This window comes from Pseudomonas sp. FFPRI_1, from assembly GCF_055384485.1.
In genome coordinates, this window is record NZ_AP029168.1 from 1,689,450 (window position 1) to 2,596,548 (window position 907,099).

Genomic DNA, 907,099 nt, shown 5'->3' on the forward strand with positions numbered 1-907,099 from the left:
GAGCAAACGCATCATCGTGCTGCCGGTTGCCGGCCGTGCCGTACCCGATCCGCAAGCAGGCGATCTGCTGCCGGCAGAGGGCCGTGAAGTGCCAGACAACGCCTGGTGGCGCCGCCGCCTGGCCGATGGCGATATCACTAGCAAAGCCGTGAAAGCGGCGAAATCTCAAGGAGCCAAATAATGGCGATCGGTTTCAGCAATATCCCGGCGGACATCCGTGTGCCGCTGTTCTACGCCGAGATGGACAACTCGGCGGCCAATAGCGCGTCCTCGGCCATGCGCCGGCTGATCGTCGCCCAGGTCAACGACAACCAGGCTGGCGACGACCTTGGCAAACTGGTGCTGGTGTCCAGTGTGGCCCTGGCCAAGAGCATTGGTGGTCAGGGCTCGATGCTCGCCTCGATGTATGAAACCTGGCGCAAGACCGACCCGGTGGGCGAGATCTGGTGCCTGCCGCTGCACAGCACTGAAGGCAGCGTGGCCAAGGCCGAAGTGAAGATCACCGGCGCTGCCAGTGAAAGCGGCTTGCTCAACCTCTACGTTGGCGGTGTGCGGGTGCAGGCGTCCATCGTCAGCGGCGCCACTGCGGTCCAGGCGGCCAGCGCCCTGGCCTTGAAGGTCAACGCGGCGCTGGATCTGCCGGTGACTGCGACCGCCGTCGAGGGCACTGTGACCCTGAACGCCAAGTGGACCGGCGACAGCGGCAATGACATCAGCCTGCAGTTCAACCGCCTGGGCAAGAGCAACGGCGAACAGACTCCGGCGGGCCTGACCCTGGTGCTGGGCAAGATGGCCGGTGGCACCGGTGTACCGGATCAGGTCGCGGCGCTGGCCGCCCTGGGCGACGAGCCGTTCGAGTTCATCTGCATGCCCTGGACCGACACCGCCAGCCTGAATGCCTGGCAAGCCGTCATGGATGACAGCACCGGTCGCTGGTCCTGGGCCAAGCAGCTGTTCGGCCATGTCTACAGCGCCAAGCGCGGTACTGTCGGCACCCTGGTGGCGGCCGGCCAGGCGCGCAACGATCAGCACATCACCCTCCAGGCCCTGGAAAACGGCGTGCCGCAACCGGTGTGGGTCCAGGCCGCGGCCCTGGCGGCGCGGACCTCGGTGTTCATCTCCGCCGACGCCAGCCGCCCGACCCAGAGCGGCAGCCTGCCGGGCGTCGATCCGGCGCCGGCCAGCGAGCGTTTCACCCTCACCGAACGCCAGTCGCTGCTGAACTACGGCATCGCCACCGCCTACTACGAAGGCGGCTACATGCGCATTCAGCGGGCCATCACCACCTACCAAAAGAACGCCTACGGCCAGGCCGACAACTCCTACCTGGACAGCGAAACCATGCACCAGTCGGCGTTCATCGTGCGTCGCCTGCAAAGCGTGATCACCAGCAAGTACGGGCGCCACAAGCTGGCCGCCGACGGCACCCGCTTCGGCGCCGGCCAGCCGATCGTCACCCCGAGCACCATTCGCGGTGAGCTGATTGCCCAGTACGCCAAGCTGGAGCTGGAAGGCCATGTGGAGAACGCCGAGCTGTTCGCCGAGCACCTGATCGTCGAGCGCGACGTGCAGGACCCGAGCCGGGTCAACGTGCTGTTCCCTCCGGACTACATCAACGGCCTGCGGGTGTTCGCGCTGCTCAACCAGTTCCGCCTGCAGTACGACGCGGCGGCCTGAGCCGGACCTGCATCAATGCGCTTTTTCAGCCCGCCTTGAGCGGGCTTATTTTTTGGGAGAAACATCATGGGTCAACTGATCGCGGGCACCTGCTACGTCAAAGTGGACGGCGCTCAACTGACCATCAGCGGCGGCTGCGAAGCGCCGCTGATGGCCGTCAAGCGGGAAACCGTGGTTCCGGGTTTCTACAAGGAAACCGACCTCACCCCGTCGTTCAAAGTCACCGCGCTGCACACCCCGGACTTTCCGCTCAAGCAACTGATCGAAGGCGTCGACATGACCGTCACCTGCGAGTTCGCCAACGGCAAGGTCTACGTGCTGGCCGGCGCCTACCTGGTGGATGAGCCGGTGGCCAAGGGCGACGACGCCAGCATCGAGCTGAACTTCGAAGGGCAGAAGGGGACCTGGCAATGAGCAACCTGGTGAAGCTGCAGGTGCCCATCGAGGCCCACGGCGAGCCCCTGGCCGAACTCGCCCTGCGCCGCCCGACGGTGCAGGAAGTGCGGGCGATCAAGGCGCTGCCGTACAAGATCGACAAGAGCGAAGAGGTCAGCCTCGACATGGATGTCGCGGCCAAGTACATCGCGGTCTGTGCCGGCATTCCACCGTCCTCGGTGAACCAGCTGGACCTGGTGGACCTCAACGCCCTGAGCTGGGCGGTGGCGAGTTTTTTCATGAGTGCGGCATCGCAGCCATCGCCGACCTGATCGCTGTCGCCTATGACCTGGCCTGGTTCTGGAAGGTTGACCCCGAACAGATGATGGCCAGGCCACTGGATGTGCTCCGCGAATCCCTGGAGCACGCGCAACGGATCAATGCGATGCAGCAGGTGCAGTGATGGCAGACACACAAACCGTAGAGAAGAAGTCGGTGCTGTTGACCGGCATCGACGAACTGTCACCCAAACTGGTCGCCCTTCAAGGCAAGGTCGACTCTTTCAGGAAAAAACTTGAGCAGACCGGGCTGGGCAAGCTGGACATCAGCGGCCTGTTCAAGGGCGGCAGCCTGATCACCCCGTTTCTGGACGGGATCAAAGCCTGCGATGCGTTCAAGGGCAAGCTGACCGAGGTCGGCGATTCCAGTGCGCCGGCCGACGCGGCCAAAGGCATGAGTGTTTTCAGTCAGTCGATGGCCAAGGTGTCCTCGGCCATTGATGCTGCGCTGGTGCCGGCGGTGGGGGCGCTGGTGGTCGGCCTGGAGCCCATGCTCAACAGCGTGGGCACGCTGCTCGACGACAACCCGAAGCTGGTCGAAGGACTGGCGATGGGTGCCATCGCCTTCTCGGCGATGCAAACCGCCGTGACCGGGGCGACCCAGGTGCTCGACCTGATGGGCACTGTGACCAAGGCCAGCCCGGTGATGCTGATTGCCATGGGCATTGCTCTGGCCGCCGGGGTGATCATTGCCAACTGGACGCCGATCTCGGCCTTTTTTGTCAGCCTCTGGGAAGGTGTGAAGCGCTTTGCGGCGCAGGCGATGGAGGTGCTGAGCACCCTGTTCAGCTGGACGCCCCTGGGCATGCTGATTGGCAACTGGGGGGCGATCACGGCGTTCTTTGCCGGGCTCTGGGACAGTATCAAGGCGATGACGACCTCGGTGTTCGGCTTCCTCAAGGAGCTGTTCTCCTGGTCGCCTCTGGGGCTGATCATCGATAACTGGGCTGGACTGACGGGGCTGTTCGCCTCTATCTGGGAATCCCTCAAGGCCTTGACGGTGCCGGCGATGGCCTTTCTGAAAGGCCTGTTCGACTGGGTGCCGATGGACCTGATCACCCAGAGCTGGGGAGCTGTCAGCGGCTTCTTCGCGTCGATCTGGGCCGCATTGCAAACGGGCATTCAGGCGATCAAGACGGTGTTGCAGACGCTGTTCGACTTTTCCCCGTCGGTGCTGCTCTACAACAACTGGGGCGCGGTCACGGGCTTCTTCGGTTCGATCTGGGCGGCGCTGCAACCGGGTATCGACGGGGTCAAGAAGGTTCTGCAAACCCTGTTCGATTTTTCCCCGCTGGGGATGCTCTACAACAACTGGGGTACGGTCACGGGCTTTTTCAGTTCGGTCTGGGCCGAGCTGCAACCGGGTATCGACTCGATCAGGAAGGTTATCGAGGCGCTGTTCGACTGGTCGCCGATGGAGCTGATCATGACCCACTGGGCGCCCATCGCCGATTGGTTTTCCGGGCTGTGGAGCAAGCTTCAAGAACTGATGGTGCCGATCAAGGAGCTGTTCGAGGGCGGCTTCGGCGGGCTGATTGCCACTGTCACCGGCAAGGTCGAAGGCTTTACCGAGGCGCAAAAGCAGATCAATGCCGAGGGTACAGGCGGGCTGGCATCTCCTTTCGCCGCAACCAACGGCAGCTCACTGACCCAGAGCTCCAGTGCCCTGATCCAGCACAACGCCGCCAACAACCGCACCCAACTCGAAGGCGGTTTGACCCTGCGTTTCGAAAACGCCCCGGCTGGCCTGCGCGCCGAACAGGCCACGACCAATCAACCGGGTTTGAACATCGCTTCGACCCTGGGCTATCGCTCAATTTCCCTAGGAGGTTCCCATGGCGGATAACTGGCGTGATCGTTTGTTGCCCGCATCCTTTCGCGGCGTGCCCTTCTGGGTCGACCAGGCGAAAACCCCGGTGGGGCAAAAAGGCCAGTTGCATGAATACCCGCAGCGCGACCAGGCGTTTTTCGAAGGGCTGGGCCAGCAGGCGAAAGTCCATGACCTGACGGCCTTTATCGTCGGCAGCGATTGCCTGGAGCAGCGCGACCAGTTGCTCAAGGCCCTGGAGGAGGGCAGCGGCGAGCTGGTGCATCCGTGGCTTGGACGGATGCAGGTCAAGGTCGGCGAGTGCGAGATGACCCAGAGCCGCCAGGACGGCGGCCTGGTGACCTTCAGCCTGAAGTTCTACCCGGACCTGCCGCTGCGCTTTCCTTCGGCGGTGGTCAACACCCAACAGCAGGTGCTGGTGGCCAGCGATACCTTGCTGGGCTCGGCGCTGCTGCGTTTCGAGTTCGCCACCCACCTGATCAAGCAGGCGCGGATCGGCGTGGATTCGCTGCGCAAGGGATTGACCGAGGTGTACGCGGTGATCGAACACGAGTTCAAGCCGCTGATCGAGTTCTATGGCGACCTCAACACCCTGGTCAAGGCGGTCAAGGAAATACCCAAGGAGCTGAGCACGGAGTTCAAGGGGTTGCTGGAGGATGTGCGCGGGCTCAAGGATTTTGCCCGTACCGGCTATCGGCAGATGCTCGCCGATATTTCCCAGCAGGTGGAGGCGGCCAGGCGCATCGATGCACCGAAACTGACGACCGGCAAGGACACCACGGCGGCGGCCGAGGCGGTAGCGAACCTGGTCCAGGATGCGTTGCTGGTGCAGATCGCCCGGCTGGTGTCGGCCTTGCCGGTGGCCAACCCGGTGGTCAAGCTCAAGAGCACGCCGCCCCTGGCCCAGCAGGCCAGCCAGCCGGTGCAGCGCCTGGAGGTGCCGGTGGCCGACGATGTACTGGCCCTGCGCGATCAGCTCAACGAAGTGATCTGGCAAGCCGCGCTCAAGGCCGACCCGATGCATTACCAGGCGCTCAACACCTTGCGCCAGCAACTGCAGGGCCACCTCAATGCGGTGGCTTCGTCCGGGGTACGGCTGGTCAGTCTCAGCCCCAAAAGCAGTATGCCGGCGCTGGTCCTGGCCTATGAGCGGTTTGCCGATGCGACGCGGGTCGGTGAAGTGGTGCAGCGCAACCGGGTGGCCCATCCGGGCTTCCTGCCGCCGGCCGATCTGCAGATTGCGCGGGAGTGATCCATGGACGAACTGGCAAATATCGTCACCCTGACGGTGGACGGGCTGGACTACAGCGGCTGGAAAAGCGTGGAGATCACGGCGGACCTGGAGCGCCAGTTCCGCACCTTCAGCCTCAACATCACCTGGCAATGGCCGGGGCAGGATGGGCAGGTGCGGATCCGCCCGGGCGCTCGCTGCCAGGTGCGCATCGGTTGCGACCTGGTGCTCACCGGGCATGTCTACCAGGCGCCGGTGAGCTACGACGGCAAGCAGATCAGCCTGAGCATCCAGGGCAGCTCCCTGACCCAGGATCTGGTGGATTGCGCGGCGATCAACCGGCCGAGCCAGTGGCGCCAGCAGGATGTGCTGAGCATCGTCCGCGCCCTGGCCGGCTCTTACGGCGTGGGAGTGCGCAGCGAGATTGCACCTACCAGCAAGTTGCACACCCACAGCATCGTGCCCGGGGAGACAGTGTTCGCCTCCATCGACCGTTTGCTGACCTTGTACCGGGTGTTCTCCACCGATGATGCCGACGGCTACCTGCTGTTGGCGGCACCAGGCAGCGGCGGGCGTGCCGGCGATGCGCTGGAGCTGGGCAAGAACATTCTCTCGGCCAATGCGCCGATGGACTTTTCCGCGGTGTTTTCCGAGTACCGGGTGATCGGCCAGCACAAGGGCAGCGACCAGAGCAGCGGTGTCGCGGTCTGCGAGGTGTCCGGCCAGTCCAGCGATACCAGCGCCCCGCGCAAGCGAGTGACGGTGATCAACGAAGCGGCGCAACTGAGTGCCGAACTGGCTCAGCAGCGGGCTGACTGGGAGTGCGGCACCCGCACCGGCAAGGCGCTGACCACCACCTATCAGGTGCAGGGCTGGCGCCAGAGCAATGGTGATTTGTGGCGACACAACACTTTGGTGCGGGTCATCGACCCGGTGCTGGGTTTCGACCAGGACATGCTGATCTCCAAGGTCACCTGGTCGCTGTCCGACCGGGGTTCCATCACCACCTTGCAGGTGGCGCCGCCGCAGACCTTTGACGCCAACCCCGGCTCGCCCAAGGCCTGAAACCTGAGCCACCCGTAGGAGCCGGCTTGCCGGCGAAGGCCTCCTGCCTGAAACCGCGCAATCCCCGTTCGCCGGCAAGCCGGCTCCTACCCTCCGAAGGAACCCAGCATGAGCCTACTGACACGCCTGTTGGCGCGGGGCACCGTGGTGCTCGCCCACTCGGCCAACAAACTGCAATCGCTGCAAATGCGCCTCACCGCCGGCGAGGTCAACGACGACATGGAGCATTTCGAGCCTTACGGTTTTACCAGCAACCCCCTGGCCGGCGCCGAAGGCATCGCCACCTTCCTCGGTGGCGATCGCTCCCATGGGGTGGTGCTGGTGGTGGCCGACCGGCGCTATCGCCTCAAGGCGTTGGCCGCCGGTGAAGTGGCGATCTACACCGACGAGGGCGACAAGATTCACTTCAAGCGCGGGCGGGTCATCGACATCGACACCGCCACCTTGAATATCCGCGCCAGCAGCGCTGTCACCATCGACAGCCCGACCCTGAGCATGAGCGGCAAGATCGTCTCCCAGGGCGATCAGGTCGCCGCCGGCATCAGCCAGATCAATCACGCCCACAGCGGCGTGCAACCCGGCCCGGGGCAGACCGGCGCGCCGGTGGGAGGTTAAGCATGTTCGCCACCTATGACCTGAAGAACGCCCTGACCCGAGCGGTGGAAATCAGCCTGTTCACCTGGCGCCGCGCCGCCGATGACGACGCCCTGGACGACGACCAGCGCTATGGCTGGTGGGGCGACAGCTTTCCCAGCGTGGCCGACGACCGTATCGGCTCGCGGCTGTGGCTGCTACGCCGGGTCAAGCTGACCCGGCAGACCCAGCTCGACGCCGAGTTCTATGCCCGTGAGGCCTTGCAGTGGCTGATCGACGATGGCCATTGCAAGGCGATCGAGATCCTCAGCGAACGCCTTGATGCCCAGCGCCTGAATCTGCGCACGGTGCTGATCCTGGCCGACGGTGAGCGCCTGGACATCAACCCCATTCACAGTTGGCAGGTGACCTATGCCGTTTGAAACGCCTTCGCTGCCGGTGCTGATTCAGCGCACCCAAAGCGACCTGGCCAGCGATTCGCTGCGCCAGTCCGATGCCCAAGTGCTGGCCCGCACCCTGAGCGGGGCCGCCTTTGGCCTGTATGGCTACCTGGATTGGATCGCCGAGCAGATCCTACCGGACCAGGCCGATGAGTCGACCCTGGAGCGCATCGCTGCCCTGCGCTTGAACCAGCCACGCAAAGCTGCTCAAGCGGCCACTGGCAGCGTCAGTTTCACTGCTGCGGCCGGTGCGGTGCTGGATGTCGACACGCTGCTGCAGAGCAGCGACGGTCGCAGTTACAAGGTGACCGCGGCCCGCACCACCAGCGCTGGGCTCAACCGCACCACGATCCAGGCGGTCGATGGTGGCGCCCTGGGCAATGCCGATGCCGGCCTGAGCCTGATCGCGGTACAGCCAGTGCAGGGCATCAGCAACCCGTTCACGGTGCAGGCCCCGGGCCTGACCGGAGGTGTGGCCAAGGAAAGCCTCGAGTCCCTGCGGGCCCGGGTGATCCGCTCATACCGGATCATTCCCCACGGCGGCTCGGCGGACGACTACGAAACCTGGGCCCTGGAATGTCCAGGAATCACCCGTGCCTGGTGCCGACGCAATTATCTGGGGCCAGGCACCGTGGGCCTGTTTGTCATGCGTGACGACGATGCGCAACCCATTCCCAATGCTGAGCAACTGGCGTTGGTGGCGGCCTACATCGAGCCGCTACGTCCGGTGACGGCCCAGGTGTATGTACTGGCCCCGGTGATGCAGCCGGTGACCTACAAACTGCGCCTGACTCCCGACACCAGCGCGGTGCGTGCTGCGGTCGAGGACCAGTTGCGCGACTTGCACAGCCGTGAGGCCGGCCTTGGCCAGAGCCTGCTGTTGAGTCATGTCCGCGAAGCCATCAGCAGCGCCACCGGCGAGCAGGATCACCGGCTGCTGGCACCGTTGGCCGATGTCCCTGCCGGAAACAACCAACTGCTGGTATTCGGAGGTTGTGAATGGCAGCCCTGAGAAGTGCCGCCCAGTACCAGGAGCAACTGCGCAGCCTGCTGCCCAGTGGCCCGGCCTGGGATCCGGAGCGGGTGCCGGAGCTTGAGCGAGTGTTGCTGGGCCTGTCCCAGGAGCTGGCGCGCATCGACGCCCGAGCCGTGGACCTGCAAAACGAGATGGATCCGGCCGGCGTCAGCGAACTGGTGGCCGATTGGGAAAAGGTCATGGACCTGCCCGATCCCTGCCTGGGCCTGGCCCCGCTGTTCGAAGACCGGCGCCTGGCGGTGCGCCGGCGCTTGCTGGCCGTCGGCAGCCAACGCGCCGCCTATTTCGTCGAGATCGCCCGCAGCCAGGGTTACCCCAACGCCAGCGTCAGCGAACAGAGCACCCCGCGTATGGGGCGTTCACGCTTCGGCCAGGCGCACTTTGGCACCTGGCGAGCGAACTTCATGTGGACCCTCAATACCGGCGGGCGCTTGCAACTGGGCCGGCGCTTCGGCGCGAGCTATTGGGGCGAACGTTTTGGCACGAACCCGGGCAGCGCCCTGGAGTGCCTGATCCATCGCAGTACGCCGGCGCATACCCAGGTGTACATCAACTATGACTAGAGGATGAACGAGTGGATTATCCAAAGAGTGTGGCCAGTGTCGGGCTGGTCAATGGCAAGTTTGTCGATGAGAACCCGGTCACGGGGCAAGTCGGCTCATTGATTTCTTCCGAGTGGGGGAATGCGGTGACTGATGAACTGCTCAATGTGATTCGAGCCGGAGGCAAGCAGCCGGCCGAAGCCGAGCATGATCAGTTGCTGGCGGCGATCCAGAAGATCGTCCGCGATTCGATTCCGCCGGAGAAGATTCGTACCACCCTGGCCGAGTATGGGATTACCGATGCCTATACCAAGTCGGTGACCTACACCAAGGCCGAGATCGAGGCGCTGCTGAAGAACATGTCGGCCTTGCCGGTGGGGGCCATGGTGCCGTTTCCCAAGGGCACGGTGCCGGCGGGGTTCCTGGAGGTGGATGGCAGTGTGCAGAGCGCTGCGGCTTATCCGGATCTGGCGGCGTACCTGGGCATGACGTTCAACACGGGGGGGGAAGGAGTGGGCAACTTCCGCTTGCCTGAGACGCGAGGGGAGTTCCTGAGGGGATGGGATCATGGGCGTGGCATGGATGGTGGGAGAATCATTGGTGGTGCCCAGGAAGATACTCTGCAGAACATCACGGCGAGTCTGTCGAGTGACCCTGGAGCGCTCTATCAGTTTCTGGGTGAAGGTACGCTAGCGTCTTCTGGGGCTTTTGGTTCCACGAGCCGGCAAGGAAGTAGTTTCGCTGATGGCCCCACTACAACTGTCACGGCGAGCCTGACGTTTGACGCGTCTCGATCTGTTCGGACATCTCACGAGACGCGCCCTCATAACATTGCGGTCATGTGGTGCATCAAAGCCTGGAACGCCCCAGTCAATCAGGGAACCATCGACATTGCTGGCTTGGCCGCAAACGTTTCAGCCCTAGGTTCCAGGCCACGTAGCCTGGGGGATGGACAGGCTTGGCAGAACGTCACGGCTAGCCGCGTTTCAGGCACCGTCTACACCAACACCACTGGCCGCCCAATTCAGGTCCAGGTATCAATAAACTCCGGTGCAGTTTCTGCTACTTGCGGGGGGGTGACTGTGACAAATATTGCATATTACACAACGTTCGTTGTACCGGCCGGTGCTACCTACTCGGTGACGCTTAATAATGCGGTTAGTCCGCTTTGGTCGGAGCTACGTACATGAAGTACTTCCATAACCCCCAGGCAAACAATGTCCATGCTTATGATGACGATGCCCTCGCGCACTTCATTCCGAGCCATCTGGTGCCGATGTCCGAACAAGAGGTGCAAGCCTACATCAACAGTGCAACCGCATCATTGCCTGCGACTCAGGGTAGCGAGCGCAATTGGCGTGATACCGAGTTGGCTTCGTTAATGTGGCTGCGTGAGCGTCACCACGATCAGCTGGAAATCGAAGCGACGACGACACTCACGGCCGTTCAATTCAAGGAGCTGCTTGTGTATCTGCAGGCCTTGCGCGACTGGCCACAGTCCTCGGATTTTCCGGATACCCAGTACCGTCCTGTGGCGCCTTCCTGGGCCGCCGAGCAGACCGAGTAGACGCCCCGCATTGTCGGGGCGTTTTTTATCCAACCTCGAAAACCAGACCATGCCTATCACCGAACAACAACTGCAACAAATCCTCCCCAACGCCCGCCGCCAAGCGGGCGTTTTTGTTTCTCCACTCAACACCGCCATGGCCCACCGGCAGATCGATACGCCGAAGCGCCAGGCGGCCTTTCTCGCCCAGATCGGCCACGAATCCGGGCAACTGCAATACGTGCGCGAGCTCGGCAGTGATCAATACCTGAGCAAGTACGACACCGGCACTCTCGCCGCGCGCCTGGGCAATACACCTGAGGCCGATGGCGATGGCCAGCGGTATCGCGGGCGTGGGCTGATCCAGATCACCGGCCGCAGCAACTATCGCCAATGCAGCCTCGGGCTGTTCGGCGATGAACGCCTGCTGGAATTGCCGGAGTTGCTGGAGCAAGCGCAATGGGCTGCCGAATCGGCAGCCTGGTTCTGGGAGCGTGGCGGGCTCAATGCCCTGGCTGATCGCGACGAGTTCAACAGCATTACTCGGCGGATCAATGGCGGTCTGAACGGCCTGCAGGATCGTCTGCAGCTCTGGGCCAGGGCGCGGGCGGTGCTGTGTTTGCCGGTGGTGTGAGGGCTGCCGTCTGAAGGTCCTGCGGACCTTTTCGCAGCCTGCGGCAGCGGCTATAGGTTTTTTTGGCAGGCTGGGTGATTCATTTCATGCCCGCCTCAGGAGGGCTTGATGAATATCCGTAGCTGGCTGGCCATCGCTGTGGCGGCCGGGTTGCTTTATGCACTCGGCTACGTCAGCGGCGCCGGCAGTGAGCGCAGTAACAACCAACGCCTCGATGAGGCTCGTCTCAAACAATCCTTTGAACAAGGCCGGGCCCTGGGCACGGTCAGGGAAAAGGTGGTGGTCGAGTACGTCGACCGTATCGTCAAGGTCTATCAGGCGGGCGCCACCATCACCAAGGAGGTTCCTGTCTATGTCTCGAAAGCGGCTGATAGAGCCTGCGTTGTGCCTGATGGTTTTGTCCGGGTGCACGACGCCGGCGCCGCCAACCTGCCCGTGGCCGGAGGCCCCAGCGTCACTGATGGCGCCGCCTCGGGCCTTGCACTCTCTACCGTCGCCGCCAGCGTCGTCGACAATTACAGCGAATGCCATGCCAATGCCGAGCAATTGAAGGCGTTGCAGCAGTGGGTGCGCGAATCCCAGGCTGTGCTGGGGGGCGCTTCGGCAGCCGAGCAGCGGCACTGAGAGTAGAGGGACACAACGTTGCCCACAAGTACGGGATAACAGTGAGGACACCATCAAACGGATATGCCGATGCTAAAAGAGTGCAGATGCGGTCATTGCAAAAGACTGCTCGCCCGAGTGGGTGAGTTTACCGAGCTCCAGATCAAATGCTCCCGATGCGGGACCTTGAATCATGTGAAGGCTACGAGCCTCGAGCAAACGCCTTTGAGCGATATGAATGCGGATTCTCCGCGCACAATCACTTGACCTAATAAGGTGTAAAAAATGGACGCAGTACCAGTTGGTAACCACTTCGTATCGATTTACCCAATTCCCAGCGGTGTAACTACCATCGTTGACCCGGCCTCTAACACTAGCGGAGTTATCATTCGCACGGGGTATATCGCCCCTTCGAATGGAGCTGTTGACGTTTATTGTGGCGTCACCGCACCGAAAATTGTTGGTGATAGAACTGTGCCGATTATCTTCTCTGGTAACGGGAACAGCGCCGCTGGATCGCATTCTGAGGTGGTGTTGCCCTATCCGCTCTTTGTTCCAGCAGGCAAGGGCCTGTGGCTTGGTACTTCAGTGCCTGCAACTACTCCGCGTCCGGCAGGTATTGCCCTGACCTGGGACTTGCTGGCTTGAATCAGGCGTAGCGCTTTGAGCCCTGCCTTTGTCTTCGTGGCAAAGGCTTGGGTTGTAAATTTACTGAGAATTTTGGCAAGAGTTAAGGTTTTGGAGGGCTGTGTAGTCGCTCTACGGCTTAGCACTTGCAAGCCACCTCGCCTGGTGTACGGTAGGCACACGCCAGCCCCATCAGGAGAGGACTGTGAAAGAAATTACCCAGCTTGCCGCTGAACTCGGCAGGCGTCTGCAGGTTCTGAATGCCCACGTCACCACGGCGGAGTCCTGCACAGGCGGGGGGATCGCCGAGGCCATTACGCGAATTCCGGGAAGCTCGGCCTGGTTCGAGGCCGGTTATGTCACCTATTCCAATCGGCAGAAAACCCAGCAACTGAATGTGCCGACGGAGTTGTTCACGTCGGTCGGTGCAGTCAGTCGCGAAGTGGTCGAGGCGATGGTTCGGGGCGCTCAGGCCAAAAGCCATGCGCGTTTCGCTGTGGCCGTCAGTGGCATCGCCGGCCCCGACGGTGGCTCCGCGCAGAAGCCAGTGGGTACGGTGTGGCTGGCCTGGGGCGCGGGAGAGACACTGACCACCGAGTGCCGACACTTTCCCGGTAACCGTGATGAGGTCCGCCGACAAACGGTGAAGGCCGCGTTAGAGGGGCTGTTGCAACATGCCGCGGCAGAAATCGCAAATCAGGGGTAGGCGATCCTCGAACGCTGTGGAATAATACTGGCTACTTATACAGGTGTTGGCCGTCAGGCCTTATTGATTACGTGAGGACTTTAATGGACGACAACAAGAAGAAAGCCTTGGCTGCGGCCCTGGGTCAGATCGAACGTCAATTCGGCAAGGGTGCCGTAATGCGTATGGGCGATCACGACCGTCAGGCGATCCCGGCCATTTCCACCGGCTCTCTGGGTCTGGACATCGCGCTGGGCATTGGCGGCCTGCCAAAAGGCCGTATCGTTGAAATCTACGGTCCTGAGTCGTCCGGTAAAACCACGCTGACTCTGTCGGTGATCGCTCAGGCACAGAAGGCCGGCGCTACGTGTGCATTCGTCGACGCCGAGCACGCACTGGATCCGGAATACGCTGGCAAGCTGGGGGTTAATGTCGATGACCTGCTGGTGTCCCAGCCGGACACCGGCGAACAGGCCCTGGAAATCACCGACATGCTGGTGCGCTCCAACGCGGTTGACGTGATCATCGTCGACTCCGTGGCGGCCCTGGTGCCCAAGGCTGAAATCGAAGGCGAAATGGGTGACATGCACGTGGGCCTGCAAGCCCGTCTGATGTCCCAGGCGCTGCGTAAAATCACCGGTAACATCAAGAACGCCAACTGCCTGGTGATCTTTATCAACCAGATCCGCATGAAGATCGGCGTGATGTTCGGCAGCCCGGAAACCACCACCGGTGGTAACGCGCTGAAGTTCTACGCTTCGGTTCGCCTGGACATCCGCCGTACCGGTGCGGTGAAGGAAGGCGACGAAGTAGTCGGTAGCGAAACCCGGGTCAAGATCGTCAAGAACAAGGTGGCTCCGCCGTTCCGTCAGGCCGAGTTCCAGATTCTTTACGGCAAGGGTATCTACCTCAACGGCGAGATCATCGACCTGGGTGTGCTGCACGGTTTCCTGGAAAAATCCGGTGCCTGGTACAGCTATCAGGGCAACAAGATCGGTCAGGGCAAGGCCAACTCGGCCAAGTTCCTGCAGGACAACCCGGAGATCGGCAACGCGCTGGAGAAGCAGATCCGCGACAAGCTGCTGACCGCTTCGCCAGACGTCAAGGCCAACCCGGTCAAAGAAACGTCAGACGACATGGCTGACGCTGATATCTGATTGATCCAATGACCGCCGTACTCGATACCCTCGTCGCGGTGCGGCGAACTGCAATGGACCTGCTCGCGCGACGCGAGCACGGTCGAGTCGAGCTGACGCGTAAACTGCGTCAGCGCGGCGCCCCTCCTGAAATGATCGAAGCCGCCCTTGACCGTTTGACGGAGGATGGGCTGCTGTCCGAATCCCGTTACCTTGAAAGCTTTGTGTCCTACCGTGCCCGTTCGGGATATGGACCCATGCGTATCCGTGAAGAACTCAGCCAGCGTGGTTTGCAACGCAGCGATATCGAGCTCGCCTTGCGCGAGTGCGGTATTGACTGGCAGGAGCAACTGCAAGATGTCTGGCGGCGCAAGTTTTCTGGGCAGTTGCCTGTGGATGCCCGGGAGCGTGCCAAACAAGGGCGTTTTCTGAGTTATCGCGGCTATCCCATGGAAATGATCGGCCGCTTGTTGAGTGGCCGAAACATCGACGACTGACGCCATACCCGCTGCATGATGCAGCGGGCGCCGGCGGTGGTCAGATGGTTTTGCTGGTTTCTCTTTCGCGTTGATTGGCCTTGGGTTGAGGCCTGGACCAGTTCTCTGGCAGGTTGATGAAGTCGATCAACTCGCGCAGCCGGCCGTTATCTCGGGCATTGAAGGCGAATGACAACCGTGCCAGGTGGCTGAATTGCACGTCGTCGTGTTCCTCTGCGCTGTAGGCATGTTGCTGAAATTGACCGCTCAGGCACAGGTCGGCGAATACCGTCTGCATAGACATCAGGGCCTGTTCATTGAGGTTGTAGTTCATGCGGATGACGAACTGCTGCTTCAACCAGCGGCTGGAGTGGAAGTTGGCATAGAACTGCTGGATCTCCTCGACGGCTTCTTCGGTGCTGTGTACCAGGCGGACCAGCTTCATGTCGCTGGGCAGGATGTAGCGGTTGGCCTCCAACTGGTTATGGATAAAGTCCAGGGCGCCTTGCCAGAACTGCCCGCCAGGCACGTCGAGCAGCACCACCGGTACCAGTGGGCTTTTGCCGGTCTGGATCAGGGTCAGTACTTCCAGGGCTTCGTCGAGAGTGCCGAAACCACCGGGGCAGAGCACCAGGGCGTCGGCTTCCTTGACGAAGAACAGCTTGCGGGTAAAGAAGAAATGGAATGACAGCAGGTTGTCGGTGCCGCCGACCGTGGGATTGGCATGTTGCTCGAAAGGCAGGGTGATGTTGAACCCCAGGCTATGATCCAGCCCAGCACCGTCGTGGGCTGCGGCCATGATGCCGCCGCCGGCGCCGGTAATGACCATCAGGTCAGATCGAGCCAGAGCCGCTCCCAATTCCCTGGCCATGGCATAGAGCGGGTGTTCGCTGGGGGTGCGTGCCGAGCCGAATACCGTCACTTTGCGTCGGCCCTTGAACTGTTCCAGTACCCGAAAAGCGTGTTCCAGTTCGCGCAGCGCCTGCAGGGTGATCTTGGCGTTCCAGCGGTTGAGGTCGTCCGCGGCCATTCGCAGGATGGTCAGGACCATGTCGCGATACAGGGGGAGATTGGGGCTGTTGGGGGCAATCTGGTTGAGCTGTGATTCGACCAGGTTCGTGAGGTCGACACCGCCGTTGTCAATGTGACGGTTTGAAAGATCGTTCGATGGGTAGGGCATTCAGATTCTCCTTCTGCACAGAACCTTGTGCACGGCCGAGATATTCGAACGTGCCACGACACTGCCTGTGTCGCTGTCTGCTCAGCTCAACGGGTGAGCCTTCTTCTAACGTGATCACTGCTGACAGTTGCCGGGCAGTGCTCAAGTCATCCACAGAGGTCCTGCTTTCCTTTATTGAGAAAACAACTGCACTGCAAGACGCCAAGGGGCGGCCTCCTGAACCGCCCATAAGCCATCAATGGCATGTTTCGGACAGGCCTTGATCATGTGCCCATGAAGTCTGGGCTGGCAACCGCTTCTTGCTGATTCCACGGGGCTCGGCGCCGCTGGTCAGGAGGCGTGGCAAGGGTTCGAGGCTCTGATTTACTAAGGTACAGCCCAGGTTCAGGAGCAAGTGCTCCGGCAAGGGCGAGGGTGCTTTCACCGGTGCAGCCGAGGGCATGGAGGCAGGGATGACGACTGTCATGCTGGATATCGATACGTCGCTGTATCAGCTGTTGCAAGCTGCAGCCGCGGCCCATCATTTGAGCCTGGAGCAAGAGTGTCGGCGCCGATTGGCCGCAGAAGAACGGCCCTCGCGCTATTTGCAGGCCCTGGTGGCAGAGTTGCGCGCCGATGATCAACAGCGGCGCGCTACCCGTTCGTGATCACTTTTTCTTTTGCGCACCCTGCGAAGGGCAGTCCGATTCCTGAAAGCGCGCCGAGGCTACCGGGCGGTTGGTGCGGTTTTCGGTGAACTCGTACCGCATGATGGCGCCCTTGGCCATCAGTTTGCGGTAGTTGGGGTTGCGACAAACACTGGCACCTAGTTGCAGGTAGACCGCCTTGGGGTTGGCGCGCATCTGTTCGGCGTGGCCGGCCTGCACGCTGAGGTGGTTGATCAGTTCCTTGCCTTCAACGGTATAACCCTGGTCGAGAATGTTCTCGTTGATTTCCCGAGGAGTGCCGACGTTGCTCTCCGCAGCGACCTTTTCCAGCATTTTGCCCAGTTCGAACTCTTGCAGGGACGCAGCCTGGACGCCCAGGGGCAGGGCCAGCAGCAGGGCGACGGTAGGGATGGTAAAGCGCAACATGAAACTCTCCTGGTGCAGTGACTGATGCTTCGACCCGCCACTCGACTGTGCGTTCAGTGGCGACGAATTATAGGGGGAGTGCCAGGCAGGCGGTACAGGTTTGAACAGATAGCTCTGATAAACTTGTCCGACTTTTTACCCTCTTGAGTGTTTCCCGTGTCTATTCCTTTGCTGTACCGGTGTGGCCCGCGATGAGCCATGCGGTATCCCGTCTACGTGATTTACGTATGGAGCGTTCGCTCAAGCCTTTCTTCGCACGGGGCTCACGGGCTGAACGTTGCTCGCGCTGTCGGGTGATTCCCAGCCATTGCCTGTGTGCCTGGCGGCCGAGTGTCAGTGCCAAGTCGGCCATGTGCCTGGTGATGCATGATGTCGAACCGCTCAAGCCGAGCAACACCGGTTGGCTGATTGCCGATGTGATTGCCGACACCTGGGCGTTTCACTGGGCCCGTACTGAGGTCGATCCGCAGCTGTTGGCATTGCTCGCCGATCCTCAATGGCAGCCTTATATCGTTTTTCCGGGGGAGTTCGTGGCGCCTGAGCGGGTGGTGGGCGAAGTCAGGCAGGAGCCGGGCAAGCGCCCACTGTTCATCCTGCTGGATGCGACCTGGAGCGAAGCCCGCAAGATGTTCCGCAAGAGTCCTTACCTGGAGCATTTGCCGGTCTTGAGCCTGTCCTCCGAAAAGCTCTCGCGCTACAAATTGCGCCGTTCCAAGCGTGATGATCACTTCTGCACCGCCGAAGTGGCGGCCCTATGCCTGGACCTGGCAGGGGACGAACAAGTCAGCCAGGTACTGGATGCCTACCTGGATGTGTTCAGTACCCACTACCTGTCGGCGAAGTTCCAGAAAGCGATCGATCCGGATGACGAGGTGCACGCCCGTCTCAAGCCTTTTGTGTCGTAGTGGGAGGCAGCTGGGGCTTCTGCGGCCATAGCTGGGCCACCAGCATCCCGCAGAGCATCAGTGCGCAGCCGAAGTAGCCGCGCATCTGCAGTGACTCATCCAGCAGCCAGGCCCCGGCAATGGCGGCAAATACCGCCTCAAGGGACAGGATGATCGCGGCGTGTGACGCAATCGCATCCTTCTGCGCAATCACCTGCAAGGTGTAGCCGATGCCGACGGCAATCACCCCGCCGTAGAGAATCGCAGGGCCCGCGGCGACAATCGCGTCCCAGTGAATCGGCTCCAGGCACAGTGCCAGGATCAGGCTTGCCACCGAGCAGGTGGCAAATTGCAGGAATGCCAGGCGAATCGGGTCATGCCGGCTGGCGAATACACCCACCAGGATGACGTGCCCGCCCCAGACAAAGGCGCCGATCAATTGCAACCAATCGCCCGAAGCCACATGAAAGCTGTCACCGACGCTCAGCAGGAACATGCCCACCACGGCCAGTGCGGCGCCGAGCCAGGTTCCCAGGCCAGTCTTGTGGCCGATCAACAGCCCCAGCAGCGGCACTACAATGACATAGAGACCCGTGATGAACCCGGCGTTGGTGACACTGGTAAACATCAGCCCGACTTGCTGCAGGTTGATTCCCAGGGCGAGGGCCAGGCCCATCAGTACACCGCCCAGCAACAATCCGCGATTGAGCAAGGGCTCGGGTTGGCGATCGGCGGAAGTTCGGCGCAGCACCAGTGGCAAGAGGCACAGCGAGCCCAGGGCGAAGCGCAGGCCGGAATAGAGGAAGGGGCCGATGTGATCCATACCGGAGGTTTGTGCGACGAACGCCGAACCCCAGATGACCGCAGTAATCAGCATCAGGACATCGGCACGCAAGGCTTGGCTTCGCATGATGGCTCTCTTATTAGTTAGCCGGCTACGATGCCGCAAAGTTTCATGCTTGACCACCCCGGCTTCGCTGGGCATGCTTGGCGCCGATTAGGGCGCCAGCGCTGTTTCGACCCGCGCGCCGTGCAGGTTTTTCGCGGTGTTTGTGCTCTTCGGGTGCCGAATTCTGGCGCGCTCCCGTGTTGCTTTGGTGAGGATTGAATGCATCAGTCCTGCCATGAAAAACAGGATCATCTGAAAAATGGCCACATACGAAATCCTGATTGCCGATGACCATCCGCTGTTTCGCGGAGCCCTGCATCAAGCTGTCACTCTGGGGCTCGGGCCCGATGTGCGCCTGGTGGAAGTGGCGAGCATTGCCGAACTGGAAGCCCGCCTCACTGAAAAAGCCGATTGGGACCTGGTGCTGTTGGACTTGAACATGCCCGGCGCCTATGGTTTTTCCGGCCTGGTGCTGTTGCGCGGGCAGTACCCGCAAATTCCGGTGGTGATGGTGTCGGCGCAGGAAGAGGCGAGCGTCATGGTGCGCTCCCGTGAGTTCGGGGCCAGTGGCTTCATTCCCAAGTCCAGTTCTCTGGAGGTCATTCAGCAGGCCGTGCGCAGTGTGCTCGACGGCGATGTCTGGTGGCCGCCACAGGCTTTTGAGGAGGTCAGTGTCTCGGCCGAGGTCAAGGCTGCCAGCGAAGGATTGGCCAGCCTGACACCCCAGCAGTTCCGAGTCTTGACCATGGTCTGCGAGGGCTTGTTGAACAAGCAGATCGCCTATGAGTTGAGTGTCTCGGAAGCGACGATCAAGGCGCATGTGACGGCGATCTTCCGCAAGTTGGGAGTGCGTACCCGCACTCAGGCAGCGCTGCTGCTGCAACAACTTGAGTCAATTTCCAGCCATTGATCGGCTGTTTGTTCACGCTTTTTTGACTTTTGTTGAACTAGCTTCCCCACTCCTTTTTCTGCAGTTGCCCAGCTTATGTCGCCTTTCAAAGGTCAAACCGGTCTTAAACGTATCCTTAACGCCGCCGGCTATTCGTTCGATGGCTTGCGCGCGGCGTTCACTGGCGAGGCGGCATTTCGTCAGCTGGTGTTGCTCAACGTGATCCTGATTCCCCTGAGCTTTTTGCTCAATGTCAGCCGGGTTGAGCGGGCGCTGCTGATTGCCGTGTGCTTGCTGGCGCTGATTGTCGAGTTGCTCAATTCGGCAGTGGAAGCGGCCATCGATCGGATTTCCCTGGATCGCCATCCCTTGTCGAAAAACGCCAAGGACATGGGCAGCGCCGCGCAGTTTGTCGCCTTGAGCATGATCACCATTGTCTGGGCGGTGATCCTGCTCTGAGCTAGGGAATGCTCGGCAGGACGATTTCGTCGCTGCGTTGCACCCCGGCGGTAAAGGCGCGGCACAGCTCGAGAAATTCACGCATGGCCGAGGTCTGGTACTTCTGCTTGTGCCAGATGAAGTAGAACTGCCGGGCCAGGTCCAGGCCCGGCGTCTCCACCGGCACCAGGCTGCCGCGACGAAATGCGTCCCGCAGCGCCAGCCTCGATATGCAGCCAATCCCCAATCCCGATTCCACCGCGCGCTTGATGGCTTCGGTGTGTTCCAGTTCCAGGCGAATGTTCAGCGCGCTGCGGTGATGACGCATGGCCTGGTCGAAGGTCAGGCGGGTTCCGGAGCCCTGTTCGCGAAGAATCCAGGCTTCATGGGTCAACTCCTCCATGGTGGCCTGGCCGCGTTTGGCCAAGGGGTGCTGGGGCGCGCAGAACACCACCAGTTCATCCTCGACCCAGGACTGCACTTCGATATCCGGGTGGCTGCAGTCACCCTCAATTAGACCCAGATCAATTTCGTAATGGGCGACCTGTTGCACGATATGCGCAGTGTTCTGCACATGGAGCTTCACCTGACTTTCCGGGTGCTGTTGCATGAAGCTGCCGATCAGCAGGGTTGCCAGGTAGTTGCCGATGGTCAGGGTGGCGCCGACCGAGAGGGAGCCGAATCCCGACTTGCCATTGAGCAGGTCCTCGATTTCCTTGGCCTGGTCCAGCAGGGCCACCGCCTGGGGCAGCAGTTGCTTGCCCAGGGCGTTGAGGCTCAGGCGCTTGCCGGCGCGGTCGAACAGTTGGCAACTGGATTGGCGCTCGAGCTCGGTGATCGAGGTGCTGGCCGCCGATTGGGAAAGGGCCAGCAGCCCGGCAGCACGAGAAACACTCTCTTGCTGGGCGACGGCGACGAAGACTTGCAGTTGACGGAGAGTAAATCGCATATCGATATAACCGATAACCCTTATCTTAATAATCCAGTTAACAGATATTGTCGCCGCCATTAGAATGCTGTGCAATTGCGCTCATGGTCAGCGCAGGCAATTTCTAGGAGCCCCCGTACATGAGCAACATGAACCACGAGCGTGTCCTCAGTGTTCATCACTGGAATGACACTCTGTTCAGCTTCAAGTGCACCCGCGATCCGGGTCTGCGCTTCGAGAACGGTCAGTTCGTGATGATCGGCCTGCAACAGCCCAATGGCCGTCCGCTTATGCGTGCTTACTCCATTGCCAGCCCGAACTGGGAAGAGCATCTCGAATTCTTCAGCATCAAGGTTCCAGACGGTCCGTTGACTTCCCAGCTGCAACATTTGAAGGAAGGCGACGAGATCATCATCAGCAAGAAGCCAACCGGTACCCTGGTACTGGATGACTTGAAGCCGGGCAAACATTTGTACCTGCTCAGCACCGGCACCGGCCTGGCGCCGTTCATGAGCGTGATCCAGGATCCGGAAACCTACGAGCGTTTCGAAAAAGTGATCCTGTGCCACGGCGTACGCTACGTCAACGAAGTCGCCTACCGCGAGTTCATCACCGAGCACCTGCCGCAGAACGAGTTCTTCGGTGAAGCCCTGCGTGAGAAGTTGATCTACTACCCCACCGTGACCCGCGAGCCGTTCGAGAACGAAGGCCGCCTGACCGACCTGATGCGCAGCGGCAAGCTGTTCAGCGACATCGGCCTGCCGCCGATCAACCCGCAGGACGACCGCGCCATGCTGTGCGGCAGCCCGAGCATGCTCGATGAAACCAGCGAAGTGCTCAACAGCTTCGGCCTGACCGTTTCGCCGCGCATGCGCGAGCCGGGCGACTACCTGATCGAGCGCGCGTTCGTCGAAAAGTAGGCGCGAGCTTGCTCGCGAAGAGCGCCCGGGCAACGCATTCGCGCTGCCTGGGCGGCTAGCAGACACAGAAAAGCCCGCGTTGCCTTTCCAGGCAGCGCGGGCTTTTTCGTTTCCGGGATTCAGCCTGCGGGGACCACTTCCAGTACCCGGATCAGCCCTGGCTCGGGGTAATGCCAGCGCACGTCCAGGTCCCAGAACTGGGCACCGTACTCCCGCTCGGCAGTGGGCACCTGGTAGGCCGGGCGCGGATCCTGGGCCAGGCATTGCTCGATCAGCTCCACCAATGGCTCCTGAAGGCGCTGAGCGTGGATCTGAGCCTGTTGCAGGGCAATGTCCTGCCACTGCACCGGAATAATCTGTGGCGCGGCGCTGGCGATCTCATTGCTCGCCGTGGAGATGATGTCCGCGTAGGGCACGTAGGGCTTGATGTCGAGAATCGGCGTGCCATCCAGCAGGTCGATGCCGGAGATCCACAGGCGGTTGGCCTCGACCTTGTCCAGCTTGACCACCGACTGGCCGATGCCATTGGGTCGGTGGGTGGCCCGGGTGGCAAACACCCCCATGGACTTGTTGCCTCCCAGGCGCGGCGGGCGCACCTTGAGTCGCGGCTTGTCTTCCAGGGCCTGGTGAAACAGGAACAGCAGCCAGACATGGCTGACCTGCTCCAGCCCCTGCACTGCATCGCCCTGATCGAAGGGCGCCACCAGTTCCAGGACGCCGCGGGCGGCTGGCGCCAGTTGTGGCTGGCGCGGGATGGCGAACTTTTCCTTGAAGCAGGAGCGCACGAAGCCGATGGGGGAAACGCTGTAGGTCATTTGGCAAGCCTCAAGCTTTGAGCTGCAAGCCGCAAGCTACAAGCCTTGAACTTGCAGCTTGAAGCATGCGGCTGTCTTAAGCTCTAACACGCAGGGTCAGGCCCTTGAGGAAGTTGCGTAGCAGTTGGTCGCCGCATGGGCGGTAGTTGGTATGGCCGAACTTGCGGAACAACGCGCTCAACTCAGGCTTGGACACCGGAAAGTCGGCTGCCTTGAGCACCGCGTGCATGTCATCTTCCTTCAGTTCGAAGGCCACCCGCAGCTTCTTCAGGATGATGTTGTTGGTCACAGGCAGTTCGATCGGCAGTGGTGGACGGCTGTCGTCCTTGCCGCGCTTGAAGATCACCAAGCCATCGAGGAAGTGCGCCATGACTTCGTCTGGGCAGTGCACGAAACCTTCTTCCTCGTCCTTCTTCAGGTAGCTGACGACGTCGTTCAGGCTGACCTTGAAACCGGTGAGCTGGATGATTTCGACGACTTTCTTGTCGCTGATGTCGAGCATGTAGCGCACGCTGCGCAGTACATCGTTATGAATCATGTCTAGTGTCCTGATCAATGCGTGTTGGCGCCGCACAGAGGGCGCGGCGCCGAAATGGGGCTTAGAACTTTTCCTTGGCCGACAGGTAGCGCCATTGGCCCAGCGGCACCTTGCCGATGGACACGCCGCCGATGCGGATACGGCGGATGGCGACGACCTTGAGGCCGACGGCCTGGCAAAACAGCGCAATCACGCCCGGCTGCGGGTTCTTCATGGCGAAGCGAAGACGGTTTTCGTTCTGCCAGCTGGCTTTCACCGGCGGCAGCTCGCGGCCTTTGTAGGTCAGGCCGTGGTTCAGGCGGTTGAGGCCGTGGTCGATCATCTCGCCCTCGACCTCGACCACATATTCCTGCTCGATCTTGGCGGCGTCGGCGGTCAGTTTGCGCAGCACCTTCCAGTCCTGGGTGAACACCAGCAGGCCGCTGGCGTTGGGCTGCAGGTCAGCGCTGGCGGTCAGGCGCAGGAAATGCCCGCGCAATGGACGTTTGCCATAGCGATGCTCCTCGGACAGGCTGTCGGCGCCGATGGACTGCAGGGCGCTGTCCAGGTCCTGGCCGGCGGGCACGTTGAGCAGGATGGTCACCGGCTCTGGCGCGGTGGCCTTGGCCTCGGGGTCGAGGGCGACGGTTTGCGTGCCGACCTTGAACTGCGGTTCGTCGATGACTTCGCCGTCTACGGTGACCCAGCCGCCCTCGATGAACAGTTCGGCCTCCCGGCGGGAGCAGCCAACCAGTTCGATGAGGCGTTTGGAGAGACGAATCGGGTCGGTCATGACAGGGGCCGTAACAAAAGGGGGCAGCCATTGTACCTGCCCGGCGCCGGTTAATCGCCCATCGATTTTCCGGCTGTGGCTATTAGCCGCGCCGGGCCTGCAGCAAGGGTTGCTTCAGGCGCATGTGCAGCAGCGGGTAGGGCTGGCCCATGCCGTCCTGTTCCGAGCGACCGATGACCTCGAAGCCCTGCTTGAAGTAGAACCCCAGGGCTTGCGGGTTCTGTTCATTGACGTCCAGTTGCTGGGCATTCAGGTGCTCTACCGCGTAATGCAGCAGTTGCCGGCCCAGGCCCTGGCCACGGTGGGCCGGGTCGATGAACAGCATTTCGACCTTGCCCGCCGCGACCCCGGCAAAACCGGTGATGCGCTGGCGCGGGTCCCGCGTGCAGATCAGCATCACCGCGTCCAGGTAGCGGCTCAGCACCAGCTTTCTGAGCAGTTCGATGTAGCTGTCCGGGAGAAAGTCGTGGGTGGCGCGTACCGAGGCCTCCCAGACCTGGGTCAGTTCCGGGTAGTCGCTGAGCTTGGGGGTATGGATGACCGGGTGTTGGCGCATGCGCCTGTCTCTTGTGTGATCGGCTGCAGTGATTGCAGGCCCGCCAGAAGCAAACGATAGACCGAAAAAAGCCCCGCATCTCGTGGCGAGAGCGGGGCTTGGCAGTTTTTTTACGCCTTACAGGGTTTCGGCCCAGAGGTCGTATTCGTCGGCGTCGGTCACCCGGCACCAGACCTTGTCGCCCGGCTTGAGGTCGCCGGCGCCATCGATGAACACGTTACCGTCGATTTCCGGGGCGTCGAAGAAGCAGCGGCCGACCGCGCCGTTTTCGTCGACTTCGTCGATCAGCACTTCGATTTCCTTGCCGATGCGCTGTTGCAGGCGTGCCGAGCTGATTTCCTGCTGGTGCGCCATGAAGCGCTCCCAACGGTCCTGCTTGACCTCGTCCGGGACCACTTCCAGGTCCAGGTCGTTGGCCGGAGCGCCTTCCACCGGCGAGTACTGGAAGCAACCGACGCGGTCCAGCTGGGCTTCGGTCAGCCAGTTCAACAGGTACTGGAAGTCTTCCTCGGTTTCGCCGGGGAAGCCGACGATGAAGGTCGAGCGGATGATCAGCTCGGGGCAGATTTCGCGCCAGTTCTTGATCCGCGCCAGGGTCTTGTCTTCGAAGGCCGGGCGCTTCATGGCCTTGAGCACTTTCGGGCTGGCGTGCTGGAACGGGATGTCCAGGTACGGCAGGATCTTGCCGGCGGCCATCAGCGGGATCAACTCGTCCACGTGCGGGTAGGGGTACACATAGTGCAGACGGACCCACACGCCCAGGGTGCTCAGGGCCTCGCAGAGTTCGGTCATGCGGGTCTTCACCGGCGCGCCGTTCCAGAAGCCGGTGCGGTATTTCACGTCCACGCCATAGGCGCTGGTGTCCTGGGAGATCACCAGCAGTTCCTTGACCCCGGACTTGACCAGGCGCTGGGCCTCGTCGAGTACATCGCCCACCGGGCGGCTGACCAGCTTGCCGCGCATCGACGGGATGATGCAGAAGCTGCAGCTGTGGTTGCAGCCTTCGGAAATCTTCAGGTAGGCGTAATGCCGCGGGGTCAGCTTGATGCCTTGGGGCGGCACCAGGTCGATCAGCGGGTTGTGGTCCTGTTTCGGCGGCACCACTTCGTGCACCGCACTGACCACTTGCTCGTACTGCTGCGGGCCAGTCACTGCCAGCACGCTAGGGTGCACGTCACGGATATTGCCTTCTTCCACGCCCATGCAGCCGGTGACGATGACCTTGCCGTTTTCCTTGATGGCTTCGCCGATCACTTCCAGGGATTCGGCCTTGGCCGAGTCGATGAAGCCGCAGGTGTTGACCACCACGACATCGGCGTCCTGGTAGGTGGAGACGACGTCATAGCCTTCCATGCGCAGTTGAGTAAGGATGCGCTCGGAGTCGACCAGAGCTTTTGGGCAACCCAGGGATACGAAACCGACTTTCGGGTTGGCCGGCGCGGAGGGGGTGGACATGTCTAACCTCGGTATGGGGTGTCGAATCACTTGGGGGGCAAGTGCGACGCTTGGGCGCTGGCTGCGCCTCTGATCAAAAAGTGCGCAATTCTAGCGATGGTCGAGGCGCTTGACCAGCTTTATGCAGGGGAAATACGACGAGCGCTGGACTATGCTTCCTTCCGTTATACCCGGTGGTTTTCATACGGCGTTAGTTAGGCCGCAAGTGGTAATAAAAACCTGCAAGTTACCTGGAAAACTGCACAAGTTTAAAGAATAGCCCTTGTATAACCTTGCGCTTTCTATATAAGAAGCCCCGGTCTTGGTAGTAGGAGTCATTGATGGGTCAGGCAAGCGGTCAGGCAGTGAGTGGCGAGCACTCCGGGGCTAAGCCTCTGGGGATGTTGGTGGCGGCGGTGGGGGTGGTGTACGGCGATATCGGCACCAGTCCGCTCTACACCCTTAAAGAGGTGTTTTCCGGTAGTTACGGCGTCCAGGTCAATCACGATGGGGTGTTCGGCATCCTGGCGCTGATTTTCTGGTCCTTGATCTGGGTCGTCTCGATCAAGTACGTGCTGTTCATCCTGCGGGCCGACAACCAGGGCGAGGGCGGGATCATGGCCCTGACGGCGTTGGCCCGGCGTGCATCGGCTTCCTACCCGAGATTGCGCTCGGTGCTGGTGATCCTGGGGCTGATCGGGGCGTCGCTGTTCTATGGCGACAGCATGATCACCCCGGCGATCTCGGTCCTGTCAGCGGTGGAAGGGCTGGAGCTGGCGTTCAGCGGCCTGGAGCACTGGGTGGTGCCCCTGGCGCTGGTGGTACTGGTGGCGCTGTTCCTGATCCAGAAACACGGCACTGATCGCATCGGCAAGCTGTTCGGCCCGGTGATGGTGGCCTGGTTCCTGGTGTTGGGAGGCTTGGGAGTCAACGGCATTCTCCAGCACCCGGAAGTGCTGCAAGCGCTGAACCCGGTGTGGGGCGTGCGCTTCTTCATTGTCCATCCGGGCATGGGCGTGGCGATTCTCGGCGCCGTGGTGCTGGCACTGACCGGTGCCGAGGCCCTGTACGCCGACATGGGCCACTTCGGCCGCAAGCCGATTGCCCGTGCCTGGTTCGCCCTGGTGCTGCCGGCCCTGGTGCTGAACTACTTTGGCCAGGGCGCGCTGCTGCTGGAGAACCCCGAGGCGGCGCGCAACCCGTTCTACCTGCTGGCGCCGGGCTGGGCCCTGATCCCACTGGTGGTGCTGGCGACCCTGGCCACGGTGATTGCTTCCCAGGCAGTGATTTCCGGGGCCTTCTCCCTGACCCGCCAGGCGATCCAGCTCGGCTACATCCCGCGCATGCACATTCAGCACACCTCCAGCGCCGAGCAAGGGCAGATCTACATTGGCGCAGTGAACTGGTCGCTGATGGTGGGGGTGATCCTGCTGGTGCTGGGCTTCGAGTCTTCCGGGGCCCTGGCCTCGGCCTACGGCGTGGCGGTGACCGGCACCATGCTGATCACCAGCATCCTGGTGGCCGCGGTGATGCTGCTGCTGTGGAAATGGCCGCCCGTGCTCGCAGTACCGGTGTTGCTGGGCTTCCTGCTGGTGGACGGGCTGTTCTTCGCCGCCAACGTGCCGAAGATCGTCCAGGGCGGTGCCTTTCCGGTGCTGGCGGGGATCGTGCTGTTCATCCTCATGACCACCTGGAAACGCGGCAAGGAGCTGCTGGTGGATCGCCTGGACGAAGGCGGCCTGCCACTGCCGATCTTCATCGGCAGCATCCGCGTGCAGCCGCCGCATCGGGTCCAGGGCACCGCGGTGTTCCTCACCGCGCGCCCGGACGCCGTGCCCCACGCGCTGTTGCACAACCTGCTGCACAACCAGGTGCTGCACGAGCAAGTGGTGCTGTTGACCGTGGTCTACGAAGACATTCCCCGGGTGCCCGCCCAGCGGCGCTTCGAGGTGGATTCCTATGGCGAAGGTTTCTTCCGGGTGATCCTGCACTTCGGCTTCACCGACGAGCCGGACGTGCCGGAAGCCCTGAAGCTGTGCCACCTGGATGAACTGGACTTCAGCCCGATGCGCACCACCTACTTCCTCAGCCGCGAGACGGTGATCGCCTCCAAGCTCGAAGGCATGGCCCGCTGGCGCGAAGCGCTGTTCGCCTTCATGTTGAAGAACGCCAACGGCAACCTGCGCTTCTTCAAGCTGCCGGTGAACCGGGTGATCGAACTGGGCACCCAGGTCGAGATGTAACCCCGAGCCAACAAAAGCCCCCGTTGCCTTGCCGCAGCGGGGGCTTTTTCATTTCTCGGCCCTGTAGGAGCGAGCTTGCTCGCGATAACGGCCTGGCCGTCAATATCGATGCTGATGACAAGACGGTTTCTCCCTGAGCCCACCGGCCCCGAGATCGCCCTTGGTCTTTACGCCGCGAGCGCCTGCAGCACATCGTCCACCACCGTCTTGCCCATGGCGATCAGGTAGTACGCCGCCCAGGCGTGATGGTCGCTGTCCCTGCTGTAGGCGGCGTCCTTGGCAAAGGCCTTGGCCAGGGACCGCAGGTCGGAAGCTTGGGCCGGGGCGTCTGCCAATGGGGAGGCCGGGGCAGACCAAGAACGGCGGCAGGTCGGAACGCTAGATGAAAGGGGCGAGGCGGTTTGTTTTCAGTTCACGAGGTGCAGGCGGGCTTGTTTGGCTCATGGCCATACCCCTTGACTCAAAGAAGTTGCCACGTTCGTTTCCAAGCGAATGGGTGGCAGCTATGCGTGAGTTGGAAAACCGGGAGTCAAGAACCGGCACGCCCAAAGGCGTCCCACGCACAGCTGCCATAACAGAGGGCTGCAGCGGTAAGCCGCTGCAGTCGTGATGGGGTGCTGTTGTGCTTAACTCTTCGGGTTTCCAAGCCCGGTCGCTAAAGAATCAGAGACACCCGGAGCCTATCCCGTCGAAGCGCAGGCCAGCAAGGCGGCAAAGTGCCCAAAACGCCCCCTTACGCAACTTTCGGAGTTTGCCTACAACCTGTGCGGGAGACATCCGCTATTGGGCCGCCTTCAGCGAGGCAACTTGGCGCGTCGAACTAAAAAGCCCCCGCAACCTGAGGCTGCGGGGGCTCTGATGGGGCGAGGTTCAGCTCACTCTTGAGCGCTGGCCTGATCCTTGACCTGGCGCTTCTCGATGGCATCCACCAGGCGCTTGGCCAGTGCCGGGTAGTTCTCATCGAAGTGATGGCCTCCAGGCAGTTTCATGGCTTCACCGACGGCGGTCTTGTCGGTACAACCACTCTCGTCGACCTCTTCCACGCCATAGATGCACACCACTTTGGCCGCTGGCAGCTTGGCCATTTCCGGGCCGGTGGCGGCTTCCTTGCCGGCGTTGCCCAGCCAGCCTTCGACTTCGATCTCGAAGCTGCCGGTGCGGGCGAAGGCCAGCAGGATAATGGCGTCGATGCGCTGTTGCTCGGCTTCCGGCAGGCGGTTGTAGATCGCTGGCAGGACGTCGGCGCCGAAGGAGTAACCGGTCAGCACAAAGCGCTTGGTGCCCCACTTCTGCCGGTAGTGCTGCATCAGTTCGGTGAGGTCGATGGCGCTCTGTTCCGGAGTCTTGTGCTGCCAGTAGTAGCGCAGGGTGTCGATGCCCACCACCGGGTAGCCGATCTTGGCCATCTCGCCGGCCACGTCGCGGTCCAGGTCGCGCCAGCCGCCGTCACCGGAGAGGAACAGCGTCACGGTGTCCTTGGCCTGGCCGGCCGGGACTTCCACCACGGGGATGCTCAAGCCGCCGTTGTCCGAACCCACCAGCAGCTTGCGCAGTTCGTTGTTCAGCACCTGGGGCAGGTGGATGTCGTAGTCGCTGATGCTGGTGGTAGCGTTGGGCGTGTCACGCACGAAGCCGGCGCTTTCGTCATCCGGGTTGTCGTTCCAGGCCACCAGCCAGTGGCCGTGGGCCAGGGTCTTGGGCAGTGGATCGGTGCAGCCCGGAGCCGGGTTGATGGTGAAGCCCACCGACACGGCCTGGGCCTTGTCGTCGTTCTGAGCGGCGATCCAGCGCCAGGCCAGGGCTGCGCCCGGGCCGATGCCGCTGACCAGGGTGGCCGGGCCGGCCAGTTGTGGCAGGGCGCTTTGCAGGGCTTGTTCCTGCAGCTTGCAGTCGTCCTTGGGCAGCACCACCTGGACGATCTGCGCCGCACCGCTGCGGCTCAGGGCCAGCAGTTGCTTGTCGGTCAGGGTCGCGTCAGGCAGCACCGCCACCACCACCCGGGCCTTGGCCTGGGTGCCTGGGGTCACGCGGGTCAGGGTCGAGCCGTCGGCCTGGGTCAGTTGTTCCAGGGTCGGTTCGGGGGCGGGGCGGTTCCACCACCAGTAGCCGCCACCTGCAATCAGAGCCAGCACCACCAGGGTCGCCAGCAGGTACCGCCAAGAGCGTTGAATCATTAGCGTTTCACCAGTCCAGTCAAGCCGCCTGCAATCAGGGCGGCAGTGTCGGCCAATGCGACCAGCGGGTCCAGCCCTGCCGGCACGGCCATGTAACGAGGTTCCCAGTCAGGCTGGAACTTGTCTTTGAAGCGGCGCAGGCCCTGGAAGTTGTACAGCTGTTCGCCGCGGCGGAACACCATCGAGCCCAGGCGCTGGGTCAGGGGGGCGCCACGCCGTGGTTGCAGGCCGGACAACGGCACCATCCCCAGGCTGAAGCGGGCATATCCATGATTTTTATAATGCTGGATCAGGCCGACCATCATGAATTCCATGGTCAGCTTCGGAGCGTCCGGGTGCGCACGCATCAGGTCGAGGCTGGCCAGGTCGTGGCTGTAGGTCTCGAGCAGGTTGGCGAAGGCCACCGGGCGTCCTTCAAAACGGATGATGGCAATGCGAAAGTGCTTGAGGTACTCGTCGCTGAAGCGGCCGAGGGAGAAGCCTTTTTCCCGGACATTCTTGCCGGTCAGCCAGGCGTCGGAGATCACTTTCAGCTCGTCCATCGGCGCTTGCCCAGGCTCGTGGATCTCCAGCGACAGGCCGTCGCGGGTGCCGCGGTTCCAGGTGTAGCGCAGGTCCTTCATCTCCTTGCCCTTGGCTTCCAGATCAAAGCGCTGCAAGTCGACCCGGGCTTCCTCGCCGAGCTTGATCGCGGTCAGGCCGATGTCCATGTAGTAGGGCAGGTTCTCCGCCCGTACCTGGTAGAACACCGGGCGTGCGTGATGCACGTCGCACAGGTCGCGGAACTGCCAGATCATTTCCGCGCGCTGCTGGGTCGGGCCGATGGGGTCGTACAGCGCCACCAGGCTGCGGCCACGGCGGGCGTACATGAGGAAGGCATCGTCGTTGGGGTGGAACAGCAGCGCCTTGTCACCGGTCAGGGCCAGGCCGCCATCGGGCTGGGACGAGGCCATGAGGATCTTCGCCGCCTTATCCAGCTCTTCGCTGGTGGGCAGGTGGATCACCGGGCGCGCGGTACGCAGCAGCCAGGTCAGGGACACCACCAGCAGCAGCACCGCGGCGCCCAGCAAGGAGCGCAGGCCACGGGGCGCATCGGCGTCCAGGGTGAACTGCCACCACAGCTGATGGCTGTAGGGCACGTCCTGATAGGCGAACAGCAGCAGCCAGATGGAAGCGCCGAGCACGCAGACGCTGGCCACCAGGTACAGCGGCGAGAACGGCAGTTCGGTGAGGCGGCTGGGGCGGTAGAACGAACGACGGAACACGGCCAGCAGGCTGGCGGTGAGGGTCATCAGGCAGGCTTCTTCCCAGTCGAAACCCTTGAGCAGGGAGAGCAGGGCACCTACCAGCAAGAGGATGGTGGTGAGCATCCAGGCCGCTGACAGGCGTCGGCGCAGGCCCTGGGCCAGCAGCAGGCAGAGCACGCCGATCAGGCTGGCGCCGAAGTGCGAGGCGTCCACCAGGCGATGGGGAATCAGGAAACCGATGTGTTGCAGACGGGTGTCGATTTCCGGGGTGGCGCCGGAAAACAGCAGCACCACGCCAGAGAGGAACACCAGCACCGCGAGGATCGGCGCCGCCAGGCCAGAAGCCACCCGCAGCGATTGGCGGGTCTGGAACAGGCGCTGGGCTTCGTTGATCAGCAGCAGGACGCAGGCCACCAGCATCGGCAGCACCACGTAGATCAGGCGATACAGCAATAGGGCAGCGGCCAGGGGCGCAGCGCCGAGCTTGTCGGCGAAGGCTGCCAGCAGGATCGCTTCGAACACCCCGACGCCACCGGGTACGTGGCTCAGTACACCGGCGGCCAGGGCCAGCAGGTACACCAGCAGGAAGGCGCCGAACGGCGGCGCTTCGGGCAGCAGCAGGTAGAGCACGGTGGCGGCGGCGGCGACATCCAGGGCGGTGATGATCAGTTGCAGGAAGGTCAGGCGACGCCCGGGCAGGCGCAGGGTGCGGCGGCCAACCCGTACCAGCAGGTTGTCGCGCAGAGGCTGTTCCGGCAGGCGACGGCGATAGATGCCGATGGCCAGTACCGCTCCCAGCAGCAGGATGGCCAGGGCGATGCCCGCCAGCAGGCTTTCCGGCAGGCGCAGGGCCGCCGAGGCAGCAGGCAGGTTGCTCAGGGTGGCCAGGGCTGCCAGCGGGGGCAGGGCGCAGCCCAGGGACAGGCTGGCGAACAGGGTCATATGGGCCACATCGGCGGCCCCCAGCCCGTGGCGGGCATACAGTCGGTAGCGCACCGAGCCACCGGACAGCAGCGACAGGCCGATGGCGTTGCCGATGGCGAAGGCGGTGAAGCCGCCCAGGGCCAGGGCGCGGCCGGGCAGGTTGACTCCGGCGTAGCGGCTGGCCGACCACTCGTAGCCCAGCAGGATGATGAAGCCGACGATGGTCGCGCCCAAGGCACCGAGCAGGGCCGGTTTGGGCACTTCGAGGATTGAGTCGTGCAGTGCGTAGAAGTCCAGCTCGCTGAGCAGATGGCGGCAAGCGATCAGGGCGATGGCGAACAGCAGCAGGGTCACGGCCAGGCCCAGTGGCTGGCGGTATTTGCTCAACAGGTCCAGCCAGCGCAAGCGAGTGACTGTAATGGGTTGAGTGGTGGTAGCGGTATCGGCGTCTTGTGAATCAGACATGTTGGCGCGCATCAATCACCTCGTGGATTGTGCGCGACAGGATGGGGGTATCCAGCCAAGTTACCAATCCCTGTAGAAAAAATAATTTCAAATATTAACGCGTCTCACCGTGGCCCGGCGAGCTTGCGCGATCAACGCAAGGTGGTTGCCCCGAGACAGAGCATAGCTTGCATGGTGAAGAGTCGACGCGCTGCTAAAGGTTCGCAACACATTGCCAGATCATTGTTGCCAAAGGACTTTTTCGACAGATACAAAAAAGGCCACTCTTTCGAGTAGCCTTTTTTGATGTTTGGTTGCGGGAGCCGGATTTGAACCGACGACCTTCGGGTTATGAGCCCGACGAGCTACCAGACTGCTCCATCCCGCGTCTGTGTGGCGGCATTCTACAGATGAACGACCGAGTGTCAACCGTTAATGGTCCCAGAGGTCAAATTAACGTCGAAAACCTGGCTGGCCACCTTAAGTCATGGACCTGCAAGGAGTTTTACAGAGCGTGAGGGTAGGACAAAACACACGCGCACAAAAAAGGCCACTCTTTCGAGTAGCCTTTTTTGATGTTTGGTTGCGGGAGCCGGATTTGAACCGACGACCTTCGGGTTATGAGCCCGACGAGCTACCAGACTGCTCCATCCCGCGTCTGTGTGGCCGAATTCTACAGGGTGATCAGTTTGTGTCAATCATTAAATTTTAAAAATTGCTTCCTGTTCAATCGCTTAGCGTTTTGATGTGGCCTTTTGAAGTGGCCTTGGCCCCGCTAGAACGGGGCCTGTAGCTCTATTGAGGGTGCCTTGCCCATTGAAAAAATAAATTCGTTCATCAGTGCCTTGCATCAGCCGCTTGATGCAAGGCACTGGTGCTATATACAGGTATCGGTAGATACTTGCTGCCTGCCTTCATTCCAGCCTCTGCCTTCTGTGATCTCTGCCTTTATATGATGCAGCGCAAAATCATCCACATTGACTGTGATTGCTTCTATGCAGCCATCGAGATGCGCGACGATCCGCAACTGGCCAGCAAGCCTCTGGCAGTGGGCGGCTCCGCGGACCGGCGCGGGGTGATCGCCACCTGCAACTATGAGGCGCGGGCTTATGGGGTGCGTTCAGCCATGTCATCGCGGCACGCCTTGACCCTGTGCCCGGACCTGGTGATCGTCAAGCCGCGCATGGATGCCTATCGCGAGGCCTCGAAAGAGATTCACACGATCTTTCGCGACTACACGGACCTGATCGAGCCACTGTCACTGGACGAGGCTTACCTGGATGTCTCCGACAGCCCCAGTTTCGCCGGCAGTGCCACGCGCATCGCCCAGGACATTCGGCGGCGGGTCTCCAATCAGTTGCATATCACCGTGTCGGCGGGGGTGGCGCCGAACAAGTTCCTGGCGAAGATTGCCAGCGACTGGAAAAAGCCCAATGGGCTGTTCGTGATCACCCCGGATCAGGTGGAGGACTTTGTTTCCGAGTTGCCGGTGAACAAGCTGCACGGCGTTGGCAAGGTCACCGCGGACAAGCTGGCGCGCCTGGGCATCGTTGACTGCTTGCAACTGCGCGACTGGACCAAGCTGGCCTTGGTGCGCGAATTCGGCAGTTTCGGCGAGCGCTTGTGGAGCCTGGCCCGGGGGATCGACGAGCGCCCGGTGCAGAATGACAGTCGCCGGCAATCCATCAGCGTGGAGAACACCTATGACGCGGATCTGCCGGATCTGGACAGCTGCCTGCAAAAACTCCCGGAACTGATGGAGACGCTGGCGGGGCGCATTGCCCGCATCGACAGCAGTTACCGGCCAGGCAAACCGTTCGTCAAAGTGAAGTTTCACGACTTTACCCAGACCACTCTGGAGCAGGCAGGGGCGGGGCGGGACCTGGACAGTTACCGACAGTTGCTGACCCAGGCCTTCAAGCGCGGCGGCAAGCCGGTGCGGCTGCTGGGAATTGGTGTGCGCCTGCAGGATTTGCGCGGTGCTCACGAACAGCTGGAGCTGTTCAGGGGGATCTAGCCTCGGATGTCAGCGATTCCGGACGCTACCTTGCAAGCGTAGCGCCGCCACCGCTGGCAGGAGAGGGTCAATGGTTGCCGGGATCGGCTACCAGTCGACCGGCATTCTTGGCCAGGGACTTGAGAAATTCGTTCTGCAGCTCCGGATCGTTGCGGGTCAGCTCGATCAAGCTTTGCTCCAGCTCGCTGGCTTCTTCTTCCAGGCCCAGTTCCGACAGGCGCTTGACCCGGTGCACCCATTGGCTCACCTCATCATCTTCAAGGTCGTCGTAGATCAGTGCGTGGGCTTCCAGCAGCTTGCTGCGCAAGTTGCTGCTGATGCTCAGGGACGAGTCCGAGTGCACTTCGTCCTGGGCGTCCTCGACGCTGATCTGCAGTTTTCCGATGTGCTTCAGGTCCTGCTCGGAGAACGGGTTGTCCAGCAGGTTCAAGCGCAGCACGCCATTGCGGTCAGTGCTCAACTCGTAGGTTTCCTTGCCGGCCTTGACCTGCACCGGGCGCTCGCTCCAGGGCAGGCTCGAATACTCCAGGCGCTTGTCGCGCTGGACTTCGCCAATGGCCGCCAGGTTCTGCTGGGCGCGACCGTGGGAGGGCATGTTCATGAACGGGTTGATCCCGGATACGCCGTAGCTGATCCAGTCCTTGGTCACGCTGTCCGGCAGGTTGCCCAGGGCAAAGACATTGACCACGTTGGCGCCCACACCGGCCACCAGGGCCACTGCACCTAGCGGGATCTCGTAGATCTCCCGCCAGGGCTGATAGGGGGTGTAGCGATCGTAGTGGCGAGTGACCTCGAACTCGGTGACTTCGAAGGTCTTCTGCTCATGGATGCGTACCCGACGTTGCGGCAGCTCAAGCACCTTAGGCTCACCGACATCGATCTGCAGGCTGTGGTCGAGCAGTTTGCGCTCGACCCGTTCCTCGTGCTCGCTGCGTTGCGACATCTGATTGGCGCAGCCGCTGACCAGCAGGGCACCGCACAAGGCGGCGCCACCGAGGCTTAAGGTGTTTCGCTTGAACATGACTTCTCTATCTGGTTTCAGCGACGAATACGGGCTTGGAGGAAGGACAGCACGTCGGCCACGGGCAATGCTTGCGCCTCGGCTTCGGTACGGCTCTTGTATTCCAGGTTGCCTTCGGCGAGACCGCGGTCACTGACCACGATCCGGTGAGGAATGCCGATCAGCTCCATGTCCGCGAACTTGATGCCCGGGCTGGTCTTCTTGTCGCGGTCGTCCAGCAGTACCTCGAAACCGGCGGCGGTGAGCTGCGCGTACAGCGTGTCGGTGGCTTCACGGACCTGCTCGGTTTCGTAGCGCAGCGGTACCAGGGCGATCTGGAACGGCGCCAGGGTATCGCTCCAGATGATGCCGTTCTGGTCGTTGTTCTGCTCGATGGCGGCGGCCACCACGCGGGATACGCCAATGCCGTAGCAGCCCATTTCCAGGGTGACCGGCTTGCCGTTCTCGCCCAGCACTTCGCACTTCATCGCCTTGCTGTACTTGTTGCCCAGCTGGAAGATGTGCCCGACTTCGATGCCGCGCTTGATTTCCAGGGTGCCCTTGCCATCAGGGCTTGGATCGCCGGCAACGACGTTGCGCAGGTCGGCCACGCTTGGAACCGGTAGGTCGCGCTCCCAGTTGACGCCGAAATAGTGCTTGTCGTCGATGTTGGCGCCAACGCCGAAGTCGCTCATCAGCTCCACCGAACGGTCGATGATGATCGGCAGCGGCAGGTTCACCGGGCCCAGGGAGCCGGCACCGGCGCCGATGGCGTCGCGCAGCTCGGCTTCGGACGCCATCACCAGCGGGCTGGCAACGCCTGGCTGGTTGGCCGCCTTGATTTCGTTCAACTCGTGGTCGCCGCGGATGATCAGGGCGATCAGCTTGCCGGCTTCCTCGGCGTGCACCACCAGGGTCTTGACGGTTTTCTCGATGGGCAGGTTGTAGCCTTCGACCAACTGGGCGATGGTTTTCGCATCGGGGGTGTCGACCAGGCGCATGGCTTCGGTGGCCGCCGGGCGAGACGCCTCACGCGGCACAGCCTCGGCCTTCTCGATGTTCGCCGCGTAGTCGGAGCCGTTGCTGAAGACGATATCGTCTTCGCCGGACTCGGCCAGTACGTGGAACTCGTGGGAGCCGGCGCCGCCGATCGAGCCGTTGTCAGCCTCTACCGGGCGGAACTTCAGGCCCAGGCGCGTGAAGACGTTGCAGTAGGCCTGGTGCATGCGGTCGTAGGTGACCTGCAAGGATGCCTGGTCGGTGTGGAAGGAGTAGGCATCCTTCATGATGAATTCGCGGCCGCGCATCAAGCCGAAGCGTGGGCGGATCTCATCACGGAATTTGGTCTGGATCTGGTACAGGTTGATCGGCAACTGCTTGTAGCTGCTCAACTCGTTGCGCATCAGATCGGTGATCACTTCTTCGTGGGTCGGGCCGGCGCAGAAGTCGCGGCCGTGGCGATCCTTGAAGCGCAGCAGTTCCGGGCCGTACTCTTCCCAGCGCCCCGACTCCTGCCACAGCTCGGCCGGCTGGGTGCTCGGCATCAACACTTCAAGCGAACCGGCAGCGTTCATTTCTTCACGAACGATGGCTTCGACCTTGCGCATTACCCGCAGGCCCATCGGGAGCCAGGTGTACAGGCCCGAGGCCAGTTTGCGGATCATGCCGGCGCGCAGCATCAACTGATGGCTGATCACGACCGCATCGGAAGGCGTTTCTTTCTGTGTGGCGAGCAAAAATTGACTGGTGCGCATGGTAGGCCGTTGTCGGTTGCTGAAGACTAGAAATGACGGAGCATTGTACGGGCGAGTTCCGCTGGCGTACAGGATTGTGCTCGGAGGCCTCGGGGGGTGGGCCGAAAAGCCCGCAACCCCCGGGATTGATTAGGATTCTTCGCTTGCGGCGGTGCCGTTGGCCGTCGCCTCGGGCTCGGGTTTGGGGCCGGCGCGGCGGCTCTCCTGGAACCAGTGCACGGCGATCAGGATCAACGTAGGTACGCCGAGTATCGCGGTGATGAGGAAAAAGTTGTGGTAGCCGAACTTTTCCACCATGACGCCGGAATAGCCACCGATCAGTCGTGGCAGCAACAGCATGATGGAGCTGAGCAGCGCATATTGCGTGGCGGAGAACTTGAGGTTGGTCAGGCTTGAGAGGTAGGCGACGAAAGCCGAGGTCGCCATGCCCGAGCTGAAGTTGTCCAGGGAAATGGTGACAATCAGCATTTCCAGGTTCGGCCCCATGTCGGCCAGCATCAGGAACAGCAGGTTGGTCCCGGCGGACGCGGCGCCGCCGATGAACAGGATCGGCAGGATGCCGAAGCGCACGATCAACAGGCCGCCCATGCCCGCGCCCAGCAGGGTCATGATCAGGCCGAAGATCTTGCTGACCCCGGCAATCTGGTCCTTGGTGAAGCCCTGGTCGATGTAGAACACGTTGGCCATCACGCCCATGACCGTGTCCGACATGCGGTAGGTGGCAATCAGACCCAGCAGCAGGAAAGCCTGCCAGCGGTAACGCAGGATGAAGTCGTTGACCGGCGTAAGCACCGGCGCCAGGCCCCGGCGGCCCATGGCTGACAGGCACAGGGTGCTGAGGGTGATGTAGAGGATTGCCCGCAGGAAGGCCCGGTCCTCCAGCAGCAGGTCCAGCGGGCTCATGCCGTCGAAGATCACGCTGGCGAAGTCGGTGTTGTACAGCTGGGTGAAGGTGGCAGGTACGGAAACCAGCAGCACGATCAGCACGAAGACCGAGATCAACTGGTGGGCGAAGCTGTAGCGTCCCGCAGACAGCTGGGTGCGCAATGGCACCGGTGGTTCGCGCATCAGCAGGGTGGTGACCAGCGCCGGAATCATCAGCACGCCGAACAGCACGTAGGTGCCGGTCCAGGCCGAATGCTTGTAGCTGAAGCCGGTGGAGCCGAAACCTTCGGCGAAGAACAGGGCGCCAGCGGTGGCCAGGAGCACCGCGATTCGGTAGCCGGACATATAGCTGGCGGCCAGCGCAGCCTGGCGGCTGTCATCGGCGATTTCCAGGCGGTAGGCGTCGATGGCGATGTCCTGGGTGGCCGAGGCAAAGGCCACGACCACGGCAATGGCTATCAGCCAGGAAAGATGCTTTTGCGGGTCGCAGAACCCCATGCCGATCAGGCCGAGAATCACCAGGGTTTGCGCCAGCACCAGCCAGGAGCGGCGTCGACCGAGCTTGCCCAGCAGGGGCAGGCGCCATTGGTCGAGCAGGGGGGACCACACCCACTTGAAGGCATACGCCAGGCCGATCAGGCTGGCATAACCGATGGTTTCACGGGCTACACCGGCCTCGCGCAACCACACCGAAAGAGTCGAGAACACCAGCATGTAGGGCATGCCGGCGGCGAAACCAAGCAGCAACAGCACGAGCGTCGAGGGGCTGGCATAGGCGGCAAGTGCGGCGCGCCAGGTTTTACGGGGCATGGGCTGAAGTCTGCCTCAGATGACGGAAACAAAGCGCGCACTCTAACCGCTGTGCTCTACCGGACGCCAGCCATGGCGCTGAATATCCACGCGATTGTTCAGGATAGAGACACCTTCGCCGCGCAGTCTGGCACGCTGTTCGTCGCCCGAGGGGCTGCCGGCCGGCAGGCTGATGCGGCCACCAGCCCCCAGAACCCGGTGCCAGGGCAGGCGCGAGTCGGCGGGCAATTGGCTGAGGGTGCGCCCGACCCAGCGGGCAGCCCGCCCCAGGCCGGCCATTTGCGCCAGCTGGCCATAGCTCACGACCTTGCCTTCGGGGACCTGGGCCAGGGTCAGGTACAGCGCCGTACGTCGGATCTGTGCGGGGCTTTGCGGATCTTCGCCGTGTTCGGTCACATTCGCGGTTCCAGATAGCAGAAAAGGAGGACGCTGGTCGGTAGTGCAGATAACGGGTGGATGCGTATTGAACTCACTCGCAATACCCGGGTCAGTCCTGACTAAGGCTTGTTCAACAGGAATAATGCCGTTTTTTTTCGCAAGATCGAGTCCTGTATCTACTTATGTTGCCAAGAACGTTGCTGTGTTTCGCGGTGCTCAGCACCTCCATGCCTGTGCTGGCCGATACCGTCTGGTTGAAGAACGGTGATCGCCTGAGTGGCAAGATCAAGGTCTTCGATGGCGGCAAGCTGTTGATCCAGACTGATTATGGCGGTGCCATTTCCATTGATTGGAAACAGGTCAAGACGTTGGAGAGCGATCAGGAACTGCTGGTCAAGCAGGATGCCTATTCCGGGGAAAAGGCCAAATCGCTGCAGGCTTCCGAGGACGGCAAGGTCATCCTGGCCAATGGCGAGGCGCCCAAGACGGTCGAGCTGGCGAGTATCCAGCAGATCATGAAGCCCAAGCCATTGGTGGAGGACATGCTCTGGAAGGGCAATGTCGACGTGGCCATGGACTACAAGCGTGCCGAGAAGAATACCGATGACTACGACATCGACTTCAAGACGTCGGCACGCCATGGCGCCTGGCGTCATAACGCTCAGGGCGAGTACAACCGCGAGTTCCAGGATCACCAGGTGACCACCGACAACTGGAGCGCGGAATACGCCCTGGACCGGTTCATCACCGATAAGTGGTACTGGGAAGGGCGCCTGACCTACAAGCGCGACAAGGTCGAGGACCTGGCGCGGCAGCGGGTGGTGGGTACCGGTCCGGGCTACCAGTTCTGGGACGATGAACTGGGTGCGTTCTCCCTGGGCTCGCTGCTCAACCGCACGGACTACGAGTATGCCGATGGCGGCAAGGACAACTTCTATTCCCTGGCCATGAAGTGGGACTACAACCGCTACTTGATCGGCAAGCGGGTGGAGTTCTTCACCAATGGCGAAGTGGGGCGGCCGCTGTCGGGTGTGGCTGACTATGCACTGGATGCCGAGATGGGGCTGCGCTACAAGGTCACCGACTGGGCGTCGCTGAACCTCAAGGCAGAAAAGGACCTGATCCGTGGCACCAAGGACAGTGATCTGGACAAGACCCGCTACACCGTGGGCTTTGGCGTGACCTGGTAAGCCGGGGCGCCTTTGCCGCAAGCGAGGGCGCCGACAAAACTGACGGGCACAAAAAAGCCCCGCTGTTGAGGGCGGGGCTTTTTTACTGGATCAGTACAAGTTAGATAACTTGAACTTCTTCAGCTTGCATGCCTTTCTGACCGCGGGTAGCGATGAAAGAAACCTGTTGGCCTTCTTTCAGGCTTTTGAAGCCGTCGGACTGGATAGCTTTGAAGTGTACGAACAGGTCGTCACCGGATTGTGGAGTGATGAAGCCGAAGCCTTTTTCATCGTTGAACCACTTAACGGTACCGGTTTGGCGATTAGACATGGTGTATCTCCTTGGACAAAGTTAACTGCGACTCAGGAAAAGCCCTGGCCGAGACTGAGTGCAAAGAGCAGGAAAAATTCTTGGAGATGGTTGGATCGAAATTCAACATCGTGTAGAGATTCTCAGTGACACAAGCAGCACAGTGGCGCCACCTTAACCCTTTTTCCTGAACGTGCCAATGGTCAGTGCGAAGGTTTCTCAGTTTTCGTGACTGACGGCGAGCTACCGGTCGCTCAGCCCTTGAAAAACACGGGGCGAGGCGAGAAAAACGCCCCAGACTTTGAACCCGGCCACGCGCCCCGGTAAGATGCCGGACCGAATTTTTTCACCTCGTTATTTCAGGACACCCGCCATGAGCATCAAATCGGACAAGTGGATTCGCCGCATGGCGCAAGAGCACGGCATGATCGAGCCCTTCGTCGAGCGCCAGATGCGTGGCGAAGGCCAGGATCGGCTGATCTCCTTCGGGGTGTCGAGCTATGGCTACGACGTGCGTTGCGCCGACGAGTTCAAGGTGTTCACCAACATCAACTCGGCAACCGTTGACCCGAAGAACTTCGATGAGAAGAGCTTCGTCGACATCAAGAGCGATGTCTGCATCATCCCTCCGAACTCCTTTGCCCTGGCCCGCACCGTCGAGTACTTCCGCATTCCGCGCAACGTGCTGACCATCTGCCTGGGCAAGAGCACCTATGCCCGTTGCGGCATCATCGTCAACGTGACCCCGCTGGAGCCGGAGTGGGAAGGGCACGTGACCCTGGAGTTCTCCAACACCACGACCCTGCCGGCGAAGATCTACGCCAACGAAGGCGTGGCGCAGATGCTGTTCCTGGAGTCTGACGAAGAGTGCGAAGTGTCCTATAAGGACCGTGGTGGCAAATACCAGGGCCAGCGTGGCGTGACCTTGCCACGCACCTGAGTTCGTCTGTCTGACGAACAGCGGGAATTCCTGAGCGGGCAGGCACTCTATTGAGGGTACTGCCGGCACGCGCAAGGCGTGTCGGGCACAGCTCAGGAGTGCCCCATGAAGATAGATCCGCGAATCAGCGCCGCCTTGGCCAGGTTGGAACCCAATCAGGTCGGCTTGTTGGCCTGGACCCTGCTGGCGCATCCTCCCGTCAGCATGGCGGGCGGTATTCCCGGTCAGCCTGACCCCGACTCTCCGCAACCCCTTGAACCCACCGAGCCTGGCGAGCCTACCTTGCCGGATGAGCCGCCGCCCGCGCCTGTCGCCTGAGGCGAGCAGCGCCGGTCCATGGTCCCGACCGCCGCAAGGACGGGCGGACGGGGACATCTGACCTGATCGCCGGCTATTTCAGGTTGCCACTGAGAAATTGCTGCAGGCGTTCGCTCTTCGGATTGCCCAGCACCTCTTCGGGGGGGCCTTCTTCCTCCACCAGGCCCTTGTGCAGGAACAGCACCTGGCTCGACACCTTGCGCGCAAAGCTCATTTCGTGGGTGACCATGATCATGGTCCGTCCTTCCTCCGCCAGCCCCTGGATCACCTTGAGCACTTCGCCCACCAGTTCTGGGTCCAGGGCCGAGGTCGGCTCGTCGAACAGCATGACTTCCGGCTCCATGGCCAGGGCACGGGCGATAGCCACCCGTTGCTGCTGGCCGCCGGAGAGGAAGGCCGGGTACTGGGTGGCGACCCGGGCCGGCAGGCCGACCTTGTCCAGGTAGCGCCGGGCACGCTCCTCGGCGTCCTTGGTGCTGACCCCCAGCACCCGGCGCGGGGCCATGGTGATGTTTTCCAGCACGGTCATGTGGCTCCACAGGTTGAAATGCTGGAACACCATGGCCAGGCGAGTGCGGATCCGTTGCAGCTCCGCCGGATCGGCCACGTGCATGCCGTGGCGATCACTGACCATGCGGATCGGCTGGCCATCCAGGCTCATGGCCCCGTCGTCCGGGGTTTCAAGGAAGTTGATGCAGCGCAGGAAGGTGCTTTTTCCCGAACCACTGGCGCCGATCAGGCTGATCACGTCGCCGGTCCTGGCCTTGAGGGAGACGCCTTTGAGCACTTCGTTGTCGCCGTAGCATTTGTGCAGGCCTTCAACAGTCAGTTTGTACATGGGGCGTGCATCCTCAAGGCGAAAGTAGATAGCCGCTGCGATAGGCTTCGCGGCCGGCGACATGGGCGATGATCATGCCGGCGGTGGCCATGCGCTTCAGCGAGCGGGCGTACAGCAGTCCGGGGTTGTTGCAATGGACAGGGGTGACCCGATCGCTGACCGGATCGATGATTTCGGCCACCAACTGCCCGGCCTGTAGGTATTCCCCCGGCAGCGCGCTGAACACCAGCAGCCCGCCCACCGGCGCTGCGACCGGCTCGACCCCGGCCAGGGGCGTGGCCGGGAAAGGCAGTTCGGGCAGCGCCGGTGGCAGGCCTTCGATAGCGCCGAAATGGATCAGGTAGTCCACCAGGGCCTGACAGTCCAGGCTGGCCAGGCCATGATTGACGTCACCCTGCCCCCGCAGTTCGACGGTCACGGCAAAGCTTCCCGAGGGAATGGCGAAGCGTGCGCCGAAGCGTTGCTGCAGTTGCCACCACAGCAGAGTGAAGCATTCGTCGAATGACTGGCCGCCGGAGTCGGTGGCCAGCAGGCAGGCTTCGGCACCGATGTAGCGCGCCAGCGGCTCGACCCGGGGCCAGGCCTCGGGGGTGGTGTAGAGGTGTGCCACGGCTTCGAAGTCGCAATGCAGGTCCAGCACCATATCGGCATCACAGGCCAGCCGTTGCAGAGTTAGGCGCAGGGATTGCAGTTGTGTGGTCGGTCGCTGGCGGCTCAGGGCTGCGGCCAGGTGCCGGCGGATCAGGTCGAGGTTGTGTTGCGCATCGTCATTGAGCTGCTCTTCGACGAGGTTGCCGACTTCCTCGCTGAGGTCGACGAACCAGCGGTTGAAGTTCTGTCCGCTCTCCAGCTCGTAGCGCCCCAGCGGTACGTCCATCAATACCTGTTCCAGGCCAACCGGATTGGCCACCGGCACCAGCACGATTTCGTGGCGCAGGCGGCCGGCGGCTTCCAGCTCCGCCAGGCGTTGCTTGAGGTGCCAGGCCACCAGCATGCCGGGCAGTTCGTCGGCGTGCAGGGAGGCCTGGATATAGACCTTGCCCGGGGCCTGGGCAGGGCCGAAATGAAAGCTGTGGACCTGTCGCGCGGTGCCCGGCAATGGGGCGATCAGGTCGTGGATCTCGTGGCGCATTGCATGTTTTCCTGTTGCAAGTCCTAGTGGGTTGGCCCGAGGAAGGCCAGCCAGCGGCGTTCGGCGAGGCGGAACAGGCCCACCAGGGTGAAGGTCACGCACAGGTAGATGATCGCGGCGATGCCGAACGACTGAAACGTCAGGAAGGTCGCCGAGTTGGCGTCCCGGGCGATTTTCAGAATGTCGGGAATGGTCGCGGTGAACGCCACCGTGGTGGAGTGCAGCATCAGGATCACCTCGTTGCTGTAGTAGGGCAGCGAGCGGCGCAGGGCCGAGGGCATGATCACGTAGGCATACAGTTTCCAGCCACTGAGGCCGTAGGCCTTGGCCGCCTCGACTTCGCCGTGGGCCATGCTGCGGATCGCCCCGGCGAAAATTTCTGTGGTGTAGGCGCAGGTATTGAGGGCGAAGGCCAGGATGGTGCAGTTCATCGCATCGCGAAAGAACGCATCGAGCACCGGCTGCGCACGAATCGCGGCGATGCTGTAGATCCCGGTGTAGCAGATCAGCAGCTGGATGTAGAGCGGCGTGCCGCGAAACAGGTAGGTGTAGAACTGCACTGGCCAGCGGATGTAGCGCTTGGGCGAAACCCGGGCAATGGACAGCGGGATCGACACCACAAAACCGATACAGATTGATGCGCTGAGCAACCACATAGTCATGGCCAGCCCGGTCATGTGGTAGCCGTCGCTGTAGAGGAACGGCCGCCAGTATTCCTGCAGGAGTTCGATCATCGCACGGCCTCCCGGGCACCGGCCGCATAGCGGCGTTCAAGCCGGCGCAGCACGAAGTTGGAAGCACTGGTGATCAGCAAATAGATCAATGCCGCCAGGACCAGGAAATAGAACAGCTGGTAGGTGCTCTTGCCGGCGTCCTGGGCGGCCTTGACCAGGTCGGCCAGGCCGATGATCGACACCAGGGCGGTGGCCTTGAGCATCACCATCCAGTTGTTGCCGATGCCCGGCAGGGCGAAGCGCATCATCTGTGGGAACACCACGAAGCGAAAGCGCTGGCCGCGCTTCAGGCCGTAGGCGGTCGCCGCTTCTACCTGGCCCCGAGGCACTGCAAGGATCGCCCCGCGAAAGGTCTCGGTGAAGTAGGCGCCATAAATGAAGCCCAGGGTGATGACTCCGGCGCTGAAGGGGTTGATCTCGATGTATTCCCACTCCATGAAATCCGTGAAGGAGGTCAGCCAGGTCTGCAGGCTGTAGAAGATCAGCAGCATCAGGACCAGGTCCGGCACGCCGCGGATCAGGGTGGTATAGAGCTGGGCAGGAATGCGCAGCAGTTTGAAGCTGGAGAGTTTGGCGCTGGCGCCCAGCAGGCCGAGCAGAACGCTGACCAGGAGCGACAACACCGACAACTTGATGGTCATCCAGGTACCTTCCAGCAGCAGAGGGCCGAAACCCTTGAGGCTGAAGGCGGAAAGCCCCAGGTTTTTTAGAAGTTCTTCGAGCATCGATCAGTGACCCGTGGCGATAAAAAAGGCGCCCATCGAGGATGGGCGCCGGCAGGTTATTTACCGCTGTAGAGGTTCAGGTCACCGAAGTGTTTTTTCTGGATGGTGGCGTAGGTGCCATCATCGTGTAACGCTTTGATACCTTTATCCAGAAGCGCTTTCAGCTCTTTGTTACCTTTCGAGATACCGACGGCGGTCTTGGCCGGCAGCAGGGGATCGTCCACCGGCTTGCTGACCTCGTAGTCAGCGCCCTGAGGCGACTTGAGGAAGCCCAGTTCGGCCTGCAGCATGTCCTGGATCGAGGCATCCAGGCGCCCGGAGGTCAGGTCGGCGTAGACCTGGTCCTGGTTCTGATAGGCCTGGGTCTTCACCCCGGCCTTGTCCAGTACGGCCTTGGCATAGGCTTCCTGGATAGTGCCCTGCTCATAGCCGACGGTCTTGCCCTTGAGCGATGCGCTGTCTGCGCTCAGGCCCGAGCCTTTCTTGAACACCAGTGCGGTAGGGCCGGAGAACAGCTCGCTGGAAAAGTCGATGACCTTTTCCCGGGCCGGAGTGACGGTCATGGAGGAGATCACACCGTCGAATTTATTGGCCTTGAGGCCCGGGATCATGCCGTCGAAGTCACTTTCGACCCACTTGCACTTGACCTTCAGCTCGGCGCAGATGGCGTTGCCCAGGTCGATGTCGAAGCCCACCAGGCTGCCATCGGCGGCCTTGGATTCGAAGGGGGCATAGGACGGGTCGACGCCGAAGCGCAGCTCCTTGTATTCCTTGGCCAGGGCGGAGCCGGCGGCCATGCACAGCGCCAATGCAGAAAGGGTCAGCAATGCTTTTTTCATTATTCAATCCCTAAGAACCAATATGAGCGCTTGTGGCGCGTGAGTACTGTTACTGGAACGCATAAGACTTAATGAAAGTAGCAATTTCCGAACCAGAGTCCCGAACAAGTGTTTTAAAAGCTGTTGATAGTCTTCGAGCCAAGCGTGCCGAGCACTGAAATGGGGCGTGCTGCTGGCCTGGCGCCAAGAGAGTGCGTGATGTCTGGGAGGGGCCATGCGGCCGGTGCCGAGCGGATGTTCGCCGGGTGGATCGCTGGAGGCTGGGGTGAGGGCCGATCGTTGTCGGGCAAGCCCGCTGGCGCAAGGTGCGCCAGCGGGTTGGAGCAGCTGGATTACTTGCCGGGGACCAGGGTCAGGCGGGTCTTACCGTAGCTGCGTTCGAAGTTCTGCGGCTGCATCGGGAAGCTCAGGTACTGGGCCTTGAGCCAGCCATCGATGCCGTTGGCGTAGTTCGGGCTCACCGGGTTGCTGGATTGGCCACTGCTGTTGAGGCCCATCAGCGGCTCGCTCAGTGCGAAGTCGACGATAAAGCGCAGAGTCGGGGTGTGGCTGATGGCAAAGTCCTGGCCCCAGTGATACCCGGCGCTGTTGATGGTGTTGTGGTCGCCCCCCGCCTGCAATGGCCCGCGAAGCGCCTGGCCGTTGCTGTTGCTCCAGCGATAGCTGTGCAGCTTGCCCCACTGCCAGGCCTTGCGGTCGCCGCCCATCAGTTGCTCGCCGGCGCTGACGGCCGCCGCCAGGCTGTGGGCAATGACCGTCGGTTTGTCTGCTTTCTGTCCGGCACGCGAGTCGCCCCAGAACGGGCTGTCTTCTCGCCCCAGAAGATGGTCGGCCTGGGCCGAGTAGGACAGGCCGGCGTTGGCGACCAGGGCTTGCCAGGCGATAGCGGACTCCGGGCCGAGTCGACTGAGGAAGATCTGCTTGGCGCTTTCCTGGAGGAACAATTCGTAGAGCGCGGCGTCGGCGGAGCCGGCACTGAGCTTGCCGTCGAAGGCCATCAGCCGGCTGTAGGCCTCGCGGGCCTTGGCCCGGTCAGCCTCGGGCAGGACCTGGATGGCGTTTTTCAGCGGCTGGGCCATGCCCGGTGCCTCGAACATCTGCTTCAACTTGGCGGCGAACAGGGTGCTCTGGTCGTATTGCAGGGCAATCAGGCTGCGGTTGTCCTGTTTGCCGGCAGACAGCAATTGGCCGATGCGCTCGGCCCGCTCGGGAGCCTCCCAGGAGTTGGACAGTTGCATGCCGTAGCCACGGGAGATCACCCGTTGATTGGCAGTGGCGATCCAGCCTTGCGCCGGGTCCTGGTCGTAGGGATGGAGCATCGGGTCGGCGTAGCCGTCCCAGTCATAGCGCCCGTCCCAGCCGGGAGACGGCAGCAGGCCCTGGCCTTCGCGGCGGTTGGGGAAGCGCCCGGTGACCTGCCAGCCAATGTTGCTGGCGTCGGCATAGACCATGTTCAGGGCAATGGCGCGGATCTCGCGGCTGGCGTCGGAGGCTTTTTCCGCATTCTGCGCCCGGGACAGGTCGAAGAACGCATCCAGGCTCTTGTCGTCCTTGAGCTCCGGCACCTGCAGCGCCAGGCCGTAGCCATTGGCCAGCGGGGTGTTGGCGCCAATCCCCAGCGAGCTGTTGAGCAGTGGGCCGTGGCGGGTTTCGTACACCGCTTCGCGAATCGGCCGCTGGCCTTTGACGAAGTAGGTTTCGTTGCGAACGATGGTCGGCTGCCATTTGCCGTTGTTCAGGTAATACAGGGCATTGCCCTGGCGCTTGAGTTTCTCCAGGAACAGGTCCTGGTTGTCGCCCATCGCTGAGCTCATGCTCCAGGCCAGCTTGCCGTTGAACCCCTGCAGAATGGCCGGCAAGCCGGCAATCGAGGCGCCCGCCACCTGATACTTCGGGGCGCGGAGCTGCACGTAGTACCAGGCGCTGATCTGGCTGTCGCTGGCCAGCAGGCTGCGACCGCTGCGGGCGCGCTGCGGGGCCACCGCCAGGTTGCTGCCTCCGGTGGCTCCCAGGGTATTGAGGGCCGACATCTGCCTGGCGGCAAGGCTCAGCTCGGCCAGGCCGGGCACCTGCACGGCCAGCCCCTTGAGCTTGTCGGCCTCGGCCATGGGCAGGGGTTCATCGGGGTAGCTCGGCGTCAGCCAGGGCAGCGTGTCGCTGCCGACTTTTTGCGTGAGGACCAGCGCATTGATCTCTTCCAGCAGGTTGGCGGACTGGCCGAAATTCAGCAGGCAGAAGATCAGCGCCGAATCCTCGGCCTTCCAGTATTCGGGGGTGTAGCCCTTCGACGCCAGATCCGGCGGCAGTTTGTCGCGATAGCGGAACAGGTAGGCGTTGACCCCCCGGGCATAGACCTCGAAGAAACGCTTGATGCGTGGCGACGAGGCCTTGTACAGCTCGTCGGCGCTTTTCTTCAGGTTCACCGCGCGCATCAGCCGGTCGACGTCCAGCACCTCGGCGCCGGACATCTCCGCCAGCCGGCCCTGGGCCAACAGACGCAGGGTGACCATCTCGCCGATGCGGTCGCTGGCATGCACGTAGCCGAGGGTGAACAGCGCATCGTGGAAGCTGTTGCTTTCGATCAGCGGTACACCGACAGCATTGCGTCGTACGGAAACGTTCTGCGCCAGCCCCTTGAGCGGTTGTACGCCAGAGGTGGGCGGCAGGGTGTTCTGAGTGTTCCAGGACTGGCATCCGGCCAGGCTGAGAGCGCCGGCCACTGCCGCAGCAACGCCGAACCGGGGAAGAAAATGTGAGAGGGCTGGCGAGGCCATGGCAAAGCTCCTGCGGGGGGTAGCGTCGATAAAGGCGCTACGTTAGTGAGCAGGCGAGTGCCGCGCAAGCGCGGGCAGGAGGTATTTCTCGAGCGCGCGATAAATAGTCATCGCCGGGCCCCCGCGACCTGCGAAAACCCGTAGGAGCCGGCTTGCCGGCGAAGAGGCCTTCGGTCCCTGAATCGCCCCCGTGGCCGCTTTCGCTGGCAAGCCAGCGCCTACAAGAATCGACTGCGCAGGGGGGGCTATGGCGCGGGATTCACTTGTTCCACCAAGGCGTATGCGCGCTCGGTAGCCGGCCGGGCCCGGATGCTGTTGAACCAGCGCTGCAGGTGCGGAAAGTCCTCGAGCTTCTGGCTCTGCTTCTTGTACGACGCAATCCACGGATAGATCGCCATGTCGGCAATGCTGTATTCGTGGCCGGCGACGAAGTCCCGGTCTGCCAGGCGCCGGTCCAGCACGCCGTACAGGCGCGCGGTTTCATCCACGTAGCGCTTGATGGCGTAGGGGATCTTTTCCGGGGCGGACTGGTTGAAGTGATGGTTCTGTCCGGCCATCGGCCCCAGCCCGCCCATTTGCCAGAACAACCATTGCAGGGCTTCCTGGCGGCCTCGCAGGTCCTGAGGCAGGAACCTTCCGGTCTTTTCCGCGAGGTACAGCAGAATGGCCCCGGACTCGAACAGCGACAGGGGCTCGCCGCCATCCGCCGGCTCATGGTCGACGATGGCCGGAATCCGGTTATTGGGGGCGATCTTCAGGAACTCGGGCTTGAATTGTTCGCCCAGGCCAATATTGACCGGGTACAGGGTGTAGGGCAGGCCGGCTTCTTCCAGGAACAGGGATATCTTGTGGCCGTTGGGGGTGGTCCAGTAGTACAGGTCGATCATGCAGTGCTCCAAGTGAGATGCGTCTGTATTAAGCGACAGCAAACTTCGGCATTAGATCGCCCGGTGTGCATTCTTTGGCTTGCCGGCAACAGGAGGTGATGCTGAAGTGGGAGCAATTCAATCACGGCTCGACAGAGAGTTTTTCATGCCCATCCCCGCCAGCACGGCATTGATGCTCATCGATCAGCAACAGGGCATCCTCCATCCCCGGCTTGGCCCGCGCAACAACCCCCAGGCAGAGGAGCGGATGCTTGAATTGCTGGCGTATTGGCGTGCCCGAAACTGGCCGGTGATCCATGTGCAGCACCTGTCGCGCTCGACGGATTCGGTGTTCTGGCCTGGGCAGTCCGGGGTCGAGTTCCAGCCGTGCTTTGCGCCCCGGCCGGGGGAATGGCTGATCCAGAAGCAGGTGCCGGACGCTTTTTGCGCCAATACCCTGGAGGCGGACCTGCGAGAGGCGGGGATCGAGCAACTGGTGATCGTCGGCGTGGCCACCCACAACTCGGTGGAATCGACGGCGCGTAGTGCCGGTAACCTGGGTTTTGCCGTGTGGGTGGTGGCCGACGCCTGCTACACCTTCGACAAACTCGACTTTGCCGGCCGGGCCCGTACCGCCGAAGAGGTGCACGCCATGTCGCTGGCCAACCTGGATGGCGAGTACGCCACCGTGCTGACCCTGGCGCAGCTGCTGTAGAAACAGCCAGGCCGGGCCCAGCTTGCCGGCGGATTCACGCAGGCAAGCGTGCTTGCGCTGTCAGATCAAGCGCCGTGGCACTTCTTGAACTTCTTGCTGCTGCCGCATGGGCAGGGGTCATTGCGGCCGACGTCCTTCAGGGCGTTGCGCACCGGCTCCTGGTGGGCGTGGTTGCAGTGCGGGCCGTGAACATGGCCATGGTCATGATCGTGGTGGTCATGATCGTGATTGCAGTCAGGGCCATGGACATGAGGTTGTTGGGTCATTGCTGGTTACTCCGGAATAAAATCGCCGGGAATTATCACGCCATTGCGCTTCAGGTGCACGTCCCGGCCGATGAATAATCCGATTTCCAGCTCGCCTTCCAGGCGATAGGGGATGGGGCGCTGCGGGTTGCGTAGCAGTTTCACCACGTCGCGGATCTGGGGCCAGAGGTTGGTGCGCACCGGCACCTTGAAGAAGCGGCTGCTGTGGGGCGTGACGGTGAACCAGTGTTCATGTTCGCCTTCACTGAGCAGAAAACGCTCCAGGTAGACGCGGTAAGTCAGGCGGCGCACCGTCAGGTCGCTGTCGTTGGGATTGTCCACGCGCAGGTGCAGGGTGAAGCGTTGCTCCAGCAGGTTGGCCTTGACCACCTCGACCTTGACCAGGTGCACCGTGGGGTCCGCTTCCTCGTCGCTGAACCAGGACACGCAGCCCGACAGGCCCAGTACCCCAAGCAGGCAGATTGTCCGTAACGCGCGCAGCTCACCGATCATTGCAAGTGTCCCTTTGAAGCCCCGTTGCCCGTCCTGGGCGTGGGGAGAGCGTAGCCAGCGAAGGCTCAGCGGGTGAAATAGCTGGCGCAGCACTTCTTGAACTTGTGCCCGCTGCCACAGGGGCAGGCGTCATTGCGGCCAGCCTTCACCGGCACCGTGGGGTCGATGAAATACCAGCGCCCCTGATTCTGCACGAACGACGAGCGCTCCCGGTGGCTGTGTTCGCCCTGGCTGTCATGCCAGCGTGCGGTGAAGGTGACGAAGGCATGCTCGGGCTGGCCGCCGAAGACTTCCGAGCTTTCCACCTGCAGCCCCAGCCAGGTGCTTTGCGCACTCCAGTCACTGATGGACTGGCGATCCAGGCCGGTTTGCTGGGTGGGCAGCGTGGTGGCCAGCAGATAATCCACCTGCCCCAGCACATAGGCGCTGTAGCGCGAGCGCATCAGGGCTTCGGCGCAGGGCGCGGGATGGCCGGCATGGTAATGGCCGCAGCAGGCGTCCAGCAGGTTGCCGCTGCCACAGGGACAAATCGAGGCACTCATCGGGTTACCACCAGTACTTTCCAAAATTTTCCGGGTTTGCCCAGAAACGAGCGTTGAGCCAGTCGGGCACTTGTTTGTATTCAAGCAGATCGTAGGTAAACAGGGTCAGCACCTGTTCTTCGCGCTGGAAGTGCTCGCTGGCCTGCAGGGCCAGGGAAAAGAAGTCGGTCTCCTGCCAGCCGCAGGCGGACAGGTCGGCGAGCACCGCGATCCGGCTGGCATTGAGGTTGCGGATCCCCCCCAGCAGGTTCAGGCCATCGCGCTTGGGCAGGTGCTCCAGGCAATCCACCACCAGGGCCAGGTCGAAACGCTGCGCGGCCAGTGCGGCGGGCAGCGGGCCGGGCTCTGCCTGGGCCACCTGGGTACCGGGGTGGGCCTGCTTGAAAGCGGCTAGCGCGGGGAAGTCGCTGGCCCCGATCAGCAGCAGCCGTTGCGGTGCGTAGCGATCCAGCAGGGCTGCCAGAGCCTGCTGGGGTGTGCGGGTAGAAAGGTCGGCGCTCATCTTGGCTCCTCGATCAGACTGTTAAAGACTAGCGTGCCGGCATCTGCGGGCCTAGAGCGGTTCACCACTAAATCGACGAACCTCCCGTGTTTACGGGACCAAACCGGTGATAGCCGGGTGCTGGCGCAGATGAAAGGTGCGGTCTTTACTCCGTGAATCGGCCTCGAGCCGATCCCTCAGGAGAAATCAGATGAGCATCATTCGGACGGCAGTACCCCTGGTTCTGTTAACCAGTGTGTTGACGGGTTGTGCAGGTTTGCAGAAAACCGACTGGCCGATCTGCGCCGCGGTGGGCGGCGTCACGGGCGCGGCGCTGGGCGCCACCGAAAGCTCCTCATGGGCTGGCGGCGGCGCGTTGCTGGTCGGTGGCCTGGCCGGAGCCTATTGCTGGGTAAAAGGTGATGGCGACGAGGACGGTGATGGCGTGCCGGACAGCCGTGACAAGTGCCCCCATACGCCCAAAGGCGTGCAGGTCGATGCCAATGGCTGCCCTCCACCGCCACCGGTGGTGGAAGAGGTGGTGGTGGTCAAGGAAGAAACCATCGTCATCCGCGATGTGCACTTCCACTTCGACTCGGCCAAGTTGACCGACGCCGACAGGACCAAGCTCAACACCATCGTGACTCGCCTGAAACAGGAAGCACCGAGCGCGCAACTGCGAGTGACCGGCTACACCGACAGCGTCGGCAGTGATGCCTACAACCAGAAGCTCTCGGATAAACGTGCTCATTCGGTGGTGGAATACCTGATCGCCAACGGTATCCCTCGCAGCAGCTTCGTATCGGTCTCCGGTGCGGGTGAAAGCCATCCGGTGGCGGATAACAAGACCGCCGAAGGCCGGGCAATGAACCGTCGCACGGAAATCCAGATCAACCGCTGAAGCCCTTTGCCGGCGCGGCTTGTGCAGCTGTGCATGGCAGTCTTTACTCCTGTGTGACCGGTCTGGCCGGTGACACAGGAGCATTCATGATGAGCATCCTTCCTCGGGCCGTGTTGCCGGTCCTGCTGCTGGGCAGTCTGTTGACGGGCTGCGCGACCCACAGTGATGGTACTGCCCCCCTCAACCAACGAACCTGGCCTCTGTGCAGCCTGATCGGCGGCTTGGCCGGCGGTGGCCTGGGGGCAATCGAGAGCGGTGGCTGGGCCGCAGGTGGAGCCGCCCTGGGGCTGATCGGCGGCGGCCTGATCTGCTACGCCCAGGACGGTGACGAGGACGGCGATGGCGTGTTCGATCGGCGTGATCACTGCCCGGATACCCCGGCCAATACCCCGGTGGACGATCGTGGTTGCCCGTTGCCGCAGTACCCGCCGGCGGTCAAGGCACCAGAGCCCGAGGCGCCGCCCGCGGAAGTGATCACCCTCAGTGACCAGGGCAAGGTGTTGTTTGCCTTCGACTCGGCCCAGCTGACAAGCGAGGCGCGTGATCAGTTGCAAGGGCTGATGAGCAAGCTGGGCAGCGCTGAGGTGGTGAGTATCAAGGTCATAGGGCATACCGACAGCCAGGGTTCCGACGCCTACAACCAGAAACTCTCGGAGCGCCGTGCCAGCAGCGTTGCCGACTTTCTCCTGAGCCAGGGGCTGGCGCCGAACAAGGTCAGCAGCCAGGGCCTGGGAGAGAGCCAGCCAGTGGCGGACAACGACAGCGAGCAGGGACGGGCGCAGAACCGTCGAGTGGAGTTGCATCTGCAGCGCTGAGGTGAGGGCCCCGGGTCGGCGATCCTCGTCGATCCGGCGGCTAAACAGACGCCTGGCGAAGAATTTTCATCCCCCCCTCTGGCTTATCCTCGGGATAAATCGTTACTGTGCGCGCAAAGAATAATTCACGAGGGGAGCGTATGAGGGTCTTATGGGGGCTGGGGAAATTCTTCACCGGGTTGTTCTGGCTGGTAGTGCTGATCAACCTGGCGATGCCATTGATCAACCCGTTGCATGTGCTGGTCAATCTGGCGGGCAGCCTGTTGCTGTTGACCCATCTGCTGGAACTGTTGCTGTTCAATGGCAGCCTCAAGGGCCGTGCCCATCCCTGGCGTGATCGGTTGCAAATCCTGCTGGTGGGGATCTTTCACCTGCAGACCCTTCCCGCTCCTGCCGTCGTCGAGGCCGATCATGCGTAAACTCTGCCTGTTGGCCCTGTTCTGCAGCCCCCTGGCCATGGCCCAGGTGGTCAAGGTTGAGACCAACTCCCTCATGCGCTTGCCCAATACCGCCAGCACCCTGCAACTGGAGCGCCTGGAAGTCGCCGACTACGGCACCTTGCTGATTCCGGCCAATGTCACCGAGCTCAAGGTCGATGACCTGAACCTGGGGCGTGAAGCGCGGATCGCCATCGTGCCGACCGAGCAGAGCCTGCAACTGATCGTTCGCCATGCCCAACTGGGCGCGGGCAGCCAGATCACTGCCCGGGGGGCGCCGGGCACTTACCTCAAGGCTGCCAAGCCTGGACGCAACCTGAACCTGCGCATCGAATCGCTGCAGGCCCAGGAGTTGTCGGTGGATGCCCGTGGTGGCGCAGGCGCGCCGGGCTATGTGGGTCTTGACGGGGCCAATGGCCAGGAACCGGGATGCACCTGGGGCCAGGCCGGGCGCGGTGCCGATGGCGACAACGGCGGTGACGGTCGCCCGGGCGCTGCGGGGGCCCAGGTACGGGTGGAACTGCCCCGGGACTTTCCCGGTGAACAGATCAAGGTCTGGGTCGAGGGGGGCGCCGGCGGCCTGGCAGGAGCCGGTGGCAAACCGGGGGCGGGCGGCAAGTCCAAGGGCTGCCTGGTCTATCGCACCGATGGTGGCAAGAGCGGGCGCCCCGGTACTCAAGGCCAGCCTGGGCCGGCAGGAGAGGCCGGTTCGCTGACCGTGCAGCGCCTGTAACAGCCTGCCTGTACCCCGTCACCAGCCGCCCGCCTGATTGGCGGGCGGTTGCGTTCAGAAGATCGGCCGGGCCGAGGCCAGGGCCACCAGCAGCAGGCCGATGATCAGGTTGATCCCCACCAGGCGGCGGATCCTGCCCAGCGCGGCTGCACCGGCCGGCCAGTCCTCAGCCGCCACCGCCTTGCGCAATTCGGGTAGCTGCAGGGCCTGGATGCGAATGAACAGGGCGGTCATCACCAGGTACACCCCGATCATCACCTGGACATAGCGTGGCGCCGTTTCGAAGCCACTGAAGCGCAGGTGCAGCAGGCCGATACCGCTGATCGGCAAGAGCACCACCGCGGCCCAGACCCAGACGAAAAAACGCGGAAACACTTCTGTCCACAGCTTCAGTCGTGCAGGCCCCTCTAGGGCCACCATGGCCGCCGGGCGCAGGACCATCCAGGCGAAAAACATGCCGCCGACCCAGACCAGGGCGGCCAGTACATGCAGGGTGTAGGCAAGGGCGAAAGGGGTCATTCGGGTACTCCGTTCTGCGCGGGATGAATTAGCGGGGTATGATAGCGGCCGATTCGAACCACTGAAAATTTATCCAGCGTTTTGTGCGCCCGAAAACCATGATCAGCAACGAACTCAAAACCACGATCCAGGGCGCCTACTCGCGTTTTCTCGAAGCCAAGAGCCTCAAGCCGCGATATGGCCAGCGCCTGATGATCGCCGAAGTGGCCAAGGTCCTGGGTGACATCGACACCGACGACGAAGGCCGGCGCAGTGGCGACCCGGCGGTGGTCGCGGTGGAAGCGGGCACCGGTACCGGCAAGACCGTGGCCTACAGCCTGGCGGCGATTCCCACGGCCAAGGCCGCCGGCAAGCGCCTGGTGATCGCCACCGCCACCGTGGCCCTGCAGGAGCAGATCGTCTACAAGGACCTGCCCGACCTGATGCGCAACAGCGGGCTGAATTTCAGCTTCTCCCTGGCCAAGGGCCGGGGGCGCTACATGTGCCTGTCCAAGCTCGACATGCTGCTCCAGGAAGGCCATGCCCAGACCGCCACGGCCCAGCTGTTCGAGGAAGAAGGCTTCAAGATCGAAGTGGATGAAGCCAGCCAGAAGCTGTTCACCAGCATGATCGAGAAGCTCGCCGGCAATAAATGGGACGGCGACCGCGACAGCTGGCCCACGGCCCTGGAAGATGCCGACTGGGCACGCCTGACCACCGACCACAGCCAGTGCACCAACCGCCATTGCCCGAATTTTGGCCAGTGCGCCTTCTACAAGGCCCGGGAGGGCATGGGCAAGGTCGACGTGATCGTCACCAACCACGACATGGTCCTGGCCGACCTGGCCCTGGGCGGCGGCGCGGTGCTGCCGGACCCCCGCGATACCCTTTACGTGTTCGACGAAGGCCATCACCTGCCGGACAAGGCCATCGGCCACTTCGCCCATTACACCCGCCTGCGTTCCACCGCCGACTGGCTGGAGCAGACCGCCAAGAACCTCACCAAGCTCCTGGCCCAGCATCCGCTGCCGGGGGACCTGGGACGCCTGATCGAACAGGTGCCGGAGCTGGCGCGGGAGATCAAGACCCAGCAGCAGTTCATGTTCACCGCCTGTGAGCAGTTGGCCGACTTCAAGACCGGCGAAGACATGGAAGGCCGCGAGCGCCCGCGCCATCGCTTTGTGGGCGGGCTGATCCCCGACCATATGCGGGAAATGGGCATCGAGCTGAAAAAAGGCTTCTCGCGCCTCACCGACCTGTTCACCCGCCTCACCGAACTGCTCAAGGAGGGCATGGACGGCGAGGTCAATATCGGCATCGCCAGCAACCAGGCCGAAGAGTGGTACCCGCTGTTCGGCAGCCTGCTGGCCCGGGCCTCGGGCAACTGGGAGCTGTGGACCGCCTTCACCATCGAAGACCCGGAAGACAATCCGCCCATGGCCCGCTGGCTGACCCTGGCCGAAAGCGGTTCGCTGTTCGACATCGAGGTCAATGCCAGCCCGATCCTGGCGGCGGAAATGCTCCGACGCAATCTGTGGAATGTGGCCTACGGCGCGCTGGTGACCTCGGCGACCCTGACCGCCCTGGGCACCTTCGACCGCTTCCGCATGCGCGCCGGCCTGCCCAAGAAGGCCGTGACCGCGGTGGTGCCCAGTCCTTTCCATCACGCCGATGCCGGCGTGCTGCGGGTCCCTGACCTGCGCGCCGACCCGCGGGATGCGCCGGCACACACCGCGGCGATCATCCGCGACCTGCCGGAGCTGGTGGAAGGTTCCCGCGGCACCCTGGTGCTGTTCTCCTCGCGCAAACAGATGCAGGACGTGTTCGACGGCCTGGACCGCGACTGGCGCAAGCAGGTGTTCATTCAGGGCAACCTGTCCAAGCAGGAAACCCTCAACAAGCACAAGGCCCGGGTCGACGGTGGCGATTCCAGCGTGCTGTTCGGCCTGGCGAGCTTCGCCGAAGGGGTGGACCTGCCCGGCGCCTATTGCGAGCACGTGGTGATCGCCAAGATCCCGTTCTCGGTGCCGGACGATCCGGTGGAAGCGGCTCTGGCTGAGTGGATCGAGGCCCGGGGCGGCAATCCGTTCATGGAAATCTCGGTGCCGGACGCGTCCCTCAAGCTGGTCCAGGCCTGTGGTCGCCTGCTGCGTACCGAACAGGACCGCGGCACCATCACCTTGCTGGACCGGCGCCTGGTCACCCAGCGCTACGGCAAGGCGATCCTCAACGCTTTGCCGCCGTTTCGTCGAGAAATATCCTGAGTACGGCCCGCAGATTGGCGGGCTGTGCTGTCTATCTCATGTCACTGCTTCAGTACCGGCCGTTTTTCGGTCCCTAGGGAGAACCAGGTTCATATGATTCGCCGCTCTTTGCCCGCTGTACTTGCCCTGTTGTGCGCAGCTCCCGCCTTGGCGGCGCCTGCCGGACAACAGACGCTGTTCAACTTTGTCCGGCCGGCCGCGGTGGTTCAAGTCGCGACACAAGATGCCAGCCTGCCTCAGTCCAACGCGGAGCAAACGGCCGAAGGCGAAGTGCTGCGGCGAATCACCTTCAATCCGGTGGCCAGGCCGAGCCTGATCCTGACTCCCCAGAGCGGTGCCTGGGACTGGTCGCAGTCGGGAATGATGACCTTGCGCATCCAGAGCGCGATGAACTGGGCCCTGACCCTCTACGTCACCCTGCAAAGCAACGATGGCAAGACCCTGGTCAGCCGGGTCGACCTGCCGGCCGGCCCGGCGCAGACCCTGTTGGTGCCGCTGGTGGCCAGCAGCCCGTTGAGCCAGGGCATGAAGGCCGGACCGCCGATGCCGATGACCGTGGACGGCCAGCGCATTCTGCTGGCCAGCAGCGAAGGGCAGCTGGATCGCAGCCAGGTGGTGTCGGTGACCTTGTCGATGGACAGCCCTAAGGCCACCCAGAGCATTCTGCTTGAGCGTTTTGGCGTGCAGGATGGCGAGGGTGTGGTCAAGGCGGTCTACGGTTCGGTGGTGGATGGTTATGGTCAGTCGACCCGGGCCCGCTGGCCGGAAAAAATCAGCACGGATGAGCAGCTCAAGGCAGCCGATGCCCGGGAGCAGCAACAGCTCAAGGGCTGGTTGGGCGAGCGCGAGAAAATGGCCCTGGACACGTTCGGTGGTTGGAGCGACGGGCCAGGCTTCAAGGCCAGCGGCTTCTTCCGTACGCAAAAGCGCGATGGCCGCTGGTTCCTGGTGACGCCGCAAGGGCACCCGTTCTATTCCCTGGGGGTCAACACGCTAGCCCCGGACAACAACCAGACCTATGTCGCCGGCCGCGAGTGGATGTTCGCTGCCTTGCCCAAGGAGGGTGAGCCCCTGTCTGCCTACTACGGCGAAGGCGACAACCGTGGTGGCAATGGTGCGGACCAGGGGCGCGGCTACAATGCCGGTCGCTGGTACGACTTCTACCGGGCCAACCTGCAGCGCACCTATGGGGCGCCTTGCACTGTCAGTCGTGAGGCGGCGGTTGCGGCGGCGAGCAATGAGGCCCAAGCGGTTGCCCCTGAGACAGGCGCAGTCCCTTGCGCCACGCCGGGTTTCGAAGAGAAACGCTGGGTCGGTCATACTCTGGACCGGCTGCAGGCCTGGGGTTTCAACACCATCGGCAACTGGAGTGCGCCGGCCCTGGGCCTTGCCGATCGGGTGCCCTATACCTTGCCGCTGTCGATCGTTGGTGATTACGCCAGCATCAGCACCGGCAGCGACTGGTGGGGCGGCATGCCCGATCCATTCGATCCACGCTTTGCCATGGCCACCGAGCGCGCCGTGGCCATCGCGGCTCGCGATCATCGGGACGATCCCTGGCTGATCGGCTACTTTGCCGACAACGAGCTGGCCTGGGCTGGCCCAGGTGACGATCCGAAGTCCCGCTATGCCCTGGCTTACGGCACCTTGCGCCTGACTACCGACGTCCCGGCCAAACGCGCCTTCCTCAAGCAACTGCGCGACAAGTACCGCAACCAGGCCGGGCTGTCGAAAGCCTGGGGCATCGACTTGCCGGCCTGGGAACTGATGGAAGACCCGGGTTTCGAGGCACCGCTGCCAAACCCTGAGCACCCGGAGATCGAAGCGGACTTCAAGTATTTCCAGAAGGTCTTTGCCGACACCTATTTCAAGACCATCTCTGACTCGCTGAAATGGCACGCGCCCAACCACCTGCTGCTGGGAGGCCGCTTTGCTGTCAGCAACCCCGAGGCGGTGGCCTCCTGCGCCCAGTACTGCGATGTGCTGAGCTTCAACATGTACAGCCTCAAGCCCCAGGATGCTCAGGACTTCGCGCAACTGCGCAGCCTCGACAAGCCGGTGCTGGTGACCGAGTTCAACTTCGGTTCGCGGGACCGCGGCCCGTTCTGGGGTGGTGTCACCGAGCTGGCCCGGGAAGAAGACCGCGGCCCGGCCTATGCCAACTTCCTCAAGCAGGCCGTGAGCGAGCCGTCGATTGTCGGGGTGCACTGGTTCCAGTACCTCGACCAGCCGGTGACCGGGCGCCTGCTGGACGGTGAAAACGGCCATTTCGGCCTGGTGGGCATCACTGATGTGCCGTTCCAGGGCTTTGTCGACAGCGTGCGCAAGAGCAACCTGCTGGCCCTTGAGCAACTGGGCAAGGTGGTGGCGAAGGCCCATGCCCAGGCGCAACAGGCGGCTGCGGCCGAACATGCTCCCGAAGATGGCGGCAAGGATCACGCCGGCAAGGGCCAGGAGGGGCACGCCGGTGGCCACTCCGGCAAAGGACACTGAGTCGGGGGAGGGGCCGCTTCGAGCGGCAAGCCACGAGCTTCAAGTGAGTGCGGTGCGCTGTAGCTTGTCGTTTGTAGCCGGCTTGACCGTTCGGCTGGTCGTCGTGCGTTGGCCGGTCGGACCTTGACCCAGGTCTATGGCTGGTAAAGCGCTGGCCAAAATAATCCGCCCTTCACAGGAGTTTCATTGTTGAAGGGAATCGACTCATGGACATCCACGGTTATTGCGTATCCGAGTTGGATGCGGTCTATCAGGCTTTCGCCGAGCTGTTTGACGACCCCAGCGAGCGCGGCGCTGCGGTCTGTGTCCAGGTCGGGGGCCAGACCCTGGTAGACCTTTGGGCCGGCACCCGCGATCAGCAGCGCAGCCTGCCCTGGTGCAAGGACACCCTGGTCAATCTGTATTCCTGCACCAAGCCGTTCGCTGCCGTTGCGCTGCTGCAACTGGTGGAACGCGGCCTGTTGCAGTTGGATCGGCCCGTTGCCGACTACTGGCCCGAGTTTGCGGCGTCGGGCAAGCAACAGGTGACCTTGCGCCAGGTGCTTTGCCATGTTTCCGGGTTGCCGGCACTGCGCCAGCCACTGCCGCACGCCACGCTCTACGACTGGGATTTCATGATCGAGTGCGTTGCCGCCGAGCCACTCTGGTGGGCGCCTGGCAGCACGTTGAGCTATGCCCCGATGATCTATGGTTGGGTGCTCGGGGAGCTGATACGGCGCGTCGACGGACGTGCGCCCGGTGATTACATCGCCGATGAAATCTGTCGGCCGCTGGGCCTTGATTGTCATGTGGGGGTTGCCGAACGGGACTTCCAGCGCCTTGCCTTTCTGGCCCGCGGGGAGGGTTGGGTCGGCGACAAGGCGGCCCAGGACTTGTGGTGGGTGGTGCGCAACGAGCCGGATAACGTGGCCACCCTGGCCTTTTCCAACCCCGCGGTGTCGCCGCACCTGACCCACCAGCCGCGCTGGTGGCGCATGCAGCATCCGGGGCTCAACGGGCATGGCAACGCCCACAGCCTGGCGGGCTTCTACAGCGCATTGCTGGGAGACCAGTTGTTGGGCGCGCCGCTACGAGAAGCGTTCACTCGGCCCCACAGCGCCGGTTGGGACCGGTCATTGCGCACGCCGACACGTTTCGGCCTGGGCTGCATGCTCGACCAGGCGGATCAGGCCAATGCCACCTTTGGCCTGGGGTCGCAGGCCTTCGGGCACCTGGGGCTGGGCGGGTCAGTGGGCTTCGCTGACCCGGAGCGCGATCTGGGCTTTGGCTTCGTTACCAACACCATGGGCGGCTTCAGCCTGATGGACCCCCGGGCCCAGCGCCTGTCACGACTCGCCGGGGCGAGCCTGGCAGCGCTCTGACCCATGCAGACGCTGGTCGCCGGCGGTTCGCTGGCGGTTCCCAAAAGCCCTCAGGGCTGGAACAATGCGCGCCACGTTGTCGAGCATTGTTCCGGGGGGAATTCACGGGTGCAGATTCAGGGTCATTACGAGCTTAAATTCGAAGCGCTGCGCGAGGCTTTTGCGGCGCTTTTCGAGGATCCCCAGGAGCGCGGCGCGGCCTTGTGCATCCAGATCGGCGGGGAAACCGTCATCGATCTCTGGGCTGGCACCGCCGACAAGGACGGCGCCGAGGCTTGGCACAGCGACACCATCGCCAACCTGTTCTCCTGCACCAAGACCTTCACCGCGGTTACAGCGCTGCAGTTGGTTGCCGAAGGCAAGCTCAAGCTGGATGCGCCGGTGGCCGACTACTGGCCGGAGTTCGCGGCGGCAGGCAAGGGCGCGATCACCCTGCGACAGCTGCTCTGCCATCAGGCCGGATTGCCGGCATTGCGCGAGCTGCTAGCGCCAGAAGCCCTCTATGACTGGCAGACCATGGTCGACGCCCTGGCCGCAGAGCAGCCCTGGTGGACGCCCGGTGAAGGGCACGGCTACGCCGCCATCACATATGGCTGGCTGGTGGGGGAGTTGATCCGGCGAGCCGATGGTCGCGGGCCTGGAGAGTCCATCGTGGCCCGCGTGGCGAGGCCCTTGGGCCTGGATTTCCATGTCGGCCTGGCCGACGAGGAATTCCACCGGGTGGCGCATATCGCTCGGGGCAAGGGCAATGTCGGCGACGCTGCCGCCCAGCGCCTGTTGCAAGTGACCATGCGCGAGCCCACCGCCATGACGACCCGGGCCTTCACCAATCCACCGTCTATCATGACCAGCACCAATAAACCCGAGTGGCGGCGCATGCAGCAGCCTGCGGCCAATGGCCACGGCAACGCCCGCAGCCTGGCCGGGTTCTATACTGGCCTGCTCGATGGCAGCCTGCTGGAGGCCGATATGCTTGAAGAGCTGACCCGTGAACACAGCCTGGGCATGGACAAGACACTATTGACCCAGACCCGTTTCGGCCTGGGCTGCATGCTCGATCAGCCCCAAGTGGCTAATGCCACCTATGGTTTGGGCGCACGGGCGTTCGGCCATCCGGGAGCAGGGGGCTCCATTGGTTTTGCTGATCCGGAACATGATGTGGCCTTCGGTTTTGTGACCAATACCCTGGGACCCTACGTTTTGATGGATCCTCGAGCGCAGAAGTTGGTGCGGGTTTTGTCGGATTGTCTGTAAAAAGGTTGCTGTTAAGAACTTTTTTTGCTTAAACATGCTTGGAAAGCTGCGGGATGGAACCCTGTGGCTTTTATAATTTCCAAGCGTCTGTTTGTAGCGGTTATTTAAACCGTTCTTTTTATCTCATTTTGTGGATATCCCATGTCGTCGAACAAGTCTTTAGCCTTGGCCATTTGCCTGACCGTCACCGGTTGTGCACAAACCCCACAAAATGAAGCGGATGGCGGCCACTGGTGGTCGTTCGGATCCGATAAGGCCAGCAGCAAGGAGGCTGTGCAGGCGCCTGAAAAATCGGCCACCGTCGACGCCACTCCGGCGGCTCCGGCAAGCAAACCTGCGGTTGCCGCCAAGTCCACTGCTCCTGCGGCCGCTGCCGGTAAAACCGCCGCCGCCTCCAAGCCGGCCGCGCCGGCTGCCAAGGCTGCTGCCGCCAAGCCCGCTGCAGTCGCTGCGGCGCCAGCAGATCCAGCCGCTGTAGCGGCGGCGCCCGCGGCACCTGCCGCCAAGGCCGAGAGCAGCAACTGGTGGTGGCCATTCTCCTCCAAGGATTCCGCCGACCAGCCGGTGGCCGAAGCCAAGAAGGCCGAACCCGTTCCAGCGCCGGCTGCAGCAGTGGCCAAGGCTGCCGACTCCGAAACCAACTGGTGGTGGCCGTTCCCTAAGAGCCAGCCAAAAGCCCTGAGCAAGGTCAACGTCGCGGACATCCCGATGCCCGACCCGAAGATCACCCAGGCCTGGCTGGACGACTACGAGCCGCGCCTGCGTGAAGCGGTGAAGGACAGCAAGCTGCAAGTGGAACGTCGTGAAAACGTGCTGGTGGTCACCGCACTGGTGGACGCATCCTTCAACCCGGACCGCCCGGCCATGCTGCTGCCGGTGACCCTGGGCCCGTTCACTCGCGTGGCCAAGGCGGTCGAGGGTGACTCCAAGACTGCGGTATTGATCCTCGGCCACGCCGATGCCACCGGGCCGACCCTGGCCAACCAGAAGCTGAGCCGCGATCGCGCCCAGTCCGTTGCCGCCATCTTCAGCCTCAGCGGCCTGAAGCAGGACCGCCTGATGCTGCGTGGCATGGGCTCGGTCATGCCTCGCGCCGCCAATGACAGCCCACAGGGCCGTTCGCTGAACCGCCGTGTGGAAATCATGCTGACCCAGCGCAGCACCATGTTGGGCCTGCTGAGCAAGTACAACCAGCCGACCCCGGCCGAAAATGAAATGGTTGCTGTGCAGGATGTGGCTCCGATCGTGCCGGCGGCGAAATCCAAGAAGGCGGCGACTCCCGCCAAGAAAACCACCGTGGCCAAGAAGCCAGCAGCCAAGAAGGCTCCAGTGAAGAAAGCGGCAGCCTCGAAGAATGCGACCGCCACCGCTCAGGCCAAGAACTGATTCTCCAGTAAAAGGAAGCAGGCATGACTCAGTCTCTGGCTGATATGCGCCGCGACTACACCCGTGATGGTTTGTCCGAGGCTCAGGCCCCGGACGAGCCCTTTGCGCTGTTTCACCAGTGGTTTGCCGATGCGTTGAAAACCGAGCAGCCGCCGGTGGAGGCCAATGCCATGACCCTGGCGACGGTCGATACCGACGGTCGGCCCCATTGCCGCATCCTGCTGCTCAAGGGCCTGGATGAGCAGGGCTTTACGTTCTTCACCAACTACGAGAGTGCCAAGGGCCAGCAACTGGCCGCGCGGCCCTTTGCTGCCATGACCTTCTTCTGGCCGACCCTCGAACGCCAAGTGCGGATCGAGGGACGGGTGGTCAAGGTCACTCCCGAGGAGTCCGATGCCTATTACCAGGTGCGTCCCCTGGGCAGTCGGCTGGGCGCCTGGGCTTCACCGCAGAGCCGGGTGATTGCCGATCGCGCCGAGTTGCAGGAACTGCTCAAGGTCACCGAGGCTCGTTTCAGCGACAGTCAGCCCGATTGCCCGGAGCACTGGGGCGGGTATCGCCTGTTGCCGGAGCGCATCGAGTTCTGGCAGGGGCGTACCAGTCGGCTGCACGATCGTTTGAACTATCGCTTGCAGGCGGGCCAGTGGGGCCGCGAACGCCTGGCTCCTTGAACACTGCGGATCACGCGCCGGGGTAACCGGCCGCAGCGGCTTCGAGCCATTGCGGCAGGTCCCGGCGTTTTACTTTCTGGCGCTGGGCCTCGGCCAGTTGCTGCAGCATGAATTGCTTCTTCTGCTCATCGCCTCCGGCCAGGGACAGTGCCAGGTCACGATCCACCCAGCGTTTGATGCGCACGTAGAGCCACCAGTGGAAATACAGGCCGGCGAGGGTGGTGACGATGATGATGAAGTAATCCATGGAAATCCTTTATTCGGTAGCGCTGTAGTGGATGTCGGCGTTACCGTATTGAGAAGGTTTAGCGTTTGCGCAGTCTGTACTCAGGCTGAATGAAAGCAATTTTATCCGGGCGACGCCGTGACAGGTGTCAAGCCGCGGAGTCTAATAACTGTCTGTCCTTTGGAGTTGATCCTATGCGTAAGTCTGTTTTGCTGGTTGCGTCTTTTACCACGATGGCGATGTTGCTCGGCGGCTGTGCCTCTAACCTGACCGGTGACTCTTACTCCCGTGATGAAGCGCGTCGTGTGCAAACCGTGCGCATGGGTACCATCGAGTCCCTGCGTCCGGTGAAAATCGAAGGCACCAAGACCCCAATCGGCGGTGCTGCGGGTGCTGTGATCGGCGGTGTTGGCGGCAGCGCCATCGGTGGCGGCCGTGGCAGCATCGTGACTGCAGTCATCGGCGCAGTCGCCGGCGGCTTGCTGGGTTCGGCCACTGAAGAAGGCCTGACCCGTACCCAGGGCGTGGAAATCACCGTCCGTGAAGATGACGGCAGCATGCGTGCCTATGTGCAACAAGTGCAGGAGAACGAAGTGTTCCGTGTTGGCGACCGCGTGCGCATCATGAGTGTCAACGGTACCAGCCGCGTTACCCGTTAACCGATACCCGCACAAACAAAACCCCGGCCAGGCAACTGGTCGGGGTTTTGTTTTTCAAGCTTGCAGGAGCCCTGGGATTCAGGAAGCCAGGGGCTTGTTCCTGCGGCTGGCGGCGGCGGTGACGGCGTAGCCGATCAGGGCTGCGAACAGCGAGCCTGTCAGAATGCCCATGCGGTCCATGCCGGCGTATTCGCTGCTACCAGGCTCGAAGGCCAGGGAGCCGACGAACAGGCTCATGGTGAAGCCGATGCCGCACAAAATCGCCACGCCCAGTACCTGGCCCCAGTTGGCCCCAGCAGGCAGCGCGGCGATGCCGGTCTTGACCGCCAGCCAGGTCAGCCCGAATACGCCGATGGTCTTGCCCAGCAGCAGGCCGATGGCGATGCCCATTGGTACGAAGTGGGTAAAGCTCTCGATGGTCACGCCGCTCAGGGACAAGCCAGCGTTGGCGAAGGCGAACAAGGGCAGGATGCCGAAGGAAACCCAGGGGTGCAGCGCGTGTTCCAGCGCCAATGCCGGTGAGGGCTCGGCATTGCGGGTGCGCAGGGGGATGCAGAAGGCCAGGGTGACACCGGCCAGGGTTGCATGGACCCCGCTCTTGAGCACGCAGACCCAGAGAATCAGACCGATGATCATGTAGGGCCCCAACTTCACCACCCCCATCCGGTTCATCGCCACCAGGGCGGCGATACAGGCGGCAGCCAGCATCAGCGACAGGGTCGACAGCGCGCCGGAGTAGAAGATTGCAATGATCACGATCGCCCCTAGGTCATCGATGATCGCCAGGGTCATGAGGAACAGCTTCAGCGAGGTCGGTACCCGCTTGCCCAGCAGTGCCAGTACCCCGAGGGCGAATGCGATGTCGGTGGCGGTGGGAATCGCCCAGCCATTGAGTGCCGGCGGGTTGTCCCGATTGAGGAACCAGTAGATCAGCGCCGGCACCAGCATGCCGCCAATCGCCGCGGCGCCGGGCAGGACGATCTGCGAGGGCTTGGACAATTGGCCATCCAGGACTTCGCGCTTGACCTCAAGGCCGATCAGCAGGAAGAACAGGGCCATCAGGCCATCGTTGATCCACAGCAGCAGTGGCTTGGCGATCTGCAGGGCGCCGACCTGGACTGCGACCGGGGTTTCCAGCAGGCCGTTGTACAACCAGGACAGCGGTGAGTTGTTGATGATCAGGGCCAGGATGGCGGCAGCAATCAATAACAGACCGCTGGCAGCTTCCATGGCAAAGAAACGAGTGAAAGTGCTACGCAGAGGCAAGGTCGCTCTCCATCTAAAACTGAAAAAGGTGGCACACCCTAACCTGTACAGTTAGTTGTTAAAACAAAAGTTATATTCTTTTTTGTTATATGCAGGGAGCAAGCGGCCTGCTGAAAATGCCTCCTTGCAGTTGTGTTTCCAATTGCTTCCCAGCTGTACCTGTCAGGTGGCATAGATATTTCCTAAGATGTCCGTCCGCAGCGGCTCCCGGAGGGTTTTTCTCCTTGGGAAAACGGCCGCCTGTCCCGGACCTGGATCACCTATGCTGGGTGCATTTCATCTTCTTGCGCCGGTATGGCGTTCGATCCGACGAGAATAGAACATGAGCGACAATCGCCAGTGGGCCCGCGAGGCCATCCGAATCATCGAAGCCGACTTCCAGCGCAGCGCCGACACCCACCTGATCCCTCTGCCGCTTCCGGGCCTGCCGGGTGTCGAACTGTACTTCAAGGATGAGTCCAGCCACCCCACCGGCAGCCTCAAGCACCGCCTGGCCCGTTCGCTGTTCCTGTATGCGTTGTGCAATGGCTGGCTCAAGCCCGGGGCGCCGGTGATCGAAGCCTCCAGTGGCTCCACGGCGATCTCCGAAGCCTATTTCGCCCGTCTCCTGGGGTTGCCGTTCATTGCCGTGATGCCTGCCACCACCTCCCAGGAAAAGATCGCCCAGATCGCCTTCTATGGCGGCAAGAGCCATCTGGTGCAGGACCCGACGCAGATCTATGCCGAATCCGAGCGCCTGGCCCGCGAGAGCGGCGGGCACTTCATGGACCAGTTCACCTACGCCGAGCGCGCCACCGACTGGCGGGCCAACAACAACATCGCCGAGTCGATCTTCCAGCAGCTGCGTTTCGAGCGTTACCCGGAGCCCAGCTGGCTGATCTCCAGCCCGGGGACCGGAGGCACCACCGCGACCCTGGGCCGCTACGTGCGTTATCGCCAGCACTGCACCCGGGTGCTGTGTGCCGACGCCGAGCGCTCGGTGTTCTTCGACTACTACCAGAGTGGCGACGCCAGCCTGCGTCTGGATTGTGGTTCGCGGATCGAAGGCATTGGCCGGCCGCGGGTCGAGGCTTCGTTCCTGCCCCGGGTGATCGATGCCATGGTCAAGGTGCCGGATGCCCTGTCCCTGGCGGCCATGCACTACCTGGCGCAGCGCCTGGGGCGGCGGGTCGGCGGTTCCAGCGGGACCAACCTGATCGGCGCCCTGCTGGCGGCGCAGCAGATGGTTGCTGCCGGCGAGTCAGGCTCGATCGTGGCGATTCTCTGTGATGGGGGCGAGCGCTATGCGACCACCTACTACGATGAGCAGTGGCTGGCGGAGCAGGGGTATGAGTTGAGCGCCTTGATCGACACTGTTGCAGCCAGCGCCGAACGTGGCGAGGCGCTACCCGCCAGCGTATTGCGCGCCGGCATCTGAATTTGTCGTAGGAGCCGGCTTGCCGGCGAAGAGGCCCTTGAGCCCCGAGTCGTGCTGGAAGACGCTTTCGCTGGCAAGCCCGCTCCTACGGTAGTGGTAGGAGCCGGCTTGCCGGCGAAATTCAGGCCTGAAGCCCGAGAATGTTGCGGGCCACGGCTTCGGCGATGCGAATCCCGTCGACCCCGGCGGAGAGAATCCCACCGGCATAACCTGCGCCTTCACCGGCCGGGTACAAACCCTTCACGTTCAGGCTCTGCATCGTCCCGTCACGGGTGATACGCAAAGGCGAAGAGGTGCGGGTCTCGATGCCGGTCAGCACCGCATCGTGCAGCGAATAACCCTTGAGCTGGCGCTCGAAGGCCGGCAGGGCTTCGCGGATGGCCTCGATGGCGAAGTCCGGCAAGGCCAGTGCCAGGTCTCCCAGGCTCACCCCAGGCTTGTAGGACGGCTCGACACTGCCCAGGGCCGTGGTCGGCTTGCCGGCGATGAAGTCGCCCACCAACTGCGCCGGCGCCTGGTAGTTGCTGCCGCCGAGGACGAAGGCGTGGGATTCCAGGCGCTCCTGCAGCTCGATGCCGGCCAGCGGGCCGCCTGGGTAATCCACCTCGGGGGTGATCCCCACCACGATGCCGGAGTTGGCGTTGCGCTCGTTGCGCGAGTACTGGCTCATGCCGTTGGTGACCACCCGGTTCGGCTCGGAAGTGGCCGCTACCACGGTGCCTCCCGGGCACATGCAGAAGCTGTAGACCGAACGACCGTTCTTGGCGTGGTGCACCAGCTTGTAGTCGGCGGCACCGAGTTTCGGGTGGCCGGCGTACTTGCCCAGGCGTGCGCTGTCGATCAGCGATTGCGGGTGTTCGATGCGAAAACCCACTGAGAACGGCTTGGCCTCCATGAACACGCCACGGCTGTGGAGCATGCGGAAGGTGTCTCGGGCGCTGTGGCCCAGGGCCAGGATCACGTGCCGCGAATGCAGTTGTTCGCCACTGGCCAGTTCCACGCCCTGCAGTTGCTCGCCGTCGATCAGCAAGTCGGTGACCCGCTGTTCGAAACGGACTTCACCGCCCAGGGCGATGATCTGCTGGCGCATGTTCTCCACCACGCCGGTGAGGCGGAAGGTGCCGATATGGGGTTTGCTGACGTAGAGGATCTCGTCCGGCGCGCCGGCCTTGACGAACTCGTGGAGGACCTTGCGGCCGTGGTGCTGCGGGTCCTTGATCTGGCTGTAGAGCTTACCGTCGGAGAAGGTCCCGGCGCCGCCCTCGCCGAATTGCACGTTGGATTCGGGGTTGAGCACGCTCTTGCGCCACAGGCCCCACGTGTCCTTGGTGCGCTCGCGCACTTCCTTGCCGCGCTCGAGGATGATCGGCTTGAAGCCCATCTGCGCCAACAGCAGCCCGGCGAAGATCCCGCAGGGGCCGAAACCCACCACGATCGGGCGCTGGTCCAGGTCGGCCGGGGCCTGGCCCACTACCTTGTAGCTGACATCCGGTGCCGGGTTGACGTTACGGTCATCGGCGAACTTGAGCAGCAGCGCGGCTTCGTCGCGCACGCTGAGGTCGATGGTGTAGATGAACAGCAGCTCGGAAGACTTCTTGCGCGCATCGTAGCTGCGCTTGAACAGGGTGAAGTCGAGCAAGTCATCGCTGGCGATCCCCAGGCGCTGCACGATGGCGGTGCGCAGGTCTGCATCGGGATGGTCGATCGGCAACTTGAGTTCGGTGATTCGTAACATGACAGGGTCCGGGTAGGCGGTGCGCAACAGTGCGCCGGCTTGCTTTGCACAAACCGGCGATTATAAGCCGCAATCCACCCTGACCGTCAGGCTAAAACGGTTGCTTGTCGAATCAGTCGTTGCGCGAGCCGCCGAAATAGCCGCAGCCGCGCTGTACCTGGCCATCGACCCGCAGCTCGGCGGTGAGGTGCTGGACGCTGCCGGTGACGGGGTCGACGCAGCGTTGCGGGGCCACCCACAGCTCAACGCGCTGGTGATTGGCTTCGCTGGTGAGGTTGAAACGGCCGTCGCCCAGTTGTTCTTCCAGGTAGGGCAGGGCCAGGGTCGGCTGGCCGGCACGCTCGATCATCATGCCCTTGGCGCTGACATCGACGTTCCACGCCGGGTTCTTGCTGCCGGCCCGCAGGATCAGGCGCTGGAAATTCGGGTCGTTGCAGGCACTGCCGGAGCGCTCGATGCGATACAGCTGGCGCAGGTCCAACTGGCCGTCGCTGCTGCCGCTGGCGGAAAACTTGCCTCGCAGGTCGGCGAACAGCTTGCCCTGTTTCTCCGCCAGGGTAGCGGCCTCTTGCAGCACGCTGGTGTCGCCGCCGTCGCGGACCACATAACGGCGATCTTCGGTGCAGGGTTTGAACAGCAACTTGCCGTCTGCCGCGCTGAGTTCACCTTGCATCCGGGTCAGCCCGGCCATGGATGGCGCCTCGGGTTGTGAGTTGAACATCGGCAACATCTGGCAGCCGGCAAACAGCGGCAAAAGGGCGAAACAAAGCAGTGAACGGGCGGTGCGCATCATTGGGCCTCCAAGCGGAAGCCGACACGTTACGCAGCCCGCCCGGTCACCACAACCCCGGATTGCACGGAGCCGCGCCCTCGACCGTAGGAGCCGGCTTGCCGGCGAAGAGGCCCAGGAGCCTTGTGTGGTTCGCAACGGCCTCTTCGCTGGCGAGCCAACTCCTACACAGGCCGGCTCAGCCGACGTGGTAGGTCTGGCCGGTCTGCAGGCCTTCCACGCTCTTGGCATAGGCCAGGGCCACATCGGCGGCCGCTACCGGCTTGAAGCCGCGGAAGTACGGGGCGTAGCTGCCCATGGCTTCCAGCAGTACATTGGGGCTCACCGAGTTGACCCGCAGGCCCCGCGGCAACTCGATGGCGGCGGCCCGCACGAAGCTGTCGATGGCACCGTTGACCAGGGCCGCGGAGGCGCCGCTGCGGATCGGGTCGTGGCTCAGCACGCCGGTGGTGAAGGTGAAGGAGGCGCCATCGTTGGCGTACTCGCGGCCGATCAGCAGCAGGTTGACCTGCCCCATCAGTTTGTCCTGCAGGCCCAGGCTGAAGTGCTCAGCAGTCATCTCTGCCAGCGGCGCGAAGGTCACGTTGCCGGCGGCGCACACCAGTGCATCGAAGCGCCCGGTCTTTTCGAACAGGGCGCGGATCGATTGGCTGTCGCTGATATCCACCTGGAAATCGCCGCTGGTACGGCCGATGCGCACCACTTCGTGGCGTTGTTCCAGCTCTCGCGCAACCGCCGAGCCAATGGTGCCGTTGGCACCGATCAAGAGAATCTTCATGGGCTGTTCCTCGAAAAGGGGGGTGAGGTTGCAGTCTAGAGTGGTTTTTTCCATGGATTAACGCGCTAATAGGCAACCTTTGGTTTTCAAATGGAAACAATCCATGAGCGAGATGGATGACCTGGCGGCATTTGCGGTGCTGGTGGAAGCCGGCAGTTTCACCCTGGCGGCCCAGCAACTGGGGTGCAGCAAGGGGCAGTTGTCCAAGCGCATCAGCGCCCTGGAGGCGAGGTTCGCCGTGGTGCTGCTGCAGCGCACCACCCGCCGCCTGGACCTGACCGCGGCCGGCGCGGCGCTGCTGCCCCAGGCCCAGGCCCTGGTGGCCCAGGTGGAGCGGGCGCACCAGGCCCTGGCGCGGCTCAAGGACGACATGGCCGGGCCGGTGCGGCTGACGGTGCCGGTGTCCCTTGGGGAAACCTTCTTCGATGGCCTGCTGCTGGAGTTCTCCCGGCATTACCCCGAGGTGCAGATCGAACTCGACCTGAGCAACGGCTACCGCGACCTGGCCCGGGAGGGATTTGATCTGGCGGTGCGTTCGGACGTCGCCAACGACCAGCGCCTGGTGGCCCGGCCGTTGCTGGCCTGGCATGAAATGACCTGTGCCAGCCCGGCCTATCTGGAGCAATTCGGCGAACCACAGACACCGCGAGAGTTGGCGGAGCATCGCTGCCTGCTCAACAGCCACTACAGCGGTCGTGAAGAATGGCTCTATCACCAGCGCCATGAATTGCTGCGGGTGCGGGTTGGCGGACCTTTCGCCAGCAATCACTACAACCTGTTGAAGAAGGCGGCGCTGGTGGGGGCGGGCATTGCCCGGCTGCCGTCCTATGTGCTGCACGACGAGCTGGCGGACGGGCGCTTGCGATGGCTGCTGCGGGACTACCAGACCCGCAGTATGCCGATGTACCTGGTGCACCCTTACCAGGGCGGTTTGCCCAAGCGGACCCAGGTGCTGGCCGACTACCTGATGGACTGGTTCCGCCGCAGCGGCGAGGCCCTGGATCGCCTGTAGCTTTTGCCCCGAACGCGGCCGCAGGCCTGGCGCCGCTGCCAGGGCCTCTGGCAGCGGCTGGGGGATCAAGTGCGGTGCTCGTAGTGGCCGCTTATTTGCCGGGTGCAACGCTACCTGTCGAGCCAGGGCTGGCGGCTACTTGATGCACTGAAAGTGACGGGCGATCAGATGGTCGAGGGAGCATACGCCCGGGCCACGAGCCATCAGCAACAGGAGGATCGCAGCCCAGGTGCCGTGGGTCGGATAGGCGTCCGGGTAGACGAAGAGCTGGATGGTCAGGGTCATTCCCAGCAACGCCAGGGCCGAGAATCGGCTCGCCAGGCCCACCAGGATCAGTACCGGGAAGAAGTGCTCGGCAAACGCTGCCAGGTGCGCCGCCAGCTCCGGGCTCAGCAGGGGCACGTGGTACTCGCTCTGGAACAAGGGGATGGTCGAGTCCGCCAGGTGTGGCCAGCCCAGTTCGAAGGTTCCGGACACCAGGTCGATGGCCAGCCCCTCGACCTTGGTCTGGCCGGATTTCCAGAACACCGCGGCGATGGAAAAGCGCGCGACAAAGGCGATCAGGCTGTAGGGAATGCGTTCAAACCCCTGGATGATCCGGTTCACCAGTGCGGCAATGGGCGTGTGGGTCTGGGTGTTCATGGTCAGGCCTTCTTGTGAGGTTGCAGATTGATAAGGGCGCCGTGGCGCAGCAGCAGGCCCAGGCACTGGCCCAGGTCAAAATCGGCTTGAGCGTCCATGGCATAGGCGGCGGCCATCTCCAGCGGCCATTGGTTGCGCAAGCTGTTGATGAAGCTCAGGCAGCCGGCGTCCACGGCGATCACTTCGACTTCCAGGCCGTTGCGCAGCACCAGGACGTATTGCTCCTGCTGCAGTTCAAAGGCAGGCCAGGCCCGGTCGCTCTGGTGGGCTGCCCACAGGTTCACGACGGCGTAGCCTGAGTGCAGGGTGCGCAGCGACGGGTGCAGCAGCAGGCGAGCCTGGCCGAGGCTGTCCGGTTGGCTCATGGCTGTCAGCAGGCGCGCCGGCTCCAGGGGCTGGGCGTCGGCGGCGTGATAGGCCTCGATTCGCAAGCGTTCCAGGCGTGCGGTATCGGCCAGGTAGGGCAGGCCGGCCACCGGCGTGAAACCCTGGATAAAGTCGCCGAAGTCCTGGCCGTAGTCGTTGAGCAGGGGGCTGCAGGGGGCGAAATCCTGCACATAGGTGCGGGCCATGACCCTGAAGAAGTCGGCGCCCACCAGTTGCGCCACCACCGGATAGGATTCGGCCAGGGCATTGATCAAGGAGCCTTGGACGTTATTGCGATAGACCGCGAAGCGGCTGGCCGGGTCGGCACCGTTACGGCTGCACAGCCCCGGCGGGCAGTCCGGATCGGCGCTCAGCAGGGCCTTGGCGAACGCTGCCTGGGTGCTCATGGCCGCACCTTGGCGCTGTGCAGCAACGCCTCTGCCTGGCCGGCCTCGGCCTGGAGCACGGCAAAAGGCGGTATCCGGTTGTCCCGCTCGATCAGGGTGGCCATCGGCCCGATAGCCGCCAGCACCTGCTGGTACAGGGTCCATACGGCGCGGTCCACGGGAGCGCCGTGATCATCGATCAGCAGGCGGTCGCCAAGGCTGTCCTGGTCTTCGGCAAAGCCGGCGAGGTGGATTTCCCCGACCCTGTGCAGGGGCAGTGCCCGCAGGTAGGCCAGGGGATCGCGCTGGTGGTTGATGCAAGAGACATAGACGTTGTTGACGTCCAACAGCAGGCCGCAGCCGCTGCGCTTGATCACCTCGGCGAGGAACTCGGTCTCGTCCAGGGTCGAGCGCTGGAACTGCAGGTAGGTGGCCGGATTCTCCAGCAGCAGGTGGCGACCCAGGTGGTTCTGTACCTGGTCGATATGCTCGCAGACCCGTTGCAGGGTCGGCCCATCGTAGGCCAGGGGCAGCAGGTCGTTGAGGAACACCGGGCCGTGGCTGGACCAGGCCAGGTGTTCGGAAAAGGATTGGGGTTGATAGCGTTCGATCAACGCCGCGAGCCGGTCCAGATGGGCGCAGTCCAGGGGACCCTCGCCGCCGATGGACAGGCCGACGCCGTGCAGCGACAGCGGATAGCGTTCGCGGATCAACCCCAGGTAGTGATGGAACGGCCCGCCCGCCACCATGTAGTTCTCGGCATGAACCTCGAAAAAACCGATGTCGGGCTGCTGTTCGAGCACCTCCCTGAAGTGTTCGGTCTTGAGCCCCAGGCCGGCGCGGGCCGGCAGGCCCGGGGTAGGGGCCTGAATGTCGTGGCGGGGGAGAGCAAGCGGTGCGGTGTTCATCATCGACACTCAGGCAGGCGTGGGATCAGGACTTGGCTTTGAAGGCTTCGAGCTGGCCGAAACCTGTGGGCGAGGTGCTGCTGGCGGTCTTGTCGCAAGTGCCCTTGGGCACCAGCTTCCAGGCATTGGCCTGGTCGTTGACCTTGGAGGTCCCGGCGCAGGTGGTGCCGGCGCCTGCGGCGCAGTCGTTCTTGCCTTTCATGGCCACGCCGAAGCATTTCTCCATGTCGTCGGCGGCGTGGGCCGTGGTGGCGACGGCGGCAAGGCTCATGGCGGAACCCAGGGCCAGAACCAGGGCGGTGGCGGACAGGGTGCGGGAACTTGTGGTCATGGTGTTTCTCCAGAGTTGGGGTGGGTAAGGAAGCATGTGTGCTTGCTTACCCCTCTAGAGACGGCAGCCCGGGATACGTTACAGCCCGCCGCGATTTTTTTTCGTCGCGGGCGCAGGGCGCCAGATTGCAGGCAAAAAAACGGCCCCGAAGGGCCGTCTTTGCTGACGCGAGGGCTTAACCGCCCAGATAGGCTTCGCGCACTTTCGGATCGGTCAGCAGGGCCTCGCCAGTGCCTTGCATCACCACCCGGCCGTTTTCCAGCACGTAGGCACGGTCGGCGATCTTCAGCGCCTGGTTGGCGTTCTGCTCCACCAGGAACACCGTCACGCCATCACGGCGCAGCTGTTCGATGATGTCGAAGATCTGCTGGATGATGATCGGTGCCAGGCCCAGGGACGGTTCGTCCAGCAGCAACAGCTTGGGCTTGCTCATCAGCGCACGGCCGATGGCGAGCATCTGCTGTTCACCGCCGGACATGGTGCCGCCACGCTGGGTGAAGCGTTCCTTGAGCCGTGGGAACAGCTCCAGGACCTTGTCCATCTGCTCCTGGTAGTCGCCCTTGTCGGTGAAGAAACCGCCCATGGCGAGGTTCTCTTCCACGGTCAGGCGGGCAAACACCCGGCGGCCTTCCGGTACCACGGCAATGCTCTTGCGCATGATCTGCGCCGAGCTTTGCCCCACCAGCTCTTCACCCAGGTAACGGATGCTGCCGCTGTGGGCCTGTGGCGAACCGCAGAGGGTCATCAGCAGGGTGGATTTGCCGGCACCGTTGGCGCCGATCAGGGTGACGATCTCGCCCTGGCGGATCTCGACGTTGACGCTGTGCAACGCCTGGATCTTGCCGTAGTAGGTGGAAACGTTTTCGAACTGCAGCATTTACGCTTCCCCCAGGTAGGCTTTGATCACTTCGGGATTGTCGCGGATCTGTTCCGGCGTACCGTCGGCCAGGGGGGTGCCCTGGTTGATCACGACGATATGGTCGGAAATGCTCATGACCAGCTTCATGTCGTGCTCGATCAGCAGCACGGTGACATTGTGCTCTTCACGCAACATGCTGATCAGCGCCTTCAGGTCCTCGGTTTCCTTGGGGTTGAGGCCGGCGGCCGGCTCGTCGAGCATGAGGATCCGCGGGCGGGTCATCATGCAGCGGGCGATTTCCAAGCGTCGTTGCTGGCCGTAGGCCAGGGTCCCGGCGGGGCGGTTGGCAAACTCCCGCAGGTTGACCTTGTCCAGCCAGTAGCCGGCGTACTCCATGGCGTCGTGCTCGCTCTTGCGAAACGCCGGGGTCTTGAACAGGCCGGAGAGGAAGTTGGTGTTCAAGTGACGGTGCTGGGCGATCAACAGGTTCTCGAGCGCCGTCATGTCCTTGAACAGCCGCACGTTCTGGAAGGTCCGCACCACGCCCTTGCGGGCGATCTTGTGGCCGGGCAGGCCTTCGATCGCTTCGCCATCGAGGACGATGCTGCCGGCGCTGGGCTGGTAGAAGCCGGTCAGGCAGTTGAACACCGTGGTCTTGCCGGCGCCGTTCGGACCGATCAAGGCCACCACTTGTTTTTCCTTGACGGTCAGGGCCACGCCGTTGACCGCCAGCAGGCCACCGAAACGCATGGACAGGCCGGTTACTTTGAGGATCTCGCGGCTCATTTGCGCAGCTCCATGTGAGGACGTTGCATGGGCAGCAGACCCTGGGGACGCCAGATCATCATCAGCACCATCATGGCGCCGAACATCAACATCCGGTATTCGCTGAATTCACGCATCAGTTCAGGCAAGAGAATCATCACGATCGCCGCCAGGATCACCCCCAGTTGCGAGCCCATGCCACCCAGTACGACGATGGCGAGGATGATCGCCGACTCGATGAAGGTGAACGACTCCGGGGTCACCAGGCCTTGGCGCGCGGCGAAGAAGCTGCCGGCAAAACCGGCGAACGCGGCGCCCAGGGTAAAGGCCGAGAGCTTGATCACGGTGGGGTTCAGGCCCAGGGCACGGCAGGCGATCTCGTCTTCGCGCAAGGCTTCCCAGGCACGACCAATGGGCATGCGCAGCAGGCGGTTGATGACGAACAGCGCCGCCAGCGCCAGCAGCAGGGCCACCAGGTAGAGGAAGATCACCTTGTTGATCGAGTTGTACTGCAGGCCGAAGAACTCGTGGAAGGTCTGCATGCCCTCGGCGGCCTTGCGTTCGAAGGTCAGGCCGAAGAAGGTCGGCTTCTCGATGTTGCTGATGCCGTTGGGGCCGCCGGTGAGATCGGTCATGTTGCGCAGCAGCAGACGGATGATCTCGCCAAAGCCCAGGGTCACGATCGCCAGGTAGTCACCCCGCAGGCGCAGCACCGGGAAGCCCAGCAGGAAGCCGAAGGTGGCCGCCATCATCCCGGCGATCGGCAGGCAGATCCAGAAGCTCAGGCCGAAGTAGTGCGACAGCAGCGCGTAGCTGTAGGCGCCAACGGCGTAGAAACCCACGTAGCCCAGGTCCAGCAACCCGGCCAGGCCGACGACGATGTTCAGGCCCAGGCCGAGCATCACGTAGATCAGGATCAGCGTGGCAATGTCCACCGCGCCGCGGGAGCCGAAGAACGGCCAGACCAGGGCACCGACGATCAGTGCCAGGATGATCCAGCGCTGGGTGCGTGGCAGGGTCAGGAAATTGCTGGCCTTGGCCGGGATCAGCGGCATGTTCGGCGAGGACTTCCAGGCCGCGCTGAGCTGGCTGTGGAACAGCACCCGCAGGAACATCAGCACCGAACACACCGCGATGGTGGCAAGGATCGCCGGGCTGGTGTTGTGGACCTCCAGGTTGATGCCGACGATGGTCAGTTTCAGGCCCAGCACCGGGTAGGCGACGGCCCAGACCAACAGGGCGCTGAACAGCGCCGATTTAAGATTCCTAGTCATACTTTCTCAACCTCCGGACGGCCCAGAATGCCGGTCGGACGGAACAACAGCACCAGAACCAACAGGCCGAACGCCACGACGTCCTTGTACTGGTCGCCGAACACGTCGGCACCAAAGGCTTCGGCCACCCCCAGCACCAGCCCGCCGAGCATCGCGCCCGGGATACTGCCGATGCCGCCCAAGACCGCTGCGGTGAAGGCCTTGAGGCCCACCAGGAAACCGGCGTTGGGGTTGATCACACCGTATTGCATGCTCAGCAGCACGGCGGCGATGGCCGCCAATGCAGCGCCGATCACGAAGGTCAGGGCGATGATGTTGTTGGTATTGATCCCCAGGAGGTTGGCCATCTTGATGTCCTCGGCACAGGCGCGGCAGGCGCGACCCAGGCGAGAGCGGGAGATGAACAGCGTCAGGCCGAGCATGGCGACCAGGGTCACCACGAATACCACGATCTGCATGTAGGAAATCAGCACTTCATGTGCGCCGCCTGGCCCGATGGAGAAGTTGCCCGGGATCAGGTTGGGGATAGATTTGTCCTTGGAGTCTTGCGCCAACAGAACCGTGTTCTGCAGGAAAATCGACATGCCGATGGCAGAGATCAGCGGGATCAGGCGGTTACTGCCACGCAAGGGGCGGTAGGCGATCCGTTCGATACTGTAGCCGTAGGCACTGGTGACGACGATGCTCGCGATGAAGGCTGCGGTCATCAACAGCGGCACGCTGTCGAGTCCCATCATGGCCAGCCCGGCGATGGCGATGAACGCCACATAGGAGCCGATCATGTACACCTCGCCGTGGGCGAAGTTGATCATTCCAATGATGCCGTAGACCATCGTATAGCCGATGGCGATCAGGGCATACGTGCTGCCAACGGTGAGACCGTTAACCAGCTGTTGGAAAAAGTGATAGATGTCAGGCATTACAACGCTCCTAAAAACCTGATACGCATTTCACTGGTGGAGTCATTTTCCCGCCCAGACCCCGTGGATCTGCACCCACTTCGGGCTGGGTTTTGCCAGCGAACCGCTGATGACGGTTTTGAGATTTTCAGGTGGGGAGGCTTCCGGATCACGGAAGCACGGCCCATACATTCGTAAAACAAAGCCCACGGCGAGCCGTGGGCTTTATTGGCAGTCAGTCAGGCCGCGCCTTACTGAGGAGAAACTTCGGTTTTAGGCTTACCGAAGTGCCACTCGTAGACCACGAACTTGAAGTCTTTCAAGTCGCCCTTGGCGTCGAAGCTCAGGTCGCCGGTGGGGGTCTTGAAGGTGCCGGCGTGGATGGCTTCTGCCACCTTGGCGGCGTCTTCGCTCTTGGCGTTGGTGATGGCGCCGGCGATGACTTCAACGGCGGAGTAGGACGGGAATACGAACGGACCGCTCGGGTCTTCTTTCTTGGCCTTGAACGCATCAGCCAGGGCGACGTTGGCCGGGTCCTGGTCGAAGGATTTCGGCAGGGTCACCAGCAGGCCTTCGGAAGCGTCCTTGGCGATCTGCGAAATGGAGTCGTTACCCACGCCTTCCGGGCCCATGAACTTGGCCTTCAGGCCTTTTTCCTGGGATTGGCGCAGGATCAGGCCCAGCTCCGGGTGGTAGCCGCCGTAGTAGACGAAGTCGACGTTGGCTTGCTTGAGCTTGGCGATCAGCGAGGAGAAGTCCTTGTCGCCGGCGTTGATGCCTTCGAACACGGCAACCTTGGTGCCTTTCTTCTCCAGGGTCTGTTTCACGGCGGTGGCGATGCCTTCACCGTACTGCTGCTTGTCGTGGAGCACGGCCACCACTTTGGGCTTCACGTGGTCGGCGATGTAGTTACCGGCGGCAGGGCCCTGGGCGCTGTCCAGGCCGATGGTGCGGAACACCATCTTGTAGCCACGGGCGGTGATGTCCGGGCTGGTGGCAGCCGGGGTGATCATGATCACGCCTTCGTCTTCGTAGATGTCGGAAGCGGGTTGAGTGGAGCTGGAGCACAGGTGGCCAACCACGAACTTGACACCGTCGTTGACCACTTTGTTGGCCACTGCCACGGCTTGCTTGGGATCGCAGGCGTCATCGTATTCAACGGCTTCGAGCTTCTTGCCGTTGACGCCGCCCTTGGCGTTGATCTGCTCGATGGCCATTTTTGCGCCACTGAACTGCATGTCGCCGTATTGGGCTACCGGGCCGGTCTTGGGGCCGGCGATACCGATCTTGATGGTGTCAGCTGCGAACGAATGGCTGGCAACACCGGCCAGGACCATAGCGGCAAACAGTTTGGAAATCTGCTTAGTAGCCTTATTCATAGTGCTCCACTCTTACTGTTGTAATTTTTATAGTTCCGGCGGCCTTGGGCGCAGAACCGAATCAGATAACTCTTGGATATCCGTCGGAAATGCCCCTGGCAACTGTACCGGTACAGTGTAGAGCGCCGGTTGTTCGCTTGAAAAGCTGGCTGCTGGGGGCAAAAACGCGGGGTGTCGCTTAATTGAAAGAAAAAGACAGATTTGCGGCGTGCCTTGCGCCCGGTTCGATGTCATTCCCTGACGCTTCTGAGCTTCTCGATCGGTGCTGCATTTGCTACTGGGTTTTTCTGCCAGACCACCGACGTTATGATTGCGCCGATTTCTTTTCTGGACAGTCCCATGACTCAAGAACCTAGCACCCTCTATGCCAAGCTGCTTGGTGAAACCGCATCTATCAGTTGGAAGGAACTGGAGCCGTTCTTTGCCAGGGGTGCCCTATTGTGGGTCGACGCCGAGCTGGATCTGATCGATGCGGCCCAGGCCGTGGCGCAAAACGAGGCCGAGAAAGTGGCGGCCTGGCTGGCCGAAGGGAAGGTTGAAAAACTGTCTGCGCCGCGGGCGTCCGACCTGTTCGAGCGTGATCCGCAGCTGTGGGCGGTGGTGGTTTCGCCCTGGATCCTGTTCCAGGAGAGGGCGTCGAGCTGAAGGCGTGCACCACTAATGTGCAGGTTTTTGTCGGACAAAAGTGTGTAGCCGAGTAACCGTGAACAGCATGATGGCATCTTGCCGTAGAGAAACGCCCCACAGGGTTTTTCCGGCAAGGTGACGTTCACGGAAGGGGAACAGTTTCAAGTGCAGCCGACGAGCTGCTTAATTGTTTCGCGATGTGAGAAAAAACGCCTATTCGCCGGCAAGCCGGCTCCTACAACCGCACAGGGAAACTCCTTGCTGCGTAGGAGCCGGCTCGCCGGCGAAGTTCTTCTTAATAGGCGGTCTTGCCGGTGTGGTTGTTGAGGGAGATGACTCGGGTCTTGCCGATGCGGTGACGGTAGATCTCCCGCAGGTACTTGATGGCCTTCTTCACGCAATCGCGGGACAGGCGGATGTCGTTGATCGAGACGAACTTGTCCTTGTCGTTGATCAGCTCGCGGTACTTCTTCTCGTACATCGGCTTGATCGCATACCAGTTGGTGTCGAGGATCTTCGCCGGGTTCTCGAACTCGTTGAGCAGATCGTCGATGCGGTCTTCGTCGAACTGGTCGCTGACGATGAAGTCGAGCACCGAGTTGTCCAGGGTGTCGTCGAAGCGGTACGGATTGCGCGCAAAGCAACGCTTGATGAAGGCCACGATCAGGGTCAGGAAGTCATCCGACAGGCACGGGCTCTTGGCGATCAGGGTGGTCAGCGAGAGGTTGGCCGAGGCGCCGATCACCAGCGCGTAGCGCTTGAGGGTGGTGTTGGGGAACAGGCTGTTGAGGTGGGTCTTGAGCCGGTTCAGGTCCATGTAGGAGAGCTTGTAGTCCTTGGGCAGGGACACGATCGACACCACCGACGAGCAGTTCTTGAAGAAGTGCAGGTCGTGCAGCGCCGCCGCGTCATAACCCGAGGCCTTGTACTGCTCCAGGGCCGCGCGATAGCGCTTGGACTCGATCGGCAGCAGGCTGATGCCCTCGATCGCCTGGGTCACCTTGTTGAAGTGCGGCAGGTCGATGGAGCGGAAGAACAGGTCGTCGATGTTCAGGCGCTGGGGCTCTTTCTCGAACACCTTGAACTTGTCGCCGGTAGGCACCGGCTGCTCCGGCACCACGGATTCGGCATAGGCGATCGCCACCGGGCCGGCCAGGCTCATGAACAGGTCGTTGGCGTCCAGGCGGATGGTTTCGCCGATGTCGATGCCGGCACGCCGGAAGTAGTTCTGATCGTAGTCGGTGGTCACTGCCTGGGCGGTGAGGATGTTGAAGATCTGCTGGGAGATGTACTGGTTGGCGTGCTTCTCCATGGCGTTGACGTCGATGTTCTGGATGTTGCCGTCATCGCTTTCTTCGGCGTAGCGCATGATGTCGTTGGAGATCAGCATCATCGCGTTCCAGGGGCGAATACGGCCCATGACGCTGGCTTCGCTGCTGTCTTCGTTATCGAAGTTGTAGGAGAAGTCCCACTCTTCCGAGAGGTATTTGCACAGCAGGCGGCCGGCGTTGATGTGCAGCGCCTCGGACATTTCGCTGCGGTGGTCGGAGATGTTCGGCAGCACGCAGATGCCGCTGGTGAAGATCGGCTCGAAGACGAAGGAATGCCCGCTCTTGCCGTCGTGCTCGTCCATCGGCTTGGTGTCGAAGGTCTTGTTCATGTACGAGTACTGCTGGGCCAGGCCGAACTCCGAGGCCATGCCCGAACCGGTACCGCCGCCGGCGCTGAAGATCGAGAAGTACAGGCGCGACTGGTTGGCCTTGATCCCGCAGGAATCGATCAGGTAGGAGTGGATCATCTTCCAGTCGGGGCTGGAGAAACGCTGGGTGTCCTTGTTGAGGATGATCTTGGCCAGGTACTGGCCGAGGATCGGCGCGTTACCGGCGCCACCGGCGTGGACTTCCGAAAGGTCCATGATCTTCATCTTGCTGTAGTCGCGGATGAAGCCGCTTTTCTCGCCCTTGCGCGAGAAGCGGATGCGCCCGGCGATGTCCTTGTCCAGGTCGCCGAGCATCACCAACGGTTCCACCAGGAATACCGGCTTGCTGGCCTTGTTCTGGCCCAGGCGCAGGTTTTGGCGGATCCACTGGCCGGGGCTGTAGCCAGCGCTTTCGTAGGATTTGTCTTCGGTGTTGAATTCGTTGAGGTAGAACTTGCGGGCGTTGTACACCAGCTCTGCTACATCCAGGGCGATGTTGGAACCGCAGCGGCCAAGACCGATCAGGCACACCGACGGGAACTCCTGGTCACGACGGTTTTCCGGCTCGCCTTCCAGGTGCACCGGGCGCGGGAATACCGTATCACGCAGGCCGTCGAGGTTGTCGAGGATGCGGTCGGTGTTGGTTTCGGTGAAGTACAGGTACTGCTGGGTCGACAGGGGGCGTGAACTGGACAATGGCTTCGTTTCCGAGGGGCTTGGGATCGGGGAGGTCAGCGTCATCTCGGAGACTGCGTTGGCAGGATTGTTTTTAGAAGTCATTGTGCGCCATATGCCTGGTCAGGTTGGCTCGCGGACAAGGTGCCTGCGAACCATCACGGAATGGGACCTCGCCGCTGTGTAGAGCGCGAATTATGCCCAGGGCCTCAGGGTCTTTGCCTGAGCGTCGCTCGGGGGAATCCTTTCCTGAATCATGATGAATCGGCCAGTATTCGATGATCTTTAATCAAATGAGGGCAATATGATGTCAGCGTTACCTTCACTCGGCTTTGCCGGAATCGGCCTGATGGGACTGCCGATGTGCCGGCGCCTGCTGGCGGCGGGCTATCCGCTGACGGTGTGGAACCGCAACCCGGATAAATGCGCGCCCCTGGTGGCCGCCGGGGCGCGACAAGTCGCCACACCGGCGCAGCTCTGCGAACAGGCCGACCTGGTGCTGCTGTGCCTGGCCAATACCGAGGTGGTGCGCGAGGTGGTGTTTGGCGTCGAGGGTATCGCCCAGGGCGCCCGGGGCGGGCAGTTGCTGCTGGACCTGTCCAGCCTGGAACCCACGGCCACCCGGGAGATGGCCGCCGACCTGGCCCGCGAAACCGGCATGGCCTGGGTCGACGCTCCGGTTTCCGGAGGGACTCCGGGCGCCGAGGCCGGCAGCCTGGCGATCATGGCCGGTGGAGAAGCCGCGGACATCGAGCGGGTTCGCCCGGTGCTGCTGGCCCTGGGGCAGCGGGTCACGCACATGGGAGCGGTGGGCGCCGGGCAGGTGACCAAGGCCTGCAACCAGATGATCGTCGCCTGCAATGCCCTGGTGATCGCGGAAGTGGTGGCCCTGGCCGAGCGCTCGGGGGTGGATGCCAGGCTGATCGCCGAGGCCCTGGCCGGCGGCTTTGCCGACTCCAAGCCGCTGCAGATCCTGGCTCCGCAAATGGCTCAAAGCCAGTTCGAACCGGTGAAGTGGCACGTGCGGACTTTGCTCAAGGACCTGGATGGCGCGGTGAAGTTTTCTCGGGAGCAGGGTTCGGCAACGCCGATCAGCGGGTTAGCTGCACAGTTGATGCGTCTGCATGGTGGGCAAGGCTATCTGGAGCAAGATCCAGCGACCCTGGTTCGCCTCTATCGGGAGCCGGCGTCCGTGGATTGAGCGCCGCCGTGGTGTGGCGCCGGTCGAGTTCGTCCAGCACCCCGCACACTTCCTGCAGCGGTACCGGGCGGCTGAGCAGGTAGCCCTGCAGGTAGTCGCAGCCGTAGTGCTCGAGAAACTGCTGTTGTTCCAGGGTCTCGACTCCTTCGGTCACCACCTGCAGGTGCAGGGTGTGGGCCATGACGATGATCGCCTGGACGATCTCCATGTCCTGGGTTGACTTGGGGATGTCCTGGATGAACGAGCGATCGATCTTCAGGGTGTTCAGCGGCAGGCGCTTGAGGTAGGCCAGGGATGAATAGCCGGTGCCGAAGTCGTCGATCGACAATGACACGCCCAGGCCGCGGATCTGCTTGAGCAGCGCCAGGGTGCTGGCGATATTGCCCATCAGGGCATTTTCCGTGACCTCCAGCTCCAGTTGTTGCGGGGCGACCTTAGCCGTGGTCAGGGCGCTTTCGATCTCTTCGGCCAGGGCTTCGCGGGTCAGGTTCAAGGCCGAGCAATTGACCGCGATCTTCAACTCGCCATTGCCATTGCGCGACAGGTAGGCCAGGTCGGCGCAGGCCTTGCGCAGCACCCAGTTGTCCAGTTCGGCGATCAGCCCATTGGCTTCGGCAATGCTGATGAAGCGATCCGGGGTCAGCAGCCCGTGTTGCGGATGCTGCCAGCGGACCAGGGCTTCAAGCTTGGTGACTCTGGCGCGCTTGAGGTCGTAGATCGGCTGGTAGTGCAGCAGCAACCCCTGGTCATCGCGCAGGGCATTGCGCAGTTCTTCTTCCAGCTGCAGCTCCAGGGTGGCCCGGGTCTTGAGGCTGGAACTGAAGAAATGCAGGTTGTTGCGCCCGGCATCCTTGGATTGGTAGAGCGCCAGGTCGGCGTTCTTCAACAGCTCTTCACAGGTCTTGCCATCATCGGGGAAGACGCTGATGCCGATGCTGGTGGTCATCACCATGCGCCGCCCCCCCAACTCGATCGGCTCCTTCATCTTTTGCATGATGCGCTCGGCCAAGTGCCGGGCTTCATCGCGGTCGTGGAGGTTGATGAGGATGCAGAACTCATCGCCGCCCAGCCGTGCCACCACGTCTTCGTGGCTGCGGGTGGAGTTCTTGATATGCCCGGCAATGACCTTGAGCAGTTCGTCGCCGGCATCGTGGCCGAGGCTGTCGTTGATCCGCTTGAAATGGTCGATGTCGAGGAACATCACCGCCAGGCTGCCACCGAAGGTGGTTTTCTCCAGCAGTTTTTCCGCGAACAACTGATTGAAGCCACGACGGTTGATCAGGTTGGTCAGGGCGTCGTAATGAGCCACCTGCTGCAGCGAGACCCGGGCCTGGTCCAGTTGCGAAAGCAGGGCATTGACTCGGCGCAGGTCGCGCTCCTTGTGCTGCAGCTTCTTGTCTGCCAGGGCTGCGCTGATGCCACTGCCGATGATCAACAGGGCAATCACGCTGAGGGTCAGGCCCAGTTGCAGGTGATCGCTCTGCGCCGTGGGAACGGGCAGGGTGCCGGCGGGCAGCACCAGGGTCATGGCCCAGATGCCGGTAAAGTGCATCAGCACGATGGCCGCCCCCAGCACCAGGCTGCTGGCGTACTTGAGCAATTGGTGGAACATCCCGCTGCCATCGCGAAAGTGCCGGGACAGTAGCAGCGCAGCCAGGCTACAGGCGATCGCCACCAGCAGTGACAGGCCCATGAGCAGCGGCTGGTAGTACACCTCGGCATGGGAGTGCATGGCTGCCATGCCCACGTAGTGCATGCAACTGATGCCCAGGCCGATCCACACCGAGGCCACGCCATAGCGCCAGAGCGGCAGTCGGGCATGGCTCAGGGTATTCATCGCCAGCCAGGCGGCGATCAGGGCGATCAGCAGGGACAGCAGGGTCAGTGGCAGCTGGTGGTGGATTGCCAGGGGAGCTTCGAAGGCCAGCATGGCGATGAAATGCATGCTCCAGATGCCGCCGGCCAGGCAACAGGCGCCGACCCAGCGCCACAGGCGCTGGCTGGCCGGCTGCTCGACGTGGCTGACACGCTCGGCCATATCCAGGGTGGCGAAGCTGGCGGCGCAGGCCACCAGGTAGGCCAGCAGCACCAGAACCGGGTTGTGGGTGTAGTGGACAACCAGCTGCCCGCTGTCTGGGAGCTCGGTAATGAAATGCAGACCCAGCCAATCCATAGCATGCCCATCTCTGAGTCATCGGATGTCGGCGGTCGCGCGCCAACGAGTGCTTGGAGTATAGAAGGCACCCGGTGGCTGCAATGGGCGGTGGCAAACAGGCTCTAATGATTTGCTTATGGGCCCTATCGCCAATGGTGCTAAGCGCTCTCCTCGTACCAGGGTTCGCAGTCTGCGGGCTCCAGAGGGGCCAGGCCGAAGGCGGCGCGGGCGGCATCGCAGTCGCTGTTGTGCTGGCCGTCGACCCAGGAGGCCTCGAACTCCCGGCATGGGCTGGAGCGTTGTTCATAGATCGAGCAGCTCACGCCCTGGCCGACTTCGCCCTCGAGGGCGATGCAGCGTGGGGATTTACAGTCGGTGCCGAGCATGGCCACCCGGCTCGGACTGATGCTCTGCACCAGTTCGTCAGGGACGGTCCCGCCGGAAGAGGCGCATTCGCCCCAGAAAAAAGACACACGAAAGTATGAACAGCAGGCACCGCAATTCAGACACGGACTGGCTTCGGACATGGGCGTATTCAAAGGGGGAAGGGAGGGATGTGGGGGGCAGGCAAGGCGGCTATTCTAGGCTTCGCATCGGCCTTGGGAAGGGGGGGCGCGAGGTATTTTTTCAGCCCGTGCCAAGCCCTTGAAAAGACTGGGAAAGCCCCGGGTACCGGGAGTCTTGGCAGATTTTCCGCGGGCTGTTGCACGGGCGCGAACGCCGCTTGGTGGAACCGGGTTGCGATGGCTTGGTATCAGGCTGGCGAATAATCACAGACAGCCAGGGTGGGGCTGACTAGATTGCAGCTTCCAGGCTCGCTCGCGTCTGGCCGAATAACAATAAAAGAGATCGACCCATGGATAATTCGACTCAAGCGGCAAATGCCTGGCGCATTCTGTTCCTGTTGTTTTTGGCAAACCTGTTCAACTTCTTCGATCGCACCATTCCCGCCATCATCATTGAGCCGATCCGCATGGAATGGCACCTGAGCGATTTCCAGCTAGGGATCATCGGCACCGCCTTCACCCTGGTCTACGCCATCGCCGGCTTGCCCCTCGGGCGCATGGCTGACACCGGCTCGCGCAGCAAGCTGATGGGCTGGGGCCTGGCGGTGTGGAGCGGGCTCACTGCAGTGAATGGCATGGTCGGCAGCTTCTGGAGCTTTCTGCTGGTGCGCATGGGCGTCGGCATTGGCGAGGCCAGCTACGCGCCAGCGGCCAATTCGTTGATCGGCGACCTGTTTCCCGCTCACCGTCGGGCCCGGGCCATGGGCATCTTCATGCTGGGCCTGCCCTTGGGGCTGGTGCTGGCATTCTTCACCATCGGTGCCATGGTCAAGGCCTTTGACAGCTGGCGCGCGCCGTTCTTCATCGCTGCGGTGCCAGGGCTGGTGCTGGCGGTGTTCATGTTCTTCATCAAGGAGCCCAAGCGTGGCGCTGCTGAAGCGGTGAAGGTAGCCCAAGTGCCGGTGGACCGGCCGATTCGCCGGGTGCTGGCGATCCCGACCTTTCTCTGGCTGACCCTGGCCGGCCTGACCTTCAACTTCGCCACCTATGCCTGCAACTCGTTCCTGGTGCCGATGCTCCAGCGCTACTTCCGCATGCCCCTGCAGGAAGCCGCGATGGCCACGGGAGTGATCGTCGGGGTGACCGGGCTGATCGGCCTGACCCTGGGAGGCTGGATCGCCGACAAGATCCACCAGCGCGTGGCCAATGGCCGCCTGCTGTTTGCGGCGTGCAGCCTGATCATCTCGACCCTGGCCACCGGCTGGGCCCTGCATGCCGGGCGGGTCGAGATCGGCGTGTTTGTCACGGTGTTCAGTATCGGCTGGCTGTTTGCCTACAACTTCTACACCTGTGTCTACACCGCGCTGCAGGATGTGGTCGAACCACGCCTGCGAGCCACGGCAATGGCCCTGTTCTTTGCCGGCCTGTATCTGCTGGGGGGCGGCCTGGGGCCGGTGGTGGTGGGGGCGCTGTCCGACCATTTCGCCCACTCGGCGATGTATGCCGCGGGGGCCGAGGTGATGACCGAGGAGTTCAAGGCCGTGGGCCTGCATGACGCCATGTACCTGATTCCGGTGGCGTTGTTCATGACCCTGCTGTTCCTGTTCCAGGCCGCCCGGTGTTTTGTCCGTGACGCCCAGCGCATGAAGGACGGGCTGCTCCCGACGGCGCCCCTGACCCCGGCCGTGAGCCTCTAGCGATTGCCCTCGGGAGGCTGCCGAGGGGCAGCGCAAGCGTCTGTTGAAAAGGACCACCAGGCAATAAAAAAGGCCCGCACAATGCGGGCCTTTTTCAGCGCTTGAAACCGGGCGATCAGCCCGCCACCAGCACCCGGATCGCTTCCAGGCGCAAGGCGGCTTTTTCCAGCAGCGCCAGACCCTGTTCCCGTTGCTGACGCAGGGCCACCAGCTCGCTGTCACGGACTGTCGGGTTGACGGCCTGCAATGCGCTCAGGCGCGCCAGCTCTTCGTCGGTGTCGGCCGCCAGTCGGCGTTGCGCTTCAGCCACGCGCTCGGCATGACGTGGCGCGATCTTGGCTTCGCCGGCGTTGATCTTCGGCGCCAGCTGGTCGCGCTGGGCCTGGATGAACTTGTTGGCGCTGGCCTTGGGCACGCTTTCGAGTTGGTCATTCAGGGTTTCGAAGGCCACTCGTGCCGACAGGTCGTTGCCATTGGCGTCCAGCAGGCAGCGCAGGGCAGCCGGCGGCAGGTAGCGGCCCAGTTGCAGCGAGCGCGGGGCGACCACTTCACTCACGTACAGCAGCTCCAGGAGCACGGTGCCGGGTTTGAGCGCCTTGTTCTTGATCAGCGCCACGGCGGTGTTGCCCATGGAACCGGACAGCACCAGGTCCATGCCGCCTTGCACCATCGGGTGCTCCCAGGTGATGAACTGCATGTCTTCGCGAGACAGCGCCTGGTTGCGGTCGTAGGTGATGGTCACGCCTTCGTCGTCGCCCAGGGGGAAGCTGGCGTCGAGCATCTTCTCGCTGGGCTTGAGGATCAGGGCGTTTTCCGAATGGTCCTCGCTGTCGATGCCGAAGGCGTCGAACAGGGTTTCCATGTAGATCGGCAGGGCGAACTGGTCGTCCTGCTCGAGGATCGCTTCCACCAGGGCTTCGCCTTCGCCGGCACCCCCGGAGTTGAGCTCCAGCAAGCGGTCGCGGCCGGTGTGCAGCTCGGCTTCCAGGCGCTCGCGTTCGCTGCGGGCTTCGTCGATCAGGGCTTGCCACTCGCCGTCGTCGGCGTTTTCCAGCAGCGGCAGCAGGCGCGGGCCGAACTGGTGCTGCAGGGCGTTGCCGGTGGGGCAGGTGTTGAGGAAGGCGTTCAGTGCTTCGTGGTACCACTGGAACAGCCGCTCTTGCGGGCTGGTTTCCAGGTACGGCACATGCAGCTCGATCACGTGCTTCTGGCCGATCCGGTCGAGACGGCCGATGCGCTGCTCCAGCAGGTCCGGGTGCGACGGCAGATCGAACAGCACCAGGTGGTGGGCGAACTGGAAGTTGCGGCCTTCACTGCCGATTTCCGAGCAGATCAGCACCTGGGCGCCGAATTCCTCGTCGGCGAAGTAGGCCGCGGCGCGGTCGCGCTCGAGGATGTTCATGCCTTCGTGGAACACCGTGGCCGGGATCCCGGAACGCACGCGCAGGGCGTCTTCCAGGTCCATGGCGGTTTCCGCGTGGGCGCAGATCACCAGCACCTTGGTGCGCTTGAGCATCTTCAACTGGTCGATCAGCCACTCGACCCGCGGGTCGAATTTCCACCAGCGCTGATCTTCGTCGCTGGCCTCGGGCAGCGCCTGGAAGCTGACTTCCGGGTACAGCTCGGCGTGTTCGCCCAGAGGCAGCTCCAGGTATTCGTCCGGGCACGGCAGCGGGTAGGCGTGCAGCTTGCGCTCGGGGAAACCCTGCACCGCGGCGCGGGTGTTGCGAAACAGTACGCGGCCGGTGCCGTGGCGGTCCAGCAGTTCACGCACCAGGCGGGCGCTGGCTTCAGTGTCGCCGTCGTTGACCGCGGCCAGCAGGGCTTCGCCTTCGTTGCCGAGGAAACCGTGGATGGTCTTGTGGGCTGCTGGGGACAGGCGGCCTTTATCCAGCAGCTCCTGCACGGCTTCAGCCACCGGGCGGTAATTGTCGCTCTCGGCGCGGAAGGCCGCGAGGTCGTGGAAGCGGTTCGGGTCCAGCAGGCGCAGACGGGCGAAGTGGCTGTCCTGACCCAGTTGTTCCGGGGTCGCTGTCAGCAGCAGTACGCCGGGAATGGTTTCGGCCAGCTGTTCCACCAGGGCATATTCCGGGCTGACCTGGTCTTCGTGCCACACCAGGTGGTGGGCTTCGTCGACCACCATCAGGTCCCAGCCGGCGGCAAACAGCGCGTCCTGGGCCTTCTCGTCGTCCACCAGCCACTCCAGGGCCACCAGGGCCAGTTGGGTGTCTTCGAACGGGTTGCTGGCATCGCTTTCGATAAAGCGCTCTTCATCGAACAGCGCCACTTGCAGGTTGAAGCGCCGGCGCATTTCCACCAGCCACTGGTGCTGGAGGTTTTCCGGAACCAGGATCAACACCCGGCTGGCGCGACCCGAGAGCAGCTGGCGATGGATCACCAGGCCGGCTTCGATGGTCTTGCCCAGGCCTACTTCGTCCGCCAGCAGAACCCGTGGCGCGATGCGATCAGCGACTTCACGGGCAATGTGCAACTGGTGGGCGATAGGCTGGGCGCGTACGCCGCCCAGGCCCCAGAGCGAGGACTGCAGCTGGCGGCTGGTGTGTTCCAGGGTGTGGTAGCGCAGGGAGAACCAGGCCAGTGGGTCGATCTGGCCGGCGAACAGACGGTCGCTGGCCAGGCGGAACTGGATGAAGTTCGACAGTTGGGTTTCCGGCAGGGTAACGGCTTCGTTCTGCCCATTGAGGCCGTGGTAGACCAGCAGGCCGTCGATATCGTCGACTTCCTGTACGGTCATTTTCCAACCTTCGAAATGAGTGATGCTGTCACCCGGAGAAAACCTCACGCGAGTGAGGGGCGCATTCCGTAGCGCATACTGGCGAGTGTCGCCAGTGGCCGGATAGAGCACGGTCAGCAAGCGGCCGTCCTGTGCCAGAACGGTGCCTAGACCTAGCTCGGCTTCGCTGTCACTGATCCAGCGTTGCCCCGGTTGATACTGCTGCGCCATGCTGCCTGACTCCCGCTTTGAAAAAGCCGACTATCTTAACGGAACGACGCTTCTAGTCCAAAGAACTCTGATAAAAACGCCTGGATGAAAAGGTAGCGTACCGCGACGTTCGTCAGGTTCAAGGGCACGATCGGCTGACGACTGGGTCACAGTTTTGCGACCGATGGCTCAAGTCGCCCATGCCGCAGCCGACAGCCTGCCGACAGGAGACCAATAATATGCTGCCACCCATGCTCCCCTTGAGTGCCGTGCCGATCACCGCCCAGCAGGACCCGGTCCGCCAGCGACCGGACATCCCGCCTGTGGTACCGGTGCAGGAAAGCTCCAACGAAAGCACCATCGACCTGCAGAAGCGCGACCCCGAGGAGTCCGCCCTGCTGCTGCGCGAGGAGCAACGCCGCCAGCAACAGAAGCAGCGCCGCGAGCGCGAGGCCGAGGACGACCCCGAAGAGCATCTGGCAGTGCCCGGTGACGAATTGAACGCCGACAACACCGTGCCGGTGGTGCCGTTGATCGAGGACGCTCCGCGCCAGGGCCTGTGGGTGGACGTCGAGGTCTAGGAGCGCGTGTTTCCCGCCAGTTCCGCGAGGGCCTGCAACAGGCACTCGATTTCCTCTTGTGTATTGAAATAACTCAAGGCAATCCGGGCGATGCTGCCCAGGCTCCGGGCCTGCATGTCCAGCGGTGTGTAATTGACACCATTGGCGCCGATATTGATGCCCCGGCGCGCCAGTTCTTCCTTCAGTGCCTGCCCGTCCCAGCCTTCGAGGGTGAAGGCGATCAAGCCCGATTGCTGCCCTGGACTGCCCAGGTCCTGTAGTTGCAGGCCGGGCAAACGCTGCAGTTCCCGGCGTAGCCTGTCGCTCAGCATGCCGATCCTTTGGGTTATGGCGGCAATGCCGAGGCTTTCGAACTCCAGCAGGGCGTTGGCTCGGGTACGTCTGACAAACAACGGCTGGCCCAGGTGCTGTTCGAGTTTGTGTACCTGATGGCTGACCGCGCTCGGGCTGACACACAGTTCCCGGGCCACGGCCTCGAAGGCGCGCAGGGCCAGCAGCGGGGGCAGGTGCTTGGGCGTTTCCACGTGCGGTTTCCTGTGGGTGGGGCGGCCATTGTGCGGATAAAAAGTCTTCCCGGCAGCGACTTTATTGCCGTAGCGTCGGTCTGATCACTGGTCAGGTGCGGCGCCACGTCGCATTATTGGCACATTCGCCAGGGCCGCCCTGGGTTCCAAGCTGTGCGGCCGATATTGACTTCGAGTGATGCAAGCAAGCCATGAATCAAGACGACAAGCTGATCGACCTGAACGCCGAGCGTGCCAAGCGCGTGCATGACCTCAACGACAAGCGCCTGAACGAAGTGCGCCAGGCATTCGAACAAGCCATGCCTTTGGGCAAAGCCAAGAAAAAGCCGAAAAACAAACCGAAAAAGCGCTGAACTGGGCGCTTTCTGTTGATGCAGGTCAGTTATTCCCCCTTCCTCGCGCCCAGTCATGGGCGACATTGACCCCGGTCAATTTTCCCCGCCGCCTCTTTGGTTAACTTAGCCCCATCGCAACAGGGCAAGAGCAGGAGGCCAGTCATGTTTTTCGACAATGTGGTGATCGCCGGAGTGCTGACTGTCGGCCTCATGGTTCTGTTTTTCGCAGGGTTTGGATTCTTCATCTGGAAAGACGCGAATAAGCGCAAGAAGCCTTAAGTCTTTCCAGGGCAACGAGCACGCAAGGCATTTTGGGCAACTTCGGTTGCCCTTTTTTTTGCCTGCCAGAAAGCTCAAGGCATAAAAAAAGGTGCGCCCTGTGGGGCGCACCTTTTTTATTGGCGGACGGGGTATCAGGTACCCAGGGCCTTGGACGCCAGCCAGAACAGGCCGGCCGACAGGGCCACCGTTGCCGGCAGGGTCAGGACCCAGGCCAGGAGGATGGTGCGCACTGTGCCGCCTTGCAGGCCGCTCTTGTTGGCGACCATGGTCCCGGCCACGCCGGAGGAGAGCACGTGGGTGGTGGAGACCGGCAGGCTGAAGATGTTCGCCAGGCCGATCAGGCCGGCGGCGGTGATCTGTGCCGACATGCCCTGGGCGTAGGTCATGCCCTGCTTGCCGATCTTCTCGCCGATGGTCAGTACCACGCGTTTCCAGCCGATCATGGTGCCCAGGCCGAGGGCCAGGGCGACAGCCAGGATGACCCAGAACGGTGCGTATTCGGTGGTAGCGGTCAGGTCCTTGCGCAGCTTGTCCAGGTCGGCCTTTTCACGGGCAGAGATGCTTGGCAGCTTGCCGACCTTCTTCGCCGTGTCGTCCAGGCAGAGCAGGTAGCGACGTACTTCGATACGGCTTTCCGCCGACAGCGAGTGATAGTCGGAAACGCCCTTGAGGCTGCTCAGGAGAGCGGCGATGGTCGGTTCGGTTTGCTGCGGGTTGCAGCGGAACTTGCCCGGCAGGTCGTCCTTCACGCTTTTGCCCAGGGCCAGGAATTCGCCCAGGGACTCATGGTTGCGCTCGTAGAACTGGCTCAGGTGCAGGGTCGCGTCGCGGGTCCGCTCGATCTGGTAGGTGGTGCTGTTGAGGTCCATCACGAACTGGGCAGGCACGATACCGATCAGTACCAGCATGATCAGGCCGATGCCTTTCTGGCCGTCGTTGGAACCGTGCACGAAGCTCACGGCCATGGCCGAGATCACCAGTACCAGGCGGTTCCAGAACGGTGGGTGCTTCTTGTCATCGACCTTGCGGCGCTGTTCCGGGGTCTTGTGCATCTTCGAGATCGGCCGCCACCATTTCAGGCCGATCAATACCAGCGCTGCAATAATGAACCCCGCCATCGGCGAGAACACCAGGGAGGCACCGATATCGACTGCCTTCTGCCAGTTCACGCCATCGCTCAGGGGAATGTCGCTGAGCAGGGCATTGGCCAGGCCGACGCCGAGGATCGAGCCGATCAGGGTGTGGGAGCTGGAGGCGGGAATGCCGAAGTACCAGGTGCCCAGGTTCCAGGTGATGGCCGCGGCCAGCAACGAGAAGACCATGGCCAGGCCGTGGCCGGTGTTGACGTTGATCAGCAGCTCGACCGGCAGCAGGTGGACGATGGCATAGGCCACGCCAACCCCGCCCAGCAGCACGCCGAGGAAATTGAACACACCGGAAAAGAACACGGCCAGGTGCGGCGGCATGGCCTTGGTGTAGATGACAGTGGCAACCGCATTGGCGGTGTCATGAAAGCCGTTGATGAACTCGTAGGCGAGGACAAAAGCCAGGGCGAGCAAGAGGCTCACAAGCACCCAAGCATCCAGTCCGCTGAATAAATCGATCATGAAGGTTTTCTGACCCGGTCATAAGGGGGCGCGATTATGCCAGAAAACCCCGCTAATCAATGCACAAGGTGCTCGCCGGTAACATTCTTCAACGAAAAAACTGACCGGGAGCAGAGTTTTCGCCAATTCTCCCCAGCAGCGGCAAGTCATTGAGTTTGTTGGGCTAAAGCGTGCTAGGCAGCGGGTTGGCCCTCAGCTCGCGAGGGTTAAAACGCCTGTATGAAATTTCAACGAAAGGGCCTGCCGGGCACCTTCCTCGCTGCGGATGGGCAAGGCGGTAATGGGTTCGGGGTAGCGAACATCAATGGTCTGCCTGGCCGCTGGGGTATTCGCGCGGACAAGCGGGCAAGCCCTGGAGGAGTCAGGCCGACAGCGTCATGGCAGTTCGGGCTTGAGCTCTTTTTCCATCTTTTGCAGTTCTTGGCTAAAGGCCTGATCGCTAATGCTCGCGCGCTTGCGCCAAGGTTTGCGCTCAGGCTCCGGTTGGGCGGCATAACGGGTGATTTCGCCGCCGTAAACTTCCTTGTAACGTTGCTCCTGGCGCTCAAGTTCCGCGCGCAGTTCGTCTTTCGTCACAGTGTTACCTAATTGAGTAAAGGTCCATTCCGATGCAACGCATTGCCTGTGGGCAACTCTGAACAATCGGTCCGTTGCCTGTTATGGCGCCGACTCCGATCCATTCAAGCCTGCCGTTTAGTGCATGCGGCCACGTCACCGGATGAAAACGACTGTCGTAGCAACAGCGTTGTTTGTTGCAAGCGGGTTGGCCCAATCTGGTTTGCGGTCAAGCGCTTGCGGCAGATGATCGATTACAGCCTCAGGTCATCTGGATGAGCTGGAAGCGGAATTGAGTCCCGCACTCCACACTCGAGCAGTATAGCTTCGGCGAAAAATAACTGTATGGCCGAAAAGTTTAAAACAGCCAACTTTATTGTGAGCGTTTCGTGACACGCAAGTTCTAATCACTTCCTACAGGAGGCGGGATGTCTTGCTAGTCCATTGGTTGAAGTCTATATGGGGCGACTTCCTTCTTGATACAAGTGGCGGGTTGAAGAACACCGCTCGAGAACAGTGTCCGCTGGCGGACTATTACTGTGGATTCTTGTAATAAATGAACCCGCTCGTTGCTCAGGAAGGCCAGGCAGCAGATTGCGATTATCGGTCGACGGTTCGATAATCGCCCAATGTTGCAGGCCTCAGCTTGTGCTGTCTCTCCAATACGGCTTGTAATACAGAAGAATTTCGTCGCAGAGAGCCTGAAATGAACGATCAGATGCGTAATTCCTTTACCTCAGTGGCCCCGCCCATCGTGGCTTCGGCGGCAAAGAGGATTCAGGCGTTGACCGGTGACCCGGATTTCATGACCTCTCTGGCCCGGGGGCTGGCGGTGGTGCAGGCGTTCCAGGAGCGCAAGCGGCACCTGACCATTGCCCAGATCAGCCACCGTACGGAAATCCCTCGGGCAGCAGTGCGCCGTTGCCTGCACACCCTGATCAAGCTGGGATATGCCACCACCGACGGGCGTACCTACTCGCTGCTGCCCAAGGTGCTGACCCTGGGCCACGCCTACCTGTCCTCGACCCCTCTGGCGGTGTCTGCCCAGCCCTACCTGGATCGCATGAGCGAGCAACTGCATGAGGCCTGCAACATGGCCACCCTGGAAGGCGACGACATTCTCTACATCGCCCGTTCGGCCACTACCCAGCGGCTGATCTCCGTCGACCTCTCGGTCGGCGGGCGGTTGCCGGCCTATTGCACCTCCATGGGACGGATCCTGCTCGCGGCTCTGGATGATTCCTCGCTGCACGAATACCTCGAGCATGCCGATCTGCAGGCCAAGACCAGCCGTACCCTGCATACCCCGGAGGCGTTGCTGGAATGCCTGCAGCAAGTGCGTCAGCAGGGCTGGTGCATCGTCGATCAAGAGCTGGAGCAGGGGCTGCGCTCCATTGCCGTGCCGGTGTACGACGCCTCGGGCCAAGTGCTGGCGGCGCTCAACGTCAGCACCCATGCGGGACGGGTCAGCCGCGCCGAGCTTGAGCAGCGTTTCTTGCCTGGCCTGCTCAGTGCCAGCCGCGACCTCAGCGCCCAGCTGTTTGCCTAAGCTGTTCGATAAACGCACAGATACGCCTTTCGTGAATTGACGCTGTTTCCCCTGGCTCATTAATGTCGCGGCAGCGTCATCGGCGGCAAGCAGGCATGACCTGCCTGCAGTCGATGGCCCGCCCAATAATAAAGAAGAGGCCAACCCACATGAGCACGCTTTCCCTGCGTCGTTGCCGCGACCGTTCCTGCCGTCCCGCTCGAATCGCCTGATTCCAAGCGCTTTTCCCAAGTGACCTGATCAGCCCTGGCGGCATGTGCTCGCCTGCGTTTTAGCGTGGAAATAACAACCATGAACCAACCCCAATCCGCTGTAGGGAACTGCCTCGATGTGCAGTCCTTTATCAATGCCCAGCCGCTGTCGCCTTACCAGTGGCGAGTGGTGATCCTGTGTTTCCTGATTGTCTTCCTCGATGGCCTGGACACTGCCGCGATGGGCTTCATTGCCCCGGCACTGTCCCAGGACTGGGGGATTGACCGGGCCAGCCTCGGCCCGGTAATGAGCGCCGCCTTGATCGGCATGGTCTTCGGCGCCCTGGGCTCCGGGCCCCTGGCCGACCGTTTCGGACGCAAAGTAGTGCTGGTGGGGGCGGTGCTGCTGTTTGGCGCCTTCAGTCTGGCCTCGGCCTACAGTACCAATGTCGACCAGTTGCTGGTCCTGCGTTTCCTCACCGGCCTTGGCCTGGGGGCGGGCATGCCCAACGCCACCACGCTGCTCTCGGAATACACCCCGGAGCGCCACAAGTCGTTGCTGGTCACCAGCATGTTCTGTGGTTTCAACCTGGGCATGGCCGGCGGCGGCTTCATTTCCGCCAAGCTGATCCCGACCTTCGGCTGGCACAGCCTGCTGCTGATCGGCGGCATCCTGCCGCTGCTCCTGGTGGTGGTGCTGATGGTCTGGCTGCCAGAGTCAGCGCGTTACCTGGTGGTGCGCAACCGCGGCACTGACAAGGTGCGCAAGGCCCTGGCGCCAATCGCCCCGGCCATAGTCCGCGAGGCCGGCAGCTTCAGCGTGCCGGAACAGCAGACCGTGAAGGCGCGCAACGTGTTCGCGGTGATCTTCTCCGGTACCTACAGTGTCGGCACCTTGCTGTTGTGGCTCACCTATTTCATGGGCCTGGTGATCGTCTACCTGCTGACCAGCTGGCTACCGACCCTGATGCGCGACAGCGGCGCGAGCATGGAGCAAGCGGCGTTTATCGGCGCCCTGTTCCAGTTTGGCGGGGTGCTCAGCGCCGTGGCCGTGGGCTGGGCCATGGACCGCTTCAATCCGCACAAGGTCATCGGCTGTTTCTACCTGCTGGCCGGGGTCTTCGCCTACGCCGTCGGCCAGAGCCTGGGCAATATCACCCTCCTGGCGACCCTGGTGCTGATCGCCGGCATGTGTGTCAACGGCGCGCAATCGGCGATGCCTTCCCTTGCGGCGCGTTTCTACCCGACTCAGGGGCGCGCCACCGGAGTCTCCTGGATGCTCGGCATTGGTCGCTTCGGCGCCATTCTCGGGGCCTGGATGGGCGCCACTCTGTTGGGGTTGGGCTGGAACTTCGAGCAAGTGTTGACGGCCCTGGTGATTCCGGCGGCCCTGGCCACCACGGCCGTGGTGATCAAGGGCATGGTCAGCCATGCCGACGCGACCTGATTCCCCCGGCGCGTTCCTGGATGAAAGGCAAGGGCGCGCCGTCAGCCGTTGCCGCAGTGTGCGGCAGCGTCCGTCCGGAGGCCGAGCCCTTTGCCCGCGTCGCACCTGCGGTCAAGCGCAGCCCACGGGGGCGTTTCGGCGGGCTGAGGAGGATCGATAGCCTCGCAACAATCCGTTCGATAATCGAACGCTGAGTCGATTATCGGATTGTTTGGGGTGGGGCAGCGGCTTAATCTTCAGTCACTGCGGCGCGCCCAGAGCGCCTTTTCTCCAGTCGCTGAATAACAACCGGGAGACCCCACCCATGGCTGCAATCCTTTCGCTGCACGACGCGGTGAAGCAGTTCATCAACGACGGCGATACCGTCGCGCTCGAAGGCTTTACCCACCTTATTCCTACGGCCGCAGGTCATGAAATCATCCGCCAGGGCAAAAAAGACCTGACCCTGGTGCGGATGACGCCTGACCTGATCTACGACCAGTTGATCGGTGCCGGTTGTGCTCGCAAGCTGATTTTCTCCTGGGGCGGCAACCCGGGGGTGGGTTCCCTGCATCGCCTGCGGGACGCCGTGGAAAAGCAATGGCCACAGCCGCTGGAGATCGAAGAACACAGCCACGCCGACCTGGCCAACGCCTATGTCGCCGGCGCCTCGGGGCTGCCCTTTGCGGTGTTGCGGGCCTACGCCGGCTCCGACTTGCCCAAGGTCAACCCGCTGATCAAGACCGTGACCTGTCCCTTCACGGGCGAAGTGCTGGCGGCGGTGCCCTCGGTACGGCCCGATGTCACGGTGATCCACGCGCAGAAAGCCGACCGCAAGGGCAACGTGCTGCTGTGGGGCATTCTCGGCGTGCAGAAGGAAGCCGCCCTGGCCGCCAAGCGTTGCATCGTCACCGTCGAGGAAATCGTCGATGACCTGCAGGCCCCGATGAACGCCTGCGTGCTGCCGACCTGGGCGCTGAGTGCGGTCTGCCACGTCCCCGGTGGGGCCCATCCGTCCTACGCCCATGGTTATTCCGAGCGCGACAATCGCTTCTACCAGGCTTGGGACCCGATCGCCCGTGATCGTGAGACCTTTACCGCCTGGATCAACGAATACATCCATGGCAGTGCCGACTTCAGTGAATTCCAGGCCAAGCTGGCCGCTGCTTCGGAGGCCAAGCAATGACCTACTCCACCAATGAAATGATGACCGTGGCCGCGGCCCGTCGCCTGCAGAACGGCTCGGTGTGCTTTGTCGGCATCGGCTTGCCGTCCAAGGCCGCCAACCTGGCGCGCCTGACCTCGTCGCCGGACGTGGTGCTGATCTACGAATCCGGTCCGATCGGCGCCAAGCCCAGTGTGCTGCCCCTGTCGATTGGTGATGGCGAGCTGGCGGAAACCGCCGACACCGTGGTCCCCACCGGGGAAATCTTCCGCTACTGGCTGCAAGGCGGGCGCATCGACGTGGGCTTCCTCGGCGCGGCCCAGGTCGACCGCTTCGGCAACATCAACACCACCGTGGTCGGTGATTATCACCAGCCGAAAGTGCGCCTGCCGGGTGCGGGCGGCGCTCCGGAAATCGCCGGTTCGGCGAAAAGCGTACTGATCATCCTCAAGCAGTCCTCGCGCTCCTTTGTCGACAAGCTGGATTTCGTGACCTCGGTCGGCCACGGCGAGGGCGGCGATTCGCGCAAGCGCCTGGGGCTGCCAGGGGCCGGGCCGGTAGGCATCATCACCGACCTGTGCATCATGGAGCCGGAAGCCGGCACCCACGAATTCGTCGTCACTTCCCTGCACCCGGGCGTGACCCGCGAGCAGGTGGTGGCCGCCACCGGCTGGGCCATCCGTTTCGCCGAGCAAGTGGCCGAGACGGCCGCGCCTACCGAAGTCGAACTGACAGCCCTGCGTGACCTGGAAGCGCGCACTGCCGCGGCCCATGGCCAAGCCCCCGGAGAAGCCTGATGCGCGACGTATTCATCTGTGATGCCATTCGTACCCCCATTGGCCGCTTTGGTGGCGGCCTGTCGGCGGTGCGCGCCGATGACCTGGCGGCGGTGCCGATCAAGGCGCTGATGGAGCGCAACCCGACGGTGGACTGGAATGCCGTGGACGAGGTGTTCCTCGGCTGCGCCAACCAGGCCGGCGAGGACAACCGCAACGTGGCGCGCATGGCGCTGCTGCTGGCCGGCTTGCCGGACAGCGTGCCCGGGGTCACCCTCAACCGCCTCTGTGCCTCGGGCATGGACGCCATTGGCACCGCGTTCCGCGCCATTGCCAGTGGCGAAATGGAGCTGGCGATTGCCGGTGGCGTCGAGTCCATGTCCCGCGCGCCCTTTGTCATGGGCAAGGCCGACAGCGCCTTCTCGCGCAACATGAAGTTGGAAGACACCACCATCGGCTGGCGTTTCATCAACCCGTTGATGAAAGCCCAGTACGGTGTGGATGCCATGCCGCAGACCGCCGACAACGTGGCGGACGACTACCAGGTGTCCCGGGCCGACCAGGACGCCTTTGCCCTGCGCAGCCAGCAGCGTACCGCCGCGGCTCAGGCCGCCGGTTTCTTTGCCGAGGAAATCGTCGCGGTGCGCATCGCCCACAAGAAGGGCGAAAGCGTCGTCGAGCAGGACGAACACCCACGCGCCGACACCACCCTGGAAGCCCTGGGGCGGCTCAAGCCGGTCAACGGCCCGGACAAGACCGTGACCGCCGGCAATGCTTCGGGGGTCAATGACGGTGCTGCGGCGCTGATCCTGGCGTCGGCCGAAGCCGTCGAGAAACACGGGCTGACTCCGCGTGCCCGGGTTCTGGGCATGGCCAGTGCCGGGGTTGCGCCTCGGGTCATGGGCATCGGCCCGGTGCCGGCGGTGCGCAAGCTGGTGGAGCGCCTGGGGATGGCGGTCGCTGATTTCGACGTGATCGAACTCAACGAAGCCTTTGCCAGCCAGGGCCTGGCGGTCCTGCGGGAACTGGGGCTGGCGGATGACGCACCACAGGTCAACCCCAACGGTGGCGCCATTGCCCTGGGGCACCCACTGGGCATGAGTGGTGCACGGCTGGTACTCACCGCCTTGCATCAGCTGGAAAAAACCGGCGGCAAGACAGGCCTGGCCACCATGTGCGTAGGTGTCGGCCAGGGGCTGGCGCTGGCGATCGAGCGGGTCTGACGCCTGCCTATCTATAAGAGAAGAACCATGACCATGAGTGACAAGCCCGGTTACCGGCGCCCGCAAGCCGGGACCCAACCTGATTACCTGCACCCGGCCTACCAGTCGACCAACACCCGGTCGCCGTCCAAGCCGCTGGTGTTCCTGCCCCATTCGCTGTCGGAAATCACCGGGCCGACCATCGGCGCCGAGTACCTGCAGGAGCGGGACAATGACCTGACCGCCCAGCACGAGGGCCAGCCCCAGGGCGAGCGCATCATCATCCACGGTCGGGTGCTGGACGAGAATGGCCTGCCGGTGCCGGGGATCCTGGTGGAAATCTGGCAGGCCAACGCCGCCGGGCGCTACAACCATGATCGCGACCTGCACGACGCGCCCCTGGACCCGAACTTCACCGGCACCGGGCGCACCGTCACCGACGCCGACGGCTGGTATCAGTTCCAGACCATCAAGCCCGGTGCCTACCCCTGGGGTAACCACCACAATGCCTGGCGCCCGGCGCATATCCACTTTTCGCTGTTCGGTCCCAGCGTGCTCACGCGCCTGGTGACCCAGATGTATTTCCCCGGGGACCCGCTGCTGGCCCATGACCCGATCTACAACTGCGTGCCGGACACGAGCGCCAAGGAACGCCTGATCGCCCGTTTCGATCTGGAGAAAACCATTCCTTCCTATGCCCTCGGTTACCGTTGGGACATCGTTTTGCGCGGCCGCGATGCCACGCCGATGGAGAAATGACATGACCCTGACTGCAACCACGTCTCACACCGTCGGCCCTTACTACCACATCGGCCTGACCTGGCTGAACCGCGAAGACCTGACCAACGCCGAGACCCTCGGCCAGCGGGTGGCGATCACCGGGCAAGTGGTGGACGGCAACGGCAACTTCGTCAACGACGCGATGCTCGAAGTCTGGCAAGCCAACGCCGCGGGCAAATACCTGCACCCCGAGGATGACCAGGACAAGGCCCTGGACCCGAATTTCCAGGGTTTTGGCCGGGTGCCGGTGGATGGGGAAGGGCGTTTTCGCTTCACCACCATCAAGCCTGGCACGGTGCCGGGGCTCCAGGGCACGACCCAGGCGCCGCACCTGGTGGTGCTGGTGTTCGCCCGTGGCCTGGTCAAGCACCTGCTGACCCGGATCTACTTCGACGGCGAACCGGCCAATGCCGCCGACCCGCTGCTGGCCTGCGTGCCCGTGGCGCGCCGCAGCACCTTGCTGGCCAAGACCGGCGCCGACGGTCAGTACCAGTGGAACGTGATCCTCCAGGGTACTGACGCCGAAACCGTGTTCTTCGACTACTGACTTGGGGCGCCGCCGTCCCCTCGACGGCGGCGGCAGGGAACGGGAATGTTGCCAAGTGTGTCTAGACTCACACTGTCCCCCACGAGTGAAAAACCATGACAACCACAACAAGTCACTACACCGGAGAGGAGCGCAGCAAAAGGATCTTTGCCATAGTCGGTGCCTCCTCCGGCAACCTGGTGGAATGGTTCGACTTCTACGTCTATGCCTTTTGCGCCATCTACTTCGCTCCGGCCTTCTTCCCCTCCGACGATCCCACGGTGCAGTTGCTCAACACCGCCGGGGTGTTCGCCGCGGGGTTCCTGATGCGCCCCATCGGTGGCTGGCTGTTCGGCCGGGTCGCCGACCGCCACGGGCGCAAGAACTCGATGATGATCTCGGTGCTGATGATGTGTGCCGGCTCCCTGGTCATTGCCTTTTTGCCGACCTACGCCAGCATCGGTGCCTGGGCGCCGTTCCTGCTGTTGGTGGCGCGGCTGTTCCAGGGCCTGTCGGTGGGCGGGGAGTACGGCACCACCGCGACCTACATGAGTGAAGTGGCGCTCAAGGGCCAGCGTGGTTTTTTTGCCTCCTTCCAGTACGTGACCCTGATCGGTGGGCAACTGCTGGCAGTGTCGGTGGTGGTGATCCTCCAGCAGTTCCTCGATGAGGGAGAACTCAAGGCCTGGGGCTGGCGCATTCCGTTCGTGATCGGCGCCATCGCGGCGGTGATCTCGCTGCTGCTGCGGCGCTCGCTGAAGGAGACCACCAGCAAGGAAATGCGCGAGGACAAGGACGCCGGCAGTATCGCCGCGCTGTTCAAGAATCACTCGGCAGCCTTTATCACGGTGCTGGGCTACACCGCCGGCGGCTCGCTGATTTTCTACACCTTCACCACCTACATGCAGAAGTACCTGGTGAACACCGCAGGCATGCACGCCAAGACTGCCAGCTACATCATGACCGGCGCCTTGTTCCTCTACATGTGCATGCAACCGCTGTTCGGCATGCTTGCCGACCGTATCGGCCGGCGCAATTCCATGCTCTGGTTCGGCGCTCTGGGGACCCTGTTCACCGTACCGATCCTGATGACCCTGAAGACCGTCACCAGTCCGTTCCTGGCCTTCGTGCTGATCACCCTGGCCCTGGCCATCGTCAGTTTCTACACCTCCATCAGCGGCCTGGTGAAGGCCGAGATGTTCCCGCCGCAAGTGCGCGCGCTGGGGGTGGGCTTGGCTTATGCGGTGGCCAATGCGATCTTCGGTGGTTCCGCAGAGTGGGTGGCCCTGAACTTCAAGAACATGGGCATGGAAAACACCTTCTACTGGTACGTCACGGCGATGATGGCGATTGCCTTCCTGTTCAGCCTGCGCCTGCCGAAACAGGCGGCGTACCTGCACCACGACCTTTGACCCATGCACCTGCGCCCGCCCCGGGCGCTGGTGCAGCAAGGACTGTTTATGACCCTACCTGCGAGCAATCAATTGTTCGATGCCTACTTCACTGCCCGGGAAATGCGCAGCGTGTTCTGCGACCAGGGGCGGGTCCAGGCGATGCTCGACTTCGAGGCCGCCCTGGCCCGGGCCGAGGCGCGGACCGGGTTGATTCCCAGCACAGCGGTTGCCCCCATCGAGGCGGCCTGCCGCGCCGAACTCTATGACTTCCAGGCCCTGGGCGAAGCGATTGCCACGGCCGGCAATTCGGCGATTCCCCTGGTCAAGGCCCTGGGCAAGCAGATCGCCCGGAGCGCTGGCGAAGCCGAGCGCTATGTACACCTGGGAGCTACCAGCCAGGACGTGATGGACAGCGGCCTGGTGCTGCAACTGCGCCGCGCCGTGCATTTGCTGGAGCAGGACCTGAACCGTCTGGGCGGCACACTTGCGGCCCAGGCCCAGCGCTATGCCGACACGCCTCTGGCCGGTCGTACCTGGCTGCAGCATGCCACGCCGGTGACCCTGGGCATGAAGATCGCCGGCTGGCTGGGGGCGGTGACCCGCAGCCGCGAACGGCTGCAGCAACTCAAGCCGCGCCTGCTGGTGCTGCAGTTCGGCGGTGCCTCCGGGACCCTGGCGGCCTTGGGCGAACAGGCGCTGCCGGTGGCCCGGGCCTTGGCGGATGAATTGCAGTTGCGCCTGCCGGAACAACCCTGGCACACCCAGCGCGACCGCCTGGTGGAATTCGCTTCGGTACTGGGCTTGCTGGCCGGCAGCCTGGGCAAGCTGGGGCGGGATATCAGCCTGTTGATGCAGACCGAAGCGGCGGAAGTCTTCGAGCCCTCGGCACCGGGCAAGGGCGGTTCGTCCACCATGCCCCACAAGCGCAATCCGGTGGGCGCGGCAGTGCTGATCAGCGCCGCGACCCGGGTGCCCGGCCTGCTGGCCACGATGTTCAGCGCCATGCCCCAGGAGCACGAGCGCAGCCTCGGCCTGTGGCATGCCGAATGGGAAACCCTGCCGGAGATCTGCTGCCTGGTGTCCGGCGCTCTGCAACAAGCTCTGCTGGTGGTCGAGGGCCTGGAAGTCGACAGCGCGCGCATGGCCCGCAACCTCGACCTGACCCAGGGCCTGGTGCTGGCCGAGGCGGTGAGCATCGCCCTGGCCCAGCGCCTGGGCCGGGAAACCGCCCATCATCTGTTGGAGCAATGCTGTAAACGCGCGGTGGCCGAGCAACGCCACCTGCGGGCGGTACTGGGGGACGATGCCCAGGTCTGCGCCGAACTCTCGGCGGCGGAACTGGATCGTCTATTGGACCCGGCGCACTACCTGGGCCAGGCGCAGGCCTGGGTCGAGCGCGCCGTGGCTGAACATTTTGCCTTGAAGGCCTGAAGGAGACTGCTGTGGGATTCGTGAAACTCGCCGAGGGCGATCTGCACTATCAACTCGAAGGGCCAGAAGGCGCGCCGGTGCTGGTGCTGTCCAACTCCCTGGGCACCGACCTGCACATGTGGGACAAGCAGATGGCGGCATTCACCCGGCATTTCCGGGTGCTGCGCATGGACACCCGTGGCCATGGTCTTTCGCTGGTGACCGAAGGGCCCTACAGCATCCAGCAACTGGGCCAGGATGTGCTGGCGCTGCTGGACGCCCTGGATATCCAGCGTGCGCATTTCTGCGGCCTGTCCATGGGCGGCCTGATCGGCCAGTGGCTGGGGATCAATGCCGGCGAGCGCCTGCACAAGCTGGTGGTGTGCAACACCGCGGCGAAGATTGGCGAGCCCTCGGTCTGGAACCCGCGGATCGAGACCGTGCTGCGTGATGGCCAGGCGGCCATGGTAGCGCTGCGGGATGCCTCCATCGCCCGCTGGTTCACCCCGGACTTCGCCGAAGCCCATCCGGACCAGGCCAAGCTGATCACCGACATGCTTGCGGCGACCTCGCCCCAAGGCTATGCGGCCAACTGCGCCGCCGTGCGGGACGCGGATTTCCGTGAGCAATTGGCGGCGATCAAGGTGCCGACCCTGGTGATTGCCGGCAGCGAAGACGCAGTGACGCCCCCCGCTGGCGGGCATTTTATCCAGCAGCACGTGAGCGGCGCCGAATACGCCGAGTTCTATGCTGCGCACCTGTCCAACGTCCAGGCCGGCGACGCGTTCAGCGACCGGGTCGTGGAATTCCTGCTGGCCTGAGTACCGATTCTAGGAGCCCCTTGTGGACGAGAAACAACGTTATGACGAAGGCATGCAGGTCCGCCGCGCGGTACTGGGCGATGCCCATGTCGATCGCAGCCTGAATGCCCTGACCGAGTTCAACTCGGAGTTCCAGGAAATGATCACCCGCCATGCCTGGGGTGATATCTGGACCCGTCCGGGCCTGCCACGGCACACCCGCAGCCTGATCACCATCGCCATGCTGATCGGCATGAACCGCAACGAAGAGCTCAAGCTGCACCTGCGGGCCGCGGCCAACAACGGCGTGAGCCGCGGCGAGATCAAGGAAGTGATCATGCAGAGCGCGATCTACTGCGGCATCCCGGCGGCCAATGCGACCTTCCACCTGGCCGAATCGGTGTGGGACGAACTGGGCACCGAGTCGCGCTTGTAGGAGCCGGCTTGCCGGCGAAGGCGGCCGCCAGCTGGATCGCGTCGCCCCGGTTCGCGAGCAAGCTCGCTCCTACAAAAGCGGGTCGGGCGCATTTCGCGGTTGTAGGAGCCGGCTTGCCGGCGAAGGGGCCCGCCAGTTGGATCGCGTCGCCCCGGTTCGCGAGCAAGCTCGCTCCTACAAAAGCGGGTCGGGTACATTTCGCGGTTGTAGGAGCCGGCTTGCCGGCGAAGGGGCCCGCCAGTTAGATCGCGTCGCCCGGGTTCGCGAGCAAGCTCGCTCCTACAAAAGCGGGGCGGCTGCATTTCGCGGTTGTAGGAGCCGGCTTGCCGGCGAAGGGGGCCGCCAGTTGGACCGCGTCGTCCAGGTTCGCGAGCAAGCTCGCTCCTACGACGACGGGGCCCGTCAGTGGGAGGAGGTCACAGCAGGTTGAGGGGATAGCTGACGATCAGGCGGTTTTCGTCGAATTCGTTGTTGCTGAAGTCCCGGCGCATCGTCGAGTTGCGCCATTTCAGGTTGAGGTTCTTCAGTGTGCCGCTCTGCACGGTGTACGCCAATTCGCTTTCCCGGCCCCATTCCTTGCCGTCGCTGACGGTGGCGGTGTGGACGTTGCTGCCGCTGATGTAGCGGTTCATCAGGGTCAGGCCCGGTACTCCCAAGGCGACAAAGTTGTAGTCGTGGCGCAACTGCCAGGATTTTTCCTGGGCGTTGTCGTAGCTGGCGTTGAAGCTGTCGTTGGCCAGGGTGCCGCCGCTGGTGCCGTTGACCCGCATCCAGGCGCTGTCGCCCGTGAGCTTCTGCAGGCCGACATAGAAGGTGTGACCGCCGTACTTGGCCGAGAGCAGCCCGGACCAGGTGCGGTTTTCCAGGTCGCCGGCCCGGGCGCTGCCATCTTCCTTGCCGTAGAAGAAGCCCAGGTTGGCGCCCAGGGTCCAGTCGCCCAGGGGCTGGCTGTGGATCAGGTTGACGAACTGCTGGCTGTAGATGTCCTTGAGTTCGGCGTTCCACAGGCCGATCTGGGTGCGCTTGTCGTTGAAGCTGTATTCCGCGCCCTGGAAGTTGAAGCGATCGGAGGTGAAGGCCGCTTTGCCGAACATGCTCATGTCGCTCATGCTGCTGTCGTCGCGCGGGCTGTTGGCGCGGAACTGGCCGCCGTAGAGCGTCAGGCCGGCGATTTCCCTGGAGGTGATCTGGCCCCCGCGAAAGGTTTGCGGCAGCGAGCGGCCGTCATCCGAGCGCAGGATCGGCAGCACCGGCATCCATTCCCCGACCTTGACCTCGGTTTGCGACAGCCGGGCCTTGAAGGCCACGCCCAGGCGCCCGAAGTTGTCCGCCGGGCGGCCATCGTGGTCCAGGGGCAGCAACTGGCTGCCGCCGGTGCCCTTGCCACCGTCGAGCTTCAGCGAGTACAGGCCCAATACGTCCATGCCGAAACCCACGGTGCCCTGGGTGAAGCCGGACCGGGCGTCGAGGATGAAGCTCTGGGTCCATTCTTCTGCCTTGTCCTGGGCTTTGGTCGGGTTGGTGAAATTGCGGTTGATGTAGAAGTTGCGCAGGTTGAGGTTGGCCTGGGCGTCTTCGAAAAAGCCCGACTCCTCGGCCATTGCCGGTAGGGCGACGGCACTCACCGACAAGGCCAGAAGGCTGGGCAGAAGGAGCTGAGGCGCGGTGATTGGCTTCATGTGTCGGTCTCTCTAATTGTTAGGGGTGCAGCCAGCCATTGCCGCCGGAACGATCAGGCGGACAGGTTTCAGGAAAACGAGGGGCGTAGCGGTGAAGGATCAGCCGGAGCGGGCAGGGCGTGGAGGCATGGCATCGAACCTATTGTTATGGGTATGTCCGGGTGCCGGGAATGGTGCGTCGTGGGTCGGGGGCAATCAATTGGACAAAGCGCTTTCTGGGCGATCATCGAACACAAATGTTCGAGGCAGTCCATATAAAAAAACCCACCGTCAGGTGGGTTTTTCATACAGCCGGGTGGTGCTTCAGAACAGGTGCAGCGCAGGTGCCTTTTCAGACTGCGGTTCGTTCTTCGCGGTCTGTTCGCTCCAGCCGCCGCCGAGCGCCTTGTACAGATTGACGTCGCTGGTGAGCTGCGACAGGCGATCGGTGATCAGCGCCTGCTGGGCACTGAACAGCGAGCGCTGGGCGTCGAGGAAGGTCAGGTTGCTGTCGACCCCGATGCGATAGCGCCGCTCGGCCAGACGGTAGTAGTCCTGGTTGGCGTTGACGAAGTCACGCTGGGCCTGCAACTGCTGGTTGTAGGTCTGGCGTGCCGCCAAGCCATCGGAGACTTCCTGGAAGGCGGTCTGGATGGACTTCTCGTACTGCGCGACGCTGATGTCTTTCTGGATCTTCGAGTAGTCCAGGCTGGCGCGCAGGCTGCCGGCGTTGAAGATCGGCAGGTTGATCTGCGGCTGGAACAGCCAGGTGCCCGATCCACCCTTGAACAGGCCCGACAGGTCGGGACTCAAGGTCCCGGCATTGGCGGTCAGGCTGATGCTCGGGAAGAACGCCGCGCGCGCCGCGCCGATGTTGGCATTCGCCGCTTTGAGCTTGTACTCGGCTTCGAGGATGTCCGGACGCCGTTGCAGCAGCTCCGACGGCAGGCCTGCTGGCAGGTCGCTCAGCAGGTCGGCCGCCAGGGGCTGGGCGGTCGGCAGGTTGGCCGGGATCGCCGTGCCCAGTAGCAGGGTCAGGCTGTTCTCGTCCTGGGCCACCTGGCGGGTGTAGCGCGCCAGTTGCACCCGGGCGTTTTCCACCGAGGTCCGCGATTGGCTCAAGTCCAGGGCCGAAGCCACGCCGACTTCGTTGCTGCGCGAGGTCAGCCGGTAGCTTTCCTCGTAGGCACCGAGGGTGTCCTGGGTCAGTTTCAGCAGTTCCTTGTCGGCCTGCCAGGTCATGTAGGCGTTGGCCACGCTGGCCACCAGGCTGATCTGGGTGCTGCGACGGGCTTCTTCGCTGGAGAAGTAGGTCTGCAAGGCCTGCTCGCTCAAGCTGCGCACGCGACCGAACAGGTCCAGCTCATAGGCGCTGACGCCCACGGTGGCCGAGTACTGGCTGGTGATCCCGGCTTCGCCGGTCTGCGACATGCGTGCCGGAGTACGCTGGCGGCTGCCGCTGCCATTGGCCGATACCGCCGGGAACAGGTCCGCCCGCTGGATCTGGTACTGCGCCGCATAGGCGTCGATGTTCAGCGCCGCGACCTTGAGGTCGCGGTTGTTTTCCAGGGCGGTCTGGATCAGCTGCTGCAGTGCCGGGTCATGGAAGAACTGCCGCCAGCCCTGTTCGGCGGCCGCCACGTTGGCGGCCTCCTTTGGCGAGTAGGCAGGGCCTTGGGGGAATTGCGCCGCCACCGGCGCTTCCGGGCGCTGATAATCCGGTATCAGCGAGCAACCACTTAGCGCGATGGCGGTGATTGCCAGGGAGAGTAGCGACTTGCTCATTGGCCAGCCTCATTAGAAGTAGCAGTAGTTTCTGATTGGTCCGCTTTCCTGCGGCCCATGGAAGACACGGTGACGAAAAACAGCGGTACCCAGAAGATCGCCAGGATGGTTGCGGTGAGCATACCGCCGATCACCCCGGTACCGATCGCATGCTGGCTGCCCGAACCGGCGCCGCTGGAGACGGCCAGTGGCACGACCCCGAGGACGAAGGCCAGGGAAGTCATGATGATCGGCCGCAGACGCATGCGGCAGGCTTCCACCGCAGCGTCCACCAGGCTGCGGCCCTGCTCGTGCAGTTCCTTGGCGAACTCGACGATCAGGATGGCGTTTTTCGCCGCCAGGCCGATGGTCACCAACAGCCCCACCTGGAAGTACACGTCGTTGGACAGGCCGCGCAGGCTGGTGGCCATCAGTGCACCGATGATCCCCAGCGGAACCACCAGCATCACCGCGATCGGAATCGACCAGCTTTCATACAGCGCCGCCAGACACAGGAACACCATCAACAGGGACAAGGCGTACAGCGCAGGTGCCTGGGAGCCCGACAGACGTTCCTCGTAGGACAGGCCGGTCCAGGAGATACCGACACCCGCCGGCAGCTTCGCGGCAAGCGCTTCGACTTCGGCCATGGCCTCACCGGTACTGTAGCCAGGGGCCGGGGCACCGAGGACTTCCATGGCTTCCACGCCGTTGTAACGGGCCAGCTTCGGTGAACCGTAGATCCACTCGCCCTTGGCGAAGGAGGAGAACGGCACCATGGTCCCGGCACTGTTGCGCACGTACCACTTCTTCAGGTCTTCCGGGCTCATCCGCGAGTTGTTCTGACCCTGGATGTAGACCTTCTTCACCCGGCCACGGTCGATGAAGTCGTTGACGTAGCTACTGCCCAAGGCAATCGACAGAGTGTTGTTGATGTCGGTCAGGGTCACGCCCAGGGCGCTGGCCTTCTCGTCATCGATTTCCAGCTGGTACTGCGGTTCATCGTTCAGGCCGTTGGGGCGGACCTGAGACAGCACCTTGCTCTGGGCCGCCATGCCGAGGAACTGGTTGCGCGCAGCCATCAGTTTCTCGTGGCCGATACCGGCACGGTCCTGGAGGAACACGTCGAAACCGGTGGCGTTACCCAACTCCAGTACGGCCGGAGGGGCGAAGGCGAACACCATCGCATCACGGAAGCTGAAGAAGTGTTGCTGGGCACGGGCCGCCAGGTTGAACACGCTGTTTTCCGCGGAACGCTCGCCCCAAGGCTTGAGCATGATGAAGGCCATACCCGAGCTCTGGCCGCGACCGGCGAAGTTGAAGCCGTTCACGGTGAACACCGAAGCCACGGTGTCCTTTTCCTTGTCCAGCAGGTAGGCGCGCATCTCGTCTACCACCACCTGGGTGCGTTCGGCACTGGAGCCGGCTGGAGTCTGTACCTGGGCGAACAGTACACCCTGGTCTTCTTCCGGCAGGAAGGCCGTCGGGATGCGGGTGAACAGCCAGATCATGCCGATGACGATCAGCACATAGGCCAGCAGGTACGGAACCTTGTGGCGCAGCATGTTGCCGACGCCGCGCTCGTAGCTCTTCACGCTGCGGTCGAAGGTGCGGTTGAACCAGCCGAAGAAGCCGCGCTTCTCGGTGGCGTGCTCGCCTTGTGGTACAGCCTTGAGCATGGTGGCGCACAGGGCCGGGGTGAAGATCAGGGCCACCAGTACCGACAGGGCCATGGCGGAAACCACGGTGATCGAGAACTGCTTGTAGATCACCCCGGTAGAGCCGCTGAAGAACGCCATCGGCAGCAGTACTGCGGACAGCACCAGGGCGATACCCACCAGGGCTCCCTGGATCTGGCCCATGGATTTTTTCGTTGCTTCCTTGGGTGACAATCCTTCCTCGTGCATCACCCGTTCGACGTTCTCCACCACAACGATGGCGTCGTCCACCAGCAAGCCGATGGCCAGCACCATGCCGAACATGGTCAGGGTGTTGATACTGAAGCCGGCTGCCGCGAGGATGCCGAAGGTCCCCAGCAGTACCACCGGCACCGTCATGGTGGTGATCACCGTGGCGCGGAAGTTCTGCAGGAACAGGAACATCACCAGGAACACCAGGACGATCGCTTCGACCAGGGTTTCAACCACACCCTTGATCGATTCGGTCACCACCGGCGTGGTGTCGTACGGGAATACCACCTTCATGCCTTGCGGGAAGAAGGGTTCCAGGTCCTTGATGGTGTTGCGCAGAGCCTTGGCGGTGTCCAGGGCGTTGGCGCCGTTGGCCAGTTTCACTGCCAGACCGGAAGCCGGGCTGCCGTTGAACTGGGCGCTGATGGCGTAGTTCTCACCACCCAGGGCCACGTCAGCGACATCGCCCAGACGCACCTGGGAGCCGTCCTTGTTGACCTTCAGCAAGATTGCCTTGAACTGCTCGGCAGTCTGCAGGCGGGTCTTGCCGATGATGGTGGCGTTGAGCTGCTGGCCGGCCACGGCAGGCAAGCCGCCCAGTTGGCCGGACGACACCTGGACGTTCTGCGCGGCGACCGCGGTCTTCACGTCCACCGGGGTCAGGTTGAAGTTGTTCAGCTTGGCCGGGTCGAGCCAGATCCGCATGGCGTACTGGGCACCGAACACCTGGAAGTCACCCACGCCCGCGGTCCGCGAGATCGGGTCCTGCATGTTCGACACGATGTAGTTCGACAGGTCGTCCTTGGACATGCTGCCGTCCTCGGAAACCACGCCGATCACCAACAGGAAGTTCTTCACCGCCTTGGTCACGCGGATACCCTGTTGCTGCACTTCTTGGGGCAGCAGCGGGGTGGCCAGGTTGAGCTTGTTCTGGACCTGAACCTGCGCGGTGTCCGAGTTGGTGCCTTGCTCGAAGGTCGCGGTGATGGTCATGCTGCCGTCGGAGTTACTTTCCGAGGACACGTAACGCAGGTTGTCGATACCGTTGAGTTGCTGCTCGATCACCTGGACCACGGTGTCCTGCACGGTCTGTGCAGAGGCACCCGGGTAGGTCACGGAGATCGCGATCGCCGGTGGAGCGATGCTCGGGTACTGGTTGATCGGCAATTTGAGGATCGATAGAGCCCCGACCAACATGATCACCAGGGCGATTACCCAGGCGAAGATCGGACGGTCGATAAAAAATTTCGACATGGTTTACTCCCCTTTGCCGCCTGCAGCTTTGTCAGTTGCCTGTGCAGGGGCCGGGTTCTTCGCTGAAACATTGGTGGCTTCGGTAGCCTTGACTTCAACGCCAGGCTTGACGAACTGCAGGCCTTCGGTGATCAGGCGGTCGCCGGCCTTGAGGCCGTCTTCCACCAGCCACTGGGTACCCACGGTACGGCTGGCCTTGAGCTGGCGCAGTTCGACCTTGTTGTCCGGGCCGACTACCAGGGCGGTTGGCGTGCCCTTGAGGTCACGGGTCACGCCTTGCTGCGGAGCCAGGATCGCCGCGCTGTTGACACCGGCTTGCAGCTGGGCGTGCACGAACATGCCCGGCAGCAGGGTGTGCTCAGGGTTCGGGAACACCGCGCGCAGGGTCACCGAGCCGGTGGTTTCATCCACCGAAACTTCGGAGAACTCCAACTTGCCGTCGAGCTTGTACTGGCTGCCGTCTTCCAGGGTCAGCTTGACCTTGGCGGCGTTGTCGCCGACTTTCTGCAGGCGGCCGCTTTCCAGCTCGCGACGCAGTTCCAGCAGTTCTACCGAGGATTGGGTGACGTCGACGTAGATCGGATCCAACTGCTGGATCACCGCCATGGCATCGGCCTGGCCGTTGCTGACCAGGGCACCCTCGGTCACCGAGGAACGGCCGATACGGCCGGTCAGTGGCGACAGCACCTTGGTGTAGCGCAGGTTGATCTGGGCGGTTTGCAGGGAGGCTTCCGACTGCAGGCGATTGGCGACTGCGGTGTCGTATTCCTGACGGCTCACGGCCTGCTCATTGACCAATTGCTTGTAGCGATCGGAAATCGACTTGGTCGATTGCAGGTTGGCCTCGGCACTCTTGAGCGTGGCGGCATAGACCGACGGATCGATCTGATACAGCTGCTGGCCTTCCTTGACGTCTCCACCTTCCTTGAACAGGCGCTTGAGAATGATCCCGTTTACCTGAGGGCGAACTTCGGCGATGCGGAACGCGGTGGTCCGGCCCGGGAGTTCGGAAGTCAAGGTAAAGGCTTGTGGTTGCAGGGTGACGACGCCGACCTGAGGGGCTTGAGGGGCTGGCGCCGCCTCTTCCTTTTTACATCCGCTGAGCAGCGATGCCAGGGCGACGGCAGTGACCAGAGCGGTAACAGCTGGCTTGAATTGCATGTAGATCCTCGGGTCAGGCACGCGTGATGCGCACAAGAAAAGTGGAAGGGTAAAAAGAGTCGGCTGAGTGGATAAGTAGCTTGCTAAGGAATATACTTACGTTCATGGTTGTTTGTAAATACCCTGGCGGCGTACCCATCCGGTTACAGAAGCCCCTGTAGGTGTTGAATTGTAGGCTGGGCAAACGGCACTTGAGATGCCGTTCCATATTTATTCAGAAGGTCTTCACGCATCGCTGAAAGATCCTGATCGAGGTTTTACTGCCATGGTCCGTCGTACCAAAGAGGAAGCTCAAGAAACCCGCAGCCAGATTCTCGAGGCGGCCGAAAAGGCCTTTTACGAGCGGGGTGTGGCGCGTACCACCCTGGCCGACATTGCGGCGCTGGCGGGGGTCACACGGGGTGCTATCTATTGGCACTTCAGTAACAAGGCTGATCTGGTGCAAGCCATGCTCGACAGCTTGCGCGAGCCTTTGGACGAGATGGCCAAGGCCAGTGAAAATGTAGATGAGATGGACCCATTGGGCTGGATGCGCAAACTGCTCATTCATTTGTTCCATCAAGTTGCGCTGGATCCGAAGACCCGGCGCATTAATGAGATTCTGTTTCATAAGTGCGAATTCACCGATGAAATGTGCGACCTGCGTCGTCAGCGTCGCGTGGCCAGCCTGGATTGCAACGTGCATATCGAGTTGGGGCTGCGCAATGCAGTGAATCGTGGGCAGCTACCGGCAAACCTCGACACCGCCCGGGCGGCCATCAGTCTGCATGCCTTTATCGACGGCATGCTCTACCAATGGCTGCTGGCGCCCGATAGCTTCGCTCTGAATACCGAGGCAGAGCGCTGGATCGATATCGGGCTGGACATGCTGCGCCTGAGTCCCAGCCTTCGTCATTAAGACAACATGCGTAATTGAGTCAACTTATGTCAACATTTAAGGCGAACCGGGATCCCTCCGTTGATCGCCTGATTACGACGGGGTGCTTTTATATACGGGCTGGTTCTATCTTGATAGGTAGCGAGCTACGTATTTTGTAGGGAATTTGTGTCGAGTGTGTGAATGAGTGTGAGCCCCTCACCGTTCAATGGCGCCGAGCAACCGATCAAGGGCATCGCCTTGATCTGCCTGGCGGTTCTGCTCTTCGCCAGCCACGACACGCTGTCCAAGTATCTGTCGGCGTTTTATCCGATTGTCATGGTTGTATGGGCCCGGTATGTGGTGCATACCCTGTTGATGCTGGTGGTGTTCGTGCCCCGCAGCGGTTTCTCCGCGGTGGTGCGGACCAAGCGTCCCGGCCTGCAATTGCTCCGCGCCCTGTGCCTGATCGGCACCAGCCTGTTGTTCACCACCGGCCTGCGCTATATCCCCCTGGCAGAAGCCACCGCCGTCAATTTCCTGGCCCCCTTGCTGGTCACGGCCCTGTCCGTGCCGCTCTTGGGCGAGCGGGTCAGTCGCGCGCAGTGGCTGGCGGTGCTGGCGGGGTTTGCCGGGGTGCTGATCGTGGTGCGTCCCGGTGGCGCGTTGTTCACGCCGGCGATCTTGCTGCCACTGGGCTCTGCATTGTGTTTTGGCTTCTATCAGTTGCTCACGCGCAAACTCAGTGGCGTCGACAGCCCGACCACCAGCAACTTCCTCACCGGGATCTTCAACAGCTTGATCATGAGTGCGTTGCTGCCGTTCTTCTGGAGCACGCCGACCCTGGTTCACGGCCTGTTCATGATTGGCCTGGGCACCTGCGGCATGCTGGGCCACATGCTGTTGACCCAGGCTTTTCGCCACGCCGCGCCGGCAATGCTGGCGCCCTTCAGCTATGGGCAGATCCTGTTTGCCGGGATGTACGGCTACCTTATTTTCGACCACACCCCCGACAGCTACGGCCTTGTCGGTATCGCGGTGATCTGCTTCAGTGGGCTGGCGGTGGCGTGGGCCCAGCGCAAGCGCTGATCCGGCTGTTCGCCAGCAATCTGACGTGGGCTGCAGGATTCCAGGCATGGCCGGCGGCATATCGCTGGCGCAGGCAAGAAGACCCCCTCAAAAAAGGCCATAAAAAAGCCCCGGCTCAAGTGAGCCGAGGCGTTTGGCTTGCAGGTGCAGGCTTACAGCGTCGGGTAGTCGATGTAGCCGACCGGGCCCTTGGCGTAGAAGGTTTCCGGATGTGCATCGTTCAGCGCAGCGCCGGCCTTGAGGCGGGCCGGCAGGTCCGGGTTGGCGATGAAGGGCACGCCGAACGCCACCGCGTCGGCCTTGCCGCTGGCCAGCCAGGCATTGGCGCTGTCCTTGGTGAAACGCTCGTTGGCGATGTAGGGGCCGCCGAAGGCCGCTTTCAGTTGTGGGCCCAGGCTGTCGGCGCCTTCCTTTTCCCGGGAGCAGATAAACGCGATGCCGCGCTTGCCCAGTTCACGGGCCACGTAGGTGAAGGTTTCCGCCAGGTTGTCATCGCCCATGTCGTGGGAGTCGGCCCGTGGCGCCAGGTGCACGCCAACCCGGCCGGCGCCCCAGATCTCGATGGCCGCGTCGGTGACTTCCAGCAGCAGGCGGGCACGGTTCTCCAGGGAGCCACCGTACTGGTCGGTGCGCTGGTTGGTGCTGCTCTGCAGGAACTGGTCCAGCAGGTAGCCGTTGGCACCGTGGATTTCCACACCGTCGAAACCGGCGGCCTTGGCGTTTTCCGCACCGACCCGATAGGCATCGACGATATCGGCGATCTCGGCAGTCTCCAGGGCCCGCGGAGTGGGGTAGTCGGCCATTGGGCGCACCAGGCTGACATGGCCCTTGGGCTGGATGGCGCTGGGCGCTACCGGGGTATCACCGTCGAGGTACGACGGGTGGGAGATTCGCCCGACGTGCCACAGTTGCAGGAAGATCTTGCCGCCGGCGCCGTGCACGGCCTTGGTCACGTTGGCCCAGCCACGCACCTGGTCGTTGGACCAGATGCCGGGCGTGTCCGGGTAGCCCACGCCCATGGGCGTTACCGACGTGGCTTCGCTGAGGATCAGGCCGGCTGAGGCGCGTTGCACGTAGTACTCGGCCATCAGTGCGTTGGGCACGCGACCGGCATCGGCGCGGCAGCGGGTCAGCGGGGCCATGATGATGCGGTTGGCCAGTTCGAGGTCGCCAAGTTTGATCGGATCGAAAAGAGTCGTCATGGAATGCAGCCTTCTATAAAGGAGGAACGGATCAGTGGGTCGCAGCAGCCAGTTCGGCATTGCCGCCCTGGCGGAAAGTGATCAGGGTCACCAGCAGGGCGAGGATCGCCAGGGCCGCAGCCGCCAGTGGTACGCTGGTCAGGCCGAAGCCATGGGCAATGACGCTGCCGCCGACCCAGGCGCCGAGGGCGTTGCCGATGTTGAAGGCGCCGATGTTCAGGGTCGAAACCAGGTTCGGCGCGGCCTTGCCGAAGGTCACCACATTGACCTGCAGGGCCGGCACCGCCGCGAAGGAAGCAGTGGCCCAGAGGAACAGGGTGATCTCCGTGGGGATCAGCGCGACGCTGGTCCAGGTCAACACCGTGGAAACCACGGCCATGGCCGCGAACACGCCGATCAGGGTGGCACCCAGGCGCTTGTCCGCCAGCTTGCCGCCGATGATGTTGCCCAGGGTCAGGCCCAGGCCGATCAACAGCAGGGTCCAGGTCACGCCCTTGGGCGAAACCCCGGTGACATCACCGAGCAGCGGTGCAACGTAAGTGAAGAGGGTGAACATCGAGGCGGCGAACAGCGCGGTCATGCTCAGGGACAACCAGATCCCGGCGCCCTTGAGGGCTGCGAGCTCCGAACGCATGTCGAGTTTTTCCTCGTCACGCTTGGCCGGCAGGAAACGCACCAGGCCGATCAGTGCGATCACCCCGATGAGCGTCACTGCCCAGAAGGTCGAACGCCAGCCGGCTTCCTGGCCCAGGGCAGTGCCCAGGGGCACGCCGAGCACATTGGCCAGGGTCAGGCCGGTGAACATCAATGCCACGGCCGAAGCGCGCTTGTTGGCGGGCACCAGGCCCGCGGCGACCACCGATCCGATACCGAAGAAGGCACCGTGGCACAGCGCGGTGATCACCCGTGCGAACATCAGCACGTTGTAGTCACTGGCCAGTGCACACAGCAGGTTGCCGACAATGAAAATTCCCATCAGCGCCACCAGGGCCGCCTTGCGTGGCAGGCGGGCAGTGGCCAGGGCCATGAACGGCGCACCGATGGCGACCCCCAGGGCATAGCCGGTGACCAGCCAGCCGGCGCCGGGAATCGATACCCCGAGGTCCGCCGCCACATCGGGCAGCAGGCCCATGATGACGAACTCGGTGGTGCCGATGGCGAAGGCGCTCAGGGCCAGGATGATGAGTGAAAGGGGCATTGTCGGGTCCTTGTCAGATCAGAGCTGTTGGCTCATTTGCACGAGGAACTGCTGAATGGTTTCCTCGTTGCGTTTGAAAAAATGCCATTGGCCGACTTTGCGGCTGCTGATCAGGCCTGCACGTTGCAGGGTGGCAAGGTGGGCGGAGACGGTCGACTGCGACAAGCCGCAGCGTTGATCGATCTGCCCGGCGCAGACACCGTGCTCATTGCTGTGAGCCTGATCGGGAAATTCGACAGTCGGGTCTTTCAGCCAGTGCAGGATTTCTCTGCGTACCGGATGAGCCAGGGCTTTTATTATTTCGTCGAGGTCGAGGGACATGGCGGTGCTCGGTTTCCGTAAAACGTTGTATCGCGATGAGGCGAAATTTAAATCGTTATTTCGCGATATACCAATATGATTTTGATCTTAACTCATTACTTATCGGAATATCGGGTTATAACGATATGTTGAGCGCGGTGCTAAACTGCGCCGATGAATTATCTCGCACATCTGCACCTTGGCGGCCAGCGCCCGGGTCAATTACTCGGCAGCTTGTATGGCGACTTCGTCAAAGGTCGCCTGCAAGGGCAGTTTGCCCCCGAAGTCGAGGCGGCGATCCAGCTGCACCGGCGCATCGATACCTACACCGACAGCCATCCGCTGGTGAGCGCCGCGTTGTCCCGGTTCTCCCTGACCCGGCGACGTTACGCGGGCATTGTCATCGACGTGTTCTTCGACCACTGCCTGGCCCGGGACTGGGCCCAGTATGCTGATCGTCCCCTGCAGCAATTTACCGCCGACGTGTACCGGGTGCTGGCGGCCGAGCCGCAGCTGCCGGGGCGTCTGGCGCAGATTGCGCCCTATATGGCCGCCGATGACTGGCTGGGTTCCTACCGGGATTTCGAGGTGCTGGAGCAGGTATTGCGCGGCATCGCCCGGCGCCTGTCGCGGCCCGAGGAACTGACCGCCGCGATGATCGAGCTGGAGCGGCTGTATCAACCCTTGAGCGAAGATTTCCGAGCCTTCTACCCGCAACTGCAGAGCTTCGCCGCAGAACGCACCCAACCGAATGACGCCTTGTAGGAGCTGGCTTGCCAGCGAAGGCGTCCTCGTCGGCGATGCCTGTCTCAAGGGCCTCTTCGCCGGCAAGCCGGTTCTTGCGGGAGGTGCTCAGGCGGCGACCAGTTCACCGCTGCGGCGTGGTTCGGCAGGCTGTGCAACATCGCCGAACAGGGCCTTCTGCACGGCTTGCTGGGCCTGGAAGGCCAGCGCCGCACGCTCCTGGCCCTGGCAGGCAATGGGCTTGAGCAGATGGATTTCCACCCGGCCCTGATCGTTGGCAAACAGCCGCATCAGGTGGGAGAGCAGGTCATCGTCGCCAATGAAGGGCGCCAGGGTGTCGACCTGGCCGTCGCGCAAGTAACGGATCGCCACCGGCTGCAGGGCCACTTCGGCATCGATGGCGCTGGCCAGCAGGCGTCCGTGGAAGGTGCGCAGGCTGTGGCCATCGGTGGTGGTGCCTTCGGGGAACAGCAGCAGTGGGTGCTGTTCCTGCAGGTGCCGGGTCATCTGTTTGCGGATCAGCTGGCTGTCGCCGGCGCCGCGACGGATGAACAGGCTACCGGCCTTGGCCGCCAGCCAGCCGGCCACCGGCCAGGTGCGCACTTCAGCCTTGGACAGGAACGACAGCGGGGTGAGCATGCCCAGCAGTGGGATGTCGGTCCAGGACACATGGTTGCTGACCCAGAGCATTGGCTGGCGCGGCAGCTCGCCGTGCACCGTGACCCGGAATGGCAGGGCATTGGCCAGGCGCGCCATGAAGAAGCGCGACCAGCGCTGGCGCCGCACCATCGAGTTGGCGATGCCCAGGCGTTCCAGCAGGCCAAAGATACTGGCCATGCTCAGGCCCAGGGCCACCACCAGCAGTACCCGGGCGATGCGCCCGTAGACCCGCAGCCGGCGCATCAGACCGCCGCCTTGAAGTGCCGGGCGTAGCGCGGGCACAGCTCGTCACGCTTGAGCAGGATGAACACGTCGGCCACCTGGAAGTCCTGGTCCCAGCAGGGTTCGCCGCAGATCTTCGCCCCCAGGCGCATGTAGGCCTTGAGCAGGGGAGGCATCTCGGCGATGACATTGGACGGCAGGTCCAGGTTGGGCAGCGGGTTCTTCGGTTCAGCCCGCAGGTGTTCGGTGCACAGGTAGCGCTCGCGCAGGCGTTGCATGATCGCGTGGGCCTGCACGCCGCCGTCCTGCATGGGGATGCTGGCGCAGCCCATCAGGTAGCTGTAGCCGCCCTGGTTGAGCACTTCCGCCAGTTCGCCCCAGAGCACGGCGATGGTGCCGCCGTTGCGATAGGCCGGGTCGACGCAGGTGCGGCCGATCTCCAGGATCGGGCCCTTGAGGTGCACCAGGCCGTGCAGGCTGAATTCCTCTTCGCTGTAGAAACGCCCCAGGCTGCTGGCAGCCTGGTGGTCCAGCAGGCGAGTGGTGGCCACCAGGCGCCCGGTGTTCAGGTCGCGCACGCCGATGTGGCTGCAGTGAACGTCATAGTCATCCATGTCCAGACCCAGCTCCGCGCCCTTGAGCTTGGCGTTGAACTCGCCGCTGAATACGTTGAAACGCAGGGCTTGAGCTTCCTCCAGGGCCTGGGCGCCGATCAGGCGTTCGGCTTGCAGGCGGCGTTCAGTGCCGGTGTCGCTGATGCGGGCGATCTGAGTCATCGTGAATCTCCGTGCGGGCTACCGACCCGCCTTGGGTTGCAGCCAATCGACTTTGTTGTGCAAAGTCAGGCTATGTAGCCCCGGTGTCATCGCCATGAAGCTTTGGTGATGCTTATATGACAGCCCCTGAGGACCTTCGAATGCCCTGGCAAGCCCTGCTCGACAGCCGTCAACGATTGCCCGCAAACCCCGACCTGGCCGAGGGCTACGGGGCATTGCTGGCGCATCTGGGCAATGTCACGCCCTTCGAACTGGCGGTGCTTGGCGGGCGGCTGATGGCCACCCCGGGGCTGGCGTTCCTGGTGGGCTACCAGGCTGCATTACGCATGTTGTGGCCCAGTGCACCGCCGAGCCTGGGTGCTTTGTGCGCGACTGAAAGTCGCAGCCTGCGCCCGGCAGACATGCAGACTCGCCTGGAGGACCTGCGCCTGAACGGACGCAAGGACTTCGTCACCGCCGGCGATGCCGCCGACTGGTTGCTGGTGGCGGCCCGCAGCGAGGCCCCGGGAGAAAAACCGGCCCTGCGCCTGACCGTGGTCTACGCCGGCGAGCCCGGGGTCAAGGTCCAGACCCTGCCCGCCATCGCCCTGATGCCGGAGATCAGCCACGGCTGTCTGCTGCTCGACAACGCGGCTTGCGAATTGCTGGCCGGCGATGGCTGGGATGCCTATGTCAAACCCTTCCGCAGCCTGGAGGACATCTATGTCCTGAGTGCCATGCTCGCCTGGCTGTATGGCGTGGGGCAGGACAGCGGCTGGCCGCAGCCCCTGCAACTGCAGTTGCTGGGATTGCTTGCGGGCTGCGCCGAAGTCAGTCGGCAAAACCCCTGCTTGAGTAGCGGGCACGTTCTATTGGGCGGCTTGTTCATGCAGTTCCAGGCATTGCGACCTGACATCGACGCCGCGTTCGCCAACGGCCCTGAGCCTTGGCGCAGCCAATGGACCCGGGACCAGGCCCTGCTGGACCTGGCCGCCAGCGCCCGGGAGCAACGCCTTGCCAAAGCCCTAGCCTCGTTTCAGGAACGGCGCCCCCTTGCGTAAGATCCGGCTTGCCGGCGAAGGGGTCTGAAGGTTCTGCACAAGGCTCGATGACCCCTTCGCTGGCAAGCCAGCTCCTACGAGGCGAGATGCCGGGCTGTTGTAGGAGCCGGCTTGCCGGCGAAGAGGCCCGAAGTTTTTGCACAAGGCTCGATGACCCCTTCGCTGGCAAGCCAGCTCCTACGAGGCGGGATGCCAGGCTGTTGTAGGAGCCGGCTTGCCGGCGAAGAGGCCTGAAGGTTTTGCACAAGGCTCGATGACGCCTTCGCTGGCAAGCCAGCTCCTACGAGGCGGGATGCCAGGCTGTTGTAGGAGCCGGCTTGCCGGCGAAGAGGCCTGAAGATTTTGCACAAGGCTTGATGCCCCTTACGCCAGCCAGCGCCAACAAGCGAGGGCCCTTGCAGTGAAACTGTCATCCGCCTCAACTAGGCTCGGCCACTGACGTCATTCGAGGCTCATCCATGGTCAAAGGTCCGATCCTGCTGGCGTTGCTTGCATGTCTCTGCATGCCGGCCCGGGCCGAGGAGTGGCCGGCGCAACAATGGAGTCGGGGTCCGGCCGTCGATAGTCCGGCGCTCAAGGCTCTGGAGGACTACGCCTTCGTGCCCAGGGACGATGAGGCCCGCGAGGGTATTCGCACCGATGCCTTGCTGGTGATCCGTGATGGTCGATTGGTCTATGAACGCTATGCCGGGGCTACCGGCCCACAGACTCCCCACCTGATATGGTCCGCCAGCAAAAGCATGCTGGCGATGCTGCTGGGGGTGGCTTATGGTGAAGGCCGCTTCCAGCTCCAGGACCCGGCGGCGAAGTATTACCCGGCGCTGCAGCAGCATCCGGCTATCACCCTGGAGCACTTGCTGCACTGGGCCTCGGGGCTGGACTGGCAGGAAGACTACGAATACGCGCCGCTCAATTCCTCGGTGGTGGCCATGCTCTACACCCGCGGTCATCGGGACATGGCGGCCTTCACCGCGCAGTGCGCTGCTTCCAGCCCACCAGGCCAGGACTTCCGCTACTCCAGCGGCGACAGCAACCTGCTGGCGGCGAGCCTGCGGGGCATGGTCGGCGCCGAAAAATATCCGGACTATCCCTGGCAGGCCCTGTTCGACCCTTTGGGCATCACCCAGGCGGTGTGGGAGCGGGATGCTGCCGGCACGTTCGTCGCCTCCTCCTACCTTTACCTGACGGCTCGCGACCTGGCGCGGGTCGGTCTGCTGATGCAGCGTGAGGGCCGCTGGCGCGACCGGCAGTTGCTGCCCAAGGCCTGGGTCGAGTTCAGTCGTACGCCGTTCGCCGGCTACCGGGCCAATCAGGATGTGGCGGTAGCGGGGGGGCACTGGTGGCTCAATCGCTCGGTGGACGGTGCGCCCCGCCCCTGGCCCGATGCGCCGGAGGATAGCTACGCGGCCCTCGGGCACTGGGGACAGGCGCTGTATGTGCTGCCCTCGGAGCGCCTGGTGATCGTGCGCTACGGCGACGATCGGGACGGCAGTTACCAGCACAATGAACTGCTCAAGCGAGTCATCGCCACGTTTGCCGTGCCGGGGTCACCATGACGCGCCGCCCCTTCATCCGTCGCCGTCCGCTGCTCAGCCTGCTGCTGGTGGCCCTGGTCCTGCTGCTGGGCTGGGGCTGGCAGCAACGGCTGGCCCTGCAGGCTTTCCCGGACATCCTCGGTGCCTACACCGCCAAGGAATACTGCTCCTGCCGTTACGTCATGCAACAACCTGCCGACTCCTGCCGTGGCTATGTACGCCAGTACCTGCCCATCAGCGATTTTGTCGATGACCCGCAGTCCCGACGCGTCACCGCCAGCGCTCTGGGACGCACCCACAGCGCGCTCTGGCTGGGGCCTCGGGAAGGCTGTCGCCTCGAGCCCTGAGCCCGGTTGCGCGGTCCACGGCATTTTTCTGTTCCATCCAGTGGAACCACATTTGATTGTCCTGTGCTCCGGCTCGCGGTTATCTGAAGTCGAGCTTCGAGCCTGCCTTGGCACCTCGTGCAACGCTCCGACAAAAAGAACGGGACACACCCGGCCCAGAGGAGATACGCCATGACCCGACACCCGCACATCCTTGCCTGGCTCAGTGATGTTGCCAGCGACTTGCGGGCCATCCGCCAGGATATTCATGCCCACCCGGAGCTGGGCTTCGAGGAGAACCGCACGGCGGCGCTGGTAGCCCGCTGCCTTGAAGAGTGGGGGTATGAGGTGCACACCGGCGTCGGCCGGACGGGCGTCGTGGGCGTGCTGCGCAACGGCAGCGGTTCGCGCACCCTGGGCCTGCGGGCAGACATGGACGCCTTGCCGATCATCGAGAACACCGGGGTGCCCTACAGCAGCCGCTACAGCGGTTGCATGCACGCCTGCGGGCATGACGGCCATACCACCATTCTTTTGGGCGCCGCCCGCTACCTGGCCGCCACCCGGCGGTTCGACGGCACCCTGAACCTGATCTTCCAGCCTGCCGAAGAGGGCCAGGGCGGCGCCGAGGCGATGCTCGCCGATGGCCTGCTGGAGCGCTTCCCCTGCGATGCGCTGTTCGGCCTGCACAATATGCCGGGCCTGCCCGCCGGACACCTGGGGTTTCGCCAGGGGCCGATGATGGCCTCCCAGGATTTGCTCAACGTCGTCGTCGAAGGCGTCGGTGGCCACGGCTCCATGCCGCACCTGGCGGTAGACCCGCTGGTGGCCGCAGCGAGCATGGTCATGGCGCTGCAGACGGTAGTGGCGCGCAATATCGATGCTCAGGAGGCCGCGGTGGTCACGGTTGGGGCGCTGCAGGCCGGCGAGGCCGCCAACGTGATTCCCCAGCAGGCGTTGTTGCGCCTGAGCCTGCGGGCCCTCAATGCGCCGGTACGCGAGCTGATGCTGGAGCGGGTCAAGGCAATCATCCGGACTCAGGCCGACAGCTTTGGTTGCACCGTCAGCATCGAGCATCGCCCGGCCTACCCGGTGCTGGTCAACAGCGCGGAAGAAACCGAGTTTGCCCGGCGCATCGGCGTCGAGCTGGTGGGGGCCGACGCGGTCGACGGCAACACGCCGAAACTGATGGGCAGCGAAGACTTCGGCTGGATGCTCCAGCGTTGTCCCGGCAGCTACCTGTTCATCGGCAATGGCGTGGCCCAGCCGATGGTGCACAACCCGGGTTACGACTTCAACGACGACATCCTGCTCACCGGCGCGGCGTATTGGGGTGCCTTGGCGGAAAGCTGGCTCAAACCGTCCTGAGCCTTTCTGTTCCTGTGTTGCGCGCGTGCCGGGCGTGGTCCACGCCCGGCACTTTTCCGAGCCCGCCAGAAGGCTCAAAAGTACCCAAGGAACCTCCCATGAGCGCTTCGACACCCTCTGTTTCCAAGACCCGGCAAGTGGTTGCCGCCGTGGTTGGCAATGCCCTGGAATGGTATGACTTCATCGTCTATGGCTTTCTTGCGAGTTTCATTGCGCGGCACTTTTTCCCCGCAGAAGACCAATACACGTCGCTGCTGATGGCCCTGGCCACCTTCGGCGTGGGCTTTTTCATGCGCCCGGTGGGGGGCGTGCTACTGGGGGTCTATTCCGACCGCAAGGGGCGCAAGGCGGCGATGCTGGTGATCATCCAGCTGATGACCCTGTCGATCGCCATGATCGTCTTTGCGCCCACCTACGCCGCCATCGGCCTGGGCGCACCGTTGCTGATCGTGGTGGCGCGCATGCTCCAGGGCTTTGCCACCGGCGGTGAGTACGCCAGTGCCACCGCCTACCTGGTGGAGAGTGCACCCCCCCACAGAAAAGGCCTGTACGGCTCCTGGCAGTTGGTGGGGCAGTGCCTGGCGGTGTTCAGCGGCGCGGCGATGGTGGCGGCGGTGACGCATTTCTTCTCGCCGCAGACCCTGGACCTCTGGGGCTGGCGCCTGCCGTTTGTGATCGGCCTGCTGATCGGGCCGGTGGGGTTGTGGATCCGCAAGTACATGCAGGAGCCCCAAGCCTTTGTCGAGGCACGCAAGCAGGTCCGCGGCAAGGGCCCCGGGCTGTGGCAGGTGGTGGTGGCCCATCGCCGGGCGATCCTGGTGTCCATGGGCATGTGCTGCGGTGGCACGGTGTCCTTCTATGTGGTGCTGGTGAACATGCCGACCTTCGCCCATACCAACCTCGGCCTGCCCCTGGACCAGGTGCTGCTGGTGCAGATGTTCGCCGTGGCCCTGATGACCCTGGTGATTCCCTTTGCCGGGGCACTGTCCGACCGCGTTGGCCGGCGCCCGGTACTGATGGCCTTCACCCTGGCGTTCTTCGTCATGGTCTACCCCTTGTATGTATGGGTTGCCGAAGCGCCGTCCATCGAGCGCCTGCTGGTGATGCAGATACTGCTCTGCGGGGCCATCGGTGGTTTCTTCGGACCTGGCCCCACGGCCCTGGCCGAGCAGTTTCCCATCGAGGTACGTTCCACGGGGGTATCGGTGGCGTATAACGTCACAGTGATGCTGTTCGGTGGCTTCGCGCCACTGATTGTGACCTGGCTGAGCAAGGTCATGGCCACCCCGGTGGCTCCCGCTTTCTACGTCTTGCTGACCTCGGTCCTCAGCCTGCTGGGTACCTATTGCATGTATGACGCAGTCAGAGACGACAAACCCGATGCCCTGACCCTGGGAGGCGAATCTTGAGCGAGCACAATCCACCGACCGACGCCATCGTCGAGCTGGACGCCCTGGACCTGTCCCGGGCGATCCATGCCCGCGAGCTGTCCTGTCGCGAAGTGATGCACGCCTACCTGGCACAGATCGAGCGTTGCAACCCGCCCGTCAATGCCCTGGTGTCCCTGTGCGAGCCCGAGGCGCTGCTGGCCCAGGCCGACGAGCGTGACCGGCAACTGGAGCAGGGGCAATCGCTGGGCTGGATGCATGGCATGCCCCAGGCGATCAAGGACCTGGCGGCCACTGCCGGGCTGACCACCAGCATGGGCTCGCCGCTGTTCGCCGAGCAGGTGCCCCAGGTGGACGCCATCAGCGTGGCGCGAGTGCGGGCCAGTGGCGCGATCATCATCGGCAAGAGCAACGTGCCGGAGTTCGGCCTGGGTTCCCATACCTACAACCAGTTGTTCGGTACCACCGGCAATGCCTATGACCACAGCCTGAGCGCCGGCGGCAGCAGCGGCGGGGCAGCGGTGGCCCTGGCGCTGCGCATGCTGCCGGTGGCCGATGGCAGCGACATGATGGGCTCGTTGCGCAACCCGGCGGCGTTCAACAATGTGTTCGGCATGCGCCCCTCCCTGGGCCGCGTGCCGTTCGGCCCGACTCCGGAGCTGTTCGTGCAGCAACTGGCCACCGAGGGGCCGATGGGCCGCACCGTGGCCGATGTGGCACGGCTGTTGAGCACCCAGGCCGGCTACGATCCGCGGGCGCCGCTGTCCCTCAAGGAGGATCCGGCGCTGCTCAATGCGCCCCTGCAACGGGATGTGTGCGGCCTGCGCCTGGGCTGGCTGGGAGACTACAACGGCTACCTGGCCATGGAGCAGGGGGTGCTGGGGTTGTGCGAAAAGGCCCTGGGCGATTTCACCCACCTGGGCTGCGAGGTGGAGCACTGCCAGCCGGAATTCTCCCTGGCCGAGCTGTGGGACTGCTGGCTGGTGCATCGGCATTGGCTGGTCCAGGGCTCCCTGGGAGGGCTGCATGGCGATCCGGACAAACGCCGCTGGCTCAAGCCCGAGGCGCGTTGGGAAGTGGAGGGCGCGGCGAACCTGAGTGCAGCGGATGTCTATCGCGCCTCCCAGAGTCGCAGCGACTGGTATCGCGCCCTGCTGCGGTTGTTCGAGCGCTACGACTTCCTGTTGCTGCCCACCGCCCAGGTGTTCCCTTTCGATGCACGGCAAGCTTGGCCGAGGCAGATCGATGGGCAGGAAATGGACACTTATCACCGTTGGATGGAAGTGGTGATCGGTCCAACCCTGGCCGGGCTGCCCACCATCAGTATTCCGGTGGGGTTCAATCTGGCCGGATTGCCCATGGGCCTGCAGATCATCGGCCCGGCCCAGGCCGACCACGCCGTGCTGCAACTGGCTTATGCCCATGAACAATTGACGCAGTGGGTGCGGCAGCGGCCGCCAGGCAACCTGCGGTAACCAAGCAGGTGTCGCCGCCAAGGTCCGGGGGCCCGCATCTTGCTGGGTAAAACCTTTAGCCATCCTCAGTCAGGGAGTTCGGACCATGGCCAGCAAGGTAGAAACCGGCAGCGTACGCTCAGTGGAGCGCGCCCTGGCCATTGTCGAGTTGCTCGGCCAGCACCAGGCCCTGGGCCTGGAAGAGCTGCACTACCTGACCGGCCTGGCCAAGGCCACGGTGTCGCGCATGCTCCTGACTCTGCAGGAGCAGGGCTGGATCTACCGCGGCCTGAGTGATCGACGCTACCGCTTGAGCGCCAGGAGCCTGTTCGGTGACAGCCGGCAGCGTTTCAAGCGCCAGTTGGTGGAGCAGGCGGCGCCCTGGCTGCTGGAATTGAGTGCACGCACCGGGCTGGTCAGCGACCTGTCGAGTTTCGACGGCGATTGCCTGGAGGTCCTGGAAAGCGCGGTGCCCGCAGTGCTGCGCAAGCGCTACCCGAGCAACAGCCGGATTGTCGGGCAGCACGCCAGCCTGTTTCATTCCGCCATGGGCAAGGCCTGCCTGGGCGCACTGCCCAGTGCGGAGATAGAGCGTCTGGCGCAACGTGAACAGGTGCCCAGCGAAGACCGGCAGCAGGCCTGCGCCCAGTCCCTGCACCTGGGATTTGGCCAGCGCACCGAAGGCCATTGGGAATACCCGGTGCGCCTGCCATTCCTGATTCGAGCCGTGGCCTTGCCGCTGCAGGCCGAAGGCCGGGTGATCGGCAGCATCGCCCTGCACTGGCCAATGGACCTGGGCTGCGTCGAACAGGTGCGCAATCGCCACCTGGGGCTTTTGGCCGACACCATCGAACACCTGCAGAAAACCCTCGCCTGAGTCATTCCCCACGGTTGGCGTGGATCGCCTTGCGCGCTGCAAGCCGCGGTGCTGCGCCCGGTTCCATCCTGCGGAACCTATAGCCGTTGCCCTTTGCCCCACGGCTCCGAGAATGAGACCTGGACCGCCACCGGCGGCCATGACACCCATTCCAATAATAAAAACAGGTGATCCCATGGGGGCTGAACAAGGTTGTGTGACCGGGTTGCTGTGCTGTCTGTTGTGCGCTGGGGCAGGGGCCCAGGGTTTTCTCGAGGACAGCCGCACGTCCTTGCGCTACAGCCAGTCCTACTGGAAGGAAAACGACGCCGGAGGGATCGGCCCGACCCGGGATGAATGGGTGCAGGCCACCCAGTTCAGCTTCAGTTCCGGCTGGTACCGTGAGGTACTGGGCATTGACTACAGCTATGGCCTGGCAGATGCCCTGCACGTCGGGCGTGACGCCAACAGCATCAGCAACCTGCGGGCCGATCGCAGCGTGCAGCAACCCCATGGCATCGCCAAGCCCCTGGAGCTGTACCTGCGCGGGCGCTGGGTCGATGAGGACGGTGCCCTGAGCGCCGGCCTGGGGAAAAGGAGCCGGCAATACGAGCTGTACCGCGACGACCGCTACTCGCGCATCCTGCCGGCCGCCACCCTGGGCCAGGACCTGGGTTACACGCGCGGTGCCCTGACCCTCAACCTGAGCCGTATCGATGGCTTCAGCCCGCGCAACGAATCGGGCTGGAGCCAGGACCTACGCAATTACCGTGGGCAGAAAATCGACGATTTGCGCTTGTATGCCCTGGGCTATGTATTGCCCGATGGCAGCAACCTGCAACTGGAGCACGGGGTGGCCCGGGACTACCTGCGCAGCTCCTCGGTCAGGCTGGCCCGCAGTTTCGAACTGGCTCCCGGGCGCGGTATCGATCTCCACGCCGTCTGGGGGCGCCAGCAGGATGCTGGCAAGCTGTTCGAATATGCTGGCGTGCGCGGGTTGTACGAGGCGGAGTCTGTCCACGATGCTCGGCACCTGGACCTGTCGTTCAAGTACCGGTTCAGCCGCTACTACACCGGGCTGACCTGGAACAGGGTCTGGGGTGACGACTACGACCGCACCTTCTTCGCCCAGGACACGGGCACCTGGAACAGCAGCGGCAAGCTGTTCTACTACTTCGGGCTGGAGAACGAGGCGATGTTCAAGCTGCTGGGAGGCATGGACTTCGCCGATTTCGGCGTGCCGCAGCTCAAGCTCGACCTGCATTACGCCTTCTCCAGCCAGGCCCGGGGCTACGAGGGGTTTTCCCGGCGCGAATTCCAGAGCGTGCTGCGGTATCAGTTCGACGGGGCGCTCAAGGGCCTGGACCTGACTTGGCTGCACGCGCGCTTTCGCACCCAGGGCGAGCCCGACGGTGTCCAGCGTCAGAGCCTCTCCCGAGGGCCGGCGGGCATCTTCAGCCACAACGCCGAACGCTTCTACCTGAACTATACCTACCGCTTCTAGCTCTATAGCGCCGCCCACCGCGAAGTTTGCCAGCCCTCGGGTGGCCGGTTAAGGTGGCGCCTTCTGTTCTAGGGAGCTTGCATGCGTACGCCGATCCGCCTTCTTCTCAGCCTGCTCGGGGCACTGGCCCTGCCGGCCCAGGCCAACTGGTACCTGGACAACGAGTCGTCCCGGATATCCTTCGTCACCACCAAGAACGCCAATATCTCCGAGGTCCAGCGTTTCCTGGTGCTGCACGGCAAGGTCGATGGCAAGGGCCAGGCCCAATTGCAGATCGAAATGGACTCGGTCAGCAGTGGCATTCCCCTGCGTGACGAGCGCATGCGCCAGGAGCTGTTCCAGGTCCAGCAGTTTCCCGACGCCCTGATCACCGCGAAGATCAACCTGCGCCCGATCAACGATCTGGCCCCCGGGGCGCAGATCGAATTGCTGCTGCCGGTCACGGTCTCGCTGCATGGCCAGGAACACACCTACAACGCCGAATTGCTGGCCACCCGCCTGGATGAACGACGCTTCCAGGTGGTGACCCTGGAACCTCTGGTACTCAACGCCGAAGACTTCAACCTGGCCCCCGGCCTCGACAGCCTGCGCAAGGTCGCGGGCCTGTCGGCCATCAGTTTCTCGGTACCGGTGGGTGCGGTGCTGATCTTCACGGCGCGCTGACATGCGCGGAGCGGTATTCCCCTGGCGCGAAGGCAACCGCTTCGAGCTGTTGATCGACGGCCCCGAATTCTTTCCGCGGATGCTGGTGGCCATCGCCCGTGCCCGGCAGCAGGTCGAGCTTGAGCTGTACCTGGTGGAGGCCGGCACCTGCGCCGCAGCCATGGTTCAGGCACTGGTACAGGCTGCCGAGCGCGGGGTCCGGGTGCGGTGCCTGTTCGACGACTACGGCAGCCTGGCCTTCACCCAGGCGCTGCGCCGCAGCCTGACGGATGCCGGGGTGGAGTTGCGCTTCTATAACCGCCTGAAATGGCGCCAGGGCTTTCTCAACCTGTACCGCGACCATCGCAAACTGCTGCTGGTGGACCAGGCCCTGGCGGTGGTTGGTGGCACCGGGGTCACCGATGAGTTCTGGCGGCCCGAGGACAACAGCTGCGACTGGCATGAGGTGATGGTGGAGATTGCCGGACCGCTGGTCGGCGACTGGCAGCGGTTGTTCGATCGCCAATGGAGCGCCAACCTGCATCGTGGCGCCTGGAAACCCGGTGCCGATTTCGGCCTGCCGCGACTGCCGCGCCTGCCAGAAACCGGCGAGGGCCTGGGGCGGGTGGCCTATGCCGACGCCCGCCAGCATCGGGACATCCTGCACTCGTTGATCCGCGCCTTGCACAGCGGCCAGCGGCGCGTCTGGCTGGCCACTCCGTATTTCCTGCCGACCTGGTCGGTGCGTCGCTCGTTGCGCAAGGCCGCCGCGCGCGGCCTCGATGTGCGCCTGCTGCTGACCGGGCCGCGCACCGATCACCCGGCGGTGCGCTATGCCGGGCATCGCTACTACCCGCGCCTGCTCAAGGCCGGGGTACGGATCTTCGAATACCAGCCGTGCTTCCTGCACCTGAAGATGGCCCTGGTGGACGATTGGGTGAGCGTCGGCTCCTGCAATTTCGACCACTGGAACCTGCGCTTCAACCTGGAGGCCAACCTGGAAGCCCTGGATCCGCAATTGACCCGTGCAGTGGTCGCAAGCTTCGAGAACGATTTCGCCCAGAGCGAAGAGGTCAACCTTGCAGCCTGGCGCAATCGTCCCCTGTGGCGACGGGTCAAGCAGCGGGTCTGGGGCTGGATCGATCGGCTGGTGGTCAACCTGCTGGACCGGCGCGGCTAGGGCCCGCAGGGCTACCCTGTCAGTTTTTTGTCGTTGACGTAGAGGCGTGGGCCCACTGTCGGCTGGCATCGCGCGCTCAGGTTGCGCGTCTGCTGAAGCGCTCGGCAATGAAGTCGATCGTCGCTACGCGACGCGAGTCCGCGCGGTAGCCAAAAGCTAGGAGCCAGCCGGCGCCTGTCGGGCGCCGGCCGGTGGCAGGGGATCAGAGCAGTTCGAAGCTCTGTTGCTTGACGTCCTGGGAATCCAGGCCGATCTGCACATTGAACTCGCCCGGTTCCGCGGCGTACTTGAGCTGTGCGTTGTAGAACTTCAGGTCGTCTTCGCTGATGGTGAAGTGAATGGCTTTCTCTTCACCAGCCTTGAGCATGACTTTCTGGAAGTTCTTCAATTCCTTGATCGGGCGGATCATCGAGCCGGCCACGTCCTGGATATACAGCTGGACCACGGTTTCGCCATCACGCTGGCCGGTGTTCTTCACGGTCACGCTGGCGTCGAGGGTGCCGCTCTTGTTCAGGGTGGTGGAAGACAGGGCCATGTCCGACAGGCTGAACGTGGTGTAGCTCAAGCCGTAGCCGAACGGAAACAGCGGGCCGGTGGTGTCGTCGAAGTACTGCGAGGTGTAGTTGCCTGGCTTGCCCGGAGTGAATGGCCGGCCGATGGTCAGGTGGTTGTAGTAGGTGGGGATCTGCCCGACGGAACGGGGGAAGGTGATCGGCAGCTTGCCCGACGGGTTGTAGTCGCCGAACAGCACGTCGGCGATGGCGTTGCCGCCTTCGGTGCCGCTGAACCAGGTTTCGAGGATCGCGTCGGCCTGCTGGTTTTCCTCCAGCAGCGACAGCGGACGGCCATTCATCAGCACCAGCACCAGGGGCTTGCCGGTGGCCTTGAGGGCCTTGATCAGCTCGCGCTGGCTGGCCGGAATGTGCAGGTCGGTGCGGCTCGAGGATTCGTGGGACATGCCTCGGGATTCGCCCACGGCGGCAACGATCACGTCGGAATTTTTCGCCGCCTTCACTGCTTCATCGATCATCTGCTGCGCCGGGCGCGGGTCGTCCACCACTTCCGGAGCATCGAAGTTGAGGAAGTTCAGGTAGTCGACCACCTGCTTGTCAGCGGTGATGTTGGAACCCCGGGCATAGGTCAGTTGCGCCTTGTCGCCCAGCACATTGCGCATGCCGTCGTAGAGGGTCACCGATTGCGCCGGCACCCCGGCGGCGGCCCAGCTGCCCATCATGTCGATCGGCGCCTTGGCCAGGGGGCCGACCACGGCGATCTTCGCGGTCTTCTGCAGCGGCAGGGTCTGGTTCTGGTTCTTCAGCAGCACCAGGCTGCGCCGGGCGATGTCCCGGGCGTCGCTGCGGTGCAGGCGGCTTTCGGCGTTGGTCTCGGCGGGGTCGTCCTCGGCCTTGCCGATGCGCACGTACGGGTCCTTGAACAGGCCCATGTCGTACTTGGCGGCCAGCACTTCACGCACCGCGTTGTCGATGTCCTTCTGTTCGATCTCCCCGGACTTGAGCAGCCCCGGCAGCTCCTTGCCGTACAGCGAGTCGTTCATGCTCATGTCGATGCCGGCCTTGATCGCCAGCTTGGCCGCTTCGCGACCGTCCTTGGCGACACCGTGGCGGATCAGCTCGATGATCGCCCCGTGGTCGCTCACCGCCAGGCCCTTGAAGCCCCACTCCTTGCGCAGCAGGTCGTTCATCAGCCAGGTGTTGGAGGTGGCGGGCACGCCGTTGATCGAGTTCAGGGCCACCATCACCCCGCCGGCGCCGGCGTCGATGGCCGCGCGGTAGGGCGGCAGGTAGTCCTGGTACATCTTCACCGGGCTCATGTCGACGATGTTGTAGTCGCGACCGCCTTCCACCGCGCCGTACAGGGCGAAGTGCTTGACGCTGGCCATGATGCTGTCCGGCAGGGCCGGGCTCTGGCCCTGGTAGGCCTTGACCATGACCTTGGCAATGCGCGAGACCAGGTAGGTGTCTTCGCCGAAGCCTTCGGAGGTACGGCCCCAGCGCGGATCCCGGGAGATGTCGACCATGGGCGCGAAGGTGATGTCCAGGCTGTCGGCGCTGGCTTCCTTGGCGGCGATGCGCCCGGAGCGGCCGATGGCCTCCATGTCCCAGCTGGACGCCAGGGCCAGGCTGATGGGGAAGATGGTCCGGTGGCCGTGGATCACGTCATAGGCGAAGAACATCGGGATCTTCAGCCGGCTGCGCATGGCCGCGTCCTGCATCGGCCGGTTTTCCGGGCGGGTGATGGAGTTGAAAGTGCCGCCGATATTGCCCGCGGCAATTTCCTTGCGGATCAGCTCGCGGGGCATTTCCGGGCCGATGCTGATCAGGCGCAACTGGCCGATCTTCTCTTCCAGGGTCATCCGTTTGAGCAGGTCGCTGATAAAGGCTTCTTTGTTTTCCAGGGGGACCGGGGCAGATTCGGCCAACACCGGGTGACTGGCCAGGCTGACCAGCAGGCCCAGCAAACACAGCTTCTTCATGAATATTGTTCTCAAGGGCTCAAGTCAGATGCTTTTGAACGCGCACCCGGCAGCCAAAATTTAAGGGGCGACTATTGTTGTTCAGATAATTCCCGCACACTTCAGGCCGTGTGAAAACTGCTGCGTTCGGCAATACGGGGTTAAAAACAGGCTCGGAATGCTCATGCAGGCTACTACAGTCGGACGCGACCCCGATCGTTCCCGCCTGTTTTTGCCTTGTCTTGCCTTCACTCGCGACGTTTTCACACCGCCTTATTTCTGAACTCTTTTTCGCGCTGGGCATCTTTTAGCCCATCAGCCCGATGCATTCCAGTGGCGCAGGCAGTTTTTGCCCACAGGATGTGTGAAACCGGGCAAAAGCTTCATTTCAATCAGGTTGTGCAAGGAGCCCCACCCATGAACATCACTCAACGCCTGCGTTCGAGCTGGCCCGTCGCCGCGCTGTTGCTGCTCACCAGCCTGCTCAGCGGCTGCGGCATCAACAACATTCCGACCCTCGACGAGCAGGTCAAGGCCGACTGGGGCCAGGTGCAGAACCAGTACCAGCGCCGCGCCGACCTGATCCCCAACCTGGTGGAGACCGTCAAGGGCTATGCCAAGCACGAGGAGGAAACCCTCACCGCGGTGATCGAGGCCCGGGCCAAGGCCACTTCGATCCAGGTGGACGCCAACACCCTGGACAACCCGGAAAAACTCAAGCAGTTCCAGCAGGCACAGGACCAGTTGAGCGGTGCCCTGAGCCGCCTGATGGTAGTGTCCGAGCGCTACCCGGACCTCAAGGCCAACCAGAACTTTCTGGCCCTGCAGTCCCAGCTTGAAGGCACCGAGAACCGCATCGCCGTGGCCCGCCGCGACTTCATCCTGGCGGTGCAGAAGTACAACACCGAGATCCGTACCTTCCCCGGTCGCCTGTGGCACAGCCTGATGTACAGCGATCTGCCGGTGCGTGAGTCGTTCGAGGCCACCAGCCCCGACGCGGACAAAGCCCCGCAAGTCAAATTCTGATGCGCGGCGTACAGCGCGCACTGCGAGGTGCGCTGCTGTCGCTGTGGCTGGTGAGCGGCGGCGCCCTGATGGCGCAGCCTGCCGTTGCAACGCCCACGGAAGGGCTGGCGTCGAGCCAGGCCGAACCGCGGACGGCCAGTCCGGCGACAGCCCCGATCGAAAGCCTGTTCCCCAAGTTGACCGGGCGCGTGGTGGACACCGCTCAGTTGCTCACGCCTTCGGCGCAGGTCTACCTGACGCAAATGCTCGAGCGCCTCGAGCAGAGCACCACCGATCAGGTGGTGGTGGTCACGGTGCCGAGCCTGGGCGGCTACAGTATCGAGGAGTTCGGCCTGCAACTGGGGCGGCACTGGGGCATCGGCCAGAAGGACAAGAACAACGGTGTCCTGCTGCTGGTGGCCAAGGACGAGCGCAAGGTGCGGATCGAAGTGGGTTACGGCCTGGAAGGGCGGATCAACGACATCTGGGCCCACTTCATCATCGACGATTCGATCATCCCGTACTTCAAGGATGACCTGTACTCCTCCGGGATCATTGCCGGAACCACCTCCATCGTGCGCCTGCTGGAGCCCGACAGCAGCCGGATCCTGGTGCATCGTTCGGTGGAGAAAAACTGGTTCCAGCAGATCGACTGGATGTTGTGGTTCAAGGTGGTGTTCTATTCGGTGTTCGTCGGCTTGCCGCTGGCCGGGTTCTTCGTCTCCTGGCGCGACGGCGGTGATTCGGCAGGCAACGGTCGGCCCTATGCCAGCGACGACTCGCCCAGGCGCGAGCCCAGGGCCGAGCGCGACTCGGGTTCGAGCAGCAGTTCATTCAACTGGTTCGACTCCGACAGCTCCAGTTCCAGCTCCAGTTCGGACTCGGGCAGTTTCAGTGGCGGTGGCGGCAGTTTTGGCGGTGGCGGGGCGTCCGGCAGTTGGTAGTGCACACGGACAATCATTAAGGACGAGGTGCTGATGCGACTTTATAAAATCGGCCTGGTGCTGTTGCTCTGGGTCTTTGCGGTCTTGGCTCAGGCCGAGCTGAAGTTTCCGGCCCTGAGCGGGCGGGTGGTGGACGAGGCGCAGCTGATCGAGCCGGCTACCCGGGCCCAGTTGACCCAGGAACTGCAAGCCCACGAACAGACCACCGGCGAGCAGTTGGTGGTGGTCACCCTGCCGGACCTGCAAGGCGCCAGCATCGAGGACTTCGGCTACCAGCTGGGGCGGCACTGGGGCATTGGCCAGAAGGACAAGAACAACGGCGCGCTGCTGATCGTCGCCCGGGACGAGCGCAAGCTGCGCATCGAAGTCGGCTATGGCCTGGAGGACCGCCTGACCGACGCCCAGGCCTCGGTGATCATCAACCAGGTGATCACCCCGGCGTTCAAGACCGGGCAGTTCAGCAAGGGCATCAGCGACGGGGTCTCGGCCATGCTCCTGGTGCTCGGCGGCACGCCCCTGGATGAGCCGGCCACGGTGTACGGTAGCGGCGAGAGCAGCGGCCAGGACGATTTTGTCCAGCGGCATCCGTTGCTGTTCATTTTCCTGGTGCTGCTGTTCATCCTGGTGGTCGTGGTGGCGCAGGCGCTCGGTTTGATCACGACCACCGGCGGGCGTGGCGGCGGTGGCTTCGGCGGCGGCGGATTTGGTGGCGGGTCCGGTGGTGGCGGCTTCAGCGGCGGTGGTGGCAGCTTCGGCGGCGGCGGTTCGTCCGGCGGCTGGTAACTGAAAATAAAAAGCGGATATCCAACGACATGGCATTACTGAGTGAGTACGAACAACGGCAGGTGGCCGAAGCCATTGCCCGGGTCGAGCAGCAGACCGACGCCGAACTGGTGACGGTGCTGGCGGCCCGGGCCGACGACTACGCCTATATCCCGCTGCTCTGGGCCAGCCTGCTGGCCCTGGTGGTGCCGGGGCTGGTGCACTACGCCACCGGCTGGCTGAACATGCACCTGTTGCTGCTGGCGCAATGGGCGACCTTCATCGTCCTGTGCCTGGTGTTCCGCCTGCCGCGCATCACCACCCGGCTGATCCCGCGGTCGGTGCGCCACTGGCGCGCCTCGAACCTGGCCCGGCGCCAGTTTCTCGAGCAGAACCTGCACCACACCGTGGGCGGCACCGGGGTGCTGATCTTCGTCAGCGAGGCTGAGCGCTATGTGGAGATCCTGGTGGACGAGGGCATCTCCAAGCGCCTCGACGACCGTGAATGGGGCGCCATCGTCCAGGCCTTCACCCAGCAGGTGAAGCAGGGCCAGACCTTGCAGGGTTTTCTCGACTGCATCGCTGCCAGCGGCGAGCTGCTCAAGACCCACGTGCCCCTGACCCAGGTGCGCAACGAGCTGCCCAACCGCCTGGTGGTGCTCAACTGACCCTCCCGCCGTAGGAGCCGGCTTGCCGGCGAAGAGGCCCCCGAGTTTTGCACCGCCTTTGAGGACGCCTTCGCTGGCAAGCCAGCTCCTACGGTTGGCGCGATATCGCTGTTGTTCCTGTAGGAGCCGGCTTGCCGGCGAAGAGGCCCCGAGTTTTGTACCGCCCTTGAGGACGCTTTCGCTGGCAAGCCAGCTCCTACGGTTGGCGCGATATCGGTGTTGTTCATGTAGGAGCCGGCTTGCCGGCGAAGAGTCCCCCAAGTCTTGCACCGCCCTTGAGAACGCCTTCGCTGGCAAGCCAGCTCCTACGGCTGGCGCGATATCGGTGTTGTTCCTGTAGGAGCCGGCTTGCCGGCGAAGAGGCCCCCGAGTTTTGCACCGCCCTTGAGGACGCCTTCGCTGGCAAGCCAGCTCCTACGGCTGGCGCGATATCGCTGTTGTTCCTGTAGGAGCCGGCTTGCCGGCGAAAAGGCCCCTGAGTTTTGCACCGCCTTTGAGGACGCTTTCGCTGGCAAGCCAGCTCCTACGGCTGGCGCGATATCGCTGTTGTTCCTGTAGGAGCCGGCTTGCCGGCGAAGAGTCCCCCAAGTCTTGCACCGTCCTTGAGGACGCTTTCGCTGGCAAGCCAGCTCCTACGGCTGGCGCGATATCGGTGTAGTTCTTGTAGGAGCCGGCTTGCCGGCGAAGAGGCCCCCAAGTCTTGCACCGTCCTTGAGGACGCCTTCGCTGGCAAGCCAGCTCCTACGGTTGGCGCGATATCGGTGTGGTTCTTGTAGGAGACGGCTTGCCGGCGCATGGTCTCTGAGCCTTGCACCGCCTTCGGGCGACGATTTTTTACCGTCGGGTGAATAACTGCGTGCCCCGACGGGGCTTGCTCCCTAAAATAGCCGCCATTCCCTGATCGACACCGCGCATCGCCCGAGGCTCCTGCCCCCATGTCTGTTACCGCACCTTCCGCTCGCTCCGCGCCGGATCATCACGCTCAGTTCCTGCAATTGCTCGACACCAGCCTCACGCAGAACGCCTTTATCAAGCTGGTACTGGCCAAGCATGTGGGGCCGGAGGCGGACCTGCAACGCCTGATCATCAAGCAACTGACGGTCAAGGAGCAGCCATGCCTGTCCCTGGTCTACCGCTACAAGACCCGGGACATCACCAAGAACTTCCCCCTGGCCGAGGGCGTGGCGCTGATTGCCGAGCTGTTGCCGGCGTCGTTCAAGAACGCCCACCTGCTGACCTTGAGCGATGAAGTGCAGCTGGAGTACAGCAAGAAAGGCAAGAGCTCGCTGTTCAAGGGCAAACCGCAACAGCAGCGCGAGGTGCCGTCCGCCGAGCACAATCGCGAGAAGAACCGCTTCCTCGATCTGAGCCGGCCGTTCCTCGCTGATCTCGGGGTGACCAACAAGCAGCACGAGCTGATTCCGGCGATGTCGCGCAAGTGGAAGCAGATCAACAAGTTCATCGAAGTCTTCAGCCATGCCTTGAGCAGCTCGCCGATCAAGCTCGACCAGCCGGTGCGGGTCGCCGACTTCGGCTCCGGCAAGGGCTACCTGACCTTCGCCATCCACGACTACCTGTGCAACACCCTGCAGGCGCAGGGGCAGGTGACGGGCGTGGAGCTGCGCGAAGACATGGTGACCCTGTGCAATGCCGCAGCGGCGCGCCTCGATCACCCGGGCCTGGTGTTCAAGTGCGGCGACGTGCGCAGCGTGGCCCCCAGCCAGTTGGAAGTGATGATCGCCCTGCATGCCTGCGATATCGCCACCGACTATGCGATCCACACCGGCATCCGCTCCGGCGCGTCGATCATCATGTGCTCGCCGTGCTGCCACAAGCAGATCCGCCTGCAGATCCAGAGCCCGGCGCTGCTCAAGCCGATGCTGCAATACGGCCTGCACCTGGGGCAGCAGGCGGAGATGGTCACCGACAGCCTGCGGGCGCTGTTCCTCGAAGCCTGCGGTTATGAAACCAAGGTCTTCGAGTTCATCTCCCTGGAGCACACCAACAAGAACAAGATGATCCTCGCGGTCAAACGCGCCGAGCCCCTGGACGCGGCCCCACTGCTGGCGAAGATCGAAGAGCTCAAGGCCTTCTACCAGATCAGCGAGCACTGCCTGGAAACCCTGCTCAAGGCCGATGGCTACCTGAGCTGAGCCTTTGGCGCCGGGGCCGCTGGTTGCACCGCGGTCTTGCGCCCAAGCATCACGGTCAGGATCACCCCCACCGCGAACACCCAGGTGACGGGTTCCACCTGTTCACCGAAGAACAGCGCGGAAAAGGCGATGGTGAAGAAGATCTGCAGCAGTTGCACCTGGCTGACCCGGGCAATGCCGCCCATGGCCAGCCCGGCGTACCAGGCGAAGAAGCCGAGGAACTGCGAGAACAGCGCCACGTAGCCAAAGGCCCACCAGGTCTTGCTGGAAATCGCCCCCTGATGCTGCGTCGCCAGGTACCACACGGGCCCGATCAGCAACGGCGTGGACAGCACCAGCGCCCAGCAGATCACCTGCCAGCCGCCCATCTCCCTGGCCAGCCGGCCGCCTTCGGCATAACCCAGGCCCCCCACGGCAATCGCCCCGAGCATCAGCACGTCACCGGCCTGGATGCTCCCGGCGCCACTGATCAGCGCATAGCCCAGCACCAGGGCGCTGCCCAGGGCGGCGCAGGCCCAGAAGGCCTTTGAGGGACGCTCATGGGACAGCCAGGCCGCGTACAGCGCCACGCACAGCGGCTGCAGGCCATTGACCAGGGCGCCATGGGAGGCGGGCAGGGTTTGCATGGCCCAGGCCGAGAGCACCGGGAACCCGAGGATGACCCCGAGGATCACCAGGCTCAGGCCCTTGACCTGCTTCCAGGTTGGCCAGGGTTCCCGGCGCCAGAGCAACAGCAGGGCCGCTGGAATCGCCGCGAACAACGCCCGGCCCAAACCGTTGAGCAACGGATGGATTTCTACCACCACGATACGGGTGAAGGGCAGGGTCAGGCTGAAGATGACGACACCCAGCAGGCCCAGGGCCATGCCGGTGTTTTCGCGGGAAGACATAAGGGTTACCAGAATTCGTACAGGGACACAGGTGCCTGCATCTAGCCATAAAGCCGCGTGACCCTGCTGCTACAGCTGGGTGCAGAGTTGTCCGTACAGTTGGAGAGGAGCAGCGGCAAGCTGCAAGCCACAAGCGGCAAGAATCAGCGTACCCACTTGAAGCTTGCCGCTTGCCGCTTGCAGCTGTAGTACCCCGTTATTACCCGGCCCGGTGGATTGGGACTACCTTGAATACTCCTTGTGCCCACGTCTTTCCCTGAAAGGAGTCCACTCCATGGCTGCGAAAAAGATCCTCATGCTGGTTGGCGATTACGTCGAAGACTACGAAGTGATGGTGCCGTTCCAGGCCCTGCTGATGGTCGGTCACCAGGTGCATGCGGTGTGCCCCGACAAGACGGCCGGGCAGACCGTACGCACGGCGATCCACGACTTCGAGGGCGACCAGACCTACAGCGAAAAGCCGGGCCATCTGTTTGCCCTGAACTTCGATTTTGCCCAGGTGAAATCCAGCGATTACGACGCGCTGCTGATCCCCGGTGGCCGTGCCCCGGAATACCTGCGCCTGAACGAAAAGGTCCTGCAACTGGTCAAGGAATTCGATCAGGCTGGCAAGCCGATTGCGGCGGTGTGTCATGGCGCGCAACTGCTGGCGGCGGCGGGGATTCTCGAAGGCCGCGAATGCAGCGCCTACCCGGCCTGTGCCCCGGAAGTGCGGCTGTCGGGCGGCACCTATATCGATATCCCCGTGACCCAAGGCCATGTTCAAGGCAATCTGGCCACCGCCCCGGCCTGGCCGGCGCACCCTGGCTGGCTGGCGGGTTTCCTCGGGCTGCTGGGCACCCGGATCACGTTGTAAACGAGGATCACCTCATGTGCGAGTTGTACGTCAAGGCCGACCCGATTCTCTACGAGTCGCGTTCGCGCTCGCTGCGCATCTGTGGCGTGGTCACCACCCTGCGCCTGGAAAACCAGTTCTGGGACATCCTCAGCGAGATCGCCGAGGTGGACGGCATGACCACCAACCAGCTGATCGCCAAGCTCTATGAAGAGGTCATGGACTATCGCGGCGAGGTGGTGAATTTCGCCTCCTTCCTGCGGGTCAGTTGCACCCGCTACCTGAGTCAGCGGCGCAATGCAGCTCCCGACCTCAGTCTGGTGCGGCGTAACGCGCTGTAGTCGCTGTTGAAGGCGGCGCACGGCCAGGAGGGCGAAAGGCAGGAGCGCTGAATGCCGATCAGTGACAAGCTCCCTGGCCACGGATCACGCGCTCACTTTGCGCGGCGGGCACCCGATGCCGCCGCCGCTCAGGACGTCAGCTGATTTTGCTGAGGAACCCTGGCAGTTCCTGCTCGGGCAGCACCGCCAACACTTTCAAGCGTTGCAGCATGCGCTGGCGAGCCCGTTGCAGGTGTTCCCTGAGGTTCAGGGCGGCGGCGTCGAAGGCGCCATGCAGCAGCAATTCGAGGATCAGCCGGTGTTCGGCGAGCATTGCCGGGTCGGCACCGATGCCCAGCAGGCGGTAGAAGATCCGGTTGATGATCATCGGGCTCTGGGCCTGGCGGATCAGCGCCGCCATCTTGCGATTCTGCAGGCCGCCCAGGCAGTGCTGGTGCAGGTCTTCTTCCAGGCGTTCGAGGTCTTCCAGGCCGCAATGCTCGGCCTGTTGTGCCTGGGTCACCCGTTGCAGCATCTGTTCCAGCTGTTCGCGGCTCAGGCCCGGTGCGCTCTGGCGCAGGGCCTCGGGCTCCAGGCAGGCGCGCAGTTCGTAGTCTTCGGTGACTTCGCGGGCGGTCAGGGGGCCGGCCAGCCATTGTGAATAAGGTTCCTTTTCCACCAGCCCGCGGTCGCGCAGGCGCATCAGGGCTTCGCGCACCACCGCGCGGCTGACACCGTAGTGTTCGGCCGCGGCCTGTTCGTCGAGGCGGAAATGGCCGAAGGCGATGCAGGTGGACAGGGCGCTGCCGATTTCCTCGTAGATCCGTTCCCCCAGGGGCCGGGTGTCCACCAGCTCTTCGTCACTGGCCAGGCCCAGGTGGGCGTGGCTCAGGGGCAAGCGCAGGGGGTCGATCTCCAGGCCCTGGGGGTTGATCAGGTAGCCGCGGCCATCGAAGCGACAGATCAGGCCTTCGCCGTGCAGCAGGTCCAGAGCCTTGCGCACCGGCACCCGGCTGGTGCCGAACAGTTCCGCCAGGGGCGCTTCCAGCAGCACGAGGCCCTGCAGGGCGGTGCCCTGGAGGATGGCGTCACGCAATACCTGACGAATCATGGCGTAGCGCGATGCGGTGCGCGGGTCCTCTGCTGACACTGCTTTCATCGGTTCCTCTAGGGTCTGCTGGTGTTCCGGTGACGGCCGGGGATTCTCTCACAGTTGCCCAGTGTCACTGAGTGCCACGTTTTGCTGCCCTGTCCTGGGGCCATCTCCGTGGGATTGTTACCTTTCTGCACTGAAATGTACTTTTTAATAAAAGATACATTATTTCACTCATTGCCCTTTGCCTACGCTTTTTCTCTGCTACTGGCTGGCCTTCTTCGACCATCAACCCACTCTGCTTCGCTATTGTTGGGCGATTCGAGGGTTTTCAGGCGGCCGGCTGACCACGCCGTTGCGCTGAGGTGGCACGAAACCTGCTCTGATAAAAATGTACATTTTAATATTTAGTACATTTTATCTGTTGCTGCGGAGTGTGCCATGAACCCTCAATCACTGAACGATGCCACGGCCCTGGCCGAAGCCTTCGCCCAAGGTCGCAACGATCCGGTTCAGGCGCTGGAGCAGGCCCTGGAGTTGGCCGAGGGTTCATCCTCTGTGTTCATTTCCCTGTGCCCGTCCCGGGCCCGGCGTGAAGCCGAGGCGGCCGCTGCCCGTTGGCGTGATGGGCAGCCCCTGAGCCTGCTCGATGGCGTGCCCCTGGCCTGGAAGGACCTGTTCGATGTGGCAGGGAGCATTACCACTGCGGCAGCCCAGGTGCGTCGCGACGCTTCGCCGGCCCTGGCGGATGCTCCCAGCGTCGGCCGTCTGTGCCGGGCTGGGCTGGTCAGCCTGGGCAAGACCAACCTCAGTGAGTTCGCCTACTCCGGGCTGGGCCTGAACCCGCACTTCGGCACCCCGATCAACCCCCACAGCGATGGCCAGCCACGGATTCCCGGAGGCTCCTCGGCAGGTTCGGCAGTGGCCGTGGCCGCCGGCATCGTACCCATTGCCATGGGCACCGACACCGCCGGTTCGATCCGCATTCCCGCGGCCTTCAACGGCCTGGTGGGCTATCGCGCCAGTTGCCAGCGCTACAACCGTGAGGGGGTCTTTCCCCTGGCCGAGAGTCTCGACAGCCTTGGCCCGCTGACCCGTAGCGTGCGCGATGCCTGGGCCATCGATGAACTGCTGCGCGGCGCTGACCCACGGCCGCTGCCGGTGCCGCGCACGCTGGCCGGGCAGCGTTTCTGGGTCGATCAGCAGGTGCTGGACGACAGCCGCACCGAACCTGCGGTCAGGGTCAATCTGCTGGACGCCATCGAACGCTTGCAACAGGCCGGAGCACAGGTGGACCTGCGCCCGCTGCACAGCCTGCAGGCCACCCTGCAACTGATTCAGGAGCAGGGCTGGCTCGGCGCCGCCGAGGCCTTCGCCCTGCATCAGCCGCTGCTCGACAGCGAATACGCCGAGCAGCTCGATCCGCGGGTCCGCCGCCGCCTGGAAAGCGCCCGGCAGATGCCCGCCAGCCAGTTGCTGCGGCTTTATCAGGCCCGGCGCCAGCTGCAGCAGCAACTGCGCGATGAGCTGGACGGCGCGGTGCTGATCACCCCGACCGTGGCCCACGTGGCACCGCCCCTGGCGCCCCTGGAGGCCGATGACGAGCTGTTTGCCCGCACCAACCTGGCGACCTTGCGCCTGACCATGCCCGGCAGCTTTCTCGATATGCCCGGCGTGGCCCTGCCCAGTGGCTGCGACGCCCAGGGCCTGCCCAGCAGCATGCTGCTGAGCCTGCCCCAGGGCGAGGACGCACAACTGCTGGCCACGGCCCTGGCGGTGGAAGCGCTGCTGCGCCGCTGAGTTCCCGCCAACCCTTTTCCAACAACCAGCAAACCCTGGAGGCCGCTCATGGCTAAAGAAATTCTCTGTGCATTTGGTGTCGATGTGGACGCAGTGGCCGGCTGGCTCGGCTCCTACGGCGGCGAGGATTCCCCGGACGATATCTCCCGCGGGCTGTTTGCCGGGGAGGTCGGTGCGCCGCGCCTGCTCAAGCTGTTCGAGCGCTACGGCCTGCGCACCACCTGGTTCATTCCCGGCCACTCCATGGAGACCTTTCCCGAGCAGATGAAGGCGGTTGCCGAGGCCGGTCATGAGATCGGCGTGCACGGTTACAGCCATGAAAACCCCATTGCCATGACCCCGGAGCAGGAAGAGATCGTTCTCGACAAATCCATCGAGCTGATCACCCAGGTCACCGGCAAACGCCCCACCGGCTATGTCGCGCCCTGGTGGGAGTTCAGCAAGGTGACCAACGAGCTGCTGCTGAAAAAGGGCATCAAGTACGACCACAGCCTGATGCACAACGACTTCCATCCCTACTACGTGCGGGTCGGCGACAGCTGGACCAAGATCGACTACAGCCAGCACCCCGACACCTGGATGAAACCCCTGGTGCGCGGCCAGGAAACCGACCTGGTGGAGATTCCGGCCAACTGGTACCTGGACGACCTGCCGCCCATGATGTTCATCAAGAAAGCGCCCAACAGCCACGGTTTCGTCAACCCGCGGCACCTGGAGGAAATGTGGCGCGACCAGTTCGACTGGGTCTACCGCGAGCACGAGCACGCGGTGTTCACCATGACCATCCACCCCGACGTCTCCGGCCGCCCGCAAGTGCTGCTGATGCTCGAACGCCTGATCGAACACATCCAGAGCCATGCCGGCGTGCGCTTCGTCACCTTCGACGAGATCGCCGACGACTTTATCCGCCGCAACCCCCGCAACCGCTGATCCCGGCGACTTCATCGAGGCGTGATCGATGTCTATCTATAACAAGCTCGACCTGACTGGCTGGAAACCCCAGCAACTGACCCCGGCCCAAGTGCGCTTCGCCACCTGGATCGCGTTCTTCGCCTGGGTCTTCGCGGTGTACGACTTCATTCTGTTCGGCACCCTGTTGCCGGAAATCGGCCGCCACTTCGGCTGGGGTGAGGTGGAGCAGGCACAGATCGCCACCTGGGTGGCGGTGGGCACCGCCGTGGTGGCCCTGGCCATCGGCCCGCTGGTGGACAAGCTGGGCCGGCGCATGGGCATCATCTTCACCGTCAGCGGCTCGGCCATCTGCTCGGCGCTGACCGCCATCGGCGGCGCCTGGGGCAAGTCGCCGCTGATCCTGATCCGTTCCCTGGGCGGCCTGGGCTATGCCGAGGAAACGGTGAACGCCACCTACCTCAGCGAGTTGTACGCGGCATCCGACGACCCGAAGCTGGCCAAGCGCCGGGGCTTCATCTACAGCCTGGTGCAGGGCGGCTGGCCGCTGGGCGCGCTGATCGCCGCCGGGCTGACCGCGGTACTGCTGCCGATCATCGGCTGGCAGGGCTGCTTCATCTTCGCCGCGATCCCGGCCATCGTCATTGCGGTGATGGCCCGCAAGCTCAAGGAAAGCCCGCAGTTCCAGATCCACCAGCGCATCAACCAGCTGCGCAAGAGCGGTTCGGTGAGCGAGGCCCAGGCGGTGGCGCTGACCTATGGCGTGGACTACGACGAGCACAGCAAGGCCGGCCTGGCTGCGGCCTTTCGTGGCCCGGCGCGGCGCGCGACCCTGGTGATCGGCGCGGCGATCCTGCTCAACTGGGCGGCGATCCAGGTGTTCAGCGTGCTCGGCACGTCGGTGATCGTCAGCGTGCACCACATCTCCTTCGAGAACTCGCTGATCATCCTGGTGCTGTCGAACCTGGTGGGCTACTGCGGCTACCTGAGCCATGGCTGGATGGGCGACAAGATCGGCCGGCGCAACGTCATCGGCCTGGGCTGGATGCTCGGCGGCCTGTCGTTCGCCGGCATGCTCTACGGCCCGAGCAACATGCCGATGGTGGTGGGCCTCTACAGCCTGGGGCTGTTCTTCCTGATCGGCCCGTACTCGGCGGCGCTGTTCTTCATCAGTGAAAGCTTCCCCACCAGCATCCGTGCCACCGGTGGCGCGATCATCCACGCCATGGGCCCGATCGGCGCAGTGGTGGCCGGCTTCGGCGCCACCCAGGTGCTGTCGGCCGGTGGCGACTGGCAGACCTCGGCGCTGTATTTCGGCGCTCTGCCTTGCTTCCTCTCCGGTGCGCTGATGTTCGCCGCGCGCCATGTGCGTCCTGAATCCGTTCAATAAGGAAAGTGACCCATGACTTCGAAAGTCGCCTTGATCACCGGTGCCGCGAGCGGCATCGGCCAGGCCCTGGCCGTGGCCTATGCACGGGCCGGTGTGGCGGTGGTGGGCGGGTATTTCCCCGCCGACCCCCATGACCCGCAAACCACCCGCGACCTCGTGGCCGAGGCGGGCGGGCACTGCCTGATGCAGCCCCTGGACGTGACCGACAGCGCCTCGGTGGACGCCCTGGCGGAACAGGCCGTGGCGCACTTTGGCCGCCTCGATTACGCCGTGGCCAATGCCGGCCTGCTGCGCCGTGCACCCTTGCTGGAGATGACCGACGCGGCCTGGAACGCCATGCTCGATGTGGACCTGACCGGCGTCATGCGCACCTTCCGCGCGGCGGTCAAACACATGGGCGAGGGCGGTGCCCTGGTGGCGATTTCCTCGATTGCCGGTGGCGTCTACGGCTGGCAGGACCACGCTCACTACGCGGCTGCCAAGGCCGGGGTGCCGGGGTTGTGCCGTTCGCTGGCGGTGGAACTGGCGGCCAAGGGCATTCGCTGCAACGCGGTGATCCCGGGGCTGATCGAAACCCCGCAGTCCCTCGACAGCCAGAACTCCCTGGGCCCGGAAGGCTTGGCCAAGGCCGCTCGGGCGATTCCCCTGGGGCGGGTCGGGCGGGCCGATGAAGTGGCGTCCCTGGTGCGTTTTCTCACCAGTGACGAGTCCAGCTACCTGACCGGGCAGAGCATCGTCATCGATGGCGGCCTGACGGTGCGCTGGCCGGATTGAAGGGCTTCGCCAGCCAGCCGGCTCCTGCATGCAGGGCAGCACCTGCGCAGGAGCCGGCTGGCCAGCGAACCGCAGACCTTTTCAGGAGAGAGTCCCATGCAACACCTGCACAACCGCCGCGCCGTGATCACCGGCGCTGGCAGCGGCATCGGCGCCGCTATCGCCCGGGCCTACGCTACGGCCGGCGCCCGCCTGCTGCTGGCCGACCGTGACCCGGCGCGCCTGGCCGAAAGTGCCCAAGCCTGCCGCGAACTGGGCGCTGAAGTCTTCGAATGCGTGGCCGATGTCGGCAGCGTCGAAGGCGCCCGGGCCGGGGTCGATGCCTGTGTCGAGCAGTTCGGCGGCATCGATATCCTGGTCAACAACGCCGGCATGCTGACCCAGGCGCGCTGCGTCGACCTTTCCATCGAGATGTGGAACGACATGCTGCGGGTCGACCTCACCAGCGTCTTCGTCGCCAGCCAGCGAGCCTTGCCCCATATGCTGGCGCAGCGCTGGGGGCGGATCATCAACGTCGCCTCGCAACTGGGGATCAAGGGCGGCGCCGAGCTGACTCACTACGCCGCGGCCAAGGCCGGGGTCATTGGCTTCACCAAGTCCCTGGCCCTGGAAGTGGCCAAGGACAATGTGCTGGTCAACGCCATCGCCCCGGGGCCGATCGAGACGCCGCTGGTGTCGGGCATCAGCAGCGTCTGGAAAACCGCCAAGGCCGCCGAGCTGCCCCTGGGCCGTTTCGGCCTGGCGGATGAGGTGGCGCCCAGCGCGGTGCTGCTGGCCAGCGAGCCGGGGGGCAACCTGTTCGTCGGCCAGACCCTGGGGCCGAACTCCGGGGATGTCATGCCATGAAGGAGGGTTGAGCATGTGCGGGTTATGCGGGCTGCTGGGCGAAGACGTGCACTGGAGCGATCCGCTGGGGGACGGGCTGCCCCGGCGCCGCGAGCGCTTGCGCCGGATCGCCGCGATCAACCGGGTACTGGCGCCGTTGCGGCTCAAGGTCGAGGACTTCCAGGGTTCGGCCTATCTGTTGCTGGGAGCCACCGGGCGCCAGGAGCTGGCCAGCGGCCTGGAGCAACTCTGGGCCCTGGCGGAGTCGATGCTCGGGCGCCCGCTGGATCCTCTGGACCCGCTGCTGCTCAACCATCTGGAGCAACAGCCTTGAGCTTGCTGGAGGTGCAACCATGAGCATTGCCCTGAACGTCATCAGCGGATTTCTCGGCAGCGGCAAGACCACCTTGCTCAACCGCCTGCTGCAGGGCGAAAGCCTGGGGGACACGGCGCTGCTGATCAACGAGTTCGGCGACGTCGGCATCGATCACCTGTTGGTGGAAGAAGTGGCACCGGACACCGTGCTGCTGCCCAGCGGCTGCGTCTGCTGCTCGATTCGCGGCGAGCTGAAGGAGGCGCTGTTGGGGCTGCTGGCGCGGCGCGCCCGGGGCGAGATCCCGGCCTTTCGCCGGATCCTGCTGGAGACCACCGGGCTTGCGGACCCGGCACCGATCCTGGCGACCCTGAACAATGATCCGCAGTTGCGCGGGCGGGTGCACATCGGCCTGCTGGTGACTTTGGTGGATGCCTGTCACGCGGCGCTGCAGGAGCGCATCCACCCGGAGTGGCTGGCCCAGGTTGCCGCAGCGGACCGTTTGCTGCTGAGCAAGACCGACTGTGTCGACGAAACCCGCCTGGCCACCTTGCGCGAGCATGTGCAGCGCCTCAACCCGGGAGCGCCGTTGCTGCTCAGCACAGACATCCACAGCGGCGATCAGTTGCTGTTGGGGGAGGGCGTGCGCGGCGCGACGGCGGAGCAGGAAGTGGCGCGCTGGCAGTTGTGGCGCCCGGTAACGGCCGGCGTGGCGCAGCATGGCGCGGCCCAGGTGTGCTGCCTGGAGTTCGAGCGGCCGCTGGACTGGGTGGGGTTCGGGGTCTGGTTGTCGATGCTGCTAAGATGCCACGGCGAACGAATTCTGCGGGTGAAAGGATTGCTCAACGTCGACGCCAGCCAGGCCCCCATCGTCATTCATGGTGTGCAGCATTGCCTGCATGCTCCCGTGCACCTGCCCTGTTGGCCCGGCGAAGATCGGCGCTCGCGGCTGGTGTTTATCCTGCGGGGGCTGGAGCCGGCACTGTTGCAACGCTCGTTCGAGGTGTTCGCCCGCAGCTTCGCCCCGGCTGCCGGGGAGTGTGCCTGATGGCGGCGACGCAACCGGTCACCCTGCGGGTACTGGGCACCTCGGTGACCTTGCTGGAATCCCTGCGGCTGCGTGCGGAACAGGACCTGGGCATTCGCCTGGTCTACCAGGTGCACGATGTGGAGCAGGCCCAGCGCATCGCGGTGATGCGCCCGGACAGCTACGACCTCTATGACCAGTGGTTCCACAACGTCGACTTCGTCTGGCCGGCCCAGGCGATCCAGCCCATCGATACCCGGCGCATTGCCCTGTGGCACGAGATCAACGACCTGCCCAAGCGTGGGCGCCTGTCCCCGGGCGATCGCCTGGGCAGCGGCAGCGTGCCCAGCGAGCGCCTTTATGTGCAGCACGACGGCAGCCTGGGCAGCACCGTCAGCGAACGCATCAGCATGCTGCCGCTGACCCATAACGCCGACAGCTTCGCCTACCGTCCGGAGCGCCTGCCGGCGGGTTTCTCCAGTGCCAACGAAAGCTGGGGCTGGTTGCTGGAGCCGGCCTGGAGCGGGCGCATCGCCTTGCAAAGCGACGCGGCCATCGGCGCCCTGGATGCAGCCTTGGCGATCCAGGGCTGTGGCCTGGCTTCGTTCAACGACATCGGCAACCTGAGCATCGAAGAGATCGACCAGTTGGCCGACATCCTGGTGCGCAAGCAGCGCGAAGGGCATTTCGCGGCCTTCTGGTCGGACGACGAAGAGGCCGCGCAGTTGATGCTCAGCCCGCGCATCGATATCCAGAGTTTGTGGTCGCCGACCCTGATGCGCCTGCATCGGGCCGGGGTCAAATACCGCCTGGCGGTGCCTCGCGAGGGTTATCGCGCCTGGTTCGGCGGCCTGTCGCTGTCACGTCACGCCAAGGGCGCCGTGCTGGATGCGGCCTATGCCTATCTCAACTGGTGGCTGTCGGGCTGGCCCGGTGCGGTGATGGCCCGCCAGGGCTATTACATCGGCAACCCGGCCCGCAGCCGCGATCACCTGAGCAGCGCCGAATGGGATTACTGGTACGCCGGCTTGCCTGCGCGTGAGGAGTTGCCCGGCAGCGATGGCCAGCCGCTGATCGACATCGGCGAAACCCGCGATGGCGGTTCCTACCCGCAACGCATGGGGCATATCGCGGTGTGGAACTCGGTGATGGACGAGCACAACTACCTGGTGCGGCGCTGGGGGGATTTCCTGCGGGCGGGCCGGGTGGCCGGCCGGGGCAAAGGCTAGAGCCCCAGGCGCGCCAGTTGGCGCAGGTCGGCGATCACTGCCGGGTTGCCGCCCTCCAGCACATCCAGGCGAATCTGCGCGATCAGCGATTTCAGCAGTTCGGTCTGGGTCATCCGGGTTGCCTCCAGCAGGCGGGCGAAATCCTCGGCGACATAGTGGTTGACCTTCAGCGACAGGCGTTTCATTGCATACACGGCAGGCAACTGGCGGGCCTCGGCCTGCTCCGCCAGGTACGCGGCAAAGCCGTGGTGCACCCGCTCCAGGCAAGGCCCGGTGGGGGCGCTGAAGTAGTAGCTGAAGAACAGTTTACGCATCTGCACCCCGGCGTCCGCGGCCACCGAGTGCATCGCGGCATCCAGCACGTCGAGGTAGACCGCCGGCAGCCGTGCCTCGATGGAGGTCAGTGATTGCTTGCGGGCTTCCTTGATCGCCGGCGTCGACTGGGGCGGGATGGCCACCACCGTGGCGCAGAGGTCGCAGACCCCCACCAGGATCTCCCGGGCCTGGCCGTTGCCGTCGCTGAAAGGCACGTCGCGGCGGCTGTAGGTGATGCCCACGACCTGTTGGCAATGCTCACAAAGCGCCTTGCCCCGGTCGCCCTGCAGATAGAGTTTCATGGGTTGCCCTCATCGGTGAACGCTGATGAACCACGCATCTGGCTCGATAAAGTAGAACTTGATGTACCAGCCCGCCTTCTTCGGCACATGGACGGCCAGGCCCGGGGCGCTGTGGTGGGCACTGCACTGGTGGTCGGTGCCCTTGCAGGCGCCGATGACCTCGACCAGTTGGCCGGCCGAGACCTCGCCGGTGGCCAGCAGGTTCTTGACCTCGATCGAGCCGCGTGCGGCATGCAGATAGTTGCCGTTCCGTAGTGCATTGATCAGGTCCCGCCTGACCTTCCTGAAGCCTCTGTCCATGATGCCTGCCTGCTTGTACGACAGCTTTCGTACCAAAACAATGGGAAGTCGACTGAAAGCGCCCAAAGGCATTTCAGCGGTTTTCAGGGGGGAGTCGATCTTGGCCCGGCAGGCGCGGGCGGGAGGGCTTGGTTAAAGGCTTGCAATACATCCGTAATGGCCAACGGCTGGCTTGCTGCGGTGCGTCCGATGCACCGCAGCCAGGTGCCGTCAGAAGAAGCGGGTCACGCTGATCTTGGCGTTGCGTCCCAGGCTCGAGGCGTTCTCGCCGCTCAGCGGCGGACGGTAGTCACGGTTGAACATGTTATCCAGGGTGAAGTTGACTTCGGTGCCCTTGAGGTAGGCCTGCTGGGGTTTCCAGTTGGCGAACAGGCCGTGCACGTTGTAGCGATCGTTCTCGTACTGGTCCCAGTAGGAGTCGCCCAGGGCACTGGCCGGGCCTCCCGCGTAGATATCGCTGGGCACCCGGTCGGTCTGGCGGACCCACTGACCCTGCCAGCCCACTTGCGCGTCCCACTGTGGAATCTTCACCCCCAGGGTGGCGACCCACTTGCGTGGCGGGATGTCCCGGGCCCAGACGTTCGGCCCCCATGGGTTGGTGTAGGCACCCTCATGCTTGCCGGTGATCCAGGAGTAGGACAGCGAGCCGAACAGGTAGGTCGAGTCGTAGAAACTCTCGACTTCGAAGCCCTTGATGGTCAGGTCGCCGATGTTGCGATAGACCCCGATGGTCGGCTGGTTGCACACCTGGCCGATGCTCTTGCCGCTGGTGAGTTGCTCGGGGCAGCCGATCCCCAGGTTCTTCATGATTTCGTCCTTGATCTGGTTGCGGAACACCGTGGTGCGGATCTGCACGCTGTCGGACCGGGTCAGGACGTCGGAGAAGCTGGTGATGTTACCGGCCCGCAGTGCGGTGATGCGCTCGGGGTCCAGGTCGCGGCTGGTAGCGGAGCGGGTGGTGCCCGCCGACTGGACTTCGTATTGCTCGTCGATCACCGGTGCGCGCCAGGTCTTGCTGTAGTCGGCGAACAGGGCGAACTGCGGGGTCACTGTCCAGAAGGCCGACAGCCGTGGCGACCAGCCGGTGTAGGTCTTGTCGCCATAGTCATGACCGACCACCGGGTTTGGGCTGTTGTAGATCGGCGCGTCGTTTTTCTCGCCACGGTTGCGCACATGGTCATAGCGCAGGGACGGGGTCAGGGTGAAGTTGCCCAGGGTGATGGCGTCCTGGATGTAGAAGGCATTGTTATCGACCTTGCCATGGGGCATGAAACCCGGCTGGTAGTAACCGTAGTTGTACTTGGCCGTGCCGTAGGTCTTGCCCGGCATCCACATGTCCACTTCACGAGTGTGCTTGCGGATCTGGATGCCATTGGTCAGGGCGTGTTCCAGCGGGCCGGTGGTGAAGCGGCTGGTGTTCTTCAGGGCGAGGATCCGGTCCTCGTAGCCCACGGTGATCTTGCGTCCACCGGAGGCCGGCTGGATGAAGGAGTTCTCGCCGCGTTCGTCGGTCTGGTCGGTGACGGAGTCGGAGTACTGGACCTCGAAGTCGATCCACGGATTGTCCACCGGGGTGTACTGGTACTTGGTCAGCCAAGTGGTATCGATGGTGTTGCGCTGGGCCAGGAAGCGCTGGGTGGCGCCTTCATAACCGTACTTGTTGATGTCGCTCTGTTTCGGTGGTGTCGGGTAGCTCTTGGCCGAGAAGGGCGCCCAGATATTGCTGTTGGAGCGCATGTAGCTGAAGCCCAGGCGATGCTCGTCGGTCAGTTGCATGTTCAGTTTGAACAGCTCGCCTTCCAGGTCCTGGGCGGTGTTGGGCAGGCGCTTGGGGTTGATCGGGTAGTCGTTCTTTGGGTCGGGTTGGGCGCTGGCCAGCTTCATGTCGTCGCCGTCGCGCTTGGTCCAGTAGGCCAGGGCGTCGAAGCGATGGTCGTCGGTGCGCCCGTACACCGCGCCGGTGTAGGCCTGTTCATGGCTGTTGCTGCTGTAGCCGTACTTGAGCATGGCACCGGTGTTGCGGCCGTCCTGCAACAGGTCCGGGGCATCCTTGGTCTCCATGTGCACGGTGCCGCCAAAGCCGCCATTGCCGGTCTCGGGGGAGTGCGGGCCCTTTTCCACTTCGATGCGCCGGATCATTTCCGGCTCGATGAAGATCGAACCCTGCTGGTAGCGTTCGAAGCCGCTCTTGGTGGCGCCATCCACGCTCAGTGGCACGTCTTCGGCATCCCCCAGGCCCCAGATGTTGATGGTCTGGCCGCCGGGTTTGAGCGAGCCTCCCAGGCTTACGCCGGGCAGGGTGTCGATCAGGCTGGCAACGTTGGTGGCCTGGTGGCGGTCGATCTGCTCCTGGTTCAGGGTCGAGCGGCCAACGCTGGCGGAGTCCACCTCGGTGCCGTTGCCGATCACGCTCATGGCTCCCAGTTGCAGGGCCGAGCCGCTGCTGAGGTTGGTTTCAGCGGGCCGTACGATGTAGGTGTTGTCGACCTTGACCAGGTTGAACAGGCCGCCCTGCAGCAGTACACGAATCGCCTCTTCCGGGCTGTAGTCGCCTTGCAGGGCCGGGGCCTTGGCGTTGCGCAGCAACTGTTCGTCGAACAGCAACTGGATCTTCGCCTGCTGGGCGATCTGGCTCAGCGAGGCCGCCAGCGGTTGTGCCGGCAACTGGAAATGAATGGAACCGGCAGCGTGGGCCTGCAGGCTGAACGCCAGGCAAGCGGCGAGCAGGGTCGGGCGGGTACGGACAAACTGAACATGCAAGGACGCGCGAAACATGACTTCCCCCAGAGCGGCTTAAAGGCCAGAAATGCGCTGCGGACATAACGCAGACAGGAGGAAGACGCGGCAGTAGAAAAAAACCTCATATGCGAATGAAAAATATTCGCATATGAGTTGTTCAGCGGGCCTCAATCTTGATCTGCCCGTTGGCCAACGCCAGGGTCTTCACCGGGATCAGGGCGGGCAGGGCCTTGATCAGGGCATCCGGATCGTTGACGTCGAGGTTGCCCGAGACCTTGTAGGCGCCCAGGGGCCCCTCGGCCAGTTGCACCGGCTGGCGACGGTAGAGGTTCAACTCGTCCACCAGGCTGGCCAGGTCGCGGTTGCGAAAGGCCAGGTGGCCGCTGCGCCAGTCGGCGACCTGGTCGCTGTCCAGGGGCTGCTGGCGCAGGGTGCCTTTTTCCAGGTCATAGGTGGCCCGTTGCCGAGCACCCAGCAGGGTCAGTGCCCCCGGTTGCCCGTCCGGGCTGAAGGCCACCTGGCCGTGGGCGACGCTGACCACCAGCTGGCGCTGGCCACGGCGCACGTCGAAGGCCGTGCCCACCACCCGCACCTTGGCCGCGCCGCTGTGGACCCACAGCGGGCGCTCCTTGTCGGCGGCCACTTCCAGGTACAGCTGGCCCTGGAGCAGGTAGATATCGCGCTGCTGTGCGCTGAAGTCGACGTTCACCTGGGTATTGGCGTTCACGTACAAGGTGCTGCCGTCGGGCAATTTGAAAGCCCTTGCCCCTTGTTCCTGGGCCGCGACTTGTTGGACGTAAGGGCCCTGGGGCGTCCCCAGGTTGAAAGCCAGCACTGCACACAAGACCGCGGCGGCGGTCGCCAGGGCCGGGCGCCAGGGCGCAGGTTTGCGCCGGGCCAGCGGCACCGGGCGGCTGAGTTGCTGCAACTGCGCCAGGTCGACCCACAATTGCTCGAACTCGGCATAGGCCCGGGCATGGGCCGGTTCGCTCACCCAGGTGTCGAAGGCCTTGCGAGCGGCGCGGTCCGGATCATTGCGGTTACGGGCGAACCAACTGGCGGCCTGGGCATCGATCTGCTCGCTGTCGAGGTCGTCGTGGGTGCCGGTAAAGCGGGTCATTCAGGCTGCTCCTTGCCGTTTTCTCGTTGTAGGTGCTGCTTGCAGTGCAACAGGGCAAAGGCGATGTGTTTTTCCACCATGCTCACGGAGATGCCCATGCGCTCGGCGATCTGCACCTGACTCAGCCCTTCGAAGCGGTGCAGCATAAGGGCTTCGCGGCGGCGCGGCGAGAGTTGTGCGAGCACTTCTTTCAATTGCTCCAGGCGTTGCAGGCGCTGGGCGGCGGGGAGTGGTTCGTGCTGTTCGTCGGCCAGGGGCTCGCTGTCGAAGGTTTCCTCGGGGGGCGCTTCGTGATGAACCCGGGAGCGCACTTGCTGGCGTCGCCAATGGTCACGCAGCAGGTTGCGGGCCATCTGGAACAGGAAGGCACGGGGTTGTTCGACCTGGGCCCGGTCACGGTAATCGAGCCATTGGGTGAACACGTCCTGGGTCATGTCCGCCGCGTCGCTGGCGTTGTCCGTGCGTTTACGCAGGAAATGCAGGATGTCCGCATAGAACCCGCGAACTGAGTCCGCCGACGGGGAGTCGGGCTTGGAGCGAGACATGGATATCCTTCTTGACGACGCGGTGAGCACAAGGGTCGCGAATGATATCGAGAATTATTGCTATTTGTCACTTGAGGCGATTAGTGGCCATTTAATGGCGATCGCACCGGCAGGTTGCCTGCCGGCACGGGCTGGTCCAGGGGCGCTGGCCGGTCTGTGCCAGCGCCCGTGTGGCCGTGGGACTTCAGATCACGAAGAAGCCGTGGCTGGCGTCGCGGCCCAGTTGTTCCACCAGGCCGAACTCCCAGTCCAGGTAGCCTTGCATGGCCTCTTTCGGGTTGTCGGTGCCCTCATAGGGCCGCCGGTAGCGGTCGATCCGCGGCGAGGCCAGTTGCTGCCGGCTTTCCTCCACGGGCAGGCCGGCGTCGATCCAGGCCGCGGTGCCTCCGCTGAGGAGGAACACCGGGCGCTGAGTCAGGGCTTGCAGCTGCGGCACCACGAAGCGCGCCAGCAGGCTGCTGCCGCAGGTCAGGACATAGCGCTCCGGCTGTGGCAACTGGGCCAGGGATTCCTGCAACTGGCTGGGCAATACCCACCAGGCCCCGGGGATGTGGCGTTGCACGTAGTTGGCGCTGGCGGTGAAGTCCAGCACCAGGGTGCCGGGTTCCTGCAACCAGGCGGCCAGGGTCCGCGAGCTGATCTCTTCGACCGCTGCACTGTCCGGCAAGGGGGCCTGCCACGGGCCGCGCACGCTGAAGTCGCTGTCGCGCAGGCCATCGAGCACCGCCACCTGCCAGCCCATCTGCGCCAGCCAGGACGCGCTCATGTTGGCCCGCACGCCATCATCGTCCACCAGCACCAGGCGCGCCCCGCGCACGCTGGCGAAGTGGTCGGTTTCCTGCACCAGTTGGCCGCCGGGGGTGGAGCGGGCGCCAGGCAGGTGGCCGGCGGCGAATTCCTCCGGGGTGCGCACGTCGAACAGGTAGCTGGTGCGGGAGGCATCGGCCTGCCAGCGGCGCCATTGGGCCAGGTCGATATGGGCCACGTCGGCACGGTCGGCCACGGCCCGGGCCGCGGCCTGGGCTTCTGCTCGCCGGCTTCCTTGCACCGCCTGGAAGCGCCGGCTCTGGCCGTGCTCCAGCTTCTGCCCGGCCAGGGTCCAGCCAATGGTGCCGTTGCGCAGGGCCGCCACCGGGTTGGGGATGCCGGCGTTCACCAGGGACTGGGTGCCGATGATGCTGCGGGTGCGCCCGGCACAGTTGACCACCACCCGGGTCTGCGGGTTGGGCGCCAGTTCGCGCACCCGCAGCACCAGTTCGGCGCCGGGCACGCTGGTGCTGCCGGGGATGCTCATGGTCTGGTATTCGTCGAAGCGCCGGGCATCGAGCACCACCAGGTCCGCCTGTTGATCGAGCAGGGCCTGCAGCTCCTCGGCGGCCAGGGAGGGCGTGTGGCGCTCAGACTCCACCAGTTCGCCGAAGGCCTTGCTGGGCACGTTGACGTCCTTGAACAGTTCGCCGCCGGCGGCGCGCCAGCCGTCCAGGCCCCCCAGGAGCAGGGCGACATCGCTGTAGCCCAGTTGCACCAGGCGTCTTGCGGCGCGCAAGGCCAGCCCTTCGCCCTGGTCATAGAGGGTGATCGGGGTGTCGCGCCGGGGGATGCGTGCGTACACCTCCAGTTCCAGTTTCGACAGCGGGATATTCACCGCGAACAGTGGATGGGCCTCGGCGAAGGGGGCCTCTTCGCGCACGTCGAGCAGTGCCAGCTCCTGTCGGGCCAGCAGGGCCTGGCGAATCTGCGCCGGGCTGCGGGTAGGGAAATCGGTCATTGCAGGGGCTCCTTCGACAAGTCCCAGAGGTTTGGCAGCAGGCGGTTGGAGTAACCGGAGACAAAGGCTTTTTCATGGCCTTGCGGGTCGTACACGGCGCGGCGCACCGCGCCGATGTTGGCGCCGTAGACATGGATGCTGATGGACACCCGGTCGGCATGGACGTTGCTGACCTGATGGATGTCGCCCAGGCGCGGCGACACCGCTTCCACCTGCCCGGGGATCAGGCGCACCGGGGCGCCGGCAGGTTGCAGGCGACCATCGGCCAGGCGCTCGAAGCCCTGGGAATCCTCGGCGCCGCGCAGCATGCCGATCAGTCCCCAGACCCGATGGTCGTGGATCGGCGTGCGCTGCCCGGGGCCCCAGACAAAACTGACGATGGAGAAGCGCTGGCGCGAATCGGCGTGCAGCAGAAACTGCTGGTAATGCTGCGGGTCCGGCTGGGCGAAAGCGTCGGGCAGCCAATCGTCCTGGCCCACCAGCCCCTTCAGCAGCGAGGCGCCTTGTTCCAGTACATGGTGTTCATCGGGATCGCTGTCGAGCAATTCGGCCAGGGCTGCGATGAAGTCCCGCAAGCGAGCGAAGTTGGGGGACTCGATGGAAACGATTGAGGCGTTGTGGGGCATGGGCTCCCTCCGTGGACACAGGACAACTGACGTGAACTACACCGGCGAGCTAAAAGGTATTATTCTTCTCGGACATTTTTCCAGTCATTTATTATGCGAAAAAAGAATGAAGATAGATGATCTGAACGCATTCGTGGCGGTGATCCGCTGCCAGACCATCAGCCAGGCGGCCGATGCCCTGCAACTGACCCAGCCGGCGATTACTCGCCGGGTGCAGAATTTCGAGGAAGCCCTGGGGGTCGAGTTGCTCGACCGCAACACCAAGCCCCTCAAGCCCACCAGCATGGGCTTGCGGGTCTATGGCCAGTGCCTGGAAGTGCTGCGCAGCATCGATGCCCTGAATGAACTGGTGGCCAATGACGGCGCCCCCAGTGGCGCCTTGCGCATTGGCGTGCCCCAGACCATCGGCGACGTGGTGCTGCTGGATGCCCTGAGCCAGCTCAAGGCGCTGTATCCGCAGTTGCAGACCTCGGTCGCCACCGGCTGGGGCAGCCACTTGCTGAGCAAGGTCGAGAACGGCGAGCTGGATGTGGTGGCCGCGCTGTTTCCTGCCGGCAAGGTGTTCCCCGAAGGCGTGGTGGGGCATTCCCTGGGCAGCATGCAGCTGGTGGTGGTCGCCGCCAGGGGCGAGGTGCGCAAGCGCAGTTGCAAGCTGGCCGACTGTTACCAGCGCGGCTGGGTGCTCAATCCCGACGGTTGCGGTTTCCGCGCCGGCCTGCAACGGGCCTTGAGTGCCCAGGGCCTGTCGTTGCAGATCAACCTGGAAACCTTCGGCACCGAGCTGCAATTGGGGCTGATCGCCAATGGCCTGGGCTACGGCCTGGTGCCGTTGCCGCTGCTGGAAAACAGCAGCCATCGGGACAAGCTGGAGATCGTACCGGTCAGCGACTTCAAGCCGGTGATCGACCTGTGGCTGATTCACCCGCGCTTTCTGGGCAACCTGCAAGAACCGGTGGGCATGTTCGGCGAGATGGTCGCTGCCCGGGTCGGCAAGGCCGTTCCGTAGGCCCCAGGTCAGTAGCTATGCATTATTGATTTGCATGTCTTTGTGGTTGTTGAATGCATTTTTTGTATATTAAGTTAGAACCAAAACGAATTTCACGGACGTTTTTTATGTAGTTAGCATGGGGCTCGAACGCGCTGAAATAGGGATGTTGAAATGCCTGCGCAAGCCCCGATCACCTTGCCTGCGCGCTGGACCCAGCGCCCTGGCGCCAAGCTCCTCGGCAACCTGTTGCTGCGCCTGCTCAGTCCGTTGCTGCTCCTGCTGCTGTGGGAGCTGGCGTCGCGCAGCGGGCTGCTGCCGGCCCGGATCATCGCTGCCCCCAGCACCATCGGCGGCACCCTGTGGCAGATGCTCGGCAGCGGTGAACTGGGCGGGCATCTGTGGGTGTCCCTCAAGCGTGCCCTCAGTGGCCTGGCCATCGGTGTTGGCGTCGGCACGCTCCTGGCCCTGGTGGCAGGCCTGTCGCGACGGGGCGAGCTGGCCATCGACTCGCCCATGCAGATGCTGCGCACCCTGCCGTTCCTGGCCATCGTGCCGTTGTTCATCCTGTGGTTCGGTGTCGGTGAGACGCCGAAGATCGCCCTGATTGCCCTGGGCACCACGTTCCCGATCTACCTGACCCTGTTTGCGGCGATCCGCAGCATCGATCCCAAGTTGCTGGAGGCCGCGACCCTGCTGGGGCTAAGGCGCTGGGAACTGATCGTCCATGTGGTCCTGCCCGGAGCGATGCCGGGATTCTTCGTCGGCCTGCGCTACGCCTTCGGCATCAGTTGGCTGGGGCTGGTGGTGGTCGAGCAGATCAACGCCAGCGCCGGCATCGGCTACCTGGTCAACGATGCCCGGGATTTCATGCGCACCGACGTGATCGTCATCTGCCTGCTGGTCTACAGCGTGCTCGGCCTGGGCATCGACGCCCTGGTACGGGGCCTTGAACGTTTCGCCCTGGCCTGGCGGCCGACCTTTATCAGGAGCTGAACCATGACCCTGTCATTGCCCGTGTCAGGCCGCTTGCGCGCTGCCGTGGAAGCCCGCCGGATCACCCGGCGCTTTGCCGGCCAGGCGGTGCTCGATGGCCTGGACCTGGAGATCGCCCCGGGGGAATTCGTTGCCTTGCTGGGCAGCAGCGGCTCGGGCAAGACCACCTTGCTCCGGGCTCTGGCCGGGCTCGAACCGGTGGACGAAGGGCAGTTGCAGGTGCCCCGCGCCTTGGCGGCCGTGTTCCAGGAGCCGCGGCTGATGCCCTGGAAGCGCGTATGGCGCAACGTCGCCCTCGGCGTGCGCGGGGAGGGGGTGCGCGAGCGGTCCCTGGCGGCGCTGGAAGAAGTGGGGCTTGGCCATCGATTGGCGGCCTGGCCCGGCACCTTGTCCGGTGGCGAGGCCCAGCGCGTGGCCCTGGCCCGGGCCCTGGTGCGCGAACCGCAACTGTTGCTGCTGGATGAACCCTTCGCCGCCCTCGATGCCCTGACGCGGATCCGCATGCACCAGTTGATCATCCGCCTGTGGCAGCGGCACACCCCGGCGGTGCTGCTGGTGACCCACGATGTCGACGAGGCGCTGCTGCTGGCCGACCGGGTGCTGGTGCTGGCCAACGGGCGAATCGCCGAACAACTGCCGATCCGCCTGCCGCGTGCGCGCCAGGTGACGACCCCGGGGTTCCAGCCACTGCGAGCGCGGTTGCTGCACCTGCTGGGGGTCGAAACCGAGGCCGAACCGGCCGCCAGTGTCTCCCATCCCTTGAGCAGGACTGCCAGCCGATGAGCCTCTCCACCGTGCCTCCTTCTGTATCCCGTCCCGGCCTTGACCTGGACTCCTCGGACTTTGCCGATCTGTTGCAGCAACTGAGCGAAGAGTTCGCCGCCACTGCGGCCCACTACGACCGCCACAGCGAGTTTCCCCAAGCCAACCTGCAGCGCCTGCACCAGCATGGCCTGTTGGCCCTGACCGTCCCCCGGGCCCTGGGTGGCAGCGAGGCGACCCTGGCCCAGGCGCGCCGGGTGGTAGGCGCGGTGGCTCGGGGCGAACCCTCTACCGCCTTGGTGCTGGTGATGCAGTACCTGCAGCACACGCGGCTGCAACAGAACACCGCCTGGCCGCTGCACCTGCGCCAGCGAGTGGCCCGGGAGGCCGTGGAAGAGGGCGCCTTGATCAATGCCCTGCGGGTCGAGCCGGACCTCGGCACCCCGGCCCGGGGCGGCTTGCCGGCGACTGTTGCGCGGCGGGTCGAGGGCGGCTGGCTGCTCAGTGGGCGCAAGATCTACTCCACCGGGATTCCCGGGCTGACCTGGCTCTCGGTCTGGGCCCGCAGTGATGAGCCGCAGCCGCAGGTCGGCACCTGGCTGGTCCACCGCGACAGCCCGGGCATCGTCGTCGAGGAAACCTGGGACCACCTGGGCATGCGCGCCACCGGCAGCCATGACGTGGTCTTCGACGAGGTGTTCGTGCCCCTGGAGCAGGCGGTGGACATCCAGCCGGCCAATGTGCCCCGGCCTTCCGAGCTGGACAGCAAGGGCGTGCTCTGGCTGGCGGTGCTGCTCTCGGCGATCTACGACGGCGTGGCCCGCGCGGCCCGCGACTGGCTGCTGGGCTGGCTGGCCCAGCGCACCCCGGCCAACCTCGGCGCGCCGCTGTCGAGCCTGCCGCGCTTTCAGGAATTGCTCGGGCGCATCGACGCCTTGCTGCTGAACAATCGACTGTTGCTGGATGCCGCCGCCGAAGGGCGGATCGCCCCCGGCGAGGCTACCCAGATCAAGTTCCTGGTGACCAGCCATGCCATCAGCGCGGTGGAGCTGGGCATCGAGGCCATCGGCAATCCCGGGCTGGCCCGGGGCAACCCCATCGAACGGCATTACCGCGATGTGCTGTGCAGCCGCATTCACACGCCGCAGAACGATGCGATCCTCGGCGCTGTCGGCCGAGCCGCCTTTGCCTTGCCCAGCCGCGGAGCCCAGGCATGACCCGGATCGCCAGCCAGCTCGACGAAGGGTTCAACCGGCAGTTGCGCGAGTGGCTGCCCGGGGTCGAAGTGCTGAGCCTGCCCCGGGGCTTGCCTCGGGACCTGCCGCGGGACATCCAGGTCCTGCTGGCTGCGCCCCACGCCGAGTTTCGCGATGCCTCCCAAGCGCCAGCGGGCTGGCCCTTCGGCCTGGGCTTCGTGCAACTGGCGACCTCGGGCCTGGACTACTTTCCTTCCTGGCTGTGGCACGCAATGCCGGTGGCCAGCGCCCGCGGCAGCACCGCCGAGAGCATTGCCGAATTCGCCCTGGCGGCGATTTTCGCCGCTGCCAAGGCGTTGCCCCAGGTCTGGATCGATACCCCTGAACACTGGCGCCAGCGACCGCTGGCGGCGGTGGCCGGCAGCACCCTGGGTCTGTTCGGCTTTGGCAGCATCGCCCGGGAACTGGCGCCCAAGGCCCAGGCCCTGGGCATGCAGGTGCTGGCCCTGCGGCGCTCGGCGCAGCCGTTGGCGGTGCCTGGAGTGGAGCCGGTCGCCGACCTGCATGAACTGTTTGCCCGGGCCGATCACCTGCTGCTGGCGGTGCCGTTGACCGAGCAGACCCGCCAGGTCATCGATGCCCAGGTACTGGCTGCGGCCAAGCCGGGGCTGCACCTGATCAATATCGCCCGCGGTGCGCTGATCGATCAGCCCGCGTTGTTGCAGGCCCTGGACAGCGGGCGCATTGGCCTGGCCAGCCTGGATGTGGCCGACCCCGAGCCGCTGCCCGAGGGCCATCCTTTCTACCGCCACCCGCGCATTCGCCTGTCGCCCCACACCTCGGCCAACTCACCCGGGGTCTACCTGAACCTCGCCCGCTTGCTGGGACGCAATATCCAGCGTTGGCGCGACGGCCTGCCCCTGGAAAACCCGGTGCAGGTCGAGCGTGGTTATTAGCCCCTCAACAACCTGAAGGAGAGCCGCCATGACGGCACATTTTCGCCCAGCGGTGTATGACCTGCGCCGCGATGGCCACACGGTTCACCGCTGGGAGCATCCGCCCCGGCAAGCCACGGTCGAGCTGGAGCGCCTTGAGCGCAAACGAAGCCTGGCCGCGGCCTTCCGGGTGTTCGCCCGGCTGGGTTTCGACATGGGCGGGGCGGGGCATATCACCGTGCGCGACCCAGGGCGCGCGGATCACTTCTGGGTCAATCCGGTGGGGGTGTATTTTGGCCATGTGCGGGTTAGCGACCTGCTGCTGGTGGACCCCGAAGGCGCCATTGTCGAAGGCGAGGGCGCCTTGAACCTGGCGGCCTTCGCCATTCACGCGGCACTTCATGAAGCCCATCCACAGGTGGTGGCTGCGGCCCATGCCCATTCGCTGTACGGCAAGGCGTGGTCGAGCCTGGGCCGGCTGCTGGACCCGCTGACCCAGGACGCCTGCGCCTTCTATGAGCGCCATGGGCTGTTCGACAACTTCTCCGGGGTGGTGCTGGAGGCCAGCGAAGGCGCGCGGATCGCCGCAGCGCTCCAGGGCCACAAGGCCCTGATCCTGCAGAACCATGGCCTGCTCACCGTGGGGGAAACCGTCGAGGCCGCGGCCTGGCGCTTTATCGCCATGGACAACGCCGCCCAGGCCCAACTGCTGGCGGAAGCTGCCGGCACCCCGCGCCCGATTCCCCACGAAGTGGCGCGCCATACCGCCCGCCAGGTGGGGACCGAGTTCGGTGGCTGGTTCAGTTTCCAGCCCTACCGCGAACGGATCGTGCGCGAAGAAGCGGATTTTCTCGACTAAGGACAGCCCTCATGCAACGTCGTCGCTTTCTGCAACTTTCGGCCCTGGCCGGTCTCGCCGGCGCCTTGCCGCGCCTGGGCCTGGGGGCCGCCTCGGAGCTGGCCGGGGTGACCCTGAATGTCGCCACCTACAAGGGCGCGGCGCCGAGCTTCTTTGCCGAGGCCGGCATCGAGGCGCCCCCCTACAAGGTCAAGTACGCCGAGTTCACCGGTGGCAACCTGAGCTTCGAAGCCCTGGTCAGCGGCACCCTGGATATTTCACCGATGAGCGAGATCCCGCCGATCTTCGGGATCAAGAACCACGCCCCGGTGAAGCTGATCGCGGTGCTCACCGGCGACGTCAACAACCAGGCCTTCATCGTGCCCAAGGGCTCCACGGTGCAATCGGTGGCCGAGCTCAAGGGCAAGCGCATCGGCTATATCCGCTCCACCAGTTCCCATTACTTTTTGCTCAAGGCCTTGAAGGAGCAGGGGCTGGGCTTCGATGACATCCTGCCCATGGCACTGACTCCCCAGGACGGGTTCGCGGCCTTCCAGAATGGTGCCCTGGATGCCTGGGTCAGCTTCGGCTACTTCATCCAGCTGGCCGAGCTGCGGGCCGGCGCCCGGGTACTGAAGACCGGCCAGGGCTACCTCTCCGGCAACTATGTGATCGCCGCCAACCAGCAGAGCATTGCCGACCCCTTCAAGCATGCGGCGATCACCGACTACATCCTGCGCGAGTACCGCTCTTGGCAATGGATTGCCAGCCACCCCGAGGAGTGGGCGACCAAGAGCGCGCAGATCCTCGGCATGCCCCGGGAAGTATTCCTGGCCCAGTACCGGGCCCAGAGCGGCCCGCGCCTGTTGCAACCGGTGGACGACGCAGCGGTGAAATCCCAGCAGGACGTGGCCGACCTGTTCTTCGAGGCAGGCGTGCTGCCCCAGCAACTGGACGTATCCGGCCTGTGGGACCGCAGCTTCCACTGGACCTGACTGTGTAGGAGCCGGCTTGCCGGCGAATAGGCCCTCAAGCCATGCACTGCCCCGGAGAACGCCTTCGCTGGCAAGCCAGCTCCTACAGAACACCGACACCCATGTATGAGCCGGCTTGCCGGCGAAGAGGCCCCCAAGCCATGCACTGCCCCAGAGGACGCCTTCGCTGGCAAGCCAGCTCCTACAGAACACCCGACACCCATGTAGGAGCCGGCTTGCCGGCGAAGAGGCCCTCAAGCCATGCACTGCCCCGGAGAACGCCTTCGCTGGCAAGCCAGCTCCTACGGAACACCCGACACCCATGTAGGAGCCGGCTTGCCGGCGAAGAGGCCCCCAAGCCTTGCACTGCCCCAGAGGACGCCTTCGCTGGCAAGCCAGCTCCTACAGAACACCCGACACCTCATGTAGGAGCCGGCTTGCCGGCGAATAGGCCCTCAAGCCATGCACAGCCCCGAAGAACACCTTCGCTGGCAAGCCAGCTCCTACCCTCCGGAGGGGAGGTTTCTTTCATTGGCCAGGAGGCCCCATGTTTACCCGAACCTTGCTGTGCCTGGCGCTGGCCAGCCCCTGGGCCTTGGCCGACAGCCCCGCCCAAGCCCTGCACCAGCGCCTTACGGTGCTCGACAGCCACCTCGATACCCCCATGCAACTGGCCCGCCCCGGTTGGGACATCACCCAGCGCCATCGCTACCAGGACGACCTGTCCCAGGTTGATCTGCCACGGATGAAAGAGGGCGGCCTGGATGGCGGTTTCTGGGCCATTTTCACCCCCCAGGGGCCGCTCACCGCCGAAGGCCGGACCCTGGCCAGCGAACATGGGCTGGCGGTGCTGGCGCGGATCCACGACCTGATCGCCGCCCACCCCGATGACTTCGCCCTGGCCCTGACGGCCGGCGATGTACCGGCCATCGTCGGCCGTGGCCAGCGGGTGGTGTTCATCAGCATGGAGAATGCCCAGCCCCTGGCCGCTGACCCCGGGCGCTTGCACACCTACTATCGCCAGGGGCTGCGCATGCTCGGCCTGGTGCACTCGGCCAACAACGACTTCGCCGACTCGGCCAGCGCTCTGCCGCAATGGCGGGGGCTGAGCCCGGCGGGGCGGGAGCTGGTGGCCGAGGCCAACCGCCTGGGCATCCTGCTGGATGTGTCCCACGCCTCGGACCCGGTGTTCGACCAGGTACTGGCCCTGTCCAGGGCGCCGATCATTGCCTCCCATTCCAGCAGCCGGGCTATCACCGCCCACCCGCGCAACCTGGATGACCGGCGCCTGCGGCAACTGGCGGCCAGGGGCGGGGTGGTGCAGGTCAACAGCTTTCCCAGCGACCTGATCAACCTTGTGCCCAACCCCGAGCGGGACAAGGCCTTGGGCCCGCTGTACCGCGAGTTTCGCCTGGCCGCCAGCCTGAGCCCGGCACAGGTGGCAGACCTGGCCGAGCGCATTCGGCAGGTCGAGGCCCGCTACCCGCAGCCCCGCGCCAACCTGGACGACTACATGCGCCACCTGCTGCACATCCTCGACGTGGTCGGCCCCGAGCATGTGGGCATCGGTGCCGATTGGGACGGCGGCGGTGGCGTGCAGGGGCTGGAGGACGTGACGCAATTGCCGCGGATCACCGAACGACTGCTGGCGGCGGGCTATAGCGAAGCGGACCTGGAGAAGATCTGGGGCGGCAATCTGTTGCGGGTTCTCGATGCCGCCCAGGCCGTAGGCGCCGGTGTGCCTGCGAAGGCGCCCTGAGCTGCGCGCGGTGCTGGGGAGCCGGCTTCCCCGGGGCAGTAGGGAGGGAAGCAGGCTATGCGTGGAGCGCAGAATCTTTTGGCTTGAATATGAAACAAAGTAATATTTGCATATGCTTAAAATGTATTTCTCTTATTAAATAAGCGCCCCTAGGATGGCTTCCATAGACCCAAGTGACTGCATAAGTCGACGGGCTATAACCGAACGCACTATCCATCCGTCGCAGGGAGCGCTTGCATGCCACTGACCAGAAGACAATTGATCGCCCGTATTGCTGCGGTCGGCGGCGTCCAGGCGGCGAGTGCGGTCATGGGGCTGTTCGGTGCTGCGCCTACGGCTGAAGCCTTCGAGGAAAACTATGCCGCGCTGCCCACTGCGGCAGTGGGCAAGGGCGCCCATGTGGTGGTGATCGGTGCCGGGATCGGTGGCCTGGTGAGCGCCTACGAGCTGCACAAGGCCGGGTTCAAGGTCACCCTGCTGGAAGCCCGGGACCGGGTGGGCGGGCGCAACTGGACGCTGCGCCGCGGTGACCGGGTGGAGTACAGCGACGGCAGTGCGCAGGTCGTCGAGTTCGACCAGGGGTTCTACCTCAACGCCGGGGCTGGCCGCCTGCCCAGCCACCATCAGTTGATGCTCGGCTACTGCCGCGAGTTGGGGGTGGAGCTGGAGGTGCTGGTCAACACCAGTCGCAATGCCCTGGTGCGCCCGGACCTGAACCAGCCGGCGCTGCAGATTCGCCAGGCGGTCAACGACAGCCGCGGACATTTTTCCGAGCTGCTGGCCAAGGCGGTCAATCGTCATGCCCTGGACCAGGAGCTGACCCCAGCCGATCGCAGCAACCTGTTGAGTTTCCTGAAAACCTGGGGCGATCTCTCGGACAAGCTGGAGTACCTGGGCTCGGCCCGTTCCGGCTACAAGGTCTGGCCCGGGGCCGGTGACCAACTGGCGCAGAAGAACGAGCCGCTGCCGTTGCAGACCCTGCTCAACCCGGCGCTGACCACGGCGCTGATGATCGACGAATACCCGGAGTTCTCACCCACCATGTTCCAGCCGGTGGGCGGCATGGACCGCATCCCCCAGGCTTTTGCCCGGCGTCTGCAAGGGCAGTTGCGGCTGCACAGCGAAGTGCGTTCGATCAACAATCATGCCGAGCATGCCGAGGTGGTGTACCTGGACCGGCGCAGCGGCCGCACCCAGCGGCTGAAGGCCGACTATGTGATCAGCAGCCTGCCTCTGCCGCTGCTGGCCAGGGTCGACAACAATTTCAGCGCCCCGGTGCGCCAGGCCATCGGCGCGGTGCAGTTCGGCTATGCCAACAAGGTGGCCTGGCAGTCCCGGCGCTTCTGGGAGAGCCAGTACCAGATCTATGGCGGGCTGTCCTTCATCAACCAGGAGGCTTCCGGGTTGTGGTACCCCAGCGGGGGCTTCAACCAGGCCGAAGGGGTGTTGGTGGCGGCTTACAACAACGGTGAAACCGCGCGTCGGTTCGCTGAGAAGAGCCTGGCCCAGCAGATCGAGATTTCCCGTCAGGCGGTGGAGCTGCTGCACCCTGGCCACAGCCATGAACTGCGCAAGCCGTTGGTGATTGCCTGGAGCCGGATCCCTTACAACTTCGGTCCCTGGATCAGCCACGCAGTGGCCGAGCCGGACTACAGCCTGCTCAACCAGCCCCAGGGCCGGGTCTACCTGACCAGCGACGGCCTGGCCCACAGTGGCGTGGGCATCTGGCAGGAAGCCGCGGCCGGCGCGGCGCGGCGCGTGGTGCGGCAGCTTTTCCAACGGGCGCAAGGCTCGTCGTTGCAGCAAACGGCCTGAGAACGCCGAGCCTGTTTCTGCGCAGCGTCGCAGCGGGGGCCAAGCGCGAAGCGTCTACTACAGAACAATCACCCTGCCGGGTAGCGGACCTCCGAGGCTGGCATTCATCACCTTGGAGCGTCTTTGCATGTCGATAAAACACACCGCCGTGGGGCTGGGGCTGCTGATGGCCGCCAGCAGCAGCTGGGCCGCAGGAATCCAGCGCGTGCCGTCCAGCTATCCCAATTCACCGATCCTGCAATCGGTGACCCTGCCCGCCAACAGCGAGGTGACTTACCTCTCCGGCTTGCTGCCGGACCCGCAGGACCCCAAGGCGCCCAAGGAGCAGATCCACGCCGTGGGCAACACCGAGGCGCAGGCCCGGGTGGTGTTGCGCAAGATCGAGACGATTCTCGCCAGCCAGGGCCTGGGGCTGGGGGATGTGGTGCAACTGCGGATCTACCTGGTGGGGGACCCGGCCCTGGGCGGCAAGCTGGATTTCGACGGCCTGCAGGTGGCTTTCCGCGAGTTCTTCGGCACCCAGCAACAGCCGCTGAAGCCGGCCCGAACCACGGTGCAGGTGGCGGGGCTGGTACTGCCCGGCGCCCTGATCGAAGTTGAAACCGTTGCTGCCCGAGCGCGCTGAGCCCCCTTCAAAAGGATCTGAAGTCATGAGTATTTCCTTGCGTAATATCGTCCTCAGCGCCGCCCCCGTGAGCCTTGGCCTGCTGGGCCTGGCGGCGCCTGTGGAGCTGCTGGCCGCCGACGAGACCCTGGGCACCGTGGTGGTCACTGGCGTGCGCGGCAGCCAGCAACGCACCGTCACCGACAGCCCGGCGCCGATCGATGTGATCGACAGCGAACAGCTGCGCAGCATCGGCCAGAATGGCCTGAAAGAAATGCTCGGCCGGCTGCTGCCGTCGTTCAACGTGCCCACCATCAACGGTGGCGGCACCGCGTTTCTGGTGCGCGGGGTGAGCATGCGCGGCCTGGGTGGCGACCAGGTGCTGGTGCTGATCAATGGCAAGCGCCGGCACAACTCGGCGCTGATCAACAATGGCGCGCGGGTCGGCAACGCCTCGGTGCCGGTGGACCTGGACCTGATTCCCACGGCGGCCATCGAGCGCATCGAAGTGCTGCGCGATGGCGCGGCGGCGCAGTACGGCTCGGATGCCATCGCCGGGGTGATCAACATCATCCTCAAGCGCAACGCCGAAGGCCTGACCTCCGACACCACCCTGGGCCAGTACTACGACGGCGACGGCACCACCGGCCACGAAGCCTTCAACTGGGGCAACAAGCTGGGAGAGAACGGCGGCTTCATCAACCTGTCCTGGGACGCCAAGCTGCAGGAACCCTACGAGCGCTCCAGTGCCGCCAGTGGCCAGCTGTACTTCAAGCAGGCCGACGGCTCGCCGGACCCCCGGGAAAGCAATCGCCAGGGCTGGGGCACCGAGTACGGCCTGGGCCGCGACCGCACCACCAGCCTGGCCTACAACGCCGAGCTGCCCCTGGACGACGACCTCAAGCTGTATTCGTTTTCGACCTTGAGCTACCGCAACAGCAACAAGGACCTGGGGCACCGCAAGCCCACCGACATCACCAGCCTGGCGGGGGTGCCCAATGCGCCGTACCCCAACGGTGGCCAGGCGCGGCGGGAAATCCGCGAGACCGACTTCCAGGTTGCCGGCGGCGCCAAGGGCCTGCTCGGTGGCTGGGACTGGGACCTGTCGAGCACCTACGGCAAGGATCGCGGTGTGCTCGATACGGCCAACAACCTGAACATTTCCAACGGCCCCTACAGCCAGCACGACTTCCACCTGGGCAACCTGGTGTTCGACCAGTGGACCAACAACCTGGATTTTTCCCGGGCCCTGGACATCGGCTGGAGCAGCCCGCTGGAAACCTCCTTCGGCGTGGAATATCGCTGGGAGAAATACGCCCTGGAAGAGGGCGAAGCCAACTCCTACGGCCAGGGCAGCTATGTCCCGGCCACCGGGCCGTTCGCCGGAGTGGTGCCGGACCCGGGGCTGTTCTCGGTCAACGGCACCACCCCGGAAGATGCCTACAGCCTCAAGCGCCACAGCGAGGCGGCCTATATCGACCTGGGCCTGAACATCACCCCCAACTGGTACGTCGGCGCGGCGGCACGCTACGAGAAGTACAACCTCGGGGTGGGCGACACCACCAGCGGCAAGCTCACCACCCGTTACGAGTTCCTCCCCGGGTACGCGGTGCGGGCGGCGGTGAGCAACGGCTTCCGTGCACCGTCCCTGGCCCAGAGCGTGTTTTCCACCACCAGCACTGTCACCGAATTCGGCGCCGGTGGCACCACCAGCTCGGTGCGCACCAAGCAGATGCGCCCCAACTCGCCGGAAGCGGTGGCCCTGGGCGCCAAGGACCTGGAGCCGGAAACCTCGCGCAACTACAGCCTGGGCTTCACCGCCGAGCCCACCGAGCGGCTGCGCCTGACCGCCGACTTCTACCTGATCGACATCGACAAGCGCATTCTCCAGACCGGCATCCTCAAGGGCCCGGCGGTGTCGCAGATCCTGGTGGAGAACGGCCTGTCGCCCAACCTTGCCGGGCAGTACTACACCAACGCCGCGGACACCCGGACCAAGGGCGTGGACCTGGTGGCGGACTACCGCCAGTCGTTCGGCGAGTACGGCACGGCGAAATGGAGTGTCGCCTACAACCACAACAAGACCACCATCCGCGACCTGGCGGACACCCCGGCGGCCCTGTCGCGCCTGGGGGCGGGTTATGTGCTGTTCGACCGCCAGCAGCAGATCGACCTGACCCGATCCACGCCCAAGGACAAGTGGATCCTCTCCAGCAACTACAAGGTCGGCGACTGGACCACCAACCTGCAACTGACCCGCTTTGGCGAGTACACCGAAGGCTCGAACATCCCGGCCAACGACCGCACCTACAGCGCCAAGTGGATCACCGACCTGGACGTGGCCTACGACGTGACCCAGAACCTCACCGTCGCGGTGGGCGCCAACAACCTGTTCGACGTGTACCCGGACAAGATCGGCCTCAAGGCCTGGGCGGGTACTTACGAGTACGGCATGTTCTCGCCCTACGGATTGGGCGGTGGTTATTACTACAGCCGCGTCAGCCTGGCGTTCTAGGCATGACCGATATCTATCTCGTAGGAGCTGGCTTGCCAGCGAAGGCGGCCGCATGAGTGGTGCAGGGTTCCAGGACCATTCGCCAGCAAGCTGGCTCCTACAGTCGCTGTGTCAGCCTGGCGTTCTAGGCATGGTCAGCATCCATCTCGTAGGAGCTGGCTTGCCAGCGAAGGCGGCCGCATGACTAGTGCAGGGTTCCAGGGCCATTCGCCAGCAAGCTGGCTCCTACAGTTGCTGTGTCAGCCTGGCGTTCTAGGCATGACCGGTATCGATCTCGTAGGAGCTGGCTTGCCAGCGAAGGCGGCCGCATGACTGGTGCAGGGTTTCAGGGCCATTCGCCAGCAAGCTGGCTCCTACAGCTGCTGTTTCAGCCTGGCGTTCTAGGCATGGTCAGCATCTATCTCGTAGGAGCTGGCTTGCCAGCGAAGGCGGCCGCATGACTGGTGCAGGGTTCCAGGGCCATTCGCCGGCAAGCCGGCTCCTACAGTCGCTGTATCAACCTGGCGTTCTAGGCATGACCGATATCCATCTCGTAGGAGCTGGCTTGCCAGCGAAGGCGGCCGCATGACCAGTACAGGATTCAGGGACCATTCGCCGGCAAGCCGGCTCCTACAGGGAGTGGTGTTGTGTTTGTGGCTGGGCAGTGCGCTGGCGCAGCCGGCGTTGCGAGTGTCCAGCCAGAAGCAGTCGCTGAAGATTCTGCTGCAGGCGGCGGGGGAGCTGGAGCAGGTGCCGTACCCCATCGAGTTCGCTTCCTTCGCTGCCGCAGCGCCCACCGCCGAGGCCCTGGCCGCCGGGGCGGTGGACATCGGCAGCCTGGGGGATGCGCCCTTTGTGTTCGCCGCCGCGGCCGGGGCGCCGCTCAAGACCGTGGGGGTGATCAAGCTCAAGGTCACGCCGACCGCAGTGGCGATCCTGGTCAAGGAGGATTCGCCGCTGGAGCAGGCCGCCGACCTCAAGGGCCGGCGCATCACTACCACCCGCGGTTCCATCGGCCATTTCCTGGCCCTGGCCGCCCTGCGTTCGGTGGGCCTGCACGGCAGCGACGCGCAGTTCATCTTTCTCCAGCCGGCGGAGTCCCGCAGCCTGTTGAGCAACGGCCAGGCCGACGCCTGGTCGACCTGGGATCCCTACACCAGCATGGTGCAGATGGAGGGCGGCAGCCGGGTGCTGGTCAGTGGCGAAGGTCTGTTCGCCGGGCACATGCTGCTGGTGGCCAACGACCAGGCGATCCGCGACAAGCCGCAGCAGATCGCCGACTTCCTGCGGCGCCTGGATCGTGCCTATGCCTGGGCCAACCAGCACCAGAGCGAGTTTTCACAGATCCAGGCCGGCTACAGCGGCCTGCCGGTGGAGGTACATGAGCGTTCCAATCGCTACTCGCTGCCCCGGCGCATCGCCGTGGGCCCGACCGTGGTGGAAGACGTGCAGCACACCGCCGATCTCTATCGCGAGGAGGGCATCATCCAGACGTCTTTCGATGCGGCGGCTTATATGGATGGTCAATTCAATGAAGTTGAATGACTGCGTGGCAGTTTTATTAATTAACCTCGGGAGTAGTTAAATAAAAAACAGCAAAGATGTTCATCGCTTAAGTTAACTATCAGCAAATTTCATAATCTTTCAGCAGTCTCTTTAAAGTGCCTGTGAAGGCGGCTATTTGCCTGATTTTCGATACATTTTTAAGTTTGGATATTAGAGATAAAGGGTATTTCACAAGGCCTTCGCAACTGCCTAAGGTGGCCCTGAAACAAATTATTACGTTCTACCGGTGTTGTACTTCGTCGCTACTTCCAGGGAATTAAGGGAGCTTGCATGTTCACAGTCACTACCGCCGACAAACTTGAAGCGCGGCACATTCTCGATGTTGTGGAAAAACGCTCTTACGGCGTTCAGCTCAAAGGTTTCTGCCCGCCGGATACCTTGCAGGTGGCGCGGGATCATCTGTACCAGCAGGAGCTGCGCAGTGCCTTCAGCCAGCAGCAGGAGTTCGTCCGGGTCGGCAAAGCCTACATCGAGATCCAGGACGAGCAGAGCCGGGCCGAGTACCACGCCCTGGCCCTGCCCAACATCCGCAAGATCCGCAATCTGTTCCGGCCCCTGGCCTCGCCCATCGACGAGCTGCGCCTGCTGCTGGATGAAGTCTGGCCCCAGGGCGCGCACCTGTTGCAGGTGGGCGGGCAGAAGTGCTTCGTCGGCATCGCCCGCTTCCAGGGTTCGGGGGTCGATCTCACGCCCCACACCGACAAGCTTGAACGCAATGCCCCCGAGGGCCACAGCCCGCAGCTGCTGACCCAGCTGTCCACCAACATCTACCTGGAGATCCCCGAGGACGGTGGCGAGCTGGAGATCTGGGGCATCGAGCCGGACGAGCAGGAGTACAACCGCCTGAAGGGCGAACGGGCCTACGGCATCGAACGCCACCTACTGCCGCCGCCGGATTTCGTGGTCAAGCCCGAGCCCGGCGACCTGATCCTGCTCAACCCGCGGCTGATCCACGCCGTGCGCCCTTCGGCCAGCAGCACCCGGGTCACCCTCGGGGTCTTTATCGGTTACTACGGCGAACACCAGCCTTTGGCCTACTGGAGCTGAACTCATGAGCAAGGTGCAGGAAATCAACCTCAAGGCCTACTTCAACAAGGGCGGCGAGGAGCACGAATTCGACGGCAAGCGGGTGGTACTGGCGGTCAGCGTCGGCCAGGAATACCACGAGGACCAGAAACTGCGGTCTACCATCCACCTGATCAACCAGTCGGGCTTCAGCCACGTCAAGGTGGTGGTGGCCGACACCCTGCAACGCCACAACAAGCACGGCAAATCCCCGGGGGAAGCGCTGTCGGCGTCGATCCGCGAGGGCGATGCCTGGCTGGCGCGCAACCAGGACATTCTCGACGGCCTGCGGGTGCCGTATCACATCACCCGCTGGAACCAGGAGCTGGCCAGTGATCGCTATGCCGAACTGCGCCAGCAACTGAACCAGGTCTACCAGCAGCGCGAGGAACTGCGCGACGCCATCGACAGCACCATCGGCGTGTTCACCGAGCGCCTGCGCCTGCGAGACGAGCATGCGGACATCGAGCGGGCGGCGGCCCAGTGCCGGGAATACATCCTCGAAGAGATCCCGATCATCCTGCCGCTGTGGGCCGACGAGGGTTACCACTACGTGCTCTACCCGCAGCAGATGACCACGGCCATGGCCACCAGCCGCGAGCTTTTGATCGAGCCCCACAGCCCGGACCGGGTGCGCTGGCTGCCGCTGAAGTTCAAGAAACGCGGGATTCCGATTCCCTTCACCTTGCCCGGCGCCATTCACCCCAACTGGACCAGCGGCGCCATCGCCATCTGACCCGCCCAGACCTGTGGTTCTCGCTGACCTCCGTAGGAGCTGGCTTGCCAGCGAAAGCGTCCGTTGGCGCGCTACAGAGCCCAAGGGCCTGTGCGCCAGGGCTCCTGCGGATAACGGTTTTTCTATGACTGACAAGGAGTTTCCATGAGCGTTTTTGCGCAACAGCAACGCAAATGGTGGGCATTGCTCGGTGTGAGCATCGCCAGTTTTCTCGGCTGTGTGGATTTCACCATCGTCAACACCGCGTTACCGGCCCTGCAGGCCGACCTCGGGGCCTCGGTGGACGCCCTGCAATGGGTGATCAACGGCTTCATCCTGGCGCTGTCGAGCTTCATGGTGCTGGTGGGGCGCCTGGCGGACCTGCACGGACGCAAGCGGGTGCTGTTCATTGGCCTGGCGGTGTTCGGCCTGGCTTCCCTGGCAGCCGGGCTGGCGGGGCAGATCGACACCCTGATCGGTGCCCGGGTGCTCCAGGGCCTGGCCTGTGCGGTGCTCTATACCGCCTCGGGGGCGATTGTCTCCAGTACCTTCGACACCGCTGAACAGGGCCGGGCCTTCGGCGTGCTGTTCGGGGTCAACGGCGTGGGGCTGGCGGTCGGCCCGGTGTTGGGCGGGCTGATTAGCAGTGCGTTCGGCTGGCAGTGGATCTTCCTCATCAACGTGCCGTTCGTACTGTTGAGCCTGGCTATCTGCAGCTTCAGCGTGAAGGAGTCGCGGGCGGGCGAAGCCGGTGCGCGGCTCGACGGCTGGGGCGCGCTGCTGTTGCTGATCGGCTTGCCAAGCCTGGTGCTGGTGATCGTCCAGGGCGGCGTGTGGGGCTGGGGCTCGAACCTGACCCTGGGCCTGGTCGCCGTGGCAGTGCTGGCCCTGGGGGCGTTCCTGCTGGTGGAGCAACGGGTCGCGGCGCCGATCATCGACCTCAAGCTGTTCGCCAACCGACGTTTTGTCGCCGCCGTGACGGCCAGCTTCGGCTTGGCGCTGTTCTACTGCGTGGCGTTTTTCGTCATGCCGCTGTACCTGGCGCAGATCCGTGGTGAAAGCCTGCAGGCCAGCGGCCTGTTGCTGTTGCCCACCACCCTGGGGGTGGCGCTGCTGTCGCCGCTGGTGGGGCGCCTGGTGGACCGCAAGGGCCCGGCGCTGCTGATCAAGACCGGGCTGCTGCTGTTTGTGCTGTCGGCGTTGTTGCAGGCCGGTTTCGATCGCCAGACCTCGTTGCCTTACCTGCTGGGCGCCTTTGTCGTCATGGGCCTGGGCTGGGCGAGCATTCTCGGGCCATCGACGGTGCTGGGGATCTCCTCGGTGCCCCAGGACGTGGGCTCGGTGGCCATGGGCTCGCTGATGACCCTGCATAACGTCGGCGGCGGCATCGGGCTGGCGCTGGGGGTGGGCTTGTTCCACCATTTTTCCGCGACGCCGCCGGATGATGCCCAGCAGGCCTTTCTCAACGGTTATCGCGCAGTGATGGGGTTCCTGGCGCTGGCGATGCTGTTGGCCTGGGCGGCCGTCAGCCTGTTGCTGCGCACGGCCCCGGTGCCGCTGCCGACGGCCGAGGAGGGCGCCAGCCGTGGCTGAGCGCGGCGGGCAGATGGGGCTGGGGGCCTTTCTCTCCGGCTCTGGCGCCCATGGCGGCAGTTGGCGCCATCCCCAGGCGGATGCCGATGCCTCGCTGAATTTCCAGCGCTACCGGCATTACGCGCAAACCCTGGAGCGCGGCTGCTTCGATGCGCTGTTTCTCAATGACAACGTGGCGGTGGGCGACCTCGATCCACGGGTCCTGGCCCACAGTTCCTACAGCTTGCGCTGGGATCCGCTGACCCTGTTGCCGGCCCTGGCGGTGGTGACTCGGCATATCGGCCTGATCGCCACCGCCAGCACCTCCTTCAACGAGCCCTACAACCTGGCGCGCAAGTTCGCTTCCCTGGATCACCTGAGCCAGGGGCGTGCCGGCTGGAACCTGGTCACGGGGCTGATCGGCGGCGAGAACTTCAATTACCCCGAGCCGCCAAGCCATGCCGAGCGCTATGCCCGCGCCGAGGAGTTTTTTGATGTGGTCAGCGGCCTGTGGGACAGCTGGGCCGACGATGCCTTCCCCCGGGACAAGGCCAGCGGCCATTGGCTCGACCCGCAAAGGATGCACCTGCTTGAGCACCGAGGCCGGCACTTCCAGGTGCAGGGCCCGTTGAATGCGCCGCGGCCGCTGCAGGGCTGGCCGCTGATTGCCCAGGCCGGCTCATCGGGGCCGGGCTGCGAATTGGCGGCACGCTGCGCCGAACTGGTGTTCACCGCCCAGACCGAGCTGCCACAGGCCAGGCAGTTCTATGCCGAACTCAAGGAACGACTTCCCGCTTATGGGCGCCATGCCGGGCAGTTGAAAATCTTCCCCGGCATCGCCCCGACCGTAGGTCGGACCCTCAACGAGGCGCAGGAAAAGTACCAGCAGCTGCAGGAGTTGCAGGACCCGCAGGCACAGCTCAAGGCGCTGTCCTATCTGCTGGACCTGGACATCGACCTGTGCGCCTGGCCCCTGCAGGCCCAGGTGCCGCTGCTGGAGGACGTGGCTCCCACCGATCGGCACAAGAGCCGCCGGCAACTGGTGGTGGACCTGATCCGCCGGGAACGGCCGACCCTGGCGCAGTTGCTGCGCAGCCTGTCCGCCAGTGGGCACAAGGTCATGGTGGGGACCCCGGGGCAGATCGTCGACGAGATGGCCACCTGGTATGAGGAATACGCCGCCGATGGCTTCAATGTGCTGTTCACCCATTTACCGGGGGCCATCGACGATTTTGTCCATTTGATCACCCCCGAGCTGCAACGCCGGGGCCTGTTTCGCCAGCGCTATACGGGACGCAGCCTGCGGGAACACCTGGGGCTGGCCCGGGTGGAGAACCGTTTTTTCAGCCACCAGGGCAATGGCTGAATGGCCGAAAGGGTCTTTACTCTCAAGGCGCAACGCCCATCGATCAAGACCAGGAGCAGCATGATGTCCGGATGGTATGAGTTGAAGAAAAGCAGCAACGAGCAGTTTCGTTTCGTGCTCAAGGCAGCCAATGCCGAGACCATTCTCACCAGCGAGCTGTACACCACTCGCGCCGCAGCCGAGAACGGCATCGCCTCGGTGCAGGCCAACAGCCCACTGGAGGAGCGCTACGAGCGCAAGAGCGCCAAGGATGGCAAACCCTATTTCAACCTCAAGGCGGCCAATCACCAGATCATCGGCAGCAGTGAAACCTACTCGTCCGACGCGGCTCGGGAGAAAGGCATCGCCAGCGTCAAGGCCAACGGCCCGAGCCACAACATCAAGGACCTGACTGCCGTTTAGGCGCGGCTCGACACACCCTCGACAGCACAAAGCCCGGACCAGCGTTCGGGCTTTGTGCATGCAGTGGGTGTTGCACAAGCACCAGGCGTTCGCCCCGGAGGCCGAGCGAGGGACGCGTATTGTGATCTGGGAGGCCGCCAGCCGATTGGCGACTGAATTATGGCGAAATGCCATCGTTTGCATTATCCTCCGCGCCCGTCACCGGGCGCTCGGCCGGCCTGGCGCGCGGGTTGACGCTATCGATCATTGTCCAAGGGATCTGCGACCTCATGATTCGCCCTCTCGTATTACTCGCCGCGCTGCTGGCGTTGAGCGGTTGCTACAGCCTGCCTTCCACGAAAGTTGCCGAGAGCATGCGCCCCGACTCGCAGTCGGGAGTGGCCTATGTGGTGGGGGTGGTCGGCATCTGGCCGAAGGCAGTGCACACCGCCCACGAACAGATGCTGCTGATTCGCCCGCGGGGCGGTGACGGGTTCGCCTCGGCGCGCTTGTACAACCAGGTCTACGGCCGCACGCCACGGGATGTGCGCGAGACCTGGCACGGCATCGGCAGCCTGTTCGTGATGCCGCTCAAACCCGGGCGCTACGAGATCTACAACCTGCACTTCGACCGCGGCAACGCCACCGCCTGGAGCCGCGAAGACTTTTCCATCCCCTTGGAGCTGGAAGCCGGCAAGGCCTATTACCTGGGTGATTTCCGCGCCGGCTGCCTGTCGGCGTCGGGAGCCAAGTGCGTGTTTCTGCACAGCGACCACCTGGAGCGCGACGCCGCCCTGGTACGCGCCAAATACCCGCAGGTGCCGAGCCTGCAACGGGTCGATCTGCAGAAGATGGAGCAGGTCACGTCGTTGATCGTCGAGGAGCAGGGGCCCAAGGCGTCGATGCTCAAGGCCATGCTGTCGGGAGATCTGTAATGCGCAATCAGTTGTGGTTGTTGATGGTGCTGATGCTGGGGCTTGGCGGTTGCCAGACCAGCCACAGTCTCAAGCCGGCCGAGGTGGATTACCAGCAGCGCTTGCCGGCGATCAACGTCAGTGTGATGGGGGCCATCCCTGCCGGCCTGATCCGTGACGAACTGCGTCGTCGCGGCACCTTCGAGCAAGTACAGCCGGGGTTCAGTGCCGATGGCTACAACGTGATCGTGATGGCCAGCAGTGATTACTTTGGCTGGCAGAACATTCCCATGGGGCTGCTCAGTGCGATGACCTTGTTTATCGTGCCGGGCCGGGCCACTTGGGACAGCCAGGTGCTGTTCCATGTCAGCCGCGGTGACCAGGAAGTGGCCAGGTATCGGGTCAGCAATCAGACCCGTTCCTGGCGCGGCTGGGCCAACCCCGATGGTGGCCAATACCAGCATGTGCGGCGCATCACCGACGACTTCATTGCGCAGATGCTGCAGGACCCGCAGTTTAAGGCCCAGGCCCCGGTGGCGCTGAACAGTCACTGAGCCACGCTTGAATGCGGCCCATGCCAAAGCCCGGACGGCGTCAGCCGTCCGGGCTTTTTTTCAGGAAATCAACCCAGGGTCTGCAGCAGCGTCTGCAACTGTTGGCGACCGCCCTCGTTCAGCGGGAACACCGGCTTGCGCGGTTCGCCGGTGGGCAGCCCGGTCAGTTCCAGCCCGGCCTTGACCGTGGCCGGCAAACCGCCCTTGAGGATGAAGTCCAGCAGCGGCAACTGGCGGTAGAACAGCGCCCGGGCGCGATCCAGGTCGTTGCTCAGCACGGCCTGATAAAGGTCGAGATTGAGCTGCGGGATCAGGTTCGCCGCCGCGGTGCACCAGCCGCTGGCACCGGCAGCGAAGGCTTCCAGGGCCAGGGGGTTGCAGCCGTTGTAGAACGGCACCTGGCCTTCGCCCAGCAGTTGCAGCTTGTGCATGCGCTGGATGTCGCCGGTGCTTTCCTTGACCAGGGTGACGTTTTCCACGGCGTGGAAGATCTTCAGGATCAGCTCCACCGACATGTCGGTGCCGCTAGTGGCCGGGTTGTTGTAGAGCATGATCGGCACGCCGATGCTGGCGCCGATGGCCTGGTAGTGAGCGAGGATCTCGGCTTCGCTGAGCTTCCAGTAGGAGGCCGGCAGCACCATCACCACGTCGGCGCCCTTGGCTTCAGCGAAACGCGCACGGCGGATGGCCTTGGCGGTGGTCAGGTCGGAAACGCTGACGATGGTCGGCACGCGCTTGGCCACCCGGCGGATGCTGAATTCAGCGACCTGGTCCCACTCGGCGTCGCTCAGGTAGGCGCCTTCGCCGGTGCTGCCCAGGGGGGCGATGGCGTGCACCCCGGCGTCGATCATGCGGTCGATGGAGTGCCCGAGGGCGTCCAGGTCGAGGCCTTCGCCCTGGGCGCTGAACGGGGTGACGGTGTAGCCGATGATGCCGTGGATCTTGGATGTGGACATGGTGCAACTCCTGCAAGGCATAAGGGGGTGGATCAGTTCAGGCAGTCGGCGTGTTTTTTCAGGTTTTGCCGAGCGTAGTAGTTGAAGGCGGCGCCGTGGCGCTTGGGCTTGGAGATCCAGTCGTGGGCTTCACGGCCCAGTTCAGGGCGGATCGGCTTGATGGTGCCGGCGGCCATGGCCAGCAGTTGCAGCTTGGCCGCACGCTCGATCAGTTGAGCGATCACGCAGGCTTCCTCGATGCTTGCGCCGGTGGACAGCTGGCCGTGGTGGGAAAGCAGGATCGCGCGCTTGTCCCCCAGGGCGGCGGAGATGGTTTCACCCTCCTCGTTGCCCACCGGCACCCCCGGCCAGGGCTCGAGGAAGGCGCAGTCCTCGTACAGGGGGCAGAGGTCCATGTGCGAGACCTCGAGCGGCACTTCGAGCATCGACAGGGCGGCGACGTGGGTCGGGTGAGTGTGGATGATGCAGTTCACGTCCGGGCGAGCGCGGTACACCCAGCTGTGGAAGCGGTTGGCCGGGTTGGGCATGCCGTGGCCTTCCAGGACTTCCAGGTCTTCGTTGACCAGCAGCAGGTTGCTGGCGCTGATTTCATCGAAGCCCAGGCCCAGTTGCTGGGTGTAGTAGGTGCCGGGTTGCGGGCCGCGGGCGGTGATCTGCCCGGCGAGGCCGGAGTCATGACCGTTCTCGAACAGAATGCGGCAGGTGAGGGCCAGCTTTTGCCGGTCGGTCCACGTATTATCCGCCAGGGTATTTTGCATCTGGGTCAGGGCTTGCTTGACCAGTTGGTCTTTGGGCAATGCTAATGTCTTGGCCATATCGGGGTCCTTTGACTGAGGTGCGATGGACGTCGGATCTGCAGCTCACCCGCTGCTTGCAAGGTTGTTGGGTGAGCGCTAATGACACTTAAGAGGCTATATGACACTTTGTGTCATTGGCAAGCACCAATCGTTGTTTCCTTGATGGATTAATCGCTGCGCATGTCTATCCGTTTGAAATTACTGAGAAAAAAACTGGGCGTGACCCTGGAGGCCCTGGCCGAAAAATCCGGGATGACCAAGAGCTACCTGTCGAAAGTCGAGCGCGGCTTGAACACGCCGTCGATTGCCGCGGCGCTGAAACTGGCCAAGGCGCTGAACGTCAAGGTCGAGGAATTGTTCGCCGAGGACAGCATCAGCCTCGACAGCTACAGCCTGGTGCGCCATGACGAGCGCCAGTCGCTGGCGGCCGACGGCCAGGCCCCGGGCTACGCGGTGCTGGCCCATCAGGTCAGCGAGCGCAACCTGTTGCCGTTCATCATCTACCCGGCCCGGGAATTCAGCGACAAGACCTTCAAGGAGCACCTGGGGGAGGAGTTCCTGTTTGTCCATGAAGGCCAGGTGGAGGTGGACTTCATGAACGAGCGGGTGATTCTCAACCGTGGCGACGCGCTGCACTTCAACGCCCAGAAGCCCCATCGCATCCGGTCCCTGGGGGACGAGCAGGCGCAGCTGCTGGTGGTGGTGCACAGCAGCGAGGAATGAGTCCGGCGGCTAGGCACGCAGCCCAGCCTGTAGCCGCTGACGGTGAGCCGCGCCGAAGGTCCGGCAGGCGACTGGCGCAACGATGTTTGTCGTTGCAGTCGCCGCTTGGAAGGGCCGGGGCTCAGCGCTCCACCGGCACCGCCAGCGACGGGTTGCCCAGGGCGTGGCTCCTGGCATCGAAGAAGCGCAGGGTCAGCCCCAGGCCTTCGAACAGTTTGCTGTAGTGGCGCTTCTGGTGCTGGATGAAGGCCGCGCTGCGCGGGTAGATGGAGATCGCCAGGGTGCCTGCGGCGGATTGGCGGATGGCCTGCACCAGGTGCTCATCCTGGGGGCCGAGGTTGTGGCCGAAGATGCACAGGGCGCCGCGATGATCCTGCAACTGCTGGTAGCAGAACGATAGATAGTCCGAGCTGCGCAGGGTCTTGAGCTTGTCCGCCAGCGGCCCTTCGTTGATGAACAGCGGCACGTCGTCCAGGGTCTTGAGGGTGTTGTTGATGGCAAAGCTGCCCAGCAGGGTGCCTTCGGTGGAGGTCAGCTTGCGCGCACTGCCGTCCAGGTTGCGCACCAGGTGCAGGCCGCCGTGCAGGTAGAGGATGCGCGTCTGCCCGCTGCTGGCGGCGCCCAGTTCGAAGGCCGGGTCGGCGCCATGGAACAGGTCGCTGAGCCCTTCGGGCTGATGCTGCACTGCCCAGTAGTTGAGCAGGTCGTAGTTGCTGGTGAACACCGTGGGGTAGCGGCGCAGCTCCTGGTTGATCGCCGCCAGGCTGGCCGGTTGCACCAGGCGCCAGGGGATGTGCACGGCATGCACGGTATTGATCAGGGCTTCCTTGATCGCGTAGTAGCGGTTGCGCGGCGCCGCCGAGCTGACGGCCAGGGCCTTGTTGACCCGGCTGGTGGTCTTCAGGGCCCCTAGCACCTGTTCGAAGCTGCGGGTCTGCAGGGCGTCGAACACGCTGAGTTCGGATTGCCCCAGGGGTTTTTCTTCCACGGTGCGGGCGTTTTCGAACAGCGAGTCGTAGGCAAAGTCTTCCCACACGGCGCGGCTGGCGCCGTTGCCGATCAGCAGGCCACTGAACGGAGTGCTTTCGCGCAGGGCGTTCCAGTCTTCAAGTTCGGCGTCAAATTCCTGGAAATCCATCATCGCGGTCATCGGTCTCAAGGCAGAAGGTATTCAGGGCGCCGACTTTATCACGACGGACCCTTGAGCCAGATCAACAACGCCCGTGACCGATCGGTCGATCCTGTCGGGCAAAGCCTGAATCGATATCCACATCGGGCATTCGCCTGGAGATTTCCTCATGAGCAGCACTTTCTTTATTCCAGCCGTCAACATCATGGGCATCGATTGCCTGGACGAGGCCATGAGTGCCATTCGCAACTATGGCTTTCGCAAGGCGTTGATCGTCACCGACGTCGGCCTGGCCAAGGCTGGGGTTGCCAGCATGATTGCCGAGAAGCTGGCCATGCAGGACATCGACTCGGTGATCTTCGATGGCGCCAAGCCCAACCCGAGCATCGCCAACGTCGAACAGGGGCTGGCGCAGTTGCAAGAAGCCAAGTGCGATTTCGTGATCTCCCTGGGCGGCGGTTCGCCCCATGACTGCGCCAAGGGCATCGCCCTGTGCGCCACCAACGGCGGGCAGATCCGCGACTACGAAGGTGTCGACCAGTCGAGCAAGCCGCAACTGCCACTGATCGCCATCAACACCACCGCCGGCACCGCCAGCGAGATGACCCGTTTCTGCATCATCACCGACGAATCGCGCCACGTGAAAATGGCCATCGTCGACCGCAACGTCACGCCGTTGCTGTCGGTCAACGACCCGGCGCTGATGGTGGCGATGCCCAAGGGCCTGACTGCCGCCACCGGCATGGATGCCCTGACCCACGCAGTGGAGGCCTACGTTTCCACCGCCGCCAATCCGATCACCGATGCCTGCGCGCTGAAAGCCATCACCATGATCAGCCACAACCTGCGCCAGGCCGTGCACGATGGCAGCGACCTGCTGGCGCGGGAGAACATGGCCTATGCGCAGTTCCTCGCCGGCATGGCCTTCAACAACGCATCCCTGGGTTTTGTGCATGCCATGGCCCACCAGCTGGGCGGTTTCTATGACCTGCCCCATGGGGTGTGCAACGCGGTGCTGCTGCCCCATGTGCAGAGTTTCAACGCCAGTGTCTGTGCCGAACGCCTGACCGATGTGGCCCATGCCATGGGCGCGGACATTCGCGGCTTCAGTCCGGAAGAGGGTGCCCAGGCGGCAATCGCGGCGATCCGCACCCTGGCTCGTGATGTGGACATTCCCGCCGGTTTGCGTGAATTGGGCGCCAAGTTGCAGGACATTCCCGTGCTGGCGGCCAACGCCCTGAAAGATGCCTGTGGCCTGACCAATCCGCGTCCGGCGGAGCAGCGGCAGATCGAGGAGATTTTTCGCAACGCGTTCTAAGCCAAGGGGCGGGTGGCTGACGAAGCGTTATGGCGCGCCTGTGCGTCCAGGTTGTTCAGGGCGCCAGGCAGCCATTCAATGCGCATTCTCGGTGCCCTCGCCGGCCCCGGCCATGGGCCAGGGCTGGCGTTGTCACCAGGTAAGGCCACCCCCGAGCGCGTGCTCCCAGCGTTGAAAGCGCTCGCGCTGCAGAGGATAGTGCGATCTGAAATGGCGCTCTATCCGTCTGTCACAAGGAGTCGTGAATGATCCGTTGCTCTTCCCTGATCCCACTTCTGGGCAGCCTGGCCCTGCTGGCCGGAGCCTCATCCGCCGCCGCCCAGTGCCTGCCGCCGCCACGCAATGCCGAAGTCCCGGGCTTTTCCCTGTGCAAGGACTGGCCGGCCTTTGCCGAGCAGAGCATCAACCTGCTGTCCGAAAAAGTCCCGGACCCCAGCGACACCGGCAGCGATGACGGCACCTACAACCTGCAACTGACAGTGCTGGACCGCAGCAGCGGGCAGGCCCTGGCCAGCTATGCACAGCCCGCGGCCTTTGTCTCCGACGCCTTTCGCCTGGAGAGCCTGAAGCTCGATACCGGGCGCTTCCAACTGACGCCTCAGGTTCGAGCGTTCGGTGTCCGGGCCGCGTTCGAGGGTTCTTCCCGCGTCAACCCCTTCAATCAGACCTGGCTCAGCCTCTACGTGCGCGAGGGCAGCACCCTGCGCCCGGTGCTGGAGAAGTTCGTGGCCCGTTCCTACAACGGCGAATGGGATGGCCAGTGCGCCGGCGAGGGCACTGAAACCACGCGCACCCTGGATATCGCCAAGACCCGTAGCCACGGCTTTGCCGACCTGATCGTGCGTTCGGTCAGCGTCAGTACCCAGAGCAAAAAAGTCGGGGAAGAGTGCCAGTCCACCCGTGAGACCGCCAAACCGGTGGTCAGCACCCTGCATTACGATGGCCAACGCTACGTTTTGCCCAATGGCTTCAGTGGCATCTGATACCGGCGATCGATAAGGAAGCTTGATCAACCTGCTTGAGCAATCGACCCGTGGGCGGTTGCAGTGCGCCTTGCTGGATGTGGCGACGACGGCGCTGGCCGAGTGTGAGCACGACATTGCAAGGGGCCGGCCGGTTGCCAGCGTCGCGACCTGCTGCCCAAGCACAGCCGTGCCACCTTGCACTACCACGGCCAGCGCTACCCTTTGCCGAAAACCTTGAAAGGAGTGTGATCCATGCTCAAGGGGCTCAATCACCTGACCCTGGCAGTCAGCGATCTGCCTCGCAGCCTGGGGTTCTACCACTCACTGTTGCAGTTGCGCCTTGAGGCCACTTGGGACAGTGGCGCCTACCTGTCGCTGCCGGGGCTGTGGCTGTGCCTGTCGCTGGACGCGCAACGCGCCAGCCGGGACGCCGCCGATTACACCCACTACGCCTTCAGCCTGAAGGCCGTGGATTTCCTCCCCTTCGTCCAGCGCCTGCGTGGAGCAGGGGTCAAGGAGTGGCGGGACAACCGCAGCGAGGGCGCGTCGTTTTATTTTCTCGACCCCGACGGGCATCAACTTGAAGCCCATGTCGGCGACTTGGCCTCGCGTTTGCTGGCCTGTCGCCAGCAACCCTACCCGGGAATGCGCTTCCATACGGACGATTGAGCCGGCAGGCGAGTACTTTGCGCGGACGAAAGTGGCTGGTGGACAGCGGGGCGGATCGTGCAGAATCCGCTCATTCCCCCTGCGCCTGACGCCCCCGTGCGGCGCATCGTTCTGGAGTTGCCTGATGACCTCATCGCTGTTGCTGGCCGTTATCGCCTCGGGTTTCATTTATGCGATCACCCCCGGGCCCGGGGTGCTGGCGGTATTCGGCATTGGCGCAGCCCGTGGCCGGCAGGCCGGTGCCGGCTTCCTCTGCGGGCACCTGCTGGGGGATGTGGTCTGGTGCAGCACGGCGCTGATCGCGATTGTCGGCGCCCGAGTCATCGGCAGCGAAGCCTTCAACATCCTCGGCCTGCTCAGTGGCCTGTACCTGTTCTGGCTGGGCCTGCGGGCGATTCGCAGCCGTCGCAGCAGCGGCGATGCGCCCCAGGGGCCGGCGCGCAACCCGTTCTGGCACGGGATCCTCTTCGGCCTGACCAACCCCAAGGCCTATCCGGTGGCGGTGGCAACGTTCACTGCGTTGCTGTCCAGCCGTGCCGAGCTGCTCAGCTGGTCGATGCTCCCCGGGCTGATCGCCTTGAGTTTCCTCGGCGGCCTCGGTGCATACGCTATTCTCATCGGCATCGTCGGCGCCCGTCAGGTGCGCGGCTGGTACCAGCGTCACGAGCTGGCGATCACCCGGGTATGCGGGGTGATGTTCATCGGTTTTGCGCTCAACGCCCTGTGGCATTCGGTGCCCGGCTTGATCGGCAGCAAGGAGTAACACGCCTCGCGGGTTGCGACGGTGTGCAGTCGGCGGGTGACACGCGCCGACCGGGGGCAAGGGATGGGTACTCAGTGCATTCTTCATGGGCAGTAGCTTTCTCTGATGGCAACCAACAACTCCGCACCTCTGGCCAGTTTCATCGACCTGCTCCTGGATGCCGTCTGCGCGGTGGATATCGACGGTCGCTTCGTGTTTGTCAGCGCCGCCTGCGAGCGGGTCTTCGGCTACACCGCCGATGAACTGATCGGCCGTCCAATGATCGAGCTGGTGCACCCGGCCGACCGCGAGCGCACCCTGCAGGCCGCCCGGGAAATCATGGGCGGCGTGCCCAAGCCAAACTTCGAGAACCGCTACCTGCGCAAGGACGGGCGGGTGGCGCACATTCTCTGGTCGGCGCGCTGGTCGGAAGTGGACCAACTGCGCATCGCCGTGGCCCGGGACATCACCGAGCGCAAGCAGGCGGAATCCCGGCAGGCGGCGCTGTACGCGATTTCCGAGGCGGCCCATGCCACCGAAGACCTGCTGGTCCTGTTCAGGCATGTGCATCGGATCATCGGCGAATGGCTGCCGGCGCTGAATTTTTCCCTGGCCCTGTATGACGAGCGGGCCGCCAGCCTGAGCTTTCCCTATCACGTCGATGACTGCGAGGGCAGCCCGGAACTGCCGGGGACCTTGATCGAGCGCTTCTGCGACGAGGTCCAGCGTAGGGGCCAGCCCCTGCTGCTGGCCCCGGAATGCCCGCTGAACCAGGCCATCTGGCGCGAGTTCGCGGCGATCCAGGGACCACGCTGCTGGCTTGGGGTGCCGTTGAATTCGCAGAAGGGCACCATCGGCGTGCTGATGGTCAAGAGCGCACCGGGGGCGCCGGGGTACAGCGAGCAGGACCAGGAACTGCTGCAGTACGTCAGCGCGCAACTGGCCACCGCGATCGAGCGCAAGCAGTTGCACGCGCGCTTGCACTACATGGCCGAATACGACCAGCTGACCCATCTGCCCAACCGCGAGCTGCTGCGTGAGCGCCTGAAGTCGGCCCTGGCCCGGGCCCGCCGCGAGTCCGGGCGCATGGCCCTGCTGTATGTCGACCTGGACAAGTTCAAGGAGGTCAATGACTCCTGCGGGCACGCGGTGGGCGACATGCTGTTGCAGGCCGTGGCCAACCGCCTCAAGAGCTGCGTGCGGGAGAGCGATACCGTGGCGCGCATCGGTGGTGACGAATTCGTGATCCTCCTGGAGAACGTGCAGCACTGTGAGGACGCCCAGCGGGTGGCAGAGAAAATCCGTCGCACACTGAGCGAGCCGCTGCGCCTGGATGGCCACTCCCTGTGCACGCTGCCGAGCATCGGCATCGGCCTGTACCCCGAACATGGCGTGGAGGAGCAGCAACTGTTCAAGCATGCCGACGAGGCGATGTACGCCGCCAAGCGCGAGCACAAAAGCCGCACCAACGCTTGAGCTGTCGCGGTACCAGGGGCGCTGAGGGGCCCTTGTCGGAGGAGGTTTTCGGGCCTGTTGCCTGCGGCCGTTCGTCGTTCGGGGAAGGTTTTTCTAAACCTTTGCGGCGCAGGCTTTTCCCTATGCAGACGGGGGGCTTCGGCTCCCGGTGAATTTATCTGCAACAGGAGAACCCCACCATGAACCCCATGGCCACTGTCATGCGCCGCGCCGGCCTCGCTCTGCTGCTGGGGCTTTGTGCTACCAGCGCCCTGGCCCAGTCTCCCGCGGCCTTTATCGACGACGCCTCGGCCCAGGGCATGGCCGATATCGAGGCCAGCCGCCAGGCGCACCAGCAGACCTCGTCCAAGGCGGTGAAGGAATACACCATCCAGGTGATCAACGACCGCACCACTGCCAACCAGCACCTGGCGAAGATCGCCAAGCAACTGGACTTGCCAGTGGCGCCTCGGGAGCAGGTCATGGACCAGGCCAAGCGGCTGATGCCGAAGGTGGCCGAAGGCGAGGATTTTGACCGCGCCTATGCCGCCAGTCAGGTCAAGGCCACCGAGGCGGCCATCCAGCAGATCCGCCAGCAGGCTGAAACCAGCGAAGTGCCGGAGCTCAAGGCGTTCGCCGAGGAGACCCTGCCCAAGCTGGAAAACCACCTGCAGATGGCCAAGGCCCTGCAGGCCGGTGGTCGTTCCGATCGCCTGGATGGATAGGCCGCTTGCTCAGCACTGGCTGAAGTCGGTTTTCTGCTGATCGTCCGGTGTCGATCCGGCAAGGTCGCTATTGTGGCCTTTGCCGATTTCGCGGTATTCGCCCCGCAGCTTTTCCAGTTGCTTGAGGTCCAGCCCGTCCAGGCTGAGCATGGCGTTGTGGGCCTCCTTGGTGGCCCGCAGCAGCTCGTCGATCTTCAGGTGGAGGATGTCGTTGTCGCGGTTCTGGGTGTTCTGGATCAGGAACACCATGAGGAAGGTGATGATGGTGGTGGAGGTGTTGATGATCAGCTGCCAGGTATCGTTGAAATGAAAGACCGGGCCACTCAGCCCCCAGATCAGGATCAACAGCAGGGCCCCCAGGAAGGTTTTCGGGCTACCGGCCCACATCGACAGCGCTTGCGAGATTTTCGAGAACTTCATGGCCGTGTTCCTTGTTGGGGGGATCTGAAGGTCAGACAACGGCGGCTCGGCGGAATTGTTTTTTTGTCGGTGCTTACACCTGAAAACATTCCTTCGCAGAATAAAACACGATTGTGCTGGAGCCCCTGGGGCTGTGGGCTTAACGTGGCCCGGATCAGGCGCCGCGTGGGGCGTCGCGTGGCTCAAGGAGGCAGCACATGACGGATCCGGTCCGGGCTTCGGTCATCGACCTGTATCACCAGGCGGAAGACTATTTCTTCGTTTCCATTTCCCAGTTCTATCGCCGTTTTGGCAACGGCTTGAGCGCCTATTGCACCGGGGTCGAGGCCAGCAGCCTGAACCTGTTGATGATGAACCACCAGGAAACGGACGGAACTGAGCAACTGGCCGCAGGGGTGGCCTTCCTGCAGCGCACCGGCATGCCGTTTTGTGTGGTGGTGCCCGAAGCGCAGGTGCAACGGCTCAGCGAGCCGTTGCAACAGCAGCACCTGCAGCCGGCGGACAAGACCACCTGCATGGTCCTGGACCTGGCCGCCTATGTCGCTCGGGAGACGCCCGCCGAGTGGGCGGATATCCGTTGCACCGATGCCCATCTGGAGGATTGGGGGCTGCCGGTGGACAGCGCGTTCGAGTCGGGCGAGTCGGGGATCGAGCAATACCTGGCCCGGCATCGGGCGGCACTGCAGGCCGGCAGGGCGTTGCGCCATTTCACCCTGTACCTGGAGCAGCGTCCGGTGAGCGCGTTGACGCTGTCCCTGGGGCCCGGGGTCGCTCGTCTGGATGACATCGGCACGTTGAAGGCGTACCAGGGGCGTGGTTGCGCCACCGCGCTGATTCATTCGGTGCTCAGGTTCGCCCAGGCCCAGGGCGCGCAACTCTGTGTGCTCGAAGCGTCCCTCGATGGCCTGTCGATCTACCGCAAGGCCGGTTTCACTCCGCTGTTCGATTACCGCACATTCTGCCAGGAATGAGCCCAGCCTAACGCGTGGCGTTCTGCCGGAACTGTCGCGGGCTGAGCCCGGTCAAGGCCTTGAACTGCCGGCTGAAGGCACTGTGGTCGGTGTAGCCGCATTGCAGGGCGACCTCGGTGATCGGCTCGTCGGTGAGCAGCAGTCGCGAAGCATGCTCCAGGCGAGCCTTGTGAATCATCTGCCGTGGCGTCAGGTGGAAGATGCGCTTGCAGTAGCGCTCCAGCTGGGCAATCGACAGGCGGGCGATGCGGGTCAGGTCTTCCAGGCGGATGGCTTCGCTGTAGTGTTCGCGGATGTGCCGGTCCACTGCGGCCAGGCGCTCATAGGCCGGGTGGGTGTCGCGCGCCGCTTGCAGGTCCAGGGAGATTCCGGCCATGCCGATGATCTGCCCGTCACGTCCGTACAGGGGCAGTTTGTGGGTCAGGCACCAGCCGGCTTCACGGCTGCCGTACAGGTGCAGTTCCAGTTGTCCCTTGATGGTGATGCCCTGGTGCAGCACGCGCTGGTCCTGCTCGGTATAGACCGGGCCGAGCACCGCCGGAAAGACTTCCGCGGAAGTCTTGCCCAGCAGTGGCCGGATGCTCTTGAAACCGCAGCGCTGGGCCAGGGTCAGGTTGGCGACCAGGTAGCGCGCCTGCAGGTCCTTGATGAAGAACACGGCGCTGGGAATGCAGTCCAGCAGCGGGGTGATCGGGGCCATGTTGGCCAACAGGCTGTTGAGGTCCCGGGGGGAGTGGGCGGCGATGGCCCGGGGCAACTGGTGAAGTTGTGCGCTATCGATCATGGTCGCCTCTTGTTCTGGGGGCTTGGGATGAGTCGGTGTCGATAAAGCCTAGGGTTGCAGCGGTGATGGTTGCACTTCGCCGGGTTGGTTTGCCAGCCCGGCGTCGGTGGTTCGTCAATGCCTTGGGGCCTGCCCTGGGGCCGCGGACCGTGGCGCCGTCAGCCGGCTCGATGCCGGCGCCGCGAAGAGCTCGGTGACAGCCCGCGTGCGCTTGACCCGTGGGCTCACGAGCCGATGCCCCAGGCGAACGGGTCGCTGTGATCCAGTAGCAGGGTGGCTTCGGCGCTGATGTAGGCACTACCGCGCAAGGTGGGAATGACCTGTTCGCCAGCCAGTTCGTAGTGGGCGCTGAATTGGCTGCCGATGACACTGGCCTGACGCCAGACCTGGCCCGGGGCGAGCTTGCCGTCTGCCGCCAGGCAGGCCAGTTTGGCGCTGGTGCCGGTGCCGCAGGGCGAGCGGTCGTAGGCCTTGCCGGGGCAGAGAACGAAGTTGCGGCTGTCGGCGTGGGGATCGTCGGCAAACAGCTCGATATGGTCGATGACTCCGCCTTCGGCACCGGTGATGCCGGCAGCTTCCAGGGCCTCACGCACGCTCCAGGTGTACTGGGTCAGGGCTTCGACATTGTCCGGGGCGAGGCGCTGGCGGTGATCGCTGATCAGGAAGAACCAGTTGCCGCCCCAGGCGATATCGCCATGCACCGTGCCATGGCCGGGCACTTGCAGGGCTACCTGGGCGCGGTAGCGGTAGGCGGGAACGTTGCGCACGCTCACTGACAGGTCGTCGTGCAGGGTGGCCTCCACCGTGCCTACCGGGGTCTCGATGCGGTGCGTGCCGCAGTCGATGCGCCCTAGGTGGTACAGCGAGCGCACCAGGCCGATGGTGCCGTGGCCGCACATGCCCAGGTAGCCGCTGTTGTTGAAGAAGATCACCCCGGCACAGGCGTCGCTGGCCTGGGGTTCGCAGAGCAGTGCTCCCACCAGTACATCGCTGCCCCGGGGTTCGAGGACGCAAGCGCGGCGCCAGTGGTCGTGCTGGCGGCTTAGCCATTGCAGGCGCTCGGCCATGGAACCCTGGCCCAGGTCGGGGAAGCCGTCGATGACCAGGCGGGTGGGCTCACCGCCAGTGTGGGAGTCGATCACGGTTATTTTTTTCATGGCAGCACCTGCGCAGAGGGAGCTACAGAGTGGCCTTGGCGGCGGCGCTGGTGCTTGTGGGTTTTCGTTGTCGCGGGTGACGAAATCAGCACAGTGCAGAGCTTCAGCCCGGCCCAGGAACTCCAGCGAATACAGGCGCCGCGGGAATCGCAGGCGCTTCAGGCGTTAGGCAAAATCCACCTCCCCATTTCCCCAAGAAAGCCTGGCGTCCATGGCTGTTCAGCTGGTTTTCCCGCCACAGGAAACAGCGGCGAGTGTGCCGATTTCGTCTGTATCGGGAGGGAAAAGCCTCAAGCTGCGCCGGGGATAAAAAGCGACTCTGGTTTTGGCTTCCACCCTGTGTCGGCCCGGCCGACTTCCAATAAGGACCAGACCATGAGTTGCAAAGCCATTCCATGGCGCGCTGTGTTTGCTGCGGTGAACACCCGGTTCAACGCCGATTTCGCCATCGGCCCGCAGATCACCCACATGCTGTGGGCGCCGCCCAGGCGCCCTGCCTCGGTATTGGCCACTGGTCCGAGTTTGCCCCACACCGGCCCCTGAGGTGATGCCGGGTGCCCAGGGCAATGGGCGCCCATTGGCGGGAAACCGCAGCGCAGCGACCCGGTACGGTGCTGCAAGCGTCGGACGCTCTCGCCGACGTGACATTAGATCTGCCTATACCAATAACCCCAAAAAAGGCGCAGCCCCATGTCAGGCAAAGGCAAATTCAAGCAACAACTCTCTCTGGTGGACCTGACCTTCATCGGTCTGGGTGCGATCTTCGGTTCCGGCTGGCTGTTCGCTGCCAGCCACGTCTCGGCGATTGCCGGGCCGGCGGGCATCTTCTCCTGGCTGCTGGGCGGTTTTGCCGTGCTGCTGCTGGGCATTGTCTATTGCGAACTGGGAGCGGCGCTGCCCAGAGCCGGTGGCGTGGTGCGCTACCCGGTGTTCTCCCACGGGCCATTGCTGGGCTACCTGATGGGGTTCATCACCCTGATCGCCTTTTCCAGCCTGGTGGCGATTGAGGTGGTGGCGGCCCGGCAATACGCTGCGGCCTGGTTTCCGCTGCTGACCCATGAAGGTTCGAGCAATCCGACGATCATCGGCTGGCTGTTGCAGTTCGCGCTGCTGTGCCTGTTTTTCTGGCTCAACTACTACAGCGTCAAGACCTTCGCCAAATCCAACAACTTCATCAGCCTGTTCAAGTTCATCGTGCCGCTGCTGGTGATCGGGGTGCTGTTCACCTTCTTCAAGCCGGACAACTTCCACGTCCAGGGCTTTGCCCCGTTCGGGTTGTCGGGGATCGAGATGGCGGTCTCGGCCGGGGGCATCATCTTTGCCTACCTGGGGCTGACGCCGATCATTTCCGTGGCCAGTGAAGTGCGCAACCCGCAGCGCACCATTCCCATCGCCCTGATCCTCTCGGTGCTGCTCTCGACCCTGATCTACGGCCTGTTGCAACTGGCGTTCCTGGGCAGTATTCCCACAGAGATGCTGGCCAACGGCTGGAGCGGCATCAGCAAGGAATTTTCCCTGCCTTACCGCGACATCGCCCTGACCCTCGGGGTCGGCTGGCTGGCCTACCTGGTGGTGGCCGACGCAGTGATCTCCCCCAGCGGCTGCGGCAACATCTACATGAACGCCACGCCGCGGGTGATCTATGGCTGGGCCCGCACCGGGACCTTCTTCAAGGTCTTCACCCGCATCGACGAGCAGTCCGGCATTCCACGTCCGGCGCTGTGGCTGACGTTCGGCCTGTCGGTGTTCTGGACCCTGCCGTTCCCGTCCTGGGAGGCGCTGATCAATGTGGTTTCGGCAGCCCTGGTGCTGAGCTACGCGATAGCCCCGGTCAGCGTTGCGGCCTTGCGCAAGAGCGCACCCCAACTGGCGCGACCGTTTCGGGTGCGGGGCTTTGCCGTGCTGGGACCGGTGTCCTTCGTGATCGCTGCGCTGATCGTCTACTGGTCCGGTTGGGGCACGGTGTCCTGGCTGCTGGGGCTGCAGATCCTGATGTTCGTGATCTACCTGCTGTGTCGGCGCCTGGTGCCCACCGAGCACCTGAGCCTGGGGGAGCAGGTGCATTCGTCGCTGTGGCTGATTGCTTTCTACGCCCTGACCATCCTCATTTCCTACCTGGGCAGCTTCGGCGGCATCGGCACCCTGGCACACCCCTACGACACCCTGACCGTCACCCTCATGGCCCTGTGCATCTACTACTGGGGCGCCAACACCGGAGTACCGAGCGCCAAGCTGGTACTAGACGGCGATGAGCCGGAATGAATCCGGCCACTTTCAAGCAGACGAGGTTATCCATGGCTGTTACTGGACAGATGTTGATCGGCCACAGCGCCACCTTGGGGCAACGGGGGTCGTTCCAGGCGCTGGCGGCTGCCAGCGGCGAGGAGCTGCCACCGCTGTTCGGCGGTGCCAGCGAGGCGGATCTTGCCCGTGCCTGCGCCCTGGCGCAGGCCGCGTTCGAGCCCTATCGCCAGAGCACGCTGGCGCTGCGAGCGGCGTTTCTGGAAAGTATCGCGAGCAATATCCTGGCCCTCGGTGAGGCACTGATCGAGCGCTGCCAACTGGAGACCGGCTTGCCCCGGGCCCGCCTGGAGGGCGAGCGCGGGCGTACCGTCGGCCAGTTGCGATTGTTTGCGGCGGTGGTCCGCGAGGGTGGTTTTCTCGGGGTGCGGATTGATCCTGCGCAACCGGCGCGCGAGCCTCTGCCCAGGGTCGACCTGCGCCTGCGCCAGATTGGCCTGGGGCCGGTGGCGGTGTTTGGCGCCTCGAACTTCCCCCTGGCGTTTTCCGTGGCCGGCGGCGACACCGCCTCGGCCCTGGCGGCGGGGTGCCCGGTGATCGTCAAGGCTCATTCAGCGCACCCCGGCACCTCGGAGCTGGTGGGGCAGGCGATCGTGGCCGCCGCGCAAAGCCACGGGTTGCCGGAGGGGGTGTTTTCACTGCTGTTCGACAGCGCCCGCAGTATCGGCCAGGGACTGGTGGCCGACCCGCGAATCAAGGCCGTGGGCTTCACCGGATCGCGCACTGGCGGGGTCGCGCTGATGCAGATCGCCGCTGCTCGCGCGGAACCGATCCCGGTGTACGCCGAGATGAGTTCGATCAACCCCGTGCTGTTACTGCCCCATGCGCTGGAGGTGCGGGCGGAGTCGATCGCCGCGGCGTTCGTCACTTCCCTGACCCAGGGGGCCGGCCAGTTCTGCACCAATCCGGGGTTGCTCCTGGCGGTGGAAGGGCCGGCTCTGCAGCGCTTTGAAGCGGCCGCCGCCTCGGCCCTGGGCCAGGTGTCGGCGCAGACCATGCTCACGCCGGGCATTCACCACAGCTACTGCCAGGGCGTTGCCGCGCTTGCCGAGCATGCCCAGGTGCAGACCCTGGCCCGAGGGCTGGCGGGGCAGGGCAACCAGGCCTGTGCGGCCTTGTTCGCCACCTCGGCCGAAGCCTTCTTGGGCTCGCCGGAGCTGCGTGAGGAGGTCTTTGGCCCCGCTTCGCTGATCGTTCGTTGCGCGAACCCTGCAAGTTTGCAGCAGGTGCTGCTGGGCCTGGAGGGCCAACTGACCATTGCCTTGCACCTGGATGACGGCGACCACCCCCAGGCCCGGGCGTTGCTGCCGCTTCTGGAGCAGAAGGCCGGGCGCTTGTTGGTCAATGGCTTTGGCACCGGCGTCGAGGTGGCCCATGCCATGGTCCATGGCGGCCCGTTCCCCGCGACCTCCGACAGCCGCAGCACCTCGGTGGGCAGCCTGGCGATCCAGCGCTTTCTGCGTCCGGTGTCTTACCAGGACCTGCCCGAGGCACTGCTGCCCCTGGAGCTGCACGAGCGCAATCCGCTGCGGGTGCCGCAGTCGATCAATGGCCAGCAGCCGGGCGGCTGAGCGTGCCTCGTCGAGAGGGCGATGCCGGTCGGCGCGAGTGCTTGCGCCAGGCGCCGGTATGCCCTCTGCGATGGCCTGCTGGTGCCGTGTTCTGGCTGGCACGGCAGGCGCTTTTTCCCTCCGAAAACTCTCCCACAGGAGCGTTCACCCACCTGCCATAGAGGTTCCACCATGTCTGACTCCATCACCCTGTCACTGGACGAAGTCCAGGCCCTGTCCTTCCAGGTACTGACCCGGCACGGGCTGTCCGAGGCCCACAGCCGGGCAATCGCCGAGGTCATCACCCAGGGGCAGCGTGACGAATGCCACTCCCATGGCGTGTATCGCCTGCTGGGCTGCGTACGTTCGGTGCGCGAAGGCAAGATCGACCCTCGGGCCGAGCCCAGCCTGCGCCATATCTCCCCGGGGGTGCTGGAGGTGGATGCCCATTACGGCTATTCCCTGCTGGGCTTTCATAACGGTTTGCCGCTGCTGGCCGAAAAGGCCCGCAGCCAGGGCATCGCCGCCATGGTGATCAAGCGCTGCTTTCATTTTTCCGCCCTGTGGCCCGAGGTCGAGGCGATTGCCGCCGCCGGGCTGGTGGGCCTGGCGATGAACCCCAGCCACAGTTGGGTGGCCCCGGCCGGTGGCCGTCACCCGGTGTTCGGCACCAACCCCCTGGCCTTCGCCTGGCCACGCCCGGGGGGCAATCCCTTTGTCTTTGATTTCGCCACCAGCGCCATTGCCCGTGGTGATATCGAGCTGCATGCCCGCCAGGGCAAACCCATTCCCAGCCACTGGGCCATCGATGCCGAGGGACAGCCGACCACCGACGCCAAGGCCGCGCTGGAGGGGGCCATGCAGACCTTTGGCGGGCACAAGGGCTCGGCCCTGGCGGCGATGATCGAACTGCTGGCCGGGGCCCTGATCGGCGATCTGACCAGTGCCGAGTCCATGGCGTTCGACGAGGGGGTAGGCGCCACGCCCTGTCACGGCGAGCTGGTGCTGGCTTTTGATCCCAAGGTGTTTTTGGGGGCGGACTATCAGGCGGGGCTGGAGCGGGCGGAAGGATTGTTCGCGGGGATTGCCCGGCAAGGGGCGCGGTTGCCGTCCCAGCGGCGTTTTGAAGCCAGGGCCCGGAGCCTGGAGCACGGGGTGCAGATTCCCCGAGCATTGCTGGAAGAAATTCGCGGGCTGCTCTAGGGCCTGTTCGCCGGCAAGCCGGCTCCTACGGATGGGGTAGGAGCCGGCTTGCCGGTGAAAGCATCAGAAGCGAACGTTGGCCGCCAGCTCCGCGGAACGTCCCGGGGCGACGGTGGCAAACATCCCGACGTGGGAGGCGTCGTAGTAGGTCTCGTCGGTGAGGTTGAGCACGTTGAGCTGCAGGTCCAGGTTCTTGTTCACCCGATAGGCGACCATGGCGTCGTAGCGCCAGTAGGAATCGAGGCTCTTGGTGTTTTCATCGTTGGTGTAGCGCTTGTCCACATAGTTGGCGCCGCCGCCGATCTTCCAGCGGTCGGTGAGCGCGTAGGTGGTCCACACCGAGCCGCTGTTGGGGGCGATGAACTTGGCACGGTTGCCATCGTAGTTGGTGTCTTTGCCGGAGGCGTACTTGACCGTCTTGGCATCCAGGTAGGTGTAGCCGGCCATCACTTCCCACTGGTCGGTGAGGTGGCCGGTGGCGCCCACTTCGAAACCTTTCACCTCAACGTCGCCGTCCAGGGTGACCTCATTGCTGATCGGGTCGTAGGTCCGGGCGTTGGTCTTCTCGGTCTTGAACACCGCGGCGGTCAGGGCCAGGCGTTCGTTGAGCAGGTCCCACTTGGTGCCCAGCTCGATGCTGCGGCTCTTTTCCGGGTCCAGGTTGCTCAGCCGTCCACCTGCGGCGCCGTCAGCTCCGCCCGATTGCCCGGCGGTTTCCCCCGAAGGGTTGAACGAGGTGCCGTAGGACAGGTAGATGCTGCCGTAGGGCAGGGGCTTGAAGACGATGCCGCTCTGGTAGGTCCAGATGTTGCTGCGGTTGCTCTGTGTATTGTCGCGCACGTGATAGTTGTCAAAGCGTGCCCCCAGGTTCAGGTCCCATTGCTCGTGCAGGGCCAGGGTGTCCATGACGTAGAGAGCACGGTTGTTGTGCTTGGTGACGCTGTGGTTGCCATTACCCCGTGCCACAGGCGCGTAGGGATCCTTTGGGTTGGGGTTTTCCAGGCTGCCCGGGTCACTGCCTTTGGGTGAGTAGCGATTCTTGACATCGATCCGTTCGCGGGAGAACTCGACCCCGGCGCTGTAGCTGTGGCCGATGGAGCCGGTGTCGAACTTGCCGAAGATATCGGTCTGGTTGATGGTCGAGGTGTTGACCACGTTGCGCCCACGGGCCGGGCCACGCAGTACGACACCCGTGAGTTCGTTCTGCGCGGAGCCAAGCGTCGGCCGGCTCATGATGTAGTCCTGCATGCTGCGACCCTGGCGCGTGGTGTTGCGCAGGGTCAGGTGTTCACTGAAGTCGTGCTCCAGTTGCAGGGTCGCAAGATCAGCCGAGGTCTTGCGGAAGTCACGCTTGGCAAAACCGTAGAAGTTGTCGCGGTCGACCTTGACCGGTTTGCCGGTGATTTCCGAGACCGGGTGCCCCTGGTCGGGAATGTCGTCGCTTTGCATGTGGTAGTAGCTGAGGGTACCGCGGGTATCGGTGTTCAGGCCGAAGGAAAAACTCGGCGCCAGGCCCCAGCGACTGACTTCGACGTCGTCGCGCCCGGGGGTATCGGCCTCATGCTTCATGGCGTTCAGGCGCAGGGCCATGTTCTGCTCGGGCAGGTACTGGTTGAGGTCAATGGTGGTGCGGCGCAGTTGGTCGGTCCCCAGGCTCAGGCTGCCGGCCGCGAAGGTTTCCTGCTGGGGCACCTTGCTGATCAGGTTGATGCTGCCGCCGGTCGAGCCCCGTCCCGAATAGGCCGAGCCCGGGCCTTTGACGATCTCGATCTGTTCGACGTTGAAGGCTTCGTGGGTCATGCGGCCGACGTCGCGGATGCCGTCGATCATGATGTCGGTGCTGGCCTCGAAACCACGGATGAACGGACGGTCACCCAGCGGCGTGCCGCCTTCGCCGGCACCGAAGGTGATGCCCGGCGTGGTCCGCAGGGCGTCGGCCAGGGTCGAGACTGCGCGTTCCTGCATCAGCGATTCGGTGATGATGGTCACCGACTTGGGTGTCTCGCGCAGCGGCGCGGTGAACTTCACCGAGTCCGATGTCTCGCGCTTGTAGCCGGGCTTGTGCTCGCCCTGGACGTGGGTGGTGCCGAGGTTCAGCGCTTCGGCGTTGGATTGACGCTGGGTCTCTTCAAGCGTGGCTCCCAGGCTGGCTTCGCTGAGGGCCATGAGACCGAGGGAGGTGGACCACAACTTCCATGGTTGTGGGCGGGCAGGACTGGACATTGGGATAAAGCCTCCGTTTTATTTGGAAGCGATTCTCATCTGCGAATTCATATCATTCAATCAGATACTTCTGAACAATCGTGTCGAAAAGTGTATGTGTGAATCTGCATCGGGGGCCGGCCCTTGCCTCATCGGCCCTGGGGAGTTGGACCGGCTGCAGAATCTTGCGCTGGATGCTTTGCTTTTATTTTGTGTTGCGTTCTGATGGGCGACCCACCACCAGGAGATCAGGGATGAACCTGCATTTTGAAACCTCCAACCTGTTGTTGCGTCCACGCACCCTGGAACATTTCCAGGCCTGCCTGAGCATGGACCAGGACCCTGAAGTCAACCGTTTCATCCCGGGAACCTGGGACGGCGGGACCTGGCACCGGGATTTTTTGCACTCGCGCATGACTGAGGATTTTGGTGAGCGTTGCGGTTACTGGGCGATCTTCGCCAAGGACGCTCCGGATGAATTGCTGGGCTGGGTGTCGTTCATTCCCTTCGATGCCGTTGGCCCCGAACTGGAGATGGGTTGGCGCCTGGTGCGGCAGGCCTGGGGGCGAGGATTTGCCTCGGAGGCGGCGCGACGGATCGTCGAGCATGCGTTTGCCGATCCGGGGGTGGAACGGATAGTTGCCGATGCCCATGTCGATAATGGCGCCTCCTTGGCGGTGGCGCGCAAGATCGGTTTTCGTTTCAGTCACGATGCCGATTTCGAAGGCTTGCCTTGCCGCTTCTTCGACATGACCCGTGAAGATTTTCTTCAGCGCCGCGCTGCGGTCTGAGTGCTGGCCGGCGCTTGCATTGGCCAGGACAGGGGCGCCTTGATCGGCGCCCCTGTGGTTTCAGCCATTGGCTCAGAGGTGGCGGCTGACCCACCACAGCACCAGGAAGGCGATGCCGGCCGCCAGGGCCGACAGCTGGAACAGGTTGATCAGCCACTTCAAGCCCAGGGGGAAGTTCTTGTAGTCGCGCACGTCCATGCCACCGTTGCGCAGAAACAGGTGGGGCATGGCGAACAGGCCGCCGATGCACACCAGCATGAACAGGCGGCTGAGAGGATCCTTGCCCAGCAGGGGCATGCGAATCGAGATGACGCGGCAGCGAGCCAGGTGCTTGACCATGTCGTCGATCCTGAAATAGCCCAGGTAGACCTGGATCACCAGGGACACCAGTCCGCACATGACCACCAGAATCCAACCCGCGGTATAAATATCTTTGGCGTTACACATATCTATTCAGTGACCTCCTCACGTTTCACGACCAGGCGTTTGGCGTATCTCTCCTTCAATGAGCCCTGGCACGCAGGGCAGCCGACCACCATAACACCCCCGAGCCTGGACTGGGCGCAAGGGACTTGGGGCCCGGGTTGCAATGTCCGGGCCGCGCCGTATGGAGAATGTGAGAAGGACCCTAGAAGGTTGGCGTTGTTGTCGCCATGGGACGAGTACCAAAGAGCCGAGCGCGTTTGAGCTTCACGCCAGAGGGCGACCGGGCTGTCGAGGCTCGTAGAGGCCTTGTGTTAGCCGATGATCACCCTGGCGTTGTCTGTCGCTCATGCATGTCAGCGCCGTGAGCGGTGACGGCTTCAGCGTGGCCCGTGATCCTGGATTGTTGATTGCAGGTTCAGCAACCCGACAGTCCCGAGCTGTTAAAACGTCTGCACGCCAAGCAGGAGCTGGGCGCTGACAAGGGGGCAAAAGTGGCTCACCGGATTCGTACCCGACGTTGAAGTCCGATCCGGTCCATTCGGTTGTGACCAGCAGAGCGATCCCAAGGATCGCTCTTTTTTGTCGGGTGATTCTCGGCAGGCCTTTCAGACCAGTCCCAGGGTTACAGGCCGGGCGCCGGGGAATACGCTCTGCAATTGAGCGCTGGAAAGCCCCCAGGCATGGCCCAGCAGGCCTCCGAGCAGATCTCGGTAGTTGTTGAGCACCGGATAGTCGCGATTTTGCAGCAGGCTCTGGGCGTTGACAGCCACCTGTTCCCCGGCGATCCGCCCGCCGCGAACCCCGCCACCCAGCACCCAGTACACCGTGCCATGGCCGTGATCGGTGCCCTTGGCACCATTCTCGCGAAAGGTCCGTCCGAACTCCGAAACCACCACCACGAGGCTGTCCTGCCAGTGTTCGCCCATGGCTTCGGCGTAGGCCAGCAACCCCTGTCCGAGGCTGGCCAGATTGTTGGCCAGGGGGCCCTGAGTGCTGCCCTGGTTGACGTGGGTATCCCACCCGTTTGCGCGAGATGAACCGGGCGCAGGCCCGCTCCCAGGCCTCTTGGTGTTCGATGTCCAACGCTCTAGATCAGTTGTTTCAACGGGCCCTTCCCGACCTTGCCGTCGACCGTTCGTCCGACGGATGGAATTGGCAAGCACTAGTCTCTGCGTCATGCTGTCGACGGATGTCGTAATGCCACTATTTTGGACTCGACCCATTTCCCCAGTGGCGTTTTCCCTCTGCGATGTTGAGATAGGTTTTCTGATGATTGTGTTGATCCTGTCCGAGGCGCGGTATGCCCGATAAGGCGTTGGCCGAAGAGCAGCGCCTGGCTGCCCTGTATGCATTGGAGTTGCTGGACACGGCCCGGTGCGAACGCTTTGATCGTATCTGCCGTCTGGCCGCGGAATACTTCAAGGTGCCCACGGCGCTGATCACCCTGGTGGATCGCGACCGACAGTGGTTCAAGTCGCGGGTCGGCTTCGTTGCCGAACAGACTCCCATCGATCAGTCCTTTTGCGCCTACACGGTCAAGTCCGATGAGGTCTTCGAGGTAAGCGATGCCCGCCAGGATGTGCGTTTCCACGCCAACCCGCTGGTCACCGAGGAGCCGGGGATCGGCTTCTATGCCGGCGCACCGCTGATCACCTCCACCGGCCACGCCATCGGCAGCCTGTGTGTGATCGACAAGCAGCCGCAATGCCTGAACGCCGCCGAGCGCCAGCATTTGCGTGACCTGGCCTCGCTGGTGATGGAGCAGATAGAGCAGCGCCAGCGCCTCACCCGTCGCGACCCGGTCAGTGGCTTGCCCAACCGTGAACAATTCCAGAGCGACCTGTACGACCTGGCGGAACAGCATCCCGGAGAAAGCCGCGTGCTGGTGCTGGTGGATGCGGTGGACATGACCGTGGCCCATGAGCTGACCCTGGCGATGGGCATGGCGCCGTTCGAAATCATTGTGCGTTTTCTCGCCCAGCAACTGCTGACCTACCTGGGACGGCATGTGCGGGTGTATCACGTCACGGTCAAGCGCTTCGGTTTCCTGCTGCCGGTCGGCCCCGGGATCGAGCGTTTTCTCGAGGGCCTGGTGCGGCGATTGCGGCGCCAGCCGCCGGGGCTCGAGCTGCCGATGATCCCCGGGGTCTGCGCGGGGACGGTGGAGTTTTCCACGGACCGCGACGCGGTGCCGGACGTGCTGCGCAAGGCCATGTTCGCCCTGGAACTGGCGACCCTGAATCGCAGTACCTGGGCGCCCTATGACGTGGTGCGGGACCAGGCCTATCGGCGTGCCTTCAACCTGGCTTCGGACATCAGCGAAGCCCTCGACAGCGGGCAGGTCTACCTGATGTTCCAGCCGCGCTTCGCCTTGCCCGACGGCGCCCAGGTCAGCGCCGAGGCCCTGATCCGCTGGGACCATCCGTGGCTGGGGCCGATTTCCCCGGCGGAGTTCATTCCAGTCATGGAGCGCAATGCCCTGATTCACCGGGTGACCCACTGGGTGATCAACGCAGTGCTGCACAAGTTGCACACCTGGGACTCTGGCAATGTGCAGCGCCTGTCGATCAACCTCTCGCCCCAGGATTTCGAGGACCAGGACATCGCTGATGTGCTCAGGGATGCCTGCCGGCGTCACGGCATTGCCCCCCAGCGCCTCGAGGTGGAAATCACCGAAGGCGCCTGGCTGCGCTCCAACCCCCGGGTGCTGGATCAGTTGAGCAAGATCCGGGCGTTGGGCATGGACGTGGCCATCGATGATTTCGGCACCGGCTACAGCAACTTCGCCTACCTGCACCAGATTCCAGCCAATGTGGTGAAGCTCGACAAATCCATGGTCACCGACCTCGAGAGCAGCGCCCAGCACCAGAAGATCACCCGCTCGGTCATCGCCCTGGCCAGGGAGCTGGGCTATCGCACCGTGGCCGAGGGCATCGAGAGTTTCAAATGCCTGCAGATGCTGCGGGCCTTTGGCTGCGACGAAGCCCAGGGCTATTACCTGGCCCGGCCCATGGCTCAGGAAAAATTCCTCGCTCGCAGCGGGGCCGGGCGCTTTCCGTTGCAGGGGGGTGGCTAGAAGCCGACAACGAGCGATGGCTGCCTCAACGTTGGGCAGCCACCAGCAGCATCATTGGCCGTTCCCGCTCTTCTTCCAGCGCCGGTTGATCGAGCACCTGCTGCGCTGTGGGGCCCCACTCTTCGACATGACGAATGCTGAACCCTGTGTCGATCAGAGTGTTGAGCAGGGTGCCCAGGGTCCGGTGCTGCTTGATCACGCCTTCCGCCAGCCAATGGGTCACGCGCTCGCCTTCCTGCTGGTAGCTGTCCAGCGGCCAGGACTTGCGGCCCTGGTCATCCACCCGCCAACCCGGGTTGCGCGGAGCCATGAAGATCGGGTGCTCGATGGAGAACACCAGGCGCGCCCCGGGTACCAGGGCGGCATGGAGTTGGCTGAACAACCCGCGCAAGTCCTTGATGTAGTGCAGGGCCAGGGAGCTGTAGGCCAGGTCGAAGCTGCAGGTGGGCAGGCTCAGGTGTTCCAGGTCGGCCCGCTGATAATCGATGTTGGAGGCCGAGGTGCTGGCGCGGGCGGTCGCCAGCATCTTTTGCGAAACGTCCAGGCCCAGTATCTGCTGGGCTCCCTGTTCGCTGGCCCAGCGGCTGAACCAGCCGTAGCCACAGCCCAGGTCCACCACCTTGAGACCGTTCATGGCAGGCAGCAGGGCCTGCAGGGCCGGCCATTCCGGTGCCGCATCGAGGCCGCCGAGAGAGCGGCCCATCTGGCTGTAGCCCTGAAAAAAGGTTGGATCGTCGTAAATGTTCTGGGTCATGTAGCGTTTCCTTCAGACTCGTGTGCAGCCGTGGTCTCGGGCGGATGATGCAAAAGACGTGGCTGAGGATTTTCCTCTGACCCTGTCACGGCGGATTTTCACTCAGTGTGGGTTATGCATTATCGTGCGCCACGCCTCAAACGATCAGCGTCGTCATCGACACCACCCCCACCGATACCAGTGGGTGATCGCCTGTAGGGGCCAACCGAATTCCCCGACCCCGGGTCTGTACCCTAAGCGAGGCATCGTGGGCAAAGCGAGAGTGATAGGCACGACAATAGAGGCCATTCATGCTGCCGAGACGGCATTGGGGCGAACCTTGCCCAGGTCGTTTGTGAACTGGCTGCTGGAGCACAACGGCAGGGCGCTGGGCGGCCTGGAAGTGTTTCCTGTCTTTGACGCGCGTGATCCCCGCAAGCCCTGGGAGTCGATAGTCCGGCATTTCCAGCAGGGCTGGCAAGACAGCTTCTGCGGCATTGCCCTCGACTTCTCCAGCCTGCTGCCGTTCGCTCAATTTGGCACGGGCGACTATTACTGCTTCGACTACGCCGTACTGGGCGACGCCGGTGAGCCGGTCGTGGTGCTTTGGTCCCATGAGACGGGTCGAACCTGTGTCGTTGCGGATGGCTATACCGCTTTTTTGGCCAATCCTGATCGGCTGTGCCAGGCGCCTGGCTGATGCGCCCTTGGCAAAGGTCGATGCTGAAACAGCGGCACCCCGATCATCTGCAGGAGGCGTGGGCTGGATTCGCTAGGTTTGCTGCTGGGGGAGAGAAGATCGTTTGAATGAACGACTTGAGAAGCTTCTACAGATATCTGCGCAAACCGCAGATTGGGGAAGTGGAGCGGGTGAAGGGAATCGAACCCTCGTTATCAGCTTGGGAAGCTGGAGTAATGCCATTATACGACACCCGCTCGAACGGCTGACTTTGTACCAGATATGGCCAGGGATTTGAAGTTTTTCTTTATCTGACTTGTGCTTGCGCGTTTCTCTGGGGCGTTGCAGATCCGTCAAACAGCCAGAAAACCGTGCGCTTTCAAGGCTGGCTGACGGTCTGCGCTAACGCTATTTCAGATGGCCAGTGCATGCTGATCCTGAGGCTGGTGGGGACGCAAACGACCGTCGTGCTGACCCGGCCTGAGGAACTCCAGCAGTGCCTGGCGGCTGTCGCGGCAGGCTGCCTTGTGTTCCATGTCGAGAAAGTGACCGGTGGCCCGAATGGTGCTGAAGCTGGAATGCGGCACATGGTTGGCGAACAACCGAGCGTCATTGGCCGAGGTGTATTCGTCCCATTCGCCGTTGACGAACAGCACCGGGACCTGGATGTTCTTCGCCGCCTTGAGGTAGCACTGGCGGTCGCTGTTGAGCACATGGCTGATGTGGAAGTGCATCTGCCCGTATTCATGCTCGGCCAGGCTGCTGACGTGGCGATAGTTGAAGCGCTTGAACAGCGACGGCAGGTGCTTGCCGATGGTGTCGTTGACCAGGTGCCCGACCCGGTGGCGGTCGAGGTTGCCCAGGTAATCGACGCCACGCTCCAGGTAGTCGCGCATCGGTTCGTTGATCACCGGCGAGAATGAGCTGATCACCGCCTTCTCGATACGCCGCGGGCGCTGGGCCAGGGCCTGCAAGGTGGCGGCACCGCCCCAGGAGAACGACAGCACATGCTCGGCGCAGAAGTGTTCGATCAGTTCCAGCAGGATCTGCCCCTCGACTTCCTTGGTGAGCATCCGTTCGTGCTTGTTGTGGATCTTGGACCGGCCGGCGTACGGCTGGTCGTAGAGCACCACGTTGAACTGCGGGTGAAGGTTTTTCACGGTCTGGGCAAAAGACGCAGTGGTGGCCATCGAGCCGTTGACCAGAATGATGGTCTTGTCTGCGGCTTCTGCGCGATAGAACTCCGTGTAAACCCGATACTGACCTTGTATATCCAGCACAGCGATTTCTGGCCTCATGTCATAAGACTCCTGGCAAGCGGGTATGCGCGCAACTCGAGTGTGCACGGGCAATGTGACAGGTAGGCATACGCCTGGAATCGGAGCCCATGTCGATCCGGTAAGGCAGGTCGACGGGTGTTGTTATAGGCGGGCGGTTTACCGGGGGAATGCAGAGCAGGCAGGGCTCAGGCCGGCAAAAGGTTTCTTAGATGTGTGGTGGTGACTGATCGGTCACAATTCGGCCGACGGACTGATTCAAGCAGGGCATCGGTGAACCTGCAAGTGCATTGGACAAATTGTTCGACAGCTTCTGCCCAGCGGTCATGCACCGGGTCCGGGTCGTCAGATCAGGCGGATTTCATCACCGCTCAGAGCCCGGTATTCGCCCGGTGCGAGGCGTTCGTCCAGGGTCAGCGGGCCCATGCGTTCCCGGTGCAGGCGCACGACCTTGTTGTTGAAGTGACCGAACATGCGCTTGACCTGGTGATAACGGCCTTCGACGATGCTCAGTCTGGCACTGCGCGGCCCGAGAATCTGCAGGTGCGCGGGCAGGGTGGTGAGGTCCTCGAAGGCGAAATACAGACCCTGGGCAAAGGTCTCGATGTATTCCGGGCCAATCTCCTGTTCGGTCTCCACGTAGTACAGCTTGGGCAGTTTGGTCTGGGGTTGGGTCAGGCGCCGCGACCAGCTGCCGTCGTTGGTGATCAGCATCAGCCCGGTGGTGTTGTAGTCCAGGCGCCCGGCGATGTGCAGCTCTTGCGGGTCCGGCTCGTGGAGCAGATCCAGCACGGTTCTGTGCTCGGGGTCGCGGGTGGCACTGACGCAGCCCATGGGCTTGTGCAGCATGAAATAGCGCGCCGGTTTGCCGGCCTGGAGCACTTCCTCATCCAGCTCTACGCGACTGAACTCGCGGACTTCGGCCTTGGGATCGGCCACCGGCTGGCCGTCGATGCGGATGCGGCGTTGCACCAGCAACAGGCGCACCTGCTGACGGTTGAAACGGGGCAGGTTGCTGAGGAAGCGGTCAATGCGCATGGTGATCGGCGGCTGGGGGCATGGTGAGGTGATTCAGGAGCGCGGCAAGGTGCCGGCGCGCAACTGCGCATCGACCCCAGCGCAACGGGGGCACAGGCAGGAGCGGTTGCGCAGTTGTGGCGGCAAGGCTTCGATGATGGCCGGATCGATGCTCACGCTGTAGCACCAGCAGGCTTGGTCCACCGTGCGCGGGTCGGCCAGGGTGCAGTCGTTGCGGGCACCGCAGGCCGGGCAGAGTTCAGGTTCATTCATGGCTGGAGTGAGGCATTTCCACGCAGGTTCGATTACGTCCACCCTGCTTGGCACGGTACATCGCATGGTCGGCACGGGACAGCAGGCTGTGCAGGGTGTCTTCCGATTGCAGAGCGGTCAAGCCGATGCTGACGGTCAGTTGCAAGGGTTGCCCTTCATAGTAGTAGCGCTGCTGCTCGGTGAGCAGACGGATTTTCTCGGCGATCTCCAGGGCGATGCTGCCTTTGGTGTCCTTGAGCAGGACGATGAACTCCTCGCCGCCCCAGCGGCAGACGATGTCGGACTGACGCAGGCAGTCCTGCAGGTCCCGGGCGAAACCACTGAGCACCTGGTCCCCGGCCAGGTGGCCGTAGGTGTCGTTGAGGCGCTTGAAATGATCCAGGTCCAGCAGCAAGGCGCAGAGGGGCGTGAAGTCGCGCCGTGCCTCCAACAGGGCCTGGGCTGCCAGCAGGTCGAAACCGCGGCGGTTGGGCAGCCGGGTCAGGCTGTCGAGGGTGGCCTGGGACTCGATCCTGCGCTGGTAGCGGCGCACCACGGCGCTGAGCAGGATCAGGACAATGGCGGTGATCACCAGGCAGATCAGCAGGTTCAGGTACAACGACTGGCGAATGCTGTTCAGGGCGCCGTCTTCTCGCTTGTCGACGAACAGGTACCAGTTCAGTTCCGGAATGAAGCGCACGTTGAGAAAGTGCCCCTGGCCCTGGACCGAGTATTCATAGCTGCCGCTATGGGGCTTGGGCAGTTGGGCCATGAGTTCCTTCAGGCTGTCGAGGTCGTGCAGGGACTGGCCGCTGCGAGCACCCTGGGGCCCGCCGTCGGCCCCGGTAAGGACGATGCGGCCGAAGGTGTCGACGAAGTACACACTGCGCTGGTAGCGCTGCTGGTACTTGTCGATCAGCTTGATCACCGCGTCCACGGTCAAGCCGACCCCGGCCGCACCGATGAAGCGGTCCTGATAGTCGTAGACCTTGTAGTTGATGAAGAAGGTCAGCTTGTCCTGGTTGGCCAGGTCCGGGTCGACGTTGATCTCGTAGGGCGTGGCCATGTCGCGCACGCGAAAGTACCAGGCGTCCCGCGGCTCATCGACCTTGACCTTCTTCAGCACGCCCTTGGCCTGGTAGTAGGTGAGGCTGGTGTTGGAGACAAAGAACGCGGTGTAGGCGGCGTAGTGGGTCATGACCTCGTTGAGGTAGCGGGTCATCTGGCTGGGGTCGCGTTCGCCGGCCACCACCCAGTCACGCATGAAGGTGTCGCGGGCCATCATCGATGAGATGAGGACCGGTCGAACCAGGTCCTTCTGGATTTCCGAGTACACCGTGTCGGAGGTCAGCGGCAGTTCGGTGTTGACGATGCTGTCGCGAATCGAGTCCCGCGAGGCGTAGTAGCTGAGCAGCGAGGTGGCGAGAAAACCACTGCCCAGCAGAGCGATCAGGACCAGCACCAGGGATCGTTGTGAATACAGGGGAGAACGAAGCAGCATGGTGATTCCGTGATAGTGGCCCAATGACGCATTCTAGTGGCAGCGCTGGAAAATAACTTGCTGATCACGGCATGAAATTGTCTCGGGATTGACACCAATGATGGGCTCGAGAAATGCCTATGGGGCTGCCTCCCGGTATCGCTGCAAGGCGCTTGTCGTCCAGTGGCGGTGCTGCAGATGCCACCGGTCGGGCGGGTAGGAGGTGTGGCGTTGCGGGACGCACCGCAGGGGCTTTTTGCAGTCTGATGTGATGTCAGTCATCGCCGTATCGGCTGACGCTGCCCAGCTTCGCTGGCGCGGCTTGCATGCGGCCCGGGAGGCGGCCATGTTCCGTCGAATCCTGTTCGGTGTCGTGCTTGGGTTGAGTCTGTCTGCCTGTGTGCCCTATTACGTCGGTCCGGGTTATTACCGCAGCGATGTGTACGCGGTGCCGGGTCCTTACTACTACGGGGGCGGGCCTTATTATCGAGGCTGGTACGGCCCCCACTATTACCGTCCGTACCATTACGGCGGCTACGGTCCGCGCTATTACGGTGGCTACCGGCGCTGGCACCACTAGCCGACGACAAGAGCCATGCAACAGGCCAGGGTCCCAGGGGGGGCAGGGGGACTAGAGGTCGAGTGTCATTGCAAGCAGCGGCGTTCTGGCAGCAGGCGCCGCTTTTTTTGTGACGCTGGAAAACCGCCGCGAATGGTTGCTGCGGGACTTGTATCAATGTGTTGCTAAAATCGCACCCGACGGGGTTTTCGCGGTCAGATGTTGCGTCAGTCAGCCATTGCTGATTGCCGCCTGCCAGCGTCGCTGGTGTGGCTTCTTCGCGGTCCAGGAGGCCGCCATGTATCGCCGACTTCTACTGATTGCATTACTGGGTCTGAGTCTTTCTGCCTGTGCCCCCTATTACGGTGGAGGTTCCGGCTACTACAGCTCAGAGGTCTATAGCGCGCCTGCGCCGACCTATTACTACGGCGGCGGGTCTTCCTATTACTCCACGGGCCGCAGCTACTACCCGCCGCGCTACTACGCCCCGGCCCCGCGTTATTACCAACCGGCGCCACGCTACTATCAGGCACCACGTGCGGTGTACCGGCCTTATCCGAACCAGGGATGGGGAAACCAGAACCGACACAGTTGGAACAGCAATGGCGGCAATCGGGACTGGGGCGGTCACGGTGGCCGAGACAATCATGACCGTGGCGACCGTGGCCGGGGTGATCATGGTCGGGGCGGTCGTGGCCATTGATACCGAGGCTTGAGCGCTGGTTGCCGCTACGGCAAGCGGGCCGGGCGGCATCAGCAGGCGCAGGCCGCTTGTGCTCCGTGCGGAGCCTTCAGTACAGGCTCCGCAGCAGTGCTTTCAATAATCGCTCAGGTCCGCCAGCGGATGGCGGCCTTCCCAGGCTTTGTGGAAGTGTGCCTCCACCACCGCCTCGGGTACGTTGTTGATGTCCGACCAGTGCCAGTGTGGCTGATGATCCTTGTCGATCAGGCGTGCACGCACCCCCTCCGCAAACTCCGGATACCGGCAGCAGTTCAGGCTCAAGGTGTATTCCATCTGGAACACTTCAGCCAGGGACAGGTGGCGGGCACGGCGAATCTGTTCCCAGACCAGGTGCGCGGTCAGCGGGCAGCCTTCGGCAAGGGTCTTGGCTGCGCGGCTGTAGAGCGGGTCACCGTGGTTCTGCAGCTGGCTGATGGCCCGCCAGGCACAGGCCACGTCGCTGACATCCAGCCATTGGTCAATCTGCTGCCGGCGTGGCAGCCACTGGGCTTCGGGCATCTGGCCCAGGGCTTCCTGTTGCAAGGCCTTGAGCAGGCTATTGAGTTGCCGCGGGGTCTGCTCCTGCCAGTTCAGTTGCAGCAGGCCCTCGATCAGTGCCTCTTGCTGGTCGTCCAGCAGAAAACGGTCGGCGAGGTTCAGGTCCAGGGCATCGCGGCCATTCATCTGGGCGCCGGTCAGGCCGAGAAACAGCCCGAGCTTGCCGGGCATTCGCGAGAGGAACCAACTGGCGCCCACATCGGGATACAGGCCGATGCTGATTTCCGGCATCGCCAGGCGGCTGCTGGGGGTGACGATACGAATCCCAGCGCCTTGCAGCAGGCCCATGCCGCCGCCCAGCACATAGCCATGGCCCCAGCAGATCAGCGGCTTGGGGTAGGTGTGCAGGCGATAGTCGAGACGGTATTCCGCGGCGAAGAATTGCCCGGCCAGGGGCGGCACCTCACCGGGATGGGCCAGGCAGGCCTGGGCCAGGCTGCGCACCTCGCCACCGGCACAGAAGGCCTTGGCGCCGTTGCCGCGCAACAGCACGCAGACCACTTGCGGGTCCTTGGCCCAGGTGTCGAGGTGTTCAGCCAATGACTGGATCATCGGCAGCGACAGGGCGTTCAGGGACTTTTCCGCGTCCAGGGTTGCGATGGCGATGCGTGCGCCATCGGTGCCGGTGAGTTCTTCGACGTGCAGGTTCATCGTGACCTCGATGGAAAATAGGAGCGATCAGTATGATCGCTGTGAGGGAAAGTGCCGGTTATGTGTCAGATCAATTGACAAGCGAAGTCGGCTTTCCTAGGGTGCGGCCATTGTTTTTTCACGGGCATGGCCATGACTGCTGACGATCGTATCAAACTCGAACCGAGCTGGAAGGAGGCGTTGCGTGCCGAATTCGAGCAGCCTTACATGTCCGAACTGCGGGAGTTCCTGCGCCAGGAACATGCCGCCGGCAAGGAAATCTATCCGCCGGGCCCGATGATTTTCAACGCCCTGAACTCCACGCCGCTGGATAAGGTCAAGGTGGTGATTCTCGGCCAGGACCCGTACCACGGGCCGGGCCAGGCCCATGGGCTGTGCTTCTCGGTGCAGCCGGGCGTACCTGCGCCACCCTCGCTGGTGAACATCTATAAAGAGCTCAAGCGCGACCTGAACATCGACATTCCCAACCACGGCTACCTGCAAAGCTGGGCCGAGCAGGGCGTGCTGATGCTCAACACCACCATGACCGTGGAGCGGGCCAACGCCGCCTCCCATGCGGGCAAGGGCTGGCAGTTTTTCACTGACCGGATCATCGAGGTGGTCAGCGAGCACCAACCGCACCTGGTGTTCCTGTTGTGGGGCGCCCATGCCCAGGGCAAGCAGAAGCTGATCGACGCCACCAAGCACCTGGTACTGACCTCGGTCCATCCTTCGCCGTTGTCCGCCTACCGAGGCTTCCTTGGCTGCGGGCATTTCAGCCGCACCAACAAATTCCTCGAACAGAACGGCGAAACACCGATCGAGTGGCGCCTGCCTCCGATTTGATCGAGGCCCTTTCGCCGCCAAGCCGGCTCCTTAAGCCCCTGTAGGAGCCGGCTTGCCGGCGAACAAGGTTCTCAGTCCCTGTTCCAATGCCGAAACAACGGCTCCGCGAGAAACAGCACGAACAGCAATCGCATCACCTGCATCGCCGTCACCAGCGGCACCGACAGTTGCAGGGTCTCGGCCGTCAGGCTCATTTCGGCGATACCGCCGGGCATCATGCCCAATGTCAGCGAACGTAGATCCAGGTGGGTCAACACACTCAGGCCCAGTGCTGCGAGGCCGGCGATCAGCATGGTCAGGGCGGTGCCGACCAAGGTCCGTCCCATGAACGACGGCGCCCGGCGAAAGAACTGCCGGTTGAAGTGACAGCCCAGGCCGCTGCCGATCAACCATTGGCCCACCTGGCTGGCGCCGTCGGGGAGGCCGATGTGCAGGTCCCAGGCGATGCTCACCGTAGCGCTGAGCAGCAAGGGGCCGAACAGCCAGGGGTTGGGTTGGCGCAACCGCTGCCAGAGCCAGGCCAGCAGGGCGCCCGCCGGAAACAACAGGACCAGCCACCGCCAGTCCACCGAGCTGGCATGCAGTGCGGGCGCGCCTTCTCCCAGCAGGTACTTGAACGCCGCCGGCACACAGAGCACCACCGTCAGCACTCGCAGGCTCTGCCCGGCCGCTACGCGGCTGAGCACCGCACCATTGCGCGCGCCGAGGTTGACCATCTCCCCCGAGCCCCCGGGCATGCTGGAGAAGAACGCCGTGGCCCGGTCCTCGCCGGTGCGCCGCAGCAGCCAGACCCCGACCACGCTGGACAGGCTGGTGACCAGGGCGCCGAAGAAGATCAGGCCGAAGTGGCTCAGCACCTGTTCCATCACCACTGGCGTGAAGTGCAGGCCGATGCCGATGCCCACCACCCATTGCCCGCATTTGCGCCCGCCGGGGATTTCCGCCAGTTGCCAGGGCGTCAGGCAGCGCACCAGGATGATCGCCAGCAATGAGCCGACCATCCACGGCAGCGGCCAGCCGACCTGGCTGGCGAGGTAACCGCCAGCCAGTCCCACCAGGGGCGTACCCCACCAGTGCCTGAAACTGGCTTCAGACATCGGCCACGGCACGTTGCTGGGCGGAGCGTTTGCGCCAGATGCGCAGCAGCGGCATGAGCAGCATGATGGCCGTCAGCACCCAGACCCCGACCGTGATCGGGCTCGACCAGAGGATTTCCATGGCTCCATTGGAGATCGACAGCGCCCGGCGCAGGTTCTGCTCCATCAGGCCGCCGAGGATGAAGCCCAGCAGCACCGGCGACAGCGGGAAGTCGAGCTTGCGCAGGATGTAGCCGAAGATGCCGATGCCGACCATCAGGAACAGGTCGAAGGTGGTGGCGTGCACCGCATAGACACCGATCCCGGTGATGATGGCGATCACCGGCACCAGGGCCCAGTTGGGCACCGCGAGGATGCGGGTGAAGATGCGGATCATCGGGATGTTGAGGATCACCAGCATGATGTTGGCGATGAACAGCGAAGCGATCAGGCCCCAGACGATATCCGGCTGTTGCTGGAACAGCAGCGGGCCGGGGGTGATGTTGTACAGCGACAGGGCGCCGATCATCACCGCGGTGGTGCCGGAACCGGGCACGCCCAGGGTCAGCATCGGCACCAGGGCTCCGCAGGCCGAGGCCCCGATGGCGGTCTCCGGTGCCGCTAGGCCGCGCTTGTCGCCCTGGCCGAAAGTGCCGTTGGCGCCGGCGATGCGTTTCTCGGTCATGTAGGCCACGGCGCTGGCCAGGGTTGCGCCGGCTCCGGGCAGCACGCCCATGATGAAGCCCAGCAGGCCGCAGCGGATGTTCACCACGAACACCGAGGCCGCTTCCTTGAAGTTGAACATCATGCGCCCGGTGGCCTTCACCGCTTCCTGGCCGCGATGGGTCTTCTCCAGCAGCAGGAGGATCTCGCTGATGGAGAACAGGCCCAGCACCAGCACCACGAACTGGATGCCGTCGGTGAGGTGGATATTGTCCCCGGTGAAGCGGTACACACCGCTGTTGGCGTCGATGCCCACCGCCGACAGGAACAGGCCGATCAAGGCGGCAATGAAGGTCTTCAGTGGCCGATCGCCGGCCATGCCGCCGAGGCAGACGATGGCGAATACCATCAGCACGAAGTATTCCGCCGGGCCGAAGGCGATCGCCCACTTGGCCAGCAGCGGGGCGAACAGCACCATGCCGCAGGTGGCGATGAAGGCGCCGATGAACGAGCTCCAGGCCGACAGCGACAAGGCCACGCCGGCCAGGCCCTTGCGCGCCATTGGGTAGCCGTCGAGGGTGGTCATCACGGTGGAGGCTTCGCCGGGAATGTTCAGCAGGATCGAGCTGATCCGGCCGCCGTATTCACAGCCCAGGTACACCGCCGCCAGCAGGATCAGCGCCGATTCCGGTGGCAGTCCGAGGGCGAAGGCAATGGGGATCAGCAGTGCCACGCCGTTGATCGGGCCCAGGCCCGGGAGCAGGCCGACCACGGTGCCGATCAGGGTGCCGGACAGGGCGGTGACCAGGTTGTACGGGGTCAGCGCGACGCCGAAGCCCTGGCCCAGATAGCTGAGGGTATCCATATCAATTCTCCAGAACGTCGAGCAGGCCGAGGGGCAGTGGCACGTCCATGACCCGGTCGAACAACCAGTAGAGGCCGACACTGAGCAGGCTGATGATCACCAGGCTGGGCAGCCAGCGGCCGCCGTAGAGCCGTGCCATCGGCACGCCGATGAGGATGCTGGCGAGGATGAACCCCAAGGGCTCGAAGGTCCCGGCGAACAGCAGGAGCAGGGCCACGCAGATCGTGATCTTGGTCAGGGTCTCGCGGTCCAGGGGCGGTTCGTCGTCGCTGTGCTTGATTGGCGCGGGGCGAAAGACCATGTACAGCAGGGCCAGCCCCATCAGCCCGAGCATCAGCAGCGGGAAGGCCCGGGGGCCCACGGGTTCATAGGAAAAGGCCGCCTGGTACGGCCAGGCCATCAAGGCCAGGCCGACACAGGCCAGTAACAGCACCGAAGCAAAAATGCGTTGGATGAGCATGGCAAACTCCTGAGCCCGGCCCGCGATGCGCGGGGGCCGGGCACTCAGTACGAAGCGGTCACTGGATCAGGCCGAACTCTTTGGCCAGGGTCTTGTAGTCGGCCACCTGTTTCTTCACGTAGGTGTCCAGTTCGGGACCGGTCATGGCGAAGGGGAACAGCTCGCGCTGGTCACGCAGCTTGGCGAACTCTTCGGAGGCCAGCAGCTTGTCGAAGGCGTCCTTCCACCAGGCGTATTCCGCGTCGCTGACCTTTGGCCCCAGGTAGAAACCGCGCACCACCGGCCAGACGATGTCGTAGCCCTGCTCCTTGGCGGTGGGGATGTCCTTCATTTCCGGCTCGTCCAGGCGCTGTTCGGAGAACACCGCCAGCAGGCGCATGTCACCGGCCTGGATGTGCGGCATGGAGTCGGAGATGTCGGTACTGCCGACCTGGATATGCCCACCCAGCAGTGCGGTGGCGATTTCGCCGCCGCCTTCCAGGGCGACATAGCGCAGGTCCCGCGGGTTGATCCCGGCGGCCTTGGCGATCAGTGCGGTCTGCATCCAGTCCTGGCTACCTACGGTACCGCCAGAGCCGATCACCACTTTGCTCGGATCTTTCTTCAGGGCCTGGACCAGGTCGTCGAGGGTCTTGTAGGGCGAATCGCTTTTCACCGCGATGGCGCCATAGCTGGTGCCCACTGCCGCCAGCCAGCGCACCGCGCTTTCATCGAAACGGCCGAACTTGCCCTGGGCCAGGTTCAGCAGCGAGCCACTGGACCAGGCCACCAGGGTTCCGGCATCGGCCGGGCGCTGGGCCACCACCGCGTTGTAGGCCACGGCGCCGACGCCGCCGGGCATGTAGGTCACGCGCATTGGCTTGGTCAGGATCTTCTCGTTGACCAGGGCGCTTTGCGCCAGCTTGCAGGTCAGGTCGAAGCCGCCGCCGGGGGAGGCCGGGGCGATGCATTCCGGACGCTTGGGCTCGGCGGATGCCGCCAGCAACTGGCCGGCGAACAGCATGCAGCCGGCGGCGAGGGCGAGTTTACGCAATGAAAGGTCCATGATTGTCTCCACAGGAGTTGTTATCGGTATGTCCGGGTCATCCCCGACCCTTTTTTTCGTAGGCGCCGGCTGGCTGGCGAAGGGGCCCATGAGCCTTGTGCAGGACTGCGGGCCTCTTCGCTGGCAAGCCAGCGCCTACGACGCAGCGAGATACGGAGGGCTTACCACAGGGCCACGGCGTAGCTCACCAGCAAGCGCACTTCATCCGCATCGCGAGCCGAATAGTTGGAACGGTAGGTGGCGTTGCGCAGGCGCACGGCGACATCCTTGAAAGTGCCGCTTTGCACCACGTACTTGATCTCGGTGTTGCGTTCCCATTCCTTGCCGGTGTCGCCGTTCTTCAGGGCGATGTTGTCACCGCTGAGGTAGCGGGTCATGAAGCTCAGGCCAGGCACCCCCAGCTTGGCGAAGTCATAGTCGTAGCGGGCCTGCCAGGAACGCTCCTCGGCGCCGGCGAAGTCGTTGATCTGTACGAAGTTCACCAGGTACGGATCGCTGCCATCGACATAGGGGAAGGCGCTGTCGCCGGACATGTGCTGGTAGCCCGCGCTGAGTTTATGCCCGTTCAGGGCGTAGCTCACCAGGCCATTGAGGGACTTGTTGTCGATCTTGCCGCCCCGGGCCTGGCCCTGGTCGTCGCTGATGGCCAGGCGCAGGTCGGTGGCGAAGGTGCCAGGGCCCATGGGACGCGAGGCCACCAGGCCGAGGAAGTGCTGGCTGTAGACATCGTCCAGCTGGGCGAAGTGGTAGCTGCCGGTGATCTTGTCGGTGAACTTGTAGTCCAGGCCGCCGAAGTTGAAGTGCTTGCCGGCCACGGTGCCGGCGAAGCGGCTGTTCTTGTTGTTGAGGCGGATGTCTTCGTAATTGCTGTCGTCGCGGTCCTTGGCCTTGTCCAGGCGGCCGCCGGTGAAGGTCAGGTTCTTGATCTCCCTGGAGGTCAGCAGGCCACCTTCGAAGGTTTGCGGCAGGATGCGCCCGTCATTGGGCTTGAGGATCGGCAACTCGGGAATCAGGCTGCCGATCTTCAGTTCGGTGGCGGAGATCTTCACCTTGCCGGTCAGGCCGAGCTTGGAGTACTGGTTGGCCGCGCGTCCGTCATCGTGGGTTGGCAGCAAGCCGGTGCCGGTGCGGTCGGGGCTGGAATCGAGCTTGACCCCAAGCATGCCCAGGGCATCCAGGCCGAAGCCCACGGTGCCTTCGGTGTAACCCGACTGCAGGTTGAGCATGAAGCCCTGGGCCCACTCGTCGCGCTTGGATTGCTGGGCACTGGTGCCGTCGCGAAAGTCGCGGTTGAAGTACATGTTGCGGGTTTCGAAGGTGGCGCTGCTGTCTTCGAAGAAGGCGGCCTGGCTGAACGGCGAGAAGCCGGCGAGGGCGGCGGCACCGGCAAGGGCGCTAGGGGTCAGACGGGAAAAACGCGCAGGCTGGGCAGCCTGAGGGTGCGAGGACGGCATCCTGGTGTACTCCGTTATTGTTCTTATTTTGACGAAAACGCTTCGAGGCGTTTTGCGGCTCGGCGGCCATCAAGGCCCGGGCAGTCGGGACTGTCCGTGACAGGACTGTAATGCGCCAACCTTTCGCTAACCTTTCAGCGCACTTTCACGGTTTTCGGGCTTCACAGCGGCGGTTGCGGCGGTACACTCCGCGCCAAAGAGTGGTACCGATAGCCCCCGGAACGAGGTAATCATCCATGCGAGTCCTGCTCGTTGAAGACCATCTGCAACTGGCCGAAAGTGTCGCCCAGGCGCTCAAGAGCACCGGCCTGACCGTGGATGTGCTGCACGATGGCGTGGCCGCCGACCTGGCCCTGGGCAGCGAGGAGTACGCGGTGGTGATCCTCGATGTGGGCCTGCCGCGCATGGACGGTTTCGAGGTGCTGGCGCGGTTGCGGGCCCGGGGCAAGAACCTGCCGGTATTGATGCTCACGGCCCGCAGCGATGTGAAGGACCGGGTCCATGGGCTCAACCTGGGGGCCGACGATTATCTGGCCAAGCCTTTCGAACTCACCGAGCTGGAAGCCCGGGTCAAGGCCCTGCTGCGCCGCAGCGTGCTGGGGGGCGAGCGTCAGCAGCGCTGCGGGGTGCTGGCCTATGACCTGGACACCCGGCGCTTCACCCTGGGTGAGGAATTGCTGACCCTGACTTCCCGCGAGCAGGCGGTGCTCGAAGCGCTGATCGCCCGCCCGGGGCGGGTCATGAGCAAGGAGCAACTGGCCTCTCAGGTCTTCGGTCTGGACGAGGAGGCCAGCCCGGACGCTATCGAGATCTACGTGCACCGCCTGCGCAAGAAGCTCGATGGCCACGCGGTGGTCATCGTCACCTTCCGTGGCCTGGGCTACCTGCTGGAAAGCCGCGATGCATAAGCCCAGCAGCCTGCGTTGGCGGTTGCTGTGGAACCTGGCGCTGTTGCTGGTGGTGCTGATGCTGGCCAGCGGCTTGAGTGCCTACTGGAATGGCCGGGAGGCCGCCGATACCGCCTATGACCGGACCCTGCTGGCCTCGGCGCGGACCATCGCCGCCGGCCTGTCCCAGCGCGACGGCAGCCTCAGCGCCAATGTGCCCTACGTGGCCCTGGATACCTTCGCCTACGACAGTGCCGGGCGCATCTACTACCAGGTCAACGACATTCACCAGCACCTGATCTCCGGTTACGAGAACTTGCCGGGGCCGCCGCCCGGTACCCCCCGCACCGATGACTATCCGGCGCTGGCGCGCTTCTACGACGCCACCTACCAGGGCCAGAACGTGCGGGTGGTGAGCCTGCTCAAGGCGGTCAGCGAGCCGAACATGAACGGCATGGCGGAAATCCGCGTGGCCGAGACCGACGAAGCACGGGTCGCCATGGCCCGCAGCCTGATGGCCGATACCTTGCTGCGCCTGGGCATGCTGGCGATCGGTGCCTTGCTCTTGGTGTGGTTCGCGGTGAGCGCCGCCTTGCGTCCACTGGAACGATTGCGCGGCGCGGTGGAAGAGCGTCAGCCCGATGACCTGCGGGCCCTGCCACTGGTTTCAGTGCAGCGGGAGTTGTGGCCGCTGGTGCGGGCCCTGAATCATTTCACCGAGCGGCTGCGAGGGCAGTTCGAGCGCCAGGCGCAATTCATTGCCGATGCGGCCCATGAGTTGCGCACGCCCCTGGCGGCACTCAAGGCACGCCTGGAACTGGGGCTGCGCTCGAGCGAGCCCGAGACCTGGCGCTCGACCCTGGAGAGCGCGGCCCAGGGTACCGATCGCCTGACTCACCTGGCCAATCAGTTGCTGTCCCTGGCGCGGGTGGAAAACGGTGCCCGAGCCATTGCCGAGGGCGGTGCGCAGTTGCTCGACCTCAGTCAGCTGGCCCGCGAGCTGGGCATGGCCATGGCGCCCCTGGCCCATGCCCGGGGCGTGGCCCTGGCTCTGGAGGCTGACGAGCCGGTGTGGCTCAAGGGTGAGCCGACCCTGCTCAACGAGTTGCTGAGCAACCTGGTGGACAACGCCCTGGCCCATACACCGCCGGGCGGCAACGTCGTGCTGCGGGTTTCACCCCCGGGGGTGCTGGAAGTCGAGGATGACGGGCCGGGGATTCCCCTGGAGGATCGCGACCGGGTGTTCGAGCGTTTTTACCGACGCAACCAGCAGGTCGCGGGATCGGGGCTGGGGTTGGCGATTGTCGGCGAGATCTGTCGCGCACACCTGGCGCCGATCAGCCTGCATGACGGCGAGCCGTCGGGATTGAAGGTGCGGGTGAGTTTTATCGCCGACTAGGGGTCAATAGAGCATTGAGCGCGATTCCAGGAGATCGCCGCACATGGCCTGGTTGTCCGGGTCGATCCCCAGTTTCTTGAAGGCCGGTACGCTGAAGGCGTCGATTCGCGACAGTGGATGCTCGGTGTCTTTGTGGCAATACAGGGTCGCCACCTGGACCAGGTCGACGTAGTCGATGGCTGTGCACTGACGGTTGAAGTTCAGGTACTGCCCGGGAATCTCCACCAGTTGCTCGGGGAATTCCCAGACCCGCAACAGCTTGTCACCCAGCAAGGGGTGGATCCGCTCGATCACATGATTGAGGCTGACCGGGTCGGAGAGCAGTTCATAGTGGTCTTCGGCGTAGGTAAGGATCGGCAGCACGCCAATCTGGTGCACCAGGCCGCCAAGCGCTGCCTGGTCAGGCTTGAGCTGGGTGTAGCTGCGGCACAGGGCATAGCTGACCCCGGCCACCTCCAGGCTATGGCGCCAGACGTCGCGCATCTTCTGCTCCACCACCTCGGAGCGGGCGTTGAAGATCTGCTCCATCACCAGGCCGATGGCCAGGTTGCTGCTGTAGTTGACCCCCAGGCGAGTGATGGCGGTGTGCAGGTCGGTGACTTCCTGGGCGGCCCGCAGCAACGGGCTGTTGACCACCTTGATCAGCCGCGCCGAGAGTGCGGTGTCGCGGCCGATCACTTTGCTCAGGGTGCTGACGCTGATTTCCGGGTCTTCGGCGGCCTGGCGAATCTGCATGGCCACCTCCGGTAGGGTCGGCAGGACCAGGTCATCGTTGTCGATGGCCTCCACCAAATCCCGTTGGACCTTTTCCGCCAGCTCAGTCATTTCAGTTCTCTAGGGTGTGGCAAAAATGAGCCAGTGATCAGCGCTGGATCTCGCGGTCGCGGTCCAGTTGGTACGGCAGGTCCAGCAATTGCAGGCCGGGCCCTTCAAGTGCACCAAGGTGCAGGTTGCCGCCTTCCACGGCCTCGGCCTGGAGCACGGCCAGCAGTTCGATCTGTTGCGGTGCTTGGGCAGCCAGCACCACTTCGCCAATGGCGCTGTTGTGGGTCGGAGAAAACAGCGGGGTGCCGGGGGCTGGCAGTTCGCCCGCAGGCAAGGCCAGGCGGTACAGACGGCGCTTGAGCTTGCCCAGGTACTGCATGCGCGCGACGATTTCCTGGCCGGTGTAGCAGCCTTTCTTGAAGCTGACGCCGCCCACGGCCTGCAGGTTGAGCATTTGCGGGATGAACAGTTCGCGGGTCTGCGGCATGACCTGGCCCAGGCCCGCGCGGATCTGGCCCAGCAGCCATTGGTTCAGATCGCCCTGGGGCAGTTGCGCGGCCAGTTGCTGGCGCAGGCTGTCGGCCCGATCTGTCGGGACCCAGAGCTCAGCGCGCTCGTTGGAGACGCGTACGGCAATCAAGCCGGCGGCGCGGACCACGGCGCCGTCTTCCTCGGGCAATCCAAGGCCCAGGGCGTCCAGCACGGCCTGCCCGTTGGTGAGGCCGAAGCGGGCCCATTGGGGGCTTTCGTCGCTGAGCTTGGCCTTGGAAAACACCGCATACTTCTTCAGGTCCGCCAGTTGCGTCTCGATCAGTTCGCTGGCCATGGCCAGCAGGCAGCCGTCGCCGTCCAGAACAATGCGGAAGCTCGATTGCATGCGGCCTTTCTGGTTGCAGCGGGCCCCCAGGCTGGATTGCGTGTCGCTGAGGTAATTGAGGTTGCAGGTCAACTGGCCCTGAAGGAACTTGCTGGCATCAGGGCCGCGGACGGCGAGTACGCCTTCGTGGGACAGGGGGCAGAAAAAAGCGGAGTCAGCCATGGTTCATCGCAGGGTAAAAAGTCTGAGGCACATCATAAGGGGGCGCCCCTGAAATGGATAGTTCACAAAGGTGGGGCGGGGCCGACCAAAGCCGACTGTTCTCGTGCCCCCCGGGCTGTATACTTGCGCTCTATTTGAGGAGGGCCCCATGGTTGAAGATGTTGAACTGAATCGCCTCTACTGGCACAGCCGTCGCGGCATGCTTGAGCTGGACGTCTTGCTGGTACCGTTCGTCCGAGAGGTGTACGCCCATCTCAACGAGACTGATCGCGAGTGCTATCGCAAGCTGCTGGAGTGCGAGGATCAGGACATGTTCGGATGGTTCATGGAGCGCAATGAATCCGAGGACCCTGAACTGCAACGCATGGTTCGCATGATTCTGGACCGTGTCCAACCCAAGTAGGCTGTTCGAGTGCCGCTGGCGTGCTTCACGGCAATTGCTGGCGGCCTACCTCCTGGCTCAGGCATTCGCCCTGGGCGCCGTTTCCCTGCTGGATATCCCTCTTTTCGCCAAGGTCCTGGGGATTTTTCTGTGCCTGGCTCACGCTGGTTGGGTGCTGCCCCGCCAGGTTCTGCTGACCCATCCCCGGGCGTTCACTCGTTTGCGGTATTCGGCGGATGGCTGGCAATTGTGGAACCCGGCCCAGGGCTGGCAGGCGGTGCAACTGCGGCCCGACAGCCTGGCGCTGCCGTTGATTGTGGTCCTGCGCTATCGCCTGGCGGGTGAGCGCTGGGTCCGTTCCCTCTGCGTGCCGCGGGATGCGCAGGCGGCCGACGAGCATCGGCGCCTGCGGGTGCGCCTCAAGTTCAGCCGGCGTAGGTGGGTGGCTGAAGGATAGTGTCCCGGGCTTCGAGCAGCTGATGCGGGTAGTCGAGGGTGTAGTGCAGGCCTCGGCTTTCCTTGCGTTCCATGGCCGAGAGGATCATCAGTTCGGCGACCTGGGCCAGGTTGCGCAGTTCGATCAGGTCCCGGCTGACCTTGTAGTTGCTGTAGAACTCGTCGATCTCGTCCAGTAGCAGGCGCACCCGGTGCTGGGCTCGTTGCAGGCGCTTGTTGGTGCGCACGATGCCCACGTAGTCCCACATGAATCGCCGCAATTCGTCCCAGTTGTGCGCAATGATCACGTCTTCATCGGAGTCGGTGACCTGGCTGGCATCCCAGGCGGGCAGGGCGATGGGGATCGATACCTGGGGCAGCTGTCGAAGAATGTCGGCCGCTGCCGAGCGAGCGTACACGAAACACTCCAGCAGCGAGTTGCTGGCCATGCGATTGGCCCCGTGCAGGCCGGTGAAGCTGGTTTCACCGATGGCGTACAGGCCGGGGACGTCGGTGCGGCCCTGTTGGTCGACCATCACTCCGCCACAGGTGTAGTGAGCTGCCGGCACTACCGGGATGGGCTGCTTGGTGATGTCGATGGAAAATTCCAGGCAGCGTTCATAGACGGTCGGGAAGTGAGTCTTGATGAAGGCTTCGGGCTTGTGGCTGATGTCCAGGTAGACGCAATCGATGCCCAGGCGCTTCATCTCGTGGTCTATGGCCCTGGCCACGATATCCCGAGGGGCCAGTTCGGCGCGGGGGTCGAAGCGTGGCATGAAGCGCTCGCCATTGGGCAGCTTCAGGTGGGCGCCTTCTCCGCGCAGGGCCTCGGTGATCAGGAAGCTCTTGGCCAGGGGGTGATACAGGCAGGTGGGGTGAAACTGGTTGAATTCCAGGTTGGCCACCCGGCAGCCCGAACGCCATGCCATGGCGATGCCATCGCCGCAGGCGCTGTCGGGGTTGCTGGTATAGAGGTAGACCTTGGCCGCGCCGCCGGAGGCGAGGATCACGAAGCGTGCGCCGAAGGTATCGACTTCGCCGGTGCCGCGGTTGAGCACGTAGGCGCCCAGGCAGCGGTCGCCTTCCAGTCCCAGGCGCTTCTCGGTGATCAGATCGACGGCGACCCGTTGTTCCAGCAACTCGATATTGGGGTGTTGCCTGGCTTGAGCGAGCAAGGTCTTGAAAATGGCGGCGCCGGTGGCATCAGCGGCATGGATGATTCGCCGGTGGCTGTGGCCGCCTTCACGGGTCAGGTGGAACTCGAAGCCGTTGTCGTCGCTGCCGGCATCGTCGTCGCGGGTAAAGGGCACGCCCTGGTCGATCAGCCACTGGATGGCCTCCCGGCTGTGCTCGACAGTGAAGCGCACGGCATCTTCATGGCACAGGCCGCCGCCGGCATTGAGGGTGTCATCGACGTGGGATTCGACAGTGTCGGTATCATCCAGTACAGCAGCGACTCCGCCTTGGGCCCGGTAGGTCGAGCCATTGGCGAGGTCGCCTTTGCTCAGGACGGCAATACGCAGGTGGCTGGGCAGGGTTAGGGCCAGGCTCAAGCCGGCGGCACCGCTGCCAATCACCAGGACATCGTGTTGAAACTGTTGGCTCATTTGAAGGATTCCGCTCAAAGCGACCCAGGACGGGGTTGGCGCAAGACGCCTGAATCGGCAAGTCAAAGCAGCCACACAGCCCACTAGTATATAGAGGGGGGGATCGGCACAATAGTCGCGCCTTCACGGCATTGTGCGACTTTGCTGAGCAAAAGCGTTGCACTCGATCCGCCTGATATGCGGACCAGCTATTGCCCGAATCGGCTATTGGCGAGTGCTGATCCAGGGAACAGGGCTGTTTTTCTCTTTATCGTTACACAATCTTCGTTCTGCACAGCTATAAAGATTGGGAACTTTTGCAGAGGCCCAAAGCTCAATAGAAGGTTGCCTGAAAGAAGGGACAGCGTCGGTTCTATCCAAGGTTTGCGATGTGTTCCTTGTGACAGGAAGCGGCGACAGGATTATTCGCGCAGCCGGCTTTGCCCGCGCTGCGTTTTTCGTGCGTGCCGGATCAGAGCCCGCAGGAAACTTGCTTGGAGGGGGAGAACTTTTGCGAAAAGCCCGAGTCTATGTTTGCAAGCCTGATCGATTAGTGATGCAAGCCTCCTCCGAGCTTATCGAGGAGAGTTCATGCTAACCCAGGAAGAGGATCAGCAGCTGGTCGAGCGCGTTCAGCGTGGCGACAAGCGAGCGTTCGATCTGCTCGTGCTGAAATACCAGCACAAAATTCTCGGGTTGATCGTGCGTTTCGTGCACGACACCCATGAAGCCCAGGATGTCGCACAAGAAGCCTTTATCAAGGCTTACCGTGCACTAGGAAACTTTCGTGGTGACAGCGCGTTTTATACGTGGCTGTACCGTATCGCCATCAACACGGCGAAAAACTATCTGGTTTCACGCGGCCGTAGGCCGCCGGATAGCGATGTCAGTTCCGAGGATGCAGAGTTCTATGACGGCGATCATGGCCTGAAGGATCTCGAATCACCGGAACGTGCATTGCTGCGGGATGAGATCGAAGGCACCGTCCATCGAACCATCCAGCAACTGCCGGAAGATTTGCGTACAGCCTTAACTTTACGTGAATTCGATGGTCTGAGTTACGAGGACATTGCCAGCGTCATGCAGTGTCCGGTGGGTACCGTGCGCTCCCGGATTTTCCGCGCTCGGGAGGCCATCGATAAAGCCCTGCAGCCGTTGTTGCAGGAAACCTGAGACAGCGGCGACAGCCAAGAGAGGAACCGCCATGAGTCGTGAAGCCCTGCAGGAATCGCTGTCCGCGGTGATGGATAACGAAGCGGACGAACTGGAATTGCGTCGGGTATTGAATGCCATCGACGAAGTGGAAACCCGTGAGACCTGGGCCCGTTATCAAATCGCCCGGGCAGCCATGCACAAGGACTTGCTGCTTCCACGTCTGGACATTGCCGCTGCTGTTTCTGCAGCTCTGGCTGATGAAGCCGTGCCGGCCAAGGCCTCCCGCGGACCATGGCGCAGCCTGGGCCGTCTGGCGGTCGCTGCCTCGGTGACCGTTGCGGTGCTGGCCGGTGTTCGCCTGTACAACCAGGACGAAATCGCCGGTGTCGAACTGGCCCAGCAGGCCGGTCAGCCAACCCTGGCTACCCCACAAGTGAAAGGCCCAGCTGTATTGGCCGGCTACAATGAAAGCTCGGAAGCCACCGGCCCCATGGCCAATGGCGTACTGCAAGGGCAGCCAGGCTGGCATGACCAGCGTCTGCCGAGCTATCTGCGCCAGCATGCCCAGCAGGCTGCACTCAAAGGCACTGAAAGCGCTCTGCCTTATGCCCGTGCGGCAAGCCTGGAAAACCGCTAAGGAGGATCATGCGCGCCATACCTCTACTAACGCTTCTGCTCAGTGGCTGGTTTGTGGTTCCAGCCCATGCCGACGAAGCCCAGGACTGGTTGCAGCGTCTTGGGCAAGCGGAACAGCAGCAAAGCTTTCAGGGCACCTTCGTTTACGAGCGTAACGGTAGTTTTTCTACCCACAACATCTGGCACCGAGTCCAGGATGGCAAGGTCCGCGAGCGGTTGGTCCAGCTCGATGGCTCCGCTCAGGAAGTAGTGCGTGTCGATGGTCGTACCCAATGCGTCAGCGGCATGCTGGTGGCAGGCTTGGGAGACACTCCCGACTCTGCGGCGCGTTCGTTGGACCCGCAAAAACTCAAGAACTGGTACGACCTTGCCGTTATCGGCAAGTCGCGCGTGGCCGGCCGCCAGGCGGTAATCGTTTCGGTCACGCCCCGCGACCAGCATCGCTACGGTTTTGAATTGCACTTGGACCGGGAAACCGGCCTGCCGCTCAAGTCCTTGCTGTTGAACGACAAGGGGCAGTTGCTGGAGCGCTTCCAGTTCACTCGCCTGGACACCGCGGATGTGCCTGAGGACGCCGAGTTGCGCCCCAGTGCCGACTGCAAGCCGGTCACCCTGGACAGTGACAAGGCCTCGGCGGTCAAGACTGCGCAGAGCTGGCACTCCGACTGGTTGCCCCCGGGCTTCGAGTTGACCAGCAGCAGCGCACGCAAAGACCCGGAAACCAAGACTCTGGTCAACAGTCTGCTGTACGACGATGGGCTGGCGCGTTTCTCGGTGTTCCTCGAACCGCTCAATGGCGCGACAGTCACTGATACCCGGACTCAGCTCGGGCCAACCGTTGCCGTGTCGCGCCGCTTGACCACGCCTGATGGCGAGATGATGGTCACCGTGGTCGGGGAAATTCCCATTGGCACTGCTGAGCGTATTGCCCTGTCGATGCGTTCCGATGCCAACGCCAAGCAATGAGGCTTCATGGGTTGTGTAAGAGGTCAGTCATGGCTGCTCCACAATTGAGAAGATGAAATGTTTGGTGAGCAATTTCATTTGCAAAATCCCCAAAGTTTTTTTATAGGTCAGAACCCCTTGGTTCTGGCCTTATTTTGTCGTTCCTGGCGCAAAAGTACTGCCCCTGTCTGGGTGGTGCCCCTTGCTCCATATCGCTTAATCACGCTCGTCGTAACGGGAGCCGTATGTCGATACCACGCTTGAAGTCTTACTTCACCATTCTTGCCACCGTGCTGGTGCTGGGTCAGGCCGTGTCTGCCCAGGCAGCCGAGTTGCCTGATTTCACGCAACTGGTCGAGCAGGCCTCGCCTGCAGTGGTGAACATCAGTACCACCCAGAAACTGCCTGATCGCCGGGTTTCCAATTCGGCGCAGATGCCTGATCTCGAAGGCCTGCCGCCAATGTTGCGGGAGTTTTTCGAGCGCGGCATGCCACAGCAGCGTTCTCCGCGCGGCGATCGCCAACGTGAAGCGCAATCCTTGGGTTCGGGATTCATCATCTCCCCGGATGGCTACATCCTGACCAACAACCACGTGATTGCCGATGCCGACGAAATTCTCGTGCGTCTGGCTGATCGCAGCGAATTGAAGGCCAAGCTGATCGGCACCGACCCTCGTTCCGACGTGGCGCTGTTGAAGATCGACGGAAAAGACCTGCCGGTGCTGAAACTGGGCAAGTCCCAGGACCTCAAGGCCGGCCAATGGGTGGTGGCAATCGGTTCGCCGTTTGGCTTCGACCACACAGTGACCCAGGGTATCGTCAGCGCCATCGGTCGCAGCCTGCCGAACGAAAACTATGTGCCGTTCATCCAGACCGACGTGCCGATCAACCCGGGCAACTCCGGTGGCCCGCTGTTCAACCTGGCAGGTGAAGTGGTGGGGATCAACTCCCAGATCTACACCCGTTCCGGTGGCTTCATGGGGGTGTCCTTCGCGATCCCGATCGATGTGGCCATGGATGTTTCCAACCAGCTCAAGACCGGCGGCAAGGTCAGCCGTGGCTGGCTGGGTGTGGTGATTCAGGAGGTCAACAAGGACCTGGCTGAATCCTTCGGCCTGGAAAAACCGGCGGGTGCGCTGGTGGCGCAGATCCAGGATGACGGCCCGGCAGCCAAGGGCGGCCTGCAAGTGGGGGACGTGATTCTCAGCCTCAACGGCCAGCCTATCGTCATGTCGGCAGACCTGCCGCATCTGGTAGGGGCACTCAAGGCCGGTGCCAAGGCCAACCTGGAAGTGATCCGCGACGGCAAGCACAAGAATGTCGAGCTGACTGTCGGTGCGATCCCCGAAGAAGACAAGGACCTGAGCATGCTGCCCAAGTCCGGCGTCGAGCGCAGCAGCAATCGCCTTGGGGTGGCTGTGGTTGAACTCACCGACGAGCAGAAGAAGTCTTTCGACCTCAAGGGCGGCGTGGTCATCAAGGAAGTCCAGGACGGTCCTGCGGCATTGATCGGCTTGCAGCCGGGCGACGTGATCACCCACCTGAACAACCAGGCGATCACCTCGGCGAAGGAATTTACCGAAATCGCCAAGGCGCTGCCGAAGAACCGTTCGGTGTCCATGCGCGTCCTGCGTCAGGGCCGAGCCAGCTTCATCACCTTCAAGCTGGCGGAGTAATCCGTCAGGCGAAAGGTTCGCCCCAATGAAAAAGCCCGCCTCGTGAGAGGCGGGCTTTTTTGTGGGCTCGACATCACTTCACCGCATCATGTCCTTGACCATCTGCTCCTGATCCATCATCTCGCGCTGGCGAGCATCGATCCGAGACGACAGGGGGAAGTTGCTGCCGGCCCGCCGCTTGGCGAAGTCCAGTTGCTGGATCGCCTGGCGGTAGTCGCCCACCAGGGCGAAGTATTCGGCGCGAGCCTGATGCAGGCCGATGATGTTGCCCGACAGGCCGCGGGTTTCTGCTACCAGGTACCAGACGTCCGGATCATCGGGGCGACTTTTCAGCAGGCCTTCCAGGGCCTTTTCCGCATCTGCCGGGCGGTTCTGCTTGAGCAGCAGGTCAACCCGGATCTGATTCAAGGGGTAGTTGGCCGGGTACAGGCTGAGCATCCTGTCGACTCGGGTTTGAGCGTCCGGCAGGCGGCTGTTGGCCATGTCCAGTTCGATCTGGGCCAGGTTGTAGGTGATCTCGTTGGGGGATTTGGCCAGTAGAGGCTTGAGGTTCTCTCGGGCCTCGTTCCATTGGCTGCCCTTGATCTGAGCGATGGCCAGGCCGTAGCGGGCAATGTCGTTCTTCGGATTTTCATCGAGCTGCGCGCGAAAGCGCTTGGCGGCCAGGCCTGGAGAATCTTCGTAGGTCAGTTGCACACGAGCGCGGATCAGTTGATAGCGCAGGCTGTCTTCGATGCCGCCAATCTTGGCCTGCTCCGCACGGTTGCGGGTGTCGGCGATCCGTGACTCGGTAACCGGGTGAGTCAGGAGGAATTCCGGTGGCTTGGCATCGAAGCGGTATTGGCGTCCCAAACGTTCGAACATGGTGGGCATCGAACGCGGATCGTAGCCGGCTTTCTCCAGGTTGAGGATGCCGATGCGGTCGGCTTCCTGCTCGTTCTGGCGGGAGAAGCGCCGCTGTTCCTGGATGGCCGCCGCCTGGGTGCCGGCAATGGTGGCGATGCCTGCATCGCCGGCGCCGGCAGCAGCGATCACGATCCCGGCCAGCAGTGCTGCCATCATGGGCACCTGCATCCGCTGCTGGGCTTCGACACCGCGAGCAAAGTGGCGCTGGGATAAGTGCGCCAGTTCGTGGGCCAGTACCGAGGCATATTCGCCCTCAGTCTGGGCATTGAGGAACAGCCCGCCGTTGACCCCGATGATCCCACCCGGGGCCGCGAAGGCGTTGAGTTGCGGACTGTTGATCAGGATGAACTCCAGGCGCCGGTCATTGACCTGGCTGGTCTCCACCAGTTTGTAGACGCTGGTTTCGACGTAGTCCTTGAGTTGCGGGTCATTGAGCTGCGAGACCTGGCTGCGCAGCAGCGCCAGCCAGGCACGGCCCAGTTGGTATTCCTGTTGAGGAGAGACGATGGCTGAACTGGCATCACCGAGTGACGGCAAGTCGTCGGCGAAGCCCGGTGAGGCGAGCAGGCAAGCGAGCGTCAGCAGGGTCGGGCGCAATAAATTCATGCACATAGCCTTAATCGACAAAGGCTCTACTGTAGCTGGACACCTGGCCGGGGACCAGATAAAGCCAGTGAAAACTCTAAGGATAAAAAGTGCTTTTGGGTAAATTCCGGCGTCTACCTGATTGTGGCTTCGGCAGGGCGCAGCAGTGCTCTGGTGCCGAGCTTCTTTATTGCCGGCGGTCCTGGCTTGCAGGGTATTCTAGACGCCTTGAATTGATGATCGGAGTCACCCAATGACCGATGTTGTCGCCCATGATGCCGAGCTGGACGCCAGCGGCCTGAACTGCCCGCTGCCGCTGCTCAAGGCCAAGATGGAACTCAATCGCCTGGCCAGTGGCGCGGTACTCAAGGTCACTGCCACCGATGCCGGTTCCCAGCGCGACTTTCGCACTTTCGCCCGGTTGGCCGGTCATACCCTGCTGCGTGAAGAGGACGAGGCCGGGGTTTATCGTTACTGGTTGAAAAAGGCCTGACATCGGCAGCCCTGCTGGCTCCCCATCTTAAGGATCATTGATGTTCAAAGTGCTACGCGACTGGATACAACGTTACTTCTCGGATGAGGAGGCGGTGGTGCTGGCGGTCTTGCTGTTCCTGGCCTTCACCGCCGTACTGACCTTGGGCGGCATGCTCGCTCCGGTGCTCGCGGGCATGGTTCTGGCTTACCTGATGCAGGGGCTGGTGGTCAGCCTGGAGCGCCTGCGCCTGCCCGGAGGGGCGGCGGTAGGGCTGGTGTTTGCCCTGTTCATGGGGCTGTTGCTGGTGTTCATCCTGGTGGTGGTGCCGTTGCTCTGGCATCAGTTGATCACGCTGTTCAACGAATTGCCGGGCATGCTCGCCAAATGGCAATCGTTGCTGCTGCTGTTGCCCGAGCGCTATCCGCACCTGGTGTCCGACGAGCAGGTCTTGCAGGCCATCGAAGTGGCTCGCGGCGAAATCGGCAAGTTCGGGCAATGGGCTCTGACCTTCTCCCTCTCCAGCCTGCCGTTGCTGGTGAACATCATGATCTACCTGGTGCTGGTACCGATCCTGGTGTTCTTCTTCCTCAAGGACCGAGCCATGATCAGCCGCTGGGTCATCGGCTATCTGCCACGCGAGCGTACGCTGATTACTCGGGTCGCCCATGAGATGAACCGGCAGATCGCCAATTACATCCGCGGCAAGGTCATCGAGATCGTCATCTGTGGTGGAGTCACCTACATCGCCTTCGTTGCCCTGGGCTTGAACTACGCGGCCTTGCTGGCGTTGCTGGTGGGGATTTCGGTGGTGGTGCCCTATGTCGGCGCGGTAGTGGTGACGGTGCCGGTGGCGCTGATTGCTCTGTTCCAGTGGGGTTGGAGCGACCAGTTCATCTACCTGATGGCGGTCTATGGGATCATCCAGACCCTGGATGGCAACGTGCTGGTGCCGTTGTTGTTCTCCGGTGCGGTGAACCTGCACCCGGTGGCGATCATCTGTGCGGTGCTGCTGTTTGGCGGGCTGTGGGGCTTCTGGGGGATATTCTTTGCGATTCCCCTGGCTACCCTGTTCAAGGCGGTGCTGGATGCCTGGCCCAGGAAGGACCCGGTGGTGGCACCTCTACTCTAGATACGCGGGGCGGCTTTCAGCCGCCCCGGTCATTTCAGGCCTTGTTCAGGGCCTGGGCTGCGGCCAGTACGGCGTCGACGTGGCCCGGAACCTTCACTCCACGCCATTCCTGGCGCAGTACACCGTCCTTGTCGATCAGGAAGGTGCTGCGGTCCACACCCAGGTATTCCTTGCCGTAGAGCTTCTTCAGCTTGATCACGTCGAACAGCTGGCAGACGGCTTCGTCCTTGTCGCTGATCAGCTCGAAGGGGAATTCCTGCTTGCACTTGAAGTTCTCGTGGGACTTCAGGCTGTCGCGGGAAACGCCGAAGATCTCGGTGTTGGCAGCCTGGAAGGCCGCGTACTGGTCACGAAAACCCTGGCCTTCGGTGGTGCAGCCCGGGGTGCTGTCCTTGGGGTAGAAGTAGATCACCACTTGCTTGCCCTTGAGGTCGGACAGGCTGACGGTCTTCCCGCTGGTGGCAGGCGCCTGGAAATCGGCAATAGGTTGATCGATAGCAACGGCCATGGGGCTTCCTTACATAGGGTTCTGTGGGCGCCAGGGTTCGATCAGCGCATCGAGGTTCATGGCGTCGGCAAAGTCCAGGAACTGGTCGCGCAGCCAGCTGATCTGGGTGCCGGCGGGCAGGGTCACGGTGAAGGTGGCGTTGAGCATGGTGCCGCCGGTTTGTGGTGCCTGATAGGTATCGCAGGTGAGGTTTTCCAGCTCGACCTGATGGTCGATGAAGAACTGGCACAGCTCATTGACGATATCCGAGCGATAGGCGGCGCTGACGTAGGCAACATAGGGCAGGGCCTGGGGACGGCTCTCCAGGGCGGCACTGCGGACCACGTTGACCGTGAACCCGTGCTTCTTGGCCAGGGACGGCAGGCTGCCTTCCAGGCGTGCCAGGGCGTCCCAACTGCCGGAAATCTCCAGGACCAGGGCGCTGCACTCGCCATGCCGAGTCAGGCGCGAGGTCACCACGGCACAGCGGTTTTCATGGCTGGCGCGGCACAGGACGTTGGTCAGCTCCATGGGGTTGGCGCCGAGGGCACTGATGACAAGGAATTGTTCGCGAACTGTGGGGGTGGACATGCAGCATTCCTAAAGCGATGAGCGGTCGTTACTTTTCACAAGCCAGAGCCGGGTATGCGCGTCGATCATCTCTCCATGGCCTTGAACCGCAAGCCGGCGACAGGCGCCGAAACTTCCGGAGCACAGGCTGGCGACGCAGGAATGGGGCTTTGGAGATCCAACAGGCAGGCAATAACCCGGTTCACACGCTTATCAGTAGCGATCAAAGCCTGAAGGGTAGCGAAAACCATCGCTCAGGGGAATGCTCACGGCGCGGGACTTTGCTTGTGCAAGGAACTTGGCGCCAGTACCATTACCGCTCTCTTTTTCCGGCAGGAGCGGTTGCATGATTGCGGGCAGTATGGTGGCACTGGTCACACCCATGGATGCACAGGGAAATCTCGACTGGGACAGCCTGAGCAAACTGGTGGACTTCCACCTGCAAGAGGGCACCAACGCCATCGTGGCGGTCGGCACCACAGGTGAGTCGGCGACCCTGGATGTCAACGAACACATCGAAGTGATTCGTCGGGTGGTGACCCAGGTTGCAGGGCGCATTCCGGTGATTGCCGGTACCGGCGCCAACTCGACGCGTGAAGCGATCGAACTGACCACCAATGCGAAGATCGCCGGCGCCGATGCCTGCCTGCTGGTGACGCCGTACTACAACAAGCCGACCCAGGAAGGCCTGTACCAGCATTTCCGCGCCATTGCCGAGGCCGTGGACATTCCGCAGATCCTCTACAACGTTCCGGGCCGCACCGCTTGCGACATGCAGGCCGAGACCGTGATCCGCCTGTCCAGTGTGAAGAACATCATCGGGATCAAGGAAGCCACTGGCGACCTGGCCCGCGCCAAGGCCATCCTGGCCGGCGTGCCCAGCGATTTCCTGGTGTATTCCGGCGATGACGCCACCGCAGTCGAGCTGATCCTGCTGGGCGGCAAGGGCAATATCTCGGTCACCGCCAACGTCGCACCGCGGGCCATGAGCCAGATGTGCGCCGCGGCCATGGCCGGCGACGCCGCCAAGGCTCGGGAGATCCACGAAAGCCTGATGCCGCTGAACAAGACCTTGTTCATCGAATCCAACCCTATTCCCGTGAAATGGGCCCTGCATGAAATGGGTTTGATGCCGGACGGTATCCGTCTGCCGCTCACCTGGCTCAGTGCCGCCTGTCACGAACCGCTGCGGCAGGCCATGCGCCAGTCCGGCGTCTTGGTTTAATTGAGGAAGTACAACGCATGAAGCGAATGGCCGGACTTTCCGCACTTGCCTTGATTATCTCCAGCACCAGTGGCTGCGGTTGGATCTGGGGCCCGGAAGGCTACTTCCGTGACCGGGGTAGCGATTATCTGCAAGCGCAACAAACAGCACCCATGCAACTGCCGCCGGATGTACAGACCGCCAAGCGTCTGGACCCCCTGCTGCCGATTCCGCGCAACGTGGCCGACGACAGCGTCAAGGGCGAGTACGAAGTGCCTCGTCCGCAGCCGCTGTCGGCGATTGCCGATGCCAGCGACTACAGCCTGCAGAAGAGTGGCGATTCCCGCTGGATCATGGCCCAGCGTCCGCCAGCGGAAGTCTGGCCTGTGGCGGTACAGTTCTTCCAGGACAACGGCTTCCACCTGGATCAGCAGCGTCCGCAAACCGGTGAGTTCACCACCACCTGGCAGCGTTCCGATGAGCTTTCCACAGCGGTGGCCAGGCGCCTGAGCAGTGCCGGTGTTGCGGCCGACAGCGAAACCCGCGTGCGGGTACGCATCGAGCCGGGTGTGCAGCGCAATACCAGTGAAATCTACGTGGTCAGCGCCGAGCGTCCTGCCGGCAGCACCGCGGATGTGGACTTCACCAACCGTTCGGTCAACGTCGGCCTGGACGCATCGCTGGTGGACGACATGCTGGCGAGCATGAGCCGTATCTCCGAGAAGGGCGGTTCGGTGTCGCTGCTGGCAGCGCGTGATTTCGACACCCCGAGCCGGGTCAGCCTCAGCGAAGACGGCAGCGGCAACCCGGTGCTGAACCTGGGCGCCGACCTTGATCGTGCCTGGTCCAGCGTGGGCCGTGCCCTGGAGCAGGGCGAATGGCGGGTTGAGGACATCAACCGCAGCCTGGGCCTGTACTACATCAACCTGGCGGAAAAAGCCGAGAAGAAGAACGACGAGCCAGGCTTCTTCGGCAAGTTGTTCGGCAGCAAGCCGGCCAAGGAAGAGATCGAAGCCCGTGCCGAGCGCTATCAGGTGCGCCTGAGCAAGGTGGGTGAGAACGTACAGGTCACCGTCGAGAAGAACATCAACACCGTCGCGCCTGCCGAGGTAGCGCGCAAAGTGTTGGGCGTGATTCAGGACAACCTGGGCTGATCGAATGCGTTTTGCCGTTCTCGGCAGTGGTAGCCAAGGGAATGGCACGCTGATCGCCAGTGCTGACACCTGCATCCTGGTGGATTGTGGTTTCTCCCTGCGGGAAACCGAGCGGCGCCTGCTGCGCCTGGGAGTCGATCCCGCGCAGTTGAGCGCCATCCTGGTGACTCACGAACATGCCGACCACGTGCATGGCGTGGGTTTGCTGTCTCGGCGCTACAATCTACCGGTCTACCTCAGCCAGGGCACTTTGCGCGGGATGCGCAAGCCGGTGGAGGTGGCGGGATTCGTCAGGGGTGGCGAGTCGTTGCAGGTCGGTGCCTTGCGCATCGACGTGATTGCCGTGGCTCATGATGCCCAGGAACCGACGCAGTTCGTTTTCAGTGACGGCCAGCGGCGTTTCGGCCTGTTGACCGACCTTGGCTCCTATTGTGCAGGCGTGCTGGAAGGTTATCGCGGGCTGGATGCCCTGATGATCGAGGCCAACCATTGCCGGGACCTGCTGGCCCGTGGTTATTACCCGTACTTTCTCAAGCAGCGGGTAGGCGGCGACGAAGGACATTTGAACAACCACCAGGCCGCGCGCCTGGTGGCCGAATTGGGATGGCAGGACCTGCAGCATCTGGTCCTGGCTCATCTGAGCAGCAAGAACAACCTGCCGCAGCTGGCCCGGCAATGTTTTGTCGACACCCTCGGGTGCGACCCGGACTGGCTGCAACTGGCCGATCAAGATTCAGGGCTCGACTGGCGCCACATCGCCTAGCCCATCTACTTAGCAAGCGGAGCCCATCATGGAAAAACGTGAAGAACTCTACCGCGGCAAAGCCAAGTCGGTTTACAAGACCGACGACGCTGACCGCTTGATCCTGCTGTTTCGCAACGACACTTCGGCGTTCGACGGCAAGCGCATCGAACAGCTCGATCGCAAGGGCATGGTGAACAACAAGTTCAACGCCTTCATCATGCAGAAGCTCGAAGCTGCCGGCGTGCCGACTCAGTTCGACAAGCTGCTGGGCGACAACGAGTGCCTGGTGAAGAAGCTCGACATGATTCCAGTGGAGTGCGTGGTGCGCAACTACGCAGCCGGCAGCCTGGTCAAGCGCCTGGGTGTGGAAGAGGGCATGAAGCTCAACCCCTACACCTTCGAACTGTTCCTCAAGGACGACGCCAAGGGCGACCCGTTCATCAACGAATCCCACGTCGTGGCATTCGGCTGGGGCACTGCCGAGCAACTGGTGCGGATGAAAGAACTGTCGCTCAAGGTCAACGAAGTCCTGAGCCAGCTGTTCGACGACGCCGGCCTGCTGCTGGTGGACTTCAAGCTTGAATTTGGCGTGTTCAGCGACGGCTCCATCGTCCTGGGCGACGAGTTCAGCCCGGACGGCTGCCGTCTGTGGGACAAGGCCACCATGAAGAAGATGGACAAGGACCGCTTCCGTCAGGGCCTCGGTGATGTGATCGAAGCCTACGAAGAAGTTGCCCAGCGCCTCGGCGTACCGCTGTAATCGACGCAAGCATCTGATAGCACGGAAAAATTTCGCTTTGGGGCTTCGCTTCAAGTCAATGTGCTGTTATGATGCGCGCCGTTGGAGAGATGCCAGAGTGGCCGAATGGGACGGATTCGAAATCCGTTGTACCTTCACCGGTACCTAGGGTTCGAATCCCTATCTCTCCGCCATACCTATGAAAACCCCTGAAACCTCTGGTTTCAGGGGTTTTTTGTTTTGCGACGCACGCAATGTCCGTACGCAGATTTCCAGTGTCGCCCCTTCCTCGATTTCTCCACCTCCCGGTCACTTGCATGCCGGGCCCGATGTGCCGTGGCCTTCAGAACCTGCGCCCGCTACCGCTCGGGCGCGCTTCAGGCGAGTGCCTTGGGTTTCGCTGCAACGATGAACCGGGGCGTGGGTAACGCTGTACAAGCCCCGGACACCGCTAGTAATATGCGAAAAGCAATCATTCTCATTAGTTGAATCCACTATGTATCAAGACAGCCTCGTCTCGCCCGTCGAACAGTTGTATGCGAATCATCACGGCTGGCTGCGGGGCTGGTTGCATCGGCGGCTCGGGCACAGTGCCGATGCCGAGGATTTGGCTCACGACACTTTTATCCGCGTGTTGCGCTCCAACCAGGATGTACGGGAGTTGCGCCAGCCCATGGCGTTCCTCGCCACCATTGCCAATGGCTTGCTGATCAACCGCTGGCGGCGCCAGGAAATCGAGCGGGCCTATCTCGAAGCGCTGGCCGCGCGGTCCGAGGCCGTGGAGCCCTCGCCGGAAGAGCGGCACTTGATGATCGAAACCCTGTTGCAGCTCGACTCGCTGCTGGTGGGGCTTTCGGTGCAGGTGCGGCAGATTTTCTTCCTGTCCCAGCTCGATGGTTTGACCTATCCGCAGATCGCTGCGCAACTGAACTTGAGCGTGGCCCAGGTGCAGCGGGCGATGGGCAAGGCCTTCAGCGTCTGCTACGCAAGCCGTTTTGAATGAACAGCGCCGCTGTCGACCCACGGGTGCGGGACGCGGCCATCGACTGGATGGTGCGCTTGCAGTCGGGAATCATGAGTGCAGCCGATCACCAGGCGCTGCAGACCTGGCGCCAGGCGAGTGCCACCAACGAACAGGCCTGGCAACGGGTGCTCAGCTTGCCGCTGTTGCAGCAGCCCGGCGCCCACCTGCTGGCCGACGCGACGGCCCGCAGGGCGCTGGAGGCTGCCGGGCCGAATCAGCAGCGTCGTCGCCATGTGCTCAAGTGCCTGTGCGCTCTCGGCCTGCTGGGGGGTATTTCCTGGCAGGGCGCTGGCTCCGCCTTCGTGCGTTCGGCCCTGGCGACCTACCGTACCGGTACCGGCGAGCGTCGCCAGTGGACCCTGGCCGATGGCAGCTCGCTGTGGCTGAACACCGCCAGTGCGGTGAACCTGGATCTGACCGCGGACTCGCGCAACCTGCAGTTGGTCGAGGGGGAACTGGCCCTGGAGGCTGCAACCGAGTCCAGGGGGCTGCAGGTGCTCACTGCTGATGCGGTGTTGCACAGTCGTGGTGCTCATCTGCTGCTGCGCCATGATCGGCAGGGTACCCGGGTCACGGTACTGGAGGGGCTGGTGCAACTGCATTCACGATACGGCCAGGCCTCCTTGCCGCTGGAGGCCGGTTGGCAGGTCCGGGTGGATGGGCGAGGTATCGGTCAGGCAAGCCGTGTCGACCGGTTCATGGCCCAGGCCTGGCTGCGCGGCATCCTGCCTGCGGAGCGCATGCGCCTGGATGCCTTGCTCGCCGAGCTGTCACGCTATCGCCCCGGCGTTCTGCATTGCAGTGAGCAGGTCGCTGCGTTGCGCCTGACGGGCAGCTTCCAGTTGGACGATACCGATGCCGCCCTGGCCTTGGTGGCCCGTACGCTACCCGTGCGTATCGAGCGGCGAACCCGTTACTGGGTGACTGTGGTGCCGGCCTGAAATTTTTTTCTTCTGTGCGCGATAGTTTTTCAACACTCGATTGGCCTACAGGAACAGCCCGCCGCAAGAGACGGGCCTCGACCTCTAGGAGCCTTGCATGATTGACCCTGCCCGCGCCTTGCGCGCCCGCACCCTTGGCCTGATTTTCCTGAGTCTGCAGCCTCTGTGCGGTCTGCCGGTGTTCGCCGCTGCGGCCGCGCAGCACTTCAGCATCGATGCCGGACCGCTGGACCAGACGCTGTCGCGTTTTGGCGTCCTGGCCGGAATCAGCATGGCGGGCAATGCAAGCCTCACGGCGGGCAAGAGCAGCCAGGGACTGCATGGCGACTTCAGCCCGGAAGCCGGTCTGGCGCGGCTGCTGCTGGGAACCGGGCTGACCTTTCAGCGCCAGGCAGACGGCAGCTATCTGTTGCGCCAGGGGCTGGAAGCGGTGGCTTTGCCAATCCAGAAGGTCAAGGGCGAAAACCTCGAGCAGGAAGACGTATATCGGGCGCCGCGCTCGTCGGTGTACATCTCCGGCGAAGACATGCAGCGCTTTGGCGTGGTCTCGGTCGGCGACGTATTGAAAGGCCAGCCCGGGGTCCAGGTGGGTGACAGCCGTAATGGCGGGGGCCTGGACGTCAACATCCGCGGTATCCAGGGCCAGAGCCGGGTGGCGGTGACGGTGGATGGTTCGCAGCAGGCGCTGGATGTGTATCGCGGTTATGCGGGCACTCAGCAACGCAGCTACGTCGATCCGGACATGATCAGCGACATCGTCATCGACAAGGGCCCAAGCCTGACCTCCAGTGCCATTGGCGGCACGGTGAAGATGCGCACCATCGGTGTCGAGGACATCCTGAAGGATGGTCAGAACATTGGCCTGCGCTTGAAGGGCGATCTGTGGAACAACGGGGTCGCACCCGCCTCGCGTGACCCGCACTCCAGGACCGAGGACCTGTACTCCGAACCGCACCAGAGCCGTGGCGGCCTGTTTGGCTCGGAGGCGGAGGCCGGCAGTGCCGCGTTTGCCTATTCCCATGAGCTGTTCGACGTGGTGGCAGCCTATGCCCACCGCAACCAGGGCAACTACTTTTCCGGCAAGAAGGGCCAGGACCGCTACCGCACCTATGACCGTTGGGGCGATGAAGAGACCAGTGTGGCCACCACCTACAACGCCGGTGAGGAGGTGTTGAACTCGTCGTCGGAGACCGACTCGTTCTTGCTCAAGACCACCCTGCGTCCGGCGGACGGCCACACCTTCGACTTGGGCTATCGCCGTTATGACGGACGTATCGGCGAGATCATGCCCTCGGACATCTTCCGTTTCGGCACCGGAGGCATCTATCAGTACCCCCTGGGCCACACCAAGATCGATACCTACACCGCACGCTACAACTACTTGCCGGCGGGCAACCCGCTGGTGGACCTGACCGCCGACCTGTGGCTGACCGATGCACAAACCAGCCAGCTGTCCGCCTGGTCGGCACCGGCCTCCCAGGCCTACCGCACGGACCGCTCCTGGAGCCGACAGGCCAACCGCCGCACCGGGGGCGGCCTGGCCAATACCTCGCGGTTCGAGACCGATTACGGCGACTTGAAGCTGGACCTGGGCGGCTCCTTCCAGTTGGAGGAGTTGCGCCCGCAAAAAGGAGTGGTCACCACCCAGGACGACATCAACGCCAACCGCAGCCTGCGGGAGGGCTCGCGGCAGGAGTTCAGCTTCAACGGCAAGCTGGAATACCAGCCGGTGGACAGCCTGACGCTATGGGGCGGCGGCCGGTATACCCACTTTCGCAGCAAGGACCAGGTGGCCCACGCAACGGCGCGGCGAGAGGAGCGAGAACACCGCTACGTGACAGTGTCGAAGCCGGGGGACTATGGATACCTGATGTGGTTTCCGGACCAGAACGGGCTGTACACCGACGCCACCGACCCTCGGTTGAACAACGGTATTGTCTTCACCAACACCAACTACCCGTTCGAGGGCACGCCCTACGACCAATACGGCGCGACCAGTACCGACGTTGACTCTCCGCAATTCGGCAGGGTGGTCACCGGCTTTGACTATTCCGGCAAGGAGAGCAACAGCGGAGGCGCTTTTGCCCCGGCCTTCGGCATCAATCTCGAGGTATTGCCCGACACCTTCCTCTACGCCTCCTACACCCGGGGCTTTCGCATGCCCTCGCTGTTCGAAACCGGCCACGGTGTGCAGCAGACCACCCCGGGCAAGGGTTTGAAGCCCGAGCGTTCGAGCAACTGGGAAATCGGTGCCAGCACCCTGCAAAAGGGCCTGCTGCTGGATAACGACACCGCGGCGCTCAAGGTGGCCTACTTCAACAACACCATCAAGAACTACATCACCCGCTACTACGACCCGACCCCGGGCCTGTGGGGCCTGATGCGCTTCAGCAACACCGACAGCTACAAGACCAGCGGCCTGGAGCTGCAAACCCGTTATGACGCCGGACGGATGTTTGCCGACTTGTCGTCCACCTACTACCTGAAGACCGAAACCTGTGACGCAGCGTTTGCCGCGACGCTGAGGGCTGCCAGCAATCCGTACAAGGACTTGAGCGGCACTCCGGACTGCACCCCGGGCAGTTTCATGGGCTCTTACACCAACACCCAGAACCCGCCGCGGTTTGCCGGAAACCTGACCACGGGCCTGCGCTTTTTCGACCAGAGCCTGACCCTCGGTACACGTATCACCTACACCTCCGGTCCCACTGTCACCGTCGACAAGCCCTGGCAGACCGGTGCTACCACGCCGCAGGTGAACTATCGCGAAGTGGCGCTGGTGGACCTGTTCCTCAACTACAAATTGCAGGAGCACACCCAGTTCAACCTTTCGCTGCAAAACCTCACCGATCGCTATTACCTGGACCCCTTGGCGCAGAGCTTCATGCCCGCACCCGGACGTACGCTGCGGATGGGGCTGCAGACCAAGTTCTGAAACCGGCCTGCTGTGTGCCCTGCGCTGTGCAGCACACTGATCGATACGCCACCTCAAGCCGGTGGCGACGACCCAGGGCACAGCGTCCCCTGTGCCTGGCCAAATGTTGACGAGCCATGACCATGCGGAGGGAAAGCTCTGTTTCGCAGCACTCCACAAAAAAGCCCCGGGAATCGGCCATTCCCGGGGCTTTTTTGTGGGGGGACATATGGCGGCGCCCCCCGGGTGGCAGGTTTTCGTGCGCCCGCGATCACGAATGTTGTCTGTCCCTGCAGAGCAGGCGCACCGGTGCCTTGCCGCCTTTGAGTCAGCGCATGCTTATTGAGAGCGGCAGATAATTCCATGTTGTTGTCGGGTATTGGGCGAGGCTTTCGTGAGTTTATATCGTTAGTCATAGACGCTGTTTGTTCTTGATAAGTGTTTCTTTATTGGCCGTAGGAAATTTCCTTTTGTTTTCTCGGATGATTCAGGCGGTCTTAACCAATCCAGTCTTGTTCTGAATCAATAAGCTCTTCTATAGAGTGATTGCCTGCTGTCGAGCCAATGCATCTCTTTTAATTAAAGATGATTGCGGGACTGCAAGTCAGCAGCGTTTGTGAGCTTCTAATTGGGGGTGAGTGCTTTGTTCTGTTACACGGTTGGAGCTTTTAGTTTCTTCCAAGTGGCGGGATATATGTTTTTTCCTCTGTGGGACATTTGGAAAAGGAAATCAGATGAAACGTAAGTCTCTGTTCTCTGTGGCAACTTCCGGGCTGATGCTTGCAGCATTGATTCCGGCTATGGCCCAGGCTAATGATGGTGTCATCAACTTCAGTGGCAGTATTACTGATGTGTCTTGCAACATTAACGGGTCGACGCCTGGATTGAATAACGTAACCAACGTCAATCTCGGTACTATCCAACCATCAGTATTCGACGGAGCTGCTGGGAAAACTTCCCCACTAGAACCGTTCCAACTGGTGCTCTCGGGAGACAACTGCAAAGACGGTTCCAAGGTCTCTATCGAGTTCGATCAGGTGGGTAACGTCGATCCAGCTTCCGGCAACCTGAAGCTGACTGGTGGCGCTGCGTCGGCGTCGGGCGTGCAGATCCAGATCTATAACGACCACGTCCAACCACCGGTCAAAATCCAACTGGGACAAGGCGAGTCAACCCCTCAAGTCGCAACCATTACTGGTAAGACCGGCACTCTGAAGTACAAGGCTGCTTATGTCTCCACCGGTACTGTTACGGCGGGTTCGGGTATTTCTCATATCCGTTACACCCTGGCTTACCAGTAAAAAACGTTAGTTACCAAGGAGTTGGTTATGGCGCCGGTAGCGCGTTTTTTAAATTCTCTCGTTATCGGTGCCATGCTCTTGGGGTTGTTCTCGGGGGCGGCTCAGGCCGGAATAATCCTGCAGGGTACTCGTCTGGTCTACCCGGCTGAGGCTCGTGAGGTTACGTTGAAGATATCCAATCCGGGGACCGTGCCTCTGTTGGCGCAAAGCTGGGTTGACGACGGGGATGCCAGTAAGTATCCGGAAGAAATAAAAGTTCCTTTCCTGTTGGCACCGGCTGTTAGTCGCCTGGAGCCGGAAGGCTCGGCGGTGTTACGTATTTCATACTTGAAAGCGCCGTTGGCAAAGGATCGCGAGACTTTGTTCTGGTTGAATGTGCTGGAAATGCCACCGCGTGAAGAAAACAAGGACAACGTACTGCAGTTTTCATTTAGATCGCGTATCAAGATTTTCTTTCGCCCCGATAACCTGGCGGGCTCCTCACATACCGCTGCTGAAAAACTCCGCTGGGAGTTCAAGCGCGGCACTCAATTGAAAGAAGCCTCCACACAATCGGACGCTCCTGTGGTCAAGGTGACCAATCCAACACCTTATTACGTGTCTTTTGGTCGCATGGAAGTTGATCTTGAAGGACGCCACGTAGCCCTGAAACCGGGCATGGTCGCGCCGTTCTCCGATGAAGTTTTCCCTTGGCCAGCCAGCGCTCCGAAAGAGCCGAAAAAGGCATCGATTCGCTATGAAGTGATCAACGATTTCGGTGGTCGCAGATTAATTAACACACCGCTGCTCTAGCCGGCTTCCTATTTCAACTTCGCTTGTATCTCAGTGTCATTGAGCTCTATAGGAGCGCGGCATGTTGAACGTTCAATGTCATAGGCGTGATGTCTTTGCGCGCCTTGGTATTTGGTGTAGTCGAGATTCTGCTGCGGATGTTCGAACGCTGTGTCTGGCGGCTGTGCTGATGGGCAGTTCAACAGGCTTGGCAGCCAACGAAGAGTCCTCGGCACCCGATCAGCCAGAGATCCAGGGCAATCAGTCCGGCCAGCCCATGGTGTTCGACAGCCAGATGCTGTTTCAAGGCAAAGGGATGCCCATCGACACTTCACGCTTTGAACAATTGGGCTATGTCGCGCCGGGAAAGTACTTGCTGGATCTGTTGGTGAGCGGGCAGTGGCGGGCGATGGAGGAAATTGAATTCCGTGCCGGCGCTGACGCCCAGAACAGTCAGCCCTGCTTCGACCGTTCACTGTTGCAGCAGTTGGGTATCGACTTGAGCAAGGCAGATGCAGCGTTGAAGGCGGGGGGTTCCCATCCACTGCAGGGCGAAGGGCAATTCTGTGGTGACCTGGGCAGTTACATCCAGGGAGTGACCACCCGCATCGACATTGCAGAACAGAAGATCGAGTGGTCCGTACCGCAGTTCTTCCTGCAGCAGGAAATGTCGAAGAACTTCGTTGATCCGGCAAGTTGGAATCAAGGGATTTCTGCCGCGGTGCTCAACTACAACACCAACCTGTTCAGCTCTCAAAGCAACGGGGTCACCCAGACCAATGGTTATGCCGGGCTCAACATGGGCCTGAACATCGGTGCCCTGCGTTTGCGCCATAGCGGTACCGTGACCTGGTCGCCAACCACTGGCAGTGACTATCAGCGTGGCTACATCTACGCCCAGACCGACCTGCCGGACTGGCGTTCGCAGCTGCTGGTGGGGGAGAGCGTCACCGATACCGATCTGTTCGACTCGGTGTCGTTTCGCGGCGTCCAGTTGTTCAGTGACTCGCGCATGCTGCCCGATACCCAGCGCAGCTATGCACCGCAGGTCCGAGGCACGGCCAACACCAACGCCAAGGTGTCGGTGTATCAGCGTGGATACCTGATCCACGAAACCACCGTCGCTCCGGGGCCGTTCGAGATTTCCGATCTGCAGGCTGCAAGCTTTGGCGGTGACCTGGACGTGACCGTCACCGAAGCCAATGGGCAGGTCAGCCGTTTTACCGTGCCCTTTGCCACCACTGTGCAACTGCTGCGCCCGGGAACCTCGCGCTACAGCCTGACGGCAGGCCAGGTGACCAGCCCCGAGCGCGGCGGCAACGGCCAGTATGTGGCCCAGGGCACGTTGCACCATGGGCTGGATAACCAGATCACCGCTTACGCCGGCACGGCATTGACCGGCAGCTACATGTCGGCCCTGATCGGCAGTGCGCTGAATACCTCCCTGGGCGGTTTTGGCCTGGACCTGACTCAGGCCAGAACCGAGATCCCCCAGGGCGGCAACATCCAGGGCTCGAGTGTGCGCCTGTCCTATAGCAAGAACCTGCCCAACAGCGGGACTCATTTTTCATTGTTGGCGTATCGCTACTCCACCAGCGGCTACCTGGGCCTGAGCGATGCCATTGCCCTGCAGGACTATGTCGATCGAGGCAACCGCGCCGAGTCCTTTGCCCGGTTGCGAGACCGCCTGGATATCAACGTCAACCAGCAACTGGGTGATGATGGCGGCCAGGTGTATGTCACCGGCTCCTCCCTCAAGTACTGGAATCGCGAGGGGCAGCGGCTCAACTTTGCCCTGGGCTACAGCAATCAGTGGCGGGGTAACAGCTATTCCTTGATGGCCCAGCGCATGCGCGCTTCCTCTGGCGGAACGGCGCGCAACCAGGGCTCGGATGACACCTTTTTCAGCCTCAGCCTGACGATTCCCCTGGGCAATGAAAGGCGTCGCGGGACCATGATCAATGCCTACGCCAGTCATGACCGCAGTTCCGGTGCGCACTACACCACTGGCATTTCCGGGCTGCTGGACCAGCAGGGCGACCTCACCTATGCCGTGTCTGCCTCCCGTGATCAACGGCAACGAGAGACCTCCACCAACGCCAGCCTCAATTACTTCCTGCCTGAAGTTTCCTTGAGCTCGAGTTTTTCCCAGGGCAGTGACTATCGCCAGGAGTCCCTGGGGGCGTCCGGCGGCATGATTGTGCATTCCGGGGGCGTGACCTTTTCCCAGCCCTTGAGCGAAACCATGGGCCTGGTGCACGCCCCCAATGCCCAGGGAGCCAGGGTAGGCAACTCCGGGGCCCGGGTGGATGGGCGAGGTTATGCGGTGGTGCCCAGCTTGAGCCCCTACCAATTGAACACCGTGGATATCGATCCCGGCACCATCGCCGACGATGTCGAGTTGCAGGTCAGTTCACGCCACGTGGCACCCGTGGCGGGCTCGGTGGTGATGCTTTCCTACCCGACTCGCAAGGCCCGGGCGTTCCTGATCGACAGCCGTCAGCCCAATGGCCAGGCGCTGCCGTTTGCCGCCATCGCCATCGATGTGCAGAGCGGTGCGGAACTGGGGGCGGTGGGTCAGGGCAGCCGCCTGGTGCTGCGGGCCGAACGGGAGCAGGGGACGATCCGAGTGGAGTGGGGCAGCGAGCCCGATCAGCGATGCCTGATCGACTACCAGTTGCCAGCGCGCGAGTCCGCGTCGTCCACCGGCTACGACTTGCTCGAACAACCTTGCCGCGCCGTGCCTGCCGTGGATGCGGGCCCAGGCCCGCAGGAGCAAACATGATGGGGCCTGGAGGACGTGAGGCCCCGGGCCCGGTAGGCGCCGGGCGCTGGCTGCTGGCGGGCTGGTTGGCCCTGTTCAGTACCTGGGCCCTGGCTGATCTGTCGATTACCGGCTCCCGGTTCATCTATCCGGCCGGGCAGTCAGCCTTGACCATCCGGGTCGGCAACGTCGGCCCGGCGCCGATTCTGTTGCAGGCCTGGCTGGACAAGGGGGATGCCGAGGCCAACCCCAGTGACCTGGTCGTGCCCTTCGTGCTCTCGCCGCCCCTGTCCCGGCTTGAACCGCGACAGCGATCGGCGCTGGTGGTGCGTTACAGCGGCGAGCCTGTGCCGGCCGATCGCGAGTCGGTGTTCTGGATCAACTTTCTTGAAGTGCCGTCCCTGGCGCCAGTGGGCAGCAACGTCCTGCGGATGGCCTATCGCATGCGCATGAAGCTGCTGTATCGCCCCCAGGGCCTGGCGGGCACGGCAGCCGAGGCCGTGGGGCGGCTGCGTTGGAGCCTGGGCGGCGCAAGTGCGCCTGCAACGACGCTGCGAGCCAGCAACCCGACACCGTACTACGTGTCCTTCGCCCAGTTGACCCTGGGTAGCGGAGCGCGAGCGAACACCTGGCAGGGGATCACGGTGGAGCCCTTTGGCTCGACGGATCTTCCTCTGGCCGAGGTGCAAGGGAAGGTCCCGGATCAGACGGTAGTTCATTACCAAGTGGCAACAGACAGCGGGGAGACGCTGAGTGGAAGTGCGCGAATACAAGACTGAAGTTGCCTTGGGCAAGTCATTGAGCAACCCGCTTGCGAGGTGTCTTGAACGGCCCCGGCAGTGTTTGCCCTGGGGCTGCCTGAGCTTGCTGCTGATGCTGCCCGGGGTGGCGGCTGCCGCGTTGCCCAACGCCGGGCAGGCGATGCGTGACCTCGAGGCCACGCAACCGGCCTTGCCGGAGCCTCCGGCGCCGGAACTGGACCTGCCGGCGAAGCCGCCGAGCGCCCCTGCCCAGGCTCCGGATACCTCCGGCATCCGTCTGCAGGTCAACGATTTCGTGATCGTCGGCAATCAGGTGTTCAGCAACGAAACGCTGCAGGCCGAGCTGGCGGACCTCAAGGGTCAGGAGCTGGATCTGAACCAGCTGCGCGCGGCTGCCGAGCGTCTGACCACCTATTACCAGAACCAGGGTTACATGCTGGCCCGGGCCTTCCTGCCGGCCCAGGACATCGAGGACGGCGTGGTGCGTATCGAGGTCATGGAGGGCCGTTACGGCCGTATTCAAGTGAACAACCAGTCCCGGGCTCTGAACTCGGTGATCAGCGGCCCCCTGTCGTCGCTGCAAAGCGATACCGCAGTGCGCAGTGACGATCTTGAGCGCAGCCTGCTGCTGTTGAGCGACCTTCCCGGGGTTCGGGTCAAGGGCACCCTGAGTGCCGGTGAGCAGCGGGGCACCACCGACCTGCTGGTCAATGCGCAGCCCGGGCCCTGGGCCAGCGGCACCCTGGAAGCCGACAACTTCGGCGGCTACTACACCGGCGAATACCGCCTGGGGGGCAGCCTCAACCTCAACAATCCCTTGCGTCTGGGTGACCAGCTCAACCTGCGGGTGCTGGGCAGCGATGAGGATCAGCGCTACTACCGCGCCGCCTACAAACTCCCGCTAGGCCCCTGGTCCACCAGCCTGGGCGTGGCCTATTCGCGGATGAAGTACGAGTTGGGCCGGGACTTCGAGCTGCTGGAGGCCAACGGCCAGGCCAGCATCGGCAGTGTCTTCATCACTCAACCGCTGATCCGCAGCCGCACCTTCGATCTCAGCGCCCAATTGCAGTACGAGGACAAGCGGCTGCGGGACGACATCGACCTGTTCGAAATCAGCAGCCAGAAGCATGTGGAGCTCTGGAGCCTGAGCCTCAACGGCAACTCCCAGGACAGCGTGCTCGGCGGCGGGCAGAACTTCTTCTACCTCACCTACGGCAGTGGCCGGTTGAGCATCGACGACCCGATGGACCAGTGGCGCGACCACTTCACGGCCGGCACCAACGGTGGCTTTCAGAAGCTCAACCTGAATGCCGCGCGCCTGCAGTACCTGAGCCCGCGCTTTCAGCTCTACGGCCAGTTCAACGGCCAATGGTCTTCGACCAACCTGGACAGCTCGGAAAAATTCGGCATCGGCGGCCCCTTCGATGTGCGCGCCTATCCCCAAGGCACCAGCAGTGGCGACCAGGGCTGGCAAGCGAGCCTGGAACTGCGCTTTCTCCTGGCCCCGCGTTGGCAGCTCAAGGCGTTTGTCGATCACGGCGCGGTGCAGATCAACAAACGCCCCTGGATTCACGATGAGAACCGCCGCCAGCTTTCGGGCGCCGGTGTGGGTGCCAGTTGGAGCGGTCCTTCGCAACAGATCAGCGTGACCAGTGCCTGGGCCCTGGACAACAACCAGGAAGGCAGTGGTCCCGAGCGTACGCCGAGGATCTGGGCAAGCGCGACTCAGTATTTCTGAAGGCGCATGTGCGCTTCGGATGTAGTGCCGCCCTGCAAAAGTTGCAAGGCGTTAATCAGTAAAATAAGGAGTCAACGTGAATAAGGTTTATGCATTGGTATGGAACCAGGCTCAGGGTTGCTGGAGTGTGGCCGACGAAGGGGCGCGGCGCCGTCGGCGTTCAGGAACCCGCAAAGGCCTGGTGGTGATGGTTGCCGGGTTGCTGGGCATAGGCGCATTGCCTATGGCCTTCGCGCTGCCGACTGGAGGAACCATAGTCTCCGGACAGGCAGACATCCTGACGTTCGAGAATGGCAAGCAGATGTCGATCAACCAGCACTCCGACAAGCTGATCACCAACTGGAACGACTTCAGCGTGAACCGCGGCCAGACGGTGACCTTCAGCCAGCCGACCAAGACCTCGGTCGCCCTGAACCGGGTGATCGGCGTCAACGGCAGTAACATCCAGGGGCAGATCAATGCCAACGGCCGGGTGTTCCTGATCAACCCCAACGGCGTGGTATTCGGCAACAACGCTCAGGTCAACGTCGGTGGCCTGGTGGTCTCGACCAAGAACATCAGCGATGACAACTTCAAGGCCGGCAACTACAAGTTTGCCGGGACCTCACAAGCTGAAATCGTCAACAACGGCGTGATTACTACCACCGATGGTGGCAGCGTGGCCCTGCTCGGCAAGACCGTGCGCAACGAAGGCGACATCAAGGCGCAAAAGGGCCGTGTGGCCCTGGGTGGCGGCGATGAGTTCACCGTCAGCTTCGACAGCAACAACCTGCTGGACCTGAAAGTCGATGCCGCGGCGATCAATGCGCTGGTCAGCAACGGCGGCCTGCTCAAGGCCGATGGCGGGCAGGTGTTGATGACCGCACGCAGTGCCGGCTCGATGCTGCAGACCGTGGTCAACAACCAGGGCGCCATCGAAGCCAACACTCTGTCGCGCAAGGCCGGCAAGATCACCCTGGACGGCGGTGATGTCGGCGTGGTCAACGTCGGTGGCTCGATGAGCGCCAATGCACTGACTTCGATCGGTGATGGCGGTGTCGTGGAGACCAAGGGCGCCGACACCAAGGTGCAACTGGCCGCCCGGGTCAACACCTTGGCCACCAATGGCAAGGCCGGTACCTGGAAGATCAGTTCCACCGATATCAATGTCAGCCCAACCTCCACCCCCGGCAGCAACAACGTGTATGCCGATACCCTGTCGTTTAACCTGGCTTCCACCAACGTCGAGTTGAGCAGCAAGTCCGGCGACGTTTCGATCGACGGTGATATCAACTGGAGCAGCGGCAATCACTTGAACGTCGCTTCGGCCCAGGACATCAACCTCAATAAAAACCTGAAGGCCAGCGGTACAGGCGCTCGTGTCGAGCTCCAGGCCGATCGGGACATCAAGCTCAATGGTGCGGTAGCGCTGACCGGTGCCAACAGCAGCCTCGGCCTGGTCTACGGCAACAGCTATGTCCTGGGCGATCGCGGCCAGGTCACCCTGTCCGGCAGCGGCGCTTCGTTCGACGTCAATGATGACCTGTACACAGTGATCCAGAACTCCGCGCAGTTGCAGGCGATCGGCACCAACCTCGGTGGCCTGTATGTGCTGGGCAATGACATCAAGGGCACCGGCATCATCAAGACCATTGGTGGCAACAGGCAGTTCAACGGCATCTTCGAGGGCCTGGGCAATACCATCAGTGGTTTCACCGTCAATACCGATGGGCCTTACGGTGGTCTGTTCGGCCGATCGTCCGGCAGTATCAGCAACCTCAAGCTGGCGTCGATGAGAATCAACGGTACTACCTCCAACTCCGGCTTCGGAAAAATCGGTGGCTTGGTGGGCGAGAACACCGGCCGCATCGAAAACGTCAGTGGCACCAACCTGGTCGTGAACGCCAACAGCAATCAGACCAACACCGTCGGTGGCCTGGTCGGCGTCAACGCCGGCGGCAGCATCAACCGTGGATCGGTGACCGGTACGGTGACCGGTAACAACAACACCTTGGCCATGGGCGGCCTGGTCGGCGAAAACAATGTTGGCCGCGCCGGTGTGGGGAGCATTACCAATAGCTCCACCAACGTGCAGGTGTTGGGCACCGTACAGCTCAGTGAGGTGGGTGGCATGGGCGGCCTGGTGGGGATCAACAAGGGCGGGGAAATCAAGGGTTCTTCGAGTGCCGGTACGATCGGAACGGGTTTCCGTCCACCCGTTAACCCACCTGTTCGCCCACCATACATCGACCCGAACCTGGGTGGCCTGGTGGGCTACAACCAAGGCGGCCTGATTGAGAACGCCAGTTCTTCGGTCAATGTCTCGGGTTATGCCGCCAGCCGTATCGGTGGTCTGGTGGGGACCAACAAAAATGGCACCATCATCGACTCCAGCGCCAGTGGTTCGGTTACCGGGGTAACGTCCCTGGCCGCAGGTGGCCTGGTGGGCTTCAACCAGAACAGCGAGCTGAAGAACGTCAAGGCCACTGGCACGGTGACTGACTCCACCGGCACCAACATTGGCGGTCTGGTGGGCAAGAACGAGGACAGCCAGATCCACACGGCGGAAGCGACCGGCAATGTGACAGGTGGTACCAACAGCAATGTCGGTGGCCTGATCGGACACAACTTTGGCGGTAACACCGAATATGTCGTGGCTCGTGGCAATGCCAGCGGCGGCAACATCAGCAACGTCGGCGGGTTGGTGGGTTACAACGACGGTGACCTGAGTTCGGCCGAAGCCAGCGGTGACGTCCGCGGCGGCGTCACCAGCTTCGTCGGCGGCCTGGTGGGTACCAATGGCGACCTTGTCGATCACCGCATCAATAGCGCATCGGCCAAAGGCGACGTAGTGGGCGGTGATCGGAGTGCGGTTGGCGGCCTGGTCGGTCAGAACAATTCGTTCATCACCAACTCCCTGGCCGATGGCCAGGTGAGCGGCGGCGTCTCTGCCCTCCTGGGCGGACTGGTCGGCTTGAACACGGGCGATCTGCGTAACTCTTCGGCCTCCGGCAAGATCAACTTCGTTGCGCGCAACGCCCAGACCTACGGTGGCCTGGTCGGGGTCAACTACGGCGACATGCGCTACAACAGGGCGGAAGAGCTGGCGGCGCAAGTGCCAGCGGTCGGCCTGAACGAGGGCGATATCCGCAACTGATGACCGGTACCCACTGATCTGAGGAAGGACAGTTCCCCGGTGCACCTGGCTGATGCCTGGCGTACCGGGTGCTGACTGATGACGGGTACCTGCTTGTCTCGTTCCTTGATGATCTTTCTTAAGGGTGGCCGGAAGCAGCCGGCCACTGTTGGACAACCCATCTCGTTTGTGCAGGGCATGGCCGTTCACACAGGCGGTGCTCCAACAGTGCAGACAGGGAGAAAGACAGATGATTCGCCAATGGCTGAGGCTTGTAACCGAGCGTAGACCGCTGTCCCTGTGGGTTCATGGCGTCGTGCTTGCAGCGATGCTTTGCGGCTGGGTCGGCACGCAAGCGCGCGCAGCCTCGGTGAACGGTTATGCCAGGGGCTGCGACGTCACCAGCAACGCCGTTACGCAATGGCGGCTGATCAACCCGTTGAACACCAATACCGCGGTAGGAACCGTGTTATGGCAGCGTACGCTGACCTTGCATACCAGTTTCAACCTGGCTGTCTCCGGCAGACCTCGGGAGCTGGTGACTGCGGGGCATTGGACCCCCGGTACGCCGCAGTACGATGGTGCCGCGCCTACCGATGTCGCCGGCATTGGCTTGCGACTGGAGGTTGTTCCTCAAGGGGGCAAGAAAATACGGGTGGCCCAGGTCACCTACCCGATTGCCTTGGAAAAAAATGACGACCTGGTCTTTGAGAGCGGTTTACCCAAGCAGACCATGGTCACCCAGATTGTTCAGTCACTGATCCTGACCGTGCCACCGGATCAGTTGCCCACGGGCACCCTCAAAGTGACTCAGGTAACAGGCTCTTCCTACCTGCAGTTGTATGCGTACGACCTGGAAAAAAACGAGTCGACCCTGGGGGCCCAATTGAGCCAGCTCAGCGCACCGCTGACCGGCAGTTGCCGCACGAGCCTGGTCATGGGCGGCATGGACTTCAACATCAACATCGAGCTGCCCAAGACCTGCGTGGTGGAAGCCTACAAAGAGATCGGGGTGCGCTTGGGGCGCTTCACCCTGTCGGACTTTCCCCAGGTCAACGCTACCTCGCCTGCGGTTCCTTTCAGTATCGGCTTGAGCCGTTGTTCGATGCAGGCCAAGCCTCGCATCAGCTTTATCGACAAGTCCGGGGGCTCGTCGGTCCCGGGCGTACTGGGTCTGATCAATTCCAGTACCCGGGGGTTCGGCATTGTCATGACCAATGGGCTGACTTCGGAACGCATCGAGTACAGCGGCCAGAGCTACGAGATGCAGCGCATCGGCGAGGGCGCAAGCATTCCCTTGCGGGCCAGCTACATCCGCATTGGCAATGACCAGGAAGTCCAGGCCGGCGGAGAGGCCAACGGGGCCGCAGAGTTCACCTTTACCTTCCCATGAGCGCGACCGGTCATTGAGCCGGTTCGCCCGTGGGCGAGTTCTACCCAACACCGTCGTTCAGTCTTGAAGGCCTAGCGAGCGCTTCAGCGGCAGTGCCGTGCTGTAAAGGTTTGCAGTACGTAGATAAATCGATATGGAGTTTTCATGAACAAGATCTATGCGTTGGTATGGAACCAGGCCCAGGGCTGCTGGAACGTCACTCACGAGGGCGCCCGGCGTCGGCGTACCGGTTCCGGCAAGGGCCTGGTGGTGGCGGTTGCCAGTCTCCTGGCGATGACCGGGTTGCCCTCGGCGTTTGCCTTGCCCACGGGAGGGGAGGTGGTGTCCGGCAGTGCGGACATCCTTGCCCAGGGCCCGAACATGTCGATCAATCAGCATACGGACAAGCTGATCACGAACTGGAATGACTTCAGTGTTCAGGCCAATCAATCGGTGACCTTCAATCAGCCCACCAGCACCTCGATTGCCCTGAACCGGGTCGTCGGCGTCAATGGCAGCCAGATTCATGGGCAGATCAATGCCAATGGCCGGGTGTTCCTGATCAACCCCAACGGGGTAGTGTTCGGCCAAGGCTCACAGGTCAATGTCGGTGGCCTGGTGGCTACGACCCGCGACATCAGCGATGCCGATTTCAAGGCCGGCAACTACCGGTTCACCGGCGACTCGGCGGCCGAGGTAGTCAACCAGGGCGCCATCACTGCCGCTGACGGTGGTGGCGTTGCGCTGCTCGGGGCCAAGGTGACCAACCAAGGCACGATCAATGCGCAGAACGGGCGTGTGGCGCTGGCCGCAGGCAATGGCTTCACCGTCAGCTTCGATGACAACCAACTGCTGGACCTGCACGTCGACAGCGCCGCGCTCAACGCGCTGGTGCACAACAGCGGCACCGGCCTGCTCAAGGCCGACGGCGGGCAGGTGCTGATGACCGCCAAGAGCGCAGGTTCGATGCTGCAGACCGTGGTCAACAACCAGGGCACCATCGAAGCCAATACCCTGTCGCAAAAAGCCGGCCGGATCACACTCGACGGTGGTGATGTAGGAGTGGTCAGCGTCGATGGTTCGCTGCAGGCCAACGCGCTAGGCGGCAAGGGCGATGGCGGGTTGATCGAGACCCGGGGCGCCACCACCCGGGTACAGCTGCCGACCAAGGTCGGCACTCAGTCCAGGGATGGCCGCACGGGCACCTGGAAGATCGCCAGCAACGAAGTCAAGGTGGGCTCCTTCTTCAACGCCAACAGCAACACCGTCCATGCCGACACCCTGTCGCGCAACCTGGCCACGACCAATATCGAACTGGCCAGTGGCAAGGGCGATGTAGCGGTGGAAAACGGGATGCGCTGGTCCAGCGGTAACCAGTTGACCCTCTCTTCGGCCAAAGACATTCGCCTGAATGATCGCCTGTCTGCCACTGGCGCCAATGCCCGGGTCGAACTCAACGCCCAGGGTGGTATCAAGCTCAACCGTCAACTGACGCTGAGCGGCAGCAACAGCAGCCTCGGGCTGAACCACGGTAGTGGGTTTGTCATGGGCCAGAATGGCGGCGTCACGCTGTCCGGCAACGGAGCGCGTTTCGACGCCAACGGTGAAGCCTACCGCGTCATTCAAGACACCACGCAGTTGCAGGCAATCGACCAGGACTTGGCCGGGCGCTACGTCCTCGGCAACTCCATCAACAGCAGCGCGCGCCTGACCTCCATCGGTGGCCAGCAGGCCTTCAGTGGCATCTTCGATGGCCTGGGCAACACCCTCAGCGGTTTGACGATCAACAGCAACGGCACCGATGGCGGGCTGTTCGCCAGCTCGTCCGGGAGCATCGGCAACCTCAAGCTGGCCTCGTTGACCATCAACGGTGCCATGCCGACCTCCGGTTCCAGTGCTGTCGGTGGCCTGGTCGGGCGCAACAGCGGGCGCATTGCCAACGTCAGCGCCAGCGATCTGCGGGTAAATGCCAAGAGCCGACAGGACAACGTGATCGGCGGGCTGGTGGGGATCAACTCCGGCGGTTCCATCGATAATGCGTCGATCACCGGTGTGGTGCTGGGCAATACCCTCACTTCGGCCGCCGGTGGCCTGGTGGGCGAGAACCGTCAGCTGGAGGGGAGTGGCGGCACCGTGACCAACAGCAGCGCCGATGTCCGGCTCACCGCCAGCATCGCCAGCAACGCCGAGGGTGGAGTGGGTGGGTTGGTGGGCATCAACCATCAAGGACTGATTGCCGACTCCTCCAGTGCGGGAGCGGTTTCCAGTGGTAACAGCTACAGCTACAAGGGCACCAACCTGGGCGGCCTGGTGGGTTACAACCAGGGCGGCCGTATCGAGCGCTCCCAGTCTTCGGCAACGGTATCCGGCACTGGCGCGAGCAACGCCGGAGGCCTGGTCGGTCGCAACGAATCGGGCCGGATCAGTGATTCGGTAGCCAGCGGCAGGTTGCAGGGCAACAGCTTTGCCACGGCCGGTGGCCTGGTGGGGCTGAACCACGACAGCGTGCTGCGCAACGTCAACGCCAGCGGCGCGGTGAATGCGGGGAACAGCCTGCACATCGGCGGCCTGGTGGGGCAGAACCTTGACAGTGACATCAGCCTTGCCGAAGCGTCCGGCCTGGTTCAGGGCGGTAGCAACAGCACTGTAGGTGGGCTGGTTGGTTCCAACGTTGGTGGGCTCATTGCCAACTCCCTGGCCTTGGGCAATGTCACTGGCAAGGATCAAAGCCATGTCGGCGGGCTCATCGGCTACAACGCCGGGGACCTGAAGTCGGTCGAGGCCCATGGTGATGTCAGTGGCGGTGCCAAGAGCGCGGTCGGTGGTCTGGTGGGTACTCATGGGATTGAGCAGGGTGACAGCCTCATCGACACCGCCTCGGCCAAGGGCAATGTTTCCGGGGGCAGCTACAGCGTGGTCGGTGGTCTGGTGGGGCAGAACAACGCGCGGATCGTCAACACGCTCGCCAGTGGCGAAGTCTCGGGCAACCAGTATGCACAACTGGGCGGCCTGGCGGGGGTAGACCTGGGTGACATTCGTCAATCGGCAGCCTTCGGCAACATCAAGGTAATAGCTCCGAACTACGCAAGCACGGGCTACGACCGCCCCCTGAATCAGCCAGCCAACCTCAACCAGGGCGAGCCGCGTAACTGGTGATCAACCCCTCTTGATACAAGGAAATGGCCACTGCCTTGGTATGCCGTGCGCGAGCACGGCATATCGAGGTTGGCCTGATTCAGGGCTGCCATGCAGCTTGTCCTGAGCGGCCCGAGGTAACGGGCGCAGTACATCGCTTGGGATTGTGCGAGCACTTAACCGCATTGCTGCCAGGGCGCTGTGCCCCAGCCGTGTTGTGCTGCTCTGCAAAGGTTTGCCGGGTATTGAGAATACGATAAGGAGCTTTATGAATAAGGTTTATGCGTTGGTCTGGAATCAGACACAGGGCTGTTGGAATGTGGCTCACGAAGGCGCGCGCCGGCGTCGGCGTTCGGGCTCGGGCAAAGGCCTGGTAGTGGCGGTCGCCAGTCTCCTGGCATTGGTCGGGATGCCTTTGGCGTTTGCCTTGCCCACCGGGGGGCAGGTGGTGTCCGGCAGTGCGGACATCCTTGCCCAGGGGCCGAACATGTCGATCAACCAGCATACGGACAAGCTGACCACGAACTGGAATGACTTCAGTGTTCAGGCCAATCAATCGGTGACCTTCAATCAGCCTTCCAGCACTTCGATTGCCTTGAACCGGGTGGTCGGTGTCAACGGCAGTAACATCCAGGGGCAGATCAATGCCAATGGCCAAGTGTTCCTGATCAACCCCAATGGCGTGGTGTTCGGCAATAAAGCTCAGGTCAATGTCGGTGGCCTGGTGGCTACGACCCGCGACATCAGCGATGCCGATTTCAAGGCCGGCCGCTACACGTTCTCCGGGACTGCGGCGACTGAAGTCGCCAACCTCGGTTCTATTACCGCGGCGGACGGTGGCAGTGTGGCTCTGCTGGGGGCGAAGGTTCGCAACGAAGGCACGATCAAGGCCCAGAACGGGCGCGTGGCCCTGGCTGCGGGCAACAGTTTCACCGTCAGCTTCGACAGCAACCAGTTGCTGGACTTGCACGTCGACAGCGCGGCGCTCAATGCACTGGTGAGTAACGGCGGCCTGCTCAAGGCCGACGGCGGCCAAGTGCTGATGACCGCCAAGAGCGCAGGTTCCATGCTGCAGACCGTGGTCAACAACCGGGGCACCATCGAAGCCAATACCCTGTCGCAAAAAGCCGGCCGGATCACCCTCGACGGTGGCGATGTGGGCGTGGTCAGCGTCGATGGTTCGTTGCAGGCCAGTGCGCTAGGCGGCGAGGGCGATGGCGGGGTGATCGAGACTCGGGGCGCCACCACCCGGGTACTGCTGCCGACCAAGGTCAACACTCAGTCCAGGGACGGCCGCACGGGCACCTGGAAGATCGCCAGCAACGACGTCAAGGTGGGCTCCTTCTTCAACGCCAACAGCAACACCGTCCATGCCGACACCCTGGCGCGCAACCTGGCCACGACCAATATCGAACTGGCCAGTGGCAAGGGCGATGTAGCGGTGGAGAACGGGCTGCGCTGGTCCAGCGGTAACCGGTTGGCCCTCTCCTCGGCCAAGGACATCCGTCTGGATGACCGCCTGTCTGCCAGTGGCGCCAATGCCCGAATCGAACTCAATGCCCAGGGTGAGATCAAGCTCAACCGTCAACTGACGCTGAGCGGCAGCAACAGCAGCCTCGGGCTGAACCACGGTAGTGGGTTTGTCATGGGCCAGAATGGCGGCGTCACGCTGTCCGGCAACGGAGCGCGCTTCGACGCCAACGGCGAAGCCTACCGGGTCATTCAAGACACCACGCAGTTGCGGGCAATCGACCAGAACCTGGCCGGTCGCTACGTCCTCGGCAACTCCATCAACAGCAGCGCGCACCTGACCTCCATCGGTGGCCAGCAGGCCTTCAGTGGCATCTTCGATGGCCTGGGCAACACCCTCAGCGGTTTGACGATCAACAGCAACGGCACCGATGGCGGGCTGTTCGCCAGCTCGTCCGGCAGCATCGGCAACCTCAAGCTGGCTTCGTTGACCATCAACGGCGCCAAGCCCACCTCCGGTTCCAGTGCTGTCGGTGGCCTGGTCGGGCGCAACAGCGGGCGCATTGCCAACGTCAGCGCCAGCGATCTGCAGGTGAATGCCCAGAGCCGGCAGGACAACCAGGTCGGCGGGCTGGTGGGGATCAACTCCGGCGGTTCCATCGATAATGCGTCGATCACCGGTGTAGTGCTGGGCAATACCCTCACTTCGGCAGCCGGTGGCCTGGTGGGCCTGAACACGGGCTCGGTGAGCCGGAGCAGCGCCGATGTCGATGTCAGGGGCACCATGAACAGCCACGCTCTGGTGGGTATAGGCGGATTGGTGGGGATCAACCAGAGCGGCTCGATCGCTAACTCTGCAAGCTCGGGAACGCTTGGGTTTGGCAGCATTCATGACTACGCCTACCGCAACCTGGGTGGCCTGGTGGGCATCAACCAGAACGGCACCATAGTGGGCTCCAACGCCTCGGGCTTGGTGTTTGGCGGGGCTGGCAACAACGTAGGAGGGTTGGTGGGTCTCAACAACTCCAGCTTGATCACCGACTCGTCAGCCAGCGGATTGGTGATTGGTCTGGTGCTTGATACCGCTGGTGGTCTGGTGGGGCTCAACCAGAACAGCGTTCTGCGCAACGTCAAGGCCAGTGGTGAGAACTATGGACAAAAGAGCTTCAACGTCGGCGGCCTGGTCGGCAAGAACGTGAACAGTGAAATCAGCGGTGCCGAAGCCTCGGGCATGGTCGCTGCGGTGGATTCCACCCATGTTGGCGGGCTCATTGGGCACAACACTGGCGGTATCACCCAATACGCCGAGGCACGAGGCGATGTATACGGCGGCTCCAACAGCCATGTGGGCGGTCTGGTCGGCTACAACGCGGGTGATCTGCGCTCGGTCTCGGCCAGCGGACGCGTCCGGGGCGAGAGTACCAGCGCTGTTGGCGGTCTGGTTGGCACCCATGCCAGTGGTCTCATCGATACGGCATCGGCCAAAGGCAGCGTCTATGGAGGCTTGCGTAGCAAGGTGGGTGGCCTGGTAGGCGAAAACAAATCCCGGGTCGTCAACTCACTCACCAGCAGTCACGTAAGTGGTGGTAGCTATGCCGTCCTTGGTGGTTTGGCGGGGGTCGACCGGGGAGAGATACGTCAGTCTTCGTCCTTCGGCAACATCAAGAGCGTGGCCGGTAACAGATGAGGAGCCCCCGCTAGTACCGGGTATGTGCAGGTTTCAGGGGCGTCAGGCCAATCCCTGACGCCCCCGGGATCTGTAGCTGCAAGGCGGCTATCGGCCAACAGGCCCCGCGCTGCGGACAAGCTCGAAGCGTCAAGGAACAACGCCGCTTTCTCTGCACGAGAAAGCGGCGTTGCCGAAGCGTTTGGTCTGATCCGGGGCCGCTATGGGGCCTGTTCTCTTTTCTGACGGCTGGAGGCAGTCAGCCGTTGCTGCATGGCATTTTTTTGGGTGTGTGTGAACCTCTCCCGGGCCTGATGTCCCGGGAGTCAAGGGCGCAGACCGCCTCAGACGCCGAGGCTTTCCAGGTCCCGGGCCAGCATCACCAACTGGTGGGCCAGGGAGCTTTCGAGTTTTTCGCTGGACAGCTGGAAGCTCGGGGCGCCGCAGGTCAGGGCCATGATGCTGCCATCAGCCAGGTGCAGCGGCACCCCAGCGCCGTTGACGTTGCGGTCCCACTCCCCCAGGGACAGGCAGAAGCCAAGGGACTCGTACTCGCGGAAGGAGTCTTCCAGGGACTTTTCCAGGGCTGGCCATTCATCGCCGATTTTCTTCGCCACTTCCCCGAGCAAATGGTCGCGCTCAAGTTTTGGTGTGGCAGCCAGGTAGGCGCGCCCCGCGGCGCTAGTGGCCAGGGGCAGGCGAACACCGGGTTCCATGCGCAGGCTGGCCACTTCGGGCGGGCGGCTACTGTCCACGTGAATCATCGACAGGCGATCGCGGCAGGTCAGGCTGACGGTGGTGTTGGTGCGGCGCGCGAACTCGTCCATCAAGGGTTTGCCAAGCTGGCGAACCCGCAGGCTGGCGGAGTAGGCGTAACCCAGGGCCAGCACCGCCGAGTCCAGCTGGTACTTCTCCAGGTCCTGGTTGTACTTGAGGTAACCCAGCTGCGTCAGGGTGTAGGTCAGGCGCGACACCGTGGGCTTGGGCAAGCCGGTGATCCGCGCGATGTCCTGGTTGCCGCGTACCGCATGGCCATGGGTAAAGGCCCGCAGCACTTCCAGGCCGCGGGCCAGGGCTTCGACGAACTTGCGGTCTTTGGGCGCTTGTTCCGGGCTGTCGTTCGGGTCGTGCATGGGGGCTTCCGGTAAGGGCTGGTGCCGGTCGCAATGCCAGTTGACCACACAGCGAGTTCTTGGACACAAAGAAAAAATGTTATCCCGGAACGGCCTGAATTGAAATCAAAGGTTCCCCTACGAAATTGAATTTCGCCCACTGTGCCCTGGGCCGCACCTGCCCGAGAGGCGGCCTTCAGCGGTTGTCGAGGCGCAGGCGACCGCGCTTGAACACCCCTTCGGCGCTGGCCAGCAGGCGATCGTCGGCGTCCAGCAGGTCACAGCTGGCCATGAAGATCTTCGCCCCGCCGCCACGCAGGCGCGCCACTGCGCGGACCTCGCTTCCCGGGGGGATCGCCGCCATGTAGTTGATGTTCAGCGACAGGGTCAGGGCCAGCCGCCATTGCTGCGGATCGGCATGCCAGGTGCCGCTCATGCCCATCGCGGTGTCCGCCAATGAGGCGATGACCCCGCCATGCAGATTGCCGGCCTGATTGAGGTGGTGCTGCTCAACGGTGACTGCGATAACGGTTTGCGCCTGCCGGTATTCCCGCAGGCTCAAGCCGAGATGGACCGCAAAACCGCTGAACAGACCTTGCAGGATCGGTGCATCAGGCACAGCACTCATAGGCGATGACTCTTGTGTCAGGCCCTGGTCGGTGTCGGGGTGAACGTAGGGGCCGTTACCAGGGCGCAGTGATTTTTCTGATTGTGTTTCGCAGGGGGTGTTCGACGTTGAAATGCAGGATGTCAGCGAATAATCTACCGGTCAATACGGAATCTTATTTCGCACAGCGAAATATAAGGATTGAAAAAAACATGGCCCATGGGGCAGGATCGACCCGGGGCCGATACCCGCTGGCGCAAGGTCTGGTCATTGGCGCAGGTGTCGAGTGCGCTTGTTCGCGGTTGTCCCCTTGATCAATCCAGGCCTCGAAGGAGTCTGCATGTCCACTACTCGCACTCAGCGTCCCCATCATCGCGTCTGGCCCAAGCGCTTGCCCCATGCCCTGACGGTGCCGGCCACCTCGTTGTGGTTCAACCTGGAGGTGGCGGCCCAGCGTTACCCGGACAAGGTGGCCTATCGGTTTTTCGGGCGGGCCCTGAGCTTCGCCGCCCTGCGGGCCGAGGCCCTGGCCCTGGCTGGCTGGTTGCAGAAGGTCGGCGTTGGGCCGGGGGATCGGGTGGCGCTGTACTTGCAGAACTGCCCGCAATTCATCGTTGCCTGCTATGCCATCCTGCGGGCCAACGCGGTGCTGGTGCCCGTCAACCCGATGAACAAGGTCGAGGAACTGGCCTATCAGCTTGGCGACGCCCAGGCGCAGGTGTTGATCTGCGCCGCGGACCTGGCGTCGACCGCCCAGGCCGCGAGTGCCGAGCTTGGCCCCGAAGGGTTGCTGCGCACGGTACTGGTGACCCGCTACAGCGATGCCATGCCGGCGCCGGCAGAGATGGACCCGCAAGAAGCCTCCAGCGTCGAGATCGATGCCTGGCTGCGCAGCGAGCCGCCGCTGCCCGAGGGCTACTGGTGCTGGCGGGAGGCACTCGGGCAAGCCCTGAGCCCCGGCGAGCACTGCGCCCAGGCCGACGACCTGGCCCTGCTGCAATACACCTCGGGCACCACCGGCCATCCCAAGGGCTGCATGCACAGCCACCGCAGCCTGATGAGCAACGCCGTCAGCGGCAGCTGGACCCAGTCCACCGTCGAGTCGGTGGGCCTGGGGGTGGTGCCGTTCTTCCATGTCACTGGCCTGGTGTGCTTTGTCCTGCGAGCGGTGTTCGACGCCACCAGCACGGTGATCATGCCGCGCTGGGACCGGGAACTGGCCGGGCGCCTGATTTCCCGCTATCGGGTGACCCACTGGACCTGCATCCCGACCATGGTCATCGATCTGTTCGGCAGCCCCAATTACCAGGACTTCGAACTCTCGAGCCTGGTGCACATCAACGGCGGTGGCGCGGCGATGCCCCAGGCGGTAGCGGAGCGCCTGCGCCAGGAGTTCGGCCTGACCTTCCTCGAAGGCTACGGGCTGACGGAAACCGCCGCCGCCAGCCATGGCAACCCTCCCGAACGGGCCAAGCTGCAATGCCTGGGCATGCCCTTCTTCGGGGTCGATTCACGGGTGGTCGATCCCCACACCCTGGAGGAACTGGAGCCTGGCCAGGTGGGTGAAATCATTACCTTTGGGCCGATGCTGTTCAAAGGTTACTGGCGCAATCCCGAGGCGACGGCCGCGGCCTTCGTCGAGTTCGAGGGCAAGCGCTTCTTGCGTACCGGCGACCTCGGCCACATGGACCAGGAGGGCTACTTTTTTCTCACCGATCGCCTCAAGCGGATGATCAACAGCAGCGGTTTCAAGGTCTGGCCGGCCGAGGTCGAGGCGTTGCTGTTCAAGCATCCGGCGGTGCATGAGGCCTGTGTCATCGCGGTCCGGGACGGTTATCGCGGGGAGTCGGTAAAAGCCCTGGTGGTGCTGCGCAGCGAGGCCGTGGGCCAGGTCCGCGCCGAAGACATCATCGACTGGTCGAAGCAGCACATGGCGGCCTACAAGGTGCCGCGGCTGCTGGAGTTCGTTGACAGCCTGCCCAAGTCCGGCTCAGGCAAAGTCATGTGGCGCGTGCTGCAGGACCGCGAGGCGAGCAATCACTGAATTTCGATTCCACTGACGCTGCACCCACCGACTCCGCCGGAGACGACAATGACTAGAAAAATAATAACGGTCCCAGATCCACATGCCTTGCACGACCCCGCCCAGGCACTCGATGCGCTCTACGCGAAGATACGCTGGCGCCTGCTGCCGCTGCTGATGACCTGCTACATGATCGCCTTTCTCGATCGGGTCAACATCGGCTATGCGCAACTGCAGATGAAACAGACCCTGCCTTTTGGCGATGCCGTGTATGGCCTGGGTGCCGGTATCTTCTTTATCGGCTACTTCCTCTTCGAGGTGCCGAGCAACCTCATGCTCAAGCGCAGCGGTGTGCGCAAGACCTTGCTGCGCATCATGTTCTGCTGGGGCGTGGTGGCCGCGGCGATGATGTTCGTCACCACACCGTTGCAGTTCTACATCCTGCGTTTCCTGCTGGGGGCCTTTGAGGCCGGGTTCTTTCCGGGGGTGATCCTGTACTTCACCTACTGGTTCCCGGCGCCGCGCCGGGGGCAGGTGATCGCCCTCTTCATGACCGCTGCGGCCGTCGCCGGGCTCATCGCCGGGCCGGTCTCTGGCAGCATTCTCAAGTACCTCAACGGCGTGGCCGGCTACCACGGCTGGCAGTGGATGTTCGTGCTCCAGGGCCTGCCGGCCAGCGTGCTCGGGGTGATGGCCTTCTTCTACCTGCCGGACTCCCCGGAGCAAGCCAAGTGGCTCAGCCCGCGCGACAAGCAGTTGCTGGACGCCGACATGGCCCAGGACCTGAAAAACGCCCGGGACAAATCCCAGGGCAGCCTGGGGCAGATGTTTCGCGACCCCAAGATCTACCTGCTGTCCATGGCCTATTTCATGTTCCTCGGGGCCACCTACATGCTGGTGTTCTGGATGCCGAGCCTGATCCAGGGCTGGGGCACCAAGGACCTGTTGCAGGTGGGGCTGATCACGGCGGTGCCCAACATCATCGGCATTGTCGGCATGGTGCTGATCGGCCTGCACTCCGATAAGCGCCGGGAGCGCCGCTGGCATTTCGTCGGTTGCATGGCCGTCGCGGCGTTCGGCCTGGCGATCATCACCCAGTTGAACGGCCATCTGCTGCTGTCAGTGGCCGCGCTGTGTGTGGCTTATGTGGGGATCAAGGCCGGAACGCCACTGTTCTTCGCCCTGGTCAGCGAATACCTGTCGGTAGCGGCCACCGCCGGCGGCATCGCCTTCATCAGCAGCCTGGGCAACCTCGGCCCGGCGGTGACGCCCTGGCTCAACGGGGTGATCAACAGCCACACCGGCGGGCATGTGTCCAGCATGTACCTGGGGATCGCGATGTACCTGCTGGCCGGGGTGCTGGTGCTGATCACCGCTCGTACCGCCAGAGCCGCCAAGCCCTTGGCGATCATGGCCCAGTCATGAAGTCCATTCGCCCTTGCACAGGAGCCAGGCCATGAGCTTGCCCGAGATACTTTCCCAGCGCCTGCGGTTGCCGGTGATGGCCGCGCCGCTGTTCATCATTTCCACCCCCGAACTGGTGATCGCCCAGTGCAAGGCCGGGATCATCGGCTCGTTTCCGGCGTTGAATGCCCGGCCGGCCGAGCGCTTGTCAGCATGGATCGAACAGATCACCCAGGCCCTGGCCGAGCACGACCGGCTGCACCCGGAGCGGCCCGCGGCGCCCTTTGCGGTGAACCAGATCGTCCATCGTTCCAATGACCGGCTCGAGCACGACATGGCCGTCTGTGTGCAGCACCAGGTGCCGATCATCATCACGTCCCTGGGCGCGCGACCGGAGATCAACCAGGCGGTGCACAGCTACGGCGGTATCGTCCTGCATGACGTGATCAACAACGGTTTTGCGCGCAAGGCCATCGACAAGGGCGCCGACGGCCTGATCGCCGTGGCGGCCGGTGCCGGAGGGCATGCGGGCAGCCAGTCGCCCTTTGCCCTGGTGCAGGAGATCCGCCAGTGGTTCGCCGGTCCGCTGCTGCTGTCCGGGGCCATCGCTTCGGGGCGGGCGATCCTCGCCGCCCAGGCCCTGGGGGCTGATCTTGCGTACATCGGCTCGGCCTTCATCGCCACCGAGGAAGCCAATGCGGTGCAGGGCTACAAGCAGATGATCTGCCAGTCGGGGGCTCAGGACATCGTCTACACCAACCTGATTACCGGGGTGCACGGCAACTACCTGAAAGCTTCCTTGGTGGCGGCCGGGCTGGACCCGGAGCGCCTGCCGGAAAGCGACCCGTCACAGATGAACTTCGGTTCGGACCGCCAACGGCCCAAGGCCTGGAAGGAGATCTGGGGCTGTGGCCAGGGAATTGGCGTGCTGGAGGGCGTAGCGCCCGCCGAGGCGTTGGTGGCCCGGCTCGAGCGCGAATACCGAGAGGCCTGCCAGGGGCTTCGCGCTACCTTGGGCTGAGGCGCCTGAGTGGTGCCGAAGCTGCCGGCCATTGCCGGCAGCCGGGTTTTGGGGTTACCAGAGCTTGACGCTGTAATCGACGATCAAGCGGTTTTCATCCACGTTGGCACTGTAGTTGGCGCGGTACATCACGTTGCGCCAACGCAGGCCGAGGTCCTTGAACGGGCCGTTCTGGATCACATAGGCCAGGTCGGTATCGAGTTCGCGCTCCCGGGCGTGCTGCTGGCCGATCCTGAATTCATTGCTGCGCACATAACGGCTCATCAGGCTCAGGCCGGGCAGGCCGGCGGCTGCGAAATCATAGCGGTAGCGCAGTTGCCAGGAGTCTTCCCCAGCGTTGACGAAGCTCTTGTAGGTCGAGGTATTGAACCCATAGGGGTCGGTGCCGCTGATGAATGGCATGCCGCTGCGCCCGCTCTGGTCCTGATAGATGAAGCTCAGGGCATGGCCCCGATAGGTCAGGGTTTGCATGACCCCCAGGTTACGGTTGTCGACCTCGGCCTGGCCCAGGCCGGCGCTGTGGAAGTAGCGCACTTCGGACTTCAGCGAGAGGTTCCTGGCCAGCGGCACATGGTGGGTCAGGTTGCCGTAGTGCTGGCGGTAGTTGTCCTGCAGTTCGGCATAGAAGTAGCTGGCCTTGAGCGCATCGCTGAAGGCGTAGCCGGCACCGCCGTAGCTGAAGCGGTCGCTGTCGACCCGGCCAGCGACCTGCCGGCCGTTTCTGGCCAGGGCGGACATCTGCAGGTCTTCCTGGTCGGTCGAGTTGCGCTGGCGCACGCTGGCGAAGCGGCCCAGGGTCAGGGACAGGTCCTGGAGATCATTGGACACCCACTGCGCGCCGTTGAAGGTCTGCGGCAGCAGGCGGGTGTCGTTGCGAAAGGCCACCGGCAGCAAGGGTTCGTGGCTGCCGAGGCTCAAGACACTCTTGGCGACCCGGGCCTTGGCGGTCACCCCGAACGACCCGTACCGGTCGGCCACATCGCCGCTGCGGTCTGCCAGCAACGCTCCGGTATGGGCCGTGCCGCCACCGGAGTCGAGCTTGATGCCCAGCAGGCCGAGCCCGTCGACCCCGAGGCCGAGCGTGCCATCGGTGAACCCCGACTGGTAGCGCAGGATGAAGCCCTGGGCCCATTCCTCGGCCTTGTTCTGTGGCGGGCGATCGCCATGGAAGTCGCGGTTCATGTAGAAGTTGCGCGCGCCCAGGGTCAGCTGGCTGTCTTCGATGAACTGTGCCTGGCACACCAGTGGCAGCACGCAGCCGCCCACCAGAGTGGAAAAGGGCAGGGAAGGGATGGATATGGATTGCATGGTGTTCACCTGTCTTGTTGTTTTTATAGTGATGTGCGGCTATGCCGGGGTTGAGCCGGCCCTGTGAAACCTAGGGGGCGACTGCTATCGACCCCGCCAGGGGACGGGGTCGATGAGCAGGCAAGGTGGCAATGGCTTGCCGGGGAAAGGGAAGGTCAGTGCCGTGTGCCGGCGTTGGCTGCGCCCAAGGCAAGGACGGCGGCGACACCTCGGGCCCTGGCGACGGGGGCCTGTCGTCGCCGGCGTTTGGCGTTCACAGCGCCTGTTCTTGGCCGAGGGCGATATAGCGCTGCAGGTGGTGGTCCTCATCGCCCAACTGGTGGTCGATCATTACCAGGCGCTTGGCGTAATGGGCCAGGGGCAGCTCCCAGGTCATGCCGATACCGCCATGCAGCTGGATGCACTCCTCGGCCACCAGGGTGCCGATGCGGCCGATGCTGACCTTGGCCGCCGACAGTGCCCGTTCGCGGGTCAGCCGGTCGGCATCCAGGGCCGCGGCGGCGTTGATCACTGCCGAGCGTGCCTGTTCGATTTCCAGCAGCAACACCGCCATGCGATGCTGCAGCGCCTGGAAACTGCCGATCGGCCGGCCGAACTGCTGGCGGGTACGCAAGTAGTCCAGGGTCGCCAGCTTGGCCGCCTCCATCGCCCCCAGTGCTTCGGCACACAGCGCCAGCAAGCCCTGGCCGATGCAGTGCTCAAGGAGGGCGTGGCCCTGGTGCAAGGTGCCGAGCAAGGCCTGCTCCGGCAGGTTGAGGTTGTTCAGCCGCACTTGTGCGACGGGGCCGCCATCGTGGGTCGGAACCTGGTGGATCTCCAGCCCCTGGGCGTCGCCGGGCACCAGGAACAACGAGATGCCCTCGCGCTCATCGACGGCTCCCGCCGTGCGCGCGGCGACCACCAGCAACCCGGCCTGGGCGCCGTGCAAGACCAGGCTCTTGATGCCGTTCAGGCGCCAGCCGGTGCCGTGCGCCTCGGCGCGACAGGCGATCCGCTGGGTTTCATAGTGGCTGTCGGGTTCCTCGTGGGCCAGAGCGGCAATCAGGCTGCCGTCGATGATGCTCGCCAGGTGGCCTTTGTGTTCCTCGGTGCCGCCCAGGGCTATGGCACCGCCAGCCAGCACGGCGCTGCCCAGCAGCGGCTCCACCAGCAGCCCGCGGCCCAGGGCCTCGAAGACCAGGGCCAGGTCGAAACCGCCACCACCAAAGCCGCCATCGGCCTCGCTGAAGAGGGCGCCGATTACCCCCAGGTCTGCCAGCTGCTGCCAGATCTCGGGGTTGTAGCCCAGGTCCGTGGCCAGGCTTTGCAGGCGTTTGTCGAGGTTGTACTGCTGTGCGATAAAGCGGTTCAAGCTGTCGGCGAGCATGCGCCGTTCTGCGCTGTGTTCGAAGTTCATGTGCGCGCCCTCAGAGCCCGAGAATCATTTTCGAGATGATGTTTTTCTGGATTTCATTGGAGCCGCCGAAGATCGACAGCTTGCGGTTGTTGAAGTACTGCGCCGTCGCGTTGCTGGCGAAGCCATGGCCCTGGTCCAGGGTCCGGTCGTCCTCGTCGATCACCAGCCGGGCTGCCGGCCCCATGGCCCGGCGCAGCAGCGAGGTCAGTTCCTGGCGGATCTCGGTGCCGCAGATCTTCAGCATCGAGCTTTCCGCCCCCGGGGCGCCGCCGCCGGCGACCGCGGCGATCACCCGCAGGTTGGTGGTCTTCATGTTCTCCAGGTCGATCTCGACCCGGGCCAAGCGGGCGGCGAAGGATGGATCCTCCAACAGGGGCCGACCGTTGCGGGTCCGTTGCGCGGCCAGGCGCTTGAGGCGCTGCAGCGCCGCCATGGACAAGCCGACCCCGGCGATGTTGGTGCGTTCGTAGGTCAGCAGGTACTTGGCGCAGGTCCAGCCCTTGTGCTCGTCGCCAACCCGGTTGGCCACCGGTACTCGCACGTCGGTGAAGAACACTTCGTTGATTTCATGATCCCCTTCCAGGGTGATGATCGGCCGCACCTCGACCCCGGGGCTGTTCATGTCGATCAGCAGGAAGCTGATGCCCTCCTGGGGCTTGGCTTCGCGGTCGGTGCGCACCAGGCAGAAAATCATGTTGGCGTGCTGGCCGAGGGTGGTCCAGGTCTTCTGGCCGTTGACCACATAGTGATCGCCGTCGAGCACGGCGGTGGTCTTCACGGCCGCCAGGTCCGAGCCGGCACCGGGCTCCGAGTAGCCCTGGCACCACCAGTGGCGGCCATCGAGGATGCGTGGCAGCCAATAGTCCTGCTGTTGCACGGTGCCGTACTTGATCAGCACCGGCCCCAGCATGTTGACCCCGAAGGGCACGATGCGCGGCGCGTTGGCCAGGCCGCATTCGAGTTCGAAGATGAACTTTTCCACCGGGCTCCAGCCCGGCCCGCCAAAGGCCACGGGCCAGTGGTTGGCCAGCCAGCCACGGGCGTTGAGGATCGCGTGCCATTGCGCCATGTCGTCCTTGGACAGGTGCGCGCCATTGGCGACCTTGTCCCGCAGGTGCGTCGGCAACTGTTCGGCGAGAAAGCCTTGCACCTCGTTGCGGAAGGCTTCTTCCTGTTCAGTGAAATTCAGGTCCATGTCGCTTTCCTCAATAGATTTCGAACAGCGCGGCGGCGCCCATGCCGCCGGCGATGCACATGCTGACCACGGCGTACTTGACCCCGCGGCGGCGGCCTTCGAGCAGCACATGGCCGGCCAGGCGGGCACCGGTCATGCCAAAAGGGTGGCCCAGGGCAATGGCCCCGCCGTTGACGTTCAGGCATTCGTCGGCGATGCCCAGGCGTTGCTGGCAATAGAGGGCTTGCGAGGCGAAGGCTTCGTTGAGCTCCCACAGGCCGATGTCATCGACCGTGAGGCCATGCCGGGCCAGTAGCCTGGGCACCGCGAACACCGGACCGATGCCCATTTCGTCGGGTTCGCAGCCGGCAACGGCCATGCCGCGAAACACCCCCAGGGGCTGAAGGTTGGCGCGGGAGGCTTCCCGCGCCTCCATCAGCACGCAGGCCGAGGCGCCATCGGACAGCTGCGAGGCGTTGCCGGCGCTGATGAATCGGTCCGGGCCCAGCACCGGTTCGAGTTTGGCCAGCGCCTCGTAGGTACTGCCGCGGCGGTTGCAGGTGTCGGCAGCGACCGTGACCGGCTGCTGGCTGATGGGGCCGCTGTGTTTGTCGGTCACGGCCATGGTGGTGGTGCAGGGAATGATTTCCGCCTGGTAGTGGCCGGCCAGTTGCGCGGCCTCGGTCTTGCGCTGGCTTTCCAGCGAGAAACGGTCCTGGGCCTCGCGGCTGATGCCGTAGCGGGCGGCGACGATGTCCGCGGTCTCGATCATCGGCAGGAACAGCTCCGGCTTGTGCTGCAGCAGCCAGGGGTCGAGGTCCGGGTCGTCGGTGCCACGGCCACGGATCTGGGAAATGCTTTCCAGGCCGCCGGCGATGATCGCCGGAACACCCTCGACCACGATGCGTCCCGCCGCCATGGCGATGGCTTGCAAGCCCGAGGCGCAGAAGCGGTTGACCGTGGTGCCGGCGATGCTGACGGGCAAGCCGGCGCGGATCACTGCCTGGCGGGCGATGTTGCGCCCGGTGGTGCCTTCGCCGTAGCCGCAACCGAGGATCGCGTCCTCGATCAGCCCGGGATCGATGCCGGCCCGCTCGACCGCGGCGCGCACGGCGAAGGCGGCAAGGGTCGGGCCGGGGGTGATGTTGAACTCGCCACGGTGGGCCTTGGTCAGGGGCGTGCGGGCAGTGGAGACGATAACGGCTTCGCGCATGGATCGATTTCCTGTGTTCAGTGGGCGTGGTTGAGGCTGTCGAAGTTCGCTTCGCGCTCCACCAGCGCCACCAGCAAGGGTGAGGGTTTCCAGAATTGCGGGTCGTCCTCGGCGAACTCGCGGATATCCGCCAGGACCTGGGGCAGGCCGTACTGGTCGGCATACTTGAGCGGGCCGCCGCGATAGCGCGGGAAGCCGTAGCCATGGATAAGCGCGATGTCCACATCCAGGGGCCGCAGGGCAATGCCTTCGTGCACCACGTTGGCGGCTTCGTTGATCATCGCGGCCATGTAGCGGCGGATGATTTGTGCGGCGCTGAAGGTGCGCGGGGTGATACCGGCGCGCTGGCGCTCGGCGTCGATGATCGCCAGCACCTCCGGGTCCTCGCTGGCGCTGCGCGGGCCCTGGGGATAGAGGTAGTAGCCGCGGCCGGTTTTCTGCCCGAACCAGCCGCGCTCGCAGAGCCGGTCGGCAACCTGTACATAGCGTGCCTTGGGGTCGCGGGTCGCGGCCTTGCGCTTGCGGGTCGCCCAGCCGATGTCGCCGCCGGCCAGGTCGGCCACCTGGAAGGGCCCCATGGGAAAGCCGAAGTCACGCAGGGCCTGGTCGATCTGATAGGGCGAGGCGCCGTCTTCGAGCATGGCGTCCACCGCCTGGCGATAGACCGCGAGGATCCGGTTGCCGATAAAACCGTCGCAGACCCCGGCGCGCACCGGCACCTTGTGCAGTTTTTTTGCCAGTTCGAAGGCCGTGGCCACGACCTGCGCGGCGACCTTGGCCGGGACCACGATCTCCAGCAGCTTCATGATGTTGGCGGGGGAGAAGAAGTGCAGGCCGATGACGTCGGCGGGGCGCGAGATGCTCTGGGCAATGACGTTGATATCCAGGTAGGAGGTGTTGCTGGCCAGCACCGCGCCGGCCTTGCACACCCGGTCCAGCTCCTTGAACACCGCCTGCTTGGCGGCCATGTCCTCGAAGACCGCCTCGATCACCAGGTCGGCCTGGGCCAGTGCCCGGTAGTCGATGCTGGCACTGAAGCGGGCCAGGGTGGCGGCCTTGTCCACCGCGCTCAGGCGACCCTTGTCGATCAACCCGTCATAGACCTTCTCGACGTTGCCACGGCCACGGGCCAGGGCGGCCTGGTCGCGCTCGATCATGGTCACCTGCAGGCCGGCGTCGAGGGCAGCCACGGCGATGCCGGCGCCCATGGTGCCGCCACCGACCACGCCGATCTGTTCAAGGGCGCGAGGTGCTGCGGCGCGGGTTTCCGGAGCCTTGAGCACCTCGCGCTCGGCGAAGAAGGCATGCACCAGGCCGGCCCGCTGCGGGCTGTCGAGGCATTCCAGGAACAACCGGCGTTCTTCTTTCAGGCCGTCCTCGAACGGCCGGTCGAGGGTGGCCTCGACGGCCTGGATGATGTGGTGCGGAGACAGCAAGCCGCGGGATTTCTTGCCGGCCTGCTCGCGGGCGGCCGCAATGGCGGCCCGCTGGGGGGCCAGGTCGCTCAGGGCCAGGGCATCCCGGGTGCGCCTGGCACCGGCCTGGTTCGCCAACAATTGGCCCAGGTAGGCCAGGCCTTCGGCCTGGGCATCGTCGCTGTCACCCAGGCGGTCCACCAGGCCCAGCTCCAGGGCTTGCTCGGCACTCAGGTGGCGGCCGCTGAGCATCAGCTCCAGGGCCGCCTTGGCACCGATCAGGCGTGGCAGGCGTTGGGTGCCACCGGCGCCCGGCAGCAGGCCAAGCTGAACCTCCGGCAGGCCAAGCCGTGCACCGCGTACGGCCAGCCGATAGTGCGCGGCGAGGGCGACTTCCAGGCCGCCGCCCAACGCCACGCCATGGATCGCCGCAACCACGGGCTTGGCGCAAGCCTCGATGCGCTTGACCAGCTCCGGCAGTGCCGGAGGCTGGGGCGGCTTGCCGAACTCGCGGATATCGGCGCCGCCACAAAAGTGCCGGCCGGCACCCAGTATCAGGATGCCTTCGACCGCCGGGTTGTCGGCCGCGCTATCGAGGGCGGCCAGCAGCCCGCGCCGGACTTCGACCCCGAGGGCGTTGACCGGTGGGTTATCGAGGGTCAGCACCAGGATGGATTCGTGCAACGTGGATTCGACGGTGGGCAGGGGGGTGTCGCAACTCATTGCAGAAGTCTCCGGGTGAAGGGCAGTGAGAGGCTGGCGAGCGCGGTGTGCTTTCAAAGTGACGAATAGCGCGGCAAGCCATTAATGATGGGTCTTGTTTCGCTCTATGGGCCAGCGTGTGCAAATTATCCTGTCACCAATAAATAATGCGGTCAATACGGAATATGGTTTCGCAGAGCGGAACATGTAGATGTTTTTTTCTCTTTGAATCATGCCGTCGCCAATTCAGCGGTCCGACACCTGGTATTTGACATATTTGATTTGTGATCACATATTGCGAGCACAAGAACCACAACACAGGTACATCCCATGTCCGAAGGTCCTACCCGTCTGCCCTCATTGCGCCAGGTTGCTCGCGATACCTTGCAGGACCAGGTCTATCGCCAGATCCGCGAAGCCCTGATGAGCGGGCGCTTCCAGCCCGGTCAGAAGCTGACCATCCGCGGCCTGGCCGAAGCCCTGGGCTCGAGTCCGATGCCGGTGCGCGAGGCGCTGCAGCGCCTCAGTGCGGAAAACGCCTTTGAAGTCACCGAAACCTCGCGCCTGCGGGTGCGCATGATGACGGTGGAGCGCCTGCGGGAAATCCGCGATGCGCGGGTGGCCCTGGAAGGGTTGCTGGCGGAAAAGGCCGTGCAGCTCCTGCAAATGGACGATATGCAGGCCATTGCCGACCTCTGCCGGCAGATGCAGAAGGCGGCCGATGAAGTGGATGTGTCCCGCTACCTCTGGACCAACTTCGCCTTTCACCGGCGCATCTATGCCGTGGCCCAGGCCGAGCTGACCATGGCCGCGGTGGAGAACTTCTGGTTGCACATGGGCCCCTGCTTCGCCCTAGTGGCGCCGGACAAGGCCCACCTGCAACGCTCCATGCAGGCCCACGATCGAATTGTCGAGGCGCTGCGTGCCGGTGACGGGCCAGGGGCGCGGGCGGCGGTCACCGACGACATCATGCAGGCGGCGGATTCTCTCGGGCGCTTGCTGGCCAAGAGTGCCGGCGCATCGGCTGTCGCGGCCAAAGGAGGTCGGGCATGAGCGTCCTGCAGCGGTTGCAACCCTACCCGGGCTTGCGGGTGATGATTTCCGGCGGTGCCGCGGGCATCGGTGAAGTACTGGCCGCGGCCTACCTCGAAGCCGGCGCCCAGGTGCATGTGTGCGATGTCAGCGAGACGGCCCTGGCGGCATTTCGTCAGCGCTATCCCGCGGCGCTGGCGACCCGCACCGATGTCGCCGATCCGGCGCAGATCCAGGCGCTGTTCAGTCTCCAGCTGGAGCATTTCGGCGGCCTCGATGTACTGGTCAACAACGCCGGGATCGCCGGCCCCACCGCGGGCATCGATGAGGTCAGCGACCAGGACTGGCAGCGCACCATCGATATCAACCTGACCGCGCAATACCGCTTCGCCCACCACGCGGTGCCCCTGCTCAAGGCCTCGGACAAGGCCCACCTGCTGCACATCGCCTCGGTGGCCGGGCGCCTGGGCTACGCCTGGCGCACGCCCTATGCCGCCACCAAGTGGGCGATCGTCGGGCTGATGAAATCCCTGGCGGCGGAGCTGGGGGCCAGTGATATCCGGGTCAATGCGCTGTTGCCGGGGATTGTCGAGGGGCCGCGCATGGACGCGGTGATCCAGGCCCGGGCCCAGCAGACCGGGGTAGCGGTGGCCGAGATGCGCGAACAGTACCTGGAGAAGATTTCCCTCAAGCGCATGGTCAGCGCCGAAGACGTGGCGGCCATGGCGCTGTTCCTCTGTTCGCCGGCGGCGCGCAACGTCACCGGCCAGGCGATCAGCGTCGACGGCAACGTCGAATACCTCTAGCCGCGCAAGCAGCCCGCGCCGCTGCAGCCTTCAGCGGTGCATGCCATCAGCCACACCCTGGGATTTTTTTCATCAAGAATAAAAGTCGGAGTACCGTCATGCCTGGAAAAACACCTGTCATCATCACCTGCGCCGTGACCGGGGCGATCCACACCCCTTCCATGTCGCCCCATCTGCCGATCACCGCCGGGGAGATCGCCGCCGAGGCTATTGCTGCCGCCGAGGCCGGCGCGGCGATCGTGCACCTGCATGCGCGGGACCCGGAAGACGGCCGGCCGAGCCAGGACCCAGAGCTGTTCCGGCGTTTCCTGCCGCAGATCAAGGCCGCCAGTGACGTGGTGATCAACCTCACCACCGGCGGTGCGCCGACCATGGGCGTCGAGGAGCGCCTGCAACCGGTGCTGGAGTTCAAGCCGGAACTGGCGTCGCTGAACATGGGCTCGATGAATTTCGGGCTGTACGAAATGCTCAACCGCTTCACCGAGTTCAAGCATGACTGGGAGCGCCCGTACCTGGAGGACAGCGACGATCGGATCTTCCGTAATACCTTCCGCGATATCGCCCATATCCTCAGCGCCTGTGCCGAAAATCGCACTCGTTTCGAGATCGAGTGCTACGACATCGGCCACCTGTATACCGCGGCGCATTTCCGTGAGCGCGGCCTGCTCAAGGCACCGCTGTTCATCCAGTCGGTGTTCGGCCTGCGGGGCGGTATCGGTGGGCACCCGGAAGACCTGGCGCACATGCGCCGCACTGCCGACCGCCTGTTTGGCGATGCCTATCAGTGGTCGATTCTCGGGGCCGGACGCAACCAGATTCCCCTGGCGACCATGGGCCTGGCCATGGGCAGCCATGCCCGGGTCGGCCTGGAAGACTCGTTGTGGGATGGCCCCGGCAAGCTGGCGGCGAGCAACGCCGATCAGGTGCGCCGCATCCGCACGGTGATCGAGGCCCTGGGCGGCCGGGTGGCGACCCCGGACGAGGCCCGAGCCCTGCTCGGGCTCAAGGGGCGTGACCAGGTCGGTTTCTGACCCTCAGCCCGCTTCATGTCAGCGGTCCCGGCTCCTGGCCCGCTGACCATCCCGCATAACAATTACAAAGGGATATGCCCCATGAACACTGCAAGCACCACCGCCCCCCGGGATCAGCACCAGTTGACCCGCCTGATGTTCCTCAAGCTCATGCCGTTGTTGATCGCGGCCTATGTCCTGAGTTTTCTCGACCGCACCAACATTGCCCTGGCCAAGCACCAGCTGGATGTCGACCTGGGTATTTCCGCCGCGGCCTACGGACTGGGCGCCGGGTTGTTCTTTCTCACTTATGCGCTGTCCGAGGTGCCGAGCAACCTGATCATGCACAAGGTCGGCGCGCGGTTCTGGATTGCCCGGATCATGGTCACCTGGGGGCTGATCTCCGCCGCCATGGCCTTTGTCCAGGGCGAGACCTCGTTCTACGTGCTGCGCCTGCTGCTGGGCATCGCCGAAGCCGGGCTGTTCCCCGGGGTCATGCTGTACCTGACTTACTGGTTCGACCAGCAACAGCGGGCCCGGGCCACGGGCTACTTTTTACTCGGGGTGTGCCTGGCCAACATCATCGGTGGTCCACTGGGCGCGGCACTGATGAAGATGGATGGGCTCTTGGGCTGGCACGGCTGGCAGTGGATGTTTTTGCTCGAAGGGCTGCCGGCGGTGTTTTTCGCCTGGGTGGTCTGGCGGCGCCTGCCGGATCGTCCCAGCCACGCACCCTGGCTCACTGCCGAGGAAGCCCAAGCCATCGAACAACGCCTGGCCCGTGAGGCCGACGAGGGGGCGGGGCAGGCTGGGCACTCGTTCAGGCAATGCTTCACGCCACAGATCCTGCTGGCGATCTTCGTCTACTTCTGTCACCAGATAACCCTCTACACGGTGATCTTTTTCCTCCCCAGCATCATCAGCAAGTACGGCGCCCTGAGCCTCATGAGTGTCGGCCTGCTGACCTCGCTGCCGTGGCTCGCCGCGGCCCTGGGGGCAATCAGCCTGCCGCGCCTGGCCACCGACCCGCAGCGCGCCCGGCGCTTGCTGGTCAGTGGTTTGCTGGTGATGGCGGCGGGGCTGCTGATCGCCGCGTTTTCCGGGCCGGTCCTCAGCCTGCTGGGCTTCTGCGTGGCGGCGCTGATGTTCTTCGTGGTGCAGTCGATCATCTTCCTGTACCCGGCGTCGCGGCTCAAAGGTGCGGCCCTGGCCGGCGGCCTGGGTTTCGTCAACTCCTGCGGGCTGCTGGGCGGGTTTGTCGGTCCCTCGGTGATGGGAGTGATCGAGATGAGCACGGGCGATGCCATGAACGGCCTTAAGGTGATTGCCCTGGTGTTGCTGATCGCTGCCGTGGCGGCCTTGCGTCTGCGCCAGGGCCAGGAAGACCGGCGCCCCGTGGCGGCGACGGCGAAGGGCTGCCTGAGCAAGTCCTGCTGAGCCGCCTGTGAGCGCTGGCGTCCGGTCGCAGAACTTGCCTGGACGCCAACCCCCGGCCCTTTCTACACTGAGCACCGTCTGGGGAATGGGGCATCGCCGATGAATCGCAATGAACTGCGCAAGGCCGACATCAATCTGATGGTGGTGTTCGAGGCGCTGATGCTGGAGCGCAACGTCACCCGGGTGGCGGAAAAACTGTTTCTCGGCCAGCCCACCATCAGCTCGGCCCTCAATCGCCTGCGGGCGATGTTCAACGATCCGCTGTTCATCCGCGTTGGCCATCGCATGGAGCCCACGGCCCGTGCCGAGCAGATCATCCAGCACCTGTCGCCGGCCCTGGATGCGCTGTCCTCGGCCCTGAGCCTGACCCACGATTTCGACCCCGCCAGCAGCACCATGACTTTTCGCATCGGTCTTTCCGACGATGTCGAGTTCGGTCTGCTGCCGCCCTTGCTGCGGGCCTTGCGTCAGGAGGCACCGCAGGTGGTGGTCGTGGTCCAGCACGTGGATTACTGGCGGATTCCCGACCTGCTGGCCTCCGGCGACATCACCGTCGGCATCAGCCAGACCCGTGGCCTGCCGGCCAATGCCAAGCGCAAGCTGCTGCGCCATATCCAGCCCAGCGTGCTGCGGGCCGATGCCAGCGACACGCCGCTGACCCTGGACGAGTATTGCCAGCGCCCCCATGTGCTGGTGTCCCATACCGCCAACGTGTCCGGCTTTGCCGATGAGTGGCTGGCGGAGATCGGCCGCACCCGCCAGGTGGTGCTCTCGGTGCCGCAGTACAGCTCGTTGCCGGCCTTGCTCGCCGGTACCAAGCTGATTGCCAGCCTGCCCGATTATGCCGCGGCGGCCATGGCGGCCTCGGGGCAGTTGTACTGCGAGCCGTTCCCGTTCAAGACCCCGACCCTGGATCTGTCCATGGTCTGGCTCAGCCATGTCGACACCGACCCTGCCGAGCGCTGGCTGCGTTCGCGCCTGGAGGCTTTCATGAGCGAACGGGCCCCCCTGGCAGTGGCCGGCTCCTGATAGGCCCCGGCGGCTTGGCGTTGTTCCCGGCTGGCTGCTTTGCTGGGTGAGTCCCCTGTTCAAACCTCAGATCTGCGGAGAGTGTCCATGAGTCGTTCCCGTTCCCTGTTGCGTGGGCGTGGCAGCCACGACAGCGGCAAGGTTGGCATGGTCGAGCTGTTCTTCGACCTGGTGTTCGTGTTCGCCGTGACCCAGCTGTCCCACGCGTTGCTGGCGCACCTGTCCCTGGGCGGGGCGTTGCAGGTGGCCCTGCTGATGGTGGCGGTGTGGTGGGTGTGGATCTTCACCTCGTGGATCACCAACTGGCTGGACCCGGAAACCCTGCCGATCCGCCTCGGGCTGTTCGTGCTGATGGTGGCCGGGCTGTTGCTGTCTTCCTCGATCCCCCAGGCCTTTGGCGAGCGCGGCCTGCTGTTCGCCGGGGCCTATGTGTTCATGCAGGTGGGGCGCACCGCCTATTCGTTGTGGGCGGTGCGGGGCGAGGCGTTGAACATGACCCGCAACTTCCAGCGGATTCTCCTGTGGCTGATGTTCTCGGGCCTCTTCTGGATCGCTGGCGGCCTGCTGGAAGGACCTCAGCGGCTGTTGTGCTGGGGGCTGGCCCTGACCATCGAAGTGCTATCGCCGTCGCTGTATTTCTGGGTCCCGGGGCTGGGCCGCTCGACCCTCGAGGACTGGAACGTCGAAGGCAATCACATGGCCGAGCGCTGCGGCCTGTTCGTGATCATTGCCCTGGGCGAGTCGCTGCTGGTCACCGGCGCGACCTTCGCCGAGCTGCGCACCAGCGTCCAGGGCGTGCTGGGTTTCGTGGTGGCGGTGCTGGGCAGCATCGCCATGTGGTGGGTGTATTTCGACAGCGGCGCCGAGCGCGCCCACCACCGCATAGCCCACTCCGCCGACCCGGGACGCCAGGCCCGGATCGCCTACACCTACCTGCACCTGCTGATCGTCGCCGGGATCATTGTCAGCGCCGTGGCCGATGAGCTGGTGCTGGTGCATCCGGACCACGCCAGCCCAGCCGGGGTGCTGGTGATCATCGGCGGTCCCTGGCTGTTCCTGCTGGGCTGCGCGCTGTTCAAGTGGGTGATGAACGATCGGCTGTTGCCGCCGTTGTCGCACCTGGCGGGGCTGGGCTGTTTGCTGCTGTTGTTGCCGGCGGCCTGGAGCCAGGTGTTTTCCGCACTGGCCCTGGGCAGCCTGACCACCCTGGTGATGGTGCTCGTGGCGGCCTGGGAAACCCTGGCGCTGCGTGAACGGGTGGTCACGGCCGGGCAATAGGGCCAAGGGCTAATGCGACCGGGGGGGCGGCCTTGTGTAGTATGGAGCGCCTTTTACCCCTGACTGACCGGGAGCTCTGCCATGCCGCACCTGTACATGGAATACACCGCCAACCTGCCCCAGCTGGACGTCGACAAAGCGCTGTTGCGGCTCAACCACGGGCTGGTGGCATCCGGGCAGTTTTCCGATGAATTCGACATCAAGAGTCGGGCGCTGAAAGTCGAGTCGTTCCGGGTCGGTACGGGCCTGGGCGAGCGGGCTTTCGTCCACGTCAAGCTGGCCCTGCTCAGCGGCCGTTCGCCGGAGATCAAGAAGCAGCTGTCCGAGAGCCTGCTGGCAGTGCTGCAGGACCTGGCGCCCTGGCCGACCCAGCTTCAGGTGCAGTTGTGCGTGGAGATCATCGACATCGATCGTGCGGCCTACAGCAAGTCCACCAGCTGACGCTGACTAGCTCAGTTCCAGTTCGGCACAGACCTTGACCACCTGTTCGCGGAGCCAGGTCTGTGCGCTGTCCTGATCGGTGCGCTGGCTCCACTGCATGTCCAGGGTGAAGCCGGGCAGGCCGCTGGGGGCCTCGCAGTGATTGAACACCGCTTCATTGGCCAGCAACGCCTGGATGCGCCGCGGCAGGGTGAGGATGAAATCGGTGCCGGTGATCATCTTCAACGCCGCACTGTAGCTGTTGGAACGGGCGACGATCTGCCGCTTGTGGGCCTGCCGGGCCAGCCAGCCATCCACCATGTTGCTGTCCGAAGTCCAGGGCGTGGGAAACACATGACGCCGCTCGATGAAGGACTGCAGGCTGAATCGCGGTTCCTGGGGCGGTGTCGCACGCTTGTCGAACACGCACACCAGGTCGTCCTCCAGCAGCATCTGCGACTTGAAGTCGGCATGACTACGGTGGAAGTTCGGGCCGAAGCAGATCACCAGGTCGACACTGCCATCGCGCAGCTCTTCGGCGGGAATGTCGCTCTCCAGCTTCTGCACATTGACCGTTACCGGCAGGTCGGCATAGTCGAAGCCCCTGAGCAGGCGTGGCAGGATCAGCAGCTCGAAGTACTCCGGGGCGCAGAGGGTGAAGGTCACCGCCTGGCGGATCGGATCGAAGGCCGGGACGCCGCTGTGGCAGAGGTTGATGCTCTCGAGGATCTTCAGCACGTGGCCGTACATGCTGGTGGCCTTGTAGGTCGGGCGCATGCCGGTGCGGGTGTGGATGAACAGCTCGTCCTCGAAGCCGTTGCGCAGTTTCTTCAGGCAGTAGCTGACCGTCGACTGGCTGACACAGAGGGTTTCCGACACCCCGGTGACACTGCTTTGCTCGTACACGGCGATAAAGACCATGAGGTCCTGCATGTCGAGTTTTCTGAGCACATTGCTGATGAGCATCCGTTCCATCCCGCTGGGCACCTGGCGCCGGTGGCGCCAAACCGGGTCGATGCTAGCGGAACGATCGTCCTAGTTAAATGCCCGGGGGCGGGATTCGCGGACAGCATCGGGACATTAATTTCCGATAATACGACCTGCGCCTTTTCTGCCGGCAAATGCGTGTCCGGCAGCGGGCATTTTCAGGCCGTGGCGGTGCTCGGTCGGCTGCTGCGCACCAGCCCGAACATGCCCAGGGCCACCAGCAGCGCACCGAGTAATTCTCCGGGGCGGGGAGGCTGGCCCAGCCACAGCCAGTGGAACAGGGTCAGGCACAGGGTGCTCAGGTAGATGTAGGAAATCACCGTGGACGGAGCGATCACCCCAATCGCCCGGTGCAACAGCCAGAAGGTCGCCAGGGTGGCGAACAGGGCCAGGTACAGCAGCCACAGCAGGTCGTTGCCACTCAGCAGCACGCCACTGCGCCAGCCGCCACTGGCCAGGCTCGTGGCAAACAGGAACAGCGCACCGAAGAGCATGTTCCAGAAGGTCATGGCGGCCGGGCTGCGACCCTGCAGGCTGTGGGCCTTGAAGCGCTGGCTGAGGGGCGAGTACAGGGCCATGGCCAGGCAACCCAGGGCGTACACCCCCATGGCGTACAGCGATGGCAGTTGCCCGGCGGCTCCCCCTTTGAGAATCAGCAGCAGGGCCCCGGCGCCGGCCACCAGCATCGGCAGCAATCGGCGTTGCTGGCCGTTGCCGGGCAGCAGCCAGGCCTCGAACAGCAGCGTCAGCAAGGGCACCAGCGTGAACAGGGTCCCGGTATTGACGGCCGAGGTGTAGCGCAGTGCCTCGAACAGCGAACCGAAGTACAGCGCCAGCAATAACCCGAGCACGGCATGGGCGCGCAAGCCGGCCAGGGTCGTTGGCGAGGTGCCTTTGAGCCACAGCAGCGGCAGGAACATCAGCGCCGAGAACAGCAGGCGCAGGGCGGTCAGCAGCACCGGGTCGATGGCCTGGCTGACCTGGGCCGCGGCGAAGAACGAGGCGGCGATCAGCAGGGTCCAGAGCAGCATGCCGAGGTTGGCCTGGGTAAAGCTCACAGGGTTCATCAACGCCTCCCGGGCGTCTGGTGCTTCAGCGGATGTGCTGGGCGTAGTGGCGTGGATTGAAGCGCAGCACCATGAGGATCATCAGCAGCATCACTGCGGTCAGCGACCACCAGGCCCATTCGAAGCTGCCGAGCTGGTCGCGGATCATCCCCGCCAGCAGCGGCGACAGGCCGGCGATCAGGTAGCCGATGCCCTGCACGAAGGCGGTCAGGCCGCCGGCGCGACGCGGGTCGGGCAAGTGGTCGAGGGAGACGATCAGGCTCATGGGAAACAACCCGCCAATGCCCAGGCCCAGCAGGCACGGCCAGAGCAGGCTGAGGTGTTGCGGGCTGAGGATCAGGCCGCAGAACCCGGCGATGATCAGCAGCAACAGGATCACCAGCACCCGGCGCCGATCCTGGCTGCGGTTGGCGATGGCCGGCGTGACCAGCCCGGAGATCACTTCCATGGCGGTGAGAAAACCCAGCAACAGGCCGGCGTTCTGTTCGCTCCAGCCGTTCTCCACGTAATAGGGCGCCAGCCAGGCCAGCACGCAGGTGTAGGAGGCGGTGCCGAGGCCGAAGAACACCGCCAGCAGCCAGGCTCGACGGTTGCCGACAAAGGATTCGCGCCCGGCGCTGGCGGCGGGCAGGCGGGGCAGGGCGGATCGTTGGGCGTACCAGAACCCCAGGGCCAGCAGGGCCAGGGCGGCCCAGATCGCCAGCGCCAGGCGCCAGCTGCCGCTGTGATTCATCACCAGTGGGGCAAAGGACGCCGCAATGGCCGCGCCGCCCATGATCGAGGTGACATACAGGCCCATGAACAGCGAGACGTTGTCGGCAAAGCGCGACTTGATCAGCGCCGGCATCAGGGCCTGGATCAGGGCGATACCGATGCCCGCCAGTACCGCGCTGAGAATCAGTTCGGCCGCCGAGTCCATGAACAGCCGCGAGACCGTGGCCAGGCCGATGATCAACAGCGACAGGACCACGGTACGGTGTTCGCCCAGGCGCTGGCTGATGCCCATGCCGAAGAACATCGCCAGGCCCATGGCCATGACCGGCAGCATGGTCAGCAAGGAGGCCAGGCTGAAACTCAGGGGGATTTCGCCACGGATGCCCGAGAGCAGGGGGCCGACAGCGGCCATCGACGGTCGCAGATTGAGCGCCACCAGTACCACACTGGCCATCAGCCAGAGGGCGGGGCGGGAGTTTGCACGCACGTTTTCCATAATCAGGCCTTCAAGGAACAGGGGCTGATTAGGCGTTGGCGGGCGGGGGAGGGGCAAATCAGAAAGTCTGCAGGGCGACCTAAAAACTAAATAGCAGAGCAGCAGCTGCAAGCTGCAAGCTTCAAGCGGCAAGCTTGAGGCTTGCGGCTTGAAGCTTGCCGCTGACCTTAGAACGGTTTGGTTGGCAGGTATTTGCCGTCCAGGGTGATCACGGCGCGGGAGCCACCTTCGGGGTCTTCGACTTTCTTGATGTCCAGCTTGAAGTTGATGGCGCTGATGATGCCGTCGCCGAATTGTTCGTGGACCAGGGCCTTGAGGGTCGAGCCGTAGACCTGGAGCATTTCATAGAAGCGGTACACCGTCGGGTCGGTGGGGATGCCACCGGCGATGCTGCCGCGCAGCGGGATGCTCTGCAGCAGGCGGCTGGCGTCCTGGTCCAGGTCGAGCTTGGCGCACACCCGGTCGGCGGCCTCGGCGGGCAGGGCATGCTGGCCCAGCAGGGCCGCGGTGACGAAGGCCAGGCTCAGCCCGGTGCCGTCGGCAAGCTCCTGCCACGACAGATTCTTGCGCGCCTTGGCGTCGATGATGGTATCGGCCAGGGCCAGGCGGGGGGCTTGGGCGAATTGTGATTGCAGCATGGGGCGGTTCCTCTTGGGTGACGAAACGGGCGCTGTTCAGGCAGCGCTGGATGGGTGGCTGGCCAGGGCACAGGTGTGCGGGTGTTCGGCCAGGGAAACGAAGTGCTGATGGTTGCCGTCGAGGGCGGCGATGGCGCCGCTTTCGATGTCATACACCCAGCCGTGCAGGTTCAGCCGGCCCTGTGCCAGGGCCAGGGCTACCGAAGGGTGCGTCTTCAGGTTAGCCAGCTGGGCGATGACGTTGTCCCGTACCAGGGCATCCAGGTGTTCGGCGATGGAGCTGTGGTGGCGGGCGGCATTGATCACCCTGGCCGAGTCGGCGTGGCGCAGCCAACTGGCTACGGCGGGCAGGTGGTCGAGGCACGTGCACTTGGCAATGGCGGTCATGGCGCCGCAGTCGGAGTGGCCACAGATGACGATATCGCTGACCCCCAGTACCGCCACTGCGTACTCCACGGTGGCCGACACGCCGCCGGGCTCGGGGCCGTAGCCGGGCACGATGTTGCCGGCGTTGCGGATCACGAACAGGTCGCCGGGTTCTTGCTGGGTCAGCAGTTCCGGAACCACCCGGCTGTCGGAGCAGGTGATGAACAGCGTGCCCGGGTTCTGGGTACTGGCCAGTTGCTTGAACAGTGCGCTGCGCTGGGGAAAGGCTTCGCGCTGGAACTTGAGGAAGCCGTCGATGATGTTCTGCATGGGGTTCTCCTTGCGTCGCTGATGGGGCAAGGATGGGAGTTTTCGGCTATAGGGTCCAAGATCGGTTTATTATGCTTTCCATAAGTACTGCCTATAGTTGGAGTCGTCATGCTCTTGCGTCATATCCGTTACTTGCTGGCCGTGGCCGAGCACTGCAACTTCACTCGTGCCGCTGAGGCACTGCATGTATCGCAACCGACCCTGTCGCAACAGATCAGGCAGTTGGAGGAATCGCTGGGGGCGCCGCTGTTCGACCGTTCCGGGCGCAGCGTGCGCCTTACCGATGCCGGCCAGGCCTATGTCGCCTATGCCCGTCGTGCCCTGCAGGACCTGGAGGCGGCCAGGCGGGCGATCCACGATGTACAGGACCTGAGCCGTGGCACTCTGAAACTGGCCATGACCCCGACTTTCACCGCCTACCTGACCGGGCCCTTGCTCAGTCGCTTCAATCAGCGTCATCCAGGTATCGACCTGGGCATCGAGGAAATGCCCCAGGACCGCCTGGAAGCGGCTCTGGCCGAAGACCGGGTGGACCTGGGGATTGCCTTTGCCGGCGGGCACCTGGCGGAGATCGAGCCTCAGCCGCTGTTCAGCGAGACCCTGAGCCTGATGGTCGGCCCGCAATGCCCCGAGCAGGGCCGCCGCCCCTTGAGTGCCGCAGCGCTGGGCCGCCAGTCCCTGGTGCTGCTCGGTGCGGATTTCGCCACCCGCCGGCACATCGACCTGTATTGCCGGCAGCAGGGCATCGCGCCACGCATTGCCGTCGAGGCCAACTCGGTCAGTGCAATTGTCGAGATCGTCCGCCACGGCCCCCTGGCGACCCTCCTGCCCAGTTCCATCGCCAGTACCCAGCCGGGGTTGCGCACCCTGGCCCTGCGCTCACCGCCGGCGCCGCGCAATGTGGTGCTGCTGGAGCGCAAGGGCGCCTATCGCAGCGCCGCCTGCCAGGCCTTCCGGCAGATGCTGCTGGAGGGCGATCAGGGCGCCGCCAGCCACTGATTCACCACCTGCTCGTAGGCACCGGTGGCCTTGCTCAGGTGCAGCCACTGGTCGACGTAGCTCTTCCAGGCCATATCGTCCCGGGGCAGCAGGAAGGCTTTCTCGCTGTATTGCAAATAGCGCTCGGGGTTGACTGCGCACAGCCCCGGCTTGCGCTTTTGCTGGAAGCGCGCCTCCGAGGCGTCGGTGATCATCACGTCGGCCTGCTTGGCCAGCAGTTGATCGAAGATCGTCACGTTGTCGGCGAACAGGGTCAGGCTGGCCTTGGGCAGGCGGGCCCGGGCGAAGACTTCGTTGGTGCCTCCCGGCGGTTCGATCAGGCGCACCGAGGGCTGGTTGATCTGCTCCAGGGTCTGATAGCGCTGCACATCCTCGCAGCGCACCAGGGGAATCTTGCCGTCGATGGCCAGGGGCTGGCTGAAGAAGGCTTTTTTCTGCCTTTCCAGGGACACCGAGATACCGCCCACAGCGATGTCGCACTGCTGGCTCTGGAAGTCGGCCATCAAGGTCTTCCAGGTGCTGTTGATCCACTGCACCCGCACTCCGAGGCTCTGGGCCAGGGACTCGGCCATGGCGATATCGATGCCTTCGTAGCGCCCGTCCTCGCGCAGGTAGCTGTAGGGCTTGTAGTCGCCGGTGGTGCAGACCTTCAACTGACCCCGTTCGAGCACCTGGTCCAGGTGCGAGGTCGGGGTCTGGGCGAAGCTGAGGGCCGGGGCGCTGAGGCCCAGGAGGGTGCAGAACAGGAAACGGGGCAACATGGAATCTTTCCTTTAGTGGCCGGCAAAAGAAGGGGCCGGAGCATTATTGGTGCCGCCTTGCGACCAGGCAAGGCTGTACGGGGCCTGGATCTTCGATCGCCCTTCGAACGGCTTTCGACCTTTTTTTCACGAACGACTGGTTAACCTGCAATTCTGGATTCCAACATGAGTTCGCCTGTCATGCCGTCCCACCCCCCACCGTCCATCGAACTGGAGTTCGCTCGGCGCTATGACCAGGAGCACGCCCGCGTCTGCGGCGAGCCCCGGCCTGCCGGGCTTGGCGCGCGCCTGACGCTCTGGCGCACGGCGCGCCTGGTGCGCCATGCCCTGAAGGTGGCCGGCGAGCCGGGCCTGATCCTCGACGTGGCCTGCGGTGCCGGACGCTATTGGCCGGTACTGGCGGAGCATGGCAACCGGGTGATCCTGGCGGCGGACCCGTCCCAGGAGATGCTGCAGCACGCCCAGACCCATCACCCGGCCAGCCTGATGAAGCGGGTCAAGACCTTCCACAGCTCGGCCTTCGACATCGGCCTGTCGGCCAATGCAGTGGACAGCATCATCTGCATGCAGTTGTTCGCCCATGTGGCCCGTGGTGAAGATCGCCTGGCACTGCTGGGGGAGTTCTACCGGGTCAGCCGCGATTCGGTGATAGTCGCCACTCGGGTCAAGTCCTTCTTCAAGATCGGCGGGGCCCTGTCGGAAGAGGCCGGCATGTCTGCCCTGGTGAACAAGGTGCAGTTGGAGGCCGAGTTCAAGCAGGCCGGCTTTGAGGTGCTCGGCCATCAGGATTTCCTGCCCGGTTTCGTGTCTGCGCGGGTGTATGTGCTGAGAAAGCAGGGCTAGTCCAGGCTCCCGGACTATTCTTGCTCGGCCGCAGAGGGTTTCGCACTGGCTCTTGTCGGGTGAATGCTCGGAAATCCCTGGCGGCGATATATACTGCGCGCCATTCTTCAAGGGAGAGCCGTGTGGCCATCGATATACATTGGATTCGCGACAACGATAGCCTCGGTCAGCTTTGCGCCGAATGGCAGCAGCTGCCATTCGTTGCCCTCGACACCGAATTCATGCGGGTCGACACCTTCTATCCCATTGCCGCCCTGCTGCAGATCGGCGATGGACAGCGCGCCTACCTGATTGACCCTTTGACCATCGACGACTGGCAGCCCCTGGCCGCCCTGCTGGAGAACCCGGCGGTGGTCAAGGTGGTGCATGCCTGCAGCGAGGACCTCGAAGTCCTGTTGCGCCTGACCGGCAGCCTGCCGGCACCGTTGTTCGACACGCAACTGGCGGCGGCCTACCTGAACCTGGGCTTCTCCATGGGGTATTCGCGCCTGGTGCAGGAAGTCCTGGGCATCGATCTGCCCAAGGGCGAGACCCGCTCCGACTGGCTGCAGCGCCCGCTGTCGGAGACCCAGGTCAGCTACGCCGCCGAAGACGCCGTGCACCTGGCCCAGGTGTTCACCGAACTGCGGCCGAAGCTGTCCGAGGACAAGTACCGCTGGGTGCTGGAAGACGGCGCCGAGCTGGTGGCCAACCTGCGCCGTGAAGTGGACCCGTACGAGCTCTACCGCGAGGCCAAGCTGGCCTGGAAACTGTCCCGGGCCCAGCTGGTGGTGCTGCGTGAACTCTGTGCCTGGCGCGAGCGTGAAGCCCGAGCCCGCAACCTGCCGCGCAACCGTATCGTGCGCGAGCATGCGCTCTGGCCCCTGGCCAAGACCCAGCCGGATAACCTCTCGGCCCTGGCCAAGATCGAGGACATGCACCCGCGTACCGTGCGCCAGGACGGCGAGTTCCTGCTCGACCTGATCAAGCGCGCCGCCAGCGTCGGCCCTGATCAATGGCCGCCAGCAGTGCCCGAGCCCTTGCCGATCGAAGCCTCGGCCTTGCTCAAGCGCCTCAAGGCGGTGGGCCAGGCTGAAGCCGAACGGCTGCAGATCGCCCCGGAAGTGATGCTGCGCAAGAAGACCCTGGAAAGCCTGCTCAAGAGCGGCTACCCCAACGGGCCCTACCAATTGCCTGATTCGCTGCGTGGCTGGCGCCGCGAATTGATGGGCCAGGCGCTGTTGGACAGCCTGGCCACCGCTGGAGAACAGCCTTGAAACGTATCTGCTCCATCTACAAAAGCCCGCGCAAGAACGAGATGTACCTCTACGTGCTGAAAAGCGAGGCCCTGGAACGCGTGCCGGAAAACCTGCTGCAGGCCTTCGGCAAGCCGCAACACGCTTTCGACCTGGTGTTGTCTCCCGAGCGCAAGCTGTCTCGCGAGGACATCCACCAGGTGCTGGAGAATCTCGACAAGCAGGGCTATCACCTGCAGATGCCACCGGCGGAAGACGAGTACATCGAGCACCTGCCTGAAGAGCTGCTGCGTCGCAATGATCCGGTCTGACCTGTAGACGCTCGGTCCCGAGCGTCGCGCAAGTGCAATTGACTAACCTGGCAGCCACCTTGATCGATGGAGCGAAACTCCGTCGGTGGTTGCCTGCACCGTTTTTAAGGTTTGAACCATGCGCGTTCTGATTGCCGAACACGATCACGCTGTCTACACCCGCCTGTTGCGTCAGGCGGTCCCGGAGCTGGAAGTGCTGAGCAGCGGCGACTCTGCCGAGCTGGCGCGGCTGGCGGCCGACTGCCCGGTCTGGCTGGGGCAGCCGGACCTGCTGGCGACCCTGCTGCGCCAGGGCCACCAGCCCCAGTGGCTGCAGTCCACCTGGGCCGGCATTACCCCGTTGCTGGCCGACGGCCTGCCCCGGCATTACCGCCTGACCCGGGCGGTGGGCATCTTCGGCCAGGTGATGGCCGAGTACGTGCTGACCTACATCCTCGGCCACGAACGCGAAGTGCTGCCGCGGCTGGTCAGCCAGGTCGAGCGCAAGTGGGACAACCGCCTGGGCCAGAGCCTGGTGGGGCGCAAGGTGCTGATCGTCGGTACCGGGGACATCGGCCAGAGCGTGGCGCAGTTCCTGCTGCCGTTCGGGGTGAAGTTGTACGGCATCGCCAGCCAGGCCCGGGAACAGGCGCCGTTCATCGAAGTGGCCGGCCTGGAAGAGCTGGGACGCCTGGTGGGGGAGGTGGATTATGTGGTCAACCTGCTGCCCAACACGCCGAGCACCCACGACCTGTATGACGCGGCGCTGTTCAAGCAGTTCAAGCCCACCGGGCTGTTCATCAATGTCGGGCGGGGCGTTGCGGTGGTCGATGCGGACCTGGTGCAGGCGCTCAAGGACGGCCACCTGGCGGGTGCGGTCATCGATGTCTGCCGCCAGGAACCGTTGCCGCAGCGGCACCCGTTCTGGACTGCCTGGGGCCTGCTGTTGACCGGCCATAGCTCGGCACCGACTTCGCCGGAACTGATGGTGCAGTTGTTCGTCGATAACCTGCGGGCCTATGAGGCCCGGCAGGCGTTGCGCGGTGAAGTGGATTTCGCCCGCGGCTATTGAGAGGGGCCTGGCCGTAGGAGCGAGCTTGCTCGCGAAGCCCAGCAGGGCGCCGCGCTTGCCTGGCAAGCGTGGCTGTCGCGAGCGCGCTTGCTCCTATACAACCGATTGGCCTGTTACAGGCTGAAATCGCCTTCGGCCGCGGTTTCGCTCAGAGGGCGGCGCGGGCTTGGTTCTTCGCGGGCCTGCAGGTAGTCGGCCAGGGTCGACTTGTCGCCCAGCTTGCCCACGGCCACGGCCGCGTGCAGGGCGTAGCCTTCGGGAATCTTCAGCTCCTTGCGGGTCAGTTCCTGGTCGAAACCGGCCATGCCGTGGGTGTGCCAGCCACTGAGGCTGGCCTGCAGCGCCAGGTGGCCCCAGGCCGAACCGGTGTCGAAGGTGTGCCACAGGGCCGGGGTTTCTTCAGTGGCGCCGGGGACGGTGAAGGTGGTTTTCGAGATCACGATCACCAGGGCCGAGGCGTGCTGCGCCCAGCCACGGTTGAATTCGTTGAGCAGGCCAAGGAAGCGCTCCCAGTTTGGCGTGTCGCGCCGTGCATAGAGGAAGCGCCAAGGTTGCGAGTTGTAGGCCGAAGGCGCCCAGCGTGCGGCCTCGAAGAAGCTCAGCAGGGTTTCTTCCGGGATGTTTTCGCCGGTGAAGGCTCGTGGCGACCAGCGCTGGGTGAACTGCGGGTGGATGGCGTAGTCGGCAACGCGAGTGTTGGCGCTCATGGAAAATCTCCTGGCAACATTTGAGAATGATGGAATAAACCGGCAGGCGCAGTTGAGCTGAGCGAAGGGGTATTCCTGACCCCGCGCGATCTACCGGGTGCAACGCGGTCGAGCGTTAATGGCACACGGACGTGGGTCGGTCCGAGGGGCAAAGCTACTGTGCCCATTGCCCGCTGACAAGCCCCTGACTACCGACAGTCGTAAGCGCTTGGCCCGCCGGGTCTTCGGCACTAGACTGGCGGCCTTTTCACCCTCGGATACTGATGCTTGAGCCATGGCCGCCAAAGTCGAACCTTTCTGGATACGCAAAACCCTCGAACAACTCGATTCGCAGGAATGGGAGTCGTTGTGCGATGGCTGCGGTCTGTGCTGCCTGCAAAAGCTTGAGGACGAAGACGACAACAGCGTCTATTACACGCGTATCGCCTGCAAGCTGCTGGACCTGAAGACCTGCCAGTGCAGTGACTACGCGAATCGCCGCGAGTCGGTGCCCGACTGCATCCAGCTGACCCCGGGCAAGGCCGACGAATTCAAGTGGCTGCCGCCCACCTGCGGCTACCGCCTGGTGAGCGAGGGCAAGGACCTGCCGCTCTGGCACCACCTGGTGTGCGGCGATCGCGATGCGGTGCATCACGAGCGTATTTCCCAGTCCGGGCGCATGCTCGCCGAAGGCAGCGTGGCGGAAGAGGATTGGGAGGATCATCTTATTTTCCGCGCCGGCTGAGGATGGGCCGCGTCAGCTTGAGGATTTCAACAGCAAGGAGTGGGTATGAGGGTGGGGGCGAAGCTGTCGCTGGCCGTATTGGCCCTGGTGCTGAGCGCATCGGCTTGGGCGAAGAAGGTCGATCTGGATTATCACGTGCGCTTCCTGCCCCAGAGCGATCAGGCCGAAGTGCGCCTGACCCTGGCCGAGGGTTCGGCCCTGCGCAGCCTGGATTTCGACCTGGGCAAGGGCGGCGACTACAGCGACTTCAAGGCTGATGGCCAATGGCAGGCTGCGGCTGTCGAGGCCGGTGGCCAGCGCGGGATCTGGCGTCCCGCCAGCGGCAAGGCCAGCCTGAGCTACCGCGTGCGCCTGAGCCACAGCATCAAGCAGGGCAGCTACGACAGCCGCAGCACCGCCCACTGGGCTTTGCTGCGGGGCGAAGCGCTGGTGCCCCCGGCCCGCCTGGACCAGCAGGACGGTATTGAACTGGTGTCGCGCCTGGACTTTGAGCTGCCCGCCGGCTGGAAAAGCATCGAGACCGCCTGGCCACGTATCGGCAAAAATCGCTTTCGCATCGACAACCCCTCGCGGCTGTTCGATCGCCCCGCTGGCTGGATGCTCGCCGGCAACCTGGGCAGCCGTCGCACGCGCCTGGGGCAAACCGAGGTCAGTGTGGTCTCGCCCCTGGGCCAGGGCATGCGGCGCATGGATATCCTGACCCTGCTGACCTTTGTCTGGCCCCAGGTGCAGGCGGTGTTTCCCCGTCAGCCGGGCAAGCTGCTGATTGTCGGTGCTGCCGACCCCATGTGGCGCGGTAGCCTGGCGGGGCGGGATTCGCTGTTCCTGCACAGCCGCTTGCCCCTGGTCAGCGAGAGTGGCAGCAGCCCACTGCTGCGGGAGCTGGTGCAGTCATTGGCGCGGATCAACGACAGCCAGCGCAGCGACTGGATCAGCGAAGGCCTGGCGGAGTACTACGGCATCGAACTGTTGCGCCGAGCCGGGGGCATCAGCGACGAGCGCTACGAGGTGCTGCACAAGCGCCTGGTTCGGGACAGCCACCAGGTCAGCAGCCTGCGAGGCGAGCAGGTGGACAGCGCGGTGGTCGCCAAGGCGGTGCTGCTGTTGCAGGAGCTGGATCGGGAAATTCGCCTGAAGACCCGCAACAAGCGTTCACTGGATGATGTGCTGCAAGCGGTGATGCGCCTGGAAAGCGTCAGCACCGCCGAGTTCGTGCAGCTGAGTGAAAGCGTGCTGGGCGAGTCGTCCAGGGTCCTGGACAGTTCCTTGCTGCACTGATTCGCCGGCACCGCTGAAAGCGTCCCGACGCCGGCCTCAGCCTTGGCTCTTGGGCGCCTTGGCCGGATCCACGCTGGCGGCTTTGGCGCTGTGTTCTGCAGCCTCGGCGCTGGCCTTCAGGTTGCGCAGTTCATCACCGGCCCGTTCGATCTTTGTTCGTACCCGGTGCATGTCCTGGCGACCTTTCTCCAGCAGGCTTTTCGCCGAGCTGTGGCCGGTGATGCCGCGGGCCAGGGCCACGCCACCGATGGCCACCTGGATCAGGCCGAACAGGCCGCCGCGGCGCAGGCCCTTGCCGACCATCACCACGCCACCGGCCAGGGAGCCGACGCGCTCCCAGCCCTGGACGTTCTGAGGCACCGGGGCCTGGAGCGGGGTGGGCTCGATGGGTTGCAGTTGTTTGCGCTCGCTCATGATCGTTCTCCAAGGGCAGTGGGGGATATAAAGCTGACTGCGCGAAGCCCCCGCTTGTTCCCGGCAAAGGCGCCTGGCGCTGTATTCAGTATTTGGGCCCGGAACGGGTGTTGTTGCCCTTGGCCAGGCGGTCGTAGAGCACCACGTTGACCGTGGCCGCAAGGTTCATGCAGCCGGTGGTGGGGATGTAGACCACGTCTTCGCACCAGTCGCGGATCTCCTTGTCGAGGGAGCCGTCTTCCGGGCCGAAGATGTACAGGGCGCGATCCGGGTGGGTGTATTCCGGCAGCGGGCGGGCGCCCTCCACCAGTTCCACGGCCACCGGGATGCAGCCCAGGGGCAGGATCTTCTTCAGGTCGTCGATGCCGATCAGCGGGATGTCCTGATGGACCTTCTTGGTGTCGGTAACGAAATCCCGGGCCCGCTCGTAGCGCTTGCCGGTGTAGAACACCGAGGCGACGCCATAGCAGCCGGCGGCGCGCATCACCGAACCGACGTTCTCCGGTGACTTGGGGTTATACAAACCGATGCAGCTGTACCTTTTGTTTGCCACGAGCGAGGAGCCTTGGAGAAAAAAGCGCGATTATACGGGGATTGCCCAGGGGCCGGGGGCTTGTTGTGGCGAGGGAGCGCGCTTGCGCCGGGGCGCGTATCGGCCCTAGGCACTGGCGCCAGGGGGTTTCAGTCACTGCGCAGTGCTGTGCACTCCAGCGCGAGCCAGCTCCCTCGCCACAGGGAGCGGCATGCAGAGAGCTTCACACCGGGAGCTTAAGCCCAAGGCCGGGCAGGGCGCCCGGCCGCAGGCAATCACTCGTCGTCTTTCTTCATCAACCCGGCCAGGGCGGCGAACGGGTTGTGGGTGGCCTTGGCCACTTTCGGCGTGCTCAGGGAGCCTTCGCCGAAATACTGCTGGTCGGTGTAGCGCGAGTGCTCGTTGTCGTGGCAGTACAGGCACAGCAGTTCCCAGTTGGAGCCGTCCTGGGGATTGTTGTCATGGTTGTGGTCGCGATGGTGCACGGTCAATTCGCTCAGGCGCTTGCCGGAGAACTCGCGGGCGCAGCGACCGCAGACGTGGGGATACATCTTCAGGGCCTTGTCGCGGTAGCCCATTTCCCGGTCGCGCTGGGCGTCGGCAAGGATGCGGTCCAGTTTGGAGGTGTTGGTCGAACTCATGGGTTCACCTTGTTGGGAAAGACTGATGACGGTTATGAATCAAGTTTAGCTCAGGCCTTGAGCTTCTCGGCAATCCAGATGGTGTGCCGGGTGCCGCGGTTGCCGTGGGCAAATACCTGCACTTCCTCGGCCTTGAAGCCGGCCTTGCGCAAGCGCTCGGAGAACTGCCGGTCGGCGCTGGCGGACCACACCGCGAGTATCCCCTTGGGCCGCAGGGCCCGGGCGCAGGCGGCCAGGCCCGCGCTGGAGTAGAGCCAGCTGTTGGCCTTCTGGGTCAGGCCTTCGGGGCCGTTATCGACGTCCAGCATGATTGCGTCGAAGCCCTGGGGCTCGGCTTGCAGGACCTTGGCCACGTCCTCCAGGCGGATCACCGTGCGCGGGTCCAGCAGTGGCCGGCCGGACTTTTCCCCGAGGGGGCCGCGGTTCCATTCCACCACCCCGGGCACCAGCTCGGCGACCACCACCTCGGCGCTCTTGCCCAGGTGCTTGAGGGCGGCGGCCAGGGTGAAACCCATGCCCAGGCCGCCAATCAGCACCCGCGAGTTCGGGCGTCCGGCCACCTTGCTGCAGGGAATCTGCGCCAGGGCATCCTCGGAGCCGTGCATGCGGGTGTTCATCAGTTGGCCGCCGTCGCCGCCCTGGATCTTGATGACGAAATCCTCACCGTATTCGAACAGGCACAAGGCACCGCCGTTATCGGGAATCGCAGTGGTGTCCAGCAGTACGAAACGTTTCATGGAGATCTCATTGAGGAAGGCAAAACCGCCCGGTTGGGAGTAGCCTGACGCCAGACAATAGCAATGGAGCCATTGATGAAGCGCACTATTCTAACGGTGATTGCCCGCACGGCGCTCTCGCTAACTGCTGCCCTGGCGATGAGCGTCGGTGCAGCCTCGGCGGACGACTCGCAAAGCGCCCCGGTGGTGACCCCGACGCCGACCCTGGGAACGCCCGGCACCGCTACGCCGACCCCTTATCCGCAAGTCACCCCGCCGACCACGCCCAAGGCCGGCAGCAGCGGCAGCGCGCCTCTGCTGCCACCGATCGACATGCCCAAGCCGCCCAAGGACCAGACCCTGCCGGGCCTGGAGCAGAACGACAACAAGGCCAAGGCGCAGGGGTGATGCCTGTGCCGGGGCTAGGTGGCGAGGGCGCCTGCTCTCGCTGGGGGGCGCTGCGCCAGCGGCCGCCTGGCGGTTTCAACCGTCACAACGCGGCTCCGCTGATACGGCCGCTACGCGGCCGAGGGGGAGCAAGCCCCGCGCCACAGGTGCGGGGCAATCAGGCGCCTAGAACTGCTGCGCAAGCAACTGGCCGTCGGCCATGCGCAGGCGCTTGGACAGGGAAACTGCCAGGGCGCGAATGATCTTCGCGGCGATCTTCGGCGCGTCGTTGAGCATCTTCTCCAGGGAGTCCTTGCCCAGGTTGAGCAACTGGCAATCGCTGGCGGCCACGCAACTGGCCGAGCGCCGCTCGCCATCGAGCACTGCCATTTCGCCAAAGGCCCGGCCACTGCGCAGGGTGGCAATGGTCTGGGGCTGGCCTTCATGATTGTTCTTCTGCACGGCCACCTGGCCGCTGTGGATGATGCACATGAAGCTGCCGGCATCGCCTTCGTGGAAGATCGCCTGGCCCTGGGGGATGCTGCTGATGCTGAAGTAGCCGGCAGCGGCGTTGAAATCGGCGGGCAGCAAGAGATCGAACAGGCCACAGTCCATCAGCCAGTCGCGGATCTCGTTGTTGAGTAAGGTCGGTTCGGTCATGGGGTCACGGTCTTTTTCTTGTCTCTGTTGCACGGGGGCAAGCCCGGTCCGGCGTATGCCGGCGGCGATCCTGGGTTAAGACCGGAGCGCCGCCGGGAGTTCCTCAACCCAGGCCCAGAATGTTCAGGACAAAGGCATATTCGAGAGCTACGTCACGCAATCCCTGGTAGCGCCCGCTCATGCCGCCATGGCCGGCGCCCAGCTCGGTCTTGAGCAGCAGCAGGTTGTTGTCGGTCTTGGTCGCCCGCAGCCTGGCCACCCACTTGGCCGCTTCCCAGTACTGCACGCGGCTGTCGTTGTAGCCGGCGATCACCAGGGTCGCGGGGTAGGCCTGGGCCCGGACATTCTCGTAGGGCGCATAGGCCTTGATCCGCGCATAGACCTCGGGGTCTTCGGGGTTGCCCCATTCGTCGTACTCGGTGACGGTCAGGGGCAGGTCGGGGTCGAGCATGGTGTTCAGCACATCGACGAACGGCACTTCGGCAATCGCCGCCTGGAACAGCTCTGGGCGCTGGTTGAGCACGGCGCCGATCAACAGGCCGCCGGCGCTGCCGCCGCTGATCGCCAGTTGCCGAGAAGTGGTCAGGCCCTGGGCGATCAGGTGCTCGGCACAGGCGATGAAGTCGCTGAAGGTGTTGGGTTTGTGCTCCTGCTTGCCGGCGCGGTACCAGGCTTCACCCAGCTCGCCGCCGCCACGCACATGAGCGATGGCAAAGGCCACGCCGCGATCCAGCAGGCTCAGGCGAGCGTGGGAGAACCAGGGGTCGAGGCTCTCGCCATAGGCACCGTAGCCGTACAGGTACAACGGTGTCGGCTGGCCCAGGCATTCGCGCTTGACCACCAGGCTGATGGGCACCTGGGTGCCATCGGCGGCGGTGGCCCAGAGACGCTGGCTGACGTAGGCGTCGGGGTCGAACGGACCCAGCACCGGGGTTTCCTTGAGTACCTGCTGCTGGCCGTCGGCCAGGTGCAACTGGCGGACCTGGGCCGGGCGGTTCAGCGCTTCGTAGCGCAGGCGGATGCGTTCGCTGGCGAACTCCAGGCTGTTCTGCACGTGCAGGCTGTAGGCTGCGTCGGGCAGTTGCACCCGGTAGGAGGGCAAGCCTTGCGGGTGCACCTCGATGATCGGCAGGCCACCTTCGCGCAGGCTCAGGGTCATGGCGCTGGCATTCAGGGTCACGCCGTCGAGCATCACCGCGTCGTTATGCGGGACCAGCCGTTGCCAGTCGTCCTGCTCGGGCACCGCGCCGCTGTCGGCGGCCTGGTACAGGGCGAAGTTGATGCCTTCGCGGTTGCTGCGGATGAACCAGGTCCATTGGCCGTCGAGCTGGCCGTGGTCGACGTCGTATTCATGGCCTTCGACCCGGGGCGCCAGGCAGGTGAATGGCAAATGTGGCTGCGCGGCGTCCAGGGCCCAGGTTTCGCCGGTGGTCTTGCTGCCCAGAGACAGCAGCAACTGGCGCTCGGAGCTGGCGCGGTAGCAATGCAGGAAGAAGCGCCCGTCGGGCTCGTGGAACACTTCTTCGGCTGCGGTACCGTCCAGGCGGTAGCGGTACAGCTTGTGCGGGCGGTGGGTGTCGTCCAGCTCGCCGAAGAACAGGGTCAGGCTGTCATTGGCCCAGGTCATGCTGCCGTCGCAGTTGTCGAACGACAGTTGGCTGACCTTGTCGTTGGCCAGCTCCTTGATGAACAGGGTGTAGATTTCCTCGCCGGTGGTGTCGAGGCTGTAGGCCAGACGCTGGTGGTCGGGGCTGATGCTGAAGGCGCCGAGGGAGAAGAAGCCGCCGTTGGCCAGGGCATTGGGGTCGAGCAGCAGTTGTTCGTGGCTTTCGTCCACCACCAGGCTGTCGTCCGCCGGGCGCGGGCAGCGGTAGTGGCGGGCGTATTCATCGCCGGCAGTGGTGCGGGTGTAGTACAGGTAGGGGCCCCAGGGCGAGGGCAGCGACAGGTCGGTCTCGAGGATCCGGCCCTTGATCTCCTGGAACAGTGTTTCGCGCAGGGGCGCCTGGTGGGCCAACTGAGCGTCCAGGTAGCTGTTTTCAGCGTTCAGGTAGTCGAGCACCGCATCGGTGTCGCGTTCCTGCAACCAGGCATACGGGTCAGCGCCTTCGGCCTTGTGGGCAATCGGGGCGCTGGTGTCGTTGGCGGGTAAGGGCATGGGTGGCTCTCGAACGATGACAAATGAGGGCTTGGCAGACGGCGGTGCAGCCTGACACGGGAAAAGTCGTTATCATAAGCGCCTCTTTGCCTGCCTTGCCATGGACACCATGACCGAGAACGACTATCTGATCGCCTGGGGCCTCTACGCCTTCGCCGCCTTGGGCTGCCTGCTGGTATGGATGCGCCTGACCCGCTGGATGTGGCGCTGGCTGCGCGAGCCGCTGCGTGTATTGGTGGCGGTGCTGCTGTTCAGCCCGACCATCATCGACCCGGTCAAGGAAAAACTTGCCCCGGCCGTGGCCATCACCGCCCTGGACATCGCCTTCAAGGTGGGCAACAACGCCTGGCGAGCGGTCTCCGACCTGTTCATGTACGGCATGATCGCCTTTGGCCTGTACCTGCTCTTCGTGCTGGTCCGCTGGCCCATCGAGCGTTCGGCCAGGGAGCGCCGGGAGCGCAACGAAGCGGTGAAAGCCGCGGCCAAGGCCGCCGAAGTGGAAGACGACCAGCCCTTTGGCGGTGCCGGCAACGACCGCTATGGCCGTGCTCCGGCTGGCAGTGCCCCCCTGAACACGCGGGTCGAGCCGCGTTTGTAACGCTGCCCCGGCATTGAAGCGAGAGTCCGAACATGTGTGAGTTGTTGGGCATGAGCGCCAATGTACCGACCGATATCGTCTTCAGCTTTACCGGGCTGATGCAGCGTGGTGGCCGCACCGGTCCCCATCGCGACGGTTGGGGCATCGCATTCTACGAAGGCCGTGGCCTGCGCCTGTTCCAGGACCCGGCGGCCAGCAGCGAGTCGGAAGTGGCCAACCTGGTGCAGCGCTACCCGATCAAGAGCGAAGTGGTGATCGGCCATATCCGCCAGGCCAACGTCGGCAAGGTTTGCCTGGCCAACACCCATCCCTTTGTCCGTGAACTGTGGGGGCGTAACTGGTGCTTTGCCCACAACGGCCAACTGGCGGACTTTCACCCGAGCCTCAGCTTCTACCGCCCGGTGGGGGATACCGACAGCGAGGCGGCATTCTGCGACCTGCTCAACCGAGTGCGCGAGGCCTTCCCCGAGCCGGTGGAGATCGAGCAACTGCTGCCGACCCTGATCCAGGCCTGCAGCGAATACCGCAGCAAGGGTGTGTTCAACGGCCTGCTCAGCGACGGCGACTGGCTGTTCTGCTATTGCTCGACCAAGCTGGCACAGATCACCCGGCGCGCGCCGTTCGGCCCGGCCCGGCTGAAGGACGTCGATGTGATCGTCGACTTCCAGGCCGAAACCACGCCCAACGACGTGGTCACGGTGATCGCCACCGAACCCTTGACCGAAAACGAAACCTGGACCCGCTACCAACCGGGCCAGTGGAGCCTGTGGCGGCGCGGTGAATGCGTCAGCCAGGGCCAGACCGAATAAGGACATCCCTATGTTGCTCAGTTATCTGCGGCTGGTGCTGTTCGCCGCCGGCCTGTTGATCGGTGTGCAAGTGCCGGGTTTCATCAGCGACTACGCCAAGCGTGTCGAAGCCCACATGATCGAATCGCAGAACAGCCTGCAAGGCTTCCAGGGCACCGCCCAGCAGTTCTTCAAGGGTGACCTTAACGCCCTGGTGGCGCACTACCGGGCCAGCGATGACCCGGTGTTTCGCAGCGACGCCGAAAGCCTGAGCGCCTTGCTCAACCGCCAGTTGGCCCTGGACAAGCAGTACCAGGCGATGCAGGGGCCGTGGTACATCCGCATGCTGCAAGTGGTTCTGGCCGCGGATCCGGCGATTCGCAAGGAGACCTGGGATGGCTACAGCTACCAGATCCTGCTGACCCCGGAGGCGATGATCTGGGGCATGAGCGGCGCCTTGCTGCTGTCGTTCGGGCTGGAATGCCTGTACCGGCTGATCGACTGGGTGGTGCTGGGCGGCCGGCGCCTGCGCCAGAGCCGGCCGATCGAAGAGCGCGACCTCAAAGGCCTCTGACCCCCTGTAGGAGCCGGCTTGCCGGCGAAGGGGCCCGCAAGCCTTGCGCCTGGCTGAAGATCGCCTTCGCTGGCAAGCCAGCTCCTACGGTAGTCGTATCGAGTTGGTTCTCTGTGTAGGAGCCGGCTTGCCGGCGAAGGGGCCCGCAAGCCCTGCATCTGGCTGAAGATCGCTTTCGCTGGCAAGCCAGCTCCTACGGGAGTCGTGTCGAGTTGGTTCTCTGTGTAGGAGCCGGCTTGCCGGCGAAGGGGCCCGCAAGCCCTGCACCTGGCTGAAGATCGCTTTCGCTGGCAAGCCAGCTCCTACGGGAGTTGTGTCGAGGTGGTTCTCTGTGTAGGAGCCGGCTTGCCGGCGAAGGGGCCCGCAAGCCCTGCACCTGGCTGAAGGTCGCTTTCGCTGGCAAGCCAGCTCCTACGGGAGTTGTGTCGAGGTGGTTCTCTGTGTAGGAGCCGGCTTGCCGGCGAAGGGGCCCGTAAGCCCTGCACCTGGCTGAAGATCGCCTTCGCTGGCAAGCCAGCTCCTACAAAGGGGGATGGCGGTTTTACTGGGGGGCGATCAGCACCAGGTAATCCTCGCCGACCTTTTGCCCATAGCGCTGCACCACGCGCTGGCACAGCTCGACAATGTCCTCCACCAATTCCACTCCCACCCGCCATGACACCACCACCTGCAGGTTCGGTGGACGCTGTTCGATGGCCAGCAGGGTCAGTTCGCCCCGGGCCAGTTCCTCGCGCACCAGCACCGGCGGCAGGGCGCCAATCCCGAAGCCGTCCCTGAGCAGGCGGGTGATGGCCGACACCGAGTTGACGCAATTGAGCCGTGGCGCCAGCACCCCGTTGGCCTGCATCAGGCCGAGCACTTGCTGGTGGGGCAGGGAGTTCTTCGAATAGGTGATGATCCGCTCCCGGGCCAGCTCGGCGAGATTGGCGTAGTCGCGGTTGTAGATCGAATTGCTGGCAGCTATCCAGCCCACCGGGTGGCTGGCCAGCTCCAGGCTGCGGATGCTCTCCTGGCGCAGCAGGTCGGTCTGCAGCACCAGGTCCAGAAAGCCTTTTTGCAGTTGCTCGCACAGGTTCAGCGAGGTGTCGGCCACCAGTTCGATTTCCACTTGCGGGTAGTGGTCCATCATCTCCGCCACCAGGGGGCTGAGCCAGGTGTGGATCACCGTGTCCATGACGCCGATGCGAATCCGCCCGACCTTGCTCGACGGTGCCTCGATCGATTGTTTCAGCGCCTGCAGGGTGTCGAGCATCTGCTCGGCGTGCTCCAGCACCTTGAGGCCTTCCGGGGTCAGGCTGACGCCGCGGGAGTCGCGCAGGAACAGCTTCACCCCCAACTCGCCCTCCAGCACCGCGATCCGGCTGGAGATGGCCGCCTGGGTGGTGAAGAGTTTGTCCGCGGTGAGGCTGAAGCTCTTGAGCCGCGCGACCCAGACGAAGGTTTCGAGAAACTTGAGATTCATGGGATCAACTTTTCTTATGCCTTGGGGCGGTTTTTATTAGTTGGACGCCGGTTGTGCCTGAACCGAAGAATGGCTCAACCCACGATATGCGTCGTCGGGGCCCAGAACAACACCAATAAATTACCCTGGAGATCGCCATGAGTGCGCCCGAAACACTGGCCGCCAAGGCTTCGCGCCGCGCCGGCCCGTTTGACTGGTACCGGGACATCAATCAGCAGGAACGCCGGACATTCTGGAGCTGCAAGATAGGTTATGGCCTGGATGGCATGGACACCCAGATGCTCAGCTTCGTGATTCCGACCCTGATCGCGCTGTGGGGCATCACTTCCGCCGAAGCCGGCCTGATCCATACCAGCACCTTGCTGGCCTCGGCCCTGGGCGGCTGGATTGCCGGCATCCTTTCCGACCGCATCGGCCGAGTACGCACCCTGCAACTCACGGTACTGTGGTTTGCCGTCTTCACCTTTCTCTGCGGCCTTGCGCAGAACTACGAACAGTTGCTGATCGCCCGCACCCTGATGGGCTTCGGTTTCGGTGGTGAATGGACCGCCGGCGCGGTGCTGATCGGCGAAGTGATTCGCGCCAAGAACCGCGGCAAGGCGGTGGGCATGGTGCAGTCCGGCTGGGCCTTGGGCTGGGGGCTGACGGCGCTGCTGTATGCGCTGCTGTTCTCCCTGCTGCCACCGGAAGATGCCTGGCGCGGGCTGTTCCTGCTGGGCATCCTGCCGGCGATCTTCGTGATCTTCGTCCGCCGCCTGGTCAAGGACCCCGAGGTCTACCGGGAAACCAAGGCGCGCGAAGTGCCGAGCAACCCGGCGCGCTTCTACGAGATCTTCGCTCCAGGGATTCTCAGCACCACCCTGCGTGCTTCACTTTTGGCGGCAGGCGCCCAGGGCGGCTACTACGCCATCACCTTCTGGCTGCCGACCTTCCTCAAGACCGAGCGCGGCCTGAGCGTGCTCAGCACCGGTGGCTACCTGGCCATGGTGATCTTCGGCTCCTACGCGGGCTATGTGATCAGCGCCTACCTGACGGATATTCTCGGGCGCAAGAAGAACTTCGTGCTGTTCGCCGCGGGCTCCTTCACCATTGTCCTGCTCTATACGCAAATGCCGGTGAGCAACGCGGTGATGCTCTGGCTGGGCTTTCCCCTGGGCTTTTTCGCCTCGGGCATCTTCAGTGGCATGGGCGCCTTCCTCACTGAACTGTTCCCCACGCGGATCCGCGGTTCCGGCCAGGGTTTCTGCTACAACAGCGGCCGGGCGCTGGCGGCGCTGTTCCCGCTGCTGATCGGCCTGCTCAGCCAGCATGTGCCCCTGAGCGTAGCCATCGGCAGCTTTGCCGCGGTGTCCTACGGGGTGGTGGTGCTGGCAGCCCTGAGCCTGCCGGAAACCCGGGGCAAGGAACTTGAGGCGCGCTAACTGATAATCTGCGGGGCAGAGCGCGTGCCGCCCCACAGCTACCCTATAAAAACCACAGGAGCACTGACCGTGAGCCGCCTGTTATTGAATTGCGACATCGGCGAAAGCTTTGGCAACTGGACCCTGGGCCTGGATGCCGAGGTGATGCCTTTTATCGACTGCGCCAACATTGCCTGCGGCTTCCATGCCGGCGACCCGGGCATCATGCGCAAGACCGTGGCCCTGGCCCTGGCCAATGGGGTGCGCATCGGCGCCCACCCGGCGTACCAGGACCTGGCCGGCTTTGGCCGCCGCTCCATGAGCTACTCGCCCCAGGAAATCCAGGACCTGCTGCACTACCAGATCGGTGCGCTGGACGGCATCTGCCGGGCCCAGGGCGGCCGGGTCGAGTACGTCAAACCCCACGGCGCGATGTACAACGACATGATGGCCAAGCCGACCCAGCTGCGAGCGGTGATCCAGGCGGTGGCGGCCTACGACCCGCAACTGCCGCTGATGCTCATGGCCACCCGCGATAACAGCGCGGCCCAGGCCCTGGGCGACGAGTTCGGCGTGACCCTGTGGTTCGAGGCCTTTGCCGACCGCGCCTACGACAACGCCGGGCACTTGGTGTCGCGGCAATTGCCCGGGGCGGTGCACCACGATGCGCAAACCATCCTCCAGCAGGCCCTGACCATTGCCCGGGGCGAAACCCTGACCGCCAGCGACGGCAGCGCCTTGCTGCTGCACGCCAACACCCTGTGCGTGCATGGCGACAACGCCAGTTCGGTGGCGGCGGTGCAGCGCATTCGCGAGGCCCTGAACCAGCAGTCCGGCCTATGAAGCCACAGGTTGAAGTAGTTGCCATCGACTGCCTGATGGTGCGTCTGTTCGAGGTGATCGCCGAGGACAACATGCCCTGGATGCTGGCCGCCGCCGAAGGGCTGCGGCGGGCCTTTGGCGAGTCGCTGGTCGATCTGGTGCCGTCCTACACCACGCTGATGGTGCATTACGACTTGCTGGCCCTGAGCCCGTCCGAGGCCCGGCAGCGGATCGAGGTCGCCTTGACCGATCTCACGCCAGGCACCACTCAGGCCGGGCGCGAGCATGTGCTGCCGGTGTGGTACGACCTCAGTGTCGGGCCGGAGCTTGCGCTGTTGTCCCGGCGCAGCGGGCTGTCGGTGGCCGAGGTGATCGAGCGTCACAGCCAGCGTGAATATCAAGTGTTTGCCCTGGGCTTCGCGCCCGGATTCGCCTTCATGGGCCTGGTGGAAGAGGCGCTGGCGAGCCCCCGCTTGAACACCCCGCGCAAGCGTGTGGCAGCCGGCAGCGTCGGCATTGCCGAACGGCAGACCGCGGCTTACCCGGTGGTATCGCCGGGAGGGTGGAACCTGATCGGCCGCACCCCAAGCCGCTTGTTCGACCGCGAGCGCGACGGCTACAGCCTGATGCAACCAGGGGACCGGGTGCGCTTTGCCGCGGTGGAGCGGGCCGAGTTCCTGCGCCTGGGGGGCGATGACACGCCACTGGAGGTGCCGGCATGAGCCGTTTGCTGATCGAGGCCAGCACCCCGCTGTGCCTGCTGCAGGATGCCGGGCGTTTTGGCGTGCGCCACCTGGGGGTGACCCAGGGCGGAGCGCTGGACTGGGTCTCCATGTCCTGGGCCAACTGGTTGCTGGGCAATGCCCTGGATGCGCCCGTGGTGGAAATCACCCTCGGCGGCTTGACCCTGGTGGCCGAGGACTATTGCCTGCTGGCCCTGGCCGGCGCTGATCTTGGGGCTTATGTGGATGAGCGGCCGTTGACCCCGGGGCGCAGTTTTGTCCTGCAAAAAGGCCAGCGCCTGCGTTTCACTCAACCCTTCTTCGGTGCGCGGGCGTACCTGGCGGCGCCGGGCGGTTTCGATGCGCCCAGGGTGCTGGGCAGTTGTGCCAGCGTGCTGCGCGAATCCCTGGGTGGGCTCGACGGTCATGGCCGGGCGCTGAGCGAGGGCGCCTGGCTGGGCTATTCAGGGCAGGGTGGGGCGCTCAAGAGCCTGTCGCCCGCGCAGTTGACGGATTGGCAATCCGCGGCCCCCCTGGAGGTGATCCTGGGTGCGCAGATTGGCCAGTTCAGCGGCTTGAGCCTGTTCGATGCCTTCAACAGCCGTTGGACCCTGGACAGCCGTGCCGACCGCATGGGCGCGCGCCTGCTGGGGCCACAGTTGCAGTATCAGGGACCGCCGATGATTTCCGAGGGCATTCCCCTGGGGGCGATCCAGGTGCCGCCGGATGGCCAGCCGATCGTTCTGCTCAATGATCGGCAGACCATTGGCGGTTATCCGCGACTGGGAGCGTTGACGCCGTTGTCCCTGGCGCGGCTGGCACAGTGCCTGCCGGGCAGTGAGCTGCGTTTGGCGCCGGTGGTACAGGAGACGGCGCATCAGCAGCAGGTGGCGTTCTTGCGGCGTTTTGGGTGATGGACAAGCGCTTCGCCGGCCAGCCGGCTCCTACAGGGTTGGGTAGGAGCCAGCTGGCTGGCGAACGGGTTTATTTGGACAGGAAACGCATGCCTTCTTCCAGGCCGCGCAAGGTCAGGGGGTACATCTGGTCCTCGATCAGGTCGCGCACGATGTTGGTGGACGCGGTGTAGCCCCAGGTGTCCTTGGGGTAGGGGTTGATCCAGATGAGTTTCTTGTACTTTTCCATGAAACGCTGCATCCACACGTAACCGGCTTCCTCGTTCCAGTGCTCGACGCTGCCGCCGGCCTGGGTGATCTCGTAGGGGGCCATGGCGGCGTCGCCGACGAAGATCACCTTGTAGTCGGCGCCGTACTTGTGCAGCAGGTCCTGGGTCGAGGTGCGTTCCGAGCCGCGGCGCAGGTTGTTCTTCCACACCGATTCGTAGATGAAGTTGTGGAAGTAGTAGTACTCCAGGTGCTTGAACTCGGTCTTGCAGGCCGAGAACAGTTCCTCGCAGATCTTCACGTGGGCATCCATGGAACCGCCGATGTCGAACAGCAACAGCAACTTGATGCTGTTGCGCCGCTCCGGACGCATCTGGATGTTCAGCAGCCCGGCATCCCGCGCGGTGTGGTCGATGGTGCCGTCGATGTCCAGTTCTTCCGCCGCACCCTGGCGGGCGAACTTGCGCAACCGGCGCAGGGCCACCTTGATGTTGCGGGTGCCCAGTTCCACCGAGTCGTCGAGGTTCTTGTACTCGCGCTGGTCCCAGACCTTGACCGCCTTGCCCTGGCGCTTGCCGGCGTCACCCACGCGGATGCCTTCCGGGTTGAAGCCGCCGGAGCCGAAGGGGCTGGTGCCGCCGGTGCCGATCCACTTGTTGCCGCCGGCATGGCGTTCCTTCTGTTCTTCCAGGCGCTTCTTGAACTCTTCGATGAGCTTGTCCAGGCCGCCCAGGGACTGGATCTGTGCCCGCTCTTCGTCCGTCAGGGAGCGCTCGAACTCCTTGCGCAGCCAATCCTCGGGGATCAGCGCCTGCAAGTGGTCGTCGAGTTTTTCCAGGCCGTTGAAGTAGGCGCCGAAGGCCCGGTCGAACTTGTCGAAATGCCGTTCGTCCTTCACCAGGATCGCCCGGGCGAGGTAGTAGAACTCGTCCATGTCGGCGAAGGTCACGCGCTGCTTGAGCGCGTTGATCAGGTCCAGCAGTTCGCGCACCGAGACCGGAACCTTGGCCGCGCGCATTTCATTGAACAGGTTGAGCAACATGGCATCAGCCTCTTAGCGACTGCCGCGACGGCTCATGAAGGCCAGGCGTTCGAGCAGTTGCACGTCCTGCTCGTTCTTCACCAGGGCGCCGGCCAGGGGCGGAATGGCCTTGGTCGGGTCGCGCTCGCGCAGCACCGCTTCGCCGATGTTGTCGGCCATCAGCAGCTTGAGCCAGTCCACCAGCTCGGAGGTGGACGGTTTCTTCTTCAGGCCCGGCACCTTGCGCACATCGAAGAACACGTCCAGGGCTTCGCTGACCAGGTCCTTCTTGATGTCCGGGTAGTGCACGTCGACGATCTTCTGCAGGGTGGTGCGGTCGGGGAAGGCGATGTAGTGGAAGAAGCAGCGGCGCAGGAAGGCGTCCGGCAGCTCTTTCTCGTTGTTGGAGGTAATGATGATGATCGGCCGCTGCTTGGCCTTGATGGTCTCGTCGATCTCGTAGACGTAGAACTCCATCTTGTCGAGCTCTTGCAGCAGGTCGTTGGGGAACTCGATGTCGGCCTTGTCGATCTCGTCGATCAGCAGGATCACCCGCTCCTCGGACTCGAAGGCTTCCCAGAGCTTGCCCTTCTTCAGGTAGTTGCGGATGTCGTGGACCTTGTCCACGCCCAGCTGGGAGTCCCGCAGGCGGCTGACCGCGTCGTACTCATAGAGACCCTGATGGGCCTTGGTGGTGGACTTGATGTGCCAGGTGATCAGCTTGGCGCCGAAGGATTCGGCCAACTGCTCGGCGAGCATGGTCTTGCCGGTGCCGGGTTCGCCCTTGACCAGCAGCGGACGCTCCAGGGTGATGGCGGCATTGACTGCCAGCTTCAGGTCATCAGTGGCGACGTATGCGCTGGTGCCTTCGAACTTCATCTGCAATTCCTCGAAACGGTGACGGCGAGCTGCCCGGGGCAGGTCGGATGAATAAACGCGGTGGCCGACTATAACGCGGCGCCCGGTCGACTGTGAACGTAGACGCCCCATTCAGTCTCTGAATGAGGCGTCACGGGGTGACTCAGTCAGTCGAAGGCTTGGGCTGCTCATAGCGGGCATTGAAGGCCTGGACGAAGCCGTTGCGTAAAATCTGCAAAAATGCCTGGAACGCGCTGATATCTTGCTGGTGCACGCTGCCACTGAGTTCGACCCGGGTGGCGAACTGGTTCTTGCGCTGGTTCTTCAGCACAGTTTCGCTGGCGCCGACCAGCGCCTCCCATACCGAGCGGAAAATGCTCTTGTTGCGGTTCTCCACATCCTGTTGCCAGTTGAACACTTCCACGTCCCGCAGCAGTGGCTTGATGTAGCCATGCAGCTGGCCTTTCTCGGCCTGGGCCTCGATCACCACATCGCCGTGGCCGGCGTTGAAGTCGAACTTGCCGTAGGCCGAGGCGAAGTCGTTGAAGCGCTTGAGCTCGATGTCCCGGGCCCGCAGGCGGAACTCGAAGTTCTCGAAATTGCTCAGGGGGTCGAAGGTGGCCGTGCTTTCCATGGGCGCCTGGCCCTGCAGCAGGGCCTTGCCGTCAAAGCGCGCATCGCGCTTGCCCTGAGTGTCCACGACATTGGTCAGGTTGTAGAAACTGGCGTTGACCTGGGTCGCGCCGATGTTCACCGGCGGCGTGGAGCTGAAGTTGCGAAAGTGGATCTTGCCGTCGTCGATCCGCACCTCGTCCAGGGTGATGGGCAGCAGCTTGCCCAACTGGGCGCGCCAGTCAGTGCCTTCACCGGTCTGCGAGGCCTGCTTGTCGGCCCCGCCGTCGACGAAGTTCAGCTCCGGCTGGACGAACTGCGCCTTGGCCACCACCGCGTGGTCATACCACAGCGAATGCCAGCTCACCGAGAGGTCGATCAGCGGCGCCTTGACGAAAGGCACCGGCACCTTGCCGCTGACCTTGACGATCTCCAGGCCGTTGATCCGGTAGGCCCCACGCCACAGGGCCAGGTCGATATCGGCGATCTGCCCGCGGTAGTCACCCATGTCCGCCAGCTTGCCATTCAGGTAGTCGCGCACCAGGTAGGGCAGGGCGAGGTGCAGGGCTACCAGCACCAGCGCCAGGCCTGCCAGGGTCCATAGGGGCCAACGGTAACGAGCTTTCATAGTGGGAGATCTCCAGCCGTATAAGGCATTGACTGCTCACCGTCACAGGGGTTCGGTGCGACTGGACGCTCACGGGCACCAGGCATACCCTTGAGCACTTCTTCACTGCTGCATAAGGACCCAGCCATGAGCCGAATTTTTGCTGACAACGCCCATTCCATCGGTAATACGCCCTTGGTGCAGATCAACCGCATCGCCCCGCGCGGGGTCACCATCCTGGCCAAGATCGAAGGGCGCAACCCGGGCTACTCGGTGAAATGCCGGATCGGCGCAAACATGATCTGGGACGCCGAAAGCAGCGGCAAGCTCAAGCCGGGCATGACCATTGTCGAGCCGACCTCAGGCAATACCGGGATCGGCCTGGCGTTCGTCGCCGCTGCCCGTGGCTACAAGCTGATGCTGACCATGCCGGCGTCCATGAGCATCGAGCGGCGCAAGGTGCTCAAGGCCCTGGGCGCCGAGCTGGTGCTCACCGAACCGGCCAAGGGCATGAAGGGGGCGATCGACAAGGCCGCGGAAATCCTGGCCAGCGATACGTCCAAGTACTTCATGCCGCAGCAGTTCGACAACCCGGCCAACCCGGCCATCCACGAAAAGACCACCGGGCCGGAAATCTGGAACGACACCGACGGCGCGGTGGACGTGCTGGTGGCCGGGGTCGGGACGGGCGGCACCATCAGCGGCGTGTCGCGTTACATCAAGAAGACCCAGGGCAAGCCGATCCTCTCGGTGGCGGTGGAGCCGGTGACGTCGCCGGTGATCACCCAGAAGCTGGCCGGGGAAGAGATCAAGCCCAGCCCGCACAAGATTCAGGGCATCGGTGCCGGCTTCGTGCCCAAGAACCTCGACCTGGAAATGGTCGACCGGGTCGAGCTGGTGACCGATGAGGAATCCAAGGCCATGGCCCTGCGCCTGATGCAGGAAGAGGGCATCCTGTGCGGTATTTCCTGCGGTGCGGCGATGGCTGTGGCGGTACGCCTGGCGGAAACCCCGGAGATGCAGGGCAAGACCATCGTGGTGATCCTCCCGGATTCCGGCGAGCGCTACCTGTCGAGCATGCTGTTCAGCGACCTGTTCACCGAGCAGGAAAACCAGCAGTAACCCGCAGGGGCGCGCCGGCCTCCCAGTCTCCGGGTGCTCCTGCCGGGGACCGCAGGTCGGTGAATGCCTGATCCACATCAGTCACCGGCCAGGCGCCTTATGCTACTTAAGGCATTTGTTGCGCATCCGTTAACGCTGAATGTTGGGTTGTGCGGGTTTTTCCCGGGCCCTGGAGTGTTTATCATTGCCGGCTGCCAAGTCGGGTGAAGACTCCCCCATGGGCACCTATTTTCAAGGAGTTGTTGCATGAGCTTTTCCTTTGCCGCCAAGTTCGCGGTGTTGTCGCTGTTCATCGGCAGCATTCTCTACGTGCATTTGCGTGGCAAGGCGCGCCTGCCGGTCCTGCGCCAGTTCGTCAACCATTCGGCGCTGTTCGCCCCCTACAACGCGCTGATGTACCTGTTTTCCGGCGTACCCTCCAAACCCTATCTGGACCGCAGCAAGTTTCCCGAGCTGGATGTGCTGCGTGACAACTGGGAAGTGATCCGCGAAGAGGCCATGCACCTGTTCGACGAGGGGTACATTCGCGCGGCGGAGAAGAACAACGACGCCGGTTTCGGTTCCTTCTTCAAGAAGGGCTGGAAGCGGTTCTACCTCAAGTGGTACGACAAGCCACTGCCGTCGGCCGCAGCCCTGTGCCCGAAAACCGTGGAACTGGTCAGCGCCATTCCCAACGTCAAGGGTGCGATGTTCGCCTTGCTGCCCGGTGGCAGCCACCTGAACCCGCACCGCGACCCCTTTGCCGGTTCCCTGCGTTATCACCTGGGTCTGTCGACCCCCAACTCCGACGCTTGCCGGATCTTCGTCGACGGCGAAGAGTACGCCTGGCGCGACGGCGAGGACGTGATGTTCGACGAGACCTACGTGCACTGGGTGAAGAATGAAACCGAGACCACTCGGGTGATTCTCTTCTGTGATATCGAGCGGCCCCTGAGCAGCCGCCTGATGACCCGCATCAACCGTTGGGTCAGCGCCCAACTGGGCCGTGCCACCGCGCCGCAGAACCTCGACGACGAGCGGGTCGGCGGGATCAACCAGGCCTATGCCTGGAGCAAGCGTTTCAGCGACAGCTTCAGTGGCGTGGTCAAGCAGTGGAAGCGCCGCAACCCCACCCTCTACCGCGTTCTGCGTCCGGTCCTGGCGGTGCTGGTGCTGGTGCTGTTGTGGAAGTGGTTGTTCGGATAAGTCTTGCAGTGAATATCGGGCGCTGGTTATATTCGGCGCTCGGTGCATCCCCGGATTCACCGTTTTTCCCCTCATCAAGAAAGATCGGCACATGACAGGTTCCCCTCTCAACGCGGTAGTGGTTTCAGCGGTCAACGCTGGCGTCGTGCCGTGCGGGAATCAACAGCCTGTGCAGATCAGCCATTACCCCCCACCTGTCAGTAGCACGCCGGTGTACGCAGTCGTATCACCGCCGGGCGTTGGCTTCTCGGGCTGATCGGCAACCGCTGCCGGTTCCTGCGCCCGCCTGAAAAAAACACTACTGAATTTCAGCTTTGGCTGAGTTGGCTTTTTGCCTGATTACAGGTGGTTTTCATGCTGCTTATTTCAAAAAAGTCCGCGCTTGCGGCGGCTTCCACGAGCTTGTTCGTCCTGCTTTGGAGCAGTGGCGCGATCTTCTCCAAATGGGGCCTGGACCACGCTTCACCCTTTGCCTTCCTGCTGATGCGCTTTGCCATCGCCCTGATCGGGTTGGTGCTGCTGGTGCCGTTGCTCAAGCTCCGGTTGCCGAGGGGCCGTCGGGCCATGGGCTTTGCCGTGGCCACGGGGCTGGTGCTGCTGGGGGCCTACCAGGTCTTTTACATCCTGGCCCTGGACCTGAAGGTCACCCCTGGCGTCATGGCCACGCTCATGGGGGTGCAGCCGATCCTCACCGTGGTGCTGATGGAGCGCCAGCGTTCCTGGAGCCGTCTGTTCGGCCTGGGCCTGGGGCTTACCGGGTTGATCATGGTGGTGTACCAGGGCATCGGCCTGGCGGGGGTGTCGATCTCCGGCATGCTCTGCGGCTTGCTGGCCCTGGTGAGCATGACTGTCGGCTCGATCATGCAGAAGCGCATCACCGATAACCCGCTGGGCACATTGCCGGTGCAATACCTGGCGGGAATGCTGGTGTGCGCGGTGATCGTGCCCTTCCAGCCGTTCCATTTCGAGCACAGCGCCGGGTTCGTGATTCCGGTGTTGTGGATGGGGCTGGTGGTCTCGGTACTGGCCACGCTGTTGCTGTACCGGTTGATCGCCCAGGGCAACCTGGTGAATGTCACCAGCCTGTTCTACCTGGTACCGGCAGTGACCGCGCTGATGGACTATGCCTTTTTCGGCAACCGCCTGGCGTTGCTCAGCCTGCTGGGAATGGGCCTGATCATCGTCGGGCTGGTGTTTGTGTTCCGCAAGCACGCTTGATGGAGCTGGCGGCGGCCTTCTGGGTCGCCGCTGGCATCTGCGGCCAGGTGCAAGGCCTGGCTGGCGCGGAGTTTCGATTGCAGGATGGGTCGACAACGGCGCTCAATGGTGGCTATATGGCATTATTGCGAGAGAGGATTGGATCGCGGCGAAAAGCGTCGCGCAACGGCCCTCAGGTCTGATGAAACGGAGTGGCTGGATCCAAGCCTCAAGGTATTTTTGAAGCCTGGATGCCAGGTTTTTCCGTTGGCTATTTCCAAATGGTCAATCAGAAAAACCTTAAAAGTTAAAGCCACTGCCTAGACTGACGACATAGTCCTTAATACCAAGGAGAGTCAGTATGAACGTAGCGCTAGCTTCAGCCGCTTTCGGTTTGTTTTTTGGACTATCGAGCAGTTGTTTCGCAGGGGCCCCAGGGACGCAAGGGGTCATCCGTTTTACCGGCAGCATCACGGAAACCAACTGTGCTTCCAACGCGGTCGACACCGGGCTGAATCTACGCCAGTGTCCCCAAGGCTTGCGTGGCGGAGCGATCGAAATCACCCCCATCAATCCGCAGGTCAGCGTCAAGGGCCTGGATCCTTCCGCAGTCAAGGTCAAGCTGATTAGCGACAGCGGCCGTCAGGGACGCTACTACGACCAGCACTACGCCTTTGTCGACCAGTCCGGCAAGCCGGTGACCTCTGGCACCTACCTGGTCACCTTGAGCGTTCCTTGAAAGCCCAGTCCGGCGCAGCCCTTCAGTCAGCAGGCGATCGTCGCTAGCGCAAGGGATCAGGCCGCGACTTTCGGCGTCGGCCTGAGCACCAGCCACAGCGCCGCGGCGATCAGCGCACCGCCATAGAGGTGCCCCATGGACAAGGGCTCGTCCAGCAACAGGGCCCCCCACAGCACGCCGAACGGCGGGATCATGAAGGTCACGGTCATGGAGCGCACCGGGCCGATGGAGGTCAGCAGGCGGAAGTACAGGACGTAGGCAAAGGCGGTGCAGCCAAGGCCCAGGCCCAACAGCGACAGCCAGACATTCCAGCCACCCCAGCTGGCCGGTGGCTGGCTGAGGGCGCTGTAGGCAAACAGTGGCAGCAGGAACAGGGTCGCGCCGAGCATGCTGCCCAGGGCCGAGAGGCGGCTGTCGAGGCCTCCGGCCTGGTCCAGCCAGCGTCGGGCGAGGAACCCGGCGAAGCCGTAGCAGGTGGTGGCCAGCAGGCAGGACAGGGCGCCGACCAGCAGCTCGTGGTCGAACGCCACCGGGCCGGCGCGGCTGAGGATGCCGACGCCGAACAGGCCCAGGCAGACTCCGGCGATCTTGCTTGGGGTCAGGCGTTCGCTGAAGAACAGTCCGCCGATCAGCCCCCCCATCAGCGGCGTGGTGGCATTGAAGATCGCCGAGTAACCGGCGGGCAGCACCTGGGCCGCCACCGAGTACAGGGTCGCAGGCAGCCCGGAGTTGATCACCCCGAGCAGCAGTACGGTCTTGAACTTGCCATGAAAGTCCCAGCTCACCCGCATCAGCGCCAGCAGTACCAACAGGCCGACGGCGGCGATCGACACACGGAAGAAGGCGGTGGGCACAGTGCCCAGTTCCGGGGCAATGATGCGCATGAACAGAAAGCTCGCGCCCCAGATGGCGGCCAGTGACAACAGGCGCAGGAGATCGACAGGTCTCACGGAAGTTTCCTTGGGTGGCAGGGCGGGAATCTTGCCCAGCACGACTGGGCATGGCAAACCTTATTGCCCCATGAAACGAAGAAAGTCCGCACCCTGATTCTTGCGTTCGATTCTGTGCAGCGCTCGATGCTGCCTGTGGTGCGGCCGGGCAGGGCGCAATCAGGCCGACCGGATGAGCCACTGGGCGACCGCCGGGTCATTTTACGGCGTACGTTCGATGACAAAAATACGCTTCTCCTCAGGTCGTATCAGTGGCTAAGCTCAGGCATCGCAAATTCCCGCAGAGGTCTTCCTTATGTCGCAGTCATGGCCCGCCGCCGATATCGCTCGAATGATCCTCGAGGGCTTCGACGACTACCGCGAGCACTTTCGCCAGATCACCGACGGTGCCCGGCAGCGCTTCGAGCAGGCGCAGTGGCAGGAAGCGCAGCAGGCCTCGGCGGCACGGATCAACCTCTACGAAGAAAAGGTCGGGGAAACCGTGGCCCGGCTGCACCAGGCCTTCAGCACCGAGCTGCTGATGGAGGTCAGCCAGTGGCCTCTGGTGAAGAGTGCCTATATCAGCCTGATCGACCTGCGCTTCGACGATGAGCTCTCCGAGACCTGGTACAACTCGATCTTCTGCGGGCTGTTCAGCCATGACCTGATCAGCGATGGCTGCATGTTCATCCACACCACCCGGCCCAGCCTGCGTCGGGCCCGGGCTGCGCAGACCCGCAGCTACAGGCCCCAGGGCGATCTTTCGGCGACCCTCGCTCAGGTGTTTGCCGACTACCGATTCAGCGAGGATTACGCCGACCTGGCGGGCGACCTGCGACGCCTTGAAGCGCAGCTGCGGGAGAACCTGCCGGACTGGGTATGCAAAGACCCGGAGCTGACCCTGGAGCTGTTTTCCTCGGTGCTCTATCGCAACAAGGGGGCCTACCTGGTGGGGCGCATCTTCACCCATGAAGAGCAGTGGTCCCTGGTGATTCCGTTGCTGCACCGCGAAGGCCGGGGCATCCAGATCGATGCACTGATCACCGATGAAGCCGATGTCTCGATCATCTTCTCCTTCACCCGCTCCTATTTCATGGTAGACGTGCCGGTGCCGGCGGAGTTCATCGGCTTCCTCAAGCGCATCCTGCCGGGCAAGCACATTGCCGAGCTGTACACCTCGATCGGTTTCTACAAGCACGGCAAGTCGGAGTTCTACCGTGCCCTGATCAACCACCTGGCCAACACCGACGACCGCTTCATCATGGCCCCCGGGGTGCGCGGCATGGTCATGAGCGTGTTCACCCTGCCGGGCTTCAACACCGTGTTCAAGATCATCAAGGACCGCTTCTCGCCGTCGAAGAACGTCGACCGGGCCACGGTGATCGAGAAGTACCGGCTGGTGAAAAGCGTCGATCGGGTCGGGCGCATGGCCGACACCCAGGAGTTCGCCGACTTCCGTTTTCCCCTGAGCAAGTTCGATCCGGCATGCCTCGAGGAACTGCTGGAGGTGGCGCCGTCCACGGTGGCCGTGGACGGCGAGACGGTACTGATCCGCCACTGCTGGACCGAGCGGCGCATGACCCCGCTCAACCTCTACCTGGAACATGCCAACGAGGCCCAGGTGCGCGAGGCCCTGGAGGATTACGGCCTGGCGATCAAGCAACTGGCGGCGGCCAACATCTTCCCCGGTGACATGCTGCTGAAGAACTTCGGCGTGACCCGACATGGCCGCGTGGTGTTCTACGACTACGACGAAATCTGCTTTTTGACCGAGGCCAACTTCCGCCGCATTCCGGCACCACGTACGCCGGAAGACGAGATGGCTTCCGAGCCCTGGTATTCCATCGGCCCCCACGATGTGTTCCCCGAGGAGTTCCCGCCGTTCCTGTTCGCCGACGCCGGCCAGCGCCGGCTGTTCGACCAGTTGCATGGCGAGCTGTACAACGCCGACTACTGGAAGGGCCTGCAGGACGCCATCCGCGCCGGCAAGATCATCGACGTCTTCCCTTACCGGCGCAAAGGCCTGGAAGACGAGTGACGGTGTAGGAGCCGGCTTGCCGGCGAAGGCATCCTCACTGGCCCCTTCGCCGGCAAGCCGGCTCCTACGTATTGTCTGCGCTTTTCTGCGACAATCGCGCCCTGCCTACATATGACGACTTTTGCGTACCTGATGACTTCCGAATCGCCTGCAATTGACCAGCTGTTGAAAAACCTCGATCAAGCCATGCTGGCCGACCGTCACCGGTTGCGCCGGCAACTGCTCGAACTGCGCAAGAAACCCGACGAGGCCAAGCTGGCCCAGTGGCTGGAGCGGATGCAGGCTTCCTGCAACCTGGTCACCGCGCGCCGCGAGAGCGTGCCGCCGATTCGCTATGACGACAGCCTGCCGATCGCCGCCAAGCGCGACGAAATCAAGGCAGCGCTGCTCAAGCATCAGGTGCTGATCATTGCCGGCGAGACCGGCTCGGGCAAGACCACCCAGTTGCCGAAGATCTGCCTGGAAATCGGTCGCGGCCAGCACGGCCTGATCGGTCATACCCAGCCCCGGCGGATCGCTGCCCGCAGCGTGGCCAGTCGGGTCGCCGAAGAACTGGCCACGCCCCTGGGGAGCCTGGTGGGCTATCAGGTGCGCTTCGAGGACCAGAGCGATTCCAGCACCCTGATCAAGCTGATGACCGACGGCATCCTGCTGGCGGAAACCCAGAACGACCGCTACCTGGAACGCTACGACACGATCATCGTCGACGAGGCCCACGAGCGCAGCCTGAACATCGACTTCCTCCTCGGCTACCTGAAGACCCTGCTGCCGCGGCGCCCTGATCTCAAGGTCATCATCACCTCGGCCACCATCGATCTGGAGCGTTTTTCCAAGCACTTCGACGATGCGCCGATCGTCGAGGTGTCCGGGCGCACCTTCCCGGTGGAAACCTGGTACCGCCCGCTGACCCTGGAGCAGGACGAAGAAGGCAACCGGGTCGAGGACGACTTGACCGTGGACCAGGCGATCCTCGCCACCCTGGACGAGATCGCTGCCCATGAGCGCAGCGAGCGCCGCAGTCCGGGGGATGTGCTGGTGTTCCTGCCGGGGGAGCGGGAGATCCGCGACGCCGCCGAGATGCTGCGCAAGGCCCAGCTCAAGCACACCGAGATCCTGCCGCTGTACGCGCGCCTGTCGCCGGCGGAACAGCAGCGGATCTTCCAGTCGCACCCCGGCCGCCGGGTGGTGCTGGCGACCAACGTCGCCGAGACCTCGCTGACCGTACCGGGGATCCGCTACGTGATCGACAGCGGCACCGCGCGCATCAGCCGCTACAGCTACCGGGCCAAGGTCCAGCGCCTGCCCATCGAGGCGATTTCCCAGGCCAGCGCCAACCAGCGCAAGGGTCGTTGCGGCCGGGTCGAGCCGGGGATCTGCGTGCGCTTGTACAGCGAGGAAGATTTCCTCGGCCGGCCGGAGTTCACCGATCCGGAGATCCTGCGTACCAACCTGGCGGCGGTGATCCTGCAGATGCTGCACCTGCGCCTGGGTGAAATCACCGCATTTCCCTTTATCGAGCCGCCGGATGGCAAGGCCATCAGCGACGGTTTCAACCTGCTGCAGGAGCTTTCGGCGGTCGACCGCAACAGCCAGCTGACCCCACTGGGCCGGCAACTGGCGCGGCTGCCGGTGGACCCGCGCATGGGCCGCATGCTGCTGGAAGCGGCCAGGCTCGGCAGCCTCCAGGAAGTGCTGATCGTTGCCAGTGCGATGTCGATCCAGGACCCCCGCGAGCGACCGCCGGAACGTCAGCAAGCGGCTGACCAGGCCCACGCCCAGTGGAAGGACGTGGACTCGGATTTCGCCGGGCTGGTCAACCTGTGGCGCGGCTTCGAAGAACAGCGCCAGGCCCTGACAGCGAGCCCGCTGCGCAACTGGTGTCGGAAGAATTTCCTCAACTACCTGCGCCTGCGCGAGTGGCGTGACTCCCACCGCCAGTTGAGCCTGATCTGCCGGGATATGCAGCTGAGCCTCAACAAGGAGCCGGCGGACTACCCGAAACTGCACAAGGCGGTGCTGGTGGGGCTGCTGAGCCAGATCGGCCAGAAGACCGAGGACGGCGACTACCTCGGTGCCCGCCAGCGACGCTTCTGGATCCACCCGTCCTCGGGCCTGGGCAAGAAGCGCCCGCAATGGTTGATGACCGCCGAACTGGTGGAGACCACCAAGCTCTATGCGCGCATGGTGGCCAAGATCGAACCGGACTGGATCGAGCCCCTGGCCGGGCACCTGATCAAGAAGAACCACTTCGAACCCCATTGGGAGAAGAAGCGCGGCCAGGTGGTGGCCTACGAGCAGATCACCCTGTTCGGCCTGATCGTGGTCGGCCGGCGGCCGGTGCATTACGGCCCGGTGGACCCGGTGGTGTCGCGCGAGCTGTTTATCCGCGAGGCCCTGGTGCGTGGCGAGATCCAGTCCAAGGCCAAGTGCCTGAGCGCCAACACTCAACTGCTGGAGCAGCTCGACGCCCTGGAGGCCAAGGCCCGGCGCCGGGACATCCTGGCGGACGAGGAAACCCTGTTCGCCTTCTACGACGAGCGCCTGCCGGCGGAGATCCACCAGACCGCGACCTTCGACAGCTGGTACCGGGTGCACAGCCAGAAGAATCCGCAACTGCTGATCATGCGCGAGGAAGATGTGCTGGCCCGCGAAGCCAGCGAGGTCACCGCCAAGCAGTATCCGGACACTCTGCACATCGGTGACCTGGAACTGGCCCTGAGTTACCACTTCGAACCCAACCACCCCCGTGACGGCGTGACCCTGCGAGTGCCGGCGCCGCTGTTGCCGGCCCTGCCGGCCGAGCGCCTGGAATGGCTGGTGCCGGGGCTGCTCGAGGCCAAGTGCATTGCCCTGGTGCGCAACCTGCCCAAGGCCCTGCGCAAAAACTTCGTGCCGGTGCCGGACTTCGTCAAGGCCGCCTTGCAGCGCATGACCTTCGCCGAGGGTTCCTTGCCCCAGGCCCTGGGGCGCGAGCTGCTGCGCATGACCGGTGCGCGGGTCAGCGACGAGGCCTGGAGCGAAGCCGAACAACAGGTGGAAAGCCACCTGCGGATGAACCTGGAAATCGTCGACGCCCAAGGCAAGTTCCTCGGTGAAGGCCGCGACCTGGCCGAGCTGACCGCGCGCTTTGCCGAAGCCAGCCAGGCAGCCCTGGCGGTGCCGCAGACCGCCAAGAGCCAGCAGCCGGTGGAAGCCAAGGTGTTCGCCGCAGTGGCGGAGAAGACCCAGCAGAAGATCGCCGGACTGTCGATGACGGTGTACCCGGCCCTGGTGGAAGAGGCGGGGACGGTCAAGGAAGGGCGCTTCTCCACCGCTGCCGAAGCCGAGTTCCAGCACCGCCGGGCCTTGCAGCGCCTGCTGTTGCAGCAACTGGCCGAGCCGGCCAAGTTCCTGCGGGGCAAGTTGCCTGGGCTCACCGAACTGGGCCTGCTGTACCGCGAGCTGGGCCGGGTCGATGGGCTGGTGGAGGACATCCTCCTGGCCAGCCTCGACACTTGCATCCTCGACGGCGAAGCCACGTTGCCCCGGGACGGCGCCGGACTGGCGTCCCTGGCCGAGCGCAAGCGCGGTGCCTGGACCGAACACGCCGAACGCCTGGCACGCCTGACCCTGGAGATCCTCAAGCTCTGGCACGGCCTGCAGAAACGCTTCAAGGGCAAGATCGACCTGGCTCAGGCCGTGGCCCTCAACGACATCAAATCCCAGCTCAGCCACCTGGTGTATCCGGGCTTCGTCCGCGAAACCCCGGCCTTGTGGCTCAAGGAAGTGCCCCGTTACCTCAAGGCGGTAGAGCAGCGTTTCGAGAAACTTGGCAGCCAGGTGCAGAAGGATCGGGTCTGGAGCAGCGAGCTGAGCAACCTCTGGAACCAGTACCAGGCCCGTGCCCAGAAGCATGCCCAGGAAGGCAAGCGCGATCCCCAGCTGGAACTGTACCGCTGGTGGCTGGAGGAGTACCGGGTGTCGCTGTTTGCCCAGCAGCTGGGGACCAAGGTGCCGATCTCCGACAAGCGCCTGAGCAAGCAGTGGAGTCAGGTCGAGGCCTGAGCCAACCCCCCCGTAGGAGCTGGCTTGCCAGCGAAGGCGCCATCAAGGGCACTGCAAGGCTCAAGGCCCGGTTCGCCGGCAAGCCGGCTCCTACAGAGATATCGCGGTACGCCCCGGTGGGAGCTGGCTTGCCAGCGAAGGCGCCATCAAGGGCAATGCAAGGCTCAAGGCCCGGTTCGCCGGCAAGCCGGCTCCTACAGAGATATCGCGATACGCCTCCGTAGGAGCTGGCTTGCCAGCGAAGGCGCCATCAAGGGCAATGCAAGGCTCAAGGCCCGGTTCGCCGGCAAGCCGGCTCCTACAGAGATATCGCGGTACGCCCCCGTAGGAGCTGGCTTGCCAGCGAAGGCGCCACCAAGGGCAATGCAAGGCTCAAGGCCCGGTTCGCCGGCAAGCCGGCTCCTACACGTCAACTCCGTCGATCTTGCAATTGCGGCGAAATATCGGAGGTTATGGCAAACTCCGCCGTCATAAATGCCGGCCCCGGTTTTCTGCAGCGCAGGCAGCCCGGGCGGATCCGAATAAAGCGATGCCAGGAACTGTCCCGCCAGCGGGGCAGTTCCTTTACGGTTTGGCACGGCGGTGCCAATACCTTCTGCCTCAACACACTAGAGGAACGACCGTGCATAACGTCGTCATCAGCGGCACCGGCCTGTTTACCCCGGCCAACAGCATCTCCAACGAAGAGCTGGTGGAGTCTTTCAACACTTACGTCCACCAGTTCAACCGCGACAACGCCGCCGCCATCGAGCGTGGCGAAGTGCAGGCCCTGACCGAATCCAACGCTGCGTTCATCGAGAAGGCCTCAGGCATCAAGAGCCGCTTCGTGATGGACAAGGACGGCATCCTCGACCCACAACGCATGGCCCCGCGCCTGCCGGAGCGCTCCAACGACGAATGGTCGGTGCTGTGCCAGATGGCCGTCGCTGCCGCCGAGCAGGCCTTGCAACGGGCCGGCAAGACCGCCGCTGACATCGACGGGGTGATCGTCGCCTGCTCCAACCTGCAGCGCGCCTACCCGGCCATCGCCATCGAAGTCCAGGCCGCACTGGGCATCCAGGGCTTCGGCTTCGACATGAACGTGGCCTGCTCCTCGGCGACCTTCGGCATCCAGGCCGCCGCCAACAGCGTGCAGCTGGGCCAGGCCCGGGCGATCCTGATGGTCAACCCGGAAGTCTGCACCGGCCACCTGAACTTCCGTGACCGCGACAGCCACTTCATCTTCGGCGACGCTGCCACCGCGGTGATCATCGAGCGCGCCGACCTGGCCACCTCCAAGCATCAGTTCGACATCGTCAGCACCAAGCTGCTGACCCAGTTCTCCAACAACATCCGCAACAACTTCGGCTTCCTCAACCGCACGGCGGAAGAGGGCATCGGCGCCCCGGACAAGCTGTTCGTCCAGGAAGGCCGCAAGGTGTTCCGTGACGTGTGCCCGATGGTGGCGGAACTGATCGCCGCGCACCTGGAAGAGAACCAGCTCAACGTCGGCGACGTGAAGCGCTTCTGGCTGCACCAGGCCAACCTCAGCATGAACCACCTGATCGTCAAGAAGCTCCTGGGCCGCGAAGCCTCGGTGGAAGAGGCCCCGGTGATTCTCGACACCTACGCCAACACCAGCTCGGCGGGCTCGGTGATTGCCTTCCACAAGTACCAGGACGATCTGTCCAGCGGTGCCCTGGCGGTGCTCAGTTCCTTCGGCGCGGGTTATTCGATCGGCAGCGTTCTTCTGCGCAAACGTTGATCTAGGCTGAGGCGGAGTGTGGCGCGAGGGAGCATTGGCGCGTCACACCCCACTCAAACCCGCATGATTGAACGAGGCATGAATGGCCGCTGCTGATGACACGCAACTGCTAGAGCGCCTTTTGGCGGGCGAACAGAAGGCTTACAAGGAACTGGTCACGCGCTACCAGAGCGCCATGCGCGCGGTGGCCTACGCCATTGTCGGCAATCGCCACGCCGACGAAGTGGTGCAGGATGCCTGGCTCTCGGTGGTGCGCAACCTCTCGGGTTTCCAGGGGCGCTCCAGCCTCAAGACCTGGCTGCTGACCATCACGGCCAACGCGGCCAAGGGCCGCTACAAGCAGAATCGCCGGGAAGTCCTGCTCGATGACCTGCCTTCGCCTCACGGCACCGTTGGTGATGAGCGTTTCTCCTCCAGCGACGGCCACTGGCTGGTGGCGCCCTTCGCCTGGCACGAGGACACTCCCGAAGCCCTGCTGACCGAAGCCGAGCTGCGTGACTGCCTGGAGCACACCCTGCTCAGCCTGTCGGAGCTGCAAAGCAGCGTGTTGCTGCTGCGCGAGCGCCAAGGCCTGGAGCTGGAAGAAATCTGTAATCTTTTGGGGCTCACGCTCTCCAATGTCCGGGTGCTGTTGCACCGGGCGCGCTTGAAAGTCTTCGCCACCGTGGAGCATTTTGAGGAAACCGGCCAATGCTGACCTGTAAGGAACAAGTGGCACGATCCAGTGATTATCTCGATGGCCAGTTGAGCTTTCGTGAACGCTTGATGGTACGTCATCACTTGCTGTTCTGCCCCAACTGCCGGCGCTTCATCCGCCAGATGCGCCTGCTGCAAGCCACCTTGCGGGTGCTCCCCGAGCCGCCCCTGGAAGGTCTTGACGAACTGGCCGAGCGTTTGGCCGCCGAGAAAAAACGCGACCTCTGAATCTGCTGCTGCGGGTGCTGCAAGGGCACCCGCTGATCCTGTCCGTCCCAGTGGCTGACCTGCCATGAATCTGTCATCCGATCAAAGGTGACAGTGCCCGCTGATTCGTCCAAACACCCGTGAATATTGCTGCGAGCGCTCTAGTACAAGCGTTTTGCCTTATTTCATTTCGAAGTAAAAAAGTTCCCCTGTAATCAAATCTTTATCTATCAGCAACCCGGCTGAAATAACCCATCGCCAAGATTCCCACCCAACACCAGCGGGCCAACCCCGCGTGTTTTCCAACGCTACAGACCACCAATTAGGGGAACTCTTCGATGATCCGTAAGCACTTCGCCGGTTTTGCCGCCAGCGCCCTGGCCCTGGCAGTAACCGCCCAGGCTTTCGCTGGCACCGTCACCACCGACGGCGCCGATATCGTAGTCAAGACCAAGGGCGGCCTTGAGGTTGCTACCACCGACTCAGCGTTCAGCTTCAAGCTGGGCGGTCGTCTGCAAGCCGACTATGGCCGTTTCGACGGGTTCTACACCAAGAATGGTGACAGCGGCGACGGCGCCTACTTCCGCCGTGCCTATCTGGAATTGGGCGGCACCGCCTACAAGGATTGGAAATACCAGATCAACTACGACTTCTCCCACAACTCGGGCACCGCCGATGACGGTTACTTCGACGAGGCTTCGATCTCCTACGTCGGCTTCAAGCCGGTGACCATCCGTGCCGGCCGCTTCGACGAAGACTTCGGTCTGGAGAAGGCCACCAGCTCCAAGTGGGTCACCTCCATGGAGCGTAACGCCGCCTACGAGCTGGCCGACTGGGTCAACTCCCACGAGAACGGCATGGGCCTGCAGGTCAGCTCGGTGGTAGCCGACATGGCTTACCTGTCCGGCAGCGTGGCAGCCAAGGACATCAACGACAGCGACGGCGACAGCGTCAAGCAGTTCAACGCCCGTGCGGTGTTCGCCCCGATGCATGAAACCGGCAACGTCCTGCACTTCGGCCTGGACTTCGCCAGCCGCGACCTCAGTGACACTGCCTTCGATTCGCGGATCCGTCCTCGTCTGGGCGTGCGTGGCATCGCCACCAACGGTGGCAACGACGCCGGCACCAACGGCAACCGTGCCACCTTCGGCGGCGGCACCGGCCTCAACGCCTCGAACCTGACGGCTGCCGGTGCCTACGACAACGACCGGGTGTTCGGCGGTGAATTCGCCTTCGCCACCGGCCCGTTCTCGGCCCAGGCCGAATACCTGACCCGCAAGATGAAGGCCGACAGCGCGGCTTACCAGGACGTCAAGGCCACCGGTTTCTACGGTCAACTGGCCTACACCCTGACCGGCGAGTCCCGCGTGTACAAACTCGACGGCGCCAAGTTCGACACCATCAAGCCCGAGAACAAGCAGTACGGTGCCTGGGAAGTGTTCTACCGCTACGACAACATCAAGGTCGATGACAAGAACGTCGTGACCGCCAGCGCCACCCGTGAAGTCGGCGATGCCAAGGCCACCATGAACACCATCGGGGTCAACTGGTACGCCAACGAAGCAATCAAGGTTTCCGCCAACTACATCAAGGTCAACACCGACAAGATCAGCAACAACGTCGGTGACGACAGTGGCGATGCCCTCGTAGCCCGTGTGCAGTACGTGTTCTAAAGCTGTTGCGACACCCAGGTAGAGCTCTTTCTCATCCGTTATAGCTCCTCTCGTTTTGACCCCGCCCCGGCGGGGTTTTTTTTGTCCGGGTAATTGCGTGGCCCGTTTCAGGGGCAGGCGGTTTCATGCAGGTACAGCCACTGCACCGAATCGGCTTGCACACGGATGATCGCCAGGGACAGGCGCGAGGTTTCGACCTGGCCCATGCGGTGGGTTTCCTTGTAGCGGATCGCCGCGCTCTGGCCCTCCTGCCACACGCAGCGCAGCTCGCCGACAGTGATTTGCAGCCCCGGGCGCTGGCCCAGGCCACCACGAAACAGCTGTTGCACCTGTTCGCGGCCGACCAGGGCAGCGCCAGTGGTGACCATCTGGAAGTCATCGGCTAACAGCGCCAGCAAGGCGTCGAGGTTGGCTGCGCCGTCCCCCTGCTGGTCGGTGAAGACGCTGTGAATCAGTTGGTGAATCCGGTGCACGCTGGATTGCGCTTGTTCAACGATCGAGTGGGGCATGGGAGGCCTCGGGTAGTGGGAGTCGGTTCAGGGTCAGTAGGGGCAGCAGGCCGGCCACGGCGGCCAGCAACAGGCTCAGGTGATAGGCGCCGGTGGCGCCTCGATAGCCGAGCAGCAGGTTGTAGAGCATCAGCAGCAAGGCAGCGCCCAGGCTGAAAGCCATTTGCCGGTTGATGTTCCAGATCACGCTGGCCTTGTGCGTGTCGGCGCCGTCGAAGTCCAGCAGTGCGGTGGTCTGCGCGGTGTTGGCACCTGCACCTCCGCCCAGGCCCATCAGCAGGTAGGCGAGCATCATCAGGGGCTGGTCGGAGGCCGAGTCGACCGCGCACAACGTGGCGATGCCGACGCTGTGCAGCACCAAGGCAATGGCGAACAGGCGCGCGGCGCCTGCGCGGTTGTACCAGCGGCCGCAGGCCAGCATCGCCAGCAAGGCGCCGGCGGCATACAGCAGCATGAACATCCCGCTGTGCTGTGCGCTCAGGTGCAACTGGTCCTGGAGGAAGAACAGGCTCAGCAGGTTGACTCCGGTGAAGATCCCCGGAATCGCGTAGTAGATGGTCACCGACAGGCCCAGGCGCGGATTCTTCAGCAAGTGCAGATCGATGATGGGGACCGGGCAGCGGCGGCAGTGACGCCGGTAGCCCTCGGCAAACAGCAGGCCCGCGCCGAGGCCCAGAAGCGCCTGGTACGCCGGGTAGCCGCTGCCGTACAGCGACAGGCCCAGCAGCAGGCTGCCCAGGGCGGCGCTGACCAGCAGCAGGCCGCGCAGGTCGGGGCGAGCCAGTACCGGGCCGGGATCGCTGTTGATCCAGCACCAGGACAATCCCGCCGCCAGCAACGACAGTGGCAGGCTGGCGAGGAACACCCAGCGCCAGGAACTCTGGTCGACAATGGCTCCGCCCAGGGTCGGCGAGAGTGCCGGGGCCAGCAGGGCCACCACCATGATCAGGGTCGAGATCCGCGCCCGTTGCCTGCCCTGGAACAGGTTGAAGGTCAGTGCCTGCCCGAGGGGAATCAACAGGCCCCCGGCCATGCCCTGGAGCAGTCGCCAGGACACCAGGGACAGGAAGCTCTCGGCCAGCCCGCACAGCAGCGCTGCGGCACTGAACAGCAGCATCGAGGCGCAGAGCAGTTGCCGGTTGCCCAAGCGTGCCGCCAGCCAGGTGCTGACGGGAATCGCCAGGGTCAGGCCGAGGATATAGGCATTGGCGACCCAGGCCACGCTGGCGCTGGACACCTGCAGCTGGCTGGCGATGCTGGGCAGGGCCACCGCGGACATGAAGATGTTCACGCAATCAATGAAGAAACCGAGGAGGAATACCACCGCCACTTTGTATCTGTAGGTCATGTCGCCTCCGTTTTTCCCGCGCAGCTTAGGGAGCTTGGGGCGGGGCTGTCGAGGCGCCTATACTTGACGCATTGTTTAACAGGATTTGACAGTGAACCAGACCTTTCACGGCCAGTTGCATCGGGTGCAGACCTTCCTCGCGGTGGTGGACTTTGCTTCCTACACCCGTGCGGCCCAGTACCTGGGCATCAGCAAGGCCATGGCCAGCCTGCATATCAAGGCCCTGGAGCAGGCCTTGGCGACCACCTTGCTGATCCGCACCACGCGGCATGTGGCGCTCACCGACAGCGGCCGGGAGCTCTATGACCAGTTCAAGGGGATTGTCGCCCATATCGACAGTGCCTTTGACAATGTGCTGCACGGTCGCAATCGGGTCTCGGGCAAGTTGCGCATCAGTTCCACCGCGGAATACGCCGAGACCTTCGTTCTGCCGATCCTGCCGCTGTTCACCGCGCGTTACCCCGAAGTGCGCCTGAGCTATCACTTCAATTCGTCGTTGAACGACCTGGTGGCGGAAAAGCTCGACCTGGTGATCCGCCTCGGGCACCTGGCCGATTCGGGGTTCAAGGGGCGCAAGCTGGCGGACTATGCCATTGCCCTGGTGGCCAGCCCGGGGCTGTTCGCCGAGCGCCCGCCGCTGCAGCCCGAGGACCTAGGGGCATGGCCGTGGATCTGCAACAGCAATCTTGCCGGACCGCCGAGCTGGACGCTGAGCCACCCGCGTCGGGGGGAGGTGCAGGTGCCGGTCGAACCCGGGCACGAATCGAACTCGGCCACGGCGATTCGTGCCATGGCCCTGGCTGGCCTGGGGCTGGCGGTGCTGCCGGAATGGATGGTCCTCGACGACCTGGGCAACGGCCGCCTGGTGCGGGTGCTGCCGGAGTACCGGCTGGCCGCGCAGCCGGTGCATGTGCTGTTTCCCAACACCGCGCACCTGCCACGCAAGTCCCGGGTGTTCATCGATTTCCTGGCGGAGCATCTGGGGCGTTGATGGCCCTGGGCGGTGCTGGCGGTTTCGGTGAGCCCGGCGATGGAGGATACTCCCCGGGTTGTTCGATCTGAATCCCGGGGACCCCGATGCCGCTGCAATCCTTGAACAGCCTGTCTGCCGTCGATCCCACGCATTGGGACGCTTTGCTCAAGGACGGCCAACCCTTTGTGCGCCACGCCTTTCTCAGTGCCCTGGAAGACAGCGGCAGCCTCGGCCCACGCTCCGGCTGGCAGGCCGAGCACCTGCTGCATGTCGAAGACGGGCGCCTGCTGGCGGCGCTGCCGAGCTACCGCAAGTGGCACTCCTATGGTGAATACGTGTTCGACCATGGCTGGGCCGACGCCTGCGAGCGGGCCGGGATCGACTACTACCCCAAGCTGCTGACGGCGGTGCCCTTCAGTCCAGTGAGCGGTGCCCGGGTGCTGGCGGCAACCCAGGCGGACGCCCTGGAACTGTTGAAGAGCCTGCCCGGCTACCTGGAGATCGAAGGGCTTTCCAGTGCCCATATCAACTTCACCGATGGCTTCAGCGATCTGGCCCTGGAGCAGCAACCCGGCTGGCTGCAGCGCCTGGGTTGTCAGTTCCACTGGCAGAACCGCGGCTATCGGGACTTCCAGGATTTCCTCGATGCCCTGAGTTCGCGCAAGCGCAAGCAGATGCGCAAGGAGCGTGAGCAGGTGGCGGGGCAGGGGATCGACTTCCAGTGGCTCGAAGGCCATGAGCTGGACCAGGCGCAGTGGGATTTCGTCTACGCCTGCTACGCCAACACCTACGCGGTGCGGCGCCAGTCACCCTACCTGACCCGCGCGTTCTTCAGCCTGCTGGCCGAGCGCATGCCCGAAGCGATTCGCGTGGTCCTGGCCAAGCAGGGCACACGCCCGGTGGCCATGGCCTTCAGCCTGGTGGGGGGCGACAGCTTCTATGGGCGCTACTGGGGCTGCCTGGCGGAGTTCGATCGCCTGCATTTCGAGACCTGTTTCTACCAGGGCATGGAGTACGCGATCGCCAATGGGCTGCAACGCTTCGACGCTGGAGCCCAGGGCGAGCACAAGTTGATCCGCGGTTTCGAACCGGTGCTGACCCGCTCCTGGCACTACCTGCGCCACCCCGGCCTGAAGGCCGCGGTGAAGGATTTCCTGCAACAGGAACAGGCTGGGATTCGCGCCTATGCACAAGAAGCGAGGGACGCCTTGCCCTATCGGCAGGCGTGACCCTCGCCTCGTTGCCTCAGCTGTCTTCCTTGCCCAGCCAGCGGTAGACCACGCCGCCGATCACCGCGCCGAGGATTGGCGCCAGCCAGAACATCCACAGCTGCTGCAAGGCCCAGCCACCGACGATCAGCGCCGGCCCGGTACTGCGGGCCGGGTTGACTGAGGTGTTGGTCACCGGGATCGAGATCAGGTGGATCAGGGTCAGCGCCAGGCCGATGGCGATCGGTGCCAGCCCCGCCGGGGCGCGTTTGTCGGTGGCGCCGAGAATGATCACCACGAACATCAAGGTCATCACCAGCTCGCAGACAAACCCCGCGGCCATCGAGTAGCCGCCGGGGGAGTGCTCGCCATAGCCGTTGGCAGCCAGCCCCGAGGCCAGTTCGAAGCCGGGCTTGCCACTGGCGATGAAGTACAGCAACGCCGCGGCGATCACTGCGCCGATCACCTGGGCGACGATATAGGCCGGCAGTTCCCTGGCCGGAAAGCGTCCGCCCACCACCAGCCCTACGGACACGGCGGGGTTCAAGTGGCAACCGGAGATATGGCCGATGGCGAAGGCCATGGTCAGCACCGTCAGGCCGAAGGCCAGGGCGACGCCCAGCAGGCCGATGCCGACATTGGGAAAGGCCGCCGCGAGCACGGCGCTGCCGCAGCCGCCCAGGACCAGCCAGAAGGTGCCGAGCAGTTCAGTCATGGAACGTTTGAACAAAGACATGGAGGAGTCCTTGATAGGTCAACCTATCAACGCGATACAACTGTTATGCATCCCGCAGGTTAACTACAGGTTCCGCTCCGGAACCTAGGGTCAGTACAGCAGGCTTTTGGCGCAATTCCACTCGCCCATGAAAAACGCCAGGGCCCCCTGAAACCGGGGGCTCTGGCGCTTGGTGCAGCGGCTGCAGAGGCTCAGTCGATGCCGACGAAGCCTCCGGTCTGGTGCTGCCACAGGCGTGCGTACAGCCCGCCATGAGCCAGCAGTTCGGCGTGGGTGCCGCTCTCGGCGATGCGCCCCTGTTCCAGGACCACCAGGCGGTCCATGCGGGCGATGGTCGAGAGGCGGTGGGCAATGGCGATCACGGTCTTGCCCTGCATCAGGGTCTCCAGGCTTTCCTGGATCGCCGCCTCGACTTCCGAGTCCAGGGCCGAGGTGGCCTCGTCCATGATCAGGATCGGCGCGTCCTTGAGCAGCACCCGGGCGATAGCGATGCGCTGGCGCTGGCCGCCGGACAGCTTGACCCCGCGCTCGCCGACATGGGCGTCGAAGCCGGTGCGGCCCTCGGCGTCGGAAAGCTGTGGGATGAACTCGTCGGCCCGGGCCTTGCGCACCGCTTCCCAGAGCTCTTCGTCAGTGGCATCAGGGCGACCGTAGAGCAGGTTGTCGCGGATCGAACGGTGCAGCAGCGAAGTGTCCTGGGTGATCATGCCGATGCGTTCGCGCAGGCTTTCCTGGGTCACTTCGGCGATGTCCTGGCCGTCGATCAGGATCCGTCCGCCCTGCAGGTCATACAGGCGCAGCAGCAGGTTGACCAGGGTCGACTTGCCGGCGCCGGACGGGCCGATCAGGCCGATCTTTTCTCCGGGGCGAATGTCCAGGTTGAGGTCGCTGATGACCTTGCTGGCCTTGCCGTAGTGGAACTCCACGTGCTCGAAGCGCACGCCACCCTCGGCCACCGCCAGCTTCGGTGCCTGCGCGCGGTCGGTGAGCTGCAGCGGCTGGGCGATGGTCTTCAGGCCGTCCTCGACCATGCCGATGTTTTCGAAGATGCCGTTGATCACCCACATGATCCAGCCGGACATGTTGACGATGCGGATCACCAGGCCGGTGGCCAGGGCGATGGCCCCGGCGCTGATCAGCGACTGGCTCCACAGCCACAGGGCCAGGCCCGTGGTGCTGACGATCAGCAGGCCGTTGAGGCTGGTGATGGTCACGTCCATGGCGGTGACCACGCGGCCCGCCAGTTGGCTCTTCTCGGTCTGCTCGGCGATCGCCTCGCGGGCGTAGCTCTGTTCGAAATGGGTGTGGGCGAAGAGCTTGAGGGTGGTGATGTTGGTGTAGCCGTCGACGATCCGGCCCATGAGCTTGGAGCGGGCGTCGGAGGCGTCCACCGAGCGCTTCTGGATGCGCGGCACGAAGAAGCGCATGGCACCGATGAAACCGGCGATCCACAGCAGCAAGGGGATCATCAGCCGCCAGTCGGCATCGGCGAACAGCACCAGGGAGCCGATGGCGTAGATGGTCACGTGCCACAGGGCATCGATCACCTGCACCGAGGAGTCCTGCAGCGAGTAGCCGGTCTGCATGATGCGCTGGGCGATGCGCCCGGCGAAGTCGTTCTGGAAGAAGTTCAGGCTCTGGCGCAGCACGTAGCTGTGGTTCTGCCAGCGGATCAGGCTGGTCATGCCGGGGTTGATGGTCTGGTGCATCAGCAGGTCGTGCAGGCCCACCATCAGCGGGCGGAACAGCAGCGCCACCACGGCCATCCAGGCCAGTTCCAGGCCATGGTCGCTGAACACCTGGGCGCTGGGCGTGCCCTGGGCCAGGTCGATGATGGTGCTCAGGTAACTGAACAGCGAGACCTCGATCAGGGCCACGAACAGGCCGACCACCAGCAGGAAGACGAAGCTCGGCCAGACTTGCTTGATGTAGTGGAAGTAGAAGGGCAGGACCCGATTGGGCGGGGTGGCGCTGGGGGCGTCGCGGAAGATGTCGATCAGTTGTTCAAAACGACGATAGAGCATGGGGGCTGCAGCCCGTGGTACGGGCTCTCCTGTTCAGAAAGCGGACGGGGCGCCGGGTAGGGCGCCGCCGTCGGGACAGGCGGCTGGATTCAGTCGATGCGCTTGGCCGACTTGATCAGCACCGGGTCGATCGGCACGTTCTGCATGCCTTGCTTGGTGGTGGTCTGGGAGTTGACGATCTGGTCCACCACGTCCATGCCGCTCACCACCTTGGCGAACACCGCGTAGCCGGCATCGCGGCCCGGGTCGAGGAAGGCGTTGTCGGCGACGTTGATGAAGAACTGGCTGGTGGCCGAGTTGGGGTTGGAGGTGCGGGCCATGGACAGGGTGCCACGCACGTTATGCAGGCCGTTGGAGGCTTCGTTCTTGATCGGGTCGCGGGTGTCCTTCTGCACCATCTGCGCGGTGAAGCCACCGCCCTGGACCATGAACCCCGGGATCACCCGGTGGAAGATGGTGTTGCTGTAGAAGCCGCTGTCGACGTAGTCGAGGAAGTTCTTGCTGGAGATCGGTGCCTTGACCGGGTCCAGTTCCACTTCGATCTTGCCGAAGCTGGTGTCCAGCAGGACGTGAGGTGCCTTGGCCGGCTGTGCGGCCATCAGGTTGGCGGCGAAGAGTACGGAGCCGGCGACGAGGGCGATTTTTTTCAGCATGGGTCAGTGATCCTGGGTGGTGGTGTCGACTGTGGTTATGAATTCGAGCAGGGTTTGGTTGAAGCGCTGCGGCTGGTCCAGCGGCGTGGCGTGTCGGGAATCCTCGATCACCACCAGCCGTGCATCCGGCAGCAGTCTGACATAAGCCTCCTTGACCGCCACCGGGGTGTAGTCGCGGTCGGCGCTGACGACCAGGGTTGGACAGGTGATCCGGCCCAGACGTTCCTGGACCCCCCAGCCGACGATGGCGTCGAAGCTGGCGAGATAAGCACGTTTGTCGTTTTTTGCCCAGCGTTCGGCCATCTTCTGCCGCAGGTCGGCTTGCTCCGGCTTGGGAAACAGGCGGGCGCCCAAGGCCTTGCCGATGGTGGCCAGGCTCAGCACCCGGGCCAGGCTCCAGCGCTTGAACCACTGCCAGTAGTCGTTGGCGCTGCGCACCTTGACCTCCGGGGCGCTGTTGACGATACACAGGCTCTTGAGCAGTTGCGGCTGGTCCACCGCCAGCTGGAAGCCGATCATCCCGCCCATGGACAGCCCGACATAATGCGCGGGGCCCAGGTTCAGGTGCTCGATCAGCGCCACCAGGTCGGCGGTGAAGCCCTTGATGCTGTAGCGCTCCCGGGGTTTGTCGGAGCGCCCGTGGCCGCGCACGTCGGGGATGATCAGGCGGTAGCGGGCCGCCAGATCGGGGATCTGTTTTTCCCAGTCCTGGGCGCTGGAGCCCAGGCCATGAACCAGCAGCAGGGGTTCGCCCCGGCCATATTCCTCGTAGTGCAGGGTGCAACCTTCATGCTCGAAATACGCCATGACAGAACTCCTGTTCTGGTGGGTGATGGATCAGGCTTGCTCGGGGGCGGCAAAGGGCGCGTCCAGGGGCGCGGTGTCGAAGGTGCGCAGCAGCTCCACGAGGATCTGCGTGGCCGGGCCCAGGGGTTTGTCCTTGTTGGAATAGAGAAAGAAGGTTGGATGGCGGCTGCCGCCCTGGTCCAGGGGCAGGACCTTGAGCAGGCCTTCGCGCAGCTCGCGCTCGATCAGGTGCCGGGGCAGCCAGGCAAAACCCAGGCCGCTGCTGACGAAGCTTGCGGCGGTGGCCAGGCTGCCCACGGTCCAGCGCTGTTCGGCGCCGAGCCAGCCCACATCCCGTGGCTGCTGGCGGCCGGAGTCGCGGATCACCACTTGCAGCTGGCTTTCCAGGTCCTGGAAGTGCAGTTCCCGCTGCAGGCGGTGCAGGGCGTGTTCCGGGTGGGCCACGGCGACGAACTCCACCGAGCTCATCTCGGTGCCCAGGTAACCGGGAATGTTGAAACCGCTGATGGCCAGGTCGGCGACGCCTTCGAGCAGCACTTCCTCGACCCCGGACAGCACTTCTTCACGCAGGCGCACACGGCAGCCACGGCTTTGCGGCATGAAGGCGGTCAGGGCGCGGACCAGGCGCGCGTTGGGGTAGGCGGCGTCCACCACCAGGCGTACTTCGGCCTCCCAGCCCTGTTCCATATGGTGGGCCAGGTCTTCCAACTGGCTGGCCTGCTTGACCAGTTGCCGGGAGCGGCGCAGCAGCACGCCGCCGGCCTCGGTGAGCACCGCCTTGCGGCCGTCGATGCGCAGCAGCGGCACGCCGAGTTGGTCCTGCATGCGCGCGACGGTGTAGCTGACCGAGGATTGCGAACGGTGCAGGGCTTCAGCGGCCTGGGCGAAGCCGCCGTGGTCGACCACGGCCTGCAGGGTGCGCCATTGATCCAGGGTCACGCGGGGCGCTTTCATGAGGGGCTCCTCTTGTCCTAAGCTGGCGCTCCTTACTGGAGACTGCCGAATGAGAAAATTCTGTTGTGTGTTGCTGGCTCTGCTGCCCCTGAGTGCCTGGGCCTATCCGATCGATGTCGAGAAGCAGTTGAACGGCCTGAGCATCGACTACACCGCCTACGACACCGATGAGGACATCGGCTCCATCCAGTTGAACAACTTCGGCAAGGTCGATGCCCTGTGCTCGGTGGTGTTTCGCAACGGTCCCGAGGCACCGCGCACCCGCAAGGTGGAAGTCGCCGCGGGCAAGAGCAAGAACGTTACCGCCAAGTTCAACCGCAAGATCATCAAGCTGCGCATGGACCTGAACTGCCAGGCCAAATGATCGAAGCAGGGCCGGCCTGGCGTATCACGCCGGGACTGGCTGTGCTTATAAACGAATTTATTGATTGGTTATAGCAGTTATTTGCGCTTTTTCATCGATATCACTCTGTTTAATCTGCGCCCCATCGACTTACGCATACCCCGATGGAGGCTTCAGCCCATGTCCCGCGTTCTGATCATTGAAAGCAGTGCCCGTCAGCAGGATTCCGTTTCCCGCCAGTTGACCCAGACCTTCATCCAGCAATGGCAGGCCGCTCACCCTGGTGATTCGATCAGCGTGCGTGACCTGGCCCGCAACCCGGTGCCGCACCTGGACGCCAACCTGCTGGGCGGCTGGATGAAGCCCGCCGAACAGCGCAATGCCGCCGAACAGGATTCCCTGCAACGCTCCAATGAACTGACCGAAGAGTTGCTGGCCGCCGACATCCTGGTGATGGCCGCGCCGATGTACAACTTCGCCATCCCCAGCACCCTGAAGGCCTGGCTCGACCACGTCCTGCGTGCCGGCGTGACCTTCAAGTACACCGAGACCGGTCCCCAGGGCCTGCTCACCGGCAAGCGCGCCTATGTACTGACGGCCCGTGGCGGCATCTACGCCGGTAGCACCGCGGATCACCAGGAACCCTACCTGCGCCAGGTGATGGGTTTCATCGGCATCCACGATGTCGAGTTCATTCACGCCGAGGGCCTCAATCTGGGTGGCGACTTCCACGAGAAGGGCCTGAACCAGGCCAATGCCAAGTTGGCCCAGGTGGCCTGAAAACCGGCTTGCAGTGATCTGCCGGAGCGATGGCGCCGATTCACCGATAACCGATCAGCGCCGTTAATCCACAGATAATCCCCCGGTGTTCAAGTAGCGCCTGCGCATCCCCCTTCAAGCCGGTTCGCGCATCGAACCTCCCTTTGCACTGGTTGCTCCTTCAGTGCCGACGCCCGATTGCACGCCTAGCGAGATCGGGCTTTTTTTTGCCCGGGATTTTATCTGCCGGAGCAAAACCGTTATCGTCGCCGCCATCCAAGATGAGGCGAACATGGGCTATCTACTTTTTGTCACCCTGATCCAGGCGTTTTCCTTCAGCCTGATCGGCGAATACCTGGCCGGTCATGTCGACAGTTACTTTGCGGTACTGGTGCGGGTACTGCTGGCGGGGCTGGTGTTCATTCCACTGACCCGCTGGCGCCGGGTGGAGCCGGCCTTCATGCGTGGCATGCTGCTGATCGGTGCCCTGCAGTTCGGCATCACCTACGTCTGCCTGTACCTGAGCTTCAGGGTGCTGACGGTACCGGAAGTGCTGCTGTTCACCATCCTCACGCCGTTGCACGTGACCCTGATCGAAGACGCCCTGAACCGACGTTTCAATCCCTGGGGCCTGCTGGCGGCGCTGGTGGCGGTGGCCGGAGCAGTGGTGATCCGCTACGACAGCATCAACCCGGACTTCTTCATGGGTTTTTTGCTGCTGCAACTGGCCAACTTCACCTATGCCGCCGGGCAAGTGCTGTACAAGCACCTGGTGGCGCGCCACCCCAGCGACGAGCCGCATTACCGGCGTTTCGGCTACTTCTACCTGGGGGCGCTGCTGGTGGTGTTGCCGGCGTTCCTGCTGTTCGGCAAGGCCCATTACCTGCCTGATGCGCCGCTGCAATGGGCGGTGCTGCTGTTCCTTGGCCTGGTGTCCACGGCCCTGGGCATGTACTGGTGGAACAAGGGCGCGTGCCTGGTGACGGGGGCGACCCTGGCCGTGATGAACAACCTGCACGTGCCGGTGGGGCTGCTGATCAACCTGCTGATCTGGAACCGGCACGAGGAACTGGGCCGGCTGATGCTGGGTGGTCTGGTGATCCTCGCAGCGGTCTGGATCAGCCGCCGCGGCGCGGCGCCCCGCCTGACAACCTGACCGATTGCCGACGCCTTCGCTGACCTGTAGGAGCCGGCTTGCCGGCGAAGAGGCCCGCAAATCTTGCGCCTGACGGGCCGACGCCTTCGCTGGCAAGCCAGCTCCTACGGTGGGCCAGAGCGGCTTGCCGGCGAAAGGGCCTGCAAGCCCCGCGCCTGAAGGGCTGACGCCTTCGCTGGCAAGCCAGCTCCTACGAGGTTACAGCGCCTGTTTTTCGATCTGGGGTACATGGCTGGCGCCGAGCACCGCCGGTAGCAAACCGGCCCGCAGGTCGGTACCGCTGGGTTGCTGGTACAGGTTCAGGCCGAACTCCGGCATCACCGCCAGCAGGTAGTCGAAGATATCCCCCTGGATCCGTTCGTAGTCCACCCACGCCGTGGTCTTGGTGAAGCAGTAGATTTCCAGCGGAATGCCCTGGGCCGTGGTCTGCATCTGGCGCACCATGCAGGTCATGTTCGGCTGGATCTCCGGATGGCTCTTCAGGTACGCCAGGGCGTAGGCGCGGAAAGTGCCGATATTGGTCATGCGCCGGCGGTTGGCCGACAGCGCCGCGACATTGCCCTGGGCCTCGTTCCAGCTTTTCAGCTCGGCCTGCTTGCGCCCGATGTAGTCGGTGAGCAGGCGCACCTTGCTCAGCCGCAGCTCTTCATCGTCATGCAGGAAACGCACGCCGCTGGCGTCGATGTACAGGCTGCGCTTGATCCGCCGGCCACCGGACTGCTGCATGCCGCGCCAGTTCTTGAACGACTCGCTCATCAGGCGCCAGGTGGGGATGGAGACGATGGTCTTGTCGAAGTTCTGCACCTTGACCGTGTGCAGGGTGATGTCCACCACGTCGCCGTCGGCGCCCACTTGGGGCATCTCGATCCAGTCGCCGACCCGCAACATGTCGTTGCTGGTCAGCTGCACGCTGGCGACGAAGGACAGCAGGGTGTCCTTGTAGACCAACAGGATCACCGCCGACATGGCGCCCAGGCCCGACAGCAGCAACAGCGGCGAGCGGTCGATCAGGGTGGCGACGATGATGATCGCGCCGAACACGTACAGCACCATCTTCGCCAACTGCACATAGCCCTTGATCGAGCGGGTGCGGGCGTGTTCGGTGCGCGCATAGATGTCCAGCAGGGCATTGAGCAGGGCGCTCAGGGCCAGGAGCTGAAACAGGATGGTGAAGGCCATGGCCAGGTTGCCGAGGAACACCTGACTGGTCTTGCTCAGCTCGGGCACCAGGTGCAGGCCGAACTGGATCACCAGGGACGGGGTCATCTGCGCCAGGCGATGGAACACCTTGTTGTGGCGCAGGTCATTGAGCCAGTGCAGCGCCGGCTGGCGGCCCAGCAGCCTGATGGCGTGGAGGATGACATAGCGTGCCACCCGGCCGAGTACCAGGGCGACCACCAGCAGCAGGGTCAGACCGATGCCGGCATGCAAGAGAGGGTGTTGATCGAGGGCTCCCCAGAGATCCTGGGTATTGAGCCAGAGCTGTTTGAAATCCATGGGCTAAATCGATTCTTCTGTATGGCACAAGGGAGGGATTAGAGCATTTAACCCCGGCAAAGTTACGCTCAAGGACAAATCGGCTAACAAAAAACCAACTCTTTGCGACCGTTTGCACAAAGAAACTCGGCCTTGGCGCTCGAAACCGTTACCCTATGCAGCTGTTTTTTTGCATATCTTCGAGGTAGCACCCGTGTTTTCCCAATTCGCCCTGCACGAACGCCTGCTCAAAGCCGTGGCCGAGCTTAAATTTGTCGAGCCGACGCCGGTGCAGGCCGCGGCTATTCCGCTCGCGCTGCAAGGGCGTGACCTGCGGGTGACGGCACAGACCGGCAGCGGCAAGACCGCGGCTTTCGTCCTGCCGATTCTCAATCGCCTGATCGGCCCGGCGAAGATCCGGGTCAGCATCAAGGCGCTGATTCTGCTGCCGACCCGCGAATTGGCCCAGCAGACCCTGAAGGAAGTCGAGCGTTTTTCCCAGTTCACCTTCATCAAGTCCGGCCTGATCACCGGCGGTGAAGACTTCAAGGTCCAGGCCGCGATGCTGCGCAAGGTGCCGGACATCCTCATCGGCACCCCCGGCCGCCTGCTGGAGCAGCTCAACGCCGGCAACCTCGACCTCAAGGAAGTCGAAGTGCTGGTGCTCGATGAAGCCGACCGCATGCTCGACATGGGCTTTGCCGAAGACGTGCAGCGCCTGGTGGACGAATGCCCGAACCGCCAGCAGACCATGCTGTTCTCCGCCACCACCGGCGGTTCCGGCCTGCGCGAGATGGTCGCCAAGGTGCTGAACAACCCTGAGCACCTGCAACTGAACGCGGTCAGCCAACTCAACGACACCACCCGTCAGCAGATCATCACCGCCGACCACAACCAGCACAAAGAGCAGATCGTCAACTGGCTGCTGGCCAACGAGACCTACCAGAAGGCCATCGTCTTCACCAACACCCGGGCCATGGCCGATCGCATCTACGGCCGCCTGGTAGCCCAGGACTACAAGGCGTTCGTGCTGCACGGTGAAAAGGACCAGAAGGACCGCAAGCTGGCCATCGACCGCCTGAAGCAGGGTGGGGTGAAGATCCTGGTGGCCACCGACGTCGCCGCTCGCGGCCTGGACGTCGAGGGCCTGGACCTGGTGATCAACTTCGACATGCCGCGCAGTGGCGATGAATACGTGCACCGCATCGGCCGTACTGGCCGCGCCGGCAACGATGGCCTGGCCATCTCGCTGATCTGCCATGGCGACTGGAACCTGATGTCGAGCATCGAGCGCTATCTCAAGCAGAGCTTCGAGCGCCGCACCATCAAGGAAGTCAAAGGCACCTACAGCGGGCCGAAGAAGGTCAAGGCCTCCGGCAAGGCCGTTGGGGTGAAGAAGAAAAAGACCGACGCCAAGGGCGACAAGAAGAAGGCCGCGGCCAAGGCGCCAACCAAGCGCAAGACCGCCAACCGGCCGAAAAGCGACAGCCTGGTCAGCCAGGATGGCATGGCGCCGCTCAAGCGCCGCAAGCCACAGGCACCGGCGGCTGAATAAGCGCCTGGCCTGATGCGAGTAGAAAGCCCGGACCTGGTCCGGGCTTTTTTATGGCGTGCTCCTGTCGTCGGCAGCGCCTGGAGCCGATGCCGGATGGATGCCTGGAGATAGGACATGAGTGATTATTTTGACCAGCAGTTGCGTGAGGACCTGGCAGAACCTATCGCGGCCGGACAACTCAGGGTCTCCCTGGATGTCGATCATTACTTCAGCCTGATGAAAGCCAGGTTCCCCATCAGGAGCCTGCGGCCCGATTGGCAGAAGATGCCGTTCCGGGTGACTGAGGTGAGTGAGGATCGGCACAGCAGGACAGAGGCCTGCAGGGCGTTTTTGCAGCGCAGGGTGGATGAGTTTCGCTTGACGGGAGACGCGGTCTACGTGGGAGATGGTTGCACTGACATTGCAGTCTCGGGCGATCTTGAATCCTTGTTGGAGATCAGCGAATGCCTGTTCTCCATTCCCCAGCATCACTATGTCCTGGCGACGGATCAGTCATGGTTCATGTGCCTGATGATGGAAGGCGACATGGGGTTTGGTTTTTTTCGAGACCCAAGGGAGGCCGTTGAGCGGCCGCTTTGATCGACGGCCGCGGGGGTTGATTGGCCTTTAGATGGCCTTCAGACCAGGAGGCGCGAGGTCCCGGTGTTGTTCAACGGGCCCCGCTGTATGGCCGGCGCCGCATTCCAGCATTCTGAACACACCGCCCCACGGGGCTCATATCCCGCAGCGGGCACAACCACGCGCGGATCTGCTCCGGGCTTTCTTCGGCGTGGTTCTCAGCTATCGGCCTGCTTCTCGGCGGTGGCCAGTTCCTTGAGCCGCTGATCGATCAACTGGCAGTCATCCGGCTGGTCCTTGCTGGAAGTGCTGAGTTTCATCCTCTGCAACTCGTCGTTGATCTCCTTGGCCTTGGCCGGGTTCTGCTCGGTGATCTTGCTCACGGCCTGGGCCAGTTGCTCGCGCTTGGCAGTGGCTTCGTCCGGGGTACAGGCCCAGGCGGACAGGCTGAACAGCAGGGTACTGGCAACAGTGAGAATGCTCAGGGTTTTCATTGCAGGGACCTCGCGGGTCGGATTCGGGCTGTCAGGCGGTTGACGGGAAGAGGCCAGGGTTAGTTCAGTTGGATGCAACGAGTGCCGAGGAAGTGGGTACGGCAGGGGCGTGAAAATACTTATTTAAATCCGGATTTTTCCGATGCGGATGATGGCCATGAGGACCTGCCATCAGCGACCGCTTTAGGTCGCGGCTTCTGGGATATCTGGCCATTGTTCGGCGATCCTTTGGCTTATTTGACGCCAGAATAGTGGCACATTAATATCGCGCCCCACTTTTGCCTCTGGCTGCCGTTTCGAAGGATCGAATATGTCTCTCTCCACCCTCGGGATGAGGTTGTGCCGCACCTTGCCTGGCGTGCTCCTGGCCAGCTCGCTGAACATCGCCTCTGCCGCCCCACTGCCCGGCCCGGCCTTCAACCCCGGTGACCAGGACCTGATCCGCGACCGGCAGAACCGCTTGCTGCAAGAGCAGCAGCGCCGTCTCGAGGAACTCAAGGAGCTGCCCGGCAAGAGCGCTGCACCGGTGGCGCCCACGGCCCCGACCGACAGCCGCTGCTTCCCGATCAAGGACATCCAGCTCAAGGGCGCCGATTCGCTGTCCGCCAGCGAGCGTGAGAGCCTGCTCAAGCCCTACATCGGCCAGTGCCTGGGGGTGGCCCAGCTCAACGAATTGCTCAAGGTCATCACCGACCGCTACCTCGAGAAGGGCCTGGTCACCAGCCGCGCCTACCTGCCGCAACAGGACCTGTCCAGCGGCCACCTGCAGGTGCTGGTGGTGGAAGGCAAGCTCGAAGGGCTCAAGGCCGCCGATGACAGCAAGCTCAGCGCTCGCGAATTGAACATGGCCTTTCCCGGCAGCAGCGGTGAGCTGCTCAACCTGCGGCAGATCGAGCAGATGGTCGACCAGCTCAACCGCTTGCCATCGAACCAGGCGCAGATGGAACTGGCCCCGGGCCAGGCCGTGGGCGGCAGCCAGGTGCTGGTCAAGAACAGCCCGCAAAAGCCCTGGCGCGTCGGTTTGTCCCGCAGCAACGACGGGCAGAAGAGCACCGGCGAGCAGCAGTGGGGCAGCTCGTTCGAATGGGACAGCCCCCTGGGCTTGGCCGACCAGTTGGTGCTGCGCGGCGGCCACGACGCCATCAGCGACCACCAGAAGACCTCGCGCAACGCCATGCTCTATTACAACCTGCCGTTTGGCTGGTGGAACCTCAGCTACAGCTACAGCCAGAGCGAATACCGCTCCCTGGCCCAGGGCCAGGGCTTCAACTTCAAGCAGACCGGCGACAGCCAGAACCACCAGTTGCGCCTGGAGCGGGTGATCCATCGCGACGCCCTGAGCAAAACCTCGCTGAACAGCGGCCTGAGCTACCTGCGCACCAACAACTACATCGAAGACAGCAAGCTCAGCAACAGCAGCAACCGCCTCAGCGAAGCGCAGCTGGGCATCAACCACGGCCGGCGCCTCGGCAGCGGCTTTCTCAACCTCGACCTGGGGCTGCAGGACGGCATCGGCGCCTTCGATGCCCAGCGCCAGCATGAGCGCGACCGTTTCGGCAATCGCCAGGCCAACGCCCGCTACCGCAAGTACAGCGCCACCGCCAGCTACCTGCAGCCGTTCAAGCTGTGGGACGAATCCCTGGTGTTCAGCAGCCTGGTCACCGGCCAGCGCAGCGAGGACCTGCTGTTCAGCTCACAGCGCATGAGCCTGGGCAGCCAGTCCTCGATCCGCGGCTACAAGGACCAGAGCCTCAACGGCGACAGCGGCTACTACTGGCGCAACGACCTGCGTTGGACTCGCCCGGTGGGCTGGGACTGGCTGCGCCCGGTGTTCGCCGAGTACGGCACGGGCCTGGGTTATGACTTCGGCGCGATCCGCAACGACCGCTACAACGCCGAGCAGCATGGCCGGGTCTCCAGCGACTCGATCGAATTCTTCGCCCGCGGCAGGAACCTGGCCGCCAGCGTGACCTTCGCCCATTCCCTCGAGCGGCCCGAAGCCCTGAGTGAACGGGAAGCACCGATTTATTTCCGTCTGGATGTGTTCCTTTAACGCCGCTCTTTAACACGAGATACACGACATGGATGTTCGTCAGTTCGCCTTCCTGGCCCGCCAACCTTCTGCCACCCTGCAAGCGCGGGAGTCGTTCTGGGGGCTGCCCAAGCGGGGCCTGGCGTTCATCCTGGCCAACATGATGTTCTGGCAGCCTGTGGTGGCGATGGCCGACGGCATCGTGGTCAACGGCGGTGGCACCACACTGGGCCAGGCCGGCAATGGCGTGCCCATCGTCAACATCGCCGCGCCCAATGGCAGCGGCCTGTCCCACAACCAGTTCAGCGACTACAACGTCGGCCAGCAGGGGGTGATCCTCAACAACGCCACCGGCCGTACCCAGCAAACCCAACTGGGCGGGATCATCCTCGGCAACTCCAACCTGGGCGGGCGCTCGGCCAATATCATCCTCAACGAAGTCAACGGCGGCAGCCCCAGCCAGCTCAAGGGCTACACCGAAGTGGCCGGGCAGTCGGCCCATGTGATCGTCGCCAACCCCTATGGCGTGACCTGCAACGGCTGCGGTTTCATCAACACCCCGAAAGCCACCCTGACCACCGGCAAGCCGGTGATCGAGAACGGCCAGATCCAGCGTTATCAGGTGGACCAGGGCAGCGTCGCCATCGAAGGCGCGGGGCTCAATGCGAGCAACGTCGACCAGTTCGAAATCATCACCCGCAGCGCCAGGATCAACGCCGAGATCCAGGCCCAGCACCTGGCGCTGATCGCCGGGGCCAACGACGTCGACGCCAAGACCCTGAGCGCCACGGCACGCACCGCCAACCCGGCAGACGCACCGCAACTGGCCATCGACAGTAGCGCCCTGGGCGGCATGTACGCCGGGGCGATCAAGCTGGTGGGCACCGAGGCTGGGGTTGGGGTCAAGCTCGACGGCAAGCTGATCGCCAGCGGTGGCGACATTCAGCTCGATGCCAACGGCCAGTTGCGCATGGCGGACGCGAGCGCCGAGAAAGGCGCGGTGGCGATCAAGGCCGGCAGTCTCGATGCCCAGGGAGCGGTGTATGCCGGCAGCGAACTCAAGGTGCAGACCCGGGGCGACCTGAGCAACCAGAAAACCCTTGCCGCCCGCGACAGCATCCAGTTGGACAGCGGCGGCAAACTGAGCAACCACGGCATCATCGAGGCCGGGGTCAATGCCGATAACAGCCGCAACGCCAGCGGCGATATCACCCTCAGCGCCAAGAGCCTCAACAACAGTGACAAGAGCGTGGTAGCCAGCCGTGATCTGACGGTCACGGCAACCCGAAGCCTGGACAACCAGGGCGGCACCCTGAGCGGCCAGCGCCAGGTAACGGTCAATGCCGGCACCCTGGACAACCAGAACCAGGGCCGGGTCCTGAGCGCCGAGCACCTGCAACTCAATGCCGATCTGGTGCGCAACGGCCAGGGCGGCCTGATCAAGAGCCAGCATTCCCTCCAAGCCACACTGGGCCACCTGGGCAATAGCGGCGGCGAGCTGTCGAGCCAGGGCAACAGCACTCTGGTGCTGGCCGGCATGGACAACCTCACCGGCGTGGTGCTGGCGCAACAGGCCCTGAAGATCACCGGTACTGCGGAACTGGACAACCAGGGCGGCCTGCTCTCGGGCTGGCAGGGCCTGACCCTCAATGGCATCGGCCTGAACAACAGCAACAAGGGCACCGTCTCCAGCCTCAAGGGCACTGTCGACCTCACCCTCAGCGACGCCTTGAACAACAGCCAGGGCGGCGCCCTGGTCAGCCAGCAAACCCTGGACGTCAAGGCCGCCAGCCTCGACAACAGCCTCAAGGGCATGATCTCCAGCGCGGGTGCACAGAGCCTCAAACTCAGCGAGCGGCTGGACAACAGCCAGGGCGGCTCCATCGACAGCGGCGCGACCCTGACCCTGCAGGCCATGGCCCTGGGCAACCAGGGCGGCACAGTCAACGCCAGCGGCGACCTGGAATTCATCGGTCGCGACCTGGACAACAGCCACGGCACCTTCACCGGCAAGCAGGGCGCCACCCTCGACCTGCTGGGACACTTGATCAACAACCAGGGCACCCTGTCTGCCGCCGGCCCCTTGCTGCTCAAGCGCAGCACTAAGGTTGAGAACCAGGGAGGCGAACTCTCCAGCCAGCAGTGGCTGCGGCTGTTCACCGAACACTTGGACAACCGCCAGAAGGGCCGGGTAGCGGCCAATGATTCGGTGTTGATCAGCGCCAGTGGTGAGGTGCAGAACAGCGATGGCGAGATCCTCAGCCGCGAAGCCGACCTGCAACTCAATGCCGAGCGCCTGGATAATGCCAAGGGCCTGTTGCAGGCCAAGACCAGCCAGGGCCTTGAGGTTTCCGCAACTGCCGACAACCAGGGCGGGCAGGTCATTGCCCAGCAGGGCGAGCTGACGCTCAAGGCGGCCAACCTCGACAACAGGGCCGGCAAGGTGTCTGCCCTCAACGGCGGCGCCATCCTGGAAACCGCCGCCAATGGCCGCCTCGACAACCGCGACGGCGCGCTCTTCGCCCAGCAGGCGTTGCATATCAGCGCCAAGGACCTGGACAACCGCGCCGGCCAGATCAGCGCCCGGCAGATCGAGCTGGAGCTGGGGGGCGCCCTGGACAACCGCCAGGGCCTGATCGAAAGCCGCAGCACCCTGGCCACCACCGCCGCCAGCCTGGACAACCAGCGTGGGCAACTGCGAGCCCTGGGCCTGGCCAGCAAGACCCGGTTCAGCATCGCAGGCACCTTCGACAACCGCGATGGCTCTCTGGAAACCGCCAACCACGACCTGGCCTTCGACGCCGGCGGCTTCAACAACCGTGGCGGTAGCCTGCTGCACAGCGGCAGCGGGGTGTTCGGCATTTCCATGGCCAACCTCGAAGACGTCGGCGGCCGCCTGAAGACCGCCGGCCAGCTGACTCTGGAAGCCGAGCGTTGGACCAACAGCAGCTCGATCCAGGCCGACCAGTTGCGGGTCAAGGTCGACCACCTGACCCAGACCGCCGATGGCCAGCTCCTGGCAAGCACCGGCCTGACCGGCAGCGGCAGCCACTGGAGCAACGACGGCCTGATCGGCAGCGACGCCGCGCTCAACCTCGACCTGAGCGGCAACTACGCCGGCCAGGGCCGCCTGAGCAGCATGGGTCAACTGGACCTGCACGCCGCCCAACTGGACCTGACAGACAGCGCCAGCATCGCCGGCGGTGCCAACAGTACCCTGCAGATCGATGGCGCGCTGAACAGCGCCGGGCGCATCACCGCCAGCCAGAAATTGCAGCTCAACGCCGCCAGCATCCACAACCTCGGCACCCTGGGCAGCGGCGCAGACCTGAGCCTCACTGCCGCCACCCTAGTCAACGACCATGGCCTGATTTCCAGCGGCGGCAATCTGCAGCTGCTGACCACAAGCTTCACCAACCGCTACGCCCAGGTGTACAGCCTGGGCACCGCGCTGATCGCCAAGGACGACCAGCAAACCCGCGCCGACCTGCTGGACAACCGCTCCGGGGATATCGAAAGCCTGGGCAAGCTGACCATCGCCGCCAGCACCCTCAACAACGTCATGGACGTGCTGCAGTACACCGAACACGAAAAGAGCGCGGCCAGCATCACCCGCCTGTCCTGCGCCCTGATCCCCGGCGCCGGCTGCGACGACCGCGGCGGCGGCCGCATCAACGGCCTGTGGGAAGTGGCCGAAACCGACCGCCTGCGAGTGACCGACAGCAGCGCCGCCGCCAGCCTCAACAGCGGCGCCGACCTGCAGATCGACACCCAGACCCTGACCAACACCAGCAGCCTGATCACCGCGGCCGGCGACATCAATATCAAGGCCCAGACCGTCCACAACCAGGGCTTGCAGCCCCAGGAAATCACCACCCTGCGGCGCTACTGGAGCTTCGTCAACGAAACCGGCACCGCCGCTGCCCGCGCCGCCGCGTTCAATGCTCGCAACAACCCGACGCCTTCGAGCAGCTTCGCCTCCGACCTTAGCGCCTTCATTGCCTGGACCGGGGTGATGCTGTCCTCCAGCAGCAAGGTGGTGGACGGCGACCAATCCTTCGCCGCCACCATCCAGGCCGGTGGCAAGGTCAACCTCAAGGCCGACCAGACCCTCGACAACAGCGTGATCCGCTCCTTCTACGAGTACGTCGGCGCCGGCAAGACCCTGACCGACACCGGCGTCGGCAACGGTTACTCGACGCCGATCCGGATCAACCCACAACTGCCCCCGGAGCTGGCCCAGCAACAGGTCAACCCCCTGGAGTTGCCGGGCTTCAGCCTGCCCACCGGCGGCAACGGCCTGTTCCGCCTCAGCGGCCAGGGCAGCGCCTTGGCCCAGGCCCCGACGCCTGCGCAGATCGCCGGCGTGCCGGACGCCGCGAGCCTGTCCCGGCCGCACAAGTACCTGATCGAAACCAACCCGGCGCTGACCAGCCTCAAGCAGTTCATGAGCTCGGACTACCTGCTGTCCAACCTCGGCTACAACCCGGACGACAGTGCCAAGCGCCTGGGAGATGGTTTCTACGAACAGAAACTGATCCAGCAAGCCATGGTCGCTCGCACCGGCCAACGCTTTATCGACGGCCAGGACAGCAACGAAAAGCTCTTCAAGCACCTGATGGACAACGCGCTCCAGAGCAAGCAACAGCTTGACCTGTCGGTGGGTGTAACCCTGACCGCCGAACAAGTCGCCGCCCTGACCCACGACATTGTCTGGCTGGAAAGCCATGAACTGAATGGTGAACAGGTACTGGTGCCAGTGCTGTACCTGGCCCAGGCCAACAACCGCCTGGCGCCCAACGGCTCCCTGATCGCGGGCAAGGACGTGAGCCTGATTGCCGGCAAGGACTTGAACAACGTCGGCACCCTGCGCGCGGCCAATGACCTGTCGGCGGTGGCGGGGGAGAACCTGGTCAATAGTGGTTTGGTGGAGGCGGGCAACCGCCAGGACCTGCTGGCCGGCAACTACCTGGTCAACCGCGCCGGCGGCATCATCGCCGGGCGCGACGTGAGCCTGACCACCACCCAGGGCGACGTGATCAACGACCGCACCCTGACCACCCACCAGAGCAGCAGCGAAGACTACGTCCGCGAGCAGCGCCGCGACTTCCTCGACAGCGCCGCGCGCATCGAAGCTGGCAACAGCCTGAGCATCGACGCCGAACGGGACTTCGACAACAACGGCAGCGTCCTGCACAGCGGCAGCGACACCCTCATCAAGGCCGGTCGCAACGTCAGCCTCACCGCCGTCGAGCAAGTGGTCAGCAACGACCGCGGCATTGGCAATCTCGACCAGAGCAAAACCCAGCACGGCGCCACCCTTGAGAGCGGCCGTGATCTGACCATCGATGCCGGTGGCAGTCTCACCGCCGTCGCCAGCCAGATCGAGGCCAAGGGCGATGTGTCGATGACGGTCACAGAAAACCTGACCCTGGCCTCGGCAGCCAACGAACAGCACTGGGCCAGCAAGACCGGCACCACCAAGAGCGAAGAAGATCGCGTCCACCAGCAAGCCACCACGGTGACGGCGGGCGGCGATGTGACGCTCAAGTCCGGCCAGGACATGACCCTGATCTCCAGCCGGATCAAGGCCGGGGACGAAGCCTACCTGGTGGCCGGTGGCGAACTGAACCTGTTGGCGGAGCAGGACAGTGAGCATTCGCTGTATGACATGAAGAAGAAGGGGGGCTGGGGCAGCAAGGAAACCAAGCGTGATGAGGTCACCCGGGTTACCCATGTTGGCAGTGAGATCAGCGCCGGTAGCAACCTGACGCTCAAGAGTGACGGTGACCAGAGGTATCAGGTCGCCAAGCTGGAGAGTGGCAAGGACCTGACCCTGGAGAGTGGTGGCGCTATCACCTTTGAAGGGGTGAAGGACCTGCACCAAGAGAGTCATGAGAAGAGCAGTAACAGCCTCGCCTGGACCAGTGCCAAGGGTAAGGGCAACACCGATGAGACTCTGCGTCAGAGTCAGTTGGTGGCTAAGGGCGAATTGATCATCAAGGCCACCGATGGTTTGAAGATCGACCTCAAGCAAATCGACCAAAAGTCCATCAGTCAGACCATCGACGCCATGGTGCAAGCCGATCCGCAACTGGCCTGGCTCAAGGAGGCCGAGAAGCGCGGCGATGTGGACTGGCGCAGGGTGAAAGAGGTCCATGACAGTTACAAATATAGCCATTCCGGGCTTGGCCAAGGGGCGATGCTGGCCATCATTATCATCGTGACCGTTTTGACCGCAGGCGCGGCGAGTGGCGCGGTGGGTACGGCATTTGCGGGTGCCGGTTCTGCAGGTAGTGGCACCGTTATGGCGGCTGGCGGGGTTTCCACCGTTGGGGCTTCTGCAGGCACCTTTGTTGCTGCCGGTTGGGGCAACGCCATGGTTACGGCCGGCCTGACTTCAATGGCAAGCACCGGAGCTGTCAGTGTCATCAACAACAAGGGCAATCTTGGCGCAGCGTTCAAGGAAACTTTCAGCAGTGACAGCTTGAAAGGCGCTGCAATATCGAGCCTGACCGCTGGATTCACCACGGGAGTTATAGATCCTCAGCTAGGGGGACAGACCAAACCCTTTAATGGCCTAACCAAAGGATTTGATCTCGGAACACTGGAGGGTATTGGTGGTTTCGCAGCACATGCGGGAGCTCAGGGGGTGGCAGCAGGGGCGATTAAAACCGCCATTGATGGAGGTAGTTTTACTCAGAACCTGAATGCAAGCCTGGTTTCTCAAGCTGGAAACGTAGTCGCCGCTACTGCGTTTAACTTCGTTGGGGGGTATGCGCAAGAGCATTGGCAAGCTGCAAAGAATGCTGGCGATACAACGGGGATGGCTATGTGGGCTGAGGGGGGCGCAGCCAGAGTCGCGATGCATGCCTTGTTTGGTGGCGCGGTGTCTAGTGCTACAGGAGGTGACTTCAAGACCGGAGCTATCGCCGCTGGCGCCAGTCAGGCCATGGCGCAAGTGTTGAATGACATCTTTGATCAGCAGCCTACTTTGAGGCAGGGATTCTCACAAATTGTTGGATTGGCGGTAGCGGGTGCTGCTGGAGGTGATGTCAACAAGGCTTCATGGGTTGCGCAGATGGCCGATGAATACAATCGCCAACTGCACCAGAAAGAAACCCTTGCCCTTGAGGAACTACAGCGCGAAGACCCAGAGAATGCCTACCAGCTTCGGGCCGCTGCCTGTGCCTTGGTAAACTGCTTGTCTTCGGTTCCTCCTGATGATCCCTTGTATAACGCCGTTGCACAGCTTGAGGCGGATGGGCGTAACTTCAAGGATGCGCAAGCCAAGCTCATGGGCACCGGAGCTTTTGATGAGTATGGAGCATGGGACAAGGCGAATGATGAACTTCTAAGAAACGACAAAGAGCTTAGTCGTTCAGGTAATGCTAGCCGAGCAGTCTTGGGAGCGGTTGGTGCAGCTGCCGGATTCGGCGGTGCGATATTGACTACTCCGGCCTGCGTCACGGGTTTAGGTTGCGCACTGCCTACTTTCTCTGCATTGGGGGGTACGCTCTCGTTCCATGATGGATGGCAGGCGACGGGCCAGTTGTTTGCTCCGTACGAATACACTCAAGGCAGTAAAGTCCTCAATTCGTTTAGTTCAGAGAACTATCCTGGCGATGTCAGCCCGATGCGCGACTATGGGACTGCTGCGGCTAGGGCGGCGCTTGAGATTGTCCTCTTCAAGGGCGCGGCTAAGCTCGCGAATGGGACGGGAGCTTCTGTTTTACTTAAGGAGCAAGCTGGTGCCAACGCTGCAAAAGAGATAGGTGTCTCAACAGGTAAGGTGACTCCCGGACCAATTAATTTTATGGGTGACGCTGATCAGTTCTTCAAAAATGCTTCTAAGAGATCTGATATTGATGCTGACGGCTTTTTTGATGTGGTAGCTCATGGAAGTAAACAGAAAATAGAAATTGTTACACCTAATGGCACGGTTATGGCTGATCAAAGAGTAGTTTCAAAGCTTATCGAAAATAATCCTAATTATAATGGTCAACCAATTCGATTGTTGTCGTGTGATACGGGAGCTTGTGACGCTGGATTCGCTCAGAATTTGGCAAACAAAATGGGGGTGGCGGTGAAGGCACCGACTAATTTGGTTTGGGCTTATGGTGACGGTAAAATGGTAGTTGCTCCGAGGTCTTCGTTGAATCAGAATTTGCCTGATCTATCGAATCTAGGAACGTTTAAAATATTTACTCCTGGTAAGCCAGAATGAAGAGGTTCGATTCTATGTTATGTGAGCGATGTGGAGGGGGGCTGGAAATCTTCAACGAGAATAGCACTAAAGGGCTAAGATGCCCTGAGTGCGGCTGGTCTGTAGTGACGACAAATATTTCAGGTATTAAAATTGATGAAGCAAAATATGAGGTTTGGTGTGGTGGTGACTATAAGAATAAAGATCACATAAAAGCAGTATCTGAGGTGGTGGGCTGTAATTTTATAATGTCTAGGGAAATTCTAAAGAAAGATTCTTCTTTAGTATTTGTCGGGCAGGCTGTGGATGTATTGCGAGTTAAAAATATTCTTCTTTCTGCTGGGCTTTGTTGTGTTGTTAGTCCTGAGTTTAAATGGGGTTAATTAAGTGTTGCTTGGGTTTCATCTTTGGTTTTGAGTTGGTGCGGGTTTTTGGTGGCGAAGTAGGTTGTTCAGTTTGTAAAGTGATGGGTGAGTATGTTTTTGATGAAATAGGCTGTGATATTGATCTTGAGTGGGTGTTGAAAGCTTTTTCAACTCTCTGAAACTATCAGGATGCTTGTTGGATGGTATAGAGGAAATAATTAATAAGTGTGGGTTTGTGATTGATGAGGCGTATTGCTGTTTTTCTGATAAGGCAGGCAAGTTTATCTACATCAAGTAAGAAGTGAAAGTTGGCGTGATGATGGCTCGCAACAGCTTGAAGGTGTTAAGTGATGTGGAGGGGCGTTATCTGGTCAAGGATGCGAGCCTGGGTACTATTGCCAGAGAGAGCAAGTAAGCCTTTGACCGATCGGTATCCGATCTACTGCAAGAGAAAAAGGGCGACTTTCAAGCCGCCCTTTTTGCTTACTGAAGCACCTGTTCCTGCATCCGCCTTGTCGTCACATCCATAAAATCACACCCATCTCGCAGCAAAATGCTGAGCACCAGCGACAGTTCCAGTAGCACCACTGCCCTTGGAGCGCTTTATCAGAAATCGCAAAATTTTCCAGCAGTTGAGTCACATCGCGAATGCGATACGTCGCTGCATTGTGCAGGACATCAATGGGAGATTGGGTATCGATCAGAAGTGAGAGGATGCTGCAGTCATGCCCGGTAATAGCTTGATGGTGTTTCATTTAATGCCGCCGCTTATCGCCATGCCACAGGTGGTTTTCAGGTGGCAGTGCGTTGTTGAAAAGCTCTCAAGGAAGATTCGTGCGTCTGTTGTCCCTGCTGTTTGCCATCATCTTGCTCTTCGGTTGCGCCTCTAAACCCCACTATTACACCTCGCCCAAACCGGTACAGATTGCCGCCACCGCCACCTACTAGATCAACATCTTCAACCTGCAACTGGGCGGCGAGAGCGAGCGCTTTCTGCTTGATGACAATTTGCTTCAGCAACTGGGCATGGGGTTGATCCGGCAGTGGGGCAACGTCAATCGTTACGCCGCCAGCAAGGACAGCGCCGCCTACCAACTGGAGGTGAATGCGGTGTACCAGCGCCGCCTCAGTGATTCCCAGGGCGGGCTGGTGTCGATGGTCGTCGATGACAATACGATCCTGGCCAGTGTGGATCTCGGCTACAAGGTCCAGGTCAAGTGCGGCGGCGCCGAGGTGCTGCATTTCGCTCAGGGGTGCAATGGCTTGCAGCCTGCAGGGGCGGTGGGGCAGGTGCGTCATATGCAGACCATGCGGGGGGCGATCACCAGCAGCGGCAATTGGGGTGTGGAGAGCCTCTACATTCGCACTCTGTCTAAGTGCATCGTTCGCGATATCACGGCTCTTTCTTCGCGTTGAGCCGGTGTGTGGTGGGATTGTAGGAGCGAGCTTGCTCGCGATGAATTCGAGGGCGCCGCGTTCGGTCAGTAGCGGCGCGTTATCGTTGACGTTCTTCGCGAGCAAGCTCGCTCCTACAGGGGATCAACGGGTTTTTTGGTTATAGCGCCTTCACTGGAATGCAGATCTCGCATTCCAGTTCACCGGTCGTTGCGTCGTAGTAGGCATCCGCCGGGTAGCGCTCGAATGCCGGGCGGGGGTCGAACTGCAGGCCGCTCTTGGGCAGCCAGTCGCGACACAGTTCGATCCAGGCATCGGCGATGTCCGGACCCAGGCCGCGGTAGTGGGCCACGGCATACAGGCCACCAGGTAGGGTGGTGACCACGGCGGGGGCGCTGGCCTTGAAGTCGTCGGGTACTTCGACGCAGGCGTCGTAGCGGCATTTTTCCGCGGGGGTAATGTCCGGGTCGTCGTGGCCGATGCCGTAGCGCACTCGGTTGATAAGCTGCTGTTCGAGCATCCAGGGCGCGGCGGTCTCGCGCCAGAACACACCAATGCCCGAACCGTAGGCGCCGATGCGGCGCAGGTAGGCCACGCGGGTGGCGGGCAGTTGTCGCAGGCTGACGTTCATCGTGGTTTCCTTCAGGTGAATGAAGGCGTCAGGATCGTCGAAAGCCGGAATGTGGGTCTGATCAGGATTGCTTAATTCGCGCAGGCGGCGTTCGCGGATGTCATCGAGGCGGCGGTGCCAGCGTTTCGGCTCGGTGTCGCGCCAGGTGCTGGGGGAGACCGAGAAGTGCTGCTTGAAGGCCCGGGAAAACGCTTCGCCGGAACCGAAGCCGACCTCCAGGGCGATTTCCAGGATCGACGCCTGGCTTCGGCTGGCCAGGAGGTAGGCGCCGCAGGCCAGGCGTCGGCGACGCAGGTAGGCCCCCAGGGGTTCGCCGACCCAGGCGCTGAACAGGCGATGGAAGTGATAGGGCGAGAAATGTGCGACCCGCGCCAGGTCCGCCAACTCCAGGGGCTGGTCCAAGTGCTGGTCGATATGCTCCAGAACACGGCTCATGCGCAGGGTGTATTCATGGAGGCTGTGATAGGCGCTGGTCATGATTGCAGCTTAGTCGGGTGGATCATTGCAGTCTGCTGCAGATGGGGATTGCGGGTGAGCAAGATTCGCCGGCAAGGCGGCTCCTGCGCAATGCGGTTGCAGGAGCTCATCGGGTGGCATTGTGCTTGTCGGCGAGGCGCATCTCAATCGTCACAGCAGCAACTGCTGCCCTTGCCTTTGGAGGGCTCCTGGTAGCGGTCGTGGTGCCGGACCCAGCCCATGATCTGCTCTTCATTGCGCCCCTTGGGCGTCAGGTCGAGGACGTTGTAGGCCCCTACCAGCAGGTCCAGCCCGCGGGCGTAGGTGGAGTAGGTATGAAAGATCTCACCCTGGTCGTTGCGATAGAACACGCTCAGGCCGGGCAACTCCTCTTCGTCGCCGCTGGCCGGCTCATAGTTGTAGGTGGCGACTCCCTCGGCCCATTGCTCGGCGCTGAGGCTGACCCCGAAGTCCTGGTTGAAGTCGTCGCCGGCGCTGGAAACCCAGGGGAAGCGCCAGCCCATGCGCCGGCGAAAGGCCTGGAATTCACCGTAGGGGGCGTGGGACACCGCCACTAGGGCCACGTCGTGATGGGCCAGGTGCTGATTGGCACCGTCGAAGTGGTCGGCCAGGAACGAGCAGCCCTTGCAGCCTTCTTCCCAGCCGGCGCCGAACATGAAGTGATAGACCACCAACTGGCTGTGCGCACCGAACAGTTCGCCCAGGCTCAGGGGGCCTTCCGGGCCCTGGAAGTGGTAGGGCTTGTCGATTTTTACCCAGGGCAGCGCACGGCGTTCGGCGCTCAGTTGGTCGCGTTGGCGGGTAAAGGCCTTTTCGCGGATCAGGTGCTGCTTGCGTGCTTGCAGCCAATGTTCCCGGGAGACCACGGGGTGATCGCTGATGTTCATGACATCTCTCCTCAAGGCAGTGGGGCGATGGGTCCTACACACGCTAGTCGTTTGCCCGGCGGCATGATCGACAAGCTGCCCAGCGGTTTCCGATCAGGGGTCATTCCGGTACGGCGGATTGGCTGAACGGCTGAAAATCCGTCCGGTCACACCTTATGAACGGCATTTCATTCTCATGTCTGGAGGTTGGATCAGGATGACGACTTATAACTGGGATCTGATTGAACGGTTGCTGCACGAGGTGCAGAACGGCGCGGGCCACAGCTTTACCCCGCGTCCCTATGCCGAGCAGCATGCGGCCGCCAAGGCGGCGGAGGGTGAGCCCACGGGTAACCTGGATGATTTGAAGGTCACGGCCACCGAGTACGAAAAGTTGCTGCTGGACCGGGGCTTTATCGAGACCCGGCCGGAGGACGAGGGCGGCAATGGCGAGAACTTTGTGCTCACGGCCCGTGGGTCGAGCCTGTTGTGCCTGATCGACAGCAGCATTCCGGGCAATGATCATCCGCGTCAGGTCCTGGATGAGCAGGCGGATGCCTTGCTGCCGGAAACCTTTGACCAGGTCGCGTCCAAGGCCCAGATCGCCTAGGCGGGGCCGGCTAGCCCGGCTGGGTGTTGCGCAGGCATTTCAAGGCGGCGAAGTCCTGGCGTACGCCGTCGATCTTCTTCAGCAGGCGCTGGCGTTGCTCCGGGCTGCTGCTGGCCATCAGGTCCACCAGCAGGCTGCGTGCGGCCTGTTCGGTGTGGCTGAAGGCCTGGCGATATGCCGGGGTCCATAGGCTCTCGCGGTGGATCAGCAACTGCTCGATGCGCTGTGGAAAGTCACGGTCCTGGCGCTGCTGCACGGCGGCACTGAACTGCGCCTGCCAGTGAGCGCGGTTGGCGATCCACTGTTGGTTCTGCGTCCCGAGGGAGGCGGACCACTGGTCGATCCGTTGCTGCTGGCCGGTGCTCAGGGGGCCGAGCCAGGCCTTCAGGCGCTTGCTCATGCGCTGGCTGCGTTGCTCTATCTGTTGCGCGACAGGTGGTTTGAGGTATTGCTCCTCATGCTCCTTCAGGTCCTTGGCGAAGGCGTTGTTCATCTCTTTGACCTGCTGATCGTCCAGGCCCTGGAGCAACTCCACCGCCGAGGGCGTGATCTGGCGTGCGGTCTCGGCGATGGCCTGCCTGGCTTCCTCGGTCCGGGCCTGCAGGGCTTCGTCGCTGACCTGATTGTTCTGCACCATCAGTTGCAGGCGGTCGAGCCAGCCCAGGTAGCCGGGCAATTGGGTCGTGCAATGCCAGCTCAAGTGCTGTTGCAGACGCTGGTTGAGCCAGCCCTTCTGCTCACTGTTCATGTCCAGGTAGTCGTTGAGGGTCCAGGGGATGATCACATCGAGGTTGCGATAGGCCAGGCCGACCCGGCTGCAGGCGCCGAGCAGCAGGCTGATGATCAGGAGCGGAACAAGCAGGTGCCAGTGGCGCGACATGTTCGAATCCTTGCCAGTGCGGGTTCGTTCATCTGAACCCGCAAGGGCCCTGGCAGTTCAGCGTTTCAGTAGAAGGCGCGCTCGGCCTTGAAGGTCAGCAGGCCGTCGCATTCGGCGTTGTGCCCGGAATAGGCCGTGCATTCGCTGCCGTTGAGGTTGGAGTCACTGTAGATCAGGTTCAGGTCGATCCCCAGCCAGGGCCGCGAGAGCTTGATCGACCAGTCGCTGAAGCCCGCCACGTAACCGCCGTTGGCCACCGATACGCCATTGTTCAATTGGTGGCTGGTGTATTTGACGCTGACGCCGACGCCAAAGGGCGGGTTGCCCCCCAGGTCGGCGAACAGGGTGCTGTTGCGCTTGTCGGGGTCGTTGCTGAAGGCGGCGCCAAAACGGCTGCCCAGCAGAGTCAGGCCGCCGTAGAGCTCCTGGCTGTCCCGGCTATTCAGCTTCGGGTAGTTGTAGTGGATCATCCCCAGCTCGTAGCCCAGGGTCTGGTCGAGGGGCTGCTTGAAGCCCAGGTAGGAGTCCACTTCAAGGTTGCTGGACGGGCTCAGGCCCATGCTTGGGGACCATTGTCCGAAGTACCAGCCGCTGTCGTGGCTCAGGTCGAGGCCGCCGTGGAAGGAACCGCTGGAGGAAGGTTTGACCAGGCCCTGGGCCATGCTGCGGCTGGGGCTGCTGCCCAGCTTGAGGTCGAAGTCGCCCAGTTCGCGCTGGAAAATCTGGCCCTGGGCGAGGGGGCAGGCCAGCAGCAGGCTTAAGAGCAATATGGCGGGTTTGAGCATGCAGCACTCCCTTGGCGGCGCGGAGTGACAACCTGACGGTCGGCTGAAACGATTGATCTAGAAGCGTGCAAGGATACTGGCGAATGCCGGTGGAGGAGGGCCGTTCGTCGATTTCTGGTGCAGGGAGAGGGGAGGGAGTGCCAGTCCTAGCGCTTTGAGGGCAAAGCGCCGAGGGACCAGGATAACGCGGGGGGAGTTACTTTTTACCCAGGCTGATCTGCTTGGATGGGCCGAAGGTCTGGCCGCTGACGCCTTTGGCAATTTGCTGGATTTCGCCGCCCGATTTCAGGAACGCCGCGATTTGTTCGTTGATCGATTCGCTGGTTTCAACGGCGGGAGCTGGTTTTGCTTTGCTGTTGGAGGCTTTTACTCGCATGGCGGCCATTTAACCTTTGGGGAAAATTAATTTGGCCAGGCATCTTATCAGAAACACTTGACAATTGCTTGGCAAATATCATCTGGAACAGACGGTTGGTTTCCGGCTTTTTTCTTCAGTTCATCTCCCAAAGATCTTCCTAAGTAGCTGTTTTAAATAAAGACCAGAGGTTGAAATTACAGCCTGGGAGTCGCCTGTGCTGGCCCTTGCTGTTTCTTCCCGCCTGACGAGTGGGCGCTGGGCTGCCGGCCAGGCCGGAAAAATCGGGGTTCTCCACGGATTTTCATCGGCAGCGATTCAGGAGCGCCAACGTCGGCTCGGAAAACAGGTAGAATGCCGCCCACGCAATGAGGGTATTGGAAATGGCTTTAGTCGGGCGCTACAACAGTTTGCAAGTGGTTAAACACACTAACTTTGGTTTGTATCTGGACGGAGGGGCGGACGGTGAAATACTGCTGCCCAATCGTTATATTCCCAAGGATATTCCCAGTGAAGATGAAGACTGGTTGAATGTTTTTGTTTATCTGGACAGTGCTGACAAGTTAATCGCAACTACTGAAAAGCCCAAAGTTCAAGTCGGTGAGTTTGCCAGCCTTAAAGTCGCCGAAGTTAACAGTATTGGCGTGTTCCTCGATTGGGGGCTGCCCAAGGATCTGCTGCTGCCGTATTCCGAAGAGAAGCGCCAGATGAATGCCGGCGAGTATTGCGTGGTGCACGTCTACCTGGACAAGCACACCCGCCGGATCACCGCCACGGCCCGTCTGGATCGCTACCTGGACAAGACCCCGGCCAACTATACGCCGGGCCAGGAAGTGGACCTGCTGGTGGTGGAGTCCACCGACATGGGCTTCAAGGCAATCATCAATAACAAGCACTGGGGCCTGATTCACAAGAACGAAGTGTTCAAGTTCCTGCGCTCGGGGATGCAAGAGAAAGGGTTCATCAAGGAAGTGCGCGCCGACGGCAAGATCAGCCTGAGCCTGCAACCTGTGGGTGAGCAGGCGGCCACCAGCCTGAGCTCGAAGATCCTCGCCAAGTTGCGCGAGAACGATGGTTCCCTGGCGGTCAGCGACAAGAGCGACCCGGCGTTGATCAGCAGTTTGTTCGGCGTCAGCAAGGGCAACTTCAAGAAGGCCATCGGGACGCTCTACAAACAGGGCCAGATTGTCATTCATGCGGATCGCATCGAGCTAAGCTGAGGCCTGTCTCTTCTGCGGTTGTTCCCCATGAAAACCACGCTGGCGGCCTACCTCGCCACCTTGCTGGCCTTCGTACTGCTCGACGCGCTGTGGCTGGGCCTGATGATGGGGCCCACCTACAGGGCCCAGCTAGGTTCCCTGTTGCTCGAACAGCCACTGCCGGTCCCGGCGGTGCTGTTCTATCTTCTTTATGTCCTGGGCTGTGTGTCGTTCGCCGTCCTGCCTGCCCTGCGCCAGGGCGGCTGGAGGAGAGCGGCGCGTTTGGGCGCGCTGCTCGGCCTGGTGGCCTATGGCACCTATGACTTGAGCAACTGGGCGACCTTGCAGGGCTGGTCGGCGTCGCTGGCGCTGATGGACATGGCCTGGGGCGTGCTGGTCAGTGCCCTGGCCTGCACCTGCGGCTACGGATGCACACAGCGTTGGGGCGCTCGGCGTGGCTGACGGGCAGAGGCTGTGGCTGGCAATCGCGCCAGCAACGGCGAGCCAAGAATTTTTACAGACTTCATCCCCGGCGTTGCCGGATCATTGATCGTCTTTTTTCCTTTGGCTGCGGGACGCCTTCAGGGGCCTGCGGTTTCTATCGAGTGTCTGTCATGTTGTTGAATCAATCGGGAGTCTTGCGGTGAGCATCGAACGGCGCAGCGCCGATGGATTTGCCCTGCAGGTGATGTTGGGGCTGTGCCTGATCTGGGGCGTGCAGCAGGTGATGATCAAATGGGCAGCCCCGGACATTGCCCCGGTGATGCAGGCTGCGGCGCGCTCCGGGATTTCGGCGTTGCTGGTGGCCTTGCTGATGTGCTGGAGAGGTGGCTGGTCCCAGGTGCCGAGTACCTGGCGCGCAGGGTTGCTGGCCGGCAGCCTGTTCGGCCTGGAGTTCCTGTTCATCGCCGAAGGCCTGAAGCTCACCAGCGCGGCGCACATGTCGGTGTTTCTCTACACCGCGCCGATCTTCACCGCCCTGGGGGTCAACTGGCTGCTGCCCAGTGAGCGCCTCAGGCCCTTGCAATGGCTGGGCATCCTGCTGGCCTTCGTGGGCATCGGCATTGCGTTTGCCGGGGGAATCTCGCTGGACAATCTGGATCGCCGGATGCTGTTGGGGGATGCCCTGGGGTTGCTGGCGGGCCTGGCGTGGGGGGCGACCACGGTGGTGGTGCGGGCGTCGCGCCTGTCCGAGGCACCGGCAACCTTGACCCTGTTCTACCAACTGATCGTGGGGTTTGTCGGGTTGCTGCTGATTGCCGTTCTCAGTGGCCAGGTGACCCATGTCAGCCTGACTCCCGTGGCCGTGGCCAGTGTGCTGTTCCAGGGGCTGGTGGTGTCGTTCTTCAGCTACCTGACCTGGTTCTGGCTGTTGCGGCGCTACCTGGCGGCCAACCTGGCGGTGTTCTCCTTCATGACCCCGATGTTCGGCGTCACCTTTGGCGTCGTGCTGCTGGGAGAACCCCTGAGCATCAACTTCGTGTTCGGCGCGGTGCTGGTGCTGCTGGGCATCACCTTTGTCAGTGCCGAGCAGTGGCTGCGCCGGCGCCTGCGCAGCTTGCTCTGAGCGGGCACTGCCGGTTTTCAAGGCAGTGCGGCGCATTCTCCGCTCGCCGCTTGCTGCCGAAGCAACAGCGCCCCTGCGCTCAACAGGCCAGCGGCGGCCACGATCAACGCCAACTGCAGGCCACCACTGAAGTGACTGCTCAAGGCTGCCAGCAACGGCCCGCTCAATTGCCCCACCGCGAAACAGGCGGTCAGCAACCCGGCATTGCGCTGGGCCGATTGTGGTGCCAGTTCCCGGGAGCGTTGCATGACCAACTGCATGCAGGCCAGGAAAGGCGTGCCACACAACAGCACCCCGAGGGCCAGTCCCAGGCCGCTGCCCAGCAGGCAGGCCAGGACGCCAGCAGCCTGCAGCCACAGGGTCGCCATCAACCAGTGGCGGGTACTGTCCGGGCCCGGCCGGCGCAGGCTGACCAGGACCACGCCCAGGGCGGCAGCGAGGCCAAAGGCGGGCCAGAACAGATCGGCTTGCCATTGGCCCTGGAACCGCGCGCTGGCCATCTGCGAGAGGAAGGTCGCCGGAATGATGTAGCCCACGCCATACAAGCCGTAGACCAGCCCGAGGCGGTTCACCTTCGGTTCATCCGGGGCGTCGCGCCGGGGGGCGGGGCCGGTGGTCGAGGCCCGTGGCAGGATCGGCAGGATCACCAGCAGCATCAGCAAGGCCACGGCGGCGTACAACAGCCATAGATCGGCGGAATGCTGCCCCAGCAGATTGGAACCCAGGGCCAGCAGGCCGGTAAGCATGATCCCCAGCCCCGGGCCGGCGAACACCAGCGCGCCCAGGCGTGGGCGGCCTGCTGCCAGGGCCAGGGGCTGGCTCAGGGCGGTGATCATCACCAGCACCCAGGCACTGGCCACCCCGGTGCCAAAGCGCAGCAGCAGGTGCGGCCAGAAACCCACGGCCCAGAAGGACGCCAGGGTGAGCAATACGCACAGCCACAGGCCTCCCAGCAGGCGCCGCTGCACCTGGGCCGGGCGCCGGGCGAACATGGCATCCACCGCGCCGAGGAAGTAACCCAGGTAATTGGCGGCAGCGATCAGCCCGGCGTACGTCAGGTCGACCTGGCCTTCACTGATCAGGTGCGGCAGTTGCGGGGTCAGGGCGAAGCGGCCAATGCCCATGGCCATCATCAGCGCAATGAAACTGGCGAGCAGGCGGAGCAGAGGGGACATGGTCAGGGTTCCGGAGGCAGACACGATGACCGTCAGGCTAGAGCTGATTGACTTTCTTTAAAAATGAATAATAGTGAGTAACTTGTTCAGTTTTGGAGAATCTTGTGGAGTTCAGTCAACTGCGCATCTTCCAGGCCGTGGCCGAAGAGGGCTCCATCACCCGTGCCGCCGAGCGCCTGCACCGAGTGCCCTCGAACCTGTCCACCCGCCTCAAGCAGTTGGAGGAGCAACTGGGAGTCGAACTGTTCCTGCGTGAGCGCCAGCGCCTGCAGCTGTCCCCGGCGGGCAAGGTACTGCTGGATTACGCCGCCCGGCTGTTTGCCCTGCACGATGAGGCCCAGGCTGCGGTGCAGGGGGGGCAGCCGGCGGGGGAGTTCGTCCTGGGGACCATGTACAGCACCGCGGCGATTCATTTGCCGGCGTTGCTGGCGCGCTACCACCGAACCTATCCGGCCGTGAATCTGCAGGTACAGTCCGGGCCCAGTGGCGAGCTGCTTGAGGGGCTGCTGACCGGGCGCCTGGATGCAGCCCTGGTGGACGGCCCCCTGGCGCTGGCAGGGCTGGACGGCGTGCCTTTGTGCGATGAGACCTTGGTCCTGATCAGCGAGGCCGATCATCCGCCGGTGCGCAGTGCCCTGGATGTGGAAGGGCGTTCGGTGTTCACCTTTCGCCAGGGCTGCTCCTACCGCATGCGGTTGGAATCCTGGTTTGCCCACTACCACGCGGCCATGGGCCGGGCCATGGAGATCGAGTCCTACCAGGGCATGCTGGCCTGCGTGATCGCCGGGTCCGGAGTGGCGTTGATGGCGCGTTCGATGCTCGACAGCCTGCCGGGGCGCGAGAGTGTCGCGGTGCATGCCCTGGCCGAGCCGTTCGCCCGTGCCACCACTTGGCTGATGTGGCGCAAGGGCATGGTGGGCGCCAATCTCAATGCCTGGATCGAACTGCAGCAGGCGGCCGCCGGCCAGGTGCGGGCCGCAGGGTGAATCCCCGTGGTGGATTGGCCTGAATCCAGTAACAGTTCATTGCTATTGAGGGGCAGCGCGCAGGAAAACTTAGGACTATCATCTGCATGAGGCGGCGCAGTATCGCCGCTCGGCACGACCCTTGAGGGGGCACTATGAAAGACAAACTGCAAAGCTGGCTGCACGACCTTGGCGTCGCACTGGGCCTGATCGAGCCACCGCTGCAACCGGTGCCGATTCCTACCGATGAAGAACTGCGGCGCCGTCAGCAACGCCGCCGTTGAGCCTGCTGCGAGAGCGGAGTGAAGGCTCCGGCTCTCGCCTGCTTCGCCCGAGATTGCGCTCCGATGCCTGTGCATCGGTTGCCGCGCTCAACCCTCGTTCTGCCACGAAATCATCAGCACGAACCGGATCAGGTCGTCGACGCTGTGCATCTGTTCGACCCAGTGTTCCTCTGCCCGCGGCGAGAGGCTCAGGTCGAAGCGATCTTCCAGGCGCCACAGCAAGGCCTCGATATCCTCGATGTCCAGCCCCAGGTCCCGCAGGCGACTGTTGTCGTCAAGCACGCGCGGGCTGTCCAGCCAATGCTGGATGAGCTGGTATACCGCCTGGCGAGCGTCGGCGCGATTCATGGCAGGCCTCCCGCTGGTTCAGGAGGTCAGGAGTGCCGGGGCTGGCGGGCATCGCTACGGCGGGTCTTTTCTAGGATGAACTGACTCAGATCGCTGATGGAGCTGATCCAGTACAGGTCGTGCTCGGGGTCGAGCTGGATGTCGAACTCGCATTCCAGGCTGTAGAGCAGGGCCTTGAGATCCAGGGAGTAACTGTCGCTGCTGCAGGCCTGGGAAGGGGGGATGGACCATTTCAGGGCCATTTGCGCGTCGATGGAGCGCTGGATGCTTCGCTGGATATCGAAACGGTCCATAAATACCTCGGGACAGGAAAGAACTTCTTGTTGTTGTGTGACCCTGTCCAAGGGGATGCGATAGCACGTGCAGACGCTGCCAGCGATCCTTGTACTGTCCCGGTGATGGAACAGTCGTCGCTGAACCTCAGTACAGCACAGCTTATTTCTCCCTGAGGTGACCATTCGTCAATTTTCTCACCCGGCGCAACATGCCTGCAGGCCAGGGGCGGCAGGGCCTGGGGCGTTTTCTGCAGGCGAAAAAAAACGGGTGCAGCCACCGACGCTGCACCCGCCGAAGAAAACTTCAGGTGTCCGAGTTCAACTCAGACCGCGTTGCTCAGGGGCGCCGTACGGCGCGAGACCAGGCTGACCACCACGAAACTCGCCAGGCCCACGGCCAGGCTGTAGTAGATCGGCGTGTTGGCATCCAGGCCATCCTTGAACATGAACACCAGGGCGGTGACAAAGCCCAGGCCCATGCTGGCAATGGCCCCGGAGGTGGTGGCGCGCTTCCAGAAGATGGCGCCGATCAGCGGGATCAGCATGCCGCCCACCAGCAGGTTGTAGGCCAGGGTCAGGGCGCTGATGACGTCATTGACCACCAGGGCGATGCCCAGTACCAGGATGCCGGTGAGGAAGGTGAACAGGCGGTTGATCCCCAGGCTCGATTGCTTGCCGCCTCGCAGTTTCGGTAGCAGGTCTTCGGTCAGGGTGGTGGATGCGGCCAGCAAGCCGGCGCTGGCGGTGGACATCATTGCCGCCAGGGCGGCCGCGATCACCAGGCCACGGATGCCGTCCGGCAGGGCGGCTTTGACGATGGCGGCGAAAGCGTTGTTGACGTTGTCCAGATCCGGTAGCAGAACATGGGCGGCCATACCGATCAGGGCGCAGACCAGACCGTAGAGAATGCAGTAGAAACCGGCCAGGGTGCCGGCGTACTGCGCGACTTTCTCGGTCTTGGCGGTGAACACCCGTTGCCAGATGTCCTGGCCGATCAGGATGCCGAAGAAGTAGATCATGAAGTAGGTGATGATGGTGTCCCAGCCGATGGTGGTGAAGCTGAAGCTGGACGCCGGCAGCTTGGCCACCAGTTCATCCCAGCCGCCCACGCGGTACAGGCAGATCGGCAGCAGGATGAACATCAGGCCTACGGTCTTGATCACGAACTGGACGATATCGGTCAGGGTCAGGGACCACATGCCGCCAATGGCCGAGTAGACCACCACCACGCCGCCGCCCAGCAGTACCGAGATCCAGAACGGCAGGCCGAACAGCACCTGCAGCACGGTGCCGATGGCGAGGATCGAGGTCACGCCGATCATCAGGGCGTAGGCCAGCATGATCACCGCACTGGCCTGGCGGGCCATGGGGTTGTAGCGCTTTTCCAGGACCTGGGTCACGGTGAAGATCCGCAGCTTGAGCAGGGGTTTGGCGAGGAACAGGTTCAACGCCATGATGCCCAGGCCCAGTGCTGCGCACAGCCAGAAGCCGGAGATGCCGTGGACGTAGCCCAGGCGTACGGTGCCGACGGTCGAGGCGCCGCCCAGTACGGTGGCGGCCATGGTGCCCATGTACAGGCTCGGGCCGAGGTTGCGGCCGGCCACCAGGTAGTCCTCGTGGGTCTTGGCCTTGCGCATGCCGTAGTAGCCGAGCACGAGCATGCCGGCGGCATAGATGAGTACGACAAATAAATCTAAAGCCATGATGGCGTGTCTCCGATTATCTTTTTTATGTGAAACAAACAGTTCATGCAGGTGCTGGCTGTGCAGCGAAGGCGTGCTCAAGTCTTCTACAAGGCTCAAGGGCTCTATCGCGGGGCAGCGGCTGGAGGCTATCCGGGCAGTAGGGCGCGACCCGCCGGCAGCCTGCTGAGACAGCGGCTGACGATGCTGGAGTGCGCAGCTTTGAGGGGGGCGCCAGCCTTGCTGGACAGGCCGGCGATCAGGCGAAACAGGTCGCAAGGCCTGGTGTCGCGCTGGTGTTCGAGGATCGGTCCGATCCTGCTGGTTGCGATGTGGCTAAGGCGTTTTTCTTTGTTGTTATTCATGATCTGCTCCGATCACATTGGCTAAGGGGGTGGCAGCCCTTCCGGCATAGCGGACAAATGGTTGTGACAGGCCAGCCAGAGGCCTTGTTGTTTTGTGCAAGACACAAGGGTCTCGCGTTCCTGGCTGAAGTCTTGCTCCCCTTGCATGCGCAGCGGCGTGGCTACGTCATGAGTCAACCCGACGACGTCTCCTTGTGGGCGGACGCCGGCGTTGTTCGAGGTGTGCAGCACAGCACCTCGAAACCATCCCTTCCCGTCATCGGCCTGGCCAATGCCTTGCCGGCATTGGGCAACAGCCACCGAGGACGGGGTACAGACGAAGCGAGCAACGACACTGGGCGCCGAAAACGACTTGGCGGCGTTAGGCATGTGCGCTTGCTCGCTCCTGACCGGCTCTCAACGATGGGCTACGCCGGGCAGTACGCAGAGCATTTCGTACAGCAGGTTGGCGCCCAGCAGCGAGGTGTTGCCGGTGGTGTCGTAGGGTGGCGAGACTTCCACCAGGTCGCAGCCCACCAGGTCCAGGCCCTGGCAACCGCGGACGATCTCGATGGCCTGGATGGTGGTCAGGCCGCCGATTTCCGGGGTGCCGGTGCCTGGGGCCCAGGCCGGGTCGATGCCGTCGATGTCGAAGCTCAGGTACACCGGGCCGTCGCCGACTTTCTCGCGGACTTCGGCCATCAAGGGTTCCAGGGACTTGTGCCAGCACTCCTCGGCCTGGACCACACGGAAGCCCTGTTTGCGGCTCCAGTTGAAGTCTTCGGCGGTGTAGCCCTGGGCCCGCAGGCCGATCTGCACCACCCGGTCGCAGTCCAGCAGGCCTTCTTCCACGGCGCGGCGGAAGGTGGTGCCGTGGGCGATCTTCTCGCCGAACATGTGGTCGTTGACGTCTGCGTGGGCATCGATGTGCACCAGGCCGACCTTGCCGTGTTTCTTGTGGATCGCCCGCAGGATCGGCAGGGTGATGGTGTGGTCGCCGCCCAGGGTCAGGGGGATCACTTTGTTTTCGAGGATGCGGTCATACGCCTCTTCGATGATGCGCACCGCGTCCAGCAGGTTGAAGGTGTTGATCGCCACGTCACCGATGTCGGCCACGTTCAGTGAGTCGAACGGCGCGGCGCCGGTGGCCATGTTGTAGGGGCGGATCATCACTGACTCGGCGCGGATCTCCCGGGGGCCGAAGCGGGTGCCGGCGCGCAGCGAGGTGCCGATGTCCAGCGGTACGCCGACGAAGGCAGCGTCCAGGCCGGCAGCGGTGGGAACATGGGGAAGACGCATCATGGTGGCGATGCCGCCGAAGCGCGGCATTTCGTTGCCGCCCAGTGGTTGGTGGAGAATCTTGTCCACGGGATAGGCCTCATCGTTGTTTTATTTATGGGTTCGGCGGCGCAGCAGGTCCTGCCCGTCCGACCGAGTGGGGCCGATTCTGCGAAATGCACGGGCGGAAAAGAATCGCTACGGACAAATACTTAGTTCAGATTTTTCTAAACTAATGGCCGGCAAAGAAGCTAGACTCCGCCTCCGCAGCGCCAGTGCAGTTTTCCCATTGCTACGGGGACAGGCTTTGCGGGCCGCTACAACCTCGGCGCAGCGAACGTCGGGATTGACCCAGGAGCCAACAATCACGGAGCGATGAGCGGTACCCCACAACTCGGACCCGGCTGATTGCCGCCGTCGCCGAGGTTGGCGGAGGATGGTGTCTTGAACGTTTGACTGGAGCCTGTCATGGCCAACGCTTTACCTGATCTGAAACTATTGCGCATCTTCGTCAGCGTGGTGCGGCATCAGGGGTTCGCCAATGCCCAGCACGAACTCAACCTCTCGACGTCGGCCATCAGTACCTACATGAGCCAACTGGAAGCCTCATTGGGCCTGGTGCTCTGTCACCGTGGCCGCGGCGGTTTCAGCCTGACCAGCAAGGGCGAGCTGTTTCACCAGGAAACCCTGCGCCTGCTGGGGGAGCTGGAGGGCTTTGAACAGTACGCGGCGGCCCTCAAGGGCGAGTTGCGCGGGACCCTGAACCTTGGGGTGATCGACTCCACGGTCAGCGACCAGGCCTTGCCGTTCGCCGAGGCCATCGGAGCCTACAGCCAAGAGCATCCGGCAGTGCACCTGCACCTGTCGGTGATGAGCCCTCACGAGCTGCAACTGGGGGTCCAGGATAACCGCCTGGACCTGGCCATCGGGGCTTTCTCCACACGCATGAGCGGCCTGGTGTACATGCCGCTGTACCGTGAACAGCACTGGCTGTACTGCAGCAACCGCCATCCGCTGTACAGCGAACGGCGCATTCCCGAACAGGTCATCACCCAGCAGCGCATGGTCGGCCGGGGCTACTGGAGCCAGGCCGAGCTGGCCCGACATGGCTTCAAGCACAGCGCGGCAACGGTGGAAAGCATGGAGGCGCAGTTGATCCTGGTGCTTTCCGGCGCCTACATCGGCTACCTGCCGGAGCACTACGCCCAGGCCTGGGCCGACAAGGGCGATTTGCGCGTGCTGCTGCCAGCGACCTTCGGCTACCAGGCGCCGTTCTCCATGATCATGCGCCGCGGTCGCGGTCGTGAACCCTTGATCCAGACCTTCCGAGATCTGCTCAAGGCCCAGCTCAATCAGGCGTAAAGCAGGAGTGTCCATGTCCCGAGCACGTTGTCAGCGTTGCCTGCGCCCCGCAGGCCATTGCCTGTGCCCGTTGATCCCGCAGTTGCCGAGCCGCACCCGGGTCCTGCTGTTGCAGCATCCCAGTGAGGTCAACCACGCCTTGAACACGGCGCGCCTGGCGGCACTGGGGTTGAACAATGCCGAGCTGATCGTCGGCGAGGTGTTCGAGGACCTGCCGGCGCTGCTTCAGCGCCCTGGTTACCAGGCTCGGCTGCTGTTCCCGGCGGACGATGCCCAGCCACTTGCAGCCTATGCTGCGAGCCAGGAGCCGCTGCTGCTGGTGGTGCCCGATGGCACCTGGCGCAAGGCGCGCAAGTTGCTGCACCTCAATCCGCTGCTGGCGGCCTTGCCCCGGGTGACCCTGGCGGCGGCGACAGCCTCGCGCTACCGCTTGCGCAAGGCCCCAGGACCGGGCGCCTTGTCGACCCTGGAGGCGATCGTCCAGGCCCTGGAGGTGCTGGAAGCTCCGGCCTCGTTCGAGCCCTTGCTGCGGCCGTTCGAGGCGCTGATCGAGGGGCAGATCGCGGCAATGGGCGAGGACACCTACCAGCGCAACCACGGCGCCCAACCGTGACTTCTTGCCTGTAGACGCGGGCTTGCCCGCGAAAGCACTTTCAAACCTGCTGCAACGTCAGAGGCCCTCTACGCCGGCAAGTCGGCTCCCGCCTACGCTGCAGTCAACGCTCGCGCATGGCTTCGGTGCGGGCCTTGAGCACCGGCTTGAGCAGGTAGTCGAGCACGCTTTTCTCACCGGTGATGATGTCCACCGTGGCCACCATGCCGGGGATGATCAGCAGCGGCTTGACGTCGCCCCCCAAGTGGTTTTTGTCGGTGCGCACCTGGATCAGGTAGAAGCTGTTGCCCTTGTCATCGGTGATGGTGTCGGCGCCGATCAGCTCCAGCTTGGCGCTCAGGCCGCCGTAGATGGTGTAGTCGTAGGCACTGAACTTGACCATGGCTTTCTGTCCGGGGTGGAGGAAGGCCACGTCCTGGGGGCGGACCTTGGCCTCGATCAGCAGGTTGTCTTCCAAGGGCACGATTTCCACCATATCGCTGCCGGGCTGGACCACGCCGCCAATGGTGTTGACCTTGAGCTGCTTGATCACCCCGTGGACCGGCGACACCACCGTGGTGCGGTTGACCCGGTCGTCGATGGCGATGCCCGAGGCGGTGATCTTCGACAGGTCGGTGCGCTTCTCGTTGAGTTCCTTGGCGGCGTCGGAGCGGAAGGTCTGCACCGATTCGTCGATCTTGCTCTTGATCTCGTTGATCGCCGATTCGGCCCGTGGGATGGCCAGGGTGGTGGCGTCCAGGGAGCCGCGGATCTCCACCGCGCTGCGCTTGAGCCGCAGGATCTCCACCGGTGACACGGCGCCCGTGCCCACCAGCGGCGTCGACATGTTCATCTCCTGGTTGAGCAGGGCCAGGCTGGAGCTATATTGCCCCTGCTTGGAACGGAACTCCGCCAGTTCCTGGGTCTTCTGCCGCAGCTGTTCGCTCAAGGTGCGCTGTTCGCTGGCCAGCCGCCGCTGGCGCTGCTCGTACAGCGAGCGCTCGTCTTCCGCCACTTGCGGGGCCTTGCCGAGCACTTCGGCCGAAGGCACGAAGGGCTTGCCCTCGGCTTCGGCGGACAGGCGCTCGACCTGGGCCATCAGGGCAAAACGGTCGGCCTCGCTCTCGCCCTTGTTCGAACGAAAGCGCGTGTCATCCAGGCGCAGCAGGGTCTGGCCCTTGTCCACCATCTGTCCTTCCCGGACGAAGATCTCGGTGACGATGCCGCCCTCCAGGTTCTGGATCACCTGGACCTTGCTCGAAGGAATGGCCTTGCCTTCGCCCATGGTGACTTCCTGCAGCACGGCGAACCTGGCCCACAGCAGGGCGCTGAGGATCAGCGCGGCGGCGATCCACACCGTCAGCCGTGAGCCGCGCGCCGAGTCCTGCAGCGAGGCGCCGGCGGTTTCCGGCATGAATTCGCTTTCCGCGCTCTTGCGAAAGCTGCCCAAGTAACCGCGCAACGACGATGGCATTGGCATGTTCGCTTCCCCCGGGCTAGACGGCCGCAGAGCCGACACGGCCCTTGCGCAGTGCATCGATGACCGCGTCTTTCGGTCCGTCGGCGACAATCCGTCCTTCGTCCAGCACCACCAGGCGATCCACCAGGCTGAGCATCGAGGTGCGGTGGGTTACCAGCAGCAGGGTCCTGCCCTGGACCTTGGCCAGCAAGCGCTGGCGCAGGGCGTCCTCACTGCTGTTGTCCATGGCGCTGGTGGGCTCGTCCAGCAGCAGGATCGGCGGGTCGAGCAGCAGCGCCCGGGCCAGCAGCACCGCCTGGCGCTGGCCGCCGGACAGCAGTTGCCCGCGTTCGCCCACGGGCCGGTCGAAGCCCTGGGGATGCTGGCGGGCCAGCTCGGTGACGCCGGTCAGCTCGGCGACTTCAAGCATCCGCGCGTCGCTGATGTAGCGTGCGCCCAGGGTCAGGTTGTCGCGCAGGCTGCCGGCCAGCAGCGGCAGGTCATGGGCGACGTAGCCGATCTGCTGGCGCAGGTCGGCCACGTCCAGTTGGCGCAGGTCCAGGCCATCCAGCAGCACCTGGCCTTCTTCCGGGGTGAGGAAGCCCATCACCAGTCGCGCCAGAGTGCTCTTGCCCGAGCCGCTGCGGCCAATGATGCCGACCCGCTCTCCGGGTTGCAGGCTGAAGCTGATGTTATTGAGGGCCGGGGTGCCTTGCCCGGGGTAGTGGAAGGTCACCCGGCTGACCTCCAGGGCGCCTTGCAGTTGGGTGCGCTCCAGGGGGCGCTGGCGGGCATCCCGCTCCTGGGGCAGGGCCATCAGTGCATCGGTGCTGCGCATGGTCAGCTGCGCCTGTTGGTAGCGGGTGATCAACCCGGCAATCTGCCCCAATGGCGCCAGGACCCGGCTGCCGAGCATGTAGCTGGCCACCAGGGCGCCGACGCTGAGGTTGCCGGCGATGATGCTGTAGACCCCGGCGACGATGGTGGCCATGCCGGCCAGTTGCTGGATGAACAGGGTGCCGTTGGTGGCCAGGGCCGAGAGGTTGCGGGCATGGCTGTCGAGGCGGGTCAGGGCGCCGTGGGTGCTTTCCCACTGGTGTTGGCGTTCGCTCTCGGCACTGCAGGCCTTGAGGGTTTCCAGGCCACCCAGGGTCTCGATCAGCAGGGCCTGGCGCACGGCGCCCAGGGCCAGGCTCTTTTGCACGGTATCGCGCAGGCGCACCTGGATCACCAGGGCAAAGAGAATGGTCAACGGAAAGGCCAGGACCGGGATCACCACCAGCCAGCCGCCGAGCAGGCCGATCACCACCAGCATCAGCAGGGCGAAGGGCAGGTCGATCAGGCTGGTCAGGGTGACGGCGGTCAGGAATTCCCGCAGGCCCTGGAAGTCGTGGATGCTCTGGGCAAAGCCGCCGATGGTGGCCGGGCGGGCCTTCATGTTCATGCCGGTGATGCGTTCGAACAGGGTGGCGGAGAGGATCACGTCGGTTTTTTTACCGGCCTGGTCCAGCAGGTGGGCCCGCAGGATGCGCAGCACCAGTTCGAAACCGGTGCCGATCAGCAGGCCCAGGGTCAGGACCCACAGGGTCGAGGTGGCCTGGTTGGGCACTACGCGGTCGTAGGTCTGCATCACGAACAGCGGCACCATCAGGCCCAGCAGGTTGATCAGGAAACTGGCGAGAATGGCGTCGCTGTAGAGCCAGCGGGAGAGTTTCAGAGTGTCGCGAAACCAGGCGTCGACCCGGGGCACCAAGGGGCTGCGCAAGTCTTCGAGTTCATGGCGGGGGCGGGCAAACAGGGCCTGGCCGCTGTATTCCCGGGCCAGTTCTTCACGGCTGACCCATTGCTCGCCGCCTTCGGCTTCGCTGGGCAGGAGCAGCGCCTGGTCGTTCTCGCCCCAGCGCCGCAGCACCGCACAGCGGCCGCCGTGGAGGATCAGCAGCACCGGCAGGTTGAGGGCCGAAATCGCCTCCAGCGGGCGGCGCAGCAGGCGAGCCTGGAGGCTGGCCCGGGCGGCGGCCCGGGGCAGCAGGTCGAGGCTCAGGCGCTGTTTGTCCAGGGGCAGGCCGGCACTCAGGCTGCCCCGGCTGACGTTGCAGCCGTGGAGTTTGCACAGGATCAGTAATCCGTCCAACAACGGGTCATCAAAGCTGGCACGAGGATCGGCGTGCTGGCTCCCGGGTTCGATGCTGGTCAAATTGAGTCCTCCACGGGACTACTTCATTTCCGGCAAGCGCGCCTCGCTCTTCACTTCGCTCTGGGCGATGGCTTCGGCCGGTACCACGACTTTTTCCTTGTTCAGCAGCTCACCCATGTTGGCCAGTACCCGGTACATGGAGAACTCCTCGGTGTAGCGCACCTCGGTGTAGCGGCGGTTGGCGTTGTACAGCTCGTTCTCACTGTCCAGGAGGTCGAGCAGGGTGCGTTGGCCCAGACCGAACTGATCCTGGTAGGCGGCCCGCACCCGGGTGGTGGTTTCCGCGTATTCGCGGGCGGTGGGGGTTTGTTTCTTGGCGTTGAGCATGGCGTTCCAGGCCAGGGTGATGTTCTCGTTGAGCATGCGCAGGGCGTTGTTGCGGATGTCCATCGCCTGGTTGATCTTGTGCGCGTCGGACTGCAGGCGAGCCTTGTCGCTGCCGCCGCGGAACAGGTTGTAGTTCATGATCACCCCGACCCGCCATTCGTTGTCATGGCCCAGGTCGCCTTGCACATTGTCGTTGGCGTTCACCGCGGCTTCGGCGTCGAAGCGGGGGTAGAACGGCGACTTGGCCACCTCGTACTGGCTTTCCGCGGCCTGGATATCAGCCTGGGCGGATTTCAGATAGGGGTTGTTCAGCAGCATGCTCTGCTTGGCATCAGCGATGGTTTGTGGCACTTCGCCGCGAATCGACGGCAGGGTTTCCAGCTCGTCGGGCAGGCGCCCCACGGCGCTATAGAAGTTGGCCTCGGCATCGGCCAGGTCGACCTGGGCGGTGTCGTAGTTGTTTTCCGCCAGGGCACGACGGGCCTTGGATTGATCGAGGTCGGCAATGCTGCCCACGCCCTGCTTGCTGCGCAGGCCGATCTGGTCGTTGACCCGCAAGTGAGCCTGCAGGTTGTTCTTGGCCAGGGTCACCAGTTCACGGCGCTTGAGCACCTCCAGGTACACCTCGATGGTTCGCAGGGCCAGGCTCTCGGCGGTGCCGCGGGTGTAGTAGGCCCGGGAGTTGACCACCGACTGGGTACGCCCGACTTCATTGGCGGTGTTGAAACCGTCGAACAGCATCTGCCGCAGGCGCAGTTCCGACTGGGTGTAGTTCAGGGTCTCTGTGTTGTGGTTGCCGGTGCCACGCGCCACCCCATAGCCCCGGGTGGTGGTGTTGTCGCTGTAGCCCCGACCGTAGCCGGCATTGAGGTCCAGGCTTGGGTAGAAGCCGCCCTTGGCCACTTTTACATCCTCATCGGCGGACAGCCGGTTGTTCTGGCTGGCGCGAAGCTCCGGGTGGTTGTCCAGAGTGCTCTGGATCGCTTCGGTCAATGACATGGCCTGAGCCGGGTTGGCGCACAGCGAAGCCAAGAGAATCGCACCGCTGAGGGGGGTGAACGCGCGCATGGGTGTCTCTCCCTGATCCTGTGAAACACAGTTTTCGTCAAAAATATGACTAAAAATTGAGACTTGAACCGTCTCATCTTGTTTACAACAGAGCTAAGAACATTCAGGAGGATAGCTAAGAAAAAAATCTCATAGGTTTTATGCCAAAAAAAACTTATGCATGTTTGCCAAAGCAAGACATTGTTCCAAGCGAAAGCCCAGATATTGCAGGCGCTGTAGCGCTTCCTTGTACTTCTGGGGGCATTCAAAATTTCAGGTGGTTCAGGGCGGGGAAGTGGTTACAGGGAGGGAGGCGAGGACCGGATTTGGGCGACATTTTTTTGTCGGATTGCTCTTCCACCGGTTCGCGCAATGTAGTTGGCAAACGGTCCGAAGCCCAGCGAAGCAGCGTTGTCCGACGCTTCGCCGCATCAGCCGTCCGACTGGAAGCAAGGGAGGGCGGGACATCAAGACTGGTACGCCTCGTCATGGGTGCGGGGCTGCCGGGCACAGGGTCTGTTCAACCACGGGTCAACACCGTCTGCACTGCTGCAAGCAAGCGGATGCCGATTGTTCTCGGCATTGGAGGAGTGCACATGGCTAAGTTAATCGGCGTTGTTACCCAGGTGATCGGTCAGGTGTATGCAGTGGCGGCGGATGGCGCCCAGAGAGCCCTGGTGGAAGGGGACCGGCTGTTTGTCGGCGACCAGTTGGTCACCGGGGCCGAAGGCGCGGTAGCGGTGCATCTGCAGAATGGCCAGGATCTGACCCTGGGCCGGGACAGCAGCCAGCAGATGAGCGCGCAACTGCTGGCGAACCAGGCCTCCCATGTCGATACCCCGGAAGTGCAGGCCCCCAGTGATGCCCAACTGAGCGATGTCGAACAACTGCAAAAAGCCATTGCTGCCGGTGATGACCCGACCCAAAGCGCCGAAGCCACTGCAGCAGGTCCTACCGGTACCGGTGGTGTGCCTGGTGCCCAGGGCGGTGGCCATAGCTTCGTCCTGCTAGAGGAAGTGGGGGGGCGGGTCGAGCCGGTGATCGGCTTTCCAACGGCCGGCTTCAATGGCATCCCCGAATTTGTTCCTGTGCGCCTTGATGGCCTGGTGACGGTCAATGGCGAGGCGCCGCCGGCCCCCAACAATCCGGTGAGCCTGAGCGGGCTTTCGGTGGAAGGCGGTGAACTGACGGTCAACGAAGCGAACCTGGAGCAGGGTTCGGCGAGCAATCCGGCGGCCCTGACCCAGAGCGGGACGTTCAGTGTCTCGGCCCCTGATGGCCTGTTCAGCCTCAATGTCGGCGGGATCAATGTGGTCAGCGGCGGTGTCGCGGCGGGCTTCCCGCAATCCATCAGCACCGGCCTGGGCAATACCCTGACCGTCACCGGCTACAACGCCGGCACCGGAGTGGTCAGCTACAGCTACACCCTCAACGGCAACGACCAGCATGCTGCGGGGCAGGGTGCCAACAGCTTGAGCGAGCACTTCAGCGTGGTCGCCAGCGACAGCAATGGCGACTCCGCCAGCAACTCCCTGGATGTCAACATCACCGACGACGTGCCGACGGCGATCAATGACAGCAACTCGGCCACGGCTTCGGAAAGTCAACTGACCCTCACCGGCAATGTGCTGACCAATGATGTGCAGGGCGCCGACCGGGTCGCCTCGGGGCCGATTACCGCCGGTACCTTCAACGGTACCTACGGCACCCTGGTACTGGCGGCCGACGGTTCCTATACCTACACCCTGCACCCTGCTGACCCGGCCTTCCTGGCATTGGGCGGTGGCGGTCACGGCAGCGAGACCTTCACCTACACCCTGACCGATTCCGACGGCGACGCCAGCACCGCCAACCTGGTGCTGCAGGTGCACAACAACGACGATCCGGTGACCCTCAACGGCCTGGACGTCAACGGCGGTGAACTCACCGTCTACGAGAAAAACCTGGGCACTGGCAGTGCTCCGGATGCGACGGCCCTGACCCAGAGCGGCAGCTTCACGGTCACGGCACTGGACGGCCTGCAGAGCTTGAGCGTAGGCGGGATCACCGTGGTCAGTGGCGGGGTGGCAGCGGGCTTCCCGCAATCCATCGCCACCGGTCTGGGCAACACCCTGACCATTACCGGCTATGACGCCGGCACCGGCGTCGTCAGCTATAGCTACACCCTCAATGGCAACGATCCTCACCCCACTGCCAATGGTGCCAATAGCCTGAGCGAGCATTTCAATGTGGTGGCCAGTGATGTGGACGGCAGCAGCGCCACCGGAACCCTGGACGTCAATGTGGTGGACGACCTGCCCAGCGCGGTCAACGACAGCAATCCGAGCACCGCCTCGGAAAGCCTGCTGACCCTCACCGGCAATGTGCTGACCAATGATGTTCAGGGCGCTGACCGAGTGGCTTCCGGCCCGATCACCGCCGGTACCTTCAACGGTACCTACGGCACCTTGGTACTGGCAGCGGATGGCAGCTACACCTACACCGTGCACAGTACCGATGCGGCGTTCCTGGCGCTCAAGGGCGGTGGCAATGGCACTGAAACCTTCACCTATACCCTGACCGATTCCGACGGCGACGCCAGCACCGCCAACCTGGTGCTACAGGTGCACAACAACGATGATCCGGTGACCCTCAATGGTCTCGACGTCAACGGTGGCGAGCTGACGGTCTATGAGAAAAACCTCAGCGACGGCAGCAGCCCCAACGCCTCGGCGCTGACCCAGAGCGGCAGCTTCACGGTCACGGCACTGGACGGCCTGCAGAGCTTGAGCGTAGGCGGGATCACCGTGGTCAGTGGCGGGGTGGCAGCGGGCTTCCCGCAATCCATCGCCACTGGCCTGGGCAACACCCTGACCATTACCGGCTATGACGCCGGCACCGGCGTCGTCAGCTATAGCTACACCCTCAATGGCAATGATCCTCACCCCACTGCCAATGGTGCCAATAGCCTGAGCGAGCATTTCAGCGTGGTGGCCAGTGATGTGGACGGCAGCAGCGCCACCGGAACCCTGGACGTCAATGTGGTGGACGACCTGCCCAGCGCGGTCAACGACAGCAATCCGAGCACCGCCTCGGAAAGCTTGCTGACCCTCACCGGCAATGTGCTGACCAATGATGTGCAGGGCGCTGACCGAGTGGCATCCGGCCCGATCACTGCTGGTACCTTCACCGGCACCTACGGCACCCTGGTGCTTAATGCCAACGGCAGCTACACCTACACGCTCAACACCTCGGATGCCGACTTCAAGGCCCTGCACGGCAATGGCAACGGCACTGAAACCTTCGCTTATACCCTGACCGATTCCGACGGCGACACCAGCACAGCGAACCTGGTGCTGCAGATCCACAACAACGATGACCCGGTGCTGCTCAATGGTCTCGACGTCAACGGTGGTGAGTTGACGGTCTATGAGAAAAACCTGGGCACTGGCAGTGCTCCGGATGCGACGGCCCTGACCCAGAGCGGCACTTTCACCGTCACCGCCCTGGATGGCCTGCAAACCCTGACCGTAGGCGGCATCAATGTGGTGGCCGGCGGTGTGGCGGCGGGCTTTCCTCAGACCGCTACCACGGCCTTGGGCAATACCCTGACCATTACCGGTTACAACGCTACTACCGGAGTGGTGAGTTACAGCTACACCCTCAGTGGCAACGATGCCCACCCCACAGCCAATGGCGCTAACAGCCTCAGTGAACATTTCAATGTGGTGGCCACCGACAGCGATGGCAGTAGCGCCACCGGCTCGCTGGATGTGAACGTCGTCGATGATGTGCCTAGCGCTGCCAATGACAGCAACTCGGCCACGGCGTCGGAAAGCCTGCTGACCCTCACCGGCAATGTGTTGACCAACGATGTGCAGGGTGCTGACCGTGTGACATCAGGCCCTATTACTGCTGGTACCTTCACCGGCACCTACGGCACCCTGGTGCTCAATGCCAACGGCAGCTACACCTACACGCTCAACACCTCGGATGCCGACTTCAAGGCCTTGCACGGCAATGGCAACGGCACTGAAACCTTCGCTTATACCCTGACCGATTCCGACGGCGACGCGAGCACCGCCAACCTGGTGCTGCAGATCCACAACAACGATGACCCGGTGCTTCTGAACGGCCTGGACGTCAATGGCGGTGAACTCACCGTCTATGAGAAAAATCTGGGCACTGGCAGTGCCCCGGATGCCACGGCGCTGACCCAGAGCGGCACCTTCACCGTCACCGCCTTGGATGGCCTGCAAACCCTGACCTTAGGCGGCATCAATGTGGTGACCGGCGGTGTGGCGGCGGGCTTTCCTCAGACCGCTACCACGGCCCTGGGCAACACCCTGACCATCACCGGCTACAACGCCACTACTGGAGTGGTCAGCTACAGCTACACCCTCAATGGCAACGATGCCCACCCCACAGCCAATGGCGCCAACAGCCTCAGTGAGCATTTCAATGTTGTAGCCACTGACACCGACGGCAGCAGCGCCACCGGAACCCTGGACGTCAATGTGGTGGACGATCTGCCCAGTGCCGTCAACGACAGCAACCCGGGCACCGCCTCGGAAAGCCTGCTGACCCTCACCGGCAGTGTGCTGACCAACGATGTGCAGGGCGCTGACCGTGTGGCATCAGGCCCTATTACTGCTGGTACCTTCACCGGCACCTACGGCACCCTGGTGCTCAATGCCAACGGCAGCTACACCTACACGCTCAACACCTCGGATGCCGGCTTCAAGGCTCTGCACGGCAATGGCAACGGCACTGAAACCTTCACCTATACCCTGACCGACTCGGATGGCGACGCCAGCACCGCCAACCTGGTGCTGCAGATCCACAACAACGATGACCCGGTGCTTCTGAACGGCCTGGACGTCAATGGCGGTGAACTCACCGTCTATGAGAAAAATCTGGGCACTGGCAGTGCCCCGGATGCCACGGCGCTGACCCAGAGCGGCACCTTCACCGTCACCGCCTTGGATGGCCTGCAAACCCTGACCGTCGGCGGCATCAATGTGGTGGCCGGCGGTGTGGCGGCAGGCTTTCCACAGACCGCTACCACGGCCCTGGGCAACACCCTGACCATCACCGGCTACAACGCCACTACTGGAGTGGTCAGCTACAGCTACACCCTCAATGGCAACGATGCCCATCCTACGGCCAACGGTGCCAACAGCCTCAGTGAGCATTTCAATGTGGTGGCCACTGACGCCGACGGCAGCAGCGCCACTGGCTCGCTGGATGTGAATGTGGTGGACGACCTGCCCAGCGCGGTCAACGACAGCAACCCGGGCACCGCCTCGGAAAGCCTGCTGAGCCTCACCGGCAATGTGCTGACCAACGATGTGCAGGGCGCTGACCGTGTGGCATCAGGGCCTATTACTGCAGGGACCTTCACCGGCACCTACGGCACCCTGGTGCTCAATGCCAACGGCAGCTACACCTACACACTCAACACCTCGGATGCCGACTTCAAGGCCCTGCACGGCAATGGCAACGGCACTGAAACCTTCACCTATACCCTGACCGACTCGGATGGCGACACCAGCACAGCGAACCTGGTGCTGCAGGTCCACAACAACGATGACCCGGTGCTGCTCAATGGTCTCGACGTCAACGGTGGCGAGCTGACGGTCTATGAGAAAAACCTCAGCGACGGCAGCAGCCCCAACGCCTCGGCCCTGACCCAGAGCGGCACCTTCACCGTCACCGCCTTGGATGGCCTGCAAACCCTGACCGTCGGCGGCATCAATGTGGTGACCGGCGGTGCGGCGGCGGGCTTTCCGCAGACCGCCACCACAGCCCTAGGCAATACCCTGGCCATCACCGGCTACAACGCCACTACCGGAGTGGTCAGCTACAGCTACACCCTGCTGGACAATGAAACCCATCCCACGGCCCAGGGGGCCAACAGCATCGCCGAGCACTTCACTGTGCAGGCCACCGATGGCGATGGCAGCACCGCGTCCGGGGTGATCGACGTCAACATCGTCGACGATCTGCCCAACGCCGTAGCGGACACCGCCACCGCGGCGGAAGGTGCGACCATCAATGTCAGCGTGCTCGGCAACGATGTGCTCGGGGCGGATGGCGCGGCCGTCGGCGGCGCCGTGGTCGGCGTGCGCGCCGGCAGCAACACCGCAACCTCGGCGATTGGCGGGCTGGGCAGCAGCATCGTCGGCACCTACGGCACCCTGACCCTGGATGCCGCGGGCAACGCGGTGTATCACAGCAATCCGAACTCGGTGAGCCCACCCGGGGCCAGCGATGTCTTCACCTACACCCTCCGCGACAGCGATGGCGATGAAAGCACCACCACCCTGACCATCAATATCACCGACAGCGGTCTCAAGGCGGTGACCGATCAGGACGTCACTGTTTATGAAAAGGCCCTGGACCTGAACAAGGATGGCCTGGACCTGGCGGCCGGTACCGTGACTGGCAGCGATCCGGGCTCCAGCGCTGAAACCGCCAGCGGCACCCTGGTGGGCTCGGTCACCGGCGGTTCGGGAGGCATCACCTTCAGCCTGGTAGGCAGTGCCACCGGCAGCTACGGGCAGATCCTGCTCAATCCCGACGGTACCTACACCTACACCCTGACCTCGGCGCCGAAAACCACGCCCAATGCCAATGACGGCGCCAACAGCCTGAGCGAGAGTTTCACCTACAAGGCCACCGACGCCCTGGGCAACAGCACCACCGGCAGCATTGTGGTGAGCATTGTCGATGACGTGCCCAAGGCGGTGGCCAGCGAACGTTCGGTCACCGCTGTGGAGGTGGACTCCAACCTGCTGCTGGTGATCGACGTCTCCGGCAGCATGGTCGATCCATCCGGGGTGCCGGGGCTTTCGCGCCTGGACTTGGCCAAGCAGGCCATCAGTACCTTGCTCGACAAGTACGACAACATGGGCGATGTCAAAGTCCAGATCGTCACCTTCAGCAGCACTGCCACCGACAAGACCCCGGTCTGGGTCGACGTGGCGACCGCCAAGACAATCATCGCCAGCCTGGTAGCCGGTGGCGGGACCAACTACGACGCCGCAGTGGCGGCCGCCAAAACCGCCTTCGTTACCAGCGGCCAGTTGAGCGGGGCGCAGAACGTCGGTTACTTCTTCTCCGACGGCAAGCCCACCACTGGCCAGGATATCGGCACCGCGGACGAGATCGCCTGGAAAGCTTTCCTCGACGCCAACGGCATCAAGAACTACGCGATCGGCCTGGGCAGTGGCGTGAGCAACGCCAACCTCGACCCCCTGGCTTATGACGGCAGCACCCATACCGATACCAATGCGGTGGTGGTCACCGACCTCAACCAGCTCAACTCGGTGCTGGCCGGTACCGTGCAGGGCTATCCGGTGACTGGCAGCTTGTTGGGGGATGGTGGCAGCTTTGGCGCCGACGGCGGTTTCATCAAGTCGATCGTGGTCGATGGCGGCACCTACACCTACGATCCCAAAGGCAACAGCAACCAGGGCTCGCTGACCTTCAGCGGCAGCACCAACAACGGCACCTTCAACACGGTCAACAACAGTGTCAGCATTGCCACCAACCAGGGCGGCACGCTGGTGGTGAACCTCGACACCGGGGATTTCAGCTACAGCTCGCAAAAGGTCACCGGAACCCTGATCACCGAGACCTTCGGCTACACGGTGAGCGATAACGACGGCGATCTGGCGACTTCGAGCCTGGTGGTCAAGGTCAACCCCAACACGCCTCCGGTGGCAGTGGACGACCACATCATCACCAACCTGTTGTCGAGCACCGTGGCGGTGCCCGGGGATGTGTTGCTGGCCAATGACAGCGACGCCAATGGCGATCCGCTGAACGCGGCGCCCACCACCTTCAACACCGGCTGGGCGGCCAGGGGCGCTGATTTCACAGCAGCCAGCCAGCAGACCATCGGCTTCGCCGGGACCGGCAATACCACGGCCAACCAGGCCATCAGCATTGATCGCGCCTCGTTCAATGCCAATGCGGTGGCCATGACCGCAGTGGTGGTGGTCAGTGGTTACCTGGGAGCGGTCACCAACGCCAATGCCAACGATGAGGATGTGATCAGCGTCAACTTGAAGCAGGGCGAAACCCTGAACCTGGACCACAACCTGGTTGCCGGGCACATCACCCTGGAGTACGCCTTCAATGGCGGCGCCTACACCGCTATCGCCGATGGCGGTACCTTCACCGCGGCGGCGGACGGCACCTACCAGATCCATGTGGTCAATATCAGCAACACCACTGGTACCAACCCCACTGCCGCGGAAAACTATCAACTGACCCTGACCGTCAACTACGCCGGGGCGCAGAACGTCACCCCGGACTACCACGGTACCTACACCGCCAGTGACAGCCACGGTGGCAGCGATGTGGCGGCGGTCAGCATCTCCTATCAGGATGGCCACACCCTGACCGGGACTGCTGGTGATGACGTGCTGGTGGCGGGCGGTGGCGACAACATTCTCAATGGCGGGGATGGCAATGACGTACTGACCGCGGGCTCGGGCAACAACACCCTGCACGGTGGCAACGGCAATGACCTGCTGTTCAGCGGGCCGGGCAACGATCTGCTGGACGGTGGCGCCGGCATCGACACCGCCAGTTATGCCCATGCGACGGCGGGGGTGACGGTCAACCTCGGGTTGCCGGGAGCGCAGAACACCATCGGTGCGGGTACCGATACCCTGACCAGCATCGAGAACCTGGTGGGCTCCAACTACAACGACACCCTGACCGGAGACGGCAATGCCAACGTCATCACCGGCGGCCTGGGCAACGATGTACTCAATGGCGGCGGTGGCGATGACCTGCTGATCGGCGGAATGGGCAACAACACCCTGACCGGCGGTGCGGGCAGCGACACCTTCCAGTGGCTGCAGGGCAACAGCGGGCACGATGTGGTGACCGACTTCACTCCGGGCACCGACAAGCTGGACCTTTCGCAACTGCTCCAAGGAGAAAACGCCACCTCGGCCTCCCTGGATGACTACCTGCACTTCAAGGTCACCGGCAGTGGCGCGACCCTGGTCACCAGTATTGATGTCAGTGCGGTAGCGGGGGCCACGCCGACCCAGACCATCGACCTGGCCGGTGTCGACCTGGCCAACCATTATGGGGTGACCCCCGGCGCCGGAGGAGTGATTGCCGGCGGGGCGGATACCGCCACCATCATCAACGGCATGCTCAACGATCATTCGTTGAAGGTGGACACCGTCTGACGGTGGAGGGGGGCGGTCATGCAGGGCGTCGTCTTGCGTGGCCGTCTGCTGGCGGGCGCTGCTTCAACGGTTCGGGCAGCGCTTGCTGGCAGGTGTCAGGGGCGCTGCAAGGTCTTCTGGCGCAGGATGTAGAGGCTGACCAGCACTGCGCTGGTGAGCATGAAACCCCGGGCCCAAGGCAGCGGCACCAGATAGCAGGACAGACCGATGCTCAGCCACATCAGGCCGATGGCATACACCTTGCCCTTGAGTGGAATGCCGTTGCCGTCGAGGTAGTCCCGGATCCAGGGGCCAAGACGCGGGTGCTGCACCAGCCATTGGTAGAAGCGCGGTGAACTGCGGGCGAAGCAGGCGGCCGCCAACAGCAGGAAAGGCGTGGTGGGCAATACCGGAAGGAAGATGCCGATGACCCCCAGCGCTACGCTCAACCAGCCGATGGCCAGCAGAACGTAACGCCATACCAGGGGGCGCTGGCCAATGGGCTTGGCCATGGGCGACTCAGTGGTGACGAGGCTTGAGCAGCGCCGGCTTTTCGTCGGGAGCGTTGCACAGCAGGTACAGCGCGGTCAGTGCTTCGGGGATCTGCACGATCATGTCGTCCATCAGGTTGGCGTCGCTGGCGATGTCGGAGAACTCGGGCTGTTCGTCGAACAGGCCGGAACCCACCATGATCGGCAGCAGCATCTCGCTGACTTCTTCCTCGGCGGTTTCGAACCAGGCGGCTTCACGCAGGAATACGCCTTCCATGAAGCCGATGCACCAGCCGCGCAGGTCGGAATCGTCCGGATCGTCACCCAAGTCGAGCTCGCAAGGCAGCTCGAACTCTTCGTCGGAGGCCAGTTGGCGCGCGATGTGTGCCTTGAGGGCCAGCAGGGTCGATTCGATCACTTCACGCTCGGCGGCGTCGCGGTAATGCGGCTCCTCGGCGAACAGCGCATCGATCCACTCACGGTCCGGAACGACTTCCGAGCAGATCGACAGTGCGGTCAGGTAGCCATGAGCGGCCACGTAGTCCAGGGCTTCGTCGTGCAGATCATCTGCATCGAGGAAGACTTGCAGGCGGGTGAGTTGCTCAGCGAAGGACATTGACGGCTACCTTGGGGAATAAACGATGCTGAATTCTAGGCTTTCTTGAGCGCTCAAGCCAGCCACGGGGCAGATTTGAGCGGTTCTAAAGGTTACCAGCGGTCCACTGTCGGCGCCCCTTGCCAGGAAGGGGTCGGGTATACTCGCGCGTTTTGTGATGCCCTGCAGGCCAGGCGACCCGTGCGGACAAGTCCGCTAACGCAAATGTCGGTGAACCCCACCGGCTTTTCGGCCAGTCTGTGCAGCGGGTTTTAGGCGATTCTTGGAGTTTTTCATGCTCGAACAGGCTCAACGCGTCCTCAAGGACATCTTCGGCTACGACAGTTTCCGTGGCCGCCAGGGTGCGATCATTGAGCGCGTGGCCAGCGGCGGCGATGCCTTGGTGCTGATGCCGACCGGCGGCGGCAAGTCGCTGTGTTTCCAGGTTCCGGCCCTGCTGCGCGACGGTCTGGCGGTGGTGGTTTCGCCACTGATCGCGCTGATGGATGACCAGGTGGCCACGCTTGAGGAGCTCGGTGTCGCGGCCGCCTCGCTGAACTCGACCCTGAGTGCCGAGCAGCAGCGCGACCTGGCTGCGCGCATCCGTCGCGGCGAGGTAAAAATGCTCTACCTGGCCCCCGAGCGCCTGGTCCAGCCACGGATGCTGGCGTTCCTGCAGGGCCTCGACATTGCCCTGTTCGCCATTGACGAAGCCCACTGCGTGTCTCAATGGGGGCATGACTTCCGTCCCGAATACCTGCAACTGGGGCAACTGGCGGAAATGTTCCCCCAGGTGCCGCGGATTGCCCTGACCGCCACCGCTGACAAGCGCACCCGCGAAGAGATCGTCAATCGCCTGCACCTGCAGGACGCCGAGCGTTTCCTCTCCAGCTTCGACCGGCCGAATATTTTCTACCGCATCGTGCCCAAGGAGCAGCCGCGCAAGCAGTTGCTGGCGTTCCTCAACGAACGCCGCAGCGACGCCGGTATTGTTTACTGCCTGTCACGCAAGAAGGTCGACGAGGTCGCGGCGTTTCTCTGTGAGCAGGGATTCCCGGCCTTGCCCTATCATGCCGGGCTGCCCAACGATTTGCGTGCTTATCACCAGAAGCGCTTCCTCAACGAAGAGGGGTTGATCATGGTGGCGACCATCGCCTTCGGCATGGGCATCGACAAATCCAACGTGCGCTTTGTCGCTCACATGGATTTGCCCAAGTCCCTCGAGGCCTACTACCAGGAAACCGGGCGTGCCGGACGTGATGGCCTGCCGGCCGATGCCTGGATGGTCTACGGCCTGCAGGATGTGGTGATGCTCAAGCAGATGCTGCAGAACTCCGAAGGCGACGAACGCCACAAGCGTCTGGAGCAGCACAAGCTCGATGCGATGCTGGCGTTGTGTGAGGAAACCCGCTGCCGCCGCCAGACCCTGCTGGCCTATTTCGACGAAGACATGCCGCAACCCTGTGGCCACTGTGACAACTGCGTCGACGGGGTGCAGACCTGGGATGCCACCGAGCCGGCGCGCCAGGCACTCTCGGCGATCTATCGCACGGGCCAGCGTTACGGCGTCGGCCACCTGGTGGATGTGTTGCTGGGCAAGGACAACGAAAAAGTCCGCAGTTTTGGGCACCAGCACCTTTCGGTGTTTGGTGTCGGCAAGGCCCGTAGCGATGGCGAGTGGCGTTCGCTGTTTCGCCAGTTGGTCGCGCGTGGCCTGGCAGACATCGACCTGGAAGGTTACGGCGGCCTGCGCCTGAGCGACAGTTGCCGGCCCCTGCTCAAGGGCGAAGTTGCCCTGGAGCTGCGCCGCGATCTCAAGCCCCAGAGCACGCCCAAGAGCAGCACCAGCCAGGCCAGCCAACTGGTCCGGGGCGAGGAGCGCGAACAATGGGAGGCGTTGCGGGCCCTGCGCCGCAAGCTGGCGGAAGAGCATGGCGTGCCGCCCTACGTCATCTTCCCCGACTCCACCCTGCTCGAGATGCTGCGCAGCCAACCGGGCTCCATGGCGGAGATGGCCGAGGTCAGCGGTGTCGGTGCACGCAAGCTGGAGCGTTATGGTGCGGCATTCCTCGAAGTGCTGGGAGGCGGTGTCGAGGCCCCCAAGGTGGTCGCCGACATTCGTCATGAGCTGATTACCCTGGCCCGTGCCGGAATGACCCCGATGCAGATCGCCGGACAGCTGCAGTGCTCGGAAAAGAACGTCTACACCCTGTTGGCCGAGGCCATTGGCAAGCAGCAACTGTCCCTGGAGCAGGCGCTGGACCTTCCGGAAGACCTGCTGGGCGAGATCCAGGATGCATTTCTCGATGGTGAGGGGGAGTTGCCACCCGTGGCCGAGATCATCGAGGTGTTTGCCGGACGGGTGCCTGAAGGCGTGCTGTACTGCGTGCGGGCGGCATTGCAGTCGGAGTTTGAAATTTGAAGGGGTGCGTCAATGTTGTAACGATTCAGTCCCTTACAGCCCTTGCCTACAAGCAAGGGGCATGCTTAGCTGACTAATAATTAGGTTTTCTTTATTTTCAGTCTGATCATGAGTGTTTTATGCCGTTAACCGATGAACACCGTTTTGGTATGCAGCTGGCGCATATGTCTCGCGGCTGGCGTGCCGAACTGGATCGCCGCCTGGCGGGGCTAGGCTTGTCCCAGGCCCGTTGGCTGGTGTTGTTGCACCTGGCCCGTTTCGCAGACGCACCGACCCAGCGCGAACTGGCGCAAAGCGTTGGCGTCGAAGGCCCGACCCTGGCTCGGCTGCTGGACAGCCTGGAAACCCAGGGCCTGGTTCAGCGCCAGTCGGTGATGGAAGATCGTCGGGCGAAGAAGATCGTTCTCTGTCCTTCTGCCCGCCCCCTGATCGAACAGATCGAAACCATCGCCACCGCCTTGCGCCACGAACTGTTCATTGGTGTCGACGAAGAGGACCTGCGGGTCTGCATGCGTGTTCACGGGCGCATCCTGGCCAATCTGGAAAAGTCCTGAGGTCTTCGGCCGGGGTTGCCTGACCCCGGCTTTTCTTGTGTTTGCGCCACCCAACTTCCTGCCGACGGTTGCGCTGCGCACGCTGCGCACGCTGCGCAGCAGCGCCTGCGCGTCCGATCAGAAGGTCTGGCCGAGGTTCAGCGACAGCGCCTTCTGGTTGTCGTCGTTGAAGCCGTAGCTGAAGTTCAAAGGCCCCAGTGGCGTGTCGAACCCCAGGAAAATGCTCGCCGCGTTGATATAGCCGCTGTCGAAGGCATTGTCGTTGTTCCACACCCGTCCCCGTTCCAGCGAGCCTCCCAGGTACAGCGGGAAGTCCAGTGGCAGGTAGGAGCGTGGGGTAAGGCGGCGCAAATACACCGCGCGGACCAGGGTGAGGTTCTGTCCGGACAGGGCGTCCTGGCGGAAACCGGACAACTGCCGGGCCCCGCCCAGCAGGAAGCTGGAGGTCACCACTTCGGCGTTGTCCAGGGTCCGGCCGTAGCGTCCACCCAGGACAAAGGTGTTGGGGCCGCTGCTCAGGGCCTTGTCCAGTTTGAACTCCCACTGCCGGTAGCGATTGTCCGAGCCCAGGCTCGGCTCGAACTGGCGCAGGGTCAGGCCAATGTCTTCGCCGGAGTGGGGGAAGTAGACGTTGTCCAGAGAGTCGAAGGAGTACTGCAACTGGTAATAGCCTTCGTTGAAGTTCTCGCTGGGCAGGTCGTGGTCACCGATACGCACATCGGCCTTGCCCCAGGCTTCGCCGACGCCGAAGCGGACTTCGCCACTGTTGCCAATCTGCCGGCCCAGGTTGAGGCCGAAGCCGTAGCGTTCCAAGCGGTATTCGGCGATGGGATCGTTGTCCAGCACTGCCTCGACGTTCTGAGCCTCGGCGGCGATAAACGGCGCAATGAAGTAGCGTGAGCCAGCGTCCAGAGGCTGGTAGAACTCGCTGTACAGTTCCTGCTGATCGCCAATCTGCACCCGGGTCAGCCATTCGGCGCCGAGGCTGTTGATCCCGTTGATGCGGTAGCTGGCGCCGATATTGAAGGCACTGTCGCCGCGCATGTCATCGGAGAGGTTCAGGCCCAGGCGCAGGTAGTCGGTGCCGCTGCGCTTGCCTCGGGCACTGATCACCAGGGTATGGTCCTGGCCTTTATGGGTTACCCGGTATTGCACCTGTTCGAAGAAATCCAGGCCATACAGCGTGCCCATGTCGGTTTCCAGGCGGCCCAGGTCCAGCGGGTCGCCGATGCGCTGGCGAATGTAGTAGCGGATCACCTCATCACTGACCTTGGAGTCGTTCTCCACCTTGATCGCATTGATGATGGGCGTGCGCTCGCTGGGCTGGCGCGCGGCGGTCAACTGGGGATCCTGCGAGTGGGCCGGGCGCAGGCGGGCCAGGCGGGCATCGAGGATGCGGGTGGCGCGATAACCGGCGTCGATCACCTCCTGGGCCCGGCCAAAGTCGGTGACACCGAAGCTCGACAGCGATGGCTGGATCAATACGTCGTCCTTGTGCAGCGCCGCCAATTGCTCTTCGGAGTTGCGCCGGGTCATCAGGGTGATGGACTGGGTGAGCACATCGACCACGGTATTGAGTTGCTTGCGCGAGCGCAGCGGTGTGCCGATGTCCACCACGATGGCGATGTCGACTCCCATGTCCCGGGCCACGTCCAGGGGAATGTTGTCGGTCATGCCGCCATCCACCAGCAGCCTGCCATCAAGCTCTACCGGGGCGAACACCGCAGGAATCGACATGCTGGCGCGAATCACCTGGGGCAGGTGGCCCTTGCGAAACACCACCTTTTCGCCGCTGGCGATATCGGTGGCCACCGCTCGGAACGGGATCGGCAGCTTGTCGAAGTCGCGGGTGTCGCTGGCGTGGGCCAGCTTGCTCTCCAGCAGCAGCGCCAGGTTCTGCCCCTGGATCACCCCCAGGGGCAGGCCGAGGCTGCCGTCGTCGCGGAAGCTGAGTTTCTGCTTGACCAGGAAGTCCCGGTCATCCTGCTTGCGTCGGAAGGGCACGTCTTCCCGGGGCGGTGCATCGGACAGCGCGCGCTTCCAGTCGATGTCCAGTGCCAGTTTTTCCAGCTCGTCGATCTTGTAGCCCGAGGCGTAGAGCCCGCCGATCACCGCGCCCATGCTGGTGCCGGCAATCGCGTCGATGCGGATGCCCTGCTCCTCCAGAGCCTTGAGCACGCCGATGTGTGCCAGGCCACGGGCGGCGCCCCCGGACAGCACCAGGCCGACTTTCGGTCGTGGCGCCTCGGCGGATTGGGCGATCAGGGGCACAAGGCACAGAAGCAGGCAGGACAGCAGGCGGCGCATCATGGTTCTCGGGACGGGCAATAAAGCCGGCTATTATACCGGCGCCCTTGACCTCAGGAGTCGGCCTTACCATGACTGAACGTAAACCCGAAGTGATCATCACCTATTGCACCCAGTGCCAGTGGCTGCTGCGGGCGGCCTGGCTGGCCCAGGAGCTGTTGAGCACCTTCAGTGACGACCTGGGCAAGGTCTCTCTGGAACCGGCCACAGGCGGCACCTTCCGAATTACCTGCGATGGTGTACAGATTTGGGAACGCAAGGCCGATGGCGGCTTTCCCGAGGCCAAGGTGCTCAAGCAGCGGGTCCGCGACCAGATCGATCCCGAGCGCGACCTGGGGCACAACGATCGCACTCAGTGAGAGGCGGCCTGGGTTTCTACGGCTTTGCTGCCTGAGCTCGCGGACAAGCGACTCGAGACCACGATCGCGATGATGATCAAGGCTCCGCCGAGGAGCATGCGCAGGGTCGGGTTTTCGCCGAACAGCAGCCAGGCCACGGTGATTCCGTAGACCGGTTCCAGGGCAAACACCACCGCCGCGGTGCGGGCCTTGATCACCGCCAGGCTGGCGACGAACAGGCTGTGGGCCAGGCCGGTGCAGAAGATGCCCAACAGGCTGATCCACAGCCAGTCCATCGCCTGCACTTGTCCAAGCTCCGGCGCCGCTACCGGCAGCAGGCACAGGGCGACCACCACGTTCTGGCACAAGGCGGCCTGTACCGCCGGGATCCGTCCGGAGCTGGCACGGTTGTTCAAGGACAGCAGGGCAAACAGCAGCCCCGAGCCCACGGCCCACAACAGGCCGGTGGTGGCTTGGCTGGCGAGGTCGAAGTCCGGGGTCACCAGCACCAGCCCGACACTCACCAGGGCCACCAGGACTATCTCGTTGAGGCGGATCCGCTCGCGGAAGATCAGGCCTTCGAGGATCACCGTGAAGGCCGGGAAGCTGGCAAAGCCCAGGGTGGCGATGGCCACTCCGGCAACTTTCACCGCGATGAAGAAACTCACCCAGTGGCCGGCCAGCAGCAGGCCGCTGAGGAGCAGGCGCCGCCAGTCTCCGGCGGCAAGTTTCTGCCAGGGCGTAGCGCTGGCCAGGCGGGCGAAAAAGCCCAGGGCGAGCACGGCAAAGGCGGCGCGACCGAATACGATCACCGCGGGCGAGGCGGCGGCCAGCTTGCCGAACACGCCGGTCAAGCCAAACATCAGGGCACCGATATGCAGGGCGCCAAGGGCGGTACGGGGAGTCATTTCAATCCTTAGCAACCAGATGATGGCCTTGAACGGCGAGGGGCTCAGTGTACGAGCGGACCTGCGGACTCGTCTGTCGTGATCCTGGCGTTTTTTGTCGAGGGACTCGCGTTTGCCTCTTGCCTGATCAGGCGCGGAGAGTGGCCGAATGCCTTGAGGATCGCCGCGGCAAAGGCGCTCTGGGAGCTGTAGCCTACGCGACTGGCGATCTCACCGATGGGCAGTGCCGATCCGCGCAACAGTTCCTGGGCCATGTGCAGGCGTCGCTGGCGCACGTACTCCATGGGAGTACTGCCGCATTCGATGATGAACCGCGCATGCAGGCGTGCGCTGGACAAGCCGGCGATCCGTGCCAGGTCGGCCACTTGCAGTGGATGGGCAGCATGCCGGTCGATATGGGCATTCAGCGCTGCATAGGGCAGAAGGCGTTCGCCCGGGTGGCTGCAGGCTGCCTGGTTGAGACTGGCCAGCAGCAACACTGCGCCTTGCTGGGCGATCAAGGGATCATCTACCGGGCTGTCCGCCAGCCAATTGACCAGGCGGCTCTGGCGTGGGTCCAGGGCCCGGCGTCGGGGGCTGTCCAGCAGGCGCCGACTGGCCTCGGCGTGACCTGCCAAAGATTGTTGCAGCCAATGCTCGCCAGGTACGTCCAGCACCAGGCAGCGACTGCCCCCGGGGCTGCCGCAGACATGTCGGGCGCCGGCGGGTACCACGACGAAACTTTGCTGCTGCACTTGGCTACCCTGGCCTTCGACTTCGAAGTCGAGCTGGCCCGACAGGCCGAACACCAATTGCGCGTGGTCGTGGCTGTGGGCGATCAGGTCATGGCTGTAGTGACGCAGGGTGAGGATAGATCCCATCACGGTCTCCTTGGCAGGCTGGCAGTTTACACCGGCGGTCGGGGCTTTCGTGCTGTCATCGCACTGCCGCATTTTTGTCATGGGCTATTAATCGCTGGGGCGCAAGCTCGCAAAAAATCCCGGAGAGCGTCCATGACCCATGCCGAACTCGCCAGACCCAGTCGCAAACAACGGGTACGGACCCTATGGATTTCAGACGTGCATCTGGGGACCCGGGATTGCCAGGCCGAGCACCTGGCGCAGTTTCTCAAGGGCTATCACGCTGATCGCGTCTACCTGGTGGGCGACATCATCGACGGCTGGAAGCTGCGGGGCGGCATGTACTGGCCGCAGGCGCATACCAACGTGATCCGCCGCCTGCTGACCATGAGCAAGCGTGGCACCGAGGTGATCTATGTCACCGGCAATCATGATGAGTTCCTGCGCCGCTACTCCAAGCTGATCCTGGGCAACATTCAGCTGGTAGACGAGGCGGTGCATGTCACCGCCGATGGGCGCCAGCTGTTGGTGATCCACGGCGACCAGTTCGATGTCATCACCCGTTATCACCGCTGGCTGGCATTTCTCGGCGATTCGGCCTACGAATTCACCCTGACCCTCAACCGCTGGCTCAATCACTGGCGGGCGCGCTATGGCTACGGCTACTGGTCGTTGTCGGCCTACCTCAAGCACAAGGTCAAGACTGCCGTCAGTTTCATCAGCGACTTCGAGGAAGCCATTGCCCACGAATGCGTCAAGCGCGGGTTGCACGGAGTGGTCTGCGGGCACATCCACCATGCCGAGATCCGCAAGGTGGGCGAGGTGGACTACCTCAATTGCGGTGACTGGGTGGAGTCCTGCACCGCCTTGATCGAGCACTGGGACGGCACCATTGAGCTCTATCGCCTGGCCGATGCCCAGGCCCGCGAAGCCCAGCTCAAGGCCGAGCGCATGAAACTGGCGGAGCCGGCCTGAACCCCGAGGGGGCCGCGAGTCGGGTGGAAGTGCTCAGGTGGAGGACTGTTCCATGGCCGCCTTGTACAGCGATTGCCGGGGTTGGGCGAACAGCCGTTGCAGCATCGGCTCGAAGAAGCTCAGGGGCAGGCTCTCGTAGTCGGGATCGAAGGCCGCTGCGTCGTACTTGGCGCAGAATTCGGCAGTGCGCTGGTACAGCGGGTGCTCATGAAATTGCTCCCGCAGATGACGATCCATGCCCAGGTGATGGAAGAAGTAGTAGCCCTGGAAGATCCCGTGCTTTTCCACCATCCACAGGTTTTCCGGGCTGACGAAGGGTTTGAGTATGGCCGCGGCGATATCCGGATGATTGTAGGAGCCTAGGGTGTCGCCGATGTCGTGGAGCAGGGCGCAGACCACGTATTCCTCGTCGCGCCCGTCCTGCCAGGCGCGGCTGGCGGTCTGCAGCGAGTGGCTCAGGCGATCCACTGGAAAGCCGCCGAAGTCACCTTCGAGCAGTTGCAGGTGTGCCAGGATTCTCGCAGGCAACTGCTTGGCGTAGGCACTGAAGTCCGCAGCGATGATCGCCCAGTCCTCGCGGGTGCCGTCCTGCATATGGGTGAAGCGCGCATGAGCACTCATCGGCCGTCCTCTGGTGGTTATGGGTACATGAACCGAGTGTAGGTCCGAGCCTTGCCACCGCAGTGGCTGTGCGGGACGGCTTACTGTCCAGCGAGGCCTAGAAGGGCACCTTGCCGAGGATCATGTCGCGGTACATGACGAAATCCCCCAGCAGGCTGTACAGCGGATGCTGGAAGGTCGCGGGGCGGTTTTTTTCGAAGAAGAAATGCCCGACCCAGGCAAAGCCATAGCCGGCCACCGGCAAGGCCAGCAGCAGCAACCAGGCGCCTTTGCCGATGGCAAAGGCCAGGAGGAAGATCACCAGGCTGGTGCCGATGAAGTGCAGGCGACGGCAGGTGCTGTCGCTGTGTTCGCTGAGGTAATAGGGATAGAACTCGGCGAAGCTGTTGAACTGTCGGATGTTTTCCATGGCCGCGGTCTCTGTGCTTGTTGTTCTGTGAGCGGATGTTCTGCGGGGAGCCTATTTGAGTCTAGAGTCCCTGGCAGCGCTGGCCAGTGACAATAGGCGCCACTTTAGTATCCTTGGGAAATTGGCCGTAGCATGCGGCTCATCATGTAAGTGCCCGTCATGAGCGAACGAACGACTTCTGCAAGCTGGACCCTGGGAATCGTCAAGGCCCTGGAAATGGATGGCCTGGATTGCCGCATCCTGTTCAAGCAACTGGGGCTCGACTATGGCGCCCTGGAGGATCCCGATGCGCGGTTCACCCAGGACTCGATGACGCGGCTCTGGCAGCGGGCCGTGGAGCTTTCCGGGAACCCGGCGATCGGCTTGAACATGGGCAAGGTGGTGCGTCCGGCGTCCTTTCATGTGGCCGGGTACGCGCTGATGTCGAGCCGTACCCTGGCAGAGGGCTTCCAGCGGCTGGTGCGCTATCAGCGGATCATTGCCGAAAGCGCCGACTTGAGTTTCAGGCTCCTGCCTGAAGGGTATGCGCTGATCCTGACGGTGCACGGCGATCACTTGTCGCCGACCCGGCAAAGCGCCGAAGCCTCGCTGGCCTGTGCCCTGGCCCTGTGCAGCTGGCTGACGGGACGGACCTTGCAGCCGCGCCAGGTGCTGCTGCAAGGGGAACCGCCGGTGGATGTGCAGCCTTACAAGGCGATGTTCCATGCGCCGCTGGTGTTTGCCGCGCCCTTCGATGCGCTGATTTTCGAGCGTGTCGACATGGAGGCACCCCTGCCTACCGCCAACGAGGCCATGGCCTTGCTGCATGATCGTTTCGCCGGGGAGTACCTGGCACGCTTCTCCGAGAGCCGGGTGACCCACAAGGCCCGGCAGGTGCTGTGCCGCTTGCTGCCCCAGGGCGAGCCCAAGCGGGAAGTGGTCGCGCAGACCCTGCACCTGTCTCAGCGCACCCTGCAACGCCGCCTGCAGGAGGAGGGCACCAGTTTCCAGGCCCTGCTCGACGACACGCGCCGGGAGTTGTCGGAGCAATACCTGGCGCAGCCGGGCATGACCTTGCTGGAAATTGCCTATCTGCTGGGGTTTGCCGATCCGAGCAATTTCTTCCGGGCCTTCCGCCGCTGGTTCGACGTCACGCCCGGCGAGTACCGGGCGCGGTTGCTGGCGGTATCGGCGCCGATCAATGACGCCAGAATGCCGGAATGCACAGCACGAACACCGTGATGATCTCCAGTCGGCCCAGGAGCATGCCCAGGGACAGGATCCACTTGGCGGCGTCCGGCAGGGTGGCGAAGTTGCCGGCCGGGCCAATGGTCTCGCCCAGGCCCGGGCCCACGCCGGACACGGTGCTGGCAGCGCCGGTCAGCGCGGTCATCCAGTCCAGGCCCAGCAGGGACAGGGCCAGGGCGATCATGCAGATGGTGATGGCGAAGAAGAACGAAAAGGTCAGGATCGAGCGGACGATTTCCTCATCCAGGCGATGGCCATTGTACTTCTGCTTGATCACTGCTCGCGGGTGGATCAACTGATTGAGGTTGGCCTTGAGCAGGATGTAGGCGACCTGGAAGCGGAAGATCTTGATCCCGCCGGCGGTTGAGCCGGAGCAGCCGCCAACGAACCCCAGGTAGAAGAACAGCATCAGCGAGAAATTGCCCCACAGGCTGTAGTCGCCCAGGGCAAAGCCGGTGGTGGTGACCACCGAGGTCACGTTCAGCGCCACGTGGCGCAAGGCGTCCAGCCAGTGCAGGTCGGTGGTCCACCAGTACCAGGTGCCGAGCACCAGCCAGGTCACCAGCAGCAGGCCGAGCAGGCCCTGGACCTGCTGGTCCTTGATCAGCGCCCGACGGTTGCCCCGCAAGGTGGCCACGTACAGGGCGAACGGCAGGCTGCCGAGGATCATCACCACCACCGCCACCCAGTGCACCGCGGGCTGCTTCCAGTGGGCCAGGGATTCGTCGGAGGTGGAGAAACCGCCGGTGGAAATCGCCGACATGGCATGGTTGATGGCATCGAATACGTTCATCCCCGCCCACCAGAAGGCCAGGCTGCCGAAGATGGTGATGCCGACATAGGTGGCGACGATCAGCCGCGCCACCATGTGCGAACGTGGCATGACCTTTTCCGAACGGTCCGAGGATTCGGTCTGGAACAGGCGCATGCCGCCGATGCGCAACAGCGGCAGGATCGCCACCGCCATGCCGATGAAGCCGATGCCGCCCAGCCAGTGCAGCAGCGAGCGCCACATCAGGATCCCCGGGGACATGTTGTCCAGGCCGCTGAGCACCGTGGCACCGGTGGCCGTGATACCGGACATGCTTTCAAAGAACGAGTCGGTGTAGCTGATGTGCTGGGTCAGCAGGAATGGCAGGGCGGCAAAGATGCACACCACCACCCAGCTGGACACGGTCAACAGGTACATGTCCCGCGGGCGCAGGTGAATGTGCTCGGGACGCCCGGGGATCACCAGGGCCAGGCCGGCGATGAAGGTGATCATGCTGGCCCAGAGGAACGAGGGCAGGTCGCCGGTGCGTTCGAAGATCACCAGTGTCGCCATCGGCACGACCATGGCGATGGCCAGAGTGATGAGGAAGATGCCGATGATGAAACCAATGATCCTTAAGGTCGGCAACGCCATGTGTTCCGCTCGGGCTGGTAAGAGAAGGGCGCCCATTCTACCTGCGGGGCGGGGCATGTAAACCGCCAGCCCGTGTCGGGCCCTGGGCGGCGGTACTCAGCGACGCGGCTCGTCAACCAAGGTCAACCCCCCTAGAATAGCCGGACATTTTTTTCAGGAGGTGGCCGATGGAGGCTCTCGACGCTTTGCTCAACCGTGTTTCCGTGCCGCGCCTGGTGGAGCCTGCGCCCACCGCTGCACAACGGGAGGCAATGTTCGCCGCCGCCATGCGGGCGCCGGATCATGGTCAATTGCGCCCGTGGCGGTTTCTGACCGTTGAGGGCGAGGCCCGTGACCAGTTGGGCGAGCTGCTGGTGCAAGCCGTGCAATTGCAGGGCGGCGAAGTGACCCAGGCAGCGCTGGACAAGGCGCGGGCGATGCCTCTGCGGGCTCCGCTGGTGGTCGTGGTGGTGGCTCGCTTGCAGGATCACTTCAAGGTGCCCAGGTCCGAGCAGTTGCTGGCGGCGGGCTGTGCGGCCCACGGCATTCTGCTGGCGGCCTACGCCCAGGGGGTTGGTGCGGTGTGGCGCACTGGCGAGTTGTCCTATTCGGCCCACGTGGCCAAGGGCCTGGGCCTGGCTGCGGACGAAGAGATCATTGCCTTCCTGTACCTGGGCACGCCGTTGAACGAGCCGCGGGTCGCGGCGAAGGTCGATACCGGCGAGTTCGTCAGCGCCTGGACCGGCAAGGCCTGAGTCTTGCCGTAAGCCTTGCAGGAAGATCGCGGGCAAGCCGTTGCTGCACAATATTGCAGCCACCGCTTGCCCGCGTTGCGTTCAGGCCTGCACCACGGCTCCCGGTGCCAGGGGCAGCTCCAGGGTGGCGATGAAGCCGCCCTGGCGGTGATTGTCCAGGAGCAGGCGTCCGCCATGGCGCTCTGCGGCACGCCGGGCGATGGCCAGCCCCAGGCCGTGGCCCGGAGCATTCTGTCCTGGGGCTCGAAAGAACGGCTCCCCCAACTGGTTCAGGTGCTCGGCTTCCACGCCGGGCCCGTGATCGCGCACGCTGATCAGGATCCTGTCACCCTGGCGCCGGGCCAGGACTTCGATCGGTTGCCCGGCCGGGTTGAAGCGCTGGGCATTGCGCAGCAGGTTGTCCAGGGCCCGTTCGAGCATGGTCGGCCAGCCCCGCAGGCTCAGCTGCGCCTGGGCATCGATCTGTACAGGCTGTTCAGGGCTGGCCAGTTGGGCGTCCTTTCGCAGGGCCAGCAACAAGTCGTTGAGGTCCACTTCTTCGGCGCTGGCGTTGTCCGCATCGACCCGGGCCAGCACCAGGATCTCGCTGATCAGGGCTTCCAGGCGGTCACACTCGCGGGTCAGCCGGGGCCAGAGCTTTTCGCGCTCTTCGGGGGCTGCCCGCTCCGCCAGCGCCAGGGCAATGCGCAGCCGCGCCAGGGGCGAGCGCAGTTCGTGGGAAACGTCCCGCAGCAGTTGGCGCTGGCTGCCGATCAGGCTTTGCAGGCGTGACCCCATGCGGTTGAAGTCACGGGCCAGCACCCCGAATTCGTCGCGACGGTTGGCCAGGCGCGCCAGGCTGTTCTGCTGGTAGCTGGCTTGGCCCAGGTCGTGTACCGCGCCGCGCAGGCGACTCAAGGGGCGGGTGATGGACAGGGTTACCAGCAGGCTGAACAGGGTCAGTACCACCAGGGCGATCGCCAGGGCGCTGAGGGGCCAGGTCAGGCTGTCGCGGTGCCAGGCATCCAGCTCCGGGTGCGGAATGCGGTAGATGAACAGGTAGGTGTCGCTGGTCTTCGGGCTGGTGTATTCCGCCGTCAGGCGCCGCCAGGGCAGGTGTCGGTCATCGTTGTTCTGCCGGGCCTCGAAGGCCGCGGCGCGGCGCGGGAAGGTCCCGCGTACCAGCGGGTCGCCGCTTTCGTTGAGGACCTGGACGTCGATGTGATACTGGCGCTTGCGCTGCTGGAGAATATCCTGGGCAGCGTCTTCACCTTGCGTCTCGTAGGTTTGCGTCCATTCCTCGGCCAGGCTGTTGAGGCCGGGATGGCGGCTGAGAATCCAGGCATCCTGGTTGAGCATGTGCCCGAGCAGGATCGACAGCCCTGCAACCAGGGTGATGGCCAGCCAGAAACTGGCCAGGATGCGCCAGAACAATGAACGCACAGGAACTCCTCGAACGTGAAAAAGCCCAGTGGGGGGAGACCACTGGGCTGGGATGAACGCTAACGTATTATTGCGCCTTTTGCGGTTGTTGCGCCTTCCACTCTTTGAACTGGGCCCATTCGGCGCGACGTTCTGCTTGTTTCTTGACGATAGTGTCGAACTCTTTCTGCTGCTCTGGCTTGAGCAGGGCGCGGATGTCGGCCTGGGTTTTCTGCTGCTTGGCGGCCATTTCATCTTTCATGGCTTTCTGGTCGGCCGGCGAGAGTTTCTCCAGGTACTTTTCCACGACCGCCTTGCGATCGTGCATTTGCTCGCCCATCAGCTTGCCGATCTGCTGACGCTGTTCGCGGCTCAGGTCCAGTTGGCTGAAGGGGCCTTTGCCGCGCATGTGTTCACTGTGGCGAGGGCCGTCCATCGGCCCCATCGGGCCGTTGCCTTCAGGCATGGCCATGGCCACGGTCGGCAGGGCGGCGGCGAACATCAGAGCGATCAGGGTCTTGCGCATGGTGTATCTCCTTGTCTCGTTCCCGGTGAGTTCCGGATGAGTTCAGGTTACGCAGATCAAGGTCAGCGGCGGTCAGCGGAGGGTAAAGCTTGAGTAAAGAGGGCAATCCATCGCGCTGACAAAACCCGCCGCGCTGATCGTTGACAGGGACGTTGGCTGTGGGGTTCGCAGGTGGGGCCGTGAGGGGGCTGGAGGAGGGGAGCAGGCCTGGCGCCGCTGGCCGGTTGATGGCGCTGCGGTGCCAGGGCATCGGGATTACAGGCTGTAGTAGTAGCCACGGCTGCGCAGGGCAACGATCCGGGGCCGGCCGTCGGCGTGCGGGCCAATCTTCTTGCGCAGGTTGCTGACGTGCATGTCCAGGCTGCGGTCATACAGGGTCAACTTGCGGCCCAGGGCAATCTGCGCCAGTTCCTGTTTGTCCAAGGGTTCGCCGGGCTGCTTGAGCAGGGCTTCCAGCAGGCGGCTCTCGGAAACCGTGAGGCTGATGTCCTGGTCGTCGATGTTGACCACGCCGCGCACGGGGCTGAAGCACAAATCCCCCAGCTCCATCTGGCTGGAGGCCGCCACCGGATGACTGCGCCGCAGCACGGCCCGCAGGCGGGCGGTGAGTTCGCGAGGGTCGCAGGGCTTGGCCAGGTAGTCGTCGGCGCCCAGTTCCAGGCCGAGGATCCGGTCCAGGGGCTCGCCCCGGGCCGAGAGCATCAGCACCGGCAGGTCGGGGTGGTCGTTGCGCAATTGCTTGAGCAGTTCCAGGCCGCTGCCGTCGGGCAGCATCACGTCCAGCACCACGGCCGCCGGCGCGGTCTCGGCCAGGGCCCGGCGGGCGCTGAGGCCATCGTGGCAGGACTGTACCTGGAAACCTTCCTGGCCCAGCCAACTGCTCAGGAGCTCGCACAGCTCCTGGTCGTCATCAATCAGTAACAGGTCGCTCATGAATCACTCAATTTAGCCATTGTCGACGCTTGCGATGTCCGCCACTGGCAAAGATACCGCAGAGCAGAGCCACCAGGGCCACACCGCCACCGGTGACGAACCATTGCTGCTGATCGGTCAGCAGGCGCGGTGCAGGATTGGCCAGGGTCTCCTTGAGCTGCAGCTTGAGGCGCTGGTTCTCCTGGCGCAAGCGCGCCAGCTGCGGGCTCTCCCGCTCGGCATCGGCATTTTGCAATTGTTTGCTCAATTCATCACGCAGGCGCTCGCTTTCCTTCAAGCGTTGCTGCAACTCGGTGATCTGGCTGCCGGCGCTCAGTGACAGCGGCGTCGAGTGGCCCGATTCCTGGGTTTCTTCGGCAAGGGCCGGAGCCCCGATCGACAACATGACCAACAGCAGGCACAGCGGACCTTGGCGCATCGAAACTCCTGATTCCAATCGAGTGTTGGGCAGGTTGTCGGCCGTCAAACGAGAATAATGAGCGATTGAGAACGCGATGAACCGCGAAGGTTCACCGCGCTGCGCAGGGCTTAAGGCAGGACTTGCTTGAACGGTTTGACCAGTACGCTGGCGTAGACGCCGGCGGCCACGTAAGGGTCGGCGTCGGCCCAGGCCTGGGCGGCACTCATAGAGTCGAACTGGGCGACGATCAGGCTGCCGCTGAAACCGGCGGCGCCGGGGTCATTGCTGTCCACCGCCGGGTGCGGGCCGGCCAGTACCACGCGACCTTCGGCCTTGAGCTGCTGCAGGCGCTCCAGGTGCGCCGGGCGTGCGGTCAGGCGGTTTTCCAGGGAGTTGGCGACGTCTGTGGCAATGATTGCGTAAAGCATGTCAGTCCTCGGCTTTCGGGGTGGTGGGATCGGTGTCATGCAGGTGGCGCGACAGGTAGACACCCTGGCCCACCAGGAACAATACGGTCATGCCCAGGCTGCCGAAGACCTTGAAGTCGACCCAGATGCTCTGGAAAGTGAAGGCGACGAACAGGTTGGCCGCGCCACAGAACAGGAAGAAGGCGATCCAGGCGATGTTCAGGCGCGTCCAAACCGGGTCCGGCAGGGTCAGGGCATGGCCCATGATGCGCTTGATCAGCAGGCGGTCACCGATGAAGTGACTGCCGATGAAGGCCAGGGCGAACAGCCAGTTGACCACCGGGGCTTTCCATTTGAGGAAGGTTTCGCTGTGGAAGGCCAGGGTCAGGCTGCCGAAGACCAGACAGGCGATCAGGGTCAGCCACTGGCTTTTTTCCAGCTTGCGCTGGGAAATGAACAGCGCGCCATACACCACCAGGGAGCTGATGATCAGCACCGCCGTGGCGCTGTAGATGCCGCCCAGAGTGACTTCGTGACCGGCAAGGTCGACGACGCGGGGATCGATTTTGTAGACGATGAAAAACAGGAACAGCGGGATGAAGTCGATGAATTGTTTCACAGTGGCAGCCAGAAGCAGGATGTGGCGGCATAATAACAAACATCCTAGGTAGCGAAAGCGCCAGCTGACTTGAGGTTTTAACGTCCCGTGAATGTTGATTTGCACTGCCATAGCACGGCCTCCGACGGCGCCCTGGCGCCCGCGGTACTGGTTGCGCGTGCGTTCGAGAAAGGCGTGCGAGTCCTGGCCCTGACCGATCACGACACCCTCGAAGGCCTGGACGAGGCCCGCCAGGCGGCGCAGCAGCTGGGCATGCAGCTGGTCAATGGCGTCGAACTGTCCTGCACCTGGGGTGGCGCGACCATCCATGTCCTGGGTTATGGGTTCGATACCAACGCCCCGGCCCTGGTGGAGGCAATCGCCAAATTGCACGACGGACGCTGGCTGCGCTCCGAGGAAATCAGCCGCAAGCTGGCCCTCAAGGGCATGCCGGGGGCGCTGGAGGGCGCCCGGGCCATCCAGCAGGAGCTGGGGGACAGCGGCAACGCGCCGGCACGCCCGCACTTTGCCGACTACCTGGTACGTGCCGGGTTCGTGAAGGACCGTGCCGAGGCTTTTCGCAAGTGGCTGGGGGCCGGCAAGCTCGGAGACGTGAAGCAGCATTGGCCGACCCTGGAAGAAACCGTCGGTACCTTGCGTGCTGCCGGCGCCTGGGTCAGCCTGGCCCACCCCTGGCATTATGATTTCACCCGCAGCAAGCGCCGCCGTCTGATTGCCGACTATATTCAAGCCGGTGGCCACGCCATCGAGGTGGTCAATGGCCACCAGCCTGCGGAGCAAGTGGGCAGCCTGGCTATTCTTGCTCGTGAATTCGGACTGCTGGTCAGCGCCGGCAGTGACTTTCATGGCCCAGGAGGCTGGTCCGAGATCGGCGAGTACCGCCCGGTGCCGGAGGACCTGCCGCCGCTATGGTGTCGGTTCAAACATGACCCAATTATTGCCGCCTGAACAGGTAGAGACAGTGAGTCAATTTTTCCAGATCCACCCGGAAAACCCACAGCCACGCCTGATCAAACAGGCCGTCGAGATCATTCGCGGCGGTGGCGTGGTGATTTATCCCACGGACTCCTCCTACGCGGTCGGCTGCCAGATGGGCGACAAGGGGGCGATCGAGCGCGTGCGGCGCTTGCGCCAGCTGGATGACAAGCACAACTTTGCGCTGATCTGCAGCGACCTGTCGCAGTTGGGCCTGTTCGCCAAGATCGACACCGGCACCTTCCGCCTGCTCAAGGCCCACGTACCGGGGCCCTACACCTTCATTCTCAACGCCACCCGCGAAGTGCCGCGCCTGCTGCTGCACCCCAAGCGCCGCACCATCGGCTTGCGGGTGCCGAGCAACCCCATTGCCCTGGCGCTGCTGGCCGAGCTGGGGGAGCCGATGATGAGCGTCAGCCTGATCATGCCCGGCGACACCGAAGCGTTGAGCGACCCTTATGAAATGCGCCAGTTGCTCGAGCATCAGGTGGACCTGATCATCGACGGCGGTTTCGGCAGTACCGAGTCGTCCACGGTGATCAGCCTGGCCGATGGCGAGCCTGAGCTGATCCGCGCCGGTTGCGGCGATCCGGCACCTTTCATGGCCGAAGCCTAGATGTCCGCAGTGGAAACCGTCGACGAGCAGGCCGGCGCCCAGCAGGAGCTGCCCTTCGCCATGGTCTATGGCCAGGCGGTCATGGAAATGCCCCTGGACCTGTACATCCCGCCCGATGCCCTGGAAGTCTTCCTCGAAGCCTTCGAGGGCCCGCTGGACCTGCTGCTGTACCTGATCCGCAAGCAGAACATCAATATCCTCGACATTCCGGTGGCGGAAATCACCCGCCAGTACATGGGCTATGTCGAACTGATGCAGTCGGTGCGCCTGGAACTGGCCGCCGAGTACCTGGTGATGGCGGCCATGCTCGCCGAGATCAAGTCGCGGATGCTCCTGCCGCGCTCCGCCGAGGTCGAGGAAGAAGAGGATGACCCGCGGGCCGAATTGATCCGCCGCCTGCAGGAGTACGAGCGCTTCAAGGCCGCTGCCGAAGGCATCGACGGCCTGAGCCGGGTTGGCCGCGACGTGCTGGTGCCCAAGCTCGACGCTCCGCAGGCCCAGGTGCGCAAGCTGCTGCCGGATGTGGCTCTGGAAGAGCTGCTGATGTCCATGGCCGAAGTGCTGCGCCGTGGCGACATGTTCGAAAGCCATCAGGTCAGCCGCGAGGCGTTGTCGACCCGTGAGCGCATGAGCGATGTACTGGAGCGGCTCAAAGGCGGCGGCTTCGTGCCCTTTGTCGAGCTGTTCACCGCCGAGGAAGGGCGCCTGGGGGTGGTGGTGACCTTCATGGCGATCCTCGAACTGGTCAAGGAATCCCTGGTCGAGCTGGTGCAGAATGAGCCCTTTGCGGCCATCCACGTACGGGCGCGAGCCGAATAACGAGCTTAAAACATGAATCTGAATGAACCCCGCGAGCTGGCGTCCCTGCTCGAAGCCTTTCTGTTGGCCTCGGGAAAGCCCCAGTCCCTGGAGCGCCTGTTCGAGCTCTTCGAGGAGGCCGAGCGGCCGGACCCGGCGGTCTTCAAGAAGGCCCTGACACTGCTGGGCAAGTCCTGCGAGGGGCGCGCTTTCGAGCTCAAGGAAGTTGCTTCCGGCTATCGCCTGCAGATCCGCGAGAAGTTTGCCCCCTGGGTGGGCCGGCTGTGGGAGGAGCGTCCCCAGCGCTATTCCCGTGCCATGCTGGAAACCATGGCCCTGATCGCCTACCGCCAGCCCATCACCCGCGGCGAGATCGAGGACGTGCGCGGCGTTGCGGTCAACAGCAACATCGTCAAGACCTTGCTCGAGCGCGAGTGGATTCGCGTGGTGGGCTACCGTGACGTGCCGGGCAAGCCGGCGATGTTCGCGACCACCAAGGCTTTTCTCGATCACTTCAACCTGAAGAACCTCGACGACTTGCCGCCCCTGGCCGAGCTGCGGGAGATCGAGGCCGAGCCGGTGCTGGAGTTCGACGATGCGCCGGTGCCCGAGCACCTGCAGCAACTGGCCGATGCCAGCGCCGAGCCGGAGGAGCCCAAGGAGGAAACCAGCTTCCACACCCTGTTGCTGGAGCTGGATTCGATGGAGGAGGGGATCAAGACCGACTTCGACGACCTGCACCGCGAGGGCGCGCCGGACCTGGCGGATGATCTGGGCGCCGAGGCGCAGCCTCAGGCGATGGCCGGCGATGACCTGGCAGCACCTCTGGCATCGCTGGAGGATCAGTACGAGACAGGCGAATGGTCCGAAGGCGATCCGGGCGAGCAGACCAGCCCCCCGGTAGAACCTGGGGACGAGCCGTCGGTCGAAGCGCAAGAGGATGTGCTCGGCGTGGCCGAGGCCCGGGCCAGGTTGCTGGCCGCAGTGGCTGCACTGGAGCCGCCGGCACCCGAGTTGAGCGAAGAAGAGGCTGAAGCCCTGGCCTTGGCCGAGGCGATTGAAAACGAACGCCGCCTGCTGGACGACTGACCCCGCCGGGACGCTGCTGGTGCGGGGTTGAGCGGGTGGCCTGTGCTGTAGCGGCGTCCGGATCGTTAGCGAGGTGAGCGATGAGTTTCAGCAAGGATCCCTGTATCAGCGTCTGCAAGTTCAGCGATGACATCTGCATCGGCTGCGGCCGCAGCAAGCGCGAGATCAAGGCCTGGAAGAAACTCGACAAGGCCGAGCGCCGCCAGGTGCTGGCCGAAGCCGCGATGCGCCTGCTGCAGTTACGCGCCACCGGCCGGCGGAAAAAACCGTGAGCGGTGACTTATCAACTAGTCTGTGATGCGCAACCGCCGCCATGAGCGTATGATTCGCGACCCTTTGGCGATCCCTTCGCCACAGAACCTGTTTTCTACCCTTCAGGCTGCTCGGCCTGAAGCGACACACCGGGAGGTGCCCAGATGAGCGATACCGATCAGAACGACCAGGAAATCCGTCCAGCCGGCGAGAAACTGCAGAAAGTCCTCGCCCGTATCGGCGTGGGCTCGCGCCGCGACGTGGAATCCTGGATCAGCCAGGGCCGGATCAAGGTCAACGGCAAAGAGGCCACCCTGGGCCTGCGCGTCGACCTGCATGACGCCATTTCCATCGATGGCAAGGTGATCAAGCGTGAAGAGGCCGCCGAATCGGTGCGCCGGGTGATCATGTACAACAAGCCCGACGGCGAGATCTGCACCCGTGACGACCCGGAAGGCCGTCCGACCGTGTTCGACAAACTGCCGCGCCCGAAGGAAGGCCGCTGGATCAATATCGGCCGCCTGGACATCAATACCACCGGCTTGCTGATGTTCACCACCGACGGTGAGTTGGCCAACCGCCTGATGCACCCGTCCTATGAAATGGACCGCGAGTACGCGGTGCGCGTACGTGGCGAAGTCGACGACGAGATGATCGAGCGCCTCAAGGCCGGCGTCATGCTCGAAGACGGCCCGGCCAAGTTCACCGACATCAAGCAGGCGCCCGGTGGCGAAGGTTTCAACCACTGGTATCACTGCGTGGTGATGGAAGGTCGCAACCGTGAAGTACGTCGCTTGTGGGAATCCCAGGGCCTGGTGGTCAGCCGCCTGAAGCGTGTGCGTTTCGGTCCGGTGTTCCTCAACTCCGACCTGCCCATGGGCCGCTGGCGTGAAATGAGTCAGTACGAAGTCGACATCCTCAGTGCCGAGGTGGGCCTGACTCCAGTGGCGCTGCCGCAACTCAACGCCAAGTCCAAGGACAAGCTGGAGCGCATGCAGCGCAAATCCTCGCGTCCGGTGGGCAAGAGCGAACGCGTGCGTACCTTGCGCCCGGCCAACGCTGCACCGGCTTCGCCCCGTGCCTCCCGCGAGCCGCAGATCGAAGGCGAGCGCCCAGGGCGCAAGCCGGCGGCCCGCCAGGATGGCGAGCGCGCGCCGCGTGCTCCGCGTCCGGCAACCGGTCGTGGTACCCCGGTGGCCGAGCGTCCGGTGGACAGCAAGCGTCCGGCCAAACCGGCGCCGAAGTCCAAGCGCCCAAGCCTGGTGCTGGACAAGGACGCGCCGTCTGGCAAGCGCCGTGGCGCGCCGGCCGGTACTGGTCAGCGTCCAGGCTTTGGTCGTCGCAAGCCGGAATAATCCCCGGCCCGCACACCAGAACGCCAACCTCAGGGTTGGCGTTTTTTTTTGCCTTGCCGCACCCGCTCGTTGTGCCTAGAACGCGAACTGGCCGTCGAACACCGGCTTGTTGTCCACCGCCAGCACCCCGGCGCTGAAGATCAGGTCCAGGTGATGGCTGCCCTTGGCTCCGCCCCCGAGCCCCAGGTGCAGGCCGCAATGACGCTCTTCGAAGCCCGAGTTGCGTCCGTACAACGACTTGATGCCTTCGTTGGTGCCAATCCCCAGTTCCTCGATGCGCCGGTTCGACGGGTTGGCGTCCAGGTACTTGTTGAAGTCATTGGCCAGCCCGGGAATCTGGGTGGCCACCTGGCGAATGCTGGAGTTTTCGATCCACAGCTCCAGGGGGCTCTGCAACACCCCGTATTTGCGGGCGAAGGGGATGGTGCTGAGGAAGGTGCCGAGAAACTTCACATGGCCATTGATCGCGTCGCTGTGGGTGGCTATTTCCCCCGGTGCCAGGTCGTAGTTGCCCACGCCGTTGATGTCGGTCCACTTTTTCACACTGTGCAGCGGTGCTTCGAAATACGAGCCCTGGGGGTCGCTGAAGCTCAAGGTGCTGGCCTGGGACAGCCGCCGGATCAAGGTGGCATTGAGGTCGGCGATGCGCTGGGGCTCGACGCTGAAGGTGTCGTAGAAGTAGTCGCCGTAGTCCTTGAACAGCAGGGACTTCTTCCAGTGTTCGGCCATCAGCCCATGCAGTGGACGGAGGAATTCCGGGCCGTCGGGACGTGGTTGGGGCAGGGTCGAGGAATCGTAGAAGAAGATGTACAGGTCGGCTTCGGTGATGGCCTGGGCGAGGGTCTCGGCCGGCTCCAGATCCAGGCGCAGGGCACTTAAGGCCAGCGCCGTGGAAGGGCGCGATTGCTCGATGATGGCGCCGGCGATCGCCTGGTATTCGGCGGTATGGCCGATCACGACCTTTGCCGACGGTGTGCCGCTCAAGGCCGGGTGGCGTTCGAGGTAGTACAGGAAATGACGGATGGCGCGGGACTGGTCCATAAAACCTCCCTGGAGGACAAAAGTGACCGGGGCAGGCGCCAGGCCTGCCCCGGTCCGGGCGCCTTACATCGGCCACATCGCCGTGCCAAAAGGCACCACGGCATCGGCCTGCATCATTTCCACGGCTGCTTCATGGGTGGTGGCTTCGAACCAGTCGTCCAGTTGCAGTTCGGTTTCCAGATCTTGTTCCAGTGTTTGCATGGTGAATCTCCTAGATGACGTTACGCCTAGCAGTCCATTGGCGGAGCGAATTCACAGTGGCGAACGGGACAGTTGCTGACGCTGCTGGTTCGCTCCCTGGCTTGCCGGAGATTGGCGCCGGCAAGTGGCTGGAAACCTAGTTCAGGGGATTTTGAAGTGCAAAAAAATAATTAGATTATTTTCTACTGAACTTTATTTTCTATTTTTCACGCGAAAGATTTATTGCCTGAAAACAAAAAGCTAAGGCTTTGGTCCGGGCTGGGTTGTTGCGGTGTCAATTTGCAGTCAGTGGCCCGTTGGATCTGCAGTGGCAATTTTGCGTTACGGGTTGTAAAGAGAGTTTTACGAAATATCCCTTCGTGGGCCCTGAATCCATCAGGTGCGATGCGCTGTAAGGAAATGCTGCCGCCCGGCGCCGCTACAGTTGGCGGCCGAGGCTCTGGGCCGCTTGTTCCACGGCGCCAAGGCAGGTGAGATGCACACCTGCCTGCGTACAGGTGCATAACAAGAAGGAGGCGCAATGAACGCCGAAACGGATTTTTACCCCTACCCTTCGAAGGGCGATGGTCATCGCTCATTCATCGACGACCCCACTCGGTCTGTCCTTTTTTGCGCCGCCGATGCCAAGCATCGAGCAGGCCCCGCGAGATCCCGGTTACCGGCACGCTGAAACAGCGGTGTCTGGCAGCAGGGGGTCAGGGGTGTACAATGCGCGGCGTTTTAACTGTGACTCAACTGCGTACCCGCGCATTTTGCGCCCGAACAGCGTTTTCGGCGTGCCTTCCATGGCACTGAAAACATCCCTGCCGGGCCAATAAACTCAAGGTTATCCACCTTGTTCACTCCGCCGCGTCACGAGCGTGGTGGGTTCGATTTCGTCACAGATAAAAACAAACAGGTGACGCATGACCGTTAAGAAAACGCTGAACTTCTGGTGCCTGCGCTGGGGTTTGATCCGTGCCGCTTAAGCCTTCACCGGGCGGTAACGTCTTGCAAACATCATCAAACCTTGCGTGAGAATCTTTTCATGAGTGGACAAAACTCGCAGTCGGGCGAGCTGAAACGCGGCCTGAAAAATCGCCATATCCAATTGATCGCCCTGGGTGGCGCGATCGGTACCGGCTTGTTCCTGGGCTCGGCCGGGGTGCTCAAATCCGCTGGCCCGTCGATGATCCTCGGCTATGCCATCTGCGGCTTCATTGCCTTCATGATCATGCGCCAGCTGGGCGAGATGATTGTCGAAGAACCTGTGGCCGGCTCCTTCAGCCATTTCGCGCACAAGTACTGGGGCGGTTTCGCCGGGTTCCTCTCGGGCTGGAACTGCTGGATCCTCTACATCCTGGTGGGCATGTCGGAACTGACCGCCGTCGGCAAGTACGTGCACTACTGGTGGCCGGAAGTGCCGACCTGGGCCTCGGCTGCGGTGTTCTTCGTGATGATCAACGCGATCAACCTGGCCAACGTCAAGGTCTTCGGCGAAGCCGAGTTCTGGTTCGCGATCATCAAGGTGGTCGCGATCGTCGGCATGATCGCCCTGGGCAGCTACCTGCTGGTCAGCGGCAGTGGCGGCCCGCAAGCCTCGGTGAGCAACCTCTGGGAACACGGTGGTTTTTTCCCCAATGGCGTCAGCGGGCTGGTGATGGCCATGGCGATCATCATGTTCTCTTTCGGTGGCCTGGAAATGCTCGGTTTCACCGCAGCTGAAGCCGACAAGCCGAAAACCGTGATCCCCAAGGCGATCAACCAGGTGATCTACCGCATCCTGATCTTCTACATCGGCGCCCTGGTGGTGCTGTTGTCGCTGACACCGTGGGACAGCCTGCTGGTGACCCTGAATGCTTCCGGCGACGCCTACAGCGGCAGCCCGTTCGTCCAGGTGTTCTCGATGCTGGGCAGCAACACCGCGGCGCACATTCTCAACTTCGTGGTCCTGACTGCGGCCCTGTCGGTGTACAACAGCGGCACCTACTGCAACAGCCGCATGCTCCTGGGCATGGCCGAGCAGGGCGATGCCCCCAAGGCCCTGGCCAAGATCGACAAGCGCGGCGTGCCGGTGAGGTCGATCCTCGCTTCGGCGGTGGTGACCTTCGTCGCGGTGGTGCTCAACTACCTGATCCCGCAGCATGCTCTGGAACTGCTGATGTCCCTGGTGGTGGCGACCCTGGTGATCAACTGGGCGATGATCAGCTACTCGCACTTCAAGTTCCGCCAGCACATGAACCGCAGCGGCCAGACCTCGCTGTTCAAGGCCCTGTGGTACCCCTACGGCAACTACATCTGCCTGGCGTTCGTGGTGTTCATCCTCGGCATCATGCTGATGATCCCGGGCATCCAGATCTCGGTGTACGCGATCCCGGTGTGGGTGCTGTTCATGTGGGTCTGCTACGTCATCAAGAACAAGCGCAGTGCCCAGCACTCGCTGCAGGTAGCCAGCCCCTCGCTGAAGTAAGCGCGACCCTGGCGACGACAGACCCGGCTCCGGCCGGGTTTGTCGTTTCTGGCCTGCGCCGCAGTCCACTGGCCAGTGCGCGGGTTGAGGTCTGAAGAGGGCAAGCCGGTGCCTACGAAGCCGGGGAATGGGGGTATCCTGTGGCCCCTGAAAACGGATACCTGTTCCATGCTGGTGATTTCCAACAACGTGCACCTGCCGGATGCCGAGATCGAGTTGACTGCCATTCGCGCGCAGGGTGCGGGCGGGCAGAACGTCAACAAGGTTTCCAGCGCCGTGCACCTGCGCTTCGACATTCCGGCCTCGTCGCTGCCGCCGTTCTACAAGGAGCGCCTGCTGGCCCTGAGTGACAGCCGGATCACCAGCGACGGGGTGATCGTCATCAAGGCCCAGCAATACCGCACCCAGGAACAGAACCGTGCCGATGCTCTGGAGCGCCTCACCGAGCTGATCCTGGGGGCCATCAAGGTCGAGAAGAAACGCCGTCCGACCAAGCCGACCCTGGGGTCGAAAAAACGTCGCCTGGAATCCAAGGCCAAGCGCGGCAATATCAAGGCCGGCCGCGGCAAAGTGGATTTCTAGGGCGCAGGGCGGGCCTGGCGCTGCCTGGGTGCCTGGCGATACAAGTACAGGCTCAGGGCCAGGCCGCAGCAGGCGGCAATCGCGGCGAACAGAAAGATCGAGGCAAAGCCGAAGCCGGCGGCAATCGCCCCGGCCAGTGGCCCGGTGATCCCCAGCGACAGGTCGATGAACAGCGAGTAGGCGCCGACAGCCGCGCCACGGCTGGAGGCCGGCACCAGGTTCACCGCTTCCACCCCGAGGGCGGGGAACACCAGGGAGAAGCCAAAACCGCTCAAGGCCGCGCCGGCCAGCGCCCAATGAGCATCGGGGGCTTGCCACAGCAGCAACAGGCCGAGGGTTTCCACCGACAGGCAGGCAATTGCCACGCGAAAGCCGCCAAGGCGGTTGATCAGGTTGCCGAACAACAGCCGCGCACCGATGAAGCTGGCGCCGAACAGGCTCAGGCACAGCACGCCGTTGGACCACTGCTGGCTGGCGTAGTAGAGGGTGATGAAGGTGGCGATGGTGCCAAAGCCGATGGAGCCCAGGGCCAGTCCGCAACCGTGGGGGAAGACCTTGCCCAGGACATGGATGAATGGCAGGCGTTCACCGATGACGATCGGCGCGGCCAGCTTCGGCCAGGCCAGCAGGAGCCCCACCAGGGCCAGCAGGATGATGCTCACGCCCATGCTCCACAGCCCCAGGTGATCGACCAGCATCGCCCCCAAGGGCGCGCCGATGGCCAGGGCGCCGTAGCTGGCGATGCCGTTCCAGGAGATCACCTTGGCAGTGTTCTGCGCGCCGACCCGGCCGATGCCCCAGCCAATGGCGCCCGACCCCACCAGGCTTTCTGCGCTGCCCAGCACCAGGCGGCCCACCAGCAGGCTGGCCAGGCTCAAGCCGGGAAGGTCGTGCAGCCAGGCCGAGAGCAGCATGAACACGCCGCTCAGGCCGCAGCCGGCCAGGCCGTACATCACCGCGAGCTTGCAGCCCAGGTTGTCGATGATGCGCCCGGCGTAGGGGCGGCTGAGCAGGGTGGCCAGGTACTGCACACTGATCACCAGGCCGGCGATCACCGCACCGAAGCCCAGGTTGCTGTGGACATAGCCCGGCAGTACCGCCAGGGGAATGCCGATATTCAGGTAGCCGATAAAGGTGAACAGGACGATGGAAACGACTTGCAGCGTGACCGCCAAGGGGCGCTGGGTATCTGGCATGGGAGGGTCCACGGCGACAGCTGAATAGATAGGCTGCTTATGATACCGATGTGAACCAGGTCGCAGGGGGAGAAATCGACGCGATGTTCGGATCTTTACCGATATCGGCCTGGAATCAAGCGTCCTTGGGCGTCAGCAACTGGGTGGTGACCAGGGCCGCGAGGGCGTTTTCCTGGGTGCCGAAACGGGCGAGCAGGGCGGCCTGTTTGTCGGCGCTGAGGCGATTCCACACCTCGATCATTTTTTCCGCGGTGCCGATCAGCACGCTGGCCTGGGTTTCGCTGAAGGAGTCGGTCATGGTTCGGCGGGGCTCGGGGGAGGGTTTCAGGCGGTGTGGAAAGCGCTTGAGTAGCGCTTTCCACACGGTCTGGTTACAGCTCTTTCAGTCTTCGCTGTCGGCCTTGCGGCTGTCGGCGGCTTCTTGCACTACAGGCTTTTCGGCACTGGCTTGTGGCGGGGTTGTCTGCTCAGTTTCGTGCAGGCTTGGGAAGGGGAGATTCGGGATCTCATGCATGTCGTTGCTCCTCGCAAAGTCTGTTTTTTAAATCGCTGGGTAGATCCGCGCTTTTAAAAAGCCTGGGAAGGATACAGCACTGGAAATGACAAAAAGATTTTTCTCGCGGTTTTTGAGATGAAAGGGATTTCATCAAGCGGTCAAAAGGGCTGAATGTGCCGGCAATGACCACCAGCAGGTGGCCATTGTCGGCAAGCAGAGCCTTGTTACACGACCTTGGCGATGGCCTCGGCCAGCAGGGCCAGGCGGGTCTCGTCGATCCCGGCCACGTTGGCGCGGCCGGAGCTGACCATGTACACACTGTGGTGATCACGTAGCGCCTGCACCTGAGTCGGGCTCAGGCCGGTGTAGGAGAACATCCCGCGCTGCACCCCGATATGGGCGAAGCGCTCGGCCAGGCCGTGGGGCTGCAAGGCTTCCACGAGGCCGGCCCGCAGTTGCGCAATGCGCTGGCGCATGGCTTCCACTTCCTCGGCCCAGAGGCGCTTGAGCTCGGTGTCGCCCAGGATGGTGGCAACCACCGCAGCGCCGTGATCCGGTGGTGTCGACCAGAGGTTGCGAGCGATGTGGGCCAGCTGGCTGCGCACATCGGTCAGCTTCTCGGCGTCTCGGGCGCAGACGATCAGCGCACCGGTACGGTCGCGATACAGGCCGAAGTTCTTCGAGCAGGAGCTGGTGATCAGCAGTTCCGGCAGTTGCTCGGCGAACAGTCGCACCGCCCAGGCATCCTGTTCCAGGCCGTCGCCAAAGCCCTGGTAGGCGAAGTCGATCAGCGGCAGCAGGTTGCGCTTGCGTACCACTTCCAGCACCCGTTGCCAGTCGGCCTGGCTCAGGTCGAAGCCGGTGGGGTTGTGGCAGCAGGCGTGCAGCAGGACCACGTCACCCTGTGGCACCTGGTTCAGGGTCGCCAGCATCGCCTCGACATCCAGGCGGTTGTCGCTGCCCACGTAGGGGTAGTGGCTGACCTTGATCCCGGCGGCGGCAAAGATGGTTTCGTGGATCGGCCAGGTCGGGTCGCTCAGCCAGATGCCCCGGCCCGGCAGGCACTGGGCGATGAACTCGGCGCTCAGGCGCAGGGCGCCGGTGCCGCCGGGGGTCTGGGTGGCGCCGGCACGCTGCTCGGCGATCAGCTTTGAATCGCTGCCCAGCACCAGCTCATTGATCACCTTGCCGAAGGCCGCGTCGCCGTGGCCACCGATGTAGATCTTGGTGGTCTGGCGATCCACCAGGCGCTGCTCGGCCAGCTTCACCGAGTGCGGAATCGGCGTCAGTCCCTGGGAATCCTTGTAGACCCCTACGCCGAGGTCGAACTTGTTCGGGTTGGGATCGCTGGCGTAGGCCCCCATCAGCCCGAGAATCGGGTCGCCGGGAACACGGCCGATGGCATCGAAATGCATTACTTGCGTCCTTCTGCGGTCTTGGCCACTTCGTCGGTGCGCGCGGCCATGATGAAGTCGTTGCGGTGCAGGCCCTTGATCGAGTGGCTCCACCAGGTCACGGTGACCTTGCCCCATTCGGTGAGCAGGCCTGGGTGATGGCCTTCGGCTTCGGAAATCTCGCCCATGGCATTGGTGAAGGCCAGAGCGAACTTGAAGTTCTTGAACAGGAAGACTTTCTCCAGCTGCATCACGCCGTCGCGCACTTCGATGTTCCAGTCGGGGATCTGCTTGATCAGTACCGGCAGTTCTTCGTCGCTGACTTGAGGGGCATCGGCGCGGCAGGCTTCGCAATGGGCTTGGTTCAGAGCGGTCATGGTGTATTCCCAGGATTCAATTCTTGTTGGACGTTACTATTTTTCGCAGCGGCTCGCGAGTGCGAGCCGCTCAGGCCGCCTTGGGTTTTGGCGGAAACTTGGGAGCGTGCAGGCCCAACTGCATGCCCTGGTGGACCAGGGCCATGATGTCTTCATGGGCCAGATCGAACAGGCGCTTGAGATTGGGCAGGGTGAAATAGATCGGCTGCAGGATGTCGATGCGATACGGCGTGCGCATGGCTTCCAGCGGGTCGAAGGCCTGGTGCTCCGGCTCTTCGGACAGGCTGTACACCGTCTCCTTGGGCGAGGACAGGATGCCGCCGCCATAGATGCGCCGCCCGGCCGGGGTGTCCACTAGGCCGAACTCGATGGTCATCCAGTACAGGCGCGCCAGGTACACCCGTTCTTCCTTGGTGGCTTGCAGGCCGAGCTTGCCGTAGGTGTGGGTGAATTCGGCGAACCAGGGGTTGGTCAGCAGCGGGCAGTGACCAAAGATCTCGTGAAAGATGTCCGGTTCCTGCAGGTAGTCCAGCTCTTCGCGGGTACGGATGAAGGTGGCCACCGGAAAGCGTTTGCTGGCCAGCAGTTCGAAAAAGGTCTGGAAGGGAATCAGTGCCGGAACCCGGGCTACTTGCCAGCCGGTGGTCTCGCCCAGCACCTTGTTGATTTCACCCAATTGGGGAATGCGGTCGTGGGGCAGTCCGAGCTTGTCGATGCCGTCCAGGTACTCCTGGCACGCCCGGCCCTCGATCACTTTCAGCTGGCGTGTGATCAGGGTGTTCCACACCGCGTGTTCTTCGGGTGGATAGTCGATAAAACCTTGCGCGTCGGGCTCGCGGGCCACGTACTGCGTCTGCTTCATGCTGCTCTCCTGCCAGGGGATGCGTTCTTGTTATGTGTGACCCCAGTGATACCCCAGGGTGCGACGCTTTGCAGCAGGTGAATGGGGTGGGAGAGTGCCCGCGGGGCGCCGTTTCGTAAACTTATCGTTACGTTTTGCCGTGGGTTGCTGGGTTGTTCTGGGTTTGCTGGTTTGAAAAAGCCCTGTGCTGTCACATAATCTTGACGATTATCTGCGCCACCCTGCAAAAAGTTCGCAGGTATCGATGTCAAAAGCGTCGATTTGCGGCGCTTATGCCCTCTCAAATCCGTATCGGGCCTTTTTCTCATGCGCATCAAAGTTCATTGCCAGAACCGCATCGGCATCCTGCGGGACATTCTCAACCTGCTGGTGGAGTACGGGATCAACGTCGCCCGTGGCGAGGTGGGGGGTGAGCATGGCAACGCCATCTACCTGCACTGTCCGAACCTGATCAATCTGCAGTTCCAGGCACTGCGGCCGAAGTTCGAGTCCATCGCTGGGGTGTTTGGGGTGAAGCGGGTCGGGCTGATGCCCAGCGAGCGCCGGCACATGGAGCTCAATGCGCTGTTGGGGGCTCTGGAGTTTCCCGTGCTGTCCATCGATATGGGGGGCTCCATCGTTGCCGCCAACCGCGCCGCGGCGCAATTGCTCGGGGTGCGAGTGGATGAGGTGCCAGGGATTCCCCTGTCGCGTTATGCCGAGGATTTCGATCTGCCGGAGCTGGTGCGGGCCAACCAGTCGCGGATCAACGGGTTGCGGGTCAAGGTCAGGGGGGATGTGTTCCTGGCGGATATCGCGCCGCTGCAATCGGAACACGACGACAGCGAGGCCATGGCCGGTGCGGTATTGACCCTGCACCGTGCGGACCGGGTTGGCGAGCGTATCTATAACGTGCGCAAGCAGGAGCTGCGGGGGTTCGACAGCATCTTCCAGAGTTCCAGGGTCATGGCGGCGGTGGTGCGTGAGGCGCGGCGCATGGCACCGCTGGATGCACCGCTGCTGATCGAGGGCGAGACCGGCACCGGCAAGGAGTTGCTGGCCCGTGCCTGTCACCTGGCCAGCCCGCGTGGCCAGTCGCCGCTGATGGCCTTGAACTGCGCCGGGCTGCCGGAATCCATGGCCGAGACCGAGCTGTTCGGCTACGGCCCCGGGGCGTTCGAGGGTGCGCGAGCGGAAGGCAAGCTTGGCCTGCTGGAATTGACTGCTGGCGGTACGCTGTTTCTTGACGGGGTGGGGGAAATGAGCCCGCGCCTGCAGGTGAAGTTGCTGCGCTTCCTGCAGGATGGCTGTTTCCGCCGGGTCGGCAGTGATGAAGAGGTGTACCTGGATGTGCGGGTGATCTGTGCGACCCAGGTCGACCTCTCGGAGCTCTGTGCCCGGGGCGAGTTCCGTCAGGACCTGTATCACCGGTTGAACGTGCTGTCCCTGCATATTCCGCCGTTGCGCGAATGCCTCGATGGCCTGACACCGCTGGTTGAGCATTTCCTCGACCAGGCCAGCCGGCAGATCGGCTGCCCGCTGCCGAAGCTGGCCCCGGCGGCCATGGAGCGCCTCAGTCATTACCATTGGCCGGGCAACGTCCGGCAGTTGGAAAACGTACTGTTCCAGGCGGTCTCGCTGTGTGAGGGCGGGACGGTCAAGCTCGAGCACATTCGCTTGCCGGACTACGGGGCGCGCCAGCCCTTGGGCGACTTCTCCCTGGAGGGGGGGCTGGAGCAGATTGTCGGACGTTTTGAAAAGGCCGTGCTCGAATGCCTCTATGCCGAACACCCCAGCAGTCGCCAGCTGGGCAAGCGCCTGGGTGTGTCCCATACCACCATCGCCAACAAGCTGCGCGAATACGAGGTCGGTAAAGCCGCCGTTGAAAGCCAGTAGCCAAGGCTCTGGTGGTGCGCTGTGAGGCCCCTCTCGTCGCTCATGGTGTCTCGGCTCTCGCGGTGGGAGGGCCCGGCGTCGTTTTGGGGAATGGCCGTGAGCGGGCTGGCCGTTGCTTGCCGTAAGCGGCATAAGGCCGCCGTTTTTCCGTCTCTCACCCGGTTTGCAGTTTCTCCGCTGGCAAGGCAAAGCCCTGTGCTGACTGGGGATTAATGCCGCTGCGAAAAGTTGGTGCGCTTATTGCTTGTGGCATCGCAGTACAGCGGTGGACGGCAAACGTCCGGCAGATGAGGAACGATTGTGGACAAGTACCTTTATTTGGCAATGACCGGCGCCAGCCAGAATGCCCTGGCGCAAAAGGCCCATGCCAACAATCTGGCGAACATCTCCACCAATGGTTTTCAGCGCGACCTGGAGCAGGCCCGTGCGATGCCGGTGTTTGGTGACAGTTTTCCGGCGCGAGCCTTTGCCATGGGCGAGCGCCCGGCAACCGACTTCTCCCCGGGCTCGATGGTGGAAACCGGTCGCGACCTGGACGTGGCCGTCAGCGGCAACGGCTGGCTTGCGGTGCAGAGCCCCGATGGCAGTGAAAGCTATGTGCGTACTGGCAGCCTGAACGTCGATGCTCTGGGTGTGCTGCGTGCCGGCAACGGCATGCCGGTCATGGGCAATGGCGGGCCGATCGCGGTGCCGCCGGAGCAGAAGATCGAAATCGGCCAGGACGGCACCATCAGCATCCGTGCCATGGGTGAAGGGCCGCGGGTGATGGCGGAGGTCGACCGCATCAAGCTGGTCAATCCGGACATCAAGAACCTGACCAAGGGCCTGGACGGTTCGATCAGGACCAAGGACGGCCAGCCGGCACCGGTGGATGCCAATGTGCAGGTGGTGTCGGGCTTCCTTGAGTCGAGCAACGTCAATGCCGTGGATGAGATGACCTCGATGCTGGCCCTGTCCCGGCAGTTCGAATTGCACATCAAGATGATGAACAGCGCCAAAGAAGACGACCAGGCCATGGCTCGGGTCTTGCAGATCAGCTAATTACCAGTACCTAGCGCCGTAAAACAGGCGCGAGAGGAGATTCGAATGCTTCCGGCTCTATGGGTTGCCAAAACCGGCCTGTCCGCCCAGGACACTAACCTGAGTGTTATTTCCAACAACCTGGCGAACGTCTCGACCACGGGTTTCAAGCGTGATCGCGCCGAGTTCCAGGACCTGCTGTACCAGATCAAGCGCCAGCCAGGTGCCCAGTCGACCCAGGACAGCGAATTGCCTACCGGCCTGCAGGTCGGTACCGGTGTGCGCATTGTCGGGACCCAGAAGAACTTCGGCGCTGGCAGCCTGCAGACCACCGAGCAGCCCCTGGACCTGGCCGTCAACGGTCGCGGCTTCTTCCAGATCCTGCAGCCTGATGGCACCACCGCCTATACCCGTGACGGTACCTTCCACCTCAACTCCGATGGCCAGATCGTCACGGCCAGCGGCTTTGCCCTGGAGCCGGCGATCGTCGTGCCCAACGATGCGCAGACCTTCACCGTGGGGCAGGACGGCACCGTCTCGATCACCATCGCCGGCAACCCGGCGTCCCAGGTGATCGGCAACCTGCAGACCGCCGACTTCATCAACCCGGCCGGCCTGCAGGCCCAGGGCAACAACCTGTTCCTGGAAACCGCCTCCAGTGGCGCGCCGCAGATCGGCACCCCGGGCCTCAACGGTTTCGGCATCACGCTGCAGAACACCCTGGAAGCGTCCAACGTCAGCACCGTTGAAGAGATGGTCAACATGATCACCACTCAGCGTGCCTACGAGATGAACTCCAAGGTGATCTCCACCGCCGACCAGATGCTCTCGTTCATAACGCAGAAGCTGTAATCAAGTCTTGAGGTCGCCACGGGTCTGAAGTGGCGTACCGGCAACATCGTGAGGAAGGGTCATGAATCGGTTTATTTGTGTTCTAGCGCTGATGGGGAGTGCGGTGCTCGCGGGCTGTGTCTCCCCGCCGCCCAAGCCCAATGACCCTTACTACGCGCCGGTGTTGCCGCGCACACCGCTGCCTTCAGCGTCCAATAACGGCTCGATCTACCAGGCCGGCTTCGAGCAGAACCTGTACAGCGACCGCAAGGCGTTCCGGGTCGGTGACATCATCACCATCACCTTGAACGAGAAGACCGCTGCCAGCAAAGGCGCCAACTCGGCGTTGACCAAGACCAGTTCCAACAGCATCGGCCTGACCTCGCTGTTTGGCGCCGTGCCCAATACCAACAACCCGTTGGGCGATGGCGACCTGACCCTGAATGCCGGCTACAACGGCAACCGCGCCACCAAGGGCGACAGCAAGGCTGCCCAGAGCAACAGTCTGACCGGCTCGATCACCGTGACCGTGGCCGATGTGCTGCCCAACGGCATCATCGCGGTGCGCGGCGAGAAGTGGATGACCCTCAACACCGGCGACGAACTGGTGCGTATTGCCGGTCTGGTACGGGCGGACGACATCGCCACTGACAACACCGTGTCCTCGACCCGGGTGGCAGATGCACGCATCACCTATTCGGGCACCGGCTCGTTTGCCGATGCCAACCAGCCTGGCTGGTTTGACCGTTTCTTCCTCAGCCCGCTGTTCCCTTTCTAGGTGATGAAAAGTCCCATGCTGAATTTCAAGCACCTGATGGCGGCCGTCTTGTTGCTGTCCACTTCCCTCGGCGTCCAGGCCGAGCGGTTGAAGGACATCGCCAGTATTTCCGGCGTGCGTTCCAACCAGTTGATCGGCTATGGCCTGGTGGTGGGGCTTAACGGCACCGGCGACCAGACCACTCAGACGCCCTTCACCCTGCAGACCTTCAACAACATGCTGTCGCAGTTCGGCATCAAGGTGCCGGCCGGTTCCGGCAACGTGCAGTTGAAGAACGTCGCGGCGGTGTCGGTGAGTGCCGATCTGCCGGCGTTCGCCAAGCCGGGGCAGGTGGTGGATATCACCGTGTCCTCCATCGGCAACTCCAAGAGCCTGCGCGGCGGCACGTTGCTGCTGACACCGCTCAAGGGTATCGACGGCAACGTCTACGCCATTGCCCAAGGCAACCTGGTGGTGGGTGGTTTCGATGCTGAAGGGCGGGACGGTTCGAAGATCACCGTGAACGTGCCCTCGGCCGGGCGCATTCCCGGCGGTGCCTCGGTAGAGCGTGCCGTGCCCAGCGGATTCAACCAGGGCAACAGCCTGACCCTGAACCTCAACCGTTCGGACTTCACCACCGCCAAGCGCATTGTCGACAAGATCAACGACATGCTCGGCCCGGGCGTGGCCCAGGCCATCGATGGCGGCTCGATCCGGGTGACCGCGCCGCTGGATCCAAGCCAGCGCGTGGACTACCTGTCGATCCTGGAGAACCTGGAGATCGATCCGGGCCAGGCCGTGGCCAAGGTCATCATCAACTCCCGTACCGGCACTATCGTGATTGGCCAGAACGTCAAGGTGTCGCCGGCTGCGGTGACCCACGGCAGCCTGACCGTGACCATTACCGAAGACCCGATCGTCAGCCAGCCCGGCCCGCTGTCCAACGGCCAGACCGCTGTGGTGCCCCGTTCGCGGGTCAATGCCCAGCAGGAAGCCAAGCCGATGTTCAAGTTCGGCCCGGGTACCACCCTGGACGAGATTGTCCGTGCGGTGAACCAGGTGGGTGCCGCCCCAGGCGACCTGATGGCGATTCTCGAAGCCTTGAAACAGGCCGGCGCCCTGCAAGCCGACCTGATCGTGATTTGAGGTGACGGCCATGGATATACGTAAGAGCGGATTGATTGGCAGTGGCGACTCCGGGTCCTACTCCGACCTCAATCGCCTGCAGCAACTCAAGGTCGGTGACAAGAACAGCGAAGGCAACATGCGCAAGGTGGCGCAGGAGTTCGAGTCGCTGTTCCTCGGTGAAATGCTCAAGTCCATGCGTTCGGCCACCGAAGCCCTGGGCAAGGACAACCCGCTCAATACGCCGGCGGCCAAGCAGTATCAGGAAATGTACGACCAGCAGCTGGCGGTCTCCCTGTCGCGCGAAGGCGGTGGCATTGGCCTGGCCAACGTGCTGATGCGCCAGATGATGAAGAATCAGCCCACCCATCCAGGAGCGACGCCGCCAGCGCTAGCGCCAGCCGCGCCGGTGGCGGTGCCGACGCCGATTGCTGCCGGTACCACGGCCGAAGACGGCCCCTTGAGCCGCCTCAATGGCCAGCGACCGTTGTGGGCCTCCCGTGCCCATGATCCATTGCGGACCTCCGTGGCGCATAACGACATGGTCTTGCTCAATCAGCGGCGCCTGTCGTTGCCGAGCAAGCTCACCGACCGCCTGTTGACCGGTATCGTGCCTTCGGCCGGCGGGGTTGCCGATGCCTCCGTGCAGAATCAGGCGCCGGGCCGCAATACGGCCGCGGTCGATGCCGTGCTTCGGGGGGAGTGGAAGGTCAATCAGGGATACGCCGCCTCCCAGGGCAAGATGCGCGTGTATGGCCGGGCCATGGCCCAGCCGCCGCTGGCGCCGGCCAAGCGCGCATTCGATTCTTCGGATGACTTCGTGGCCACCATGCTGCCGATGGCGCAGCAGGCGGCGAAGCGCATCGGTATCGACCCACGCTACCTGGTGGCCCAGGCTGCACTGGAAACCGGCTGGGGCAAGTCGGTGATGCGCCAGCAAGATGGCAGCAGCAGCCACAACCTGTTCGGCATCAAGGCTGGCAGCAGTTGGCAGGGTGCCCAGGCTCGTGCGATCACCAGCGAGTTCCGCAATGGGCAGATGGTCAAGGAGACGGCAGCGTTCCGTTCCTACGATTCCTACCAGGACAGCTTCCATGACCTGGTGACCTTGCTGCAGAGCAATAATCGCTATCAAGAAGTGCTGAAGGTTGCCGATAAACCAGAACAGTTTGTTCGCGAGTTGCAAAAAGCCGGGTACGCAACGGACCCGGATTACGCAAGCAAGATTTCGCAGATAGCCAAGCAGATGAAGAGTTATCAGAACTACGCTGCGGCGGGCGTTTCCACGAATTTATAAGGTCTGAATCATGAGTTTGCTCAATATCGGGATGTCCGGGCTGTCTGCCAGCCAAACGTCGTTGATGACCACGGGTAACAACATTGCCAACGCCGACACCGCCGGGTATTCGCGTCAGCAGACCGTGCAGGGCACCAAGGCTGCGAATCAGTTCGGCAATGTCTTCATCGGCACTGGCACCACCCTGGCGGATGTGCGCCGGGTGTATAACAGCTTCCTGGACGCCCAGCTGCGTACGGCTACTTCGCTCAACAGTGACGTGGCGGCCTATCAGGGGCAGATCAGCCCGGTCGACCAGTTGCTATCGGACAGCGGCACCGGCATGACCGGCGCCCTGACCAAGTTCTTCGCTTCGGTACAGAACCTCAATGCCAAGCCCACCGACGAGGCTTCCCGGCAGTTGCTGCTCAGCGATACCCAAGCCCTGAGCAACCGTTTCAACTCGGTATCCAGCCAGCTCAATCAGCAGAACACCAATATCAACGGCAACCTGGCGAACATGGCGGACCAGGTCAACAAGCTGGCCAACACCGTGGCCCAGCTCAACCAGAAGATTTCCGAGCTGTCGACGAACGGCAATGGCATGCCCAACGACCTGCTCGATGCGCGTAATGAAACCGTGCGCCAGCTTTCGACCTTCATCGGCGTGCAGGTCTCGGAGCGTGGCTCCAGCGTCGATCTGTACCTGGGCAGCGGCCAGCCGCTGGTCATGGGCAACACTGCCAACACCTTGGAAGTGGTGCAGGGCAAGAACGATCCGACCCGCTCCGCGCTGCAGCTCAACCGAGGTACCAGCACTGTCGATATCACAAACGTCACCACCGGTGGCGAGATCGGTGGTCTGCTGCGTTATCGCAGTGAGGTGCTGGATCCGGCGATGAATGAACTGGGGCGCGTGGCCCTGGTGATCGCGGATCAGATGAACAGCCAGATGGCTCAGGGCATCGACAAGAACGGTAACTTCGGCGGCAACCTGTTCAACGACATCAACAGTGCTCAGATGGTCAGCCAGCGCAGCATTGCCAGCACCAGCAACAGTGCAGGTTCGGGCAATTTCGATGTGACCATCAAGGACACTGGCAAGCTGAGCACAAGTGATTACACCGTGACCTTCAGCAGTGCCACCGACTACAGCGTAAAGCGCTCTGACGGTACCGACATGGGCAGCTTCAGCACCACGGCATCACCGGCTCCGGTGATTGATGGTTTTTCGCTGAATCTCAACGGTACGGCGGGAGCTGGTGACAGTTTTAAAATCACCCCTACACGCAATGCGGCAACCACCATCCAGACCGAGATGACCGATGCCAAGCGCTTGGCGCTTGCAGCGCCGTTGAAGGCCGAGCTCGGTGCCGGGATCAAGAGTTCGCTGAGCATTTCCGCACAACCTTCGCTGGCAGTGCCGATCGACAACTATGATGCCGCTGCCAGGCTGGAGATGCAGACTGCTATCAAGAATTCGGGCCCGGTGAAGGTGGTGTTCAACGCCGTGTCCGGTGGCAGTCAGAGCTACGACTATTTCGATGCCAAGGGCAACAAGATGGGCAGCGGTTCCATCGTGCCGGGGCAGAGCAATACCTTGAATTTGCAAGTCAACATGCTGGATGCCAGCGGCAACCCCGTCACAGACGGCGGCACGCCTCCCGTGAACAAGACATTTACCGTGCAGATGACCATTGCCGGCGCGCCCAACTCCGGCGACAGCATGAGCATTTCGGTGAACGGTGCCGGCTCGTCCGATAACCGCAATGGCTTGGCTCTGGCCGGCTTGCAGACCAAGCAGACTGTCGATACCGGTTCCGCCAGCAAAGGCATCACCCTGGTGGATGCCTACGGCAAGCTGATCGAGAACGTCGGTGCCAAGGCCAGTCAGGCCAAGCTCGACACCGCCGCCAACGGCACCATTCTGGCCAACGCCAAGGGGGCCCGGGACTCGTTGTCCGGGGTTGACCTGGATGAAGAGACCGGCAACCTGGTCAAGTTCCAGCAGTACTACACAGCGTCTTCGCAGATCATCAAGGCTGCGCAGGAAACCTTCAGCACGCTGATCAACAGCCTTTAAGGAGCCGTAGCCCATGCGCATTTCCACCGCCCAGTTTTACGAGTCTTCGGCTGCCAACTACCAGAAGAACTTCGCCAACGTAGTCAAGAGCAGCGAAGAGGCCAGCAGCCTGGTTCGCGTCAATACCGCCGCAGACGATCCGGTGGGCGCTTCGCGTTTGCTGCAATTGGGCCAGCAGGCTTCTCTGCTTGATCAGTACAAGAGCAATACCAATTCGATCAAGGCCTCGCTCGGTCAGGCCGAGTCGGTGATGACCAGTATCAACAACGTGCTGGCGCGAGCCAAGGAACTGGCGCTGGGTGCTGGCAACGCTGGCTACACCGATGCCGACCGTCAGGCCAATGCCTCTGAACTGGGGCAGATCGAAGAGCAGTTGCTGAGCCTGATGAACACTCAGGATGAAAACGGTAAGTACATCTTTGGTGGTTCCAAGGATGATGTGCCGCCATTCTCCCGCAACTCCGACGGCACCTACAGTTACAACGGTGACCAGACCAGCCTCAAGCTGCCGGTGGGCGATACCATGACAATGGCCGCCAACAGCACTGGCTGGGATGTTTTCCAGCAGGCGCTCAACACCAGTCGTAGCGAGGTTACTCGTGTCTTGCCGGCGGTGGATGATGGCCGTGTGAGCCTGTCCAATGGGCAGGTGACCAATAGCGTCAATTACAACAGCAGCTTTCGCAGCGGCGAGCCCTACAAAGTTGAGTTCGTCACTGGCACTCAGCTGAAGATCACTGACACCAATGGTGTCGATGTCACATCCGAAGCGAGCAAGGGTGGGGCGTTCGATGGCAGCCCCAACCAGACCGTGAGCTTTCGTGGGGTCGACCTGACCCTGAACGTCAATTTGAAGGCGGGTGAAGACCCGGCGGCATTGTTGCCGGGGCACCAATTCAACTTGGCGGCCAAACCCGATACGTTCAATGTCGCTCGCAGCCCGGGTAACCCGAGCATGGCCCAGGTCAGCAGCACCACTGTGACCGATCAGGCGGCCTACAAAGCGGCTTTCCCTAGTGGTTCTGCGGTGCTCAAGTTCACCAGCGCCACGAATTTCGATCTGTATGCTGCTCCGGTGACTGCCAACAGTAAACCGGTGTCTTCGGGAACCCTGACTGCGGGCAACGTAGCTACCGCGGCGGGTGTGAGTTTCCAGTTGAACGGCACCGCTCCTGCGGCCAATGATCAGTTCAGCGTTGCGGTCAATACTCATGAAACGCAGAACATCCTGGACACCGTGAGCCAGTTGAAAAACGCCCTCAACACCCCGGTGACCGGCAACACCATCGCTACCCAGAAGCAGTTGGCCGACCTCGCCTCGGGTATTGCCAACCTGACCAGTGGTGTTGATCAGTTGGCCATCGGTATCAGTTCGATTGGTGGTCGCGGTCAGGCCCTGGATACCCAGACAGAAATCAATGAGAGCCTGTCTGCGGCCAACGTCAAGACCCGTTCTGCGATCAGCGATTCCGATCCTGCCGAAGTGATGACTCGTCTGACCCTGCAACAAACCATGCTGCAGGCTTCGCAACTGGCATTCAGTAAGATCGCTCAGCTGGGCCTGTTCAACAAGGTCTGATTCAGTGCGGGGATCGTGGCAGCTTGTACGATCCCCGTTCTCATTCTTTTACGGATCGGGGCGTTCCGCTCTCACGTGAGCCGGCGCATACCGGTCGAGAGTTACGTGCGTGAAACCAGCCCCTCTTGTCAGCATCGCCATTGCGGCATTCAACCCTCGCTTTTTCAGTGCTGCACTGTGCAGCGCGCTCGATCAGACCTACTCCAACCTTGAAATTGTCGTGTGCGATGACTGCCGCACGGATGAAATCGAACAGATCGTAACCGAGGCGCGTAGCTCGCATCCTGCCGCCAATCTGCGTTATGTGCGCAACTCCCAACGTCTGGGGTTTCAGCGCAATATCCTGCGTTGCCTGGAAGAGGCGACTGGCGAATACATCAAGTTCCTCTGTGACGATGACCAACTGGTGGCCGATTGCATCGAGCGCCAGGCACAGATTCTCAACACCCAGGACGACGTCCAGTTGGTGGTGAGCAAGCATCACTTCTTCGATGCCGACAGCTACGTGCTGCCAATCCGCATGGAGAATGTGGGCCTTACTCAGTTCGATGCGCTGTTCAACGGGCAGGACCTGCTGGCCTACTTTGAAAAGGTCCCGCGCAATATTATCGGGCGGTTCAGTTGTGCATTGATGCGCCGGTCGGACATCGAGTCTCTGTTGCCGGCCCTGGCACAGGAGCAAGGTGGGTTCGTCGCGGTGCTCGACTTTGCCTTGTTCGTCTGTTTGTTACGGCGCGGCAACCTGGTGGAACTCAGCGCTCTAGGCTGTTTCGAGCGTCTGTATCCGGAGCGCCTTTCGCACCGCCCGGAAATAGTCAGCGCTGCAATCGTCGAGTGGGGCTGGCTGGAGCAGATGCTCAATCAGCGCAGCGGTGATCAGGCTCCTGCTCGGGGCTGGGTGCGTTACCTTTCGCTGGATGAGGCGCAAGGACAGTCACAGCGTGACTGGGAGGAAATCAACCTCTATTCACTGATGGCGGGGCGCCAGGGCATTATTCAGAGCCATGTCGGTACCGATAGCGAAAGCTATGGCGATCTCTATGGCCAATGGTTGCGATATCGTCGCTTTAGCCCGGCTCAGCAGCAGTTGTTATCCCGACAGATGAGCTTCTGGACAAAGCGTCCGCAGATCATGCTTTTGGTCATCGACACCGATGGGGATGACAGCGCCGTGGACCTGACGCTGGCCAGCATTGCCACTCAGGGCTATGAATCGCAGGTGTTGCTCTTGTCTGACGGCCAGTGTGCCCTGGATCATAAGGTTCGGCGGCTCGCTCTGGGCGGCGATTGGCTGATTCGGGTCAACGAGTTATTGCTCCAGCAAGAAGGTGTGGACTGGTTTTACCTGCTGCGTGCGGGTGACTGTTTGCGGGATACAGCGCTACAGATTCTGGCCGAACGGATTGTCTGCAGCCAAGGAGTCTTCTGCATATACAGCGACGAAGGTGCCCTGGTCGATGGAAAACCGGCGGAGCCGATCTTCAAGCCGGACTTCAATCTCGATCTGTTGCGTTCATACCCCTATGTGGGGCGTACATTGGCATTCGATCGCCAGGCTGTGCTGAGCCTGGGCTGTTTCGATGTGAGCCTCGGTGAACTGGCGCCTCATGACCTTATCTGGCGACTGGTGGAGGGCCAGGGTTCACAGGTCATCGAGCACATTGCCGAGGTTCAGGTCGAGTCGCAGTTTTCCTTTGCTCAATGGCTGTCATTGCCGCAGGTCGTGGAACAGAACCCGCGCCTGCTAGCAGCCCATTTGCAGCGCATCGGTGTCGAATATCGATTGCATGAGGGAGCTGGCTTGCAATTGATTCCGCGGATTGAGTATGTGCATGACTCTGAGCCGCTGGTGTCGATCCTCCTCTCGGTCAAGGACGATCTGGTGGCGCTGGAGCGGTGCATCAATAGCCTGATTACTCATACTGCCAATACCCGTTATGAAATCATCATTGTGGATAACGCCAGCACCCAACCCGAATTGGGTCATTGGTTGCGTTCCATGGCTGACCTGGGCAGTGACGCGTTGCGGATCTTCTTCCATGAGCAGGGTGGCAATGAAGCGCAGTTGATGAATTTTGCGGCGCGCCAGGCGCGGGGCGACTATCTGTTGATGTTCAGTTCCTACTGTGTCGTCCGCGACAAGGATTGGTTGCAAGAGCTGCTCAATCACGGGCAGCGGCCGGAGGTGGGGATAGTCGGGCCGCGTACCTTGAATCTGCAGGGTAATGTCATTGATGCCGGCTTGGTGCTTGGCCTGGAAGGCCTGGCCGGTCGAGCCTTTGTCAACGAGCCGGTGTCCTCGGGCGGCTATATGCAGCGTATGCAGGTGGTACAGAACTGGAGCGCTGTCAGCGGCCACTGCCTGTTGGTTCGGGCTCAGGTCTTCGCCGACGCAGGTGGTTTTGACGGGGAGGTCGGCACTCAGGGCATCAACTCACTGGAGTTGTGCCTGCGTGTGGGCAAGGACGGTTACCTGATCGTGACTACGCCCCACGCGGCAGTTGTGTTGGTAGCTTCCCAAGAAGCTCGACGAGAGGAGGGCTGGGAGCTGCGCCTCGAGCGTGAGCAGGAAGCGTTCTACAAGCGCTGGCTGCCGAAGGTGGCCCGGGATCCTGCCTACAACCACAATCTCAACCTGATGGGCAACAGTTTCGGCTTGATGCCCGGTTCGCGTACGGGATGGAATCCACTTTGCAGTCGATCCGTGCCCTCGATTCTCGGCCTGGCGCTGAATAACTCTGCCATCGGCCACTATCGTGTCAGCCAGCCACTGATCGAGTTGCAGGCGGCTCAGAGGATAATTGGTAGCGTGTCTTACCACATGCCTTCGATCATCGAGGTTGAACGCCTGCAACCGGACGTGGTGGTTTTTCAGGGGCGCTACAACACATCCAAGTTCAACGACATCAGCCAGGTTCGCAATTACTCCCAGGCCCGCAGGATCTATGAGCTGGATGACTATGTTGCGCATATTCCCGAGCGCAATGAGCACGCTCGTAATATGCCCGACAACATCGAGGATCTGTTGCGCCGTGGAATAGCCCAGTGTGACCGGGTGGTGGTTTCGACCCATGCCCTGGCCAACACCCTGTCCAGCATGCATCAGGATATCCGGGTGGTGCCGAACATGCTGGCGCCGCATTTGTGGAGCCAGATTCGCAGCCAGCGCCGTACCTCACTCAAGCCACGTATTGGCTGGGGCGGCGGCACCAGCCACCGTGGTGACCTGGAGTTGATTGCCGATGTGGTGAAGGAACTGGCCAATGAGGTGGAATGGGTGTTCTTCGGCATGTGTCCTGAAGTGCTCGAACCTTATGTGCACGAGTACCACCCGGGGGTGAGTCTGGCGAACTACCCGGCCAAGCTGGCAAGCCTGAACCTCGACCTGGCGCTGGCGCCACTGGAGTTTCATATTTTCAACGACTGCAAGAGCAATCTGCGCTTGCTTGAGTACGGCGCCTGCGGTTATCCGGTGATCTGTTCGGATACCGAGGCCTATCGTGGTCATCTACCTTGTACCCGAGTCATCAGCAACTCGGCGCAGGAGTGGCTGCAGGCTATCCGTATGCACCTGGCCGATCCGCAAGCCAGCTACCAGATGGGCGATGAGTTGCGCGAGGTAGTACTGCGCGACTTCATGTTGCGTGGTGACAACCTGCAGTACTGGGCCGATGGTTGGCTCGCCGACTGACGGGTGTGAGCGACATCAGCCAACAACCTAATGCCTCCGATTGAGCGGACAGGAATTCATATGCAAAGCAATTTTCCCAACGGTGCATCCCCCTTGAGTGAGCATTTCACCTTGGTTTTGCTGGCGCATGAGCAGCCTCGGGCTTTGCGTCGAGCGCTGCGCTACTACAGTGGATGGCCTTGCACGGTGCTGGTGGTCGACTCGTCGAGCCAGAGCGATAGCGGGGTTGGCGCCGAGTTTGCCGATGTGCTTTATCAGCATGTACCGGCCGACCGTGCCGAACATTTCAGCGGCAAATTGCGTCAGTCCATCGCAATGCTGAAGACTCCTTACATGGCCATGGCCGATGTCGAGGATTTCCTTCTGCGTGAAGGGGTCGAGCAGTCTCTGGACTTTCTTGAGGCCCATAGTGAATACGGTGCTTGCCAGGGGTACAGCCTGGCTTTTGAGGCGCATGCTCAGGGAGTCGATTACCTGCGTCTTGATCGCAAGGGGGAAGAGGACTATTGCGCGGAGTCTGCCGAGGCCCGGTTGGAAGTATTCACCCGCCATTGCCCATCGTTGATCAGTGCAGTGACCCGAACCGAGCTGCTGCGTCGGTGGTATGTTTCGATGCCGGCGGATTTCAATCCGGCCCTGCAGGAGATCGGGCATTCCTATGGCCTGACGGTCGCCGCCAAGGTGCGTCTGCTGCCAATCCCCTACGGACTGCATGAGCAGCATTGCGCTTCAAGGCTGCAAAACCTGCAGATTGCAGCGCAATTGAGCTACCGCGATGCGCAGGCCTTGGTTGAACACGAGCGTTTCGCCCTGGCTCTGGCCGTGGCTTTCGACGCCATCGACGGCGAGAGCATTCGCCAGCGTACCCGGGACAACCTGCTGGCCGTTGGCAAGTACCTCGCAACCTTGCCAGGGCTTGAAACGGAAAAGCTGATCGAATCGACGTGGGACTCGCTGTTGGAGCAGCCGGTCCGGCGTTTCGAACCGACCCAGTACGTAGAGTTGCCCTTCTACAACCAGGCGTTTTTCGAACAATTGAGCGCCCTGGAATTTCTCCTTCATGCGGTACCGAGCGGTCGTCGACAGTTGGAGGAGCTCGAAGGCGTCATGCTCCAGCAGAAAGAGCTGTTGCGGGTCCAGCGTAATGCTAGTGCCGAGCCTCTCGATGATCGGCTGCAGAAAGCCTTCGAACTCTACGCCTTCAACTTGCCAGTGGTGCAGCAGATGATCCGGTCGCTGCAGGCCCGAGGTGAGGAGCAGCGTGCGCAGGCAGTTCAGGCCTGGGAGGCTCGATTGCAGGCAGCGACACTGGCGCAATGCGCTGAGTGGTTTGATACAACCCGCTCCGGACGCCTTCTGCAGTGGCTCGAAGCACGTGAGCCAGATGCCGGTCAGGTAGAGAAGATCGGCCGGCACTTGGTGCGCCACTCCGGTGGGCCTTCTTTCGGGATATTGCTGCTGGACCTGCAGGCCGACATCCTCAAGTTGCAAGCGACCTTCGATAGCGTGATCAACAGCTACTGTCGCAACTTCAAGATCATTGTCTTCACCAGTGGTGATCTGCCTTCGGTCACCACTGCGCAAAACACCTTGCATTTCGTCAAGGTCGACGAGAACAACTACGTCGACAAGATCAACCAGTCAGTGCGACAAAGCGACTGCGATTGGCTGGTCATGGCGCAGGCCGGAGACGAACTCACGCCCAGTGGTTTGTATCAGGCAAGCCTTGAGCTGTTGGCGGCGCCGCAATGCCGTGCGGTGGCCATGGACGAGATCCAGCGCCTACCGGATGGCACCTTGCGTGATGTGTTCCGTCCGGGTTTCAACCTGGACCTGTTGCAGAACTGTCCTGCCCTGCTGGCACAGCATTGGCTGGTACGCCGCGATGCTCTGGTGCAGGCAGGGGGTTATTCCCGCGAGTTCAAGGGTGCCCTGGAATTTGATCTGCTGTTGCGCCTGATCGAGCAGGGTGGCCTGGAGGGGCTTGCCCACCTGGCCGAGCCGTTGCTGGTTTGCCAGGCGCCCATGGCACAGAACAATGCTGACGAGCGCGAGGCGCTGTTGCGGCATCTGGCTACCCGAGGCTACCAGGCCGATATCAGCGCGCCGGTGCCAGGGACCCATAAGATCGACTACCGCTTCACTGAGCGTCCGCTGGTATCGATCATCCTTCACAGTGTTAAGGATCTGCCGGCCTTGCAGCGCTGCCTGCTCAGCATACTGCAGCGAACCCGCTACCAGCGTTACGAGATCCTGCTGGCTGAAGATCCGGCCTACTCGGCGCCATTGAGTCAGTGGCTGGCCGCTCAGGGGCAGCAAGCCAACCGTCTGCGCCAGTTCGGCATTCAACCCGGTTTGTCGGCTGCGACATTGATCAATACCCTCAGCCAGCAAGCCAAGGGTGAATACCTGGTGACCCTGGCGGCTGACAGCGAAGTACTCAACGTCAACTGGATTGAGTCACTGCTTAACCAGGTCCTGCGTCCTGAAGTCGGCGTGGTGGGAGCCAAGTTGGTGGATCGGCAGGCGCGGGTGACCCAGGCGGGGCTGATCATGGGCTTCAATGGCAGTGTCGGTTCGGCTTTTGTTGGTGAGCCCAAGACGTCCGTGGGCTATCTCAATCGATTGGTGGTAGAGCAGAACTGTTCGGCGGTGTCTTTTGCCTGCTTGATGATTGCCAAGCAGTTGTTCGACGCCGCCGATGGCATCGACGACAGTTTGTTTGCCGAAGGGTTGGGTGATGTTGACCTGTGCCTGCGGATTGGCCAGGGCGGTTACCTGACGGTCTGGACGCCCCATGTCCAAGTCATTCAGTCGGGGTTGCTTGAGTCGTCGCCTGTTGCATTGCAGGTCCTTCAGGAGAAGTGGTCGCAGGTACTGGGGCATGACCGCTTCTACAACAAGAACTTGACCTTGCAGGGGCGTGGCTATGGCCTGGGTCCTGTGGCTGCGGTTCCTTGGATGGAGCTGCTGGATCAGCCCGGCGGCTAAGAATCTTCAATCTTCTCCCGCCACATGCTGCAGATAAAAAGCCCACTTTCGGTGGGCTTTTTTATAGCTTCGCAATACCGATGGAAGTGCCGAAGGGTGGGGTTTTTCAGGTGTTTTTTCGATGGCACCAATATTGCTTTCCAGTGCCTGCGCCCCCGGTAAATCGCACAGGTGCCGAATTATTGGCGTACAGGCTGAGGGGGTAGCAGGCCATTGAAGACGATGCTGTTCACATTTGAGAGACGCACATGAAGGCAGTAATTCTGGTGGGGGGGGGAGGTGCTCACATCAGTGAGGAGTCACACCTCAAGCCCAAGCCGAGGATCGAGATTGGTGGCAAGCCAATCATCTGGCACATCATGAAAAACTACTCTCACTACGGCATCAACGACTTTGTGGTCTGCCTGGGCTACATGGGTTACATCATCAAGGAGTACTTCGCCAACTACTTCCTGCATATGTCGGATGTAGCCTTCGACATGGCGGAAAACCGCATGCATATCCACCAGCGTCATGCCGAATCCTGGCGTGTGACCTTGGTGGACACTGGAGAGGCTGCCGGTACCGGCGGCCGCTTGAAGCACGTACGCGATTACCTGGGCGATGAGACCTTCTGCTTCACCTATGGTGACGGCGTCTCGAACGTGAACATTCCCGAGTCGATCGCCTTCCACCGCCAGCATGGCAAGCTCGCCACGGTGACTAAGTTGCAGCCCCCGGGCCGCGTTCGCAGACGGCGCGCAGCATGCCGGGGCCTGGAATTTTGCTCCCGGCAGCAGCAACGTGGCCAGGGTGCAGGGCATCGTCAGCCAGCTCGCCGAATTGTGGCCCACGCCTGTGCGCTGGGCTGTCGAGCCGGGAGCCCAGCCCCATGAAGCCAGTATGCTGGCACGGGGCTCAAACAAGGCGCAGACGGAGCTGGGCTGGACCTCGCGCTGGCCTCTGGCAACCACACTGGAGCGCACCCTGGCCTGGAACCTCGCCTGGCAACACGGCGAAGACATGTACACCTTTACCCGCAGGCAGATCGCGGACTATCAAGGCAATACCCATGAGTGAAAGTACTTCGCAGCAGTTACGCCAACAAATTGTCGAGTTGGGTGGGCGTTATGCGCAGTTGCAGATGGCGCCACAAGTGTTCGTGGCAGGCCAGAGTGCCGTGCCGCCTGCGGGCAAGGTGATCGGTGCCGGTGAGTTGCAATCGATGACCGAAGCGGTTCTGGATGGCTGCTTGACCACCGGGCGCTTCAACGATGCTTTTGAAAAACGCTTGGCCAAGCACCTTGGCCGACGTTGCGCACTGACCACCAACTCGGGTTCGTCAGCGAACCTGCTGGCCTTTTCGGCGCTGACCTCGCGGCGCCTGGGCGAGGAGCATCTGGCCCATGCGGCTCACGGCCTCGAACACTTCTTCGGGCTGGATCGCTGATGCGTGCCTATATCCTCTGTGGCGGCTTTGGTACACGCCTGAGCAGCGTACTGCAAGGTTCGCAAAAGGCCGTGGTCGATGTGCACGGCCGGCCATTCCTGGAGCTGGTACTGCAACAGTTGAAGCTGGCCGGGCTCAGCGAAGCCGTGTTGTGCGCCCATTACCGTGCCGATCAGTTGGACCAGCTGTTGCCTGCTCTCGCCGCGCAGAGTGGTCTGAAGTTGCGGTTGGTGATCGAAGAGCAACCCATGGGTACGGGGGGCGCAATATTGCATGCGCTGCACGAGGTGCGGGCTGAGGGGCGCTATCTGGTGCTCAACGCCGATACGTACCTTGATCAGCAGGCTTACCGCTTGGCCCTTGGTTCGGCAGCGGACTGCGTGCTTGGGGTGATGGTCGAGGACCGCTCGCGCTATGGCAGCCTCGCCTGCTCGCAGGATCTGCGCCTGCTGGCCCTGAATGAGAAGGGCGCGTCCGGGCCGGGCCTGGTCAACGCCGGGGTGTACAGTTTTTCCGCCGAGGCCCTGAATGAGTTCGAACGGCAGGCCTGCTCCATGGAGCAATGGATCTTGCCGCACCTGATCGAGCGGCAACGCTTGCAAGTGGTCCAGTACAGCGGACCGTTCATCGATATTGGAACACCCGACGCATTGAGTGCTTTCAAGTCCAGTGTGCAAGAGGTCGGGAAACCATGAGCCAATTGGTCAAAAACCAGACGATCTATACCCACCAGACCATCCTCGAGGCAGTCGAGTGCATCGAGTCGGGGGACTTGCAGATCGTCTTTGTGGTCGATAATGGCTACCGCCTGGTTGGCGTGCTGACAAACGGTGACTTGCGCCGTTATCTGTTGCAGGGAGGCGCCACTGATGTGCCGGTCACCGAGTGCATGAACACTCAATACCGTTCGGTAAAGGTGGGTGCTGCCCGGGACGAAATGCTCAAGATCTTCGACCTCAGCTACAACGCAATCCCGGTGGTGGATGCCCAGGGCCTGCTGGTGGATGTGGTCACTCCGTCGTTGCTGGCCGCCAACCAGGAGGTACCGGTGCTGGCCAGGGCACGAGCCCCGGTGCGTATGAGCTTCAGTGGTGGCGGCTCGGACCTCACTTACTACTTTGTGGAAAACCCGGCGGCGGTGCTCAGTTGCACAGTGGGACTTTACTCCCACGCTACCCTGATTCCGCGTACGGATGAGGTCATCCGGATTTTCTCCGAAGATCTGGATACCGAAGAGCAATACGAGTCGGTGGACGCGTTGCTGGCCCATACCGGCAAGGGGTTGCTGGCAACCATTGTGTCGGTGATCAAGCCCAGCTATGGCTTGGACTTGCATGTGCGCTCCGACTTTCCAGTGGGCTCGGGCCTGGGGGGCTCTTCGGCTGTGGCGACGGCGGTGATCGCTGCCTTCAACGAGCTGCGCCGCGATCGCTGGAGCACCTATGAAGTTGCCGAACTGGCCTTCCAGTCCGAGCGCCTGTGCTTTGGTATCGCCGGTGGGTGGCAGGATCAGTACGCCTCAGCCTTTGGCGGTTTCAACCTGATCGAGTTCAAGGAAGGGCGTAACCTGGTCCACCCGATTCGCCTCGACGATTCGATCTGCAACGAGCTTGAAGAGTGCCTGGTACTCTGTGATACGCGGATTTCCCACGACTCCGGCAAGCTGCATGTACAGCAGCGTGAAGAAATGGAAAGCAAACAGGCACAAGGGTTGTTGCTGACCGAGAGCGTATCGCTGTGCCGGCAAATGCATCACCACCTGATTCGCGGGGAGTTGCTGGAGTTCGGCCGCAGCCTGCACCAGGGCTGGATGCTCAAACGACAGTTTTCCCGGGCCGTCAGTGATGGCGTCCTCGATCAGATCTATGAATGCGCTCTGAGCGCCGGTGCCTTGGGTGGGAAACTGCTGGGGGCCGGAGGCGGCGGGTTCTTCCTGTTCTATGTACAGCCCCAGCATCGGCATGCGGTGACCGAAAAGGTCCGCGAGCTGGGCTGTCGCACCACTGATTTCCGATTCGAATCCAACGGTGTCACTTCCTGGCGGACCAAAATTCAATGAATGAGCAAGTTTTCAGCATCGATGGCGTGGTCATCGGTGGCGACCGGACCTTTGTGATTGCCGAAGTCGGCAATAACCACAACGGCTCCCTGGCATTGGCCAAACAACTGGTGGATGCCTCGATCGAGGCCGGCGCCGATTGTGTGAAGTTCCAGCTGCGCAATCGCGAGGCGTTGTACCGGCGCAAGGCTGACGGTTCGAGAGCCGAGGATCTGGGGGTGGAGTACATCCAGGACTTGCTGGACAAGGTCGAGCTGAATGTCGAGGAGCATCGGCAGATCCGCGCCTACTGCGCGGAAAAGGGCATCAGTTACATCTGCACTCCCTGGGACGAACCCAGTGTCGATGTGTTGGCCGGTTTCGATGTTCCGGCGTTGAAAATCGCCTCTGCCGATCTGTGCAACCCTTACCTGATCGCCAAGGCCGCGACCCTGGGCAAGCCGCTGATTCTCTCCACCGGAATGTCGCTGGAGCATGAGATCGAGCGCGCCATCGTGCAGTTACGGGGCTTGGGCGTGCCCTTCGCCTTGCTGCATTGCAACAGCACCTATCCGGCGCCCGAGAGCGATATCCAGCTCGGCTACCTGGCGCGCCTGCGCGAACTGCATGGGTTGATCGGCTATTCCGGCCATGAGCGCGGCACGGCCATCAGCATCGCCGCGGTTGCCCTGGGGGCCAAACTGATCGAGCGCCACATCACCCTTGATCGTGGCATGGAAGGCCCGGATCATCTGGCCAGCCTCGAACCCCAGGAGTTCCGCCAATTGGTGGAGGGGATCCGGCAGTTGGAGAAGGCGTTGCCGTGGACCGGCCCAGGCCGCCATGCCAGCCAGGGCGAGTTGCTCAATCGCGAGAACCTCGGCAAGAGCGTGATCGCCGCACGGGCCATCGCTCCCGGGGAAACCTTCACCCAAGACATGTTGCGGGTAGCCAGCCCGGGTCAGGGTCTGGCGCCATACCGGTTGAACGACCTGCTGGGCAGGCAGGCCGGGCGGAGTATTGCCCAGGGCGATTTTCTATTCGACAGCGATCTCAGCGAGCAGGCCGAAGTACGCCGGGAGTTCGCCATGCCGATCCTCTGGGGCGTGCCGGTTCGTTATCACGACTTCCTGCAGTATGAGCAGTGGATCAAGCCGGATCTGTTCGAGTTCCACCTGTCCTACCGCGACTTGAGCGTGGCGCCCCAGGCGTACTTGCGTCAGGTGCAGTGCTCGCGCCTGGTGGTACATGCTCCGGAACTGTTCGAGAACAGTGAACTGCTGGACCTGGTGGCCGATGACCTGGAGTACCGCCAGCGTTCGATCGTCAACCTGCAGCGGGTAGTGGATGCCACCTTGCAGATTGCCGAGTACTTCCCCAATGCCGACTCGCTGCTGATCGTTGCCAACATCGGCGGGTTCTCCGCAGACGAGCCGTTTCCCATCGCTCATCGGGCCGAACTGTACCGGCGTTTCCAGGAATCCTGTGCTCAGGTGGACTTCGGTCGCACCGAACTGATTCCGCAGAACATGGCGCCGTTCCCTTGGCACTTTGGCGGGCAGCGTCACCAGAATATTTTCATGATGCCCGACGAGCTGGCGGAGCAGGCCAAGGCCCTTGGCCTGCGCCTGTGCCTCGACCTGTCGCATTTGCAGATGGCCTGCTTCCACTTCGGCCTGGACTTCCAGGCCGCGCTGGCGCTGTTGCTGCCGCATTCGGCGCACCTGCACGTGGCTGATGCCAAGGGTGCCAATGGCGAAGGCGTAATCATGGGCACCGGCGACGTGGACTGGCCGGCGACCTGGGCCCAGCTCAAGGGCTATCCAACCGTGAGTTTCATCCCTGAGGTCTGGCAGGGGCATAAGGATCATGGCGCCGGTTTCTGGTCGGCGCTGGAGTTTCTCAACACATTGAATTGAGCCGAGTGCTCCGCGAACGGGATGGAGTTTCAACGATGAGTAACACAATGCGCGTAGCTGATTACATCATGAACCGGCTGGCGGAGTTGGGCATCAAGCAGGTGTTCTTCCTGCCGGGCGGTGGCGCCATGCATTTGAATGATGCGCTGGGGCGCCACCCCGACCTGGAGCCGATCCTTTGCCTTCAGGAGCAGGCGTGCGGAATCGCTGCCGAGGCCGCTGGCAAATTGACCGGTGGCGCGAGTGCCTGCATGACGACCTGCGGCCCAGGCGCGACCAACGCCGTCACGGCGACCCTTGGCGCGTGGCTGGACTCCACCCCGGTGTTCTTCATTTCCGGGCAAGTCAAAACCGCCGACCTGAAGGCCGGCACCGGCTTGCGCATGCTGGGCGTGCAGGAGGCCGATATCGTGTCCATGGTCTCCTCGATCACCAAGCGGGCGGTGACGCTCACCGATCCCGAAGCGGTCGCCGAGGTTTTCGACGAGCTGGAATACGCCGCGTTCAACGGTCGTCGCGGGCCGGTCTGGCTGGATGTTCCCCTTGACGTGCAAGCCGCGCAAGTCGATCCCCAGGCGCTGCGTCGGGCAACACTGCCCGCACCCGTTGCCGCGCCTGACATCAGCGCGGCAGTCGCCCGTACCCTGGAACTGCTCAAGACCGCCAAGCGTCCAGGCATCATCGCCGGTAGTGGTATTCGCATGGCCGGGGCCATCGATGCCTTCAATGCGCTGGTCGAAAGCGCAGGCGTGCCGATCATGCCGACATGGCTGGCCATGGATGTGATTGAGGACGAGCACCCGCTTTACGGCGGACGCCCGGGTTCGATCGCGCCGCGCTGGGCCAACTTCACTCTGCAAAATTGCGACCTGCTGATTGTGCTGGGTTCGCGCCTGGACATGGCGTTGACCGCTTACAATCATGCGCATTTCGCCCCCTTCGCCAAGAAAGTGGTGGTCGACATCGACGCGGCGGAAATCGCCAAGCTGCAGATGCCGATCGAGGTGCCGGTGGTGGCGGACGTCAAGCCGTTCATCGAGGCATTGGTCGCTGGTGTCGCCGCCGAGCCTCTCCCGGACTATTCGGCGTGGCTCGCGCAGATCGCCGACTGGCGCCAACGTTATCCGCTGCTGCAGCCCGAGCATGCCGACGACAGCCAGGGGGTGAGCATGTACCACTTCACCGATCGGCTGTCCGAGTTGCTCGGCGAGGGCGATGTGATCGCGCCTTGCAGTTCGGGGTTCGCCGCAGAGCTGTTCCTGCTGAGCCTGCGGATGAAGAAACACCAGCGCTGCTTCCATAACCGCGGGACCGGTTCCATGGGCTTCGGTGTGCCATCGGCCATTGGCGCTTGCCTGGCTTCGGGCCGTCGGCAGACGATCTGCGTGGAAGGCGACGGCGGCCTGCAAATGAACGTGCAGGAGCTGGCGACCCTGGCCGCGCAGCGCCTGCCGGTCAAATGCTTTGTGGTCAACAATCAGGGCTACGCGTCCATTCGCACCTCGCAGAGCGCGCACTTCAAGCTGCTGGTGGGTGCCGACGCCGAAAGCGGCCTGCAACTGCCGAACTTGCGCCAGCTGGCCGAGGCCTATGGCGTGGGTTATGCCTTGATCGAGGGGCATGCCGACCTCGACGCCCGCCTGCGCGAAGTGCTCGACCGCGAAGGCCCGGTGGTCTGTGAGGTGATAGTCCAGGTTGAAGAACCGCGCATTCCACGGGTGATGACCCGTATCAACGCCCAGGGCAAGCCCGAATCGGGTGCCCTGGAGGATCTGTATCCCTTCCTTTCGCGTGAAGAGTTCGCCCAGAACTGGCCCCTGGACGCGCAAGGAGCATGAACATGAATGTACTCGATAGCTTCCGGCTCGATGGCCAGGTCGCCCTGGTGACTGGCGCGTCTCGCGGGATCGGCGCGGCCATCGCCAATGGCCTGTGCGAGGCCGGTGCCATCGTCTACGGCATTGGCCGCTCGGCTGAGACGGAGGCGCCTGGCGCCTTCCAGTATCGCCAGTGCGACGCGCGCGAGGCCGTCGAGGTGAAGGCACTGCTGGCCGAAATCGCCGAGCGCCATGGTCGTTTCGACATCCTGGTGAATGCCGCGGGCATCACCTTGCCGGGCAACCCGGACGCCGATCCGATGGTCAGCTTCCAGCGCACCCTGGAATTGAACCTGACGGCGGCCTACGCCTGCTGCCTTGCGGCCGTGCCTCATATGCAGCGCAACGGGCGTGGGTCGATTATCAACGTCACCAGCATTGGCGCCGGGCTGGGTTTTCCCGGCAACCCCGGTTATGTCGCGTCCAAGGGCGGGCTGGCGGCGATGACCCGCGCATTGGCCCTGGACCTGGGCGGCCAGGGCATCCGGGTGAACAACATCGTCCCGGGCTATGTGCATACGGCGATGACTCACGGTAGCTACAGCGATCCGCAGCTGAACGCGGCCCGCGCTGGGCGCACGATGCTCGGGCGTTGGGGCAGGGTCGAGGAGTTGGCAGGCGCGGCGGTGTTTCTCGCCTCGCCCGCCAGCAGCTATGTCACGGGCACCGATCTGCATGTCGACGGCGGCTGGTCGGCCAAGGGGTTGTGATGGAAATCGGCTTTATGCAAGGTCGCCTGTGCGAGCGGGTGGATGGAAAGATCCAGGCGTTCCCCTGGGGCGACTGGGCCTCGGAATTCGAGGTCGCGCAAGGCCTCGGCGTGCGCTTGATGGAGTGGACCTTGGATCAGGAGCGGTTGTACGAAAACCCGCTGATGACCGAGGCTGGACGCCAGCGCATCAACCAGCTGAGCCAGGCCCATGGGGTGCGCGTCCTTTCGCTGACCGGCGATTGCTTTATGCAGGCGCCTTTCTACAAGGCCCAGGGCGCGGAGCGTGCCAGCCTGCTACAGGACCTGGAGGCGATTCTGGATGCCGCCCAGAGTGTCGGCATCGTCTATGTGCTGATCCCGCTGGTCGATAACGGTTCGCTGACCAGCCCTGAAGAGGAAGCGGCCTTGCTCGAAGGCCTGCTGCCGCTGCGCGAGCGTTTGGTCGAGGGCGGCTTGAAGATCGTGTTCGAGTCCGATTTCTGCGCCGAGCGCCTGGCGCGTTTCATTGCCCGTTTCCCCGCCGATGCCTTCGGTATCAACTACGACATCGGCAACAGCGCCGCCTTGGGCTATTGCGCGACGGAAGAAATCGCCGCTTATGGGGCGCGGATCGACAACGTGCATGTCAAAGATCGGGTTCTGGCCGGCACTACCGTGCCCCTGGGGACCGGCAACGCCGACTTCGCGCAGGTGTTCGCGGCTCTGCACAAGACCGGCTATACCGGCCATTTCATCTTGCAGACCGCGCGTGCCGACGACGGCGACCATGCGGGGGCTATCGCTCGCTACCGCGACATGACCCAGGCTTGGTGGAACACCCATGAATCTTGAACTTGGCGGCAAGGTGGCCCTGGTCACCGGTTCGTCTTCGGGCATCGGGCTGGCCATTGCCGGCCAGCTGGCCGAAGAGGGCTGCCAGGTAGTGCTCAATGGCCGTGATCCCGAGCGCCTGCGTGCGGCGCAGGCCCAGCTGCCTGGCGCGCAAGCGGTGCTTGCCGACGTGCGCGAGCCGGCGGCCTGTCAGGCACTGATCGCCGAAGTCATGGCCGTTCACGGTCGGCTCGACATCCTGGTGTGCAATGTCGGCAGCGGCGCTTCCGTGCCGCCCGGCCAGGAGCACCCGAGCGAATGGCAGCGCGTGCTGGACATCAACCTGCATTCGACGACCAACGCCGTATGGGCGGCCACCGATGCATTGGCGGCCAGCAAGGGTAACGTCATCTGCATCTCTTCCATCTGCGGTATCGAGGCGCTCGGCTGCCCCGTGCCATACGCCGCCGCCAAGGCCGCCCTGGAAAGCTATGTGCGCAATGGTGCGCGGGCATTCGGGCGCCAGGGCGTGCGGATCAACAGCATCGCCCCGGGAAACATTCTGTTCGAGGGATCGGTCTGGGACCGCAAGCTCAAGCAGGACCGCGGGGCGGTCGAGTCAATGCTGACCAGGGATGTGGCTCTGGGGTGCCTGGGCACGCCCGGCGACGTCGCACGGCTGGCAGCCTATCTGGCGTCGCCGCTGGCGGCGTTCATTACCGGGGCCACGTACGTGGTCGACGGAGGACAACTCAGATCATGAAAAACGCAACGTCCAACCTGTTCGACCTGAGCGGCCGGGTTGCGGTCATCACCGGTGGCGGCGGCATGCTGGGTTACCAGCATGCGGCAACGGTCGCCGACCTTGGCGGCATTCCGGTGCTGTTGGACATCAACCCCGAGGCCCTGGAGAACAATCGTGCGCGGTTGCATGACGAACTCGGCGTCGAGGCGCTGGGCCTGACGGTCGACATCACCGATGCCGACAGTGTGAGCGCCGCCTGCGCCACCGTGCTGAAGCAGCATGGCCGGGTCGACATCCTGATCAACAATGCCGCGCGCAATCCCAAGGTCGAAGGCAACGATGGCAAGGAGTTCTCGCGGTTGGAGCACTTCCCCTGGGAGCAGTGGCGCCAGGATCTCGACGTCGGCCTGGGCGGCGCCTTCAATTGCGCCAAGGTCTTCGGTGCACACATGGCCGAGCAGGGCGCTGGGGTGATCATCAATATCGCCTCGGACCTCGGTGTCATCGCCCCCGATCAGCGGTTGTACCGGGTCGAGGGCAAGGCCGCGGACGAGCAGCCGGTCAAGCCGGTGACTTATTCGGTGGTCAAGCACGGCCTGATCGGGCTGACCAAATACCTGGCCACCTACTGGTGCGAGCAGGGCGTGCGCTGCAACGCCTTGTCGCCGGGCGGGGTATACGCCGGGCAGAACGATGTTTTCCTGGGCAAGCTCAGCCAGCTGATTCCCCTGGGGCGCATGGCCCAGGTCGATGAGTACCGCGGGGCTCTGGCGTTCCTCTGTTCCGACGCATCAAGTTACATGAATGGTGCCAACCTTATTGTCGACGGTGGGCGCAGTACTTGGTGACGCCCCACTCTCATGCTGGAGACGCTGATGAATTTTGAATTGCAATCGACAAGCCAATGGGTGGCCGGTCGCACCCAGACGCTGCTGCTGTCCTCCGGGGTGTCGGTCCCCGTGCGCCTGAGCCAGGCGCCCCTGTCGGAGGCGGTCGACGCGGTTTTGCTGCGTGAGCCGGAAGACCTGGCGGTACTGGCGCGGTTGCCGGAGTTTCCCGCGCTGCATCGGCTGCTGGAAGGTCATGACGAGGCGGCCCGCCTGGCCGAGCACAAGCGCGGCCTGCTGGCTGCGATGAGCAAGGGTATCCATGTGTTCGGCGCCCACCGGATCGGCCAGTCGGTCGTCAACGACGCGCGACGCGTGGGGATTACCGTGGCTGGCCTGCTGGACAACGATCCGGCGAAGGCCGGGCAACGCCTGGACGGCATCGAAGTGTTCCACCCGAAGGCCATCGACCTGTCCGACGTGGTGGTGGTGGTTGCCAGCGGCCGCTACAGCAACGAGATCATCCGGCAAATCAAGGATCGTTGCGCTCGGGTGGTGAACCTCCATGAGTTCCTCTACGCGACGGACTCGGCGCATGGCCCGGAGCCTACGTTCGCCAACCTGCCCCATGACACCCTTGCGGGCCCCTTGCGCTACCTGTCGGCCTTCCTGCGCCTGGGCGATGAGCAATCCAGGCAGGCATTCAATGGGCTGATCGAGATGCGTATGTCGCTGTCGATCGAGCCGGCCGAAGCCCACAAGTCTCCTTTCGCCGACGAGTACTTTGACAGCGCCTTTGTCAGTGCCGAGCAAGCGCGTCACTTTGTCGACGCCGGTGCCTTCAACGGCGACACCCTGGCGTCGCTGGAGCGTCATTTCGGTCCGGTTGAACGCGCTTACCTGTTCGAACCGGAGATGGCTCCCTACTACGCGGCCCTGAAGCGTTTTTCGGATCGGCCTCACGTGCTGCTGTTCAACATGGGCCTGGACAGTGACTACAGCCGTTTCGAATACGATCCGGTGCTGTCGTGCAATCTGGCGGGTGAAGTGACCGGGCCGATTCCCGGCAACATAACGTCGTATATCCAGGGCGTGCCGCTGGAGCAGCTGGTGCCTGGCAAGGTCGGGCTGTTCAAGCTGGACATCGAGGGCATGGAGGAGAGGGCGCTGTTTGGCGCGACGGCGGTTATTCGGCGTGAAAAGCCGGTATTGGCCGTCTGTGCCTATCACCGAGCAGACGACTTCTGGAAGCTGATCGATACGGTGACGGCGATCAGGCCGGATTATCGCGTAGGCATTCGGCACTACGCAGACATTCTTCACGACATCACCCTGTACTTCTATTGATGTAGTGGAACGCCCGGATCCGTTCGGGCGTTGCTTTTTTTGAAGACGGTTTTTTCGCAATATCCAGCATCGGGTGTGTCCATGATTCGTTCGTTATATGCTCCACGGCCAAATCCTTATTATCTTCTTGCGCCGGACTACCGACGAAATTCCGCGGGTATCCGGGTCATGCACATGCTCTGCGATGTGTTGAATCGCTCCGGTTATGAAGCGTTTATCGGGGCGAACGTCCTGAATCCGGAGCTGATGACGCCGCAGCTGACGAATCAAGTGATTGCCTTGCATAAACAACAGGGTCTGGAGCCGATCGTCGTTTACCCGGAAGTCACCAGTGGCAATCCGCTGGGCGGTGACGTCGTGGTCCGGTATCTATTGAATACGCCCGGGTTCCTCGCTGGAGGCAAGAACTACGGCGAAGACGACATCATGTTCGCCTTCACCAAGGGGCTGTTATTACCGGGCATGCCTGAAGAGCATGTGATGTTTCTTCAGCCTATCGACCTGAATGTCTTCACCTTGCCTGAGGATCCGGCCCGGCGCATACCGGGCAAGATCTGCTACTACCAGGGGCGCACGGGTTCGGGGATCGATAAAGACAGCCTGCCCGCCGACGCGGTGGAAATTACCGGCAGTTATCCGGATACCTGGGAAGGGCTGGTGGAGATCTTCCAGACCAGCGAGTTCTTTTACTCCTCGGCGACGACGGCCCTTTCGGCGGAGGCCGCGCTCTGTGGGTGTATAGGCGTGGTCATTCCGGGTAAAGGTGCACCGTTGAATTTCTCCTCCGAAGAGACTGGAAATTACGGAGTGGCCTGGGGAACCTCGCCCCAGGAAATCGAGCGGGCCCGGCAAACGTTGCCCTTGTTGAGGGAGAGCCTGGAGAAGCAGGAAGTCGCTTTCTGGCAGGCGCTCGATCTGTTTATCGAGACGACGCAGAGCGCCGCTTCGACCTCCAGAAAGGCCAAGCTTGAACGGGGCGTTGCCAAGCGACTCGAAGCGCGAGACCAGACGGCCCGGCAACTGCAGGCGGTCCCCGCTATTGCGCAAGGTCATGTCCCGAACATCGGTGTGGTCGTTCTCGATCTTCAGGGCCATAACGATTTGCTAGCCCGAACGCTGAACAGTCTGGCGGCCTGCGCGGGCGGCGCGGTTTCGACCGTTCCGCTGATCGTGTCCAGCACCAGCCCTGGGCGTTCGGGGGCTCATTGCCTCAAGCCAGGCGACAATTGCGTAGAGGCGATTAACCAGATCGTCCGCGAAAGCGCGTGCGACTGGTTGGTCGTGGTTCGCGCGGGGGAGGAATTCACTGCTGCCGGCTTGTTGATGACCTCGTTGCAGTTGGCGCAAATGGGCGAATACCGGGCTGTTTACGCGGATGAAGTCGTCCGGGTCGGCCACAACAGCTTCGAGGCGGCACTTCGACCTGATTTCAACCTGGATCTGTTGCTCAGCTACCCCGCCGGTTTTTCCCGGCATTGGCTGTTGCGGCGTGATACGTGGCAAGAGATGGGCGGTTTTGCCGATGATTGTCAGGAAGCCTTCGAGCTTCAGTTCATTTTGCGCTTGATCGAATCCGGCGGTGTCGAGGGGCTTGGGCATATCAGTGAGCCGTTGCTGATCAGCGACGCTGTGCCTCTCCAGGATCTGGCCGAGGAGCGCGGGGTCATCGTGCAACACCTGCAGCAGCGCGGCTATGACCATGCTCAGGTGAACGCCTCTCAGCCTGGCCATTACCAGATTGACTACGGCCATGCGCAAACGCCGCGCGTCAGCATTGTGATTCTGGTCGACGGCCAGCTCCCGCAGGCGCAACTGTGCATGGACAGCCTGTTGGAAAATACCACGTACAGTCATTTCGAAGTCTTGCTGCTGGACCGCGGTAACCAGGACTCGGCGATGGTGGACTGGCTGTCCGGGATCGAGCAGTTGGGCGTTGCCCAGTTGCAGGTATTGAGGTATGAGGCTGAAGCGTCGCCGATTGCGATTCGTAATCATGCGTGCAACCAGGCCAGTGGCGATTATCTGTTGTTCCTCGACTCCACCATCGGCGTGGTCGGCAAGGACTGGCTGCAGCAATTGCTCAACCACGCCATGCGTCCTGAAGTTGGGTGCGTGGGGGCCAAGCTGCTTGGCGGCGATGGCAGGATCCGTCATGCCGGTTTGTTGCTGGGGTTGGGCGCGGCGGTGGGCGATCCCTTCCTGAATGGGCCCGATGAGTCTGGTTACATGCAGCGTTTGCAGGTCGATCAAGATTGTTCCGCCGTTGCTGAGCAGTGCTTGATGGTGCGTCGAGAACTGTTCGTTGCAGCGGGCGGCTTCGATGAGACGATGTTGTCCTGGGCGTCCACGGATCTTTGCCTGAAGCTTTCTCAAGCCGGCTACATGAACGTTTGGACGCCGAGGGTCAGGTTGTTTATCGGCGATACGCAGGTGACCCCGGCCAGCGCCGACCAAGACGACCTGATGTACCAGCGCTGGCTGGCGGTCCTGGCTCATGATCCGGCCTACAACAAGAACCTATCCCTGGCCGCCGGCAGCGCTTTCAAGCTCGCTGATAGCGCATGGGCGTTGCCGCTCTCGATCGCTGGAGTCTCTGCGCCAAAAATTCTGGCGCATCCTGCGAAAAGCGCCGTCGATGGGCAGTCGAGGCTCATTCAACCGTTCACTGCCTTGCGTAACGAGGGGTTGATCGAGGGCGCTGTTGTTCGCGACTTGATGTCGGTTGCCGAGTTGGCGCGGTTCGCCCCGGACAGCGTTGTGCTGCAACGGCACGTTGATGGCATGCAGATAGAGGCCATGCGCCGGATGAAGGTTTTCTCCCAGGCTTTCAAGGTTTATGAGCTGGATCGCTATCTGCCCGATACGCCCATGCCCGGGTTCAACAGGGAAAACCATGGCCCGCAGGTACTGGATGCCTTGCGACAGGGCCTGGGTTTCATGGATCGCCTAGTGGTTTCCTCCGACATGCTTGCCGACGTTTTCGAGGGCTTCAATCCCGATGTGCAGATCCTCAAGACGCGTCTCGATCCGCACCCTTGGATTGGCTTGAGCAGCAAACGCCAGACTGGCGACAAGCCTCGTGTAGGCCTGTCGGCACGCGGGGCCCTGCCAGATGACCTTGAGCTGATTGCCGATGTCATAAAAGCCCTGGCCAATGACGTTCATTGGGTACTGATCGGCCATTGTCCGACTCACCTGCGTGCTTTTGTCCATGAGGTCCATACGGATGTTGACGCGGGATATGCGGCGAGGCTGGCTTCGCTGAATCTCGATTTTGCCCTGGCCCCCCTGCAAAACACTTTGTTGAACCGTTGCCGCAGTCACGAGCGGTTGTTGGAGTTCGGTGCGTTGGGCATTCCGGTGATCGGCAGCGATCTCGAGCCGCATCGCGGCGATTTGCCGGTGACCCTGGTCAAGGATGGGGTGGCGCCCTGGATGGACGCGATTCGTTCCCATATGGCGGATCTGGATGCGGCGCAACGCCAGGGCGATACGCTGCAACAGTGCGTTCGCAGTCGATGGCTGCTTGACGGCGAGCACCTGAAAGCCCGGCGCGATATCTGGCTGCCGGCTTGATTCGCGCCCTCTCCGTGAACCCATTGCAGGCTGTTGCGGCGTAACAGCCTGGCGGATCGATCTTCTTTAATATGATGCCCGCGTTCAGGCTGGCAGGAGTGTACAAAGCATGACGGTAACGTTGGATTCCCAGGTGGTGCTGCGCGATCTGCAACGGATCAGCAAGCACTTGGATGCCAGCCGAGAGTTGCGCGGCAAGCATTTGCTGATTACCGGGAGCACGGGTTTTTTTGGTAAATGGTTGCTGGCGCTGATTGCCTTTTTGAACGGGGAAGGCGCGGCCATCGAGGTCACCGCGGTGTCCCGATCGCCTGAGCGTTTTCTCGGCGAGCATCCACAATACCGTCAGTGTGGCTGGATCACCTGGTTGCAAGGTGATGTTCAGGCGCTGCCTCGGGTGCCAGAGCTGCGACCGGTCGACATGGTCATTCATGCTGCCACCGATACCTTGGCAGGGGCTCATGCCGACCCGTTGCGCATCTTCGATACGATTTTGCAGGGGGCGCGCAACGTACTTGATCTGGCCGTGAGGACGGGGGCCAAGCGTGTTCTGTTCACCGGGACAGGAGCACAGTACGGCGCGATCAGCTCTTCGCAGCCTGTTCCTGAAACCCATATGTCTGCATGCAACAGCCTTCTGGCCAGCAGCGCTTATGCCGAAGCCAAGCGGGCCCAGGAAACGTTGGCGGCGCTGTACGCGGATCGGCATGGGTTGGAATGCATCCTGACACGCTGCTTTGCCTTCTCGGGGCCAGGGCTTCCTCTGGACGCACATTTTGCAATCGGTAACTTCATCAGGGATGCCATCGGTCAGGAAGCGCTGGTGCTGCAGTCGACTGGCCTGTCTGTGCGCAGCTATCTGCACGGTGCCGATCTGGCGGCGTGGCTGTTGACGCTGCTGGTACGAGGGCAGAGCGGACAAGCCTACAACGTGGGGTCTGACCAGGGCCTCAGCATCGCCGAATTGGCCCATAGAGTTGTGGCTCGGGTAGCGCCGCAAACACCCATCATCATGCCGAAGGCAGGGGAGGGTAGTTCTGTGGTTTCTTACTACGTGCCCGATATCCAGAAGGCGCGAGCATTGGGCCTGGATGTCTGGACTTCGCTGGATGAGTCTATCGATAGCATGGTGGACTGGAACCTCGACCGCCCGCTGAGCTCCTGAGCTGCACCGATCACCCGGTCACGACAACAGATCAGGAGGGCACTTCTACAGGTGGCTGTGCCCTGCCGGATCAAATTCGGCGCGACGAAATCTTGGCTGATCCGGGCTTTTTGGAAGGGGGCGTTATCCGGCTGCCAGGCGTAGCCTCCATGAAAAATCGTATTCGTGGGCTTAACGGCGTGACGCATAGGTCATAAAGTGCATCTTCACTGTATTGTGTTCTTGAGTGCGGGCGCTAAGTCCGCACCAGAAATCAACTATTTTTAAGCGCCCTGAGCTTTTCGGGGTGAACCTAATCTCAGTTTATGATCGGGAAGCCATGATGATTGGCATAAAAAGCATAGCGAGTTACGTGCCGACTGCCGGTGTGGATAACTACGCTCAGGGTGCCAAATTCGCCAAGGATGAAGAGTTCATCCTGGGTAAGATCGGTTCGGCATTCCTGCCGCGCAAAGAGGCTGCGCAGGAAACCTCTGATCTTTGTGTGGAAGCGGTGAATGCCTTGTTCGCCAATAATCCACAGCTCCAGCGCGATTCCATCGACGCGCTGATTGTCGTGACTCAGAACGGTGATGAAGAAGGCTTGCCCCACACTGCCGCCATTGTTCAGGACAAGCTGGGCCTGCCGACCCATGTGGCTGCTTTCGATATTTCCCTGGGCTGTTCCGGGTACGTTTACGGCCTGTACGCCATGAAAGGCTTCATGGAGGCTGCGGGCCTGAAAAACGGCCTGCTGGTGACCGCCGACCCTTACTCTAAGATTGTCGATCCCGAAGACCGCAATACCACCATGCTGTTCGGCGATGCGGCCACCGTCACCTGGATGGCCGACGGCGCACCCTGGCAATTGGGCAAGGCCAAGTTCGGCACCGACGGTTCCGGGGCGCCGCACCTGAAGGTCAGTGACGGGGTGTTCTTCATGAACGGCCGGCAGGTCTTCAACTTCGCTTTGCTGAAGGTGCCGGCACACCTGCATGAGCTGCTGGAAGAGTCGGGGCTGGAGGAAAGCCAGATCGACGCGTTCTGCATCCACCAGGGCAGCGCGGCGATTGTCGACGCGGTGGCCCGGCGCTTCGAGGGCGAGCCGGAGAAGTTCATCAAGGACATGGTCGAGACTGGCAATACCGTGTCTTCGAGCATTCCGCTGCTGCTGGAGCGGCATGTCCTGCCTTCCACCTGGAAGCGTGTGGCCCTTAGCGGCTTTGGTGTCGGTTTGTCCTGGGGCTCGGCGATCATCCATCGCGACTGACGTTTCGGGCTTATGTAAAAGCGCTGCCGGTCATGCCGGCGGCGTTTTTTTTGTCCCGGTTTTTGGGTGGCGGTTTTTCTGGCGCCATTTTTATCGCTTTTTGTTGTTTAAACCCTTGTTTTATTAGGGGTGGCCGTCTGCTAGTAAATATTTTTAAAAAAAGCCTCAAGCAACCTGCTACGGCGACGATAACTATTACGAAGGTTCTCTAGGCCACACCCGGCGGTTGCCAGGGCCGGAAGCCGCAGTACCCAACCAACGAGGAATTCGTCATGGCTTTAACCGTAAATACTAACGTCACATCGTTGAGCGTTCAGAAAAACCTGAACAAGGCTTCCGACGCACTGTCGACTTCGATGACTCGTCTGTCCTCCGGCCTGAAAATCAACAGCGCCAAAGACGACGCCGCCGGCCTGCAAATCGCTACTCGTATGACTTCGCAGATCCGTGGCCAGACCATGGCGATCAAAAACGCCAACGACGGTATCTCCATCGCCCAGACCGCTGAAGGCGCGATGCAGGAACAAACCAACATTCTGCAGCGTATGCGTGAACTGGCCGTTCAGTCGCGAAACGACAGCAACAGCTCCGACGACCGTGACGCTCTGAACAAAGAGTTCTCGCAGATGAGTGCTGAACTGACCCGTATTTCGGGCAGCACCAACCTGAACGGCAAGAACCTGCTCGACGGTACCGCCAGCACCATGACCTTCCAGGTCGGCTCCAACACTGGCAGCACCAACCAGATCACTCTGACCCTGAGCGCCAGCTTCGACGCCAACACCCTGGGTGTTGGTTCGGCAATCACCATCGCCGGTTCCGACAGCGCCGTTGCTGAAACCAACTTCTCGGCCGCTGTTACTGCAATCGACGGCGCTCTGAAGACCATCAACGCCAGCCGTGCTGACCTCGGTGCTGCACAAAACCGTCTGACCAGCACCATCTCCAACCTGCAGAACATCAACGAAAACGCCAGTGCTGCACTGGGTCGTGTACAAGATACCGACTTCGCTTCTGAAACTGCTCAGTTGACCAAGCAGCAGACTCTGCAACAAGCTTCCACCGCAGTTCTGGCTCAGGCCAACCAACTGCCATCCGCTGTACTGAAGCTGCTTCAGTAATAGCTGGTGAGTTTTTGGCGGGGGAGTGCGCTTGTCGTGCTCTCTCGCTTTTTCCATTCAAGAGGTGATGGACATGGATATGAGCGTTAAGCTGAACTTGTCTTATCCAGCTGCCAAGCCACCGACGCCAGTCGCTGAGCCTGCAGCGGAGAAGCCTCGAACCGATGCTGTGATGAAAGTAGCGGCAGCGGACAAGGATGAACAAGCTAAAGACGCGACCAGCGAGCAGGACAAACTGAAGATGGCCGTTCAGGAAATTGAAAAGTTTGTGCAGTCGGTCAAGCGTAACCTGGAGTTCTCGATCGATGAACCCTCAGGCAAAGTAGTCGTCAAAGTCATTGCCAGTGACTCCGGTGAGGTGATCCGTCAAATCCCCAACGAAGAAGTCCTCAAGCTGGCTAATAGTTTGAATGATGCAAGCAGTCTGCTGTTCAGCGCTAAAGTCTGACAGCTGGCACGAATTTTGTTGCTATGTTCTTTTGGGCGTTGTAGTGGTCAAAAGACCGGCGAGACACTAAAGGGAGTTCTACATGGCGAGTCCAATTCTACCGGGTACAGGTCTAGGGTCCGGCCTGGACACCGGCGCTATCGTCAAGGCATTGGTCAACGCTGATAAAGCGGCCAAGCAGGGGCAGATTGATCGTGGGACCACGGCTAACACCGCGTCGATCTCTGCTATCGGCTCCCTGAAGTCGCTGCTGGCGACCTTTCAGTCGACCATGAAGACGCTGGCCGATCCGGAGCAGCCGCAGTTTACCGGCTTTTCTGCCACTACGTCCGAGCCCAAAACCTTGGCTGTTACGGCCAATAACTCGGCGGTCAACGGCGTTTATAATATCGAAGTCGCGCAAATTGCGACTGGTTCCAAGGTTGCCACTTCAGCGTTTGCGGGCGGTTCCTCGGCCGCTGTTCCAGCAGGGGTGTTGAATATTGCCCAAGGTACCAAGAGCTACAATCTTGATGTGCCTGCCGGTTCGACTCTGGATTCTGTTGCCAAGGCCCTGAACAACAAGTATCAGTTCAGCGGCTTCAGTGCCAACGTAATAACCGATAGCTTTGGTTCTCGTTTGGTGGTGAGCTCGTCCAACACGGGCGCCGGCTCGGATATCACCCTCAGTGGTATTCCCGGGCTGGAGGCTGATGGTACGAAACTGATGCCCAAGGGCACGGTAGATGATCCGATCACCGCAAATTCTTCTGGAGTTGTAGGTGGTTTTGCCCAAGACGCGAAATTCACTGTGGATGGCATGGCAATCACCAGCGCCACCAACAAGTTGGATAAGACTGTCTCTGGTCTGTCGATGGTCTTGATTGCGCCAGGTAAATCCCAGGTTCTGGTGGCTCCGAACAATGATGGTCTGAAGGCGTCTATCCAGAAGTTCGTGGATGCTTACAACGCTGTCTCCACAGCCATTACTTCATACACCAAGCCTTCCCTGGATGATGATGGCAAGCCGACCGTTGCTGCTGCTCTGACCGGTGATGCCATGCCGCGCTCGATTCTGGCGGCGATGCGTGGCCCATTGGCAGAGAGCGGCGGTGGTGATCGTCTGACCGTTCTCTCGCAATTGGGTATTACGACGGATCAGAAGACCGGTAACTTGAACTTCAACTCCGTCAAGTTTGATCAGGCGATGAACGACAAGAAGCTGGGTGGCGAGGTGCAGAACCTTTTCACAGGTGATAACGGTCTTCTGGAGCGGATGACCAAGGCGATCACTCCTTACACTCAAACGGGGGGGATTCTCGATACTCGTAACGATGCCTTGACCCGTACCAAGACCAAGCTGGCCAATGATCAGCTGGCGCTGGATCGTCGGGTGGATTCTCTGACCGCTGTGCTCACCAAAAAGTACAACGACATGGATACTCTGGTGGGTAAATTGAAGGCTACTGCGAATAATATCACCTCGATGTTTGAAGCGATGAACGCACAGAAAAAAGGCTGATAATTAAGCCTGTGCCAAAAGCCCGGCAGCGTCTATCCAGCGCTCCGGGCTTTTGTATTTGACCTAAAGTTTTTTGACGTTGCGTCGATACATTCTTTATACGAACCCTTGAGTTTTGAAGAGGTATTACATGAATCCGATGTTAGCCCTTCGGCAGTACCAGAAAATCGGTGCGCAGGCGCAGACCTCCGAAGCAAGCCCTCATCGTCTGGTGCAGATGCTGATGGAAGGTGGCCTGGATCGTATTGCTCAGGCCAAGGGCGCGATCGACCGCAAGGACGTTGCCAACAAAGGAATTCTCATCAGCAAGGCCATCGGCATCATCGGCGGCTTGCGTGAAGGGCTGGATCTGGAGAACTCATCAGAGTCTCTGACCGAGCTGGATAACCTATACACCTACATGATGAAGCGTTTGGCCGAGGCCAATATCAAGACCGATCCGAAGATTCTCGATGAGGTCGCTGACCTACTGCGTACGGTCAAGGAAGGCTGGGATGCCATCGCTGCACCGGGTCCGCAGTTTTAAGGAGAAACGCCATGAGTGCTGTCCTGCAACGCATTGAAGAAACCCGTGAGGCATTGGTCGGTGCCTTGGCCGAGCGCAACTGGCAAGCCATTGGCGAGCTGGACTTGGCTTGTCGTTCATGCATGGAGGACGTACTCGGCGAGGCTCAGGTCGATGAAGTTGCCTTGCGCGACAATCTGGAGGAGCTGCTGGGGGTTTACCGGCAGTTGCTTGAGGTGGCGACTGGTGAACGGCAGGCGATAGTCGACGAGATGTCGCAGATCCAGCAAGCGAAGAACGCGGCAAAGGTTTACCATTTGTTCGGTTAATGTCGAGTTGATCCGAACATTGCGCGCCATAAATTTGACTGTGCACGCATTTTTGACTTAACTAGTGGCTGTTTTCAGATTTCAGGCGTCTATACGGTAGAAAATGCCTACAAGGCGTCTAGCTTGCCCCTCATTCTGGGCATTGAGTTGACTAGGGAAGTTGCTATTGCATGTGGCGTGAAACCAAAATTCTGCTGATCGATGACGATAGCGTGCGCCGCCGCGACCTGGCGGTGATTTTAAATTTTCTCGGCGAGGAAAATTTACCCTGCGGTAGCCATGACTGGCAGCAGGCTGTCGGCTCTTTGTCGTCAAGTCGTGAAGTGATTTGTGTCCTCATCGGGACTGTAAACGCTCCTGGTGCACTTCTGGGCCTGTTAAAGACACTCTCTACCTGGGATGAGTTCCTTCCGGTTTTGCTCATGGGCGAAAATTCTTCCATTGATCTGCCGGAAGATCAGCGTCGTCGTGTGCTTTCCACTCTGGAAATGCCTCCCAGCTACAGCAAATTGCTGGATTCCCTGCACCGAGCCCAGGTCTATCGTGAAATGTACGATCAGGCCCGCGAGCGCGGTCGTCATCGCGAACCCAACCTGTTCCGTAGCCTGGTAGGCACCAGTCGTGCGATTCAGCACGTGCGCCAGATGATGCAGCAAGTGGCGGATACTGACGCCAGCGTGCTGATCCTGGGGGAGTCCGGCACCGGCAAGGAAGTGGTAGCACGTAACCTGCACTACCACTCCAAGCGCCGTGATGCGCCTTTTGTCCCGGTCAACTGCGGAGCGATTCCGGCAGAATTGCTGGAAAGTGAGCTGTTCGGTCACGAGAAGGGGGCATTCACCGGGGCGATCACCAGTCGCGCTGGACGCTTTGAGCTGGCCAATGGCGGCACGCTGTTTCTCGACGAAATTGGCGACATGCCGCTTCCGATGCAGGTCAAGCTGCTGCGAGTGCTGCAGGAGCGTACCTTCGAGCGCGTGGGCAGTAACAAGACCCAGGGTGTCGATGTGCGAATCATTGCCGCCACCCACAAGAACCTGGAAAGCATGATCGAGGTCGGCAGCTTCCGCGAGGACCTGTACTACCGCCTCAATGTGTTCCCGATCGAAATGGCACCGTTGCGTGAGCGCGTGGAAGACATTCCACTGCTGATGAACGAGCTGATTTCGCGCATGGAGCACGAAAAGCGCGGTTCGATCCGCTTCAATTCCGCAGCCATCATGTCCCTGTGTCGGCACGGCTGGCCGGGCAACGTTCGTGAGCTGGCCAACCTGGTGGAGCGCATGGCGATCATGCACCCCTATGGGGTGATCGGTGTGGTCGAGTTGCCGAAGAAGTTCCGCTACGTCGACGATGAAGACGAGCAGATGGTGGACAGCCTGCGCAGCGATCTGGAAGAGCGGGTGGCGATCAATGGTCATGCACCGGACTTTGCTGCCACCGCCATGCTGCCGCCCGAAGGTCTGGATCTGAAGGATTATCTCGGCAGCCTGGAGCAGGGTCTGATCCAGCAGGCGCTGGACGATGCCAATGGCATCGTGGCGCGGGCTGCAGAGCGGCTGCGCATCCGGCGTACCACGCTGGTGGAGAAGATGCGCAAGTACGGCATGAGCCGTCGCGAGGGTGATGAGCAGGCGGATGATTGACGCCTGTTTTTCAACCCATTGAAAGATGGGCGGTTTTTTTTAGGCACGGGTATTGCTAAGCCTCTTGCAACGTTCCGTTTAACTGACGGTCAGCCACGCGAGAGAGCACAATGCCCCAAGCCGCCCAGATGTCTCCTGTCCCTGATGCTCAGGGGCAATCGTCGTCCGTAGAGCAGGCAAGCCGGCTGGGCCTTGAGCAGGCCTTTGCCTTGTTCAACCAGATGTCGAGCCAACTTACTGACTCCTACAGCATGCTCGAGGCCCGGGTGACCGAGCTCAAGGGCGAGTTGGCGGTGGTGAGTGCCCAGCGCATGCAGGAGTTGGCGGAAAAGGAGCGTCTGGCCAATCGTCTGCAGAACCTTCTCGACCTGTTGCCGGGCGGGGTCATCGTCATCGATGGCCATGGCATTGTCACTGAAGCCAATCCGGCAGCGTGCGAGTTGCTGGGGTTGCCCTTGGAGGGGCAGCTGTGGCGCAGCATCATTGCTCGCAGCTTCGCGCCTCGCGAAGACGACGGGCATGAAATCTCTCTACGCGACGGTCGTCGCCTGTCGATCTCCACCCGCTCGCTGGATGCCGAGCCGGGGCAGTTGGTGCTACTCAACGACTTGACGGAAACCCGTCACCTGCAGGATCAACTGGCCCGGCACGAGCGCCTGTCGTCCCTGGGCAAGATGGTGGCCTCCCTGGCGCACCAGATTCGCACGCCGCTGTCGGCTGCGCTGCTGTATGCCAGCCATCTGGCGGAACAGGAGCTGCCGGTGGCCACTCAACAACGTTTCGCTGGGAAGCTCAAGGAGCGCCTGCACGAGCTGGAGCACCAGGTGCGCGACATGCTGGTGTTTGCCCGCGGCGAGCTGCCCCTGACCGATCGCCTGACTCCCAAGTTGCTGCTGCAATCGCTGCAGGCCGCGGCCCTGACCCATGTCCAGGATGCTGCCGTGCGCTGGCAGTGTGACAGCCACCATGGAGAGTTGCTGTGCAATCGCGACACCCTGGTGGGAGCCTTGCTCAACCTGATCGAAAACGCGATCCAGGCCAGCGCCGGCGCGGTGCGTCTCAAGGTGCACCTGTACAGCCGCGGTGACACCTTGCGGCTGTGCATCAGTGACAGTGGCAGTGGTATCGATGCTGCGGTTCTGGAGCGTCTGGGAGAGCCCTTCTTTACCACCAAGGCCAACGGAACCGGGCTCGGCCTGACGGTGGTCAAGGCGGTGGCCCGTGCTCATCAGGGAGAATTGTCGCTGCGCTCGCGTCCCGGGCGCGGTACTTGTGCGCTGGTGACATTGCCTCTGTTCTCCAGCGCTCATGGAGTGGAGTGAAGGTAATGGCAATCAAGGTGTTACTGGTTGAAGACGATCGTGCATTGCGCGAGGCCCTGGCGGATACCCTGCTGTTGGCCGGTCATGACTACAAGGCGGTCGGCAGTGCTGAAGAGGCGCTGGAGGCAGTGGCTGTGGAGTCCTTCAATCTGGTGGTCAGCGATGTGAACATGCCTGGCATGGATGGGCATCAGTTGCTGGGCTTGTTGCGCACCCGCCAACCGCAACTGCCGGTGCTGCTGATGACCGCCCATGGTGCGGTGGAGCGTGCCGTTGAAGCCATGCGTCAAGGAGCGGCGGATTACCTGGTCAAGCCTTTCGAACCGCGTGCCCTGCTCGAACTGGTGGCGCGTCATGCCCTGGGTTGCCTTGGTGCGGGAGAGGGTGAGGGGCCGGTGGCCTTCGAGCCAGCCAGTGCGCAGTTACTGGAGTTGGCGGCACGGGTCGCACGCAGTGATTCCACGGTGCTGATTTCCGGCGAGTCCGGTACTGGCAAGGAAGTGCTGGCGCGCTACATCCACCAGCATTCCCATCGAGCCCGCCAGCCATTCATCGCCATCAACTGTGCGGCGATCCCTGACAACATGCTGGAAGCCACCTTGTTCGGGCATGAGAAAGGATCCTTCACCGGCGCCATTGCCGCTCAGCCCGGCAAGTTCGAACAGGCCGACGGCGGCACCATCCTGCTCGACGAGATTTCGGAAATGCCCCTCGGCCTGCAGGCCAAGTTGCTGCGGGTATTGCAGGAGCGTGAGGTCGAGCGAGTGGGGGCGCGCAAACCGATCACCCTGGATATCCGAGTGGTGGCCACCACCAACCGCGACCTGGCTGGCGAGGTCGCGGCCGGACGTTTTCGTGAGGACCTGTATTACCGTCTTTCAGTGTTTCCCCTGGCCTGGCGCCCATTGCGTGAGCGCACCGCCGATATTCTGCCGCTGGCTGAGCGTTTGCTGGCCAAGCACGTCAATAAAATGAAGCATGCCGCTGCCAGGCTGTCGGCCGAGGCCCAGGCCTGCCTGGTGGCCTATCCCTGGCCGGGCAATGTCCGCGAATTGGACAACGCGTTGCAGCGTGCATTGATCCTGCAGCAGGGTGGCCTGATCCAGCCGGAAGATTTCTGCCTTGCCGGACCGGTGGCCTGTGCGCCGCTGCCAGCCCTGGCGCCTGTCAGCCATCAACTGCCCGCACGTGGCGCGGCAGGGGAGGCTGACCTGGCCCCCCAGGAGTCGGGCGGCCTGGGCGACGATCTGCGGCGCCGGGAGTTCCAGATGATCATCGATACCCTGCGTTCCGAGCGTGGGCGGCGCAAGGAGGCGGCGGAGCGCCTGGGCATCAGTCCGCGCACCCTGCGCTACAAACTGGCGCAGATGCGTGACGCCGGAATGGACGTCGAGGCTTATCTGTTTGCGACCTGATGAGGGTTGTTTGAGGCCCGGACGGGCTTTTGTCGGTTTGGGCCATGGAGCTGGCACCCTTGTTGCTAACACCTCACTAACCGCGGAGTGAGCGTCAAAAAAATGCGGGTCGTCAGAGAGAGTAGACCATGAGCCAAGGTGTTGAATTTAATCGGTTGATGCTGGATATGCGGGCCATGCAGATGGACGCCATGTCGCAGCCTAAATCCGCCGCAGTGGCGGAGGTCAGTGGTAGCAGCTTCGCTGACATGCTTGGCCAGGCGGTGAACAAGGTCAGTGACACTCAGCAGGCATCCAATCAGCTGTCCAGCGCCTTCGAAATTGGCAAGAGCGGTGTCGACCTGACGGATGTGATGATTGCCTCGCAAAAGGCCAGTGTGTCTTTCCAAGCCTTGACCCAGGTGCGCAACAAGCTGGTTCAAGCGTATCAAGACATCATGCAGATGCCGGTTTAAGGACGAGATTGAGTCATGGCAGAAGCAGTCGCCGATAACGTACCGGCCAAGGCCACCCCGATAGACGGCAAACCGCCGCTGTTCGGTTTGTCCTTCCTGGAAAACCTGTCCCAGATGACCATGCTGCGTCAGGTCGGCCTGTTGGTGGGGCTGGCCGCCAGTGTGGCGATTGGTTTTGCCGTAGTGCTGTGGTCCCAGCAACCTGACTACCGGCCGCTGTACGGCAGTCTGGCGGGAATGGATGCCAAGCAGGTGATGGAAACCCTGGCCTCTGCCGACATTCCCTACACCGTCGAACCCAATTCCGGGGCCTTGCTGGTCAAGGCCGATGACCTGTCCCGGGCCCGCTTGAAACTGGCCGCGGCCGGCGTCGCGCCGGGTGATGGCAACGTCGGCTTCGAGATTCTCGATAAGGAACAGGGCCTGGGTACCAGCCAGTTCATGGAAGCGACCCGTTACCGTCGCGGCCTAGAGGGCGAGCTGGCGCGCACCATCTCCAGCCTGAACAACGTCAAGGGTGCCCGAGTGCACCTGGCGATTCCGAAAAGCTCGGTCTTTGTCCGTGATGAGCGCAAGCCTAGCGCCTCGGTGCTGGTGGAGTTGTACTCCGGCCGCTCCCTGGAGCCTGGCCAGGTCATGGCCATCATCAACCTGGTGGCCACCAGTGTTCCCGAACTGACCAAGTCCCAGGTCACCGTGGTGGATCAGAAGGGCAACCTGTTGTCCGACCAGGCGGAAAACTCCGCACTGACCATGGCCGGCAAGCAGTTCGATTACAGCCGCCGCCTGGAAAGCATGTTGACCCAGCGGGTGCACAACATCCTGCAGCCGGTGCTGGGTAACGATCGCTACAAGGCAGAAGTCTCGGCAGATGTCGACTTCAGTGCAGTGGAGTCCACCTCCGAGCAGTTCAACCCCGACCAGCCGGCCCTGCGCAGCGAGCAGTCGGTCAACGAGCAGCGCTCCAGCAGCAATGGCCCGCAAGGTGTGCCAGGTGCTCTGAGCAATCAGCCGCCAGCACCGGCCTCGGCCCCCCAGACCACCGGTGGCGCCACTGCCGCCGCGGGCATGGTGCAGCCAGGGCAGCCACTGCTGGACGCCAATGGCCAGCAGATCATGGATCCGGCCACTGGCCAGCCGATGCTTGCGCCCTATCCGGCGGACAAGCGTCAACAATCCACCAAGAACTTCGAGCTCGACCGTTCCATCAGCCATACCAAGCAGCAGCAGGGACGGGTGAATCGTCTGTCGGTAGCCGTGGTGGTGGACGATCAGGTCAAGGTCAATCCGGCCAACGGCGAAACCAGCCGTGCGCCCTGGAGCGCCGACGAATTGGCGCGCTTCACCCGCCTGGTGCAGGACGCGGTGGGCTTCGATGCCAGCCGTGGCGACAGCGTCAGCGTGATCAACGTGCCGTTCTCCGCCGAGCGCGGGGAAGTGGTCGCCGATATCCCGTTCTACTCGCAGCCGTGGTTCTGGGACATCGTCAAGCAGGTCCTGGGCGTGCTGTTCATCCTGGTGCTGGTGTTCGGCGTTCTGCGTCCGGTGCTCAACAACATCACCGGCGGTGGCAAAGGCAAGCAACTGGCGGGTCTTGGCAGTGATGTCGAATTGGGTGGCATGGGTGGCCTGGATGGCGAGCTGGGCAATGACCGAGTCAGCCTCGGTGGTCCGCAAAGCATCCTGCTGCCGAGCCCGAGCGAGGGGTATGACGCTCAGTTGAACGCAATCAAGAGTCTGGTGGCTGAAGACCCGGGTCGTGTGGCTCAGGTCGTGAAAGAGTGGATTAACGCAGATGAGTGATAACCGAGCCGCTACCGCCAAACTGACCCGGGTCGACAAAGCCGCGATTCTGCTGCTGTCCCTGGGGTCCACCGATGCCGCGCAAGTGCTGCGCCACATGGGGCCCAAGGAGGTCCAGCGTGTGGGTGTGGCCATGGCGCAGATGGGCAACGTGCACCGTGAGCAGGTCGAGCAGGTGATGAGCGAGTTCGTCGACATCGTCGGCGACCAGACCAGCCTCGGCGTCGGCTCTGACGATTATGTACGTAAAATGCTCACCCAGGCCCTGGGCGAAGACAAGGCCAACGGCCTGATCGACCGGATCCTGCTGGGCGGCAACACCAGTGGCCTGGACAGCCTGAAGTGGATGGAACCGCGGGCCGTGGCCGACGTGATTCGCTACGAGCACCCGCAGATCCAGGCCATCGTGGTGGCTTACCTGGACCCGGATCAGGCCGGTGAAGTGCTCGGCAACTTCGACCACAAGGCGCGCCTGGACATCATCCTGCGGGTGTCCTCGTTGAACACCGTGCAGCCGGCGGCGCTGAAGGAGCTGAACCAGATTCTCGAGAAGCAGTTCTCCGGCAACTCCAACGCTTCCCGTACCACCCTGGGTGGTATCAAGCGCGCGGCCGACATCATGAACTTCCTCGACAGCTCGATCGAAGGCCAGCTGATGGACTCGATCCGCGAAGTCGACGAAGACCTGTCCGGTCAGATCGAAGACCTGATGTTCGTCTTCAACAACCTCGCCGATGTCGACGACCGCGGTATCCAGGCGCTGTTGCGCGAAGTGTCTTCCGATGTGCTGGTGCTGGCCCTCAAGGGCTCGGACGAAGGCGTCAAGGAGAAGATCTTCAAGAACATGTCCAAGCGTGCGGCGGAGCTGCTGCGCGACGACCTGGAAGCCAAGGGGCCGGTGCGCGTCAGCGACGTGGAAACCGCGCAGAAGGAAATCCTCACTATTGCCCGCCGTATGGCCGAAGCCGGAGAAATCGTTCTCGGCGGGAAGGGCGGCGAAGAAATGATCTAAGGTCGCTTTATGTCGTCCAGCAGTGATGAATCCCAAAGCGAACTGATTCGCGCCCGGGACGTCGAGGATTTTGACGTCTGGGCGCTGCCCAGTTTTGACCCCGAGCCGGAACCTGAGCCTGAACCCGAGCCTGAAGAGGTGCAGGAGGAAATCGAGGAAGTGCCGCTGGATGAAGTCCAGCCGCTGACCCTCGAAGAGCTCGAAAGCATTCGCCAGGAAGCCTACAACGAAGGTTTTGCCACCGGCGAGAAGGAAGGTTTCCACAGCACTACGCTCAAGGTCCGCCAGGAAGCCGAAGCGGCCCTGAGCGCCAAACTGCAGGCGCTCGAGCAGTTGATGGTCAACCTCTTCGAGCCCATCGCCGAGCAGGACACGCAAATTGAAAAGTCCCTGGTGGAGTTGGTGAAACACATCACTGGCCAGGTGATTCAGCGTGAACTGGCGATGGATTCCAGCCAGATCGAACATGTCATGCGCGAGGCGCTCAAGCTGTTGCCCCTGGGGGTCGGCAATGTGCGCCTGTACGTCAATCCGCAGGACTTCGAGCAGGTCAAGAGCCTGCGCGAACGGCACGAGGAAAGCTGGCGCATCGTCGAGGACGAGGCGCTGTTGCCGGGCGGCTGCCGGGTCGAGACCGAGCACAGCCGGATCGATGCCAGCATCGAAACCCGAATTACCCAGGCCATGGATCAACTGTTCGATCAATTGCACGAACAATCATTGCACCCGGCTGCGGCCGACCTGAGCCTGGACCTCGGTCCGCGCACACCGCCAGTGGCGGATGTGGGCGCTGCAGATCCGCCGGCAGAGCCTGAGGCCGCGACCGAGCCGGACCATTCCGATGCGCCTTGACCGCACCAGCTTCGGTAAGCGCCTGGGCGGTTACGCCGAGGCGATCGAACTGCCGGGCCAGCCAATCCTGGAAGGCCGCTTGCTGCGCATGGTCGGCCTGACCCTGGAGGCCGAGGGCCTGCGCGCTGCCATGGGCACCCGCTGCCTGGTAATCAATGATGACAGCTACCACCCGGTCAAGGTCGAGGCGGAAGTCATGGGCTTTTCCGGGAGCAAGGTGTTCCTGATGCCCGTAGGCAGCGTCACCGGGATCGCTCCCGGGGCTCGCGTGGTGCCCCTGGCCGACACCGGGCGCCTGCCCATGGGCATGGGCATGCTGGGGCGGGTGCTCGACGGCGCGGGAAGGGCGCTGGATGGCAAGGGCGGGATGCGCGCCGAAGACTGGGTGCCGATGGACGGCCCAACCATCAACCCCCTCAAGCGCGATCCCATCAGCCAGCCGCTGGATGTGGGGATTCGCAGCATCAACGGTTTGTTGACGGTGGGGCGTGGCCAGCGACTCGGCCTGTTCGCCGGTACCGGGGTGGGCAAGAGTGTGCTTTTGGGCATGATGACCCGCTTCACCGAGGCCGACATCATTGTGGTCGGGCTGATCGGTGAGCGGGGTCGTGAGGTCAAGGAGTTCATCGAGCATATCCTTGGCGAGGAAGGGCTCAAGCGCTCGGTGGTGGTGGCCTCGCCCGCGGACGATGCGCCGCTGATGCGATTGCGCGCAGCCATGTACTGCACGCGGATCGCCGAATACTTTCGCGACAAGGGCAAGAATGTCCTGTTGCTGATGGACTCCCTGACCCGTTTCGCCCAGGCCCAGCGGGAAATCGCCCTGGCCATCGGCGAGCCGCCGGCGACCAAGGGCTATCCGCCTTCGGTGTTCGCCAAGCTGCCCAAGCTGGTGGAGCGCGCCGGCAATGCCGAGGCCGGTGGTGGCTCGATCACGGCGTTCTATACCGTGCTGTCCGAAGGCGATGACCAGCAGGACCCGATCGCCGACTCGGCGCGGGGTGTGCTCGACGGGCACATCGTGCTGTCCCGACGCCTGGCGGAGGAGGGGCATTACCCGGCGATCGACATCGAGGCCTCCATCAGCCGGGTCATGCCGGCGGTGATCAGCCCCGAAGACATGGCGCGGGCGCAGTATTTCAAGCAGCTCTGGTCTCGCTACCAGCAGGCTCGCGACCTGATCAGCGTCGGCGCCTATGTCGCCGGCGGCGACCGGGATACCGATACCGCCATTGCCCTGCATCCGGCGATGGTGGGCTACCTGCGTCAGGGGCTGAACGACAATGTCAGCCTCGGTCACAGCCAGACCCACCTGGACATGCTCTTCTCTCCGGCTGCGGGCGGGTAACGGGCCATGGCCGACAGCCGTGCGGCGCGCCTGGCGCCGGTGGTGGACATGGCCGAAAGCGCCGAGCGCACCGCCGCCCAGCGCCTGGAGTACTTCCATGGCCAGGTGCGTGTGGCCGAGAGCAAGCTGGGGGATCTGGAGCGCTATCGCGGCGACTACCAGGAGCAGTGGGTCGAGCGCGGCAAGCTCGGGGTATCCGGCCATTGGCTGTTGAACTATCAGTACTTTCTCAGCCAGCTGGATACTGCGGTAGGCCAGCAACGGCAAAGCCTGGCCTGGCATCAGAACAACCTCGATCGTGCGCGGGAAACCTGGCAGCAGGCCTATGCGCGGGTGGAAGGGCTGCGCAAGCTGGTCCAGCGTTATATCGACGAGGCCCGGGTGCTGGAGGACAAGCGCGAGCAGAAGCTGCTGGATGAACTTTCCCAGCGCCTGCCTCGTCAGAGTCCTTACTGATCCCGCTCATTTTCCCTGTGCAGGTTGTCCGGCTGGCGAGTGGGTGCTAAACCTTCTAGAAGTCGCCAATGACAAGGAAGCAGTCTCATGTCGGTCGTAACAGAAATATCCCCGGACGGGCAGAAGCTCACCATTTCCATCAGGGGGCGTTTTGATTTCGGGCGCCACCAGGAGTTTCGCGAATCCTATGAGCGGCTCAATCGGACGCCGGAGTCCATCGTCGTCGACCTCAAGGAAGCCACCTACCTCGATAGCTCGGCCCTGGGCATGCTGTTGCTGTTGCGGGATCACGCCGGTGGCGACAATGCCGACGTACGGGTGATCAACAGCAATTCGGATGTGCGCAAGATCCTCGCCATCTCCAACTTCGACAAGCTTTTCGACATCAGTTGAGCGGTATGCGCTCGATGGCCGAGTCCCTGTGTGTGCTGATTGCCGAAGATGGCGCGGCAGACCGTTTGCTGCTGTCCAGCATTATCCGCCGCCAGGGGCATCAGGTGCTGGTGGCCAGCAATGGGGCCGAGGCCTTGGCGCTGTTTGCCAGCCAGCGTCCGCATATCGTGTTGATGGACGCGATGATGCCGGTGATGGACGGGTTCGAGGCTGCTCGGCAGATCAAGGTTCTGGCGGGTGAAACCCTGGTGCCGATCATCTTCCTGACGTCCTTGAGTGGAGAAGAGGCTCTGGCCCGCTGCCTCGAGGCCGGCGGCGACGACTTTTTGGCCAAGCCCTACAACCCGGTGGTCCTGGGGGCCAAGATCAATGCCATGGACCGCTTGCGGCGCCTGCAGGAAACGGTGCTGCAGCAGCGTGACCAGATCACCCGCCACCATGATTACCTGCTCAACGAACAGCGGGTGGCCAAGGCGGTCTTCGACAAGGTCGCCCACTCCGGTTGCCTGGATGCGCCGAATATCCGCTACCTGCAATCGCCCTATGCGCTGTTCAATGGCGATCTGTTGCTGGCGGCCTACACCCCGGCGGGCGACATGCATGTGCTGCTGGGAGACTTCACCGGCCACGGCCTGCCGGCGGCGGTGGGGGCCATGCCCCTGGCGGAGGTGTTCTACGGCATGACCGCCAAGGGCTACGGCCTGCCGGAAACCCTGCGGGAGATGAATGCCAAGCTCAAGCGCATTCTGCCGGTGGACATGTTCTGCTGCGCCACCCTGCTGTGCCTGAGCTTCCAGCGCCGGGCGGTAGAGGTGTGGAACGGTGGCATGCCCGAAGGCTATCTGTATCGCCAGGCCAGCGGTGCGCGAACACCCCTGGTGGCTCGCCACTTGCCGCTCGGGGTGCTGACGGGCGAGTCCTTCGAGGACAGCACTGAAGTGTTTCCCATGGCTCCGGGAGATCGGGTGTTCCTTCTGTCGGACGGTGTCATCGATACCTGTAATGCCGAGGAGGAGCTGTTTGGTGTCGAGCGTTTGCAGCAGGTATTTGCCGACAACCGCGAGGAAGACCGGCTGTTCGAAGAGGTTCAACAGGCCCTGGAGGCGTTTGGCGGGCGCGCCAGGGATGATGTGAGTATGGTCGAGGTCAGTCTGCCCGAGTTGCCCAGGCTGGCGCCGCCGGCCCTGGTGTACTCCGACAGCGGCCAGTCCTGTCCGCTGGACTGGTCGGTGAGTTTCGAGTTTCGCGCCGCCACCCTCAAGCGTTTCAACCCCTTGCCATATCTGCTGCAGCTATTGCTCGAGGTGCATGGCCTGCGCTCCCAGAGCGGCGCGTTGTACAGCGTATTGGCCGAACTCTATTCCAATGCCCTGGAGCACGGCGTGCTCAAGCTCGACTCGCGGCTCAAGCGCGATGCCGAGGGGTTTACCCGCTATTATCGCGAGCGCACTGCCAGGCTGGCGCAGTTGCAGGATGGTTTTGTCCGGGTGCATCTGCAGGTGCAGCCTCTGGAGACTGGCGGGCGCCTGGAGGTGCGGGTCGAAGACAGCGGCGAAGGCTTCGACGTCGCTGCGGTCCTGGCCCGGCCCAACGATGCCGGGCGCTTGTCGGGGCGCGGTGTCAGTCTGGTTCGGCAGATGAGCCAGCAAGCGGTCTGGGCCGATGACGGGCGCAGCGTCTGCGTGGAGTTTTCCTGGGAGGCTCCGGCATAATTCGCGGGTTCTTGATCAAGGAGTGAACAAGTGGCTGAGATACATCTGGACCACACCGTGCTCAACGCATTGCAGGAAGTCATGGAGGATGAATACCCGGTCCTGCTGGACACCTTCGTCTGCGATTCCGCGGAGCGGGTGCGCGTGCTGCGCAAGTCCGAGGATGCGCTCCAGCTGGTCGCCACGGCTCATAGCCTCAAGGGCAGCAGCAGCAACATGGGGGCTATTCGCCTGGCCGAGCTCTGTCATCAACTGGAGGTGCGGGCCGCGCAGCCGGCCGGTGATGGCATTCGCCAACTGGTGGGCGAGATCGATGGCGAATTCGCCATTGTCCGGCGCCTGTGCGAGCAGGAACTGCAGCGCTACCATTGCTGAGAAACAATTTTTTATCAGCCGCTTGATAAAGCTGGCTCGACCCTTGCAGTCAAGTCTCGCAACTGTACCTATGATCCCCGTGCAGCGGAGACTGTCCATGGCTGTTACCCCCAATTCGCTCCTTCAGGCCACCGCTCAGGCCAATCCTCAGTCCAAGACTCAGGTGGCACCTGCCAATCCTCTGGCAAGCGTTGCCCAGCCTGGAGACCGGGCGTCCAGCTTTGCGCAGCTCTATGCCAAGGAGTCCCAGAGCGCGCCGCAGAGCAAGCCCCTGACGGTTGCGGACAGCGCCCCCAAGCCGGTGCGCGACAAGAGCGCCGACAACAGTCCGAAGAAGGATGTAGGCAACAATCAGTCTGCCGCGTCGCAGCCAGCGGTTGCCGATAGCGGCAAGACCTTGCCTGCCGACAAGCCCGCCAGCGGTGACAGCAAAACCACCGCCAGCGACGACAGCAAGCCGGCCGACAAGACCCAGGCTGACACTGCTCAAACCGAGACGCCGCCGAGTGATCCGTCACTGGACCCGAGCCTGCTGGTGCAGGTGCCGCCGGCAACCGTGGAGGCCCCGGCGCCGGCTCCCGTGGCGCCCCAGCCTCAGGTCGAGGCTGCGCCGGTGGCGGTGCCGCCGCCGGTGGCGGCTTCCGTGGTGGCAGCCGCGGAGCCGGCCAAGGCCGAGTTCGATCCCGAAGCCGATCCGCTGGATGCCTTGCCTGTCTTGCGCCTGGCGATGGAGCAGGGCGGGCACGTCTCGGCCGCCAGCCAGTCACAGCCCAAGGCGGCGCCGGCGAATGCCGAGGCCGACGGCCAGTTGGCCTCGGTGCAGAACTTCGCCAACGGCATGGCTGGCATGCTGGAGCAGCAGGCCGGCAAGAGCAGCACCGAGCAAGGGGGCGAGAAGGCTTTTGCCGGGTTGGTCGCCGAAGGCTTGAAAGACCTCAAGGGGGCTTCCAGCGATACCCGTGTGGACGACTTCGCCAACCGTCTGGCGGCTTTGACCCAGGCCGCGACGCCGAAGACCGCCAATGCGACGCCGGTCAACCAGCCATTGGCCATGCACCAGAGCGGCTGGACCGACGAAGTGGTCAACCGGGTCATGTACCTGTCGAGCACCAACCTCAAATCGGCCGATATCCAGCTGCAGCCGGCCGAACTCGGGCGCCTGGATATCCGCGTGCACATGATCCCGGACCAGCAGACCCAGGTCACCTTCATGAGCGCCCATGCCGGAGTGCGTGAGGCCCTGGAAGGGCAAATGCACCGCATGCGCGACATGTTCAACCAGCAAGGCCTGGGGCAGGTCGACGTCAACGTTTCCGACCAGTCCCGTGGCTGGCAGGGTCAGGAGCAGGCCCAGCAGGGGCAGAACCGCGGTAGCGGCTCCAGCACCAGTGGCAGTCGCCTGGACGCTGGCGAGGATGAGGTGAGCAACGCCGTGGCGGCAGTGGACGTCCCGGTGCAGACGGTCATCGGTTCCAGCGCTGTCGACTATTACGCCTGATTCGTGGCGGGGGCATGAGCTCCCGGCCGATGTTGCAACGCTGTCCCGGCCCTTCATGGGCCCGGTTCCCTGAGGCAATCCCGAGCGCGCAAGTCGCGGGGTTGCCCCTGTCTGATCCCCCTCTGCCGTTCATCCCTTCATTTCTGACAAATCTGGCATAACACTTGCTCTTGCCTTGCCGTGCGACTGTGAACCCCCGAATAGTGACGGATTATTGGCATGGCGAAGAGCGAAGCAGCAGAAAAACCCACCGCAGGGAAAAGCAAACTCAAGCTTATCCTGTTGATTGTCCTGGCGTTGTTGCTGGCCATCGGCTTGTCGGTCGGTGCCACCTGGTACTTCATGCACAGCGCGCAGAGCAAGCCTGCGGTGACAACGGAAACCGCCAGCAACGTCAAGCCTGCGGCGATTTTCGAGTCCATGGCCCCGGCCTTTGTCACCAATTTCACCCAGAACGGCCGGCCGCGCTACATGCAGGTGAGCATTACCCTGCTGGCACGCAACCAGGCTGACCTGGATGCGCTGAAAGTGCATATGCCGGTCATCCGCAACAACCTGGTGATGCTCTTCTCCGGACAGAGTTTCGAGACCCTGGCGACCCCGGTCGGTCAGGAAATGCTCCGCCAGAAGGCCACCGCCAGCGTCCAGGAAGTGGCGCAGAAAGAGGTGGGCAAAGTGGTCGTCGAGCAGTTGCTCTTTACTAACTTCGTACTGCAGTAGGAACACGACATGGCCGTGCAGGACCTGCTGTCCCAGGATGAGATCGATGCACTGTTGCATGGCGTCGACGACGGTCTGGTACAGACCGAACACGCAGCCGAACCCGGCAGCGTCAAAAGCTACGACCTGACCAGCCAGGATCGCATCGTCCGCGGACGCATGCCGACCCTGGAGATGATCAACGAGCGTTTCGCCCGCTACACCCGGATCAGCATGTTCAACATGCTGCGTCGTTCGGCTGATGTGGCGGTGGGTGGCGTGCAGGTCATGAAATTCGGTGAGTACGTGCACTCGCTGTACGTGCCCACCAGTCTCAACCTGGTGAAGATCAAGCCGCTGCGCGGCACCGCGCTGTTCATTCTCGACGCCAAGCTGGTGTTCAAGCTGGTGGACAACTTCTTTGGCGGCGACGGCCGGCACGCGAAGATCGAAGGGCGTGAATTCACCCCGACCGAACTGCGGGTGGTGCGCATGGTGCTGGAGCAGGCCTTCGTCGATCTGAAAGAAGCCTGGCAGGCAATCATGCCGGTCAACTTCGAGTACATAAACTCCGAAGTGAACCCGGCCATGGCCAACATCGTCGGTCCCAGCGAGGCCATCGTGGTGTCGACCTTCCACATCGAACTCGATGGTGGCGGCGGCGACCTGCACGTGACCATGCCGTACTCGATGATCGAGCCGATCCGCGAAATGCTCGACGCCGGCTTCCAGTCCGACCTGGATGACCAGGATGAGCGCTGGAGCAAGGCATTGCGCGAAGACCTGCTGGACGTGGCGGTGCCACTGAGCGCCACGGTCGCCCGGCGCCAGTTGCGCCTGCGGGACATCCTGCACATGCAGCCGGGGGATGTGATCCCGGTAGAGCTGCCGGAAGACATGATCATGCGGGCCAACGGCGTGCCGTCGTTCAAGGTCAAGCTCGGTTCCCACAAGGGCAACCTGGCACTGCAAGTGATCGAGCCGATCGAGCGTCGCTGAACGGCGCTCCAACCTGTTTGCTGTTCAATGAATTTTTGCCCGTCGAGGACCCAAGATGGCTGACGAAATTAACTCCCAGGACGACCAGGCGCTGGCCGATGAATGGGCTGCTGCGCTGGAAGAGACCGGTGATGCCGGCCAGGCCGATATCGACGCCTTGCTGGCGGCTGACGCCGGTGCCGCGTCAGGCTCCGGGCGCCTGCAGATGGAAGAGTTCGGCAGCGTGCCGAAGAACCACGATCCGGTCACCCTCGACGGTCCCAACCTTGATGTGATCCTCGACATTCCGGTGTCGATCTCCATGGAGGTAGGCAGCACCGATATCAACATCCGCAACCTGCTGCAGCTCAACCAGGGCTCGGTGATCGAGCTGGATCGCCTGGCTGGCGAACCGCTGGACGTGCTGGTCAACGGAACCCTGATCGCCCATGGCGAGGTGGTGGTGGTCAACGAGAAGTTCGGCATTCGCCTGACCGACGTGATCAGCCCCAGCGAACGCATCAAGAAGTTGCGCTAAATGAACCGGCTGCTAGGCATCCTGTTTGGTTTGCCCCTGAGCGCTCTGGCAGCAGAGCCGGTGGCGACCACGACCGTGGCGGCGGCGGTGCCGGCGGCGGGCAGCGTCAGTGGGCAGTTGACTCAGCTGGTGCTGGGGCTGCTGCTGGTGATCGGGCTGATCTTCTTCCTCGCCTGGTTGCTGCGGCGGGTGCAACAGGCCGGCCCTTCCGGCAAGGGCCAGGTGATCGAGCTGATCGGCTCCCGGGCCCTGGGGCCGCGGGATCGCCTGGTGCTGGTGCAGGTCGGTAATGAGCAGATTCTGCTGGGCCTGACTCCTGGCACCATCACCCCGCTGCATGTGCTCAAGGAGCCGGTGCAGGTGCCCAGTAGCGAACAGGCGACGCCCGAATTCGCCCAGCGCCTGATGGAGCTGTTGGGCAAGGACCAGAAGGATAGGAAGTAATGCCGTTGCGCATCCTCTTGACGTTGGCGCTGTTGCTGGTAGCGCCGCTGGCGCTGGCGGCCGACCCGTTGTCGATCCCGGCGATCACCCTTGGCACCAACGCCAGCGGCCAGCAGGAGTACTCGGTCAGCCTGCAGATCCTGCTGATCATGACCGCGCTGAGCTTCATTCCGGCGTTCGTCATGCTGATGACCAGCTTTACCCGGATCATCATCGTCTTCTCGATCCTGCGTCAGGCCCTGGGCCTGCAGCAGACGCCGTCGAACCAGATCCTCACCGGCATGGCATTGTTCCTGACGATGTTCATCATGGCCCCGGTGTTCGACCGGGTGAACCAGGACGCGCTGCAGCCCTACCTGGCGGAAAAGCTCACGGCCCAGGATGCGGTTGCCAAGGCCCAGGTACCGATCAAGGACTTCATGCTGGCGCAGACCCGCAGCAGTGACCTCGAGCTGTTCATGCGCCTGTCCAAGCGGACCGACATCGCCAGCCCCGACCAGGCGCCGCTGACCATCCTGGTGCCGGCCTTCGTGACCTCGGAGCTGAAGACCGCCTTCCAGATCGGCTTCATGATCTTCATTCCGTTCCTGATCATCGACCTGGTCGTGGCCAGTGTGCTGATGGCCATGGGCATGATGATGCTCTCGCCACTGATCATTTCCCTGCCGTTCAAGATCATGCTGTTTGTCCTGGTGGATGGCTGGGCGTTGATCATCGGCACCTTGGCGGGCAGTTTCGGTGGTGTTTAAAACCTTGTTAGCGGGTGATCGACAATGACTCCGGAAGTCGCGGTAGACCTGTTTCGCGAAGCGCTCTGGCTGACGACCATGATGGTTGCCGTACTGGTGGTGCCGAGCCTGCTGGTGGGCCTGATGGTGGCGATGTTCCAGGCTGCCACCCAGATCAACGAACAGACCCTGAGCTTCCTCCCGCGCCTGCTGGTGATGCTGGTGACCCTGATCGTGGCCGGGCCCTGGCTGGTGCAAACCTTCATGGAATACATCCGTCAGTTGTACGGCAGTATTCCGCAGTTGATTGGCTGAGCCATGTCCTTGCTGGCGCTTACCGACACCCAGATCGGTTCCTGGGTGGCGTCCTTCATGTTGCCGCTGTTCCGGGTCGCCTCATTGTTGATGGTGATGCCGATCTTTGGTACCACCCTGGTGCCTCGGCGGGTGCGGCTGTACTTTGCCCTGGCGATTACCGTGGTCATCGCCCCGGGCCTGCCGCCGATGCCCGAGGTGCATGCCCTGGACCTCAGCGGCCTGTTGCTGATCGCTGAGCAGATCCTGATCGGCGCGGTGCTGGGGTTTTCCCTGCAGTTGTTCTTCCAGTCCTTCGTGGTGGCCGGGCAGATCGTGGCGATCCAGATGGGCATGGGCTTCGCGTCCATGGTCGACCCCACCAACGGTGTGTCGGTGGCGGTGATCGGGCAATTCTTCACCATGTTGGTGACTTTGCTGTTCCTGGCCATGAACGGCCACCTGGTGGTCTTCGAGGTGCTCACCGAAAGCTTCACCACCTTGCCGGTGGGCGCAGGCTTGATGGTCAATCACTACTGGGAGCTGGCGGGCAAGCTCGGCTGGGTCCTGGGTGCGGCCCTGCTGCTGGTGCTGCCGGCGATCACGGCCTTGCTGGTGGTCAACATCGCCTTTGGCGTCATGACCCGGGCGGCGCCGCAGCTGAACATCTTCTCCATCGGCTTTCCCCTGACCCTGGTGCTGGGTATGGGCATCGTCTGGATCAGCCTGGCGGACATTCTCAATCAGTATCAGCCGCTGGCCTCCGAGGCCCTGCAGTTTTTACGTGAACTGGCAAAGGCGCGCTGAGCCATGGCAGAGAGCGAGAGCGGCCAGGACAAGACAGAAGAACCCACGGAGAAGCGCAAGAAGGACTCCCGGGAAAAGGGAGAGATTGCCCGCTCCAAAGAGCTCAATACCCTGGCGATCATGCTGGCCGGGGCCGGTGGCCTGCTGATCTATGGCGGTGGCCTGGCTCGGGACCTGCTGGAAATCATGCGCCTGAACTTTTCCCTGCCCCGGGAGGTGCTGCTCAGTCCTGGCGCCATGGGGCTGTACCTGCTGCATTCGGGCAAGATCGCCATCCTGGCGGTGCAGCCAGTACTGCTGACCCTGTTGCTGGCGGCGATCATCGGACCTATTTCCCTCGGAGGCTGGCTGTTCGCGGCCAAGAGCCTGGCCCCCAAGTTCAGTCGGATGAACCCGGCCAACGGACTCAAGCGGATGTTCTCGCCCACTGCGCTGATCGAGCTGCTCAAGGCCCTGGCCAAGTTCGCCCTGGTGCTGTTCGTGGCGCTGTCGGTGCTGTCTTCGGACATTGACGACCTGTTGCGTATCGCCCACGAGCCTCTTGAGTTGGCGATCATTCACAGCATTCAGGTGGTGGGTTGGAGCACTTTGTGGATGGCTTGCGGCCTGATCCTGATTGCCGCGGTGGATGTGCCGGTGCAGTTGTATCAGGCCCACAAGAAACTCTTGATGACCAAGCAGGAGGTACGCGACGAGCACAAGGACCAGGAGGGTCGACCGGAGGTCAAGCAGCGGATTCGCCAACTGCAGCGTGAAATGTCCCAGCGGCGGATGATGGCGGCGATTCCGGAGGCCGACGTGGTCATCACCAACCCGACGCATTTTGCCGTGGCGCTCAAGTATGACGCCGAGAAGGGCGGGGCGCCGGTGCTGCTGGCCAAGGGCAGTGACTTCCTGGCGTTGCAGATTCGCGAAATTGCCGTGGCTCACCAAGTCATGCTGCTGGAGTCGCCGGCCCTGGCGCGCTCGATCTTCTACTCCACCGAGCTTGAGGAAGAGATTCCTGCCGGACTTTACCTGGCGGTGGCCCAGGTGCTGGCCTACGTCTACCAGATCCGCCAACACCGTGCAGGCAAGGGCAAGCGCCCGGACCCGCTCAAGGACCTGCCGATTCCACCGGATCTACGGCGCGATACTTCCGGCAAGCAGTCTTCCTCGGGTCCCATCGAGCCGCTGTAGGGGAGCAGGCAAGGCTCCGCTCGCAGGCGCCCCTTGTCAGAAAAATGGCTAATTGCCATTAGGTGCTCCATCGGCTTTTTCCGTTTGCCGGCAGGCGCGGGTGGGGGAGGTGGATATTCCTGCGAGCCCCTGGTTACCGCGTTCGATTAAAGTTGGAAGGCTTCTTGCAGTAACAGCCCCGTGCCGCTTCAGGCGTCAAAAGTTTGCTTTACGGAACGGGGTAAATCGGTGGATCGCTCTCAGTTAATCAACACGGCTCGCAGTAACCTAGCTGGTCTCGGCCAGGGCAACCTGGGTGTACCGGTGCTGTTGTTGGTCATGCTGGCCATGATGATGTTGCCGGTGCCGCCGTTCCTGCTGGACGTGTTCTTTACCTTCAACATCGCCCTGTCGATCGTGGTCCTGCTGGTCTGCGTCTATGCCCTGCGGCCGTTGGATTTCGCCGTATTCCCGACCATCCTGCTGGTGGCCACGCTGTTGCGACTGGCGCTCAACGTTGCCTCGACCCGGGTGGTGATGCTTCACGGTCAGGACGGCCACGCAGCGGCGGGCAAGGTGATCCAGGCCTTCGGTGAGGTGGTGATCGGCGGTAACTACGTGGTCGGTATCGTGGTCTTCGCGATCCTCATGATCATCAACTTCGTGGTCGTGACCAAAGGTGCCGGGCGTATTTCCGAGGTGAGCGCGCGTTTCACCCTGGACGCCATGCCCGGCAAGCAGATGGCCATCGACGCCGACCTGAACGCCGGGCTGATCGATCAGAACCAGGCCAAGCTGCGCCGTCTGGAAGTGGCCCAGGAGGCCGAGTTCTACGGTTCCATGGACGGTGCCAGCAAGTTCGTTCGCGGTGACGCCATCGCCGGCCTGCTGATTCTGTTCATCAACCTGATCGGCGGCATGGCCGTCGGTATCTTCCAGCACAACATGTCGTTCGGCGATGCAGGCCGGGTCTACGCCCTGCTGACCATCGGTGACGGTTTGGTGGCGCAACTGCCATCGCTGCTGCTCTCTACCGCGGCGGCCATCATGGTGACCCGAGCTTCGGGCTCCGAGGACATGGGCAAGCAGATCAACCGGCAGATGTTCGCCTCGCCCAGGGCGCTGGCGGTCTCTGCAGGCTTGATGGCGGTCATGGGCATTGTGCCGGGCATGCCGCATTTCTCCTTCCTCAGCCTCGCGGCGGTGGCTGGCGGCGCCGCCTACCTGCTGTGGCGCAAGCAAAAAGCGGTCAAGGTCCAGGCCCTGGAAGAAGTCCAGCGCCAGCAGGACCTGTTGCCATCCCCGGCTCGGGCCATGGAAACCAAGGAATTGGGCTGGGACGATGTGACCCCGATCGACATGATCGGCCTGGAAGTCGGCTACCGGCTGATTCCCCTGGTGGACCGCAACCAGGGTGGGCAGTTGCTGGCGCGGATCAAGGGGGTGCGCAAGAAGCTCTCCCAGGACCTGGGTTTCCTCATGCCCACGGTGCATATCCGTGACAACCTGGACCTGGCGCCCAGCGCCTATCGCCTGACGCTGATGGGGGTGATCCTGGCCGAGGCGGAGATCTACCCGGAGCGCGAGTTGGCGATCAATCCGGGGCAGGTCTACGGCCCTCTCAATGGTATTGCCGCCCGAGACCCGGCCTTCGGCCTGGAAGCGGTGTGGATCGAGATCAGTCAGCGGCCCCAGGCGCAGTCTCTGGGGTACACCGTGGTAGATGCCAGTACCGTGGTCGCCACCCACTTGAACCAGATTCTGTACAAGCACTCCAGCGAGCTGATCGGCCACGAAGAAGTCCAGCAACTGATGCAGTTGTTGGCCAAGAGTTCGCCGAAGCTGGCCGAGGAACTGGTGCCGGGCGTGCTGTCGCTGTCGCAATTGCTCAAGGTGCTGCAAGCGCTGCTGGCGGAGCAGGTGCCGGTGCGCGATATTCGCAGTATTGCCGAGGCCATCGCCAACAATGCCGCCAAGAGTCAAGATACTGCCGCTTTGGTTGCCGCGGTGCGCGTTGGATTGTCTCGCGCCATCGTCCAAAGCATTGTAGGGACTGAGTCTGAGCTGCCTGTGATCACCTTGGAGCCAAGGTTGGAACAGATTTTGCTCAGCAGTCTGCAGAAGGCAGGACAAGGCCAGGAAGAAGGCGTTCTGCTGGAGCCAAGCATGGCTGAAAAGCTGCAGCGATCGCTGATCGATGCGGCACAGCGTCAAGAGATGCAAGGTCAACCAGTGATTCTGTTGGTCGCGGGTCCAGTCCGCGCCATGCTCTCGAAGTTCGGCCGTCTCGCCGTTCCCGGGCTGCATGTGCTGGCGTACCAGGAAATTCCCGACAACAAGCAAGTGACCATCGTTGCGACAGTAGGGCCCAACGGCTGAGGTAGTGGGTTATGCAAGTTAAGCGTTTTTTCGCCGCCGATATGCGTCAGGCCATGAAACTGGTTCGTGATGAGCTGGGCGCTGAAGCCGCCATCATCGGCAACCGGCGGATCGCCGGAGGTGTCGAGCTGACGGCTGCGCTGGATTACAAGTTATCGGCCTTGTCGCCACGGGTTCCGAACATGGAACTCGAGGACGAGCTGCGCAAGACCCAGTCGCGGATCGTTACCGCCCAGGCCGAACTGAGCCTGCGGGGCGAGGGCGACAGCACCGCCATTACCAATCGCCAGCTGTTCGCCGGTCTGCCGCTGACCGCTGCCGAGCCGCTGATCGAGCCGACCCTGACCGAGCGTCCGCGCCCGGCGCCAGCCCCGGCGGCTCCCGTGGCCGACACGCGGGCCCTGGACTCGATGCGCTTTGAACTCAACGGCTTGCGCGAGCTGCTCGAAGTGCAGCTCGGCTCCCTGGCCTGGAGCCAGTTGCAGGGCAGCCGTCCGGAGCAGGCCAACCTTTGGCGCCGCTTGCAGCGTATCGGCCTGTCTGGTCCTTTGGCCCGCGATCTGCTGGCACTGATCAGCGAAATCGACGAGCCCCGCCAGGCCTGGCGCATGCTCCTGGCGCACCTGGCGCGGATGATCCATACCCCGGAAGTCGAGCCACTGGAAGAGGGCGGAGTGATCGCCATGGTCGGCCCGGCCGGCATGGGCAAGACCACCACCCTGGCCAAGCTGGCGGCACGCTACGTGCTCAAGTACGGGGCGCAGAACATCGCCCTGGTGAGCATGGACAGCTACCGCATCGGTGCCCAGGAGCAGCTCAAGACTCTGGGCCGCATCCTCAATGTGTCGGTGACCCACGTCGATCCCGGCCAATCCCTGGCCCAGGCCCTGGATCCGCTGCTGCGCAAGCGTGTGGTGCTGATCGACACCGCGGGCCTGCAGGCCAGTGACCCAGCCTTGCGCATGCAACTGGAAAGCCTGGCCGGTCGGGGGATCCGTTCGAAGAATTACCTGGTGCTGGCCACCACCAGCCAGAAGCAGGTGCTCACCGCTGCCTACCACAGCTACAAGCGCTGCGGCCTGGCCGGTTGCATCCTGACTAAACTGGATGAGACAGCCAGCCTGGGCGAGGTGTTGAGCCTGGCCATCAGTCATGAACTGCCGGTGGCCTACCTGACCGACGGCCCGCGGATTCCGGATGATCTGCACCTGCCTCGGCGGCACCAGCTGGTGAGCCGCGCGGTGAGTGTGCAGATGCAGGAGGAGCCGAGCGAGGAGGCCATGGCCGACATGTTCGCCGATCTTTACCACAGCCCGTCCAAGCGGGTGGGCTGAGGTAATCATGAATAGATTGCAGTGTATCTACATCGATGGTCTGCCATGCATTGTTCCGATGGTGAACGCGCAGCCAGTTATGTGGCCCCGTCTAAGTAAGACAAGGTAAAGAAAGAACATGGGCAGCATGCATCCCGTACAGGTGATCGCGGTGACCGGCGGCAAAGGTGGCGTCGGCAAGACTAATGTGTCAGTGAACTTGTCCCTGGCTCTGGCTGAGCTCGGTCGGCGGGTGTTGCTGCTGGACGCCGACCTGGGCTTGGCGAACGTCGATGTCCTGCTGGGCCTGACCCCCAAACACACCCTGGCCGATGTCATCGAGGGGCGCTGCGAGCTGCGCGATGTGCTGCTCCAGGGGCCTGGCGGCATCCGCATCGTTCCGGCGGCCTCGGGCACCCAGAGCATGGTGCACCTGAGCCCCGCGCAGCATGCCGGCCTGATCCAGGCGTTCAGCGACATCGGCGACAACCTCGATGTGCTGGTGATCGACACCGCTGCAGGTATCGGTGACTCGGTAGTCAGTTTCGTGCGGGCGGCCCAGGAAGTGTTGCTGGTGGTCTGCGATGAGCCCACCTCGATCACCGATGCCTATGCACTGATCAAATTGCTCAATCGCGACTACGGCATGAACCGTTTCCGGGTCCTGGCCAACATGGCCCAGAGCCCTCAGGAAGGGCGCAACCTGTTTGCAAAATTGACCAAGGTCACGGACCGCTTCCTGGACGTGGCTTTACAATATGTCGGTGCAGTTCCCTACGATGAAAGTGTGCGCAAGGCCGTGCAAAAGCAGCGTGCGGTCTATGAGGCCTTTCCTCGTTCGAAGTGTGCATTGGCGTTCAAGGCCATCGCGCAAAAAGTGGATACCTGGCCATTGCCGGCGAATCCGCGCGGGCATCTGGAATTTTTTGTCGAGCGGCTCGTGCATCAGACAGCAGGACCGGTGTTATGAGTGCCAGCGGCTACAACCTCTACAAGAAGTCGGCACGTGACAGCCAATACGAACTGATCGAGCGCTATGCGCCCCTGGTCAAGCGTATTGCCTATCACCTGCTGGCGCGGTTGCCGGCCAGTGTTCAGGTGGAAGACCTGATTCAGGCCGGGATGATCGGACTGCTCGAAGTGTCGACCAAATATGACGCGAGCAAGGGGGCGAGTTTCGAAACCTACGCGGGTATCCGTATTCGCGGGGCGATGCTCGACGAGGTTCGCAAGGGCGATTGGGCACCGCGTTCTGTACACCGCAATACGCGGATGGTCAGTGACGCGATTCGCGCAATTGAAGCTAAAACCGGTCGTGACGCTAAAGATCACGAAGTTGCGGCCGAACTTCAATTGAGTCTCGACGATTATTACGGGATTTTGAACGACACCTTGGGCAGTCGGCTGTTCAGCTTCGACGATCTGTTGCAGGACGGCGAGCATGAAGGGCTGCACGAGGATGGCGCCAGTGCTCATCTCGAACCGTCACGGGACTTGGAGGATGAACGCTTCCAGGCTGCGCTGGCGGATGCGATTGCCAATTTGCCGGAGCGCGAGCGACTGGTGTTGGCGCTGTACTACGACGAAGAGCTGAACCTCAAGGAAATCGGTGAGGTCCTGGGAGTCAGCGAATCGCGGGTCAGCCAGTTACACAGCCAGTGCGCGGCCCGTTTGCGGGGGCGTTTGGGGGAGTGGCGAGCGCGCTGACAGTCAGTGTGGGGACACTGCGATCAGGACCGGTGAAGCAAGCGCTGCACCGGTCTTGCAGTATGTGCTCCATGCAGTCGTTGTGTGTTGTGCCGGATTGATTGAATGACGCGTCCAGGTGCTGGATGCGTTTAAGACTGCTTGGAGGTCGAATTGGACAAGAACATGAAAATCCTCATCGTTGATGACTTTTCAACGATGCGGCGGATCATAAAAAACCTGTTGCGTGATCTGGGTTTCACCAACACGGTCGAGGCCGACGATGGCACTACCGCCATTCCGGTACTCAACAGCGGGAGCATCGACTTTCTGGTAACGGACTGGAACATGCCGGGCATGACCGGTATCGATCTGCTGCGCCATGTGCGCGCCGATGAAAAGCTCAAGCACCTGCCGGTGCTGATGGTGACTGCCGAAGCCAAGCGCGAGCAGATCATCGAGGCTGCCCAGGCCGGCGTTAACGGCTATGTAGTCAAACCATTCACGGCTCAGGCGTTGAAAGAGAAGATCGAAAAGATCTTTGAACGCATCGGTTGAGATGCGTAGCCATTGGGCCACGGGGGAGCTATGGAGCATAACGAATCTTCACTGGGCGACTTTGAGTCGACCCTGAAAAAACATGCACTGGAACTGGTCGAGAGCCTTGAAAAAGGCAGGTTTGGCGAAGCGGTGCAATTGATCCATGAGCTCAATCAGACCCGTGACCGCGGCCTGTACCAGGAAGTGGGCAAGCTCACCCGCGAGCTGCATAGCGCGATCGTCAATTTCCAGATTGATCCGCACATGCCGCAAGCCGAGGAAGTTTCACAGATCACGGATGCCACTGAGCGCCTGTCCTATGTGGTCCGGCTGACGGAAGCCGCAGCCAACCGCACCATGGACCTGGTAGAGAGCAGCACCCCGCTGGTCAACGGCCTGAGCACTGAAGCCCAGGCCTTGAGTGCAGACTGGGGGCGCTTCATGCGGCGTGAGGTCGGCGCTGAAGAGTTTCGCGAACTGGCACGCCGGGTCGACAGTTTCCTGACGCGCAGCGAGCAGGAAACCCGTACCGTTTCCGGCCACCTCAACGACATTCTGCTGGCGCAGGATTACCAGGACCTGACCGGTCAGGTGATCAAGCGTGTGACCCAGTTGGTCACGGAAGTCGAAAGCAATCTGCTCAAACTCGTCTTGATGGCCAGCCAGGTCGATCGTTTCGCCGGCATCGAACATGACCGTGAATCGATCCTCGCTGAAAAAGATCCGCAAAAACATCTCGCCAAGGGTGAAGGTCCGCAGATTCATGCCGATAAACGGGAAGACGTTATGTCCGGTCAGGACGATGTAGACGATTTGCTTTCCAGCCTTGGATTCTAGGAGCACCCATTAATGAGCTTCGGCGCCGATGAAGAGATCCTTCAGGATTTCCTGGTTGAGGCCGGCGAGATTCTAGAGCAACTGTCCGAACAACTGGTCGAGCTGGAAAGCCGGCCAGATGATGCGGACTTGCTCAATGCAATTTTTCGCGGTTTTCACACTGTTAAAGGGGGCGCCGGCTTCCTCCAGCTCAACGAGCTGGTGGAGTGCTGCCACATCGCCGAAAACGTCTTCGACATCCTGCGCAAGGGTGAGCGGCGGGTCGATTCGGAACTGATGGACGTGGTGCTTGAAGCGCTGGACGCGGTGAACGGCATGTTCAGCCAGGTCCGCGAGCGCTCCGCAATCACCGCTGCGACACCTGAATTGCTGGCTGCCCTGGCACGCCTGGCCGAACCGGCCAGTGCCGCGCCGGCTCCCGCCGCCGTGGTGGAAGAGGTGGTCGAGGCCGTGGCCGAGCCTGAGGCTCAAGCCCCGTCAGGTGATATCACCGACAACGAATTTGAGCTGTTGCTCGATTCGCTGAATGCCGCCAAGGCCGAAGCCGAGGCTGCGCCTGCTGCCGCACCGGCGGCCCAGGGCGAGCCGGGCAGCGATGAGATTACCGACGCCGAGTTCGAATCCCTGCTGGACCAGTTGCACGGCAAGGGCCAGTTCGCTCCCGATGCGGTAGCTCCCGCAGCGGCCAGCACCGGTGCTGGTGCGGCGGCGTCCAGTGATGAGATCACCGACGACGAATTCGAAGCCTTGCTGGATCAGTTGCACGGCAAGGGCAGCTTTGCCGTGGATGCTCTGGAATCGGCAGTGGCCGCGGCCCCGGCAGCAGCGGCGCCTAGCGCGGCAGCTGCTGGCAGCGATTTGATCAGCGATCACGAATTCGAATCCCTGCTGGATGAGCTGCACGGCAAGGGCAAGTTTTCCGAAACCCCTGGCGCGGCCAAGCCCGCTGCGGCGACTGCGGCACCTGCGGCAGCGGCTAGCGCGGCAGTGGCCAAGCCGGTGGCGAAGAAGCCCGAGGCCAAGGTCGAGGCGGCCAAGCCCGCAGCGGCTGCGGCACCGGCTCCAGCCCGTGCAGCCGCTGCAGCTCCGGCAGAAAAACCGGCCAGCGAAGCGGAAACCACAGTGCGCGTGGATACCGCGCGCCTGGACGAAATCATGAACATGGTGGGCGAGCTGGTGCTGGTGCGTAACCGTCTGGTGCGCCTGGGCCTCAACAGCGGCGACGAAGCCATGTCCAAGGCGGTGTCGAACCTCGATGTGGTGACGGCCGACCTGCAGACCGCGGTGATGAAGACCCGCATGCAGCCGATCAAGAAGGTCTTCGGGCGCTTCCCGCGCCTGGTTCGCGACCTGGCCCGGCAGCTGAAGAAAGAAATCAACCTGGAACTGGTGGGGGAAGAAACCGACCTCGACAAGAACCTGGTGGAGGCCCTGGCCGACCCGCTGGTGCACTTGGTGCGCAACGCGGTGGACCATGGCATCGAATCGCCGGAAGAGCGCGAGGCCTCGGGCAAGTCCCGGGGTGGCAAGGTGGTGCTGGCGGCGGAACAGGAGGGTGACCACATCCTCCTGTCGATCTCCGACGACGGCAAGGGCATGGACCCGAACGTGCTGCGCGGCATTGCCGTCAAGCGCGGGGTGATGGACAAGGACGCCGCCGACCGCCTGAGCGACACCGAGTGCTACAACCTGATCTTTGCCCCGGGCTTCTCGACCAAGACCGAGATTTCCGACGTCTCCGGGCGTGGTGTGGGCATGGACGTGGTGAAGACCAAGATTTCCCAGCTCAATGGTTCGATCAACATCTACTCGACCAAGGGCCAGGGTTCGAAGATCGTCATCAAGGTGCCGTTGACCCTGGCGATCATGCCGACCCTGATGGTCATGCTCGGCAACCAGGCCTTCGCCTTCCCGCTGGTCAACGTCAACGAAATCTTCCACCTCGACCTGTCGCGCACCAACGTGGTGGACGGCCAGGAAGTGGTGATCGTGCGTGACAAGGCATTGCCCCTGTTCTACCTCAAACGCTGGCTGGTCAGTTCCGCCGCTCATGAAGAGCAGCGCGAGGGCCACGTAGTGATCCTTTCGGTGGGCACCCAGCGGATCGGCTTTGTCGTCGATCAACTGGTGGGCCAGGAAGAAGTGGTCATCAAGCCCTTGGGCAAAATGCTTCAGGGAACCCCGGGCATGTCCGGCGCCACCATCACCGGTGACGGCCGCATCGCTCTGATCCTCGATGTCCCGAGCATGCTCAAGCGTTACGCCGCACGGCGTATTTGATTCGGCGGGGAGGGGCGGTTGGCCTCGCCCCACCTAACGGAGTGTTTATGGCAGTCAAAGTCCTGGTGGTGGACGATTCGGGTTTTTTCCGCCGCCGCGTCTCGGAAATTCTTTCAGCGGATTCGAATATCCAGGTCGTCGGCACGGCGACCAACGGTAAAGAGGCGATCGATCAGGCCCTGGCCCTCAAGCCGGACGTGATCACCATGGACTACGAGATGCCGATGATGGATGGCATCACCGCAGTGCGGCATATCATGCAGCGCTGCCCGACGCCGGTCCTGATGTTCTCGTCCCTGACCCACGAAGGCGCTCGAGTGACCCTCGACGCGCTGGATGCCGGGGCCGTGGATTTCTTGCCGAAGAATTTCGAAGACATCTCGCGCAATCCCGAGAAGGTCAAGCAACTGCTGTGCGAGAAGGTCCACAGCATCTCGCGCAGCAACCGTCGTTTCAGCAGCTACAGCGCGCCGCAGCCACAACCGGCCGCGGCACCGGCGCCGAGCACCTCCAGCTTCAGCAGCACCGCGCGTTCGGCGCCAGCGCCGACACCTGCCCGTGCACCGGCAGCAGGTCCGGCATCGCCGGCCCCCAAGCGCAAAGCCTACAAGCTGGTGGCGATCGGCACTTCCACCGGTGGCCCGGTCGCCCTGCAGCGGGTCCTGACCCAGCTGCCGGCGAACTTCCCGGCGCCTATCGTGTTGATCCAGCACATGCCGGCGGCCTTCACCAAGGCCTTTGCCGAGCGTCTGGACAAGCTGTGCCGCATCAGCGTCAAGGAAGCCGAGGATGGCGACATCCTGCGTCCGGGCCTGGCGTTGCTGGCTCCCGGCGGCAAGCAGATGATGATCGACGGTCGTGGCGCGGTGAAGATTCTGCCCGGCGACGAGCGCTTGAACTACAAACCGTGCGTGGACATCACCTTCGGTTCTGCGGCCAAGTCCTACAGTGACAAAGTTCTGGCGGTGGTACTCACCGGCATGGGCGCCGACGGCCGTGAAGGTGCGCGCCTGCTCAAACAGGGTGGCAGTGCGGTCTGGGCCCAGGATGAAGCCAGTTGCGTGATCTACGGCATGCCCATGGCCATCGTCAAAGCCAACCTGGCGGATGCGGTGTACAGCCTGGACGACATCGGCCGGCATCTGGTCGAGGCCTGTCTCTGATGGATGTGCTCAGCCTCATCGGGATCATCATGGCGTTTGTCGCCATCATCGGCGGCAACTACCTGGAAGGCGGTCACCTGTCGGCCCTGGCCAACGGTCCGGCCGCGCTGATCGTGCTCGGTGGCACCATCGGCGCGGCCTTGCTGCAGTCGCCGCTGAGCGCCTTCAAGCGCGCCATGCAGATCCTGGTCTGGATCCTGTTTCCGCCGCGGGTCGACTTGCCAGGTGGCATCGACCGAGTGGTCAACTGGAGCCTGACCGCGCGCAAGGAAGGCCTGCTGGGCCTGGAAGGCGTGGCGGATGCCGAGCCCGACACCTATTCGCGCAAGGGCCTGCAACTGCTGGTGGATGGCGCCGAGCCCGAAGCCATCCGCAGTATTCTTGAAGTGGATTTCTACACCCAGGAAAGCCGCGACATCGAAGCCGCCAAGGTGTTCGAGAGCATGGGCGGCTATGCGCCGACCATCGGTATCATCGGTGCGGTCATGGGCCTGATCCACGTGATGGGCAACCTGGCCGATCCGTCCCAGCTGGGCAGCGGCATTGCCGTGGCCTTCGTTGCCACCATCTACGGGGTGGCGAGTGCCAACCTGGTGCTGTTGCCGATCGCCGCCAAACTGAAATCGATCGCCCTGCGCCAGTCGCGTTACCGGGAGATGTTGCTCGAAGGCATCCTGTCGATTGCCGAGGGCGAGAACCCACGTTCCATCGAGTTGAAGCTGCAAGGCTTCATGGACTGATTATGGCCCGTCGTCGCCAGCCTGAAGAACACGTCAACCACGAACGCTGGTTGGTTTCCTACGCCGACTTCATCACTTTGCTGTTCGCGTTTTTCGTGGTCATGTACTCGATCTCCTCGATCAATGAAGGCAAGTACAAGGTCATTTCCGAAGCGCTGGTCGGGGTCTTCACCGACTCCGATCGTGCCCTCAAGCCGATTCCCATCGGCGATGAGCGGCCCAAGACCGTGACCCCGGCCAAGCCGCTGGTCAAGGACAGCGACCAGACCGACGCCGGTATCTCCGGGGCCAGTGATCCGCTCAAGAGCATCGCCGATGACATCAGCGCGGCCTTTGGCGACCTCATCAGCTCCAACCAGATGACCGTGCGCGGCAATGAGTTGTGGGTGGAGATCGAGCTGAATTCCAGCCTGTTGTTCGGCAGCGGCGATGCCATGCCCAGTGACCAGGCGTTCACCATCATCGACAAGGTGGCGAAGATCCTCAAACCCTTCGACAACCCGATCCATGTCGAAGGCTTCACTGACAACCTGCCGATCCAGACCGCGCAATACCCGACCAACTGGGAACTGTCCTCGGCCCGCTCGGCGAGCATCGTCCGCATGCTGGCGATGCAGGGGGTGAACCCGGCGCGGATGGCTTCGGTGGGGTACGGCGAGTTCCAGCCGGTGGCCAACAATGCCACTGCCGAAGGCCGTGCACGCAACCGCCGGGTGGTACTGGTGGTGTCGCGCAACCTGGATGTGCGGCGTAGCCTGACCGGCACCGGGACCGCCAATGCGACACCGGATGCGGCACTCAAGCGGGCTGGCACACAAACTGCACCAACCCCGGTGAAAACGCCGGTACAGGGAAGCGCCGTCAATTCTCCGTCACCCGCTTTATAACTTAGCGCTATGTCTCGCCCCGCTGTGGCCGGGCGGGAGGAACAAACTGAATGAGAGTCTGGGCAGTTGCCAATCAAAAGGGTGGTGTCGGTAAAACCACCAGTTCCATCGCTTTAGCCGGGTTGCTGGCCGAGGCGGGCAAGCGCGTGGTCGTGGTCGATCTCGACCCCCACGGTTCCATGACCAGCTATTTCGGCTATGACCCGGACAGCCTGGAGCACAGCAGCTACGACCTGTTCCTGCACAAGGGCAGCGTGCCCGAGGACTTGCCGGGCCAGTTGCTGCTGGGCACCAGCCACGAGCGCATTTCATTGCTGCCCTCGAGCACCGCCCTGGCCACCCTCGAGCGTCAGTCGCCCGGGCAGAGTGGCCTGGGCCTGGTGATCGCCAAGAGCCTGGCGCAGTTGTGGCAGGATTTCGACTACGCGGTCATCGACAGCCCACCGTTGCTCGGAGTGCTGATGGTCAACGCCCTGGCGGCCAGCCAGCAACTGGTGATCCCGGTGCAGACCGAGCACCTGGCGGTCAAAGGCCTGGAGCGCATGGTCAACACCCTGGCCATGGTCAACCGCTCGCGCAAGCAGCCGCTGCCGTTCACCATAGTGCCAACCCTGTTCGATCGCCGTACCCAGGCCTCCCTGGGCACCCTGCGCGTCCTGCGGGACAAGTTCCCCGAGGAAATCTGGCAGGGCTATATCCCGGTGGACACCCGCCTGCGCGATGCCAGCCGGGCCGGCCTCACGCCTTCGCAGTTCGACGGCAAAAGCCGTGGCGTACTGGCCTACAAGGCCTTGCTCAAACACCTGCTGGCCCAGCAGCTCGTGGCGCAGGTGGCTTGACGTGAAGCGCTATTCAAGTCGCTCCCCAGCCCGGCCGATAACCCCTACAGGTCACTGTGTCGGGGTTTTTGCGTGGGCATCCTCATGAACCGTCCTCTGGATATCAAGAGTCGGCCGCAGCTGGCGTTGCAGTCGTACCTGGACGCCTTGCTGCAGGACGCCACCGAAGAGCCGCTGGCGCCGGAGCCGGCCGTCGAGGTTGCGCCGCCCGTAGTGCTGGAGGCTTCCAGCGAAGTGCTGGACGAGTTCCAGGCCGCGGTGTTGGAAGAGCAGGCGCGGGACGCCCGGGTCCAGCAGCAGGCCATGCCTGCAGCCCGGGTCGAAGTGCCTGCCCCGGTGGTGACGCCGGTGCTGGAAGCGCCAGCGCCCGTGGCGACGACGGTTTCGCCCGTGGTGCCGAGGCTCCAGGCGCTGGTGCCGCCGTTGGTGGAAGTGCACTTGCCGCCGAGCAACACGCCGCCTCCGGTCACTGGCAGTGACCGTCCCAGCTGGGCGGCGGAGCCTTTTGAATGCCTGTTGTTCGATGTTGCCGGCCTGACCCTGGCTGTGCCCCTGGTGTGCCTGGGCTCGATCTATTCCCTGGCCGGGCAGGAGCTGACACCGCTGTTCGGCCAGCCCGAGTGGTTCCTTGGCATCTTGCCGAGCCAGTCCGGCAACCTGAAGGTCCTGGATACCGCGCGTTGGGTCATGCCGGATCGCTACCGTGATGATTTTCGCCAGGGCCTGCAATACGTGATCTCGGTCCAGGGCTATGAGTGGGGGCTGGCGGTGCATCAGGTCAGCCGTTCGCTGCGTCTGGACCCCAATGAAATCAAGTGGCGCAGCCACCGTGGCCAGCGTCCATGGCTGGCCGGCACGGTGATTGAACACATGTGCGCCTTGCTTGACGTCGCCGAACTGGCCGAATTGATCGCCAGCGGTGCTGCCAAGCAGATGGCTATCACTCAACCGGCCCACAAGCCGAAGTAAACCAACAACAGGCGGCGTCCTTCAGGCGCGGCCAGACAGAACACACGCCGTTTTCAACGGTTTTTTGAGGGGTCAGGGTATGAATAAGTCGTCGTCTGCACAGGGTTCCGAAGATCCGATCCTGCAATGGGTCACCTTCAAGCTGGATAACGAGTCCTACGGCATCAACGTGATGCGGGTCCAGGAAGTCCTGCGCTACACCGAGATCGCTCCGGTGCCGGGCGCGCCAAGCTACGTGCTGGGGATCATCAACCTGCGCGGCAACGTGGTCACCGTGATCGACACCCGCCAGCGTTTCGGCCTGGTGCCGACCGAAGTCAACGACAACACCCGGATCGTCATCATCGAGGCCGACAAGCAAGTGGTCGGGATCATGGTCGACAGCGTGGCGGAAGTGGTTTACCTGCGTCAGTCGGAAGTCGAGACTGCGCCGAATGTCGGTAACGAAGAGTCGGCCAAGTTCATCCAGGGCGTCTGCAACAAGAACGGCGAACTGCTGATTCTGGTGGAGCTGGACAAGATGATGAGCGAAGAGGAATGGTCGGAACTGGAGAGTATCTGATTGATCCTCGAGGTAGCGGTAATTGTCCTGGCGATCCTCTGGGTCGCCACTCTGGCTTTTTTCCTGTCCTATGCCCGCAACCAGCGGCAGATCGCTGCGCAGCAGGCCGAGGGCGATGCCGTGCGCGACCAGCGGATCAAGGACCTGGCCAAGCGCGTCGACCATTATCAGAGCGGTACGGTGCGCATGGGCGAGGATCTGCACGAGCTGCGCTCGGTGGTGGGTCCGTTACCGGACAAGCTGGCACAACTTGAGCAGCGCGACCCCTCGACCCTGTCCTTCGCCCAGGCCGCGCGCCTGGTGGGCATGGGCGCCAGCGTCGACGAACTGACTCAATCCTGCGGCCTGACCCAGGCCGAGGCCGAACTGGTCAGCAAGCTGCACAAGGGGTAGGGGCGGCTGCAAGTTGCCAGCTGCAAGCGACAAGCCTGTAGCTGAGCGCTTGAAGCTTGCCGCTGCTTGACCTTTCAGTAGTCGTCGCCGCGTTCGGTGATGTCCTTCTCCTGTTCCGCGAGCTGCGGATCGTGCCCCTGCGGAAACTTGCCCTTGAGATTCCAGGCGAAGGCGATGATCTCGGCGATGGTCCGGTACAGTTCCACCGGGATGCTCTCGCCCAATTCCAGTCGCGCCAGCAGCTTCACCAGCTCGGCGTTCTCATAGATCGGCACTTCATAGTCCCGGGCAATCTTCAGGATGGCTTCCGCCAGTTCATCGTCGCCCTTGGCGGTGAGGGTCGGGGCTTGCTGGCCGTCATATTTGAGGGCGATGGCCTGGCGCGGTGCGGGGCTGTGCTTGGTCATGCGGTTTCGTCCACCCAGCGTTGTTCCAGTCGGGTTTGCGGGCCCTGGGGCGGTGTGCCGAGGTGGCAATCCAGGTCGCCGACGTTCAGCCCCGAAGCCAGCAGGCGTTCACGCAGATTGCCCAGGTGGCTTTCGATCAGGCTCGCGGTGTAGGGGCGCTCGGCCCAGAGCTGGCTGGACAGCCGGCCCTGGACCAGTTGCGCCTGGACCTGCAGCGGTCCCAGGGGTTCCAGGTCGAAGGCCAGGTCGACTCGCCACAGGGACTGTTTGGGTTCACGTTCGTCACGCTTCTGTTCCGGCTCCGGTTCCGGTGGGTCCTCGCGCTGCAGCTTGACCTGCAAGGGCACGATGTCCTGCAGGTTGCGCATGGGGATCTCCAGCTGCCAGGTGGTCAGCTGCCGGCCATCGTCGGTCAGGCCGCTTTGTTCCAGGCTCGACAGTTGGTGGCTCTGCAAGCGCGATACCGCGGCGGCTGCCAGGCGCAGCAGTTGCTCCAGGTCACCTTCGCTTTCCAGGCTTTGCAGCAGCCGCTCGGGCAATGGAAAGCCGGTGGGCGAGGCCTTGGCGCTGACCTGGCCGAGGGTGCCCAGGGCGCTGCGCACAAAACTGGGCAATGACTGGGCCAGGGTATTGGCGGCCAGGATGGCGTTGAAGCTGGTGGAGGAGGGCAGGCCCGGGGTCAGTTGGGCGATCAGGCGCAGCAGGTCGGCCTTCATGTCCGGCACTTGCCCCGGGTTGGCCCCGGCCAGCAGCCGGGCCTCCAGAAACAGGCCGCTGCCCAGCAGGGCCTGGGCCACGCCGCGCGGGTTGCTCAGCTGTTGCGCATCGGGCAGGCCGGCCAGCAGGCGGTCCACTGCTGCACGCAGGTCGGCGGTGGTGGAGGTGTCGCTGTCGGCAGGCAGGTTCTGCAGGGCATTGATCAAGCCGCTCAGTGAGCCCTGGCGGCTTTGCTGGCTGGCCAGTTGGGCAGCAATGGCCAGCTGCTCCTGGCGATTGCTCAGGGGCACGAAGTTCAGGGTCTGGGAGTCCGAGACCAGGGCGCTGAGCAGGCTGCCGATGCGCAGCGGCTGGGGGCTGTCGATGCTCAGGGTGGCACCACTCTGGGCAGTGTTGAGCAGGCTCACCAGGGAGCGGTAGTTGGCCGGTTGATTGGCGCCCTGGGGCAGCATCTGGGTGGTCAGCACCTTGCCCTGGAGCAGGGTTCCCGGTGGCAGTTGGGTGGTGTCCAGGCGAGTCAGGGCGGCGACGCTGCTGGCAAGCGCCTGTTGCACGGTGATTGCCAGGTTGCCTGCCGAGGGCTGGGTCACCGCCAGGCTGGTGCCTTGGGGCAGGGGCTGGCTGCTGGTGGCCTGCAGGGTAGTTTGCCGGCCGTTGTCCAGGGTTACCTTGAGCAGCAGTTGGAATGTCTGGTCGGTCTGCTTGAGCGACAGCACTTCGGCCTTGGCACTCTGACCGGCGGTTATCAGGCCTTCCAGAGGTTGCACCAGCTTGAGCAGCTCACCGCTGATCGCCTGCGGGCGCGCAGTGCCGGGAACGGGCGCCTGGGGCAGCGGGAGGATGTTGATTTCGCCTGTCATTCGGACACAACCTGTGGAAATTAGCCCTCATTAGAGTAGGGCTTCGCATGTATAATGCCGCCCGTCTTTGGGGGAGTGGTGAAAACATTGCAAATGTTTGACGCAGCTCTCTAGAACAGGCCGCGAATGCATTTATCCTGCATCTCTTTAACGGCCGCTCGATTGCCGACTTGAACCCGTAAAGGCCTGTTATCCCTTGACCAGCCCCCTTCTCGAAGCCCTAGCACTCGCCTGTGAGCGTGATTGGCGGATGCTGTTTGAACACCTCGAGTTGCGTCTGAACGGCGGAGACATGGTGCAGATCAGCGGCCCCAATGGCAGCGGCAAGACCAGCCTGCTGCGTTTGCTCGCCGGCCTGATGCAACCCACCAGCGGTCAGGTACTGCTCAATGGCCAGCCCTTGCACGATCAGCGTGGCGAGTTGGCCCGCAACCTGTTGTGGATCGGCCATGCCGCCGGCATCAAGGACCTGCTGACGGCCGAGGAAAACCTCAGCTGGCTCTGTGCCTTGCACCAGCCAGCCTCGCGCGAGGCCATCTGGCAGGCCCTGGCGGCCGTCGGCCTGCAGGGGTTCGAAGACGTGCCCTGCCACACCCTGTCTGCCGGCCAGCAACGGCGCGTGGCCCTGGCCCGCCTGTACCTGGACAGTCCGCCGCTGTGGATCCTCGATGAACCGTTCACCGCCCTCGACAAGCAGGGCGTGGCCCAGCTCGAAGAACACCTGGCCCAGCACTGCGAGCAGGGCGGCTCGGTGATCCTGACCACCCACCACAGCCTGTCCCGCCTGCCCCCGGGCTATCGCGACATCGATCTGGGGCGGTGGGCCGCATGAAAGTCTTTGCCTTGTTGGTGGCCCGCGAATCGCGCCTGTTGTGCCGGCGTCCGGCGGAACTGGCCAATCCTTTGGTATTTTTCGCAATTGTTGTCGCACTGTTCCCGCTGGCCGTGGGACCTGAGACACAATTGTTGCAAACCTTGTCTCCAGGGCTGGTCTGGGTCGCGGCATTATTGTCCGTCCTGCTCTCGCTGGACGGGCTTTTCCGCAGCGATTTCGAAGACGGATCCCTTGAACAGTGGGTCCTTTCGTCGCACCCCCTGCCTCTTCTGGTTCTGGCCAAGGTGCTGGCACACTGGGTGTTTTCCGGGTTGGCACTGGTCTTGCTCGCACCCTTGTTGGCGGTGATGCTGGGGCTGCCTGCCGCCTGTCTGCCGGTGCTGCTGATGTCCTTGCTGCTGGGCACACCGGTGCTCAGCCTGTTGGGCGCGGTGGGTGCGGCATTGACCGTGGGGCTCAAGCGCGGCGGCCTGTTGCTGGCGTTGCTGATCCTGCCGATGTACATCCCGGTGCTGATTCTTGGCAGTGGCGCCCTGCAGGCGGCATTGCAGGGCATGCCGGCTACCGGATACCTGCTGTGGCTCGGGAGCCTGACCGCTCTGGCCGTGACCTTGACACCCTTTGCAATAGCGGCTGGCCTGAAGATCAGCGTCGGCGAATAATAATGAGGTCTGATCATTTTTTGATCACTTCTTTCTAAGAAAAGACCCAGGCTTTTCGACCACGAAAAGCACCCGTGATGGAAATAGTGAATGAACTGGACTTGGTTTCATAAGCTCGGCTCGCCTAAATGGTTCTATGGCATCAGCGGCAGGATGCTGCCCTGGCTCAGCATTGCCGCGGTGTTGCTGATCGCTGTCGGCGTGATCTGGGGCCTGGCCTTTGCGCCACCGGATTACCAGCAAGGCAACAGCTTTCGCATCATCTACATCCATGTGCCGATGGCGATGCTGGCTCAGTCCTGCTACGTCATGCTGGCCGTGTGCGGTGTGGTCGGACTGGTGTGGAAAATGAAACTGGCCGATGTCGCCCTGCAATGCGCGGCGCCCATCGGGCACTCGATCACCTTCCTGGCCCTGGTCACCGGGGCAATCTGGGGCAAGCCGACCTGGGGCTCGTGGTGGGTCTGGGATGCCCGTCTAACCTCGATGCTGATCCTGCTGTTCCTGTACGCCGGCCTGATCGCGCTCAATGCCGCCATCAGCAACCGCGACAGCGCGGCCAAGGCCTGCGCGGTGCTGGCGATTGTCGGCGTGGTGAACATTCCGATCATCAAGTACTCGGTGGAATGGTGGAACACCCTGCACCAGGGCGCGACCTTCACCTTGACTGAAAAGCCGGCCATGCCGGTGGAAATGTGGCTGCCGCTGCTGCTGACGTCCTTGGGCTTCTACTGTTTCTTCGGTGTGCTGCTGTTGCTGCGCATGCGCCTTGAGGTGCTCAAGCGCGAAGCCCGGACCAGTTGGGTCAAGGCCGAAGTCCAACGCAGCCTGGAGGCCGCCCAATGAGCTTTGCATCCTTCAGCGATTTTCTCGCCATGGGCCATCACGGCCTCTATGTCTGGTCGGCCTATGGCATTTGCCTGGTGGTCCTGGCGCGTGAGCTGGTGGCGCCGATCCTGGCGCGCAAGCGTTATCTGCAACAAGAGGCGCGTCGTCTGCGCCGGGAGAACGGTAAGTGAATCCGCTGCGTAAAAAGCGTCTTTTGATTATCCTGGCGATTCTGCTGGGCGTCGGCATTGCCGTCGGCCTGGCCCTCAGCGCGCTGAAGGAAAACATCAACCTGTTCTACACCCCGACCCAGATCGCCAACGGCGAAGCGCCCCTGGATACGCGAATCCGCGCCGGCGGCATGGTCGAGGCCGGTTCGCTGCAGCGTTCCGCCGACTCCCTGGACGTGAAATTCGTGGTCACCGACTTCAACAAGTCGGTGACCATCACCTACCGCGGCATCCTCCCGGACCTGTTCCGCGAAGGGCAGGGCATCGTCGCCCTGGGCAAGCTCAACGCCGATGGCGTGGTGGTGGCCGATGAGGTGCTGGCCAAGCACGACGAGAAGTACATGCCGCCGGAAGTCACCAAGGCCTTGAAAGACAGCGGCCAGTCGGCACCGACGCCAGCCAAAGAGGGTTAAGCCATGAGCTCCGCACTGTTCGTTCCCGAACTCGGCCACCTGGCGATGATCCTCGCCCTGTGCTTTGCCCTGGTCCAGGCCGTGGTGCCCTTGCTGGGTGCCTGGCGCGGCGACCGCCTGTGGATGAGCCTGGCCCAGCCGGCGGCCTGGGGCCAGTTCGCCTTCCTGGCGTTTGCCTTCGGTTGCCTGACCTACGCCTTCATGAGTGATGATTTCTCGGTGGCCTATGTGGCCAGCAACTCCAACAGCGCCTTGCCCTGGTACTACAAGTTCAGCGCGGTGTGGGGTGCCCACGAAGGCTCGCTGCTGCTCTGGGCGCTGATCCTCGGCGGCTGGACCTTCGCCGTGTCGGTGTTCTCGCGGCAGTTGCCGCAAGTGATGCTGGCTCGGGTGCTGGCAGTGATGGGCATGATCAGCACCGGCTTCCTGCTGTTCCTGATCATGACCTCCAACCCGTTTTCACGAATCCTGCCCCAGGTCCCGGCCGACGGTCGCGACCTCAATCCGTTGCTGCAGGACATCGGCCTGATCGTTCACCCGCCGATGCTCTACATGGGCTATGTCGGCTTCTCCGTGGCCTTCGCCTTCGCCATCGCCGCCTTGCTCGGCGGTCGCCTGGACGCGGCCTGGGCCCGCTGGTCGCGGCCCTGGACCATCGTCGCCTGGGCCTTCCTCGGCATCGGCATCACCCTGGGTTCCTGGTGGGCCTACTATGAGCTGGGCTGGGGCGGCTGGTGGTTCTGGGACCCGGTGGAAAACGCTTCCTTCATGCCCTGGCTGGTGGGCACGGCGCTGATCCACTCCTTGGCCGTGACCGAAAAACGCGGGGTGTTCAAGAGCTGGACCGTGTTGCTGGCCATCGCTGCTTTCTCCCTGAGCCTGCTGGGGACCTTCCTCGTGCGTTCCGGGGTCCTGACCTCGGTCCATGCCTTTGCCTCGGACCCCGAGCGCGGCGTGTTCATCCTGATTTTCCTGCTGTTCGTGGTGGGGGGGTCCCTGACCCTGTTCGCCCTGCGCGCGCCGGTGGTCAAGAGCCAGGTGGGTTTCAACCTGTGGTCGCGGGAAACCCTGCTGCTGGGCAACAACCTGGTGCTGGTGGTGGCAGCCTCGATGATCCTGCTGGGCACCTTGTATCCACTGGTGCTCGACGCCCTGAGCGGGGCCAAGATGTCGGTGGGCCCGCCGTACTTCAACGCCTTGTTCATTCCGCTGATGGCGCTGCTGATGGTGGTGATGGCGGTAGGCGTGCTGGTGCGCTGGAAAGACACCCCGGTGAAGTGGCTGGCGGGCATGCTCGGTCCCGTGCTGCTGGGCAGCGTGGCCCTGGCGGTGGTGGCCGGGGTGGCCTACGGCGACTTCAACTGGGCGGTGCTGGCGACTTTCCTGCTGGCGGCCTGGGTGCTGCTGGCGGGAGTGCGCGACATTTTCGACAAGACCCGTCACAAAGGCCTGATCAAGGGCCTGCCTAGCCTGACCCGCAGCTACTGGGGCATGCAGCTGGCGCACCTGGGCATCGCCGTCTGCGCCCTGGGTGTGGTGCTGTCGAGCCAGAACAGCGCCGAGCGCGACCTGCGCCTGGCGCCGGGCGAGTCCATGGACCTGGCCGGCTACCACTTCATCTTCGAAGGCGCCAAGCACTTCGAGGGGCCGAACTTCACCTCCGACAAGGGCACCGTCCGCGTGGTGCGCGATGGCAAGGAAGTGGCAGTGCTGCACCCGGAGAAACGCCTGTACACCGTGCAGAGCTCGATGATGACCGAGGCCGGGATCGACGCCGGCTTCACCCGTGACCTGTATGTCGCCCTGGGCGAACCGCTGGGCGATGGCGCCTGGGCGGTGCGGGTGCACGTCAAGCCGTTTGTGCGCTGGATCTGGTTCGGTGGCCTGCTCACTGGTTTCGGTGGCTTGCTGGCGGCCATGGACCGGCGTTATCGGGTCAAGGTCAAAAGCCGTGTGCGCGAGGCGCTGGGCATGACAGGAGCGACCGCATGAGACGCTGGATGATGATGTTGCCCCTGGCGGTGTTCCTGGTGGTGGCGGTGTTCCTCTATCGCGGCCTGTACCTGGATCCGGCCGAACTGCCGTCGGCGATGATCGGCAAGCCGTTCCCGGAGTTCTCCCTGCCTTCGGTGCAGGGCGACAAGACCCTGACCCGTGCCGATCTGCTGGGCAAGCCGGCCCTGGTCAACGTCTGGGCCACCTGGTGCATTTCCTGCCGGGTCGAGCACCCGGTGTTGAACAAACTGGCGCAGAAGGGCGTGGTGATCTACGGCGTCAACTACAAGGACGTCAATGCCGACGCCCAGAAGTGGCTGGCCGAGTTCCACAACCCCTACCTGCTGGACGTGCGTGACGAGGAGGGCTCCCTGGGCCTGAACCTCGGTGTCTACGGCGCCCCGGAAACCTTCTTCATCGATGCCAAGGGCATCATCCGCGACAAGTTCGTCGGGGTGATCGATGAGGTGGTCTGGCGCGAACAGCTGGCGGCCAAGTACCAGGCCCTGGTGGACGAGGCCAAGCCATGAAGCGCTGGTTAGCTGCTGCCATCCTGGGCCTGAGCATCGCCGGCGTGGCCCACGCCGCCATCGATACCTACCAGTTCGCCAATGACGCCGAGCGTGAGCGCTATCACGAGCTGACCAAGGAACTGCGCTGCCCCAAATGCCAGAACCAGGACATCGCCGACTCCAACGCGCCCATCGCCGCAGACTTGCGCAAAGAGATTTTCCGCATGCTCGGCGAGGGCAAGGACAATCAGCAGATCATCAACTTCATGGTCGACCGCTACGGTGACTTCGTGCGCTACCGGCCGGCCCTGACCGGCAAGACTGCGTTGCTCTGGTTCGGCCCCGGTGCGCTGCTGCTGGGCGGCCTGGTGATCATTGTCGTGATAGTCCGGCGGCGTCGCGTACAGCGCAACGACAGCCCGGCCACGCTTTCCGTCGAAGAGCGTCAGCGCCTCGACCAACTGCTGGATAAAAACCACCCATGATTGATTTCTGGCTTGCGGCAGGCCTGCTGCTCCTGATCGCCCTGAGTTTCCTGTTGATCCCGGTCTTGCGTGAGCGTCGTGCCCAGCGTGAAGAGGATCGTACCGCGCTGAACGTGGCGCTTTATGAAGAGCGCGTGGCCGAATTGCAGAGCCAGCAGCAAGAAGGCGTGCTCAGTGCCCAACAGATGGACAGTGGCCGCGCTGAAGCGGCCCGGGAACTGCTGGCCGACACCGAAGGCACAGGCCCGGCGCGCACTTCGCGCCTGGGCAAGCCGCTGCCACTGCTGGCAGCACTGCTGGTGCCGATCCTGGGCCTGGGGCTGTACATGCACTTCGGTGCCAGCGACAAGGTCGAGCTGACCCGCGAGTTCGCCCAGGCACCGCAATCCATGGAAGAAATGACCCGGCGCCTGGAGCGTGCGGTGGCGGCGCAGCCGGATTCTGCCGAGGGCCTGTACTTCCTCGGCCGTACCTACATGGCCCAGGACCGGCCGGCGGACGCGGCGAAGATCTTCGAGCGCACCGTGGCCCTGGCCGGGCGTCAGCCCGAGCTGCTGGGGCAGTGGGCCCAGGCCCAGTACTTTGCCGACAACAAGCAATGGTCGGACAAGGTCAAGGAACTGACCGACGAAGCCTTGAAGGCCGACCCCAATGAAGTCACCAGCCTTGGCCTGCTGGGGATCGCCGCCTTCGAGGGCGGGCGTTTCCAGGACGCCATCGATTACTGGAAGCGCCTGCAGGCACAGTTGCCGCCGGACGATAACTCCCGCGCTGCGCTGCAGGGCGGTATTGATCGCGCCAGCGAGAAGCTGGTGGCCGAGGGCGGCAAGGTCGCGACGCAGCCTGCGGTCAAGGCCAAGGGTGCGTTGCTCAAGGTCCGGGTCGACCTGGCCCCCGAACTCAAGGCCAAGGTCCAGCCCGGTGACAGCGTGTTCATCTTCGCCCGCGCCACCCAGGGCCCGCCGGCGCCGCTGGCGGCCAAGCGCCTGACGGTGGCCGACCTGCCAGCCACCGTCGAGCTGGGGGACAGCGATGCAATGATGCCGCAGTTGAAACTGTCGAACTTCCCTGAAGTCCAACTGGTTGCGCGCGTCTCACGTGCCGGCCAGCCCACGGCCGGTGAGTGGGTCGGGCACAGTCAGCCACTGGCCAGCAGCACCACGGCCGCCCAGCAGTTGACCATCGACCGTCCGGACCAATAATCAGAGAAGCCGCCATGACCGCCATCGCTCGCATCACCCTGTTGTCACTGGTCCTGGGGTTGAGCGCTTGTACGGTGCATCGGCCGCAGCCCGCTTCCTCCGAACCCATCCCGCCTGCGGGGCCGAGCACACGCCCGGTCCCGTCTACGGCTCCGGGCACGCCCAGCGCGCCTATTCCTGCCGCCAAGCCTTTGCCCCGCACCTCCGCCAGCTTTGCCCCGCCACCGGGTGGTCATAGCCACTGGGATGCGCGGCTTGGGGTCTATGTGCTGGACAACCAGAGCAACACCTTCTATCGCCAGCGTACCTATTACCGTTGGAACGACGGTTGGAGCCGTTCCATCAGCCCCGACGGCCCCTGGGAAGACACCGACATCCACGGTGTACCTGCCGGGCTCGGACGCCAGTTCCAGTAGTCGCCGAAAGCTGCAGGCCAGAGCCTGCGCCCCGAGCAGTTTATTTAAGCCTCGGGCCCTCTGGCCGATACAGCGGGGTGTTCCCGAGTATCAGCCGTTGAGCGCCCGATGAAGAATGACCTGAACAAACCCTATTTTGCGCCGATGGTGTCTTGGCTGGCCGTGGTCTGTGTGCTGTTGCTGGCGTATGGCTTTGGTCCGGCCGAGGTGCCGGAGCTGATCTACCTGTCGCTGGAGCCGGCGTGCCTGCTGGTGGCGTTCGCCTTCATGTACTACTTCTTCTGCTGGAGCTTCATATCGGTCTTTCGTCTGGGCGAGATCGGCTGGAAGCGCGTGGACTACGGCTGGCTGCTGCTGGCGTCCCTGGCCCTGATCAGCGCCACCCAGGCGGTGCGCGTGGACTGGTTCCAGACCGACTACCAGTTGGCGCAGCAGGCCCAGGCCGGGCTGCAGCGGCGGGTGGCCACCGAGATCGACGACATGCTGGGCGTGGAGCACTGCAAGGCCGCCGTTGATCGTTACGAGCCCCAGGATGCGGCCCAGGTCAGCAGCCTGTGCGAGCGTTTTGCAGCACTGGAGCGCACCGCCGACGGGCGCCTTTCGGCCTTGGCGGTGGTCAAGGTGCAGCAGGCGCTGGGGGATATCCGCGGCGAATATACGGCGGCCCCCATCAGCCAATGGCTGCAGGGCTTGAGCGCAAGCATCAAGGAACTGGAGCAGCAGCGGGCCGAGGTACGGCGGCTGAGCGGGCTGGTAACGGTCAGCGCTACCGAGAGGCTCTACAGCTACTTCGTGCCCTTGCTGCTGGTGATCGCCCTGGCATTGCGTGCTTCCAAGGTCACCGGCGAAGTGCTGCTCAAGGCACCGCGGCGGCGCAAGTTGTGGCTGATCGTCAACCGCCGCGTGGTCATCGATGGCCTGGGCTTTGCCCGTGGCGCCCGGGTCCGGCTGGACGAAGCCCTGGGCAACTGGCGGGTAGCCCGCTGGGGGGTGGTGCACCTGGGCTGCGACTTCATCGGCGCGCCCGGCCCTCAGGACACCCCGGTCCCGGTCACTCCGGGCTTCTACGAAAATGAATTCCAGTTGGCCCGCCTGACTGACTTCGACAGCAGCGAGTTCGTCGAGTGGGCCGCGAGCCAGACCATCGACACCTTGTACCTGGTCGGCGAAACCGACCTTGAACTGATCGAGCGGCTGCGTCGCTGGGGCGAGGCGGCAGGCATTGAAGTGCTGATTCGCGAGCGGATCTGAGGCGGGCGACGCCAGCGCCCGGGACTTCAGGACCCGGCCAGCAGGGGTTGCACATACTCGACAAACGCCCGGGCCTTGGCGCTGGTCATGCGCCCGCTGGGAAATACCGCCCATAAGTGCTGGGGAGGCAGTTGCCATTGAGGTAACACGGCCTTGATCGCGCCACTGGCCAGCTCCGGGGCGAACATCCACTGGGAGGTCACGGTCAGCCCGAGGTGGGCCAGCACCGCCTCGCGCAGGCCTTCGGCGGCGTTGACCCGGATCCGACCATTGGCGGTTATCCAGTGTTCTTCCGCCCCCCGAGTGAAGCCCCAGGTGGTCCCCCCGGCCAGGCTGTAGAGCACCGCCTGATGCCGGTCCAGTTCTGCGGGGTGGGCCGGCTCGCCGTGGCGGGCGAAGTACTGCGGCGTGCCCATCACCAGGCGCGGGCATTCGCCAATCTTGCGCGCCGTGAGGCTGGAGTCGGTGAGATTGCCGATCCGCAGGGCCACATCCACCCCGGCTTCCACCAGATCGATATTGCGATCGTCGAGCACCGCGTCGATGTGCAATTGCGGGTGCTGATCGAGGAAGGCCCCCAGATGGCCAATGATGTGCATGCGGGCAAAGGTTACCGGGGCGCTGATGCGCAGCGTGCCACGCAATCCTGCCGCCGAGCCGCGTGCGGCATGCTCTGCTTCGTCGGCTTCTTCAATGGCGCGCTTGGCTCGCTGGAAGAACGCCAGTCCGGCCTCGGTCGGGGTCAGGCCGCGGGTCGAGCGCAGCAATAAGCGCACCTTCAGGTGTGCTTCCAATTGGGCGACGCTTTTCGATACGGCGGGCTGGCCGATGTTCAAGCGTCGGGCGGCAGCGGAGAACGAGCCGCTTTCCACCACGTGGACAAAGGTTTCCATTGCTGCCAGACGGTCCATCGGGGTGTCCTTGAAGGCTGGGGGCGGATTCGCCGGCAATGGGCTCGTGCTCCTGGCCGGACAATGCCGGGCCGGTCAACCTGACCATCCCCGGCGGGGTTGCTCAGCGCATCGCCTGCTTGGTTCAGGCACTGGTCCGACGGGCTGCGGTCGGTACGCAGAGAAAACGTGCCAGGGCCAGCAGCGGGAAGGCGCTGCCGACGATGACGATCCACAGCCAGCCGCCGTGCTCGTATACCGCACTGGCGATCGAAGAACCAAAGGCCCCGCCGATGAAGATGCTGGTCATGTACAGCGCATTCAGACGGCTGCGGCTATGGGCATCCAGGGTGTACACCGCACGTTGCCCCAGCACCATGTTCATCTGTACGCAGAAATCCAGGACCACCCCGGTCACGGCCAGGCCAATGACGCTGTAGGCCGGGTGGACAAAGGCCGGCAGGAAGCTCAGCACGGCGAACAGCATGGCCAGCAGCGAGGCGATGCGGGTATGCCCGGCATCGGCCAGGCGGCCGCTGATGGGGGCGGCAATGGCGCCGATGGCACCGACCAGGGCAAAGAGCGCGATCTCGCTCTGGGACAGGCCATGGTTGCGCGCCAACTCCAGGGGCGCGGCGGTCCAGAACAGGCTGAAGGCGGCGAACATGCAACCCTGGTAGAAGGCCCGCTGGCGCAAGACCGGCTGCTGGCGCAGCAGGGTTGCCAGGGAGCGCAGCAGTTGGCCATAGGTGGCGCTGTGGTTGGGCTGGCGCTTGGGGATGGTGAGCAGCAGCACCAGGCTGATGGCCGCCATCAGTGCAGCGGCGGCGATGAACATGGCCCGCCAGCCGAAGTGGTCGGCCACCAGGCTCGAGACCGGGCGAGCCAGGAGGATCCCCAGCAGCAGGCCGCCCATGATGCCCCCGACCACGCGACCCCGGGATTCTTCAGGCGCCAGGTGCGCCGCCAGGGGAATCAGGATCTGCACCGACACCGAGCTGAAGCCGATCAGCAGCGACACCAGGAGAAAGGCATTGGGTTGCTGGGTAAAGGCCGCCCCCAGCAGGCTGGCGATGGCCACCAGGGTGGTGATGATCATCAGCCGGCGGTTTTCCAGCAGGTCGCCCAGGGGCACCAGGAAGAACAGCCCCAGGGCATAGCCGATCTGGGTCAGGGAGACGATCAGGCTGGCCAGGGAACTGGACAGGCCCAGGTCCGGGGCGATCAGTTCGATGATCGGTTGCGCGTAGTAGATGTTGGCGACGATGGCGCCGCAGCAGAAGGCGAACAGCGCCACCATGCCTCGGGTCATTGTCAGGCTGCCGGCCGGCAGCGCCTGGGAGATGGAAGTCATCAGGGTTCTCTTGGCGACGAAAGGATCGAGCGAGATTAAGAGACAGCGCGCTAACGCAGTAGAGAGGGCCGGGCAATAGCATTCATTCCTGTGGGGAATAAATGACCGAGGGAAGAACGAACGGATATGGCCGGGCGTGCCGCTGCCGAGGGTCGATGATACATTTACTTACATCCTGTTCGATAGCATGCTCATCTTCTTCGGGAGCCCTTGAGCCGGTGGTCGGCTTTGCGCTCCGCCTTTGTGCAGAGGAGTCGGCCTTATGAATCGATCGTTACCCGGCCTGTTGTGCAGCATGCAGTGTCTTGCCCTGGTGATCCTGCTGGGCAGTGTCCTGGCCCAGGCCCAGGACGCCCCGGGCATGCGCATTGGCGTGCGGGGGGAAATCACCGGAGTCAGCGGCGACGTGCTGCGGGTGCATGCCAACAGCGGCGAGAATGTCAGTGTCGATCTCACGCCGCAGACCCAGGTGCGCGCCGTGACCCTGGCCAATATCGAAGACATCAAGCCCGGCAGCTATATCGGCTCGGCGGCCATGCCCATGGCCGACGGCACCCTCAAGGCCATGGAAGTGCATGTATTCCCACCGCAGCTGGCCGGCACCGGCGATGGCCATCGGCCCTTCGACCTGGCCAAGGGCAGCAGCATGACCAATGGCAGTGTCGGTGACCTGGTGGTGAGCAATGGCCGCACCCTGACCGTCAACTACAAGGGGGGCCAGCAGAAGATCCTGGTACCGGACGACGTGCCCATCGTCAACCTCGCTCCCGGCGATCGCAGCCTGCTCAAGACCGGGGTCAAGGTGGTGATGTTCGTCACCCAGAGCGCCGACGGCAAACTCACCGCGCAATCGATTTCCGCCGGCAAGGACGGGGTTGCACCGCCGATGTAAGGGGCTGTGCCTGGGGCACTGGGCACGGGATCCCGTCGAGCCTTGCATTGCCAAATGTTGCAGCGCGGTAGTTGCGGTGGAAGTCGGTGGGGCCTTGGTTTAGGGTTTCCGGTCGTTCAGTACGGCAAGGACCCCTTATGGAGAAGTCAACGTTCAATCCGGCCAGTGTGTTCAATTCATTGCAGTACGGCTTCAGCCAGGCGGTGGAGGTCCGTGGTGGCCGGCGCCTGTTGCTGTCCGGCCAGGTGGGGGTGGATGAGCAGGAGCGTACGGTGGGCCCGGGCCTGCGGGAGCAGACCGAGCAGGCCTTCGACAACATCGCGAAAGTCCTGGCCGAGGCCGGTGGTCAGCTGGCGGATGTGGTGATGCTGCGGATCTACATCGCCGAAGCGGCCCGGGAGCAGCAGGATCACATCAGCGCGGTGCTGCTGGAGCGTTTTGCCAGCCAGCCGCCAGCGTCTTCCTGGATCATCGTCAGCGGGCTGTCATTGCCGGAGTGGCTGATCGAAGTCGAGGCAGAAGCGGTGCTGGAGGAGCGGTTCCAAGTGGTCGAGGCGGCGTTGTTCAGCCCGGCCCGGGCCCTCTGAGCCCGGTGATAGCACTATAAAAAAAGCGACCGCCAGGGTCGCTTTTTTCATTCACGGCTTCGGGTCACTTGGCGTTGGTGTAGATCTGGTCGAAGATCCCGCCGTCGTTGAAGTGGGTCTTCTGCACGCTGCGCCAGTCACCGAAGGTCTTCTCCACCGAAAGGAAGTCGACTTTCGGGAAGCGGTCGGTGTACTTGGCCAGCACCTTCGGGTCCCGTGGGCGCAGGTAGTTGTTGGCGGCGATTTCCTGGCCTTCCGGCGACCACAGGTACTTCAGGTATTCCTCGGCCGCGGCACGGGTGCCTTTCTTCTCCACCACCTTGTCCACCACCGATACCGGCGGCTCGGCTTCGGCGGACACGCTCGGGTAGATCACTTCGAACTGATCGCGGCCGAATTCCCGGGCGATCATTTCCGCTTCGTTCTCGAAGGTCACCAGCACGTCGCCGATCTGGTTGGTCATGAAGGTGGTCGTCGCGGCGCGGCCACCGGTGTCCAGCACCGGCGCCTGCTTGAACAGTTTGCCGACAAAATCCTTGGCCTTGTTCTCGTCGCCGCCGTTCTTCAGCACGTAGCCCCAGGCCGAGAGGTAGGTGTAGCGGCCGTTACCCGAGGTCTTGGGGTTGGGCACGATCACCTGCACGCCGTCCTTGAGCAGGTCCGGCCAGTCTTTCAGGGCCTTGGGGTTGCCTTTGCGCACGATGAACACGGTGGCCGAAGTGAAGGGGGCGCTGTTGTCCGGCAGGCGGGTCACCCAGTTGTCCGGTACCAGCTTGCCGTTGTCCGCCAGGGCGTTGATGTCGGTGGCCATGTTCATGGTGATGACGTCCGCCGGCAGGCCATCGATGACCGAGCGCGCCTGCTTGCTGGAGCCGCCGAAGGACATCTGCAGGGTGATGTTCTCGTTGTGCTCGGCTTTCCAGTGTTTCTGGAAGGCGGAGTTGTAGTCCTTGTAGAAGTCGCGCATCACGTCGTAGGAGACGTTGAGCAGGGTCGGTGCGGCCTGGGCGGCACTGCCCAGGGCCAGGCCGGCAGCCAGTAGCGAGGCGCTGAAAAGTTTTTTCACTGCACATTCCTTTTATTCGAGAGTGAAGGCCATTTGCCGCCGACTATAGCCGGGGCGCTATATCTCTTTAAAGATTAAAAAGATCTTTGCTTATTCCATTTTCTTGAACAGCGCATTGCCACAGCGAGAGCAGAACGCCGCGGCGGGTTCGTGGCTGTTTTTCCGGCACACCGGGCAGTCGTGCTTGAGCTGTTCGCCGCGCATGGCGCTGGCCAGTTCGGCGGTGAAGATCCCGGTGGGCACGGCGATGATCGAGTAACCGGTGATCATCACCATGGACGAGATCATCTGGCCGAGCACGGTCTTGGGCACGATATCGCCGTAGCCCACGGTGGTCAGGGTGACGATGGCCCAGTAGATGCCCTTGGGAATGCTGGTGAAGCCGTGTTCCGGGCCCTCGACCACGTACATCAGGGTGCCGAACACCGTGACCAGGGTGCAGACGCAGAGCAGGAACACCAGGATCTTCTGCTTGCTGCCGCGCAAGGCGTCCAGCAGGTAATGGGCCTGCTTCAGGTAGGGGGCGAGCTTGAGCACACGGAAGATCCGCAGCATGCGGATGATGCGGATGATCAGCAGGTACTGGGCGTCGCTGTAATACAGGGCGAGGATCCCGGGGACGATCGCCAGCAGGTCCACCAGGCCATAGAAGCTGAAGGCGTAGCGCAGCGGCTTGGGTGAGCAATACAGCCGCAGGCCGTACTCGATGGCGAAGATCAGGGTGAAGCCCCATTCGATGTAGGCCAGGACGTTGGCATAGTCGCGGTGCACCTGATCGATGCTGTCGAGAACCACGATCACCAGGCTGGCGAGGATGATCAGCAGCAGGGTGGTGTCGAAGCGTCTTCCAGCCACGGTATCGGTCTGGAAGATCATCACGTAGAGGCGTTGCCGCCAGTTGTCGCTGTTGCCCATGGAAATCGCCTGAATCGAAAGTCAGCGAAGCCTAGGGGGATTTGCCGAAGGAGCGCAAGGCACATCGTCCCGGGCTTGCGCGCCGAAGATCCGGCTGCCGGCGCGTACCAGCCAGCAGGCCAGGACAAAGGGCGCGGTCAGGGGCGGCAGCCCCAGGGCCACCAGCCCCGGAGTGATCAGCAGGGCCAGGAGCATGCCCAGCAGCGGCGGCCAGGGGCGCCGAGCCTGGGGGCCCAGGGCCAGGCCCACCAGGGCGCAGTTGTAGCCACCCAGGCCGAGCAGGGCCTGGCTGTTGTCCTGGAGCATCAGGCTGAAGGCCAACCCTGCAGCGGAACCGGCCAGGGCCCAGAGCGCCGCACGCCGGCTGGCCAGCGCCAGCCCGAGGGCAATCAGCAGCCCGGCCAGCGGGTATCCGAGGAACATGATCTGTCCCAGCCCCTGCAACAGGGCACTGCCCAAGCCGGTGGCGGACAGTGCGGGGGAGAGAGGAGGAAGGCTCGGCAGGGTCTCGAACAGGCTCAGCAGCAACCAGCCGAGGCCGACGAAGGGCGCCGTGTAGGCCGGCAGGCTGCCAGGGTTCTGGGCGCGCTTGAGCCACTGCTGGGTAATGATCGCGCTCAGGCCGCCTGCGGCGATGATCAGCGGTGGCAGCAGCACCGACCAGGGCAGGAAGAGGCTCAGCAACAGGCCCAGCAGCACGCCGTTGTAGCTGAACAGCCCGGCTTGCCGGTCGGCTTTGGAGTACCCCCGCTGTTGCGCGGTGAGCAAACCGGCCAGGGCGCCCAGCAGGGCGCCGCCGAAAAGGGCTGGAGCGCAGACCAGGATCGCCAGCAGGCACAGCAGGCCGCACAGCGGGTGACGCTGGAGGAAGATCTGACTGAAACCGTTGAGCAGGGCCGTGGCCCAGTCAGGGCAGAAAGCGTTGAAAGACTGTGAAGGCATGACGGACATCAGTGGATACGAGCCTTGGCGGACGCTGCACTCGATCCGCAAGGCACCCTCTGCGGGAGGCTCTGTACGGATCGGTTGTGCAGCGGCATCGAAGGCCGCAGGTCAGAGAAGGGTTTCGACGCGCAGCGAGTTGGTCGTACCCGGTTGGCCAAACGGCACGCCGGTGGTGATCACCACGGTGTCGCCGCGCTTGGCCAGGCCTTGGGCCTGGGCAATCTCCAGGGCCGTGGCGCAGACCTCGTCGACCTGGCGCAGGCGGTCGTTGACCACCGAGTGCACGCCCCAGGCCACGGTCAGGCGGCGAGCGGTCTGCAGGTTGGGTGTCAGGTTGAGGATCGGCACCGACGGACGCTCACGGGCGGCGCGCAGGGTCGAGCTGCCGGACTCGCTGTAGTTCACCAGCACCGCCACCGGCAGGATGCTGCACACCCGACGGATCGCGCAGCTGATGGCGTCGGACACCGTGGCCTCGGCCTGGGGCCGGCTGACGTCGAGCTGGGTCTGGTAGTCCGGGCCGGTCTCTACCTGGCGGATGATCTTGCTCATCATCTGCACCGCTTCCAGCGGGTATTCGCCGGAAGCGGTTTCCGCCGACAGCATCACCGCGTCGGCCCCTTCGGCCACGGCGTTGGCGACGTCGGTCACCTCGGCCCGGGTCGGCGCCGGTGAGAAGCGCATGGACTCCAGCATCTGCGTGGCCACCACCACCGGCTTGCCCAGCTGGCGGCAGGTACTGATGATGTTCTTCTGGATCTGCGGCACGGCTTCCGCCGGGACTTCAACCCCCAGATCACCGCGGGCGACCATGATCGCGTCGCTCAGCTCGGCAATTTCCCGCAGTTGAGTGACGGCCGAAGGCTTCTCGATCTTGGCCATCAGGTAGGCCTTGTCGCCGATCAGTGCACGGGCTTCACGGATGTCTTCCGGGCGTTGCACGAAGGACAGCGCCACCCAGTCCACTCCCAGTTCCAGGCCGAAGCTCAGGTCGCGGCGATCCTTGGCGGTCAGCGGGCTGAGGTCGAGCACTGCCTGGGGCACGTTGACGCCCTTGCGGTCCGACAGTTCGCCGCCGTTGAGCACCGTGGTGTCAATGGCGTCGGCGTGCTTGGCGATGACTCGCAGGCGCAGCTTGCCGTCGTCCAGCAGCAGGTCCATGCCCGGCTCCAGTGCAGCAATGATCTCTGGATGGGGCAGGTTGACCCGCTGGGCATTGCCCGCTTGGGTGTCGAGGTCCAGGCGCAGGGATTGGCCGCGGACCAGTTGGACCTTGCCGTCGGCGAAGGTGCCGACCCGAAGTTTCGGCCCCTGCAGGTCCATGAGGATGCCCAGGGGGTGGTTCAGCTCTTTCTCGATCTGGCGGATCCACTGGTAGCGCTGGGCGTGGTCGGCGTGGGTGCCGTGGCTGAAATTGAGGCGGAAAATGTTCACTCCGGCCTGTACCAGCTCACGGATATCTTCGATCCCGTCGATGGCCGGACCCAGGGTGGCGAGGATTTTGACCTTCTTGTCAGGCGTCATGTTTGGGGCTCTCGAGAATCAGGATGGCGCGGAAGTCGTTGACGTTGGTACGGGTCGGCTCGGTGACGATCAAATCGCCCAGGGCCTCGAAGTAGCCGTAGCCATTGTTGTTGTCCAGCTCGTTGCTGGCGCTCAGGCCCAGGGCCGCGGCGCGGGCATAGCTGTCCGGGGTCATGATGGCGCCGGCGTTGTCCTCGGAGCCGTCGATGCCGTCGGTGTCGCCCGCCAGGGCGTAGATCCCGGGGTGGCCCTTGAGGCTGTCGGTGAGGCTCAGGAGGAACTCGGCGTTGCGCCCGCCACGGCCATTGCCGCGCACGGTGACGGTGGTTTCACCGCCGGAGAGGATCACGCAGGGCACGGCCAGGGGCTGGCCATGCAGGGCCACTTGCCGGGCGATGCCGGCGTGGACCTTGGCCACCTCGCGGGATTCGCCCTCCAGGTCGCCGAGAATCAGCGGGCTGAAACCGGCCTGGCGGGCTTTCACCGCCGCCGCTTCCAGGGACTGCTGGGGGCGGGCGATCAACTGGAAGTGGCTGCGCGCCAGGCTCGGGTCGCCCGGCTTGACGGTTTCCGACTCGGGGCTCTGCAACCAGCTGCGTACCGCTGCGGGTACCTCGATCCCGTAGCGCTTGAGAATCCCCAGGGCTTCGGCCGAGGTGCTCGGGTCGGCCACGGTGGGGCCGGAGGCGATGACCGTAGCCAGGTCGCCGGGAACATCGGAAATCGCATAGGTATAGACCGTGGCCGGAAAGCAGGCCTTGGCCAGGCGTCCGCCCTTGATCGCCGAAAGGTGCTTGCGCACGCAGTTCATCTCGCCAATGGTGGCGCCGGACTTGAGCAGGGCCTTGTTGATCGCTTGCTTGTCGGCCAGGGTGATGCCGGCAGCAGGCAGGGCCAGCAGCGCCGAACCACCGCCGGACAGGAGGAAGATCACCCGGTCCTGCTCGCTGAGGTTGCTGACCAGTTCCAGCACCCGCTTGGCCACGGCCAGGCCGGCGGCGTCGGGCACCGGGTGAGCGGCCTCGACCACTTCGATCTTGTTGCAGGGCGCGCCGTGGCCGTAGCGGGTGACCACCAGCCCGCAGACTTCGCCCTGCCAGGCGCGTTCCACCACCTGGGCCATGGCTGCGGCGGCCTTGCCGGCGCCGATGACGATGACCCGGCCGCTGCGGTCGCTGGGTAGATAGGCTTCGAGAACGTGTTGCGGATGGGCGGCGTCGATGGCTGTGGCGAACAGCTCACGCAGGAATTGTTGCGGATCGACCGACATGGCGGGCTCCCGGATTTCTTGTTATGGGGGGGCTTGAAGCTGGGTGTAGCCGCCGCCGAAAGCGGCGACGGTGTGTGCAGGGCCTTTCCCTGGCCCGCTGCGAAGCGTCTCCTGCGTGAGCCTTCGCAGCCTGCGGCAGCGGCTACAGACAGTGCGTGTTACTTGTCGCGGATCGAGAAGTTGGCCATGTGCTCCAGGCCCTTGATCAGGGCCGAGTGGTCCCAGTTGCCGCCACCTAAGGCGGTGCAGGTGCTGAACACCTGCTGGGCATTGGCGGTGTTGGGCAGGTTGATGCCCAGCTCGCGGGCGCCGCTCAGGGCCAGGTTCAGGTCCTTCTGATGCAGGTTGATGCGGAAGCCCGGGTCGAAGGTGCCCTTGATCATGCGCTCGCCGTGCACTTCGAGGATCTTCGAAGAGGCGAAGCCGCCCATCAGCGCTTCCCGCACCTTGGCCGGATCGGCGCCGTTCTTCGAGGCGAACAGCAGGGCCTCGGCCACCGCCTGGATGTTCAGCGCGACGATGATCTGGTTGGCCACCTTGGCGGTCTGGCCATCGCCGTTGCCACCCACCAGGGTGATGTTCTTGCCCATGCTCTGGAACAGCGGCAGGGCACGTTCGAAGGCTTGGCTGTCACCGCCGACCATGATGCTCAGGGTCGCGGCCTTGGCCCCGACTTCGCCGCCGGATACCGGGGCATCCAGGTACTGGGCGCCTTTCTCGTTGATCTTGGCGGCAAAGGCCTTGGTCGCGGTGGGCGAGATCGAGCTCATGTCGATGACGATCTTGCCCTTGCCGATCCCGGCAGCGACGCCGTCGGCGCGCAGCAGCACGTCTTCGACCTGGGGGGTATCGGGCACCATGACGATGATGAACTCGGCTTCCTGGGCCACTTCCTTCGGCGAGGCCAGGGCCACGGCGCCGGCGGCGATCAGATCGGCCGGAGCCTTGCCGTGATGCTCGGACAGAAACAGGCTGTGACCGGCTTTTTGCAGGTTCGCAGCCATTGGGTGGCCCATGATGCCGGTGCCGATAAATCCGATTTTAGCCATGATGAAAATCCTCTATTCAGACAGACCTTGTAGGAGCCGGCTTGGCGGCGAAGGCGGCCGCCAGGGCGCTGCAAGGCTTCGGGCCTGTTTGCCGGCGAGCCGGCTCCTACGGGGACGGGTTCAGATCGCGTTGTGGGTCTTCAGCCAACCGAGGCCGGCTTCGGTGGTGGTCAACGGCTTGTACTCGCAGCCGACCCAGCCCTGGTAGCCGATGCGGTCCAGGTGCTCGAAGAGGAAGCGGTAGTTGATTTCACCGGTGCCCGGCTCGTTGCGCCCGGGGTTGTCCGCCAACTGGATATGGTTGATCTGCTCCAGGTGGTTGGCCATGGTCCGCGCCAGGTCACCTTCCATGACTTGCATGTGATAGATGTCGTACTGCAGGTACAGGTTGGCGCTGCCCACCTGTTCGCGGATCGACAGCGCCTGGGCGGTGTTGTTGAGGTAGAAGCCGGGAATGTCGCGGGTGTTGATGGCTTCCATCACCAGCTTGATGCCGACGGCCTGGAGCTTGTCGGCGGCGTACTTGAGGTTGGCGACGAAGGTCTTTTCCACTAGCGCCTGGTCTGCGCCCTGGGGGCGGATCCCGGCCAGGCAGTTGACCTGGGTATTGCCCAGCACCTGGGCGTAGGCGATGGCCAGGTCGACCCCGGCCCGGAACTCCTCGACCCGGTCGGGCAGGCAGGCGATACCGCGCTCGCCCTTGGCCCAGTCACCGGCCGGCAGGTTGAACAGCACCTGGGTCAGGCCATGGGCGTCGAGCTGGGTCTTGATCTCGGCGGAACTGAATTCGTAGGGGAACAGGTATTCGACACCGCTGAAACCGGCATCGGCGGCCGCCTTGAAGCGGGCGAGGAAGTCCTGTTCGGTGAACAGCATGGACAGGTTGGCAGCAAAACGCGGCATGGTGGTCTCCTGTGGTTCGGTCAAGCCTAGGGCTGGCGCCAGGGGGCGGGCGGCCCGGGCGCAACCTCTGGCGGGAGGTTGCGTCCGGTGCCCGGCCGGTGCCAGCGGCCAGGGGTATCAGTCGAGCAGGGAAATTGCGGTGGGGGCGTCGTTGCCCACCAGCGCCAGGTCTTCGAACTCGTTGACCGCGTTGATTTCGGTGCCCATCGAAATATTGGTCACACGCTCCAGGATGATCTCCACCACCACCGGTACCTTGAAGGTCTTGAGCATTTCCTGGGCCTGGCGCAGGGCCGGCTGGATGTCCTTGGGTTCGAATACCCGCAGGGCCTTGCAACCCAGGCCCTCGGCCACCGCGACGTGGTCGACGCCATAGCCGTTGAGTTCCGGCGCATTGAGGTTGTCGAAGGACAGCTGCACGCAGTAGTCCATCTCGAAGCCGCGCTGGGCCTGGCGGATCAGCCCGAGGTAGGAGTTGTTCACCACCACGTGGATGTACGGCAGGTTGAACTGCGCGCCCACTGCCAGTTCTTCGATCATGAACTGGAAGTCGTAGTCGCCGGACAGGGCCACCACCTGGCGGTTCGGGTCGGCCTTGACCACGCCCAGGGCCGCGGGAATGGTCCAGCCCAGGGGGCCGGCCTGGCCGCAGTTGATCCAGTGGCGTGGCTTGTAGACGTGCAGGAACTGCGCGCCGGCAATCTGCGACAGGCCGATGGTGCTGACGTAGCAGGTGTCCTTGCCGAACACCTGGTTCATCTCCTCGTAGACCCGTTGCGGCTTGACCGGCACGTTGTCGAAGTGGGTCTTGCGGTGCAGGCTGGCCTTGCGCTGCTGGCAGTCATTGAGCCAGGCGCTGCGATCCTTCAGCTTGCCGGCGGTCTGCCATTCGCGGGCCACTTCCAGCAGCACGGTCAGGGCGCTGCCGGCGTCGGAGACGATGCCCAGGTCCGGGGTGAATACCCGGCCGATCTGGGTCGGCTCGATGTCCACGTGGATGAACTTGCGGCCTTCGGTGTAGACGTCCACCGATCCGGTATGGCGGTTGGCCCAGCGGTTGCCGATGCCCAGCACCACGTCCGACTTGAGCAGGGTGGCGTTGCCGTAGCGATGGGAGGTCTGCAGGCCGACCATGCCCACCATCTGTGGGTGATCGTCAGGGATGGTGCCCCAGCCCATCAGGGTGGGGATCACCGGGATGCCGGTCAGCTCGGCGAACTCCACCAGCAGGTCGCTGGCATCGGCGTTGATCACGCCGCCACCGGCCACCAGCAACGGGCGCTCGGCCTGATCCAGCAGGGCCAGGGCCTTCTCGGCCTGGATCCGGGTGGCCGAAGGCTTGGCCAGGGGCAGGGGCTGGTAGGCGTCGATGTCGAATTCGATTTCCGCCATCTGCACGTCGAACGGCAGGTCGATCAGCACCGGGCCAGGACGGCCCGAGCGCATTTCATAAAAGGCTTTCTGGAAGGCATAGGGCACCTGGCCCGGCTCCAGTACGGTGGTCGCCCACTTGGTCACCGGCTTGACGATGCTGGTGATGTCCACGGCCTGGAAGTCTTCCTTGTGCAGGCGAGCACGAGGCGCCTGGCCGGTGATGCAGAGAATCGGGATGGAGTCGGCGGAGGCGCTGTACAGGCCGGTGACCATGTCGGTGCCGGCAGGGCCCGAGGTCCCGATGCACACGCCGATATTGCCGGCCTTGGTGCGGGTGTAGCCCTCGGCCATGTGCGAGGCGCCTTCAACGTGTCGAGCGAGCACGTGATCGATGCCGCCGACCTTCTGCAACGCGGAATACAGCGGGTTGATGGCGGCACCCGGGATGCCAAAAGCGGTATCGACCCCTTCGCGGCGCATCACCAGAACGGCGGCTTCGATTGCTCTCATTTTGCTCATGGTTTTGTGCCTCTTACGTTTTGTAATTGTATACAAGTGGCTTTCCGCAAAGTGTATTCACGGCGGGTGGCGCAGGTCAATCCATTTTCTTGAGCTACAGTGGCTTTCACCAAGACCCCGATAAACCGGCGTCCTTTTGTCGCAGGGACTGCCTTTCGCGAATTATTGTATACAAAAAATAAATTCATTGTGTTCTATTTGTTGTATCGGACTTCTCCTACAAGAAGCTTCCCCAGGCTTTCTCAATAACAAGATAAGGACGGCACCCATGAGCGCTTTAACCTTGAAAGTCGCAATCAACCTGGCCAACCAGGCCATCAGTGCAGGGCGCAAGATCAGTGCGGCTCCGTTGACCATCGCAGTACTGGATGCCGGCGGGCACCTGGTGACCCTGCAACGGGAAGATGGCGCCAGCCTGCTGCGGCCGCAGATCGCCATCGGCAAGGCCTGGGGCGCGGTTGCCCTGGGCAAGGGCTCGCGCCTGCTGGCTCTGGATGCACAGCAGCGTCCGGCGTTCATCGGTGCGTTGAACGGTCTGGGGCAGGGCAGCGTGGTGCCGGCGCCGGGCGGGGTATTGATTCGGGATCAGGCGGGGCTGGTGATCGGGGCGATCGGCATCAGCGGGGATACGTCGGACATTGATGAACAGTGCGCCATCAGCGCTATCGAGGCCCAGGGCCTGAAGGCCGACGCCGGCGTCGCTGCCTGACCCGGCACGGGCGGCCAAGGCTCGGGCGACACCCGCTCAACAAGGCTCGAAGGGGCTTTGGGGGCAGGGCGTTCGCCACGAGCGCTGCGCAGGTTCGCCGCCTGCGCCAGTGCTCAATCGAAGGAAGGCTGGAGTGGCCCGGTTCTCAGCGGTCCGGCTCACAGCCCTTGAGCACCAGGCGGATGATGGTCTGCGCGGCGGCCTCGTAGTCGTCTTCGTCGAGCTTGGTCTTGCCGGTGACCACCGAGATCTGCCAGTCGAAGTCGGCGTAGGTCTGGGTCGCGGCCCAGATGCTGAACATCAGGTGGTTGGGGTCGAGCGGGGCGATCTGCCCGCGGTCGATCCAGGTCTGGATGCATTCGATATTGTGCTTGGCCTGGGCGTTGAGCTGTTCCACCTGGTCCGGGCTCAGGTGCGGGGCGCCGTGCATGATCTCGCTGGCGAATACCTTGGAGGCGAACGGCAGGTCGCGGGAGATGCGGATCTTCGAGCGAATGTAGCCGCTGAGCACTTCGCTGGGCACACCGTCGGCATTGAACGGGGTGGAGGCCTGGAGAATCGGCTCGATGATGCTTTCCAGCACCTCGCGGTAGAGGTTTTCCTTGGACTTGAAGTAGTAGTAGACGTTGGGCTTGGGCAACCCGGCCTTGGCGGCGATGTCGCTGGTCTTGGTCGCCGCAAAGCCCTTGTCGGCAAACTCTTCACTGGCGGCCCGCAGGATCAGTTCTTTATTGCGCTCGCGGATGGTGCTCATAAACCAGAGGATTCCTTGCCTGTTCGGGCGGTTGCGCATGGTAGCACCGGCGTTGCGCGGGGCTCAAGAATGCCGGGGCAGCCCCGGTTTGCCTGCACTTCGGCGCATTTGCCTGTCACCGAGCTGAACAACAATGCAACGTCTTCAGCGGTGTAAAAGGCGGCTGCTAGAGTTCAAGACACTGCTCGGGTCGCTGGCCTGTGGAGCCCTCGCGGCAATGGGCTCGGTTCGCCATTCACCAGGGTTCAATCAGGCTTGGATCGGGTGCTGAGTCGTGAACAAGAACAGGCGAAGCAACACCACTCTGCTCATCACCGCTCTGATACTGCTGGCGCTGGCCGGCGGTCTCTGGTTCTTCCTGTCCGCCTCACGGCATCCGGCCAAGGCTCCGTCCTCCGCCGAACCGGTGGTGGCGGTGGCGGTGCAGTTGCAGGATGTGCCGGTGTATATCGATGCCCTGGGCACGGTGACCCCCACCCGCAGTGTGACGGTGATCACTCAGGTCGACGGCATCCTGGCCAGCGTCGAATTCAATGAAGGTCAACAGGTGCACAAGGGCCAGGTGATCGCGCGGATCGACGATCGTACGCTCAAGGCGCAACTGGCCCAGGCCCGGGGCGTGCTCGCCCATGACCAGGCGCTGCTGGACAACGCGCGGCGCGACCTGGCCCGTTATCGCGAGCTGATCAAGGCCGGCTCGGTCAGCCAGCAGACCCTGGATACCCAGGTGTCGACGGTGCAGCAACAGGCGGGAACCGTGGCCGCCGACCAGGGCAGTGTGCAGAACCTCGAAGTGCAATTGAGCTACTGCACCATCACCTCCCCGGTGGAGGGCGTGGCCGGCCTGCGCCTGGTGGACCCAGGCAACTACGTGAGCTCCAGCAGTACCACCGGGATCGTGGTGATTACCCAGATGGAGCCGGCCAACGTGGTGTTCGCGGTGCCCGAGGATGACCTCGGGACGATCAGCCAGGCTGTGGCCAGGGGGCCGGTACCGGTGCTGGCCTACGACCGCAACAAGCACGATCTGCTGGCCACCGGCAGCCTGTTGGCGCTGGACAACCAGGTCAACACCAGCACCGGGACCATCAACGTCAAGGCGCGCTTCGATGGCGCGGGCCGGCGCCTGTTCCCCAATCAGTTCGTCAACGCCAGGCTCAAGGCCGACACCCTGGCTCAGGTGCCGGTGGTGCCGACCCGGGCGATCCAGCATGGCAGCCAGGGTGATTTCGTGTTTGTCGTGGCCGGGAGCAAGGCCAGCCTGCGCCACATCAAGGCCGGTCCCGCCAGTGGCGATGTCACCGCGATCCTCGATTCCGGGCTCAAGGCCGGCGAGCAGGTGATCACCGAGGGGGCGGACAAGCTCGATGACGGTTCGGCGGTAAAGGTCGTCGCCCAATAAGGAGCCGCCGATGAACGTCTCGCGTCCCTTTATCCAGCGCCCGGTGGCCACCACCTTGCTGATGGTGGCCGTGCTGTTGCTGGGGATGCTCGGTTATCACCTGTTGTCGGTGTCGGCCCTGCCCGAGGTGGATTACCCGACCATCCAGGTCTACACCCAGTACCCGGGGGCAAGCCCGGAGGTGATCAGTTCCTCGATCACCGCGCCCCTGGAGCGCCAGCTCGGCGAGATGCCGGGGCTCAAGTCCATGGGCTCCAGCAGTTCCAATGGTGCCTCGGTGGTGACCCTGCAGTTCGACCTGGCCCTGTCCCTGGATGTGGCCGAACAGGAGGTGCAGGCGGCGATCAATGCGGCCGGGACCTTCCTGCCGAGCAACCTGCCGTACCCGCCGGTGTACAGCAAGGTCAACCCGGCGGATGCGCCAGTGCTGACCCTGTCCCTGACCTCCGACGTGCTGCCCCTGACCAAGGTCGAGGACCTGGCGGACACCCGCCTGGCGCAGAAAATCTCGCAGATCTCCGGGGTCGGCCTGGTGACCATCAGCGGTGGCCAGCGCCCGGCCGTGCGGGTCGAGGCCAACACTTCGGCGTTGAACAATCTCGGCCTGTCCCTGGATGACCTGCGCACGCTGCTGGGCACGGCCAACGTCAACCAGGCCAAGGGCAATATCGACGGCCGCTACCAGGCGTACTCCATTGGTGCCAACGATCAGCTGCAGTCGGCGGACGAGTACCGTGACCTGGTGATCGCCTACAAGAATGGCGCGCCGATTCGCCTGGCGCAGATCGCCAGTTCGGTGCAGGGGCCGGAGAACCCGCGCCAGGCGGCCTGGACCAACAGCACCCCGTCGATCGTCCTGAACATCCAGCGCCAGCCCGGGGCCAATGTCATCGAGGTGGTGGACCGGGTCCAGCAACTGCTGCCCAAGCTGCGGGCCAGCCTGCCGGGCACCCTCAAGGTCGAGGTGCTCACCGATCGGACCCAGACCATTCGTGCCTCGGTGGTGGATGTGCAGTTCGAGCTGGCGGTGGCGGTGCTGCTGGTGGTGCTGGTGATCTTCCTGTTCCTGCGCAACGTTGCGGCCACAGTGATCCCGGCAGTGACCGTACCCCTGACCCTGGTGGGCACCCTGGCGGTGGCCTATGCCCTGGGATTTTCCCTGAACAATTTGACCTTGATGGCGCTCACCATCGCCATCGGTTTTGTGGTCGACGACGCCATCGTCATGATCGAGAACATCACCCGTTACCTCGAGGCCGGTGATCCGCCGTTGCAGGCGGCGCTCAAGGGGGCCGAGCAGATCGGCTTCACCATCATCTCGCTGTCGGTGGCGCTGATCGCGGTGATGATCCCGCTGCTGTTCATGGGCGATGTGGTGGGGCGGCTGTTTCGCGAGTTCGCCATGACCGTGGCGGTGACCATCGTGATTTCGGCGCTGATTTCCCTGACCCTGACCCCGATGATGTGCGCGCGCATGCTCAAGCACCGCCAGGGCGAGCGCCGGGCGGATTTTTTTGACCGCGTCAACCAGCACTATGTGCGCGGCCTGGACTGGGTGCTGGCCCATCGCACCCTGACCCTGCTTTCGGTGGTGCTGACCGCGGTGTTGACGCTGTTGACCCTGGTGCTGATGCCCAAGGGCTTTTTTCCCGAACAGGACACCGGGCTGATCCAGGGGATTTCCCAGGCCGCGCCGAGCATTTCCTTCCAGCAGATGCAGGAACAGCAGCAGCGCCTGGCGGCGCGAATCCTCAAGGATCCGGCGGTGCAGAGCCTGTCGTCGTTCGTCGGCATCGACCAGACCAACCCGACCTTGAACCAGGGCAACCTGCTGATCAACCTCAAGCCTCGGAATCAGCGCGACAGCAGCGCGGCGGTGATCCGCCGGCTGGCCGATGGCAATGCCGACGACGCCGGCATCCGCCTGTACCTGCACGGGGTCCAGGACCTGACCCTGGATGCCACCGTCTCCACCACCAGCTATCGCTTGGGCCTGCAGGCCACCGACGCGGACCTGCTGGAGCAGTGGACCGGCAAGATGCTTGTCGCGCTGAAGCAGGACCCGATGTTCAGCGACGTGCAAAGCCAGGCCATGCAGTTCGGCAACCAGATCCAGCTGAACATCGACCGCGCCACCGCCTCGCGCCTGGGCGTGACGCCCCAGGCCATCGACGATGTGCTCTACGACGCCTTCGGCCAGCGCCAGGTGTCGACCCTCTACACCCAGCTCAACCAGTACCACGTGGTCATGGCCACCGACCGCCCGCCGCGCAACCTGGCGGACCTGCTGACCGGCCTCTATGTGAACATTCCCGGCGGCGGGGTGGCTCCGCTGTCGAGCATGATCACTCAGCAGGTGCAGCGTGCGCCCCTGACCATCAACCGCCTGGGGCAGTTTCCCTATGCCGATGTCTCGTTCAACCTGGCCTCCGGCCAGACCCTGGGCGCGGCGGTGAACCGACTGCGGCAGATCGAAGCCCAGGTGGGCTTGCCGGCCTCGGTGCAAGCCTCGCTGGAAGGCGCGGCGGCGACCTTCGAAGCGTCGCTGTCGAACCAGGTGTTCCTGGTGCTGGCAGCGATCGTCGTGGTCTACCTGATGCTGGGGATCCTCTACGAGAGCTTCGTGCACCCGGTGACCATCCTCTCGACCCTGCTCTCGGCAGCCCTGGGCGCGTTGCTGGCGCTGCTGATCACCGGCACCCAGTTCGACATCATCGGCCTGATCGGCATCGTGCTACTGATCGGTATCGTCATGAAGAACGGCATCATGATGGTGGACTTCGCCCTGGAGCTGGAGCGCAAGGGTGGCCTCACGCCCCAGGCGGCGATTCGCCAGGCGGCGGAACTGCGCTTCCGGCCGATCCTGATGACCAGCATGGCCTCGCTGTTCGGTGCGGTGCCCCTGGCGCTGGGCACCGGGATCGGCTCGGAGCTGCGGCATCCCCTGGGGATCGCAATCATTGGCGGCTTGCTCCTGAGCCAACTGCTGACGCTGTTTTCCACGCCGGTGATCTTCCTGGCCATGCACGGCCTGGGGCAGCGTTTGAAGGGGCGGCGCACGGGCGGGCAGGGGAACGGCGATGAACCTTAGCGCGCCGTTCATCCAGCGTCCGATCGCCACCACCCTGCTGGCGGCCGGGCTGGCGCTGTTCGGCATCCTGGCCTTCAACCTGTTGCCGGTGGCGCCGCTGCCGGAGGTGGATTTTCCCACCATCAGCGTGCGCGCCTCGCTGCCCGGGGCTGATCCGCATACCGTGGCCAGCTCGGTGGCCACGCCCCTGGAACGCCAGTTCGGGCAGATCGCCGGGGTCACCCAGATGACCTCTTCGAGCACCCTGGGGGCGACCCGGATCAACCTGCAGTTCGACCTCAACCGCGACATCGACGGTGCCGCCCGGGACGTGCAGGCGGCGATCAATGCCGCGCGCAGCAACCTGCCCAGCGACCTGTCGGGCAACCCCACCTATCGCAAGGTCAACCCGGCCGACTCGCCGATCCTGATCATCAGCCTGACGTCGGACAGTGCCACGCCGGGGCAGATGTACGACGTCGCCTCGACCCTGCTGGAGCAGCGTCTGCTGCAGACCCGCGGGGTTGGTGACGTGACCGTCGGCGGTGGGGCCTTGCCGGCGGTGCGGGTCGAGCTCAACCCGGACCGGCTCAACCATTACGGGGTCAGCCTGGAACAGGTGCGGCAGGTGATCGCCGCGGCCAACGTCAACCTGCCCAAGGGGGCGATCACCCTTGGCCAGCAGAACCATGTGCTGAGCGCCAACGACCAGCTCTACGCGACCGGCGACTATGCCGACCTGGTGGTCAAGCAGAGCAATGGCAGCCTGGTGCGCATCGCTGACCTGGGCTACGTGCGCGAGGACGTCGAGGACCTGCGCAACTTCGGCCTGTTCAACGGCAAGCCGGCGGTGCTGCTGGTGATCTTCAAGCAGCCGGGGGCCAACGTCATCGACACCGTGGACGCGGTGAAGGCCGAGCTGCCGTTCCTCCAGGCCTCGATCCCCGCCTCGATCCACCTCAACGTGCTGATGGACCGCACCACCACCATCCGCGCTTCGTTGCGGGATGTGGAGCTGAGCCTGATCGCCTCGATCGTGCTGGTGACCTTGGTGACCCTCGCCTTTTTCCGCGACTGGCGCAGCACCCTGGTGCCGGCCATCGTGGTGCCGCTGTCGCTGCTGGGCACCTTCGGCGCCATGTATTTCCTCGGCTACAGCCTGAACAACCTGTCGCTGATGGCCCTGACCATTTCCACCGGCTTCGTGGTGGACGATGCCATCGTCGTGGTGGAAAACATCATGCGCCACCTGGAACGCGGCGAGTCGCGGTTGCAGGCGGCGCTGGCCGGGGCCCGGGAGGTGGGCTTCACGGTGCTGAGCATCAGCGTGTCGCTGGTGGCGGTGTTCATTCCGCTGCTGTTGATGGGCGGCATCGTCGGGCGCCTGTTCCGTGAGTTTTCGGTGTCGCTGTCGGTGTCGATCGTCATTTCGATGCTGATTTCCCTGACGGTGACACCGATGCTTTCCAGCGTGCTGTTGCGCACCCGCGAGTTATTGCCCGAAGGCACCCAGCCCCTGGACTCGCGGGTGCATCGCTTCTACGACCGCTCCCTGGGCTGGGTCATCGCGCGTTCGCGGATGATGGGGCTGGTGACACTGCTGGTGATCTTCCTCGCGGGCGCCTTGTATGTGCTGGTGCCCAAGGGCTTCTTTCCTCAGGAGGACACCGGTCGCTTGTCCGGCAGCATCCTGGCGGCGCAGAGCATTTCCTACGGTGCCATGCAGAAGGATTTTCTGCAGATCAACCGCAAGGTCATGCACAACCCCAATGTCGCCACGGTCGGCGGTTTCGTCGGTGGGGGCGGCGGTGGCGGGGCGATCAACAGTGCGCAACTGTTCATCGCCCTCAAGCCCCTGGAGCAGCGCCATGCCAGTGCCGACCAGGTGATCGCGCAGATCCGCCAGACCCTGGGGGACATGCCTGGCACGCGGCTGTACCTGCAGTCGGTGCAGGACGTCACCGTGGGCGGGCGCCAGAGCGGCGCGCAGTACCAATACACCCTGACCGCCGATGACCAGAGCGACCTCGACCAGTGGGTGCCCAAGGTGGTGGCGGTGCTGCGTGGCCTGCCCCAGCTCAAGGACCTGAACACCGACCAGCAGGACAACAGCCTGCTGGCCAATGTCCAGGTCAACCGCGACAGCGCCTCGCGCCTGGGGGTGAGCATGGCGGCCATTGACCAGACCCTCTACGACGCGTTCGGCCAGCGTCAGGTCTCGACCCTCTATCGGGCGGCCAACCAGTACCACGTGGTGATGGAGGTGGCCCCGCAGTACTGGACCGATCCCTCGACCCTGAACTCGATCTACCTGCCCCCCGGGGCGGTGGTCACGGGCAAGGGCGGGGCCGCCAGCCCGGACCTTTCCGCCAATGCCCAGCAGACGCTGATTGCGCTGTCGGCGGCGGCCGAACCGTCGGTGCAGCGCACTGCCATTGCCATCAGCCACCAGGGCACTTTTCCGGCAGTGACCGCTTCGTTCAACCTGGCGCCGGGGGTGTCCATCGGCCAGGCCACTGCCCTGGTGGACCAGGCCGTGGCTCAATTGTGCATGCCGGCCAGCGTGGTCGGGCAATTTGCCGGCACGGCCCAGGTGTTCCAGTCCTCGGTGGCCAGCGAACCCTTGCTGATCGCCGCCGCCTTGCTCTCGGTGTACATCGTGCTGGGCATCCTCTACGAAAACCTGATGCACCCGCTGACTATTCTTTCGACCTTGCCCTCGGCCGGCCTCGGGGCCCTGATCGCCTTGCTGCTGACAGGCACCGAGCTGTCGATCATTGCCCTGGTAGGGGTGATTCTGCTGATCGGCATCGTCAAGAAGAACGCCATCATGATGATCGGCATCGTCAAGAAGAACGCCATCATGATGATCGACTTCGCCATTACCGAGCGCCAGCAGCAGGGGCTCAGCGCCCAGGACGCGATCCGCCGGGCCTGCCTGATCCGCTTCCGGCCGATCATGATGACCACCCTGGCGGCGATGCTCGGCGCGCTGCCCCTGGTGCTGGGCAGCGGCTACGGCTCGGAGCTGCGCCGCCCGCTGGGGATCTCGATCATCGGTGGCTTGCTGCTCAGCCAGGTGCTGACGCTGTACACCACGCCTGTTATCTACCTGTGGCTCGACCGGGCGTCCCAGCGCCTGGGCCGGGTCGTCAAGGAGGCATGATCATGCATGGCCAGATGGGCAGAACATGGTGCAGCGCGGCATTGCTCAGCCTGCTGCTGGGCGGCTGCATGGTCGGGCCGGACTATCGACAACCGGACATGACACTGCCCACCACTTTCAAGGAGGGCGGGCAATGGCAACGGGCGGTGGCCAACCCCCAGGGCGCCCTGGACAGCCAATGGTGGCTGGCCTATCAGGATCCGCAGCTCAACGAGCTGGTCCAGCGTTCGGCCAGCGCCAACCAGTCGATCGTTGCCGCCGAGGCCGCCTACCGGCTGGCCCAGGCCCAGGTGGCGTCCAGTCGCGCCGGGCTGTTCCCGACCATCAGCGCCGGGCTTTCCGGGTCGCGCGGCGTGGGTGGCAGCAGTGGCACCAGCAGTACCAGCGGCAGCACCAGTAGCAGCGGCTCTGGAAGTGTCGAACAGAGTGTCAGCGCCACCCTGGGAGCCAGCTGGGAACCGGACCTGTGGGGGCAGGTGCGGCGCGGCATCGAATCGAGCCAGGCCCTGGCCCAGTCCTCCGATGCGCTGCTGGCCGGGGTACGGTTGTCGATCAGCGCCAGCGTGGCGAGCAATTACCTGAGCCTGCGGCACCTGGACATCGACATCGGCCTGTTGCAGGAGCAGCAGCGGATCACCCAGCGGCTGCAGGACATGACCCAGGCCGCTTACGTTCAGGGCACCGCCTCCAACGATCAGTTGCTGCTGGTCCAGGATCAACTGAGCTCGGTAGTGGCGGCCTTGCAGACGGCGCAGATCTCCCGTGAGCAGTACGAGCATGCCCTGGCAGTACTGGTCGGCCTGGCGCCGGCACAGTTCAGCCTGGCGCCGCTGGCCGACTACCGCTTCCATGTGCCCCGTCCGCCCCTGAGCCTGCCCTCGACCCTGCTGCTGCGCCGGCCCGACGTGGTCTCGGCGGAGCGCACGGCCGCTGCAGCCAACGCCAGGATCGGCGTGGCCGAGGCGGCGTTTTTCCCGACCCTGGACCTGACCGCTGAAGTGGGCTTTCGCGGTAGCGCCCTGGGCGGCCTGTTCTCGGTGCCGAACCGGATCTGGAGCCTCGGTCCGGCGCTGGCGGCCACGTTGTTCGACGGTGGCGCCCGGGAAGCGGCGCTGCAACAGGCCCATGCCAGCTATGACCAGGATGTGGCCAACTACCGGGGCACCGTGCTGGCGGCACTGCAGAACGTCGAGGACCAGCTGTCGTCGGTCAATCACCTGCAGCTTCAGGTGGACACCTATCAGCAGGTTTTCCAACGCAACCAGCAACTGTTCGGCAGCCAGCAGGCCCAACTGCAGGCCGGCACGGTCAGCGCTCAGAGCCTGCTGACCCAGCAACTGGTGCTGCTGCAGGCCGAGCAGAACCTGCGTGACTCCCAGGGCCAATTGAGCCTGGGCAGCGTGGCCCTGATCCAGAGCCTGGGAGGGGGGTGGCAGGGGCCGGGGATGGTTGCGCCCTGACGCAGTCGATCTCGCGTCAGGCGCGCCCGGCGCGTTATGCTGCGCGCCTTTATTCACCTAGGGAAGCCTGGTCCATGGCAGGAAGCAGTTTGCTGGTTTTGCTCGACGACATCGCCGCCGTACTCGATGACGTGGCCCTGATGACCAAGATGGCGGCGAAGAAGACCGCCGGGGTGCTGGGCGATGATCTGGCCCTCAACGCCCAACAGGTGACCGGGGTGCGCGCCGAGCGCGAGATTCCGGTGGTCTGGGCCGTGGCCAAGGGCTCGTTTCGCAACAAGCTGATCCTGGTTCCGGCGGCATTGGCCATCAGTGCCCTGGCCCCCTGGCTGGTGACGCCGTTGCTGATGATCGGCGGTGCATACCTGTGCTTCGAGGGATTCGAGAAGCTGGCGCACAAATACCTGCACAGTGCCGAAGAGGCGGCCGGGCACAGTGAAACACTGCAGGCACTGGCCGATCCGCAGGTGGACCTGGTGGCCTTTGAGAAGGACAAGATCAAGGGCGCGATCCGCACCGACTTCATTCTTTCCGCCGAAATCATCGCCATCACCCTGGGCATCGTGGCCGGGGCTTCGCTGACCCAGCAGGTGGTGGTGCTCTCGGGGATTGCAATTGTCATGACCGCCGGCGTCTACGGCCTGGTGGCCGGCATCGTCAAGCTCGATGACCTGGGCCTGTGGCTGGCGCACAAGCCCGGGGCTCTGGCCAAGCGCCTGGGCGGGGCTATCCTGCGGGCGGCGCCGCTGATGATGAAGAGCCTGTCGGTGATCGGCACCGCGGCGATGTTCATGGTCGGTGGCGGCATCCTGACCCACGGCGTCCCTGCCGTGCACCATTTGATCGAAGGGCTGGCCGAGCGCAGCGCCGGTGCGATTGGCGCGGCAGCGGTGATCATGCCGACCCTGCTCAGCGCGGTGGCCGGGGTCATCGCCGGGGCGCTGGTACTGGCGGTGGTGACGCTGGCAGGCAAGGCCTGGCGCGCGCTACGCGGCTGACGGCCCGATTCAGACCGACGCCGGCAGCGCGGAGGGCGCTGGCGCCGTTGCCTGCTGCTGGCACCAGCGGTGCCAGGTGAACTGCAATTGCAGGATCGCTGCCCGGGCCATCTCCTGGGCCTGCACGGTCAAGTCCGTGTCGCGGGCCAGGGCCGCGAGCAGGGCCTGGGATGCCGAATCCAGCTGTTCAGTACGAGTCGGCCCCGGGCCGCCGTGCCTGAGCAGCGCAGCCAATTGTGCCAGGTACTGGTCGCGCTCGACGGCCAGGGGCCCTCGTGCGGGGTCCAGGCAATTGCGCAACTGCAGCAACTCATCCCCCAGGTCCAGCCCCAGCAGGCCGTTGTCCCAGTGACCGCGACGGTGCTCGGGCTGCATCTGCCAATACCTGGAGACACGGATCAGCCGGTCGGCCATGCGCCCGCCGAACCAGCTTTCGGCCTGCTCCGGTGGGCGTGAGGTGAGTTGGGCCAGATCGAACAGCGAAGCCTTGAACATCCTCCGGTAGTGATGTTCGCCGGGGTTGAGGCTGACCAGGCGCAGCACCACCACGGCGATGCCGACGCCGACCAGGGTCGCCATGGCCTTGTTCAGAAAGGCCCCAAGGTCATAGGTCATCAGGTTGCTGGGCCCGACATTGTTGACGAAAAAGATGCAGAACGCCGAGGCTATCGGCGCCAGCTTGGGTCGGCTCATGCACAACGAGGCGAAGAACAGCGGCACCGCCAGTCCCAGGCACAGCAAAGGGAAGCCGTTCCAGCCGGGCAGCAGGCCGAGGCCGACGAAACCCGCCACGGGGATCGACAAGGCGATGCCCTTGAAGAAGTTCAGGCAGGCTGCCGCCGGGTTCTCACGACCGGCAAACAGGCTCAGCACCACCCCGCAGATCGACACGGCCCCCAGCCCCGCTGGCCAGGCCGACAGCAGCCAGAACGCCGCCACCGCGAGAAAGGCCAGGGCGCTGCGCAGTCCGCCAAGCACGCCTTGCTCGATGTCCCGGTGCCAGGACAGGGCCCCCGGGGCGCCAGGCGGGACCCGGGCCTGTTCCACCGCACTGATGCTGTCGGCACTCTGTTCCACGCGGTTCAGCACCTGGGCCAGTTGCACCAGGCACAGATGGCCTTCGGCTGATAGCGAGCGGTCTGCCAAGGCCTGCTCCAGGCGCAGGGCCAGGGGCGACAAGGTCTGTGCCTGCTGGTCCTCCAACGCCTGGATCGTTGCGCGGATCAAGGGCTCCACCCGCCGGGTATCTTCCGGGTCGAGCATCTGCCGTTGGCGCGCCACGCCCCTGGCGGCCCGCAGTAGCCCGAGCAAATCGCGGCTCAAGACCCGCAGGGCCTGGGAGCGCCGCCGTCCCTGTGGCCCCTCGAACCAGGCGTGATCCCGTTGGGCATCCACGGTGACAATGCGTCCCAGGGCTTCCAGCAGGCCCTTGCGCTGGTCTTCCCCCAGCAGTTCCGAGGCCGCCGCACGACGTCCGGCGAGCCAGGCCGCACGGCCCTGGACGGCCAGCGCCTGTTCGATCCGGCGTGGCCACAGCACGATGCTGGCCACCGAAGCACAAATGATCCCCAGGCCGATTTCCGAACAACGGGCCACGGCCTGGTCGAACACCTGCAGCGGTGCAGCCGTTGCAGGCAAGGCGATGATCGCGGTGGTGTAGCCGGCCAGAACGAAGCCATAGGCGGCATGATTGCGCAGCAGCGAGGCGCCAGTGGTGCAGAACGCCAGCCACAGGGCCATGGCCAGCAGGAACAGCAGCGGCGCCTGGCCCAGGGCGGCAATCAGCAAGATCGAAACCACCGCCCCCACCAGGGTTCCCAGCAGGCGGTAGGCGCCTTTGGCCAGGACCATGCCGCTGCTCGACTGGCTGACGATGAACACGGTGGTCAGGGCCCACTGCGGCTGTTCGAAATCAAGGCGCAGGGCCAGGTACAGGGCCAGACCGCCGGCGATCAGGTTTCTGGCGGCAAACAGCAGGTCGGAGGGGGCGGGGGCGAAGAGTGCCTGCCAGAGATCGGCGACGTGAAAGGACGGTAGTTTCATGTTTCAAGCACATAGATAGCTAGCTAATGATTAGCATCGTATCTATTTTCTCCAAGCCTGCCAATCGGCTTTTCAGCTGGAGTTGCAGGGGCCGGCCGTGGCGGGCGATGGCGGTTTGCGCGAGGGTTGCCCCGCCTGGAGGCGGGGCTGACGGGGAGGGGGTTACTCGGCGATCTGAAGCTTGCGCGACTCGCTGTACACGTAGCGCACTTTTTCGTATTCGAATGGCGAGTTCAGCTGGCCATAGCGGAAGCTGGTCTGGTAGCGCTTGTCGACGCCACGCAGGACCCAGATCTCCGGGTGATTGCTGCTGACTTCCGAGACATTGAGGAAGTTGATCGCCGATTCGGCGGTGTAGTCCACAGCCAGACCGGCGGTGTCCCGCAGGTTCGACGGGCCAAGGATCGGCAGCACCAGGTAGGCGCCGCCGGGCACGCCATAGAAACCCAGGGTCTGGCCGAAGTCTTCGCTCTGGCGCGGCAACCCCATCTTGGTGGCCGGGTCCCACAGCCCGGCCACGCCAATGGTGGTGTTGAGCAACAGCCGCGCGGTGGTGTCCATGGAGCGCTTGCCCTTGAACTGCAGAAGGCTGTTGAGCAGGTTGGGCACGTCCCCCAGGTTGTTGAAGAAGTTGCTGACCCCGGTACGCAGGAAGCTTGGGGTTACGTAGCGGTAACCGTCCACCACGGGCAGGAACACCCATTGGTCGAAGCGGTAGTTGAAGTGGTAGACCCGGCGGTTCCACGACTCCAGCGGGTCGTAGACGTTCAGTGCGTTGAGGGTCGAGCGCTCGAATTCGCGCTGGTCCAGGCCCGGGTTGAACTTGAGCTGCTTCAACGGCTCGGTGAAGCCATCGGGGTCGGGCACGATCGGTGTGTTGGCCTTGCTGTTGTCGGCTTGGGCATAGCCTGCGCAGAGCAACGCGGCGATCAGCAGGAGATGTTTAGCCACGGAAGAACTCCAGCATGGCGTCGCTGTTGACGCGGTAGTTGAGGTTGCCGCAGTGGCCACCATGGGGGTAGACGGTCAGGCGGTCGCCGAAGGTTTTACGCAGGAAGCCCAGGTCTCCAGGGCCGAGGATCACGTCGTCGGCGTTGTGCATTACGGCGATCTTCGGACTGGCCTTGAGGTAGTCCTGCAGGGCGTAGAGGCTCACCTGGTCGATCAGTTGCAACAGGCTGCCGCCATCGGTGCGGGCGCGCCACATCGGGATCACCTGCTCGGTCAGGTAGCAGTCGAAGTCGCACTGCAGGGCACGCTTGAGAAACGGTGTGAGGCTGGTGCCTTCGCGGATCGGGTACTTGGGCGGGGTGATCAGGCCGCGGCGGTTGATCAGGTCCGAAGTGAAGGCGATGTCCGCTGCCGAGAAGCGAAAGGAGGTGCCGATCAGCATCGCCATCTGCTCGTTGGTCAGGTGCTGCTTGGACTGCTGGAAGTCGTACAGCAGGGCATCGTTGAGGTCGATGTAGCCCTTCTGCTGGAAGTAGCGGGTCAGCTTGCCCAGTACCAGCTCGTAGAACGTGGTGCTGTTGTTGATGCCCTTGACCTCGGTCTGCACCAGCTTGTCGAGGTTGGTGATCGAGGTGTAGAGGTTCACCGGCGGGTTGAGCAGCAGGACTTTCTTGAAGTTGAAGCTGCGCCGGGTTTCATCCAGCTTGCTGATGAACGCGGCGTCCAGGGCGCCCAGGCTGTAGCCGGTGAGGTAGAACTCGGTGATCGGCAGCTTGGGGTTCTGCGCCCGCACGGCCTGCATTACCCGGTACATGTCTTCGGCGTCTTCCTGGCTGACCCCGGGGGTGGCGAAGCGCGAGGCGGCGCTGATGAAGTCGAAGCTGGTGGGCGACGACAGTTGCACCACGTGGTAGCCGGCCTTGTAGTAGAGCTTCTTGAGGTATTCGTTGAGGCTGCTGTCGTAGCGCGCACCGGTGCCGGCGATGAGGAAGATCAGTGGCGCGGCGTGGTCCTGGGTGGCGATGCGATAGGTGAGCTTCTTCACCGCCCAGAAATTGTCCGGGAGGATGAACTCACGCTCCGGACGCAAGGTCAGGCTGTAGTCCGACTGATGGATATCATCGTTGGACGGCAGCTCCGGGCGCAGTTCCGGTGGCGTGGTGGCGATGGTGGCTTCGAAGGGGTTGGTCAACGGATAGCCATAACTGGCCGCGTCGATATCGACTGCCAGTGCGGATGCACTCAGGATCAGGCCGCCGAACAGGGCAGCGAAGCGCAAGGAACGAAGCATGACTGTATCCCTAGAGAAGGTACCGAATGAGGTTCGCAGGCTATGACCACCGCGCTGCTGCCGAAGTGCCATGGTTGATCGACAAATATCACCCCGGCCGGTTTTTAACGGTGTGATAGTAGCTGGGCGATACACTTTGCGGCTATTTGCCCGTTGTAAAACTGTGTATTGAGCTTGCCAAGCAGCCTTGGACGATTATGCTGGGCGCCGTTTTGATTGTTCGGAGTGTTTCATGTCCCGCCGCCTTCCCGTGATTCTGCTGCTTGTTGTCCTGCCGCTGTGGCTGGCCGCCAGTTATGGCCTGCGCTACGGCTTTATGGAGGACGCTCGGTGGGTGGGGGTCTGCGTCGATGAGGCCGCTCGCTGGGAGTGCTCGCTGCGCTCGAGCCTGGGCTGGATGATTCACTTCAAAGTGCTGGGCTGGAGCGCGGTGGCCACGGCACTGCTGGCGTTCGTGCTGCCCGGGCGCCTGGGGCGCTGCCTGGCAGTGCTGGCGCTGCTTGTCGGCTTTCCTGCGCTGGCCTTGTACAACACTACCCTGGCGGTATTCGCCGTGGTGATTGCGGCATTGCGCCTGGTACGGGCCACGGCACGCTAGCGCTTCACTGACCGCCGCCAGGCCCTTCGACACCGCGACAAGGCCCTGTGGGCCTTGTCCGGTGAACTCGCTGCTCGTCCATTCTTCCTGCTTGTCAGGGGCTTCGCTGTGCGTTGCGGCAGTTGCAGGTCGCGGCTGTTCAGGCGACGCGTGCCCGCAGGTTGCGCCACAGGGCAGCGACCATCAGCAGGCTGACCAGGGCCCAGCCCCAGGCTTGCTGGTTGGCCAGGCCTTCCTGATATAGCTGAGGAGCGATGCCGGCGCCGACGAAAAAGGTCAGCAAGGCAATTTCCCGGCGCGGCACCCGGACCGGACGGCACAGGTAGACCAGGGCCGGCAGCAGCAGGGCAGCACTGGGGAAGCTGCGATAGCGCGGGTCGAATACCAGTTCCAGCATCATCACCGCCGCTGCGAAGCCCGCTGCGGTCAGCAGCCAGCCGGCGCGTTTCTCCAGGGCGGCGAACGCTCGCAGGCGCCAACCTTCGCGAGGGCTCAAGGCAAGGGCGGCATGGGCCAGGACCAGCAGGTTCAGGCCCAGCAGCAAGGCGGCCCAGCACCATTCGCCGGCAAAGCGGCTGGTGACGCGGGCCAGTTCACCAAAGGAGCCGATGGCACACGCCGCCAGGGCGCCCAGCAGTGGCAGCAGCAGTGCCGCCCGCAGCCCGCGGACCCGGCCTCCGAGCACCAGGGTGCCGATGAATATCAGCACCCCGGCGCCCAGCCATTGAGGCCAGTACGGCAGGTTGCTCACCGGGCCGGCGAGGATGCCCTTGTCCTGGCGGTCGGCGTCGAACAGCCCCCAATAACCGCCGACTGCGCCTTCGCTGCCGCGTTTCCAGGGTTGGTCGAAGGCTTCGATCAGGTTGTAGTGCCAGCCGTTGTGCTCTGCCAGGGCAACGAACCCGCGGATGAACTTGGCTTCGTTGACCCGGCTCGGCAGCGCAGTTTCTCGCTGGCGGCCTTCGCTGGGCCAGCCGGTTTCACCGATCAGCACGTCCTTGGGGGCGAAGCGGTTGCCAAATACCTGGCGCACTTCGGCCACATGGTTCAGGGCCGCGTCGATGTTCGAGGGATCGTCTTCCCAATAGGGCAACAGGTGGATCGTCAGGAAATCCACCGCCGGGGCGATTTCCGGATGCTTGAGCCAGAACTCCCAGACGTCGGCATAGGTCACCGGCTGCTTGACCCCGGCCTTGACCTTGAGGATCAGGCGCGCCAGTTGCGGGCCGGTGACTTCCTTGCGCAGCAGGGCCTCGTTGCCGACGATCACCGAGCTGACTACGTCCGGGTTGGCGTTGGCCGAGGCAATCAGCAGGTCGACTTCCTTCTCGGTGTCCACCGGGTTGCTGTTGACCCAGGCGCCGATCATCAGCTTCAAGCCATGCTTGCGTGCCAGCTCCGGCAGGGCCTCCAGACCGCTCATGGAATAGGTGCGGATGCATTCGAAGCGGGTTGCCAGCAACGCCAGGTCGGCGTCCATGCGCTCGGGGCGCAGCTTGAACGGCTGGTCGAAGGGCGACTGGTCCTTGTCGAACGGCGTGTAGGAGGCGCATTGCAGCTTGTGGCTGGCACTGGCGACATCCGGCAGTTGTACCGGCCGGCCGAGGCCGTACCAGTAGCCACTCAGGGCCAGCAGGCCGACTACGCAGGCGAACAGATAAGCAAGGGCGGGGAAGCGGGGAGTGGCGGGCATGGTCTGGCCATCGTGGAACAAAGCCGAGCATCTTACCTGCATTTGTCCACAGCTTGGTGGGCTGCACACTTTTGACATGCAAAGTTCGGGCGGGCTTGGTGCGGGGAGATTGCGCCGGCCCGCTTGCTGGCGAACTGATGTCGTTGCTGGCTGCCTTGAGGTCGCAGTCAGAGCAGGTTGTTCATGAGGCTCGGTTGATGATCGAAGCATCAGTACTCCGCTGATGTTCGAACGCGTTCGCGGTGAGGCGTGATGGAGGCGCTGTGCACCATAACCATACGTTGATGTGCCTGGCGCCCGCCTGGTACAGCACTTTCGGGGAAGTAACGATGAAGATGCGACGACTCTTAGGCGCAGGTGCCGCACTGGTACTTGCCATCAGCTCCACGTTGGCCAGTGCCGACAGCAAGACCCTGAGCATCGGCTATGTCGACGGCTGGTCGGACAGCGTGGCGACGACCTACGTGGCGGCGGAGGTGATCCGGCAGAAGCTCGGCTATGACGTCAAGCTGCAGGCGGTGGCGACCGGGATCATGTGGCAGGGGGTGGCGACCGGTAAGCTCGATGCCATGCTCTCGGCCTGGCTGCCAGTGACCCATGGCGAGTACTGGACCAAGAACAAGGACAAGGTGGTCGACTACGGCCCCAACTTCAAGGACGCCAAGATCGGCCTGATCGTGCCGGAGTACGTCAAGGCCAAGTCCATCGAGGACCTCAAGACCGATACCACCTTCAAGAACAAGATCGTCGGCATCGACGCCGGGTCGGGGGTGATGCTCAAGACTGATCAGGCGCTCAAGGACTATGGCCTGGACTACAAGCTGCAGGCCAGTTCCGGGGCGGCGATGATCGCCGAGCTGACCCGTGCCGAGGAAAAGCAGGACTCCATCGCCGTGACCGGCTGGGTGCCGCACTGGATGTTCGCCAAGTGGAAGCTGCGTTTCCTCGACGACCCGAAGGGCGTGTATGGCGCGGCTGAAACCGTCAATAGCATCGGCAGCAAGGGCCTGGAGAAGAAGGCGCCGGAAGTGGCGGCGTTCCTGAAGAAATTCCAGTGGGCTTCCAAGGATGAAATCGGTGAGGTCATGCTGGCCATTCAAGACGGCGCAAAACCCGACGCGGCAGCCAAGGAATGGGTGAGCAAGCACCCGGAACGTGTTGCCGAGTGGACCGCTGAATAGTAGCCAGGCGTCTAGAACAAGGGTTGCGAGGCCGCCCGCTGATATCAGCGGGCGGCCTTGTGTTTTTTGGGGGGGAAAGTTGGCGAGGTGGCTAATGTCGTTCTAATACTAAGGTCGTCTGGAACCTGCCTCACAGCCGCATAGAGTGGATTAGGTTCCACCTAAAATCTGTGCTGCGAGGATAAAAACAATGAACGACAGCATTTACCTCTCGATTCAAAACAGCCCGCGTTTCAAGGAGCTGGTCACCAAACGAGAGCGGTTCGCCTGGATTCTCTCGGCGATCATGCTTGGGCTTTACTCGGCTTTCATCCTGTTGATCGCCTACGGACCCCAGATCCTGGGGGCCAAACTCAGTCCTACCTCATCCATCACCTGGGGCATTCCCCTGGGGGTCGGCTTGATTCTCTCGGCCTTCATCCTGACGGCCATCTATGTGCGACGCGCCAACGGCGAGTTCGACGAGTTGAACAACGCGATCCTGAAGGAGGCTCAGCAATGATCCGCCGTCTATTCGCAGCACTCGGTCTTGCCGCTTTCGCTCCCGCCCTCTGGGCCGCAGACGCCCTGACCGGCGAAGTCCACAAGCAGCCCCTCAACGTCTCGGCGATCGTGATGTTCGTGGTCTTCGTCGGTGCCACGCTGTGCATCACCTACTGGGCCTCCAAGCGCAACAAGTCGGCGGCCGACTACTATGCGGCAGGCGGCAAGATCACCGGTTTCCAGAACGGCCTGGCGATTGCCGGCGACTACATGTCGGCGGCGTCCTTCCTGGGGATTTCCGCCCTGGTGTTCACCTCCGGTTATGACGGCTTGATCTACTCCATTGGCTTCCTGGTGGGCTGGCCGATCATCCTGTTCCTGATCGCCGAGCGCCTGCGCAACCTGGGCAAGTACACCTTTGCCGACGTGGCCTCCTACCGTCTCGGGCAAACCCAGATCCGCACCCTGTCGGCCTGTGGCTCGCTGGTGGTGGTGGCGTTCTACCTGATCGCCCAGATGGTTGGTGCCGGCAAGCTGATCCAGCTGCTGTTCGGGCTCGACTACCATGTGGCGGTGATCCTGGTGGGGATCCTGATGTGCCTGTACGTGCTGTTCGGCGGCATGCTGGCGACTACCTGGGTACAGATCATCAAGGCAGTGCTGTTGCTGTCCGGTGCCTCGTTCATGGCGCTGATGGTGATGAAGCACGTCAACTTCGATTTCAACACGCTGTTCTCCGAGGCGATCAAGGTTCACCCCAAAGGTGAGGCGATCATGAGCCCTGGCGGCCTGGTGAAGGATCCGATTTCGGCGTTCTCCCTGGGGCTGGCGCTGATGTTCGGTACCGCCGGCCTGCCGCATATCCTGATGCGCTTCTTCACCGTGAGCGATGCCAAGGAAGCCCGCAAGAGCGTGCTCTATGCCACTGGCTTCATCGGCTACTTCTACATCCTGACCTTCATCATCGGTTTTGGCGCAATCCTGTTGGTAAGCACCAATCCGGACTTCAAGGACGCCGCAGGCGCCTTGCTGGGCGGTAACAACATGGCCGCGGTGCACCTGGCCAATGCAGTCGGCGGCAGCGTGTTCCTGGGCTTCATCTCGGCGGTGGCCTTCGCCACCATCCTCGCGGTGGTCGCGGGCCTGACCCTGGCTGGCGCTTCGGCGGTGTCCCATGACCTGTATGCCAGTGTGATCAAGAAGGGCAAGGCCAACGAGAAGGACGAGATCCGCGTTTCCAAGATCACTACCGTGGCCTTGGGGGTGCTGGCGATCGGCCTGGGCATTCTCTTCGAAAGCCAGAACATCGCGTTCATGGTGGGCCTGGCGTTCTCCATTGCCGCCAGCTGCAACTTCCCGGTCCTGCTGCTTTCCATGTACTGGAAGAAGCTCACCACCCGCGGCGCCATGATTGGCGGCTGGATGGGGCTGGTGAGTGCCGTGGCGCTGATGATCCTCGGCCCGACCATCTGGGTGCAGATCCTGCATCACGAGAAGGCGATCTTCCCGTACGAGTACCCGGCGCTGTTCTCGATGATGATTGCCTTTGTCGGTATCTGGTTCTTCTCCATCACTGACAAGTCGGCCTCTGCGGCCAACGAGCGGGCGCTGTTCTTCCCGCAGTTCGTGCGTTCGCAGACCGGCCTGGGGGCTAGCGGTGCGGTGTCGCACTGAGTGAAAGCCAAGTAACGGCTGCTATATATAAGCTGCGTGATGTCGAAATGATGCCCCGGTCGAGAGACCGGGGCATTTTTATTGGCTGATCGAGAGGGCGGTTGTGTATCGATCGTCAAGGCGCGGGAGGAGGGCGTGGGTGGCCAGCCTTGGGGGGGCATTGCTGTTGTGTGTCGCCTTGCTCGGCGAATACGGGGGATTGCTGGTGCCTGGCATGGTCGGGCGCAATCGATGCCCTGGCGGGGCTGTGAGTGCGCTGCAGCGGGTCGCAGCCCAAGCCTGCAGCCGCGTGCAGCCAGCCGTCATGGGTGCTGGTCTGCGCAGCAGCGGTGGGGGATGTGCTGGGGTCGCCGTGATGCTGGCCGGATGGTCGGCACGGGCGACTGAAGTACGGGGGGGGGCAGAAACAAATACGACCTCTGCTAGAGGCCGTATCCGGTGCAGCTAAGACTTGATCGCAAGACAGGTCTTATTTGCGGTCTTCCAGTTTGGTGATGTCACGCGACTCGTAGCCGGTGTACAGCTGACGTGGACGGCCGATCTTGTAAGGGCTGGAGAGCATTTCCTTCCAGTGCGAGATCCAGCCGACGGTCCGCGCCAGGGCGAAGATCACGGTGAACATGCTGGTTGGAATGCCGATGGCCTTGAGGATGATCCCCGAGTAGAAGTCGACGTTCGGGTAGAGCGAGCGCTCGATGAAGTACGGATCGGTGAGGGCGATCTCTTCCAGGCGCATGGCCAGTTCGAGTTGCGGATCGTTGTTGATCCCCAGTTCCTTCAGGACTTCGTCGCAGGTCTGCTTCATCACGGTGGCGCGCGGGTCGCGGTTTTTATAAACGCGGTGACCGAAGCCCATGAGCTTGAACGGATCGTTCTTGTCCTTGGCCTTGGCGATGAAGGTGTCGATGTTCGAGACATCGCCGATTTCGTCGAGCATGGTCAGCACGGCTTCGTTGGCGCCGCCGTGGGCCGGGCCCCAGAGTGCCGCGATGCCGGCAGCAATACAGGCAAACGGGTTGGCACCCGAGGAGCCGGCAAGACGCACGGTGGAAGTGGAGGCGTTCTGTTCGTGGTCGGCATGGAGGATGAAGATCCGGTCCATTGCCTTGGCCAGTACCGGGCTGATCGGTTTGATCTCGCACGGGGTGTTGAACATCATGTGCAGGAAGTTTTCCGCGTACGACAGGTCGTTGCGCGGATACATCATCGGCTGGCCCATGGAGTACTTGTAAACCATCGCTGCCAGGGTTGGCATCTTGGCCACCAGGCGCACGGCGGAGATCTCGCGGTGCTGCGGGTTATTGATGTCCAGGGAGTCGTGGTAGAACGCCGACAGTGCGCCGACTACGCCGCACATCACCGCCATTGGGTGGGCGTCGCGACGGAAACCGTTGAAGAAGCTCTTCAGCTGTTCGTGAACCATGGTGTGGTTCTTCACGGTGCTGACGAACTGGGCCTTCTGTTCTGCAGTCGGCAGTTCGCCGTTGAGCAGCAGGTAGCAGGTTTCCAGGTAGTCCGACTTTTCAGCCAGCTGTTCGATCGGGTAGCCGCGGTGCAGCAGGATGCCGTTGTCGCCGTCGATATAGGTGATCTTCGACTCGCAGGAGGCGGTCGACATGAAACCCGGGTCAAAAGTGAAGCGGCCCGTGGCCGTCAGGCCCCGAACATCGATTACATCGGGACCAACGGTGCCGGTTAAAATGGGCAGCTCGACGGGGGCTGCGCCCTCGATGATCAACTGCGCTTTTTTGTCAGCCATGTGGCCTCCTATTTATGCTTGAAATCATCAGACAGACCCCCCACGCAGGGCCCGCACCACTATAGTGAGATAAATCCGAATGTCAATTTGCCTAAAGTCTTGCCCCAGAAGGCTTTGCGAGGGTTTTTTTCGCGAAATTCACTGCCATTTACGCCTTTTATTAGGCTAACGCAATCAGCTATTAGGGGAAGGTCTTTGCGTTGTCATTAGTAGCCTAACTGTCTATACTCGGCCACCGACCTCCGTAGGCTTCTGGGCCCGCTTTGCTGGGGGTCGCACTCCCTGGGTAGTGGTTGCCTGACCAGTGCACTCCCCAACAACTTTGCCCTGATTGTTAGGGGCTCTTCAGTGTGAAAAAAGCCGTGAATAGCCAACGACCTGTAAACCTAGACCTAAGGACCATCAAACTCCCCATCACCGGCGTTACGTCGTTTCTCCACCGTGTTTCCGGCATCATCCTCTTCCTGGGCCTCGGCATCATGCTTTATGCATTGAGCAAGTCTCTGGGTTCCGAGGAAGGCTATGCCGAGGTGAAGGCGTGCTTGACCAGTCCGCTGGCCAAATTCGTTGCATGGGGCCTCCTGTCCGCCTTGCTGTATCACTTGGTGGCCGGTGTTCGCCATCTGATTATGGACATGGGCATCGGTGAGACGCTGGAAGGCGGCAAGCTGGGCTCGAAAATCGTTATCGCCGTTTCCGTGGTGATAATCGTTCTGGCGGGAGTTTGGATATGGTAACCAGCGTTACGAACCTGTCGCGTTCGGGCCTTTATGACTGGATGGCGCAGCGTGTGTCTGCGGTCGTTCTCGCGGCTTATTTCATTTTCCTGATCGGATACCTCGTAGCGAATCCGGGCATTGACTACACCCAGTGGCACGGCCTGTTCGCAAACAACTGGATGCGTATCTTCAGTCTGCTGGCCATGGTGGCCCTGGGCGCTCACGCCTGGGTCGGCATGTGGACCATCTCGACTGACTACCTGACGCCGATGGCGCTGGGCAAGTCGGCGACAGCAGTACGTTTCCTTTTCCAGGCAGTATGCGGCGTCGCGATGTTCGCTTACTTCGTCTGGGGTGTGCAGATTCTCTGGGGTATCTGATTCATGGCTAACATTCCAACCATTTCTTTCGACGCCATCATCATTGGCGGCGGCGGCGCCGGCATGCGTGCCGCATTGCAGCTGGCCCAGGGCGGCCACAAGACTGCAGTGATCACCAAGGTGTTCCCGACCCGTTCGCACACTGTGTCCGCCCAGGGCGGCATCACTTGCGCGATCGCCTCGGCGGACCCGAACGATGACTGGCGCTGGCACATGTACGATACCGTCAAGGGTTCCGACTACATCGGTGACCAGGACGCTATCGAATACATGTGTCAGGAAGGCCCGGCTGCGGTCTTCGAGCTGGACCACATGGGTCTGCCTTTCTCTCGTACCGAGACCGGCCGCATCTACCAGCGTCCGTTCGGCGGTCAGTCCAAGGACTACGGCAAGGGCGGGCAGGCTGCTCGTACCTGTGCCGCTTCCGACCGTACCGGTCACGCGCTGCTGCACACCCTTTATCAGGGCAACCTGAAAGCGGGCACCACCTTCCTCAACGAGTGGTACGCAGTTGACCTGGTGAAGAACCAGGATGGCGCCTTCGTAGGCGTGATCGCTATCTGCATCGAAACCGGCGAAACCACCTACATCCGCTCCAAGGCCACCGTTCTGGCTACCGGCGGTGCGGGTCGTATCTACGCTTCCACCACCAACGCCCTGATCAACACCGGTGACGGCGTTGGCATGGCGCTGCGCGCCGGCGTTCCGGTGCAAGACATCGAAATGTGGCAGTTCCACCCGACCGGCATCGCCGGCGCCGGTGTACTGGTAACCGAAGGTTGCCGTGGTGAAGGTGGTTACCTGATCAACAAGCACGGCGAGCGTTTCATGGAGCGTTATGCTCCGAACGCCAAAGACCTGGCAGGCCGCGACGTTGTTGCGCGCTCCATGGTTAAAGAGATCATCGCCGGCAACGGCTGTGGCCCTAATGGCGACCACGTGATGCTCAAGCTCGACCACCTGGGTGAGGAAGTGCTGCACAGCCGCCTGCCAGGTATCTGCGAGCTGTCCAAGACCTTTGCCCACGTTGACCCGGTGGTTGCTCCGGTGCCGGTCGTGCCAACCTGCCACTACATGATGGGCGGCGTTGCCACCAACATTCATGGCCAGGCGATCACCCAGAACGCCGACGGCGAAGACAGCATCATCCCTGGCCTGTTCGCAGTGGGTGAAGTGGCGTGCGTATCGGTACACGGTGCCAACCGTCTGGGCGGCAACTCGCTGCTGGACCTGGTGGTATTCGGTCGTGCGGCCGGTCTGCACCTGGAAAAAGCGCTGACCGACGGTATCGAATACCGCGACGCCAGCGACACTGATGTTGATGTTGCCCTGAACCGCCTGGCCCAGCTCAACGAGCGCACCACCGGTGAAGACGTGGCAACCCTGCGTCGCGAGCTGCAGAGCTGCATGCAGAACTACTTCGGTGTATTCCGTACCGGCGAATACATGCAGAAGGGTATTGCTCAATTGGCCGAGCTGCGCGAGCGCATCGCCAACGTCAAGATCAACGACAAGTCCCAAGCGTTCAACACCGCGCGTATCGAAGCGCTGGAGTTGCAGAACCTGCTGGAAGTGGCCGAAGCCACTGCCATCGCTGCTGAAGTGCGCAAAGAGTCCCGCGGTGCCCACGCCCGTGAAGACTTCGAAGACCGTGATGACGAAAACTGGCTGTGCCACACCCTGTACTTCCCGGGTGAGAAACGCGTTGCCAAACGTGCCGTGAACTTCTCGCCGAAGACTGTTCCGACTTTTGAACCTAAGATTCGGACTTACTAAGGGTGGCCACTATGTTGCAAGTCAGTGTGTATCGCTACAACCCTGATCAGGACGCTGCGCCGTTCATGCAGGAATTCTCGGTCGACACCGGTGGCAAGGACCTGATGGTGCTGGACGTGCTGGCGCTGATCAAGGAACAGGACGAAGGTTTCTCCTATCGTCGTTCCTGCCGTGAAGGCGTCTGCGGCTCCGATGGCATGAACATCAACGGCAAGAACGGCCTGGCGTGCATCACGCCGCTGTCGGCCGTGGTCAAGAAGAACAAGCTGGTTATTCGTCCGCTGCCAGGTTTGCCGGTTATCCGTGACCTGGTCGTCGATATGAGCATCTTCTACAAGCAATACGAGAAGGTGAAGCCATTCCTGCAGAACGACACGCCGGCTCCGGCCATCGAGCGTCTGCAGACTCCGGAAGAGCGCGAGAAGCTCGACGGTCTGTACGAGTGCATCCTGTGCGCTTGCTGCTCGACCTCTTGCCCGTCCTTCTGGTGGAACCCGGACAAGTTCCTGGGTCCAGCCGCTCTGCTGCAAGCCTATCGCTTCCTGGCAGACAGCCGTGACACCAAGACCTCCGAGCGTCTGGCTTCCCTGGATGACCCGTTCAGCGTATTCCGCTGCCGGGGCATCATGAACTGCGTCAACGTTTGTCCGAAAGGCCTGAACCCGACTAAGGCCATCGGTCACATCCGTAACATGCTGCTGCAGAGTGGCGTGTGATTCAGCTGCTGTACCCGTAGGACCGCTGTACCCGTAAAAGCCAAGGCGCGGGCTTCAACCCGCGTCATGGCTCTAACCTGAGCAGCAGCTCACAAAGTGGCTGCTCTATATTTTTGAAGAAATGAGACAAGCAGGGGCATCCGGGCTGGTACCCGGACTATCAGCGTGATCCTAAGTGGCTTGTTTTGGTCGCTGCATTCGGACTTCTGCAAGCTTGCTCGGTGTCGTCGCCGGTGGTGTTCCCCTAACCGAGGGTGACCAAGCATGCAAGAAAGCGTGATGCAGCGCATGTGGAACAGCGCCTACCTATCCGGTAGTAACGCTGCCTATGTGGAAGAGCTCTACGAGCTCTACCTGCACGACCCTAACGCTGTGCCAGAAGAGTGGCGCACTTACTTTCAGAAGTTGCCTACCGACGGCAGCACTGCCATCGATGTTTCGCACTCGACAATCCGCGATCATTTCGTCTTGCTGGCAAAGAACCAGCGCCGCGCCCAACCGGTATCTGCCGGCAGCGTGAGCAGTGAGCACGAGAAGAAGCAAGTTGAAGTGCTGCGATTGATCCAGGCCTATCGGATGCGTGGCCACCAGGCAGCCCAGCTGGACCCGCTGGGGCTGTGGCAGCGTCCTGCACCTGCAGACCTGTCGATCAATCATTACGGCTTGACCAATGCCGATCTTGATACGACCTTCCGTGCCGGCGACCTGTTCATCGGCAAAGAGGAAGCGAGCCTACGCGAAATTCACGAAGCGTTGCAGCAGACATATTGCCGCACCATCGGCGCTGAATTTACGCATATCACCGATTCCGAGCAGCGCCAGTGGTTCCAGCAGCGTCTGGAAAGCGTGCGTGGTCGTCCGACCTACTCCGCCGATATCAAGAGCCACCTGCTTGAGCGTGTGACGGCCGGCGAAGGCCTGGAAAAATACCTGGGCACCAAATACCCGGGCACCAAGCGTTTCGGCCTGGAAGGCGGCGAAAGCCTGATCCCGATGCTCGATGAGCTGATCCAGCGTTCCGGTTCCTACGGCACCAAGGAAGTCGTGATCGGCATGGCCCACCGTGGCCGTCTCAACGTGCTGGTCAACACCTTCGGCAAGAACCCGCGCGAGCTGTTCGACGAGTTCGAAGGCAAGAAGAAGGTCGAGCTGGGTTCCGGTGACGTTAAATACCACCAGGGCTTCTCGTCCAACGTAATGACCGCCGGCGGTGAAGTTCACCTGGCCATGGCGTTCAACCCGTCCCACCTGGAAATCGTTTCCCCGGTGGTCGAAGGTTCGGTTCGTGCCCGTCAGGATCGTCGCAACGATCCTACCGGCGAGAAGGTGCTGCCGATCTCCATCCACGGTGATGCGGCATTCGCCGGTCAAGGCGTGGTCATGGAAACCTTCCAGATGTCCCAGACCCGCGGTTTCAAGACCGGCGGCACTGTGCACATCGTGATCAACAACCAGGTTGGCTTCACCATCAGCAACCCGCTGGACTCGCGTTCCACCGAGTACGCCACCGACGTCGCGAAGATGATCCAGGCGCCGATCCTCCATGTGAATGGTGATGATCCGGAAGCCGTGCTGTTCGTGACCCAGCTGGCCATCGACTACCGCATGCAGTACAAGCGCGACGTGGTGATCGACCTGGTCTGCTACCGTCGTCGCGGCCACAACGAGGCCGACGAGCCAAGCGGCACCCAGCCACTGATGTATCAACAGATCACCAAGCAGCGCACCACCCGTGAGCTGTATGCCGATCGTCTGATCCAGGGCAGTGTGCTGGACGAGGCGCGTGTTCAGGCGAAAGTCGATGAATACCGCAACGCCCTGGACAACGGCCTGCACGTGGTGAAGAGCCTGGTCAAGGAACCGAACAAAGAGCTGTTCGTGGACTGGCGTCCGTACCTGGGTCACACCTGGACCGCGCGTCACGACACCACCTTCGATCTGAAGACCCTTCAGGAGCTGTCCGCCAAGTTGCTGGAACTGCCGGAAGGTTTCGTGGTTCAGCGCCAGGTGGCGAAGATCTACGAAGACCGCCAGAAGATGCAAGCCGGCGGCCTGCCGATCAACTGGGGTTACGCTGAAACCATGGCGTACGCGACCCTGGCGTTCGAAGGTCACCCGATCCGCATGACCGGCCAGGACATCGGCCGCGGTACCTTCTCGCACCGCCACGCGGTTCTGCACAACCAGAAGGACGCGGGTACCTACATCCCGCTGCAACACCTGTACGAAGGCCAGCCGCGCTTCGACCTGTACGACTCGTTCCTGTCGGAAGAGGCCGTGCTGGCGTTCGAATACGGCTACTCGACCACCACGCCGAATGCGCTGGTGATCTGGGAAGCCCAGTTCGGCGACTTCGCCAACGGTGCTCAGGTAGTGATCGACCAGTTCATCACCAGCGGCGAGCACAAGTGGGGCCGTCTCTGCGGTCTGACCATGCTGCTGCCACACGGTTATGAAGGTCAGGGTCCGGAGCACTCCTCGGCCCGTCTGGAGCGTTACCTGCAGCTGTGCGCCGAGCACAACATCCAGGTGTGCGTACCGACCACGCCGGCGCAGATCTACCACTTGCTGCGTCGTCAGGTGATTCGCCCGCTGCGCAAGCCGCTGGTCGTGCTGACACCGAAGTCGCTGCTGCGTCATAAACTGGCCATCTCGACCCTGGAAGATCTGGCGGAAGGTTCGTTCCAGACCGTTATCCCGGAAATCGATGCCCAGGATCCAAAAGACGTGGGTCGCATCATTCTGTGCAGCGGCAAGGTCTACTACGACCTGCTGGAAAAACGCCGTGCCGAAGGTCGTGACGACATCGCCATCGTGCGTATCGAGCAGCTGTACCCATTCCCTGAGGACGACCTGATCGAAGTCCTGGCTCCGTACAAAAACGTCAAACACATCGTTTGGTGTCAGGAAGAGCCGATGAACCAGGGTGCCTGGTACTGCAGCCAGCATCACATGCGTCGCATCATCAGCGGTCACAACAAGTCGCTCGTACTCGAGTACGCGGGCCGTGACGCTTCTGCTGCCCCAGCTTGTGGTTACGCATCGATGCACGCTGAGCAGCAGGAAAAACTGCTGCAAGATGCCTTTACTGTTTAACGCCTTCGCGCACCTGAAACCGAATTTAAGGAACCACAGATAATGGCTATCGAGATCAAAGCCCCCACTTTCCCGGAATCGGTTGCCGATGGCACCGTTGCCACCTGGCACAAACAACCGGGCGACGCCGTCAAGCGTGACGAACTGATCGTCGACATCGAGACCGACAAGGTCGTGCTGGAAGTTCTGGCCACCGCTGACGGCGTGCTGGGCGCCATCGTCAAGAACGAAGGCGACACCGTTCTGTCCGACGAAGTCCTGGGCTCCATCGTTGAAGGCGGCGCTGCTGCCGCTGCTCCTGCTGCCGCCGCCGCTCCGGCCGCTGCCGCTGCTGCCCCGGCTGCTGCCGATGGCGAAGACGATCCAATCGCTGCTCCTGCCGCGCGCAAGCTGGCTGAAGAGAACGGCATCAACATCGCTTCCGTTGCCGGCACCGGCAAAGGCGGTCGTGTGACCAAGGAAGACGTAGTGGCTGCCGTTGCCGCGAAGAAAGCCGCTCCGGCTGCCGCGCCTGCCAAGGCTCCGGCGCCTGCCGCTGCTGCTCCGGTCTTCGCTGCTGGCGATCGCGTCGAGAAGCGCGTGCCGATGACCCGTCTGCGTGCCAAGGTTGCCGAGCGTCTGGTTGAAGCCCAGTCGAACATGGCGATGCTGACCACCTTCAACGAAGTCGACATGACTGAAGTCATGGCCCTGCGTTCGAAGTACAAGGACCTGTTCGAGAAGTCCCACAACGGCGTACGCCTGGGCTTCATGTCGTTCTTCGTCAAGGCCGCTACCGAAGCCCTGAAGCGCTTCCCTGCGGTCAACGCCTCGATCGACGGTTCCGACATCGTCTACCACGGCTACGCCGACATCGGTGTTGCCGTGTCCAGCGACCGTGGTCTGGTGGTTCCGGTTCTGCGTAACGCCGAACTGATGAGCCTGGCTGAAATCGAGGGCGGCATCGCCACCTTCGGCAAGAAGGCCCGTGACGGCAAACTGTCGATGGAAGAGATGACCGGCGGTACTTTCACCATCACCAACGGTGGTACCTTCGGTTCGATGATGTCGACCCCGATCGTCAACCCGCCGCAAGCGGCAATCCTGGGCATGCACAACATTCTGCAGCGTCCTATGGCGATCAACGGTCAAGTGGTTATCCGCCCGATGATGTACCTGGCACTGTCCTACGATCACCGTCTGATCGACGGTAAAGAGGCCGTGACTTTCCTGGTAACTATCAAGAACCTGCTGGAAGACCCGGCGCGTCTGCTCCTGGACATCTAAAAAGCAGCTGCAAGTTGCAAGCGACAAGCTCCAGGCCCGTAGTGGGCGAGGTAGGCTTGAAGCGTGTGGCTTGCAGCTTCTAGCTTGCCGCTAAAAGGAACCTTTTATGACTCAGAAATTCGACGTGGTAGTGATTGGTGCGGGCCCAGGCGGCTACGTAGCTGCAATCAAGGCCGCACAGCTTGGTTTCACCACTGCTTGTATCGAGAAGTACACCGACAAAGAGGGCAAGCTGGCCCTTGGCGGTACTTGCCTGAACGTCGGTTGCATTCCTTCCAAGGCATTGCTGGACAGCTCGTGGAAGTTCCATGAAGCCCAGGACGGTTTTGCCATTCACGGCATCAACCACGCTGGCGTGACCATGGACGTACCGGCCATGGTCGGTCGCAAGGCCAACATCGTCAAAGGCCTGACCAGCGGTGTTGCCACCCTGTTCAAAGCCAACGGCGTGACCTCGATCCAGGGCCACGGCAAACTGCTGGCCGGCAAGAAAGTCGAAGTCACCAAGCCTGACGGTTCGGTTGAAGTGATCGAGGCCGAGAACGTGATCCTGGCTCCAGGTTCGCGTCCGATCGACATTCCACCGGCTCCGGTTGACCAGAATGTGATCGTCGATTCCACCGGCGCGCTGGAATTCCAATCCGTACCAAAACGTCTGGGCGTGATCGGCGCTGGCGTCATCGGCCTGGAACTGGGTTCGGTATGGTCGCGCCTGGGCGCAGAAGTGACTGTCCTGGAAGCCCTGGACACTTTCCTGATGGCAGCGGACACCGCCGTTTCCAAGGAAGCGCTGAAAACCCTGACCAAGCAAGGCCTGGACATCAAGCTGGGCGCTCGCGTGACCGGCTCCAAGGTCAACGGCGAAGAAGTCGTGGTTACCTACACCGACGCCAAGGGCGAGCAGACCATCACGTTCGACAAGCTGATCGTAGCCGTTGGTCGCCGTCCGGTGACCACCGATCTGCTGGCTGCCGATTGCGGCGTGACTCTCGACGAGCGCGGTTTCGTGCACGTTGACGATCACTGCGCCACCACCGTACCGGGCGTCTACGCCATCGGTGACGTGGTGCGCGGCATGATGCTGGCGCACAAGGCCTCGGAAGAGGGCATCATGGTCGCCGAGCGCATCAAGGGCCACAAAGCCCAGATGAACTATGACCTGATCCCTTCGGTTATCTATACTCACCCGGAAATTGCATGGGTCGGTAAAACCGAGCAGGCCTTGAAAGCTGAAGGCGTTGAAGTTAACGTCGGCACCTTCCCGTTTGCCGCCAGCGGCCGTGCCATGGCAGCCAACGACACCGGTGGTTTCGTCAAAGTCATCGCCGATGCCAAGACAGACCGCGTATTGGGCGTCCACGTGATTGGCCCAAGCGCTGCGGAGCTGGTTCAGCAAGGCGCGATCGGCATGGAATTCGGCACCAGTGCCGAAGACCTGGGCATGATGGTCTTCTCCCATCCGACCCTGTCCGAAGCCCTGCACGAAGCAGCCCTGGCTGTGAATGGCACTGCCATCCACATTGCCAACCGCAAGAAACGCTAAGCAATAATAAGAAACCACGGCGGTTGGCCCGTCGTGAGCCTTGTGCGCAAGACTCACCGCGGAATATCCGCTGGACTCGACCTCTCAGGGTAACGCCGCACACTGGATCGCCGCTCAGGCTGGTGGTTCAGGGTGCGGCGCTGGTTTGAGAGTAGCGGTCACAGGTGGTGCGGCACTCACATGAGCGCAGCGCCGAATGCGCAGTACCTAACGAAGACGGTAAAAAGCATGAATCTTCACGAGTATCAGGGTAAGCAGCTGTTCGCTGAGTACGGCCTGCCAGTATCCAAAGGCTACGCGGTAGACACCCCGGAAGAAGCAGCAGAAGCTTGCGACAAAATCGGCGGCTCGGAATGGGTTGTCAAAGCCCAGGTTCACGCCGGTGGTCGCGGTAAAGCGGGCGGCGTTAAGCTGGTTCGCAGCAAAGAAGACGCTAAGGCATTCGCTCAGCAGTGGTTGGGCAAGCGTCTGGTGACCTATCAGACTGATGCCAATGGCCAGCCTGTCACCAAGATCCTGGTTGAATCGTGCACTGATATCGCTAAAGAGCTGTACCTGGGCGCTGTCGTTGACCGTTCGAGCCGTCGCATCGTGTTCATGGCTTCCACCGAAGGTGGCGTGGACATCGAGAAAATCGCTCACGACACTCCAGAGAAAATTCTCAAGGCCACTATCGATCCACTGGTTGGCGCTCAGCCATTCCAAGGTCGCGAGCTGGCTTTCCAACTGGGTCTGGAAGGCAAGCAAGTTGCCCAGTTCGCCAAGATCTTCGTAGGTCTGGCCAAACTGTTCCAGGATCACGATCTGGCTCTGCTGGAAGTGAACCCGCTGGTGATCAAGGCCGACGGCGATCTGCACTGCCTGGACGCGAAGATCAACATCGACGCCAACGCCATGTACCGTCAGCCTAAGCTGAAGACCTTCCACGATCCGTCGCAAGACGATCCGCGTGAAGCTCACGCTGCCAAGTTCGAACTGAACTACGTAGCCCTGGAAGGCAACATTGGCTGCATGGTCAACGGTGCCGGCCTGGCCATGGGTACCATGGACATCGTCAACCTGCACGGCGGCAAGCCAGCCAACTTCCTCGACGTAGGTGGTGGCGCTACCAAAGAGCGCGTGACCGAAGCCTTCAAGATCATCCTGTCCGACGCCAACGTTGCTGCAGTACTGGTCAACATCTTCGGCGGCATCGTTCGCTGCGACATGATTGCCGAAGGCATCATCGGCGCCGTGAAAGAAGTCGGCGTGAAAATCCCGGTTGTTGTTCGCCTTGAAGGCAACAACGCTGAACTGGGCGCTAAAGTACTGGCAGAAAGCGGCTTGAACATCATCGCTGCTACCAGCCTGACCGACGCTGCTCAACAAGTTGTCAAAGCTGCGGAGGGCAAATAATGAGCGTCCTGATCAATAAAGACACCAAAGTTATCTGCCAGGGTATTACCGGTTCGCAAGGTAGTTTCCACACCCAGCAAGCCATCGAATACGGCACCAAGATGGTTGGCGGCGTAACTCCGGGCAAAGGCGGCACCGAGCACCTGGGCCTGCCAGTGTTCAACACCGTGAAAGACGCAGTAGCTGCCACTGGCGCCACCGCCAGCGTGATCTACGTTCCTGCTCCTTTCTGCAAGGACTCGATCCTGGAAGCGGCTTTCGGCGGCATCAAGCTGATCGTCTGCATCACCGAAGGCATTCCTACCCTGGACATGCTGGACGCCAAAGTTAAGTGCGACGAGCTGGGTGTTACCCTGATCGGCCCTAACTGCCCAGGCGTGATCACCCCAGGCGAATGCAAGATCGGCATCATGCCAGGTCACATTCACTTGCCAGGCAAGGTCGGTATCGTTTCCCGTTCCGGCACCCTGACCTACGAAGCTGTGAAGCAGACCACTGACGCCGGTTTCGGTCAGTCCACCTGCGTCGGCATCGGCGGTGACCCGATCCCGGGTTCGAACTTCATCGACATCCTGAAGCTGTTCCAGGAAGACCCGAAGACCGAAGCGATCGTGATGATCGGCGAGATTGGCGGTTCGGCTGAAGAAGAAGCGGCTGCCTACATCAAGGCTCACGTGACCAAGCCGGTTGTTTCCTACATCGCTGGTGTGACTGCTCCTCCGGGCAAGCGCATGGGCCATGCTGGCGCAATCATCTCTGGCGGCAAAGGCACTGCAGACGAGAAATTCGCTGCGCTGCAAGACGCAGGCGTAAAAACCGTGCGTTCGCTGGCAGACATCGGCAAGGCCCTGGCCGAGCTGACCGGTTGGGCTGTCAAGTAAGCCTCGCGCTTAGCTTGCAGTTCTGCTGACAAAGGCCACCTTCGGGTGGCCTTTGTGCATTTGGGGTCGCCAAAAGTGGCAGGCAACCTGCCTCAAGGGAGGTGCTACTTGCAGCTTGTGGTTATTCTTCTTTCAAAAATGCGACATCACGACGTCGCATATCGGATAGTTCGCCCTCGAACGGTGCGCTCGTCTTACAGTTTCTGTACTCTAGCCGCCTCTTTATGCGTCTGCTGCCCACAAGGTTGCTGCGCGCTAAACGGGTCAGTCTTATACGGACTGACAGCATTTCCCTCACCCATAAGGGAAATCCCTCTCTAAATTCCGATTCAGTAGTGTGGTATTTCCTTAATGAAAGTGTTGAAAGGCCAGGACATCCTGGCACTCGGCTTTATGACTTTTGCCCTGTTCGTCGGGGCCGGCAACATCATCTTCCCGCCTATCGTCGGCTTGCAGTCCGGACCTCATGTCTGGATGGCGGCGCTGGGCTTCTTGATCACCGCCGTCGGTCTGCCGGTGATCACCGTGGTTGCCCTGGCCAAGGTCGGTGGCGCCATGGATGCCCTGAGCACCCCTATCGGCAAGATCGCCGGGGGCTTGCTGGCTGCAGTGTGCTACCTGGCGGTCGGTCCGTTGTTCGCGACCCCGCGTACGGCCACCGTGTCTTTTGAAGTGGGCCTGGCGCCGCTGACCGGCGAAAGCCCGCTGGCGCTGTTCCTCTACAGCTCGGTGTACTTCCTGCTGGTGTTCTTCATCTCCCTGTACCCGGGGCGTCTGCTGGATACCGTCGGCCGCTTCCTGGCTCCGCTGAAGATCATCGCCCTGGCGGTGCTGGGCATTGCCGCCTTCGCCTTGCCGGCAGGGGATATCGGCGTCGCTACTCCCGAGTATGTGGCTGCGCCGTTTTCCCAGGGCTTCATCAATGGCTACCTGACCATGGATACCCTGGGCGCCCTGGTGTTCGGCATTGTCATCGTCAACGCCATTCGTTCCCGCGGGGTCGAGTCGCCACGGCTGATCACCCGTTACGCGGTGATCGCCGGCCTGATTGCCGGGGTCGGCCTGGCGCTGGTCTACGTCAGCCTGTTTCGCCTCGGTTCGGGCAGCCATGAAGTGGCCGCCGGTGTCACCAACGGCGCAGCCGTGTTGCACGCCTATGTACAGCACACCTTCGGCTCCCTGGGCAGCGGCTTCCTTGCGGTGCTGATTTCCCTGGCCTGCCTGGTCACCGCCGTGGGCCTGACCTGTGCCTGTGCCGAATACTTCAGCCGGGTGTTGCCGTTGTCCTACAAGACCCTGGTGGTGATCCTCGCGGCGTTCTCGCTGCTGGTGTCGAACCTGGGCCTGACCAAGCTGATCGCCTTTTCGATTCCGGTGCTGACCGCCATCTACCCGCCGTGCATCGTCCTGGTGGCGTTGAGCTTCTGCAAGGATTTCTGGCAGGAGCAGCGTCGTATCGTCGGTCCAGTGATGCTGGTGTCTTTCCTGTTCGGCCTGATCGATGCGCTCAAGGGCGCAGGTCTGATCGACGGCTTGCCAGGCCCGCTGTCCCACCTGCCATTGAGCGAGCAGGGCCTGGCGTGGCTGGTGCCTTCGGTGATCGTCCTGGCGGTCGCAGTGGTCTTCGACCGGGTGCTGGGCAAGCGTAGCGAAGCCCTGGCCTGATCGTTCGCTGATCGTGCGGGGGCCATCATCAGTGGCCCCGAGCATCAGGAAAAATGCCCCGTATCCATCGATACGGGGCATTTTTTATGGGCGGCGGCCGGTGTCTTTTTCCTCGACCAAGCGTCGAAGCAGTGTCCCTTGCCATTGCCCTCTGCCAACGCCCTACAGGAATTTGCATGTCGTTCGTCCAAGCCAACCTGATCCACCTACTGGCCGCCCTGTGGTTCGTCGTCTGCTGGGGTGGCTATACCCGCTACGCCAGTTGGAAGGGAAGGGACACCGCGTGCCTGGCCAGTGTCCTGCACCTGTATCGCGAGGACTGGATGCGCCGCATGCTGCTGCGCGACAACCGCATCGCCGATGCCAGCGTGATCGGCAACCTGGAGCGCAATGCCTCGTTCTTCGCCTCCAGTACCCTGATCATCCTGGCGGGCATCCTCACCGTGCTCGGCGCCTCGGAGCGTGCAGTGTCGCTATTGGCGGACATTCCCATGGTCCAGCAGGCGTCCCAGGGCATGTCGGAAATCAAGCTGCTGTGCCTGGCGCTGGTGTTCGTCTATGCCTTCTTTACCTTCAGCTGGTGCATGCGCCAGTACAACTTCGCTGCAGTGCTGGTGGGGTCGGCACCGATGATCGGCGAGCGTCATGTTTCCGAGCAGGAGCGCAAGGCTTTTGCATCGCGAGCAGCTCGGGTGATTTCCATGGCGGCCAACCAGTTCAACTTCGGATTGCGTTCCTATTACTTCGGCATGACCATGCTGGCCTGGTTCGTCAGCCCCTGGCTATTCATGCTGATGAGTGCAGGTGTGGTGTTTGTCTTGTATCGACGGGAGTTCCACTCCGATGTACTTGAGGTCATGGTCTATACACCGACGGAGCAACCTCTGGTCGATAGCCCCAAAGATGCAGCCTGAGCGCTGATGGCTGATCGATTGAACGGTTAAAAGGAGTTGGCCAATGAGCAGCAGTTCGCGTGCCTTGAAGTACTTGTGCCTGGGGTTCTTTCTGTTGTCGGGCTGCAGGGTGCAAACCCTGTATCTGAATGGCGAAGCCCGGGGCAGGGTGGTCGATGCATTGAGCGGCATGCCGATCGCCGGGGCCAAGGGTGCGGTGTGTGGCGCACAGTTCCTGACGGCTGATGACGGCAGCTTCAAGGTCGCAGCGGCAACTGACTGGGAATGGGTAATGCCGCTGGCCGGGCGTTCGCCCCGGGACATCCCGCACCCTTGTTTCATGAGCATCGCGGCAGCGGATTACCAGACCCGCCAATGGCTGGCGCCTTTTACCGCCCACTATGACTTTCCCATCAGGCTGCTGCCCGTTTCCAGCCCCTTGCACTATGCACTGGAGTCCCCAGGCAATGAGTCGGTGCCAAGGCAGCCGTTGCAGGCAGCGCCCCGCCAGGACGAATGGTTTCTGGGGGCAGGCGGCTGATCTTCAACGCTTAGTTGCTTGTCCGGCAACTAAGCACTGCTGTATTGAGCGACTGTTTTACGCGCAAGAAAAAGCCCGCACTTGGCGGGCTTTGTTCTTTGTTGCACTAAAACCGACTTAGTTGGTTTTAGGAGCTGCTTCCTTGGCGCTTTCTTCAGCAGCAGCCTTGTTGGATTCAGCCTGATCTTTGGCGGCTTCGGCGTTTTCTTTTGCCGCGTCGTTCACTTTATCCTGAGCTTCGTTCATTTTCTGTTGGGCTTGCTCAGCATGTTGATTTGCATCTTGAGCTTTGTCCTCGGATTTTTTGTCGCAGGCAGCCAGACCGAGGGAAGCGGTCAGCATCAGGGCAATAGCTAAAGTCTTACGCATGGGGTGTTTCTCCTGAGTGAAGATATCTACTGGCCTTTCGATCATGGCCTTGTGATTTAAGTTCCTTGAGGCTCACAGATATATTAAGTAGTCATTTCATGGAACTTTTACCTGCTTCATTCAACGCACATTCCAGACAATAAAAAGAGATAAGTCTCATGGCGCAAAACCCTATTTCTGAGCGTGCGGCGCGCTTTCTTTCCGCCTTGCGCCACTGCCAGGTGCTGGGCATCCGGGTACATAGCGCCTCTGAAGAGGGCCTGACCCTGACCTTGCCCTACAGTCCGCAGATTGTCGGTGACCCGCAAACCGGGATCATCCATGGCGGTGCCCTGACCACGCTGATGGACAGTGCCTGTGGCATGGCCACGCTTTGCGTACTGCCGGAGTTCGAGGTGTGTCCGACCCTGGACCTGCGCATAGACTATATGCATCCGGCGGTCCCTCATCACGATGTGCACGGCTTTGCCCAGTGTTACCGGGTCACCACCGATGTGATCTTTACCCGCGGCTTTGCCTATCAGGAGGATCCCGAGCGTCCCGTGGCTCACGTGGTCGGCACTTTCATGCGCATGGGCAAGGGGCTCAAGGGCAGCCGTGGGCTCGCCAGCTCGATCAAGGGGGAGCGGGCATGAGCGCGGACCTTCGAGCACTTTTGGAGCAGGCTCGCCAGCAGGGCGATTACACCGCGTTGCTGGCGCAGATTCCCTACGCGAAGCTGATCGGCATCGAGTGCACGCCACTGGGAGATGAGTTGCTGTTTCGCCTGCCAGCCAACAAGGACAACATTGGCAATCCGTTGCTGCCGGCCCTGCACGGCGGAGTGATCGCCGGCTTCATGGAGCTGGCGGCGGCTTTGCATCTGCTGATCTTCACCGGTTCGCCCGGGGTCCCGAAGATCATCGACTTTTCCCTCGACTACCTGCGTGCCGGACAGTTTCGCGATACCTTCGCCCGCTGCCAGGTGTGCCGCCAGGGGCGGCGGGTAGCCAACGTCGCCATCACCGCCTGGCAGAGCACCGCTGATGAGCCGATTGCCACTGCTCGCGCACATTTCAAGATTGAAGAGAGCAGCGCCCCTTGAAATCCTGCCAGCGACCCCCACTTTCATGTCATCCCGCCGCCCTCCGCTCCCGGAACGCGGCCAATGCCATCTGATTGGAGTTTGATGACCATGAGTGTGGAAACTCAAAAAGAAACCCTGGGCTTCCAGACCGAGGTGAAGCAGCTGTTGCACCTCATGATCCATTCGCTGTATTCCAACAAGGAAATCTTCCTTCGCGAATTGATCTCGAACGCCTCTGACGCCGTCGACAAATTGCGCTTCGAAGCCCTGTCCAAGCCCGAGTTGCTGGAAGGTGGCGGCGAACTGAAAATCCGTGTCAGCTTCGACAAGGAAGCGAAAACCGTCACCCTCGAAGACAACGGCATCGGCATGAGCCGTGAAGATGTGATCACCCACCTGGGGACCATCGCCAAGTCCGGCACCGCCGACTTCATGAAAAACCTGTCGGGCGACCAGAAGAAGGATTCGCACCTGATCGGCCAGTTCGGCGTGGGCTTCTATTCCGCATTCATCGTCGCCGACCAGGTTGAAGTGTTCAGCCGTCGTGCCGGCCAGCCCGCCAGCGAAGGCGTGCACTGGTCGTCCAAGGGCGAAGGCGAGTTCGAAGTCGCGACCATCGACAAGGCCGAGCGCGGTACCCGCATCGTGCTGCACCTGAAGTCCGGCGAAGAAGAGTTCGCCGATGGCTGGCGCCTGCGCAACATCATCAAGAAGTATTCCGACCATATCGCCCTGCCGATCGAGCTGCCGAAAGAGGCCGCTGCCGCCGAAGGCAGCGATGCGCCTGCACTGGAATGGGAAACCGTCAACCGCGCCAGCGCGCTGTGGACCCGTCCGCGTACCGAGATCAAGGATGAGGAATACCAGGAGTTCTACAAGCACATCGCCCACGACTTCGAGAACCCGCTGAGCTGGAGCCACAACAAGGTCGAAGGCAAGCTGGAATACAGCTCGCTGCTCTACGTGCCGGCCCGTGCGCCGTTCGACCTGTACCAGCGTGAAGCGCCCAAGGGCCTGAAGCTGTATGTGCAGCGTGTATTCGTCATGGATCAGGCCGAGTCCTTCCTGCCGCTGTACCTGCGCTTCATCAAGGGCGTGGTGGACTCCAACGACCTGTCGCTGAACGTGTCGCGGGAAATCCTGCAGAAAGACCCGATCATCGATTCGATGAAGTCGGCGCTGACCAAGCGCGTCCTCGACATGCTGGAAAAACTGGCGAAGAACGAACCTGAGCAATACAAGGGCTTCTGGAAGAACTTCGGCCAGGTGATGAAGGAAGGCCCGGCCGAGGACTTCGCCAACAAGGAGAAGATCGCCGGCCTGTTGCGCTTCGCGTCCACCCTGGGTGATGACGGCGAGCAGAGCGTTTCCCTGGCCGACTACCTGGCCCGGGCCAAGGAAGGTCAGGACAAGATCTACTTCCTCACCGGCGAATCCTACGCCCAGGTGAAGAACAGCCCGCACCTGGAAGTCTTCCGCAAGAAGGGCATCGAAGTGCTGCTGCTCACCGACCGTATCGACGAGTGGCTGATGAGCTACCTCAACGAATTCGACGGCAAGAGCTTTGTCGACGTGGCGCGTGGCGACCTGGACCTGGGCAACCTGGACTCGGAAGAGGACAAGAAGGCTGCCGAGGAAGTTGCCAAGACCAAGGAAGGCCTGGTGGAGCGGATCAAGACCGCCCTGGGCGAAAGTGTCAGCGAAGTGCGGGTTTCCCACCGCCTGACCGACTCGCCAGCGATCCTGGCCATCGGCGAGCAGGACCTGGGGCTGCAAATGCGCCAGATCCTCGAAGCCAGCGGGCAGAAGGTGCCGGACTCCAAGCCGATCTTCGAATTCAACCCGACTCACCCGCTGATCGAGAAACTCGACGGCGAGCAGAGCGAAGAGCGTTTTGGCGACCTGTCGCACATCCTTTTCGATCAGGCGGCCCTGGCCGCCGGCGACAGCTTGAAGGACCCGGCGGCTTATGTACGCCGGCTGAACAAGCTGCTGGTGGAGCTGTCGGTTTAATCATGTAGCAAGAAAAACCCGCTTCGGCGGGTTTTTTCATTCTGGTGTCCCCCTACTGGAGAAGATGAGTCATGAGTCAAATCACAGTGCGTTCCGTGGTCTATCAGATCGATGGCCGGCCCTATGAAGGGCGCCTGGCCTTCGATGCCGCCCATAAAGCTGCGCGCCCGGGGTTGCTGATGGCGCCGAACTGGATGGGTGTCAGCGCCGGAGCGGAGAAGATCGCCGAGGCGGTGGCGGCCAAGGGTTATGTGGTGCTGATCGCCGATCTGTATGGCCAGTCGCTGCGCCCCAGCGATGCGAGCCAGGCCGGCGCCGCGATGATGCCGCTCAAGGATGACCGGGCGCTGTTGCGCAAGCGCATGCAGGCAGCCTTTGCGGCCTTGCAGAGCCAGGGCGAAGCCGCGGTGGATAGCTCCAGGCTGGCCACCTTCGGCTTCTGCTTTGGCGGCTGCTGCGCACTGGAGCTGGCTCGCAGTGGCGCACCGGTGAAGGCGGCAGTGTCGTTCCACGGCACCCTGGACACCCCCAACCCTGCCGATGCCAACAACATCAAGGGGTCGGTGCTGGTGCTGCACGGTGCGGCGGACCCGTTCGTGGCCAAGGAGCAACTGCCAGCCTTCGAAGCGGAAATGGACGCGGCGGGGGTGGACTGGCAACTGGTCAGCTACGGCGGTGCGGTGCATTCCTTCACCGATACCCACGCCAATATCCCGGGCAAGATGATGTACGACGCCAAGACCTCGGCCCGTGCCTTCGCCACCATGCACTACCTGCTGGACGAAGTGTTCCAGGGCTGATCCGTTGGCCCTGATCCCGTAGGAACTGGCTTGCCAGCGAAGGCGTCAGCGAGAGCAACGCCAGGCTCACGGGCCTGTTCGCTGGCAAGCCGGCCCCTACCGATCAGTGGCGGGAGAGGGGCAATTCGATGCGCTCGCTTTCTCCCGGCACCTGCGGCCAGTCTCCGGCCGCCCAGCGTTGTCGGGCCTGGTCGATCAGCGCTGGATCGCTGGCGACGAAGTTCCAGTTGATCCGCCGTGGCCCGTCCAGGGGCGCACCGCCGATCAGCACCGCGTGGCAGTCGCTCTCGGCGAACAGCGTGGCGTTTTCCCCCTCCGGCAATACCACCAGCGAGTGCGCGGGCAATGGCTCGCCGTCCAGTTGTGCCTCGCCGTCCAATACATACAGCGCACGCTGTTGATGCTCGGTGGGAATCAGCAGGCTGGTGGCGGTCTGCAGCCGCAGCTCGGCATAAAGGGTAGGGGAGAGCACCGGCACCGGCGACTCCAGGCAAAAGCCGCTGCCGGCGATCATGCGGATGCTCACCCCCAGGTTGTCGCTCACCGGCAGGCTGCTGGCCGGATGATGGCTGTAATGCCCCGGGCCTTGCTCCTGCTCTTTGGGCGAGGCCAGCCAGACCTGCAGGCCGTGCATGGCAAACCCCTGGGCCAGCAAGGGCGCTGGCGTGCGCTCGACGTGGGCGATGGCGCTGCCGGCGGTCATCCAGCTGACATCCCCGGCTTGCACGATCTGGTCCGATCCCAGGCTGTCCTTGTGCTGGATCTGCCCTTCGAACAGGTAGGTGAGGGTGGACAGGCCGATATGCGGATGCTGGCGGATATTCATGCCTTTGCCGGCCGGGTAGGCGGTTGCCAGCATATGATCGAAGAACACGAAGGGGCCGACACTGCGGCACTGTGCCGAAGGCAATGGGCGGAGGATGGGCTGGCCTTCGACGTCCTCGGGGCGGGGACGGATCACGAGGGGCGAGTGCATGGCGGACTCCAGGCTGATCGAGTTATGCCCTGGAGCATAACCCGATCCGCCCGGCCCTTGCCGCTATTGGCTGAAGGCGCCTTCGGAGAGGTGGGTCTCGATGCTGACTTCGCTGGTGGTCATCAGTTTGTGGATCGGGCAGCGGTCGGCCACGCGGTGCAGTTCATCGCGCTGGGCATCGGTGAGCACCCCCTTGAGGGTCAGCTTGACGTGCAGGGCGTACTTGCCTTTCTGCTCCTCGCTGTTGTCGTGCTTGAGCTCCACCGTGACCCCAGTGAGGGGGATGTTCTTCTTCTGCGCATACAGCTTCAGGGTCAGGGCCTTGCAGGCGCCCAGGGCGGCGTCGAAGTAGTCGTGAGGTTCGGGCGCGGTGCCTTCGCCGCCGGCGGACTTGGGCAGGTCGGTGAACAACTGATGGTCATCGACCTGGATGCTGTGGCGGAAACCTTCGCTGGATTCGGTGTTGACGGTAATGGTCATGGCAAACCTCGGGCAGTGATGAGAAACGGATCAGGCTGTAAAGGTGCTGAAGTTATAGAGCATCCTGGGGCGCCGGCGTTCCCCTTTTTCTGAACCTGCGACTCGGCGCCGCGGTCTATCGAGCTTCGATCCCTGGAGGCGAGCCAGTGCACTGGAGTCATTTATACGGGGCGTCTGCATGGGCGTTGCTGATGCTGTTGCCGGTCGCTGCGGCCCAGGCACGGGACTACCTGTACAGCGATGCGCACCTGCATTACGTGGATTTCTTCCAGGAAACCGCAGGCATGCAGGCCTTGCTCAAGGCGATGGCCGACAATCGCATTGAACGGGTGATGATCTCGGGCATTCCGGTGGCCAAGAAATGGCATGAGGACGAACCCAAGCGCCCACGGTATTACGCCGGTGATGATGCGCGGGCCTATTGGTACAGCGCCACCGACGTGCTGGTGGCTGCCGCGGTGAAGGCCTTGCCCGCCGAGCAGCGTCGGCGCTTCCATCCCTTTCTCAGTGGCTTCAATCCCAATGACAAGAACTCCGACGCGCATATCCAGCGCATGCTCGACCTCGACCCGGGGCTGTGGCAGGGCATCGGCGAGGTGTTCACCCGCCATGACGACCTCACCGCGCTGACCGCCGGGGATACGCCCCGGGCCAACAACGAGGCCATGACCAGGGTCTATCACCTGGCGGCGGAAAATGACCTGCCGGTGTTGCTGCATTCCAACATCACCTCCAAGCGTGAACCCAATCCGCTGTACCTGGCGGAAATCGAGGAGCCGCTGCGTAACCATCCCCACACGCGCTTCATCTGGGCCCATGCCGGTACCAGTGCCGAGATCCATCGTCACCAGGCGCATCTGGAGTTTCTCCTGCCGACCCTGACTCGCTTGCTGGAGAGCTATCCCAATTTGTCCATCGACCTGTCCTGGAGCCTGCTCACGCCTTATTTGCTGGATGATCAGGGCCAACCACGCCAAGCGTGGCTGAAGCTGGTGGAGCGCTTCCCTGAGCGTTTCATGCTGGGTTCGGATGTGGTCGGTCGTTTCGACAAGCTGGGGGAGGAGTTACACAGCTTTGACGTCTTCCTCGACGCCTTGCCCGAGGACGTGGCACGCAAGGTGGCCCACGACAACTTTCTCGCCATCCTCCCCGCCCGCGTGCGCCGTTAGGTCCAGGCGCACGTCCAGGGCTTTCGCGGCTCCAGACTGTCATCAGCCTGTCACGCCTGCTTCATAAGCTCGCGCCATCTCAATCAAGGAGCGCGATATGCACCTCACTCGTTTAGGCGCGCTGGCGGCGCTGATGATCTTCAGTGGCCTGGCCAGTGCCGAAGTCCGTGTTGAAGGCCCTGTTGAATATGGCGTGTTCGAAGGGCCCAAGGCCGAGTTGCAATCGGGGGAGCGGGTGTTGCGGCGCAGCAACGAGACGATCCAGAAAACTGCCGTGGTTCCGGCCCGGCTCGGTACCAAGTTCGGCATGCGCTACCAGTTGCTGGGCAAGGTCGCCGAGGACCAGCCGCTGACCCTGCTTTACCTGACCCCGGGCATCCGTACCCCGGACGGGGTGCGTCATGACAAGTTCGAAGTCACCCAGAAGCTGGTGCCCAATGCGCCCCAGGATGTGATGGCTTACGAGTTCACCGAAAGCCATGAAGTGGTGCCTGGCGAATGGCACTTCATGGTCTTCCAGGGTGACCGTTTGTTGGTAGAACAGCGATTTTCTGTGCGCTGAATCGTTTTACGCCCTGGTATCGGAGTGCTAGGGCGTTTTGATATCACGTTTTTGTCTTACGCAATTTCCCGCTGGCCCGATACCGTCTAAGAGCACCTTGCTGCAAGGTCTTGCAGCGCTCTAGGAAGGAGCCAGAGGAATGAGTCTTAGAAGTCTTAATATTGCGCCTCGTGCGAGCCTGGGTTTTGGCTTGCTGGCGCTGATGGTCTTTGCCCTCGGGGCATTCGCGCTGGTGCAGATGGGCAACATGCGCCAGCAATCCGACGAGGTTGAAAGCAATTGGCTGCCCAGCGTCATGTCCGTCGGTGACATGAGCCAGGACCTGCTGCGCATTCGCGCCTTGACCCTGCGCCTGCTGATCAACCGCGATCCACAGGCGATCGCCCAGAACGAAAAAAAGATCAATGACATCAAGAGTGGCCTGGGCGTTGCCCAGGGGCGCTATGAGTCGCTGATCGTGCTGCCTCAGGAACGGGTCCTGTTCGATCGATTCAAGAGCCTTGAAAAACAGTACCTGGAGCGTCAGGCCCAGGTGATGGTGTTCTCCGCGCAGAATCAGCTGGAGGAAGCGGTCAAGGTGGTCAATGGCGAGATGAACCAGTTGGCCGATGAAATGGCCACGACCCTGCATGAGCTGATCGAGTTGAACAAGCAGAGTGCGACCCAGGCTACCGATCTGGCTCAGGCGGTGTTCAGCAAGTCGCGGGTGTGGGTGCTGGGGATGATCGCGGTGGCGGCGCTGGTGACCATTGGCCTGGCGCTGCTGTTGACTCGCAGTATCGTCCTGCCGCTGGCGCAGTCGCTGAGTGTGGCTGAGGTGGTGGCTGGCGGCGACCTGACCGGCACCATCACGGTGAGTGGCAAGGACGAGCCGGCGCGCCTGCTACAGGCGCTCAAGGCCATGCAGCACAACCTGCGGGAAACCATACGGCGCATCTCCGACTCTTCCAGCCAGCTGGCATCGGCTTCCGAAGAACTCAGTTGCGTCACCGAGGATGCAACCCGAGGCCTGCACCAGCAGAGCCTGGAGATCGAGCAGGCGGCCACGGCAGTCAACCAGATGACGGCGGCAGTGGAGGAGGTGGCAAGCAATGCGGTGGCCACCTCCGAGGCGTCCCGGGAGTCCGACCGGATTGCCCAGCACGGGCGCGAGCAGGTGCACCAGACGGTGCTGTCCATCGAGTCGCTGGCGCAGGACGTGACGACCAATGCCAGCCAGGTGGAGGACCTGGCGCAGAAGGTCTACGGCATCAGCAAGGTGCTGGATGTGATTCGCGCCATTGCCGAGCAGACCAACCTGCTGGCGTTGAACGCCGCCATCGAGGCTGCGCGAGCCGGGGATGCCGGGCGCGGGTTTGCCGTGGTGGCGGATGAAGTGCGGGCCCTGGCTCATCGAACCCAGCAGTCGACCCAGGAGATCGAACAGATGATCGGCGGAATCCAGCAGGGGACCGATCAGGCGGTCAGTTCCATGCAGCAGAGCAACAGCCGGGCCCACTCGACGCTGGAGGTGGCCAAGGCTGCCGGGCAGGCGCTGGAGGAGATCGCCACGGCCTTCACCCTGATCAACGAGCGCAACATCGTGATTGCCAGTGCCTCGGAGCAGCAGGCGGCGGTGGCCCGGGAGGTCGATCGCAACCTGATGAACATCCGCGACCTGGCCCTGCAGACCTCGGCGGGAGCCAACCAGACCAGCGCCGCCAGTCAGGAGCTGTCACGGCTGGCGGTGGATTTGAACACCATGGTGGCGCGCTTCTCGGTCTGAGCCCTACCGGCTCCAGCGGGATACACGCGGTGCGCAGGAACCGTTCGAGTGGCGAACGGCAGGCAAAGAAAAGCCCCGAACCAGTCGGGGCTTTTCATTGCCGCAGGCAGCGGGGCTTACTTGCCCTGCCAGCGCTTCAGTACCAGGGTGGCGTTGGTGCCGCCGAAGCCGAAGCTGTTGCTCATCACGGTGTTGATGGTGGCGTCTTCGCGAGTCTTGGTCAGGATCGGCATGTCGGCCACTTCCGGATCCAGCTCGTCGATGTTGGCCGAACCGGCCATGAAGTTGCCTTCCATCATCAGCATGCAGTAGATCGCTTCGTGAACGCCGGCGGCGCCCAGGGAGTGACCCGACAGGCTCTTGGTGGAGCTGATGGCCGGGGCCTTGTCGCCGAACAGTTCACGCACGCCTTTCATCTCCGCGACATCGCCGACCGGAGTCGAGGTGCCGTGGGTGTTCAGGTAGTCGATCGGTGCGTCGACGGTGGACATGGCCATCTGCATGCAACGGATGGCGCCTTCGCCGCTTGGCGCAACCATGTCGTAGCCATCGGAAGTGGCGCCGTAGCCGACGATTTCCGCGTAGATCTTGGCGCCACGGGCCAGAGCGTGCTCCAGCTCCTCGACCACCACCATGCCGCCGCCGCCGGCGATGACGAAACCGTCACGCTTGGCGTCGTAGGCGCGGGAGGCCTTTTCCGGGGTTTCGTTGTACTGGGTGGACAGGGCACCCATGGCGTCGAACAGGAACGACTGGGACCAATGCTCTTCTTCACCGCCACCGGCGAAGACGATGTCCTGCTTGCCCATCTGGATCTGTTCCATGGCGGTGCCGATGCAGTGTGCACTGGTGGCGCAGGCAGACGCGATGGAGTAGTTCAGGCCCTTGATCTTGAACGGCGTGGCCAGGCAGGCGGACACCGTGCTGCTCATGGTCCGCGTGACGCGGTACGGGCCAACGCGCTTGACGCCTTTCTCGCGCAGGATGTCCAGCGCTTCCATCTGGTTCAGGGTCGAGGCACCACCGGAACCGGCGATCAGGCCGGTACGCGGGTTGGACACCTGCTCTTCGCTCAGGCCGGAATCGGCGATGGCGTCTTTCATGGCCAGGTAGGCGTAAGCCGCTGCGTGGCCGACGAAACGATAGATCTTGCGGTCGATCAGTTCTTCGAGGTTCAGGTCAATGGAGCCGGAAACCTGGCTACGCAGACCCATTTCGGCATATTCCGGGTTGAAACGGATGCCAGGGCGACTTGCACGCAGGTTAGCGGAGACGGTCTCTTTGTCATTGCCCAGGCACGAAACGATGCCAAGACCAGTGATAACGACGCGGCGCATGCGGATAACCCTTAGAAGTTGTCAGTTGAGGTGAATACGCCGACCCGAAGGCCTTCGGCGGTGTAGATTTCGCGGCCGTCAACGCTGACCGAACCATCGGCGATGGCCATGTTCAGCTTGCCCTTGAGCACGCGCTTGATGTGAATGTTATAGGTGACTTTTTTCGCGGTCGGCAGTACCTGGCCGAAGAATTTCACTTCCCCTGAGCCCAGGGCGCGGCCGCGGCCCGGCAGACCCTGCCAGCCGAGGAAAAAACCGACCAGCTGCCACATGGCATCCAGGCCCAGGCAGCCCGGCATCACTGGATCGCCTTCGAAGTGGCAAGCGAAGAACCACAGGTCTGGAGTGATGTCCAGCTCAGCGACCAACTCACCTTTACCGTACTTGCCACCCTCTTCGCTGATATGGGTGATGCGATCCACCATCAGCATGTTGGGGGCGGGCAGTTGCGCGTTACCTGGGCCGAACAGCTCACCGCGACTGCAGCGCAGCAGGTCTTCCCGAGTAAAGGCGTTTTGTTTGGTCATGCGAGCTCCTCAATAGTCCCGTGCGGCAGGGTTGGGCAAATCTTCCCGGCCGATCGAAGCGTTCATGCCTCGAGCCGGCAGCCTACTCATAGACTATTGCGTTGTAGTGAAAGTCACAGCGCAAAGGGCATGAATGTACACTTGTGCACTGAAATTTTTTTTGAGGGCCTTTTCGGGCCCCGTCGGGTGCCTAAGACTGCCGCACTTTCGCCCCGCACGCCAGTCGAAGATGTTGGAAAATAGCCTGTTACTGCACCCAACGTTGGAGAATTTGCTGCAGATCCGCGCGCTTGAACGGCTTGGCCAGGTAGTCGTTCATGCCCGCTGCCAGGCAGGCCTCACGGTCGCCCTGCAAGGCATTGGCGGTCAGCGCGATGATCGGCAAATCGGCGCAACCGGGCAGTTGGCGGATCTGTCGGGTGGCTTCATAGCCGTCGACCAGCGGCAGTCGGCAATCCATCAGGATTGCCTCGAAAATCAGGCTTTCGGCACTGCGCACCGCTTGCGCACCGTCGGTGACGATGCTCACTGTGAAGCCCAGGCTGCGCAGCATGGCCTGGATCACCGTCTGGTTCACCGGGTTGTCTTCCACCAGCAGCACATTGCGGCCTTCGCCCTGGTGCACCGCGGTGCTGACTCGCGGGGCGAGCACCGGCAGGCTCTGCTGAAACAGCGCCAGGGGGATTTCCAGGGTGAACACCGAGCCTCGGCCTTCCTCGCTCTGGGCCCGCAGGGTGCCGCCCATGCGCTCGGCCAGGGTCCGGGCGATCGGCAAGCCCAGGCCGGTACCGCCGTAGCGCCGGGAAATCGAGCTGTCGGCCTGCTGGAAGGCATCGAACATCAGCTCCAGGCTGGCGGCGCTGATGCCGATTCCGCTGTCGCGCACAGCGCAGGTGAACCACAGCAGTTCGTGATCCAGGGCCTGCCACTGAGGTTCGATGGTGACGCTGCCCTGTTCGGTGAACTTCAGCGCGTTGCCGATCAGGTTGACCAGGATTTGCCTGATCCGCGTCGGATCGCCTTTGACCTGCAGCGATTCCATCCCCGGCGGCAGCCGCAACTGCAGGTCCAGGCCCCGCTGCAGCGCACTGTGCTGGAAGGCTTGGGCGGAACTGCTGATCAGCTCGGCGAGGTTGAATGGAATGTGCTCCAGCTCCAGGGCCGAGCGTTCGATGCGCGAGAAGTCGAGGATGTCGTTGATCACCTTCAGCAGGTGTTCGGTGGATTCCGAGGCCAGCGCCGCGTACTCGCTCTGCTCCTGAGTCATCTCGGTGGTTTCCAGCAGTTGCAGCATGCCCAGAACGCCGTTCATCGGCGTGCGCAGCTCGTGGCTCATCATCGCCAGGAAATCCGACTTGGCCTTGTTCGCCCGCTCGGCTTCCTCCCGAGTCTGGATCAGTTGGGACATGGCTTGCTGCTGTTCGCGGCTGGCCAGCTCCAGGCCGGCGGCGAGGTTGTTGATGTGCCGTGCCAGATTGCCCAGCTCGCCGTCGTCGACGATCGGCAGCGGGGTTTTGAAGTCACCTTCCTGGATCGCCTTGACCGCGTGGCCCATGGCACTGATGGGCTTGGCCAGGCCGGCCGCCAGGCGCCGGGCCAGGAGGTAGGTGAAGAGCAGGGCGAACAGGGCGAGGATCCCGGCCTTGAGGAGGATTTCCTGCTGGCGCTGGTTGAAGGCGTCGTTGGACATGCCGACGATGACCCGCCCCAGGTAGCCGTCGCCCTGGGTGTTGAAGGTGCTTGGGGCATTCTGCAGGAAGTCGTTGTGCACCTGGATCCGCTGCAGGCGCACCGGGGCCTGGAACACCTTGATCTGCTGTGCGTGCTGGCTGCGGGCGGAGGGTTGCTCGACGTACACCAAAATGTTGTTGGCACTGTCCTGGACCTCCAGGAAATGCACGTGGGGGGTCGCCAGGGTCGCTTGCAGGAGGCTTTCCAGGCCTTCGTTGTTGCCGGAAATCACCCCGTACTCGGTGGCGGGTGCCAGCTGGTTGGCGATCAACTGGCCGGTATGGTTCAGCTCTTGGCGCAGATCCTGGATCCGCACAAAGGTGAAGAAGCTGATCAGCAGCAGGGTCAGGAGCAGGGCCGGGCCCAGGCTGATGAGCTGAGTGCGGGTCTGGATGTCCCATCGGCGACGCACTGTCATGGGCGTTTTTCTCCTTCACTCAACTGGCGCGCGACGGCCTCCGGGTCGACTTCCTCTATGCCCAGGGAACGTGCCACCTGTGGGTTGCTCAGTACTTTGAAGGACCCCGGGTACTGCGCGCGTGGCCAGCGTGCCGGTGGTTGGTCGAGCAGGCTGTCCAGGGTCTGCAGCCAGTCCTGCTGGTCGCTGTAGGTGCTGGCCAGGCTGCCGGCCCGGACGAAGCCGGCATTGGGCCCGATCAGCGCCAGCTGGCGGGCGTAGCTGCTCAGTAGCAGGTTCTTCACGGTTTTCGGGTTGTACAGTTTCGGGTCATCCAGGCCCAGTAGCACGTCGCAGCTGCGCAACAGGTTTTGCAGCGGTCGGCTGTCGCTGGTGCTGTCCCAGGGCTGGGCGACGATCTCCATGCCCAGGGAGTGTGCCGCCAGGCGCAGCTCCTGGAGCAGGAACCGGCTGTCGTCGCTGTACAGCACGCCCACCCGGCGTACCTGCGGCAGGATGTTGTGGATCAGCTGCAGCTGGCGAGCCAGGGGCGGGTCGCTCCAGAGCAGGCTGAGCCTGGGGTGGACGCTGCCCTGCAGGCGCTGCTGGGCCTGCAGGCGGCTGATGCGCAGGACCAGGGTCGCCGGTCCCTGGGGCTCTTGCAGGCGCCAGTCGAGACTTTGCGGATCCAGCAGGATCAGGCGGGTGCCGCCGGGCAACTGGCCCGGTGCCGGCAGTTGTGCCAGTGGCATGAAGCGCACCCGGTCGAGGGGGCGCCGGGTGGCCAGTTCCTGGGTGAAGGTGCGTACGTTGTCGTTGTCTTCGTTGGCCACCAGCAAGACCTCGGCCGCCCACGACGGCGTGCACAGCAGCAGGCTCAGCACGATCAGGCCGAGGCGCAGGAGGCAACGAATGCGCAGGGCCCTCCAGGGGCGGCATGGGCCCATATCAGAACTCGAGCTCCGCGCTGAAATAGACCACATGCCGGGAATCGTAGCGATTGTCGGCGAAGGTGGTGGGCTCGTGGTCGAGGCGCTGCTGCAGGGTGCCGGCCAGTTCCAGGCTGGCCTTGCCCAGGGCCAGGCGCTTGGCGATGCGGGTGTCGACCCGTTCGAAGCGGTAGCCGTTGAGCGCATTGTCGCCATAGTAGAAGAGCGCGCTGGACCAGCCTCGGCCCCAATTGCGCAGCCAGCCGGCGGAGCCGCTGTTGCTGGCGGTCAGGTGTTGGTCCAGGCGGTTGCTGGCTTGTGCGTGGACGTAGGCGTAGGTCAGGCGCAGGCGGTCGGCGCGGCTCAGTTGCCAGTCGACCTGGGTCTCGGTGCCGGAGAAACGTGACGAGTTGCTGTTGCTGGCGATGTACTGATTGTTGCGCAGCGGCTCGCTGATCATCCCGGTGATTTCGTCGTAGAACAGTTTGACGTCGAGGTTCAGCGCCTGGTCGACGAAGTAGCCGTTGTAGCCCAGCTCCCGCGAACGCATGTGCTCCTGGTCGAGGTCACCGGGGCCGCGGGTCTTGACGAAGTACTGGGCGCTGGTCTGGCCGTTGAGCGGGGTGCTCAGGCCGGTGACCCGGTAGCTCCAGTTGACGTTGTTCTCGAACATGTCCGGGGAGCGGATGGCTTCCGAATACACGGCTCGCAAGCCATGGCGCGGGTTGATCAGGTAGTTGACCGCCACTCGCGGGGTCAGGGAGTTGCCGGTCAGCTGGGTGTCTTCGTACATTGCCCCGCCCTGGATCAGCCAGTGTTCACTGGCCCGCCATTCCAGCTGGCCGAACAGGCGCCAGGTGGTGTCATCGAGGGTGCCGTTGAAGTAGGTTTCGGAGTCGGCCCGGTCGTAACGATAGTTCATGCCGCTGACCAGGCGCAGGTTGTCCGAGAGGCTCAGGGTGTCCTGCAGTTCGAGGTCATAGCGGGTTTCCCGGGCGCTCTGGTCGATGTTGCCGCAGACGGTGTTCTTGCCACCGCCGGTTTTCCACTGGTCGATGACTTGGGTGGCCAATGCCTGTTCCGTCGGGGTTCCGCTGGGCGCTGCGCTTAAATAATCGGGCATGTGGCGCGCCAGGCGCTCGGCGTAGTTCGGATTGAGCTGCCACAGGCGCGTCAGCTCGGGGCTGAAGGAAATGGCCGCGTCGCAGGCGCGCCAGGTCTGCTGGCGATCCCAGTGCTGGGCCGAACCCTGGATATATAGGCTGTGCTGCGGATTGAGCTCCAGGTTCCAGCGCAGCGATCCGGCATAGTCCTTGGCCACCACGTCGGAATTGTTGCCTTGCTGGGACACGCCGTAGAACACCGGCTGATAGGTATACGGCCTCTGGTTGGTTCCTTCCTTGGCATTCAGCTGCCAGTCGATGCTCTGCTGTTCATTGAGCATCTGGCTCACCGACAGGCTGAAGCGGTTCAAGCGCTTGCTGTCGCGGTAGTCGGCGCCCAGGCGATTGTGGTCGAAGCCGTCATCTTCCTGGCCCGACAGCGACAACCGCAGGTCGCCGGTTTCCCAGCCGGTGCCCTGGCTGGCGTACCAGTCGCTGATGCCGCGCTGGCCCCGGGTCACCTTGATGCGCGTACCGTGGCTGCTGGCCGGCGAGCGGGTGATGATGTTGACCACCGCCATCAGTGCGTTGGCGCCGTAGCTGACGGTGTTGGGGCCGCGGAACACCTCGATGCGCTCGATGTCCTCCATGGCCACCGGGATATCGCTCCAGTCCACTGTCGCCAGCCCGGCGCGGTACACCGAGCGCCCGTCGATCAGGACCTGCATGCGCCGGGCTTGGCTGGCATTGGTGCCGTGATAGTTGACCGTCGCCTCGTTGCCGCTGACCGCCCCGACCATCATTCCCGGTACCAGGCGCAGCAGCTCGCTGATGTCCCGGGCGCCGCTGGCCTTGATCAGTTCGGTGTCGAGCACGGTCATGCTCCCGGGAACCGCGGCGGGGGACTGTTTCAGGCGCGTGGCGGTCAGTACCTCGGGCAGGGCCGGGCCGTCCAGGAACAGATCGTCGGCCAGCACCGAGTGGCCGAACAACATGCCCAGCAGCAATGACAGACGAAGAGGTGAGGGACCAACGGACACGACACAGCCTTGAATCTTGATGGATGGCGCGCATGTTAACCGAGACAGTCGAGTTTTCCAGTCGATAACCCCGACATTCCCCGAATGACTCCACCTGTTCCCGACAGAGCGCCTGAATGGTCGCTGGGGCTGGTGGTGAGAAAACCGCCCCGTATAATGCCGCCATCGCCACTGCTATGGATAAACGGATTGCATATGACACAACAGCGCCCTATTGCGGTCCTGGGAGGCGGAAGCTTTGGTACCGCCGTGGCCAATCTGCTGGCCGAGAACGGCCATCCGGTGCGGCAGTGGATGCGTGATCCCGAGCAGGCCGAGGCCATTCGGGTCAATCGCGAAAATCCGCGCTACCTCAAGGGCATCAAGATTCATCCGGCAGTGGAGCCGGTTACCGACCTGCTGGCCACCCTGAATGGCAGCGACCTGTGTTTTGTCGCCTTGCCCTCCAGCGCCCTGCGCTCGGTGCTGGCGCCCCACGCCGAGCTGCTCAGCGGCAAGATGCTGGTCAGCCTGACCAAGGGCATCGAAGCCCAGACCTTCAAACTGATGAGCGAGATTCTCGAAGAGATCGCGCCCCAGGCCCGGATCGGCGTGCTTTCGGGCCCCAACCTGGCCCGGGAAGTGGCCGAGCATGCCTTGACCGCCACGGTGGTCGCCAGTGAGGACGAAGCCCTGTGCCAGCAGGTCCAGGCCGCGTTGCATGGCCGGACCTTCCGGGTCTACGCCAGTGCCGACCGTTTCGGCGTGGAGCTGGGCGGGGCCTTGAAGAACGTCTACGCGATCATCGCCGGCATGGCGGTGGCCCTGGGTATGGGCGAGAACACCAAGAGCATGCTGATCACGCGCGCGCTGGCGGAAATGACTCGCTTTGCCGTGAGCCAGGGCGCCAACCCCATGACCTTCCTCGGCCTGGCCGGGGTCGGCGACCTGATCGTCACCTGTTCCTCGCCCAAGAGCCGCAACTACCAGGTGGGCTTTGCCCTGGGCCAGGGCTTGAGCCTGGAGGAGGCGGTGACCCGCCTGGGTGAAGTGGCCGAAGGCGTCAACACCCTCAAGGTGCTCAAGGCCAAGGCCCAGGAGCTTGGGGTGTACATGCCGCTGGTGGCCGGGCTGCACGCGATCCTGTTCGAAGGGCGTACGCTGAACCAGGTGATCGAGTTGCTGATGCGCGGCGAGCCGAAAACCGACGTCGACTTTATCTCCACCAGCGGATTCAACTGAGCAGTACAGGAGCCAGATATGAACGATACGAATTCCGAAGCCAAATACGAATCCATCCTCCTGCGCGTGTTGTGGATGCTGGTGTTCGTGCTGGTGTGGCAGGTGGCCCAGTTTCTGCTCGGCGCCCTGGTCCTGGTGCAGTTGATCTATCGGCTGATCTACGGCGCGCCAAATGCCAGCCTGATGAATTTTGGTGACAGCCTGAGCCAGTTCCTGGCCCAGATCGGCCGTTTCGGCAGCTTCCACACTGAACACAAGCCCTGGCCGTTCGCCGATTGGCCAACCCCGCGGGCGCCTGAGGGCGAAGCCCCCCACAGCGTGCCGCCCGCCGCCCATCCGGCCCGTGACGAGGAGCCCAAGCTGTGAAGCTGTGGGTACTGCGGCATGGCCAGGCCGAATCCCATGCGGCCACCGATGCCGAGCGCAATCTCACCGCTCACGGTCGCGAGGAGGTGCTGCGCAGCGCTGCGCAGCTGATCGGCCAGCCCATCAGCGCGATCATCGCCAGCCCTTACGTGCGCGCCCAGCAGACCGCCCAACTGGTGCATCAGGCCCTGGGCTTCGAGGGTGAAATCCGCACGGTGTCCTGGCTGATGCCCGAGGCCAATCCGCTGCTGGTGCTGGAGCAGTTGGAGAGTGCCGACAACCTGCTGCTGGTCAGCCATCAACCCCTGGTGGGCAACCTGATCGGTCTGTTGCAGCACGGCCATCTGCGCGATCCTCAGCCCATGAACACCGCCAGCCTGGCGGAACTGGAAGGCGACTGGCCACTGGCGGGGCTGATGACCCTCAATGGCGTCAAGCATCCCTGATGCCCGCGGCGGCCTGCCAAACCCAGGCCGCCGCTGTATCCGGACCTGAGCGATAGCCGATAGTGATTCGCTACATTTCTTAACTTGCAGCGCTCCTGTGTGCGTGGAATAGTCGACCGAGCAAGTGCTTGGTTGGCTGGTATCACGAACAGAATAAGAACAAAGGAGCGAGTCATGTCTGCTGCTTTTCGTTTGCCGCTGCAAGTGTTCTACGAGCGCGAAGCTCGTCATCCCCAGCAACGCTTTCTGGTCCAGCCCAGCGCTGGCGGACAGGTGCAAGAGCTGAACTGGTTCGAGGTCGGCCAGCAGGCCCGACGTGCCGCTCAATGGCTGCGGGAGCGGCAACTGGCCCCGGGCAGCCATATCGCCATCATCGGCAAGAACTCCGCGCACTGGATCATCAGCGACCTGGCGATCTGGATGGCCGGCCACGTTTCGGTGCCGCTGTACCCCAACCTTACCGCCGAATCGGTGGCCCAGGTGCTGGAGCATTCCGAGTCGGCCCTGGTGTTCATCGGCAAGCTCGATGACTGGCCGGGCATGGCGCCGGGAGTCCGCGCCGGGTTGCCCAGCATCCGTCTGCCGCTGGGCCCCGAAGGCCATTTCGACTTCAGCTGGGACGACCTCCAGCGCTGCGAGCCGATCACGGACAACCCGAGCCCGGCGGCGGACCAGTTGGCCACCATCATCTATACCTCCGGCACCACGGGCCTGCCCAAGGGCGTCATGCACAGCTTTGCCAACCTGGGCTTCGCCGCCAGCCACGGCGTCCAGCTCTTCGGCCTGGGCCCCGAGGACCGGCTGCTGTCCTACCTGCCGCTGTGCCACGTGGCCGAACGCATGTTCGTCGAGCTGGCGGCGATCTACACCGGGCAGACGGTGTTCTTCGCCGAGAGCCTGGACACCTTCCTCGCCGACCTGCAACGGGCCAGGCCCACGGCGCTGTTCGGCGTGCCGCGGATCTGGACCAAGTTCCAGATGGGGGTCTACAGCAAGGTCCCGGCCAAGCGCCTGGAGTTTCTCCTGGGCCTGCCCTTCATCGGCAAGCGCGTTGGCCACAAGGTCCTCGCCGGCCTGGGCCTGGACGCCTTGCGGGTGGCCCTGTCGGGAGCGGCGCCGGTCCCCCAGACGTTGCTGCACTGGTATCGCCGCCTGGGCCTGGACGTGCTGGAGGTGTACGGCATGACCGAGAGTTGCGGTTACTCCCACATCGGCCGCTCCGGGGAACATGTTCCCGGGTGGATTGGCCGGCCCTGCCCGGAGGTGGTGGTGCGCATCGACGAGGCCGGGGAGGTCCAGGTCAGCAGTGGCGCCACCATGCAGGGCTACTACAAGGACCCGCAGAAAACCCGGGAGACCATCACCGAGGATGGGTTCCTGCGCACCGGCGACAAGGGCGAACAGGATGCCGCGGGCAACCTGCGCCTGACCGGCCGGCTCAAGGAAATCTTCAAGACCAGCAAGGGCAAGTACGTGGCCCCGGCCCCGATCGAGAACCGCCTGGCGGTGCATTCGCACATCGAGCAGGTGTGTGTGGTGGGCGACGGATTGAGTGCGCCGCTGGGCTTGTGCGTGCTGTCGGCGGCGGGATTGCAGGCTGCTGCCGGCAATGCCCGGGAGGGCCTGCACAGCAGCCTGGAAAACCTGCTGGCCCAGGTCAATACCAGCCTGGACAAGCATGAACGCCTGCACCGACTGGTGGTGGTCAAGGACAGCTGGGCGGTGGAAAACGGTTTCCTGACCCCGACCCTGAAGATCAAGCGCAACGTGATCGAGGCCACCTATGGCGGCAATTTCCAGAGCTGGAGCGAGCGCAGCGAAGCCGTGCTGTGGCAGGATTGAGCGGCACCAACCACCCAAAGAAGGAAGCGGCGATGAGTCTGTGGCGTACCATTCCGAACATCGAACAATTGAATGCAATCCAGAAGAACACCATCGGCGAAGTGCTGGATATTCGCTTCGAGTCCTATGACGAGCAATCGCTGACGGCGAGCATGGTCATCGACCATCGCACCCACCAGCCCTATGGCCTGTTGCACGGTGGGGCCTCGGTGGTACTGGCGGAAACCGTCGGCTCCATGGCCAGCTACCTGTGCATCGATGCCAGCAAGTTCTACTGCGTGGGGCTGGAGATCAACGCCAATCACCTGCGGGGCTTGCGCAGCGGTCGGGTCACGGCGGTGGCCAGGGCGATTCATATCGGTCGCACCACCCACGTCTGGGACATCCGCCTGAGCAGTGATGAAGGCAAGGCCAGTTGCGTTTCGCGCCTGACCATGGCGGTGGTGCCGCTGGGGCAGACCCCGCCGGCAGCCTGAGGGCCGGCTACATAGGCTGAGCCCGGGTGTCAGTATTCCTGTCCGTTACGGTCATTGCCCTGGTGCAGGGGCTTGCGGACAATCGCAACTCGTTTGATGGATGGATGTGCCGGTATGTCGCAACAGGTGTTTTTCGCTCACGCCAATGGGTTTCCATCGGGCACCTACGGCAAGCTGTTCGCTGCCCTGGCGCCTGAATTCGATGTGGTCCATTTGCCGCAGCATGCCCACGATCCGCGCTTTCCGGTGGACGATAACTGGCGCAGCCTGGTGGACGAACTGATCCACCACCTGCAACAGCAGGCCGAGCCTGTCTGGGGCGTGGGGCATTCGCTGGGCGGGGTGCTGCACTTGCATGCGGCGCTGCGCTGCCCGGAGCTGTATCGCGGGGTGGTGATGCTCGACTCGCCGGTACTGACCCGGGCCGACCAGTGGGTGATCCGCGCGGCCAAGCGCTTTGGCTTCATCGACCGCCTGACCCCGGCCGGGCGAACCCTGGGACGTCGCGAAGAGTTCGCCGATATCGAGTCCGCGCGCAGTTATTTTTCCCGCAAGACGCTGTTTCGCGCCTTCGATCCGGACTGCCTCGACGCCTATCTGCAGTACGGCCTGCAGCCGGTGGGCGATCGCCTGCGCTTGCGCTTCGATCCGGCCACCGAGATCAGCATCTATCGCGGCGTGCCCCACACCAGCCCGGGTAGCGCCCGTCAGCTCAAGGTGCCCCTGGCGGTCGTGCGCGGCCAGCAGAGCCGGGTGGTGATGCGACATCACACCAGCGCCGTCGGGCGCATGCCCCAGGGCGAGTCGCTGACCATGCCAGGCGGCCACATGTTTCCCCTTGAGCGGCCCCAGGACACGGCGACCCTGCTCAAGGCGCTGTTCAGCCGTTGGGAAGGCCGCCAGCCACGGAGTTGTGCATGAGCGCTGCCGTTGAAGAAGTCCGCCTGAGCCTGCCCCATATCGAGCTGGCGGCCCATCTGTTCGGGCCCGAGGACGGCTTGCCGGTCATCGCCCTGCATGGCTGGCTGGACAATGCCAACAGCTTTGCCCGCCTGGCGCCCAGGCTCAAGGGCCTGCGCATCATTGCTCTGGACCTGGCGGGGCACGGTCACTCCGGGCATCGTCCCCCGGGGGCCGGCTACGCCCTCTGGGACTATGCGTACGACGTGCTGCAGGTGGCGGAGCAACTGGGCTGGAAACGCTTTGCCCTGATCGGCCACTCCCTGGGGGCGATTGTGTCCCTGGTGCTGGCAGCAGCGCTGCCGGAGCGGGTCAGCCACCTGGCCTTGATCGATGGCGTCGTTCCGCCGACGGCCAGTGCCGAGGGCAGCGCCGAGCGCCTGGGCATGGCGTTGCAGGCGCAGTTGGCCTTGCAGGGCAAGAGCAAGCCGGTCTACAGCACCCTGGAACGGGCCATCGAGGCGCGGATGAAGGGGTTGGTGGCGGTCAGTCGCGAAGCTGCCGAATTGCTGGCCCAGCGTGGCCTGATGCCGGTGCCGGGCGGGTATACCTGGCGCAGCGACAGTCGCCTGACCCTGGCTTCGCCACTGCGTTTGACCGATGAGCAGGCGATGTCCTTCGTCCAGCGAGTCAGTTGCCCGACGCAACTGGTGGTGGCCGCGGATGGCATGCTGGCCAAGCACGACGCCCTGTTGCAGCGCTTGCCCTTTAGCCGTGAACAGCTGCCGGGCGGGCATCACCTGCACCTCAACGACGAAATCGGTGCAGGCTTTGTCGCAGACTGTTTCAATCGGTTTTTCGCCGTTCCTTGACTTGACCGGGTCAACTGTCGAGGCTGGGCGGGTTGAAATGGGAGACAACCATGATAGATCTGTACACCGCTGCGACCCCCAATGGCCACAAGGTTTCGATCCTGCTTGAAGAACTCGGCCTGCCCTATACGGTGCATGCCCTGAGTTTCGACAAGCAGGAGCAAAAGGCGCCGGCGTTTCTGAAGATCAATCCCAATGGGCGTATTCCGGCGATTGTCGACCGTGACAACGACGATTTCGCAGTATTCGAATCCGGCGCCATCCTGGTGTACCTCGCCGAACGCAGCGGCCAGTTGCTGCCTGCCGACCCCAAGGGCCGCTCCATCGTCATGCAATGGCTGATGTTCCAGATGGGCGGCATAGGGCCCATGCAGGGCCAGGCCAACGTGTTCTTCCGCTATTTCCCGGAAAAGCTCCAGGGCGCCATCGATCGCTATCAGCATGAAACCCGGCGCCTGTATGAAGTGCTCGACACGCGCCTGCAACAGGCCGAATACCTGGCCGGGGACTACAGCATTGCCGACATCGCGACCTTCCCCTGGGTGCGCGGTCATGAGTGGTCCGACGTCTCGGTGCAGGGCTTGCCGGCCCTGCAACGCTGGATGGCGGCCCTGGAGGCCCGGCCTGCGGTCCAGCGCGGCTTGCAGATTCCGCAGCGCAACGATGACGCCAGTGTCGTCAAGGGTGCCCAGGCCATGCTTATCCGATGAGAGCCTCCATGCGTTCAATCAGTGTTCTGGGCCTGTCCTTCGTCAGTGCCCTGGCGGTCGCCGCCGACCTGCCCGGCAGCCACGACCTGCCCCTGGTGCCCCGTCTGACCGATGCCCAGATCGTCGACTACCGACCCGAAGTGGAGCAGGAACGGGTCTACCCCATGGGCTCGATCCGCAAGATCAGCGGCCAGTTGCGTTTCGACGGCCAGGTCAATGCCCGGGGCAAGCTCACCGCCATCACCTACCAGCTACCGGCCGAGCGCACCTCCACCGAAGCATTCACCCTGGCGCGGGAAGCCTTGCAGAAGCAGGGGGCCGAGCTGTTGTTCTGGTGCCAGGCGCGGGACTGCGGTGAGAGCAGCCTGTGGGCCAACGAAGTCTTCGGCAACGCCAAGCTGCTGGGGGCCGACGAGCAGCAGGCCTATCTGTTGCTGCGCCTGGCAGCGCCCCAGGACAACTCCCTGGTGGCCCTGTACAGCATCACCCGGGGCAATCGCCGGGCCTACCTGCATGTGGAGCAATTCGATGCCAGCGCGCCCCTGGGTGATCTGTTGCCGACCTCGGCGACCCTGCTGCGGCAGTTGAAGGACACCGGTACGCTGGACCTGCCGAAGCTGAGCGCGGGGCCCCAGCCGGCCTGGCTCAACCTGCTGTCCCGCGGGCTGAACCTGGACACCACGATGCGTGTCAGCCTCTCCGGCAAGCAGGCCGAAGCCTGGCGCCAGGCCCTGATCGGCCAGGGCGTGCTGGCGACGCGCATGGAAACCGGCGACACCGAAGCCACCGGCCTGCATTTCGAATTACTGCGTTAAGCTGTTTCAGGCGGCCTGCGATTGCGGGTTCGCCTACTCTTCTCTGTTTATCCTTGCGCGAGACACTTCATGCCCAATAACGATCGCCTGCTGGTGCAGATCCTGCTCCTGGTGTTGTTCGGTGCCAGCTTCTGGGTGATGGCGCCATTTTGGTCGGCGCTGTTCTGGGGCGCGGTGCTGGCGTTTGCCAGCTGGCCGCTGATGCGCCTGCTGACCCGCTGGCTCAAGGGGCGAGAATCCCTGGCCGCAGCCTTGCTGACCCTGGGCTGGATGGTGCTGGTGGCGGCGCCGCTGGTCTGGCTTGGCCTGAACCTGGCGGACCATGTGCGCGATGCCACGGCCTTCATCAAGGACGTGCAGGTGGATGGGTTGCCCGCGGCCCCCGACTGGCTGGCGGGCATACCGTTCATTGGCGAGCGGGCGGTCGGCTGGTGGAACAGCATCGACCAGCAGGGCGCGGCCCTGATGCTGGCGATCAAGCCGTACCTGGGGCAGGTGGGCAACTGGCTACTGGCGCGCAGTGCGCAGATCGGCGGCGGTATCCTGGAACTGACCCTGAGCATCGTCTTCGTATTCTTCTTCTACCGGGACGGCCCGCGCCTGGCGCTGTTCGTGCACAAGCTGCTGGAGCGCTTGATCGGCGAACGCGCCGGCTATTACATCGACCTGGTGGCCGGCACCGTGCAGCGAGTGGTCAACGGGGTGATCGGGACTGCGGCGGCCCAGGGCCTGCTGGCCCTGATCGGCTTTCTCATCGCCGGCGTGCCGGGCGCACTGGTACTGGGGATCGTGACTTTCCTGCTCAGCCTGATTCCCATGGGGCCGCCCCTGGTGTGGATTCCCGCCACGGCCTGGCTGGCCTGGAAGGGTGAGTACGGGATGGCGGTGTTCCTCGGGATCTGGGGCACGTTCATCATCAGCGGCGTCGACAACGTGCTCAAGCCGTACCTGATCAGTCGCGGTGGCAACCTGCCGCTGGTGATCGTGCTGCTCGGGGTGTTCGGGGGCCTGATCGCCTTTGGTTTCATCGGCCTGTTCATCGGCCCGACCCTGCTGGCCGTGGCCTACAGCCTGCTGCTGGACTGGAGCGCCAGCCAGGCTCGGGCCCAGGAACCTCGCTGAGCCACCCATTGCCGCTCCAGGCTGGAGCGGCATGGGCTCATCAGGCGGCGACGTTGACGCTGCTGCCGACCCGGCTGCTGCTGGTCAACTGATATTGCTGGTTGAGGCTGGCGATCAGCTTGTCCAGGGCGTCAGCCATGGCGGATGAGTCGCTCGGGCGATTGCCGTCGGAACTGCGTCCGGCCTGCAACGCGGCCTTGAGCTCATCGCTGCTGATGCCGCCGCTGTTGTCACTGTCGAGGATTTTCAGCAGCGCCGCGCTGTTGTCGGTGCTGGTGCTGTTGTCGCCGGTCTGCAGGGCCGTGCTCAGTTCGCCGGCGCTGATGCTGCCATCTCCATCGCTGTCGAGCTGGCTGAACAACGGGGTGCCGGAAACCTGCTGCGCTGGCGGCGGGGCCAGGCTGGCGGTCAGCTCATCGATACTGATGTTGCCGTCCTGGTTCTTGTCCAGGGCCGAGAACACCTGCTCGCTGTCGGCGCTGCTGCCGGTACTGCTCAAGCCGCTGCTCAGTTCATCATGGCTGATGGCCCCGTCGCCATCGCTGTCCAGGGTGCTGAGCAGGGCATCCGCCAGCTCGGTGTTCGGTGCCTGGTCGTGACGCGGGGGCGGCGCCATGGCCGCCATTTCATCACTGCTCAGGCTGCCGTTGCCGTCGCTGTCCAGATCGCTGAAGTGCTTGCTCAGGCCGACCAGGATGCCGTTGTCGCCTTTCTGTGACAGGGCGCTGTTCAGCTCGTCCTGGTCCACTGCACCGTCGCCGTTGCTGTCGAGCTTGGCGAACAGTTCCTGGTGCAACGTTTGGCCGCGGCTGACGCTGGAGGTACTGCTGCTGGAGCTGTAGTAGCTCGAATAGTTGCTGCTGACACTACCGATCATTGGGCTCACTCCCTGCGGATGAATGAAGCCGGTGGCTGTGCACCGGCCCTGGCAGCCTCAGGGGAGCAGTTGTCCTGGGTATTTGGGCTTTGTACCGGTCGCTACACAAGGCGCTCAGGGGCGGGGCAGGTGCAGGACGGCGGTCAGGCCGCCGCCTGGGGTTTCCTCCAGCCGCAATTGGCCGCCCATGCGCACCGCGGCCTCGCGGGCGATGGTCATGCCCAGGCCGACACCGCCGGAGTTGCGGTTGCGCGAGCCTTCGAGGCGAAAGAAGGGTTCGAAGACCGCTTCGCGCTTGTCGGCGGCAATCCCCGGCCCATGGTCGATGACCCGGATCAGCAGGTGTTCGCGGTGGTCTTCCAGGGCCAGGGTGGCCTGCCCGGCATAACGCAAGGCGTTGTCCAGCAGGTTGTTGAGGCACGACTGCAACGCCATGGGCTGCACCAGCAGCGGCGCGCAATGGCCCTGGGCCTGGACGTCGGCGCCCTGGTCCTGGGCGTTCTCGCACAGGGATTCTGCCAGGGCCTGCACGTCCATCCACTGCTCGGCCTCGCTGGTGCGCTGTTCATGCAGGTAGCTGAGGGTGGCGTCGAGCATCTTGATCATGTCGTCCAGGTCCTGGCGCATCTGCCCTTGCAGCTTGCTGTCCTCTATTTGCTCCAGGCGCAGCTTGAGCCGTGACAGCGGGGTGCGCAGGTCGTGGGACACCGCGCCGAGCATGCGCCCGCGTTGCTGCACTTGCTCGCGAATGCGCTTCTGCATCCGGTTGAAGGTGCTGGCTGCTTGTCGCGCCTCTCGTGGGCCGACTTCTTCCAGGGGCGGGCTGTCGAGGTCTTCACTCAGGCGCTCGGCGGCGTCGCTCAGGCGCTGGATTGGCCGTGACAGCAGCTTGGCGCCGTACCAGGCGGCGATGATCAGCGAGATGAACTGGAACGTCAGGGGCACCAGCGGGCCGCCGAACCAGGGGCGTGGCGGACGCCTGGGGTAGGGCGGAGGTGATCCGGGAGGCAGGCCGCTGAGCTGACCTGCCGATGCAGGAGGTGGCGGTGGTGGTGGAGGCGGGCCGTAATGGTGAAACCAGAAGAAGGCCAGCAGGTGGGCGAGCACGATCGCGATCAGCAAGACGCCGAACAGGCGGCCGAACAGCGTATCGAAGCGCCCACGCATCAGCCGATGTCTCGGGCGTCGAACAGGTAGCCTTCACCGCGTACGGTCTTGATCAATTGCGGCGATTTCGGGTCATCCCCGAGCTTTTGCCGCAGGCGCGATACCAGCAGGTCGATGCTGCGATCGAAGGCCTCGATGGAGCGTCCACGGGCAGCGTCCAGCAATTGCTCACGGCTCAGCACCCGGCGCGGTCGCTCGATGAACACCCAGAGCAGGCGGAATTCGGCGTTGGACAGCGGCACCACCAGGCCGTCGGCGGAAATCAGCTGGCGCAGGACGCTGTTCAGGCGCCAGTTGTCGAAGCGGATGTTGGCCCGCTGCTCGCTGCGGTCGTCACGCACCCGGCGCAGGATGGTCTGGATCCGCGCCACCAGTTCTCGGGGCTCGAAGGGCTTGGCCATGTAGTCGTCGGCCCCCAGTTCCAGGCCGATGATGCGGTCGGTGGGCTCGCAACGGGCGGTGAGCATGAGGATCGGGATGTCCGATTCGGTGCGCAGCCAGCGGCACAGGGACAGGCCGTCTTCACCGGGCAGCATCAGGTCGAGCACCACCACGTCGTAGTGCTCGGCCTGCAGGGCCTGGCGCATCGCCGCGCCATCGGTGACGCCACTGGCGTGGATGTTGAAGCGCGCCAGGTAGTCGATCAGCAACTCGCGGATCGGCACGTCGTCGTCGACGATCAGCGCCCGGGTGTTCCAGCGCTTGTCATCGCCATTGACCGGGGCTTTGGAGTCGTCGTGCAAAGGGGCTGGGGAGTTATGCATGGGTGCGGTCATCTGCCAGGTAGGCTGCCGGCCACCAGGAGGCGACGGCGAGGTTGTGGCTTCAGCATAGGCGTCCGGCCTGGGGGCTGGAAGTGCTGTTCGAAGGTCTTGCGGCTGGCGAGGGTAGCGCCGGGGGGTGTTGCTGGCGTGTCGGCAGTGTATCGAGCTTGATACAAAGCCCGGATCGACGGGGATTTGCCGGGCGCATTGCCAGGCTCGATCGCCGTTGAGGAGGATTTACCTCTCATCGGGTCCCGGAGCGTCGCGGCTTGCGCTACAATCCGCGCCGATTTCGACTTGCCTGAGAGCCCCTTCATGTCCGCCTGCCAGACTCCTATCATCGTCGCCCTGGATTTTCCCACCCGTGACGCCGCACTGAAACTGGCCGATCAACTGGACCCGAAACTGTGCCGGGTCAAAGTCGGCAAGGAGCTGTTCACCAGCTGCGCCGCCGAGATTGTCGGCACCCTGCGCGACAAGGGTTTCGAAGTGTTCCTGGACCTGAAGTTCCATGACATCCCCAACACCACCGCGATGGCGGTCAAGGCCGCTGCCGAAATGGGCGTGTGGATGGTCAATGTGCACTGCTCCGGTGGCCTGCGCATGATGGCCGCCTGCCGCGAGGTGCTGGACCAGCGCAGCGGTCCAAAACCCCTGCTGATCGGCGTCACCGTGCTGACCAGCATGGAGCGCGAGGACCTGGCCGGCATCGGCCTGGACATCGAACCCCAGGAGCAGGTGCTGCGCCTGGCTGCCCTGGCGCAAAAGGCCGGGATGGACGGCCTGGTGTGCTCGGCCCTGGAAGCCCAGGCGCTGAAGAGCGCCCATCCTTCCCTGCAACTGGTGACCCCGGGGATTCGCCCGGCGGGCAGCGCCCAGGACGACCAGCGACGGATTCTCACCCCGCGTCAGGCCCTGGACGCTGGTTCCGACTACCTGGTGATCGGTCGTCCCATCAGCCAGGCGGCAGACCCGGCCAAGGCCCTGGCGGCCGTGGTGGCCGAACTGGCCCTGTAACCTGCGGTTCGCCCCGACCGGGTTCCGCTGCAGGCGGCGCCCGGTCGGCAGGCCGCCGGTGTCAGGATCCAGATCAGCCCCCGCAGCGGGGCTGTCCCCCCGTCAAACTTTGAGCACCAGCTTGCCGAAGTTCTCGCCGCTGAACAGTTTCATCAACGTCTCCGGGAACGTTTCCAGTCCCTCGACGATGTCTTCCTTGCTCTTGAGCTGCCCCTTGGCCATCCAGCCGGCCATTTCCTGCCCGGCGCTGGCGAACTGCGCGGCATAGTCCATCACCACAAAACCTTCCATGCGCGCACGGTTGACCAGCAGCGACAAGTAGTTGGCCGGGCCCTTGACCGCTTCCTTGTTGTTGTACTGGCTGATGGCGCCGCAGATCACCACCCGCGCCTTGAGGTTCAGGCGGCTGAGCACTGCATCGAGGATGTCGCCGCCGACATTGTCGAAATACACATCGACGCCTTTCGGGCATTCGCGTTTGAGGCCGGCGTGGACATCTTCGCTCTTGTAGTCGATGGCACCGTCAAACCCCAGTTCGTCGATGAGAAAGCGGCACTTGTCCTGGCCGCCGGCGATGCCCACTACCCGGCAGCCCTTGAGCTTGGCAATCTGCCCGGCGATGCTGCCCACCGCCCCGGCGGCGCCGGACAGCACCACGGTGTCGCCAGCCTTGGGCGCACCCACGTCCAGCAGGGCAAAGTAGGCGGTCATGCCGGTCATTCCCAGGGCGGACAGGTAGCGCGGCAGCGGTGCAAGCGCCGGATCGACCTTGTAGAAGCCCCGGGGCTCGCCGAGAAAGTAGTCCTGTACGCCCAGGGCGCCATTGACGTAATCACCGACGGTGAACTGCGGGGTGTTGGAGGCAATCACCTGGCCCACCCCCAGCGCGCGCATCACCTCGCCAATGGCCACCGGCGGGATGTAGGACTTGCCTTCATTCATCCAGCCGCGCATGGCCGGATCCAGGGACAGGTAGTGGTTCTTCACCAGGACCTGGCCCGGGCCGGGGGCGCCGACTGCAACCTGCTGGTAGGTGAAGGTGTCGCGGGTCGCGGCGCCGACCGGGCGCTTGGCGAGCAGGAACTGGCGATTGGTCTGGGTGGTCATGGCAGGCCCTCGAGGGTGTTGGGGGGAGAGCTAGTTGATAGACCTTGCGAAGCCATGTCGCAAGCTGTGCCGACTCAGCGAATGGGCATCGATCCAGTGGCGTGATGAAGCGCCGGCGGCTGTCATCACTGCGATGCATGAGCCCCCAACCGGGCCCTTGATAGTGCTGCCGCGGTTCCGGAGGGCTGTGGCTAGATGCGCGACTATCCGACCTGTGGTTGTTCAAGGAGTTGATCGATGAGCATGACTTTTTCCGGCCAGGTGGCCCTGGTGACGGGTGCCGCCAATGGCATTGGTCGCGCTACGGCCCAAGCGTTTGCCGCGCAGGGCTTGAAGGTGGTGGTGGCGGACCTGGATGTGGCCGGAGGCGAAGGCACTGTGGCACTGATTCGTGCGGCCGGGGGCGAGGCCCTGTTCGTGCCGTGCAATGTCACCCTGGAAGCTGAGGTGCAGCAGCTCATGGCCCGGACCCTGGAGGCCTACGGGCGTCTGGACTATGCCTTCAACAACGCCGGGATCGAGATCGAGAAAGGCCGTCTGGCCGAGGGGACGCTGGACGAGTTCGACGCGATCATGGGGGTCAACGTCAAGGGTGTCTGGTTGTGCATGAAGCACCAGTTGCCGCTGCTGCTGGCCCAGGGCGGCGGTGCGATCGTCAACACAGCCTCGGTGGCGGGCCTGGGCGCAGCGCCGAAGATGAGCATCTATGCGGCGTCCAAGCATGCGGTGATCGGCCTGACCAAGTCGGCGGCCATCGAGTACGCCAAGAAGAAGATTCGTGTGAATGCGGTGTGCCCGGCGGTGATCGACACCGACATGTTCCGTCGTGCCTACGAGGCGGACCCGAAGAAAGCCGAGTTCGCCGCAGCCATGCACCCGGTGGGGCGCATCGGCAAGGTCGAGGAAATCGCCAGTGCCGTGCTCTACCTGTGCAGCGATGGTGCGGCCTTCACCACCGGCCAGGCGCTGGCGGTCGACGGTGGCGCCACCGCCATCTGAGGTCGGTGCCCAGGGCGGCAGGTAACGCCGCGACGGGATGGAGTCGACCTCCAGCGTCCTGAAAACGACTTCGGCGTAGCTTTTTGCCATTATTCCGACGCCAGAGACTTGTGCGTCGGTGTGCGCCGTTGCGACCCTTTGCCAAGACAAAATGGCCCTGTCGCCATTGGGGATTGGAAGGGGACTGCGCACCATGACTACGGCCGCGAGTGGACGTTTTGCCAACCTGGGCATGGCGAAAAAACTGGGCATCGGCTTTGCCCTGGTGTTGCTCTTGACGGCGCTGGTGGCCGCTATTGGCGTCTGGTCGCTCAAACCATCAGCCAGCGTTTCGACGGCCTCAAGCAGATGTCGCAGCTCAACAGTGGCGTGCTCAAGGTGCGCCTGCTGGAGCAGGACTACGCCCTCCACGGCGACGGCAAGAGCGTGGACAGCCTGCATGAGAGCCTGGACGGCCTGCTGGCCCTGGCCGAGCAGCTCAAGGCGCAGTCGCCGGCCAATCAGTTGGTCATGCCTGATGTCGAGCAGGCCCTGGCGGATTATCGCAAGGCTTTCGATCAGTTCGTCGAACTGACCCAGGCCAAGGAGCTGGCCCTGGAAATGGCCAGTTGGTCAGTGTCCAGCGTGGCCAACAACCTTGATGTGTTGCAGGCCGGCCTGGCGGATGACGGTGCCTACACGCTCAAGGACACCCAGGGCAAGGAGGGCGCCGAGTTCATCGAGCAGGCCAATCAGATCAGCCAGGTTTCGCGCCTGATGTTGCAGGCCATGAACGAAGCCCGGGTGCGCCTGGACCAGAACCGCAAGGGCGACGACCAGGAGGCAGCCGAGCAGGGCAAGATCGAACAGGCCGAGCAGGCCATGACCCAGGCTGAGCAGTTGAAGGCGGTGATCAAGGACGCGGGCTACCAGACGGTGCTCAATGAGGTGTCGGGGCATATCGGCAACTTCAGTGAGAAGCTCAACGAATACACCGGCCTGCTGGCCCAGGAGAAGCAGGTCTATCAGCAGTTGCGTGAGCGCGCGGCCCAGGTCATGGGCCGGGTCGACCAGGCCTACGCGGCTGAAGACGGGGCCATGCAGGGCGAGCTGAAGAAGAACACCTTGCTGATCATCGGCTCCTCGGCCCTGGCCTTGCTGGTGGGGTTGCTGGCGGCCCTGAGCATTACCCGGTTGATCGTCCGCCCCCTGCGCAGCGTGATGCAGGTGGCCCAGCAGATTGCCGCAGGCGACTTGAGCGCGACGGTGACGGTGACCCGGCGGGACGAAATCGGCCAATTGATGCTGGCCATGCAGCAGATGAGCCGGGGCCTGGGCAATATCGTCAGCGGCTTGCAAAGCGGAATCGAGCAACTGGCCACGTCGGCCCAGTCGCTGTCCACGGTGACCGAGCAGACCAATCTCGAGGTCAGCAGCCAGAAGGAGGAAACCGAGCAGGTCGCCACCGCGATGAACCAGATGACCGCTACGGTGCACGACGTGGCGCGCAACGCCGAGGAAGCGGCCCAGGCCGCCCAGGCGGCAGACGACAAGGTCGAGAGCGGCCAGCAGGTGGTGCGCCAGAGCATGCAGCGCATCGAGCAATTGGCGGATTCCGCCACCCGTGCCAGCAGCGGTATCGAGAGCTTGAGCGCCGAGATCGACAATATCGGCAGCGTGCTGGATGTGATCAAGAGCGTCGCCGAGCAGACCAACCTGCTGGCCCTGAATGCCGCCATCGAAGCTGCCAGGGCAGGGGAGCAGGGGCGGGGATTCGCCGTGGTGGCCGATGAGGTGCGGGCCCTGGCCAAGCGCACTCAGCAATCCACCGAGGAGATCGCCCGCCTGGTGGCCGCCTTGCATGTTGCCGCCGATTCCTCAGTGCAACAGATCCAGAGCAGTGGCGAGCTGGTGAAGCTGGCGGTCAGCGATGCCCTGCAGACCGAGAGCGCCCTGGGCAGCATCGCCGCGGCGGTGTCGCTGATCCAGCAGATGAATCAGCAGATCGCAGCCGCAGCCGAGCAGCAAAGCTCGGTGGCCGAAGAGATCAACCGCAGTGTCACCAGCATTCGCGCCAGTGCCGATCAGTCGTCCCTGGCCATGCAGGGCAACGCCGCGTCGAGCATCGAGCTGGCGCAGTTGGGCGTGGAACTGAAGGGGATGGTGGGGCATTTCCGCTTGTAGCGGCGAGGAGGGCGCAGCGCTTTAAAACCCTTGCCCGGGTGTGCCGGGCAAGGTTTTTTGCTGTCAGTCGTAGATGGCTTTCTTTTTCCAGTCGGCGTCGGCTTCCACGGTCTTCAGGCCCTGGGTCAGCTGGTTGTCTTCGTCCGGTGCCGGTTCCAGGGTCGAGAGCACCATGGCATTGGCCCGCGCCAGGAGTTTGTCCAGGTACTCCAACTGCTCCTTGTAGACTGCCGGGTCCGGTTGCTTGCGCAGGTACTGCACACCACGCTCGAAGGCCAGGCGCGCCTGCCCCGGTTGGTTCTGCTGCAGGGCGTATTGCCCCAGGTTGTTGAAGAACTCGATGTGCAGCAGCACCAGGATATGGCGGATTTCCTTGATCCAGCGCTTGGCTTCATTGGGTTGCAGGAAACCGTCATGAGCCGCGCGGGTTACCTGGCCGTGCATGGCTTCCAATAGAAAGCGCACATCCTTGGCCTTGGCTTCGGTCTGGATCGGCGATGGCGGATTGTTGACCGGGATCGATTCACCCTGACCGACCAGGGCATTGAGTTCGGCCTGGCGTGCCTTGAGGGCGTTGTCGGACTTGTCGAGGTTGAGCATGCGCTGGACGACGTTGAGTTCCAGGCGGGTCAGCAGCAACTTGAGCCCCGGCGACATGAACTGGCCGGGAAAGGTTTCGGTGATTTCGCCGCAGCGACGCAGGCGATCATTGAGTTCGACCTTGGTGCGGGCCTTCTCCAGCTTGTTGTTTTCCACCACATGGTTCATGTAGCCAATGGCGATCAAGAGTGCGATCCCGGCTATTACCAGCAGGGTGATCATGAGTGGTGTCACCGTTAAAACCTCGTTATAGGATTCGCGTGCGAGTGTAGTGGCTTGGCATTTGGACGCATAGCGCCGCTCGACGAGCCGGGTATCGGTTGTGCTGTTTATAGAGGTGGCAAACGCTTGGGGAGAACCCAGGGTTCAAATTGCCATCACCGGCTGCGGAGGACTATAACGCCTTGTCGAGTGCCAGAATATAGGCGTCAAAGCGCGGACGGCAGAAAAGCCCGAACTGGGCCTCAAACCACCCCGAAGTCATTGATTTAAATAAAATTATATCTGGGGCTTGACGGCCCCCCAAAGCATCCATAGAATGCGCGCCACTTTCAACGGAAAGCAAACAGCGAAACGTTGAAGGAAGTGAATGTTGTAGCGTGTCCCCTTCGTCTAGTGGCCTAGGACACCGCCCTTTCACGGCGGTAACAGGGGTTCGAGTCCCCTAGGGGACGCCAATGCGGGAATAGCTCAGTTGGTAGAGCACGACCTTGCCAAGGTCGGGGTCGCGAGTTCGAGTCTCGTTTCCCGCTCCAATTTTAAACAGCGTTGCTTTCGGGCAGGGCTGAGTGAAACCAGAACCAGCGTCTTCGGATTCGGCTCTGGGCACCGAAACACACACCATGTGTTCCGGGTAGTGTGTCCCCTTCGTCTAGTGGCCTAGGACACCGCCCTTTCACGGCGGTAACAGGGGTTCGAGTCCCCTAGGGGACGCCATTTGCGGGAATAGCTCAGTTGGTAGAGCACGACCTTGCCAAGGTCGGGGTCGCGAGTTCGAGTCTCGTTTCCCGCTCCAATTTTAAACAGCGCTGCTTTCGGGCAGGGCTGAGTGAAACCAGAACCAACGTCTTCGGATTCGGCTCTGGGCACCGAAACACACACCATGTGTTCCGGGTAGCGTGTCCCCTTCGTCTAGTGGCCTAGGACACCGCCCTTTCACGGCGGTAACAGGGGTTCGAGTCCCCTAGGGGACGCCATTTGCGGGAATAGCTCAGTTGGTAGAGCACGACCTTGCCAAGGTCGGGGTCGCGAGTTCGAGTCTCGTTTCCCGCTCCAAATTCACAAGAACGCCGCTCATTGAGCGGCGTTTTTGTTTGTCTGCGATTCAGGGTTTCGTCCTGCCATGCATTAAAAAGGCCCGCCAGTCAGACTGTGCGGGCCTGTGTCGTGGGTCGCTCACAGCGACAGCAGCAGGCGTCCGGCGAACAGCACCAGAATCAGCCCCATACAGCGTTCGAACCAGTGCCCCAGGCGCATGAACAACTGGCGCACCCGGGCGCTGGAAAAGAACAGCGCGACGATGACGAACCACAGGGCGTTCACCAGGCACATCCAGGCGCCATACAGCGCCTGAATGCTCAGCGGTGTGGTGGCGCTGACCAGGGTGGTGAAGATCGCCAGGAAAAACAGGGTCGCCTTGGGGTTGGTGGCGTTGGTCAGGAAGCCGGTGATAAAGGCCCGCAGCAAAGTCTGCTGCGGCTCGTCCGGCGCTGTGTCGCCAGGGAGGCTGGTCTTGGCCGTGCTGCGCAACAGGCTGATGCCCAGATACAGAATGTAGGCGCCGCCCAGCAGCTTGGCCGCGCTCAGCAGCCAGGGCGTAGCGTGCATCAGGGCACCGACCCCGAGCAGGGTGTAGAGCACGTGTACCGAAATGCCGGCGCCGATCCCCAGGGCGGTGCAGACACCGGTCATGCGACCGAAGCCTACGCTCTGGCGGATGGTGACGGCGAAGTCCGGTCCGGGGGCGACCACGGCAAGAAAGTGAACCACGGCCAGGGCAAGAAACTCGCCAAGATAATTGGACAGCATGCGGACTCCGCAAGGCAGGAAGGTAAATGAGGACGGGCAGGCTCAGTCGAGGCTGTAGCTGACCGAGAGGGTGCCTTTCTTTTCCGAGACTGCGTCGATGATCACCCGCCCAAGCTGTTGCAGGTGCTGGACGTGGGTGCCACCGCAACCGTAGGCGGGCAACTGGCCGAAGCTGATCTGGCGCGACCCGGCCTCCAGGGAGATGTGCCGGGGGAAATCCTCGCTGATCCATTGTGCGAGGGCGTTCTGCACCCTGGCGCAGTCGATTTCCCCAGGTTGTTCGCCGGGCTTGAACGACACCCGTCCCTCGTCCGGCCAGTGATGAGCCTTGACGGGTATCCAGCCCTGGCTTTGCACGAAGTGGCCAATCAAGTGTCCGGCGGAGTGCATGCGGCTGTTGAACAGGCGCTGCTCTTCATCGACACGAGCCTCATGGCTTCCCGGCGTCAGCGGTTGGCTCAGGTAATGCACGATCTGTTCGCCTTCCTGGGTGACCCGCAGCACGCGGGCCTCGCCAATCCAGCCGGTGTCGCTGGGTTGGCCGCCACCCTGGGGATGAAAGGGCGTGGCCAGCAGGGTGGCGGCAAACAGATCGTCCTGGGGCGCGCAGCTCAGCAGTTCTACCGGGGCCGTCAACAGGTCATGTTCGAAGTACAGGCGAAGCGTCATTTCTCAAACCCTGAATCCAAGTGTTTTTTTATTATGGGGCTTGAGTAATTGCGTGATAATCCATTCAAAACTCAATGGACTATTGCGTCATGAGCATAAATCTCCCTCTGCCTTTACTGGCAGAAATGGCCATCTTCGTCAGGGTTGTGGAGACCGGCAGCTTCTCCGAGGCCGCACGCCAGCTGGGTTCCTCGCCGTCGGCGGTGAGCCGCAGCATCTCGCGGCTGGAGAAGGCCCTGGCCACGCGTCTGCTGCAACGCACCACGCGCAAGTTGCGTTTGAGCGACGGCGGCGAAGAGGTCTTCAAGCGCTGCAGCGAGATGGTCAGTGCGGCCCGTTCGGTCATGGAGATCAGCGGTCAGTTCACCCACGAGGCCGAGGGTGTGGTGCGGGTCAGTGTGCCCAAGGCGGTGGGGCGATTCGTGGTGCATCCCCATATGCCGGAGTTCCTGCGGCGCTACCCGAAGGTGGATGTCGAACTGCTGCATGAAGACCGGGACATCGACCTGATCGAAGACAATGTCGACCTGGCGATCCGCATCACCGATCGTCCGCCTCCGGGGTTGGTTGGCCGCCAGTTGCTGCGCATCGATCACATGCTGTGTGCCACCCCGCAGTACCTGGCGCAACATGGCACGCCGCTGCACCCCCAGGACCTGCGCCAGCACAGTTGCATTTACCTGGGAGAAACCCCCAGTGATGCCCGCTGGAAATTCACCCAGGGCGGCAAGGCGGTGACCGTCGGCGTGCGCGGGCGTTACGCCGCCAACCACACTGGGGTGCGCCTGGATGCGGTGCTGCAGCACCTGGGCATTGGCAGCCTGCCGTACTTCACCGCGCGCCACGCCCTGGAGCAGGGGCTGGTGGTCCAGGTGCTGCCGGAGTGGACCTTCCTGGCCTCCTACCACGGTGGCGCCTGGCTCCTGCATTCGCCGACCCGCTACCTGCCGCCCAAGTTGCGGGTCTTCATCGATTATCTGGTGGAGTGCCTGGCCAGGGAGCCGACCCTGAACCGCCCGGGCAAAGGAGAACGCATCTTGTAGGCGCTGGCTTGCCAGCGAAGGTAACTCCGAGGGTGATGCAAGACTCAAGGGCTTCTTCGCCGGCAAGTCGGCTGCCACGGGGGCGAAGGGTGATCTGGTTTGTCGCGGCTACAAAAAAGGCCCGCCGGTCAAACCGTGCAGGCCCTGGCTGCGTCAGGCGCAGTGATCAGTGCTTGCTGTCCTGGGCGGAGAGCGCCAGCAGCTGCTTTTCCTGGTTCCAGTCGAAGGGTTCGTCATTCTGCTCGGCTTCGAAGCGACGCTCCTCCAGGGCCTGGAACAAGTCGATTTCTTCATCGGGCATGTAGTGCAGGCAGTCGCCGGCGAAGAACCACAACAGGTCGCGGGGCACCAGATGGGCGATCTGCGGGTAGCGCTGCATGGTCTGGCACAGCAGGTCCTGGCCCAGGTACTGGCTTTCGATCGGATCGATCGGCAGCGAGGCGCGCAGTTCATCGAAGCGCTCCAGGAACAGCGCGTGGCTTTCTTCGGGAACCTGTTCGGCTTCTCCCACCGCCACCAGGATGCTGCGCAGGTGGTCCAGCAGGACGAGATGATCGGCGACGATGTTGGACATGACAGGGTCCTCAAGAACAAAAACGGGCGCGGGAGTATATAGCTCCTGCGCCCGGTTTCATAATCGACCTGCCGCGAGGGAGCCCGCCTAGCGGGTCTTGCCCTCACTCAGGGTCAGTTGCTCTTTGGCGAAATCATCGACATCGATGACCTTGCGCCGCGCCGCTTCGGCCTCGTGCAGGCTCTGGGCCTCGGCGGCCTGCAGCACCCCGGCCTCCAGCGCCGCGTCGATGGCTGATTGGCCGGCAGCCGGTTTCACCTGGCCGCTTTTCAGCGCTTCGTGGAGCTTCTTCTGCAACGGATGCACGGCGCTCAGCAGGTCGCTGGCGTGCTGCAGGGCGCCCACTGGGTCGTCCTTGGATTGCGGGCGGTAGCAACCGGCAAGCACCGCTTCCAGGGCCGGATCACCCTGGGCACGGCCGATGATGGCTGCCACCTCGGCGTCCAGCTGGTCTGATGGCCCGGTGTGGCGACGGCCGAAGGGGAACACCAGCACCCGTAGCAGGCAACCGAACACGCGGTTGGGGAAGTTGCTGAGCAGCTCGTCCAGAGCCCGTTCGGAATGCCCGAGGCTTTCCTCCATGGCCCAGGCCAGCAGGGGGCGCAGGTATTCCGGGGAGTCCAGGTCGTGGTAGCGCTTGAGCGCCGCCGAGGCCAGGTACAGGTGGCTGAGCACATCCCCCAGGCGGGCGGAAAGGCGTTCGCGGCGTTTCAGTTCGCCCCCCAGGAGCATCATCGAGAAGTCCGCCAGCAGGGCGAAGGCCGCGGCCTGACGGTTCAGCGCACGGAAATAGCCTTGGCTGAGCTTGTCCCCCGGGGTGGACTCGAAGTGGCCGAAGCCCAGGTTCAGCACCAGGGTGCTGGCGGCATTGCTCACGGCAAAGCCGATGTGCTTGAGCAGCAGGGCGTCGAACTCCTTCAGCGCCTGGTCATGGTCTTCGCGGCCAGCCAGGGCCATTTCCTTGAGCACGAACGGATGGCAGCGGATTGCCCCCTGGCCGAAGATCATCAGGTTGCGCGAGAGGATGTTGGCGCCCTCCACGGTGATGAAGATCGGCGCTCCCTGCCAGCTGCGGCCCAGGTAGTTGTTGGGGCCCATGATGATGCCCTTGCCGCCGTGCACGTCCATGGCGTGGCTGATGCACTCGCGGCCGCGCTCGGTGAGGTGGTACTTGAGGATCGCCGAGAGCACCGAGGGTTTCTCTCCCAGGTCCACGGCGTTGGCGGTGAGCATGCGTGCGCTGTCCATCAACCAGGCGTTGCCACCGAGGCGGGCCAGGGCTTCCTGGATGCCCTCGAAGGCGGCCAGGGGCACGTTGAACTGCTCCCGCACCTGGGCGTACTGGCCGGTCACCAGGCTGGTGAATTTGGCGGCGCCGGTGCCGACTGCGGGCAAGGAGATCGAACGCCCCACCGACAGGCAGTTCATCAGCATCATCCAACCCTTGCCGAGCATTTCCTGGCCACCGATGAGGAAGTCCAGGGGGATGAACACGTCCTTGCCGGAGTTCGGGCCGTTCATGAAGGCCGCGCCCAGGGGCAGGTGGCGACGTCCGATCTCGACCCCGGGGGTGTCGGTAGGGATCAGCGCCAGGCTGATGCCCAGGTCTTCCTCGTCGCCCAGCAGGTGGTCCGGGTCATGGGCCTTGAAGGCCAGGCCCAGCAGGGTGGCCACCGGGCCCAGGGTGATGTAGCGCTTCTCCCAATTCAGGCGCAGGCCGAGGGTTTCTTCACCCTGCCATTGGCCTTTGCAGATGATCCCGGTGTCGGGCATGGCCCCGGCATCGGAGCCCGCCAGCGGGCCGGTGAGGGCGAAGCAGGGGATGTCGTCGCCACGAGCCAGACGCGGTAGGTAGTGGTTGCGCTGCTCGTCGGTGCCGTAGTGCAGCAGCAGTTCGGCCGGGCCCAGGGAGTTGGGCACCATCACGGTGGACGCCAGGTCGCCGCTGCGGGTGGCCAGTTTCATCGCCACCTGGGAGTGGGCGTAGGCCGAGAAACCCTTGCCGCCGTACTCCTTGGGAATGATCAGGGCAAAGAAGCCGTGCTCCTTGATGTGGGCCCAGGCTTCGGCCGGCAGGTCCATGTGCTGGCCGATCTGCCAGTCGCTGACCATGGCGCACAGCTCTTCGGTGGGGCCATCGATGAAGGCCTGCTCCTCATCGGTCAGCTGGGCCTTGGGGTAGGCCAGCAGGGTGTTCCAGTCCGGGCGGCCGCTGAACAGCTCGCCATCCCACCAGACGGTGCCGGCGTCGATGGCATCGCGTTCGGTTTGCGACATCGGCGGCAGGACTTTCTGGAACCAGTTGAACAACGGTGCACTGAAGTATTTGCGTCGCAGGTCAGGCAGCAGCAAGGGCGCGGCGACTGCGGCCAGCAGCACCCAGAAAACCAGCAGCAACCAGCCGGGAGCATGGCTGAAGGCGCCCATGGCCAAGAGGTAGACGGCGACCACGCCGAGGGCGGGCAGGGGGGCGGTACGGCGGTGGGCCAGGTAGGCCACTGCGAGCACCAGAACCAGTATCCACAACAACAGCATATTCAATCCTCCGTGAAACCAGGGGTGAAATCACCCTCAGAGCGTAGTCGGCCTTCGACGGCGCGGGTGAGCAGGGCAGTGCGGGTGCAGCGCGAGTTTGTGTCTTGCGGGCCGGGCCCGGTTGATCGTGGGGGCCATGATCTTTGGCCGATACGTCGTTATCACTGGGGTGCACGCCTCGATAGACTCAGGCCTCCTCTCGGAGGTCATGTCCATGCACGAGTACCTGCGTCCCAGCCGCTTCATCGATAGTGACCACCCGGCGGTGGTGGAGTTCGCCGAAACTCATCGCGGTGCCAGCCGCGATCCTCGACAGCAAGCCGTCAGCCTCTATTACGCGGTGCGCGAGGCGGTGCGCTACAACTTCTACAGCTTCAGCCGTGATCCCCAGACCTTGTGTGGCAGCCATGCCCTGGCCGCCGGCGAGAGCTATTGCGTGCCCAAGGCCACCTTGCTCGCCGGCTGCGCCCGGCATTGCGGGATACCGGCGCGCATCGGCCTGGCCGATGTGCGCAATCACCTGTCCACCCCCAAGCTGCTGGAGTTGCTGCGCAGCGATGTGTTCGCCATGCACGGTTACACCGAGTTCTATCTGCAGGGGCGTTGGGTCAAGGCCACGCCGGCGTTCAACCGGCAATTGTGTGAAATGTTCGACGTCGCGCCCCTGGATTTCGACGGCCTGGAGGACAGCGTTTTCCAGCCGTTCAATCGCCAGGGCGAGCAATCGATGGAGTACCTGATGGACCACGGGCAATTTGCCGACGTGCCGCAGGCGCTGTTTTTCGGCCACCTGGAAAAATGCTACCCGCACCTGTTCGACCCGCAGCAGCCGCAAATGCTCGGAGACATGCGCGACGATTTGAGCCGCGGCTGATCAGGCGTAGACTGCCCCGGCATTCATTACTGAGGGATGGTCATGCTGAAGATCTGGGGTCGCAAGAACTCGTCGAATGTCAGGAAGGCACTCTGGTGCGCCCAGGAACTGGGGCTCGCCTATGAGTCCCTGGACGCCGGCGGGGCCTTTGGTGTGGTGGACACCCCGGCGTACCGGGCGCTAAACCCCAATGGCCGCATACCACTGATTGAAGACGGCGACTTCGTGCTCTGGGAATCCAATACCATCGTGCGTTACCTGGCTGCGCGCTACGCTGCCGATAGCCACTGGTACCCGGCCGACGTGCAGGTTCGGGCCAGTGCCGAGAAGTGGATGGACTGGACCACCTCGACCTTTGCAGAACCCTTCCGGCACCTGTTCTGGGGGGTGTTGCGCACCCCGGCCGAGCAGCAGGACTGGGCGCAGATCAACGCCGCCAAGGCCACCTGTGCCGAGTTGCTGGCCCGGGTCGACCAGGCTCTGGGCGAACAGCCTTACCTGTCCGGGGAGGAAATCGGTATTGGCGATATTCCCCTCGGCAGTTTCATCTACGCTTGGTTCGAGATGCCCATCGAGCGTCCTGCGATGCCCCATCTGCAAGCCTGGTATGAGCGCTTGAAGCAGCGCCCGGCCTATCGCCAGGCGGTGATGACCGCGTTGACTTAATATCCACTATCAATAGGCATGACTGTACTTGCGCAGCGCCGGCACGCAACATGGCGTGCGTCCGGCGTCGTTGCAATCGCTCCGGGCCGCCCTTACTTATAAAACTCCCCCTTCTTGGTGCATGAATCCGATATGAGTTCCGCTCTGTCCATCCGGCAGCTAACCAAAACCTACGGCAACGGTTTCCAGGCCCTGAGTGGTATCGATCTGGACGTCGCCGAAGGTGACTTTTTTGCCCTGCTTGGCCCTAACGGGGCCGGTAAATCCACCACCATTGGCATCCTCTCGACCCTGGTCAACAAGACCAGCGGCACCGTGAATGTCTTCGGCAATGACCTGGATCGTCAGCCGGCGGCGCTCAAGCGCTGCATCGGCGTGGTGCCGCAGGAGTTCAACTTCAACCAGTTCGAGAAGACCTTCGACATCGTCGTGACCCAGGCCGGCTACTACGGCATTCCGGCGAAGATCGCCAAGGAACGGGCCGAGATGTACCTGACCCAGCTGGGGCTGTGGGACAAGCGCGATGAGCCTTCGCGTTCCCTGTCCGGGGGCATGAAGCGTCGCCTGATGATTGCCCGCGCGCTGGTTCACCAGCCGCGCCTGCTGATTCTCGACGAGCCCACTGCCGGGGTCGACATCGAGCTGCGCCGTTCGATGTGGAGCTTCCTCACCGAGCTCAACCAGAAAGGCATCACCATCATCCTCACCACCCACTACCTGGAAGAGGCTGAACAGCTGTGCCGCAACATCGGCATCATCGATCACGGCACTATTGTCGAGAACACCAGCATGCGCCAACTGCTCGGCCAGCTGCATGTGGAGACCTTTCTCCTCGACCTGAAGAATGACATGAGCGTGGCGCCGCAACTGGTGGGCTACCCGGCCCGGCTGGTAGACAGCCACACCCTGGAGGTGCAGGTGGACAAGGCCGTGGGGATCACCGCGCTGTTCGCCCAGTTGGCCCTGCAGAACATCGAAGTCCTGAGCCTGCGCAACAAAACCAATCGACTTGAGGAGCTGTTCGTGTCCCTGGTGGAGAAAAATCTGTCGAAGGTGGCGGTATGAGTTCGGAGTTGAAACCCAACCTGGTGGCGCTCAACACCATTGTCTATCGCGAGGTCCGGCGCTTCACCCGGATCTGGCCGCAGACCCTGCTGCCACCGGCCATCACCATGGTCCTGTACTTCGTCATCTTCGGTAACCTGATTGGTCGGCAGATCGGCGACATGGGTGGCTTCACCTATATGGAGTACATCGTGCCGGGGCTGATCATGATGTCGGTGATCACCAACTCCTACGGCAACGTGGTGTCGAGCTTCTTCGGCAGCAAGTTCCAGCGCTCCATCGAGGAGTTGATGGTGTCGCCGGTATCGCCCCACACCATTCTCATCGGCTACACCCTGGGCGGGGTCCTGCGGGGCCTGATGGTGGGCATCATCGTGACCCTGCTGTCGCTGTTCTTCACCAAGCTGCAGGTGCATCACCTGGGCGTCACCGTGCTGGTGGTGGTGCTGACGGCGACGATCTTCTCGTTGCTGGGCTTCATCAACGCAGTGTTTGCGCGCAACTTCGACGATATCTCGATCATCCCGACCTTCGTGCTGACGCCCCTGACCTACCTGGGTGGGGTGTTCTACTCGATCAACCTGCTGCCGCCGTTCTGGCAGACGGTGTCTTTGGCCAACCCGGTGCTGCACATGGTCAATGCCTTCCGTTTCGGCATTCTCGGGGTCTCGGATATCAAGATCAGCGTGGCCATCACCTTCATGCTGGTGGCGACCGTGGTGCTGTATTTCGGTTGCGCACGGCTGCTGGTCAGTGGGCGCGGCATGCGTCAGTGAAGGGTTTTAGCGCGTAATGGCAACGGCCTCCCTCGGGAGGCCGTTGTCGTTTCTACCGGCGCTGTTGCTTGCGGCGACGCCACTGGCGACCGACCCACCAGCGCCAGTAGAGCATGGTCAGGCAGTAGGCCGTGGCGCCCAGTACCAGGCCGGCGACCACCGAGCCGAGGAGGAAGGGTTGCCACAAGGTGGACAACTGGCTGCTGATCCACTCCCAGGTGAGTTCGTCCGGCAGGCTGCGGGCTGGCACGTTCATCAGCCAGGCGCCCAATTGGTAGGTGCAGAAGAACACGGGCGGCATGGTGATGGGATTGGTCAGCCAGACCAGGCTGACGCTGATGGGCATGTTGCCCCGCAGCCAGATGGCCAGTACGGCGGCTAGCAGCATTTGCATCGGAATGGGGATAAAGGCGGCGAACAGGCCGACGGCCATGGCCCGCGCCACCGAGTGCCGATTGAGGTGCCAGAGGTTGGCGTCATGCAACAGGGTACCGAGAAAGCGTAAGGACTTGTGTTCCCGGATGCTGGTCGGATCTGGCATGTAACGTTTGAATAAGTGCCGGGGCATAAGGCATCTCGGTCTGATCAGGCGACGATTATGAACGGATTCTAGCCAGCGCAAATTCAGACATTGTGACAAATGATAAAGCCGCGCCCGCCATCCTCGGCTAAGCCAAGAGTAGGGACTGCCAAGGATGGGCTGGCTGATGCGAACAGGGATGCTGGGATTGGCCGCGGGCCTGCTGGCACTGGGTTTTCTGCCGGTGCTGCCGCCTGGCTGGTGGTTGCTGCCGATGGCGATGCTGGCACTGATGCTGCTGCCGTTTCGTACACATCCGGTGGCATTTTTTCTCTTCGGTTTCACATGGGCCTGTGCCTCCGGGCAGTGGGCGCTGGAGGATCGACTGCCGCCGCGCCTGGATGGGCAGACGCGTTGGGTGGAAGGGCGGATCAGTGGCTTGCCCGAGCCGGGGGAGGGTGTGGTGCGTTTCCAGTTGCACGATGCCCAGGCCCGGCGCGAGGGGCTGCCCCGGCGGATTCGCCTGGCCTGGCACGGCGGCCCGCCGGTGCGCAGTGGCGAGCGCTGGCGGCTGGCAGTCAAGCTGCGACGCCCGGCGGGGCTGCTGAATGTCCATGGCTTCGACCGCGAAGCCTGGTTGCTGGCCCGGCGCATCGGGGCTACCGGTACGGTCAAGGCGGGGCACTTACTGGCGCCGGCCCGCCAGGCTTGGCGTGACGGGGTGCGCCAGCGCCTGCTGGGGGTTGAGGCTCATGGCCGCGCCGGTGGCCTGGCGGCGTTGGTGATGGGCGATGGCTCAGGGCTGACGCGGGAGGACTGGCAGTTGTTGCAGGACACCGGCACCGTCCACCTGATGGTGATTTCCGGGCAGCACATCAGCCTGCTGGCCGGGCTGATTTACCTGGCGGTGGCCGCGCTCGCACGCTATGGCTGCTGGCCCGAGCGTTGGCCGTGGCTACCCTGGGCCTGCGCCCTGGCCTTCGGCGGGGCACTGGGCTATGGCCTGCTGGCCGGGTTCGATGTGCCGGTGCAGCGTGCCTGCGTCATGGTGGCCCTGGTATTGCTCTGGCGTTTGCGCTTTCGGCACCTGGGGGCCTGGTGGCCGCTGTTGCTGGCACTGAATGCGGTGTTGCTGCTTGAGCCCCTGGCCAGCCTGCAACCCGGGTTCTGGCTGTCGTTCGCGGCGGTGGCGATCCTGATCTTCACGTTTTCCGGCCGTCTGGGTACCTGGCGCTGGTGGCAGGGTTGGACCCGGGCCCAGTGGCTGATCGGTCTTGGTCTGGTACCGCCGATGCTGGCCCTGGGGCTGCCCATCAGCCTCAGTGGCCCCCTGGCCAATCTGTTGGCGGTCCCCTGGATCAGCTTGCTGGTGCTGCCGCCGGCCTTGCTCGGCAGCCTGTTGCTGCCAGTGCCTCATGTGGGCGAGGGGTTGCTGTGGCTGGCGGGCGGGCTGCTGGATGGGCTGTTTCGCCTGCTTGGGCTGATCGCCGGGTTATGGCCGGCCTGGGTGGCGCCGGTGATTCCGCTCTGGGCGTGGTTCCTCAGCACCCTGGGGGCGCTGTTGTTGCTGTTGCCCAACGGGGTGCCGCTGCGAGTGCTGGGGTGGCCGCTGTTACTGCTGGCGGTCTGGCCACCCAAGGATCAGGTGCCCCATGCCGAGGTGGAGGTCTGGCAACTGGACGTGGGCCAGGGGTTGTCATTCATCCTGCGCACCCGTGATCACGCGATGCTGTATGACGCCGGTGCCCGAGTTGCCGATTTCGACCTGGGGGAGCGGGTGGTGCTGCCGACCCTGCACAAGCTCGGCATCAGGCGCCTGGACCTGATGCTGCTCAGCCATGCCGACAACGATCACGCCGGCGGTGCCCTGGCGGTCTGGCAGGGAATGCCGGTGGCCCTGGTGCGCAGTGGCGAACCCGAGGCGTTGCCCGCGGCCCTGCAATCCGCACCTTGCGAGTCCGGGTTGAGTTGGCAATGGAACGGCGTCAGCTTCACCCAGTGGCAATGGGCGGCGGCCCAGGACGGCAACCAGGCTTCCTGTGTGTTGCAGGTCGAGGCCGGTGGCGAGCGTCTGCTGCTCACCGGCGATATCGACGCCCATGCCGAGCGGGCTTTGCTCGACAGCCCGCTGGCGCTCCACACGCAGTGGCTGCAAGCGCCCCATCACGGCAGTCGCACCTCGTCGTCCATGGCCCTGTTGCAGCGGCTGGCCCCAACAGCGGTGCTGATTTCCCGAGGGCAGGGCAATACCTACGGTCATCCCCATCCGCTGGTGGTAGCACGTTACCAACGGTTGGGAGTGGCGATTTATGACAGTGCCGAGCAGGGCGCCTTGAAACTGCGGCTGGGTGCTTTCGAACCACCGCAAAGCCTGCGGGCGCAGCGGCGTTTCTGGCGCGAGTCGCCAGCAATGCGTTAAATAACCGTGAGTTATTAAAGCCTGGGAACATGCGACATCACGGTCTTCGGTGCGTCCAGCCCCTATGTTAGAGTGGCGCACTTTTTCGAGGGGACTGTCACTGTGTGGGAATTGGTCAAATCCGGCGGCTGGATGATGTTGCCGATCATTCTGAGTTCCATCGCGGCGGTGGGCATCATCGCCGAGCGTTTGTGGACCCTGCGGGCCAGTCGCGTCACCCCGCCCCATCTGCTGGGCCAGGTCTGGCGCTGGATCAAGGACAAGCAGCTGAACAAGGAAAAACTCAAGGAGCTGCGCGCCGATTCGCCCCTGGGCGAAATTCTCGCCGCGGGCCTGGCCAATTCCAAGCACGGCCGCGAGATCATGAAGGAATGCATCGAAGAGGCCGCGGCCCGGGTCATTCATGAGCTGGAACGCTATCTCAACGCCCTGGGCACCATCGCCGCGATGGCTCCGTTGCTGGGGCTTCTGGGGACGGTACTGGGCATGATCGATATCTTCAGTTCGTTCATGGGCTCGGGCATGACCACCAATGCCGCCGTGCTTGCCGGTGGCATCTCCAAGGCCCTGATCACCACGGCCGCGGGCCTGATGGTGGGGATCCCCTCGGTGTTCTTCCACCGTTTCCTGCAACGCCGGGTCGATGAGCTGGTGGTGGGCATGGAACAGGAGGCGATCAAGCTGGTGGAAGTGATCCAGGGCGACCGTGATGTCGACCTGGCCGAGGGCAAAGCGTGAAATTCCGTCGCAAGCCCCGGGAAACCGTGGACATCAATCTCGCGTCACTGATCGACGTGGTGTTCATCCTGCTGCTGTTTTTCGTCGTGACCACCACCTTCACCCGGGAAACCCAGCTGCGGGTCGATCTGCCGGAAGCCGTCAGCGGCTCGCCGGCCGAAGACCAGCAGGTCAAGCAGCTGGACGTTGCCATCAGCGCCGACGGGGTGTTTTCGGTGAACAACCAGGTGCTGCCCAAGAACGACCTGGCGACCCTGATCGACGCCTTGCAGAAGGAGTCCGGGGGAGATACCAACCTGCCGTTGTCCATCAGTGCCGACGGCAAGACCCAACACCAAGCGGTGATCACTGCCATGGATGCGGCCGGCAAGCTCGGCTTCAGCCACCTGCGCATGACCACCGTCGAGGCGGCGCCGGCACCCTGATGGCACTTTCCGATCGTCTGCTCGCCGCCTGGTACCACGGCCACCCCGCGCTGAAACTGCTGCAGCCCCTGGAGTGGTTGTACCGCCGGGTGGTGGTGGGCAAGCGCCAGCGTTTCCTGGCCGGCGAAGGCGGGATCTACCAGCCTCCGGTGCCCTTGATCGTGGTGGGCAACATTACGGTTGGCGGTACGGGCAAGACCCCATTGATCCTCTGGCTGGTGGAGCACTGCCAGCGCCTCGGCCTGCGGGTCGGTGTGGTCAGCCGTGGCTACGGCGCCAAGCCGCCGCAATTGCCCTGGCGGGTGGGGGCCGAGGATGGCGCCGAAATCGCCGGTGACGAGCCGCTGCTGATTGTCCAGCGCTGTGGCGTGCCGCTGATGATCGATCCGGATCGTAGCCGCGCGGTGCAAGCCTTGCTGGCCAGTGAAGCGCTGGACCTGATTCTCTCCGATGACGGCCTGCAGCATTACCGCCTGGCTCGTGACCTGGAACTGGTGCTGATCGACGCCGCCCGCGGCCTGGGCAATCGCCGCTGCCTGCCGGCCGGCCCCCTGCGCGAGCCGCTGGAGCGTCTGCAAAGTGTCGATGCACTGCTCTACAACGGCGCCGTGGAAGATCGCACCGATGGTTTCGCCTTTCACCTCAAGCCCTCGGCGCTGGTCAATCTGCAAAGCGGCGAGCGCCGGCCGGTGAACCATTTCGCTGCGGGCCAGGCAGTGCACGCAGTGGCCGGTATTGGCAACCCTCAGCGTTTCTTCAACACCCTTGAAACGCTACACTGGCGGCCTGTCCCCCATGCATTTGCCGATCACGCCCAGTACAGTGCGCAAGCCTTGGCCTTCACCCCGCCATTGCCGCTGGTCATGACCGAGAAGGACGCGGTCAAATGCCGCGCCTTCGCCGCGGCCGACTGGTGGTACCTGGCGGTCGATGCGGTGCCATCGCCGGCCTTCATCGCCTGGTTCGATACCCAGTTGATGCGCCTGCTGCCTGATCGTCTGTTGCCTTAATCGCTTTTATCCAGGGAATTCTCATGGACACCAAACTGCTCGACATCCTTGCTTGCCCGATCTGCAAAGGTCCTCTCAAACTCAGTGCCGACAAGACCGAACTGATCAGCAAGGGTGCAGGCCTGGCCTATCCGATTCGCGACGGCATCCCGGTGATGCTGGAGAGCGAGGCGCGCACTCTGACCAGCGAAGAGCGCCTGGATAAATGACCTGCGCCTTTACCGTTGTCATTCCCGCGCGCTTTGCCTCCACCCGCTTGCCGGGCAAGCCGCTGCAACTGATCGCCGGCAAGCCGATGATCCAGTGGGTCTGGGAGCAGGCCTGCAAGAGCAGCGCCGAGCGGGTGGTGGTGGCCACCGATGACCAGCGCATCGTCGACGCCTGCCAGGGCTTTGGCGCCGAAGCGCTGCTGACCCGGGAGGACCACAACTCCGGCACCGACCGGCTGGCGGAAGTGGCTGCCAAGCTGGGCCTGGCCGCGGACGCGATCGTGGTCAACGTGCAAGGCGACGAGCCGTTGATTCCGCCGTCGGTGATCGACCAGGTGGCGGCCAATCTGGCGGCCCATACCGAAGCGCGCATGGCCACCCTGGCCGAGCCGATCGAGGATGCACAGACCCTGTTCAATCCGAACGTGGTCAAGGTGGTCAGCGACCTCAACGGCCTGGCACTGACCTTCAGCCGTGCCACCTTGCCCTGGGCGCGGGATGCCTTCGCCAAGGACCGCGACCAGTTGCCGGCTGGCGTGCCTTATCGTCGGCACATCGGCATCTATGCCTATCGCGTCGGTTTCCTCCATGACTTTGTCAGCTGGGGGCCGTGCTGGCTGGAAAACACCGAATCCCTGGAGCAACTGCGTGCCCTGTGGCATGGCGTACGGATCCACGTTGCCGATGCTCTGGAAGCGCCGCCCACCGGCGTCGATACTGCCGAAGACCTCGAGCGCGTCCGGCGCCTGTTGGAGGCCTGATGCAGGTTCTGTTCGTTTGCCTGGGCAATATCTGCCGCTCGCCCACCGCCGAAGGCGTATTGCGCAGCAAGCTGCGTGAGGCCGGCCTGGACGACCAGGTGCAGGTCGCGTCCGCTGGCACCAGCGACTGGCACATCGGCAAGGCGCCGGACCAGCGCAGCCAGCGCGCAGCCTTGCAGCGAGGCTACGACCTCTCGGCACAACGGGCACAGCAGGTCGGCAGCGCTGATTTTGCGCAATATGACCTGATCTTCGCCATGGACCAGAGCAACCTGCGCAACCTCAAGGCCTTGCAACCGGCCCGGGGCAAGGCTGAGCTGGACCTGTTCCTGCGCCGCTATGAGTCGGTGCTGGATGAAGTGCCGGACCCGTATTACGACGGCGAACAGGGCTTCGAGCAGGTGCTGGATCTGATCGAGCAGGCGTGTGACCGGTTGGTGGTCGAATTGAAGGGGCGGTTATGACCCTGCACATTCAATCCCAGGTTTCCCTCAAGCCGTTCAACAGCTTTGGTGTCGAGGTCAAGGCGCAGCTGTTCGCCCAGGCCCATAGCGATGATGAGGTGCGTGAGGCGCTGGCCTATTGCGCCGACCGGCAATTACCGCTGCTGGTGATTGGCGGTGGCAGCAACCTGCTGTTGACGGCGGATATCCAGGCGCTGGTGTTGCGCATGGCCAGCCGTGGCATTCGTCTGCTCAGCGATGACGGGCAGCGCGTGGTGGTGGAAGCCGAGGCCGGGGAAACCTGGCACCCCTTTGTCCAGTGGACCCTGGAGCAGGGGCTGTCGGGCCTGGAAAACCTCAGCCTGATCCCCGGTACCGTCGGCGCCGCGCCGATGCAGAACATCGGTGCCTACGGGGTGGAGATCAAGGACGTGTTCGCCGGCCTGACCGCCCTGGACCGGCAGACCGGCGAGCTGCGGGATTTCGATCTGGCGCAGTGCCAGTTCGCCTACCGCGACAGCCTGTTCAAGCACCAGGCCGGTCGCTGGCTGATCCTGCGGGTGCGCTTTGCCCTGAATCGCGTCGATCACTTGCACCTTGAGTACGGTCCGGTGCGTCAGCGTCTGAGCGAGCAGGGCATCGAGCAGCCGACTGCCAGCGATGTCAGTCGGGCAATCTGCAGCATCCGCAGCGAAAAACTCCCGGATCCGGCAGAGCTCGGCAATGCCGGCAGCTTCTTCAAGAACCCGGTGGTGTCGGCGCTGCTCGCAGCGCAGATCAAGGCGTCGCACCCGGGGGTGGTGGGTTATCCCCTGGCGGACGGGCAAGTGAAGCTGGCCGCTGGCTGGCTGATCGAGCAGGCAGGCTGGAAGGGCTTTCGCGAGGCGGATGCCGGGGTCCATCGCCTGCAATCCCTGGTGCTGGTCAACTACGGTGCCGCCACCGGCTTGCAGTTGCTCGCCCTGGCTCAGCGGATCCAGCGCGATATCTTCGAGCGCTTCGGTGTCGAGCTGGAGATGGAGCCCAATCTCTACTGACCCTGGCCTGCCGTGGTCGCAATCATTAATGATGAAAAAAAGCCTTGCCCGGCTGACGTTCGGGCAAGGCTTTTTTGTTAATTACGGCTTAACTTAGCAAGCTAAGAATGCAAGCTTTGCTGTTTTAAAAGGCCCGGTGAAGCCCTGTCTTCATAAGAGAGCCCGATTAGCCTGAGCCGATCTGCGTGCACCGCAGCCGCGGTATTGCGCGGCAGATGGCTCGACCCCCATCACCTCACAGAATGCGGGCGTGCCCATGATTACCCTGAAGCTCAACGGTCAAGATCATCAACTGGACGTCACCGAGGACATGCCGCTGTTGTGGGCGATCCGCGATGTGGCGGGCTACAACGGCACCAAGTTCGGCTGCGGCATGGGCCTGTGCGGCGCCTGTACCATTCACGTCGACGGCGACCCGGCGCGCAGTTGCATCACCCCGATCGGCTCGGTCCAGGGCAAGAACGTCAGCACCATCGACAACCTGCACACCGATCCGGTGGGGCAGGTGGTGCAGCAGGCCTGGCTGGACATCGCGGTGGCCCAGTGCGGTTACTGCCAGGGCGGGCAGATCATGTCCGCCACGGCCTTGTTGAAAGTCCACCCCAACCCCAGCGACGAGCAGATCGAAGAGGCGATGCTCGGCAATATCTGCCGCTGCGGTACCTATAACCGGATCAAGACCGCCATCCGCCAGGCGTCCAGCCACCTGCAGGAGGCCAAGGCATGAACCGCCTGCCAAGTGATTTTGCGTTGAGCAACCTGAGCCGCAGGGGCTTTCTCAAGGGCGTGGGCGCCACTGGCGCCCTGGTGCTGGCCGCGAGCTGGGGCTGGCAGGACGCGTTTGCCGAGGACAAGAAGTTCGGTGCCGACGGCATGCCCCACGGCTGGGTCGATGATCCCAAGGTGTATGTGAGCATCGCTGCCGATGGCAGCGTGACGGTGATCTGCAACCGCTCGGAGATGGGCCAGGGCGTGCGCACCAGCCTGAGCATGGTGGTGGCCGACGAGCTGGAGGCCGACTGGGCGCAGGTCAAGGTCAGGCAGGCGCCGGGGGATGAAGTGCGCTTTGGCAACCAGGACACTGATGGATCACGCAGCATGCGTCACTGGTACGAGCCCATGCGTCGTTGCGGCGCGGCTGCGCGGAGCATGTTGGAGCAGGCGGCCGCCGAGCAATGGAATGTGCCGCTGGCGGAGTGCCGGGCGCAGTTGCACAAGGTGGTCCACCAGCCCAGCGGGCGCGAACTGGGGTACGGCGCATTGGCCGCGGCAGCAGGCGCCTTGGCGGTGCCGGCCCGGGACAGCCTGCGCCTGAAGCAGCCTGGAGAGTTTCGCTATATCGGCAAGGAGGCGACCCGGGCCATCGACGGCCAGGACATCGTCAACGGCCGTGCAGTGTATGGCGCCGATGTGCATTTTGACGGCATGCTCTACGCGGCGGTGGCGCGGCCAAGGGTCTATGGCGGCACCGTCAAGTCGGTGGATGACCGTGCGGCGTTAAAGGTGCCTGGGGTGATCAAGGTGATGCCCATCGACAGTCGACCCTTGCCGTCCGAGTTCCAGCCCCTGGGGGGCGTGGCGGTGGTGGCGAGCAATACCTGGGCGGCGATCAAGGGTCGCGATGCACTGAAGATCGAGTGGAACGATGGGGTCAATGGCGGCTACAACTCCGTCGAATACCGCAAGGAACTGGAAGCTGCGGCGCAAAAGCCGGGCAAGGTGGTGCGCAGTACCGGCAATCTCGACGAAGCCTTGAGTGGTGCCGATAGCAGCCTGGAGGCCACCTACTATTTGCCGCACCTGGCCCAGGCTCCCATGGAGCCCATGGTGGCCGTGGCGCGTTTCGAGAATGGGCGCTGCGAAGCCTGGGCGCCGAGCCAGGCGCCCCAGGTCACCCGCGAGCGGATTGCCGAACGCCTGGGCATAGGGTTTGACCAGGTCACGGTGAACGTCACGCTGCTGGGTGGCGGCTTCGGTCGCAAATCCAAGCCGGACTTCATTCTCGAAGCGGCGATCCTGGCCAAGGCCTTCCCCGGCAAGGCGGTGCGGGTGCAATGGACCCGGGAAGACGATATCCACAACTCCTACTTCCATACGGTGTCGGCGGAGTACCTCAAGGCCGGGCTGAACAAGGACGGCATGCCGGCGGCCTGGCTGCATCGCACGGTGGCGCCCAGCATCACCGCGCTGTTCGCTCCGGGGATGAACCACGAAGGGGCCTTCGAGCTGGGCATGGGGTTCACCAACATGGCCTATGCCATTCCCAATGTGCGCCTGGAGAACCCCGAAGCCGCTGCCCATACCCGGGTTGGCTGGTACCGCTCGGTGTCGAACATTCCCCATGGCTTCGCGATCCAGAGTTTTGTCGACGAACTGGCCCACAAGGCCGGCCAGGACCCGCTGAAGTACCAGCTCAGGCTGCTGGGGCCGGATCGTCAGATTGATCCGCGAACCTTGAGCGAAGAGTGGAACTATGGCGAATCCCCCGAGCGCTACCCCATCGACACCGGACGCTTGCGCACGGTGCTGGAAACCGCGGCCAAGGCTGCCGGCTGGGGGCGCTCGCTGCCCAAGGGGCGCGGTCTGGGCCTGGCGGTGCACTACAGCTTCGTGACCTATGTGGCCGCGGCCATCGAGGTCGAGGTCAAGGAGGATGGCACGCTGATCGTGCACAAGGCCGATATCGCCGTGGATTGCGGGCCGCAGATCAATCCGGAGCGTATCCGCTCGCAGTTCGAGGGGGCTTGCGTCATGGGGCTGGGGAACGCGGTACTGGGGGAAATCAGCTTCAAGGATGGCAAGGTCCAGCAGGATAACTTCCATATGTATGAGGTGGCGCGGATGTCCCTGGCGCCCAAAGAGGTGCAGGTGCATCTGGTCACGCCAGTGGGCGACGTGCCGTTGGGCGGTGTCGGCGAGCCGGGTGTACCGCCGATTGCGCCGGCCTTGTGCAATGCGATCTTTGCTGCCACCGGCAAGCGCATCCGCAACTTGCCGGTGCGCTACCAGTTGCAAGGCTGGCAGCAGGCGGGAGCCTGATGGACGGCGTTGACCTGAATGTCCTGCGCAGCGTCCTGGAGTGGCGTCGCGCCGGGCGAGCCGTGGTGCTCTACAGCGTGGTCCAGACCTGGGGCAGTGCGCCCCGGCCGCCGGGGGCCATGCTGGCCCTGCGTGACGATGGCGTGTTGATCGGCTCGGTGTCCGGGGGCTGTATCGAGGACGATCTGATCGCTCGCCTGGGAGACGGACGCTTGTCCCCGGTGGGGCCACCGGTGCGAGTGGTGACCTATGGCGTCAGCCTGGAGGAGGCCGCGCGTTTTGGCCTGCCTTGTGGAGGAACCTTGCGCCTGACAGAGGAGCGGGTTGGCGATCCGGCCTGGATCGAGCAGTTGCTGGAGCGCTGTGAAGCGCACCAGATTGTCGCCAGGGAGTTGAACCTGAGTACTGGCGAGGTGCTGCTTCGGGCTGCGAGCAGGGCGGATGAGCTGGCCTTTGATGGGCTGGTCTTGCGGGCGATCTACGGGCCGCGCTGGCGCTTGCTGCTGATCGGCGCCGGGCAGTTGTCGCGGTATGTGGCGCAAATGGCCCGCCTGCTGGACTTCGAGGTGCTGGTCTGTGATCCGCGCCAGGAGTTCGTCCATGGTTGGGAGGATCAGGATGGGCGATTTGTCGCTGGCATGCCCGATGATGCGGTGTTGAGCATCGAACCTGACGAACGCACGGCGGTGGTCGCCCTGACCCATGATCCACGCCTGGATGACATGGCGCTGCTGACGGCGCTCGACTCCCGGGCGTTCTATGTCGGGGCCCTGGGATCCAGGATCAACAGTCAGAAGCGTCGGGACAACCTGGCGCTGCTGGGCTTGTCGGCAGCGGCCATCGCGCGTTTGCATGGGCCTGTCGGCCTGTACATCGGCAGCCATACACCGGCAGAGATCGCCTTGTCGCTGATGGCGGAAATCGTCGCGATCAAGAATGGCATCGACTCGTTGCAGAGGGCGCCGTTGCCACGCATGAGCGAGGTGGCGACATGACCGCTTTGCCCTGCGCCATCATCCTGGCTGCGGGGCAGGGCAGTCGGTATCGGCAGGTGGCGGGGGCGGATCAGGACAAGTTGCTGGCGCCCTGCCAGGGGCGTGACGGGAAAATCCGCCCGGTGCTGGAGCAGGTGCTGGTGAACCTGCCGGATGAAGTGGTCGCTAGGGTGCTGGTGACTACCGGCGGTCGGCCGTGGGTGGCAGATCTGGCGCGGGCCTATGGGTGTCGGGTATTGCTGCTGGACTCCACCGGCATGGGGCATAGCCTGGCGGCGGCGGTGGCTGCCAGTGCCGATGCCAATGGCTGGCTGGTGCTGCTGGGGGATATGCCTTTTGTCTCGCCGGCTACCGCGATGCAAGTGGTAGCGGCGCTGACCGAGGAGAGTATCAGCGTACCCCGCCTGGGGGCCGCTCTTGGGCATCCGGTCGGCTTCGGTCGGGCCTATGGCACGGCGTTGCAAGGCTTGTCCGGTGACCGGGGCGCCAAGCCGCTGTTCGCCTCGGGCAAGGTGGTGGAGGTCGCAGTGACTGATCCTGGAGTGGTATGGGATGTGGACCTGCCGCAAGCGTTGCTCTATCAGGAGGAGTGAATGCCACGGGCATGAAAAAGCCCCGCCCGGTTACCCGGGCGGGGCTTTTTCATTGGCCGATTGAATCAGACGAGGGGTTTAGGCTCGTGCTGCTTTTCCTCGGTGTGCGCTACGTGCTCGACAGCTTGCTCGGCAGCGTCTGGTGTTTCCTCGACGGCAGGGGCAGATTGCTCTACCACGGTCTCGGCGACAGGTGCAGCTTCAATCACTTCGACAGGAGCCGGAGCGGCCTCTACGACCACCGGGGCTTCTACCGGTGCAGCTTCGGCAGCGACCACGGCTTCAGCCGGAGCAGCAGCGGCAGCCAGTTCGGCTTCCTTCTGCAGGCGCTCGGCTTCACGCTTGCGGCGACGCACTTCGCGTGGATCGTTTGGCGCACGACCGTTGCTGGTCAGGGCGCTGGCCGGGGCAGTCTCGACCACCGGAGCCGGTGTTTCGACCACTTCAGCTGCTGCAACCGGAGCCGGCTCTTCAACCTGGGCAGGCTGCTGGGCAACGACCGGCTGCTCGATCACCACAGGTTCAGCGACCGGGGCTGGGGTTTCCTGAGCAGGCTCAATGGCTTTCTCTTCAACCACCGGCGCCTGGACTGCAGGCTCGGCAACAGGCTGTTCGGCAACCACAGGCTGGGCTTCGACTACCACGGCAGGCTCGACAATCACTTCGACCGGTGCCGGCTCGGCAACCACAGGGGCAACCTCGACTGCTGGAGCTTCAGGAGCCGCTACGGGGGTCGTGGCTTCAACTACCGGTGCTTCTGGAGCTGCCTCTTCAACGGCGGCGGTAGCGCGCTCGGCTTGCTGATGGGCTTCGGCTTCAGCGCTGGCGCTGATGGCGGTGCTGGCAACGGCGGCGGTGACCGCCAGGCCGGCAACTAGATCGGCGCTGCTTGGCTCTTCGGTGTTTTCTTCGGAACCTTCGATCACGTTGCCGTCGGCATCACGCTGGCGCTCGCGGCGGTTGCTGCGACGGCGCTGGCCGCGGGAGCGACGACGTGGACGTTCGCCTTCGGCGTTGTCCTGGCCTTCTTCCTGCAGTTGCTCTTCGGTCGGCAGTACTTCTTCTTCACTGGCGGCAGCGGCTTGAGCCTGTTCGGCGCGCGGTTGACGCTCCTCGCGTGGCTGGCGCGGCTGGCGCTCTTCACGTGGTGGGCGGGCCGGGCGTTCTTCAGTCACGGCAACCGCAGCAGTCGCAGCGGCTGCAGCTGGGGCGGCGTCCAGTGGTTCACGCAGTTCGCGTACGCGCTCTTCACGTTCGCCGCGCGGCTTGCGATCTTCACGAGGAGCGCGTGGTTGACGCTCTTCGCGTGGCGCGCGTGGTGCGCGTTCTTCGCGGGCTACGCCTTGAACTTCTTCACGGGCTTCGCGAACTTCACGTGGCTGACGCTCTTCCCGTGGTGCGCGCTCTTCACGCGGGGCACGTTCTTCGCGTGGCTTGCGCTCTTCATCGCGGCGACCGTTACGGTTGCGGCTCTGTTGACGGCCATTGCGGCGTTCTTCGTTGCTGCGGGCCGGCTTCTCGGTTGCTGGCTTCTCGACCACGACCGGAGCGGCTGGCTCTTCCTTGGTTGCAAACAGGCTGACCAGGGACTTCACCAGGCCCTTGAACAGGCTAGGTTCGGCAATGACCGGCGCTGGAGCCGCTACAGGCGCAGGCGCTTCGCTCGGTACCGGCGCATTGGCGCGGGCCGGTGCGGTCTTCACTGCAGCTTCCTGGCGAACCAGGGTGCGGGTGGCGGCGGTTGGCTGAACTTCTTCGGCTTCGGCGGCAGCAGCGGCGATTTCGTAGCTGGACTGGTTGGTGTTGGCTTCCGGGCTGTCGTCACGCAGGCGCTGCACTTCGAAGTGCGGCGTTTCGAGGTGATCGTTCGGCAGGATGACGATGCGGGCACGGGTGCGCAGTTCGATCTTGGTGATCGAGTTGCGTTTTTCGTTGAGCAGGAAGGCTGCGACCGGAATCGGCACTTGGGCGCGAACTTCGGCGGTGCGGTCTTTCAGGGCTTCTTCTTCGATCAGGCGCAGGATCGCCAGGGACAGCGACTCGACGTCACGGATGATGCCGGTGCCGTTGCAGCGAGGGCAGACGATGCCGCTGCTTTCGCCCAGGGATGGACGCAGGCGCTGACGGGACATTTCCAGCAGGCCGAAGCGCGAGATGCGACCGATCTGTACACGGGCGCGGTCGGCTTCCAGGCATTCGCGGACTTTCTCTTCCACAGCGCGCTGGTTCTTGGCCGGGGTCATGTCGATGAAGTCGATGACGATCAGGCCGCCGATATCACGCAGGCGCAGTTGGCGAGCGATTTCTTCCGCTGCTTCCAGGTTGGTCTGCAGGGCGGTTTCTTCGATGTCGCTGCCTTTGGTGGCGCGGGCCGAGTTGATGTCGATGGACACCAGGGCTTCGGTCGGGTCGATGACGATGGAGCCGCCGGAAGGCAGTTCGACCACGCGCTGGAAGGCGGTCTCGATCTGGCTTTCGATCTGGAAGCGGTTGAACAGCGGCACGCTGTCTTCGTACAGCTTGATCTTGCTGGCGTACTGCGGCATCACCTGGCGGATGAAGGTCAGGGCTTCGTCCTGGGCTTCAACGCTGTCGATCAGCACTTCGCCGATGTCCTGGCGCAGGTAGTCGCGGATCGCGCGAATGATCACGTTGCTTTCCTGGTAGATCAGGAACGGCGCGGAGCGATCCAGGGACGCTTCCTTGATGGCGGTCCAGAGTTGCAGCAGGTAGTCGAGGTCCCACTGCATTTCTTCGCTGCTGCGGCCCAGGCCGGCAGTGCGCACGATCAGACCCATGTCGGCAGGAGCCACCAGGCCGTTCAGCGCTTCACGCAGTTCGTTGCGCTCTTCACCTTCGATGCGGCGCGAGATGCCACCGGCACGCGGGTTGTTCGGCATCAGTACCAGGTAACGACCGGCCAGGCTGATGAAGGTGGTCAGGGCGGCGCCCTTGTTGCCACGCTCTTCTTTCTCGACCTGAACGATGACTTCCTGGCCTTCGCTCAGGACGTCCTTGATGTTGACGCGGCCTTCGGGGGCTTTCTTGAAGTATTCGCGGGAGATTTCTTTGAGGGGCAGGAAGCCGTGGCGCTCAGAGCCGAAATCGACAAAGGCAGCCTCGAGGCTGGGTTCGATACGAGTGATTCGGCCCTTATAGATGTTGGCCTTCTTCTGCTCGCGGGCACCGGATTCGATATCCAGGTCGTAGAGGCGCTGGCCGTCTACCAGAGCAACACGCAACTCTTCGGGTTGAGTTGCGTTAATCAGCATTCTTTTCATGTAGTACCGTCGGTTTCCGGGCTGCCGGAAACGGCGTTCGGCACACACGACTTCTCACGGTCGGTGTCAGGTGCGTCCAGAGTGGTTGGCCACTCCAGTGTCTTAGCGAGGTTCGTCCAAGTAACTCAATTGACTCAAGTAGCCAAGAACGAAGTCGCGACTCACGCGTCCTGCTTGCTGTGGTGACTAACGCACCGCTTAAGCAAAAGTCTGTCAGGAGGAGGAATCAACCGGCGACTGTGGACGAGATGAAGCGTCTTGATAAAGCCTAATGCTACACAGTCCGACGGTTGTGCATCTCCACCCTACACGTATCCCTGATAATTCGGGTGCTGCCGCGCGCAGAATCCGCAGCGGGTTGGCATTTACCGTGAACTCCGAAAGGGGAGGTCACGCATCATGGCTAAAGGCGTTGTTTCCGCGGCTCTCATTCGGGATCTTCTGCCGCTGACTGCACTTTGTGAACTGGCCGTTAATCTCAACGTAACGGGCGAGTAAGTACTCTGCTCGCTACGGGTTTCAGGCCTCATGTCACCTGCGCTTGTTACAGCGTCAAAGTCATCCGTTATGTAACGAAAGCCTTGTAGGACGGCCTTGCGTCCTGATGAATTGCGTTGGTCAGGGCCGGCTGCTTGCCGCTGTTCCGCTGTCCAGCCGCTTTTGGCGGCGTTCGCGACTATAGCAGCAATCATTAAGTGCTTCAAATCCATAAAAAATTGTTATGATTCGCGCCATGACGACTACTGCCCCCTCGACCCCAGGCGTTCAATTGCTTGAGGTCTCGCCGGAATATGCCGGCCAACGTATTGACAACTTTCTTCTTGCTCGGCTCAAAGGCGTGCCCAAGACCTTGATTTATCGCATTTTGCGCAAAGGCGAAGTGCGAGTGAACAAGGGAAGGATCAAGCCCGAGTACAAGCTGCAGGCGGGCGATGTGGTGCGCGTGCCGCCGGTGCGCGTGCCGGAGCGCGACGAGCCGGTACCGCTCGCCCAGGGCTTGCTGCAACGGCTGGAAGCTTCGATTGTCTTCGAAGACAAGGCCCTGATCGTGATCAACAAGCCTGCCGGCATCGCCGTGCATGGCGGCAGCGGCCTGAATTTTGGTGTGATCGAAGCCTTTCGTCAGTTGCGCCCGGACGCCAAGGAGCTGGAACTGGTTCATCGCCTCGATCGGGATACCTCCGGCCTGCTGATGATCGCCAAGAAGCGCAGCATGCTGCGCCACCTGCATGCTGCGCTGCGGGGTGATGGCGTGGACAAGCGCTACATGGCGCTGGTTCGCGGTCATTGGGCGACGGCGGTGAAGCAGGTGCGTGCACCGCTGCTCAAGAGCAACCTGCGTTCCGGCGAGCGCATGGTGGAGGTCAATGAAGAGGGCAAGGAGGCCTTGACGATGTTCAAGGTGCTGCGCCGCTTCGGTGATTTCGCCACCATGGTCGAGGCCAAGCCGGTGACTGGGCGTACTCACCAGATTCGCGTGCACACCCTGCACGCCGGGCACTGCATTGCCGGTGACAGCAAGTACGGCGATGACGATTTCACTCGCGAGATCCGTGAGCTGGGCGGCAAGCGCCTGTTTCTCCATGCCTATATGTTGACGGTGCCGCTGCCCGATGGCGGCGAGCTGAAATTGCAGGCCCCGGTGGATGAGATGTGGGCCAAGACCGTGGAGCGCCTGAGTGCACCCTGATTACAAACTGCTGATCTTCGACTGGGACGGCACTCTGGCAGATTCCATTGGTCGGATTGTCGAGTCAATGCACGCATCTGCAGATCGTTCCGGCTTTCCTCGCCGCGATGATTACGCCGTCAAGGGCATTATCGGTCTGGGATTGCCAGAGGCGATTCGCACCCTGTATCCGGAAATAGATGATGGGCAGTTGGTAGCCTTTCGTCAGCATTATGCGGATCACTACATTGCCCTCGAGGCTGAGCCTTCGCCTCTGTTCGCGGGTGTGGTGCAGTCTCTCGACGCCTTTCGGGATGAGGGTTATCAACTGGCCGTCGCCACCGGCAAGGCCCGGCGAGGGCTGGATCGAGTGTTGAAGGCCCATGGTTGGGAAGGGTATTTCGATATCACCCGAGCAGCCGACGAAACTGCCAGCAAGCCGCATCCGTTGATGCTGGAGGAAATTCTTGCTCATTGCGGGGTGGGGCCGCGGCAGGCTTTGATGGTTGGCGATTCGTCCTTTGATCTGTTGATGGCGCGCAATGCCGGAATGGATTCGGTGGCCGTGAGCTACGGAGCTCAGTCCATCGAGGCTTTGCAGGCATTCGAGCCGCGCTTGTCCATCGACCGTTTTCCACAATTGCACGCCTGGCTGAGCCAGGGTGCCGATTAAGATTTTGCTGGGGTAACAGGCATGACCGACGAATGGAAGGCGCCGAGCAAGGCGGGCGCTGAAGGTGGTGATGATAAAAGCTGGAAACTGCTGGAGAAGACGCTGCTGGCCAGTGTCCAGGAACAGCGTCGTTCGCGGCGCTGGGGCATTTTCTTCAAGCTGTTGACCTTTGTTTACCTGTTCGCGGCGCTGGCGTTGTTCACGCCGCTGATGACCATGGAAAAGAACGCCACTCGTGGTGGTAGCTACACCGCAGTGATCGATGTCACGGGGGTGATTGCCGACAAGGAGTCGGCCAGCGCTGACAATATTGTCGGCAGCCTGCGTACTGCGTTCGATGATTCCAAGGTCAAGGGCATTGTTCTGCGTATCAACAGTCCTGGCGGCAGTCCGGTGCAGTCCGGCTACGTCTATGACGAGATCCGTCGTCTGCGGGCTTTGCACAAGGACACCAAGGTCTACGCGGTGATCTCGGATCTCGGGGCTTCGGGCGCTTACTACATCGCCAGCGCTGCTGACGAGATCTACGCTGACAAGGCGAGCCTGGTGGGCTCCATTGGTGTGACGGCGGCCGGCTACGGCTTTGTCGGCACCATGGAGAAGCTGGGGGTTGAGCGTCGTACCTATACCTCCGGCGAGCACAAGTCGTTCCTCGATCCGTTCCAGCCGCAAAAGCCTGAAGAGACCCAGTTCTGGCAGGGCGTGCTGGACACCACTCATCGCCAGTTCATCGCCAGCGTCAAGCAGGGCCGTGGCGATCGCCTGAAGGACAAGGAGCATCCGGAGCTGTTCTCCGGCCTGGTGTGGTCGGGCGAGCAGGCGCTGCAATTGGGGTTGATCGATGGCCTGGGCAATACCAGTTCGGTGGCGCGGGATGTGATTGGCGAGAAAGAGGTGGTGGACTTTACCGTCCAGGAATCGCCATTTGATCGCTTCTCGAAGAAGCTCGGTGCCAGCGTGGCTGAGCAGATTGCCATGTGGATGGGCTTTCAGGGCCCAACCTTGCGCTGATCGGGTGTTGCTCAATAAAAAGCCGGCTTGAGTGCCGGCTTTTTTATGGCGGCTCAGGGCGTCTCTACGCCTTCGGCCAGCAGCATGTCCACGAGGCGGATCAGTGGCAAGCCGATAAGGCTGGTGGCATCGCTGCCGGCGGTACTCTGGAACAGGCTGACCCCCAGGCCTTCGGCCTTGAAGCTGCCGGCGCAATCATAGGGCTGCTCGGCGTGCAGGTAGCGTTCGATGCGGGTGCTGTCCAGGGTGCGCATGTTGACCGTAAACGGGACGCAGTCGACCTGGCAGTGGCCGGTCTGGCTGTTGAGCAGGGCCAGGCCGGTGAGGAAGGTCACGCTGGCGCCGCTGGCGTCCAGCAGTTGCTGGCGGGCCTTGTCGAAGGTATGGGGTTTGCCGATGATGCGCTCGCCAAGCACCGCGACCTGGTCGGAGCCGATGATCAGGTGTGCGGGATGGCTGCTTGCCAGGGCGCGGGCCTTTTCCTCGGCCAGGCGTTTCACCAGGGCCGTGGCAGATTCTCCGGGACGATGGCTTTCGTCGATGTCAGGAGAGCTGCAGGTGAAGGGCAGGCGCAGGCGGGACAGCAATTCCCGGCGGTAGGCCGAGCTTGAGGCGAGTAATAAAGGCAGCATGTGCGTCTCCTGAGGCAGGCCGGGAATTCTAGCGAGGCTTGCAAGTGACGGACAGGGCTGAATTTCCTTTGACATGGCCGGGGGCATCCCTATAATGCTGCGCCTATGTTGAATGACCCGATTCCACCTCACGTTGACCCGCGCAAATTGGCTGACCGTGGCACCACCCTTCAAGGTGAACTGCTGCTGGCCGATTTGGAGAGACTCTGCGACCCGCTTTCCGACAATGTCGGTACGGTGCAGGCTAAATTCATTTTCGAGCGTGACGAACGTAAAGCTGTAGTTATCCACAGCTCCATCGACGTCGAAGTCAAAATGGTTTGCCAGCGTTGTCTTGAGCTGGTCACCCTGCCGATCCACAGCGAGTGCAGTTACGCCGTGGTGAAGGAGGGTGCGAATACCCAGTCGTTGCCGAAAGGTTATGACGTGCTGGAACTGGGCGAAGATCCTTTGGATCTGCAGGCGTTGGTCGAGGAAGAGCTTTTGCTTGCCTTGCCCATCGTGCCTGCTCATCATCCGGAAGAATGCCAGCAGCCGGCGGGGCTCGATGAGCCCGAACCGAGCGAGGACGAGGTAACGCGGTCCAACCCGTTCAGTGTATTGGCGCAGTTAAAGCGTGACCCAAACGTTTAGGAGTTAATCAATTATGGCTGTTCAGCAGAACAAAAAATCCCGCTCTGCCCGTGACATGCGTCGCTCCCACGACGCCCTCGAGGCTAGCACCCTGTCCGTAGAAAAGACCACCGGTGAAGTTCACCTGCGTCACCACGTATCGCCAGAAGGCGTATACCGTGGTCGTAAAGTGATCGACAAGGGCGCTGACGAGTAATCCTTGTCCGCTCAAGTCATCGCGATTGACGCAATGGGCGGGGACTTCGGTCCCCGCAGCATTGTTCAGGCGAGTATTGCTTGCCTGTCTGCTACCCCCTCGCTGCACCTGACCCTGGTGGGTCAACCCTCCCTTCTTGAAGATTTGATTTGCGCCCATTCGGCCGTGGATCGCGCGCGCCTGACGATTACCCCTGCAAACGAGGTGATCACCATGGACGAAAAGCCTTCGCAGGCCCTGCGTGGCAAGCCCGACTCTTCGATGCGGGTGGCCCTCGAGCTGCTACGCGATGACAAGGTCCAGGCCTGCGTCAGTGCCGGCAATACCGGGGCGCTGATGGCGCTGTCGCGTTATGTGTTGAAAACCCTGCCTGGTATCGATCGTCCGGCGATGGTGGCTGCCATTCCCACTCAGCGTGGTTATTGCCAGTTGCTGGATCTGGGGGCCAACGTCGATTGCAGTGCCGAACACCTGTTGCAGTTTGCAATCATGGGCTCGGTTGCGGCGCAGGCCCTGGGCATCGTCCGGCCGCGAGTGGCGCTGTTGAATATCGGTACCGAAGACATCAAGGGCAACCAGCAGGTCAAGCTGGCGGCCAGTCTGCTGCAGCAGGCTCGGGGGTTGAATTACATCGGTTTTATCGAGGGTGACGGGCTTTATCGTGGCGAGGCGGATGTGGTGGTGTGCGACGGGTTCGTCGGCAACATCCTGCTCAAGTCCAGCGAAGGGTTGGCGACCATGATCGCCGCGCGTATCGAGGCGCTGTTCAAGCAAAACCTGTTGACCCGGACTGTGGGGGCGCTGGCCTTGCCGTTGATGCGACGGCTGCAGGCAGACCTGGCGCCGGCGCGGCACAACGGTGCGAGTTTCCTGGGGTTGCAGGGGATTGTGGTTAAAAGCCACGGTTCGGCAGGGGTTCAGGGCTTCCAGAGTGCCATTCAGCGAGCGCTTATCGAAATTCAGGAAGACTTGCCGCGACGCCTGCATGGGCAACTTGAAGACTTGTTGCCGTAGGCGTTTTTCCTGTGGAGTGCTTAAATGTGACCGCTCAGTTCAATTGGCCATCCAACTGTCAGTTTCTTGCGTCCACCGTGGTGTGACGTCAATTCTCCGACGACAAGATCATTAGGGGCTTGTTACATGTCTGCATCCCTCGCATTCGTCTTTCCAGGGCAGGGCTCGCAGTCCCTCGGCATGTTGGCCGAGTTGGGCGCGCAGTACCCCCTGGTTCTCGATACGTTCAAAGAAGCCTCCGATGCTCTGGGCTACGACCTCTGGGCTCTGACCCAGGAAGGTCCTGCAGAGCTGCTCAATCAAACCGACAAGACCCAGCCGGCCATCCTCACCGCCTCCATCGCCCTGTGGCGGGTATGGCTGGCCGAAGGTGGCGCGCGCCCGGCTTTCGTCGCCGGTCACAGCCTGGGTGAATACAGTGCCCTGGTCGCCGCTGGCAGCCTGACCCTGGGTGAAGCGGTCAAGCTGGTCGAGCGTCGTGGCCAGTTGATGCAGGAAGCCGTGCCGGCAGGGCAGGGCGGCATGGCTGCAATTCTCGGCCTGGAAGATGCCGATGTGGTCGCCGCCTGTGCTGAAGCCGCGCAGGGTGAGGTGGTCAGCGCCGTGAACTACAACTCCCCTGGCCAGGTGGTGATCGCCGGTGCCAAGGCTGCCGTGGATCGTGCCATCGAGGGCTGCAAGGCACGGGGCGCCAAGCGCGCCATGCCGCTGCCGGTCAGCGTGCCGTCCCACTGCGAGCTGATGCGCCCGGCTGCCGAGCGTTTCGCCGAGTCGATCGCTGCAATCAACTGGCAGGCGCCGCAAATTCCGCTGGTGCAGAACGTCAGCGCCGCTGTTGCCGCCGACCTGGACACCCTCAAGCGTGATCTGCTGGAGCAACTGTACAAGCCGGTGCGTTGGGTCGAGTCGGTCCAGACTCTGGCGGCCAATGGCGCCACCGAGCTGGTTGAATGCGGTCCGGGCAAGGTCCTGGCCGGTCTCAACAAGCGCTGCGCCGAAGGTGTGTCGACCTCTAACCTGAATACCCCAGATGCTTTCGCTGCCGCCCGCGCAGCGCTGGCCTGAATTAGGAGAAGCTTGCATGAGTCTGCAAGGTAAAGTTGCACTGGTAACCGGCGCCAGCCGTGGTATCGGCCAGGCCATCGCCCTGGAGTTGGGGCGCATGGGCGCCACCGTGGTGGGTACCGCCACCTCCGCTTCGGGTGCCGAGCGCATTGCTGCCACCCTCAAGGAAAATGGCATCCAGGGCACCGGCCTTGAGCTGAACGTTACCAGTGACGAATCCGTGGCTGCAGTCCTGGCCAGCATCACTGAGCAGTTCGGTGCGCCGGCGATCCTGGTGAACAATGCCGGTATCACCCGCGACAACCTGATGATGCGCATGAAAGATGACGAGTGGTACGACGTGATCGATACCAACTTGAACAGCCTGTATCGCCTGTCCAAGGGCGTTCTGCGTGGCATGACCAAGGCTCGTTGGGGTCGAATTATCAGTATTGGCTCGGTAGTGGGTGCCATGGGCAACGCAGGCCAAGTAAACTACGCCGCCGCCAAGGCCGGTCTGGAAGGTTTCAGTCGTGCCCTGGCGCGTGAAGTCGGCTCTCGGTCGATCACTGTGAACTCGGTGGCTCCAGGTTTTATCGATACCGATATGACCCGTGAACTGCCGGAAGCGCAGCGTGAAGCCCTGCTGACACAAATTCCGCTGGGTCGTCTGGGGCAAGCTCAAGAGATCGCGCAAGTGGTCGCTTTTCTGGCGTCGGACGGTGCGGCCTACGTTACCGGGGCTACAATCCCGGTCAACGGCGGGATGTACATGTAAGTCAAATGTGACGGATTGCTTCAAAAAAATGTCATACGAGCTGTCTAAAATCCGTTATAAAGCTGCAATCTATTTATAGGCAGATGGCCAAAGGGTTTGAGGAGCGAAGCTTTCAGTTGAAAAGCTGAAAAGCCTTTCTATACACTTACCCACTGGCCAGCTGCCTGAATTTGTCCATTAGGAGTGAAAACAAGGTATGAGCACCATCGAAGAGCGCGTCAAGAAAATCGTTGCTGAGCAACTGGGCGTTAAAGAAGAAGAAGTTGTTAACACCGCTTCCTTCGTTGAAGACCTGGGTGCCGACTCCCTTGACACCGTTGAGCTGGTGATGGCTCTGGAAGAGGAATTCGAGACCGAAATCCCTGACGAAGAAGCTGAAAAGATCACTACCGTTCAAGCAGCTATCGACTACGTTACCAGCCACCAGGCTTAATCGTTTGTAGTCGTCTTTTGCTGTCATGGAAAAACCGCACTGCCGTTACGGCGTGCGGTTTTTTCTTTAGGCCTGATACAAAGTGTCGTCATTAGAAAAAGGAGAGTGCTGTGTCGCGTAGACGCGTCGTAGTCACCGGTATGGGTATGTTGTCGCCACTGGGTACGGATGTGCCAAGCAGCTGGCAGGGCATTCTGGCTGGCCAAAGTGGCATCGGTCTGATCGAACACACCGACCTTTCTGCCTATTCCACCCGTTTTGGCGGCTCGGTAAAGGGCTTCAATGTCGAGGAATACCTGTCGGTCAAAGAGGCCCGCAAACTCGACCTGTTCATTCAATACGGCTTGGCGGCCGGTTTCCAGGCGGTGCGCAATGCCGGGCTGGAAGTCACCGATGCCAACCGTGAGCGCATCGGCGTGGCCATGGGTTCGGGTATTGGCGGTTTGACCAATATCGAGGAAACCAGCCGCATCCTGCATGATTCCGGCCCACGGCGGATTTCTCCGTTCTTCGTGCCTGGCTCGATCATCAATATGATTTCCGGCTTCCTGTCCATCCACCTGGGTGCCCAGGGGCCGAACTACGCTATTTCCACGGCCTGCACCACCGGCACCCACTGCATCGGCATGGCCGCGCGCAACATCGCCTACGGCGAAGCCGACGTGATGATCGCCGGCGGTGCTGAAATGGCTGCCTGTGGCCTGGGCATGGGCGGCTTCGGCGCGTCCCGTGCGCTGTCGACCCGCAATGACGAGCCGGCCCGCGCCAGCCGTCCATGGGACAAGGGCCGTGATGGCTTCGTGCTGTCCGACGGTGCCGGTGCCCTGGTCCTCGAAGAGCTGGAGCACGCCAAGGCGCGTGGTGCCACCATCTACGCTGAACTGATCGGCTTCGGCATGAGCGGCGACGCCTATCACATGACGTCGCCTCCCGCCGACGGTGCCGGTGCGGCGCGCTGCATCGCCAATGCCCTGCGCGACGCCCAGCTCAATGTCGACCAGGTGCAGTACATCAACGCCCATGGCACTTCGACCCCAGCCGGTGACCTGGCCGAGGCTGAGGCGATCAAGAGCGTGTTCGGCGATCACGCCTACAAGCTGGCGGTCAGCTCCACCAAGTCCATGACCGGCCACCTGTTGGGGGCCGCCGGGGCGATCGAGGCGATCTTCAGCGTGCTGGCAATCAACAGCCAGGCCGCGCCGCCCACCATCAACCTGGATGAGCCGGATGAAGGCTGCGATCTCGATTTTGTGCCGCACACCGCGCGCAGCATGGACATCGACGTAGTGCTGTCCAACTCCTTCGGTTTTGGTGGCACCAACGGCTCCCTGGTGTTCCGCCGGTTCGCCGAGTGATGCACAGCTGGGTCGACGGTCAGCCGGCTGACGCACTGTCGCTCAAGGACCGCGGCCTGGCTTACGGTGATGGTCTGTTCGAGACCATTGCCGTCAAATCCGGGCGCCCGCAGCTGCTGGAGCGGCATCTGCAGCGTCTGGCCGAAGGGTGTCGGCGCCTGGCCCTGACGGCGGATCAAGCCCTGATCCGCAGTGAGCTGCAGGCCTATGCGGCGGCTTTGGGGGAGGGGGTGCTCAAGCTGATCCTGACCCGAGGCGACAGCCAGCGCGGCTATGCCGCCGATCCTGCAAGTGCTGCACGGCGGATTCTCCAGGGCTCCGCATTGCCGGTGTATCCCCTGGCCCATGCCGAGCAAGGCGTTCGTCTGTTTGCCTGTACCACGCGCCTGGCCGAGCAGCCGCTGCTGGCCGGCCTCAAGCACCTCAATCGTCTGGAACAGGTTCTGGCTCGTGCCGAGTGGCGTGATGCCGAGCATGCCGAAGGCTTGATGCGAGATACCTCTGGGCGAGTTATCGAAGGCGTGTTCAGCAACCTGTTCCTGGTCAGCCAGGGGCGGCTGCTGACGGCTGACCTGAGTCGCTGCGGCGTGGCCGGGGTGATGCGCGCTGAAATATTGTTTCAGGCCGAGTCATTGGGCATCCCCGCGCAAGTCGCGGATATCAGTCTCGATCAGCTGCAACAGGCTGATGAAGTCTTTGTCTGCAACAGTGTCTATGGCGTCTGGCCAGTGCTCGGCTGTGCCGGGATGAGCTGGTCGGCGGGTGCGCTCACCCGTAAACTGCAGGGCATTACCCGCGCACTACTGGATGCTTGATTCGTGAGACGTAAATTACTGCTCCTGCTGGAAACCGGACTGGTCCTGGCAGGACTGCTGTTGGGTGCGAGTGCCTGGAAACTGCACTCGGCCCTGGAACAACCGCTGAACCTGAGCCAGGAACAGTTGCTCGATGTTCCCGCCGGCTCGACGCCCACCGGCACCTTCAATCGTCTGCAAGCCGAGGGTGTGCTCGATGATGCCTTCTGGCTGCGCCTGTACTGGCGCTTCAATCTGGCGGGCCAGCCTCTGCACAGCGGCGAGTACCGCATGACCCCGGGCATGACCGCCGAAGGCCTGATCGGCCTCTGGCAGCGCGGTGAGGTGGTGCAGTACAGCCTGACCCTGGTAGAAGGCTGGAACTTCCGCCAGGTACGCAGCGCCCTGGCCAAGAGCGAAAAACTGCAGCAGACCCTGACGGGGCTCAGCGACAGCCAGGTGATGGAAAAGCTTGGGCATCCTGGGGTTTTCCCTGAAGGGCGTTTCTTCCCTGACACCTATCGTTTCGTTCGGGGCATGACCGACGCCGAGCTTCTGGAAAAAGCCTACGACCGCCTGGACGATGTGCTGGCCAAGGAGTGGAGCAAGCGTGCCGAGGATGCGCCTTACAGCGATCCTTATCAGGCGCTGATCATGGCCTCGCTGGTGGAGAAGGAAACCGGCGTACCCCAGGAGCGCGGGCAGATCGCAGGGGTGTTCGTGCGGCGCATGCAGATTGGCATGCTGCTGCAGACCGATCCAACGGTGATCTACGGCCTCGGTGAGCGTTACACCGGCAAGTTGACCCGGGCTCATCTCAAGGAAGCCACGCCCTATAACACCTACGTGATTGCCGGCCTGCCGCCGACGCCGATCGCCATGGTCGGACGCGAGGCGATCCACGCCGCCCTCAACCCGGTGCCCGGCAAGAGCCTGTATTTTGTCGCACGGGGCGACGGCAGCCATGTGTTCTCCGATGACCTGGATGCCCACAACAGCGCGGTGCGCGAGTTTCAGCTCAAGCGTCGCGCCGACTACCGTTCCAGCCCGGCCCCAGCCGCCACGCCAGCGGCTCCCGAAGCTGCAAGTCCGGTGCCGGCGCCGCCTGCAGCCCCTGGTCCGGAGACGGCTCCGGCAAGCGCTCCGCAAGCTGCGCCCGAGCCGGCTGCGACTCCGGCTGCTGCCGAGCCTGTGCCCGAGCCCGCGGCGAAAAGCCCGCAATGACATTGATTAAGGACTGCCCGTGACTGGCTTGTTTATTACCCTGGAAGGCCCGGAAGGCGCGGGCAAAAGCACCAATCGCGAGTACCTCGCCGAGCGCCTGCGCGCTGCGGGGATCGAGGTGCTGCTGACCCGCGAACCCGGTGGCACGCCGCTGGCCGAGCGGATTCGCGAAGTGCTGCTGACCCCGGTGGAAGAGGTCATGAACGCCGATACCGAGCTGTTGCTGGTGTTCGCCGCGCGTGCCCAGCACCTGGCAGCGGTGATTCGACCGGCCCTGGAGCGCGGTGCGGTGGTGCTGTGCGACCGCTTCACCGACTCCACCTACGCCTACCAGGGCGCGGGCCGCGGCCTGAGCCTTGCGCGCATTGCTGCGCTGGAGGATTTCGTCCAGGGCGAGTTGCGTCCAGACCTGACCCTGGTCTTCGACCTGCCGGTGGATGTCGGCCTGGCGCGAGCCAGTGCCCGTGGCCGGCTGGATCGCTTCGAGCAGGAAGGCCAGGTCTTCTTCCAGAAGGTTCGCGAAGCCTTCCTGGCCCGAGCTGCAGCGGCGCCGCAGCGTTATGTGCTGGTGGATGCGGCGCAGCCCCTGGCCCAGGTCCAGCAGTCCCTGGACGCCTTGTTGCCGCAGTTGCTGGAGCGCGCCCGTGGCTGAAGTCTTCCCCTGGCAGGACAGCCTCTGGCAGCAATTGGCGGGGCGTACCCAGCATGCCCATGCCTACCTGTTGCATGGCCCGGCGGGTATCGGCAAGCGGGCCCTGGCCGAGCGGCTGATGGCGCGCTTGCTGTGCCAGCGCCCGGAAGGCCTGGACGCCTGTGGTCAATGCAAGTCCTGCCTGTTGCTGCAGGCCGGCAGCCACCCGGACAACTACGTGCTGGAGCCGGAGGAAGCGGACAAGGCGATCAAGGTCGACCAGGTCCGCGAACTGGTGAGCTTCGTGGTCCAGACCGCCCAGTTGGGCGGGCGCAAGGTGGTGCTGATCGAGCCGGTGGAATCGATGAACATCAACGCCGCCAACGCCTTGCTCAAGAGCCTCGAAGAGCCTTCCGGCAACACTGTGCTGTTGCTGGTAAGCCACCAGCCCAGCCGGTTGTTGCCCACCATCAAGAGCCGTTGCGTGCAGCAGGCCTGCCCGCTGCCCAGCGAGGCCATGAGCCTTGAGTGGCTGGCCCAGGCCCTGCCTGATTGCTCCGAGGAGGAGCGGGTGGAGCTCTTGACCCTGGCTGCCGGTTCGCCGCTGGCAGCGGTCAGCCTGCAGGCCCAGGGGGTTCGCGAGCAGCGCGCGCAAGTGGTGGAAGGGGTGAAGAAGCTGCTGAAACAGCAGCAGTCGCCCACGCAACTGGCCGAATCCTGGAGTGCCATTCCCTTGTTGCTGCTGTTCGACTGGTTCTGCGACTGGTCGAACCTGGTGCTGCGCTATCAACTGACCGAGGATGAGCTGGGGCTGGGCCTGCAAGACATGCGCAAGGTGCTGCAATACCTGGCGCAGAAGTCCGCCCAGGCCAAGGTGCTGAACATCCAGGACTGGATCCTGGCCCAGCGCCAGAAGGTCCTGAGCAAGGCCAACCTCAACCGCGTGCTGTTGCTGGAAGCCTTGCTGGTGCAGTGGGCGGCCCTGCCTACCCAGAATTGACCCGCAGCGCCTAGACTCAGCGTTGTTTCCGCCCGGGCGCCAAAGTCCGGGCCCTTCATTGATCGGATGTAGTTGTAGCCTCCTATGCTCGTAGATTCCCATTGCCACCTTGATCGCCTCGACCTCGCCGCTCATGACGGCTCCCTGGATGCCGCGCTGACTGCCGCCCGCCAACGGGGGGTAGGGCACTTCCTGTGCATCGGTGTCAGCGCCGACAACGCGGCGGACGTCAAGGCCCTGGCCGAGCGCTATGACGATGTCGACTGCTCGGTGGGTGTGCATCCGTTGGATGTACAGCCCGGCGCAGCGCCGGCCCTGGACTGGCTGCTGGATGAACTGAACCACCCTCGGGTAGTGGCCATTGGCGAGACTGGCCTGGACTATCACTACGAGCCGGAAGCCGCCGAGCTGCAGCAGGAATCCTTCCGCCTGCACCTGCAGGCCGCCCAGCAGACCGGCAAGCCGGTGGTGGTGCACACCCGTGGCGCCCGCGCCGACACCCTGGCATTGCTGCGCGAGGCGGCATTGCCCAATGCCGGTGTGCTGCATTGCTTCACCGAAGACTGGGAAATGGCCAAGGCGGCCCTGGACCTGGGTTTCTATATTTCCCTCTCGGGGATCGTCACCTTCCGCAATGCCGATGCCCTGCGGGACGTGGCCCGACAGGTGCCGGCCGACCGGCTGCTGGTGGAGACCGATTCGCCTTACCTGGCGCCGATCCCCTATCGCGGCAAGCCCAACCTGCCGCAGTACGTGCGCGAGGTGGCGGAGTTCCTGGCGATGCTGCGGGGCGAAAGCTATGAAGCCTTTGCCCAGCAGACCACGGCCAACTTCAAGCGCCTGTTCCCCTTGGCGCGGGTCAAGGGCTGAGCCTGGGGCGCAGGGTGCACTGGCGCTGAATTGCAGGCAAAAAAAACCCGGGTTCTGGGGGGTGAATCCGGGTTAAGACCATTAGGAGTAAAACTAAGGCACGCGGTCCTTCGGTACCTTGATCGGCGTTTCACTTGGGGGAGATGTCCCGCCGACAGTTGAAGTATTGATCACTATTGCATTCAGTCCAGTTGCCCCTGCTCGTTTTTTAAACAAATTTGGAATACGCGCGCTTCGCTTGAGTTCTCATTTTCGTTGCCTGTATCGCAGCTTTCGACGCGATCGGCGAATATCACCTGATTTTTAGCCGATAAGACTAAAAATAGCCGCGTTTTCATGAAAGTTTTCTACGCAGCCTGTTGCAGTTTGCTGTATCGGCCAGGCGGGCAGTTATCAACGCCATCGATACTTTCGGATTATTCTTCCGCTCTTATAGGGTTTCTCTGATGCTGTGCGCCGGCAGTTGCGTTGGCCCGCTGAGCGACGAATCAGCCGGGTAATGGTGGTATTGCGACTTGTCGAGGTCTTTGCGTCGCACGCAGGGCGTAGGGCGATCCAGGGTGCTGGTTGCAGGAAAAACCAGACTTTGCAGTCTGATCCGGAGCTTGGCGGCTGTAGAAGTTTTTTATTTGAACCCTGGCCCGGCCCCGTATTCACGGGATTTCCCTGGCTTTTGGCGCCTGTCCGGACGGTTCTGTCGGGGCGGCTTTTGCACCAGAAACACCTGCAACGATGGATGATCCGTGCATTTTGGCGCAAGTTAGGCATAATACGCGGCTTCGATTTTGACCCCGAACAGACCTTTTCTTATGCAGAAAGAACCTCGTAAGGTCCGTGAGTTTCGTCGCCGCGAGCAAGAAATTCTCGATACCGCGCTCAAGCTGTTCCTCGAACAAGGTGAAGACAGTGTCACCGTCGAGATGATTGCTGATGCCGTGGGTATCGGCAAAGGGACCATCTACAAGCACTTCAAGTCCAAGGCGGAGATCTACCTGCGTCTGATGCTCGACTACGAGCGTGACCTGAACGAGCTGCTGCACTCTGCCGATGTCGACAAGGACAAGGAAGCCCTGTCCCGGGCCTACTTCGAATTCCGCATGCGCGATCCGCAGCGCTACCGACTGTTTGATCGCCTGGAAGAGAAGGTGGTCAAGGGCAATCAGGTACCGGAGATGGTCGAGGAACTGCACAAGATCCGCGCTTCCAACTTCGAACGCCTGACCCTGCTGATCAAGGGCCGCATCAGCGAAGGCAAGCTGGAAGACGTTCCGCCTTATTTCCACTACTGCGCATCCTGGGCGCTGGTGCACGGCGCAGTGGCGCTGTACCACTCGCCGTTCTGGAGCAATGTGCTGGAGGATCAGGAAGGTTTCTTCCAGTTCCTGATGGACATCGGCGTGCGCATGGGCAACAAGCGCAAGCGCGACCCCGACACCTCGAACAGCTGAGGCATTCAGCCGTTGCCAGATGCCCTCGGGAAACTGTATGGCGCAGTGTCCGAGGCATATACTCAGGCATGGGACTTGCCAAAACCTGATTTTTGAGTCAGGTTTTGCCCGGTTCTCCCTTCCTACGCCGGAGTCATCCATGATCGTTGATCGCCAAGGCAGACGCTTTCGCAACTTGCGGATCAGCCTGACGTCTGCCTGCAACTATGCCTGTACCTACTGCGTGCCTGACGGCAAGCGGCTGGTGGCTGCCCAGGACGAGTTGTCGGCCGGTGCGATGGCCCGTGGCGTGGCGTACCTGATGGAAGCAGCCGGCATCGAGCGCTTGCGCATCACCGGCGGGGAGCCCCTGGTCAGCCCCAAGCTGGAAACCTTCATGGGGGCGGTGGGGCAACTGGGGCTGGAAGACATCAGCCTGACCACCAACGGCCAGCTCCTGGCGCGCAAGCTGCCGCTGCTGGTGGATGCGGGGATCCGTCGGATCAACGTTTCGCTCGATACCCTGGATGCCCTGGCCTTTCGCAGCATCGCCCGTGGCGGCGACCTGGCCACAGTGCTGGACGGCATGCAGCAGGCGCGGGCGGCGGGGCTGAAGATCAAGGTCAACATGGTGCCGTTGCGCGGACAGAACCTGGACCAGGTCATGCCGCTGCTCGATTACTGCCTGGACCAGGGTTACGAGCTGCGCTTCATCGAGTTGATGCGCATGGGCCACCTGGCCAGTGACGGCAATGCCTTCCTGCAGCAGTTTGTCAGCCTGCAAAACCTGCTGGATCTGATCGGCCAGCGATATGAGTACCTGCAGGCCGATGCGCCGATGGACGCTACCGCCGTGCGCTACGAGATTCCCGGTCGCGGCCATTTCGGTGTGATTGCCAATGAAAGCGTGCCGTTTTGCCGGACCTGCTCGCGCTTGCGGCTGTCCTCCACCGGCTGGCTGCATGGCTGCCTGTCATCGAGCAATCGCCACTATGTTGGCGATCTGCTGGACAAGCCGCGTCATCAAGCCTTGCCGGCGCTGCAGCGGTTGCTGGTCAAGGCGCTGGGTGACAAACAGGAGGTGGCATTCTCGGGCGGGGCCACGGTGATGAAGATCATTGGTGGCTAAGTCGGTTTTTTGCGGCACAAGATAGGCGCGCGGTGCCTTCCAGGGGCTCGAGCTGGCGCGGAAGCTGCATCTCGTGGCCATTCGCCGGTTTTCCGTCACCGGATTTTGGAGGGTAGGATGCGTAGCCTGGTTTTGCTGCTGGCCTTTTTGGCGCTCGGCGGCTGCATGAATGTCAGTGATATGGGCGAAGGGGTCCGCTATCACTTGAGTGACGCGGGGGTGCTCGATCACAGCGATACCCGCCGTACCAGCTCATTCCGTATTCAGCCTGATTCGTTCATTTTCATCGCCCAGGGACCCTTCGCACCGCCTGGCAGCGCTTATCCGCGGCCCAATGTGGTGGCCGAGGAAGCCTTCAACGGCTTTATCGAATATTTCCCCATGGTGCGTCGGGCCCGGGCTGCCGAAGGCTTGAACGAAGCCATGGCTGAAGCGCGGGAAGTGGGAGCGCATTACCTGCTTTATGCACGTTTTGCCAAGGCTGACGATCGTATCGGCAACTCCGATGAGTGGCTGGACCAGGAGGCAGTGGATCGCCTGGGGGTCGATACCAGTACGATCCAACTGATGCTGATCGAGACCAGTACCCAGTACCTGATCGATTCGGCACGTATTCGCAGTCGTGGCGGTTTACTGACGTTCCACGACAACAAGCCACAGGATCTGCTTGGCCCACCCTTGCAGCAATACGCTCGCGGTTTGCTGGGTTTGAGTGATTGAGTGATTGAGGAAAATGCTATGAGTGGTCCAGGCAAGGCCAATGACCTGTTGGCGCAGATTCCCAAGGCCGAGAAGGGCTTGCCGCCGGTCCACTTGTGGAACCCCGATTTCTGCGGCGATATCGACATGCGCATTGCCCGCGACGGCACCTGGTACTACCTGGGCACGCCGATTGGTCGCAAGCCCATGGTCAAGCTGTTCTCCACCATTCTGCGCCGTGATGGCGACGACTACTTCCTCGTCACGCCCGTGGAGAAGGTGGGGATCAAGGTTGATGACGCTCCCTTCGTCGCGGTGACCCTCGAGGTTGAGGGGCAGGGCGAAAGCCAGGTGCTGCGCTTTAGCACCAATGTCGATGAGCAGGTGCAGGCGGCTGAGCAGCACCCGCTGCGAGTATTGATCGACCCTGTGACTCAGGAGCCGGCGCCGTACATTCTGGTTCGGCACAATCTTGAGGCGCTGGTCCATCGCAATGTCTTCTACCAACTGGTGGAGCTGGCACAGGTTCGTGTCATTAATGGCCAGAATTGGCTTGGGGTCTGGAGCTGCGGAGTGTTCTTCCCTATAGGGCTTGAGCCCTGAACAGGAATTTCAGACTGTTGTAGGACGATATTTCTTGCTCTCGATCCGACGTTTCATGTATCAAGCCGGACATGATTAAACATGTCCGATTCGATAAAAAAACAAGGGTGGTCGACGAGTTGATCCGGCGTATTGAAAGCGGTCTCATGGAAGACGGCTTCCAGCTTCCGGGCGAGCATCAGTTGGCCGAGGAATTCGGTGTCAGCCGCGGCACCTTGCGTGAGGCCCTGGCCGAGCTCAAGCGACGCAACTACATCGCCACACAAAGCGGGGTAGGCTCCATCGTCACCTTTGACGGGGTCGCCCTGGACCAGCATCACGGCTGGGCCCAGGCCCTCGCCGACAGCGGCGCCCTGGTCAATACCGAGGTGCTGCGCCTGGAGGCGATCTGCCGCCCGGACCTCAAGCATCGCCTGGGGACCGATCAATTCATTGCCCTGGATCGTCGTCGTCGCAGTACCGATGGCCGGGTACTGTCCCTTGAGCGCTCGCTGATCCCAGCCTCCGGCGAGTTGGAAGGCCTGCCTCGGGTCGGCCTGATCGATGATTCCCTGACCATTACCCTGGCTGCCTATGGCTACATCGGCGAGCGTGGCGATCAGTGGATTGGCGCCGAGCCGTTGAGCGTGGACGATGCACAATTGCTCGGCCGTGCTCCAGGCGAGGTATTCCTCAAGGCACTGCGGACCACCTACGATCGCCAGGGCCGCTTCATGGAGCAGGTGGAGAGCCTGTTGGATCCTCAGCATTTTCGCATGCACCTGCAATTTGGAGAGTCGCGGTGAGCTCACTGCAACGCGCACTTGGGGCCTTCTATGGGCTGGCCTTGGGCGACGCCCTGGGCATGCCGACCCAATCCCTGAGCCGTGAGCAGATCCGCCAGCGTTTCGGTGTCATCCACACTCTGGAGGATGCTGGCCCGGATCAGCCGATCGCCGCCAACATGCCTGCGGGTTCGATCACCGACGATACCGAGCAGGCGATCCTGGTGGGCCAGTTGCTGGTTCGGGGCGAGGGGCGCATTGCCCCGGCGGCGTTGGCCCAGAGCCTGATCGAATGGGAGGCGGCGATGCGTGCCAAAGGCTCGCTGGACTTGCTTGGCCCTTCCACCAAGCACGCCATTGAATTGATTCTCGCCGGCCATTCGGTGGATGACGCTGGCCGCTACGGCACCACCAACGGCGCGGCGATGCGCATCACGCCAGTGGGGATTGCGGCCGATGTCACTCAGGCTGATGGTTTTATCCAGGCGGTGGTCGAAGCCTGCCAGGTGACCCATAACACCAGCCTGGGGATTGCCAGCGCAGCGGCGGTTGCGGCAGTGGTTTCAGCCGGAGTCAACGGTGCTGCCTTGAGCGAGGCGCTGTCTTTGGGAGGGCAGATCGCCCGACAGGCGCAGGCCCGCGGGCACTGGGTTGCGGGTGCCAATATCGCCACGCGCCTGGAGTGGGCCTGCTCCTTGAGCGCCGGCGATGACAAGGCGCAGTTCATGCAGATGCTCTATGAGCTGATCGGTACGTCGGTGGCCTCCCAGGAATCAGTGGTGGCGAGCTTTGCCCTGGCCGGGCAAGTGGCTCTCGGGCACCTGGAAGCGTTCGAGGCGCTGTGCATGGCCGCCAGCCTGGGTGGCGACACCGACACCATTGCGGCCATTCTCGGCGCCATGCTCGGAGCCTGCCTGGGGTTGCCGGCCTGGCCCGCTGAATTGATCGCCCAGGTGCAGCAGGTCAATGCTCTGGATCTGCAACCTCTGGTACAACAGCTGCTGGCCTTGCGCCAGATCGCCTGATCCGATCATCGCTCGGCGATAAAACATTCGATCGGCTTTGCCGCCGATTGCTATGGAAAGCGTGACCGCGGCCAGGGATGCCGGGACGTTCAGCGACTTCCGAAATTGCCTAAAACCATAACAACGGCAACAGGAGCCTTATTCATGAGTTCATCGACGGTCGGGCCGGGCGCCGGGCAACTGGAAACCCGGGGGATCGAGCCGGTGCCCGAGGCTGAGTGCGACGGGCACCCGCTGCAACTGTTCTGGGTCTGGTTCGCGGCCAATATCAGCATCCTCGGCTTGCCCCTGGGAGCTACCCTGGTGGCCTTTCATGGCCTGTCGATCTGGCAGGTGCTGCTGGTGGCGATACTCGGCTCGATGGGCTCATTCGCCGTGGTCGGGTTGATCTCGGTGGCCGGCCGGCGAGGGCGGGCCCCTAGTTTGACCCTGTCCCGGGCGATCTTCGGTGTGCGCGGCAACATCGGCCCGACCCTGGTGTCGATGCTTTCCCGCGTAGGCTGGGAAACCGTCAACACCACCACTGCCGCCTTTGTCCTGTTGTCCTTGAGTTCGATCCTGTTCGATACCCAGGCGTCGGCCAGGGACACACCGCTGCTGACCCTGCTGTTCATCGGTCTCATCGTCCTGATGACCCTGAGCGTGTCCGGCCTGGGCCACGCCACCTTGCTGGTGATCCAGAAGTGGGCCACCTATGGATTCGGTGCGCTGAACCTGCTGGTCGGCGGATTTCTCTGCGCCACCGTCGATTGGACTGCGGTGTTCAATGCCACGCCCGCGCCGATGAGCGCCATGCTCATCGGCATCGGTACCATGGCCGCCGGCACCGGGATCGGCTGGGCCAGCTCCGGGGCGGACATGTCGCGCTATCAGCGGCGCTCGGTTACCGCCGGACGGCTGGTGGCCTCGGCAGCCTTTGGTGCCGGTATTCCGCTGGTGCTGCTGATCACCCTGGGCGGGCTGTTGTCAGTGGGTAATGATCAGTTGGCCTCGGCAGTGGATCCGATCATCGCGATCCGCAACATGCTGCCGACCTGGATGGCCGTGCCGTACCTGATCGCCGCGTTTGGCGGCCTGCTGCTCTCCAACAACCTGTCGGTGTATTCCGCCGGCCTCACCGCGCTGACCCTGGGCCTCAGGGTCAAGCGGGTCTATGCGGTGCTGGTGGACATCGTGGCGATCTTCATCGGCTCGATCTATTTCATGCTGATCGCCGACAGTTTCTATGGTCCCTTCATCAGCTTCATTTCGCTGTTGGCGGTGCCGATCACCGCCTGGGTCGGGATCTTCGTGATGGACCTGATCCACCGTCATTACTACAGCGCCGATGACTTGCTCGACGTCAGCCCGAGCAGCGCCTATTGGTACCGGGGCGGCATCGAGTGGCGCGCCTTTGGCGCCTGGGTGCTGGCCATCGTCCTGGGCTTCTGCTTCACCAGCATCGGTACCACCGCCGCAGATGCCTGGTTCACCGGGCCGCTGGCCAACTCCTGGCTGGGCGAGAATGGCCTGGGCTGGATCGTCACCTTCCTGGTAGCCGGGGGCGGCTATGGCCTGCTGGGGGGCGCCCGGGATCGGCGCGGGGCCTTTATCGAGAATGCCAATGGCTAGATTGCTGCACAGCGGCCAGGTGATCGTCGATCTGGTGATGGCGGTGGATCGTCTGCCGGCTTCAGGCGGCGATGTGCTGGCCGATTCGGCGAGCTTCGAGGTCGGCGGTGGCTTCAATGTCATGGCCGCTGCGGCGCGCAACGGCTTGCCGGTGGTCTACCTCGGCCGTCACGGCCAGGGTCGATTCGGCGACCTGGCGCGCCAGGCGATGCAGGCCGAAGGCATTCGGATGAGCCTGGAATGCAGCCCCGGGGCTGATACCGGTTTGTGCGTGGCCCTGACCGAATCTTCTGCCGAGCGTACGTTCATTTCCCACATCGGCGCCGAGGGCGAATTGTCGGCCGAGGATTTGGCACACGTCACCGTGGCCCCGGGGGACTACCTGTATGTCAGTGGCTACAGCCTGCTGCAGGCGAGCAAGGCCCAGGCCCTGGTGGACTGGCTGCTGACGCTGCCGCGAGAGTTGCCGCTGATGTTCGATCCGGGACCGCTGGCGGCCTCGGCGGACTCCCCGCTGATGGCAGCCTTGCTGCCGCGGATCGATATCTGGAGCAGCAACCGGGCAGAAGCGCTGCAGTTCACCTCGGCCTCAGAGATCGACGCCGCATTGCAGCAGCTTGGCTCCTGGCTGTCGCCCAGTGCCTTGCTGGTCTTGCGTGACGCCGCTCGGGGCTGCTGGGTCAGTCAGTGCGGGCAGGCGGTTCAGGTCCCGGGGTTCAAGGTCGAGGCGCTGGACAGCAACGGCGCTGGCGACACCCACGCCGGGGTTTTTGTCGCAGCCCTGGCGGCAGGCCATGAGCCCCTGGCAGCGGCGCGCCGGGCCAACGCCGCCGCTGCTCTGGCGGTCACTCGCCGCGGCCCGGCCACGGCGCCGGGTAGCGCTGAGGTAGAGGCCATGCTGCTCGCTCAGTGAAGAGCGGCTTGCCCCTGGCTCCGACGCTTCAACCGGCTTTGCGCAAGGCTTCGATCAATTCCTGCTTGCGCATGCTGGAGCGCCCCGGAATGTTCTTCGCCCGGGCCTCTTTGAGCAGGCTTTGCTTGCTTTGCGTGCCGAGGGACGCTGCGCTGTTGCGGGCGTGGCCCTGGCGCGTGGCCACGGCGCGGCGGGCTGACTCACTGCGAGCCCGAGCCTTGTCTGCCTGGCTCTTGTCCTTGCCCGAGCCGCCGGCGCGCTCGCCCCCTCCGGACTGCTTGTTGACCGTGGCCCAGGCCCGCGCTTCGGCCTGCTCCGGGGGCAGGCCACGTTCCTCGTAGCTGGCTTCGATGGCCGCCGCCTTGCGCCGCTGGGCGAGGGTGTATTTGGCTTTGCTTCCTCGAGTCATGGCATCTCTCCTCAAGGCCCCGCCAGGCGGGGCGTGCTGGATTGAACCGGCGCCGGGCGCTACTGGCTGCTGCCTTCGGAGCCTGAGCCGCCGCTGGTGGTTTTCGAACCGGTGCCGGTCTTGCTGTTGTCCGGGCTGCTCGAATCCAGGGTGCCGGCCCCGCCCTGGCGGCCGTTGTCGTTGCCCTGGATCCGCGGGTCGGTGCCGGTGGCGGGTGGCAGCGAACCTTCGTCCATGGCCGGTGGGTTGAGGTTGATTTTCGGTGTGCCCTGGGTCGCGGGGGATTTTGGACCTTCCACCGGGTTGGTCGGGCCGGTGGCGCCCGCCAGGGCGGCGGTGGACAGCAGCCCGGCCAGTGCGAGGGCAGAGAGTTGGACCTTGATCATGGTGTCGCCTCCATTCGTTAGCGTCGTACCTGATATTGGTCCGCCCTGGTTGGCGATTGGTGCCTGAGAAGCGATGAACGGTGTCAGCTGCCGTGGGCGATCCGTGGCTGGCGCAAGCGACGCCAGCCCAGGCGCCCGAGGCTGATCAGCCAGTTCAGCAAGGCGATGCCCAGCACGGTGAATAGCAGGGTCTGGATGCCGGATTCGACGATGATCCGTCCGGCCAGCAAGGGAAAACCGAACACCCCGATAAAGTAGGACAGGCTGAACAGCAGCAATGATTGAGAGGTGCTGGCGCTGGGCGCCTCGTTGGCGGCCAGGCCGTTGATCACCGAATAGGTCAGGCCATAGCCAACCCCCAGCACTGCCGCGGCCAGCAGGTAGCTGGCGCTGCTGTCGACGGCAAACAGGAACAGCAGGATCGATACCACCATCAGCCCCGACAGCAGGCAGGAGGCACGGTAGGGGTCGCGCTTGACCACAAAGCCGGCGATCAGCATCCGGCTGGCGATGGCGGCGCTCATGAAGCCGAGAAAGAACAGCGAGTAATCAACCCCGCGGGAAGGCCCGTAGCTGGTCTGGAAACTCGACAGACCGCCGAACACGCAGCCCCCCAGGCCCACCATCAGAATCGGGAACACTGCCCTGGAGGACAGCACGCGAACCGTGCCGTCCCAGGTGATGCGCGCCGCCGCCGTGCCCAGGTGACTGGCGCGCTGATGCAGGTGGGCACCCAGTCGCCAGAAGATCAACACCCCCAGCAGACTGGCCGCTGCGGCAATGAAAAAGGCGCTGGTCAATGGATACCCCAGGGCGCTGGCCAGGCGCCCCAGCAGCGGGCCGGAGCCGATGCCGGTCATCATGCTGCCCGACAGCAGGGCGAAGTAACGAGCGCGTTGTGCCGGCTCCACCAGCATGGCCACGAGGATGGGGCCCAAGGTGTAGAACACCCCCCAACCCAGGCCCAGGGTCAGGCCGAAGACCAGCAGGCCGGGGCCGAATCCCGGAGTCAGGGCAAAGCCCAGGCTGGCCAGTGCCAGCAGGCAGCCGAACAGCGCCACTGAGCGCGCGGCGCCGAGCCAGTCTGCAAGGTGCCCGGAACCGATCACGGCAACGAAGGTACTGAGCATCGCTGCGGAAATCACGCTGCCGGCGTCATGTTCATTGCCGCCCCGGCCGCTGATCAGCAATGACAGGAGAAAGGTCGAGCCATAGGACAGCGACAGCAGGTAGCTGCCCAGGCAGAACAGGCCGAAGAGTGGGCCTGAAACCCTGGATTCCTGCGTATTGCCCGCGGACATGAAAGCGCCTCTTTATGCTTGGAGTTATGCCGGGCTTTCTAGCATGGTGCCGCCGGGTGTTTGTTGTCTTCCTGCAGGCCTCAGGGTTAGCCGGCAGCGGAGTAAGCGTTGCTGCTACTGGCCGATCTCCTCCAGCAACTCCTGTCGAAAGCGCTGCAGGCGCTCATGGCGGACCTGGGCCAGGCGGGTGCCGGCGGCGGTGTTAAAACCTTCGGCGAGGTGCAGCAACTTGGTCTGGAAGTGGTCCAGGGTGAAGTGCGCGTCGTCGAGTTCGCGCTGCTCGGCGCATGGGTCGTTGGGGTCGTAGAGAGCCCGCCCCAGGCGTCCCGCGACATAGAAGGTGCGGGCCACACCCAGGGCGCCCAGGGCATCGAGCCGGTCGGCGTCCTGGAGAATCCTGGCTTCCAAGGACGTGGGCGCAATGGCGGCCGAAAAGCTGTGGGCGGCGATGGCGTGGGCCACGGCGTCGATCTCGCAGCTGGACCAGCCAAGTTCGGCGAGCACACCGCGAGCCTTGTCCGCCGACAGTTGCGAGGCCCGGGGGCGCAGCGGCGAACTTTTTTCCACGGCCACGCAATCGTGGAGCAGGGTGGCGGCCAGCAGTACCTTGAGGTCGCCGCCTTCTTCCCCTGCAATGCGCCGCACATTGTTCCAGACCCGTTGCAGGTGGGACAGGTCATGGGCGCCGTCATCGCCAGGCTCGAGGGCATGGGGCAGCAGGGTGGTCGCCAGGGTATGCAGAGGTGCGAAGGTCATTGAAGGGCCCGAGGTGTCCAGTTCGATGCCACTGTAGCCGTTGTCGTGGCTGGCGATAAGGCGTGCAGGGGCTGCAAGGCTGTGGAAGTGTCGTTGATCGCCGCCAGTGGAATGGGGCTTGGCGAGTCGCAACGGTCAGCCCGGTGCATGCAAATGCCCGTGCATGTTTTTCTCCTGTCGTTCTAATATGGCCGCCTGATTCCGCCATGAGAACCGTCGATGTCCGTCGAAATCCGTCCCGCGCTGCCTAGCGATGCCCCGCAGATTCTTGCGTTCATCACCGAACTCGCCGACTACGAGCGGGCCCGCCACGAGGTGCTCGCCAGTGTTGCCGACATCGAACGCAGCCTGTTCAGCGAAGGCGCCACGGCCCACGGCCTGATTTGCCTGCGTGACGGTGTGCCGATCGGCTTTGCGGTATTTTTCTTCAGTTATTCCACCTGGCTGGGCAGCAACTGCCTGTACCTGGAGGATCTCTACATCACCCCGGAACAACGCGGTGGCGGGGCGGGCAAGCAACTGCTGCGGCACTTGGCGCAGATTGCCTGTGACAACGATTGCGGACGCTTCGAATGGAGCGTGCTGGAGTGGAATGAACCGGCGATCCAGTTCTACAAGTCCCTGGGCGCCCAGCCTCAGGAAGAGTGGGTCAAGTACCGCATGGACGGTGAAGTGCTGCGGGCTTTCGCCCGCGGCTGACGACAACTCCATGAGCTGACGTCGGCTGGCCCATGCAGGAGCCGGCTTGCCGGCGAGGGCGTACGCCGTGGAGCGCCTCCCCGCGACAAGCCGGGCCGTCATGACATCGAGGGTCAGGCCTTCAAGGTCGCCATGTCGATCACGAAGCGATACTTCACATCCCCTTTGATCATGCGCTCATAGGCCTGGTTGATCTGGCGAATATCGAGCATTTCGATATCGCAGGTGATGCCGTGTTCGGCGCAGAAATCCAGCACTTCCTGGGTCTCGGCAATGCCGCCGATCAGCGAGCCGGCCAGCACCCGGCGGCTCATCACCAGCTTGGCGGCATGCAGCGCCGGGTCTACCGGTTCGATCAGGCCCACCAGGATATGCACGCCGTCGAAACGCAAGGTGTCGAGGTAGGGGTTGAGGTCGTGGGGCACCGGGATGGTGTCCAGCAGGAAGTTGAAATGCCCGGCTACCGACTGCATCTGCGCCGCATCGGTGGACACGATCACGTGGTCAGCACCCTGGCGGCGGGCCTCTTCGGCCTTGCTCGCGGAGCGGGTGAACAGGGTCACTTCGGCGCCCAGGGCCTTGGCGAACTTGATGCCCATGTGGCCCAGGCCGCCCATGCCGAGAATCCCTACCTTGTCACCGGCCTTGACCCCGTAGTGCTTGAGCGGCGAGTAGGTGGTGATGCCGGCGCAGAGGATCGGCGCGGCGCTGGCCAGGTCGAGTTTCTCCGGGATGCGCACCACGAAGTGCTCGCTGACCACGATGCTGTCGGAGTAGCCGCCCATGGTGTTGCTGCCATCGACCCGGTCCGGGGTGGCGTAGGTCATGGTCGGGCCTTGCAGGCAATACTGCTCCAGGTCCGCGGCGCAGGCCTCGCAGTGGCGGCAGGAGTCGACCATGCAACCGACGCCCACCAGGTCGCCGACCTTGTGCTTGCTGACGTTGGCACCGACGGCGGTGACCTTGCCGACGATCTCGTGGCCCGGCATCAGCGGGTACACGGCGATGCCCCATTCGTTGCGGGCCTGGTGGATGTCGGAGTGGCAGACGCCGCAGTAGAGGATCTCGATGGCGACGTCGTCCGCACGTGGACTGCGGCGCTGGAAGCTCATGGGGGCGAGGGGAGTGGTGGCCGACTGGGCGGCATAACCGATGGCGGTGTACATGGTGGACCTCGCAAAAACACTGACGATTGAGGCGGGGCATTTTCTGCGTCGGGCCTCGGGGCAACCATGGTGATTCCTCGGCATGTCATGCCTATTCCTCCGGCATTGGCGGTTTTCACGCGGCATTGGCGTGCAGACCTGCGATGATGTTTTCATCCCTTTTTTCGTGAAGTTTTCTGCATGCTGCTGACCCGTCATCTGGACGCCAACGCCACCCTGGTCTCGCTGATCCAGCCCCTTGCCAGTCGCGAGGGCTTCGTTGCTACCGCCTTGCCCGGGGTCAAGGTGCTGCGGGCCAGCTGCGATGTGGCGCGGGGCCCGCAGATCTACGAACCGAGCCTGATGATCATTGCCCAGGGCAGCAAGCTGGCCTACCTGGGCACGCGGACCCTGGAATACGGCGCCGGGCATTACCTGATCCAGGCCCTGTCGGTGCCCTTCGAGTGCGAAACCTTCGCCTTGCCGGATGCGCCATTGCTGGGGGTTTCCATCGCCATCGACCGGGCAGTGCTGAGCGAGCTGGTGCTGGCCATGGGCGTCAGCGAGGGCCGGGCGGCCTCGGCGCAGACCCTGGAGTCGATGACTTCGGCGGTGCTCGACGACGCCATGCGTGGCTGCGTGGAACGCCTGCTGCGCTGCCTGCACGATCCTCTGGAGTGCAAGGTCATGGGTCCTTCACGGGTGCGCGAGTTGCTCTTTGCCGCTTTGCGTGGGCCCCAGGCCGATGCGCTGCGGGCGCTGGTGGAGCAGCAGGGGCAGTTCGCCCGGGTTGCGGCCTCGCTCAACCACCTGCACGAGCACTACACCGAGCCGTTGAACGTCGAGACCCTGGCCCGCTGCGCCAACATGAGCACTTCGACCTTCCATGAGCACTTCAAGCGCAGCACCCTGCTGTCACCGGTGCAGTATCTGAAGCGCCTGCGCCTGCTCAAGGCCCAGCAGCTGCTGCTGGGAGAGGGGCTGGGCGTGGCCCAGGTGGCGCATCGTGTGGGCTACCAGAGCACTTCGCAGTTCAGCCGCGAGTACAAGCGCTACTTCGAACGCAACCCGGGCGAAGAACGCGCCGCCTGAAAACACCGCGCCCTTTGTAGGAGCTGGCTTGCCAGCGAAGGCGCTCTTGGGCCGGAGCAAGGCTTGGGGGGGGCTTCGCCGGCAAGCCGGCTCCTACAGGTTGCGGTGTCGCCGAATCCCGGGCATGAAAAAGGCCCCCATAAAGGGGGCCTTCTTATATCGCAGCGGCTTACATGTTCGGGTAAGTCGGGCCGCCAGCGCCTTCCGGGGTGACCCAGGTGATGTTCTGGGCCGGGTCCTTGATGTCGCAGGTCTTGCAGTGCACGCAGTTCTGGGCGTTGATCTGGAAGCGCTTCTCGCCATCTTCCTGGGTGATCACTTCATACACGCCGGCCGGGCAGTAGCGCTGGGCAGGCTCGTCGTACAGCGGCAGGTTGCGGCCGAGCGGGATGCTCGGGTCGGTCAGCTTCAGGTGGCACGGCTGTTCTTCTTCGTGGTTGGTACCGGAGATGAACACCGAGCTCAGTTTGTCGAAGCTGAGTTTGCCGTCGGGTTTCGGGTAGTCGATCTTCACGCAGTCCTTGGCCAGCTTCAGGCAGGCGTAGTCCGGCTTGGTGTCGTGCAGGGTGAAGGGCAGCTTGCCGCCGAAGATGTTCTGGTCCATCCAGTTGAAGCCGGCGCCGATGATCGGGCCGAACTTGTGCATGGCCGGGCCGAAGTTGCGGCTGGCGAACAGTTCTTCGTACAGCCAGCTGGACTTGAACGAGTCGACGTAGCTCTTGAGCTCGTCGGCGCCTTCGGAACCGGCGAACAGCGAGTCGGCCACGGCATCGGCGGCGAGCATGCCGGACTTCATGGCGGTGTGGCTGCCCTTGATCTTGGCGAAGTTCAGGGTGCCCAGGTCGCAGCCGATCAGTGCGCCGCCCTTGAATACCATCTTCGGCAGCGAGTTCAGGCCGCCCTTGCAGATGGCCCGGGCGCCGTAGCTGATGCGCTTGCCGCCTTCCAGGTACTGCTTGAGCACCGGGTGATGCTTGAGGCGCTGGAATTCATCGAACGGCGACAGGTAGGTGTTGGCGTAGGACAGGTCGACGATCAGGCCCACCACCACCTGGTTGTTTTCCAGGTGATAGAGGAAGGAGCCGCCGGTGTTCTCGTTGCTCATGATGTCCAGCGGCCAGCCGGCGGTGTGTACCACCAGGCCTGGCTGGTGCTTGGCCGGATCGATTTCCCAGATTTCCTTGAGGCCGATGCCGTAGTGCTGGGCGTCGGCGTCGCTGTCCAGGTTGAACTGCTTGATCAGCTGCTTGCCGATATGGCCACGGCAGCCTTCGGCGAACAGGGTGTATTTGCCGCGCAGTTCCATGCCAGGGGTATAGAGGCCGTCCTTTGGATGGCCTTCACGGTCGACACCCAGGTCACCGGTGATGATCCCGCGGACCACGCCGTTTTCGTCGATCAGGGCTTCCTGGGCGGCGAAGCCCGGGTAGATCTCCACACCCAGGTTCTCGGCCTGCTGGGCCAGCCAGCGGCACAGGTTACCCAGGGAAATGATGTAGTTGCCTTCGTTGTGCATGGTCTTGGGCACAAAGAAGTCTGGAACCTTGGTGGCCGCTTCACCGCTGCGCAGGACATAGATGTCGTCGCGGGTGACCGGGGTGTTGAGCGGGGCGCCCAGCTCTTTCCAGTCCGGGAACAGCTCGTTCAGGGCCCGTGGTTCGAACACGGCACCGGAAAGGATGTGAGCACCGACTTCGGAGCCTTTTTCAACCACGCAGACGCTGATTTCCTTGCCGGCTTCAGCGGCCTTCTGCTTAAGGCGGCAAGCGGCGGACAAGCCTGCGGGGCCGGCACCGACGATGACCACGTCGAATTCCATGTATTCGCGTTCCACTAGGCTATCTCCTACTCAAGGCTCAACGGTTTTTTCTAATTGGAGGTTTGGCGTTGCATCCGCGCTTTCTCCCATCACACAGGGGGGGAGGAGGTGAGGATGGCCGACCTTTCTCTCTGGGCGGCGCATTATATCTACACCACTCTCAGCGTCCAATACAAACGTTTGTTTGAATTTGCCGCAGCCCAGATAAATCAAAGAAGCGCGGCTTATAAACGGCTATTTTGCCGTATTGACCGGAAAAGGCGTTCCGGTCAAGATACGGTCGGTTTTGCGCTCGCCGTAGGCTGACTGTTGGTTTCAAGAGCACCTCTAAAGACAGGGCAAAGGCAGTAAAGGTGACGCGCCGCGCAGCTTGAATCTGCGCAGTTTACACGCCGCGATAATGAATGACCCGTCGGTCACCACTGACGAGCGGTCATCACCCCGTGAGCAAGGTCAACCTTTGTGCGCCAGCGTTTTTGGAGGTGCCCTTGTGCCGATGAGCATCAACCGCCAGGTTCTCGCCTAGGCGACTTTCTTTTCACCGGAGAGTAACGAGGAATCCATGAAGGTTCTTGTAGCTGTCAAACGAGTGGTCGACTATAACGTCAAGGTTCGCGTCAAAGCGGACAACTCCGGCGTCGACCTCGCCAACGTCAAGATGTCGATGAACCCTTTCTGCGAAATCGCAGTGGAAGAAGCCGTACGCCTGAAAGAGAAAGGTGTAGCGACTGAAATCGTCGTCGTCTCCATCGGTCCTGCTACTGCTCAAGAGCAACTGCGTACCGCCCTGGCACTGGGTGCCGATCGCGCGATCCTCGTCGAGTCCGCTGAAGAGTTGAACTCCCTGGCCGTGGCCAAGCTGCTCAAGGCCGTGGTCGACAAGGAACAGCCTCAGCTGGTGATCCTCGGCAAACAGGCCATCGATAGCGACAACAACCAGACCGGCCAGATGCTGGCGGCCCTGAGCGGTTACGCTCAAGGCACCTTCGCCTCCAAGGTCGAAGTGGCTGGCGACAAGGTCAATGTCACCCGTGAAATCGACGGTGGCCTGCAGACCGTTGCGCTGAACCTGCCAGCCATCGTCACCACCGACCTGCGTTTGAACGAGCCGCGCTACGCGTCTTTGCCAAACATCATGAAAGCCAAGAAGAAGCCGCTTGAAACGCTGACTCCTGATGCTTTGGGCGTTTCCACCGCCTCCACCAACAAGACCCTGAAAGTCGAAGCGCCGGCTGCCCGCAGCGCAGGCATCAAAGTCAAGTCGGTGGCTGAACTGGTCGAGAAACTGAAAAACGAAGCGAAGGTAATCTGACATGACTATCTTGGTAATCGCCGAACACGATAACAAGGCGCTGGCTCCGGCCACCCTGAACACCGTTGCTGCTGCTGCCAAAATCGGTGGTGACGTGCATGTACTGGTAGCCGGCCAGGGCGTTGGCGCTGTGGCTGAAGCTGCGGCCAAGATCGCTGGCGTGGCTAAAGTGCTGGTGGCCGACAACGCCGCCTACGCTCACCAACTGCCGGAAAACGTTGCGCCGCTGGTGGCCGAACTGGGCGCTGGCTACAGCCACATCCTGGCTGCCGCTACTTCCAACGGCAAAAACATCCTGCCGCGGGTTGCCGCTCAGCTGGACGTCGACCAGATCTCCGAGATCATCTCGGTAGAAAGCGCTGATACCTTCAAGCGTCCGATCTATGCCGGTAACGCCATCGCTACCGTGCAGTCCTCGGCTGCCCTGAAAGTCATCACCGTGCGTGCCACCGGCTTCGACGCCGTTGCCGCTGAAGGTGGTTCGGCCGCGGTTGAAGCCGTCGGCGCCGCTCACGATGCCGGCAAGTCGAGCTTCGTTGGCGAAGAGCTGGCCAAGTCCGACCGTCCTGAACTGACCGCTGCCAAGATCGTCGTTTCCGGCGGCCGCGGCATGCAGAACGGCGACAACTTCAAGCACCTGTACGCCCTGGCCGACAAGCTCGGCGCTGCTGTCGGCGCTTCCCGCGCTGCGGTGGACGCAGGCTTCGTACCGAACGACATGCAGGTCGGCCAGACCGGCAAGATCGTTGCGCCACAGCTGTACATCGCCGTCGGTATCTCCGGCGCGATCCAGCATTTGGCCGGCATGAAAGACTCCAAGGTGATCGTTGCGATCAACAAGGACGAAGAAGCTCCGATCTTCCAGGTGGCCGATTACGGTCTGGTGGCGGACTTGTTCGAAGCCGTACCTGAGCTGGAGAAGCTGGTCTAATCCGGCGGCTTCACTTATAAAGAGCCCGGCCCCTTGGCCGGGCTTTTTTTATGTGTTTTTTTTGCTGGGGAGAATTTCGCCATGGATCTGCGCCGCATGAGTGGCTGGTCAGCGCTGTTGGGCCTGACGTTGTTGCCATCGCTGTCGATGGCTGCAGGCAAGTGCGAACGCCTGGTGGTCACCGGTAGCCCGGATGCACCGCCGTACCTGTGGCGCGACCCGCAAAATCCCAAGCACCTGATCGGGGCCAGCGCCGATCTGTTGCAGCAGGTGGCGGGAGAGCTGGGGCTCAAGGTCGAATTGCTGTATGCCGGCAAGCGTTCCGAGGCCCTGGATGAAGTGCGCAGCGGGCGCATGGATCTGTTGGCCGACGCGCCCCTGACCTTGAACGAGCTGGAGTCCCTGGACTACATCCATCCGGCCCTGGTGCAGAATGACTACCTGGTGTGGACCCGCAAGGACTCGACCCTGAGCTATACCCAGCCGGCGGATCTTGCCGGCCATCCCGGCGCGGTATCGGAAAAGGCCCGGCTGACCCAGCCTTTCCAGGCCATGGCCAAGGCGCACCTGCAACTCAAGCCTCTGCCGAACCTGACCCAGGTGTTCCAGACCTTGCTCCTGGGGGAAGTGGACTACGTTCTGGCGCCGCGTTACGCGGGCATGGCCATGGCCCAGTCCTTGGGGATGGCGGCGGATCTGGCGTCCTTTCCCCAGCCGGTCGACAAACCGGGGCTGTTTCTCGCGCTGTCCCACAACTCCGCCTGCAATGACCCATGGTTGCGCGGACAGTTGGCCAAAAAGATGACAGAATTGCCCGCGTCCGGTCTGACGGAGGCCTTGCTGCAGCGCAATCTGGAGCGCTGGAAGGCTCAGATGCAGCAACCCGTCAGCAGCCCAAAACCGTAGGAATATCGTGTGACTATTCGACCTATTTTCGCTGCCCTGGCCCTTCTGGCCCTGGCGGGTTGTGCAACCGATCCCGCACCCAACGAACAGATGCGCCTCACGGCCCAGGCGCTGGAACAAGCCAAGGCCGTGGGGGCTTCAGTCGACGACGTGCCTGAGTTGAAACTGGCCGAAGACAAGTACTCCCGGGCCCAGGGCAATATGCAGGATGAGTCCTACAAGAAGGCACGGATGCGTGCCGAGCAGGCGGAGCTGGATGCGCGCCTGGCGGAGGCAAAAGTCTTGACCCAGAAGAGCCAGGAACAGGTGAACGTGCTCAATACCCGTATCACGCGTCTGCGCAAACAGCTGGGAGACGCCCAATGAAACTGATCAAGCCACTGTTTGCCAGCGCTGTACTGCTGGCCGGCGCCAGTCTCGTTGGCTGTGCCGGCCAGCACAGCGAAGAAGCCCTGCAACAGGCCGGCAATGACTTCCAGAAGGTCAAGGAGGACTCCAATGTGCTGCGTATCGCGCCCAAGGACGTGATCCGTGCCGGTGAGTCTCTGGCCCGTGCCGATCGCCTGTCCAGCTATTGGGGCAGCGGTGGCGACGTGGAGCATTACGCCTACTTGAGCAGTCGTTACAGTGCAATTGCCCGTGAGCACACGGAGCTGGCGCTGAACCAGGAACAGGCGGCCAAGCTCGAACTGGAGCGTCAGCGCCTGCAACTGGCCTTGCGCGAGGCTAAGTTGCTCAGCGTGCAGCAGCAGGGCAAGTGGCTGGAGGAGCAGATCATCAGCCTGGCGACAACCCAGACTGATCGCGGTCTGGTCATGACCCTGGGGGACGTGCTGTTCGATACCGGCGAGGCGGAGCTGAAGAGTTCGGCCAATCGCACGGTGCTCAAGGTGGTGCAGTTTCTCCAGCTCAACCCCAAGCGCGTGGTGCGCATTGAGGGTTACACCGACAACACCGGCGAAAAGCAGAGCAATCTGCAGTTGTCCCGCGATCGGGCGCAGTCGGTGGCGGATGTGCTGGTGGACCTGGGCATCGACGAGAAGCGGATCCAGGTCGAGGGCTATGGCGACGACTATCCGGTAGAGGCCAATGCCTCCGAGCGGGGGCGGGCACAGAACCGTCGGGTCGAGATCGTCTTCTCCGATGAAAAGGGCCAGCTCGGCGCTGCTCGCTGAAACCCAGCGGATGCCCTGAAAAAACCCGACGCCTGCCAGGCGCCGGGTTTTTTCATGTCTGTCACAAGGTTCACAAAAACCCTACAGTTCTGCTTTTCACTGCCCGGTGTCCTCGACTATTGTAGAAACTGTCCCAGTACACTTCTAAACTGTGCCGGTATTGTTTCACACAAGAATAAAACGCCGTGAAATCGAGTGCTGCGCCATGACCAATCTCTTGCTCTATCAACGTATCGCTCAGCAGCTGGCTGAGGATATTCGCCGTGGTGTCTACCAGCCGGGGGAGCGTGTACCGTCGGTGCGCAAGATGAGCTCGCAGCTCAACGTCAGCCACGCCACGGTGCTTCAGGCCTACGCCAACCTGGAAGACCAGGGGCTGATCCGTGCGCGCCCGCAGTCGGGCTACTACGTGCACCAGACGCCGGCGCTGACGGCGCCCACGCCGGATATCGCCCGAGTCGAGCGTCCGGGCCTGGTCACCCGCAGCAGCATCATTCATCAGGTGCTGGTGGAGTCTCGCCGCGAAGGAGTCTTTCCCTTGGGGGCCGCAGTGCCCAGCGTCGACTACCTGCCGGTACGGGCGCTGCACCAGCAGTTGGCCAAGGTCACCCGTTTCCACAGTCCCCGGGCGTTCAGCTACATGTTCAGCCCGGGGTTCGAGCCGCTGCGGCGGCAGGTGGCGATCCGCATGCGCGATGCCGGCGTCGTGGTCGACCCCTCGGAGGTAGTGATTACCCATGGCTGTGTCGATGCCCTGCAGATGTCGCTGCGGGTCCTGACGCGACCGGGCGACCTGATCGCCGCAGAGTCGCCGACCTATTACGGCCTGCTGCAACTGGCAGACCTGCTGGGGCTCAAGGTCATCGAGATTCCCAGCGATCCCTCCACGGGGATGAGCCTCGAAGCGTTGCAGCTGGCAGCCAACCAATGGTCGATCAAGGCCCTGGTATTGACCACGCGCCTGAGCAATCCCCTGGGCGGCACCATGCCGGAGGAGCGGCAGAAGCAACTGCTGCGCCTGGCCTCGGACTTCGATATCCAGGTGGTCGAGGACGATATCTACGGCGAGTTGATGTTCGAGGTGGGGCGAACCAAGGCCCTCAAGGCCTATGACCGGCTGGACCGGGTGATCTACTGCTCGAGCTTTTCCAAGACCCTGTCACCGGGGGTGCGCATCGGCTGGATGATTGCTGGCAAGTTCCAGCAGGAGATCCAGCGATTGCAGACATTCAGCACCCATTCGGCCTGCAGCGTGACCCAGATGGGGGTCGCGGCCTATCTGGAGAATGGCGGTTATGACCGGCATTTACGCTACATCCGCCAGGAATATCGCAAGAACCTGAGCGCCTTCCAGCTGGCGGTACAGCAGTACTTTCCGGAGGGCACGCAAATCACCCGGCCCAATGGTGGCTTTATTCTGTGGGTCAGCCTGCCGGGCCGGGTCAACACCCAGGAATTGCACGTGCGTGCCCTGCAGCAGGGCATCAGCGTTGCACCGGGGCTGATCTTCAGTAATACCGAGCAGTTCAACCACTGCGTACGCCTGAACTGCGGAACGCCCTGGAACCGTGAGGCCGAGCGGGCCTTGATGACTCTGGGGATGCTGGCCAGTCAGTTGTGCCAGGAAGCGGCCGGCGGATTCTAAACAATGTGGCCCCATGCTTGTCATGGGGCCTGCAACAAGCGAGCATAGGGCACCTTTTGTCGATCTACCTGCCTTTATGAAAGCCTTTTTCCCTACCTTCTGGTTATGTGCCTGCCTGTTGGGAGTTGCCGCTGTCACGCCTGCCCAGGCTGCCTCGGCTGCGGATAAACCGGCCGCCGGTACGTCGCACCCGAGCCCATCGAGCACCGCCAAGAAAGCTCCTGCAAGCAAGGCTTCCGCAAGCAAGACCAAGAGCAAGGCCCCGGCCAACGCCGCCAAGGCCAAGCCTGCAAACAAGAAGCCCCCTGCCAAGTCCAAGTGGGCCTATCAAGACATCAAGACCCCCTTGACCAGCCCCAAGCTGGACTTGAGCCTGCCGCCGGAAATGGTCAAGCACCTGCAGCCCGTGGGCAGCGTCCCCTTGCCCAAGCGCGAGCCGTTGCTGCCGCCGATGTTTGGCGAGAAGCCCAAGGAAGACAGTCCGTTCCAGCTCAACGGCCGTCTGCTCAGCAATGAAATGCAATTGCAGCTGCGCAACGAGGAGCGTCGGGATATCGAAGGCGCCGCCCTGGATTTCGAGTTCAAGCAATAAAAACTTCTGCCTGCCTGTGACCGGGTTGACCGACACTTTGTCGGAGACTGATCAGTCACGCACAGTTGCGGGGAAAATCCGTTCTTTGAGTAATTTTAAACGGCTGTTTTAGCGGTTACTCTTGGCGGGCGTCATTTAACACTTTGCTTGTCGCAAGGAGCTTTTCGTCATGAACTGCCGTGAGGGTTGTGGCGCCTGCTGCATCGCCCCTTCCATCAGCACCCCGATCCCCGGAATGCCTCAGGGCAAGCCGGCCGGAGAACGTTGCCTGCATCTTTCTGTCGAACATCTGTGTGGCCTGTTCGGCATGCCAGAGCGGCCGGCTGTTTGCGGGGCGTTTCAGGCGGATCTTGAGGTGTGTGGCGAAAGCCGTGAAGAAGCCATCCGGCTGATCGGGTGGTGGGAGCAAGTGACAGCGGCCTAGGCTCAAAGTGTTCTCAATGAACGGAACTTCAACAATAAGGAATAAGACAATGGGTTCGCTGCATCGAATGGCTGTGCTCTGTGGTTTAACCGTGCTGTTGTCGGCAACGGCCCACGCCGAAGACTGGCAAACGGCCAAGGACGAAGACGGCATCAAGATCTCCCTGAGTGAAGTGGCCGGCTCCAAATACAAGGCCTATCGTGGTGTGACCACCATGAAGACCTCCATCGCCAAGCTCCGTGCGCTGCAGGAAGACGTGGCTGGCGCCTGTTCCTGGATCCACGAGTGCAAGACCCAGAAGCTGCTCAAGCACGAAGGTGATCAAAGCTGGACCTACACCCAGTTCAACACCCCGTGGCCGGTCACCGCCCGTGACTCGGTGCTGCACATCACCACCAGCGAAGCGGCTGATGGCAGCCTGACCCGCAAGCTCGAAGGCGTGCCGACCTACATCCCCGAAGAGAAAGGCTTCGTACGCGTGGCTCAGGTCGAGGGTTACTGGAAGTTCGTCCCCAAAGGTGCTGACCAGGTTGAGGTGACTTACCAGGTGCACACCGAGCCGGGGGGTAGCGTACCGTCCTGGCTGGCCAACAAGTTTGTGGTCGATGCGCCCTTCAACACCCTGAAGGCGCTCAAGGTCCGTGCCGAAAAGCCGTGAGCGGTCGAAGTTTCTGCTGATTCACTCAGGCCGCCTTCGGGCGGCCTTTTCATGAGCGTGCGGTGGAACGTTTGCCCAGGGTCCAGGGTCGAGATGCTGTAGGCCCACTCATGGGGCTATCGAGGAGGCACTGATGCAAAAGTGGCAAGTCACTTTCGTTGATGATCATGGTGTCCAGTCCGTCGAGCATTTCGATTGCGACCAGCAACCGACGATGGAGCGTGCCGCGCAACTGGTACGGGCCAAGCTGTTGCCAGTGAGTGCCGAACTGGATCTCAATGATCTGGACGGGCGCACCGAGGCACCGACCCTCAAGAGCCTGAAAGAGCAGAACAGTATTCAGATTCTCAGCATCATGCCGATCTAGAGGGGGTAGAGACCGCTCCTGCAGCAAATTCTGGCGGCGTCCAGAGGTTGACGCTAATCTGCAAACGAGATCAGCGAACTCTTCGCTAGGCTCTGGTCTTGTCAGCTCCATGCTTGTTTCCCGACGACCCTCCCCGGGTCGTGATACCGGTCACTTTGTCGGTGGGTCGGGAAGCACGGAAAGTCTATCCATCGGTTTGAGGAGGACGTTTCATGAGCACAGCCGTTCAAGAAGACATCAGCAGCAGTGTGCTGCGCCGCATGAAAGAAGGCGGTTTTGACTTTTCACGATTCCATCCCATCGAGTTCTACGCCATTTTCCCGGATGAGGAGCGGGCGCGCAGGGCGGCAGGACATTTTCGCGGTGAATCCTTGAATGCCCAGATCAGCGTGCGTGACGATGGCGCCTGGTACCTGGAGTTGAGCAAGGTGATGTACGCCACCTATGGCGGCATCGGGGATTTTGAACAGGACTTCGAGGCGGTGGTCGAGCCCCTGGGCGGCATCATTGAAGGCTGGGGCGTGAAGCAGGAGGTTCGCGGGCGCCTGGTATGACCCGCGTTTAGCGCTGCAAGACTGACAATTGGCTGGCCCGCGGGCCGGCCAATTGCATTTTCGGGGGCTGCAAAAGGTAAAAAAAAGCCACCCGCGAGGGTGGCTAAAAGGGAAGACCGGCCAGGAGAGGAGGTGGCTCGGGGCAGCCCGAGCACGGTGGTCATCAATCTCATCAAGGTTGCAGCAGGGGCTTCATCAGGCTGGATGAAGTGTGTGTCGATGGACGGATTATCTGCGTGGGTGGCCCGGCCGTGAAATCAACTCTGACTATGCCGCTGATAGCCAGAGTTGCTGGTGCGCCAGGGCGCAGGGGGGGAGGTCATTGCGGCAGTTGCTTGCGCCCGGCCATGTGCTTGAGATAACCCAGCAAGAGTTCCAGCTCCGTGTCCGGCAGGACGCTGCTGCTGAACCCCGGCATTTTTGCCTGGGGCCAGCGCCTCAGGCTTTGCGGGTCGCGGATATAGCGCTTGAGGAAGTCTCTCGTGAAGTACTCGGTGGGGCTGTAGGGAATGTTCAGGTCCGGGCCGAACTGCGAATCGCCGGCCCCGTTGAGCCGGTGGCAGGCCAGGCAGTTCTTCTGGAACAGGGCAAAACCCTGGTTGAGCGGATCATTCGCGGCCAGTTTCGGGTCCGGGGCCAGGGCCGGGAAGCGCTCGGCTACCGGGGCCAGGCGCTGAATGCGGGCAACCTGGAATGGCCACTGTTCGGGGCTGATGTGGCCGGCCGCTGGATCGCTCCAGACCAGATAGAACGGCCCGGCGCTGGGCTTGTCCGCCGCCAGCGCCGGCCAGGGCTTGGCCGGGTCCTCGATGGCCAGCCAGGCCTGGGCGCCTTGGCGGTTGAGCAACGGCCCTGCGCTGAGCTCCGCGGCAAAGCCATCCAGGGCCACGGCCTGCAGGTGATCCGCGGCCTTCAGGCCCTTGAGCAGGAGCGCCATGGGCACGGCCCGGTACTGCATATCGCGCTTGTAGGACACATCGTCCTTGATGGTGATGTTCTGGGCGTCCGGATGCTTGAGCAGCTCTTCGGTCTGCCAGGTGTGGCTGCCGGAGCCCAGGTCGATCAGCAGTTGCGCAGCGTGCAACGAGGTGCTCAACAGCAGGGTCGAGCAGAGCAGGAGAGCTTTCAATTGATGGCCGTCGGGTCGTCGTCAGTGGGTTCATCGCCGGGAAGTACATCGTCGGGTCGCGACACATGGTCGAACAGGGCGTCCCGGAGTTCTTCGTAGTTGCCGCCGTTCACGATACCGAAATAACCGTGCTTGACCAGGGTGTCTTCGGCTTCCAGGGCATGCTGGTTGGTATCGCTGTAGATCACTACCGTGGCGTTGGGGTCCAGCACCACCTTGCGCAGCTGGTAGGCCAGGCCCTCAGCGCTGATGCCCGTGCCATCCTCCAGTTCGAGATTGACCTGCAGCGAGTTGTGGACGTTGCCGGCGGCAAAGTCGCTTTCGCTGCGCAGGTCGAGGATCAGGGCGCCGTCATTGATTTCGTCCACCGCGCGATTGACGTCAATGATCCCGGCATGAGCGTCGAAAGCGCTCAAGAGTGTGGCAAGTGCAATCCAATGGCGCATGAGTCTTCCCCGTCGTGTTCCTCAGGAAGACTGGCACACAAGTCCGTGCCCCGGTAGGAACCGGGGACAATTTTCTGACTCGTTGAACGAACAGCCACGGATCAGCCGATCACTTTGGTGAGATTCGGCAAGATCAGCAGCAGTGTGGTTGCAAAGAGAATGAGCCCCGCCTGACGTACTTTCGAATGTTTGAACATGGCTGAATGCCTTTTGTTGTTATTCCTGAGCATCAATGCATGCCGATTGGTGCATTTCACTATGAGCCGGCAATGTGTCCCTTTTCTTACCTGTCCCAGCGCAAAATCCGTCTGAGACTTCCTACAGCTTCTACCTTAGGGGCCTTGAATCCCCTGGCTTAGATCCAATTCATATGAAGTTGTAGCCAGTGGTCATGAAAAAGCTATAAATCTGCCTCTGCAGCGGATGGCCGCCCTTTGGCTAGACAGTTCGCGACCCTTCATCGGCGGATCCCTTAGCTGCCTACCGTTCGTCTGAGCGTGAGCGTCAAGGCGGCTGAGCGCATCGGTCATTGAATCCATGGCTGTCGCGCCTAAGGTGGGAGCTCGACATTTTCCCCTGCACAGCGGTTCGAGGACGTCATGACCCAAGCTTTGATATTCGATGCGTTACGCACGCCCCGTGGCAAAGGCAAGGCCGATGGCGCCCTGCACAGCGTGAAACCGGTGAACCTGGCGGCGGGCCTGCTGCGGGCCCTGCAACAGCGCTGCGAACTCGATACCAGCCAGGTGGACGATGTGGTCCTGGGCTGTGTGACACCCATTGGCGATCAGGGCGCGGACATTGCCAAGACTGCGGTGCAGGCGGCGGACTGGGACGTCAGCGTGGCCGGGGTGCAGATCAACCGTTTCTGCGCATCGGGTCTCGAGGCGGTCAACCTCGGGGCGATGAAGGTGCGCTCGGGGTTCGAGGAGCTGGTGGTGGTCGGCGGCGTCGAGTCCATGTCGCGAGTGCCCATGGGCAGCGACGGCGGAGCCTGGGTCCTGGACCCGGAGACCAACCTGCACAGCCATTTCACCCCGCAGGGAATTGGTGCGGACCTGATCGCGACACTGGAAGGCTTTTCCCGCCAGGACGTCGATCGGTTCGCCCTGCAATCCCAGCAGAAGGCCGCTCGGGCCCGTGCCGAAGGTGCTTTCAGCAAGTCCCTGGTGCTGGTGCAGGACCAGAATGGCATCGTGCTGCTGGCCCATGACGAGTTCATACGCGCCGACTCGACCCTGGAAGGCCTGGGCAGCCTCAAGCCGAGTTTCGAGATGATGGGGCAGATGGGTTTCGACGCTACGGCGTTGCGGGTCTACAGCCATGTTGAACGCATCAACCATGTGCACACTCCGGGCAACAGTTCGGGCATCGTCGACGGCGCTGCGCTGATGCTGATCGGCTCCGAGACCAAGGGGCGCGAACTGGGGCTCACGCCGCGGGCGCGGATTGTCGCCACGGCGGTCACCAGCACCGACCCGACCATCATGCTCACCGGCCCTGCGCCGGCCACCCGCAAGGCCCTGGCCAAGGCCGGGTTGCGGGTCGAGGACATCGACCTGTTCGAGGTCAACGAAGCCTTTGCTTCGGTGGTACTCAAGTTCATCAAGGACATGGCCATCGATCCGGCCAAGGTCAACGTCAATGGTGGCTCCATCGCCATGGGCCACCCCCTGGGCGCCACCGGGTGCGCAATCCTCGGCACCTTGCTCGACGAACTGGAGGCCCGGCGCCAGCGCTACGGCCTGGCCACGCTCTGTGTCGGCGGCGGCATGGGCATCGCCACCATCATCGAACGGCTCTGAGCCCCGACTTCAAGGAATCCCTTTCATGACCGATGCCATCCGTTACGAAAAAGGCCAGGACCAGATCGTGGTCCTGACCATCGATATGCCGGGCCAGAGCGCCAACACCATGAATGCCGTGTACCGCGATGCCATGGCGGGGGCCGTGGCCCGACTGCAGGCCGAGCAGGCAGCCATCGCCGGAGTGATCATTACCTCGGCGAAGAAAACCTTCTTTGCCGGCGGCGACCTCAATGAGCTGATCAAGGTCGGCAAGCCCGAGGCCAAGGCCTTCTACGACATGGTGTTGACCCTCAAGGGCCAGTTGCGGGCCCTGGAGACCCTGGGCAAACCGGTGGTGGCCGCGATCAATGGCGCGGCCCTGGGCGGCGGCTGGGAAATCTGCCTGGCCTGCCATCACCGGATAGCACTGGAGGGTAAGTCGGTCCAGGTCGGCTTGCCGGAAGTCACCCTGGGCCTGCTGCCTGGTGGCGGCGGGGTGGTGCGCATGGTGCGCATGCTGGGCCTGGAAAAAGCCTTGCCGTACCTGCTGGAAGGCAAGAAAGTACGTCCGCCGCAGGCGTTGCAGGCTGGCCTGGTCGATGAGCTGGCGACCGATCCTGATGAGCTGCTGGCCAAGGCCCGAGCCTGGATCCTCGCCAATCCGGCGGCCAAGCAGCCCTGGGATGTCCGCGGCTACCAGATTCCCGGCGGCACACCGTCGAACCCGAAAGTCGCGCAGATGCTGGCCATCGCGCCTTCGATCCTGCGCACCAAGACCCAGGGCTGCTTCCCGGCCCCGGAAAAGATCCTCTGTGCTGCCGTCGAAGGCGCCCAGGTGGATTTCGACACTGCGCAATTGATCGAGACCCGCTACTTCACCGAGCTGACCACCGGCCAGGTGGCGAAGAACATGATCGGCACCTTCTGGTTCCAGCTCAACGAGATCAATGCCGGTGGCTCGCGTCCTCAAGGCATTGCGACTCAAGTGACGAAAAAACTCGGGGTGCTCGGCGCCGGCATGATGGGGGCGGGGATCGCCTACGTCAGCGCGGTGGCGGGTATCGAGGTGGTCCTCAAGGACATCAGCCCCGAGGCGGCCGAGAAGGGCAAGGCCCACTCGGCGGCGCTGCTGGAGAAGAAGGTCGCTCGCGGGCAGTTGAGCAGCGAGCAGCGGGACGCGACCCTGGCGCGGATCGTCACCACTGCCGAGGATGCCGACCTGGCCGGTTGCGACCTGATCATCGAGGCAGTCTTCGAGGACCGGGCGCTCAAGGCCCAGGTGTCCAAGGCCGCGCAGCAGGTGGTTGGCGCGGACGCGGTGATCGCCTCCAATACCTCGACCCTGCCGATCACCGGGCTGGCCACGGCGGTGCTCAATCCGGACAAGTTCATCGGCCTGCATTTCTTCAGCCCGGTGGAAAAGATGCCCCTGGTGGAGATCATCAAAGGGGCTAAGACCAGTGATGAAACCCTGGCCCGTGGCTTTGATTTCGTCCTGCAGATCAAGAAGACGCCAATCGTGGTCAACGACAGCCGGGGCTTCTTCACCTCGCGGGTATTTGGCACCTTCACCAATGAAGGCATTGCCATGCTCGGCGAGGGCATCGGCGCACCGATGATCGAAGCCGAGGCGCGCAAGGCGGGGATGCCGGTGGGGCCGCTGGCGATCTCCGACGAGGTGTCCCTGAGCCTGATGAGCCACATTCGCCAGCAGACCGTCAAAGACCTGCAAGCCGAGGGCAAGCCGGCCATCGAGCATCCGGCGTTTGCCGTGATCGACCTGCTGCTCAACGAGTACAAGCGGGCGGGCAAGGCGAGCGGTGGCGGTTTCTACGACTACCCGGCCGCAGGCCAGAAACACCTGTGGCCGGAGTTGCGCACGCGCTTCTACAAGGCCGACGGGCAGATCTCGCCCCAGGATGTGCGCGATCGCCTGCTCTTTATCCAGGCGATTGAAACCGTGCGCTGCGTGGAGGAGGGGGTGTTGCTGTCCACCGCAGACGCCAACATCGGTTCGATCTTCGGCATAGGCTTCGCGGCCTGGAGCGGTGGTGCGTTGCAATTCATCAACCAGTACGGGGTGCAGGATTTCGTTGCCCGTGCGCAGTACCTGGCGCAGCAGTACGGCGAGCGTTTCACGCCGCCGGCCCTGCTGGTGGAAAAGGCTCGCCAGGGCCAATTGTTCTGAGGTTGGCGGGCAGCAAATGACACATTCCGGGGCTTGCCTTGCCGTGGTATTTCAAGGCAGGCTCTGGGTGTTCATTATTGCCATCGCCTTGTCAGGAATTTTTTATGTCGCTACGCATCTGCATTCTTGAAACCGATATCCTGCGTCCCGAACTGGTCGATCAATATCAGGGTTACGGGCAGATGTTCCAGCGCCTGTTTTCCCAGCAGCCCATCGCTGCCGAGTTCAGTGTGTACAACGTGGTCCAGGGGCAATACCCCGACGCGCAGCTGGAGTTCGATGCTTATCTGGTGACGGGCAGCAAGGCCGATTCCTTCGGCACCGATCCCTGGATCCAGACCCTCAAGACCTACCTGCTGGGCCGCTATGAGCGTGGTGACAAGCTGCTGGGCATCTGTTTCGGCCATCAGTTGCTGGCCTTGCTGCTGGGCGGCAAGAGCGAGCGGGCGAGCCAGGGCTGGGGGGTGGGCACCCACAGCTACCAGTTGGCCGCCAAGGCGCCATGGATGAGCCCGGTGGTGGAGGAGTTGACCCTGCTGATCAGCCACCAGGATCAGGTCACCGCCTTGCCGGAAAACGCCACGGTGATCGCCTCCAGCGATTTCTGTCCTTACGCGGCGTACCACATCAACGATCAGGTCCTGTGTTTCCAGGGCCATCCCGAGTTCATCCACGATTATTCCCGGGCCCTGCTGGACCTGCGCCAGGAATTCCTCGGTGAGCAGATCTACCGCAAGGGCGTGGCGAGCCTGGAGCACGACCATCACGGTGCCACCGTTGCCGAGTGGATGATGCGTTTTGTCGCCCACAAGCCCAAGGCGGCATGACGGCCGTTGCGGCCCTGTGCATCCGGCACGGGGCCAAGGTGCTGCTAGAGCCAGCCTGAGCGCTTGAAGCTGGCCCAGAGGCCAACACAGCCCACGCTGATGAACCCCAGGACCCCGAAGTAGCCGTAGTGCCAGCTCAGTTCGGGCATGTTCTGGAAGTTCATCCCGTAGATTCCCGCCACTGCCGTCGGAAATGCCAGGATCGCCGCCCAGGCCGCGAACTTGCGCTGCACGATGCTTTGTCGCGACGCCTCCAGCAGCACGCCGATCTCGATGGTCTGGCTGGCGATGTCGCGTAGGGTCGAGAGGTCCTCCATCTGCCGGGTGACATGAATCTGCACGTCACGAAAGTACGGCCGCATGTTCTTGTCGATGAACGGAAAACTGAGCTTCTGCAGCTCCTCGCTGATCTCCACCATCGGCGCCACATGGCGGCGCAGGCGCAATACGTCGCGGCGCAGGCCGTGGAGGTTCTGGATATCCCGCTCGTTCAGCGAGTTGCACAGCACGTTGCGTTCCAGCTCGTCGATCTCGGCGTGGATCGCCTCGCTGACGGGCTGGTAGTTCTCGGTGACGAAATCCAGCAGCGCATAGAGCACGAAGTCTTCGCCGTGCTCCAGTAGCAACGGGCGCGCTTCGCAGCGTTGGCGCACGTAGCCATAGGAGGCCGAGTGGCCGTTGCGGGCGGTGATGATGTAGCCATTGCCGGCAAAGATGTGGGTTTCGATGAACTCCAGCTTGCCGTCGGTGCGTACCGGCGAATAGGTGACGATGAACAAGGCATCGCCGAAGGTTTCCAGTTTGGGCCGGCTGTGCTTTTCCAGGGCGTCTTCGATGGCCAGTTCATGCAGGTTGAACTGGCGCTGCAGGTTGGCCAGCTCGTGGGCGTTGGGTTCTTCCAGACCGATCCAGACGAAGTGGCCGGGTTTCGCGGCCCAGGCAGCCCCTTCGTCGAGGCTGATATCAGTGACTTTCTTTCCACCGCTGTAAACGGCGGCAGCAACAACTCTACCCATGGTTCCGGTTCACTTCTTCTTATCAATGGGGCGATGACAGACCAGCAGCTTAGCCTGCAATGCTGCATCAGAGTCACTGCCGATGCATGAGTTCGCTGACAAATAAAAGCCCGCACGAGGCGGGCTTTGGGGCGTCAGGGGATTGCCGGCAGGCATTCAGGCCGTTTGCAGCTGGCGATCCATGCTGGCGATGCATTCGCGCATCTGCTCGCGGCATTGGGTGATCAGCAGCGGCATGTCGTCCAGGGTCAGCCCGGCGGTGGGGATGGCTGGCAACGAGCGGATCAGGATCTTGCCGCTGTTCCAGCGATTCAGGCGCATGTGCTTGATGTAGCTGCTGACGCATACCGGCACGATCGGTACGCCGGCGGCGATGGCCATCTGAAATGCACCTTTCTTGAACGGCAGCAGCTCCTCGCCGAGGTTGCGTGTGCCCTCCGGGAAGACCCAGATCGAGGTGTCCTTGTGCTGCAGGGTGTGGGTGGTGGTGAGCATCGAGCGCCGCGCCTTCTGCGCATTGCCGCGGTCGATCAGCACATTGCCCGCCAGCCAGAACAGCTGGCCGAACAGCGGCACCCACTTCAGGCTCTTCTTGCCGATGCACACCGTGCGTCGAGGTACCACGTTGCCGAACACGAACAGGTCGTAGTTGGACTGGTGGTTGGCGATGATCACACAGCCATCGGGCTTGTCCATCAGCGGACCGACCTCCGCCTTGACCCGCAACCGCAGGATGCACATGGCCGGCCAGGCATAGAGGCGGGCGCACAGGCGGCTGTTGTCCGGGTTGAACGGGCGGCACAGCCCGAGTAGCAGGCCCAGGCTGCCGGCGACGATAAAGTGCAGGCCCATCAACAACATGCGAAACAGATACAGCATCTAAACGGCCCACCGGGGACAAAAGGTGGCGCAGTGTACGGATGTGCACTATTTTCGGCAATTGCCGTTCTTAGCCCGGAGATGGGCGATGTTTAAGTACATGTTTCCAATTGTGCTTGGCCGTGGCGGTCTAGAGCGCTTGCTATCAGCTGTTTGGCCACGCAATAAAAAGCCCGACATCTGGGTCGGGCTGATTCAGGGAGCGCCGGGAAGGTTAACCCAGGTGTTCCTGATCCTGGATGATGGCGTTGTCCAGGGTGTCCAGCAGAGCCTTGCGCACCTTCAGCTTGGTGTTCTTGTGGGCCTGCATGTTGATCTTCTTCAACTGGCGTGCAGCGGCCAAGGCGGTACTTTGCAGCTCTTCGGCGTTCACTACCTTGTCGAGGAAGCCGGCATCCACGGCGCTCTGCGGGTCGAACATCTCGCCGTTGATCACCGAGCGGTGGAACGCCGAGCGTCGCAGGCGATCACGGGCCAGTTCGATTCCGGCGTGGTGCATGGTCATGCCGATCTGCACTTCGTTCAGGCCGATGCTGAACGGGCCGTTGACGCCGATCCGGTAGTCCGCCGAGAGCAGCAGGAAGGCCCCCTTGGCCACCGCGTGGCCAGGGCACGCGACGATCACCGGGAAGGGGTGGGACAACAGGCGGCGGGCCAGGGTCGAGCCCTGGGTCACCAGGGCCACGGCTTCCTTGGGACCTGCGGTCATGACCTTTAGGTCGTAGCCGCCGGAGAGAATTCCTGGCTGGCCGGTGATGATCACGACTGCACGATCAGCCGTGGCCTGATCCAGCGCGGCGTTGAAGGCGGCAATCACGTCCGGGGAGATGGCATTGACCTTGCCATTGCTCAAGGTCAGGGTCGCGATACCGTCTTCGAGATGGTAGGTAATCAACTCACTCATGACGCAATTCCTTGTATTGAAGTGCAGCAGACGTTACCCATCGCAGCAGATCAGGTAAAGCGCCGTGACTGACTGGTGAGTCAGGCATTGGGCCGGGTATGGGCTTGCATGGCGCAGCAGGCCACGCAGAGTTTCTTCTATATAGCTGTGGGCGAGGCTGGAGAATGGCTGGTTTGCCTTGTCCACGACCCTGGCCGAATCCCCTTCAACGACAGAACGTCCTTAAGCGCATGAAAATTCTGAAAAAAACCTTTGCCATCTGAAAAGCTTTCGACTACATTAGCGCGCCTCGACAGACTGAATCGGTTTGACGAGATACGGTGAAGTGTCCGAGTGGCTTAAGGAGCACGCCTGGAAAGTGTGTATACAGGAAACTGTATCGAGAGTTCGAATCTCTCCTTCACCGCCACATTTGAAACGACAAAACCCCTGAAAACGTTGAAGTTTTCAGGGGTTTTGTGTTTTCAGAGAGGCAAAAAAGCCCATATGAGAGCCCCATGGGAATACGGGCTGCTAATTTGTCTACGTTCGAACCCGTTCTAGGGGCTTTGTCACCATTCGGTGCTTGAATACCCAGGGCGTGCTGCAGCATGCCGATGACGTCCGAGCCGTCCTCGTTGATCCACATGCCGTAGTGCTGCCGGATCATGTTCGCGCTGGTATGCCCCACCTGCTCTGTGATCCAGTCCACTGATGCCAGACCAGTGGTCAGCAACTAGCTGGCATATGTGTGGCGGCACTGGCCATGCCCGCGATATCGAACGCCGGCCGCTTTCAAGTGCGCGTTGACGAGCCTGTCCCTCACGACAAAGTCACTGACGTGCGGCAAACCGCTCTTGGTGTTCAGGAGCACGAAGTGCAGTTTGTGCTTGCGGACTGTCTTGTTATCCCGCTCCACAATATCGACAGTGTCTACGGTCTTGAGCTGGTTGATGGCGTCAAGCTTGCGTAGGGTATCCCTCGCGGGCTCCAGCAAGCGCACCTTGCGCGTCGAGCGTCGGGTTTTCGTCACGCGGTAGGCTCCGCGCACCTTGGTGTGGCGGAGAGTGACTGTCCCCTGTTTCATATCGACGTCCTCCCACGCCAGCGCAATGGTCTCCGACACCCGTGGGCCTGCCCAAATCATAAACTGCACCATCAGCAGTTCCTGGGCGCAGTTGGTGGGTGTTTCGGATCTCTCCTTCATCGCCAAATTTGAAACGACTAAATCACTGAAAATATTGAAGTTTTAAGGGTTTTTTGTTTTCGGGAGGGGCGAAAAAAGGTCCATATGGGAACATCCAAGGGAACACTTGAGGATTCTGTTCAGCGCCCGACCTCCGAATTTCTCTCTCAGCACTGCAGGGCGGGGCGGATCTAGGCCTACGGCTCTTGCTGAAGGCATGGAAGCGATGGGCTCAACTATTCGTGGCACTGAAATACTATTACTCTGCTTTGTATGGCCGACGATCAATCCGGTCATCTACATACGAGGGAGCGATGACAGTATCCAATCTAGAAAACTACCGGAAAGATCTGAGCGCGTTGCTCCAAGAGGGCGGGGTAGTTCTTCAAGCGCTTCGCCGTGATGCGGATGGTAAGGACGAATGGCGAGCCCGTTTGGCAAGGGCGGGGTGGACCGAGGAAAAAATTGAAATTTATTAAAGTAAGCTCAAGCCCTTTCGGATTTGCTACCACCACTGTTATTCGGAAACTCTGGTCGTTGTAAGGCAGTTACTTTCCGACCGGTATGTGGACTTCGTGAAATTTTATGAGCGACCAAAAACGCGAAAGTCTTTTGATGTCGAGACTTATCGAATAGAGAACGCGTGCCAGTCCCTTTCGTCGACTCGGTAAAACGAGGGGGGCGTTGACATGTCTGGCGCTATTCAATTGCAGCAGCAGATAGCGATCCTTGAGTCCATAGAAAAACGTTTCGAAAGTTCGCTCTTTGATATCAAGCAATTGGTGCTGACTGATCTCTTTGACTCTGAACTCGACGTTGCCAGAGAACTACTAAAAAATAAATTTTCTCGTGCTGCGGGGGGGGGGGCATCGGAGTCTTACTGGAAGGATATCTGAAGCAAGTATTTGATAACCATAATCTACCCAAGAAGTCTAGCGCTATTGCAGTGCTAAATGATGCGCTAATAGTAGCGGGTGTCATTGAGTTGTCGCAGTCTAGGCATGTTCAGTTTATTGGCGATATTCGTAATAAATGTGGTCATAAAAACTCGACTGATCCAACGGTTGGTGAGGTAGGTGAACTAATTGTTGGAGTCGATAAGATTATAAAAACTATTTCCTGAACCACTTGCAGGGGCCAATATGGCCCCTTTGAGAGTTTTCCCAGAATTTCAGGGCAAGTTGAAGCTGGACTACCCCCATTCCAATAGATATTTTCTGGCCTCATAACGAGGCGCTTTCAAGGGCCTCAGCACTGACGCCGCCCAAGTGACTATGATGGCGAGTACGGTTGTAAAGCACTTCGATGTAATCGAACACATTGGCTCGAGCCGGATCGCGGGTTTTATAGATGCGCTTGCGTATGCGCTCTTTCTTTAGGCTGCTGAAAAAGGACTCAGCCACAGCATTATCCAAGCAGTTGCCGCGCCGACTCATGCTGGGTTCTAGGTTGTTGGCAGCACAGAATCGTTTCCAATCATCACTGCCGTACTGGCTCCCCTGATCTAAGTCAATGATGACCCGACTCTTGGGCTTGCGTCGCCATAGGGCCATAAGCCATGCACCCAAGGTCAACTCGCGGGCTATATCGACTTCATCGATCAGCCAGCCACCTTGCGTGCATACAGATCTACTACCACAGTCAAGTACAGCCAGCCTTGCCAGGTGCGGATGTAGGTGATGTCGGTGGGCGCATCGACGGTGAACTTTCGGTTGAGATGGTTGGGGGCGATGATTGAGGGGGCGCCCAGCGATCGGGCGGGGGGGGGGCTTGTATCCGCGTAGCGTCTTGATCTTGTGGACGTGCATCAAACGAGCAGCACGATGCTTGCCGCAGGTTTCCCCCTCGCCTCCCGTAGATCGCCCAAGACGCGGCGCTCACCATAAACTCCACGACTTGCGGCGGAGAAGCTGCGGATCAGTTGGAGCAGCCGGTGGGTGTCCTGCGCACGATCAGAAACGGGCTTGTGCAGCGATTGATAGAGCCCGGCACGAGCAATTCGCAACACTCTACACATGGTAGCGCCTGCATGCTGATGGCGATGCTCGTTCATAACGCGGTACTTCAGTCGGACTCCCTGGCAAAATACCGCGCGGCTTTTTTAGGATAACTCGCTCTTCTTCAAGGCGGCGCATCTGGGCCCTTAGCCGTAGGATTTCGCTCTTGGCTTCGAGCAATTCGCTGGCCTGATTTTCTGCTTTATCAGGGGGCGGCGCTCACCCATTTGTGGGGACTATGAGTCGAGACGCCGAGGCGTGCGGCAATCTCCGCGACTGAATAGCCGCGTTCAACCACCTGCCTGACGGCTTCCGCCTTGAATTCTGGGGTGTATCGCTGGGTACTCATAGACTTCCTCCTATGCTCAAAGCATAGGCCTGGGATGTCTACCTTTCCGGGGACAGTCCAGAAAATTAACGATTTCGGCCAGGAAAAATCGTACAAAGAGGAGTGTTTCTAAATGTATAATGTATTTTTGGCGTAGGAATGTTCTGCGTTTTTCTAGACACAAGTGACCATTTGCTAAAGAATGCACCGGTTATTTTGTAATAAAAACGCAGTATTTTCCTCAGAAAGACTCCAGTGATTTTACTTAATTTATAGCTGAAAGACCCTGTGCCACTTTGTATTCGCATTTGCGGCATCGAGAGGGTGGGAGCCGTAGCTGATTTGGAGTGGCAATGCGTGAAGGAGTACAAGTGACACTTGTCCCAGTCATTATCTGCGGCGGCGCGGGCAGTCGCCTGTGGCCGGTTTCGCGTTCAGCTCATCCCAAGCCGTTTATCGAACTGCCGGATGGTGGCAATTTGATTCGAAAAACATACAGTCGGGCCTTGGCTTTGGGAGTGGTGAGTGAAGTTCTGACGATCACTAACCGTGATCTCTATTTCAAGACGCTCGATGAGTACTGCGCACAGAATCCTCAATTCAATCGTTTGAGTTTTGTCCTGGAGCCCTTTGGACGCAATACCGCTGCGGCAGTTGCGTTAGCGGCCCAAGAAGTTGTGCGTACTCATGGGCAAGATGCTGTCATGTTGGTGTTGCCAGCCGATCATTTAATCGATAACCAAGTGGCATTTGCCGATGCTTTTTCTGCCGCCAGTGCCCTGGCAAGAGAAGGATGGCTGGTGACCTTTGGGGTCAAACCCGAATATCCGGAAACCGGCTATGGCTATATCCAGAAAGATAATGACGTGCCCCTTGGCAATGGTTTCAAGGTCAAGCGTTTCGTCGAGAAGCCGGGTCTGGAAACTGCCCAGGGTTATTTGGCTTCGGGCGAGTACTTCTGGAACTCGGGCATGTTCTGTTTCCGCGCCGGAACCTTGCTAGAAGAAATGGCATTGTGTGCCCCCGATGTGTTCAGTGCTGTCGAGCAGTGCCTGGCTTGCTCGGGCACGATGCAAGGCGATAGTCATCGAAGCCTGCACCTGGACCCGGAGAGCTTTTCCAGGGTCCCTGATATCTCTATCGACTTCGCATTAATGGAGCGCTCCAGCAGAGTCGCGACGGTTCCTTGCGATATCGGCTGGAGTGACATCGGTTCGTGGAACGCCATGAGTGAACTGTCACCCGCGGACGAACAGGGTAATCGTGTTGAAGGCGAGGCTATTTTTCATGGGGCCCGTAACAACTACGTGCGCAGCCAGCACCGTGTAGCGGCCTTGGTGGGCGTTGAGGATCTGATCATTGTCGATACGCCTGATGCGCTGTTGGTCGCGCACAAGAACCATGCGCAAGATATCAAGTCGATCACCGAGCAGTTGAAAACAAGTGGTCACCAGTCTCATTTGGATCACACGACCGTACGACGCCCCTGGGGAACCTACACGACCCTGGAAGAGGGGGTGCGTTTCAAGATAAAGCGAATAGTCGTCAAGCCCCAGGGGTCGTTATCGCTGCAAATGCATCACCATCGTAGCGAGCACTGGATCGTGGTGAGTGGTATGGCGCGAGTGGTCAACAATGATCGCGAGTTTTTGTTGAATACCAATGAGTCGACCTTTATTCCTGCAGGGCACACGCACCGCTTGGAAAATCCTGGTGTCATCGATCTGGTACTGATCGAGGTGCAGAGCGGCGACTATCTGGGGGAAAACGATATTGTTCGATTTGAGGATATTTACGGCAGGGCCGTAGGGTAAATCGCGAGTTTTTAGAGGCGGGGCCGAGGCCTCGCTTCTTCGGGTTTGCTTTTAGGCGTATCAAGGATCGAAGCTATAGTCAAATGTTGCAATAAGTCAGGTATATGCCCGGCTTTCTTCAGGAGTCAGCGATGTTGGGGTTGTTTAGAAGCCTTTGGGAGTACCGAGGTTTCGTCTGGTCATCCATTCGGAATGAGTTCGTTGCCCGTTTTGCCCGGAGTCGATTGGGCGGTCTGTGGATGATCATTAACCCGCTTGCGCAAGTAGCGATTTATGCGCTGGTTTTATCCAATGTGTTGGCGGCGAAGCTACCGGGAATTGATAACAGGTATGCCTATGCGCTTTATTTGATGGCAGGGCTTCTGGCCTGGAGCCTGTTCTCTGAAATCATCGGGCGTTGCCTGACACTATTTATTGATCAGGGAAACCTGATGAAGAAAATGCGTTTCCCGCGTATTACCTTGCCGGTTATTGCAGTGGGTTCTTGTCTACTGAACTACGGGCTTTTGCTCGTCGCGTTGTTATTGGTGTTTGCTTTGTTAGGCCAGTCTCTGACCTTGTACGCTTTCTGGCTTGTGCCGCTGACAATGGTTGTCACTGCATTGGCGGTGGGTATCGGCTTGGTGCTGGGCGTCCTTAATGTATTTGTCCGTGATACTGGCCAAGTAGTTCCAATTGTCCTGCAAGCTTGGTTTTGGTTCACGCCGATCGTTTACCCCGAAAATATTATTCCCGAAAGTTTCAAGGGGCTGATGGCTTACAATCCGATGTACCCGATTGTTACTGCTTATCATGACGTATTGGTGCATTCACGTATGCCCAATATCGATGGGCTTATTATTCCAACAGCGATTGCGATTACTCTGATGTTGTTGGGGTTAATGATGTTTAGACGCGCTGCACCAGAAATGGTGGACGTACTATGAGCCTTTTGAGTGTGAGCAACCTGGGTAAGGCCTACCGGGTTTATGCCTCAGAGTTTCAGCGGATCGGCCGTTGGTTTGGCTTGCCGATAAAACCCAGTGAAGAGCACTGGGTGATAAAAGGTGTCAATTTTACGATTCATCCAGGCGAATCGATTGGCATCGTTGGCCAGAATGGAGCTGGCAAATCAACATTGCTGAAAATGATCACCGGTACGCTGCAAGCCTCTGAAGGCAGTGTACAGATTAATGGGCGTATTGCTGCCATTCTGGAATTGGGGATGGGGTTTACGCCGGAGTTGAGCGGGCGTCAGAACGTCTTTCATTCTGCTGGCCTGATGGGCTTCAGTGCCGCCGAAATCATCGGGGCGATGCCGGATATTGAAGCCTTTGCGGAAATTGGCGCATATTTTGACGAGCCGGTAAGAACCTACTCCAGTGGCATGCAGATGCGTGTTGCCTTTGCAGTGGCGACAGCGTTCAAACCTGATTTACTGATCGTCGATGAGGCACTTTCCGTCGGCGACAGTTACTTTCAAGCCAAGTGCTTCAAGCGAATCAAGCAATACCGCGATGAAGGAATGACCTTGATTTTGGTGTCCCACAGTGCGGATGATATTGTTCGACAGTGCGAAAGGGCCATTCTGCTCAAGAATGGGCGTGTTGAGTTCGATGGTCCCTCCCGGGAAGTTACCAATCTCTATCTCGATGAGCTTTTCGGCAAAAAGAAAGGCATAGTTCATGAAACGGAAGTCGAAAGTCCGGGGCTTGTTTCAGAAGATTTCCTGAATGCTGACGATATTTTTGCTACTCGTGGAGGTTACAACCCATCAGAATACCGCTGGGGCCATGGCGGTGCGGCGATTCTGGACTATCTGGTTATTGTCGATGGTGAGCGGTTCCCATCACGTATCGAGAGTAACTCAAACGGTGATTTTTACTTCAAGGTCAGGTTTGATGCCGACTTTGAAAATGTCGTGCCCGGTTTTTTGATAAAAACGTTGGATGGCGTTTTTATTTATGGCACAAATTCGTTTGTGTCAAGTCGTGGTCAAATTGTTATATCTGTGAAGGCTGGCGATATCAGAATGTTCAAGTTCTCAGTCCCACTGAATTTGAACGCGGGAGATCATCTGATCTCATTTGGTATATCGTCAGGTAACCCGTTGGTGGGTGATTTAATACCATTAGACCGACGTTACGATTCCGTCATGTTGAACATAAGCAGGGTCGTCCAGTTCTGGGGGATATCAGATATGCAGGCAACCTTCAATATTGAATATCAGGACTCTTTGAAAGTTGAGATTGTGGCGTATGATTGAACAATTGGTAGCGGACTTGCCAGAGGTATACCAACCAATCTTTGGTCATTCTGATTTTTCAGATCATGCTTCGCGTCCCTGCGCGGACCGACTCGAAGTAATCGCAGTCATTTATGACGCGTTACAAACGCTTCTCGGCCGACCACTCAAAATTCTGGATTTGGGTTGCGCTCAGGGGTATTTCAGCTTAAGTCTTGCCTCTCGTGGTGCATCGGTTAGGGGGGTCGATTTTCTTGATAAAAATATCTTTTTATGTAATGCGCTCGCAGAGGAAAACCCTCAATTTAACGTGACTTTTGAAATAGGGCGTGTTGAGGACGTAATTGATCAATTACAGCCTGGGCAGTATGACTTAATACTTGGATTGAGCGTTTTTCATCATGTGATTCATGAGCGTGGAGTTGATGAGGTAAAACGCTTATTTCAGAATGCTGCGGTCATGTGTGGTGCGCTGATTTTGGAAGTTGCGCTGCGTGAGGGGGATTTGTATTGGGCCAGCGCTCAGCCCGAAGATCCTTTGGTTCTGCTTGAAGCTGTTACGTTCGTTCGTGAGGCTGCGCGTTGTAAAACGCACCTTACAAGCGTAGAGCGTCCGCTTTATGTGGCGAGTAATAATTATTGGATAGTCCAAGACAAGGCAGGGATGTTCGATACGTGGAGCAAGGACTCTCACGCGCTAGCAAATAATACGCATGAAGGAAGCAGGCGATACTTCTTCGGATCCCAGGAAGTTATTAAAAAGTATCATTTTGTAGGACCAAGAGCAGAACATAATCGCCTTGAATTTTTTCGTGAAAGGATGTTTTTGTCTGATGCACCTCCTGGCTATCCTGCGGCCCTTCCAATAGTTTTTTCTGAAACTGAGCGGGAGGGTTGGGTTGTTATGCAGCGGCTTCAGGGGAACCTGCTGCTAGACGTACTGAGCGATTCTTTTCTGGATCGTAAACGTATACTTAAAGATATTTTAGAGCAATTGGTAGAGTTAGAAGTTTTCGGTTTTTATCATAACGATGTTAGAGCTTGGAATATTCTCGTTGCAGAGTGCGGCGGTGCGTACCTAATTGATTATGGTGCTATTTCGCAAGAAGCAAAGGACTGCGTTTGGCCTCATAATGTATATCTAGCTTTTATGGTATTTGTTCATGAATTGGCAACGGGGCACGTTGCGGATCCATCCCCTATTCGACAGATCTCAATTGCACCATTTAAGTTACCACAACCGTTTCGTAGTTGGGCGTCTGGGTTGTGGGCTTTACCTGCAAAGCAATGGAGTTTTCGTTTGATGCTTGAGCACCTCAATGCTTTAGGTGAGCAACCAACAGATGGGGAACCAGAAAAAAATGAAGAGCTTTGGATGCAAGCCATCGAAGAGGCGATAGACCTACACAGTGGGCGCATTCGAGATTTAGGTGAGCAACTTTTAGGGAAAAGTCACGATATGGACCTACGGCTTGAGAGTGTTCGGGACCGGGTGGAGAGTGTTGCCGAGTTTACTCTTGATGTTCAGGGAAGTATGAAGGATTTTGAACGGCGGGCGATACACAGTGAAGCGATCGCTGAGCAGCTGCGGCTGCAGCTCCAGGATGCGAGCCAACGCATTCAGTCTGCAGAGCGACGTAGCCATGAGACTGAGTTGGCGCTACGTGAAAGCATCGGCCGAGCAGCCCAAGCAGATGCAAGACGGGTATCCTCAGAGTACTTGAGTGACTCGTTACGAGAGCAGTTCAAACAGTCGGCCAATGACTTGTTTGAGCTCTGCAAGGGGCATCAAAAAATCATACTTCAGTTCGAGAGCGAACAGCGACGTCGTTTGAGTCTTGAAGCACAGATTGAGAATGTCGAGGAGCGCGCCTGTGTGTTGGAAGCAGAGCGTGACATTATTCTTAGCGAGGCTGGTGCTGCTCAAACGCAAATTGAATATTTGGAAAACCATCCAAAACACTTGGGTTTGCAAATAAAGATATTGACTGGGCAACTCGTTTCTATAGAGGAATATAGAAAACGTTTAGTTGATGAGTTAAATATTCATCAGTCGCGTACGGTGGAATTGGACGAACAGTTACAGGAGGTTCGTCAACGTCTTGCTGTTGCATTGTCTGATGCTAGCCGCGAACAAGCTAATGAGATTGAGGCCGCGCACCAGCAGGCGCGGACCACATTAGATGAAGCGCTTGCAAATGCACATCATTGGTATGCCCAGGCAATAGCAAATGAAAAGCTGGTAACAGCGCTTCATAAAAGCACCTCATGGCGTATTACTTGGCCTATGCGGGTAATAACTCGAGCATTACGCTGGACTTTGCTACTTCCAGTGCGGCTGATCAGAGCGGTTATGCGCAGAGGGGCGGTAATGCTCATTCGGTATCTGCTAGATCTACCGGCATTGAGTAGATCCCTTATCGTTTTCCTCAAGCGTTATCCACGTCTATACGCGCATCTGCGTGGTTTTGCTCGTCACCGAGGATTGATCCGAGCGAATCAGATTTCTACAACTAATACTGATTTTATCACTTCTCAAGTGAAATCAATGCAAAGGCCCTTGATGCAAGCTAGGGACTCATATCGGGATTTTGAGGGTGCGTCAGTTACAAAAAATGAATACTCCGAGAAAAGGATCGCCGTTCTGGCGCCTATTTCCAGTTCGGGTGTGGCAGGTGGTGCAGAGCGTTTTTATTCAGGACTGGTTAAAGCTCTACAAGCTCAGGGTTGCGAGGTAGAACTGATTTGCTTGCCTGTTGATGAAGCTACGTTTGATGGTATTAAACAAGGTTATCAGGATTTTGCCGAATTAGACTTGAGCGAATTTGATTTAGTCATATCTACTAAGGCGCCATCTTACGCTGTAAAGCACCCTAATCACATACTGTATCTGGTTCATACCGTTAGGGTCTTTTATGACATGTTTGATGATGTTTTTCCTCATGCTAATGAGGAGATAAAAGCGCAGCAGCGCTGGGTTCATCACCAAGATGGGCAAGCTTTTTCCCAGGTAAAACACCGGTTTTCCATTGGGGCTGAAGTATCTAAGCGATTAGTTGATTGGAATGACTATGATGCTGAGGTCATTCATCCTCCGATGGATATTGATGGACTTTACAACACAGGTACCGGGGATTATTTTTTTATGCCTGGTCGTCTTCACGAGTGGAAGCGAGTTGATTTGGCTATCAGGGCAATCAAGCATTCGTCGTTGGCAATGAAACTGGTTGTTTCGGGGGAGGGGGACGCCGCGCAGTACTTGCGTGAACTCGCTGATGGAGATGCTCGGATAGAGTTTCTGGGGCGAGTCGATGACGAAACACTTAAGCGCCTATATGCCGGCGCATTGGCTGTTCCATTTCTTCCTATTCGCGAAGACTACGGTTATATCACGCTGGAAGCGTTTGCTTCCGGTAAACCGGTTATTACATGTACCGACTCTGGTGAGCCTCAAGCTATTGTCGAACATGGAGTTTCGGGGTTTGTTTGTCTGCCGCAGCCAGAGTCGGTTTGCCAGGCTTTTGAACGGCTTTGGTTGGATCGTACACTCGCTACTCGTATGGGCAAGGCGGGGCAAGAGCGAGTATCCGGTATTAACTGGGTGGGTGTTTCCAATCGCTTGCTGCAAGCCGGCTTTCCCGAGATTAACACCCCTGTGATTCATCTTAAGCCACCGCTCAAGGTTGCAGTGCTTGACATGCAGCCGATCATTCCCGCAGTTGGTGGAGGTAGACTTCGTTTGCTGGGGCTCTATCATGCGCTTGGAGAAGACCTGCAGGTCAGGTATGTGGGGTCGTACGATTGGCCGGGTGAAAAATATCGGCGCCATACGATCACTCCCATGTTTGAAGAGATTGATGTCCCTCTAAGTGCCGAACATCATGCCGCCGCAGAACAAGCCGCACACCAAGCGGGGGGGAAGACGGTAATTGATATGTTGTTTTCTCAGCAAGCGCACTTATCTCCCGACTATCTAAAGGAGGTTTTTGATGCAGTTGAGTGGGCGGAGGTCGTAGTATTCTCGCACCCATGGGTTGCTCCATTAGTGAGTGATAATTTGTTGAGCGGGAAGACGGTAGTGTATGACTCGCAAAATGTGGAGTCAGAGCTGCGTTCGCAACTGTTGAATTTGGATAACCCATTTGAGCAAAGCGTGCTGGATGAAGTTATTCGTTCAGAAAAACTTGTCGGGGATCGGGCTGATATTGTTCTTGCATGCTCACAAGAAGATATAGATGGTTTTTTTGCTCGTTTCGGCTGGAGCAGAAGTAAGCTAAAACTTGTCCCGAATGGTGTTTTCAGCAATGTGATTCGGCCTCCAACACATGATGAGAGGGACACAGCACGTAAGGCTTTAGGTTTTGTCAATAGTGATCGCGTGGCCTTTTTTATAGGCAGTAACTATGCACCCAATATTGAGGCAGGACTGTTTATAGTCGAAGAACTAGCGAAAGAACATCCTAATTGTATTTTTGCAATTGGCGGAGGCGTATGCAGTCGGCTACCGGGAGGGCTACCCAAGAATGTTCGTCGCGTTGGGTTTCTAGAAGAGGAGGATAAGGTCCGTTGGCTGCATGCTAGCGACTTCGCAATTAACCCAATGTTTTCTGGGTCTGGCACTAATATTAAAATGTTCGATTTTATGTCCGCAGGCCTACCTATTGTCGCCACGCATGTTGGTGCAAGGGGGATTGTATCTAACAGTACCGATGGAATATACCTGGCTGAGCGCGAGGATCTGAGCCGTTTGGTAGGAAATATATTTAACAATCGTGATGCAATGATCTCGGGCGGCCATAGTAATCGACGTTTTGTCGAGGAATATTTCTCTTGGGAAAGTATCTCTCCGGCATTGGGTTGTATCATTCGTAGTGCGAACTTGCGTAGGCAGGGCTCCACATTGCTGTCCGGCGCAGATACAAAAAAGACGCTTAGAGTGGCACATTTGAGTACCGTTGGCCTCAAATGCGGAATTGGTGAGTACACTAGAAAACTAATAAGCGTTTATCAGAATAATGGTGTTTCCAATTTTATTTTAGGTGCGCAGGCTGCAAACGAACAACCTGATCTTGCAGGTATTGGCGTACCTGTCGAAATAGTTTGGTTTTTTGATAATGTGACATGGAAAAATAGTCGTATCGAGAACGACGCTCTAGAAAACTTACTTAAGTGGGAGGTCTCTCACTTAGTTATTCAATATCACCCTGGTTATTATTCTGCTGAAGCTCTGAGCTCCTTCGTTGAGTCGGTGATTTTTCACGATATTACAGTCTCGGTGATTGTGCATAACTTTGTGAATGAAAGTGCCTCGGCCATGTGCAAGCTTAATAAGTTGGGTGTCACATTATTTTCTCATCGAACAACCGAGGTCCTTCAGGCAAAGTTGCTGGGTGTTGTCCTTGAAAAGATCCCCTTGGCGATGGAGTTTATACAGGACTTTCCGCGCAAGACGATTACTCATCGAGACTGGATTGCTAAACCGCCAGTTATTACAACGACAGGTTTCCTGCGGAAGCACAAAGGGGTTACTTCCCTGATTCGTGCTATGTCCGAAGTGCTAAGGGTATTTCCTGGTGCGCAGTTGATTGTTCAATGTGCTCTATACCCAAGTGAAGACTCCAGACAGGAGCTTAAAGACTGTGAGTTGGAGGTTGCTCGGCTTGGCTTACAAGACTCTGTCAAATTGGATACACGCTTTCTCGATAAGAATCTGGTGCTGAAAGAGTTGGCGAAGGCAGATCTTGCAGTGTTGCCTTACGAGCAGAGTAACGAAGGCGGGAGTGCTACTGCGGCAGATTGCATGTGTGTGGGGCTGCCATTGATTGTTTCAACCGCTGAGATATTCGATGAAGTGCGGAGCGTAGCATTCACAGTTTCGCCAGATGTTGCAGAAATATCCCAAGGTATTTTGAATGTGTTGTCAGATTCTGAGCGTTATGCTGCTTTAGTGGAGGCTTCGATAGAGTATGCAAAGGAAAATTCTTGGGAGAATATTGCAGGAGTATTTTTGTCTACATAAACGCTAGCGGGCGTCGAAAAAGCGTTATGTAGTTGACGCTTTCGATGCCTTCTATAGCATTAGCCTATTTAAGCACCTGCGCAGAGGTATTTGCTCTCTGTTGCAGGGGGGGCGATTTGCAATTAATAGGGCGTGGGCAGTGTTCGTGATTTGCTGGGGTACGAGCGTAATGGGGTGGACGTATGATTGATATTCCTAGATTTAAGGTGAAATACACCAATGGCCTAGTACTGGCTTTGGTGTTTGTATTTTTTTCATTTTTATATGTTCTGTTTAAGAATCTTGGACTCTATCCTCTGGTTATGTCGGATGAGTATAATTATAGTAAATACTCGAGGTTGTTGCCGCTTTCTCAGGAGTTTTTACCGAATTACCTTTATTTTTTCATATATGGGGCTGTTAGTTACTGTGGGGACGGTTTTTTACAGTGTTCAAGGGTTCTTAATACTGCTTTTTTTATCTGCTCTTTTCCATTTATTTATCTGACATCAAGACTGGTCGTTACAAGAACAGTTTCGTTTTTTATTGCAGCAGTGTCTATTTTAGGGCCTTTGAATTCTTATACGGCTTACTATATGCCCGAGTCGCTTTATTTTTTTTGCTTTTGGGTGTTTTGTTGGTTTGCTTTGAGGCTGGATCTTCGCTCTAGCTTAGCTTCGTGGGTGGCATGTGGTGCGATATTAGGTGTGTGCGGCTTAGTCAAGCCACATGCATTTTTTCTCGTTCCGGCGGTTATTGTCTATATGTTGTATTTAGGGTGTAAAGCCTGTGATGTTTCTTTGCGCTGTATAGTTTCCCGAATTGTCGTTTTTGTATTGGCGGCTTTTATAGTTAGAGTCGCGTTTGGCTACCTTTTAGCTGGGCCGAGTGGTTTATCTGTTTTTGGGTCTTTTTACTCCTCTGAGATTAATAAGGCGTCTGGTGGGCTGCAAAAATATATAGAGCTTGCTCGCTTGAGTATCTATAGTGTAGCTGGGCATATTTTCTCATTGAGTGTATTGTTTGGTCTTTCTCTCGCTATTGCACTTGCGACGGTAGGTAAATCGCTCCTTTCTAAAGGGGATGTGAGCCCCAAGCAAAAAATTTCGTTTTTTTTGATAATCAGTTTGTTGGTGCTGATTTCTGTTGTGGCGCTATTCACCGCATCTGTATCTAGTAGTGGCATATATGAGACTATCGGTAGGTTGCATATGCGCTACTATGACTTTTTGTTTCCTATGTTTCTGATAGTTGCCGCCTCGCAAATTAAGAAAGTTGAGCAGGAAGAATTTGGCTGGATGCGTGTAGTGTTTGGTGCTGCTATTTCTATCGCGGCGTTGTATGTTTTGTTTAATGGGCTGGCTGGCTATAGTCCAGGATTTGTTGATAGCCCGAGTCTTATGGGGGTTGTAGCTAATGCAAAAGCTTTTTTTGTATTTAGTTTGATTTCTTTCACTCTGATAGTTTTGTGGGTGGCAGGCTCCAAAAGGTCTGTAATACTGTTTTTATACTGTTATGTGCCGCTTTCAATGGGGTTTTCTTCTTTTTATTTAAATAAGAACGTTTATGCGGCAGTAAAACCGACGGTTTTTGATAGTGCTGGTATTTTTTCTAAACAGTATTTGCCTGTTCAGGAATTGCCGCATACGCTAGTGGTTGGTAGGGATGTTGCGGGGTTGTATCGCACTTTATTTCATATGGATAATGCAGGTGCTAGTTTCGAGGTGTTACCAGAGGGGAAGCAATACGATTTTTCTACTGTGCCTGAGTCAACACAATGGATTCTGGCGGTAGGTGAGAGTTTATTGCCAGAAAAAAACGCGCATGAGTTTCGTGTTGAAATGAACGGTTTTCAACTCGTTAGGGTCGGGCGGGAAATGGAGGTCGATTTTGCTCGTGACTCTTGGCCTGGAATATTAGAGTCTGCTGGTGGTTTTTCTTGGGCTGAGCCGTGGGGACGGTGGTCAGATGCCAAAAAAATTGGCTTAAAATTTCTGGAGCCCTTACCCCAGAATCTTAAAATTACGATTGTTGGTCGGGCCTTTGGGCCTAATGTTGGAAAGGCTATAACTCTTAGTTTGGGCGTTGAAAAGGCAGAGTTCTCCTTGGGTGGGGAAATTGAAGAAAAAGTGGTATATCTGCGGAATAGTGACTATTCCCGCTCAATCTATTTTGATGTTCCAGATCCCGTAAGCCCAAAGGAAATGGGGGCTAGTACTGATGGGCGTAAGCTTGGAATCGGGCTTGTTAAACTACGGGTTGAGGAAGATTAGTGTTAAAGGAGCGACTCATGAAAAAAGCAATTATTACCGGTATTACCGGCCAAGACGGTGCCTACCTTGCTCAGCTGTTGCTGGAAAAAGGCTATGTGGTCTATGGCACCTATCGTCGTACCAGTTCGGTCAATTTTTGGCGCATGGATGAGTTGGGTGTCACTCAGCACCCTAACTTGCATCTGGTTGAATACGATCTTACGGACCTATCCTCCAGCATTCGTCTGCTGCAGACCACTGAAGCGACTGAGGTCTACAACCTCGCGGCCCAAAGCTTTGTGGGTGTGTCTTTCGACCAGCCGGTGACCACCGCCGAAATCACGGGAGTGGGCGCTGTCAATTTGCTGGAAGCCATCCGCATCGTTAACCCGAAGGTGCGTTTTTACCAAGCCTCCACCTCAGAAATGTTCGGCAAGGTCCAGGCAATCCCGCAGGTTGAGACAACACCGTTCTACCCACGCAGCCCGTATGGTGTCGCCAAGCTGTACGCACATTGGATGACCATCAACTACCGTGAGTCCTACGGCATCTTCGGTACTAGCGGTATCTTGTTCAACCACGAGTCGCCACTGCGTGGTCGTGAGTTCGTAACGCGCAAGATTACCGATTCTGTCGCCAAGATCAGCCAAGGCAAACTGGACGTCCTGGAACTGGGCAACATGGATGCCAAGCGCGATTGGGGGTTTGCCAAGGAATACGTGGAGGGTATGTGGCGAATGCTTCAGGTCGATGAGCCGGATACTTTTGTACTGGCAACCAACCGTACTGAGTCAGTGCGTGACTTTGTTTCTCTGGCGTTCAAAGCAATCGATATCAATCTCGACTGGAAAGGCGAAGGCGATCAGGAGCACGCAATAGACGCCGAAAGTGGTAAGACGGTGGTGCGGGTCAATCCGAAGTTCTATCGCCCGGCCGAAGTTGAGCTGCTGATCGGTAATCCTGAAAAAGCCAAGGCTGTGCTGGGCTGGGAGCCAAAAACCAATCTGGAGCAACTATGCCGGATGATGGTCCAGGAAGACCTGCGCCGTAATGAGCAAGGCTTTTCCTTCTGAGGTCAGTAGGGCGTGTTCACTTGCGTTCCAGGCGGGCGGGCTCGTGTTTGAGCCTGTTCCGTCCTATTTATGTTGTTCCGGCCAAGGGGGAATAGCGGTGAAACATGTTTTGTTAACCGGAGCTAATGGTTTTGTCGGTCAAGTACTGCTCGACCAGCTGTTGGCTGGTTATCGGGTGAGTTGTGCTTGCAGCACGCTCAATCCGTCACCCCGTGCGGGTGTCGAGCAGGTTGTATTGGATATTCGAGACCCAATTGCCTGCGCTGCAACATTGGAACGGTTAAAACCAACCCATATTATTCACTTGGCCGCCATTTCTCATGTGCCGACCAGTTTTCGTGATCCCCTGCTGACTTGGAATACCAATGTCATTGGCAGCCTGAATTTACTGGAGGCCATCAAGCAAAAGGTTCCGGATGCATTCGTTGTATTCGCCAGCTCTTCGGAAGTGTATGGCGAGGCATTCAAGGCAGGGACGGCGTTGGACGAAACCAGCCCATGCTTGCCGATGAACCCCTACGCCGCCAGCAAATTGGCTGCGGAGTTGGCATTTAAACAGTACTTCAAGCAAGGCATTCGAGGTGTTATAGCGCGCCCCTTCAATCACATTGGCAGTGGCCAGTCTCCTGACTTTGTAACGGCCTCCTTTGCTCGGCAGATCGCTTTGATCGAGAGCGGGAAGCAAGCACCTGTCATGCAGGTTGGTAATCTTCAAGCATGCCGCGACTTTCTTGATGTGTGGGATGTGTGTTCCGCTTACCTGCGGTTGCTTGAGTTGAGCGACGGTCGTGATCACCCCCACGTGCTCAATATCGCATCGGGGCAGGCACGCAAGATTCAGGAAGTTCTTGATGAGATGATCAGCCAGAGTACCGCCGTCATTTCAGTCGAACTCGACCCACAGCGCTTGCGCCCATCGGATATTCCATTTGCTGTTGGCAACGCTGAAGGTATCCGAGAGGTGCTTGGCTGGCAGCCTACTATCCCGTTCAAGGAGACACTGGCCTCGTTGCTGGCGGATTGGCGCATGCGTGTGGTGACTGAACAATGAACGTGCTGATGGGGACTGAGTCGTTGCAGCCTCCTTTGACGGGGATTGGGAACTACACGCTCAATCTACTGAAGGAGTTTCAAGGGCTGTCGGCTATAGATGCTGTGGACTGCTTTGACGGTGTTCGATTTTCATCGGCGGTAGATGTCTTGAGCAGGCAGTTACCTTGTGTAAGCCCAGGTGGTGGGTGGAAAAGCAAACTACGCAGTTCTGTGCGCGCATTGCCGTTGGCTTATCGTCTCAAAGCGGCTTGGTCGGGAGCGCGATTTCGACAGGGCGAGTGCACGCGTCGAGACTTTGTCTATCACGAGCCGAATTTTATTATTAAAGACTATGATGGTCCTTGCGTTACCACTGTGCATGACCTCTCGTTCATCAGTCATCCGCAATTTCATCCTGCGGAACGTGTCGCTTGGTTGAGCCGTCAACTACCTCGTACGCTGGACCGCGCCAATTTTGTGATTACAGATTCAGAAATCGTTCGTGCGCAGTTGATTGAGCAATTTAGTGTGTCACCCGACCGCGTTGCAGCGATTTATCTTGGCGCGGATGCTCGGTTCATACCGCGATCGGAAGGTGAGACTGAGTCGGTTCTGGCTCGGCACGGTCTTGTTCATGGTCGCTATTTAGCATTTGTGGGAACCATTGAGCCACGTAAAGGCATTTCGGCCTTGTTGGATGCCTGGGAGCGTTTGCCGTCGTCGCTGCGTCGGGGTTGGCCCTTGGTGATTGCCGGGGCTCCGGGCTGGCAAAATACGACATTGATAAATCGCATTCTAGCTTTTCAGGCCAAGGGCGAAGTCCGGTTTCTTCAATTTGTAAGCGCTGATGATCTACCGTTCATCTATGCGGGCGCTGCAGTCTTTGTCTATCCATCGATCTATGAAGGGTTTGGTTTGCCGGTACTTGAAGCAATGTCCTGTGGGGTGCCTGTCATTTGTGGCATTGGTACTTCGATGGCCGAGTTCGCTGATGGGGCTTGCTGCCTGGTTGAAGTCGAGCAATCCGAAGCGTTGGCTACCGCCATTGTGGAGCTGGTTGAGTCTCCCGACTTGAGACTTCGAATGGCATGTAACGGTCAGGTCCAGGCACGTCGATTTTCTTGGTCACGTTGTGCACAGGAAACCTTGAACGTCTACGTCAGGGCGATGGAGTCTGCATAATCCCTAACCGGAGTATCAGAAAAGTAAGAGGAAGCGGCGCCAAACACATGAAATATGCTCCTAAAATCGATATAGGTGTTTTTTGAAAATATTACATTTTTACAAGACCTTTGCCGCCCATCAACATGGGGGGGTAGAGATGTTCATCCGACATTTGACTCATGCGACTAGTCGGCTGGGGTGTGAAAACGTTGTACTTTCTTTGACGTCTGAAGGCGCATCAACGCAAGAGGGACCTGACTACCAGTTGGTCCATGCCAAGGAGGATTTTAACTTGGCATCAACGGGAGTGTCGTTGTCATCCTTCAAGATATTCTCTGTGTTAAGCAAGTCTGCGGATATTGTTCATTATCATTTTCCATGGCCATTTATGGATGTCGTGCATTTCGCCACGCGTGTGAAAAACCCCACGGTGGTGACTTATCATTCGGACATCGTTCGTCAAAAATTACTCAAGTGTCTCTATAGCCCTTTGCAAAGTGCCTTTTTGAAGAGCATGGACGCTATCGTGGCGACGAGCCCCAATTATTTGGAAAGCTCACCAGTCCTGGCCCAATACCGTAATAAATCGACGTATATTCCAATTGGCCTGGAGGAGTCGATGTATCCGGCCCCCGAAGCTGAAAAAGTTGCGGAGTTGCGCGAGCGACATGGCCGTTTTTTCCTGTTTGTAGGTGTTCTACGTTACTACAAGGGCCTGGAATTCCTGTTGCAAGCCATTGAGGGCCAAGGCTGGCCCTTGTTAATTGTAGGGGGCGGACCACTTGAACGTGACCTGATGCGGATGGCAGCTGAGCGTAATTTGCACAATGTGCAGTTTATTGGCCAAGTCAGCGAACAAGAGAAAGTTAATTTAATTCATGCCTGTTATATAGTTGTGTTTCCCTCACACTTGAGATCAGAGGCATTTGGGATCAGCCTGCTCGAAGCTGCGATGTTTGGGAAAGCGATGATTTGCAGCGAAATCGGCACGGGAACCAGTTTTATCAATCAGCATGAGGTTTCTGGTTTAGTCGTGCCACCACGCGATGCGTTGGCGATACGTGTTGCAATGAGGCAGTTATGGGAGTCCGCAGAGTTGGCCGCACGTTATGGAAAAGCTGCTCGCGCACGCTATCTGGCGGTATTCACCTCTAAGTCGATGGGGGACGATTATTTTAGACTTTACTCCGAATTGCTCATGTCCAAAGAAAAGGGAGCGAAGCTTAAAGAACGCAGTGTTCGCCCATTGTGAACAAGCAAGACCAATTCGTATGAGCCGGGTGAACCAGCACCTGAAAAGCAGCGCGGTTAGGGACGAGTGCTGGTATAACTAAAAAATGGACTACCTTAGAGGCCGGTTCATCCCCCATCAGCGCCAGCGCCTGCACGTACCACATCTTGGCTTCCGCCAACGTATCGCGCTCCAACTGACGGTAAGTACTGTCCCCGCGCGCCACCAACAACGACTGCAGGCGCATGAACGTGGCCGCCTTGTAATGCGTCGGGTTAGCCTGGGCCACCGCATCCGGGTTGGTGCTGTCCAGCGGAACCTCGTTCCAGCGGGTGTCCTCCAGCAATGGACGCACCTTCCACACCTGCTCATCACCATGCTTGGCGCCGGGCTTGAAGATGTGGCTCAACCAGCGCGTGGTCTCATCGAAGTGTTGCTCTTGGATCAAGCACTGCGTCACCAGCATCGGCACGTAGTAGAACAGCTCCCAGAAATACAGGGCATTGGCCCCGGCAAAATCCATCGGCACATCTTTTTTATCCATGTCGGTCAGCGCAGGCTCCAGGATATTTTGGGTCTCCAGGCTGAAAATCTGCTCCAGTCCTTGCCTGGCACGCTGTACCAGCTCGCGGGCAAACAGAGTGTTCAGACGGACAGTGTATGTTTTACCCGGCGAACCCCACCAAGACATGGTTTCAACATCCGCTGTACTGGTGAACAGCTGATGGACCAGGCTGGTGTCAGCCTATGTCAGAACTGCGGATTCAGCCTTTCCGCCTATCGTTAATGAACCGGATGCGCCCACCTCTGGCAGCGTGCCGGCGTTACCCCCCGTTTATCTTCATATCGCACGTGTCGTCGCGGCAGGAAAGAGGTTGAGGAGTGGCAAGAAATTGTCGTGGATCAATGGGGGATGAAGCCTCTCACCGCTCGTCGGAGGTTGGTGCTTTTGAACGGCAGGTCGATAAATGACTGTCTAGTCTGAAACGCCGTGACGAGCAGTATTATTCAGGCAATCAGGAGCTTGCCGGTACTGTTCGATTGTTGGAGGGAGCGGAGCTATGAGAGGTCTTGCCTTTATTGAAGACAATGGGGATGAGTTCCCGATCAACAACTTGGTGCGTTGTGGCCAGGCCGCATTTGAAGTGCAAGAGTCGCCTCAAGCCAATGGCGTGAGCAGGAAAAAAGCGCCGGCTCGGCCGGTGGCCAGTAATACGATGTTTTTCCCCCGGGCCTTGCCCAAGAGAAAGTAAGTTTCAATTCGAACAGCCCCGCTTGATGCGGGGCTTTTTATTGCCTGCAAATTGCCGATGTCATTCTTTATGAAGGGTTGATAAGTAAAGTCTGATAGCGAAAGAAGAACAGGCCGATACGGCTCGTCCGGTTCGCTCTAGCCTGGAAGGCACAGGTAATGGCGCGCGTCGAAGAACCAGGCTGTTGATCAAGTGGTCTGCGGTGATTTCACGGGCCGACTGTTCAACCAAGGCGCATGGTTTTTTTAATTATTGTTTGCGTATTATTTTTTTGGCTGTTTTCGAGTAGTCGTATTAGTTGATTTTTGCCAGGGAGCAGGGCGGAACAGGAGAGTTCTTCTGCTGTTTAAGATTGTTCTTATCTCAATCATTAATAACTGGAGATATGTTCGTTCTCCCGATTTATGCGGGGCTGCGCATCCAGCGATGATGCCTTTATATGAAACGCGATAAGGAAATAACGTGAAAGCCATTTTTAAACTCCTCGCTCTCTCTACTCTCGTAGCTGCAGCCACTGGTTGCACCAGCTACAACATCAGCCAGCCATCCGCCCCTATCGACAGTCAGGTTAAAACTGACTTGAAGGCCGATGTGGCTGTGGGCGAGGCAATCTCGGGTCAGTCGTCGGTGAACATTCTGTTTGGTTTCCTGAAGTTTGGCGGTGACAGCCAGTTTGCCGATGGCGTGGCCTATGGCGGTGATGGCGGTGGCGCTTTGGGCGGCCTGGGCTTCGACCCGGTCAGCGCAGCCAAGTCCGCTGCTGCGTTCAAGGCCGTCAAGGCGTCGGGCGCAGACCTGATCGTGGCACCGCGCTATGAAGTGAACGAAGAAAACTACTTCGTCTTCAAGAAGGTTTCGGTCACTGTCAAAGGCAACAAGGGCAGCATTCGCAGCATCCGCTGAGACCCTGTTGCCAGAGCGTCCAGGCCGCTGTCGAATCGGTTGCATGAGCGGTCAACCCAGGGCTGCTTGTGTGGATCGGGTTCGAGCATTTTCAGCAAGGTGATCTGAACATATCGTCTGGATAGGAGGTTGTGCGATCCGCGGCTGTTGCTCCCGGCCGTGGATGCTTTTCACGAAATCTTCACATCTGCCTGAGTACGCTCAAACCATCCGTTAAAAAGCAATATCCCTAGCCCGTTCCCCAGCGGGCTTTTTTTTGCGCGACGATAAAACTCTTTTAAAATCAGCTGTCCAAGCCACCTGAGAACACCCGGGTGTGGCTGTAGCCGCCTGTTTTGGGGGCGTGGCGCTGGGCTTTTGTGTCAGTTCGACAGTCTTTTTCGAGGTTCAATTCATGCGTTTAACTCTACCTGCCCTGGTTGTGGGACTTCTGCTGGCTCAAGGCGCAATGGCCGGTGATGGCACCGCTGCTATCGGTGGCGGCCTGGGTGGTGCGCTGGGCAATGTGGTCGGGCAGCAGCTTGGCGGCAGCACCGGTGCGGCCATTGGTGCGGGTGTGGCCGGGGCGGCAGGCAGCGCGGCAGGCGCACGTAAAGGCAGCCGGGCCAAAGCCGCGATTGGCGGTGGCCTGGGGTCGGCCGGGGGCTCGCTGATCGGCAATCGCCTGGGCGGCAGCACCGGTTCCACGGTGGGTGCCGGTATCGGCGGCGCTGCAGGTGGAGCCCTGGGGAGCAGCATGGGTCACAAGAAGCGTCATTGATCTTCGCGCCTGTTTGAAAAAACCCGGCCTCGTGCCGGGTTTTTCATGCGTGCTGGTCGGGGCTTGCCATACTGGCAGCAAGCATTTTCATTGCCCCAGGAGAGGATCATGCCTAGTGCCATTCCAGGCCCAGCAGTGCCAGACCCCGCAGAGCCGTCGGTGATCAACGATCCGGGGAACGAAGACCCCGGCTCCTTGCTGGACGACGCGCGGGTGCCATTGCAAGAGGCTCCTGACGAGGACGCAAACGAACCCGATCCCCATGAGTGAATGCCCTGGCATGGCCTTCATCTGGCCACGGTTGCTCGCGACCCGGCCCCGCCGCTATGCTGCTGAATCCTTTAATTGAAGCGTTGCCGAGCACAACCGGCCGTACCTGAGCCGTTCCCTGGAATGTAACTTTGCTAACGGATCAGATGGGATGAATGCACAGTTGAATGATTTGGCGCCGATCAAGGCGGTTATTTTCGACATGGACGGCTTGCTCCTCGACACTGAGGGTATCTACACCGAGATCACCCGCTCGATCGTCGAGCGCTATGGCCGTACCTACGATTGGACCATCAAGCAGAACATCATTGGGCGCGGCGCCGCGGACCTGGCGCAGTACGTGGTGCAGGCCCTGGACCTGCCCATCAGCGCCGAGGAATTCCTGACCTTGCGTGAGCCGCTGATGCGCGAGCGTTTTCCTCACGCTGAAGCGATGCCGGGTGCCCAGCAGCTGGTGCGGCATTTGAAGGCGCACCGGATCCCCATCGCGGTGGGCACCAGTTCCTCGCAGATGTCCTTCGGGGAAAAGATCACTCGCCATGGCGACTGGTTCGCGCTGTTCGACACCATAGTCACCGCCGACGATCCTGAGGTGACGGCAGCCAAGCCGGCGCCGGACATCTTCCTGACCGCGGCCCGGCGCCTGGGCGTGGCGCCCGAGGAGTGCCTGGTGTTCGAGGACTCGCCGTTCGGCGTGACGGCGGCCAAGGCTGCCGGCATGAGCGTGATCGCTGTACCGGATCCGGCGATGGCAGACGCCAGGTTTGCCCATGCCGACGGGATTATTCGTTCGCTCAAGGGCTTTCAGCCCGCTGCCTGCGGCCTGCCGCACTTGCTCTGGTCCTGAGGCAGCAATCACCTCGATAGAAGGGCGCAACGCGTCGGCGCTACTCTTTGCGCCAGCACCCCGAAAAACGGGCCAACCTGATACCGGTGGCCCGTTTTTTGTGCCGTGGCGTCAGGCGCTGAAACCGCCGTCGATGCTCAGGTTGGCACCGGTGATGTAGGCCGCTTCGGGGCCGGCCAGGTAGGCGACAAAGCTGGCAATCTCTTCCACCTTGCCGTAGCGGCCCACCGCCATCATGCCCATCAGGCTGGCGGCGAACTCGCTGTCTGCCGGGTTCATGTCGGTGTCCACCGGCCCGGGTTGGACGTTATTGATCGTGATGCCACGGGGGCCCAGGTCGCGGGACAGGCCTTTGGTCAGCCCCACCAGCGCGGCCTTGCTCATGGCGTAGGGGCCGCCACCGGCGAAGGGCATGCGATCGGCGTTGGTGCTGCCGATGTTGATGATGCGTCCACCTTCGCCCATGTGCCGTGCGGCCTCCTGGGTCGCGATGAACACACTGCGCACGTTGATTGCCAGGGTCTGGTCGAAGTCTTCCAGCTTGAACTCGTCCAGTGGCGCGACGGCCAGTACACCGGCGTTGTTCACCAGGATATCGAGGCGGCCAAAGGCCTGGACGGTGCTGCTTACGGCGTTGCGGATAGCCACCGCATCCGCGCTGTCGGCGTGAATCGCCAGGGCCTTGCCGCCTTTGGCGATGATGCTGTCGCGCAGGGCGTGGGCCTTGCTCGTCGAGCTGACGTAGGTGAAGGCGACGCTGGCACCTTCGGCCGCCAGGCGCTCGACGATGGCTGCGCCAATGCCACGGGAACCGCCTTGGATCAAGGCCACTTTGCCGCTGAGGGTGTGCTTGCTCATGGGTGTCTCCAGAGATTCAAGGCCGGGTTGCCTTGTGCTTGAGGGCGAGTATCAACCGTTGATTAGGCTCTGTGTAGTCGGTAATCCCTATACTCTGTGTAAACCAGAAGTTGAGAATCGCTGTCTATGGAAGCCTTCAGCAGTATCGAGTGTTTTGTTCGCAGCGCCGAAGTCGGCAGTTTTGCCGAAGCGGCCCGTCGCCTCGGCCTGACCCCGGCGGCGGTCGGCAAAAGCGTCGCCAAGCTGGAGGCCCGGGTTGGCGTCAGGCTTTTTCAGCGCAGCACCCGGCGCCTGACCCTGACCGAGGCCGGGCAGGTGTTTCTGGCAGAGGTCAGTGACAGCCTGCAGACCATCCAGAACGCGGTAAGCACCCTGGCCAATGTCCAGGGGCGTCCGGCCGGGACGCTCAAGGTCAGCGTGGGAACCGTATTCGGTTGCCTGTACATAGTGCCGATGCTGGGGGCGTTCCTGCAGCGCTATCCGGATATTCACCCGGACTGGCATTTCGACAATCGCCAGGTGGACCTGATCGGCCAGGGATTCGATGCGGCCATCGGCGGTGGTTTCGAGTTGCCGCAAGGATTGGTGGCTCGCCGGCTGTCACCCGCCCATCGGGTGCTGGTGGCCAGTGCCGCCTATCTCCGGGATCGCACCGCGATCAGCGCGCCCGAGGACCTGCGGCATTGCCAGGGAATCCTGATCCGCTCGCCACAGACCGGACGCATCCGCACCTGGCAACTGACTGGGCGTGAAGGCGCCATGCAGCCTCTGGAGCTCAAGGCCGGCATGACCATGAGTGACTCCGAGGCCGCCTGCATCGCCGCGGCCCAAGGCTTGGGGGTGGCCCTGGTGAGCATGCCGTTTGCCGTCAACTACCTGCGCTCCGGCACCCTGCAGCGGGTGCTGCCGGATTGGTACGTGGATGACGGTTTCACCTCGATCTACTACGCCGAGCACAAGATGCTGCCGGGCAAGACCCGAGCCTTCGTCGACTTCGTCATCGAGCAGTTCGCCGAGCAGGGCCTGGCCGGCGCGTTCAGCGCCGTCTGAAAGCGGTGGCCGGTGCTGCGCTCGGCGAACTGGAGCAGCAGCTTCAGCGGCCCTGGCGCATCGGCCAGCCAACCACACGCTTGGGCCGAGGCGTCGCGTAGGTCCGCACCTTGGACGTGGACAGCCCCAGGCGCACCAGGGATTCGGCGATGGTCACCGCCGCCGTCACGCCGTCCACCACCGGCACCCCGGTGCGCTGGCGGATCTGCTCATCGAGCCCGGCCATGCCGCCGCAGCCCAGGCAGATGACTTCGGCCTTGTCTTCGGTCACCGCCAGTTCGGCCTGGCGGACGATGGATTCCACCGCCCGCAGCGGGTCTTCCTCCAGCTCCAGTACTGCCAGGCCGCTGGCCCGGACCGAAGCGCAGCGTTCATACAGGCCGGAGAGTTTCAGGCGGTCCTCGATCAGCGGCACGGTGCGATCCAGGGTGGTCACCACCGAGTAGGCGTGGCCGAGGAACATCGCGGTGCTGGCGGCGGCATCGGTGATGTCCACCACCGGCACATTCAGCAGCTCCTGCAGGCCTTCGCGGCCATGTTCGCCGTAGCCGGCCTGGATCACCGCGTCATAGGGCTGGTCGTAGGCCAGTACCCGGTCCATCACGGCAATCGCCGCCAGGTAGCTTTCAAAGTTGCCTTCCACCGATTCGGCGCCGAAGTAGGGGGTCAGGCCGATGATCTCGGTTCCTGGCGCCGCCACGCTTTGCGCCTGGCGGGCGATGGCTTGGGTGATGCTGTCGGTGGTGTTGACGTTGACCACGAGAATTCGCATGGGGGTTCCTTGTCGAGGGGCAATTCAGGGCCCGGCGGACCGGGCCGTTCACATTCAATGGCTGACGTTGTCCACGGCGATCGACTCGCCGCTGACGTCCGCATACCCGGGCTGACGCCGGGCGATGATCAGGTAGAGCAGGCCGGCGATACCGGCACCGATCAGCCAGGAAAAGGGCGAGACGCTGGCAAAGCCCGGCACCAGGGCCAGGACAATGGCGATCAGGGCGGCGGGAATAAATGCCGCCACCGCCCGCAGGTTGACCCCGCGGCTGTAGAAGTACGCGCCTTGGGGGTCTTCGCTGTACAGCTGCGGCACGTTGACCTGGGCTTTGCGCAGGATCCAGTAGTCCACCATGATCACCCCGTACAGCGGGCCCAGCAGCGCGCCGAGGCCGGAGAGGAAGTACACGATCACCAGCGGGCTGTTGTACAGGTTCCACGGCAGGATCAATACCGCGAGCGCGGCGCTGATCAGCCCGGCACGGCGGAAGGTCAGGTACCTGGGGGCAAGGTTGCTGAGGACGAAGGCCGGGGCGACGAAGTTGGCCATGATGTTCACCGCCACGGTAACGATCAGGAATGCCAGGCAGCCCAGGACCAGGAACAGGGTGTTGGGGATCGAGGCGATGATCTCGGTGGGGCTTTCGATGACCCGGCCATTGATCTGGAACTGCGCGCCGCACAGCAGCACGGTGATGGTGGCGAACACCAGGATGTTCACCGGCAGGCCCCAGAAGTTGCCGATCTTGATGGTCTTGCGGCAGGGCGAGGAACGGGCGAAGTCGCAGAAGTTGAGGATCAGGGTGCCGTAGATTGCCAGCCACAGGGCGCCGCCGGCGAAGATCTGCCGCCACATTTCGCCGCCGGTCAGCGGCTCGCGGATCGACCAGGCGATCTGCCCGTCGGCCTGGGTGTACATCCAGGCGGCCAGGCAGGCCACGGTCAGCAGGATGATCGGCCCGGCGAAGGCTTCGTAGCGCCGGATCATCTCCATGCCGTAGGCGAGGATCGCCAGTTGCACCAGCCAGATCACCAGGAAGCAGGCCCAGCCCAGGGTCGACAGGCCGAGGATCGAGTTGTGGTCGTAATCGGCAAAGCCCGGATGGATGGCCGTGAGCAGCACCCGGAACACCACCGAAGCCAGGTAGGTCTGGATGCCGAACCAGGCGATGGCGATCACCGCGCGGATCAGCGCCGGAATCTGCGCGCCATGGATGCCGAAGCTGATGCGACTGATCACCGGGAACGGCACCCCGGTCTTCTGCCCCATGTAGCCGGACAGGTTCATGAAGAAATACACCAGCGCCGCGCCTATCCCCAGGGACAGCAGGATCTGCCAGCCGCCCAGGCCCAGGGCGTAGAGGCCGATGGCGAAGGAGTAGTTGGCGATGTTGTGCACATCGTTGGTCCACAAGGCAAAGATGCTGTAGCCACCCCAGCGCCGGCCTTTGACCTTGGTCGGTGCCAGGTCGCGGTTGTGCAGGCGTGGGCTGAGCGTAATGGGGGCCGGATGGGCATCGGCGACCGGTTGTTGGACGTTGTGCGAATGCAGCGAGGAGGGCAGATCCAGTGCGATGTTGTTGGAAGGGCTGGTACGCATTCCGGCATGCTCCTGACTCCGGCCCTGGATGACTGTGCTTGAGCGACGGGGCTCGACAATCTTCGTCACAGGGGAGGAATCACTGGGTTCGGGGCATCTGCAGCTTGAGTCGTGGGTCAGGCGTGCGGACGGTTAGTGTATGTATGTTTTGGTTTTTTTGTATACAAAACATAGATCGACTAAAGCCACTTCTGTGCCAATTTCGCGACTATGAAATTGGCTGCTGATTTCGTTTTGTTATGGGTTATTCCTAACCTTCTGAAAATACAAGATTAAAAATTGACCGTTTGAACAGGTATTTATTTTTCGCCGGACGCGGATTGGCGTCCCATGGATATCGGCGGAGGAAAGGCTTGTAACCTTTTGGGGCGGGGGAGGTTTTAAGTGCACACAAAAATGGCACCGACGGTGACATTCTTGTGTACAGGCTTTGCTGCAGGTTGGCTGTTCAGTGCGGGCGTCCTTCAGGCGCGCCCGCAGGGAGGGGGGTCAGGCTTTGCTGATGATGTTGCCGGCGTGCAAGCCGCATTCCTTCTGGGTGGCTTCCTCCCACCACCAGCGGCCTTCGCGCTCGTGCTGGTTGGGCAGTACCGGGCGGGTGCAGGGCTCGCAACCGATGCTGATGAAGCCGCGCTCGTGCAGGCTGTTGTAGGGCAGCTCGAGCATGCGGATATAGCCCCAGATCTCTTCGCTGCTCATCTGCGCCAGCGGGTTGAACTTGTACAGCGGGCGTTCCGGCGTGGAAAAGGCGCTGTCGATCTCCAGCACCGCCACCTGGCTGCGGGTGCCGGGGCTCTGGTCGCGGCGCTGGCCGGTGGCCCAGGCGCTGACCGTGGACAGCTTGCGGCGCAACGGCTCGATCTTGCGAATGCCGCAGCACTCGCCATGGCCATCCTTGTAGAAGCTGAACAGGCCCTTTTCCTTGACGAAGGGTTCAAGCTTGCTGTGGTCCGGCGAGATCAGCTCGATGTCGATCTTGTAGTGCTCGCGCACCTGATCGATGAAGCGATAGGTTTCCGGGTGCAGGCGACCGGTGTCGAGGCTGAATACCTTGACCTGCTTGTTCAGCTTCCAGGCCATGTCCACCAGCACCACATCCTCGGCACCGCTGAAGGAAATCCACAGGTCATCACCGAACTGGGCGAAGGCCAGCTTGAGGATGTCCTGGGCGGACTTGTTGGCATAGGTCGCGGCAAGTTCAGCGACGTCGAACGATGGGCTCATCAGGGCGGTTTCCTACAGGTCGGTGGCGCTGCGCGCTCTATAGGGGGGCGATCTTAACAAAATCCGCAGCCTGCTGGCGCGCTCCTCTGCGTTGCGCCTTGCGGGGCGAATCGCTAGAGTTCGGCAGCCCTTTTGCTCGCTCAATTTAAATAATCAGAACCAATGGGAGTGTCTTGTGGAAATTGCCTGTCTCGATCTGGAAGGTGTACTGGTCCCGGAAATCTGGATCGCCTTTGCCGAAAAAACCGGGATTGAATCCCTCAAGGCAACCACCCGGGATATTCCCGACTACGACGTGCTGATGAAGCAGCGCCTGCGGATTCTCGACGAACACGGCCTGAAGCTCTCGGACATCCAGGAAGTGATCGCCACCCTCAAGCCCCTGGAGGGCGCGGTGGAGTTCGTCAACTGGCTGCGCGAACGCTTCCAGGTGGTGATCCTTTCCGACACCTTCTACGAGTTCTCCCAGCCGCTGATGCGCCAGCTGGGCTTCCCGACCTTGCTCTGCCACCGCCTGATCACCGATGACAGCGGTCGGGTGAGCGGCTATCAACTGCGCCAGAAAGACCCCAAGCGCCAGTCGGTGCTGGCCTTCAAGAGCCTGTACTACCGGGTGATTGCGGCGGGGGATTCGTACAACGACACGACGATGCTGGGTGAGGCGGATGCCGGCATCCTGTTCCATGCCCCGGACAACGTGATCCGCGAATTCCCGCAGTTCCCGGCGGTGCACAGCTTTGCCGAACTGAAGCAGGAGTTCATCAAGGCTTCCAACCGCCCCCTGAGCCTGTAAAGCCGTTCTCGTAGGAGCCGGCTTGCCGGCGAAGGAGCCCTTGGATTTTGCGCAAATCCTGGCGACGCCTTCGCTGGCAAGCCAGCTCCTACGGGAGGAGAGCGAGGTGCTCTTGCCGACGAGGCCCTAAAGCCCCTGCAGCGTCTCCAGCAGCACCCGTACCTTGGTGATGGATTCCTGGTACTCCTCCTGCCAGTCCGAATCCGCCACTATCCCGCCGCCGCCCCAGCAACTGATCTGCCCGTCCTTGGCCAGCAGGCTGCGGATGGCGATCGAGCTGTCCATTTCCCCGCGCACGTCCAGGTACAGCAGCGAGCCGCAGTACAGCGCCCGCCGGGTGGGCTCCAGCTCGTCGATGATCTGCATCGAGCGGATCTTCGGCGCGCCAGTGATCGAGCCGCCGGGGAAGCTGCCGGCAATCAGGTCCAGGGCGTCCTTGCCGTCCGCCAGCTCGCCAGTGACGCTGCTCACCAGGTGGTGGACGTTGGGGTAGCTCTCCAGGCTGAACAGTTCCGGCACCCGCACCGAACCGATGCGGCAGGTGCGCCCCAGATCGTTGCGCAGCAGGTCGACGATCATCAGGTTTTCCGCCCGGTCCTTGGGGCTGCCCAGCAGTTCGGCGGCATTGGCTGCGTCTTCGGCGGCGTCTTGCCCGCGGGGGCGGGTGCCCTTGATCGGCCGGGTTTCCACTCGGCCCTGGCTGAGGTGGACGAAACGCTCCGGCGACAGGCTGAGCACCGCGCCACCGTCCGGCAGGCGCTGGAAGCCGGAAAACGGGGTTGGGCAGGCGGCGCGCAGGGCGCAATAGGCCGTCCAGGGATCGCCCTGGTACCGGCCGCGAAAACGCTGGGCGAAGTTCACCTGGTAGCAGTCGCCGGCCTGGATGTAGTGCTGGATGCGCTGGAACGCCTGGCGGTAATCGTCGGGCGCCAGGTCTGGAAGCATGGCGCTGGTCAGCTTGAACGCTGGCGTCGAGGTTGCCAGGGGATGGCTGAACAGCTGGATCAGGCGTTGGCGCTCGCCGTCCTCCAGGCTCGGGTGGAACACCAGCTGGCTGGTGCCTGCCTGATGGTCGCTGATCAGGGCCCAGGCATACAGGCCCAGGCATGCATCAGGCAGTTGCAGGTCGTCCCGGGCCTGGCTCGGCAGGCGCTCCAGGTGCCGTCCGAAGTCATAGCCGAGGTAGCCGATCAGGCCGCCGGCGAAGGGCAGTTCATAAGGCGCGGGCAGTTCGGCCTGACCCAGCTGCGCCAGATTGTCCCGCAGGCGTTGCAGAAAACCGCTGCCGCTTTCGTCGGCCGCCACCGCCAGTTCCGCCACAGGCCAGGCGCTGAGCAGGTCGTAGCGACCGCGCTCGGCGCTCGGCCGGCCGCTGTCGAGCAGCACGGCCCCGGGGGCGTGTTCGATGGCCGCGAAATACTCGGCGGGGTTGGCGCGATAGGGGAGCGGGTGTACGGAGCAGGTCAACATGCGGGGCAAATCAGCCATCGGAGCGCGGTTGGCGATTGTAGTCCTCTGCAGGAGTTGCTCCTAGAGGGATGTCGGCGATTGCCCCATTCGCGGCGTATTTGCCGACCTGTAGCCACCGCCTGCTGCGACTTGTGGCGCAGCAGGCGGCGGGCAGGGCTCAGCCCTCGCGTGCAGGAATATGGCCGAACAGCTCCTGGGCGAAACGCACCCGCTCCTCGACGGTTTCGACGATGCCCCGGGTCTTCAGTTCTTCCAGGTGGGCCTCGACGGCGTGGGTGCGTTGGGTCAGGCCGCAGTCGTTGGCGATCTGAATGTTCAACCCGGGCCGTGCATTGAGCTCAAGGATCAGCGGGCCCTTGTCCTGGTCCAGCACCATGTCCACGCCGATGTAGCCCAGGCCGCAGAGTTCATAGCAACCGGCCGCCAGCTTCATGAAACCGTCCCAGTAGGGCAGTTGCACGCCGTCCACGGCGTTGGTGGTGTCCGGGTGCTTGGTGATGATGTTGTTCAGCCAGGTGCCGCGCAGGGTCAGGCCGGTGGCCAGGTCGACGCCGACGCCGATGGCGCCCTGGTGCAGGTTGGCCTTGCCCCCGGACTGGCGGGTCGGCAGGCGCAGCATGGCCATCACCGGGTAGCCCATGAGCACGATGATGCGAATGTCCGGCACGCCTTCGTAGCTGATGCTCTTGAAGATCTGGTCCGGGGTCACCCGGTACTCGATCAGCGCCCGGTCGCGGTGGCCGCCCAGGGAATACAGGCCGGTGAGGATGCTGGAAATATGGTGCTCGATTTCTTCGTGGCTGATGATCTTGCCCGACACCGTGCGATAGCGGCCCTCGAAGCGGTCGGCAATCACGATGATGCCGTCACCGCCGGCGCCCTGGGCCGGCTTGATCACGAAGTCGTTGCGCCCGTCGATGATCTCGCCGAGCTTGTCGATTTCCTTCTCGGTGGAGATCACCCCGTACAGTTCCGGCACATGGATGCCGGCCTTGATCGCCCGCTCCTTGGTGATGATCTTGTCATCGACGATGGGGTACAGGCTGCGCTTGTTGTACTTGAGCACGTAGTCGGCATTACGCCGGTTGATGCCCATGATTCCCCGCGCTTCCAGGGCTTTCCAGGTCTTCCACAGGCCGAACATCAGGAGTCGGCCTTGACGAAGGCTTTGAAACGCACCAGCTCCGTCAGGCGGTAGCCGCGGTAGCGACCCATTGCCAGCATGAAGCCCACCAGGATCAGCAGCATCGCCGGGAAGGTGAAGACGAAGTAGGTAAGCTCCGGCACGCTCATGATCAGGTGCGCCAGGGAGGCGGCGAACAGGGTGCCGATGGCGACTTTCATCGCATGGCCGCCGCCGCGTTCTTCCCAGGTGATGGACAGGCGTTCGATGGTCATGGTCAGGATCACCATCGGGAACAATGCCACCGACAGGCCGCGTTCCAGGCCCAGCTTGTGGCTGAACAGGCTGATGGCGGCGATCAGCACCACGACGAAGGTCAGCACCACCGAGAGCCTCGGCAGCATCTGCAGCTTGAGGTGTTCCAGGTAGGAGCGCAGTGACAGGCCCAGGGCGGTGATCACCGTGAACAGCACGATGCCGAAGCCCAGCTGGGTCTCGCGAAAGGCCAGGGCGATCAGCACCGGGGTAAAGGTGCCCAGGGTCTGCAGGCCGATCAGGTTGCGCAGCACCAGGATCACCAGCACGCCGATCGGGATCATCACCATGATCATGAAGGTTTGCTGGGTCTGCAGTGGCAGGCCGTACAGCGAGTATTCGAGGAAGTTGGCGTCGGTGTTCTCGTCGGTCAGCTTGGCCAGACGGATGGCGTTCATCTCGCTGTTGTTGAGGCTGAAGGTGACGTTGGCCTTCTTGCCGCCATCGACGGTGATCAGGTTGTCGTCGCCGGTCCACCACAGCAGGCGGTCGCTGGGCATGCCCTGCTCACCGGTTTCCGGGTTGAAGTACAGCCAGTCGGTGCCGTTGAAGCTGCGCAGCCACAGCTCCGGGCTTTGCGGCTGGTCGGCCACCAGGCGAATGGTGTGGACCTTCTCCATTGGCACGTGGGCGATGGACAGCAGCAGCTCGACGATCTTCGCCTTGTTGGCGCTCGACGAGTCGCCGGCCAGCAGCAGCTTGGCGTTGTCGTCGTTGGCGTTGTTGACCCGCTTGATGGCTTCGCTGATGAAGGTCTCGACGTCGGCCGAATGCTGGCGGATCGGTGCCAGCAGGGCATCGGCGGCAATCTTCTCCGGGCCTTCAACGGCCATGCTGTCGCGGAAAGTCGGCCCTTTGACCTTGGATTTCTCGGCGCTGTAGCGCTTGGTCAGCACCAGGCGGTAGTACAGGGTCTGGTTGCCCTTGGCCCGGCGTGCCGACCAGGTGACCTTGCGATTGCCGTCGACGCGGTTGACCGCCACCCCGTAGTTGTTGGAAATGAAGCTCTCGTTGAGGCTCACGTAGTCGCGGCTCAGGGGCGGCACGAACATCTGGATCTTGATCGGGTCCTTGCCGTTGGCGACGAACTCGACCTTGGCATCGATGTTCCACAGATCGTCGGTGGCGTCTTCGGTCACCGGAATGCCGAGCACGAAGATCTGATAGGCCGTGATCGAAATGCCCAGCACCACCAGGATGGCGATCAGGACTTTCAGATGAAGGGTAAGAGAGCGCATTGGAATTACTCTGCGGTATGAGCGTCGGTGGCGCAGGCAGGTTTGCCAGCAGCGTATTTAAGACTGGGGTCGACCAGCGCATCGAAGCGTTTCAGGGCTTCGGAGCCGATCAGGAGCGGGAATTGGAAGGCGCTGCGGTCGGTCAAGTTCACTTCGATGCTGCGCAAGGCGCTGCCCATGCAGACATCCAGGGCGATCACCGGCCGGGCGGTGTAGTTCTTGTCCTCATCGGGGTCATAGTCGCCGGCGCGGCGCTTGATCTTGCTGACCCGGGCCAGGGGCCGTTCGATGGGGTGGGAGTGAGCGGCATCTATGGCCAGGTAGAAACGTACCCAGGATTCGCCATTGCGCTTGAAGCGCTTGATGTCGCGGGCACTCAGGGAGGCGGTCTTGGCACCGGTGTCGAGCTTGGCGGCGACTTCCAGGTCGATGCCCGACAGCCGGGCGTATTCATTCAAGCCGTAGACGGTCTTGCCGGCGGCAGCGCTGATGCCGGGCAGGGCAAGCAGGCAGAGCAGTAGGGGAAGGGCCTTGAGTCTCATAGATCCTGATGCATGACATGGGTTCTTCAGTTCAAGGCGATCGGCATTGCTGCGCAAGCTCCCTCGTATGCGTGCCATAACACTATGGCAGGCCAATGCGGGCGGCATTCTAGCATGCTGGTTTTATGGCGCCAGCGCCGGGGGCGGCCCTTTTGTCTCGTTTTGGTGCAGGAGGTTATTAGACGATTGTCGACAATCTCTATTTTTCCTTTGACTGTTAAGGGGGTATTGGCTAATTTTTGCGGCATTGATTTTAAAGGTGTCGACAATATGCTGGATCAACTCGAACACCCGATCACCGCTCAGGATGATTCCGAAACCCTGTCTGAAAACGTCTTCCGGCGGATCCAGGCGGCCATCGTCAAGGGCGAGATCGCTCCGGGCAGCAAGATCTCCGAGCCGGAACTGGCCCGCACCTACGGCATCAGTCGCGGCCCGCTGCGCGAGGCCATCCACCGCCTGGAAGGCCAGCGGCTGCTGGTGCGGGTGCCCCATGTCGGGGCTCGGGTGGTCTCCCTCAGTCACGCCGAGCTGATCGAGCTCTACGAAATTCGCGAGTCCCTGGAGGGCATGGCCTGTCGCTTGGCGGCCGAGCGCATGACCACCGAGGAAATCGATGAGCTGCGCCGGGTGCTCGACACCCATGAGCGCGATGCGGCGTTCCAGGCCGGGGTCGGCTACTACCAGCAGGAAGGGGATTTCGACTTCCACTATCGGATCATCCAGGGTGCGGGCAACCGCACCCTTACGCAAATGCTCTGCGGCGAGCTGTATCAACTGGTGCGCATGTACCGCATCCAGTTTTCCGCGACCCCCAATCGCCCGCACCAGGCCTTTGCCGAACACCACCGGATTCTCGATGCCATTGCCGATCGCGACGGCGAACTGGCCGAGTTGTTGATGCGCCGCCATATCGGCGCCTCGAAACGCAACATCGCGCGTCACTACCAGGACAGCGCCCATCAGACAGCCACTCCACGAGGTGAGTCATGAGTTCCAACAACAGCACTCCAGGCCAGCGTTTCCGCGATGCGGTCGCCAGCGAACAGCCGTTGCAAGTGGTCGGCGCGATCAACGCCAACCATGCCCTGCTGGCCAAGCGCGCCGGTTTCAAGGCGATCTACCTGTCCGGCGGCGGGGTCGCCGCCGGCTCCCTCGGCGTGCCTGACCTGGGCATCACCGGCCTCGACGACGTCCTCACCGACGTGCGCCGGATCACCGACGTCTGCGACCTGCCGCTGCTGGTGGACGTGGACACCGGTTTCGGTTCCTCGGCGTTCAACGTGGCGCGCACCGTCAAGTCGATGATCAAGTTCGGCGCTGCGGCGATCCACATCGAAGACCAGGTCGGCGCCAAGCGCTGCGGTCACCGCCCTAACAAGGAAATCGTTTCCCAGCAGGAAATGGTCGACCGCATCAAGGCCGCGGTGGATGCCCGCACCGACGACAGCTTCGTGATCATGGCGCGCACCGACGCCCTGGCGGTGGAAGGCCTGGAATCGGCCCTGGAACGCGCCGCGGCGTGCATCGAGGCCGGCGCCGACATGGTGTTCCCGGAAGCCATCACCGAGCTTGAGATGTACAAGATCTTCGCCGACCGGGTGAAGGCACCGATCCTGGCCAACATCACCGAGTTCGGCGCGACCCCGCTGTATACCACCGAACAGTTGAAATCTGTGGATGTTTCCCTGGTGCTGTACCCGCTGTCGGCGTTCCGTGCCATGAACAAGGCAGCGGAAAACGTCTACACCGCGATCCGTCGCGACGGTACCCAGCAGAACGTGATCGACACCATGCAGACCCGCATGGAACTGTATGAGCGCATCGACTACCACAGCTTCGAGCAGAAGCTCGATGCCCTGTTCGCGCAGAAGAAAGGCTGATTCGCGAACCGCAAGCTGACCGTTGATGAAGTTGCCACATCCCTAACAAATTCAAGATTGGAGAGAGCAATGGCCGAAGCAAAAGTGTTGAGTGGAGCCGGTCTGCGTGGCCAGGTGGCCGGGCAAACCGCGTTGTCCACCGTGGGCCAGGCCGGTGCCGGGTTGACCTATCGCGGCTATGACGTACGCGAACTGGCGGCTGATGCACAGTTCGAGGAAGTCGCCTACCTGCTGCTGTACGGCGAGCTGCCGAACAAGGAGCAACTGGCGGCCTACACCAGCAAACTGAGCAAGCTGCGCGACCTGCCCCAGGCATTGAAGGAAGTGCTGGAGCGCATTCCGGCCCAGGCCCACCCGATGGACGTGATGCGCACCGGTTGCTCGTTCCTCGGCAATATCGAGCCGGAGAAGGATTTTTCCCAGCAGCACGATGTCACCGACCGCCTGCTGGCGGCGTTCCCGGCGATCATGTGCTACTGGTACCGCTTCAGCCATGAAGGCGCGCGCATCAATTGCGTCAGCGACGAAGCCTCCATCGGCGGCCACTTCCTGCACCTGCTGCACGGCAAGAAGCCCAGCGAACTGCACGTCAAGGTGATGAACGTGTCGCTGATCCTCTATGCCGAGCACGAATTCAACGCCTCGACCTTCACTGCCCGGGTCTGCGCCTCGACCCTGTCCGATCTGTACTCCTGCGTCACCGCGGCCATCGGCTCGCTGCGCGGCCCGTTGCACGGCGGCGCCAACGAAGCGGCGATGGAGATGATCGAGCGCTTTGGCTCGGCCGAAGAGGCGATCAAGGGCACCCTCGGCATGCTCGAGCGCAAGGACAAGATCATGGGCTTCGGCCACGCGATCTACAAAGACAGCGACCCGCGCAACGAGGTGATCAAGGGCTGGTCGAAAAAGCTCGCCGATGAAGTGGGCGACAAGGTCCTGTTCCCGGTTTCCGAAGCCATCGACAAGACCATGTGGGAGCAGAAGAAGCTCTTCCCCAACGCCGACTTCTACCATGCTTCGGCTTACCACTTCATGGGCATCCCGACCAAGCTGTTCACGCCGATCTTCGTCTGCTCGCGCCTGACCGGCTGGGCCGCCCACGTGTTCGAGCAGCGTGCCAACAACCGCATCATCCGTCCAAGCGCCGAGTACGTCGGCGTTGAACAGCGCAAGTTCGTGCCAATCGAGCGTCGCTGACCGGGAGGGCGCCGACACTGTTGCTGGATGCACCACACACCTTGTAGGAGCGAGCTTGCTCGCGATCGCGATGGATCAGCCGACAGCGATATCGGATTTGCTTCCGTCATCGCGAGCAAGCTCGCTCCTACAAGGGACAGATGCCCATTCAGCCCGGTGCCAGGCGCTCCCTTTGAAACTACCGTGACCGAGCCCCAGACCATGAACACTGAATTTCGCAAACCCTTGCCCGGCAGCCAGCTGGACTACTTTGACGCCCGCGCGGCCGTCGACGGGATCCAGCCCGGTGCCTATGACAGCCTGCCGTACACCTCGCGGGTGCTGGCGGAAAACCTGGTGCGTCGCTGCGATCCGGCGACGCTCAAGGCGTCCCTGGGCCAGTTGATCGAGCGCAAGCGCGACCTCGACTTCCCGTGGTTCCCGGCCCGAGTGGTGTGCCACGACATCCTCGGCCAGACCGCCCTGGTGGACCTGGCCGGCCTGCGTGATGCGATTGCCGACCAGGGTGGCGACCCGGCCCTGGTCAACCCGGTGGTGCCGACCCAGTTGATCGTCGACCACTCCCTGGCCGTGGAATGCGGCGGCTTCGACCCGGATGCCTTCACCAAGAACCGGGCCATCGAGGATCGGCGCAACGAAGACCGTTTCCACTTCATCAACTGGACCAAGAAGGCGTTCAAGAACGTCGACGTGATCCCGCCGGGCAACGGCATCATGCACCAGATCAACCTGGAGAAGATGTCCCCGGTGATCCAGGCGCGCGATGGCGTGGCGTTCCCCGATACCTGTGTCGGCACCGACAGCCACACCCCCCACGTGGATGCCCTGGGGGTGATTGCCATTGGCGTTGGCGGCCTGGAGGCCGAGAGCGTGATGCTCGGGCGTGCCTCCTGGATGCGCCTGCCGGAAATTGTCGGCGTCGAGCTGACGGGCAAGCTGCAGCCAGGCATCACTGCCACCGACATGGTGCTGGCGCTGACCGAGTTCCTGCGCCAGCAGAAAGTGGTCGGGGCGTACCTGGAGTTCTTCGGCGCAGGTGCCGCAGCGCTGACCCTGGGCGACCGCGCGACCATCTCCAACATGGCCCCGGAATACGGCGCCACCGCGGCGATGTTCTACATCGACCAGCAGACCATCGACTACCTCAAACTCACCGGTCGTGAAGACCAGCAGGTGCAACTGGTCGAGACCTATGCCAGGCAGACCGGCCTGTGGGCCGACAGCCTGCAGCACGCCGAATACGAGCGCGGGCTGCAGTTCGACCTGTCTTCGGTGGTGCGCAACATGGCCGGCCCGAGCAACCCTCACGCCCGGGTCGCCACCCGCGATCTGGCGGCCAAGGGCATCGCCGGGCAATGGTCCGAAGTGCCGGGGCAGATGCCTGACGGCGCGGTGATCATCGCCGCCATTACCAGCTGCACCAACACCAGCAACCCGCGCAACGTGATTGCCGCCGGGCTGCTGGCGCGCAACGCCAACAAGCTGGGGCTGACCCGCAAGCCGTGGGTCAAATCGTCCCTGGCGCCAGGCTCCAAGACCGTGGCCATGTACCTGGACGAAGCCGGCCTGACCTCCGAGCTGGAGCAGCTTGGGTTCGGAGTGGTGGCCTTTGCCTGCACCACTTGCAACGGCATGTCCGGGGCGCTGGACCCGGTGATCCAGAAAGAGATCATCGACCGCGACCTGTACGCCACCGCCGTGCTCTCGGGCAACCGCAACTTCGACGGGCGCATCCACCCGTACGCCAAGCAGGCGTTTCTCGCGTCGCCGCCCCTGGTGGTGGCGTATGCGATTGCCGGGACCATCCGTTTCGACATCGAGAAAGACGTGCTGGGCCTGGGCGCCAATGGCGAGGAAATCCGCCTGAAGGACATCTGGCCGAGCGACGAGGAGATCGACGCAGTGGTCAAGGCCTCGGTGAAGCCGGAGCAGTTCCGCAAGGTCTATATCCCGATGTTCGCCATCCACGAAGACACCGGCCCGAAAGTCGAGCCGCTGTACGACTGGCGCGAGATGAGCACCTACATCCGCCGTCCGCCGTACTGGGAAGGGGCCCTGGCCGGTGCCCGCAGCCTTACGGGCATGCGCCCGCTGGCGGTGCTGCCGGACAACATCACCACTGACCACCTGTCGCCGTCCAACGCCATCATGCTCGACAGCGCCGCCGGCGAGTACCTGGCGAAAATGGGCCTGCCGGAGGAGGACTTCAACTCCTATGCCACCCACCGTGGCGACCATTTGACCGCCCAGCGCGCGACCTTCGCCAACCCGAAGCTGTTCAACGAAATGGTCGAGGAAAACGGCAAGGTCAAGCAGGGCTCCCTGGCGCGGGTCGAGCCGGAAGGCCAGGTTACGCGGATGTGGGAAGCCATCGAGACCTACATGGAGCGCAAGCAGCCACTGATCATCATCGCGGGCCAGGACTATGGCCAGGGCTCGTCCCGGGACTGGGCAGCCAAGGGCGTGCGCCTGGCGGGTGTCGAGGCGATCGCTGCCGAAGGCTTCGAGCGTATCCACCGCACCAACCTGGTGGGCATGGGCGTGCTGCCCCTGGAGTTCCTGGCGGGCACCACCCGCAAGACCCTGGGCATCGACGGAACCGAGACCTATGACGTGATCGGCAAGCGCACGCCACGGGCGCAGTTGACCCTGGTGATCAACCGCCGCAACGGCGAGCGGCTCGAGGTGCCGGTGACCTGCCGCCTCGACACCGCTGAAGAGGTGTCGATCTACGAGGCGGGCGGCGTGCTGCAACGCTTCGCCCAGGACTTCCTGGAATCGGCAGTGGCCAGTTAAGTGACGTACCGGGGGCGGGCCGCAAGGCGCCGCCCCCGGTCTTTATCAGGACCTGAAATCCATGGCATTTGTAGCGCAAATCAAGATCCCCGCCACCTACATGCGTGGCGGCACCAGCAAGGGTGTGTTCTTCAACCTGCAGGACCTGCCGGAGGCGGCGCAACTGCCGGGTGCGGCCCGTGACGCTTTGCTGCTGCGGGTGATCGGCAGCCCCGATCCCTACGACAAGCAGATCGACGGCATGGGTGGCGCCACCTCCAGCACCAGCAAGACGGTGATCCTGTCCAAGAGCATCAAGGCCGACCACGATGTCGACTACCTGTTTGGCCAGGTCGCCATCGACAAGGCCTTTGTCGACTGGAGCGGCAACTGCGGCAACCTGTCGGCGGCGGTGGGTTCCTTCGCCATCAGCAGCGGCCTGGTGGATGCCGAGCGCATTCCGCACAACGGTGTGGCCGTGGTGCGCATCTGGCAGGCCAATATCGGCAAGAGCATCATCGCCCACGTGCCGATCACCGAGGGTGCGGTCCAGGAGACGGGCGACTTCGAACTGGACGGTGTGACCTTTCCGGCGGCGGAGGTGCAACTGGAGTTTCTTGATCCGGCGGCTGATGAAGAGGGGGCCGGGGGTTCGATGTTCCCCACCGGCAACCTGGTGGACGACCTGGAAGTTCCGGGCGTCGGCACCTTCAAGGCGACCCTGATCAATGCCGGGATTCCCACCATCTTCATCAATGCGGCGGACCTCGGCTATCGGGGGACCGAGCTGCAGGGCGACCTCAATGGCGACCCCAAGGCCCTGGCGATGTTCGAGACCATCCGTGCCCACGGCGCGCTGCGCATGGGGCTGATCGAGCACCTGGAGCAGGCTGCCCAGCGCCAGCACACGCCGAAAGTGGCGTTCGTTGCCGCCCCGGCGGATTACCAGGCCTCCAGTGGCAAGGCGGTCAAGGCCGAAGATGTCGACCTGCTGGTGCGCGCCCTGTCCATGGGCAAGCTGCACCACGCGATGATGGGTACCGCAGCGGTGGCCATCGGCACCGCAGCGGCGATTCCCGGAACCCTGGTCAACCTGGCGGCCGGTGGTGGTGAGCGCAGCGCGGTGCGCTTCGGTCATCCATCGGGCACCTTGCGCGTGGGCGCCGAGGCGATCCAGGCCAACGGCGAGTGGCGGGTGGTCAAGGCGATCATGAGCCGCAGTGCGCGAGTGTTGATGGAAGGCTGGGTGCGAGTGCCCGGTGACAGTTTCTAAGGAAGAAAGGCGCTTGCCGTGGCAACACGGCAAGCGCTGCCGAGGGTGCTTGCTGCCGCTCGGCCGGCCGGCGTTCCAGCGCGTAGCGGTCGCCAACCTGCTGCACTCTTGCCGAAGAGCAGCGGGAGTTTCCCTGGGGCGGCTTGGCCACCCAGCGGGAGCGGGCGCCCTCGGCATGCGTGACATTGCTATTGAGTTGCTGAGCAGGCGCAGACCTGCGATGCCGTCATTGACCTGAACCTGTACCTGAGGAATCGACCCCACTTTCAACCCTGTGACTGGAGTGAATCACTCATGAGCGCCAACGTTGACCTGAACAACCGTCCCGATTACGACCAGGTCCTGCAGGACATCGCCGACTATGTCCTGAACTATTGCATCGACTCCCAAGAGGCCCTCGACACCGCCCGCAACTGCCTGATGGATACCCTGGGCTGCGGCCTGCTGGCCTTGCGCTTTCCCGAATGCACCAAGCACCTGGGCCCCCTGGTGGAAGGCACCGTGGTGCCCTTCGGCGCCCGGGTGCCCGGCACCAGCTATCGCCTGGACCCGGTCAAGGCGGCCTGGGACATCGGCTGCATCGTGCGTTGGCTGGACTACAACGACACCTGGCTGGCGGCGGAGTGGGGGCATCCTTCGGACAACCTCGGCGGCATCCTGGCCGTGGCCGATCACCTGTCGCAAAAGCGTGTGGCCAATGGCGAGGCGCCCCTGACCATGAGTGATGTGCTCAAGGCCATGATCATGGCCCATGAGATCCAGGGGGTGATCGCCCTGGAAAACTCCTTCAATCGGGTCGGCCTTGATCATGTGCTGCTGGTGAAGGTCGCCTCCACCGCGGTGTGCGCCAAGTTGATGGGGGCCAGTCGCGAGCAACTGCTGGCGGCACTGTCCCAGGCCTTTGTCGACGGGCAGGCACTGCGTACTTATCGCCACGCGCCCAATGCCGGGTCGCGCAAGTCCTGGGCGGCGGGGGATGCGTCCAGTCGTGGAGTGCGCCTGGCGGACATCGCCCTGCGTGGCGAGATGGGCATTCCCGGGGTGCTGAGTGCGCCGCAGTGGGGCTTCTACGATGTACTGTTCAGCCACACCAACAAGGACCTGGCGCTCAAGCCAGAGGATCAGCGCCAGTTCAGCCTGTCCCAGCCCTATGCCAGCTACGTGATGGAAAACGTGCTGTTCAAGATCAGCTTCCCGGCCGAGTTTCATGCGCAGACCGCCTGCGAGGCGGCGGTGACCCTGCATCCGCTGGTGCGCAACCGCCTGCATGAGATCGAGCGGATCGTCATCACCACTCACGAGTCGGCGATCCGTATCATTTCCAAGGTCGGCCAACTGGCCAACGCCGCCGATCGCGATCACTGCCTGCAATACATGACGGCCGTGCCCCTGGCGTTCGGCACCCTGGTGGCCGAGCACTACGAAGATGATTTCCATGGGGCGCACCCGATCATCGATCAGTTGCGCAGCAAGATGGAGATCGTCGAGGACCCGCGCTACACCCGTGAATACCTGGAGGCCGACAAGCGTTCCATTGCCAACGCGGTACAGGTGTTCTTCAAGGACGGCTCCAGTACCTCGCAGGTGGCGGTGGAATACCCCATCGGCCACCGGCGCCGGCGCGCCGAAGGCATCCCGTTGCTGGAGGACAAGTTCAAGGCCAACCTGGCCACGCGCTTCACCGCCCAGCGCTCGGCGCAGATTTTCCAGCTGTGCAAGGATCAGGCGCGGCTTGAGGCAACGCCGGTGCACCGGTTCGTCGACCTGCTGGTGATCTGAGGCTGTCCCCTCCCTTGTAGGAGCGAGCTTGCTCGCGAAGAACGTCAATGATGACGCGGATTCGCTGGATGAACCCGGTGCCCTCAGAAGCATCGCGAGCAAGCTCGCTCCTACAGAATCTCTTTGGCGCCGCTCGGGCTTTGCGGGCGGTGTTTTCCGGACAGCCATTTGGCCAAGGGCAACTTGCTGATGGCGAAGCCGCCGAGCAGGGTCGAGGAATACAGCAGCAGGTCCCGGGACAGGCTCTGGCCTTCGTACCAGGCGCCGATGATCACCGCGAACACCGGGAAAATGATGAACACGAAGGACAGGATCACCGGGTTCAGGCGCTTGAGCAGGAAGAAATAAACAATGAACCCTCCCACCGAAGCCGCCAGCCCCAGGTACAGCAGGGCAGCCCAGGAACGCGAACTGATGGCGGACAAGTGCGGATTTTCAATCCCGAGCCCGGCCAAGCACAGCAACAACCCGGCGATGCCGATGGGCAGGGCGTTGTAGGTGATGACGCTGATGGCGCTGCCGTGTTTCTTGGTGACCACGTAGCACAGGGCATGCAGCAGCGCCGCGCCGAGAATCGCCAGCACCCCGGAGAGTTCGTTGTGGTCGCTCAGCAAGCCCTGGCCGCGAATGATCTGGAACAGGCTGGCAAAGCCGATGGCGATGCCGAGCACTTGCGTCAGGTGAATCTTCTCCCGCAGCAGCAGGGCGGAAAAAATCAGGATGAACACCGGCATGCAGCTGAACAGCAGCGCAGTCAGCCCGGAGGAGACGTGCACTTCGCCGTAGTTGAGCAGGGTGTAGGGCAAGCTGAAGTAGCACAGGGTGACGAACACCAGGAACCCCCGGCTGCCCTTGGGAAACATCAGGGGCTCGCGGCGCAGCCAGGCAAAGCAGGCGAACAGCGGGAAGGCGATCAGAAAGCGCAGCCCGGCAGCCGTCAGCGGTGGCACGCTTTCCACGGCAATCTTGATGCCCAGCCAGGTGGTGCCCCAGCTCACGCAGACAATCAGGAACAGCACAGCGGTCACCAGGGACGCGAGCCAGGGGCGGGGGGGCGCTGCAACAAGGGGGGCGACGGTGTGGGTGCTCACGCTGGCATTCCTTTCGTGATCGGCAATTGACCCCTATATTGGGCGAGTCATTTGCAGTGATTGAACCTGTTGACCAAGCTATTGGGGGAATTGATGGCTGTCAAAGTAAGTATTGACATGGTGTCAATGTTGCGCTCGGCCTTGTTGCAAGGCGCTGGCGCCAAGTACCGGCGACTGGCCGAAGCCCTGGGGCAGGCCATCGATCGAGGCACGATTGCGGCGGGTTGCAAGCTGCCACCCCATCGTCTGCTGGCGGATCAGTTGGGGGTGACCATCGGCACCATCAGTCGCTCCTATGCCGAACTGGAACGCCTGGGGCAGGTGGTGGCACGGGTCGGTGACGGTACCTATGTGCGCCAGGACGGTCTGCAGCGTCAGCGTGACAGTGGCTTTCGCAATGTCGGCGACGAGGCGCCGGCGCTGTTCGACATGAGCCGCAACACCCATATCCCCGGGCAGGAGGTGCATTTCATCGCCCAGGCGCTGCACGCACTGGCGCAGGACCCCCGTGGCCTGCAGGCAATCAGTGGCTACAGCGCCGAGGCCGGACAGGAGCGACACCGTGTCGCGGGTGCCCGATGGCTGACCCAGGAGGGGCTGGAGGCCGATCCGGGGCAGGTGATCTGTGTCAATGGAGCCCAGCATGGGTTGCATATCGCCTTGCTGGCGCTGCTCAAGGCCGGGGACACCCTGGCCACTGAGCACCTGACGTATCCGGGCCTGATCAGTACCGCGCGAATGCTCGGGATCAAGCTGCTGGGCTTGCCCATGGATGAGCAGGGGCTGCTGCCCGAAGCGCTGGATCAAGCCTGTCGGCAGCATCCGGTAGCGGCGCTGTACTGCACGCCGACTTTGCAGAACCCCACCACGGCGGTGCAATCGCCTGCCCGGCGGGCAGCGGTCGCCGAGGTCTGTCGTCGGCACAACCTGTTGATCCTTGAGGATGAGACTCACGCCGTGCTGATGGATCGGCGCCCGGCCCCTCTGGCCCATTTCGCCGCGGAACGCACCCTGTTGATCAGCGGCCTGAGCAAGGCCGTGGCCTCGGGCTTGCGGGTTGGCTTCGTGCATGCGCCAGCGCCTTTGGTGGGGCGTTTGGCCGCAGCATTGCGGGCCACCTGCTGGATGGCCACGCCATTGCCCCTGGAACTGACGGCGATGTGGATCGAAAACGGCATTGCCGAGCGCTTGCGTCAGCAGCAGATCGCCGAGATCGGACGGCGCAAGGCGCTGGTCGCAGGCGTGCTGGAGGCGCTGGAATGGCGCAGTCCACAGGGCAGTCCACATTTCTGGATCAAGGTCCCCGAGCCTTGGCGGGCTTCGGAGATCGAGGAGCAGTTGAAGCGCCAGCACTATCTGGTGGCCACTGCCGAAGCCTTTGCCGTTGGGCAGGCGGCGGTACCGCAGTTCATTCGGGCCAGTGTCTGCAACACCACGGCCGATGATCGGAGACTGCTCGAGGGGTTTGCCGCGCTGGCGGCGGCCTTGGGTCAGGAGCGTGGAGTGCCGCGCTGGTAGGTTTTACGGGGAGGCTATGGGCGCGCTCGGAGCAGGCAGGCCGCTGCGGCCCTTGACGCTGTCATCTGTCTGGAAAGCCCGGTTGGCAAGGGCTGCCGCCGCAACCGCAACCGCCCCAGCCAGCGGCCTCGCCACAGGATGCCGTGGCGAGGGGTGGCGGTTATTTGAAACGTCGCTCCACGCCTTTTTCCACAAGGATCTTCGCCGAGATCTCTTCCACCGAGAAATGCGTGGAGTTGATGTGGGGGATGTTCTCGCGACGGAACAGGTTTTCCACTTCGCGCACTTCGAATTCGCACTGGGCATAGCTCGAATAGCGGCTGTTGGGCTTGCGTTCGTTGCGGATCGCGGTGAGGCGGTCGGGGTCGATGGTCAGGCCGAACAGCTTGTGCTTGTGGGAGCGCAGGGCGCTGGGCAACTGCAGGCGCTCCATGTCTTCTTCGGTCAGCGGGTAGTTGGCCGCGCGGATGCCGAACTGCATGGCCATGTACAGGCAGGTCGGGGTCTTGCCGCAGCGCGAGACCCCCACCAGGATCAGGTCGGCCTTGTCGTAGTAGTGGGTGCGGGCGCCGTCGTCATTGTCCAGGGCGAAGTTCACCGCCTCGATCCGCTCCATGTAGTTGGAGTTGTGGCCAATGGAATGGGACTTGCCGACGGAGTACGAGGAGTGTTCGCTCAGCTCCTGTTCCAGGGGCGCGAGGAAAGTCGAGAAGATATCGATCATGAAACCATTGGAGGTCGCGAGGATCTCACGAATGTCCTGGTTGACGATGGTGTCGAAGATAATCGGGCGATGGCCGTCTTTTTCGGCGGCTATATTGATTTGTTGTACCATGGCCCGCGCTTTTTCCATGCTGTCGATATACGGCCGCGTGAATTTGCTGAAGGTAATGTTCTCGAACTGCGCCAACAGGCTCTGGCCGAGGGTTTCCGCTGTGATGCCGGTACCGTCGGAGATAAAGAAAGCAGATCGTTTCATTTGCGGCTTGGGCCTTAAGCTAGTGACGATTCTTGGATATGATAGGCGCGATTTGTCGGCCGGGAATGGCCTGCATTCTCACTTATTTTCCAGGTCCAGGCCATATAGCGGGCAAACGCTCTAACGAGCAGCCGGCTTCTGAGCTTTTCCAACACAGTTAGTGGAGAGATCACCTTGGTAGAGTACGTAGTTTCCCTCGATAAGCTCGGCAAACACGATGTTGAGCATGTGGGGGGCAAGAACGCATCCCTGGGCGAGATGATCAGCAACCTCGCAGGTGCGGGCGTATCGGTCCCTGGTGGCTTCGCCACGACAGCTCAGGCTTATCGTGATTTTCTTGAGTTGAGTGGTCTGAACGACCAGATCCATGCGGCGCTCGATGCGCTGGATGTCGATGACGTGAACGCCCTGGCCAAGACCGGTGCGCAGATCCGTCAGTGGATCATGGAGGCCGAGTTCCCCGAGCGCCTCAACACCGAGATCCGTACGGCCTTCGCCGCGCTGTCGGCGGGCAATCCCGACATCGCCGTGGCTGTGCGTTCTTCGGCCACCGCCGAAGACTTGCCGGACGCCTCCTTTGCCGGCCAGCAGGAAACCTTCCTCAATATCCGTGGCGTGGACAACGTGATTCGCGCGGCCAAGGAAGTGTTCGCCTCGCTGTTCAACGATCGCGCCATTTCCTACCGCGTGCACCAGGGCTTCGATCACAAGCTGGTGGCCCTGTCCGCCGGTGTGCAGCGCATGGTGCGTTCGGAAACCGGCACCGCCGGCGTGATGTTCACCCTTGATACCGAATCGGGCTTCCGTGACGTGGTCTTCATCACCGGCGCCTACGGCCTGGGTGAAACCGTGGTCCAGGGCGCGGTCAACCCGGACGAGTTCTACGTCCACAAGAACACCCTTGAAGCCGGCCGTCCTGCGATCCTGCGTCGCAACCTGGGCAGCAAGGCGATCAAGATGATCTACGGCGACGAAGCCAAGGCCGGTCGTTCGGTGAAAACCGTCGATGTGGACAAGGCCGATCGCGCGCGCTTCTGCCTGAGCGACGCTGAAGTCAGCGAGCTGGCCAAGCAGGCGATGATCATCGAGAAGCACTACCAGTGCCCGATGGACATCGAATGGGCCAAGGACGGTGACGACGGCAAGCTGTACATCGTCCAGGCTCGTCCGGAAACCGTGAAGAGCCGCACCCAGGCCAATGTCATGGAGCGCTACCTGCTCAAGGAAACCGGCACCGTGCTGGTGGAAGGCCGCGCCATCGGCCAGCGCATCGGCGCCGGCAAGGTACGGATCATCAAGGACGTGTCCGAGATGGACAAGGTCCAGGCCGGCGACGTGCTGGTCTCCGACATGACCGACCCGGACTGGGAACCGGTGATGAAGCGCGCCAGTGCCATCGTCACCAACCGTGGCGGTCGTACCTGCCACGCGGCGATCATTGCTCGTGAGCTGGGGATTCCAGCCGTGGTTGGTTGCGGCAACGCGACCCAGCTGTTGAAAGACGGCCAGGGCGTGACCGTTTCCTGCGCTGAGGGCGACACCGGTTTCATCTTCGAGGGTGAGCTGGGCTTCGACGTCAAGCAGAACTCCGTGGATGCCATGCCGGAGTTGCCGTTCAAGATCATGATGAACGTCGGCAACCCTGATCGTGCCTTCGATTTCGCCCAACTGCCGAATGCTGGTGTGGGCCTGGCCCGCCTGGAATTCATCATCAACCGCATGATCGGCGTGCACCCCAAGGCGCTGCTGAACTACGCCGGGCTGCCACAAGAGATCAAGGACAGCGTCGACAAGCGTATCGCCGGCTACCACGATCCTGTGGATTTCTATGTCGACAAGCTGGTTGAAGGCATCAGCACCCTGGCTGCGGCGTTCACCCCGAAGAAAGTCATCGTGCGCCTGTCGGACTTCAAGTCCAACGAGTACGCCAACCTGATCGGCGGCAAGCTCTACGAGCCGGAAGAAGAAAACCCGATGCTGGGTTTCCGCGGTGCTTCGCGCTACATCAGCGAGTCGTTCCGTGACTGCTTCGAACTCGAGTGCCGCGCTCTGAAACGCGTGCGCAACGAGATGGGCCTGACCAACGTCGAGATCATGGTGCCGTTCGTGCGTACCCTTGGCGAAGCCAGCCAAGTGGTTGATCTGCTGGCTGAAAACGGCCTGAAGCGGGGCGAGAACGGCCTGCGTGTGATCATGATGTGCGAACTGCCATCCAACGCCATCCTGGCGGAGGAGTTCCTCGAGTACTTCGATGGTTTCTCCATCGGCTCCAACGACCTGACCCAGCTGACCCTGGGCCTGGACCGTGACTCGGGGATCATCGCCCATCTGTTCGACGAGCGTAATCCTGCGGTCAAGAAGCTGCTGGCCAATGCCATCGCCGCCTGCAACAAGGCCGGCAAGTACATCGGCATCTGCGGTCAGGGTCCTTCGGACCACCCGGACCTGGCCAAGTGGCTGATGGAGCAGGGCATTGAAAGCGTTTCGCTGAACCCGGACTCGGTGCTGGAGACCTGGTTCTTCCTGGCTGAAGGTCAGGGCGCGGCGTAAGCGCTGAGCGTAGAGTCGGCCGGCCGTGAGGCGGGCCGGCTCTTGAAGATTGAAGTAGGGCGTGCTTCTTCTGGATGCCGCCCTTTTTTGTGCAAGAAGAATATGCAAAGCAGCAGCAACTTATTTCCCGTCGCCTTGATCAGCGCCGAGCGTCGAGGCGACCTCAGCGAAGATGTCTATCGCTTGAAACCCGGTAACAGTCCCGATCCTTCGGTGGAGCTGGCCGTGACCCGTCTGGGACTGGCCGATGAGCCTGAAGCCCGGGGTGTCCCGGTGATTCTGCTGCATGGCAGCTTTTCCAATCGGCGTTTCTGGTACTCACCCAAGGGCATTGGCCTGGGGGCCTATCTGGCCCGTGCCGGTTTCGATGTATGGATCCCGGAAATGCGTGGGCACGGTTTGTCGCGACGCAATGCCGATTACCGCAAGAATCGGGTGGCCGACTACGCTCGCTACGATTTGCCGGCAATTGCCGCCTTTGTTCGCGAGCAAAGCGCTCAGATTCCTCACTGGATCGGTCATTCACTGGGCGGCACCACCTTGGCCGCGGCCTTGGGTGGAGAGTACCTGGGCGAGCCGGGGGTCGCCTCGGCGGCATTCTTCGGTACCCAGATCAGCCGCACCTATTGGCCCCTGAAGATTCCCCTGGTGGAGTGGGGCGGGCGCGTGGTGATCAAGCGTTTTGCCCAGCTGTCGGGTTCACGGCTCAAGCGAGGGCCGGAAGATGAGCCTGTTGGCCTGGCACTGGAAAGCATGCGTTGGCATGGTCTGTTCGGTCGCTTTGGCGATGCCGACAAGGATTGGTGGGCGGGCCTGGCGCAGGTGTCAGTGCCGGCGTTGGCGGTCAGCGCCGCAGGGGATCACCAGGATCCGAGCTGGGCTTGTCGCAAATTGTTCGATCAATTGGGCAGCGAGCAGAAGCAGTTTGTCTGCCTGGGGCGTGACCAGGGATTCAGTGGCAATTTCGGGCATGTCGAGATGCTGGTGAGCAAACAGGCGCAGACTGAAGTCTGGCCGTTGGTGGCGCGCTGGCTCCAGGATCAGCACACGCCGCTGCTGATTTCCGCCAGTGAGCAGGTCGCCACGGTTTGAGGCAAAGGCTCTGACAAGGGCATTTCGCTCAGAGGTGCTTGCGGCTAAGATATGACGCCTTGCGATGTTTTGGTCACATTCAGTTATTGAGCCGACTTTCAGTTCCGGTGCAATGGCTGCGAAAATACCGGCTGGATGAACCCGCTGCTCAGGCAGCGCAGGTTAAACATCCAGGGCCCGAGCTCGTATTTTTTAAGCATGTCCCTGGAATTGCCGTCACCTTCGATCGTGTTCTTTCTGTTACAGGAGTTTCTCGATGAACCATTACCTCACTCCCGACCTGTGCGACGCCTACCCGGACCTGGTACAGGTGGTCGAGCCGATGTTCAGCAATTTCGGCGGCCGTGATTCCTTCGGCGGCGAGATCGTCACCATCAAGTGCTTCGAGGACAACTCGCTGGTCAAGGAGCAGGTCGATCTCAAGGGCCACGGCAAGGTGCTGGTGGTGGATGGCGGTGGTTCGCTGCGTCGGGCGCTACTGGGCGACATGCTGGCGGAAAAAGCGGCGAAGAACGGCTGGGAGGGCCTGGTGATCTACGGTTGCATCCGCGATGTGGACGTCATCGCGCAGACCGACCTTGGGGTCCAGGCCCTGGCCAGCCACCCGATGAAGACCGACAAGCGCGGCATCGGCGACCTCAATGTCGCGGTGACCTTTGCCGGGGTGACTTTCCGCCCGGGCGAGTACATCTATGCCGATAACAATGGCGTGATCATCTCGCCAAGCCCACTGAAGATGCCTGAATAAGCAATCGGCCTGACAAGGGATGAGGATGTTCGAGGAAGAAAACGCGCAATGGGGGCTGGTGCATGCCCTGGTGCTGGATGGTGAAGGCGGTGCGCGTTCGATTGCCCGGACCGAGCTTGACGATCTGCAGTTGCAGGCCCATGAAAGCCTGTGGCTGCACTGGGATCGCAGTCATCCGCAGACCCAGACCTGGCTGCGCCGCTCCAGCGGCCTGAGCGAGTTCAGCTGTGACCTGCTGCTGGAGGAGAACACCCGGCCGCGTCTGTTGGCTCTGCCCGAGGCGGAGCTGCTGCTGTTTCTGCGGGGCATCAACCTCAACCCGGGAGCCGAGCCAGAAGACATGGTCTCGGTGCGCATCTTCGCCTCCGCCCAGCGGGTGATTTCCCTACGCCTGCGGCCGCTGCGCGCCACTGATGAGTTGCTGCTGCAATTGACCGAGGGCAAGGGGCCGAAAAACGCCGCCGAACTCCTCCTTTATATGGCCGAGTACCTGACTCATAAAGTGCAGGATCTGGTCAGCGATCTCTCGGAAGTGGTCGATGGCGAAGAAGAAAAACTGGATGCCGACGAACGGTATACCCCCGAGCACGGCAGCATTTTGCAGATCCGTCGTCGGGCTGCCGGACTGAAGCGTTTCCTGGCTCCTCAGCGGGATATTTTTGCGCAGTTGAGTCGGATAAAACTGCCCTGGTTTGCCGTCGATGATGGCGACTACTGGAACGAATTGCACAACAGCCTGACCCGTTACCTGGAAGAGCTGGAATTGACTCGAGAGCGCGTGGGGCTTGCCCTGGAGGCCGAAGACCGGCGCTTGAGCGTGCGCATGAATCGCACCATGTACCGTTTCGGGATCATCACCGGAATCTTCCTGCCCATGAGTTTTCTTACCGGGCTGCTGGGCATCAACGTCGGTGGTATTCCGTTCTCCGCAAGCCCTTATGGATTCATCATCGCTTGCCTGTTGTTGATATCGGTGGCGCTGGGGCAATGGTGGTTGTTTCGTCGTTTGCGGTGGGTGTGACGATGCCTCATGTGACCCGAGTAAATCTGATCGCGTCTTTTTCAGATATCACCAGAGGTGCGTATGCACGATCCGTTTGAACAGTCTTTGCGTGACATGCTCAAAGCCTCGCCATCGAGCCGCGATGACGATGCTTGCCTGGGCCGCGTACTGAAAACCGCCAACCGTCAGGTCGGGGCAGGGGATCTGTTCAGCCTGCTGGGCCGCTGGCTGCCGGCGCTGATGATCGCCTTGAATAACGGATCGGCCCATATTGCGCCGGTTTCACGTCGTAAACCTACTGCTCGCACTGCTGATAAGGCTGATTGAATATGGAATTGGATCTCTGGACTCAGAGCCTCGTCACGGCGATGACTGCCTTGTGGACCAAGGTGGCGAACTTCATTCCGAACCTGTTCGGCGCACTGGTGGTGCTGTTGCTGGGCTTCGTGGTAGCCAAGCTGCTCGATACCCTGCTGTCCAAATTGCTGGCCAAGCTGGGCCTGGACCGCTTGATGGGCGGTACCGGCTTGACCAAATTGTTGTCCCGGGCGGGCCTGCAAGTACCGATCTCGACCTTGATCGGCAAGATCGTCTATTGGTTCGTTCTGCTGATTTTTCTGGTTTCTGCTGCTGAATCCCTTGGACTTGAGCGAGTTTCGGCTACGCTCGACATGCTTGCGCTGTATTTGCCGAAGGTTTTCGGTGCTGCGCTGGTGCTGTTGGTGGGGGTTTTGTTGGCGCAGTTGGCCAATGGGCTGGTGCGCGGAGCGGCGGAGGGCGTAGGGCTGGATTACGCCAGTGGCCTGGGGCGGATTGCCCAGGGGCTGGTGATCATCATCAGTATTTCCGTGGCGATCAGCCAGTTGGAGGTCAAAACTGACCTGCTCAACCATGTGATCGTGATTGTGTTGATTACCGTTGGTCTGGCAGTTGCGCTGGCCATGGGATTGGGAAGCCGGGAAATTGCCGGACAGATTCTTGCGGGAATCTATGTGCGTGAGTTGTATCAGGTTGGGCAACAAGTACGAGTTGGAGAGGTCGAAGGCCAGATTGAAGAAATTGGCACGGTCAAGACTACATTGCTGACCGATGAGGGTGAGCTAGTCTCTCTCTCCAATCGGATCCTGCTGGAACAGCATGTAAGTAGCCGCTAACCCGGCAAACCCTGCTAATGTATGCCGCCGCAAAATGCCCCTCACCGGGCAGCGGCGGACATTGACCTGACTGTCGGCACGACTCGTTTTGAATAAAACCCAATCGCTACCCACGCGCTATGACCCCCGTGAGCTCTCTGATGAGGAGTTGGTCGCGCGCTCGCATACGGAGCTGTTCCACGTAACACGCGCCTATGAAGAGTTGATGCGGCGCTATCAGAGGACGTTATTTAATGTTTGCGCGCGTTATCTGGGGAACGATCGGGATGCGGATGATGTCTGTCAGGAAGTGATGTTGAAGGTGCTGTATGGCCTTAAGAACTTTGAGGGTAAATCGAAGTTCAAGACATGGCTATATAGCATCACGTACAACGAATGCATCACGCAGTATCGCAAGGAGCGGCGCAAGCGTCGGTTGATGGACGCTTTAAGTCTTGACCCCCTCGAGGAGGCTTCTGAAGAGAAGACGCCGAAACCTGAGGAGAAGGGCGGACTTGACCGCTGGTTGGTGCATGTGAACCCGATTGACCGGGAAATTCTGGTGCTACGATTTGTCGCAGAGCTGGAATTTCAGGAGATCGCAGACATCATGCATATGGGGTTGAGTGCTACAAAAATGCGTTACAAACGTGCTCTTGATAAATTGCGTGAGAAATTTGCAGGCATTGCTGAAACTTAGTTCGGCGCAAATATCTCTTACGTTTAGGTGAGTTCTGATAGACTTACCGCCGAGTTGTCCCCCGGTATGTGGGACTGCTTTACAATCACCAGATGGGGATTTAACGGATGAAACTGAAAAACACCTTGGGCATTGCCATTGGTTCTATTGTTGCCGTGACTTCGTTCGGCGTTCTGGCGCAAGGCCAAGGCGCGGTCGAGGGTGAACTGTTTTACAAAAAACAGTACAACGACAGCGTTAATCACGTTGAAGATGGTTTCAACCCTGGCGCATCGATCGGTTACTTCCTGACCGACGACCTGTCGTTGAACGCCACCTACGACAAGACCAACCACACCCGTTCTAACGACGGTACTGGTAACCAGAAAATCAAAGGCGACAACTTCGGCCTGAACGCTCAGTACCACTTTGGTACCGTGGGTGACGCTCTGCGTCCATACGTTTCCGGCGGTGTTGCTCACAAGAGCATGACCAACGTGATCGCTGACGGTCACAGCGGCCGCGACCAGTCGACTTTCCTGACTGCAGGTGCTGGTGTTAAGTACTACTTCACCGACAACCTGTTCGCCCGTGCCGGCGTTGAAGCTGACTACAAGCTGGACAACGGTAAGTGGGACTACGCTCCTACCATCGGTCTGGGTGTGAACTTCGGCGGCAGCGGTGGCAAAGTCGCTCCAGCTCCAGTAGCTCCAGCTCCAGCTCCTGAGCCAGCTCCAGAAGCTCCAGTTGCTGAAGTTGTTCGTGTTGAGCTGGACGTGAAGTTCGACTTCGACAAGTCGGTCGTCAAGCCTAACAGCTACGCTGACATCAAGAACCTGGCTGATTTCATGAATCAGTACCCACAGACCACCACCGTTGTTGAAGGTCACACTGACTCCGTCGGTCCTGACGCTTACAACCAGAAGCTGTCTGAGCGTCGTGCAAACGCCGTTAAGCAAGTTCTGGTCAACCAGTACGGCGTTGGCGCTAACCGCGTTCAATCCGTTGGTTACGGTGAGTCCCGCCCAGTTGCCGACAACGCAACTGAAGCTGGTCGCGCAGTTAACCGTCGCGTAGAAGCCTCGGTTGAAGCTCAAGCTAAGTAATTAGCCTTGTAGCTTGGAAAAACCCGGCCTAGGCCGGGTTTTTCTTTGCCTGCGATTGCGTGACCCTGCGCCCGTGCTCAGGCCAATTGCATGCTGGTCATGGCGGTGACCGCCGTGCTCGTGGCTGTTCCAGCTACCGCCCCGATCACCAGGATGGCTGGGCTCTTGAGCATGAAGTGCTGGGCATCCTGCTCCATGTTCAACAGGTCGCTGCGATATTCCCGCTGCTCAGGCAGCGAAGCGTTTTCGATCATCGCAACCGGCGTATCGGCTGCCATGCCGCCTTCGCGCAACTGCGCGCCGATTTCCGCGAGTTTCGCAACACCCATGTAGATCACCAGGGTCGTGCCGCCCTGGGCCAGGGCCTGCCAGTTCAGGCGGCTGTCATCTTGAGTATGGGCGGTCACCAGGGTCACCCCTCGAGCGACACCACGTAGGGTCAGGGGGATATCGCAACGCGTGGCACCGGCCAGGCCGGCAGTGATGCCGTTGACCAGTTCTACCTCGATTCCCCGTTCCTTGAGCCACTGGGCCTCTTCGCCACCGCGTCCGAAAATGCACGGGTCGCCCCCTTTGAGACGCACCACACAGCGGCCCTGACGGGCATAGCGCAGCATCAGGCGATGGATGAAGGCCTGGGGCGTGGAGCGGCAACCACCGCGTTTGCCCACCGGGATGACCCGCGCCTTGGGGCAGTGCTCCAGTACTGCGCTGTTCACCAAGTCATCCATCAGCACCACCTCGGCCTCGCCGAGGGCGCGTACCGCCTTGAGGGTCAAGAGCTCCGGGTCTCCGGGGCCTGCGCCTACCAGCCAGACTTTTGCACTCATTCGCTTTCCTCACACAGGGACGGCGACAGGTTGAACCGGAGCCGCCAGCAGGTGTTTGATCTCCGGCACGCAAGAGCCACATTGGCTACCGCAACCCAGTTGTTGTTTCAGTTGTGCCAGGTCCAGGCCCTGGGCTATTGCGGCGCACACCGCGCGATAACTGACGTTCCTGCAAGTGCACAGCGTGCGCTCTGGCAAACCGCCCAGGCGGTTGCTTCCCGGAGGAGTGCTCAATGGGGCCAGCAGCCAGCGTCGCAGCTGTTCATCTGCGCGTCCGTCTAGCCAGAGTGCCTGCAGCCAGTGCCTGGCCAGGGTTTCCCCGGCCAGGCGGATGCTGGTGATCCGGCCTTGTTCGATGCGCACACGCTTGCCGATGGCTCGGCGCGGATCGTCATAGGCCAGCACTGGCCCGGTATCAAGTGACAACTGCTGATCGATAGCCTTGAGCACATGCACCGGCGGTGCCTCCGAGTGGGCGGCGCGAATCACCAGCGCCGGGCGTTCGCGACCGGCGAGGCTGAGGCTGACGTAGGCAAAGGCTTCGCAAAGGGGGCGCAGGATCCGTATATGAGCCTGCACATCGCCCTCGATCAGCGCGTACAGGTGCCAGGGCAGTTGCACCGGCTCCAAGCGCACACCGCTGTGCTTGAGTTCCGGTTGCTTGGACAGAGGGTCGAATGCTGGCTGGGTGACGGCATTGACTCCACCCTTGAGGAAGCGATCCCCCCAGTGCATCGGCAGGAAGGCCTGGCCGGGGCGTACGCTGTCATCTCCGCTCACCGCGACGATTACGCTGCCGCGCCGGCTTTTCAGGTTTACCAGGTCTCCGTCCTGCAGGCGTTGGCGCCGCATATCTTCAGGATGCAGGCTCAACAGCGCTTCGCTGACATGGCCAAACAGCTGCGCCGCAGTGCCAGTGCGGCTCATGCCATGCCATTGATCCCGCAGCCGGCCGGTGATCAGGGTCAGGGGGAAGCGGGCGTCGCGCTGTTCCTTGGCGGCCACGTAGGGGGTGCTGACCAGGCGGGCGCGGCCAGTGGCGGTGGCAAAGCGGCCATCGCCATACAGGCGGGGAGTGCCTTGTGTTGCACCGCTGGGAAAGGGCCATTGCTGCGGGCCGAGGCGATCGATCAAGCCATGGCTGAGGCCGGACAGGTCCAGGTCGCGGCCCCGGGTCAGCCCCTTGTACTCATCGAACAGCTGGGCGGCGCTGTCGAAGGCAAACAGGCTGGGCTGGCCGGGACGCAGTTGGCGTTCCAGCCGCCGGGCGAAGTCCACGGTAATCGCCCAATCCGCCCGTGCCTCGCCGGGGGCGACAATGGCCTGGCGTACATGGGATACCCGTCGTTCCGAATTGGTCACCGTGCCTTCCTTTTCGCCCCAACTGGCGGCGGGCAGCAGCAGGTCGGCGAAGGTTGCGGTTTCAGTCGTGCCGAAGGCTTCCTGCAGGACCACGAAGGGGCAGCTCTGCAGGGCGGCGCGCACGCGGTTCTGGTCCGGCAGCGATTGTGCCGGGTTGGTGCAAGCGATCCACAGCGCCTTGATTCGGCCCTCGTGCAACTGCTCAAACAGTTCGATGGCCGTCAATCCGGGGGACGCCGGCAGCTGTTCCACTCCCCAGTAAGCGGCGACTTCGGCGCGGTGTTCGGGGTCGGCTGCTTCCCGGTGTCCGGGGAGCAGATTGCTCAGGCTGCCGGTTTCACGGCCGCCCATGGCGTTAGGCTGGCCGGTGAGCGAGAAGGGCCCCGCGCCAGGCCTGCCGATTTGCCCGGTGACCAGGTGCAGGTTGATCAGCGCGCTGTTCTTCGCGCTGCCGGCGCTGGACTGATTCAGGCCCATGCACCACAGGGACAGGAAACTCGGTGCCGTCCCCACCCATTGTGCGCATTGCTGCAACTGTTCGACGCTGATGCCGCACAGTTGCGCCACCATCGGCGGGGTGTAATCGCGGACCAGCGCCTTGAGCTGCACCAGGCCCTCGGTGTGTTGCTGGATGAAATCCCGGTCGATCCAGTCCTCCCACAGCAACAGGTGGAGGATGCCGTGAAACAGCGCCACATCGGTGCCGGGCAAGATCGCCAGGTGCAGATCAGCCAGGTCGCAAGTGTCGGTACGACGCGGGTCGATCACTATGACTTTCATCTGCGGGCGTTGGCTTTTGGCCTGTTCCAGGCGGCGAAACAACACCGGATGGGCGTAGGCCATGTTGCTACCGGCGATCATCACGCAGTCGCTCTGCTCCAGGTCCTCATAGCTGCACGGCGGCGCATCGGCCCCCAGGCTGCGCTTGTAGCCCACCACCGCCGAAGACATGCACAGCCGGGAATTGCTGTCGATGTTGTTGGTGCCCACCAGGGCCCGGGCCAGCTTGTTGAAGGCGTAGTAGTCCTCGGTCAGCAGTTGCCCGGAAATATAGAACGCCACGCTGTCCGGACCATGCTCGGCGATGGCCTGGGCGAACACCCCTGCGGCATGTTCCAGGGCGCTGTCCCAGTCACAGCGGCTGTGGGCCAGGGCCTTGCCCAGGCGCAGTTCCGGGTACAGCGCGCGGGCCGCGTGGTCGCCGGTCAAGTGCAGGCTGGCGCCCTTGCTGCACAGCTTGCCGAAGTTGGCCGGGTGCGTCGGGTCGCCACTGACGCCGAAAATCTCCCGGCCGTCATGCTCGATCAGCACGCCGCAGCCGACCCCGCAGTAGCAACAGGTCGAGGCGGTGCTTTGGCGCGGCATCACCCAGCATCCCGCAGAGCCAACTGCACCCGGCCACTGGCCACGCGTGCCGGGTGGTGGTGGGCACAGCCGATGTCCGGGGCCTGGGCCGCGCCGGACTCCAGGTCGATCTGCCAGTTGTGCAGGGGGCAGGCCACGCGCTTGCCGTAGATCAGCCCCTGGGACAGCGGCCCACCCTTGTGCGGGCAGCGGTCGTCGAGGGCGAAGACTTCGTCGTCGCTGGTGCGAAAGATCGCGATATCGCCCCTGGGACCTTTGACGATGCGCGAGCCCAGGGTGTTGATGTCTTCCAGGGCGCAGATATCCAGCCAGTTCATGCCGGCACCTCCAGTTGTTTGACTGCGATGGGCTCGTATTCCTTCTTCAATTGCGGCTCGGCCAGGCGCGCTTGCCAGGGATCCTGTTCGAGGGACAGGGCGAACTGCAGGCGCTCATTCAAGGCCTTGCGTCGCTCCGGGTCTTCCAGAACGGCCTTTTTCACGTGTTCCATGCCGACCCGTTGCAGGTAGTGCACGGTGCGTTCGAGGTAGAAGGCCTCTTCGCGATACAGCTGGAGAAAGGCGCCGTTGTATTCGCGCACTTGCTCGGCGGTCTTGAGCTTGACGAAGAACTCGGCCACTTCGGTCTTGATCCCGCCGTTACCGCCGATGTACATCTCCCAGCCGGAGTCGACGCCAATGATGCCCACGTCCTTGATCCCGGCTTCCGAGCAATTGCGCGGGCAGCCGGAGACTGCCAGCTTGACCTTGTGCGGCGACCACATGTTGAACAAGTCGTGTTCCAGCTCGATGCCCAGTTGGGTGGAGTTCTGGGTGCCGAAGCGGCAGAACTCGCTGCCGACGCAGGTCTTCACCGTGCGGATGGACTTGCCGTAGGCGTGGCCGGAGGGCATGTCCAGGTCTTTCCAGACCCCCGGCAGGTCTTCCTTGCGAATCCCCAGCAGGTCGATGCGCTGGCCACCGGTGACCTTGACCATGGGCACCTGGTACTTGTCGGCGACGTCGGCGATGCGCCGCAGCTCGGACGGGTTGGTCACGCCGCCCCACATCCGCGGCACCACCGAATAGGTGCCGTCCTTCTGGATATTGGCGTGGGCCCGCTCGTTGATCAGCCGTGATTGCGGATCGTCCCGGGCCTCGCCGGGCCAGGTGGAAATCAGGTAGTAGTTCAGCGCCGGGCGGCAGGTGGCGCAGCCGTTGGGGGTGCGCCAGTTGAGGTGGCCCATGGTGCCGGCAATGGTCAGCAGGTGCTGCTCGCGAATGGCCTGGCGGATCTGCCCGTGGGTCAGGTCGCTGCAGCCACAGATGGCTTTCTCGCTTTTCGGCTTGACGTCCGCCGCGCCACCCACGGTGTTGATCAGGATCTGCTCCACCAACCCGGCGCAGGAGCCGCAGGAACTGGCGGCCTTGGTGTGTTTCTTGACCTCGTCGACGCTGAACAGCCCCTGTTCCTGGATGGCCTTGACGATGCTGCCCTTGCACACGCCGTTGCAGCCGCAGACTTCGGCAGTGTCGGCCATGCTCATGGCCTTGTCCTGGCCCTGGTGGCCGACATCTCCCAGGGCATTTTCACCAAACATCAGGTGATCACGGATCTCGCCGATGGCCTGGTTTTCCCGGATTTGCCGGAAGTACCAGCCGCCGTCAGCGGTGTCGCCATACAGGCAGGCGCCCACCAGGATGTCGTCCTTGATCACCAGCTTCTTGTAGACCCCGCCGATCGGGTCGGACAGGGTGATGGTCTCGGTGCCTTCGCCGCCCATGAAGTCGCCGGCGGAAAACAGGTCGATACCGGTGACCTTCAATTTGGTGGAGGTCACCGAACCCTGGTAGCGGGCGAAGCCCAGTTGGGCCAAGTGGTTGGCGCAGACCTTGGCCTGCTCGAACAATGGCGCTACCAGGCCGTAGGCGATGCCCCGGTGGCTGGCGCATTCGCCGATGGCATAGATGCGCGGGTCAAAGGTCTGCAGGGTATCGTTGACCAGGATTCCCCGATTGCAGGGCAGGCCGGCGCGCTCTGCCAGCTCGCTGTTGGGACGGATGCCGGCGGCCATCACCACCAGGTCGGCGGGAATGCTCTGGCCGTCCTTGAACTGCACCGAGCCGACCCGACCGTTGCCGGCATCGATCAGGGCCTGGGTCTGTGCGCCCAGGCGAAATTTCAGCCCCCGGCTTTCCAGGGCACTTTGCAGCAATTGGCCGCTGGTCTGGTCCAACTGCCGCTCCAGCAGCCATTCACCGATGTGCACCACGGTCACGTCCATGCCCCGCAGCTTGAGGCCGTTGGCGGCTTCCAGGCCCAGCAGGCCGCCGCCGATCACCACGGCATGGCGATGGGTCTTCGCGGTGTCGATCATGACCTGGGTGTCGGCGATGTCACGGTAGCCAATGACGCCCTGCAGGTCCTTGCCGGGGATCGGCAGAATAAAGGGCGTGGAGCCGGTGGCGATCAGCAGGCGGTCGTACTCGGCTTCGCTGCCGTCTTCGGCGATCACCCGGCGCTTGCTGCGGTCGATGTGCACCACCTTGCGATTGAGCAGCAGCTTGATGTTGTGGTCCTGGTACCAGTCCAGGTCGTTGAGGACGATCTCCTCGAAGGTCTGCTCGCCAGCCAGGACCGGTGACAGCAGGATGCGGTTGTAGTTGGTGTGGGGTTCGGCGCCGAAGACCGTGATGTCATACAGCTCGTCGCTCAGTTTGAGCAGTTCCTCCAGGGTGCGTACCCCGGCCATGCCGTTGCCGATCATCACCAGCTTGAGTCTTTTCATGGGCTTCTCCGGGAGCACAGGCCGGTCGGTGTGAGGCCTGGCTCGACAAAATGCGCGCAAACAAAAAAGGCGTCCCGTCAGTAGCCTGACGAGGACGCCTTTGTCCGGTCCCGTTCTCTCGGGAAGCCTGCCTTCGTCGTTGAAGGGCGGGCTTTATGTCTGTTGCACAAGCTGATGCAGCGCCTGTGCCAACTTGTCGAAGTCGTGATGCTGCAAGGCGTCGGCGCCGGTTCTGAGGCTTGCCGGTGCCATGTGTTGCACCGAATCAAGGCAGGTCGCCCTTTTTCGGCGCGATCGCCATTGCCTCTGCGAAGACCCGCTTTGAGTGGCGGGCCGTCACCGCACGTCCTGATGGTTTCTTTCCTGGCTGGACGGCCTCGCCCACGGCTTTCAGTGGCGCAGCAGCAGGAACAGCAGCACCAGGTTCAGCAGTAACGCAACCAGGGCCACGCTGCGCCAGACTTTCAGTGGCTCGCGCTCGAGCAGCGGCAGGGCGCGCGGGCTCAAGCTGCAGCGTTCCCCTTGCTCCAGTACCAGCAGCCATTGTTCGGCCGTTTCAAAGCGTTGCGCCGGGTTGCTGGCGACACTGCGGAGCAGGGTGTGCTCCAGCCATTCCGGGAGGTCCGGGCGGTAGCGGCTGGGGGGCGCCGGCAGGCTGAAGCGCGGTCGCTGGAACGCTTCGATCTCGCCATGGGGGTAATGTCCAGTCAGCAGATAGTACAAGGTCACGCCCACGGCATAGAGGTCCTGCTGCGGGCTCGGAGCTTCGCCACTGAAGGCTTCCGGAGCAATGAAGCTCGGGGTGCCGGGCAGTAGGTGGGCCGGGTCCGCCGACAGCCCGGGGCAGTAGGCCAGGCCAAAATCCAGCACGCGCAATTCGCCATCGTCCCCCAGCAGCAGGTTCTCCGGCTTGAGGTCTCGATGCAGGATCTGCCGTCGATGCAGCAGGCCCACGGCACGCAGCAGGCGCTCGGCGAGAAACTGCCACTGGGCCAGGGGCAGCGGGCCGCTCTGCTGGAACAGCTGCGCCAGGGTCTGCCCGGGGTATTCGCGCATCAGGTAGTACAGGTGCTGGCGTGAGCCGCCGTGATGCACCTGGGGAAAGTGTCGCCCGGCAACCCGACGCAGCAGCCATTCTTCGGACAGCAACGCCTGGCAGGCCGGCAGGTCATCGCGCAGGGCCTCGGGCAGGGTTTTCAGCAGCCAGGCTTGCTGCTGATCGTCATGCACGCGATACAGCAGCGATTGTCGGCTGCGATTGATCATGCCTTCGATGTGCCAGCCTTCGAACCGCTGTCCGGGTTTCAGTGGCGGGGGCAGGGGCCATTGCTGAAGGTGCATCAGGGCGTCGCCAATGCTGTCCTCCCCCAGTTGCTCGACCCGTACCAGCAGCGCACTGGCATTGTCCTGGCTGCCGGCCAGGTGGGCGGCGCTGACCAGGGTGGCGACGGCGGTATCCGGGTCCGGCTGGTCCCGCAGGATCGCGGCAATCGCAGTATCGCCCAGGGTGGCCCAGACCCCGTCGCTGAGCATCAGGAAGCTTTCCCCCAGGCGCAGTTCGCCATCGAGGAAATCCAGCACCAGGTGCTGGTCCAGCCCCAATGCGCGCTTGAGCACGTGCTGCATGCCCGGCTGGTCCCAGACGTGGTCCTCGCTGATGCGTTGCAACTGACCGCCATGCCAGCGGTAGACCCGGCAGTCGCCGACATGGGCCAGGGTGAAGCGCCGGCCCCGCAGCACCAGGGCGCTGAGGGTGGTGAGCAGGGGCTGGCCACCGCCATTGGCCTGGAGCCAGAGGTTCTGGGCGATCAGCAGGCGCTCCAGGGATTGGGCCACGGCCCAGGTTTGCGGCGTGGCGTAGTAGTCCAGGGCCAGGACCTGCAAGGTGGAGCGTGCGGCCAGGCCGCCATCGGCGCACTGGCTGACACCGTCGGCAATGGCGAACAGCAGGCCCTTGCTCGCAGCCAGGGCTGGCGCCGGTGTCACCAGGCGCACGGCATCCTGGTTTTCCCTGCGAGGGCCGGTGGCGCTGGCCTGGGCATGGCTCAGTTGCAGGGCCATGGCCGTCTCAGACCCGCGCCGCAGTCACGGCGGCCGAGCCCCAGGTGGTTCTCCAGCGACGCTTGACCCCATGCAGGCCGAACCAGGCCAGTACCCCGAGGCCGGCGAACAGCCACAGGGCCAGTTGATAGCTGCCGGTGCTCTGCTTGATGGCACCCATGCCTGCTGCCAGGGCAAAGCCGCCGATGCCGCCGGCCATGCCGATCAGCCCGGTCATGACTCCGATCTCCTGGCGAAAGCGTTGCGGCACCAATTGGAACACCGCGCCGTTGCCGGCTCCCAGGCCGAGCATGGTGCAGACGAACAGCGCCAGGGCAGCGTAGGAACTGGGCAGGTTGAAGCCTACGGCGGCGATGCAGATCACCGCCACGCTGTACATCGCCAGCAAGGTGCGAATGCCGCCGAAGCGGTCCGCCAGGGCGCCGCCCAGGGGGCGCATCAGGCTGCCGCCGAACACGCAGGCGGCGGTGTAGTAGCCAGCGGTTACCGGGCTCAGGCCGTACTGGTCGTTGAAGTAGCCGGGCAGGGCGCTGGCCAGGCCGATGAAACCGCCGAAGGTGACGCTGTAGAAGCACATGAACCACCAGCTGTCACGGTCGCCGAGGGCCTTGAAGTAGTCGCCCATGGATTTGGCCCGGGGCCGCTCGGGGGCATTCTGCGCCAGCCAGGCGAACAGGCCCAGGGTCAGCAGCAGTGGAATCAGGGCGAAGCCGAAGACGTTGTTCCAGCCGAAGGCTGCTGCCAACACCGGGGCGATCAGTGCGGCGAACACGGTGCCGGAGTTGCCGGCTCCGGCGATGCCCATGGCCTTGCCCTGATGCTGCGGTGGGTACCATTGCGAGGCCAGGGGCAGGGCCACGGCGAAGGAGGCCCCGGCCATGCCGAGGAATACGCCCAGGAGCAAGGCTTGCTCATAACTGTGGATGCCCAGCCGCCAGGCCCCGAACAGCGCACCGATGACGATGACCTGGCCGATCAGGCCGGCGGTTTTCGGTGACAGGCGATCGGCCAGCAGGCCCATGATGAAGCGCAGTACCGCGCCGGCAAGGATCGGCGTGGCCACCATCAGCCCGCGCTGCTGGGTGCTCAGTTGCAGGTCGGCGGCGATCTGTACCGCCAAGGGGCCCAGCAGGTACCAGACCATGAAGCTCAGGTCGAAATACAGAAAGGCCGCGAACAGGGTCGGGGTGTGGCCGGATTTCCAGAAGCTTGAATTCATCGCGCACCTCAGCTGATAAGAATCGTTGGAATCGTCATGAGCCAGCAGGTGGAGCGCCGCCACGGCCGCGCCACCGACCCCGTTCAGTGGGGCCAAAACGCAAAAACGTCGGCACCCGGCTCGTTGTGGGCGAGCAGGGTGCGCGACGTCTTTGTCGTAGGTGGGGCAACCGCCGTTGGTTACCGTTGTGGATCTGATAGCAAGAGCCGCGCCAACCTCTGCCGACCCCAGCAGCAGGACCTGGCTGTCGAACTGGCTGTGGAACTGGTTGTGGGGCTGGGCGTGGAGCTGGTTGTAGGAGCTGGCTTGCCAGCGAAGGCGCCCTCAGGACCGGCACAAGGTTCAGAGGCCTATTCGCCGGCAAGCCGGCTCCTACCGGGGCTCGCTCAGCCGAGGAGTTCCTGCATGGCGATGATCTGTTCCGCCACCTGGATCAGTTTCTGCTGTTTGCCCATGGCCTGGCGCCGCATCAGGGTGTAGGCCTGTTCTTCGTCGCAGTCCTTCATCTTCATCAACAGGCCCTTGGCCAGTTCGATGCGCTTGCGTTCCGCCAGTTGCTGGTCCCGGGCCTGCAGTTGTGCACGCAGGGCCTGGTCGCTTTCGAAGCGCGCCATGGCCACATCGAGGATGGGTTGCAGGCGTTGCACCTGGATGCCCTCGACGATATAGGCGCTGACCCCGGACTTGATGGCCTGGCGCATCACCCGAGGGTCGTGCTCATCGGTGAACATCACGATGGGCCGGGGCTGGTCACGGCTGACCAGCACCACTTGCTCCATGACATCACGGCTGGGTGACTCGGTATCGATCAGGATCACATCCGGGCGCACCGTTTCGACGCGCCCAGGCAGGTCGATGGTCAGGCCGGATTCATCGATCACCTCGAAACCGGCTTCGCTGAGGGCGGCCTTGAGGCGTCCGACTTTTTTCGCCGTGTCGTTGATCAGCAGGATACGCAGCATGGTGGCGGGCTCCGGTCAGCGCTGGGCGACAAGAGCAGGGCTGTCGCTCAAGGCATGCAGCTTGAAGCTGCGGGCATAGGCAGCCGGTTGCGTGCCGTCCCAGACCTTGCCGTCGATCAACTGGCTGCTGCGCAGGTCCTGGCCCCAGGCGGCGATACCCAGCGCCGTGGCCGCCTCGCGATAGCATTCAAGCTGCTGTACCTGGCGGGCGACGGCCAGGTAGTCCGGGTCTTCGCGCAGCAGGCCCCAGCGGCGGAACTGGGTCATGAACCACATGCCGTCCGACAGGTAGGGCAGGTTGACGGCGCCCTGGCCATGAAAGCGCAGGGCGTGAGGGTCTTGCCAGCGATTGCCCAGGCCGTCGGCGTAGTCGCCCAACAGGCGTGGCTCGATGCAGTCCAGTGGTGCATTCAGGTAGTCGGCGGCGCTCAACAGCTGAGCGGTGCTGCGGCGATTCTCCGAGCTTTGCTCGATAAAGCGGCTGGCTTCGAGGACCGCCATGACCAGGGCCCGAGCCGTGTTGGGGTACTGCTCGACGAAGGCGCGGGTGCAGCCGAGCACCTTTTCCGGGTGGTCGGGCCAGATCGCCTGGCTGGTGGCCAGGGTGAAGCCCAGGTCTTGCTGTACCGCGCTGGCGCTCCAGGGTTCGCCGACGCAGAAGCCATCGATACGTCCGGCCTGCAGGTGGGCAACCATCTGCGGTGGCGGTACGACCACGCTGTCGACATCCTGCAAGGGGTGAATGCCCTGGCTGGCCAGCCAGTAGTACAGCCACATGGCGTGGGTGCCGGTGGGAAAGGTCTGGGCGAAGGTCAACCTCGCCCGGCTTTGGTGCACGTGGCGGTCCAATGCTTCAGGGCTGGTCACCTTGAGGGCTTGCAGTTCCCGGGACAGGTTGATGCTCTGGCCGTTCTGGTTCAGGCCCATGAGCACTGCCATGTCGCAGGGGTTGATGCCGCCGATGCCCAGGTGCACCGCGTAGATCAGGCCGTACAGGCTGTGGGCGGCGTCCAGTTCGCCGCTGACCAGTTGGTCCCGCAGGTTGGCCCAGGAACTCTGGCGCTTGAGGTTCAAGGTCAGGCCGTAGGGCTGGGCGAAACCCTGGGTAGCCGCGACCACCACCGAGGCACAATCGGTCAGGGCCATGAAGCCCAGGTTGATCGCGGACTTTTCCGGGGCGTCGCTACCGTTGACCCAGGCCAGCGCAGTGTTGGGGAGATCGGTCATGGCTTGGCACCTTGCATGAAAAAGCGTCGTCCCCGCCGGCCGGGCAGGGCCGGTGCGGGTGACGACGCCATTGTCCTTCGGCCTGGGCCGCCGTTGGCCGAGGTCTGCATAGTCAAGAGAGTGCAAGGCATATGCCAGCCGCCGGGGATTTCACTCTGCGCCTCGCCTGCAGGCCCCGGCGCCGGCTATAATCGGCGCCTTATTTCGCCGCCACCGAGTTCATCCCGCCCATGTATACCCTGGCCCGCCAGCTGTTGTTCAAACTCTCCCCGGAAACCTCCCACGATCTGTCCCTGGACCTGATCGGCGCGGGCGGGCGTTTGGGCCTCAACGGTCTGCTGTGCAAGGCGCCGGCGCGGATGCCGGTCAAGGTCATGGGCCTGGAGTTCGCGAACCCGGTGGGGCTGGCTGCAGGCCTGGACAAGAACGGCGCGGCCATCGATGGTTTCGCTCAGCTGGGTTTCGGTTTTGTCGAGATCGGCACCGTCACCCCGCGTCCCCAGCCAGGCAACCCCAAGCCGCGGATTTTCCGCCTGCCCGAGGCGCAAGCCATCATCAACCGCATGGGCTTCAACAACCTTGGGGTCGACAACCTGCTGGCCCGGGTCGCGGCTGCGCAATTCAAGGGCGTGCTGGGGATCAATATCGGCAAGAATTTCGACACCCCGGTGGAGCGGGCGGTGGATGATTACCTGATCTGCCTGGACAAGGTCTATGCCCATGCCAGCTATGTCACGGTCAACGTCAGCTCGCCGAACACGCCGGGCCTGCGCAGCTTGCAGTTCGGTGAGTCCCTCAAGCAGCTATTGTCGGCCTTGAGCCAGCGCCAGCAGGAGCTGACGGCGATCCATGGCAAGCGCGTGCCGCTGGCGATCAAGATTGCTCCGGACATGAGCGACGAGGAAACCATCGAGGTGGCCCGGGCCTTGCTGGAAACCGGCATGGATGCGGTGATTGCCACCAACACCACCTTGAGCCGTGAAGGGGTCGAAGGCCTGGAGCACGGCGCTGAGGCGGGCGGCCTGTCCGGCGCGCCGGTACGGGAGAAGAGTACTCATACGGTCAAGGTCCTGGCGTCCGAACTGGCCGGCCGTTTGCCGATCATCGCCGTGGGCGGCATCACCGAAGGCAAGCACGCGGCCGAGAAGATTGCCGCGGGGGCCAGCCTGGTGCAGCTGTACTCGGGCTTCATTTACAAGGGCCCGGCGCTGATTCGCGAATCGGTGGATGCCATCGCGGCCATGGGCTGAGGGGGATTGCAGCAGGCGGGTTGAAACCACGCTGATAAAAAAGGGCTCCTCGAAGGAGCCCCTGGGCCGAAGCCCGCCGCCCGGATGGGGCGTGCGTGGTTAAGTCGTCATCTATTCAAGTTGTAGGTGTCGGAATGTGCCCTGATCAGCCGACAGCGCGAAGTTCGTTGAGTCTGTGGATGCCCGCAGTGCCTGTCATACCGTCCCAGTTGTCGCCGCGTCCTTCTCGCCAGCCGTTAATCCAGGCTTGGCGTACCGACGGTAGAGTAAATGGGCAAAGCTCACGGGACTTGCCATTAACGCCATACTGATATCCGCGTAAAAACGCTTTTTCCAACGGATCACGCTTTAGTCTTCTCATAGGGTGTTTCCCTCACTTGTTGACTGTCTTATGTCCCGTCGACCTTCATCTGAGGTCGGGCAGATTGCTTCTGCCGTTGGTGCTCGCTGCCGGCGTCGCGAGCCTTGATGTTGACGCCATTGCGGCGCCAACCTGTGTTGAGTTCTAACCAATAGGTCACAGCAAGTGAATGATCGTTTTGTCATAAGGACGTAACGATATTGCTGTCCAGGCCATAAGCCTGAGGGGTTTTGTATCCGGTTTGTCAGGCAAAGCCCGCTATGATCAGCCTCTCACTAGATGATGAGGTTAATGCTTTAGTGAGAATGTCGAGCGGTTGCACTCAACTACTATTCGACGAAGGGTCGACTTATGTCATTTTGTTGCCCTGACTTTTTATCTGCCTCGGTCTCTAAGCTCTTTTGCCCTGCAAAAAAGCACTCCGGCCGGGGTGGGACGGCACAGTTTCGTGCCACACGAGCGCTCTTGAAGAAAAGCGCTTGATTGAAAACCGAGCGGGCGATGCGTTGTCCGTTCACTTATTGCTAAAGGCCCTGGTACTCCCATGTCGGATCGTTACGAACTCTTCCTCACCTGCCCCAAGGGCCTCGAAGGCCTGCTGATCGAGGAAGCCGTCGGGCTTGGCCTTGAGCAGGCGCGTGAGCACACCTCTGCCGTACGCGGCATGGCCGACATGGAAACGGCCTATCGCCTGTGCCTGTGGTCGCGCCTGGCCAACCGGGTGCTGCTGGTCCTCAAGCGCTTCCCGATGAAGGACGCCGAAGACCTCTACCACGGCGTGCTGGATGTGGACTGGCAGGACCACATGCTGGCCGACGGTACCCTGGCCGTGGAGTTCAGTGGCCACGGTTCCGGCATCGACAACACCCACTTCGGTGCGCTGAAGGTCAAGGACGCCATCGTCGACAAACTGCGCACGCCCACCGGTGAGCGGCCTTCGGTGGACAAGCTCAATCCGGACCTGCGCATCCACCTGCGCCTGGACCGTGGCGAAGCCATCCTTTCCCTGGACCTCTCCGGCCACAGCCTGCACCAGCGCGGCTACCGCCTGCAGCAAGGCGCCGCGCCGCTGAAGGAAAACCTCGCGGCAGCGATCCTGATCCGTTCCGGCTGGCCGCGTATCGCTGCCGATGGCGGGGCCCTGGCGGACCCGATGTGCGGTGTCGGCACCTTCCTGGTGGAAGCGGCGATGATCGCCGCCGACATCGCGCCCAATCTCAAGCGTGAACAGTGGGGCTTCACCGCCTGGCTCGGCCACGTGCCGGCCCTGTGGCGCAAGCTGCACGATGAGGCCCAGGCTCGCGCCCAGGGCGGGTTGGCCAAGCCGCCCCTGTGGATTCGCGGCTACGAGGCCGACCCGCGGCTGATTCAGCCGGGGCGCAACAACGTCGAGCGCGCCGGTCTCAGCGAGTGGATCAAGATCTACCAGGGCGAAGTGGCGACTTTCGAGCCGCGCCCGGACCAGAACCAGAAAGGCCTGGTGATCTGCAACCCTCCCTATGGCGAGCGACTGGGGGACGAGGCGAGCCTCTTGTACCTCTACCAGAACCTTGGCGAGCGCCTGCGCCAGGCCTGCCTGAACTGGGAAGCGGCGGTGTTCACCGGGGCCCCGGACCTGGGCAAGCGCATGGGTATTCGCAGCCACAAGCAGTATTCGTTCTGGAACGGCGCCTTGCCCTGCAAGCTGCTGCTGATCAAGGTGCTGCCAGACCAGTTCGTCACCGGCGAGCGTCGCACCCCGGAACAGCGTCAGCTCGAGCGCGAGCAGGCTCAGGCCCAGGCTGAAAGCCAGGCCGCTGCCGCCCCGCAAGAGCGCCAGTACAACAAGAATGGCAACCCGATCAAACCTGCTCCGGTACCGGCGCCTGTGGTTGAACAGGCGCGCTTGAGCGAAGGCGGGCAGATGTTCGCCAACCGCCTGCAAAAGAACCTCAAGCTGCTGGGCAAGTGGGCCAAGCGCGAGGGGATCGAGTGCTATCGGGTCTACGATGCCGACATGCCCGAGTACTCCCTGGCCATCGACCTGTACCAGGATTGGGTGCATGTCCAGGAGTACGCGGCGCCCAAGTCGGTGGACCCGGAGAAGGCCCAGGCGCGCCTGTTCGATGCCCTGGCGGCGATCCCGCAGGCGTTGAATGTCGACAAGAGCCGGGTAGTGATCAAGCGTCGCGAGCGCCAGAGCGGCACCAAGCAGTATGAGCGCCAGAGCGCCCAGGGCCAGTTCACCGAGGTGCGCGAAGGCGGGGTCAAGTTGCTGGTTAACCTGACGGACTACCTGGACACCGGGTTGTTCCTCGATCACCGGCCGATGCGCATGCGGATCCAGAAAGAGGCCGCCGGCAAGCGCTTCCTCAACCTGTTCTGCTACACCGCCACTGCCAGCGTGCATGCGGCCAAGGGCGGGGCGCGCAGCACCACCAGCGTGGACCTATCGAAGACCTACCTGGACTGGGCGCGGCGCAACTTCTCCCTCAACGGTTTCTCCGACAAGAACCGCCTGGAGCAAGGTGATGTGATGGCCTGGCTGGATACCTGCCGGGACGAGTTCGACCTGATCTTCATCGATCCGCCGACCTTCTCCAATTCCAAGCGCATGGAAGGAGTATTCGACGTGCAGCGTGACCAGGTGCAGTTGCTGGACCTGGCCATGGCTCGCCTGGCGCCGGGTGGCGTGCTGTATTTCTCCAACAACTTCCGCAAGTTCCAGCTGGATGAGAACCTGGCTGCGCGCTATCTGGTCGAGGAGATCACCGCGAAAACCATCGACCCGGATTTCGCCCGCAACAGCAAAATCCACCGCGCCTGGAAAATCACCGCTCGCTAAGGTTCAGCCAAGCTCCCCCCCGAGGCCTGCTTATTTCAGGCTTTGGGGACGGTTTAGCGCTGGTCAAATTAGTGGCTAATGGCTATAAAACACACTTGGTCCGGATGACACCCAAACTCGCTGGCGTGATGAGTTCTGCTTATGCCGTTGCACGTGGTACGCCCGAAGATCCTGGGTTTCATAAGTGAAGAGGTGTCCGCCTGGCTCGTGGCCTTGTTGGTGTTGCTCGCCGGTAGCATTCTGACCGGGCTCCTGGCCTGGTCCACCTACAGCCTGAACAAGCAGCAGTTGCGCCAGCGTTTCCAGCTGTTGGCCAGCGAACGCTACAGCCGTATCGAAGAGCGCTTTCAAGACCAGGAGCAACGCCTGGACGGTTTGCGGCGTTTCTTTGTCAATTCCGACCTGGTGACTCGCCAGGACTTCGATGGTTACGCCAAACCCCTTTTGCGGCGCACCCAGGCCTATGCCTGGGCGCCTTTGATCAGTCGTGCCCAGCGCCCTGCGTTCGAGCAGTCGGTGCGGGCGCAGGGGCTGCCGGGGTTTTCCATATTGCAGTTGAACGGCGAAGGCCAGATGGAGGCGGCCGGTGAGCACGACGACTATGCGCCGGTGTTGTACAGCCAGACGCAAAGCCCGCTGGGCTCGCCCCTGGGGTACGACTTGCTGGCCCAACCTGTGCGCCGTGCCACGCTGGAACGTGCCCGGGAGCTCAATGGCCTGGCGGTTTCGCCGCCGGTGCACCTGGTCGCGGTCGACCCGGCCTACGCCCGGGGAGTGCTGCTGGCCGCGCCGGTCAGGCGACCCCAGGACGGCCCTGCCGCGCAGTCCCGGCCCTATGGTTATGTGCTGGCGGTGATCAGCCTGCGGCAGCTGGTGGCGGATGGCTTGCCGGTCACGGCCAGTGACAACCTGTCGGTGCGGATTCTCGATCTGTCCACCGAGGGCCTGCATGAGGTGCTCTATGAGTCGAACAACCCGCCGACCAACAGTCAGCTGACCGCCAGCCGCTTGCTGCGTCTGGCGGACCGGGACTATCAGGTGGATTTTCGTCCCAGCGCGGCGTTCCTGCATGCCAATCATTCTTCCCTGGCGAGCCTGGTGACCCTGGGGGCATTGCTCAGTGTGCTGCTCAGCGCCTTGCTCTACGTACTGGTCAGCCAGCGCCAGCGGGCCCTGGCCCTGGTGGAGCAGCGTACCGAGGAGTTGCGCAGTCGCGAGCAGGAACTGCGGGGCACTCACAGCCAACTGCGCAGTGTGCTCAATGCCGCGACCCAAGTGGCGATCATCGCCACCGACCTGCGTGGCGTCATCAGCACCTTCAATGCCGGGGCCGAGCAGATGCTCGGCTACAGCAGCGCTGACGCAGTCGGCCACCTGACCCTGGAAAGCCTGCACCTGCCTCAGGAGCTGGAAAGTTGGGCCCATAGCCTCAGCCAGCGCTATGGCAAAGCCATTCCGGTGTCCCAGGCGATGCTGGTGGAAGAGGGCATGAGCGCCGGTCATGAGGCGCGGGAGTGGACACTGGTGCGCCGCGACGGCAGCCACCTGCCGGTGAACATGCTGGCGACTCCGGTGCTCGACGACCAGGGATTGTGGATCGGCCATCTGGCGATTTGCATCGATATCACCGAGCGCAAGCGAGTGCACGAGGCCCTGGCGGCTCGCGACCGGTTGTTGAAGCGGCTCAGCGCCCATGTCCCGGGTGGGATCTACCAGTTCAAGCTGGCGCCTGACGGTCATGCCTGTTTTACCTACGCCAGCGATGGCATTCGCGAAATCTACGAGATCGATCCGCTACAGCTGCAGGAGGATGCGGCTCCGGCGTTCGAGCGCATTCATCCCGAGGACGTGGGACGGGTCAGGGATTCGATCGAAGTGTCGGCGCAGCAGCTCAGTCCCTGGTGCGAAGAATACCGGGTCTGCCTGCCACAGCGCGGGCTGCGCTGGATGCGTGGCGCGGCGACTCCGGAAAGGCTGCCAGGCGGCGGGGTGCTATGGCACGGCTATATCTCGGACATCTCCGACCTCAAGCGAGTGGAGGAGGAACTGCGAGCGTTGTCGATCACCGACTCCCTGACCGGCATTCACAATCGTCGCTACTTCCAGGAGCGCCTGCAGAGCGAGATGCAGCGCCTGGAGCGTGGCGGTGGCCAGATGGCGGTGATCATGCTCGACATCGACCATTTCAAGCGGATCAACGACCAGTACGGGCACGGGGTCGGCGATCAGGTCCTCAAGGGCTTGTGCGAGCGTACTGGCCGACGCCTGAGGCGCACCGATGTGTTCTGCCGCCTCGGCGGAGAGGAGTTCATGATCCTGTGCCCGGATACTCAGGGCCGGCAGGCACTGATCCTGGCCCAGGAGCTGTGGCAGGGGCTGCGCAGCTCGCCGATCGAACCGGTGGGCATCGTCACCGCCAGTTTCGGCATTGCCAGTTGGCGCGAAGGGGAAGGGGCGGACGGGCTGTTGCTGCGGGCCGACTCCGGGGTCTACGCCGCCAAGCTGGCCGGGCGCGATCGGGTTCAGGACGAATTGCCGTAATCAATCGGGGCGGCGCGTGCTGCTCGCCGCCCTTGGCACGAGCCGTTGTTACAGCGCCGAGGCGCTGGTGGCCAGCTTGGGCTGGCGATAGAGGTCTAGCAGCACCTGGTCCAGTACCGATGAGGCACCGAATGGCCGTGGGTCATTGAGGATCGCGACCACTGCCCAGGTATTGCCGTTGTCATCGCGGCTGTAGCCGGCAATGGCGCGGACAGTGTTCAGAGTGCCGGTCTTGATGTGCGCTTCACCCGACATGGCAGTGCGCTTCAGGCGCTTGCGCATGGTGCCGTCCATGCCGGCAATCGGCATCGAGCTGATGAACTCGGCGGCGTAGGGGCTCTTCCACGCGGCTTGCAGCAGGCCGGCCATCTCCCGGGCGCTGACCCGCTCGGCACGGGACAGGCCGGAGCCGTTCTCCATCACCAGGTGCGGCGAGGTGATGCCCTTCTTCGCCAGCCACTGGCGCACCACACGCTGGGCCGCCTTGGCGTCGTCGCCATCGGCTTCGTTGCGGTACTTGGCCCCCAGGCTCAGGAACAACTGCTGGGCCATGGTGTTGTTACTGTACTTGTTGATGTCGCGGATGATCTCCGCCAGGTCCGGGGAAAAGGCTCGGGCCAGGACCTTGGCGTCCTTGGGCACGACCGCCAGGCGGTCCTTGCCCTGAATGCTGCCGCCCAGTTCGCTCCAGATCGCTCGCACCGCACCGGCGGTGTAGGTGGCGTGGTCCAGTAGCGACAGGTAGGTCTGGGAGCTGCAACCGTCGCCCAGCTGGCCACCGACGGTGACGATCACGCTGCCATCGGCCTGGGTCACCGGGTTGTAGCGTACGTCGCCGGTGCATTGCTTGGTGTTGACCGCCTTGACCTGGTTGTCGATGCGGATCTTGGCGATTGGCGGTTCCACCGACACCAGCACTCGGCCGGAATCGTTGCGAGCGACAAAGCGCAAGGCCTTGAGGTTGACCATCAGGGAGTCGGGCTTGACCAGGAACGGCTTGTTCTCGTCGTTGCCGTCGTCATTGAATTCCGGCAGTTGCGGTTGCACGAAGAAGTTGCGGTCCAGCACCAGGTCGCCGGTGACCTGCTGCACGCCGTTGGCCCGCAGGTCGCGCATCAGCAACCAGAGCTTTTCCATGTTCAGCTTGGGGTCGCCGCCGCCCTTGAGGTACAGGTTGCCGTTGAGGATGCCGCCGCTGAGGGTGCCGTCGGTGTAGAACTCGGTCTTCCACTGATGGGTCGGGCCGAGCATTTCCAGGGCCGCGTAGGTGGTCACCAGCTTCATGGTGGAGGCCGGGTTGACCGATACGTCGGCGTTGAAGATGGTTGGGGTGCCCGGGCCATTCAGGGGAATCATCACCAGTGACAGGGCGTTGTCCGGGAGTTTGCTGGCTTTGAGGGCTTGCTGGACCTTGGGGGTCAGGGTGGTGTTGACCGGAGCCGCGGAGACGGGGAATGCCAGGGGGAGGAAAACACTGGCAAGCAGAAGAGGACGCAACGATTTGATCATATGAAATGGAACCCTGCAGTCGAGGGGAAAAAAGGCGAGGGCGTGCAGATAAAATCCCTCAGTGATCATGAAAGTGTCGGCATTATGCCCCAAGGTATAGTGGCTTGTGCCGTACCGCGGGCCGCCGGGGCGGTATTTTTTTTACCAATGGCAGGGTCGTATCCTCATAGAGTCAGGCAATCGCCTGGCTAAACTGGTAAAGTGCCGCCCGTTATTACTTATGAGGATTGTTCCATGGCCACTAACCGTTCCCGCCGTCTGCGCAAAAAACTCTGCGTAGATGAATTTCAGGAGCTGGGTTTTGAGCTGAACCTGGATTTCAAAGAAGATCTGGCTGAAGAAGCTATTGACGCTTTCCTCGACGCATTCCTCAAAGAAGCGATGGAAGCCAACGGCCTGGGCTATGTAGGCGGCGACGACTTCGGTCTGGTTTGCCTGAGCAAGCGCGGTTCCGTGAGCGAAGAGCAGCGCGCCGCTGTCGAAGCCTGGCTCAAGGCTCGCACCGAGCTGACCAGCGTTGAAGTCAGCCCGCTGCTGGACGTGTGGTACCCGGACAACGCGATCAACCCAGTCGCGTGATGTCATGTATGAGCGGCCCGTCCGGGCCGCTCATGCGTTGTTGCCCCAGGGCAACCTGTCGATTCCCCTTTCCCCTGATTACCTCTGCCACGGACCTGTTCCGGGTTTTGCCGTGGGCGTGAGCAGGCCGGCACGCCGCGCCCTGCGCTAGGCGCTGGCGTGCCTGTGAGGCCCTTCAGGCGTTGCGCCAGTTCAGAATCATCAAGGTCACCACCCCGGCCACGATTCCCCAGAACGCCGAGCCGATGGAGAACAGCGTCAGCCCCGACGCCGTGACCATGAAGGTGATCAGCGCGGCCTCGCGTTCCTTCACTTCGCTCATCGCGATGCTCAGGCCATTGATGATCGAGCCGAACAGCGCCAGGGCGGCAATGGACAGCACCAGTTCCTTGGGCAGTGCCGCGAACAGCGCGGCCAGGGTGGCACCGAAGACCCCGGCGATGCCGTAGAAGATTCCGCACCACACGGCGGCGGTGTAGCGTTTGCCGTGATCCTCATGGGCATGGGGCCCGGTACAGATTGCCGCGCTGATGGCCGCCAGGTTGATGCCATGGGAGCCGAACGGCGCCAGCAGCAGAGAGGCCAGGCCCGTGGCGGTGATCAATGGCGAAGCCGGGACGTTGTAGCCGTCGGCCCGCAGCACTGCAATCCCGGGCATGTTCTGCGAGGTCATGGCCACCACGAACAGCGGAATGCCGATGCTGATGGTGGCTGCCAGGGAAAAGTGCGGAGTGGTCCAGACAGGAGTCGCGACCTCCAGGTGGAAGCCGCTGAAGTCCAGCAGGCCCATCACTCCGGAAAGGGCGGTGCCGATCAGCAAGGCGGCCAGGACCGCATAGCGGGGCGACAGGCGCTTGACCACCAGGTAGGTGACGAACATGCCCAGGACCAGCCCGGTGCGATGTTGGGCGGCGACGAAGATTTCACTGCCGATCTTGAACAGGATCCCCGCCAGCAAGGCCGCAGCCAGGGAAGCCGGGATCTTTTTCACCAGGCGTTCGAAGCTGCCGGTGAGCCCGCAGATCGTCACCAGCACGGCGCAGGTGATATAGGCGCCGATGGCTTCGCCGTAGGTCACGCCGGACAGGCTGGTGATCAGCAGGGCTGCGCCAGGTGTCGACCAGGCGATGGTGATGGGGGTGCGATAACGCAGGGACAGGCCGATGCTGCACACGGCCATGCCGATGGAGATGGCCCAGATCCACGAGGAAATCTGTCCGCTGGTCAGGCCGGCAGCTTGTCCGGCCTGGAACATCAGCACCAGGGAACTGGTATAGCCGGTCATCATGGCGATGAAGCCGGCCACGATGGCTGAGGGCGAAGTGTCGGCCAGGGGGCGTAACTGCGCGGGAGTGGCATCGGACATTACGGCTGTTCCTTGTTCTTGAAAGACCCAAACAACCCCATCCAGCCCGCATCGATCGAGTGCTGCTCGAGCAATGGGCCGGCAATGGGGTTCAAGGGCGAAGCCTAAACTTAAAAGTAACTTTGCATTGCAATACAGCCGTGGCTACAAATAGCCGTACAGTCGCTGAACGCGTTATGCCACGGGCAACACTTTTTACTAATGATCCCCATGGGTTGTGTACAATGTGCCCTTGATTTAACGCGATACTTGCCAGCGACCCACCGTGGCGTATTAAAGTCACGCTGACATCGCCGCAGTCCTCCCGACCCGAGTGCCCATGAACGAACAGTTGCAACCTCTCAAGAAACAACCGCGAGCAGGCAAAGCCGGTCGCAGCGGAACCCAGGACGATATTGTCTATGCGCACATCTTCGAGGCCATCCTCGAGCAGCGCCTGGCGCCCGGCACCAAGTTGAGTGAAGAGGCGCTAGGGGAAATATTCGGAGTCAGCCGGACCATCATCCGCCGCGCTCTGTCACGTCTGGCCCACGAAGGCGTGGTGCTGTTGCGCCCCAACCGCGGTGCCGTAGTGGCCAGCCCGAGCGTGGAGGAAGCCCGACAAGTGTTTCTCGCCCGCCGCCTGGTGGAGCGCGCCATCACTGAATTGGCGGTACAGCACGCCACGGCCGAGCAATTGCTGGAACTGCGGCAGATGGTCAATGAAGAGCGCGACAGCTTTTCCCGCGGTGATCGTGGCGCGGGCATCCGCCTGTCCGGCGAGTTCCACCTGAAGCTCGCGGAGGCGGCGAAGAATGCGCCGTTGATCAGCTTCCAGCGCAGCCTGGTGTCCCAGACCTCGCTGATCATCGCCCAGTACGAGAGCGGCAACCGTTCCCACTGTTCCTACGATGAGCACACCCAGTTGATCGATGCCATTGAGGCCCGGGATGGCGAGCTCGCGGTGAACCTGATGATGCATCACATGGATCACATCGACAGCAAGCTCAACCTCGACGAGGAAAGTGCCTCGGACGATCTGCATGCGGTGTTCTCGCATCTGCTGCAGACCAAGAAGCCGGGACGGCCGACCGCCAAGCTCTAAGAGGCAGGTGGCAAGCGCCGAGCTTGCAGCGTGAAACTCCCCAATCCCCCACCTCGTGTATTGCACGAGGTGGGGGATTGTTGTTTTGGCGGAGTAGCTGCTCGATAGATTGTTGCGATTTTTTGCATTGATTGTATACAGTGCTGGTTCCGAGGCGTCTGGCAAGGGCTTGGCCCGCGACGGCCCGCCTCTCGCCCTGCGAAAGGAGCCCGCGGCATGAGCGGCAGAACGCTACGTATTCATTCCTCCGCCATTCACTATTTCGACATGGTTCGGCGTTGCCATTCGATCCGTGAGGCGGCCCGGCGCTTGAATGTCGCATCCTCGGCGGTGAACCGGCAGATTCTCAAGATCGAGGACGAAATCGGTGCGCCGTTGTTCGAGCGCCTGCCCGGTGGGCTGCGCCTGACCATGGCCGGGGAGATTCTCAGTCGTCACGTCAGCCTGGTGTTGCAGGACCTGGAGCGAGTTCGCCTGGAGTTCGATGCATTGCGGGGCTTGAAGAGCGGGCACGTGGAGATCGCCACCGTCGAGGGCGCCACGGTGGACCTGCTGCCCACGGTGCTCAAGCGCATGCGTGATCACTACCCGCAGGTGACCATCGGTGTCACGGTGCAGGGTTCGCAATCGATCCCCCATGCTCTGATCAACAGCCGCGCCGACCTCGGGCTGGCCTTTGCCCTGCCCAGGGCGCCGGAGATTCGCCCTCTGAGCGTCGGGCATTTTCGCCTTGGCGCGCTGGTCAGTCCGGATCACCCCCTGGCCGAGCGGGGCAGCGTCAATTTTGCCACCTGCGCCGAACACGGGCTGATCCTGGCCAAAAGCGAGCTGTCGATCCACCACCTGCTGGCGCCATTGCACAAGCGCCTCGGGGGGCCGGACAAACCGGCGTTGCAGAGCAACTCCCTGGAGCTGGCGCGGCAGATGGCCCGGCACAACATGGGGGTGGCTTTCCAGACTCGGGTCGGGGTCGAGGCGGACCTGGACAAGGGCGAGCTGGTGCATATCCCCCTGAGTGACCAGGGCGGTATCTACAGTGACCTGGGGCTGTATGCCCGCAGCGGCCGTGACCTGCCCAGTGCGGTCGAAGCCCTGGCGCATTTGCTCGGCGAGGAGATCGCCCTGCGTGAACGGGCCGAGCGCATCTTCGGCCAGCCGGTGCTCTGAGCCGGGCGTTGCTGGCCGGTGTTGCCATTTTGGCAGCGCACTGGTCGATATTCTGTTCTTTGGGCTCCACAGGCCTTGTGCCGATACTGCGACCGGTCGGCAGCCAGCGAAGCTGCCATAAGCCACACCGCCACAGGACATAATAAAAATGAAAAAGGCACTACAAGGCGCAACGCTGCTGATGACATTGGTCGGGGCAGGGGAAGCGGCCGCCGTGGAGTGGATGAACAACAGCGTCGGCTTTCGGTACGGCAAGGAGTTCACCAACCCGAACAACCCGCACTACATCAGCAAGCGCATCTACAGCTTCACCCACGCCAGTGGGTACCAGTACGGCAGCAACTATCTGCATCTGGACGTGCTGCTCTCCGACAACGACGACCCGCGCAAGGGCACCAACAAGGGCAGCAGCGAAGTCTACGGTGTCTACCGTCACCAACTCTTCGCTTCTCGGGTACTGGATACGCCCCTGGGCACCGGCCTGGTCAAGGACTATGCCCTGACCCTCGGCTTTGATGCCAGCCGCAACAACAACCTGGGTTCGGCCAAGAAGCGCGCTCTGGTCTTCGGCCCGACCCTGAAGTTCAACACCGTCGGCGTGCTCGACCTGAGCCTGTTGTACTACAAGGAAAATAACCATTCCGGAATACCCGGGGCGAAAGACCCGGATCACACCTTCGACGACACTTACCTGCTCAACCTGGCCTGGATGCGGCCGTTCGAGGTCGGCAGCCACGCCGCCAAGTTCCAGGGGTTCGTCAACTACACCGGGGAAAAGGGCCACGACTACAACTACCGCGACACCGCCCCGGAAACCCTGATGCGCACTTCGTTGATGGTTGCGGTGATGCCGGGCAAGAACATCAAGCCCAACCTCTACCTTGGGGTCGGCTACGAGTACTGGCACAACAAGTTCGGGGTGGATGGTGGGCGGGGTACACGTACCTCGACGCCAACCCTGAACATGGAAGTGACCTTCTAGGTTCCGCTCTCCTGGCGCAGGCATAAAAAATCCCCCGCACGGCCAACCGAGCGGGGGATTCTTCATTTTCGGCGGTTAGCGCTGGTGCACTGACTGGCCGGCGGCAAAGGTCTGCAGCACGGTGCGGTCATCGCCCAGGGTCATCAGCACGAACAGGGTTTCGGCGATGCTGTTGGCCTGCTTCAGGCGGTAGCTGAGCAGCGGTGTGGCGTTGTAGTCGAGGATCAGGAAGTCGGCATCGGTACCGGGGTGCAAGGTGCCGATCCGCTCTTCCAGGCGCAGGGCACGGGCGCCACCGAGGGTTGCCAGGTACAGCGACTTGAACGGGCTCAGGCGCGCGCCCTGCAGTTGCATGACCTTGTAGGCCTCATTCAGGGTTTGCAGCAGCGAGAAGCTGGTACCGCCGCCGACGTCGGTGCCCAGGCCGACATTGAGCTGGTGTTTTTCCGCCATCGGCAGGTTAAACAGGCCGCTGCCGAGGAACAGGTTCGAGGTTGGGCAGAAGGCCACGGCGGAACCGGTTTCTGCCAGTCGTGCGCATTCGTCGTCGCACAGGTGCACACCGTGGGCGAACACCGAGCGCTCACCGAGCAATTGGTAATGATCGTAGACGTCCAGGTAGCCCTTGCGCTCCGGGAACAGCTCCTTGACCCACTCGATCTCCTGCAGGTTCTCGCTGATGTGAGTCTGCATGTAGAGGTCGGGGTACTCGGTCAGCAGTCTGCCGGCCAGGGTCAGTTGTTCCGGGGTGCTGGTAGGGGCGAAGCGCGGGGTCACGGCGTAGTGCAGGCGGCCCTTGCCGTGCCAGCGCTCGATCAGCGCCTTGCTTTGCTGGTAGCCGGATTCGGCGGTATCGGTCAGGTAGTCCGGAGCGTTGCGGTCCATCATCACCTTGCCGGCGATCATCCGCAGGTCGAGTTTCTCGGCGGCTTCGAAGAAGGCCTCGACCGACTGCGGGTGCACGCTGCCGAACACCAGGGCGGTGGTGGTGCCGTTGCGCAGCAGTTCCTTGATGAAGATGTCGGCCACTTCGGTGGCGTGGGCCCGGTCGGCGAACTGGCTTTCGCAGGGGAAGGTGTAGGTGTTCAGCCAGTCCAGCAACTGCTCGCCATAGGCGCCGACCATGCCGGTCTGGGGCAGGTGGATGTGGGTGTCGATGAAGCCCGGGGTGATCAGGGCATCCGGGTAGTGGTGGATCTGCACATCGGCGGGCAGGCTGGCGAGCAGCTCGCTGGCGTGGCCAAGCGCGCTGATCCGGCCGTTCTCGACCACCAGCAGGCCGTCCTCGAAATACTCATAGGAGGCTTCGATCCCGACTTCGGCGGGGTCGGCGATGCTGTGCAGGATGGCGGCACGGTAGGCGTTGCGAGTCTGGGGCATGAAGGTATCTCAGTGTGTGGCGTATTAGTTCGCAACCTGGCTGCGGCGCGAGGCCGGCAGCAGTTTGGCAATGGGTTCGGCGCCGACGCTGGGCTGGCCGAAATGGGCGTTATAGGTGGCGATGATCTCGCCGGCAATGGAGATGGCGATTTCCACCGGCAACTTGCCTTTGACTTCGCCAAGCCCCATCGGGCAACGCATGCGCTGCAAGGTGCCGGCATCGAAGCCGCGGTCGCGCAGGCGGTGCTCGAACTTGACCCGCTTGGTCTTCGAGCCGATCAGGCCGAAATAGGCGAAATCGTTGCGCTTGAGCAGGGCCGCAGTCAACTCCAGGTCCAGTTGGTGATTATGGGTCATGACGATGCAGTAGCTGCCAGGGGGCAGGTGGTCGATTTCGTCCACCGGTTCTTCGCTGACGATCTTGCGCACGCCCTGGGGGATCTGCTCGGGAAATTCCTGCTCCCGGGAGTCGATCCAGCGTACCCGGCAGGGCAGGCTGGCCAGCAGCGGGACCAGGGCCCGGCCGACGTGGCCGGCACCGAACACGGCAATCTGCGCCTGCACCTGGCCCATGGGTTCGAACAGCAGCACCGTGGCCCCGCCGCAGCACTGGCCGAGGCTGGCGCCGAGGCTGAAGCGCTCCAGGTGAGTGGCCTGCTTGCCGGCGGCGAGCATGTCCCGGGCGATCTGCATGGCCTTGTATTCCAGGTGGCCGCCACCAATGGTGTCGAAGGCCTGGCTGGCGCTGACCACCATTTTCGAGCCGGCATTGCGCGGCGTCGAGCCGAGCTCCTCGATGATGGTCACCAGCACGCAGGGTTCACCCTGGGTCTGCAGGTCGGCGAGGGCGCTGATCCAGTTGTACATGTTCACCTCGACATCTTGGTTGTCTGTGTGGGCCTCTTCGCCGGCGAGCCGGCTCCTACAGGAGCGGGCTTGCCGGCGCGGACCGTTACAGCGGCGCCAGCTCGGCTTGCGGGTCCGTGGTTCTGGTCACCTGCAAGCGGCGCATCTGTTCGCAGCCCCACAACACCCGTTCCGGAGTGGCCGGCGCATCGATCTGCGGCTGATGCCGGTAGTCGCCGAGGCTGGCCACCGCGTCCTTGATCGCACACCAGGCGGCGATGCCGAGCATGAACGGCGGCTCGCCCACGGCCTTGGAATGGAACACCGTGTCCTCGGGGTTCTTGCGGTTCTCCACCAGCTTGACCCGCAAATCCGGGGGCATGTCCGCCACCGCCGGGATCTTGTAGCTGGCCGGACCATTGGTCATCAGCTTGCCCTTGGCATTCCACACCAGCTCCTCGGTGGTCAGCCAGCCCATGCCCTGGATGTAGCCGCCCTCGACCTGGCCGATGTCGATGGCCGGGTTCAGCGAGGCGCCGACGTCATGCAGGATGTCGGTGCGCAGCATCTTGTACTCGCCGGTCAGGGTGTCGACTATCACCTCGGCGCAGGCCGCACCAAAGGCGAAGTAGTAGAACGGCCGGCCCCGGGCCTGGGCGCGGTCATAGTAGATTTTCGGGGTCTTGTAGAAACCGGTGCTGGACAGCGACACCTGGGCGAAATACGCCTGCTGGATCAGTTCCTCGAAGGTCAGGATATGGTCGCGCACGCGCACATGACCGTTGTGGAACTCCACATCTTCCTCGCTGACCTGGTACTTGCGCGCGGCGAACTCCACCAGGCGGGTCTTGATGGTCTGCGCGGCATTCTGCGCGGCCTTGCCGTTCAGATCGGCACCGCTGGATGCGGCGGTGGGCGAGGTGTTGGGCACCTTGTCGGTGTTGGTGGCGGTGATCTGCACCCGGTCGATATCGACCTGGAACACTTCGGCCACCACTTGCGCCACCTTGATGTTCAGGCCCTGGCCCATCTCGGTGCCGCCATGGTTCAGGTGGATGCTGCCGTCGGTGTAGACGTGGATCAGCGCGCCGGCCTGGTTGAGGAAGCTGGCGGTGAAGGAAATGCCGAACTTCACCGGAGTCAGCGCCAGGCCTTTCTTGAGGATCGGGCTGTTGGCGTTGTATCGGCGGATGGCTTCGCGGCGCTCGGCGTACTGGCTGCTGGCCTCCAGCTCGGCGGTCATTTCCTCGAGCATGTTGTGCTCGACGGTCTGGTAGTAGTGGGTGACGTTGCGCTCGGTCTTGCCGTAGTAGTTGGCCTTGCGCACGGCCAGCGGGTCCAGGGCCAGGTGCCGGGCGATGGCGTCCATCACTTCCTCGATGGCAACCATGCCCTGGGGGCCGCCGAAGCCACGGTAGGCGGTGTTCGAGGCGGTGTTGGTCTTGCAGCGATGGCCGTTGATGGTGGCGTCGCCCAGGTAGTAGGAGTTGTCGGCGTGGAACATCGCCCGGTCGACGATGGACGCCGAGAGGTCCGGCGAGCAGCCGCAGTTGCCCGCCAGTTCCAGCTGGATGCCGTGCAGGCGGCCGCTGCCGTCGAAGCCCACGTCGTACTCGACATAGAAGGGGTGACGCTTGCCGGTCATCAGCATGTCCTCGACCCGCGGCAGGCGCATCTTGGTGGGCTGGCCAGTCAGGCGTGCCACTACCGCGCACAGGCAGGCAGGGCTGGCGGCCTGGGTTTCCTTGCCACCGAAGCCGCCCCCCATGCGGCGCATGTCGACCACGACCTTGTTCATCGACACGTCCAGCACTTCCGCCACCAGCTTCTGCACTTCGGTGGGGTTCTGGGTCGAGCAGTAGACGATCATGCCGCCGTCCTCGGTGGGCATCACCGAGGAAATCTGGGTTTCCAGGTAGAAGTGTTCCTGGCCGCCGATGTGCAGGGTGCCCTGGATCCGATGCTCGGCACTGGCCAGGGCGCTGGCCGAGTCACCGCGTTGGTGGGTGTGGCTGTCGAGCACGAAGTGGCGCTTGCGCAGGGCCTCGACCACATCCAGTACTGGCTCCAGGTCTTCGTACTCGATGACCGCGGCCATGGCCGCCTTGCGCGCGGTTTCCAGGTCCCTGGCCGCGACCGCCATGACCGGCTGGCCGACGAACTGCACGGTATCGATGGCCAGCAAGGGATCGCCGGGCAGCAGCGGGCCGATGTCCTTGAGGCCGGGAATGTCTTCGTGGGTAATGGCGATGCGCACCCCTTCGAAGGCGTAGCAGGGCGCGGTGTCGATGCTGATGATCCGGGCGTGGGCGCGATCCGACATCCGTGCATAGACGTGCAGTTGGTTGGGGAATTCCAGGCGGTCGTCGATGTACAGCGCTTCACCGGACACGTGTTTGTCGGCGCTGTCGTGCTTGACGCTGCGGCCGACGCCGGTGGTCAGGTCCTGATGAAACAGGGCCGTCAGTTCGGCTTGGGTCTTCTCGACTTTGTGATGATTAGACATAAGCGGTCACCCGGGTCTCGATGTGCGGTGCATGCAGTTCGATGAAGTATTTGCGCAGCAGGTTCTGCGCGCTCAGCAGGCGGTATTCCTTGCTCGCGCGAAAGTCCGAGAGCGGGGTGAAATCTTGCGCCAGGGCGGCGCAGGCGCGTTCGACGGTGGCCTGGTTCCAGGGCGCCCCGAGCAGCGCGGCCTCACAGCTCTTGGCCCGTTTCGGGATCGCCGCCATGCCGCCAAAGGCGATGCAGGCGTCGCTGACCATGCCGTTTTCAATGCGCAGGTTGAAGGCTGCACAGACCGCAGAGATATCGTCGTCCAGGCGCTTGGACACCTTGTAGGCGCGAAACAGCCGTTCGGCGCGGGCCCGCGGCACGATGATCTTTTCGATGAACTCGCTGTCCTGGCGGGCGGTGACCCGGTAGTCGATGAAATAGTCTTCCAGGGCCAGGGTGCGCCGCACCTCGCCCTTGCGCAGGACGATCTGCGCGCCGAGGGCGATCAGCAGCGGTGGCGAGTCACCGATGGGCGAGGCGTTGCCGATGTTGCCCCCCAGGGTGCCCTGGTTGCGGATCTGCAGCGAAGCGAAGCGCTGCAGCAGTTCGCCGAAGTCCGGGTACTCGGCGCGCAGCGCGTCATAGCAATCGGTGAGGGGGGTGGCCGCGCCGATTTCCAGGCGATCGTCGAAGTGTTCGATGCGTTTCATTTCGGCAATGTTGCCGACGTAGATCATCACCGGCAGGGTGCGGTGGAACTGGGTCACCTCCAGCGCCAGGTCGGTGCCGCCGGCCAGCAGGCGGGCCTGCGGGTAGGCGTCGTAGAGGTCGGCCAGGTCGGCCACGGTCAGCGGTACCAGGCAGCGCTTGTCGCCGCTGTTGAGCTCGCCGGTGTCCTTGGGGGCGATGGCCTTGAGGCGGCTGATGGTCTCGGCCTGACGACTGTCGAACTGATCGGCCTGCTGGCCGCAGCAGGACTGCTCGGCGGCGGCCAGGATCGGCCGGTAGCCGGTGCAGCGACACAGGTTGCCGGCCAGGGCTTCATGGGCCTTGTGGCTGTCGGGTTCGGTGCTGTTCTTCTGCAGGGCGAACAGCGACATGACGAAGCCCGGGGTGCAGAAGCCGCATTGCGAGCCGTGGCAGTCGACCATGGCCTGTTGCACGCTGTGCAATTGTCCCTGGTGCTTGAGGCCTTCAACGCTGATCAATTGCTTGCCGTGCAGGGACGAGACGAAGGTCAGGCACGAGTTGAGGCTGCGATAGCGCATGGTGTCGACGCCGTGCGCGTCCACCTGCAACTCGCCGACCACCACGGTGCAGGCGCCACAGTCACCGCTGGCACAGCCTTCTTTGGTACCGGATTTGCCCAGGTGCTCGCGCAGGTAGTTGAGCACGGTCAGGTTCGGGTCCAGGGCGTGCTCGCTGCGGAGTTCCTGGTTGAGTAAAAACTGGATCACGGAAGGCCTCGCAAACTCATTATTGTTGTTAAGCGACGTGAGCCGAATTTAGTCATGTCTGACTTTTCGGTCAATGATTTTCTGACTTTAAGGTCAGGAAAATTCATCGCCCAACAATTCAAGTATGACCAAGATCCTCGCAACCGCTGCCGAAGGCGCCCAGAAGCGACGCAGGGCCGTTGACAGTCGCTGGTTTGTCCCAGCCTTCGGTTGTGATCACGCGCTTGCCCGCTGCCGCTCGATTAACCCGGGAACGGCGGCCCGGCGGCCAGTTATTTGCGTGTTTCATGGCAAAAACCGCCCTTGGGGCACTCCGCCATGACCTAGCAATTGCGCTACACTGCGCGGCTTGTGCCGATTAAAGATTTTGAAGGAAAACCATGACGTTCAAGGCGCCGGACAGCCTCGCCGAGCAGATTGCTCACCACCTCGCCGAACGTATCATTCGCGGGGATCTCAAGCCTGGGGAGCGCATTCAGGAACAGAAGGTCACCTTGGCCCTCAATGTCAGCCGTGGTTCGGTTCGCGAGGCCTTGCTGATTCTCGAGCGTCGCCATCTGATCGCCATCCTGCCGCGCCGTGGCGCCCACGTGACCGAGCTCACCGAGCACAAGGTCCGCAGCCTCTGCACCCTGATGAGCGAGTTGTACATTCTGCTGGGCAACTCAGTCGCCAGCGGCTGGGCGCTGCAAAGCGACATGGCGCCATTCCTGCAGATCCAGCAGCGCCTGGAAGGGGCCTACGCACGCCAGGATATCCGGGCCTTCGTCGAAGACAGCTTCAGTGTGATGCGCGCGGCCTATCCCTTCGCCAACAACCCTTACCTGCAGGAAACCGTCGAGAACCTGCAGCCGGCCATGAGCCGTGCCTATTACTTGGCGCTGGATCAGCGCAAGGCGTCGATGAGCGAATACCTGGAGCTGTTCGAGCAGTTGCTGGCCGCTGTCCTGGCCCGTGACCTGCCGCAGATTCGCCAGGTGCTGACGGCCTACGCCCAGCGCAGCAGCGAACTGGTGGTATCTGCGTTGGCGGATGCGTAAACGTGCGACTCAAGTGCATCAAGCTGGCGGGGTTCAAGTCCTTCGTCGATCCGACCACGGTGAACTTCCCCAGTAACATGGCGGCGGTGGTCGGGCCCAATGGCTGCGGCAAGTCGAACATCATCGACGCCGTGCGCTGGGTTATGGGCGAAAGCTCGGCGAAAAACCTGCGCGGCGAGTCGATGACCGACGTCATCTTCAATGGCTCCACCAGCCGCAAGCCCGTGAGCCAGGCCAGCATCGAACTGGTGTTCGACAACTCCGACGGCACCCTGGTGGGCGAGTACGCCGCCTATGCGGAAATCTCCATCCGCCGCAAGGTGACCCGCGACAGCCAGAACAGCTATTTCCTCAACGGCGCCAAGTGCCGCCGGCGGGATATCACCGATATCTTCCTGGGTACCGGCCTGGGGCCGCGCAGCTACTCGATCATCGAGCAGGGCATGATCTCCAAGCTGATCGAGGCCAAGCCCGAGGATTTGCGCAACTTCATCGAGGAAGCGGCAGGCATCTCCAAGTACAAGGAGCGCCGGCGCGAGACGGAAAACCGCATCCGCCGCACCCACGAAAACTTGGCGCGCCTGACCGACCTGCGCGAAGAACTGGAGCGCCAGCTCGAACGCCTGCACCGCCAGGCCCAGGCCGCCGAGAAGTATCAGGAATACAAGGCCGAGGAGCGTCAGCTCAAGGCGCAACTGTCGGCCCTGCGTTGGCAGGCATTGAATGAACAGGTCGGCCAGCGCGAGTCGGTGATCGGCAGCCAGGAAGTCAGCTTCGAGGCCCTGGTGGCCGAGCAGCGCAATGCCGACGCGGCCATCGAGCGCTTTCGCGACGGCCACCACGAACTGTCCGAGCGCTTCAATCTGGTGCAGGGGCGCTTCTACTCGGTGGGCGGCGATATCGCCCGGGTCGAGCAGAGCATTCAGCACGGCCAGCAGCGCTTGCGCCAGTTGCAGGATGACCTCAAGGAAGCCGAGCGCGCGCGCCTGGAAACCGAATCGCACCTGGGCCACGACCGCACCTTGTTGGCGACCCTGGGGGAAGAGCTGGCGATGCTCGAGCCCGAGCAGGAAGTCACCGCCGCCGCTGCCGAGGAAGCCGCCGCGACCCTGGAAGACGCTGAAACCACCATGCACGGCTGGCAAGAGCAGTGGGACGCCTTCAACCTGAGTTCCGCCGAACCGCGGCGCCAGGCGGAAGTGCAGCAGTCGCGGATCCAGCAGCTCGAAGGCAGCATGGAGCGGCTGTCCGAGCGCCAGCGGCGTCTGGGGGAGGAGCGCGAGCTGCTCTCGGCCGATCCGGAAGATGCGGCGATTCTCGAACTCAATGAACAACTGTCCGCCAGCGAGGCGACCCTGGAAGACCTGCAGGCCAGTGAGGAGTCCCAGGTCGAGCGCCTGGAGCAACTGCGCCAGCAATTGCAGCAGGCGACCCAGGCGCAGCAGCAGGCCCAGGGTGAATTGCAGCGGCTCAACGGCCGGCTGGCCTCCCTGGAAGCCTTGCAGCAGGCCGCGCTGGATCCTGGCACCGGCACCGCCGAATGGTTGCGTGATCAGCAGTTGGCCGAGCGTCCGCGTCTGGCCGATGGCATGCACGTGGAAGCGGGGTGGGAGTTGGCGGTGGAAACCGTGCTCGGCGCCGATCTGCAGGCGGTGCTGGTGGATGATTTTGCCGGCATCGACCTGGCGGGCTTCCAGCAGGGTGACCTGCGTTTGCTGAGCCTGCAGGGGGATGCGTCGCGCATGCCCGGGAGCTTGTTGGACAAGGTGCAATCCGCAGTGGATCTGTCGCCCTGGCTGGGGCAGGTCAAGCCGGTGGAAAACCTCGAGCAGGCCCTGGCCCTGCGTGGGCAACTGGCATCTGGACAGAGCCTGATCAGCCGCGATGGGTACTGGGTGGGCCGGCATTTTCTGCGGGTGCGCCGCGCCAGTGAAGCGGAAAGTGGCGTGTTGGCGCGGGGGCAGGAAATCCAGCAATTGACCCTGGAGCGCGATGAGCTCGAAGCCCGTGTCGAGGCCCTGGAAAGCCAACTGCTCAACTTGCGGGCCCAGCAGCGCCAGCAGGAGAACGGTCGCGAACATCTGCGCCGTCTGCTGCAGGACGAGGCTCGCCAGCAGGGTGAGTTGAAAGCCCGGCTGTCTGCCGGCAAGGCCAAGGCCGAACAGTTGAGCCTGCGGCGCACCCGTCTCGATGAAGAGCTGGTGGAGCTTGGCGAGCAGCGTGAGCTGGAACACGAACAGATTGGCGAGGCGCGCCTGCAGTTGCAGGACGCCCTCGACAGCATGGCGCTGGATACCGAGCAGCGTGAGCTGCTGCTGGCCCAGCGTGACAGCCTGCGCGAGCGCCTGGACCGGGTGCGCCAGGAGGCGCGCCAGCACAAGGACCATGCACATCAGTTGGCAGTGCGCATGGGCTCGCTCAAGGCCCAGCATGACTCCACCCGGCAGGCCCTGGAGCGCCTGGAGCAGCAGTCCGAGCGCCTGACCGAGAAGCGCGAACAGCTCAACCTCAACCTGGAGGAGGGCGAGGCGCCGCTGGAGGAATTGCGTCTCAAGCTTGAAGAGCTGCTGGAAAAACGCATGACCGTGGACGTCGAGCTCAAGACCGCGCAAATCGCCATGGAGGATGCCGACCGGGAGCTGCGTGATGCCGAGAAGCGCCGTAGCCAGGCCGAACAGCAGTCGCAGTTGATCCGCGGTCAGCTCGAGCAGCAGCGCATGGAGTGGCAGGCCCTGAGCGTGCGCCGCAAGACTCTGCAGGAGCAGTTGCTGGCCGATGGTTACGATCTCGACGGAGTGCTGGCAACGCTGACCGGGGAGGCCAGCGAGCAGGCCGCCGAAGAGGAGCTGGAGCGTATTGCTGCGCGGATCCAGCGCTTGGGTGCGATCAACCTGGCGGCCATCGACGAGTACCAGCAGCAGTCCGAGCGCAAGCGTTATCTGGATGCCCAGGATGCGGATCTGGTGGAGGCTCTGGAAACCCTGGAAAACGTGATTCGCAAGATCGACAAGGAAACCCGTAATCGATTCAAGGATACCTTTGATCAGATTAACGGCGGTTTGCAGGCACTCTTTCCAAAAGTTTTCGGTGGCGGCAGCGCTTATTTGGAACTGACGGGCGAAGATTTACTCGATACAGGGGTGACGATCATGGCGCGTCCTCCGGGGAAGAAGAACAGCACCATTCATTTGCTTTCCGGTGGTGAGAAAGCATTGACCGCACTGGCCTTGGTGTTTGCCATCTTCAAATTGAATCCGGCGCCGTTCTGCATGCTTGACGAAGTTGACGCACCGCTGGATGACGCTAACGTTGGACGCTATGCCCGGTTGGTTAAAGAGATGTCGCAGACGGTGCAGTTCATCTATATCACCCACAACAAGATCGCCATGGAAATGGCTGATCAGTTGATGGGCGTGACGATGCATGAGCCCGGTTGTTCGCGCCTGGTGGCAGTGGATGTCGAGGAGGCGATGGCGATGGTGGATGCCTGAGTCCAGGGCGACTGAGGCGACTGTTGGGGGCAAGTCGGGGGATTTTCCCCATTGTCAGGTGGGCCAATCGATATATTGGCCCTAGGCATTGCGACAGACGGTGTAAAGTTGCCTTTGGTCGTGCTAGTTTAATGTCAATTTTTCCTATGCGTGGGCAAAACGCCATTCAGAACATAGAGTTGGCGCCACGTTTTAAAGCGGTTTGCAGATTGTAAACCCCTTATTTTTCAGCATTTTTTATAGAGGCACGGGATTACATGGAAATCGGTCTGCGCGAGTGGCTGATCGTCATCGGCATCATTGTTATCGCCGGTATTCTTTTTGATGGCTGGCGGCGTATGCGCGGCGGCAAGGGGAAGTTGAAATTCCGTCTTGATCGAAGTCTTTCCAATCTGCCTGACGATGAAAACGGCGGTGCCGAATTGCTGGGTCCGCCACGAGTGCTGGATACCCATAAAGAGCCGCAACTGGACGAGCATGACCTGCCGTCGGTGAGCATGCCCGCGCGTGAGCCACGAGAAGGCTCTTCCAAGCGCGGCAAGCGTGGTGGCGAACCGCACCAAGGCGACCTCAACCTGGACCTGGATCTGGACAGCGGCCCGAGCTTCAGCAGCCGTGACGATGACTTCCCGGCTGACGAAGGCAAGTCCGCAGCGCATGGCGACAAGGAACAACCGCAAGCTGAAGAAGTGCTGGTGATCAGTGTGATCTGTCGCGACGCTGCGGGCTTCAAGGGCCCGGCGCTGTTGCAGAACATTCTTGAAAGCGGCCTGCGTTTTGGCGAGATGGATATTTTCCACCGCCACGAAAGCATGGCCGGCAACGGCGAAGTGCTGTTCTCCATGGCCAACGCGGTCAAGCCTGGGGTGTTCGATCTTGATGACATCGACCATTTCAGCACGCCGGCCGTGAGCTTCTTCCTCGGCCTGCCGGGCCCGCGTCATCCGAAGCAGGCCTTCGACGTGATGGTGGCCGCGGCGCGCAAGCTGTCCCAGGAACTCAATGGTGAACTCAAGGACGACCAGCGCAGCGTGCTGACCGCCCAGACCATCGAGCATTACCGCCAGCGCATTGTCGAATTCGAGCGCCGCGCCCTGACCCAGAAGCGCTAAGCTTCAACAGCCGGCCCCTCCAGTAGGGGCCGGTTCATTAGCGAAGTCTTTGCCCCCATCTTCAGATCGAGCAGCCTAGGCTGCTCTTTTGCTTTATGAGAGAACCCCATGACCGCCGCCGAAACCCGCATTCTTGAGCTGCGCGCCGAGCTGGACCAGCACAACTACCGCTACCACGTACTCGATGAGCCGAGCATTCCTGACGTGGAGTACGACCGCTTGTACCACGAGCTCAAAGCTCTGGAAGCCGAGCATCCAGAACTGGTGACCAGCGATTCGCCGACCCAGCGGGTTGGCAGTGCGGCGCTCTCGGCCTTCACCCAGGTTCGGCATGAGATCCCCATGCTCAGCCTGGGCAACGCCTTTGAAGAAGTCGACATGCGCGAGTTCGATCGCCGGGTCAGCGAAGGCCTGGACCTGCCGGCCGGCGACCTGTTCGGTGGTGGCGCGGCGGTGGAGTACAGCTGCGAACCCAAGCTCGATGGCCTGGCGGTCAGCCTGCTGTATCAGGATGGCGTGCTGGTGCGCGGCGCCACCCGTGGGGACGGCACCACCGGTGAAGACATCAGCGTCAACGTGCGCACCGTGCGCAACATTCCCCTCAAGCTGCAAGGCAATGGCTGGCCGGCGACCATGGAAGTGCGCGGCGAAGTGTTCATGTCCAAGGCCGGTTTCGAGCGCTTGAACGCCGCGCAGCTGGAGTCGGGTGGCAAGACCTTCGCCAACCCGCGCAACGCTGCGGCAGGCAGCCTGCGCCAGCTGGATTCGAAGATCACCGCCAGCCGGCCGCTGGAGTTCTGTTGCTACGGGCTGGGCCAGGTCAGCGCAGAGATTGCCGACACCCATGTCGGCAATCTCGAGCAGTTGAAGCAGTGGGGCATGCCCATCAGTCGCGAGTTGCGGTTGGCCAGGGGTATCGATGAATGCCTGGACTACTACCGCGAGATCGGCGAACGCCGCAATGCACTGCCGTATGAAATCGACGGGGTGGTGTTCAAGGTCAACAGCATCGCCTCCCAGCGGGAGCTGGGCTTTCGGGCCCGGGAGCCGCGCTGGGCGATTGCCCACAAGTTCCCGGCCATGGAAGAGCTCACCGAGCTGCTGGACGTGGAGTTCCAGGTGGGCCGCACGGGGGCCGTGACCCCCGTGGCGCGTCTGAAGCCGGTCAAGGTGGCCGGGGTGACGGTGTCCAACGCCACCTTGCACAACATGGATGAAGTGGCGCGCCTGGGGCTGATGATCGGTGACACGGTGATCATCCGGCGTGCCGGGGATGTGATTCCGCAAGTGGTGCAGGTGGTTGCCGAGCGCCGCCCGGAGAGTGCCCGCGCGGTGCAGATTCCCGAAAACTGTCCGGTTTGTGGTTCTCACGTCGAGCGCACTCAGTTGGTCAAGCGCAGCAAGGGCCGCGAAACCCTCAGTGAAGGCGCGGTGTATCGCTGTGTGGGCCGCCTGGCCTGTGGGGCCCAGCTCAAGCAGGCGATCATCCACTTCGTTTCCCGGCGCGCCATGGACATTGAAGGCCTGGGAGACAAGACCATCGAACAACTGGTGGACGAAAAGCTCATCGCCTCCCCGGCGGATCTCTATCGGCTCAAGTACGAGCAGATCATCGATCTGGAGGGGTTTGCCGAGGTTTCCAGCAACAAGCTGCTCAAGGCCATCGAGGACAGCAAGCGTCCGGCCCTGGCGCGGTTCATCTATGCCCTGGGCATTCCCGATGTCGGCGAAGAGACTGCCAAGGTTCTGGCGCGCTCCCTGGGAACACTGGCGCGGGTTCAGCAGGCACTGCCCCAGGTGCTGACCTATCTGCCGGACGTGGGCCTTGAAGTGGCCCACGAGATCCACAGCTTTTTCGAAGACGGCCATAACCAGGAAGTGATCGGCGCCTTGCTGGCCGAGGATCAATGCGGCCTGGTGTTGCAGGACCAGGGCGAACTGGGGGCGGAGTTCTCCGCCAGCACGACCCTGGGCGGCATGCTCGACAAGCTTGGTATTCCTTCCGTAGGGCCCGGCGCAGCGCAGAAGCTGGCGGACAAGTTTGGCTCCCTGCAGGGTGTGATTGCTGCCGACTGGCTGGACATGCGTCAGGCCTTGCCGGAGAAACAGGCCAAGGCGGTGCGCGAGTTCTTCGACAATCCGGCCAATGCCCAGTTGGCTCAGGCGATCGAGCAACAGTTGCTGGACTTCGGCATGCACTGGCACAGCGCGAAGAAAGTGGTCGAGGGCTTGCCATTGGCGGGCCAGACCTGGGTGCTCACCGGCTCCCTGGAACTGATGAGTCGCGATGTGGCCAAGGAGAAACTGGAAAGCCTGGGAGCCAAGGTGGCCGGTTCCGTCTCGGCCAAGACCCATTGCGTTGTGGCCGGCCCCGGTGCGGGCTCCAAGCTGGCCAAGGCCAGTGAGCTGGGCCTGAAGGTGCTGGACGAAGAGGCATTCGTCGCCTTTCTCGACAAGCACGGTGTTTCCATTTCCGGCTGATCCGCAGGGACGCGCTTGTCGGTTCATCTACCGGCAAGCGAGTTTCGGCAAGGTCTGGGGAACGCTGGAGCGGCCAGGATGATCTAGTCTTGGCAAGCTTCAGGGGGAGTTCGACATGCACCGTTTCTTCGAGCAGCTCAGTTCGCGGATTGCCGCACCTTTCGTCGCTGATCGTTCACGCAACAGCAGAGTCTGCTCGTGCCGTTGCGGGCAGTCGCTGTTCTTTCGCAACAGCCAGTGCCTGGCCTGCTCGGCCCTGGTGGGCTATGAGCCGCAGTCGGGCTGCCTGTCTTCCCTGCAACCGGGGCCGGTCTTCGATACTTGGATACTGGATGCCGCACCGAAGGGCGAGGCCTTCAAGCGTTGCGCCAACCTCAACACTCCCGCCGCCTGTAATTGGCTGCTGCCGGCACACTTGGCCGGCACCCTGTGTGTGGCTTGTCGCCTCAATCGCACCATTCCCGACTTGTCTGTTCCCGAAAACCCGGAGCGCTGGCGCAAGGTCGAGATCGCCAAGCGCCGCCTGGTGGCGCAGCTGTTCGCCCTCGGGTTGCAGATGGTTCCCAAAAGCGAAGATGAAGAGCGGGGGCTGGCCTTTGATTTCATCGGCGCCGACCTGCAGGGCAGGGCGCCCACCACTGGGCATGCCAAGGGCTTGATCACCCTGGACATCAAGGAGGCCGATGACGCTCACCGTGAAGGGGTGCGGGCGCAGATGCACGAGCCTTACCGTACCCTGCTCGGGCACTTTCGCCATGAGGTGGGGCACTACTACTGGGATCGGCTGATTGCCCGCAGCGCCTGGCTGGAGCCCTTTCGCGGCCTGTTCGGAGACGAGCGCTACAGTTATGCCGAAGCCTTGGACCGGCATTACCAGAAAGGTGCGCCGAACGGTTGGCAGCAGAGCCATGTCAGTGCCTACGCCACTATGCATCCCTGGGAAGATTGGGCGGAAACCTGGGCTCACTACCTGCACATGATGGACGCGGTGGACACTGCCCTGGGGTTCGGTCTGAGTGCCCGGGACGTGGACCTCGACTACCAGCAGTTCCCCTTGAGTGCCCTGTACGATCCGCAACATCCGGGCGGCTTGGCGTTCCTGGCTTTCGTCAATGCCTGGATCGAGCTGGCTGGCATGCTCAATGAGCTGTCGCGGAGCATGGGCCAAGCGGATTTCTACCCCTTCATCCTGTCGCCGCCGGTGATTGCCAAGCTGCATTTCATTCACCTGGTGATCCAGCAGGAAGGTGGCCGGGCCGACGAAGTGCTGTCTCTGGACTGACCGGGTTGGCGTTGCCCGGGGAGCTGTTGGCGCAACCTGCGCTGGGCGCGGTAGTGGCTCTTGTCCTGAGCTGCCGAATCCGGCGGCAGGTTGGCGTCGCCGCAACTGGGCGTCATTCCCGGTCGGTCATCCGCCTGCCGCCGACTCGCTACCCGCGCGCGCGGGCTCACACCGGGTTCTCCCCCAAGGCAAGATCCAAGTGCTTGAAGCTCATCAGATTTTTTAATCTGCAACGAGCGGTTGTAAGTTCGATTCAGATAGGTACAATGGCGCGGCTCGCCGTCAGGTGAGCGTCGTTATGGTGACCCCATCGGTCCCCCCGCAACGATTACCCGTGAACCTGGTCAGAGCCGGAAGGCAGCAGCCACAGCGGGAACATTGTGTGCCGGGGTGTGGCTGGTGGGGTTGCCTCCATAACGCCCCTCGTTGGTCCTCGACGAGTGTGTTCAAGTTATTCGCACATTACACAGCCATGCAGCCTTTCCCGGTTGCGTGTTTTTTGTCGTTCGCGCATTTCTTTCGTGCAGCGCAGTGACGAATCCCTGTATGCCTGCCAAGGCGACGACTTTCCGGGTGAGGGAGCATTGCTGCCATCGCCCTCGGTTGTTGAATGGATGAATGCGTGATCTTTCCTGATTTGCCATGCGCAGCAAGGAGCAGTAATGGCGCTTACCAGCAAGATTTCTCCCTACGACGATCAGTGGCCCCAGGGCTTCATCAGCGAGAAAAAGCGCATAGCCAAGGGGTTCGGTGCCGAGCTCATGGCGATTCATCATGTCGGCAGCACGGCCGTGCCCGGGTTGGCGGCCAAGCCGGAAATCGACCTTCTGGCGGTGGTGTCCGAGCACAGGGATGTCACTGCCCGTATCGCCTTCATGATGGGCTTGGGTTATGTCCGGGGCTCGGATCTTTCGGCGGGTCATCACTTTTATCGGCGCGATGTCGATGGCGTACGCACCCACAAGGTGCATGTCTGTGTCCAGGGGCACGAGCAGATCGAGCGGATGCTGCGTTTTCGCGAGCTGTTGTGCCAGGACGATAGCCTTCGCCAGCAATACCAGGACTTGAAGCTGCAGCTTGAGGCCAGCAACCGCCAGGGCATTGGTGAGTACCTGGCGCAAAAGGCGCCCTTTATCCAGGCGCTGCTGGACCGGTATCGGCCGTGACAGGTGCCTGCTCGGACGCCAGGTCAGCGCCTGCAAATCCTCGGGCGACAGTCGGTGATACGGCGAAAGCGCATTGCCAGGCGTGAGCCCCGAGGCGTAGCCGCTGCTCGCGGCAATTTCGTCGCTGGTCATTGCTGCGCTTGAGCATCGCGCTGAAGCGCCGGCTCTATGTGTGCTGCACTATGGGTTGCGCTCAGGTCGCCCATTTTTCCCGCAGCAACTGGGCAAATGCATCCCTTGCGTTGTGCCGCGTGACATCCCGATGCCAGACAAAGCGGTTGTCCACGGGCAGCAGATCGTCGAAGCGCTGCACGGTCAGTGTGGCCGACTGTGAGTAGCGCTCCAGCACGCCTTGGGGAATCAGCGAGACGCCGGCGCCAACACTGACGCAGCCGATAATCGTGCCCCAACTGGCATATCCGGTAATCGGCAGGTTCAGTTCATGCCTGGCCAGCCAGTTTTCCAGGGCGCGGCGATAGGGGCAGCCTGTGGGCCACATGAACAGGTTCTGTCCCTGCAGATCGCCGGGGGTGCGGATCGGCGCGCTGGTGGCGCTGGAAATCAGCACCAGGGGCTCGCGATAGAGCACGGTCTGTTGCAGTTTCGCCGGCAGGTGGTCGATGGCCACCAGGGCGCCGTCGATGCGTTGGTGCTGCAACTCTTCAAAGAGTTGCGACCAGGTGCCGGTTGTCAGTTCCACACTCACGTTTGGGTAGCGCCGGTGGTATTGCGCCAGCAGCGGCGGCAAGCGCCCGCCCGCACAGGATTCGATCGAGCCCAGGCGCAGCAGGCCGCTGGGTTCGGCCTGGCCGTCCACTGCGTGCTTGGCTTCGTCCACCAGGGCCAGGATGCGTTCGCTGTAGCCGAGGAAGATTTCGCCGGCGGGGCTGATCTTCAGGCCGCGTCCGATGCGGTTGAACAGGACTGTGCCCAGCTCGCTTTCCAGCTGCTTGAGGCGGTTGGTGATGTTGGAGGGAACGCAGTGCAATTGCTCGGCCGCACGGGCAATGCTGCCGGTGCGGGCCACTGCTCTCACCATCTTCAATTGGGCCAGTTCCATTGCTCAGTTCCAGTGAGTGATTGGCTCAGTATCGGTTAATTGTAGTGAGGTGTTGAGGGCGGGACACTGGTTTTCCTCTTTTCTATGGGAATGCCTGTGTCGTGAAGATCTCGCCCGTGTTCAAGTTGGTGCTGGCCAGTGCTGCGGTGATTCTGTGCTGGGCCTATTCCCCGGTGGGGATCCATATTGGTCTGGAGGGCTACAGTCCCGGGCATCTGGCGTTGCTGCGCTTTCTGATCGCCTCGCTGTTCATGGGCGCAATGGCGCTGGTGTTGAACATTGCCCTGCCGCGCTGGCGCGATCTGCCCGGGTTGCTGGTGCTGGGCTTTTTTGCCATAGCCCTGCATCACGTCAGCCTCAATTATGGTCAGCAAGGCTTGAGTGCCGGGGCGTCCAGCGTACTGGCGCAGTCGGCGCCGATCTTCAGCACCCTGATTGCGTTTTTCTGGCTCAAGGAACCGGTCAGCGGTTGGCGCTGGGGCTGCGTGCTAGTGGGGATGCTGGGAGCAGTGATCGTGGTGATGGGTGACCAGGGGCTGGGAGCGGTCGAGGTCCATGGCTTGCTGGTATTGCTGGCGGCGTTTTCCTGGGGGCTGTACTTCGTGTTGCAGCGGCGTTTTTCCGGGCGCTACGGGGTGCTGACCACGGTCTGCTACATGGTTTGGAGCGGCACCCTGTTGTTGACGGTCTATGCGCCAGGGTTGGCCCGGGCGGTAGCGCTGGCTCCGTGGCGGGTCAATCTGGCGGTGCTGTTGCTGGGATTGTTTCCCAGTGCATTGGCGTACCTGGCCTGGGCCTATGTCCTGGCACGGGTGGAAGTCAGTCGGGCGTCGATCGCCATGTACCTGATTCCGCCAGTGGCGATGCTGCTGGCCGCGACGGTGCTGGGAGAGCAGGTGCAGTCCAGCGTGGTGCTGGGGGCGGCAGTGGTACTGGGCAGCGTGATGGCGATGCAGGGCGAGGGGCGTTGGCGGCAATGCCGTACCGTTGCGAGCGCGCCAGGGGTGAAGCCACTGGAGACTCGAGGGCGCGAGTAGCCTGGTTGCGCGTGACAACGCCCCGCGGGGCGGGGCGTTGTGCCAGGGCGGATCAGCCTTTTTTCTTGAACAGCCTGCCAATCAGCGCAGCGAGGGCGAGCACGCCCACGACAATGAATTTCTTGCCGGCCAGGAGCAGTACCCCAAGCTTGGCGAACAGCCCGGCCTTGCTGGCGATGCCGCCGGCCACCAGGGCGGCGAGTCCATAGGAGGCGAGCTTGTCGGTGCTCGGGTTGTAGTCGGCGTAGCGATTGCCGTCGGTGAAGTTGGTGAAGGCCAGGACCTTGGGGATTTCGCGCTTAATGGTCGGCAGGTCATCCATGGAGGCAACTGCATTGAGTTCCAGCACGCCTTCGCGGCCCAGTACGCGGATGCTGTAGTTCAGGGTGTTGCTCTCGGCGCCTTCGGCCTTGAGCTCGCGGGCCCAGTACATCTTGTGGGATTGCGCGTCGTAGCTGGGCTGTTCGGCCCAGCCCAGCAGGTGGATGGCGCCGTAGCCTTGTTCCTTGCGCTGCTTATTGTCTTCCTTGTCCGCCTCCTGCATCTGTTCGAGCAGTTCCTTGTAGTCGATCTTCGCCGCGTCATCGTCGGAGATATGACCGTCATCCTTGTAGCTGATGATTACGCCCCAGCCTTCGGCGGACAGCGGGCTGACCGCGCTGGGCACGATCATGCCCAGGGTGGTGAAACCGGGTGGGTTGCCCCAGCCCTCGGTCAGCAGCTTCTCGGTATCTTTGGGGGTGAGGTAGTAGAACTCGTTGCTCAGGTCGAGGCTGGCGATGTCTCCGGGCAGCTTGACCTTGCCGTGGCGTGGCGAGAGCGAAGCAAGGAACTGTTCGGCGCTCTGGGCCTCGGCGTCCTTGTTCTCGCTCGGTGCGTCGGCCAGGGCCAGGAATGAGGTGGCGCAGAGGACGGCCATGGCCATCAGGAGTCGCAGGTACTTCATCGTATTCCCTTACATTCTGTGACAAGTTGGCGGGGAGGATAACGATGAGCGCGCCTGGGCTCAATGAGACGTTTCTTTTTGTTTCCGGCGAGGACCAGGGGCGGAGCGTTGCGGGAAGGGCGCGGGGGCAGCGCCACTTCGCCGTGGGCGGGTCAGTCGAGGTTCAGGTACAGCACGCGCAAGCGGTGCCCGTCCGGGTCGAGGGCAACCAGGGTGTAGCCGAAATCCATCAAGGTGGGGGGCAGGGCAATGGTCATACCCAGGGCTTGCCAGTGCCGGTACAGTTCATCCACGGCTTCGCGGCTGTCCACCGCCCAGCCCAGCTCGCCGCCACCGCCGGTTGCCGCGGCGCTGGGCTCCACGGTGTGGCGGGACCACAGGCCGAGCTTGATGCCCGAATCGAGGATGAACAGGGCGAAGGTCTGCGATGATTCCACCGGCGACTTGTCCAGCAGGCGGCTGTAGAAGGCTGCACTGACGGCGGGGCTGTCCACGTAAAGCAGGAAATAGGTATGGGTGATCATGACGACTCCAGGCTCCTTGGGGCTGTGCGAAGGGCATCAGCTTATGCGCTGGGTCTGTCAGTTCCTGTCAGGAGTGGAGATTGAAAAGAGGCCCGTTTATCAGGGGGCGATAAGCGTGCCTCTTTTGTTGATGTGTTGCGGGGCTCAAGGCTTGGACAAGGCCTGGTCTACCGCTGCTATCAGCTTTCCCAGATCCTTCGGGGTGGCTTTGTGAATGACACCGAACAAATAAGCCCGCTGTTCCTCTTCGTCACCCAGATCGGCAAAGAAGGCTTTCAGCTTCACTCCCAGTGCTTCGGCTAGTAGAAATAGAGCTTCAACGCTGGGGGTGTAGGTGCCGGTTTCGAAGCGGCTGATGGTTTTTGGGTCAAAACCGGTTTTTTCACCTAGTTCAGCCTGAGTAAGCCCCGCTACCTTTCGATAGCGCTTGATGGCTGCACCCAAACTTGAAATTTGCATCGCTCAATTCCCATTTAGAATCAAGAACTTAACGATAAATATTGGCATTAGACAACACCACATCTCATCACCTTGCTTTGCAAAATGTGATGCATTTCGTAGAATCGGCGCTTCGGACAGGTATTTGGTGATCTAGTTTCAGAAGGCAGGTTTATGAAACAAGAAATCATTGCATTTCCCTTGTTCACCTAAACCGGGGGCTTGGCAGAGGCTCGAACGTCTCGTAAATCCCGCCAACGTGCCGTCCGCCGTCCCTACCTGACGCCTTATCTGATCCTAGTTGATCTCCGTCGAATCGATGGTCAACTGCCGCGCAAACCGCTGTACGGCTGCAATCAGGGCGAACTTACCGATTGAGTTGTACCGCCAGGAAAGTACATCGCGAATCAATCTATTACCGGTCTCCCGGTATCTGTTGATCGCAGGCTGTCTATGGAGTTCTAAAGTGCGTCTCAATTTGCCGGTCACCTCTGTTGAGCAGACCTTTCCCGACCAGCAGCGGCTCATATCCGCCACCGATACCAATAGTCACATCACCTATTGCAATGCCGAGTTTGCCGCCATGAGCGGATTCAGTCAGGCCGAGTTGATCGGCAGCACCCACAACCTGGTGCGTCATCCGGATATGCCCGCTGCGGTGTTCGAATCGATGTGGGGTTACCTCAAGGCCGGCCAGAGCTGGATGGGGGTCGTGAAGAACCGCTGCAAGAACGGCAACTTCTATTGGGTCAGCGCGTATGTCACGCCGATTCTCGAGAGCGGGCGGCTGGTAGGCTACGAGTCGGTCCGGGTCAAGCCGACGCGGCAGCAGGTCAGTCGTGCCGAGGCCTTGTATGCCCGGTTGCGTGCCGACAAGGCGCCGGTGTCTGCCTGGCGCCGCGTGGAAGCCGTTGCCCGCCCCTTGCTGCTGCCGGTGGCCTTGGCGCTGGGTTGTCTGGCGGCATTCACCTGGCTGCCGACGCTGGTAGCGCAGGGGGTGACGGTCGCGGCGTTCGTCGGGAGCGGTCTGCTGGCCCAGCGGCGCCTGGGGCAACAGCTCAAGCAAATCGTCAGCAGCACCCCCAACACCTTTGCCGACCCGATCTGTGCCCTGGCCTACAGTGATGCGCTGGGGCCGGCAGCGCAGTTGCAGATGATCCTGATCAGTGAGGAGGCGCGGCTGAAAACCGCCTTGACCCGCCTCAGTGACCTGGCCCGGCAGATGGCCACGGCCGCGGCCGACTCCAGCCAGTTGTCCAGCCGCACCGAGTCGGCCCTGTTGGAGCAGCGCGCGGAAACCGACATGACGGCTGCGGCCATGACCCAGATGGCGGCCTCGATCACCGAGGTTGCCGAACATGTGCAGCACACCGCCAGCGAGGCCCATACCGCCAATCTCCTGGCCCAGCAGGGCAGTCAGGTAGCGGGCACATCGCGCGATGCGATCCAGTTGCTGGCCCGCACGGTTACCCAGATCAACCAGGCGGTGGGCGACCTGGCCGGGCAGACCCAGGACATCATGGTGGCGGCAAGCATGATCCAGGCGATCGCCGACCAGACCAACTTGCTGGCCCTCAACGCAGCCATCGAGGCGGCTCGGGCCGGTGAGCAGGGACGCGGCTTTGCCGTGGTCGCCGACGAGGTGCGAGCCCTGGCCGGCAAGACACGCGAGTCGACCCAGCAGATCCAGGGCATCATCCAGAGCCTGCGGGCCGGGGCCGACGAAGCGGTACAGATCGCCAGTCTCGGCATCGAGGAGGCGGAGCAGGGCGTGCAGCAAGTGCTGCAGGCGCAACAGGCCTTGCAGGGCATTGGCGCTGCGGTCGAGCGCATCACCGACATGAGCCAGCAGATGGCCGCAGCCTCCCAGGAGCAGTCCCACGTCGCCGAATCGGTTTCCGAACAGATCAACAGTGTCGCCGCCACGGTGCAGCGCACTGCCGAGAACGCCAGCGCCGGAGTGGTTCGTGGCGCCGAGCTGGAAAACATCTCTTCCGGGCTGCGGGCCCTGGTCGAGCGGTTCAACCGCTAGCGACAGTGAGTTCGACTCATGGATGAGAAATACCGCAGGGCCGTCGATGCTGCCGCCATTTTCTCCGAGACCGATCTCGGCGGCAGCATCACCTATGTCAATGATCTGTTCTGCCAGGTTTCCGGCTACAGCCGTGAGGAACTGATCGGCGCCAACCATCGGATGCTCAGTTCCGGCCTGCACCCGCCGGAATTCTTTGTCGAGCTGTGGCAGACCATCACCCAGGGACGGGTGTGGAAAGGCGAGATCTGTAACCGCGCCAAGGACGGTAGCCTGTACTGGGTCGACAGCACCATGGTGCCGCTGGTCGACCAGCGTTCGGGGCGGGTGGTGCGCTACGTCTCGATCCGTTTTGACGTCAGCGAGAAGCGCCAGTTGCTGCATTCGCTGCAGTGGCGGGTCGGGCATGACGTGTTGACCGGCCTGCCCAACCGGGCCTTTCTCTCCGATCTGCTGCACCAGGCCCTGGAGTTCTCCCGCCAGGAAGACATTCCCCTGGCCGTGTGCATGCTCGACCTTGACGGCTTCAAGGCGGTCAACGATGGCTACGGGCACGCCAGTGGCGACCTGCTGCTGGTGGAGGTGGCCGCGCGCCTGCGTTCGATCATTCGTGGCGAGGATGTGGTGGCACGCCTGGCCGGTGACGAGTTCGTGCTGATCCTGCGTTATGTGCGGGACATGTTCGAGTTGCGGGCGGCGCTGCAGCGAGTCCTGGGCGTCATTTCCCAGCCTTACTCGATTCAGGGCATGGACATCAGTGTGTTTGCCAGCATTGGCGTGACCCTGTTTCCCACCGACAACCATGATGCCGATACGTTGTTGCGCCACGCCGACCAGGCCATGTACGTGGCCAAGCAGAGCGGTCGCAATCGTTTCCACCTGTTCGATGTGTTGCGTGATCGTGAGGTGATGGTCACCTACCAGACCGTCGAACAGGTGCGCCAGGCGTTGAATGCCGGTGAGCTGCACCTGTACTTCCAGCCCAAGGTCAACATGCGCAGCGGGGCGGTGGTGGGGTTCGAGGCGATGCTGCGCTGGCAGCATCCGCAGCGCGGAATGCTCGGCTCCCAGGAGTTCCTGGCCCAGGTGGAGGAGACCGACCTGATCGTCGATATCGGCGAATGGGTCATGGACCAGGTGATGACCCAGTTGCAATGCTGGCAGGTGGCCGGGCACGGCTGGCCTGTTAGCCTGAATGTCGCGGCCCGGCATTTTCAGCGCGGGGACTTTGTCGAACGGCTCAAGGGCATGCTCGATCGTTATCCGGATGTATCGCCGTCCCTGCTGGATCTGGAGATCGTCGAGTCGGTGGCCATCGACAACATCCAGCGGGTCAGCGATTGCCTCGATGCCTGCCAGGGCTTTGGCGTGCAGTTCTCCCTGGGAAATTTCGGCACCGGCAATTCATCCCTCAGCTACCTCAAGCGCTTGCGCACCCAGACCCTGAAGATCGACCGCTTGTTTGTCCGTGACATGCTGCACGACGAGGATGATCAGGCACTGATCCAGGCCCTGGTGGGATTGGCCCAGGCCTTTGGCCGCCAGGTAGTGGCCGAAGGCCTGGAAAGCCTGGCCCATGGAGAGCGGTTGATGGCCCTGGGCTGTGAAGTGGCCCAGGGGGACTTCATTGCCCGGCCGATGCCGGCCAGCGCAGTGCTGGGCTGGGTGCAGGGGTTCGAGCCGCCGCAGTCATGGTGCGGCCTTGAGGTTCAGGGGCTGGCGCTGCCAGGATCCTGAGGGTCGGGGGTGATGTAGTGCTGGACGATGGCATCGATCTCGCCGGACATCTTCATCCGCAGCAGGGTCCGCAGGATCCGCTGGGCCGGTACCTGCGGATCGTTGCGCACGTAGCAGCCCACCGCCTGCTCCTGCACCAGCGCAACGCTGTACAGCGGCTTGCCTGAGGCCTGGGTGCGGTTGAACCAGTCCAGGGTCCATTGGCTGGCGATGGCGTAGCGGTAGCGGCCGACCTGAAGTTTTTGCAGCACCTGTTCCTCGTTGCGTGCGTCGTCGCGAATCAGCCGGGCGCTGTCGAACAGTGGTTGCAGGGCGGTGTAGGTATAGCTGAGCACGGTGCCGATGTGCTGGCCGGTCAAGGCCTGGGGATCCATTCCCGGCGGGTGTTCGAGATTGCTCACCAGCAGGTTGCGCTGGTTGAACAGCGGTACGCTCCACAGGTAGTCACCGGACAGGTTTGGCAACCAGGCCTGGGCGGCGTAGCAGCGCACGTCGACTTCGCCCTGGGCCATGGCGTTCTGCACTCGGGCCCGGGCCAGGACATGAAACTCAGGGGGCGCGCCCAGGTGCCTGGCCAGGCTGATCATCAGGTCGTAGAGGATGCCGTCGGTGGGCTGGTCACTCTCGATCTCGATGGTCGGCATGGCCCAGCTGTCGGCGACGACAAAGCGTAGAGGCGGCTCAGAAGCCTCCAGGCTGGTACTGAGCACAAGCAGCGCGCCCCACATCAAACGCATACGATCTCCATGGTTCAAACGGGCGATCAGTCCTTTGCAAAATGCAGCTTAGACAGATTAGACGAGCGCGCCGGATGCAATTTCGCCCTTGCTCCGCTAGCATTACCGGCTTCCGCTTTCCAGTCGCGACGGTTTTCGATGAGTTATCAGGTTCTTGCACGTAAATGGCGTCCGCGCTCGTTCCGCGAAATGGTCGGCCAGACCCATGTGCTCAAGGCTCTGATCAATGCCTTGGACAGCCAGCGGCTGCACCACGCCTATCTGTTTACCGGCACGCGCGGGGTGGGCAAGACCACCATCGCGCGGATCATTGCCAAATGTCTGAACTGTGAAACAGGCATCACTTCCACGCCCTGCGGCACCTGTTCGGTGTGCTGCGAGATCGACGAGGGGCGCTTTGTCGACCTGATCGAGATCGACGCCGCGAGCCGGACCAAGGTCGAGGACACCCGTGAACTGCTGGACAACGTGCAGTACGCACCGAGCCGCGGGCGCTTCAAGGTCTATCTGATCGACGAAGTGCACATGCTTTCCAGCCACTCGTTCAACGCCTTGCTCAAGACCCTCGAAGAGCCGCCGCCCTACGTCAAGTTCATCCTGGCGACCACCGATCCGCAGAAGCTGCCGGCGACCATTCTTTCGCGCTGCCTGCAGTTCTCCCTGAAGAACATGACGCCCGAGCGTGTGGTCGAGCACTTGAGCCATGTCCTGGGCGTGGAGAATGTGCCGTTCGAAGACGATGCACTGTGGCTGCTGGGTCGCGCCGCCGACGGCTCGATGCGCGACGCCATGAGCCTCACCGACCAGGCCATTGCCTTCGGCGAGGGCAAGGTCATGGCTGCCGACGTGCGCGCCATGCTTGGCACCCTCGACCACGGCCAGGTCTATGACGTCCTGCATGCGCTGATCAACGGTGATGCCAAGGCGCTGCTGGAGGCGGTGCGCCATCTGGCGGAGCAGGGGCCGGACTGGAATGGCGTGCTTTCCGAAATTCTCAACGTGCTGCACCGAGTGGCGATCGCCCAGGCGCTGCCGGATGGGGTCGATAACGGTCATGGCGACCGCGACCGAGTGCTGGCCCTGGCCCAGGCGCTGCCTGCCGAAGATGTGCAGTTCTATTACCAGATGGGCTTGATCGGTCGGCGTGACTTGCCGCTGGCGCCGGATCCGCGAGGCGGGTTCGAGATGGTTCTGCTGCGTATGCTGGCGTTCCGGCCAGCGGACACCGCGGATGCACCGAGACAGCCGCTAAAGCCAGTGGGGATCAGCCAGGCCACAGTTGATTCCGCCCAAGCCGTGGCGGCACCCGCACCTGCTGCGCCTGCAGCCGTTGCGGCGCCGGTGGCCAGTGTGCCGGCTCCTGCTCCTGCTCCAGTTTCCGTGCCCACGCCTGAACCGGCCGCCGTTGTGCCGCCAGTTGTGCCACCGGTTGTCGAGGCGACTGTCGCCGAGCCCGAGCCTGTGCCTGCGGTCACTGAAGAGGTGATCGACCTGCCGTGGAACGATCCGGCAGAAGCTGGTGTGCAAGTCTCGGTCGAACAGCAAGCAGTTGTGGAGCCGGTGCTGGAAGTGGTTGCGCAACAGCCTGATTTGACCCCGATGCCCACCCCCACGCCCGACAGCGTGGTGCCGGATGCGCCGGAATGGGTCAATGCGCCGGTGCCCGAGCCCACGGTTGCCGAGGTCGACGCCGCGACTCCTGGAACCGATCTGGACGACGAACCGCCGCTGGATGAGGACTACATCGAGCCGGACATGGATTCGGCCTACAGCTACCTCGATGAGCTGGCCAGCGAGCACGCTGCCGATCCGGAGCCCGAGCCCGAGCCGGAACCTGCGGCGATGCCGGCCACCGGCCTGGCCCTGGAGTGGCTGGAACTGTTTCCAAAGTTGCCGATTTCCGGGATGACCGGGAGCATCGCTGCCAACTGCACGCTGATGGCCGTAGACGGCGACAATTGGCTGCTGCACCTGGATCCGGCCCATAGTGCACTGTTCAACGCCACTCAGCAGCGCCGTCTCAACGACGCCCTGAACCAGTACCACGGGCGCACCCTGGCCCTGAGCATCGAGCTGATCAAGCCCGAGCAGGAAACCCCGGCCCAGGCGGCGTCACGGCGCCGTGCCAACCGTCAGCGCGATGCCGAGGAATCGATCCACGGTGATCCGTTCATCCAGCAGATGGTCCAGGAGTTCGGCGCGGTGGTGCGCCACGATACTATTGAGCCTGTCGAGGCCCTGGCTGCCCAGGGCTGATCACTTCAAGGGCGCCGGGCCAGGGGCCGGGCGCCGTTTCCATCCCCGTACTTTGAGGTAATTCCCATGATGAAAGGTGGCATGGCCGGCCTGATGAAGCAGGCACAGCAGATGCAGGAAAAAATGGCCAAGATGCAGGAAGAACTGGCCAACGCAGAAGTCACCGGCAAGGCCGGCGGCGACATGGTCACTGTGGTCATGACCGGTCGTCATGACATCAAGCGTGTGAGCATCGACCCGAGCCTGCTCGAAGGCGTCAGCGAAGATGACCGTGAAGTGCTGGAAGACCTGTTCGCTGCCGCGGTGAACGACGCCGTGCGCAAGATCGAGTCCAACAGCCAGGAAAAGATGTCCGGCATGACCGCCGGCATGCAGCTGCCTCCGGGCATGAAGCTGCCTTTCTGATTCGCACAGGCGCATTGGATGGACTAAAAAAGCCAGGCCTAGAGCCTGGCTTTTTTTTACCTGGCAAGCAATGCGCCACGGCGGGTGGGCCACGATTGCCGTTGGAAACATAGAACGCCGGGCCGAACCCATGGTCTGCAACCTATGCAAGTCTTTTCAACCTTTGCTAAAGGAGTGTCTGTGATGCCGCAAACATTGACCCTTAATCAGCGCGTCGTGCTGGTGTCCCGTCCACAGGGCGCGCCAGTCCCGGAAAACTTCCGCCTGGAACGGGTGGCCCTGCCGGAACTGGCGGATGGCCAGGTGCTGCTCAAGACCCTCTATCTGTCCCTGGACCCTTACATGCGCGGGCGCATGAGTGATGCACCGTCTTATGCGGCCCCGGTGGAGATCGACGAGGTCATGACCGGAGGTGCCGTGAGCCGGGTGGAGCGCTCGTTGAACCCGAAGTTCCAGGAGGGCGATCTGGTGGTGGGGGCCACCGGCTGGCAGAGTCATTGCATTTGTGATGGCCGCAATCTGATCCCGGTGCCTTCGGGCCTGCCCAGCCCCTCCATGGCCCTGGGTGTACTGGGCATGCCCGGAATGACCGCCTACATGGGGTTGATGGACATCGGCCAGCCCAAGTCCGGGGAAACCCTGGTGGTGGCCGCAGCGTCCGGTGCAGTGGGCTCGGTGGTGGGGCAGGTGGCCAAGCTCAAGGGGCTGCGGGTTGTGGGTGTTGCCGGTGGTGCCGAGAAGTGCCGCTACGTGGTCGAGGAGCTGGGCTTTGATGCCTGCATCGATCACAAGAGCGCCGACTTTGCCGATGAGCTGGCCCAGGCCTGCTTCAAGGGCGTGGACATCTACTTCGAGAACGTCGGCGGCAAGGTCTTCGATGCCGTGCTGCCCCTGCTCAATCCCAAGGCGCGCATTCCCCTCTGCGGTCTGATTGCCCAGTACAACGCCCAAGAACTGCCGTCGGGTCCCGATCGCCTGCCCCTGCTGCAGCGTGCCCTGCTGACCAAGCGAGTGCGCATCCAGGGCTTTATCGTCTTTGACGACTACGGCGACCGGCATTCGGAGTTCATCAAGGCCATGGCGCCCTGGGTGCGCGAGGGCAAGGTCAAGTTCAAGGAGGATAGGGTCGAGGGTCTGGAGCAGGCGCCAGAAGCCTTCATCGGCCTGCTGGAGGGACGCAACTTCGGCAAGCTGGTGGTCAAGGTGGCCCCGGACGCGAGCATTTGACGCTGCCCCGAGGCGCGGGTATAAACCGCGTCTCGTCGTTTTGTCGGACCTTTGCCCATGAGCTTCAGCCCCCTGATTCGCCAACTGATCGATGCCCTGCGCACTTTGCCGGGTGTGGGTCAGAAAACCGCCCAGCGCATGGCCCTGCAACTGCTTGAGCGGGACCGCAGTGGTGGCTTGCGCCTGGCCCAGGCCCTGAGCCAGGCCATGGAGGGGGTAGGGCATTGCCGCCAGTGCCGAACCCTGACCGAGGACGAGCTGTGCCCGCAGTGCGCCGATCCGCGGCGTGACGACAGCCTGCTGTGCGTGGTGGAGGGGCCGATGGACGTGTATGCGGTAGAGCAGACCGGTTATCGCGGTCGCTACTTCGTGCTCAAGGGGCACCTGTCGCCCCTGGACGGCCTGGGGCCGGAAGCCATCGGCATTCCGCAACTGCTGGCGCGGATCGAAGAGCAGGGCAGCTTCAGCGAAATCATCCTGGCCACCAACCCCACGGTAGAAGGCGAAGCCACGGCTCACTACATCGCCCAACTGCTGACCAACAAGGGGCTGATCACCTCGCGGATCGCCCATGGCGTGCCGCTGGGCGGCGAGTTGGAGCTGGTGGACGGCGGCACCCTGGCCCATTCCTTTGCCGGGCGTAAACCCATAGAGCTGTAGATGGGGCGGGTGTGCCGGCCTGCCGACGGGCCGGGCGCATCCTTTGGTTGAAAACCAAGCAAGCGCTTGGTAAGTTTCCTCGACCCTTCAGAGGAGCTTGCCGATGTCTGCCTGCCAGGAATACTTCGATCCCAGCCACCAGTTGGTCCGCGACAGCGTGCGACGTTTCGTCGAACGTGAAATCCTCCCCGAGATCGATCAGTGGGAAGAGGCGGGTGGCTTCCCGCGTGAGTTGTATCTCAAGGCGGGTGCCGCCGGGATTCTCGGCATCGGCTATCCCGAATCCCTGGGCGGCAGCCATGAAGGTGATCTGTTCGCCAAGATCGCTGCCAGTGAAGAACTGATGCGCAGCGGTTCTGGTGGTTTGGTGGCGGGCCTGGGATCGCTGGATATCGGCTTGCCACCCATCGTCAAATGGGCCCGTCCCGAAGTGCGGGAGCGAGTGGCGCCCCAGGTGATCTGCGGAGAGAAGATCTGCGCCCTGGCGGTGACTGAACCCGGTGGCGGCTCGGACGTGGCCAATCTGCAGACCTGCGCGGTGCGTGATGGCGACTATTACCGGGTCAGCGGCGCCAAGACCTTTATCACCAGTGGCGTGCGTGCCGACTTCTACACTGTTGCCGTACGTACCGGCGAGCCTGGCTACGGCGGCATCAGCCTGCTGCTGATCGAGAAGGGGACTCCGGGGTTTACCGTGGGGCGGCAATTGAAAAAGATGGGCTGGTGGGCCTCGGACACCGCCGAGTTGTTCTTCGACGATTGCCGGGTGCCAGTGGGCAACCTGATCGGCACCCAGAACATGGGCTTTGCCTGCATCATGGGCAATTTCCAGAGCGAGCGCCTGGCGCTGGCGCTGATGGCCAACATGACCGCGCAGATGGCTCTGGAAGAAAGTCTTAAATGGGCTCGTGGGCGCGAGGCGTTCGGCAAGCCCATCGCCAAGTTCCAGGTGCTCAAGCATCGTTTGGCAGAGATGGCTACGGCGCTGGAGATCTCCCGGGAGTTCACCTACCGCCAGGCGGCGCAGATGGCGGCAGGCAAGAGCGTGATCAAGGAGATTTCCATGGCCAAGAACTTCGCCACCGATACCGCCGACCGTATCACCTACGACGCGGTGCAGATCCTGGGAGGCATGGGCTACATGCGCGAAAGCCTGGTGGAGCGGCTGTACCGTGACAATCGCATTCTCTCTATTGGTGGCGGCACCCGCGAAGTGATGAACGAAATCATCAGCAAGCAGATGGGGCTCTAGCCCGGTTCGGGAATTGCCAGAGGGCCGCCGTTGGCTTCAGTGAGGAATACCGTCAGTTGCTACAGGCCGCCGGGGTGCAATGGCTGGCGATGTCGGTGGATGCCGAGGGCCTGGATGTGTCTTACGCCATTGGACAGGCGGCTCAGGCGCGTTTCGCCCTGGTGACAGCGGCTCATCAGAGTCCGCTGGGTTTAGCCTTGCCACGGCGGCTGGCGCCGCTGGAGTGGGCTGCGCAGCGGGCCCGGGTGTCGTCCTAGCGGCGTAGGGACTGTCGAGCGGCTGCACTCAGGCACGACCAGGGCCCGGGTTGCTGCCGGGATTGAGCAATGTGATGGGCCGCTCCATGGCCACGCGGTTGGTGCGGCGACTGGCATGGGGCGTGGAAGGAGCCTAAGGGCTGAGCCGGCTCCGATCCTGTGGCGGAGGCGGCTCACCAGCGGTGTTAGCGTTCGCTCAACGAGAACTGCGTCAGGCAGAAGGTGGGGATGCCCATGTCCTCCAGCTTTTGCGAGCCGCCCAGTTCCGGCAGGTCGATGATTGCGGCGGCTTCGAAAATGCTTGCCCCCATGCGTCGTACCAGATTGGCGGCGGCGACCAGAGTGCCGCCGGTGGCGATCAGGTCATCGAACATCAGCACCGAGTCGCCTTCGCAGAGGCTGTCGGCATGGACTTCGAGGAAGGCTTCGCCGTACTCGGTCTGGTAGCCTTCGGCGAGCACGTCCGCCGGAAGTTTGCCCTGCTTGCGAAACAGGATCAGCGGTTTGTTCAGTTGGTAGGCGATGATCGAGCCGATCAGGAAGCCACGGGCGTCCATGGCGCCGATATGGCTGAAGTCTTCTTCGACATAACGCTGGGCGAAACTGTCGGCCACCAGGCGCAGGGCTCGAGGAGACTGGAACAGGGGGGTGATGTCGCGAAAGATCACGCCGGGTTTCGGAAAGTCGATCACGGGGCGGATCAGGGATTTGATGTCGAAGGAATCGAAGGCCATCTTCAGGTGTCCTGGCGGGCAAAATATGCCGCGCCAGTATACCTGCGACCGAGCACCTTGGCTCAGTCGCGCACGTTGTGGATCAGCCTTCCACCGAGCCGCCGGCCAGGGCGCAGAGCTGGATAGGGTCGAGGATGTGGACTTCCTTGCCTTCGGCGGCGATCAGCTCGTTCTGCTGGAAGCGAGTGAATACCCGGGACACGGTTTCCACCGCCAGGCCCAGGTAGTTGCCGATTTCGTTGCGCGACATGCTCAGGCGGAACTGGTTGGCCGAGAAGCCGCGGGCACGGAAGCGCGCCGAGAGGTTGACCAGGAAGGTGGCAATGCGCTCGTCGGCGGTCTTCTTCGACAGCAACAGCATCATTTGCTGATCGTCGCGGATCTCGCGGCTCATGACCCGCATCAGCTGGCGGCGCAGCTGTGGCAATTGCAGGGCCAGTTCGTCGAGGCGCTCGAAGGGGATCTCGCACACCGACGTGGTTTCCAGCGCCTGGGCGGAAACCGGATGGGTTTCGGTGTCCATGCCGGACAGGCCCACCAGCTCGCTCGGGAGATGGAAGCCGGTGATCTGCTCTTCGCCGCTGTCGCTGAGGCTGAAGGTTTTCAGGGCGCCTGAACGCACGGCATACACCGAGTCGAAGCCGTCACCCTGACGGAACAGGAATTCGCCTTTTTTCAATGGGCGGCCACGTTTGACGATTTCGTCCAGCGCGTCCATGTCTTCCAAATTCAACGAAAGTGGCAGGCAGAGGGGTGCCAGGCTGCAGTCCTTGCAATGGGCCTGGTTGTGAGCGCGCAGTTTAACTGGCTCGGACATTCTAGAATCCTTGTGGGAGAACACACATAAGCCGTAAGGGTAACTCACGGGAGGAGGTTCCGGCCAGTCCGTGCCGTATTGACGGTCAGTCGTAAAGCAATCCTTTTTGGAGTCGATAGCCTGTTATCAAAAGTAACTTGGAGAGCCGCAACTATGTCGTCCGTTGGCGGTATTACTAATGGCAGCAATAACTTGCAGCCACTTTCTGAATCATCGAAAAGCATTTATGACGCTGAACTAAATGATTCTCGTCTAGTTGCGGAGCCTGGTCTCGGTGAGGGCGTCAAAGTGTCGCTGTCGGGAGCGGGCCTGAAGAAGTCCTCCAGCGCCACCGGGCGTGACAGTGATATTGAGGAAAGCGGCCTTCCCGAAAATATTCAACAGATCCTCAAGATGATCAGGAAATTGCAACAACAGATTGCAGAAAAGCTGGCCCAGCTCCAGGCCGTCATGGCCGACAAGCGCCTGAGCCCTGAGGAAGCCAAGGCCAGGGTAAGTAGCCTGCAATCGGCCCTGGCGAGCCTCAACAGCGGTTTGCTGACCGCCAATGCCTCCCTGGCCAAGGCGATGAAACAAGCGGGCTTGAGCCCTGAGCAGGTGATGAAGGCGGCATCGTTGGTCATGAAGTCCTAGATCACCCGGGAAAAGCGCTGACGGTTCTGCTGGCCCAGGTAGGCATCGAACACCATGCACACCGAGCGCACCAGCAACCGTCCGGCGGGCAAGACCGTGATCATGTCGCTGCTGAGTTCGATCAGGCCATCGTCGGCCATCTCTTCGAGTTCCGGCCAGAGTTCATTGAAGTAGCCACGAAAATCAATATTGAAGGCTTGTTCGATATCTTCGAACTTAAGACTAAAGTTGCAGATCAGTTGCTGAATAACTTCACGGCGCAGACGGTCGTCTGCATTGCACACCAGGCCGCGACTAGTAGCCAGTTGTGCTCCGGCCAAGGCATTTTGATAGTGCGTCAAGTCGCTGCTGTTCTGGCAGTAAAGATCACCGATCTGACTGATGGCCGACACTCCCAATCCAATCAAGTCGCAATGGCCGTGGGTGGTATAACCCTGGAAGTTGCGTTGCAGGGTTGATTCTTCCTGGGCAATGGCCAGTTCATCATCGGGCAGGGCGAAGTGGTCCATGCCGATGTACCGATACCCGGCCGCCGTCAGCTGTTCGATGGTGCGCTGCAGCATCTGCAGCTTTTCCGCCGGAGCCGGTAGCTCACTGCCATTGATCCGCCGTTGCGGCATGAAGCGCTCGGGCAGGTGGGCATAGTTGAACACCGAGAGCCGATCCGGTTGCAGGTTGATCACTTCTTCCACGGTGCGGGCGAAGTTCTCCGAGGTCTGCTTGGGCAGGCCGTAGATTAGGTCGATGTTGATCGAGCGAAACTGCAGGGTGCGGGCCGCCTCGATCACTGCCCGGGTTTCATCCAGGCTTTGCAGGCGGTTGACCGCCCGCTGCACGGCCGGGTCCAGGTCCTGCAAGCCAATGCTGACCCGGTTGAAGCCCAGCTCTCGCAGCAACCCCATGGTCGACCAGTCGGCCTCCCGCGGATCGATCTCGATGCCATAGTCGCCGGAGTCATCGTCGAGCAGGTTGAAGTGCTTGCGCAGCAGGGCCATCAACTGGCGCAGTTCATCATGGTTGAGAAAGGTCGGGGTGCCGCCGCCGAAGTGCAGTTGCTCGACGCGCTGGTTGGGGGCCAGGTGGCAGGCGATCAGTTGCATCTCCTGTTCCAGGCGCTGCAGGTAGGGCAGGGCACGGCTGCGGTCCTTGGTAATGACTTTGTTGCAGGCGCAGTAGTAGCAAATGTTGGCGCAGAACGGGATGTGCACGTACAGCGACAACGGGCGCTGGGCCTTGCGGCTGTCGCGCAGGGCATGCAGCAAGTCGAAGGCGCCGACCTGGCTGTTGAATTGCACCGCGGTCGGGTAGGAGGTGTAGCGTGGTCCCGCCAGGTCGTAACGGCGGATCAGATCTGTGTCCCAACGAATGGCGTCGAGCATGCGGGAATTCCCCCGGATAGGCTGGCAGTGTTCGCGAGTCTAGGAGGTTAGGGCCGCGGCCATCTTGACTTGTATCAAGGGTGTTCGGGAGCCGCTGGGGTAGTGCTGACAGGGTGTACAGGCCCTCTGGCCGGGCACTTGCCCGGTCTCAGTGGCCCATCAGCCAATGCTGGTGAGGGCCGGGCAGGGTCCAGATTCCGAACAGCATGACCAGCAGGCCGCCGGCCATGCGCACGCTACGGCGACGCAGCAGGGCGGTGACCCGCTCCGCCGCGAGGCCGGTGGCCAACAGCACCGGCCAGGTGCCCAGGCCGAAGGCCAGCATCAGCAAGGCGCTGTCCAGGGCATTACCCTGGCTCGCCGACCACAGCAGGGTGCTGTACACCAGCCCGCAAGGCAGCCAGCCCCAGAGTGCGCCCAGGAGCAGAGCGCGGGGTAGGCTGGAGACCGGCAGCAGGCGGTTGGCGACGGGCTGGATATGCCGCCACAGGCCTTTGCCAAGGCCTTCGATGCGGGTCAGGCCGCTCCACCAGCCGGCCAGGTACAAGCCCATGGCAATCAGCAGCAGGCCCGCAAGGACCCGCATGAACAGTGCCATCGGGCTGCTGGCCACTGCCCAGCCGGCGAGACCCAGCAGCAGTCCGGCCAGGGCGTAGCTGAGAATGCGGCCCAGGTTATAGGCCAGTAGCAGGCGAAAGCGCCGACTGCGCTGTTCCTGGGGAATTGCCAGGGTCAGGGCGCCCATCAACCCGCCGCACATGCCCAGGCAATGACCGCCGCCCAACAGGCCGAGAATCACTGCGGAAACTAGCAGAGGTGCCAGCTCAAGCATGGGGCGGTTCCTGTTTCTCGGCGGGGTCGGTGTCTTGGGCAGCCTGGCCTTTGACCTCGTCTACGGCCGCGGTGTGGCTCGGGTCCTGGTCGTCGAACAGGATGCTGTGGGCCGGACCGTCAAGGTCGTCGTACTGGCCGCTGTCGACGGCCCAGAAGAAGATGTAGATGGCGATGGCCACGATCAGCAGTGCGGCCGGGATCATCACATAAAGAGCAGGCATCTTGACTCCAGGCCCGGCGGCTCAGGCCGGCAGCGGGCGGGTTTCGGGGGCGGCGGCACTGTCGGCCTGCCGCGGCATGCGGGTCAGGCGCAGGGCATTGAGCACCACGGTCAGGGAACTGATGGACATGCCGACCGCCGCCCATACGGGGGTAATCCAGCCGAGGGCGGCGAACGGCAGCATCAGGCCATTGTACAGCCCCGCCCAGAGCAGGTTCTCGATGATGACCCGGCGTGTCCGGCGGGCCAGGCTGAAGGCTTGCACCAGGGCGTCCAGGCGGTTGGACAGCAGCACCGCATCGGCGCTGGTCTTCGCCAGGTCGGTGGCCGAGCCCATGGCCACGCTGATATCGGCGGCGGCCAGTACGGGTACGTCGTTGACCCCGTCGCCCAGCATCAGCACTTTGCGGCCTTGCTGGTGCAACTGTTGCAGCACTTGCAGCTTGTCGTCCGGGCGCAGGCCACCACGGGCCTCGTCGATCTGCAGTTCAGCGGCCACGCTGGCGACCATCGGCGAGCTATCCCCGGAGAGCAGCAGGGTGTGCCAGCCGCGAGCCTTGCAGGCGGCCAGCAGTGCGGGAGCGTCACTGCGCAGGCGATCGTCGAGAACCAGCCAGGCGAGGGCACCCTGGCTATCGCCGAGCAGCAGCCATTGGCCGTGTTCGTCGGGCATCTGCGGCACCTTGCAGCCACTGAGCGCGCAGACGAAAGCCGGTTGGCCGATACGCAGGCGCTGGGTTCCCACCAGGCCTTCCAGGCCGAGCCCGGGGCTGCTGGTAACCTCTTCTGCGGCGACGGGGGCGCGGCCGAAAGCTCGGGCGATGGGGTGTTCCGAGCGATTTTCCAGAGCCGCGGCCAGGCTCAGGCAGGCGTCGCTGGACAGGCTCCCCAGTGGTCGGATGGCGCGCAGCGCCAACCGGCCTTCGGTGAGGGTGCCGGTCTTGTCGAAAATCACCGTGTCGATCTGATTCAGCCCTTCCAGCACATGGCCGCGGGTCAGCAACAGGCCAAGTTTGTGCAGCGTGCCAGTGGCGGCGGTGAGGGCCGTCGGGGTTGCCAGTGACAGGGCGCAAGGGCAGGTGGCTACGAGCATTGCCAAAACGATCCAGAACGCCCGGGAGGCGTCCAGTTGCCACCACAGCAGGCCGATGGCGGCAGCCGCGATCAAGGAAAACAGCAGGAACCACTGGGCAGCACGGTCGGCGACTTCCGCCAGCCGGGGCTTTTCCGCCTGGGCCCGGTCCAGCAGGCGCACGATGGCCGATAGCCGGGTGTCCTGGCCCAGGGCCTGGACCTCCACCGTCAGCGCGCCTTCGACGTTCAGGGTGCCGGCGGTGACCGAGTCGCCCTGGCCGCGGGCTTGTGGCAGGTACTCACCGGTGAGCAGGGATTCGTCGATGCTGGATTGGCCGTCAAGGATCCTGCCGTCTGCCGGCAGCACCGCGCCGGGATGCACCAGCACCTTATCCCCCAGGCGCAGTTCACTGAGCAGGATGCGCTGGCTTTGGCCGTCTTCGTCCAGGCGCAGGCAGGAGGCCGGTAGCAGGTTGACCAGTTGCGCCGTGGCGGCCGCCGTGCGCTCCCGGGCCCGGCGCTCCAGGTAGCGACCGGTCAAGAGGAACAGGGCGAACATGCCCACCGCATCGAAGTACAGCTCGCCAACCCCGCTGATGGAGGTCCAGATGCCTGCCAGGTACGCCCCGCCAATGGCCAGGGAGACCGAGACATCCATGGTCAGGTGTCGGGTACGCAAATCACGCATGGCGCCCTTGAAGAAGGGCGCGCAGCTGTAGAAGACAATGGGGGTGGTGAGAAACAGCGCGACCCAGCGCAGGATGGTGTGCAGCTCAGGGCTGAGGTCGATGTTGAATTCCGGCCAGGTAGCCATGGTCGCCATCATTGCCTGGAACCACAGCAAGCCGGCGACCCCGAGTTGTCGCAGGGCCAGGCGGTTCTCGCTGGCCAGCTGTTCAGAGGCGCGGTCCGGTTGATAGGGGTGGGCGGCGTAGCCGATGTGCCGCAGCTCGCTGAGCACCTGGCTCAAAGGCAACTGGCTGTCGGCCCAGCGCACATGCAAGCGGTGGTTGGACAGGTTCAGGCGGGCCTCGGCCACCGCCGGCAAGCTGCGCAGGTGTTTTTCGATCAGCCAGCCACAGGCGGCGCAACTGATGCCTTCCATGAGCAGGGTGGTTTCCGCGAGCTCGCCTTCATGGCGGACGAAGGGCTGCTGTACATCGGGGCGATCGTACAGCGCCAGTTCGTCCACCAGTTGCACGGGCAGGGCGCCGGGATTGGCCGAGGCTTCGCTGCGATGGCTGTAGTAATGCTCCAGGCCGCCGGCGACTATCGCCTCGGCTACCGCCTGGCAGCCCGGGCAGCAGAATTCTCGGGGTTCGCCGAGCACGACGGCGGTGAACCGGCGACCGGCGGGAACCGGCAGGGCACAGTGGTAGCAAGGCAGTGGCGTGGTCATCGGCGGTCTTTGTGGTCGGGGAAAAACTCAACGCCGGCCCGTCGGCTTCCATCCCGGCAAGGGAGCAAGCGGCGGGCCGGCGATGTACGACAGGTGTTGATCAGTTCAGGTCTTCCGCGCCTTGCAGCGGCTCGTCGCCCAGTAGCAGGTCCTTGTCGTGGCTGACTTGTTCTTCTTCGAACATGCGCCAGGTCTTGTCGCCTTCGACTCCCAGCAGTTCGACGAAGCGCCGGCCCTCGACTTGATCGGTCAACTGGCCAATGTAGCGGCCTTGTTCGGTTTCGCTGCGGGCCAGGCTGATCTTGCGGTCCTTCTCCGGCTGGGTCGGCGAGATCAGGTTCAGCTCCAGGGTCTTGGGCTGGCTGTCACCGCTCAGGCGCAACTCGACTTCGCCAGTCAACTCATCGAGGTGCACGCTGGCGCGCATTTTCAGGGTCTGGGCCAGCAGCTCGCGGTCCAGGGAGCGGTTGATGCCCTTGCCGGCCTCGTAGTAGTTGTCGTTGACCAGGTTGTCCGGGTTGTTCACGGCAATGGTCACCATGGACAGCGTCAGGGTCACCGAGCAGGCGAGGATGCCGATGATGATCCAGGGCCAGAGGTGCTTGTACCAGGGGCTGGAGGAGATGGCTGTGGGCATGTTCACTTCTCTTTAACGAATTTGTGGGCCGATGAACCGGCTCTTGGCTTCAACGTGGACGCTGTCATCGTCGGCATCCTTGAGTATGAACTTCACCTCGTTGGTGGACGATGGCAGTTGTTCCGGAGCGATCGACAGTTCCACCGGCATGCTGACGATATCGCCGGCGACCACGTGGATCTCGCGCTTGCCCTGCAGCTTCAAGTCCGGCAGGCCCGCAGCATCGAGCACGTAGGTGTGATCGCGCTGGTCCTTGTTCATGATCTTCAGACTGTAGACGTTCTCGATCCGGCCCTCGGCGTTCTCGCGGTACAGCACGCGGTCCTTGCTGACGTCGAAGCCCACCAGCGAGCGCATGAAGAACGCGGTGACCAGCAGGCTGATCATGGCCAGCAGCACCAGGGCATAGCCGATCAGGCGTGGGCGCAGTTTATGGGTTTTCTGTCCGGACAGGTTGTGTTCGGTGGTGTAGCTGATGAGGCCGCGAGGGTAATCCATCTTGTCCATGATGCTGTCGCAGGCGTCGATGCAGGCGGCGCAGCCAATGCACTCGATCTGCAGGCCGTCGCGGATGTCGATGCCGGTGGGGCAGACCTGGACGCACATGGTGCAGTCGATGCAGTCGCCCAGGCCCTGGGCCTTGTAGTCGGCGCCTTTCTTGCGCGGGCCGCGGATTTCCCCGCGCCGCGGATCGTAGGAGACGATCAGGGTGTCCTTGTCGAACATCACGCTCTGGAAGCGCGCATAGGGGCACATGTAGATGCACACCTGTTCGCGCAGCCAGCCGGCGTTGCCGTAGGTGGCCAGGGTGAAGAAACCCACCCAGAAGTACGACCAGCCATCGGCCTGGCCGGTGAAGAAGTCGATCACCAGCTCGCGGATCGGCGAGAAGTAGCCGACGAAGGTCATGCCGGTGACGAAGCCGATCGCCAGCCAGAGGCTGTGCTTGCTGAGTTTGCGCAGGAACTTGTTGGCGTTCATGGGCGCCTTGTCCAGCTTGATGCGCTGGTTGCGGTCGCCTTCGGTGACCTTTTCGCACCACATGAAGATCCAGGTCCAGACGCTCTGCGGGCAGGTGTAGCCACACCAGACACGACCGGCATAGACGGTGATGAAGAACAGGCCAAAGGCGGCGATGATCAGCAGGCCGGACAGCAGGATGAAATCCTGGGGCCAGAAGGTGGCGCCGAAGATGAAGAACTTGCGCTCCGGCAGGTTCCACCAGACGGCCTGGTGGCCACCCCAGTTGAGCCAGACGGTGCCGAAGTACAGGAGGAACAGGCCGGCGCCGCCGAGCATGCGCAGGTTGCGAAACAGGCCAGTGAAGGCGCGGGTGTAGATTTTTTCCCTGGGGGCGTAGAGGTCGACGCTGTTATTCGCGTTTTTGGCAGGCGGGGTAATGTTTTGTACAGGAATCTGATTGCTCATCATTGCATCCCACGGCAGTGGAAAAATGCCTCGGTCAGTACGTGCCGACCGCGGTCAAAAGGGGTGTTGCAGTGGCGCAATGATACGCCTGTAGCTCTAGCGCAAGGGTGCGACCTTTGGTCGCGTTGGGGGAAATCAATCGATGGTGTAATGACTTGAATCAATTGACTTGTGAATTATGGACCGTTTTGCACTTCCTACCGTTCAATTCTTCCACGGGTTGAGCAAGCGCACGCCGCAGGCCTCGAAGTCCGCCACGTTGCGGGTGACCACGGTCAAGTTGTGGACCAGGGCGGTTGCGGCAATCAGCGCATCACACTCATTGCTGCGGTCTGGTACATGGAGTTGAGCGCAGCGCAGTGCTACCGCGCTATCAATGGCCAGGATGCGTCCACTGAAGGTCGGAAGCACTCGACGCTCCAGCCAGGTGCGCAGCAACGCGCCCTGGTCAGGGTCGCGTCGCTCCACCCGCAGGATTCCAGTTTCCAGCTCCAGCACCGTGATGGCCGAGAGAAACAGGCTGGTGGGCGCAATGCCATGTGCCCAGGCCTTGACTCCGCGATTGGCCTTGGGCTTGCGTAGCTCGGAGATGACGTTGGTATCGAGCAGGAACATCAGGACAAATCTGTTTCACGTGGAGTGATCACTGCGCGCTCCGTCGTCAATTCGATGTCTGCAGCCCCTGGCATTGCCAGCATCTCGACGATGCTGAGAGTGAGGCCGCTGAGTTTCTGGTACTCCTCAATGCTTAGCAGTACATGGGCCGGCTTGCCACGGTCGGTGATGATTACCGGGCCCCTTTTCGCGGCTTTTTTGGCACCGCTTGTGTCCTGGTTGAACTCGCGACTGGAAAGGGTGGTGATGGTCATGATCGGGCCCCGCTTGGAAAACATAATGTAGAAACGTTACTACTCGGTGGCTGGGCGGGCAATCTCTCGGCAGGACGAGGCGATACACGGCAGGTAGCAGGCAATAAAAACGGCCCCGTCAATTTTCATTGGCGGGGCCGTCGGGTGTTGCTTTCAAGCGTTGCCGTTACTCGGCGTCGGCCTGTTTGTCACCGTGGGACAGGCTGTAGACATAAGCCGCCAGCAGGTGGACCTTGTCATTGCCTTGCAGTTGTTCCTGGGCAGGCATCACGCCCTGACGGCCGTAACGAATGGTCTGCTGCAGTTGCGCAAAGCTCGAACCGTAGATGAACGCGGCCGGGTGGGTCAGGTTGGGTGCGCCCATGGCTGGGGTGCCCTTGCCTTCCGGACCATGGCAGACCGCACAGGTGGTGGCGAAGATCTTCTGGCCATTGATCGGATCGGCCTTGATGCCTTCCGGCAGCTTGCGCCCATCGAGGTTGGTCAGTACGTAAGCTGCGACATCACTCACGCCTTGTTCTTTCAGGCTGTCCAGCCAGCCCGGCATCACGGCATGACGACCGCCCATGATGGTGGCCTTGATGGTTTCCGGCTCGCCGCCCCAGCGCCAGTCGGCGTCGGTCAGGTTGGGGAAGCCGTAAGCGCCCTTGGCGTCGGAGCCGTGGCAGACCGAGCAGTTGGAGGCGAACAGGCGACCACCCATTTTCAGGGCTTGCGGGTCCTTGGCCACTTCTTCGATAGGCATGGCGGCGTACTTGGCGAAGATCGGACCGAACTTGGCGTCCGACTTGGCCATTTCCTTTTCCCATTCGTGCACGCCGGTCCAGCCGGACTGGCCATTGGCGAACGGGGTCTGCTTCTCGTTGTCGAGGTAGTTGTAGCCCGGTAGGACGCCTTTCCAGTTGCCCAGGCCCGGGTACAGCACCAGGTAGCCCAGGGCGAAGACGATGGTGCCGACGAACAGCATGAACCACCATTTCGGCAGTGGGTTGTCGTACTCCTCGATCCCGTCGAAGGAGTGGCCAACCGTCTCGTCGGTCTGCTCGGTGCGCTGGCCCTTGCGGGTCGACAGCAGCAGCCAGGTCAGGGCGAAGATGGTACCCAGACTGAGGACTGTGACGTACAGACTCCAGAACGTAGTCATTCTTTGTTACTCCTAGAAGCTTGCTCGACGTGCTTGATGGCGTCGGGATCATCCGCGAACGGCAGCAAGGTCGCGTCTTCAAACTCGGACTTGCGCTTGGGGCTGAACACCCAGAGCGCCAAGCCGACAAAGGCCACCATCACAACAAGGGTGCCCAGGCCACGAATCATCCCGATATCCATCTAGATCACCGTTTGCTTTTGATGATGGTGCCCAGGCCTTGCAGATAGGCCACCAGCGCGTCCATTTCGGTTTTGCCCTTCACCGCATCCTTGGCACCGGCGATGTCTTCGTCGGTATAAGGGACGCCGAGCGTGCGCAAGACTTCCATTTTCTTCGCGGTGTCTTTGCCGTCGAGCTTGTTTTCTACGAGGAACGGGTAAGCCGGCATTTTCGACTCGGGAACAACGTTGCGCGGGTTGTACAAGTGCGCACGCTGCCAGTCATCGGAGTAACGACCACCCACGCGGGCCAGGTCCGGACCGGTACGCTTGGAGCCCCACAGGAACGGGTGGTCCCAGACGCTTTCACCGGCTACCGAGTAGTGGCCATAACGTTCGGTTTCCGCACGGAACGGACGAATCATCTGCGAGTGGCACTGTACGCAGCCGTTGGCGATGTAGATGTCACGACCTTCCAGTTCCAGCGCGGAGCGTGGCTTCATGCCTTCTACCGGCTTGTTGGTGACGTCCTGGAAGAACAGCGGGACGATCTGGGTCAGGCCGCCGATGCTGACGGCGATGACCATGAAGAAGGCCAGCAGGCCAATATTCTTCTCGACTACTTCGTGCTTCATCAGTGAGCTCCAACTACAGCGATCTGAGCGGCGGCTTCAGCTTCAGCCGGGTTCGAGGCGCGAACGGTACGGAACACGTTGTAGGCCATGAACAGCATGCCGGCGGCAAAGAATGCACCGCCCACGGCGCGGACGATAAAGCCCGGGTGGCTGGCTTGCAGCGCTTCGACGAAGGAGTAGGTGAGGGTGCCGTCATCGTTGATTGCACGCCACATCAGGCCCTGGGTGATGCCGTTGACCCACATCGAGGCGATGTAGAGCACGGTGCCGATAGTGGCCAGCCAGAAGTGGGTGTTGATCAGGGCGATGCTGTGCATCTGCTGACGACCGAAGACTTTCGGGATCAGGTGATACAGGGCGCCGATGGAGATCATCGCTACCCAGCCCAGAGCGCCGGCGTGTACGTGGCCGATGGTCCAGTCGGTGTAGTGGGAAAGCGAGTTGACGGTCTTGATCGCCATCATCGGACCTTCGAAGGTCGACATGCCGTAGAACGCCAGGGATACCACCAGGAACCGCAGGATCGGGTCGGTGCGCAGCTTATGCCAGGCGCCCGACAGGGTCATCATGCCGTTGATCATGCCGCCCCAGCTTGGCGCCAGCAGGATGATCGACATGGCCATGCCCAGGGACTGTGCCCAGTCCGGCAGCGCGGTGTAGTGCAGGTGGTGCGGGCCGGCCCAGATGTACAGGGTGATCAGTGCCCAGAAGTGCACGATCGACAGGCGATAGGAGTAGATCGGGCGTTCGGCCTGCTTGGGTACGAAGTAGTACATCATCCCCAGGAAGCCGGTGGTCAGGAAGAAGCCCACGGCGTTGTGGCCGTACCACCACTGGATCATCGCGTCAGTCGCCCCGGCATAGGCCGAGTAGGACTTGAAGAAGCTGACCGGCAGGGATGCGTGGTTGACGATATGCAGCATCGCGGTGACCACGATGAAGGCACCGTAGAACCAGTTGCCCACGTAGATGTGCTTGGTCTTGCGCTTGGTGATGGTGCCAAAGAACACCAGGCCATAGGTGACCCAGACGATCGCCAGCAGGATAGCCAGAGGCCATTCCAGTTCGGCGTATTCCTTGGTGGTGGTGTAACCCAGTGGCAGGGTCACGATCGCGCCGACGATCACCGCTTGCCAACCCCAGAAGGTGAAGGCCGCGAGGCTGTCGGAAATCAGTCGCGTCTGGCAGGTTCGCTGCACGACATAGTAAGAGGTGGCAAACAATGCACATCCACCGAAGGCGAAGATCACCAGGTTGGTGTGCAGCGGGCGCAGGCGTCCAAAGGTCGTCCATGGCAGACCGAAGTTCAACTCCGGCCAGACCAGTTGCGAGGCGATGAAGACACCGAGCCCCATGCCAAGGATCCCCCAGACCACCGTCATGATGGCGAACTGGCGGACTACCTTATAGTTATAAGCAGTCGGACTGATTGCTGTGCTCATTCTAAGGTTCCACGGTTTGGGTGTTTTATTAGGGATAAAAATCGGCCGCAAGTATGGAGAAAGCAGGGGGTCATTGCAACGCGCCATGACCTGGGTCAATGCGTTCCATGCCTGATTCTGCGGCCTTTCCCTATGCCGAGTAGGGACAAAAAAATGCCCTCGGACAAGCTGTCGCAGTGGACAGGAAAGTCGGGCTTTCAGGTTGCTTGCAACCGGGCAGGTGGACGCTCTTGGATCGGCTGACAGGCGGTAAGCGAGTCGACAGCCGGTATAAACCAGCCTTTGCGGCCTGTCATCGAGCTGAAGCTGTGAACCTCACGGATACCCCTGGCCTGTAGCCGGCTGTTGCCGGACCACTTCGGGGCAAGCTTAGACCTGATTCGGATCAGTGCAAAGGAAGGGGGGGAGAGGGGTGCGACACTTGGTCGCAAAGGGGCAGGGGCAAGCTTCAAGCGCCAGGCTGCAAGTTGAAGGACTTGCAGCTTGGCGTGGGTTTCTTACTTGTCGCTCTCAGCTTGCTGTTTGTCGCTGTTGTTGTGCGACAGGCTGTACACGTAAGCGGCCAGCAGTTGCACCTTGTCATTGCCGAGCAGGTCGCTCTGCGCTGGCATCTGGCCCTGGCGACCATGGCGAATGGTCTGCTGCAGTTGCGCCAGGCTGGTGCCGTAGATGAAGCCGGCCGGCTGGGTCAGGTCAGGCGCGCCCATGATCTCGGTGCCTTTGCCGTTGGCGCCGTGGCAGGCTACGCAGGTGGTGCTGAATGCTTGCTGTCCGGCTTGCAGGTCAGCATCGCTGTCCGCAGGCAGGGGCAGGCCAGCCAGTTCGTGGCGAACATAAGCCGCGACGTTCTTCACCCCATCTTCCTTGAGCACTTCGCCCCAGGCGGGCATGGCAGCATGGCGACCGCCCATGATGCTGGCCTTGATGGTGTCGGCACTGCCGCCCCAGCGCCAGATGTTGTCAGCCAGGTTGGGGAAGCCATAGGCACCCTTGGCGTCGGAACCGTGACACACCGAGCAGTTGGAGGCGAACAGGCGACCGCCCATCTTCAACGCTTGTGGGTCCTTGGCCACCTCTTCCACGGGCATGGCGGCAAATTTGGCGAAGATCGGCCCAAACTTGACGTCGGCCTTGGCCATTTCCTTTTCCCATTCCTTGGTCTGGGTCCAGCCGTCTTCATAGCCCGGCAGGATGCCTTTCCAGTTACCCAGGCCCGGATAGAGGATCAGGTAGCCAACGGAAAACACCAGGGTGCCGGCGAACAGCAGGAACCACCATTGCGGCAGGGGGTTGTCGTACTCCTCGATGCCATCGAAGGCGTGGCCCATGGTCTGGTCCACGCTGCCCTTGGTTTCACCCTTGCGGGTGCCGACCAGCAGCCAGGTCAGGCCGATCAGGCTGCCGATGGTCAGTACGCAGATCCACGTACTCCAGAAGGTGGTCATGGCCGAATGCTCCTTGTTGCAGGCTCTTGAGGTTGAGCGTCATCAATTGTGTTGCCGGCCGGTGCCGTGCCCGGCATCGGGTCGTCGGCGAAGGGCAGCAGGCGTGCCTGGGCAAACTCGGGATTGCGCTTTGAGTTGAACACCCAGATCGACAGGCCGATGAAGGCGATCATCACCACCAGGGTCCCGAGCCCGCGAATCATGCCGCTATCGAGTTCAAAACCCATGGCTCACCTCTTGCTCTTGATGGCAGTGCCAAGCACTTGCAGGTAGGCCACCAGGGCATCCATCTCGGTCTTGCCCTTGAGTGAAGCGGTGGCGCCGGCAATGTCATCGTCGGTGTAAGGCACGCCGAGGGTGCGCATGACCTTGAGCTTGGTTTCGGTATGGCTGCTGTCCACCGGTGCTGTTACCAGCCACGGATAGGCCGGCATCTTCGACTCGGGCACCACGTTGCGCGGGTTGTACAAGTGCGCGCGGTGCCAGTCATCGGAGTAGCGGGCGCCGACTCGGGCCAGGTCCGGACCGGTACGCTTGGAGCCCCACAGGAACGGGTGATCCCAGACGCTTTCACCGGCCACCGAGTAGTGGCCATAGCGCTCGGTCTCGGCGCGGAACGGACGGATCATCTGCGAGTGGCACTGTACGCAGCCTTCGCGGATGTAGATGTCGCGGCCTTCCAGTTGCAGGGCGGTGTAGGGCTTCATGCCTTCCACCGGCTTGTTGGTGACGTCCTGGAAGAACAGCGGGACGATCTGGGTCAGACCGCCGATGCTCACCGCGAAGACCATCAGCAGCATCAGCAGGCCGACGTTTTTTTCAATCGTTTCGTGTTTCATGGCGGACTCCTCAGGCCATCTGCGCAGCGGCGTTGACTTCGGCTGGCACTGCGGCACGTACGGTGCGCCAGGTGTTGTAAGCCATCAGGAACATGCCGCTGAGGAAGATCGCACCACCGACCAGTCGCACGATGAAGCCTGGGTGGCTGGCCACCAGGGTTTCGACGAAGGAGTAGGTGAGGGTGCCGTCTTCGTTGATCGCACGCCACATCAGGCCCTGGGCAATGCCGTTGACCCACATCGAGGCGATGTAGAGCACGGTGCCGATGGTGGCCAGCCAGAAGTGGGTGTTGATCAGGCCGATGCTGTACATCTGCTCGCGGCCGAAGACTTTCGGGATCAGGTGATACAGGGCGCCGATAGAGATCATCGCTACCCAGCCCAGAGCGCCGGCGTGTACGTGGCCGATGGTCCAGTCGGTGTAGTGGGAGAGGGCGTTGACGGTCTTGATCGCCATCATCGGACCTTCGAAGGTCGACATGCCGTAGAACGCCAGGGACACCACCAGGAACCGCAGGATCGGGTCGCTGCGCAGCTTATGCCAGGCGCCCGAGAGGGTCATCATGCCGTTGATCATGCCGCCCCAGCTCGGAGCCAGCAGTACCAGCGACATCACCATGCCCAGGGACTGTGCCCAGTCCGGCAGCGCGGTGTAGTGCAGGTGGTGCGGACCGGCCCAGATGTACAGGGTGATCAGTGCCCAGAAGTGCACGATCGACAGGCGATAGGAATACACCGGACGCTCGGCCTGCTTGGGTACGAAGTAGTACATCATCCCCAGGAAGCCCGCGGTCAGGAAGAAGCCCACGGCGTTGTGGCCGTACCACCATTGCACCATGGCATCGGTTGCGCCGGCATACACCGAGTAGGACTTGGTCAGGCTGACCGGCAGTTCCAGGTTGTTGACGATGTGCAGGATGGCCACGGTGATGATGAAAGCACCGAAGAACCAGTTGCCCACGTAGATGTGCTTGGTCTTGCGCTTCATCAGCGTGCCGAAGAACACGATGGCGTAGGCGACCCAGACGATGGTGATCAGGATATCGATCGGCCATTCCAGCTCGGCGTATTCCTTGGAGCTGGTGTAGCCCAGTGGCAGGCTGATGGCCGCCAGCAGGATCACCAGTTGCCAGCCCCAGAAGCAGAATGCGGCGATTTTCGGCGCGAACAGTTGGGTCTGGCAGGTGCGTTGCACGGAGTAGAAGGAGCTGGCAAACAGCGCGCAGCCACCGAAGGCGAAGATCACTGCGTTGGTGTGCAGTGGACGCAGACGGCCGAAGCTGGTCCACGGCAAATCGAAGTTGAGTTCGGGCCAAACCAATTGGGCAGCGAGAAAAACCCCGAGCCCCATGCCGACGATGCCCCACACCACCGTCATAATGGCGAATTGGCGGACCACCTTGTAGTTGTAGGCGGTACTGATAGAAGTGTTCATGGTTCCCCATCCACGGTTCAGCTGAAGTGAAAGCGACTGCGCACGGCAAGGCGCGCTCACTTCTTCTGGAGTTATAGGCAGACTAAAAGCGAGGCAAGCATGAGCAATGAGCACAAGGCCAGTATTGACGGGGATCAATGGGCGCAGTGCGTGCGGGAACGGGGCTGGTTGTGGGAGGTCGCGCGGGGCGTCGAGGCGCAGTCGGCACCGACGCTGATCCTGGCTCACGGTGCCGGTGCACCGATGGACAGCGGGTTCATGAGCGACATCGCTGTACGCCTTGCCGGGCATGGGGTGAACGTCTTGCGCTTCGAGTTTCCCTACATGGCGCAGCGGCGCCTGGACGGCGGCAAACGTCCGCCAAACCCGGCCCCCAGGCTCCTGGAATGCTGGCGCGAGGTGCATGCCCTGGTGCGACCTTATGTCACTGGGGTGTTGGCGGTGGGCGGCAAGTCCATGGGCGGGCGCATGGCCAGCCTTCTGGCGGATGAACTGCAGGCCGATGGCCTGGTGTGCCTGGGTTATCCCTTCTATGCGGCGGGCAAGCCGGAGAAACCCCGGGTCGCACACTTGGCCGATCTGGCCTGTCCGACCCTGATCGTGCAGGGCGAGCGTGACGCCCTGGGCAATCGCCAGGCGGTCGAAGCCTACACCCTGGCGCCGAGTATCGAGTTGTACTGGCTGACGGCTGCTGATCACGATCTCAAGCCCCTGAAGGCCTCGGGTTTCAGCCATGAGCAGCACCTGGAATCTGCGGCGGTCAAGGTTGCCGCTTTCCTGCACGCGCTGAGCTGATCCTGTAGCAGCGAGCCTGCTCGCGAAGCATTCGCCCGACCCTCGAATGGGGATCGCGGTGAAGATTTATCGCGAGCCAGTTCGCTCCTTCAGTCGTTGGGCGGATGGGCGGGCATAAAAAAACCGCAAGCCAAGGCTTGCGGTTTTTTTTGTCGCCAGGCCAGGGGCTCAGCGGTTGAAACGCTCCACCAGCGAGTACTGGGTGTGGGCGGTGCGGGTCAGGGCTTCGCTGAGCTCGGCCGAATGCTGGGCCTGCTCCGAAGTCTGATCCGCCAGTTGCGCGATGGTGCTGATGTTGCGGCTGATCTCTTCGGCGACCGAACTTTGCTCTTCGGTCGCAGCGGCGATCTGGGTGGTCATGTCGGTGATGTTGGCCACCGCTTCGCTGATCCCCACCAGCGCCTGGTCGGCTTCCAGTACCCGGGCCACGCCTTCCTCTGCCTGGCGGTGACCGGCGTCCATGGTCTGTACCGCGGTGGCAGCGGTTTGCTGCAGCTTGGCGATCAGGGTGTGGATCTGCCCGGTGGATTCGCTGGTGCGTTGCGCCAGTTGGCGTACTTCGTCGGCCACCACGGCAAAGCCGCGACCCATTTCTCTGGCACGGGCCGCTTCGATGGCTGCGTTCAGGGCCAACAGGTTGGTCTGGTCGGCGATGCCCTTGATTACATCGACCACGCCACCGATCTCGTCGCTGTCCTTGGCCAGCTGAGTCACCGTCAGGCCGGTTTCACCCACCACCACAGACAGGCGCTGGATGGCTTCACGGGTTTCCCCGGCGATGTCGCGACCGCGGCCGGTCAGGCGATTGGCTTCCTGGGTGGCGTCGGCAGTGCGCTGGACGTGGCTGGCCACTTCCTGGGTGGTGGCAGCCATCTGGTTGACTGCGGTGGCCACCTGTTCGGTCTCGACCCGCTGGCGCTCCAGCCCGCTGGAGCTGTTGTGGGCCAGGGTGTCGGACTGACGGGCCTGCTCGTTGAGGTGCTCGGCCGTGTCCTGCAGGCGGGTCAGGCAGGTCTTCAGGCGGGCTTCCTGGCTGAGGATCGACATCTCCAGGCGGGCCTGGGCTCCGCGGCTGTCGGTGTACATCTGCGCGATCAGCGGGTCAGAGGTGGTCTGTTCGGCTAGGCGCAGCAGGCGCTTGAGGCCTCGTTGCTGCCAGCTCAGGCCCAACAGGCCCAGCGGCACCGAGAGGGCAGCGGCCAGGGCGAAGCCCCAGTGGGAGTTGAGCCAGGCGCCGATCATGAAGCTCAGTTGGCTGACCAGGATGAACGGCAGCCAGTCCTGGAGAATCGGCAACCACTTGTCACGCTTGGGAATGGCCGACTTGCCCTGATTGATGCGTTGATAGAGGGCTTCGGCGCGGCGCACCTGTTCGGCCGTGGGCTTGACCCGCACCGACTCGTAGCCCACCACCTGGTTGCCTTCGAACACAGGTGTCACGTAGGCGTTGACCCAATAGTGGTCGCCGGTCTTGCACCGGTTCTTGACGATGCCCATCCATGGCAAGCCTTGTTTCAGGGTGCCCCACATGTGCGCGAATACCGCCGCTGGTACGTCAGGGTGGCGGACCAGGTTGTGAGGTGCGCGAACCAGTTCCTCGCGGGAGAACCCACTGATCTCGACAAAGGCATCGTTGCAATAGGTGATCACGCCTTTTGCGTCGGTGGTGGAAATCAACCGCTGTTGAGCCGGGAAGGTACGTTCGCGCTGAGTGACAGGCTGGTTGTTACGCATGTTTTTTCAATCCGCAAGGCTTTGATAGGGTGTCGGCCGTGTCAGCCGATTATTGAAATTATTTTTCAATAATCGGCGCTGGGTCTCATTGGCAGAATATGTCGTTTGCAAAATCCGTTGCCCGGAGTTTTCCGCTGTCGGCAAGAGGTTGATCATTGACTTTCTTCCTTGGCAGTCAATTGTTCGAAAGTACCGGTTCTGGCGGTTTGTCCGCAGCCAAGGGGGCTAGCCGGCAAGCATCGGATAGGTGAAGAGCCCGAAGTGCAGCAGGTTCAGGCCGAAGTGGGTGGCCACCGCTGCGGCGAGGCCGCCAAAACGATAGGCCAGACCGTAGCCGACGCCGGCGACGGTCGCCAGTAGCACCCATTGCCATCCGGCTCCCAGGTGCGCCAGGCCAAACAGCAGGGCTGCACACAGCAGGGCCAGGTTCTGGCCTTGGGGCAGGGCCTTGAAACGTCGGCTCAAACCGCCCTGGATGTAGCCGCGAAACAGCGCTTCTTCGACCAGGGTCACCAGCAACAGATTGTTCAGCACCCACAGCCAGGCCTGGTCCGGCCATTTTGGCGCCCAGCTAATGATGCCCAACAACAGCGCGCCACCCAATGCGGCGATGGCGCACAGGGCAAGAGCCAGGAACGTCGAATACAGCGACAGGCGCCAGGAGCTGCGCCCGACGATCCAGGGGCAGGCCAGCAACAGCCAGAAGCCGATCAACGGCTTGTCCTGATTGAAGTACATGGAGAAGGGCACCGCGTCGTCGGTGAGGCGTTGCGGGTCGATGGCGCGGCCATTGAAAAAACCAGGCAGCCAATGCATGGCCAGGCCCAGGGCAATGATCACGAACAGGCCGTGGCCCAGGTACTGGCCGATACGACTGCGCTGCTGGCGCACGGCAAGCCCGGCACACAGCAGCAGGAATATCGACAGGGCGGCCAGCAGTCCCAGTTGCCCGTAGCTCAGGGCCAGTGCGTAGCCAATGGAAAGGAGTGCCAGATACATCCATGGCAAAGCGGTCATGTGGAATCCTTGTTGCAGAAGAATGGGTATTGCAGAGACGTTGTTCCGCGCCGGATCTGTAGTCTTTCTGTCGGTGTGACCGATCAGTCAGGTTCGGCGCAGGGGCAGTATAACCACCTGAGCCTTGAGCGGCAGCCCAACGCAAACACCGCCCGAAGGCGGTGTCTGGTGTTGCTCGGGATCAGGATGCGATCAGTTGTCGCAGCACGTAGTGCAGGATCCCGCCGGACTTGAAGTACTCGACTTCGTTGAGGGTGTCGATGCGGCACAACACGTCGACCTTCTCCTGGTGGCCGTCTTCGCGGGTGATCACCAGGGTCAGGTTCATCCGTGGGGTCAGTTCCACATCGCTCAGGCCGAGGATGTCCAGGGTTTCCCGACCGCTGAGTTTCAGGCTCTTGCGGTTCTGATCGAGCTTGAACTGCAAGGGCAGAACGCCCATGCCCACCAGGTTGGAGCGGTGGATGCGCTCGAAGCTCTCGGCGATCACCGCCTTGACCCCCAGCAGGTTGGTGCCCTTGGCGGCCCAGTCGCGGCTGGAACCGGTGCCGTATTCCTGGCCGGCGATCACCACCAGAGGGGTGCCTGCTGCCTGGTAGCGCATGGCGGCGTCATAGATCGCCAGCTTTTCATCGGTTGGGATGTAGAGGGTGTTACCGCCTTCTTCGCCGCCCAGCATCTCGTTGCGAATGCGGATGTTGGCAAAGGTGCCGCGCATCATCACTTCGTGGTTGCCGCGGCGTGAGCCATAGGAGTTGAAGTCCCGAGGTTCCACGCCTTTTTCCCGCAGGTAGCGACCGGCCGGGCTGTCGGCCTTGATGTTGCCAGCGGGGGAGATGTGGTCGGTGGTCACCGAGTCGCCCAGCAGCGCCAGGATCCGCGCGCCACTGACGTCCTTGATCTGTGGCAGTGGCCCGGCAATCTCGTCGAAGAACGGCGGGTGCTGGATGTAGGTGGAGTCGTCCTGCCAGACATAGGTGGCCGCTTGCGGCACCTCGATGGCTTGCCACTGTTCATCACCGGCAAATACCTCGGCGTATTCCTTGTGGAACATGCCCGTGCTGACTTGGGCCACCGCCTCGGCGACCTCCTTGCTGCTGGGCCAGATATCGCGCAGGTACACCGGCTTGCCATCCTTGCCGTCGCCCAATGGTTCACTGCTGATGTCGATGCGTACGGTGCCCGCCAGGGCGTAGGCGACCACCAGCGGCGGCGATGCCAGCCAGTTGGTCTTCACCAGCGGATGCACCCGGCCTTCGAAGTTGCGGTTGCCGGACAGCACCGAAGCCACGGTCAGGTCGGCTTGCTGGATGGCCTTCTCGATTGGTTCGAGCAAGGGGCCGGAGTTGCCGATGCAGGTGGTGCAGCCATAACCCACCAGGTTGAAGCCCAGTTCGTCGAGGTAGGGCGTCAGGCCGGCTGCCTTGTAGTAGTCGGTCACCACCTTGGAGCCGGGGGCCAGGGAGCTTTTCACCCAGGGTTTGCGCTTCAGGCCTTTTTCCACGGCTTTTTTCGCCAGCAGTCCGGCCGCCATCATCACGCTGGGGTTGGAGGTGTTGGTGCAGGAGGTGATGGCGGCGATCACCACCGCGCCGTTTTTCAGGCGTTGGGTCTGGCCGTCGTGGGCGTAGTCGGTTTCTCCCACCAGGTCGGCGTTGCCCACGGCAACCCCGCCACCGCCTTCGCTTTCCAGGCGGGCGAGCTCCTTGATCTTGCTTGCCGACTTGAACTGCAGCTCGACAAAGTCATCGAAGGCCTGGGCAATGTCTGGCAGCGATACTCGGTCCTGCGGGCGCTTGGGGCCGGCCAGGCTGGCTTCGACGCTGCCCAGGTCGAGGGCCAGGCTGTCGGTGAACAGCGGTTCTTTGCCGGGCAGGCGCCACATGCCCTGCGCCTTGCTGTAGGCCTCCACCAGTTGCACCTGTTCGGCGGAGCGGCCAGACAGGCGCAGGTAGCCCAGGGTCACGTCATCCACGGGGAAGAAACCGCAGGTTGCGCCGTACTCCGGGGCCATGTTGGCGATGGTGGCACGGTCTGCCAGGGGCAGTTCCGCCAGGCCGTCACCGTAGAACTCGACGAACTTGCCCACCACGCCTTTCTTGCGCAGCATCTGCGTCACTGTCAGCACCAGGTCGGTGGCGGTGATGCCTTCCTTGAGCTTGCCACTGAGCTTGAAGCCAATGACTTCCGGAATCAGCATCGACACCGGCTGACCGAGCATGGCCGCTTCGGCCTCGATCCCGCCGACGCCCCAGCCCAGAACACCCAGGCCGTTGATCATGGTGGTGTGGGAGTCGGTGCCCACCAGGGTGTCGGGGAAGGCGTAGGTACGGCCATCCTCTTCCTTGGTCCAGACGGTGCGTCCCAGGTACTCCAGGTTGACCTGGTGGCAGATGCCGGTACCTGGCGGAACTACGCTGAAGTTGTCGAAGGCGTTCTGCCCCCAGCGCAGGAAGGCATAGCGTTCTCCGTTGCGCTGCATCTCGATGTCGACGTTCTGCTTGAAGGCGCTCTGGCTGGCGAACTTGTCCACCATCACCGAGTGGTCGATCACCAGGTCCACCGGAGACAGCGGATTGATCCGCTGGGGATCGCCTCCGGCCTTGGCCATCGCCGCGCGCATTGCGGCGAGGTCGACCACCGCGGGAACACCGGTGAAGTCCTGCATCAGGACCCGGGCGGGGCGGTATTGGATTTCGCGATCGGAGCGTCGCTCCTTGAGCCAGGCAGCGAGGGCCTTGAGGTCGGCGCCGGTGACAGTCTTGTCGTCTTCCCAGCGCAGCAGGTTTTCCAGCAGGACCTTCAGCGACATGGGCAGGCGATCAATATCGCCGAGACTCTTGGCGGCCTCTGGCAGGCTGAAATAGTGGTAAGTCTTATCGTCGACTTTTAAGGCTTTAAGGGTTTTCAGGCTATCAAGGGATGGCATTGAATGACTCCTTTTGGCCCGCACGGCTACGGGCCTTACGGTACGGACAGAGCATTAACCTAGCTCTGTTTGGCGCTTGCAGCTAATCGGATTGGACTCTTAGGCCTCATCCAAGGTTCCTAACTCGGCTATCATGCGCCGGTTTTCGTGACAGGCTTTGCTACAGGGCAGGTTTGCGCATCGATTCATCGCCAGTTGCCCAGGAGATTCCATGAACACCCTGTTTATCCATTGCCGGCCCGGTTTCGAGGGCGAAGTCTGCTCGGAAATCGCCGATCACGCGGCGCGGCTGAATGTCGCCGGCTACGCCAAGGCCAAACCCAGCACCGCCTGCGCCGAGTTCATCTGCACCGAGGACGATGGGGCCCGGCGGCTGATGCAGGGCCTGCGTTTCTCCGACTTGATCTTTCCCCGGCAGTGGGCCCGGGGCGGCTTCATCGATTTGCCGGAAACCGACCGCATCAGTGTGATCCTGGCCTACCTGGCCAACTTCCCGCAGTGCGGCAGCCTGTGGCTGGAAGTGGTGGATACCAATGACGGCAAGGAGCTCTCGAACTTCTGCAAGAAATTCGAAGGCCCGTTGCGCAAGGCGCTGACGGCGGCGGGCAAGCTGGTGGAGGATGCCACCAAGCCGCGCTTGCTGCTGACCTTCAAGAGCGGGCGTGAGGTCTTTGTCGGTTTGGCCGATGCCGGTAACTCGGCAATGTGGCCGATGGGGATCCCGCGGTTGAAGTTCCCTCGGGAAGCACCGAGCCGCTCGACCTTGAAGCTGGAAGAAGCCTGGCACCACTTCATTCCCCGGGACCAGTGGGACGAACGCCTGCACAGCGACATGACCGGGGTCGACCTGGGCGCTGCGCCGGGAGGCTGGACCTGGCAACTGGTCAATCGCGGCATGCTGGTAACCGCTATCGATAATGGGCCGATGGCCGAGAGCCTGATGGACACGGGCCTGGTACAGCACCTGATGGCGGATGGCTTTACCTACAAGCCGAGGCAGCCGGTGGACTGGATGGTCTGCGACATCGTCGAAAAGCCGGCGCGCAACGCGGCGCTGCTGGAAACCTGGATTGGCGAAGGGCATTGCCGCGAGGCGGTGGTCAACCTGAAGTTGCCGATGAAACAGCGTTACGCCGAAGTGACGCGCTTGCTGGAGCGGATCGAAGAGGGCTTCAAGGCCCGCGGCATTCGCGTCGCCATCGGCTGCAAGCAGCTGTATCACGATCGCGAGGAGGTGACCTGCCACCTGCGACGCCTGGACCTCAAGCCGGTCCGCTCGCGCTGATCCCCTCGCCACAAAACCGGCATTGCGCGACAATGCCGGCCTGTTTCAGGAGTGAGTCATGAGTCAAATCACCGATACGCCGGTTGACGGCACCCTCGACGCCACCGGCCTCAATTGCCCCGAGCCGGTGATGATGTTGCACCAGCATATCCGCGACCTGCCGCCGGGCGGGCTGTTGAAGGTGATCGCCACCGATCCCTCCACCCGCCGCGACATTCCCAAGTTCTGCGTGTTCCTCGACCATGAACTGGTCGAGCAGCAGGAAGAGGCCGGCACCTACCTCTACTGGATTCGCAAGAAGCTCGACTAACCCGCTGCGCGGCTGATGCGGATCTGCTTGCGCGCACTGCGGGTCAGGCGGATCGACAGCATCAGTGCCGCGCAACTCAAGCCGACAATCAGGCCTTCCCACAGGCCGCTTGGCCCCCGTGCCGGGCCGAACCAGTCGGTCAGGCCCAGGCTATAGCCCACCGGCAAGCCAATTCCCCAGTACGCGAACAGGGTCAGGATCATGGTCATCCTGGTGTCCTGGTAGCCCCGTAGCGCGCCGGCAGCGGTGACCTGGATGCCATCGGAAAACTGGAACAGCGCCGCATACACGATCAGCATCGATGCCACCTGGATCACCATCGGATCGGTGGTGTAGATCGACGCGATGGGCTCGCGCAGCAGGTACATCAGGCTCGCCGAGAGACAGGCGTACGCTAGTGCCGTGGCCATGCCGACGCCGGCACTGAAGCGTGCGTCACGGGGTTGCTGGCGGCCCAGGGCGTGGCCGACCCGCACCGTCACGGCCATGGCCAGGGAGTAGGGAATCATGAACATCAGGGCGCTGAAGTTGAGGGCGATCTGGTGCCCGGCCACGACGGTGGCGCCCAGGCTGCCAATCAGCAAGGCAATCACCGCGAAGATGCTCGACTCGGCAAATACCGCGATGCCAATGGGCAGGCCGATGCTCAGCAGGCGTTTGATCACGGCCCATTGTGGCCAGTCGAAGCGGCTGAACAGCGCGATCTGGCGATACCCCGGCGCCCAGAACGCCCAGCCGGCCATGCCCAGCATCATGGCCCACATCACGATGGCCGTGGCCCAGCCGCAGCCCACGCCGCCCATGGCGGGCACGCCGAAGTGGCCGTAGATGAAGATGTAGTTGATGGGGATGTTCAGGGCCAGGCCGCACAGGCCGATGATCATGCTTGGCACGGTGCGCCCCAGGCCGTCGCTGAAGCAGCGCAGCACATAGTACAGCGCCACTGCCGGCAGGCCGCTGGCGATGCCCTGCAGATAGCCCATGCACGGCTTGATCAGTTCGGGATCGACGTTCATCAGGTGCAGTATCGGCTCGGCGCTGATCAGAATCAGGGTGGCCAGCAGACCGACCACCAGTGCCAGCCACAGTGCCTGGCGTACCACCGGGCCGATCTCATGCAGCTTGCCCGCGCCATAGCGCTGCGCCACTTTCGGTGTGGTGGCCAGCAGGGTGCCGGTCATCAGCAGGAACACCGGGATCCAGATCGAGTTGCCCAGGGCCACGGCGGCCAAGTCCCGAGGACTGACCCGGCCGGCCATCACCGCGTCGACAAAGCCCATGGCAGTGGTGGCCACCTGGGCAATCATGATGGGCAGGGCCAGTACCAGCAGGTCGCGCAATTCGCGACCGACCCGGGCAGGGCGGCTGGGGGAGGTGGCGGCGGTAGAGTCGATCAGGGAATTCACGGGGCAAAGCGTCCATAGGTGGTGTTGCACAGGGTGCGACAGTCTACGCGTTGACACTGTGGTCAGGAAAAACTCAGTGTTGTGGATTTGTAAAACCCGCCAAGGACTGCAGGCGGCCTGTAAAGGCGGGTTCTGGGGCAAGCCATGCTGGCCCGGCCTGTCATCTGCGCCTACACTGCGGCTCCGCAAGAGGAGCCTGCCATGTTGATTGTTGCCGACGAAAATATTCCCCTGATCGAAGAGTTCTTTGCCGGTTTCGGCGAGATCCGGCGTTTCCCCGGGCGCGCCATCGATCGGGCGACCGTGGAGCAGGCGGATGTACTGCTGGTGCGCTCGGTGACCCAGGTTGATCGCCAATTGCTTGAGGGCAGCCCGGTGCGCTTCGTCGGCACCTGCACCATCGGCACTGACCACCTGGATCTGGAGTACTTTCAGCAGGCTGGCATTTCCTGGTCCAGTGCGCCGGGTTGCAATGCCCGGGGGGTAGTGGACTACGTACTGGGCAGCCTGCTGACCCTGGCCGAGATCGAAGGGGTAGACCTGACTCGGCGTTGCTATGGCGTGGTGGGGGCTGGTGAAGTCGGTGGCCGCCTGATCACGGTGCTGCGAGCCCTGGGCTGGACAGTGCTGGTCTGCGATCCGCAGCGCCAAGCGACAGAAGGTGGTGATTACGTCAGCCTGGAGCAGTTGATCGAGCGCTGCGATGTCATCAGTCTGCACACGCCCCTGACCCGGCACGGCGACCATTCCACCTGGCACCTGCTGGACCGGCAGCGCCTGCAGCAACTCAAGCATGGCACCTGGCTGATCAACGCCGCCCGAGGCCCGGTGGTGGACAACCAGGCGCTGCGCGAAGTGCTGCTGCAGCGCGAAGACCTGCAGGCGGTGCTGGATGTCTGGGAAGAAGAGCCGACCGTGGACAGTGAACTGGCAGAGCTCTGCGTGCTGGCCACGCCGCATATCGCCGGCTACAGCCTGGATGGCAAGCAGCGTGGCACGGCGCAGATTTACCAGGCTTACTGCCGTTTCCTCGGCCAGGCCGAACAGGTCAGTCTGGCAAGCCTGCTGCCGGCGCCCTGGGTGCCCCAGGTCAGCCTGAATGCCAATGCGGACCCGGCCTGGGCCCTGGCGATGCTCTGCCGAGCGGTATACGACCCGCGCCGCGACGATGCGGATTTCCGCCGCAGCCTGTCCCAGGATGTGGCCCAGCAGCGCAGCGCCTTCGACAGCCTGCGCAAGCATTACCCGGAGCGGCGCGAGGTCGATGGCCTGGAGGTGCGAATTCAGGGCGAATCAGCAGCCCTGAGCCAAATTGTCCGGGCCCTGGGCGCGCGGGAAGTCTGAAACTGTTCGTGCACTGGCGAGCGCCGATAAAAAACCCGGCCGCAAGGCCGGGTCAAGAGGACGTGAGGCTGTCTGTCAATCTTGCCGAGCAGGCTTGACCAGTCGCTTTTCCAGTTCGCGGCAGGCGTTCTGGATCATGTCTTCAGTAATCGGTACTTCGCGACCCTGGGCGTCGATGATGGCACACCCCAGAGACTGGTTCGGCTGGGTACGGATCACTTGAATCTTGTCATTGCTGCTGTGTTGCAAGGACATGGCCTGTCTCCTCATCAGGTTGTGTGCATACTTTAGAATGGCCGGGTGACCAAGCTGTTACAGACCGCCGCTGGGACTGGCCCGGTTGCTTCACTCCAACAGAAATGTCCGGGGAGTGCCAGCCACAGATTAGACCGATAATCTCTAGGCTCTAGTGTCAGCGGTCATAATCAACCTGACTCATTGTGATTTACCAAAGTTCCTGCGAATTCATCTCGTTGCCGCTGCTGAAATGGGTGAACCGCCGGTGCGTCAATGGATGAACTGCATGCTCTCTTCTCGTCATCGTCGGGCTCTGCGTCTGGCCAGCCGCTTCATCGCTCCCTACCGCTGGCAGGCGCTGGGCGCTCTGTTGGCGCTGATTGTCACGGCGGGCATTACCCTGTCCATGGGGCAGGGCATCCGCTTGCTGGTGGACCAGGGGTTCATGACCCAGTCCCCCCATCTGTTGAATCAGTCCATTGGTCTGTTTCTGCTGCTGGTCCTGGCGTTGGCGGTGGGCACCTTCGTGCGTTTCTACCTGGTGTCGTGGATCGGCGAGCGCTGCGTGGCGGATATCCGGCGCCAGGTGTTCAATCACTTGATCTACCTGCATCCGGGGTTCTATGAAAACAACCGCAGTTCAGAGATCCAGTCGCGGCTGACGGCAGACACCACCTTGCTGCAGTCGGTGATCGGCTCTTCGTTGTCGCTGTTCCTGCGCAACGCGCTGATGGTGCTCGGGGGCATCATCCTGCTGTTCGTCACCAACCCCAAGCTCACCAGCATCGTGGTGGTCGCCTTGCCCCTGGTGCTGGCGCCGATCCTGATTTTTGGCCGCCGGGTGCGCAGCCTGTCGCGCCTGAGCCAGGACCGGATTGCCGATGTCGGCAGCTATGTGGCGGAGACCCTGGGCCAAATCAAGACGGTCCAGGCCTACAACCACCAGGCCCAGGACCAGCAGCGCTTTGCCGTGACGGTGGAGGAGGCCTTCGAGACCGCGCGCAAGCGGATCGTCCAGCGTGCCTGGCTGATCACCCTGGTGATCGTGTTGGTGCTGGGAGCGATGGGAGTGATGCTCTGGGTCGGGGGAATGGATGTGATCGCCGGACGGATTTCCGCTGGCGAGCTGGCGGCGTTCGTGTTCTACAGCCTGATCGTCGGCAGTGCCTTCGGCACCCTGAGTGAAGTGATCGGTGAGCTGCAACGTGCTGCCGGTGCTGCGGAGCGGATCGCCGAGTTGCTGCGGGCGGATAACATCATCCAGCCGCCCAGCAGTGGGCTGCTGAGCCTGCCGGCGCGGGTGCATGGCGATCTGGAGCTGGAGGGCCTGCGTTTCTCCTATCCGTCGCGGCCTGATCGCTACGCGGTCGACGGCTTGAGCCTGAGTATCCAGGCCGGGGAAACCCTGGCACTGGTGGGGCCGTCCGGGGCGGGCAAGTCCACCCTCTATGATCTGCTGCTGCGTTTTTATGACCCTCAGCAAGGGCGGATCTTGCTGGATGGCATTCCCCTGACCCAGCTCGATCCGCTGGACCTGCGCCGTTGTTTTGCCCTGGTGTCGCAAAGCCCGGCGCTGTTCTACGGCAGCATTGAAGAGAACATTCGCTACGGCAATCCCGATGCGACCCTGGCCCAGGTCCAGGAAGCGGCGAAGATCGCCTATGCCCATGAGTTCATCGAGCAGATGCCCGAGGGCTATCAGACCCACCTTGGGGACTCCGGCCTCGGGCTGTCCGGTGGCCAGCGGCAACGCCTGGCCATTGCCCGGGCATTGCTGGTGGACGCGCCAATCCTGCTGCTGGACGAAGCCACCAGTGCCCTGGATGCGCAAAGTGAACACCTGATCCAGCAGGCGTTGCCCAGCCTGATGAAGAACCGCACCACCCTGGTCATCGCCCATCGCCTGGCCACGGTGAAGAATGCCGACCGGATCGCCGTCATGGACCAGGGCAAGTTGGTGGCAGTGGGTACTCACCAGCAATTGATCGCCAGCAATCCTTTGTATGCGCGCCTGGCCGCCCTGCAATTCAACGACGGCACTCCCACGGCGTAGACGATCGTCAGCCTGGTGCAGGTTTCGCGTGCCTCTTCGCTGGCAAGCCAGCTCCTACAGAGAGATGGGCGAGGCGGGCATGTTGTAGGAGCCGGCTTGCCGGCGAAGGCGGTCATCAGTCTGGCGCATGTTTCGCGGGCCGCTTCGCTGGCAAGCCAGCTCCTACGGGGGGGGATGTGCGAGGCGGGCATGTTGTAGGAGCCGGCTTGCCGGCGAAGGCGCTCGTTAGCCTGGTGCATGTTTCGCGGGCCTCTTCGCTGGCAAGCCAGCTCCTACGGGGGATGTGCGGGGCGGGCATGTTGTAGGAGCCGGCTTGCCGGCGAAGGCGGTCGTTAGCCTGGCGCAAGTTTCGCGGGCCTCTTCGCTGGCCCGCCAGTTCCCGCGCTCGGATGTGGCCCAATAAAAAGCCCGCATCGCTGCGGGCTTGCTGGGGTGGCCCCGGCTTTTATTGATCGTCGAAATAACGCTCGTGCCAGTCCACCAGCGGTTGTGGCGAGTTGAGCTTCTGGCCGTAGATCACCGAGTAGGACAGGACGTTCTGTACATACTGGCGGGTCTCGTCGAAGGGAATGCTCTCCACCCAGACATCGAAACTCAGGTGGTCGGCGCCCTTGAGCCACTGGCGTACCCGTCCCGGACCTGCGTTATACGCGGCAGAGGCGAGGACCCGGTTGCCGTTGAACTGGCCGTGGACCTGGCTCAGGTAGGCAGCACCCAGTTGAATGTTCTTGTCCGGGTCCAACACCTGCTGCGGGGAAGCCAGGGGAATGCTGAACTTGCGCGCGGTTTCCTTGGCGGTGCCGGGCATCAGTTGCATCAGGCCGCTGGCGCCGACGCCGGAGCGGGCGTCGTCCATGAAGGCGCTTTCCTGGCGGGTAATGGCGAACACCCAGCTTGAATGCAGGCCGCGTACCTTGGCTTCACGCACCAGGGTGTCGCGATGGGCCATGGGGAAGCGGATGTCCAGGTCGTCCCAGTACTGGGCCTGGCTGATGGTGCGAATCGCCGGGAAATACCATTTAAGGTCGTAGGCCAGCCTGGCCTGGGCGACCATCTCGTCACGGTTGAAATGCCGGCTGACGTGATACCACTCGCGACGCCCGTCGACGATCTGTCCGCGAGCGTGAAGCTCCAGGGCCCGTCGTACTCCGGGTGTGTTGCGGACCTTGTTGATCACGGCCTGGCTCAACATCAGCGGCTGGTTGTTCAACTGGTAGGGGGCCTTGGCGTGATCCGCGGCAAGGAAGCCATAGAAGTCCCGTTCCTTCGCCAAGCCTTTGTACAGCACCAGGGCCTGAGGGTTTTTCGGTTCGGCCAGTTCCAGGCTGCGTGCCTGCCAGTAGCGCCAGCGGTTGGTGGTGGCCAGGTCCTGCGGCAGCTTGCGGGTCAGTTGGTAGGCGTCCTCCCAGCGAGCCAGGCGCAGCAGCAGGCGCAGGCGCCACTCGGAGACGGTGTTGTCCCGCAGCTCCGGGTCGTACTTGGTCATCACGTCCAGGGCGCGGCTGTCGAAGCGACGGGCCAGGGTCAGGCCGATCTCGCGGGCAATCGCCACCTTTTCGTCACGGGAGAAGTGCATGCTGCTGGCATAGCCATCCAGCAACGCCATGGCCTTGTCCGGATCCTGGCGAGCCAGGCGGCGCAGGCCGAGACCGACGACATCGGACATGGCTTCGTCCGCAGGCTGGAAGCGTGAAGGCTGGCTCAGCAGCTCGGGCTTCTGCGCCACGTCCACCAGCAGGCGACCTTGCGGCGCCAGGGTGGTCATGCTTTTTACCAGGCTGTTGGCCAAGGGGTAGTTGCGGGCTTCGGCCGCCAGCTTGGCCCGTTGCCAGCGTTTTTGCTCGGTCAGTTGGCCTTCGGCGGCCCATTGGGCGAACAGTGCGTCGCAGGCGGCAGGCTGGGACTTGCCGGTCAGCCAGAGCTTCTCGGTAGCGGCATAGCCTTCGGCCTTGAGGTTGTGCCCCAGCTGGTACTGGCCATTGAGGCAGTCCAGCTCGGTGAAGTTGAGTTTCGGGTCGTAGTACCGGGTGAAGGTCGCCCAGTCGCCGCGTTCGGCCAGCCAGCGCAACCAGCGCAGTTTCATCCAGTTGGCCTGGGGTAGGTCGCCATGGGCGGCGAGGAACTTCTCGATTTCGGGGTTGCTGGCGGATTTCAGCCGGGCCGTGAGCTCGTCATAGGCCAGGTAGGGTTCCAGCGGGTAGTCGCGCAGGGCGTCGGCGTAACGGAAATACGGGCCGGAGTCGCCCTTGGCCAGGGCGCGCTTGGCCTCATCATAGTATTGGCGTTGCTGGGTCAGGTCCGCTGCCTGGACGGATTGCGCGGCAGTGGCGGAAAGAAGCAGACAGGATAACAAGCTGAAAAGGCGACTGCGCATGAGACATCCGGGCAGAAAAATCATGACAAGTGCCGACCGGGCCGACACTGATTGCTCACTAGCTTAGCCTTTTGCCAGCAACCGGTGATAGCTTTGCCGCCCCGTTGGCATCAGTTCGCAACAAATGTGCCGTCGAGGCCGTCGGGCGCGAAATAGCCGGCCTTTTGAGGGTGCAAGTCAGGTAGAATGCGCGCCCGGTTTTTGGAGAACAACATGACCCTGCTCAAATTCAGCGATGTGTCCCTTGCTTTCGGCGCCATGCCGTTGTTGGACAAGGTGTCCTGGCAGATCGCCCGTGGTGAGCGGGTGTGCATCATCGGCCGTAACGGTACTGGCAAATCCAGCATGATGAAGCTGGTCAAGGGTGATCAGAAACCCGATGACGGCTCCGTATGGCGCGCACCCGGTCTGAAGATCGGCGAATTGCCCCAGGAATTGCCGGTGGCCGACGAGCGGACTGTGTTCGACGTGGTCGCCCAGGGCCTGGATGGCGTCGGCGAGCTGCTGGCCCAGTATCATCACCTCAGCCAGAACATCGTCACCGACGCTGATCTGGAAAAGCTGATGCACGTTCAGCATGACCTCGAAGCCCGCGACGGCTGGCGCCTGCAGCAACTGGTGGACAGCACCCTGAGCCGCCTGCAACTGCCGGCCGACAAGACCCTCGCCGAGTTGTCCGGCGGCTGGCGTCGTCGCGTGCTGCTGGCCCAGGCCCTGGTGTCCGAGCCGGACCTGCTGCTCCTCGACGAGCCGACCAACCACCTGGACATCGGTGCCATCGCCTGGCTGGAAGAGGCGCTGAAGGATTTCCAGGGCGCGGTCCTCTTTATTACCCACGACCGTTCCTTCCTGCAGAACCTGGCCACGCGCATCCTCGAACTGGATCGCGGCGGCCTGATCGACTGGAACGGCGACTACGCCAGCTTCCTGGTACACAAGGAAGCCATGCTGGCGGCGGAAGAGACCGCCAACGCGCTGTTCGACAAGCGCCTGGCCCAGGAAGAAGTGTGGATCCGCCAGGGCATCAAGGCCCGGCGTACCCGTAACGAAGGTCGGGTGCGGGCCCTCAAGGCCCTGCGTGTCGAGCGCAGTGAGCGTCGCGAGCGTACCGGCAAGGCCAATATCCAGCTGGAAACCGCCGACAAGTCCGGCAAGCAGGTGATGGTGCTGGAGAATGTCAGCTTCGCGCACCCGGACGGCCCGTTCCTGGTCAAGGACTTCTCCATGGTCCTGCAGCGTGGCGATCGCATTGGCCTGCTGGGCGCCAACGGCACCGGCAAGACCACTTTGCTCAAGCTGATGCTGGGCGGCCTGGTGCCCAGCAGCGGCAAGGTGGAAGAGGGGACGCGGATCGACGTGGCCTACTTCGACCAGTTGCGCCACCAGTTGGACCTGGAAAAGACCGTGATCGACAACGTTGCCGAAGGTCGTGACTTCATCGAGATCGATGGCCAGAGTCGTCATGTGCTGAGCTACCTCGGTGACTTCCTGTTCAGCCCGCAACGTGCCCGTACACCGGTCAAGGCCCTGTCCGGCGGTGAGCGTGCGCGGTTGCTGCTGGCCAAGCTGTTCAGCAAGCCGGCCAACCTGCTGGTCCTCGACGAACCGACCAACGACCTCGACGTGGAAACCCTCGAGTTGCTGGAAGAAGTGTTGCTGACCTTCCAGGGCACCGTGCTGATGGTCAGCCACGACCGGGCCTTCCTCGACAACGTAGTGACCAGCACCCTGGTGTTTGAAGGTGAAGGCAAGGTTCGCGAGTACGTGGGCGGTTATCAGGACTGGCTGCGCCAGGGCGGTTCGCCGCGGCTGCTGGGGGTTACCGAGAACAAATCCGGCAAGGCTGAACTGAATTCCGCAGTGGTTGCGCCGGTGCAGGCCGCAGCGCCGGCCGCCGTGCAGGAGGCTCCGGCGAAGAAGAAGCTCAGCTACAAACTGCAGCGCGAACTTGAGGCGCTGCCGGGGCAGATCGATGCCATGGAGCAGCAGATTGCCGGGGTCGAGGCGGAAATGGCCGATGCTGCTTTCTATCAGCGTCCGGCGGCTGAAACCGCTGCGGTCATCGCCCGCTTGGAGCAGTTGAATGCCGAGCTGGAGCAGATGGTCGAGCGCTGGGCCGAGCTGGATGCCTGAGTGACTGACGAGTGATAAAAAAGCCCGACTTCAGCGTCGGGCTTTTTTTCGCAGCAGTTACCGGTTTGGCAGCGGCCGGGTGAGGGCTTAGCGTTTGGCCAGGTGCACCGCCAGCACGTCGCAAGGTGCGCCGTGCAGGACGTCATTGGCGGTGGAACCCAGCAGCAGAGCGAGGCCGTGACGGCCATGGCTGCCGACCACGATCAGGTCGCATTCCTGTTCCTTGGCCAGGTGATGGATCTCCTGGCGTGGCTGGCCATAGGTCAGGTGGCTGTAGTCCTTGGTCAGCTCCGGGTATTTGTTGATCAGCCGGTCCAGGCGCTCCTTGGCCTGGTCGAACTGTTGCTGCTGCAGTTGCGAAAGGTCCATCGGCACGTCGCCACCGAAGGCCATGGCCATGGGTTCGACAATGTGCACCAGGGACAGCTTGGCCCCATTGCTCACAGACAGCTCGCGAGCGCGGTGGATAACAGGATCGCACTCTTCGGTTAGATCTACGGCGACCAGAATATGGTGGTAGGACATGAGGCGCTCCTCCTGAGGATTGCAATAGCTTCAAGTATGGCTGGTTTCAAGCGGGTTGGTTGCACCCTGGTCCCGCTCATCAAAAAATCGAGAGTACTGATATGACGGTCTGGATAGTGGTGTCAATCCTTGCGGTGGTTCTGAGTCCCTTGGCCTGGCTGCGACCTTCGCGTCACCAGAGCGGGCTCATTGCCTTGCGCATGGAGGCCCGACGCATGGGATTGGCCATGCAACTGGCGCCGCAGCAATGGCCGCACTGGCTGGGGCAGGAGCCGCCCAACCCTTGCCCGCAGTACCATCGGCCGCGGCGCAACGGGCAATCGGCCTGCTGGAGTTACTGGCAGGTTGCGCCGGGCCAATGGGTCAACCAGTGGCGTGAGCCCTGTGTCGATGAGGTGCTGCTCAAGCATCTTGAGACGCTGCCGGCGGGGGTGTTCAAGGTCGAGGCGGACAAGCAACTGATCGCCCTGTACTGGAATGAGCGCGGTGAAGTCAGTGTTTTGCAGGATATTGCCTCAGTGCTCAAGGCATTGGCCTGAAGCAATGGCGCAGGCGTTCGCGGCAATCGCGGACGCCTGGTCTGAAAGCCCCGGCATCAGCGCCGGGCAGGGTGGCCTTGGCGGGCCACTCACCTCATTTGCGCTGCGGCGCGCCAATGGCCGCCCCTCGATCGAGGGCGATTTGCTCGGCCTTGTCCAGGCTCAGAAACGCCTCGGTTTTTCCTCGGATATTTCCCTGTCCTGTTAGCTATTGATCCGACTTGTCGGGGGATTTAGGGCGACTTTTCTAAATATTGATCCTATGAATGGCTGTAAATGCAGGGTCGTGTTGATCGTTCGAGGGGTGATGAAGTGACCGCGAAGTCGTGTTTCAAACAGCATTTTGCACGATTGACAATTGGCGGATTTTCCCTGAATGTGGCGTACCCAAATCAAACGGGCGTATGAAATGAGCGTTTGTGTCCCAGGCGACTCTATACAGAATCCCGACTATCGCGTTGGCGGGTGTGCCTGGCGGATTGGCGTTAGCATCGACGGTAACGTCAGTGCCAAGCCAGAAGTTAGCGTCCGACGTGTACTGTTCAGCTTCCATATCGTGGAGATCAGTTGATGATTTACGAAGGTAAAGCCATCACGGTTAAGGCTCTTGAAAGTGGCATCGTCGAATTGAATTTCGACCTCAAGGGTGAGTCCGTCAACAAGTTCAACCGTCTAACCCTGAACGAATTGCGTCAGGCCGTTGACACCATCAAGGCAGATGCGTCGATCAAAGGCGTGATCGTCAGCAGTGGCAAGGACGTGTTCATCGTCGGTGCCGACATCACCGAGTTTGTCGACAACTTCAAGCTGCCGGATGCCGAGCTGGTGGCAGGCAACCTCGAAGCCAACAAGATCTTCAGCGATTTCGAAGACCTCAACGTGCCGACCGTTGCTGCAATCAACGGCATCGCCCTGGGCGGCGGCCTGGAAATGTGCCTGGCCGCGGACTACCGCGTCATGGCTGCCAGCGCCAAGATCGGCCTGCCGGAAGTCAAGCTGGGCATCTACCCGGGCTTCGGCGGTACCGTGCGCCTGCCGCGCATCATCGGTGCCGATAACGCCATCGAATGGATTGCCGCCGGCAAGGAAAACCGTGCCGAAGACGCGCTGAAAGTCGGCGCTGTCGATGCTGTGGTTGCTCCCGATAAACTCAAGGATGCCGCTCTGGCCCTGGTCAAGCGCGCCATTTCCGGCGAGTTCGACTACAAGGCCAAGCGCCAGCCGAAGCTGGAAAAGCTCAAGCTCAACGCCATCGAGCAGATGATGGCGTTCGAAACCGCCAAGGGTTTCGTGGCCGGCCAGGCGGGCCCGAACTACCCGGCGCCGGTCGAAGCGATCAAGACCATCCAGAAAGCCGCCAACTTTGGTCGCGACAAGGCTCTGGAAGTGGAAGCCGCAGGCTTCGTCAAACTGGCCAAGACCTCTGCCGCGCAAAGCCTGATCGGCCTGTTCCTGAACGATCAGGAACTGAAGAAAAAGGCCAAGGCCTACGACGAAATCGCCAAGGACGTGAAGCAGGCCGCGGTACTCGGCGCCGGCATCATGGGTGGCGGCATCGCCTATCAGTCGGCGTCCAAAGGCACGCCGATCCTGATGAAGGACATCAACGAGCACGGTATCGAGCAGGGTCTGGCTGAAGCCGCGAAACTGCTGGTGGGCCGCGTTGACAAGGGCCGCATGACTGCGGCGAAGATGGCCGAGGTGCTCAACGGCATTCGTCCGACCCTGTCCTACGGTGACTTCGGCAACGTCGACCTGGTGGTCGAGGCCGTGGTCGAGAACCCCAAGGTCAAGCAGATCGTGCTGGCTGAAGTGGAAGGCCAGGTCAAGGAGGACACCATCCTGGCGTCCAACACCTCGACCATTTCCATCAGCCTGCTGGCCAAGGCCCTCAAGCGTCCGGAAAACTTCGTCGGCATGCACTTCTTCAACCCGGTGCACATGATGCCGCTGGTGGAAGTGATCCGTGGTGAGAAGTCCAGCGAGCTGGCCGTGGCCACCACCGTTGCCTACGCCAAGAAAATGGGCAAGAACCCGATCGTGGTCAATGACTGCCCGGGTTTCCTGGTCAACCGCGTACTGTTCCCGTACTTCGGCGGTTTCGCCAAGCTGGTCAGCGCCGGTGTGGACTTCGTCCGTATCGACAAGGTCATGGAAAAATTCGGCTGGCCAATGGGCCCGGCGTACCTGATGGACGTGGTCGGCATCGACACCGGCCACCACGGTCGCGACGTGATGGCTGAAGGTTTCCCGGATCGCATGAAGGATGATCGTCGTTCGGCCATCGACGTGCTTTACGAAGCCAAGCGCCTGGGCCAGAAGAACGGCAAGGGTTTCTACGCCTACGAGGCCGACAAGAAAGGCAAGCAGAAGAAGGTTGCCGATCCGTCGGTACTGGAAGTGCTCAAGCCGATCGTCTACGAGCAGCGTGAAGTCACCGACGAAGACATCATCAACTGGATGATGATCCCGCTGTGCCTGGAAACCGTTCGCTGCCTGGAAGACGGCATCGTCGAAACCGCTGCCGAAGCCGACATGGGCCTGGTCTACGGTATTGGTTTCCCTCCATTCCGTGGCGGTGCGCTGCGCTACATCGATTCCATCGGTGTTGCCGAATTCGTTGCCCTGGCCGACCAGTACGCCGATCTGGGCGCGCTGTACCACCCGACCGCGAAGCTGCGTGAAATGGCCAAGAACGGCCAGAGCTTCTTCGGTTAAGCGCCCCCACTAGAGAGCGAGAGTGAGAATATGAGCTTGAATCCTAGAGACGTCGTGATTGTCGACTTCGGTCGTACTCCGATGGGCCGCTCCAAGGGCGGCATGCACCGCAACACCCGCGCCGAAGACATGTCGGCGCACCTGATCAGCAAACTGCTGGAACGCAACGCCAAGGTCGACCCGGCGGAAGTCGAGGACGTGATCTGGGGCTGCGTCAACCAGACCCTGGAGCAGGGCTGGAACATCGCGCGCATGGCGTCGCTGATGACCCAGATCCCTCACACCTCGGCCGGCCAGACCGTCAGCCGCCTGTGTGGTTCGTCCATGAGTGCTTTGCACACTGCCGCGCAAGCGATCATGACCGGCAACGGTGACGTGTTCGTGGTCGGCGGCGTCGAGCACATGGGCCACGTGAGCATGATGCATGGCGTCGATCCGAACCCGCACATGTCCCTGTACGCGGCGAAAGCCTCGGGCATGATGGGCCTGACCGCCGAGATGCTGGGCAAGATGCACGGCATCACCCGTGAGCAGCAGGACGCCTTTGGCGTGCGTTCCCACCAGCTCGCCCACAAGGCGACTGTGGAAGGCAAGTTCAAGGACGAAATCATCCCGATGCAGGGCTATGACGAGAACGGTTTCCTGAAACTGTTCGACTACGACGAAACCATTCGTCCCGAGACCACCCTGGAGAGCCTGGCGGCCCTGAAGCCGGCGTTCAACCCTAAAGGTGGTACCGTGACGGCCGGTACTTCTTCGCAGATCACCGACGGTGCCTCGTGCATGATCGTGATGTCGGCCCAGCGTGCCCAGGACCTGGGCATCCAGCCGATGGCGGTGATTCGTTCGATGGCGGTGGCGGGTGTGGATCCGGCCATCATGGGCTATGGTCCAGTACCGGCCACGCAGAAAGCCCTGAAGCGTGCGGGCCTCGGCATCACCGATATCGACTTCTTCGAGCTCAACGAAGCTTTCGCCGCACAGGCCCTGCCAGTGCTGAAAGATCTGAAAGTGCTCGACAAGATGAACGAGAAGGTTAACCTGCACGGCGGCGCGATCGCCCTGGGTCACCCGTTCGGTTGCTCCGGTGCACGTATCTCCGGGACCTTGCTCAACGTCATGAAGCAGAATGGCGGCACCTTCGGGGTGTCCACCATGTGCATCGGCCTGGGCCAGGGCATCTCGACCGTCTTCGAACGCGTTTAAGCGTTGGGTTGATGGAAGCCGGGGCCCAGTGCCCCGGTTTTTGTTTTTCGGAAGATTTATTTGTTTTTATTTTGAAAAAAATTGCACGAGGGCCAGAGCATGCAGTTACAACCCGGGCTCTATCAGCATTACAAGGGGCCGCAGTACCGCGTTTTCAGCGTGGCGCGGCATTCCGAGACGGAAGAAGAAGTGGTGTTCTATCAAGCCCTGTATGGGGATTACGGCTTTTGGGTACGCCCCTTGAGCATGTTCCTGGAGTCGGTCGAAGTTGACGGCGAGCAGGTCCCGCGCTTTGCTTTGGTGCAGGCCGAACCCAGTCTTTTTTCACCGGCATGAGTACAGGTCGCGCAGTACCCTGCGCTTGACCTCACCCTGTTGCCACTATATATAGCGGTGCCGCGTCAGGCGCCAACCGCCTTTCACTTCTCGAATTCAGGAATTTTCTGATCCATGGGCAAATCGCTGGTCATTGTGGAATCCCCGGCTAAGGCCAAGACCATCAACAAGTACTTGGGCAACCAATACGTGGTGAAGTCGAGTATCGGCCATATCCGAGACCTGCCCACCAGCGGTTCGGCAAGTGCCGCCAAAGAGCCTGCTGCCAAGCGTGGCAAGGCCGCTGTGGGCGAAGCCCCGGCCTTGTCGCCAAAGGAAAAAGCGCGCAAGCAGCTGGTGTCGCGCATGGGCGTCGACCCCGAGCACGGCTGGAAGGCCAAGTACGAAATCCTTCCTGGCAAGGAAAAGGTCATCGAAGAGCTGCGCCGCCTTGCCAAGGATGCCGACACCATCTATCTCGCAACGGACTTGGACCGCGAAGGGGAAGCCATCGCCTGGCACCTGCGGGAAGCCATTGGCGGTGATGACAGCCGCTACAAGCGCGTGGTGTTCAACGAAATCACCAAGAAGGCGATTCAGGAAGCCTTCTCCCAGCCGGGCGAGCTGGATATTCACCGGGTCAATGCGCAGCAGGCGCGGCGCTTCCTCGACCGCGTGGTGGGCTACATGGTCTCGCCATTGCTGTGGGCGAAGATTGCCCGCGGCCTGTCTGCCGGTCGCGTGCAGTCGGTAGCGGTGAAACTGGTGGTGGAGCGCGAGCGTGAGATTCGTGCCTTCATCCCCGAAGAATACTGGGAGATCCACGCGGATCTCGGCACTGCCAAGGGCGCCAATGTGCGCTTTGAAGTGGCTCGTGAGAACGGCGAGGCCTTCAAGCCGCTCAACGAAGCCCAGGCCATGGCTGCCCTGGAGAAGCTCAAGGCGTCGGCCTATAGCGTCGCCAAGCGCGAGGACAAGCCCACCAGCAGCAAGCCTTCGGCGCCGTTCATCACGTCCACCCTGCAGCAGGCCGCGAGCAATCGCCTGGGCTTCGGGGTGAAGAAGACCATGATGATGGCCCAGCGTCTGTATGAGGCTGGCTACATCACCTATATGCGTACCGACTCCACCAACCTCTCGGCTGACGCCGTGGCGATGGCGCGGACTTATATCGAAGACGAGTTCGGCAACAAGTACCTGCCGGCCTCGCCCAACGTCTACAGCAGCAAGGAAGGGGCCCAGGAGGCGCACGAAGCGATTCGTCCGTCCGATGTGAATACCCATCCAAGCAAGCTGTCGGGCATGGAACGTGACGCTGAGCGCCTCTATGAGCTGATCTGGCGCCAGTTCGTCGCTTGCCAGATGCTGCCGGCGCAATACCTGTCCACCACCGTCAGCGTCGCGGCTGGGGGCTTCGAGCTGCGTGCCAAGGGTCGCATCCTCAAGTTCGACGGCTACACCCGGGTCATGCCGCAGATGGCCAAGCCGGGCGACGACGATGTCCTGCCGGAAATGGCTCAGGGCGAAGTGCTGAAGCTGATCAAGCTCGATCCAAGCCAGCACTTCACCAAGCCGCCGGCACGCTACTCCGAAGCCAGCCTGGTGAAGGAAATGGAAAAGCGCGGCATCGGTCGTCCTTCGACCTACGCGGCGATCATTTCGACCATTCAGGACCGCGGCTATGTGACCCTGCACAACCGGCGTTTCTATTCGGAAAAAATGGGTGACATCGTCACCGAGCGCCTCTCCGAGAGTTTCTCCAACCTCATGGACTACGGTTTCACCGCAGGCATGGAAGAGAACCTCGATGACGTGGCCCAGGGCGAGCGCGACTGGAAGAATGTACTCGACGAGTTCTATGGCGACTTCAAGAAGAAGCTCGAAGTGGCCGAGAGCGCGGAAAGCGGCATGCGTGCCAACCAGCCGGTGATGACCGACATTCCGTGCCAGACCTGTGGTCGTCCGATGCAGATCCGTACCGCATCGACCGGTGTGTTCCTCGGCTGTTCAGGCTACAGCCTGCCACCCAAGGAGCGTTGCAAGGCTACCGTCAACCTGGTGCCGGGTGACGAAATCGCCGCCGACGATGAAGGCGAGTCCGAGTCCCTGGTACTGCGCGGCAAGCACCGTTGCCCGATCTGCAGCACGGCGATGGATGCTTACCTGCTGGATGAGAAGCGCAAGCTGCACATCTGCGGTAACAACCCGGATTGCGCCGGTTACGAGATCGAAGAAGGCAGCTACCGGATCAAGGGCTACGAAGGCCCGAGTCTGGAGTGCGACAAGTGCGGCAGTGAGATGCAGCTCAAGACCGGTCGTTTCGGCAAGTTCTTCGGTTGCACCAACCCCACGTGCAAGAACACTCGCAAACTGCTGAAAAGTGGTGATGCAGCCCCGCCGAAGATGGATCCGGTGAAGATGCCCGAGCTGAAATGCGAGAAGGTCAACGACACCTACATCCTGCGCGATGGCGCTTCTGGGCTGTTCCTGGCCGCCAGCCAGTTCCCGAAGAACCGCGAGACCCGTGCGCCGCTGGTGCTGGAGTTGATCCCGCACAAGGACGAGATCGATCCGAAGTACCACTTCCTGTGCGAAGCGCCGATCAAGGACCCGGATGGCCGTCCAGCCGTGGTTCGCTACAGCCGCAAGACCAAGGAGCAGTACGTGCAGACCGAGATCGATGGCAAGCCCACCGGTTGGCGTGCTTTCTACGACGGCGGCAGCTGGAAGGTCGAAGACAAGCGCACTAAATGATGGAGGCGCCGAGGTTTGCTGCTCGGCGCGCTGTTGGACAAGGCCGCATGAAACCTCCGGGCTTCATGCGGCCTTTCTTTTGGCTTGCGGCAAACCGAAGCGATCCCTGAAACTGTGTGCCATCCGCATTCGTTTCTCTCTCCTGCTGGAGGCTGCCCATATGGCCCACGAGCTCTATACCCGTACCAATCAGAAAATCTACTTTGCCGGCTTGTCGCTGGAAGTTCTGGCCCGTGCTGAAGAGGGGCGGGCAATGAACGCCCAGGCGCAGAGTCAGGCAGGGCGCGAGTCGGTACTGTTTCATCTGTATGGAGCCTTGCTGGGGCTTTGCCACGAAATCGCCGGGTTCTATCGGTTGCCTCAGGCCAACGCTTCCCGTGTCGAGCTGATTCTCAACCGTGAAGTGCTGGAGAGCATTGCCATTCCAGAGCTGGCGGAGTTGGTGGAGCTGGCCCATAGCCCGCAAACCTGGCTGGCTCAGCTGCTGTATGCCTATGGCGCGCTGTTCCAGCCGCCTCGTGCGCCGCACAAGCCCAAGGGCGACGTGACCCAGCCGTTGATTGTGGCGGTCAATCTGGGCGAGCAGGAGCCGGAAGAGGAATTGAGTCGGGAGGAGCTGGAGAGCTGGCGGCAGAACCTCAAGGCCTTGGCGATTCGTTTTCGCGATGGCTTGAACGAATGCTGATGTTGATCGCTGAGTGATTCAGCGTTCGATGATTTGATCAAGGAAGAACATGTTGTTTTTTTTGCGTGATCAGGCGCTGGCTCGCCTGCTGGAGGACAGTCAGGTGCGGGTCAGTCGCGCCCGCTCCAAGGCGGATCTGCTTGAGGTGCTCGACCGGCTCGAGGCATTTCCCGGGGGGCTGGAGTTTGACCATGTGCAGTCGATAGTGCTCCTGGTGCTGGCCTTGGCCTCGTTCGCAGCCCTGCTGTTGATAGACGACATGGGCGTCTTGTTCTGGGTGGGCTTGGCCTGCTGTTTCTTCAGCTACTACGTCAGAAAAGGGCTGAAGGGTTCGTTGGCGGGGCTGGCCAAAAGTATTGCCCACAAGTGCGCGTTGATCAGCAATGACCTGAACGAGGTCGACAGCAGTGCCGATTGGCGCCTGACAAGGCTGAACAACGAGTTCGCCGATTACCAGCGGGGTAATGAGCGACGGCATATCCTTGAGTCAGTCCAGGGTGTCTACCATGGGGTGCGGCATTCGTTGGTCTTTGAATATCACCATCAGCAGTACGTGAACTCCAGAAGCGAGCGTGGTGTAGGCGGAAGCTATCGCACCGTCTACGACACCTTCAGTCGCTACAGCCTGGTGCTGGACTTTCCCTGGGTCAGGGGGATTTCGGTTTTATCCAATCCCCAGGACAGATCTTGGGAAAATCGGCGCTTCAAGATCGCTTGCGAAGATTTCAACCAGGTCTTTGTACTGCTCGGTGGCGATCAAGCCTGCTGGGACAGCTTCGCCACGTCGGAAACCCAGCTCTTGCTGATGGGCCTTGCACAGCGTCTGGACCGGGTGAACCTGGAGTTCTCCGGCGAAGGCCGGCTTTGCCTGAGCTTTGATAATGCAGAGGTCATGGCCTATGCCGATCCTGGATCGCTCAGCGATCTGCCGGTCTTTCGTGAGCGGATCAAGGCAGGCGTTGAGTTGCCGGGGTTGTATTCGCTTATGGAGCGGATGCATCGATTGACGGACTTGCAGGCGCACGGCTCTGAATTATCCTTGGCGGCTGCTGATGGAGCGGGGCGTTAGCGGCAGGGCAGGTGGAGTGGCCAGGACGAGAGTTATGCAGTGGGATGTGCCTTTTAGTCGGGCGTCCTGGTTCAAGATCCCGAGCGAGGGCTGGGCGATGACTGATATAATCCCGCCCTTTCGTGGAGAACAGACCTATATGCCAACGTCCTTTCTAGAAATTGTCGAGTTGCCAGACGGCCGTATCGAGCTGCGCAGAGCTGAGGACGAGGGTTCTCTGGTTACTTTGGATTTCTCCGAGGATGCCAAAGCCTTTCTGCAGGGACAGCATGTTGAAGTGGCCAAAGCCATGTTGAGTGTCGGCGTACAGATGGCCGGGCGCCTGGTTGAAGGCGAAATCGACAAGGAAGACGGTCCGCGGGTTCTTCACTAAGTCCGTTTATCGGCTTTTATCCGGTCATTCGTCGTATTTGTTTCGGCTTCTCAATCCTGGAGAAGCCCGTGCGATTCAAGCACTTTTCCAGCGCTCCCGCTGTTTACCCCAGGCGAATATTCAGACTCTGTGCGTCGCCAGTACGTGCGGCGCTGATCAGTTGTTGCCGGGCGCTGGTGCTCAACGGGTTCAGCCAGCTCACTACGGTATGGCTGCGGCCCAGGCGCAGGGCTTCACAGGCCAGTTGCTGCGGGCTCTGATTGCCCCGCGGGTGCAGCAGCAGGATGCGTTCGCGATTCAGCCCGGCATCTCGCAGCCAGCTTTGAGTCAGGCTGGAGGGCGGGGAGATCAGGGTCAGCCAGCGCGCATCCTGTTCCTCGCTCAGTTCCCTGAGGATGGGGGCCAGCAGGTTCAGGCAGTTCCCGGCAGCGCCGCGTAACGACAGTTCGCTGAAGGCGTCCGGTTCTTTGTTCCAGGGCGCCTCGGCCACTTCCTTGAGCGCTGGCACCAATGGTTGGGCCAGGAATGCTTCGAACAGGGGCAACTGGGCTTGCTGTGGTGTGTGGGGGAACTGCATGGAGCCTCCTTTAGCGGCGAATAACGCCGACGCTCAAGCCTTCGATCACCAGTTCCTGATCTTTCAGGTTGACTTCGATGGGGGCGAATTCAGGGTTCTCGGCGATCAGCCAGACCTTGCTGCCTTCGCGCTTGAAGCGCTTGACCGTGACTTCATCGCCAATGCGCGCTACCACCACCTGGCCGTTACGGGCTTCGCGAGTGGTGTGCACCGCCAGCAGGTCGCCGTCGAAGATGCCGATGTCCTTCATGCTCATGCCGTGTACCCGAAGCAGATAGTCGGCACGAGGGTGGAAGAAGGCCGGGTTGATGTTGCAGGACTCTTCGATGTGTTGCTGGGCCAGGATCGGAGCGCCGGCGGCAACGCGACCGATAACGGGCAGCGAATCGTCGCTCTTGGCTTCAAAGCCCGGGATGCGAATGCCGCGCGAGGCTCCGGGCGTCATCTCGATGGCGCCTTTGCGAGCCAGGGCCTTGAGGTGTTCTTCGGCAGCGTTGGGCGATTTGAAACCCAGCTCCTGGGCAATCTCGGCGCGGGTCGGTGGGTAGCCGTTGTCTTCCAGGCAGCGCTTGATAAAAGCCAGAATCTCAGCTTGGCGTGGCGTCAGTTTTAGCATGTCGATCGCTCTGTCTTTTTATACAGTGACTGGGATTATATACAGTGGGCGTCACTTGGCAATCCTCGTTTTTCCCGGGGTCGCCGCAAGGTTGTCGTCGTGCTGAAGCAATCCACCGTCCAAGGCTGGCTACAGAGGCCGGCAGGTGTGATTAAATAGCCCGCCGGACGGCCTCTGCAGAGGCTGGCAGGCTTGACATTGCAGAGCCTGAAACGTATGTTTCAAACAAGTGTTTGTCAGGCGGAGTAGCCATGGCCCAGTCGGAAACCGTTGAACGCATTCTCGATGCTGCCGAGCAGTTGTTCGCGGAAAAAGGTTTTGCCGAAACCTCATTGCGGCTGATCACCAGCAAGGCCGGGGTCAACCTGGCTGCGGTCAACTATCACTTCGGCTCCAAGAAGGCCCTGATCCAGGCGGTGTTCTCGCGCTTCCTGGGGCCGTTCTGCATCAGCCTCGATCGCGAGCTGGAGCGTCGCCAGTCCAAGCCGGAGAGCAAGCCGAGCCTGGAAGAGCTGCTGGAAATCCTCGTCGAGCAGGCCCTGGTGGTGCAGCCGCGCAGTGGCAATGATCTGTCGATCTTCATGCGCCTGCTGGGTCTGGCTTTCAGTCAGAGCCAGGGGCATTTGCGACGTTATCTGGAAGACATGTACGGCAAGGTGTTCCGTCGCTACATGCTGCTGGTCAACGAAGCGGCGCCGCGCATTCCGCCGATCGAACTGTTCTGGCGCGTGCACTTCATGCTCGGAGCGGCCGCGTTCAGCATGTCCGGGATCAAGGCGCTGCGGGCCATCGCCGAAACCGATTTCGGGGTCAATACCTCCATCGAGCAGGTGATGCGGCTGATGGTGCCGTTCCTTGCGGCCGGCATGCGGGCTGAAACCGGCGTCACTGACGAAGCGATGGCCAGCGCCCAGCTCAAGCCCCGCAGCAAGTCAGCTCCGGCAGTCGCCAAGGCTTGATCTCACGGGTGGGCGGGTCAGCTTACATCCGCTAAGCTAGCCGCCCATGCCGACTCTCGTTTCATACCCTTTGTGCCTTCCCTTCGCCGACCCTGGCTGGCCTGGCTGCATTCATGGCGAATGCGGCCCTTTGTGCCTTCCCCGGGATCCATCGTTGATGGCGTGGGCATTCGTGTTTAAGGAATTTTTATGACTGCTGGCCTGCAAGGCTCCTTGATGGTGGACGTCGCCGGTACCTGGCTGACGGCCGAAGATCGCCAACTCCTGCGTCAGCCACAAGTGGGAGGGCTGATCATATTCGCGCGCAATATCGAGCACCCGCGCCAGGTGCGTGAGCTCTGTGCGGCGATTCGCTCCATTCGCCCGGATCTGCTGCTGGCGGTAGACCAGGAGGGCGGCCGGGTGCAGCGGCTGCGCCAGGGCTTTGTCCGCCTGCCGGCCATGCGCGCGCTGGCCGACAACCCGAATGCCGAGTACCTGGCCGAGCAGTGTGGCTGGATCATGGCCTCCGAAGTGCTGGCGGTGGGCCTGGACCTTAGCTTTGCTCCGGTCCTGGACCTGGACCATCAGCGCAGTGCGGTGGTCGGCAGCCGTGCCTTCGAGGGCGACCCCGAGCGTGCGGCCCTGCTGGCCGGGGCTTTTATCCGTGGGATGAACAGCGCCGGCATGGCGGCCACCGGCAAGCATTTTCCCGGGCACGGCTGGGCCGAGGCCGATTCCCACGTCGCCATCCCCAATGATGAGCGCAGCCTGGATGAAATTCGCGCCAGGGACTTGCTGCCGTTCGCTCGCCTGAGCAAGCAGCTGGCAGCGGTGATGCCGGCGCATGTGATCTACCCGCAGGTGGACCCTCAGCCGGCCGGTTTTTCCCGGCGCTGGCTGCAAGACATCCTGCGTGGCGAACTGCAGTTCGATGGGGTGATCTTCAGCGATGATCTGTCCATGGCCGGCGCTCATGTGGTGGGCGATGCTGCGAGTCGCATCGAGGCGGCGCTGTCTGCCGGTTGTGACATGGGCCTGGTGTGCAACGATCGTGCTGCGGCCGAGTTGGCCCTGAGTGCGGTGCAGCGCCTGAAGGTGCGGCCATCACCGCGAATCGCGCGGATGCGCGGGCAGGCTGTTGCCAGCGTCGAATACAAGCAGGATCCGCGCTGGCTCACTGCGCTGGGTGCCCTCAAGGCCGCTCAGTTGATCGACTGAGGAGGAGGGGCGCCGGTCATTCTCCGGTGCCCTTCATGGATTGCCCCGAACTGGCCGGGGGCGGGATCAGCGGCTGGCCTTCTTGTCCGGCAGCGGCGCGAACAACGCCTCGATGTCTTCGCTCTGCAGCTTCCAGTCGCCCGCCTTGCGCCCATCCAGTACTCCCGCCGCCAGGTCCGATTTCTCCTGTTGCAGGTGCTGGATCTTCTCCTCCACCGTGCCCCGGGCAATCAGTTTGTAGACGAACACCGGTTTCTCCTGGCCGATGCGGTAGGCGCGGTCGGTGGCCTGGCTTTCGGTCGCCGGGTTCCACCAGGGGTCGTAGTGGATCACCGTATCGGCTTCGGTCAGGTTGAGGCCGACACCGCCGGCCTTGAGGCTGATGAGGAAAATCTGCAGCTTGCCACTCTGGAAGTCGCGCACTGGTGTGCGCCGGTCCCGGGTCTGGCCGGTCAGCAGGGCGTAGGCGATGTTGCGCCGTTTCAGCTCGGCCTCGATCAGGCTGAGCATCGAGGTGAACTGCGAGAACAGCAGGATACGTCGACCTTCCTCGAACAGCTCTTCAAGCATGGCCATCAGGCTGTCGAGCTTGCCCGACGAACTGCCCCGGGCCGGTGGCTGGTCGTTGACCAGGCGCAGGTCACAGCACACCTGGCGCAGCTTGAGCAGGGCTTCGAGAATGATGATCTGGCTGCGGGCCACGCCCTTGCGGGTGATCTCGTCGCGGACCTTCTTGTCCATGGCCAGGCGCATGGTTTCGTAGACATCACGCTGCGCTTCGTTGAGTTCGACCCAGTGGATGATCTCGGTCTTGGGCGGCAGCTCGGTCGCCACCTGTTCCTTGGTGCGGCGCAGCAGGAAGGGCTTGATCCGGCCATTGAGGTGCTGCAGGCGCACTTCGCTGGCGTGCTTCTCGATCGGCACCCGGTAGTCGCGGTTGAAGCTCTTGGCATCGCCGAGCCAGCCCGGCAGCAGGAAGTGAAACAGCGACCAGAGTTCCCCCAGGTGGTTTTCCAGGGGCGTGCCGGACAGGCACAGGCGCTGCCGGGCGTTGAGCTCCCGGGCGGCCTGGGCGGCCTTGCTCGACGGGTTCTTGATGTACTGCGCCTCATCCAGGATCAGCACGTGCAAGGGTTGCGCCGCCAACCGCTCGATGTCCTTGGGTAGCAGCGCGTAAGTCGTCAACAGCAGGTCGTAGTCGGCCAGTTGTTCGAAATGTCTTTTGCGCCCGGCGCCATACAGTGCCAGGACCTTGAGTTGCGGAGTGAAGTGCGCGGCCTCGTCCAGCCAGTTGGGAATCAGGCTGGTGGGCATCACCACCATGCAGGGGCGGTCCAGGCGCCCGGCGTTTTTCTCGCTCAGAATGTGCGCCAGGGTCTGCAGGGTTTTCCCCAGCCCCATGTCGTCGGCGAGGATGCCGCCCACCTCCAGCTGTCGCAGGGACTGCATCCAGCTCAGTCCTTCGAGTTGGTAAGGGCGCAAGGTGGCATTCAAACCCTGCGGTACCGGCGCCGAGTAGTCCCTGATGTCCCGCAGGCGCTGGGCAAAGGTACGGATGTGCTCGCCGCCTTCCCAGAGCAGCGGCAGGTCCTGCAGCGGGTTGAGGCGCGTGGCGTCGGCGCTGCTCAGGCGCAGGGTGGTCTCTCCCGGTTCCTGCAGGTAGAACTCGCCCAGGGTCGCCAGTACCGGTTTCAGGCGGCCATAGGGCAGGGCCACTTGCAGCGGGCCATGGGGAGAGTTGGGGCGATTGGGGATGTTCACCAGGATCAACTCGTCGTCACGGCGCCTGGCCAGGCGTTCGGGGTTGAGGATCTCGGTGTGGGAGCGCATCAGGTTGAGCAGGATCGGCAGCAGGCTCAAGCGTTCGCCGTTGACGATGATCCCCAGTTCCAGGTCGAACCAGTCGCGCCCCGGCACTTCATCGACACTGGCATACCAGTCGTCCACCGCCGTTAGGTCGAAACCGAAGTCCTCGTCGATCTGCAGTTCCCAGCCCTGGCTGCGCAGCTTCGGCAACTCATTGAGGGTGAAGGTCAGCCAGGCGCTGTCGTTGACCATCTCGAACAACTCGCCGGCGCTTTCCGGGAGTGCCTTGCTCTGCCGGGTAGCGATCTTGAAACCCACGCCGCGCAACTGTTCGCGGTAGCCTTGTTCCAACTCCGGCTGGCGCTTGATTCTCAAGCTCTGGTGTTCCTGGCGGATGATCAGATCGGCATTCTTCTGTCCGCTGGCGTATTCGCCCTGATAGTTGAACGACAGGGCTGCGCGGTGCTGGATGTAGCGCTGCATCTTGCCATTGCGCGGCTCGAAGGCGCTGAACTCGATACTTGCCAGCCACAGGCGCGGTACTGGCTGCACGTCGTCGAGCAGTTGCTGGGGGAGCGCTGGAGGGCGACGGCTGTCGAGGACGGCAGAGAGTTTCTCCAGCAACTCGGCATCCTGTGCCGCCGCTGGGTAGGCCAGGGTCTCTTGCACGTGCAGCAATACTGCGGCGATGTGCTTGCAGTTGCTGTGGACCGGGCAGGTGCAATGTCCGTCGATCAGCAGCAGGCTGCCCTTGCTCGATTCGCGCAGGTGGATGGTCTGACGATAGACGCTGTCTCCGGAGCCTTGGCAACTGGCAGTGATAGCGCTGTCTCCAGCACTGACGATGCGCACGCGTTTTTCCAGGGCGTAGCGTCGGCCACGTTCCAGGACCTGCTCCTTGAAGCGGTTGATCCAGGACGGGGCCAGGGGTTTGGTCAGGGGCGGGGTCATAGGGACTTCAATCAGTCCGGAATTTCAGTTGGCGCAGGACGGGGCGCCGGTGCGGTAAGCGAGGTGATCTTGATCAGCAGCGCCAGGTGTCCGTTGTCCAGGTAGTTGAGCTGGCCGTTCTTGGTGTGGCTTTGCTGCTTCAGGCGTTCACTGCGGGTGACCAAGCCATTGCTGTCGATCTGGTTGATCCAGAAGTCGGCGTCCACGTCGGTAAAGCGCCCGAGCTTGAGGGCCAGGGTGCCTTCGATGGGGAACTGGCCGAACTGCTCCGGACCGTCGCTGAGGGCGACCTTGACCGGGGTTTCTCCCAGGGTTTGTTGCCAGGCCTTGTGCAGCAACACGCTGTAGTTGCCGCTGGCATCAAGTTTTTCCACGATCGGGCCAAGGGATGGGGTGCGCTGGCTGTCCGCAGGCAGGCGCTGGGCCCCGGCAGCCCAGTCTTCCGGTGCGGTCCGGCTGAGGATCGGCGGTTCGGCATTCTGGCGGATCAGGATCATTTCCACCTGGTACAGGTCATCGGCAAAGGCCATGGGCGCGACCAGGATCAGCAACAGGGGCAAGCAGCGAAGCAGGCGCATGGGGCGTCCTTCAAGCAGTTTTCGGGGTGAGGCGTTCAAACAGCGCCTCCAATGTATTAAAGCGCTCTTCCGGGCGTTCCATCGGCACCATGAACTTGAACTGTGTTGCGCCTTCGAACTTGTAGCGTTTGGGCTGGCCCTGGATCAGCTTGATCAGCGCCAGCGGGTCCACCGGGGTATCGGCGGCGAACTCGATGCGCCCGCCTTGCGGGCCGCCATCGACCTTCTTGATCCCCAGTTGCTCGGCCTGGAGTTTGAGCAGGGTCAGGCGGATCAGGTTCTTGGTGGGCTCGGGCAGCAGGCCGAAGCGGTCGATCATTTCCACTTGCAGATCCTTCAGGCCGTCCTCGTCGGTGGCCGAGGCGATGCGCTTGTAGAGGATCAGTCGGGCGTGGACGTCCGGCAGGTAGTCCTCGGGAATCAAGGCCGGCAGGCGCAGGTTGATTTCCGGACCGCCACCTAGGGGCTGGTCGAGGTTCGGCTGCTCGCCCTTGCGAATGGCTTTCACCGCGCGTTCGAGCATTTCCATATAGAGGGTGAAGCCCACGGCCTGGATCTGCCCGCTCTGACCGTCGCCCAGCAGTTCGCCGGCGCCGCGGATCTCCAGGTCGTTGGTGGCCAGGACGAAACCGGCGCCCAGGTCCTGGGTATTGGCGATGGCTTCCAGGCGCTTCTCCGCGTCCGGGGTGATTTGCTGGCGCGGCGGCGTCAGCAGGTAGGCATAGGCCTGGTGGTGGCTGCGGCCGACCCGGCCGCGCAGTTGGTGCAACTGGGCCAGGCCGAACTTGTCGGCGCGCTCGATGATGATGGTGTTGGCGCTGGGCACGTCGATCCCGGTCTCGATGATGGTCGAGGCGATCAGTACGTTGAAGCGCTTGTGGTAGAAGTCGCTCATCACCTGCTCGAGTTCGCGTTCGCGCATCTGCCCATGGCCGATGCCGATCCGAGCCTCGGGCACCAGTTCCGCGAGGTCGGCGGCGCATTTCTCGATGGTTTTCACGTCGTTGTGCAGGTAGTACACCTGGCCACCCCGTAGCAGCTCGCGCAGCAGGGCCTCCTTCACCGTGCTCTTGTTCTGCTCCATGACGAAGGTGCGCACCGACAGGCGGCGAGCCGGCGGCGTAGCGATGATCGACAGGTCGCGCATGCCCGAGACGGCCATGTTCAGGGTCCGCGGGATCGGCGTGGCGGTCAGGGTGAGGATGTCGACTTCGCTGCGCAAGGCCTTGAGCTGTTCTTTCTGGCGCACGCCGAAACGGTGTTCCTCGTCGATGATCACCAGGCCCAGGTTCTTGATCTTTACATCGTCCTGCAACAGCTTGTGGGTGCCGATGACGATATCGATCTTGCCTTCGGCGAGGTCAGCCACCGCGGCATTCACCTCCTTGGCCGACTTGAAGCGGCTCATCACCTCCACAGTCACCGGCCAGTCGGCGAAGCGGTCGCGGAAGCTGTTGTAGTGCTGTTGGGCGAGCAGGGTGGTGGGCACCAGGATTGCCACCTGGCGCCCGCCGTGTACGGCAATGAAGGCGGCACGCATGGCCACTTCGGTCTTGCCGAAGCCGACGTCGCCACACACCAGGCGATCCATGGGCTTGGGCGAGAGCATGTCCTCGCGCACGGCTTCGATGGTGCTCTGCTGGTCCGGGGTTTCCTCGAACGGGAAGCCGGCGCTGAAGGTGGCATAGTCGGCCTTGGGGTCGGCGAAGGCATAGCCTTCACGGGCGGCGCGACGGGCATAGATGTCCAGCAGTTCGGCGGCCACGTCGCGCACTTGCTCGGCGGCCTTGCGCTTGGCTTTCTGCCAGGCTTCCGAGCCCAGGCGGTGCAGCGGCGCCAGGGCATCGTCGCTGCCGGTATAGCGGGCGATCAGGTGCAGGTTGGCCACGGGCACGTAGAGCTTGGCGCCCTCGGCGTATTCCAGGGTGAGGAATTCGGCGGCCTGATTGTCGATTTCCAGGGTCGCCAGGCCCAGGTAGCGGCCGACGCCGTGGTCGATGTGCACCACCGGCGCACCTTCACGCAGTTCGGTGAGGTTCTTGATTACCGCGTCGTTGTTGGCATCGGCGCGCTTTTCCCGGCGCCGGCGCTGCATTACCCGCTGACCGAACAGCGGGCTTTCCGCCACCAGGGCCAGGGCTGGATCGTCCAGCACCAGGCCCTCGTCCAGGGGCGCGATGGTGATTGCCAGGCGCTCCTTGCTGGCGACGAAGTCCGGCCAGTTGTCGACGGTCTTGGGCCGCAGCTTGAGGCGTTCCAGCAGTTCCAGCAGCACCTCGCGGCGCCCGGCGGATTCAGCGGTGAACAGCACCCGGCCGGGGAACTCGTCGAGGAACCCCGCGAGCGCTGCCAGCGGCTGGTTGGCCTTGGCTTCAATCGCCAGGTTGGGCAACTCCTGGGCCGGGAAGCGCTCGCGGCCGACACCGGTCTCGATGTCCTGCTGGCTGGCGACCACCCGTGGCCAGCTTTTCAGGCGGGCGAAACAGTCTTCCACCGGCAGGAACAATTCCGCAGGCGGCAGCAGTGGGCGCGCCGGGTCCACGCGGCGTTCTTCGTAGCGCCCGCGCACGTCGTTCCAGAAGTTCTCCGCCGCTTGCTCGATGCCGGGCAGGGAGAACACCTGGGTGTCCTGGGGCAGGTAATCGAACAGGGTCGAGGTTTCTTCGAAGAACAGGGGCAGGTAGTACTCGATACCGGCCGGGGTGATGCCGCTGCTCAGGTCCTGGAAGATCGGGCAGCGACGGAAGTCCACATCGAAGCGCTCGCGAAAGCGTGCCTTGAAGCGGGTCACCGCTTCTTTCTGCAGGGGGAACTCCTTGGCCGGCAGCAGGCGCACCGAGTCGACCTTGTCGATGGAGCGCTGATTCTCCGGGTCGAAGGTGCGCAGGGTCTCGATTTCGTCATCGAACAGGTCGATGCGGTAAGGCAGCTTGCTGCCCATCGGGAACAGGTCGATCAATGCACCGCGCACGGTGAACTCGCCGTGCTCGTAGACCGTGTCGACGTAGCGGTAGCCGCTGGCTTCCAGGCGCGTGCGCATCTGTTCGACGTCGAGCTTCTGGCCAACGTCCAGTACCAGGCTGCTGCCCAGCAGGAACTGGGTCGGCGCCAGGCGGTGCAGGGCGGTGGTGATCGGCACCACCAGCACACCGTGTTCCAGCTCCGGCAGCCGGTACAGGCTGGCGATGCGCTGGGAAATGATGTCCTGGTGCGGCGAGAACAAGTCGTAGGGCAAGGTTTCCCAATCGGGGAAATGCAGTACCGGCAGATCCGGGGCGAAGAAGCTCAGCTCCTGCTCCAGTCGATCGGCGCTTTGGCTGTCGGCGGTCAGCAAGAGGGTGAAGCGCTTGGCAGCGCTGGCGGCTTCGGCGATGGCCAGGCTCAGCGCGGCACCGGGCAGATTGCCCCAATGCTGTTTGCCGGCGGCGGAAGGGAGTAGCGGTAGACGCAGGACGGGCACGGACGGTCTAGCTCCAAGCGTTGCGACAAAGTCGGTAATTGTAACGGGGCAGGGGGCTGACTGTCAGTTGCAGATGTGCATGATGGGCAGTTCTGGAAAATGTAGTGGCAATGACAAAATAATCGGTTTTTTGTAGTGATATGTAGTGCCAAAACCGGGCAGTGTTACGGAGGGTTACAGACAACACCCGCGCCGCATCAAAAAATTGACGCTGCTGGAAGCCGCGTATTTGCTGGGTTCTAGCGCGGCGTTATTTTTTTGCAAGGGCTTTTGTTACGTTCCGCACGACAGGCGCGCATTGCTACGCAGGGGACTCGGCGGCATAATGTAGCCCCTTTTTTCTGCCCCTACATGTGGAAGGTTCCCGTGACTCAGAAGCCCGACCAGTGTCTTGGTGAATGGATCGACCGTGAAGCACTCGCAGAAGCGATGATTCCGCTTATCGGTCAGCTCTACCGCAATAACAATGTGGTGAGCTCGATCTATGGCCGCAGCCTGATCAACCAGTCTGTCATCGCGATTCTCAAAGCCCACCGCTTTGCTCGCCACCGTTCCTCCGACGACAGCGAACTCTCCGTCCACGAAACATTCCCACTGCTCAAGGCCATGAGCGAGCTCAAGCTCGGCGCGGCTTCGGTAGATTTGGGCAAGTTGGCGTTCAAATTCCGCAACGAAGGCAACGGCCGCACCGCCGAGCAGTTCGTGCGTGAAGAAATGGCTGACGTGGTTGGCCAGCAAAATGCTTCGGCCCGCAAAGGCACTGACGTTGTACTGTACGGCTTCGGTCGTATCGGCCGTCTGCTGGCGCGCATCCTGATCGAGAAAACCGGTGGTGGCGACGGCCTGCGTCTGCGTGCCATTGTCGTGCGCAAGGGCGCCGAGAATGACCTGACCAAGCGCGCCAGCCTGCTGCGTCGCGATTCGGTACATGGTTCGTTCAACGGCACCATCACCATCGACGAAGAAAACAACACCATCACCGCCAACGGTAACCTGATCCAGGTGATCTACGCGAAGAACCCGACCGAGGTGGATTACACCCAGTACGGCATCAAAGACGCGCTGCTGGTGGACAACACCGGTGTATGGCGTGATGCCGACGGCCTGGGCCAGCACCTGGCCTGCCCGGGTATCGACCGCGTTGTTCTGACTGCGCCTGGCAAGGGCAAGCTGAAGAACATCGTTCACGGTATCAACCACGCCGAAATCACTGCTGACGACAAGATCGTGTCCGCTGCTTCCTGCACCACCAACGCCATCGTGCCGGTGCTGAAGGCTGTGAATGACAAGTTCGGCATCATCAACGGTCACGTCGAAACCGTTCACTCGTACACCAACGACCAGAACCTGATCGACAACTTCCACAAGGGCGATCGCCGTGGCCGTAGCGCCGCGCTGAACATGGTCATCACCGAAACCGGTGCTGCTACCGCTGCTGCCAAGGCCCTGCCTGAGCTGGCCGGCAAGCTGACCGGTAACGCGATCCGCGTTCCAACGCCAAACGTGTCGATGGCCATTCTCAACCTGAACCTTGAGAAAGCCGCCACCCGTGAAGAGATGAACGAGTACCTGCGCTACATGGCGCTGCACTCCGATCTGCACAAGCAAATCGACTTCGTCAATTCCCAGGAAGTGGTGTCCACCGACTTCGTGGGCTCGCGTCACGCCGGTGTGGTCGACGCTGAAGCGACCATCGTTCAGGACAACCGCGTTGTTCTGTACGTCTGGTACGACAACGAGTTCGGTTACAGCTGCCAGGTAGTGCGCGTGATGGAAGACATGGCCGGGGTCAACCCGCCAGCATTCCCGCGCTAAGCGATCTGCTGCAATGAAAACGCCCCGACTTGTCGGGGCGTTTTTGTTGGTGGCTGTCGCCGGCAAGCCGACTCTTGCAACAACCTCGTTCCCGCAGGTTTCGCCGGCAAGCCGCACCGGCGCAATCCCGTAGGAGCCGGCTTGCCGGCGAAGCTTTGTATCAGGCGCCGCCAGCCGCCTGTGCAGTACGCAATTCGTGGCGATTGCCACGGAACAGCACCAGGGTTGCGATCAGCCCCAGCACCGCTGCGCCACTGAGCCAGATGCCCGGTGCTGCCTGGTTGCCCAGGACGTGGATCAGGTAGGTGCAGGCCGCCGGTGTGAAGCCGCCGAAGGTTGCGGTGGCCAGGCTGTAGGCCAGGGAGAAACCGGTGGTACGCACTTCCACCGGCATGATCTCGGTGAGGGCCACCACCATGGCGCCGTTGTACGAGCCGTAAAGGAAGGACAGCCACAGCTCGACGATCAGCAGGTGGCTGAAGCTGGGGTTGGCCACCAGCCATGACAGCGCCGGGTAGGCGGTGAAGATTGCCAGGATGGTGGCCCCCAGCAGCAGCGGCTTGCGGCCGATGCGGTCCGACAGCGAGCCCATGACCGGCAGCCAGAAGAAGTTCGACAGGCCAATGCATACGGTCACCAGCAGGGCGTCGAAGTCCGACAGGTGCAGTTCGGCCTTGCCGAAGGTCGGGGTGTAGGCGGTGATCAGGTAGAAGGACACGGTGGTCATCACCACCAGGGCCATGCCGGCGATGACGATGCCGAAGTTCTGGCCGATGGAGCGAATGATTTCCTGCAAGGTCGGGCGATGTTTGCGAGCCTGGAACTCGGGTGTTTCCTCTAGGGAACGACGGATCATGAAGATCGCCGGAACGATCATGCAACCCACCAGGAAGGGCACGCGCCAGCCCCAGTCACCCATTTGCTCGGGGCTCAGCCAGTGGTTGAGGCCCACCCCCAGCAAACCGGCAAACACCACGGCAGCCTGTTGGCTTGCCGATTGCCAGCTGACGAAGAAGCCCTTGCGGCCCGGGGTCGAGATCTCGGCCAGGTACACCGATACGCCGCCCAGTTCCACGCCGGCGGAAAAGCCCTGCAGCAGGCGACCCAGTAGCACCAGCAGCGGGGCGGCGACGCCGAGGGTGGCGTAGCCCGGCACGCAGGCAATCAGCACCGTGCCCGCGGCCATCAGTGCCAGGGTAATGATCAGGCCCTGGCGGCGACCGTGACGGTCGATATAGGCACCGAGGAAGATTGCACCCAGCGGACGCATCAGGAAGCCGGCGCCGAACGTGGCCAGAGACAGCATCAATGACGCGAAGGCGCTGTCGGCGGGGAAGAAGGTCTTGGCGATTGCCGTGGCGTAGAAGCCGTAGACCATGAAGTCGAACATCTCGAGAAAGTTGCCGCTGACAACGCGAAAGATCGCCTTGCCTTTGCCCGTGGTCGTGGACATTTTTTCACTCACTTTGGCTGTCTTGTTAGCAATCCCTGGTCGTTATGCGTCCCTTACTGCAAAGTCGGGGCTCGAAGCAGCACTCTGAACAGTTTTGTAACCATATGTGTATGAGTGGCGTCAGGCAACAAAAACTCTTGAATGGGTGAAGTGGCTCTAGACCAGGGCTCAGGCGCTGAGTCAGGGGCGAGGGGAGGTGCGCGAGCAGGTTCCGTCTGTCGCATAATGGCGCCCGGTGTAGCGAAACGACCCTGCGGGGTGGTTGATCAGGAGGGAAATCCTTGTCGGGTAAACAGCGGTTGCTATGGGGCGCCTTGTGCGGCGCGGCGGTGTTTTTGCAGGGCTGCGGTGGTGATCGCCTGGAAAGCATCTCCGGCCCGACCATGGGCAGTACCTACTCTGTGCAATACGTACGTCGTTCCAATGGCCCGGCAGTGTCTTTGGTCAAGCGCGAGGTCGAGGGGATTCTTGCCGAGGTCGATCGGCAGATGTCCACCTATCGCAGCGACTCGGATATCGAGCGCTTCAATGATCTGCCGGCCAACAGTTGCCAGCCGATGCCCGAGCCGGTGCTGCAGTTGGTGCGGGTTGGCGAGCAATTGTCCCGTGACAGCGATGGTGCTTTCGACCTGACAGTGGAGCCCCTGCTCAATCTCTGGGGCTTTGGCCCCCAGGGTCGCGAGGAGAAGGTTCCCAGTGCCACGGCGCTGGCGCAGGTGCGGCAGCGGGTTGGGCATGAGCACTTGCGTATCGAGGGTGCGCAGTTGTGCAAGGATGCGGCGGTGGAGGTGGATTTCAACAGTATTGCCGCCGGTTACGCCGTGGATCGAATGGCCGCCCGGCTCACAGAGTTGGGCGTCGAAAACTTTCTGGTCGAGGCCACCGGCGAGCTCAAGGCGGTTGGCCGCAAGGTGGACGGCTCGCCCTGGCGCATCGCCCTGGAGGAGCCGCGGGACGACCAACAGGTGGCCCAGCGGGTGATTGCCCTGGACGGTTATGGCGTATCCACGTCCGGCGACTACCGTAATTACTTCGAGCAGGACGGCCAGCGTTTTTCCCATACCTTCGACGCCCGGGTTGGCCGGCCCATCGCTCACAAGCTGGCTTCGGTGACGGTGATTCATCCTTCGGCGCTCATGGCCGATGGCCTGTCGACGCTGTTGCTGATTCTGGGCCCCGAGGCCGGCTGGAACTACGCGGAAAAGCAGCAGATTGGCGCATTTTTTGTGATGCGTGCCGATAAAGGCTTCGTCACACGTAGCAGCCCGGCGTTCGATGCATTGTTGGCCGGGGAAAAACAATAACCAGGCTGGCTGTTGTGAACGCTGTAGTGCAGGCAAAAGTAGCCTACGACGCGACCAAGGGTTAATGTGCGCGGCGTTGACGCTTCTATAGACTGTGCCCGGGTTCGTAACCGAGCCAAATTGATCCTTCATGCCGCTGGCCGCGGCATGATTTAGCCGGAGATGCCAGAAGGGTGTCTCGGCCTGTTCTGAGGAGTACGCATGGCTGTCTACAACTACGACGTAGTGGTGCTGGGCTCAGGCCCCGCTGGAGAAGGTGCGGCGATGAACGCCGCGAAAGCAGGACGCAAAGTGGCGATGGTCGATAGCCGTCGCCAGGTCGGCGGCAACTGCACCCACCTGGGTACCATTCCGTCCAAGGCCCTGCGTCACTCGGTCCGGCAGATCATGCAGTTCAACACCAACCCGATGTTCCGGGCTATCGGTGAGCCGCGCTGGTTCTCCTTCCCGGACGTGCTCAAGAGTGCCGAGAAGGTCATCTCCAAGCAGGTGGCCTCGCGCACCGGCTACTACGCCCGCAACCGGGTTGATGTGTTCTTCGGTACTGGCAGCTTCGCCGACGAGCAGACCGTGGAAGTGGTCTGCGCCAATGGCGTGGTGGAAAAACTGGTAGCCAAGCACATCATCATCGCCACCGGCTCGCGTCCCTATCGTCCGGCGGACATCGATTTTGGCCACCCGCGTATCTACGATAGCGACACCATCCTCAGCCTCGGCCACACCCCGCGCAAACTCATCGTTTATGGCGCCGGGGTCATCGGTTGCGAATACGCCTCGATCTTCAGTGGCCTGGGGGTGCTGGTAGAGCTGGTGGACAACCGCGGCCAACTGCTGAGCTTCCTGGATTCGGAGATTTCCCAGGCCCTGAGCTACCACTTCAGCAACAACAACATCACCGTGCGCCACAACGAGGAATACGACCGCGTTGAGGGTGTCGACAACGGGGTGATCCTGCATCTGAAGTCCGGCAAGAAGATCAAGGCCGACGCCTTGCTCTGGTGCAACGGCCGTACCGGCAACACCGACAAGCTGGGCATGGAGAACATCGGGGTCAAGGTCAACAGCCGTGGCCAGATCGAAGTCGACGAGAACTATCGCACCTGCGTGCCGAACATCTACGGCGCCGGTGACGTGATCGGCTGGCCGAGCCTGGCCAGTGCCGCCCACGACCAGGGCCGCTCCGCTGCCGGCAGCATTGTCGACAATGGCAGCTGGCGCTTCGTCAACGACGTACCGACCGGGATCTACACCATTCCCGAGATCAGCTCCATCGGCAAGAACGAGCAGGAACTGACCCAGGCCAAGGTGCCTTACGAAGTGGGCAAGGCGTTCTTCAAGGGCATGGCCCGGGCGCAGATCGCCGGCGAGCCGCAAGGCATGCTGAAGATCCTGTTCCACCGGGAAACCCTGGAAGTTCTCGGGGTGCACTGCTTCGGCTACCAGGCTTCGGAGATCGTGCACATTGGCCAGGCGATCATGAGCCAGCCGGGCGAACTCAACACCCTGAAGTACTTCGTCAACACCACCTTCAACTACCCGACCATGGCCGAAGCCTATCGGGTAGCCGCGTACGACGGCCTCAACCGGCTTTTTTGAGCGGCTCCGGCCGGTGGCCTGAGCCGGCCGGGGAGACCGATTTCAGTAATTCTCGAGAGTGGCGCTGGCCAAACCGGGAAAGTCTGTAATCAGGCTATCTACGCCGAAGTCGGCGAGCCTGCGTATCAGCGCCGGCTCGTTGACTGTCCACACCGACACATGCAAACCCTGACGCTGCGCCCGTTGCAGACGCTCCGGGGTGCACAGGGTCCAGTTCAGCGCAAGAATCTCGCAGCCATAGCTCTGGGCGACCTTCAACGGGTCGAGCCAGGCGTACTCGGCTACCAGTCCACGAGACAGGTCCGGCGTCAGCTCCACCGCGGCCTTCAAGACTTCCCGGGAGCTTGAGGTCACGGTGACCTTGTCCAGCAGGCCGAAACGCTGGGCCATTTCCCTGATGGCCAGCACCGTGGTCGCGGCGCGGGTGCGCGAGGCGCTCTTGACCTCCAACTGCCAGTGCTCGAAGTCGCATTTCTCGAACAGCTCTTCCAGGCGTGGGATCGGGCAGGGGCTGACCCAGCCCGGGCCACCCTTGCGCGCGTCGTAGGTCACCAGTTCGGCGGCGCTATGTTCCACCACCTTGCCGCGCCGGTCAGTGGTGCGCTTGAGAGTCGGGTCGTGAATCACCATCAGCTCGCCGTCCATGGACAGATGCAGGTCGAGCTCGCAGCGGCGTACGCCGTGCTTGAGGCATTCCTGAAAGCTGGTCAGGGTGTTTTCCGGTGCTTCGCCTTTAGCGCCACGATGGCCATAGATCAGGGTCACAATTGCTCCTTCACGGATGTTGTTCCTTTAGAGAGGGTCGGGCGTGCTGTTCAGCCGGCGGCCGGGTCGCTCTGTTCCCGGGCCAGGCGTCGCTGCTGTGCCTGTTTTTGCAGGATATAGCGCGCCAGCAACTGGCGCTGGGCGTCGGTCAATGCTTCGAACTCGGTGCCGACTTCGAAGGTGCCGAAGCTCTGGGGTTCGCAATGGGTGACCTTGGCCCGCAGCAGCAGGCCCAGGGCCTGGGGCATCAGCAGCAATTTCACCGCCAGGTGGCTGCCGCTGGGGTAGCTCTGGTGGTGGCTGAACTCGATGCCGCCTTCGGAGAGAATCACTCGTTGCGGTTCGCCGAACTTGCCGAGCACGGTCTGCGCCACCACCTGGCCCAGCAGGTCGATGCGCTTGTTCATCGCCTTGAGGTAGCTGGCCAGGGTGCGGTCACGCTCGCTGACCTGGCGCAGCAGGTGCTGGGATTCGAATTCGCTCAGGTGCAGTTCGCTGAGCAGATTGAACAGCGGCGACTCATCCTGCAACACTTCCTTGCTCGCCGCGTCGTGGGCGGACAGGGGGCTAATTTCCAGTGCGATCGTGTCCTCGATACGGTAGTATTCGCGGCGATCTTCTTCATCTAATGTCGACATGGCGAACCCATGGTAGAGGCAGTGGTCTGAGTGTAAAGCTGCTTACCAGGCCCCGCCACAAGGACGTCTTCTTTTCCTCCGAACAAGCCCCGACATGTTCAGACCTCTGTTTGCTTTTATCGGCACGCGTTATACCCGTGCAAAGCGTCGCAATCATTTTGTGTCATTCATTTCCCTGACCTCGATGATCGGACTCGCCCTTGGCGTGATCGTGATGATCGTCGTGCTGTCGGTGATGAACGGCTTCGATCATGAAATGCGCACCCGCGTGCTGGGCATGGTGCCCCACGCCACCATCGAATCCGGTGAACCCATCAGCGACTGGCAAAGCCTGGCCGACAAGGTCAAGCAGAACCCGAAAGTGCTGGCGGTGGCGCCCTTCACCCAGATGCAGGGCCTGCTGACCAACAAGGGGCAGGTGCAGAAGGTGCTGCTCAATGCCATCGATCCGGCCAAGGAGCGAGAGGTGTCGATCATTGACCACTTCATGCAGCAGGGGCAGCTGGATGCCCTGGCGCCCGGCAGCTTCGGCATCGTCATCGGTGACAAGGCGGCGGCCAAGCTGGGTGTAGTCCTGGGCGACAAACTGACCTTCGTCGCGCCTGAAGTCACGGTGACCCCGGCCGGCATGTTCCCGCGGATGAAGCGCTTTACCGTAGTGGGCATCTTCCACGTCGGCGCCGGAGAGATCGACGGCTACCTGGGCCTGACCAACCTTGAAGACCTGGGGCGCCTGCATCGCTGGAAGCCGGACCAGGTCCAGGGGCTGCGGCTGAAGTTCGACGACCTGTTCCAGGCACCGCGCACGGCCTGGGAAATCGCCCAGCAGTTGGGCGAGAACCACTATTACGCCCGCGACTGGACCCGTACCCACGGCAACCTGTACCAGGCCATCCGCATGGAAAAAGCCATGATCGGCCTGTTGCTGCTACTGATCGTCGCGGTGGCCGCCTTCAACATCATCTCGACCCTGGTGATGGTGGTGAACGACAAGAAGGGCGACATCGCCATTCTTCGCACCCTGGGCGCCACGCCGGGCACCATCATGGCGATCTTCATGGTCCAGGGTACGGTGATCGGGGTGGTCGGTACCTTGATCGGTGCCGTACTGGGGATGCTTGCGGCACTGAACGTCAGTGCGGCGATCTCCGCCCTCGAAGGCCTGATCGGGCACAAATTCCTCAACGCCGACGTGTACTTCATCGACTACCTGCCCTCGCAACTGATGGCCGAGGACGTGTTGATGGTCTGCGGCGCGGCGCTGGTCCTGAGTTTCCTCGCCACCTTGTATCCAGCCTGGCGTGCGGCGCGCACCCAGCCTGCGGAGGCGCTACGTTATGAGTGAGTTGGGCATGAGTGAAAAAGCAATCCTGAGCTGCCGTGACCTGGGCAAGGCCTATGACGAAGGCCCGGAATCGGTGGTGGTCCTGTCCGGTCTGCAACTGGAGCTGCACCCGGGTGAGCGAGTAGCCATCGTCGGTACTTCCGGTTCGGGTAAAAGTACCTTGCTCAACTTGCTGGGCGGCCTGGACACCCCGTCCAAGGGCAGCGTCTGGCTGGCCGGCGAAGAGCTTTCGGCCCTGGGTGAGAAAGCCCGTGGCCAGTTGCGCAATCGCTCCCTGGGCTTCGTCTACCAGTTCCACCACCTGCTGCCGGAGTTCACCGCCCTGGAGAACGTCTGCATGCCCCTGCTGATCGGCCGCACGCCGATCCCCGAGGCCCGCCAGCGCGCCACCGCCTTGCTCGAGCGGGTGGGCCTTGGTCATCGCCTGGAGCACAAGCCGTCCGAGCTGTCCGGTGGCGAGCGCCAGCGTGTAGCCATCGCCCGGGCCCTGGTGAACAAGCCGGGCTTGGTGATGCTCGACGAACCTACCGGCAACCTCGACTCCCACACCGCCCAGGGCATCCAGGACCTGATGCTGGAACTCAGCACTTCGATGCGCACCGCCTTCCTGGTGGTGACCCACGACATGAACCTGGCCCGGCAGATGGACCGCGTACTGCACCTGCAAGAAGGTCACCTGGTCGCGATCTGATGCGGCCGCACGCGGCGCCGGGGATTTATTCGCCGGCGCCGGGTCATTAATTTTTCCAGGGTGCCTTGCCCATGTTCAGACCTTTATCGATCTTTATCGGCACGCGCTACACCCGCGCCAAGCGGCGCAATCGTTTTGTCTCGTTCATTTCCATGACCTCGATGATCGGCCTCGCCCTGGGCGTACTGGCGATGATCGTGGTGTTGTCGGTGATGAACGGTTTCCAGCGGGAAATGAGCTCGCGGATCCTCGGCATGGTGCCTCACGCGACCATCGTTGGGGTCAATCCCATTGACGACTGGCAGCCGGTGGCCGCAGCGGCCTTGAAAAACCCGGAAGTCACCGCAGCGGTGCCCTTCACCGAGATGGAAGGCATGCTTTCCTACAAGGGGGCGATGCAGCCGATCCAGATCAGCGGCATCGATCCGGCCCAGGAAGGCAAGGTGTCGATCGTGGCCCAGCATATCGTTCAGGGCAGCCTGCAGGACCTGAAACCCGGCGAGTTCGGGGTGGTGCTTGGCGAGATCACCGCCCGGCGCTTTCGCCTCAACGTCGGTGACAAGCTGACCCTGATCGTGCCCGAGGTGAGCAGTGCTCCGGGCGGCATCACCCCGCGGATGCAGCGTCTGAACGTGGTCGGGGTGTTCAAGGTGGGTGCCGAGCTGGACGGCTCCATGGGCCTGATCCATGTGGCCGATGCGGCAGAGATGCAGCACTGGCAGCCGAACCAGGTGCAGAGCGTGCGCCTGGCGGTCAAGGACCTGTATGCCGCGCCAAAGGTTTCGGCGGACATTGCCAAGGGGCTGGGAGCGGGTTTCCGCGCCGATGACTGGACTCACACCCAGGGCAGCCTGTTCAGCGCCATGAAAATGGAAAAGACCATGATCGGCCTGCTGCTGATGATGATTGTTGCGGTGGCGGCGTTCAACATCATCGCCACCCTGATCATGGTGGTGAACGACAAGGGCGCGGACATCGCGATCCTGCGCACCATCGGCGCGACACCGCGGCAGATCATGGCGATCTTCATGGTCCAGGGCACAGTGATCGGTATCGTCGGCACGCTGATTGGCGGAGTGCTGGGGGTGATCGCCGCGTTGAACGTGAGTGAACTGGTGGGCTGGCTGGAGAGGATCAGCGGGCAGCAGATCTTCAGTTCCGACGTGTACTTCGTCAGCAACCTGCCTTCCGAGCTGCAGGGCGGCGACGTGGCTTTGATCTGCGGCGCCGGGTTTGTCCTCAGCTTCCTGGCCACGGTGTATCCGGCCTGGCGCGCGTCCAAGGTCGAACCGGCGCACGCGCTGCGGTACTCGTAAGGCACAAGGCCGGCCGGCTCCTGTTGCGGGAGCCGGCCGGCCTTATTCTTTCCCTGGCAACTCGATCACGAAGCGGGTCCAGCCCGAGCCTGATTCGCAACCAATCTGCCCGCCATGGGCGCGAATGATCGATTGGGTGATCGCCAGGCCCAATCCTGCATGTTCATGGCTGCCTTCATGTCGCGCCGGGTCTACGCGGTAGAAGCGGTCGAACAATCGTGGCAGCAGTTCCTGTGCAATGCCCTCGCCGGTGTTTTCAATGCTCAGGTTCAAGCCCGTGGGGCGTTGGCTGATTAGCACCTTGACCGAGCCGCCAGCAGGGGTGAAGCGCAAGGCATTGTCCAGCAGGTTGGACAGCGCCCGGCGCAGCATGCCGCGATCTCCGGCGAATCTGCCGTTGCCTTCCCGGCTTAGGCTGATGTTCGCGTCTTCCGCCAGGGGGCCATAGAACTCCAGCAGCATGTCGGTCTCCTGGGCCAGCTCCAGGGCTTCGCGCCGGGGTGTCAGCAGGCCGTGGTCGGCCTTGGCCAGGTACAGCATGTCGTTGACCAGTTGCGCCATCCATTGCAGCTCTTCGAGGTTGCTGTGCAGGGCTTCGCGGTAATCCTCGATCGGCCGGGGGCGGGTCAGGGTGACCTGGGTGTGGGTCAGTAGGTTCGACAGCGGCGTGCGCAATTCATGGGCAATGTCGGCGGAAAAGGCCGAGAGGCGCTGGAACGACTCTTCCAGGCGGCCGAGCATGGCGTTGAAGCTGCTGGCCAGTTCCGCCAGCTCCACGGGCATCTGCTCCTGGGGCAGGCGCTGGGTCAGGGAGCTGGCGGAGATGCTGGCGGCGACCGCGCTCATGCTCCGTAGCGGACGCAGGCCGCTGCGGGCGGCCCAGGCGCCGAGCAGGGCCGTGGCCAGGGCCGAGAGGCCCACGGTGAGCCAGATCAGGTGCTGCATGCGCTGCAGAAAGTGCTGGTGATGGGTGATGTCGAGTATCAGGGTCAATTGCGCCGAGTCGGTCTGGCCGGGAGTCAGTTGCGCGCTGTAGATCCGGTAGGCGGTGCCGGCCTGTTCCAGGCTGTGCAGCCCGGCGGCGGCAGGCAGCGAGGCGGGCAGGGCAGGGGCAGAATTGAACCAGACCTGGCCATCGGCACCGCTGATCCGCAGCGTCAGGTCCGGCTGGTGGCTCAACTCATCCAGTAGGCGGGCCTGGTCGCGAGGGAAGTCACTGGCCGTGGTGACATTCTGCAGGGCGCTGCGCAGGGCAATCAGTTTGCCGTCCAGCAATTGCTGGTCCAGTTCGATGAAGTGAGCTTCGCTGGCCCGGCTGAACAGCACTCCGGCCAAGAGCGAAACCACCGCGGTGCAGGCGGCAAACAGCAGCGCCAGGCGCCCGCTCAGGGACAGGCGAGGCATCAGGCCTGGCGCTCTTCGAGCACGTAGCCCATGCCGCGTACCGTATGGATCAGCTTGTTGGGGTAATCGTCATCGATCTTCAGGCGTAGGCGGCGGATCGCCACTTCGATGACATTGGTATCACTGTCGAAGTTCATGTCCCAGACCTGGGAGGCGATCAGCGACTTGGGCAGGACTTCGCCCTGGCGGCGCAGGAGCATTTCCAGCAGGGCGAATTCCTTGGCGGTCAGGTCGATGCGCTGGCCGCCGCGTTCGACCCGGCGGCGAATCAGGTCCAGACGCAGGTCGCCCAACTGCAGGCTGGTTTCCTGGGCAACCGCGCTGCCTCGGCGCAGCAGGCTGCGGACCCGGGCCAGCAGTTCGGAAAAAGCGAAGGGTTTGACCAGGTAATCGTCGGCCCCCAATTCCAGCCCATGGACCCGGTCTTCCACTGCGTCACGGGCAGTGAGAAACAGCACCGGCATGTCCAGGCCGGCGCTGCGTACCGCTTGCAGAATCTGCCAGCCGTTGCGACCCGGGAGCATCACGTCGAGAATCAGCAGCGCGTAGTCGCCGCTCAGGGCCAGGTGCTGGCCAGTGCTGCCGTCCGCTACCAGCTCGGCATTGAAGCCGGCCTCGCTCAGGCCCTGGCGCAAATATTGGCCGGTTTTCGGTTGGTCTTCGACGATCAGCAGCTTCATGACAGGACTCGTGGCATCTGGAACCCGGGCTTTATACCGTGCAGTCCCCCGGGACAGGACAAACTGACAAAGTTGTAATCTGATTGTCAGCTGGCTGGCAGCGGCAGGTTCTAGAGTGTGCCACAGGCTGAATCCTGATCTTGTTGGAGTCTGATGATGAATGTGCAAAACCTGTTGTTGCAAAGCCGCTCGATCCTCGGCGGCTGCCTGCTGCTGTTGAGCGCGCCGCTCTGGGCTTCGCCGGCGGCCTCCTATGATTTCGGCCAGCCGGCACCAGCGGCCAAGGCCACTCGCAGTATCGAAGTGGTGATGGGCGACATGACCTTCCGCCCCGAGTCTCTGGAGGTCAAGGCCGGCGAGACTGTACGTTTCGTCCTGATCAACAAGGGGCAGTTGTTGCATGAGTTCAACCTGGGCGATGCGACGATGCATGCCGAGCATCAGCAGGAGATGCTCAAGATGCAGCAGAGCGGCATGCTCACCCCGACTGCAGTCAAGGACATGGCGGCCGGCGGCATGGATCATTCGGCCATGGGGCATGGCTCGATGGCGGGCATGGCGCATGGCGCGGGAATGAAGCATGACGATCCCAACAGCGTGCTGGTGGAGCCGGGCAAGCAGGCCGAGCTGACCTGGACCTTCAGCAAAGGCGGCAGCCTGGAGTTTGCCTGTAACATTCCCGGGCACTATCAGGCGGGGATGGTTGGCAAGCTGACGGTCACCCCGTAGGCATCCAGGGCTCAAAGGCGGGAGCAAAGGCTGATAGAATCCGCTGATTCTTCAGTCAGGTTTCCGCCATGCATCCCGCAGCCGAACATTCGCCGCTGGGCAAGTCCAGTGAATACGTCTCCACTTACACCCCGTCCTTGCTGTTCCCGATTCCGCGGGCCGCCAAGTGGGCCGAACTGGGCTTGAGCGCCGATACCCTGCCTTATAAAGGTGTGGACTACTGGAACTGCTTCGAGCTGTCCTGGCTGCTGCCTTCAGGCAAGCCGGTGGTGGCCATCGGTGAGTTCAGCATTCCCGCCGATTCGCCGAACATCATCGAGTCCAAATCCTTCAAGCTGTACCTCAACTCCCTGAACCAGACGCCGTTCGCTGATCGGGCGACGCTTGAGGCAACCTTGCGCGACGACCTGTCGGCCGCCGCAGGCAAGCCAGTGGGCGTGCGCATTCGCAGCCTGGGCGAGGTCGAGGCGCAAGGCGTGGTGGCGTTGCCCGGCGTTTGTATCGACGAGCTGGATATCAGCGTCGACAGCTATGAGCATCCCCGTCCGGAACTGCTGCGTTGCGATGCTTCACGCACCGTGGAGGAGAGCGTGCACAGCCACCTGCTCAAGTCCAACTGCCCGGTGACCAGCCAGCCGGACTGGGGCAGCGTGGTGGTCGAGTACCGCGGCGCGGCGCTGGATCACGCCAGCCTGCTGGCCTACCTGGTGAGTTTCCGCCAGCATTCGGACTTTCACGAACAGTGCGTGGAGCGGATCTTTCTCGATCTGCAGCGCTTGCTCAAGCCGGAGAAGCTCACGGTCTATGCTCGTTACGTGCGCCGCGGCGGGCTGGATATCAACCCTTACCGCAGCACTGAAACGACGCAGTTCGCCAACCAGCGCCTGGTACGCCAGTAAGCAAAAGCCCCGCTCATTGAGCGGGGCTTTTGTTTTGTCGCGGGGAACAACACGCGGTCAGATACCGATGTTGCCCAGGGTCTGGACGATATTGCGCAAGGTGCCGGCGATGGCCGGGTGTTCCAGTTCGAAGCGCTCCACAGCCAGGTTGACGCCGTCGGCGAGGCTGCTGTCGTGGGTGCTGGTCTCCAGCTTGAGTTGCAACTCGATCTGCTGCATCAGTTCCTGAAGATTGGCGCGTTCGGCTGCCGAAAGCGGTGGGTTCTGCTCCAATTGCTCGCGCAGGGTGTCGAGTTGTTCTTGCAGTTCGCGGGCAGGCATGGCGTTCTCCCTTTATTGATAGGCACAGGGATGGACCGTGAATGTGCGTCAAAGGTCCATGCCCACGGCTTAGAGTAATCCAGTCCCGGGCGCAGTGCATGATCCTGATCAACAGGCTTATGTCAGGGTTTTTCACCCTTGAAGCGGCGCAGTTCGATGTCCGCCAGGCAGGTGCCCAGATCGCCCAGGTGATCGATGACCGAATGCACCCCCAAACCGAAGAGCTGCATGGTCGCCTTGCCGCGCTTGAGCTCGCGCTCGTGCTGGCTCAGGGCCTGCCATTCGCCGGGAGTCATGCCGCACAGAGAACCGCAGGAGGCCAGGCCGATGGTCCAGAGGCCGGCATTGAGCCCCGACTGCAGCAGTTGCGGCTCGCCACTGACCAGTACGCAACCGTCCAGGCGTGAGACTTCAAGGGCCATCAGCGCTTGCCAGCAAGCATCGGGTGCGGGCCAGGGGTTGGGCACAGCAGGCGCTGGCTGGATCCACTCCGGCAGGGTTGCGGCGAGGTGACGACTGCTGGCGGGCGGCAGTTGCTCCAGCCAGGCGCAGGGAATGCCTCGCTGTTGCAGATGGTGCAAGGTATCCAGGGCGCCGGGGGTGGCGAGGGCCTGTTCCGGGCTGGGGGGCTGCGTGGCTTGCCGGCGCATTCGTGCGCCGAAATCCACCAGGCAGCCACTGAGGCCGAAGAGCACGGCGGTCAATGGGCGTGCGGGCTGGGCTATGGCATCGGCGTGGGGCATATCAACGTCCCTGAAATAGCTCAAGAGGCTAGCGGACAAAGATGACATGGGGGTGACAGCGAGGTGAATACCCTGCCCATTGAGGTACCTGGGTCGCATCGGGCTTGTTGCAATGCTGCCTAAACCGGCATATCCGATTTATACTCCTGAGCTTACCCTCAGGGCATAGCCCCACGAGAGAACAATCCAAGGAGTTTCCTGCTATGCGCTGGAGCCGTTATCTAGTTCCGCTATGTATGAGTGCCGGTGTGACGCTGGCTCCCTTTGCCGCCCAGGCGGCGGAAGAGGATCCGTGGGAAAGCGTCAACCGTCCGATCTTCACCTTCAACGACACGCTTGATACGTATGCTCTCAAGCCATTGGCCCAAGGCTACCAGGCTGTCACGCCACAGTTTCTTGAAGACGGCATCCACAACATGTTTCGCAACATCGGTGACGTCGGCAATCTGGCCAACGATATCCTCCAGGCCAAGCCGGGTGCAGCCGGTGTCGATACCGCGCGCCTGCTGATGAACACCACCCTGGGCCTGGCCGGCTTTTTCGATGTCGGCACCAAGATGGGCCTGCAGCGCAACGATGAAGACTTCGGCCAGACTCTTGGCTACTGGGGTGTGGGCAGTGGCCCTTACGTGATGCTGCCGTTTCTCGGCCCAAGCACCCTGCGTGACGCACCGGCCAAGTATGTCGACAGCTATACCGAACCCTACCGTTACATGAACGACATTCCCGCACGCAACATCACCATGGGCGTGGACATCGTCGATACTCGCGCCAGCTTGCTGTCGGCAGACAAGCTGATCCGCGGCGACAAATACACCTTCATTCGCAATGCCTATCTGCAAAATCGCGAATTCAAGGTTAAGGACGGCAAGGTCGAAGACGATTTTTGATCGTATTGCTCTCCAGCAGAAACTGAAAAGGCGGCCAGATGGCCGCCTTTTTTCATGGGATCCGAGTTTTACTTCATCTTAAGGATTGTAAGCCCAAGTTTCTGGCCGCCGCCCTCCAGCGGATTGACCCAGACCACTTCCGTCTCCGCTTCCAGTCCCTTCAGGGCGGCATGCTCCGAATCGATCCTGACACTCAGCAGGTCGCCGACCTGGAACGAGCGGGGTGCCTGAACCTGCATGCCGCTGCTGGAAAGATCGATGCAGACGGCTTCGACCACCTGGCCCTGGTGGATCAGCGTGACCTCGGCATCCACCCGCATCCGGATGTAATCGCGCTTTTCATCGTAGTCACGCTGGTTTTGATTCATGGGTTCCATCCTGCGATTGAGTTGCGGTTTTAGCGGTTTTTATAACTCCCGGTGATTTGCGGTGTAAAGACGTCAGGCGACCATCGGCATGAGCTTGAAACGCCCCGCGGATGGGAGTACCGTCTGCGCCTTAGAAGGGCACCTCTGATGATCGGGCGTGCAGGGCTCAAGGTCCTGGCGCCACTTGCAGAGTGGCTAGAAAGCGAATCCAGTAGCGTGCGCCAGGCCCCGGCCAAGCCACCTACCCCAACCTAATTCTGGCGCCGTTTGCCCACATGCAAAAAACCAGTGCCACGCTGCTGATAATCGATGACGACGAAGTAGTGCGCGCGAGTCTCGCGGCCTATTTGGAAGACAGTGGCTTCAGCGTACTGCAGGCTGCCAATGGCCAGCAGGGTCTTCAGGTATTCGAGCGCGACAACCCCGATCTGGTGATCTGCGATCTGCGCATGCCGCAGATGGGCGGTCTCGAGCTTATCCGTCAAGTGACCGAAATGTCCCCGCAAACCCCGGTGATCGTGGTTTCGGGCGCAGGCGTGATGAACGACGCCGTCGAGGCCCTGCGCCTGGGGGCTGCGGACTACCTGATCAAGCCGTTGGAAGACCTGGCAGTGCTCGAGCATTCGGTGCGCCGGGCCCTGGATCGTGCGCGCCTGTTGCTGGAAAACCAGCGCTATCGGGAGAAGCTGGAAGCCGCCAACCGTGAGCTCGAGGCCAGCCTCAATCTGCTTCAGGAAGACCAGAACGCCGGCCGCCAGGTGCAGATGAACATGTTGCCGACCAGCCCCTGGTCGATCGACGAATTCAACTTTGCTCACCAGATCATCCCGTCGTTGTACCTGTCGGGGGATTTTGTCGACTATTTCCGTGTCGACGAACGCCGGGTCGCCTTCTATCTGGCGGACGTTTCCGGCCATGGCGCGTCTTCGGCCTTTGTCACCGTACTGTTGAAGTTCATGACCACGCGCCTGCTGTTCGAATCCAAGCGCAACGGCACATTGCCGGAATTCAAGCCTTCGGAAGTACTGGGCCATATCAACCGTGGCCTGATCAGCTGTAAGCTGGGCAAACACGTCACGATGGTCGGTGGAGTCATCGACGAGGAGACAGGTTTGTTGACCTATAGCATTGGCGGGCACTTGCCGTTGCCGGTGTTGTACACGCCAGACAGTGTGAGTTATCTGGAAGGGCGTGGTTTGCCGGTGGGCCTGTTCGGCGAGGCGACCTATGAAGACCACATCCTGGAGTTGCCGCCGGTGTTCAGCTTGACGCTGATGTCCGACGGTATTCTGGACCTTTTGCCCGAACCTACACTCAAAGAAAAAGAAGCAGCCTTGCCTGAGCGGGTGAGAGCAGCGGGCGGCAGCCTGGATGGCCTGCGGCAAGTTTTTGGATTGGCCACGCTAGGGGAGATGCCGGATGATATCGCCCTGTTAGTGTTGAGCAGGAACCTTCAATGAGTACCGGTAGAATCCAGTTCGCCGAGCAGGATGGCACTTTCGTCCTGAAGTTCGTCGGTGAAGTGCGCCTGACCTTGTGTTCGGCGCTGGATGCGACTATTGAGCGAATTTTTACAGCGCTGAATTTCTCGGCAATCGTCATCGACCTGACTGAAACCCGCAGCATCGACAGCACCACCCTGGGCCTGCTGGCCAAGTTGTCGATCCTGTCGCGGCAGAAAATCGGCCTGTTGCCAACCGTCGTCACCACCCATGAGGACATTACCCGGTTGTTGCAGTCGATGGGCTTCGATCAGGTGTTCAACATCGTCGATCGCCCGATTCCCTGCCCGGAGTGTCTGACCGACCTGCCGTCCCAGGACCAGTCGGAAGAAGTGGTACGGGTCAAGGTCCTGGAGGCCCACAAGATCCTCATGGGCCTCAACGACTCCAACCGTGAAGCCTTCCATGACCTGGTGAATGCCCTGGAACGCCCCTGACCGGCTGACCCACAGCGCATAAAAAAGGGCGAACCCTCATGGGTTCGCCCTTTTTGCATTGGCGTTTGCCCGTCAGAGCTTGGCGGCCAGCAGGGCTTCGAGTTTCTCCTGGTCGCGGGCGAACTGGCGAATGCCCTCGGCCAGTTTTTCAGTGGCCATGGCGTCTTCGTTGGAGGCCCAGCGGAACTGCGATTCATTCAGGCTCTGGCGGGGTTCACCGGTCTTGCCCGGGCTCAGCTTGCGTTCCAGCTTGCCGGTGTCGGCGGCCAGTTTCTCGATCAGGTCCGGGCTGATGGTCAGACGGTCGCAACCGGCCAGTTGCTCGATCTGGTTCAGATTGCGGAAGCTGGCACCCATGACCACGGTCTTGTAGTCATTGGCCTTGTAGTAGTTGTAGATACGGGTGACCGACTGTACGCCCGGATCATCGGCGCCGGTGTAGTCGTTGCCATTGGCCTTCTTGTACCAGTCGTAGATCCGGCCGACGAAGGGCGAGATCAGGAACACCCCGGCTTCGGCGCAGGCAACAGCCTGGGCGAAGGAGAACAGCAGGGTCAGGTTGGTCTGGATGCCTTCGCGCTCCAGTTTTTCGGCCGCGCGGATGCCTTCCCAGGTTGAGGCGATCTTGATCAGTACCCGATCACGGCCTACGCCGGCCTTTTCATACAGCTCGATCAGGCGATGAGCACGCTTGAGCATGGCATCGGTGTCGAACGACAGGCGGGCGTCCACCTCGGTGGAAATACGGCCTGGAATGACCTTGAGAATCTCCTGGCCGACGGCAACGCCAAAACGATCGCTGGCCAGGCCGACATCGCCTTTGCAGTCGCTGACGCAGGCATTCAGCAAGTCGGCATAACCTGGAATGGCCGCGGCCTTGAGCAGCAGCGAAGGGTTGGTGGTGGCATCCACCGGCTTGACCCGGGCGATGGCGTCGAAGTCGCCGGTATCGGCCACCACGGTGGTGATTTTCTTCAGTTGTTCCAGCTTGGAAGTCATGAGCGTGCTCTGTCCTATGGGTCTGATGACATTACCCGAGCGCCGCCAGGCGCTCAAGGGCGCGGAATGCTTACTACGGCCCCAAAGGCAACGACCTGAAAACAGGCGTTTGAATGCTGGGGCGCCATCCAGATAGATAGGATGTCAAAAGCCGGATCAGGTTCAACCCGGCTGACGGTTAGCGCCCTTCAAGCAACTGTCCGGCCTGATCCAGCAGGGCCAGTGGGTCCTTGGTCTTGTGAATATCCACCGACAGCAGCTGGCGGAACTTGCGCGCGCCCGGGAAGCCGGTGCCCAGCCCCAGCACATGGCGAGTAATGTGGTGCATGGCACCGCCGGAAGCCAGGTGCTCGGCGATATAGGGCCGCAGTTGGGCCAGGGCCTGGGCCCTGGAAATCACGGGCGCGGTGCTGCCAAACAGTTGCTGGTCAACGTCGGCCAGCAGATAGGGGTTGTGATAGGCCTCACGCCCGAGCATCACCCCATCGAAGGTCTGCAGGTGCTCGTGACAGGCCTCGAGCGTCTTGATTCCACCATTGAGGATGATCTCCAGCTGCGCAAAGTCAGCCTTCAATTGCGCCGCCACGTCGTAGCGCAGCGGTGGAATATCGCGGTTTTCCTTGGGGGACAGACCTTCGAGGATGGCGATCCGTGCATGTACGGTAAAACTGGTGCAGCCCGCTTCATGGACCTGGCCGACGAAATCGCAGAGTTCGGCATAACTGTCACGCCCATTGATCCCGATCCGATGCTTGACCGTCACCGGGATAGACACCGCATCGCGCATCGCCTTCACGCAGTCGGCCACCAGCGCCGGGTGTGCCATCAAGCAGGCACCGATCATGTTGTTCTGTACCCGGTCACTGGGACAGCCGACATTGAGGTTGACCTCGTCGTAGCCGTGTTCCTGGGCCATGCGGGCGCAGGTCGCCAGGTCCGCCGGAGTACTGCCGCCCAGTTGCAGTGCCAGAGGGTGTTCGGACTGGTGATAACGCAGAAAACGTTCGTGATCGCCATTGAGCAAGGCCCCAGTGGTGACCATCTCGGTATAGAGCAGGGTGTGCTTGGACAGCAAGCGCAGGAAGTAGCGGCAGTGACGGTCCGTCCAATCCATCATCGGCGCAACGCTGAAGCGGCGTGAAAGAGGTTGTGGCAATGAGGCTGTGGTGTTCGAGGGCATGAGGCTCTGCTTTGAGGCGTAGCGGTGCGAAGGCAGCAAATGCCCGCGTACCGTGGATCTGAAGTTCGATGGCGCCGAGTTTATCAGGAAAGCCGCAGGCGATTGTGCTTGTTCCCCTCCGGCAGGGGCTGTCCACAAAAGGCCGAGAGCGGGCCCTGATAGGTCATTGAACGCGGCCGAAGTTGCGCCACAAACGCTTCGTCGAGTGATACCCCACCATCACGGCAAACCGCAACCAGACCCCGGCAGAGATGCACCAGGACAGTGCTTTTGGATAGTCATCACGAAAGAACTTGCCGTAGAAGCGGATCATGCCGCGGTGCTTGTGCCATTCGACAAAAACCGGGCGTGAACGGCTACAGGCGCCCCAGGCATGGAAAATCCTGGCCTGGGGGACGAAGCAGACCTTCCAGCCACCCAGACGAAAACGCATGCACAGGTCCAGGTCTTCGCAGTGCAGGAAATAGCCCTCATCCCAGCCGCCAACACTGTCCAGTGCTTCGCGCTTGACCAGCATGCAGGCCCCGGAAATGGCCTCCACGTTCAGCGGCCGCGTAGGCAGGGGCTCGCGATGCAGGAGAAAGTCGGAAAACAGTCGCGGCGACAATTTGGCCAGGCCCGATAGATTGAAGGCGCGGATTATTGCCCGACGTGGGGTGGGAAAGACCCGGCGGCCACCCGGTTGCTCGCTGCCGTCGAAGTTACACAGCAATCCTCCCGCCATGCCAAGGTCGTTGGAATGACGCAGGACGTTGCTCATCCGTTGAATTGCACCGGCCTGCAGTACGGTGTCGGGGTTGAGAAACAGGATATGCGGCTGGACACAGAGTGTGATGCCCAGGTTGCAGCCTGCGGCGAAGCCGATATTGCGCTCATTGCGCATGACCACCAGGCGTTCATCAGTACCGTAGCGGGCCTGCACCCGCTGCAGGCTGTCGTCGTGGGAGGCGTTGTCCACCAGTACCAGTCTGTTGACACCTTGGGCCAGCACCGAGCCGACGCAGTCTTCGAGCAGAGGGCCGGCGTTGTAGTTGACGATGACGACGTCACAGGATTGTGGCATGGGCTACTTCAAAACGTTTGGTCCAGGAGTTGGCTTCGCGAAACCTCAGGGTGTCACCCAGAGGCTCGTTAAAGGCCAGGGCCTGGTGTATGACCCGAGGAATATCCGCGACGGCCTCACTGAGAAAAACTCCCGGTGCGTGGCGTCGGGTGCTCATTTCGCCAAAAATCGTGCTGACCACCGGCAGGCCGAGGGCTCGGTATTCGTAGTATTTGATCGGGTCGACGAAGCGGGTGATGTCATTTCTCTTGAATGGAATCAGACCGATGTCGAATTCGGTCATTGTTTCCAGCGCGGCTTCATGCGAAAGCGCCGGCAGGCGCAGGATATTGGGCGGCAGTGAGGAAGGAATCGGCCCGTGTTGCGGGCCGATCAAGCGTACTTCAGCTTCCGGGAACTCCAGTGCCAGGGAGCGGATAAAGTCCCAGTCGAACCATTTGGCGAGGGTTCCGACGTAGCCGAACACCCGTCTCTGCCCGGGGGTTGCCGGCCGGGACAGCGGCAGCGGGGGCAGCCGTTCGCTGGCGCAGCCGTTGAGCAACAGGCGTGCGTTGACCTCTTGCTGCAACCAGTAGTGCTGAAGGCTCGAGCAGGAGGTCAGGGCCATGGTCACGGCCTTGGCGGTTTCGTGCTGGCGCCGGCTCATGGCCCGGCGCGACCAGCCGTGATAGAAGGCCGGCACATTGTCCATGACGTCATAGAAGCTACTGTCGAAGATCGGTTCGCGCAGCAGTTGCAGAGCCAGGTGAGAGGGCTTGCCAATGCCCAGTTGGGTAGGGCCCTGGGCAAAGTCTCGGACCTGTTGTATCAGGGGGCGCCAGAACAGGCGGTTCAACCAGCCCGAGCCGGGCAGGGGTTCGATCGGCAGGGCCCAGGGTTGGCTCAGGGTCAGCCAGTCCGGCTGAGGTTGATGCTGGGCATGCGCAGGGCGCCGTTCAAGAAGGTCGGCGAGCACCGGCAGACGTGTGGGGTAGGGTTCGACCCACAGCACCGGGGCCTGGGTGAAGGCGTGAAACTGCCTGACCAGTTCGTGCGGCCGTTGCGCGAAGCTGTGCCAGCTGACCGGCGAAAGATAGACCAGTTTCATGGTTTCTCCCGGGTTATGTGGGGAGTCCATGGGCGAGCCCATTTGGCTTCATAGAGGGCTTTGTTGCGGTCGAAGAGTTGCTGGCGCTGGTTGCCGGGCAACTGTTTGAAGGAAGCCGAAAGGTGATGGTGGATGAACACGTCCTCGGCGAAGGCGCAGGACAGTCCCGCCTCCTCGACCCGCCGACAGTAATCGTCGTCCTCGAAAAAGCCCAGGCCGAAGGCTTCGTCGAGAGGGCCCACGCGCTGGAAAGTCGACCTGGGCATCATCACGGCAAAAAAACCCAGGGTGGCGCATGGCACGGTCAGGCCGGCATGGCGCCACGTGTGTTGCCGGGCGCGGATCGGCATTTCCCAGGAGTCCTGATAGTGGATGTCGATCCTGGCTTCATTGCCGATGTTGTTGGTGACCGGCCCGATCAAGCCAAGCCCGGGGTCATGCTGCAAATGCCGGCGCAAGGTTTGGGTCCAGCCGGCCGTTACCTGGGTGTCATTGTTGAGCAGGGTTAAAAATTCGCCCTTGGCCTGGGCCAGGCCCTGATTGCTCGCTGCAGCGAAGCCACGGTTACTGTTGTTGAGAATGAGCCGGTGCCCATGCTCGCTGGCCCAGCGTTGCAGAAATTCGACGCTGCCATCGGTGGAGGCGTTGTCCACGACGATGATTTCCAGCTGCTGACCCTGGGGATCGGCGACCAGGCTGGCGAGGCATTCGCGAGTGAACGCCAGGTTGTTGTAGGTCACCACGATCACACTCACCAGGGGCTCGGGATGAGTACCCTCGACGAGGCTGACCAGGGCTTGCACCCGGTGTTTCCAGGTCTGTTGCGCGGCAAATTGCTGGCGTTGAAGGCGGGCAGTTGCGCTGGCAGGCTCTTGCAGCGCCTGGGCGATGGCTGCAATGAAGGCGGGGGTATCCCCGGCGATCCACAGCTGCTGGGTGAATTCATGCAGCTCGGGAAGGTCCACTGCCACCACTGGCTTGCCGGCACTGAGGTATTCGTAGACCTTGACCGGGTTGGTGGCCAGGGTCAGGGGTTCGGTGCGAAAGGGCAGGATGCAGACGTCGAAGCTCTGCAGGTAACTGGACAGTTGTGCATAGGGGACTTCGCCAGTCAGCCTGACGTTGGCATGGCTGCGCAAGCGCGCGCCGACCTCGGCGGTGTCCGCGCCAATCAGCAGGACAGTGCAGTGGCCAAAGGCCTCGGCAATCGCCGCAACCCGCTCTACATCGAACCAATGGGCCAGTGCCCCGTAGTAGCCGATTACCGGACGTCCCTGGGGTTCCTGGTAGCGCTGCTCCGATCGCGAGGAGAAGTACGCGAAGTCGGCAGCGTTGCGTAGCACCGCACGCTGCTGCAAGGCACTGGCGGGACACTGCTCGTTCCAGTGCTGCTCAAGCCAGGCCGAGGCGAACAGCGTCACATCGGCCTGGTGCATCAGCTCGCGTTCGAGCTGCAGCAGGCCCGGGGCGTTGTGGCCAAATCCCTGATGATGATCCATGCAGTCGTAGACCACCCGGCTGTTGGGCAGCCGCCCGGCGACCGTCGACCAGAAGGGGTGCTGGATCAGTGAGATGACCCCAGTGGAATCGGCCCAGCTCAAGAGTTCACCAATACTGCGTCGCAGTTGTCGGACTTCTGGCTCACTGGCTGGTTGGAGGTAGATGGACGGTGCGCCACAGGCAAACAAGCGCACCTCGAACAGGCATCCCTGGCCGTCAAGCGGGCGCAGCGAGAAGCCGTCGCGCAGGTCGTCCTCCAGGGTGGCCGAGACATAGAACACTCGCCGGCGCTCAAGGCTCAATCCCCGGGCCAGGTGCTGTGGGCGCTGGTGGCGAAAATCCCAGTCGATGACGCCCCAGATCACATAGTCCGGTAGCCCCGGGCGCTGTGCCTGCAAAGGGATGTTCGGCGCCAGGAAAACCTTGGCTGCCTGGCGCCGCCGACGCAGGGCGCGCAAGGGGGGCATCAGGGCGCCGTGGTACAGGCGTCGCAGCAGGGTCTTCAGCGCAGAGGGTAATGGCAGGCGATGATAGGCACCGCGCAACCGCTTGAGCAGTGAGAGCTGTACGTTTTCGTTCATCGTCGGCCTCCCGGTGCAGGAGCGTTCAATGGCGTGGCCCGGTTTTTTTGGGCGTGGCGGCGACGATCACGAAATCGCTGTGCAGCGCCCCCGATTCGATCAGCCCATCCTCGATGTCGAAGAGCATCTGCAGGACTCGCATCGATTGCGGATCGTCGGCCTTGAAGTTGCCGGCGATGCCGTGCAGCAGGAACTGCAGCAGGGTGCCGCCGCAGGCATTGAGGACCTGGATATCAAAATGCTCGCCAACCACCTTGAGGATATCCTGGGAGCGCACGGCCTCCGAGGGGTCTACCTTCACGACTTCCAGCGGATCGGGCAGCGGTACGTTGTGCTGCAACTGGCCATAGGAACCCTGGACGAAGGAGCGGCGCAGGGGGGGAGGAATCAGCGCGAAGGCATGGCTGATGGCCGCGCATTGTGGCGCGTCGAAGGCAAAGTGATTGGCGCCCACGTACTCATTGAAAAACAGCCAGCCGTCAGCCTTCAACGATTGGCGGACATTGGCGCAGACACTCTCCAGTTCGCGGATGTGGTGCAGTGAGCCGTTGAACCAGACCGCGTCGTAATGAGCGCTGGGCAGGCTCACCCGTTCTACGTCGGTGAGGCTGTACTCCAGGCTGTCGGCACCGAGAGCCGCCGCTTGTGCCCGGGCCGTTTCCAGCGCTGCCGGTGCGATGTCCAGGGCGTCGCAGTGCTGGAAGGCATTGAGGCCGTAGAGTTCGCGCTCAAGGCTACCGGTGCCACAGCCGATGCTCAGCATGCGCTGTACCGGCAGCCGGCCCGCCAGGAAGGTATTCAGGCAGTAGGTTACCCAGTGGCCATGGCCGCTGCCGGCTGTCGCCTTGTGCTGGTGACGCCGCTGCACGGCTGGCACCGCAAGCCAATAGACATCAGCGGAAAACGCGTCTGATCCGGCCTGGTTCTCGGACCAGTGCTCGGCGGTCAGCGCCTTGCGCTGGCGCTCCTCGGCGTCGTCTTCCGGTAGGGCATGGACTGTTTCCAGCGTTCGACCACTGAGCTTGTGAATTATTTTTTTCAGCACGTTCGGCCTCTTCCTTTGGTTCAAGCCGGTTTTCCGGCTCAGTCAACGAGACGTGTTCCCGGCTTGCGGTCTTCTACCTGCCTACGTACCTGGACATGGGGTTGCCAGGTGCCCCACTTGCTTTCGAAATAGGCCTGGTTCTTCTCCCATAGGCGTTGGTATTCCCCGCTGGCGATCAGGTGCTTGAACGAGGCCTGGCCGTAGTGATGGATGAAGCTGTCTTCGGCGCACACCGTGCGCAACCCTGCAGCCTGGATGCGACGGCTATAGTCGTCGTCTTCGAACATCCCGATGCCGAAGGTTTCATCCAGCCAGCCCACCTGTTCCAGTACATCGCGGCGCAGGGCCACGCAGAACATCGCCAGCATCGGAATATCGAAGCAGCGTCCCTGATACCGGCTGGTGCGGCGGTCGGCGAAGGCTTCCAGATCAGCAAGGTCGTTGTAGTCGATGGCAACCTTGGCCTCGTTGCCCACTGCATTGGTAGTAGGGCCCACGAGCCCTATCTGCGGGTCGTCCAGGTGTCGCAACAAGGGCGCCAGCCAGCCCTTGGGCACCACGGTGTCGTTGTTGAGCAGCACCAGATAGTGGCCCCGGGCGAGGCGCAGCCCCTGGTTGTTGGCAGCGGCAAAACCGAGATTGTCCTGGTTGAACACAATGCTCACCCTGGGCTCGGTGCGGGCCAGGTAGCGCAGGTAGTTGCGGGTGTCGTCCCGGGAGTTGTTGTCGACGACGATCAGTTCGACATTCGGATACAGGGTATTGCGCAGCAGACTGTCGATGCAGCCCTGGGTCAGGTGCACGTTGTTGTAGGTGACGATGATCACCGAGACCTTCGGGTGCAGATCGACCAGGGCGTTGCGGGTTTCCTCGAAGCGCTGTCGCCAGTCATTGTCCCGGGCCAGCGCGATTCGCTGTTTCCAGCGCTCGGGATCGGTCTCTCCCAGGGCCGCTTCAATCTGCGTCACGAAACCTGTAGGTCCCTCGGCAAAGTACACATAGGGGGCATAGATCTGCATTTCCAGGAGCGGCACCGATACCACGGGTTTTCCGGCGCTGATGTACTCGTAGAACTTCACTGGATCCACCGCGTGGGTCACATCGTAGAGCCGGAATGGAATGATGCAGACGTCGAAGCGATAGAGATATTGCGGCATCTGCGCATAGGCTCTGCGCCCCAGCAGATGCACATTGGGCAAGTTGTCGAGGCCGGCCAGGTCGTCCACGAACACATCACCGATCAGCACCAGGTTCCACTGCGGTCGTAGCCGGGCGATGGCCGCGAGCAGCTCGAAGTCGACCCACTCGGCCAGGCCGCCGTAAAAACCGATCACCGGGCCTTTGAGGTCTGCCAGCAATGAGTTGGGCGAGCAATGGCTGGCAAAGAAGTCGAAGTCCACACCGTTCCTCACCAGCAGACAGCGGCGACTCTGGCGGGCCCATTTGGCCTGAAGCACGGCAGCGGTGACGGTGACCAGATCGGCTTGTTCCACCAGGACCTGTTCCTGGGCCAGAAGCGGCTTGCCGATGTTCGGGAAGTCCTGCCATTCGTCCATGCAGTCGTACTGCACGAGCCAGCCATGTGCCTGGCGCAGGTGCAGGACCAGGCGGGTCCAATAGGGCAGGTGAACCACCGAGACCGCGGTGCTGATCTGGAAGTCGTCAACCAGGGCTTGCAGCGCCCTGGCATTGCTCTGCAGGTTGTCTTCGGTGATGCAGGTGGCGTAGTAGTCCTGCCGTGAATGCCCGCGCAAGCAGACTTCGAAGACACCAGGGGCCACTTGTTGCACGCAGTAGGGCCGATCGGCCAGCGGTGACGGGGAGAGAATGATGTAGAACACTCGATAACCGTGCGCGGCGAACTGGCTCATCAGTTGCTGGGGCCGCTGGAATCTTGCGGACCAGTCGATGTTGGCAAAGCACAGCAAGTCGAAATGACGGGGCTGGGTCAGCGGCTGCGCCGTTTCTGCTGGCGTGTCGTCAGAGGCGGGCACGGGTGGGGACGGCAATGGCTGGAGTGGTTCGGCATGGCGATAGGGGTACTCGCTGTCCCCGTTGATCTTGCCGTGGCGCAGCCACTGCAGGAGCATGCGCAGGGGCCGGGTCAGGCGCCAGGACCGCGAGCGACGCATATGTTCGATATGGGTCAGGGCCGCATCGCGTTCCAGGATCGCCTGCCGACGCTCCTGCTGCGCCACACCGCTTTCCTGCCGCGAGGTGGGCGATTTATCCATGTTGGCTCACATAGTTGTGCAGGGGGGGCTGGTCTCCGGCCGGCCACATGGAGCTGACAGCGCCGGGGCGGTAGAAGGTCACGGTCATGCTGCGTCGTGAAGTCCTGCAACTGTCCACCACTTGCGATACCGCGTGCCAGGAATGGTCGGCACGCACCAACACCGCGGAATGGCCCACCAAGGGCGGTATCACTGCCACCACATCCGTTGGGTCGGCAGAGCGCAGGATGTTCAGGCAGCCACCGTCCTCGATGTTCCAGGACTCGTTGAAATACAGAATGTGGGTCACCAGCTTGTCGCCGAGGTCCGGGTGGGGGCCGAGGCAGGCCCGTGGTCCGTAATGGAAGACGTTGATTTCCATCGGTACGGTACGCAGGTCGATATCGGTCAGCGTCGACAGGGCCAGGCGATAACCGGGAGCAGTCAGCTCCCTGGCCAGTTCCTGCCAGGCGGGGCTCAACCCCGGTTCGTGGACAATGCGCCCGGTGCCCATTTCCACCAACTGCCGCGCCTGATACTCGTAGTCCTTTTCGCCGCCATAGCCGGAGACAGTCTTGAACGCGTCATGGGGATAGGTCGCGGCCAGCGCCGCGGCGTTTTCCGGCGAAAACAGGTGGCTGATCTGTCCCCAGCGAAAAGGCTGGGAATGCAATGGCTGTCGGCTGAGCATGGTCAGGTCCAACATGATGTTCATCCTCCTAGAAGGCGTTGCAGGCTGCGCCGGATCGAACGCAGCGGCGCGGTGAGGCGAAAGGAGTTGGAGCGATGCATTCGGCGCAGCTCCCTGTGTACCTGGCCGATGAGTTCCAACTGGTGGTGATGCACTTGCGTCAGTTGCTGTAATTGGGCACGCAGTTCTTCCAGCTCGGTTTTCTGTTCCAGGCATTCTTCACGCCCGCCCAGACGGGTTTCCTCCAGCAGGCCAGGCAGTGATTGCCAGAGTTGATCCATCGCCGGATGGGTGTGGCGGCGACCTTGGCGGATGAGTTCGGCGACCTGGTCCCAGTGGTGACGCAGTTGTTCCTGGGCTGCGCTCAGCCGAGAGCAGGGAGGCTGCCGTCCCAGGCGCTCCAGCAGCCATTGCGGGTCGATGGTCTGCCCGGCATGCAGAGGGTAGATGCCCGGGTAGTCCCGCAAGGCGGTGTATTTGCCCTGGTCCAGGTTGGCCGAGCTGAAGATCGGCACGCCGAAGACCAGGGCGGTGATTGCCAGGTGATAACTGTGGCCAATCACGCCTTGGGCATGGGCCAGGACCTCCGCCAGCAGCAGTGGCGCGGGCCAGGTAGGCAGGCTCGCCGCGCGCGGCAGGTCGTTACCGAGGATCGATTCGTGATCACCCAGCACCGGACCGATGGGCAGTAGCAGCAATTGCCACTGGGCAAACAGTGCCGAGTGGGTTTTCCACAGGTGGAGAAAGTTTTCCAGGCCGGCAATCGAATGCACTACCAGATAGGGGCCGCTCAAGCCTGCCTGTCTACACAACTGTCGATACTCGATGGACGGCTGCTGCAGGTCGATCAGGTTGGGCAGGCCAAATGCGCTGTCTGGCAGTACCTCCACCCGAGCCTGCTCACTCAAGGCCGACAGACTGGCTTGAGACAGGGCATCGCGGACCTGCACATGGGGGCTGAGCTCCAGGGTCAGCTTGACCAGGGGCGCGGCCCAGGTCGGAATTTCATTGCAGTGCATGCCTGGAGCGTTCCAGATCAGCGGCACGTTGTGTTGCAGGGCTATCAATGCGGGCGATAGCCAATAGCCGGTAGGGTGATGGATCTGCGGAGTCGGCGGGTAATACCCAGTGGCCACCAGCTTGTCGAAGCGGATGATGAAGCCACCGCCGATCAACACCCCGTCCAGGGACTCGATCAACTGCGGCAACTGGCTGACCGAGGTCACCGGATAAGGCCATGACGGTGGGGTGCGGTCGTGGTAGGAGAAGGCATGCACTTGCACGTCACCCAGGCGCGCCTGCAACTCTGCCTTGGCGATGATGGGAAACAGCAGGTCTCCGTAGTTGGCCACGTCAAAGGTGCCGAAAATGCCGACTTGCCACACCTTGTTGCTCATGAACGCTCCTCGACGGCCAGGGATTTTTGCAATTCACTGGTGACGCTTTCGATATGCAAATCGACGATTCCGAGGAAATGCGTATTGCCTGGCAAAGTGTCGAAGGCCAGGACCGCCACCTGCTTTTCAATCAGCTGAGAGGTCTCTTCCGTCTCGCCATTCATCAACTTGAGGGTGATGTGGTAGCGCCCGGCAGCCAGGTTGGCAGCGAAGCGCAAACGTACAGAGGCGCTGCGCCAGCCTCCGTGGGACGGGCCGCTGGGCAACGCGACATTGACCCCGCTGACCACCAGCAGCCTGGCTTCCTGGAGGGTCAGGCTGAGGTTGGGCCGGGCGATGGCGTCACTGATCAGGGTGTCGATGGCGATCTCGATCGTGTCGCCATGGGCGAAGCTCGAGTATTGCGTCCCGGTGCTATGGAAGGAGGCCGCGGTGATACGCCCCTCCGCGGTGCCGAAGGCCATGCCGTGTTCCGGATTGAGGGCGGTCTTGGGGGTCACCTGGATGGCGCCGTTGCTGGCCCAGCGTCGCTGTTCATCACGCATGTCCAGCAGGTAGAGCTCGGCCATCTCCTCCGGGGCGCCGCAGGCACGGATTTGGCCATCACGCAGATACAGGGCCCGGTTGCAGAAGCGCTTGACCATGCTCATGTCATGGGACACGAACAGCAGGGTCATGCCTTGTCGAGTCAGGCGGTCCAGGCGCTCCAGGCATTTGAATTGAAACGATGCATCACCGACGGCCAGAGCCTCGTCGACGATCAGGATATCCGGCTCGACGCAGACCGATACGGCAAAGGCCAGGCGTACCAGCATACCGCTGGAGTAGGTCTTGGTCGGCTGCTCGATGAACTCGCCGATGCTGGCGAACGCGGCAATTTCATCGAAGCGTGCCTCGATTTCTGCGCGCTTGAGCCCCAGCAGTGCGCCGTTCAGGTAGACGTTTTCACGCCCGGTGAACTCCGGATTGAAGCCCGAGCCCAGCTCCAGCAAGGCGGCGATACGGCCATGGCTGACGACGTTGCCGGACGAGGCGGTGAGGGTGCCGCAGATAAGTTGCAGCAAGGTCGACTTGCCACTGCCGTTGCGTCCGATGATGCCCAGGGTCTCGCCCCGATGAACTTCCAGGGAAACACCTTGCAAGGCCCAGAATTCGCGATAGCGGCGTTTGCCGCGAGGCAGCAGCAATTGCAGCAGGCGGTCCCGGGGCTGTTGGTAGATGTGATAGCACTTGCCCAGTTGCTGGGTCTTGATCGCCAGCTCAGAGCACATCGGCAAACCCCTCGCGGGTCTTTTCGAACCATATCCGTCCGAGCACCGCTACGGCGCTTGCGACTATCAACTCACCGAACCACAGGCGGATATCGGGCACTACCCCCCAGATCATTACGTCTCGGGAGGACTCGATCACCAGGGTCAGCGGATTCAGGTAGAGCCAGTGCTGATAGGACGCCGGCAATGCGCTGACCGGATAGAACACCGCCGACAGCAGCATCAAGGCCGACATCAGCACCCCGATGACCTGGTCGATATCCCGAATGTAGACGCCGAGGGAGGCGAGTATCCAGGACAGTCCGAGAGTGAAGAGTGCCAGTGGCAGCAGCACCAGTGGAAACAGCAGGGCGGTAAGGGGAGGCAGGCCGAAGGCCAAAAGATGGAATGCCAGCCAGACGACGAAGCTCACCAGGGTGTGGAACAGCGCCGCCCCAAGGGTCACACAGGGCAGGATGTCCAGGGGAAACATCACTTTCTTCACGTAGTTGACGTTGCTCGGGATCAGTTTCGGAGCACGGGTAAGGCACTCGGAAAACAGGTTGAAAACCATCATCCCGGCGAACACCAGCAGTGCGAATTGGCTTTTTGAGTCGTCCTCGCTGCCCCAGCGCACCTTGAACAACACGCTGAAGACAAAGGTGTACACCAGCAGCATGAACAGAGGGTTGAGGAAGGACCAGAGCAGCCCGGCGATCGAGCCGCGATAGCGGCCGATGATTTCGCGTTCGATCAGCGCCAGCAGCAGTTCTTGGTGGCGCCAGGGCCTGAAGGTGAAGCGGTCAAGCACAATCCTCCCAGTCAACGGCAGCTCCTTGCTCATTCAGTTCTCAACACCGTTCAATCCGCGCTCTGGAGATACACAGGCGCGAGAGGGTGGTTTGAGGCGAAGTATTCTTATGAGTTGTTTATAGACCAGGAATCCATGAAGTGAATGGCCGCAATGACTTTTTGGATGAGCAGCAATAGTCGACGCATCGATGCCAGCAGTCGGCTGCAAGGCGCTGCAGTGATGGCCCATGGGCGGTGCCTCGGGCAGGGGGGCCACACCTGAAGCCGCGAATTGGCGCATCGGTCGAACGCTGCCACGGGGGGGGCGAAAGGGCGCGGTGAGCCGGCTGACTCACTGCGTCCCCATTTCTCGGCTCAGAGTGCGCGCGCTGCCATCTGATCCGCCAGGGCGTGCGCCTGGCACGTGGCTGCCTGTCGGGATGCCAGGTCCATCTCGGCTCCCAGGATGGTTTTTTCAACGATCAGCGAATGTTGGTCATTGACGCCGATGAAATTCAGCCATGCCTCGATATAGGGCTTCTGGAAGTCGAATGCCTGCGCGGGGGTGTCCGAGCGGGCCGAAAAATCCAGGCCCCGGGCATAGCTGACCACGGCTGTCTTGTTGTTCAGCAGGCCCTGCAGGCCTCGCTCGGGGTCGAAGCTGAAGAGGATGCCCTGGTGGGACACCAGGTCGATGAAATGCTTGAGCTTGTAGGGAATGCTGAAGTTCCACAGTGGCACCGAGAACACCAGCAAATCGGCTTCATGCAGGGGCGCGGCCAGTTCCTGGAGCCCGGCCCAGGCCTGTTGTTCGGCGGGACTCAGCGGTTGGCCACCGAGCAGGGCGTATTTGGCGTCCATGGCGGTCTGGTCGAGCTCCGCAAGGTCCAGGCTCCACAGGTCCAGGGTGCGAACTTCGGTGCTCGGTACCTGCTGTTGGTAGCGTTGAATGAACTGGCGGGCGATCTCCATCGAGGCGGAACGGCGCAAGCGGGGAGAGCATTGGATGTGCAGGAGCTGGGTCATGGACGAGTCTCTGGGTGGACAGCAATGACCGTTATTGCAACATAGCTTGTTTTTAAATATAAATTGTCATTCGGCCACTTATTGATCGTGAAATAAAATATGTTTGATGCTCTGCTGCTCCGGACTTTTGTCACCGTCGTCGATGAGCAGGGATTCAGTCGTGCCGCGCACAAGCTGCACCTGACCCAGTCGGCGGTCAGCGGGCATCTGCGTCGCTTGGAGCAGCAGGTGGGCAAGCCGCTGCTTCAACGCACCACCCGCTCGCAGCAATTGACCCCGGACGGGGAGCGGCTGATGGCCTATGCCCGGGCAATCCTGGCGCTGAATCACGATGCCTGGACTGAATTGACTCGAGTGCCATTTCACGGGCGAATGGGGATCGGCCTGTCCGAGGACTTTGCCGAACCTCGCCTGTTGCGTGCGCTGCAGGCGTTTTCCGGGCAATACCCGGGCCTCCAGCTCGATATTCAGGTCAGCATTCCCGGCACGCTCCTGGACTTGCTGGCCCAGGGCAGCCTGCAAGTGGTGGTGGGGTCGTTATGCGAAACGGCGGCGCCTGGCCAACTGCTGTGGTCCGAACCGCTGGTCTGGGCCGGGTTGCCGGCTGCAGTCGCAACCCTGCCCACACCGTTGCCCTTGGCGCTGTTTCCCGAACCCTGTCCCTACCGCGCCGTGGCCCTGGGGCGGTTGGCCAGGGCCGGTATCGCGCAGCGCACGGCGATGCTCTGCAGCAGCAACTCGGCGTTGCGCGCGGCGGTGCTCTCGGGTTTTGCAGTGGCGCCCATGGCGGTCAGCCAACTGGGGGCGGGGCTCTGTGTCCTGGGAGTGGAGTCTGGTCTGCCGGAGCTGCCCGAGGCTCAGTTCCGGCTGTTCACCGCGCCCGAGGCGGATCAGACTATGACGGCGGCGCTGGCTCAGGTCATTGTCGAATATTGCTCCGGTCGACGTTCCGGGCTTTAGGCATTGCCTTGCGCGGCCGATAATCCATTGCGGGCAAGCGGTGTGTGGTTGCGACCGGGCCTGGGGTCGGTGTTCGACTCATCATGGATGCGATATTTTGTACGGCGCTGGCGGATGAGCCAGTCTCGAAAACAACAAGGGATCTGTGCCACTGTTCAGGCCTCTCCCGTCAGGACGACCCTTTTGCCTGTCCCCATATACGATCCTCATCATGCCCCTGGCGGCACCCTGAAGCGCCTGCCCCTGCTCAAGGCGGCAGTGGCGTTCATCGCCACGGTGTTTCTGTGCCTGTGCGGGCTGCTGTATCTCCAGCTGGAGCAGTCCTGGCGCCATGACTTGGCCCAGGCGCAAGTCAACTCCACCAACCTGACCCGGGCCATTGCCCAGCAGGCCGAAGACACCTTCATGGAGGCCGACCTGGTATTGATGAGCCTCTCCGAATGGATCCAGGCCTTGGGCGATGGGCCCCAGCAGCGGCTTCGTCTGCAGCAGATCTTTGCCCGGCGCGTGCAGGCCCTGGCGCAACTCAGCGGCGTGTTTCTCTACGACAGGCAGGGCCGCTGGGTGGTCAGTTCCTTTGATGACTCGCCCCATGGCGATGATGTGGCAGACCGCGACTATTTCAGGTTCCACCAGCAGAACGCTTCGTTGCAGGCGCACATCAGCCCGGCGATTCGCAGCCGTGCCAATGGCGAATGGATCATCCCTATTTCTCGGCGGATCAATGACCAGGACGGAAACTTCCAGGGCGTGCTGATGGCCGGTATCAAGCTGGCGTATTTCGATCAGTTCTTCAAAAGCTTCAATATCGATGAACATGGCGTGATGTTCCTCGCCCTGTCCGACGGTACCTTGCTCGCCCGGCGACCGTTCGAGGAGCGCCAGGTGGGCGCCTCCCTGTCCCGTGGCGAGATCTTCGGCAAATACCTGCCGGAGGCCCCTGCGGGCAATGCGATGATCACCTCGATCGTCGACGGAGTGACGCGCCTGTATGGCTATCGCCAGTTGCAGGCGTATCCGCTGGTGGTGGCAGCGGCGAACTCCCAGAGCTCGATTCTCCAGGGCTGGTATGCCTCGGCCTATCAGTCCTCGGCAATTGTCGCCCTGGTGTTGCTGGGGGTGGGGCTGTTCGGTTGGGTGTTTGTGCATCAGGTGCGCAACAACGAGCGGATCGAGAGCGATTTGCGCGAGGCCCAGGAGGCCCTGGAGGTGATTGCCACCCATGACAGCCTGACTGGCCTGGCCAATCGACGCCTGTTCGAGCGCTCCCTGGAGATCGAGTTCGGCCGTGGCGCACGAAAAAGCAGTCCGCTGAGCCTGATCATGGCCGACATCGACTACTTCAAGCGCTACAACGATACCTACGGCCATGTGGCGGGGGACCATTGCCTGGCTGAAGTGGCCCAGGCCCTGAAAGCCTGTTGCCAGCGCAAGGCCGACCTGGCGGTGCGCTACGGCGGCGAAGAGTTTGCGGTGCTGCTGCCCGACACCGACATTCACGGTGCCCTGGCCATGGCCGAGCAGATTCGCCAGAGCGTCATGGCACGCAACATCGCTCATTCCGGTTCCCCGGAAGGGCGCGTGACCATCAGCCTGGGTTGCTACACTTTCGTGCCCACGGGACGCGACAGCAGTGAAATGTTCATCGAGCGCGCGGATGCGGCGCTGTACCAGGCCAAGGCCTCGGGCCGCAACCGGGTGGCGGCCCTGGCGGTGGAAAAGGCCGGAGAGCATTTGCAGCGCTCCGACCGTTGAGCCGTTACCAGGTTTTGCAGAAGATCTGGTTGGCGTAGGCGTTGCCCCCGAATTCATACGCCGTGGTACCGACGACGTCATAGCCCTGGGCCAGGTAGAAGGCCAGTGCCGGATGATTTTCCGCCCAGGCGGTCAGCCACAGGCAGCAGGCCTGCTGCGCCCGGGCCAGGTTCTCGGCCTGGTGCAGCAGGGCCTGGCCGACGCCCTGCCTGTGGGCATGACGCTGCACATACAGGCGCACCAGTTCCAGGCCTTGAGCCAACTGCGCCTGGGGCGCGCGGGTGTTCTGCGCGACTTCCACGAAGCCCAGCAAATGGCCATTGCGCTCCGCCAGCAGCAGGGTCCTGTAGGGATCCGCCAGCCGCTGCTGGAACTGCTTGGGCGCATACACGCTCAAGGCTTCCTCGGCCAGGTCTGCACGCATGCCGTCGACGGCATAGGTATCGAGGAAAACCTGGGTGGCGAGACCGCTGATGCACAGAGCGTCTTGGCTTTCAGCGAGGCGCAGGGAAAGAGAGGTGGGCATGACTGCATCCTTGTAGGCAGTTATTGGCATTCAGCGCGGCCAGGGTTGGCCGAGCAGTTGCAGCAGGTGTTGGCGTACCCGGGGCCACTCATCGTCGATGATGCTGAAGCGCACGGCATTGCGCTTGCGGCCGTCGGGCATGATGCGCTCATGGCGCACAATGCCTTCCTGTTGCGCCCCCAGGCGCAGGATCGCCGTTCGAGAGGGGTGATTGATTTCGTCGGTGGTGAATTGTACCCGTATGCAAGCCATGTCTTCGAAGGCATGGCTCAGCATCAGGTACTTGGCCTCGGTGTTGACGAAGCTGCGCTGCCAGCTTCTGGCGATCCAGGTGTTGCCGATTTCCAGCGTGTGGTTATGGCGCTCGATCTTGCCGAAACACGTATAGCCAATCACCTCGCCGGTGGACTTGAGTCGAGTGACAAAGGGCAGTGCAGTACCGGCGTCGCGATTGTTGAGCGCTGCCGCCAGGTAGTGATCGATGGTGTCGGGGGAGGGCACCTGGGTGAAGGGCAGGTTCCACAGCTCGCCGTCCCTTGCGGCTTCCACCAGGGCGCTGGCGTCGCCGGGTTGCAAAGGTTGCAAGATGATTCTCTGGCCTTCCAATGGCTGCATGGCGTACGGCTCTCCAGGTAAAGCGAGGGGAAGAAAGCAGCGGCTATTACAGGAGCCCCGCCGATGCTTGGCAAGATCCAATCCAGAGCCAATGCAATAAAAAATATCAGCCGCATTGATTGTTGAAACTCCGCGCTTTTGGCTTATACATATTGCCGACCTGTCAGGGCCCGAGGAATAACGCCTGGGCCCTGCGCGACCCTCATTTCAAGGATTTGTGCATGAGCCAGCCGCACCTGATGAACTTCGATCTCTATCTGCACCGACTCGGTTACCACAGTGCGCCGCCGCCGACTCTGGACACCTTGCGGGAGCTGCAACTGCGCCACGTCTGTCAATTTGCCTTCGAGAACCTCTCGAGCCTGTTGCGCCTGCCAGTGCCCATCGATCTGGCGTCGGTGGAACGCAAGATTCTCCAGGAAGGGCGCGGCGGCTACTGCTACGAGCTCAATCAGAGCTTCCTGGCGCTGTTGCAGCACCTGGGTTATGAGGCGCGGGGCATCACCGGGCGGGTGGTGATGGGCGGGCCGGAAGATGCGCTTACCTCTCGCAGTCATCGCCTGTCGGTACTGGACTTGGATGGGCAGCGCTATGTCGTCGATGTCGGCTTCGGTGGCATGGTGCCCACTGCGCCGCTGCTCCTGGATACCGAGGACGAACAGGCCACGCCCCATGAGCCCTACCGCATCACGGCGCGTGAGGGCAGTTACACCTTGCGCGCCAAGGTCGCGGGTGAATGGCGGGCGATGTATGTCTTCGACCTGCAGGTGCAGGGAGATGTGGATTACGAAATGGGCAACTGGTACGTCTCGACCCATCACGACTCGCCTTTCGTGGGGCAGTTGAAGGTCGCGCTGATCGGCCCGGGTGTGCGTCGTACCTTGCACAATGGAAGCTATGCCCTGCATCGGCTGGGGTTGCCCAGCGAGCGCCGGGAAATCACCAGTGCCGAGGAGCTGATGAGCCTGCTGCAGGGCGAGTTCGGCCTGCGCCTGCCGTCCCATCCGGATCTGCCGCGAGTGCTGGAGCAGTTGCTGGAAGCCTGAGCCGCTGTGCTCTCTGTGCCGGCAATGGTCGGGTACGGAAGCGGTTCCCGATTAAAGCCGGAGACCTTCGCTCCCTAGAATCGAGCGCCGAAATGGCACTTTTCTATGGAGAGAATCATGCAGAAGATAACCCGTTCAAGCGGATCCCGGAGCCTTGCCTCCCCGCTACAACGCCTGCGTCTGGGGCTGTTTGCTGGCCTGCTGGGGCTGCTTGGCCTGTGCTCGAGCAACAGCTTTGCAGTCCCCAACCCTGCCGGTGACTACAACCTGAGCATGGACGCCCGGGCCGGCTCACCCTATCCGCCGTCCGACAACTACAGCGCCGATCTCAAGACCTCGGGCGTCGGGCCGGCCTACACGGTGCCGGTGAGCCGGCATCACATCATCGCCTATAACCAGTTGCGGGACTTCTACATGTCCGTGGTGCAGCGTGGGCATCTGAAGGAGCTGAAGGGCTTCTGGGATGGCTTTGGCGGACGTTTCACCAGCTACGGACGTGATAACGGGGTCAACGTCACGCCGCCAGTGGCCGCGGATTACGACCAGGCCAAGACGTTGCTCGAAGAGATCGGCCGCGGTGTGGTCCGTGCCAATGCGGGCGTTCCGCCACGGCCCCTGGGTTGGGACACCTTCCATGGCTTTTACACCTGGATGCCGTGGAACCTGTTCCTCGGTCCGAATGGCCGCAATGACGACCCGGGGGAGAACTTCGAAACCAATGCCCAGTACATCGTCAACAACAAGGACACCTGGAACACCATCCTCAACCTGCGCAGCAACATGCAGAGCTATATGCGCGATGGCAATGTGAAGACCCTGGGCGACATCAACTCGCAATTGTTGCGTTTGTCGTCACGGACCCGGGTCTACCCGCTGATCAGTGACCAGTGGATCCGTGTCGCTCCCAATGTGTACAAGATCCGCGTACCAGCCAACTGATTGGGCACATTATCTGCATAGAGGGTCGAACCAATGCCTGGGACGGCCCTTTTTTTTCGCTGTGCTCAAGGTGTCTTGCTCCGAGAGGGGATGGCGAAACGGCCAGGCACGGATGTGTGGTCGGGTGTTTTTCGCAGGCTCTGGAATGGTGCTTAATGCACTAAAAGGCAACATTCTCTGCGCTTCGAGAGGGCTTTTTCATGGCAAATCGGCAAAGGAAACAGGCCTGAAGGTTGACCGATAAACTGTATACAATTCTATGGACAGTTGTCTTTGAACTTGCATACAGTGTGCGCATAACAAAAACAGGGAACCGCACACCATGAATACGTCCCAGGTTTCACCGCAACGTCCCGAAGATGAAAATTTGGGGGTTGGCGCGAATATGGCCTACGGCCTGCAGCACGTTCTGACCATGTACGGTGGCATCGTTGCAGTACCGCTGATCATCGGCCAGGCGGCCGGTCTATCGCCGGCGGAGATTGGCCTGCTGATCGCCGCATCGCTGTTTGCAGGGGGGTTGGCAACGTTGCTGCAAACCCTCGGCGTGCCGTTTTTCGGCTGCAAGTTGCCGTTGGTACAGGGGGTATCCTTCGCGGGGGTATCGACCATGGTGGCGATCGTCACCAGCGGTGGTGAAGGCGGTTTCCAGTCGGTTCTCGGGGCCGTGATTGTCGCCTCGCTGATCGGCCTGCTGATCACTCCGGTGTTCTCCCGGATCACCAAGTTCTTTCCACCACTGGTCACCGGCATCGTCATCACCACCATCGGCCTGACGCTGATGCCGGTAGCGGCGCGCTGGGCCATGGGAGGCAACAGTCGTTCGCCGGACTTCGGCAGCATGTCGAACATCGGCCTGGCGGCCGTCACCCTGGTGCTGGTGTTGCTGCTGAGCAAGATCGGCAGCGCCACCATTTCCCGCTTGTCGATTCTCCTGGCCATGATCATCGGTACCGTGATCGCGCTGTTCCTGGGCATGGCGGATTTTTCCGGTGTCACCCAGGGGCCGATGTTCGGCCTGCCTACGCCGTTCCATTTCGGCATGCCGACCTTCCATATCGCGGCCATCCTGTCGATGTGCATCGTGGTCATGGTGACCCTGGTGGAAACCTCGGCGGACATTCTTGCGGTGGGCGAGATCATCCACACCAAGGTTGACTCCAAGCGTCTGGGCGATGGCCTGCGCGCGGACATGCTGTCGAGCATGATTGCGCCGATCTTCGGCTCCTTCACCCAGAGTGCCTTTGCCCAGAACGTCGGGCTGGTGGCGGTCACGGGGATCAAGAGCCGCTTCGTGGTGGCCACCGGCGGGCTGTTCCTGGTGATCCTCGGCCTGCTGCCATTCATGGGGCGGGTGATTGCCGCCGTGCCGACCTCGGTACTCGGTGGTGCCGGCATCGTACTGTTCGGCACCGTGGCTGCCAGCGGCATCCGTACCTTGTCCAAGGTCGACTACCGCAACAACATGAACCTGATCATCGTTGCCACCTCCATTGGCTTCGGCATGATCCCGATCGCCGCACCGAGCTTCTACGATCACTTCCCCAGCTGGTTCGCGACGATCTTCCATTCGGGCATCAGCTCTTCGGCGATCATGGCGATCCTGCTGAACCTGGTGTTCAACCACTTCACCGCGGGCAACTCCGACCAGCAGTCGGTGTTCGTTGCCGGTACCGAGCGCAGCCTGCGCTTCCAGGACATTGCCCTGTTGCGTGAAGGGGACTACTTCAGCGGCGGCAAGCTGCACGATGCCGAAGGCAACGAAGTGCCCTTGCTGGCAGAGGTCGCGAACCCGACGGGGGACGGCGCCCCGTCGAGCCACGCCCGTGGCAGTACTGAAGCGACCCACTGAGCCTGCGCATCAGGCTCACGCAAAACCGGCGCCTTGAAGGCGCCGGTTTTTTTTCGAGGCTGGTTATTCAAGGTTCTCCAGGGGCGCCAGGGCTTGCAGGGCGTCGGGATCGTTCTTGTACTGTGCGCGCAAGCTGCCAAGTTGGCGATCATGGCCGACACAGACCTCGTTGACCGCTTTCTCCAGCTCTGCCCGACGCTCGGCGTCGTAGGGCTCTTCGCCGGCAAAGTGCAGGCATTCTTCGTGACGCTGGATGAAGGCCGTGACCTCGGCCGGCAGTTGCGTGCCGCCGTAATGACCACCGAGTTGCAGGCGTTTTTCCTCGACCCAGCCGGTGTAGTCCTCACCGTCCTTGGCGATGTACATGACCTGGGCCCAGCCCTTGTCGCTGGAGGCATACACCGTGAGGCCGTCGCCGGGGATCACATAGAGCTTGTTGTTCTTGCAGGCTGCATCGGGGCCGCTGTGAAAGTGCAGGCGCCCTTCGCCGATCACCTTGGCCTCAAGGGGCGGGCGGTATTCGCCGGCTTCCAGGGAAGCGTTGTCGCTGAGGGTGTCGCAATCCACCGGCGCGTCGGCCTGGGCTGGCAACGGCAGCAGGGAGAGCAGCCCGTACAAGGGCACAAGACGCAGGATTCGATCCATCGAGAAGGGTCCATCTGGAGGCGGATGGCGCGATGGTAATGACAAAGGCGCGGCCTGTGAATGCTCACGGGCCGCGTCCTCGAGAAAAGGTCCTGGGCGCGACCGATATTATTCGACGGTCCTGCTCAATTGCCCCTGGCGCACCAGGGACAGGGCAAAGAGCACCACTACGGCAGCTGCGGCCGATAACGTCAGGGGCAGGCCATAGCTGCCACCGCTCATGGCCGCACCGCTGAGCAGAGGCCCGAGCAGGCTGCCGATGCCCCACAGCAGTCCGGCGCTGGCGTTGGCGGTCACTAGGTCGGCGCCGCTGAAGGACTGTCCGATCAGCACGATAGCCAGGGTATAGATACCGCCGGCCGCTGCGCCGAGAATCACCAGGCTTGGCCATAGCAGGTGGGGGGTTGCCATCAACAGCGGCAGGCACAGGCCGATCAGCAGGGCGATGATGCCACAGCCCAGGTAGATGCCGGGTCGGCCGAGCTTGTCCGAGAGCCAGCCCAGGGGAAACTGGAACGCCGTGTCCCCCAGGAGAATGATGGTCACCATCAGCGCTGCAAGCTTGATGCTGTAGCCGTGGGTGGCGGCGTACACCGGAAATAGCGACAGCACCACGCTGTCGAAGAAGGCGAAGAACAGGATGCCCACGCACAGCGCCGGGGCGATGCGAAAGAAGCCCAGCACTGAGAAAGTGCGGCTTTCGGCATGGGGCGAGTGGGCATCTTGCCGGGGCAAAGTCAGCCAGACCACGGCAATCGCCACGGCGTAGCCGATGCTGACGATGGCCAGGACCGCCGGCCCCTCGGTGCCCAGCAGAGACACCAGGCCAGGGCCCAGCAGTTGAAAAAAGGTGAAGCAGGTGGTGTAGACCGCCACCAGCCGTCCGCGAGTCGCGTCCTCGGCCATTTCATTGACCCAGGTTTCCCCGAGAATGATGATCAGCCCCGCCCCCAGGCCCATGGTGATTCGCGCCAGGCCCAGGCTGTAGAGGCCAGCCCCCGGCCATTCCAGGGCGGCGACACTGAGGGCACAGAGGCCGAAGCACAGCAGGTAGATCTGCCGACGGGTCAGGCGTTGGCAGATACCGTTGACCAGGAAGGCCGAAAGCATCATGCCGGCGGCGGGCAGGGCCGACATCAGGCCGATCTGGTTGTTGGAAGCGCCGGCCTGATACAGGCGCAGGGCGAGGATCGGCACGGTCGAACCGATGCTCAGGCCGACAATCGAAATGCCCAGGATCAGGGCGGCTAGCAGGGCTTTGTTCATGGTCAAGACTCACGCCTGAAGTACGGGCGCTGAAAAGGCGGTGATTGCAGGTACTGCGTAACCACGCAGACCGATGGGCGAGCGATTGCCATGCAGGCGCCAGCTTGCCGACGCGAGACCCACGCCGTTGGCTGGGGCTTGTTCGGCAGGCCTTCGCTATCGGGAGGTGTTCAGCGAGGTGCCGGGCTCAATCGCTATCAGTGAGCGGGCCGGGGAGGAGAGAAGGTGAAGGCAAACAGGACGCTGCGGCGCCGGCGATTGATCGCACAGTCATGCTGGGCAACGGCCAGGGTTGCCGAAGGGCTCAACGAGGGGGAAGGGCACGGTGACTGCGCTGGCAGGAACATCATGGTCTGACTGGTTGAAAAAACAAGCGCACAGCCTACGACAGGCATTTGCGGCAAGCAACTCGACCTTGGAATGAGCATTTCGGAGGCAGAACGAACTGTATCCGCAGGCCAGGATGGCAGGCGGATCGGTCATCGAAATGGGGGTAGTGCTGGAACTGGTTTGCTGAAAGAGCAGGGCGCTCTTATAGGACGAAAGGCAAATCAGTGTAGGAATATGGCTCCACGACCTGGACTCGAACCAGGGACCCAGTGATTAACAGTCACTTGCTCTACCAACTGAGCTATCGCGGAATGCGCCGTATCTTACTGATTCAAAAAGGGAAGTCAAGCGGCTGCGATGAAAAAATGATTTTCTGCCGCCCTGAGTCCTGCGCCTCAGCCACCGAAGGTCAGGGTTCCGAGCATGAGTTTGGCCATCAGCGAAGTGGCGGCCAGTTGCACCAGCCACAACGCCAGCCCGCCGAGAAATACCCCGAGGGCAATTTGCAGCACCAGGCTCTTCTGGCGTTTCTGCGTGCGGGGCAGGTAGTGCTCCAGTTCATCGCGGTCAGCCCGCAGGTCATCGTCTTTCATTGGAGGTCTCGTTCAGCTGGAGGCAAGGTCACAGTCTAGCGGGTGCGAGGGCGGCCGCGATCAACAGAATTGTGAGCATAAAAAAGGGGAAGCCTGGCGGCTTCCCCTTTTTTGCGACGGCTGTGAATCAGATCACCTGGAGGATGGCCTTGGTCACCACGTCGATGTTGTTCTGGTTCAGCGCGGCAACGCAGATGCGGCCGGTGTCCAGGGCATAGATGCCGAACTCGTTGCGCAGGCGGGTGACTTGCTCAACGGTCAGGCCGGAGTAGGAGAACATGCCGCACTGGCGGCCGACGAAGCTGAAGTCGTGCGCTGGCGCGCCCTTGGCCAGCAGGTCGACCATCTGGGTGCGCATGCCACGGATCCGCAGGCGCATTTCTGCCAGTTCCTGCTCCCACTGGGCGCGCAGTTCCGGGCTGTTCAGCACGGCGGCAACGATGGTTGCACCGTGGGTTGGCGGGTTCGAATAGTTGGTGCGGATCACGCGCTTGACCTGGGACAGCACGCGGGCACTTTCTTCTTTCGAGCTGCTGACGATGGACAGTGCGCCTACACGTTCGCCGTACAGCGAGAACGACTTGGAGAAGGAGCTGGATACGAAGAAGGTCAGGCCCGATTCGGCGAACAGGCGCACCGCTGCGGCGTCTTCGTCGATGCCGGCGCCAAAGCCCTGGTAGGCCATGTCGAGGAATGGCACCAGGTTTTTCGCCTTGACCACGTCCAGGACGTTTTTCCAGTCCTCTGGGCTCAGGTCGACACCGGTCGGGTTGTGGCAGCAGGCGTGCAGCACCACGATCGACTGGGCTGGCAGGGCGTTGAGGTCCTCCAGCAGGCCGGCACGGTTCACGTCGTGGGTGGCGGCGTCGTAATAGCGGTAGTTCTGCACCGGGAAGCCGGCGGTTTCGAACAGCGCGCGGTGGTTTTCCCAGCTCGGGTCACTGATGGCCACTACGGCGTTGGGCAGCAGTTGCTTGAGGAAGTCGGCACCGATCTTCAGTGCGCCGGTGCCGCCCACGGCCTGGGTGGTGACCACGCGGCCAGCGGCCAGCAATGGCGAGTCGTTGCCGAACAGCAGCTTCTGTACCGCCTGGTCGTAGGCGGCGATGCCGTCGATCGGCAGGTAGCCACGGGAAGCGTGTTGGGCGGCGCGAATCGTCTCGGCTTCGACAACGGCGCGCAGGAGTGGAATGCGTCCCTCCTCGTTGCAGTACACGCCCACCCCAAGGTTGACCTTGTTGGTACGGGTGTCGGCGTTGAATGCTTCGTTGAGGCCCAGGATTGGATCGCGTGGTGCCATTTCGACAGCGGAGAACAGGCTCATTTTTACGGCGGCTCTGAATGGAGTGTGGAGGGACGTGTCGCGCTCCAGCCGAATGCACTAGAGCGGTGCACAAACGGGGAGCTAGTATAGAGGCCATCATCGCGGGGGGCGACAGGCTAATGACCTTTTGCGACAAGTTTTTCGCTTTATTTTTCGACCGTTAGTCTTATTGCAATAAACAGGTGAATGGCGGTTGTCAGGCCTTTACCTTGAAAGCTGTGGTATTTGGCTCCACATCATGGATATTCCCGTTTTTTTCCTCGGCGACATGGGTCGTGCGCGGTCTTTCTCGTTGCTGTCCGGTCCCGCCGCGCAGGAATGATCCCAGAGGTACGTTATGTCTGAATTCCAGCTTGTCACCCGCTTCCAGCCCGCCGGCGACCAGCCGGAAGCCATCCGCCTGATGGTCGAAGGCATCGAGGCCGGGCTGGCGCACCAGACCCTGCTCGGCGTAACCGGCTCGGGCAAGACCTTCAGTATCGCCAACGTGATCGCCCAGGTGCAGCGCCCGACCCTGGTACTGGCACCGAACAAGACCCTGGCGGCGCAGTTGTACGGCGAGTTCAAGGCGTTCTTCCCGAACAATGCGGTGGAGTACTTCGTTTCCTACTACGACTACTACCAGCCCGAGGCCTATGTGCCGTCGTCCGATACCTTCATCGAGAAGGACGCCTCGATCAACGACCATATCGAGCAGATGCGCCTGTCTGCGACCAAGGCGCTGCTGGAGCGCAAGGACGCCATCATCGTTACCACGGTGTCCTGCATCTATGGCCTGGGCAGCCCGGAAACCTACCTGAAGATGGTCCTGCACGTGGACCGTGGCGACAAGCTCGACCAGCGCGCCTTGCTGCGCCGCCTGGCGGACTTGCAGTACACCCGCAACGACATGGACTTTGCCCGCGCCACCTTCCGCGTGCGTGGCGACGTGATCGACATCTATCCGGCGGAATCGGACCTGGAAGCGATCCGCATCGAGCTGTTCGACGACGAGGTGGAAAGCATCAGTGCCTTCGATCCGCTGACCGGCGAAGTGATCCGCAAACTGCCGCGCTTCACCTTCTACCCCAAGAGCCACTACGTGACCCCGCGGGAAACCCTGCTGGATGCCATCGAAGGGATCAAGGTGGAGTTGCAGGAGCGCCTGGAATACCTGCGTTCCAACAACAAGCTGGTGGAGGCCCAGCGCCTGGAGCAGCGCACCCGTTTCGATCTGGAGATGATCCTCGAACTGGGCTACTGCAACGGCATCGAGAACTACTCGCGCTACCTTTCGGGGCGTCCCGCTGGCGCGGCGCCACCTACCTTGTACGACTACCTGCCGGCGGATGCCTTGCTGGTGATCGACGAATCCCACGTCAGCGTGCCCCAGGTCGGCGCCATGTATAAGGGCGACCGCTCGCGCAAGGAAACCCTGGTTGAGTACGGCTTCCGCCTGCCATCGGCTCTGGATAACCGGCCAATGCGTTTTGACGAGTGGGAAGGGGTGAGTCCACAGACCATCTTCGTTTCCGCCACTCCGGGCAACTATGAAGCCGAGCACGCCGGCCGCGTGGTGGAGCAGGTGGTGCGCCCCACCGGGCTGGTGGACCCGCAAGTGGAAGTGCGCCCGGCCCTGACCCAGGTGGACGACCTGCTGTCGGAAATCACCAAGCGTGTGGCCGTGGAAGAGAGAGTGCTGGTTACTACCCTGACCAAGCGCATGGCCGAAGACCTCACCGATTACCTCGCCGACCACGGCGTGCGGGTGCGCTACCTGCACTCGGACATCGACACCGTGGAGCGGGTGGAAATCATCCGCGACCTGCGTCTGGGGACATTCGACGTGCTGGTGGGGATCAACCTGCTGCGCGAAGGCCTGGACATGCCGGAGGTGTCCCTGGTGGCGATTCTCGACGCCGACAAGGAAGGTTTCCTGCGTTCCGAACGTTCGTTGATCCAGACCATCGGCCGGGCCGCGCGTAACCTCAATGGCCGGGCGATTCTCTATGCCGACCGCATCACCGGTTCGATGGAGCGGGCGATCGGCGAAACCGAGCGTCGCCGCGACAAGCAGATCGCCTTCAACCTGGCCAACGGCATCACCCCCAAGGGCGTGTTCAAGGATGTCGCCGACATCATGGAAGGCGCCACCGTGCCGGGCTCGCGCAGCAAGAAGCGCAAGGGCATGGCCAAGGCCGCCGAGGAAAACGCCCGCTACGAAAACGAATTGCGTTCGCCGAGCGAGATCACCAAGCGTATTCGCCAGCTTGAAGAGAAGATGTACCAGCTTGCCCGCGACCTTGAGTTCGAAGCGGCAGCGCAGATGCGTGACGAGATCAGCAAGTTGCGCGAGCGCCTGCTGACCGTCTGATCTCGCCCACCCCGTAGGAGCCGGCTCGCCGGCGAAGAGGTCCTCAAGTCCTGTGCAAGGGTTGGTGGTCTCTTCGCTGGCGAGCCAGCTCCTACACCTGGCAACTTCAGGTCAGTGAGCTTCGCCGGCCTTCAAGCCTTTGGGCAGGGCCTTGGTCAGCAGGATAGCCAGCATGCTGACCCCCAAGGCAATCCCGACAAAATGGAAGGCGTCGTTGTAGGCCATGATCTGCGCCTGCTGGTGGGTGATCTCACTGAGCTTGCCCAGGGCTGCGGTTTCGCTGCCGAATTTCTCGGTCAGTGCGGCCAGGCGTTCCGCCACCTGCGGGTTGCTCGGCACCACGGCTTCGCGCAGGTAGTCGAAATAGGTCTTGGTCCGGGCGTCCAGCAGGGTCGCCAGCAAGGCGATGCCGATCGCACCGCCGAGGTTGCGCAGGATGTTGAACAGGCTGGAGGCCGATCCTGCGTCCTGGGGTTGTATGTAAGCCGTGGCGATCAGCGAGATGGTGACCATGATCAGCGGCTGGCCGAGGGCGCGGATGATCTGGATCTGGTTGAACTGCGGCCCGGCGAAGTCCGGGTTGAGCACCCCGGAAGAGAAGCTCGCCAGCCCGAACAGACCAAAACCCAGGGTGCACAGCCACTTTGGGGAAATGAACTGCATCAGCTTGGGCACCAGGGGGATCAGGAACAACTGCGGCACCCCCATCCACATGATGACTTCGCCGATCTGCAGGGCGTTGTAGTTCTGGATCTGCGCCAGGTACAGCGGCAGCAGGTAGATCGAGCCATACAGGCCGACCCCCATGCCCAGGCTGGAGATGCTCGACAGGCCGAAGTTGCGATTGCGCAGGATGCCCAGGTTGATCAGCGGGTTGGGCCTGGATACCTGCACTATCACAAAAGTGATCAGGCTGAGCAGGGCAATGCTGCCCAGGCTCACGATCAGGTTCGATTCCAGCCAGTCCTTGCGGTGGCCCTCCTCAAGAAACACCTGCAGGCAGCCCAGCCCCAGTCCGAGGGTGAGAATGCCGGCGTAGTCGGTGCTTTTCAGCAGCTCCCAGTGGGCTTCCTTCTTTTCCAGGCCGTAGAGCAGGCCGGCAATCATCAGCAGGCCCGGCGGCACGTTGATATAGAAGATGTATTCCCAGCCCCAGTTCTCGGTCAGCCAGCCGCCGATGGTGGGGCCGATGGAGGGGGCGAAGGTGGCGGTCATGGCGAACATCGCCATGCCTTTGGCTCGGTGATGCTCGGGGAGCTTGATCAGGGTCAGGGTGAACGCCAGGGGGATCAGCGCACCACCGGTGAAGCCTTGCAGGGCGCGGAACACGATCATGCTTTCCAGGCTCCAGGCCATGGAGCAGAGCAGGGAGGCGATCAGGAAACCCACCGAGACCCAGACCGCCAGCCGGCGTGCCGAGAGCAACTGCACCAGCCACGCGGTGAGGGGGATCATGATGATTTCCGCCACCAGGTAGGAGGTGGAGATCCACGAGCCTTCCTCCAGGGTGGCGGAGAGTGCGCCCTGGATGTCCTTGAGCGAAGAGTTGGTGATCTGGATATCCAGCACCGCCATGAACGCGCCGAGCATGGCGCTCATCACTGCGATCCAGTCGCGCCGGGTGGGCTCTCCCTCCGGGCGCAGCAGTTGATCACCGGCCATCGACTGGGTCTTTGACGTTGACCTTGACGGTCACGGACATGCCCGGGCGAATCTTGCCCTGCAGCGGGTTGTCGGCGGCGAAGGTCAGCTTGACCGGGATACGCTGTACCACTTTGGTGAAGTTGCCGGTGGCGTTGTCTGGCGGCAGCAGGCTGAACTGCGCGCCCGAGGCGGCGAACAGGCTCTCGACCCGGGCCTGGATCGGCGTGTCGCCGTAGGCATCGAAGGTCAGCTCGGCCTGCTGTCCGGGCTGCATGTGGCCGATCTGGGTTTCCTTGAAGTTGGCCTGGACCCAAATGTCCTGGTCGGGGACGATCGACAGCAGATAGGCACCGGCCTGGACTACCTGGCCGTTGCGTGCGGCGCGCTGGCCGATGAGGCCGCTGATGGGGGCGTGGATCGCGCTGCGGGTGAGATTCAGCTGGGCCTGGGCCAGGTCGGCCCGAGCGTTGGCAATCTGCGCATCAAGGCGCTTGATCTCGGCGCTCAGGGCGTTGACCTGCTGGCGCTGCCCTTGCAGGTCGGCCTGGGCCTTGGCTACTTGCGAGCGGGCGATATGGTTGTCGGCGGAGAGGGTGGTGACCCGTTCTTCGGAAACGTATCCGGGTTTGCGCAGGGTCTGTGCCCGGGACAGATCGATCTGCGAGCGGCCGAGACTGGCCTGGCTTGAGGCCACTTGGGCTTCGCTGGCGGCAATCAGGCTGGCTTGCTGGGTCAGTTTGCTCTGGGCCTGCAGGCGTTCGGCCTCCCGGGTGGCCAGGGCTGCCTGGGCGCGGTCCACGGCCAGCTGGAAGTCCTCGCCTTCCAGGCGCACCAGCAATTGGCCTTTCTCTACATGCTGGTTGTCCTGTACCAGCACCTCATCTATGCGGGCGCTCAACTGGCTGGAGACTCGGGTGATCTCGCCCTGGACGTAGGCGTTGTCGGTGGTTTCATAAAAGCGTCCATGGAACCACCAATGGGCCAGGAACCCCAGGGCGATCAACAGGACCAGGGACAGGAAGGTGAACAGGCGGCGCTTGAGTTGGGCAGGCATGGGCAGGTTGTAGCCAATAAAGTGTAAGGAGATTTATCAGCGGGCGAATCTGGCATATAGCTCCCGGGTGGTAAATGGTCCGTATTGATTATTGGCCATTCCTGGCGCGCGCAGCGCCTCGCAGTCGCGACCTTGGCTTAAATGCCCTCCTTACTGGAGCCGGGCTGGTGTCGCCTGTTACCATTCGCCCCCTGTTTTATTCTTCGCTTTTCTATTCTTTTCGAGACATGCCATGACCACCGTCCGCACGCGCATCGCGCCATCGCCTACCGGGGATCCCCACGTAGGTACCGCTTACATCGCTTTGTTCAACTATTGCTTTGCCAAGCAGCATGGCGGTGAGTTCATCCTGCGTATCGAAGACACCGACCAGTTGCGCTCGACCCGTGAGTCCGAGCAGCAGATCTTCGATGCCTTGCGCTGGCTGGGCATCAACTGGAGCGAAGGCCCGGATGTGGGTGGTCCGCACGGTCCGTATCGCCAGAGCGAGCGTGGCGACATCTACCAGAAGTATGCCCAGCAGTTGGTGGATCTGGGGCATGCCTTCCCGTGCTTCTGTACCGCTGAAGAGCTGGACCAGATGCGTGCCGAGCAGATGGCTCGCGGCGAAACCCCGCGCTACGACGGTCGTGCCTTGCTGCTGTCCAAGGAAGAAGTGGCCCAGCGCCTGGCGGCAGGTGAGCCTCACGTGATCCGCATGAAGGTGCCTACCGAAGGTGTCTGTGTGGTGCCGGACCTGCTGCGCGGCGATGTCGAAATCCCCTGGGATCGCATGGACATGCAGGTCCTGATGAAGACCGATGGCCTGCCGACCTACTTCCTGGCCAACGTGGTCGACGACCATCTGATGGGCATCACCCACGTACTGCGCGGCGAAGAGTGGCTGCCGTCGGCGCCGAAACTGATCCTGCTGTACGAATACTTCGGCTGGGAGCAACCGCAGCTGTGCTACATGCCGCTGCTGCGCAACCCGGACAAGAGCAAGCTGTCCAAGCGCAAGAACCCGACCTCGGTGACCTTCTACGAGCGCATGGGCTTCATGCCTGAAGCCATGCTCAACTACCTGGGCCGCATGGGCTGGTCGATGCCGGATGAGCGCGAGAAGTTCTCGCTGCAGGAAATGGTCGACAACTTCGACTTGTCGCGGGTTTCCCTGGGCGGTCCGATTTTTGATATCGAGAAGCTTTCCTGGCTCAACGGCCAGTGGCTGCGTGACCTGCCGGTGGAAGAGTTCGCCAGCCGGGTGCAAACCTGGGCGCTGAACCCCGAATACATGATGAAGATCGCACCGCACGTACAGGGCCGGGTCGAGACCTTCAGCCAGATCGCACCCTTGGCCGGCTTCTTCTTCGCCGGTGGCGTGAACCCGGATGCCAAGCTGTTCGAGTCCAAGAAGCTGTCCGGCGATCAGGTGCGTCAGCTGATGCAATTGATCCTGTGGAAGCTCGAAAGCCTGCGTCAGTGGGAGAAAGACAGCATCACCGCGACCATCCAGGCGGTGGTTGAGTCTCTGGAGCTGAAACTGCGCGATGCCATGCCGCTGATGTTTGCTGCCATTACTGGCCAGGCCAGTTCGGTGTCGGTGCTCGATGCCATGGAAATCCTCGGTCCGGACCTGACCCGTTTCCGTCTGCGCCAGGCCATCGATCTGCTGGGTGGTGTGTCGAAGAAAGAAAACAAGGAATGGGAAAAACTCCTCGGCGCCATCGCCTGAGGCGTTTTTGCCGAAGGGGAACCGACAGGGGCGGTGAGCTTTTCGACTACGCTTGAAACTCAAGCGCCAGGCGGGTTGATTGCGGCTTCTGGTGGTTCTTTGAGGCTTGCGGCGAGTGTTTTGTGCGACTCGCCGCAGGCGCAGAGAGCCGCAAAACCCCGGGTTTTCCAGGCGGGGCGGTAAGTGATTGTTATCCCGGCAAATTTTTTTCCAAAAAGCGCAAAAAAAATTGACAGCCTCCCGATCGCCCCTTAAGATTCGCCCCGTCCTCACCGACGAGGGGCTATAGCTCAGCTGGGAGAGCGCTTGCATGGCATGCAAGAGGTCGACGGTTCGATCCCGTCTAGCTCCACCAATTTACAGTTCAGGGCCTGGCCACACCGGCCTTGAATCGATCAGTACTCAGCACTGATCAGTTGTACAGAAGGGTTTGCGTCCCCTTCGTCTAGTGGCCTAGGACACCGCCCTTTCACGGCGGTAACAGGGGTTCGAGTCCCCTAGGGGACGCCAGTTTCACACAAGCGATATTGCAAGATGTCGCTGCGCCGTGAGGCGAAAATCCGGGGTTATAGCTCAGCTGGGAGAGCGCTTGCATGGCATGCAAGAGGTCGACGGTTCGATCCCGTCTAGCTCCACCAATTTACAGTTCAAGGCCTGGCCACACCGGCCTTGAATCGATCAGTACTCAGCACTGATCAGTTGTACAGAAGGGTTTGCGTCCCCTTCGTCTAGTGGCCTAGGACACCGCCCTTTCACGGCGGTAACAGGGGTTCGAGTCCCCTAGGGGACGCCAGTTTCACACAAGCGATGTTGCAAGATATCGCTGCGCCGCGAGGCGAAAATCCGGGGCTATAGCTCAGCTGGGAGAGCGCTTGCATGGCATGCAAGAGGTCGACGGTTCGATCCCGTCTAGCTCCACCAAATCACAGTTCAAGGCCTGGCCACACCGGCCTTGAATCGATCAGTACTCAGCACTGATCAGCTGTCAGAAGGTTTGTGTCCCCTTCGTCTAGTGGCCTAGGACACCGCCCTTTCACGGCGGTAACAGGGGTTCGAGTCCCCTAGGGGACGCCACGTTTACCCGCTCTGCGGGATTTATAAGGGTCATTCGATTATTGAATGGCCCTTTTGTTTGTCTGGCGTTCAGCCAATTCTCCCTTTCTTCCTCCGCCTGCGCTTCTGACCGACGGTCGCACTGGCGGCTTGCGGAAAATTATTATGGGAATAATATTTTGTCCGTAATATTCGGAGGTGATGATGAACGATAAAAAAGCTCAAACCCGCGAACGGATACTTCAGGCTGCCAGTTCCGCACTGATCCAGCGTGGCCCGGCCGAGCCGAGTGTCGGTGAGGTGATGGGGGCTGCCGGGCTGACGGTCGGCGGCTTCTATGCGCACTTCGAGAGCAAGGACGCGCTGATGCTTGAGGCCTTCACTCAACTGCTGGCCCATCGTCGTGGCCTGCTGGATGAAATGGACTCGACCCTGAGCGGTGAAGAGCGTCGGGCGTTGACGGCGGCATTTTATCTGTCTCGCAAGCACCGTGACTCCACTGAGCAGGCCTGTCCGATTCCTGCGTCTGTCGGTGAGCTGGGTCGTTTGCCGGAGACATTCCGTCACGCCTTGAGCGAGCATATGGAGTTGATGGTCGCGCAATTGGCCGCAAGTCCCGAGGATACGGACAAGGCCCTGGCGGACATGGCCTTGATGGTCGGCGGGCTGTCCCTGGCGCGAGCCCTGGGGCCGGGCGAGTTGTCCGATCGTTTGCTGCGGGCTGCCAAGTCGGCAGTTCTTTGATCGGGTGTTCAATGGCGAGGTAGCGGGTGATGAGCGGATTGAATTGGATTCGTGGCGTCAATGGCACCCTGGGCTGGGTGGCCCCCCACTGGGCGGCGAATCGGATGCGCCAACTGTTCATGACACCGCGCGAGCTTCCTCCTCGAGACTGGGAGTTGCCGCTGCTCGAGAGTGCCGAGCGCCTCACCCTGCGTTTCGGGCTCTCGGCCCTGCGCTGGGGGCAGGGGCCGACAGTGCTCTTGATGCATGGTTGGGAAGGGCGTCCGACGCAGTTCGCCAGCCTGATCCAGGCGCTGGTAGCGGCCGGCTATACCGCGGTGGCGCTGGACGGACCTGCCCATGGCCGGTCTCCCGGGGATGAGGCCAATGTGGTGCTGTTTGCCCGGGCCATGCTGGAGGCCGCGGCAGAGTTGCCGCCCTTGCGGAGCGTGATCGGTCACTCCATGGGCGGCGCCAGTGCCATGCTGGCGGTGCAGTTGGGGCTGCGTACCGAAACCCTGGTTAGCATTGCGGCTCCTGCCCGAATCCTGGGCGTACTGCGAGGTTTTGCCCGCTCTATGCGCTTGCCGCCCAAGGCCCGTTCGGCGTTTATCCGCCAGGTGGAGAAAGAGGTGGGGATGCGTGCTGCGACGCTGGACGTGGACCAGTATCAGTTGGAAATGCCCGGCTTGATCGTGCACGCCGAAGACGATCGGTTTGTCCCGGTCAGGGAGTCGGAAGTGATCCATCAGGCCTGGTTCGACAGTCGCCTGCTGCGCTTGAGCGACGGAGGGCATCAGCGAGTGCTGGCCGATCCTCGGGTGGTTGATGCCGTGGTCGCTCTGGTCAGCGGCCGGCATCTGCAAGCACGCCAATCGGCCTGAGCATCCGTTACACTGCCCCGGTCAAAAAAATCTGGCCGGGAGTTGGGCATGAGTTGGGATCTGGCAACGCCATTCACTATCGACCTGCAGGTGGCAGCCGAGGATATCGATGGCCTGGGGCACGCCAACAACGCGGTCTACGTGACGTGGTTGGAGCGTTGCGCCTGGCGGCATTCGCAGCGCCTGGGGCTGGACCTGGCAGAATATCGTCGTCTGGATCGAGCGATGGCGGTGGTACGTCACGAGATCGACTACCTGGCGGCGGGGTATGAAGGGGACGAGTTGCAACTGGCGACCTGGATCGTCGATTGGGACCAGCGCTTGAAGATGACCCGGCGCTTCCAGCTGGTCCGCCCGAGCGATGGCACGACGCTGTTGCGGGCGCAGACCACCTTTGTCTGCATCGAGCTGTCTACCGGCAAGCCCAAGCGCATGCCTGCCGAATTCCTTGAAGGCTATGGTCCGGCCCTGCAGTCCCCTGAATAATCTTCCTGCCCTTGCGCAGAGCCAGGCTGCGCTGCCTCTGAGACGAGGGGGCGCCTGGATCGCGGGCCTGTTGGCCGACCGGCCGCAACCTGCAAAATCCCTGCTGGCGGGCGAAACCCAGTAGACTGGCGCCCGTTTTTTCGCCCGTGTTTTTCATTGAGTGTGTTTCATGCAAATTGCCTTGGCGCCCATGGAGGGGTTGGTCGACAACATCCTGCGGGATGTACTGACACGTGTTGGCGGGATTGACTGGTGTGTCACCGAGTTCATCCGGGTCAATGATCGCCTGCTCACGCCTGCCTATTTCCACAAGCTCGCTCCCGAACTGCTGCAGGGCGCGCAGACTGCTGCCGGTGTGCCGCTGCGGGTGCAGTTGCTGGGCTCCGATCCGGTGTGCCTGGCCGAGAACGCGGCGTTGGCCTGCGAGCTGGGCAGCGAGGTCATCGACCTGAATTTCGGCTGCCCGGCCAAGACCGTCAACAAGTCCCGAGGTGGCGCGGTGCTGCTAAAGGAGCCCGAGCTGCTCAACCAGATCGTCGAGCACGTACGGCGGGCGGTGCCGGCGCATATCCCGGTCACGGCGAAGATGCGCCTGGGCTTCGACAGTCCGGACGGCTCGCTGGTGTGCGCCACGGCGCTGGCCGAGGGCGGCGCCGAGCACATCGTTGTGCACGCACGGACCAAGGTCGACGGCTACAAGCCACCGGCCCACTGGGAGTGGATTCCCCGGGTGCAAGAGGTGGTCAAGGTGCCGGTGTTCGCCAACGGTGATATCTGGAGCGTCGAGGATTGGCGGCGCTGCCGGGAAATCAGTGGCGTCGATGACATCATGCTGGGGCGCGGCCTGGTCTCGCGTCCGGACCTTGCCCGGCAGATTGCCGCAGCCCGGGCCGGTGAAGAAGTGATGGCAATGTCCTGGGCTGATTTGCAGCCCATGCTGCAAGACTTCTGGGCCCAGGTGGTGGTGCAGTTGACCCCGCGCTCGGCGCCTGGGCGCTTGAAGCAGTGGTTGGCAATGCTGACCCGCAATTACCCGGAAGCGGTCGAGCTGTTTACCGCCCTGCGCCGGGAAACCGATCTGGATCAGGTCGGTCGCCTGTTGGGTATGCCCCAGCCGGAAGCCGCGTAAAAAATTCAGCGGGCCTCTCTTGAAATACCAGGGTCGATCCTTATCTCTTGGGTACGCGATGCCGAATTCGGGTCGCGTAGACAACCACTCGCTGAATATCAGGAGATAGACCCATGAGTACTGCATTTTCCCTGGCTCCACTGTTCCGTTCCTCTGTCGGCTTCGACCGTTTCAACGATCTGTTCGAATCGGCACTGCGCAACGAGCCTGGCAGCAGCTACCCACCCTACAACGTTGAGAAGCACGCCGACGATCAATACCGCATCGTCATCGCCGCTGCCGGCTTCCAGGAAGAAGACCTGGAGCTGCAAGTGGAGAAAGGTGTGTTGACCGTGAGCGGTGGCAAGCGCGACGCCAATGACAGTGTGACCTACCTGCACCAGGGCATTGCCCAGCGTGCATTCAAGCTGTCCTTCCGCCTGGCCGACCATATCGAGGTCAAGGCTGCCGGCCTGAGCAACGGTCTGCTGAGTATCGACTTGCTGCGGGTCGTGCCGGAAGAGGCCAAGCCTAAGCGCATCGCCATCAACGGTGCGCAGCAGCAGGCTCTGCAACACTAAGACCGCTGCATGAAAAAGGGTGCCCTGGTGGCGCCCTTTTTTGTGCCTGTCATTCCAGCAGTTTCTTGAACTCGCTCAGGGGCAGGGGCCGGCTGTGCAGGTATCCCTGGTACAGGTGGCACTCCAGTCCTTGCAGGAACTCCAGTTGCTGCGGGGTTTCCACCCCCTCGGCAATCACCTTCAGGTCCAGGCTGCGGGCCATGGCGACAATCGCCCGGATGATTTCCGCATCGTTGGGGTCGTGGGTCGCATCGCGGACGAAAGACTGGTCGATCTTCAAGGTGTCCACCGGCAGGCGCTTGAGGTAGGTCAGCGAGGAGTAGCCAGTGCCAAAATCATCCATGGCGAAGCTGACCCCGAGCTTTTTCAGTCGGCGCATCTTGCTGATGGTGTCGTCCAGGTTCTGGATCACGATGCCCTCGGTGATCTCCAGTTTCAGCAGGGACGAGGGCAGGGCGTAGGCGGTCAGGCTGTGCTCGATTCGTTCGACAAAATCGTTCTGGCGGAACTGCCGCGGGCTGATGTTGACGCACAGGCTGAAGTGATGGGGGTCCACCAGTTGCTGATCGATCAATTGGCTGAAGGCCAGGCAGGCTTCGTCGAGAATCCAGGTGCCTACCTCGAGAATCAGCCCGCTGTCCTCCAGCACCTTGATGAACTCGGTGGGTGACTGGGCGCCCAGCTCCGGATGCTGCCAGCGAACCAGGGCTTCGGCGCCGACGATGCGGTTGTCGCGGGCGTCCACCTGGGGCTGGAAGTGCACACTGAATTCGCCGCGAGACAAGGCCAGGCGCAAGTCGGTTTCCATGCGCAGGCGTTCGCTGGCGGCTTTCTGCATGGTGTTGTGGAACATCTGCGTGGTGTTGCGCCCCGAATCCTTGGCCCGATAGAGGGCGATGTCGGCGCGCTTGAGCAGGTCGGTGGGGGTCGAGCCGTGATCGGGAATCAGTGCTACGCCGATGCTGGGGGTGACCTGCAGGCGCTGGCCGTCGAGGAACATGGGCTCCGAGAGCAGCTCGCGCAAGGTGCCGGCCAGTTGCCGGACCTGGTCGCTGACTTCGTTGCGCGAACCTTCCAGGCCGCTCAGCAGCACCACGAATTCATCGCCGCCCAGGCGGGCCACGGTGTCTTCCATGCGCACGCTGGCCTCCAGCCGCGCCGTGATGATCTTCAGTACCGTGTCGCCTACCGGATGACCAAGGGAGTCGTTGATGTGCTTGAAGTGGTCGAGGTCGAGGAACAGCAGGGCGCCCCGCAGGTTGTGGCGCTTGAGCAGGGCAATCTGCTGGCTCAGGCGGTCCATCAGCAGGGCGCGGTTGGGCAGGTTGGTCAGGGGGTCGTGGTAGGCCAGGTGGCGGATCTGCGCCTGGGCGTTCTTCAGCAGGCTGACATCCCGTGCGGTGAGCAGCAGGCACGGGGTTTCATTGAGGGTGATCGGTTCGACCGAGGCTTCGAGGGTGAGGATTTCCCCGCGCTTGTTGCGCCCCAGCATCTCCAGGTGATGCACCCGGCCCTTGAGCTTGAGCTCGGCCAGCAACGTGGAAAGTTGGGCCTCTTCGGCCCAGATGCCAATTTCATACATGGTGCGGCCGATCACTTCATCGGTGCGATAGCCGGTCAGGCGGCAGAAGCCGTCGTTGACCTCCAGGTAGCGCCCGGTGTCACGCTCGGTGATGGTGATGGCGTCGGGGCTGGAGTGGAAGGCCTTGGCGAACTTCTCCTCGCTGGCCTTGAGGGCGGCTTCCGAGCGCTGTTGCTGGGTGATGTCCCGTAGCGTGGTGACGATGCACAGTTGCTTGTCGACAGTGATCTGGCGGCTGGAAATGATGCAGGTCAGGGGCTGGCCGTCCTTGTGGTTGACCACCACCGCCACGTTGTTCAGTGCCTGTTCACGAATCACTTGCTCGATCCGTCGCAGGCGCGGGGCGGGATCTTCCCAGAGCCCGATCTGCTCGGCGCTGCGGTTGATCACCTCCTCCAGAGTCCAGCCGAAGGTCTGGGTGAAGCTGGAGTTGATCTCGATGAACTGGCCGGTTTCCCGCAAGGTGACGCAGATCGGGTCTGGGCTGACTTGGAACAGGCTGGCGAACTTTTCTTCCGAGGTGATCAGGCGCTGTTCGCGCTCCACCTGTTCAGTGATGTCCAGTAGCGTGCCGGCCATGCGCAGCGGATTGCCTTGTTCGTCGCGGTACAGGCGCGCCCGGCTTTCCAGGTAGCGCGAGCTGCCGTCCAGCAGTTGCACCCGGTAGGTCAACTGGTAGTTGCCTGCCGGGCCCTCGCGCAGGCTGCGGTAGGCATCGCGCATGGAATTGCGCTCTTCGGTGGGTACACCTTCGAAGAAGGCATCGAAGGACTCGTGAAAGGGCGCCGGTTCCAGGCCGTGCAATTGTGCTGCGCGGGCCGAGCCGTAGAGCATGCCGCTGGGAATGTGCCAGTCCCAGGTGCCCAATTGCGCCGAGTCCAGGGCCAGGTCAAGGCGTTCCTGGCTGTCCTTGAGGGCCTGTTCGGCTCTTTTGCGTTCGCTGGTGTCGAGGAAGGTGCTCAACAGGTAGGCCTTGCCTTCCAGTTCGACCTTCTGCGCGCTGAGAATGCCATCGTGGATTTGCCCGTTGCTGGCGCGGAACTGGACTTCCAGGCTCGCGGTCTGGCCCTTTTTCTGCACGGCCTTGATCAGTTGGGCGCGCTGCTCGGGGTTGACCCAGAGGCCGATCTCCAGGGTGGTGCGGCCGATCACGTGGGCGGCGGGCCAGCCGAACTGGCTTTCGAAGTACTGGTTGGCCTCGCTGATCAGGCCGTCTTCCAGGCGGGTCAGCAGTACGGTGTTGGGGCACAGGTGAAACAGGGTGGCGAAGCGTTTTTCCGAGCTGCTCAGGGCTTCTTCACGCTGGCGCTGGTGGGTGATCTCGCGGATCACCCCGATCATTCGGGGCTTGCCGTGCTTGTCCGGCTGGACACTGCCGCTGATTTCCAGCCAATGCAGGCTGCCGTCAGGCCAGCGAATGCGGTGATGCATGGCGTGCTCCAGGGGCGCGCCAGCCAGTACCGAGTGGAAGGCGCGAACGGTCCTGGCCCGGTCCTCGATCGGCAGCAGGTCGAGGTACTCGAGGTTTTCCGGCAGCGGTTGGCGCGGGTCGAAGCCAAACAGGGCCTGGGTTCCCCGGGACCAGCTGATCTGCCCGCTTTCGATATCCCAATACCAGGCCCCCAACCGCGCACCGTTGAGTGCGGCGAGCAGCTGCGGCGCGCTTTCCCAGCTCTGCTCCGACTCCCGGGGGTCGACAGCGTGAATGCGCGGCAAGGGCGGAATACGGTCAGCGGGTTTGGGCATGGGGTCAGGCCTTGGGCTGAGTAGTTCGTTTGGGCGGGGTACTCATGGTGGTGTGATCTGGCACGGACAAAACCCAGAAATCTATGCCGGGGTCCCTGGCCAATCGACTTGTGCATCCAGTAAGGCCATGAAAGCCCGCGCCGCATTCGACAGCGTCCGTTCGGTGTGCAGGATATAGCCTAGCTGGCGTCGCAGTTGTATGCCCGGCAAAGGAATGCGCGCCACCTGATCATCGAGCATGGTGCGCGGGAGCACGCTCCAGGCCAGGCCGATGGAGACCATCATCTTGATAGTTTCCAGGTAGTTAGTGCTCATGGCGATGTTCGGCGTCAGGCCCTGGGCTTCAAACAGGCGTTGGACAATATGGTGGGTGAAGGTGTTGCCGCCGGGAAATACAGCGGGGTGCAGGGCAATGTCCGCCAGGCTGACCTGGCCATTGCTGACCAGCGGGTGCTCCGGGGCCGCGACGAAGTCCAATGGGTCGTCCCAGACCGCCGTGGCCTGGATCAGGCTGTGGGGTTCGGGCGCCAGGGTGATCACCGCCAGCTCGGCCCGGCCGTGCAGGATTTCCTCATAGGCCACTTCGGAGTCGAGGAATTGGATATCCAGGGCCACTTGCGGATAGCGCCGGGTGAAGGCCCGCAGCAGTGGCGGCAAGCGATGCAGGCCGATGTGATGGCTGGTGGCCAGGGTCAGCCGCCCACTGACTTCGCCCGTGAGGTTGGTCAGGGCTCGGCGCGTGTCATCCAGCACGTTAATGATCTGGTAGGCCCGGGGCAGCAGGGCGCGTCCGGCCTCGGTCAGGCCGATCTCGCGGCCCAGGCGGTCGAACAGCCGCACATTGAGCTGCTGTTCCAGCCCGGCGATACGTTTGCTGATGGCGGGCTGGGTCAGGTGCAGGCGCTCTCCGGCTGCGGAAAAGCTGCCGGTCTCGGCAATGGCTATAAAGGCGTTGAGGTTGGCCAGGTCCATGGTCACATTCCAGTTGGTTATCCAAAGCATGAAAAATATGAATTTGAGTTATTTAATCTAACCCCATAGCATCAGCCTCACAAGCCAAGGGGTTATTGATCGGCAGGCGATCAGGGCCCGGGGCATAGAAACAAGCTGATGAGGAATGGTCCGATGGCCGGCAAGACGCTCTACGACAAGCTCTGGGATTCGCATTTGGTCAAGCAGCGCGACGATGGTTCGGCGCTGATCTATATCGATCGTCACATCATCCACGAAGTGACCTCCCCGCAAGCCTTCGAGGGCCTGCGTCTGGCTGGGCGCAAGCCGTGGCGCATCGATGCCAACATCGCCACCCCGGACCACAACGTGCCGACCACCCCTGAACGCAAGGGCGGAATCGAGGCGATTGCCGACCAGGTGTCGCGCCTTCAGGTGCAGACCCTCGATGACAACTGTGACGAATACGGCATCGTCGAATTCAAGATGAACGACGTGCGCCAGGGCATCGTCCACGTGATCGGCCCGGAGCAGGGCGCGACCTTGCCGGGCATGACCGTGGTCTGCGGCGACTCGCACACCTCCACCCACGGTGCTTTTGGCGCCCTGGCCCACGGCATCGGCACTTCCGAGGTGGAGCACGTACTCGCCACCCAGTGCCTGGTGGCCAAGAAGATGAAGAACATGCTGGTGCGGGTCGAAGGCATCTTGCCTTTCGGCGTGACCGCCAAGGACATCGTCCTCGCGGTGATCGGCAAGATCGGCACCGCCGGCGGCAACGGCCATGCCATCGAGTTCGCTGGCAGCGCGATTCGCGACCTGTCGGTCGAAGGCCGCATGACCATCTGCAACATGTCCATCGAAGCCGGTGCCCGTGTCGGCCTGGTCGCTGCGGATGAAAAGACCGTGGAATACGTCAAGGGCCGTCCTTTCGCCCCCAAGGGCGCGGAATGGGACCTGGCTGTCGAGGCCTGGAAAGACCTGGTGTCCGATGCCGATGCCAGATTCGACACCGTGGTCGAACTCGATGCCGCACAGATCAAGCCGCAGGTCAGCTGGGGCACTTCCCCGGAAATGGTCCTGGCGGTGGATCAGAACGTGCCGGATCCGGCCAAGGAAATGGACCTGGTCAAGCGCGACTCCATCGTCCGTGCCTTGAAGTACATGGGCTTGAGCGCCAACCAGGCGATCACCGACATCCAGCTGGATCGGGTGTTCATCGGTTCCTGCACCAACTCGCGGATCGAAGACCTGCGTGCTGCCGCAGTGATCGCCAAGGGCCGTAAGGTGGCTTCCACCATCAAGCAGGCGATCGTGGTCCCGGGCTCGGGCCTGGTGAAGGCTCAGGCCGAGTCGGAAGGTCTGGACAAGATCTTCCTCGAGGCCGGTTTCGAATGGCGTGAGCCGGGCTGCTCGATGTGCCTGGCGATGAACCCGGACCGCCTGGAATCCGGCGAGCATTGTGCCTCGACCTCGAACCGCAACTTCGAAGGGCGCCAGGGCGCAGGTGGTCGTACCCACCTGGTCAGCCCGGCCATGGCCGCCGCCGCCGCTGTCAGCGGTCGTTTCGTCGACGTCCGTGAATTGATCTAAAGGAGCGCAGCATGAAAGCTTTCACCCAGCACACTGGTTTGGTCGCGCCCTTGGATCGTGCCAACGTCGACACCGATCAGATCATCCCCAAGCAGTTCCTCAAGTCGATCAAGCGCACCGGCTTTGGCCCCAACCTGTTCGACGAGTGGCGCTACCTGGATGTGGGGCAACCCTACCAGGACAACTCCAAGCGTCCGCTGAACAAGGACTTCGTGCTCAACGCCGAGCGTTACCAGGGCGCCAGCGTGTTGCTGGCGCGGGAAAACTTCGGTTGCGGCTCCAGCCGCGAACACGCGCCCTGGGCGTTGGAAGAGTACGGTTTTCGCAGCATCATCGCGCCAAGCTATGCCGACATCTTCTTCAACAACAGCTTCAAGAACGGCCTGCTGCCGATCATCTTGAGCGACGAGGAGGTCGACGAGCTGTTCCAGCAGGTGGAAGGCACCCCGGGCTACCAGTTGCGCATCGACCTTGAGGCGCAGACCGTGACCCGTCCTGACGGCAAAGTGCTGACGTTCGAGATCGACGCGTTCCGCAAGCATTGCCTGCTCAACGGCCTCGACGACATCGGCCTGACCCTGCAGGACGGTGATGCCATCGCCGCCTTTGAGGCCAAGCATCGCGCCAGCCAGCCCTGGTTGTTCCGCGACGCCTGAGTGACTGTCTGCCTGCTGGCCGCTGGCTGCCGATCGGTGCAGCTGGCGGCTGGCCGGTGAATGCTGTTTTTCCCTGATCAAAAGGACCGCATCATGACCAGCAAGGCCCATAGCCAAGTGGTACAGACGCAATTCGGCGAGCAGGCTTCGGCCTACCTGAGCAGTGCGGTGCACGCTCAAGGTGTCGAGTTCGCCCTGCTACAGGCCGAGGTTGCGCAGCGCGGCGATGCGCGAGTGCTGGACCTGGGCTGTGGCGCTGGGCATGTGAGCTTTCATGTCGCACCGCTGGTCAGGGAGGTGGTGGCCTATGACCTTTCGCCGCAGATGCTTGATGTGGTGGCCAGTGCAGCGGCTGAGCGCAATCTGGGTAATATCAGCACCCGGCATGGCGCCGCCGAACGCTTGCCGTTCGCCGATGGCGAGTTCGACTTCGTGTTCAGCCGTTATTCGGCTCACCACTGGAGCGACCTGGGCCAGGCCCTGCGCGAGGTGCGCCGGGTATTGAAACCGGGTGGCGTGGCGGCGTTCATCGATGTCTTGTCGCCGGGTAGTCCGCTGTTCGACACTTACCTGCAGAGCGTGGAAGTGCTGCGTGATACCAGCCATGTGCGTGATTATTCGGCAGGGGAGTGGTTGCGCCAGGTCAGCGAGGCCGGTTTGCACGCGCGCAGCACTGCTCGTCAGCGCCTGCGCCTGGAGTACAGCTCCTGGGTCGAACGCATGCGTACGCCCCAGGTCATGCGTGCGGCGATCCGCGAGCTGCAGCAGGCCATGGGCAATGAAGTGCGCGAATATTTTGAGATTGAGGCCGATGGTTCGTTCAGTACAGATGTACTGGTGCTGTGGGCCGAACGATAGAATTTTTCCGGGTACGCCTGCGGGCGTGCCGACAGAGCAAATGAGGAACCCATGAGCAAACAGATTCTGATTCTTCCTGGCGACGGTATCGGCCCGGAAATCATGGCCGAGGCAGTCAAGGTGCTGGAGCTGGCCAATGACAAGTACCGCCTGGGCTTCGAGCTGAGCCACGACGTGATCGGCGGCGCCGCCATCGACAAGCACGGCGTGCCGCTGGCCGATGAGACCCTGGAGCGCGCTCGTGCCGCCGACGCGGTGCTGCTGGGTGCTGTGGGTGGCCCGAAATGGGACAAGATCGAACGTGACATCCGTCCTGAGCGCGGCCTGTTGAAGATCCGTGCGCAATTGGGCCTGTTCGGCAACCTGCGCCCGGCAATTCTCTACCCGCAACTGGCGGATGCCTCGAGCCTGAAGCCGGAAATTGTCTCCGGCCTGGACATCCTCATCGTTCGCGAGCTGACCGGCGGCATCTACTTCGGTGCGCCCCGCGGCACCCGCGAGCTGGAAAACGGCGAGCGCCAGTCCTACGACACCCTGCCATACAGCGAGAGCGAGATCCGTCGCATCGCCCGGGTCGGCTTCGACATGGCGCGGGTGCGCGGCAAGAAGCTCTGCTCGGTGGACAAGGCCAATGTCCTGGCCTCCAGCCAGCTGTGGCGCGAAGTGGTCGAGGAGGTGGCCAAGGACTACCCGGATGTCGAACTGAGCCATATGTACGTCGACAACGCCGCCATGCAACTGGTCCGCGCCCCAAAGCAGTTCGACGTGATGGTGACCGACAATATGTTCGGCGACATCCTGTCCGACGAAGCCTCGATGCTCACCGGTTCCATCGGCATGCTGCCCTCGGCCTCCCTGGATGCCAACAACAAGGGCATGTACGAGCCTTGCCACGGCTCGGCGCCGGACATTGCCGGGCAGGGCATTGCCAACCCCTTGGCGACCATCCTCTCGGTGTCGATGATGCTGCGCTACAGCTTCAACCTGAACGAGGCGGCGGACGCCATCGAGCAGGCCGTGAGCCGGGTGCTGGATCAAGGCTTGCGCACCGGTGACATCTGGTCGGCAGGTTGCACCAAAGTCGGTACGCAGGAAATGGGCGATGCAGTAGTCGCCGCGCTGCGGAATCTGTAATCTTTGCGGCCCACTGCACAGACAGTGGCCCACTTTTGTATAGGTGTAGTTGCGATGAAACGTGTAGGTCTGATCGGTTGGCGCGGTATGGTCGGTTCCGTGCTCATGCAGCGGATGCTGGAAGAGCAGGACTTCGATCTTATTGAACCGGTGTTTTTCAGCACTTCCAATGTCGGTGGCCAAGGGCCGTCGGTGGGCAAGGACATTGCTCCGCTGAAGGATGCCTACAGCATTGAAGAGTTGAAAACCCTCGACGTGATTCTGACCTGCCAGGGTGGCGACTACACCAGTGAAGTCTTCCCCAAGCTGCGCGAAGCCGGCTGGCAGGGCTACTGGATCGACGCCGCTTCCAGCCTGCGCATGCAGGATGACGCGGTGATCATCCTCGACCCGGTGAATCGCAAGGTCATCGATCAGCAGCTGGATGCCGGGACCAAGAACTACATCGGCGGCAACTGCACCGTCAGCCTGATGCTGATGGGCCTGGGCGGCCTGTTCGAAGCCGGCCTGGTGGAGTGGATGAGCGCCATGACCTACCAGGCGGCCTCGGGCGCGGGTGCGCAGAACATGCGCGAGCTGATCAAGCAGATGGGCGCAACCCACGCTGCGGTTGCCGATGACCTGGCCAACCCGGCCAGCGCCATCCTCGACATCGACCGCAAAGTGGCCGAGGCCATGCGCAGCGATGCCTATCCGACCGAGAACTTCGGCGTGCCGCTGGCCGGCAGCCTGATCCCGTGGATCGACAAGGAACTGCCCAACGGCCAGAGCCGTGAAGAGTGGAAGGCCCAGGCCGAGACCAACAAGATCCTCGGTCGCTTCAAGAACCCGATCCCGGTGGACGGCATCTGCGTGCGTATCGGCGCCATGCGCTGCCACAGCCAGGCGCTGACCATCAAGCTCAACAAGGACGTACCGATCGCCGATATCGAAGGGCTGATCAGCCAGCACAACCCTTGGGTCAAACTGGTGCCGAACCAGCGCGAGATCAGCATGCAGGAGCTGAGCCCGACCAAGGTTACCGGCACCCTGAACGTGCCGGTTGGCCGTCTGCGCAAGCTCAACATGGGCTCGCAGTTCCTTGGCGCCTTCACCGTGGGCGACCAACTGCTGTGGGGCGCGGCCGAGCCGCTGCGCCGCATGCTGCGGATCCTGCTCGAGCGTTGATCGCCTGAGGCTCTGAAAGAACCCGCCCCTGCTGCCAGGTGCGGGTTTTTTTATGGGCGCGCTGGGGCTCAGTGGCTTCTGAGGCGGTTCTCGCTGCCGTTGCGAGGGCCCCATGAATTGCCTCGCCACCCTGTGCCGGGTAAAGTGCCGCTCCCCCGTTCTACCTGAGGTAAGCACCATGACCCCGTCCTTTGATATTGCCGTGATCGGTGCCACCGGCACGGTCGGCGAAACCCTGGTGCAGATTCTCGAAGAGCGTGATTTCCCCATTGGCAATCTGCACCTGTTGGCGAGCAGCGAGTCGGCCGGTCATTCGGTGCCGTTTCGCGGCAAGAATGTCCGGGTGCGTGAGGTCGACGAGTTCGATTTCAGCAAGGTCCAGCTGGTGTTTTTCGCGGCGGGGCCGGCGGTGACCCTGAGTTTTGCCTCGCGGGCCACGGCGGCCAATTGCACGGTCATCGACCTGTCGGGCGCCTTGCCTTCGGCCCAGGCGCCGAATGTCGTGCCTGAAGCCAATGCCGAGGTTCTGGCAGGCCTGAAGAAGCCGGTGCAATTGAGCAGTCCCAGTGCTTCGGCCACCGCGCTGGCGGTAGTGCTTGCACCTTTGCAGGGATTGCTGGACATCCAGCGGGTCAACCTGACCGCCAGCCTGGCGATTTCCAGCCAGGGGCGCGAAGCCGTCAGCGAACTGGCCCGGCAGACCGCTGAGCTGCTGAATGTGCGCCCGCTGGAGCCGCGGGTCTTTGATCGTCAGGTGGCCTTCAACCTGTTGGCCCAGGTTGGTACGCCCGATGCCCAGGGCCATACCCTGCTGGAAAAGCGTCTGGTCAGGGAGTTGCGCGAGGTTCTGCGACAACCTTTATTAAAGATTTCTGTCACTTGCATTCAAGCGCCGGTGTTTTTTGGCGATAGCTATAGCGTGACTCTGCAGTCAGCCAGCGCTGTTGATCTGGCGGCCGTGAATGCTGCACTGGAGGCGGCTCCCGGCCTGGAGCTGGTGGAAGCCGGGGATTATCCAACGGCTGTAGGTGACGCCGTGGGCCAGGACGTAGTCTATGTGGGACGGGTTCGCGGCGGTGTCGATGACCCGACGGAACTGAATCTGTGGCTGACCTCGGACAACGTCCGCAAAGGCGCGGCGTTGAACGCTGTGCAGTTGGCTGAATTGTTGATAAAAGACCAGCTGTAAAAGATACTTGGCAACAATTTGCAGAATGAATCTAGCTGGGCGCTATGCTTGGCAAGTTGCTGGAGGTGAGTGGCCGTCAGGTGCTCCCGGGGCATGCAGGAAATAGTCGCGCGTCGTGGTCGTTCATGGCCCCGCGCAGTGCCTTATGGCAGCCGCTACAAAACCTTCTCGCTGGCCGAGGAATGTTCAAACAAAGGATGAGGCTATGGTTCAAGTTCGCAAACTGGTGTTAGCAATAGCGGCCGCCTCGGCGCTGTCCTCCGGTATGGCGCAGGCGCTTGGGCTCGGGGAGCTGACCCTGAAGTCGAGTCTGAACCAGCCTCTGGTAGCAGAAATCGAATTGCTCGATATCAAGGACCTTACTGCTGCGGAGGTGGTGCCTAGCCTGGCCCCGGCAGAAGAGTTCGCCAAGGCCGGCGTCGATCGCCAGGCCTTCCTCAACGACTTGAGTTTTACCCCGATCCTCAATCCCGGCGGCAAGAGTGTGCTGCGGGTGACCTCGAGCCAGCCGCTGTCGGAGCCGATGGTCAAGTTCCTGGTGCAGGTGATGTGGCCCAACGGCCGCCTGCTGCGCGATTACAGTGTGCTGCTGGATCCTTCGAAGTTTTCCCCGCAGGCGGCCGCCGCGGCTCAAGCCGCCCCGGCGATCAGCGCCCCGGCGACGGGTGCAAGCAAGGTCAGCAAGCCTGAGCAATACACCACCTCGGCCCGTGACACGCTCTGGGAAATCGCCGCGAAGAACCGTAATGGTGCTTCGATCCAGCAGACCATGCTGGCGATCCAGGCGCTGAACCCGGATGCCTTCATCGATGGCAACATCAACCGCTTGAAGACCGGCAAGGTCCTGCGCCTGCCCGATGTGGTGCAGAGCACCGCGCTGCCGCAGCCCAAGGCAATTGCCGAAGTTGCCGCGCAGAACGCCGCCTGGCGCCAGGGGCGTCGTTCCGGTGCCCGCGGCCAGCAGCAAGTGGATGCAACCCGGCGTGCGGGTGCCGACAAGGCGCCCAAGCAGGCCAACGCCAAGGACAACCTCAGCCTGGTCTCTGCGGAGAGCGGCAAGGCGCGTGGCAAGGGGGCCGCGGGTGACAGCAAGGCGCTGAACAACAAGCTGGCAGTGACCCAGGAAAGCCTGGATGCGACCCGTCGCGACAATGCCGAGCTCAAGGAACGCATGGCGGACCTGCAAAGCCAGCTGGACAAGCTGCAGCGCCTGATCGAATTGAAAAACAACCAGTTGGCCAAGCTGCAGGCCGATGGCTCGGCTGCTGTTCCTGCGGCTCCAACCGCTCCGGCGATGCCGGCGGAACTGGTGGCCAAGCCTGAAGCGCCTGCAGCGGCTCCTGCCGCCCCGGTGACTGAGCCCGTTGTCGCTGCGGTGCCGGATACGGCCGCTGCGAAGACGGACGAAGACAAGTACGGCGATCTGCTGAGCAATCCGATCCTGTTGGGTCTGGTGGGCGGTGGCGGCGTATTGGTCGTGCTGCTGTTGCTGCTGCTGTGGGCGCGCCGGCGCAAGGCCCAGCAGGAGGCGGAAAAGCATCTGCGCATGGCTCGGGCATTGTCCGAGGAAAATGAGTTCAGCGAGGACATGGAGCTGCCGGAAGGCAGTTTCGAAGGCCTTGAAGTTCCGCCGCCAAGCGTCAAGCTTGCTCCAGCTCCAGCTCCAGCTCCAGCTCCAGCTCCGGTGGTGGAGCCCGTGCCGGTGCCTGCGGCGCCGGTCGAGCGGGCAACCGATGTCTTGGGGCAGGCGCAGAACCACATCGATGGCGGCCGCCTGAACCAGGCGGCGGCGATTCTTGAAGAAGCCGTCAAGCTCGAGCCCCAGCGCAGTGATCTGCGTCTCAAGCTGATGGAGGTCTACGCGCATCAGGGGGACCGCAGTGCTTTTGTCGCTGAAGAGCGGCAATTGGTGGCCAATGGTGATAACCATGCCCGGGTCGAGGAACTGAAAAGTCGCTTCCCGGCAATGGTTGCAGTGGCAGCGGCAGCCGGCCTGGCTACCGCGGCGGTGGCTGCCGAGCTGGACGCCCAGTATGTCAAGGACCTGTTGCTGGATGAGCCACAGCCTCCCGAGCCTGCTGCGCCTGTGGAAGGCCTGGACGCCGACTTCGATCTGAGCCTGGATGATCTGGAAGCGGCTTCGCCGGCAGTGGTAGCGGCTGAGCCTGAACCTGAGTCTGAGCCCGAGCTGGAAGACTTCCCGCTGGATGATGACCTGAGCTTCGGTTCGGTGCTCGAGCAGCAGACGGCGCCAGAGGAGAACCTGGATGACCTGGGAGACTTCGATCTGGATCTGGGGGCTGACCTGCCTGCCGCGACCCAGAGCGACGACGACTTCCTGCTGAGCCTGGAAGACGACCTCAAGGACCTGCCGGCTGGCGACGTGCCAACCGTCACCGAATCGGCCCTGGATGACTTGGATCTGTCGGCGGACTTCGATCTGTCTCTGGCGGATGAGATGGACGCGGTTGCAGAGCCCAAGGACGCTTTCGCTTCCGAGCTGGATGATGTCAACGCCGAGCTGGATCGCCTGTCCCAGAGCCTTGATCAGCCGCTGGATGCGCCGAGCTTCACCGCTGAAGATGCGGCGGCAGAACCTGAAGAGGCGGATTTCGACTTCCTTTCCGGCAGTGACGAGGTCGCCACCAAGCTGGATCTGGCTCAGGCCTACATCGATATGGGTGATAACGACGGCGCGCGGGATATCCTGGGTGAAGTGTTGAGCGAGGGCAGCGAAGGGCAGAAGAGCGAAGCGCAGGAAATGCTGGCGCGATTGGCTTGAAGCAATTCGATGCTTGAACAGAACGGCAGCCGATGAGGCTGCCGTTTTTGTTGATGCTGACCTAGGCGCTGCTCAGATCAGCAGGTCTTCGTAGAAGGCGCCAAAAGGGCGGGTGGGATGGGCGATCTGTATTTCCAGGATCCACAGCCCCACTTGTGGGCAGTCGGCGAAATCTCCCAGGTCTCCGGCGCGATAAATGGCGTGGGGGAAGTCGCTGACCCGATGTCCCTTGATGTCCAGGTTGAGCACCCAGCCCATGGCGCAGGCTTGTTCTGCGGCATAGCGGTACAGTTCCGGGCCGGCCATCTGATGGGTCTTCCACTGCTGATGCACCTGATCGAACAGGTTCTTGGCCGCGGCGGCGCAGGCGTGCATCTCGGCGTCGTCACCGCTGACGAATGTGGCGCCGCAATCGCCTTCGTGGCGGTCCCAGACAACCCCCAGGTCGATGAAGAACAGGTCGTTTTCCCCTAGTTGCGGATCGCCATCGGAGCGCTGCTTGAAGGTTTTCAAGGTGTTGGCGCCAAAACGGATCAGCAGCGGGTGCCAGATCCGTTCCATGCCCAGTTCCCGCAACACCTCAAGACCCATTTCCCTGGCGCAGGATTCATGCATGCCCGGCTTGATCTGCCTGGCCATTTGCGCAATGGCTTCCCAGGTCATGCGCTTGGCGTGAAGCATGCCCTCCAGGCTGTAGGCTAGGCCTACGGCTTCTTTGCTGGTTGCGATCATTCGTCGATTCTCGATCAGGTGCTTTGTTGTTTTCGATATATATTTTTCTATATAGCGATTGCCTGAAGGTCATGCAATCTTCCTGTGGCCCGGCTGTCTTGGGGGGTAATCGGCAACTAAAGCTCGGCAGTGCATGGCGTCTGTTTCCGACGGCCTTATAATGGGCGCCTTTGCGCATATCAGCAGGCTGTAAGTTCTTGGCAAATATAGATAACGCGGCCGCCGAAATGGCGGCCGCAGGCTTTTCCCGAATCGCTCTGGGTGTTGAATACAAGGGTTCGCGCTATCGCGGCTGGCAGCGCCAGGCGTCTGGCGTGCCCAGTGTCCAGGAAACCCTGGAGAAGGCCCTGTCCAGAGTGGCGGACTCTCCGGTACTGCTTTCTTGTGCTGGGCGCACCGATGCCGGTGTGCATGCCTGTGGTCAGGTGGTGCATTTCGATACCCAGGCCGTGCGCTCGGCGAAGGCCTGGGTCATGGGCGCCAACATTAACCTGCCCCATGACATCAGCGTCAGCTGGGCCCAGGAGATGCCGGCGCATTTTCATGCGCGGTTCAAGGCGATTGCCCGGCGCTACCGCTATGTGATCTATAACGATCAGATCCGCCCGGCCCACCTCAACGAAGAAATCACCTGGAACCATCGGCCGCTGGACGTCGAGCGGATGGCCCAGGCGGCTGCGTTTCTGGTCGGTACCCATGATTTCAGTGCGTTCCGGGCGGGGCAGTGCCAGGCCAAGTCGCCGATCAAGGAGCTTCATCACCTGCGGGTCACCCGGCACGGCAAGATGATCGTCCTGGATATTCGTGCCAGTGCCTTCCTTCATCACATGGTGCGCAATATCGCCGGTGTACTGATGACCATCGGTGCCGGCGAGCGCCCGGTGGAGTGGGCGCGGGAGGTGCTGGAGAGCCGCATTCGCCGTACCGGTGGGGTGACGGCCCATCCTTTCGGCCTGTACCTGGTCAAGGTCGAATACAACGATGAGTTCCAGTTGCCCGAGCGATACATCGGGCCACATTTCCTCAGTGGATTCTCGGAACTTGACGGCTGACGCCCGGAAAAGCATTTGCTACCATCCGGGACTTTCCGGATTTACCCCTGAGGTTCAAACGACATGCCAGCTGTTCGCAGCAAGATTTGCGGGATTACCCGCATAGAAGATGCGTTGGCGGCAGTGGCGGCGGGGGCTGACGCCATCGGCCTGGTGTTCTACGCCAAGAGCCCGCGGGCGGTAACGGTGCAGCAGGCGCGGGCGATCATTGCCGCCTTGCCGCCGTTCGTGACCACCGTGGGCCTGTTCGTCAATGCCAGTCGCTGCGAGTTGGGGGAGATACTCGATGCGGTGCCGCTGGACCTCCTGCAGTTTCACGGTGATGAGTCGGCGGCTGACTGCGAAGGCTATCACCGGCCCTATATCAAGGCCTTGCGGGTCAAGGCCGGGGACGATATCGCCGCGGCCTGCCTGGCGCACCCTCGGGCCAGCGGGATTCTGCTGGATGCCTACGTCGAAGGTGTGCCGGGCGGAACCGGCGAGACCTTTGACTGGTCCCTGATTCCTCGGGAGGTTAGCAAGCCGCTGATTCTCGCCGGTGGCCTGTCGGCGGAAAACGTCGGTGAGGCCATCGCCCAGGTTCGTCCTTATGCCGTGGACGTCAGCGGTGGCGTGGAACAAAGCAAGGGCATCAAGGATCAGGCGAAGATTCATGCATTTATGCAGGCCGTGCGTCGCGGCAGTGAGTCGATGTGACGGCTGGCAGTCTGCCGCCGTCCATAACACCACTGTACAAAACAGGCAGGCGCCGCCTTCAGGCGGGGTTGGAATCGAGTGGCAACCGCTCTATTGCGGGTGCCGGGATGGCTGAGGAAAGGTTCGCTGCAGGCAGGTCGAGCCGGGTGCTGACCGCGGTAGCGAATCGATCATCGCCGCACACATGAATTTAGCTCAAGGGCATACACGGGGCTGCGAACCAAAGCGTTCGGGTCGCCGGTACTGGAGAAAGAAAGCATGAGCAACTGGTTGGTAGACAAACTGATCCCTTCGATCATGCGTTCCGAGGTGAAGAAAAGCTCGGTGCCCGAAGGTCTTTGGCACAAGTGCCCATCCTGTGAGGCGGTGCTCTATCGCCCAGAATTGGAAAAGACCCTGGATGTTTGCCCCAAGTGCAACCATCACATGCGGATCGGCGCACGCGCGCGTATCGATATCTTCCTCGACGCCGAGGGCCGCGATGAGCTGGGGGCCGACCTGGAGCCCGTGGATCGCCTGAAGTTTCGCGACGGCAAGAAGTACAAGGACCGCCTGACCGCGGCGCAGAAGCAGACCGGCGAGAAAGATGCGCTGATCTCCATGAGCGGCACCCTGCTGGGCATGCCGGTGGTGGTCTCGGCTTTCGAATTCTCCTTCATGGGCGGTTCCATGGGCGCCATCGTCGGTGAGCGTTTCGTACGTGCGGCCAACTATGCCCTGGAAAACCGCTGCCCGATGATCTGCTTCTCCGCATCCGGTGGTGCGCGGATGCAGGAGGCACTGATTTCCCTGATGCAGATGGCCAAGACCTCCGCGGTGCTGGCGCGCCTGCGTGAAGAGGGCATTCCGTTCATCTCCGTGTTGACCGACCCGGTCTATGGTGGTGTTTCCGCCAGCCTGGCGATGCTGGGTGATGTGATCGTTGCCGAGCCCAAGGCCCTGGTTGGCTTCGCCGGCCCTCGCGTGATCGAGCAGACCGTGCGGGAAAAGCTGCCGGAAGGTTTCCAGCGCAGCGAGTTCCTGCTGGAGCACGGTGCGATCGACATGATTATTTCCCGTCAGGAACTGCGTCCGCGCTTGGGTAACCTGCTGGCTCAGCTCATGGGCCTGCCGACGCCGGAGTTCGTGGCTGCACCTGTCGAGCCGATCGTGGTTCCGCCGATTCCTGCAAACCTATGACCGAACGTACCCTGGGCGAATGGCTCGCCTATCTCGAGCAGTTGCACCCTTCGGCCATCGACATGGGGCTGGCGCGCTCGCAACAGGTAGCGTCCCAGATGGGGCTGGGCAAACCGGCGCCCCGGGTCGTCACGGTCACGGGGACCAACGGCAAGGGTTCCACCTGTGCCTTTGTCGCGTCCTTGCTGCGCTCCCAGGGCCTGAAGGTCGGTGTCTACAGCTCTCCGCACCTGCTGCGTTACAACGAGCGGGTGCAGGTCAATGGCGAGGAAGCCACTGACCAGCAGTTGTGCGAGGCCTTTGCGGCGGTCGAGGCGGGGCGCGGTGACATTACCCTGACCTACTTCGAGATGGGGACACTGGCTGCGTTCTGGCTGTTTCAGCAGTCGGCACTGGATGCCGTGGTCCTGGAAGTCGGCCTGGGCGGTCGCCTGGATACGGTCAATCTGGTGGATGCCGACCTGGCATTGGTCACCAGCATTGGCGTCGACCATATCGAATACCTGGGTGATTCTCGTGAGTCCGTGGCCTTCGAGAAGGCCGGGATCTTCCGTCCTGGCGCGCCGGCACTCTGTGGCGATCTGAATCCGCCGCAGCCGTTGCTGGACAAGGCGCGGGAACTGGGCTGTCCGTTCTTTCTCCGCGGGCGGGATTTCGACCTGGGCCTGACTGAGCAGCATTGGCAGTGGCGCGGTCTTGATGCCCAGGGCAACCAGGTCGAACTGAGAGGGCTGCCGCTGCTCGATCTGCCGATGGAAAACGCCGCGCTGGCCTTGCAGGCCTACCTGCTCATGGGCTTGCCTTGGCAGCCTGGGCAGATCGCGGCAGCCTTGCAGCAGACCCGGGTAACCGGTCGACTGGATCGTCGACAGATCGATTGGCATGGCAAGCGCCTGAACCTGTTGCTGGATGTTGGTCATAACCCCCATGCGGCGCAGTATCTGGCCGAGCGCCTGGCGCGTCGTCCGGTGGTGGGCAGGCGCCTGGCGGTGTTCGGTTTGCTGGCGGACAAGGATCTTCCTGGTGTGATTGGCTGCCTGCAGGCGGCTGTCCAGCACTGGGCGGTGGCACCTCTGGATTCGCCGCGGGCACGCCCGGTCGAGGATCTGCAAGCGGCGCTGGAGAACCTGGGGGCGCCAGTAACGTCCTATGCCAGTGTGGCGGCAGCGTTGGAAGGGCAGTGTGCGCAAGCGGATGCCGATGACGAAATCCTGCTGTTCGGGTCTTTTTATTGTGTTGCCGAGGCGCTCGAGTGGCTCGCCCGGCGCTCCACGGAGGAAGCTGCACATGGCTATGTTGGATAACGTCTACAAGCAGCGAATGGTGGGGGCTCTGGTGTTGGTGGCGTTGGCGGTGATCTTTCTGCCGATGCTGTTCTCGCGAGAGGACGAGCAGCGCCGTGTTACGGTCGAAGCACCGCCGGCGCCTCAGGCTTCGGTGATGCCCCAGGTTCAGGTCGAGCCGGTGGTGGTGCCCGAGCCTCAGGCGTTGCCTGAAGGCTCGGTGCCGGCCGATGAGCCAGTGGTTCAGCAGTCGGCGCCTTCGATGCCGATTGCTCCAAGCGCGCCAGTGGCCGCTGCGGCGCCCGTTGTGGCGAGCAAGCCGACGCCGGCGCCGAAACCTGTTCCGGCGCCACCTCAGCCGGTGGCCGTGGCCAAGCCCGATACGACCCAGAGCCGGGTAGATGCCAATGGCCTGTCCGTCAGCTGGTCGGTGCAATTGGCCAGCCTGTCGAGTCGTGAAAGTGCGGAAAACCTGCAGAAAACCCTGCGCAGCCAGGGTTATAACGCCTATATCCGTTCGGCCGAAGGTAAGAATCGAGTGTTTGTCGGCCCGTTGATCGAGCGTGCCGAGGCAGATCGCCTGCGTGACCTTTTGGGGCGTCAGCAGAACCTCAAGGGCTTCGTGGTGCGCTTCCAGCCAGAGCGTGGCTGAAGCTATCTGGCTGATTTTAAAAGCACAGTGAATCGCAGCTTACCGACAGCCAAGCGCTCTGTTAAAATGCGCCGCCTTATCCGTCTGTAGGCTGCACTGTGCCATTTACCTGGGTTGACTGGGCGATCGTTGCAATAATCGCCATCTCCGCTTTGATCAGCTTGAGCCGCGGTTTCGTCAAAGAAGCCTTGTCGTTGCTTACCTGGATCATCGCAGGAGTCGTTGCCTGGATGTTTGGTGGCTCACTGTCCGAGTACCTCGGCGGTTATATCGAAACTCCTTCGGCTCGCGTGATCGCGGGCTGCGCAATCATGTTTGTCGCCACCTTGCTGGTGGGGGCAATGGTCAACTATCTCATCGGCGAATTGATTCGCGTCACCGGCCTCTCCGGAACCGATCGATTCCTCGGCATGGCCTTCGGCGCGGCGCGTGGCGCGTTGCTGGTGGTCGTGGCGGTCGGGCTTCTGAGCCTGGGGCCGGTACAGCAGGATTCCTGGTGGCAACAGTCGCGACTGGTGCCACAATTTCTATTGGTTGCAGACTGGTCCAAGAACCTCATTCTGGGGTGGAGCAGTCAGTGGCTGGCCAGCGGTATCAGCGTACCCGCTGATATACCGTTCAAGGAGCACCTCTTACCGGCCAAAACGCCTCAGTAAGATGGGTTCAGTTCAGTTTCATTAAGTAGGGGTTGCGTCGCATGTGTGGCATCGTCGGTATCGTCGGTAAGTCGAACGTCAATCAGGCGCTGTATGACGCGCTAACCGTCCTCCAGCACCGCGGCCAGGACGCTGCCGGTATCGTGACCAGCCATGATGGCCGGTTATTCCTGCGCAAGGATAATGGCCTGGTCCGTGATGTGTTCCAGCAGCGCCACATGCAGCGCCTGGTCGGTCACATGGGCATCGGTCATGTCCGCTATCCAACCGCGGGCAGCTCGACCTCGGCCGAGGCCCAGCCGTTCTACGTCAACTCACCGTATGGCATCACCCTGGCGCACAACGGCAACCTGACCAATGTCGAGCAGTTGGCCAAGGAGATCTACGAGTCTGACCTGCGCCACGTCAACACCAACTCCGACTCTGAAGTGCTGCTCAACGTGTTCGCCCACGAGCTGGCCCAGCGCGGCAAGCTGCAGCCTACCGAAGAAGACGTGTTCGCCGCGGTAACCGACGTGCACAACCGTTGTGTAGGCGGCTATGCGGTGGTGGCGATGATCACCGGCTACGGCATCGTGGGGTTCCGGGATCCTCATGGCATCCGTCCGATTGTGTTCGGCCAGCGCCATACCGACGAGGGCGTGGAGTACATGATCGCCTCGGAAAGCGTGTCCCTGGACGTGCTGGGTTTCACCCTGATCCGCGACCTGGCCCCGGGCGAGGCGGTCTACATCACTGAAGAGGGCAAGCTGTATACCCGTCAGTGCGCGAACGATCCGCAGCTCACTCCGTGCATCTTCGAGCACGTGTACCTGGCGCGTCCCGATTCGATCATCGACGGTGTATCGGTCTACAAGGCCCGGCTGCGCATGGGTGAGAAGCTGGCGGAGAAAATCCTACGCGAGCGTCCCGAGCACGATATCGATGTGGTGATCCCGATCCCGGACACCAGCCGCACCGCTGCCCTGGAGCTGGCCAACCACCTGGGAGTCAAGTTCCGCGAAGGCTTCGTGAAGAACCGCTACATCGGCCGGACCTTCATCATGCCGGGCCAGGCTGCACGGAAAAAATCCGTGCGCCAGAAGCTCAACGCCATTGAGCTGGAGTTCCGCGGCAAGAACGTGATGCTGGTGGATGACTCCATCGTGCGTGGCACCACTTGCAAGCAGATCATTCAGATGGCCCGTGAAGCCGGTGCGAAAAACGTCTACTTCTGTTCCGCAGCGCCGGCCGTGCGTTATCCAAACGTGTACGGCATCGACATGCCGAGCGCTCACGAGCTGATTGCCCACAATCGTTCGACCCAGGATGTGGCCGACCTGATCGGTGCCGATTGGCTGATCTACCAGGACCTGCCTGACCTGATCGAGGCGGTCGGTGGCGGCAAGATCAAGATCGAGCATTTCGATTGCGCCGTGTTCGATGGCAAGTACGTCACCGGCGACGTCGACGAGGCCTATCTGAACAAGATCGAGAACGCCCGTAACGACGCGTCCAAGGTCAAGACCCAGGCGGTCAGCGCCATCATCGATCTGTACAACAACTGATTCAGAGCATTCAAGAAGACATTAGGAGTAGGCGGCATGAGTCAGGATTGGGATGCCGGTCGGCTGGACAGCGACCTTGAAGGCGTAGCGTTCGATACCCTGGCGGTGCGCGCCGGCCAGCACCGTTCGCCGGAAGGTGAGCACGGTGATCCGATGTTCTTCACCTCCAGCTATGTGTTCCGCACGGCCGCCGATGCGGCCGCACGGTTCGCTGGCGAAGTGCCGGGCAATGTCTATTCCCGTTACACCAACCCGACCGTGCGCTCTTTCGAGGAGCGTATCGCAGCGCTGGAAGGTGCGGAGCAGGCGGTGGCCAC

813 protein-coding genes, 18 tRNA genes, 1 other RNA gene and 12 pseudogenes (3 of these 844 cut by a window edge) are annotated in these 907,099 nt (G+C 62.5%); 529 read left to right on the top strand and 315 right to left on the bottom strand.

The genetic code is table 11. The features are described 5' to 3' along the window. A protein-coding gene (locus ACZ5BO_RS07575) for a phage tail terminator protein (RefSeq protein ID WP_464699048.1) crosses the window boundary here: on the top strand, positions 1-2 show a 2-nt sliver of it. It extends 583 nt beyond the left edge of the window; just 2 of its 585 coding nucleotides fall inside the window; its start codon lies beyond the left edge, outside the window; only part of the stop codon is in view: it crosses the left edge, with 2 bases visible at positions 1-2. Beyond that, a protein-coding gene (locus ACZ5BO_RS07580) for a DUF2635 domain-containing protein (protein ID WP_025127697.1) crosses the window boundary here: on the top strand, positions 1-181 show its 3' portion. 2 nt of this gene lie to the left of the window's left edge; the window shows 181 of its 183 coding nt (coding positions 3-183); only part of the start codon is in view: it crosses the left edge, with 1 base visible at position 1; the stop codon is at positions 179-181. Before ACZ5BO_RS07575 ends, ACZ5BO_RS07580 begins: the two co-directional genes overlap by 4 nt. After that, on the top strand, positions 181-1,677 hold the full coding sequence (locus ACZ5BO_RS07585; RefSeq protein WP_464699050.1) for a phage tail sheath subtilisin-like domain-containing protein: 1,497 nt from the start codon (positions 181-183) through the stop codon (positions 1,675-1,677). Before ACZ5BO_RS07580 ends, ACZ5BO_RS07585 begins: the two co-directional genes overlap by 1 nt. A gap of 66 nt (positions 1,678-1,743) precedes the next feature. After that, positions 1,744-2,091 carry a phage tail tube protein gene (locus ACZ5BO_RS07590; protein WP_464699052.1) on the top strand — a complete coding sequence of 116 codons (348 nt, stop codon included), beginning with the start codon at positions 1,744-1,746 and terminating at the stop codon, positions 2,089-2,091. After that, positions 2,088-2,384 carry a phage tail assembly protein gene (locus ACZ5BO_RS07595; protein WP_025127700.1) on the top strand — a complete coding sequence of 99 codons (297 nt, stop codon included), beginning with the start codon at positions 2,088-2,090 and terminating at the stop codon, positions 2,382-2,384. Before ACZ5BO_RS07590 ends, ACZ5BO_RS07595 begins: the two co-directional genes overlap by 4 nt. Before the next feature lie 130 nt (positions 2,385-2,514). Further along, positions 2,515-4,236: a phage tail protein gene (locus ACZ5BO_RS07600; RefSeq protein WP_464699054.1), complete on the top strand. Its 1,722-nt coding sequence runs from the start codon at positions 2,515-2,517 to the stop codon at positions 4,234-4,236. After that, positions 4,226-5,470, top strand: a complete 1,245-nt coding sequence (locus ACZ5BO_RS07605; protein ID WP_464699056.1) for a DNA circularization protein — start codon at positions 4,226-4,228, stop codon at positions 5,468-5,470. Before ACZ5BO_RS07600 ends, ACZ5BO_RS07605 begins: the two co-directional genes overlap by 11 nt. Positions 5,471-5,473: 3 nt before the next feature. Then, positions 5,474-6,514: a phage baseplate assembly protein gene (locus tag ACZ5BO_RS07610; RefSeq protein WP_464699058.1), complete on the top strand. Its 1,041-nt coding sequence runs from the start codon at positions 5,474-5,476 to the stop codon at positions 6,512-6,514. 108 nt (positions 6,515-6,622) lie between these two features. Next, entirely contained in the window at positions 6,623-7,129 is a 507-nt protein-coding gene (locus ACZ5BO_RS07615; protein WP_464699060.1) for a phage baseplate assembly protein V, read from the top strand. Positions 7,130-7,131: 2 nt separating this feature from the next. Further along, positions 7,132-7,530, top strand: a complete 399-nt coding sequence (locus tag ACZ5BO_RS07620; protein WP_025127705.1) for a phage GP46 family protein — start codon at positions 7,132-7,134, stop codon at positions 7,528-7,530. Next, positions 7,520-8,560: a baseplate J/gp47 family protein gene (locus tag ACZ5BO_RS07625; protein ID WP_025127706.1), complete on the top strand. Its 1,041-nt coding sequence runs from the start codon at positions 7,520-7,522 to the stop codon at positions 8,558-8,560. Before ACZ5BO_RS07620 ends, ACZ5BO_RS07625 begins: the two co-directional genes overlap by 11 nt. Then, a complete protein-coding gene (locus tag ACZ5BO_RS07630; RefSeq protein WP_025127707.1) occupies positions 8,548-9,147 on the top strand; it encodes a YmfQ family protein in 600 nt (199 codons plus the stop codon). Before ACZ5BO_RS07625 ends, ACZ5BO_RS07630 begins: the two co-directional genes overlap by 13 nt. An 11-nt stretch (positions 9,148-9,158) precedes the next feature. Further along, positions 9,159-10,034: pseudogene (locus tag ACZ5BO_RS07635) on the top strand (phage tail protein); the annotation flags it as partial. Between the two features lie 278 nt (positions 10,035-10,312). After that, positions 10,313-10,693 (top strand): phage tail assembly chaperone, encoded by a 381-nt coding sequence (locus ACZ5BO_RS07640; protein ID WP_025127708.1) that lies wholly within the window; start codon positions 10,313-10,315, stop codon positions 10,691-10,693. A gap of 49 nt (positions 10,694-10,742) precedes the next feature. Further along, a complete protein-coding gene (locus tag ACZ5BO_RS07645) occupies positions 10,743-11,306 on the top strand; it encodes a glycoside hydrolase family 19 protein (RefSeq protein ID WP_464699063.1) in 564 nt (187 codons plus the stop codon). A gap of 108 nt (positions 11,307-11,414) precedes the next feature. Then, positions 11,415-11,930, top strand: coding sequence for a hypothetical protein (locus tag ACZ5BO_RS07650; RefSeq protein ID WP_464699065.1), 516 nt, complete (start codon positions 11,415-11,417; stop codon positions 11,928-11,930). A gap of 69 nt (positions 11,931-11,999) precedes the next feature. Then, entirely contained in the window at positions 12,000-12,176 is a 177-nt protein-coding gene (locus ACZ5BO_RS07655; RefSeq protein WP_080966908.1) for a Com family DNA-binding transcriptional regulator, read from the top strand. 18 nt (positions 12,177-12,194) lie between these two features. Further along, complete coding sequence (locus ACZ5BO_RS07660; RefSeq protein ID WP_464699067.1) at positions 12,195-12,557, top strand: hypothetical protein; 363 nt, start codon at positions 12,195-12,197, stop codon at positions 12,555-12,557. Between the two features lie 184 nt (positions 12,558-12,741). Continuing rightward, positions 12,742-13,242: a CinA family protein gene (locus tag ACZ5BO_RS07665; protein ID WP_464699069.1), complete on the top strand. Its 501-nt coding sequence runs from the start codon at positions 12,742-12,744 to the stop codon at positions 13,240-13,242. An 83-nt stretch (positions 13,243-13,325) separates the two neighbouring features. After that, positions 13,326-14,378 carry a recombinase RecA gene (gene recA, locus ACZ5BO_RS07670; RefSeq protein WP_025127715.1) on the top strand — a complete coding sequence of 351 codons (1,053 nt, stop codon included), beginning with the start codon at positions 13,326-13,328 and terminating at the stop codon, positions 14,376-14,378. An 8-nt stretch (positions 14,379-14,386) separates the two neighbouring features. After that, complete coding sequence (recX, locus tag ACZ5BO_RS07675; protein WP_464699071.1) at positions 14,387-14,854, top strand: recombination regulator RecX; 468 nt, start codon at positions 14,387-14,389, stop codon at positions 14,852-14,854. 40 nt (positions 14,855-14,894) lie between these two features. Here recX and ACZ5BO_RS07680 read toward each other — a convergent pair whose 3' ends face one another. After that, positions 14,895-16,013, bottom strand: coding sequence for an LOG family protein (locus ACZ5BO_RS07680; protein WP_464699073.1), 1,119 nt, complete (start codon positions 16,011-16,013; stop codon positions 14,895-14,897). Positions 16,014-16,465: 452 nt separating this feature from the next. On the opposite strand from ACZ5BO_RS07680, the gene ACZ5BO_RS07685 reads away from it, so the two are divergent. Beyond that, positions 16,466-16,660 (top strand): hypothetical protein, encoded by a 195-nt coding sequence (locus ACZ5BO_RS07685; RefSeq protein WP_025127718.1) that lies wholly within the window; start codon positions 16,466-16,468, stop codon positions 16,658-16,660. On the opposite strand, the gene ACZ5BO_RS07690 is transcribed toward ACZ5BO_RS07685, so the two are convergent. Continuing rightward, positions 16,661-17,086 carry a quorum-sensing-regulated virulence factor family protein gene (locus tag ACZ5BO_RS07690; RefSeq protein WP_025127719.1) on the bottom strand — a complete coding sequence of 142 codons (426 nt, stop codon included), beginning with the start codon at positions 17,084-17,086 and terminating at the stop codon, positions 16,661-16,663. Positions 17,087-17,277: 191 nt separating this feature from the next. Here ACZ5BO_RS07690 and ACZ5BO_RS07695 point away from each other — a divergent pair, with 191 nt between their 5' ends. Beyond that, positions 17,278-17,991: a tRNA-uridine aminocarboxypropyltransferase gene (locus tag ACZ5BO_RS07695; RefSeq protein ID WP_464699075.1), complete on the top strand. Its 714-nt coding sequence runs from the start codon at positions 17,278-17,280 to the stop codon at positions 17,989-17,991. On the opposite strand, the gene ACZ5BO_RS07700 is transcribed toward ACZ5BO_RS07695, so the two are convergent. Beyond that, positions 17,972-18,880: a DMT family transporter gene (locus ACZ5BO_RS07700; protein WP_025127721.1), complete on the bottom strand. Its 909-nt coding sequence runs from the start codon at positions 18,878-18,880 to the stop codon at positions 17,972-17,974. The genes ACZ5BO_RS07695 and ACZ5BO_RS07700 overlap by 20 nt on opposite strands. An 87-nt stretch (positions 18,881-18,967) precedes the next feature. Then, entirely contained in the window at positions 18,968-19,126 is a 159-nt protein-coding gene (locus ACZ5BO_RS07705) for a hypothetical protein (protein ID WP_157838069.1), read from the bottom strand. On the opposite strand from ACZ5BO_RS07705, the gene erdR reads away from it, so the two are divergent. Together erdR and ACZ5BO_RS07715 are read left to right on the top strand one after the other, a co-directional pair. Next, positions 19,119-19,769 carry a response regulator transcription factor ErdR gene (erdR, locus tag ACZ5BO_RS07710; protein WP_025127722.1) on the top strand — a complete coding sequence of 217 codons (651 nt, stop codon included), beginning with the start codon at positions 19,119-19,121 and terminating at the stop codon, positions 19,767-19,769. The two genes, ACZ5BO_RS07705 and erdR, sit on opposite strands and share 8 nt — an antisense overlap. A 75-nt stretch (positions 19,770-19,844) precedes the next feature. Further along, positions 19,845-20,207 carry a diacylglycerol kinase gene (locus ACZ5BO_RS07715; RefSeq protein WP_025127723.1) on the top strand — a complete coding sequence of 121 codons (363 nt, stop codon included), beginning with the start codon at positions 19,845-19,847 and terminating at the stop codon, positions 20,205-20,207. Between the two features lies 1 nt (position 20,208). On the opposite strand, the gene ACZ5BO_RS07720 is transcribed toward ACZ5BO_RS07715, so the two are convergent. Next, entirely contained in the window at positions 20,209-21,135 is a 927-nt protein-coding gene (locus ACZ5BO_RS07720) for a LysR family transcriptional regulator (RefSeq protein ID WP_464699078.1), read from the bottom strand. Between the two features lie 119 nt (positions 21,136-21,254). Between ACZ5BO_RS07720 and fpr the strand changes: the two genes are divergently transcribed. Further along, positions 21,255-22,034 carry a ferredoxin-NADP reductase gene (gene fpr / locus ACZ5BO_RS07725; protein ID WP_007923929.1) on the top strand — a complete coding sequence of 260 codons (780 nt, stop codon included), beginning with the start codon at positions 21,255-21,257 and terminating at the stop codon, positions 22,032-22,034. Between the two features lie 119 nt (positions 22,035-22,153). Here the strand turns inward: fpr and tsaA are convergent, their stop codons facing one another. From tsaA to rimO, 5 genes are all read right to left on the bottom strand, one after another. Further along, positions 22,154-22,849 (bottom strand): tRNA (N6-threonylcarbamoyladenosine(37)-N6)-methyltransferase TrmO, encoded by a 696-nt coding sequence (gene tsaA, locus ACZ5BO_RS07730; RefSeq protein WP_464699081.1) that lies wholly within the window; start codon positions 22,847-22,849, stop codon positions 22,154-22,156. 76 nt (positions 22,850-22,925) lie between these two features. After that, positions 22,926-23,387: a YehS family protein gene (locus tag ACZ5BO_RS07735; RefSeq protein ID WP_025127726.1), complete on the bottom strand. Its 462-nt coding sequence runs from the start codon at positions 23,385-23,387 to the stop codon at positions 22,926-22,928. Positions 23,388-23,448: 61 nt separating this feature from the next. Further along, complete coding sequence (locus tag ACZ5BO_RS07740) at positions 23,449-24,159, bottom strand: rRNA pseudouridine synthase (RefSeq protein ID WP_025127727.1); 711 nt, start codon at positions 24,157-24,159, stop codon at positions 23,449-23,451. Positions 24,160-24,241: 82 nt separating this feature from the next. After that, a complete protein-coding gene (locus tag ACZ5BO_RS07745) occupies positions 24,242-24,715 on the bottom strand; it encodes a GNAT family N-acetyltransferase (protein ID WP_025127728.1) in 474 nt (157 codons plus the stop codon). A gap of 117 nt (positions 24,716-24,832) precedes the next feature. Further along, positions 24,833-26,170, bottom strand: coding sequence for a 30S ribosomal protein S12 methylthiotransferase RimO (rimO, locus tag ACZ5BO_RS07750; protein ID WP_464699084.1), 1,338 nt, complete (start codon positions 26,168-26,170; stop codon positions 24,833-24,835). A 380-nt stretch (positions 26,171-26,550) separates the two neighbouring features. Here rimO and ACZ5BO_RS07755 point away from each other — a divergent pair, with 380 nt between their 5' ends. After that, positions 26,551-28,392 (top strand): potassium transporter Kup, encoded by a 1,842-nt coding sequence (locus tag ACZ5BO_RS07755; protein ID WP_464701201.1) that lies wholly within the window; start codon positions 26,551-26,553, stop codon positions 28,390-28,392. Positions 28,393-28,559: 167 nt separating this feature from the next. Here the strand turns inward: ACZ5BO_RS07755 and ACZ5BO_RS07760 are convergent, their stop codons facing one another. From ACZ5BO_RS07760 to ACZ5BO_RS07780, 5 genes are all read right to left on the bottom strand, one after another. Further along, a complete protein-coding gene (locus ACZ5BO_RS07760) occupies positions 28,560-28,727 on the bottom strand; it encodes a DUF3077 domain-containing protein (RefSeq protein ID WP_464699086.1) in 168 nt (55 codons plus the stop codon). Positions 28,728-29,267: 540 nt separating this feature from the next. Next, positions 29,268-30,566 carry a virulence factor family protein gene (locus ACZ5BO_RS07765; RefSeq protein ID WP_464699088.1) on the bottom strand — a complete coding sequence of 433 codons (1,299 nt, stop codon included), beginning with the start codon at positions 30,564-30,566 and terminating at the stop codon, positions 29,268-29,270. Beyond that, positions 30,566-33,214, bottom strand: coding sequence for a bifunctional lysylphosphatidylglycerol flippase/synthetase MprF (mprF, locus tag ACZ5BO_RS07770; RefSeq protein ID WP_025127732.1), 2,649 nt, complete (start codon positions 33,212-33,214; stop codon positions 30,566-30,568). The genes ACZ5BO_RS07765 and mprF overlap by 1 nt, the downstream gene beginning before the upstream one ends. A 278-nt stretch (positions 33,215-33,492) precedes the next feature. After that, a tRNA-Met gene (locus ACZ5BO_RS07775) sits at positions 33,493-33,569 on the bottom strand. A gap of 192 nt (positions 33,570-33,761) precedes the next feature. After that, positions 33,762-33,838 (bottom strand) — tRNA-Met (locus tag ACZ5BO_RS07780). Between the two features lie 295 nt (positions 33,839-34,133). On the opposite strand from ACZ5BO_RS07780, the gene dinB reads away from it, so the two are divergent. Further along, positions 34,134-35,198 carry a DNA polymerase IV gene (gene dinB / locus ACZ5BO_RS07785; protein ID WP_025127733.1) on the top strand — a complete coding sequence of 355 codons (1,065 nt, stop codon included), beginning with the start codon at positions 34,134-34,136 and terminating at the stop codon, positions 35,196-35,198. 67 nt (positions 35,199-35,265) lie between these two features. Here the strand turns inward: dinB and ACZ5BO_RS07790 are convergent, their stop codons facing one another. The 4 genes from ACZ5BO_RS07790 to ACZ5BO_RS07805 all read right to left on the bottom strand — a co-directional run bounded on the left by ACZ5BO_RS07790 (position 35,266) and on the right by ACZ5BO_RS07805 (position 40,043). Then, complete coding sequence (locus tag ACZ5BO_RS07790) at positions 35,266-36,219, bottom strand: hypothetical protein (RefSeq protein ID WP_025127734.1); 954 nt, start codon at positions 36,217-36,219, stop codon at positions 35,266-35,268. Positions 36,220-36,236: 17 nt separating this feature from the next. Continuing rightward, positions 36,237-37,952: a proline--tRNA ligase gene (locus ACZ5BO_RS07795; RefSeq protein WP_464699091.1), complete on the bottom strand. Its 1,716-nt coding sequence runs from the start codon at positions 37,950-37,952 to the stop codon at positions 36,237-36,239. Between the two features lie 129 nt (positions 37,953-38,081). After that, entirely contained in the window at positions 38,082-39,647 is a 1,566-nt protein-coding gene (locus ACZ5BO_RS07800) for an AmpG family muropeptide MFS transporter (RefSeq protein WP_025127736.1), read from the bottom strand. 42 nt (positions 39,648-39,689) lie between these two features. Further along, positions 39,690-40,043, bottom strand: coding sequence for an MGMT family protein (locus tag ACZ5BO_RS07805; protein ID WP_025127737.1), 354 nt, complete (start codon positions 40,041-40,043; stop codon positions 39,690-39,692). A 164-nt stretch (positions 40,044-40,207) separates the two neighbouring features. Between ACZ5BO_RS07805 and ACZ5BO_RS07810 the strand changes: the two genes are divergently transcribed. After that, positions 40,208-41,215 carry a DUF481 domain-containing protein gene (locus ACZ5BO_RS07810; RefSeq protein ID WP_025127738.1) on the top strand — a complete coding sequence of 336 codons (1,008 nt, stop codon included), beginning with the start codon at positions 40,208-40,210 and terminating at the stop codon, positions 41,213-41,215. A gap of 100 nt (positions 41,216-41,315) precedes the next feature. Here ACZ5BO_RS07810 and ACZ5BO_RS07815 read toward each other — a convergent pair whose 3' ends face one another. Then, positions 41,316-41,525, bottom strand: a complete 210-nt coding sequence (locus ACZ5BO_RS07815; protein WP_002554837.1) for a cold-shock protein — start codon at positions 41,523-41,525, stop codon at positions 41,316-41,318. Positions 41,526-41,877: 352 nt separating this feature from the next. Between ACZ5BO_RS07815 and dcd the strand changes: the two genes are divergently transcribed. Next, entirely contained in the window at positions 41,878-42,444 is a 567-nt protein-coding gene (gene dcd / locus ACZ5BO_RS07820; protein WP_011059604.1) for a dCTP deaminase, read from the top strand. Positions 42,445-42,549: 105 nt separating this feature from the next. After that, entirely contained in the window at positions 42,550-42,762 is a 213-nt protein-coding gene (locus tag ACZ5BO_RS07825) for a hypothetical protein (protein ID WP_025127739.1), read from the top strand. 73 nt (positions 42,763-42,835) lie between these two features. Here ACZ5BO_RS07825 and ACZ5BO_RS07830 read toward each other — a convergent pair whose 3' ends face one another. The 7 genes from ACZ5BO_RS07830 to ACZ5BO_RS07860 all read right to left on the bottom strand — a co-directional run bounded on the left by ACZ5BO_RS07830 (position 42,836) and on the right by ACZ5BO_RS07860 (position 50,691). Beyond that, positions 42,836-43,600 (bottom strand): ABC transporter ATP-binding protein, encoded by a 765-nt coding sequence (locus tag ACZ5BO_RS07830; RefSeq protein WP_025127740.1) that lies wholly within the window; start codon positions 43,598-43,600, stop codon positions 42,836-42,838. Between the two features lie 13 nt (positions 43,601-43,613). Next, positions 43,614-44,732 (bottom strand): succinylglutamate desuccinylase/aspartoacylase family protein, encoded by a 1,119-nt coding sequence (locus tag ACZ5BO_RS07835; RefSeq protein WP_025127741.1) that lies wholly within the window; start codon positions 44,730-44,732, stop codon positions 43,614-43,616. 23 nt (positions 44,733-44,755) lie between these two features. Then, positions 44,756-45,466 carry an ABC transporter permease gene (locus tag ACZ5BO_RS07840; protein ID WP_025127742.1) on the bottom strand — a complete coding sequence of 237 codons (711 nt, stop codon included), beginning with the start codon at positions 45,464-45,466 and terminating at the stop codon, positions 44,756-44,758. Continuing rightward, positions 45,463-46,191: an ABC transporter permease gene (locus ACZ5BO_RS07845; RefSeq protein ID WP_025127743.1), complete on the bottom strand. Its 729-nt coding sequence runs from the start codon at positions 46,189-46,191 to the stop codon at positions 45,463-45,465. Before ACZ5BO_RS07845 ends, ACZ5BO_RS07840 begins: the two co-directional genes overlap by 4 nt. A 56-nt stretch (positions 46,192-46,247) precedes the next feature. Next, the gene (locus ACZ5BO_RS07850) at positions 46,248-47,030 is read right to left on the bottom strand and encodes a transporter substrate-binding domain-containing protein (RefSeq protein ID WP_464699097.1); all 783 of its coding nucleotides are present in this window, start codon (positions 47,028-47,030) and stop codon (positions 46,248-46,250) included. A gap of 332 nt (positions 47,031-47,362) precedes the next feature. Further along, positions 47,363-49,804 carry a penicillin acylase family protein gene (locus ACZ5BO_RS07855; protein WP_464699099.1) on the bottom strand — a complete coding sequence of 814 codons (2,442 nt, stop codon included), beginning with the start codon at positions 49,802-49,804 and terminating at the stop codon, positions 47,363-47,365. Between the two features lie 245 nt (positions 49,805-50,049). After that, positions 50,050-50,691 (bottom strand): glutathione binding-like protein, encoded by a 642-nt coding sequence (locus tag ACZ5BO_RS07860; RefSeq protein ID WP_464699101.1) that lies wholly within the window; start codon positions 50,689-50,691, stop codon positions 50,050-50,052. A 145-nt stretch (positions 50,692-50,836) separates the two neighbouring features. On the opposite strand from ACZ5BO_RS07860, the gene ACZ5BO_RS07865 reads away from it, so the two are divergent. Beyond that, positions 50,837-51,385 (top strand): cysteine hydrolase family protein, encoded by a 549-nt coding sequence (locus ACZ5BO_RS07865; protein WP_025127747.1) that lies wholly within the window; start codon positions 50,837-50,839, stop codon positions 51,383-51,385. Between the two features lie 65 nt (positions 51,386-51,450). On the opposite strand, the gene ACZ5BO_RS07870 is transcribed toward ACZ5BO_RS07865, so the two are convergent. The 4 genes from ACZ5BO_RS07870 to ACZ5BO_RS07885 all read right to left on the bottom strand — a co-directional run bounded on the left by ACZ5BO_RS07870 (position 51,451) and on the right by ACZ5BO_RS07885 (position 53,187). Beyond that, the gene (locus ACZ5BO_RS07870) at positions 51,451-51,651 is read right to left on the bottom strand and encodes an SEC-C metal-binding domain-containing protein (RefSeq protein WP_007923047.1); all 201 of its coding nucleotides are present in this window, start codon (positions 51,649-51,651) and stop codon (positions 51,451-51,453) included. 6 nt (positions 51,652-51,657) lie between these two features. Further along, positions 51,658-52,143, bottom strand: a complete 486-nt coding sequence (locus tag ACZ5BO_RS07875) for an LEA/WHy family protein (protein ID WP_464699105.1) — start codon at positions 52,141-52,143, stop codon at positions 51,658-51,660. 65 nt (positions 52,144-52,208) lie between these two features. Further along, positions 52,209-52,685 (bottom strand): YchJ family protein, encoded by a 477-nt coding sequence (locus ACZ5BO_RS07880; protein WP_025127749.1) that lies wholly within the window; start codon positions 52,683-52,685, stop codon positions 52,209-52,211. A 4-nt stretch (positions 52,686-52,689) separates the two neighbouring features. Next, positions 52,690-53,187, bottom strand: coding sequence for a DUF6231 family protein (locus tag ACZ5BO_RS07885; protein ID WP_025127750.1), 498 nt, complete (start codon positions 53,185-53,187; stop codon positions 52,690-52,692). A 190-nt stretch (positions 53,188-53,377) separates the two neighbouring features. Here ACZ5BO_RS07885 and ACZ5BO_RS07890 point away from each other — a divergent pair, with 190 nt between their 5' ends. The 4 genes from ACZ5BO_RS07890 (at position 53,378) to ACZ5BO_RS07905 (ending at position 56,052) form a co-directional block, all read left to right on the top strand. Continuing rightward, entirely contained in the window at positions 53,378-54,067 is a 690-nt protein-coding gene (locus ACZ5BO_RS07890) for a PA1041 family peptidoglycan-binding anchor lipoprotein (RefSeq protein WP_025127751.1), read from the top strand. Positions 54,068-54,156: 89 nt separating this feature from the next. Then, a complete protein-coding gene (locus ACZ5BO_RS07895; protein WP_464701203.1) occupies positions 54,157-54,882 on the top strand; it encodes a PA1041 family peptidoglycan-binding anchor lipoprotein in 726 nt (241 codons plus the stop codon). A gap of 140 nt (positions 54,883-55,022) precedes the next feature. After that, positions 55,023-55,301 (top strand): DUF1145 domain-containing protein, encoded by a 279-nt coding sequence (locus ACZ5BO_RS07900; protein ID WP_025127753.1) that lies wholly within the window; start codon positions 55,023-55,025, stop codon positions 55,299-55,301. Beyond that, positions 55,294-56,052, top strand: a complete 759-nt coding sequence (locus ACZ5BO_RS07905; RefSeq protein ID WP_025127754.1) for a hypothetical protein — start codon at positions 55,294-55,296, stop codon at positions 56,050-56,052. Before ACZ5BO_RS07900 ends, ACZ5BO_RS07905 begins: the two co-directional genes overlap by 8 nt. Before the next feature lie 54 nt (positions 56,053-56,106). On the opposite strand, the gene ACZ5BO_RS07910 is transcribed toward ACZ5BO_RS07905, so the two are convergent. After that, positions 56,107-56,571 (bottom strand): CopD family protein, encoded by a 465-nt coding sequence (locus ACZ5BO_RS07910; protein ID WP_025127755.1) that lies wholly within the window; start codon positions 56,569-56,571, stop codon positions 56,107-56,109. 98 nt (positions 56,572-56,669) lie between these two features. On the opposite strand from ACZ5BO_RS07910, the gene dinG reads away from it, so the two are divergent. From dinG to pdxH, 6 genes are all read left to right on the top strand, one after another. Continuing rightward, a complete protein-coding gene (dinG, locus tag ACZ5BO_RS07915; protein ID WP_025127756.1) occupies positions 56,670-58,814 on the top strand; it encodes an ATP-dependent DNA helicase DinG in 2,145 nt (714 codons plus the stop codon). Positions 58,815-58,907: 93 nt separating this feature from the next. After that, complete coding sequence (locus ACZ5BO_RS07920; RefSeq protein ID WP_464699109.1) at positions 58,908-61,307, top strand: beta-agarase; 2,400 nt, start codon at positions 58,908-58,910, stop codon at positions 61,305-61,307. Between the two features lie 206 nt (positions 61,308-61,513). Further along, positions 61,514-62,668 carry a serine hydrolase domain-containing protein gene (locus ACZ5BO_RS07925; protein WP_464699111.1) on the top strand — a complete coding sequence of 385 codons (1,155 nt, stop codon included), beginning with the start codon at positions 61,514-61,516 and terminating at the stop codon, positions 62,666-62,668. Positions 62,669-62,776: 108 nt separating this feature from the next. Then, complete coding sequence (locus tag ACZ5BO_RS07930; protein WP_025127759.1) at positions 62,777-63,922, top strand: EstA family serine hydrolase; 1,146 nt, start codon at positions 62,777-62,779, stop codon at positions 63,920-63,922. A gap of 141 nt (positions 63,923-64,063) precedes the next feature. Further along, positions 64,064-65,308, top strand: a complete 1,245-nt coding sequence (locus tag ACZ5BO_RS07935) for an OmpA family protein (RefSeq protein WP_464699113.1) — start codon at positions 64,064-64,066, stop codon at positions 65,306-65,308. Positions 65,309-65,331: 23 nt separating this feature from the next. Continuing rightward, a complete protein-coding gene (gene pdxH, locus ACZ5BO_RS07940; protein ID WP_025127761.1) occupies positions 65,332-65,979 on the top strand; it encodes a pyridoxamine 5'-phosphate oxidase in 648 nt (215 codons plus the stop codon). 10 nt (positions 65,980-65,989) lie between these two features. On the opposite strand, the gene ACZ5BO_RS07945 is transcribed toward pdxH, so the two are convergent. Then, on the bottom strand, positions 65,990-66,226 hold the full coding sequence (locus ACZ5BO_RS07945; protein ID WP_025127762.1) for a hypothetical protein: 237 nt from the start codon (positions 66,224-66,226) through the stop codon (positions 65,990-65,992). 173 nt (positions 66,227-66,399) lie between these two features. On the opposite strand from ACZ5BO_RS07945, the gene ACZ5BO_RS07950 reads away from it, so the two are divergent. After that, a complete protein-coding gene (locus ACZ5BO_RS07950; RefSeq protein ID WP_025127763.1) occupies positions 66,400-66,864 on the top strand; it encodes an outer membrane lipoprotein in 465 nt (154 codons plus the stop codon). Between the two features lie 78 nt (positions 66,865-66,942). Here the strand turns inward: ACZ5BO_RS07950 and nhaA are convergent, their stop codons facing one another. Then, positions 66,943-68,130 carry a Na+/H+ antiporter NhaA gene (gene nhaA / locus ACZ5BO_RS07955; protein ID WP_025127764.1) on the bottom strand — a complete coding sequence of 396 codons (1,188 nt, stop codon included), beginning with the start codon at positions 68,128-68,130 and terminating at the stop codon, positions 66,943-66,945. A gap of 322 nt (positions 68,131-68,452) precedes the next feature. Here nhaA and ACZ5BO_RS07960 point away from each other — a divergent pair, with 322 nt between their 5' ends. Beyond that, on the top strand, positions 68,453-69,547 hold the full coding sequence (locus tag ACZ5BO_RS07960) for a PLP-dependent cysteine synthase family protein (RefSeq protein WP_025127765.1): 1,095 nt from the start codon (positions 68,453-68,455) through the stop codon (positions 69,545-69,547). Positions 69,548-69,668: 121 nt separating this feature from the next. Here ACZ5BO_RS07960 and ACZ5BO_RS07965 read toward each other — a convergent pair whose 3' ends face one another. The 3 genes from ACZ5BO_RS07965 to ACZ5BO_RS07975 all read right to left on the bottom strand — a co-directional run bounded on the left by ACZ5BO_RS07965 (position 69,669) and on the right by ACZ5BO_RS07975 (position 72,850). Continuing rightward, on the bottom strand, positions 69,669-71,282 hold the full coding sequence (locus ACZ5BO_RS07965; protein WP_464699117.1) for an NAD(P)/FAD-dependent oxidoreductase: 1,614 nt from the start codon (positions 71,280-71,282) through the stop codon (positions 69,669-69,671). Positions 71,283-71,394: 112 nt separating this feature from the next. Further along, entirely contained in the window at positions 71,395-72,072 is a 678-nt protein-coding gene (locus ACZ5BO_RS07970; RefSeq protein WP_025127767.1) for a COG3650 family protein, read from the bottom strand. Between the two features lie 178 nt (positions 72,073-72,250). Continuing rightward, positions 72,251-72,850, bottom strand: coding sequence for a short chain dehydrogenase (locus tag ACZ5BO_RS07975; RefSeq protein WP_464699119.1), 600 nt, complete (start codon positions 72,848-72,850; stop codon positions 72,251-72,253). A 103-nt stretch (positions 72,851-72,953) separates the two neighbouring features. Here ACZ5BO_RS07975 and ACZ5BO_RS07980 point away from each other — a divergent pair, with 103 nt between their 5' ends. Beyond that, on the top strand, positions 72,954-73,862 hold the full coding sequence (locus ACZ5BO_RS07980) for a LysR family transcriptional regulator (protein WP_025127769.1): 909 nt from the start codon (positions 72,954-72,956) through the stop codon (positions 73,860-73,862). A gap of 135 nt (positions 73,863-73,997) precedes the next feature. Here ACZ5BO_RS07980 and ACZ5BO_RS07985 read toward each other — a convergent pair whose 3' ends face one another. From ACZ5BO_RS07985 to ACZ5BO_RS08025, 9 genes are all read right to left on the bottom strand, one after another. Further along, entirely contained in the window at positions 73,998-74,504 is a 507-nt protein-coding gene (locus ACZ5BO_RS07985; protein WP_025127770.1) for a DoxX family protein, read from the bottom strand. Positions 74,505-74,506: 2 nt separating this feature from the next. Beyond that, positions 74,507-75,277, bottom strand: a complete 771-nt coding sequence (locus ACZ5BO_RS07990; protein ID WP_025127771.1) for an HvfC/BufC N-terminal domain-containing protein — start codon at positions 75,275-75,277, stop codon at positions 74,507-74,509. Then, positions 75,274-76,164: an MNIO family bufferin maturase gene (gene bufB, locus ACZ5BO_RS07995; protein WP_464699122.1), complete on the bottom strand. Its 891-nt coding sequence runs from the start codon at positions 76,162-76,164 to the stop codon at positions 75,274-75,276. The genes ACZ5BO_RS07990 and bufB overlap by 4 nt, the downstream gene beginning before the upstream one ends. A 25-nt stretch (positions 76,165-76,189) precedes the next feature. After that, the gene (locus ACZ5BO_RS08000) at positions 76,190-76,495 is read right to left on the bottom strand and encodes a BufA1 family periplasmic bufferin-type metallophore (RefSeq protein WP_464699124.1); all 306 of its coding nucleotides are present in this window, start codon (positions 76,493-76,495) and stop codon (positions 76,190-76,192) included. 175 nt (positions 76,496-76,670) lie between these two features. Next, positions 76,671-77,372, bottom strand: coding sequence for an ABC transporter ATP-binding protein (locus ACZ5BO_RS08005; RefSeq protein WP_025127774.1), 702 nt, complete (start codon positions 77,370-77,372; stop codon positions 76,671-76,673). Next, on the bottom strand, positions 77,373-78,140 hold the full coding sequence (gene livG, locus ACZ5BO_RS08010) for a high-affinity branched-chain amino acid ABC transporter ATP-binding protein LivG (RefSeq protein WP_025127775.1): 768 nt from the start codon (positions 78,138-78,140) through the stop codon (positions 77,373-77,375). Next, positions 78,137-79,393, bottom strand: coding sequence for a high-affinity branched-chain amino acid ABC transporter permease LivM (locus tag ACZ5BO_RS08015; RefSeq protein WP_025127776.1), 1,257 nt, complete (start codon positions 79,391-79,393; stop codon positions 78,137-78,139). The genes livG and ACZ5BO_RS08015 overlap by 4 nt, the downstream gene beginning before the upstream one ends. Continuing rightward, on the bottom strand, positions 79,390-80,313 hold the full coding sequence (gene livH, locus ACZ5BO_RS08020; protein WP_025127777.1) for a high-affinity branched-chain amino acid ABC transporter permease LivH: 924 nt from the start codon (positions 80,311-80,313) through the stop codon (positions 79,390-79,392). Before livH ends, ACZ5BO_RS08015 begins: the two co-directional genes overlap by 4 nt. Positions 80,314-80,543: 230 nt before the next feature. Continuing rightward, positions 80,544-81,671, bottom strand: coding sequence for a branched-chain amino acid ABC transporter substrate-binding protein (locus ACZ5BO_RS08025; protein ID WP_464699128.1), 1,128 nt, complete (start codon positions 81,669-81,671; stop codon positions 80,544-80,546). A gap of 339 nt (positions 81,672-82,010) precedes the next feature. On the opposite strand from ACZ5BO_RS08025, the gene ACZ5BO_RS08030 reads away from it, so the two are divergent. Then, complete coding sequence (locus tag ACZ5BO_RS08030) at positions 82,011-82,316, top strand: DUF2288 domain-containing protein (RefSeq protein ID WP_025127779.1); 306 nt, start codon at positions 82,011-82,013, stop codon at positions 82,314-82,316. A 277-nt stretch (positions 82,317-82,593) separates the two neighbouring features. Here the strand turns inward: ACZ5BO_RS08030 and ACZ5BO_RS08035 are convergent, their stop codons facing one another. Beyond that, a complete protein-coding gene (locus tag ACZ5BO_RS08035) occupies positions 82,594-84,777 on the bottom strand; it encodes a hypothetical protein (RefSeq protein WP_025127780.1) in 2,184 nt (727 codons plus the stop codon). 199 nt (positions 84,778-84,976) lie between these two features. Here ACZ5BO_RS08035 and ACZ5BO_RS08040 point away from each other — a divergent pair, with 199 nt between their 5' ends. Continuing rightward, positions 84,977-85,873, top strand: coding sequence for an NAD(P)-dependent oxidoreductase (locus ACZ5BO_RS08040; protein WP_464699130.1), 897 nt, complete (start codon positions 84,977-84,979; stop codon positions 85,871-85,873). Here ACZ5BO_RS08040 and ACZ5BO_RS08045 read toward each other — a convergent pair. Both ACZ5BO_RS08045 and ACZ5BO_RS08050 read right to left on the bottom strand, forming a co-directional pair. Further along, positions 85,764-88,046 (bottom strand): putative bifunctional diguanylate cyclase/phosphodiesterase, encoded by a 2,283-nt coding sequence (locus ACZ5BO_RS08045; protein ID WP_464699132.1) that lies wholly within the window; start codon positions 88,044-88,046, stop codon positions 85,764-85,766. The genes ACZ5BO_RS08040 and ACZ5BO_RS08045 overlap by 110 nt on opposite strands. Before the next feature lie 140 nt (positions 88,047-88,186). Next, complete coding sequence (locus ACZ5BO_RS08050; RefSeq protein ID WP_025127783.1) at positions 88,187-88,555, bottom strand: YkgJ family cysteine cluster protein; 369 nt, start codon at positions 88,553-88,555, stop codon at positions 88,187-88,189. Between the two features lie 329 nt (positions 88,556-88,884). Between ACZ5BO_RS08050 and ACZ5BO_RS08055 the strand changes: the two genes are divergently transcribed. Continuing rightward, a complete protein-coding gene (locus ACZ5BO_RS08055) occupies positions 88,885-90,231 on the top strand; it encodes a spinster family MFS transporter (RefSeq protein WP_464699135.1) in 1,347 nt (448 codons plus the stop codon). A 115-nt stretch (positions 90,232-90,346) separates the two neighbouring features. Here ACZ5BO_RS08055 and rapA read toward each other — a convergent pair whose 3' ends face one another. Further along, positions 90,347-93,196 (bottom strand): RNA polymerase-associated protein RapA, encoded by a 2,850-nt coding sequence (gene rapA, locus ACZ5BO_RS08060; RefSeq protein ID WP_464699137.1) that lies wholly within the window; start codon positions 93,194-93,196, stop codon positions 90,347-90,349. A 218-nt stretch (positions 93,197-93,414) separates the two neighbouring features. Here rapA and ACZ5BO_RS08065 point away from each other — a divergent pair, with 218 nt between their 5' ends. After that, positions 93,415-93,756, top strand: coding sequence for a hypothetical protein (locus tag ACZ5BO_RS08065; protein WP_025127786.1), 342 nt, complete (start codon positions 93,415-93,417; stop codon positions 93,754-93,756). Here ACZ5BO_RS08065 and ACZ5BO_RS08070 read toward each other — a convergent pair. Continuing rightward, positions 93,753-94,280 carry an aminotransferase class V-fold PLP-dependent enzyme gene (locus ACZ5BO_RS08070; protein WP_464699139.1) on the bottom strand — a complete coding sequence of 176 codons (528 nt, stop codon included), beginning with the start codon at positions 94,278-94,280 and terminating at the stop codon, positions 93,753-93,755. The genes ACZ5BO_RS08065 and ACZ5BO_RS08070 overlap by 4 nt on opposite strands. 191 nt (positions 94,281-94,471) lie before the next feature. On the opposite strand from ACZ5BO_RS08070, the gene ACZ5BO_RS08075 reads away from it, so the two are divergent. Both ACZ5BO_RS08075 and ccoM read left to right on the top strand, forming a co-directional pair. Next, complete coding sequence (locus ACZ5BO_RS08075) at positions 94,472-94,633, top strand: hypothetical protein (protein ID WP_177330251.1); 162 nt, start codon at positions 94,472-94,474, stop codon at positions 94,631-94,633. Between the two features lie 144 nt (positions 94,634-94,777). Beyond that, entirely contained in the window at positions 94,778-94,894 is a 117-nt protein-coding gene (ccoM, locus tag ACZ5BO_RS08080; RefSeq protein WP_015634423.1) for a cytochrome c oxidase subunit CcoM, read from the top strand. 134 nt (positions 94,895-95,028) lie between these two features. Here the strand turns inward: ccoM and ACZ5BO_RS08085 are convergent, their stop codons facing one another. Together ACZ5BO_RS08085 and ACZ5BO_RS08090 are read right to left on the bottom strand one after the other, a co-directional pair. Continuing rightward, positions 95,029-96,504: an inorganic phosphate transporter gene (locus ACZ5BO_RS08085; protein WP_025127788.1), complete on the bottom strand. Its 1,476-nt coding sequence runs from the start codon at positions 96,502-96,504 to the stop codon at positions 95,029-95,031. A 375-nt stretch (positions 96,505-96,879) separates the two neighbouring features. Further along, positions 96,880-97,080 carry a hypothetical protein gene (locus ACZ5BO_RS08090; protein WP_025127789.1) on the bottom strand — a complete coding sequence of 67 codons (201 nt, stop codon included), beginning with the start codon at positions 97,078-97,080 and terminating at the stop codon, positions 96,880-96,882. Between the two features lie 685 nt (positions 97,081-97,765). Between ACZ5BO_RS08090 and pcaR the strand changes: the two genes are divergently transcribed. The 11 genes from pcaR (at position 97,766) to pcaC (ending at position 108,714) form a co-directional block, all read left to right on the top strand. Continuing rightward, positions 97,766-98,608, top strand: coding sequence for a pca regulon transcriptional regulator PcaR (pcaR, locus tag ACZ5BO_RS08095; RefSeq protein WP_016962563.1), 843 nt, complete (start codon positions 97,766-97,768; stop codon positions 98,606-98,608). Between the two features lie 291 nt (positions 98,609-98,899). Next, a complete protein-coding gene (gene pcaK / locus ACZ5BO_RS08100) occupies positions 98,900-100,246 on the top strand; it encodes a 4-hydroxybenzoate transporter PcaK (RefSeq protein ID WP_025127790.1) in 1,347 nt (448 codons plus the stop codon). 304 nt (positions 100,247-100,550) lie between these two features. Continuing rightward, a complete protein-coding gene (locus tag ACZ5BO_RS08105) occupies positions 100,551-101,411 on the top strand; it encodes a CoA transferase subunit A (RefSeq protein WP_025127791.1) in 861 nt (286 codons plus the stop codon). Beyond that, positions 101,408-102,187: a CoA-transferase subunit beta gene (locus tag ACZ5BO_RS08110; RefSeq protein ID WP_025127792.1), complete on the top strand. Its 780-nt coding sequence runs from the start codon at positions 101,408-101,410 to the stop codon at positions 102,185-102,187. Before ACZ5BO_RS08105 ends, ACZ5BO_RS08110 begins: the two co-directional genes overlap by 4 nt. Further along, the gene (gene pcaF / locus ACZ5BO_RS08115) at positions 102,184-103,389 is read left to right on the top strand and encodes a 3-oxoadipyl-CoA thiolase (protein ID WP_464701205.1); all 1,206 of its coding nucleotides are present in this window, start codon (positions 102,184-102,186) and stop codon (positions 103,387-103,389) included. Before ACZ5BO_RS08110 ends, pcaF begins: the two co-directional genes overlap by 4 nt. Before the next feature lie 33 nt (positions 103,390-103,422). Continuing rightward, positions 103,423-104,127, top strand: coding sequence for a protocatechuate 3,4-dioxygenase subunit beta (pcaH, locus tag ACZ5BO_RS08120; RefSeq protein WP_025127794.1), 705 nt, complete (start codon positions 103,423-103,425; stop codon positions 104,125-104,127). Between the two features lies 1 nt (position 104,128). Continuing rightward, positions 104,129-104,695, top strand: a complete 567-nt coding sequence (pcaG, locus tag ACZ5BO_RS08125; RefSeq protein ID WP_464699144.1) for a protocatechuate 3,4-dioxygenase subunit alpha — start codon at positions 104,129-104,131, stop codon at positions 104,693-104,695. A gap of 95 nt (positions 104,696-104,790) precedes the next feature. Further along, positions 104,791-106,086: an MFS family transporter gene (locus ACZ5BO_RS08130; RefSeq protein WP_025127796.1), complete on the top strand. Its 1,296-nt coding sequence runs from the start codon at positions 104,791-104,793 to the stop codon at positions 106,084-106,086. 48 nt (positions 106,087-106,134) lie between these two features. Continuing rightward, a complete protein-coding gene (locus ACZ5BO_RS08135) occupies positions 106,135-107,499 on the top strand; it encodes a 3-carboxy-cis,cis-muconate cycloisomerase (RefSeq protein ID WP_464699146.1) in 1,365 nt (454 codons plus the stop codon). Positions 107,500-107,510: 11 nt separating this feature from the next. Beyond that, on the top strand, positions 107,511-108,299 hold the full coding sequence (gene pcaD / locus ACZ5BO_RS08140) for a 3-oxoadipate enol-lactonase (protein WP_025127798.1): 789 nt from the start codon (positions 107,511-107,513) through the stop codon (positions 108,297-108,299). A gap of 22 nt (positions 108,300-108,321) precedes the next feature. Next, complete coding sequence (gene pcaC, locus ACZ5BO_RS08145) at positions 108,322-108,714, top strand: 4-carboxymuconolactone decarboxylase (protein ID WP_025127799.1); 393 nt, start codon at positions 108,322-108,324, stop codon at positions 108,712-108,714. A 416-nt stretch (positions 108,715-109,130) separates the two neighbouring features. On the opposite strand, the gene ACZ5BO_RS08150 is transcribed toward pcaC, so the two are convergent. The 4 genes from ACZ5BO_RS08150 to emhA form a co-directional block, all read right to left on the bottom strand. After that, positions 109,131-110,393 carry an OprD family porin gene (locus ACZ5BO_RS08150; protein ID WP_464699149.1) on the bottom strand — a complete coding sequence of 421 codons (1,263 nt, stop codon included), beginning with the start codon at positions 110,391-110,393 and terminating at the stop codon, positions 109,131-109,133. Between the two features lie 303 nt (positions 110,394-110,696). Next, complete coding sequence (locus ACZ5BO_RS08155; RefSeq protein ID WP_025127802.1) at positions 110,697-112,157, bottom strand: AdeC/AdeK/OprM family multidrug efflux complex outer membrane factor; 1,461 nt, start codon at positions 112,155-112,157, stop codon at positions 110,697-110,699. Next, positions 112,154-115,300: an efflux RND transporter permease subunit EmhB gene (gene emhB, locus ACZ5BO_RS08160; RefSeq protein ID WP_025127803.1), complete on the bottom strand. Its 3,147-nt coding sequence runs from the start codon at positions 115,298-115,300 to the stop codon at positions 112,154-112,156. Before emhB ends, ACZ5BO_RS08155 begins: the two co-directional genes overlap by 4 nt. 3 nt (positions 115,301-115,303) lie before the next feature. Further along, on the bottom strand, positions 115,304-116,461 hold the full coding sequence (gene emhA, locus ACZ5BO_RS08165; RefSeq protein WP_025127804.1) for an efflux RND transporter periplasmic adaptor subunit EmhA: 1,158 nt from the start codon (positions 116,459-116,461) through the stop codon (positions 115,304-115,306). Positions 116,462-116,726: 265 nt separating this feature from the next. On the opposite strand from emhA, the gene emhR reads away from it, so the two are divergent. Further along, positions 116,727-117,359 (top strand): efflux system transcriptional repressor EmhR, encoded by a 633-nt coding sequence (gene emhR / locus ACZ5BO_RS08170; protein WP_025127805.1) that lies wholly within the window; start codon positions 116,727-116,729, stop codon positions 117,357-117,359. A gap of 162 nt (positions 117,360-117,521) precedes the next feature. Continuing rightward, positions 117,522-118,406 (top strand): DMT family transporter, encoded by an 885-nt coding sequence (locus ACZ5BO_RS08175; protein ID WP_025127806.1) that lies wholly within the window; start codon positions 117,522-117,524, stop codon positions 118,404-118,406. A 152-nt stretch (positions 118,407-118,558) separates the two neighbouring features. Here ACZ5BO_RS08175 and ACZ5BO_RS08180 read toward each other — a convergent pair whose 3' ends face one another. Genes ACZ5BO_RS08180 through ACZ5BO_RS08190 form a run of 3 tightly spaced genes read right to left on the bottom strand, consistent with a single transcriptional unit; the run spans position 118,559 to position 121,127 of the window. Next, on the bottom strand, positions 118,559-119,608 hold the full coding sequence (locus ACZ5BO_RS08180; protein WP_025127807.1) for an alkene reductase: 1,050 nt from the start codon (positions 119,606-119,608) through the stop codon (positions 118,559-118,561). 31 nt (positions 119,609-119,639) lie between these two features. Further along, positions 119,640-120,806, bottom strand: coding sequence for an MFS transporter (locus ACZ5BO_RS08185; protein ID WP_464699153.1), 1,167 nt, complete (start codon positions 120,804-120,806; stop codon positions 119,640-119,642). Between the two features lie 18 nt (positions 120,807-120,824). Then, a complete protein-coding gene (locus tag ACZ5BO_RS08190) occupies positions 120,825-121,127 on the bottom strand; it encodes an ArsR/SmtB family transcription factor (RefSeq protein ID WP_025127809.1) in 303 nt (100 codons plus the stop codon). 153 nt (positions 121,128-121,280) lie between these two features. Here ACZ5BO_RS08190 and ACZ5BO_RS08195 point away from each other — a divergent pair, with 153 nt between their 5' ends. After that, complete coding sequence (locus ACZ5BO_RS08195) at positions 121,281-121,871, top strand: acyl carrier protein phosphodiesterase (RefSeq protein ID WP_464699155.1); 591 nt, start codon at positions 121,281-121,283, stop codon at positions 121,869-121,871. An 87-nt stretch (positions 121,872-121,958) separates the two neighbouring features. On the opposite strand, the gene ACZ5BO_RS08200 is transcribed toward ACZ5BO_RS08195, so the two are convergent. Beyond that, entirely contained in the window at positions 121,959-122,753 is a 795-nt protein-coding gene (locus ACZ5BO_RS08200) for a lysophospholipid acyltransferase family protein (RefSeq protein ID WP_025127811.1), read from the bottom strand. Then, positions 122,753-123,508 (bottom strand): L-ornithine N(alpha)-acyltransferase, encoded by a 756-nt coding sequence (gene olsB / locus ACZ5BO_RS08205; protein WP_464699157.1) that lies wholly within the window; start codon positions 123,506-123,508, stop codon positions 122,753-122,755. Before olsB ends, ACZ5BO_RS08200 begins: the two co-directional genes overlap by 1 nt. A 140-nt stretch (positions 123,509-123,648) precedes the next feature. On the opposite strand from olsB, the gene ACZ5BO_RS08210 reads away from it, so the two are divergent. From ACZ5BO_RS08210 to ACZ5BO_RS08255, 10 genes are all read left to right on the top strand, one after another. After that, a complete protein-coding gene (locus ACZ5BO_RS08210) occupies positions 123,649-124,548 on the top strand; it encodes an acyl-CoA dehydrogenase (RefSeq protein ID WP_464699159.1) in 900 nt (299 codons plus the stop codon). A gap of 458 nt (positions 124,549-125,006) precedes the next feature. Further along, positions 125,007-126,104, top strand: a complete 1,098-nt coding sequence (locus ACZ5BO_RS08215; protein WP_464699161.1) for a serine hydrolase domain-containing protein — start codon at positions 125,007-125,009, stop codon at positions 126,102-126,104. After that, positions 126,101-126,430, top strand: coding sequence for a hypothetical protein (locus ACZ5BO_RS08220; protein ID WP_025127815.1), 330 nt, complete (start codon positions 126,101-126,103; stop codon positions 126,428-126,430). The genes ACZ5BO_RS08215 and ACZ5BO_RS08220 overlap by 4 nt, the downstream gene beginning before the upstream one ends. A gap of 171 nt (positions 126,431-126,601) precedes the next feature. Beyond that, positions 126,602-127,777: a M20 aminoacylase family protein gene (locus tag ACZ5BO_RS08225; RefSeq protein ID WP_464699164.1), complete on the top strand. Its 1,176-nt coding sequence runs from the start codon at positions 126,602-126,604 to the stop codon at positions 127,775-127,777. 98 nt (positions 127,778-127,875) lie between these two features. Further along, a complete protein-coding gene (locus tag ACZ5BO_RS08230) occupies positions 127,876-129,186 on the top strand; it encodes an MFS transporter (RefSeq protein WP_025127817.1) in 1,311 nt (436 codons plus the stop codon). Then, entirely contained in the window at positions 129,183-130,640 is a 1,458-nt protein-coding gene (locus tag ACZ5BO_RS08235; protein WP_464699166.1) for an amidase, read from the top strand. Before ACZ5BO_RS08230 ends, ACZ5BO_RS08235 begins: the two co-directional genes overlap by 4 nt. An 85-nt stretch (positions 130,641-130,725) precedes the next feature. Then, positions 130,726-131,496, top strand: coding sequence for an IclR family transcriptional regulator (locus tag ACZ5BO_RS08240; protein ID WP_464699168.1), 771 nt, complete (start codon positions 130,726-130,728; stop codon positions 131,494-131,496). A 175-nt stretch (positions 131,497-131,671) separates the two neighbouring features. Further along, a complete protein-coding gene (locus ACZ5BO_RS08245) occupies positions 131,672-132,979 on the top strand; it encodes an OprD family outer membrane porin (protein WP_025127820.1) in 1,308 nt (435 codons plus the stop codon). Between the two features lie 81 nt (positions 132,980-133,060). Further along, entirely contained in the window at positions 133,061-133,642 is a 582-nt protein-coding gene (locus ACZ5BO_RS08250) for a YceI family protein (RefSeq protein ID WP_025127821.1), read from the top strand. 1 nt (position 133,643) lies between these two features. Continuing rightward, the gene (locus tag ACZ5BO_RS08255) at positions 133,644-134,801 is read left to right on the top strand and encodes a phospholipase D-like domain-containing protein (RefSeq protein WP_464699170.1); all 1,158 of its coding nucleotides are present in this window, start codon (positions 133,644-133,646) and stop codon (positions 134,799-134,801) included. A gap of 202 nt (positions 134,802-135,003) precedes the next feature. On the opposite strand, the gene bglX is transcribed toward ACZ5BO_RS08255, so the two are convergent. Beyond that, positions 135,004-137,295: a beta-glucosidase BglX gene (gene bglX / locus ACZ5BO_RS08260; RefSeq protein WP_464699172.1), complete on the bottom strand. Its 2,292-nt coding sequence runs from the start codon at positions 137,293-137,295 to the stop codon at positions 135,004-135,006. Positions 137,296-137,691: 396 nt separating this feature from the next. On the opposite strand from bglX, the gene ACZ5BO_RS08265 reads away from it, so the two are divergent. The 5 genes from ACZ5BO_RS08265 (at position 137,692) to ACZ5BO_RS08285 (ending at position 142,806) form a co-directional block, all read left to right on the top strand. Then, positions 137,692-138,300 (top strand): LemA family protein, encoded by a 609-nt coding sequence (locus tag ACZ5BO_RS08265; protein WP_025127824.1) that lies wholly within the window; start codon positions 137,692-137,694, stop codon positions 138,298-138,300. Beyond that, the gene (locus tag ACZ5BO_RS08270; protein ID WP_464699174.1) at positions 138,300-139,223 is read left to right on the top strand and encodes a TPM domain-containing protein; all 924 of its coding nucleotides are present in this window, start codon (positions 138,300-138,302) and stop codon (positions 139,221-139,223) included. Before ACZ5BO_RS08265 ends, ACZ5BO_RS08270 begins: the two co-directional genes overlap by 1 nt. A gap of 33 nt (positions 139,224-139,256) precedes the next feature. Beyond that, on the top strand, positions 139,257-140,006 hold the full coding sequence (locus ACZ5BO_RS08275; RefSeq protein ID WP_464699176.1) for a TPM domain-containing protein: 750 nt from the start codon (positions 139,257-139,259) through the stop codon (positions 140,004-140,006). A gap of 29 nt (positions 140,007-140,035) precedes the next feature. Next, positions 140,036-140,653, top strand: coding sequence for a TPM domain-containing protein (locus ACZ5BO_RS08280; protein WP_025127827.1), 618 nt, complete (start codon positions 140,036-140,038; stop codon positions 140,651-140,653). Between the two features lie 935 nt (positions 140,654-141,588). Next, positions 141,589-142,806: a class I SAM-dependent methyltransferase gene (locus ACZ5BO_RS08285; RefSeq protein WP_464699179.1), complete on the top strand. Its 1,218-nt coding sequence runs from the start codon at positions 141,589-141,591 to the stop codon at positions 142,804-142,806. Here the strand turns inward: ACZ5BO_RS08285 and ACZ5BO_RS08290 are convergent. Further along, positions 142,794-143,696, bottom strand: a complete 903-nt coding sequence (locus ACZ5BO_RS08290; RefSeq protein ID WP_464699181.1) for a DMT family transporter — start codon at positions 143,694-143,696, stop codon at positions 142,794-142,796. The two genes, ACZ5BO_RS08285 and ACZ5BO_RS08290, sit on opposite strands and share 13 nt — an antisense overlap. Before the next feature lie 274 nt (positions 143,697-143,970). On the opposite strand from ACZ5BO_RS08290, the gene ACZ5BO_RS08295 reads away from it, so the two are divergent. Together ACZ5BO_RS08295 and ACZ5BO_RS08300 are read left to right on the top strand one after the other, a co-directional pair. After that, positions 143,971-144,552, top strand: a complete 582-nt coding sequence (locus ACZ5BO_RS08295) for a DJ-1/PfpI family protein (RefSeq protein WP_464699183.1) — start codon at positions 143,971-143,973, stop codon at positions 144,550-144,552. Positions 144,553-144,566: 14 nt separating this feature from the next. Beyond that, positions 144,567-144,872 carry a ribbon-helix-helix domain-containing protein gene (locus ACZ5BO_RS08300; protein WP_025127831.1) on the top strand — a complete coding sequence of 102 codons (306 nt, stop codon included), beginning with the start codon at positions 144,567-144,569 and terminating at the stop codon, positions 144,870-144,872. 136 nt (positions 144,873-145,008) lie between these two features. Here ACZ5BO_RS08300 and ACZ5BO_RS08305 read toward each other — a convergent pair whose 3' ends face one another. After that, the gene (locus ACZ5BO_RS08305) at positions 145,009-146,010 is read right to left on the bottom strand and encodes a GntR family transcriptional regulator (RefSeq protein WP_464699185.1); all 1,002 of its coding nucleotides are present in this window, start codon (positions 146,008-146,010) and stop codon (positions 145,009-145,011) included. A gap of 375 nt (positions 146,011-146,385) precedes the next feature. Here ACZ5BO_RS08305 and ACZ5BO_RS08310 point away from each other — a divergent pair, with 375 nt between their 5' ends. The 8 genes from ACZ5BO_RS08310 (at position 146,386) to ACZ5BO_RS08345 (ending at position 154,211) form a co-directional block, all read left to right on the top strand. Then, positions 146,386-147,744, top strand: coding sequence for an amidase (locus ACZ5BO_RS08310; protein ID WP_464699187.1), 1,359 nt, complete (start codon positions 146,386-146,388; stop codon positions 147,742-147,744). A gap of 48 nt (positions 147,745-147,792) precedes the next feature. Further along, complete coding sequence (locus ACZ5BO_RS08315) at positions 147,793-148,674, top strand: polysaccharide deacetylase family protein (protein ID WP_025127834.1); 882 nt, start codon at positions 147,793-147,795, stop codon at positions 148,672-148,674. 28 nt (positions 148,675-148,702) lie between these two features. Further along, a complete protein-coding gene (locus ACZ5BO_RS08320; RefSeq protein ID WP_464699189.1) occupies positions 148,703-150,043 on the top strand; it encodes an MFS transporter in 1,341 nt (446 codons plus the stop codon). A gap of 12 nt (positions 150,044-150,055) precedes the next feature. Next, positions 150,056-150,817: an SDR family NAD(P)-dependent oxidoreductase gene (locus ACZ5BO_RS08325; protein WP_464699191.1), complete on the top strand. Its 762-nt coding sequence runs from the start codon at positions 150,056-150,058 to the stop codon at positions 150,815-150,817. 96 nt (positions 150,818-150,913) lie between these two features. Continuing rightward, complete coding sequence (locus ACZ5BO_RS08330) at positions 150,914-151,663, top strand: SDR family NAD(P)-dependent oxidoreductase (RefSeq protein WP_464699193.1); 750 nt, start codon at positions 150,914-150,916, stop codon at positions 151,661-151,663. Between the two features lie 13 nt (positions 151,664-151,676). Beyond that, positions 151,677-151,976, top strand: a complete 300-nt coding sequence (locus ACZ5BO_RS08335; RefSeq protein WP_025127838.1) for a hypothetical protein — start codon at positions 151,677-151,679, stop codon at positions 151,974-151,976. A 19-nt stretch (positions 151,977-151,995) separates the two neighbouring features. After that, positions 151,996-153,003: a CobW family GTP-binding protein gene (locus tag ACZ5BO_RS08340; protein ID WP_464699195.1), complete on the top strand. Its 1,008-nt coding sequence runs from the start codon at positions 151,996-151,998 to the stop codon at positions 153,001-153,003. Beyond that, on the top strand, positions 153,003-154,211 hold the full coding sequence (locus tag ACZ5BO_RS08345) for an ABC transporter substrate-binding protein (protein WP_025127840.1): 1,209 nt from the start codon (positions 153,003-153,005) through the stop codon (positions 154,209-154,211). The genes ACZ5BO_RS08340 and ACZ5BO_RS08345 overlap by 1 nt, the downstream gene beginning before the upstream one ends. On the opposite strand, the gene ACZ5BO_RS08350 is transcribed toward ACZ5BO_RS08345, so the two are convergent. The 7 genes from ACZ5BO_RS08350 to ACZ5BO_RS08380 form a co-directional block, all read right to left on the bottom strand. After that, positions 154,208-154,828, bottom strand: coding sequence for a hypothetical protein (locus ACZ5BO_RS08350; RefSeq protein ID WP_464699197.1), 621 nt, complete (start codon positions 154,826-154,828; stop codon positions 154,208-154,210). The two genes, ACZ5BO_RS08345 and ACZ5BO_RS08350, sit on opposite strands and share 4 nt — an antisense overlap. Positions 154,829-154,837: 9 nt before the next feature. Next, positions 154,838-155,128 (bottom strand): hypothetical protein, encoded by a 291-nt coding sequence (locus tag ACZ5BO_RS08355; protein ID WP_464699199.1) that lies wholly within the window; start codon positions 155,126-155,128, stop codon positions 154,838-154,840. Between the two features lie 210 nt (positions 155,129-155,338). Further along, entirely contained in the window at positions 155,339-157,903 is a 2,565-nt protein-coding gene (locus ACZ5BO_RS08360; protein ID WP_464699201.1) for a TonB-dependent receptor, read from the bottom strand. 121 nt (positions 157,904-158,024) lie between these two features. Further along, the gene (locus tag ACZ5BO_RS08365) at positions 158,025-158,987 is read right to left on the bottom strand and encodes a FecR family protein (RefSeq protein ID WP_464699203.1); all 963 of its coding nucleotides are present in this window, start codon (positions 158,985-158,987) and stop codon (positions 158,025-158,027) included. Then, positions 158,984-159,532 carry an RNA polymerase sigma factor gene (locus tag ACZ5BO_RS08370; protein ID WP_025127844.1) on the bottom strand — a complete coding sequence of 183 codons (549 nt, stop codon included), beginning with the start codon at positions 159,530-159,532 and terminating at the stop codon, positions 158,984-158,986. The genes ACZ5BO_RS08365 and ACZ5BO_RS08370 overlap by 4 nt, the downstream gene beginning before the upstream one ends. Before the next feature lie 184 nt (positions 159,533-159,716). Continuing rightward, a complete protein-coding gene (locus ACZ5BO_RS08375; RefSeq protein ID WP_025127845.1) occupies positions 159,717-161,300 on the bottom strand; it encodes a rhodanese-related sulfurtransferase in 1,584 nt (527 codons plus the stop codon). Continuing rightward, on the bottom strand, positions 161,297-161,926 hold the full coding sequence (locus ACZ5BO_RS08380) for a cysteine dioxygenase family protein (protein WP_464699205.1): 630 nt from the start codon (positions 161,924-161,926) through the stop codon (positions 161,297-161,299). Before ACZ5BO_RS08380 ends, ACZ5BO_RS08375 begins: the two co-directional genes overlap by 4 nt. Before the next feature lie 106 nt (positions 161,927-162,032). Here ACZ5BO_RS08380 and ACZ5BO_RS08385 point away from each other — a divergent pair, with 106 nt between their 5' ends. From ACZ5BO_RS08385 to ACZ5BO_RS08475, 19 genes and pseudogenes are all read left to right on the top strand, one after another. Next, positions 162,033-162,932, top strand: coding sequence for a LysR family transcriptional regulator (locus ACZ5BO_RS08385; protein WP_464699207.1), 900 nt, complete (start codon positions 162,033-162,035; stop codon positions 162,930-162,932). Between the two features lie 153 nt (positions 162,933-163,085). After that, on the top strand, positions 163,086-163,907 hold the full coding sequence (locus tag ACZ5BO_RS08390; RefSeq protein WP_025127848.1) for an ABC transporter permease: 822 nt from the start codon (positions 163,086-163,088) through the stop codon (positions 163,905-163,907). A 3-nt stretch (positions 163,908-163,910) separates the two neighbouring features. After that, positions 163,911-164,690, top strand: a complete 780-nt coding sequence (locus ACZ5BO_RS08395) for an ABC transporter ATP-binding protein (RefSeq protein ID WP_464699209.1) — start codon at positions 163,911-163,913, stop codon at positions 164,688-164,690. Beyond that, positions 164,687-165,886 (top strand): acyl-CoA dehydrogenase family protein, encoded by a 1,200-nt coding sequence (locus ACZ5BO_RS08400; RefSeq protein ID WP_464699211.1) that lies wholly within the window; start codon positions 164,687-164,689, stop codon positions 165,884-165,886. The genes ACZ5BO_RS08395 and ACZ5BO_RS08400 overlap by 4 nt, the downstream gene beginning before the upstream one ends. Beyond that, positions 165,883-166,821, top strand: coding sequence for a D-isomer specific 2-hydroxyacid dehydrogenase family protein (locus tag ACZ5BO_RS08405; protein ID WP_025127851.1), 939 nt, complete (start codon positions 165,883-165,885; stop codon positions 166,819-166,821). The genes ACZ5BO_RS08400 and ACZ5BO_RS08405 overlap by 4 nt, the downstream gene beginning before the upstream one ends. A 28-nt stretch (positions 166,822-166,849) precedes the next feature. Beyond that, entirely contained in the window at positions 166,850-167,659 is an 810-nt protein-coding gene (locus ACZ5BO_RS08410; RefSeq protein ID WP_025127852.1) for a class II aldolase/adducin family protein, read from the top strand. An 11-nt stretch (positions 167,660-167,670) separates the two neighbouring features. Next, entirely contained in the window at positions 167,671-168,633 is a 963-nt protein-coding gene (locus ACZ5BO_RS08415) for an ABC transporter substrate-binding protein (protein ID WP_025127853.1), read from the top strand. Between the two features lie 526 nt (positions 168,634-169,159). Further along, positions 169,160-170,371: a dipeptidase gene (locus ACZ5BO_RS08420; protein ID WP_464699213.1), complete on the top strand. Its 1,212-nt coding sequence runs from the start codon at positions 169,160-169,162 to the stop codon at positions 170,369-170,371. Positions 170,372-170,608: 237 nt separating this feature from the next. Next, entirely contained in the window at positions 170,609-172,186 is a 1,578-nt protein-coding gene (locus ACZ5BO_RS08425) for a flavin monoamine oxidase family protein (RefSeq protein ID WP_464699215.1), read from the top strand. A gap of 127 nt (positions 172,187-172,313) precedes the next feature. After that, the gene (locus tag ACZ5BO_RS08430) at positions 172,314-172,811 is read left to right on the top strand and encodes a RidA family protein (protein WP_025127856.1); all 498 of its coding nucleotides are present in this window, start codon (positions 172,314-172,316) and stop codon (positions 172,809-172,811) included. 25 nt (positions 172,812-172,836) lie between these two features. Further along, positions 172,837-175,305, top strand: coding sequence for a TonB-dependent receptor plug domain-containing protein (locus tag ACZ5BO_RS08435; protein ID WP_025127857.1), 2,469 nt, complete (start codon positions 172,837-172,839; stop codon positions 175,303-175,305). A gap of 436 nt (positions 175,306-175,741) precedes the next feature. Continuing rightward, positions 175,742-176,829: pseudogene (locus tag ACZ5BO_RS08440) on the top strand (aliphatic sulfonate ABC transporter substrate-binding protein). A gap of 291 nt (positions 176,830-177,120) precedes the next feature. Further along, positions 177,121-177,897: a 2OG-Fe(II) oxygenase gene (locus tag ACZ5BO_RS08445; protein ID WP_401401161.1), complete on the top strand. Its 777-nt coding sequence runs from the start codon at positions 177,121-177,123 to the stop codon at positions 177,895-177,897. A 4-nt stretch (positions 177,898-177,901) separates the two neighbouring features. Then, positions 177,902-178,651 carry a tRNA-dependent cyclodipeptide synthase gene (locus ACZ5BO_RS08450; RefSeq protein ID WP_025127858.1) on the top strand — a complete coding sequence of 250 codons (750 nt, stop codon included), beginning with the start codon at positions 177,902-177,904 and terminating at the stop codon, positions 178,649-178,651. Positions 178,652-178,795: 144 nt separating this feature from the next. Next, the gene (locus ACZ5BO_RS08455; RefSeq protein WP_464699218.1) at positions 178,796-180,223 is read left to right on the top strand and encodes an MFS transporter; all 1,428 of its coding nucleotides are present in this window, start codon (positions 178,796-178,798) and stop codon (positions 180,221-180,223) included. A gap of 13 nt (positions 180,224-180,236) precedes the next feature. Next, entirely contained in the window at positions 180,237-181,568 is a 1,332-nt protein-coding gene (locus tag ACZ5BO_RS08460) for an LLM class flavin-dependent oxidoreductase (protein WP_464701207.1), read from the top strand. Positions 181,569-181,631: 63 nt separating this feature from the next. Next, a complete protein-coding gene (locus ACZ5BO_RS08465) occupies positions 181,632-181,970 on the top strand; it encodes a YegP family protein (protein WP_025127861.1) in 339 nt (112 codons plus the stop codon). A gap of 269 nt (positions 181,971-182,239) precedes the next feature. Next, on the top strand, positions 182,240-182,884 hold the full coding sequence (locus ACZ5BO_RS08470; protein ID WP_025127862.1) for a hypothetical protein: 645 nt from the start codon (positions 182,240-182,242) through the stop codon (positions 182,882-182,884). Then, the gene (locus tag ACZ5BO_RS08475; RefSeq protein WP_025127863.1) at positions 182,884-183,417 is read left to right on the top strand and encodes a hypothetical protein; all 534 of its coding nucleotides are present in this window, start codon (positions 182,884-182,886) and stop codon (positions 183,415-183,417) included. Before ACZ5BO_RS08470 ends, ACZ5BO_RS08475 begins: the two co-directional genes overlap by 1 nt. A gap of 68 nt (positions 183,418-183,485) precedes the next feature. On the opposite strand, the gene ACZ5BO_RS08480 is transcribed toward ACZ5BO_RS08475, so the two are convergent. Further along, positions 183,486-184,373: a dihydrodipicolinate synthase family protein gene (locus tag ACZ5BO_RS08480; RefSeq protein WP_025127864.1), complete on the bottom strand. Its 888-nt coding sequence runs from the start codon at positions 184,371-184,373 to the stop codon at positions 183,486-183,488. Positions 184,374-184,405: 32 nt separating this feature from the next. Next, positions 184,406-185,188, bottom strand: a complete 783-nt coding sequence (locus ACZ5BO_RS08485; RefSeq protein ID WP_025127865.1) for an aldolase — start codon at positions 185,186-185,188, stop codon at positions 184,406-184,408. 162 nt (positions 185,189-185,350) lie between these two features. Here ACZ5BO_RS08485 and ACZ5BO_RS08490 point away from each other — a divergent pair, with 162 nt between their 5' ends. Continuing rightward, positions 185,351-185,893, top strand: a complete 543-nt coding sequence (locus ACZ5BO_RS08490; RefSeq protein ID WP_025127866.1) for a helix-turn-helix domain-containing protein — start codon at positions 185,351-185,353, stop codon at positions 185,891-185,893. A gap of 121 nt (positions 185,894-186,014) precedes the next feature. On the opposite strand, the gene ACZ5BO_RS08495 is transcribed toward ACZ5BO_RS08490, so the two are convergent. Beyond that, positions 186,015-187,034: a DUF4917 family protein gene (locus ACZ5BO_RS08495; RefSeq protein WP_025127867.1), complete on the bottom strand. Its 1,020-nt coding sequence runs from the start codon at positions 187,032-187,034 to the stop codon at positions 186,015-186,017. Positions 187,035-187,191: 157 nt separating this feature from the next. On the opposite strand from ACZ5BO_RS08495, the gene yiaY reads away from it, so the two are divergent. The 6 genes from yiaY to ACZ5BO_RS08525 all read left to right on the top strand — a co-directional run bounded on the left by yiaY (position 187,192) and on the right by ACZ5BO_RS08525 (position 192,896). After that, positions 187,192-188,340, top strand: a complete 1,149-nt coding sequence (yiaY, locus tag ACZ5BO_RS08500) for an L-threonine dehydrogenase (protein ID WP_025127868.1) — start codon at positions 187,192-187,194, stop codon at positions 188,338-188,340. A 245-nt stretch (positions 188,341-188,585) separates the two neighbouring features. After that, positions 188,586-189,323, top strand: a complete 738-nt coding sequence (locus tag ACZ5BO_RS08505) for a PA3715 family protein (RefSeq protein ID WP_464699221.1) — start codon at positions 188,586-188,588, stop codon at positions 189,321-189,323. A gap of 234 nt (positions 189,324-189,557) precedes the next feature. Beyond that, positions 189,558-189,974 carry a fosfomycin resistance glutathione transferase gene (gene fos / locus ACZ5BO_RS08510; protein ID WP_464699223.1) on the top strand — a complete coding sequence of 139 codons (417 nt, stop codon included), beginning with the start codon at positions 189,558-189,560 and terminating at the stop codon, positions 189,972-189,974. Between the two features lie 124 nt (positions 189,975-190,098). Next, positions 190,099-190,737, top strand: a complete 639-nt coding sequence (locus ACZ5BO_RS08515) for a LysE family translocator (protein ID WP_025127871.1) — start codon at positions 190,099-190,101, stop codon at positions 190,735-190,737. A 105-nt stretch (positions 190,738-190,842) separates the two neighbouring features. After that, a complete protein-coding gene (locus ACZ5BO_RS08520) occupies positions 190,843-192,192 on the top strand; it encodes a sensor domain-containing protein (protein WP_464699225.1) in 1,350 nt (449 codons plus the stop codon). 179 nt (positions 192,193-192,371) lie between these two features. Beyond that, complete coding sequence (locus ACZ5BO_RS08525) at positions 192,372-192,896, top strand: DUF4142 domain-containing protein (protein ID WP_464699227.1); 525 nt, start codon at positions 192,372-192,374, stop codon at positions 192,894-192,896. A 9-nt stretch (positions 192,897-192,905) separates the two neighbouring features. On the opposite strand, the gene ACZ5BO_RS08530 is transcribed toward ACZ5BO_RS08525, so the two are convergent. Next, complete coding sequence (locus ACZ5BO_RS08530; protein ID WP_025127873.1) at positions 192,906-193,316, bottom strand: low affinity iron permease family protein; 411 nt, start codon at positions 193,314-193,316, stop codon at positions 192,906-192,908. Positions 193,317-193,513: 197 nt separating this feature from the next. On the opposite strand from ACZ5BO_RS08530, the gene ACZ5BO_RS08535 reads away from it, so the two are divergent. Next, positions 193,514-194,287: a GNAT family N-acetyltransferase gene (locus tag ACZ5BO_RS08535; protein ID WP_464699229.1), complete on the top strand. Its 774-nt coding sequence runs from the start codon at positions 193,514-193,516 to the stop codon at positions 194,285-194,287. A 7-nt stretch (positions 194,288-194,294) separates the two neighbouring features. Here ACZ5BO_RS08535 and ACZ5BO_RS08540 read toward each other — a convergent pair whose 3' ends face one another. Then, entirely contained in the window at positions 194,295-195,071 is a 777-nt protein-coding gene (locus tag ACZ5BO_RS08540) for an AraC family transcriptional regulator (RefSeq protein ID WP_025127875.1), read from the bottom strand. A gap of 224 nt (positions 195,072-195,295) precedes the next feature. After that, on the bottom strand, positions 195,296-196,228 hold the full coding sequence (locus ACZ5BO_RS08545; RefSeq protein WP_464699231.1) for a 4-hydroxyproline epimerase: 933 nt from the start codon (positions 196,226-196,228) through the stop codon (positions 195,296-195,298). 375 nt (positions 196,229-196,603) lie between these two features. Here ACZ5BO_RS08545 and ACZ5BO_RS08550 point away from each other — a divergent pair, with 375 nt between their 5' ends. The 4 genes from ACZ5BO_RS08550 to ACZ5BO_RS08565 all read left to right on the top strand — a co-directional run bounded on the left by ACZ5BO_RS08550 (position 196,604) and on the right by ACZ5BO_RS08565 (position 201,282). After that, positions 196,604-196,771: a hypothetical protein gene (locus ACZ5BO_RS08550; protein WP_464699233.1), complete on the top strand. Its 168-nt coding sequence runs from the start codon at positions 196,604-196,606 to the stop codon at positions 196,769-196,771. Positions 196,772-196,918: 147 nt separating this feature from the next. Continuing rightward, the gene (locus ACZ5BO_RS08555; RefSeq protein ID WP_025127877.1) at positions 196,919-198,490 is read left to right on the top strand and encodes an APC family permease; all 1,572 of its coding nucleotides are present in this window, start codon (positions 196,919-196,921) and stop codon (positions 198,488-198,490) included. Between the two features lie 32 nt (positions 198,491-198,522). After that, positions 198,523-200,100 carry an aldehyde dehydrogenase (NADP(+)) gene (locus ACZ5BO_RS08560; protein ID WP_464699235.1) on the top strand — a complete coding sequence of 526 codons (1,578 nt, stop codon included), beginning with the start codon at positions 198,523-198,525 and terminating at the stop codon, positions 200,098-200,100. Positions 200,101-200,271: 171 nt separating this feature from the next. After that, on the top strand, positions 200,272-201,282 hold the full coding sequence (locus ACZ5BO_RS08565; protein ID WP_464699237.1) for an Ldh family oxidoreductase: 1,011 nt from the start codon (positions 200,272-200,274) through the stop codon (positions 201,280-201,282). A gap of 63 nt (positions 201,283-201,345) precedes the next feature. Here the strand turns inward: ACZ5BO_RS08565 and ACZ5BO_RS08570 are convergent, their stop codons facing one another. Then, positions 201,346-203,505 (bottom strand): TonB-dependent receptor, encoded by a 2,160-nt coding sequence (locus ACZ5BO_RS08570; protein WP_025127880.1) that lies wholly within the window; start codon positions 203,503-203,505, stop codon positions 201,346-201,348. 233 nt (positions 203,506-203,738) lie between these two features. Here ACZ5BO_RS08570 and ACZ5BO_RS08575 point away from each other — a divergent pair, with 233 nt between their 5' ends. Next, a complete protein-coding gene (locus tag ACZ5BO_RS08575; protein WP_025127881.1) occupies positions 203,739-204,275 on the top strand; it encodes a GNAT family N-acetyltransferase in 537 nt (178 codons plus the stop codon). Between the two features lie 72 nt (positions 204,276-204,347). Here ACZ5BO_RS08575 and ACZ5BO_RS08580 read toward each other — a convergent pair whose 3' ends face one another. Both ACZ5BO_RS08580 and ACZ5BO_RS08585 read right to left on the bottom strand, forming a co-directional pair. Further along, the gene (locus tag ACZ5BO_RS08580; RefSeq protein WP_464699239.1) at positions 204,348-204,722 is read right to left on the bottom strand and encodes a hypothetical protein; all 375 of its coding nucleotides are present in this window, start codon (positions 204,720-204,722) and stop codon (positions 204,348-204,350) included. Between the two features lie 584 nt (positions 204,723-205,306). Then, a complete protein-coding gene (locus ACZ5BO_RS08585) occupies positions 205,307-206,053 on the bottom strand; it encodes a DUF1501 domain-containing protein (protein WP_464699241.1) in 747 nt (248 codons plus the stop codon). Here ACZ5BO_RS08585 and ACZ5BO_RS08590 point away from each other — a divergent pair. Next, on the top strand, positions 206,002-207,777 hold the full coding sequence (locus ACZ5BO_RS08590; protein ID WP_025127884.1) for a sensor domain-containing diguanylate cyclase: 1,776 nt from the start codon (positions 206,002-206,004) through the stop codon (positions 207,775-207,777). The genes ACZ5BO_RS08585 and ACZ5BO_RS08590 overlap by 52 nt on opposite strands. Positions 207,778-207,802: 25 nt before the next feature. Here the strand turns inward: ACZ5BO_RS08590 and ACZ5BO_RS08595 are convergent, their stop codons facing one another. Continuing rightward, on the bottom strand, positions 207,803-208,531 hold the full coding sequence (locus ACZ5BO_RS08595) for a class I SAM-dependent methyltransferase (protein ID WP_464699243.1): 729 nt from the start codon (positions 208,529-208,531) through the stop codon (positions 207,803-207,805). A 262-nt stretch (positions 208,532-208,793) separates the two neighbouring features. Between ACZ5BO_RS08595 and ACZ5BO_RS08600 the strand changes: the two genes are divergently transcribed. After that, positions 208,794-209,210, top strand: coding sequence for an SMI1/KNR4 family protein (locus ACZ5BO_RS08600; protein WP_464701210.1), 417 nt, complete (start codon positions 208,794-208,796; stop codon positions 209,208-209,210). Between the two features lie 162 nt (positions 209,211-209,372). On the opposite strand, the gene ACZ5BO_RS08605 is transcribed toward ACZ5BO_RS08600, so the two are convergent. The 5 genes from ACZ5BO_RS08605 to ACZ5BO_RS08625 all read right to left on the bottom strand — a co-directional run bounded on the left by ACZ5BO_RS08605 (position 209,373) and on the right by ACZ5BO_RS08625 (position 213,236). Beyond that, positions 209,373-209,446 (bottom strand) — tRNA-Gly (locus ACZ5BO_RS08605). Between the two features lie 156 nt (positions 209,447-209,602). Continuing rightward, positions 209,603-210,487 (bottom strand): alpha/beta fold hydrolase, encoded by an 885-nt coding sequence (locus ACZ5BO_RS08610; protein WP_025127887.1) that lies wholly within the window; start codon positions 210,485-210,487, stop codon positions 209,603-209,605. A gap of 324 nt (positions 210,488-210,811) precedes the next feature. Next, a complete protein-coding gene (locus ACZ5BO_RS08615; RefSeq protein WP_464699245.1) occupies positions 210,812-211,504 on the bottom strand; it encodes a pseudouridine synthase in 693 nt (230 codons plus the stop codon). 33 nt (positions 211,505-211,537) lie between these two features. Beyond that, a complete protein-coding gene (locus tag ACZ5BO_RS08620; protein WP_464699247.1) occupies positions 211,538-211,756 on the bottom strand; it encodes a cysteine-rich CWC family protein in 219 nt (72 codons plus the stop codon). Continuing rightward, positions 211,749-213,236 (bottom strand): sensor domain-containing diguanylate cyclase, encoded by a 1,488-nt coding sequence (locus tag ACZ5BO_RS08625; RefSeq protein WP_025127890.1) that lies wholly within the window; start codon positions 213,234-213,236, stop codon positions 211,749-211,751. The genes ACZ5BO_RS08620 and ACZ5BO_RS08625 overlap by 8 nt, the downstream gene beginning before the upstream one ends. Positions 213,237-213,561: 325 nt before the next feature. Here ACZ5BO_RS08625 and ACZ5BO_RS08630 point away from each other — a divergent pair, with 325 nt between their 5' ends. Beyond that, on the top strand, positions 213,562-213,795 hold the full coding sequence (locus ACZ5BO_RS08630; protein WP_081818623.1) for a hypothetical protein: 234 nt from the start codon (positions 213,562-213,564) through the stop codon (positions 213,793-213,795). Between the two features lie 277 nt (positions 213,796-214,072). After that, positions 214,073-214,477: a hypothetical protein gene (locus ACZ5BO_RS08635; protein ID WP_464699249.1), complete on the top strand. Its 405-nt coding sequence runs from the start codon at positions 214,073-214,075 to the stop codon at positions 214,475-214,477. A 114-nt stretch (positions 214,478-214,591) separates the two neighbouring features. On the opposite strand, the gene ACZ5BO_RS08640 is transcribed toward ACZ5BO_RS08635, so the two are convergent. Next, the gene (locus ACZ5BO_RS08640; RefSeq protein ID WP_025127891.1) at positions 214,592-215,704 is read right to left on the bottom strand and encodes an enoyl-CoA hydratase/isomerase family protein; all 1,113 of its coding nucleotides are present in this window, start codon (positions 215,702-215,704) and stop codon (positions 214,592-214,594) included. A gap of 132 nt (positions 215,705-215,836) precedes the next feature. Here ACZ5BO_RS08640 and ung point away from each other — a divergent pair, with 132 nt between their 5' ends. Further along, entirely contained in the window at positions 215,837-216,529 is a 693-nt protein-coding gene (ung, locus tag ACZ5BO_RS08645) for a uracil-DNA glycosylase (RefSeq protein WP_464699251.1), read from the top strand. 71 nt (positions 216,530-216,600) lie between these two features. Here ung and ACZ5BO_RS08650 read toward each other — a convergent pair whose 3' ends face one another. From ACZ5BO_RS08650 to ACZ5BO_RS08670, 5 genes are all read right to left on the bottom strand, one after another. Beyond that, entirely contained in the window at positions 216,601-217,626 is a 1,026-nt protein-coding gene (locus tag ACZ5BO_RS08650) for an AbrB family transcriptional regulator (protein ID WP_464699253.1), read from the bottom strand. After that, entirely contained in the window at positions 217,619-219,133 is a 1,515-nt protein-coding gene (locus tag ACZ5BO_RS08655; RefSeq protein ID WP_025127894.1) for a tripartite tricarboxylate transporter permease, read from the bottom strand. The genes ACZ5BO_RS08650 and ACZ5BO_RS08655 overlap by 8 nt, the downstream gene beginning before the upstream one ends. 1 nt (position 219,134) lies before the next feature. Continuing rightward, complete coding sequence (locus ACZ5BO_RS08660) at positions 219,135-219,593, bottom strand: tripartite tricarboxylate transporter TctB family protein (RefSeq protein ID WP_025127895.1); 459 nt, start codon at positions 219,591-219,593, stop codon at positions 219,135-219,137. A 58-nt stretch (positions 219,594-219,651) separates the two neighbouring features. Continuing rightward, the gene (locus tag ACZ5BO_RS08665) at positions 219,652-220,638 is read right to left on the bottom strand and encodes a Bug family tripartite tricarboxylate transporter substrate binding protein (RefSeq protein WP_025127896.1); all 987 of its coding nucleotides are present in this window, start codon (positions 220,636-220,638) and stop codon (positions 219,652-219,654) included. A 161-nt stretch (positions 220,639-220,799) separates the two neighbouring features. Beyond that, entirely contained in the window at positions 220,800-222,092 is a 1,293-nt protein-coding gene (locus tag ACZ5BO_RS08670) for an OprD family porin (protein ID WP_464699255.1), read from the bottom strand. Between the two features lie 236 nt (positions 222,093-222,328). On the opposite strand from ACZ5BO_RS08670, the gene ACZ5BO_RS08675 reads away from it, so the two are divergent. Both ACZ5BO_RS08675 and ACZ5BO_RS08680 read left to right on the top strand, forming a co-directional pair. Then, positions 222,329-223,000, top strand: a complete 672-nt coding sequence (locus ACZ5BO_RS08675; RefSeq protein ID WP_025127898.1) for a response regulator — start codon at positions 222,329-222,331, stop codon at positions 222,998-223,000. Beyond that, positions 222,993-224,378, top strand: coding sequence for a sensor histidine kinase (locus ACZ5BO_RS08680; protein ID WP_025127899.1), 1,386 nt, complete (start codon positions 222,993-222,995; stop codon positions 224,376-224,378). Before ACZ5BO_RS08675 ends, ACZ5BO_RS08680 begins: the two co-directional genes overlap by 8 nt. Positions 224,379-224,381: 3 nt before the next feature. Here the strand turns inward: ACZ5BO_RS08680 and ACZ5BO_RS08685 are convergent, their stop codons facing one another. Next, on the bottom strand, positions 224,382-225,203 hold the full coding sequence (locus tag ACZ5BO_RS08685; protein ID WP_025127900.1) for an HDOD domain-containing protein: 822 nt from the start codon (positions 225,201-225,203) through the stop codon (positions 224,382-224,384). Positions 225,204-225,240: 37 nt separating this feature from the next. Beyond that, a complete protein-coding gene (gene ygfZ / locus ACZ5BO_RS08690) occupies positions 225,241-226,182 on the bottom strand; it encodes a CAF17-like 4Fe-4S cluster assembly/insertion protein YgfZ (RefSeq protein ID WP_464699257.1) in 942 nt (313 codons plus the stop codon). Positions 226,183-226,330: 148 nt separating this feature from the next. On the opposite strand from ygfZ, the gene ACZ5BO_RS08695 reads away from it, so the two are divergent. Then, on the top strand, positions 226,331-226,585 hold the full coding sequence (locus ACZ5BO_RS08695; protein ID WP_025127902.1) for an FAD assembly factor SdhE: 255 nt from the start codon (positions 226,331-226,333) through the stop codon (positions 226,583-226,585). Beyond that, positions 226,569-227,021: a protein YgfX gene (locus ACZ5BO_RS08700; protein WP_464699259.1), complete on the top strand. Its 453-nt coding sequence runs from the start codon at positions 226,569-226,571 to the stop codon at positions 227,019-227,021. Before ACZ5BO_RS08695 ends, ACZ5BO_RS08700 begins: the two co-directional genes overlap by 17 nt. On the opposite strand, the gene nadB is transcribed toward ACZ5BO_RS08700, so the two are convergent. Next, a complete protein-coding gene (gene nadB / locus ACZ5BO_RS08705; protein ID WP_025127904.1) occupies positions 226,990-228,606 on the bottom strand; it encodes an L-aspartate oxidase in 1,617 nt (538 codons plus the stop codon). The genes ACZ5BO_RS08700 and nadB overlap by 32 nt on opposite strands. Before the next feature lie 570 nt (positions 228,607-229,176). Here nadB and rpoE point away from each other — a divergent pair. From rpoE to ACZ5BO_RS08725, 4 genes are all read left to right on the top strand, one after another. Then, a complete protein-coding gene (gene rpoE / locus ACZ5BO_RS08710) occupies positions 229,177-229,758 on the top strand; it encodes an RNA polymerase sigma factor RpoE/AlgU (protein WP_007930230.1) in 582 nt (193 codons plus the stop codon). 31 nt (positions 229,759-229,789) lie between these two features. Continuing rightward, positions 229,790-230,377: a sigma-E factor negative regulatory protein gene (locus ACZ5BO_RS08715; protein ID WP_025127905.1), complete on the top strand. Its 588-nt coding sequence runs from the start codon at positions 229,790-229,792 to the stop codon at positions 230,375-230,377. An 8-nt stretch (positions 230,378-230,385) separates the two neighbouring features. Then, a complete protein-coding gene (locus ACZ5BO_RS08720; RefSeq protein WP_025127906.1) occupies positions 230,386-231,342 on the top strand; it encodes a MucB/RseB C-terminal domain-containing protein in 957 nt (318 codons plus the stop codon). Positions 231,343-231,566: 224 nt separating this feature from the next. Further along, a complete protein-coding gene (locus tag ACZ5BO_RS08725; protein WP_464699262.1) occupies positions 231,567-232,997 on the top strand; it encodes a DegQ family serine endoprotease in 1,431 nt (476 codons plus the stop codon). A gap of 78 nt (positions 232,998-233,075) precedes the next feature. On the opposite strand, the gene ACZ5BO_RS08730 is transcribed toward ACZ5BO_RS08725, so the two are convergent. Further along, on the bottom strand, positions 233,076-234,509 hold the full coding sequence (locus ACZ5BO_RS08730) for a M48 family metalloprotease (RefSeq protein WP_025127908.1): 1,434 nt from the start codon (positions 234,507-234,509) through the stop codon (positions 233,076-233,078). Between the two features lie 232 nt (positions 234,510-234,741). Between ACZ5BO_RS08730 and ACZ5BO_RS08735 the strand changes: the two genes are divergently transcribed. Continuing rightward, a complete protein-coding gene (locus tag ACZ5BO_RS08735) occupies positions 234,742-234,981 on the top strand; it encodes a sulfurtransferase TusA family protein (protein WP_025127909.1) in 240 nt (79 codons plus the stop codon). 40 nt (positions 234,982-235,021) lie between these two features. Next, complete coding sequence (locus ACZ5BO_RS08740) at positions 235,022-236,092, top strand: AI-2E family transporter (RefSeq protein WP_025127910.1); 1,071 nt, start codon at positions 235,022-235,024, stop codon at positions 236,090-236,092. Positions 236,093-236,126: 34 nt separating this feature from the next. On the opposite strand, the gene ACZ5BO_RS08745 is transcribed toward ACZ5BO_RS08740, so the two are convergent. Next, complete coding sequence (locus ACZ5BO_RS08745) at positions 236,127-236,600, bottom strand: peroxiredoxin (RefSeq protein WP_025127911.1); 474 nt, start codon at positions 236,598-236,600, stop codon at positions 236,127-236,129. 9 nt (positions 236,601-236,609) lie between these two features. Further along, positions 236,610-237,170 (bottom strand): glycine cleavage system transcriptional repressor, encoded by a 561-nt coding sequence (locus ACZ5BO_RS08750; RefSeq protein WP_025127912.1) that lies wholly within the window; start codon positions 237,168-237,170, stop codon positions 236,610-236,612. A gap of 325 nt (positions 237,171-237,495) precedes the next feature. Between ACZ5BO_RS08750 and dapA the strand changes: the two genes are divergently transcribed. From dapA to ACZ5BO_RS08835, 17 genes are all read left to right on the top strand, one after another. Further along, positions 237,496-238,374 (top strand): 4-hydroxy-tetrahydrodipicolinate synthase, encoded by an 879-nt coding sequence (dapA, locus tag ACZ5BO_RS08755; RefSeq protein ID WP_025127913.1) that lies wholly within the window; start codon positions 237,496-237,498, stop codon positions 238,372-238,374. Between the two features lie 17 nt (positions 238,375-238,391). Continuing rightward, positions 238,392-239,507 (top strand): outer membrane protein assembly factor BamC, encoded by a 1,116-nt coding sequence (bamC, locus tag ACZ5BO_RS08760; RefSeq protein WP_025127914.1) that lies wholly within the window; start codon positions 238,392-238,394, stop codon positions 239,505-239,507. Positions 239,508-239,511: 4 nt separating this feature from the next. After that, positions 239,512-240,270, top strand: coding sequence for an MBL fold metallo-hydrolase (locus ACZ5BO_RS08765; RefSeq protein WP_025127915.1), 759 nt, complete (start codon positions 239,512-239,514; stop codon positions 240,268-240,270). Positions 240,271-240,298: 28 nt separating this feature from the next. Then, positions 240,299-241,012 carry a phosphoribosylaminoimidazolesuccinocarboxamide synthase gene (gene purC, locus ACZ5BO_RS08770; protein WP_025127916.1) on the top strand — a complete coding sequence of 238 codons (714 nt, stop codon included), beginning with the start codon at positions 240,299-240,301 and terminating at the stop codon, positions 241,010-241,012. An 83-nt stretch (positions 241,013-241,095) separates the two neighbouring features. Continuing rightward, positions 241,096-241,185, top strand: a tRNA-Ser gene (locus tag ACZ5BO_RS08775). A 302-nt stretch (positions 241,186-241,487) separates the two neighbouring features. Next, a complete protein-coding gene (locus ACZ5BO_RS08780) occupies positions 241,488-241,994 on the top strand; it encodes a sigma-70 family RNA polymerase sigma factor (protein ID WP_025127917.1) in 507 nt (168 codons plus the stop codon). Continuing rightward, on the top strand, positions 241,991-242,956 hold the full coding sequence (locus tag ACZ5BO_RS08785; protein ID WP_464699265.1) for a FecR domain-containing protein: 966 nt from the start codon (positions 241,991-241,993) through the stop codon (positions 242,954-242,956). The genes ACZ5BO_RS08780 and ACZ5BO_RS08785 overlap by 4 nt, the downstream gene beginning before the upstream one ends. A gap of 97 nt (positions 242,957-243,053) precedes the next feature. Next, a complete protein-coding gene (locus ACZ5BO_RS08790; RefSeq protein WP_464699267.1) occupies positions 243,054-245,891 on the top strand; it encodes a TonB-dependent receptor in 2,838 nt (945 codons plus the stop codon). Between the two features lie 713 nt (positions 245,892-246,604). Then, a complete protein-coding gene (locus ACZ5BO_RS08795; protein ID WP_464699269.1) occupies positions 246,605-247,171 on the top strand; it encodes a fimbrial protein in 567 nt (188 codons plus the stop codon). Between the two features lie 27 nt (positions 247,172-247,198). Continuing rightward, positions 247,199-247,963, top strand: a complete 765-nt coding sequence (locus tag ACZ5BO_RS08800; RefSeq protein ID WP_464699271.1) for a fimbrial biogenesis chaperone — start codon at positions 247,199-247,201, stop codon at positions 247,961-247,963. A gap of 169 nt (positions 247,964-248,132) precedes the next feature. Beyond that, positions 248,133-250,727, top strand: a complete 2,595-nt coding sequence (locus ACZ5BO_RS08805; RefSeq protein ID WP_464699273.1) for a fimbria/pilus outer membrane usher protein — start codon at positions 248,133-248,135, stop codon at positions 250,725-250,727. Further along, positions 250,724-251,485, top strand: coding sequence for a fimbria/pilus periplasmic chaperone (locus tag ACZ5BO_RS08810; RefSeq protein WP_464699275.1), 762 nt, complete (start codon positions 250,724-250,726; stop codon positions 251,483-251,485). The genes ACZ5BO_RS08805 and ACZ5BO_RS08810 overlap by 4 nt, the downstream gene beginning before the upstream one ends. 94 nt (positions 251,486-251,579) lie before the next feature. Then, positions 251,580-253,205, top strand: coding sequence for a ShlB/FhaC/HecB family hemolysin secretion/activation protein (locus tag ACZ5BO_RS08815; RefSeq protein ID WP_464701212.1), 1,626 nt, complete (start codon positions 251,580-251,582; stop codon positions 253,203-253,205). Positions 253,206-253,281: 76 nt separating this feature from the next. Next, entirely contained in the window at positions 253,282-256,341 is a 3,060-nt protein-coding gene (locus ACZ5BO_RS08820) for a two-partner secretion domain-containing protein (RefSeq protein WP_464699277.1), read from the top strand. A 229-nt stretch (positions 256,342-256,570) separates the two neighbouring features. Continuing rightward, entirely contained in the window at positions 256,571-257,713 is a 1,143-nt protein-coding gene (locus tag ACZ5BO_RS08825) for a fimbrial protein (protein WP_464699279.1), read from the top strand. A gap of 144 nt (positions 257,714-257,857) precedes the next feature. After that, a complete protein-coding gene (locus ACZ5BO_RS08830; RefSeq protein WP_464699281.1) occupies positions 257,858-260,848 on the top strand; it encodes a two-partner secretion domain-containing protein in 2,991 nt (996 codons plus the stop codon). A 247-nt stretch (positions 260,849-261,095) separates the two neighbouring features. Then, positions 261,096-263,984 (top strand): two-partner secretion domain-containing protein, encoded by a 2,889-nt coding sequence (locus ACZ5BO_RS08835; protein ID WP_464699283.1) that lies wholly within the window; start codon positions 261,096-261,098, stop codon positions 263,982-263,984. Between the two features lie 323 nt (positions 263,985-264,307). On the opposite strand, the gene ACZ5BO_RS08840 is transcribed toward ACZ5BO_RS08835, so the two are convergent. Continuing rightward, on the bottom strand, positions 264,308-265,096 hold the full coding sequence (locus tag ACZ5BO_RS08840; RefSeq protein ID WP_025127929.1) for an IclR family transcriptional regulator: 789 nt from the start codon (positions 265,094-265,096) through the stop codon (positions 264,308-264,310). 175 nt (positions 265,097-265,271) lie between these two features. Beyond that, entirely contained in the window at positions 265,272-265,703 is a 432-nt protein-coding gene (locus ACZ5BO_RS08845) for a PaaI family thioesterase (RefSeq protein WP_025127930.1), read from the bottom strand. Between the two features lie 319 nt (positions 265,704-266,022). On the opposite strand from ACZ5BO_RS08845, the gene ACZ5BO_RS08850 reads away from it, so the two are divergent. The 3 genes from ACZ5BO_RS08850 (at position 266,023) to ACZ5BO_RS08860 (ending at position 270,130) form a co-directional block, all read left to right on the top strand. Then, positions 266,023-267,726: a long-chain fatty acid--CoA ligase gene (locus ACZ5BO_RS08850; protein ID WP_464699285.1), complete on the top strand. Its 1,704-nt coding sequence runs from the start codon at positions 266,023-266,025 to the stop codon at positions 267,724-267,726. Between the two features lie 87 nt (positions 267,727-267,813). Further along, positions 267,814-269,130: an MFS transporter gene (locus ACZ5BO_RS08855; protein ID WP_256244309.1), complete on the top strand. Its 1,317-nt coding sequence runs from the start codon at positions 267,814-267,816 to the stop codon at positions 269,128-269,130. A gap of 31 nt (positions 269,131-269,161) precedes the next feature. Beyond that, positions 269,162-270,130 (top strand): NAD(P)H-dependent flavin oxidoreductase, encoded by a 969-nt coding sequence (locus tag ACZ5BO_RS08860; RefSeq protein WP_464699287.1) that lies wholly within the window; start codon positions 269,162-269,164, stop codon positions 270,128-270,130. A gap of 54 nt (positions 270,131-270,184) precedes the next feature. Here ACZ5BO_RS08860 and ACZ5BO_RS08865 read toward each other — a convergent pair whose 3' ends face one another. From ACZ5BO_RS08865 to ACZ5BO_RS08885, 5 genes are all read right to left on the bottom strand, one after another. Next, positions 270,185-271,438 carry an OprD family outer membrane porin gene (locus ACZ5BO_RS08865; RefSeq protein WP_464699289.1) on the bottom strand — a complete coding sequence of 418 codons (1,254 nt, stop codon included), beginning with the start codon at positions 271,436-271,438 and terminating at the stop codon, positions 270,185-270,187. Between the two features lie 253 nt (positions 271,439-271,691). Continuing rightward, a complete protein-coding gene (locus ACZ5BO_RS08870) occupies positions 271,692-272,834 on the bottom strand; it encodes an acyl-CoA dehydrogenase family protein (RefSeq protein WP_464699291.1) in 1,143 nt (380 codons plus the stop codon). A 10-nt stretch (positions 272,835-272,844) separates the two neighbouring features. Next, complete coding sequence (locus ACZ5BO_RS08875; RefSeq protein WP_464699293.1) at positions 272,845-274,029, bottom strand: acyl-CoA dehydrogenase family protein; 1,185 nt, start codon at positions 274,027-274,029, stop codon at positions 272,845-272,847. A 10-nt stretch (positions 274,030-274,039) separates the two neighbouring features. Next, complete coding sequence (locus tag ACZ5BO_RS08880; RefSeq protein WP_464699295.1) at positions 274,040-275,221, bottom strand: acetyl-CoA C-acyltransferase; 1,182 nt, start codon at positions 275,219-275,221, stop codon at positions 274,040-274,042. Positions 275,222-275,238: 17 nt separating this feature from the next. Continuing rightward, positions 275,239-277,359, bottom strand: coding sequence for a 3-hydroxyacyl-CoA dehydrogenase NAD-binding domain-containing protein (locus ACZ5BO_RS08885; protein WP_464699297.1), 2,121 nt, complete (start codon positions 277,357-277,359; stop codon positions 275,239-275,241). Positions 277,360-277,668: 309 nt separating this feature from the next. Here ACZ5BO_RS08885 and ACZ5BO_RS08890 point away from each other — a divergent pair, with 309 nt between their 5' ends. The 7 genes from ACZ5BO_RS08890 (at position 277,669) to ACZ5BO_RS08920 (ending at position 284,371) form a co-directional block, all read left to right on the top strand. Further along, positions 277,669-278,391, top strand: a complete 723-nt coding sequence (locus ACZ5BO_RS08890) for a GntR family transcriptional regulator (RefSeq protein WP_025127939.1) — start codon at positions 277,669-277,671, stop codon at positions 278,389-278,391. Further along, positions 278,388-279,176, top strand: a complete 789-nt coding sequence (locus tag ACZ5BO_RS08895; protein WP_464699299.1) for an SDR family oxidoreductase — start codon at positions 278,388-278,390, stop codon at positions 279,174-279,176. The genes ACZ5BO_RS08890 and ACZ5BO_RS08895 overlap by 4 nt, the downstream gene beginning before the upstream one ends. A 98-nt stretch (positions 279,177-279,274) precedes the next feature. Continuing rightward, complete coding sequence (kce, locus tag ACZ5BO_RS08900; protein ID WP_464699301.1) at positions 279,275-280,207, top strand: 3,5-dioxohexanoate:acetyl-CoA acetone transferase; 933 nt, start codon at positions 279,275-279,277, stop codon at positions 280,205-280,207. An 81-nt stretch (positions 280,208-280,288) separates the two neighbouring features. Further along, entirely contained in the window at positions 280,289-281,623 is a 1,335-nt protein-coding gene (locus tag ACZ5BO_RS08905; protein WP_464699303.1) for an MFS transporter, read from the top strand. A gap of 99 nt (positions 281,624-281,722) precedes the next feature. Beyond that, complete coding sequence (locus tag ACZ5BO_RS08910; protein WP_464699305.1) at positions 281,723-282,652, top strand: LysR substrate-binding domain-containing protein; 930 nt, start codon at positions 281,723-281,725, stop codon at positions 282,650-282,652. Positions 282,653-282,739: 87 nt separating this feature from the next. Then, a complete protein-coding gene (locus ACZ5BO_RS08915; RefSeq protein WP_464699307.1) occupies positions 282,740-283,930 on the top strand; it encodes a low temperature requirement protein A in 1,191 nt (396 codons plus the stop codon). 81 nt (positions 283,931-284,011) lie between these two features. After that, positions 284,012-284,371 carry a 5-carboxymethyl-2-hydroxymuconate Delta-isomerase gene (locus ACZ5BO_RS08920; RefSeq protein WP_025127945.1) on the top strand — a complete coding sequence of 120 codons (360 nt, stop codon included), beginning with the start codon at positions 284,012-284,014 and terminating at the stop codon, positions 284,369-284,371. 6 nt (positions 284,372-284,377) lie between these two features. Here ACZ5BO_RS08920 and ACZ5BO_RS08925 read toward each other — a convergent pair whose 3' ends face one another. The 5 genes from ACZ5BO_RS08925 to ACZ5BO_RS08945 form a co-directional block, all read right to left on the bottom strand. Then, on the bottom strand, positions 284,378-285,316 hold the full coding sequence (locus ACZ5BO_RS08925) for a LysR family transcriptional regulator (RefSeq protein ID WP_025127946.1): 939 nt from the start codon (positions 285,314-285,316) through the stop codon (positions 284,378-284,380). 179 nt (positions 285,317-285,495) lie between these two features. Further along, entirely contained in the window at positions 285,496-286,404 is a 909-nt protein-coding gene (locus ACZ5BO_RS08930; protein WP_464699309.1) for a DMT family transporter, read from the bottom strand. Between the two features lie 25 nt (positions 286,405-286,429). Beyond that, complete coding sequence (locus ACZ5BO_RS08935; protein ID WP_025127948.1) at positions 286,430-287,614, bottom strand: cyanate transporter; 1,185 nt, start codon at positions 287,612-287,614, stop codon at positions 286,430-286,432. Between the two features lie 167 nt (positions 287,615-287,781). Continuing rightward, the gene (cynS, locus tag ACZ5BO_RS08940; protein WP_025127949.1) at positions 287,782-288,252 is read right to left on the bottom strand and encodes a cyanase; all 471 of its coding nucleotides are present in this window, start codon (positions 288,250-288,252) and stop codon (positions 287,782-287,784) included. A gap of 36 nt (positions 288,253-288,288) precedes the next feature. Next, the gene (locus ACZ5BO_RS08945) at positions 288,289-288,948 is read right to left on the bottom strand and encodes a carbonic anhydrase (protein ID WP_025127950.1); all 660 of its coding nucleotides are present in this window, start codon (positions 288,946-288,948) and stop codon (positions 288,289-288,291) included. 108 nt (positions 288,949-289,056) lie between these two features. Here ACZ5BO_RS08945 and cynR point away from each other — a divergent pair, with 108 nt between their 5' ends. Next, on the top strand, positions 289,057-289,947 hold the full coding sequence (cynR, locus tag ACZ5BO_RS08950; protein ID WP_025127951.1) for a transcriptional regulator CynR: 891 nt from the start codon (positions 289,057-289,059) through the stop codon (positions 289,945-289,947). Here the strand turns inward: cynR and ACZ5BO_RS08955 are convergent. After that, entirely contained in the window at positions 289,926-290,708 is a 783-nt protein-coding gene (locus ACZ5BO_RS08955) for a transporter substrate-binding domain-containing protein (RefSeq protein ID WP_464699311.1), read from the bottom strand. The genes cynR and ACZ5BO_RS08955 overlap by 22 nt on opposite strands. Before the next feature lie 180 nt (positions 290,709-290,888). On the opposite strand from ACZ5BO_RS08955, the gene ACZ5BO_RS08960 reads away from it, so the two are divergent. From ACZ5BO_RS08960 to ACZ5BO_RS08975, 4 genes are all read left to right on the top strand, one after another. Further along, positions 290,889-291,551, top strand: a complete 663-nt coding sequence (locus tag ACZ5BO_RS08960; protein WP_464701214.1) for a class I SAM-dependent methyltransferase — start codon at positions 290,889-290,891, stop codon at positions 291,549-291,551. 122 nt (positions 291,552-291,673) lie between these two features. After that, entirely contained in the window at positions 291,674-292,807 is a 1,134-nt protein-coding gene (rnd, locus tag ACZ5BO_RS08965; protein ID WP_025127954.1) for a ribonuclease D, read from the top strand. Next, entirely contained in the window at positions 292,804-293,097 is a 294-nt protein-coding gene (locus ACZ5BO_RS08970; protein ID WP_025127955.1) for a YcgL domain-containing protein, read from the top strand. Before rnd ends, ACZ5BO_RS08970 begins: the two co-directional genes overlap by 4 nt. Positions 293,098-293,215: 118 nt before the next feature. Beyond that, positions 293,216-294,148, top strand: coding sequence for a D-2-hydroxyacid dehydrogenase (locus ACZ5BO_RS08975; RefSeq protein ID WP_464699313.1), 933 nt, complete (start codon positions 293,216-293,218; stop codon positions 294,146-294,148). 113 nt (positions 294,149-294,261) lie between these two features. Here ACZ5BO_RS08975 and ACZ5BO_RS08980 read toward each other — a convergent pair whose 3' ends face one another. Continuing rightward, on the bottom strand, positions 294,262-294,855 hold the full coding sequence (locus tag ACZ5BO_RS08980) for a nitroreductase family protein (RefSeq protein WP_025127957.1): 594 nt from the start codon (positions 294,853-294,855) through the stop codon (positions 294,262-294,264). A 274-nt stretch (positions 294,856-295,129) separates the two neighbouring features. Here ACZ5BO_RS08980 and ACZ5BO_RS08985 point away from each other — a divergent pair, with 274 nt between their 5' ends. Further along, on the top strand, positions 295,130-295,579 hold the full coding sequence (locus ACZ5BO_RS08985) for a YcgN family cysteine cluster protein (protein WP_025127958.1): 450 nt from the start codon (positions 295,130-295,132) through the stop codon (positions 295,577-295,579). 45 nt (positions 295,580-295,624) lie between these two features. Next, the gene (locus ACZ5BO_RS08990) at positions 295,625-296,857 is read left to right on the top strand and encodes a hypothetical protein (RefSeq protein ID WP_464699315.1); all 1,233 of its coding nucleotides are present in this window, start codon (positions 295,625-295,627) and stop codon (positions 296,855-296,857) included. 36 nt (positions 296,858-296,893) lie between these two features. Here ACZ5BO_RS08990 and ACZ5BO_RS08995 read toward each other — a convergent pair whose 3' ends face one another. From ACZ5BO_RS08995 to ACZ5BO_RS09010, 4 genes are all read right to left on the bottom strand, one after another. Continuing rightward, complete coding sequence (locus ACZ5BO_RS08995; RefSeq protein WP_464699317.1) at positions 296,894-297,271, bottom strand: YgaP family membrane protein; 378 nt, start codon at positions 297,269-297,271, stop codon at positions 296,894-296,896. A gap of 85 nt (positions 297,272-297,356) precedes the next feature. Beyond that, positions 297,357-297,824: an RNA methyltransferase gene (locus ACZ5BO_RS09000; RefSeq protein ID WP_025127961.1), complete on the bottom strand. Its 468-nt coding sequence runs from the start codon at positions 297,822-297,824 to the stop codon at positions 297,357-297,359. 254 nt (positions 297,825-298,078) lie between these two features. After that, positions 298,079-298,444 carry a YajD family HNH nuclease gene (locus ACZ5BO_RS09005; RefSeq protein ID WP_007926907.1) on the bottom strand — a complete coding sequence of 122 codons (366 nt, stop codon included), beginning with the start codon at positions 298,442-298,444 and terminating at the stop codon, positions 298,079-298,081. Between the two features lie 50 nt (positions 298,445-298,494). Further along, positions 298,495-299,181, bottom strand: a complete 687-nt coding sequence (locus tag ACZ5BO_RS09010; protein WP_025127962.1) for a spermidine synthase — start codon at positions 299,179-299,181, stop codon at positions 298,495-298,497. Between the two features lie 75 nt (positions 299,182-299,256). On the opposite strand from ACZ5BO_RS09010, the gene ACZ5BO_RS09015 reads away from it, so the two are divergent. Beyond that, positions 299,257-299,568: a superantigen-like protein SSL4 gene (locus tag ACZ5BO_RS09015; RefSeq protein WP_025127963.1), complete on the top strand. Its 312-nt coding sequence runs from the start codon at positions 299,257-299,259 to the stop codon at positions 299,566-299,568. Positions 299,569-299,733: 165 nt separating this feature from the next. On the opposite strand, the gene ACZ5BO_RS09020 is transcribed toward ACZ5BO_RS09015, so the two are convergent. Further along, on the bottom strand, positions 299,734-300,207 hold the full coding sequence (locus tag ACZ5BO_RS09020) for a cyclic nucleotide-binding domain-containing protein (RefSeq protein ID WP_025127964.1): 474 nt from the start codon (positions 300,205-300,207) through the stop codon (positions 299,734-299,736). Positions 300,208-300,310: 103 nt separating this feature from the next. Then, positions 300,311-302,365: a S9 family peptidase gene (locus ACZ5BO_RS09025; protein ID WP_464699320.1), complete on the bottom strand. Its 2,055-nt coding sequence runs from the start codon at positions 302,363-302,365 to the stop codon at positions 300,311-300,313. Between the two features lie 100 nt (positions 302,366-302,465). Between ACZ5BO_RS09025 and ACZ5BO_RS09030 the strand changes: the two genes are divergently transcribed. The 3 genes from ACZ5BO_RS09030 to ACZ5BO_RS09040 are packed head-to-tail and all read left to right on the top strand — an operon-like array spanning position 302,466 to position 304,325. Beyond that, on the top strand, positions 302,466-302,963 hold the full coding sequence (locus ACZ5BO_RS09030; protein WP_464699322.1) for an MFS transporter: 498 nt from the start codon (positions 302,466-302,468) through the stop codon (positions 302,961-302,963). Between the two features lie 32 nt (positions 302,964-302,995). Further along, entirely contained in the window at positions 302,996-303,772 is a 777-nt protein-coding gene (locus ACZ5BO_RS09035) for a class II glutamine amidotransferase (protein ID WP_025127967.1), read from the top strand. Between the two features lie 10 nt (positions 303,773-303,782). Continuing rightward, entirely contained in the window at positions 303,783-304,325 is a 543-nt protein-coding gene (locus ACZ5BO_RS09040) for a DUF2937 family protein (RefSeq protein WP_025127968.1), read from the top strand. 541 nt (positions 304,326-304,866) lie between these two features. Here the strand turns inward: ACZ5BO_RS09040 and ACZ5BO_RS09045 are convergent. After that, positions 304,867-305,787 (bottom strand): LysR family transcriptional regulator, encoded by a 921-nt coding sequence (locus ACZ5BO_RS09045; protein ID WP_025127969.1) that lies wholly within the window; start codon positions 305,785-305,787, stop codon positions 304,867-304,869. A gap of 137 nt (positions 305,788-305,924) precedes the next feature. On the opposite strand from ACZ5BO_RS09045, the gene ACZ5BO_RS09050 reads away from it, so the two are divergent. From ACZ5BO_RS09050 to ACZ5BO_RS09065, 4 genes are all read left to right on the top strand, one after another. Next, the gene (locus ACZ5BO_RS09050; RefSeq protein ID WP_025127970.1) at positions 305,925-307,208 is read left to right on the top strand and encodes an MFS transporter; all 1,284 of its coding nucleotides are present in this window, start codon (positions 305,925-305,927) and stop codon (positions 307,206-307,208) included. Positions 307,209-307,277: 69 nt separating this feature from the next. Then, complete coding sequence (locus tag ACZ5BO_RS09055) at positions 307,278-308,030, top strand: 5-oxoprolinase subunit PxpA (protein WP_464699324.1); 753 nt, start codon at positions 307,278-307,280, stop codon at positions 308,028-308,030. Further along, on the top strand, positions 308,027-308,731 hold the full coding sequence (pxpB, locus tag ACZ5BO_RS09060; RefSeq protein WP_464699326.1) for a 5-oxoprolinase subunit PxpB: 705 nt from the start codon (positions 308,027-308,029) through the stop codon (positions 308,729-308,731). Before ACZ5BO_RS09055 ends, pxpB begins: the two co-directional genes overlap by 4 nt. Then, entirely contained in the window at positions 308,728-309,645 is a 918-nt protein-coding gene (locus ACZ5BO_RS09065; RefSeq protein ID WP_025127973.1) for a 5-oxoprolinase subunit C family protein, read from the top strand. Before pxpB ends, ACZ5BO_RS09065 begins: the two co-directional genes overlap by 4 nt. A 70-nt stretch (positions 309,646-309,715) precedes the next feature. Here ACZ5BO_RS09065 and ACZ5BO_RS09070 read toward each other — a convergent pair whose 3' ends face one another. The 3 genes from ACZ5BO_RS09070 to ACZ5BO_RS09080 all read right to left on the bottom strand — a co-directional run bounded on the left by ACZ5BO_RS09070 (position 309,716) and on the right by ACZ5BO_RS09080 (position 312,971). Continuing rightward, on the bottom strand, positions 309,716-310,894 hold the full coding sequence (locus ACZ5BO_RS09070) for a vWA domain-containing protein (protein WP_025127974.1): 1,179 nt from the start codon (positions 310,892-310,894) through the stop codon (positions 309,716-309,718). A gap of 12 nt (positions 310,895-310,906) precedes the next feature. Then, positions 310,907-311,752, bottom strand: a complete 846-nt coding sequence (locus ACZ5BO_RS09075) for an AAA family ATPase (RefSeq protein ID WP_011059855.1) — start codon at positions 311,750-311,752, stop codon at positions 310,907-310,909. Between the two features lie 142 nt (positions 311,753-311,894). Next, positions 311,895-312,971 (bottom strand): DUF748 domain-containing protein, encoded by a 1,077-nt coding sequence (locus ACZ5BO_RS09080; RefSeq protein ID WP_025127975.1) that lies wholly within the window; start codon positions 312,969-312,971, stop codon positions 311,895-311,897. Positions 312,972-313,097: 126 nt separating this feature from the next. Here ACZ5BO_RS09080 and cysK point away from each other — a divergent pair, with 126 nt between their 5' ends. The 4 genes from cysK to ACZ5BO_RS09100 all read left to right on the top strand — a co-directional run bounded on the left by cysK (position 313,098) and on the right by ACZ5BO_RS09100 (position 317,193). Next, complete coding sequence (gene cysK / locus ACZ5BO_RS09085) at positions 313,098-314,072, top strand: cysteine synthase A (protein WP_464699330.1); 975 nt, start codon at positions 313,098-313,100, stop codon at positions 314,070-314,072. 246 nt (positions 314,073-314,318) lie between these two features. Further along, positions 314,319-315,257, top strand: coding sequence for an aspartyl/asparaginyl beta-hydroxylase domain-containing protein (locus tag ACZ5BO_RS09090; protein WP_025127977.1), 939 nt, complete (start codon positions 314,319-314,321; stop codon positions 315,255-315,257). A 354-nt stretch (positions 315,258-315,611) separates the two neighbouring features. Continuing rightward, complete coding sequence (locus tag ACZ5BO_RS09095; protein WP_025127978.1) at positions 315,612-316,475, top strand: DMT family transporter; 864 nt, start codon at positions 315,612-315,614, stop codon at positions 316,473-316,475. A gap of 517 nt (positions 316,476-316,992) precedes the next feature. After that, positions 316,993-317,193 carry a hypothetical protein gene (locus tag ACZ5BO_RS09100; protein WP_256244312.1) on the top strand — a complete coding sequence of 67 codons (201 nt, stop codon included), beginning with the start codon at positions 316,993-316,995 and terminating at the stop codon, positions 317,191-317,193. A gap of 56 nt (positions 317,194-317,249) precedes the next feature. Here the strand turns inward: ACZ5BO_RS09100 and ACZ5BO_RS09105 are convergent, their stop codons facing one another. Next, positions 317,250-318,143 carry a DMT family transporter gene (locus ACZ5BO_RS09105; RefSeq protein WP_464699333.1) on the bottom strand — a complete coding sequence of 298 codons (894 nt, stop codon included), beginning with the start codon at positions 318,141-318,143 and terminating at the stop codon, positions 317,250-317,252. 295 nt (positions 318,144-318,438) lie between these two features. Between ACZ5BO_RS09105 and aceK the strand changes: the two genes are divergently transcribed. From aceK to ACZ5BO_RS09135, 6 genes are all read left to right on the top strand, one after another. Next, positions 318,439-320,160 carry a bifunctional isocitrate dehydrogenase kinase/phosphatase gene (gene aceK / locus ACZ5BO_RS09110; RefSeq protein WP_464699335.1) on the top strand — a complete coding sequence of 574 codons (1,722 nt, stop codon included), beginning with the start codon at positions 318,439-318,441 and terminating at the stop codon, positions 320,158-320,160. 132 nt (positions 320,161-320,292) lie between these two features. Beyond that, positions 320,293-324,204: an ATP-dependent RNA helicase HrpA gene (hrpA, locus tag ACZ5BO_RS09115; protein ID WP_025127982.1), complete on the top strand. Its 3,912-nt coding sequence runs from the start codon at positions 320,293-320,295 to the stop codon at positions 324,202-324,204. A 622-nt stretch (positions 324,205-324,826) separates the two neighbouring features. Beyond that, positions 324,827-325,948: a beta-ketoacyl-ACP synthase III gene (locus ACZ5BO_RS09120; protein WP_025127983.1), complete on the top strand. Its 1,122-nt coding sequence runs from the start codon at positions 324,827-324,829 to the stop codon at positions 325,946-325,948. Between the two features lie 82 nt (positions 325,949-326,030). Then, positions 326,031-326,645 (top strand): RNA polymerase sigma factor, encoded by a 615-nt coding sequence (locus ACZ5BO_RS09125; protein ID WP_025127984.1) that lies wholly within the window; start codon positions 326,031-326,033, stop codon positions 326,643-326,645. Further along, entirely contained in the window at positions 326,639-326,872 is a 234-nt protein-coding gene (locus ACZ5BO_RS09130) for an anti-sigma factor family protein (protein WP_025127985.1), read from the top strand. The genes ACZ5BO_RS09125 and ACZ5BO_RS09130 overlap by 7 nt, the downstream gene beginning before the upstream one ends. Positions 326,873-327,189: 317 nt before the next feature. Further along, complete coding sequence (locus ACZ5BO_RS09135; protein ID WP_025127986.1) at positions 327,190-328,524, top strand: OprO/OprP family phosphate-selective porin; 1,335 nt, start codon at positions 327,190-327,192, stop codon at positions 328,522-328,524. Between the two features lie 107 nt (positions 328,525-328,631). Here ACZ5BO_RS09135 and ACZ5BO_RS09140 read toward each other — a convergent pair whose 3' ends face one another. Together ACZ5BO_RS09140 and ACZ5BO_RS09145 are read right to left on the bottom strand one after the other, a co-directional pair. Continuing rightward, positions 328,632-329,033, bottom strand: a complete 402-nt coding sequence (locus ACZ5BO_RS09140; RefSeq protein WP_025127987.1) for a nuclear transport factor 2 family protein — start codon at positions 329,031-329,033, stop codon at positions 328,632-328,634. After that, on the bottom strand, positions 329,014-330,381 hold the full coding sequence (locus tag ACZ5BO_RS09145; RefSeq protein WP_464699339.1) for an MFS transporter: 1,368 nt from the start codon (positions 330,379-330,381) through the stop codon (positions 329,014-329,016). Before ACZ5BO_RS09145 ends, ACZ5BO_RS09140 begins: the two co-directional genes overlap by 20 nt. 85 nt (positions 330,382-330,466) lie before the next feature. Between ACZ5BO_RS09145 and ACZ5BO_RS09150 the strand changes: the two genes are divergently transcribed. Beyond that, positions 330,467-331,372: a LysR family transcriptional regulator gene (locus tag ACZ5BO_RS09150; RefSeq protein WP_464699341.1), complete on the top strand. Its 906-nt coding sequence runs from the start codon at positions 330,467-330,469 to the stop codon at positions 331,370-331,372. Between the two features lie 86 nt (positions 331,373-331,458). Beyond that, positions 331,459-332,583 (top strand): GNAT family N-acetyltransferase, encoded by a 1,125-nt coding sequence (locus ACZ5BO_RS09155; protein ID WP_464699343.1) that lies wholly within the window; start codon positions 331,459-331,461, stop codon positions 332,581-332,583. Between the two features lie 16 nt (positions 332,584-332,599). On the opposite strand, the gene aqpZ is transcribed toward ACZ5BO_RS09155, so the two are convergent. From aqpZ to ACZ5BO_RS09180, 5 genes are all read right to left on the bottom strand, one after another. Continuing rightward, the gene (gene aqpZ / locus ACZ5BO_RS09160) at positions 332,600-333,298 is read right to left on the bottom strand and encodes an aquaporin Z (protein WP_025127991.1); all 699 of its coding nucleotides are present in this window, start codon (positions 333,296-333,298) and stop codon (positions 332,600-332,602) included. A gap of 191 nt (positions 333,299-333,489) precedes the next feature. Then, positions 333,490-335,322, bottom strand: a complete 1,833-nt coding sequence (locus ACZ5BO_RS09165; protein WP_025127992.1) for an ABC transporter ATP-binding protein — start codon at positions 335,320-335,322, stop codon at positions 333,490-333,492. 89 nt (positions 335,323-335,411) lie between these two features. Then, a complete protein-coding gene (locus ACZ5BO_RS09170) occupies positions 335,412-335,975 on the bottom strand; it encodes a peptidylprolyl isomerase (protein ID WP_025127993.1) in 564 nt (187 codons plus the stop codon). 3 nt (positions 335,976-335,978) lie between these two features. Continuing rightward, complete coding sequence (locus ACZ5BO_RS09175) at positions 335,979-336,782, bottom strand: alpha/beta fold hydrolase (protein ID WP_464699346.1); 804 nt, start codon at positions 336,780-336,782, stop codon at positions 335,979-335,981. A 30-nt stretch (positions 336,783-336,812) separates the two neighbouring features. After that, positions 336,813-337,736 (bottom strand): LysR family transcriptional regulator, encoded by a 924-nt coding sequence (locus ACZ5BO_RS09180; RefSeq protein WP_464699348.1) that lies wholly within the window; start codon positions 337,734-337,736, stop codon positions 336,813-336,815. Positions 337,737-337,785: 49 nt separating this feature from the next. Here ACZ5BO_RS09180 and ACZ5BO_RS09185 point away from each other — a divergent pair, with 49 nt between their 5' ends. The 3 genes from ACZ5BO_RS09185 (at position 337,786) to ACZ5BO_RS09195 (ending at position 339,994) form a co-directional block, all read left to right on the top strand. After that, positions 337,786-338,100, top strand: a complete 315-nt coding sequence (locus tag ACZ5BO_RS09185; RefSeq protein ID WP_025127996.1) for a hypothetical protein — start codon at positions 337,786-337,788, stop codon at positions 338,098-338,100. 159 nt (positions 338,101-338,259) lie between these two features. After that, the gene (locus ACZ5BO_RS09190) at positions 338,260-338,859 is read left to right on the top strand and encodes an FMN-dependent NADH-azoreductase (RefSeq protein WP_025127997.1); all 600 of its coding nucleotides are present in this window, start codon (positions 338,260-338,262) and stop codon (positions 338,857-338,859) included. Positions 338,860-339,130: 271 nt separating this feature from the next. Continuing rightward, on the top strand, positions 339,131-339,994 hold the full coding sequence (locus ACZ5BO_RS09195; protein ID WP_464699351.1) for a carboxylate/amino acid/amine transporter: 864 nt from the start codon (positions 339,131-339,133) through the stop codon (positions 339,992-339,994). 198 nt (positions 339,995-340,192) lie between these two features. Here the strand turns inward: ACZ5BO_RS09195 and ACZ5BO_RS09200 are convergent, their stop codons facing one another. Beyond that, positions 340,193-341,491 (bottom strand): mechanosensitive ion channel family protein, encoded by a 1,299-nt coding sequence (locus ACZ5BO_RS09200; RefSeq protein WP_025127999.1) that lies wholly within the window; start codon positions 341,489-341,491, stop codon positions 340,193-340,195. A gap of 193 nt (positions 341,492-341,684) precedes the next feature. Here ACZ5BO_RS09200 and ACZ5BO_RS09205 point away from each other — a divergent pair, with 193 nt between their 5' ends. Both ACZ5BO_RS09205 and ACZ5BO_RS09210 read left to right on the top strand, forming a co-directional pair. Then, a complete protein-coding gene (locus ACZ5BO_RS09205) occupies positions 341,685-343,025 on the top strand; it encodes a DEAD/DEAH box helicase (RefSeq protein ID WP_025128000.1) in 1,341 nt (446 codons plus the stop codon). A gap of 114 nt (positions 343,026-343,139) precedes the next feature. Next, positions 343,140-343,604 carry a hypothetical protein gene (locus ACZ5BO_RS09210; RefSeq protein WP_464699354.1) on the top strand — a complete coding sequence of 155 codons (465 nt, stop codon included), beginning with the start codon at positions 343,140-343,142 and terminating at the stop codon, positions 343,602-343,604. A 197-nt stretch (positions 343,605-343,801) separates the two neighbouring features. On the opposite strand, the gene ACZ5BO_RS09215 is transcribed toward ACZ5BO_RS09210, so the two are convergent. After that, positions 343,802-344,077: a hypothetical protein gene (locus tag ACZ5BO_RS09215; protein WP_025128002.1), complete on the bottom strand. Its 276-nt coding sequence runs from the start codon at positions 344,075-344,077 to the stop codon at positions 343,802-343,804. Between the two features lie 310 nt (positions 344,078-344,387). On the opposite strand from ACZ5BO_RS09215, the gene ACZ5BO_RS09220 reads away from it, so the two are divergent. The 5 genes and pseudogenes from ACZ5BO_RS09220 to ACZ5BO_RS09240 all read left to right on the top strand — a co-directional run. Continuing rightward, positions 344,388-346,130: a ShlB/FhaC/HecB family hemolysin secretion/activation protein gene (locus ACZ5BO_RS09220; protein ID WP_464699357.1), complete on the top strand. Its 1,743-nt coding sequence runs from the start codon at positions 344,388-344,390 to the stop codon at positions 346,128-346,130. A gap of 28 nt (positions 346,131-346,158) precedes the next feature. Next, positions 346,159-354,336 carry a two-partner secretion domain-containing protein gene (locus ACZ5BO_RS09225; RefSeq protein ID WP_464699359.1) on the top strand — a complete coding sequence of 2,726 codons (8,178 nt, stop codon included), beginning with the start codon at positions 346,159-346,161 and terminating at the stop codon, positions 354,334-354,336. Then, on the top strand, positions 354,333-354,698 hold the full coding sequence (locus ACZ5BO_RS09230) for a hypothetical protein (protein WP_464699361.1): 366 nt from the start codon (positions 354,333-354,335) through the stop codon (positions 354,696-354,698). The genes ACZ5BO_RS09225 and ACZ5BO_RS09230 overlap by 4 nt, the downstream gene beginning before the upstream one ends. 11 nt (positions 354,699-354,709) lie before the next feature. Then, positions 354,710-354,859, top strand: a complete 150-nt coding sequence (locus ACZ5BO_RS09235; RefSeq protein ID WP_464699363.1) for a hypothetical protein — start codon at positions 354,710-354,712, stop codon at positions 354,857-354,859. Between the two features lie 83 nt (positions 354,860-354,942). Next, positions 354,943-355,095: pseudogene (locus tag ACZ5BO_RS09240) on the top strand (DUF2846 domain-containing protein); the annotation flags it as partial. Between the two features lie 68 nt (positions 355,096-355,163). On the opposite strand, the pseudogene ACZ5BO_RS09245 reads toward ACZ5BO_RS09240, so the two are convergent. Further along, positions 355,164-355,435, bottom strand: a pseudogene (locus ACZ5BO_RS09245) (hypothetical protein). 253 nt (positions 355,436-355,688) lie between these two features. Between ACZ5BO_RS09245 and ACZ5BO_RS09250 the strand changes: the two are divergent. Then, positions 355,689-356,096: a hypothetical protein gene (locus ACZ5BO_RS09250; protein WP_464699365.1), complete on the top strand. Its 408-nt coding sequence runs from the start codon at positions 355,689-355,691 to the stop codon at positions 356,094-356,096. A gap of 139 nt (positions 356,097-356,235) precedes the next feature. On the opposite strand, the gene ACZ5BO_RS09255 is transcribed toward ACZ5BO_RS09250, so the two are convergent. Beyond that, positions 356,236-357,183, bottom strand: coding sequence for an AraC family transcriptional regulator (locus ACZ5BO_RS09255; protein ID WP_464699367.1), 948 nt, complete (start codon positions 357,181-357,183; stop codon positions 356,236-356,238). A gap of 143 nt (positions 357,184-357,326) precedes the next feature. Continuing rightward, positions 357,327-358,070, bottom strand: a complete 744-nt coding sequence (locus ACZ5BO_RS09260) for a DUF899 domain-containing protein (protein ID WP_464699369.1) — start codon at positions 358,068-358,070, stop codon at positions 357,327-357,329. A 196-nt stretch (positions 358,071-358,266) separates the two neighbouring features. Here ACZ5BO_RS09260 and ACZ5BO_RS09265 point away from each other — a divergent pair, with 196 nt between their 5' ends. Further along, positions 358,267-358,659 (top strand): hypothetical protein, encoded by a 393-nt coding sequence (locus ACZ5BO_RS09265; RefSeq protein WP_025132195.1) that lies wholly within the window; start codon positions 358,267-358,269, stop codon positions 358,657-358,659. Between the two features lie 10 nt (positions 358,660-358,669). Here the strand turns inward: ACZ5BO_RS09265 and ACZ5BO_RS09270 are convergent, their stop codons facing one another. From ACZ5BO_RS09270 to ACZ5BO_RS09280, 3 genes are all read right to left on the bottom strand, one after another. Then, the gene (locus tag ACZ5BO_RS09270; protein WP_464699371.1) at positions 358,670-359,539 is read right to left on the bottom strand and encodes a DUF6279 family lipoprotein; all 870 of its coding nucleotides are present in this window, start codon (positions 359,537-359,539) and stop codon (positions 358,670-358,672) included. A gap of 65 nt (positions 359,540-359,604) precedes the next feature. Continuing rightward, complete coding sequence (locus tag ACZ5BO_RS09275; RefSeq protein WP_025132197.1) at positions 359,605-360,324, bottom strand: TorF family putative porin; 720 nt, start codon at positions 360,322-360,324, stop codon at positions 359,605-359,607. 196 nt (positions 360,325-360,520) lie between these two features. Further along, a complete protein-coding gene (locus ACZ5BO_RS09280) occupies positions 360,521-360,709 on the bottom strand; it encodes a hypothetical protein (protein ID WP_016962619.1) in 189 nt (62 codons plus the stop codon). 353 nt (positions 360,710-361,062) lie between these two features. On the opposite strand from ACZ5BO_RS09280, the gene ACZ5BO_RS09285 reads away from it, so the two are divergent. From ACZ5BO_RS09285 to ACZ5BO_RS09295, 3 genes are all read left to right on the top strand, one after another. Then, positions 361,063-361,899: a CvfB family protein gene (locus ACZ5BO_RS09285; protein WP_025132198.1), complete on the top strand. Its 837-nt coding sequence runs from the start codon at positions 361,063-361,065 to the stop codon at positions 361,897-361,899. A gap of 27 nt (positions 361,900-361,926) precedes the next feature. After that, positions 361,927-362,340 (top strand): DUF2177 family protein, encoded by a 414-nt coding sequence (locus tag ACZ5BO_RS09290; RefSeq protein WP_464699374.1) that lies wholly within the window; start codon positions 361,927-361,929, stop codon positions 362,338-362,340. Between the two features lie 181 nt (positions 362,341-362,521). Next, positions 362,522-363,445: a DMT family transporter gene (locus tag ACZ5BO_RS09295; RefSeq protein WP_025132200.1), complete on the top strand. Its 924-nt coding sequence runs from the start codon at positions 362,522-362,524 to the stop codon at positions 363,443-363,445. Between the two features lie 17 nt (positions 363,446-363,462). Here the strand turns inward: ACZ5BO_RS09295 and ACZ5BO_RS09300 are convergent, their stop codons facing one another. Beyond that, positions 363,463-364,620, bottom strand: coding sequence for an MFS transporter (locus ACZ5BO_RS09300; protein WP_464699376.1), 1,158 nt, complete (start codon positions 364,618-364,620; stop codon positions 363,463-363,465). A gap of 104 nt (positions 364,621-364,724) precedes the next feature. Here ACZ5BO_RS09300 and ptrR point away from each other — a divergent pair, with 104 nt between their 5' ends. Both ptrR and ACZ5BO_RS09310 read left to right on the top strand, forming a co-directional pair. Next, positions 364,725-365,606, top strand: coding sequence for a putrescine utilization regulator PtrR (gene ptrR / locus ACZ5BO_RS09305; RefSeq protein WP_025132202.1), 882 nt, complete (start codon positions 364,725-364,727; stop codon positions 365,604-365,606). 134 nt (positions 365,607-365,740) lie between these two features. Next, complete coding sequence (locus ACZ5BO_RS09310) at positions 365,741-365,869, top strand: PA1414 family protein (protein ID WP_011059908.1); 129 nt, start codon at positions 365,741-365,743, stop codon at positions 365,867-365,869. A gap of 87 nt (positions 365,870-365,956) precedes the next feature. Here the strand turns inward: ACZ5BO_RS09310 and ACZ5BO_RS09315 are convergent, their stop codons facing one another. The 5 genes and pseudogenes from ACZ5BO_RS09315 to speB all read right to left on the bottom strand — a co-directional run bounded on the left by ACZ5BO_RS09315 (position 365,957) and on the right by speB (position 369,886). Then, on the bottom strand, positions 365,957-366,217 hold the full coding sequence (locus ACZ5BO_RS09315; RefSeq protein WP_025132203.1) for an acyl carrier protein: 261 nt from the start codon (positions 366,215-366,217) through the stop codon (positions 365,957-365,959). Positions 366,218-366,243: 26 nt separating this feature from the next. After that, a complete protein-coding gene (locus ACZ5BO_RS09320) occupies positions 366,244-366,510 on the bottom strand; it encodes a hypothetical protein (RefSeq protein WP_025132204.1) in 267 nt (88 codons plus the stop codon). A 305-nt stretch (positions 366,511-366,815) separates the two neighbouring features. Further along, positions 366,816-368,195 (bottom strand): sodium:solute symporter family protein, encoded by a 1,380-nt coding sequence (locus ACZ5BO_RS09325; protein ID WP_025132205.1) that lies wholly within the window; start codon positions 368,193-368,195, stop codon positions 366,816-366,818. A gap of 365 nt (positions 368,196-368,560) precedes the next feature. Next, a pseudogene (locus ACZ5BO_RS09330) lies at positions 368,561-368,787 on the bottom strand (DUF4440 domain-containing protein); the annotation flags it as partial. Positions 368,788-368,935: 148 nt separating this feature from the next. Further along, complete coding sequence (speB, locus tag ACZ5BO_RS09335) at positions 368,936-369,886, bottom strand: agmatinase (protein ID WP_025132207.1); 951 nt, start codon at positions 369,884-369,886, stop codon at positions 368,936-368,938. Positions 369,887-370,264: 378 nt separating this feature from the next. Between speB and ACZ5BO_RS09340 the strand changes: the two genes are divergently transcribed. Both ACZ5BO_RS09340 and ACZ5BO_RS09345 read left to right on the top strand, forming a co-directional pair. Next, on the top strand, positions 370,265-371,158 hold the full coding sequence (locus ACZ5BO_RS09340; RefSeq protein WP_025132208.1) for a LysR family transcriptional regulator: 894 nt from the start codon (positions 370,265-370,267) through the stop codon (positions 371,156-371,158). 13 nt (positions 371,159-371,171) lie between these two features. After that, entirely contained in the window at positions 371,172-371,771 is a 600-nt protein-coding gene (locus ACZ5BO_RS09345; RefSeq protein ID WP_025132209.1) for a tRNA-uridine aminocarboxypropyltransferase, read from the top strand. Positions 371,772-371,874: 103 nt separating this feature from the next. On the opposite strand, the gene ACZ5BO_RS09350 is transcribed toward ACZ5BO_RS09345, so the two are convergent. The 3 genes from ACZ5BO_RS09350 to ACZ5BO_RS09360 are packed head-to-tail and all read right to left on the bottom strand — an operon-like array spanning position 371,875 to position 376,801. Continuing rightward, positions 371,875-373,230: an HlyD family type I secretion periplasmic adaptor subunit gene (locus ACZ5BO_RS09350; RefSeq protein WP_025132210.1), complete on the bottom strand. Its 1,356-nt coding sequence runs from the start codon at positions 373,228-373,230 to the stop codon at positions 371,875-371,877. A 16-nt stretch (positions 373,231-373,246) separates the two neighbouring features. Beyond that, entirely contained in the window at positions 373,247-375,406 is a 2,160-nt protein-coding gene (locus tag ACZ5BO_RS09355) for a type I secretion system permease/ATPase (protein ID WP_025132211.1), read from the bottom strand. 18 nt (positions 375,407-375,424) lie between these two features. Continuing rightward, positions 375,425-376,801, bottom strand: a complete 1,377-nt coding sequence (locus ACZ5BO_RS09360; RefSeq protein WP_025132212.1) for a TolC family outer membrane protein — start codon at positions 376,799-376,801, stop codon at positions 375,425-375,427. 575 nt (positions 376,802-377,376) lie between these two features. Between ACZ5BO_RS09360 and ACZ5BO_RS09365 the strand changes: the two genes are divergently transcribed. Next, positions 377,377-385,977: a retention module-containing protein gene (locus ACZ5BO_RS09365; RefSeq protein WP_464699381.1), complete on the top strand. Its 8,601-nt coding sequence runs from the start codon at positions 377,377-377,379 to the stop codon at positions 385,975-385,977. A gap of 95 nt (positions 385,978-386,072) precedes the next feature. Here ACZ5BO_RS09365 and ACZ5BO_RS09370 read toward each other — a convergent pair whose 3' ends face one another. Both ACZ5BO_RS09370 and ACZ5BO_RS09375 read right to left on the bottom strand, forming a co-directional pair. After that, a complete protein-coding gene (locus tag ACZ5BO_RS09370) occupies positions 386,073-386,468 on the bottom strand; it encodes a YbaN family protein (protein ID WP_025132214.1) in 396 nt (131 codons plus the stop codon). A gap of 7 nt (positions 386,469-386,475) precedes the next feature. After that, positions 386,476-387,063, bottom strand: a complete 588-nt coding sequence (locus tag ACZ5BO_RS09375) for a UPF0149 family protein (RefSeq protein WP_025132215.1) — start codon at positions 387,061-387,063, stop codon at positions 386,476-386,478. A gap of 274 nt (positions 387,064-387,337) precedes the next feature. Between ACZ5BO_RS09375 and recQ the strand changes: the two genes are divergently transcribed. Further along, a complete protein-coding gene (recQ, locus tag ACZ5BO_RS09380) occupies positions 387,338-389,464 on the top strand; it encodes a DNA helicase RecQ (protein WP_025132216.1) in 2,127 nt (708 codons plus the stop codon). Positions 389,465-389,583: 119 nt separating this feature from the next. Further along, positions 389,584-390,018, top strand: a complete 435-nt coding sequence (locus ACZ5BO_RS09385) for a MarR family transcriptional regulator (protein ID WP_025132217.1) — start codon at positions 389,584-389,586, stop codon at positions 390,016-390,018. A gap of 117 nt (positions 390,019-390,135) precedes the next feature. Here the strand turns inward: ACZ5BO_RS09385 and ACZ5BO_RS09390 are convergent, their stop codons facing one another. Next, on the bottom strand, positions 390,136-392,325 hold the full coding sequence (locus ACZ5BO_RS09390) for a patatin-like phospholipase family protein (RefSeq protein ID WP_464701216.1): 2,190 nt from the start codon (positions 392,323-392,325) through the stop codon (positions 390,136-390,138). 71 nt (positions 392,326-392,396) lie between these two features. On the opposite strand from ACZ5BO_RS09390, the gene ACZ5BO_RS09395 reads away from it, so the two are divergent. Then, positions 392,397-392,684: an Rdx family protein gene (locus ACZ5BO_RS09395; RefSeq protein ID WP_025132219.1), complete on the top strand. Its 288-nt coding sequence runs from the start codon at positions 392,397-392,399 to the stop codon at positions 392,682-392,684. On the opposite strand, the gene ACZ5BO_RS09400 is transcribed toward ACZ5BO_RS09395, so the two are convergent. Both ACZ5BO_RS09400 and ACZ5BO_RS09405 read right to left on the bottom strand, forming a co-directional pair. Next, on the bottom strand, positions 392,678-393,571 hold the full coding sequence (locus ACZ5BO_RS09400) for a DMT family transporter (protein ID WP_025132220.1): 894 nt from the start codon (positions 393,569-393,571) through the stop codon (positions 392,678-392,680). The two genes, ACZ5BO_RS09395 and ACZ5BO_RS09400, sit on opposite strands and share 7 nt — an antisense overlap. A 44-nt stretch (positions 393,572-393,615) precedes the next feature. Continuing rightward, positions 393,616-394,431, bottom strand: coding sequence for a helix-turn-helix transcriptional regulator (locus tag ACZ5BO_RS09405; protein ID WP_025132221.1), 816 nt, complete (start codon positions 394,429-394,431; stop codon positions 393,616-393,618). A gap of 132 nt (positions 394,432-394,563) precedes the next feature. On the opposite strand from ACZ5BO_RS09405, the gene ACZ5BO_RS09410 reads away from it, so the two are divergent. Continuing rightward, positions 394,564-395,385, top strand: a complete 822-nt coding sequence (locus ACZ5BO_RS09410; protein WP_025132222.1) for a UDP-2,3-diacylglucosamine diphosphatase — start codon at positions 394,564-394,566, stop codon at positions 395,383-395,385. A gap of 33 nt (positions 395,386-395,418) precedes the next feature. Here the strand turns inward: ACZ5BO_RS09410 and ACZ5BO_RS09415 are convergent, their stop codons facing one another. After that, positions 395,419-396,006 carry an HD domain-containing protein gene (locus ACZ5BO_RS09415; RefSeq protein WP_025132223.1) on the bottom strand — a complete coding sequence of 196 codons (588 nt, stop codon included), beginning with the start codon at positions 396,004-396,006 and terminating at the stop codon, positions 395,419-395,421. Positions 396,007-396,103: 97 nt separating this feature from the next. Beyond that, positions 396,104-396,415, bottom strand: a complete 312-nt coding sequence (locus ACZ5BO_RS09420) for an Mpo1-like protein (protein WP_025132224.1) — start codon at positions 396,413-396,415, stop codon at positions 396,104-396,106. 159 nt (positions 396,416-396,574) lie between these two features. Between ACZ5BO_RS09420 and ACZ5BO_RS09425 the strand changes: the two genes are divergently transcribed. Beyond that, on the top strand, positions 396,575-397,636 hold the full coding sequence (locus tag ACZ5BO_RS09425) for an AraC family transcriptional regulator (RefSeq protein WP_025132225.1): 1,062 nt from the start codon (positions 396,575-396,577) through the stop codon (positions 397,634-397,636). Here ACZ5BO_RS09425 and ACZ5BO_RS09430 read toward each other — a convergent pair. Next, positions 397,593-399,047 carry a TrkH family potassium uptake protein gene (locus tag ACZ5BO_RS09430; protein ID WP_025132226.1) on the bottom strand — a complete coding sequence of 485 codons (1,455 nt, stop codon included), beginning with the start codon at positions 399,045-399,047 and terminating at the stop codon, positions 397,593-397,595. The genes ACZ5BO_RS09425 and ACZ5BO_RS09430 overlap by 44 nt on opposite strands. A 167-nt stretch (positions 399,048-399,214) precedes the next feature. Between ACZ5BO_RS09430 and ACZ5BO_RS09435 the strand changes: the two genes are divergently transcribed. Next, complete coding sequence (locus ACZ5BO_RS09435) at positions 399,215-399,781, top strand: NAD(P)H nitroreductase (RefSeq protein WP_025132227.1); 567 nt, start codon at positions 399,215-399,217, stop codon at positions 399,779-399,781. An 81-nt stretch (positions 399,782-399,862) separates the two neighbouring features. Here the strand turns inward: ACZ5BO_RS09435 and ACZ5BO_RS09440 are convergent, their stop codons facing one another. From ACZ5BO_RS09440 to ACZ5BO_RS09465, 6 genes are all read right to left on the bottom strand, one after another. Next, positions 399,863-401,203 carry a sensor histidine kinase gene (locus ACZ5BO_RS09440; protein ID WP_464699388.1) on the bottom strand — a complete coding sequence of 447 codons (1,341 nt, stop codon included), beginning with the start codon at positions 401,201-401,203 and terminating at the stop codon, positions 399,863-399,865. Between the two features lie 67 nt (positions 401,204-401,270). Beyond that, positions 401,271-401,708: a Spy/CpxP family protein refolding chaperone gene (locus tag ACZ5BO_RS09445; protein WP_025132229.1), complete on the bottom strand. Its 438-nt coding sequence runs from the start codon at positions 401,706-401,708 to the stop codon at positions 401,271-401,273. A 255-nt stretch (positions 401,709-401,963) separates the two neighbouring features. After that, on the bottom strand, positions 401,964-402,641 hold the full coding sequence (locus ACZ5BO_RS09450) for a response regulator transcription factor (protein ID WP_025132230.1): 678 nt from the start codon (positions 402,639-402,641) through the stop codon (positions 401,964-401,966). Between the two features lie 7 nt (positions 402,642-402,648). Further along, complete coding sequence (locus tag ACZ5BO_RS09455) at positions 402,649-403,059, bottom strand: SH3 domain-containing protein (RefSeq protein ID WP_025132231.1); 411 nt, start codon at positions 403,057-403,059, stop codon at positions 402,649-402,651. A 110-nt stretch (positions 403,060-403,169) separates the two neighbouring features. After that, positions 403,170-403,469, bottom strand: a complete 300-nt coding sequence (locus ACZ5BO_RS09460) for a YciI family protein (RefSeq protein WP_464699391.1) — start codon at positions 403,467-403,469, stop codon at positions 403,170-403,172. 1 nt (position 403,470) lies between these two features. Then, a complete protein-coding gene (locus ACZ5BO_RS09465; RefSeq protein WP_464699393.1) occupies positions 403,471-404,067 on the bottom strand; it encodes a septation protein A in 597 nt (198 codons plus the stop codon). An 87-nt stretch (positions 404,068-404,154) separates the two neighbouring features. Between ACZ5BO_RS09465 and ACZ5BO_RS09470 the strand changes: the two genes are divergently transcribed. The 6 genes from ACZ5BO_RS09470 (at position 404,155) to rluB (ending at position 409,152) form a co-directional block, all read left to right on the top strand. Next, entirely contained in the window at positions 404,155-405,015 is an 861-nt protein-coding gene (locus ACZ5BO_RS09470) for a PHP domain-containing protein (RefSeq protein ID WP_025132234.1), read from the top strand. A 13-nt stretch (positions 405,016-405,028) separates the two neighbouring features. Beyond that, positions 405,029-405,658 carry an L-threonylcarbamoyladenylate synthase gene (locus ACZ5BO_RS09475; protein ID WP_025132235.1) on the top strand — a complete coding sequence of 210 codons (630 nt, stop codon included), beginning with the start codon at positions 405,029-405,031 and terminating at the stop codon, positions 405,656-405,658. A 120-nt stretch (positions 405,659-405,778) separates the two neighbouring features. Next, positions 405,779-406,477 carry a segregation and condensation protein A gene (locus tag ACZ5BO_RS09480; RefSeq protein WP_177330342.1) on the top strand — a complete coding sequence of 233 codons (699 nt, stop codon included), beginning with the start codon at positions 405,779-405,781 and terminating at the stop codon, positions 406,475-406,477. Positions 406,478-406,489: 12 nt separating this feature from the next. After that, on the top strand, positions 406,490-407,545 hold the full coding sequence (scpB, locus tag ACZ5BO_RS09485; protein ID WP_464699395.1) for an SMC-Scp complex subunit ScpB: 1,056 nt from the start codon (positions 406,490-406,492) through the stop codon (positions 407,543-407,545). Positions 407,546-407,625: 80 nt separating this feature from the next. Next, the gene (locus tag ACZ5BO_RS09490; RefSeq protein WP_025132238.1) at positions 407,626-407,817 is read left to right on the top strand and encodes a DUF1289 domain-containing protein; all 192 of its coding nucleotides are present in this window, start codon (positions 407,626-407,628) and stop codon (positions 407,815-407,817) included. A gap of 144 nt (positions 407,818-407,961) precedes the next feature. After that, positions 407,962-409,152, top strand: coding sequence for a 23S rRNA pseudouridine(2605) synthase RluB (gene rluB, locus ACZ5BO_RS09495; RefSeq protein WP_025132239.1), 1,191 nt, complete (start codon positions 407,962-407,964; stop codon positions 409,150-409,152). Between the two features lie 75 nt (positions 409,153-409,227). Here the strand turns inward: rluB and ACZ5BO_RS09500 are convergent, their stop codons facing one another. Both ACZ5BO_RS09500 and ACZ5BO_RS09505 read right to left on the bottom strand, forming a co-directional pair. Continuing rightward, positions 409,228-410,193 (bottom strand): M29 family metallopeptidase, encoded by a 966-nt coding sequence (locus ACZ5BO_RS09500; RefSeq protein WP_464699398.1) that lies wholly within the window; start codon positions 410,191-410,193, stop codon positions 409,228-409,230. A gap of 63 nt (positions 410,194-410,256) precedes the next feature. After that, positions 410,257-410,394 carry a hypothetical protein gene (locus ACZ5BO_RS09505; RefSeq protein WP_025132241.1) on the bottom strand — a complete coding sequence of 46 codons (138 nt, stop codon included), beginning with the start codon at positions 410,392-410,394 and terminating at the stop codon, positions 410,257-410,259. 1,027 nt (positions 410,395-411,421) lie between these two features. Between ACZ5BO_RS09505 and ACZ5BO_RS09510 the strand changes: the two genes are divergently transcribed. Both ACZ5BO_RS09510 and arfB read left to right on the top strand, forming a co-directional pair. After that, positions 411,422-412,843 (top strand): amino acid permease, encoded by a 1,422-nt coding sequence (locus ACZ5BO_RS09510; RefSeq protein ID WP_464699400.1) that lies wholly within the window; start codon positions 411,422-411,424, stop codon positions 412,841-412,843. A 168-nt stretch (positions 412,844-413,011) separates the two neighbouring features. Then, entirely contained in the window at positions 413,012-413,425 is a 414-nt protein-coding gene (arfB, locus tag ACZ5BO_RS09515) for an alternative ribosome rescue aminoacyl-tRNA hydrolase ArfB (protein WP_025132243.1), read from the top strand. Here arfB and ACZ5BO_RS09520 read toward each other — a convergent pair. From ACZ5BO_RS09520 to phhA, 6 genes are all read right to left on the bottom strand, one after another. Then, complete coding sequence (locus ACZ5BO_RS09520) at positions 413,422-414,621, bottom strand: MFS transporter (protein ID WP_025132244.1); 1,200 nt, start codon at positions 414,619-414,621, stop codon at positions 413,422-413,424. The two genes, arfB and ACZ5BO_RS09520, sit on opposite strands and share 4 nt — an antisense overlap. Before the next feature lie 115 nt (positions 414,622-414,736). Continuing rightward, a complete protein-coding gene (locus tag ACZ5BO_RS09525) occupies positions 414,737-414,919 on the bottom strand; it encodes a hypothetical protein (RefSeq protein ID WP_025132245.1) in 183 nt (60 codons plus the stop codon). An 84-nt stretch (positions 414,920-415,003) separates the two neighbouring features. Further along, positions 415,004-415,135 (bottom strand): hypothetical protein, encoded by a 132-nt coding sequence (locus tag ACZ5BO_RS09530; RefSeq protein ID WP_256245280.1) that lies wholly within the window; start codon positions 415,133-415,135, stop codon positions 415,004-415,006. Between the two features lie 206 nt (positions 415,136-415,341). Next, positions 415,342-416,532, bottom strand: a complete 1,191-nt coding sequence (locus ACZ5BO_RS09535) for an amino acid aminotransferase (protein WP_464699403.1) — start codon at positions 416,530-416,532, stop codon at positions 415,342-415,344. Then, positions 416,532-416,888 carry a 4a-hydroxytetrahydrobiopterin dehydratase gene (locus ACZ5BO_RS09540; RefSeq protein ID WP_007930096.1) on the bottom strand — a complete coding sequence of 119 codons (357 nt, stop codon included), beginning with the start codon at positions 416,886-416,888 and terminating at the stop codon, positions 416,532-416,534. Before ACZ5BO_RS09540 ends, ACZ5BO_RS09535 begins: the two co-directional genes overlap by 1 nt. Positions 416,889-416,958: 70 nt before the next feature. After that, a complete protein-coding gene (gene phhA / locus ACZ5BO_RS09545; protein ID WP_011059947.1) occupies positions 416,959-417,750 on the bottom strand; it encodes a phenylalanine 4-monooxygenase in 792 nt (263 codons plus the stop codon). A gap of 306 nt (positions 417,751-418,056) precedes the next feature. Here phhA and ACZ5BO_RS09550 point away from each other — a divergent pair, with 306 nt between their 5' ends. The 65 genes and pseudogenes from ACZ5BO_RS09550 (at position 418,057) to ACZ5BO_RS09870 (ending at position 491,097) form a co-directional block, all read left to right on the top strand. After that, complete coding sequence (locus ACZ5BO_RS09550) at positions 418,057-419,625, top strand: sigma-54-dependent phenylalanine hydroxylase transcriptional regulator PhhR (RefSeq protein ID WP_025132247.1); 1,569 nt, start codon at positions 418,057-418,059, stop codon at positions 419,623-419,625. Positions 419,626-419,925: 300 nt separating this feature from the next. After that, on the top strand, positions 419,926-420,666 hold the full coding sequence (flgF, locus tag ACZ5BO_RS09555) for a flagellar basal-body rod protein FlgF (protein ID WP_025132248.1): 741 nt from the start codon (positions 419,926-419,928) through the stop codon (positions 420,664-420,666). A 45-nt stretch (positions 420,667-420,711) separates the two neighbouring features. Further along, the gene (flgG, locus tag ACZ5BO_RS09560; protein ID WP_025132249.1) at positions 420,712-421,497 is read left to right on the top strand and encodes a flagellar basal-body rod protein FlgG; all 786 of its coding nucleotides are present in this window, start codon (positions 420,712-420,714) and stop codon (positions 421,495-421,497) included. Between the two features lie 61 nt (positions 421,498-421,558). After that, on the top strand, positions 421,559-422,254 hold the full coding sequence (gene flgH / locus ACZ5BO_RS09565; protein ID WP_025132250.1) for a flagellar basal body L-ring protein FlgH: 696 nt from the start codon (positions 421,559-421,561) through the stop codon (positions 422,252-422,254). Positions 422,255-422,269: 15 nt separating this feature from the next. Beyond that, positions 422,270-423,379, top strand: a complete 1,110-nt coding sequence (locus ACZ5BO_RS09570; protein WP_025132251.1) for a flagellar basal body P-ring protein FlgI — start codon at positions 422,270-422,272, stop codon at positions 423,377-423,379. 10 nt (positions 423,380-423,389) lie between these two features. Then, positions 423,390-424,655 (top strand): flagellar assembly peptidoglycan hydrolase FlgJ, encoded by a 1,266-nt coding sequence (gene flgJ / locus ACZ5BO_RS09575; protein ID WP_464699408.1) that lies wholly within the window; start codon positions 423,390-423,392, stop codon positions 424,653-424,655. Positions 424,656-424,665: 10 nt separating this feature from the next. Beyond that, positions 424,666-426,717, top strand: a complete 2,052-nt coding sequence (flgK, locus tag ACZ5BO_RS09580; RefSeq protein ID WP_025132253.1) for a flagellar hook-associated protein FlgK — start codon at positions 424,666-424,668, stop codon at positions 426,715-426,717. 13 nt (positions 426,718-426,730) lie between these two features. Then, positions 426,731-428,296 carry a flagellar hook-associated protein 3 gene (locus ACZ5BO_RS09585; protein ID WP_464699410.1) on the top strand — a complete coding sequence of 522 codons (1,566 nt, stop codon included), beginning with the start codon at positions 426,731-426,733 and terminating at the stop codon, positions 428,294-428,296. A 109-nt stretch (positions 428,297-428,405) separates the two neighbouring features. Continuing rightward, complete coding sequence (locus tag ACZ5BO_RS09590; RefSeq protein ID WP_464699412.1) at positions 428,406-431,987, top strand: glycosyltransferase; 3,582 nt, start codon at positions 428,406-428,408, stop codon at positions 431,985-431,987. A gap of 60 nt (positions 431,988-432,047) precedes the next feature. Further along, positions 432,048-434,978 carry a glycosyltransferase family 2 protein gene (locus tag ACZ5BO_RS09595; RefSeq protein ID WP_464699414.1) on the top strand — a complete coding sequence of 977 codons (2,931 nt, stop codon included), beginning with the start codon at positions 432,048-432,050 and terminating at the stop codon, positions 434,976-434,978. A gap of 248 nt (positions 434,979-435,226) precedes the next feature. Beyond that, positions 435,227-435,703, top strand: a pseudogene (locus ACZ5BO_RS09600) (sugar phosphate nucleotidyltransferase); the annotation flags it as partial. 157 nt (positions 435,704-435,860) lie between these two features. Further along, positions 435,861-436,037: a hypothetical protein gene (locus ACZ5BO_RS09605; protein WP_464699416.1), complete on the top strand. Its 177-nt coding sequence runs from the start codon at positions 435,861-435,863 to the stop codon at positions 436,035-436,037. Continuing rightward, positions 436,030-436,350: pseudogene (locus tag ACZ5BO_RS09610) on the top strand (DegT/DnrJ/EryC1/StrS family aminotransferase); the annotation flags it as partial. The gene ACZ5BO_RS09605 and the pseudogene ACZ5BO_RS09610, both read left to right, overlap by 8 nt. A 56-nt stretch (positions 436,351-436,406) precedes the next feature. Further along, the gene (locus ACZ5BO_RS09615; RefSeq protein ID WP_464699418.1) at positions 436,407-437,102 is read left to right on the top strand and encodes a sugar phosphate nucleotidyltransferase; all 696 of its coding nucleotides are present in this window, start codon (positions 436,407-436,409) and stop codon (positions 437,100-437,102) included. Next, positions 437,099-438,466 (top strand): GHMP family kinase ATP-binding protein, encoded by a 1,368-nt coding sequence (locus tag ACZ5BO_RS09620; protein ID WP_464699420.1) that lies wholly within the window; start codon positions 437,099-437,101, stop codon positions 438,464-438,466. Before ACZ5BO_RS09615 ends, ACZ5BO_RS09620 begins: the two co-directional genes overlap by 4 nt. Next, the gene (locus ACZ5BO_RS09625; protein WP_464699422.1) at positions 438,463-440,364 is read left to right on the top strand and encodes an N-acetylneuraminate synthase family protein; all 1,902 of its coding nucleotides are present in this window, start codon (positions 438,463-438,465) and stop codon (positions 440,362-440,364) included. The genes ACZ5BO_RS09620 and ACZ5BO_RS09625 overlap by 4 nt, the downstream gene beginning before the upstream one ends. 35 nt (positions 440,365-440,399) lie before the next feature. Then, positions 440,400-442,202: a thiamine pyrophosphate-binding protein gene (locus ACZ5BO_RS09630; RefSeq protein WP_464699424.1), complete on the top strand. Its 1,803-nt coding sequence runs from the start codon at positions 440,400-440,402 to the stop codon at positions 442,200-442,202. 2 nt (positions 442,203-442,204) lie between these two features. Continuing rightward, the gene (locus ACZ5BO_RS09635; protein ID WP_464699426.1) at positions 442,205-442,951 is read left to right on the top strand and encodes an SDR family NAD(P)-dependent oxidoreductase; all 747 of its coding nucleotides are present in this window, start codon (positions 442,205-442,207) and stop codon (positions 442,949-442,951) included. Between the two features lie 14 nt (positions 442,952-442,965). Then, positions 442,966-443,784 (top strand): sugar phosphate isomerase/epimerase family protein, encoded by an 819-nt coding sequence (locus ACZ5BO_RS09640; RefSeq protein ID WP_464699428.1) that lies wholly within the window; start codon positions 442,966-442,968, stop codon positions 443,782-443,784. After that, complete coding sequence (locus ACZ5BO_RS09645) at positions 443,774-444,526, top strand: SDR family NAD(P)-dependent oxidoreductase (RefSeq protein WP_464699430.1); 753 nt, start codon at positions 443,774-443,776, stop codon at positions 444,524-444,526. Before ACZ5BO_RS09640 ends, ACZ5BO_RS09645 begins: the two co-directional genes overlap by 11 nt. Continuing rightward, entirely contained in the window at positions 444,523-445,356 is an 834-nt protein-coding gene (locus ACZ5BO_RS09650; RefSeq protein ID WP_464699432.1) for an SDR family oxidoreductase, read from the top strand. The genes ACZ5BO_RS09645 and ACZ5BO_RS09650 overlap by 4 nt, the downstream gene beginning before the upstream one ends. 27 nt (positions 445,357-445,383) lie before the next feature. After that, entirely contained in the window at positions 445,384-446,682 is a 1,299-nt protein-coding gene (locus ACZ5BO_RS09655) for a class I SAM-dependent methyltransferase (RefSeq protein ID WP_464699434.1), read from the top strand. An 81-nt stretch (positions 446,683-446,763) separates the two neighbouring features. Further along, the gene (locus ACZ5BO_RS09660; protein ID WP_464699436.1) at positions 446,764-450,258 is read left to right on the top strand and encodes a glycosyltransferase; all 3,495 of its coding nucleotides are present in this window, start codon (positions 446,764-446,766) and stop codon (positions 450,256-450,258) included. A 109-nt stretch (positions 450,259-450,367) separates the two neighbouring features. Then, positions 450,368-451,423, top strand: coding sequence for an NAD-dependent epimerase/dehydratase family protein (locus tag ACZ5BO_RS09665; RefSeq protein WP_464699438.1), 1,056 nt, complete (start codon positions 450,368-450,370; stop codon positions 451,421-451,423). A 322-nt stretch (positions 451,424-451,745) separates the two neighbouring features. Further along, positions 451,746-452,672, top strand: a complete 927-nt coding sequence (locus tag ACZ5BO_RS09670; protein ID WP_464699440.1) for a ketoacyl-ACP synthase III — start codon at positions 451,746-451,748, stop codon at positions 452,670-452,672. A gap of 272 nt (positions 452,673-452,944) precedes the next feature. Next, positions 452,945-453,793, top strand: a complete 849-nt coding sequence (locus ACZ5BO_RS09675) for a flagellin domain-containing protein (protein WP_110725322.1) — start codon at positions 452,945-452,947, stop codon at positions 453,791-453,793. A gap of 73 nt (positions 453,794-453,866) precedes the next feature. Next, positions 453,867-454,241 carry a flagellar protein FlaG gene (locus tag ACZ5BO_RS09680; protein ID WP_025132273.1) on the top strand — a complete coding sequence of 125 codons (375 nt, stop codon included), beginning with the start codon at positions 453,867-453,869 and terminating at the stop codon, positions 454,239-454,241. An 82-nt stretch (positions 454,242-454,323) separates the two neighbouring features. Then, positions 454,324-455,742 carry a flagellar filament capping protein FliD gene (gene fliD / locus ACZ5BO_RS09685; protein ID WP_025132274.1) on the top strand — a complete coding sequence of 473 codons (1,419 nt, stop codon included), beginning with the start codon at positions 454,324-454,326 and terminating at the stop codon, positions 455,740-455,742. 130 nt (positions 455,743-455,872) lie between these two features. After that, a complete protein-coding gene (fliS, locus tag ACZ5BO_RS09690; RefSeq protein WP_025132275.1) occupies positions 455,873-456,268 on the top strand; it encodes a flagellar export chaperone FliS in 396 nt (131 codons plus the stop codon). 11 nt (positions 456,269-456,279) lie between these two features. Beyond that, positions 456,280-456,576 carry a flagellar protein FliT gene (gene fliT, locus ACZ5BO_RS09695; RefSeq protein ID WP_025132276.1) on the top strand — a complete coding sequence of 99 codons (297 nt, stop codon included), beginning with the start codon at positions 456,280-456,282 and terminating at the stop codon, positions 456,574-456,576. A gap of 170 nt (positions 456,577-456,746) precedes the next feature. Beyond that, positions 456,747-458,222 (top strand): sigma-54 dependent transcriptional regulator, encoded by a 1,476-nt coding sequence (locus tag ACZ5BO_RS09700; protein WP_025132277.1) that lies wholly within the window; start codon positions 456,747-456,749, stop codon positions 458,220-458,222. Between the two features lie 128 nt (positions 458,223-458,350). Continuing rightward, complete coding sequence (locus tag ACZ5BO_RS09705; protein ID WP_177330341.1) at positions 458,351-459,544, top strand: sensor histidine kinase; 1,194 nt, start codon at positions 458,351-458,353, stop codon at positions 459,542-459,544. Between the two features lie 5 nt (positions 459,545-459,549). After that, the gene (locus tag ACZ5BO_RS09710; protein ID WP_025132279.1) at positions 459,550-460,959 is read left to right on the top strand and encodes a sigma-54-dependent transcriptional regulator; all 1,410 of its coding nucleotides are present in this window, start codon (positions 459,550-459,552) and stop codon (positions 460,957-460,959) included. A 128-nt stretch (positions 460,960-461,087) separates the two neighbouring features. Beyond that, entirely contained in the window at positions 461,088-461,414 is a 327-nt protein-coding gene (gene fliE, locus ACZ5BO_RS09715; RefSeq protein WP_025132280.1) for a flagellar hook-basal body complex protein FliE, read from the top strand. Between the two features lie 15 nt (positions 461,415-461,429). Further along, positions 461,430-463,217 carry a flagellar basal-body MS-ring/collar protein FliF gene (fliF, locus tag ACZ5BO_RS09720; protein WP_025132281.1) on the top strand — a complete coding sequence of 596 codons (1,788 nt, stop codon included), beginning with the start codon at positions 461,430-461,432 and terminating at the stop codon, positions 463,215-463,217. Then, the gene (fliG, locus tag ACZ5BO_RS09725; protein ID WP_011059975.1) at positions 463,210-464,229 is read left to right on the top strand and encodes a flagellar motor switch protein FliG; all 1,020 of its coding nucleotides are present in this window, start codon (positions 463,210-463,212) and stop codon (positions 464,227-464,229) included. The genes fliF and fliG overlap by 8 nt, the downstream gene beginning before the upstream one ends. A gap of 9 nt (positions 464,230-464,238) precedes the next feature. After that, on the top strand, positions 464,239-465,081 hold the full coding sequence (gene fliH, locus ACZ5BO_RS09730; RefSeq protein ID WP_025132282.1) for a flagellar assembly protein FliH: 843 nt from the start codon (positions 464,239-464,241) through the stop codon (positions 465,079-465,081). Further along, entirely contained in the window at positions 465,071-466,429 is a 1,359-nt protein-coding gene (fliI, locus tag ACZ5BO_RS09735; protein WP_025132283.1) for a flagellar protein export ATPase FliI, read from the top strand. The genes fliH and fliI overlap by 11 nt, the downstream gene beginning before the upstream one ends. 6 nt (positions 466,430-466,435) lie before the next feature. After that, the gene (gene fliJ, locus ACZ5BO_RS09740) at positions 466,436-466,885 is read left to right on the top strand and encodes a flagellar export protein FliJ (RefSeq protein WP_464699447.1); all 450 of its coding nucleotides are present in this window, start codon (positions 466,436-466,438) and stop codon (positions 466,883-466,885) included. An 87-nt stretch (positions 466,886-466,972) separates the two neighbouring features. Next, complete coding sequence (locus ACZ5BO_RS09745) at positions 466,973-467,278, top strand: STAS domain-containing protein (protein WP_011059979.1); 306 nt, start codon at positions 466,973-466,975, stop codon at positions 467,276-467,278. Between the two features lie 5 nt (positions 467,279-467,283). Next, on the top strand, positions 467,284-468,990 hold the full coding sequence (locus ACZ5BO_RS09750) for an ATP-binding SpoIIE family protein phosphatase (RefSeq protein ID WP_464699450.1): 1,707 nt from the start codon (positions 467,284-467,286) through the stop codon (positions 468,988-468,990). A 30-nt stretch (positions 468,991-469,020) separates the two neighbouring features. Beyond that, positions 469,021-469,365 (top strand): Hpt domain-containing protein, encoded by a 345-nt coding sequence (locus ACZ5BO_RS09755; protein ID WP_025132286.1) that lies wholly within the window; start codon positions 469,021-469,023, stop codon positions 469,363-469,365. Between the two features lie 97 nt (positions 469,366-469,462). Then, positions 469,463-470,863, top strand: coding sequence for a flagellar hook-length control protein FliK (locus ACZ5BO_RS09760; protein WP_464699453.1), 1,401 nt, complete (start codon positions 469,463-469,465; stop codon positions 470,861-470,863). A gap of 219 nt (positions 470,864-471,082) precedes the next feature. Further along, the gene (gene fliL / locus ACZ5BO_RS09765) at positions 471,083-471,583 is read left to right on the top strand and encodes a flagellar basal body-associated protein FliL (RefSeq protein WP_025132288.1); all 501 of its coding nucleotides are present in this window, start codon (positions 471,083-471,085) and stop codon (positions 471,581-471,583) included. Between the two features lie 9 nt (positions 471,584-471,592). Further along, complete coding sequence (gene fliM, locus ACZ5BO_RS09770) at positions 471,593-472,561, top strand: flagellar motor switch protein FliM (protein WP_025132289.1); 969 nt, start codon at positions 471,593-471,595, stop codon at positions 472,559-472,561. 55 nt (positions 472,562-472,616) lie between these two features. Further along, positions 472,617-473,078: a flagellar motor switch protein FliN gene (gene fliN / locus ACZ5BO_RS09775; protein ID WP_025132290.1), complete on the top strand. Its 462-nt coding sequence runs from the start codon at positions 472,617-472,619 to the stop codon at positions 473,076-473,078. Beyond that, a complete protein-coding gene (fliO, locus tag ACZ5BO_RS09780; RefSeq protein WP_025132291.1) occupies positions 473,079-473,522 on the top strand; it encodes a flagellar biosynthetic protein FliO in 444 nt (147 codons plus the stop codon). It abuts the gene before it with no gap. After that, positions 473,522-474,271: a flagellar type III secretion system pore protein FliP gene (gene fliP, locus ACZ5BO_RS09785; protein WP_025132292.1), complete on the top strand. Its 750-nt coding sequence runs from the start codon at positions 473,522-473,524 to the stop codon at positions 474,269-474,271. Before fliO ends, fliP begins: the two co-directional genes overlap by 1 nt. A gap of 24 nt (positions 474,272-474,295) precedes the next feature. Continuing rightward, a complete protein-coding gene (fliQ, locus tag ACZ5BO_RS09790; RefSeq protein WP_011059988.1) occupies positions 474,296-474,565 on the top strand; it encodes a flagellar biosynthesis protein FliQ in 270 nt (89 codons plus the stop codon). A 3-nt stretch (positions 474,566-474,568) separates the two neighbouring features. After that, positions 474,569-475,351 (top strand): flagellar biosynthetic protein FliR, encoded by a 783-nt coding sequence (fliR, locus tag ACZ5BO_RS09795; protein WP_025132293.1) that lies wholly within the window; start codon positions 474,569-474,571, stop codon positions 475,349-475,351. Between the two features lie 3 nt (positions 475,352-475,354). Continuing rightward, positions 475,355-476,530, top strand: coding sequence for a flagellar biosynthesis protein FlhB (gene flhB / locus ACZ5BO_RS09800; protein WP_025132294.1), 1,176 nt, complete (start codon positions 475,355-475,357; stop codon positions 476,528-476,530). 228 nt (positions 476,531-476,758) lie between these two features. Further along, complete coding sequence (gene flhA, locus ACZ5BO_RS09805; protein WP_025132295.1) at positions 476,759-478,888, top strand: flagellar biosynthesis protein FlhA; 2,130 nt, start codon at positions 476,759-476,761, stop codon at positions 478,886-478,888. Positions 478,889-478,899: 11 nt separating this feature from the next. Further along, entirely contained in the window at positions 478,900-480,222 is a 1,323-nt protein-coding gene (gene flhF, locus ACZ5BO_RS09810; RefSeq protein ID WP_025132296.1) for a flagellar biosynthesis protein FlhF, read from the top strand. A gap of 118 nt (positions 480,223-480,340) precedes the next feature. Continuing rightward, entirely contained in the window at positions 480,341-481,171 is an 831-nt protein-coding gene (gene fleN / locus ACZ5BO_RS09815; protein ID WP_011060002.1) for a flagellar synthesis regulator FleN, read from the top strand. Further along, complete coding sequence (fliA, locus tag ACZ5BO_RS09820) at positions 481,168-481,908, top strand: RNA polymerase sigma factor FliA (protein ID WP_007922505.1); 741 nt, start codon at positions 481,168-481,170, stop codon at positions 481,906-481,908. Before fleN ends, fliA begins: the two co-directional genes overlap by 4 nt. A gap of 165 nt (positions 481,909-482,073) precedes the next feature. Then, on the top strand, positions 482,074-482,445 hold the full coding sequence (locus tag ACZ5BO_RS09825; protein WP_003183998.1) for a chemotaxis response regulator CheY: 372 nt from the start codon (positions 482,074-482,076) through the stop codon (positions 482,443-482,445). 30 nt (positions 482,446-482,475) lie between these two features. After that, positions 482,476-483,264 carry a protein phosphatase CheZ gene (locus ACZ5BO_RS09830; RefSeq protein ID WP_011060004.1) on the top strand — a complete coding sequence of 263 codons (789 nt, stop codon included), beginning with the start codon at positions 482,476-482,478 and terminating at the stop codon, positions 483,262-483,264. Between the two features lie 12 nt (positions 483,265-483,276). After that, positions 483,277-485,544: a chemotaxis protein CheA gene (locus tag ACZ5BO_RS09835; protein WP_464699461.1), complete on the top strand. Its 2,268-nt coding sequence runs from the start codon at positions 483,277-483,279 to the stop codon at positions 485,542-485,544. A gap of 47 nt (positions 485,545-485,591) precedes the next feature. Beyond that, positions 485,592-486,707, top strand: a complete 1,116-nt coding sequence (locus ACZ5BO_RS09840; RefSeq protein ID WP_025132298.1) for a protein-glutamate methylesterase/protein-glutamine glutaminase — start codon at positions 485,592-485,594, stop codon at positions 486,705-486,707. Then, positions 486,707-487,447 carry a flagellar motor protein gene (locus tag ACZ5BO_RS09845; RefSeq protein ID WP_016963185.1) on the top strand — a complete coding sequence of 247 codons (741 nt, stop codon included), beginning with the start codon at positions 486,707-486,709 and terminating at the stop codon, positions 487,445-487,447. The genes ACZ5BO_RS09840 and ACZ5BO_RS09845 overlap by 1 nt, the downstream gene beginning before the upstream one ends. Continuing rightward, complete coding sequence (gene motD / locus ACZ5BO_RS09850) at positions 487,447-488,334, top strand: flagellar motor protein MotD (protein WP_371261382.1); 888 nt, start codon at positions 487,447-487,449, stop codon at positions 488,332-488,334. Before ACZ5BO_RS09845 ends, motD begins: the two co-directional genes overlap by 1 nt. Positions 488,335-488,384: 50 nt before the next feature. Continuing rightward, entirely contained in the window at positions 488,385-489,173 is a 789-nt protein-coding gene (locus ACZ5BO_RS09855; RefSeq protein ID WP_025132300.1) for a ParA family protein, read from the top strand. A gap of 84 nt (positions 489,174-489,257) precedes the next feature. After that, entirely contained in the window at positions 489,258-490,142 is an 885-nt protein-coding gene (locus ACZ5BO_RS09860; RefSeq protein WP_464699464.1) for a CheW domain-containing protein, read from the top strand. Between the two features lie 79 nt (positions 490,143-490,221). Continuing rightward, positions 490,222-490,704 (top strand): chemotaxis protein CheW, encoded by a 483-nt coding sequence (locus ACZ5BO_RS09865; RefSeq protein ID WP_011060011.1) that lies wholly within the window; start codon positions 490,222-490,224, stop codon positions 490,702-490,704. Further along, positions 490,705-491,097 carry a DUF2802 domain-containing protein gene (locus tag ACZ5BO_RS09870; RefSeq protein ID WP_464699466.1) on the top strand — a complete coding sequence of 131 codons (393 nt, stop codon included), beginning with the start codon at positions 490,705-490,707 and terminating at the stop codon, positions 491,095-491,097. It begins immediately after the preceding gene. Positions 491,098-491,171: 74 nt separating this feature from the next. On the opposite strand, the gene ACZ5BO_RS09875 is transcribed toward ACZ5BO_RS09870, so the two are convergent. Then, positions 491,172-491,504, bottom strand: a complete 333-nt coding sequence (locus ACZ5BO_RS09875; protein ID WP_025132303.1) for an EscU/YscU/HrcU family type III secretion system export apparatus switch protein — start codon at positions 491,502-491,504, stop codon at positions 491,172-491,174. After that, positions 491,501-493,081: a flagellar hook-length control protein FliK gene (gene fliK / locus ACZ5BO_RS09880; protein ID WP_025132304.1), complete on the bottom strand. Its 1,581-nt coding sequence runs from the start codon at positions 493,079-493,081 to the stop codon at positions 491,501-491,503. The genes ACZ5BO_RS09875 and fliK overlap by 4 nt, the downstream gene beginning before the upstream one ends. Before the next feature lie 196 nt (positions 493,082-493,277). Here fliK and ccmA point away from each other — a divergent pair, with 196 nt between their 5' ends. The 11 genes from ccmA (at position 493,278) to ACZ5BO_RS09935 (ending at position 501,910) form a co-directional block, all read left to right on the top strand. Further along, on the top strand, positions 493,278-493,913 hold the full coding sequence (gene ccmA, locus ACZ5BO_RS09885; RefSeq protein ID WP_025132305.1) for a cytochrome c biogenesis heme-transporting ATPase CcmA: 636 nt from the start codon (positions 493,278-493,280) through the stop codon (positions 493,911-493,913). Beyond that, positions 493,910-494,578, top strand: a complete 669-nt coding sequence (gene ccmB / locus ACZ5BO_RS09890) for a heme exporter protein CcmB (RefSeq protein WP_025132306.1) — start codon at positions 493,910-493,912, stop codon at positions 494,576-494,578. Before ccmA ends, ccmB begins: the two co-directional genes overlap by 4 nt. Positions 494,579-494,668: 90 nt before the next feature. Further along, complete coding sequence (locus ACZ5BO_RS09895) at positions 494,669-495,424, top strand: heme ABC transporter permease (protein ID WP_464699470.1); 756 nt, start codon at positions 494,669-494,671, stop codon at positions 495,422-495,424. Next, entirely contained in the window at positions 495,421-495,597 is a 177-nt protein-coding gene (gene ccmD / locus ACZ5BO_RS09900) for a heme exporter protein CcmD (protein ID WP_011060018.1), read from the top strand. The genes ACZ5BO_RS09895 and ccmD overlap by 4 nt, the downstream gene beginning before the upstream one ends. Continuing rightward, complete coding sequence (ccmE, locus tag ACZ5BO_RS09905) at positions 495,594-496,049, top strand: cytochrome c maturation protein CcmE (protein ID WP_025132308.1); 456 nt, start codon at positions 495,594-495,596, stop codon at positions 496,047-496,049. The genes ccmD and ccmE overlap by 4 nt, the downstream gene beginning before the upstream one ends. 3 nt (positions 496,050-496,052) lie before the next feature. Next, complete coding sequence (locus ACZ5BO_RS09910; protein WP_464699473.1) at positions 496,053-498,041, top strand: heme lyase CcmF/NrfE family subunit; 1,989 nt, start codon at positions 496,053-496,055, stop codon at positions 498,039-498,041. After that, positions 498,038-498,574, top strand: coding sequence for a DsbE family thiol:disulfide interchange protein (locus ACZ5BO_RS09915; protein WP_025132310.1), 537 nt, complete (start codon positions 498,038-498,040; stop codon positions 498,572-498,574). The genes ACZ5BO_RS09910 and ACZ5BO_RS09915 overlap by 4 nt, the downstream gene beginning before the upstream one ends. Continuing rightward, positions 498,571-499,041: a cytochrome c-type biogenesis protein gene (locus ACZ5BO_RS09920; protein WP_464699476.1), complete on the top strand. Its 471-nt coding sequence runs from the start codon at positions 498,571-498,573 to the stop codon at positions 499,039-499,041. Before ACZ5BO_RS09915 ends, ACZ5BO_RS09920 begins: the two co-directional genes overlap by 4 nt. Beyond that, positions 499,038-500,243 carry a c-type cytochrome biogenesis protein CcmI gene (ccmI, locus tag ACZ5BO_RS09925; RefSeq protein ID WP_025132312.1) on the top strand — a complete coding sequence of 402 codons (1,206 nt, stop codon included), beginning with the start codon at positions 499,038-499,040 and terminating at the stop codon, positions 500,241-500,243. The genes ACZ5BO_RS09920 and ccmI overlap by 4 nt, the downstream gene beginning before the upstream one ends. A gap of 14 nt (positions 500,244-500,257) precedes the next feature. Further along, the gene (locus ACZ5BO_RS09930) at positions 500,258-500,659 is read left to right on the top strand and encodes a hypothetical protein (RefSeq protein WP_464699478.1); all 402 of its coding nucleotides are present in this window, start codon (positions 500,258-500,260) and stop codon (positions 500,657-500,659) included. 108 nt (positions 500,660-500,767) lie between these two features. Next, positions 500,768-501,910, top strand: a complete 1,143-nt coding sequence (locus tag ACZ5BO_RS09935) for a hypothetical protein (RefSeq protein WP_464699480.1) — start codon at positions 500,768-500,770, stop codon at positions 501,908-501,910. 26 nt (positions 501,911-501,936) lie between these two features. Here ACZ5BO_RS09935 and ACZ5BO_RS09940 read toward each other — a convergent pair whose 3' ends face one another. Together ACZ5BO_RS09940 and ACZ5BO_RS09945 are read right to left on the bottom strand one after the other, a co-directional pair. After that, on the bottom strand, positions 501,937-502,821 hold the full coding sequence (locus tag ACZ5BO_RS09940) for a LysR family transcriptional regulator (protein ID WP_464699482.1): 885 nt from the start codon (positions 502,819-502,821) through the stop codon (positions 501,937-501,939). Between the two features lie 124 nt (positions 502,822-502,945). Beyond that, positions 502,946-504,154, bottom strand: a complete 1,209-nt coding sequence (locus ACZ5BO_RS09945; RefSeq protein WP_464699484.1) for an MFS transporter — start codon at positions 504,152-504,154, stop codon at positions 502,946-502,948. Between the two features lie 262 nt (positions 504,155-504,416). Between ACZ5BO_RS09945 and ACZ5BO_RS09950 the strand changes: the two genes are divergently transcribed. After that, positions 504,417-505,046: a hypothetical protein gene (locus tag ACZ5BO_RS09950; protein WP_025132317.1), complete on the top strand. Its 630-nt coding sequence runs from the start codon at positions 504,417-504,419 to the stop codon at positions 505,044-505,046. A 137-nt stretch (positions 505,047-505,183) separates the two neighbouring features. Next, entirely contained in the window at positions 505,184-505,633 is a 450-nt protein-coding gene (locus ACZ5BO_RS09955; protein WP_464699487.1) for a RidA family protein, read from the top strand. A 64-nt stretch (positions 505,634-505,697) separates the two neighbouring features. On the opposite strand, the gene ACZ5BO_RS09960 is transcribed toward ACZ5BO_RS09955, so the two are convergent. The 8 genes from ACZ5BO_RS09960 to gcl all read right to left on the bottom strand — a co-directional run bounded on the left by ACZ5BO_RS09960 (position 505,698) and on the right by gcl (position 515,198). Further along, positions 505,698-506,699, bottom strand: coding sequence for a sulfate ABC transporter substrate-binding protein (locus tag ACZ5BO_RS09960; RefSeq protein ID WP_464699489.1), 1,002 nt, complete (start codon positions 506,697-506,699; stop codon positions 505,698-505,700). 90 nt (positions 506,700-506,789) lie between these two features. Beyond that, positions 506,790-507,614: an ion transporter gene (locus ACZ5BO_RS09965; RefSeq protein ID WP_025132320.1), complete on the bottom strand. Its 825-nt coding sequence runs from the start codon at positions 507,612-507,614 to the stop codon at positions 506,790-506,792. 21 nt (positions 507,615-507,635) lie between these two features. Then, positions 507,636-508,556, bottom strand: coding sequence for an urea transporter (locus ACZ5BO_RS09970; protein ID WP_025132321.1), 921 nt, complete (start codon positions 508,554-508,556; stop codon positions 507,636-507,638). Between the two features lie 111 nt (positions 508,557-508,667). After that, positions 508,668-510,083, bottom strand: coding sequence for a pyruvate kinase (gene pyk, locus ACZ5BO_RS09975; protein WP_025132322.1), 1,416 nt, complete (start codon positions 510,081-510,083; stop codon positions 508,668-508,670). Next, positions 510,073-511,353, bottom strand: coding sequence for a glycerate kinase type-2 family protein (locus ACZ5BO_RS09980; protein ID WP_464699492.1), 1,281 nt, complete (start codon positions 511,351-511,353; stop codon positions 510,073-510,075). The genes pyk and ACZ5BO_RS09980 overlap by 11 nt, the downstream gene beginning before the upstream one ends. 158 nt (positions 511,354-511,511) lie before the next feature. Beyond that, positions 511,512-512,402: a 2-hydroxy-3-oxopropionate reductase gene (locus ACZ5BO_RS09985; RefSeq protein WP_025132324.1), complete on the bottom strand. Its 891-nt coding sequence runs from the start codon at positions 512,400-512,402 to the stop codon at positions 511,512-511,514. A 120-nt stretch (positions 512,403-512,522) separates the two neighbouring features. Further along, positions 512,523-513,305: a hydroxypyruvate isomerase gene (hyi, locus tag ACZ5BO_RS09990; RefSeq protein WP_025132325.1), complete on the bottom strand. Its 783-nt coding sequence runs from the start codon at positions 513,303-513,305 to the stop codon at positions 512,523-512,525. Positions 513,306-513,422: 117 nt separating this feature from the next. Next, the gene (gene gcl, locus ACZ5BO_RS09995) at positions 513,423-515,198 is read right to left on the bottom strand and encodes a glyoxylate carboligase (RefSeq protein ID WP_025132326.1); all 1,776 of its coding nucleotides are present in this window, start codon (positions 515,196-515,198) and stop codon (positions 513,423-513,425) included. Positions 515,199-515,466: 268 nt separating this feature from the next. Here gcl and ACZ5BO_RS10000 point away from each other — a divergent pair, with 268 nt between their 5' ends. After that, on the top strand, positions 515,467-515,907 hold the full coding sequence (locus ACZ5BO_RS10000; protein ID WP_464699495.1) for a GlcG/HbpS family heme-binding protein: 441 nt from the start codon (positions 515,467-515,469) through the stop codon (positions 515,905-515,907). Positions 515,908-516,052: 145 nt separating this feature from the next. Here ACZ5BO_RS10000 and ACZ5BO_RS10005 read toward each other — a convergent pair whose 3' ends face one another. After that, positions 516,053-516,661 (bottom strand): TetR/AcrR family transcriptional regulator, encoded by a 609-nt coding sequence (locus tag ACZ5BO_RS10005; protein WP_025132328.1) that lies wholly within the window; start codon positions 516,659-516,661, stop codon positions 516,053-516,055. A gap of 274 nt (positions 516,662-516,935) precedes the next feature. Here ACZ5BO_RS10005 and ACZ5BO_RS10010 point away from each other — a divergent pair, with 274 nt between their 5' ends. The 5 genes from ACZ5BO_RS10010 to ACZ5BO_RS10030 all read left to right on the top strand — a co-directional run bounded on the left by ACZ5BO_RS10010 (position 516,936) and on the right by ACZ5BO_RS10030 (position 526,757). After that, a complete protein-coding gene (locus ACZ5BO_RS10010; protein WP_025132329.1) occupies positions 516,936-518,063 on the top strand; it encodes an efflux RND transporter periplasmic adaptor subunit in 1,128 nt (375 codons plus the stop codon). Positions 518,064-518,073: 10 nt separating this feature from the next. Then, positions 518,074-521,154: an efflux RND transporter permease subunit gene (locus ACZ5BO_RS10015; RefSeq protein WP_464699498.1), complete on the top strand. Its 3,081-nt coding sequence runs from the start codon at positions 518,074-518,076 to the stop codon at positions 521,152-521,154. After that, positions 521,144-524,299 carry an efflux RND transporter permease subunit gene (locus tag ACZ5BO_RS10020; protein WP_464699500.1) on the top strand — a complete coding sequence of 1,052 codons (3,156 nt, stop codon included), beginning with the start codon at positions 521,144-521,146 and terminating at the stop codon, positions 524,297-524,299. Before ACZ5BO_RS10015 ends, ACZ5BO_RS10020 begins: the two co-directional genes overlap by 11 nt. A 2-nt stretch (positions 524,300-524,301) precedes the next feature. Next, the gene (locus ACZ5BO_RS10025) at positions 524,302-525,759 is read left to right on the top strand and encodes an efflux transporter outer membrane subunit (protein ID WP_464699502.1); all 1,458 of its coding nucleotides are present in this window, start codon (positions 524,302-524,304) and stop codon (positions 525,757-525,759) included. Between the two features lie 74 nt (positions 525,760-525,833). After that, on the top strand, positions 525,834-526,757 hold the full coding sequence (locus tag ACZ5BO_RS10030) for a DUF808 domain-containing protein (protein ID WP_464699504.1): 924 nt from the start codon (positions 525,834-525,836) through the stop codon (positions 526,755-526,757). Between the two features lie 9 nt (positions 526,758-526,766). Here ACZ5BO_RS10030 and ACZ5BO_RS10035 read toward each other — a convergent pair whose 3' ends face one another. The 3 genes from ACZ5BO_RS10035 to ACZ5BO_RS10045 all read right to left on the bottom strand — a co-directional run bounded on the left by ACZ5BO_RS10035 (position 526,767) and on the right by ACZ5BO_RS10045 (position 531,042). Further along, positions 526,767-528,800: an FUSC family protein gene (locus ACZ5BO_RS10035; RefSeq protein WP_464699506.1), complete on the bottom strand. Its 2,034-nt coding sequence runs from the start codon at positions 528,798-528,800 to the stop codon at positions 526,767-526,769. Between the two features lie 162 nt (positions 528,801-528,962). Continuing rightward, positions 528,963-529,751 carry an MlaA family lipoprotein gene (locus ACZ5BO_RS10040; protein WP_025128624.1) on the bottom strand — a complete coding sequence of 263 codons (789 nt, stop codon included), beginning with the start codon at positions 529,749-529,751 and terminating at the stop codon, positions 528,963-528,965. After that, positions 529,744-531,042: a serine/threonine protein kinase gene (locus ACZ5BO_RS10045; RefSeq protein WP_025128625.1), complete on the bottom strand. Its 1,299-nt coding sequence runs from the start codon at positions 531,040-531,042 to the stop codon at positions 529,744-529,746. Before ACZ5BO_RS10045 ends, ACZ5BO_RS10040 begins: the two co-directional genes overlap by 8 nt. Before the next feature lie 232 nt (positions 531,043-531,274). On the opposite strand from ACZ5BO_RS10045, the gene ACZ5BO_RS10050 reads away from it, so the two are divergent. After that, the gene (locus ACZ5BO_RS10050) at positions 531,275-531,640 is read left to right on the top strand and encodes a hypothetical protein (protein ID WP_464699509.1); all 366 of its coding nucleotides are present in this window, start codon (positions 531,275-531,277) and stop codon (positions 531,638-531,640) included. A gap of 139 nt (positions 531,641-531,779) precedes the next feature. Here the strand turns inward: ACZ5BO_RS10050 and ACZ5BO_RS10055 are convergent, their stop codons facing one another. Next, positions 531,780-533,375: a glycoside hydrolase family 17 protein gene (locus tag ACZ5BO_RS10055; RefSeq protein ID WP_464699511.1), complete on the bottom strand. Its 1,596-nt coding sequence runs from the start codon at positions 533,373-533,375 to the stop codon at positions 531,780-531,782. Between the two features lie 287 nt (positions 533,376-533,662). Between ACZ5BO_RS10055 and ACZ5BO_RS10060 the strand changes: the two genes are divergently transcribed. From ACZ5BO_RS10060 to ACZ5BO_RS10070, 3 genes are all read left to right on the top strand, one after another. Further along, positions 533,663-534,514, top strand: a complete 852-nt coding sequence (locus ACZ5BO_RS10060) for a glycine betaine ABC transporter substrate-binding protein (RefSeq protein WP_464699513.1) — start codon at positions 533,663-533,665, stop codon at positions 534,512-534,514. Positions 534,515-534,704: 190 nt separating this feature from the next. Further along, a complete protein-coding gene (locus ACZ5BO_RS10065; RefSeq protein ID WP_025128629.1) occupies positions 534,705-535,016 on the top strand; it encodes a DUF485 domain-containing protein in 312 nt (103 codons plus the stop codon). After that, positions 535,013-536,671 (top strand): cation acetate symporter, encoded by a 1,659-nt coding sequence (locus ACZ5BO_RS10070; RefSeq protein WP_025128630.1) that lies wholly within the window; start codon positions 535,013-535,015, stop codon positions 536,669-536,671. The genes ACZ5BO_RS10065 and ACZ5BO_RS10070 overlap by 4 nt, the downstream gene beginning before the upstream one ends. 469 nt (positions 536,672-537,140) lie before the next feature. Here the strand turns inward: ACZ5BO_RS10070 and gltA are convergent, their stop codons facing one another. Continuing rightward, positions 537,141-538,430, bottom strand: coding sequence for a citrate synthase (gene gltA, locus ACZ5BO_RS10075; protein ID WP_025128631.1), 1,290 nt, complete (start codon positions 538,428-538,430; stop codon positions 537,141-537,143). 350 nt (positions 538,431-538,780) lie between these two features. Between gltA and sdhC the strand changes: the two genes are divergently transcribed. The 12 genes from sdhC to ACZ5BO_RS10135 all read left to right on the top strand — a co-directional run bounded on the left by sdhC (position 538,781) and on the right by ACZ5BO_RS10135 (position 553,301). Continuing rightward, entirely contained in the window at positions 538,781-539,167 is a 387-nt protein-coding gene (sdhC, locus tag ACZ5BO_RS10080; protein WP_115658603.1) for a succinate dehydrogenase, cytochrome b556 subunit, read from the top strand. Further along, on the top strand, positions 539,161-539,529 hold the full coding sequence (sdhD, locus tag ACZ5BO_RS10085; protein WP_011060049.1) for a succinate dehydrogenase, hydrophobic membrane anchor protein: 369 nt from the start codon (positions 539,161-539,163) through the stop codon (positions 539,527-539,529). Before sdhC ends, sdhD begins: the two co-directional genes overlap by 7 nt. Positions 539,530-539,532: 3 nt before the next feature. Then, positions 539,533-541,305, top strand: a complete 1,773-nt coding sequence (gene sdhA, locus ACZ5BO_RS10090) for a succinate dehydrogenase flavoprotein subunit (RefSeq protein WP_025128633.1) — start codon at positions 539,533-539,535, stop codon at positions 541,303-541,305. Positions 541,306-541,316: 11 nt separating this feature from the next. Further along, positions 541,317-542,021, top strand: a complete 705-nt coding sequence (locus ACZ5BO_RS10095; RefSeq protein WP_025128634.1) for a succinate dehydrogenase iron-sulfur subunit — start codon at positions 541,317-541,319, stop codon at positions 542,019-542,021. A 264-nt stretch (positions 542,022-542,285) separates the two neighbouring features. Further along, positions 542,286-545,117, top strand: coding sequence for a 2-oxoglutarate dehydrogenase E1 component (locus ACZ5BO_RS10100; RefSeq protein ID WP_025128635.1), 2,832 nt, complete (start codon positions 542,286-542,288; stop codon positions 545,115-545,117). Positions 545,118-545,159: 42 nt separating this feature from the next. Beyond that, positions 545,160-546,383, top strand: a complete 1,224-nt coding sequence (gene odhB / locus ACZ5BO_RS10105) for a 2-oxoglutarate dehydrogenase complex dihydrolipoyllysine-residue succinyltransferase (protein ID WP_025128636.1) — start codon at positions 545,160-545,162, stop codon at positions 546,381-546,383. A gap of 106 nt (positions 546,384-546,489) precedes the next feature. Next, positions 546,490-547,926 (top strand): dihydrolipoyl dehydrogenase, encoded by a 1,437-nt coding sequence (gene lpdA / locus ACZ5BO_RS10110; RefSeq protein ID WP_025128637.1) that lies wholly within the window; start codon positions 546,490-546,492, stop codon positions 547,924-547,926. A 228-nt stretch (positions 547,927-548,154) separates the two neighbouring features. Then, positions 548,155-549,321, top strand: a complete 1,167-nt coding sequence (gene sucC / locus ACZ5BO_RS10115; RefSeq protein ID WP_025128638.1) for an ADP-forming succinate--CoA ligase subunit beta — start codon at positions 548,155-548,157, stop codon at positions 549,319-549,321. Further along, a complete protein-coding gene (sucD, locus tag ACZ5BO_RS10120; protein WP_003223019.1) occupies positions 549,321-550,202 on the top strand; it encodes a succinate--CoA ligase subunit alpha in 882 nt (293 codons plus the stop codon). The genes sucC and sucD overlap by 1 nt, the downstream gene beginning before the upstream one ends. Before the next feature lie 351 nt (positions 550,203-550,553). Continuing rightward, the gene (brnQ, locus tag ACZ5BO_RS10125; protein WP_025128639.1) at positions 550,554-551,867 is read left to right on the top strand and encodes a branched-chain amino acid transport system II carrier protein; all 1,314 of its coding nucleotides are present in this window, start codon (positions 550,554-550,556) and stop codon (positions 551,865-551,867) included. A 176-nt stretch (positions 551,868-552,043) separates the two neighbouring features. Then, entirely contained in the window at positions 552,044-552,781 is a 738-nt protein-coding gene (locus ACZ5BO_RS10130; protein ID WP_025128640.1) for a DUF599 domain-containing protein, read from the top strand. 43 nt (positions 552,782-552,824) lie between these two features. After that, on the top strand, positions 552,825-553,301 hold the full coding sequence (locus ACZ5BO_RS10135; RefSeq protein ID WP_464699521.1) for a hypothetical protein: 477 nt from the start codon (positions 552,825-552,827) through the stop codon (positions 553,299-553,301). Positions 553,302-553,418: 117 nt separating this feature from the next. On the opposite strand, the gene ACZ5BO_RS10140 is transcribed toward ACZ5BO_RS10135, so the two are convergent. Beyond that, a complete protein-coding gene (locus ACZ5BO_RS10140) occupies positions 553,419-553,670 on the bottom strand; it encodes a hypothetical protein (RefSeq protein WP_011060058.1) in 252 nt (83 codons plus the stop codon). 158 nt (positions 553,671-553,828) lie between these two features. On the opposite strand from ACZ5BO_RS10140, the gene ACZ5BO_RS10145 reads away from it, so the two are divergent. The 4 genes from ACZ5BO_RS10145 (at position 553,829) to ACZ5BO_RS10160 (ending at position 557,549) form a co-directional block, all read left to right on the top strand. Next, a complete protein-coding gene (locus tag ACZ5BO_RS10145; protein WP_025128642.1) occupies positions 553,829-554,305 on the top strand; it encodes a PaaI family thioesterase in 477 nt (158 codons plus the stop codon). Beyond that, the gene (locus ACZ5BO_RS10150; protein WP_464699524.1) at positions 554,302-554,754 is read left to right on the top strand and encodes a PaaI family thioesterase; all 453 of its coding nucleotides are present in this window, start codon (positions 554,302-554,304) and stop codon (positions 554,752-554,754) included. Before ACZ5BO_RS10145 ends, ACZ5BO_RS10150 begins: the two co-directional genes overlap by 4 nt. Positions 554,755-554,844: 90 nt before the next feature. Continuing rightward, positions 554,845-556,749: a molecular chaperone HtpG gene (gene htpG / locus ACZ5BO_RS10155; protein ID WP_464699526.1), complete on the top strand. Its 1,905-nt coding sequence runs from the start codon at positions 554,845-554,847 to the stop codon at positions 556,747-556,749. 71 nt (positions 556,750-556,820) lie between these two features. Beyond that, positions 556,821-557,549: a dienelactone hydrolase family protein gene (locus tag ACZ5BO_RS10160; protein WP_464699528.1), complete on the top strand. Its 729-nt coding sequence runs from the start codon at positions 556,821-556,823 to the stop codon at positions 557,547-557,549. Positions 557,550-557,652: 103 nt separating this feature from the next. On the opposite strand, the gene ACZ5BO_RS10165 is transcribed toward ACZ5BO_RS10160, so the two are convergent. Then, complete coding sequence (locus ACZ5BO_RS10165) at positions 557,653-558,525, bottom strand: pirin family protein (protein WP_464699530.1); 873 nt, start codon at positions 558,523-558,525, stop codon at positions 557,653-557,655. Between the two features lie 63 nt (positions 558,526-558,588). Further along, positions 558,589-559,005 (bottom strand): OsmC family protein, encoded by a 417-nt coding sequence (locus ACZ5BO_RS10170; RefSeq protein WP_025128647.1) that lies wholly within the window; start codon positions 559,003-559,005, stop codon positions 558,589-558,591. Positions 559,006-559,196: 191 nt separating this feature from the next. Between ACZ5BO_RS10170 and ACZ5BO_RS10175 the strand changes: the two genes are divergently transcribed. The 4 genes and pseudogenes from ACZ5BO_RS10175 to ACZ5BO_RS10190 all read left to right on the top strand — a co-directional run bounded on the left by ACZ5BO_RS10175 (position 559,197) and on the right by ACZ5BO_RS10190 (position 562,501). Beyond that, complete coding sequence (locus ACZ5BO_RS10175) at positions 559,197-560,174, top strand: amidohydrolase family protein (RefSeq protein WP_051586078.1); 978 nt, start codon at positions 559,197-559,199, stop codon at positions 560,172-560,174. Positions 560,175-560,271: 97 nt separating this feature from the next. Further along, positions 560,272-560,736, top strand: a complete 465-nt coding sequence (locus ACZ5BO_RS10180; protein ID WP_025128649.1) for a DUF3859 domain-containing protein — start codon at positions 560,272-560,274, stop codon at positions 560,734-560,736. A gap of 139 nt (positions 560,737-560,875) precedes the next feature. Further along, positions 560,876-561,646, top strand: a pseudogene (locus ACZ5BO_RS10185) (MCP four helix bundle domain-containing protein); the annotation flags it as partial. Continuing rightward, the gene (locus tag ACZ5BO_RS10190; RefSeq protein ID WP_464701218.1) at positions 561,638-562,501 is read left to right on the top strand and encodes a methyl-accepting chemotaxis protein; all 864 of its coding nucleotides are present in this window, start codon (positions 561,638-561,640) and stop codon (positions 562,499-562,501) included. The pseudogene ACZ5BO_RS10185 and the gene ACZ5BO_RS10190, both read left to right, overlap by 9 nt. 116 nt (positions 562,502-562,617) lie before the next feature. On the opposite strand, the gene fabB is transcribed toward ACZ5BO_RS10190, so the two are convergent. The 5 genes from fabB to ACZ5BO_RS10215 all read right to left on the bottom strand — a co-directional run bounded on the left by fabB (position 562,618) and on the right by ACZ5BO_RS10215 (position 569,565). Next, positions 562,618-563,838, bottom strand: coding sequence for a beta-ketoacyl-ACP synthase I (gene fabB, locus ACZ5BO_RS10195; RefSeq protein WP_464699533.1), 1,221 nt, complete (start codon positions 563,836-563,838; stop codon positions 562,618-562,620). 11 nt (positions 563,839-563,849) lie between these two features. After that, positions 563,850-564,365, bottom strand: coding sequence for a 3-hydroxyacyl-[acyl-carrier-protein] dehydratase FabA (fabA, locus tag ACZ5BO_RS10200; RefSeq protein ID WP_011060067.1), 516 nt, complete (start codon positions 564,363-564,365; stop codon positions 563,850-563,852). Positions 564,366-564,612: 247 nt separating this feature from the next. Continuing rightward, entirely contained in the window at positions 564,613-566,514 is a 1,902-nt protein-coding gene (locus ACZ5BO_RS10205; RefSeq protein WP_025128652.1) for an ATP-binding protein, read from the bottom strand. Beyond that, on the bottom strand, positions 566,511-567,440 hold the full coding sequence (locus ACZ5BO_RS10210) for an ABC transporter substrate-binding protein (RefSeq protein ID WP_464699536.1): 930 nt from the start codon (positions 567,438-567,440) through the stop codon (positions 566,511-566,513). Before ACZ5BO_RS10210 ends, ACZ5BO_RS10205 begins: the two co-directional genes overlap by 4 nt. Position 567,441: 1 nt before the next feature. Continuing rightward, positions 567,442-569,565: a TonB-dependent receptor plug domain-containing protein gene (locus ACZ5BO_RS10215; protein WP_464699538.1), complete on the bottom strand. Its 2,124-nt coding sequence runs from the start codon at positions 569,563-569,565 to the stop codon at positions 567,442-567,444. 195 nt (positions 569,566-569,760) lie between these two features. Between ACZ5BO_RS10215 and ACZ5BO_RS10220 the strand changes: the two genes are divergently transcribed. The 10 genes from ACZ5BO_RS10220 to ACZ5BO_RS10265 all read left to right on the top strand — a co-directional run bounded on the left by ACZ5BO_RS10220 (position 569,761) and on the right by ACZ5BO_RS10265 (position 578,335). Continuing rightward, positions 569,761-570,786 carry an NAD(P)H-dependent glycerol-3-phosphate dehydrogenase gene (locus ACZ5BO_RS10220; protein WP_025128655.1) on the top strand — a complete coding sequence of 342 codons (1,026 nt, stop codon included), beginning with the start codon at positions 569,761-569,763 and terminating at the stop codon, positions 570,784-570,786. A gap of 18 nt (positions 570,787-570,804) precedes the next feature. Further along, positions 570,805-571,152 (top strand): DUF4389 domain-containing protein, encoded by a 348-nt coding sequence (locus ACZ5BO_RS10225; protein WP_025128656.1) that lies wholly within the window; start codon positions 570,805-570,807, stop codon positions 571,150-571,152. Next, complete coding sequence (gene sixA / locus ACZ5BO_RS10230) at positions 571,149-571,598, top strand: phosphohistidine phosphatase SixA (protein WP_464699541.1); 450 nt, start codon at positions 571,149-571,151, stop codon at positions 571,596-571,598. The genes ACZ5BO_RS10225 and sixA overlap by 4 nt, the downstream gene beginning before the upstream one ends. Before the next feature lie 174 nt (positions 571,599-571,772). After that, complete coding sequence (locus ACZ5BO_RS10235; RefSeq protein ID WP_464699542.1) at positions 571,773-573,440, top strand: AMP-binding protein; 1,668 nt, start codon at positions 571,773-571,775, stop codon at positions 573,438-573,440. Between the two features lie 32 nt (positions 573,441-573,472). Beyond that, positions 573,473-573,916: a hotdog fold thioesterase gene (locus ACZ5BO_RS10240; protein WP_025128659.1), complete on the top strand. Its 444-nt coding sequence runs from the start codon at positions 573,473-573,475 to the stop codon at positions 573,914-573,916. Between the two features lie 114 nt (positions 573,917-574,030). Next, the gene (locus ACZ5BO_RS10245; protein WP_464699544.1) at positions 574,031-574,837 is read left to right on the top strand and encodes an alpha/beta fold hydrolase; all 807 of its coding nucleotides are present in this window, start codon (positions 574,031-574,033) and stop codon (positions 574,835-574,837) included. Then, positions 574,834-575,688 (top strand): alpha/beta hydrolase, encoded by an 855-nt coding sequence (locus ACZ5BO_RS10250; protein ID WP_025128661.1) that lies wholly within the window; start codon positions 574,834-574,836, stop codon positions 575,686-575,688. Before ACZ5BO_RS10245 ends, ACZ5BO_RS10250 begins: the two co-directional genes overlap by 4 nt. 50 nt (positions 575,689-575,738) lie before the next feature. Next, entirely contained in the window at positions 575,739-576,398 is a 660-nt protein-coding gene (locus ACZ5BO_RS10255; RefSeq protein ID WP_464699547.1) for a glutathione S-transferase family protein, read from the top strand. Between the two features lie 8 nt (positions 576,399-576,406). Continuing rightward, a complete protein-coding gene (locus ACZ5BO_RS10260; protein ID WP_464699549.1) occupies positions 576,407-577,213 on the top strand; it encodes a DUF4892 domain-containing protein in 807 nt (268 codons plus the stop codon). Positions 577,214-577,282: 69 nt separating this feature from the next. Continuing rightward, positions 577,283-578,335 (top strand): AI-2E family transporter, encoded by a 1,053-nt coding sequence (locus tag ACZ5BO_RS10265; protein ID WP_025128664.1) that lies wholly within the window; start codon positions 577,283-577,285, stop codon positions 578,333-578,335. Between the two features lie 40 nt (positions 578,336-578,375). Here ACZ5BO_RS10265 and xopAW read toward each other — a convergent pair whose 3' ends face one another. The 3 genes from xopAW to ACZ5BO_RS10280 form a co-directional block, all read right to left on the bottom strand. Next, positions 578,376-579,212 carry a XopAW family type III secretion system calcium-binding effector gene (xopAW, locus tag ACZ5BO_RS10270; RefSeq protein WP_464699551.1) on the bottom strand — a complete coding sequence of 279 codons (837 nt, stop codon included), beginning with the start codon at positions 579,210-579,212 and terminating at the stop codon, positions 578,376-578,378. Positions 579,213-579,326: 114 nt separating this feature from the next. Beyond that, positions 579,327-580,379: a sensor histidine kinase gene (locus tag ACZ5BO_RS10275; protein ID WP_464699553.1), complete on the bottom strand. Its 1,053-nt coding sequence runs from the start codon at positions 580,377-580,379 to the stop codon at positions 579,327-579,329. Beyond that, positions 580,379-581,143: a response regulator gene (locus ACZ5BO_RS10280; protein ID WP_025128667.1), complete on the bottom strand. Its 765-nt coding sequence runs from the start codon at positions 581,141-581,143 to the stop codon at positions 580,379-580,381. Before ACZ5BO_RS10280 ends, ACZ5BO_RS10275 begins: the two co-directional genes overlap by 1 nt. 315 nt (positions 581,144-581,458) lie before the next feature. Between ACZ5BO_RS10280 and pyrF the strand changes: the two genes are divergently transcribed. Then, positions 581,459-582,160, top strand: a complete 702-nt coding sequence (gene pyrF / locus ACZ5BO_RS10285; protein WP_025128668.1) for an orotidine-5'-phosphate decarboxylase — start codon at positions 581,459-581,461, stop codon at positions 582,158-582,160. A 102-nt stretch (positions 582,161-582,262) separates the two neighbouring features. Here the strand turns inward: pyrF and ACZ5BO_RS10290 are convergent, their stop codons facing one another. Beyond that, positions 582,263-583,267: an NADP-dependent oxidoreductase gene (locus tag ACZ5BO_RS10290; RefSeq protein ID WP_464699556.1), complete on the bottom strand. Its 1,005-nt coding sequence runs from the start codon at positions 583,265-583,267 to the stop codon at positions 582,263-582,265. 237 nt (positions 583,268-583,504) lie between these two features. Between ACZ5BO_RS10290 and ACZ5BO_RS10295 the strand changes: the two genes are divergently transcribed. The 3 genes and pseudogenes from ACZ5BO_RS10295 to ACZ5BO_RS10305 all read left to right on the top strand — a co-directional run bounded on the left by ACZ5BO_RS10295 (position 583,505) and on the right by ACZ5BO_RS10305 (position 586,429). After that, positions 583,505-584,266: an SDR family oxidoreductase gene (locus ACZ5BO_RS10295; protein WP_025128670.1), complete on the top strand. Its 762-nt coding sequence runs from the start codon at positions 583,505-583,507 to the stop codon at positions 584,264-584,266. Positions 584,267-585,466: 1,200 nt separating this feature from the next. Then, positions 585,467-585,520, top strand: a pseudogene (locus ACZ5BO_RS10300) (hypothetical protein); the annotation flags it as partial. 204 nt (positions 585,521-585,724) lie between these two features. Further along, positions 585,725-586,429 (top strand): methyl-accepting chemotaxis protein, encoded by a 705-nt coding sequence (locus tag ACZ5BO_RS10305; RefSeq protein ID WP_371261309.1) that lies wholly within the window; start codon positions 585,725-585,727, stop codon positions 586,427-586,429. 63 nt (positions 586,430-586,492) lie between these two features. Here ACZ5BO_RS10305 and ACZ5BO_RS10310 read toward each other — a convergent pair whose 3' ends face one another. After that, positions 586,493-587,251 carry a hypothetical protein gene (locus tag ACZ5BO_RS10310; protein WP_029978377.1) on the bottom strand — a complete coding sequence of 253 codons (759 nt, stop codon included), beginning with the start codon at positions 587,249-587,251 and terminating at the stop codon, positions 586,493-586,495. Positions 587,252-587,630: 379 nt separating this feature from the next. Between ACZ5BO_RS10310 and ACZ5BO_RS10315 the strand changes: the two genes are divergently transcribed. From ACZ5BO_RS10315 to ACZ5BO_RS10340, 6 genes are all read left to right on the top strand, one after another. Further along, a tRNA-Glu gene (locus tag ACZ5BO_RS10315) sits at positions 587,631-587,706 on the top strand. A gap of 2 nt (positions 587,707-587,708) precedes the next feature. Continuing rightward, positions 587,709-587,784 (top strand) — tRNA-Gly (locus ACZ5BO_RS10320). Positions 587,785-587,889: 105 nt separating this feature from the next. Then, positions 587,890-587,965, top strand: a tRNA-Glu gene (locus ACZ5BO_RS10325). 3 nt (positions 587,966-587,968) lie between these two features. Then, positions 587,969-588,044, top strand: a tRNA-Gly gene (locus ACZ5BO_RS10330). Positions 588,045-588,149: 105 nt separating this feature from the next. Then, positions 588,150-588,225 (top strand) — tRNA-Glu (locus tag ACZ5BO_RS10335). A 3-nt stretch (positions 588,226-588,228) separates the two neighbouring features. Next, positions 588,229-588,304 (top strand) — tRNA-Gly (locus ACZ5BO_RS10340). A 120-nt stretch (positions 588,305-588,424) separates the two neighbouring features. Here the strand turns inward: ACZ5BO_RS10340 and ACZ5BO_RS10345 are convergent. Together ACZ5BO_RS10345 and ACZ5BO_RS10350 are read right to left on the bottom strand one after the other, a co-directional pair. Then, positions 588,425-589,057, bottom strand: coding sequence for a LysE family translocator (locus ACZ5BO_RS10345; RefSeq protein WP_464699559.1), 633 nt, complete (start codon positions 589,055-589,057; stop codon positions 588,425-588,427). 42 nt (positions 589,058-589,099) lie between these two features. Continuing rightward, positions 589,100-589,726 (bottom strand): alanyl-tRNA editing protein, encoded by a 627-nt coding sequence (locus ACZ5BO_RS10350; RefSeq protein WP_025128674.1) that lies wholly within the window; start codon positions 589,724-589,726, stop codon positions 589,100-589,102. 89 nt (positions 589,727-589,815) lie between these two features. Here ACZ5BO_RS10350 and ACZ5BO_RS10355 point away from each other — a divergent pair, with 89 nt between their 5' ends. Beyond that, positions 589,816-590,769: a LysR family transcriptional regulator gene (locus ACZ5BO_RS10355; protein WP_025128675.1), complete on the top strand. Its 954-nt coding sequence runs from the start codon at positions 589,816-589,818 to the stop codon at positions 590,767-590,769. Between the two features lie 166 nt (positions 590,770-590,935). Here the strand turns inward: ACZ5BO_RS10355 and ACZ5BO_RS10360 are convergent, their stop codons facing one another. Both ACZ5BO_RS10360 and ACZ5BO_RS10365 read right to left on the bottom strand, forming a co-directional pair. Further along, entirely contained in the window at positions 590,936-591,343 is a 408-nt protein-coding gene (locus tag ACZ5BO_RS10360; protein WP_025128676.1) for a PA2817 family protein, read from the bottom strand. An 87-nt stretch (positions 591,344-591,430) separates the two neighbouring features. Continuing rightward, a complete protein-coding gene (locus ACZ5BO_RS10365; RefSeq protein WP_464699562.1) occupies positions 591,431-593,878 on the bottom strand; it encodes an acyl-CoA dehydrogenase in 2,448 nt (815 codons plus the stop codon). 214 nt (positions 593,879-594,092) lie between these two features. On the opposite strand from ACZ5BO_RS10365, the gene ACZ5BO_RS10370 reads away from it, so the two are divergent. The 4 genes from ACZ5BO_RS10370 (at position 594,093) to ACZ5BO_RS10385 (ending at position 597,259) form a co-directional block, all read left to right on the top strand. After that, on the top strand, positions 594,093-594,752 hold the full coding sequence (locus ACZ5BO_RS10370; RefSeq protein ID WP_464699564.1) for a transglutaminase-like domain-containing protein: 660 nt from the start codon (positions 594,093-594,095) through the stop codon (positions 594,750-594,752). Positions 594,753-594,794: 42 nt separating this feature from the next. Further along, positions 594,795-595,418 carry a glutathione S-transferase family protein gene (locus tag ACZ5BO_RS10375; RefSeq protein ID WP_464699566.1) on the top strand — a complete coding sequence of 208 codons (624 nt, stop codon included), beginning with the start codon at positions 594,795-594,797 and terminating at the stop codon, positions 595,416-595,418. A gap of 132 nt (positions 595,419-595,550) precedes the next feature. Further along, positions 595,551-596,483 (top strand): ABC transporter ATP-binding protein, encoded by a 933-nt coding sequence (locus ACZ5BO_RS10380; protein ID WP_025128680.1) that lies wholly within the window; start codon positions 595,551-595,553, stop codon positions 596,481-596,483. Beyond that, positions 596,480-597,259 carry an ABC transporter permease gene (locus ACZ5BO_RS10385; RefSeq protein ID WP_025128681.1) on the top strand — a complete coding sequence of 260 codons (780 nt, stop codon included), beginning with the start codon at positions 596,480-596,482 and terminating at the stop codon, positions 597,257-597,259. The genes ACZ5BO_RS10380 and ACZ5BO_RS10385 overlap by 4 nt, the downstream gene beginning before the upstream one ends. A 52-nt stretch (positions 597,260-597,311) precedes the next feature. On the opposite strand, the gene ACZ5BO_RS10390 is transcribed toward ACZ5BO_RS10385, so the two are convergent. Further along, a complete protein-coding gene (locus ACZ5BO_RS10390) occupies positions 597,312-597,827 on the bottom strand; it encodes a DUF2062 domain-containing protein (protein WP_025128682.1) in 516 nt (171 codons plus the stop codon). A gap of 139 nt (positions 597,828-597,966) precedes the next feature. Between ACZ5BO_RS10390 and ACZ5BO_RS10395 the strand changes: the two genes are divergently transcribed. From ACZ5BO_RS10395 to ACZ5BO_RS10450, 12 genes are all read left to right on the top strand, one after another. Then, the gene (locus ACZ5BO_RS10395; RefSeq protein ID WP_464699569.1) at positions 597,967-600,198 is read left to right on the top strand and encodes a DNA internalization-related competence protein ComEC/Rec2; all 2,232 of its coding nucleotides are present in this window, start codon (positions 597,967-597,969) and stop codon (positions 600,196-600,198) included. Between the two features lie 102 nt (positions 600,199-600,300). Then, entirely contained in the window at positions 600,301-600,936 is a 636-nt protein-coding gene (locus tag ACZ5BO_RS10400; RefSeq protein WP_025128684.1) for a MotA/TolQ/ExbB proton channel family protein, read from the top strand. Continuing rightward, the gene (locus tag ACZ5BO_RS10405) at positions 600,933-601,361 is read left to right on the top strand and encodes an ExbD/TolR family protein (protein ID WP_025128685.1); all 429 of its coding nucleotides are present in this window, start codon (positions 600,933-600,935) and stop codon (positions 601,359-601,361) included. The genes ACZ5BO_RS10400 and ACZ5BO_RS10405 overlap by 4 nt, the downstream gene beginning before the upstream one ends. Beyond that, a complete protein-coding gene (gene lpxK / locus ACZ5BO_RS10410) occupies positions 601,361-602,371 on the top strand; it encodes a tetraacyldisaccharide 4'-kinase (RefSeq protein WP_464699572.1) in 1,011 nt (336 codons plus the stop codon). Before ACZ5BO_RS10405 ends, lpxK begins: the two co-directional genes overlap by 1 nt. Before the next feature lie 23 nt (positions 602,372-602,394). Further along, positions 602,395-602,580, top strand: a complete 186-nt coding sequence (locus tag ACZ5BO_RS10415; RefSeq protein WP_025128687.1) for a Trm112 family protein — start codon at positions 602,395-602,397, stop codon at positions 602,578-602,580. Next, positions 602,577-603,341 carry a 3-deoxy-manno-octulosonate cytidylyltransferase gene (gene kdsB / locus ACZ5BO_RS10420; RefSeq protein WP_025128688.1) on the top strand — a complete coding sequence of 255 codons (765 nt, stop codon included), beginning with the start codon at positions 602,577-602,579 and terminating at the stop codon, positions 603,339-603,341. Before ACZ5BO_RS10415 ends, kdsB begins: the two co-directional genes overlap by 4 nt. Continuing rightward, positions 603,341-603,805, top strand: a complete 465-nt coding sequence (locus tag ACZ5BO_RS10425; RefSeq protein WP_464699575.1) for a low molecular weight protein-tyrosine-phosphatase — start codon at positions 603,341-603,343, stop codon at positions 603,803-603,805. The genes kdsB and ACZ5BO_RS10425 overlap by 1 nt, the downstream gene beginning before the upstream one ends. Beyond that, the gene (gene murB / locus ACZ5BO_RS10430) at positions 603,802-604,821 is read left to right on the top strand and encodes a UDP-N-acetylmuramate dehydrogenase (protein WP_025128690.1); all 1,020 of its coding nucleotides are present in this window, start codon (positions 603,802-603,804) and stop codon (positions 604,819-604,821) included. The genes ACZ5BO_RS10425 and murB overlap by 4 nt, the downstream gene beginning before the upstream one ends. A gap of 256 nt (positions 604,822-605,077) precedes the next feature. After that, positions 605,078-605,548: a (2Fe-2S)-binding protein gene (locus ACZ5BO_RS10435; RefSeq protein WP_025128691.1), complete on the top strand. Its 471-nt coding sequence runs from the start codon at positions 605,078-605,080 to the stop codon at positions 605,546-605,548. Further along, positions 605,545-607,860, top strand: coding sequence for a xanthine dehydrogenase family protein molybdopterin-binding subunit (locus ACZ5BO_RS10440; RefSeq protein WP_464699577.1), 2,316 nt, complete (start codon positions 605,545-605,547; stop codon positions 607,858-607,860). The genes ACZ5BO_RS10435 and ACZ5BO_RS10440 overlap by 4 nt, the downstream gene beginning before the upstream one ends. Further along, the gene (locus ACZ5BO_RS10445) at positions 607,860-608,855 is read left to right on the top strand and encodes an XdhC family protein (RefSeq protein WP_464699579.1); all 996 of its coding nucleotides are present in this window, start codon (positions 607,860-607,862) and stop codon (positions 608,853-608,855) included. Before ACZ5BO_RS10440 ends, ACZ5BO_RS10445 begins: the two co-directional genes overlap by 1 nt. Continuing rightward, positions 608,852-609,448, top strand: a complete 597-nt coding sequence (locus tag ACZ5BO_RS10450; protein ID WP_464699581.1) for a nucleotidyltransferase family protein — start codon at positions 608,852-608,854, stop codon at positions 609,446-609,448. Before ACZ5BO_RS10445 ends, ACZ5BO_RS10450 begins: the two co-directional genes overlap by 4 nt. Positions 609,449-609,513: 65 nt before the next feature. Here ACZ5BO_RS10450 and rne read toward each other — a convergent pair whose 3' ends face one another. Then, on the bottom strand, positions 609,514-612,729 hold the full coding sequence (gene rne / locus ACZ5BO_RS10455; RefSeq protein WP_464699583.1) for a ribonuclease E: 3,216 nt from the start codon (positions 612,727-612,729) through the stop codon (positions 609,514-609,516). 733 nt (positions 612,730-613,462) lie between these two features. On the opposite strand from rne, the gene rluC reads away from it, so the two are divergent. Genes rluC through sppA form a run of 3 tightly spaced genes read left to right on the top strand, consistent with a single transcriptional unit; the run spans position 613,463 to position 616,082 of the window. Continuing rightward, a complete protein-coding gene (gene rluC, locus ACZ5BO_RS10460) occupies positions 613,463-614,419 on the top strand; it encodes a 23S rRNA pseudouridine(955/2504/2580) synthase RluC (RefSeq protein ID WP_025128696.1) in 957 nt (318 codons plus the stop codon). Then, positions 614,409-615,071, top strand: a complete 663-nt coding sequence (locus tag ACZ5BO_RS10465) for an HAD-IA family hydrolase (protein WP_047284721.1) — start codon at positions 614,409-614,411, stop codon at positions 615,069-615,071. Before rluC ends, ACZ5BO_RS10465 begins: the two co-directional genes overlap by 11 nt. Positions 615,072-615,092: 21 nt before the next feature. After that, positions 615,093-616,082, top strand: a complete 990-nt coding sequence (sppA, locus tag ACZ5BO_RS10470) for a signal peptide peptidase SppA (protein WP_015634705.1) — start codon at positions 615,093-615,095, stop codon at positions 616,080-616,082. Positions 616,083-616,135: 53 nt separating this feature from the next. On the opposite strand, the gene ACZ5BO_RS10475 is transcribed toward sppA, so the two are convergent. Continuing rightward, on the bottom strand, positions 616,136-616,714 hold the full coding sequence (locus tag ACZ5BO_RS10475) for a Maf family protein (protein ID WP_210713617.1): 579 nt from the start codon (positions 616,712-616,714) through the stop codon (positions 616,136-616,138). A gap of 105 nt (positions 616,715-616,819) precedes the next feature. Between ACZ5BO_RS10475 and ACZ5BO_RS10480 the strand changes: the two genes are divergently transcribed. The 20 genes from ACZ5BO_RS10480 to ACZ5BO_RS10575 all read left to right on the top strand — a co-directional run bounded on the left by ACZ5BO_RS10480 (position 616,820) and on the right by ACZ5BO_RS10575 (position 634,857). Next, entirely contained in the window at positions 616,820-617,347 is a 528-nt protein-coding gene (locus ACZ5BO_RS10480) for a YceD family protein (RefSeq protein WP_025128700.1), read from the top strand. Between the two features lie 13 nt (positions 617,348-617,360). Further along, positions 617,361-617,543, top strand: coding sequence for a 50S ribosomal protein L32 (gene rpmF / locus ACZ5BO_RS10485; protein ID WP_003179396.1), 183 nt, complete (start codon positions 617,361-617,363; stop codon positions 617,541-617,543). A 3-nt stretch (positions 617,544-617,546) separates the two neighbouring features. Then, the gene (plsX, locus tag ACZ5BO_RS10490) at positions 617,547-618,557 is read left to right on the top strand and encodes a phosphate acyltransferase PlsX (RefSeq protein WP_081818658.1); all 1,011 of its coding nucleotides are present in this window, start codon (positions 617,547-617,549) and stop codon (positions 618,555-618,557) included. A 126-nt stretch (positions 618,558-618,683) separates the two neighbouring features. Next, the gene (gene fabD / locus ACZ5BO_RS10495; RefSeq protein WP_025128702.1) at positions 618,684-619,622 is read left to right on the top strand and encodes an ACP S-malonyltransferase; all 939 of its coding nucleotides are present in this window, start codon (positions 618,684-618,686) and stop codon (positions 619,620-619,622) included. A gap of 16 nt (positions 619,623-619,638) precedes the next feature. Beyond that, positions 619,639-620,379, top strand: coding sequence for a 3-oxoacyl-ACP reductase FabG (fabG, locus tag ACZ5BO_RS10500; protein ID WP_464699587.1), 741 nt, complete (start codon positions 619,639-619,641; stop codon positions 620,377-620,379). A 196-nt stretch (positions 620,380-620,575) separates the two neighbouring features. Beyond that, positions 620,576-620,812, top strand: coding sequence for an acyl carrier protein (gene acpP, locus ACZ5BO_RS10505; protein ID WP_003175607.1), 237 nt, complete (start codon positions 620,576-620,578; stop codon positions 620,810-620,812). A gap of 110 nt (positions 620,813-620,922) precedes the next feature. Further along, positions 620,923-622,167, top strand: a complete 1,245-nt coding sequence (gene fabF / locus ACZ5BO_RS10510; protein WP_464699589.1) for a beta-ketoacyl-ACP synthase II — start codon at positions 620,923-620,925, stop codon at positions 622,165-622,167. After that, entirely contained in the window at positions 622,167-622,982 is an 816-nt protein-coding gene (gene pabC / locus ACZ5BO_RS10515; protein WP_464699591.1) for an aminodeoxychorismate lyase, read from the top strand. Before fabF ends, pabC begins: the two co-directional genes overlap by 1 nt. A 3-nt stretch (positions 622,983-622,985) precedes the next feature. Further along, positions 622,986-624,185: an endolytic transglycosylase MltG gene (gene mltG / locus ACZ5BO_RS10520; protein WP_464699593.1), complete on the top strand. Its 1,200-nt coding sequence runs from the start codon at positions 622,986-622,988 to the stop codon at positions 624,183-624,185. Positions 624,186-624,204: 19 nt separating this feature from the next. After that, positions 624,205-624,837, top strand: coding sequence for a dTMP kinase (tmk, locus tag ACZ5BO_RS10525; RefSeq protein WP_464699595.1), 633 nt, complete (start codon positions 624,205-624,207; stop codon positions 624,835-624,837). Next, positions 624,830-625,816, top strand: a complete 987-nt coding sequence (locus ACZ5BO_RS10530) for a DNA polymerase III subunit delta' (protein WP_464699597.1) — start codon at positions 624,830-624,832, stop codon at positions 625,814-625,816. Before tmk ends, ACZ5BO_RS10530 begins: the two co-directional genes overlap by 8 nt. Positions 625,817-625,900: 84 nt before the next feature. Next, the gene (locus ACZ5BO_RS10535; RefSeq protein WP_025128708.1) at positions 625,901-626,686 is read left to right on the top strand and encodes a TatD family hydrolase; all 786 of its coding nucleotides are present in this window, start codon (positions 625,901-625,903) and stop codon (positions 626,684-626,686) included. An 809-nt stretch (positions 626,687-627,495) separates the two neighbouring features. After that, entirely contained in the window at positions 627,496-628,134 is a 639-nt protein-coding gene (locus ACZ5BO_RS10540; protein WP_011060125.1) for a TetR/AcrR family transcriptional regulator, read from the top strand. A gap of 139 nt (positions 628,135-628,273) precedes the next feature. Further along, complete coding sequence (locus ACZ5BO_RS10545) at positions 628,274-629,242, top strand: GTP 3',8-cyclase MoaA (RefSeq protein WP_025128709.1); 969 nt, start codon at positions 628,274-628,276, stop codon at positions 629,240-629,242. A gap of 117 nt (positions 629,243-629,359) precedes the next feature. Continuing rightward, the gene (locus ACZ5BO_RS10550; RefSeq protein ID WP_025128710.1) at positions 629,360-629,962 is read left to right on the top strand and encodes a DUF4823 domain-containing protein; all 603 of its coding nucleotides are present in this window, start codon (positions 629,360-629,362) and stop codon (positions 629,960-629,962) included. A gap of 18 nt (positions 629,963-629,980) precedes the next feature. Beyond that, entirely contained in the window at positions 629,981-630,544 is a 564-nt protein-coding gene (locus ACZ5BO_RS10555) for a DUF1285 domain-containing protein (protein WP_025128711.1), read from the top strand. A gap of 71 nt (positions 630,545-630,615) precedes the next feature. Then, positions 630,616-631,329: a GntR family transcriptional regulator gene (locus ACZ5BO_RS10560; RefSeq protein WP_025128712.1), complete on the top strand. Its 714-nt coding sequence runs from the start codon at positions 630,616-630,618 to the stop codon at positions 631,327-631,329. After that, complete coding sequence (locus ACZ5BO_RS10565) at positions 631,326-632,333, top strand: ADP-ribosylglycohydrolase family protein (protein ID WP_464699601.1); 1,008 nt, start codon at positions 631,326-631,328, stop codon at positions 632,331-632,333. Before ACZ5BO_RS10560 ends, ACZ5BO_RS10565 begins: the two co-directional genes overlap by 4 nt. Before the next feature lie 144 nt (positions 632,334-632,477). Further along, positions 632,478-633,944, top strand: a complete 1,467-nt coding sequence (locus ACZ5BO_RS10570) for a purine-cytosine permease family protein (protein ID WP_464699603.1) — start codon at positions 632,478-632,480, stop codon at positions 633,942-633,944. Then, entirely contained in the window at positions 633,937-634,857 is a 921-nt protein-coding gene (locus ACZ5BO_RS10575) for a PfkB family carbohydrate kinase (protein ID WP_464699605.1), read from the top strand. The genes ACZ5BO_RS10570 and ACZ5BO_RS10575 overlap by 8 nt, the downstream gene beginning before the upstream one ends. Positions 634,858-634,885: 28 nt before the next feature. Here the strand turns inward: ACZ5BO_RS10575 and ACZ5BO_RS10580 are convergent, their stop codons facing one another. From ACZ5BO_RS10580 to ACZ5BO_RS10595, 4 genes are all read right to left on the bottom strand, one after another. Then, complete coding sequence (locus ACZ5BO_RS10580; RefSeq protein ID WP_025128716.1) at positions 634,886-635,266, bottom strand: Rho termination factor N-terminal domain-containing protein; 381 nt, start codon at positions 635,264-635,266, stop codon at positions 634,886-634,888. A gap of 59 nt (positions 635,267-635,325) precedes the next feature. Next, positions 635,326-635,652 carry a hypothetical protein gene (locus tag ACZ5BO_RS10585; RefSeq protein WP_025128717.1) on the bottom strand — a complete coding sequence of 109 codons (327 nt, stop codon included), beginning with the start codon at positions 635,650-635,652 and terminating at the stop codon, positions 635,326-635,328. 83 nt (positions 635,653-635,735) lie between these two features. Continuing rightward, complete coding sequence (locus tag ACZ5BO_RS10590) at positions 635,736-636,953, bottom strand: MFS transporter (protein ID WP_464699608.1); 1,218 nt, start codon at positions 636,951-636,953, stop codon at positions 635,736-635,738. Between the two features lie 114 nt (positions 636,954-637,067). Then, entirely contained in the window at positions 637,068-637,709 is a 642-nt protein-coding gene (locus ACZ5BO_RS10595) for an HD domain-containing protein (RefSeq protein ID WP_464701220.1), read from the bottom strand. A 219-nt stretch (positions 637,710-637,928) separates the two neighbouring features. Between ACZ5BO_RS10595 and ACZ5BO_RS10600 the strand changes: the two genes are divergently transcribed. Beyond that, the gene (locus ACZ5BO_RS10600; RefSeq protein ID WP_025128720.1) at positions 637,929-638,408 is read left to right on the top strand and encodes a GNAT family N-acetyltransferase; all 480 of its coding nucleotides are present in this window, start codon (positions 637,929-637,931) and stop codon (positions 638,406-638,408) included. A 113-nt stretch (positions 638,409-638,521) separates the two neighbouring features. Here the strand turns inward: ACZ5BO_RS10600 and ACZ5BO_RS10605 are convergent, their stop codons facing one another. Then, a complete protein-coding gene (locus ACZ5BO_RS10605) occupies positions 638,522-639,574 on the bottom strand; it encodes an NAD(P)-dependent alcohol dehydrogenase (RefSeq protein WP_025128721.1) in 1,053 nt (350 codons plus the stop codon). Positions 639,575-639,754: 180 nt separating this feature from the next. Between ACZ5BO_RS10605 and ACZ5BO_RS10610 the strand changes: the two genes are divergently transcribed. Further along, complete coding sequence (locus tag ACZ5BO_RS10610; protein ID WP_025128722.1) at positions 639,755-640,645, top strand: AraC family transcriptional regulator; 891 nt, start codon at positions 639,755-639,757, stop codon at positions 640,643-640,645. A gap of 169 nt (positions 640,646-640,814) precedes the next feature. Here ACZ5BO_RS10610 and ACZ5BO_RS10615 read toward each other — a convergent pair whose 3' ends face one another. Continuing rightward, entirely contained in the window at positions 640,815-642,479 is a 1,665-nt protein-coding gene (locus tag ACZ5BO_RS10615) for an electron transfer flavoprotein-ubiquinone oxidoreductase (RefSeq protein WP_025128723.1), read from the bottom strand. A gap of 99 nt (positions 642,480-642,578) precedes the next feature. Between ACZ5BO_RS10615 and ACZ5BO_RS10620 the strand changes: the two genes are divergently transcribed. From ACZ5BO_RS10620 to ACZ5BO_RS10675, 12 genes are all read left to right on the top strand, one after another. After that, the gene (locus tag ACZ5BO_RS10620) at positions 642,579-642,770 is read left to right on the top strand and encodes a hypothetical protein (protein WP_102863892.1); all 192 of its coding nucleotides are present in this window, start codon (positions 642,579-642,581) and stop codon (positions 642,768-642,770) included. Positions 642,771-643,026: 256 nt separating this feature from the next. Then, positions 643,027-643,776 carry an electron transfer flavoprotein subunit beta/FixA family protein gene (locus ACZ5BO_RS10625; RefSeq protein WP_185699531.1) on the top strand — a complete coding sequence of 250 codons (750 nt, stop codon included), beginning with the start codon at positions 643,027-643,029 and terminating at the stop codon, positions 643,774-643,776. Between the two features lies 1 nt (position 643,777). Further along, positions 643,778-644,707, top strand: a complete 930-nt coding sequence (locus ACZ5BO_RS10630) for an electron transfer flavoprotein subunit alpha/FixB family protein (protein ID WP_464699612.1) — start codon at positions 643,778-643,780, stop codon at positions 644,705-644,707. A gap of 81 nt (positions 644,708-644,788) precedes the next feature. Beyond that, entirely contained in the window at positions 644,789-645,613 is an 825-nt protein-coding gene (locus ACZ5BO_RS10635; RefSeq protein WP_464699614.1) for a substrate-binding periplasmic protein, read from the top strand. A 9-nt stretch (positions 645,614-645,622) separates the two neighbouring features. After that, entirely contained in the window at positions 645,623-645,979 is a 357-nt protein-coding gene (locus tag ACZ5BO_RS10640; RefSeq protein ID WP_464699616.1) for a DUF4398 domain-containing protein, read from the top strand. Continuing rightward, the gene (locus ACZ5BO_RS10645) at positions 645,976-646,788 is read left to right on the top strand and encodes an OmpA family protein (protein ID WP_025128727.1); all 813 of its coding nucleotides are present in this window, start codon (positions 645,976-645,978) and stop codon (positions 646,786-646,788) included. Before ACZ5BO_RS10640 ends, ACZ5BO_RS10645 begins: the two co-directional genes overlap by 4 nt. A gap of 205 nt (positions 646,789-646,993) precedes the next feature. Further along, complete coding sequence (locus tag ACZ5BO_RS10650; protein ID WP_025128728.1) at positions 646,994-648,433, top strand: aminotransferase-like domain-containing protein; 1,440 nt, start codon at positions 646,994-646,996, stop codon at positions 648,431-648,433. A gap of 76 nt (positions 648,434-648,509) precedes the next feature. Next, positions 648,510-649,025, top strand: a complete 516-nt coding sequence (locus ACZ5BO_RS10655; protein ID WP_025128729.1) for a hypothetical protein — start codon at positions 648,510-648,512, stop codon at positions 649,023-649,025. A gap of 169 nt (positions 649,026-649,194) precedes the next feature. Then, positions 649,195-649,449 (top strand): YkgJ family cysteine cluster protein, encoded by a 255-nt coding sequence (locus ACZ5BO_RS10660; RefSeq protein ID WP_081818659.1) that lies wholly within the window; start codon positions 649,195-649,197, stop codon positions 649,447-649,449. 49 nt (positions 649,450-649,498) lie between these two features. Next, on the top strand, positions 649,499-650,107 hold the full coding sequence (locus ACZ5BO_RS10665; RefSeq protein ID WP_464699619.1) for an START domain-containing protein: 609 nt from the start codon (positions 649,499-649,501) through the stop codon (positions 650,105-650,107). A gap of 133 nt (positions 650,108-650,240) precedes the next feature. Next, entirely contained in the window at positions 650,241-650,474 is a 234-nt protein-coding gene (locus tag ACZ5BO_RS10670; protein ID WP_025128732.1) for a hypothetical protein, read from the top strand. Between the two features lie 212 nt (positions 650,475-650,686). Beyond that, positions 650,687-651,028: a ribonuclease E inhibitor RraB gene (locus ACZ5BO_RS10675; protein WP_025128733.1), complete on the top strand. Its 342-nt coding sequence runs from the start codon at positions 650,687-650,689 to the stop codon at positions 651,026-651,028. Positions 651,029-651,347: 319 nt separating this feature from the next. On the opposite strand, the gene ACZ5BO_RS10680 is transcribed toward ACZ5BO_RS10675, so the two are convergent. Further along, complete coding sequence (locus tag ACZ5BO_RS10680) at positions 651,348-652,157, bottom strand: c-type cytochrome (protein ID WP_464699622.1); 810 nt, start codon at positions 652,155-652,157, stop codon at positions 651,348-651,350. Continuing rightward, positions 652,154-652,603, bottom strand: a complete 450-nt coding sequence (locus ACZ5BO_RS10685; RefSeq protein WP_025128735.1) for a rhodanese-like domain-containing protein — start codon at positions 652,601-652,603, stop codon at positions 652,154-652,156. Before ACZ5BO_RS10685 ends, ACZ5BO_RS10680 begins: the two co-directional genes overlap by 4 nt. A 599-nt stretch (positions 652,604-653,202) precedes the next feature. Between ACZ5BO_RS10685 and ACZ5BO_RS10690 the strand changes: the two genes are divergently transcribed. The 3 genes from ACZ5BO_RS10690 (at position 653,203) to ACZ5BO_RS10700 (ending at position 657,405) form a co-directional block, all read left to right on the top strand. Further along, a complete protein-coding gene (locus ACZ5BO_RS10690) occupies positions 653,203-654,408 on the top strand; it encodes an acetyl-CoA C-acetyltransferase (RefSeq protein ID WP_464699624.1) in 1,206 nt (401 codons plus the stop codon). A 25-nt stretch (positions 654,409-654,433) separates the two neighbouring features. Next, the gene (locus tag ACZ5BO_RS10695; RefSeq protein WP_464699626.1) at positions 654,434-656,578 is read left to right on the top strand and encodes a 3-hydroxyacyl-CoA dehydrogenase NAD-binding domain-containing protein; all 2,145 of its coding nucleotides are present in this window, start codon (positions 654,434-654,436) and stop codon (positions 656,576-656,578) included. Positions 656,579-656,682: 104 nt separating this feature from the next. Next, positions 656,683-657,405, top strand: coding sequence for an amidotransferase (locus ACZ5BO_RS10700; RefSeq protein ID WP_025128738.1), 723 nt, complete (start codon positions 656,683-656,685; stop codon positions 657,403-657,405). A gap of 44 nt (positions 657,406-657,449) precedes the next feature. Here ACZ5BO_RS10700 and ACZ5BO_RS10705 read toward each other — a convergent pair whose 3' ends face one another. The 3 genes from ACZ5BO_RS10705 to ACZ5BO_RS10715 form a co-directional block, all read right to left on the bottom strand. After that, positions 657,450-658,421 (bottom strand): magnesium and cobalt transport protein CorA, encoded by a 972-nt coding sequence (locus ACZ5BO_RS10705; RefSeq protein ID WP_025128739.1) that lies wholly within the window; start codon positions 658,419-658,421, stop codon positions 657,450-657,452. Positions 658,422-658,577: 156 nt separating this feature from the next. Beyond that, on the bottom strand, positions 658,578-659,300 hold the full coding sequence (locus tag ACZ5BO_RS10710) for a lysophospholipid acyltransferase family protein (protein ID WP_464699628.1): 723 nt from the start codon (positions 659,298-659,300) through the stop codon (positions 658,578-658,580). A gap of 214 nt (positions 659,301-659,514) precedes the next feature. Beyond that, complete coding sequence (locus tag ACZ5BO_RS10715) at positions 659,515-660,204, bottom strand: crotonase/enoyl-CoA hydratase family protein (protein ID WP_025128741.1); 690 nt, start codon at positions 660,202-660,204, stop codon at positions 659,515-659,517. A 319-nt stretch (positions 660,205-660,523) separates the two neighbouring features. Here ACZ5BO_RS10715 and ACZ5BO_RS10720 point away from each other — a divergent pair. Next, positions 660,524-660,613: transfer RNA gene (locus ACZ5BO_RS10720), tRNA-Ser, on the top strand. A gap of 165 nt (positions 660,614-660,778) precedes the next feature. On the opposite strand, the pseudogene ACZ5BO_RS10725 reads toward ACZ5BO_RS10720, so the two are convergent. Continuing rightward, positions 660,779-661,375, bottom strand: a pseudogene (locus ACZ5BO_RS10725) (tyrosine-type recombinase/integrase); the annotation flags it as partial. 683 nt (positions 661,376-662,058) lie between these two features. Here ACZ5BO_RS10725 and ACZ5BO_RS10730 point away from each other — a divergent pair. Further along, positions 662,059-662,265: a hypothetical protein gene (locus ACZ5BO_RS10730; RefSeq protein ID WP_464699630.1), complete on the top strand. Its 207-nt coding sequence runs from the start codon at positions 662,059-662,061 to the stop codon at positions 662,263-662,265. Between the two features lie 327 nt (positions 662,266-662,592). Here ACZ5BO_RS10730 and ACZ5BO_RS10735 read toward each other — a convergent pair. Next, a pseudogene (locus ACZ5BO_RS10735) lies at positions 662,593-663,715 on the bottom strand (IS3 family transposase). A 350-nt stretch (positions 663,716-664,065) separates the two neighbouring features. On the opposite strand from ACZ5BO_RS10735, the gene ACZ5BO_RS10740 reads away from it, so the two are divergent. The 9 genes from ACZ5BO_RS10740 to ACZ5BO_RS10780 all read left to right on the top strand — a co-directional run bounded on the left by ACZ5BO_RS10740 (position 664,066) and on the right by ACZ5BO_RS10780 (position 680,503). Then, positions 664,066-665,508, top strand: coding sequence for a mannose-1-phosphate guanylyltransferase/mannose-6-phosphate isomerase (locus ACZ5BO_RS10740; protein ID WP_464701222.1), 1,443 nt, complete (start codon positions 664,066-664,068; stop codon positions 665,506-665,508). Between the two features lie 131 nt (positions 665,509-665,639). Continuing rightward, positions 665,640-666,434: an ABC transporter permease gene (locus ACZ5BO_RS10745; RefSeq protein WP_464699632.1), complete on the top strand. Its 795-nt coding sequence runs from the start codon at positions 665,640-665,642 to the stop codon at positions 666,432-666,434. After that, a complete protein-coding gene (locus tag ACZ5BO_RS10750; RefSeq protein ID WP_464699634.1) occupies positions 666,431-667,753 on the top strand; it encodes an ABC transporter ATP-binding protein in 1,323 nt (440 codons plus the stop codon). The genes ACZ5BO_RS10745 and ACZ5BO_RS10750 overlap by 4 nt, the downstream gene beginning before the upstream one ends. Next, positions 667,746-673,751 (top strand): glycosyltransferase, encoded by a 6,006-nt coding sequence (locus ACZ5BO_RS10755; RefSeq protein WP_464699636.1) that lies wholly within the window; start codon positions 667,746-667,748, stop codon positions 673,749-673,751. The genes ACZ5BO_RS10750 and ACZ5BO_RS10755 overlap by 8 nt, the downstream gene beginning before the upstream one ends. Positions 673,752-673,933: 182 nt before the next feature. Then, a complete protein-coding gene (locus ACZ5BO_RS10760) occupies positions 673,934-676,003 on the top strand; it encodes a DUF7024 domain-containing protein (protein ID WP_464699638.1) in 2,070 nt (689 codons plus the stop codon). A 17-nt stretch (positions 676,004-676,020) separates the two neighbouring features. Next, positions 676,021-677,055: a GDP-mannose 4,6-dehydratase gene (gene gmd, locus ACZ5BO_RS10765; protein WP_464699640.1), complete on the top strand. Its 1,035-nt coding sequence runs from the start codon at positions 676,021-676,023 to the stop codon at positions 677,053-677,055. Positions 677,056-677,152: 97 nt separating this feature from the next. Beyond that, complete coding sequence (locus ACZ5BO_RS10770) at positions 677,153-678,106, top strand: GDP-mannose 4,6-dehydratase (protein WP_464701224.1); 954 nt, start codon at positions 677,153-677,155, stop codon at positions 678,104-678,106. Beyond that, positions 678,103-679,269, top strand: coding sequence for a glycosyltransferase family 4 protein (locus ACZ5BO_RS10775; RefSeq protein WP_464699642.1), 1,167 nt, complete (start codon positions 678,103-678,105; stop codon positions 679,267-679,269). The genes ACZ5BO_RS10770 and ACZ5BO_RS10775 overlap by 4 nt, the downstream gene beginning before the upstream one ends. Positions 679,270-679,351: 82 nt before the next feature. Further along, on the top strand, positions 679,352-680,503 hold the full coding sequence (locus tag ACZ5BO_RS10780) for a glycosyltransferase (RefSeq protein WP_464699644.1): 1,152 nt from the start codon (positions 679,352-679,354) through the stop codon (positions 680,501-680,503). Here ACZ5BO_RS10780 and ACZ5BO_RS10785 read toward each other — a convergent pair. Further along, positions 680,475-681,173: a hypothetical protein gene (locus ACZ5BO_RS10785; protein WP_464699646.1), complete on the bottom strand. Its 699-nt coding sequence runs from the start codon at positions 681,171-681,173 to the stop codon at positions 680,475-680,477. The genes ACZ5BO_RS10780 and ACZ5BO_RS10785 overlap by 29 nt on opposite strands. 370 nt (positions 681,174-681,543) lie before the next feature. On the opposite strand from ACZ5BO_RS10785, the gene ACZ5BO_RS10790 reads away from it, so the two are divergent. The 5 genes from ACZ5BO_RS10790 to ACZ5BO_RS10810 all read left to right on the top strand — a co-directional run bounded on the left by ACZ5BO_RS10790 (position 681,544) and on the right by ACZ5BO_RS10810 (position 684,515). Continuing rightward, positions 681,544-681,735: a hypothetical protein gene (locus ACZ5BO_RS10790; protein ID WP_025128743.1), complete on the top strand. Its 192-nt coding sequence runs from the start codon at positions 681,544-681,546 to the stop codon at positions 681,733-681,735. A gap of 462 nt (positions 681,736-682,197) precedes the next feature. Beyond that, positions 682,198-682,638, top strand: a complete 441-nt coding sequence (locus tag ACZ5BO_RS10795) for a hypothetical protein (RefSeq protein ID WP_025128744.1) — start codon at positions 682,198-682,200, stop codon at positions 682,636-682,638. A gap of 394 nt (positions 682,639-683,032) precedes the next feature. Then, on the top strand, positions 683,033-683,398 hold the full coding sequence (locus ACZ5BO_RS10800) for a glycine zipper domain-containing protein (RefSeq protein WP_073698924.1): 366 nt from the start codon (positions 683,033-683,035) through the stop codon (positions 683,396-683,398). A gap of 108 nt (positions 683,399-683,506) precedes the next feature. Continuing rightward, the gene (locus ACZ5BO_RS10805; RefSeq protein WP_177330268.1) at positions 683,507-683,668 is read left to right on the top strand and encodes a hypothetical protein; all 162 of its coding nucleotides are present in this window, start codon (positions 683,507-683,509) and stop codon (positions 683,666-683,668) included. A gap of 151 nt (positions 683,669-683,819) precedes the next feature. Then, positions 683,820-684,515, top strand: a complete 696-nt coding sequence (locus ACZ5BO_RS10810) for an HAD-IA family hydrolase (RefSeq protein ID WP_025128746.1) — start codon at positions 683,820-683,822, stop codon at positions 684,513-684,515. Between the two features lie 111 nt (positions 684,516-684,626). Here the strand turns inward: ACZ5BO_RS10810 and ACZ5BO_RS10815 are convergent, their stop codons facing one another. Next, positions 684,627-685,373, bottom strand: a complete 747-nt coding sequence (locus tag ACZ5BO_RS10815) for a 3-oxoacyl-ACP reductase family protein (RefSeq protein ID WP_025128747.1) — start codon at positions 685,371-685,373, stop codon at positions 684,627-684,629. A gap of 126 nt (positions 685,374-685,499) precedes the next feature. Between ACZ5BO_RS10815 and ACZ5BO_RS10820 the strand changes: the two genes are divergently transcribed. After that, positions 685,500-686,423 carry a LysR family transcriptional regulator gene (locus tag ACZ5BO_RS10820; RefSeq protein ID WP_464699650.1) on the top strand — a complete coding sequence of 308 codons (924 nt, stop codon included), beginning with the start codon at positions 685,500-685,502 and terminating at the stop codon, positions 686,421-686,423. A gap of 43 nt (positions 686,424-686,466) precedes the next feature. On the opposite strand, the gene ACZ5BO_RS10825 is transcribed toward ACZ5BO_RS10820, so the two are convergent. From ACZ5BO_RS10825 to ACZ5BO_RS10835, 3 genes are all read right to left on the bottom strand, one after another. Further along, complete coding sequence (locus ACZ5BO_RS10825) at positions 686,467-687,195, bottom strand: aspartate/glutamate racemase family protein (RefSeq protein ID WP_464699652.1); 729 nt, start codon at positions 687,193-687,195, stop codon at positions 686,467-686,469. Between the two features lie 54 nt (positions 687,196-687,249). Beyond that, complete coding sequence (locus ACZ5BO_RS10830; protein ID WP_464699654.1) at positions 687,250-688,797, bottom strand: NCS1 family nucleobase:cation symporter-1; 1,548 nt, start codon at positions 688,795-688,797, stop codon at positions 687,250-687,252. A gap of 489 nt (positions 688,798-689,286) precedes the next feature. Then, on the bottom strand, positions 689,287-690,021 hold the full coding sequence (locus ACZ5BO_RS10835; RefSeq protein ID WP_025128751.1) for a phosphoadenylyl-sulfate reductase: 735 nt from the start codon (positions 690,019-690,021) through the stop codon (positions 689,287-689,289). 175 nt (positions 690,022-690,196) lie between these two features. Between ACZ5BO_RS10835 and thrH the strand changes: the two genes are divergently transcribed. Continuing rightward, positions 690,197-690,814 (top strand): bifunctional phosphoserine phosphatase/homoserine phosphotransferase ThrH, encoded by a 618-nt coding sequence (gene thrH / locus ACZ5BO_RS10840; protein ID WP_025128752.1) that lies wholly within the window; start codon positions 690,197-690,199, stop codon positions 690,812-690,814. A 126-nt stretch (positions 690,815-690,940) separates the two neighbouring features. On the opposite strand, the gene pabB is transcribed toward thrH, so the two are convergent. The 4 genes from pabB to rloA form a co-directional block, all read right to left on the bottom strand. Continuing rightward, positions 690,941-692,284, bottom strand: coding sequence for an aminodeoxychorismate synthase component I (gene pabB, locus ACZ5BO_RS10845; RefSeq protein ID WP_464699656.1), 1,344 nt, complete (start codon positions 692,282-692,284; stop codon positions 690,941-690,943). 157 nt (positions 692,285-692,441) lie between these two features. Beyond that, a complete protein-coding gene (locus tag ACZ5BO_RS10850; RefSeq protein WP_025128754.1) occupies positions 692,442-693,428 on the bottom strand; it encodes an alpha-L-glutamate ligase-like protein in 987 nt (328 codons plus the stop codon). Next, the gene (rloB, locus tag ACZ5BO_RS10855) at positions 693,428-694,960 is read right to left on the bottom strand and encodes an osmotic stress tolerance membrane protein RloB (protein WP_025128755.1); all 1,533 of its coding nucleotides are present in this window, start codon (positions 694,958-694,960) and stop codon (positions 693,428-693,430) included. The genes ACZ5BO_RS10850 and rloB overlap by 1 nt, the downstream gene beginning before the upstream one ends. Before the next feature lie 5 nt (positions 694,961-694,965). Further along, the gene (rloA, locus tag ACZ5BO_RS10860; protein ID WP_025128756.1) at positions 694,966-695,502 is read right to left on the bottom strand and encodes a retropepsin-like aspartic peptidase RloA; all 537 of its coding nucleotides are present in this window, start codon (positions 695,500-695,502) and stop codon (positions 694,966-694,968) included. A 270-nt stretch (positions 695,503-695,772) separates the two neighbouring features. Between rloA and ACZ5BO_RS10865 the strand changes: the two genes are divergently transcribed. The 6 genes from ACZ5BO_RS10865 to prpD all read left to right on the top strand — a co-directional run bounded on the left by ACZ5BO_RS10865 (position 695,773) and on the right by prpD (position 704,409). Next, the gene (locus ACZ5BO_RS10865; RefSeq protein WP_025128757.1) at positions 695,773-696,495 is read left to right on the top strand and encodes a GntR family transcriptional regulator; all 723 of its coding nucleotides are present in this window, start codon (positions 695,773-695,775) and stop codon (positions 696,493-696,495) included. Further along, positions 696,492-697,385, top strand: a complete 894-nt coding sequence (gene prpB, locus ACZ5BO_RS10870; RefSeq protein ID WP_025128758.1) for a methylisocitrate lyase — start codon at positions 696,492-696,494, stop codon at positions 697,383-697,385. Before ACZ5BO_RS10865 ends, prpB begins: the two co-directional genes overlap by 4 nt. Before the next feature lie 69 nt (positions 697,386-697,454). Continuing rightward, complete coding sequence (gene prpC, locus ACZ5BO_RS10875; protein ID WP_025128759.1) at positions 697,455-698,582, top strand: bifunctional 2-methylcitrate synthase/citrate synthase; 1,128 nt, start codon at positions 697,455-697,457, stop codon at positions 698,580-698,582. 201 nt (positions 698,583-698,783) lie between these two features. Then, complete coding sequence (acnD, locus tag ACZ5BO_RS10880) at positions 698,784-701,378, top strand: Fe/S-dependent 2-methylisocitrate dehydratase AcnD (protein WP_464699660.1); 2,595 nt, start codon at positions 698,784-698,786, stop codon at positions 701,376-701,378. Between the two features lie 61 nt (positions 701,379-701,439). Further along, positions 701,440-702,630, top strand: a complete 1,191-nt coding sequence (prpF, locus tag ACZ5BO_RS10885) for a 2-methylaconitate cis-trans isomerase PrpF (RefSeq protein ID WP_464699662.1) — start codon at positions 701,440-701,442, stop codon at positions 702,628-702,630. 294 nt (positions 702,631-702,924) lie between these two features. Next, complete coding sequence (gene prpD / locus ACZ5BO_RS10890) at positions 702,925-704,409, top strand: 2-methylcitrate dehydratase (protein ID WP_025128762.1); 1,485 nt, start codon at positions 702,925-702,927, stop codon at positions 704,407-704,409. Between the two features lie 110 nt (positions 704,410-704,519). On the opposite strand, the gene ACZ5BO_RS10895 is transcribed toward prpD, so the two are convergent. Then, positions 704,520-705,500, bottom strand: a complete 981-nt coding sequence (locus ACZ5BO_RS10895) for a DMT family transporter (RefSeq protein WP_025128763.1) — start codon at positions 705,498-705,500, stop codon at positions 704,520-704,522. Positions 705,501-705,593: 93 nt separating this feature from the next. Between ACZ5BO_RS10895 and ACZ5BO_RS10900 the strand changes: the two genes are divergently transcribed. Continuing rightward, on the top strand, positions 705,594-707,018 hold the full coding sequence (locus tag ACZ5BO_RS10900) for an aminotransferase-like domain-containing protein (RefSeq protein WP_025128764.1): 1,425 nt from the start codon (positions 705,594-705,596) through the stop codon (positions 707,016-707,018). 160 nt (positions 707,019-707,178) lie between these two features. Here ACZ5BO_RS10900 and ppsR read toward each other — a convergent pair whose 3' ends face one another. Further along, complete coding sequence (gene ppsR, locus ACZ5BO_RS10905) at positions 707,179-707,997, bottom strand: posphoenolpyruvate synthetase regulatory kinase/phosphorylase PpsR (protein WP_025128765.1); 819 nt, start codon at positions 707,995-707,997, stop codon at positions 707,179-707,181. A 174-nt stretch (positions 707,998-708,171) separates the two neighbouring features. On the opposite strand from ppsR, the gene ppsA reads away from it, so the two are divergent. The 8 genes from ppsA to ACZ5BO_RS10945 all read left to right on the top strand — a co-directional run bounded on the left by ppsA (position 708,172) and on the right by ACZ5BO_RS10945 (position 716,308). Further along, positions 708,172-710,547: a phosphoenolpyruvate synthase gene (gene ppsA, locus ACZ5BO_RS10910; RefSeq protein ID WP_464699666.1), complete on the top strand. Its 2,376-nt coding sequence runs from the start codon at positions 708,172-708,174 to the stop codon at positions 710,545-710,547. Between the two features lie 102 nt (positions 710,548-710,649). After that, positions 710,650-711,639 carry an alpha/beta fold hydrolase gene (locus ACZ5BO_RS10915; protein ID WP_464699668.1) on the top strand — a complete coding sequence of 330 codons (990 nt, stop codon included), beginning with the start codon at positions 710,650-710,652 and terminating at the stop codon, positions 711,637-711,639. A 256-nt stretch (positions 711,640-711,895) separates the two neighbouring features. After that, complete coding sequence (gene rraA / locus ACZ5BO_RS10920) at positions 711,896-712,387, top strand: ribonuclease E activity regulator RraA (RefSeq protein ID WP_025128768.1); 492 nt, start codon at positions 711,896-711,898, stop codon at positions 712,385-712,387. 25 nt (positions 712,388-712,412) lie between these two features. After that, positions 712,413-713,408 (top strand): zinc transporter ZntB, encoded by a 996-nt coding sequence (locus ACZ5BO_RS10925; protein ID WP_025128769.1) that lies wholly within the window; start codon positions 712,413-712,415, stop codon positions 713,406-713,408. Positions 713,409-713,471: 63 nt separating this feature from the next. Then, complete coding sequence (locus ACZ5BO_RS10930) at positions 713,472-713,717, top strand: hypothetical protein (protein ID WP_025128770.1); 246 nt, start codon at positions 713,472-713,474, stop codon at positions 713,715-713,717. A gap of 2 nt (positions 713,718-713,719) precedes the next feature. Further along, positions 713,720-714,544 carry a mechanosensitive ion channel family protein gene (locus tag ACZ5BO_RS10935; RefSeq protein WP_008048604.1) on the top strand — a complete coding sequence of 275 codons (825 nt, stop codon included), beginning with the start codon at positions 713,720-713,722 and terminating at the stop codon, positions 714,542-714,544. A gap of 88 nt (positions 714,545-714,632) precedes the next feature. Next, the gene (gene sigX, locus ACZ5BO_RS10940) at positions 714,633-715,223 is read left to right on the top strand and encodes an RNA polymerase sigma factor SigX (protein WP_025128771.1); all 591 of its coding nucleotides are present in this window, start codon (positions 714,633-714,635) and stop codon (positions 715,221-715,223) included. 107 nt (positions 715,224-715,330) lie between these two features. Further along, entirely contained in the window at positions 715,331-716,308 is a 978-nt protein-coding gene (locus tag ACZ5BO_RS10945) for an OmpA family protein (protein ID WP_025128772.1), read from the top strand. A 77-nt stretch (positions 716,309-716,385) separates the two neighbouring features. Here the strand turns inward: ACZ5BO_RS10945 and cobA are convergent, their stop codons facing one another. The 8 genes from cobA to ACZ5BO_RS10985 all read right to left on the bottom strand — a co-directional run bounded on the left by cobA (position 716,386) and on the right by ACZ5BO_RS10985 (position 728,101). Then, the gene (gene cobA, locus ACZ5BO_RS10950; RefSeq protein WP_464699673.1) at positions 716,386-717,138 is read right to left on the bottom strand and encodes a uroporphyrinogen-III C-methyltransferase; all 753 of its coding nucleotides are present in this window, start codon (positions 717,136-717,138) and stop codon (positions 716,386-716,388) included. A gap of 9 nt (positions 717,139-717,147) precedes the next feature. Further along, entirely contained in the window at positions 717,148-719,865 is a 2,718-nt protein-coding gene (locus ACZ5BO_RS10955; RefSeq protein ID WP_464699675.1) for a nitrate reductase, read from the bottom strand. Then, entirely contained in the window at positions 719,865-720,182 is a 318-nt protein-coding gene (nirD, locus tag ACZ5BO_RS10960) for a nitrite reductase small subunit NirD (RefSeq protein ID WP_025128775.1), read from the bottom strand. Before nirD ends, ACZ5BO_RS10955 begins: the two co-directional genes overlap by 1 nt. Continuing rightward, a complete protein-coding gene (gene nirB / locus ACZ5BO_RS10965) occupies positions 720,179-722,632 on the bottom strand; it encodes a nitrite reductase large subunit NirB (protein WP_464699677.1) in 2,454 nt (817 codons plus the stop codon). Before nirB ends, nirD begins: the two co-directional genes overlap by 4 nt. A 390-nt stretch (positions 722,633-723,022) precedes the next feature. Then, complete coding sequence (locus ACZ5BO_RS10970; protein ID WP_464699679.1) at positions 723,023-724,693, bottom strand: protein kinase domain-containing protein; 1,671 nt, start codon at positions 724,691-724,693, stop codon at positions 723,023-723,025. A gap of 7 nt (positions 724,694-724,700) precedes the next feature. Continuing rightward, on the bottom strand, positions 724,701-725,912 hold the full coding sequence (locus tag ACZ5BO_RS10975; RefSeq protein ID WP_025128778.1) for a nitrate/nitrite transporter: 1,212 nt from the start codon (positions 725,910-725,912) through the stop codon (positions 724,701-724,703). A 386-nt stretch (positions 725,913-726,298) separates the two neighbouring features. Further along, entirely contained in the window at positions 726,299-726,874 is a 576-nt protein-coding gene (locus ACZ5BO_RS10980; protein WP_464699682.1) for an ANTAR domain-containing response regulator, read from the bottom strand. Between the two features lie 15 nt (positions 726,875-726,889). Then, positions 726,890-728,101, bottom strand: a complete 1,212-nt coding sequence (locus ACZ5BO_RS10985) for a CmpA/NrtA family ABC transporter substrate-binding protein (RefSeq protein ID WP_464699684.1) — start codon at positions 728,099-728,101, stop codon at positions 726,890-726,892. Between the two features lie 230 nt (positions 728,102-728,331). Here ACZ5BO_RS10985 and ACZ5BO_RS10990 point away from each other — a divergent pair, with 230 nt between their 5' ends. Beyond that, the gene (locus ACZ5BO_RS10990) at positions 728,332-729,351 is read left to right on the top strand and encodes a quinone-dependent dihydroorotate dehydrogenase (RefSeq protein ID WP_025128781.1); all 1,020 of its coding nucleotides are present in this window, start codon (positions 728,332-728,334) and stop codon (positions 729,349-729,351) included. Between the two features lie 145 nt (positions 729,352-729,496). Here ACZ5BO_RS10990 and rmf read toward each other — a convergent pair whose 3' ends face one another. Next, positions 729,497-729,712 (bottom strand): ribosome modulation factor, encoded by a 216-nt coding sequence (rmf, locus tag ACZ5BO_RS10995; protein ID WP_015634760.1) that lies wholly within the window; start codon positions 729,710-729,712, stop codon positions 729,497-729,499. Positions 729,713-730,256: 544 nt separating this feature from the next. On the opposite strand from rmf, the gene rlmKL reads away from it, so the two are divergent. After that, positions 730,257-732,536, top strand: coding sequence for a bifunctional 23S rRNA (guanine(2069)-N(7))-methyltransferase RlmK/23S rRNA (guanine(2445)-N(2))-methyltransferase RlmL (gene rlmKL, locus ACZ5BO_RS11000; protein WP_464699687.1), 2,280 nt, complete (start codon positions 730,257-730,259; stop codon positions 732,534-732,536). Positions 732,537-732,677: 141 nt separating this feature from the next. Further along, positions 732,678-735,077 (top strand): sensor domain-containing diguanylate cyclase, encoded by a 2,400-nt coding sequence (locus ACZ5BO_RS11005; protein ID WP_464699689.1) that lies wholly within the window; start codon positions 732,678-732,680, stop codon positions 735,075-735,077. Positions 735,078-735,125: 48 nt separating this feature from the next. Here ACZ5BO_RS11005 and dacB read toward each other — a convergent pair whose 3' ends face one another. Next, positions 735,126-736,586, bottom strand: a complete 1,461-nt coding sequence (gene dacB / locus ACZ5BO_RS11010) for a D-alanyl-D-alanine carboxypeptidase/D-alanyl-D-alanine endopeptidase (protein WP_025128784.1) — start codon at positions 736,584-736,586, stop codon at positions 735,126-735,128. A 234-nt stretch (positions 736,587-736,820) separates the two neighbouring features. On the opposite strand from dacB, the gene ACZ5BO_RS11015 reads away from it, so the two are divergent. Beyond that, on the top strand, positions 736,821-737,165 hold the full coding sequence (locus tag ACZ5BO_RS11015; protein WP_025128785.1) for a YggL family protein: 345 nt from the start codon (positions 736,821-736,823) through the stop codon (positions 737,163-737,165). Between the two features lie 175 nt (positions 737,166-737,340). Here the strand turns inward: ACZ5BO_RS11015 and ACZ5BO_RS11020 are convergent, their stop codons facing one another. Then, positions 737,341-738,531, bottom strand: coding sequence for a benzoate/H(+) symporter BenE family transporter (locus tag ACZ5BO_RS11020; protein ID WP_025128786.1), 1,191 nt, complete (start codon positions 738,529-738,531; stop codon positions 737,341-737,343). A 319-nt stretch (positions 738,532-738,850) separates the two neighbouring features. Here ACZ5BO_RS11020 and ACZ5BO_RS11025 point away from each other — a divergent pair, with 319 nt between their 5' ends. The 3 genes from ACZ5BO_RS11025 (at position 738,851) to ACZ5BO_RS11035 (ending at position 741,764) form a co-directional block, all read left to right on the top strand. Next, positions 738,851-739,615: a GntR family transcriptional regulator gene (locus ACZ5BO_RS11025; RefSeq protein ID WP_025128787.1), complete on the top strand. Its 765-nt coding sequence runs from the start codon at positions 738,851-738,853 to the stop codon at positions 739,613-739,615. A 216-nt stretch (positions 739,616-739,831) separates the two neighbouring features. Continuing rightward, positions 739,832-740,782 (top strand): LysR family transcriptional regulator, encoded by a 951-nt coding sequence (locus ACZ5BO_RS11030; protein ID WP_025128788.1) that lies wholly within the window; start codon positions 739,832-739,834, stop codon positions 740,780-740,782. Between the two features lie 148 nt (positions 740,783-740,930). After that, positions 740,931-741,764 carry a hypothetical protein gene (locus ACZ5BO_RS11035; protein WP_025128789.1) on the top strand — a complete coding sequence of 278 codons (834 nt, stop codon included), beginning with the start codon at positions 740,931-740,933 and terminating at the stop codon, positions 741,762-741,764. Between the two features lie 75 nt (positions 741,765-741,839). On the opposite strand, the gene guaD is transcribed toward ACZ5BO_RS11035, so the two are convergent. The 4 genes from guaD to xdhA all read right to left on the bottom strand — a co-directional run bounded on the left by guaD (position 741,840) and on the right by xdhA (position 747,943). Continuing rightward, positions 741,840-743,144, bottom strand: coding sequence for a guanine deaminase (gene guaD / locus ACZ5BO_RS11040; RefSeq protein WP_464699693.1), 1,305 nt, complete (start codon positions 743,142-743,144; stop codon positions 741,840-741,842). Positions 743,145-743,168: 24 nt separating this feature from the next. Then, positions 743,169-744,011: a xanthine dehydrogenase accessory protein XdhC gene (gene xdhC / locus ACZ5BO_RS11045; RefSeq protein ID WP_025128791.1), complete on the bottom strand. Its 843-nt coding sequence runs from the start codon at positions 744,009-744,011 to the stop codon at positions 743,169-743,171. A gap of 85 nt (positions 744,012-744,096) precedes the next feature. Next, positions 744,097-746,496 (bottom strand): xanthine dehydrogenase molybdopterin binding subunit, encoded by a 2,400-nt coding sequence (gene xdhB, locus ACZ5BO_RS11050; protein WP_464699696.1) that lies wholly within the window; start codon positions 746,494-746,496, stop codon positions 744,097-744,099. Beyond that, a complete protein-coding gene (gene xdhA, locus ACZ5BO_RS11055) occupies positions 746,489-747,943 on the bottom strand; it encodes a xanthine dehydrogenase small subunit (protein ID WP_464699698.1) in 1,455 nt (484 codons plus the stop codon). Before xdhA ends, xdhB begins: the two co-directional genes overlap by 8 nt. 380 nt (positions 747,944-748,323) lie before the next feature. Here xdhA and ACZ5BO_RS11060 point away from each other — a divergent pair, with 380 nt between their 5' ends. From ACZ5BO_RS11060 to ACZ5BO_RS11090, 7 genes are all read left to right on the top strand, one after another. Further along, the gene (locus ACZ5BO_RS11060; protein ID WP_025128794.1) at positions 748,324-748,983 is read left to right on the top strand and encodes a GntR family transcriptional regulator; all 660 of its coding nucleotides are present in this window, start codon (positions 748,324-748,326) and stop codon (positions 748,981-748,983) included. A gap of 2 nt (positions 748,984-748,985) precedes the next feature. Further along, positions 748,986-752,474 carry a chromosome segregation protein SMC gene (gene smc, locus ACZ5BO_RS11065; protein WP_464699700.1) on the top strand — a complete coding sequence of 1,163 codons (3,489 nt, stop codon included), beginning with the start codon at positions 748,986-748,988 and terminating at the stop codon, positions 752,472-752,474. A gap of 257 nt (positions 752,475-752,731) precedes the next feature. Then, entirely contained in the window at positions 752,732-753,586 is an 855-nt protein-coding gene (zipA, locus tag ACZ5BO_RS11070; protein WP_464699702.1) for a cell division protein ZipA, read from the top strand. 108 nt (positions 753,587-753,694) lie between these two features. Beyond that, complete coding sequence (gene ligA / locus ACZ5BO_RS11075; protein ID WP_464699704.1) at positions 753,695-756,067, top strand: NAD-dependent DNA ligase LigA; 2,373 nt, start codon at positions 753,695-753,697, stop codon at positions 756,065-756,067. Positions 756,068-756,182: 115 nt separating this feature from the next. Continuing rightward, positions 756,183-757,349, top strand: coding sequence for a zinc-binding metallopeptidase family protein (locus ACZ5BO_RS11080; protein WP_464699706.1), 1,167 nt, complete (start codon positions 756,183-756,185; stop codon positions 757,347-757,349). A gap of 308 nt (positions 757,350-757,657) precedes the next feature. Further along, an RNA gene (gene ffs, locus ACZ5BO_RS11085) (signal recognition particle sRNA small type) lies at positions 757,658-757,754 on the top strand. 257 nt (positions 757,755-758,011) lie between these two features. Further along, positions 758,012-758,515, top strand: coding sequence for a GrpB family protein (locus ACZ5BO_RS11090; protein WP_025128799.1), 504 nt, complete (start codon positions 758,012-758,014; stop codon positions 758,513-758,515). A gap of 193 nt (positions 758,516-758,708) precedes the next feature. On the opposite strand, the gene ACZ5BO_RS11095 is transcribed toward ACZ5BO_RS11090, so the two are convergent. After that, complete coding sequence (locus tag ACZ5BO_RS11095; protein ID WP_464699708.1) at positions 758,709-759,575, bottom strand: LysR family transcriptional regulator; 867 nt, start codon at positions 759,573-759,575, stop codon at positions 758,709-758,711. A 101-nt stretch (positions 759,576-759,676) separates the two neighbouring features. On the opposite strand from ACZ5BO_RS11095, the gene ACZ5BO_RS11100 reads away from it, so the two are divergent. After that, positions 759,677-760,612: a DMT family transporter gene (locus tag ACZ5BO_RS11100; RefSeq protein ID WP_025128801.1), complete on the top strand. Its 936-nt coding sequence runs from the start codon at positions 759,677-759,679 to the stop codon at positions 760,610-760,612. Between the two features lie 52 nt (positions 760,613-760,664). On the opposite strand, the gene ACZ5BO_RS11105 is transcribed toward ACZ5BO_RS11100, so the two are convergent. The 3 genes from ACZ5BO_RS11105 to ACZ5BO_RS11115 all read right to left on the bottom strand — a co-directional run bounded on the left by ACZ5BO_RS11105 (position 760,665) and on the right by ACZ5BO_RS11115 (position 762,541). Next, positions 760,665-761,558 carry a DUF2167 domain-containing protein gene (locus ACZ5BO_RS11105; RefSeq protein WP_464699710.1) on the bottom strand — a complete coding sequence of 298 codons (894 nt, stop codon included), beginning with the start codon at positions 761,556-761,558 and terminating at the stop codon, positions 760,665-760,667. 152 nt (positions 761,559-761,710) lie between these two features. Continuing rightward, complete coding sequence (locus tag ACZ5BO_RS11110) at positions 761,711-762,082, bottom strand: VOC family protein (RefSeq protein ID WP_464699712.1); 372 nt, start codon at positions 762,080-762,082, stop codon at positions 761,711-761,713. A 144-nt stretch (positions 762,083-762,226) separates the two neighbouring features. Further along, entirely contained in the window at positions 762,227-762,541 is a 315-nt protein-coding gene (locus tag ACZ5BO_RS11115; protein ID WP_025128804.1) for a helix-turn-helix domain-containing protein, read from the bottom strand. 298 nt (positions 762,542-762,839) lie between these two features. On the opposite strand from ACZ5BO_RS11115, the pseudogene ACZ5BO_RS11120 reads away from it, so the two are divergent. The 3 genes and pseudogenes from ACZ5BO_RS11120 to ACZ5BO_RS11130 all read left to right on the top strand — a co-directional run. Beyond that, positions 762,840-763,268, top strand: a pseudogene (locus ACZ5BO_RS11120) (PAS domain-containing protein); the annotation flags it as partial. A gap of 174 nt (positions 763,269-763,442) precedes the next feature. Further along, entirely contained in the window at positions 763,443-764,552 is a 1,110-nt protein-coding gene (locus ACZ5BO_RS11125; protein WP_464701226.1) for a methyl-accepting chemotaxis protein, read from the top strand. 18 nt (positions 764,553-764,570) lie between these two features. Beyond that, positions 764,571-766,289, top strand: coding sequence for a putative bifunctional diguanylate cyclase/phosphodiesterase (locus ACZ5BO_RS11130; RefSeq protein ID WP_025128806.1), 1,719 nt, complete (start codon positions 764,571-764,573; stop codon positions 766,287-766,289). On the opposite strand, the gene ACZ5BO_RS11135 is transcribed toward ACZ5BO_RS11130, so the two are convergent. After that, positions 766,262-767,026: a substrate-binding periplasmic protein gene (locus ACZ5BO_RS11135; RefSeq protein WP_464699715.1), complete on the bottom strand. Its 765-nt coding sequence runs from the start codon at positions 767,024-767,026 to the stop codon at positions 766,262-766,264. The genes ACZ5BO_RS11130 and ACZ5BO_RS11135 overlap by 28 nt on opposite strands. Positions 767,027-767,164: 138 nt before the next feature. Between ACZ5BO_RS11135 and dnaX the strand changes: the two genes are divergently transcribed. From dnaX to ACZ5BO_RS11165, 6 genes are all read left to right on the top strand, one after another. Beyond that, a complete protein-coding gene (gene dnaX, locus ACZ5BO_RS11140) occupies positions 767,165-769,282 on the top strand; it encodes a DNA polymerase III subunit gamma/tau (RefSeq protein ID WP_464699717.1) in 2,118 nt (705 codons plus the stop codon). A gap of 66 nt (positions 769,283-769,348) precedes the next feature. Continuing rightward, the gene (locus ACZ5BO_RS11145; RefSeq protein WP_015634779.1) at positions 769,349-769,687 is read left to right on the top strand and encodes a YbaB/EbfC family nucleoid-associated protein; all 339 of its coding nucleotides are present in this window, start codon (positions 769,349-769,351) and stop codon (positions 769,685-769,687) included. A 183-nt stretch (positions 769,688-769,870) separates the two neighbouring features. Then, the gene (locus ACZ5BO_RS11150) at positions 769,871-770,914 is read left to right on the top strand and encodes an NADP-dependent oxidoreductase (RefSeq protein ID WP_025128808.1); all 1,044 of its coding nucleotides are present in this window, start codon (positions 769,871-769,873) and stop codon (positions 770,912-770,914) included. 57 nt (positions 770,915-770,971) lie between these two features. Continuing rightward, complete coding sequence (gene recR / locus ACZ5BO_RS11155) at positions 770,972-771,574, top strand: recombination mediator RecR (protein ID WP_025128809.1); 603 nt, start codon at positions 770,972-770,974, stop codon at positions 771,572-771,574. Between the two features lie 103 nt (positions 771,575-771,677). After that, on the top strand, positions 771,678-772,826 hold the full coding sequence (locus ACZ5BO_RS11160; RefSeq protein WP_464699720.1) for an acyl-CoA dehydrogenase family protein: 1,149 nt from the start codon (positions 771,678-771,680) through the stop codon (positions 772,824-772,826). A 56-nt stretch (positions 772,827-772,882) separates the two neighbouring features. Continuing rightward, positions 772,883-773,083: a hypothetical protein gene (locus tag ACZ5BO_RS11165; protein WP_464699722.1), complete on the top strand. Its 201-nt coding sequence runs from the start codon at positions 772,883-772,885 to the stop codon at positions 773,081-773,083. 185 nt (positions 773,084-773,268) lie between these two features. Here the strand turns inward: ACZ5BO_RS11165 and ACZ5BO_RS11170 are convergent, their stop codons facing one another. Together ACZ5BO_RS11170 and fnrA are read right to left on the bottom strand one after the other, a co-directional pair. Further along, positions 773,269-773,817, bottom strand: coding sequence for an adenine phosphoribosyltransferase (locus ACZ5BO_RS11170; protein ID WP_025128812.1), 549 nt, complete (start codon positions 773,815-773,817; stop codon positions 773,269-773,271). A gap of 82 nt (positions 773,818-773,899) precedes the next feature. After that, on the bottom strand, positions 773,900-774,634 hold the full coding sequence (gene fnrA / locus ACZ5BO_RS11175) for a Crp/Fnr family transcriptional regulator FnrA (RefSeq protein WP_025128813.1): 735 nt from the start codon (positions 774,632-774,634) through the stop codon (positions 773,900-773,902). Between the two features lie 153 nt (positions 774,635-774,787). On the opposite strand from fnrA, the gene ACZ5BO_RS11180 reads away from it, so the two are divergent. Next, on the top strand, positions 774,788-775,267 hold the full coding sequence (locus tag ACZ5BO_RS11180; RefSeq protein ID WP_464699724.1) for a hypothetical protein: 480 nt from the start codon (positions 774,788-774,790) through the stop codon (positions 775,265-775,267). Here ACZ5BO_RS11180 and hemN read toward each other — a convergent pair. From hemN to ccoN (ACZ5BO_RS11260), 16 genes are all read right to left on the bottom strand, one after another. Further along, positions 775,264-776,646, bottom strand: a complete 1,383-nt coding sequence (hemN, locus tag ACZ5BO_RS11185) for an oxygen-independent coproporphyrinogen III oxidase (RefSeq protein WP_464699726.1) — start codon at positions 776,644-776,646, stop codon at positions 775,264-775,266. The genes ACZ5BO_RS11180 and hemN overlap by 4 nt on opposite strands. 148 nt (positions 776,647-776,794) lie before the next feature. After that, positions 776,795-777,478: a sulfite exporter TauE/SafE family protein gene (locus ACZ5BO_RS11190; protein WP_464699728.1), complete on the bottom strand. Its 684-nt coding sequence runs from the start codon at positions 777,476-777,478 to the stop codon at positions 776,795-776,797. After that, complete coding sequence (gene ccoS / locus ACZ5BO_RS11195; protein ID WP_464699730.1) at positions 777,471-777,701, bottom strand: cbb3-type cytochrome oxidase assembly protein CcoS; 231 nt, start codon at positions 777,699-777,701, stop codon at positions 777,471-777,473. Before ccoS ends, ACZ5BO_RS11190 begins: the two co-directional genes overlap by 8 nt. Positions 777,702-777,722: 21 nt before the next feature. After that, positions 777,723-780,173, bottom strand: a complete 2,451-nt coding sequence (locus tag ACZ5BO_RS11200; RefSeq protein ID WP_464699732.1) for a heavy metal translocating P-type ATPase — start codon at positions 780,171-780,173, stop codon at positions 777,723-777,725. A 100-nt stretch (positions 780,174-780,273) separates the two neighbouring features. Then, positions 780,274-780,810: a FixH family protein gene (locus tag ACZ5BO_RS11205; protein ID WP_025128819.1), complete on the bottom strand. Its 537-nt coding sequence runs from the start codon at positions 780,808-780,810 to the stop codon at positions 780,274-780,276. Between the two features lie 12 nt (positions 780,811-780,822). Beyond that, entirely contained in the window at positions 780,823-782,238 is a 1,416-nt protein-coding gene (gene ccoG, locus ACZ5BO_RS11210; RefSeq protein WP_464699734.1) for a cytochrome c oxidase accessory protein CcoG, read from the bottom strand. A 204-nt stretch (positions 782,239-782,442) separates the two neighbouring features. After that, complete coding sequence (locus ACZ5BO_RS11215) at positions 782,443-782,853, bottom strand: type II toxin-antitoxin system VapC family toxin (protein WP_025128821.1); 411 nt, start codon at positions 782,851-782,853, stop codon at positions 782,443-782,445. Continuing rightward, a complete protein-coding gene (locus tag ACZ5BO_RS11220; RefSeq protein WP_464699736.1) occupies positions 782,853-783,107 on the bottom strand; it encodes a type II toxin-antitoxin system Phd/YefM family antitoxin in 255 nt (84 codons plus the stop codon). The genes ACZ5BO_RS11215 and ACZ5BO_RS11220 overlap by 1 nt, the downstream gene beginning before the upstream one ends. A 166-nt stretch (positions 783,108-783,273) precedes the next feature. After that, positions 783,274-784,251 carry a cytochrome-c oxidase, cbb3-type subunit III gene (gene ccoP / locus ACZ5BO_RS11225; protein WP_464699738.1) on the bottom strand — a complete coding sequence of 326 codons (978 nt, stop codon included), beginning with the start codon at positions 784,249-784,251 and terminating at the stop codon, positions 783,274-783,276. Continuing rightward, positions 784,248-784,433, bottom strand: a complete 186-nt coding sequence (locus tag ACZ5BO_RS11230) for a CcoQ/FixQ family Cbb3-type cytochrome c oxidase assembly chaperone (RefSeq protein ID WP_025128824.1) — start codon at positions 784,431-784,433, stop codon at positions 784,248-784,250. The genes ccoP (ACZ5BO_RS11225) and ACZ5BO_RS11230 overlap by 4 nt, the downstream gene beginning before the upstream one ends. A gap of 5 nt (positions 784,434-784,438) precedes the next feature. Continuing rightward, positions 784,439-785,047: a cytochrome-c oxidase, cbb3-type subunit II gene (ccoO, locus tag ACZ5BO_RS11235; protein WP_025128825.1), complete on the bottom strand. Its 609-nt coding sequence runs from the start codon at positions 785,045-785,047 to the stop codon at positions 784,439-784,441. Next, positions 785,047-786,489 carry a cytochrome-c oxidase, cbb3-type subunit I gene (gene ccoN, locus ACZ5BO_RS11240; RefSeq protein WP_025128826.1) on the bottom strand — a complete coding sequence of 481 codons (1,443 nt, stop codon included), beginning with the start codon at positions 786,487-786,489 and terminating at the stop codon, positions 785,047-785,049. The genes ccoO (ACZ5BO_RS11235) and ccoN (ACZ5BO_RS11240) overlap by 1 nt, the downstream gene beginning before the upstream one ends. 497 nt (positions 786,490-786,986) lie before the next feature. Further along, positions 786,987-787,934, bottom strand: a complete 948-nt coding sequence (ccoP, locus tag ACZ5BO_RS11245) for a cytochrome-c oxidase, cbb3-type subunit III (RefSeq protein WP_464699741.1) — start codon at positions 787,932-787,934, stop codon at positions 786,987-786,989. Beyond that, entirely contained in the window at positions 787,931-788,161 is a 231-nt protein-coding gene (locus ACZ5BO_RS11250; protein ID WP_025128828.1) for a cbb3-type cytochrome oxidase subunit 3, read from the bottom strand. The genes ccoP (ACZ5BO_RS11245) and ACZ5BO_RS11250 overlap by 4 nt, the downstream gene beginning before the upstream one ends. A gap of 3 nt (positions 788,162-788,164) precedes the next feature. Next, complete coding sequence (ccoO, locus tag ACZ5BO_RS11255) at positions 788,165-788,773, bottom strand: cytochrome-c oxidase, cbb3-type subunit II (RefSeq protein ID WP_025128829.1); 609 nt, start codon at positions 788,771-788,773, stop codon at positions 788,165-788,167. A gap of 10 nt (positions 788,774-788,783) precedes the next feature. Further along, on the bottom strand, positions 788,784-790,208 hold the full coding sequence (ccoN, locus tag ACZ5BO_RS11260; protein ID WP_025128830.1) for a cytochrome-c oxidase, cbb3-type subunit I: 1,425 nt from the start codon (positions 790,206-790,208) through the stop codon (positions 788,784-788,786). Between the two features lie 99 nt (positions 790,209-790,307). Between ccoN (ACZ5BO_RS11260) and ACZ5BO_RS11265 the strand changes: the two genes are divergently transcribed. Then, the gene (locus tag ACZ5BO_RS11265; protein ID WP_025128831.1) at positions 790,308-791,003 is read left to right on the top strand and encodes an alpha/beta family hydrolase; all 696 of its coding nucleotides are present in this window, start codon (positions 790,308-790,310) and stop codon (positions 791,001-791,003) included. Positions 791,004-791,171: 168 nt separating this feature from the next. Here the strand turns inward: ACZ5BO_RS11265 and ACZ5BO_RS11270 are convergent, their stop codons facing one another. From ACZ5BO_RS11270 to acnA, 4 genes are all read right to left on the bottom strand, one after another. Beyond that, positions 791,172-792,737, bottom strand: a complete 1,566-nt coding sequence (locus ACZ5BO_RS11270) for a methyl-accepting chemotaxis protein (protein ID WP_464699745.1) — start codon at positions 792,735-792,737, stop codon at positions 791,172-791,174. Positions 792,738-792,743: 6 nt separating this feature from the next. Then, positions 792,744-792,893 carry a hypothetical protein gene (locus ACZ5BO_RS11275; protein WP_464699747.1) on the bottom strand — a complete coding sequence of 50 codons (150 nt, stop codon included), beginning with the start codon at positions 792,891-792,893 and terminating at the stop codon, positions 792,744-792,746. A 69-nt stretch (positions 792,894-792,962) separates the two neighbouring features. Next, positions 792,963-793,754, bottom strand: a complete 792-nt coding sequence (locus ACZ5BO_RS11280) for a CPBP family glutamic-type intramembrane protease (RefSeq protein ID WP_464699749.1) — start codon at positions 793,752-793,754, stop codon at positions 792,963-792,965. A 181-nt stretch (positions 793,755-793,935) separates the two neighbouring features. Beyond that, on the bottom strand, positions 793,936-796,683 hold the full coding sequence (acnA, locus tag ACZ5BO_RS11285; RefSeq protein ID WP_464699751.1) for an aconitate hydratase AcnA: 2,748 nt from the start codon (positions 796,681-796,683) through the stop codon (positions 793,936-793,938). Between the two features lie 211 nt (positions 796,684-796,894). Between acnA and rlmM the strand changes: the two genes are divergently transcribed. Together rlmM and tusA are read left to right on the top strand one after the other, a co-directional pair. Next, positions 796,895-797,968 (top strand): 23S rRNA (cytidine(2498)-2'-O)-methyltransferase RlmM, encoded by a 1,074-nt coding sequence (gene rlmM, locus ACZ5BO_RS11290; protein WP_464699753.1) that lies wholly within the window; start codon positions 796,895-796,897, stop codon positions 797,966-797,968. Positions 797,969-798,026: 58 nt separating this feature from the next. Further along, the gene (gene tusA, locus ACZ5BO_RS11295; RefSeq protein ID WP_464699755.1) at positions 798,027-798,278 is read left to right on the top strand and encodes a sulfurtransferase TusA; all 252 of its coding nucleotides are present in this window, start codon (positions 798,027-798,029) and stop codon (positions 798,276-798,278) included. Here tusA and ACZ5BO_RS11300 read toward each other — a convergent pair. Next, a complete protein-coding gene (locus ACZ5BO_RS11300) occupies positions 798,275-799,684 on the bottom strand; it encodes an MATE family efflux transporter (RefSeq protein WP_464699757.1) in 1,410 nt (469 codons plus the stop codon). The two genes, tusA and ACZ5BO_RS11300, sit on opposite strands and share 4 nt — an antisense overlap. A 201-nt stretch (positions 799,685-799,885) precedes the next feature. Here ACZ5BO_RS11300 and pdxB point away from each other — a divergent pair, with 201 nt between their 5' ends. Next, on the top strand, positions 799,886-801,028 hold the full coding sequence (gene pdxB / locus ACZ5BO_RS11305; RefSeq protein ID WP_025128837.1) for a 4-phosphoerythronate dehydrogenase PdxB: 1,143 nt from the start codon (positions 799,886-799,888) through the stop codon (positions 801,026-801,028). A 75-nt stretch (positions 801,029-801,103) separates the two neighbouring features. Here the strand turns inward: pdxB and ACZ5BO_RS11310 are convergent, their stop codons facing one another. Further along, positions 801,104-801,283: a PA1571 family protein gene (locus tag ACZ5BO_RS11310; RefSeq protein ID WP_011060254.1), complete on the bottom strand. Its 180-nt coding sequence runs from the start codon at positions 801,281-801,283 to the stop codon at positions 801,104-801,106. Positions 801,284-801,542: 259 nt separating this feature from the next. Between ACZ5BO_RS11310 and ACZ5BO_RS11315 the strand changes: the two genes are divergently transcribed. Then, positions 801,543-803,318: an ABC transporter transmembrane domain-containing protein gene (locus ACZ5BO_RS11315; RefSeq protein WP_464701228.1), complete on the top strand. Its 1,776-nt coding sequence runs from the start codon at positions 801,543-801,545 to the stop codon at positions 803,316-803,318. Between the two features lie 445 nt (positions 803,319-803,763). On the opposite strand, the gene ACZ5BO_RS11320 is transcribed toward ACZ5BO_RS11315, so the two are convergent. Further along, positions 803,764-805,692, bottom strand: a complete 1,929-nt coding sequence (locus ACZ5BO_RS11320; RefSeq protein ID WP_464699760.1) for a transglycosylase SLT domain-containing protein — start codon at positions 805,690-805,692, stop codon at positions 803,764-803,766. Between the two features lie 213 nt (positions 805,693-805,905). On the opposite strand from ACZ5BO_RS11320, the gene ACZ5BO_RS11325 reads away from it, so the two are divergent. After that, a complete protein-coding gene (locus ACZ5BO_RS11325; protein WP_025128840.1) occupies positions 805,906-807,825 on the top strand; it encodes an ATP-binding cassette domain-containing protein in 1,920 nt (639 codons plus the stop codon). An 87-nt stretch (positions 807,826-807,912) separates the two neighbouring features. On the opposite strand, the gene ACZ5BO_RS11330 is transcribed toward ACZ5BO_RS11325, so the two are convergent. Further along, on the bottom strand, positions 807,913-808,350 hold the full coding sequence (locus ACZ5BO_RS11330) for a universal stress protein (RefSeq protein ID WP_025128841.1): 438 nt from the start codon (positions 808,348-808,350) through the stop codon (positions 807,913-807,915). Between the two features lie 101 nt (positions 808,351-808,451). On the opposite strand from ACZ5BO_RS11330, the gene ACZ5BO_RS11335 reads away from it, so the two are divergent. The 9 genes from ACZ5BO_RS11335 (at position 808,452) to ACZ5BO_RS11375 (ending at position 818,009) form a co-directional block, all read left to right on the top strand. Next, the gene (locus ACZ5BO_RS11335) at positions 808,452-808,889 is read left to right on the top strand and encodes a hypothetical protein (protein WP_025128842.1); all 438 of its coding nucleotides are present in this window, start codon (positions 808,452-808,454) and stop codon (positions 808,887-808,889) included. A gap of 4 nt (positions 808,890-808,893) precedes the next feature. Next, positions 808,894-809,097 carry a hypothetical protein gene (locus tag ACZ5BO_RS11340; RefSeq protein ID WP_464699763.1) on the top strand — a complete coding sequence of 68 codons (204 nt, stop codon included), beginning with the start codon at positions 808,894-808,896 and terminating at the stop codon, positions 809,095-809,097. A 362-nt stretch (positions 809,098-809,459) separates the two neighbouring features. After that, entirely contained in the window at positions 809,460-811,607 is a 2,148-nt protein-coding gene (gene fadB, locus ACZ5BO_RS11345; protein WP_025128844.1) for a fatty acid oxidation complex subunit alpha FadB, read from the top strand. A gap of 30 nt (positions 811,608-811,637) precedes the next feature. Continuing rightward, a complete protein-coding gene (fadA, locus tag ACZ5BO_RS11350) occupies positions 811,638-812,813 on the top strand; it encodes an acetyl-CoA C-acyltransferase FadA (protein ID WP_025128845.1) in 1,176 nt (391 codons plus the stop codon). 99 nt (positions 812,814-812,912) lie between these two features. Further along, positions 812,913-813,149 (top strand): DUF1653 domain-containing protein, encoded by a 237-nt coding sequence (locus tag ACZ5BO_RS11355; RefSeq protein ID WP_019093731.1) that lies wholly within the window; start codon positions 812,913-812,915, stop codon positions 813,147-813,149. Between the two features lie 114 nt (positions 813,150-813,263). Beyond that, on the top strand, positions 813,264-815,882 hold the full coding sequence (topA, locus tag ACZ5BO_RS11360; protein WP_025128846.1) for a type I DNA topoisomerase: 2,619 nt from the start codon (positions 813,264-813,266) through the stop codon (positions 815,880-815,882). A 160-nt stretch (positions 815,883-816,042) separates the two neighbouring features. After that, entirely contained in the window at positions 816,043-816,567 is a 525-nt protein-coding gene (locus ACZ5BO_RS11365; protein ID WP_464699767.1) for a DUF6586 family protein, read from the top strand. Between the two features lie 49 nt (positions 816,568-816,616). After that, entirely contained in the window at positions 816,617-817,636 is a 1,020-nt protein-coding gene (locus ACZ5BO_RS11370) for a hypothetical protein (protein WP_464699769.1), read from the top strand. A gap of 139 nt (positions 817,637-817,775) precedes the next feature. Beyond that, positions 817,776-818,009: a hypothetical protein gene (locus ACZ5BO_RS11375; RefSeq protein WP_011060267.1), complete on the top strand. Its 234-nt coding sequence runs from the start codon at positions 817,776-817,778 to the stop codon at positions 818,007-818,009. Positions 818,010-818,112: 103 nt separating this feature from the next. On the opposite strand, the gene sulA is transcribed toward ACZ5BO_RS11375, so the two are convergent. Both sulA and lexA read right to left on the bottom strand, forming a co-directional pair. Beyond that, the gene (gene sulA, locus ACZ5BO_RS11380; RefSeq protein ID WP_025128849.1) at positions 818,113-818,586 is read right to left on the bottom strand and encodes an SOS-induced cell division inhibitor SulA; all 474 of its coding nucleotides are present in this window, start codon (positions 818,584-818,586) and stop codon (positions 818,113-818,115) included. A 10-nt stretch (positions 818,587-818,596) separates the two neighbouring features. Continuing rightward, complete coding sequence (lexA, locus tag ACZ5BO_RS11385; protein WP_025128850.1) at positions 818,597-819,202, bottom strand: transcriptional repressor LexA; 606 nt, start codon at positions 819,200-819,202, stop codon at positions 818,597-818,599. A gap of 251 nt (positions 819,203-819,453) precedes the next feature. Here lexA and ACZ5BO_RS11390 point away from each other — a divergent pair, with 251 nt between their 5' ends. Both ACZ5BO_RS11390 and nagZ read left to right on the top strand, forming a co-directional pair. Beyond that, the gene (locus tag ACZ5BO_RS11390; protein WP_025128851.1) at positions 819,454-820,161 is read left to right on the top strand and encodes a TetR/AcrR family transcriptional regulator; all 708 of its coding nucleotides are present in this window, start codon (positions 819,454-819,456) and stop codon (positions 820,159-820,161) included. Between the two features lie 201 nt (positions 820,162-820,362). Continuing rightward, the gene (gene nagZ / locus ACZ5BO_RS11395; protein ID WP_464701230.1) at positions 820,363-821,361 is read left to right on the top strand and encodes a beta-N-acetylhexosaminidase; all 999 of its coding nucleotides are present in this window, start codon (positions 820,363-820,365) and stop codon (positions 821,359-821,361) included. 66 nt (positions 821,362-821,427) lie between these two features. On the opposite strand, the gene ACZ5BO_RS11400 is transcribed toward nagZ, so the two are convergent. From ACZ5BO_RS11400 to mfd, 3 genes are read right to left on the bottom strand one after another with little or no spacing between them, the layout of a single operon-like run. After that, positions 821,428-824,118: an SNF2-related protein gene (locus tag ACZ5BO_RS11400; protein ID WP_464699772.1), complete on the bottom strand. Its 2,691-nt coding sequence runs from the start codon at positions 824,116-824,118 to the stop codon at positions 821,428-821,430. 11 nt (positions 824,119-824,129) lie between these two features. Further along, entirely contained in the window at positions 824,130-824,696 is a 567-nt protein-coding gene (locus tag ACZ5BO_RS11405) for a CsiV family protein (protein ID WP_464699774.1), read from the bottom strand. A gap of 10 nt (positions 824,697-824,706) precedes the next feature. Then, positions 824,707-828,156 carry a transcription-repair coupling factor gene (gene mfd / locus ACZ5BO_RS11410; RefSeq protein ID WP_025128855.1) on the bottom strand — a complete coding sequence of 1,150 codons (3,450 nt, stop codon included), beginning with the start codon at positions 828,154-828,156 and terminating at the stop codon, positions 824,707-824,709. Positions 828,157-828,507: 351 nt separating this feature from the next. Between mfd and ACZ5BO_RS11415 the strand changes: the two genes are divergently transcribed. After that, positions 828,508-829,971 carry a glyceraldehyde-3-phosphate dehydrogenase gene (locus ACZ5BO_RS11415; RefSeq protein WP_464699777.1) on the top strand — a complete coding sequence of 488 codons (1,464 nt, stop codon included), beginning with the start codon at positions 828,508-828,510 and terminating at the stop codon, positions 829,969-829,971. 160 nt (positions 829,972-830,131) lie between these two features. Here the strand turns inward: ACZ5BO_RS11415 and tcuC are convergent, their stop codons facing one another. Further along, positions 830,132-831,424 (bottom strand): tricarballylate/proton symporter TcuC, encoded by a 1,293-nt coding sequence (gene tcuC, locus ACZ5BO_RS11420; RefSeq protein ID WP_464699779.1) that lies wholly within the window; start codon positions 831,422-831,424, stop codon positions 830,132-830,134. 329 nt (positions 831,425-831,753) lie between these two features. Here tcuC and ACZ5BO_RS11425 point away from each other — a divergent pair, with 329 nt between their 5' ends. Both ACZ5BO_RS11425 and sthA read left to right on the top strand, forming a co-directional pair. Next, a complete protein-coding gene (locus ACZ5BO_RS11425; protein WP_464701232.1) occupies positions 831,754-832,728 on the top strand; it encodes an FAD:protein FMN transferase in 975 nt (324 codons plus the stop codon). A 201-nt stretch (positions 832,729-832,929) separates the two neighbouring features. Next, entirely contained in the window at positions 832,930-834,324 is a 1,395-nt protein-coding gene (sthA, locus tag ACZ5BO_RS11430) for a Si-specific NAD(P)(+) transhydrogenase (protein WP_025128859.1), read from the top strand. A 42-nt stretch (positions 834,325-834,366) separates the two neighbouring features. On the opposite strand, the gene ACZ5BO_RS11435 is transcribed toward sthA, so the two are convergent. Next, positions 834,367-835,089 (bottom strand): glycerophosphodiester phosphodiesterase, encoded by a 723-nt coding sequence (locus ACZ5BO_RS11435; protein ID WP_464699781.1) that lies wholly within the window; start codon positions 835,087-835,089, stop codon positions 834,367-834,369. A 50-nt stretch (positions 835,090-835,139) separates the two neighbouring features. Further along, positions 835,140-835,727: a PilZ domain-containing protein gene (locus ACZ5BO_RS11440; protein ID WP_464699783.1), complete on the bottom strand. Its 588-nt coding sequence runs from the start codon at positions 835,725-835,727 to the stop codon at positions 835,140-835,142. A 94-nt stretch (positions 835,728-835,821) separates the two neighbouring features. On the opposite strand from ACZ5BO_RS11440, the gene ACZ5BO_RS11445 reads away from it, so the two are divergent. From ACZ5BO_RS11445 to ACZ5BO_RS11455, 3 genes are all read left to right on the top strand, one after another. Further along, on the top strand, positions 835,822-837,072 hold the full coding sequence (locus ACZ5BO_RS11445; RefSeq protein WP_464699785.1) for a lipoprotein-releasing ABC transporter permease subunit: 1,251 nt from the start codon (positions 835,822-835,824) through the stop codon (positions 837,070-837,072). 7 nt (positions 837,073-837,079) lie between these two features. Continuing rightward, positions 837,080-837,763, top strand: coding sequence for a lipoprotein-releasing ABC transporter ATP-binding protein LolD (gene lolD, locus ACZ5BO_RS11450; protein ID WP_177330269.1), 684 nt, complete (start codon positions 837,080-837,082; stop codon positions 837,761-837,763). 71 nt (positions 837,764-837,834) lie between these two features. Beyond that, a complete protein-coding gene (locus ACZ5BO_RS11455) occupies positions 837,835-839,079 on the top strand; it encodes a lipoprotein-releasing ABC transporter permease subunit (protein ID WP_464699788.1) in 1,245 nt (414 codons plus the stop codon). A 42-nt stretch (positions 839,080-839,121) separates the two neighbouring features. Here ACZ5BO_RS11455 and ACZ5BO_RS11460 read toward each other — a convergent pair whose 3' ends face one another. Together ACZ5BO_RS11460 and ACZ5BO_RS11465 are read right to left on the bottom strand one after the other, a co-directional pair. Next, entirely contained in the window at positions 839,122-840,483 is a 1,362-nt protein-coding gene (locus ACZ5BO_RS11460) for a heavy metal sensor histidine kinase (RefSeq protein ID WP_464699790.1), read from the bottom strand. Further along, positions 840,483-841,163 carry a heavy metal response regulator transcription factor gene (locus tag ACZ5BO_RS11465; RefSeq protein ID WP_464699792.1) on the bottom strand — a complete coding sequence of 227 codons (681 nt, stop codon included), beginning with the start codon at positions 841,161-841,163 and terminating at the stop codon, positions 840,483-840,485. Before ACZ5BO_RS11465 ends, ACZ5BO_RS11460 begins: the two co-directional genes overlap by 1 nt. 156 nt (positions 841,164-841,319) lie before the next feature. On the opposite strand from ACZ5BO_RS11465, the gene copI reads away from it, so the two are divergent. Then, a complete protein-coding gene (gene copI, locus ACZ5BO_RS11470) occupies positions 841,320-841,892 on the top strand; it encodes a copper-resistant cuproprotein CopI (protein ID WP_464699794.1) in 573 nt (190 codons plus the stop codon). A 68-nt stretch (positions 841,893-841,960) separates the two neighbouring features. Beyond that, positions 841,961-842,791 carry an NADPH-dependent 7-cyano-7-deazaguanine reductase QueF gene (gene queF / locus ACZ5BO_RS11475; protein WP_464699796.1) on the top strand — a complete coding sequence of 277 codons (831 nt, stop codon included), beginning with the start codon at positions 841,961-841,963 and terminating at the stop codon, positions 842,789-842,791. A gap of 57 nt (positions 842,792-842,848) precedes the next feature. Here queF and ACZ5BO_RS11480 read toward each other — a convergent pair whose 3' ends face one another. Both ACZ5BO_RS11480 and ACZ5BO_RS11485 read right to left on the bottom strand, forming a co-directional pair. Then, positions 842,849-843,112 carry a DUF4404 family protein gene (locus tag ACZ5BO_RS11480; RefSeq protein WP_025128868.1) on the bottom strand — a complete coding sequence of 88 codons (264 nt, stop codon included), beginning with the start codon at positions 843,110-843,112 and terminating at the stop codon, positions 842,849-842,851. A gap of 122 nt (positions 843,113-843,234) precedes the next feature. Continuing rightward, the gene (locus ACZ5BO_RS11485; protein ID WP_464699798.1) at positions 843,235-843,855 is read right to left on the bottom strand and encodes an HAD family phosphatase; all 621 of its coding nucleotides are present in this window, start codon (positions 843,853-843,855) and stop codon (positions 843,235-843,237) included. A gap of 236 nt (positions 843,856-844,091) precedes the next feature. Between ACZ5BO_RS11485 and ACZ5BO_RS11490 the strand changes: the two genes are divergently transcribed. Next, positions 844,092-844,745, top strand: coding sequence for an MlaA family lipoprotein (locus ACZ5BO_RS11490; protein WP_371261304.1), 654 nt, complete (start codon positions 844,092-844,094; stop codon positions 844,743-844,745). A gap of 68 nt (positions 844,746-844,813) precedes the next feature. On the opposite strand, the gene ACZ5BO_RS11495 is transcribed toward ACZ5BO_RS11490, so the two are convergent. Further along, positions 844,814-845,113: a PilZ domain-containing protein gene (locus ACZ5BO_RS11495; RefSeq protein WP_025128871.1), complete on the bottom strand. Its 300-nt coding sequence runs from the start codon at positions 845,111-845,113 to the stop codon at positions 844,814-844,816. A 275-nt stretch (positions 845,114-845,388) separates the two neighbouring features. On the opposite strand from ACZ5BO_RS11495, the gene rssB reads away from it, so the two are divergent. Continuing rightward, positions 845,389-846,573 (top strand): two-component system response regulator RssB, encoded by a 1,185-nt coding sequence (rssB, locus tag ACZ5BO_RS11500; RefSeq protein WP_464699801.1) that lies wholly within the window; start codon positions 845,389-845,391, stop codon positions 846,571-846,573. After that, positions 846,570-847,052 carry an anti-sigma factor antagonist RssC gene (gene rssC / locus ACZ5BO_RS11505; protein ID WP_025128873.1) on the top strand — a complete coding sequence of 161 codons (483 nt, stop codon included), beginning with the start codon at positions 846,570-846,572 and terminating at the stop codon, positions 847,050-847,052. The genes rssB and rssC overlap by 4 nt, the downstream gene beginning before the upstream one ends. A gap of 72 nt (positions 847,053-847,124) precedes the next feature. On the opposite strand, the gene tal is transcribed toward rssC, so the two are convergent. From tal to ACZ5BO_RS11565, 12 genes are all read right to left on the bottom strand, one after another. Further along, positions 847,125-848,051: a transaldolase gene (tal, locus tag ACZ5BO_RS11510; protein ID WP_025128874.1), complete on the bottom strand. Its 927-nt coding sequence runs from the start codon at positions 848,049-848,051 to the stop codon at positions 847,125-847,127. 178 nt (positions 848,052-848,229) lie between these two features. Further along, on the bottom strand, positions 848,230-849,231 hold the full coding sequence (dusA, locus tag ACZ5BO_RS11515) for a tRNA dihydrouridine(20/20a) synthase DusA (protein WP_464699804.1): 1,002 nt from the start codon (positions 849,229-849,231) through the stop codon (positions 848,230-848,232). A 163-nt stretch (positions 849,232-849,394) separates the two neighbouring features. Then, positions 849,395-850,294 (bottom strand): glycosyltransferase family 2 protein, encoded by a 900-nt coding sequence (locus ACZ5BO_RS11520; protein WP_025130225.1) that lies wholly within the window; start codon positions 850,292-850,294, stop codon positions 849,395-849,397. Then, the gene (locus ACZ5BO_RS11525; protein ID WP_464699806.1) at positions 850,278-851,381 is read right to left on the bottom strand and encodes a glycosyltransferase family protein; all 1,104 of its coding nucleotides are present in this window, start codon (positions 851,379-851,381) and stop codon (positions 850,278-850,280) included. The genes ACZ5BO_RS11520 and ACZ5BO_RS11525 overlap by 17 nt, the downstream gene beginning before the upstream one ends. After that, positions 851,378-853,462, bottom strand: coding sequence for a glycosyltransferase (locus ACZ5BO_RS11530; RefSeq protein ID WP_464699808.1), 2,085 nt, complete (start codon positions 853,460-853,462; stop codon positions 851,378-851,380). The genes ACZ5BO_RS11525 and ACZ5BO_RS11530 overlap by 4 nt, the downstream gene beginning before the upstream one ends. 25 nt (positions 853,463-853,487) lie before the next feature. Further along, positions 853,488-854,507 carry a class I SAM-dependent methyltransferase gene (locus ACZ5BO_RS11535; RefSeq protein WP_464699810.1) on the bottom strand — a complete coding sequence of 340 codons (1,020 nt, stop codon included), beginning with the start codon at positions 854,505-854,507 and terminating at the stop codon, positions 853,488-853,490. A 38-nt stretch (positions 854,508-854,545) separates the two neighbouring features. Then, the gene (locus ACZ5BO_RS11540) at positions 854,546-856,741 is read right to left on the bottom strand and encodes a glycosyltransferase (RefSeq protein WP_464699812.1); all 2,196 of its coding nucleotides are present in this window, start codon (positions 856,739-856,741) and stop codon (positions 854,546-854,548) included. Then, positions 856,734-857,426 (bottom strand): 2OG-Fe(II) oxygenase family protein, encoded by a 693-nt coding sequence (locus ACZ5BO_RS11545; RefSeq protein ID WP_464699814.1) that lies wholly within the window; start codon positions 857,424-857,426, stop codon positions 856,734-856,736. Before ACZ5BO_RS11545 ends, ACZ5BO_RS11540 begins: the two co-directional genes overlap by 8 nt. Before the next feature lie 5 nt (positions 857,427-857,431). Next, positions 857,432-858,808, bottom strand: a complete 1,377-nt coding sequence (locus ACZ5BO_RS11550) for a polysaccharide pyruvyl transferase family protein (RefSeq protein WP_464699816.1) — start codon at positions 858,806-858,808, stop codon at positions 857,432-857,434. Next, positions 858,805-860,079 carry an ABC transporter ATP-binding protein gene (locus ACZ5BO_RS11555; protein ID WP_464699818.1) on the bottom strand — a complete coding sequence of 425 codons (1,275 nt, stop codon included), beginning with the start codon at positions 860,077-860,079 and terminating at the stop codon, positions 858,805-858,807. The genes ACZ5BO_RS11550 and ACZ5BO_RS11555 overlap by 4 nt, the downstream gene beginning before the upstream one ends. Then, a complete protein-coding gene (locus ACZ5BO_RS11560) occupies positions 860,069-860,884 on the bottom strand; it encodes an ABC transporter permease (RefSeq protein WP_025130217.1) in 816 nt (271 codons plus the stop codon). The genes ACZ5BO_RS11555 and ACZ5BO_RS11560 overlap by 11 nt, the downstream gene beginning before the upstream one ends. A 341-nt stretch (positions 860,885-861,225) precedes the next feature. Continuing rightward, the gene (locus tag ACZ5BO_RS11565; RefSeq protein WP_464699821.1) at positions 861,226-861,876 is read right to left on the bottom strand and encodes an FMN-dependent NADH-azoreductase; all 651 of its coding nucleotides are present in this window, start codon (positions 861,874-861,876) and stop codon (positions 861,226-861,228) included. A 99-nt stretch (positions 861,877-861,975) separates the two neighbouring features. On the opposite strand from ACZ5BO_RS11565, the gene ACZ5BO_RS11570 reads away from it, so the two are divergent. Together ACZ5BO_RS11570 and ACZ5BO_RS11575 are read left to right on the top strand one after the other, a co-directional pair. Continuing rightward, a complete protein-coding gene (locus ACZ5BO_RS11570; protein WP_464699823.1) occupies positions 861,976-862,836 on the top strand; it encodes a LysR family transcriptional regulator in 861 nt (286 codons plus the stop codon). A 183-nt stretch (positions 862,837-863,019) separates the two neighbouring features. Further along, positions 863,020-864,591 (top strand): sensor domain-containing diguanylate cyclase, encoded by a 1,572-nt coding sequence (locus ACZ5BO_RS11575; RefSeq protein ID WP_464699825.1) that lies wholly within the window; start codon positions 863,020-863,022, stop codon positions 864,589-864,591. Between the two features lie 4 nt (positions 864,592-864,595). Here the strand turns inward: ACZ5BO_RS11575 and ACZ5BO_RS11580 are convergent, their stop codons facing one another. Beyond that, a complete protein-coding gene (locus ACZ5BO_RS11580) occupies positions 864,596-865,117 on the bottom strand; it encodes an N-acetyltransferase family protein (protein ID WP_464699827.1) in 522 nt (173 codons plus the stop codon). Between the two features lie 30 nt (positions 865,118-865,147). Beyond that, complete coding sequence (locus ACZ5BO_RS11585) at positions 865,148-865,732, bottom strand: GNAT family N-acetyltransferase (protein ID WP_464699829.1); 585 nt, start codon at positions 865,730-865,732, stop codon at positions 865,148-865,150. Between the two features lie 221 nt (positions 865,733-865,953). Here ACZ5BO_RS11585 and ACZ5BO_RS11590 point away from each other — a divergent pair, with 221 nt between their 5' ends. From ACZ5BO_RS11590 to ACZ5BO_RS11600, 3 genes are all read left to right on the top strand, one after another. Then, on the top strand, positions 865,954-866,778 hold the full coding sequence (locus ACZ5BO_RS11590) for an arylamine N-acetyltransferase family protein (RefSeq protein WP_025130211.1): 825 nt from the start codon (positions 865,954-865,956) through the stop codon (positions 866,776-866,778). A 117-nt stretch (positions 866,779-866,895) separates the two neighbouring features. Beyond that, the gene (locus ACZ5BO_RS11595; RefSeq protein ID WP_464699831.1) at positions 866,896-867,717 is read left to right on the top strand and encodes a hypothetical protein; all 822 of its coding nucleotides are present in this window, start codon (positions 866,896-866,898) and stop codon (positions 867,715-867,717) included. Positions 867,718-868,039: 322 nt separating this feature from the next. Then, positions 868,040-869,569, top strand: a complete 1,530-nt coding sequence (locus ACZ5BO_RS11600) for a nucleobase:cation symporter-2 family protein (protein WP_025130209.1) — start codon at positions 868,040-868,042, stop codon at positions 869,567-869,569. Positions 869,570-869,632: 63 nt separating this feature from the next. On the opposite strand, the gene ACZ5BO_RS11605 is transcribed toward ACZ5BO_RS11600, so the two are convergent. From ACZ5BO_RS11605 to ACZ5BO_RS11625, 5 genes are all read right to left on the bottom strand, one after another. Continuing rightward, positions 869,633-870,214 carry an SH3 domain-containing protein gene (locus ACZ5BO_RS11605; RefSeq protein ID WP_464699833.1) on the bottom strand — a complete coding sequence of 194 codons (582 nt, stop codon included), beginning with the start codon at positions 870,212-870,214 and terminating at the stop codon, positions 869,633-869,635. A gap of 108 nt (positions 870,215-870,322) precedes the next feature. Beyond that, positions 870,323-871,480 carry an MFS transporter gene (locus tag ACZ5BO_RS11610; protein ID WP_464699835.1) on the bottom strand — a complete coding sequence of 386 codons (1,158 nt, stop codon included), beginning with the start codon at positions 871,478-871,480 and terminating at the stop codon, positions 870,323-870,325. 565 nt (positions 871,481-872,045) lie between these two features. After that, positions 872,046-872,121: transfer RNA gene (locus ACZ5BO_RS11615), tRNA-Asn, on the bottom strand. An 84-nt stretch (positions 872,122-872,205) separates the two neighbouring features. Continuing rightward, positions 872,206-872,403: a hypothetical protein gene (locus tag ACZ5BO_RS11620; RefSeq protein WP_025130206.1), complete on the bottom strand. Its 198-nt coding sequence runs from the start codon at positions 872,401-872,403 to the stop codon at positions 872,206-872,208. A gap of 127 nt (positions 872,404-872,530) precedes the next feature. After that, positions 872,531-873,727: an amino acid aminotransferase gene (locus ACZ5BO_RS11625; protein WP_025130205.1), complete on the bottom strand. Its 1,197-nt coding sequence runs from the start codon at positions 873,725-873,727 to the stop codon at positions 872,531-872,533. A 337-nt stretch (positions 873,728-874,064) separates the two neighbouring features. Here ACZ5BO_RS11625 and uvrB point away from each other — a divergent pair, with 337 nt between their 5' ends. Next, positions 874,065-876,080, top strand: a complete 2,016-nt coding sequence (gene uvrB, locus ACZ5BO_RS11630; RefSeq protein ID WP_464699837.1) for an excinuclease ABC subunit UvrB — start codon at positions 874,065-874,067, stop codon at positions 876,078-876,080. 111 nt (positions 876,081-876,191) lie between these two features. On the opposite strand, the gene ACZ5BO_RS11635 is transcribed toward uvrB, so the two are convergent. Continuing rightward, complete coding sequence (locus ACZ5BO_RS11635) at positions 876,192-877,742, bottom strand: MDR family MFS transporter (RefSeq protein ID WP_464699839.1); 1,551 nt, start codon at positions 877,740-877,742, stop codon at positions 876,192-876,194. Continuing rightward, the gene (locus ACZ5BO_RS11640) at positions 877,732-878,778 is read right to left on the bottom strand and encodes an HlyD family secretion protein (protein WP_464699841.1); all 1,047 of its coding nucleotides are present in this window, start codon (positions 878,776-878,778) and stop codon (positions 877,732-877,734) included. The genes ACZ5BO_RS11635 and ACZ5BO_RS11640 overlap by 11 nt, the downstream gene beginning before the upstream one ends. 232 nt (positions 878,779-879,010) lie before the next feature. Here ACZ5BO_RS11640 and gltX point away from each other — a divergent pair, with 232 nt between their 5' ends. The 12 genes from gltX to ACZ5BO_RS11700 all read left to right on the top strand — a co-directional run bounded on the left by gltX (position 879,011) and on the right by ACZ5BO_RS11700 (position 885,327). Next, entirely contained in the window at positions 879,011-880,492 is a 1,482-nt protein-coding gene (gene gltX, locus ACZ5BO_RS11645) for a glutamate--tRNA ligase (RefSeq protein ID WP_025130201.1), read from the top strand. A gap of 279 nt (positions 880,493-880,771) precedes the next feature. Further along, positions 880,772-880,847, top strand: a tRNA-Ala gene (locus tag ACZ5BO_RS11650). 79 nt (positions 880,848-880,926) lie between these two features. Then, positions 880,927-881,002 (top strand) — tRNA-Glu (locus tag ACZ5BO_RS11655). A 52-nt stretch (positions 881,003-881,054) separates the two neighbouring features. Beyond that, positions 881,055-881,130: transfer RNA gene (locus tag ACZ5BO_RS11660), tRNA-Ala, on the top strand. Positions 881,131-881,209: 79 nt separating this feature from the next. After that, a tRNA-Glu gene (locus tag ACZ5BO_RS11665) sits at positions 881,210-881,285 on the top strand. A 52-nt stretch (positions 881,286-881,337) separates the two neighbouring features. Continuing rightward, positions 881,338-881,413: transfer RNA gene (locus ACZ5BO_RS11670), tRNA-Ala, on the top strand. Between the two features lie 77 nt (positions 881,414-881,490). Further along, positions 881,491-881,566, top strand: a tRNA-Glu gene (locus tag ACZ5BO_RS11675). 183 nt (positions 881,567-881,749) lie between these two features. Then, the gene (locus tag ACZ5BO_RS11680) at positions 881,750-882,289 is read left to right on the top strand and encodes a TetR/AcrR family transcriptional regulator (RefSeq protein WP_025130200.1); all 540 of its coding nucleotides are present in this window, start codon (positions 881,750-881,752) and stop codon (positions 882,287-882,289) included. A gap of 29 nt (positions 882,290-882,318) precedes the next feature. After that, the gene (locus ACZ5BO_RS11685) at positions 882,319-883,152 is read left to right on the top strand and encodes an alpha/beta fold hydrolase (protein ID WP_464699843.1); all 834 of its coding nucleotides are present in this window, start codon (positions 882,319-882,321) and stop codon (positions 883,150-883,152) included. 48 nt (positions 883,153-883,200) lie between these two features. Beyond that, positions 883,201-883,638: an acyl-CoA thioesterase gene (locus ACZ5BO_RS11690; protein WP_025130198.1), complete on the top strand. Its 438-nt coding sequence runs from the start codon at positions 883,201-883,203 to the stop codon at positions 883,636-883,638. 169 nt (positions 883,639-883,807) lie between these two features. After that, a complete protein-coding gene (locus ACZ5BO_RS11695) occupies positions 883,808-884,767 on the top strand; it encodes a tRNA dihydrouridine synthase (RefSeq protein WP_464699845.1) in 960 nt (319 codons plus the stop codon). Between the two features lie 113 nt (positions 884,768-884,880). Continuing rightward, complete coding sequence (locus tag ACZ5BO_RS11700) at positions 884,881-885,327, top strand: Hsp20 family protein (protein WP_025130196.1); 447 nt, start codon at positions 884,881-884,883, stop codon at positions 885,325-885,327. 49 nt (positions 885,328-885,376) lie between these two features. Here ACZ5BO_RS11700 and ACZ5BO_RS11705 read toward each other — a convergent pair whose 3' ends face one another. Together ACZ5BO_RS11705 and ACZ5BO_RS11710 are read right to left on the bottom strand one after the other, a co-directional pair. Next, positions 885,377-888,655, bottom strand: coding sequence for a sensor domain-containing protein (locus ACZ5BO_RS11705; protein ID WP_464699847.1), 3,279 nt, complete (start codon positions 888,653-888,655; stop codon positions 885,377-885,379). Between the two features lie 81 nt (positions 888,656-888,736). Further along, complete coding sequence (locus tag ACZ5BO_RS11710) at positions 888,737-889,627, bottom strand: LysR family transcriptional regulator (RefSeq protein WP_025130194.1); 891 nt, start codon at positions 889,625-889,627, stop codon at positions 888,737-888,739. Positions 889,628-889,780: 153 nt separating this feature from the next. Here ACZ5BO_RS11710 and leuC point away from each other — a divergent pair, with 153 nt between their 5' ends. From leuC to ACZ5BO_RS11745, 7 genes are all read left to right on the top strand, one after another. Further along, positions 889,781-891,199, top strand: coding sequence for a 3-isopropylmalate dehydratase large subunit (gene leuC / locus ACZ5BO_RS11715; RefSeq protein WP_025130193.1), 1,419 nt, complete (start codon positions 889,781-889,783; stop codon positions 891,197-891,199). Between the two features lie 11 nt (positions 891,200-891,210). After that, on the top strand, positions 891,211-891,855 hold the full coding sequence (gene leuD / locus ACZ5BO_RS11720) for a 3-isopropylmalate dehydratase small subunit (protein WP_025130192.1): 645 nt from the start codon (positions 891,211-891,213) through the stop codon (positions 891,853-891,855). A gap of 93 nt (positions 891,856-891,948) precedes the next feature. Next, the gene (locus ACZ5BO_RS11725; protein ID WP_464699849.1) at positions 891,949-892,713 is read left to right on the top strand and encodes a class I SAM-dependent methyltransferase; all 765 of its coding nucleotides are present in this window, start codon (positions 891,949-891,951) and stop codon (positions 892,711-892,713) included. Between the two features lie 51 nt (positions 892,714-892,764). Next, positions 892,765-893,847 carry a 3-isopropylmalate dehydrogenase gene (gene leuB / locus ACZ5BO_RS11730; RefSeq protein ID WP_025130190.1) on the top strand — a complete coding sequence of 361 codons (1,083 nt, stop codon included), beginning with the start codon at positions 892,765-892,767 and terminating at the stop codon, positions 893,845-893,847. A gap of 54 nt (positions 893,848-893,901) precedes the next feature. Beyond that, positions 893,902-895,014, top strand: coding sequence for an aspartate-semialdehyde dehydrogenase (asd, locus tag ACZ5BO_RS11735; RefSeq protein ID WP_025130189.1), 1,113 nt, complete (start codon positions 893,902-893,904; stop codon positions 895,012-895,014). Between the two features lie 178 nt (positions 895,015-895,192). Beyond that, on the top strand, positions 895,193-896,203 hold the full coding sequence (locus ACZ5BO_RS11740) for an aspartate-semialdehyde dehydrogenase (RefSeq protein WP_025130188.1): 1,011 nt from the start codon (positions 895,193-895,195) through the stop codon (positions 896,201-896,203). Between the two features lie 205 nt (positions 896,204-896,408). Further along, positions 896,409-898,985 (top strand): motility hub landmark protein FimV, encoded by a 2,577-nt coding sequence (locus tag ACZ5BO_RS11745; RefSeq protein WP_464699851.1) that lies wholly within the window; start codon positions 896,409-896,411, stop codon positions 898,983-898,985. Positions 898,986-899,057: 72 nt separating this feature from the next. Here the strand turns inward: ACZ5BO_RS11745 and ACZ5BO_RS11750 are convergent, their stop codons facing one another. Continuing rightward, the gene (locus ACZ5BO_RS11750; RefSeq protein ID WP_464699853.1) at positions 899,058-899,717 is read right to left on the bottom strand and encodes a M24 family metallopeptidase; all 660 of its coding nucleotides are present in this window, start codon (positions 899,715-899,717) and stop codon (positions 899,058-899,060) included. A gap of 227 nt (positions 899,718-899,944) precedes the next feature. Here ACZ5BO_RS11750 and truA point away from each other — a divergent pair, with 227 nt between their 5' ends. From truA to ACZ5BO_RS11790, 8 genes are all read left to right on the top strand, one after another. Next, positions 899,945-900,769 carry a tRNA pseudouridine(38-40) synthase TruA gene (gene truA, locus ACZ5BO_RS11755; RefSeq protein WP_025130185.1) on the top strand — a complete coding sequence of 275 codons (825 nt, stop codon included), beginning with the start codon at positions 899,945-899,947 and terminating at the stop codon, positions 900,767-900,769. A gap of 63 nt (positions 900,770-900,832) precedes the next feature. Continuing rightward, complete coding sequence (locus ACZ5BO_RS11760) at positions 900,833-901,465, top strand: phosphoribosylanthranilate isomerase (RefSeq protein ID WP_025130184.1); 633 nt, start codon at positions 900,833-900,835, stop codon at positions 901,463-901,465. Between the two features lie 258 nt (positions 901,466-901,723). Continuing rightward, the gene (gene accD / locus ACZ5BO_RS11765) at positions 901,724-902,644 is read left to right on the top strand and encodes an acetyl-CoA carboxylase, carboxyltransferase subunit beta (protein ID WP_025130183.1); all 921 of its coding nucleotides are present in this window, start codon (positions 901,724-901,726) and stop codon (positions 902,642-902,644) included. Further along, a complete protein-coding gene (gene folC, locus ACZ5BO_RS11770) occupies positions 902,641-903,948 on the top strand; it encodes a bifunctional tetrahydrofolate synthase/dihydrofolate synthase (RefSeq protein ID WP_025130182.1) in 1,308 nt (435 codons plus the stop codon). Before accD ends, folC begins: the two co-directional genes overlap by 4 nt. Beyond that, positions 903,932-904,579 carry an SPOR domain-containing protein gene (locus tag ACZ5BO_RS11775; RefSeq protein WP_025130181.1) on the top strand — a complete coding sequence of 216 codons (648 nt, stop codon included), beginning with the start codon at positions 903,932-903,934 and terminating at the stop codon, positions 904,577-904,579. The genes folC and ACZ5BO_RS11775 overlap by 17 nt, the downstream gene beginning before the upstream one ends. 98 nt (positions 904,580-904,677) lie before the next feature. Next, the gene (locus ACZ5BO_RS11780; protein ID WP_025130180.1) at positions 904,678-905,235 is read left to right on the top strand and encodes a CvpA family protein; all 558 of its coding nucleotides are present in this window, start codon (positions 904,678-904,680) and stop codon (positions 905,233-905,235) included. Positions 905,236-905,276: 41 nt separating this feature from the next. Beyond that, a complete protein-coding gene (gene purF, locus ACZ5BO_RS11785) occupies positions 905,277-906,782 on the top strand; it encodes an amidophosphoribosyltransferase (protein ID WP_025130179.1) in 1,506 nt (501 codons plus the stop codon). A gap of 36 nt (positions 906,783-906,818) precedes the next feature. Then, positions 906,819-907,099 carry the 5' portion of an O-succinylhomoserine sulfhydrylase gene (locus ACZ5BO_RS11790; protein ID WP_464699856.1) on the top strand. The gene runs 931 nt beyond the window's last position, so only the first 281 of its 1,212 coding nucleotides appear in the window; it begins with the start codon at positions 906,819-906,821; the stop codon falls past the right edge of the window.

Bases quoted from the DNA above. Each gene is read 5' to 3' on its own strand.
- prpF (WP_464699662.1), top strand. From the start codon at position 701,440: ATGGCATTTGTAGCGCAAATCAAGATCCCCGCCACCTACATGCGTGGC.
- ACZ5BO_RS08685 (WP_025127900.1), bottom strand. From the start codon at position 225,203: ATGACTGAGCTGGCGGAAAAGGTCCAACGGGATTTGGTGGAGGCCATC.
- folC (WP_025130182.1), top strand. From the start codon at position 902,641: ATGACCGAACGTACCCTGGGCGAATGGCTCGCCTATCTCGAGCAGTTG.
- ccmD (WP_011060018.1), top strand. From the start codon at position 495,421: ATGAGCTTTGCATCCTTCAGCGATTTTCTCGCCATGGGCCATCACGGC.
- rmf (WP_015634760.1), bottom strand. From the start codon at position 729,712: ATGAGAAGACTAAAGCGTGATCCGTTGGAAAAAGCGTTTTTACGCGGA.
- ACZ5BO_RS11610 (WP_464699835.1), bottom strand. From the start codon at position 871,480: ATGAACAAAGCCCTGCTAGCCGCCCTGATCCTGGGCATTTCGATTGTC.
- lpxK (WP_464699572.1), top strand. From the start codon at position 601,361: ATGGCACTTTCCGATCGTCTGCTCGCCGCCTGGTACCACGGCCACCCC.
- ACZ5BO_RS09585 (WP_464699410.1), top strand. From the start codon at position 426,731: ATGCGCATTTCCACCGCCCAGTTTTACGAGTCTTCGGCTGCCAACTAC.
- ACZ5BO_RS09865 (WP_011060011.1), top strand. From the start codon at position 490,222: ATGAATAAGTCGTCGTCTGCACAGGGTTCCGAAGATCCGATCCTGCAA.
- ACZ5BO_RS08870 (WP_464699291.1), bottom strand. From the start codon at position 272,834: ATGAACTTCGAACACAGCGCAGAACGGCGCATGCTCGCCGACAGCTTG.
- ACZ5BO_RS07880 (WP_025127749.1), bottom strand. From the start codon at position 52,685: ATGAGTGCCTCGATTTGTCCCTGTGGCAGCGGCAACCTGCTGGACGCC.
- fliP (WP_025132292.1), top strand. From the start codon at position 473,522: ATGCCGTTGCGCATCCTCTTGACGTTGGCGCTGTTGCTGGTAGCGCCG.
- ACZ5BO_RS10625 (WP_185699531.1), top strand. From the start codon at position 643,027: ATGAAGGTTCTTGTAGCTGTCAAACGAGTGGTCGACTATAACGTCAAG.
- lexA (WP_025128850.1), bottom strand. From the start codon at position 819,202: ATGCTAAAACTGACGCCACGCCAAGCTGAGATTCTGGCTTTTATCAAG.
- ACZ5BO_RS08925 (WP_025127946.1), bottom strand. From the start codon at position 285,316: ATGCTCATCAGCAATGTGCTCAGAAAACTCGACATGCAGGACCTCATG.
- ACZ5BO_RS09255 (WP_464699367.1), bottom strand. From the start codon at position 357,183: ATGACCAGCGCCTATCACAGCCTCCATGAATACACCCTGCGCATGAGC.
- ACZ5BO_RS07590 (WP_464699052.1), top strand. From the start codon at position 1,744: ATGGGTCAACTGATCGCGGGCACCTGCTACGTCAAAGTGGACGGCGCT.
- ACZ5BO_RS08150 (WP_464699149.1), bottom strand. From the start codon at position 110,393: ATGAAGCCAATCACCGCGCCTCAGCTCCTTCTGCCCAGCCTTCTGGCC.
- ACZ5BO_RS10915 (WP_464699668.1), top strand. From the start codon at position 710,650: ATGCAAAGCAGCAGCAACTTATTTCCCGTCGCCTTGATCAGCGCCGAG.
- ACZ5BO_RS07790 (WP_025127734.1), bottom strand. From the start codon at position 36,219: ATGTTCAAGCGAAACACCTTAAGCCTCGGTGGCGCCGCCTTGTGCGGT.
- ACZ5BO_RS08730 (WP_025127908.1), bottom strand. From the start codon at position 234,509: ATGAATTTATTGCGCCCGACCCTGCTGACGCTCGCTTGCCTGCTCGCC.
- ACZ5BO_RS07660 (WP_464699067.1), top strand. From the start codon at position 12,195: ATGGACGCAGTACCAGTTGGTAACCACTTCGTATCGATTTACCCAATT.
- ACZ5BO_RS11680 (WP_025130200.1), top strand. From the start codon at position 881,750: ATGAACGATAAAAAAGCTCAAACCCGCGAACGGATACTTCAGGCTGCC.
- ACZ5BO_RS10670 (WP_025128732.1), top strand. From the start codon at position 650,241: ATGCAAAAGTGGCAAGTCACTTTCGTTGATGATCATGGTGTCCAGTCC.
- ACZ5BO_RS08470 (WP_025127862.1), top strand. From the start codon at position 182,240: ATGATTCGCCCTCTCGTATTACTCGCCGCGCTGCTGGCGTTGAGCGGT.
- ACZ5BO_RS10930 (WP_025128770.1), top strand. From the start codon at position 713,472: ATGCACGATCCGTTTGAACAGTCTTTGCGTGACATGCTCAAAGCCTCG.
- ACZ5BO_RS11525 (WP_464699806.1), bottom strand. From the start codon at position 851,381: ATGAAACTGGTCTATCTTTCGCCGGTCAGCTGGCACAGCTTCGCGCAA.
- ACZ5BO_RS09660 (WP_464699436.1), top strand. From the start codon at position 446,764: ATGATTCGTTCGTTATATGCTCCACGGCCAAATCCTTATTATCTTCTT.
- ACZ5BO_RS07735 (WP_025127726.1), bottom strand. From the start codon at position 23,387: ATGATTCATAACGATGTACTGCGCAGCGTGCGCTACATGCTCGACATC.
- ACZ5BO_RS11390 (WP_025128851.1), top strand. From the start codon at position 819,454: ATGGCCCAGTCGGAAACCGTTGAACGCATTCTCGATGCTGCCGAGCAG.
- ACZ5BO_RS09420 (WP_025132224.1), bottom strand. From the start codon at position 396,415: ATGGAAAACATCCGACAGTTCAACAGCTTCGCCGAGTTCTATCCCTAT.
- cobA (WP_464699673.1), bottom strand. From the start codon at position 717,138: ATGAGTGCAAAAGTCTGGCTGGTAGGCGCAGGCCCCGGAGACCCGGAG.
- dinB (WP_025127733.1), top strand. From the start codon at position 34,134: ATGATGCAGCGCAAAATCATCCACATTGACTGTGATTGCTTCTATGCA.
- ACZ5BO_RS09065 (WP_025127973.1), top strand. From the start codon at position 308,728: ATGAGCCGTTTGCTGATCGAGGCCAGCACCCCGCTGTGCCTGCTGCAG.
- accD (WP_025130183.1), top strand. From the start codon at position 901,724: ATGAGCAACTGGTTGGTAGACAAACTGATCCCTTCGATCATGCGTTCC.
- ACZ5BO_RS09550 (WP_025132247.1), top strand. From the start codon at position 418,057: ATGCGCATCAAAGTTCATTGCCAGAACCGCATCGGCATCCTGCGGGAC.
- ACZ5BO_RS08660 (WP_025127895.1), bottom strand. From the start codon at position 219,593: ATGCTCATCCAACGCATTTTTGCTTCGGTGCTGTTACTGGCCTGTGTC.
- ACZ5BO_RS07795 (WP_464699091.1), bottom strand. From the start codon at position 37,952: ATGCGCACCAGTCAATTTTTGCTCGCCACACAGAAAGAAACGCCTTCC.
- ACZ5BO_RS10700 (WP_025128738.1), top strand. From the start codon at position 656,683: ATGTCGCTACGCATCTGCATTCTTGAAACCGATATCCTGCGTCCCGAA.
- ACZ5BO_RS08465 (WP_025127861.1), top strand. From the start codon at position 181,632: ATGTCCGGATGGTATGAGTTGAAGAAAAGCAGCAACGAGCAGTTTCGT.
- ACZ5BO_RS07965 (WP_464699117.1), bottom strand. From the start codon at position 71,282: ATGTTACGAATCACCGAACTCAAGTTGCCGATCGACCATCCCGATGCA.
- ACZ5BO_RS08195 (WP_464699155.1), top strand. From the start codon at position 121,281: ATGAATTATCTCGCACATCTGCACCTTGGCGGCCAGCGCCCGGGTCAA.
- ACZ5BO_RS10370 (WP_464699564.1), top strand. From the start codon at position 594,093: ATGCACGAGTACCTGCGTCCCAGCCGCTTCATCGATAGTGACCACCCG.
- ACZ5BO_RS10060 (WP_464699513.1), top strand. From the start codon at position 533,663: ATGAAGATGCGACGACTCTTAGGCGCAGGTGCCGCACTGGTACTTGCC.
- ACZ5BO_RS11445 (WP_464699785.1), top strand. From the start codon at position 835,822: ATGTTCAGACCTCTGTTTGCTTTTATCGGCACGCGTTATACCCGTGCA.
- ACZ5BO_RS09445 (WP_025132229.1), bottom strand. From the start codon at position 401,708: ATGCGCAAGACCCTGATCGCTCTGATGTTCGCCGCCGCCCTGCCGACC.
- ACZ5BO_RS07825 (WP_025127739.1), top strand. From the start codon at position 42,550: ATGAAGATAGATCCGCGAATCAGCGCCGCCTTGGCCAGGTTGGAACCC.
- fos (WP_464699223.1), top strand. From the start codon at position 189,558: ATGCTCAAGGGGCTCAATCACCTGACCCTGGCAGTCAGCGATCTGCCT.
- dinG (WP_025127756.1), top strand. From the start codon at position 56,670: ATGATCAGCAACGAACTCAAAACCACGATCCAGGGCGCCTACTCGCGT.
- ACZ5BO_RS08410 (WP_025127852.1), top strand. From the start codon at position 166,850: ATGACGGCACATTTTCGCCCAGCGGTGTATGACCTGCGCCGCGATGGC.
- ACZ5BO_RS08735 (WP_025127909.1), top strand. From the start codon at position 234,742: ATGACCGATGTTGTCGCCCATGATGCCGAGCTGGACGCCAGCGGCCTG.
- ACZ5BO_RS07960 (WP_025127765.1), top strand. From the start codon at position 68,453: ATGAGCGACAATCGCCAGTGGGCCCGCGAGGCCATCCGAATCATCGAA.
- ACZ5BO_RS11250 (WP_025128828.1), bottom strand. From the start codon at position 788,161: ATGGGTTTTGAACTCGATAGCGGCATGATTCGCGGGCTCGGGACCCTG.
- ACZ5BO_RS10535 (WP_025128708.1), top strand. From the start codon at position 625,901: ATGCTCGTAGATTCCCATTGCCACCTTGATCGCCTCGACCTCGCCGCT.
- ACZ5BO_RS07945 (WP_025127762.1), bottom strand. From the start codon at position 66,226: ATGGATTACTTCATCATCATCGTCACCACCCTCGCCGGCCTGTATTTC.
- ACZ5BO_RS08945 (WP_025127950.1), bottom strand. From the start codon at position 288,948: ATGCAGAACATCATCGACGGCTTCCTCAAGTTCCAGCGCGAAGCCTTT.
- ACZ5BO_RS09615 (WP_464699418.1), top strand. From the start codon at position 436,407: ATGCGTGCCTATATCCTCTGTGGCGGCTTTGGTACACGCCTGAGCAGC.
- ACZ5BO_RS09285 (WP_025132198.1), top strand. From the start codon at position 361,063: ATGGCTTTAGTCGGGCGCTACAACAGTTTGCAAGTGGTTAAACACACT.
- ACZ5BO_RS09350 (WP_025132210.1), bottom strand. From the start codon at position 373,230: ATGCCAATGCCATCGTCGTTGCGCGGTTACTTGGGCAGCTTTCGCAAG.
- ACZ5BO_RS11265 (WP_025128831.1), top strand. From the start codon at position 790,308: ATGAGCAATGAGCACAAGGCCAGTATTGACGGGGATCAATGGGCGCAG.
- gcl (WP_025132326.1), bottom strand. From the start codon at position 515,198: ATGAGCAAAATGAGAGCAATCGAAGCCGCCGTTCTGGTGATGCGCCGC.
- ACZ5BO_RS11130 (WP_025128806.1), top strand. From the start codon at position 764,571: ATGGATGAGAAATACCGCAGGGCCGTCGATGCTGCCGCCATTTTCTCC.
- copI (WP_464699794.1), top strand. From the start codon at position 841,320: ATGAATGTGCAAAACCTGTTGTTGCAAAGCCGCTCGATCCTCGGCGGC.
- ACZ5BO_RS09340 (WP_025132208.1), top strand. From the start codon at position 370,265: ATGGCCAACGCTTTACCTGATCTGAAACTATTGCGCATCTTCGTCAGC.
- ACZ5BO_RS11745 (WP_464699851.1), top strand. From the start codon at position 896,409: ATGGTTCAAGTTCGCAAACTGGTGTTAGCAATAGCGGCCGCCTCGGCG.
- fpr (WP_007923929.1), top strand. From the start codon at position 21,255: ATGAGCAACATGAACCACGAGCGTGTCCTCAGTGTTCATCACTGGAAT.
- ACZ5BO_RS08665 (WP_025127896.1), bottom strand. From the start codon at position 220,638: ATGGACCTTTCATTGCGTAAACTCGCCCTCGCCGCCGGCTGCATGCTG.
- ACZ5BO_RS08430 (WP_025127856.1), top strand. From the start codon at position 172,314: ATGTCGATAAAACACACCGCCGTGGGGCTGGGGCTGCTGATGGCCGCC.
- ACZ5BO_RS10650 (WP_025128728.1), top strand. From the start codon at position 646,994: ATGACCAATCTCTTGCTCTATCAACGTATCGCTCAGCAGCTGGCTGAG.
- ACZ5BO_RS08880 (WP_464699295.1), bottom strand. From the start codon at position 275,221: ATGCGCGAAGCCGTTATCGTCTCCACTGCCCGCACGCCCCTGACCAAG.
- emhA (WP_025127804.1), bottom strand. From the start codon at position 116,461: ATGCAATTCAAGCCAGCTGTTACCGCTCTGGTCACTGCCGTCGCCCTG.
- rne (WP_464699583.1), bottom strand. From the start codon at position 612,729: ATGAAAAGAATGCTGATTAACGCAACTCAACCCGAAGAGTTGCGTGTT.
- ACZ5BO_RS09415 (WP_025132223.1), bottom strand. From the start codon at position 396,006: ATGAGTGCTCATGCGCGCTTCACCCATATGCAGGACGGCACCCGCGAG.
- uvrB (WP_464699837.1), top strand. From the start codon at position 874,065: ATGTCTGAATTCCAGCTTGTCACCCGCTTCCAGCCCGCCGGCGACCAG.
- ACZ5BO_RS08680 (WP_025127899.1), top strand. From the start codon at position 222,993: ATGCATAAGCCCAGCAGCCTGCGTTGGCGGTTGCTGTGGAACCTGGCG.
- ACZ5BO_RS08325 (WP_464699191.1), top strand. From the start codon at position 150,056: ATGACTTCGAAAGTCGCCTTGATCACCGGTGCCGCGAGCGGCATCGGC.
- ACZ5BO_RS09310 (WP_011059908.1), top strand. From the start codon at position 365,741: ATGAAAGACAAACTGCAAAGCTGGCTGCACGACCTTGGCGTCGCACTG.
- ACZ5BO_RS09910 (WP_464699473.1), top strand. From the start codon at position 496,053: ATGAGCTCCGCACTGTTCGTTCCCGAACTCGGCCACCTGGCGATGATC.
- fliF (WP_025132281.1), top strand. From the start codon at position 461,430: ATGGCAGAAGCAGTCGCCGATAACGTACCGGCCAAGGCCACCCCGATA.
- ACZ5BO_RS11215 (WP_025128821.1), bottom strand. From the start codon at position 782,853: ATGTTCCTGCTCGATACCAACGTCATCTCCGAGCTACGCAAGCCCAAG.
- ACZ5BO_RS10710 (WP_464699628.1), bottom strand. From the start codon at position 659,300: ATGCTGTATCTGTTTCGCATGTTGTTGATGGGCCTGCACTTTATCGTC.
- ACZ5BO_RS10425 (WP_464699575.1), top strand. From the start codon at position 603,341: ATGCAGGTTCTGTTCGTTTGCCTGGGCAATATCTGCCGCTCGCCCACC.
- ACZ5BO_RS08335 (WP_025127838.1), top strand. From the start codon at position 151,677: ATGTGCGGGTTATGCGGGCTGCTGGGCGAAGACGTGCACTGGAGCGAT.
- ACZ5BO_RS07600 (WP_464699054.1), top strand. From the start codon at position 2,515: ATGGCAGACACACAAACCGTAGAGAAGAAGTCGGTGCTGTTGACCGGC.
- ACZ5BO_RS07925 (WP_464699111.1), top strand. From the start codon at position 61,514: ATGGACATCCACGGTTATTGCGTATCCGAGTTGGATGCGGTCTATCAG.
- ACZ5BO_RS08695 (WP_025127902.1), top strand. From the start codon at position 226,331: ATGGTTGAAGATGTTGAACTGAATCGCCTCTACTGGCACAGCCGTCGC.
- ACZ5BO_RS09625 (WP_464699422.1), top strand. From the start codon at position 438,463: ATGAATGAGCAAGTTTTCAGCATCGATGGCGTGGTCATCGGTGGCGAC.
- ACZ5BO_RS10835 (WP_025128751.1), bottom strand. From the start codon at position 690,021: ATGAGCCCATCGTTCGACGTCGCTGAACTTGCCGCGACCTATGCCAAC.
- ACZ5BO_RS11370 (WP_464699769.1), top strand. From the start codon at position 816,617: ATGTTGTTTTTTTTGCGTGATCAGGCGCTGGCTCGCCTGCTGGAGGAC.
- ACZ5BO_RS11725 (WP_464699849.1), top strand. From the start codon at position 891,949: ATGACCAGCAAGGCCCATAGCCAAGTGGTACAGACGCAATTCGGCGAG.
- ACZ5BO_RS09845 (WP_016963185.1), top strand. From the start codon at position 486,707: ATGGATGTGCTCAGCCTCATCGGGATCATCATGGCGTTTGTCGCCATC.
- ACZ5BO_RS10810 (WP_025128746.1), top strand. From the start codon at position 683,820: ATGAATGCACAGTTGAATGATTTGGCGCCGATCAAGGCGGTTATTTTC.
- ACZ5BO_RS09320 (WP_025132204.1), bottom strand. From the start codon at position 366,510: ATGGACCGTTTCGATATCCAGCGAAGCATCCAGCGCTCCATCGACGCG.
- fadB (WP_025128844.1), top strand. From the start codon at position 809,460: ATGATTTACGAAGGTAAAGCCATCACGGTTAAGGCTCTTGAAAGTGGC.
- ACZ5BO_RS08620 (WP_464699247.1), bottom strand. From the start codon at position 211,756: ATGAATGAACCTGAACTCTGCCCGGCCTGCGGTGCCCGCAACGACTGC.
- ACZ5BO_RS10165 (WP_464699530.1), bottom strand. From the start codon at position 558,525: ATGCACTCGCCCCTCGTGATCCGTCCCCGCCCCGAGGACGTCGAAGGC.
- ccmB (WP_025132306.1), top strand. From the start codon at position 493,910: ATGAAAGTCTTTGCCTTGTTGGTGGCCCGCGAATCGCGCCTGTTGTGC.
- ACZ5BO_RS10945 (WP_025128772.1), top strand. From the start codon at position 715,331: ATGAAACTGAAAAACACCTTGGGCATTGCCATTGGTTCTATTGTTGCC.
- nadB (WP_025127904.1), bottom strand. From the start codon at position 228,606: ATGAGCCAACAGTTTCAACACGATGTCCTGGTGATTGGCAGCGGTGCC.
- guaD (WP_464699693.1), bottom strand. From the start codon at position 743,144: ATGCCCCAGACTCGCAACGCCTACCGTGCCGCCATCCTGCACAGCATC.
- ACZ5BO_RS11540 (WP_464699812.1), bottom strand. From the start codon at position 856,741: ATGGATAAATCGCCCACCTCGCGGCAGGAAAGCGGTGTGGCGCAGCAG.
- ACZ5BO_RS07830 (WP_025127740.1), bottom strand. From the start codon at position 43,600: ATGTACAAACTGACTGTTGAAGGCCTGCACAAATGCTACGGCGACAAC.
- fliQ (WP_011059988.1), top strand. From the start codon at position 474,296: ATGACTCCGGAAGTCGCGGTAGACCTGTTTCGCGAAGCGCTCTGGCTG.
- ACZ5BO_RS10175 (WP_051586078.1), top strand. From the start codon at position 559,197: ATGCTGTTGCCGGTCGCTGCGGCCCAGGCACGGGACTACCTGTACAGC.
- ACZ5BO_RS09705 (WP_177330341.1), top strand. From the start codon at position 458,351: ATGTCTCCTGTCCCTGATGCTCAGGGGCAATCGTCGTCCGTAGAGCAG.
- ACZ5BO_RS08375 (WP_025127845.1), bottom strand. From the start codon at position 161,300: ATGACCGATTTCCCTACCCGCAGCCCGGCGCAGATTCGCCAGGCCCTG.
- ACZ5BO_RS11325 (WP_025128840.1), top strand. From the start codon at position 805,906: ATGACCCTGCTCAAATTCAGCGATGTGTCCCTTGCTTTCGGCGCCATG.
- rpoE (WP_007930230.1), top strand. From the start codon at position 229,177: ATGCTAACCCAGGAAGAGGATCAGCAGCTGGTCGAGCGCGTTCAGCGT.
- ACZ5BO_RS10385 (WP_025128681.1), top strand. From the start codon at position 596,480: ATGAGTTCGGAGTTGAAACCCAACCTGGTGGCGCTCAACACCATTGTC.
- recA (WP_025127715.1), top strand. From the start codon at position 13,326: ATGGACGACAACAAGAAGAAAGCCTTGGCTGCGGCCCTGGGTCAGATC.
- ACZ5BO_RS08905 (WP_464699303.1), top strand. From the start codon at position 280,289: ATGAACACTGCAAGCACCACCGCCCCCCGGGATCAGCACCAGTTGACC.
- ACZ5BO_RS10850 (WP_025128754.1), bottom strand. From the start codon at position 693,428: ATGTTCGGCCTGTGGAAGACCTGGAAAGCCCTGGAAGCGCGGGGAATC.
- ACZ5BO_RS07985 (WP_025127770.1), bottom strand. From the start codon at position 74,504: ATGAACACCCAGACCCACACGCCCATTGCCGCACTGGTGAACCGGATC.
- flgH (WP_025132250.1), top strand. From the start codon at position 421,559: ATGAATCGGTTTATTTGTGTTCTAGCGCTGATGGGGAGTGCGGTGCTC.
- ACZ5BO_RS08850 (WP_464699285.1), top strand. From the start codon at position 266,023: ATGTCCACTACTCGCACTCAGCGTCCCCATCATCGCGTCTGGCCCAAG.
- ACZ5BO_RS10585 (WP_025128717.1), bottom strand. From the start codon at position 635,652: ATGATCAAGGTCCAACTCTCTGCCCTCGCACTGGCCGGGCTGCTGTCC.
- ACZ5BO_RS08745 (WP_025127911.1), bottom strand. From the start codon at position 236,600: ATGGCCGTTGCTATCGATCAACCTATTGCCGATTTCCAGGCGCCTGCC.
- tsaA (WP_464699081.1), bottom strand. From the start codon at position 22,849: ATGACCTACAGCGTTTCCCCCATCGGCTTCGTGCGCTCCTGCTTCAAG.
- ACZ5BO_RS10435 (WP_025128691.1), top strand. From the start codon at position 605,078: ATGATTACCCTGAAGCTCAACGGTCAAGATCATCAACTGGACGTCACC.
- ACZ5BO_RS11740 (WP_025130188.1), top strand. From the start codon at position 895,193: ATGACCCCGTCCTTTGATATTGCCGTGATCGGTGCCACCGGCACGGTC.
- ACZ5BO_RS10555 (WP_025128711.1), top strand. From the start codon at position 629,981: ATGAGTGGTCCAGGCAAGGCCAATGACCTGTTGGCGCAGATTCCCAAG.
- ACZ5BO_RS08250 (WP_025127821.1), top strand. From the start codon at position 133,061: ATGCGTACGCCGATCCGCCTTCTTCTCAGCCTGCTCGGGGCACTGGCC.
- ACZ5BO_RS08520 (WP_464699225.1), top strand. From the start codon at position 190,843: ATGGCAACCAACAACTCCGCACCTCTGGCCAGTTTCATCGACCTGCTC.
- ACZ5BO_RS08110 (WP_025127792.1), top strand. From the start codon at position 101,408: ATGACCTACTCCACCAATGAAATGATGACCGTGGCCGCGGCCCGTCGC.
- ACZ5BO_RS11110 (WP_464699712.1), bottom strand. From the start codon at position 762,082: ATGATCACCCATACCTATTTCCTGCTTTACGTGGACAGCCCCGCCGTC.
- ACZ5BO_RS08525 (WP_464699227.1), top strand. From the start codon at position 192,372: ATGAACCCCATGGCCACTGTCATGCGCCGCGCCGGCCTCGCTCTGCTG.
- ACZ5BO_RS10360 (WP_025128676.1), bottom strand. From the start codon at position 591,343: ATGTCCAACATCGTCGCCGATCATCTCGTCCTGCTGGACCACCTGCGC.
- ACZ5BO_RS09165 (WP_025127992.1), bottom strand. From the start codon at position 335,322: ATGCTCTATCGTCGTTTTGAACAACTGATCGACATCTTCCGCGACGCC.
- ACZ5BO_RS08640 (WP_025127891.1), bottom strand. From the start codon at position 215,704: ATGAACCTGCACGTCGAAGAACTCACCGGCACCGATGGCGCACGCATC.
- ACZ5BO_RS10610 (WP_025128722.1), top strand. From the start codon at position 639,755: ATGCTGCTGACCCGTCATCTGGACGCCAACGCCACCCTGGTCTCGCTG.
- flhB (WP_025132294.1), top strand. From the start codon at position 475,355: ATGGCAGAGAGCGAGAGCGGCCAGGACAAGACAGAAGAACCCACGGAG.
- ACZ5BO_RS08575 (WP_025127881.1), top strand. From the start codon at position 203,739: ATGAACCTGCATTTTGAAACCTCCAACCTGTTGTTGCGTCCACGCACC.
- ACZ5BO_RS09075 (WP_011059855.1), bottom strand. From the start codon at position 311,752: ATGAAGTTCGAAGGCACCAGCGCATACGTCGCCACTGATGACCTGAAG.
- ACZ5BO_RS11565 (WP_464699821.1), bottom strand. From the start codon at position 861,876: ATGACCCAGCTCCTGCACATCCAATGCTCTCCCCGCTTGCGCCGTTCC.
- ACZ5BO_RS07650 (WP_464699065.1), top strand. From the start codon at position 11,415: ATGAATATCCGTAGCTGGCTGGCCATCGCTGTGGCGGCCGGGTTGCTT.
- ACZ5BO_RS08180 (WP_025127807.1), bottom strand. From the start codon at position 119,608: ATGACGACTCTTTTCGATCCGATCAAACTTGGCGACCTCGAACTGGCC.
- ACZ5BO_RS08810 (WP_464699275.1), top strand. From the start codon at position 250,724: ATGATGGGGCCTGGAGGACGTGAGGCCCCGGGCCCGGTAGGCGCCGGG.
- ACZ5BO_RS08610 (WP_025127887.1), bottom strand. From the start codon at position 210,487: ATGAGGCCAGAAATCGCTGTGCTGGATATACAAGGTCAGTATCGGGTT.
- ACZ5BO_RS08795 (WP_464699269.1), top strand. From the start codon at position 246,605: ATGAAACGTAAGTCTCTGTTCTCTGTGGCAACTTCCGGGCTGATGCTT.
- ACZ5BO_RS10055 (WP_464699511.1), bottom strand. From the start codon at position 533,375: ATGCAGGTAAGATGCTCGGCTTTGTTCCACGATGGCCAGACCATGCCC.
- ACZ5BO_RS07685 (WP_025127718.1), top strand. From the start codon at position 16,466: ATGACGACTGTCATGCTGGATATCGATACGTCGCTGTATCAGCTGTTG.
- ACZ5BO_RS09430 (WP_025132226.1), bottom strand. From the start codon at position 399,047: ATGGCGTTGCCGACCTTAAGGATCATTGGTTTCATCATCGGCATCTTC.
- ACZ5BO_RS08910 (WP_464699305.1), top strand. From the start codon at position 281,723: ATGAATCGCAATGAACTGCGCAAGGCCGACATCAATCTGATGGTGGTG.
- hyi (WP_025132325.1), bottom strand. From the start codon at position 513,305: ATGCCGCGTTTTGCTGCCAACCTGTCCATGCTGTTCACCGAACAGGAC.
- fliH (WP_025132282.1), top strand. From the start codon at position 464,239: ATGTCGTCCAGCAGTGATGAATCCCAAAGCGAACTGATTCGCGCCCGG.
- ACZ5BO_RS11310 (WP_011060254.1), bottom strand. From the start codon at position 801,283: ATGTCCTTGCAACACAGCAGCAATGACAAGATTCAAGTGATCCGTACC.
- ACZ5BO_RS10630 (WP_464699612.1), top strand. From the start codon at position 643,778: ATGACTATCTTGGTAATCGCCGAACACGATAACAAGGCGCTGGCTCCG.
- ACZ5BO_RS09490 (WP_025132238.1), top strand. From the start codon at position 407,626: ATGAGTTTCAGCAAGGATCCCTGTATCAGCGTCTGCAAGTTCAGCGAT.
- phhA (WP_011059947.1), bottom strand. From the start codon at position 417,750: ATGAAGCAGACGCAGTACGTGGCCCGCGAGCCCGACGCGCAAGGTTTT.
- ACZ5BO_RS10990 (WP_025128781.1), top strand. From the start codon at position 728,332: ATGTATACCCTGGCCCGCCAGCTGTTGTTCAAACTCTCCCCGGAAACC.
- ACZ5BO_RS07620 (WP_025127705.1), top strand. From the start codon at position 7,132: ATGTTCGCCACCTATGACCTGAAGAACGCCCTGACCCGAGCGGTGGAA.
- ACZ5BO_RS09280 (WP_016962619.1), bottom strand. From the start codon at position 360,709: ATGGCCGCCATGCGAGTAAAAGCCTCCAACAGCAAAGCAAAACCAGCT.
- ACZ5BO_RS09640 (WP_464699428.1), top strand. From the start codon at position 442,966: ATGCAAGGTCGCCTGTGCGAGCGGGTGGATGGAAAGATCCAGGCGTTC.
- ACZ5BO_RS08290 (WP_464699181.1), bottom strand. From the start codon at position 143,696: ATGTCTTCCCGCGAAAACACCGGCATGGCCCTGGGCCTGCTGGGTGTC.
- asd (WP_025130189.1), top strand. From the start codon at position 893,902: ATGAAACGTGTAGGTCTGATCGGTTGGCGCGGTATGGTCGGTTCCGTG.
- ACZ5BO_RS08045 (WP_464699132.1), bottom strand. From the start codon at position 88,046: ATGGATTGGCTGGGTCTGCATTTCATTACCGAGCTCCCAGACAGCGGG.
- ACZ5BO_RS11750 (WP_464699853.1), bottom strand. From the start codon at position 899,717: ATGATCGCAACCAGCAAAGAAGCCGTAGGCCTAGCCTACAGCCTGGAG.
- ACZ5BO_RS09745 (WP_011059979.1), top strand. From the start codon at position 466,973: ATGTCGGTCGTAACAGAAATATCCCCGGACGGGCAGAAGCTCACCATT.
- ACZ5BO_RS07605 (WP_464699056.1), top strand. From the start codon at position 4,226: ATGGCGGATAACTGGCGTGATCGTTTGTTGCCCGCATCCTTTCGCGGC.
- ACZ5BO_RS08450 (WP_025127858.1), top strand. From the start codon at position 177,902: ATGAGCAAGGTGCAGGAAATCAACCTCAAGGCCTACTTCAACAAGGGC.
- ACZ5BO_RS08265 (WP_025127824.1), top strand. From the start codon at position 137,692: ATGAACATCACTCAACGCCTGCGTTCGAGCTGGCCCGTCGCCGCGCTG.
- ACZ5BO_RS11710 (WP_025130194.1), bottom strand. From the start codon at position 889,627: ATGGACCTGGCCAACCTCAACGCCTTTATAGCCATTGCCGAGACCGGC.
- fliD (WP_025132274.1), top strand. From the start codon at position 454,324: ATGGCGAGTCCAATTCTACCGGGTACAGGTCTAGGGTCCGGCCTGGAC.
- ACZ5BO_RS08530 (WP_025127873.1), bottom strand. From the start codon at position 193,316: ATGAAGTTCTCGAAAATCTCGCAAGCGCTGTCGATGTGGGCCGGTAGC.
- ACZ5BO_RS10020 (WP_464699500.1), top strand. From the start codon at position 521,144: ATGAACCTTAGCGCGCCGTTCATCCAGCGTCCGATCGCCACCACCCTG.
- ACZ5BO_RS11760 (WP_025130184.1), top strand. From the start codon at position 900,833: ATGCCAGCTGTTCGCAGCAAGATTTGCGGGATTACCCGCATAGAAGAT.
- ACZ5BO_RS07755 (WP_464701201.1), top strand. From the start codon at position 26,551: ATGTTGGTGGCGGCGGTGGGGGTGGTGTACGGCGATATCGGCACCAGT.
- ACZ5BO_RS10245 (WP_464699544.1), top strand. From the start codon at position 574,031: ATGTCGCAACAGGTGTTTTTCGCTCACGCCAATGGGTTTCCATCGGGC.
- ACZ5BO_RS10955 (WP_464699675.1), bottom strand. From the start codon at position 719,865: ATGCCGCGCCAAAGCACCGCCTCGACCTGTTGCTACTGCGGGGTCGGC.
- ACZ5BO_RS08550 (WP_464699233.1), top strand. From the start codon at position 196,604: ATGAGTTGCAAAGCCATTCCATGGCGCGCTGTGTTTGCTGCGGTGAAC.
- ACZ5BO_RS09375 (WP_025132215.1), bottom strand. From the start codon at position 387,063: ATGTCCTTCGCTGAGCAACTCACCCGCCTGCAAGTCTTCCTCGATGCA.
- ACZ5BO_RS09345 (WP_025132209.1), top strand. From the start codon at position 371,172: ATGTCCCGAGCACGTTGTCAGCGTTGCCTGCGCCCCGCAGGCCATTGC.
- ACZ5BO_RS11705 (WP_464699847.1), bottom strand. From the start codon at position 888,655: ATGCCCAAACCCGCTGACCGTATTCCGCCCTTGCCGCGCATTCACGCT.
- ACZ5BO_RS11025 (WP_025128787.1), top strand. From the start codon at position 738,851: ATGAACGAACAGTTGCAACCTCTCAAGAAACAACCGCGAGCAGGCAAA.
- ACZ5BO_RS09270 (WP_464699371.1), bottom strand. From the start codon at position 359,539: ATGTCGCGCCACTGGCACCTGCTTGTTCCGCTCCTGATCATCAGCCTG.
- ACZ5BO_RS11030 (WP_025128788.1), top strand. From the start codon at position 739,832: ATGAGCGGCAGAACGCTACGTATTCATTCCTCCGCCATTCACTATTTC.
- pdxB (WP_025128837.1), top strand. From the start codon at position 799,886: ATGTTGATTGTTGCCGACGAAAATATTCCCCTGATCGAAGAGTTCTTT.
- ACZ5BO_RS08565 (WP_464699237.1), top strand. From the start codon at position 200,272: ATGTCTGACTCCATCACCCTGTCACTGGACGAAGTCCAGGCCCTGTCC.
- ACZ5BO_RS08225 (WP_464699164.1), top strand. From the start codon at position 126,602: ATGACCCGACACCCGCACATCCTTGCCTGGCTCAGTGATGTTGCCAGC.
- ACZ5BO_RS08370 (WP_025127844.1), bottom strand. From the start codon at position 159,532: ATGTCTCGCTCCAAGCCCGACTCCCCGTCGGCGGACTCAGTTCGCGGG.
- ACZ5BO_RS11685 (WP_464699843.1), top strand. From the start codon at position 882,319: ATGAGCGGATTGAATTGGATTCGTGGCGTCAATGGCACCCTGGGCTGG.
- ACZ5BO_RS09700 (WP_025132277.1), top strand. From the start codon at position 456,747: ATGTGGCGTGAAACCAAAATTCTGCTGATCGATGACGATAGCGTGCGC.
- ACZ5BO_RS09895 (WP_464699470.1), top strand. From the start codon at position 494,669: ATGAACTGGACTTGGTTTCATAAGCTCGGCTCGCCTAAATGGTTCTAT.
- xopAW (WP_464699551.1), bottom strand. From the start codon at position 579,212: ATGATCGGTAGTGTCAGCAGCAACTATTCGAGCTACTACAGCTCCAGC.
- ACZ5BO_RS08300 (WP_025127831.1), top strand. From the start codon at position 144,567: ATGTGCGAGTTGTACGTCAAGGCCGACCCGATTCTCTACGAGTCGCGT.
- recX (WP_464699071.1), top strand. From the start codon at position 14,387: ATGACCGCCGTACTCGATACCCTCGTCGCGGTGCGGCGAACTGCAATG.
- ACZ5BO_RS09620 (WP_464699420.1), top strand. From the start codon at position 437,099: ATGAGCCAATTGGTCAAAAACCAGACGATCTATACCCACCAGACCATC.
- ccoN (WP_025128826.1), bottom strand. From the start codon at position 786,489: ATGAGCACAGCAATCAGTCCGACTGCTTATAACTATAAGGTAGTCCGC.
- ACZ5BO_RS08040 (WP_464699130.1), top strand. From the start codon at position 84,977: ATGATGTCAGCGTTACCTTCACTCGGCTTTGCCGGAATCGGCCTGATG.
- ACZ5BO_RS11625 (WP_025130205.1), bottom strand. From the start codon at position 873,727: ATGAGCCTGTTCTCCGCTGTCGAAATGGCACCACGCGATCCAATCCTG.
- fadA (WP_025128845.1), top strand. From the start codon at position 811,638: ATGAGCTTGAATCCTAGAGACGTCGTGATTGTCGACTTCGGTCGTACT.
- ACZ5BO_RS08920 (WP_025127945.1), top strand. From the start codon at position 284,012: ATGCCGCACCTGTACATGGAATACACCGCCAACCTGCCCCAGCTGGAC.
- ACZ5BO_RS09935 (WP_464699480.1), top strand. From the start codon at position 500,768: ATGAAGAATGACCTGAACAAACCCTATTTTGCGCCGATGGTGTCTTGG.
- ACZ5BO_RS10070 (WP_025128630.1), top strand. From the start codon at position 535,013: ATGATCCGCCGTCTATTCGCAGCACTCGGTCTTGCCGCTTTCGCTCCC.
- ACZ5BO_RS07765 (WP_464699088.1), bottom strand. From the start codon at position 30,566: ATGATTCAACGCTCTTGGCGGTACCTGCTGGCGACCCTGGTGGTGCTG.
- ACZ5BO_RS08995 (WP_464699317.1), bottom strand. From the start codon at position 297,271: ATGAGCGAGCGCAAACAACTGCAACCCATCGAGCCCACCCCGCTCCAG.
- ACZ5BO_RS09315 (WP_025132203.1), bottom strand. From the start codon at position 366,217: ATGAATCGCGCCGACGCTCGCCAGGCGGTATACCAGCTCATCCAGCAT.
- ACZ5BO_RS09260 (WP_464699369.1), bottom strand. From the start codon at position 358,070: ATGAACATCAGCGATCACCCCGTGGTCTCCCGGGAACATTGGCTGCAA.
- ACZ5BO_RS08955 (WP_464699311.1), bottom strand. From the start codon at position 290,708: ATGTTGCCCCGTTTCCTGTTCTGCACCCTCCTGGGCCTCAGCGCCCCG.
- bglX (WP_464699172.1), bottom strand. From the start codon at position 137,295: ATGAAGAAGCTGTGTTTGCTGGGCCTGCTGGTCAGCCTGGCCAGTCAC.
- ccoP (WP_464699738.1), bottom strand. From the start codon at position 784,251: ATGACTACGTTCTGGAGTCTGTACGTCACAGTCCTCAGTCTGGGTACC.
- ACZ5BO_RS08475 (WP_025127863.1), top strand. From the start codon at position 182,884: ATGCGCAATCAGTTGTGGTTGTTGATGGTGCTGATGCTGGGGCTTGGC.
- ACZ5BO_RS07800 (WP_025127736.1), bottom strand. From the start codon at position 39,647: ATGCCCCGTAAAACCTGGCGCGCCGCACTTGCCGCCTATGCCAGCCCC.
- ACZ5BO_RS09520 (WP_025132244.1), bottom strand. From the start codon at position 414,621: ATGCCAGATACCCAGCGCCCCTTGGCGGTCACGCTGCAAGTCGTTTCC.
- ACZ5BO_RS09760 (WP_464699453.1), top strand. From the start codon at position 469,463: ATGGCTGTTACCCCCAATTCGCTCCTTCAGGCCACCGCTCAGGCCAAT.
- ACZ5BO_RS11095 (WP_464699708.1), bottom strand. From the start codon at position 759,575: ATGGAACTGGCCCAATTGAAGATGGTGAGAGCAGTGGCCCGCACCGGC.
- rssC (WP_025128873.1), top strand. From the start codon at position 846,570: ATGAGTACCGGTAGAATCCAGTTCGCCGAGCAGGATGGCACTTTCGTC.
- ACZ5BO_RS11280 (WP_464699749.1), bottom strand. From the start codon at position 793,754: ATGACCGCTTTGCCATGGATGTATCTGGCACTCCTTTCCATTGGCTAC.
- ACZ5BO_RS09275 (WP_025132197.1), bottom strand. From the start codon at position 360,324: ATGCTCAAACCCGCCATATTGCTCTTAAGCCTGCTGCTGGCCTGCCCC.
- ACZ5BO_RS10475 (WP_210713617.1), bottom strand. From the start codon at position 616,714: ATGCTGCCTTTATTACTCGCCTCAAGCTCGGCCTACCGCCGGGAATTG.
- fliO (WP_025132291.1), top strand. From the start codon at position 473,079: ATGAACCGGCTGCTAGGCATCCTGTTTGGTTTGCCCCTGAGCGCTCTG.
- ACZ5BO_RS08675 (WP_025127898.1), top strand. From the start codon at position 222,329: ATGCGAGTCCTGCTCGTTGAAGACCATCTGCAACTGGCCGAAAGTGTC.
- ACZ5BO_RS09500 (WP_464699398.1), bottom strand. From the start codon at position 410,193: ATGGACCAGTCCCGCGCCATCCGTCATTTCCTGTACTACCTCGAACGC.
- ACZ5BO_RS09855 (WP_025132300.1), top strand. From the start codon at position 488,385: ATGAGAGTCTGGGCAGTTGCCAATCAAAAGGGTGGTGTCGGTAAAACC.
- dacB (WP_025128784.1), bottom strand. From the start codon at position 736,586: ATGATCAAATCGTTGCGTCCTCTTCTGCTTGCCAGTGTTTTCCTCCCC.
- ACZ5BO_RS09190 (WP_025127997.1), top strand. From the start codon at position 338,260: ATGTCCCGCGTTCTGATCATTGAAAGCAGTGCCCGTCAGCAGGATTCC.
- ACZ5BO_RS08310 (WP_464699187.1), top strand. From the start codon at position 146,386: ATGAACCCTCAATCACTGAACGATGCCACGGCCCTGGCCGAAGCCTTC.
- ACZ5BO_RS11015 (WP_025128785.1), top strand. From the start codon at position 736,821: ATGGCCACTAACCGTTCCCGCCGTCTGCGCAAAAAACTCTGCGTAGAT.
- ACZ5BO_RS11145 (WP_015634779.1), top strand. From the start codon at position 769,349: ATGATGAAAGGTGGCATGGCCGGCCTGATGAAGCAGGCACAGCAGATG.
- ACZ5BO_RS10345 (WP_464699559.1), bottom strand. From the start codon at position 589,057: ATGCTGTCCAATTATCTTGGCGAGTTTCTTGCCCTGGCCGTGGTTCAC.
- ACZ5BO_RS08365 (WP_464699203.1), bottom strand. From the start codon at position 158,987: ATGACCCGCTTTACCGGCACCCACGACGACCTCGACAGCGAGCAGATC.
- ACZ5BO_RS07885 (WP_025127750.1), bottom strand. From the start codon at position 53,187: ATGAGCGCCGACCTTTCTACCCGCACACCCCAGCAGGCTCTGGCAGCC.
- fliM (WP_025132289.1), top strand. From the start codon at position 471,593: ATGGCCGTGCAGGACCTGCTGTCCCAGGATGAGATCGATGCACTGTTG.
- ACZ5BO_RS08875 (WP_464699293.1), bottom strand. From the start codon at position 274,029: ATGGACCTGAATTTCACTGAACAGGAAGAAGCCTTCCGCAACGAGGTG.
- prpD (WP_025128762.1), top strand. From the start codon at position 702,925: ATGAGCGCCAACGTTGACCTGAACAACCGTCCCGATTACGACCAGGTC.
- ACZ5BO_RS09095 (WP_025127978.1), top strand. From the start codon at position 315,612: ATGCTGCTTATTTCAAAAAAGTCCGCGCTTGCGGCGGCTTCCACGAGC.
- ACZ5BO_RS10635 (WP_464699614.1), top strand. From the start codon at position 644,789: ATGGATCTGCGCCGCATGAGTGGCTGGTCAGCGCTGTTGGGCCTGACG.
- bufB (WP_464699122.1), bottom strand. From the start codon at position 76,164: ATGAACACCGCACCGCTTGCTCTCCCCCGCCACGACATTCAGGCCCCT.
- ACZ5BO_RS08715 (WP_025127905.1), top strand. From the start codon at position 229,790: ATGAGTCGTGAAGCCCTGCAGGAATCGCTGTCCGCGGTGATGGATAAC.
- murB (WP_025128690.1), top strand. From the start codon at position 603,802: ATGACCCTGCACATTCAATCCCAGGTTTCCCTCAAGCCGTTCAACAGC.
- ACZ5BO_RS09015 (WP_025127963.1), top strand. From the start codon at position 299,257: ATGAAGCGCACTATTCTAACGGTGATTGCCCGCACGGCGCTCTCGCTA.
- ACZ5BO_RS07870 (WP_007923047.1), bottom strand. From the start codon at position 51,651: ATGACCCAACAACCTCATGTCCATGGCCCTGACTGCAATCACGATCAT.
- ACZ5BO_RS09675 (WP_110725322.1), top strand. From the start codon at position 452,945: ATGGCTTTAACCGTAAATACTAACGTCACATCGTTGAGCGTTCAGAAA.
- ACZ5BO_RS10045 (WP_025128625.1), bottom strand. From the start codon at position 531,042: ATGCTTCGTTCCTTGCGCTTCGCTGCCCTGTTCGGCGGCCTGATCCTG.
- truA (WP_025130185.1), top strand. From the start codon at position 899,945: ATGGCGGCCGCAGGCTTTTCCCGAATCGCTCTGGGTGTTGAATACAAG.
- ACZ5BO_RS11200 (WP_464699732.1), bottom strand. From the start codon at position 780,173: ATGACCACGCCACTGCCTTGCTACCACTGTGCCCTGCCGGTTCCCGCC.
- odhB (WP_025128636.1), top strand. From the start codon at position 545,160: ATGGCTATCGAGATCAAAGCCCCCACTTTCCCGGAATCGGTTGCCGAT.
- ACZ5BO_RS09155 (WP_464699343.1), top strand. From the start codon at position 331,459: ATGCCGCTGCAATCCTTGAACAGCCTGTCTGCCGTCGATCCCACGCAT.
- ACZ5BO_RS11220 (WP_464699736.1), bottom strand. From the start codon at position 783,107: ATGACCATCACCACCCTTTCCAGTCGCGAGTTCAACCAGGACACAAGC.
- ACZ5BO_RS09005 (WP_007926907.1), bottom strand. From the start codon at position 298,444: ATGAGTTCGACCAACACCTCCAAACTGGACCGCATCCTTGCCGACGCC.
- ACZ5BO_RS09455 (WP_025132231.1), bottom strand. From the start codon at position 403,059: ATGCGCCAAGGTCCGCTGTGCCTGCTGTTGGTCATGTTGTCGATCGGG.
- sdhA (WP_025128633.1), top strand. From the start codon at position 539,533: ATGGCTAACATTCCAACCATTTCTTTCGACGCCATCATCATTGGCGGC.
- ACZ5BO_RS10825 (WP_464699652.1), bottom strand. From the start codon at position 687,195: ATGCGAATTCTCGTGGTCAACGTCAACACCACCGACAGCATCACCCAA.
- ACZ5BO_RS10305 (WP_371261309.1), top strand. From the start codon at position 585,725: ATGACCGCTACGGTGCACGACGTGGCGCGCAACGCCGAGGAAGCGGCC.
- ACZ5BO_RS08490 (WP_025127866.1), top strand. From the start codon at position 185,351: ATGTCTATCCGTTTGAAATTACTGAGAAAAAAACTGGGCGTGACCCTG.
- ACZ5BO_RS09010 (WP_025127962.1), bottom strand. From the start codon at position 299,181: ATGAAACGTTTCGTACTGCTGGACACCACTGCGATTCCCGATAACGGC.
- ACZ5BO_RS08485 (WP_025127865.1), bottom strand. From the start codon at position 185,188: ATGGCCAAGACATTAGCATTGCCCAAAGACCAACTGGTCAAGCAAGCC.
- ACZ5BO_RS11570 (WP_464699823.1), top strand. From the start codon at position 861,976: ATGTTTGATGCTCTGCTGCTCCGGACTTTTGTCACCGTCGTCGATGAG.
- fnrA (WP_025128813.1), bottom strand. From the start codon at position 774,634: ATGTCCGAGCCAGTTAAACTGCGCGCTCACAACCAGGCCCATTGCAAG.
- ACZ5BO_RS11695 (WP_464699845.1), top strand. From the start codon at position 883,808: ATGCAAATTGCCTTGGCGCCCATGGAGGGGTTGGTCGACAACATCCTG.
- ACZ5BO_RS10750 (WP_464699634.1), top strand. From the start codon at position 666,431: ATGAGCCTTTTGAGTGTGAGCAACCTGGGTAAGGCCTACCGGGTTTAT.
- ACZ5BO_RS08135 (WP_464699146.1), top strand. From the start codon at position 106,135: ATGACCCTACCTGCGAGCAATCAATTGTTCGATGCCTACTTCACTGCC.
- ACZ5BO_RS09410 (WP_025132222.1), top strand. From the start codon at position 394,564: ATGACCCATGCCGAACTCGCCAGACCCAGTCGCAAACAACGGGTACGG.
- ACZ5BO_RS09215 (WP_025128002.1), bottom strand. From the start codon at position 344,077: ATGAAAACCCTGAGCATTCTCACTGTTGCCAGTACCCTGCTGTTCAGC.
- ACZ5BO_RS09985 (WP_025132324.1), bottom strand. From the start codon at position 512,402: ATGGCTAAAATCGGATTTATCGGCACCGGCATCATGGGCCACCCAATG.
- ACZ5BO_RS09185 (WP_025127996.1), top strand. From the start codon at position 337,786: ATGAGAAAATTCTGTTGTGTGTTGCTGGCTCTGCTGCCCCTGAGTGCC.
- ACZ5BO_RS08545 (WP_464699231.1), bottom strand. From the start codon at position 196,228: ATGAAAAAAATAACCGTGATCGACTCCCACACTGGCGGTGAGCCCACC.
- ACZ5BO_RS11545 (WP_464699814.1), bottom strand. From the start codon at position 857,426: ATGTTGGACCTGACCATGCTCAGCCGACAGCCATTGCATTCCCAGCCT.
- ACZ5BO_RS10820 (WP_464699650.1), top strand. From the start codon at position 685,500: ATGGAAGCCTTCAGCAGTATCGAGTGTTTTGTTCGCAGCGCCGAAGTC.
- ACZ5BO_RS09220 (WP_464699357.1), top strand. From the start codon at position 344,388: ATGTCTCTCTCCACCCTCGGGATGAGGTTGTGCCGCACCTTGCCTGGC.
- ACZ5BO_RS08130 (WP_025127796.1), top strand. From the start codon at position 104,791: ATGACAACCACAACAAGTCACTACACCGGAGAGGAGCGCAGCAAAAGG.
- ACZ5BO_RS08570 (WP_025127880.1), bottom strand. From the start codon at position 203,505: ATGTCCAGTCCTGCCCGCCCACAACCATGGAAGTTGTGGTCCACCTCC.
- ACZ5BO_RS08295 (WP_464699183.1), top strand. From the start codon at position 143,971: ATGGCTGCGAAAAAGATCCTCATGCTGGTTGGCGATTACGTCGAAGAC.
- rloA (WP_025128756.1), bottom strand. From the start codon at position 695,502: ATGAGACTCAAGGCCCTTCCCCTACTGCTCTGCCTGCTTGCCCTGCCC.
- emhB (WP_025127803.1), bottom strand. From the start codon at position 115,300: ATGTCGAAATTTTTTATCGACCGTCCGATCTTCGCCTGGGTAATCGCC.
- ACZ5BO_RS08005 (WP_025127774.1), bottom strand. From the start codon at position 77,372: ATGCTGCAGTTCGAAAACGTTTCCACCTACTACGGCAAGATCCAGGCG.
- ACZ5BO_RS09875 (WP_025132303.1), bottom strand. From the start codon at position 491,504: ATGACCAAGCACAGCCCCGCACCGCGCCAGGCCATCGCCCTCAAATAT.
- ACZ5BO_RS07810 (WP_025127738.1), top strand. From the start codon at position 40,208: ATGTTGCCAAGAACGTTGCTGTGTTTCGCGGTGCTCAGCACCTCCATG.
- sucD (WP_003223019.1), top strand. From the start codon at position 549,321: ATGAGCGTCCTGATCAATAAAGACACCAAAGTTATCTGCCAGGGTATT.
- ACZ5BO_RS07645 (WP_464699063.1), top strand. From the start codon at position 10,743: ATGCCTATCACCGAACAACAACTGCAACAAATCCTCCCCAACGCCCGC.
- aqpZ (WP_025127991.1), bottom strand. From the start codon at position 333,298: ATGTCTTTGTTCAAACGTTCCATGACTGAACTGCTCGGCACCTTCTGG.
- ACZ5BO_RS10655 (WP_025128729.1), top strand. From the start codon at position 648,510: ATGAAAGCCTTTTTCCCTACCTTCTGGTTATGTGCCTGCCTGTTGGGA.
- ACZ5BO_RS10190 (WP_464701218.1), top strand. From the start codon at position 561,638: ATGCAGCACAACCTGCGGGAAACCATACGGCGCATCTCCGACTCTTCC.
- ACZ5BO_RS11180 (WP_464699724.1), top strand. From the start codon at position 774,788: ATGTCGTCCGTTGGCGGTATTACTAATGGCAGCAATAACTTGCAGCCA.
- fleN (WP_011060002.1), top strand. From the start codon at position 480,341: ATGGGCAGCATGCATCCCGTACAGGTGATCGCGGTGACCGGCGGCAAA.
- leuB (WP_025130190.1), top strand. From the start codon at position 892,765: ATGAGCAAACAGATTCTGATTCTTCCTGGCGACGGTATCGGCCCGGAA.
- ccoS (WP_464699730.1), bottom strand. From the start codon at position 777,701: ATGCCTGCTCTTTATGTGATGATCCCGGCCGCACTGCTGATCGTGGCC.
- ACZ5BO_RS10590 (WP_464699608.1), bottom strand. From the start codon at position 636,953: ATGTCCGCGGGCAATACGCAGGAATCCAGGGTTTCAGGCCCACTCTTC.
- ACZ5BO_RS08555 (WP_025127877.1), top strand. From the start codon at position 196,919: ATGTCAGGCAAAGGCAAATTCAAGCAACAACTCTCTCTGGTGGACCTG.
- recR (WP_025128809.1), top strand. From the start codon at position 770,972: ATGAGCTTCAGCCCCCTGATTCGCCAACTGATCGATGCCCTGCGCACT.
- ACZ5BO_RS08340 (WP_464699195.1), top strand. From the start codon at position 151,996: ATGAGCATTGCCCTGAACGTCATCAGCGGATTTCTCGGCAGCGGCAAG.
- ACZ5BO_RS10690 (WP_464699624.1), top strand. From the start codon at position 653,203: ATGACCCAAGCTTTGATATTCGATGCGTTACGCACGCCCCGTGGCAAA.
- ACZ5BO_RS11635 (WP_464699839.1), bottom strand. From the start codon at position 877,742: ATGGCCGGTGATCAACTGCTGCGCCCGGAGGGAGAGCCCACCCGGCGC.
- ACZ5BO_RS08355 (WP_464699199.1), bottom strand. From the start codon at position 155,128: ATGGACAGAGGCTTCAGGAAGGTCAGGCGGGACCTGATCAATGCACTA.
- sulA (WP_025128849.1), bottom strand. From the start codon at position 818,586: ATGCAGTTCCCCCACACACCACAGCAAGCCCAGTTGCCCCTGTTCGAA.
- ACZ5BO_RS11315 (WP_464701228.1), top strand. From the start codon at position 801,543: ATGAACTGCATGCTCTCTTCTCGTCATCGTCGGGCTCTGCGTCTGGCC.
- ACZ5BO_RS07855 (WP_464699099.1), bottom strand. From the start codon at position 49,804: ATGGCCTCGCCAGCCCTCTCACATTTTCTTCCCCGGTTCGGCGTTGCT.
- ACZ5BO_RS11400 (WP_464699772.1), bottom strand. From the start codon at position 824,118: ATGACCCCGCCCCTGACCAAACCCCTGGCCCCGTCCTGGATCAACCGC.
- ACZ5BO_RS09130 (WP_025127985.1), top strand. From the start codon at position 326,639: ATGCTGACCTGTAAGGAACAAGTGGCACGATCCAGTGATTATCTCGAT.
- ACZ5BO_RS10685 (WP_025128735.1), bottom strand. From the start codon at position 652,603: ATGCGCCATTGGATTGCACTTGCCACACTCTTGAGCGCTTTCGACGCT.
- ACZ5BO_RS10715 (WP_025128741.1), bottom strand. From the start codon at position 660,204: ATGAGTGAGTTGATTACCTACCATCTCGAAGACGGTATCGCGACCCTG.
- ACZ5BO_RS08385 (WP_464699207.1), top strand. From the start codon at position 162,033: ATGAAGATAGATGATCTGAACGCATTCGTGGCGGTGATCCGCTGCCAG.
- ACZ5BO_RS08400 (WP_464699211.1), top strand. From the start codon at position 164,687: ATGAGCCTCTCCACCGTGCCTCCTTCTGTATCCCGTCCCGGCCTTGAC.
- ACZ5BO_RS09950 (WP_025132317.1), top strand. From the start codon at position 504,417: ATGAATCGATCGTTACCCGGCCTGTTGTGCAGCATGCAGTGTCTTGCC.
- ACZ5BO_RS11640 (WP_464699841.1), bottom strand. From the start codon at position 878,778: ATGCCTGCCCAACTCAAGCGCCGCCTGTTCACCTTCCTGTCCCTGGTC.
- ACZ5BO_RS08495 (WP_025127867.1), bottom strand. From the start codon at position 187,034: ATGATGGATTTCCAGGAATTTGACGCCGAACTTGAAGACTGGAACGCC.
- ACZ5BO_RS11170 (WP_025128812.1), bottom strand. From the start codon at position 773,817: ATGGCCTTCGATTCCTTCGACATCAAATCCCTGATCCGCCCCGTGATC.
- ACZ5BO_RS09290 (WP_464699374.1), top strand. From the start codon at position 361,927: ATGAAAACCACGCTGGCGGCCTACCTCGCCACCTTGCTGGCCTTCGTA.
- ACZ5BO_RS11415 (WP_464699777.1), top strand. From the start codon at position 828,508: ATGTGGAAGGTTCCCGTGACTCAGAAGCCCGACCAGTGTCTTGGTGAA.
- fliA (WP_007922505.1), top strand. From the start codon at position 481,168: ATGAGTGCCAGCGGCTACAACCTCTACAAGAAGTCGGCACGTGACAGC.
- ACZ5BO_RS08240 (WP_464699168.1), top strand. From the start codon at position 130,726: ATGGCCAGCAAGGTAGAAACCGGCAGCGTACGCTCAGTGGAGCGCGCC.
- dusA (WP_464699804.1), bottom strand. From the start codon at position 849,231: ATGCCCTCGAACACCACAGCCTCATTGCCACAACCTCTTTCACGCCGC.
- ACZ5BO_RS10790 (WP_025128743.1), top strand. From the start codon at position 681,544: ATGAGAGGTCTTGCCTTTATTGAAGACAATGGGGATGAGTTCCCGATC.
- ccoO (WP_025128825.1), bottom strand. From the start codon at position 785,047: ATGAAGCACGAAGTAGTCGAGAAGAATATTGGCCTGCTGGCCTTCTTC.
- ACZ5BO_RS09230 (WP_464699361.1), top strand. From the start codon at position 354,333: ATGAAGAGGTTCGATTCTATGTTATGTGAGCGATGTGGAGGGGGGCTG.
- ACZ5BO_RS08595 (WP_464699243.1), bottom strand. From the start codon at position 208,531: ATGACCCAGAACATTTACGACGATCCAACCTTTTTTCAGGGCTACAGC.
- flgK (WP_025132253.1), top strand. From the start codon at position 424,666: ATGAGTTTGCTCAATATCGGGATGTCCGGGCTGTCTGCCAGCCAAACG.
- ACZ5BO_RS11205 (WP_025128819.1), bottom strand. From the start codon at position 780,810: ATGCCCACAGCCATCTCCTCCAGCCCCTGGTACAAGCACCTCTGGCCC.
- ACZ5BO_RS10755 (WP_464699636.1), top strand. From the start codon at position 667,746: ATGATTGAACAATTGGTAGCGGACTTGCCAGAGGTATACCAACCAATC.
- kdsB (WP_025128688.1), top strand. From the start codon at position 602,577: ATGACCTGCGCCTTTACCGTTGTCATTCCCGCGCGCTTTGCCTCCACC.
- ACZ5BO_RS09860 (WP_464699464.1), top strand. From the start codon at position 489,258: ATGAACCGTCCTCTGGATATCAAGAGTCGGCCGCAGCTGGCGTTGCAG.
- ACZ5BO_RS10375 (WP_464699566.1), top strand. From the start codon at position 594,795: ATGCTGAAGATCTGGGGTCGCAAGAACTCGTCGAATGTCAGGAAGGCA.
- ACZ5BO_RS08245 (WP_025127820.1), top strand. From the start codon at position 131,672: ATGGGGGCTGAACAAGGTTGTGTGACCGGGTTGCTGTGCTGTCTGTTG.
- ACZ5BO_RS11530 (WP_464699808.1), bottom strand. From the start codon at position 853,462: ATGAACGAAAACGTACAGCTCTCACTGCTCAAGCGGTTGCGCGGTGCC.
- kce (WP_464699301.1), top strand. From the start codon at position 279,275: ATGCCTGGAAAAACACCTGTCATCATCACCTGCGCCGTGACCGGGGCG.
- ACZ5BO_RS09570 (WP_025132251.1), top strand. From the start codon at position 422,270: ATGCTGAATTTCAAGCACCTGATGGCGGCCGTCTTGTTGCTGTCCACT.
- ACZ5BO_RS09930 (WP_464699478.1), top strand. From the start codon at position 500,258: ATGACCGCCATCGCTCGCATCACCCTGTTGTCACTGGTCCTGGGGTTG.
- ACZ5BO_RS11590 (WP_025130211.1), top strand. From the start codon at position 865,954: ATGAGCCAGCCGCACCTGATGAACTTCGATCTCTATCTGCACCGACTC.
- pcaG (WP_464699144.1), top strand. From the start codon at position 104,129: ATGACCCTGACTGCAACCACGTCTCACACCGTCGGCCCTTACTACCAC.
- ACZ5BO_RS08975 (WP_464699313.1), top strand. From the start codon at position 293,216: ATGCGCGTTCTGATTGCCGAACACGATCACGCTGTCTACACCCGCCTG.
- ACZ5BO_RS07905 (WP_025127754.1), top strand. From the start codon at position 55,294: ATGCGTAAACTCTGCCTGTTGGCCCTGTTCTGCAGCCCCCTGGCCATG.
- ligA (WP_464699704.1), top strand. From the start codon at position 753,695: ATGACCGCCGCCGAAACCCGCATTCTTGAGCTGCGCGCCGAGCTGGAC.
- ACZ5BO_RS11340 (WP_464699763.1), top strand. From the start codon at position 808,894: ATGGCGCAGGCGTTCGCGGCAATCGCGGACGCCTGGTCTGAAAGCCCC.
- pyrF (WP_025128668.1), top strand. From the start codon at position 581,459: ATGTCCGCCTGCCAGACTCCTATCATCGTCGCCCTGGATTTTCCCACC.
- ACZ5BO_RS07970 (WP_025127767.1), bottom strand. From the start codon at position 72,072: ATGCGCACCGCCCGTTCACTGCTTTGTTTCGCCCTTTTGCCGCTGTTT.
- ACZ5BO_RS08105 (WP_025127791.1), top strand. From the start codon at position 100,551: ATGGCTGCAATCCTTTCGCTGCACGACGCGGTGAAGCAGTTCATCAAC.
- rapA (WP_464699137.1), bottom strand. From the start codon at position 93,196: ATGGCGCAGCAGTATCAACCGGGGCAACGCTGGATCAGTGACAGCGAA.
- ACZ5BO_RS10775 (WP_464699642.1), top strand. From the start codon at position 678,103: ATGAACGTGCTGATGGGGACTGAGTCGTTGCAGCCTCCTTTGACGGGG.
- rlmM (WP_464699753.1), top strand. From the start codon at position 796,895: ATGAACACCCTGTTTATCCATTGCCGGCCCGGTTTCGAGGGCGAAGTC.
- ACZ5BO_RS10280 (WP_025128667.1), bottom strand. From the start codon at position 581,143: ATGCATAACTCCCCAGCCCCTTTGCACGACGACTCCAAAGCCCCGGTC.
- ACZ5BO_RS09390 (WP_464701216.1), bottom strand. From the start codon at position 392,325: ATGCGCCGCCTGCTGTCCTGCCTGCTTCTGTGCCTTGTGCCCCTGATC.
- acnA (WP_464699751.1), bottom strand. From the start codon at position 796,683: ATGCCATCCCTTGATAGCCTGAAAACCCTTAAAGCCTTAAAAGTCGAC.
- erdR (WP_025127722.1), top strand. From the start codon at position 19,119: ATGGCCACATACGAAATCCTGATTGCCGATGACCATCCGCTGTTTCGC.
- ACZ5BO_RS08720 (WP_025127906.1), top strand. From the start codon at position 230,386: ATGCGCGCCATACCTCTACTAACGCTTCTGCTCAGTGGCTGGTTTGTG.
- ACZ5BO_RS10980 (WP_464699682.1), bottom strand. From the start codon at position 726,874: ATGCTGCGTATCCTGCTGATCAACGACACGGCGAAAAAAGTCGGACGC.
- ACZ5BO_RS10815 (WP_025128747.1), bottom strand. From the start codon at position 685,373: ATGAGCAAGCACACCCTCAGCGGCAAAGTGGCCTTGATCCAAGGCGGT.
- ACZ5BO_RS07595 (WP_025127700.1), top strand. From the start codon at position 2,088: ATGAGCAACCTGGTGAAGCTGCAGGTGCCCATCGAGGCCCACGGCGAG.
- ACZ5BO_RS10395 (WP_464699569.1), top strand. From the start codon at position 597,967: ATGCGAACAGGGATGCTGGGATTGGCCGCGGGCCTGCTGGCACTGGGT.
- ACZ5BO_RS10545 (WP_025128709.1), top strand. From the start codon at position 628,274: ATGATCGTTGATCGCCAAGGCAGACGCTTTCGCAACTTGCGGATCAGC.
- ACZ5BO_RS09265 (WP_025132195.1), top strand. From the start codon at position 358,267: ATGACGACTTATAACTGGGATCTGATTGAACGGTTGCTGCACGAGGTG.
- ACZ5BO_RS11365 (WP_464699767.1), top strand. From the start codon at position 816,043: ATGGCCCACGAGCTCTATACCCGTACCAATCAGAAAATCTACTTTGCC.
- ACZ5BO_RS11115 (WP_025128804.1), bottom strand. From the start codon at position 762,541: ATGCAAATTTCAAGTTTGGGTGCAGCCATCAAGCGCTATCGAAAGGTA.
- ACZ5BO_RS11150 (WP_025128808.1), top strand. From the start codon at position 769,871: ATGCCGCAAACATTGACCCTTAATCAGCGCGTCGTGCTGGTGTCCCGT.
- ACZ5BO_RS10675 (WP_025128733.1), top strand. From the start codon at position 650,687: ATGAGCACAGCCGTTCAAGAAGACATCAGCAGCAGTGTGCTGCGCCGC.
- ACZ5BO_RS08505 (WP_464699221.1), top strand. From the start codon at position 188,586: ATGATCCGTTGCTCTTCCCTGATCCCACTTCTGGGCAGCCTGGCCCTG.
- ACZ5BO_RS11335 (WP_025128842.1), top strand. From the start codon at position 808,452: ATGACGGTCTGGATAGTGGTGTCAATCCTTGCGGTGGTTCTGAGTCCC.
- lolD (WP_177330269.1), top strand. From the start codon at position 837,080: ATGAGTGAAAAAGCAATCCTGAGCTGCCGTGACCTGGGCAAGGCCTAT.
- ACZ5BO_RS09090 (WP_025127977.1), top strand. From the start codon at position 314,319: ATGAGCTTTTCCTTTGCCGCCAAGTTCGCGGTGTTGTCGCTGTTCATC.
- ACZ5BO_RS10250 (WP_025128661.1), top strand. From the start codon at position 574,834: ATGAGCGCTGCCGTTGAAGAAGTCCGCCTGAGCCTGCCCCATATCGAG.
- ACZ5BO_RS09840 (WP_025132298.1), top strand. From the start codon at position 485,592: ATGGCAGTCAAAGTCCTGGTGGTGGACGATTCGGGTTTTTTCCGCCGC.
- ACZ5BO_RS08825 (WP_464699279.1), top strand. From the start codon at position 256,571: ATGATTCGCCAATGGCTGAGGCTTGTAACCGAGCGTAGACCGCTGTCC.
- ACZ5BO_RS11080 (WP_464699706.1), top strand. From the start codon at position 756,183: ATGCACCGTTTCTTCGAGCAGCTCAGTTCGCGGATTGCCGCACCTTTC.
- ACZ5BO_RS11330 (WP_025128841.1), bottom strand. From the start codon at position 808,350: ATGTCCTACCACCATATTCTGGTCGCCGTAGATCTAACCGAAGAGTGC.
- ACZ5BO_RS08580 (WP_464699239.1), bottom strand. From the start codon at position 204,722: ATGTGTAACGCCAAAGATATTTATACCGCGGGTTGGATTCTGGTGGTC.
- ACZ5BO_RS10570 (WP_464699603.1), top strand. From the start codon at position 632,478: ATGAGTTCATCGACGGTCGGGCCGGGCGCCGGGCAACTGGAAACCCGG.
- ACZ5BO_RS10005 (WP_025132328.1), bottom strand. From the start codon at position 516,661: ATGAGCACCATCCGCGAGCGCAATAAAGAACTGATCCTGCGGGCCGCC.
- ACZ5BO_RS10935 (WP_008048604.1), top strand. From the start codon at position 713,720: ATGGAATTGGATCTCTGGACTCAGAGCCTCGTCACGGCGATGACTGCC.
- pyk (WP_025132322.1), bottom strand. From the start codon at position 510,083: ATGACGCCTGACAAGAAGGTCAAAATCCTCGCCACCCTGGGTCCGGCC.
- tcuC (WP_464699779.1), bottom strand. From the start codon at position 831,424: ATGTCCACGACCACGGGCAAAGGCAAGGCGATCTTTCGCGTTGTCAGC.
- cysK (WP_464699330.1), top strand. From the start codon at position 313,098: ATGAGCCGAATTTTTGCTGACAACGCCCATTCCATCGGTAATACGCCC.
- ACZ5BO_RS09300 (WP_464699376.1), bottom strand. From the start codon at position 364,620: ATGTCCCCTCTGCTCCGCCTGCTCGCCAGTTTCATTGCGCTGATGATG.
- nirD (WP_025128775.1), bottom strand. From the start codon at position 720,182: ATGAACTGGCTGGATATCTGCGCCCTGGAAGACATCAACACCCTGGGC.
- emhR (WP_025127805.1), top strand. From the start codon at position 116,727: ATGGTCCGTCGTACCAAAGAGGAAGCTCAAGAAACCCGCAGCCAGATT.
- ygfZ (WP_464699257.1), bottom strand. From the start codon at position 226,182: ATGGCTGACTCCGCTTTTTTCTGCCCCCTGTCCCACGAAGGCGTACTC.
- ACZ5BO_RS11700 (WP_025130196.1), top strand. From the start codon at position 884,881: ATGAGTACTGCATTTTCCCTGGCTCCACTGTTCCGTTCCTCTGTCGGC.
- ccoM (WP_015634423.1), top strand. From the start codon at position 94,778: ATGTTTTTCGACAATGTGGTGATCGCCGGAGTGCTGACTGTCGGCCTC.
- ACZ5BO_RS10210 (WP_464699536.1), bottom strand. From the start codon at position 567,440: ATGGGCCCATGCCGCCCCTGGAGGGCCCTGCGCATTCGTTGCCTCCTG.
- recQ (WP_025132216.1), top strand. From the start codon at position 387,338: ATGCTCGAACAGGCTCAACGCGTCCTCAAGGACATCTTCGGCTACGAC.
- ACZ5BO_RS07875 (WP_464699105.1), bottom strand. From the start codon at position 52,143: ATGATCGGTGAGCTGCGCGCGTTACGGACAATCTGCCTGCTTGGGGTA.
- pcaR (WP_016962563.1), top strand. From the start codon at position 97,766: ATGAACGATCAGATGCGTAATTCCTTTACCTCAGTGGCCCCGCCCATC.
- ACZ5BO_RS08330 (WP_464699193.1), top strand. From the start codon at position 150,914: ATGCAACACCTGCACAACCGCCGCGCCGTGATCACCGGCGCTGGCAGC.
- ACZ5BO_RS09965 (WP_025132320.1), bottom strand. From the start codon at position 507,614: ATGGGCAACAGCGACAACTGGCGGCAACGCCTCTACGTGATGATCTTC.
- ACZ5BO_RS08425 (WP_464699215.1), top strand. From the start codon at position 170,609: ATGCCACTGACCAGAAGACAATTGATCGCCCGTATTGCTGCGGTCGGC.
- ACZ5BO_RS08230 (WP_025127817.1), top strand. From the start codon at position 127,876: ATGAGCGCTTCGACACCCTCTGTTTCCAAGACCCGGCAAGTGGTTGCC.
- ACZ5BO_RS09225 (WP_464699359.1), top strand. From the start codon at position 346,159: ATGGATGTTCGTCAGTTCGCCTTCCTGGCCCGCCAACCTTCTGCCACC.
- ACZ5BO_RS07860 (WP_464699101.1), bottom strand. From the start codon at position 50,691: ATGATCGACCTGTACTACTGGACCACCCCCAACGGCCACAAGATATCC.
- ACZ5BO_RS09835 (WP_464699461.1), top strand. From the start codon at position 483,277: ATGAGCTTCGGCGCCGATGAAGAGATCCTTCAGGATTTCCTGGTTGAG.
- purC (WP_025127916.1), top strand. From the start codon at position 240,299: ATGGAAAAACGTGAAGAACTCTACCGCGGCAAAGCCAAGTCGGTTTAC.
- ACZ5BO_RS07980 (WP_025127769.1), top strand. From the start codon at position 72,954: ATGAGCGAGATGGATGACCTGGCGGCATTTGCGGTGCTGGTGGAAGCC.
- ACZ5BO_RS11005 (WP_464699689.1), top strand. From the start codon at position 732,678: ATGCCGTTGCACGTGGTACGCCCGAAGATCCTGGGTTTCATAAGTGAA.
- ACZ5BO_RS08270 (WP_464699174.1), top strand. From the start codon at position 138,300: ATGCGCGGCGTACAGCGCGCACTGCGAGGTGCGCTGCTGTCGCTGTGG.
- rraA (WP_025128768.1), top strand. From the start codon at position 711,896: ATGAACCATTACCTCACTCCCGACCTGTGCGACGCCTACCCGGACCTG.
- rloB (WP_025128755.1), bottom strand. From the start codon at position 694,960: ATGCGCTCTCTTACCCTTCATCTGAAAGTCCTGATCGCCATCCTGGTG.
- ACZ5BO_RS10265 (WP_025128664.1), top strand. From the start codon at position 577,283: ATGCCCAATAACGATCGCCTGCTGGTGCAGATCCTGCTCCTGGTGTTG.
- ACZ5BO_RS10350 (WP_025128674.1), bottom strand. From the start codon at position 589,726: ATGACGCTTCGCCTGTACTTCGAACATGACCTGTTGACGGCCCCGGTA.
- ACZ5BO_RS09450 (WP_025132230.1), bottom strand. From the start codon at position 402,641: ATGAGCGACCTGTTACTGATTGATGACGACCAGGAGCTGTGCGAGCTC.
- ACZ5BO_RS11230 (WP_025128824.1), bottom strand. From the start codon at position 784,433: ATGGATATCGGGATGATTCGTGGCCTGGGCACCCTTGTTGTGATGGTG.
- ACZ5BO_RS08585 (WP_464699241.1), bottom strand. From the start codon at position 206,053: ATGCATACAGGGCAGCCAGGCGCTGCTCTTCGGCCAACGCCTTATCGG.
- ACZ5BO_RS09395 (WP_025132219.1), top strand. From the start codon at position 392,397: ATGACTGAACGTAAACCCGAAGTGATCATCACCTATTGCACCCAGTGC.
- ACZ5BO_RS08615 (WP_464699245.1), bottom strand. From the start codon at position 211,504: ATGCGCATTGACCGCTTCCTCAGCAACCTGCCCCGTTTCAACCGTCAG.
- xdhB (WP_464699696.1), bottom strand. From the start codon at position 746,496: ATGTCTAATCATCACAAAGTCGAGAAGACCCAAGCCGAACTGACGGCC.
- ACZ5BO_RS08395 (WP_464699209.1), top strand. From the start codon at position 163,911: ATGACCCTGTCATTGCCCGTGTCAGGCCGCTTGCGCGCTGCCGTGGAA.
- ACZ5BO_RS10645 (WP_025128727.1), top strand. From the start codon at position 645,976: ATGAAACTGATCAAGCCACTGTTTGCCAGCGCTGTACTGCTGGCCGGC.
- ACZ5BO_RS08380 (WP_464699205.1), bottom strand. From the start codon at position 161,926: ATGCCCCACAACGCCTCAATCGTTTCCATCGAGTCCCCCAACTTCGCT.
- ACZ5BO_RS08000 (WP_464699124.1), bottom strand. From the start codon at position 76,495: ATGACCACAAGTTCCCGCACCCTGTCCGCCACCGCCCTGGTTCTGGCC.
- ACZ5BO_RS07920 (WP_464699109.1), top strand. From the start codon at position 58,908: ATGATTCGCCGCTCTTTGCCCGCTGTACTTGCCCTGTTGTGCGCAGCT.
- ACZ5BO_RS09645 (WP_464699430.1), top strand. From the start codon at position 443,774: ATGAATCTTGAACTTGGCGGCAAGGTGGCCCTGGTCACCGGTTCGTCT.
- ACZ5BO_RS09915 (WP_025132310.1), top strand. From the start codon at position 498,038: ATGAGACGCTGGATGATGATGTTGCCCCTGGCGGTGTTCCTGGTGGTG.
- cynR (WP_025127951.1), top strand. From the start codon at position 289,057: ATGCTCTTGCGTCATATCCGTTACTTGCTGGCCGTGGCCGAGCACTGC.
- ACZ5BO_RS10550 (WP_025128710.1), top strand. From the start codon at position 629,360: ATGCGTAGCCTGGTTTTGCTGCTGGCCTTTTTGGCGCTCGGCGGCTGC.
- ACZ5BO_RS08015 (WP_025127776.1), bottom strand. From the start codon at position 79,393: ATGACTAGGAATCTTAAATCGGCGCTGTTCAGCGCCCTGTTGGTCTGG.
- fliL (WP_025132288.1), top strand. From the start codon at position 471,083: ATGGCGAAGAGCGAAGCAGCAGAAAAACCCACCGCAGGGAAAAGCAAA.
- ACZ5BO_RS09980 (WP_464699492.1), bottom strand. From the start codon at position 511,353: ATGTCGGTCGATCCGCAACAATTCCTGCGTGAGCTGTTCGCCACAGCC.
- ACZ5BO_RS10050 (WP_464699509.1), top strand. From the start codon at position 531,275: ATGTCCCGCCGCCTTCCCGTGATTCTGCTGCTTGTTGTCCTGCCGCTG.
- ACZ5BO_RS11480 (WP_025128868.1), bottom strand. From the start codon at position 843,112: ATGCCTGCCCGCGAACTGCAAGAACAACTCGACACCCTGCGCGAGCAA.
- ACZ5BO_RS08815 (WP_464701212.1), top strand. From the start codon at position 251,580: ATGCTGCCCGGGGTGGCGGCTGCCGCGTTGCCCAACGCCGGGCAGGCG.
- ACZ5BO_RS07975 (WP_464699119.1), bottom strand. From the start codon at position 72,850: ATGAAGATTCTCTTGATCGGTGCCAACGGCACCATTGGCTCGGCGGTT.
- ACZ5BO_RS07680 (WP_464699073.1), bottom strand. From the start codon at position 16,013: ATGCCCTACCCATCGAACGATCTTTCAAACCGTCACATTGACAACGGC.
- ACZ5BO_RS09630 (WP_464699424.1), top strand. From the start codon at position 440,400: ATGAGTAACACAATGCGCGTAGCTGATTACATCATGAACCGGCTGGCG.
- ACZ5BO_RS07890 (WP_025127751.1), top strand. From the start codon at position 53,378: ATGAGCATCATTCGGACGGCAGTACCCCTGGTTCTGTTAACCAGTGTG.
- ACZ5BO_RS11465 (WP_464699792.1), bottom strand. From the start codon at position 841,163: ATGAAGCTGCTGATCGTCGAAGACCAACCGAAAACCGGCCAATATTTG.
- ACZ5BO_RS08415 (WP_025127853.1), top strand. From the start codon at position 167,671: ATGCAACGTCGTCGCTTTCTGCAACTTTCGGCCCTGGCCGGTCTCGCC.
- queF (WP_464699796.1), top strand. From the start codon at position 841,961: ATGCATCCCGCAGCCGAACATTCGCCGCTGGGCAAGTCCAGTGAATAC.
- ACZ5BO_RS09940 (WP_464699482.1), bottom strand. From the start codon at position 502,821: ATGGACCGTCTGGCAGCAATGGAAACCTTTGTCCACGTGGTGGAAAGC.
- ACZ5BO_RS10560 (WP_025128712.1), top strand. From the start codon at position 630,616: ATGATTAAACATGTCCGATTCGATAAAAAAACAAGGGTGGTCGACGAG.
- ACZ5BO_RS10170 (WP_025128647.1), bottom strand. From the start codon at position 559,005: ATGACCATTACCGTCAACACCGAATCCAGCGAAGGTTTCCGCCACAGC.
- ACZ5BO_RS08790 (WP_464699267.1), top strand. From the start codon at position 243,054: ATGATTGACCCTGCCCGCGCCTTGCGCGCCCGCACCCTTGGCCTGATT.
- ACZ5BO_RS09170 (WP_025127993.1), bottom strand. From the start codon at position 335,975: ATGCTGAAAAAAATCGCCCTCGTCGCCGGCTCCGTACTCTTCGCCGCC.
- ACZ5BO_RS10220 (WP_025128655.1), top strand. From the start codon at position 569,761: ATGACACAACAGCGCCCTATTGCGGTCCTGGGAGGCGGAAGCTTTGGT.
- pcaH (WP_025127794.1), top strand. From the start codon at position 103,423: ATGAGTGACAAGCCCGGTTACCGGCGCCCGCAAGCCGGGACCCAACCT.
- ACZ5BO_RS07615 (WP_464699060.1), top strand. From the start codon at position 6,623: ATGAGCCTACTGACACGCCTGTTGGCGCGGGGCACCGTGGTGCTCGCC.
- fabB (WP_464699533.1), bottom strand. From the start codon at position 563,838: ATGCGCCGCGTCGTTATCACTGGTCTTGGCATCGTTTCGTGCCTGGGC.
- ACZ5BO_RS10380 (WP_025128680.1), top strand. From the start codon at position 595,551: ATGAGTTCCGCTCTGTCCATCCGGCAGCTAACCAAAACCTACGGCAAC.
- ACZ5BO_RS08750 (WP_025127912.1), bottom strand. From the start codon at position 237,170: ATGTCCACCCCCACAGTTCGCGAACAATTCCTTGTCATCAGTGCCCTC.
- nirB (WP_464699677.1), bottom strand. From the start codon at position 722,632: ATGAAAAGACTCAAGCTGGTGATGATCGGCAACGGCATGGCCGGGGTA.
- ACZ5BO_RS10595 (WP_464701220.1), bottom strand. From the start codon at position 637,709: ATGACCTTCGCACCTCTGCATACCCTGGCGACCACCCTGCTGCCCCAT.
- ACZ5BO_RS11320 (WP_464699760.1), bottom strand. From the start codon at position 805,692: ATGCGCAGTCGCCTTTTCAGCTTGTTATCCTGTCTGCTTCTTTCCGCC.
- ACZ5BO_RS08315 (WP_025127834.1), top strand. From the start codon at position 147,793: ATGGCTAAAGAAATTCTCTGTGCATTTGGTGTCGATGTGGACGCAGTG.
- ACZ5BO_RS10000 (WP_464699495.1), top strand. From the start codon at position 515,467: ATGAGCGCTTTAACCTTGAAAGTCGCAATCAACCTGGCCAACCAGGCC.
- pdxH (WP_025127761.1), top strand. From the start codon at position 65,332: ATGACTCAGTCTCTGGCTGATATGCGCCGCGACTACACCCGTGATGGT.
- ACZ5BO_RS08960 (WP_464701214.1), top strand. From the start codon at position 290,889: ATGCCGTCCCACCCCCCACCGTCCATCGAACTGGAGTTCGCTCGGCGC.
- ACZ5BO_RS07700 (WP_025127721.1), bottom strand. From the start codon at position 18,880: ATGCGAAGCCAAGCCTTGCGTGCCGATGTCCTGATGCTGATTACTGCG.
- ACZ5BO_RS11775 (WP_025130181.1), top strand. From the start codon at position 903,932: ATGGCTATGTTGGATAACGTCTACAAGCAGCGAATGGTGGGGGCTCTG.
- ACZ5BO_RS10365 (WP_464699562.1), bottom strand. From the start codon at position 593,878: ATGCTGTTGTTGTGGATACTGGTTCTGGTGCTCGCAGTGGCCTACCTG.
- ACZ5BO_RS07850 (WP_464699097.1), bottom strand. From the start codon at position 47,030: ATGAAAAAAGCATTGCTGACCCTTTCTGCATTGGCGCTGTGCATGGCC.
- sdhD (WP_011060049.1), top strand. From the start codon at position 539,161: ATGGTAACCAGCGTTACGAACCTGTCGCGTTCGGGCCTTTATGACTGG.
- ccoP (WP_464699741.1), bottom strand. From the start codon at position 787,934: ATGACCACCTTCTGGAGTACGTGGATCTGCGTACTGACCATCGGCAGC.
- ACZ5BO_RS08305 (WP_464699185.1), bottom strand. From the start codon at position 146,010: ATGAAAGCAGTGTCAGCAGAGGACCCGCGCACCGCATCGCGCTACGCC.
- yiaY (WP_025127868.1), top strand. From the start codon at position 187,192: ATGAGCAGCACTTTCTTTATTCCAGCCGTCAACATCATGGGCATCGAT.
- ACZ5BO_RS08860 (WP_464699287.1), top strand. From the start codon at position 269,162: ATGAGCTTGCCCGAGATACTTTCCCAGCGCCTGCGGTTGCCGGTGATG.
- fliI (WP_025132283.1), top strand. From the start codon at position 465,071: ATGCGCCTTGACCGCACCAGCTTCGGTAAGCGCCTGGGCGGTTACGCC.
- ACZ5BO_RS11460 (WP_464699790.1), bottom strand. From the start codon at position 840,483: ATGCCTCGCCTGTCCCTGAGCGGGCGCCTGGCGCTGCTGTTTGCCGCC.
- ACZ5BO_RS07815 (WP_002554837.1), bottom strand. From the start codon at position 41,525: ATGTCTAATCGCCAAACCGGTACCGTTAAGTGGTTCAACGATGAAAAA.
- ACZ5BO_RS09035 (WP_025127967.1), top strand. From the start codon at position 302,996: ATGTGTGAGTTGTTGGGCATGAGCGCCAATGTACCGACCGATATCGTC.
- ACZ5BO_RS08210 (WP_464699159.1), top strand. From the start codon at position 123,649: ATGCCCTGGCAAGCCCTGCTCGACAGCCGTCAACGATTGCCCGCAAAC.
- rpmF (WP_003179396.1), top strand. From the start codon at position 617,361: ATGGCTGTTCAGCAGAACAAAAAATCCCGCTCTGCCCGTGACATGCGT.
- ACZ5BO_RS10035 (WP_464699506.1), bottom strand. From the start codon at position 528,800: ATGAAACTACCGTCCTTTCACGTCGCCGATCTCTGGCAGGCACTCTTC.
- ACZ5BO_RS11490 (WP_371261304.1), top strand. From the start codon at position 844,092: ATGAGTGCCGGTGTGACGCTGGCTCCCTTTGCCGCCCAGGCGGCGGAA.
- ACZ5BO_RS09140 (WP_025127987.1), bottom strand. From the start codon at position 329,033: ATGCCCCACTCGATCGTTGAACAAGCGCAATCCAGCGTGCACCGGATT.
- ACZ5BO_RS08435 (WP_025127857.1), top strand. From the start codon at position 172,837: ATGAGTATTTCCTTGCGTAATATCGTCCTCAGCGCCGCCCCCGTGAGC.
- ACZ5BO_RS08085 (WP_025127788.1), bottom strand. From the start codon at position 96,504: ATGATCGATTTATTCAGCGGACTGGATGCTTGGGTGCTTGTGAGCCTC.
- ACZ5BO_RS10970 (WP_464699679.1), bottom strand. From the start codon at position 724,693: ATGGCCCTGCAACTGAGCCATGCCCAGGCCAGCGCCACCGGCCCTCGC.
- htpG (WP_464699526.1), top strand. From the start codon at position 554,845: ATGAGTGTGGAAACTCAAAAAGAAACCCTGGGCTTCCAGACCGAGGTG.
- ACZ5BO_RS08190 (WP_025127809.1), bottom strand. From the start codon at position 121,127: ATGTCCCTCGACCTCGACGAAATAATAAAAGCCCTGGCTCATCCGGTA.
- ACZ5BO_RS10975 (WP_025128778.1), bottom strand. From the start codon at position 725,912: ATGAATTCAAGCTTCTGGAAATCCGGCCACACCCCGACCCTGTTCGCG.
- ACZ5BO_RS09945 (WP_464699484.1), bottom strand. From the start codon at position 504,154: ATGACTTCCATCTCCCAGGCGCTGCCGGCCGGCAGCCTGACAATGACC.
- ACZ5BO_RS10355 (WP_025128675.1), top strand. From the start codon at position 589,816: ATGAGCATAAATCTCCCTCTGCCTTTACTGGCAGAAATGGCCATCTTC.
- ACZ5BO_RS09365 (WP_464699381.1), top strand. From the start codon at position 377,377: ATGGCTAAGTTAATCGGCGTTGTTACCCAGGTGATCGGTCAGGTGTAT.
- ACZ5BO_RS08275 (WP_464699176.1), top strand. From the start codon at position 139,257: ATGCGACTTTATAAAATCGGCCTGGTGCTGTTGCTCTGGGTCTTTGCG.
- ACZ5BO_RS11135 (WP_464699715.1), bottom strand. From the start codon at position 767,026: ATGCGTTTGATGTGGGGCGCGCTGCTTGTGCTCAGTACCAGCCTGGAG.
- ACZ5BO_RS09830 (WP_011060004.1), top strand. From the start codon at position 482,476: ATGGAGCATAACGAATCTTCACTGGGCGACTTTGAGTCGACCCTGAAA.
- ACZ5BO_RS10830 (WP_464699654.1), bottom strand. From the start codon at position 688,797: ATGCGTACCAGCCCTTCCAACAACATCGCACTGGATCTGCCCTCCTCG.
- ACZ5BO_RS08445 (WP_401401161.1), top strand. From the start codon at position 177,121: ATGTTCACAGTCACTACCGCCGACAAACTTGAAGCGCGGCACATTCTC.
- ACZ5BO_RS08725 (WP_464699262.1), top strand. From the start codon at position 231,567: ATGTCGATACCACGCTTGAAGTCTTACTTCACCATTCTTGCCACCGTG.
- ACZ5BO_RS07990 (WP_025127771.1), bottom strand. From the start codon at position 75,277: ATGAGCACCCAGGCAGCGTTCGCCAAGGCCCTGCTGAGCGCCGATCCG.
- ACZ5BO_RS09370 (WP_025132214.1), bottom strand. From the start codon at position 386,468: ATGGCCAAGCCCATTGGCCAGCGCCCCCTGGTATGGCGTTACGTTCTG.
- rssB (WP_464699801.1), top strand. From the start codon at position 845,389: ATGCAAAAAACCAGTGCCACGCTGCTGATAATCGATGACGACGAAGTA.
- rimO (WP_464699084.1), bottom strand. From the start codon at position 26,170: ATGTCCACCCCCTCCGCGCCGGCCAACCCGAAAGTCGGTTTCGTATCC.
- ACZ5BO_RS08515 (WP_025127871.1), top strand. From the start codon at position 190,099: ATGACCTCATCGCTGTTGCTGGCCGTTATCGCCTCGGGTTTCATTTAT.
- ACZ5BO_RS09670 (WP_464699440.1), top strand. From the start codon at position 451,746: ATGATTGGCATAAAAAGCATAGCGAGTTACGTGCCGACTGCCGGTGTG.
- ACZ5BO_RS08055 (WP_464699135.1), top strand. From the start codon at position 88,885: ATGGATAATTCGACTCAAGCGGCAAATGCCTGGCGCATTCTGTTCCTG.
- ACZ5BO_RS08935 (WP_025127948.1), bottom strand. From the start codon at position 287,614: ATGGAAAACGTGCGTGCAAACTCCCGCCCCGCCCTCTGGCTGATGGCC.
- ACZ5BO_RS10450 (WP_464699581.1), top strand. From the start codon at position 608,852: ATGACCGCTTTGCCCTGCGCCATCATCCTGGCTGCGGGGCAGGGCAGT.
- ACZ5BO_RS09680 (WP_025132273.1), top strand. From the start codon at position 453,867: ATGGATATGAGCGTTAAGCTGAACTTGTCTTATCCAGCTGCCAAGCCA.
- ACZ5BO_RS08220 (WP_025127815.1), top strand. From the start codon at position 126,101: ATGACGCGCCGCCCCTTCATCCGTCGCCGTCCGCTGCTCAGCCTGCTG.
- ACZ5BO_RS09425 (WP_025132225.1), top strand. From the start codon at position 396,575: ATGAGCGAACGAACGACTTCTGCAAGCTGGACCCTGGGAATCGTCAAG.
- ACZ5BO_RS10260 (WP_464699549.1), top strand. From the start codon at position 576,407: ATGCGTTCAATCAGTGTTCTGGGCCTGTCCTTCGTCAGTGCCCTGGCG.
- ACZ5BO_RS09405 (WP_025132221.1), bottom strand. From the start codon at position 394,431: ATGGGATCTATCCTCACCCTGCGTCACTACAGCCATGACCTGATCGCC.
- ACZ5BO_RS08670 (WP_464699255.1), bottom strand. From the start codon at position 222,092: ATGCCGTCCTCGCACCCTCAGGCTGCCCAGCCTGCGCGTTTTTCCCGT.
- scpB (WP_464699395.1), top strand. From the start codon at position 406,490: ATGAATCTGAATGAACCCCGCGAGCTGGCGTCCCTGCTCGAAGCCTTT.
- rlmKL (WP_464699687.1), top strand. From the start codon at position 730,257: ATGTCGGATCGTTACGAACTCTTCCTCACCTGCCCCAAGGGCCTCGAA.
- ACZ5BO_RS11455 (WP_464699788.1), top strand. From the start codon at position 837,835: ATGTTCAGACCTTTATCGATCTTTATCGGCACGCGCTACACCCGCGCC.
- ACZ5BO_RS07900 (WP_025127753.1), top strand. From the start codon at position 55,023: ATGAGGGTCTTATGGGGGCTGGGGAAATTCTTCACCGGGTTGTTCTGG.
- ACZ5BO_RS08345 (WP_025127840.1), top strand. From the start codon at position 153,003: ATGGCGGCGACGCAACCGGTCACCCTGCGGGTACTGGGCACCTCGGTG.
- ccmI (WP_025132312.1), top strand. From the start codon at position 499,038: ATGATTGATTTCTGGCTTGCGGCAGGCCTGCTGCTCCTGATCGCCCTG.
- ACZ5BO_RS08540 (WP_025127875.1), bottom strand. From the start codon at position 195,071: ATGATCGATAGCGCACAACTTCACCAGTTGCCCCGGGCCATCGCCGCC.
- ACZ5BO_RS09020 (WP_025127964.1), bottom strand. From the start codon at position 300,207: ATGACCGAACCGACCTTACTCAACAACGAGATCCGCGACTGGCTGATG.
- ACZ5BO_RS10605 (WP_025128721.1), bottom strand. From the start codon at position 639,574: ATGTACACCGCCATCGGTTATGCCGCCCAGTCGGCCACCACTCCCCTC.
- ACZ5BO_RS07630 (WP_025127707.1), top strand. From the start codon at position 8,548: ATGGCAGCCCTGAGAAGTGCCGCCCAGTACCAGGAGCAACTGCGCAGC.
- topA (WP_025128846.1), top strand. From the start codon at position 813,264: ATGGGCAAATCGCTGGTCATTGTGGAATCCCCGGCTAAGGCCAAGACC.
- ACZ5BO_RS09510 (WP_464699400.1), top strand. From the start codon at position 411,422: ATGAGTGGACAAAACTCGCAGTCGGGCGAGCTGAAACGCGGCCTGAAA.
- ACZ5BO_RS08885 (WP_464699297.1), bottom strand. From the start codon at position 277,359: ATGAGTTGCGACACCCCCCTGCCCACCGTCGAATCCACGTTGCACGAA.
- ACZ5BO_RS10390 (WP_025128682.1), bottom strand. From the start codon at position 597,827: ATGCCCCGGCACTTATTCAAACGTTACATGCCAGATCCGACCAGCATC.
- ACZ5BO_RS08480 (WP_025127864.1), bottom strand. From the start codon at position 184,373: ATGTCCACATCCAAGATCCACGGCATCATCGGCTACACCGTCACCCCG.
- ACZ5BO_RS10240 (WP_025128659.1), top strand. From the start codon at position 573,473: ATGAGTCTGTGGCGTACCATTCCGAACATCGAACAATTGAATGCAATC.
- ACZ5BO_RS10985 (WP_464699684.1), bottom strand. From the start codon at position 728,101: ATGACCGATCTCCCCAACACTGCGCTGGCCTGGGTCAACGGTAGCGAC.
- ACZ5BO_RS10135 (WP_464699521.1), top strand. From the start codon at position 552,825: ATGAGCAGCAGTTCGCGTGCCTTGAAGTACTTGTGCCTGGGGTTCTTT.
- livH (WP_025127777.1), bottom strand. From the start codon at position 80,313: ATGCCTGACATCTATCACTTTTTCCAACAGCTGGTTAACGGTCTCACC.
- ACZ5BO_RS11375 (WP_011060267.1), top strand. From the start codon at position 817,776: ATGCCAACGTCCTTTCTAGAAATTGTCGAGTTGCCAGACGGCCGTATC.
- ACZ5BO_RS08320 (WP_464699189.1), top strand. From the start codon at position 148,703: ATGTCTATCTATAACAAGCTCGACCTGACTGGCTGGAAACCCCAGCAA.
- ACZ5BO_RS08200 (WP_025127811.1), bottom strand. From the start codon at position 122,753: ATGCGCCGGCTGCGGGTCTACGGGCGCATCGCCCGGGTACTGCTGGTG.
- ACZ5BO_RS09595 (WP_464699414.1), top strand. From the start codon at position 432,048: ATGCAAAGCAATTTTCCCAACGGTGCATCCCCCTTGAGTGAGCATTTC.
- ACZ5BO_RS10015 (WP_464699498.1), top strand. From the start codon at position 518,074: ATGAACGTCTCGCGTCCCTTTATCCAGCGCCCGGTGGCCACCACCTTG.
- leuC (WP_025130193.1), top strand. From the start codon at position 889,781: ATGGCCGGCAAGACGCTCTACGACAAGCTCTGGGATTCGCATTTGGTC.
- ACZ5BO_RS09535 (WP_464699403.1), bottom strand. From the start codon at position 416,532: ATGCATTTCGATGCCATCGGCCGTGTTCCCGGCGACCCGATTCTCGGG.
- ACZ5BO_RS11035 (WP_025128789.1), top strand. From the start codon at position 740,931: ATGAAAAAGGCACTACAAGGCGCAACGCTGCTGATGACATTGGTCGGG.
- ACZ5BO_RS07840 (WP_025127742.1), bottom strand. From the start codon at position 45,466: ATGATCGAACTCCTGCAGGAATACTGGCGGCCGTTCCTCTACAGCGAC.
- ACZ5BO_RS08460 (WP_464701207.1), top strand. From the start codon at position 180,237: ATGGGGCTGGGGGCCTTTCTCTCCGGCTCTGGCGCCCATGGCGGCAGT.
- ACZ5BO_RS08535 (WP_464699229.1), top strand. From the start codon at position 193,514: ATGACGGATCCGGTCCGGGCTTCGGTCATCGACCTGTATCACCAGGCG.
- fliN (WP_025132290.1), top strand. From the start codon at position 472,617: ATGGCTGACGAAATTAACTCCCAGGACGACCAGGCGCTGGCCGATGAA.
- ACZ5BO_RS09970 (WP_025132321.1), bottom strand. From the start codon at position 508,556: ATGCCTTCACAGTCTTTCAACGCTTTCTGCCCTGACTGGGCCACGGCC.
- ACZ5BO_RS10095 (WP_025128634.1), top strand. From the start codon at position 541,317: ATGTTGCAAGTCAGTGTGTATCGCTACAACCCTGATCAGGACGCTGCG.
- brnQ (WP_025128639.1), top strand. From the start codon at position 550,554: ATGAAAGTGTTGAAAGGCCAGGACATCCTGGCACTCGGCTTTATGACT.
- ACZ5BO_RS08280 (WP_025127827.1), top strand. From the start codon at position 140,036: ATGGCATTACTGAGTGAGTACGAACAACGGCAGGTGGCCGAAGCCATT.
- ACZ5BO_RS10730 (WP_464699630.1), top strand. From the start codon at position 662,059: ATGTCTGGCGCTATTCAATTGCAGCAGCAGATAGCGATCCTTGAGTCC.
- ACZ5BO_RS10160 (WP_464699528.1), top strand. From the start codon at position 556,821: ATGAGTCAAATCACAGTGCGTTCCGTGGTCTATCAGATCGATGGCCGG.
- ACZ5BO_RS07695 (WP_464699075.1), top strand. From the start codon at position 17,278: ATGAGCCATGCGGTATCCCGTCTACGTGATTTACGTATGGAGCGTTCG.
- lpdA (WP_025128637.1), top strand. From the start codon at position 546,490: ATGACTCAGAAATTCGACGTGGTAGTGATTGGTGCGGGCCCAGGCGGC.
- leuD (WP_025130192.1), top strand. From the start codon at position 891,211: ATGAAAGCTTTCACCCAGCACACTGGTTTGGTCGCGCCCTTGGATCGT.
- ACZ5BO_RS07835 (WP_025127741.1), bottom strand. From the start codon at position 44,732: ATGCGCCACGAGATCCACGACCTGATCGCCCCATTGCCGGGCACCGCG.
- ACZ5BO_RS08035 (WP_025127780.1), bottom strand. From the start codon at position 84,777: ATGACTTCTAAAAACAATCCTGCCAACGCAGTCTCCGAGATGACGCTG.
- gltX (WP_025130201.1), top strand. From the start codon at position 879,011: ATGACCACCGTCCGCACGCGCATCGCGCCATCGCCTACCGGGGATCCC.
- ACZ5BO_RS10150 (WP_464699524.1), top strand. From the start codon at position 554,302: ATGAGCGCGGACCTTCGAGCACTTTTGGAGCAGGCTCGCCAGCAGGGC.
- ACZ5BO_RS09530 (WP_256245280.1), bottom strand. From the start codon at position 415,135: ATGCATGAGATCCCGAATCTCCCCTTCCCAAGCCTGCACGAAACTGAG.
- ACZ5BO_RS09125 (WP_025127984.1), top strand. From the start codon at position 326,031: ATGGCCGCTGCTGATGACACGCAACTGCTAGAGCGCCTTTTGGCGGGC.
- ACZ5BO_RS08840 (WP_025127929.1), bottom strand. From the start codon at position 265,096: ATGCACGACCCGAACGACAGCCCGGAACAAGCGCCCAAAGACCGCAAG.
- ACZ5BO_RS10275 (WP_464699553.1), bottom strand. From the start codon at position 580,379: ATGCGTGGGCGCTTCGATACGCTGTTCGGCCGCCTGTTCGGCGTCTTG.
- olsB (WP_464699157.1), bottom strand. From the start codon at position 123,508: ATGACTCAGATCGCCCGCATCAGCGACACCGGCACTGAACGCCGCCTG.
- fliE (WP_025132280.1), top strand. From the start codon at position 461,088: ATGAGCCAAGGTGTTGAATTTAATCGGTTGATGCTGGATATGCGGGCC.
- ACZ5BO_RS09025 (WP_464699320.1), bottom strand. From the start codon at position 302,365: ATGCCCTTACCCGCCAACGACACCAGCGCCCCGATTGCCCACAAGGCC.
- ACZ5BO_RS07950 (WP_025127763.1), top strand. From the start codon at position 66,400: ATGCGTAAGTCTGTTTTGCTGGTTGCGTCTTTTACCACGATGGCGATG.
- ACZ5BO_RS10180 (WP_025128649.1), top strand. From the start codon at position 560,272: ATGCACCTCACTCGTTTAGGCGCGCTGGCGGCGCTGATGATCTTCAGT.
- ACZ5BO_RS08930 (WP_464699309.1), bottom strand. From the start codon at position 286,404: ATGAACCCTGTGAGCTTTACCCAGGCCAACCTCGGCATGCTGCTCTGG.
- ACZ5BO_RS08895 (WP_464699299.1), top strand. From the start codon at position 278,388: ATGAGCGTCCTGCAGCGGTTGCAACCCTACCCGGGCTTGCGGGTGATG.
- ACZ5BO_RS10600 (WP_025128720.1), top strand. From the start codon at position 637,929: ATGTCCGTCGAAATCCGTCCCGCGCTGCCTAGCGATGCCCCGCAGATT.
- ACZ5BO_RS08360 (WP_464699201.1), bottom strand. From the start codon at position 157,903: ATGTTTCGCGCGTCCTTGCATGTTCAGTTTGTCCGTACCCGCCCGACC.
- ACZ5BO_RS07715 (WP_025127723.1), top strand. From the start codon at position 19,845: ATGTCGCCTTTCAAAGGTCAAACCGGTCTTAAACGTATCCTTAACGCC.
- ACZ5BO_RS09460 (WP_464699391.1), bottom strand. From the start codon at position 403,469: ATGCTTTACGCAATCATTGCCACAGACGTCGCCAACTCCCTGGAAAAC.
- fliT (WP_025132276.1), top strand. From the start codon at position 456,280: ATGAGTGCTGTCCTGCAACGCATTGAAGAAACCCGTGAGGCATTGGTC.
- ACZ5BO_RS07865 (WP_025127747.1), top strand. From the start codon at position 50,837: ATGCCCATCCCCGCCAGCACGGCATTGATGCTCATCGATCAGCAACAG.
- xdhC (WP_025128791.1), bottom strand. From the start codon at position 744,011: ATGTACAACTGGATCAGCGCCCTCGCCGACCTGCAGACCCAGGGTGAA.
- fliS (WP_025132275.1), top strand. From the start codon at position 455,873: ATGAATCCGATGTTAGCCCTTCGGCAGTACCAGAAAATCGGTGCGCAG.
- ACZ5BO_RS07935 (WP_464699113.1), top strand. From the start codon at position 64,064: ATGTCGTCGAACAAGTCTTTAGCCTTGGCCATTTGCCTGACCGTCACC.
- ACZ5BO_RS08215 (WP_464699161.1), top strand. From the start codon at position 125,007: ATGGTCAAAGGTCCGATCCTGCTGGCGTTGCTTGCATGTCTCTGCATG.
- ACZ5BO_RS11275 (WP_464699747.1), bottom strand. From the start codon at position 792,893: ATGATCAACCTCTTGCCGACAGCGGAAAACTCCGGGCAACGGATTTTG.
- ACZ5BO_RS08030 (WP_025127779.1), top strand. From the start codon at position 82,011: ATGACTCAAGAACCTAGCACCCTCTATGCCAAGCTGCTTGGTGAAACC.
- ACZ5BO_RS09435 (WP_025132227.1), top strand. From the start codon at position 399,215: ATGGAGGCTCTCGACGCTTTGCTCAACCGTGTTTCCGTGCCGCGCCTG.
- pabC (WP_464699591.1), top strand. From the start codon at position 622,167: ATGCACAGCTGGGTCGACGGTCAGCCGGCTGACGCACTGTCGCTCAAG.
- ACZ5BO_RS09955 (WP_464699487.1), top strand. From the start codon at position 505,184: ATGGAGAAGTCAACGTTCAATCCGGCCAGTGTGTTCAATTCATTGCAG.
- ACZ5BO_RS07610 (WP_464699058.1), top strand. From the start codon at position 5,474: ATGGACGAACTGGCAAATATCGTCACCCTGACGGTGGACGGGCTGGAC.
- ccoN (WP_025128830.1), bottom strand. From the start codon at position 790,208: ATGAACACTTCTATCAGTACCGCCTACAACTACAAGGTGGTCCGCCAA.
- ACZ5BO_RS10705 (WP_025128739.1), bottom strand. From the start codon at position 658,421: ATGGGTAGAGTTGTTGCTGCCGCCGTTTACAGCGGTGGAAAGAAAGTC.
- ACZ5BO_RS08915 (WP_464699307.1), top strand. From the start codon at position 282,740: ATGAGTCGTTCCCGTTCCCTGTTGCGTGGGCGTGGCAGCCACGACAGC.
- sppA (WP_015634705.1), top strand. From the start codon at position 615,093: ATGACCGACGAATGGAAGGCGCCGAGCAAGGCGGGCGCTGAAGGTGGT.
- ACZ5BO_RS09045 (WP_025127969.1), bottom strand. From the start codon at position 305,787: ATGAATCTCAAGTTTCTCGAAACCTTCGTCTGGGTCGCGCGGCTCAAG.
- ACZ5BO_RS09400 (WP_025132220.1), bottom strand. From the start codon at position 393,571: ATGACTCCCCGTACCGCCCTTGGCGCCCTGCATATCGGTGCCCTGATG.
- ACZ5BO_RS10745 (WP_464699632.1), top strand. From the start codon at position 665,640: ATGTTGGGGTTGTTTAGAAGCCTTTGGGAGTACCGAGGTTTCGTCTGG.
- ACZ5BO_RS11520 (WP_025130225.1), bottom strand. From the start codon at position 850,294: ATGCCACAATCCTGTGACGTCGTCATCGTCAACTACAACGCCGGCCCT.
- ACZ5BO_RS09505 (WP_025132241.1), bottom strand. From the start codon at position 410,394: ATGCAAACACTGGAACAAGATCTGGAAACCGAACTGCAACTGGACGAC.
- ACZ5BO_RS09070 (WP_025127974.1), bottom strand. From the start codon at position 310,894: ATGTTGCTCAACCTGTTCAATGAAATGCGCGCGGCCAAGGTTCCGGTC.
- ACZ5BO_RS11355 (WP_019093731.1), top strand. From the start codon at position 812,913: ATGCAGTTACAACCCGGGCTCTATCAGCATTACAAGGGGCCGCAGTAC.
- tusA (WP_464699755.1), top strand. From the start codon at position 798,027: ATGAGTCAAATCACCGATACGCCGGTTGACGGCACCCTCGACGCCACC.
- ACZ5BO_RS10900 (WP_025128764.1), top strand. From the start codon at position 705,594: ATGGCTGTCAAAGTAAGTATTGACATGGTGTCAATGTTGCGCTCGGCC.
- gltA (WP_025128631.1), bottom strand. From the start codon at position 538,430: ATGGCTGACAAAAAAGCGCAGTTGATCATCGAGGGCGCAGCCCCCGTC.
- ACZ5BO_RS09540 (WP_007930096.1), bottom strand. From the start codon at position 416,888: ATGACCGCTCTGAACCAAGCCCATTGCGAAGCCTGCCGCGCCGATGCC.
- ACZ5BO_RS09325 (WP_025132205.1), bottom strand. From the start codon at position 368,195: ATGGCTTTAGATTTATTTGTCGTACTCATCTATGCCGCCGGCATGCTC.
- ACZ5BO_RS07745 (WP_025127728.1), bottom strand. From the start codon at position 24,715: ATGCGCCAACACCCGGTCATCCATACCCCCAAGCTCAGCGACTACCCG.
- ACZ5BO_RS09145 (WP_464699339.1), bottom strand. From the start codon at position 330,381: ATGACCTACAGATACAAAGTGGCGGTGGTATTCCTCCTCGGTTTCTTC.
- ACZ5BO_RS10800 (WP_073698924.1), top strand. From the start codon at position 683,033: ATGCGTTTAACTCTACCTGCCCTGGTTGTGGGACTTCTGCTGGCTCAA.
- ACZ5BO_RS07895 (WP_464701203.1), top strand. From the start codon at position 54,157: ATGAGCATCCTTCCTCGGGCCGTGTTGCCGGTCCTGCTGCTGGGCAGT.
- ACZ5BO_RS08635 (WP_464699249.1), top strand. From the start codon at position 214,073: ATGTATCGCCGACTTCTACTGATTGCATTACTGGGTCTGAGTCTTTCT.
- purF (WP_025130179.1), top strand. From the start codon at position 905,277: ATGTGTGGCATCGTCGGTATCGTCGGTAAGTCGAACGTCAATCAGGCG.
- ACZ5BO_RS07845 (WP_025127743.1), bottom strand. From the start codon at position 46,191: ATGCTCGAAGAACTTCTAAAAAACCTGGGGCTTTCCGCCTTCAGCCTC.
- cynS (WP_025127949.1), bottom strand. From the start codon at position 288,252: ATGCTGCAATCACAATTCGCCCAAGCCCCCCGCCTGGCCCTGGCCGAT.
- ACZ5BO_RS08830 (WP_464699281.1), top strand. From the start codon at position 257,858: ATGAACAAGATCTATGCGTTGGTATGGAACCAGGCCCAGGGCTGCTGG.
- ACZ5BO_RS08590 (WP_025127884.1), top strand. From the start codon at position 206,002: ATGCCCGATAAGGCGTTGGCCGAAGAGCAGCGCCTGGCTGCCCTGTAT.
- ACZ5BO_RS10065 (WP_025128629.1), top strand. From the start codon at position 534,705: ATGAACGACAGCATTTACCTCTCGATTCAAAACAGCCCGCGTTTCAAG.
- ACZ5BO_RS08405 (WP_025127851.1), top strand. From the start codon at position 165,883: ATGACCCGGATCGCCAGCCAGCTCGACGAAGGGTTCAACCGGCAGTTG.
- ACZ5BO_RS08025 (WP_464699128.1), bottom strand. From the start codon at position 81,671: ATGAATAAGGCTACTAAGCAGATTTCCAAACTGTTTGCCGCTATGGTC.
- ACZ5BO_RS09385 (WP_025132217.1), top strand. From the start codon at position 389,584: ATGCCGTTAACCGATGAACACCGTTTTGGTATGCAGCTGGCGCATATG.
- ACZ5BO_RS09195 (WP_464699351.1), top strand. From the start codon at position 339,131: ATGGGCTATCTACTTTTTGTCACCCTGATCCAGGCGTTTTCCTTCAGC.
- ACZ5BO_RS09655 (WP_464699434.1), top strand. From the start codon at position 445,384: ATGAATTTTGAATTGCAATCGACAAGCCAATGGGTGGCCGGTCGCACC.
- ACZ5BO_RS11495 (WP_025128871.1), bottom strand. From the start codon at position 845,113: ATGAATCAAAACCAGCGTGACTACGATGAAAAGCGCGATTACATCCGG.
- rluB (WP_025132239.1), top strand. From the start codon at position 407,962: ATGAGCGATACCGATCAGAACGACCAGGAAATCCGTCCAGCCGGCGAG.
- ACZ5BO_RS08560 (WP_464699235.1), top strand. From the start codon at position 198,523: ATGGCTGTTACTGGACAGATGTTGATCGGCCACAGCGCCACCTTGGGG.
- zipA (WP_464699702.1), top strand. From the start codon at position 752,732: ATGGAAATCGGTCTGCGCGAGTGGCTGATCGTCATCGGCATCATTGTT.
- ACZ5BO_RS09665 (WP_464699438.1), top strand. From the start codon at position 450,368: ATGACGGTAACGTTGGATTCCCAGGTGGTGCTGCGCGATCTGCAACGG.
- hemN (WP_464699726.1), bottom strand. From the start codon at position 776,646: ATGCTCGACGCCATTCGTTGGGACACAGATCTGATCCGCCGTTACGAC.
- ACZ5BO_RS10030 (WP_464699504.1), top strand. From the start codon at position 525,834: ATGGCAGGAAGCAGTTTGCTGGTTTTGCTCGACGACATCGCCGCCGTA.
- ACZ5BO_RS10540 (WP_011060125.1), top strand. From the start codon at position 627,496: ATGCAGAAAGAACCTCGTAAGGTCCGTGAGTTTCGTCGCCGCGAGCAA.
- sucC (WP_025128638.1), top strand. From the start codon at position 548,155: ATGAATCTTCACGAGTATCAGGGTAAGCAGCTGTTCGCTGAGTACGGC.
- ACZ5BO_RS07690 (WP_025127719.1), bottom strand. From the start codon at position 17,086: ATGTTGCGCTTTACCATCCCTACCGTCGCCCTGCTGCTGGCCCTGCCC.
- ACZ5BO_RS08890 (WP_025127939.1), top strand. From the start codon at position 277,669: ATGTCCGAAGGTCCTACCCGTCTGCCCTCATTGCGCCAGGTTGCTCGC.
- ACZ5BO_RS11020 (WP_025128786.1), bottom strand. From the start codon at position 738,531: ATGTCCGATGCCACTCCCGCGCAGTTACGCCCCCTGGCCGACACTTCG.
- ACZ5BO_RS09135 (WP_025127986.1), top strand. From the start codon at position 327,190: ATGATCCGTAAGCACTTCGCCGGTTTTGCCGCCAGCGCCCTGGCCCTG.
- fabA (WP_011060067.1), bottom strand. From the start codon at position 564,365: ATGACCAAACAAAACGCCTTTACTCGGGAAGACCTGCTGCGCTGCAGT.
- ACZ5BO_RS08780 (WP_025127917.1), top strand. From the start codon at position 241,488: ATGTATCAAGACAGCCTCGTCTCGCCCGTCGAACAGTTGTATGCGAAT.
- ACZ5BO_RS09175 (WP_464699346.1), bottom strand. From the start codon at position 336,782: ATGGCGTATTTCGAGCATGAAGGTTGCACCCTGCACTACGAGGAATAT.
- ACZ5BO_RS10785 (WP_464699646.1), bottom strand. From the start codon at position 681,173: ATGTCTTGGTGGGGTTCGCCGGGTAAAACATACACTGTCCGTCTGAAC.
- ACZ5BO_RS09180 (WP_464699348.1), bottom strand. From the start codon at position 337,736: ATGAAAGCGCCCCGCGTGACCCTGGATCAATGGCGCACCCTGCAGGCC.
- ACZ5BO_RS08800 (WP_464699271.1), top strand. From the start codon at position 247,199: ATGGCGCCGGTAGCGCGTTTTTTAAATTCTCTCGTTATCGGTGCCATG.
- prpB (WP_025128758.1), top strand. From the start codon at position 696,492: ATGAGTTCCAACAACAGCACTCCAGGCCAGCGTTTCCGCGATGCGGTC.
- ACZ5BO_RS10255 (WP_464699547.1), top strand. From the start codon at position 575,739: ATGATAGATCTGTACACCGCTGCGACCCCCAATGGCCACAAGGTTTCG.
- flgJ (WP_464699408.1), top strand. From the start codon at position 423,390: ATGGATATACGTAAGAGCGGATTGATTGGCAGTGGCGACTCCGGGTCC.
- ACZ5BO_RS08835 (WP_464699283.1), top strand. From the start codon at position 261,096: ATGAATAAGGTTTATGCGTTGGTCTGGAATCAGACACAGGGCTGTTGG.
- ACZ5BO_RS11440 (WP_464699783.1), bottom strand. From the start codon at position 835,727: ATGTCGACATTAGATGAAGAAGATCGCCGCGAATACTACCGTATCGAG.
- ACZ5BO_RS11270 (WP_464699745.1), bottom strand. From the start codon at position 792,737: ATGCGTAACAACCAGCCTGTCACTCAGCGCGAACGTACCTTCCCGGCT.
- fliK (WP_025132304.1), bottom strand. From the start codon at position 493,081: ATGACAGGCGAAATCAACATCCTCCCGCTGCCCCAGGCGCCCGTTCCC.
- ACZ5BO_RS09080 (WP_025127975.1), bottom strand. From the start codon at position 312,971: ATGAAAGCTCGTTACCGTTGGCCCCTATGGACCCTGGCAGGCCTGGCG.
- fliR (WP_025132293.1), top strand. From the start codon at position 474,569: ATGTCCTTGCTGGCGCTTACCGACACCCAGATCGGTTCCTGGGTGGCG.
- ACZ5BO_RS11105 (WP_464699710.1), bottom strand. From the start codon at position 761,558: ATGAAGTACCTGCGACTCCTGATGGCCATGGCCGTCCTCTGCGCCACC.
- tal (WP_025128874.1), bottom strand. From the start codon at position 848,051: ATGACTTCCAAGCTGGAACAACTGAAGAAAATCACCACCGTGGTGGCC.
- ACZ5BO_RS10295 (WP_025128670.1), top strand. From the start codon at position 583,505: ATGAGCATGACTTTTTCCGGCCAGGTGGCCCTGGTGACGGGTGCCGCC.
- ACZ5BO_RS08650 (WP_464699253.1), bottom strand. From the start codon at position 217,626: ATGTCTGAAGCCAGTTTCAGGCACTGGTGGGGTACGCCCCTGGTGGGA.
- livG (WP_025127775.1), bottom strand. From the start codon at position 78,140: ATGAGCCGCGAGATCCTCAAAGTAACCGGCCTGTCCATGCGTTTCGGT.
- ACZ5BO_RS11160 (WP_464699720.1), top strand. From the start codon at position 771,678: ATGTCTGCCTGCCAGGAATACTTCGATCCCAGCCACCAGTTGGTCCGC.
- pabB (WP_464699656.1), bottom strand. From the start codon at position 692,284: ATGTTGACCTGCTCCGTACACCCGCTCCCCTATCGCGCCAACCCCGCC.
- ACZ5BO_RS11600 (WP_025130209.1), top strand. From the start codon at position 868,040: ATGAATACGTCCCAGGTTTCACCGCAACGTCCCGAAGATGAAAATTTG.
- ACZ5BO_RS10445 (WP_464699579.1), top strand. From the start codon at position 607,860: ATGGACGGCGTTGACCTGAATGTCCTGCGCAGCGTCCTGGAGTGGCGT.
- ACZ5BO_RS10760 (WP_464699638.1), top strand. From the start codon at position 673,934: ATGATTGATATTCCTAGATTTAAGGTGAAATACACCAATGGCCTAGTA.
- acpP (WP_003175607.1), top strand. From the start codon at position 620,576: ATGAGCACCATCGAAGAGCGCGTCAAGAAAATCGTTGCTGAGCAACTG.
- flhF (WP_025132296.1), top strand. From the start codon at position 478,900: ATGCAAGTTAAGCGTTTTTTCGCCGCCGATATGCGTCAGGCCATGAAA.
- ACZ5BO_RS08805 (WP_464699273.1), top strand. From the start codon at position 248,133: ATGGGCAGTTCAACAGGCTTGGCAGCCAACGAAGAGTCCTCGGCACCC.
- fliJ (WP_464699447.1), top strand. From the start codon at position 466,436: ATGGCCGACAGCCGTGCGGCGCGCCTGGCGCCGGTGGTGGACATGGCC.
- sthA (WP_025128859.1), top strand. From the start codon at position 832,930: ATGGCTGTCTACAACTACGACGTAGTGGTGCTGGGCTCAGGCCCCGCT.
- ACZ5BO_RS08420 (WP_464699213.1), top strand. From the start codon at position 169,160: ATGTTTACCCGAACCTTGCTGTGCCTGGCGCTGGCCAGCCCCTGGGCC.
- ACZ5BO_RS11405 (WP_464699774.1), bottom strand. From the start codon at position 824,696: ATGCGCCTGCTTCGCTGCTTGCCCCTGTTGCTGATCCTGGTCGCGCCC.
- ACZ5BO_RS09750 (WP_464699450.1), top strand. From the start codon at position 467,284: ATGCGCTCGATGGCCGAGTCCCTGTGTGTGCTGATTGCCGAAGATGGC.
- ACZ5BO_RS08255 (WP_464699170.1), top strand. From the start codon at position 133,644: ATGCGCGGAGCGGTATTCCCCTGGCGCGAAGGCAACCGCTTCGAGCTG.
- ACZ5BO_RS10145 (WP_025128642.1), top strand. From the start codon at position 553,829: ATGGCGCAAAACCCTATTTCTGAGCGTGCGGCGCGCTTTCTTTCCGCC.
- pxpB (WP_464699326.1), top strand. From the start codon at position 308,027: ATGAAGCCACAGGTTGAAGTAGTTGCCATCGACTGCCTGATGGTGCGT.
- ppsR (WP_025128765.1), bottom strand. From the start codon at position 707,997: ATGAAACGATCTGCTTTCTTTATCTCCGACGGTACCGGCATCACAGCG.
- arfB (WP_025132243.1), top strand. From the start codon at position 413,012: ATGCTGGTGATTTCCAACAACGTGCACCTGCCGGATGCCGAGATCGAG.
- gmd (WP_464699640.1), top strand. From the start codon at position 676,021: ATGAAAAAAGCAATTATTACCGGTATTACCGGCCAAGACGGTGCCTAC.
- ACZ5BO_RS09525 (WP_025132245.1), bottom strand. From the start codon at position 414,919: ATGACCGACTCCTTCAGCGAAACCCAGGCCAGCGTGCTGATCGGCACC.
- ACZ5BO_RS10130 (WP_025128640.1), top strand. From the start codon at position 552,044: ATGTCGTTCGTCCAAGCCAACCTGATCCACCTACTGGCCGCCCTGTGG.
- ACZ5BO_RS11485 (WP_464699798.1), bottom strand. From the start codon at position 843,855: ATGCCCCACGCCGATGCCATAGCCCAGCCCGCACGCCCATTGACCGCC.
- ACZ5BO_RS09200 (WP_025127999.1), bottom strand. From the start codon at position 341,491: ATGGATTTCAAACAGCTCTGGCTCAATACCCAGGATCTCTGGGGAGCC.
- acnD (WP_464699660.1), top strand. From the start codon at position 698,784: ATGAACACTGAATTTCGCAAACCCTTGCCCGGCAGCCAGCTGGACTAC.
- ACZ5BO_RS09605 (WP_464699416.1), top strand. From the start codon at position 435,861: ATGCTGGCACGGGGCTCAAACAAGGCGCAGACGGAGCTGGGCTGGACC.
- fabG (WP_464699587.1), top strand. From the start codon at position 619,639: ATGAGTCTGCAAGGTAAAGTTGCACTGGTAACCGGCGCCAGCCGTGGT.
- ACZ5BO_RS09650 (WP_464699432.1), top strand. From the start codon at position 444,523: ATGAAAAACGCAACGTCCAACCTGTTCGACCTGAGCGGCCGGGTTGCG.
- ACZ5BO_RS10480 (WP_025128700.1), top strand. From the start codon at position 616,820: ATGTTGAATGACCCGATTCCACCTCACGTTGACCCGCGCAAATTGGCT.
- ACZ5BO_RS09825 (WP_003183998.1), top strand. From the start codon at position 482,074: ATGAAAATCCTCATCGTTGATGACTTTTCAACGATGCGGCGGATCATA.
- ACZ5BO_RS10235 (WP_464699542.1), top strand. From the start codon at position 571,773: ATGTCTGCTGCTTTTCGTTTGCCGCTGCAAGTGTTCTACGAGCGCGAA.
- ACZ5BO_RS10205 (WP_025128652.1), bottom strand. From the start codon at position 566,514: ATGACAGTGCGTCGCCGATGGGACATCCAGACCCGCACTCAGCTCATC.
- ACZ5BO_RS09710 (WP_025132279.1), top strand. From the start codon at position 459,550: ATGGCAATCAAGGTGTTACTGGTTGAAGACGATCGTGCATTGCGCGAG.
- ACZ5BO_RS09635 (WP_464699426.1), top strand. From the start codon at position 442,205: ATGAATGTACTCGATAGCTTCCGGCTCGATGGCCAGGTCGCCCTGGTG.
- ACZ5BO_RS08630 (WP_081818623.1), top strand. From the start codon at position 213,562: ATGTTCCGTCGAATCCTGTTCGGTGTCGTGCTTGGGTTGAGTCTGTCT.
- ACZ5BO_RS10805 (WP_177330268.1), top strand. From the start codon at position 683,507: ATGCCTAGTGCCATTCCAGGCCCAGCAGTGCCAGACCCCGCAGAGCCG.
- ACZ5BO_RS11190 (WP_464699728.1), bottom strand. From the start codon at position 777,478: ATGCTTGAGCTGGCACCTCTGCTAGTTTCCGCAGTGATTCTCGGCCTG.
- ung (WP_464699251.1), top strand. From the start codon at position 215,837: ATGACTGCTGACGATCGTATCAAACTCGAACCGAGCTGGAAGGAGGCG.
- ACZ5BO_RS08765 (WP_025127915.1), top strand. From the start codon at position 239,512: ATGCGTTTTGCCGTTCTCGGCAGTGGTAGCCAAGGGAATGGCACGCTG.
- ACZ5BO_RS08740 (WP_025127910.1), top strand. From the start codon at position 235,022: ATGTTCAAAGTGCTACGCGACTGGATACAACGTTACTTCTCGGATGAG.
- ACZ5BO_RS08990 (WP_464699315.1), top strand. From the start codon at position 295,625: ATGAGGGTGGGGGCGAAGCTGTCGCTGGCCGTATTGGCCCTGGTGCTG.
- bamC (WP_025127914.1), top strand. From the start codon at position 238,392: ATGAAGCGAATGGCCGGACTTTCCGCACTTGCCTTGATTATCTCCAGC.
- ACZ5BO_RS08845 (WP_025127930.1), bottom strand. From the start codon at position 265,703: ATGAGTGCTGTGCCTGATGCACCGATCCTGCAAGGTCTGTTCAGCGGT.
- ACZ5BO_RS09040 (WP_025127968.1), top strand. From the start codon at position 303,783: ATGTTGCTCAGTTATCTGCGGCTGGTGCTGTTCGCCGCCGGCCTGTTG.
- ACZ5BO_RS11060 (WP_025128794.1), top strand. From the start codon at position 748,324: ATGACGTTCAAGGCGCCGGACAGCCTCGCCGAGCAGATTGCTCACCAC.
- dcd (WP_011059604.1), top strand. From the start codon at position 41,878: ATGAGCATCAAATCGGACAAGTGGATTCGCCGCATGGCGCAAGAGCAC.
- aceK (WP_464699335.1), top strand. From the start codon at position 318,439: ATGTCGCAGTCATGGCCCGCCGCCGATATCGCTCGAATGATCCTCGAG.
- ACZ5BO_RS09050 (WP_025127970.1), top strand. From the start codon at position 305,925: ATGAGTGCGCCCGAAACACTGGCCGCCAAGGCTTCGCGCCGCGCCGGC.
- ACZ5BO_RS10140 (WP_011060058.1), bottom strand. From the start codon at position 553,670: ATGCGTAAGACTTTAGCTATTGCCCTGATGCTGACCGCTTCCCTCGGT.
- ACZ5BO_RS07740 (WP_025127727.1), bottom strand. From the start codon at position 24,159: ATGACCGACCCGATTCGTCTCTCCAAACGCCTCATCGAACTGGTTGGC.
- fliG (WP_011059975.1), top strand. From the start codon at position 463,210: ATGAGTGATAACCGAGCCGCTACCGCCAAACTGACCCGGGTCGACAAA.
- dnaX (WP_464699717.1), top strand. From the start codon at position 767,165: ATGAGTTATCAGGTTCTTGCACGTAAATGGCGTCCGCGCTCGTTCCGC.
- ACZ5BO_RS11090 (WP_025128799.1), top strand. From the start codon at position 758,012: ATGGCGCTTACCAGCAAGATTTCTCCCTACGACGATCAGTGGCCCCAG.
- ACZ5BO_RS08285 (WP_464699179.1), top strand. From the start codon at position 141,589: ATGTCTGTTACCGCACCTTCCGCTCGCTCCGCGCCGGATCATCACGCT.
- ACZ5BO_RS08075 (WP_177330251.1), top strand. From the start codon at position 94,472: ATGAATCAAGACGACAAGCTGATCGACCTGAACGCCGAGCGTGCCAAG.
- ACZ5BO_RS08155 (WP_025127802.1), bottom strand. From the start codon at position 112,157: ATGAGCAAGTCGCTACTCTCCCTGGCAATCACCGCCATCGCGCTAAGT.
- dapA (WP_025127913.1), top strand. From the start codon at position 237,496: ATGATTGCGGGCAGTATGGTGGCACTGGTCACACCCATGGATGCACAG.
- ACZ5BO_RS10225 (WP_025128656.1), top strand. From the start codon at position 570,805: ATGAACGATACGAATTCCGAAGCCAAATACGAATCCATCCTCCTGCGC.
- ccoG (WP_464699734.1), bottom strand. From the start codon at position 782,238: ATGAGCAATCAGATTCCTGTACAAAACATTACCCCGCCTGCCAAAAAC.
- ACZ5BO_RS08065 (WP_025127786.1), top strand. From the start codon at position 93,415: ATGCTGCCACCCATGCTCCCCTTGAGTGCCGTGCCGATCACCGCCCAG.
- ACZ5BO_RS10695 (WP_464699626.1), top strand. From the start codon at position 654,434: ATGACCGATGCCATCCGTTACGAAAAAGGCCAGGACCAGATCGTGGTC.
- prpC (WP_025128759.1), top strand. From the start codon at position 697,455: ATGGCCGAAGCAAAAGTGTTGAGTGGAGCCGGTCTGCGTGGCCAGGTG.
- ACZ5BO_RS11595 (WP_464699831.1), top strand. From the start codon at position 866,896: ATGCAGAAGATAACCCGTTCAAGCGGATCCCGGAGCCTTGCCTCCCCG.
- ACZ5BO_RS10575 (WP_464699605.1), top strand. From the start codon at position 633,937: ATGGCTAGATTGCTGCACAGCGGCCAGGTGATCGTCGATCTGGTGATG.
- ACZ5BO_RS08980 (WP_025127957.1), bottom strand. From the start codon at position 294,855: ATGAGCGCCAACACTCGCGTTGCCGACTACGCCATCCACCCGCAGTTC.
- ACZ5BO_RS07640 (WP_025127708.1), top strand. From the start codon at position 10,313: ATGAAGTACTTCCATAACCCCCAGGCAAACAATGTCCATGCTTATGAT.
- ACZ5BO_RS10310 (WP_029978377.1), bottom strand. From the start codon at position 587,251: ATGATCACCCTGCTGGTAATAGCCGGGATCGCACTCTTGATCGCCATT.
- ACZ5BO_RS10440 (WP_464699577.1), top strand. From the start codon at position 605,545: ATGAACCGCCTGCCAAGTGATTTTGCGTTGAGCAACCTGAGCCGCAGG.
- ACZ5BO_RS08350 (WP_464699197.1), bottom strand. From the start codon at position 154,828: ATGAAACTCTATCTGCAGGGCGACCGGGGCAAGGCGCTTTGTGAGCAT.
- fabD (WP_025128702.1), top strand. From the start codon at position 618,684: ATGTCTGCATCCCTCGCATTCGTCTTTCCAGGGCAGGGCTCGCAGTCC.
- ACZ5BO_RS07910 (WP_025127755.1), bottom strand. From the start codon at position 56,571: ATGACCCCTTTCGCCCTTGCCTACACCCTGCATGTACTGGCCGCCCTG.
- ACZ5BO_RS11690 (WP_025130198.1), top strand. From the start codon at position 883,201: ATGAGTTGGGATCTGGCAACGCCATTCACTATCGACCTGCAGGTGGCA.
- ACZ5BO_RS11580 (WP_464699827.1), bottom strand. From the start codon at position 865,117: ATGCCCACCTCTCTTTCCCTGCGCCTCGCTGAAAGCCAAGACGCTCTG.
- ACZ5BO_RS07720 (WP_464699078.1), bottom strand. From the start codon at position 21,135: ATGCGATTTACTCTCCGTCAACTGCAAGTCTTCGTCGCCGTCGCCCAG.
- ACZ5BO_RS10665 (WP_464699619.1), top strand. From the start codon at position 649,499: ATGGGTTCGCTGCATCGAATGGCTGTGCTCTGTGGTTTAACCGTGCTG.
- pcaK (WP_025127790.1), top strand. From the start codon at position 98,900: ATGAACCAACCCCAATCCGCTGTAGGGAACTGCCTCGATGTGCAGTCC.
- ACZ5BO_RS10290 (WP_464699556.1), bottom strand. From the start codon at position 583,267: ATGACCACCCAGACCAATCGCCAGTTCCTGCTCGCCAAGCGCCCGGTC.
- ACZ5BO_RS08390 (WP_025127848.1), top strand. From the start codon at position 163,086: ATGCCTGCGCAAGCCCCGATCACCTTGCCTGCGCGCTGGACCCAGCGC.
- ACZ5BO_RS10865 (WP_025128757.1), top strand. From the start codon at position 695,773: ATGCTGGATCAACTCGAACACCCGATCACCGCTCAGGATGATTCCGAA.
- ACZ5BO_RS10660 (WP_081818659.1), top strand. From the start codon at position 649,195: ATGAACTGCCGTGAGGGTTGTGGCGCCTGCTGCATCGCCCCTTCCATC.
- ACZ5BO_RS10925 (WP_025128769.1), top strand. From the start codon at position 712,413: ATGTTCGAGGAAGAAAACGCGCAATGGGGGCTGGTGCATGCCCTGGTG.
- ACZ5BO_RS08625 (WP_025127890.1), bottom strand. From the start codon at position 213,236: ATGCTGCTTCGTTCTCCCCTGTATTCACAACGATCCCTGGTGCTGGTC.
- ACZ5BO_RS09030 (WP_464699322.1), top strand. From the start codon at position 302,466: ATGGACACCATGACCGAGAACGACTATCTGATCGCCTGGGGCCTCTAC.
- ACZ5BO_RS11555 (WP_464699818.1), bottom strand. From the start codon at position 860,079: ATGTGCTCTGAGCTGGCGATCAAGACCCAGCAACTGGGCAAGTGCTAT.
- ACZ5BO_RS08865 (WP_464699289.1), bottom strand. From the start codon at position 271,438: ATGCAATCCATATCCATCCCTTCCCTGCCCTTTTCCACTCTGGTGGGC.
- ACZ5BO_RS08455 (WP_464699218.1), top strand. From the start codon at position 178,796: ATGAGCGTTTTTGCGCAACAGCAACGCAAATGGTGGGCATTGCTCGGT.
- ACZ5BO_RS08050 (WP_025127783.1), bottom strand. From the start codon at position 88,555: ATGTCCGAAGCCAGTCCGTGTCTGAATTGCGGTGCCTGCTGTTCATAC.
- ACZ5BO_RS10580 (WP_025128716.1), bottom strand. From the start codon at position 635,266: ATGACTCGAGGAAGCAAAGCCAAATACACCCTCGCCCAGCGGCGCAAG.
- ACZ5BO_RS07655 (WP_080966908.1), top strand. From the start codon at position 12,000: ATGCTAAAAGAGTGCAGATGCGGTCATTGCAAAAGACTGCTCGCCCGA.
- flgG (WP_025132249.1), top strand. From the start codon at position 420,712: ATGCTTCCGGCTCTATGGGTTGCCAAAACCGGCCTGTCCGCCCAGGAC.
- ACZ5BO_RS07625 (WP_025127706.1), top strand. From the start codon at position 7,520: ATGCCGTTTGAAACGCCTTCGCTGCCGGTGCTGATTCAGCGCACCCAA.
- ACZ5BO_RS08785 (WP_464699265.1), top strand. From the start codon at position 241,991: ATGAACAGCGCCGCTGTCGACCCACGGGTGCGGGACGCGGCCATCGAC.
- ACZ5BO_RS11605 (WP_464699833.1), bottom strand. From the start codon at position 870,214: ATGGATCGAATCCTGCGTCTTGTGCCCTTGTACGGGCTGCTCTCCCTG.
- ACZ5BO_RS09920 (WP_464699476.1), top strand. From the start codon at position 498,571: ATGAAGCGCTGGTTAGCTGCTGCCATCCTGGGCCTGAGCATCGCCGGC.
- ACZ5BO_RS11620 (WP_025130206.1), bottom strand. From the start codon at position 872,403: ATGAAAGACGATGACCTGCGGGCTGACCGCGATGAACTGGAGCACTAC.
- ACZ5BO_RS08175 (WP_025127806.1), top strand. From the start codon at position 117,522: ATGAGTGTGAGCCCCTCACCGTTCAATGGCGCCGAGCAACCGATCAAG.
- ACZ5BO_RS10620 (WP_102863892.1), top strand. From the start codon at position 642,579: ATGGCCGACCTTTCTCTCTGGGCGGCGCATTATATCTACACCACTCTC.
- ACZ5BO_RS08185 (WP_464699153.1), bottom strand. From the start codon at position 120,806: ATGCCCCTTTCACTCATCATCCTGGCCCTGAGCGCCTTCGCCATCGGC.
- ACZ5BO_RS09360 (WP_025132212.1), bottom strand. From the start codon at position 376,801: ATGCGCGCGTTCACCCCCCTCAGCGGTGCGATTCTCTTGGCTTCGCTG.
- ACZ5BO_RS09210 (WP_464699354.1), top strand. From the start codon at position 343,140: ATGAGTGATTATTTTGACCAGCAGTTGCGTGAGGACCTGGCAGAACCT.
- mprF (WP_025127732.1), bottom strand. From the start codon at position 33,214: ATGCGCGCCAACATGTCTGATTCACAAGACGCCGATACCGCTACCACC.
- ACZ5BO_RS11585 (WP_464699829.1), bottom strand. From the start codon at position 865,732: ATGCAGCCATTGGAAGGCCAGAGAATCATCTTGCAACCTTTGCAACCC.
- rluC (WP_025128696.1), top strand. From the start codon at position 613,463: ATGACGACTACTGCCCCCTCGACCCCAGGCGTTCAATTGCTTGAGGTC.
- ACZ5BO_RS10415 (WP_025128687.1), top strand. From the start codon at position 602,395: ATGGACACCAAACTGCTCGACATCCTTGCTTGCCCGATCTGCAAAGGT.
- ACZ5BO_RS08655 (WP_025127894.1), bottom strand. From the start codon at position 219,133: ATGGATACCCTCAGCTATCTGGGCCAGGGCTTCGGCGTCGCGCTGACC.
- hrpA (WP_025127982.1), top strand. From the start codon at position 320,293: ATGACTTCCGAATCGCCTGCAATTGACCAGCTGTTGAAAAACCTCGAT.
- ACZ5BO_RS08985 (WP_025127958.1), top strand. From the start codon at position 295,130: ATGGCCGCCAAAGTCGAACCTTTCTGGATACGCAAAACCCTCGAACAA.
- ACZ5BO_RS07585 (WP_464699050.1), top strand. From the start codon at position 181: ATGGCGATCGGTTTCAGCAATATCCCGGCGGACATCCGTGTGCCGCTG.
- ACZ5BO_RS10100 (WP_025128635.1), top strand. From the start codon at position 542,286: ATGCAAGAAAGCGTGATGCAGCGCATGTGGAACAGCGCCTACCTATCC.
- ACZ5BO_RS11550 (WP_464699816.1), bottom strand. From the start codon at position 858,808: ATGAGCAACAAGGTGTGGCAAGTCGGCATTTTCGGCACCTTTGACGTG.
- ACZ5BO_RS10025 (WP_464699502.1), top strand. From the start codon at position 524,302: ATGCATGGCCAGATGGGCAGAACATGGTGCAGCGCGGCATTGCTCAGC.
- ccoO (WP_025128829.1), bottom strand. From the start codon at position 788,773: ATGAAACACGAAACGATTGAAAAAAACGTCGGCCTGCTGATGCTGCTG.